Raw genomic sequence first — 705,000 nt, forward strand, 5'->3', positions numbered from 1 at the left:
GTATATTTTTCCAAATAAAAACACATCGCCTCATTGAATGGGTTTTCCCTGGTTACCCCCACCTGTACAAACCAAAAAGAGGTGTCCAATTGGCCACCTCTTTTTAAATGCTTTTATCATATATGGTATCCTAAAGTTCTCTGAGTTTTATATTTCTCCAGTAAACTTTAATTCCTCCTCCATCGTGGATTTGAAGACAAATACCTCCTTCGCCTTCACCAATCTTGGCATCTGAAAAATCGACCATCTCAGTTCCGTTTAACCAACTGATGACACGATCACCCTCTACACGAATTTTCATTTTGTTCCACTCACCGAATTTGAGTGCTTCATCCTTTTCTGGTTCTGGCTTTACTAACCAACCTCTTCCGTAAGATTCATAAATACCTCCAGTATCATGCCCGGGGGGTGCTACTTCCACCTGCCATCCTGACACCTTGGTACCGTCCACAGTGGATCGGATAAAAACTCCGCTGTTACCATCCGCACCTTGCTTAAATTCAAGCTCTAGCTCAAAATCCTTGTAATGTTCATTTGTCCCCAAATAACCATAAGTTTCATCAGGGCCACTTTCACAGATCAACAGTCCATCTTCCACATACCACTTCTCTGTCCCATAAACTGTCCATCCACTTAGATCTTTACCATTAAAAAGCTTTATCTTTTTACCCGCCAAACCTCCAGCAGTCAAAACCACTACTATCGGAATGAGCAGTAGAAGCGTTTTTACGTATTTCATAGTTTTCTAATTTTAATATTCTTGTACCAGGTTTTCGCTCCATGATCTTGCAGACCTATAAAGCCGGATTTGGCCACGCCATAGTCCGGATAGTCTTTCCATTTTCCTTCCGCTTTTCTTTTTTCCCAATCTTCTGACCAAGGATCAAATGAAACAGTCGTTTTCCCATTCAGAAAATACTCTGCTTTATCCTCGGTAAAGACAATACGAGTGGTATTCCACTCACCGGCTGGTTTTACGGCACCTTCAAAATCCGGTGTGTACATTCCGTAATCCGCACCGATGGATTGCCACATTTCTAACTTTTGGGGGAAACCTATCTGGTCGATGACCTGGTATTCAGGGGCAGTGTTATAAGCTGCTTCGTGAGTGGCCTCATCCACTATGTGATAGAAAATACCACTATTTCCTCCTTCGGCAATTTTCCAGTCTATCTTCAATTCAAATTCACCATATTCCTCCGTTCCGTACACCACATCTCCTCCGATATCTCCTCCTTTACCAAGTGCTATAAAATTACCATCCTCAATAATCCAGCCTGATGGCAATTCTTCCGCATCATAGCCTCTCCATCCCTCAGCGCTTTCACCATCAAAGAGCAGCTGCCAGCCTTCTGATTTTTCGTCTTGGGTAAGGGTATTATCCTTAACTTCAGCTCCTATATCAGAAGCCTTTACTTCCGATACCTCCGTCTCTACGGCAGTATCCTTTTTACCACTATTACAGGCCGCCATTATGGCCGCTACTGCAATGAAGCTTAGTGTTGTCTTTTTCATTTAAACAGTATTTAATTTTATTGATAGCTATATTTTATTTTCATGTCAAAATATACTCTTATCAGGCACATCCCTTGCCCCTCTCTTAAAAGGATCAATAGCAAACAGAACTTTTGATCCAAACCTTGCTGTAACGCCTATTTTACGAATACTGATCAGCATATTATTCAAAATCTAAGATCATAAATATAATATTTTTATATATATATTTACTCTTTGTTTATTTTTTTTGATAAATAACTTTATGAAAGGAATAGGGTATGAAATAAAAAATGTAACCCTTGGCCGTTTTATGAACAAAAAGCTATAAAAAAGGGATGATATGGAACAGTGCCAGCAATAGAATTATGGAGACACAAGTCCGCAAATTGCCCGAATTCTTTATTCGGTCATTGATCGATATATGGCAATTTGCTGAATATTCTTTAACTGGTAGAAAAGCATGTACATCATCGGGTAAATGCGTCTGGCAAACTTAGCCGGATTTGGTAATACTGTATTTCAATTCTGAAATCATCTCGGCTAAGTCTTCCAAGGTGACTGCCTTGTTATTATCCTTTGGATTGGGAAAGTCTGTACTTATAAACGCTCTGGCCTCCCAAATTTCTTCCACTTCCTCTCCTGGGACTTCATAAGGTTTGTACATTTCATTATCGGATACTAAAAACAACTTCCCGTTTTCATCCAGATAGTTAAAAACCCTTTTATATACTATCCCCTCTGAAGCAGTAACCAAAACATAGGTTTTGCCGCTTTTTATTTCCAATGGCTGTTCCACATATGCACCAATGACAACGGTACCGGGTGGCAATGGTAACATGCTGTCGCCGCTGATCTCAAAGGCACGGTAAGTGGCATTCTTGGAAAGATTGGGTAAATGGAATTGAGGAAGCTGCTGCATGTACTCCGGATCAGCATAACCATTAAGATAACCTGCCGATGCTTTTTGGGGAACCATGGTAATATTTTCATTATCATCTTGATCCAGGGATACGGTCAAGATCTTAACATCACGCTTTTGAATGGCTCTCCTCCCCTTTTCCTCTATGTCATGGAAAAGCAGCTCATCGATGGAAACAGAAAGTATGTCTCCAATCACTTTAAGGGTTGACAATTTAGGCTCCGACCTTCCATCTTCATAAGCGGAAATCATCGTCCGTTTGATCCCCAATTGATCAGATAGATTCTCTTGGGTCATTTGCTTTTGCTTCCTTAAATACCTAAGATTTTTTCCAAGTAGCATGTTGACTGATATTAAGCACTATAAAGGTAAAAATTATGATCGTCTCTCCATTGGCTTTTAAACGAAAATCGATTTAAATCTATATTCGATCGCTCCATTAATTCCATACGCTCGCGGATTTCATCGATCACATCGGAGACTGCACGATCCCCTTGAACCAATAAGTATCCATATCGCGGATGAACCTCATCTTCTACAAAGAACTTTACCTGGTGGTTTCCAGAAGCAAGAAGCTTACTGACGATTCTGATCTTGGGAGACTTTTCCATGTACTTTAGGTATCTATTAATGTTTCTTTTACAACCACTAAGATATAGATGTTTACATAATAAACAAAAATAGGTTTGCTAAATTAACCAAAATGAGACACAAATTGTCACAATAAAAATTCTCATCTCAGATCTAGCCTTAACTTCCACCGTTAATTTCGCCAAAAAGACATTATCCTACTTATACCTGACCGTACAGGTACCGCAAATCAGCTCATTTATCCATTGATCCAAAAGCTCCCTCGATCCTAAACCCTACCGCCCTAATTTTGGTTAGGATTAATACTAACATAACTAACAATGAAACCATTTAGCTACATCATTCCACTATTTTTATGCTTATCACCAATGGCAGTATTCGGCCAGTTATCTGTTACTGGACAAATTGTAGATGGTGAAAACAAGGAGCCGTTGCTTTTTGCCCAAGTGGCACTTTTTGAAGCGGGAGGAGATGAAACCATCACCTACACCCAATCTGACGAAAACGGGAATTTCAATCTGGGAACGGAAAGTGGTACCTATGATGTAAAGGTTTTCTTGATCGGTTATGAAAACAAGAAAATGGAAAACCTGAAAGTCAACCAAGACCGTGACCTGGGGACTATTGAATTAACCTCTGAGGGAAAGCAGCTGGACGAAGTGGTGGTACAATCCAACACCATTCCCATGAGGACCGATGTCGAAGGACTGGTCATCACTCCTGAGCAAAACCTGGCCAATGTCGGGGGCACACTATTGGACATTTTGAGGAACACCCCTTCTATCAGTGTATCCGATGATGGATCCATATCCCTAAGAGGAAGCTCGGGTACCAATATATTGATCAACGGGAGAAATTCCTCGCTCACCCAAAACCTTGACCAAATACCAGCCAGCGCAATTGAGCAAATCAAAGTCGTGAACAACCCGAATGCCCGCTATGATGCAGAAGCCGAGGGCGGTGTCATCAATATCATCCTGAAAAGAGGGGAAGATATGGGAACCCATGGCGGTGCCGAACTCACCTATGGGACACGAAGCCGACTCAATACCGGTGCCAGGTTCAACCACACCACCACCAAGTACAATGTCTATGCGGGCTATAATTACAGGGATTGGAAAGGCGTGAGTCAGCGGTCTACCTTCCGTGAAGTGTATGAGGATAATGAACTCCTCAACCAACAAGGTGAAAACCGCGACAGGCGAAAAAACCATAACCTCAACTATGGCGCTGATTATTACTTTGGTGAAAATATACTAAGCTATCAAGGGGTGTATTTCACGGGCAAGGATTCTGAAAACAATTCGCTGTACTCCAAAATGACCGATAGCGAAACCGATGATCTGCTGCTCCAATATGTAAGGCAAAACAACGAGTCAGAGACAGATGACGGTTATGACAATGCCTTGATCTACGAAAGGACCTTTGATGACAAGAACCGTGAACTTAAAATAAGTGCCAATAATTCCTATCAAAACCAATACAAAACCCAGAACATCAACATTTACCGGAATACCTCAGAAGCAATACCGCAAAACCTTAACGGCCGTGAAAAAGCCCTGACGGATGAAAAAAGGTACACCTCGGTCATACAGGCGGACTATATTCACCCGGTAAATGAAAAAGTAAAACTGGAAATGGGCTTAAAATCCACCTTCAGGAAGTTTGACAACGATTATAAATATTACCAATTCTCTGAAAGTGCCAATGACTTCGCCGAAAACACCGATATCAGCAACCACTTTCTGTACAAGGACCAAATCCACGCGGCCTATTTCATTTATTCCAGATCAGGCGAAAAGTGGGACATTTCCCTTGGCACAAGGGCCGAACAAACCCTTGTGGAAGGCCTTCTCTATAACACCAACGAGCTGAACGAACAGGATTACCTGAACCTCTTCCCCAGTGTCCAGGCGCTGTACAAACTGGATGAGGAAAACAGCCTGAAATTCACTTACAGCAGAAGGATCGACAGACCAACGGCCTGGAGGCTCAATCCTTTTCCAGATATCACCGACTCCCTTAGTGTAAGAAGAGGTAACCCCAACCTCCAGCCTGAAATGATCAACTCGCTGGAAGTGGGCCATATGGTCAATATGGAAAAGGCCAGCCTGACCACCAATTTGTTTTACAGACACGTGGATGGTGTATTGGACTATATCACCTTGGTGGAAGACGGGATTTCCTACCAGCAGCCTGCCAACCTGAACACTGGCCAAGCATATGGCCTGGAGTTTATCGGCATGGCTGACCTGACCGATTGGTGGAACATCAACGGAAGTGTTTCGATGTTCCAAAGTAAAGTGGACGGATCAAATATCGGTGAGGAATTTGTCAGCAAGGGTTTTTCCTGGAACTCCAAAATCACCACGGATTTTAAGCTTCCTTATGCCTTCACTCTGCAACTGGTGGGTGATTATGAATCCCCTGAAGTAGAGGCTCAAGGGCGTGATTTTGCCCGCTATAGTATGGATGCCACTTTGCTGAAAAAGTTGATGGACGACAAACTTAACCTGTCCCTAAGTGTTCGTGACGTCTTCAACACCAGAAACTTTGGCGGCTATAACCAGTCCAATGACTTCTACCAAGAGTTCAGGGCTGAATGGGAAAGCAGGATTGCGCTGTTAAGTGCGCGGTATAATTTTTGACAATTCATGAGCCTTGCTTATCGTATTCGCCCCACATAGGTACAAAGATAACATAGACTATCAGCTGTTCTATATGCCCTACTGTGTCTATGTGGTTTTTAGAGCAAGGTAACTCAACAACGCATAAATACACAGCAAGTAAAAAGCAGCCGGCTGAATTCCATCAACCGGCTGCTTTCTATCCTTGCTTTCCTTTACTTCCCAAATTTCCCTTTCAGCATGGCCAGCTTGGCGGCCATGTCTCCTTCGGGTTCTTTTTCCCGCTCTCTTTTTCTTTCCCGCTTACCTCCACTGGATTTTCCCTTTCCTCTTTCGGCAAAAGGATCTGACTTCATGCTCAGACCGATTCGCTTTCTATGCAAATCAACCTCCATTACGGTCACTTCCACTTTTTGGTTTACCGTTACTACTTCATTGGGATCAGAAACATACCTGTCAGCCAGATGGCTCAGGTGTACCAGGCCATCCTGATGTACCCCCACATCCACAAAAGCCCCAAAGTTGGTGATATTGGTAATGATACCGGGAAGTTTCATGCCCACTTTCAGGTCTTTCATCTCGTTCACTCCTTCCTGGAAGTTGAATACTTCAAAAGTCTCCCGAGGATCCCTGCCGGGCTTGGATAGCTCTTCCATGATATCCTGCAAAGTCGGCAGCCCAACGGTCTCGGTCACATAGTTTTTGAGGATTACTTTAGCACGCAACTCATCGCTTTTCATCAGCTCCGATACACTTGCCCCTATATCAGTGGCCATTTTGTTCACCAGCTCATAACGCTCCGGATGTACCGCACTTCTGTCCAAGGGATTGGGGGCGTTTTGAATACGGAGGAAACCCGCAGCCTGCTCGTATGCCTTATCCCCAAGCCTTGGCACTTTTCGGATATCTTCGCGGCTCTTGAAAGGCCCATTTTCGTTTCTGAAATTCACGATATTTTGTGCCAGAGAAGGCCCCAGCCCAGACACATAGGTCAGCAGCTGCTTGGAAGCGGTATTTACTTCCACGCCTACGCCGTTTACACAGCTCATCACGGTATCATCCAGGGAATTTTTCAGCGCTGATTGATCTACATCATGTTGATATTGGCCCACTCCGATGGATTTTGGATCAATTTTCACCAGTTCTGCCAATGGATCCATCAGCCTCCGGCCAATGGAAACGGCTCCTCTGATCGTCAAGTCCAAATCAGGAAACTCCTCCCTGGCCACATCTGATGCCGAATAAATGGATGCGCCACTTTCATTTACCATGACGATCAACACTTCTTTTGGCAGCCCAATGGACTTGAAGAACTGTTCTGTTTCCCGGCTGGCCGTACCATTTCCGATGGCAATGGCTTCTACCTGGTGTTTCTCCACCAGGTGCTTCACCAAGGCCGCTGATTCGGCTTTTTTACGCTGCGGCTCATTGGGGTAGATCGCATCGTAATGCAACACCTGCCCTTGTGGCCCCAGACAGGCCAATTTACAGCCGGTCCTAAAACCTGGGTCAATGGCCATTACTGATTTTTCGCCCAAAGGAGCTCCGAGGAGCAATTGTCTTAGGTTTTCGGCAAACACTTTAATGGCATCTTCGTCTGCCTTTTTCTTGGTATACAGCCTAACCTCAGTTTCCATGGAAGGCTTCATCAAACGTTTATAGCAGTCTTTTATGGCCAGCTTGATTTGTTCCGAACTGGTATTTTGCGCAGTCACTGTCATTTTCTCCATCAGTGCCAGCGCATCCAGTTCTTCTGGACAGGAATCCAACATCAGGAACAGCTCCTTTTCCCCTCGTCTCATCGCCAATACACGGTGTGATGGGGCGGTCTTGATCGGCTCGGTCCATTCAAAATAGTCTTTATACTTGATTGCCTCTTCTTCCTTGCCAGGGATCACCTTGGAGACAAATTTTCCTTCTTCAATGAAGAGGTTCCGCATTTTCTTTCGCAGTTCAGCGTTTTCATTGATCCATTCGGCGATGATGTCTCTGGCTCCTTGGAGGGCATCCTCTGCGGAGGCCACTTCTTTTTCTTCGTCAATATACGCCTTGGCTTCCTCATCCAAATCGATGGATGTCTGCTCAAAGATCGCTTCAGCAAGTGGTTCCAATCCCTTTTCACGGGCAATGGTCGCCTTGGTCCGCCTTTTGGGCTTGTACGGAAGGTACAGGTCCTCCAAAGCGGCCATGGTCTCCGCCCCGTTGATTTTCTCTTCCAGCTCCGGTGTCAGTTTTTCTTGCTCCTTGATGGATTTTAATATCGCCTCTCTCCTTTTATCCAAATCCCGAAGTTGCTGTACCCTATCCCTGATAGCGGCCACCTGCACTTCATCCAATGATCCGGTCACTTCCTTACGGTACCTCGAAATAAAGGGCACCGTGGCACCTCCGTCCAACAATTCAATGGTATCGGACACTTGTTTCTGTCTGACGTTTAGCTCTTCGGCTATTTTTAGATAATGATTGATATTCATAAATTATTCAACTAATGCTGTACTTTAGGTTTGCAATTTAAAGGTTCTGAAAGAGTTTTCTGAAGGGATTTCATTTTTATTGTGTCCAAATTCATTAAGGGATTGTGGTTCAAGGTCGTTGGAATGCTGAAAGGTTGGAATGTTGAAAAGTTTGGAGGTTATAAGGTTGTACGTTTCGGTCACATTATCGCTAGGGGCTAGTATCTGAGGTCTTGTGTCTGAGAGTCGGGAGGTTTACTATTGAAAGATTGGAAAACTGGAAAATTAAAGGATTGATTATTGGTGAATTGAGCCCCAATGCTTATTGTCCACTTCACATTGCTTATTGAAAATTGGTTACTGATCAATTTCCCCTCGCTTGGACGGGGAAGACACTGATATAGGTCGACAGTTTTTACTCTCTGTTGCGACGAGTGCTGCGCCCCGGCACGACAAAATTTGAGCTTTCAGCTCAAAAGACAGATCGCTTACCTCAGGCAACTGCTTCGTTCATTGTCCCGCAGCTCAGCAGACAGGACACCAGTGAGGATTTAAAACCTTAAACTGTCCTGATCGTAAATTAGATTTGTACAATTGGTGGAGATAAAGTACATTATCGACTATCATCAATTTTCATTGATCTGATCAACACAATAATGAACTGGAAAAAAGAAATAAAAAGTTGGGGTATCATCTTTGGTGTTTTTGCCGTCATTTATTTCATGGGCTGGTATGCGCCTATTGTCGGCAAAATCCAATCCATCATCCTCTCCACTGGACTGATAAAGCCCAACATAGAACAGCAAAACGAGATAGGAAAAGATTTTGACTACAGCGTAAAATTCACCGACCTCAATGGCAATCTTGTGGACATGCAGGATTTTAAAAACAGGACGGTATTTATTAACCTTTGGGCGACCTGGTGTCCTCCATGTAGGGCTGAAATGCCACATATCGCATCGCTTTATGAAAAGCTGAAAGATGAAAAGGACATCGCCTTCCTTATGGTCAGCTTGGACAATGAAGTGGAAAAGCCCCAAAAATACATCAAGGAACAAGGCTTTACTTTTCCTGTTGTCCATGCAAGCTATGGGCTAAATGCCTCGCTAAAACATTCATCTATCCCTACCACCCTGGTCATCGGCCCTGACGGGAAAATCCTTTTTAGGCAAGAAGGAATGAGTAATTTTGATACCAATGAATTTAGGGCGTTTCTTACCGGCCAAAAGCAATAGAATATATACAGTTTTCCATTTAAAAATTCTCCAATTTAGCACAGACAAAACCTACTAAAGGTTATAAATTCCCTAATGAAAAATGTTTTTCGCTTATAAATCGACAATAATCTAATGAACATTTTGATTTTAAGCAATATAAATTAACTTTGGTAACAACATTTTAAAATGCATAAAAATCATTTTACATGATTTAAAACAATCACAAAAGATAAGGGGGGACTAAAGGCTTAATCATCCACTTAACAATTAACTTATCTGCTCTTAGTTATAAATTAAACCTTCTGGACATAAGGTCCAAACAGGATTTCTGTCGGACGTTTAAGCTAAGTCACCCCTCCTTATCCTTCATAAAATCATATAATAGTTTACTTATATCGGACATCGCTTGGATACCTTCTTCAGGGGCTTTCAGGTTTTTAGAAAGCAGCACTAACACGTATCTTTTCCCAGATGCCAATTCTACTATTCCAGAATCGTGCCGAACTCCTGTAATGGAACCAGTTTTATGTGCCACTGTGACATCTTCTGGAAGCTGTCCGGGAATAATCTCATTAAAGTGTTGGGCTTTCAACACCTCGAACATTGCTAAGGAAGCCTCTTTACTCACGGCCTTTCCCTCAGCGATGGCTTCCATGATCAGCATTAGGTCATGTGCCGTCGTGGTATTGCTTAGTCCCTGTTCGTATGCTTTTAAATCTTCCACTCCCCTTAACACATTTATGTCCTTGGCCCCCAGTGACCGCATGGTCTCTGTGACTTTTTTGGCATCCAGCTTATCGATCAGGATATTGGTGGCAAGATTGCTGCTCATCGTAATCATTTCAAAATTGAGCTCGCGATAGGTACTGAATTGTCCTATTTTGCTATAGAGCCCTTCTTGGCTGTCTACAGAAAGATCCATACGGTATGGACTTCCATCCACAATGCTCTTAAATTCATTGACTATTTTCACAGAATCGTCCAACGAGATCGTTCCCAAAGCCACTTGCTTGTAGAGTTCGATCATCACTGGAGTCTTCATCGTACTGGCCGCATGAAACGTCTCCTTTTCGTTGATCAAAAGTGTTACTGGATCAGCTCCCAGCGACCTGAAAGCTACCGCAAAGTCTCCTTCTTCCTTGTTCAGACGTGAGTCAATTGCTTGGTGAAGTTCACTGATGGAATGTTCCTCGGTAGAACGGGAATGGCAAGCCCCCCCTATTAACAGGATCAAGACCCCAATAAAAATATTATTGTGCATGGCTAAATAGGTTAAGCGATAAATAGTAGAACCCTGCCAAGATCAGGATTCCTCCTAACTAATCAAACCCAAAACCACTAAAATAAGACCAAGTGAAACTTCTTGGGTACTTTCCACCTGTTTTCTCAGTGATTTGGTAGCCCTGTAAATTTGGTTTTCGACCGTTCTTACTGAAAGATTGAGTTGGGCAGCTATTTCCTCGGCTGTCATATGATTGACAGTCTTCAGCATAAAAACCTCCCGTTGCTTTACCGGCAAAGTATCGATGGCCTTGGTCGCAAATTCATGTAAGTCCTGATAGATCACCGTATCCTCGGTCACGTTAGAAAAATCTTTGCTCATAGGGATCGCATATTGCTGATAGGCAATAAAACGTGCCTTTTTTTGACATCGCTTGATCACCAGGCTCCGGACAATCGAAAAAATATAGGCGTTGATGGACAGGTCTGATCTTAGATCGTTCCGCTTCTTCCAAAGATACAAAAACACATCTTGGACTACCTCTTCAGCATCATGATGGGATAATTCCATCTTTTTGCTGACGTGATAAATCTTGGAAGCATATCGTTCATAGAGGTGATAATAGGCTATTTCATCACCTTCCTTGATCTTTTCCACTAGGTAAGCGTCTGTAATTTCGAGGGTTATCGGGTCATTCATGGTCATCTCAAAAACTAATAAATAAACTAAATCGGTTTAGCTATTTACTCAATAAAAAAGGCTTTATAGCCTCCTTTATTTAAAAGAACATAAATGCTTTAAGAAAAGCAAGAAAACAGCTTAATAATTACCTCAGAAAAAGTTTTTTCGAAATTTTATATCAACCCGTTTTCAATAAATATGTAATTCATTCTACTCTTCTTGCATCCCCTCCCTTTGTATGGTTACTTGATTTCCCATTTATAAGTCCCGGCCACGATCCGGTAGGCCGTCTTACCAGGGGCCGTTATTTCATGCAATACTTCAGGAATATCCTTTCCGCTAATTTCACATTCTTCCGGCAAAATCAATGTAGCCGTGGAGTTAGCAGGGATTTTCACATGATAATGGACACGCCCGTTTTGTGTCCGCTTCCATGATGAAATGATTTGACCATACGGACTTTTATGGCTTGCCTCAAAATGGTCCAGTCCTTCTACGAAATGAGGTTCCAAGCGTATGTTTTTAAATCCAGGCTGCTCAATATCAGGCTTGATACCGCCCAATGCCTTATAAATCCATGCTCCCACTTCACCAAACATGATGTGGTTCATGGAAATATCGCTTTCTGCATCGATCATCCAATTTTCATACAGGGTCGTGGCACCATTGACAATCCACCATCCCCATGAAGGGTAAGTTTCCTGCGCCGCTACCTTATAAGCGATATCAGGATAGCCATTTTCACTCAGCGCATTGAGGATCGCCTTGGTGCCTAGCAAGCCTACATCCAGGTGAAAGTCGTCTTTTTCTACCCTTTTGGCGAGGTTTTCAGCCACTTTCTCTCTCAGGTCATCTGGTACGATGTCCCATTGCAGTGCGACACTCATTTCTGTCTGAATACCACTTCCGTAAATGCCGGCTTCCCTGTCCAAGTATTTTTCATTGATGGCATGTTGGATCTTTTTGGCGAGTGCATCGTATTTTTCAGCATCTGCTTCATGGCCAAGTAGCTTCCCCGTTTTGGCCAAAATCCTCGCATCGGTCAGGTAATAAGCGGAAGAAGTATATTCCACTGGTGACTTGGACTTTACAGGCACCCAATCCCCCAGTCCCCAAGATGTCAAACCGTTAGGGCTGATCGCTGTGATATGGTCCACATACCGCTTCATGGCATCATAATTTTCCTCTAAAATGCGGGTATCCCCATAAAACAGGTAAACATTCCATGGAATCAAACAAATCGTGCTTGTCCAATCAGGCCCATTTCCCCATTCATACCCCCATCCTGAAGTGGGAATAATGGATGGCAGTACCCCATTTGGCTGCTGCTCATCACGGTGATCATCAAGCCATTTTTCATAAACCTTGATCCCATCAAAGGAGTACAATCCCGTTTCAATGGCAATGTGCGCATCTCCCGTCCAGCCGTTCTTTTCACGCTGTGGACAGTCTGTGGGATAGCCAAAAAGATTGGACAGGTAGGCATTGTTGGTGGCCCACCATATCCCGTCCAATGTTTTATTAGCGGATGCAATTTTCCCTGCTTCAGGCACATCACTGTGCATAAAATAACCTGTCAAGCTCTCCCTGGTAAGGTTGATAGGTCGATCAGCGGTGACTTCCACGTATTGAAAGCCTTTATAATTGAACCGTGCTTTAAATGATTCTTCCCCTGCTCCTTTTAGGATATAAATATCCGTCTGGAAAGGGTCACTGTCATCGGTGGGCCGATAGTGCACATCGATATTGGACATGTCCACTCGGCCATTATCATAAAGCCGTTCACCGTGCTTTAACCTCAATGTAGTCCCCTCCTCTCCTTTTACATTGATCTCACTGACCCCGGCAATGTTTCTACCCAAGTCAAATACATAGGTCGAATCGTTGATTTTTCTCACCGTCTTGGCCGGAATGGTCTCATTGTATCGGATGGGCGGCATGACCTGTGCAGAAATTTCCTTTGCGGGTGCCGAACGATAAATGACTTCTTTCCACTCCTGGTCATCAAAACCCGGCTTATCCCAGCCCGGCTGTTCCATCCGGGCATCATAGTGCTCTGCGGTATAAATGCTATTGAAAACGACAGGGCTATAGGCTGTCTTCCAGCCCTTTTCCGTACGGATGGTTTCTTCCGTTCCATCTTCATAGGTAATCTTCAAGTCCATACAGAAAGTGGGGCGGTCTCTCCATGGCGCATTATGAAAATCCCAAACAGCCATAGACTGGTGGTTGTACCAGCCATTTCCCAGGAGGACTCCAATGGCATTTGCCCCATCTTGGAGTATAGCTGTGAGATCATGGGTCACATACAGCAATCTTCGATCAAATCTCGTATATGCTGGATCCAACTGATGATTCCCTATTCTTTTACCATTAACATGCAATTCAAACAGCCCTCCTACAGCAATGTAGGCCCTGGCTTTCTTAATGGGCTTGGAAGTGACAAATTCCTTCCGAAAGTATGGCGCAGGCTTTACTTCTTGGCCTTGGCCATCACTGATCCAGGCTCCTTGCCAATTGGCATCATCCATCATGCCCATTTCGAAAATGGCCTTGGAGGAAATTCCCCGCGAATTCCCCTCTTTGTCCCATACTTCCACCGTCCAAAAATACATGGTAAATGGCGTCAATTTTTCACCTGCATAAGTCACCAGTTGCGCATCATCCATTATCTTACCGCTATCCCAAACGGTTTCCGATCCATTTCCCAAAACTTGCCTATCCTTCATCACCCGAATGCGGTATGCACTTTGGGCAGCTCCTTGCCTGGCATCATCCATTTGCCAAGTCAATCGCGGATGCGAAGTATCCAATCCAAGCGGATCCACCATGTATTCCGTTTTGAGTGACTTTTGTGAATATGTAAGGCCAAAGGTCAATAGCAACAAAAAAATGGTAAGGGTAGCTTTAGGCAATATCTTCATGGTTTATGGGCTGAAATATTGGAAATTTTTAAAATTGGAAGATTGCAAAATTGGATAATTGGTCTTACGGTATCACCCTAACAGTTGTAACAGTCTCGTCTAAAGAGAAGGAGATTGCTTCACTCCGTTCTGCGATCGCAATAGCCTGCCCCGATACGTTCGGGGACGTTATTCTCGTGTTTCAATACTCGTATCTCACTACTTGATACTAATTATCACCCTTCGTACCAGCAGCTCGCCGCCCCGATCAGGGCAGACTCCTCTCCCAGGATACTTTTTTTAATAGGAACATTTTGTAAGAATTGAGACAATACCTTCTTGGTTTCCGGTAAAAACAATGCTGAGGAGTGTGCTATGCTTCCTCCTAAGACAATGATCTCAGCATTTTCCTCACTTGCAAATTTCGCCAAGAACTTACCTAAGTTATTGCCAAATTCCTTAAAGATCGCCTGCACCCAACTTTTCTCCTTCATCTCTACCAACTCCCTAACCCCACTGAGCTCCCTGCCCGTCATTTCTTGGTACTTTTTGGCAAACCACCTCGTCGAAAAATATTCCTCTGCTATGCTATCGCCAAACTCCTCTCCCCAACGGGCAGCATCATGAGCTTCTGTACCGTGGTAATAAGCCGTACCTGCTCCTGTACCCAGCGTCATTCCAATGGCCCTTTTATATCCTTTTGCGATACCGGCAAAAATCTCTCCTTGCAAAAAACAGGCAGCATCATTCTTAAACCGGACTTGAGAATTGGCTATTCCCAATTTTTTGGCCAGTAGGTCCTTTACATTTTTCCGGTACAGCGACTCATATTTATCCTGGGTACTGTCGATAAAACTAATGCCCGCATCATAGTCAAATGGCCCGGGCATCGCTATGCCAATATGGATATTGGACAAAACCTCCTTTCCACAGAGTGGCTCAATGGCTCCTGCCCAAGCATCCAAAATTTCAGCTGTGCTACCTTTGGAATCTACCGGGTGGCGCTCAAGGCGCTCCTTGTCAATGGTACGGCCCACCAAATCCACCACACCAACGGTAATGTGCGAACCTCCTACGTCCACTCCTAAAACATGTGATGTTTCCTTCTTGCTCATGTCTCTTTATTCAGTGGTCAATATAACCGTTCCACCTTTTTCCAACACATTATGAGGAATAAAATAACCATCTATTTTCTTTCCATCCACTTCAATTCCCTTTAAACTTCTTCCTCCTGAGGGATTGTTGATCACTACAGATTTTCCTGAAGGCATGGTCCACTCCACTTCGTCAAATACCGGAACGGTGACCAAATACTCAGGATCAGCCGGACTGAGCGGATAAAGCCCCATGGCGCTCCAAGTGTACCAAGAGGACATTTCCCCAGCATCATCCATACCGGAAAGTGCCAGTCCATGTTCACCAATACCATAATAATCGGCCAATAACTTATCGATTACCGCTTGGGATTTTTCAGGCTTATTGACAAAATAGTACGAAAATGGCGCTTCATGGTCAGGCTGGTTGCCGTGACAGTATTGTCCCATAAATCCACTGACATTGCGGGCGATGTACTCAGGATTCCAAGGTTTGGTAAACAGGGTATCCAGTTTCTTTTCAAACTGCTCAGCTCCACCGTATAGCTCCACCAGTCCTGGCATGTCATGAGGTACGTAGAAGGACAACTGCCACGCATTGGCTTCACGGTACATGTACTCGTAGTAAGGGTATTCTGGGTTAAATGGGCTGATCCAGTCTCCATTTTCCAGCCTTCCACGCATAAAATTCACCGACCGATCAAATACGTTTCGGTAATTCTGGCCACGTTTGATCAGGTCTTGGTAATGCTCCTCATCTCCCATGATCTTGGCAAACTGCGCAAGAGAATAATCATCGTAGGCAAATTCCAAGGTCTTGGAAACACCTGCTTTAGCGCTGGTTTCTACATGGGGATTTTCCACATCAGGGTCTGAAATATAGCCTTTTTCGATGTATTCTTTGATATGTGGACGGGTTCCCCCCTCTTTATAAGCATTGTTAAGCAGGTATTCATAAGCCTTTTCTACCTCAAAATCCGTAATTCCCCTGCGATAGGCTCCAGTGATGAACGGTGCCGCATGATCACCGTGAAAAAATGTAGGGATAAAACCACTGTGACTACCTTTCTCGACCAGCGACTGGATCACATCTGCAGTCACCTCTGGCTGCATAATGCTCAGCAATACCACTTTGTTTCGGTAAGTGTCCCAGAGGGATGGCAAGGTATAATAGCGAAACTCCTCTGTTCTGGTTTTTCCTCGCTCGTCCACAAACTGGCCATTCACATCGCTTCTAAGTGCTGGCCACTGAAAAGAGCGATAGAGGGAAGTGTAAAACATTGTTTTTTCCTTTTCACTTCCACCTTTTACCTTAATATGACCCAGGAGTTTATCCCAGGTTTTTTCTGCTGCCCGATGAACTTCTTCAAAGGATTTATCGCCCACTTCTTGCTTCAGGTTTTCTTTGGCATTGGCCTCACTGACGTAAGAAAGCCCTATTTTAAGCAATACGGGAGCATCGTTTCCATTGGCCAAGGCTATTTTGGCATAACCATCCTTACTGCCTTCCTGAGTCACCTCCATGGTCTCCACATCTTGGCTCAGTTCTACATAAAAGTGAACCTTGTCACGGCCTACCCGCTGAAATCCCTGCAGGGTGTTTGCAGTAGGATTGGATATTTCCCAATCGGACACACCATTATTGGCCTTTGCCAAATCAAATAGGATTGTACGTTCTTGGTTGTTTTCAAAAGTATATTCGTGCACTCCAGCCCGCAATGTACTGGTCAATCTCACCTGAACCTTGTAATCTTCCAGATAAACTTCATAGTAGCCCGGTGAAGCCGATTCTTTTTCATGGCTAAAAGTGGACTTGAAAGGTGCCCCGGCATCAGGGCTGATGGGCATAATGGGGATGTTGCAGAGGTTCCAGTGTCCCTTGTTGGTGTGGGTAAATCCAATGATCTCGGTATCCTCATATTCATAGCCAGCCCCAGACCCAAATTGTGTGATTGGACTCAGCTGCACCATGGCATTGGGAAGTGATGATCCAGGGTAGGTCAAGCCCGCCCAGACCCTCCATCCTTCAGGGGGTGTGTAGCCAATTTGGGCTGGATCTGTCAAAGGGGCCGTGCCAATAAATGGATTGACATAGCGCGAAAATCCCACTTCCTCTTTCGATACAAAGGCGCAGCCCATCAGCTGAAGGGCCAACATGATCAGCATACTAAAGCTCAAAGAACGGTTCATAGGTCAGGTTATTTCAATAGGTATAATAGGTTCCTAGTAATGAATAGTAAAGTACAAAGACAGCTGGATGAGCTGAACAATCTGGTTCCTCGCAGCGATCCAGAAACTTATTGCCTCCAAGGCACTGCGAGAAACCCTTTTTGCGTTTCATTATGTCAGCAAATGCGGCTTTTCTTTGTACAAGGTATAAATCAGTTCTCCAAATAGCGTGTTTGCCCAAGCAAACCAGCTTCTGGTGAAATTATCTGGATCATCCTTATGAAATCCTTCATGCATAAATCCAGTGCCTGCGTGTGTGGATTTCAACCATTCCAAACATTGCTTGATCTCTGCATCATCGGTAGCGGTCATGGCTTGCAAGGTGATGCTCATATGCCAGATATAGTCCATGCCCACATGAGGACCGCCGATTCCTTTGGCCGCTTTTCCTGAGAAGAAATAGGGATTATCCTCGCTCAGCACGAAATTCCTGGTGTTTTGGTAGATTGGATCGTCAATATCCAAACTCCCCAAATACCCCATGCTCAGCAATGATGGCACATTAGAGTCATCCATGAAAAGCTGGTTACCATAACCGTCCACTTCAAAAGCATAGATTTTCCCATAGTCCAAATGCTCGGCAACCGCATATTTATGGAGTGCTTTCTCCACCTCATTGGCCAGGTCTTCACATTCCTTGGCTGAAATAGCATCATTTTTCACCTCCTTATAAATCGCCGCAAGCTGCCTCAAAGACTGCACGGCAAACAAATTGGAAGGTACCAAGAATGGAAAAATGGTAGCATCGTCCGATGGCCTGAAAGCAGAACAGATCAAACCAACTGGTTTCACAGGATTGCCATATCCATCTCCGGACAGTGTGTCTGTTGCCCTTGGGGTAGTCCTTTGGAAATGGTAGGGGCCTTTATCTTCTTTTCGCTGCTGCTCTTTGAACGTTTTCACGACCAGCTTCATGGCTTTTTCCCAGCGGTCATCAAAGATACCGGCGTCGCCTGTCTCTTTCCAGTAGCCATTGGCCAAGCGGACAGCATAGCACAGGGAATCGATCTCCCACTTCCGTTCGTGAAGCTCGGGCTTCATGTCCGTATGATCACTTTCCCATTCACTTCCCGTAGGGCCATTGTTAAAGGCATTGGCATATGGATCGATGATGATGCTCTCATTATGGCGATTGATTACCCCTTGAATAAGCCTCTTCAGCTTTTTATCCTCGTTCACCAAGGTCACATAGGGCCAAACCTGCGCGGAAGAATCACGCAGCCACATGGCATGGATGTCTCCAGTGATGACAAAGGTATCTGGCTCGCCATTTTCCTCGGAATACTCCACTGTCGTATCCAAGGTATTTGGAAAGCAGTTTTCAAAAAGCCAGGCCAATTCCTTGTCCTTAAGGTTCTTCTTTATTTCATCAATGGTGTTTTCAACTGCCTTACTGGTAAAGTTTCGTTGGGCTCTTGGTGGACGGTTGGTCTCCTTCCAGGCAAGTCCCGCAGCCATGGATGCTCCAGGCCCCATGGCCAATCCAAATGACGCCGCAGCACTGGTTTTGATAAAATCCCTTCTGATCATGTCTTAAATTATATTTTGCGATCCAATACAACCGGGAGGATCACTTTTTATGAGGTTATTAATTGAATTTTCACGTAAATTAATCGATTTAGCGTTACCAAACAAAGAATTTTATGTGAAGACCAATGAGAATAGTAAGTTTGGCATTTCTTGATCATTTTTTCTGATTGTGTACTGCCCGATTAAAGTTGACCGGATTAATTATTAGATTTCATTGTCAAACATTATAATAACCGGTTCTTTCCCTGGTTAAAAGTTTGGGCCAATTCCTCTCAAACCTTCCCAAGCTTTTGCCCATTATTGGTTATGACGGGGGCTGTGCCCAGACAGGGGGACTCAATATTTCTTAGTACCGGGGCAGAGAACCGGCACAACAGCGCCTTAGCGTTGTCCCGCGTCAGAGACGGCGGGACAACGCTAAGACTGAGTCTCCCGCGACTCAACCTTATATTTTTGCTATCTGCACTTTTACTTTTGTCTTCTCCCTTTTCTCCAATCTACCCACCTAACCTCCCTCCCCTGCAAGGGAAAGGACAATTGTCTTGAGTCTCAAATCTCACTACTCAGGTCTCAATACTCATTACTTGATACTTCATACCTCGTCCACCCCTATTCCAACACCCCTTCTTCTTGCAGCAAGGCCGCAGCTTCCATCAGCATCATACCTGACAATTGGGTGGAAAGGTCGACTTGATCACCGGGCAATTCACGCCAATTGGGACCACAAAGCATGTCTGGCCGGCGAAGGCCACTGGCATAGAACGTTTCGGCATTGAATTTTAAGAAGCTTATCAGGTCTCCACGATCACCGTCGGACACCGCAGGCTCTTGGATCAGCTCTGTGAAATAACGGACAAAGACACCCTTAAACAGTCCACCGTCACCCTGTCCTTCATTTTTCAGAATACCTTCTGTGGACAATTCAGACCTATTCATGGCAGATTCGGCGGTCTGAAGTGCATCCATTAAGTAGCCCGTTTCACCCGTAATTTGGTACATGCGCAGGCCAGAACCTATCCATGTCCCAGCATTATAGGTAAATATCCAGTCCTTTTTGACCGTAGGGGTGCCTTCGATCAATTCGATATGATCCCACACCAATCCGGTCTGCGGATCCACCAAATTGGCCTTTTGCCATTCGTAAAGGTCTTTGGCCCAGGTGAGGTATTTTTCCTCTTGGGTAACATTGTACAGTCTGGTGGCCAAAACAATAGTTGGTCCATTGGACACGGCATTTTTGAGATTGGGGGTGTCCTTTTTCCAGGTAATGCCCCCACCAAATACCTCACTATGGCTCTCCAAAATATCCTCCCAAAGGAATTCGGCTACTTCCAGGTATTCGGCATCATCTGTTTCATTATAAGCGCGGACACAGGCATTGCCCAGCCACAGCATATCATCATTGAAGACATTCGAAAAGGTTCCTCCATTTCTGTCCCTTATCCCATGGAGCAATTTCTTCATTTTGTCCAGATAGGCGCCATCACCTGTCCGGGAATAGGCATCCACGTACACATGGAGCGCATGGGCATTTGGCCAATACTGGCCGTAGTTCCCCCCTGGGTTATAATTAAAGGTACCATCCTCGGCAATATAGAGGGAATAAAGGCTGTTTTGCATCGAATCGGCCGTGGCGGCATAATCATACTGCTTCTCCTCCACTTGGTCAAAGTCCTTGCGTAACGGGCCCAGATCACTTTCTATGCAAGCCGAAAATGTCCCGCTTATCGCTAGTATTGACAAGGCTATTTTATATGTTTTCATCGTTTTGCTTTTTCATTTTTGGTCAATCTCTTTTTATACTCCCTGTTTATTCAGTGGCTATAAACCGTCATTGCAAAAGCAGCGTGAAGCGATCCCATATCAAAAAAAGAAATCTTTTTTTCCACTTTCTGGCAATGACGGTTTGCTGGTCACATCCCACTCTTTATTCCACAGTCACGGAATGCGTATAATTCGAAACTTCTGCATTGAAAATTATCTGGATGTCGGCAGCGGCATTGTCCACCTCTGTGGCAAATTTAAAGCAGTTGTTCCAGCGGTCATTGGTCACGGGCACCATGTACCAATAAGCCGGGCCAGTCGATTCATTTGGCCGTTGGTTATCTCCATTGGTACTTCCATACCATTCTTCTGTGGTGTTGCCCTCAGCATCAGTGACCATAAAACGGAACTTGTACCGCTCATCTCTGCCCCAACTTTCCTGTCTAAACTCGATGGGATAATCTGCTACCATCCAGGTTCCATTGGACGAATAAGGCAGTGTGGTGAAGAATTCACCATTTGGTGCAAACCACAACTCTACATCTCCGATCTCATGGATTTCGGTGGTACCATTGGAGAAATCCACTCGGATACGATACACTTTTTGGTCACCCGTATATTCTGTTTCTCCGTCTGCCCGCAGCTTTTCACCATCGATGTAGTAGGTATCCGGTTCACCGGAATTTCTTTCGGCAAAGGAATAGGATCCCGCTTTCAAGGAAGTATAAGCTTCAAAGGTATTGGCACTGGTTTTCTTCATCAATATGGCGTCGCCAAGGTCCTCTCCTGCTTCTGTGGCAGAGCCTGTCAGGTACAATTCATCAGGGGCAGGAAAACCGGCCGGTCTTTCCACTTCGATCGTTCTGATATCCATGATTTCCTGGACATTGATTCCCTTGGAGGACTGTACCGACCATTGTAGTTTTCCTACCGCCTCAGGTTGGATACCTGCCCTTTCGGCAATGCTGTTCAGCTCTGAAAATGGCAGGGTGAGTCTTCGCTGCATCCCTCTTCCATCTGATGGAATGATAAACAATGGATCGGAGAAATCCCCACCTTCTTCATCAAATACCACATCATAGAGCACCACACCATTGTCTGCTGCTTTGGCCGCTTCCCACTCAAATATGGCCGAACTCTGTGCGCCAAGGTTCATGTAAGCATTGTTTTCTGGTGAATATAAGGACTGCACAGGTGTCACTTCAGTATGCATCTCGGCATCTTCCTGACAGCCCCAAAAGGCAGCCAGCACCATCAGAAAGGAAAGGAGTTTATAGCTTGTATTTTTCATTGTTCGTATTGTTTTCAGGTTATTGTTCAGGTTTATTCCCAGCCGGGATTTTGGGTCAAATTAGGATTCAGGTTGCGTTCATCACGTGGGATGGGCCACAGGTAATGCTTGGAAGGATCAAAGGACCTCAGGTTTACCCGTAAGTAACCATTGTCTTCGGAAGGTGGGCCAAATTGGGCACCGTGAGCCCATCCATTCAGCACATCTTCTGCTATGCGCCACCTACGGATATCAAATACCCGCAGACCTTCCATAGCCAATTCTACCCGCCGTTCGTTTCTGATGGCTTCTCTCCAGCCTTCCTGGCCAAGATCGGCATCAAAATCCAGTGCTGCCGGTGCTTCAAATCCTGCCCTTTCGCGGAGTGCTCTGACAGTCTCGTCCCAGGTCGTCTGGTCCATTTGATTAAGCTCATTCTTGGCCTCTGCGTACATCAGCAGCACATCGGCATATCGAAAAAGCATCAGGTTTAGCCCTGAGGCAAAATCCGTATTACGTGAGGGATCAAAATACTTCCTGGTATAATAACCCGTCGTCGTGGAAGACGAACCCGGCACATACTCATCTGCTGCTGATTCATCCGGGTCTGTTCCCGGCTCAATATAAATGGTATGGGTTTCGCCATTGTCTTCCCATTCATAGAGGTGGTAAACGATGGTCGCAGTCAACCTTGGATCCCTGTTATCATATGGGTCACTCTCATCGTAACCTGAACTGGGATCTGTGATGGTCAGTCCATTTTCCATCAGATAGCTGTCCACCAATTCCTGCGTGGGTGCCAGGGCATTGAGTCGGGCCCCTGCCGATAGTGGCGCCATGTCAAAAAACTCACCCCATGTGCGTAACTGCGGCACATACTGCAGGCTGAGGATATCTTCTTGGCTGTACTGGTTTTCAGGCATAAACAAGCCCTCATAAGAAGGGAAAAGTGCATAACTGCCATATTCATCTCCCATGATCAATGGCTCGGTAGTCTCCACCACTTCTTGCCACTGGCCTTCATATAGGTGAACCCGTGCTTTGAGGGCCATGGCTGCACCACTGGTGATGCGACCTCGTTCCGCTTCGGGAAGTTCCTGTTGGGTGGGCAGCACCTGGCTGGCGGCCTCCAATTCACTCAGGATAAACTCCCGCACCTGGTTTTTTGGTGTTCGTGAAATGGTCTGGGCATCCTCGATGGTGATGTCCTGGTCCAATAGAGGAACATCTCCAAACCAGGTCATCAACTGAAAATGCTGATAAGCCCTGATAAAGCGTGCTTCTGCTTTGATGCGCTCGCGTTCTGCCTCGTCCATATCCTCCACACGATCGATATTTTCCAATATGATATTACAGGTTTTGATGGCACTGTAATTATCGTCCCACTGCGACTGAAGGCGGCCAAGGGAAGGGTCGTATGTGCCTGCGGCCAGGGAAGCCGCACCGGCATTGTCACCGCGGCCATTGAAGGCATTGTCGGAGGCTCCTTCATTATAAAAGAAGCGATTACTGGTAAACATCTGCGAATATGCCGTATTCAGCATGCTTTCGGCTTTGGCCGCAGAGGTCCAATAAGTCAAGTCCGTAAAGGTATTTTCCGGCGCCAAATCCAAGTCCTTGCACCCTGTCCAAAGCAGCGTGCAGCACGCCGATAACATGATTGTATAGTTATTGAGTTTTTTCATTGCGTGAGCTCTTTAAAAGGTGATGTCCAATCCAAAACCATAATACACCATCGTAGGATAAGCACGGGCACTGTTAGCACCGCCACTTCTCATACTGTTGTCAAATTCCGATAATTCCGGATCCACAAAATCCACTTTGGAAAGGGTAAACAGGTTCTGGCCCGAGAGATAAGCACGGCAATTTTGCATGCCCAGCTTTTCAGTAAGTGACTTCGGCAAGGTATAGCCTACCTGCACATTTTTAAGTCGTAAGTACGCCGCATCAAACAAATACATGTCTGATCCTCTTCGGAAGTTATTGGTGTTTGACTGGCTGCCATTATCGGCCAGTCTGGGATAGCGTGCATCCGGATTTTGTGGCGTCCAATAGTCCAGCTGGTGCTCGTACATGGTCATGCCATAGTTATAGTGAAAAGGCTCCACCATTTCTCCACGGATCATCATGGACCTACTGCCCACTCCTTGGGCAAATACATTCAGGTCAAACCCTTTCACCCGGACATTATAAGTCAATCCAAACGTCATCCTTGGAAAAGGATTACCAAACACATATTTGTCATCGTCGTTGATCACACCATTGCCATCGACATCCACGTAGCGGTTATCTCCAGGCTGAACATTGAGCCCCTCTGGTTTGGCGCCACTCTCTACTTCATCAATGTTTTGGAAGTAACCGTCCCTTTTCAGCCCCACATAGGAATTAAAGGGATAGCCCTCTTTTAGCAGCACCTGCAGCTCTTCCAAGCCGGTAAGTCTTTCCTCTCCCTGAAAGTCCAATACCTTGTTTTTGGAATCAGCCAGGTTAAAGGAGAAGGTATGCTCAAACAAGTCTCCCCTGTGACGGTACGTTGTGGTAATTTCCCACCCCTTGTTGCCTACCTTGCCACTGTTGAAGTCTGGCAGGGAAGTCCCAAACACGCCTGGCACAGCTGGTGGCACCAATATATCAGAAGTCACTTTATCGAAGTAATCCAGGCTCAAGGTCAGTGCTCCGTCCAAAAAGTCCAAGTCTGCACCGATATTGAACGTGGCTGCTCTCTCCCACTGGATATTGGGATTGGCATAGTTAAATCCTGTTCCGCCCACAGCGGCATTGTTAAAGCCATAGGCATTTTGGAAGGTGAAGAAGGTGGTTTGGTATTGGTAATTTCCCACATTCTGGTTTCCTAGCACCCCGTAGGAAGACCTGATTTTCACCTCTCCGAAACGATCGCGGTAATTGCTCATAAAATCTTCTTCGGAGATTCGGTACCCTATTGATGCGGACGGGAAAAAGCCCCACCGAATGTCTTCTCGGAATTTGGAAGATCCGTCGTACCGAAAGCTAAATTCGGCAAAATACTTTTTGTCCAAATCATAGGAGACACGACCAAAAAGGGAATTCAGACTGTTTTCTGATGAGCTTTGGTTGGAGTTATAGCTATCTGGATTAATAATAGTCTCTGTAATGGGCGTGCCCAGCTCAGGATCTGTAAATCGCTTGTAGATACCTACACCCCGGTCACCGTGATTTTCATTGGATACCCCTAGCAGGGCATTCACTTCGTGGCGCTCAGCAAATACCTTATTATACTGCAGCATCAGCTGGGAGTTAAGGTCCAGGCCTTTTCTGCTCTCATCCGTGGTATTTCGGTCTCCCCCATAAATACCTCTTGGGTAAAAATCTACCTGCATGGTCCTGGCATACATATTATTGGAATACATATTAAAGCCAAAAACTCCACGCATCTTCAAGTCATTGGTCAACTTCAACTCACCACTGATGTTGCCAAAGACATTATCATCTATGTGTTCTCTAAAGCCACCTTTTTCCAGAATTCCCAAAGGATTGAATTGTTGTAGAATATCATTGGTCAGGTACCTTCCCAAGGAATCTTTTTGGTTATAGTATAACGGTACCCTGTTGGCATCGGCCATCAATGTTCCGCTGGAGAAGCTGTGGTCCTTGATTAACCTTCTCGTGTAGGCCAATCTTGAGCTCATCTTGAACCTTCCAAATTCATTGGTAAGGTTCATGCGGAAATTATACCGTGTGTAGCCTTTTTCAGGTCCCACAAAATTGCTGCGCTGATCGGTGTAACCTGCCGACACCAAATAGGTCGAGTTTTCTCCGCCGCCTGAGACCGAAAGGTTATGGTTTTGCTGAAGTGCATTCTTAAAAATCTCCTTCGCAAACCACTCCGTATCCCCGTTCTCCCTTATTTGACGGATTTCTTCAGGGCTAAACACCGCTTCACTCCTGCCCGCATTGAAAGCGGACTCATTGCGCAGCATGGCATTCTGATAACCGTGTACCGGTTGGGTAAAAAACTGCGGGGTATTGACACCCACAAGGCCATTGTAAGTGACTTTTGGGCGGCTATTTTTCTTGCCCTGCTTGGTCGTGATCAGCACGACGCCATTATTGGCCCTGGAGCCATAAATCGCTGCACTACCGGCGTCTTTCAGCACAGAGACACTTTCGATGTCCGAGGGATTCAGCAAGTTGATGTCTCCACCAATGACCCCATCGATGACGATTAGGGGGCTATTATCGCCCAATGTGCTGATACCACGGATATTCAGGTTGATTCCTGCTCCAGGTTCTGAATTTCGTTGTTGCACGATCAAGTTGGCCGATACGCCTTGTAAGGCTTGGCTCATGGTGGCCACTGGTCTGCCTTCCAGCTTTTCTTGGCCTACTTGGTCCACGGCCCCTACCACACTGAGCTTCTTCTGGGTGCCATAGCCCACTACTACCACTTCTTCCAGTGATGAAGTGCTCATGGTCAGGGTCACATTGATGGTGGACTGCGAGCCTACCACTACTTTCTTGGATTCGAATCCAATATAGGAAAACACCAATGTGGCTCCTTCAGCAGCTTCAATGGAATAATTACCATCAATGTCGGTCACCGTCCCCTTGCTAGGCTCTCCTTCGACGACCACCGAAGCCCCAGGAAGTGGCTCTCCCGTATCGTCCAAGACCTTTCCGGTCACCTGAATGAATGCCAATTGGGAAGGGCCTTCAGCTTTTTGGGCCTTTGATGAGGCTTTGGACACGTGAATGGTGCTGTTGATCTGTTTGAATTTCAGGTGTGTTTTGGAAGATATGTCTTCCAAAACGGATAGTAAAGATTGCTCTTTCACTGAAATGCTCACCAGAGGAGTATTCCTCACTTGATCCAAGTCAAAAGCGAACCTAAAATCCGTTTTTTGTTCGATGGCACGAAGCACCTTTTCCACCGGGGCATCCTCCAGCGCAAAGGTAACGAAGACACTTTCTAGGTCTTTCTGCTGGCTTCCGAAAGTTTGCTGATGGGCCAGTCCTCCTGTCATACACATCAAGAGGAACAAACACCGCATCAGCAGCTTTTTCCTGAAAACGAGTAGTTTTTGTTTCATTATTTTGGGATTATTTAGTTAATGTTATTCGACGTTATGTCGTTTACTTATTGCTGATATTTACTTTTCCATTTTTCATTTCATAATCAAAATTCAATGAGTATTCCATGCCTTTTAATACATTTTCCAAGCTTTCATTTTTAAATTCTCCGCTATATTTCCCAGGAAACTTCACTCCTGCCGCCAATTCAAACTCCACATTGTACCACCTTGAAAGACGGTCAAAAACCTGCTTATAGGATTCTTCCCGAAACTTCAGGATACGCTCTTTCCAGCCGATCAGCTGATCATAATCATACGTTCCTTTCGTGAGAGACAGGTCTCTCAAATCAAAAAAGGTCGCTTCATCAGGAAATACTGTGGCCGATACACCATTGTCAGTGGCTACTTTTACCTTTCCGGTCACTACCGCCACATGAAAGCCTTCGTCTTCTGGATATGCCCCAATGTCAAAGGAGGTCCCCAGTACAGTGGTTTTCAATTGGCCACTTTGTACTATAAAAGGCTTACCAGGATTCTTGACCACTTCAAAAAATGCTTGGCCATCCAACTTCACCGTGCGCACTTCTCCGAAACTGGAAGGAAACCGGATCTCACTGTCCGAATTTACCGTCACTTGGGAACCATCAGGCAGTCGAAATACCTTTTTCATTCCCTTGGGGACTTTCCTCACAATCCAATCCGAGACCGGGACATCTTCACTTGGCTCCGTTTGTCCTATCTGGAAATAGCTCAACATAAAAAAGCCCATCACCACCAGTGCCGCAGCCATGGGCAGCCACCATTTTATCACCCGGTTTGGATACCTGAAATGACTGTTATCGATTTCCTTATACTGCTCTTGTTTAACGTGATATAGGAGCAGGTTGTCTTTGATCCGGCTGAAGTCCTCCTGCGGCATTGGGTGCTGCTCCTTCCATGAAAGAGACTTGGCCAAATCCTTGGCCCTTACGAGCATTTCTTTTTTTTCAGGATGCTTTTCCACCCAATTATGCCAATAGCTGTCCAATTCTTCATTGGAATTGGATAACCACTTTATGAAAAGCGGATGCTTTAAAAAGTCTGCTTCATCTTTTGGGTCAAAGCTCATTGACATGGGACATTTTGGTTTATTACTCACGGTCTACTTTAAAAGAGACCGCCCCTTATAAAGTGACCCCATCAGGTTCATTCTTTTTTAATCAAAAAAACAAATGTCCAATTCCCTGCATATAACTTGGCTCCATTATATATGACCAAGTACAAATTACAAATAAAAAGTAACAAACACATATAAAACCAAACAATCACCACGAGAATCGAAATAAAAATTAAAAAACACCCCCTCATAATTATAAAAAGCGAAATAAATTTTGATTTTTATTTAATTTTAGTTAAATTATAAGTCCATTTTTTACCAACTCAACCAATTCATTTATGGATTTAAGCAATTACCAATGTACGGGGCTTTATGATGAGATGTTTCAGGAAGATGGTTCCTGTAGACCCCATTATCGTCCTTTTGAAAAACTTCTAATCAAGACCCACCCCAAAAAACTCAAGCAGCTGCAGTTCTCAGCGAACAAGACACAGCTGGCCATGGGTATGACTTTTAATGTCTATCACAATGAAGAAGGACTTGAAAAAATCCTTCATCTAGACATCATCCCCAGAATCATCCCAAACACGGAATGGCTCCAGCTGGAAGCGGGTCTGAAACAGCGCATCAATGCTCTGAATCACTTCATTCAGGACATTTACAATGATCAGAACATTCTTAATGATGGCATCGTGCCACGAGATCTTATCGAGAACAGCAAGGACTTCTTGAAACCTTGTATGGGTGTTACACCACCAAAGGGAATTTGGTGCCACATAACCGGCACAGACCTGATCCGTGACAAGAACGGGGAGTACTTTGTACTGGAAGACAACCTTCGGTGCCCTTCTGGGGTTTCCTACATGCTGGAAAGCCGGGAAATCATCAAAAAGGCATTTCCCAATGTTCTGAACAAGTCCGGGGTAATGCCCGTCTCCAACTACCCGGCCCGTCTGCTGGAAATGCTGCAGCACCTGAGTGACAAGGAAAAACCGGTGGTGGGTGTATTGACCCCCGGGATCTACAATTCTGCCTATTATGAGCATTCGTACCTGGCCTTGCAGATGGGCGCGGAACTGGTCACTGGTGAAGACCTGATCGTAAAGGACAAAAAAGTTTATATGCAGACCACCAAGGGCTTTGAGCCCATCGATGTGATCTACCGTAGAATAGACGATACTTTTTTGGATCCGCTCGTTTTTAATCCTGACAGCATGTTAGGGGTCACCGGGATCTTTGAAGCCTTCAAAGCAGGAAATATCGCCCTGGCCAATGCTCCGGGAACAGGCGTAGCCGATGATAAGGCCGTTTACGCTTATGTGCCCGATATTATCAAGTATTACCTGAATGAGGAGCCCATCCTGAAAAATGTGCCCACTTACTTGTGCAGAAGACCCGAAGAGCGACAGTACGTGCTGGACCATATCGAAGAGCTAGTGGTAAAAGAAACGAACGCTGCCGGCGGTTACGGTATGCTGATCGGTCCCAAGGCAACTCCTGAGGAACACGAAAAATTCAGAAAACTCATCACTGACAATCCATCCAACTATATAGCACAGCCCACCCTGTCGCTGTCCACCGTCCCCACACTGATCGAAGACACCGTGGAGTGCAGGCACGTGGACCTACGTCCTTATATTCTCTACGGCGATCAAATCGACGTAGTGCCAGGGGCACTGTCCAGAGTAGCCTTAAAAAAGGGATCCCTGGTGGTAAACAGTTCACAGGGAGGTGGAAGCAAAGATACTTGGGTACTTTATTAAAAAATCTACTATGTTAAGTCGCGTTGCAAATTCTATTTACTGGCTGGGAAGATACCTGGAGCGGGCGGAAAATTATGCCCGTTTTATTGATGTTAACTTTAACCTTATGCTTGACTTGCCTCCCGGGATGAAAGCCCAATGGGAGCCACTGATTCTGGCCACGGGTGACTTGGAACTCTACTCCAAAACACATGAGGACTTTGACAGGCGGTCGGTGATCCACTTTATGACACTGGACAAATCCAACCCCAATTCCATCCTTAGTACGGTCACCTATGCGCGGGAAAATGCCCGTATCATCCGTGAAAACCTCAGTAAGGAAACCTGGGAAAAGATCAATGAACTCTACCATGTTCTGAACCAGACCACTGAACGGAAAATATGGGACAAAAAAGATCCCAGAAGCTTCTTTGAACACATCAAGCACAGCACCCAATTACTCTATGGACTGGCAGACAGTACCGTGGCACGGACAGAAGGCTGGTATTTCAGAACGCTGGGAATGTACCTCGAAAGGGCGGACAAGACCAGCCGGATACTGGATGTCAAGTATCATATGCTGCTTCCCACCCCACAGGAAGTGGGAAGCCCCTTGGATTTTCTCCATTGGACTGCACTGCTGAAATCCGTCTCCGCATTCAATACCTATCGCCGTATGTACGGCATCATCGATGCAGGCGGGGTCCTTGAATTCCTAATATTCAACAGACAGTTTCCCCGCTCTGTTTACTTCTGCCTCAAAGAAGCGGAAGACTGTCTACACATGATTTCAGATTCCAAAACCCACGAATTTAAAAACGGTGCCGAAAAAGAACTGGGTGCATTACGATCAAAACTGGCATTTAGTGATATTAACGATATCATCAATGGTGGTCTGCATGAATCCATCGATGAAATTCAACAAAAAATAAATATAATTTCAACAGAAATTCAGTTAAATTTCTTCCAGATAAGACAAACGCCCTTTACTCAAAACCAACAATAAGAATGACCTTTTGCTTAGGTATAAAAACGAAACATGGAATCGTGGGACTTTCTGACACCCGCATCACCTCTGGAAATGAAACCACTACGTCTAAAAAAGTATATGTAGTCAACAAGAACAAACATACTTTCTTCGTGATGACTTCCGGTCTTCGATCGGTACGTGACAAGGCCATCACTTACTTTACTGAAGTCATCGAGCAGCAGGATGATAAGTTCAACAAGCTCTATAAAACCGTGAATGAGCTGGGCAACCAAATAAAACGGGTAGCAAAAGAGGACAAAGAATACCTGGAAAATTCTGGACTTGACTTTAACCTTCACGCTATCATCGGTGGCCAGCTTCAGGACGACGCAGAACCAATGCTATACCTACTCTATCCGCAAGGAAACTGGATAGAGATCAAAAGCGGTACCCCTTTTGTGATCATAGGTAATACAGGCTTTGGCAACCCTGTGCTGCGCAGATCGATCACGTATGATGAGAGCCTGGAATTTGCAATGAAAAGTGCCTTTCTGGCTTTCGATGCTACCAGAATATCCGCTAATGATGTGGACTTCCCCATTGATACGGTAACATTAGAAAACCATGGGTTTTATATCAAAGAACACCGCTTCGAACAAAATGAACTGATACATATCTCAGAATTCTGGAATAGCAGGCTAAAAAACGCTGTTTCCGAGCTCCCTGCTGACGTGTTAAACCAAGCCTTTCAGGCTAACGAATACCCAATAGATGAACACTGAAAAGCGTCTGCAAATCCATCATAAGACCTGTTACACGTATGGAGGAAAGGTAAAACTCAATCCACAGAAGATTTTACTTTCTCCTTCGATCAGGAGGTACTTTCAGGTACATTCAGTAAACACCAGTTTTTCGCCAACCCCAGAGGGAATAAATCAGCGGCTGGATATGGAAGGAAATTTGTTTCAGCAGGTCTGGTTTGATCAGGAAGTGGAAAAATTTGAGATCAACACCCAAATGGAACTGACTGTTTTTCCCGTAAATCCTTTTGAATTTATCATCGATAAGAGTTTTGAAAACCGAAATGAAGCAGGCGAATTAACCTTTTGCTATGATGAGGAAAAGCGATTTTACCTGCATCCGTTTTTAGCCAATGCCACCACTACCAACATCAGTGACCTTGCCCACCAGTTCAAGCGAGACAGTATAAATGCGGTAGATTTTCTCGTAAAAATCACTGCCCATATTCATGGCTTGTGCAGCCATATCATCCGAGAGGATCCGGGGATCTGGCCCTCTGAAAAGACGCTTTCAGAAAAGCAAGGTTCTTGCCGCGACTTGGCATGGCTCCTTATCTCCATTCTCAGAGGAGAAGGAATCGCCAGCAGGTTTGTCAGTGGCTATGCCTACAACCCCGATCTTGAAGAAAATCACGAGCTACACGCTTGGGTAGAAGCATATTGCCCAGGTGCCGGGTGGATCGGGCTTGACCCAAGCTTAGGACTACTGACTGGCGTGGGCTATATCCCATTGGCTGCCAGTTATCTCCCACACCTGACCTTACCAGTAAATGGTTCCTATGTCGGCAACTTTTCTTCAACCCTAGAAAGTAGTGTCGAGATAAAAGAGATTTAGCAGGAAAAGGAGCTGATAATGTCATTATTCAGTATGTAGTGGGGCAGAAACATGCTAATGCTATCACCTTTTAAAGCTCCTAACTCACAAATACGAAAAACATTCGAAGGATATCTTTGTGCTTCTCCAACATACCATGCAGGCTGTCCAGCGTTCTATAAAGTAATTTTCGGGCAGATTTAACCTGGGAAAACTCCATGATATGGGCAATTTCCTTATATGAAAGCCCTTCGAAAAAATACAGGGCCAAAATCTCCCGCTGTCTTACGGGAAGTCGATTACAAGCCTCCTCCAGGATTTTTCGTTGGTCCACGGTGAATTGGGTGCTAATGGAATGGTAATCAGGATCCACACGCAGTTGAAACCCATGTGTTTTCTCAAAATCGTCACCCAGCACCACGCGTTTTCGCTGCTTGATCAATCGTAAAAGCCTTCTTCTAAAGCTACTAAAAAGGTAATATTTTATAGATTGGGCCATTCCCAGTTTGTGCTTACTCCTAATAACCTGGTAAAACACATCTTGGACGGCATCATTGATGATTTCGGTGTCTTTGGTAAACTGTCTCCCATAGTTAAAAAGTTTATGGGCATATTGCTCAAAAATCTTCGCCAGTGCCGAATCACTTCCCTGCAGAAAAGCCACCCACAGTGCGGACTCAGAAGATTTATCCTCAATGGTTTCACCCATTGGATGCTTATTAGAAGCTGCAAGAGCTTCCTTCATTGGTTTTATGGATTCGGAAAGGGTCATTTTGGGTATCTTGGTTATTAGTGGCAACAAGGTGTCTTCTTCTCTAATTGCCCTACCATTTTATCAAATATAAGAATTCTGTCATTAACAACAAAATAACTAAACCATTTTAGCAACACACTAAAAGCATATTTATCGTTATAAATAGTATTTCAAGTCTAGCCACTGAAATTTAAAAAAATCAGTAAATTGTCAGATTACTTAACTTTTTCTTAATTGAAAAATTGAATAATGAGAGATTCTTAGCTCTACTTTTGGAATAAATAACTTCCCATGGCAAACAGCAGGTCAAGTGATACCGAACTTTTACGATTGATGGCATCACATAATGATCAAAGGGCTTTTAATACCATCTTTGATCATTATTGGGATGAGCTATACCATCTTGCTATTATGAAGTCCAAATGCCCCGATTTGGCACAGGACCTGACCCAGGAGGTTTTTATCAACCTTTGGAAATATAGAAAGACCATCCAGGTTAAATCTACATTCAGTGCTTACCTGGCCACTATGCTCAAATACGGTTTCTTTAAACACTTGGCAAAACAAGGTAAGGAAAGCACAAAGGGTGATTTTTTGGAAGAACCGTACCATGAAGAACATGGCTTTTCGATCATGGAATTTAATGAGCTTTATCATAAAATTAGTAAAATCACCACCTCCCTTCCTCCACGGTGCAAGGCAATTTTTGAAATGAGCAGCTTCCAGCAAATGTCAGTGGAGGAAATTGCCACTAACTTCAAGATCTCCACTTCCACCGTCCGTAACCAACTGGCAAGAGCCCGTGAAGTGTTTAGAGAACAACTGACAGAAGATGTCACTTTGATTGTCCTGCTGGCCATCTTCTTTCATTAGGTTCTGTTACCAAAACATTAAGCACGCATCGGTATCATTAATAATTTCATAACCATTTTCCCGTAGATGCTACGGTCTCCTTTTGACTCATAAAAGTGAAAAGGAGAAATTATGACCGTTCACCAATACTGGAAAAAACTCATTGATAAACTCTTCAGCAAAACCATTGAAGCGGATGAACTGCAAGAGCTGAACCAATGGTATGATGAAAAACAAAAGGATGCACCTTCCCTAACGGAGGCCGAGCTGGTGGAGCGAAAACAAAAAGCCTGGAAATACATCCAGACAAATACATCCATTAAGAAAACAGATCATTCACCGAACAGGCGCTGGATCACATGGTCTGGTAGCATAAAAATAGCCGCCAGCTTGTTTGTGGCCACGATCATAGGCTTACAGTATTGGGCACAGGACGAGGAAATTATTCCCCCAGCTAAAACGATCACGGTCACCAATAAACGGGGACAAGTCAGTAGCTTCATCCTTCCTGACAGTTCTAAGGTTTGGCTAAGCACAGGCTCTACCTTTTCGTATCCAGAGCGGTTCGACAGCATTCGAAATGTCGAGCTTATCGGAGAAGCTTATTTTGAAGTCAAAAGAAATCCTGCCAAACCATTTGTAGTTCAGTCAGCGGGGCTAAGGACGACAGTACTAGGAACCTCTTTTAACATCAGTGCCTATCCAGAGGAAAGCCCAAGTGTTTCAGTGCTCACCGGAAAAGTACAGGTAGCTGAAAATCATACCAATGGCCGAAAAATAAATTTGATCAAAAACCAGCAAACCCACTGGGAGATCGAAAAGGGCTTCACTCCCGCCCTGCCTTTTATTCCTGAAGCTGTTTTGAAATGGCAAAAAGGCATTTTGATTTTCGAAAATGCCTCCTTGGAAGAAGTAGTCAATGAATTTTCCAAGTGGTTTAACACCGACATCAAGCTTCATGGTGCCATGGACAGTTCCTGTAAGTTTACAGGTGAATTTAAAAACACGTCCCTGAAAAATGCTCTGGAAATCATCCAATATGCATTAAAAATCAACTATACCCTTAATGAAAATGAAGTAATCATCACTGCACATAATTGCATAAGGCAATAAAAAAATCCGGTGAAATTAGCCCTTTCACCGGATCTAAAAGATCAATTTAGTTATCCCTGTTGCTTCCATCTTCGACCATGTAGCAGCAAGGATGTAAACCTTTTATTCATCAAAATTATGAAAAAAAAACTACTTCGCATTGTTTTGAAGTCAACAGCGAACTTATTAATCATCGGTACCCTCATGTATTGCCTCAGCAATTTTGCTTTGGCCCACGAGACCAAGGCCCAGCACATGGGCGAAACGCGAATCGAGCTTTCCACCAGCAAGATGGAGCTTTGGCAATTCTTCTCCCAAGTAGAAGCCCAAAGTAGTTTCAGGTTCCACTATAATGCCTTCTTGTCAGATGTGGAGACCATGGTGTCGTTAAGTGGCTCATCAGACTTGGAAACCCTGCTTTATGAAGTCGCCAAACAAACTGACCTCAGTTTTAAGCAAGTCAATGAAGATATTGCTGTAAGAAAATTGAGAAAAAGTAAGGAGAGTAAGGCAGTGGTCGTGAACATTGAGATATCAGGAACCGTGACCGATGTGGATACTGGAGAACCCATCGTCGGCGCATCGGTCTTCATCGAGGGTTCTGGTATTGGAATAGCCACTGACTTGGATGGTAACTGGACCTTGGATATTCCAGAAGACCTAATGGGAAAAACCATCACAGCCAGTTACCTGAGCTATCAAACGGCCACTGCCACCATCGGCCAAGCATCAATCAATTTCAGCCTAAAATCCAATGAGCTTGACGAAATCGTGGTCGTGGGCTATGGCACCCAGAAAAAAGTAAACCTCACAGGCGCTGTGGACCAAGTCACTGGAGAGGTATTCGAAAACCGGCCCGTTCCCAACATTGCCCAAGGGCTACAGGGAGCAATTCCGAACTTGAACATCAACATCCAAGATGGAAAACCTACCCAATCACCGTCCTTTAACATTCGTGGAACGACCTCCATCGGCCAAGGCGGCAATGCGTTGGTGCTGATCGATGGTGTAGAAGGCGATCCATCCATGATCAACCCTTCGGATATTGAGAGCATTTCCGTTCTTAAGGATGCTTCGGCCTCTTCTATTTATGGTGCCAGAGGTGCTTTTGGGGTGATCCTCATCACCACCAAATCTCCCTCCAAGGACAAGATGTCCCTTTCCTACACCACCAACTGGTCCATTAAGTCCCCCACGGTAGTTCCTGATCTGGTTACCGACGGCTATACCTGGGCCAGCATGTTCAACGAAGCGTGGACGGCATGGAACGATTACTCACAAACACCCCAAAATGCCAATAAAACGCTTCCTTTCTCACAGGAATATTTAGCGGAATTAAAGCGAAGATCTGAAGACCCAAGCTTACCAGATATCGAAACCGGGCCAAATGGTGAATATATCTACTATGGCAGCACGGATTATTACGGAGAATTGTACAAAAAGAGCCTCTTGGCCATGGAACATAACCTTTCCCTTTCCGGCAGCAATGGTAAAACGGGTTATTACATCACGGGAAGGTACTTTGACCAAGAAGGTCTGTTCCGCTACAATGCTGATGATTTCAAAATGTACAATTTCAGGGCAAAAGGTTCTTTGGAAATGACCGACTGGCTGACTGTAGAGAATAATACCGAGTATTCCTTCAGGCAATATCACAACCCGCTTAACGTCGGCGAAGGCGGAAGTATCTGGCGGAACATTGCTGATGAAGGCCATCCTTTAGCTCCTATGCTAAATCCTGACGGTACACTCTCCTATTCTGCAGCTTACACCATTGGGGATTATTACTATGGTAAAAATGGTATTGACACTGAGCGAAGCATCATCAAAAACATCACTAGCTTCAATTCCCAGTTCTTTGACAATACCTTCCGTGTTCGGGGAAATTTCACTTTCCAAGATATCCAAAACGACGAACAGCGAATCCGGGTGCCAGTACCTTACAGCAGAAGTGAAGGGGTCATTGAATATGTCGGCACCAACACCAACGACATCCGAAACCAACGTGCGGAAACACGCTATATGGCCACCAACATCTATGCTGAATACGAGCCAAAACTGCAAGGGCTACACAGTGTAAAAGGCTTGGTAGGCTATAACTTCGAGACCTCTACTTATAACAGCCTCACGGCCCAAAGAAACGGTCTAATCTACGAAGACGCCCAAGATATCAACCTTGCCCTTGGCCAATCCATCACCACCAACGGTGGCTGGGACAGATGGGATATCCAAGGAGGTTTCTTCAGGGTTAACTATAATTATGCAGGCAAGTACCTTTTGGAAGTAAACGGCCGTTATGATGGCTCTTCCAAATTTCCCGAGGATCAGCGTTATGCCTTCTTTCCTTCCTTCTCAGCAGGCTGGAGGGTATCTGACGAATCTTTCTTCAATGTACCTGAAACCGCAATTTCAGATTTTAAGATTCGTGGTTCCTATGGTTCACTAGGAAATGGCAATATCAATTCTTACGCCTTCCAAGAGTTGTTTTCAATCTCCCAATCGGGCAGAGTACTCAATGGCGTCAAGCCGCAATACACTAATCAGCCCGGTGTACTCCCCGATGGCTTGACCTGGGAAACCTCCACTACTGCTAATATCGGTATCGACTTGGGCATGTTAAGTAACCGTTTGACATTTACGGGTGACGCCTACATTAGAAATACCACGGACATGTTTACGGTGGGCAAGTCCTTGCCTGCAGTGTTTGGAACAGTGGTACCAAAAGGAAATTACGCTGACTTGCGCACTAAAGGGTGGGAATTTGTCATTGCATGGAGGGATCAAATCAATGTTGCCTCCAAACCCCTTAATTACAACGTGAAGTTCTTTATGGCGGATTATAACTCCACTATCACCAAATATAATAATGAAAACAAACAGCTCACCGACTATTATGAAGGCATGAAAGTAGGTGAAATTTGGGGGTATGTCACCGAAGGACTGTTTGAATCCATGGAAGACATCAATTCCCATGCTGACCAAAACTATATTCAATCCTCCACAAGCCGAACCACACTGCCAGGGGACATTAAATTCCAAGACCTGAACAATGACGGTGTGATCAACAAGGGCCTTAACACCGTAGCCAATCCCGGCGACCAAAAAATCATCGGTAACTCCGCTCCTCGCTACACCTATGGATTTAACATTGACCTGAGTTGGAACAACTTTTTCCTTAACACCTTCTTCCAAGGCGTAGCCAAGAGAGATTGGTGGCCAGGTGGAGAAGCTGGATTATTCTGGGGCCAATACAACCGTCCGTACAACGACGTGCCAAAATCCATGCTGGGCAATATCTGGTCAGAGGATAATCCGGATGCTTATTTCCCAAGATACCGCGGCTATACCTCCATCGGTAACAATCGCTCATTATCATCTGTACAGACCAGGTATTTGCAAAGCATAGCTTACCTGAGGATGAAAAACATCCAGATCGGTTATAACCTTCCCAAGCATGTCGCTTCTAAATACAAGATGAGCGCAGCCCGGGTTTATCTCTCTGGTGAAAACCTGTTGACCTGGTCGCCACTTTACAAGGTCACCAAAAACCTGGATGTAGAAAACACCGGCCCGTCTGATCTCGTCCTTACCTCCGGTACTTCTGGCAACGGAAACAACTACCCTATTCTTAAGAGTGTTACCCTTGGACTATCTATTACCTTCTAAAAACGACCTGAATCAATGAGAAATATCAAAAAACTATTTGGATCCATTGCCCTAGCAAGTGTGGTCGCAGCTGGCTGCGCCGAGCTGGACCAATATCCTGAGGCCACTACTTCAAAAAGCGCTGTCTTTAACAGTGAAAATGGCCTGAACTTATATGCAAACTCCTTCTATAATGCCCTGCCCACAGCCAGAAACATCCATTCTGGTGATGAAATGGCAGACTATGCTGCCCGGACACAGGTGCCGGATTTTATAAGACCGGGCAACTTCAACCCTTCACAAAGTAGCGGATGGAATTGGGAAGACCTTCGGAATATTAATTACTTCCTAGAAAACAACAACAGTGAAGAAGTAGGCAAAGAAACCAGGGATCATTTTAACGCCCTTGCCCGCTTCTTTAGGGCTTTCTTCTACTTCGAAAAAGTAAAACGCTTCGGTGACGTGCCTTGGATCAATACTCCCATGTCCGTAGATGACCCCGCGCTATTTGACGGCCGTGATCCGAGGACGTTGGTAATGGACTCTGTTTTGGCTGATCTGGATTATGCCATTGCCAATATCGGTGAAGAGGAAGATGAAAGCCGGAGCCTTATCACCAAAAATGTAGTGTTGGGAATTAAATCTCGTATTTGTCTCTTTGAAGGAACCTTCAGAAAATATCATGAAGATTATGAACTGACCAGCTCGGTAGAAAAATGGCTCAACGAAGCGGCATCAGCCGCCAAGCAAGTAATGGATAATGGGAATTTCTCCCTGTACAAAAGCGCTGGAGAGGATTTTTCCTATCGCTCACTATTTATCAGCGAAAAGCCCGTGGCACAAGAAATCATGCTGGCAGTCGTAATTGACCCTTCCCTTAGCATATTTCATGATGCCAACTGGTGGTGGACCAGTTCCACTTATGGTGCCAGGGTGAGTTTGACAAGAGATTTTATCCGCACTTATCTAAATGAAGATGGCACGCCGTTTACGGAGCTTTCAGGGCATGAAACCATGACCTTTATGGAAGAAACCGAAAACAGGGACAAAAGGCTACAACAAACCATTCGTATGGGCGACTACACCCGTGTCAATGCCGGTACAGTAGTGCCTGCCCCTCCAATATTTTCCTATACCTACACTGGTTACCAACCTATCAAATGGACACTGGATGATATGTATTTTGATGGAGGTAACAGAAACACCAACAGCGTAAGTATTCTTCGTTACGCCGAGGTGTTGCTAAACTACGCCGAGGCCAGAGCAGAACTGGGTGAATTTACTGAAGCAGATTGGATACTGACCATTGGAGCGCTGCGCGAAAGGGCTGGCATCACCGGAAACCTTAGCATGCCCACAATGTCTGACCCTTACTTACAACAAACCTATTTTCCCGAAATCACGGATCCTGTGCTTTTGGAAATCCGACGAGAGCGAGGCATTGAGTTGGTTTTGGAGGGATTCAGATTCTATGATATCGTCCGATGGAACAAAGGCGAGTTAATGGAAATGCCTTGGAATGGGTTCTATGTACCAGCTCTCAATACTCCACTAGATCTCAATGAAGATGGAATTCTTGATGTGGCATTTTACACCCAACTTCCATCCAGCCAAGTGGACGGGGTGACCTATATCAATGTCAGCAAAAACCTTGACTCAGGGATCAATCCACAGCAGCTGGAGGAAGGCAATAAAGGAGAGATCCAATGGCTGGACCATCAGCCACGCAAATGGGAGGAAAAAAATTACCTCTATCCTATTCCTGAGAATGACCTACTGATGAATCCTGCTCTGGGACAGAATCCAGGCTGGTAATTCCAAAAATAACCAGTAAATTGGCCGCGGATTGACAGGGGTATTTGGCAGGAATGTCGACCAGTGTTTTCCGCAGCCAATCAATTATTGACACTTGTTTAATCTTTTCTTAAAAAACTTAAAGCCTATTAAAGTGAGCAAAAACCGATTTAAAACTTATCTAGTAGCAGTCTTTGCACTGCTGGGAACATTTATTTTATCAATGAAGGCCCAGGCACAAAGTGAACAGCTCACTGTGGCTACTTTCAATATTCGCTACGACAACCCCGGTGATGCCCCCAATAACTGGGGCCACCGTAAGGAGGTAGTAGTGGACCTGATCCAATTCCATGGCTTTGACATCTTTGGGATCCAGGAAGGGCTAAAACACCAAGTAGAATACCTGGACGAACACCTGTCCAGCTTTGCTTATGTCGGCGTGGGCAGGGATGACGGAGAGGAAAAGGGGGAATACTCCGCTATCTTCTATAATAAGGAGAAATTTGAGGTACTGGAAAGCAATACCTTTTGGCTTTCGACAGACACCACCAAGCCCAACAAAGGCTGGGACGCAGCCCTTCCGAGAATCTGCACTTGGGCCAAAATGGAAGACAAGGCCAGTGGCCAGCAATTCTATTTCTTCAATACGCATTTTGACCATGTGGGTACGGAAGCCCGTCAAGAAAGCGGCAAGCTGATCCTCAGCAAGATCAAGGAAGCCGACCAAGCAGGTATCCCGGTCATGCTTACGGGAGACTTTAACGTCGATCAGGAAAATCCCGCTTACCTGCTTTTGGAAAATTCCGAAGAACTTAAAGACTGCTATAAAGCTGCGGACATACGCTACGCAAACAATGGCACCTTTAACAGCTTCAACAACACCAAAAGCACGGACAAGCGCATCGACCATGTCTTCGTGAGTGAATTCCTACATGTCAAAAAATACGGTATCCTTACCGATACCTATCATAATCTTTACCCCTCTGACCATTTCCCAGTGATGGCCGTGATCGAATGGGATTTTTAGTATCAGGTATCTAGACAGTAATAGGTCCAAGTCTGCCGACTTGGACGATTTAGTTCTAATAAAAAAGTGCATTCACTCTGGTGAATGCACTTTTTACAATTTATCCCATACTTGACAAATACAGGAGGTAAACCAAATTATGACCAAATCTAAAATTTCACACCAAAGCTGATTCCATAGGACTTGACAGATAATCTAGTAGGGTCTTCATTCGCATAACCCAACAACGGTTTAGTTCCGTCTAACTTAAAATAGTTTTGCTCGAAGAAGATATTGGCATTTAAATTGAACCTGTCTCTTTTAAGAAAGGGGAAACCCAGTCCCAATCGGAAATTATTTCCACTTTTAAACTTGTCTTTATCGAGGGTGAAATTATGGGCATCCTGAAGATATACATACACGTTATTAGGGTCAACAAAATAGTACCTAAGTATCCCCCCTAGCTTCAGCATTACATAATCGGGATCTGACAATGTCTGAAATCCCCCCAAGACACCTATACTCAGCTTTTTAAACAAAAGGTAATTATAATCTCCATGGACACCAAAGGACTTCAATAAAAACCCATGATCTTTCAACTCCACATCATAGTTTTTCCTGCCGTCAAAATATAAATAGTGTTTTTTGTTCGGAAAGACTAGATCTAGCTCTATATTGGATATCCACCTATCTTGAGCATAAGTACATCCACTACAAAAGATCAGAATACTTATAATAAATAGCTTCATAATATATAGTTCAATGTTGTTTAACGTTTCTCCGGTAGGTCAGAAAAGTTACATGGCCCTTTTTTGCTTACGCTGAATTTAGAATTTCACTCCGAAGCTGATCCCGAAGGAACTTACTTCTAATGAGTTAGGCTCTTCATCTACAAAGCCAAGCAAGGGGCGTGCTCCTCTTAGGCTAAGGACATTGTTTTCAGCAAAGATGTTCGCATTGATATTAAAACCAGATCGCTTAAGAACTGGAAAACCTAGTCCTATCCTCACATTGCCTCCGTTTTTAAACTTCTCCTGATCAAGCGTAAAGTTATAGTTGCTCAGCAGATATACATACACATTGTCAGGATCTACAAAATAGTACCTAAAGATCCCTCCCAGCTTCAGCATTACATAATCGGGATTTGATAATGTCTGAAAACCGCCTAAGGCACCTATACTGAATTTCTTAAATAAGAGGTAACTGTAGTCCCCCTGTATGCCAAAAGATTTTAGCAGAAACCCATGGTCTTTAAGTTTCACGTCATTGTTCTTCCGGCCATCAAAATAGGTGTACTCCTTCTTCTGGGGGAAGACGAAATCTATCTCTACATTGGATATCCACCTGTTCTGCCCGTAAATATGTCCACTGCAAAAGATTAATACAATTATTACAATTGACTTCTTTATCATGTTTTATTCCAATTAGTTTAGAAAATCTCACTTATTCAAGCTTAGTTTTGGGATTCAGAATTCTCTCGATGCACTTTCGGTGTTGATCTAGTGTCAGCTTACCAAAAAACATCAACAACTAAAATTTCTACAAATAATTCAAAATATTAGTCTACTTCCTTTCCAGGCATTGCCACGTCTGGCCAGACCATAAACGTCCACTTCATAGTGGGTATAATCGATAAATGAATTCTCAGCGGGCTTCACTGTATATTTCCATCCTTTTGCTGATCCCCATCCGGCAAAAAGCTGGAAGCTCGCATCTTCATAAAATATCCGCTTAATCTTATTCTCATTCGTCACACTATACCGCTCATCAAAGTAAATTGTCTCGATTTCCTTGTCACTTTTCTGATAGGTGACCGCAAACGGTTGGTTCGGGTTTCCACTGTTAATTTGGCTACTTATAAAATCAGTCCCCATTTTATACAATTCCTTTATATTGGATTTACTGGTGATATCCTCTGTGGTCAATTTCAGCTTATATCCGTCGATAACAGGAAGATTTGGGATATAAATATTAAGAATATTTGATGTTTCAATCTTAAAAAACGGTAAAACATTTTCAGTCACATCAATCTGCACATCTACAAAATAGAGCCCTTGGTTGATTTGGCTTTCCCTTGCCTTGAACCTCCCGCCATACAAATAAAGTGGTGCTTTGAAATCAGTGCTGAACAAACTACTGGGCTGTTTTATTTTAATTTTAGGTTCAGGAAATTTATATTTTAGTAGTATGCGGTTGATCCCTAAATGAAGCTCATCGGACTCCGATGCCCACCATACCCCAAACCTTCTTCTTTGGGTCTTGGCAAGGACTCCAACGGATTTATAGAATTTATAATCCTGATCCCAAAATTCCGTTTTTATCCGGTGCTTATCATCGAAATAGTTAAGACAAAACTTCCTTTTTCCGAATGGTTCGAATATCCAATTACTATGATCATTGCATCTTATTAGACTATTAATTCTTTCCTGTAATTTTTCTTCAGCACTGGTTTGTGGATAAGAGGGTATCGGCGAATATCCTCCCGATCCTCCTCCTGTCCCACATTCATATGGAGCAGGAGCTATAAATTTATAAACGCCTTTATCAACGGATGAAACACCTGTCTCCATCCTGACCATTATGCATGGATCGACCTTATTACCAAAAGACCCGGACTTTTTGGCATCGTTAAGGTAATCAAACAGATCAACGGAATCCTTGACATGCGAAAAGAAAAGTCCCTCTTCCGTAAACCTATACAGCGTATCATTCACAATAATTTCATTGTTGTCATTGACAAACGACGCAAGATAAGGATCGGCAATCAACTCGCTCTCCTCACTATCATCAACACTCAATCCCTCAGTCCTTCTCTTTAGCTTATATTCGGCAGAAAACTTCGCCTGCAAGGATTCATTTTCAGGACTTACTATAGCCCTATGAGACCGGAATCCACTTTCATAGTATTTTTCAAATTTCTCAGCAGTAGCGTCGTCATCCTCCTGCTTAAATTCTTCAATGGAACTGCTCAAGGAGGCACTGGATGGAAAAACAAACCGTCCATTCTGAATCTTTCCACCATCCTATTTCCCCGACTTATTAGCCTCAGATAAGATTTCTCCCTGCCCTACATCCTAACAGCTATACCAAAAAAAGGAAGTCAGTACTAGTATCCAAGCAAAATGTCCTCGTGTGTGTGTGTAGCTTCTTACAGTTTTCATATTACAATATTTAGTTGAAAAATAATCACACACTAAACCTAATAGTTGTATTATAAAAGTTTGTGAAAGCCACCTACGCAAATATACGCAACATCACAAAACCCATGTATTTTAGTATTAATCAATTGCTACTGGTAAAAAATTTAAGTAAATTCTTCGTCTCATTTGGTCCAAGTCACTGTTCCATTTAAGGCTTGAACAATGCCAATATATCAAAAATCCACCTGCCACTTCCCATTACAAAAGTGACAAATGGATTTCTTGCTCATTACTCAATACTGACTACTCCATACTCAAATTACCTCTCCCAGAAGAATGGTGGCTCGATGCCCAGGCTTCTCAAGTACACATAGCCTTGGCCACGGTGATGGATCTCATTATCCACGAAATAGAACAAGGTATCATAGTTGGCATTTTCATACTGGCCAAAGGCCACCTCCACCTTCTGGAACCGCTCTGAAGTAATGTTTGGCCAGGTTTCATCGATTATTTTGGTCACTTTATCCCATAATTCCAGCAGACCTTCCTTGGTGTTGGGCATGGATTTGGTGTGGTCAAATTCCTCCACCTGCTCCCAGTTCCCGGTGGCCAGCCCCTTCACTCCAGGCACAGCGATATCGATCATCTCCATCACCAATTGCGCAAATGTACGCATGTCTCCAACCGAATAGTTGAAAAGCTTGTCTTCAGGGAAGGCTTCAATGGTCCTGCGGGTAAGGTTTCTGTGTCCCTGCCAATGCTTTAACATGACTTCGGTAGATACAAATAATTCCTGACTGGCTGTTGCGGATTGCGTTTTCATAATAATGTCTTTTTAAAAGGTTTAAAATCAATTTGTATTACAAAGAAAACACTGACCAGTGACAGCCCTATGTCAGTAGGATTTGGGAAAGTTGAAAAATTTTAAAATTAGAAGATTTGACTATTTTAGGGAATTCCAAATCCCAAGTATTTTGAGGTCAGGATTTACGTTTGATTTTTTCATCTTACGTCTATCCAAACACCGCTGAGGTCATGGTCAAGGAGCCGCCCACTACTTTATCATTAAAAAAACGGACATTCTCCCCTCCTCTTTTCAGCCCCAAAATATAAAGCAGCGGAATATAATGATCGGGAGTGGGAATGGCCAGCTGTGCAGCTTTGCCCAGCTTATGGAAATCCATCAATGCCCGATGATTTCCATCAGTGATCAGTTGCTTAAACTGCTCATTCATTTCGATAGCCCAGTCATAGCCGTACTCAGGCTCACTTAATTTGTCCCATGCCACCATACGTAGATTATGCACCATATTACCACTACCGATGATCAACACTCCCTTTTTGCGAAGGTGAAGGAGCTCTTTGGCCAGTTCATAGTGGTATTGGGGAGACTGATAATAATCAATACTTAGCTGAAGTACAGGAATGTCTGCTTCCGGATACATATGGCGCACCACCGTCCAGGTGCCATGATCCAATCCCCATTCGTGATCAAGTTCCACTTTTGCTGTGTAAAAGCCTTCAGCTGTTGCCTTTGCCAGATCAGGGTGGCCTGGCGCCGGGTATTGAACCTCAAAGAGTGCTCTTGGAAATCCACCAAAATCATGAATGGTTCTTGGAAAATCCATGGCTGTAATCCGCGTTCCCCGGCTCAGCCAATGGGCAGAAACCACCAAAACGGCCTTTGGACGGGGAATTTCTTGCCCCAGCTTTTTCCAATAACCTGAAAACACATTGTCTTCGATTCCATTCATGGGTGAGCCATGGCCGACAAACAACACCGGCATTTGCGGGCCATCTTCTTTCAAATTACTTGTAAAACGATTAAAATCACCTAAGTTTTTCATCCTTTTATCCTTTAAGGTCCTTCCATCCCGGAGGGAATTATCATTTATGATTATACGCTTTTCTGCCAGTTTGAGCATATTCAGCAAAATGCCTTATATCAATCAATGATTAACATAAAAAAATTCGTGGCAATCCGTGTAATTCGTGGACTTTCTTCTAATGAATTTGATTACTTGCACAATTCTGCATAATCACATTATTATTTAACTGTATAACCGTATCCTGTCAAATATAATTCATGTATATACATATAATATCAAGTAATTCGTTTACATTGGAGTAATTTGTGGACTTTTATTTATTTTTACTGGCGTCCGACCAAATTTCAAATATGATCAAAACTGTCTTTAAATAGAATTTGAGGGTTTTTATCCCTATCCCTAAAATAGCTCCCATCCCCTAAAGGGAAGCTTTAGGGAGTCCCCTTTAGGGGATTTAGGGGTTAAAACAGTTGATTTTTTCAATTTGACGATTGTTTTCTCGGACGCAAGTAATTTATTTTCATCCTTAATCCTGAAATTATTTCACCTGCTATCCATGAAGCCAAAATCACATTATCAATCACTTTTTCAAGCCGCACGCCAGCAATTAATCAAAGATGAATACGAGGTAGATCAAAAAATCGGCGACCTTTCCGATACCAGACGTGGCATCACCTTACTGGCCCGACCCGATCTTAACTGCAAAACCAATATCGCTGCTTTTCTGAACAAACTGCAGCTACTTGATCCCTCACAATATTATTATCCCCAATCCGACCTGCACATTACGATCATGTCTATCATTTCCTGTTATGAGGGATTTCAGCTCAGGCAAATAAACCCAAAGGAATATATCTGTGTCATCCTCAAAAGCCTCTCTGAAACTCCTCCTTTCAAAATCCACTTTGCAGGTGTCACGCTAAGCCCTGCAGGAGTACTGCTACAGGGATATCCGGACGGGGAAGCCCTTCAGTATTTACGGGATCGGTTACGCCAGCACTTCAAATCGTCATCCCTTCAGCAAAGTCTGGACAAGCGTTATGCCATTCAAACGGCCCACAGCACCATCATGCGCTATAAATATCCACTAAAAAACAAAAATAAATTCCTCCAAACGATTGAGTCCAATAGGCATACTGATTTCGGTACATTTACCGTAAACGAACTGGAGTTGGTATTTAATGATTGGTACCAGCGAAAAGAAAACGTACAATTACTCCATAGGCTACCACTCACCAACCATCGCTGAGCAACAACAATTTAACACAAAATACCCCATTTACGGTATTTTTTCCAATAGCTAAATATGGTAACTTACCAACAGCATTAAGTGAATAAAAAGAAACTACTACTCCTTTGATTTGTTTTCATTAAACTCACTTAGCCATGCTCAATTCCGAGAATTAAGCATGGTTACTTTTTATCTCTATTTATCAAAACATCCAGCGATCTCTCAACCAAATTTTGGTCTCACAGGAATTTAATGACAATTCCCAAGAAAAATCCGGGCATTTGATGGAATGCAGATTTACAATGACCGGTTGGTTGACGAAGACCACAAAGACACTGGCACTTCAAACCATGGAATCGTCAAAGCTATTTTTGGTTCTATATGATTTACTATGGGTAAACTGAGCCCTAGCGGGTTATGGAGATCGAAGAATCGCGTGGAAGGATGAATGGGGCACCCATACTCCTGATGCAGTCGATAATCATATATGTTTTCTGCCCATGGTCAGTACCTACGGAACCGTTAGGATGCTGTATCCAATTCCTGTTACAAAGCTAATGCTCATAAGGAGCATCCCTGCTAACACTTCTGTCGGCTAAAATAGTGAGTAGGCATTTAAGTTTGGTAAGATCAGGTTGCCTCCAGGGGGCTTTGTGCCGTAGGAACAAAACCATTTCCCTGATCTATCCGCACAAGCGGGACAGTCCCGTGGATAATTTACCCACAGTATTTCATATAAAACCTTACTTTTGAGTATGCCCCTGCTTAAATTTTAATTGAAGAATCTACTAATCCTTATTTTAAATGTTTGTCGGTACTGGGGAAAAGGACTCATTAATCCATGGCTACTGTAGATCCTGGATCAAGCGGAAAAGTTATGGGGATTAGGGTTGGTTTCGATAACACGCAGATGATGCAGATTAATAAGATTTACGCTGGTTTTTTATAATAAACGCGATTTAAAATACCGTCATAGCGAGGAAGTATAGCCTGTCCCGAGCTATCGGGAACGTGGCAATCCCGTATTAAGAAAACGAGATTGCTTCACTCCGTTGCTCTGCATTCGCAATGACGGATTTATACTGATTCTATAATCTATACATTACTATTGCTAAATCAAAGAGAAATATGCTTACCAAAACCACCTGGAAATCTCTCATCTTCCAGAAATATTGCTTGGTCCTCAAAATGTGCTAAAAAGGAGGCAAGCGAAAAAGTTGAGGGCATGAATCCCTTTATTTTATTAGGATTTCTTTTTTGTTTTTTTGCCACAAAGATTCTAAGACCCAAAGCTGTTTGTTTTCCATGAAATTTGGAATCCGCCTACAAAACACTTCGTGTCTTGGTGACTTCGTGGCGACATACCAAATGAATATAAATCTTCTCCAGCCCCCAGAAATATTGCTTGATCCTAGATCCTCTGTTTTTTATTCTATCTTGATACTTGCTACAAAAAAACCCTCCCAGAAATATCCAGGAAGGCTTTTCATCAGTTAATTTTCACATTTTATTCTTCGCCGTGCGGCTTGCCAATCGTCGCAAGGATCCCTCCGTCCACATAGACAATCTGGCCATTGACAAAGTTACTGGCCTGGCTGGCCAAAAAGACCATCGTTCCCTGCAAATCTTCAGGATCTCCCCATCTGCCTGCAGGCGTTCTGTTGATGATAAAGTCATTGAACGGATGGCCGTCCACACGGATCGGGGCAGTCTGCTCGGTGGCAAAATAACCTGGGCCGATCCCATTTACCTGGATATTATATTTGGCCCACTCAGTCGCCAGGTTTCTGGTCAGCATTTTCAGACCACCTTTTGCAGCAGCATAGCCAGACACCGTATTTCGGCCGAGTTCACTCATCATGGAGCAAATATTGATGATCTTGCCTCCTCCTTTTTCCTTCATGCCCTTTGCTACACGCTTGGACATCAGAAAAGGAGAAACCAAATCCATGTTCACCACTTTGGCAAAATCTGCCACTTCCATTTCGAGCGCAGGTGTACGCTGGATCATTCCGGCGTTGTTCACCAAAATATCGATGGTACCAAATTTACTTTCTATTTCAGAAAGCTTCTCATCCACTTCTTTTTCGTTGGTAACATCAAAAAGATAACCATGCGCCTCGATGCCATCAGCAGCATAATCTTCGAGTGCCTTCTCCATCTTGGCAGGTGTATGTCCATTTACGATCAGGGTAGCACCACTCTTAGCAAGAGCCTTTGCCATGGCCATCCCAAGACCATGGGTACCACCTGTGACAAGGGCTACTTTTCCTGATAGATCAAATAATTCTTTCATATTTGGTTAATAGTTATTTGGTTAATGGTTATTGGACACTATGGGGTCTGTGGTCGAAAGCCGACTATTCACAGCCTCTTATTTCATATCTGTTACAGCTACTTTGTCCATGTCGCCATAATCAAGGTTTTCTCCGGCCATTCCCCAGATAAAGGTATAGTTGGAAGTACCTGAACCTGCGTGGATAGACCATGCTGGTGACAATACTGCTTCATGGTTTTTCATCCAGATGTGGCGTGTCTCGTGCGGCTGTCCCATATAGTGGCAAACTGCCGCAGTTTCGGCCAAATCAAAATAAAAATATGCTTCCATTCTTCTATCGTGCGTGTGGGCAGGCATGGTGTTCCATACACTTCCTGGCTTGAGCTGGGTCATGCCCATCTGCAACTGGCAGGATTTCACGACACTGTTCACGATCAACTTGTTGATCACGCGGTGATTGGACTCTTCCATGGATCCCAGCTCTACTTTTTCAGCATCATCCAATCCTACTTTTTTGGTTGGATAAGCAGTATGGGCCGGCGCAGAGTTAAAGTACAAAAACGCCTGTCCTTCTGTGGAAGGGTTAAAAATCACTTCTTTTACTCCCCGCCCCACATATAGTGCTTCGCGTGTGTTCACCTTATGATCGGTACCATCTACGGTGATCAGGGTCGGTGCCCCTACATTGATCACACCTAGCTCACGACGCTCCAAGAAATACTCCGCTTTCAGCTGATCTACAGTTTCCAGTTCCAAGGCTTTGTTCACCGGAGCAATTCCTCCTACAATATAGCGGTCAAACATGGAATAAACGCCAGTGATCTTATCATCTTGAAAGATGTTCTCGATCAAAAAATGATCCCTTAACTTTTGGGTGTCATAGCCTTTGACATCATCAGGATGCGCTCCGTATCTGGTTACGATGTTCGTATGCATGTTAATTGTTTATTTATATAATTAGAAAATAATTTTTCACTTCAAAACGGCCTGTGCAATCGATTACCCAACCGCCAAAAACTTGCTGGCTTTTCATTTTCCCATATCCCTTTTCAGCCTCTCATTAAAAAGGATAGCGAAACCAGCAATAATGCAATTGATCAGCATTGTAATGCTGCTTTTGCTTCTCTGGAAAACAAAACTAACATATTTCACGAGAAAAAAAACCCGCACAGTCTGGTGTATGGATGACTTTAACCCGAAATGCACATTAGCCTATCTACGCCGCGGCGCACAAGTGTTGCGACCTGAAATTGCTTCAAAAGAACCCCACCTAACCTCCCTTGCAAGGAGAGAGACATGCAATCATCTTTACTTCTTTACCCCTTTCCTCTATCTTGATACTTATTCTTAGCTCTTGGTTCTTTACTCTTCTTTGATACTTACTGTTCGAATCGTGCCACTAACACTCACTTCCAATGGTTTTTCCAGTCCTTTGGCAAACTGCTTCAGATAGGCATCCCATTCAGCGGCATTGTCAAATTGACCACTTTTTTTCCAGCCAAATCCTGCATAATAACTAACTTTTCCTTTAGTAGGTTTGGCCATGACCAGTAGCTGGCTGCCATCCGGGTAATCCACACGGTGGTCTTTGGACTCGATGACATCAGAAGGATCCATCACAATGCCCAGCCCAAGTTCACTTTTGTCCATTGGCTCCCAGTAGCGGTAAATACCCGATTCATCATTTATGGCTACCTGTCCTTCTTTATTGTGCAGCGTAATGCCGATGGTGACATTTGGCACGGAGGCTTCACTCTTCACAGTAGATTCAAAATGGTTCAGGTTACTGCCCAGGTCCAGGCTGATGCGCTTGGTCTCGGAGACCATTTTACCGTTCACTTCCCATGGAGCATAGGTCAGTTCAAAAATCGTCCTGATCGGCCCCACAGCGATCCGCTTATAGCTCACAAAGTTTCGGGAAGTGTAGAGAGAATCATTCTCCCAAATACCGATTCCACCAATCCCTCGACTGGAGCCCACATGATAGGGATCATACCCCTCGCCGGTATCGACATGATAGGCGCCTTTTTTCTCGTCGTTTTCCTTGTACCATTTATCGATAATGGGATAATCCACCCGTTTTAACCAACAATCCATGCCACTGGAAAGGGTACCGTCCGGGAGCTTTTGCTCAATCCTACGCTGGGCATCGGGACCATAAGTACGAAAAGCAACACGGTCGTTTTCCCAGGTATAATCGTCCGTGCGTTCTGGTACAAAGCGCGAAAAAGTCTGCTGTTCGGAAGTGGGTTGCTCCTCTCCTTCCTTCAAGGGACGAACAGTATAAGTGCCTGATTCCCCCGCTTCCAAATCCACTTGAAACAGCCATTGGTCAACGGTATTATCTCCGTCCAAATCCACCCATTGATTGAGTAGGGCCTTGCCATCACTGTCGGTAACCACTAGTTTTTCAGTGCCGTACTGTTCGATCGTTTGCTGAAGGATTTGAGCAGGAACCTCTACAGTGGCGGCGGTTTTATCCACTTCGGCGGGATTTTTCACCTCAATGGTTACCGTGTGGGTATTCTCTTGACAGCTCGCTAGTATCAAAGCCGCTCCGGCCAAGAATGCTCCCCCTTTAATACTTGGGATCAATAAGTCCCGTAGATGCTTGGTGTTTTTCATGAAAATAGCTAATTCTAATAAATGCTAAAAAAACAGTTTATCCTACTAATGTAACAATGGCACTATGGCATCTGCAAGCCTTGGATAAAATATATGCTCCATCCGCAAAAATTAGTGATTTTGGCTGAAGCAAATGACTTGGTCATAATATGAACAGCATTAAAAGTGCCAGTGCATTGCACTGGCACTGCCTCTTTGCCGTACCCAAGAGAAAACCTTTATTTTTTCAACTGATAATCCCAGCTGGCACCGCTAATGTCGGTTATTTTCAAGGTATAAGTACCTTCGGTCAATCCTGTCAGCTCGGAAGCAATCAAGTTTATTTTAGCCTTACCTCCCAGCGGTATCACCAAGCTATGTTTTCCAGGCTTTACTTTTGCGACATAATAATTCTCTATTGACGCGGGATCCATGGTAGCCAATTCTTCGTTGGAAAGTCCAAACACCTTATTTCCTGCACTATCCTTTACTTCCACGTCTATGATCCAGGCACCATAGACATCCACTCCTTCTGTCCTGAAAACATTAAACTCCACACCTTCGTCAGTGAGCTTACCTTCCGTAATTTCCAGTTTTGGCTTCACGGATTTGTTATGGAGTGGTCCCCATAAGCCTCCATGGAAAATTTGGTTAGTCATCAACGAAATTCCCAATATGGCCAATGAACCTGCAAGCACCAACTTGGAATAAAGATGTGCTTTGACGGGTAATTCTCCGGAAGCCATCCAGGCAAACCATTTTTTCTTAGTGAAATCATAATTGTGCTGAAGAAGGTAATGGTCAATGGAATATTTGCCACTACCCGTCAAAAAGAGCACGAAACCCGTAGCTATTCCCAGTACCCCAATTTGCCATTCATCAAGACATGTAGTCCCAATCCATCCTGAGCCCAATAAAATCCCCATGGCCAACCCAAAAACCCCAACACTCATCAATCGGGTAAAGGCACCCAACATGATCATCAACCCCACTATACCTTCCACCAACGTAAAGATCACCATTGCCCACCAAAGCCAATCTGGATTTTCGACCAAGTACTGGATAATAGGTTTGATGCCCAATGCATGGGGCAGAAAGTGGTTGAATTTTTCGCCAATATAACCGCTGATTTCTGGATTGAGTTTATCAGTCAAAACAGTCCGTCTGTAAAGGGCCGAAAAGTAAGTCCAGCCCACCACTAATCTCAAGGAAAGTGTCATAAGACCTGCGTCATTTTTTATGTTCATCTTCATCGTTTTTTAAAGCGTTATGGAATAATATCCTTCTTTTTGTAGTTGCAATCCGTAGAGGATGCCGTTTTCGATCACACCGATCCCAGATGGCAACTCAGCCGACTTCACGTCAAACTTTTGCAATGAAAAACCACAGGCCAAGAGCGTAACTTTACGATCATGAGCCATTTTCAGCAATGGAACCATGGTCTTTTCATTCACTAGGTCTCTTACGGCCTTACCGCAAATAACCACTTGGAATTCGCCAAATTTGCTTCCGCCTTCCTTGGCCAACGCCTCTGCAGCCAACAAAATCGGCTTGAGCTGCGCTACATTTCTGGTCAATACAAAATAGTTTGATTTTTCTTTATTGGTATGAGTTTGTGCATCTGCCTGGCCAGCCAGCAGTAGGGAGACCATGGCAAGCAATGCTATTTTATGTTTCATTTTTTTTGGGATGTATTCTTACACTCCTCGATGCTTGGCACCAAAAGAATGTTTATGGAAAATTAATATCGCTTAAGAATACGAAGGGTAGAAACGCCAGCAGCGGTATTGTTCTTTTACACAATCCTACTACGCTATCTAATATATTTCACCTCCAGTTTAGCCAAAAGCGAGGTTAAGAGAAGTTCTAATTCAAAAAAGGAAACTTACAGATGGGTCTTAAAATTCTGATACAAAATATAATAGGGAACAGTTACCGCGGTTCCTAGCTTAGCATAAAAAAATGTTGGACGCTGATCCTGCTCATTCCATTCAAATTGGATAAATGCTGCAATCAAGGTGAGTGCAGGAGTCAGTTCAGCAGTGAAATCCACCATAGCGTGAACCGCCGTGGTATCATCAATGGCAAAACAAGAAGACAATGGCTGAACAGCTTTACTCTTATTGAGCACTTGGGTATGCGTGGCTCCAAAAGCCTTCTGAATGGTATTTCTGACCGAACAAGGCGAACATAGCAAAAGCGTCAATAGCGCCAATACAGCTATTGGATGCCACTTTTTAGTCTTACGCTTTTTTTCCAATCCTTTTACCATTTGTAATTTCCAAACGGCACTGGGAAAAAAAAGTTGTTCCTCAAGCAGTTTTAAAAAGTGGTCTATTTTCTATGTTGGTTTTTCATTGAATAGAGTATGAACCCCATACCTATCATCAACAGCACATTGGATGCTATGCGGAGGTAAAACCCCTGGTCAAAATTCTCTTCCATCAGAGTATTTACAACAAATAAGACCGCACTGGCTAACAGTAAAAATATGGCTAGATAGTGTTTTTTTATTCTTTTTTCTGTAAATTTTTAATATCATAAAATCAGCTAGTTAACCGTTAGAAAGCACCTATTGCTTCGTGATCGGGCAAAAACTATTCAACAAGCCACAGCGTTACGAAAAACGCCCCTCCTTATTTATTCCTTGACCATCTGTGAACCTATAAAAGGTATTTTGGGTGCCAAAAAATATCCCGTCAGGCTCGCGAAAAAAATAGGGATAATATGACCAAACCCCGTCAAAGTGGCCAATAAAATAGTAGTGCTCATCGGAGTACGGGTAACGCAGGCATTGATAGCTGCCATACAGCTCACAATCGCCAAGGTCAAGTTTATTGCAGGAAACAACTGGTACAAGATAAGCCCCAACGTAGCTCCTACAAAAAACAAGGGAATGATAAACCCTCCACGCCAACCGGAGGTAACAGTGATAGAAATAGCGATGATCTTAAAAACCAAAATCCCGAACAAAAATGTCAGGGAAAAATCGCTTGACAGCAGCTCATTTATTTCATGATGGCCAAAATACCGCGTAATCGGAAAATAAAATGCGATAATTCCAAGTAATAACCCTCCTATCAAGGTTTTAATATAAATAGGGATAGGTTTCTTTTCGAAAAGTGATTTAAAAAACTTTGTACAAAAAACAAATCCCCACCCCAAAGCGGCTCCAATTATAGCAAACAGCACTGCGTATCCAAAGTCAAAAATACCAGAATACTCATAAGCGGACAAATCCCATGTCGGGCCTAGCCCCAAATGAACGATCAGTGCAAATACCAAATAGCTAAAACAACTTGCCACAAATGCCGGAATAATGGCTTTATAATATTCAACAGCATATTTATGGTGGAGTATCTCCAGTGAAAACAAACTTCCTCCCAAAGGAGCCCCAAATAATGCCGTAAAACCTGAAGCCATTCCTGCAATGCTCATCGACCTTAATTCTTCACCTTTCAACCGCAACATTTTCCCAAACCAAGTTCCTGTGGAGCCGGTTACTTGTACCAACGGAGCTTCCGGCCCAAGGCTTCCTCCCGATGCCACGCACAGTAAGGAGGAAAGTACCATAGAAGGATTGTTCTTGGGATCGAGCTTCCCTTTGTTAAACCGGATATTGTTCACGATAAGATGTATCTCTCCGGGGTCACCGATAATATGAATGATCAAGCCGGCCAATAGGCCACAAATGGCCATCAAAGGGATGACTTGCCATCCGCTAAAAAAGGCAAGCTTGTGCATCAGAAATTCAAGGCCGATCCAATAAACTCCAGCAATAATCCCACCTATCAGGCCCAAGAATGCCCACAGTAAAAATGTCCGACTAAAAACAAATGGATTAAACCGGATTGGTTGGTCCAAAAGATCCAAATACCTTACTAGCTTCCGTTTTTGCTTTAATTTCACTATATCAGATCGGTTTTATGTTAATTTTTTGCGATTTAAAACCCAAAATTAATAAAAATACCTCCTCAATTGGGAATTGTCCTGATTTCTTTCACCTCCTAATTAAACCCGGAATCATTGCCGTTTAGTTACCGTGAATTTATCCTAGGGCCTTATGTTGGAATACTTTACCATAGTATACCGTTCAGAGCCGTTCAATATATCTGTTTGGAAAATCATGACCATAAATGGAGACCATGATTTTCTCAATGGAAAAAAGGAAAGGGATAAAATCTGCAAAAACTACTAACGTTCGGTGGGACATGATAAAAAAAAGAGGTGCTCCCCCCCTGCCCCCCCTTAACTAAGGGGCATTAAATCTGAAATATTCAATAGTCTACATGAATCTTTTTTCAAAAACTTTCAAACTGTTTTTTTCCATAACAAATTCCACGAAAATCTGTGAAATCCGCCTACTTTCCACTATTTTCTGCCTTATTTACCTCAACGATGATTCATAAACCTATTAAACCTAATCCATGATAACCAATAATGCTATCAACCGCCGTCATTTTATCAAAAGCTCAGCAGCTTCTCTTACCCTTGCCTCATTGGGCGCATTCAATGTTAGCTTTGCAAGTGCCGACAAAACCTACCGAGTAGCCCTGATCGGTACGGGCTGGTATGGGAAAAGTGACCTTTTTAAATTGATCCAAGTGGCTCCCGTGGAAGTCGTCGCGCTATGTGATGTGGACCGTATCCGGCTCCGGGAAGCAGGAGAACTGGTCAGCCAGCGGCAGCTTTCGGGCAACACCCCAAAAACCTACAGCGATTTTCAGAAATTGCTCGATGAAAACGAACTGGACATCGTGATGATCGGCTCACCAGATCATTGGCATGCCCTGCAGGCCATCGCGGCCATCGAAGCAGGAGCTCATCTCTATCTTCAGAAACCCATCAGTGTGGATGTACTGGAAGGTGAGGCCATCCTTGCCGCTGCCCGCAAACACAATCGCACAGTCCAAGTGGGCACCCAGCGAAAGAGCACCCCACACCTTATCGAAGCCAAAAAGGAAATCGTGGACAAAGGACTGCTTGGCAAAATCTCCCACGTGGAAATGTGCTGCTATTACCACATGCGCGCCCAAGGCAATCCTCCTGTACAGCCAGTCCCTGATTTCTTGGACTATGAAAACTGGACCGGACCAGCTCCACTCCGCCCCTATGACAAACTTCCACATGGCAGCTGGTGGCGGGCCTTTATGGAGTATGGCAATGGCATCATGGGCGACATGTGTGTGCATATGCTGGATACGGTAAGATGGATGCTGGACCTGGGCTGGCCACAAAAAATCTCTTCTACCGGAGGGATTTATGTGCAGAAAGACGGTAAATCAAACATTGCTGACACTCAAACCGCCATCTTCGAATACAACGAACTCAACTGCATCTGGCAACATCGTACTTGGGGCAATCCTGACGATCCGGAATACCCGTGGGCATTTATCCTCCACGGTGAAAATGGCACCTTAAAGGCCAGTGTGATGCAGTATGATTATATCCCTCATGGTGACGGAGAGCCCATTCATGGTGATGTCATCTATGAAAAGGAAAAATACCCTGAAGACCTCAAAGAAGAGCGCATCGAATTACATGCCGCCCCGGCTACCAGAAATCACTTGAAAGACTTCCTCCAGGCCATCGAAAACAATTCACGACCAGTGGCAGACATTGAGGAAGGCCACATTTCTTCTGCTTCCTGCATCCTTGCCAATCTCTCCATGGAACTTGGCAGACCTGTGATCTATGACCCTGTCCATAAAATCATCGAGGGTGATCCTGAAGCTACAGCTCTCCTCAAACGAAATTACAGGGACGGCTGGGTCCATCCATGGAATGGGTAGCTTTGAAAGAACTTAAAATTCTAAGATCGGAATATTGGGAGAATTTTAGCTCATAGGGATAAAAAGTACGGAAAAACGCCATCGCTCAAAGGGATTACATACCCAGGCTAACGAAGTTGTCCTCCTTCCACATATCCGTATTCATCTGTATCTATCTGTGGTTCCCCAAGTGATGAATCAAGCCATATTTCTAGGGGAATTTCCTAAGGTTTCCATTCATTTGGTATGTTGCCACGAAGTCGCCCAGACACGAAGTGTTTTGTAGGAGGATTCCAAATTTCATAAAAAACAAACAGCTTTGGTTCTTAGAGCTTTGTGGCAAAAAACAAAAAAGAAACCAAACTAAAATATAGGGATTCATGCCGTCAGCTTTACCCAATTTATCTGTATACTATCCAACAAAATACTATGGCTTCGTTCCAGCCTCCGATATTAAAAAAATCAGCAGATATCTGCTCTATCGGCATCATCAGTGTGCTATCAAAATTGTTCCGCCCCCAACTTCCCCGCTTACCCTTGATCCCTCGATCCTCTGTACAACGGACCAAGTAATATTTCTGGGGGATGAGAGATTTCCAGGTGGTTTTGGTAAGCATATTTCTCTTTAATTTAGCAATAGTAATGTGTAGATTATGAAATCAGTATAAATCCGTCATTGCGAATGCAGAGCAACGGAGTGAAGCAATCTCGTTTTCTTAATACGGGATTGCCACGTTCCCGATAGCTCGGGACAGGCTATACTTCCTCGCTATGACGGTATTTTAAATCGCGTTTATTATAAAAAATCAGCGCAAATCTTATTAATATGTACCATCTGCGTGCTATCGGAACCAACCCTAATCCCCCAACTTTTTCACTTGACCCAATACAACCTGAAGGGACAAAACCACAAATCAAAAAGAGGCGTCCCAAAACGCCTCTCAAATTGGTGCCCAATCTGGCATTTGGCTAAAGCTGGTTTTGCTTGCAGAGCCAGATCAGGACTTAAAATCTTTTGGATAGTTAAGCTTGTACTAACATAACGTCTTCGTGCCCTCCATAGTCTTAAAGATTAGGTAAAATAAACCACTCCCTAATCCTGCTGAATGTGTTCTTTCATAATGGATGGTGACGGTATAAAACGCTTCAAATGTCCTTGGTAGATTTTCCTCAGCTTAACCATTATCGCTGGGGGTTCCTGGTTTAAATTTTACCTTTCAAAAGGTCATGTTCCAGTTTATTGATCAACGAGATTTCATAGTCCTTGGCCGGTTCAGCGCTATAGAAAGACTTGGTGATAAAATAAGCCTTCTTAAGACCTTTTCCCATTGCATGGAGCATATTACGATAGTTTTATAACATCATTCTTATACCACTCTCTTTCAGCTCCCTAAAATAGGTAAAATATCACCCCCATGCAACATTTATTTCAAGGTATATTTACGCCAGTCATTTTCAAAAAAGTAGGATACGGGTCCATATACGGTACCAAGCAGGCACTGACCTGATTGGACTGAAATGTGCCAGGCCACCAAGCTATCCCCAGGACGCCCATTCCTCCTTCATACGTGGATGTTTTACGCTCAAAAAGTAGCCTTGCCAAACCATCGTTTTCTTTTTGAGTAAGCCAAGGATTATTATAACTAGTAAAAATCACCAGCTTATTTTCTACAGATTCCAATTCTTTCAGTGTTTCGAAATCCTACCCACACTCCAATTCGGCTCTTCCACTACATCACCAAAATTTTCCCGCTTACTTATGTCTATTAATCTTTTTGCCAAATGGGAGAAAGTTATCATAAATCCCAACGGTCTTCCTTTGGGTAAATCATCCCTTCCTTCCAGAGTTCTTGATAGACCGCCTGCTTTCCGGTTAGATCCTCTTCCAAAAATGCTTGGACAAACCTGATAAATACAGGATGATTTCGATAATGCGGCAACCCATGCCCGTCATTGAACAGGAAAAAATCACCGTCTTGGTAGTGGGCGGCCAAGACCTGATCTACCCGCTGATCCGCTAAACTGTCTGTGACACCGGAAAAAACCACTGATTTCCCCTCAAAATCAGCCACCTGATCATAATGAATCCCTTTTACCTGAAATGGGTGTCGAGCATATTCTGCCATTACAGGTACCGACTTCTCGCCAATCCATCCTGTATTTTTTGGTGAATGCACCTCCTTACCATCCATCCCTTGCAAAGCATACAGGTGCTCGAAGCAGCGAATTGCCAAGGCAACGTTTTCTGCTTTTCCATGATTCTCTTCTGTATTAACGGGCAAATATTCATCAGGAGTCTTTTTAATAGTAATCCCCATGGAATGCTGCAGCTCCAGGAGCAAAGGATCAATGCTTATGGCACCATGGACACGTTTGGGATATTTAGCCATATACCGGTGCAATAGCTCTGCCGAAGACGACACCCCAAATAAGCTTACCTTATTCCCCTTGGCCACGACCTCCCGGACAGCCTCCAGGTCATTGACCAATTGGACCGAATTGAACACCTGATAGGCCATTGACCAGTCGATTTTACCTTTCCGCCATAGGTTCTCCCCAAAGTTTGGCTGCTGCTCCCTCCCCATGACGGTGACGACATTGAACTTCAGGCGAAGGGGATCGGGCCAAGCATCACCACCACTGTAAAAGGTGAGGGCATCTGACACTACCAGCACGGTATTTTTCTCTGGATCATAAGGTGTTTCGAAGGTATAATAAATCCTCCCCCAGCCCCATTCGGGCTTACCGTAGACGAAGGGTACCTCTATCGCATGGTATTCTTTTGGGGCATTCAAAGCCAAGCTAAGCGACCAAAAAATCATTAAAAATTTCATACTGTAAAGAAATTGATTTTCCTCAAAAACCTGTATTTCACTCTCTTAAAATTCGTTAAACTAATCTATATCACCATCTCCACAGATCAGCAGGAATTTCCAGTCTGATTTTTTAACTTTGTTTCTTAACCTAAATACGCTGACCATGGACCTTAGTGATTTTAAAAACAGCCTTTCCCAGAGCCATCCACCCGCTGGCATCAGCATCATGCTAGAAGCCCTCTGGTATGATGGCAAAGACAACTGGAACCATGCACATGACCTGGTCAATGATCTGAAAGGACAAGATGTCGCTTACGTACATGCTTACCTCCATCGCAAAGAAGGTGATGACTGGAATGCTTCTTACTGGTACCGAAACGCTGGCAAACCTAAACCTTCCTGTAGCTTGGAAGAAGAATGGGAAAATATAACGAAGCATTTTTTACAGATATAGCGTGTTTCCAACTGTATAAAATTACTTTTTACCGTATTTTAATGTTTTTAAACCAATAAACAGTTTTTTCTAACATAAATCAGTATTGGAGCTGGTTTGGGCCTATCAAAATAGGGATAGCGTTCAATAATTTTACCTTATCAATTCAATGTCCCATGAAGATCCCTGCTGAACTGATCGATAAATCTGATGTAGCTGTACCAAGGTACACCAGCTACCCCACCCTCCCCTTTTGGGAAGTGCCTTTGTACGAAATAGCTGCTGCGCATTTGACCACAGAATAAAAAACTAAAAATCTCGAACCTTTGTCTTTAGCAAAACCCGAAATATGCATAGCCTATCTACGCCGCGGCGCACAAGTGTTGCGACCTGAAATTGCTTCAACATCGGCCGCTATGCTTTAGTTTTCTGCATTACCTGGCGGCCAAACAGGGCAATGCTGAAACCGGACCAAGCAATATTTCTGGGAGATGAGAGATTTCCAGGTGGTTTTGGTAAGCATATTTCTCTTTAATTTAGCAATAGGAATACGTTCTCCAGCATAAAAAATCAGCACAAACCTTATTAATCTGCACCATCTGCGTGCTATCGAAACCAACCCTAATCCCCCAACTTTTTCACTTGGCCCTAAAACCTTCAAACTAACTGATTTTTGGTTTTTATGACTAATTTATAGTGCATTGGTCCATCATACCCAAAAGCCCCTTCAGGAATTTTTCTATCCATGTCAAGTTTAAAAAAATATCATTAATATTGCAGTCAAATGATAAGGTCGTTATTCTACATATGGCTTTCGATGATTATAGTACTGAACAGTATGATCTTTTCAGTCATCCAGATGGATTACGTCCTCAATAAGGAATATATAGCAGAAAACCTTTGTATCAATAGGGATAAGCCAGAGATGCACTGTGATGGGAAATGTTTTTTGGCCGAAAAGCTTAAAGAAGCCCAAGACCAAAAAGAGCAACAACCTGGCGGCATAGATTTTAGTCGGGACTTCGGCATCTATATTTTACAAGAAAACCATTTTGGGTTTCAGGGACTCAAAATTCCCAATAATTTGCCCATTGCATTTTACCAAGGGGGAAATTGTTTTCATACCTCTACGGACATTTTTCATCCTCCGAAAAACAACAGTTTACTTATCGCTTAAAAGAAATACGCATAGGTTTTGCCAACCTTCATGGCATGCCCTGCCTTCTGGAAAAGGCTTTATCATGCGTGATGAGCGTGCTTTATTTCAAAAAATGTATTAACAAGAGTGCTTGTCCCAGTAAATGGGTGCAGTGATTTTCTGTATCAACATAGAAAAACAGGACGGCCATGCGCTGTCCTTAGGCCATTTATGTAGTGCGCCATTTGCATTACAGGCTTTTCTGAACAGAATCATGATGCCACTGGGACAGTCTCTGCATATCCTATTTGATTATGCGATACCCGCACCTATTTTATTTGGGAATAATATTCGTATGTGGTTTGCAATGGGCATGTGGGAATGGAGAGGAAGAACAACCTTCTCCCCAAAACCCCAGCCTTTCGCTTCAGCATCCCGAGTACTTCCCCAATGACGTGCCCATGCCATCTGACAATCCCCTGACCGAAAAAGGCGTGGAACTTGGGCGCATGTTGTTCTATGAAAAACAACTGTCCATAGACAGGACAATCTCCTGTGCTTCTTGCCACCAGCAGGAAAAGGCATTCACAGATGGTAAAAAAATAAGCACCGGCATCCATGATACTCCGGGTGATAAAAATGCCATGTCCCTGGCTAACCTGCACTGGACTTCTCGTTTTTTTTGGGATGGAAGGGCCGCTACCTTGGAAGAACAGGCACTACAGCCAATCGAGGATCATCGGGAAATGAACCTGCCACTGGATCAGGCTGTAGCACGCCTTCAGGCCGATGAACAGTATCCTGAACGATTTAAGGTGGCATTTGGCACCGATCAAATTACCGAAGAGCTGATCGGAAAAGCCATTGCCCAATTCATGAGGACATTGGTTTCCGGCGATTCGAAATTTGACCGATGGATCAGGAGTGAAGTGGAGTTCACCGAACAGGAGCAGCTCGGAATGGAGTTGTTCTTCACCCATCCAGAGCCTTCCCTGCAGATTCGTGGCGGCAACTGCGGTGACTGTCACCTCGGTTTTCTGACCTCAGGAGACAGGAACAACCTATTGGGCTTTCACAACAATGGACTGGACATTGACCAAGACCTCGAAGAAGGCCTCGCCGCCGTGACAGGAAACTCCAGGGACAAAGGAAAATTCAAAGCACCAACACTCCGTAATATTGCTTTGACAGCTCCCTATATGCATGATGGGCGTTTTGGGACGCTGAAAGAGGTGCTGGAGCATTATGACCAACATATCCAAATGAACAGCACGCTGGATATCCTCATTATGGAAGCCAGCAATGAGGATATCCTATCAGGAAAAGCCATTAAGCTTCATTTAACAGATAGTGAAAAGGAGGCCATTATCACTTTTCTCCACACGTTAACAGACGAAAAATTTATTAACAATCCGAAATTTTCGGATCCATTTAACTAAGCAATTGACATGAAAAAAATAGCAATAATAGTATTGACGGTTTGGACTCTTACAGCCTGCAACGACCGAGAGGAAACACCTTCCGGCATGGCCGTAAGCTTTAGCTTTTCCCATGTACTGGATGGAAATCCACTTGAGCTGGAAGGCGACGCTTTCACGTTGCCTTCAGGGGAGAGCTTCACTCCGCGAAAATTTAAATATTATATCTCAAACATCACCTTCAAGAACAGCATCTCTGGCAGCAGTTATACCGTATCAGATGGCTACTTTCTTATCGACGAGGCAGGAAAGAAAAAATTCAGCGTGGAAATTCCTTCTGACGATTATGATGCGCTCACCTTTTATGTGGGGATCGACAAGGCACGAAACTTATCCACTGACCAAGTGGGCGACTTGGATCCGAGCAACGATATGGCCTGGAACTGGAACACCGGGTATAAATTTCTGGTGCTGGAAGGGGAATGGGAATATGAGTCTGATGAACGACATGGCCTGGTTGTACATATTGGCAGTAATGACCCTGAAAGCGAACAAAATTTCAAGGCCATCAATTTTGACCTCGCTTCAGCCGGGCAATCCTTGGGTTCTGAAGCAGTAGTCCAGCTTGACTTCCAAGCGGAACTGAACGAACTATTTATGGATCCCAACGAGCTTATTCTTCACGAGCTGGAAAACACCAGTATTAAGGGCGGAAAATGGGCCGTCAATATTGCCAATAATTATCAAGAAGGGTTCTTTACACTCCAGTAACGTGTTTTACCAATTTGAAAAAGGCAATTACATATCGACTGCTCCTCCCTCTATGCCTGAAAATACTGTTGGTAGGCTGTCTTCCGGACGCTGCGGATAATCAAGGGAAATCACCGGACTATTTCAGCCCTGTGGTTTCCCCCAGCCTTCTTCAGGAGGATTTTCCCCAACCAGCTAGAAACCCCATGAGCAAACAAGGGGTATTGCTGGGAAAGACCTTGTTTTATGATCATGGCTTGTCAGCCAATGGTAAAGTGAATTGCGCAAGCTGTCATTTGCCCCAATTGGCTTTCAGTGACGGAGTTAGTCTTAGTGATCAAGGGGTATCGGGTAAAATGCTCCACAGGCACTCTCCCGCCCTTTTCAACATGACCTGGCACAAAGGACTGTTTTGGGATGGGGGATCGACCAATTTGGAATCGCTGGTCTTTGGTCCGCTGACCCATCCAGATGAAATGGGGGCAGACTTAAATGAAGTCATCCATTATTTACGTGGTAACCAGGACTATTCCGAGCTGTTTAAGGCAGCTTTTAAGACGGATACCATCACCAGTGCATTCATCAGCCGGGCTTTGGCCCAATTTGTCAGAACGCTCATTTCCCAGGACAGTCGGTATGACCAATGGCAGAGGAAAGAAACGGATTTTAATCCACAAGAAATCAGCGGTTATCAACTGTACCAAAAGCACTGCAACAGCTGTCACCAGGAGGGCTTATTTACCGATCTTCAGTACCACAATAATGGCCTGGATGCGACATACCCCGATCCAGACGAACTGGAAGAGCTGTTGCTCGGCCGCTACCGGATTTCTTTTGACGACCAGGACTTAGGTGCCTATAAAACCCCTTCCCTGAGAAATATATACCTGACGGCTCCTTACATGCATGATGGGAGGTTCGAAACGCTGGAAGAGGTACTCGATCATTATGAAAACGGTATCCAACGTAATGGGAGCTTAGCTCCTGAACTGGAAAACGGGATCAATTTGACCAATCAGCAGCGAGAAGACCTATTGGCTTTCCTTGCGACCCTGACCGACCACACATTTATCAACAATAAAGCTTACCAAAAGTAAGCCCAGAAAAATGAGAAAAAAGCTATTCATCTTATTCATAATAATATTATCACTCCCCTTGCTATCAAACGAGGCCAAAGCCTGTGACAGCTGCAATTTCTTCGAATATAGCCTATTGCAAAACAGGAGCTATATTGGATTGTTTTACAGACATCGACAGTTTGGTGGATATGACCAATACGGCTACTCCTCTCCCAGCCCAGGAACCGCTTTGGTCACCAGTAAGCTACCTGCTGGATTTGAAAATGGAGTTGTTGCCAAATACACCCCCAATGCTCGTAAAGCCGCCTCTCCATCGATCGATCAGGACTTAATAGTGATGCACGAGCCAGAAGGCACGGGGCTGTATGTCAATAAAACCGATCAGGACTGGGAAACCTATGAAACCGTAGAGCTCAGGGGAAATTTTACCTGGAAGAACAAGTGGAACTTTACCTTTATCCTCCCTTTTGAATCCAATAGGATACACTACCAAAAAATGTTGGACCTGCCCAACCCCGTTCAGGATACGACTTTGACCGTGCATGGCTGGGGGGACATGACTGTGGCCGCAGATTACATCCATTATATTTATAATACCAAAGCCCGCCATACCTTTAGGCCAGGATTGGCCATTGTCGTTCCTACTGGCCAATCAAACAAGGTAGCTTCAAATAATAGTCCATTTGATCCGATCATCCAACCTGGAACCGGATCCTGGAGCTATGTCGCCCGGTTCAATTACCAATTGTTCTATACCAAAACCGGCCTAAATACCGGATTCAGCTACAAGCAATCCACCGAAGGGGCCCAAAACTACCAGTTCGGAAGTAGTTTTAATGCCTCAGCTATTGGCTTTCACCAAATATCCCTCCAAGATGACTGGATGCTCATACCCAATGCCGGTGCCTATTACGAACAATCCCATAAGGATACCTGGACGGATGAAAAGCAACAGCTTACCGGTGGAAAAGTAGTCTTTGCCCAAGCGGGACTAGACGTAAATAGACAAGAATGGACTCTCAGTTTGATGTGGCAAACACCAGTGTACCAAGACCTGAACGGCAACCAAATCCACCATCAAAACCGGATCAGTATTGGTTTTATCAAAGCTTTTAAACTATAAATCAGGAACCCACCTTGAAGCTAGCGTTTTTTGCATTAGCAGTGAAGCTCTCCGGTAATCACCGGGCAACTTTTTCTGTTGAATAAATAAAAAAGGGGAAAGCCAGTAGCTTTCCCCTTTTCACCTTTTACATTAACCCTTATATAAATACTAATCATTACAAAGCGATCTGAAATTGCATTACGGCCATTCCTTTACGCTCATCAGTGACATAATTCCCTTCACTGGCTGCCGCAAAGATGGGACGGCTCTGATAACTCAGGGACAGTTTAACCCGATTCCCATCGATCAGCCAGTTGACGCCCCCATCATACATGGCCATGGGATCATCCAACAGGTCAAAATTGGAATATTGGCTGCTGATATAAGGCTGCAGTGTGCCTGCTTTTCCAAATAAGTCCCTTCTAAACAGGTACCCAAACTGCGCATAAAACGTATTCCCTGTGCCAATGGTCGGAAAGGCACTTCCCGGACCATTGAGTGTTCCTTCAGCATTGACTCCGGTGGCAGGATTCATCGCACCGATATTTCTGAGGTAATTTTTTCCATAATCGCTATACGTATAAGCTGCGTAGGCTGTAATAGCGTTTCCTTTGCTGGGATCTATGGGTCGATCATAGAATGCATCAATGGCAAAAATCCCCAGATTGGTCCTCACTGTATCGGTGGTATTATCTGCATAATGCCACATCGCATCCTTCTGGGCCATAAAGCCTGCACCAATGTTAAACACACTTTTGGTTCCCAAATAAGATCCCGCTTGGTAGGGTGTCGTGTTGGATTCCTTGTCCAAAAACATGTATTTAAAATAACCATGGTACTGGGCATATCCTATTTCTGAAGTAAACAGGGAATTTTCATCAATCACCGGCTCCTGGACAGAAGACGGTTCGATGGACATGGGTTTGGACACGGCCATTCGGTAATCCAGTTTCCCCAATTGCCCCTTGGCATAGATACTTAGCTTACGGACAAATTGATCATTCACGTCATTGGTGGCCTGCTGGTACAGCGGGGCATCCAAAGAAAGGATCGAACCAATAGAAGGTGACGAATAACGGGACACACCGTTCCACCCTGTCAGACCGGCACCGATGGACAATTTTTCTTTGGCCACTTTATATTCCCCAATCGCGTCCAGGAAAAAAATCCCCTGCTTTCGCGGTGACCGGTAGGACAAATTGTTTTGACCAAATTGTGTATAAAAAAACACCTTGTCTGTCAACTGGCCAAAAACCTGTATACGCGTCCTTCTCAGTCCAATGTCCATGATCTGGTCATCAGGGGTGCCATAAACTTCGGAGCCTGGGTTGGCCTGTGTGTAGCGTAGCCAAATCTGATTAAGAAATGTCCCTTTCACATAATGACTACCATCATCATTGAGGTCAAAGCGCAATTCCTTTTTCTTTGGTGTAACAGAAGGTGAAGTTTGTGCCCAAGTAGTAATGGAAAAGGTAATAAAAAAGGCAAAACAAACACTAAAGTACTTCATGATAATTAATAAAATTTAAATTGGGATACTGTTAAGCTTATTCCTACGGAATAAAAGGCCATTCATCCATCATTTGCTTATTTTTTATGTAAAACAAGTATTAATGTTTATGAACGGTAACACTCATCATTAATAGAATAGAAACCGTCAATATTCGATAAACCTTACGAAAAGCACATATCTATTATTTAGTCAAAGCTAATTTTTTTTTTATATATATTTAATATTTAATTTCGCTAATAGTAAATAAAAATTTAGCACCTATACAAACAAGCATGAAACAATTAACAACGATCATATTGCTTTTACTGGCTACCCACAGTCATGCCCAAAGGACCGGAGAGATTTCCGGAACGGTTATGAACGCTGTACAGGCATCGGTCTATGCTTCCATTCAAGTAGTGGGCACTGACCTTGGCTCATCCACTGCAGCAGACGGATCATACAAAATCGATAACGTTCCAGCTGGCGCCACCACCATAAAAGTAAAACTTTTGGGCTATCAAACCGCCCAAAAAACCGTCATCGTAGTCGCAGGACAAAGTATAAAAGTAGATTTTCAACTAAAAGAGGATAACTTAAACCTCAATGAAGTGGTCATCAGTGCCACCCGTTATGAACTGGACCGAAAGGAAGCTCCAGTTGTGGTCAATGTCCTTAGTCCCAAACTGTTTAATGCCATCCAGTCCGTATCCTTGTCTGAAGGTTTAAATTATCAGCCTGGGGTCCGGGTAGAAACCAATTGCCAGAACTGTGGCTTTACCCAGGTCAGACTGAATGGTTTAGAAGGTGCCTATTCCCAGATCTTGATCAATAGCCGCTCGGTGTTCAGTTCGTTAAACAGTGTTTATGGCCTTGACCAAATCCCCACCAATATCATCGAACGCGTGGAAATCGTGCGGGGTGGCGGATCTGCCCTTTTTGGTTCCAATGCCATAGGCGGTACCATTAACATTATCACCAAAGAACCCGTAGAAAATACTTGGCAAATCGGATCCAACTTTTCCCTTATCGATGGTACTACTTCGGACAATTCCCTCAATTTCAATGGATCTCTCACCAGTGAAGACCTTGGCTCAGGAGTTACCTTTCACGGCCTATACCGCCAGCGCGGCAGCTACGATGCCAATGGAGACGGTTTCACCGAAATCACGCATTTAGAAAACAACACTTTTGGCATGAAAGCGTTCTTGAAACCAGGTGAACACAGCAAGATAAGTTTGGACTTCAGTGCCATCAAAGAGTACCGCCGAGGTGGAGACCACTTAGATATCCCTCCGCATTTTACCGACATTACCGAAGAGCTTACCCACAATACCATCATTGGTGGATTGACCTATGAGCTGTACAGCAAAGACCACAAAAATCATTTCTCCACCTATATGTCTGGTCAAAAAACAATCAGGGACAGTTATTATGGCGGCTTAGGAGGAGGGCGAACCACTGCTGACAGCACATTGGCTGCCAATGCATATGGTAAAACCAATGACGTATCGCTGGTGGCCGGAAGCCAATTTTCCAGAAATTTCACCAATAACGACGTCGTTATTTTTGGAGCTGAATATCAGTTAAGCGATGTGGAAGACGAGATCAAAGGCTACCAGCGCCTTATTGACCAATCTGTCAATACCATTGGGGTTTATGGCCAGTATGAATGGCGCCCTAATGACAGGCTCACTGCGCTAATGGGAGGTAGATTTGACCATACCATGGTCGATGGCCACTACGAGCTGTCTTCCATCTCCCGCTCTACCAATGTGTCAACGGGCGTATTCAGCCCACGTGCCAATATCCTTTATGATATAAGAGAATATCTTCAATTCCGGATTGGCTACGCTCGTGGATTCCGGGCTCCACAGGCCTTTAATGAAGACCTTCATATCTCCTCTGTTGGTGGGGAGCCTACCTTTGTGATTCTTTCGGATGACCTGAAAACAGAACTCTCCGATGCATTTACCACTTCCCTAAATTTCACCAAAACCATCGGTGACCTGCAATTTAGCTTCTTGGCAGAAGGTTTTTATACCGTGCTAAAACGGCCATTTACTACGGTCAGCACAGGGGCTACACTTCCTAACGGATCCATTCTGGAAGAAGTCAGAAATGGAACCGGTGCCTTGGTTCGAGGAGGGAATTTTGAACTGAATCTCTCTCCTTCCTCCAAGGTGACCGTACAAACGGGAGGAACCTTGCAGCAGTCGACATATAATGAGCCACAGGTCCTCTTCGAACCTGAAGGGGAAAACGAAAATGAACCAACCGTAACTACTGATGAGTTTCTTCGTTCCCCAAATGCTTACGGCTATCTCTCTACCAATTTCGCCTTGACCGAGCATTTGGGACTGGACCTGACCGGTGCTTATACCGGCTCCATGATAGTACCGCATGTAGTGAGCGAATCGGGTTTTATTGACTTGATAGACAGCCAACAGTTTTTTGATGCCAATATCAAGCTGGCTTACCACTTTGACCTCATCAGCGGTTTTCATATGGAGCTTTCGGCGGGTGTCCAAAATGTCTTTAATAGCTACCAGAATGATTTTGACACAGGTGCTTTGCGGGATTCCAATTATATTTATGGACCTTCCAGACCAAGAACGCTTTTCTTCGGTGTGAAAATTGGTGATTTCCATTGAGATGGGAAGTGTTGAATATTTAGGGATTGAAAAGTACTAGCTAATCGATATTTCACCTATAGTTATGAAAACATTATTGCTCCGGTTTATTGTGATGACGGGTATATTTACCTGTCATCACACTACCTCTTCAGGACAAGAAAAGATCAACTGGTTAACTTTTGAGCAATTGGAAGATTCGCTTCAAAAAAAACCAAAAAAAGTATTTGTTGATTTTTACACCGACTGGTGTACCTATTGTAAAAAAATGGACAAAAAGGTATTCACCCATCCCGAGGTCATCTCCGTCATAAACTCGGCCTACTATGCGGTCAAGATGGATGCAGAAAGCAGGGATACTATTCGTTTTGATGGCCACCTCCTGGTCAATCACCAAGCTACCGATAAGCGACCTGGCATCCATGACATGGCCCTGTTACTTGGCAGTCGGAATGGGGAGTTCATCCCCCCTTCCCTCATCCTGCTGGACGAGCAGTTTAAGGTCATCGATCGGAAATTTGAGTACCTCTACAGTGAAAGGCTGTTAAAGTGGCTGCGACAATCGCCCTAATCGCAACTTTCCGCTACCAACCCCTACTTTCCATGATCCATTGAACATCCGGGAAGTTGCTTTACAAAACACTAGAAAGTATTCCCCCTTACCAATCTACCCTGTTTCCTCCCAATGACTTTGACCCGAAATCAATCCGGGCCCAACAGCATTCACATTTTTTTTAGGCAAAATGAAACTTTTTACCATAAATACATGTATATACATTAAATTCATTTACATTTAATTTAAACGTCTTAGGAGGCACTATGAAAGATACAGCAGTAAAAAAAATCAGGCAACTTGGATTCCAGTGGCAAACACAAGACCCCTTTCTGTTTTGCGCATATCACTTGGACGAATTTCCAGAAGGAAACGATGACCTAGGACCAAAAGCTTCTTTGGAAGGTCGAAATATTGGTCAGGACTTTACCATCAAGGACGGATGGAGAATGTACCATGGAAGCAAGGTACCCGGCTTTCCTGCCCACCCCCATAAAGGCTTTGAAACAGTTACTTTGGTGGAACGTGGATTTGCGGATCATTCGGATTCATTGGGAGCAGCAGGAAGATTTGGCCAGGGTGACGTGCAGTGGATGACCGCCGGTAAGGGTGTCATGCACAGCGAGATGTTCCCATTGCTGAACAAAGAGGAAAAGAACCCATTGCTGTTGTTCCAGCTATGGCTAAACCTGCCCAAAGCAAAGAAAAATGTTCCTGCCCATTTCAAAATGCTCTGGGGAGAGACCATTCCGGTGCATACCGAAAAGGATGAAAATGGTAATCAAATCAGCATCAAAGTGGTCGCGGGACAATATGCAGAGGCCAAGGCTCCTTCTCCCAACCCTGATTCCTGGGCAGCGGATCCTGAAAACCATGTGGCCATTTGGACCATAAAATTGGCTCCCAATGCCAAATGGACCTTACCAGCCACGGCGGAAGGCATTAATCGCTCCCTATTCTTCTACAAAGGAGAAAAACTGGAGGCAGAAGGCTTTGAGGTGCCAGAGGGACATTCATTGGACCTGTTTTCTGAAAAGGAAATCACCTTTGTGAATGGAAATCAACCTGCAGAGTTGCTTTTCCTCCAAGGAAAACCCATCAATGAACCAGTGGTGCAGCATGGGCCGTTCGTCATGAACAGTACACAGGAAATCCACCAGGCCATGACGGAATTTCAGCAGACCCAATTTGGAGGCTGGCCGTGGCCAAACCATGAGCCGACACATGCCAAAGAAAAAGGACGCTTTGCCATCCATGCTGATGGACGCGAAGAAGTAAAAGGCTAATATAAATATTCATTCCGGCGACAGGAGCGCTTTCCTAGAAATAAGGGACCTTTCCTTCGCCGGAATGTCCTTTTAATCCTTTTTCCCAAAATCACTATTGCTTAAAAATTCCTTCAAACTACTTTTCAGCTGCTTCTCGGCCGCTTTACCTACATTTCTTTTACTAAAGTTCAATCCAGGCAGGTTAATGACCTCATCAAAGCCACTCTTTATGCCTTCCTTCTCCCCTCCTGAAGTAATCAAAATAGACTTTTTCCCTTGTTTTATAGCCAGTTGCAACAGCTCGTAACTTCCTTTCCCAGAGGATGACTGATGGTCAAACTTCCCTTCTCCCGTGATCACCCAATCTGCCCACCTTACCTTTTGCTCCATCCCTACCTGTTCAAAAAAATAGTGGGCACCCTGCTTGATTTCCACCGGAAAAAAAGCACTTAGCCCTAAGGCAATCCCTCCTGCCGCCCCAAAGCCCGGTTGATCCTTTAATGCTCTATTTCCTTTGGCATTCATCAATTCAAAAACCCTTTCCGCGGCTTGTTCGTGCGCCTGTTGGTCGTCGCCCTTCAAGCCCTTTTGAGGGCCAAAGACCGGAACGGCTCCTTGATTTCCAAAAAAGGTATTGTCCACGTCGCACAAGCAGGTAAAACGGATACTGTGCCTTTTGGGCGGTCGCTGGATATAGGCCACCTTTGACAGAAAACCAGGGCTGAACATCGGGATTTCACGCCCCTGAGCGTCTAAAAACAAATACCCAAACGCACGTAAAATCCCAGTTCCCATATCTACTGTGGCACTTCCTCCAAGTCCTAGGATGATGTGGTCAACACCTTGCCTAATCGCCTCCAAGACCAATAGCCCAGTCCCATAGCTACTGGTCACCTTCGCATTCACTTCATAAGCCTCCAGTCCATCAAGCCCACTTAACGTGGACACATCGACCAAAGCTTCTTTATGACTTTTATTCAAAAAAATTGAACCTTGTTTAATGTTACCAATCGCGTTTAGGCCTATCACTGGTATCTCATTTAATTTCAACTGTTTACCGAGTAGAAAGCAAGTACCATCACCTCCATCAGCAATAGGACACAATTGGAAGTTGGCTTGGTGGAAATGCTCGTCCAAGGTTTCCTTGATCAGTGCTGCCGCCCGATCAGCGGAGATGGTTCCTTTGAAAGCATTGGGAGCTATCAGGATATTCATGGGTGGTAAATTTGGTTATTCTATTATAATCATCCGACTTGGCTTAGATGGACTCGCATACAACTATCGCGTCTCTAGTCCTCCATCAGAAACTCTTCAAAATTATCCTGATGGATTATTTGAAACGTACTTTCTGGGTATGTTTTCAAGAAACTGTTAGGTCGTTTTACCTTAGCATTAGGGTTCCATTTGAATTCATAAGCTTGTATTTTCCTTCCTGATTCTTCAATAAAATCAATTTCCTTTTGGTCCTTGGTACGCCAATACCAATAATTCACCCATTTACCAGAATAGTGCAAAAATTTAATTCGTTCAGAGACTAAGAAGTTTTCCCAAAGCGCTCCCACATCATTGCGTTTCTCTGGCTGGTTGAGGTTTGCGATGAGGGCATTACGAATGCCATTATCATAAAAATAGATCTTTTTTCGACTTTTGAGTTCATTTCGAATATTTCTGCTAAAGGATCCTAATTTAAACACGATGTAAGCTTGTTCTAACAAATGGATGTATTTATCCACCGTTTTGGAATCCAAGCCACAAATCTGTCCTAGCTCATTATAGGACACGGGGGATCCCACCTGATAGGCCAAAGCTTGAAGCAATTTCACAAGTTTCTCTGACTTTTGAATACTGTCCATTGCCAAAATATCCTTGTACAAATAGCTATCAGATAATTGTTTTAGTATTTGTTTCTCATTTCCTGTATGCTTTACCACATCTGGGTAATAGCCGAAAACCATTCTATGTGAAATTAGCCGCTTTTCTTCCAGCAATCCATGATGGAGGACCATCTCTGCAAAGGATAGAGGATACATCTGATACTCCCACTTCCGCCCCCGTAAGAGGTTCATTTACTTTATTTGCCAGTTCAAATGATGAACTTCCAGTAGCTACCAGTTGAACTTTTGGGAGATAATCAGTAATTAGTTTTAACCTTAGCCCTATATCCTGTATGCGTTGGGCCTCATCAACCACTACAACTTTGTGACTACCGATGATTGCTTTCATCCTGGTGGCGGAAGCACTAGAAAAAAGCTATTGAACGTCCAACTCATCTCCATTTAACCACAATACTTCCTCTTGACCTTTAAATATATCTCGGAGCAAAGTGGTCTACCCTACTTGCCTAGCCCCCATTATTATAACTGCCTTTCCCTTATAAAGTCGTTGAATAAGGGTTTTTTCAAGTATTCGACGTATCATAAAAGGTCTTTATATAAACCTAATAATAAGACTTTTTTGGATTTCATTCCGTAAAAGTCGAATAAATAAACCTCCTATGACAAGTTTTATAAGGTATTTTTTTCCTTCATCCGTTTAAAATAATCCTTGGTGGCCGCCCTTACTTTTGGTGAAAGGTATATGGCTGAAATCATGGTCGGGAAGGCCATCACGGCGTACATGCCATCTACAAAACTCATCACGACCTTTAGCGAAACTACTGCCCCGGCAACAATGGTCAACAGATAGAAATAGTTGTAATAATCCGCCTTGTCCGCTCCAAAGAGGTAGTTAAAGCACTTGTGGCCATAGTAGCTGTAGGTAAACATGGTGGACAGCGCAAAGACCAGTACCGCAGCCATCAAGAAATATTTACCTACTACTGGAATCCCGCTCTGAAAAGCCGAAAGGGTCATCAGCACGCCATCTTTTTCGCCCGTTTCCCACACTCCGGTCACCATAATGGTCATGGCCGTAAGCGTGCACACCACAATGGTATCGATAAATGGGCCCAGCATCGCAATCAGCCCCTCTCGCACAGGCTCTTCATTTTTAGAGGCACCATGGACCATGGGAGCAGTACCGATTCCTGCCTCGTTGCTGAAAGCTGCTCGCCGGGCACCTGTGATGATCACCGCTCCGACGGAGCCTCCCAAAACCGCTTCTCCTGAGAAAGCATCTTCGACGATAAACAGAAAAGAAGGAATGATCTGGCCACTGAATTTAAACAAAATGATCATTACACTGATAAAGTAAAGGGTGACCATAAAAGGCACCAACTTCGAGGCTACAGCCGCTATCCGCTGTATACCGCCCAAAATTACCGTGGCGACCAAAAGCATCATCGAAATGCCCAAAACCCATCGTGTAGTGACACCATAATCCAAGCCAAATGGTTTTAAGAGTACTACACGGATCACATCAGTCAATTGGTTGGCCTGGAAGATGGCCAAAAGTCCCATGATGCCAGCAACACAAAAGATCACTGACAGAAAGCGCCACTTCTTGCCCATCCCCTCTTCAATCACATACATGGGGCCTCCCTGGATATGGCCCGAGCTGTCTTTGCCACGGTACATAATGGCCAGTGTACAGGTAAAGTATTTGGTCGCCATACCGACAAATGCCGACACCCACATCCAGAATATAGCTCCGGGACCGCCCGTTCCGATGGCCAAAGCCACCCCACTGATATTGCCCAGCCCCACTGTCGCGGCTATGGCTGAAGAGAGTGCTTGGAAAGAGGTGATGTCCCCTTTGGCATTGGGGTCATCGTATTTGCCGCCTACCACCTTCATGGCATGAGCAAAACCCCTGAAAGGAATTATTCCAGAATATAAAAACAACAATGTACCTCCTCCCAAAAGCAGGTACAGCAATGGCCATCCCCAAATCCAGTTACTAAAATCAATGATCAGTTGCCCCATAGTTTACGTTTGATTCATGCTATGCAGTCCTGCTTTTTCCTTAAAGCAAAACTAAAAAGTGAATATTACCACCATTTTCCCGCTTATCCAAACGACTTCGCCTTGCTGATTTACTTATTGCTCACGGATTTCACTGATTCTCACGGATTTTATAGTTTAGGGGAATAATAATTTTTAAAAATATCCGGAAACCTTGCTATTTTTGGTACCGCTTTGTAAAATGTCCATATGATCCATCAAAAGGCCAATACCATCGTTATCAAAATAGGCTCCAATGTCCTCACCCAGGCCAATGGTATCCCTGACACCATGCGCATGAAAGCCTTGGTGCGACAAATGGTTTACCTCCGTGAGCAAGGCCAGGAAATCGTCCTTATCACTTCCGGTGCTGTGGCTTTTGGGAGGAAATCTACAATTTTTGAGAAAAAAACCGATGCGGTCGTCCAGAAGCAGATATTCGCTGCAGTTGGCCAAATCGAGTTGATCAAGAACTACAAGCAGCTTTTTTTGGAGCACAACACGCCGATTGCGCAGATCATGGTGACCAAGAGCGATTTCAGGGACAGAAAGCACTACCTGAACATGAAAAATTGTCTGGAAGGGCTCCTGAAAAACAATATCATTCCAGTAATCAACGAGAATGACACCGTTTCGGTGACCGAATTGATGTTTACCGATAATGATGAACTGGCGGGACTGGTGGCCGCCATGCTGGATGCCAACAACCTGATTATCCTTAGCAATGTCGATGGGATATTCAAGGGCCATCCCAATGATCCCGAAGCCGAGCTGATCGAAAAAGTAGGCTCAAAAGCTCCATCCATGGCCAATTATATTTCTTCTTCCAAAAGTTCCTTTGGCCGTGGCGGGATGCTCACAAAGATGAACATGGCCAAGAAATCAGCCGATCTGGGTATCGGTGTCACCATTGCCAATGGCAAACGGGAAGATGTGCTTATCGATTATTACCACAATAGGTTGCGGTGTACCTATTTCGAACCGGCCAAGGCCAAACAAAGCCCCAAAAAGTGGATCGCACACAGTGAGCACTATTCCAAAGGGGAAGTCATCATCAACGCTGGTGCCGAAAATGCCCTGCGATCCGATAAAATAACCAGTCTGCTCCCCATTGGGGTACTTGAGATCCGGGGAAATTTCACCAAAGGTGAAATTATCCGTATCCAATCGGAAGACGGCCGTAAAGTTGGCCTTGGCAAGGCCGCCTATGGTGCCAAAGTGGCTGCCGAAAAACAAGGAATGAGCAATCAAAAACCCATTGTCCACTACGACTATCTCTACCTCTATCAGGATAGCTGAGCCGATAGACATAAAATTATTGGTATAAACCATTTATATGGTTAAAAAGGATCGCAAACAAATGAAGCTGGTTTTTTTAAGATGATAAGGATTTTTCAATTTGTCCTGATGCTTTATACACCTAAAGATAATATCCTGGCTAGGTAAAACACCCGTGGTTAAGAAAAATAACGGTTAATGCTGTTATTCCCTTCGATTCACTGTACTTTTAAACATTGCTTAGTCATTCGGTGCAAGCACACATCAAAAGGAAAAATTAACCATTTCAAAAATACAATCATCATGAACACAGACCACACGCAATTCGTCAGAGCTGAGGAACAAAATAATGTATGGCTGTCCAAGAAAAATGATCAAACCGCTACCTTTTCGGATCATGGCATTACCCCCACGGTCCTTGAAAGTGAGGCTGAGGTCGGCCAAGCCATGTTAAATGAGCTTTACGCCACCGCAAAAGGAAAAGATGGTGATATTAATATTGCCTTGCTTGGTGGTAGAGGTGCTCAGGAATTACATCGTTTGTTAGGAAAGTTGGCGGAATCGGGAGCAAAAGATGAGCTTCTCTCCCGGCTGAATGTATTTACGCAAGATGCGCTGGCACCAATGGGCATGGCCAATGGCTTTAGTTTTGTCAGGGATTTTGAGCGCATTTTGGGCGATGCATTTTTCAAAAAAATAAAGAGCTTTACGCCCATGCAAACCGATACGGAGGACTTGGAATCCGCCCTAGTTGACTACCTTAATAAGCTGGAAGCACTGGGTGGTCTGGACATCTTTTTTATTGGCCATGGGCCAGAAGAAAACCAAGCATCCCACTTGGCCTATATCAAGCCATTTTCCGGAGCAAAACCCCAGCATCTGGCCGGTTTGATCCCCATTTCCAGTAGTATTTTGGAGCATCATATCAGCAAGTTCAAAGCTGGTGGAAGCGTGGTGAACGAAAACGAAGAAAAGGAATGCCGGTCTGCGGAGTACATTCTCACCTTGGGCCCTGCAGCAATCTTGCAAGCCAAAAAGGTGGTTCAATCTGTAGTAGACGCCGATTCTGCACCCGCCAAAGTCCAAACCTACGCCAAGGTGCTCAACACGTCCATAAGTACCGACAAAGAGGAAGCGCTGCAACAGCTGAATGCCAACCCGGGCTTATGGATCAGGCTAAACGCAAACACGAAATCCTTTGTATTGCCTAATTTGGGAGTGTAAATAGAGATAAATGCTATTTTCAGTTGATCACGAATCAAATTGAAGATTAAAGACCATGTTATCCTTTGTCTTTCGGATTGCCAAATCCAAGCATTTGCCAGGTGCCAAAATTACTTTGTTATAACAAAACCGCTCTCCCATCAATTGAACTCCGGAACCAGGTAAAACGGAGCATCCAGTCCTTCCCAATCACTCTATCACCACACCCACACCTATTTTTTCCAACAAATACGGATTGTGGTCGATCACGAGGATGTCATTGGCTTGGCTAAGATTTTGGAGGATATCAAATAGCAGATCGATATCCGCATAGTGCAGGCCGGTGCTCGGCTCGTCCAAAATCAAGAGCTGGCCCTGGGTCTTGCCATTAAGCCAATTGAGCAACAGCAAGCGCTGTTTTTCTCCCGAAGAGAGGGATTTTACTGTTTGCTCCAAGCTCAGATGGGCCAAGCCTATGGCTTCCAGTTGCTGGACAAACTGCTGCCTCGAACTAGCCATATCCTGATCGGCCAGCCAAGTTTGCAATTCGGTAAGCGATAGGGCCAATACCTCCGCGATATGAAGCCCTCCCACTTGATATTCCAATAAATGGGCCTGATACCGTCGTCCATGACAAAGCTCACATTTTTCGATATGGTTGGCAGCAACATCTAGGCTGGTGGAGACCACGCCAGTTCCCTTGCAGTTTGGGCATTGACTGGATTTGTTTTTATAGGAAAAGTCCTTCGCCTTCAAGCCTGTCTCGTTTGCAAAGATTTTGCTAATGTCTTTTAAGAGGTCCAAATACGCAACCAACAAGGTACTGTTATGGGCATACAGCTTTTTTGGCTCGAAATATTGGGCACCGCTATATGGCTTGGGACAAGTAATGGCGGCACAATTTACCGGATGACCTTGAACGATGCTCGGTATCAGAATGTCTTTCACCAAGGTAGTCTTTCCGATTCCCGACTTACCCGTAACGGCTGTAATTCCGCCAACAGGTACTTCTAATGCTTCCTTGACCAGCGTATGCCTGGCCAGGTGCCGTAATGATATAGCCACCTCTCCTGCTTCCAAGGCAATGGGATGAGTGGGCTGCTTTAAAAATGGATGGCAATCCGGCGTTTTCAAAAATGCCTCTGGGCTACCATCAAAGGTGAGATAGCCACCATGCTTCCCGGCTTTCGGGCCAATCTCCACCAAATTATCTGCAGCCATTATGATTTCTTTGTTGTGCTCGATCACGATTACTGTATTTCCCTTCATCACCAATTCCTTCAAAATATGTACTAAGTCGGGAATATTATCCGCCGATAAGCCCGCAGAAGGCTCATCCAGCAAATAGGTAATGCCCTTTAGCGGACTGTTGAGCTGCTTGATCAGGGCCACTCGCTGCTGCTCTCCCCCGCTCAAGGTAGTCGACTTTCGGTTGAGTTGAAGATGGTCGATATGCAATTGGCTTGCCCGTTTAAGTGTATTGGCCAAATGCGCCCTAACGCTTTCGATCAGCTGTCGGTCAATGGTTTCAGTAGCCCCTGATGCACCTAACCAGCGGTCAAGACCTCTGAAATCCATGGATTTCAGTGTATGGACGGATTGACCGCCAATCATTACTTCAAGCCGCTCAGGTTTTAGCCCACTCCCCTGACAGTGACTGCACTTTGTGTATGAAAGCAGTGCTTTGAGCGGCTGGTATTTGTTCTTTCGGGTCAAAAAATACTCATCCATCAGGTACTTGAAAAGACCGCTCCACTTCATCTTTACCTGCTGGGTACCTTCCCGTGTTTTGGTTTTAAACTTCCAGGTCGCCTCCCATGTTCTTTCTTCCACTCCCTTGAACACAACCTCCTTTTGAACAGCAGTCAACTCCCTAAAAGGAGTGGTCAGATCAAAGCCATATTCCCTTCCGACTTCTCCCAAAATGGCCATGTACTGTCCACTGGCCTGGCCATAATAAGCCAAGGATTTGTGATGCTCAAACAGCCCTTCAGCGATGCTTAAATTTTCATCCAACACGATTTTATCGAGATCGGGGAGCAATTCCTGCCCCATCCCATCACAGACTACGCATTTCCCCAATTCATGGTTACTGGAAAAATGACTTGCTGACCATTCCAGTCCCGTGTATTGGGCCTTTCTGGAAAAGGCAAAACGCAAGGTTTTATCAAAATCCGTTTGCTGGGCAATGTCCGATCGCTCGGAGAAGTTCCTCTCCTTTCGGGTAATGCAAATACTCGGGGTAAGGCCTTCGATATAATCCACTTCCAACTGAAAATTCACGCCCACTCTCGATTGCTGATAGCTTGAAAATTGCTTGGTCATTTCCTGCAAGCCATATCCGTGCAAAGTATCAATGACCAGGGAAGATTTTCCCGAACCGGAAATCCCCGTGACCACCGACAAATACCCCTTGGGGAATTCCAAGCTGATGTCTTTTAGGGCATGCGTACGGGCTCCTCTGATGGCAATGACATCTTGGTCCTGTACCGGTGGCAGCTTGTCTTCGGACAACTGAGGGCGTAAGGCATTGTCCACTAATATATCACATTCGGATTGGAAAAGCGGGTGATTTTCGAAACACACAATCCCCGCCGTTTGCTCTTTTAGCTGGTTCAGGGCATCCATTAATTGCTGGACATTCTGCTGATGCAGCCCTATACTCGGTTCCTCCAAGAGCAAAACTGTCTTTTTGGAGGGCTTCGCAAAATGCTTGGTCAACTTAATGCGTTGGGCTTCACCGCCTGACAAGGTATTGGAGGGCTGCCCCAGCTTAATGTATCCCAGTCCCAACTGGAGCATCAAGGCCAATATCTCCGCCAGTTTCTTTTCTTCTGCAAAAAAGTCTGCTGCTTCCTTGATACTCAAATCATAGATCTCCGCAATATTTTTACTATTCCAATGTACTTTTAGCACATCGGGTGTAAACCGCTTGCCTTGACAGACAGGACAAACTTGATTGATATTTCCCATCACGCTCATGGAGAGGGTGATCACCCCCGCTCCCTCACAGTTGGAACAGCGGCCGGTTTTATTGTTAAATGAAAAAGCACCTTTTGCCAATTTCAAGGCTTTTGCCTCTGGGGTTTTGGCCAGCAAATCCCGAATTTTATCCGCCAGCCCAGTATAGGTGGAAGGATTGCTTCGTGGTGTTTTCCCTATCGGCTGGTCGGTTACCGTAAGCAAGTTCAGGTCATGCTCTTCACCGTAAGTGGAAATCCGCTCGAGTACCGCACTTGTTTTTCTACTGACCACGGACAAGGTTTTGGCCTCGGGCTGAAAGTTAGCTACCCGCTTGTGGGCCACTTGCTTTTTAGCCTGATTACCAGCATCCTGAATCGCAGTCAACGTTGGACTTTCAAGTCCTTTTGCTTGTAGAAATTTCCGTGTGATTCCGTTAAAAATGATTTTTCCCCCTTCTATTCCTGCCTTTGGTCCCAGCTCCACGATCCAATCTGCCGATCGGATAAAATGGAGGTCGTGCTCCACCACCATCACGGTATTTCCCCTGTTGATCAATCGATCAAAAATATGGCGAAGATGCTGTTGATAAGCGGACGGCAAACCTATCGAGGGCTCATCAAAAACGTATAATATGCCTTGCAAGTTGCTATTGACCTGCTTGATCAATTTTATGCGCTGTCCATCACCTGAGGAAATGTCCATGCTGGATGTGCTCAGCTGGTAATGCTCCATCCCCAGCCGGATAAGGTCCAGCAGTTGCGTACACAGCTTATCGACCAATACTTTTTCCCCACCAAATAAGGATTGTGCTTGAAGGCGATCATACAATTGCTGTAAGGGAAGGTCCATCCACTCCCGAAAGTTCAATCCCTTCCATCGATACTTCAGGTGCTCGGGTTTTATCCGTGCTCCTTGACAGGTCGGGCATATTTTGGAGCTCACAAAGCGTAAGATGCTGACATTCCTATCGAGTCTCAGAATATCGGACATGATGGGAATAATCCCTCTGTAATAGCCTTCCTCGCGTGGTTTGGCCTTGAATCCTTCCCACCTGAGGCGCGACTCCAGACTGTGCTTTCCGTAATAGACTTTGATGCGGTTACTCCCATAAAGGATCACTTCCTGCTGTTCGGGGCTGAGCTCCTTCCAAGGAATATCCACCGAAAAACCATGTGCCGCACACACCTTGTTCAACTCCTCCACCGTTACCTGCGAATAGACAATGTAACCATTGGGCAAGGTGGTGGTAATGGCACCTTCCCGCAAAGTTTTGTTTTCGTCACCCACCAATTTATCGATATCGATGTACTCCGCCTCACCAATGCCACGACAGTTGTCACAGGCTCCCTTTGGGTGGTTAAAAGAAAAAAGCGACTTGCTCATGGTCTCCTCCCCTGCAAAGCGTGCAAACAACACCCGAAACAGCGGTGTCAACTCCGAAAGGGTCCCAAACGTAGCACTGATGGACTGAAAGCGCTTGGACTGCTCCACCTTGATCACCGGAGGCAAATCGGCGATACTGTCCACCTCTGCGGTAGGAATCGCTTGTGCATTTTGCTGGTTATAAGCCGGCAGGCTCTCCAAAAAATATCGATATCCTTCATTGGCTATCACCCCCATGGCCAAGGACGATTTCCCTGACCCCGATAAACCGGTCACTACGATCAGCTGATTTTCGGGAATATCCAATGAAACGTTCTTGAGGTTATTTTGGTAGGCGTTCGTAATGCGCATGTAACGTTAAACTTTCGTATGAAGGGTCAACTATAGAAAACAAAAAGAGGCTGTCCCATAAGTTAAAAACGCTGTCTGACGACAGAGCCTGTTTCGACAGATCTGAAAAGAATCCCAAACAGCTGATTATCAAATGAAATCAAATTGATGGGATTTCTCCTAACGTCGAAATGACAAGTTATGAGGCAGCCTATTTGAACTTCGTTCAGATACTATTTTACTTACCGCATTGCCTTGTAAGCATTGATCAGGCCATTGGTAGAAGCATCGTGCGAGGTGACATTTTCATCCCCTTCCAGCTCAGGAAGAATCTTCTTGGCCAGTACTTTTCCAAGCTCCACGCCCCACTGGTCAAAGCTAAAGATATTCCAAATTGCTCCTTGGACAAAGATCTTGTGCTCGTAAATCGCTACCAGCGCTCCCAATGTATAGGGATCTACCTTTTTAACCAAAATGGAATTAGTAGGACGGTTTCCTTCAAACACCTTGTGCGGTGCCAATTTGGAAATTTCCGCTTCAGATTTTCCGGCTTTGGCAAGTTCCTCTTTCACCTCATCCAGTGACTTCCCGTTCATCAAGGCTTCTGTCTGCGCAAAGAAGTTGGAAAGCAACTTCGGGTGGTGGTCGCCTACAGGGTTATGCGAAATGGCCGGGGCAATAAAGTCGCAAGGGATCAAATGAGTACCTTGGTGGATCAATTGATAAAAAGCATGCTGACCATTGGTGCCGGGCTCGCCCCAGATGACGGGACCGGTAGTGTAGTCCACTTTTTCGCCATTTCTGGAAACATACTTCCCGTTACTTTCCATATTTCCTTGCTGAAAGTAGGCTGCAAAACGGTGCATGTACTGATCATACGGCAAAATGGCCTCCGAAGCAGCTCCCAGGAAATTGGTATTCCAAATACCGATCAAGGCCAGGATCACAGGGATATTTGACTCCAGGTCAGTTTCTCTGAAATGCTTATCTACCGCATGGGCACCTTCCAATAGCTTCTCGAAATTATCAAAACCGATGGCACAGGCAATGGGCAGTCCGATGGCAGACCAAAGCGAGTATCTTCCACCTACCCAATCCCAAAAGGCAAACATATTGGCCGTATCAATCCCAAATTCCGAAACGGCCTCGGCATTGGTGGACAATGCCACAAAATGCTTGGCTACGGCTGCCTCATCCTTGGCATGGTCAAGGAACCAAGATCTTGCCGTATGGGCATTGGTCATGGTTTCTTGTGTGGTAAATGTCTTGGAAGCGATAAAGAAAAGCGTGGTCTCAGCATCTACTTTTTTCAAGGTTTCGGCCATGTGCGTACCGTCCACATTAGAGACAAAGTAGATATCCAGGCTTTCATTCTGGTAAGGTTTCAGCGCTTCTGTCACCATTACAGGCCCCAGGTCACTTCCCCCAATACCGATATTCACCAGTGATTTGATGGGCTTTCCGGTGAAGCCTTTCCATTCACCGTTATTGATCTTATCGGCAAAGGCCTTCATCTGTGCCAACACGGCATTGACATCAGGCATCACATCCTTACCATCTACTTTCACAGGGGTATTGCTGCGGTTTCTCAAAGCGGTGTGAAGTACGGCTCTATCTTCTGTTTGGTTGATATGGGCACCGGTAAACATCGCTTCAATGGCCTCTCCCAGTTCGGTTTCCTTGGCCAGTTCAAAAAGTGATTTGAAGACTTCATCATCTATCCGGTTTTTGGAATAATCCACCAATATATCTTCAAAACGGGTGGAAAATTTTTCAAAGCGGCTATTGTCAGCAAAAAGTGATTGGATAGTTTGTGATTTTCTCTGATCAGCTAGCTGCGACAGCTTTTTCCAGGCTGCTGTTTGTGTTGGATTGGTATTTTTCATGTTTATTAGGTTGATTGGATGGCCATATATGGCAAACCCATGGTAAAATGAGCTTTCCAGTTATTGGTTGTAAAACAATTCAGTGAACAAAAATAAGATTTATATTTTGGCCATAAAATTAATCGGCACGAGTTTCAGTTATCATGTTGTTAATTTACGGTCAAAAAACTGGCCATTCATTATTTAACCAACCAACACTCATCGCTAAACACTCCCGACCCTCTCATTTTAAAGCCTTCTTGCGTATTTCTGCGTAGCCAAACTTTTGCTGGCCAACCAAAATACTTCTATATTTCTGGACTGCATAAATGCTCCAAATCATGAGAATTACTCCTTTTTTAGGCGTTTTTTGCCTCGTTTTGATTTTCGCCCCTAAGCTCCAGGCTCAAGACATTATCCCTCTCAATAAATATGGTAAAGAAATCAAGAAGATGGAAGAGGCCTACTACTACAAAAAATCATTTTCAGTCGAACAACAGCAAGAGACTTATCATATCTATGGAAGGGATTACAAGTTTACAGCGCTATGGATCTACTTTAAAGATGAGACAGGAAATACCACTTCCCTTCTAAAAACCAACTATGATTCATTGGGAAACAAAATCAGGATTAGCAAACAGGATTTCACAAAAAACTATACCGAAATCCAATACTTGGCTGATGAAAAGGCTGTCAGGTACTATATCACCAATGCATTGGGAATATTAATCGAAGGATGGATTATTGATGGCGAAAAAACCACTCAAGTAGATCGTGTATTGGAAAAGCCATCCTTTATGAATCAAGAGTACTTTTCGGATTTTTTGAAAAAAGAGCTCCAATATCCTCTTTACTCTCGCAGGTATGGTGAATCAGGCACTATACTCACTGCCCTACACATATCAAAAGAGGGAAAACTTAAGAAAATTGAAATTGTAAATAAAGAAACCTCTTATGATAGACTGGTTAAGGAAGCCAAACGATTTTTCGGAAAGTATGATGGTGCATTTCTCCCTGCCCAAGATCTGCAAGGCAAGCCTGTGGACGGCTATTTTATTTTTCCACTCAGATTTGTGTTAAATTGAACTTTTAAAATCATTGTTCACTCACGATCATGGAACTCAACCAGAATTTTCTCACTTCCCTGGAGACCCATTTTGGCAATAAAAAAGGCTACCCCTACGATATACCTTCCCTTGCCAACTTAAAGGAGCTTTCATTTGAGGCTCCTGTCACGTTCTTTGTCGGGGAAAATGGCAGTGGAAAATCCACCCTACTGGAAGCCATTGGGGTGGGCATGAGCCTAAATGCCGAAGGCGGCAGTAAAAATTTCAATTTCTCTACACAGGAAAGTCATAGTGCCCTATCGGCAGACATCAAATTCATCAAAGGCTATAGAAATCCCAAAGACAGTTTCTTTCTAAGAGCCGAGTCATTTTACAATGTAGCCTCCGAAATCGATCGGCTTGCAGGGGGCATCCATAAACACTATGGCAATCGATCATTACACAGCAGGTCGCATGGAGAATCCTTCTTGGCACTGATGGAAAACAGGTTCAGGGGAAATGGATTTTATCTCCTTGACGAAATAGAATCGGCCTTAAGTCCTGCCAGACAACTGGATGCCTTGGCCCAAATTGACCGTTTGGTAAAGCAACGGTCACAATTTATTATTGCCACTCATTCCCCTATTCTGTTGGCCTACCCCAATGCCCATATTTTGGAATTCTCCCATCAGGGCATACAAAAAACACCCTATGAGGAAACAGAAACCTATCGTGTCACCAAGGATTTTTTGGCGAATTACAAGCATATTCAGCATGTTTTGTTTGATCAATAAACACATCTCCAATAATTTTGGCGAATGTGATTAGCCTTTTTAACCCTCAAAACATCCAGCCTTCAAACCTTAAACCCCATAGTTAACATTCAATCCCTTATTTGTAAACATTTGGATACGTTTGGATAAAGGGGAGCTATATACCTTTACTGTACTAAAATAACCTATTTACGACCCGGACAATATGTACAGTACCAAGCTGATTTATGCCCTTATCCTAACGGCCGTTGTCACGGCATGTTCTTCCTCGGCAAGCAAGCCCGTTCAAACTGGAAATGGCATCACCATTTCCCTTCCTTCTGACGATCCCAACACACCTAAGCAAGTTCGGCTGGAAGTCATCACCGATAATATCATCCGGGTATCTTCCTCCCCACTGGACAAGCTGCCTCCTTCCAGCAGCCTAATGATCACAGACCAACTTCCCAGCACACCAACCTGGGAAAAAGTGGAAACAGCAGATTCCATCTGCCTGAAGACATCCCGGGTCCAAGCGTGGGCGTCCAAGCAGACAGGCGAAGTGACGTTTAAAGATGCCTCCGGTAACAGGATACTTCGCGAAGCCCCATCCGGTAAGGCATTTGGCCCACCTGCGGATCCTGATCAGGATGGCATTTTTTCTATCCGACAAAGCTTCGAAAGCGACGCCAACGAAGCCCTTTTTGGTCTTGGCCAGCAGCAAACCGGCCTATTTAACTACAAAGGCTACCATGTAGACCTCACCCAGTACAACGGCGTCGTGGCGGTACCTTTTCTGGTATCCAGTCGCAACTATGCCATTCTGTGGGACAATTACTCCATTACCAAATTTGGCGATGACCGGGATCCCTTGCCATTATCGGAGCTCAGGCTCTATGACGCCACCGGAAAGGAAGGCTTTCTCACCGCCACCTATGCCAATGACAAAAGCAGGCCCGATGAAGGCTTGATCGAACAAGAAGGCCACATTGCCTATACTTTTTTGGATGATTTGAACAAAATCCCCCAGAACTTTGACATGGCAAATGGAGTGGCCACCTGGAATGGAAAAATACAAGGCAGAAAAAATGGCACACATCGATTTTACATGACCTATTCAGGGTACCTCAAAGTGTGGGCTGCTGGGAAACTTATCGTAGATCGCTGGCGGGAAAGCTGGAATCCAGGACCATTGGTTTTTGGCATTCCATTGAATACTGAAAAAGCAACGGAATTTAAAATTGAATGGATTCCTGAATCCACCCAGTCTTTCCTCAGTCTAACATTCCTCCCTCCTGATCCACATAAAACAGAAGCCACCTATACCTTCCGTTCAGAAGCAGGCAAAATGCTGGATTACTATTTGGTGGCAGGCGATGACATGGATGAACTTATCTCGGGTTACCGTCAGCTTACCGGTAAAGCCCAGGTCATGCCAAAATGGGCCATGGGATTCTGGCAAAGCCGGGAACGGTACAAAACCCAAGCAGAGCTGCTGAACACGGTAGCCGAATACCGCAAGCGAAACATACCGCTGGACAATATCGTCCAGGATTGGTCCTATTGGCGGGAAGATGCTTGGGGAAGTCATGAGTTTGATCCCGAACGCTTTCCTGATCCAGAAGGAATGATCGATCAAGTCCATGAACAATATCATGCCCGAATCATGATATCGGTCTGGCCAAAATTCTACGAAGGCATCCAACATTACAAGGAATTTGACGAAAAGGGATGGCTATACAAACAAAACATCATCAACCGCCAGCGGGACTGGATCGGAGAAGGCTATATCAGTACGTTTTACGATGCCTTTAACCCCGGTGCCCGAAAGCTTTTCTGGAAACAGATCAACGAAAAACTGTACAGTAAAGGCATTGATGCCTGGTGGCTGGACGCCACCGAGCCCGATGTCCTTTCCAATGCTTCCATCAAACACCGAAAAAACCTGATGAACCCTACGGCCTTGGGATCGGCCACTGAATTTTTCAATGGCTATCCCCTGGTCAATGCCAAAGGCATCTATCATGGCCAGCGGACCACCAATCCGGACGAACGGGTCTTCATTCTCACCCGCTCTGGATTTCCCGGCATCCAACGATACGGAGCAGCCACTTGGAGCGGGGATATTTCTGCTAGATTTGATGAATTGGAGCAGCAGATTCCTGCTGGTCTGAATTTTTCCCTTTCGGGACTGCCCTATTGGACCACGGATATTGGTGGATTTTTTGTCGAGGACAAGTATGACCGGCCAGATCCGGAAGGTGAGGCCTTGGAAGAATGGCGTGAATTGAACACACGATGGTACCAATATGGTACATTTACACCCCTTTACCGTTCTCATGGCCAATATCCCTATCGGGAAGTATTTAATATTGCCCCTGAAGGCCATCCGGCCTATGAATCCATTGTCTTTTACAATAGGCTACGCTATCGGTTGATGCCTTATATCTATTCGTTGACAGGAAGTGTCCACCATGATGACTATACCATCATGCGACCATTGATCATGGACTTTGGCGACGATACGGCTGTCAGGAAAATCGATGACCAGTTTATGTTTGGTCCTTCTATTTTGGTCAATCCCGTGTACCATTACAAGGCTACCAGCAGAGATATCTATTTCCCCAAAGGAGCAGGCTGGTACGATCTCTTAACGGGAGCTTATCAAGAAGGGGGTGTTCAAAAAAGCGTAGCCGCGCCATATGGAAAGATCCCTTTGTATGTGCAGGCGGGCAGCATCATCCCATTTGGCCCAGCGATCCAATACACCGATGAGAAAGCAGCAGCAGAGATCACCCTTTTTGTATACGCCGGCCAAAATGGAAGCTTTGAGCTCTACGAAGACGAAGAAACCAATTACAACTACGAACAGGGACGGTTTTCAATCATTCCGATAACATACGACAACGATAACAAAACGCTGCGCATTGGTGAGCATAAAGGAAACTTCAAGGGCATGTTGGCTTCCAGGACTTTCAGGGTCATCTTGGTAGAAAAAGACCTTCCTGTGGCTTATGACCCTGATTTATCCACAAAGAACACCATCAATTACACTGGTAAAGCAGTAAAAATGAAATTGAGAAATTAAAAATTAAACAAAAGTCAATAAAGTTGAATTTTAGTTAATTTTGGGTTTTATAATAAAAACAAAAGGGCCTCATGGTGTCATGAAGCCCTTTTTTATGGTTTGATAGTTCGTACTTAATCTTGTTTTAGGAATTCCCTTAGCACATAATGAAGAATACCGCCATTCTTATAATAAGCGATTTCCACTTCTGAGTCCAAACGACAGACCACCTCAAAATTCACCACAGCACCTCCATCTTTCCTGGCTGTGGCATTCAGCTTCTTCTGTGGACTGAGCCCTTCGGTGATTCCCTCAATGGTAATTTCCTCTTTGCCATCTAGCCCCAAACTTGACGCAGACTGTCCTTCGGCAAATTGTAAAGGAAGCACACCCATTCCCACCAGGTTGGATCGATGGATACGTTCATAACTTTCTGCTATGACCGCATGGATTCCCAGTAGAGTGGTTCCTTTGGCCGCCCAGTCACGCGAGGACCCACTTCCGTACTCTTTACCCGCCAATACCACCAATGGAGTGTTGTCCTTCTGGTATTTTTCGGAGGCTTCAAAGACGGTCATTTCTTCGCCGGAAGGAATGTAGGTAGTATACCCCCCTTCTCTGGAAGCCAGTTGGTTTTTGATCCGTACATTGGCAAAGGTTCCCCTGACCATTACTTCATCATTCCCCCTTCTGGATCCATAGGAGTTGAAATCTTTTTTCTCCACTCCCCTCCCCACAAGATATTGGCCGGCCGGGGAGCTTTCGGCAAAAGCCCCTGCTGGAGAGATATGGTCTGTGGTGATAGAATCCCCCAATTTTAAGAGCACTCTCGCTCCTTGGATGTTTTGTGGTTCTGGTACTTCACTGCTGATGCCCTGGAAAAAAGGTGCTTCCTTGATATAGGTAGACTTATCTGACCATTGGTACACCTTATCACTTGGTGCCTGCAGGTTTTTCCATTGCTCATTTCCTTCAAAGATCTCCCCATAGTTTTTTTCAAAATCACCAGGGTTTAGGACTTTCCCCATCACCTCAAAGATTTCATCATTGCTTGGCCAAATATCCTTGAGAAAAACTGGCTCCAAGTTTGGATCAAATCCCAGTGGTTCTTCATTAAGGTCCACATCTACCCGCCCGGCAAGGGCATAGGCTACTACGAGCATCGGTGACATCAGGTAATTCATCTTGACCTGTGGATGCACGCGGGCTTCAAAGTTTCTGTTTCCGGACAGTACTGAGGCCACGACCAGGTCATTTTCTTCCACTGCATGGGCAATGTGCCTGGGCAGCGGACCGGAATTACCAATACAGGATGTGCAGCCATAGCCAACGATATGAAATCGCAATGCTTCCAGGTCATCCAAGAGGCCGGAGTTTTCAAGGTAATCGGTTACCACCTTGGAACCTGGCGCCAGAGATGTCTTGACCCATGGCTTGACGTCGAGTCCGCGTTCACGTGCTTTTTGGGCTACCAGCCCAGCTCCGATCATCACACTTGGATTGGAGGTATTGGTACAGGAAGTAATGGCCGCAATGACAATGCTTCCATCAGAAAGCGCAAATTCCTCATTGTTGATCTTCACTTCTACGGTTTTAAGACCGTTTTTGGTCTTGGTAGCTATTTCCACATCGTCAGGAAGATCACCAGGTTTATCCACGGGCTGGCCACCTCCTTCACTAAACCAGCGGCTCTTGTCACGCTTATCGATGGGGATATATTCCCTCCCGTGCACTTCTTCTAGTAATTCGCCAAATTTATCCTTAAAGTTTCGTACCAAAATTTTATCCTGAGGGCGCTTAGGACCCGATACTGTAGGCTCCACTGTGCCAAGATCGAGTTCTACCAGACTACTGTATTTCACCGACTCCTCATCCTCACGCCACAGCATGTTGGCTTTTGCATAATCTTCTACCAGTTTGATTTGGTCCCTGGACCTATTGGTCTTGCTCATATAGTCTAGTGTACGATCATCTATGGGGAAATAAGTCACTGTACAGCCAAACTCAGGGGACATATTGGAAATGGTCGCCCTATCCGGAACGGTAAGGGTATCCAAACCAGGACCAAACACTTCCACAAACTTCCCTACCACGCCGTGCTTGCGCAAAAGCTCAGTAATGGTCAGTACCATATCGGTAGCGGTCGTTCCCAAAGGCAATTTACCGGTCAGTTTCAATCCTACCACCTGGGGCATGATAAAATAAATGGGCTGACCAAGCAAGGCTGCTTCCGCTTCAATGCCTCCTACTCCCCAACCGACTACACCGATTCCATTTACCATAGGTGTGTGTGAATCAGTGCCGACCAGGGTATCCGGAAATACATTGCCATCACGCTCGATCACGCCTTTGGCCAGATATTCCAAGTTCACCTGGTGACAAATCCCCATGCCAGGAGGAACCACAGAAAAATTATCAAAGGATTTTTGTGCCCACTTCAAAAACTCATAACGTTCTCCATTTCGTTCATACTCCACATCCACGTTTTTCTTATAAGAATAATTGGTGCCAAAATAATCCACTTGGACGGAGTGGTCCACGACCAGGTCCACGGGGATCAGTGGATTGATCTTTTGTGGATCTTTACCTTTACGCACTGCCTCCGCCCGTAATGAGGCAATATCCACCACGGCAGGTACTCCTGTAAAATCCTGCATCAAGACCCTTGCAGGTTTAAAGGGCACATCTTTATCTGATGCTTCCGGTTTCCAATTTAGAAGGGTCTCGGTATGCTCTTTGGTGATTGCAAAGTCATCATAGTTCCGAAGGGCATTCTCCAGCAATATCCGAATCGAAAACGGAAGCTGGTTGATCTTATGACCTTGTTGCTGCAATGACGCCAAACTCCAGTAGTTTAGCTTACCTTTTGCAGTATCAAGTTGCTTTTTGATATGATAAGGATCTAGTGACATATGTTTTTTATGGTTATAAATGGTAAAAATAGTTTCTATATGATAACTGCTTAAAAAACAGTATGATTCCTTAATATAAGATTTTTTACAGTAAATTGTAAGCTGATATTTAGGGCATACTGCCCGAAACTGATAATTTGATACACCTAAACTCACCCGCACTATGAAAGAAGTGCTTTATGCATTTTCTGTTATATTTATCATCGCAACATTAATGCCACTGGTAAAAAAAGACTATTGGACTTTTCGGGTTTTTGATTATCCCCGCTTCCAAAAGCTATTGTTAATATCGGCAACATTAATTTGCTGGACTTTTGTGGATTATGACCAATTATCAAAAGTAGATTTCGGGATCATTATTACCCTTGTCCTACTATGTATTTTTCTCCTAAAACAAATCATACCCTATTCACCATTTCATACTAAAATGGTCAAATCGGCCAATGCCCAAGAAAAGACAACGGTCAAAGTGCTCGTTGGAAATGTTTATCAGTACAACAAAGATTACGATCGATGCCTTCACTTGATCAACGAGGAAAATCCTCACCTTTTTATGCTGGTAGAAACAGACCAGGGCTGGGCGGACGCCATGGCAGTACTTAAAGAGGAGTATCCCTATCAAGTAGAACTCCCGCTGGAAAACACCTACGGCATGCTACTCTATGCCAAGTTTCCACTTAAAAACACCGAAATCAATTACCTCATTGATGAAGACATTCCTTCTATTTTCACTGATCTACAGATGGAAGGACAACTCATTAAGCTTTTTGCCATCCACCCGACCCCACCTGTGCCAGGGGAAAACACCCACAGTACTGAAAGAGACGCAGAGATATTGATTGTGGGGGAAAAAGCCAAATCTGAACGTAGTCCCACCATCATCATGGGTGATCTCAATGATGTGGCCTGGAGCTATACCACTGAACTTTTCCTAAAGATCAGTGGTATGGGAGATCCAAGAATAGGACGTGGTATGTATAATACCTTCCATGCCAACTATCCCTTCCTTCGATGGCCCTTGGATCATATATTCTTAAGCAATCAATTTCGACTCAAAAAAATAAAGGTGCACCCTTCCATTGGATCGGATCATTTCCCCATTAGTGCGGATTTGGTTCTTGATAAAAACAATGATAACGAGCAGTTGGAGGCTAGTGCTGAAGAAAAAGCAGAGGCAAAAGAGAAAATCGTCAGCGGAATGGAATTTTAATGAACCCTTCAAAAAACCACCTCAAGTGTAAAAAAACCTATATTAATTGTAAATTACCAGCCAATGGTAAACAACAACTAAAAGACGGCTATCCTTTCCGAACGGCCGTCCATTTATGCAAATGCTATTTTAGATTATTCACCCCCCTTTTCAGCTTCCTCTGCGGCTTTGGCCTCAGCCTTCTCCTTACGCTTATGCGCCTTTCTCATGATCCAGGCATACTTAAGAGCTTCCAAGTTCTCATTGAGCAGCGTGGTAGTGGTTTCAGTATTTTTAATCGTTGTTTTGATATAATCGGCAAACTCCTCATCGTTGAGCAGCATTCCCATAGCATTGTCGTTCGAATTCAGTTTTTCACTGGCATCCTTAAAGTTTATCGCTGCCTCTGTGGCGGTCATACTGGTATTCTCCAGTTCATAAGCTGTCTTTTTCAAACTGGAATAAACCGTCGTATCGTGGGACAATTCATAGAGAATGGTACCCTCCCTGTCCAAATTGGCCGTGAAATCTCCCAAATCGCGGGAAATACGACTGCTATTGGCCGCCGTACGCTCTAAGCTGGCCACCGTGTTTTTAAAGTTAGCGGCCAACAGGCTATCGGTAAGCACCGCTCCTATGATGCCTTCACCATTGGCGATTTTTCCGGTAAGTACTTTCAAGTCATTGGTAATGGAAACAAGGTTTTGGTTATTTTCCTGCAATGTCTCCATCATATTATCGGTATCCAACGGCATGACGGCCTGCAAGCGGTCTCCATTCTCAATAGCTGGTGCTTGGGTAGTCCCCCCGTAGATCACGATAATTTTGTTACCGATCAATCCGTCGGAACTGATGGTGGCCTTGGAGTCCTTACGGATATAATCCTTACTGGCTGCATCCACGTTCATGGAGATTTCGACCTGCGAATTACCATAAAATTTGATGGAGGTTACCGTACCGATCTTCACCCCCGAAAACCAGACGTTGTTCCCTGGCTGGAGTCCTTGGACATCATCAAAAACAGCTTTTAGCCCCACACTCTTTACAAAGACCTTTTGCTGGGCTCCCAATGTCAAAATACCGACAACCGCAATGATAATCCCTACCAAAACGAATATTCCAACGATTACTGATTTTTTATTATCATTTCTCATTATGTAATGAAATTATAGTCATAAAATGATTTCACTCTTTGATCTTCCGGTGTTTTAAACACCTCTTCGAATTTTCCTTCAGCGCCGAATTGGCCATCCAAAAGTACCGCTACCCTGTCCCCGGTTTCCCTGGCACAGGTCAAGTCATGGGTAATGATGATGGATGAGGTATTGTAATTTTCCCTTACTTCATTGATAAGGTTATTGATATCGCTACAGGTAATTGGATCTAGTCCCGCAGTAGGTTCATCATAAAGCATGATCTCCGGCTTGAGAATAAGCGTCCGGGCGATACCGATCCTCTTTCTTTGTCCACCGGAGAGTTCCGAGGGCATCTGGTTAATGGTCTGTGACAATCCCACTGCCTCAAGAACCTCCTCTACCATTTTATCTTTTTCAGTCCTGCTCAGCCCCTTTACATTCCTTACCAATGGAAACTCCAGGTTTTCACGGACAGTCATGCTGTCATAGAGTGCGCTGGCCTGAAATGAAAACCCGATCTTTAGCCGTAGCTCATTAAGGTCGTTTGCCTTGAGGTTGGAAACTTCCTTTCCCAGGACGTTCATGATCCCTTCGTCCTGGGTCAGTAAACCCACCATGATTTTGATCAACACGGATTTACCAGTACCGGATTTACCCAGTACCACTACGTTTTCGCCCTTGTAAAGGTCCAGATCCACTCCCATCAGCACATCCAGTTCTCCAAAAGACTTTTTCAATCCCCTGACTTCTACTACTTTTTCTCTCATAGATTAGGACATTCTGATAAAGTTAACAATCTGTAATGCCAGCAATTCTTCGATAAAGATCAAAAACATCGCCAATACCACCGAGGCATTCGCTGCTTTGCCCACTCCTTCGGTACCTTTGGAAGAATGGTATCCTTTATAGCATCCCACTATTCCGATAGTAAAGCCGAATACCAGTGATTTAATAATGGATGAAAAGATATCCAGAAAAGAAATGGCTTCAAACACCTGTACAAAATAAGTGGAAAAACTTACACTTTCACTACTGTTTACTGAAAGAAAAGCCCCCATTAACGCCAAAAAGTCCGTGTACATCACCAGTACAGGAATCATGAAAGTGGTGGCCAGTACACGGGTGACCACCAAAAACTTAAACGGATTGGTTGCCGACACCTCCATGGCATCGATCTGTTCGGTTACTTTCATAGAACCAATCTCCGCACCGATACTGGACCCCACTTTACCTGCAGCGATCAGCGCAGTTACCAATGGCCCCATCGCCCGCACAATCGCAATGGAAATCAAGGACGGCAACCATGAGGTCGCACCAAACTCGGACAGGGATGGACGAGATTGGTTGGTGAAAACAATCCCCACAATAAAGCCTGTCAGGGAGATCAGTGCCAAAGAATTATAGCCAATTTTATAACATTGGCGCATTACCTCCTTAAACTCATAAGGAGGCACCCATACTTCCTTAAAGAAGCGTTTGAGAAATGCAAAAGCATCCGCCAAACCTAACATCATCGAATCGATCTTAGGACTGATCAAGTGCTCTCTTTTATTGGATTTATTAGCCATAAAGTATACTTGAATGTGCGAAACTAATAATTTTAGCTCGATTAGACTTATTTAAAAACGATTAATGCATCACAAAATATCTCCCAGGGATTCTTTCTTCAAAGGTTTCACTAAAAAACCACTGACCATGTCATATTGTTTGCTCCGCTCCTCATCCCTTGGATCGATAGAAGAAGAGAGCATCCGGACTTCCACGTCTATTTCACGCTCGACCAATTGATCCAAAAAGTCCCATCCCTTCATCTCTGGCATATTGATATCTAGCAAAAGTAAGTCCACTTTATTTTCCTCTAGCCATAATAGTGCCTCAACTGGATTTGCAAAAAAATACAAATCCAACCGGGGATTGTTTTTCAGCAACAGCCTTTTATTTATCAGGTGCTGTACTTTGTCATCATCCACGATTAATATGGACTTTGAACGATGATCAGTTATTGGTGTATTTAATTGGTTATGTACCATCTCATCCGCGAGTATTTCATTCATTCTTTTTACTTCTTCGTCAAGCTCTTCCGAGGATTGTTTTAGTAACTCAATGACTTCCTTACTTGCATGACCTTCCTTGATGAAGTTGACCATTCCAAGCACATTGGAAAGTGGTCTTCTGAGGTTATGGGAATTCATAAAGGCAAACTTCCGAAGACGATCATTTTGCTCTTTTAGTGAAGTGTTTAACATTTCCTTTTCTATCATATTCTGATGAATGGTAGTATTATCTACCGCTGCCACCATCAGCTTTTCTTTCCTGTTTCTAAGGAATGGAACAAAGTATAAATCCACCATTCTTTTCTCACCATTTCTATCACGTAATTCACACTTCTTTATCGACTGTTTTTGGGCGGTATAAACTTCCTCTAAGCGTTTCCTGGAAATCCCAGAAAAAACATCAAAACCGATGGCATTTTCCCGCTGTATTTTATCTCCAAAAATGATAGCAGCCATATCATTGGAATTAACGATTTTTCCAGACTGTTTGTCCACCACCCACATGCTTATCGGGATGTTATCAAAGATCACTTCATACCCCTCCCACACTCTCCGATCCATCTTCGTCGAACGCTCCACCAACAGGTATATCAATCCCCCTGAAGCCCCTACAAAAAGAATGGCTTTGGCCACTTCAAAGGTAACCGTTTTGGATAGCCCTAAAGCCTCCTGAAACTGGTCAAGGAACAAGGAAGAAAAAGTCACCCAACTTCCTCCTATGAGAATATAGATAATGGCTATCCTGAGACTAGACTTCATTCGAATATTAGCTTGCAAACTAAGATATAAAAAATATCACCGCAAAACCCTATGGAAGCTCAATATCAAGGGTATATTTTGTTTTAGACTAAACTAAAAAATTAAACCAAGACTAAATTAGTTAAGACTAAAAAAGTTTTATATAATTATATTTCAGATACTTAATATGGTTTAATTAAAGTAAAAATTTATATTCAATACTATTTCCTAACTACAATTTAATTTGGCTCCATAATCCTTAACCCCTGAGCTTTTCTACATGTTAATGGCATTGACTTAGATGATTGTTTTTTCATTTATCCCGTTTACACCAGGTCAAATCCTACCTGATCTTAGCTGAATCCTCCCGCACCTTTAGGAAAAAAAACAGCACAAAAAGGACCGTCAATCCCCCCTACCATCCTACCCCAATGGGCTGTGATTCGCGTTGGATCCGAGCACACTTTTCCCTGCATATCTTTCCAAATCCTGTCCTGTTTACTTGACTAAAAAACCATCAAAAAAATTTCCTTCATGGGAAGTTTATCCTTAACTTCAGTACAGTGAAAGAAGCCGGATCAGCCATCCCGGAAAAGTACTGCTACCGGTAAAAACCCAGATAAAAAACCGGCTGTTTTGAGGTGAAAAAAATTTAGCTTTTCAAGCTTACTTTTTGCCCCAAAAAGCCCTGATAAAAAAAGAAAAATCCAAGGCCATTTCATTCCCAATAACACGCCATAAAACGGTCAAAAAAATGATAAAATTCCTCTCCATATTCGCCCTGCTAATTAGCTTACTTTCGTCCGCTTTTGCACAAGAAAAATACGACGAAGAACTGGTAAAAAAATACCAGGCTGACGATTATGGGATGCGGAAATATGTCATGGCATTTCTGAAAAGAGGTCCAGATGTGGAACGCTATTCTGAAGAAGAAAGAGCTAAAATCCAACAGGGCCATATGGCACATATTGGAAAAATGGCAGCGGAAAAAAAACTTGTTTTAGCTGGTCCCTTCTACGGTGAAGGAGCGCTTCGGGGAATCTTTATCTTTGATCTGGACGATATCAAAGAAGCTGAAAAACTCACTTCCGAAGACCCTGCTGTCAAGGCGGGCGTGCTCAAAATAGAACTGCTGGAATGGTATGGATCGGCGGCAGTGATGGCCATTCCCGAAATCCATGAGAAAATACAGAAAATAGCTTTTTGACCTCCAATTTTGATGGCTCTTGGTCAAGGTTAGTTTGACCAAGAGCCGTCAACTATGGTCAAGTGCTACATCTGGATTCCTGAAAGCTCTACCATCTTGCCTCCTTGTAACTATCTTCCACAAATTTCCTTATAGGGGCAATATTGACATTTCTTCAAATCATCAGTTTGGTCAAAGGCAATGGTCTTATCAAATATCTCCGAGAGCATTGCTTTTAACCCTTCTTCAAACTCCTGCTGATAATCCAGGTAGTTATTCAGTTCATCCCTTTCTCCTCTGCCTTCTTTTAGCTGCAGATAAGGATTAAAATCGTCTTTGAATATCTCCTTTAGGTTAAATATAGCCGGTTTGAGCGGTGCTTGGTTTTGGGGAAATTTAGCTTGGTACAGCAGGCCATAGATCAACGTTTGCATGGCCGCTTTGTTTCTCTTGGAATCCTCCCGGTCAAAAAGTGATAGAATGGATGGGAAGTCCTTGATATCCTGGCCAGACTTATAATCGATCAGGCGCACCACGCCATCTTGTTTGTCCACACGGTCTATAATGCCTTTTAATGCTACCGCATAAACCACTTCGTTTGCCCGTACTGATAGGGCAGTTTGATAGCTTACATCCTTTTCCAGGGAAACCAATTCAAAAGGTGCTCCCTTCTGATCCCATTTCAGGAGCTCGTCAATGTACTTTTTCATCACATCCCGGACGATCGCCAGCTGGCCACTCAAACGGGTATCAGCTTCTTCATCGAGATGATAAAATTCCCGGATGGCCTTTTCAATAGATGGTGCGATATATTTACTTAACTGCTCAAAATCCTCTTTTTGGACCACTTTTCGCTGCTTCCTTTCCATAAATCCCTTGTAAAGGTACTCCAGGCTATAATGGGCAAGGTTACCAAATACTGCTGGACTCACCTCTTCCTCCACTTTATCCTTCTCGTTGATATTGGCCAAATAGCGAAAATAGAACTTCAACCGACAGTCCAGCCATATACTCAAAGCCGACGGGGAAAATGCCGTCTCTGCCCGCCCATCCTCCTTGACCAGGTATTTTTCCAATAACTGCATGACCTCATCGGTTTTGACAATGGTGATGGCCTCTCCTTGATGGCCATCCACTGGAACGAACACCACCTCCTCGGCAATATCCTTGTTCATTTCCATGGTCATCTGACGAATATAACGGCTCATCTCACCTACTTTTCCCTGATCTGCAGCGGTGGAATAGATCAGATGCACTTCCTCTGCCCGATGGAGAAGCCTATAAAAAGTATAGGCGTATATGGCATCATTTTGTTCTTGGACGGGCAGTCCAAATGCCTTTCTGATGTTGAATGGGATGAGGGAATTCAGGGAGGCTGACGGCGGAAAACTACCTTCATTCATATTTGCAATGATCACGCGCTTAAAATCCAGGTTACGGGACTCCAGCACCCCCATCACCTGCAAGCCCGCAAGAGGCTCCCCTTCAAAAGGCAACCGTACCTCCCGAAAAACCTGCCTAAACAACCTGATAAAGAACTCCAGGTTAATGGAGATTGACTCCTGTTTCTGAAAAACATCCTTAAGGCGGGTAAGCTGTTTGTGACATTGGTAAAGGTAACTTCGCTGGAGCTGGTCATCCTCCAGTCGTTCTGCTAACATAAGCATAAGGCTTTCCAAATAAGCGAATAACCCCGTAGTTTCCAGCTTTTGGAAGATCAGCTCAAAAAGTTCACCACCAGATTGCAGTACTGTCTGTGAGATATAAACTTGGTTTTTCCGTTGAATGCTGTCCAAAAGTTCCCCCACAAAATGAACCTTCTCCGTCTTGAGGTATGTCGTAGAAAGCAGCTCCTTTACCGCCTGATGATAAAAGGTCACGGTGCCTTCCTCCACCTTCACATAGCGCTGAAGCTCCAAAACAGCCTCCAAAAACGCATAAACGGGGGCATTCCGGACAGGATATCCCATCGTGACGTTCACCTTATCCAAGTGGCCAGGAAGTTGGTTCATCACCGGAAACAGCAATTGCTCATCAGGCAAGATGACCACCGTTTCCTCTGGATGCTCATCTTTGCCAATTTCTCCCAAAACACTCCCGATCAAATTTGCTTGGTTGATCTTTAGCGGGGTTTGGTAAACCTTCGTTTTTGCTTTGGTCTGCCGGATGTGGTGGGGTATGGTTTTGGGAAACGTAGGCCCAAGCACCTTGTCCTTTTGGTACTCCCTAAAAAAAAGCCCGGCCTCTTGCTGATAGTCTTCCAGGTAAAAAGCATCCAAATCCCAATAAACCGAAGCATCAAAAGCCTCCACAAAATGCTTGATCAATTTCTCCTCAGTTCCGGTAAAAGCATTAAACCCGACAAATGCATAATGCAAGTCAGGTTGCTCCAGCTCGGCAATATTTTCGGCCACCTGTCGATAAAGCATGCCCGAATAGGCATAACCTGTGAGCTCAAGTTCACTTTTAAACCGCTCGTAGAGTGGTCCAAGCAATTCCCAATAACGGATAAACCTATCCTTGTGACCATTCTCCCCCAACCTTCCCTCACGCTCAAATGATTTCCAGAACTGCTTCACCAAGGCTATTTGACCATCGGTCAAGAAACTCAAATCCGTCTCTATTTCCTTAATTTCTGAAACTAACTTATATAATTTGGTCGGATCGACCATAAACTGGTCGATGTCGTTAAAGTCCTTCAGGATCATCTCTCCCCAAAAGTAAAACCGGTCAAAAGGCTCTGCGTCTACCTGCAATTCACGATAAACTCGATACAGTTCAAAAATCAAGGTCAACTGGTCGGCCGGTTTGTTATGGGCAAATTTGTAAAATAGCTCCTCAATGGTAATTACCGAGGGCATCCACTGTGGACGATCGATCAACTTGCCCAAATGCTGTATAAAAAACAATCCAGCCCTTCTATTGGGAAGCACTACTGCTACTTTGCTGAGGTCGTCATGCTTCTGTAATAAGTCGGATGCGGTATCTTTAAGGAAACTCTCCATTTATTGGTTACTGGTTATTAGTTATCGAATAGAATTGTAATTGGTATAAGTCCACTGCCGGCAGTCCGCAGCTATCCCCTCTATCACTGAAGTAGGCTTTAGGCCTTCGGCCAATTAGCCTTGATTCCCTATCACGGCGCACGGAATACTGCCTACTAACCTCTATTTAAAAGCCGTCACTGCGAAGCATGAGAAGGGAAATTTGAGAGAAGGAGCTGTGGCAGTCTCAGTATTACGGAATTGCCACGCCCTTTCCGACCCACACCCCATCCTAAAAGGCCTCACAATGAATAACATCGAATTCATAGTCGAGCTCAGGTTACTACCTATCACACTCACACCTCTATAATCTTCCCTGTTTCGAGATAGCACAGAAATCCTTTGACCTGATAGTCACCCAGTCCAGCCACCAGTGCCATGTATTCCCTTACCTGTCGTTGGTACTTTTCCAGTTCTTCCCCTGTTTTAAAGTCTATCACTTCAGCCACGCGGCCATTAATGACAATCCTGTCCGGTCGCTTTTGACGACCTCCAGGCAGCAACACCCCCTGCTCGGTCAGTACCCTGCTCTCTCCTTCGAACCAAGATCTAAATTTCTTATTGACAAAGAGCTTTTCCAATTGATCTCTGACGATTTCCCTCTCCTCTCGGTCCAACCTTCCTTCAAAATAAAAGGCCTGTAGCTGATCCATCGCTTCCTGTCGATTACTTGACTTTTCCAGCAACTCATGGATCAATACGCCAAAACTCCTTTTATGACGCTGCGCCAATCCCTCTTCACTGAAATCCACTGCGTATTTCTTGACTTCCAGTAGCTCGCCCCACTTCCTATGGTTCCAGGTCAACTGGTGATCCTTCGTCGGCCGGGTATCTGCCGATGTAATGGGCTTCTCCGGCCATGCTCCCCACTCGAACCTACCTGACTCATGGTCAAAAAAATCCGACAAGTCATGATCAGCTGTTTTAAGCCCTCCCTTATCCATAATTTCCAACAGGTTTTTCTCCAGTGGATTGGAAGAAGCCTTGCTTGAATTCTTTACTACTTTCTTTGGGCTTATGGTCCATAGCACTTCTTCTGCTCTGGTCAGGGCCACGTAGATCATGTTCAACGTATCCAAATAAGCCATGGTCACCTCTTCCAGGTGGATAGGCTGAAAGACCGAATCTGCCAGTTCTTTTTTCAGAGTTAGGGGAATAATGGCTTCCACGTCTTCCTCCACATCTCTAAAAGGGGACCAGATAATATTATCCTTGGAAAAGTCCACAATTCTCCACATCAGAAATGGCATCAAAACAACCTTGTATTGCAGTCCCTTGGATTTGTGGATGGTCACGATCGGCATAGCATCATGACCTTCAGGAATCTTTACGGTACGCTTCTGGCTGTTTTCCTCCCACCAATGGAGAAATCCGGCAAGGTCCGCCCGGTTATTGGCCACATAATCATAAACGGCTTCCTTAAAACCAGAAATATAGGCCAGTTCTGTACGCAATTCATAAAAGCCCAACAGGGCTACCAACTCTTCCAGTAACTCCATGAGGGGCAACTTGGCTATCCTGTGCTCCGCCGCTTCGAAGGCGGCAATTTTCTCTGCCAACCAATCCGGCTTATCCGATGAAGAGAAAACCTCATGGGAAATAGGCTTTCCGTTTAGCGAACTCCAGTAGAACCACAAAGTCTGGAAGGGTACGTGGTCTGACGGATCGGCCAAATAGTTCAAGGCAGCAATCAACCCCTTTACTGTGGCGGCCTTGTCCAAAAACATGGATTCATCAGAAACCACATCAAAGCTGTAATCCAATCCAGGATGCTCATGTTTATAGGCCATCAGGGCATCGGCGATCAGGGCACCTTGATGCTTTTTCCTGACCAAAAAGGCAATGTCCTTCGGCCGATAGCCATAGTCCTGCAGCTCCATGACCATGGTGGGTAACCTTTCCAGCACCATTTCACTATATCCCAAATCCTCTTCATCTCCCGTTTCTTCCAAAAACTCCATCCGCACCATACCTTGAAAATCCAGTTCGTTTTTAGCCGCCGGGACTTTCTGCGCCACATCCTGATAAGCTTTGGTCAAGATCCCTGGACTAGGGTGTCCGGTTTCCCGCTCGAAACTCCTTTCCAATTGCTCGGGCAACACGCTGAAAAGGGTGTTGTTAAAGGTGACCAGGTGCGGAAGTGAGCGGTAATTGGTATCCAGCCCTTTCACCGCTATCCGCGGAGAACCGATATCTCCTTCGACCTTCTCCAGCAATAGCTTCATATCCCCTCCTCTCCAGCGGTAAATGGATTGTTTGACATCCCCCACCACCAGATTGGTATGCCCATATCCCAGGGAGTTTTCCAGTAGGGGCCTAAAACTATCCCATTGGAAACCGGAGGTGTCTTGGAATTCATCGATTAAAAAATGCTTGTACTGGTTACCTACTTTTTCATAGATAAAAGGGGCATCATTCTCCTTGGTGATTTCCTTCAAGAAATCATTGGCATCGGAAATCATCAGGATATTTTCCTCATCCTTAATGTCCCTAAGCTCCTCCAGGAGATTTCTGAAAATGCCGTAGGCATAGAAGTTCTTGTCGATGGCCTGATAGGTCAGCCACTCTCGGCGAACGGGAACAAATTGCCCGAGAACATCCCCCAGTCCTGCATGGTAAGCCGAAATAATGGCATCTTTTTGTTTGCTTGTTTTGCTATACCATTTGGTTTCATCATCAATGGCTGCCTTCCTGCTTTCCGATAATTCGGGTATTGGGTTGGTTTTCTCTCCCAACTTATCAAACAATAAGGCGAACCCCCGCTTTCCACCGGAGAAATCTGTCCATTCCAATCCAAATTGTCGGCGAATGGCATCGGCCTGTTCTTTCATCTCGATGGCCTTTTTATGCAAGGCCTGTTTTTTGGTGTTAAGGTATTTTCTAAAAATCTCCAGGTTCCTTTCACTGGAAAGGAATTCCCTGATCAATTGCTGGTACTGCTTGAAATTTTCTGTAAAGATCTCCATTCCCAGGTCGCGGATATTGCTTCTGATATCCCAAGAGCTCCCTTCCTGAATCCTGGTCAATGCGTAATCCACTAACCATTTATGCAAATAGGGATCGTCCAAAACATGCTGGACCACCCGATCCACTACCCGCTCGAGAACAGCATCCTGGTCCAGTGCCACATCAAATTTAGCCTGCAGATCAATCTCCCTGGCAAATGCCCTGACTACTTTTTGGAAAAAACTATCAATCGTCGAGACAGAAAAATTGGCATAATCGTGTAGGATCGATGTGAGCACCTTGCTTGCCTGTGCTTTTAATCCTGCGTCATCCAGCTGCAAATGCTGCATCAATTGCTGGTCAAGATATTCATCTGGCCGCACTTCATCTTTAAGCCTTCCAAGTACCTCCAGTATGCGGCTTTTCATTTCCTGTGTGGCTTTGTTGGTAAAGGTAACCGCCAATATCCCCCTAAAGGCCATTGGATGGGCCAAGGCCAGTTTCAGGTATTCCAAGGTAAGTGTATAGGTCTTTCCTGAACCGGCAGAGGATTTATAGATGATAAAGGGCTTTGCTTCCATGGGCTTTAATTTAGGCAAAACAAGGGGAATTTTAAGGATATACAAAGCCTTTGACACTAACTGTCGTAATTTTCAGTAAATATAGAACCCTTATAAAAAGCGACGAAAAGTCTCATTCGATGATGACTGAAATCATGGGGCCTCTTTTCAAATTGCGATCCCCAATAATTCCCTATTTGCTGAAGTATCCCTATCTTCGCTCCAAAACGTAAATTTTATTCAACACCGGATGTTCTTCTACCTTGCGCAGTTTCTTACCTTCTTGGCCATGCCACTTACCCTTGTGATCATTTGTCTGATCCTTGGGATATTATGGAGAAAAAATAAAAAAGGAACGCTATTTGGTGGTATTGGCTTGGTCCTGTTGCTATTTTTCTGCAATACATTTATATCTAACACTGTCATGTATTTATGGGAACCGACGTTCAAGCCTATCGCCCCCCTTCCCACCTACGAATTTGGCATCGTGCTGACAGGAGTGACAAATCTCGACAAAACCGCCTATGACCGCACCTTCTTTAAAAAAGGAGCGGACAGGGTTACTCAAGCTGTTCAGCTCTATAAAATGAACAAGATAAAGAAGATACTGATCACAGGCGGTCAGGGATTGACCCCTACCAATTCCAATACCGAAGCAGCACTACTGGCCGACTTTATGAAAATAGCAGGCGTACCAAAAAAGGACATTATCGTAGAAGACCAGGCCGTTAACACCCGGCAAAACGCCCTTTTTACCGGGCAAAAGCTGACAGCGCTAGAAATTGACCCAAAGTCAACCCATTTATTGATCACCTCCGCTTTCCATATGAAGCGGGCCAAGGCCTGTTTTGACAAGGTGGGAGTGTCTACTGCCACTTTTCCGGTAGATTATTATGCTTCCGACATCAAAGCTGACGTTAAAAGCCTGATCATCCCATCACCAGAAGGACTGGTTATCTGGCACAAGTTGTTTAAAGAATGGATAGGTCTCACTGTTTATAAGCTGGTAGGATATATTTAAAAAAGAAGAAGTAGTAAATTCCCATTTATCCAATTTTCACCAGGTCGCAGATTTGAGACTTGGCATAGCCCTGATAATATCGCTTAGGCTTATCTGTCCCAATAGTTTTCCATCCTTAAGCACAGGAAAACGTCTTATCTTCAATTCCAAAAATCGGTGGGCTGCATCAAAAACCGTTACTTCAGGATCCATGGTAAACACATCCTTGGTCATGTGCTCATGTACACGGCCAGCCATTCTTGGGGTATTATTGTATTTTCCGCGAATGATTTCCTTAAGGCAATCTACCTCGGAGATAATACCTACAAGGTTTTGGTCATCGTCCAATACAGGTGCTCCTGAAATCCTCTTTTGGGTCAATACCTGAATGACATTGTCAATGGTGTCGTCAGGGTGGAATGTGGTGAGGTTAGTGGTCATGTGATCCGACACCAATATAGGTTGGGAAGCGCGCGTACTGGGTTCGGCCAAGCGAACACCTTGAAAACTTTTTACCATAATTATTTCGGGTTTAAATGAGTTATGAGCTGAATAATATACCTAATTAAAAAGAGAATTACAAAATATATTTTAAATACAACGCTAAAAATCGGTATAAACTCACAAAAAAATCAAATAAACCCAATTAATTTCCTCCGTCGCAATTGATACGTAAAAGCTGAATGCCTTGTCCAAACGCCAACCTCTCCGGTGATTCAAACCGAAAGATATCACCGTCTTGAGTCATAGGGCCATACCCTTCCAAGACCAAGTTATCCTTAAATAGGAAAGCCACCTCACGTTTGGAAATTTTTCCTTCTGAGGCAAAACGGTACTCGGCAAACAATGTATCCCCTAACATTTTACCTTCAAAGGATCCCGAATTGATGTCCTTTTCATATAGTTTATATGTAAGCCTGCCCCTAATTTTTCCATCAGCTTTTTGGTCAATCTGGAGACGTACGGTATCCTTTTCATTTAAATAGGCATAGCAAATGTTATCCTTTTCCGGATAGGATTCGGACAGTCCACGTTCATTGTCCAGTATTCTGTCCGAATCCTTCCCATTTCTTTGTCCACAAGCCATCAGCAACAGGAGCAAAATAAGGGAAATGTTAATGTTCTTGTTTATTATCATCATTGTAGGGCATTAGTTATCCAGCACCTGCAAAAACCCTTCCACCTCTTTTTTACTGACGGTCAAAACTTTCCCCTGGTGTTCCGCCACCGCACTTAGGGCCAAGTTTTCATTCCAAAACTTGCTGGAAGAAGCTCTCCACGCTTTACAGCTGGCATGAATTTCCCTCAAATTGCCCGTGGCCGAAAGGGCTTCTACCAATTCAACTTTCATACCTCCCCCCGGCATGACAATGATCCTGTTTCCGGCTTTATGAAGCAATCGCTTGATCATATCAAGCCCTTCAGTGACAGTATTTTTCCCCCCTGAGGTAAGTATCCTCCTAAACCCACATTCTATAACTGCCTCCAGCGACTTTTCGAAGTTTCTACTTGCGTCAAAAGCCCTGTGAAAAGTACACGGCAAACCTCCTGCAGCTTCCACCAGTTGCTCACAGGCACCGATATTGACCTCTCCTTGGGGCGTAAGCACGCCAAAGACAAAACCATCGGCACCATATCCTTTGAGGATTCGGATATCCTCTTTCATCACCTGCAGTTCGTCATTGGTATAGACAAAATCTCCTCCACGTGGCCGGATCATAACGAATACCGGGATATTGACCTTACTTTTGATATGTTTAAGCGTTCCTGCGGAAGGTGTCTCTCCACCTTCCAAGAAATCGGCACAAAGCTCCAACCTGTTGATACCATATTCGGAAGCCTTGATCGCCGCCTCCACGGTAAACACCGGAGCTTCTAGTAGAATCTTTGTCATTTTTTAAAATTTACTTTTTGAGTCAACCAAGGCTTTACCGTCCTGATGATGCATGGCATAATTAAATCCTGGATGTACAGCATATGCGCCATGTTCTCCATCCTTATTGACCGCGAGAAATCCAGCTTGGATGCCATCGATTCCCTTATTTTTGCTGATCAATCTCCTCACGGCTTCTTCACAAGCTTCCTGAGGGCTCCTTCCCTGTCGCATCAGCTCTACGATTAGAAAACTACCACAGATTTTGATAATGGATTCCCCTAGTCCTGTGGCCGTGGCGGCACCTACTTCATTGTCCACATAAAGCCCCGCCCCTATGATCGGACTATCGCCTACCCTTCCGTGCATCTTATACGCCAAGCCGCTGGTGGTACAGGATCCTGCCAAATTACCGTTTTCATCCAGGCCAATCATACCAATGGTATCATGGTTTTCAATATTGATGATCGGCTTATATTCGGACTTGAGTTTCCACTTTTGGTAGGCCTTTTCCGCAGCAGGGCTTAATTTTTCCTCTTCCATGGGAAAGCCTTCCTGTATGGCAAACTGCCTTGCTCCTTCTCCTGCCAGCATCACATGTGGTGTATCCTCCATGACCTTTCTGGCAAGGGAAATCGGGTGCTTCACCTGACGGACAAAACAAACCGATCCGCAGGAACCATCTCCCTTCATGATAGAAGCATCCAAGGTCACAATCCCCTCTCTGTCCGGAAGTCCTTGAAGCCCTACAGAAAGATTCTTCAGGTCGTTTTCGGTCACCATAACACCCTGTTCCACAGCATCCACAATATCTCCTGACTTACCCAATACTTCCCAGGCTTTGTCATTGGCGGGCATACCATGGTTCCAGGTGGAAAGGATAAGTGGTTTATGTTTTTCACCCTTTTTTCTCCCCGTAAAACCACCCATGGATCCAGACATGGAACCTGGTAATATTAGGGCTGAGGACAAAAGGGTATTTTTGAGAAATTTTCTTCTATCTGACATTATAAGTTCATTTTTGGCATTGATTTCTATTCCGAAAAATAATCAATTTTAAAGACAAATAATATTTCCACTCGTCAAATAATCGATTTTTTCAATAAACTAAATCGATAAACACATAAATTTCAATAAAGTAACACAAAAAAAGGGCCTGTCTTATAGTGTCTTTCTTACAGGAGAAAAAATTTCGCCATTACTTTCGTAAGAGATCCCTCCGTAGCCAGTCCGCCAAAGGCGGAACCGATTGACATACTATAAAACAGCCCCTTTTATCGTTCCTTACTACCTTACATTATTTAATCGCCTCTATATAGGCTTGTTCTTTAAAATAGTCCTTAAACTCCAGGTCGGTAGCTGCCCTAAGTTTTAGGTAAGGGCTGCGCTGTACAGCCTTTTTGAGGTTTTCGTAAAGTCGCTCTTCATCGCTGTTCTGGGCGGCGACCAGTGCCAGGCCATAAAAGGCATAACCAAACTCCATATTGCTCAGAGCACTTTCCTCAAAAGCGATGGCCGCTTGGCCGTACTCTTCGGCAAGAAAATAGGCCAATCCATTGTTAAACTTATTGGTGGCCGTTTCAGGAGCTTTGTCCAATCTTAATGTCGCCAATTTATAATCCCCTCTAATGATGTCCAAGGCTCCTCGTTTACCTTCATTGAAACTTAGGAATTCGGGATTGTCCTTTGCCAGGGCATTGGCTTTTGAAATTTCCAGGTACGCTGCCCCATAATCGCCCCACATCAGGTAAGCCTGCCCCATATTGTGCCTTGCCTGTGGGCTCTCATTGATTTCATTGGACATTCTGAAAAGCCTCATGGCCTCATTGACTTTATTATTCTTGTCAGTGATCTTGATCATGCGATGGGCCTGGTTCAGGTATACCACTCCCAGGTTATTATAGGCCAATGCAGAGCCGTGCTTTTTAAGCATGGCCTCATAGATCAGCTGTTTGTCCTTCAGGCCAGGGTTAAATGAGGCAGCCCTTGCCAGTTCGGCTTCCGTAAGCTCATCTCCAGTGGCAGTGCCATTGATGTACATATTGGCCATAGCAGATATCTCGGGATCACTTCTTCGGTCTTGGGCCATCATCACCATGACTTTAGCCAACTGCATTTCCCCGAACTTTTCCTTCGAGAACCTATTATAAGAAGGGATCTCCTTTAATTGCTCCACTTTACTATCATAGCTGTCATCTGCATAGATCGCATCAAAGTATTTGTCCCGCTCTTTCATATCGATTCCTTCGAATGTCCTCAGCAAATGCCTGAACAGCAACCAATCAGGTTCTTTGCGCTGCAATACAATTTCTATATTTTCCACATCACCCTGGTACCCCATTTTTTTAAGTTGCACCTTGACCTGCTGTTCGGCTACCTGTGCTCTGGTGGAAGCCAAGCTGCTGTAGTCACTTTCATCGGGCGAGGCCATTCCCAACACAATGATCTTATGGATTTCTTCCCCTTTATCCACCAGGCTTTTAAGTCCACCGGCAAAAGCTTCATTGGCTGACGACAGGTTGGTCTGGGCGGCGTTTTTAGAAAAATAATAATTTAGTTCATGAGCGGCCATGTTCATAAAATCATCGTCATAGCTCATGAAAGCCCCTACTTCCGGAATATTTTCTCCAGGAGAAAACTGCCCCACCCTAGCCAAATTGACGGTACTGATAATGCCATTTGCCAAGGTCATGTAGGGAGTAGTATATGTTTTACCCGTCTCCACTTCTTCCAGCAATCCCTTGATTCTTAGCTCGCCCCTGTCCATGCCTTCCATATAAGGAAACGACATATTGCGGATAATTTCCACTGCCTGTCCCGGACCAGCAAGATCACGTTCATCAATTTTGATTTCCTCCAGTGGAAGCGCCCCTTCCCCATACTGGTATTCGGGTAACAGCGTATAATTATTTTCTTCCGATACCAGACCTGCCGGTATGGTGGCACGTAATTTGAATCGAACCGAATCGTTATGCAGTACCAAGGGGTCTTTGTCCACCTTTACTATTGGCAATCCAGCCTTGTCAAAAAGTGATTGTGTACTACAAGACACCCAAAACACTGAAAAGCAAACCATTAAAATCTTAAACGAGTATTTCATAAACTGTTTAGGCTTAGAGCGGTTTATTAGAATATTCATTATATTTATATTACTTTTAGACAATATTTAAAATCCTAGATGATGGAAAAACTGAAAATATTCTTCGAAGACAGAGCATTTGGAGTTTGTTCTAAATTGGGTGAAAAACTCAACTTCCCTATTGACGGTATTCGTCTGTTTTTCATCTATACTTCTTTTATCACGCTTGGCTCCCCTATCATTATTTATGTGACCATGGCCATGCTGATGAAAGTGAGAAAGTTTTTCAGAAAGAGTAATAATCCCGTACTTTTCGATTAAAGGTCCCGATATTTTCGCCTGCCCATTATATAATAGGAAAGCACAATGGAAGTAACTTCCTTACTAGCTTTCTGGATAGGCAATTTTAATGCCAAAGCCCCTTGCTTGTCATACCTGTTCTGCATTTTAAAAAAATCACAATATGCTTTTATCACTTGTCCCGCATGCTTTCCTTTTCCGGAAAGTACAAACTGCAAGGCCGCCACAGCATCCAAAAGTACCCTGAACACCATTATTTTGAGAAAACCACCGCTCGTAAGGTTTTTACTGAGCATCAAGAGATTGTTCCGGAAATTCAAATAGGTCTTGAATGGACTGGTCCGGGAAAGCGTACCGCCACCGACATGATAAACCGGCACCTTACCTAAATACCCCAATTTCCAACCCTTTCTGGCCATGCGCCAGCACAGGTCTATTTCTTCCATGTGTGCAAAAAAATCAGCCTCAAAGCCTCCCAAGTCATGATACACATCGGCCCTGACTCCGTAACAGGCTCCTGACACCCAGTCCACCTCCACTTCATCATCATACTGACCATGATCCTTCTCCAAGGTTCCAAACACCCTTCCCCTGCAAAACGGATACCCTAGACGGTCAATATAACCACCTCCTGCACCGGCATAGTCAAAATGGAATTTATCTTGTTGCGACAGGATTTTAGGCTGGACTGCGGAGAAGGCCTCGTGCGATCGGAGCCAATCGACCAGCTGAATATCCCACTTTTCGCTGACTTCTACATCAGAATTCAGTAAGATATAATAGCGATACTGTCCTTTTAGTTGTTCAAGCACCTCATTATACCCCCGACTGAAGCCATGGTTTTCGGATAGACTTATAAGTTTTACGGCCGAAAAATGCGTTTTCATCAATTCCAGGGAACCATCACTGCTGTTATTGTCAGCGACGATTACATCAAAAAAACTATGGGCCAACACACCGGGAAGGAAGCGGCGTAGCATCCCTTCCCCATTATAATTCAGTATGACGACAGCTGCTTCTTTCATGTGTCTATAATTGATTTTTTATGGTCACATGGAAGCTCGCAGGATGTAGAAATATCCCTCTGTGTGTCGCTTTTGTCATACTCAATCTCATCCAAACATGCTTCCCATGTCCATCCCTGGAATATTGGGCATCATCCCTTCAGTGGCTTTTTGCATCTCTTCTTTGATGATTTTATCCATTTTTTCATAGGCCTTATTGGCCGCTGCCACGATCAGGTCCTTAAGCATGTCCTTATCTTCCGGGGTCATCAGGCTCTCATCGATGGCGATGTCCACCATTTGTCTGTGGCCATTGACGATTACCTTCACCATTCCGGCTCCTGCCTCTGCTTCCGCTGTAAGGTGAACCAGCTCGGCCTGTTTCTCTTTGATTTTGGCCTGGGCTTCCTTCACCTTGTTCATGATATTCATAAAATCAAACATACATCTCGCTTTTTTTTGAATTCCAAATATAATTGATTTAAAGCAACAATCCGCTGACCACCGTCAAACGCTGGAACTTTAAAAACCAATTGGGTTAAACTATTATTCCGAGGTAAAAGCCCTTCCGCTCCAAAGGCATTTATCTCTGAAGATCAAATTGGTCAGTGCATAGTCCTTTTTCAAACGATCGATGGCTATGCACTTTTTGTGTCGTCCATCACCTAGCTTGCTTTGATAATACCAATGGCTTCTTCCAAGGTATGCATTTCCTGCTCTCCTGTCTTTAAATTTTTCAGGGCCACCTTGTGCTCGGCTATTTCATTGTCCCCTATCATCATCACATAAGGAATTTGCTTCTTGTCGGCATAGTTAAATTGCTTCTTGACTTTGGCTGCATCTGGATAAATCTCCGCTGACAAACCTGCTTTCCTCAAACTGTTAAGCACTTTCAGCCCGTAATCCCTGCCCTTCTCGTCAAAATAACCGATCATCACTGAGCTGGAATGCATGTCATCTTCCGGGAAAAGTCCGAGCTCATCAAGCACATCATAAATCCTGTCTACTCCAAAAGAAAATCCAACCCCGGATACCCCTTCAAGCCCAAAAACCCCAGTGAGGTTATCGTACCTACCTCCTCCACTTACAGAGCCGATGGAAACATGGTTTACCTTTACCTCAAAAATTGCTCCTGTATAATAGGACAGGCCCCGTGCGAGGACTACGTCAAAATCCACATGTTCCTGGTTTTCGCCAAATTCCGCCAATATGGTAAAGACTTCTTCCAACTCCGAAACTCCTTTAAGCCCTTCTTCACTTTCTGCCAAAAAGTCCTTTAAGTAAGCCAACTTCTCATTGTTATCTCCCTTCAAATCAATTATGGGCGTCAGTTTTTGGATAGATTTCCCTTCAAAGCCCCGCTGTGCCAGTTCTTCTTGTACTTTTTCCCAGCCTATTTTGTCCAGCTTATCGATGGCCACACAGAGCTCTCCTTCCTTGCCTGGTTCTCCGATCACCTCTGATATTCCAGTGAGTATCTTACGGTTGTTGATCTTGATATCATAGTTGTTCAATCCCAATGCCGCAAACACCCTTCTGATCATCAATAGAATTTCCGTTTCACAGATTAGGCTATCGGTCCCGACCACATCGGCATCACATTGGTAAAACTCGCGGTATCTTCCTTTCTGAGGCCTGTCTGCCCGCCAAACCGGTTGGATCTGGTAACGCTTAAACGGAAAGGTAATATCGTTTCTGTTCATCACGACATATCGCGCAAAAGGCACAGTCAGGTCATACCGCAAGCCCTTTTCTGCCACTTTTGGCAAAACATGGGCCGCTCCCTTTCCCAGATCTTCTCCCTTGACTTTTTTCAGGAAATCTCCACTGTTGAGTATTTTAAACAGTAACTGATCTCCTTCATCACCATATTTACCAGTAAGGACCGATAGGTTTTCCATTGACGGTGTCTCTAGCTGCTGATAGCCAAAAAGACGGAAGGTCGCTTTTATAGTGTCCAGGATGTAGTTTCTTCGGACCATTTGTGCTGGACCAAAATCCCGGGTTCCTTTAGGTAAAGAAGGTTTCTGGATGCTCATGAATGCTAAATTTTGCCCAAAGGTAAAAAATATGATCGATTAAGTGAAGGTTTTATCCAATGCCCTAAAATTTAACTGAAATTAGGTGACATCACCGATGTGCCTAACATTAGACCACAGCATTTACAGAACAGGCACGATTTGCGGGGTATGGTTTCAATGCAACCACGGATGGTACCAAGCTCAAAGATTCTACGGTCAATCAAACGGAACCTCCTCCCATAGCCGATCTCGCCCCGCTCCAGGTGGTCCACCTTTTTGAAGCTATAATGTAAAACGCCCAACTTTTCCGCTTGATCCCCTGGGCAAACGGATTTAAAAGACTCAGTCCCTTTGGGATTGGTAAATCTAGCCGTGTTTTCATCGTCCAAGGATCAATCCTTGGACGATGAATGGTTAAGCCCCACCCAACCCCTGTTAATGAACCCTATTATTAGAAAGACCGCTTTTAGCCATTGAGGCTGAAAGTCTTTCTGACATTAACCCGAGGCAAGACCTTGGGGCATAAGCCAAAACCACTCCTCTAACGCAGGCTGAAAGCCCATCTCAGTTCTTCCATTTAGCCAAACAATATGCACGGGAGTACTTATAACCGTTAAGATGTTTAGCTGGCCTTACAGGCCGCGGGTAGTCCCTCCATCACCTATAAGCCCAATGCGTTTCATTGGGCTGGATTAAGCCCCTTTTCAGGGGAGGGTTTTAAAATTATTTCCCTGATCCCTTTCGGTAAGTTGATATATTCCTAAAACCGCCTAAAGGGTTAATATGCATAATCAATGGTCAGCTGTCCAACCCTTGAGGATCAGACATTCAGGCCTGCCATTCATAGAGCCATTGATTTTGCTATTGCCTGGTAAATGCGTTTGGCCTGGCTTGATCCCCAAAAACCGGATCACGCCATATTTCTGGTGGAGGGCTAAGGTTTCCATTCATTTTGGTATATCGCTACGAAATCGCCAAAACACGAAGTGTTTTGAAGGCTGATTCCAAATTTCATGGAAAACAAACAGCTTTGGGGCTAAGAGCTTTGTGGTTTACCGTATCTTATTCGTTACCAAGCTATCCCACCTAACGGCGGGGCAGACCAATTGGCGTTGATATACCACTTAATAGAAAAGAACCAACGCTCAATGCCGCCCGTACTTTAAGAAGTGTTCAGCTAAAAACTCACTGCTCGCGGTTCCGCAGCACAGCTGCCGGAACAACAGGTGGCCTGCTTTTTTTTGCCACGAAGGCTAGAGTCACACAGTAGATTTGTTGGGAAGTGTCGTGCAGTCCGCACCTTTGTTTCCCAAAAAAACTTAGTGCCTTGGTGACTTTGTGGCAAAAAACAAAAAAGAAAGCATATTAAAATAAAGGGATTCATGCCCCCAGTTTTTCTGCTTGCCCCATAAACCTCCCCAAAACACCAGTCCCGCATAAAACAAAAGGACCATGGCACTTGAGCCATGGTCCTTTCGATTACTTTTAGGAGTTATTGCATGTAAATTTTCATCAAATTCCAATTTGTTTTAATTCCCACAAAAATTATAACAATAATGCACTCCGGATTCCTTCTGCTAGCTTTCTACCTATAGAATGGTCCGTAGGTTCTGATGACTCCGTTTCAATGGAGGTCACCGCTGTTTTTCGCCTGATGATTTCCCATACATTGTCCTTTGCCTCTCTTTCACTCCCTGCTTCTGTATGGATTTGAAACTCTACATCATTAATCTCAATTTTTATCAGATATTTCATAACTACATTTATTTAAGCAGTTTAAAACTAAACAATCTATACTACCATTACACTTTCGTGTCACCCGCCATATCACGGCTCATATTATTATTAAAAATCAGTAAAAAGCATTTCAAATTAAATTATATGCATTTCGTAAATATAATCAAATTACTTTAAATGCAAATACTTTTCATACAAACTGTATCTCCCAACCCTGTAATTATACGTAAACATGCTACGCTTTGGATTTCGCTGGTTACTTGCACAGTTCCCAAAAATGATACCAAACACTTACCTACTATAGATAAAAAACACCTAATCGTGCATTTATGTTCAATAATAAACACCTATAACAGTCTAGCATCCCATCATCCATGGTTCAAACAAACGTTTTTTTGGCACTAAATCCCTATATGAATTTAGCCGCAACACGTAAGGAAACAGTGCTTGTCATAGGTAAAACCCACCTATCTGGTAAATTATTTTAATAGGTGTGTTGCGATTATTCAGGTTTAATCTCCATTAAAAAAACAGGGTTCAGGACTAGAGCAAGGGAACCGCCTTTCTTTTACATTATTGGCCTTTTGAAAGGCCTGGGCCATATTCAAAACACAAACATTGCATCAAGTAATACACGTTATTTGTGGGCATATCACGATGTTAATAGCCCCAATAGTTAGCCCTAAAGATAATTTTAAAAAATAGACAATATAAACTTTATACAGGCTTACACATTATACGAAATTTTATTCGTACTTTTGCAACTTAATTAATCCTTATCATGCAGAATATTCGTAACATCGCGATTATCGCACACGTTGACCACGGCAAGACTACCTTGGTAGACAAAATCATTCACGCTTCCAAAATTTTCCGTGAAAATCAGCAATTTGAAGACCTGATCCTAGACAACAACGACCTGGAACGGGAAAGGGGCATTACGATCCTTTCCAAAAACGTGTCGGTAAGATATAAAGATATTAAAATCAACATCATCGATACGCCTGGTCACGCCGATTTTGGCGGGGAAGTAGAAAGGGTATTGAAAATGGCCGATGGTGTCTTGCTCCTGGTGGATGCCTTCGAAGGCCCTATGCCACAGACACGTTTCGTATTGAGCAAAGCCCTGGCACTTGGACTCACCCCGATCGTGGTGATCAACAAGGTGGACAAACCAAACTGTCGTCCTGATGAAGTGCACGAGGCGGTATTTGACCTGATGTTTAACCTTGACGCGACAGAGGAGCAGCTGGACTTTGTGACCATGTACGGTTCTGCCAAAAACAACTGGATGGGCCCTGACTGGAAAAACGAGACAGACTCTATCCTTCCGCTTTTGGACACTATCATCGAGCACATTCCTGCTCCACAAATCCAAGAGGGCAGCACCCAAATGCAAATCACTTCCTTGGACTTTTCCAATTTCGTGGGAAGGATTGCCATAGGTCGTTTGAAGCGTGGGACCTTGAAAGAGAACACCCAGATCGCCCTTTGCAAAGCAGATGGATCAATCAAGAAAATGCGTATCAAAGAACTTCATGTATTTGAAGGACTTGGTAAAAATAAAGTGGAAGAAGTCCAGGCGGGTGATATCTGTGCGGTGACCGGTATCGAGGGATTTGAAATTGGTGATACCATTGCCGATGCCGAAAACCCTGAACCGCTTCCAAGAATTGCGATCGATGAGCCTACTATGAACATGCTCTTCACGATCAACAACTCCCCTTTCTTCGGCAAGGAAGGTAAATTCGTTACTTCCCGACACCTGAGGGATCGTCTCTTCAAGGAAATGGAAAAGAACCTGGCACTGCGCGTAGAACCTACAGATAGCGAGGAAAAATTCTTGGTTTATGGCCGAGGTATCCTGCACTTGTCTGTATTGATCGAAACCATGAGACGTGAAGGCTACGAACTTCAGGTAGGTCAGCCCCAGGTAATCTATAAGGATATCGATGGCGTCAAAAATGAACCGATCGAATCCCTTGTAGTGGATGTACCCGAAGAAACTGCCGGAAAAGTAATCGAACTGGCTACGCAGCGAAAAGGTGAGCTGCAAGTGATGGAACCACGTGGAGATCTCCAACACCTGGAGTTCCGTATTCCTTCACGAGGTTTGATCGGCCTAAGAAACAACGTACTCACCGCTACGCAAGGTGAAGCGATCATGAACCACCGATATATGGACTATGAGCCGTTCAAGGGTACTATTCCAGGCCGGATCAACGGTTCGCTGATTTCTATGGAGTCCGGGCCAACTACAGGTTATGCCATTGACAAGCTTCAGGACCGAGGAACCTTCTTTGTGGATCCAGGAGAAGAAATTTATGGAGGCCAGGTAATCGGCGAACACTCCAGGGACAATGACATCGTGGTAAACGTCCAAAAGGGCAAGAAGCTCACCAACATGCGTGCTTCTGGCTCTGATGATAACACCAAGATCGCCCCGGCAAAGAAATTCTCGCTGGAAGAAGCCATGGAATACATCCAAAAAGATGAATACCTGGAAATCACTCCTAAGAGCATGAGGATGCGTAAAATCTACCTCGACGAAGGTGAAAGAACCAGAATGGCCAAAAAAGACGCCTAATAACCTTATGGTTTGAAAAATAACGAAAACTCCCTTAAAGAAATTTAAGGGAGTTTTTTTTTCAAAATACAATCACAGCAGGCTTATAGGTATAAATGGGGGGCTATATGATTTACTATCGGTAAACTGAGCGCTAGCGAGCTATGGAGATCGAAGCATCGCGTGGACGGATGAATTTGGGTGCCCATGCTCCTGATGCAGTCGATAATGATATATGTTTTCCTTGCCCATGGTCAGTACCTACGGCACTGTCAGGATGCTGTATTCAATTGGTTTGCGCCACAGTTATCCCTCATATCTATATGGCCCGAGGTATACGCTAATCGAAAAACTGCCAAATCATAAGAATCCACCCGATGATCCCTTACATAAGTTCCTTTTGCTGCAAAGTCCCCTGCTACAGAAGACCAAGCTCTCTCGAAAGTGCCTTCCTTATAAAATACATAGTACTCTTCCCTTTGGAGCTCATACCCTTCCTTTGAAGCACCTGTCATGGGAGAAACGGACTTTGACAGCTCCCATTTCCCATAAATATCCACATCTGGGTCAATAGCAGGTGAAAGGTCACCACAACCGATCAGAAAAGCATCCCATCAAAATTAAAAACCGTCTCATGTTTTTACAGATATTTCATATAAATCATTGCCTTTCATAATACAGCCAAGGCCCATCACAGGGAGCCCAGCTGATATTGGCCAATTGTCCCTCCAGGGAAATGTGCAAAGCTTCCTTCTCCACATCCTGGCTTGAACAATTATAGGCCATTCCATCTCCACCGGTAAAGGTCAGCACCACAACGCCCACATATTTGTCTTGCATTTCCTCCCCTATTTCTTCGATCACGTAGGTGCCGGTGGCTTCTGAATGAATATCCTTGCTATCTACGGTTTTGGTAAAGGTACCTTCATTGGTAAAAGTATAGATTTCTTTCCGGGTCATCTCCTCAGGTTCAGGGGCATCTTCAGGTATAAAACTCCCTTCAGCCTTCACCAACTCCCAATCTCCTGCCACAAATGATTCACTGGCGCAAATAATAATTTCCGGTTCCGGGTCAGTCTCTGTACATGCGCCCAAAACAAATAAAAACATAAATGAGGTAAAGAATGGTTTTTTCATAACAATTAAGTGGTTTTACCCCCTATACGCAAATTACCAATGTTATGTCTCAAAAGAAACCAATTAAAAAGAAATAAAAGAATTGAACATCTCTTGGTTTATTATATATAGTGTCACAACTATAATTTCACAAAACTACTTCCTAGCCGATCACAAATTCATTCAAAAATAACATAAGAAGGACAAAAGAGGCCACCACTTAGGATCACATCACACGATGCTTCACCCTATTTAGTGACAGCCTCTTCAGTCATCTTTTAAAACTGCACCTTACTCTCCCTGCGCCAGCGAAAATCCTCTTTCACCATCAAATGTGTACAGGTTCTCGGTTTTGATAAAGTCAAAGCCTAAATCCTCCACCTGCTTCAGTACTTCCAATATCTGGCTATGGGTAATGACCGACTGGTCGGCATTAAAGAACCTTACCCTCCAGTGGTCAGAGCAGAATGTTTCCTTCATACCATCTGGGTATACTTTCACCCCACGGTTGGTAATCAGTTGCATTTTCAGTCCACCGGCATCCACTGCTCGCAGCTTGTCACCAATGATATTGGCATCACGTCCATTTTCCTTCCAGTCGATAAACACATCCAAGCCGATCAGCTCTTTCTTGCATGGTTTTCTTTCAGCCAGCTTGATTGCGCCCATATTGTCATCAGCACCGTCTCCTTTTTTAAATTCAGCAGGAACCATTTTTTCAGGCTTTTGGCCAAGGCGCTCGATCACGGCTTGGGCAAATTCCTTTGTCCCTACCAATTGGGAAGAGACACCTTCTTGGTAGATATCACCGGTATGGATACCATCTTCCAAGGTCTTCATCCAGGCATTGCTGACTTTTTCTGCCACTTCTGGCTGGCCGATATGTACCAGCATCATGATGGCACCATTCAGCAGCCCCGATGGATTGGCGATGTTTTGTCCTGCAATATCAGGGGCAGAACCGTGGATCGCCTCAAACATCGCCACGTCTTCCCCTACATTGGAAGAACCGCCAAGTCCTACAGAACCCGTGATCTGAGCCGCCACATCGGAGATGATATCGCCATAGAGGTTTAGCGTCACGATCACATCAAACATTTCGGGCTTATCTGCGATCAATGCCGTTCCGATGTCGATGATCTTATGATCTGCTTCAATATCCGGATACTCCTTGGCTACTTCGTTAAATACTTTATGGAACAGACCATCGGCCAACTTCATGATGTTGTCCTTGGTCATACAGGTTACCTTCTTTCTGTTGTATTTTTTGGCATATTCAAAAGCATAGCGGATGATTTTTTCAGAACCAGGTCTGGAAATAAGCTTCAGGCACTGGTATACATCATCGGTCTGCCTGTGTTCGATGCCGGCATACAGGTCTTCCTCATTTTCCCGAACGATCACCATGTCCGTTTTCGGAAAGTGGGTCCTGATATATGGCGAATAGGCTTTACATGGCCTTACATTGGCATACAATCCCAGCGTCTTTCTCGTGGTTACGTTAAGGCTTTTGAAGCCTCCACCCTGAGGTGTGGTAATGGGAGACTTTAAAAATATCTTTGTTTCTCTAAGCGAATCCCAAGCTTTTGGTTCGATTCCCGAGCTGATGCCTTTCAGATAGACCTGCTCGCCTATTTCAATGACTTCAGGTTCTATTTGTGCGCCTGCAGCTTCCAAAATCTCCAGGGTGGCTTTCATGATTTCCGGGCCGATACCATCACCGTAGGCTACGGTTATTTTTCTTTTGGATGACATAAAGTATTTTATTAAAGATGTTAACTTTCAAAATATGGTACAAAAATATAAAATTTTGTGGGAGATGACTGCTATCCAAGCCACTATTTGTTATGTGGACAGTGGGAAGGTCAAAAGTAGCCAGGGCCTAAAATGAATGGCCTGGTTTCCCGCCTGGCTATCTATTGAATATCTGTCGAACACCTTACAGGACCGACTGATCCCGCTCCACCTCCAGCATATTTTCTACCCCCAAAAAACGGACAATTAAATCCAACAGGGTCACTATCAGAGATAAACTACCCGTAGCATTCATTTTTACAAGGTTTACTTTGTGTTTGCTACGGCACCTCGTATATTTGAACTCAAACATAGGTTTTAGAGCATGGCTGAATCTACCAATATCCTTTCTGAAAACAAAGACGGTATTCTCTACCTCACCGTTAACCGGGAATCCAAACTCAACGCAATCAATTTTGACACCCTTGAAGAGCTGAAAAACATCTTCAATGAAGTAAGCGACAACAAGTCGATCAGGGGGGTGATTTTGACAGGATCCGGGGAAAAGGCCTTTGTGGCTGGTGCGGATATCAGTGAAATTGCTGAGCTGAATGAGCTGAATGCCCGTAAGTTTTCCGAGAATGGACAGGAAGTCTTCAGCCTGATCGAATCCTGTCACAAACCGGTAATTGCCGTGATCAACGGATTTGCCCTCGGCGGGGGCTGCGAACTTTCCATGGCCTGCCATATGCGAATTGCCACCAGCAATGCTAAATTTGGACAGCCTGAAGTTAACTTGGGCATTATCCCGGGATATGGAGGCACCCAGCGACTGACCTTTTTGGTAGGGCGAACGAAGGCCAATGAGCTACTGATGACCGGTGACATGATCGATGCACAAGAAGCCAAGTCCCTCGGTTTGGTAAACTATGTGACCGACACCAAGGCCGAGGCAATCCAAAAAGCAGAAGAAATCCTGCAAAAGATCATGACCAAGGCACCACTGTCCATAGGAATGATCATTGATTGCATAAATGCCGTCTACAGCAATGACGAAAACGGTTATCTCATTGAGGCCAACAGTTTTGCCCGGTGCGTAAAATCCGATGATTATTCCGAAGGAACCTCTGCCTTTTTAGAAAAACGAAAACCCAATTTTAAAGGGGAATAGGCCCCTGCTTATCCCGATCCCATGAGTAAACTCAAACAACTTGCCGGTCAAACCGCCATTTACGGGATCAGTAGTATTTTGGGAAGGGTTATTAACTTTCTCCTTCTCCCCCTCTATATTGCTTACCTTTCGAAGGAAGACCTTGGCTCATTTACGGCCATCTACGCCTTCATCGCTTTTTTTAATGTGATCTTTACCTACGGTATGGAAACCACCTTCTTCAGGTTTTCAACCGGAAAAGGCCTGGATCCGCAAAAAGTCTATAACAATGTCCAATCACTGGTCCTGACCACTTCCCTGTCATTGGGTGCACTGTTGTTTCTGAGTGCGGAGCAATTGAGTGTGTGGATGGAATACCCCGGTAAATCACACCTGTTTCAGTGGACGGCCATGATCCTGACCATTGACGCCGTCCTGGCCATTCCCTATGCCAAACTGAGAGCTGAAAACAAATCCCTCAAATTTGCGCTGACCAAGCTGCTGAACATCCTGTTGAATGTCGGTTTCAATATCTTCTTTATCGTGGTATGTCGGCACGTATACCAGGGGGATTACCTTGGTTTCCTTCAGCCGTTCGTTGGGAGTTTTTACCACCCTGAATGGGGCGTGGACTATATCCTGCTTTCCAACCTCTTTGCCAATGCCCTGATCATTCCGGTGCTGTTCTTCATGTCAGGAAAATTCAGCTGGCAGATGGACAAAAGCATCCTTGGTCCCATGTGGCATTATGCCCTTCCGCTGTTGTTTATGGGCCTTGCAGGGGTGACCAATGAAGTCTTTTCAAGGTTCTTGTTTGAATATGTCCTTCCGGAAAATTTCTACCCAGGTCTTACAGCCCGTGAAGCAGGCGGTATCTTCGGCGCCAACTTCAAGTTGGCCATCTTTATGAACCTGATCATCCAGGCCTTCAAGTACGCCGCTGAGCCGTTTTTCTTTTCCCAAAGCGAGGATAAAAACAGCCCACAGCTGTATGCAAGGGTCATGCATTGGTTCATCATTTTCTGCAGTGTACTGATGATACTCGTCGCCGTAAACCTGGACATCATCAGCAAGATCATTCTGGGCAACAAAGGCTACCAGGCCGGTATGGACATCGTACCCATGCTGCTTATGGGCTACTTGATGCTGGGTGTATATTTTAACCTCAGCATCTGGTTCAAGATCACCGACCGGACCATTTACAGCTTTTACATCACCTTTACCGGCGCGGTGGTCACCATACTGGTGATTTTTCTGATGGTACCCCAATACGGCTACACTGGTGCTGCCATGAGTACCTTGGCCACTTATGTGATCATGTCTGTCATGTGTTATTTCTTTGGTCAAAAGTACTACCCCATTCCCTACAAGACCGCCAATGATATTTTCTATTTGGTCATTGCCTTTGGCTTTTCTTACCTGGGTTTTTATATCCAACTGGATTCCGGCGTCCTTACATTCCTTGTCCACAACCTCCTTCCGTTGCTTTTTTTGGGCTTGGTGGTTTTGATGGAGCGGGAAGAAATCAGGCAACTCAAAAACCGGATACGGCGCTAGTGTACATCCGGATGTGGGGTTTGGGATGGTAGATATTGACCTGCTTATGGCCGACATCCATAAGTCGAAAACGTAGTACGAAAAAACTCAACCCGATGGAGAAAAGAAGGTCGCCCATGATGAAGAAAGGAGGAAATAGAAATCGAAAAGACTTCATCGGCACACCGGGAAACATCTACCATGATTATCATTCTGCACAATTTAATCCAGATTATGCATTAGGAATCGTAGTAGCCTGTCCCGAAGGGTTTCGGGACAGGCTGACGAATATCGGCAAAGAGCTGAAAGTGCAGTAAAACCAGCTAGTTTGGAGGTATAACCGTAGCGGTGCTACAGTGTACCCTGTCTGGCCGCCAGGTAAACCCAAAAACTAAAGCGAAGCGGTTGATTTTAAAGCAATTTCAGGTCGCAACAGATCGGCTATTAATAATCATAAAGGCATCAAATACGATGCTTCTTCCGCCCTCCTTTATTTTGATGCCATCAAAAGTTATTTTATACAAGTGCTAGTCTTTGGGTCAGGAAACTCTTATAATTATGACCTACCCTGTATAAATATAATGGTGAGTTAACGGACTTATCTGTGAGCCTCCTGTTGGGAAGCCATAAAAATTTAGTTTGTGAAATGTCATTAAAATTAGTAAAAAAACCATCTCTCTCCCTAATAATACCAAAAGCCAAAAAAAACACTATATGCAATACTTTGCTACTTTTTTTTACTTAAAAATGATTTCTATATTTGGCACTCATACCTAAATACAATTATTTATATAAATTTCAAATGAACAGCATTTTAAAAAAAGGAAAACTCACACTCACCATCCTGGCAATAGGCGTATATGGCACAGCGTGGGCACAAACTAGCGTCCCCACCAAACAAGAAGTCCATAACAGCATGCAAAAAGTGGCTGACTGGCAAATCGAAAACTTCTGGGAGGCTGGGCACGGAAGGCGAGTGTACGAGCCGACCAACTGGACCAATGGGGCCTTATATGTGGGCATGATGAAATGGGCTAACCTTTCGGATGATAAAACTTATACGGATTTTTTAAAAGGAATTGGCCAAAAAACCGATTGGAAACTGGGGTCACATCTTGGGCTTTATCATGCCGATGAACATGCCGTGGGCCAAATGTACCTGGAACTTTACCGGAAATTTGATGATGAAAAAATGCTGGAGCCTACCCGGAAGCAAATGGAGTATATCATCTACCACCCTTCCCAAAGCTCCCTGCACTGGAAAACTCCATACCACCAAGACCGCTGGAACTGGTGCGATGCGCTGTTCATGTCTCCGCCAGTTTGGGCTAAGCTGTCCAAGATCACCGGTGATGAAAAATACTTGGATTTTATGGTATCCGAGTTCAAGGCCACCACTGATTTCCTGTTTGATAAGAAAGAAAGCCTCTATTATCGTGATGAAAACTTCTTTGACAAGACCGACCATGGTACCAAGATCTTTTGGTCCCGCGGAAATGGATGGGTATTTGCAGGATTGGCCAACATACTGGCCGAGCTAGAGCCGGGAACTTCCGAACACAAGTATTTTGTGAAAATTTATAAAAAAATGGCCAAAAAGCTTAAAGAGCTCCAAACCGCTGATGGCTATTGGGCGATGAGCCTCTTGGGTGCAGAACATTATCCAACGCCAGAAACCAGCGGTACCGGTTTTTTCACTTATGGTTTTGCATGGGGCGTCAATAACGGATTATTAGATAAAGAAGATTACCAAGAAGTAGCTTTGAAAGGATGGAACGCCTTGCAGCAATGCGTGACCGAGGAAGGTATGCTGGGCTATGTACAACCGATCGGCGCTGCACCGGGTCAGGCATGGCCGGATAAAACAGAGGTTTATGGTGTAGGTGCTTACCTCAGTGCAGGATCAGAAATCTATAAAATGGCCCGGTAACGCTAACCCAAGCATTCGGAGATTCGCTGAAACCTGCAGTATTTCAAGGGGAATAATTGATAATTGACATAAAAAAGTGGCTCTTTTCGTCTTACCACGAAGAGGATCACTTTTAATAAATTCTAATATTTAGTCCATACCTTAATATCTGTTCCACTTTTTAATTCTTCATTAAAAGGACCGGGATAAATCGGTACTTCCCTTTCATTCCCAAAGTAATCTTGACTGATCTTTAATGGACTTCCATCAGGATGTTCAAACAACAATCCACTGACTGTTGTTTTGCCCAGCATTTCAGTAGTCACCGGTTTGGTGTTTTTTTCTATAAGCGTTTCAAACGTAAAGGGTGATGTGTGTATAGTCACAGAATCACCTTTTATTGAAAAAAGTGGTTTTGATTGCTCCATAAACACGTTTCCGGATTGTTGAATATCAACTGTATCATATACTGACAAATTGGTATTGATGAACACATTATTGAAAAACCGTTGATCTCCTATGTGTTTATCAAATGATGCTAAGGTCATATTTCGTGTGTCATGAGCTTCAAAATAGGGAGTCAATCGCTTGTCTTTAATAACGCCTTTCACTTCACCGGCGATCAAATTGTGCACAAATGCTCCACCTTGGGACCAGTTATGGATGGACACTTCTCCGAGTGATATATTATTATCCACTAAATAGGGGCCGTGGTTGACTTCAAAAAACATGTCCCTTTCATTATCGTGCAGCAGATTTGAACTGACGCGTGTACCTTGGGTCATCCAATCAAGCCAAATGCCGAGAATAGTATGATGGATATAATTGCCACGAATTTGAGTGTCGATTGGTCCATGAAATTTAATCGCCGCCATTTCATACCCACTAAAAAGTCGGTCCACATGTATGTCATAAATATGATTATTTTCAATGGTACTGTATGAGCAGCCCATGCTGCCCACCATGCCAGCCTGTTCACAGTGTGATATGGTGTTGTTTCTAACAATATGGTGCCCAATATTATCTCGGTTCCATCCGTTTTTTAGGGCTCTTTTAATGGTTTCCACATACCCTTCCGCCTTATCTTCAGAAGTATTGTCGTATTCATCACCATATTTACCTAAGGTAATGCCCGTACATTTTGAATAGCGAACGGTATTGTTTTCTATGATCCATCCTTTGCTCCAATTTGTACCAATGGCACCTTTTTGTTCGGCAGTTGGCGGGGCCCAGTTTGTTGCGGCATGACTGATGTGAAAACCGCTCAAGGTGATGTAATTAATGCCGGTCTTTTCGGGATAAAATATGGTCTGTCTGACATTTATTTCCGTTAGATTTGAATTAGGGTTATAGTCAGGGAATTGCGCCCAAATTGAGGTGGTTTTGTCATCTACTTTTCCAAACCATAAATGGCGTTCTTTCACTGGCCCTAACACATCTTCTAATGAAGCTGCTTCAGCCAACCAATGTCCCTCTCTGTATACGGCCCCTGTATGGTGAACTCGTCCGAGTCTATGAAACCAATCTCCTGAAATGGAATCTTTATAAGGATTAAAGTCGCCGAAAAAAGAATTCGGCAATTCTACTTTCCATACATCCCCGCTTACTTTCATCCAATGTTGAATTCGTTCCGATCCTTTTATTTCCACCTGTCCATCTCCTGCGGTTCGATAGGTGATTCGTTTGGAATCAGAAATGCCTCCTCTTGGAGGATTGATTTGTTCCCGGTAAACGCCTGCGTGAACGATCACAACACCTCCAGGCATTGCACGATTAGAAGCTTCCGATATTGTTTTCAGTGGCTGTTTATTGCTCCCCGAAAAGCGATCATTTCCATTTACGGAAACATGGATTTCATTTTGTGAAAAGACATCGTTAGTCAGCAAAAACATAAACAAAACAAAAGAGAGGAGATACTTTATCATATTATACTAATTTTTATTTTTTTTCTGGACAATACATTAATAATAGCATAACCTGAACTACATGCCTCAAAATTCAGGTCTAATTAGGAACACTGTTTCTTGTGATTCAGCCATAACATGAAAAAAACCAAAAAAAGTTTAAAACCCCTTGTTTGTAAACTTGGGTTCACTTACAAGCTTCAGCGTCTCGATGATATAGGCGGTCATCGCCTTATCGGCCACCCATTCTTCACGGGAGGCATAGCTGTCTTCTTTTGCATCCAGGTAAGTATGGCCGTCTTCAAAGCGGCTTTGCATATCCAATACCACCTGTCCCTGCTTCAGCTCCCAGTCCAGTGCCCTCATCCTCATGTCTGAATCGTTCGTAAAGGAAGCTGCTATGCTATTAAACATTGAAAAGTTCATACGGCGGCCTTTTCCCCAATCGGTTCCCAAAGGATAAAAAATATCGCCGGATCCCTCTTTAAAAATAGTGCCTCCAGGATCCTTTACCTGGCCTCCTGTAAGTTTTTCGCCAGGCCCAAAACGCAAGTCGGCAAAAGCACTAAATACCTTGTCAATATTAAACTTCAAGGCCGTTGGAATGCTCTGGTCTGCCAACCAAAAGTATTTGATAGGATTAAATTCGAAAGGAGACGTCATATAATCGGGATGAATAAAATGATGGTTTACCACCGTTCCGTCTTCATTCAGATTTGTGCCCACTAACCACTCATGTAAAGGTTTCCCATTATACCATTTTCTACTTTCCAGATCACTTGGCCGCGCCAAAGCATTCAATGTCAACCATATCACTTTATTTATCCGCTCATCATATTCAGGGCTTTCAGGCATCATGGCACAGGCAACGGTAAGAATAAGACTGTCCCAGGCATTTTCCTCCCCACCGGTATCACCCGGACTGATAATTTCCCCATTAAGGTCCCGATACGTTTTTATACCGGGCAGCTCTTTATCGTCCATTATCCAGGCACACTCGGTAGTTATCATTGCCAAAGTCTCCAATCGTGTCTGTTCATCAAGCTTGGGCCACATCATCCAGGCAGCAAACGAAGTATAACCCGCCCATAACGCGGACTGCCATTTTTCACCCCATCCCCCGGGTTTGTTGGCCAGATGCGTGTGGACCAGACTACGGATCATCTGAACGGTCTTGGCTTCCGCTTCTTGTTTCGAAACTCCAGTAAATGTACCGTCATAAAGTCCCATCTGTAAAGAGGCCGCCAATGCCTCCGCCTCTGCGGCAACCGGTCGTATTTTATGTTCGGAAACTCCTCCTAAGTCAAGATAATCATCTATGGAAATGCCGCTGAACCCACGCTTTTCCCACCAGGTAGTCAAGGCATATTTATTGGCATTGAGTAATATTTTACCCATCAAAATTTGCTGGGGAGATGGTGTTACCTCGGCTTCGAAGCGGGACCAGTCAATGGGCTTGACCCATTCCACTTCCTCTTTCAAACTGATGGTAGGGTTGGTCCCCACATGTTGGGCTTGTACACAAAAAGTAGCGGAACAAAATAAGAGCAGTAAGTAGTCCTTTAAATGATGAATTATAGGTTGTAACATTTTTATCATAGTTACTAAATATAACCAATCACCTATAAAAAAACAAATAAACGAAAGAAATCGACATGTTTCGAAAGATTTTGTTCACAAAACCAGCAAGGGAAAAACTTGGGTTAATAGGAATAGAACCCTGTCGGAAAGGTCATGAACAGCAAAGGATCAGGTCACTACGAAAGGTCAGACCAAAACCATCATTGCTTTGGAACACCTATTTTTCACCTCTTCATTCCGACAAATAAAAATAACCGCCTATCTTTGGTCCCAAGTAACCATCAAAATCAAACTACCATGCAGGTCAACGTCATCAACCAATCCAAGCATCCCCTTCCTGAATACCAAACGGCCCTTTCTGCAGGTCTGGACCTAAGGGCCAATTTATCAGAACCTATACTACTGGAGCCGCTGGAAAGAACCTTGGTCGGTACAGGGCTGTTTATGGAATTGCCTGCCGGCCATGAAGCACAGATCCGCCCCAGAAGTGGCCTGGCCTATAAGCATGGGGTCACCGTACTCAATTCCCCCGGAACCATCGATGCGGATTACAGGGGTGAGATAAAGGTCCTTTTGGTGAACCTTTCCAATGAGCCTTTCGAAATCAACGATGGAGAGCGCATCGCCCAGATGGTGGTGGCACAACACGAGCAGATCCAGTGGAAAGAAGCTGCCGAGGTATCGGAAACCCAACGAGGAGCAGGTGGATTTGGCAGTACGGGAAAATCCTGATCACGTTAAATTTCGTGAAATGGCTTTTGGGGAATGAACCAAAAAGACCTAAAGTTTGTACGTTTTGTCAGGTAGAGACCATATATCTTCCTGATAATTTTACCAGTTCGAAACATAGCATGCGATTAACTAACATCAAGCAATTCCTCCTCTTTTTAGCATTGACCGTGCCATTGGTGTTCCTTGGTCCTACAGCAAAAGCACAGTTCAATCTCTTTAAAAGTGCCAAAAAGGAAAAGAAAGAAGAAGATATGGCGGCACGCCTGTTCATTGAGGGCGAAAAGCATATGATGCTGGAAGACTATGAAAAAGCTTATTTTTACTTTGACAAGGCCTATGACCTGACCCCGGAATCAGGGGCGGTCAACTTTAAGATGGCCGAAATCCTCGCGCGTGCCAACCAAAACGAAAAGGCATTGGAACATGGCCAAAAAGCCATCGAGGCAGATCCTGAAAACAAATACTACCACCTGCTCATCGCAGAAGTCTACACCAAGCAAAACCAACCGGAAAAAGCTGCTGAAATCCTGAGCACCCTTATCGAAAGCTCTGATGACAACCAACAGTACATCCTGGAGCTGGCATCACTGTACCTGTCCACCCAGCAATTTGACAAAGCCCTTATAGCCTTGGACAAAGCCGAGGAATATTATGGGGTGGTCGAACAGCTTTCTGTGCAAAAGCAGCGCATTTACCTGAAGCAAAACAACCTGGATGCGGCCATCAAAGAGGGAGAAAAGCTTATCGATGCCAATCCCGGAAACTCACGCTATGTGCTGGCATTGGTGGAAATGCTGTTTAATAACAACCGCACCGACCAAGCCCTTGACGTGGTAAACGCCTCATTAGGGGACTACCCCAACCAAGCAGACCTCCACCTGGCCGCCTACACCCTCTATAAAAAGAAAAGTGCACTCACTATTGCACGGGAACATCTTTTCACCGCTTTCCACAGTCCCGATCTGGAAGGAGAGATAAAGGCGCAGACCTTTGGGGACATCCTGCAAAAGGACCTGAGGACCAAAGAACGTGAAGCCATGCTGGACAGCTTGGAAAACCTCATGGTCAAAACCAGTCCCAAAAGTGCCCCGGTCTTCACCATTTTGGGCGACCGGGCCATGCAAAACCAGCAGCCTGCCAAAGCCTTGGAATATTACCAACAGTCCATTGCCATCCATCCCCAAGATGCCAAAGTCCTGCAGGGCGTCATCAGCCTGATGTTTGAACAGGGCAAGGATTTTAAGGAAATTGAAGAATATACCGTCATTGGCACGGAAGAATTCCCCAAAAAACCAGAATTCTGGTTTTTTGATGGTACCGCAAAACTGGCCCTCAAACAACATTCGGCTGCCGAAGCCTCGCTAAAGCAAAGCCTCGAGCTCAATGATGGCGTGAACAAACAACTAGACCTGATGGTCCTGGGCCAGCTTGGCGACACCTATCATGCCCTTGACAAAGAAGACCAAGCCTTTGAAGCATATGGTAAGGTTTTGGAGATTTCACCAGAAGATGAACACGTCCTGAACAATTACGCTTATTTTTTATCGTTGGAAAAAAAGGACTTGGACAAGGCGCTGGAAATGTCATCCAAACTGGTTAAAAGATTCCCGGACAATGCCACCTACCTGGACACCCATGCTTGGGTACTCTTCCAGAAAAAGGCCTACCAAGATGCTGAAAAATACATGAAAAAGGCCCTCGAACTAGAGGACAGTCCCAGTGGGATAATGCTGGAGCATTATGGCGATATACTTTATCACTTGGGGGATAAAACCGGCGCCATGGACTATTGGGAAAAGGCTGCCGGCCAAAGTGATGTCTCCGATGAGCTGGACCAAAAAATAAAGAATAAAAAATACTATGAATAAGCACTTTTTACTGGGCTTTATGGCGGTCATTTTACTTTTGGCAGGTTGTGCCAAAAAGACAAGCATCTATTCTTCAGATGAAGCCATGAAAGAGTTTACCCCCTCCTACTTTGACTATCATTACCTCAGTGCCAAAGCCCGCGTGGTCATGGAAGAACAAAGTGGCAAAACCACTCGCGGCACACTCAACCTCAGGGCAAAAAGGGACAGTATCATTTGGTTTAGCATCAGCCCGGGGCTGGGCATCGAAGCCGCCAGGGGTGTCATCACACGGGAGGACATCAGGGTATTTGACCGGATAAACAACAAGGCCATCAACCTCACCTTTAACCAATTCCAAAACACCTATGGCCTTAAGCTTTCCCTGGACTTGTTTGAGAATGTACTGTTTGCCAATATCCCCTATGGCGTCAGTTACAGGGATAGATTGATCCGAGTGGGAAAGACCTTCGAGCTTACCCAACGACGGGACGGCATCACTTACGAATCGGTCATTGGAGTGCAGCACGGAAAGGTCACCGAGCTGGCCACTGCTTCCCGGTTTCACAAGGGCAAGCTATCGGCCAGTTATCCGGAATTTGAGGACCTTGATGGACAGCCTTATGCTTATAAAATTCTCTTGGAGTTATTGATGGAAAATGCTTCTTCTGATGTGCAGTCAACATTGGTCAATCTGGAATTCAACAAAGTGGAACTCCAGGATTCCCCACTGTCATTTCCTTATAATTTCTGATCTATGAAACACATTCTGGCGCTCGCTTTTTTGTTTACCTTTACTTGGATGGCCATTCCCGAACAGGGAAACCTGATGGCCCAGACTTCCAAGTCAAGGGTCCAGCTGGAAAAGGAAAAGGCCGAAGTGCTGCAGCGCTTGAAGGAATTCGATGAGATTCTAAAAAAGACTTCTGCCAGAAAAAAAAACACGATCAGCGAGCTGAACCTGGTCAGCAAGCAACTGGAAACCAGGGTCAGTTTCATCCAGACCCTAAATAACGAAGTAGCCCTGCTCAACAGGGAAATCAAGGAAACCAATAACCTCATTGGATCCCTGGAAGACGACCTGGAGACCTTAAAGGAAGAATATGCCCAAATGGTCTACGTGTCCGCTAAGCTCAACAGCGGGGTGACCATCCTGACATTTATCTTCAGTTCGTCCACCTTCAAGCAGCTATACATGCGGATCAGGTACCTGAAACAGTACAGTGATGCCCGTGAAAAACAGGTCGAGCAAATCGAAAAGGTAAGTGCAGACCTCAAGCAGCAACAGACAAAACTGGAAAAGCAGAAAACTGATAAGCAGGCTGCCCTGCAAGAAGAAAGGAGCCAGAAAAAAGAACTGGACCAGCTCAAGGAAGAGCAGCAGTCCATCGTCAACACCCTTTCGAACAAGGAAGATGAAATCCGCAAGGACATTACCGAGACCAAAAAACAGCAGGAAGAGCTGAACAGGTTGATCCGTAAGGTAATCGAAGAAGAAATCAAGCGAGCAGAGGCAGAGGCCAAGAAGGCCAATACCAAAACCACCAAATCTTCTGCGAACAGCATGCCGATGACACCAGAAGCTGCCGCCCTCTCCAGTTCCTTTGCCAGCAACCGCGGAAAATTGCCGTGGCCTGTAGCCAGTGGTTTTGTTTCGGAAGCTTACGGGGACCATCCCCACCCGACCCTAAAGGGCATTATGATCACCAATGACGGCATCGACATCCAGACCAATCCTGACGAAATCGTCCGGGCAGTCTTCGACGGTGTGGTCACCAAAGTTTCTACCATTCCCGGCATGGGCGGCACGATCATCATTCGTCATGGAGAATACTATACCATGTACAGCAGGTTACAGACCATAACGGTAAAATCCGGCCAAAACGTAAAGGCTAATGACAAAATCGGGGAAGTGGCCACAGGTGGTAGCGGGGTATCTGAAGTCCACTTCCAGACCTGGAAAGGATTACAAAAGATGAACCCTTCTTCTTGGCTGGCCGGGAAGTAAGACCGGTAGCGGGTATCAGGCACCCCGTATTCAGGATGGGTAAGATAGGCCCGAACCTACTCAGGGCTTAAGCTGGATATTTGTCAGTCAATTAAGGAGGGGAAGAACGTTTCACCATTAAAAACCTTCCACCACCCTTCCCCTGTAATTCATCATATGCTATGAGCATTTCTGCGATAATATGAGTATCTTTACAAAAAAGATATTGAAAAAAACAAGAACTGTGTTCGATTCCTTTGTGTTAGTAAGACACAGTTATATCTTTGTACAGATTTAAAACTTAAATATGCTTATCATGACTACATTGGGTTTCATTCAGAATATAGGAGGTGGTTCCTTGGTTGTTATCATCTTGGTTGTCATCCTTCTATTCGGAGCAAAACGAATCCCTGAACTGGCTCGCGGGCTGGGCAGAGGCATCAAAGAGTTCAAAGATGCCACTAAAGAGATTCAGGATGACATTGAAGATGGCATCAAGGGAGACAGTAAAAAGAAAAGTTAAAAAAATAACTACCATTGGAAAAATTCCATTCTTTCGACGAAATTAAACGTTCGCTTGAAAATAAAGAAACTGATTGTAAAGCGATCGTCAATTATTATCTCAAGAACATTCAAACGAAGGCGCATCTCAACGCCTTCGTTGAAGTTTATGAGCAATCCGCTTTGGAACAAGCAGAAAAAGTGGATCAAAAAATCAAGGACGGCACTGCCGGGAAACTGGCGGGGATGGTCATTGGGATCAAAGATGTCCTTTGCTATGCAGACCATCAGGTCAACGCCTCCAGTAAAATTTTAGAGGGATTCCATTCCCAATTTACCGCTACTGCCGTACAAAAGCTCATTGACGAAGATGCGATCATCATCGGTCGTCTGAACTGTGATGAGTTTGGTATGGGATCATCCAATGAGAACACTGTTCATGGCAAGGTACTCAATGCCCTGGACGAAGAACGCGTACCTGGCGGTTCGTCCGGTGGATCTGCGGTAGCTGTCCAGGCCAATCTCTGCACCACCTCTCTGGGTACCGACACGGGAGGTTCGGTCCGCCAACCGGCAGCCTTCACTGGCTTGGTCGGCATAAAACCTACCTACTCCAGGGTTTCCCGATTTGGGCTGATCGCCTATGCATCGTCCTTTGACACCATCGGCGTATTTTCCACCAATGTAAAGGACAATGCCCTGGTCCTGGAGGTCATTGCAGGCCAAGACGATAACGACAGTACCGTTTCCCGCAAGGAAGTCCCTCCATATACCGAGCAGCTTGCCTTGAACGGTCCGGTAAAAGTAGCCTATCTGAAAGAAACCATCGAATCGGAGGCATTACAGCCAGCGATCAAGGAGCACACCCTAGATATGCTTAACAAGCTTAAGGAAGAAGGCCATCAAGTAGAAGAGGTTGATTTCCCGTTACTTGAATATGTCCTTCCTACTTATTATATTCTTACCACTGCAGAGGCCAGTTCAAACCTTTCGCGCTTCGATGGCGTAAAATATGGGTATCGGACACCCAATGCCCATAACCTGGAAAGCATGTACAAGCTTACCCGCTCTGAAGGTTTCGGAGAGGAAGTAAAAAGAAGGATTATGCTGGGGACTTTTGTGTTAAGCGCCAGCTATTATGATGCTTATTTCACCAAAGCCCAGAAAGTAAGAAGGTTAATCAAGGAGTTCACAGAAGATTTGTTGAACAAATTTGATTATATTGTCTTACCGACTACGCCTTCTACTGCGTTTAAGTTTGGAGAGCACAGCGATGATCCTGTAGCCATGTATTTGGAAGACCTGTACACCGTACAAGCGTCAGTATCGGGAGTTCCGGCCATCTCCATACCCAATGGAAAAGATGAAAAAGGCCTTCCGATTGGTTTGCAGATCATCACCAACTCCTTTAAGGAGGCAAGGCTTTATGCTTTTGCGGACTATTTAATGAACATCAAGAAATAAAACTATACACCTGTTATGAGCAACTGGAAATTACTTACACTCCTATCACCGATGATATTCTGTGTGGCAATTGCCAGTGCCCAAAACCAGGAAGAGAATGGTTTCATAGCAGCCGAAGAGGATTTTGTCCAACCTACCTATCATTACGAATACATTCCTGACTTCACCTATCATGAAGTCAATGAACGGGTGGACAAGATGGATACCGATATGCCTTTCGAGCTAAATGAAACCATTTTTGCGTTTATAAATTACTTTACGGTCAGAAACCGGGAATATGCAAAGATGACCTTGGCCAGAAAGGAAATCTATTTTCCTCTTTTCGAAAAAGAGCTCAAGGAACATGGAATGCCGGAGGAAATCAAATACCTGGCCATCATCGAGTCCGGCCTCAACCCAAAAGCCAAATCCCGTGTGGGGGCTATGGGGCTTTGGCAGTTTATGCCTGCCACCGGAAGGGTCTATGACCTGCACGTGACCAGGGATATCGACGATCGGATGGATCCAGAACTGGCCACTGAAGCTGCCTGCCGTTACCTCAAGACACTGCACCGCATGTTCGATGACTGGGAGCTTGCCCTGGCGGCCTATAACTGCGGTCCGGGGAATGTCCGAAAAGCCATCAGGCGATCCGGTGGAAAACGTACCTTTTGGGGGATTTATAACTGGCTCCCGAGGGAAACCAGGGGATATATCCCACAGTTCCAAGCCATTATGTATGTATTTAATCATGCTGATGAGCATAATCTCATTCTAGAGGACGGCACCTTCCCTATAGCCCATGAGAAAGTGAAATTTGACCAGGAGCTGGACCTAAAAAGACTGGCAGACATCAGTGGAACCTGCTTGGAGGAATTGGAGTTTTTGAATCCTGCCATCCAAAACAGTAAAATCCCCGCCAGTACGGGTTATTATGCCCTTCGGGTTCCAAAGGCAAAAGCAGACTATATCGCTTCCAATGTACACTGGATGATGGACAGCATAAACCTTCAGGAAGAACGGCTTCTTGCCAAACAAGAGGCGAAGAAACCTCAAGAAAAAGAACCTGAAAAACTGATTTATAAGGTAAGACGGGGCGATGCACTGGGCAAGATCGCCAGCATGTATGGCACAACGGTCTCGGAAATCAAAACATGGAACGGACTGTCCTCCAACAATATTAAAATCGGCCAGCACCTGACCATCTACCAAGACGGCGATGCCTTCACCAGAAACCTTGCTGCAGACAATCCTAGTCAACAGGATGCTACTTTTGTCAAAGGTACTCCAAAAACCTATACTGTACAGCCAGGCGACTCTCTCTGGCTTATCGCCAAAAAACTTGAAGGTGTGACCATAGAAGAGATAAAACGCCTCAATAAACTCAGCAACAATAAAATCAAACCAGGCCAGAAACTTATTATTGGTTAAGTAAAATTAACAACTAAATATTTAGTAGTTTCTTTCCTACTGCCGTTCATTTTTTATAAATTGTACACGGTAACGTTATAAATCCATTTACAATGAATAAGAAAAACAGTTTGTTTCTGGCCCTATTTATCTTAGCAGCAAGCATTTTGGTAAGCTGTCAGGATGGTAAAAACGGAAGTAACTCCAATAAGCCCAAAGCAAGGGGAGCCAGCGGAGAGATACTTTTGGTCATTGATTCGGTAAAATACAAGGGGCCAGTAGGTGATGCCCTAAAGGGAATCTTTGAAGAAGACATCAAAGGACTTGTCCGACAGGAAACCCTTTTCGACATGCGAAAAGTAGACCCGAGATCCATGACAAGGATCCTGAAAATGGCCTATAACATCGTGTATGTCACCACTTTTGACGACAAGAAGGCCGGCAGCCGCATGATCAGCAACCAATTCAGCCCGGCGTCCAAGGAAAAAGCTGCTGCAGATCCATCACTGTTCATGCTGAGAAACGAAGATGAATTTGCCCAAGGACAGGAAGTAGTTTACCTATTTGGCAATACCGAAGAGGAACTGATCAACAACCTGCGCAAGAACAAGGATAAACTTCAGAACCTTTTTGAAGTAAGGGAAAGAAACCGTCTGGGAGACGCCATCCTCGAACGTACCAGTGGAAAAGTACAATCCAAAGGTAAGGAAATCTTGGGACTGAATCTAAAAATCCCTGCCTCCTATCAATATGTCAAGGAAGAGGAAAACTTCCTCTGGGCAAGGCAGCCGACGCCCACCACCCAGCGGGCAGACATCAGCCTGATCTTTTATCAAACCGATTACACCTCCGAGGAACAGGTCTTTCCGGAAAACATCATCAAATTACGCGATGAAATCCTTAAAACCCGTGTCTTTGGTGATCCGGAAAAGCCAACTTCCTATTTGGAAACAGAAAAACAAATAGTACCTTCCTTCAGAAACATGCAAATCGACGGGCACTACGCCATCGAGATGCGGGGACAATGGAAAACCCACACCATCAGTATGGGCGGGTCATTCGTTTCCTACACGATAGTCGATGAAGCCAAAGGAAAACTTTATTATTTGGAAGGATTTTTATATTATCCGAATGAAACCCATAAAAAGGCCCTTCGGGAAATCGAAGCTATCTTGATGGCCACCACTTTCCCCGAGGACAACAGTAACTAAATCCAATTTATAGCTTAACAATGGCGATTAAAATCAGAAAAGAAGATGCTTTGGGCTACCATTCCCAAGGCAGTCCAGGAAAAATCGAGGTCGTTCCGACGAAACCACTCTCCAGCCAGCTAGACCTGGCCTTGGCCTATTCACCAGGAGTGGCAGAGCCTTGTTTGGAAATCGCCAAGAAGAAAGAAAACGTCTATAAGTATACTGCAAAGGGAAACCTTGTGGCCGTGATTTCTAATGGAACTGCCGTACTGGGCCTTGGGGACATTGGGCCTGAGGCGGGCAAACCTGTCATGGAAGGAAAAGGCGTTCTTTTCAAAAAATTCGCAGGTATCGACGTTTTCGATATTGAAATCGACGAAAAAGATCCCCAGAAACTCATCCAAATCATTAAATCCCTTGAGCCTACCTTTGGTGGGATCAACTTGGAAGACATCAAGGCCCCTGAATGCTTCGAAATCGAGCAGGCGCTCAAAGAGCAAATGCAAATCCCTGTCATGCACGATGACCAGCATGGAACGGCTATCATCTCGGGAGCAGCCCTGCTAAATGCACTAGAAATCGTTGACAAAAAAATAGAGGACATTCGCTTGGTGGTTTGTGGTGCAGGTGCCGCAGCTGTTTCCTGTACCCGTTTTTATATGTCATTAGGGGTAAAAAGGGAAAATTTGGTAATGGTCGATATTGAAGGAGTTATCCGGACAGACCGGCCAAACCTTGATGAGATCAGGAAGGAATTTGCCACTTCACGGGCAGCTCTCCACACCCTTACCGATGCGATGAAAGGAGCGGATGTATTTCTGGGCCTTTCGGCAGGAAACATCGTTTCTCCTGAGCAAATCAAATCCATGGCGGACAATCCCATCGTTTTTGCGTTGGCAAATCCGACCCCGGAAATAGATTATGACCTGGCCACCTCCTCCCGTGATGACCTCATCATGGCCACAGGAAGATCTGACTTTCCCAATCAAGTAAACAATGTCCTGGGCTTTCCCTACATCTTCAGGGGAGCACTGGACGTAAGGGCGACGGCCATCAATGAAGAAATGAAGCTGGCCACTGCCCAGGCCATTGCCAAGCTGGCCAAAGAACCTGTTCCCGAAATTGTCAATAAGGCGTATGGTGATGACCAACTGGGTTTTGGAAGGAATTACCTGATTCCAAAACCATTGGATCCAAGACTGATCACCACCATCGCACCCGCCGTGGCCAAAACAGCCATGGAAACGGGCGTGGCCCAGAGGGCTATTACCGATTGGGAGACCTATGAATTGGAGCTTCAAGAAAGGATCGGCATCGATCAGCGCTTGATGTCCAGGGTGATCGCCAGGGCCAAAAAACAGCCTAAGCGCGTGGTATTTGCGGAAGCAGACAATACCAAAATCCTGAAAGCTGCCCAGCTCATCAATGATGAACGGATCTGTGATCCTATCCTGTTGGGCAATAAAAAGACCATTCTCAAGCTTATAGAGGAACATTCCCTGGACCTGAGCAATGTACCGATCATTGATCCATATGAAGAACCAGAGCGACTCGAAAAATTCGGGAACCTGCTCTATAATAAACGTCAGCGCAAAGGCCTGACACCTTTCGAGGCCCAGAAGATGATGCGTGACCGCACCTACTTTGGAGCCATGATGGTGGAGACAGGTGAAGCCGATGCCCTGATTTCCGGTCTTACCAAGGATTATCCAAAAACCATCCTTCCTGCACTGCATGTCATCGGAGTGAAGCAGGACGTGGACAGGGTAGCGGGGATGTATATCATGAATTCTGACAAAGGCCCATATTTCTTTGCTGACACCACCGTAAACGTGGATCCTACTGCTGACCAAATTGTGGAAATAATCGGGTTGACTGCCGATGCGGTAAAATTCTTCGACCTGGAGCCAAAAGTAGCGGTACTCTCCTACTCAAACTTCGGTTCGGCAAAAGGAAATACACCGACCAAAACAGCCCTGGCTACCGCCAAGGCCAAGGAAAAATTCCCCGACCTGATCATCGAAGGAGAAATGCAGGCAAATGTGGCCATCAACGAAGCCATCCAAAAGGAAAATTATCCTTTCAGTGCCCTTGCCAACAAAAAAGCAAACACGCTGATCTTCCCCAACCTCAGCTCGGGGAACATTGCCTACAAACTGTTGGCAGAAATCGGCAATGCAGAGGCCATCGGTCCGGTTTTGTTGGGGATGAACAAACCCGTTCACATCCTTCAACTGGGGAGTTCAATACGGGAAATTATCAATATGGTAGCCATTGCTGTAGTGGATGCCCAAAGTCATGACAATATATGATCGATTATCTAAAAGGAAAACTGGTTGTTAAGGATCCTACCTTTGTAATAATTGACATCAACGGTATCGGTTATCACGTCAAAGTATCGTTAAACACTTATTCGCAGATCAAGGATGAGGAGCAAGTCAAGCTCCTCACCCATCTGCACATCAAAGAAGATGCACATACGCTTTACGGATTTAAGGAAGAAATGGAAAAACGGTTGTTCCTACTGCTGATTTCCATTTCGGGAGTAGGTCCAAACACCGGGCTGATGATCCTTTCTTCGCTGTCAGGAGGAGAGTTGGAAGCGGCAATTGCCCAGGAAGACCATAAGACCATCCAGCGTGTCAAAGGAGTAGGTGCAAAGACCGCCCAGCGTATTGTTTTGGAGCTAAAAGACAAGATAAACAAGGATAACCTGACCGAATCCCATCTGGTTTCCAGTGGCTTTATCCAACAAAACCAGCACCTCAAAGAAGAAGCTTTGCAAGCATTGATTACCCTGGGATTTACCAAGGCAGTGGCAGAAAAAAATATTGCCGCTGTTTTGAAAAAAAGCGGCTCAGAAATTTCGTTGGAAGAATTAATTAAAGCATCTTTAAGGTCAACCTAATTTCTAGGAAGTTTGACTATTACTGGATCATATTTTTTTAAAGGCTTTAGCAACCCAAAAAACTTTTCAGCAACACTTTCACTGTTGTTGGCGGTGTTTCTTTTGTCCGGGTGGCAAGCCGCACAGGCGCAAGGCGTCTCTTCAGATAGTATTCCAAGTAAAATGGATTCACTAGAAGAGCGAAGGGCGTTGCCATCTTTTCTATTATGGGACAATTACCGTACCAATCCACTCTACCCGAAGCAGAGTCCTTTGGATTACCGTCATTCACCATTTTATAATCAAGCTCCTCAAGAACAGCAAGTGGAAATCGAGCTGGATTCCACCCTGCAATACCGTGTGTATGACCAAATGGATTCCACCGATGTCAATCCTGGCTATAGGTTCGACTTTGAGGAATTTTCCAAAATCCAAGAGCTGCGGATGCGCCAGCAATATTGGCGTGACCGCTCCAAGGGCATGTACGGCGAAAGTGCCGTCAGCGGACGGGGGCTGATCCCACCTATCACCATGAGCCCTACTTTTGATCGGCTTTTTGGTGGAAGTGAAATCAATATTGTCCCCACAGGCTATATCAATTTGGACTTTGGCGGGATCTTTAGACGCATTGATAACCCTTCCATTCCCATCCGACAGCAGCGTAATGGTGGATTTAATTTTGATCAACAGATCCAGATGAGTGTCAACGGAAATTTGGGTGAAAAGATGCAGATCAATGCAAACTTTGACAGCAATAATTCCTTTGACTTCCAAAACCAACTGAAGGTCGAGTACCGGGGCTTTGAAGAGGATATAATCAAGAGCGTAGAAATCGGGAATGTCAGCATGCCTGTCCAAAACAGCCTGATTCAAGGCTCCCAGAACCTTTTCGGAGTAAAAACCCAACTTCAGTTTGGCAAGCTCTTTATGACGGCCGTCGCCTCCACTCAGCGGGGGCAGCGTGACGAAATCGTCATCGAAGGCAATGGACAGGGACGACCCTTTGAGCTCCGGGCATCCGAATACGATGACAACAGGCACTTTTTCCTGGCGCACTTTTTCCGTGAAAACTACGAACGATGGCTCCGGGGACTTCCCCAGATCCTCTCCGGGGTAAATATCACCCGGGTGGAAGTATACATCATGAACAGGGCAAACAATACCGAAACCCTAAGAAACTTCACGGCTTTCATGGACCTTGGTGAAGGGAACCGAATTTACCGGCCTGGCAATCCCAACATCGGCTCGGGCACACCCGGAAGTCCAGCTTCCAATGATGCCAACGACCTGTTCGATAACCTGACAGCCAATCCCAATTTCCGGCCATATGATCAGGCTTCCAACCAGATCGAAAGTGGCCTGGGACTGGTCAAGGGAACCGACTTCGTCCAGGTGAATGGAGCCAGAAAGCTGGCAGACAATGAATATACCTTTCATAAAGAACTCGGCTACCTGAGCCTGAACAGGAAAATCCTCAACGATGAAGTGGTGGCCGTATCCTTTGAATACACCTATAATGGACAGGCCTATAAGGTCGGGGAAATGTCCGAAGACTACCAAAACCGTCCTGAATCCGATGTGCTGTTCCTCAAGCTCCTGCGCCCTGCCCGGATCAACACGAATGTCCCCACTTGGGACTTGATGATGAAAAATGTTTACAGCTTCAATGCCAACCAAATCCAAAAGGAGGGCTTCCAGCTCCAGGTAATCTACCGGGATGACCGCACGGGTCTGGACAATCCCAGTCTATTGGAAGGGCAGCAGGTCAAGGATGTTCCTTTGGTCCGGCTGATGGGGCTCGATAACCTCAATCCACAAAATGACCCTGCACCGGACGGGAATTTCGATTTTGTTCCTGGATTGACCATTTTGCCAGAAAAGGGAATGCTGATCTTCCCCAAGCTGGAACCCTTTGGCCAGACATTGGCCGATAATTTCCTGCCCAATGAAGAAAGCTTGAAGGATAAATTCGTCTATGACACGCTATACCGTACCACCAAGGCCGATGCCGAGCTGGTCACACGACTTAACAAATATTATATCAAAGGTAGTCTGACAGCCGGATCTTCCTCAGAAATCATGCTTCCTGGCCTGAATATCTCCGAGGGATCCGTTATCGTCAATGCAGGTAATATTCCCCTGACCGAAGGGGTGGACTATACGGTGGATTATAATATTGGAAGGGTCATGATCATCAATGAGGGCATATTGGCCTCCGGCAAAAGGATTACCATCAGTTTTGAAAAAGCAGATTTGGTATCCTTCCAGACCAGAAGCCTTCTGGGGACGCGCTTTGATTATGTCTTTAATAACAACTTGACCCTTGGGGGTACCTTCCTATACCTGAATGAACGTCCCAACATCACCAGGATCAGTACGGGAAGTGAAACCATCAAAAACAGCCTTTGGGGACTTGACTTAAACTACAGTGAAAAATCAAGATGGTTGACAAAACTGGCCGATGCACTGCCCTTTACCGATACCAAAGACGAGTCTTTGGTGACCTTTAGTGGTGAATTTGCCCACCTAATTCCCGGGACTTCCAACCAAGTCGATGGGGAAGGCGCGTCCTATATCGACGACTTCGAAACGGCCATTACCCCGTTCAGCCTTGGCGGCAGCCCACAGAACTGGAAACTCTCATCCACACCAAAGACCAATGACAACAGGTTTGACATGAGCATGCAGACCGAGGACCAATTGGGCAATGCCTACCGAAGGGCGCGACTTGCATGGTACAATATTGATAACGTCTTTTACCGACGAAGTGGCCAAGGAGTGCCTGAAAACATCACTGACGAGGATCGCCAAAACTACTATGTCAAGTCCTTTTCTCCTCAGGAAATCTTCGAAGGACGTGATCAGGACGCCATTGTGCTGCCCGAGCCTTTGTTTGACCTGGCATATTATCCTTCCGAAAGAGGGATGTACAACTATAATCCCGCCCTGGACAGTGAAGGCCTCCTTCCCAATCCGGAAGACAATTATGGCGGGATCTCCAGGGTCATCACCTCTGATGTGGATTTTGACCGGACCAATATCGAATACATCGAATTCTGGATGCTGGATCCTTTCATCTCCGGGCCGAATGGGCGGGTTCTGGATGGGGTCTTCAACGAAAACAACACCACAGGGGGAAAGCTGGTCTTCAACCTTGGTGAAATTTCCGAGGACGTGATGAAAGACGGCCGCCAGGCATTTGAAAACGGCCTTCCAAAAGATGGTGATCCTTCCGAAACCACTGAAAACGAATGGGGCCGGGTCACCAACCAACAGTACCTGACACCAGGTTTTGACAATTCTCCGGAATCACGGGCATTTCAGGACGTGGGACTGGACGGGCTAAACAGCGAGCAAGAAGCGGATTACTTTCAGGACAGGTTTTTGAGCCGATTAAATGTAAATGGCGAAGCTTATGAAAAGATCGCAGCGGATCCATCAGCAGATACATTCCAGTACTACCTTGGAGAGGAACTCGACCAGCAGAACGTAAAGATCCAAGAGCGGTACAAGTACTTCAATGGTATGGAAAACAACACCCCCATTTCGGCCAATTCCAACCAAGCCTATACGGCTTCCGGCTCCAATAAACCCGACAACGAAGACCTCAATGGTGACAATACCATCAATGAGGTGGAAAACTATTATGAGTATGAAATTGACCTTGAACCGGGAGGTTTGGAAGTAGGAAGAAACCATGTAGTGGGGAAATCCACCCGTAACGTCAACGGCCAGGACATCACCTGGTACCAATTCCGTATTCCCGTCAGACAGCCTGACAATGTCCAGGGGGACATTTCAGGTTTTAAGTCCTTGCGGTTTCTCCGAACATACCTGACCGACTTCGAGCAGCCAGTAGTATTGAGAATGGCCCAGTTCAGGATGGTCGGCAGCCAATGGCGGACTTTCCGTGAATCACTCTATGAGCGGGGACTCTTTGAAGTACCTGAACCAGATGTGTCCAATATGACCGTGGGCGTGGTCAATATCGAAGAAAATGGCCAGGGAAATTCCAGGCAAAGCCCTTATGTCCTTCCTCCGGGCATCAACCGCGATCGGGACAACACCTCCACCGTGGAGCGGCAGCTCAATGAACAGTCGCTCAGCCTGTGCATAGACAACCTTCAAAGCCGCGATGCCCGGGCGGTATTTAAGAACAGCAACCTGGATTTGGTACAGTATGGAAGGCTTAAGATGTTTTTCCATGCTGACAGTGAAGACGCTTTGGATGGGGAACTTACTGCTTTTTTACGGCTGGGAACAGATTACACGGACAACTACTATGAGATCGAAGTACCGCTGAACATCACACCAAAAGGCACCCGTGATCCCAGCCAAATCTGGCCAAGTGCCAATGAAATAGACATCGCTATCGAGGAAATCGTAGGGGTAAAATCTGCAAGGGACAATAACCAGCATCCCCAAAACCTCCCCTATACCGAACAGGTCAGGCAGTATAATGTAACGGTAGTGGGCCGGCCGGAACTAAACTATGTCCAGGGATTGATGATCGGTGTACGAAACCCGGCATCTACTGGAAGCGCCAGCAAATCCATCTGTGTCTGGGCAAATGAGCTGAGGGTGGTTGATTTCAACAAATCCAATGGCTGGGCGGCCAATGCACGCCTGAATGCCAAAATTGCTGATGTGGCTACCATTTCCAGCAGCATCCGCCACAATACCTTTGGGTTCGGTGGTCTGGAAACGCGGCTTTCTGAAAGGTCCCGGGAGTCCACCACACAGTATGACGTTTCTGCAAACGTCCAAGTGGACAGATTACTCCCAGCAGGATTAAACCTGAGCATTCCTATGTACGTCAGCATGGAAAACAGCACCACAAAACCGCAGTTCGATCCGTTAAATCCTGATGTTCCATTTGAGCTTGCCTTGAGCAAATTCCGGACTAACTCCGAACGGGAAGCCTATCGTGACCTGGTACTCGATCAAGTCAAGCGCCGTAATATCAGCTTCTCCAATGTACGAAAGCTGCCCGGTGAAAAGAAAGAGAAAAACCACATTTATGACCTGTCGAATTTTTCCTTTTCCTACGCCTACGGGATCGTAAAGCAAAGTAATATCAACACCGAGGATTATACTTATGAATCATACCGCGGCAATATTTCTTATAATTATGCTCCCAATCCGGTGGTCGTGGAGCCGTTTAAAAATTGGGGAATATTCAAAAGCCCCCATCTTCAGCTGATACGGGACTTTAACCTTAACCTGGCCCCCAGTCAGGTCACCGCGAGCCTGGATGTAGACAGAAAATTCATGCGCACCCAGTATCGAAATGACCAGCTGACCACCGATGGGGTAGATCCTCTTTTCCAGAAGAGCTTTTATATCAACCGCTTTTTTGGCCTCAACTGGGACTTAACACAGAACCTGAGCTTTGACTATCGTGCAAATGTCAATGCCATCGTGGACGAGCCACAGGGCGATCTGGACACGGAAACCAAGCAGGATTCGGTTAAAAACAACTTCAAAAAATTGGGAAGGCCTACCAATTACAACCACTCCTTCATTGCCAATTATACCATACCGCTGGACAAGGTACCGGCGCTGGATTGGATAAGTGCCGATTTCAGGTACGAAGCCACTTACAGTTGGCTTACCGGTTCCATTGGCCAAAGGGATACCCTGGGAAATGTGATCCAAAATACCAGAAACAGGACATTGAACGGAAAAATGGACTTTGTAGGGCTCTATAACAAGTCTGCCAAATTGCGCGCACTGAACGCTCCAAAACGGCCAAGCATTCCAGGTCAAAAAGAAAACCAGCAAGACAGCATCACCACCGATGGCTTTGGCAACGGACTCCTGAAATTTGCCATGATGCTGAAAGAAATCTCCGGTCAATACAGTATTACCGAAGGGACCTTTTTGCCCGGCTATATGGAAAACACCGGATTGTTCGGGCTGGACAGGAGTTTTATGAATCCGGGACTTGGCTTCCTGTTTGGTAGCCAAAATGCGGACATCCGCTATGACCTTGCCAACAGGGGTGTCATGGCCCCCAGTTCGGAACTCACACAGGCATTCCGGCAAAACCAGGTGAAAAACCTGCAGGTTCAAGCCATCCTGGAACCCACGCGGGATTTTAGGATCACCTTGGACATGAGAAAAAGGGAAACGGGCCAATACAGTGAAATTTTCCGTAGCGAAAGTGAGACCAGCAGTGACTATCTCTCGGTAAACCCTAATCGGTTGGGAGCCTATAACATCACTTACAATATGATCAAGACCACATTTGCCAAGGATGATGCTGATAACAATTCTCCACTATTTGATGATTTTGAGTCCTATCGGTCCGTGATCAAAGGCAGACTGGATGCTTTCAATCCAGGGGGAGAATACAATATCAATGGGCAAGATGTACTGGTCCCCGCTTTTCTGGCGGCCTACAGTGGCAAGTCTCCCCAAGAAATCCCATTGAACCCATTTCCTAAGTTCCCACTGCCCAATTGGCGTGTGGAATACAGAGGGCTTTCCCGCTTGTCCCTGTTTGAAGAAAGTTTCAGCTCCATCAACCTGACACACAACTATACCTCCACGTACGATGTGAGCAATTTCTCTTCTTCCCTACTCTACCAAAATGGCCTGGAACTGTACAATAAGCTTGAAAATTATCCGGCTGCCAGCATGACCGATGAGTATGGCAGTTATATTCCGGTATTTATCCTTAACCAAGTGGTCCTATCCGAACGGTTTGGCCCATTCATTGGCGTGGACATCCTGACCAAAAACCGGATGAACATCTCATTTGAGTTCAACAAAGAAAGGGCCATCGGGCTCAACTTTTCCAACGCCCAGGTTACCGAACAAAAAAGTAAGGATTTTAGGTTTGAGCTGGGCTATACCAAGTCCGGTGTCAAGATCCCTTTCAAGATCCAAGGGCAACAGGAAATACTGGACAATGACCTGGAAATAAGGATCAGCACCAGCATTGTGGATACCCAAACGCTCCAGAGGAAGCTGGAGGAAGGCAGCACCATTACCAATGGCAATGTCAATTTGCAGTTCAGGCCAAGCCTGGGCTATATCATTAACCAAAACCTAAAAGTGACCTTCTACTTTGACAGGACGGTGAACGATCCGCGGATAACCACAGCCTACCGCAGAAGTTCCACGGCCTTTGGAGGACAATTACGATTTAATTTAGGGCAATAGGTTTTATGATTTGTCGAAAGCTTGTATTTTTGGCTTTACTTAATCCTAAATATAACATATGGACTTCCCTAAAGACTTAAAGTACACAAAAGACCACGAGTGGGTAAAAATCGAAGGAGACACCGCGACAATCGGCATTACTGAATTTGCCCAAAGAGAATTGGGTGACATCGTATATGTGGAAGTGGAAACCGTCGGTGAAACTATTGAGACCGGAGAAGTGTTTGGTACAGTAGAGGCCGTGAAAACCGTTTCGGATCTATTCATGCCACTAAATGGCGAAATCACTGAATTTAACGAAGAACTGGAAGGTTCTCCGGAACTGGTCAATGATTCACCTTATAAAGACGGCTGGATGATCAAAGTGAAATTTGAAGGAGCACTTCCTGACGATCTGCTTTCTGCCGAAGCTTACGCCGAACTGGTTGGTGAATAAGAAGGAGTATTTTAGCGAGCGACTATTACCTGCTATCATTTGGTCTCTCATCCTGGCTTGGTTGATCCTTTCACCCGGCAACAAACTGCCGGATGTCTCAAAAGTGCCGGGCATGGACAAGATTGGCCATTTCGGTTTATTTGCAGGGCTGCTCTTCTTTTGGAACAGAGTCTGGAACCATTCCCATAAGCCTTTTAGCAAAAAGAAATTTATTACTAATTATTTAGTTTTAGGAATTATTTTTGCTATATTGGTAGAATGGTTGCAGCAACTGGCTCCTAACAGGGCATTTGACCTGTTGGATATTGCCGCAAACTTGTTGGGAAGTGCAGTCGGTACCGTTTGTTTTTATATTTTATATAAGAAGAAAAGTAAGCTTGTATAAGTAAAAATAAATGGTTAGAATTGTTATCGCTAAGAAGCAAAGAATTATTAACCTTTATATGAAGTATTAAACTATGGAAGCTAAAAAGACACCAAAAGCTGATCTGAGCAAAAAGTCAGGAATGTTCCTGAACTTGGGGCTTCTTGTCAGCGTTGGTCTTACGCTGTTTGCTTTCGAGTACAAAACGTACGAATCAGGAGAGCTGATGGATCTAGGAACAGTGGAAGACGATTTCGAGGAATTATTGGATATTCCTATCACCGAACAACCGCCGCCACCACCACCACCAGTAGAACAGCCTATCATCGAGGAAATTCCTGATGAAGTAGAAATCGAAGAGAAAATAGAAGTAAACTTCGATGTGGAAGTGCAGGAGGAAACAGTGATCAAAGAAGTAGTGATTGCCGATGCACCTGTACAAGAGAAAGCTGACGAGATCTTTGACGTGGTAGAAACCATGCCAACTCCTCCAGGAGGAATGGAAGGCTGGAACAAATACCTAAGCAAAAACCTGAAATACCCCACCCAAGCACGAAGAATGGGAATCGAAGGAACGGTATATGTAGTATTCGTAGTAAATACGGATGGTTCTATCCAAGACGTCGGTATCCTTAGGGGCATTGGAGGTGGCTGTGATGAAGAAGCCATGCGTGTAGTAAGAAACGCACCTAAGTGGGAACCCGGTAAGCAAAGGGGACGACCGGTTAGGGTAAAAATGAGATTACCGATTCGATTCAAGCTTAGCTGATCGATCGAACAATTTATAGTAAAAGGGCTGTCATTAATTTGACAGCCCTTTTTTTTATTATGTGCTATCACCATTATTTAAAAATTATGCACCAAGGAATATTTCACATTAAAACATGTCCACTTGGCACAGGAAAAAGCTGTTTTCTTTCTCACTGAAAAACGCTAAAGAGGGTGTTTTTACATAACTTGTTCTTCTCCAGTAATTTCAGGGCTTGTTTTACCTGATCATCGAAATAATTGATCTATGCCAGTTAATCCCTGAATTTGGATATTGACGGGTCGGTACTTGGATTAAGTGGCAGTGGAATTATAGAGCCTTGCCCCGCGGATTATGCGGCCCCTTGAAATAACTGTAAACGCAAAAATTATCCCCTTTGGTTTTGGCTTCCTGCAGGAATTCATCAATCCTTTCATACTGGGGAATTTCCCTTCGCTCAATACTGTACAACTACCCATAATCAAACCGTCTGGGGAAGAATGCGTCGCTTCTCAGCTCAAGCCATTCTATAGCCTAATGGCTGAAGATTATCCATGGCGGATGTTATGTTTTCTCTTATATGTACTTTCAGTTCCGAACGAGCAAACGTTCATTATGCAGGCTATTTAATTCCTGCAAAGTTGTCTTCGCTACATTTATGGATATTTCAATAATCCTGCTAGAAATCATAAATGTTCCATTCCTTGGGGGCTTGGAATCCTTCTTTGCCGATGTGGTAAGGGGGGACTTCCATGGGTGGATTGATCGACTCGAAAGCCTTAATCCATGAATTCAAATTTTGAAATGCTTCCCCCATTTCATTGCTTCTGTTCTTGGCTTCAGTAGGATCATTCCATAGGTCAAACAATACATCTTCCTTTACATTCATAGTTGGATTTCCACCGCTTTCCAAAACCAATTTCCATCTATGGTTCACTGCCGCTCCACACCCCAGGTAAAAATTCCTTTCAATCGTGTCCTTCTGTCCATTCCAAATGGTTCGCATACTCCTACCATCAAGTGCATTTGGAAAACCTACTTCAAGGCCAACAATATCGGCCAATGTAGGTAAAATATCTATGTAGCCCATCACTTGCTCACTTCTTTTCCCAGCTTTTATATGATTTTCCCAATAGACCAAAGCAGGCACCCGTACACCCCCTTCCCACTCTTGGAATTTGTGACCTCTCAGGCCACCTGAACTTCCAGCATATGCTGGTGCAGGGCCATTATCACTGTGAAATATCACTATGGTATTGTCGGCAATTCCCTCTTCGTCCAGGGCTTTCATGACCTTTCCTATCCCTCGGTCCAAAGCCATCACCATCGCATGGTACGTTTGCTCCTTTGTGTTTCCCCTGCCTTCTCTTCCATAATCTTTCTGATGGGAAAACCGTGGCTTCCCTGGGTCAAAACCGCAAGCAATCAAATCTTCCTTTTTAGCCTGGAGCGGGCTGTGGGGTGCATTGAAAGCTAGGTAAATGAAAAACGGCGCATCACCCTTATATTTCTGGATGCATGATACCGCCTCATCGGCCAATAAATCGGTAGCGTAACCTTGGTCATGGCTACTCTCATAATCATTATGCCAATCCAGTTCTCCCTCTCTTTTGTGGGTAAAGTAATCGATGGCACCATTAAAATGGCCATAGAAATGCGTAAAACCACGACTCATTGGGTGATATTCTTTTCTGGAATGCCCCAAATGCCATTTTCCTATCATGGCACGATGCTGATACCCAGCATTTCCAAGGATTTCCGGCATAAATACCTCTGAAGTATCTACTCCAAAATCCCTCCAAGGAGGAATAACGGTTTCCCTTAATCCAAAGCGATCAGGATACCGTCCTGTCATCAGTCCTGCCCGAGTGGGTGAGCAAACGGGCGCTACATAGAACCGGTTCAAAACCATCCCACCACTGGCTAAATCATCAATATGGGGCGTGGGAAATGTACTCTCATTAAATCCCACATCCCCAAATCCCAAATCATCGGCTACGATCAGTATGATATTGGGCCGTTCTTGGCCTTTGGCAGCTAAGGGTAACCATAATAGGCAGACTAAAAGGGGAAGTGCTGCAAAAGTTCCACTCAATGTTTTTGAAGGCATAACGGTCGGTTATTAATGTTCAAACTAAATTAACATGTCTTTATTGGTCCCACCGGAATTGCTCCGATAAGGCTTTTGGCCTGCTTTAACTATGTATCTGGTGATGATCGATTATCGATGAAGGCTTGCAAGTCTCCCTTCTTATTATCCTTTGACTCACATTCTCCTTTGTATTCAGACGGAGGAACGCCATATTTCTCTTTAAACGCCCTGCTGAAGTAGTTGGGATCATTGAAGCCCACTTTGTAGGCTACTTCCGAGACATTGCTTCCTGCTTTTAATAAGTTGGTAGATTTTTTCAATCGGATGGCCTTCACAAATTCAGTGGCACTGAGATTGACCAGTTTTTTTAGTTTCATGTGAAGGAGGGTCCTGCTGACACCAGCTTCTTTACTGAATCCCGCGATATTGAAAGCAGGATCATCCAGGTTCTGATGAACGATCTCGATCAGTTTGTTGAGGAATTTATGGTCCTTATTGTTTACAGGACGCTCATAATTGTCCACACTTCCAAATTTCAGGAAATGGTGTTTTAGACTATTCCGGGACTCCAGGGTGTTCTTCACCATAAGTCTTAGCTCCTGTAAATTAAATGGCTTGGGTAAATATGCATCCGCTCCGATCTCCAACCCTTCGATTTTACTCTCCATAGTAGATTTGGCGGTGAGCAATATAAATGGAATATGACTGGTGTCGATATTATTTTTAATGGTGATACAGAGTTCGTCCCCGCCCATTTTGGGCATGACCACATCGGAAATAATCACGTCTGGAACACGTTTGCCTATAATTTCTAACGCTGCAATACCATCATTTGCCGTGGTCACTTTATAGCATCTTGAAAAATAGGAGGCCAAAAATTTTCGCATCTCTTCATTATCTTCCACTATCAACAATTCATAGGTCACTTCCCCTTCAAGATTATTTTTTTGTGAATCATCTGCTTTGACTTCCAGATGGTAATAGTCTTCATCGATAAGGAGGCCTTTATTGCCTTCGACTTTAATGTACTCTTGTTTCTTATCTGAAGTAGTTTGAAGCGGAAGGTTTACGGTAATCCTGGTCCCCTGATCCACGGTACTTTCTGCAATTATGGAGCCACCGAGGTATTTGGTAAGGCTATTTACCAGAGCAAGTCCAATCCCTGATCCTGCTTCAGCTGGCGATGGATTATCTCCTTGATAGAAAGGCATGAATATTTTATCCAGTTCCTCTTTTGGCAAGCCTCTACCATTATCTTCCACGTGGATACTGAGCCAGGCATGCCCAGGAATAGCTGATGCTTTCATTTCGGCTTGCATCGTAATTTCACCAAATGTCGGAGTGCTCTTGATTGCATTTGACACTAGGTTAGTGACGATCTTTTCAAGTTTATCATCATCAAATAGCGCCTCGAATGCCCGACAATCAGTTGTAAAATGATAGGTAATATCCTTTTTATGGTAAAGCGGTACAAAAGCCGAAAAAGTATCTCGTAAAAATAAGATCACATCTCCCCACTTCGGTTTTAGGTCGGTATGATCGGATTCAGTTTTTCGAAACTCCATCAACTGGTCAATTAAGAAATGTAAACGCGAAGCATTGCGCTTTATCAATTTAAAATCCTCCTTTTGATGGCTGGAATGGTCCTGGTGATCCAGAAATTTATCAATTACCGCTATGATCAATGTCAGGGGAGTCTTGAATTCATGGGAGATATAAGTGAAAAAATTGAGCTTGTGTTGGTTGAGCTCCTGCATTTTTTCCTTTTCTACCTTTTCCAGCTGATAGGTCATTTTTTCCTGATGCCTGAGATAAAGATACCTTCTATATCCAAAAACGGCAGCTACGACCAATAACCCATAAATGACCTTAGCCCAAGATGTCCACCAAAAAGGCGGTGCCACGGTAAGTAAAATCGTTCTTTCTCTGGACCATACACCATCAGGATTCGCTGCCTTTACATGGAAGGTATACCTCCCGGGGGACAGGTTGGTGTATGTGGCTGAATGCTTTTCATCTGGCTTGTTCCAATCTTTTTCAAACCCTTCCAAATAATAGGCATAAACATTTTTTCCTGGCGAAAAATAATTGGTGGCCACAAAATCAAAGGTAATTACATTTTGGCTGTACTTTAAGGTGATCGACTCTACCTCGTCAATCTGCGAAAAAAGTATCCCGTCGGCCCCTCCCACTTCCAATGGTTTGTTAAATAGCTTCAGTTCCGTAAAATGGATGCTAGGAGGAGTCTTGATAGCATTAATGCTGTCTGGGTGAAAATGATACATTCCATTTACTGTACCAAAGTACATCCTCCCACCTTTATCCTTATAACTTGACTTAAAGTTAAACTGGGCATCCTGCAGCCCATTGGATTTATCATAGATCTTCGTTTGACCGGTTGTTGGGTCCAACACGGTCAGCCCATTATTGGTACTGAGCCAAAGGTTACCTTGCTGGTCTTCCAGAATTCCATACACATTATTATTGGACAATCCATCGCTTTTGGTAAAGGCGCTAAAACGTTTAGCAGTCCTGTCCCATTGCAGTACACCTCCATTAAGGGTCCCAAACCAAAGCCTGTTTTTGGAATCTTGAAATACATGAATGACCTTGTTTACAGTAAGTCCATGGTTATCATGATGATCCTTGTTAAACCATTCCAATTGGTCTGTAACAGGATCATATCTGAAAATTCCATCATTTCTGGTACAGATCCAAATCTTGCCTAGGTCATCCTCCAACAAATCATACACAAAACGCTCTCCCACCCCTTGCGGTTTGAACTTTCTGAAATGATCCTTCTTTCTATCATAAATATTGATACCTTCCCATGTTCCCACCCATAAATTGTCCCTGGAATCACACAAGAGGGAAAACACATTGTTATGTGAGATCGTGGAACTGTCGGTGGGGTCGTGCCTATAGTTTGTGAATTTACCAGTGGCGGGATCGTACCTGTCTAGCCCTTCCAGGAAAGTCCCCAGCCAGATATTTCCTTCCCCATCTTGCTGGAGGGCATGGACATTATTTCCACTGATGCTGCTCGGACTGTTTTTACTGGTAAAATAGGTGAAATGTTGGCGTTCCTTGTCCCATACGCTCACTCCAGCATCTTCGGAGCCTATCCATAACCTTCCCTGCCTGTCCTCTGTGAGCTGGCTTACCGCTTTTCCGCTTAAACTATTTTCTCCACCATCAGGAACCACCTTGACAAAACCCGATTCCCGCAACTTCACAAAATTCACCCCACCAAAGTAGGTTCCCATCCACATGATATTTTCCCGGCTTTTAAGAATACAATATACTGACTGATCACTTAGGGCATAGGGAGACTGATCAAAGGACTGTGCATAATGCTCCGTGTTTCCGCTCACCTTGTCATAAACGTACATACCCTTCTCTGTCCCGATCCAAATCCTGTTCTGATCGTCTTCATTGATTGCACGAACCAATGAAACCGCTGATTTCTCTTCGGCCGTTTCCACCTTTTCGAACTTGTCTTTTTGGGGCAGATACCAAAATGCCCCTTCTTGGGTACCCACCCACATCGTTCCTTGGTTGTCCTTAAACAGACAGTAAAAATTATTCCTTGTCTTTAGATTAGGCTTGAGATCGGCATATTCCTTGATAACATCCCCCATCTTGTTCACCAGATAGACGCCCTTACTGGTCATCAACCAAAACACATCCGTTTTATATTCGGCAATTGCCAGGGTATTGCTTTCCTCACTTAATCGAGTGGCCTTATTTTGTTTATCAATCAGATAAAGTCCGCTTTCTGCACAGACATAAAGCAAAGCATCACTCGATTCGAAAAGACATTTGATATAGCCAAGGGGTTTCCCTTGATAATGGATATTTTCAACCCTATCAGTCTGATAATCATACCGGTCCAACCCTTCTGATGTTCCGATAAAAAGTCGCTGTTCACTCGCAGGTTTCAGACAAAGAATCCTATCAGCGCTCAACCCTCCTGTATTCTCTTGCCCATTATAATACGTCTTCAATCCATAACTATTGTACCTGTTGAGCCCTTCACGCGTACCTATCCATATATATCCCTTATGATCCTGGGCAATAGTATATACCGTACTGTGTGAAAGGCCGTCATGGGTAGTTATCTTATGGAACACTGGTTTTTCTCCAGCAGTTGTTTCCACTGATATTGCTAAAGCAAGAAACAATATGCAGAGCACAATCCGTTGCATGGTAATTTGGGTTATGGGCGTTCGGGAATTCCGTATTTCATTATGGTAGGTTACGCTTCCAAAAGAGCACTTTAGCAGACATTTCTTTGACCATTTCAGGATGACTATCTGCTATATTTCTGGTCTCTGCAATATCTTTGGAAATATCATACAGCTCCACATGGGTGCTATCGTCATTTATGAGCAGCTTATACTCCCCCTCCATGATGGCCAGCCGGGGACTTCTGTACCTTGGATTTCCGGGTGATATATCAAACCGACTTCCATATTCCCAATAAATGGGAGCTGATCGACCGGATTCCTTTCCCTGAAGCACTTGACTCCTGTTTTCTCCATCCAATGCCACCGTGGGTGTCTCCAAGTTCAGGAGATTGGACAAGGTAGGCAACAAATCTGTAGCATGCACGGTGGACTCCATAACTTTTCCTGGGGTGATATGCCCTGGCCATCTGGCCATAAAAGGCACCCTGATACCTCCTTCGTAAAGGCTCCACTTCCTTCCACGAAATGGACCGGCATCTCCTGGGGGATTATAATTTTCTTTGTAATAATAGCTCCAGTCGGTGGGACCATTATCACTGGTAAGGATAATGAGGGTATTGTCCAACTCCTCCATATCCTCTAAGCCTTTCAACAACCTACCAATCTCTTGATCGAGTTGGTAAATTACGGCCAGGTACTCCTGAAGGTAATGATTGTTGGCGTAATTTGGAAACAGGCCGAGGTGCTTTTCCTTTGGGCGGAACGGATCATGTACATCATTTGGCCAAAGATTAATGTAAAATGGTTCACCCTTGTTTTTTTGTATAAACTCCAAGGTTCTGTCTACATAAATAGGTGTCTTCTGGTGCTTCTCTACCCATGTGATCTTTCCCCTGCCCAGTTCAGCACTTTGTTTGGAAAGCCCGTCATTTTTATCAAGCAAGCGATCTCCGAGCCCTTCAAATGAAACCAAGGACTCATCAAACCCGTAAGACGCTGGTAAAGGCGCTTCTCCAACATCCCTGCCTCCTCCCATGTGCCATTTACCAAAGTGGGCCGTTGCATAGCCTTCTGCTTTAAACATATCGGCTATCGTAGGCACGCTTTCATCCAAATAATTGGCCATGCCCCTTTTTTCATTGCGCTCCCTACTGGCCAAAAATGAAGTGATTCCAAATTTCGAAGGATACTGCCCTGTCATTAACGTTATCCTGGAAGGAGAACAAATGGGTGACCCAACATAAAACCTGTTGAGGGTCACCCCTTCTTTTCCTATCCTGTCCATATTGGGAGTGGTAATATCGCAATTTCCATAAGCACTCAGATCACCATAGCCCATATCATCGATAAAGATCATGATGACATTCGGTTTATCTTCTATGCTACTACTGGTTTGACCATAGCTGTAATAGGGCACCATCCACAAAACCAACATCCATAGGATGGCCGGTGGGAATGATTTCACATTGGACAAGGTATAAAATAGTTTAAACGGTATCATATTCTTTAATGGTAATTGGTTTTGTTTATCAGCCTCCTTGGACAAAAGATATAGATTACATGGAGCTTTTCATTGCCCAATCATATCTGAACTATACAATCCCATGTCAAAGGCTCCTTCTCCAGGATCGGCGCTGACTCTCACTGCTATTACATTTTTGCCTGTTTTCAAGAATTTCTCTGCCCCTTCCAAGGAGATGTGGGTATAATGTCTTTTCCGCCCCCCTCCATCTTCAAGGGTACGCACCAATTCCCCATTAATATAAAGTACTGCTTTTGACTTGGGGGCGTAGTATTTGAGATAAAGCTTATTTGGTACCGCTTGCACATGAAAATCCCTTCTTAGGTACAATTCACCTCCCTTCCAAGCGGAAGAAGGGGGTAAAAATGGATTGGCACTTCCACTAAAAGGAGCTGCGCATACCTCCCAATTTGCATCATTGTAATCCATTAATATCCAGTCTTCCCGTGGTGGTTGCATGGTGATTTTCCAGTCAGAAGGCTTGTGTTCGGAATCAGGCAAAAGCGCATGCTTTTTCCACCATGGTTGGTAAAGCGGTGCTATCCATTCACGTACCTTTGAGGGATCCAGCTTGACCACTTCCCTATCATAGGTCATTAGTCCATTTACCTCTCCTTCCACATCGGTGGTTTGCGTGTAAATTGCTGCTGACAATCCCCAGCTGATCAGTCCTTCGAGATTTTTGATGATGGCCTGAAACTCCTTTTCATAAACCGCCTTATCTTCATACGTCAAGTAACCCCAGTTACGCTTGTTCCACCAGAGGTGGTTGGGTACTGGCAGTCCCACTCCTCCAAATTCCCCCAAAACAGAGGCCCTGTTCTCTTCTGGCAGCTCCATTCCTGGCCCAGGATAGAGATGCACATCGATCATATCCCCCACTTTTCGGTCTGCCCAGCCACTGGGAGCATCTACTAACCTGCTGGGATCGTATTGTTTTGTCCAGGTGGCCAGTTTTTCGGTTTCATATTGACCCCAGCCTTCGTTAAGCGGGACCCATACCAAGATAGAGGGAAAATTAAATAAATTGTCGATCATCGCCTTTAATTCCGCCTCAAATTGGACAGCAGACTCCAACGGCCGTTTCCAATCCTGTTGGGCATCGTGTTTGACATGTTGGGTGTCTTTTTCCTTGCTTATAAAGCCTGACGGCATGTCCTGCCAGACCAGCATCCCCATTTGGTCACAATGATAATAGAATCTGGCTGGTTCCACTTTCACGTGCTTCCTAAGCATATTGAAGCCCATTTCCTTGGTCATTTTGATATCATACACCATCGCTTCTTCAGTAGGGGCTGTATACAGCCCGTCCGGCCACCATCCTTGATCCAAAAGCCCAAATTGGAAAAGTGGCTCATTGTTCAGCATGATGCGGGAGTAACCGTTTCCATCTTTGCCAAGGGAAACTTTACGCATTCCAAAATAGCTTTCCACCTCATCGGTTATGGCTCCATTTGTATCCTTTAGGGATATTTGCAAGTCGTAAAGATGTGGATGGTCTGGAGACCATAATACCATTTCTTTCAGAGGTAATGAGGTGGAAAAATACGCCGATTTTGCTCCCAAAGCTATCGCTCTTTTGGCTACTTCAATACCTTCTGTGAAGGCGGTAATTTCTACCACATGATCACTGGAAAGTGCTGAAAGTTCAGCTTCTATTTTTACTGTTTTATGATCAATATCCGGTGTAATAAAAAGTGCTTTGATATAATCCTGAGGCACCTGCTCCATCCAGACGGTCTGCCAAATTCCTGTCACTGGAGTATACCAAATGCCTTTCGGGTCGGATACTTGCTTTCCTCTGGCCTGCATCCCTTCGTCAGTAGGATCCGATACACGTACTAACAGCTCGTTGTCTCCTTCATGAATATAGGCTGAAATATCAAAGGAAAAAGGGTCATATCCACCCCTGTGTTCTCCAACTTTCTCTCCATTGATATAGACAACTGTTTCCCAGTCCACTGCACCAAAATGTAGCAAGGTATGCTGCCCTGTCCCCGAAGGATCACCGGTGAGGTTTCTGCGGTACCAAAGGTAGTGATCGCTTCCAATCGTTTTTTTAACACCACTTAAGGTAGATTCTATTGGAAAGGGCACCATTACTTCACCTTCAAAATGATCCGGTTGGCCCGATTTGCGTGGACTAATGACATAATCCCAAGTCCCGTTAAGGTTAGTCCATTGCTCACGTTGGAGTTGTGGCCTGGGATAGCCTGACCAGACATTATCCCCATCCACTTGGTCTGTCCATCGGGTTTTCATTTCATAAGAAAGGAGCTCTTCATTTTGCTCTTGGCCGTATAATGGCTGCAGTCCAAGGAAAATGATACAGGCCTGTAAAAAACCTGTGAGGCGATAAGCATTCTTCATTGATCAGTCTTTATGAGTTGAATAGGTATTATTTATAATATTACGCTGTTGGGGCCACTACCTGTAAAAGGCCAGTCGATGCCTCTCCCAAACAGGGATAAAGGCATCAACTGACTGACCTTAACCCTCAATATCCTTCATTCTGAACCAAGTTTTCATTGGCATTGATTTCACTCTGGGGGAAAGGGTATAAAACATGGTAGGGCTTGGCATCTTTATCCCTGTCCAGTGCCTGTTCGATAAACTTCCCATGACGAAGCAGGTCACTTCTTCGCTTGGCCTCTGAATAAAATTCCCATGCCCGCTCATCGAGAATTTGGTCCCTTAATCCAACTTGGTCAAAGGCACCGGGTTGCAACAGTTCCATGTTCTGGCCAGCTCTTTGCCTAATTTGATTGATCAGGTCAATGCTTTCCTGATTGGGCCCCTGCAATTCATTGAGTGCTTCGGCCTTGGAAAGTAAGATATCCGCATACCTCACCACAGGAAAATCATTTTCCTGATCTGCCCCTATACGCCCTGGATCCCGAAATTTAAAACTCCTGGAATTGTCATTGCCCAATAATTCCACCTGCTGTCCATCATTGCTGACATAACTGGTGAGGATGAGGTTTTTCCGGCTATCATCAGGATCAAAAGAATTGACAAAAGCATCATAGTAGCGGAATTGGGCGGCAAAGTTGGGGCCATCTTCAGGATAGGCAGGAGGCAGTGAAAGTGACAGCCACTCGGTGCCCATACCGGATGCATCCCTTGTCTGTGGCATGACAAAAATAAACTCCGAATTGCCTTCATTTTCAGGTGCGAACATTCCCTCATAATTGGGATAAAGTCCATACACTCCAAGACCAATGACTTCATCGGCTGTATCCATGCATTTTTGCCATTGTTTGGAGTTCAAGAAGAATTTGGTCAGCACAGCCAATGCTGCACCTTTCGTGATCCTGTTTTCTTCTGCCTGTATCACAGGAAGCATATCTGCAACCGCCCTGAGCTCATCTTCGATAAATTGGTTCATTTCACTTGCAGGTGTCTTTGTTGGATACAATTCAGGAGTACTGCTCAAGATCAGTGGTACTTCCCCAAACCATTTGTTCAAAAGGTAATAATTGAACACACGGATAAAACGGGCTTCGGCTATGCGCATGTCTTTTTCGGTTTGGGTAAATGTCACGCCCTCTACATTGTCCAAAAACAGGTTTACGTCCCTAATCGCATTCCAAAGGCCATCATAAGCTCCTCCAATCCAGGGGTGTTCTGCATCGAAGGTAAAATCCTGGATAAAAGCAGCATTCCTTCCCTGCCCTCCGCCTGTTTCAAAGAACAAGTCGGAAGGTCCCTCTTCAAGGTAGTGCCACTGTATCAGCCCAAACCGGTGGACTTGCATATTCCCATAAGCTGAATTAAGCAAGGATTCCAGCCCAACTTCATTATTGAGGATATTGTCAGGAATGAGCTGGTCAAAGGGTTCCTCTGCCAATTGCTCTTCACAGGAATTCAACGTTGACATTAGCAAGAGTCCAGCGATATATAGATTAATTTTTTTCATTTTCTTCAATTTTTAATTCACAGAGAAACTTAAAATGTAAGCCTAAAACCCAAGCTGTAGGTACGTGCATTTGGGTAGGAATTATAGTCCGCCCTGGCCGAATTGGACCCATTGTTCAGGGAGTTAACTTCCGGGTCAAAACCCATATAGTCAGTGATAAGCAAGAGATTGCTTCCCTGAAGGTAAATATTGGCACCTCTGATAAACTTATGGTTGATGACATTGAAGTCGTAGCTCAGCCTCAAATTCCTCAACCGCACAAAAGTAGCGTCCTCCACTGACAGGCTGTTTACCGTACTTCCTCCATACGATGTAGGATTTACGCCAGATGGCCATTGGGTGGATGGATTCTCAGGTGTCCATCGGTTCAAGAGTGGCTCCGCCATACGATTTCGCCTTACCTCTATAGGGTAAAGGGAGCTCAGTAGGTTTTGATTGAGCAATTGCTGGCCAAAATCACCCGCAAAAAACACATCCAAACTCAAATTGTCATACCTAAAGGTATTCCGAAAGCCCAGCGAAAAATCAGGAAAGGGACTTCCAATAACCGTTTTATCGGCATCAGTGATGGCACCATCGGGCAGCCCTTCAGGGCCACTGATGTCCCTGAATTTCGGATAGCCTGGCTCGGCATTAGGCTGGGCTGAATTGGCAATATCTTCCCCTTCCTGCCATATCCCATCCACCACATGGCCATAGTAGCTATTGAGCGGTTGACCTTCGGTCACAATGGTAATATCCGAGGTAAAGGGAAGTCCGCCCTGCAGGATTTGCTCGCTACTGGCCAAATCGGTTACTTCGTTTTTCACGCTTGTAAAATTGAAGCTGGTCGTCCATGTGAATTTTTCCCTGTCAATATTGAATGTTTCTATTCCAAGCTCGATTCCCTTGTTTTCTACAGCCCCCACGTTATCCAGAATTGAGTTAAAGCCAGAGGATTTTGGTAGCGGCAAATTGAGCAATAGGTCATCGGTATTACGGATAAAATAATCAGCTACCAGGTTCACTCGCCCATGCCACAGTTCCAGGTCTATGCCCACGTCGGTCTGGGTAGTTGTCTCCCATTTCAAATTGGGATTGGGAATCCTGGTAGCGGTAATGCCCTGCTGCTGTAGGCCATTGATCAGCGCCAGTCCTCCTGCTCCCAATGTGGAGAGCGACTGAAAGTTTCCGATACTCTGATTTCCGGTCTGCCCCCAGCTCGTTCTCAGCTTCAAGCTGGAAATCACTTCTGAGTTCCTCAGAAAAGGCTCTTCGGATAATTTCCACGATAAGGCCATACTTGGGAAGTAACCGTATTTGTTGTTTTCACCAAATTTTGAGGAGCCGTCCGCCCTCATCGAAAAGGTGAAATAGTACTTACCATTGTAGATATAATTGATTCTGGAGAGATAGGAAATCAATTTGCTGCTGTTTTTATAACTGTTCAGGTCGTCTCTTTCTGTATCACCGAGGCCAAAGTTATTGGTCAGCAAAGCGTCAGAAGGAAAACCATCAATACTTCCACTGAATCCCTTGTTCATAAAATCCTGAAAGGTATATCCAGCCAAAAAGTTAAACTGATGTGAAGACCAAGTTTTCTTATAATTGACCGTGGCCTCTACCATTTTATTGGATTTCTCGCCAGTAATGATGGTACCTATACCGCTTCCATTGGCTATTCCGGTCTTTGTGGTGGACTGTACATAAGTATCCTTGCGGGCATCCAGTTTATCAAAACCTACCGTCAGTTTCACATTGAGGTCTGGGATAATGGAATATTCACCAAAGACACTCCCCAAAAGCCGCGTATTTTCATCCTCGGTAAATACATCGGAAATGATCAGGGGATTGTCCATATCGATACTAAAATCCTGCAGAGGCGACCCATCAGGATTAAATTTATCGATAGTCGGATCTATTTCCATTGCAGAATTGACCACCCCTGCACTGGCATTAAAGCCTGTACCAAATGGCACATTGTCATTTTTCACATAGGAATTGGTTAGATTGATGCCATACTTGAACTTGTCGCTTGGCTTAAATTCAGCATTTACACGAGCTGACAGGCGCTCCATGCCTGAGCTCACTACGATTCCATCTTGGTTATAGTAACTGACCGAGGAGTAAAAGGAATTCTTCTCGTTTCCACCACTAACCGAAAGATTATGGTTTTGGATATAGCCAGTTCTGGTGATTTCATCCAGCCAATCGGTTTGTTCAGTTACTTCATCCATATTGTAAATGGGTGGTTGGCCGCTGCTCTCCTCGATGTCGTTTACCACTTGGGCAAATTGCCTCGAACTTAACAGATCCACCTTATTGGCCATGTGCTGGATACTGCCAGAAAAATCATACGTAACCCGTGTACCGCTTTGGGAACCTCTTTTGGTAGTGATCATAATGACACCATTGGCACCTCTGGAACCATAGATGGCCGTCGCTGATGCATCTTTGAGTACTTCAATAGAAGCGATATCATTGGGGTTGATCAGGTTTAGGGGGTTTTTGGGATTTCTGTTGTCACTAATACCTGAACCTGATCCAGAAATGGAGGGGCTATTGTCAATGGGCATCCCATCAATTACATAAAGTGGTTCATTGCCGGCATTGATAGAGCCTACTCCGCGAATTCTGACATTGACAGATCCTCCGGGTTCTGCACTGTTTTGGTTGATCTGTACCCCTGGCATCCTGCCGGTCATCATTTGATCGATATTCTGCAGGGATCCTAAGTTGAGCTCATCAGGTTTGACAGAAGCCACTGCGCCTGTTAAATCACTCTTTTTAACGGTTCCGTAACCTACCACTACTATTTCATCTAGATCAGAAAGATCTTCTTCCAGGGTGACATTTATAAATTCCTGATTGCCTACAGGAATTTCTTTGGAGGTAAACCCCAAATAAGAAAACACCAATACCTGCTCACTTGATGCACCAATGCTAAATTTCCCCTCCAAGTCGGTCACTGTCCCGCTGGAAGTACCTTTGATGACAATATTGACCCCGGGAAGGCTTTCTCCTTCCCTGTCAATTACCAATCCGCTGATTTGTGACTCCTGGGCAAAACTAAAAGATGCCATCAAACACAATATGCTCAATAGCCACCGCCCCTTCTTCATGGGCCATTGCTGTTGTAAAATTTTTCCTTTCATATGTTGGATTTATTGTAATGGAAAATAGGTCTAGTCATCCGTTATTACCCATTTGGGTAAAAGCAGGAAAACTTATTAGGTTATTTATCAAGACACATTTTCAAATAGACATTCGGAAACGTCTTAATTTGTCCAATGCTAATTGCTGGTTAAATGTACCATTAAGTAAAAATCACCGTTAGCACACATGTGCAAAAAATCTGTGACTATGTTTAAATGGGGTATAAATGATAAAAATTAGTTTTTCGAAAGTTCTTTCTCTCACCGAATAGTTTCTTTTGATAGTTTCCTTTCAGACAAAAAAGCTTGGGCAGTTCTTGGTGTCCCCTTTACTTCCCATCAAGTTCCCAAGCCACCAAAGATCGAGCAACCAAAAATCAACGAAGTCCCCAATGATGAGGAAATCCAAGAGAAATTCGAGCCTATTCTGGACATAGAATTTCCAGAGCAGCCCGTTATCAATACCCCAGCCCTCCCAACAGGTCCTCCTATAGAGGATAAGGCAGATGAAATCATAGACTTTGCCGAGAAGATGCCTGCTCCTCCAGGTGGCATGGAAGGCTGGAACAACTACCTCAGCAAAAATTTGAAATACCCCAGACAGGCCGTCCAATTGGGAATTGAAGGTACTGTGTTTTTGGCTTTTGTCGTGAACAAAGATGGTTCGATCCAAGATGTGGAAATTTTGAGAGGTGTGGGCGGTGGCTGTAGTGAAGAGGCTATCCGGGTGCTCGAAAATGCCCCTGACTGGAAACCAGGCCTCCAAGGAGGTCGACCAGTTAGGGTAAAAATGCGATTGCCCATTAAGTTCAAACTAAACTAGTTTCCACCAACCTATATCCCTGAGGCCGCTTACATAAGTGGCCTCTTTTGTTATTGGTAAGGCAATAAATAAATCATCCTTACTCTATTTGACAGGTTTTCGTATCACGTATCATGCTGAGCTCGGTTGTCAATAAGGTATCGACAGTGAGCCGCCTAAATAATGAATGACAATTTTCTTTATCGGGAACTAAATTTATGGTATTTTTGTCATCCTTTACCGAATGGGGCTGACCGGTTTTGACAGTAGGTGTGAAGACTGGGCTCGCATGTCGGGTGGAGCATGTACGCCCGTGAATAATTCATGCGATCTATAATTGGCGAATCTAATTACGCCATGGCTGCCTAATCAGACCCTAACAGGGACTGATACTGCTTAAAGGGTTGAGTCCGCTAGGCGGATTCCCCAGCCACATCCCGCAGCGCTCTGTCTTGGCAGCGCTGATCTTGGGGTGTCGACTTGCCAGGACTAGTGTTACCGATGCTATTAAAGTAATGCGAAACTCAAATAGCTAAGCGTGCCGGTAGCTGTGTCATCCAGCGGCCCAACGACGAAAACCCAATAGATGACTAAACATGTAGACGGTACAGTGTTTCCCTATCTGGACCAGGGTTCGACTCCCTGCAGCTCCACATTACAAAAACGAGGTGAAGACTCATCTCGTTTTTTATTTTTATTGCAAAAATCAATCAACAAACATTATTTTTACATATATATTAAGTTATTAATTCAAAAATTTGATCACCAAAAACCAGTTCTGTCAAAAATCATACGATTAAATAAATGATTCGATCAATCTCATTGGCTTAGCTAACAGGATCCGAACCAAATTTTAAACAGATTTATCACCAAATACCGTTAATTATTTCGAATTCATCAGCTAAACTCATTTTTAAAGTTAAAATTCAAAACAAACCTAAACCAACCGTTCTTCCAATTGTCCTTTCCAAAGGATATACCCCTTTCTTGGATCCGAATAATCATGGTTTAACCTACTGAACCTTTCCGGGTAGTTTTCAATAAAAGCTTGCCTTCCCTTATTCTTTATAAACTGGAGATCCGATTCTACCTCATCCAGTCTTTTTCCAAGCAGGGATTGGGAAATTCCTCTTCCATTAACCATGATTTCCGTGTGCCATATATAGGTAGCCTCTTCCGTATCCAAGGTTTCTAAAACGATATGGTAAAATTTATTCCCCTTTAGGATAAAGACGAACGAGAAAGGTTTTAGTAGAAACCTGATTTTTAACAAAGAACCTTCATGTTTTGATGCCAAGTACCTCAGTTGTTTGAAATGCCTGTATTTTTCATCTCCAATTAGGTTATTGATCAGTTGCTCTTCGGTAAAATGAGAGCCGGGAAATTGATTGGATTTTCTTAAATCTTCAAGATCAGAAGTAGACCTATTGTCATTTTGATGATTTGGATCATTTTTAATTTCATCGATGGCAAACTGAAACCTGAGACTCTCTATGGTGTCTTGATTAATCTTTTCCAAGTCTTCGGATTCAGCTTTTTGAGCCACTAACATTCCATTTTCAAATTCAGCAAAAATCTCCACATAGGCATACTTCATTTTTAGTGACTTGGAGAAGTATGGTTTTAATACTTCCAACTCGGGACGGACATATTCATTTTCCAGCTCAAATTCAATTTCTGTATTGAGTTCTTTGACGGGATAATTAAAGGCAATGCTGCCATACCTGAAATCCAATTTGTCCAGTGCAATTTTAACCGTCTTGTCAATGGTGACAGAACTCATTTCTCCAGGCTCGATTAGATCCATAAACAAGTCGGCTTCTTTCTTAAGTTTTCTATAATAGGTGTTCCTCTTCAAAAACAAACGGTCAAGATAATCAACCAAATAATCCCGATAATCATATATCACAGGGGCCAGTTCGGAGCGCTGTACCCTCCCTATATATTGGATAAGTTTGCCCTTGAAAGAAAAAGGATAGACCAAAAACAGCCTTGATATGTTTTGCAAATCCACACCTTCCCCCATCAACTGTCCGGTAGTAATCAAGACCTGGAAATCTCCTCTGGATATCTGGCCCCATTTATCCTTGCGGCTACGTTCATTATCTTCTCCACTCAACGTGATTACTTCAAAAACCCCTTTCAAATAGTGGTTTAACGTAGCGATATGCTCTCTTCTTTCTGTAATAACCACTACACTTCCCCCTTCATTCACCTCTTTTATAATATCTTTTATGATGAGCTGATTTCTGGCTGAATCGTTCACCAATATCTTTGAAAGTGTCTCAAAACTATCAGTTTTTGGATTGAACGGTACTTGCAAGGCGGTTTTCTTTACTTTCACCGTCGCCGGCCGATAATTCTTGATTTCCTTGGTATCAATACTGGCAATTACATCACCCAGATAAATAAAAATGAGCCTCCCATCATTTCCCTTTCTAAATGGTGTCGCCGTCAATCCATACAGGTAAAAAGTAGAGAGCCTGGACAAGTTAGTCCGAAAATTCTCTGCTGATATGCGGTGGCATTCATCAATTATGACCGTACCGAATGTGTCATAATATTCACTTGATTCAGGTTTGTCCAAAAACTTGCCCAGGCTTTGGAACATTGCAACGGTTACTTTTTCACCGATTTTAGCACGCCCTTGTCCAATTCTTCCTATTTCAACCTTCCTTAATCCCATAAAAGACTGGATTCTTTCCAACCATTGTTCCATAAGTTGTTTCCGATGGACGATAATAAGTGTTGGTTGTTTCTTATTGGCTATTATCTGTAAACCTATTATTGTCTTTCCTGTACCAGGGGGAGCCACAATAACCCCAAACTGCTTCTTTTCCGCTGCAGAGACTGCTTTCTCCTGATGTTCCCTTAGTTTAAAAGTGGTGTTAAAGGAGATTTTCAGTTGTAGTTTTCTTTCATCTTTAAATTCAAACAGAATGTTTTGGGCTGTACAAAACCTCACCAACTTACCCATAATACCCCTGGGGATGACAACATTATTTTCGGTTTCATCAATCAAACGGAAATGAGATGGTGTACCATGGGTGCTTCGTCCAACCTTCTTCTTTACGAAATAGGCTGAATTGGAAAAATTCAGTTCTTCCTTTAAAAAATCAGTTAACTCTGTTGTAATTGCAGACTTATTGAGTCGAATATTGTTACTCAGTTTGATCAATAACTTCTTTGAAGTATTGAACTCTGAGGGGCTTGATCCATGGTCGACCAATGTTAATTCGTTATATAATGCATCTAATCGGTCCACTGAAATCTTTTTGACGGATTTCAGGAAAGTCCACTGGTCCTGATATGGTTCCATATCATCATTCAGGAAACCACCATTTCCTTTTTCCAAAACGACTTGATTTAAGGGAAGCGCAATTAAATTACCAAGCCCTTTCCCTGATAGATAATCCTGATTTGGAAACAGTCGGTCAAAACTGGAAAACTTATCAAATTCAGAAATCGATTGGGATTCCTTTAGAAGATGGATAAGTATCTTTCTGCTTTTTCTCGCAGGATAGGAATTCTCGAAAAATATCCAAACATGCCCCCCATTTCCGGATCTTGATCTTTCAAGATATGCAGGAATGCTTTTGGATTTACATTGCTCTATTACTTTTTTGCATTCCTCTTCCCGATTTTTTCCATCAAAATCGGCAGCAATAAACCATGAAGTATTGTCCTGTAAAAGAGGGTAAATACCGATATGGTGTTCTCCATTAAGATGCTTCAGAACTTCAATGCCTTTTAACGGGATATAGCTTTTGTCCTTGTAGGTTTTGAATGTACCACCATTACGTTTATGGCGTCGACACATATAGGGATCATAATGGTATACGGGCATATATCCGGCTTTGGCTCCCTTCTCCCAGCGAACAGCAAAAACATCTGACCTCCCCTTAAAGAGCCCATTGAATATTTCCAGTTTATCCGATTCTGAATAAGTTATTACAAAATTCCCCATAAATTTCTTTGATATCCTTTTCTGTTTGCCAATGACTTCAAAAATGTTACATAATATAGATTTTAAGCGATAGGGGAAGTTAAGAAATCAAGATTACTTTATTATTCTTTAAGCTTTTAGTTAATTTGCCTATCTATATCCATCCAAAAAGTTCCGTATAACTGTCACAATAGAAAAATGTCCTTAATCGATCAAATTCAAAAAGGAGAGAGTAAAACGCTCGAATTAAAAGAAAGCCTTCCAAAAAATGAAAGTATCGCTAAAACAATAGTAGCTTTCTCAAACACAAGTGGCGGCAAACTGATCATTGGAGTGAATGATCAATTAAGCATTGTTGGCATTGATGATTCAACGTTATTTGAAATACAGGATAAGATTGCATCAATTATTTCTGACAGTTGTTTCCCTGGGATTATTCCTGATATCTACAGTGTAAATATAGAAAACAAACTTGTCTTGGTTGTTGAAGTAGTTCGTGGCAATCAAAAACCTTATTTTTTGAAAAGCAGAGGAAGGGAAGATGGTTGCTATGTTAGAATAGGTGCCACCAACCGTCTCGCAGATTCCACTACAATTGCCGAGCTTGAACGTCAAAAACATCATATAAGCTATGATGAGGAAGTTTATCACGACCTGGAGCTTAACAGACTTGACATGTCCCCCCTTCTTGACAAATTCAAACAAACGGGAAAGACTGTTACCAAGGAGAAGCTAGAAAACTTAAAACTAATGAACTACCCCGACGCAGAGCGATCGAGGTATCAAAATAATGTTAGTTGATTTGTATATAACTTTTTGTATTCTTTTTCTGTTCCTTGATCCTTTACGTAAGCCCTTATCACTTCTTCATTAGCGTATTGACCAACTGTATTGGCGTAAAATCCACTTGTCCAAAATTTTCCACCCCATAACTTCACCTTGATTTCTGGAAACCTCTTGAACAATTCTTTTGCCGTGATACTTTTCAACATCGTTATCATTTTTGAAACCGAATAGCTCGGAACACTTTGAACTAAAAAATGAACATGGCCTGGTTCGTGTCCTATCTCTACAAAATGTACTTCATATCGCTCCGAAATATCCAAGCAGATTTGCTTTAAACCTGCCCCTATTTCATCTGTTATAACTGATTTCCTGTACTTCAATGGAAAAACCAGATGATACAACAATAGTGTCTTATTATGCCTTTTGAAAATATGATCTCCCATTTCTCAAAAGTACACTTTTTCAAAGTGTCATGAAAAACTCTCTGTTTTTCAAACTTTTCAGCTGAACCCCGACGCAGAGCGTCGAGGAATTCTTCAGATTAAAACAATTAACGACAAAAACTATCCTTCAAATGCCTTGATGATTATTTTAGGAAAATTCCCTCACTGTCCTATTAAATGCGCCCGGTTTAAGGGAACTACCATGGAGACTTTTATCGATAAGAAGGAATATAGTGGCGATATTTTTACGGCTCTTGAAAACACCCAAAATTTTGTATTGAACCATATCAATCTTCAAGCCGAAATAAAAGGGCTATATAGGGATGAAAAATATGAAATCCCCGTGGTCGCTTTAAGGGAAGCTTTGGTTAATGCAATTATTCATCGGGACTATGTTAACCAAGGCAGGGATATCAAAGTGGGTATCTATGATGATATTGTGAATATTGTATCGCCTGGTAGCTTACCCTATAATATAACCATGGATGATATTTTTAATGGTCGTAGTGAAGTTCGCAATAGAGTATTGGCAAATGTATTTAAGGAGCTAGGTTTGATCGAGCAATGGGGAAGTGGAATTAACAGGATCATCAATACTTGTAAAAGCTATGGTCTTCAGTCCCCAATAATCCAAGAGAAGAATGACTATTTTGACATTGAATTTATTCGACCACAGGTAAGTGCATCCTCAAAGGAAAGCTTTTAGCAAGACCAACCAATAAGACAAGATCACGAACGATTACGAACGATTATGAACGATTAGAGAAAGAAAAACAAACCATCCTTTTATACTTACTTGAAAAAGGAAAAATCTCAAGGAAAGAGGCTACAATCCTATTGGACTTAAAAAACACAAAAACTTACGAAATTCTCACTGAAATGGTAGACAAAGATCTTATCAAAAAACAGGGCAAAGGGAGAGCCACTTACTACAAACTATAGTAGCTCCTCTCCAAACTTCCCTAAAACTATAAGCTTCTCTATCATTTCCATTTCATCCAAAATAGAGTTCGATCCACGTAACGCCAGCTCCACATTACTCATTGTAAACCCTTAAATTACAGCTAATTGCAAGGGGGTTTATTTTTCTAGTCACAAAGTTTATTTTTCTATAAAAAAATTTTTCTCGCCTCTATAATTTTACGGCTCTAAATGATTTAGTATGGCTAAACCTGCTAAACACTGTGACTCCTTTGTTTATGTTCGTAGGATGAATAGTTCACAGATTTTCGAGAAGCCTTGGTACGTAATGGAGATTAAAATGGACAAAGCCGAAGGTGCCTTTCGTCAGAAAAAACCAGCGAGAAGGCAATCACAATATAATTTAGCTTATGTCATGCTTCTTCAGGAATTCATTGAGCTCGAGTATGGTGGGATTTTTGAGAAAGTCGTCGCCAAACATGACTGTAGGAAATTTTAATTTCCCCTCATACAATGCACGTACCCTGGTGCCTGCTTCGGCATTGGTTTCCACATTAAAATCATTAAATTCTATCCATTTTCTTTGCATGTAATTGCGCAAGGCAGATGACTTGGGGCACCAATCTGTTCCGTATAGGTGCAATTTTAATTTAGGCATATTTAGTTGTCATTTTAGTAATTAAGGGATGGATTTTCTCCGCGTTGCTGACTATAAATGGCGTTACCGACATCAAAATAATGGACACCGCCAGAAAGATCTGATAATTGTTGGCGCTTATCAGTTCATACTCTAATCCGCTTTGGGCAAGTACAAAAGAAAACTCCCCGATTTGGGCGATGGAGAATCCTACGGCAAGTGCTGTTTTCCATTCCAGTCCCATCACTTTTACAGCAAGTATCCCGGCGGCAGCTTTTACGGCAAATGCAAATAATGTCCAGAACACAATCCATTCAAAATCAGTCACGAAAATTTCATAGTTCAGCAACATTCCCATAGAAATGAAAAAGAAACTCATAAACACATATCTGAAAGGCAAAAAGCAGGATATTGCCATATGGTTATAATCGGTTTCAGCAATGATCAAACCGGCGATAAAAGCACCCAAAGCCAAGGACAGGCCCAATTGCTCGGTAAGCAAAGCAATACCGGTAACGATAAAGATCAGGGCAATTAAAAACACCTCCTGACTCTGCACTTTCATAACCGTTTTTAAAAGGTACGGAATTACATAACGAGCCAGTAAATATGCTATGCCGCCCATCAATACCAACTTACCCAATAACCATCCAAGTGCAGGTAGCAAATCACCCCCTACGCCCGCAACAATAGGCGTAAATAGCATCAAAGGCACAATCATGATATCTTGAAAAAGCAGTACCGCCAGTATAAACTTGCCATGGAGAGTTGCTATCTTATTGGCATCCTGCAATGTCTTGATCACAATAGCGGTACTGCTCAGCGCATACAAAAATCCCCAAAATATACTTTCTTCCCAACCAGGCCGCATCACCAGCCAGATAAGTACTGCAGTAATGACAATGGTAAAGAACACCTGAGCGCTACCACCACCCAATACGTATCGCTGAATTTTCCTCAGGTTGGCAAATGAAAACTCCAGACCGATGGTAAACAAAAGCAGGATGATTCCTATTTCGGCATACACATCTACCTCTTCCATATCGGCAAAATAGGTGGAAGTATTCGGGCTGAGTAACACCCCCGTAATCAGATACCCGATGATGTACCTGATTTTAAGGAACCGGCAAATGATGATAACCGCTGTAGCCACTCCAAAAAGTGCACAGATGTTTATGAGAATGTGGTGCTGCATACGCTGTGGTTTTGGATTTTTGGCAATTAAAGGTGAGAATCAGTTTTGCTTTTTAAAGTACATGCTAAAGCATTACTATTCCGGCTTAACTCCTTTGTGGTTTATCAATGCTGCTCCAACGAATTATTTTAACGTCAGATTTTAAGATTTCTTTATTAGTGGGATCACCTTAGTGCCGATTAATTCAATGGACTGTAACAATTGCTGGTGTGATAATCCGGCGTTATCCATTTGGAAGGTAAATCGTTCTACACCGCCAAGTGCTTCGCTGTGCCTAGCTAATTTTTCAGCTACCTGTTCAGGTCCACCCACCACCAATACTCCCTCTGGAGCAATCAACGAATTGAATTGCGATCGGGTCACCGGTGGCCATCCTCGTTCTTTACCCAATTTTGTCCATAATTCAGCATAGCCCGGATAATAATCCGCAATGGCCCGCTCATAGGTTTCGGCCACATAACCGGGTGAATGCAGCCCGACCTTTAATTGATCTGGTGAAAATCCTGCCCGTCGGCCTGCTTCACGGTACAAATCTATCAGGGGACGAAAGCGAGCTGTTTCTCCGCCAATGACGGCCACCATAAGCGGTAACCCCAACGATCCGGCACGTACAAAAGATGCTGGTGTGCCGCCCACCCCCAGCCATATGGGTAGTTTTTTCTGCAAGGCTCTTGGGTAAACCGGTTGGTTATTCATGGCCGGTCTGAACTTTCCTGACCAGGTAATATATTCCTGGTCGCGTACCTGTAGCAGCATATCCAGTTTTTCAGCAAAAAGTGTATCATAGTCATCAAGATCAAATCCAAAAAGCGGGAAGGCCTCTATGGCAGACCCACGCCCAACGACCAGTTCTGCTCGTCCCTTTGAAATAAGATCCAGGGTGGCAAAACGCTGGTATACCCGCACGGGGTCATCGGTACTTAATACTTTAACCGCACTGTTCAGACGGATCCGTTTGGTGCGGGCAGCAGCGGCTGAGAGGATCACCGCTGGTGCAGAATCAAGAAATTCCTTTTTATGGTGCTCGCCAATCCCAAACACATGAAGTCCTGCTTCATCGGCCCTTACAATCCTGTCCAACAACTGTTCCATGGCATCTGCACTGCTCAGGGTGGTACTTCCGTACATGGCCGATGCAAAACTATCAATTCCTATTTCCATTATATTCTATATTGTAGATCGTTAAAACGGTACGTACTTACCCTGTTTTGGCCTTGCTGTTCATCCCAAAGGGACCATTCTGGTCTTTTTCATTTTTAAAGTTTTCAATCAAGAAAATATTACTTGAATAAATACTTTCCCTATCTCGAGCGATTGGTCATGCTCGAACATCGTCAATTTCCTTGTACGTGTCAAACACCTTCTTTGCGAAAGGGCACAATGGCAGGATTTTCAGATTGTTGTCTCGGGCATATTCCACTGCTGCCATCACCATTTGCTTGCCCATCCCTCTTCCACTGTAATTTTCCTCAACGCCAGTATGGTCAATAATAAACTTTGATTTACCAGCCCACACGTAGGTCATTTCCCCTGCAAATTTGTCGTTTTCATAAATAACAAAGCGTCCTTTTCTTCGGTCTTCTTCCCTTTCTATTTTTATCATTGTTTTATGTTTCTGTTTTAGGCTCAGTGCTCCCGAAGGACAGGCAGCAACCTGCACGATAAGTTCTTCCGAACTGGCGTTTTCCGGTTTCACCCATGGTCTTTCTTTGGGGTTGTACACCTGGGGCAAGGTCTTAACGCACAATCCAGCATGGATGCACTTTTCGGGTTTCCAAACAATGGTTACCTCACCGTTTGAATATTCTTTGGTTGACATAGCTGCTAAACTTTAAATATTATCCAGTTCGGGTACTTTCATTTTCTCAATATCCCAGTCGGCTTTCTTGGCTCCGGCGATATAGGCCGATTCCAAAAATCCAAGAAGGGCTGCACGTGGGTCGGTTGCTTTTAACAGATTGTTGTAGGTCAACAGCGCCATGGGACTGCCGTTACTGTCAACCCATTGGGCCGTAGAAGGTATCAAAGGTTCCTGATCCACTCCTGAGGGTGACGGGTAGGTATATGAGTAGAAAGCAGGTTCGGGCATTTTTTCATCACCTCCCCAAAAACCAAAACTGATGCACTCGTGCGAGTAGGCATCCTTGTCCGATATCCTGGCTTCTGCTGGCATAGCGGGTGCCTGCTTGCCCGAAAAGCGGGTCACAGCCAGATCCATGGAATGCCAGTAAAGATGTACCGGACAGGTTTTACCATAAAAGCGGCCGCTGAACTCTTTGAAAACACCATCTACCCACAGCAGAATTCGCCAGAAATTTTGCGTGTAGGTCTCTTCGTAGTGGTGGTATTGCGTGATTTGCTCAAATGGTTTACCAATAGTTACATCGTAGGGTTTATCCAGAATGGAAACGGAAATATTGAACCTCCTGAGGATTTCAGAAAGCTGCTGGTAGAAATCTGCCACGCTTGTTCCATGGAGCAAGGAGAAACCCGCAGCTTCCCCTTTACTGGTGCTCACTTCCAGTTGGTGCCGGTGCACATTGATCGTAATGTCAAAGGTATCCATTCCCTCATTGTAGGGGATGGGGCCGGTCGTGATGCCTTTGGTGGTCACATACTCGGTAACGTACCACCAATGGTTTTTGCGGGGGGTTGATTTCAAACGGATCTTTCCCATGATCTGTAAAAACAGGTGCAGGGTCATTTTCTTTTGTTCGTTTCCCTTGTAATCCAGAAGGGGCAATTGGGCTGAATGGTGCATAAAGAGATCGTATCTATAATTGCGAATGTAGGCTTCCCATACGGCGGATTGGACGCAAAAAGCGCTCATTGGCCTGTGCGGGGAATTCCATGGCCGTTGTTGTCTTACTTTCAATGTCTCACTAACAAATCTACCATGGGTAACAAGATTTTGCATTGATGTATGATAAGAACTGCTTCATGATTTATTTTTGACCAACTCCCGACGCACCCGGCTTAAACTTTCCGGTGTTATCCCCAGGTACGAAGCTACCATGGTCTGCGGTACCCTTAAAAGAATGTCGGGGTAAGTGTCCACAAACTGCAGATAGCGGTCTTCAGCAGAGGCACTCAGCAGCAGGTTGATCCTTTTCTGTAAATGGCGGATGTGGTTGTGAAGCAGCCGGGTATTGAAATCTGTGAATTCGGGAATTTTTTTACACAGCAGCTGAATAAAACTTTCATCTATCATAGTTACCTGGCTGTCTTCCAGTGCCTGAATAAAATAGACAGACGGCTTATTGAAATAGGCACTTTCCCGGTCACTCACAATCCAGTTTTCAGGAGCAAAAGAAATAATATGTTCCTTTCCTTTCTTATCAACTGAGAATTGCCGCAACAATCCTTTTTCCACAAAAAAGCCATGCTTGCAGATTTCTTTTTCACGCAGAAGGTATTGGCCTTTTTTGATTTTTTTTACGGGGCATTTTTCTATGATTGACGAGATTTCCCTTTCGTCAATCATAAGATTTAAGCTCAAATATGTCTTAAAATTGGTACTAATCATGTTACTACGAATGGTCCGATTTGAATATTCTCTACTTGTGCATAAAAAACAGCATCCTTGGTAGCGACAATCAACAGGGCTTCATCAGTAATTCAACCGACTTTACCACAAGGTAAAAATGAACTTTTTAAAGCTAAACCGAAACCAGCATACGATATTTTTTTTAAAGCAGCAGTTATAATCTTAATCAAAAGTTTGTAGTTAACCGAATAACACAGAATGGAAATAACCCCAAATGACTCATAATCTGCAATTTAGACACAATGAGATGTTATATACCAAAAAAGAATTTTCCTTATCTCAGAACGAATCATTTTAGGTATACCCTTCATTACAGCCAACCCCTGTTGATGAAGTACATCTGGACTTTCAGCACGTTTATAAACCCTAGCGACAGCCCAATATCCTTTCCTATGCAGCCTTCACAAACATATTCTCCCTGAAGGCCTCCCCTGCCGCCCATGGGTAAGGGACAATATGGAAACTAGTGTTATATTATCCTTCAAAAACAACCTTACAGCTGATTATATCGAACATAAATGTATAAATCCACTTATGACCTCCATAATTTTATTCGCTTCTTGAACATTAAAAAACCAGAAAGGACCTCCATTCTGGTTTTTGAACTAATAAACCCCTAATATGAACATGGCTATGCAAATCACCATACTACATATTAACTAATACCAACTTACCTTGGTGTTTTTAATGTATCTCACCTTTCTTTGGAGCTGGCATTTTTACTCTTAAAGAAAGTTTTCGATGTGCTCTATTAGAAAATGTGAATCAAATAGATGCCGCTCGTCTTTAAGATGAAAAGAAGTCGTATTATTTTAAATAACACCTTACTGTCATTTATTGCTCCATACCAAAGTGCATCGATATAGCTGATAGCTTTGGAAAAAATCAGGAAGGACCCCTTCCCGATTTTCAAATCTAGTATAACCCTAAATGATCATGAAACACGAAATTTAACTTTCTTACTACCATATCCCTATCGCTCTCTTATTTGGACATATTGCCCATTGGGTCTATGGTTTTTATACTCCCATCATTCAGATGTTCCAGCGACGCCATTTTTATATTCCTTAGATGGGTCTTCCCGGACAATTGGGTGTCGTGGTAGAACAGGTACCACTGATCGTCCACTTTTACTATGGAATGGTGATTTGTCCATCCCTGTACGGGCTCCAATATCACTCCCTGGTAGGTAAACGGACCATAGGGACTGCTACCCGTTGCGTAAGCGATATTATGCGTATCTCCCGTGGAATAGGAGAAATAATAGGTCCCTGCATGTTTGTGTACCCATGCTGCCTCAAAAAATCGCCTATCATGATCTCCCGCTTTAATAGGCTCACCTCCTTTGTCCAAAATAATCACCTCCCGTGGTTCTTCCGAAAACTCGATCATGTTATCAGCCAATTTGGCTACTTTAGGAGCAATCGCCGGTTCATGATCTGCGGGTTCATCCGCATAGGGACTGTCACTGGTCGAAAGATATTTTCCTGTCCTCCATTTTTGGAGCTGCCCTCCCCAAATTCCTCCCCAATACATATAATACTCTCCTTGGTCATCCTTAAATACGGCCGGGTCAATGCTAAAACTACCCGATATAGGCCTATCCATGGGTTCAAAAGGACCACTAGGACTGGTAGACACCGCGACGCCAATTCTAAAAATATCTGCCGTATCCTTAGCAGGAAAATACAGGAAATATTTCCCGTCCCTTTCGGCAGCATCCGGAGCCCACATTTGCCTTTTGGCCCATTTTACTTCATTAACATCGAGCACCTTACCATGGTCCACTACCTCTGCGGTGGGGCTATCCATCGAATACACATGGTAATCCTTCATGTTAAAATGCCCGCCTGTATCATCCTCTTCCACTTCGGATTCCACGTCGTGGGAAGGATAAATGAATATTTTACCTTCAAATACGTGAGCGGATGGATCCGCCGTATAAGGTGATTGGATCAGTGGTTCATGAAGATAGGATACCTCCGTGGAATCCGCATTATCCTGAGTATCCTGTTCAACAGGTTTACTTTTGCAAGCCATCATCGTTGCAGCGGCCATCCAAAAGTACCGATGATGCTTAAATCGAAATGTAAACACCAAGGGTTTACCGATAATAAAATGAAAATTCGTTTTTCTCATGATATAAATTAATAAATTTCAACTACAATCCTTAAACCACATATTTTTAAAAGCAATCAAATTGCGTCAAGGGAAATCGTTTCTGTTAATCCAACACTGACCAATTGCCCAGCCTATTTTCCATAGCCAATAAAGCAGATTTTGCATTTCTTTTACTTGAAAGAAAGTTGACCTTGGAAAGCCTGTTGTATTTTGGTACCATTCTTATAGGTTTTCTTCAAATGCAACAATTTATCGAAAAGGTATTTTTTTAATCTGTAGTCTTGATCAAAAAACAGCGGATAAGCTGTCCTTCCTGGAATTGGCCAATTGTTCAGCCAACTGTCCTGGTCCCTTACGCCCCAAAAAGTCACCCTGTCTATATGGTCCTTATATTTCAGGAACAACTTGAAAATATCCCGGTACCTGTTGGCCAACATTTCTTTCAACTCATTGGGTAAGCCATTTTGATAAGGATCATATTGGGCTTCATAAGGGAAGTTGGCGTCTATATCAGCACCTTGGCGGCCACTGGGATTGGGCAATACGTCGATATCAAGTTCTGTTATGGAAATGTTGAACCCGCGGTCCACAATTTTCTGGATGGCCTCCTCCAACTGCCCTATGGTTGGGTACTCCAGGCCCAAATGACATTGCATGCCAATACCATGGATTTCTACGCCCTCCTCGCGCATTCTTGAAACAAAGGACAGGATGCCATCAGTCTTCTTTGGTTTCCAAACATTATAATCATTATAGTACAATTCTGCTTGTGGATCGATTTTATGGGCAGCTTCGAACGCCAATTTTATAAAATCTTCTCCCAATACATTGAACCAGGTTGACCGTCTAAATTGGCCATCATCTGTAAATGCTTCGTTGACCACATCCCATATGTCAATCCTTCCTTTGTAGCGACGCATTACCATTTGGATATGGCTTTTCATCAGGAAGGATAGTTCCTCACGTGACCTGCCCGTCCCATCTTTATGCTGAAAAACCCAATCAGGTGTTTGTTTATGCCATACCAGGGTATGGCCAACCAAGTGACTATCCATACCTTCTCCCATTTCAACGTACCTATCTGCCCGATCAAAATTGAATCTGTCAGGCTCTGGGTGGATACTTTGCCATTTCAATAAATTCTCAGGGCTAAGGCTATTGAAATTACTCCTGAGTGGCACCATCAGCTCTTGGGACTGATTTTGGACATCACGACCGGATAATGCCGTTCCGATATAAAAATCTCCGGCAAACAGGTCTTTAATCCCTGATGTATTTTCAAAATTCCTTAAGGGTAAATAGATGCCATACCATATGACAGACAGTGAGATAGGGATGAGGTAAATTTTCATTTTTTAGTTAGGTTGTTTCGGGCAATTGCTTTTTTAATTAGGGTTCCCCCACTTAAGCATAACCAAATATACCTTCATCCAAGATTAGATAAAAACCCTACAAATCATTGCAATACATTCATTATCAGTATTATACATAATTATAATCGCTTACATGAAGAGAAAAAATCTATCTATACCGCTACCGTCGGCAGTTCTAGGCTATCCTAAAAAAGGAAAAACAGGAATAAACCGTGCAGATAGAACATGTAGAACGAGCCATTGTTATTGCGGATAAATCAAACCGCTAATAACCAGCGATTTATAAGTTTTATTACTTAAATAAAACTCACCTGAACACGCTGAGCAGCAATTCTCCCTCGGAGTCAAATTACCTTTTCAAGGTTAGTTATTAGGAATTTTTTACCTAAAGGCAAAATAGCATAGGTAGAAATCGTAGATATCACTATATTCAATACCACTTTATGTCATCAACCCAGCAAAATAACCGTGATTAGACTACTCTCTCATTTTCTATGGATATTTCTATCGATGTTTTTATTGGTATCGGCAAATGCAGCTGGCCAAGAACGATCTGTAATTGATTTGCAAAAGGATTCCAAATGGATTCCTGAAATCATTCAACGTCTTGATTATTTCGTTGATACCACCAATACACTGGATATCAAAAAGGTGACCTCTCCTGGTTTTCAGGAAATGTTCAGGCACATATCTGACCCGCATATTGTGTATGAAAACATTGCTGATTTTATATGGATCAGGATGACAGTGGCCAACCATCAACAGAACGACCATTACAGCTGGTATTTCGAATCCTGGGGATATGACCTTGATGAGATCACCTTCTATTCACCGCAAGGGGACAAAGGCTATTTTCCTATGAAAGCTGGCTACGATTATCCCTTTGGAGACCGGGATATCCTGCATAAAAATTTCAATTACTTTCTCAATATCCGTCCTGGAGAGACCAAAACCTATTATATTAAAATCAGGAGAAGCTATCCTTTGACCTTTTCGTTCCACCTACGAACCAATGATGAATTTATCTCCCATTCCCTAAATGAATACTTTTTTTTGGGGCTTTATTATGGCATTTTGCTACTCATTCTCACCCTTCACTTATACCTTGTGGTAAAATTAAAGGAGAATCTCTACCTGTTTTCCTCTATTTTGATCTTATCCAGCATTTGGTTTTCCCTTGGTAGGGACGGCCTTGGATTCCAGTATTTATGGCCATCAGTCCCCGGCATTAACTCGATCACCAATTTCAGTAGCTTGACGGAGCTATTTGTCATTATCTCCACCTTGCTTTTCTCTTATTTCTTTGTCCAAAAATATAAGAAGAACCCTAAACTCAGGTCCCTGACGTTGGCTGCCATAGCCATCATGGTGGGCATGTTCTTAAATCAAAATTATGGACTGGTCATGGATGCCATACCCTATATGGTCATATCCTTTCTGATCTTACTGGTTCCGTTCACCATTGGCCTAAGGTCACTTCTTTCCATGGGCAGGTTTTCATTATCCTATACGTTGGCCTATGTATGTCTTTTTCTTATCATTATCCACAGCTATACCCGTGCCTTTGCACTGTTCAATGATCCTGTATTAAACTGGTATTTTGTCCACCCGGTCATCATTGTGGAAATGGTCCTGTTTTCCCTTTCCATCCTTAACCAGATCAAATATTTACAGGAAGAGTATAAAAAGGCCAACCTGGAAAAAACAACTGCCCTGGAAGAAAAAAACCGGGTAACCTATGAAATGAACAACAAGCTCCATCAAAAGGTAAAAGAGCGAACGGAGGAAATCGAGAACATGGCATCTGACCTTGCCCAGAAGAATGTTGCCCTCCAGACCACCAACCTCAAGCTTGAAGAGTTGAATACCCAGATTTCAAATATCAATCGATACCTGAAAGAAAACAACGACAAGCTTCGGAGCAATGTGGAAGAAATCACCAAGGACATGGCCTTGATGAAAGGATTTGAATTTGAGGATTTCAAAAAAGTCTTTCCGGACAAAGAAACTTGTCTAAAGTTCCTGTCAGAATTAAAATGGCAACAAAAATTCATCTGTAAAAAGTGTGGGTACAACAAATCCACTGAAAGCAGGAACCATGGACGCAGGTGCAAAAACTGTAATTATTATGAATCTCCTACCGCGGACACCTTGTTCCATAAATTGAAATTCCCCATCGAAAAGGCCTTTTACATCCTGTATCTCTCCAACAGAAAGGATGTAGAGCTTACCCTAAATGAACTATCCGAAATTTTGGACCTAAGAAGGGAAACCTGTTGGGCATTCAAGAACAAAATTGCCCAGGCCATGGAGAAAGTCGGGCATAATAAAGATCTCAGCGGTTGGGAAACCTTGGCTTTGGTCCATTTGGAGTAAAAGCCCCGGTCCTCTTCCTTGCTTTCTAGGGATTCCTATCAAAACGCAGGGGGCCATACATCATTGTCCCTTCCAAATTTGCTTGGGACAATGATGTATTCTAAAACCAGCACGGTTTTTATAGCCTTGGAACCACCAACTTCAGTTCGATTTTAAAAGCGTCACTGCAAGCTTGTCTGGAGCCAAACAGGGCTTAGAGGGAGATTTAAAGGGAGCAAGCCGCGGCAGTTTCAGTATTTCGGGATTGCCAAACCCTCCTAAAAAGGGCCATCTTGGGCAGACAGGTTCGAAATGACGTTTTTAATATTATAAAACTCAGGTTACCACAAAAAGTGACACACCGACTAAAGTTCTGCAAGTTCCTGACTCCCTACGACCAGTACTTCCCCACTCACTACCTCTGTGGATTCCGCGTCCAGATCACCGCTAAATCCAGGCTGCTCGCCCCCTACATGAACCTTGAACGTCCCCTCCTCGATGATCCTTTTGGACTGTTCATTGATCATGGAAAGCTGTCTGGGAGATAGGGTAAATTTCACCACTTTGCTTTCTCCCGGTTTTAGGTGTATTCGTTCAAATGCCTCCAGCTGCCGAATAGGCCTCTCGGTGGAAGCCTCTTGGTCTGTCAGGTACAACTGAATCACCTCATCTCCTGCCCTATCTCCGGAATTGGTGACCTTTACATGGACTGACATTTCTTCTCCCGCCTTTACCTGGGAGGGGACTGTCAGGTCCGAATACTCAAAACGAGTGTAACTGAGCCCATAGCCAAATGGATAGAGTGGTACTCCTTCAAAATATCGATAGGTTCTACCGCTCATATCATAATCTTCAAATGGTGGCAAATCCTCAACGGACCGATAATAGGTAATGGGCAATCTACCAGCAGGGTTATAATCCCCGAACATTACGTCTGCAAGTGCATTTCCCCCTTCCTCTCCAGGATAACCGACACTGATGATAGCATCCACATTTTCCTTTGCCCAGTTGATGGCCATGGCACTGCCCGCATTTAATACCAAAATCACGGGCTTACCTGTTGCTTTCACCGCCTTGAGCAAAGCTTCCTGTTGGGCCGGCAGGGTGATGGTGGTACGGTCTCCTCCATCAAACCCCGGGGTGACTACATCCATGCTTTCCCCTTCCAGCCTTTGGGACAATCCCAGCACTACCACGGCCAAGTCGGCACTTTTTGCCAGTGCCACCGCTTCATCCATTTTGTCCACATCCGGTCTTGCCCATAGCGCCTGGGCAAGGGCATTGGTCTCATCACTGAAGTAGCTCACCTCAACTCTGTACCTTTTCCCCTCTTCCAGAGAAACTATATCGGTGGCATATCTGCCCCGGTGGATGGTGCCTTCCCCATTCGATATTTCCTTTCCATTGATCCGTATTTTCATGCCCCTTTTTGAAAACACTCCGAATTCATATCGGCCGCTTGCCGGAGGCACCAGGTATCCTTTCCACTTCACCGAGAAATTATCGACCAATTCTTTGGAGATGGGCTGGTGTTCCCATGAAAAATCAATTTGATCATCTATACGCTCCAAAACCGGTTCTCCCTCCCAATTTACATTATCGTAATAGGAAGCTTCCAGTCCCTGACGTCCATCATCGGTTTCAAAATAGGCGGAAGGAATGGGCTTTAGGTTATAAAAACCTTCTGCAGGATGTGTACCTGCTGAGTACAGCACCTCCGCCTTTGGTCCCACTTTGTGCTTTATTCCCTCCAGAAAGGTGACCGGCTTTTTGGGGATGCCATGGTAATTTCCAAGAAGTGACTCTACGTGGTCCGCATTGGGACCTATTACCGCTATCCTTTTGACCTGATCCACCGATAAGGGCAGTAAATTATCCTGGTTTTTAAGCAGCACCATGCTTTTCTGGGCCGCTTGTCTAGCCAGGGTATTGTGCGCTTCCGAACAGACTATGCCAAAGGGAATCTGCGCAAAGGAAACCACATCTTCAGGATCAAACATCCCAAGTTTGAACCGGGCCAAGAACAATCTTTTCACTGCTGTATCGATTTCCTCTTCACTTACCAAGCTCTGGGCTACCGCTTCGGTCAGGTGGACATAATAACTTCCACAATTCAGGTCACAGCCACCTGAAACCCCGATAGCGGCAGCTTCCGCTTCAGTATTGGCGAGGTGATGTCCTGTCTGAATGTCCTGAATAGCCCCGCAGTCCGACACCACGTAGCCTTCGAATCCCCACTGCTTTCTTAGCACCTCGTTCAACAGAAAATCATGGCCGCTGCATGATTCTCCCCTAAACCGGTTGTAGGCACCCATGATGGAATACACTCCTGCCTCCTTTACTGTTTTGCGGAATGCCGGAAGATAGGTTTCATATAGGTCCCGATCACTCACATCCACATCAAAAGAATGGCGAAGCGGTTCTGGCCCGGAATGGACTGCGAAATGCTTGGAGGTAGCAATGGTCTTTAGGTACTTTCCATCATATTCCTGCAATCCCTCAATAAACCGGGAAGCCAACTCGCCGGTAAGGTAAGGATCCTCTCCGTAGGTTTCATGTCCCCTTCCCCATCGCGGGTCCCGAAAGATATTGATGTTGGGCGACCAAAAATCCAGCCCGGTGTAAATCCCCCGTTTGCCATTTCGGATAAACTCATGGTGCTTGGCCCTGGCCTCATCCGAAATAACCGAACCTATTTCACTCAAAAGGTTTTTGTCAAATGAGGCAGCTACAGAAATGGACTGGGGAAAGACCGTGGCATACCCTGCCCTGGCCACTCCATGAAGGCATTCGTTCCACCAATTGTATTGGGGTACTTTCAGGCGTGGAATGGCCGGGGAATCATTCATCATTTGGCTGACTTTCTCCTCAAGTGTCATCTGATTTACTAAAATATCCACCCGCTCTTCGAAGTTTTTATCGATGTCCAAAAAGGAAAAATCAGGCTCGCTTTCTTGGGCATGGCTACCCATATTTCCGGTCATTAAGTATAACAGCAACCCTAGTTTAAAGAACCTAAATCTAATGGTACTAAAACAAAACCCTATTTTGGGTATTGGTGGTTTTTCTAAAGTTTTCATTTTCATAATGAGGTCATTTTGATGAAATCATTTTTCTGTTTTTTTCTAATCTCCTATCATTTTGTACCATGGAGAATCTTCCCTGTAAAAGATCACCTCGTCGGGATCCCAATCGTAAAGGGCTTCTTTTACCATGTCCTAGGCATTTACCTCTCCCTTGTACCCGGAACACAATGGTCGTAATATGTTCTTCCAATTGGCCCAAAGCAATTTCCTTGGATAAAAACGCTTCCCGTTCATCATAAGACATCCAACCCAACGTCTGAGCGTGCTAGATGTCCGATGTTAGGGTTTTAGGTATAGGGTTACTTTCATCTCCGCTCTTCAGGACTCACCTGTCCTCCCCCTTCAGAAAGCCATTCACATCCAACCAGTGCATAAAGGCCTCAAACCAACGGTTACTGGTACGATCGGGGTTTCCCAGGCCGAAACCATGACCACCATTTTGGTAAAGGTGAAACTCTACCGGTACACCCGCTTGGAACCAGGAGCGGATCACACCAAATTGTCCGTTGAACAGAAAATCATCACTGGCAATTACATTGAACATCGGAGGCGCATTCGCTGGCACATCTACTTCTCCCATACCCCCATAGACCGGACCGATAAAGGCCAAATCCATGGTCTCCGAGTTGAGTGTACAGTGCATGGTAAGTCCGGCACCTGCCGAAAAACCGATCATGCCTATCCTGTCGGTATCTACTCCCCACTCTTCGGCACGCTCAACAATCATGGCATAGGCAGCTTCTGCATCTTCAAGTTGATCGGACAGGTTCCTGCGAGGTCGTGGAGGAGCTTCTCCGTCTTTGGTCGATTTGGATGCTTCATCAAAGGTTCTATTCATAGAATCGCTGAAGTCTTCCAAGGATTCGGGGGTCGGATGAAGCCTGTATTTGAGCACAAATGCCGTGATCCCCTGCTCGGCTAGCGCTTCAGCCACTTCCCAGCCTTCATTATCCAAGGAAAGCCATCTAAACCCTCCTCCGGGCGCTACGATCACTGTAGTACCGTTAGCCTTGCCGGATTCCGGGAAGAAAGGGGTTAGGGTGGCGGTACTGATATTTCTGGCCATCGGGTCGCCCCATTGACGAAACCAGGTCTCCGGAGAAGGTTGGTCTTCCACACCTCCTGTACCAAGTGGGATTGCATTGGGTTCCTCCGGGTTGTCAAGTGGGTAAATGGTTCCATCCTGCGCCATTGTAGCTTTGGCACAAAAGAGCAATACTCCTGTAAGGACAGTTTTAGCGAGGGTTTTCATCATATATAACATCATCAAGTTATTTAAATAGGTTAAAATTAATCGTGTATATCATAGGATTTGGTCTCATAAAAGCTGGTTTCTCCAAGTCCCTTCCATCGAGCCAGCAGGCAATTTCATAATCATCCCCTAGCCTGCACTTGTGCTTCCCCCGTATCACTTATCCATCACCACCGTGGTAATGCTCTTAGCAGGAAGTGCCACCGTTACGGTTTCCTCTCCCAAAGTCAACTTGGTCTCTTCCTGCATCTTTGTCACAGATGTGGTATAGGAAACCGCTTCGCTGATATTGACGGGCAGATCCAACCATACTTCAGGCAAAGGGTTTTCCTCCCAGTTGATCAGTACGACTACTACTTGATCATTCCCCTCATAGGCGGTGATTCCAAGATTGGCACTGGTACCCGTATAGTTGGCCCAGATCCTTTCATACCCCGGTCGCACATATTTGGCAAATTGGGCCATGGCATGGCCTCTGCGTAAGGTCTGCTCCCGCGAAGTTCCCTGCTCTCCATCGCCCAGAAAGGAATAAAACCTGCGGATATACCACCAGATATAGGCATTCCAATTGGAGGTCATGGCACCATGGATGGTTTCCAGCATACCCATGGATTCCTCCCAAATGACCGCTTCCTCGGTATTCCAGTTATTGATGTCCACTCCACTGTTTTGGTTCATCAGGTATTCGGTCATCCATACTTCCACCCCTTTTTCCTCGGCCAGAGGATAAGGTGCTAAACCGGACCCGTAAATATGACCAGACACAATGTCCAGGTTTTCTAAAGCATCGGAATCGTTTAGGATTTGGTCGGTATAGGATTGTTTAAAGTTAAAAGATTCGGCAGCAGTCAATTGGGCTCCTTGGATAGCGTCTCCGTGGTTTTTAATGAAATCATACACCTGGTCAACCGTCCAGTCACAGGATTCGTAGCTTACCTGAATATCTGGTTCGTTCTGAATGGAAACCACATCCACCGGCGATCCTTCTCCAGCCATAAACTGGACAAAATCATTGAGGTAATCTGCATAGTCGGCATAATGCGCTTCCAAAAGATGGCCTCCAATAAGGTCATGATTACTTTTAAATGCCGCAGGTGGAGACCAGGGGGAAGCGATGATTCTTGCACCATATTTCCGGGCTTCTTTTACCGTCTCTACCAAGGCCGGCCAGTCTTCCCTAACCGGCGAAAGCCTAACCCGGTAAATGGAAAGTCCTAGCTCCCCCGCTCCAGTGCCAAAGGCCAATTTGATCTCTTCGGCATTCAAATAATCAAAACCCCACATCATATTGCCCCCGCCAAAACCGGATATGGTCTGAAAACGGGTATTGGGATCGAGGTGAACCATCACCGGATCAATTTCTTTAGCGGCCTGGGTCAACACCACCGAATGGCTGATATCCTCATCCAAAGACCGCAGCTCCAACCGCACCACATTTTGACTCGGCTGGGGATTCTCTTTCAATCGGATCGTTACTGCAGTGCTAGTAGCCTCAATGGAAACATTGCCGGCAGTTCTGGGCGTGATCTGATCGATAAAATCCTCTCCTTCCAGCACTTCTTCTACCCGGATATTCCATTGGGTATAAGCCCAATCCACGTTCACAGAAACACTGCCACCACCTGCGGGCAGTCCTTCTTCGGACAAAGTCTCCGCTTCCCATTCGAGCAGGGCTGCTTTATCCACTTTGTCAGTATCCTCCACACAGGACAGCATCATTAAAGGAGTGAGGACATAAAGTCCCCACTTCCTAAGGTTGATAGGTTTGAATAGGTATTTCATATGTTTATAAAAGTTTTTCAACGGTCATATGGAATCTCGTATGGTTGATAATCGTCCCTCTGTGTGATATTCTTTCTCATGCTCGATTTCATGGCTTAGGGTCAATTGTTTTTTTATTGGTAAGTAAACCTTGCAGGTTTGGAATTGCAGACTCCTGAAATAGTGAAACTTGAAACACATAAAACCTGGAAGGTTTTTAGAAATTCCTATTCTAAAACAGGTATTGCATCATTGGCTCTGGTGGCATACAGGCCGATCATATTACCCGTAAATCCACCTGCCACATTGGTAGAAAGAATATCCCCGGACACGGTTCCACCCAGGTTTTGGAAATCCGTTCTGTTGGTGGAATAGCTGAATTCGAAATCATCTCCTTTGGCGCTCACTCTTAATGAAATAGGGTTTTTGAGATCAATTTCAGTACTCGCCAAGATTTCAGACTCTACCTCACGGTTTCTTCCTCTGCCCTGTGCTTCAGTCCGCTCCAGCAGCAATACATTTTTCTTTCCTACTTTGGTAATCCCAAACACATAGTTGAAGGCCTCACTCTGCACACAGGTCAACCCTGCCAGGTCTTTTTCCGACTGGGGCTGGTATTCCATGGTAGTAGTAAAGGAAAAATTCTTATGCTGCTGTCTGTGAAAGAGCGTGGAAGTAGGCTTGACCTCTTTGATATTGGCATTAAAAGGTTTGATCTGCAGACCGTCGTTGGTTTTGGCAATAAAGGCTTCCCTTGGGCCTCTCAACCCGATCCAACGATAGTCCAGTTTTTCGGAAGTAAAATCTTCTGTGAAAGTAAAGTTGCCATTAGGGAAAAAACCTTCCTGCCCGGTTTTGTTCTCCACGTCTTTGGGCATTTTCAGTTTGGGCTCCATAGGCACCAATCCATTTTCAAAAACCGGAAAGTCACCTGACCAATCCACTGGGAGAATAAACGTTTCCCGCCCGGTATTTACCCTGTTTTTTTCGTTGGGTCGAATGCCCAAGAAAACACCATAGTATTTACCATCAGGTCCTATGGTCAAATCCGCATGACCCGCCCAATCCACTTTGTTTTGTCGGTTCTGTGACAAATGGCGCTGGCTCAAAATCGGGTTGCTTGGTGCAGGTTTGTACGGCCCTTTTGGGTCATCACTGACAAAAACCACTTCACTGTGCCAGCCACCGGTGCCTCCCTCGGCACACATCAAATAATATTTATTGTCCTTCTTGTAAATATGTGGCGCTTCGATCCATATCGGCTTTTTGGCCAAGTCCACACCGCCATTTACAATCACTTTGTCCGTTCCGGCAATAACCTGGTCCTTTTCCAGGTCATACTCCCAAAGCTTGATTACTCGGTGACCGTTATACAATTCTTCTCCCTGCGCCGGGGCGTCATTGTGCACCACATAGGCCTTGCCGTCCTCATCAAAGAATATGGCGGGGTCAATACCCTCAAAATTCAATTTATACGGGTCACTCCAGCCTTTTTTCGGATCCTTGGTCTTGACCACGAAATTTCCCAAACCTCCGGCAAATGCGGTAGTAATCATATAGAACGTGTCATTGTAAGGATTATATCGGATGTCTGGAGCATACACTCCCCCGCTTATTCCCGTATCATGCACATCCAACTGCGAAGTCCTGTCCAATACATGGCCGATCTGGGTCCAGTTCACCAGGTCATTGGAATGGAAAATAGGCACCCCAGGGAACATGGCAAAGGAGGAAGCGACCAGGTAATAGTCATCCCCCTTTCTGGCGATGGCCGGGTCAGGGTAACAGCCTTGGAGGATAGGGTTGTAAAATTCATCCGGTCCAAGTGGATTTTCCTCGTAAACCCGATCATTTCCCTGATAGATCACTTGGGTAAACAACGGGCTGCTTTCAGTATTTTGTCTGGCCAAAACTTGATTAGAGGCAAAAATTGCCCACAAAAAAGCCAATAGGATAATAGGTTGATTTTTCATTTTTATTGTCTTAAGATTGATTCAATATATTTTTGGTTAAAGGGTCTGCCCGACCATTCAGGCCACTGCTCCGTGCCTTGATCGTGGTCTCTTTACGGGTTGGCAGGACAAGTTTGGCAGGTTGCCTATTGCTTTATTCAGAAAACATCCAATAATCAAAATATAAAATGTCTTTAGGGGCATTTCCTTTATACACAAAGTAAAGGTCATGTACGCCCGAAACTTCCTTTATTGCTTCATTGACCAGTGCCCATCGGTCACTGCCACCGGTAAGCGGCACAGCCACTTCAGCGATAAGTTCACCTTCCAGACTATCGAGCCTTACCTCAATGCTTACGTTCCCATTATGGGTGGTTCCGGCCCTGACATTGATCATCTCAGCACCACTGTCTCTAAAATCCACACCTTTCACCACCGAATAGGCTCCGCTATAATCCACTTTGATAAAATTGCCCACCACCTTATTTTTTGCTGCACTGATCCCTTCTGACCAAGCCATGGTCTCCGCCTCGTTCTTCCTGTATGGATTCAGTAACGAAAGGCCTTTGGAGATACCATTGGTCATTTTGAGGGGACCAATGGTATCGTCCTCATTGAACTTCACCTCTTCTATGCAAACCGACCGGGTGAATCCTCCTCCACCCGGCAAGGCACCATTATGGTAGAAGAAATAGGTCTTCCCCTTAAAGTCCACCATTGCAGGGTGGTTGGTAAAACTCCCCCCCTCTGTAGGCATCAGTACCCCTCTATATTCCCAGGGGCCCGTAGGATGCTCACTGGTCGAATAACCAATATGCTCGGGCAAAGGCCCTGCGGCGAACAATAAATAATACAGTCCATTTCTTTTGTACATCCATGGTCCCTCTTCGTAGGTTGTAGGCCTTTTCGGGTCTCCTTCTCTTTTTCCAAAGGCCTCGGTGGTAGTTGGAAATTGTTGGATTTCCCCTTGGTAGGAGATCATGTCCTCATTCAGTTTCACATAATAACAAACAGGATTTCCCCAGATCAAGTAAGCCTGCCCGTCATCATCCACAAAAACAGTCGGGTCAATATCGGCCATGCTGTTATAGATCAGCGGCTTTCCCAAAGGATCGAAAAAAGGGCCGTAAGGACTATCGGCCACCGCTACACCGATGCCGTTTTTGTTTTCATGACTGGTAATGGGCACATACATGTAGAATTTACCTTCCCGCTCAATGCACTGAGGCGCCCAGGCATTCATCTTACCCCAGCTGAAATCCTTGTAGGACAGTACTGCTCCATGATCTGTCCAGTTGATCATATCCTCGGTCGTGTACAGCTTCCAGTCGTTCATGGTAAACCAAGTGGATCCATTTTCATCATGGCTGGTATAAAGGTAGAGTTTATCCTGGTACACCATGGGTGCGGGATCTGCTGTGTAACTGGTCTGGACAATTGGGTTTTGTGCTTTTGTTTGCATAATGCCCGTACCTGAAATAAGCACGAATATTGTGATTATTCTGAAAAGAAATTTCATCATTTATCAGGGTTTTCTATTTAGTAAATTTCCACCAATCAAAATTGAACAAGTCCTTTTCTCCTCTAAACACAAAGAACAGGTCATGGACATCCTTAATATCGTTTACCGGTGCAGTCACGGTCTTCCAGATGTCACCTTGACCTTTGGCATCTATATTAACCGTTCCGATTAACGGCCCACCAATATTGCCGACACGGACTTCAATTTCCCCTCCATACAATGAAGCAACACTTACCTCAATCGCCTTTGGACCATCGGAAAAATCTACACCTTGCACCTTGATATAATCTCCATTATGAATGGAGGTAACAAACAATCGGTCTGCAATCTTTTTTCCTTTGTCCCAGGCGATATTCCTTTCCCACTCAGTGGCAAATTCTGTTTTAACACCCTCACTCCAGGCCATCGTTTCTGCTTCGATGCGGTCATACGGGTCAAAAGCACCCACTTGCATAACATTCTTGGACCAAAAAAGGTGTTTCTGAAGGGTCCCATCAGCATTGTAGGTCAACTCTTCCAGACAAATGGAGCGCCTTTCGTAATGCTTTGACATCGTTTGTTTCAGAATATTATAATTAAACCCAAACACATAGGGCTTACCTCTGTAGTCGATAATTCCCGGATGGTTTCCGTTTGAGCGTTTGTCCCCCTCCATTATCATCCCTTTGTACTCCCACGGCCCCGTTGGAGAATTGCTCATGGCATAACCGATACCTTCCGGACAACAAGTCGAGGCGTAAGCCATATAATATTTCCCTTTTCGTTTCCAAACCCAGGGTCCTTCTTGGTAATTATCTGGCGTAGAAGAATCTTGAACAATCTTTCCCGAGTAAGAAATCATATCATCATTCAATTTCACGTAGTAAACCTTAGGGTTTCCCCAATATAGGTATGCCTGTCCATCATCGTCAATAAACACGGCAGGATCAATGTCATGGTCACTGTTTTTGATTAAAGGTTTTCCAATAGGATCTTTGAACGGCCCATAAGGGCTATCCGAAACCAAAACCCCTATACCTACTCCACCAGGCATAGGACAATAGAGATAGAATTTTCCATTACGCTCTATACAGTGAGATGCCCAGGCTCCATTGTCATTCGGAACCCATTCAAAATCTTTCAGGGATGCCACAACTCCTTGATCGGTCCAATTGACCATATCGGTCGATGTGTAGAGCAACCAGTTCCGCATTTTAAAGCCAAATGCATCATCTTCGTCGTGACCGGTATATAGAAAAACAGTATCGTTGTGAACCAACGGAGCCGGATCAGCAGTGAATTTTGTCTGTATTATCGGATTTTGGGATTTGGCTTTCAGACAAATCACCCCCATCATGAACACTGATAATGCCAGTTTCTTATAGATTCTTTTCATTTTGCTGTTAGTTAGCGCGTTAATACAAAACCTCCCCTTGGCTGGATCGTAATGGTCAATTCACCACTTTCCCCGACTTCAACGGTATGGAGTGTCGGTTGCCTTTTCTTGTCGTCATTATACAGGGAAACCTGCTGTCCTTTTAGCATAGGAAGATCGATTCTCAAAGTCTTGGCACTGCTCTCAGCATTGACGCCGGCGATGCACCAATGCTTTCCACTTCTCCTCGCCAGCACGGTGTATTTTCCCGGATACCCATCAATAAAGACCGTTTCATCCCAGGTAGTGGGCAGCCTTTTTAAAAAGTCCAACTCAAATGCCGGTACGTCGGTCAGGTTGTTTGGTGTCAGCCCAAACATTTGCACGGGATTTTGAAAAAGCACCCCTGTGGCCAATTGGAAGCTATCGGTGGTCAAGCGCTGTTGGCCTTTATTGTTTCCCCTGTTGAGAAATCTATTGAGCAAAACCCCACCAAACTCCATGCTGCCCACCGTATTTCGGATAAATGGGTGCAACGAGGCATAAAACGCTTCCTTTTCCCTGACATCCTGGGAAAAAACAAGCATCTCAGAAGCGAGAACTGCCTCACTCCCTACAAAATTGGGGTACATCCTCTCCCAACCCCTTGGAAGGGTCGTTCCATGGAACATCACCATCAGTCCATGATCATTGGCATCCACGAGAATGTCTTCATACATACGCATGGTCTCCTGCTTGTCCCCACCAAAAAAGTCCACTTTCAATCCTTTTACCCCAGCCTCTTCCAGCCACTTCATTTCCTGCTTTCTGGCGATGGACGTGTTCATCTTGTTCAGCGGTGTCTGAAAGGCATCATTGGCTGTCCCGTTGGAATTGTACCATAGGAAGACACCCACATTTTTGGAATGGGCATATTGGATGAGCTCCTCCATTCTTTGATAGCCTATCCTTTCATCCCACCAGGCATCGATCAGGATATATTCAAAACCCATGGCCGCGGCCAGGTCAATATACTTCACCTGATCGGCGTAGTTCATACTGTTGTCCTGCCAGACAATCCAGCTCCAGGTGCCTTTCCCATATTGGTAAGGTTGGGAGGCTTCATATAGTGGCTCCACCACATCAAACGGAACGGTAGTCTCCACAATCGGCTTGAGGGATTCCCCTACCGTAATCGTCCGCCACGGGGTATAGCCGGGGAGGCCTATTTGGGCGCCCGTGCTGCCAAAACCATTGTTTTGCTCCATTTGGGGAAATTCCACGGTGTACATTCCATCTTTGAAGCTACTTAAGTGTGCCCCATTATAATTGCTGCCTACTCCGGTTTCGGATAGCAATACCCACCCATTTTTCGCGATTTTAAATAGCCCTGGAAAAACATAGCCAAATTCCGCAGTAGTACTTTCCAGATCAGCATCCGTTACATAACCACTTTCATAACTGGGAGCCGTACGGGCAAAGCCGGTCATCGGCTTCATCATGGGAGAAAGAAAGGCGGAGCTTTCTGCAGGAAACCGAAACCCGGTCAATTCCCGCTCTATCACGGTTGCCCTGGTATCTTCCCATTTGTGCAATTCATACCGGAATGCGATATCATGGTCACTCACTTGAAAATGAAAAGCGATTTGTTTTCCTTCTTGATTCTTGACCGTGTAGGTCAAGGTATTGGCCCGGTACGCCACATTAGACACCTTGATCTTATCTTGGGTGTAGTGCTTATTGACTTCATCCATTTTGGCATCTACAAAACTCACATTGGAGGTAAATCCCCCCTCATTGGTGATCAGTCCCAAAGGGGAATTCTCCAGCATTGCTTTATCCTGATAATGAACCGCATATTGGGCCATGCCGCTGCTGACAGACACGACGACTTCAAGGTTGCCATCAGGACTGGAAACGGTCTTGGGATGTTGTGCACCCGCTTCCACAGTTAGCACCATGATAAAGGCAAATAGAAGTGGGAAAGAGATAATTTTCATTTTCGGAATGTTGAATATTTTGGATATGGCATTTTCTTTTCTTTTCTTTTCTTTATAATTTAAAAGGGATCCAAAACCAGCCAGGTTTTATAACTAATTTTTTGAATTCATAACTATGGGAGCCTATTGAAAAAGCAAAGGAGCAAAGGCGTAAAGATCATGTCTCCACACCGGCCAGGTATGGCCTCCGGGATATTCACTGTAGCGATACTCTATCCCCATCTTATCAAACTCCCCAAGCATTTTCTCACAGTTGTCATGGGCGATATCTTCCTCTCCGCCCATGGAGATCCAAAGAAGGCTTAAGTCATTGTTGATCTTTTCTGTATTTTCCTTCATAAAGCCATACTGGCCTTCGGCGATGGTACTTTGCCGTTGGGAGATCCATCCTGAGCTGAACACACCCAGACAGGAAAAAAGATCAGTATTGTTTATCCCCACATAAAGTGTCTGTATTCCTCCCATGGAAAGCCCGGCCAATGCCCTGTTTTCGGCTCCTTCCAGGACTCGATAGTGTTTCTCCATATGTGGGATGATGGCATTCTTCAGCTCGTTTTCGAACAGCTGCAACCCTCTCTCCTCAAATGCAGCGACGGGCATATTTCCATCTGGCATGACCACCAGCATCGGACTGGACTTTCCTTCGGCAATAAGGTTGTCAAGGATAAGGTCTGTCTTGCCCTGTTGCGCCCATCCCCTTTCATCCTCTCCTCCTCCATGCAAGATGTAAAGCACTGGGTATTCCCGGTCGGTGTCCTGGTCATAGCCGGGAGGGGTATAAAGAAAAAAACTTCTCAATGACCGTAATACAGACGAATAATACCTTACTCGCCTGACTTCCCCATGGGGAACGTCCTTAACCGCATAATAATCGTCTCCCTTGAAAGGGACTTCAATACCACTGGCCATCCTTCCCATGCCATAAAACGTTTCGCTTGCAGGATCAGCCACCGCCACACCGTCGATCAACAGGGAATAATAGTGAAATCCTTCTCCCAATGGATCTGTGGTCACTTCCCACTCCCCTTCTTTATTTTTGGCCATAGGGTATTTTTTTTCCAGGTCGAGCTGGACATTGTCAGCTTTTGGTGCTTTTACCTTAAACTTGGCCCTTCCATCCGGCATGATTTGTGGGTATTTCGCTCCTCTTACGTTGGTCTCCGCAGGCATTCCCAATGGACTGTACTGGTCGAATTTGGATTGGTCCACCGGCTTGAACAAAAGCTTGGAAAACATGTAAAGGCCGTTTTTCCATACCTTAAAATCATGACCACCTTCTTCGATATAAAAAATATGGGGCACATCATGGTTGGACAAATAGTCATGGGTGCGCTGGCTGAACCCAAGTAGGCCGTCCTGGTCACCACAAGAGATCCAAAGCAACCTTAATTGCTCCTTGGTGGCTTCAGGATCTGGGACAAGTTCCTCCGGGCTTTTTGTATTTGGTGCAGCCGAAAAACTCCCCACCCAGGCAAACTCCCCTAGGTTCCCCAAACCAAAATTCAGGGTTTGGCCTCCTCCCATCGAAAGCCCCGCGATAGCACGATGCTCACGGTCTGCCAGAACAGGATAAGTATCCTCCACAAACGGAATCAGGTCATCAAGCAGGTCATCTTCAAATGTCGCAAAGGCCTCCACTTTATCCTTGGCCATGATGTTTCCCGTGGCACGATCATCTTTCATGGCCCGTCCGTTGGGCATCACGATGATCATGGGTTCGGCCATTTTTTTTGCAATAAGGTTATCCATGATCACTTGTGGCTGGCCCCCGCGCAACCATTCGGTTTCATCTCCACCAATCCCATGCAGCAGGTACAGGACGGGGTATTTCTTATTCTTGGAGAAGTTTGGCGGAGTGTAAACAACCGCTTTACGGGCAGTGCCCACTGTTTTTGAATGATACTCCACCGTATCCAGTTTTCCATGGGCAATAGCCCCTTGCACTTGGTCAAAACCCACGGGAGCTTCTTTTTCCAATTGCTGAGCGTATCCACCAGCTGCGCTCAACATGAAGATGATCAAGAAATAGGTTGTTTTTTTCATGGTCCGTATATATTAATATCCTAAAATTGAAAGCATTTGGTTCCCATATCGTCTACCCAGTTTTCGATATCCTGCTGCTGAAAAATGTAATCCATCCGAAATGGCCTCACAATCTTCTGAAGAAATCACATGTGCCGAGGGAATCACCACTGGCAAAGTGGCCAATATGGCGTTCATACTCGCACATTTCCCTCCTTGTGCCGCACTGACCATTTCCCCGGCAAGTAAAGGGACCTCTTCTGCGACCAAGTCCAGGTCTGAAAGGAGGTTTTCATACACCCCCCTCACCTTTTTTGGCCATTGTTTGTCCCCCGTGTTGGATTCTCCCTGATGGAGCAATATCCCTTTGACCACCCCCTCTTTTTGGGCCTTCTTTGCCAAATCCACTAAATGCCGGTAAGGGTTGCCATCATAGGCGTTGATCATATTTAGCATCCATTCTGGAGCCGTTTCCACGTAGGTCTTGTAGTTATCCTTTTCAAAAAGCTCAATTTTACAACCTCCCACCGAAACGTTGATCACCCCTACACGGATACTGTCCGGTAGGTTTTCTACCAAGATCCTTCCAAAATAATCCACTGGTGTCAATCCCGTATGGCATCTGGTCAAGGGCGGTACGGCAGGGTACCAATTGCCCTTTTCCCGTTTCAGGTCTGGACAATCGATCGCTTGCAGCACCTGAAACCTTGGATCCACCTGGGCATCTTGCTCTTCAAACTTTGCTGCTCCTTCCATATTGGACTGGCCAAAAGCAAGAAAAACATAAAAATTCTTGTCCTGCGCATGGCCAGAATGTCCTAAGGCCAAAATGACCACTATCAATAAGAATTTCCCCAATAATAGTTTCATGTTGTTGTTTTAAGGTTTTTTGATGATTTAGTTTCGGTAAATGATGTCTTGTTAAGACCACTCCCTTATTCTACTGGGCTTACACCCTCTTTGGTCTGCTTTACTTTTTGGATAGTCCCATTAGGATTATAGTACATATAATCCACACATATGGACCTTCGGTGACTGCCTCCAGTTGGTAATACGCCGTTGTGGTAAAAGAAGTAATCCTTGTCCTTGTATGCGATGATTCCGGGATGTACGGTAAAACAGTTGGGTACATTTTCCATGATGATGCCTTGGTATTCCCAAGGCCCTTCCGGGCTGGTGGCCGTACAGTATTCTATCATTTCCGGTTCGGTACCTGCACTGGCATAGACCAAATAGTAGCGATCTTTTCTTTTGTATACCCAAGGGCCTTCTATGAAATTTTTTGGCTTAAAATGGTGGATCGGCCCATCCAGTTCGACCATATTGTCTTTGAGCTTCGCCCATTTGCAGCTTCCGTTTCCCCAATAGATATAAGCCTGCCCGTCATCATCAATGAAAACGGCCGGATCAATATCGTCCCAACCATGCTCATTATCTGTAGTCATTTCATTGACGATCAAAGCTTCACCAATAGCGTCCTGAAAAGGGCCTGTAGGGCTATCGGAAACGGCCACTCCTATAGCCGCTCCTCCATTGCTGCGATCATCATTTTTGTGGAAAGTGGACACGTACCAATAAAACTTCCCACCTTTCTCCACGCAATGGGCAGCATAGGCATCTCCTGTTGCCCAGGTAAATGTCTTTGGGGAAAGTGGGGCACCGTGGTTGGTCCACGAGACCATGTCCGTAGAGGAAAAAACCAACCAATCTTTCATTTGGTAGTTGGTAGCATCTACCGAGGCCGTATCATGACTAGTATACAGAAAGACGGTATCATGGTAAACCAAAGGTGCGGGATCGGCGGTAAAAACGTCACGAATAATAGGGTTCTGTCCATAGGATTTTCCGAAAATCCCTGTGCAACAAAGAAGAATCAAATAAATTATCGTTTTCATCAAACTAATGCTTTTCGTAAACAATCAATAGCTAATTATGGTCCCAATATCGGGAGGCCCAAGCAATCCAAGTACTCCAGTTTGGACCGGTGGAATGGCCACCTGCGTGCTGTCTGAAAGCCACTTCTCCATCGGTCATTGCAGCGCCCAATTCCGGAAAACCCGGAGGTGCTATTGGCACCTTATAATGATCATCTAGCTTGGAGTTCATATGTCTCTCCCGGTTCGGTGGACAAGTCGTATTCATAGATTTTATCCAAGAACAGGGGGGCCATTTCAGCTTTGGGAGAGACTAGGGCCGATTTTACTGAAGGAGTCTGATAAAACGGATTGCTGTTTTGTCCAGTAGCTGGCCGTAGTCCCTTTCCTTCCAGGCGAAAATAAGATCGGATCCGGCATTGACCTCCCAGTGAAGATTGGATAATCACCCGCTTTGGCCTCTTCTTCTCCCAGGCCATTTCCACTTCGAATCCGCCCCTTGTGCGGAGGCCGGACACAGCTCCTTTATCCCAAGCGGTCGGGAGTGCCGGAAGAAGGTGAATGGCACCATCATGACTTTGCAATAACATCTCAGCGATACCCGCCGTACAACCAAAATTGCCGTCAATCTGAAACGGAGGATGCGCATCGAACAGGTTAGGATAAGTGCCTCCTTTTTGCGTACCATCTTTCTGGACCGAAGGAGATAACTGGTCCTTGATGAGCTTTAGGGCATGGTCTCCATCAAGCAAGCGTGCCCACAGGTTGACTTTCCATCCCATGGACCAGCCAGTGGATTCATCCCCTCTTGCTTCCAAGGAAGTTTTGGCTGCCCGAAACAGCTTTGGAGTACGGTATGGTGAAATTTGACTGGATGGGTACAGCCCATAGAGATGGGAAACATGACGGTGGCGGTCCTCGGGATTATCCCAGTCATACATCCACTCCTGCAACTGCCCCCATTTGCCAATCTGCATTGGAGGCAATTGGGCCATTGCTCTCTGGATTTCCCCGACCAGTGGCTGATCTATTTGCAGCAATTGGGCTGCTTGTACGGTTTTTGCAAAAAGGTCGAACACCAGTTGGTTGTCCATGGTATTTCCGGCACCTACAGACGCTCCATGGTCTAATGAGGGGGCGTTTTCTGGAGAAATGGAAGGCACGACTACCTTCCAGCCATGTTGGGGATCGGTTTTTAGAAAATCAAGGAAAAAACTACTGGCTTCTTTGATAATAGGATAAATAGACCGGAGGTAATGTTCGTCTCCTGAGAAAGCATACTTGTCCATCAGGTGTTGGCACAGCCATGCCCCGCCCATGGGCCACATACCCCAAAACGCACCGTCTACCGGACCGGTGATCCGCCAGATATCCGTATTGTGGTGCATTACCCAGCCTTGGGCTCCGTACATATCACTAGCGGTTTTTTTACCGGCCTGGGAAAGCTCCCTGACCATCTGCACCAATGGCTCATTCATTTCGGAAAGATGGGTGATTTCCGAAGGCCAATAATTCATCTCTGTATTGATGTTTACGGTGTACTTGCTGTCCCAGGCCGGATTGAGCTGGTCATTCCATATCCCTTGCAAATTTGCCGGTTGCCCCCCGGGCCGGGAAGATGATATCAACAGGTACCTGCCAAACTGGAAATACAGGGCCACCAGCTGCGGATCGTCTCTTTTCGAAAAGTTTTTTACCCGCAGGTCGGTGGGATCCTTTGCCGCTTCACTTTCTCCCAAATCCAACGAAACCCGGTCAAAATATTTCCGGTAGTCCTGTTCATGGTCCTTTCGTATTTCTTCATATCCTCTTTTAATGGCCTTGTCGAGATAGTTCTTGGACAATCGGAGAGGATCACCAGTGATGTCATTAAAATCCTTATAATTGGTAGCCATGGAAATGTAAAGGGTGGCGGTATTGGCATTGCTGACCTCTATTCCATTGGCGGTTTTGCCCGAGGTTCCTCCTGAATGTTCCACCCTCACCCTTGCACTGAATTCCACTCCTCCCTTGATGCCTTCATGGTCCCCGGAAACGCCAGTCATCAGCAATTCTCCGGCATCGGCCGCTTGCATTTGATAAGATCCTGGGCGGTCCATGGAAGCAATAAAGCTCATTGCACCTGGCCTGTCGGCAGTTAAATGCATGACTATGACTTGGTCGGGATGTGAGGCCAATACCTGGGTGGTAAAATGGGTATTACCCTTTTTATATTGCGTAGTCACCAGTGCTTTTTGTAGGTCTAGCTCCCTACGATATCCTTTTACCTCCCGCTTATCGGGAAAAAGAAGTTTTAGCTGACCCATGGTCTGATAGGGCATTCCATTGATACCGGTAAAAAACGTTTCATTGATCCGTTGTTGGGCCTGATCATATTTCCCATCAAAAATCATTGCCTGCACCTCAGGCTGTGCCTGCTTTGCCGCTGGATTGTCATTTCCATGTGGTCTACCTGCGTATAGGGTATTCTCATTCAGCTGGACCACTTCCTGATAGGGATCGCCAAAAACCATAGCGCCAAGCCTGCCGTTTCCCACCGGAAGTGCTTCCACCCATGATCGGGCCGCCTCATCATACCATAGTTTAAGTTCCTGGCCTTCTTGGCCAAAACAGTACGACTGACAGCCCATCCCAATTAAGCATCCGACCATGAACTTCCTCCATAAAGTCATGGGATTCTTTCCCTTTGTTTTATATTTTTTTAGCATCGTCATTATTCGAATTTGACCCAATCTACTGCGACCTTCCCCCCTTCTTCATTGACCAGGACAATGTCATGGATGCCGGAAATGTCATCTGTGATCACCTTTTGTATCATTTCCCAATTATCACCACCAGAAAACCTCACCTTTGCCAAAAGTTGCCCTTTCTCATTTCCTGAATAAAGTGCCAACTTTCCAGCTTTTGAGGCCATGATCCGTATGGAAACTGTATGAATCTTTTCATGGAAGCTGATACGATTATATTTTACCCAGGCTCCATTTTCCAACTCCACCATCCAGCCCTGAAAAGGCTTTTTATTGTCCAAAAAGGCAATGGAAGCACCTTTGTCGGCAAGCGCGCTGTACCTGTCGATCTGGATGCGATCGGTCATTTTGGTCACACCAATTCCCCGAAGGGTAGGCACCACTTTTCGAATGCTTCCCTCATCTTCAAAAAAAAGACTGTCCGTCCTAATGGAGCGGTTTTTATCAAATCCCGGCGAATAATCATTGTGATGGTAAAATAAGTAGTGCTGTCCCTTGAATTGGATGATCGAATGGTGATTGGTCCAGCAGCCCGTGGGAGATTCATCCATGATAACGCCTTTAAAATCAAAAGGCCCTAGAGGACTCTTGCCGACCGCATACTCCAATCGCTCCGTTTTATTGGCAACATGGGGATAGGTCAGGTAATAGGCACCGTCTTTTTTAAACATATAGGGGCCTTCTTTCAATCCTTTGCTCGGAAGCTCCTTTAAGATCACCGGATCCCCCGCCAGTTCGAGCATATTCTCCTTGAGTTTAGCGCCATAAATATGCTCTTGAGACCAATAGAGATAAGCTTGGCCATCATCATCAATAAACACATTCGGGTCTATTCCCTTCACTCCCTTAATAGGCTGGGACTCGGGGATGAAAGGCCCCTCAGGATGGTCGGCCACGGCCACCCCAATGGTGAATCCCTTCCCGTTGACGCTGGATTCCCTGCCATGGTCGGGAAAATAAAAATAGTATTTGCCGTTCCTTTCAATACAGTCCGGTGCCCACATGCTGTTGGCAGTGGGGTTTCCCCAAGGGACATCTTCCTGATGGAGAATGACCCCGTGATCGGTCCATTCGGTCAGGTTATCGGAGGAAAAAACATGGTAATCCTGCATGCAGAACCAATTTTCCCTTCCATTATTCTCTTCGCAATAAATATCATGGGAAGGGTAAACATAAACCCTGTCCCCCACCACCATGGCCGATGGATCTGCGGTAAAGTGATCCCTTACCAGAGGGTTTTGGGCCAGCGCAGCACCTGCCCATAATGTAAAGACAGCAAATGACAGTAGGTAGCTCTTAACCTGAGCCCGACTCATAATTAATGCTAGAAGCGTCATTGCGAACCCTTTTTGCGTTGGTATAGGGCAGGAAAAGGGTGTGGCAATCTCATTTAAGCAGAGACTGCCGCGGCTTCTTCCCACAAACCTACCCTCACGCCTCGTAGTGACGGTTTTTAAAATTGAACTGAAGTTTTTAATGTTGGTTATTTTAGGCATTTTGTAATTGGCGTTGGTTTAGAATTTATCAGTAATGTGAAAGAAGTCAACATCCACATGGCCTCCCGGTGATTTGGTTGCGTAATTGAACAGCGCAAACCTGTATCCCATAAAATGGGGAAGGGTGTACTTCATTTTCAAGGTAGATCCGATGGGCTTCCACTCTTTTCCATCAAGGCTGTAGTGGAAGTTGGCCTCATCCCTGCGGTCGGTAAAGTCACAGGTGCCTTTCAGGTAGACTGATGTTGTGCTTATTGGTACACGGTCGATCTCGTTGGCTTCTCCGGAATCGGCATTGACCATTACAATGGCCTTTTCGCCCTTCTCCACTTTCACCCCTACCTGCCCGTAATGCTTCTGGAGAAGCGCGAGACCTGCAAAGTCCCCTTCCTTCATTCCTGAAATGTCAATTTTGGTAATCCCTTCACACCTTGGGCCAATGGTCCGCTGCGTGAGGGTATTTTTGGCCTCCATCAGTGAAGCGTCCACCCTCCCGGTCATCAATCGCAGGTAACCTTTCCTTTCTCTGACTGACCAAAAATCCGGATCCGGATTATGGTTCCACTGCCAGACCAAGGGCAAGTCCTCATCTTTTCTTTTCCGGTCAAAATCATCCGAAGCCACAATACCCGGGATCAGGCTTTTATTGGCGGGAAGATCAAGCTGGTCAGGTACTTTTCCGTCCATGCCCAGGACTGGCCAGCCATCTTCCCATTTTACGGGCACCAAATAGGGAATCCTTCCTACTGCTCCATAATCACGGAAAAGATAGGCATACCATTCTCCCCCTGGTGTGTCGATCAGTCCCCCTTGGGCCACTCCCTTGTCCTGTAGCATGACCCTGCCTTCATAGGGGCCCGTTATCTGATCTGCACGATGAACGATTACGGTTCTCATGCCGCCTTGGGGCCACGAGATATTGAAGAGGTAATATTTTCCATTTACGTTGAAAAGTTGTGATCCTTCTGCGGGAAGCATCACATCAGGCCCGGAAGGAGCAGTGGCATTTTCGATCAGTACCCTCTCCGTACCTGGTTTTACTCCGGACAAATCTTCCTTCAGCTCCACCATGCTGAGTTTCCCCCCTCCCCAGATCATGTATATTTTGCCATCCTCATCAAAAAACAAGGTATGGTCATGATAGGAAGGCGAAAATGAATGTGATTTCCAAGTGCCATGTTCCAGGTCCTTGGTGGTAAAAATATAGGTCTTGCCCGTAGTGGAAGAAAATGTACTCACATAATAGGTTCCATTATGAAATCTCAGACAGCTTGCCCAAGATCCTGCGCCGTATGCATTTTTTCCATTCTCCAGGTTGATCGCATCCACTTCCCCCAATCGGTCGTAGGCATAATTCACCAATTCCCAATTGACCAGGTCTTTGGAACGCATGATTGGGACACCCGGGCTCATATGCATCGTGGTGCTGCTCATATAATAAGTATCCGCGACACGGATCATGGACATGTCCGGTACGTCGGCATGGATCAGGGGATTGCGAAACTCCCCATTTTGTTGAGCTAAGCTGGTCAGCCCCCAACTGAAGAGCAAGAAGAATGTCAAAAAGGACTGGGCAAACTTTCGCATGGTGCAGGTCTATTGTTGGTTTGATAATTTGATAATGTCAGAAACCACTTCCTTGGGCTTGTTTTCCCGATCAAACAAGAGAGGATAATCGGTCCTTCCGCGGATGGGCCAGCCATTCCTCCAGGAATGCTGGTCGGCCACTCCCCAAAGGGTGACCCTTGATATTTTATCTTGGTACTTTAGAAACAAGCCGAAAAACTCAAGATAGCGCGCATTGAAGGCATCCATTACCTCATCTGGCAATCCATCGGGAAAGGGATTCATTTTATCCTCGTAGTCAAAATTTTTGCTAACCTCCGCACCTTGGTCACCCCATGGTGAAGGAAGGACGGTGAGGTCCAGTTCGGTGACCATTACCTCCACTCCCAATCCGGCAAAGGCTTCAATGCTCTTTTCAAATTCCCCAATCTCTGGATGATGCAGGCCAATATGCCCTTGCATGCCAATACCATCGATTTTGACGCCTTCATTTTGAAGCTTTTTGACCATTCGCATTACCCCTTCCCTTTTCCCGGGCTCGGCCATGGAATAGTCATTATAATACAGCTTGGCCTCAGGATCAGCTTCATGGGCAAACTGGAAGGCCAGCTTGATAAAATCCTCGCCGATAATCTGGTGAAACTTGCTTTCCCTATAGCTGCCATCGTCCAGTATGGCCTCATTGACCACATCCCAAGTATCCACCCTGCCCTTATACCTTCCGACCACGGTATGGATATGCTTTTTCATCCGTGCAATCAGCACTTCCCGGGACACCTCTTTGCCCTCTTCGTCTGTAAAAAACCAAGGTGGTGCCTGGGAGTGCCAGATCAAGGTATGCCCATTGATGAGCTTGTTATTTTGCTCACCAAAATCCACAAATTGGTCGGCCAATTCAAAGGTAAACTTCCCTTCCTCGGGCTGAAGGCGGCCACTCTTCATACAGTTTTCGGCCACAATGGCGTTGAACTGGTCCTTAATGATTCTGGTGGCGGCCGTATCCCTGCCTGTAATTTGCCAGGTATTCATGGCCGTGCCTATGGCAAATTTATCCTTGAATGTCTCTTTCAGCACACCGGGTGATTTTTCTATAGATCCTGCTGTTGTACTACAAGCCATAAGCTTTAGACAGATAAAACCGGTCAGAATAGGTATAATGCGATGTAAGATGGATCGAAATTGCATATTAATGGTTATTATAATGTTAAGTGAATGCACTTGAACCAAGCCAAGACCAACATGGATGGAAAATCAAGCTATATATTCAGCAATATGAGAGGTGGGTAGATCAATGCGTGGTCAATATTTTTTTTGTTAATGAAAACTGACTATCTAAATCAAAGGTAAAAGCAACAAAACACGATTCAAACTTCGATACACAACACAAACAACTGATTTACAGGTTATTAAAACAATCATTGCACTTATAAATCGTTTTTTATTCACGGTAAATGTCGGTAAGCCTCTTCTGTAGCCTATCGCAGTATATCTTAAAGCCCAAACCAAGTTCGTTTACGTCAAACCACTAACTATAAGCAACTTACATCACAACTTCTAAATCATCGGGTATAACTACTTGGAAGGCTGGATATATCCCTTCATTAAAATCATTTCTATTTCCCCTATTAAAAAGGAGCAGAAGAAGCGGTACGTGAAACCCGTATCGAACACATACCACACTTCTTCTTCCTATAATTGGTTTAGGTTATCCTTCTAGTCTTACCACCCCCAACGAAGTGTTGCGGTGCCTGAAGTACCATTCCCTGCTAAGTAAACTGTGATTGTGTCCCAATAGCGAGAGCTATTATACATGCTAGTATAGTTCGGGTCATTAGTTCCTTCATGGTAGAAGTACTCCCCGATCAAAATATCGCCATATGCTTGAACACTACCCATTCCTCCAGAATAAGGTGACCAATTGGCTTCAAGATGTATAAACGGACAGGTGTCATTTATATTAACTGTCATCATGGATGTAGTAATACTAGACCCATTTACTGAAATCCCTTGTATAGGCGAGCGTTGAACATACGCATAGCTTACTGAGTAACAGAATAATAAAACGAATAAAATTAACGTTAGCTTTTTCATCAGAATTAAATTTTAGTTGTTAATTGATTTAAACTATTAAATTCATGAAATCTCTTACCAGTTTAGTTGACCATGTGCATATGCATTATTAGATGTCGCACTTAATGTCAATGTATACCATTGCCCCGTAAAAAGTTCTGTAGAGCTATACATGATTTGAGGTTCGGGATAACTCCAACCAGAGACTTCTGTTCCCGCCACATATGAGCCTCCTTGTCTAAGGAATACGCTTCCTGAATATTGATAATCAGGATCTGCTCTATGAATCACATAATAAAAGCGTATTTCACAGTAATTGTTGATGACCGCGACATCTGAATCTGCACTTACCCATGGCGTAGCCATTACACCTATACCATTATCATAAGCAAAACCACTTGAAAAGGCCATGAATACCATAGCAAACATTAAGATTAATTTTTTCATCATTTTTAGGTTTTAATTGTTAATAATTCATTAAAGCTTACTCTACTCTATAAATTGATCAATTGACTTTCTTATTGAATTGCCTTATTTTATTTGGGCAACTTACAAATCCAATAGATTGACACTAATCGGGTAAATCTCTTCCAATACGGCGATCTGTTGGTCATACATGTTGCTCTCCTTTTCTTTCAAAAAGTTATGTTGGATTTGATTCCGAACTACAGGGAAAGGAATTGTAGCAGTACCGGATTTTGATAGCAATTTGACCAACCAATAGGACTCCCCCGCTTTAACAGGCATGGACAATTCTCCGGGGCATTGCTTGCTTACAGCCTCTATAATGGACATACTATATTGCTCATTAGGCATTTGAATTTTTATGGTTTCTATTTCGCCGATATTTTCTTTAGTTCTTTTTTCATGAAATTGGGTTTGCTCCTGCAACAATTGCCGGCTATCCATGGCCTGTTGAAAATTAGAATATTTATAAACAGCAATCTTCGCCTCCCCAAAACACAGAAATTTTTCCTGTATACTTTCATAATATTCCTTCAGTTCACCTTCAGAAACTTTTAATTCCCGGAAAATTTTTTCTTGTTTAAAATGGTGTACAAAAACTCCATTTTTCTTGTATTTAATCCAATGCAAATACTCCTCATTCTCTTCCATCCCCATCCCTTTAGCCTCATGAAGCAGGTATATACCAATCAAAAAGTTGCCCATCATCTTTTTCATATCATTAGGGTTTGACAATAGCCCCCTAAATACAGGCTGATGATGGGAAAACTCTATAAAGTCGCTTGCTGTATAGGGAATTTTCTTACCTTCAAATCTATATTCCATCAATACTAATTCAGGATCTACACCTGGCCATTTTTTGACATCTGGATCAAACCTAGCAGCCATCTCCATAATGGCCTGCTTATTCATAATAGGATTTGCCTCCTTAAAAATCCGTTGTTGGCTCTCCCATATGTACTTTTCTTTCAAACCAAAAAGTAAATCCTGCTCAATAATGGACTTTTCTTGCTCATAAGGCCTTAAAGGTCCTCTTTTTGAGTCGGCAATATGGACAATTAAAAATCCATTTAAAGTCTCCAATGGTCCAAAAACATCCCCAATATTCAATTGATCCACATTTTCAAGGTATATCCCAATTGGGTTAAATGGGTAGTGGGATGTGTATGTATAGGTTTTGATCCTTTCATCTGAATCAACTTCTTGCTTTAGAATGTTAAAACCTTCAATAGTATTTACTTCTACTTTAGGGTCAAGGTATTCCAAAAGCGTTTCCCTCGTAGGGATAAGTATCATCTCTATATCATATCCTAATTCTCTGCGCTTATAGGCTTTTTGAAGTGCTTCTTCATTGACCTTGAGATGCGGCTTTACCTTTTTATTCCATAGATAGCCATCTACAGTTGAAGCATAAAACCGTTCTAAATATTCCAGCTGTTTCTCCAATTTGGCTATTGTATCGTACCTGTGGTCAATGGCAAAAGCTAATAGGTATCCTTCTTCGATCATCTTTTGATGGACGGCAGAATCGGATAAGCCCTCGTATTTCCCCGAGCCCTTTAAGTATCGATAGTCCTCCGGTGTCATGATATATTCACCAATTTCCAGAACAATGTCCCTATCTTTCTTTTCCCCGCATCCAAACATGATCAGAAATAGAGAATAGGTTAATGTAATTAGGTTTTTCATGTGCTAAAAGTCATCAGTCTTTTCCAAATTTTCATATGCACAGCAAGCCATCAATGAACTTGATATCATTGCTATCCGGAAAAAAGCCGGTGGCAGCCCCTTAAGTCCACCACCGGTAAATTCTATTTCCACTATAGGCCCTGAAGCCCCTCCACAACCCCCGCATAAGCAGGTTTCCTGTTAAGGTTCAGGTCCCATAGTCCCTGTCGCTCACCTGGCAACCAATCGGCATCATCAGCACTGTCGGTAATGCCCCAGACGGTAATACCGTAGCGCTGCTGTTCAGGGACATGCTCTCGGTACATGTCGACCACATACTGATACATCTCTGCCTGTTGCTGCAACATTTCAGGTGTAGGCTCCGCCGTGTTCACCCGGACATCGAGTTCGGAAACCTTGATGAGCTTGCCTGTGGCTGCCAGCATTTCAAACATCATGGCTATATTCTGCTTGTTGGAATCAATGCCGATGTGCATCTGTGTACCGATACCGTCCACTTGTGCGCCTTGGCTTTCCAGATAGGAGACATAGTCGATAATGCCCTGGCATTTGTCCAGGTTATATTCCAGGTTATAATCATTGATAAAATGCAGGTCATCAGGATTCCCATATTCCCTGGCCCACTGAAATGCCTTGACGGCGTAATCCTTGCCCATATAGTCCTGCCAATAAAATTCATCAGCCGCTTTATCGGTCTTTCCTACCCCTGTTTTCAGTTCGTAGGGATTGACATCATCCATGGGCTCGTTGACCACATCCCAGGCTTTCACATGATCGACACTGTTAACAACCATTTCGGTAATCCAACGTTCTAGTTCGCCCGAAACGATGCTTTCCTTTTCTTCAGGAGTTTTCTGTACCAAGGTGGTGGATCCCCCAGAGAGTGAGGCACTGCTCAGCACCACATTGTCGATATATACGGTCCCCGCATATTCTCCATAACTGACGATCAGTCTACTTCTATCGTCTGCCGTGGCGGTGGTGGTAAGTTCTACCTGCTGCCATTCCTGGGTGACCATTACTTGGCCAAATCCATTCGAGGAATAATCAGGACTTTGGAGTTCCGGCCGGATAATACCCTGGGCATCACCTTTTACCCAAAAGGACAATTTGTAAGCTTCTCCATTTTTCAGGGGCTCACCTAACTCATAGGAGGTCTGCACTTCCCAAAATCCACCCGTTACCGATGGATTGGTCACAAAGAAGGCCTTGCCTTCTCCACCAAAACCCAACCCATCCTCGGTAATGCCACGGGTAGAGTTGTTCCCCCAGCCTCCCCAGCCGGTGCCGGCCTCAAAATCCCCGTCCACGACAAGGTTATTGGTCATTGGTTCGCCATTGGGATTAAAGACATACAGGTTGTTGATATCCAGGTAATGGGTGGCACCCGGCGTATAGCCCATATCAAATTTGATCTTAAACGTCTCCCCTTGGAAATCACTTACCCTAAACCGTATCTCCTTCCATGACATGGAAGTCTGGAAAGTAGCCGAGGCAGTACCGGTGGACATCCAGTCGATTTCCGGTTCGTTGTTCTCCAGCCCTTCAAAGCTGATCCTTCCTTCCGCATCCCTATCGGATTTGATATATGCGACTATCTCGTATTCGTTTCCGGGCTCAATGACAATCTCAGGAGTGACCAATTGGAGGTCTCCGGGAGCTGAAACGCTGGTGCCAGCAGTCAACTTAAAGGCTGGTGTTCCTAAGCCCATTCCTTCGTCTTCAGACAAGACCATATCACCATGACTCCCCCATTCAGTAAGGTCTCCGACCATGGCTCCGGAAAGATCAAGCTCATTGGCAAAAGCAGGGGAATTGACCACAAGAGGCTCCAATAGACCGTTCAGGTAACCTGCATTTTGATTGGCGTGCCAACAGAGCGTATGGCCATAAATGCTGGTTCCCGCCGCCGCCGCAGCTTCATACATGGCATTTACGCCATCCAGCAAAAGGCTGCCATCTGCCTGTACGACAGCGCCATGTTTCATGCCATAACCAGCCGTGATTTCATTGAAATTGCTGTTGATCAAACGGTACATCACCCCTTTATCCGCATATTGGGACTGGCTTACTGCACCACCCAGCACAAAACTGGGATGGGCAGTGCTGTCCACATAGGATTTTAGGGGCAGATACGCATTCAATTCCTCCTGCATGGCAATACTCTCCGGTTTTTCCACTTGGTATTCATCCGTGGGCACATAGTCCACACAGGATGTACCGAGGCTTACAGCGAGTATTCCCAGTATATTGATATAGCTTGTTTTTATGTTCATTGGTTATTGAGTTATTAGGTTACTGGTGAAATGTCCACAGTCCACTGTCAAACGGCCACGTTCGAGCCTACTAATTCATAATTCCTCATTATTAATTTTATTTGAGCACAGGGCTAAAGGTTTCCATCCCCACGCCACGGTCCCTGAGGACCAAGGTATCCACCGTGGCCACGTGTATTTGGTCCATGTCAATCTCATATTCGAGGTATACTGCATCCCGGTCCTGGTTTCCCCAGCTGGCTTTCTCTCCATCTTTCACAAAGGTTCCTGTCCCAGTAGCCGTGTAGCCATCTTGGGCAGCAGATACGGTACAGCTTCCATCGTCAGCAAAGGTCAGTAGCAGGTCGGCGGTAACGTTCACTCCTCCTTCTCCGGTCAAGGTAAGCGGAAACACCACTTCGGTCATGGATCGGGTTACCAATTCATTGATTTCATCATCCTCTACGTTTTCTTCATGTCGGACCACTGTTTCATCGATGATCGCTGGATTCTTTCCGGTAATAATATCCCTGCCCCGTCGCAGGTAATTGCCGTGCCATTCGTTTACATACTTTAGGGCATACAACGTAAAGTCCTTGGGAGCAGGGAACCAGTCATCTGCAATTGCCCTGTTGGGATTGTCCACCACCGGAGTGCCGGACAACACAGAATCCGCATTCATCACTTCTGTAATCTTTACAGGAAGCACAAAGGTTCTGTTCACTGCACGGGGATCGTTAAAAAATGCTCCGGTAAGCTGTACTTCCACTCCTCCGGCCACGGTGCCTTTGGGAATGGTGACTGTTTCGGAACTTAGTTGGTAAAATTCGGATGAAAGTACTTGGATTTCCTCCCCTCCTTCTTCGAACAGCAGTCCTTCGGCCAGGGATTCATCCACTTCTATCTGAACGGTTACATCATTTGGCGAGGAATACCCCCCCCGGCGGTCACCATCAACTTGAATTTACCTTCATTGTCCAGAGAGGTGTCAAAAATATCCTCTCCAAAGGTGATGGTCCTCACCGGAAACTGGTAGGCAAAATAAACCGTTTGATATTCAAAATCGGGAAATTCCCAATCCTCATTCTCGCAGGATGAAAATATCAAGACAATCGCTATAAATATATATGGTATTTTTTTCATTGTTTTTGAATTTAATTCACTTAAAAACCAGTTATGCTTAGCTTTCAAAATAATTACCAGCCGGTATTCTGTTGAAGCGCACTAAATTTCAATCGCTCACTGTAAGGAATAGGCCCATAAATCATATAATCCTGATAAACCCGGTTTTCTACATTGATAGTGGAGTAATTACTTTCATTCTCAATGCGCATCCCTTGAGCGGTCTCTGTCAAATCCAATTGCCATCTTCGCAAATCCCAAAAGCGGAATCCCTCAAAAGATAATTCCAAGCGCCGTTCGTTTCGAATCAGTTCCCGCATGGCAGATTGGTCACTTTTTATGGACTCCAAATAAGCATCTCCATTGTCCGTACCAATACCAGCCCGTTGACGGATGGCCTTGATGACATCATAGGCAGAGAATCCAAAAGATCCACTGGACATTGGTCCCCAAGCTTCATTGGCTGCTTCTGCATAGATCAAAAAGAACTCGGTATAGCGCATTCTTGGCTGCAGGTGCCGCTGCCCCGTAGTGGCCACTGGGTCAAGGTTTACGTCCTGACGTAGAAGCTTGCGCATGTAATACCCCGTACGCGTGGAAGTCTCCACTTTGTTCAGGCCATCATTGGTATCCGAATCCAGGGCCGTATTGATGGTGCTTCCCGTTGGGCCGGCCGTGCTTCCATTGAGCAAAATGAACTGGGCCAACCTTGGATCCCTCTCCGCATAGGGTGCCTCTACAGTATATCCAGCGGCTGGATCCATGATGGGATAACCATTGGCCATAGGAAAAGCATCGACCAAGTTCTGCGTGGGATTTACCAACCCTTCACCGTACAGTGTAGGAGGGAAATTTTGTGTTTCCAGATCATTCGTAGGTCCACCAATAGAACCTCTCCAAAGGATCTCTGGTGGGTTGTTTCCGGCTCCCAGCCCATCGATTACCGAGGTATTGTTATACCAGGTCACCCCATTGGGATCAAGACCGCTCACGCCACCGATATCATTGAGTAAGGTACCGGCATAGGTAGCGGCATCCGCCCATTTGGATGGATCATTGTCCAGGTTAAAGGAAGGACTCGCCGCCAACAATGCTGCCTGCGCCCTGATTGCCATGACAATCCTTCCTGAGACCAATTGCTTGGCATCATCGCCAAACACCCGGTTGTACTCGCTCACTTCGGCACCGGCATCACGATATTTTGATGGTATCATGGACGCATCACCGATATTGTAATAATCCATGGGAAGTAAATCCATAGCGGTGTTAAGATCCGAGTACAGTTGCGCCATACAGGCATCAAAGGTGGCTCTTGGCATATTGAAATCGGAATCCACCGATTGGGGTTCCAAAAATATGGGAACGCCCAAAAGATCTCCTCCGGCTACTCCTCCATGCGCCTGCAACAGGTAATACATAAAGAGCGCCCTCAATCCATAGGTCTCGCCAGTCAATCGGTCCAAAAACATTTGGTTTACCTGGGGATTGGAGGAATACTCCGTATTGCCCACTTCGGTCAACATCTCATTGAGGTATTGGATGGCGGAATTGGCGGAATTCCACCTGTCAACAGGGTTGAAATTGGACGCCCATTGTCCAGTGGCCATGTTCAGAAAACCATTGTCAAGATCATTGCTGACCGCATCATCAGTGGCCATTTCGCTAAAATTATAGCCATTGGAGGGAATCCTTAAATAGGCATTCAACAATAATCCCTGTACCATACTGGGCCTCTCCCTGATCATGTCCTTTCGTTGGATATTTTCCGGTGCCGGATCGATAAGGTCACTGCAGCTGGTGGTCAACACCAAGGCCATCATGGCGAACTTTATTTTTATCATTATCTTCATCGCTCTTTTTTGGTCTAGTTAAAACTTCGCTTTGATACCAACATTATAAAACCTGGTCTGCGGGGCACTGCCGATGTTCATCTCCAAAATATCCCTATTGGGTGCAATGGTCAGAAGATTTGCTCCATTGGCATAGACATCGAGCCCTTTCAAGAACTGCTCACCAAACATCCTGCTCGGAAAGGTATAAGAAACCTGAACCCTGGTAAGATCAAACCTGTTGGTGCTGTACATCCAGAAATCTGAATTTCGGAAATTATTGGCCCCATTTAAGGTGGTAAGACGCGGGAAAGTGGCCGTTTCTTTGGTCGCCTCCGTCCATCTGTCCCGTACCACTTCGGAGTACTTATCATCACCGTTTACCCAGAAGTAATCATTGGTCTTCATCGCATATGCTCCTGTACGGGCAGTTCCCAAAGCGAAGAAGGTGAAGTTTTTATATTTGGCCGAAATATTCACGCCCATAGTAAGGGGCGCTCCGGACCATCCGCCCCTACCGAGGTACACCTCATCCTGAGCGTTAATGACGCCATCCCCGTTTTGGTCCCTGTATTTTATGTCCCCCGGTTTCACTTCTCCAAAAGCCTGTTCAGGACTGTTTTCGATATCGTCGATCCCTGAGAAAAAGCCAAGGCTTTCCAACCCCCATATACCATCCAAGGGCTTTCCTACCCGACTTTGATAATCAAACTCGAAATTCTCTGATCTTTTACTGGCCTTGGTGGTATAGTAAATACCAGAGAATCCAAGGGTCCAGTCTACCTGGCCAATGCGCTTGTTCAAGTTCAATTGGAAGTCGGCCCCCGTTCGTTGGTCGTTATTGTAGTTGATATAGGGAATCCAAGAGGATATCGGCCATCCTGTACTGAAGTAATTGGGATAGATATTATTGTTCTGAACAAATAATCCAGTCATTTTACTGGTAAAAAAGGAACCGTTCAGGGTAATGAACTTATCAAATAGGGAAGCGTCCAGCTCCACGCTGATCTCTTCCCGCTTTGGCATGGCCAAATCCAGGTTTTCGCCCCTCCTTACGTCAGTGGCGTTATTGTTCAGACCGTCTTTCCACTCGTACCAGGATCCTTCATCGGTATAAATCCCTTCATAAAGGTAATATTCCTCGATGTCCAGGTCGGTATGAAGGATCCCACCCGACACGGATAGCCTAAGGTCGTCCACTACACTGGATGAGGCCAAGAACCCCTCTTCACTGAGCCTCCACCCAAGGGATACCGTAGGAGAAAAAGCATTCCGATTGCCCGGTGCCAACTTGGCGCTGTGTACCATTGCGCCGCTAAAGTCCAAGTAGTATTTCTGGTTGTAATCATAACTACCATAAAGCCCTAAATTAGCGTTACTGGCCTTATGGTACATCTCAGATTCACCTGTCTGGAAACCATTGGCGATCAACATGGCGGAAATATGGTGCTTATTGTCGATGCTTTTTTGATAGTTCAGTTGCCCGGAAAAAGACAGGGTTTGCCGAAACCAGCTATTATCGATATTTTGTGTTTTGGAGCTGGCATCCTGCCCGTATTTGGTCAAGCTGGCTATTTCGTCCATCCCATTAAAATTGGTCCAATTGGCTTGGTAAACGGCATAATCATTATTAAAGGACAGGTTATAGGAAGTGGCATAGTCGAGCCCGAATAGGGAGTTAAAGCTGAGCCCCTCCAGTACATTGCTTAAATCCGCGTTGACACCGGCATTAAACTGGAACTGCCTGCTTGTATATTTAGTTGATCCTCCCCCGTAGCTTCCTGCAATCGGGTTGGTCTGGTCCAGTTGGGAACCACCTAGCAAGTACCTGCCATCGATAAGGTGCTGGCTGTTCTGCACATAATTTTGCGAAACCTCATCATCGGGTGACAACATGTCGATCGGGATCAGTGGAGCAAAGCGGTAAGGACGCAAGGTCGTGGATCCGCCCCAATAATCTGCGTTGATACCCTTCCCATTATAAAAGATTGCGGCAGCATCCACTTTTGCCGAGATAAAATCGTTCAGGTTGATATCGACATTTCCACGAACATTAATCCGCTCATTTCCGTTTTGGGCTGCCTGTCCAAAATCCAATACAGAACCCTCTGTCCAAAAACCGATGTTGCTATAATACCGGGCCCTTTCATTGCCACCAGAAATTTCCATGGTGGCATCATAGCGTGTATAGGTTTTTTGTAGATAATCGTCTGAAAAATAATCGACATTGGGATAGCGGTAAGGATTCCTCCCTGAAGAATAATTATAGATATCCTCTTCAGTATACAATGAACTTAGCCCATCATTGGACCGGGCCTCGTTGTACAAGCTCATGTATTCCCCAGACCCAAGGTATTTGGGATAGCTTTTGGGTACATTTACCCCGGCATTGGTCCGCACATCTATGGTTTGGGTATTGGTCACGCCCCTTTTGGTGGTGACCAATAACACGCCTCTGGCACCACGGCTTCCGTATAGGGCAATGGCATTGACGCCCTTTAAGAACGTAATTTGGGCAATTTCTGTGGGCATCACACTGCCTAGGTCACGGGGCACACCATCCACCAATGTCAGGTAGCTACTGTTTCCCCACAGGTTACCGTTAAACCCTCCCACATAAGCTTCCATACCATCCAGGGGATAGGTAATGTAATTTTCATTCATGACATCATGCATGTTCACGTAGGAAACACCACCCATAAGGTCACGCTTATCCTTGGTCTGAAATGCCACCAACACTTCCTCACCCTCTAAGTATGGATACATGACAATCTCTTCAAGATCGGGATGTGCCTGAAGGATCTTGGTTTCATAACCAGGAGCCTCTACTGCCAGATATGCATTGGAAGTCACCTCCAGCTTTACGGTTCCCAGGCTATCGGAAACCGCTGAATAATCATCTTGGTCACTGGTGATAATGGCACCCGTGATAGGATTACCGGAACTGGCCCTCACTATGGGGGCTATATTTATTTTCATTGTACCCTGTGCCATCAGGTGCAGCGGAAGCAGCACCAAGCAGATACAGCATACAAAACCTGTTTTTATATATTTCATATGTTTACAATTTTTTCTTAAAAGCCACATGGAATCTCGCACTACGGATAACCATCCCAGCGTGTGACACTTGGGTCATGCTCGATTTCATCATCTTAATTCATTAGATTTTACCATTCAAAAGGTAATACAACTTACCATCCAGGGTTTTGATAAAATTCCGGATAAAGGCTTACATCGGCTAGCTTAAGGGGCAACCAATAATGCTTGTTGGTGAAAACCCGCTCAATGATGACCTCTTCCCTCATGTTCACAATGCGGTTTTCGGTTGGGTCCTCGGTATTGAATTCCCCTGCCCTGTCAAACTCAAAAGAAGTCTTGGTGGTATAGGGCTCTTCGATCAACAACATCCACCTGCGCAGGTCATTGAACCGATGTCTTTCGAAAGCCAGCTCCACAGCCCTCTCCCTTCTCAGTTCGGGAAGAAAATCTTCTACAGATCCTAAAAACCGCTCATGTACACCAACCATTCCGGCACGCTCCCGGATCACATTTACCGCTTCCACAGGAGTTTTGGCAAATGTGGAAGAAGTGGCACCAATGCTATTGTACCCCATCAAAGTGGCCTCTGCATACATTAAGTAGATGTCAGCCAACCGCATATAAGGCACATTGATATGCAAGGCAGTCCCCCAATCATAGGCCCTATCGTATTTATTGGCTGCCAATGGGGCGAACTTATGCATGGCATATCCTGAGGGGCTTCCTGTCACCACTTCCCTATAAGTACCTCCTGTATGGAGGTTTGCATACCGGTTGATTTCTTGACTAGCTTCAGGAATAGCCCCCTGAACTACTTTTACACCATCATACACGATCGACGTGTAAAAACGTGGATCACGACCCTTCCATGGATAGTATGGATCATAACCTGATTCAGGATCAGTTTGAGTGACATCATCAGGTAATGGCAGGCCATTGGCCATACCAAAATTATCATGCACGTAATTAGCTGTAGGGTAAAAATTTGTCGGGTCACCTTCATCCACGAATGTAGGTTTATACTGCTTTGAAATTCGCCAGTGTGTATCATTGGCACTGTAGTACACCGACCTAAATATAGCCTCTGTACCTCCGGGCAGTGCCCAGTTTTGGCTTGTGGTATAAAAATTATCATTATACTTGTCAAAAGGCAGTAAGGCGTATTGGGTTTCCCCTGCTTCCACCAATTGTAAAATTTCACCAAAAGTATCTGCAGCCTTCTTGCAATATTCTGCATGATAGGTTTCGCTTCCCGTGGACACAGAGTTCATCAATGGGCTTCCTGCCCAAAGGTAATTTTTGCCCAAATAACCCAAGGCCTTGATTTTGTTGATCCGTTGCTGATTCTTGCCCAGGGTCCTTCTTCCGGTGGTGGTATCATCCCAATCAATCGGTAGTAAATCTGCTGCTCTTTCCAAGTCCTGAGCCACCCTTTCGGCACTTTCATGGTAACTCAAACGTGGTAAAGTCAACTGCTCATCACTTGGCAAAACTTGGTCCACATAGGGCAGTCCCCCAAAATACTGGATCAAGGAGAAATGGAACCAGGCCCTAAAAAACAGTAACTGGCCTTCTATCAACTGCCGCTCTTCTTCGGTGGCATCTGTCATCAGGGAAAGATTTTCCAATCCCATATTGGCTTTGCGGATACCATACCAGGCAAGTGGCCAAAGTCCTTTATTTTTATGATCCCTGTTAGTATTAGCTGAGGAAGCATCCAACCACCCGTTGTTTCCTGCTCCATTTTCTACCTGCCAGCCCCAAAAGTTACCCCGATCGATATTATAGGACAAATGGAATGTACCTGCCGTGGACTCGATTTCATCCTCTCCCCAATTCCAGGAACTGGTATAACCGGACAAGGTAAAATTGGGTACGCAATGATAAAGTTCCTCCACGTAGCCCTGAAAATTGGTGAAATTCTGGAAGGCCTGCTCTTCGGAAATAATGGATTCCGGTGCTCTTTCCAGATAGTCTTCACAAGAGGAAACGATTAAAAACATCGCTATCCAAATAGATCCCCTTATTAATGATTTTATAGCATTGTTCATTGGAGTTGCTCGTTTAGAATGTAACATTAAGGCCCAAGTTTATCCTTCTTACCATCGGGTATGCCCCTTGGTAAGATGGCCCCCCGAAGTTGGATTCCCGGTCATCGGGCATATCGGTCCAGAGTAGCAGGTTATTGCCATTTACGTACACCCGCATATTGCTCAATCCCATGTGCCTTACCCAATCGGACTGGAAGTTATAGGCGACTTCCGCATTCTTTAGCCGCAGGTAAGAACCATCATACAGGTACCTGGGGCCTGAATTGAAACTGGAAGGCTGTGAACGCCATCGTGGCAAGGGGGAATCTGCCGATGTGTTTTCCATTGACCAATAGGTTCCCTCCTCATAGACCAAATTAAGTCCACCGGCCAAACTGGTAAGTGAAACGTCCCTGGTCACATTGTTCACCCCATAAAACTGCAGGTACAGGCTCAGTCCCTTCCACTCCACTCCCAAGTTGGTGCTGTACGTGTTTTGGGGCACGCCGGAATAGCCATAAGGAGCGGAATCAAATGCGTCTACGACGCCATCCCCGTTAAAATCTGCGATGTAATAGTTTCCAGGCAGCTTGGCCATATCATTGGTGTTGTGCTGGGGACTTGCATAGAGTTCATCCCAGGTGTTGTAATAGCCTGCGCTGATATGGCTTCTATATTGTCCGAGTTGGTAGCCCGCATTTTTTTGGTAATCAGGCCGTAGTGCTGGATCATCTCTATCAATGACCTGATCGATAGCATGGGTCATGGAAAAGTCTCCCCAAAGCCTGATCCCACTGCTAAAGGTATGGTTAAGCCCAACGGTAAACTCATAGCCTTCGGTCTCTACCCTCCCCAGGTTTGCGGCCGGGGCAGTGGCACCGTAATAACTGGGAACCGAGCGCCCACTGGACATCAGGATGTCCACCCTATTGTCTCGGAACCAGTCCACGCTACCATTAATCAAGCCATTGAAAAAACCAAACTCAATCCCCATATTGTACTTGTAGACCGTCTCCCAACTGACATTGGGGTTTCCTATGGAATTTTGCCTGAACCAGGTATAAGGACTGTTTTCACCTTCTACGCCAATGACTCCCAACTGGGAATTGTCACCATAGACCCACTGGTCCATAAATAAAAACCGGCCTCCGATATTGTCATCACCGACTTCCCCATAGGATGCCCGTAGTTTTAGTAGATCCACAAAAGAGAGGTCTTTTATAAAATTCTCTTCTGATATGTTCCAGCCCAATCCGCCCGAGGAAAAGAACGCAAACCGGTTTTCAGGAGAGAATTTCTCAGAACCATTATAGGCGCCGTTGTATTCGATCATGTATTTGTTTTTATAATCATACGTCGCCCTGAACACCCAATCCTCACGATAACTTGGTATGACACTACCAATGGCATCTTCCTGCCTGTTCAGGAGCCCCATCAGGGAGTAATTATGTTTCCCCTCAATACTTTTCGCATAGTTCAATTGTATTTGATAGAAAAGCCTTCTTCGAGATGCATTATTGTTTACACTCCCCCCTTGGTCCTCCCATGTGACCGCTTCTACATAATCAAACCGGGTATTTGGATCCAGTATATTTCTAAATGTTGTTTCTCCCGTAAAAGGGTCAATCCATTTAGTATTGGGAGCGTTATAGAGATCGTTTATCCCCTTATTGGTTTCCTGAAAAGAATTATCTACCGCTAGGGTTCCCTTAAAATTCAGCCCTTTCAAAACCATGCCCAGATCCTGCTCCAATAGGAAATTGGTGGACAAGTTGGTCGTAGTAATGTAATTGACTCCACTGGCAGCCAAGTTCAACAAGGAGTTTGTAACCGCATAATCATCAGGGACATAAGTCCCATAGGCCCCATCAGGGTATATGGGTAAAAAAACATCGGGAGGGCTTTTATAGGCAGAGTTCCAGTAACTTTCCGGAAAATCATAGGCCCATGGCGCTTGACGAACGCCGTAGGTACCCCCAAGGTTAACCCCCAACTTGGTCGTTGGTGTCAATTGAAAATCGAGGTTACTCCTAAAATTGATCCTGTTATAGTTAAAGCCTGCTTGGTAACCTCTTCCTGTATCAAATTTCTGGAACAGATCACCTTCGTATTGGTAATCGATACTGGTAAAATATTTGACAAAATCGGTCCCGCCACGGATCCCCACATTGGCATTATAGGCCATGGCCTGGTCCTTGAATACCACATCCTGCCAGTCCACATTTGGATACCTTTCTATTTCCTCTTGATTGGCAGGGAACCTGTACTTCTCCCGCATCGCCTGCGGGATCATCTCACCCCAACTGCTTGGGCTCAGGGACAATTCGCGTTCAATAGCAAGGTTTCTTACGCCGATGGCATCATAGGAATCCAGCTTTCCTGGAAGCTTGGAAACCGACTTCATCGTCGTGCTTATATTGGCAGTGATTTCCGCTTTACCTTCCCGACCTCTCTTTGTGGTTACGATGATCACACCATTGGCTCCTCTGGATCCAAATACCGCTGTAGCCGAAGCATCCTTCAGTACCGAGATGGATTCTACAGAATTGATATCCATATTGGCAAAAAACTCGGGGCGCTCCACGCCATCAACCAAGATCAACGGGGAGTTACCGTTCCAGCTGTTCTGTCCCCGGATGACGATCTGGGGCATTTCTTCTCCGGGTGTACCCACGCTGGAGGTGGTAATCACACCTGGTAAGTTACCGGTAAGGGCCTGGCCCACATTGGACACCCCACCGGTACGTTTGAGCACCTCCCCATCGGCCTGGGTTACTGCGCCCACAATGGTTTCCTTTTTCTGCTCGGCATAGCCCACTACCACCACCTCGTCCAAGGATTGAAGATCTTCTTCCAGGGAAATGTCAATGGTATTTTGGGAGCCGACCGTAACCTTCTGTTCGACAAACCCCACAAAGCTGAATACAAGGGTTTCCCCTTCGTTTACATCAATGGTGTATTCTCCGTCTACATTGGTCACGGTACCGCGGGTAGTCCCTTCTATACGGACTGTCACGCCTGGAATAGGCATACCATCGGTATCGGAGGCTACTTTACCTGTTATTTTTACCAATTCTTCCCCTAAAGATTCATGGACATTTAAGGTGTCATTTACTTTGGGGGCCATTGTGGGGCCATCAAAATATTTGCTGGTGCCTGCCATTAATCCCGTAGTCAAAAACAACGAGATAATAAAGCCCCTTCCAAAATATTTGGAAAGCATATTAATTTTCCTCAGTATAATTTTTACCATACTTTGTGTAATATTTTAAATGAGTATTATTTGCAATTCGTCTTTATTGATCTGCCGATCGAAACGATGCTTTTGTCAGAAAAGCCTCTTTTTAACTCGTATTATTAACTACTGTTTAGAAATTCTTTTTTCATAGGTTATCTTAGTTTTGGGTTAATTAATAAATTATATTTTTCAAAATCGAGAAATATAAATCTGTATTGGATGACATATTAGAATAAAAGTTTTACCTCAGTCTTTAATAAAGGATTCTTTCAGCATCCGTTATTTAAAGACTGCCTATACTTTTGGGAATTCCACTTAAATTTCTATAAGTAGTTAGCTTAAATAAATCAGACCGAATCCAGGCAGGCAGACTTTAAACCTAATTTCTTCTAACTCTCCGTTTTCGATAATCCCAAGAGAACTACTTGGCATTGAAGAGGGAAAAAATTGTGCTGAAATGTTTTGATAGCAACAGCAATGGATATAAATGATCTCTTTAAATTCTCCCTTTTTAGGAGTGCATCTAAGTTGATGTGGTTAAAGTGCTCTTTTTGATTTATAAAAAATGCTTGAGCATAGCTGAAGTAAATAAGGTTCATATTAAGTTGGGTTAAATTGACATTGACTAAATCAAATATATAGAACCCTCAATGAAATGTGAAATATACATTTAAATCACAATATACTGATAATGAATGAGTTATGATTATTATTGCGTTTATGAAAAGGGGTGATTGGAATAACTAAAACGAGTTAATTCGTCAAATAGAAATGAAACTATAGAAAGATAAATAAAAAACGTTTCGCTTAAATCAACATATTGATTTTCAGTTACTTACAAAGTAAATTTATTCAATAAATTAATTTGTTTAAAAAAAATCCCCTTTTTAAAAACTGGACATTCCCCCACTAAAAATCAAAAAAAACTGCTGCCCACATCCCGGATATTAGGATTTTTTTTAGGCATCCAGTATATTATTTATCCCCATTAAAAGGCTACGAGTCCCGGGCATCTTCCCACTCGACTTCGGAGGTTAAAAAAAAGGGGGAGATACAAAACTACATCTTACTGGCCACCGCATTGCGGCTCCGTATGGGCACAAACCTCCCTATGCTTTACCTGTTAAAATGTTGTAATCGAGAAATTACAAGGTCAATTTTCCAGGCTCCCCATCCACTGGTCTCAACCATCACCCAGTTCCGTAGCGGGCTTCTCGACTCGCTTTTCCAGCCCAGGCCCTGGTAGTAAAGAGAACACCTCTGTCTCGCATCCTCGAATGTCATAGAGTTAAACCCTGAATTAATATCGTTTGTTTTGGCAATTTTGATGGTACTAGACCGGGCGGACCTAATCTTACTAAATCACCAGGAAATACCCATTGGTAGGAACCCATTATTGTGTTTTCGCACTTATTTCTTGAGGTAATTTGTAGGTGTTTTTCCAAAATGCTTTCTAAAGGTCACTATAAATGAACCAACATTTCCGTATCCTAATTCAAATGCAATTTCCTTTACACTTTTCTTTTCTCCTAATAGCTTGACGGACTCCATCAATTTTAAACGCACCTTCCAATCCCCGAAACTCATACCCAGTTCTTTAAAAATAAACGCAAAAGCGTTCTGGAACTTACACATGATTTATTGGCATAATACTCAATGGTATCCTTACTCGACTGAAAATTATTTGAAGGACCATCCAATCAGAATCAATAAACTTTATCGGATCGTCAAAAGCACAATTAGAAGGTGAATAAAACCTCCAAAGGTCAATAGCTCCATTACCATCAGAATAATAGCAATCAGCTATGGTATTGACAGGTTCAAAATAGGTAAGATTATTATTTTAAGGTAATCAAATTTCTCTAAAAGTTTAAGCCTACCATTTCTTCCAAAAATGAGTCGGATCTACCTACAACCAACTCCACCTGACGGCACAAATTCTTATTTTAGGGTTTTTCGTCGCTTCTGTTCCCACCTAACCACCTGTTTAACAAAAAAAGGTGAATCATTATATTCAGCATCAGGGTTTGATAATAATTTCCTTCAACTACCAATTTATCGCTAAAGGTCGAACCCAACTCTTCTTAATTATTTGAGAACACATTGAAATACTATTCAAAAGAGTAATTCCTTGTTATTTAAGATGTTATTGTTCTTAAATCAATTTTTATTCAAAAAAAGTGACAAACAATCATATTTTTTATTATCTTTGCACTGAAGGCAGAAAGATAGGTTTCTTAACTATAACTTTCTGTTGTAACTTATTGGCAATATAACTGTCCAAGTAGCATTTCAAGAGTTTTCTGCTCATTCGGCTTTGATTCTTTTTTCTACTTTTAATTCCTTGCACGGGTTTCTCCCGTTCACTGATTAAATACACAGGTAATATTTATAAGAAAGCTGAAGTTTATACAATTCCAATTTAAAGATAATACATATTAAATCCATTCAATCCCCTAAATCAGCATTGTCTGATCTCTCCAAACCATTTCTCGGCAGGACCAATACCTACATTAACGGATTTCCGTTGCATACCCCGGTCTCCATGGATACTTGTGTCCATAAAATCAGGGGGCGGTACAGGTAAACCAGTACATGCCATTACGTTTTCAAAAAATCGTAATGGATGACAAAACCAAAATGCATTTATCAAAAAATATATCATAAAAAAATTAATACCAATCAAAACAATAGAAATTATGAATGAAGGAACAGTAAAATTCTTTAACTCAACCAAAGGCTTTGGCTTTATTACACCATCAGATAAAGGAGAGGACATTTTTGTTCACGAAAGTGGATTAATAGATGACATCCAAGAAAATGATCAGGTGAAATATGAATTGGAACAAGGAAGAAAAGGACTAAATGCAGTTAGAGTAGAACTGATTTAAATCGTCCTGAAGCACTTATACGAGTAGCTTGTTTTTATAAATGACAATAATTAGCCAAACAATCTTGAATGTTTCAAGAGTGTTTGGCTAATTATTTTTTTTCTCGTCATCAAAATCTTACTCGAACAATTATCCATGACGCTGTTACTATGGTAACCAGGGTCAGGACAATCAAAACGGATCAAGCTGAAAAATAGGGGCATGAATCGCTTTATTTTAATATGCTTTCTTTATTTTGCCACCAAGGATCGAAGTCACAAAGTAGGTTTGTTGGGAAGTATCCTGCAGTCAGCACCTTTGTTTCTCAAAAAAACTTAGTGCCTTGGTGACTTTGTGGCTTACTATTGATCCACCATTAAAATAGTGGAGGGACCGGAAAGCCGACTAGCTGAATTCCCCTCTATTGCGGGCTATGTGGTTAACGCCAATCATTTCCCAAAGAATCGCTCCAGTAGGTGGTGTTGAGTTACAAATTCACTGCTCTCGGTTCCGCTGCACAGCTGTCAGAACAACAGGTGACCTGCTTTATTTTGCCACCAAGGATCGAAGTCACAAAGTAGATTTGTTGGGAAGTATCCTGCAGTCAGCACCTTTGTTTCCCCAAAAAAAACTTAGAGCCTTGGTGCCTTGGTGGCGAGATATTATATGAATGGAAACCTTACCCCGCCGCAGAAATATTGCTTGATCCATCAAAACCGGGAAAAGGAAGAGTTATCTACTAAAAGCCAGCGTGAGTCCTTCCTAAACCTTAAACTACATTCACAAAAACTTAGCCATCATTTCCGCTTCCCCAAAAAAAAGCATCCAGCTGAACAAAGCATCCCAAGTCACCTAAGATCATCAAACACTCCTTGTTGATGTCCTGACAGCATTGACTTAAACCTTTCTGCATCCGATTTATATAAACAATAGCGGATTTTTGTATAGGGATTCAATTGCTGGTTTATACTTTTCTCAAGGGTATTCACATAGGGCAGGTTACCTTGGAGGGCTTCGTTAAAAGCCCCTTCTGTAAAATCACTTTTTAACATAAGGATCTCTTGTACAAATCCATCGACCTTGTGCTCTACAAAATCATAATCCGGAAAATATTTTAATGCAATAAACAGGAACCGGAATACATCAAGGATTTTGCGTGTTTCGATTTGCCCTCCTTTTTTTAACCTGGCATTTATTTTAAGTTCTTCCTTAGAGATTACCCTCTGGATATTTGAAAACTCTTCATCAGCTATTTCAAACAGGGCTGAAAGCCTGTTTACTCGTCTTTTTATGTTTTGGGGAATGCTTTTTTTGTATTTTATTTTATGGTCCAATATACTCCAGGCATCCTGGATAACCGTGCGGATTTGAAGTTCAAATTGCAGGTCTCTGAATTTTTCGGCATCATCAATTCCTTTCAGTCCCCGCTTTAATACAAGCTGCAAATGAAGGCTCTTGTACCCAAATTTATCATCTGTCTTTTCCAATTGGCTTGATTTATCCGATATTTCCAACTCTTTAAAATACCTTCTTAGGCCACGTCTAATATCATAGACCTCTTCTGCATAGAAGCATACTGCACGGATGCCCACCAGGTCGGTCAGGTAATCACTGACCATAAAATTGTTTTCCTGCGGGTCGATGAATGGCAAATACTTCCTGGTAAATTTACCTATGCACTCCTCGTAACGCTTAGTTCTGCCCTTTACCATTTCCACTTTGGGTATGGTGCTTATCAACTTGCAAAAGAAACCAATGGAATCATCATGATACGGTAATTCCGCATCATACCAAATTTTAAATTCCTGTAATTTTTTTTCAACCTCGTTCATTGTACAACCTACTCAGTACATCCCCTATTGTTAAACATGCCATTAAACACGTAAAATCGAGGCATATCCTTAACAAGGTAGGCATTTTTACCACCAAACCTCATCATGTTCCGGGGAAAAGAAATTCCTCAACACACGTGAAGAAAATCTAACTCGATGTGCGCTCATTGTCTGTAAATGGAGATTGCTTCGATAACATTCCCCATGAGCCGATGCCAACATATGACACAGCGCTTTCTATAGTGCACGTTCCACAGCATTAAGACCATCACTTCTTACTACAACACGAACATTTTTGGCCGCTTTGGGGATCCTGACATATGCCTTTAAGCGGCCATTAAAGGTTTTTCTATAAGTACCCTTATAATCCTCATGACTCCTCAGGTCTCCACTCTCCAGCCCCAGCAGCTCACCACCTTCAAGCTCCAAATTCACCTGTTGATCTGCCCGTGGCACTAGGTTACCGGCTTTGTCAGATAGCCAAATATCCATTATTACAATCTTTTCTCCGTTTAATGGATTTACTTCACCTTCCGCTGTGCTTACTTCCAGGTGATCGACATCGCCTGGGGTATGTAGCGTATAAGTGGCCACTTCCTTTCCATTTTGGTAAGCGATTGCTTTGAGTTCACCGGAAGTATATTCTACCTCCCAGCCCGGCATCTCTTTGGCATTATAGGTGATGGCCTTTTTACCATGGGATTGGCCGTTCAAGAACAGCTCCACTTCCTCAACATTGGCATAACAGGCTACCCATTTGGTCTCCCCTTCAATTCCTTGCCATATTTCCACCAAGCCTCTCCTGCGGTGAATATTCTCTTCCTCCTCTGCGATAGCCAGGTAAACCATTGGCTCGTCATTCCAAAGGCTTTTTCTAAAATAGTAATCCGGTTTTGGATATCCGGCAAGGTCTATGATGCCCGCACCGCTACTTCTTGTTGGCCATGGCCTGGCTTCTCCCAGAAAGTCAAATCCTGTCCAAAGAAACTGCGAAGAAATAAAAGGGAGATCTGTTACGGCCTTCCATGCCTGCAACGCGTCACCATTTTCACTTCCATAAATGACCCGGTTAGGGTATGCTTTATGATCTTCCTCATACCGGTATTCCTGGTAATTATAGCCTACGATATCCAATGCATCCGGATAGCGGGTATGGTTTGACATGGTCACTCCGGCCAAAGCCGCCGTTACGGGACGGGAAGTGTCCACGGATTTTACAGCACTGACCAAGCTCGCTGCCAGCTCTCCCAGCCGGGAGGCCGGTGGGTTTTCCTCCTGGTATCCTTTACCATAAATCTGTGGGTTTCTCCCTTCATCCAACACTGGATGGCTATAGGGATCATTGGGATAATCGATTTCATTGCCCACGCTCCACATGATAATAGCAGGGTGGTTTCGCGAGCGCAAAACCATGTCTTTCACATCTTGTTGTCCCCATTCAGCAAAGGCCCCATATGAACCGTCATTGCCTGGAGTACCTACATTCCAACCCTCTATCCATTTGTTCTTGCCTACTTCCCACTCATCAAAAGCCTCGTCCTGTACCAAAAAGCCCATTTCATCACACAGGTCGTACAGGTAGTCCTGATGCGGGTAATGGCTCATCCTTATGGCATTACAGCCAAGTTTTTTCAATGTCGCCAAACGCTGCGCCCATACGGCCTTTGGCACTGCTGCCCCCAGGGCTCCTGCATCATGGTGGATGCATATCCCCTTCAGCAAGGTATTTTCTCCATTTAGGAAAAATCCTTCCTGTGCGTCAAAGCGAAAAGTCCGTAGCCCTACACGATCCTTCCAGGAATCGATTTGTTCACCATCTTTGTGAATACTCACTTCCAAGTCGTAGAGATAGGGATGATCCGGAGACCAGCGCATGGGGTCATTTATGCTGAACGACAAGGTCTCATGGTTAGTGTTACCTGCTGGCAAAAAACTCTCCATTGCCTGCTCTCCCACAGTATTACCATTGGCATCTAGCAGTTTGGCCATCACCTGGACAGATGAGGTGTATGCTGCTTCATTTTGGATGGCTACTTGTACCTTTACATCAGCTTGTTTGTCGGTAATGTTTGGGCTGGTAAAAAACACTCCCCAAGGCTGAACGTGCTGTTCTGGCTGGGAAAGTAAATAGACATTGCGGTAAATTCCAGATCCAGTATAGTACCTGGAATCCGCAAATTCCCGGTGGTCTGCTTTGACGACCAACTGGTTTTCCTCAGCCTTCAGGTAAGGGGTGAGATCATAGTAAAAGGCGATGAAACCATTGGGACGTTTCCCCAAGTGATGGCCATTGATCCATACTTCACTGTTTTTGTAAACACCGTCAAAATAGACCGTATATTGGCGTGAAGGATCATACTCTTCAATGGCAAACGTCTTTTTATACCAGCCAATCCCACCCGGCAAAAAACCCGTCCCACTGGCCCATTCATTACTGAAGGGACCTTCCACCGACCAATCATGGGGCAGGGAAATTTCCCTCCATGATGTAATGGAAGCCATGGCTTCCTCATAACTTGTGATCTCATCCTGTTTGGCAAATTGCCAGTGGTCGTTAAAAAGGGAGGTACCTTGATGCTGGGCAATCACTGATTTATGAACACCCATAAAGGATAAGAAAAGTAAAATTCCGTTCAAGTATTTTCTTAACATGATCATTTGGGTAATGGTTTGACAATAACCGTTACAATGGAGCGGGCGGGAACCGCCACCGTCTCATCATCCACCGCCACTGGTGCCAAATCCAGCTCTTTGGAGGTAATATAGGCCTGCTGGGCAGTAACCGCTCCACCATCCACCGACAATTCGGCTTCTACCGCTTCTATCCCTGAATTGATTAAGACATACACCAGTTCATTTCCTTTTGGAGAAGAAAAAGCAGCCGCAAGGAAATTGGCCGATAGGGAATCATTTCCCTCAATGACCACGCCTTTTCGCTGATAACCCGGGCGGACAAAATGGCTATAATTGCCCAATGCCCATAGCATCTTACTTGCTTCAAACCCTCCGTCCTGCTTATGGTAATCAATATAAATAAGACCATCTTTATAATCATATGGAGAAATCGCCAACCACCAATGCCAAGCTGAAGCATTGGCCACGGTGAGGTCATTATGGATCACTCTTGCCATATAAAGGGCCGGATCTATGCCCAGATCCTTTCCGCTTCCATTGATCTCTCCCCCATTGTCACCCAGAATACAATATTCGCTCATCCAAAATTCCAATCCTTCCACTCCGGCAATGGCCTTTTGAAGGTTTTCCCGCTGCTGCACCGCTGAGGTAAATGGTGATGTGGTAAAATAACTGTGACCGGAAATCGCATGCCCGACATGGGGCAGCTCGCCAATAAAACTTCGTGAACCCTTCCGAAAAAATGCCTCCACCTGTGATCCCCGGTCGGGCTTATCCGCTTTTTCGTAGAGATAGTTGATCTTTCCAGCTTCTGCCACATCAATTTTGGTGGACAGTCCTGCCGCAGTTAATGATGCATCCAGGTTTCTTACAATTCCTGCAATGTCTGCATTAAAAAAAGGCGTTCCCTCTTGGCCTCCATCCGACCAGTCCCATTGGGGCTCATTCACCGGGCTCACATAATCCACGGTGAGTCCTTTCTGTTCCAATCCCCCGATTACATTAGCCAGGTAGTCGCCAAACTCATCAAACCTTCCCTCCTGTAGGTTTGGCTTCCCTTCTGTGGCATAGGCCTTTCCATTTTTGGTCATATGAACGGGTGGGCTATTGGGAAACACCAGTAATTTGGGAACGCCGAATTCTTGGGCCGCCTGGGCAAACCACACTTGTCCTGCTTGTCTGCTCCAGTCATAACTACCATCGGCACTGAGAAAGGACTCGGCCCTTCGCCATTCATCCCTTATGCCGCTTTCCTCCCCCTGTTCTGCACTTCCCGCTCCTATATTAAATCGCCAAAGCGATAAGCCTATGCCTTTTGGACTGCCCTGGCCATCTTTTTCCCTGCTAAAAAGCAATTCTGCCATGGCCGTTTTCTTGTGGTCCGGCCATAAGCCCACAAACTGACAGGACCAAGCGTCAGAAGCACCAAAATGGGCTATTGTCTGGTAGGTCTCTTCTTGTTGTACCTCTATCTTCAATTGCTGGGTGACCTGTGGGTCGGATTGGCTTTGCTTGCTCTCCGACTGGCAAGAGCAAACAACCAATCCCAGTACCATCGGCCAAAAGGTTCTGCTCAGTTCATTCATTTTCATCTGTGATCCTCATAGTGTTTACATTTGAATTTTCTGTTTTGCCATTGGCAGTAGAGGGATACCGATCTCCCATAAATTGGGAGACCGGTATCAGGCTCAAAATAGCATTTATAGAGCAATCCCTGTTAATTATATCCGGGATTTTGTGCTAACTGGTTGTCTGAAGCCAAAATCTCTGCACGTGGAATCGGCAACCAATAGTGTTGGTCTTCAAACTGTTTACCTTCCAATGCCACTTTTCTTTCATAGACCAGGTGACCATCCTCGGCCTTTGTGATCGTAATGCCATAAGCGGGATTGTTTTCCACATCATTAGCTATCATCCACCTTCTCACGTCATAATACCGGTGTTCTTCAAAGGCCAGCTCTATCCTTCGTTCATGCCGGATACGCTCGCGCATCTCATCCTGTGTCAAACCTGGCGGCAATGGGGGCATTTCCACACCGGCCCTTCCCCTAATGGCATCGATGGCCTCATAGACACTTCCATCCGGTCCGACCGCTTCATTCTGGGCCTCCGCATAGTTAAGTAAAATTTCAGCATAGCGGAAATAGATCCAGTTTTGTGTGCCTGCCACTTCCCAGGGATTTCGGATGGGCAGTTCTTCATTGATGAACTTCCGGAGGTAATACCCGCTCTTACTGGTGTTCCAGTTGGAAGGTCCGCCCTGGCTGTCCCTGCCACCAGGCAGGAAGGTCTCTACTTCACGGTCACGGTAAGGAGCGCCATTGTACAGGATCGTTTCATAAAAACGGGGATCCCTATTTTCATAAGGTTCGCTTGCATGCGATTCATTTTCCCAATCAAAAGAGCTACCATCCATCATTTCATAGTCATCTACCAGGTTCTGGAGGGGCACATTGCCTCCCCAGCCATCATAACCGTTTGGACCATTGGCAATTTCCAGCGCAGTATGGCGTGAATTGATGTTATAATATCGCGCAAAGATAATTTCCACATTGGTTTGGGGGGTCAAAAAGAGTTCCCCATATCCTCCTTGATATAGACTGTATTGTTGCAAATTCATAACGGCCTGGGCAGCATCGGCGGCTCGTTGCCATAACTGCGAGTCGTTTTCCCCATCAGTAAACAACGGGCTGGCCGCGTAAAGGAGTAACCTGGCCTTCAGCGAAAGAGCCGCTCCCCGTGTAGCACGTCCTTCCTGCCAGCTTCCGTCATTGGTCAGTGGCAGGCCTGCTGCTGCTTGGTCCAGCTCTTCAATCACATAGGCAATTGCGGCTTCTTTATCGGTTTTCTCAAAAAAGCCTGGAGCTGTAAAATCATCGCCCAGTTCGGACACTTCATCCCCTATGAGCACCACGTCTCCATAGTTTCTAATCAAGTCATGGTATCGGAAAGCCCTGATAAACTTGAGTTCGGCAATGAGCCTGTCCTTTCCGGTCTGGCTCATGGTCAGTTCGTTGATATGTGCCAAGGCGTAGTTACATTCCCTGATGCTACGGTAAGACCGTCCCCAAAAGGTCCCTGCGATCCCCGTATTTTCAGGAGATAACTGTCCTTGCTGGATCAACCAGGTATTGTCATCATTATTATAGATGGATTCATCTGTCAATGAACTCCATAGGGCATATTCAAAACCACGTCCAAAACCGGGCAAATTGCCGTCCCCTTCTTTATTGGTCAGTCGAATGCCCAGGTACCTATTGATCACATAAGCTTCAAACAGGGTGGAATCGGAAAGTATCGAGGCATCGGACACCCTATCTGTCGGGACAATTTCCAGAAAGTCTTCCTTACAGCCGACCAGCAGTGAACCGATCAGCGCAATGCCCATAAATGGTTTGATAATATTTTGTCTTTTCATGTCGGTCGGATTTTAAAATTGGATATTCAGTCCAAGGTTGATGATTTTCTGTTGCGGATAAAACTGGCCGCTCTCACTGGATCCTTCTGGATCATAATCCTGGACTTTGGTGACGGTAAGCAGGTTAAAGGCATTCGCATAGACCCTTAAACTGCCGATGGAAAACCTGTCCAGAAAGCTTTGTGGAAGGTTATAAGCGATCTGCACGTTCTTTAAGCGGGCAAATGCTGAATTGTCCAGCCAGAAGTTGTTTCTGTAAAGTCCTCCACTTACTGCCGAGGAAGCCCGCTCGCTTACCCGTGGATATGTTCCTGAAGGATTATTGGGGCTCCATCTGTTATCGGCCCAGCTGCTGTAATAATTACCTACTGTGCCCGATTCAGGCAGGACATATTGCCTTACCTGACTTTGGCCAGCAATCACGGCGGCAAAATCCCAATTTCTCCATGCAGCATGCAAGTTCAGCCCAAAGGTGATTTGTGGAATGTTACCATATTGGCTCCGCACCATATCATCGGCGGTAATCTGGCCATCGTTGTTGTAATCCTCATAAATCAAATCCCCTAACTGGGCACCGGGTACATGTGGATAATTGTCCAGGTCTTCTGCTGACCTGAAAATACCAATGGCATTGTAGAGCAGATAAGTGTTGAGTGGGCGCCCTGTCTCCCGCTGGTAATCCAGGACACCGGGGGCTTCATCTTTAAATACCAGTTCATTTTGGGCATAGGTAAAATTGCCGGAAACCCCAAAGTTAACCTCCCCGGTATGCTCATACCCTATGGTGACTTCAACCCCATGGCTTTTTACCTCACCAATGTTTTCCGAAGGTACCAGTGGATCGGCGTCATAAGGATTGACAATTCCCGAAGTGCCAGGAATGGAAGCATTTCTGGTGGTCAGGATTTTACTTCTGTCCTGCTGGAAATAGATAAATTCGGTCGTGAAGTTTTTGAGCCAGACGGCATTGAATCCAATATCCGTTTTTGTGGCTACTTCCCAGGTAATGTTAGGGTTTCCAAGTCTGATCAGATCAATCCCTGTGACCACTTCATCCCCGATGACATAGCGGTTGTTAAAGGTATAATTGTCGTAATACTGGAATTGCCCCACATTGTCATTTCCCAACTGACCGTAGGAGGCCCTGAGCTTCAAGTCATCAAAGAACCCCACCTTATCCCGAAACCAGGCCTCTTCGGAAACTCGGTATCCGGCAGAAATGGATGGGAAAAAGCCATAGCGCTCCCCTTCGGGGAAATTAGAAGATCCATCCACCCGCATTTGGACCTCTGCGAGGTATTTTTCATCATAATTATATGCCAACCGGCCGATATAACTTCTCCTGGTATAATTATAGCTGCTCCCCCAGTTGTCATAATCGGACGCTGCCGCTCCCCCTTGACTCAGTTCTGGAGTTTCCACAGTAGGAAAATGCAAGCGGGAAGCTCCCATGGTATGTGTCCGGTTTTCGCTCTGCTCATATCCTACAAAAGCATCAATAAAGTGATTGTTAAAATACTGTTTATAGTTCAGCTTAATATTGGAAACGGTCATTGACTGGCTGTAATGCTGCTCTGAAAGGGTGGCCTGTTGGTCTGCTCCCCCACCTACCACTACGGGATTATAGGTCTCGGTTGCCTGGTCATAGTTGTAAAGGGTGTATGGGGTGCTGAAATTCCTGGACCTGTCCGAGCTTTCATCTACCGAGAAGAAGCCATCTACGGAAAGCCCCTCTAAAAAGGGAAGTGCATAGCTGGCCCTCAGGATCCCGTTAAAGACATACTTGGGGTTTTCATTGATCCCGCCTTGCTCGGTGGCCATCACTACAGGATTGTTGTTTTCGATCCCTGTAGAAGGCAATCCATTGGGATACACTGCCACCACAGTTGGATAAGCCCTATAAATAGACCTGAAGATATCACCGGCACTGGTGGTGGGAAACTGACGCGCTTCCTTGCGGCCTGCCAAGGATAAGCCAACGTTAAGCCTTTCGGTAATTTCCGCATCCACATTGGAGCGGAAGCTGTACTGGTCATAACGTGTCGCTCCATCCTTATACAAACCATCCTGGCCCGTTTTTCCCAGGGACAAAAAGTAATTGACTTTTTCGGACCCTCCCCGAATGCTAAGGTTATGCTGGCTCTGAAGGGCCACATTGTTCAGGGTAGCCCCTGCCCAATTGGTATTGGGGTAATTGATGGGATCGGTACCATTTTGGAATTGATTAAGCTGGTCTTCGGCATATACCTGGTTCATCCCGTCCTGGGGATTGTTATAATAGGCTATTTCATTTCTGATAGTGGCATAAGTAGCCGCATCGGCCATGTCGGGCAATCGGGTAGGCGAAGAAAACCCTTGGTTAAAACTATAGGAAATAACAGGCTTGCCCTCTTTTCCCCTTTTGGTGGTCACCAAAATCACTCCATTGGCGGCACGTGACCCATAGATCGCTGCGGAAGCATCCTTCAATACCGAAACACTTTCAATATCATTGGGATTGAGCCGCTCGAGGCCACCGATCTGGCCTGGAACACCATCGACCACCACTAATACGTCATTATTTCCCGTAGTGGCCAGTCCACGAATGGTGAAACTGGAACCATCATATCCTGGCTCACCGCCACGGTTATTGGCAATGATCCCCGAGAACCTCCCTGCCAACGAATTGGAAACATTCGGCTGGGGACTGTTTTGTAAGTCTCTGCCTTCCACTTGGGAAACCGAGCCGGTCAAGGTGGCCTTTTTCTGCTCTCCATATCCCACCACCACTACTTCATTGAGTGACTGTAGGTCTGAGTTAAGCTGCACGTCAATAGTTGACTGACCGTCCAAGGCAATTTCCTGGGATTGGTACCCGATAAATGAAAATTTGAGGGTAAGGTCACTGGATGCTGTCACGGACAATTGGAAATTTCCCTCCAGGTCGGTAACCGTACCATTGGCAGTACCTACCACTAATACGGAAGCACCTGGAAGTCCTTCTCCGTTTTCATCCAAAACACGGCCACTGATTTGTTGTTGGCCAAAAACTTGCGACATGGTGCATACCATCGTTAGAGATAATGATATGCAAAAAAACCATGCCCTGGCATGTAAATGTGTCGGCATGTTATTTTAGGTTAATTGTTAATGATTTATTAAAAAGAACCAGCAGGGGGCAAATTGCCTATGCGGATCCTCCAAGGCAATTTTAGGAATTAAGCACTGGGGTACAGGGGCACAAATCAGCATTATGAGGGGCAAAAATCGGTCATTACTGGTTTTATTGTGTTTTTATTGGGATTTTTACTTTCAAATATCGTGATTGTGTAGTAATGAAATCCCCCTTGATAACCCTACTTCTTTCCTTTTCATTTGCTTTCTGTCATGCAAAGCCGGACAGCCTCCGCGCCTTTTTCCCCCAACATGACCAACTGACATTTTATCTCCTTGATGTCGAATCGGGCCTCTCCCACAATTATGTCAATAGCATCGAACAAGATTCCCTGGGCTTTATATGGGTAGGTACCATGGAAGGGCTTAGCCGCTATGATGGTAATTCTTTCGTTGTTTACAGAAAAGACAGCCACTATCGCAACCGGGGACCTATCAACAACTTCATCCAGCACATCAGGCTAACCGACCGGCAGCAGCTCTTTTTGGCTACTTGGGGAGGACTGAGCATCTACGACCCCAAAACCGATCAATTTCTCCACAAGACCACCAATGAAGGGTTGTTGCAAAATGATATTACCTGCACTGCCTCCAGCACTGGCGGGAAAACAGCCCTGGCTATTTATGGCGCAGGGGTGCAGTTAATGGAAGGCAAAGAAGTAGTGGATACCTACCGGACTGCACCTGACCTCCCCAATGCACTTCCCTCAAAAAAAATCACCTCGCTTGCCTTCCAGGGAGATTCGGTGCTCTGGGTCGGTTCCTTTGACAAGGGGCTTTCCAAAATTGACCTGAAGACAAAAAAAGTGACCCCAATACAGCATACCGACTATATTTCACAAAACATCAATTGCCTCTACAGTGATCCCGCTGGCAACCTGTGGATAGGGTCTGGTGAGGGCATACAGGTCATCACCCAAGAAGCAGATACACTCCTACTTCCCACCACCAATACCCCTGGACTTGGATTAAGTGATGGCCATGTGCTTTGTTTTGAAAAGGGGCCATTTGGAAACCTATGGGCAGGCACCAGAAATGGGGGACTGACCATTATCCCTACAGAGCAGTATCTCCGCACAAAGAATATGGCCACCAGTTGGTTTTTACCCCGTGGAGATGGGTCGAGTGTCTTCAATAGGACTGTTTCTTCGTTAAAGCTCGCCGATGACGGAAACATGTGGATCGGCACCAGCACTGGCATCAATGTGGTCAACCCCAAGGGAGATCCAATACAATTGATCCAGCAAAACCTGGCTTCGAAGCAGACAATTTCCCACGACAGGATCGGTGCACTTACCGAAAGTAAGGGGAAACAAGTCTGGGTGGGAACCGATGGTGGCGGCTTGGATTTGTATGACCCTTCCTCTGGAAAAATCCGGCATTTCGAGCATCGAACAGCTGATCCCAATAGCCTGAGCAACAATTACATCATTTCATTACTGGAAAATGATGATGGCAAAATCTGGGCAGGGACCTATCAGGGGGGACTCAACCTCTTGGATCCACTTACTGGGTCCTGCAAACACTACCTCCAAGGCCAACAAGAAGATGGTAATGACGTCCGGGTGATCTTCAAGGACTCCAATGGCCAGCTTTGGGCAGGCACCAACAGGGGCGGACTATATCGCTATCACTCCCCTATCGATGATTTTGACTATGTCAAGCAACTGGGTAAAATCGATATAAGGGATATCGCTGAAGATAAACACGGCAATCTTTGGCTGGCCACCTATAGTAATGGCATCATCCGCTATAATTACCTGACAGGGGAGAAAGAGGACTTTGATGCCTCTACGGTCTTTGGATTCCCAGGAAATGTCATCTTCAGCCTGTGCATCCTTGAAAATGGGGACATCCTGGCTGGGACACGCTATGAAGGCCTTATCAGGCTTGATCCGGTCCAAAAAACCGTGGGCACCTTTACCGAAGAAAACGGCCTCAGCAACAATACCATCAATAGTATGGTGCCGGACAACTATGGCAAAATATGGCTGGGCACATCAAATGGCATCAGTTTTTTTGATCCATCCACCAATACAGTCGGAAATCTCAATGGTTACAATAACGTCCAACGCAGTGAATTTAACATTGGTGCGGCGATAGCGACTGCTTCGGGTAATATCTACCTGGGCGGCAATAAGGGAATCAATGTTTTTGACCCCAATCACTTGCAACAAAAACACAGCAATTATCCCCTTGTTTTTACAGACCTGCGCCTAATGAACAAAAGAGTCCCTGCCAAAGACCTTGGATCTAACGGGGCATATTCTGATATCCCTTATCTCAAAAAGATTGAGCTGGACCATAACCAACGTTTGTTTTCCCTGGATTTTGTAGCACTGAAATACCCAAAGGCCAATGACATTCAATATGCCTATAAGCTGGAGCCCTACCATGACCACTGGATCGAAACCCAGCAAACAGGCACTGCCAATCTCAGCAACGTACCCCCTGGAGAATACATCCTGAGGGTCAGGGCAAGGAGCAATAAAAATGATGATACCGAAAATCAATTGGCCGTTATTATTGCTCCCCCTTTTTGGAGGACATGGCCGGCGTATGTTATATATCTGTCGGTGCTTTCCGGGCTGGTTTGGGCAGGAATGAATTATTATTCCGATCAACTAAAGCTGAAAAACTCTCTGCTTTTTGAGAAAAAGCAACGCCAGCTCGAGCACGAGCTTAACGAAGAAAGGGTGAGCTTTTTCACTGGGTTTTCACATGAGCTCAAAACGCCCCTCACCCTGATCATGGCTCCCGTGGAAGACTTACTGTTGGAAGCCAAAAACCCCAGGCACATCAAAGGGTTGACATTGATCCAGAAAAATGCCAAATACCTCATGGAGATGATCAATAAGCTGTTGGAATTCAGGAAGACCGAACTGAACAGCAGTCAGCTCCAATTGGAGAATCACCGTATTGTCAAGCCCATAAAGCAGTGGGTGGAACAATACCAACATCTGGCACGACACCATAACATCAAATTGACAGGGCAATTTCCAAAAAGGGAATTTACCGCTACCATCGACCTTGAGAAGTTGCACATCATCGTCAACAACCTCCTTTCCAATGCCCTTAAATATTGCCGGCCAAAGGATTTGGTGACCTTTCGCCTAACCGAAGAAGACGGCCGCTTCATCATAACGGTAAAAGATACTGGCCCCGGGATCATTAAAGAGGATCTGCAACGGGTATTCAATTGGTACTACCAATCCGGCAGCCATTCAAACCGTAAGGGAACGGGGATTGGCCTTGCCCTTACCAAAAGGCTAATACAAGACCACCATGGCAGTATAAAACTGCAAAGTGATGCGGGCCATGGCTGTGAATTCACCATATCGCTGCCAAAACAGCAGCAGACTACCTCCCCTTTGAACACATCGAGTATCGGGGACAGTCATTGGTCCTTGGATGACATCGTCCACCATATCCCGGCCCCAAAGGCCTCATTCCATCTTAAAAATGACAACCCCCTGGTACTATTGATCGATGATAATGCCGAGATTCTCCATTACCTGGCCAACCTTCTGCACGAAGATTATGATCTTATTTATGCAAAAAATGGCCAGGAAGGCCTTGAAAAGGCCATCCAGTATATCCCCGATATCATTCTATCGGACATCATGATGCCCGAGAAAAACGGCATTGATCTATGCAGGCAATTGAAGACCCAACAAGCGACCACCCACATCCCCCTCCTCCTGCTCTCGGCCAAGGACAATGTGGAAAGCATCACCCTGGGCTTTGAAGAAGGCGCTGATGCTTATATCACCAAGCCTTTTAATGGGCAAATCCTAACATCTCGGATAGCAAACTTACTGGCCACCAAGGCAAGGCTGAGAGCGTATTATGTGGATAAAAAAGCCAGGGACAATGCACTCACCGAAAGCCAACAAAAGGCTGTAAGCAAGGAAAAGGCCTTTCTGGCAAAACTGGAGAGCCACATCATCCACCAACTGGCCCAAGAAAACACCGATGTGGACACCATCTGTCAGCTGATGGGAATGAGCCGTACTTCCCTTTTTAGAAAACTGAAGGCCCTTACCGACCAAAACATCAATCAATATACCCGAACGGTAAAGATCCACCACGCCGCCTACTTGATCCGGGAAAAAAAACTGGGGGTCGCACAAGCTGCCTATGAGGTAGGTTTCAATAGTCCCAAGTATTTTCGCAAACTGTTCAAGGAACAGTTTGGACACCTACCTTCTGCATTGGCCAAAACTCTCAAACATGATTGATTTTTCAGTGGGCAGGTTTATCTTTCCCTAAGGTGTTGCCTCCACCATATGGACCAATTTCAAATGTTTTTGCCAAAATAATGGACAATTCCCTTATAGAACCATAATTTTGACCTGACGACAAAACACTTTAAAACCATGGAAAATAAACGGAAAAGGCCGCAGAAGATAGTGGTAAAAGTAGGATCCAATATGCTTACCAATCACCAAAATCGTATCATGGATTCGGTCTTACAGCATTTGGTCTGGCAGCTGGTACAGCTTTATGAAGAAGATATCATCCCCATACTGATCACATCAGGTTCTGTGGCAGCAGGAAAGGAGGCCATGGGCCGAGAACTGACCATCAAGGACGAAACCATCCGTAGACAGATCTATTCGTCCATGGGACAGCCCAGGATGATGAGGCATTATTATGAAATCTTCCAGCAATATGGCATCCGGTGTGGACAGGTCCTTGCGACCAAAAGGGACTTTTCACCCGGAAAACATCGGGACAATATGGTCAATTGCTATAATGGTTTGATCGCTTCGGGCATTGTCCCCATTGCCAATGAAGATGATACCGTTTCCCTATCAATGTCGGCTTTCAGTGACAATGATGAACTGGCAGCACTGGTCGCCGAGCTGTTGGAAGCAGACATGCTGATATTCCTTACCCATAAGGACGGGGTATACAATGGCCCTCCTGATGCAGAACATACCGAGGTATTGGAAGAGGTTAAGATAGATGAAAAAACCGAACAGTATATCCATGACAAAAATGACACAAAAACCATCGGAAGGGGTAATATGTCCTCAAAGCTAAAAATGGCAAAAAAAGCTGCCAAACATAATATTTCCGTTCATATAGCCAATGGCACCACCCCCAACGTCATCTTGGATATCGTCAATGGCAAGCAAATCGGAACCAAAGTGATGCAAAACTGACCTATTGCCCTTTGATTCCATACAGGCACTGTCCAAACCTGGCAGCTGAAGAACCTGTAATAGTCCGGACTCCTGTCCCACTCAAAAACCTTTTGTAAACAATGGTGTTGCAAAAGGTTTTTTTCTGAATCCCATAATCCCTTTGCCTGTAGGCACAGTGGTTTCCATAAATTGACCATTTAACACTGGGAAGCACTTTTTTTAATCATTCCAATGCGGTAAACCATGGGAATCCGCACATCCATCATTTTCAAGGGCAATCGCTCTGTTCTTTATTAAAAATTAATCTAAATAATGATTGTGTCAAAAATAATAATGTTTTACTTTTACAATAAATTAGATTAAATCTAAACAAATATAGCATCATAAAGCAATTCAGCATTTTTTAAAAAAATCGAATGAAAATACCTCTACTCCTTTACAAAACATATTTTTGGCTGGCGATCTGCATAATGTTATCCGTTACATCTGCCATAGGCCAGACACATCCTACAGCCACTGTAAAAGGAATAATACTCGATGCAGAGGCCATTCCACTTCCCGGTGTCATTGTCCGTATAAAGGACAGCCCGTTGACGGCCATTTCTTCCATTGACGGAAGTTATCAAATCGCCGATGTACCGGAAGGAGAGGTAGAATTTCTACTTTCATGCCTGGGCTACCAGGCCTTTGCAAAAAAGGTATCCATTAGCCCTGATAAATCCACTGTACAACTTGATTTCTCAATGGAAGAATCAACAACAGACCTGGACGGCGTAATCGTAATGGGGCAATCGGTAAAGAGTGAAATTGAAACCAAAGGCTTTGCCGTGGAAGTAGTCGAAACCGATAAGGCCGCTTTGCAATCTGTCCAGACCAACGACCTGCTCAACAGGACGGCCGGTATCCGTGTCAGGCAAAATGGTGGAATTGGTTCCCGGGTGGACTACAACCTTAACGGTATGTCGGGAAATTCGGTGCGCATCTTCATCGATGGCCTACCGATCTCTACCTATGGTCCTTCATTCAGCCTGAACAGCATCCCTCCCGCCCTGATCGAGCGTATTGAGATTTATAAAGGTGTCATTCCGGCGCACCTGGCTGACGACGCCCTGGGCGGGGCCATCAATGTGATCTTGAAAAAAGGGGCTGTCAACAGCCTGATGGCCAGCGTTTCCTACGGATCCTTCAATACATTGCAAGGAAATCTTAATGCGGTATATACCGATAAGACTTCCGGTTTTACCACTAGATTATCGGGGTTTTACAATTATTCCGACAACGACTATGAGGTCTGGGGAAAATTTGTCAGAAATATCCTACCCAATGGCCGATACGATTATGTGCGGGCCAAAAGGTTCAATGACAGCTACAGATCAGTGGGAGGAAAATTCGATATTGGCTTCACCAATGTAAAATGGGCCGACCAGTTTTTTATCAGCTATACCGGATCTGACGATTACAATGAGATCCAGCACGGCACCTATATGTCCATCCCCTACAAGGGACGCTTCACGACGTCCCAATCAAATGTGTTTGGACTAACCTATTCGAAGGAAGGCCTCTTTACTGAAGGGCTTGAAGTCAACTTTAACGGATCTTACAGTAAACGTGGTGAAGTGGTCACCGATACGGTAAAGTGGAATTACAATTGGTTTGGGGAGATAAGCCTCGGGCTGGACGGGAACCCAATCTTGCGACCAAACGGCGCCCAGCAAGGAGCCCCGACCATCAATCACATTGACCGGAACGTCAGCACTTTCCGTGCCGGTGCCAATTATGAAATCAGCCCACATCACAAGCTTATTTTTGGCCAATCCTTCTTCAATATCGACCGCTTTCAGCAGGATGAAATGCGCAGTGCGGTAGAACGACAGTTTGTGGGCACCCGCGATCTGCAAAAGCATATCTCCTCGCTGGGATACGAATTTAACCTGGTCCGGTCACGGCTGACAGGAAACGTCTTCGGCAAGTACTATGTCCAGGATATCGAGCGTATGGACCCCATATTGGTGGAAGGCCCCAACGGATCGGAACGACAAGAGGACAGGGTTTCCAGTACCAGGAACACCACCGGATTTGGCATGGCCTATTCCTTCGAGGTCTGGAAGCAGTTGCTGCTCCTTGCCTCTGCCGAACAGGCGGTAAGGATGCCCTCCGAAGGAGAGATCTTCGGGAGTCCCGGGGACAATATCGTGGAAAACCTGGACATCAGGCCAGAGATCAGCAATAACCTCAACGTAGGCTTCAAGTTGGGAGAATTTAGGCAAAACTCCCATGGGTTTTCATTCTCCGGAACCGGATTTATCCGAGACACCAGGGACAAGATCATCCAACGGATCAACCCAAGGATCAACGATGCGGTTCAGACCAACCCTTTTGAAAACCTGGGCAGGACAAAAGCGATCGGTTTTGAGGGACAGGCCATCTATTCCTATGAAAAAGACTTCCGTGCCTCGGTAAACTTCTCACGCTTCAATTCGGTCTTCAACACCAAGTACGATCCCAATGGCAACCTCTACGATAATTATGGGCAACAGATCCCCAATGAACCTTATTTTACAGTAAACAGCTCATTGGAATACAATTTAAGGAATGTCTTTCAGCAAGGCTCATCACTCAGGTTATCGCATTACTTCAGCTTTGTGGAAAGATTCTATACCACTTGGCTGGAAATTGAGGACTTCAGGACCCCACGACAATTTGTCCATGACCTGGGAGCTACCTACACCTTGCCCAACCAACGGCTTTCCATCAGCGCAGACTTACGAAATGTATTTGACAAACAGGTATATGACAACTTTGCCGTGCAGAAACCCGGCAGGGCCTTCTATCTCAAAGTCAATTATTCTATCCACAACTATAAATAATTTTTAACCAATTAAATTACTAAGGAAGATGTTTAGCACTAACAAATCAGCCTTTAAATTACTTCAAATGGCCCTTTTGGTGGCCATGGCATTCATGTTTGCTTGTAACAGCGAGGATGACATAACCCCTGAGGATCCACAAGAGGCCGACCGATGGGTGACCGTGGCCGGAGCACTAATGGGAGATAGCCCTGGCGACGGAAATGGCGGCACCAAAATCTACGCGGTAAGTTTTGAGGATGCCATCAATCCGGAAACGGAAATCAACGTATTTGACAACGGTGAGCCCGTAAAATCAAACCGTACAGCGAGACTCCAGGTATCAGAAGACGGAAACACCTTGTTCAATATTGCCTATGCCGGTGAAAATGGTGGTGAATTTGCCAAATTTAACGTGAATGGAGGATCCAGCTATGTTCAGCAGGATGTAACGGTCAATATCTCCCAATATGTGGGGCCTGCCCCAAGATGGAGCAAACTGTACAATGGCGACAAGAACGGAATAGCGGTCAACGTGGCTGACATTGCGCCGAACAATGCTGAGGATGAGGAAGAAGCATTCAGCTATTACAGGGGTACTGCTACTGTCTTGGACCTTAACCTTCAGGAAGGCCTCATCGACAATTATAAGCCATATGAGCTGCCACTTTCTGCCGAAGAAGAACTAGCAGGACACTGCATTTTCAGATTGGATGCGCCTGTGCTGAACCAAGCGGGTGACAAACTGCTCATCGGTACCTGGATGCGAAAATACAATGTCGCTACGGGTGAGCGGGAGAGCGAGTGGGAAAGACTGGGTACCAAGACCATCGTGGTGGATTACCCATCGTTGGAAAACCCTACCATCATCACCTCTACCCAAGCCAATGGAGACTGTTCCGGATACCGCAGCAACGTAAACCAAATTGCTGAAGACGGCAGCATTTATCAGGCTACTTCCCGCGACACCAATGGTTCACACATTCTAAGGATCACTCCTGACAATGAGTATGACAATACCTTTGCCATTAGCCTGGATGAGGCTCTTGGACTGACCGACGTGTATGTGGATGCATGGAGATATGTAAACAACGGGATTGGCTATGCCATGATCCGACATGGTGAAGAAGATCAAGGCTACATCGCCAGACTGGACCTCAACCAACAAACGGCATCTTTGGTAAACGAAATCCCTAACGATCCAGATGTAAGGTTTAACCAATACCAAGGATTCATGGTAAATGGAAACGACCTGCTGGTTCCGGTATCTCCATTGGGCAAAGACGGAAACATCTATGTGCTGCACAGCCAGACCGGTGAAGTTTCTGTCGGTGCCAAACTGATCAACAAACCAGGAAACCACTTTATCGGTGCCTTTTAAATCAACGAGCCGATATATTCAAAAGGTGTTAACCTAAGTTATTGACCTTGCTTCCTCTAGGTATTTTAGAGGAAGCAAGGTTTTTGTGCGTACAGGGAAATCAATTCCCAATCGCTCGCATTTTAGCGAATAAAGTTGTGCTATTTAGGATCAACAACCTCCTATCCATATACCGAGACAGTATATGCCCGCATAGCTTGCGGCCTCCAGCAGCACAGGAACAACTCAAAACAACACTTTCAAAAACAGGATTCGATTTATTTGAATAAAGTACCCTTCAGAGACAATCAAAATTTCAATAAGATGAAGACGAAAAAGAAAAAAACCAATTGGCAAAAGGTCAGGAAATTCTTTAATGATATCCACCTTTGGATAGGTTTGGCCAGTGCCCTGGTCCTTATTCCAGTCTGTTTATCAGGAACAATCTATGTTTACAACAGCGAACTGCAGGAAATGTTCAGCGCTCATCTTTATCATATCGAAAAGGAGGAAGGAAATACCAGAAAGTCCATTGAAGCACTTACCCAAGCTTTGTCCACAGAGGTTAGCGGAGACATCACTGCTGTTTCAGTACCCCATGACCAAGAAAGGACTTATGAATTTACCGTACGGGAAAAGGACAGCAGAAGCCGTTTTGGGACGAGGTATTATATGAACCCCTATTCTGCGGAAATTGTAGGGACCTCGGAGGAAAAGAATGCCATTGCCGATTTTATGCGGGACATGTTCAGCCTCCACCGCTGGTTACTTCTCGATAAAATAGAAGAGCCGCTCATTGGAGAACTACCAAACAGGAAGTTGGGCAGCTATATTTCAGGCACTGCCACGATCTTGTTTACCCTGGGTGTCATTACAGGTATCGTCATCTGGTTTCCCCAAAAACTTAAAAGTTGGAAACAAGGGCTTAGACTAAAGCTGAACGGCAGTTGGAAACGTGCCAATCACGACCTGCACAACACCTTGGCCTTTTATTCCTTTTTTATCCTGTTGATCATGGGACTGACAGGCCCGCAGTGGTCATTTCCCTGGTATCGTACCGGATTGCAAAAAGCACTGGGAACTTATCAGGAATCTCCACAAGGACGGGGTGGACACGGAAAACCATCAGCACCAAAGGAAGAAAAACAGGAGACAGTCGCCACACCACTTAAGCTTTTGCCCTATGCGGAATATATTGAAGTGGCCGACAAAAGCCTGCCCTATGACGGGGACTATCGAATTACTTTTCCAAAGGATGCTAACAGCCAAGTGGAAATCTATAAGACCAAAGTAGGTTTTTTTGCTCCCGCAGCAGGTGACAGGATCAATCTGGATCCCCGTACGGCAGCCGTCACGGACATTCAGTTATTTCATGCGCAACCCTTCAACCAACGTTTGGCAAGATCGATAAAAGCACTTCATATCGGCTCGGTTTACGGCGGATTTTCCAAACTCCTTTACTTTATCTCCTGTTTGATCGCCACCAGCCTGCCCATCACCGGCACCCTTATCTGGATCAACAAGATGAAGAAAAAACCTGCTAGAAAAACAACAAAAACACGGCAGGCTGTCCCTGCATCCTAAAAGGAAACCAGGTGGAGGAAGTAGCCACCTGGTTTCCTTTTATTAAATGCCATTGTCATAGGGATGTTTTTCATCTTTTTCAACACTACTTTTTCCGGCGTGTTCTGACCGGTCAAAAGCCTGCAGGAGGCATTAAGCTACCCTATCACAGGGATGTTGTCCCGGCACCTTTCAGGATAGTTAGGCACCCTTCATGATCAGCCATTTGTTATACTGGCTAAAATGCTTTATTTTAATACTTTAAGCACATAAAGGACACGGCAATTGTATTACAATGACCAAAAACTTCTCACCCCGTTCGTATACAGCTTCATGTGCCTGCTGGCCGTCAGCCTGTTTTTTTTGAAGTGCTCGCCAAAGATCACTACCTATGATCCCCCCATAGAGGAGCCGCAGGACTTCTCAGCATCCGGAAAGGATAGCGTCTCCAACCGTTGGTGGGAGGCTTTTGATGACCCTGAACTGAACCGGCTGATGGACAGTTCTTTTTCACACAACATGAACCTGATCCGCATATGGTACCAGCTCCAGGAGGCCAGGTCCATGCGCAAAATACAATCCACTTTCCTCCTTCCTGATATCGAAGGCAGCGCCCGGACCGCCATTAGCCGCCCCCAGCCTGATTTCGCCGGTGGTGAGAACACCCAAATAGGCGTATCGGCGAATTATGAGATTGATTTATGGGGAAGGATCCGGGCCGGTGTTCAGGCAGAGGATTTTAGGCTACAGGCCTCTTATTTTGATTATCAAACCGCCGCCATGACACTTTCTTCCCAAATTGCCACCACCTGGTTCCAGCTGATCACCGCCAAAAAACAACTTAACCTTGCCCAAGAACAGATCGCTGTCAACGAAAAGATCATTAAATTGATAAAGGTGCGTTTCGGATCAGACCAGATTAAAGGCGTTGATATCCTTCGGCAACAGCAATTGGTGGAGGAGGCCAAAAACCAAAAGCTTATTTATGAAACCGACCTGGCAATGCTTAAAAACCAATTGGCAGTCCTTACGGGCGTACCCCCGCAGAATTTCTCCATAACAGCCCAAGACAGCCTCCCTTCCCTCCCGTCGCATCCGCAAACGGGGCTTCCCTTGGAGTTGGTAAGAAGACGGCCGGATATCAAGAGGGCCTATAACGAACTATTGGCAGCAGACCGGGACATGGCCGTGGCCGTGAGGAACAAGTTTCCCAGACTGTCCTTCAATCTTTCGGGTCAGACGCGCTCCAACACCTATCCAGAGCTATTCAATGACTGGGCCTATACACTGGGTGCCAATTTAGTCGCTCCCCTGCTCTATTGGGGCAGGTTACGCGCCGAGGTAGACCGGGCCGAAGCCGTAAAGAACCAGCAGCTGTATAATTATGGACAATCAATACTCGTCGCCTTTCAGGAGGTGGAGAATGCCTTGGTACAGGAAAAAAAGCAGGCCGAAAGGCTAACTGTCATCGACAAGCGGATCACCATGGCCAAGAATGTCCAGAAACAATTGCAGATCGAATACATAAATGGCTTCATCGAGTACCTGGATATCCTGATATCCCTGGATGAACAGCAACGGTTGGAACGCGAAAAGATCCAACTGCAACAGCAATTGTTTGAGTCAAGAATAGCGCTTTACCGTGCATTGGCGGGAAACTTTGACCTGGATTATGAAAATGAAACCCAAGCCGTTAACCAGAACATAAATGAACAATAAAAAAACCCTTTTCATTTCCGCTGGACTATTAATTTTCTCCGCTTTGGTGGTCTTGCTGATTTTTTTCACCGAGCCTACGGCCAAAAGCGAGGGGGCCACAAAAATAACGGCCATGCTGGTGAGTGTCGAAAAGGTCCACAGTGGGACATTTGTACCGGAGTTCATCACGACGGGAACGGTCCTGCCTGTAGATAATATCAGCTTAAGTGCACAGGTTAGCGGTGAGGTGATCGAGCGAATGCCGGAATTTGTCCCCGGTGGTCTGGTAGAAAAGGGAGAGGTCCTATTAAAGATCAATCCTGCTGATTACCATAATGAATTGGCACTACGGAAAAGTGAACTGGCACAGGCACAGACCAATCTACAGATCGAAATGGGAAGGCAAAACATTGCCGAGCAGGACATGGCCTTGATCAGTGGTGATACGCTCTCTGAAAAACAGCAGTCCCTGGTCCTGCGCAAGCCCCAACTGGAAGCCATCAATGCCCAAATCCAATCTGCCAAAGCCGCTGTAGACCAGGCATCCCTGAACCTGCAACGCACGGTGATCAGGGCTCCTTTTGATGCCCAGATCCTCACACAAAATGTCACATTGGGCTCCCAGGTGGCCTTGGGTGACGATTTGGGCAGGCTGGTAGGAACGGAAGCTTATTGGGTGCAGGTCACCCTTCCGGTAAGAGACCTCAAATGGCTCAAATTCCCCAAAGGCGATCAGGAAATGGGCGATACGGTAAAAATCAGAAACTTAAGCTCTTGGGAGCCCGAGGAATACCGCAAGGGGTTCCTGTACCGCCAAATAGGAGCCTTGGATCCCCAGACACGTCTGGCCCGCATTATCATAAAAGTACCAGATCCATTGGGTACCTCTGCGGAAAACAATCAGCCCAAACTGCTCATTGATGAATTTGTAGAAGTCAATATCCAAGGCAAACCTATTGAAAATGTGGTAAAACTAAACAGGGACTACATGAGGAGCAATGAAACCGTATGGGTCATGGAAAATAAAAAGCTCTCCATCCGAAAGGTCCAAATCAAACTGATGGATGCCCATTTTGCTTATATTTCCCAGGGCCTGGAGCATGGTGAGCAAGTGGTCACTACCAATATCAGTACGGTCACCGATGGAGTTCCCCTCAGGGTAGAAAAGGACACAACCACCAACACCAGATAACCTTGGAAAAGCACACCAACGATACCGAACAAAAAGGGATCATTGCCTATATGGCCACCCACTCCCTTGCTTCCAATATATTGATGTTGCTATTGGTAGGCGGAGGAATCTATACGATGTTCACCATCCAAAAAGAAGTGTTCCCCCAGTTCCAGCTTGACTTTGTAAACGTCTCGGTGGTCTATCCCGGTGCGGCTCCCGAAGAAGTAGAACAAGGCATATTAATGCCGGTAGAGGAGGCCATTCGGGGAATCCAGGGCATCAAGGAAATCACTTCCACGGCCAATGAGGGATCTGGCCAGATCAGCATCGAGCTGGTCGCGGGCACTAATCGGATGAAGGCCTTTCAGGACATCGATCAGGCTGTTAACCGTATACGTACCTTTCCCGATGATATCGAACAGCCCGAAGTGGTCCTGCAGGATCGCCAACGGGATGTTATGCAAATTTCCCTATTTGGGAATGTGGACATCTGGACCTTGCGAAAACTGGGCGAACGTCTTAGAAACCGTCTCTTAAGCCAGCCGGAGATTACTCAGGTCAGCCTGGACAATGTGCCCGACTATGAGACACGGATAGAAATTCCCCGCCATAACCTGAGAAAATACCAGCTTACCCTGGGACAGGTAGCCAATCTGATCGACCAGTCCAGCAGGGACATCCCCGCCGGGGCCATTCAGACCAATTCAGGAGAGATCCTGCTCAGGATGAAGGAGCGGAAACAGTGGGCCAGGGAATTTGGCGAAATCAATATCGCCTCGTCCCCTTCCGGTGCACAGGTAAAGCTCCGGGATATCGCCACGATTACCGATGGATTTGAGGAAACGGGCTTTCACGGTCAGTTTAACCAGGCCCCAGCGGTCAGCATGGAAATATTCCGCGTAGGTGACCAGTCCCCGATTGAAATCGAGGAATTGGTCAATGAACTCCTGGCAGATTTCCAATTGCCCCCCGGGGTAAACTATCGGATAGACAGCAACAGGGCCGAGGATTACCGCGAACGCCTTTCGCTGCTTACCGAAAACGGTTTGATGGCGGTGGTCATTGTCTTGGTGATCCTTGCCTTGTTTTTGGAGTACCGCCTGGCCTTTTGGGTAATGATCGGTATGGTCATCTCGTTCATTGGGGGCATTACGTTCCTACCACTGATCGGAGTCAGTGTAAACATGATATCCATGTTTGGCTTTCTGGTCGTTTTGGGCATTGTGGTGGATGACGCCATTGTGGTCGGTGAAAATGTCTTTGAATACCGTCAAAAAGGATACAGCATCATGGATGCCTCCATCAAGGGGACAAGGGATGTGGCCAAGCCTGTCTTTTTCAGCATCCTGACGACGATCATAGCTTTTTTTCCGCTGCTCTATATTCCAGGTGAAACCGGCAAATTCTGGTGGCCACTTCCTGCGGTGGTCATCGTCATCCTCACTGTCTCCCTGATCGAGGCACTTTTCATCCTTCCCTCCCACTTGGGCCATATCAAACGGCGCAAGAAAAAAGGAATCATCCTGAAATTGGAAAACTACCAAGGGAAGTTTGCCAGAGGCTTCGATTGGTTCATTGAGACGTATTTTCACCCTTTTCTGGATAAATGCCTGAAATTTAAATACATCACCCTTAGCATCGCAATAGGCCTTTTGGTCATCGTAGGCGGCTATGGTCTGAGCGATCACATGGGGATTATCCTGATGCCGGAAGTGGCTGCAGACGAAATCGAGGCGGGAATCCGTCTTCCTGTGGGCACCACTCCTGACCAAGCCGCCGAAGTGGCCGAAGAAGTGACCACTGCCACCAGAAGGATGTTTGAAGAGCACAACCTATATGAAGTGGCCGAAGGGGTAAAGACCAATGTCAGGGGGCAAAACTTTATCGATGTGGAAATCGTCATGCTTCCCCCTGACCAGCGGGACATCACTGCCCGTGAAGTCATCGCCCTATGGCGGGACAATATCGGCGACATTCGCGGCGTGGACCAGATCACCTTCGAGGCGGAACGAGGCCCGGGGGGCGCACGGCAGGCGATCAGCGTTGACCTTAGCCATACGGATATCGCTGTCCTGGAAAAAGCCAGCAAGGCATTTGTCGAGAAGATGAGCACCTTTGAAAACACCCGGGATGTCAGCGATAATTACAATAAAGGAAAGATACAATATGATTTCAAACTACTGCCCCAAGGCCGGAACTTGGGACTCACCTCCTCTGAAGTGGGCCGACAGGTCCGTAATGCCTTTTTCGGGGCCCTGGCCATGCGCCAGCTCAGGGGCAACAACGAAGTGGAAATTCGGGTAAAACTCCCCTTGGCAGAGCGCAAGGACCTCAGAAACCTGGAGGACTTTATCATCAGGACTGAAGAAGGGATGGAAGTCCCCCTGATGGATGTGGTGGAAGTCGTCCAAAAAGAGGCCTTTACCTCCATCAACCGACGTGATGGCCGTCGCGTGGTCAATGTAGGCATGGACGTGGAGCCTTCAAATGCGGTAAGCCGGGTGTTGGCTTCCATTAATGAAACAGTGCTCCCCCAACTACGGGCGGATTTCCCCGGGCTCACCTGGACTTTCGAAGGCAGCCAGGCAGATATGCGTGAATCCACCGACTCCCTGTGGGGCACCTTTACGATGGCCCTTTTGCTCATCTATGCCCTACTGGCCTTGGCCTTCGGCAATTACACACAGCCGCTCATCGTAATGGCAGCCATTCCCTTTGGCGTGGTGGGAGCCGTAATCGGGCACATCCTGTTGGGCTATGACCTGTCACTGGTCAGCCTGATGGGAATGATTGCACTGGCAGGGGTAGTGGTAAACGATTCTTTGATCATGGTGGATTATGCCAATAAAATGAGAAAAGAACTCCCTGCTGACCAAGCTATCCATGAAGCGGGACTACGGCGTTTCAGGCCGATTGCCTTGACCACCTTGACCACCTTTGGAGGCCTCACGCCCATTATCCTGGAAACTTCCAGCCAGGCATTTTATTTGATCCCCATGGCCATTTCACTGGGGTTTGGCATTGTATTCGCCACGACCATCATTTTGGTCATTGTTCCTTGCCTGTACCTTTCTTTGGAAGATGTCAAAAGATTGGTCCGGGGTCATAGGGCCACAGCTGCCAATAACCAGCGCTGACACCATTTAAACGTTTTCAAAACACATAATACCTTTTGGCATAGGTTCGGGTTTAGGTAGTTCCCCATCCTTTGGTCGCAGCAAGTACAGATCGTTCTTAAACCGATAATACAGGAAAGTACAGGATAGTTAACTATTGCTGGTAATCTATATTTAATTCAATTAAATCGGTGAAATTTCACAAAACAATCATTCTTTTTCATTAACCCCTAGAACTGACTCCTACCGGTTTTGACCATTTTGGCAACAGCCAAGATGGTTATAGACTTCATTTAAACCATTTTAATCTGTCCACACCGCCGAACTGGCTGTGGCGGCCATCATTGCCAAATTCCATTACCGATCGGAAATTTACCGACAGGGCGAGCTACGTTGCTCCTTGAGGGAAAGATGTATATAGAATCTTTCCCTCCCGTTTCCCCATGGGTATTCGGTACACGATCAAGGGATAGCCGATGGCAATTATGGGCATGTCCCACAGTATGGCCTGTCCATATTGTCCTGATGAAAACCAAGTTTTTTTAACAAAAACCCAATAATATGCACAATTTCAACAAACCGATTACATTATTCATCCTGGCACTCTGCCTGCTGCCAACCTGGTTACAGGCGCAGCAGCCGGTTGTCAAGCTTGACATGAACATGAGTGGCAGAAGGGAGGCAGAAACCAACGAACCCGGCTATACGCCGTGGATTCCAGATAACGAACAGTCTACCTCCAAAACCGTCGATGGTATCACGTTCACCTTTGAAAAAGTGGGGGAAGTGGGCGAAGCGCTGCGGGCCAACTGGTACAAGGCAGGTATTCAGGCTCCTTATTACGCCCGACTTGGGGGAGATGCCGTATATGTGGACGGTGGTGATGCCGGAGCGCAGATCAGGCTCACCATTTCCGGACTGGAAGCAGGCACCCACAGCCTGCTGACCTACCATAACGGACTGAGTTCCAAACAATGTGCGCCCCTTGACATTTCCCTTAATGGCAGTCAGGTCGTGGACAACCTTAGTATGCCCCTGAGGGCCACAGAGCCCACCTCAATGGCCATCAATTACCTCACCTTTGAAGTCGAAGAAGGCAATGATGTGGAGCTGTTGTTCCAGGCGGTGACCACCACCGATGACCTGATCAAAAACGTCTATATCTGTGGCATTGAACTCAACACGCCCAATTTTCTTGCACAGGCCACCACGCCCTTTCCTGAGGACCGATCCGCCCATGATGTGGAACCCGGCACGGTGGCCCTCAACTGGGAACCTGCACCCGATGCGGTAGCACATCATGTTTATTTTGGCACTGATGAAACCGCCGTCCATGAGGCGACCATCGGTTCTTCGGCTTACCGTGGCCAACAAAACGCCACCACCCATTCCGAGTCCAACCTCTCCATCCACGAGACCTACTTCTGGCGTATCGACGAGGTCAACAGCAATGGGGAAACCACCAAGGGAAATGTATGGTCCTTTCGTCCCCGTCGTCTGGCTTTTCCGGGAGCAGAGGGATATGGAAGATTTGCCATTGGCGGCCGTGGCGGAAAGGTCGTCCATGTCACCAACCTGGCCGACAATGGCCCAGGAAGCCTTAGGGATGCGGTGGAGAACCACGAGGAGCCCCGGACGATTGTCTTTGATGTTTCCGGAACCATCGAACTGGAGTCCCGACTGGTCCTGAACGACCCCTTTGTAACCGTGGCAGGCCAGACAGCACCAGGAAAAGGCATCTGTATCCGATCGGCCCCTTTCGGTTTTACCGGAAATGACGTCATCGCCCGGTTTGTCCGGTTAAGGCTAGGGGCGGGTCCCACTTATGACGGCATGGGGCTTACCGGTGCCAACCACAGCATTTTGGACCACTGCTCCATCAGCTGGACGATCGATGAGTCCTTCAGCTCAAGGGGAGCCAATAACATTACCCTCCAGCGGACACTTATTTCAGAAGCGCTGAACGCTGCTGGTCATAAAAACTATCCGGAAGGCACCGAGCACGGCTATGCCGCTACCATTGGCGGGGACATCGGCAGCTTCCACCATAACCTGCTTGCCCATAACTATGGAAGGAACTGGAGCATGGGCGGTGGACTGGACGGAAATGCCTACTACAGCGGAAGGCTCGACATCACCAACAATGTGGTCTACAACTGGGGAAACCGTACCACCGACGGCGGTGCGCACGAGGTGAATTTTATCAACAATTATTATAAACCGGGCCCTGGCACCACCCATTTCATCGCCATGACCATTGACCATGAAGGCACAGGCCTCGGCACGCAACGTGGCTACTTTTCCGGCAACGTCATGCCCGGCCATTTCAACGAGGAAAATCAGGAAGCCGGGCGACAAGAACGGTACTCCAACGGTGATTACAAGCAATATGAAGGCTTTGTGGACAGCCCTTTCTTCCCCTCCCATATGGCCATCCAACCGGCAAGGGAGGCCTACAAAAACGTTCTTTCCGATGTGGGTGCCAACCAGCCCTTTCTGGATGACCATGACCACCGCATGATCAACGAAACCCTTGCCGGATCCTATTCGGTAGTGGGAAGTGAAACCGGAAAAAAGGGATTTCCGGACCATCAGGATGACGCCGGTGGATACGAGGTATATCCTTTCGAGCAACGGGACGCGCAATGGGACTCCGATGGCGATGGGCTTCCCAACTGGTGGGAGGAAGCCATCGGCACCAGCCCAAATTCCGTCCAAGGTGATTTCAGTAATGCCAATGCAGACCAGGACGGAGACGGCTATACAGCCCTGGAGGAATACTTGCACTGGATGGCAAACGTGCATTTCAGGCCCACTACCGGCACCAACGTAAACGTCCACCTTCCCGCCCTGTTCAAGGGCTATACGCTGAACCCTAGCTACTCCACCTATCATGTGGATGGAGGTTCGGTGGACATCGAAGAAGGGACCGCTACATTTACCCCTGAGCGGGCCGGCTTTTCGACCATCTCCTTTATGGTCATCGATGAAGAAGGAAGTTCCATGGTCCGGGATGTGGAGATTTATATTCCTGAAATGGACATCACCGCTTTGGAAACCACTGATGTCACCTGTTACGGTGAAAAGAATGGCAGTATTGAGGTGATGGTATCAGGAAGCCTGGCTCCCTATCAGGTCAGCCTTGATGGTGAAACCTTTGAGGCATCCACTACCCTCGATTCGCTCACTGCGGGGGATTATGATGTCCACGTGCGCGATGCCATCGGCAATATCAAAACCCTGGAAAACATCACCATCCATCAACCTGAGGAGATCCAGGCATTGACCAACCAACCTGAAACCCTGTACCTGGGCTACCAATACCAACCGCAGGAACTGAGAGTAGAACAGGTCACGGGTGGGGCAGCCCCCTACAGCTACGAATGGAACACCGGGCAAACGGGCTCCAGTATCACCGTCTCTCCTGAGGTGACCACCGAATACGAGCTTACCGTAACCGATGCTTCCGGTTGCCAAAAAACACAGTCCATCACCGTGGAAGTGGTCGATGTACGCTGCGGAAACGGATCCGGGAAAGTCACGCTATGCCATAAGGGGAAAGTAAAATGCATCGCTCCCCAGGCAGTGGAAAGCCTCTTGAAAAACGGTGCCACCCTCGGAGCATGCAACGAAGCTACCAAGTTTACCAACAACTCGCTAAAAGTTAGCCCAAACCCTGCAAGGACTATGGCGGAACTTGATTTTGAAAGTGCCATAGCCGATCAGGCCATGGTGAGGATCATCGATGCTTTCGGGACAGTGGTGCAGGAATATGAGCTGTCCATCCATGAAGGGGAAAACCAATTCCCCGTTGCCTTGGGCCATTTACGCCCTGGCTTCCATGTGGTCATGATTTCAGGATCGGCGGAAGAATACAACCAAGTGAAAATTTTCATAGAATAACCTAGGAAAAAATAACGTTAGAAGCCCCTAGATTATCAGGTTGAAACTGATGATCTAGGGGCTTCCTTTGTTTATAGGCCTTTGGTAGCCAAAGTTGAATACCTTGATATATTAACTGTTATAGGCCGTAGAAACCGTATCGGCACCTTCTCCTGTCCAGTTGGTATGGAAAAATTCTCCCCGTGGACGGTCAGTCCTTTCATAGGTATGGGCACCAAAATAGTCCCTTTGAGCCTGTAGCAGGTTGGCGGGCAACCGCTTGCTCCTGAAGCCATCAAAGTAGGCCAGCGAGGCGCTCAAGGACGGCACCGGAATACCATTGGTCACGGCTACTGCGCATACTTTTCGCCATCCCGGTTGGGCCTTCTGTACTTTTTCCTTAAAGAAATCATCCAGTAGCAAGTGTGGCAATGATGGGTTTTTATCAAATGCTTTTTTGATGTCACCGAGGAAAGCAGAACGAATGATACAACCTCCTCTCCACATCAGGGCAATATCGCCGTACTTCAGGTCCCAGTTATATTCCTTGGAAGCTTCCATCAGCAGGTTATAGCCTTGGGCATAGGAAATGAGCTTGGCGCCATAAACGGCCATTTTGAGGTTTTCCAACATCTCTTCCTTATCCCCTTCAAAAGTGATCTCAGGAGCTTGGAAAACCTGCGAAGCCTGGTCACGAAGGTCCAGCTGCGCGCTGAGGAATCTGGAAAACACCGATTCGGCAATCAGGGTCAAGGGCACTCCCAAGTGCATGGCTTCGATACCAGTCCATTTACCGGTCCCCTTTTGGCCAGCTGTGTCAAGGATCTTCTCCACCATGGGTGCTCCATCCTCGTCCTTGTAGGCCAAAATATCGGCTGTAATTTCGATCAAGTAGGAATCCAGCTCCCCGGTATTCCATTTTTTAAAGGTTTCGTGCATTTCATCATAGTCCATCTTGAGCACGTCCTTCATAAACTGATAGGCTTCTGTGATGATCTGCATATCCCCATATTCGATACCGTTGTGGATCATTTTCACATAATGGCCGGCACCATCTGCCCCTACCCAATCGCAGCAGGGTACCCCTCCATCCACTTTCGCCGATACGGACTGGAAGATTTCCTTCACATGTGGCCAGGCTTCCTTGCTCCCACCGGGCATCATGGAGGGACCGCGCAATGCGCCTATCTCCCCACCGGACACCCCTGTTCCAATGAACTGGAATCCCTTGCTCTCAACATATTCGGTACGGCGGATGGTATCGGTAAAATTGGAATTTCCTCCGTCAATGATAATATCACCCTTCTCCAGGTGCGGGATGATCTGGTCGATAAAGCTATCCACTGGATCGCCTGCCTTCACCAACATCATCACCTTTCGGGGTTTCTCCAAGGCCGCAACCAATTCCTTCACCGAATGGGTGCCTTTGATATTTTTACCGGCTCCCCGTCCCTGGATAAATTTGTCCACCTTGTCTGTAGACCTGTTATAGACAGCCACGGAGAATCCTTTGCTTTCCATATTCAGCACCAGGTTTTCTCCCATTACCGCAAGCCCTATCAGGCCTATATCAGCCAATTTGTTCATAATTTTCTTTTTGTCTTTTGATTAGTGATTTGTAAAGTCTGGGAAAGTTAACATAAATCCCGCTAATTTTTAAGCGATGGGGACAGTTCTCGTAAGGATTTGCGAGATCAAAGCAATCATGGTCATAGGAAAATCAAAAAATCACCATTAATTCAGCTATTCAATTGAAATGATTTAGGAGATTAAGATCTAGTAATGGTCATCATGGTTAGTTCTACCATTCAACAGTCTTGATTTGGGCATGATGATAGGATATCCGACTGGATTTTTCAGCTCCTAAATACAGCTCTCCCAATACGACGATCGGAAGGAAAACCTCTTTGGACTTACTAATCCTGCTTTGTCAAATTAAGGAAGTACCTTTAAAGAGATCCCTTCCCGATAGCTACCGGGAAAGGCTGTTCCCCGGGATGACAGCGTGTTTTGTCCCCGATATCCACCGGGGCAGGCTATTCCGACGAAGGAATCTCCTAAAATAACCGTAACATGACAAAGTAGGACTAATCTCTTATTAATAAGCAGAGTGGTTTACATTATCATGACAATAAACTACCTGGTATATTGTCAAACAAAGCCACCATTATATGAAATTGGAAACACCCTGAGCCTAAAAATCATATGCATATATGTTTCCACTTAAAAGGAATTGTCCTTTCCAAACTACTGCCCTTCCACAGCAATATCCAGGGTATTGGAGAAATAACCATATTTCAATTTTTCCAGCTGCCATTTGGTTATCAGGTCTACCAGCTTGAGTTGGCCTTCCAGGTATTTTTCCTGGCGCTTGTTCAGCAGGAACACCGAACTTTCCCCATAGCTGAACTTTTCGGATTCCGCCCATAGCAACCGCTCATAACCGTCCACGTTCTGCTTTTGGTTGGCCACTTGATTGGCCAGCAGCCCAATTTGGGCCTGGCTGTTGAGCACCTTGTTTTTCAGCCCAAGGGTCTTGTTTTCCAGGTCCAGCTGCTTTTCCTGAACCTTGATCTTGCTGAGCTGCAGGTTTCCCCGTTCCCCTCTCAGCAGCAGAGGAAAGCTAAAGGAAAAACCCCATTTGTAGTCGTTTTCATTGTATCCTGGAAATCCTTCCCCGTCGGGAGTGAGCAGCGGCATGTATTTGAGCTTGAGTTTGGGCAGCAGCTTTTCCTGCTTCATCCTTCTTTCCGCCTGTAATGCCGTAATGTCCAGCCGGCTTTTTTGCAGCATGGGATGTTGCTCTACCGAGTCAATGGGGAATTGTGGTACGGCAGCTTTTTCACGAAGGTTTTCCAGTTCCTCTGGTTCCCTTCCCTGCAGGTAGGCATTTCCATCCTGGTCCCAAAGAAAATTCTCCAGGTTCCTCACGGTCGCCACATAACTCGACTGTGCCGACTGAAGCAGGTTCTGGCGATCCTGCCACACGGTAAAGGCCTCCAGGGTATCCATGGCTGTCTTTTCCCCATTAAAATATGAGGTTTTGGTATTTTCGAAATAATTCTTGGCCAGCACGACACTTTCCTGGACAATCGATAGGGACTGATGGCTATTGGCCCAGTAGAAATAGGCCTCCGCCGCACTGAAGTAAAGGTCATTGGTCTGCAATACCTGTTCTTGCCCTGCGATGGCCGCATAGGCCTTCGCCTGCTTCAGGGCCGTCCTCCCCTCGTCCATCAGCAGTCCTTGGAGCACGTTCAGCTCAATGCCGGCATTCCACAGTCCCTCGTCCCCAGCGATATAATTTTCCGGGTTCAGGTTATGGCCTGAATTCTTTTCATACCCCGCCACCAGGTCAAAACCAGCCACTGTTGGAACCCTTACCCCGGTGGCAAGTTTCCGGTAATAGATCTTCTCATCGTAATGTTTTTGGCTAAAATCCGCACCGGCCACCGGATCAAAATTTCCCCGCGCAGCACGTACGGTGGCTTCTGCCTTTTGCACATTGAGCCTCGCCTTTTGGGACAGGGGATGATGGGCCAGCACATCCTGGATGTACTGCTCAAAGGCAAGCATCCCATTTTCCTGGGCCGAGGAATCCGGATGAATGCACATCACCAATGAAAACAACAAGCCTATATAAATTCCAGCTTTGATCATGTCAATGCTTATTTTACCGATTTTAAGGGAGCCTTTAATTTAATTGATTTGGGGTTGGCCTTCTCCTCGCTGTAATAGTCTGTCGGAAAGCCATTCAGCTGTCTCCATACCTCGTACCAAAGCGGTACATCGTTGAGGAGCAGAAATGCCCGCGCCCCGGTGCCGATACTCAACCGCTCCGGCCATTTGCGTTCCTCAGGGTCAGGGGTCACCAGCAGTCTGTAGTAACCGTTATTGCTGATAAAGCGGTCCATGGCCACCACTTTTCCGGAGAAAATCCCTGTGGAAGCTTCCGGCCAGCCACTGATGACGATCGCTGGCCAACCATCAAAGCGCAGGCGGACTTTTTCATTCTGCTGCACCAAGGGAAGGTCCCGGGGCCTGACATATACTTCCACGGCCAAATCATACCGCTCCGGCACGATGGTCATGATATCGGTTCCCTCTTTGATCATTTCCCCTAGGCCTTTGGTCACCGTCTTGGTAATATAGCCCGATTGCGGCGCAGTGATAAAGTACCGCTCCCGTCTTTCGGTATAGTTGCGCAGTTGGTTGCGCAGCTTGGAAGCATCGGCGAATGTGCCCAGTTTAGAAGAAAGGGCCGACTGGATATCGGACTGCACCTTGGCAAGCTTGTCCTTGTATTCCCGCTCTGTCGACGAAATCTGAAGGTCCAGGTTGAGCAGCTCGTTACGCTGATTTGTCAGTTTGTTTTGCTGGACGCTCACCTTTGCCCTTGTTTCCTGCACTTTTAACTCTTTTTCCTGTAATTCGGTCAGCGACTTAAGTCCTTTGGCGTGCAGTTCGGTAGTCCTTTTCAATTGGTTTTCGGCAATAGAAAAGTTGGTCTTAAAGGCTACCAGATCCATACTGTCCATTTCCACCTTATTTTTGGCCTGCAGGATCTTATTGTCCAATTGCCTAAGCTTAAAGTCAAGTGCCTCTTTTACTGCCTGGTACTGCGACCTTAACGCATCGACTTTCAATTCGTAGGAATCAGCACTTTGCGTCTTGGCATTCAGCTGCTCTTCGGTCCTTTCCAAAAGGTTCGGGTCAAAATATTCACTCTTGGCATCGGAGATAAATACCAGGGTATCGCCCTTCTGGACAAAGTCCCCTTCCTTTACGTACCAGCGCTCCAGTCTTCCGGAAATCACTGACTGGATGGATTGGGGGCGCTGTTCTGGAGACCGTGTGGTGACATAGCCATCGGTTTGGATATTTTGGGTCCATGGCAGGAACATGGCGGCCAAAAACACGATGGATATGATCATAAAGGTCTTCTTGGAAAACTGAAAGGATTTGGCATCCTCCAATACCTTGAAGACCTTAAAGTCCTTCTTTTTGATATAGTTATTGATACTATTTTCAGAAATATTCAGCATAGCGGATTACAGCTTCACGGTCATTGTACTTCTTTTCAACCATTCTTCATCGTCACTAATGACGACCAAGGTCCATGGCTGCTGTTCATCGGTCAGGAACTCGATCAGTTTGACCCTTTCAGCCGTGGGTAAATTGGCCAACGGGTCCTCCATTAACAGCAGGCCTGGCCGATGGCATATCGCCCGTGCCAAATGTATTCTCTGGATGACACACCGCGGTGTTCTCCTCCCGCCACTATCCATGATCGTCTCCAATCCTTTTGGCAGCCCCTTGACATAATCCTCCAATTCCAGGTCCCGAAGCACTTCCAACAGTTCTTTCTCGGGCACCTGTCTACCTACCAGGATATTTTCCCGAATGCTCGCTTCAAATATCTGGTTGGATGCAAAGACAATCCCCAGCTTTTGGTGCAGGCTTTTTCTGCTCAGCACGCTGTAGGAGACATCATTTAACAGGACATCTCCCGACTCCAGGTCCTGCACACCGGCAATGACCTGCAGCAATGTGGACTTTCCTGATCCCGTTTCGCTGTTGAGCACTGCCCTGGCCCGCTCGGGTATGGTCAGGTCCAGGTCACTAAAGACCGGATCCAACGCATCCTTGTGCCTGAACGTTGCCTTTTTCAGCGACAGGGAACAATCCGAAGAGGGAGACAACACTTCCTGGCCGTTGTTCTGCTGCAGCTCCAGATCGGTCACAAATCCAATTTTATCGAATGCGGTCAGTACATCATATACACTGTCCCACACCCTTAGGAGCTTTTCCACCGAATTGATGATAAGGATGATGACAATTTCGGCAGCGACAAACTGCCCAATATTCATCTGCTGGTTGAATACCAACAGCCCGCCTACCACCAGTATCCCTGCGGCAATGAAAATCTTAAATCCGACAAAGGACTTGAACTGGTCCAGCAATACCTTAAAGTGCGACTCTCGGCTATTGATATAATCAGCTGTAATGTTATCGGTCTTGCCAAGATGGAATGCGGTAGGATCATTCATTTGAAAGGTCCTTCTCGCCCGGCCTATTTCTTCCAGCCAGTGGACAAGGCGATACTTGTACTTACTTTCCTCGATACTGGTCTCCAATCCTATTTTACCGGTAATCTTGACCAACAGGTAAAGGATCAGGATCATTACCAGTCCCATGCCAATGAAATAAAGGCTATAAACGGAAAGTAACAAAAGCCCAAAAAAGATCTGGAAGGTAGAAAGGGACAGGTCTATCAATATCTTGGGCAGTCCTTTTTGGATGGTCAGCGTATCAAAAAAGCGATTGGCCAGTTCCGGGGCATGGATGCTGTCCACCTCCTTGGCCTTCATTTTGGGGAAACGAAACGCAAATTCAAAAGCTGACCGCGCAAAAATATCCTGTTGGATATTCTCCACAATGCGCAACTGCAATACTTGCAGTACTCCTGCCACTCCAATCCCCAGTAATACCACGATGACCAGGATAAACCAAGAAGATGATAATTGACCGGTCTGGAGAAAATTGATGATGGCCTGGATTCCCAGTGGAAGGGACAGGTTGACCACACCGATAAAAACGGCATAGGTATAAATCTGCCTTATTTCTGGCTTGTATAGTTTTAAAAGCCGCCAAAGCCTTTTCACAGGGGATAAAGTACTCATACAGGTTACAATAGAATTAAAAGAAATAGTTGATCCTTTTTTCAGAAACATTAAACACAAAAATGCCCTTCAAGGTTTCTGATTTTTCAATTCTGATGGCGGTAGGACTGCGAAATTATAAAATATCGGCTTAATTCGGCAAGATCTGCCAGATTTTCCCTTAAAATTTCAAGATTAATTAACATTCACCCTTCCCCCGCCCGGGATGGCCCTTTACACGTATTTTGACACAGCTCTGGAGCAGCACATAAAAAAGCCCCTTCCAAGTATTACTGGAAGGGGCTTTCCTTTTACTGCCAAAACCGCTGGGAAATTGGTGGACTTTTTCATCCTACAAAACCAAGCCGAACTTTGGGGCATTATATTTACATATCCCAAACCATCATTCCCCCTTTGGTTTCAAGTAGTTTATTTTTGTTCAATTTTCCTCACCCTATGGTTACCAAGATCAGCAACATAAATATGGCCATCATGGCTGGTAACATCGGTAGGATTATAAAACTGTGCGGTCCTCCCTACCCCATCAAGGAAACCGCTGACAGAGCCGGCAATGGTGAGGACCTTCTCCTCATCGATCAGCCTAATTTTATGATTGGACAGGTCTGCTATGACCAGATTCCCCTCATCGGTAACCGTGATCCCATATGGATTGTTAAACTGGGCGTTCATCAATTGGCCATCCCTGGTTCCCTGTGAGCCATCACCTGCCACCGTGCTCACCTGGCCTGCATTCAAATCGATTTTCCGGATCAGGTGATTGATCCGGTCGGCAACGAAAATATTTCCTTTACCATCGATGTCCAATCCGGAAGGATACCTGAAGGTGGCATCCTGCAGGTTTCCGTTTTGATTTCCCTGTTCGCTTCCTGTCACGGTACTGACCGTTCCATCTACATCTATTCTCCTTATCCGGTGGTTACGGTTATCGGCTACATAAAGCACCCCTTCCTCGGACACCGCCACATCCAGTGGTTGATCAAACTGGGCCTGGTCAGCTGCCCCATCATTAAACCCCGCCACCCCTGTTCCGGCCACTGTGCTCACCGCACCCCGGGGATCGATTTTCCGGACAACGTGGTTATCACGATCGGCAATATAAATGTTGCCGTCCTTGTCCACGCAGGACTTCCAGGGATAATCCAACAACGCCCCTGCCACCGGACCATCCAAATAACCCCTTTGCCCTGTTCCCAATACTGTGGTCACCGAGCCATCAAATGACACCTGACGAATGCTATTATTGGTCCTGTCGGTTACGATAAGGTATCCATCAGGATGAACGGCCACTCCTTCAGGGTTCCTGAAAGATGCTGCATTGCCCATTCCGTCCACCAAACCGTAATCACTATTCCCTGCCAACGTCGAGACCATATAATTGGCAGGAAGTGCCACATGGATAAATTCAAGTAACGCTCCATCGGCACCTACACCATCTATGCTCACTTCAATAGTTTGCGGGCCCTTTCCTTCAGGAACAACCACCTGAAGCCTACTATTGCTCGCTTCCAAGACTTTGGCTGAAACCCCATTAAAGGATACGACATTCTTTTCCCTGTTTCTGCTGAAATTCCTCCCTTGGATGGTCACCACATCCCTGGCATTTCCTTCCACTGGGGCCATGGTATACAGAAAGGGATCCAGGCTGCTCTGTGGTACCACATCATCATTGTCACAACCAAGGATCGCCATGGCTGACAGGACCATGATCAATAATGGAATTCTATACACGCTTTTCATATTAACCTCCATCATTTATTCGTTTTCGTTTACCAAAATAGCCCAACCATTTGCCACTGGACGAGGTGTCCCGTCAGATGGGCGGTTACGCACATGAAATACGTCTTCCACACTGTGTAAGGTCACAAAGGTGGAAGACCCTCCACCATCGAGGTTAGTGGCATCACGCACCCCCAAAGCCTGGAATACTTCAGCCACTTCCGACAGGGACAGTCCATTGGAATAATCAAACTGACGGCCGTCCACCACCATGAAATAAACCTCTTCAGAATCGGTAATTCCCACCGCTGTTCTTGGGTGAATATCCTCGCTCACCAGGGGGACCAAATTATAATCCTTGATAAGCAGATCCCCCGCTCCCAGGGCATCAAACAAACCGTCTTGGAACTCGGGATAATCATCAGCATGTTCGATCACCAATCTCCCATTTTCATCCACGCCAAAGAAAGACCTCCCTACCATTGGGGTCGTCTTGACAGCCTCCCCATGCAGATGAACTACACCTCGTGGTTCTCCAGTGTCCATATTGAAAAAATCGGCATTGACACCACCCACGACCTTTTTTCCGGGCACATCTACCCATTCCATCATTTCAGGAATCGGCTGCATGCCAAAGCCACTACTGGCATATGGTGTCAGCGGAAACAGTTCCACGCCCTCCTCTTTTAGGTCTATCCTAAATACAAACATACGCATCGATAGTCCCTTCATGGACAAATAATGGATATCTGTCTCCTGGATCCCCGGGGCCACGGTAAAGGTCGTGTCCCAAAAAACCTCACTGACCAAATCAGTACTGTCCTTTACCCGCTGGGTGATGGATGCACGTTCTTGGTCCAGCACTGCAGGTTGGGTATCGTCGTTTTTACAACTGGCTGCCATCAAAGCCAATGAGCTGGCCAAAAGAACGGTATAATAGTAATTGATATATTTTTTCATCGTTTCTGCCTTTTTAGGGATTAGTATCCCGGGTTTTGTTCCAGTTTTTCGTTTAACAACAACTCTGTCTCAGGTATGGGCATCAGGGTTTCACGCTGCTGTATGCCCAATTCTTCCACGGCCTTCCCCGTCCGTACCAAGTCCACCCATCTGAACCCTTCTGCAAAAAATTCCCTTCGCCGTTCTTCCAAAACCAGGTCGAGGTAATCCGCTTCATTGGAAGGCGATACAGGTCCAAGCCCGCGAGCTTCACGGAGTTCATTGAGACGATCGAGTCCTTCGAGTCCCTGTGCTTCAGCACTGATCAGGTACATCTCGGCCAGCCTGCTTACATTGAGTTGATCGGTGCCGGTCTGGCCGCTTGGATACTTGTTTACCACGTCCAGACCATCATAAGTGTCCACCGAAACCTCCGCACGTAAATCGGCGGCGGTGAACATTTCCATTGCCCAGGGGTTGGGCTTGAAAACGTAGGAACCACTCTGGGGGTGGGCATAGGTATAAAATAGCGTGGACAGGTTGATACTGGACTCAATGGTGAGGTTTACAAAAGCGAAAATCAGTTCGCTATTGTCCTGCCTCCTGAACATTTCATCAAAGCTGTCCAAGTTAAAATAAGGCAAATTGATCAGCTCTTCGGCAAATGTAGCCGCCTCGGCCATTTTGCCCTGACCAAGCTTTGCCCGGGCCATCAATGCCTTGGCCGCCTGACTGGAAACGTAGTTAAAGTCTCCTCCCAGTTCACCATTAAAATCAGGGGCATGTTCCATGGCCACTGATAAGTCCTCTTCAATAAATCCCCAGACTTCCTCCGTTGAATTTCTTGGCAGCTTTTCCTGGGTATTTTCCCTGATAATCGGTACACCTCCAAATTTGACCAATAGGTTGTAATAAATATATGCCCGGAAGTAGTGTACCGTCCCATTCATCTGATTCACCCTAACGGAAGGAGCCATTTCTTTGATATTGGCAATCAGGGTGTTTACCTGATAGAGTGCCTCGTAGTACCCTTTCCAAGAACTGTTCACATAACCATGCTCTGGGCGGAGGATATTGCTGATAAAGGCATTGGTACCACCACCATTGGTCGACCCAGCTGAATTCAGGTCTCCTCCCACCAGGTCGGCTAAAATATAAGCTTCACGTCCAGGATCATTCTGAACGGACTGGTACACACCGATCAGGAAAGCTTCCACATCATCTTCGGTAAGATCTGATTCCGAAGAAACGGCCGATCGCGGATAAAGGTCCAACTGATTACCGCAGGCGCTGGCAAGTAAAAGAACCAGTAGGCCCAGGGTCAAAATTTTAGTATTCATGATTTTCTTCGTTTTTTTGGTTCTAGAAAGCAGCATTCAGGCCCAACCGGATCGTTCTGGGCTGAGGCAGGTTCATATTGTCGTCAGCCATATAGCGGGCATCGTAATTTTTGGATACCTCAGGATCCAATCCTGAATAGTTACTGAACAGGTACAGGTTTTCACCCTGGACAAAAATGCGGAGCTTGCTCATCTGAAGTTTGTCCAAAATGGACTGGGGCAGGGAGTAGCCCAAGCTCAAGGTTCTCAACCGCAGAAAGGAAGCATCTTCGAGAAACCTGGAAGAATTATAGGTATTGTATCCTGTTCCGTGGATCGCCCTTGGCACTTCATTGCTGGTGCCCGGTCCTGTCCACCGCTCCAGGGCAGGTGCTTCCCGAAAGCCTTGTCTTCCATTTCCCAGTCTATCAGTGGTAATCCTCCAGGTCGCATAAATCTCCGACCCTTGGGAGAATGTCAGGAATGCACTGAGGTCAAAGCCCTTATACTGGAAGGTATTGGACCATCCGCCGTAAAAGTCCGGGTTGGAAGTACCGATGATCTGGCGGTCGTCCACATTGATGATCCCATCGCCGTTGACATCTTCATAATGGACATCCCCTGCCCGTACTCCCTGCTCGTACAAAGTTTCCGGAACTTCCTCATCGGTCTGGAAAACACCCAGCATTTTATACATATAAAAACTTCCTACCTCTTCTCCCACCTGCAAGGTCCTGTTGGCCCCGATCAGCAGTGGCTCATCTCCGAGCAGTGAAGTAAGCTCATTTTCGATAAAGGAAATATTAAAGCTCGACTGCCATTGCAATTCACCAAAATGATGATGGTAGTCAACTAATAATTCCAGCCCTGTATTTTTCATTGAGCCGATATTACTGGTCACGCTGCTGAACCCACTGGTAGCATGAATGGGCATGTTGTAGAGCAGGTTTTCGGTGTTTTTGATAAAGTAATCTGCCGAAAGGTTAGCCTTTCCGTTCCATAGGCCCAGGTCAATTCCCACATCAAACTGGTTGGCCGTCTCCCAGGTAAGGTTGGGATTGCCATAGGTGGAAATGGAAAGGCCACTGTTTCCGCCATAATTGGCCCCACCACTCATCAGCGCCTGATAGGCATAGCTGCCGATGCCATCCTGATTGCCCGTAGCGCCATAACTTGCGCGCAGCTTAAGGTCTGTTTGGGGAAATTTCCAGAAATCCTCGTCGGAGGCATTCCAACCGGCAGAAACAGAAGGGAAAGAGCCATAGCGTTTATCCGGGGAAAATTTGGAAGACCCATCCGCCCTAATAGACAATGAAAGCAGGTATTTGTCCTCCCAGCTCAGGTTGGCCCGGCTGTAATAGGACTCCAGGGCATTTTCTCCAAACCCCGAGGATGCATTGGCAATCTCACTGGCCACTGACAGCACATCAAATGAGGGTGAGGGAAATCCCCTGCCATCGATGGAATTGATGCTGGTGGTCACTTTTTGGTAGGAATGCCCCGCCAGTGCATTTACGGTAAACTTCCCAAACGTATGGTCAAAATACAGGGTGTTTTCGATCAATCCATTGGTCATCATCCTGCGTTCGTCCAGTAAACGCCCTTGTCCTGCCCCATAAGGATGTTCATCGGTGTAGTACAGGTAATCTTCGGTATAAATGGCATCCAGTCCAAAGGTATTTTTCAGGTGAAAAGAAGGGCTGAAGATGATGTCCGCATAGGCATTTCCCAGCATCCTATAGTTGTCCAGCTTTGTGTTTTGCTCATTGATGATCTGCAGGTTGTTGTGGTAGACCAACTCTTCTGTCCCCCCCACATAATACTCTCCGTTGGGCTTGTAGGGCCTGTCAAAGGGCCGCTGTCCCATGCTCCGAAGAAAAATAGATGATCCATAGGTACCGTTTGGAACGCGGTGGTTCCTCGAAAAGCTCAGGTTGGTATTGGTCCCGATCTCCAGCCAGTTTACTGCTTGGTGGGTGACATTGACCTTGGCATTGTACTTTTTGTAATCATTGGTTTTGATTACCCCCTCCTGGTCCAGGTAACCACCGGAGATGTAAAGTTTGGTCTTTTTACTTCCACTGGAAAACGACACATTGACATTGGAAACAAAGGCCTCCCTCAGCACCAAGTCCAGCCAATCGGTATCCGGCAGTCCGGGATATGGATTTTCCTGGTATTCCACAAAGTTACCGTCCCCGGGCGTGTAGCCGTACTGTTGGTTATAATTATATCGGGCCTCGTTCAATACTTCCAAGTACAGATCCGAATCGGCCATTTTAACTTTGTCCAAATTGGGCAAATACTGCACACCAAAGTTTGTCTGGATATTCAGGCTCGATTGTCCTTCCTTACCGGATTTGGTGGTGATGATGACCACACCATTGGTGGCACGTGAACCATAGATGGCCGCAGAGGCGGCATCCTTGAGCACTTCAATGGATTCGATGTCATTGGGATTAAGTTCGGACAGTGGGTTCATGCCCTCACCAAGGTCAAAAAGCGCAGCGTTATGGTTCACCAAAGGAATACCATCAACTACATAAAGGGGCTCGTTCTGACCACTTAAGGATCCGATTCCGCGAATACTTACGCGGACATTGCTCCCTGGTGTGCCTGCGCCGGCCCCTACATGGACGCCCGGCATCCTTCCCTGCATCATCTGGTCTGGTCCCAGCACCTGTCTGAAGTTCTTTTCATCTGGCCTGAAGTTCGAAATGGCACTGGTCACTTCCTTTCTGTCCTGCTGTCCATAGCCAATGACCACGATTTCGGAGAGGTCGTTTTCTGATGGTCTAAGGGTGACCGCTATTTTACTGCGGCCATTTACAGGAATCTCTTGGGGATCATACCCGATAAATGAAATTACCAGAATGGCATTCTCTGCCAACCCGCCGAGTGCAAACCTCCCGTCCAAGTCGGTAACCGTCCCTTTGGAGCTCCCTTTTACCCGAACGGTAGCACCGGGCAGCGGCTCCCCATCTGTACTGATCACCCTACCGGTTAGTGTAATATCTGCTGGATCACCATCGGTTAAGGGCTTGACGACAATATAGGTGTCCACCAGCTGATAAGTAAAGGGTTGATTGGTGAAGACTTTAGAAAGCGTCGTTTCCAGGGAACCGCTCTTTACATCCACATCCACGGGATTGGATTGGCTTACAGTTTCATCATTGAACACAAACCGGTAGGTGGATTGTGATTCTATCATTTCCATCACTTCTTTTAAGGGAAGTCCTTGGGCCTTTAGGGTCAACTCCTGGGAATGGACCTTGGCGGTTACCTGAAAGACGAGTGATAAGCATAAGATTAGTGTCCATTTCATAACCAAAAGGTAATTGGGCGGAGCAAAAGATACCCCCGGTCCACCTTGTCCTAAGTGGGTTAATTTCATAACTTTACAAATTAGATGTTGATCGATAAAATTTTAATGTGATGTTAAAAGGCATTGATCAGCCTTGCCGGTGGTTTTGCGAGAACCACCGGCTTTTTAATGGGTGATGTTTTTTACATAGACCGTTCCGTTATTAAGTTCAAAATCGATTGCTCCTGACATTTCCAGCATCCCCAAGACTTTGGATAAATTGGTATCCATTGAGATGGTACCACTGAAATGCTTTTCCGGGATCTCACCATCAAAAGAGACCTTGATGGCATACCACCGTTCCAATTGTCTTAAAATATCATCAAGCCTGGTGCGCTTGAACATAAATAGCCCATCCTTCCAGGCCACCACCTGCTGCATATCAATTTTCTTTACCGGTAATCCGCTATCGGAAAGTACTTGTTCACCGGGTGAAATGACTTTGCTATGTTCCCCAAGGGAAACCTTCACGCTTCCCTCCAGCAGGGTGGTCCTGGTCAGCGGTTCATTGTCATAAGTATTGATGTTAAAATGGGTACCCAGCACTTTTATTTCTGTGTCATTGGCCTGGACAATAAAGGGGACTTCAGGATTATGGGCCACTTCAAAATAACCTTCTCCCCTGAGGGTCACCATTCTGGATTGTCCTGTAAAATTGGACGGAAACTCGAGAGAAGAGGAACTGTTTAGCCAAACCTTTGTACCATCTGCCAACACCACTTGGTATTTACCTCCTTTTGGCACAAAAATCCTGTTCATGTCCGCATCGGAAACAGCGAAATCCTTTTGGACATTAAAAACCACCTGGTTGAGCCTTTTGGCCACAGTGAGGCCAACATCCTGCTTCAAGGTTCCTTCTGCGGCCCTATCCAACATGATTTCCTCTCCATCTGGGAGTACCAAAATGGCTTTGTCCGTCCCTGGCCCTATCTCTGCACTAGCCAACGTTCTTTGATTGGCAGGCTTCATATCAGGCAACCAACCACCATATATCCCCCATCCAAATATCAAAACAGCTAAAATCGCTGCTACTGCTGCATAGCGACCCCACCGTTTTTTTCCTGGATTTTCCGTCTTGGTGCTGGAAGGAAGATGCTGCTTCAACTTGCCAAAGGCTCCTGTGGAGTCTATTGAAGAAAAAAACGCCATCTCTTCTTCCAACAATTGCTCTTGAGTAATACGGTCATAAAAGGCCCTGTTCTCCTGGCTATGGGAAAGCCACCTTTCCAAGCGGTCACGCTCCACTGCGCTCAGTGTTCCTTTGAAGCTTTTTAGAATAAGTTGAGAATATATATGGATGTATTCTTGCTCGTTCATTTCTGTGTGTTTGTCCTTATTACACAGAAACAGGTAAAACAGGTGAAAGAAAATATCGTTTTTTTAAAGAAAAAAATTAATTAATACTGAGATAATACCGATTAACAATTAATTAACACAAGTAGAACATATAATACTTCAGGATCAAGCCGAAGCCGCAGGAGTTTGAGGCCCCGTTGCTTTTGGGTCTTGACCGTATTGATCGAGACCCCTAGTTGATCGGCAATTTCCTGATTGGACTTCCCTTCCAAAAAACCTAGGGCAGACACTTTTCTACAGCCTTCGGGAAGCGTCTCCATAGCGGCATAAAGCTCATCGATTACCTCGGCATGGATCATCCGTTGGACAATGGTCTGGTCCTGGTTCGAAATCTCGGCCATTCCATCATCTATCCCCAAATTTTGTTTCCGGTCACGAATCGCATTGATACTCTTGTTCCTGACGGCCTTATATAGATAGTTCTGGATATAGGCCAATTCGTGCTGAAGCATATTCTCTTTTTGTGCAAACTGGACAAATACATCTTGCACGATGTCCTCAGCGAGCCCCTTGTCCTTGAGATATTGAAAAGAAAAATAGACCAGTTTCTTATGAAAAGTATAAAAAACCTCTTCCAGCGTAGGCTTAGGGCCTAATCGAAATGTACTGGTTTGGTCACTCATCTTTTTCATCGGGGTAATTGATCAGAAAAGCATTAAGCCATATATCGGATGAATCAAAATTAAAGAATAACTGGTCGAAGTTATTTTCTTAACTGTTATCAATTTATTAAAAACCTCCCACAGGTTCACTATCAAACATAAAAAAGCCCCAAAAATTCGGGGCTTTTTATAATCAATTGCCTTTTGGACCACTGCTCAATACCCTGGATTCTGGTCACTGGAAGCGTCCATCGCCTGGTTATAGTTCAACTCATTGACTGGTATCGGCCATAGGTAATGTTTCTCGGCAATGCTGATCCCCTTGTTTTCGGAGACAAATTCCTCGGCCCTTCCCAGTCTTTTCAAATCCAGCCAACGTTTTCCTTCAAACTGGAATTCATAAGCACGTTCCTGCAGCACTGTATCCAAAAAAGCTTCCAGAGGCATCCCTGCAAGACTGAAATCCACTTCACCGGCTACCGTGGGATCAAGCCCGTAAGCCCTTCTGTGTACCTGGTTCAGGGCCTCCAGCGCCTCGGAGCTCACCGTTCCGGAGGCCCTTGCATCCGCTTCGGCAAAAAGCAATAGCACCTCTGCATACCGGTAGACCGGAAGGTCATTTCCTGCACCGGTATTGTCCGGTGCTTCCGGTTCCACGTATTTGCCATTGACCAGGGTGGTGGCCCCCAGACCAAAATCCACGGGGATCCAGAGCTGTTTCCTGAGGTCTGCATCATTCCATTGCGTATAAAATGGATTGGCCGAATCCCCGTAATGGGCATAGGCTCCTCCAAAATTATACAGTCCGGTACTCGGATGGTTCAATATCCAGGGCAATCCATTTCCCTGGGCTGATTGCCTGGTATATTTCAGGTAAAACACCTCTTCGGCACTGCTCACCAAGTCGGGGCCGAAGATCTCCCACTGGATATCTTCCACACTTTGCACTGGTATTAGGCCAAACTGTCCGGAATCCATCACCTCCCGGGCTTTGACACGGGCCGAATCATACTGTTCCAGCTGTAGGTAAACATCTGCCAACAGCGTCTTGGCCGACCAGCTAGTGGGCCGACCGGGCTGCGCGGGATCGGTCGGAAGACCGGCCTCCGCTACCAGTAAATCTGCCAGGATAAATTCATAGACCTCCGCTACACTGGCCTTTGGCACATCTTTTTGTTCGATGTTTTCTGCCGTCCTGAGAGGCACCCCTCCCCAGTTCCTTACCAAGTCAAAATAGGTCAGGGCCCTCAAAAAACTGGCCTCGGCCAAATAACGATCACGAACCTCCTGCTGTACATTTTCACTTTTCGGAGCATAAAAAATTACCAGATTGGCATTTCTAATCCCCTCATAAAACATGGTCCACCGACTGGCTGCCGTGTTCATATTGGTGGCATTCAAGCCATTGAAGTCATTGTACTGCGCCCGGCTCCCTCTTCCGTATCCCCAATCGGTATGGGCACTCAACACGGCCACCTGCTCCGATCGCACATTGCGCAAGGGTGTATAAATGGCATTGGTGGCCGCTTCAATGTCCGCAGCGGTCTGGTAAAAATTCTCGGCCACTACGGTCTTGGGTTCCTCTTCCAGCAAATCGCTACATCCTGCCAGCATCACCAGTGCCATCGCCATTAGCAGCACCTTAATGCCTGGACGATCAATATCTTTGGGTTTTATGTGGTATGTTTTCATGGTTCTATTGCGTTTGGATGGTTAGAAAGTGGCCCGTAGGCCCACCGTATATGATTTTGGAATGGGATAGCTGTAATGGTCGATCCCGAGGCTGGTATCGCCGCCATTGCTGTTGACCTCCGGATCCCACCAGGAATAGTCGGTAAATGTCAATAGGTTCTGTCCGCTCACATAGAGCTTCAGGTTGCCCAGCCATTTGGATTCAGGAAAAGAGAAATCATAGGACAACTGGATGTTTTTGACCCGCAGATAGGAGCCATCCTCTACGTAGCGGTCGGATACCTTCAGGTCATTGTTACGGCTGATCCTTGGGTATTTGGCATCGGTATTACTGGCCGTCCAATGATCCAGTAGCACCTCTTCGGGCATATTGAGTCCCTGACCATAATCCATGGTACTGGAAATGGAGCTGACGTTAAAGATATCATTGCCCTTTGATCCCTGTAGGAACAAATTCAATTGAAAATTCTTAAAGGTCATGGTGGAATTGATGCCGTAGTAAAAATCCGGGTTGGGATCCCCTATCGCCGTCTTGTCCGCTTCGGTTATTTCCCCGTCCCCGTTCAGGTCCTTGTAACGGATATCGCCTTGTTCGGTATAGCCATCCTCCTGGTAGCCCCAAAACTGTCCCAAGGGCCTTCCTTCTTCCATAATGGAAAAGTTATCCGCCACGGTCACCACATTGATGAAATTGGTCAAAATGGGCTCGCCGTCATTCAGGCTGACGACCTTGTTACGGTTAAAGGAAATATTTCCGCTGACATTCCAGTGAAACGCCTTGTTGAGCACAATAGCGTCCATGCTGAGTTCCAGCCCCTTGTTCTGGATTTCGCCTACATTGGCCACTGTGGTGGTATAGCCAAAGGAACTGGGCAGTCGAACGGTACTGAGCAAATCCCGGGTATTTTTGATATAAAAATCGGCTCCCAGCATGATTCTTCCTCCAATCAATCCCAAGTCCATGCCCAGGTCAAATTGCTCGGTGGTTTCCCACTTCAAATCCCCCGGGAGGACTGACTGCGGGGCAAAGGTGCTGTACAGCTCCTCTCCGAAAACAGTGTATCCCGGAAACAGCCTGTTCAAGGTACTGTAAGGAGCAATTGCCTGGCTTCCGGTCAATCCCCAGCTCGTACGGATCTTTAGTTCGGAAATGGCTTTTTGATCCTGCATGAACCCTTCCTGGGACACCCTCCAGGCCAAGGCCGCCGAAGGGAAATGCCCCCACTTATTGCCCTCACTATAGCGCGAGGAACCATCAGTCCTCCATGTAGCGGTAAAGAGGTACTTGTCCGCATAATTATAGTTTAACCGGCCGATATAGGACAGCAGCACGGACCTGGCATATCCGGAAGTGGGCACTCCCGGGGTACTGGCCGCCCCAAGGTTATCGGTCTGGAACAGGTCACTTAAAAATCCGGCGGCACTTCCTGCCAAATATCGCGTCTGAAAATCCTGATAGGTAAATCCTGCCAGGACGTCAAACTTATGCTTTTCGTTCAAGGTGTCGGTATAGGAAACGGTATTTTCATTGAGCCTGCTAATGTACTGACGGGTGTTCACGCTGGCATTTCCGTCACTATTGATAAAATTGGTCGTGCGGTAGACATCCGTCCGGTCATCCCTGTTCTCAATTCCGCCCAGTACCTTGATGGTCAGTTTTGGGATCGGGCTGTAACTCGCCGAAGCATTGGCAAGGACGATATTGGCATTGACTGTATTAAACTCCTCATGGATATAATTAAGCGGATTGATAATATCCGGGGAGACAAAGGGGAAATCCTCCGACAACACGGTCAGGGAACCATCCTGTGCATACGGCGTGGACAGAGGTGAGGCCACTAGTGCCGCCCCGATCATGGAGTTGCCCCTGGCACCACCATCACTGTCCCTTCTGGCGGTGGTCAACTTGGTCAGGTTGGTCGAAAAGTCAATGGTCAGCTTATCACTCAGCGAATGGTGGATGGATGACTGCAGGGCATAGCGGTTATAATCGCTCCCCTTGATGATACCTTCTTGGTCAAAAATACTTCCCCCTACCGAAAACCGCGTGCTTTCATTTCCTCCGGAAACCCTGATGGAGCTGGACTTGATCGGAGCCTTGTCAAACACCTGGTCCTGCCAGTCGGTTCCCTCACCCATGGCCGAAAGTTCACTTTCGCTGAAATAAGGGGCCAGCCCATCGTTTTCAGCTTGGGTGTTCATAAGCTGTCCGTACTGCCGCCCGTTCATCAGGTCAAGCTTTTTACGTAACCGCTGCACGCTGTAATAACTGTCAAACTCCACTTGGGTAGGTGACTGAACGCCTCCTTTGGTAGTGATCAACACCACGCCGTTTGCGCCCCTGGAGCCGTAAATGGCCGTGGCGGAGGCATCCTTGAGCACTTCGATGCTGGCAATGTCCGAATTATTGAGGTTGGTGGGATTACCGGAATAGGGAAATCCATCGATTACATAGAGGGGGCTATTGTCCCCTTGGATGGAATTGCTTCCCCGTATGCGGATATTTACCCCTCCGCCGGGAGAACCGTCATTTTGCACCACCTGCACGCCGGGAGCTCGGCCGGCCATTGCCTGGACCACGCTGGTGGTGGGAAATGCATTTACTTCCTCGGTGCTGACCTGGGAAATGGCCCCGGTAAGATCCGCTTTACGGGCAGAGCCATATCCGATGACCACCACTTCTTCCAGCTCTTCCCCTTGGCTTACAAGCGAAACATCCAGTTGGCTTTGATTGCCCACTTCTAGCTCCTTGCCCTGGAAGCCGACAAAAGAAAATACCAACACAAGACCTTCATTTTCAGCAGGAAGATTAATGGTATAATTGCCGTCCTCATCGGTGATCGTACCCGTCTCGGTTCCTTTGATCTGTACAGTAGCCCCTGGAAGGGAAGCCCCGTCCTGATCGCTTACCTTGCCTTTGACGGTTTTGACAACTGTTGGCACGGTATCCTTTTGGTTCAGCACAGGATCTTGGATCGGGGGGATTTGCGGTACGGTATCTTGTAAAACAGGCAAGACATGATGTGCCAAATGCTTTTCTGAAGAGGTCACGGTATTGGCAAAGGCAAAAAAGCAGGGGACTCCCGCCAAGCTCAATGTCAATACCAATCCGTAAAATCTAATTAATGGTATTTTCATCATTTCTGGGTTTAAGGCACTAGTGGAAAGACCTTAATTAATCCAATACCCATTCCACAACCCTTTTAAAACACTAAAAAATGATGAATATAGCCAATATATAGTTTTGAAGTGGTATTTTTGGAATATCCACGAAGGGCATTCGGATCAAAAAATAAATTTATTAGACAAATTGTAGAATTATTGTACCAATATGTAGATAAATTCACAATAAGCAGCCCAAGAGTCACCTGCACAAACAACTTACCATTATAGTAATCCTTTCCATTTCATACCCATTACCAAGGATCCTGCACTAACTTGCCCCTACGCTTTTGCGATGACCCCTGCCATTACATCAAATGCCTTTTTCGCCTGGCCGAGCTGAATTTGCTGCTTTTCCCTGTAGGCTTCCTGGTCCAAGGAAACGGCTACCTTGAACTGCGCATAGAGCTTTTCAAAGCCCACGGCAAAATTATTTTTGGGCAGCCCCCAGGTGGCCAAATAAGCATTGAGTTTTTCTACTTTAAGCCCCACATGGGGCACTGCATAGCTCATGGCCGTAATCGCACCGTGAAGGCTGGTGCCTGCATAGCACTTGGCATTGGCGATCAGGTACATGATATCCCAGATATTGTCTGCGTTGAAGTACTCATGGGGACTGTCCAACTGCTTGCGAACCCCGGCCAGCGCCAAGTGGTCATCGTGGTCAAGGGCCTTACCGATGGGACACAGGCACAGCTCGGTTGCCGATTGCCTGTAGACCTGTTCCAGCTGTCCTGCGATCATTTCCTCTTCACCCACGGTATTTTTTCTGTTGATCTGAAAAAACAGGTACTTTCCACGATGGGTCTGAACGTAGTCCCTTACCGGAGCGGTCACCCGTTCCTTTAGGTCGGCAATGGGATAAAATGCCGACATCAATATGGCCGAATCCGGAAACAGCTGGGCTGCCACCTGGTTTGCTTTCAGGTTTTCGACGGTTTGCCGGTCCCTTACGGCCAGGTAATCCACTTCACCGAGCTTCGATTTCATAAAAGGATACTTTTCAAATACACTTTTATCGATCCCCGATCCACCCAGGGAATTGAGGATCACCGAGCTTACCTGTCCAAAATCGGCTTTGGTAAACACCAATGGCAAAATGGTTTTTCCCTTTAGAAACCTGCGGGCCATGGCATTCAGGTCAATATATTTGGAAAGCCGGTGGCGGTAGCGGTGCACTTTCTGATAGGTGGGATTCAGGGCGGCAAATAAAGAATGCCAGGTCACGCCCAACGCTTCCCCACCTGCTACGATGACGTGATTGTTCCCTTCAGTGGTATTGCAGGCCTGGTAAAAAGCCGCCAGCCCTTCGGTGGGCTTGCCGCCCACTGTGGAAAGGTCACTTTCCACCAAGCCAAAAAAACGGAACCGGTATTCCTTTCCCAAGGATTCCAACTGTTTTTCGATGATTAACGGAAAAAGCAGGTCCCCATAATTATACCGGTCAAAAGCACCGATGATCAAAATATTTTCCATGCTTATGATGCTAACAAAAAACCTACCTGTTTTACCAATTTCACAAAATTTAAAAACTTTTTAACCGCTGATCGGCCTGGCAGGCGTTCAGCGGTGACCGTTTCCCTAAAAAAATTGGTTCACGTCATGGTTTCTAGCACCATGATTGCTAGAGCCTTTCCGGCGGTTTTTTACCGGGCCAGGTCAATTGGTCTCTTCCAAGCTCTCCATAAACCCTTCAATATCCTTATCTTGGACAAAATTACACCTGATACCTTGATCCATCTATGGCGGGACAATCTCCAGTAAAGAAAATCTTCTCCGGCTCTGTTTGGGGCATCGCTGCCAAGGTGCTGGATGCCGTGGCGAAGTTTGTGACCATTCCGTTATTGGTAGGCTATTATGGCAAATCCGACTATGGGCTGATCGCATTGGCCTTCTCCCTGAATGCTTACCTGCGCCTGATGGATTTGGGCATGAACATCGGTTCGGTCCGGTATTTTGCCATGTGGGAGTCCAAAGCTGAATACGACAGGATCGCCAATGCCTCGCGGTCCAGCATGGTATTCTATGGCCTGATCGGGCTGGCCAATGCCCTGATATTTGTGTTCATGGCCGACTTTGGCCCGGAGTTTTTCAATATCAGCGAAGACCAAGCGCCCACCTACAAGGTAATGATGTACATCCTGGCTGCCAGTACGGTGTTCAACTGGCTGTCCAATGTCGTCATCCAGCTGCTGAGTGCCAAAGAGGAGCTGGGCTATGTCAACCGCATTACCGTCATCAGCAGTGTCCTCAACTTCCTGATCGCCCTGGCTGCCATCCACTTCAAATGGCCCTTGACAATCTACTTCCTCTTTTACACCCTGTCCCTGTTAGTGGTCATTCCCTTTAATGTCCACCGGCTCAGACTATACCCTATCCCTTTGGGCAAGCTCCTGCTTCCCAAGTGGGATGGAAAGGCCTTCAAACAGATCCTGGGCTATAGCATGGCCATCTTCGCCATGGGGCTGTTCCAGTTTTCGGCCAAGGAACTGCGGCCTATCTTGCTGGCCAAGTTCGCCAGCGGAATCGATGTGCTCACCGACTACCGTGTCATCCAGACCATTGCCAATTTAATCATGTCCTTTGGCAGCATATTTCTCCAGGTCCTGCTGCCTTCGGCCTCCAAGGCCCATGCTGAAAACAACCAGGCAAAGATGGAGAAAATGGTTTTTGAGGCCACCCGCTATATTTCCATTTTCCTGTCCTTGGTAGTCTTTGCCCTGATTCTGAATGCCGACAACCTGCTGGTCCTATATATGGGCGAAAGCTACCTTGACCTTAGCAAATGGCTGATCATCTGGCTGCTTACCGTACTGCTGTCCATGCACAACACGCCTGTGGCCAGTTTGGTATTGAGCTCGGGAAAGACCAAGGTATTGGTGTTTTCGGCGGCCATAGGCTGCCTCATCTCGCTGCCGATCACCGTGGTCTTTGCCAAGGACATGGGCGTTGGGGCAGCGGTCATTGGCTATCTGGTCTATATGCTGATCCAGATGGGCTTTTTCTATTTCTACTACATCCCCAGGGTCCTGCACCTTGGCAGTGCCCATATCTTTTTGAAGGCCTTTTCCCCTTCTGTTTTGGGCGCAGTTATTGCATTGTTCCTGGCAGATTTCGCTGGTTCCTTGGCCGGCATTGCCCAGCCATACCTGGAAATGGCCTTTCAATCCACGGTGTTTCTCATCGTTTTTGCGGGCTTTCACTGGGCCTTTGTCATCAAATCGAGCGATATCGATTACCTAAAAAGCAAACTTTCAAACCAACCCGGACCCCATGCAGAGGAATAGCGGCACGACCTTCTCCATTTGTATTGCTGCCTTCAAGAGCAAGCACCTCAGGGAATGCATTGACAGCATCCTTGCCCAGACCATTGGTAACTTTGAGCTCATCATCCTTAACGACTGCTCCCCCCAGCCCGTTGAAGAAGTGGTTTCCCAATTTGATGACAAAAGGATACAGTACCATAAAAACGATAAGAACGTCGGAGCGCTTAATTTGGTCCAAAACTGGAACAAATGCCTCTCCCTGGCCAGCGGTGAATTTATCATGATCATGGGAGATGATGATCTCCTTGAGCCGGATTACCTGGAAGAATTCACCCTGCTTATGGCTGCCCATCCCTCCTTGGATGTCTACCATTGCAGAAGCAAGATCATTGATGATGGGGGAACACCCTGGCTGCTCACCCCTTCCTGTCCTGCCACCGAGGATGTTTATGACAGCATCTGGCACCGGCTGAACCAATACCGGTCCAATTATATTTCCGATTATATGTACCGCAGTGAGGCACTCCGGGACCAAGGGGGATTTTATCAGCTACCGCTGGCCTGGGGATCCGATGACATTACCGCCTTCATGGCCACCGGCCAAAAGGGAATTGCCCATAGCCCCAAGGCTGTTTTCCGCTACCGGAGCCATAGGATGTCCATTTCTTCCACCACCACCAATGGGCTGGCCAAACTGGAAGCAGACATGGGCTATGCCGCCTGGCTGAAAAACTTCCTGCAGGAAAACCCTATGGGGGAAACCGAAACGGTCATCTATCGGCACCTGGTCGAAAACCAAGACCGCTACATGCATGAACGGAGAATCTTTACGATCACCAAGATCATGGCCTCTGAAGCCATCCCCAACATCACCAAGTGGTGGTGGCACCGAAAGAAATTCCAGCTATCGGCCAAAGATGTTTTCCTGGCTGCCGTGAAAAGCAGAAAGATGAGAAAAGGGAAATGAAGAATGGAGGGTGCAAAATTAAAAATTAGCTAACGCAGGTTTTATACATGGATATTATCTTCAACCCACCGGTAAATACCGAAAACAAGTACATCCAGATCATGGTGGATCCCCTCCGGCAGGAAGGCTACCACATCCATGAACTGGACGGACTGTTTTCCAGCTGGAAACACTTTCGGCGCGTCCGTTTGATCCACCTCAACTGGTTTGAAAATATTGACGACAGCTCGATTTTCAAGGGCTTCAAGAGTTTTTTCCGGAAAATTATTGTACTGACAACCATCCACCTGAGCGGAAAAAAGCTGGTGTGGACCATGCACAACAGGATGACCCACGAAAAGAAAACCGGCAAGATGAGTGGTTTTCTGACCAACCGGCTGCTCGCCTGGTCCGATGCCATTATCATCCACTGTGAGCTGTCCAGACAGCTCCTGCTGGAAAAGTCACCTTCCATCGCCCATAAGATCCATCACATTCCTCATCCGGACTTTGTGGACAGTTATGGGCCTGCCAAGCCAACTGTCCCAACCAGTGGTCAACCGCTAAGGCTGTTGTTTGTGGGTGCGGTCAAACCGTACAAAAATATCGAGCTGCTTATGGAAACGGTCGGTGATATAGAAGGGATCTCCCTGACCATAGCCGGCAAGCCAAAGGACGACACCTATAAAAAAAGCCTTGTCCAATTGGCCGGCAATAGGCCCAATATCAATCTGCAACTCGAGTTTATTCCTGACAGGCTACTTCCGGAATTGCTGGGAGATGCCGACCTGGTGGTATTGCCCTATGATTTGAACAGCAGCCTGAATTCGGGCACGGTCATGTTGGCCTTCAGTTACCATAAAACCGTGGTCTGTCCAGAAATTGGCACATTGGTTGATATGCAGGAGGCAAAGGAAAATTTCTTTGGCTACCGTTACCGGGATCTTGCTGAACACCGGCAGATGATCAAGCGCGCCATTGGCAAGGCCCGAGCCCTAAAAAAACAGGATGAAACGGCCCTTGAAGGGATGGGCAAGTTCATGCAGGCCCATGTCCTGAGGCATCAGTCCAAGGCCCTGGTCGGCAACAGGCTCAAACAACTTTATGCAAAACTGTTAACGTCCTAGGACAAACCCTGCTTTTGTTCGAGAAATTTGGTAAATTCTAACCATAAAGCCCCTTTGTCCCAACTGTGGCAGAGGGCCGTAATTTCACACCCTATGAAAATACTCTATATCAATTCACTTTACGCCCCTGACATTCGAGGTGGAGCAGAACTTTCGCTTAAACTTCTGGTGGAAGGTATGCAGTCCAGGGGAGTTGATGTAGCGGTATTGTCGATGGTAGAGGACGGCGGCTTGCGCTCATCCACTGTAGACGGTGTAAGGGTTTATCGCGCGGGCCTTAAAAACAGGTACTGGCCGTATGGCACTGCCCAGCCTCCCGCCTACCAGCGGCTGCTTTGGCATGTCAAGGACCGGGAAAACCGGGACATGGCCGCCTACGTGCAGGAAGTCCTGGAAGAGGAACAACCTGACTTGGTTTCCTGTCATAACCTGGCCGGTTGGTCCATAGCGGTCTGGGATGAAATCCACGTCCGGGGCATTCCCATTGTCCAGGTACTCCACGATCTTTACCTGTTGTGCCCCAACAGCAATATGTACAAAAACGACACCGCCTGCAAGGGCATTTGCATGGAATGCAGGCTCTTGCGGCTTCATCATCAACGAAAATCCGCCCAGGTAGACGCGGTGGTGGGTATCAGCCAGAGCATCCTGCAGCGGTTTATCGACGAGAATTACTTTGCGAACGCCACCACCCAGGTCATCCACAATACCCGGCAGATCCCCAATCCGGGTCCTGCCAGGACCAGAGTGGAGGGCAGTCCCCTGCGTCTTGGGTATTTGGGCACCCTGTCCAAGATCAAAGGCATCGAATGGCTGATCGAAACGGTCAAGCAGTTGGATTTCCCTGTCCATCTCCGCATTGCCGGCAAGGGCAAAGAAACCTACCAAGCATACCTTGCCTCGATCAGTGAGGGATACCCCAATATTGAATTCATGGGCTATACAAAACCGAGCGAACTGTTCCCGGAAATTGACGTGCTCGTGGTTCCGTCCCTTTGGGAAGAGCCTTTGGGCATGGTGGCCATCGAGGCACTTGGCCACCATGTTCCTGTAGTGGCCAACAAGGCAGGAGGGCTGAAGGAAACGGTCAAAGAAGGGATAAACGGGCTCTTTTGTGATGCCGACCGCCCCGGTTCCTTGGCCGGTGCCCTGGAAAGGCTTTTCACCAACCCAACGGATTACAACCGGCTGAGTGCCCAAGCCCGTGAGTCGGTCGCTGCCATTTTGGACAAAGACAGGATGCTGGATGCCTATCAACAGGTCTTGGAAGCAACATTGACAAAAGACACCATAAAACCCCACCGATAGATGGCGACGACCCTGCAGCAACAAAACAGTGCCCTGCCCCTGCCTGTCCTGGAATGGAAGGACGTTCAGCTTTCGGAGCTGGTATTCTGCATGGCCATTGCGGCGACCTGCCTGCCCATCAAGGTCTACCCGGCCCTGTTCCTGGTCTCCGCAGGATTTTCCTATATCGAATCTGGCAAAAAGTATGTGGCCCCCTGGGTAATCGGCCTTGGAGTGTTCAGTCTTTACGCACTGATCAGCTTCTTTCAGGTATATGAAGGACAGGCTGCCCTGGTCACGGGGATAACCAAACTGATCATCAATTTTGCCTTTTTGTACTGCTCGTTCAACTGGCTTGCCCAGCGGAACAACCAAAACTTGCTGTACCTATTGGACATCACCTTACATGTGGTCTTTGCCCTGCTGCTGTTGCAGCTGTTGGTATACCACGAGGCCCTTCATTTTCGACTGATTGCCGGTAGCAGTTCCTCTGGACAAGCCAGTATGCTCTATGATCCGCAGCTGTTCTTTTGGGGATTGGCCGACAAGAACATGCTTGGCGCCCGCATTGCCCTGCTGGGGTTTCTGTATATCCTGGTCCCGGTTATCCGCTACCGACGGGTCGCCCTTTGGAGGATCGGGTTTATTTTCCTGCTTGCCTATCTGTCCCTTTCCAGGACCCCAATAGTGGCCCTGTTGATCGGCTGTGGTTACCTGCTCTGGACGGTACTCTCCAAAAAGCACCGCATTGTCATGTTGGTAGCCCTGGCAGTCCTTGTGCCCATTGTCCTCCAAAAGGTCATCCGTGTGGACGAACTTACTGCCTCGAACGACGGCATGGGCGTGCGGTTGGTCTACTGGCAGGCATTCTTCTCCCATATTGCTGATATTTCGCCCTGGGGCAATGGCTTTATGAAGGCTCCCTCCTTTCTGAACCAATATGCCCAATTTTACCATGGTGAGCCACATATCCACAATACCTTTATGTCCTGCTATTTGGAGCTGGGCATTATCGGGCTGGCGTCGTTTGTGCTGTTCTTGGCAGGCTATGCCCAGTCTTGTTTTATCATAAATACCCACATCCATTTCTGGGTAGCATGCTTTTTGCCACTACTTGCCATCATGTGCATTCTCTATTCGGGATACGATAATGATATCGTGATGTACCTTGTCCTGCTGGTGCCATTGGGCACATGCCGGGACAATCTCCCTTTTAGCGATGTAAACATTGGGTTATGGAACAAAAAAGAAAAGTATTGATCGACGGCCGCTGGGCCGGGGATACGGGGATCGGAAGGCTTTTCCGGGAAGTCATGCAGGCTGCCCCCCAGCAGGTGGACTGTCATTATATACAGACCAAAGCAGGGTTGGGCAATATGTTTTCCCCTGTTTCCCTTGCCAGGGACATTGCCAGGTCAGATGGTGAAATTTTCTACAGTCCCTCTTTTATGCCGCCCCTATATTCGAAAATGCCTTATGTTTTTACCGTCCATGACCTCATGCACCTGTTTTATTATTCTACCATGCACCGGATATATTACAGGCAGGTCATTGCCCGGCTTGCCACACGGGCCAAACAGGTCATCACCGTTTCACATTTCAGCAAAGCGCAGTTGGTCAGCCTGTTGGGCATTCCTGAAGAGCTGGTCACGGTCATCTATAATGGCGTAGACGATCATTTTCTGGCCAACCAAGAAGCCTCTTCCCTTGGTCGTCCCTATTTCCTATATATTGGCAACCGCCGGGCCAATAAAAACCTGCCGGCCATGCTGGAAGCCTTTGCCCATGCACACATCCCCAAGGATTATGTCTTTGCACTGAGCGGGAAGTCCGATCCGCAGCTCAATGCGCTGATCCAAGACCTGGGGATTGAAAAAAGGGTGCAGTTTTTGGGGTATATTCCAGAGGAGGAGCTCCCGAAGGTTTATAAGGGAGCCTATGCCACGCTGTTTGTTTCAAAAATGGAAGGCTTTGGACTGCCCGTCTTGGAGTCCATGGCATCAGGGACACCTGTACTCACCTCTACAAAAAGTTCCTTGCCCGAAATCGCCGGCGGGGCCGCACTATGCGCCAATCCTGCCGATATCCTGGATATCCAGCAGGGTATCGAGCGGCTTGTAAGCGACCAAGGTATGTACGAGGGGTTTGTCGAGAGGGGGCTAAAACGGGCACGGCAATTTCCTTGGAGCCGCACAGCAGAACAAACCTGGAAGTTGATACTTTCGTGAAACAATTGAAAGGTTGTCGTGTAAAAGGTAATTGGATGCGGACTGGACGAACAAAGCTGTTCATTGGCAGGGAAAGTTGCCGAAGTACAAACACCGATTATCTGGAATCCGTAATTTTAAGGGATTTACAAAAAAACAACGTCACCTGCATAAGCAGCTGACAATCTTTATTATAACAAGCGTAACAAGCACTATAACCAACTATTATTGAAAAGGGTTTACCATGCCACAAAAAATAAAAACGCATACCATAACGTATTACCTGGTCACCGCCCTGCTGCTGATCTGCGGTAGCGTATCGGGCCAGGCTACCTCCTTGGAGCCTTCAAAGACAACGGTGTGGAACGTAAAGGACCACCACGCCCAGGGCGATGGGCAGACCGATGATACCGGAGCCATCCAACAGACTATCGGAATGGCCAGTGCCGGGGACACGGTCTGGATTCCGGAAGGCACCTATAGGGTCAGGGCATTGGGCCTGCGGTCGGGCGTGCACATCAAGGCAGATGGCACCCTGGTGCAACAATTGGACAGCACGCAGGAATTCACCAACGGGCACCAGAACTCCTCGGCGCCACTTTTCCGGGGCAAGGACATTTCGAACGTCTCCATTTCCCTAAATGCCCAAGCCCTCCATGAAGCCATTTACCTGAGCGGCAGCCGAAACGTCACCATTTACGACTCCCATTTGAGCGGTGACAGCACCAAGTTCCGCTCCTTTTCCGGGATATTGCTTTACAAGTGCGCAAACATTAGCATTGGGCAGACCTCAGTCATGGGCTTTGGCACCGACAGGCGGCACACAGACAGTTACCAACCCGGAACGGGCATCAGGATATTGGAAAGCAAAGAAGTCACTATCCAGGAATCTACCATCCGTAAAAACGGGGAAAACGGGATTTTCATCCATGCAAGCCCCGATATTACGGTATTCCACTCTGATATCAGCTACAACGGCATGAGCGGCATCCAAGTGGCCTTTGGTACTTCAGGGGTGGAAAAAAATTACCGTTTTGAAAACAATACGTTCCACTGCAATGCCAGTGATGCGGTGGATATCAACAACCGTGGCCCCAAGGGCCCGCAGGCCATCCATGCGGCCATCATCAACAACGATAGCAGGGACAATGGCTTTGTGGACGGAAAATCCACTCCCGACGGCTCGGGTATTGCCACCCTGGTCAATGTTTCTGATGTGGAGGTGATCGCCAACCAGGCCAAGGGAAACAACCGCCCGGCCATTTATATGGAAGATTGCGGCGAAATACTGGTCAAGGACAATGTGGCCGACAACCAAGTGGAGCTCGTCGGCGGACTTAAACAACTGAACATGCTGTCCAATGTATTTTCCAACGTGACCTTTATCGATAACGTGCATGCCCAATATATCTGTATGGAAAACAACCAGCTGACCACCCTTCACCTGCCCAATGGCATACGCGTCGATTCGCTTTTGATCAACGAAAACGAGCTGGCCAATGCATCGATCAACATCAACCTTCTCGGGAACATCGAGCTGTTGGGCAACCGCATCGTCAACGAGGGCAAAAACCCTACCCTGCTGCTGGTAAAAGCCGATGGGATCCGGATAGCAAACAACCATATTTTAAGCCACCGCGCCCCTGCCCTGACCATCCACGCCTCTGCAAAGGACGTGCTGGTCAAAGAAAACACCATCCGCTCGGCCAATACCTGCATTATAGACCAAGGAGCCGTCAACCTTCGGATCGAAGGCAATAAGCTCACTGCCCTGGAAACAGGCAGCCATTATTTTACCCTTAGAAGCAAAAACCCACAGAACCTCCAGCTTACCGGAAACGAGCATACAGGAAAGGAAGAATATCCGGTAATTTTTATGGAAGGAAAGGGCACTGCCCGACTGAATGCGGAAAAGATCATCCGGGGCACCACAGAATTTGGAGAAATAAAAGTAGCCACCAGCAACCTTTAATGTAACACTGCATGAAAACCAACCTTTTTATTCCCACGCTAAATGCCGGAAAAAAATGGCATGAGGCATTGGAGCAGCTTACTTCCCAGGCCCTTCCTTTGCACCGCAAGGTGATCATCGACTCGGGATCCACCGACGGCACACTGGATGATCCATTATTGAAGGATTTTGATGTGATCTCCATTGACAAAAAGGATTTTGACCATGGGGGCACTCGGCAAATGGCAGTGGAAAAGTTTCCGGATGCGGAAATCTTTATCTTTTTGACCCAGGATGCCATCCCTGCAGGCCCCTATGCCCTATCCGTACTGGTAGCGGCGCTGGAAAACAACCCAAAACTCGGCATGGCCTACGGCAGGCAGCTCCCCCACCATGGCGCCACCACCCTTGAGTCCCATGCCAGGCTCTTTAATTATCCAAAAAAAAGCGAGGTACGAAGCCTGGAGGACCGGCACCGGTACGGCATCAAGACCATTTCATGTTCCAATTCCTTTGCCGCCTATCGTAAAACGGCCTTTTTCGACGCAGGGGGATTCCCCAGGGGACTCATCCTTGGCGAGGATGCCTATATTGCGGGTAAAATGTTGCTTAAGGGATGGGAAATGGCCTATATCGCCAATGCCCAGGTCCACCATTCCCATGATTATACGGTTAGCGAGGAGTTCAAACGGTATTTTGATATCGGGGTATTCCATGCGGACAGTGCCTGGATCTTTGATCATTTTGGTCGTGCCGAAGGACGTGGACTGGAATACCTCCAATCAGAAATTGCCCATGTCCTCAAACACGACCCCAAGGTCCTGCCCAAATCCATTGGCTCGCTATTTGCCAAGTGGAGCGGCTACAAAATAGGCCTGATGTACAAGGGGTTACCAACATCTTTTAACAAATTTTTATCCATGCACAAGCACTTTTGGCATTCCACACAGTGAGTAAGCCTTCCCCAAACAAGTGCCACAAAATCAGGGTTTAAAGCTAATTAGCTGCTGTTTTGAGGGCGATCCATCGCTTGGCATATATGTTGGCTTATGTTAGTCAGGTTTAATTTACTGACTAAATCAAGTAATAAGATGGCTAATCATAATCAAGAAATAATTTACACCAGGACGCTGACCACGACAGCAGCAATTCCTGATCTTTTTACGCTTTCGGACATGATCACCAGGGACCGTCTCCAAAACGGGATCCTGAACATGCAGATGGACAGTACTACCAAGATCATGAAAAGGATGTTTGACATCTTTTTCTCTGCCATGGTACTGATCTTGGGCGCTCCGGTATATTTGGCCCTTATGGCCATCACCAAGCTTACCTCCAAAGGACCGATCTTCTACAAACAAGAACGTATTGGCGAAAATGCAAAGCCTTTTGAGATCTACAAGTTCAGGAGTATGTATACCGATGCGGAAAAAAACGGCCCGCAGCTTACCAGTGGCAATGATCCCAGGGTCACCAAGTGGGGCAATTTTATGCGTAAAACCCACTTGGACGAAATTCCCCAGTTCTATAATGTACTGAAGGGCGACATGTCCATCGTGGGGCCACGACCGGAAAGGGAGCACTTTATCAATCAGATCGTCAGTGTATCCCCTAGTTACAAAAAGCTACAGGGCATCAAACCGGGCATTACCTCCATTGGCCAGGTGTATTTTGGCTATGCCGAGACCGTACAGGAAATGGTCGAACGGATGAAGTACGACCTGCTGTACCTTACAGGTGTCAATCTTAGGACAGATATGTACATCATCTACCAAACCGTGAAGGTCATGATAAACGGTAAAGGCCAATAATGAAAAAACAAACTGACCATTATACATAAACCACAGCCTGACCGGGTCGTCTTCCTCTGGATTATCCCATTTCTGCTACAATCCAACATCGCTAATAACTGTTTGAAAGGGGATATGAGGAAGACGACCCGGTTTATTTTTTACTAAATTGCCACGACTTCTCTTTGATATGGCTAAACCCCACTATTATAAAACTTGATGCCAACTCGATTTATGTGTTCAATTAAGTCTTTTCACCGATCCTATTATAACCGACTATATCAAACTTATATGGGATCATAAGATCTTCCAGCTCTATTGGTATATCCAGTATGTCCAATGTCAGTTCTTTTCCTTTAAGGGCAATGTCAATATCAGAACCATTTTTGTAGTCCCCCTTTGCTCTTGAGCCAAATAAAACTGCACAAAGTATTTTAGGATGCCTTTTGAACACTGCATTTATAGCATCGGGTTCAGCATCGGTCAGTCCCGTATCTTTATTCATTTCCAACTATTCCCCCTGATTACCAGTTCTTTCCTCTTCAAGTTTTATATCAAGCTCCTGAAGAAGCCTAACATACTCGGACTTTATTCCTTCCACTATTTTATGGGCCGTCTTATCATGATAGGTATGGCTAGTTAGCTTCCTGCTTTTTTGCATTCTTGCCCATCCTTTGCCATCAGAAATATACCCATATGAGAAGCATTGCTCCATAACGGGTTTTGGCCCGGTTATCCCTTGATAACCTTTATGCACCACTAAGTCCTGCAATGTTTTCTACCCCGGTTCATAGGTGTATTCAAAAGCCTTGATCAAACCTTGTTCTTCCATTTCATTCAATGGTTCATGGTTCACAAACTTTTCCAATTGCCTAGATGCTTTCTTAAAGTTAGCATATCACTGTACCCACCTGATATCCTTGTTATCATTTCCCATAATGCTATTATAGTGGGATTGTAGGTCCAATGTTAAAGATACACTTGGAATATATTGGTACATCACCATACTGCCCCTTAAGAAAAACCATTAAATGCCTGAACAGGTGACAAGGATCAATTTCCATTATAGGCCAGCTCAAACCGGATAAAGCTACCTGTTCCTTCACCTTCGACAAAAAGCCCAGGCTTTACCCCCCATTGCCAGAAAGCCAGGAACTCACCCTTAAGCAGACCGTTCTCCGCGCCGTCAACAGGTAGCTGCTGCCATTCCCCTCCCTCGGTCTGGTAGGAAAAGCGTACTTCATGGCCATTTTCCACCTGTGCTTTAAGGGCAACCTTATCAGTATCCACCGCTACGGATGCTCCCAACGGGGAAAACGCCCCATTTCTCAGTTCAAGTACCTGCAATCGGCCATCTTTCACAGCAGCTCCCAGCATATTGGCGTGGGTGCCATAAAGCATTAGTCCCTGTAGGTGGTCGGTATCGGTTGGCATTTCGGCCACCACCTGATATGCGGGCTTTTCAGGAACCACACAGAGTGCCGTGGCCCAAGTGTCCTGTTTATGTCCTCCGGACAGCTGTAATTGTCCATTTTCCACCAGCGCAACGGGATCATTGCTGGCAAGGTCCCAGCGCCACCAACCTTTAAGTTGGTCCCCGGAAAATCCATCTTCAATGGAAATGGGAGCTACCCCGCCGTCACTGTCAGCCATCAGGTCCACGGTCTTAAAATATGGCCAACCGGTTTTTTCATCCCAATAAAAGGGGCTGAGCAATGCCGATCTGCCCATATACGGAAACCCTTCCTTGGCATAGGCGTGGTAAAGGTAATACCAGCTACCCTCGCCAGTGGACACGGGCGTGCCGTGCCCCGGGCATTTCCAATCGCCAAAATCGGTCAAAATGGGATTGCCGGTATATTTTTCCCAGGGCCCTTCCATCTGCTTTGCCCTGGCGACCCCGACCTTATAGTCACAGCCGCCACCGCAACAGGCTGCGCCGGAATACAGCAAGTAGAGGTAATCACCGTGCTGCACAATGGACTGTCCTTCGATCCCCCCACGTTCCCAAGTTGCTGCTTCAGCGGTAACTACGGGGAATGCTTCCCCCTCCAGCGCCAGGCCATCACTGGACAGTTTGGATCCCAGCAGTTGGATGGGTTTGTCGGGATTTAGCCCGTAGGCCTTCCAGGTAATATAGAGCTGTCCCTGCTGGTCATACACGTATGCATCGATGCTTTCCGACCCCCATTCGATCAGCTCGCCATGGTCGGTAAAGCCCTTGCTGATATCAGTGGTACTGGCTACGCCGATACAGGAAATGCCGTCCTTCCGTCTGGCGGTATAGTAACAGTAAAACGTACCGTCATTATAAAATAGCTCCGGTGCCCAAAAACTGCCCATGGTCCAATCAGGAGCTTCCATGAACACGTAACTTTCAAACTCCCAATTGGCAAGGTCCGTAGAGGAATATACGGGATATATTGGCGCCCAATCATTGGAGGTACCACAGGCATAATAGGTACCGTCCACTTCGATCACCGAAGGGTCTGGAAATTCCCCACGGATCACCGGGTTTTGGATGGATAATGGCTGCTCAACGGCTTGTTTGGTTGCTGTCCCCCCACAGGCACACAGCAGGGAAAAGAGTAAAAATAAAATAGGTTTATGCATAGGTTTATCGATTTAGTGAGTAAATATAACGATATCCCACCAAACTGCAACGAAGGAAAACGATTCCCTATGCCCATAACTGACCAACCAAAATGGAAATGTTTTGTTTTCTTAAAATCATCACCTGTTAGTGGTGCCGACTACGGTCATTGTTCGGGACTTAATTTCCCTTGCATACAGGCAATATAGCTGCTGGGAATCGAATCGAAAAACCTCGGCCATAAAGGGAAATGTCCTGTTTTCCGGGGCCCAAGATGCCAATTCGGGAAAACCGACCGACTCAGGGGCCACCATCCCCATATAAGCGGGGACCTGGAAGCAACCAAAAGTCATGGTCTCTAAATCCCTTCCTTCCAGGTGTCTGGTATTTCCCCGTACCTTTTCCAGTAGGTAAACATACCCTCCTGCCCTTTCCAGCCAGGTTTTTAAAACCTGTCGGTAAAGAAGGGACCTGTCCAATAACAGGTGTATCAATAGCTGTCCGTCCAATTTGAATACATTCTTCTGCAGGATTCCCAAAGGGCTATAATCATATTTCCAATCGGGGATTTCCCTGATCAAATCCCTTGTTGTCCCATCCCAGAGGATAAGATGGTGTTTCAGATTATTCATTGAAAGCAATATTTCCAGTAGTTAGATTTCCAGGGTGTAGTTTCCTTGTATTATACCAGGATTTCCTCGAAATGGGCTACCCGAACAAGGATCAATGGGATTAGGTGTGGTCAATGCCTGCCCTACCGAAAATCTCGATCAATTCCTTTTCTTTTAGAGGCTTTTGAAGAAACCCGGCCACCATATCAAACCCATTTGCGCGATTCCTGTCCAATGGATCAAGTGATGAGGAAAGCATATACACCCCTATATTTCCTGGACGCCCTTCCTTCTCCAGTTCCGACAAAAGGTCCCAACCTCCCATTTGAGGCATATGTATATCCAGGAACACCAGGTATGGACGATCTACGGAAGCTTTAAAATAATCCAGTGAGTCAAATGCGGAAGTAAAGACGGTAATATCCACATCAGGCAAGACCCTTTTTATCAGCTTGCGATGGATTAGGTTGGAAACCGGATCATCATCTATTAGAACAATTTTTAACCCTTTCAAATATTAAACAATTTTTATGATATATATAACAATTCACATCAATCATATATCTGCATCACCATCCCCACGTTTACACCCATTTTTAATGGTTTTATATTTACCAAACTGTAAATGAATATCAACATTTCTATGTAATAATAAAAAATAATCGGGAAACAATCTTCTTTTATCAAGAAAAACATTATTTAAAATATAAAAACTTATAAAAAATAGGCAAAACACTATATTTAGTCTAATTGTACTAAATAAAAAGTAATTATCTTTATATCCATTCCTATACCATCAGTTCATTAGAAAACGTATCCATGAAATCCTACAAGGTTTGGATGCCGAAAACAACGGGAGTCCCAAACACGTGGACAATATGCCTGCCAGGTAGACCACTAACCTAATAATAACCAAAAATTGATGCCCTTGTAGGTTTGGTAGTTTTTAGGCAACCCCATTATTGACCGGGGCTGTTTCCATGCCCCCCTTTTCAAGGTTGGCCATGATCCTTTCGTTGCCCCTCTGGTAAACATTTTTACGGATGTTTTTTCTTTGTCGCTTTATAATAATATCGTTTTAAAGTGAAATGATTTTAATTATGAAGCTCCCCCAGGGTGCTGGGGACATTGAAGCCAAGGAGGATCGGAATAAACAAGCGGAAAAATAGCGATGGCTTTATGCCGAAGGTCCTTGCCCTGTATGGGCATTGGCGGCCTAACTTTGCGGGGCTATTGAATAAGAAAGAGGAACAAATGATTTATCCTAACTGTATGTCGGTCCTTTTTCTTATCCACTAGATGAAGCTTAAAAAAACTGCTCATGATTACTATTCATAATCCCACAAGGGAAATAGTATAAGAAAATAAGGAGGCCTACCCAGGCCCCCCTATCCAAAACTATGAATAACACTTTACTAAATTGCTTTTACATTTCCCACTGATTACCTGGTTCTTACTTTTTCTGGTATACCCTTACATAATCTACCAGGTATTTTTTCGGAAACGCTGTTTTGGCAGGTTCGCCACCATTGGAACCAATGGCCAGGTTCAACAGGATATAATGAGGCTGGTGGAAAGGATTGCTGCCATCAGGGTTAAGGGTTGTGGCCAGGTCTATTTCGTTGAGCAGCTCCCCGTCAAGGGAAAGCCGGATAGCTTTGGGTGTCCATTCCATTTTCCAGATATGAAACTTTTCCGGCCAATTCGGATCTTTTTCTAAAAATTCTGAAAAAGGTACTTTTGCTTCATCCCAAGCTGCCCTTTTTTGCTCATGTGCCCAGGCAGCGTTTGCCAAAATGGTCCCCTTCCCATTGACGCGGTAGTACTCCATGATATCCACTTCGCCATTGGCTGGCCAGCCCTTGGATTCGCCCAGGGTCCATATGGCAGGCCACATTCCCAGGGCCGTATCCAGCTTGGCCCTTACTTCCACTATTCCATACTGGAAGCTTTTTTTTCCGGCCGTATTGATGCTCGCCGAAGTGTATTCGGCATTTGGCCTGTTTTTTTTCCAGTCCCTGCTATTTTCTTCATAGCTTGGATTGGCCACCTGCTCCCTTCGCCCTTCTATCTCCAAAAACCCGTCCTTGACATTGGCATTGTCCTTTTGGTACCATTGCAGTTCCCTGTTCCGGACAAAGCCCTCCTCGTAGGACCAGAACCTGCTGTCAGGCTTTCCTTCCTGGTCAAATTCATCTTGCCACACCAGTTGGTACCCCTGGTAAGGTGAAACAGGCCCTTCGATCGACTTTTTGGAGGCATTACCAGAACCACATCCGGTCAAAAGGCATGCACTGCATATTGCCCCTAGTGTGATAAACAACATTTTTCTCATTGGTCTAATAGGTTTATAATGGTAGTTAATCGTTTAATGGTCGAAGACATCCAAGGACCACTGGTCACGCCATGTCAACTCCGGCTTTCCGTCCCTGAACTGTACCGGCAGCCAGACATACCTGCCATCAATGGCGTTTTTTGGCTCCCAACGATCGGCCATAAAGATAAAGGCATCTTTCCTTCCCTGGACAGGAAGAATATAGGTACTTTGGGAATCGAAGGTAATGGAAGCCCCTTCACCCTGTGCAGGATTCCCAAGTGACTTCCAAGGCCCCATGATGTCATCTGCAACAAAGGAACGTGCCGCATTTGGGTCCCATCCGGTACAGCCTGAAGTGATCATATAGTATTTTCCGTCCTTTTTGAACAGGGCAGGTGCTTCGTTGTGGCCAGCCGGTTCCATCACCGCCCACTTCCCGGTAAACCCAAGGTAGTCGTCGGTCAGCTCGGAAATATGCAGGGTAAGGTTTTCTTCTGCTGAATGGATATGGTAAGCCTTCCCATCATCATCGACAAAAAGCCCCATGTCCCTTGACATCTGCCCGGTGCCGAAATCACGCCTGATAAACAGTCCTTCGGCCACTTCCTTTTTCCAAGTGGGACTCCATGCTTCCAGATCAGCTTCGGTCACTTTTTTTGATTTCCAGGATTCAGGAAAATTAACCGGCCATGTCCCGGCATTGGGTCGCAAAGACCTTAGGAAGGTATAGGGACCTTCCGGCCGGTCACTGACGGCCACCCCTGTCCGTGCGGCATGATAACCTTGGCCCTTGAGTTCGAGATGGAACCACATCACAAATTTTTCTGTGGATGCATTGTAGATGACCTTTGGCCGTTCGATGACACTTCCTTTTTCAATGTCCGAACCACTTCCTTCCGCTGCGACCGGCAGGGCGACCCCCTCATTCTTCCAGTTATAAAGATCAGCAGAAGAATAACACCTTACGCCCACATTGGCCCGGTTTCCGCTGCTACCGGCGGTCTTATGCTCTCCAAACCAATAGTAGGTTCCGTTGTGGAAGAGCACACCGCCGCCATGGGCATTGATGTGTGTCCCTTCGGTGTCCTCCCATATTTTACCGGGAGAGAAACTGTTCTGAGCGCTATCTTGCCCAAATGCGGCTATGCTGAGGATGCAGGACATCCCCCAGGCCAGTATTGTCCTTTTGATCATGATTTTTTCGTTTCTAGGTTATTTGATTACCATCCCGGTGTCTGTGAAAGGCCTCCCCTGGACTTGTTTATTTCTTCAGCCTGGATGGGATACAGGTACATTTCCGGGGCGAAAAAACGATCATCCACTTCCCGGTATTCCAGGTAGAATTCACCGTCTGCGATTTTCTCTACCTGCACGCCACGAACTGCACTGTTGAACGCCTCCATTCCCAACATCCACCTTCTCACGTCCCAATAGCGATGTTCTTCAAAAGCAAGCTCGACCCTTCTTTCATTTCTTACCATATCGCGGAATGCCTCCTTTCCATCTACGGTTACTGGAGGCATACTGACTCCCGGACGTGCCCTCAATGCGTTCAGGGCCTCCCTTGCCGACCATGGTGTCATCTCCGAAGTTCCGTCTGGTCCATATACTTCGTTCATGGCTTCGGCATAGTTCAACAATACCTCTCCATACCTGAAGTATATCCACGCATGTACACTTGACCGGTCCTGCAACAGGTCCAGGTTTTCATCTACATATTTTTTCTGGTAATATCCCGTTTTCGTCGCCCTGGCCCTGCCCGGGCCATCCAATCCCCCACGCCAGATTTCCACGGGCCGCCCCTTAAAGGTTGCCCCGTGTGTCACAATGGACATCTGCAACCGGGGATCCCTATTTTGGTAAGGCTGCTGTGGGTCATAACTTTCATCTTCGGTGATGGAAAGTCCGTTTGCGGTCTGGTAGGCATCCACCAGGTTTTGGGACGGATTGGTCCCGCCCACGGCCCCGGTGAATCCCACCGGGTACATGCTGCGCTCCAGGGAATTAGAAGCCGCATAACGGCGCGAAAGGATAATTTCTGTGTTGCTACTGCTCCTGAACAGGTTGCCATAGTTGTCAAAAAGCCCGAACCTTCCGCTGTTGATCACTTCATAGGCTGCTTCGGCGGCCAGCTGCCATTTGGCAAGGTCATTTTGCGGATTGTGGAGCGGACTGGCCGCATATAGCAGTACCCTCGACCTAAGGGCCATGGCCGCCCCTGTGGTCGCCCTGCCCAGCATCCTGTTTTCGTCATACCCATCCCAGGTATCCCTCATGCCTTCCATGGCCTGTTGCAACTCGGATAACATATGGTCCACACATTCCCCGTAGGGCCGGCGCTCATGGCCCGACACATCCTCCAGGTCCAGCACCTCCTCGATAATGGGTACTTCCCCGTACCTCTTGGTCAGCTCAAAATAAAAGAAGGCCTTTAGAAAATGGGCCTCGGCCCTTAGCCATCTCAAATCGTTCACCTGTGTCTGGTATGTCTGCTTGCCCTGCGCGGTAATGGTATCACGGAGGATGGTGTTTTCAAAGTCCTCTGAGTTTTCCAAAAACAGATTGGCTTTTCTGAGCCCATCATAGAGGCCCTCCCACTGATCATCCGGGTTGGAGAAAGCGCCCCAGTTCCCATGGGCCAATTGCTGTACCTGCCCATCCTGACCGGAATGCAGCGCATCATCGGTTGCCGAGGCAAGTGTTCCCCCGTTAAAACGGTCGAAGCCTGCGGGAAGGTGGTTATATATCCCTATTCCAAAATTCCTGATGGTGGTATAGGAGGAAAACACCTGCTCCTCGGTATAGTTGGTATCCATTCTTCTGTCCAGCACATCTTCCACACATGCACCGGTAAGCAATAGCCCCAACATTGGTATCATTCGTTTTATGTTCTTCATCATCGCGGGTTTATCGGTTTAAAACTGGACACTCAGTCCCAAATTAAATGACTTCAACGGTGGATAACCTCCGTAACTTTCCGGGTCCACCATTTCCATGTCGTCCCAAGTCAACAGGTTTACCGCATTGGCAAACACCCTGACCTTGTCCACCTTGATTTTTCCTGTAAGGCTTTCCGGAACAGTATAGCCCAATTCCACATTTCTCAAGCGCAGTACATTGCCTGATGCCTGCCAAAAATCCGAAGGCCTGTAATTGTGCTGGTTGGGAAGTGTGGTCAACCGGGGATAGGTGGCGGATCCTGCCGTTTCGGGCGTCCACCTCCCCAGGGCATTCACACCAATATTGGCATCGTCCTGAAGGGCCCAGAAATAGGTTCCGTTTAGGGACACATCCCTTCCTGCCAATCCATAAAACAGTGCTTCAAGATCAAATCCCTTGTAGTTTACCCCTAAGGTAAAGGAGTAATTGACCACTGGTTGCCAGGGGTTGCCGATGGCCGTCTCATCGTTTTGATCCACGGTCCCATCTCCGTTCAGGTCCCTGTATTTTATATCTCCGGGCCTTACCGGAGCGAAGGCCGATGATACCACCCCATCCCGAAGGCTGCCATCGGCATTGAAATCATCTTCCTGGTAAAAACCATCTGCCAACCAGCCAAAGGGCTGTCCTATGGCATGGCCTGTACGCTGCATATAAGATTCGGGATAGGTGATCTCTTGCATGTCCATGATTTTGTTCTTCGCATAGGATATGCTTCCGCCCAGATAATAGCCGCCATCACGGAAACTTCCGTTATAAAGCAGGTTGACTTCAAAGCCCCTGTTATGCACCGTGCCAAAATTCAGGTAGGGTGCCGTTACGCCCAGGTAACCTGGATAGATATTGGAGCCATCGATGGGGATATTATTTCTTCGGTTGTAAAACAGGTCCACATTGACATCGAGTTTTTTAAACAACTGTCCGTCCAGGCCGAGGTTGAACTTCAGGTCTTTTTCCCAGCCTATATCCGGATTTGCCAGGGGTCCCTCTACAATGGTCCCGATTGAATTGTTATCGGCCCCGAGCCTGTAGTCCCCTGAGTAATAAAAATCCTGGGTGTAGGCAAACCGGCTGCCTCCAAACTGGTCATTACCGGCAAGGCCCACCGAAGCACGTGCCTTGAGAAAGGTCAGCACATTGCTTCCTTTTAGGAAATCCTCGTTACTGGCGACCCAAGCGGCCGATAGGGCAGGGAAGAATCCAAACCTGCTCCCCTTTTCAAACCGTTCGGAGCCACTGTAGGAAAAGGTCAATTCAGTAAAGTAGGTATCCTTCACGCCATATGCCAACCTTCCCATCAGGCGTTGCTGGGCGTATGGCACATTATTTCCCCCTACAAAGAGCACGTCCTGATGATACATGAGCATGGCCGAAAGATCACTGCTGTCCCATTTCTTCTGATAGTCCAGCCCCACTTGCAGGCTCAACCTGTTCCATTGGTCATTTCCGCTTTCGTTCACGGTGAACCCTGTGTCCAGTCCCCGTTGGATATATCGGTAATCCTCTGTGCCTTCTCCTGGCAAAAGTTCGTAAAATGCCAGGCTCCTGGTCCTGTTATAATTTCCCCGGTGCCAATTATTGATCCCCAGTGCCTGGGAAAACCGTAGTCCGGGCACAAAATCCCCCAAGTCCTCGGAAAGCCTGAGGTTTGCCATGATATTCCTGTCGTGCGAGGAGGTATACCCCCTTCCCAGTACGGAGGCCACAGGATTATCGGGATAAACGGTGGTCCCTCCCCAGGAGCCATCGGGATTTCTCACCGGAAATGCCCCGGCAGGATAGCGTGCCATGTTCTCCCAAAGGCCCGGGCCATCATAGTTTGGGAAATACCGGTCTTCTATCCTTCCTCCAAAATCAAGGGAGGCGGCCACTTTGGGGGAAAGGGCTATGTCGATATTCGACCGGAAGTTCACCCGTTCAAAATGGGCATTGGAGTTCTCCTTCCTGTCGCCATCGGTATTGGCGTAAAGTCCCTGATTCTGTAGGTAGCCCAACAGGATAAAGTAACGCGTATTGTCACTTCCACCTGAAAAGGTAAGGTTATAATCGCTTATGGGAGCACTTTCCCGTAGTACCTGATTGTACCAATTGACATCCGGGTAAAGGTAGGGATCCGCTCCGGAGCGGTAGCCTTCCAGCTGTTCTTCCGAATACCGTAAAGGAAGTCGGTCGTTTGACAGTGCTTCATTATAAAGGCCGGCATATTGGTAGGCATTGACAAACTCCGGTAATCTGGTGGGCTTTTGAAAGCCGGTCCTTACATTAAAACCGATCTGGGTATCCCCAGCACTTCCCCTCTTGGTCGTCACCAGCAGCACACCGTTTGCTCCCCTCATGCCGTACAGGGCTACTGCGGCTGCATCCTTGAGTACGGAAACGCTTTCAATCTCATAGGCAGAAAGCTGGTCAAAGGATGCCTCGAAGCCATCGACCATGACCAGCGGGGACGCATCGTTCAGGGTTCCCAGTCCCCTGACCAATAGATTGGGCTCATCATAGCCCGGTTCCCCGGAACCGTGCATGACCGTAAGGCCGGGAAGCCTGCCAAAGAGGGTATTGCTCAAGGTTGGCACAAAGGTTTTCTGCAGGGCCTCGCCATTCACGGTGGCCATTGCCCCGGTAACCCTGAGTGCCTGCTCGGTACCATAGGCGATATTGGTCTTTTGTCCATACGAAGGTGGAATTGCGGTGTTTTCCATTTCCACCGAATCCTGCTCCAATGCAATCCTTGGCGCAATGGACTGGGACATTGACGGCATTGGGATGATAAGGGATGCTGTCAACAGCCATCCGGCCGTCACCATCCCTATCCCCGGTTGTTTTATATAGCTAACTATTGATTTTTTCATGGATTTTGGTATTTCAGATTTAACGTTTTCCGGAAAATGCCATAGGCTGCATTTCCCTTACCATCCTGGATTTTGCTGTAGGTAACCTTTATCAATTTCGCTCTGGGGGATCGGGTACAGGTACATACGGTCCTCCCATACCCTGGACTCGAATGTTTCCCTTCGGTACACCAAATTTCCATCTTCCTGTTCATAAAGGTTAAGTCCCCACATCTGGCCGCTCATGATCCCTTCCTGTCCGGCAATCCTCCATCTTCGCACATCAAAGAAGCGGTGTTCCTCAAAGGCCAGTTCAATGGCCCTTTCCCGCTTGATTTCTTCCCTGAGTTTGGCCTGGGTATTATAGCGTACATCTGCGGCATCGATGACCGGTATACCGGCCCGTTCCTTGATCTCATTCAGGGCTTCGATCGCCATAGGGTCCAGGGGACTGGTCTCGTTCAGGGCCTCGGCATAGTTAAGGTAAAACTCTGCCAGGCGGAAGACCATCCAGTGGAACTGGCCACCTCCCCAGTTGCCCCTGCCCATGTACTTTTTCATGTAGCCCACTCCGTTGAGCGGTGCACCGTCCGACCAGGTACCATCCGTCCGCCTGTAAAATTCCCTTGTCCCAATCTCATCGTTCCATTTGGACCCCGAATAGAAGACCGAATACTGGAAGCGTGGCTCCATGGCCTGCATCTTGGAAGCAAACTCGGCATAGCTTCCCTGATCCTCCCATACTTGGTCCTCACCGGAAAGGGTATGGTATTGGTTGGCGTGGTTCAGGGTCACACCATGGCCATACCACCCCCCGTAGATTCCGCGGGGCATGACAAACTGCTGGAACATTGGACTCCAGGCTCCCCACCATCCATTGGACTGGTTGGCAAGCAACATTTCCGGGTTGCCCTGTACCTCTACGGCCTCCCGGTAATTGGCTGCCGGATCCTGCGAAGCCCTTACCAGGTGGGCTCCATTTTCAGCGGCCCAGTCCAATACGGCTTTGTTGGCTTCGGCCGCCCGTTGCCACCGTTGCCCGTCATAATTCCCATAACCGGTCAGGGTTTCTTTCCCCGGCAGATAGGGCGCATCGGTATTGTGCAACGGGCTGGCCGCATACAACAGGACACGTGCCTTCAGCGCCAGGGCCACCCCTTTGGTAATCCGGCCCATAAACTCGGAAGGATAACTATCGGGCAGTACCGCAGCGGCTTGATCACAATTGCCGACGATAAATTCGACACACTCCTCATAGGTATTCCTCGGCAGCATGATATCTCCTGAAGCACTCAATACTTCGCTCACCAAAGGAACCGCCCCATAGCGTTTCATGAGTTCATGGTATTGGAGCCCCATCAGGACCATGGCTTCCGCTTTCATCTGTTGCTTTTCATTCTCGGCAATATCGGGGACCATATCCACGTTTTCGATAAAGATCCAGGTGTTCCTGATCCCTTTAAAGTGCGTACCGAAATCATCTTCCCTATTGTCTGCAGTACTCCAAACTCCGGTGTTATGGTCATTCGAGGAAGGCCAGGTATCGTACACATCCCCTTCATCACTTGCGGCCATCAACATGGAGGCATACATGCCGTTATGTTTTCCCCAATCAATGGGAAACCCTAGGGGCATACAGCTGTTATAGGTTTCCCAAAGGAAGGATTCGGCCTGTACCCTATTGGAAAAGATGTCCTCTATGGACACATCGTTACTTTCTGGCTTGCCCAAAAATTCATCGTTACAGGAATAGGAGAGCAGACAGGCCGCAATCAATCCCAGGTATATAATCGTTCTTTTTATGGCTTTCATCATCTTAAGGTTTACGGTTAAAAGCGGACATTCAGTCCCAGGTTATACACCCGCATCTGAGGGTAAAAACCACCCCTTCCTGCGGGTGCTTCAGGGTCAAAATTCACCATATCGCTCCAGGTCAACAGGTTGTTGCCATTGGCAAATACCCGAAGGTTGGTCACTCCCAGCCTATTCAAAAATCGGTTTTGGAAATTATAGGCGATCTCGGCATTTTTCAACCGGATATAGCTTGCATCCTCCAGCCAGAAATCCGATGGCCGGTAATTATGCTTGCCGGATGTAGGGGACAGTTCCACCCGTGGATAGGTAATGGGAAGTCCCTGCTCATACCGCTCCTGGGTCCAACGTTCCAAATGCCGGCCAGTGGCATTCCGCCAATCGGTATCGAATGCCCAGGCTCCCATTTGGTCGATATAGGTGGATACCCTATCGGCTCCCTGGAACAGCACCGAAAAATCAAAGCCTTTGTACTGCCCCCCGAAGGAAAGTCCATAGATGACCTGCGGGAAGTTGGAATTCCCGATGGGAACCTCATCGTATTGGTCGATGGTGCCGTCCTGGTTTTGGTCCACATATCGGATATCCCCCAGTTGCAGTTCGGCGGTAAATGCCGAGGTTGGTGCCGCAGCCAGTTCTTCTTGGGTATTGTAAAACCCATCGCTTTTAAGTCCCCAGTACTGACCGACCGGATGGCCGGTCCGTTGGAGCCATTCATGGGCCCTGTTGGGCTCATCCATATAAAGGATCTTGTTTTTGGCCAGGGAATAGTTGGACTTCACCCAGTAATTGAATTCCCCGATATGGTCGTTGAAGTTCACTTCCAGTTCAAACCCTTTGTTTTCCACTTTCCCTATGTTTACAGGGGGAAGATCTGCCTGCACCAAATCCGGCACGGTGCCCAGGTACCACAGGATATTGTCCCTCTTTTCGGCAAAGATATCGGCATTGATCCGGAGCTTATCCTCAAAAAATCCGGTCTCTATTCCAAGGTTGAATTTCTTGGCCCTTTCCCAGGTTACATCCGGGTTGCCCACACGGCCTTCCTCGGCCCCGGAATACCATTGGTAATTGTCCCCGTATTGGCCGAAATGGTACCCTCCGCTATTGGGATAGAAGACCGATGGTAGGTAAAGGAACCTTGCCCCGCCGATCTTGTCATTTCCCACTTCCCCATAGGATCCGCGTATCTTGATATAGGACAAGAAATCCCCTGTCGGGACAAAAGACTCCTCGGTCAATACCCAGCCCAAAGAAAAGGAAGGGAAAAAACCGAACCTGTTGCCTTCTGGAAAGTTTTCCGAGCCATTATAGCCCATATTGAATTCAGAAAGGTATTTTTCCTTAAAATTATAGGTTACCCTGCCGACAAGTCCCTGATAGCCCCTTGGTACATTGTATTCCTGTCCCGGCGCCGTGTAGCGTTCCTGCATGTAAAGGGCCATGCCTGTTACATTATGTGGGCCAAAACTCCGCGTGTAGTCCACCGCCCCTTCAAAATAGGTCTTTCTGTTCCTTCCATAACTTTCACTGAAAGAAAACGGCGCATCCATTCCCTGGGGCAAAAACACCGGTTGTGTGGGATCTTCCGGATCTTTTACGATCCGGTATTTCATGCTTTCCTTGCTCCGGCTTACCGCATGTTGGTAGTAGTTGTCGTAGGCCACCATCCCCCTTATGCTCAATCCTTCGGTAATGAAGCCCAACTTATGCTTTAGGCTGACATTGGTGTTCATGGTACTGCCGAAGTTCCGTTGGTAACCGTTGTTGACAATGGCATCCAATGGACTGCCCGAGCTTGAAGGAAGCCCTTCCACTCCGGAGATCAATTTACCATCGATGACCCCGGGGTTCATCATGGGATTGGAATTCAAAATCCTGAAAAAGATTTCCCCTGCCCCGTACCCTGGATAATTGGAGTCCGTGAACTGCCCGCTCAGTTTTACCGACGCGGAAAAGTCCTTGTTGAAATCAATATCAAAATTGGAACGGAAGTTATATCTTTTGAATTTCGGATTGGCCGAATAGGCCGTCTGCACATCCTGTACATCATATGCACCATTTTGGTCAAAATATCCCAACGAGACAAAATACCGGGTATTGTCGGTTCCCCCGCTGATGTTGAAGTTATGTTGCTGCTGGGCGGAATAGTCCTTGAGCACCAGATCAAACCAATCCACATCGGGATGAAAATAGGGATCTCCCCCGTTCCTGTACAGTTCCAGTGAAGAGGCACTAAAGTAGGGTTCCTGCCCAGAGTTGACACTGGCTTCATTGCGCAGCATGGCATATTGATAGCTGTTGAGCAGGTCAGGTAGCGAATTGGGGCTTTGAAGGCCAAAATTGGCGGTGTAATTGATTTCGGGTTTGCCCTTGCTACCGGTTTTGGTGGTAATCAGTATCACTCCATTGGCACCCCTTACTCCAAATACCGCGGTGGCCGAAGCGTCCTTGAGTATGCTCAGCGTTTCGATTTCATGGGGATCGATTTGGTTCAGGCTGGATCGCTGTACCCCGTCCACCAAGATCAATGGATCGGATTCCGCACCGGTATTCAGGGTGGCAATTCCCCTGATCTTTAAGCTCGACTGATCGTAACCGGGCTCACCACTGGACTGTACGGCAATCAGTCCCGGTAACCGTCCTACCAGGGAATTACTGATATTGGCCACCGGACTTTGTACCAGCTCCTTGTCCCCAATACTGGACACTGCTCCGGTCATGGTGGCTTTCTTCTGCTCTCCATACCCCACCACTACTACTTCGTCCAGTGCCTGAAGGTCGGGATCCATTTCCACATCCATGACCGTTTGGTTGCCAATAGTCACTTCCCTGGACTTATAGCCTATGAAGGTGAACACCAAGGTACCCGAGGGGGGCACGGTAATGGAGTAATTACCATCAATATCCGAAATGGTGCCCTTCCCGGTACCTTTTAACAGGATATTCACACCGGGTAAGGTGGTTCCATCTTCCCCGGAGGTCACTGTTCCGCTTACGGTGACGTCCTGCCCATGGGCAGCACCGTGAAACAACAACAGTAACAGTTGGGCAAACAAGAATATGCCCATGCACTGTAAATGTTTTCTCATTGCATCAGTATTTTGGGTAAACAATATTTTTTAAGATCTCGGGGTAAATCCCTGACCTTTCCAAATTTGGGATAGTTAGGTTAAAAATGGGCGGGGTTTTTTCAGCTAATACAGGGGGTAAAATAACATTTGGGTAACACATTTCCCTGAAAGACAACGTGCAGGTAATATTGCGGCTATAATTTCAAAAAGCCGGCATTCAATACATATTGGCGCTCGGTAACGGCTCCCTTATATTTTTTCTGGAAGGCCGAAGGGGTCATACCATATTGCTGGCTGAACTGTTTTCTAAAATATTTAAGGTCATTCCAGCCGGCACTGGACACCGCTTCGTTGACCTGGGCATCGGTGGTGATCAGGGTGGTGGCAATGGCCCTTAACCTTACAAACCGGATTATTTCATTGACCGTTTTGCCGGTGGCATATTTTACTTTTCGATACATCATGGAATGGCTCATGCCCATGACGCTGGCCAGCGATTGGATGGAAAACTCACCGTTATCCAGGTTTTCCTCAATTACTTGGACCATCTTATCGATAAATTCCTTGTCACCCTTTGATAATTTCCGGTCTGTAGGTTTCTTGGAAACCGAAGTCAACAGGTGTTGTTGGGCGGTTTCCTGTTGCCGAAGGATGCCTTTTACCCTGGCCTGCAGGTAGCTTTTATCAAAAGGTTTGGTGATGTAATCGTCTGCGCCTACTTCTATGCCCTTAAGCTTAATGCTGTCCGAGGCACTGGCGGTCAGGAGGACAACTGGAATATAGCGATATTCATCCCTGGATTTCAACTCTTTGCACAGTTCCACGCCGTTCATTCCTTTCATGACCACATCGGAAATGATCAAATCGACCTGTTGCTCTTCCAATACTTCAAGTGCCTGCTCGGCCCCTTCGGCCAGTACCACCTGAAAATGTGCTTCGAATATTTTTTTGATGTACTGTCGGAGCTGAGGGTTATCGTCTACTACCAACAGGCGTTTTTTGGCCGTGACAACTCCATCGGTAATTGAGGCCAGTCTGTCCTCGGGCACGGGTTTAAGGACTGGACTGTTACTTTCCAGATCAAATAATTCCTCCAAAAAGACCATTTGTTCCCCAATATCTTCATGGACCAGGCCATCGGGGACATGGGATTTTCCGGTAGGTAGCTCGATGGTAAACTTCGCCCCTCCCCATGGGCTATCGGCAATGGAAATGGAGCCTTTATGCTCTTCAATGAGTTTTTTCACCAGGTAAAGGCCAATTCCAAAGCCTTTCACATCTGACTGGGCCGTTCCCTGATAAAAAAGATCAAATATCTTTCCCCGTTCCTGCGGTTCAATTCCTTTTCCATTATCTTCCACCGTTACCACAAACCTATTGGACGCCACTTGTATACCGACCGCTACCTTCCCCGTGTTGGGCTCCACAAATTTCAGGGCATTGGATACCAGGTTGAATATGGCGATTTCCAATTTTTGCCGATCGGCAACAAGGGCAAAGGATTCAAGATCAGCATTGAATTGATAGCTAATGTTCATGCTCTTGGCATGGTGGATGAAACAGGTGAACACCTCTTTACAGAGGCTTATGGCATCAAGCTTCACCATTTTGACATTTCCCACCTCTGTCTGGACCTTCCTGAACAGCAGCAGCTGGTCCACCAGGCTTAACAATCTTTTCGAATTCCGGTAAACCACCTCTATGGACGCCGGGTCCATCTGTTTGCCCTCGCCGTACATCACCTCCTTTAAAGGGTTGATGATCATGGTCAATGGTGACCTGAACTCATGGGATATGTTGGTAAAAAAGTTCAGTTTCTTTTCGTTGAGTTCCTTTTCCCTTCGGGCCATCTCCCTGGACAGGCTTACCTGGTACTTCAGCCTGTCCTGTTTTCTTTGGTAAAAAACCAATACCCCGGCCAGTCCTCCAATGATGATGACAAAGAGCCCATAGGCCCACCAGGTCCTGTACCATGGCGGTAAAATGGCTATGGGCAGGGAAAACACCTGGGGGCTCCATTCTCCCTGGGCATTTGTTGCCCTGACATGAAAGGTATATTCCCCTTCCGGAAGCTTGGAATAATTGGCCATTCTGGAATTATTGACAAAGTGCCATTTCTCATCCCAGCCCTCCATATGGTAGGCGTATTCTATTTTTTCGGGATGTGCATACTCCAGGGCCAAAAAATCCAGGGAAACCATGGACTTGTCATATGGGAGTTCGAGTTTATCAAGGGCAAAGATGGTTTTCCCATTGGGATGGCCCGGCTGGTTATTTACCCTTAGTTGGCTAAGGTGTATGCGTGGAAAATAGCTTTCCCTTTCCAGGTGAAGCGGATCAATGAGGTTAAACCCTTTAATTCCACCAAAGGCCAATTTCCCATCCTGAAGCCTTATCCCTGCATTATAATTGAACTGGTTGCTCTGCAGCCCATCGGAGGCAAAGAAACTGGTAAATTTCTCTCCTTTGGGATCAAATTTTGCCAATCCCTTGTAGGTGCTCATCCAAATCTTTCCGTGCCCGTCCCTTACCATTTTCAATACCGAATTATTGGGCAGCCCCTCTTCTTGGAGGTATGTCTTGGTTGTCCCCTGCTCCCTGTCAAACCTCCAGATTCCGCTGCCTTCAGTGGCTACCAAAAGGTCACCGGGACCTATGGACATGATATCCCTGACCGGATAGCCAATATCAATGATGTCATGTTCCTGTTTCCTGGATAGATCTAGCTTGACCAAATGGTCGAAAGTACCCACCCAATAATCCCCATTATGGTCCTGGCACATGGATATGATCCCATATATGCCCACATCCACAAAGTCGAAGCGGTCCTGTCCGCTGTTATACCGATAAAGGCCTTCCCCATTCGAAGTCGCTGCCCAAACGGTACCGGACCGGTCCTTGAACAGCACCCAAATGTACTGGTGGGCCAGGCCTTCCTTGTTGCTCAAGGTATAGGGGACAAAGGTATCGGAACGGCTATCATACCTGCATACGCCACCTCCATACGTGGCGAGCCACAGTTTATCTTCCCCTTCCACGATGGCCGTTACAAAATCATTGGGAAGGGAGCCTGCCTTTTGGTTCCGATGGCGGTAATTGGTAAACCGATCATGTTTTCTGTCCCAAACACTTACTCCTCCCCCGTCGGTACCGATCCAGAGGCTATCGCTGTTGGTTTCACAGAGAGAAAGGATAAAATCACTTGGCAGGCCATTTTCGACATTCTCGGGATTATTGATGGTAAGGAACCGGTTCTGCTTCTTTTCCAGGATATTTATCCCACCCCTCAGGGTACCAATCCACTTTCTGCCCTGCTGGTCAAGGGCAAGACCATATACGGCATTGCTGGCCAAATCAGACGGAACGGTTCCTTCCTTCAGGAAATATGATCTTTCTGATTTTTTCTCCAATACTACCAATCCGTTGCCGTCGGTTGCCACCCATAGCTCTCCGTCCTCAGGGACATTCATGATATCGGTAATCTTATTTCTGGTGATGTCGGCGGAATATAAATGCCAATCCTTGTTTTTGGTCTGGAAGCGGACCAGGCCATAGTCCGAGCCGATCCACATATTTCCATCGCTGTCCAGCTCGATACAGTTAGCACTTTTTATATCCTGCAGCACCACTTCAAAGCTGTTTTTTTCTTTTTCCTTGACGGCCAGTCCATACCCCTGGATAAAGGCCCAAATGTTATGGTCCTTGTCTACGGCTGTTCCTTGTGCGTGGTATTGATAATACCTTTCACCATCGGCCAGTAACGGTATCCCGACAAGGGGGCCACCATTAGAGCGAACCATTACGCCCTGCCCAGCAGTGGCCACCACGATGGTGGAGTCCCTTCCGGTGATGTCGTTGATATTGGCCGCCAGTTTTTGTCTTCTTTTGGTTATGGGGTCCAGAAAATACCTTGCTTCGAATTTCCCGGTGTGGTAATCATATACACTGAGCCCTCTCTTTGTCCCTACCCAGACTTCATTTTGATGACCATAGATACTCACAATCCGGTTGTGGACCAATGACGAACTGTCCCGGGGCTGGTTTCTGAACACCAAAAAATCATATCCATCATACCTGTTCAATCCATCATAGGTGCCTATCCATACAAATCCCTTTTTATCCTGGTAAATGGCCGTCACCGCATTATTGGAAAGCCCACTCTCGATCCCAAGGTAGTCGAGTTCATACCCCTTCAGTCTATCAGGACCATTATGTTGTGCCATCGCCACAAGGATTGGGCAACAAAAACAAAAGGAGATGAACAGTAGGATTCGGAGCATTTTATCGTAGTGGGTTAAAGAAGCAGAATGAAGTTATCAATCTTGGGCCAACATACAAAAAGAAAATTACCCAAAAACTGCTATATTTACCCGATCATTGTACAATATCACCAGTTTTCTTACAAACATGCGTTTATAAAGCAAGTTTAAAAGGGATTTCTTCTCCAATGCAGAAATTCAACTTGGCCGGTTTAAAGCCCTATTATTAATAACCAAGTTCCTTGTCCTGCCTGGGCAATGACTGCCCAATCTTGCGGTACATTTTTAACAGGTTCCCCATCTTTACGTTACCTTTTCCCTCTAAGCGATGGTCAAGGGGCACCACCCAACAATAGTCCCATTTTCCAAAACACCCGACATGTTATTCAAGGGTAAAGCTCACCCCGCCCTGCGTTCCGAATTTTTGCGGCTTGCCAATGGAAAGCATCCACCGGTCATAGGTAGCCTTGGCCAACCATTGTGCCTGGTAGTTTGCCGCTAAATTTGGGGCAGCAGCAGCTTGTTTGGCGAGGTTATAGGCAAGTTCATAAAGCGAGCTGTCGCGCATTCGGTTATGGTGAAGGATAAAGGCTGCATGAAACTTGTCGATGGGTTTGTCTACTTTTCCCATTTCCAAGTACTCCCTTACCTTTTCCAACCGGATGCTGTCGCGTTTTTGCATTTGCTGCTTGTAATGGGGTACGAAAAACCTGATGTTCATTCTGTCTCCTTGGTCGGTTATATAGGCTTGTTCGAGGTCTTCTCCGGTATTCCCTGAATGGCCAATGGGCTCGGGCAATGGGCTCAAAAGCCCTACTGCCAATCCAAACAGGATGGTGCCCACCATGACCAACGGTACCTGGAACCGCTTCCATGTAAGCCCTTTTTTCAAAAACCATACTGTCCCTGATACCACCATATACAACAACACCCCTGCCAACAGGGCCAATAAGGCAAACGCAAACAACGGATAATGGTAGGATAGATACCCTATGGCCAACAGGCAAAAAACATAAATCACATATTTTATCTTCATGGTATAATGATGGGTTTGGTTATTATCTGCTTAGTCAAATAAATCCCTATGATGATTATCCATCAACGGACACTTGTTGTGCATCAGTGGACACCTTTGCGGTGCCATTCCAAGCACCACCGGTTAGTCCTTGGGGAACAAATCACCTTCTCACCACCTACAAGGGAGTTTATGACGGTCAATTGAAGTAACCACCGATAAGCACGGGTAAAATGGTTTCAAGAACAGTACCGAAAGGTCTCGATAGTACGCTAACCAGGTAGCGTAAAATCCGGAATAACAGCCGCTGGGGGATGTTTTTTTCATCATGCAACGCTGCATTGCAACTTTTTCACTACAGCGTTGCCATATAGGCTCTACTGCTTTCCAGTTCTTTGTCCATTAAATATGGCTACAAATTTCCAATGCATCGCCCATTTGAACGTATTGCCATTTCATTAATTTCTGTCCATTCCCATACCATCATACCCCCCTTTACATGAAAGCCTACAAGAGTTGGATACCGGAAAGATAGGGAATCCCAAACAGCTGGGGCAGTATCCCTGCTAGGCCATTTGCCGATCCAACAGCCTGGTAACCGGTGAACTAAATGTAGTGCCTAAATAATTGTTCCCTGCCACTGGTCTGCAAATTCACGGCTACTGGCCCTGTTAATGAGATGCCTTTTTCTTTCAGGGAGGATGATGGCCTGGTTTATTTGGCAAGACCATGATGGTCAGCAAGGGCAACAAGTTGTTCGCCTGTAGGATGATGCCAAAACTGGGTGGGGCAGGTGGCAGAAAAACCTGCTGTCTGGCACAGGGTTGGCTTCAACATGGTTGGCACCTACCTGATTAACAAGTGATAAAGGAATAAGCTCACAATGTCCAATTACTTTAAACCAATGGAAAAGCAGCCCATCTAAGTCCCATATTTCTTATTCACCCTTTAAGAAACCCGTTGCAAGCCTTTAAAAATGCCTCTTTTCGTCGCACCGCCACTTCCAGACGGGTATTGTCCACCAAGGTTACATAGCCGCTTTTGATATAGGATTTGACATGGCAGAGGTTGATAAGATGAGAACTGTGTATCCTGAAAAAACCCTCGGGCTGAAGGATTCCGTCAAAATGCTTCAAGGTTTTGCACGCCGTAATTTTGTTTCCTTCAAAGGTATAAAGATGGGTATAGTTAACATCGGCTTTGCACCTGAGAATATCGGCGACCGGAAGAAAGATAAATCCATCCCTTGTCGGAATACTGATTTTCTTTGGCAAGGCCGGGGTCGAAAGCTGGGAGAGCATAAGGTCAATCCGTTCTGTCAGCTGTGCCTGTTCTACTTTATCAAACGCCTTCTCCATCGCACGATCAAAGCCGTCCCTGTCAATTGGCTTGAGCAGGTAATCGATGGCCGAAAATTTAAACGCCTGAATGGCGTACTGGTCAAAAGCAGTAGTAAATATTAAGGCAAAATCACAATGGGCAGTTGCCGATAGGACATCAAATCCGGATTTATCGTGGAGCTGTACATCCAAAAACACCATTTCTGGCCGAAATGCATCAATATCTTTTAGGGCCTGGGCAACTGTACCGCAACATAACGGTTCTACCTTGCCTCCATAAGGTTTAAGCAGGGCAAGTATTCTGTCCCTACAGTGTTGCTCGTCATCGATAATCATTACTCTTATCATATCATAAGGTCTAAAACAGGCTTTGGTACGGTAAACAGATTTCAACCCTTGTTCCCCTACCTAGTGGATTTCCCATCATACGAAGACTCCCCTTTGTCCCCAGCCGATCGTTGAGTATCTTGATACGGTTTTCGGTAAGGGCAATCCCCATGGACCTTCCGTCCTTTCCCTTTGTTGCCTCCTCCAGCCCTGCTCCATTGTCTTCCACATAGCACAAGAGATAATCCCCTGTTTTGGTAAAACCAATTGAAATATGGCCTTTTTTATTACCGGCCGGAAAGCCGTGCCAGATACTGTTTTCGATAAACGGTTGGAGGATCATGGGAGCAATAAGGGTATTTTCCGAATCCATGTCTTCTTGTACCGCAATGGAATAGCTGAACCGCTCTTTGAGTCTTTTGGCTTCCACTGTTAGGTACAGCTCCAAAAACTTGATTTCTTCGGAGAGGGGAACCTCCCCATGTTCAGAATTTTCCAGCACTGTTCGCATAAGCTTGGCGAAATTCATTAGGTACTCCACTGCCGCTCCCTCTTCGTGCCTATGCACATAATCGGCTATGGAGTTAAGAGCGTTGAAGATAAAATGGGGATTCATTTGTGAGCGGAGAGCCTTTAGTTCTGTCTCCGAAACCAGGGCCTTGAATTCGGCTTCCTGTTGCTGCACCAAGGCTTCCCTTCTTCGTGTGTACAACATAAACCCCAATCCCAGCACCACCACACCGACAGCTCCCGCCCAAATGGCAGCATTCTTAATGACTGTCTGGCGGTCAATTTCTGTCTTTGCCATGGCACGCTCCCTTTCAAAATCAAAAGCCATTTGCCTACGGTTGACTTCTACCCTTCTATTCTGGTTGTTGAGACTATCCTTTACGGCAGCATATCTTTCATAATACTTTAAGGCGTCCCGGTATTCCCCTTTTTCCCGGTAAACATCTGACAAGGTCCCCAAGGCAGATTTTTGCAGGAAGAGATTGCCCTGTTTTTCACTGAGTTCCAGGGAAACAGCTGCATAGTGGAATGCTTTCTCCATATCCCCTGTTCCCAGGTAGGCCATGGCCGCATTGGCATAAGCGGTAGGACGTACAAACTCTATCCCATAGGAATCTATAAGTTCCAATGCCATATTTGCCGCAGCAATGGCCTCGGTAGGCCTTTGCGCCTGGTGATACATCAGGGACAGGTTGCTGTAGAGATTGGCTTTGATGGCCGGGCTATCCTCCATCTGCTTGAATTCCAACGCCTTTTCAAAATACGCTATGGCAGAATCACTTCTTTTGGTGGCCCCCAAAATATTGGCCATGTTCAATAGTGCCGGTAGGGATGTCCCCTTACTGTGATGCCATATTTCCTTGAACGTCTCCAACGCTTTGGCATATTCCTCCTGTTCATAATAAATGGTGGCCATATTTCCTTTGATCCCCCATTTGTAGCGCTCGAGCCCCGGTGTCCGCTCGGCCACTAAAAGTGCCTTTTGGTAATGGTCCAATGCCCGGAAAGGTGCCGAAAACGTGTACTGACTGATCAAACCCAAGCGCTCATAGGCCAATAGGATACCTTTTTGATACCCCATGTGGTTTGCCATGTCCAATGTCCTAAGGGCAAAATCCTTCAATGTGCTGTCCGAGGGATTGGCAAAAAGGGCCTGTTTAAGGTAATCGTTCCTCAGGTTGACTGTCCCCGTATCGCTTTTGGGCATTGATAATATCACCTTATAAAGGGAATCCAATTCCTTTCCATGGACTCGGCCGTTGACACCGAAACAGACCAAATGGCATAGCAATAAGATGAAGAGATTTTTCATAAGAGAATCCGCAGTATATAAAGTTACACTTTTCAGCAAAAAATAAATCCAACGCCACTAGAAATCATTTGATTCCCCCGAAGAATAGATAGGGCTTTTGAAAAGGGAATTTCAGGGCTACCTTTCATCAAAAACAGTAATGAACGCCCAAAATCTCTTGACCCGTTATCTCCGTCCTGGAAAGCTGCTTTTTGGAGTTTGCTTCAGGCTCTCCATGCTTTTCAAGCTTCCCCTGGTAGTGATCAGGACCATATTTATTGTGCTGACCCTCTTTTTCATCCCCCTGGGCATTGTGGGATATCTTATGCTCTTGCTGATTTTACACCCCAAAACAGGAAGGTCGATGAGTTATACACTGATGGGAGCCCTTGTGGGGATTCCCTTGAGCTATTATTTCCAGCCTGATGTTATCGGGCACTTTGAAGGAAGCGGCAATATGATCAGCTACCTTTCCAACCTCGCCTCAACCATTAGCCAATACGATGAATATGTCGGCAACGGCTTGGAGGTGTTGGTCAACATCTTCCTGGCAATGGTGGTCTGTGGACTGGCAGGAGGGGCTATTGGGTATTATTCAACAAAAAGGAAAAACCAAAAAAACAATGAATAACAAGACAATGATTTCCATGGGACTGATTGCCATCTTTCTGGGAATGATGGGATGTTCCGGTAATGATGGAGACATGGACACTCCTGATGCATCACCATATTATTTCCAGTTCAAGGTCAACAGTTCCCAAGTGGATTATACCTATACACCGGAAACCCAGCAAAACCTGACCGGTGCCTACCTTGTTGACCAGGATAATCAATTGCATGTCATGCAGCTTTCGGGTACCGAATCGATTTTCAGTCCAAACAAGAACCAACTGGTCATCTACCTGAACCATGCTGAAGCGTTTACTACGGGCATCACCTATTCGAACAATCCTTCCTCACATGCGACGGTTCCTTCTTACTTCATCATGGGTTATCATGACCAGGACGGGGATAATTACACTGCCGCCCTGAACACCACGCTCACTCCACTATGGGAAAGCGTCCAACTGACCTTTGATGAAATTACGGGGGACGGGATCAAGGGAACCTTCTCGGGTAAATTGTTACAATATGACGCAAGCGCTGGCCAGAACCTGCTCATCGGACAGATCGAGATCACCGAGGGAAAATTCCATGTACCCAGAAACAACGAACCATGAGCCGTCCACCAATGTCAATTGTTGGCATACCACCTCCTGCATATCAATCAAATTGATCAATCGTTAACTAATTGTGAGTTATATTACCACAATCGCTGGCCAGAAATAAAAAGTTTCGCTAATTTACAAACTCATCATGATAAAAGGACGATACATCTATCCACTTGAATTTTCCAAGAAGGAACATCAGTTCCTTTTACGTGAAGGGTATTTCCGTTCCCAAAAATATTTTGCTGGCGATACCGGATCACCAACTGGAAATTCCTGTAATATGGAAACTTGTAAATTCTTTTTTCAGGCCTATGGTCATTTTTCATCATGACGTTAGGAGCTACCAAACAAATTTCAGTCCACCTACTGCCTGCAACCAGAAGGAAGGCAATTTATATGTATTCCTGCAGCAAGGCCTTTATTCCGATGCTCTCCTTTAGGGCATAAAGGAGAGCTTGTTTCTGATCGACCATTTATTTCCCCTATAATCTGTGGAGCAATACGATATTGCACGCTTTTGATGTCTTTTGGAAAGCGTTGGAAAATTCCTTTTAAAACTTCTACAAATCATGAAACCATTGATCAGAAAGTCGGATTACGATTCGATCAAGAAAATATTGATCGCTACTGTCCAAATGGGCTACCACAGGGATACCCTTGCCCTGGAAAAGGAACTGAGGAACTGCACGGTGGTTGCTGACCACTTGGTCGGTGACCATATCGTCAGACCTGGTTCCACCGTTGAGGTACTGGACAGCCTGCACGACAGAACCATCTGTGTTACCATCGTCACGCCCAAGGATGCCTGTGTATCCACCGGTCATATATCAATTTTAGCCCCGCTTGCGGTTGCCTTGTTGGGATTTGAAGAAGGCCATGAATTTACTTGGAACTTACCTTCCGGGGAAAGAAGACTGAAGATCGAAAAAGTGAAATAGAGGTAAGAACAGCTGGCCCCCGGGCTCATAAGTAAGCCTGGGGACATTTTAATATATCCCAGCCACTCGCAATTATTTAGTATTTGGGACCAAAGATTCCTACTTGCGCAAAACCAATGAAAGAAGAGGTTTCGTAAAATGTTATCCAATGCTTCGCTTTGCCTCTAAAATCGATAAAGAGGACAAACCTTAAAGGTTTCAGCTCTTACGAACGAAACTTATTAATTTGGAAAGGAGGGTAAATATTACCACTCCACTCCCCAGGCACCGTTTCTGGGCTATGGATTCCGCTAAACTTGCTTTTAAAATGGATAAGGTTATCATTATCCACAGTATCCTATTTACCCCTACCTTCGGTCATGCTGATCGGGACATCCTAAACCTGGAGAGCATTGTCACAGATCGTATCATACCACCCTCCTCTAACACATCAATACTTATGCCCCATTGAAATATACAAACACCTCATTTATACTAACCCATATTTGTCAGTCTCTACCTTTAGAAGGGAGCATTGGATTGCTTATCAATAGCCCGTTTCCCTTTCCGTTTAAGGGTACATAAGTATGCTCTGGTCGAGCAGGGTCCCATCCTGCATCCCCGCTCTGGTATGGAGTGGGGTCTGTTGATTCTTTTTCTGGCAATTGCTGGCCTGATTCACGTTCTCCCTTAACTTCTGTCTGATTATACACTCCTTTATTCCAGTATATGTCTTCCTCTGTTGTTTGATAGTCTACTGTAAAAGTCCAAACCTCTCCAATATCCAAAACATTATTGGTGTTGTCATCTCCCGAAAGGGTCCCTCCCAACAAATTCGTTCCTGAACTTAACCCTATTGGATCATCGCTTAATATTGGGTCCATGATCTCTACACCATAAACCGCTTCGTGATTTCCCGTATGCTCCACTTCAAAGGTATAGCTTATATTTTCACCTATTTGTGCATATCCATCACTGTTACTATCCACGAATTCACCGTCCTTTGTTATGTCATACATCTCTTCGCAAGGCACTTCATCCAAGCCGTAACCGGTACCAGTCATTTCTGTAGCGCCGACTACATTCTGGCGAGCTATTACTGTATTTGTTCCTGTTGAATTCCAGGTAATTGTATTCAAGGCATTTCCATTTATGAGCTCTAAAGGGAACAATGGACCAAAGGACTCTTTACTGCCATATAATGACACTTCCCCATTTTCACTGATTTGAACCCTTATTAGAGGGTTGGCCGCATCTCCGGCCAACTGCCAGATAGGATCGGTTTGGTTTTCGTATTCATCTCCATCTGCAAACCGTACATTAATTCCGGATGTACCATTGGATTGAAATTCGATTTCCTGTGTAGCCAGGTCCACCCCATTGATTTCCATATTAAAAGAATTGTCCAATATGAAAATATCCAGTGAGAAACCTGCGTTTGTTGCCGGTTGGGTAAAACTTTCTTCAATAGGATTAGTAGGGCTGTCACCATTTTCATAACTCCATCCAAAACCTCCGCCCTCAACCCCAATACGTTGGTAACAAGGATCCTGGGAAAACCCAAGCTGTATTAGGCCAAAGTTTAAACATAAGATAATCAGTATATACTTCACGTATCCCTTCATAATGGTACTACTTAACAACAAACACAATATTCATAAAGGAAGCAGGAGAAGCATTACCGATAACTTCGTAGGTCAATACCCCATTGGCATCCAACTGTACATTGGCAAACACATCAGTGTCATAATATGTGATATGATATTCAAGCTCTGTTGCCGGTAAGGTTGGAACTGCACTAGCTGCACCAGGGCTGCTCACCATAGGCCCACTAAACTGGTCCATGTAATCCTGATGTAAGTCCCGGGTGAAGGCCCCTGTAACGGAAGTATCAAATATAATACTGGGCATATAGAAAAATTTTGGCATCGTGGCTTTTATTTCTTCAATAGTGCCGTCTACTGCCGTATGGGTAAACGTACCATCGCCGTTATCCACCAGTTCGTCTGTCGTACCGGCCAGCTCGGTGGCAATCTCGTCAAGGGCATCCTGAACGTTCTCCGAGGACAGCCCGCTTGTCGTATTGTCATAACCGTTCGTGGATGCTGACGTCTCCACTGTCGCAAGGGAAGTGCCGCTCCCGTCGGTAAATGTATAGCTGCCGTCGCCGTTGTCGGTCACTGTGGTCGTGTTCGCATCGATGATGACCGCCGTACCGTCTACTGCCGTATGGGTAAACGTACCGTCGCCGTTGTCCACCAGTTCGTCTGTCGTCCCGGCCAGCTCGGTGGCAATCTCATCAAGGGCATCCTGAACGTTCTCCGAGGACAGCCCGCTTGTCGTATTGTCATAACCGTTCGTGGATGCTGACGTCTCCACTGTCGCAAGGGAAGTGCCGCTCCCATCGGTAAATGTATAGCTGCCGTCGCCGTTGTCGGTCACTGTGGTCGTGTTCGCATCGATGATGACCGCCGTACCGTCTACTGCCGTATGGGTAAACGTACCGTCCCCGTTGTCCACCAGTTCGTCTGTCGTACCGGCCAGCTCGGTGGCAATCTCATCAAGGGCATCCTGAACGTTCTCCGAGGACAGCCCGCTTGTCGTATTGTCATAACCGTTCGTGGATGCTGACGTCTCCACTGTCGCAAGGGAAGTGCCGCTCCCATCGGTAAATGTATAGCTGCCGTCGCCGTTGTCGGTCACTGTGGTCGTGTTCGCATCGATGATGACCGCCGTACCGTCTACTGCCGTATGGGTAAACGTACCATCGCCGTTGTCCACCAGTTCGTCTGTCGTACCGGCCAGCTCGGTGGCAATCTCATCAAGGGCATCCTGAACGTTCTCCGAGGACAGCCCGCTTGTCGTATTGTCATAACCGTTCGTGGATGCTGACGTCTCCACTGTCGCAAGGGAAGTGCCGCTCCCATCGGTAAATGTATAGCTGCCGTCGCCGTTGTCGGTCACTGTGGTCGTGTTCGCATCGATGATGACCGCCGTACCGTCTACTGCCGTATGGGTAAACGTACCGTCGCCGTTGTCCACCAGTTCGTCTGTCGTACCGGCCAGCTCGGTGGCAATCTCGTCAAGGGCATCCTGAACGTTTTCCGAGGACAGCCCGCTTGTCGTATTGTCATAACCGTTCGTGGATGCTGACGTCTCCACTGTCGCAAGGGAAGTGCCGCTCCCATCGGTAAACGTATAGCTGCCGTCGCCGTTGTCGGTCACTGTGGTCGTGTTCGCATCGATGATGACCGCCGTACCGTCTACTGCCGTATGGGTAAACGTACCGTCGCCGTTGTCAATAAGTTCATCACTGCTTGCGGCTATTATAGTTTCAATCTCCTCAATAAAATCACTGTTACTAGTCAGCGTCGTGATAAATCTGGAGTTATTAGCGATTTCATCCATTGAAACCTGCACCTTGGCCCCTTCACTGTCGGTCACCGTTAGCGAGTCGTTTTCTACCGTAAAGCTTGTATTCACCGTATTGAAATCACTCCAATCGATGGGCTGCTCGGTACCCGTGTCATCGATATAGCTAAAAGTACCGTCGGCCTGGTTATAGGTCACATTGCCGAAATCTTCTTCCAGCAGCTGCGTGATCTCATCTATAAAGTCATTGTTGTTGGCAATGGTCGTAACAAAAGATGAGTTGTTGGCGACTTCTTCCAATGACAGCTGTACCTTATCGCCCTCACTGTCGGTCACCGTAAGCGAGTCGTTTTCTACCGTAAAGCTTGTATTCACCGTATTGAAATCACTCCAATCGATGGGCTGCTCGGTGCCCGTATCATCGATATAGCTAAAAGTACCGTCGGCCTGGTTATAGGTCACATTGCCGAAATCTTCCTCCAGCAGCTGCGTGATCTCATCTATAAAGTCATTGTTATTGGTAATGGTCGTAACAAAAGCAGAGTTGTTTGCTACTTCTTCCAGTGACAGCTGGATCTTTCCGCCCTCACTATCGGTCACCGTAAGCGAATCGTTTTCTACCGTAAAGCTGTTGTTCACTGTATTGAAATCACTCCAATCGATGGGCTGCTCGGTGCCCGTATCATCGATATAGCTAAAAGTACCGTCGGCCTGGTTATAGGTCACATTGCCGAAATCTTCCTCCAGCAGCTGCGTGATCTCATCTATAAAGTCATTGTTATTGGTAATGGTCGTAACAAAAGCAGAGTTGTTTGCTACTTCTTCCAGTGACAGCTGGATCTTTCCGCCCTCACTATCGGTCACCGTAAGCGAATCGTTTTCTACCGTAAAGCTGTTGTTCACCGTATTGAAATCACTCCAGTCGATGGGCTGCTCGGTGCCCGTACCATCAATATAGCTAAAAGTACCGTCGGCCTGGTTATAGGTCACGTTGCCAAAGTCATCTTCCAAAAGCTGCGTGATCTCATCAATAAAGTCACTGTTATTGGCAATGGTCGTAACAAAAGCAGAGTTGTTGGCGACTTCTTCCAGTGACAGCTGGATCTTTCCGCCCTCACTATCGGTCACCGTAAGCGAGTCGTTTTCTACCGTAAAGCTGTTGTTCACCGTATTGAAATCACTCCAGTCGATCACCTGCTCGGTGCCCGTGTCATCGATATAGCTAAAAGTACCGTCGGCCTGGTTGTAGGTCACGTTGCCAAAGTCATCTTCCAAAAGCTGCATGATCTCATCATAGACGTTCCCGTTCTCCGAGATGTTTGTAGCGACAACAGCGGGGATATCGATCATCGATTCATTGCCCTGCTCATCTGTATAGGTAAACCTACCATCACCATTGTTCTCCAAACTGGAAACCGTCTCATTGAAAAGCGCACTCAGGTCCATCGGGACCAGCTCCCCATCATTGTCATTGTAATAAAACCGGTCCGCTTCCTGGTCATAGACAAGCATGTTATTGGCTGCCGCGCTACCACCGCTCCAGGCTAGCCGTCTCCACTTCCCGTCAAACCAATAATAATACCCCGGGACAATCATGTCATTTTCGGTAATGTTGAACACCAAAAGGCTTTCCACGTTCCCTTCGGTGATCGTGCTCCCATCTGTAATGTCCTCCAGGGCCACCCGAGGGATCAGGACCCCACGGTCCGAAGAAACCACTTCCAGTTGGGAAGACGTATTCGGATCTTCGGTGCCTACCCCTACCTGGGCCATGGCCGTACTACCCATGACCAAACAAAAGGCTAAAAGTATTACTCTTTTCATAGCTATCATTCTTTAAAATTTATTGACCAACTGAGTTCTTTTATTTCTTGATTTATCGACAAAGTATGGCCCAGGCTCATTCCTTTATTACCTGTATCCATCCCTTGAATTCCTTTTCTTCTCCACTGGGCTCCGTTACTTCCAAAATGTAGAAGTAGGTGCCCGCTATCAGCCCATCGGCATTCCAGTCGTTCTGGTAGTCCCCGGTATCCAGTACCTCGTCGTTCCACCGGTTCAAAATCACTATCCTGTTGCTTGTAAACCTGTTGAGGCCCCGGATCTCAAATACATCGTTGTCCCCATCACCATTGGGAGTGATCACATTGGGGATAAAGAAGGCATTGATGTTGTTTTCATCGGTGGCCGCATTGTCGGTAGGATCCCCATCCTCCTGGGAAGCCCCCACCTCCGCATAATTGGTAATGGGACCGGCTGTTCCGGCTGTTACACGGAGCTTGATCACCATCTCGTCCCCCGACAGGAACAGTGGAACACGCCAGGTAAGCACCTGGCCCATCGTTTCCATATCCCAGTCCATCAGACCAAAGGCCGACTGTACTTCCACGCTTTCATATTCCAGGCCATTGGGAAGGTTGTCCACAATGACCACATCGGAGGCATCCACCTCACCGTTGTTCTGGACCCTGATCTCGTATTCAAACACATCCCCTTCATAAACGGATGCTTCAAAAGAGGTCTTCGAGATCGACATATTGGTCATATTGGCCGACATCACCGCCAGGGTAAATATGCCATCGTCCTCCAATGGTTCGGGGGTCGTCACCGTTTGGGCATTGCCGTCCACATCACCGCCAAGGTTGGTCCAGATCGATTCCTCCCCGTCCCATTTTGCCACCACCATATCACTGGCCTCTCCCAAAATAAACGCAGGGGTCGTCACATCACGCCAGGAAAGCGTCAGGCGGACAGCGGTATTCTCAGCGCCGTTCTCCAGGAACAGCTCCCAGTATTCCGCATCATTGACCAGCTCGATATCCGCTTCCTTTTGTTCCCGCGGATATAGCCCGTCGGGATCCTCATAAAAGTATTTGGTGTGGAATTCCACATCCGATTCGGCCGGTGCCGTGATCCCCGCAAACCTGAAATATCCACCGTCACCAACTGGGTAAGCAAAGTCCTCATCCCCGATCTTTTCCACATAACCGTCCACATGGCTCGCATCAGAGGCCCCTTCATAGCCACTGCCGCGCTCAAAAAGCACCAGGCCACCATGGCCATCTGAAACCACCACCCCGTCCACAAACCTGGACATCCCCGAAATACTGATATCACCGGAGAGTTGAAAGGCATTTTGATCATTGCCATTGTCAAAAAGCACATTGTTCAGCCCTGACAGTTGGCTACCGCTGATCTGCTGTACCCCATACTTCCCCACAAAACGGGTAGTCCCCTCTTCACCCTGGCTAAAGGTCACTTCTCCATCATTATTGAAATGGGCATACAGGTACAGCTCCCCATCATTTATCATTTTGCCCGTTTCGGTATTGTCCACATTGAAATTACTGGACAGCACGGTCCCGGGCTTTATGCTCATCGTACCCTTGTTCACCGTCTGGGCAGATGCACCGGAAACAATTGCCACAACCGCCAACAGGAAAAATGTCCCCCTAAATAAAAATTGTCCGACTTTTCTCATTGGTTCACCTTGATTTCTGTTCTTCTGTTCAATTGATGCATTTCCTCACTGCAGGGAATATCCCGGCAGTCATGGACCGGAGAGGATTCGCCAAACCCGGTATAGTCCAGGCGGCCTTTGTTGATCCCCCTGTCGATCAGGTACCCGGCCACTGCCCTGGCCCTTTCTTCCGATAGCGCCTTATTGTAGGCTTCACTGCCCCTGCTATCGGTATGCCCCTGGAGCTCCAGGCGCAGGGCACTGTTGTTTTCAAGCAGCAGCACCAACCCCTCCAGTTCCATCTTGTCTTCCATCCGCAGGCCCGACCTGTCAAAGTCAAAGTAGACCGTGGGTACTCCTGTTTGGTCCCCTATTTCCTGTATGATCTGCAGCCCATCGCACCAGTCTTCCGGCAACATGCCTCCCGGAACGGTCATGCCCTCTTCAATGTCCAGGGTGATGACCAGCTCGGTCCTCCTGTTGAGCTGGTGCAATCCTTCCGGACAGTTGGCCCCATCTCCACAGTCGTTCACCAACTGTTCTTCCCCGTGCCATTCGGCAGCTATCCTTGCTGCTTCCACACCACTGCCCACCAGCCTGGACTTCACCTTCTCCGCCCTTTGTCTGCTCAATTCCACATTATATTGCCGTGATGCCCTGGAATCGGTGTGCGCAGAGACCTTGAGCCGCAGGAAGGGGTATTCCCTGAGCAGCCTGGAGACCCTGGCCAATATCTTGGAGGCATCTTCCCGGACAGTGCTCTTGTCCAGATCATAATAGATGATATCCACAAATTCCGTCCTGTTGCCGGGAACCCGCACAAGCCTGTATTCCCTTTCAATGGTCCCCGGTCCGGATCCCTTGGTGCTAATATCACCGTCCACAATACCGAAGTAGCCATCCTTGGTTATCTCAAGTGCATAGTCGGTGCTTTCCGAAAGCTCCCCCCTATAAACCCCTTCTTCTTCCCGGGCCATTTCAACCAACTCCCCTTCTTCGTTTTTGACCATAAGCCTGGCACCTGCCACTGGCAACCCGTTGCAGTCCACCGTACTGACCACCAGCTTCCTCAGCGCACGGGCCACCTGACGGTAGATATTGTCCAGCCCCGAGTCCCCCTTCCTGTTGGAGCTCAGGTAACGTGCCTGGTCCGCATATTGCCGGTAGGCGAAGTCGTCCTTGCTTGAATTATATGGCTGCCCCAAGGGGACAAGCCCCGAGAAGTCGCCTCCCTGCAGGTCCGCCCGGTAGACATCCAGCCCTCCATGGCCCGGGTGCCCGTTGGAGGCAAAATAGAACTTGTCCATACTTACAAAGGGATCCCTTTCGTCTCCCGCCGAATTGACGGGCTCCCCTACATTTACCGGATCCCCAAATTCAAAATCACCCGTATACGCCACATAATAGAGGTCATATCCGCCATGTCCGCCTGCCATGTCTGAGGCGAAGTACAATCGTTGTCCTGCCGCATCCACAAAGGGCGTCACCATGCCGTGTTCAAATGTGCTGTTGTACCGAAAGGATTTGATATCGGTGACACTGTCCCCCTGCAGCTCTCCATAGAAAATCTCCGGGCTGACCGTGAACCTTCTTTTCCGCTTTGCCTTTCTGATGCTCCGTGTGGCAGAGAAGAACAGGTACTCCCTGCCCCCTGCCCTGGCAAGGGCAGGGTCGCTTATATTCAAAAAATCGTCCCTGTCCATCTGCAGTTGGACAATCCCCCCTTCCGGGTCTTTCTTGTATATCTTCAGGTATTCCCTGCCCGTCCAGTCCGAAAATTCCTTGTCGTACAGTTGGTTCCGGGCATCGAACCTGATGCCCGGAACAGGCCTTTCTTCGCGCTTCGTATCCCTGTCGGAAACAAAATAGAGGTTCCCCGATCCATCCCTTGCCCCCATGAAATCAGCTGCCTCCGGGGAGTTCAGTCCCGCTGCCAGCTCCAGTTGGGCTTCTTCGGACCTCTCGCTGACCGCCTGGTACATCAACAGGTCCAGGGGATCCATTGCGTTCAGGTCAACACCAAGCTGTGCCAGCTTCTCCCTGGCCACATCCTGCTTTCCGGCCGCATAGGCGGACTTCAGGTAGGCCTCCGCATCGGAAAGGGAGGGCTCCTCCGCCAGCTCCATGGCCTTCTCCCACCAATCATGGGCCTGGGCATAGGAATTTGTTTTTGAATAACACTGGGCCGCCCCTTTGGCCGAGCGGTAGCTGTTCCTCCTTTCATAGGCACTGCTATAGGCACTCGCCGCCTGCCGGTAGTTGGAAAGGCCCATTTGTTCATCTGCATACCTTATCAGCGAACCCTGGCCGTGCACCGTGGACGGAAATACAATCGACAGAAAAAGTGTCAGTACAAGTATAAAATTCTTCATCATCTTTAGAACCATCTTTGATTTCTCATCCTGGCTTTGCGGGGAGACAGGTAATACCCCAGGGATATCTCATGCGAATTGTGCCGCATACCCGACAATACGTTCAGGTTTTGGTCATAGGCGTATCCTATCCTCAGATCCGGGGTCGCAAAGAGCTCAAGGATCAAGGCCACCGCATTCCTGTTGGACAGCCGATCGTCAAGGTTGTCCTTCCACCACTTTACATTGGACCGAAAGGAACCGCCCAGCCATAGCCGCTCATGGAAAAGGAACATCGCGTTCAGGTCAAAATTGGTCGGTGCACCCTTCACTTCCTTTACCAGGATCGAGGGCTTGAATTTTACCGCATTGCTCAATGGCAAAAGCGTCCCGGCGGTCAGGTAATAGTGGAAGTCATGGTAGGCCAGCGCGATGTCCTCACGCTTGACCTGCTTTTTGCCGATCATGTTATAGGCACTCAGCCCGATGTAAAAATCGCTGGTATTGAAAAAAATGCCCGCATTCATATTGGGCGTGTACAGGTTGGTCATCCCGTCCGACAGTACATCGTCAGGGTAGTCGTTGGGATCAAGCATCGAATGGTCCAGCGCATATTCGGAAACTCCCGCACTGACACCGATGCCCAAAAACGACTCATGGCCCGTTTGGATACGGTAGGCATAGGTCAACAGCCCCCCCGTGGTGCGCGCCGCACCAAGCTCATCGTTGAGAAAAAGCACCCCGAAGCCCATCGTCCCCTCATTGGCACTGAAATCAGCTGATAGTGACAGCGTCTTCGGAGCTCCAGGGAAATTGGTCCACTGCGAACGGTAGGTCGCCTGAACATAGCCTTCCTGCTTGTAGCCCGCATAGCCCGGATTGATATGCAGCCCGTTGAAAATATACTGGCTGAATTGGGGCAACTGTTGAGATTGACTCTCCCCATAGCATACCAACAGGCAAATCCCCATTAACACCTTGAAAAAGAACTTCATTCTGCACGTATATTAAATTATAAAAAACTTGTTTTTCACTCTTAGCAAGTATTAAATACGCGCAAATAAACCTTATAAAAAGTTAAGAGAACTAAAATAAGTATACACAATACTACTCAAACATACTCAAACCGGCACAAAAACATGTAATAATACATTTATGTACAGATATATTACAATAGAAAAATCACTACTGAAAAAATTATTTTCGTTGGGTTGTGCTATAAATAACTTTTCCACCGGAACACTTAAGCAATTCTGGATGTAGGACATAACGTTAACGTGCTAATTAACAACAGGTAAAATGAGCCACTTAAAAAACCATCATGGTGCTGCTGGACAAGGACATCCCATTAATGCTTATCATAACAAATCATCTGCCTTTTATAAAAAAACACACCATACCATAAGGAGTATTCCGGCCTGGTCAAGAACCGTATCAGGTATGTGAAAATCACGAAGATCTAAAATGGAAAAATAAGCATCGTTCATTTCATCAACGAACCGGTAACAGCTATTTCGAACCACTCGTCCAGCCTAACCGGGAAAAGTTATTCCAGTATAATAAAACTATCTTCCTTTATAGGATATTCCAGTACGGGCATACCGCCCTTTCCATAGGATGTTTTATCATAAACTCGGATAATTCCTTTCTTAGGGAATATTTTCCTAATAGAATCGATTACCTCATTAGCGTTTGGCATATCCCCAATAAAAAATAATTTGGCCGATATATCCTTTCCAACTATATCGTTCAGGAATTCATTATAGCCTGTCGCAACCCTCAAATCGCTATGTTGTCCAGTAGATAAATGAACTGTTAATTTGTCAAGCAATTGTGGGGACATTCCAATAATGTAATAGTCAATTCTAATTTTGCAGTCATTGACAATGGCCGGTTTGGGTTTAATCGTATGGATCATTGGAATAAAACTTCTTTTCACATTAACAAAACAATCATTCACTAATTTACCCTTCCCCCGACATATTAACTTGTTGGGTATTGATAAATATTTATGGTAGACCTCTAAGAAAATTCAATGGTCAATACAGTCGGCAAGTTTTTTGTCTTTATCCAAACCAGATTCAAGCTCCATTAAGTAAAGCGTCAAATTGGCATTGGAAGGTATTCCCAGCCTTTTCCTGATCCTATACTTTCTGGCCTCGATTGATCTCAGACTACAATTCGTCATATGGGCGATCTCCTTTGTATGATAATCAAGCTTTAGAAGTGCACATACTTTAAAATCCTTGGGGTTGATGTCGGGAATATGGCTTTTTAATAGGGATACAAATGTAGGATGACTGTCACAAAACGCTGTAATAAACCTGGTACTGTCCCCCCCAATAACTGATTTACTATTCCAATTCATTCTGTTGTTAAAAAGAGTAGTATTATTCAATTTTATTTAAGCCGGTTTTACATGTATTCTCGATTCGGTGAGACCATTGGCCAGTTTATTGCCAAACTCACATATAAATATTTGAAGAATATATTGATCGATCACACCTGAAAGGTCCGTAACTGTTCAAGTGAAGAATTATTATCCAAAGGAGGGAATAAAAGAAATGAAGGCAAAAAATCTGGATACTACAAATATACTACATGGGCAATAAAACAATGAAAAATAACTATAAAGCAATAAAATACGGGAATAAAACTAAATCATTCCTCCCTCATTAATCCATCCATCATAAACCTGTCTGTTTGAAATTGCCATATACTACTGTTAGCGGAAATGGGGACATGTCCCCTCCTCTTTTCAACAGTGGTTCTTCTGGATACATTGAGACATTTCAGGAAATAATGGACATGATGATTTAAAAACGCTACTATCCTCCTACCCCTTAGGCCCATTGCATTGGCATCCTAAATGCAATATGGAACCCCTTGCGTATTTGTCGTAACCATTGTGTCGTACCGCTCCAAAATCAAAAGCCTCTTCCAGATTATGATGGATGTTTTGCATTTAATTTAAAAGGCAACGTCTACAGGGTTTTAGCCCACAGATATAGATCTGATTTTGAATCCAGGTGCAACTTTTTTCTCAGTCTATACTTTCTCATTTGGACCGTCTTATGCTGAACAAATGTAAATGAAGCAATCTCTTTGGTGGAAAAATTAAGATAAAGCATGGCACTAAGCTCCAATTCCTTTCTGGTCAAGTCAGGATGTAAACCCATTATCCGATTCATCCAATCCGGGTAAACTTCCTCAAATTTGGCAAGAAAACCCGCTTCGTTGTTTTTTGCCAATTGCACTACTTCTTCCAGGCCATTTTCCCCACTGATTAACAGGTTGTTTTTTTCGTCGGTCAAATCAATTACTTTTTCGGTCAACACCAAGTTCACCTTTCTCTTTTTAAGATAAAAGACAAGCATGCCGCACAATGCCAGTCCGCTTATCGTGATAAACAGAACGAACTTATTTTCCCAGTTTGATTTTATTTCCTCATTTAGTCGAACAACCGTAGCAACCGATAGTTTAAGTCCATCTCTTTTAAACGTTTGCATGCTATCCTTGGCCACAACCAGTTTATTCAATAATTCCAGCTCTCCGGCTTTATTTCCCTCTTCTCTGTACAGTTCAATCATGGCCTGATATCCACTTATCAGGCAGGGTAACCGTTGAATTTCCTCGGCAATTTGAATGGCATTTCCAAGATAACTATTCGCTTTGTTCCACTCGTCCTTTCTTAAATAATACCTTCCAGCATGCAGATTAATCCAAAAATCTTCATTTTTCGAATTGTTTTGATTGTGCTCATGTACCATCATCTTTTTAAAATAATGATCTGCAGAATCCTGATTTGCCCGATGATTCAGGAAATAGTTGAGCATATAGGATAGCCCAATTGGCCCCTGTCCGTATTCCAATCCTTTGCGCAAGGATTCCATGGCCCGCTCATATTCGTTTATTTGGAAGTAGAAACGGGCCCTTGTATTGATGAGGTATTGCATCCTTCCCTGTGGTACTTTTCCCTTTCCTTCAAGGACCAAAAAATCCATTGCCTTTTTATTGTGTTCCAATGCTAATTCATGTAAGCCAAGTTGGCTGAAGCATTGTGCAAACTCTTGGTGTAGCCTTCCTTTCAATAAAAAATCATCCCTGTTGTGCAAAAGAGTGCGTGCACTCCCCAAAAATTCAAGACTCTTTTCAAATTTGCCTATTACCCATAAAACATTCCCTAAGTCAATTCTCGCTGCAATTTCATTTCCCGTACCATCCCCTTCCTCAATATAATTCAACAGGTGATTTATGGCTTCCTCATACTTACCGTCCTTCTTCAGGTCTTTAAAATCACCTCTCACCTTTACATAATCATCATGCTTGGTCACTCCTGACACCTCAAAGAATAACCCAAAACAAACTCCGAAGACCAACTTTAACCTAAGCAATGCTAACACAACAATCCAGTTTATTTTCCAAAAATAGTTTTCCAAAAATCATCATTAATAATGAACTGTTAAGAGAAACGCTAAACTGTAGAATCAAAACGTTAACTTTTTAGTTCAATAGATCCATCGGATAGATCTATTTCACGTCCAAAGGTAAATCTAGAAAAAGTGAATTTTCAAAGAAATTATAATTTATTTCCAACATGAAATCCCGTACAGCTTCAATATTGATTAAATACGAAATATTTTTGAAAGCTTTTTATAATCGGATCTTGGCCAAAATCATCCTGCAGTGGGGAGGAAAAGTGGGGTTTTCGATCTTTTATAGACATTTTATATAGACTGGCCCGAAGGTATTTTCCAAAACACGACTACTCGTCTAAACTATAAATATTTGCACACTTATCTTCCAGGCGGTCACGGGAAATCCAAAAAAAGGTATCCACCCCGTCCTTTTTCGTGGTTCAATGCCCCCTTTTTCTTTTAATTCACAATGTTGCATAAAAAGCCCGGTCCATCCAGAGAAACGGTAAAAATCCTTGGAATAAAAATGGCCACAAGGTAGGTTAAAGGACCTCTAAGGAATACTTTAGCCATCTATACAAAAGGAGACTAATTTGAATAGTAAACATTTAGCGCCTCGCTTTACTAAAGGAAATGTACGGACGAACAAGCAGAAAAAGAGAGTGTTCTCAAGGGCAGCAAGAGGAGCCCCATTGGAAATGCCCCTCCATTAATCATCAACCTTTGAAAGGTCTCTGTTAATATTAGTTTTTGTGCTTTGCCTTGTCCCTGTTATGTATATCGGCCCCACTCTCTCCGATGATTAAGTTCTCGATGGTCAGCACCTCGCTATTAATGTCGTGGATGACCTCATCAAGGTTCTCGGCAGCGGCAAAAAGATGGTCAAGGATCTCTCTTTCACTTTCCATATATGAACTTTTGAATTCCTTAAGGATATTAACCATGATCATGATATTGGTCAAGGGCGAGCGGACAAGGTGGGACTGCTTCCAGGCAATTTCACGGAGTTTACTGTTTTGCACCTGGATTATTTCCAGGTGTTTTCTTGCCGCGGTGATATCCTCAATGGCCCCGACCGATCGATGGGGCATGCCTTCCTCATCCCTGATGATGTAACACCTGTCCCGCACCAAAACCAGGTTTCCCGTCCTTGTCCTGACTTTATACTCCTTTTGCCAATAATTTTTGGTCTTGTCCCCACAAACCAGCATATAGGATTTCCAGGCCTCCATTCTATCACTTTCCTCAATTCTTGCCATCCAGGAATTATTGATACCAAAAGGCTCAGTGCTTTTATATGCTACCTTTTCCTGCAGGGCAACACTCCTGTAAATATTTCCTGATTCATGGTCAATGTCCCAGATCATTTCATGGGTCGCCATCATGGCCAGTTCAAAACGTTCATTGCTGAGCTTGATCCGGTTCTCTGCTTCCTTCTGCTCGGTGATGTCCTGGATTACCCCTTCAATTTGGGTGGGACTTCCTTTTTCATCGACCAGCAGGTTCACCGTTTGGGTCACCCATCTTACCCGGTCATCTGCCGTGATGATCCGGTGGGTAAACTTCATTGCCTTTCCCAGGAGAAGCTCCTCCATCGGAGCATCTTCCATCAAATGCCTGTCTTGGGGATGGAAGGTATTGAGGACATTTTCATAGGTAGGGATAAACTTCTTTGGGGAAACACCATAAATCTTGTAGGTTTCCATACTCCATTCGGAAACCCCTTCTTCCCACTTCCTGCTCCAATACCCCAGCTTTGCAATCCGTTGCGCACTGTTCAGCCGGTGATAGGCCTGCTTGAGAGCCAGTTCGGATTTTTTCCTTTCTGTAATATCCATGCCCATGCAATAGTAAAGCTTTTCTTCATTACTGGTGTTTTTCTTCCAGCTTACCCACTTCACTTGGTTCCCTTCACCGTACATTCTCACCTCCAGTAAACCTGAACTATCCTTTGGATCAAGGAAAGCGGAAAGCCTATCAGAATCCTCTCCAATGGCAAATGCAGCAAGATGTTTTCCCGATATATTTCTTTGTTCTTTGCCCAGCACTTTTGCAAATGCTTCATTGCTGCGGATGATTTTACCTTCAAAATTAATGATGGCCAACAGATTACTGGAAATACCAAGAAAATATTCCAGCTCTGATTCGATCAATTTGTTTTTGACTGCCGCTCCAATCTGCTGACCGATTTCTTCCAGGAATGTTCTTTGATCCCTGAATACATCCATACTTTCCGCGGATAACACCAAAAAAACGCCGATGATCTCACGGTCATGGACGATAGGAACCCCAATACCGAGTGAAAGTCCTGCGGCCTTGGCCACTTGTGAGCGTAAAAACAAGGGATTCCCCTCCAGTTTTTCCCAGGTAATGACCGTGGCAGATTCCCATACTTTACCTGGAAGGCCTTGGCCTTTGGTAACCTGGTTCAAGGGATGTTCCCATGAACGGAAGTGATGTGTCCTTGATTTTTTATGGGCACTGGTGTTTAGATGCATATGGTTGCCATCCTTGGATTTCAACCAAACTTCCCCCATTTCCATGCCTGTGAAATCAAGCAGCTCGCCCATCCCCCTTTTAAGGGATGTATTCAGCTTACCTGGCTGCCCTATCGCAAATGACATCCTGAATTTAAGGTTCTTCATCCTATCGTTGTGAATGGCCTTGGTGATATCCCTTAGCGTACCGACAATCCTCAGCGCCTTTCCCGTGTCATCCCTAATGGCACTGCAGTAATCCACTACCATGGCATAGCTCCCGTTTGCACGTTGAAACCGGTAATTTAAGGAAAGGCTCTTTTTTTGGGGAGATTTGATAAATTCGTCCAGCATCCAAAGCACTTTCCTGCTGTCCTCAGGATGGATATGATCCTTCCAAAATGTAAAGGGGTATCCACTTTCCCCCATATCTGGGTAACCAAAAACGTTTTCCAGCGCCCTTCCCATTTTGGACACCTCACCTGACTCCATGTCCATATCATAGATATGGTCCTTGGAGGCAAGGGTGGCCAACCGGTACCGTTCATTAATCATGAGGGCATTCTCCTGCTCGAGCTTGAGTTCGGTGATGTCCATGATATTGGCTACGATACCGTCCACTCCTGTTACGCCCAACATGTTGGTGAGCTTCATTTCAAACCACCTTATTTCTCCCTTATTGTCCAAGGCACGAAAGGCCGGAATCCTGGCCTTCCCCGTTTTCATCGCTTTTTGCATTTTTCCTGAGAGCAGGTGCCTGTCTGCAGGCTGGACAAATTCCAAAATGTCCCTCCCCTGAAAGTCCTCTGGATTTTCCCCGAAAATATTCACCGAAGAAGGGCTTATATAAGTCAGTCTACCTGTTTTGTCCAGAACGGCAATAAGCTCACCACCACCTTGTACCAGTGCCCTGAATTTTGCTTCACTCATTTGCATCTGGTCATAGGAATGCCATTTTTCAGCAAAATGGGAAATATTGGCACTGATACTGGAAAGAAACGGCCCATAGCTTTCTTTTTCCTCATCCATGGGCCGGGATTTATGCAAAAGTAAAAAAGCTGTGCATCTCCTGTTTACCATAATGGGCATGAACAGGAACGTTCCCTTCAGCCTTTTAACGGGCAATAAGTCCTGTAGGGATTGCCAATATGTATCCTGGTGGTCCATCACCCTTGGGCGGGTGCCGAGATGGACGTTTCCTGAAATGGTGACAGATGGCATTGAAAACAACCTGTTATCTCCTAGGTAATCCTTTCTGATCCATTTGCTGACCTTGTCTTTCCGGTTTTCCAATCCCACAAAATAGTAGGCTCTGTCCATGACCAGGGGTTTGAGCAACAACCTGATAAGGCTCAGTATTGCCGCTTCCAGGGTATTGGATTCCATCAGTAGTTGGTTGCCCCTATCGATGAGTTCTACTTTGGCTTTTTGGACGGAAAGCTCCTCCAACAGCCCCATTCGTTCAGTCTGGTCCACGGCTATGACCAGTTCGGCATTATGTTGCCTGTATTTGATCAGGCTGCCCTTGATCTGCACCTTCATCAGGGTGCCATTTTTCCTGCGGTGCAGGAAAAGACCATGGTCTTTATCAACATCACCACTTTTCAGCGCCTCAATCGCCTTTTTCAATTTGGGGACTTCATCTTCTGGACGGATATCGGCAATGGTCATTTTCAAAAATTCTTCGTTTGTATAGCCATACTGCCTTTCGGCTTCCTTGTTTACGGCAAGAAACCGTAATGTTTCCAGGTCATAGATCCACATGGGAAATGGCGAAAGGCCAAAAATGTTTTCCTGTAGAAGGGAATCGTCGTGACGGTTCATAGCAAAGTTACTTGTGGGTAAAGGGTATACTTGTGGGGGTCATCCATTGGTTCTCACAATCCCGGTGCCAACCAACCGTTTGAGTATCTTTTCCAAATGCCGGACCGAGGTTGATTTTTCACAGAAATGAATGTGATCATAGGCGTCGAACAGGTGACGGTACAATCCCAGATCGTCGGGATAGCCCCGGATCAGAATAGGAATCCTGAAGGGAAGAATCTTTTTGATGATGGCAATATTTTCGCGGCCATGGAAACCGTTTGGTACATCAAGAATGATCAAAGAAGGCTGCTCCCCATGCAATGCCACATCCATCCCCTCGATCAGGGTAGTCCCATATCCAAAAAGTGCAAGGATCTCGCATAAATTGTCCACTATCAGCGCATCGTTGCCCATCACAACTATATCTTTCATTTTCCAGTCATTTAGGACGTTGTACCATAAATTTCACTATTATTTTCCCCTTGGCCATCCATGCCCAAGCCAGAACATTAAATAGCAGCTTTTTATTATTTACTTGGCCAACAGTGGATAGATTTCCTGTTGTCCATTCCAGTTTACCTTGAGGTAAACAAGTCCTGGCGGAACTGATGGGACCTCCAGGTCAACCTCAGGAGAATGGAGCTCTCCAATGGTCCATTCCTCCAATATTTTACCTTCCGTGTAAAGGGTTATTTCAGTGCTTTCCCAATCTATTACTTCCATGCCGGTATACCGAAGGGTGAGTTTTTCCAAGGAACCCACGGGGTTTGGAAACAGGGTCCAGGAGGCTCCGGCTCTTGGCAGTTTGGGCACCGCGATCGCTATCCAACTGCTGTGGGTCAACAGACTGTCGGCCGACACCTGGCTAACCCTAAAATAGACCCTTCGGTTACTGAACCGGTTTTCCAGGGGTTTGCAGAAAGTATATCCTCTTTTTTGAAACGATACATGTTGGTTACCCGGAATAACAGCCACTGTTTCGGTTTTGTCCAGTCTGTCGATTGCCATCTGTATAATATATTGGTCAGCCGGGTCATCATTGGCCACTGCCCAATCCAATTGGATTTGCTTTTTTCCAACCAGGTGTGTCCCCCTGAAATTCATAAATTTCACCGGCAGAACCCTACAATTATCCTCTTCAAATTTTCCCATATTTTCAGTTTCCTTGGTCACATTGCCACTGAATTGTCCACAGGTATACAGGGTCGCATCATCAGCGATGATCTTTGCACCGCTTCCATTACTGTTCAAAGAGGCGCCCACATCGATATAGCTCATGCCATCTGCGTCCCCTCCATTATGCACATCCCCGATAAATTTAAGGGTGGAATTACCGTTCATTTCCAAGGTTCCGTTTGGCTCAGAGGCAATAACCTCGGCTCCCTCGTCCACTTGAAAGGCAAGGTGGGAATTGCCGTTTATATAGATGGAAGTGGTCATGAAAAACCCCTCTACCGAAATCAAGGCCCTATCCTCGGAGTTGTTTGAGGGGGTATGTGCCTTTGTTGTCCCGCTGATATTTATCCCGCTTCGGCTATCGACAAATAGCCTGGATTCCCCCCTTACCACCAATTGGCTTGCCTTCAGGTAATTGGATATAGCCCCTACTGTCACCGGAACCGTCCCGGTGACGTTCAAACTTGCATTTTCCTCCAGCGTTAATGTGCCTTCAATATTTATATCCTGTTGTGAGGCATCAAATAGAAAACTCACTGCTGCTCCTGCAGCGATAGTGAGGTCCCCTGCAACGGTAAGGGATCCTCCATCGGCAATGGTTATGGACTTCAGGTTCCCGTCCATCAAGGTTTGTCCTGATGAAATGACCATATCCCCATTTATCACCACATGTACTTCGCAGCCGGTGGTAGCAGGTGCCATCGGCGGAAACAGGCTGGTGTTGTTCGAACAACCTGAGGGATCATTGGATTTAACCCAACATGCAGCATTATTCCATTGGTTGCATCCCGGCAGGGAAGTGTATTCCTGTCCTTGCACAGGCTGGCTTATAAACAGACCAACCAAAAGGCATATACAAGCAGATATCAGATAAGAATGGTTTTGCTTCAAATCTTTGTTGTATTTAGTAATATGACCGAACTGATGCATAATAGAGCCGGTTAATTCTCCAGAATTGTTCTCAGCTGATAATTCTGAAATGGTTGGCTCTTTTTTGCTAAATTATTTTTGTAGAGGGTGGCTACAACTATAATTCCGCATTCCTTGGTGTTGGGACACCTGATAATTTATCCCCATTGATGATGAAATGTTCTCGTAGTAAACAAATGTAATTTGTTGCGATAAACATCGCAACATAAAAAACCCTACCAAACAAGACTACATCTCGCTAAAATCAAGTACTATTTTTTACACTAATAAAATTTCTTACCACACATAACAATCAATAAAAAATATAAATTATAATATATAAATATAAAACAATACTATTGAAATAAATTATAAGATTTTTAAAAAGCATATAAACTAAAACATATAACATTATAATGAATTTAAAACAGTGCTCAAAATAGTAAAATCGCTGCGCTTTGGCCATTATCCTGTCTTGGGACCAGGCCGTTCTCTGCTAATGGTCCGATCGCTTGTTTCAAAAAGGAATTTTAGTTAGGATGTCCCGGATTTGTCTTGAATCATTTTATGGTTGGTCCAAGCGGAGTCCAATGCTTTGATTGGATCAAGTAGATCCCCCCTTCTGGCACAAACAAACCGAAATGGCTGGCATAAAGCGGGCCGTTATATCCAGAAGCCGGACAAGAGCTGTAGGTATCTTAAGATGAAAAAGATAAAGAATCTGGAGGCGAAAACAGCCCAGCGTTTGGTCAAGGAATTTATTGATCCAAACTCCGTGTTCAGACAGACATGAGCATCACTTTCTCAAACCTGAGCGATTGTACAGATGTGCATTAAGGAGATTTCGGGAACCAAAAAGGGACACTTCAACTTAAAATGGACAAATATTGCTATAAGTGACCTAAAGAAACACCTGCAGACATACCATTTGATAAGTGAAAGGATGATGCAAAACTATCTTGAGTAGTTCTTCTATAAACCCAACAGAAGATATTTCGGTCAGAAACCATGTGACAGGCTCTGATTAACCACTACACTAACAATAATTTAAACACCCCAAACTTTATCAACAGGTTTTTATAAACATTTGGAAAAATATCTTTGGGATGATGAATAAAAAAGGGCCTTTCAGCCCTTCGGTATCCGCATAGGATATTCTGCAGTGATGATGATGTGATCCATCTTCGGTAAATCCAAAAGATTTGTATGCTGTCAAATCCGATGAAAGTATGAGAGGATAGAACTACAAGGCACCAAGTAAGTGACATGATATTTAGAAAACCTTCCGGCAAAGGATACCTTCCTGCTATCCTGTGAACAAAGCATATTAAACGCTGATAAAAATTATGTTTCCCCGGTCCTCCCCACAATAGATTTGTCTTCAAATCATAAATCCATGAAGACTTGCTTATTTCAAAGTATAATGTAGCAGGGCCCCGTTACACCAGCCTCCTATTTATTCCATGTGTTCTTGACAGATTCATTCACTTAAAAGATTGGTGCTTTAACAAACAAAAGAGTGGGATGGTGTGTGTGTGTCATCTAAATTGCTCTAGCATTTTCCAAGACAATACTTGAACATTGCTTCGAACTAAAGCTTGATCACCACCATAAACCAAGTACGGACGAACAGATTGTGGCTCCGCCAACTCAATAAAATGTTTCAGATTTTTAAATAGCGCACCGCTTAATGTCTGAGTAGATTTGACCTCATATACATCAAACGCATTTGCCGTTTTAAGCAACAGGTCAATTTCCAACCCATTGTGATCTTGCCAAAAATAATAATTGAGATGCTGGTATCGATTCTCATTAAACTTTTGGAAATTGGCAATCACAAAATTCTCAAATATATTTCCCTTGAGTCTGTTAATCGCCAATTCTTCAGGTTCACGAATTTGCAATAAATGAGTCAATAAACCAACATCATAAAAATACAGTTTAGGCGTTTTCACCAAGCGCTTATTAAAATTATCATGATAAGGATAGAGCAAGAATACAAGATAGCTGCTTTCTAAAACAGACAACCAAGCCTTCGCAGTAGGTTGAGAAATATTACAATCATTAGCCAGTGCGGTCAAATTCAAAAGTTGTCCTGCCCTTGCTGCACACAAGCCCAAGAACGTTCGGAAGCTATTTATATCACGGATATGGATTAACTCTGTCACATCCTTTTCAATATATGTACGAACGTAGTTGGCATAAAAATCCGTTGGATCTAAGCCTCTATGATAAATAGCGGGGTATCCTCCCTGGATACAGGCAGCTAAATAACTAGCAGGCAGTTTTTTTGCTTGCTCTAATTCTTGGGTGTCCAAGGGCAAGAGTCGGAAAAGCGCAACGCGCCCAGCCAATGACTGAGTAATGTGCTTAAGTAAATGAAAGTTTTGAGATCCTGAAAGGATATATTGCCCCATCTGACCAGACCTATCCACCACAGTTTGCAAATAGGAAAACAATTCCGGTACTCGTTGAACTTCATCCAATATGGTTTTACTAGCATATTGTTGAAGAAAGCCATTCGGATCCTCTGTGGCAAAAGACCGATGATCTGGGTTTTCCAGAGACACATACTCATAATCAGGAAACAGCGTTTTAAGCAAGGTGGTTTTGCCAGATTGTCGTGGACCCGTTACTGCCAGTATCGGGTATTGTTTAATCCGTTTCCTTATCTCCTTAGCCATTGTTCTCTCTATCCATTTAGACATAATCAATCTGTTTTATTTCAACCAAATATACGTAAAATTTGAAATATCTGAGTTATAATTTTGAAATATATGAAGTTAAACTTTTAAATATACGGATCAAAACTTTGTAATATATTAAGTCAAATTTTGGAATATATGGATCATAACTTTGGAACCTGTGAGAAAACGATCGTCAGTGAGGTGGTTGGAGGAAAAGGTGCTGCTTTCGGCATCAGCCTTGGCAACCTTGGGGCAAGGCATTTGTATAGGCCCTAGTATTTCCAGTGTGGCAAAATAGCTATTCGGTGGTATAATTTGCTGAGCAACTATAATATGAACAAGTGAAAAATTGATGAACTGACTGACAAAAGTATCCGTCCGACCAACCCATGTAGGCTGAGCTAGGAGTTTCGAAGTTTGTTATAATGGTCTGTATTGCTACCAGTTAGAAGGGAGAAGCTGATAAAGGTCCTTTTGCCTGTGGCTTTGGATTTCTTCGAAGACATCTTTGAGCCATTCAAACTCATTAACGTTGTTCTTTTTGCAGCTGGCCATAAAGGAGTACATGGCTGCGGTCATCTCTGCGGCCTGGTGTGATCCGGCGAAAAGATAGGCTTTTCTTCCGATTGCCAACGGTCTGACTGCGTTTTCTACAGGATTATCCAAACGTTTGGATAACTTAATGGAACGGGAAATCAGATCGATGGTGGTGGGGAGAAAAAACTTGGAAAACAACAGGAAAACAGGGCTTACGACCAAGAAGCTGCTGTCCATGGAAGAACCCGAAGTCGAGAAGCTTTTCCTTTCAGGGGACCCTTCCTATAAAGACCCCCGTTACGAACATTTTATATCCAACCTCCCTTATTATCAAAAAGAACTCAAGCGCAAAGGGGTGACCAAGATGCTTTTATGGGAGGAGTACAGGGAGTCTTACCCCGGAGGGTATGGCCGCAGCCAGTTTTGCCATCACCTTGGCCAGCAGGAGGTGGCCAGGGCAAAGCCTTCCATGGTGCTTGCCCATAAACCGGCAGAGAAGCTGTACATTGACTTTGCGGGCAAGCCCATCTGCTATATAGACAGGGAGACCGGAGAGGAGATCAGGTGCCAGCTGTTTGTGGCCTGCCTGCCCTATTCGGACTATGCCTTTGCCATGGCGGTGCCCTCCCAGACCATTCCCGACTTCCTGCACGCCCTGAGCAACTCTACAGGACCTGTGACGGCTTACTTGCCCTGGCCAGGAAGGTGGATGAACAGCGGCTGGACAAGGCCTGCAATATCGCCATGGAGTACAATCAATACAGCTATGGCTTTATCAAGAACATGCTGGAAAACAATATGACAGAAGCCACAACGGAAGCCTCCGGCAAGGAACTTCCCAAACACGGCAACGTCAGGGGAAGAACATATTACAACGAACAACGATAACTTAAACTTTAAACAACTATGCCCAACCCGATCGAAACACAACTTATCAAACTCAGGCTCCATGGCATGCGCCAGACCTTGGCAACATTACAGGAGACCCGTAAAAACCAAAGCCTCTCCCTTACCGAAGGCCTTGAGCTTATGCTGCAGGCAGAAGTACAGGAACGGGACAACAGGAGGTTCAAAAGACTGGAATCCAATGCGGGCTTCCGTTACAGGGCTTCCCTGGAAGAACTTTCCCTGGACAGGACCAGGGGCCTGGATGACATGCTCCTGACAACACTGGCGACCGGGGAATATATGGAACATGGTGATGCGGTACTTATCACGGGGGCCACCGGCTGCGGAAAAAGTTACCTGGCCTCGGCCCTCGGCCATCAGGCCTGTGTGCACGGCAAAAAGGTCGCCTACTTCAATACCCAGAAGCTTATGCTCAAAATCAAGATGGTAAGGTTGGACGGTACCGTGCTCAAGTTCTTCGATAAAATGGCCAGAACAGACCTGCTTATCCTGGATGACTTCGGGCTCACACACCTGGACAAACAACAACAAATGGACTTTATGGAACTTATCGAAGACAGACATGGTAAAAAATCCACTGTTATTGTAAGCCAGCTCCCTGTCTCAAGCTGGTATGATGTAATAGGTGAACCGACCATAGCTGACGCTATCCTTGACCGGTTGGTCCACGCCTCCTACAGAATCGAGTTAAAAGGGGAAAGTCTCAGAAAAAAAATGTAAAATTGTCAGTCTTCTGACTATACTACCAAAACAGCCTCTGCAGAGGGGTCAATATCACCGGAACAGGGGTCAACATCAACCGGAATATCCAATATACTGCAAATATACCAATTATTAACCATCAATATTTTTGCTCCATTTTGTATGCAAATCGTGTGCAAATAAAAAAGCCACTTACGATCAAAGATTGTAAGTGAATGATTTTCAGTAGGCATACATAAACTTTTCTCGAACCGGTTTTATGAACATTTGGAGAAATATTTCTGGGATGATGAATAAAAACCGGACCGTCTCATAAGTTTATCGGGACAGGCTACGACGATTCCTAATCCGGGTTAAATAATTTCAGCTTGCTATTCCATTTTTAATTCCATACATGCGTTGTACTGGAGAGAAATATAAATGCGGCTGTCTCAAATGTAAACGTCATGCGACCCCAGCGATTGCGAAGAGATGCCACCCCTCTCTAAGTGCAATATAAGCATGTTGAGATCGCTTCGCTAATGATGACGTATTTTGACTTATGAGACAGCCTCATTTTCTATATTTCCCCATAAACATTTCGCGAACCTGTTTTATCAGGGTCTGGAGAAAACTGACTCAAACTTCAACGTCAATTCCCTGCATAGTCTCCAAACTTTATCCCCATCTGACTTAGTTGCATCTTCATAGACTCTACTACTTCAAGGAATCTGCCGTAATTTTTATTTTCGGGAAATGTCCACCCAACCTCAGCATATGCCAGTAAACGAGGGAACACTTGCTGAAGCATGGCAGATTCAGTCCTTGTGTATTCTGTCCAAATCTGTGTTCCCAATCCTAAAATTTTACCGTGGTACACTTGGGGCAAACCTTCTGGAATGGGATCGAATGCATAGGACTTTGACAAAGGCAGCCTTCGGTAAGTATAGTCAAGATAGGTGTCCCAATGATTGGAATTCACCACTTCGTAGCCATCCTTGGCCGCTGCTTCCACTAGTCCCAAATCACCTTTCCAAAAATGAACGATGGATGATTTTTCTAGCGTCTGCTCCACCTTAGCTGATGAGCTGTCTGGTTCATTGTGAATATCATGCCCCAATATATCATTCCATCCCATCATCCTTTTCCCTTTGGAGTCGAGATAGGTGGAGATTTGATTGGTAAAATGGATCTGAAGGTCCATTGGAGTCGAGAGGCCGTTTACACGCATAAAATCCTTGATTGATTCCGAATCCATCCATGGATCATGGTTAACTTCATCTCCGCCGATGTGAATAGCTTCCCCCGGAAATAGTGCTGCCACTTCATCCAACACATCCTTAAGAAACCCAATTACCCTTGGATCTGCCACATTGAAGGAGTCTTCCATTTTCCCAAATGTAACCGGTACCTCCTGCGTGGTACCCAAAGAACCAATCCATGGATAGGCCGCTATCGCTGCCATGGCATGGCCTGGCATTTCTATTTCTGGGACTATCACGATATGACGGTCTTCTGCATATTGGATGATTTCCCTGATCTGATCTTGGCTGTAGTATCCAGTTTGCGGTTTTCCAGTTCTTTCACTGCTCCCCCTTGCCAGTTGGGTATCTTTTCTTGTACCTCCTACTTCAGCGAGTTTGGGGTACTTTTTGATCTCTATGCGCCAAGCTTGGTCATCTGTCAAATGCCAATGAAAAACATTCATTTTCAGCATGGCCATTTGATCAAGCATCTTCTTGACCACCTCCTCCCCCATGAAGTTCCTACAATCATCTAACATAAATGCCCTCCAGGAAAATCGAGGTTTATCGACAATTATTGTTTTAGAAAGCATGACCTGACCAGATACTACGTTGGAAAAATCACGGGGCAATAGCTGTTTCAATGTCTGAATTCCATAGAATACCCCTGTAGAAGTAGGTGCTACAATTTCAATGGACTGGTCAATCACCATCGAATACCCTTCATTCCCAAGGGAGTCTGATAAATTCTCATCTAACCGTAGATGAATACCATTTCCACTTTCCAAGATTGGAGATGCAGTTGCAAAGCCTTCTTTTAGATAGTTGGACAAAAATTCGGCTTCCGTCCTTAGGCCTTTCTCGACAACAATTGGCATTCCTGCCTTCAACTCAAATTCCCCCTTTAGTGCCATTTTACTTAAAGGATATGGGATAACCTGGGCTCCCAGATCGGTGAAAGCCATCAAGCCAACTATCCAACCAAAGAGAAAACCAACTGATTTAGCGTATTTCATGATCAAAGTAATTCTGAGTAACTAGTACTATATTTCTGATGAATAAATTAACCTTCCGCTCTTGATGGTCTTATTGATCATCATTTTACTGGTTTTGCGCTCAAACAGGACCACATCGGCCCTACTTCCTTCCTGAAAGACACTGACCTTCTCGCCCTTCGCCAGGTAGGACAAAGGCTTGACAGATGCCATATCAATCGCTTGAGATAATGTCGCCAGATTTGCGTGGATCAAGTATTCCAGGCAAGATTTGAGAGAAGCGGCTGAGCCTGCCAGTAAATCGGGGTTTTCCTGCATGCTCAGCCTCCCTGTCGAAGTCAACTGCACCGTCCCACCAATAGGGCTTTGATAGGTTCCAGCCGGCAAGCCAGCAAACTTGGTGGAATCGCTCACCAAGAAGCTTTTATCCGGCTTTACGCTCATAAATACCTTCATAACAGCATCCGGCAAATGAAACCCATCGGATATCATACTTGTCCAGAGGTCATCCAAAGCCAGCTGATCCCAAATGTAATTGGGATGTCGTGGTAATGATAAATGGGCGGCATTCCCCAAATGCGTCGAAAGACTCGCGCCAGCCTCAGCGGCTCTTTTTAGCTGATCAGCCTTGGCAGCGGTATGCCCAATGGCTATCTGGATTTGCTCGGCCACACATTTTTTTATCACATCGTTTGCGCTCTCATATTCGGGAGAAAGGGTGATCAACTTAATTTTCCCCTTCGCCACCTTTTGTAAGCGGGAAATAAATTCCCAGTTTGGCTCTTGCACAAATTCCAAGGGGTGCGCTCCCCGAGGTCCTGCATCCTTGCTGATAAAAGGTCCTTCCAAATGGATACCGGCTATTGATGCGGCTATCAGCGGGTCTTCACAGGCATGGATTATTTTCTTGATGGCATCCGACAATGCCTGTTCACTAGCGGTGATCAATGTCGGCAAAAAGGTAGTCACGCCATTTTCCCAAAGTTTCTCTGTACAAAATACCACATCATTTACCGAAAGGTCGGGTTCATTAAAATCCACTCCTTGAAATCCATTTACCTGTAAGTCTACCAATCCGGGAGCTATTATCAGGGATGAGGAAATTTCTTCCAATTCTTCCATACCACTGATCAAGTCGTGATCAAATGTTAGTCGGATAGGACGTTGTGATTGGTAGTGAATACCTTCGACGCATTTTATTTTTTCCATGCTAATTCTGATTGCTTAATCCATTAATTAACTCATCGACCTTAGGGTCTACTTTTGCAGTCCTGAAAAAACCTGTCACAACGAAGGTAAAAAGGGAAACCAACGTTGGTGCTCCTATTTCCAAAGCTAAAGAACTCACAGGAAAAATTTTGAGCAAAATAAAGGTAACAAGTCCAGAAAAGATAGAGCACATGGCGGACATCGCATCGCTCCTTTTAAAGACAGGTAGTAAACCCAAAATCATAGGAATTGCTATCGGCCCCAATAGGGCTGCAAACCATGAAATCATCAAACCGAATACGCCTCCGAAGTTGGCCGCATTGAGTGCAATGAAAATGGTCAAAGTGGTAAAACAGAATGTAGTAATGCGTGCCAAGGTCAATGCTTGGGTCTTGGATAAGTTTTTGACCTGTGGAAACAAAACAGGCAAAATGTCCCTACTTATGACAGCCGAAACAGTATTGGAATCCGAAGCGGTCATTGAAAGCGTGTTGGCAAAAAGTGATGCCAATACCAGTCCTATTAGTCCATTGGGAAGAAATTCCAATACCATTTTACCATAGGACAAAGTTGGATCCGCCAAGTTTTCGAAAAAAACCGGCGCAGCAAACATGGGATAGAACAGGATCAAAGGCCAAGTAAAATAAAGAGCAGAAGATAGTAATGCTGCTCTTTTGGCCACTTTCCCTGATGTCGTAGAAATAAAACGAGTAGCGAGATTCCACGTTCCACCGCTGTAGCTAAAAAAATTAATCACCAGCAAAACGGCCGCAAAGCCTATGGTATAGGGATCATGGAAGAATGCGGCATGCTCTTCGGGAAGCCGATCCCAGAGGGTAAAAATCCCTGAAACACCATCGCCCAATTTGTAAAGGATCATCACAAACATGATCACACCCGCCAGCAACTGTATTAAAAACTGGCCGAAGTCATTCCATACATCAGCCCATAGCCCTCCGATAGTGATATAGATCAAAGAGATAAAACCGACCAGCAGTACACCAAAAGTGATAGAAGTCCCGCTGAATACATTCAATAAAATGGCGATCGCGGCCAACTTTCCTCCTGTGTCAAAAACTTTGATAACAGTGCCTACCCAAGCAATCAGTTGCTGGGTGGGAAGATTATACCGGATCAACAAATATTCTGTGGGAGACTGGACTCCAAAGTTCACCCGCAGCCTCGCCCATCTGGGTGCAATGTAAAAGGCAGTCACTAAAACGGCGACAGCCACTGTAAAAGCCCACCAGACATAAATGGTGAAACCATGCGTATAGGCTATCCCCGCATACGCGACAAATACGGCCCCACTATAGCCGGAAACATGGTGGGATATTCCAGAAAGCCACCAAGGAAGTTTTCCTCCCGCAGTATAAAAATCCTCGGAATTCCTTACCCTAAAATAAGCCCACAGCCCAATGGACAGCAGCATTACAAAATATAGCCCAAGTACGATCCAATCGAGTAGCTCCATATTACTTTAACTTAGCCAGTCGGTGGTACAAGACTTTAATTGGCAGTTCTCTCTGCCTATTGAGTTCTTCTATTTCTGCATCGTATAAAAACCCTGAATTCAGTTCGTAAAATGCTTTGTTCAGTTCTTCTGACCGTTCCAAAATGGTCTCCATTTGCTTGGTAAGTGATGGAAGGAGATCCTGGGTGAACTCTGGGGAATTATACACTTCATCCACTTGTTTGTAGTCCAAATAAAGCATCCGAAAATTTGCCATAAGCCTAAAATGATCGAACTCATCTACGTGCTGGTTTGGAGTAAGCTGAAATAATGGATCGCTGACTTGTCGATAGTTTTCCTTGACTTCGGGCACACTTTTGCTTTTTTCGGGTTTAGCCTTGGATATCAACTCCCGAGGAAATACCAAAAACTCCCACAGCTGATTTCCTTCCTTTTCATTGAGACCAAACCTCTCAGAAGCATAATTCAATACAAATTCCTGTGGCTGAAACTCCTCTGGATGGGACAAAGCCGCAGCATAGCTGGCTATCAAAATCCTGAACCCTGACATCGGATAGGTATTTCTGATCTGGACCATATCGGCCACATCGTAGCCTACGTCCCAGGTAAATCCATAAAGCCCGGAAGTGGACCAGGAAGTCATGATCATTCCTTCATACTGGCTTGTTCTGGCATAGGGGATAAAGTCCCGTTGGTTATTAAAATGGGTGGACCAATTGGTCATGTACCAATTATCAGGATGACTGCGGATAGAAGGAGCTCCCCAAAAAGTAAACCCTAAATCCTGCAGTTTGGATATATCCCCAAAGTGGTTGGTTTTCCAGCCATAGTTCCAATCTACAAAGACAGTCTCTTTAGGCAGCCCGGCCGCAGCTTCAGGATATTTCAGGATAATATCTGCCCACATTAATGGAATCTTGCCATTTTCAATTACCAGGTTGGCAATCATTTTCATATGATCCACAAAAAGCCGGGATTTGCCCACCTCTTCTACTCTAGCACTGCAAAGATCGCAGTGCCCCAGCAAATACGTCTCATCTCCACCAATATGGATATAATCCGAATTATGGGTTTCCGCCAAATCCTTAAAAAGGGATTGGAACAAGACCTCACTTTCCACCATTTTCATGGGACATAGCTGGGATATATCCTTTCTATCCTCTTTTAAAACGCTGTATCTGGGGTTTCTTAGTATATACTCCACATGCCCCAAACTTTGCTGCAATGGGACGACTTGAATGTCCAGTTGATCACAGTATGCGATAAAATCGTCGATCTCTTCCCTACTGTAAGAAAACTGATTGGCTATGGTCAGGTGATCTTTAAAAGGGTATGTTGCCTCCCATTCCATGACGAGTGTATTGAATCCAAAGTCTGCCATTTGCCTGGCAAAACGCTTCAATGCTTCGGGTGTCATCACTTGAACGCGAAGGTCCAAATGGAAGCCTTTCACCTTAAAATCACTGTCTCCCAGATCTTCCTTCGATTGAGAATAGCCAGCGATGGACTGAAAAAAGAACATAATACATATAATACAGCGAAAAACTCCAAATTTAGGGAGAGGTTGCTTGTGCCAGTTGTTACTATTGTTTTTTGTTACCAAGGGGGTTCTTATTTAACGTGATTGTATTTATTCTATTAATGTATAGGATTGGCCATCGAGCTTGCTCATTGCCGCCTGATTAAAATAAAACTTACAGTTGGGATGAGTAGTCAGGATGGATGCAGGACAATCCGTGCTGACCACTTTGGTCAATGTATCGCTGACAGCCTGACTTTTATTTTCACCCAATACGACACATACCATAGCCTTTGCAGCCATTAAGGTAGGAATAGTGAGTGTAACGGCGGTGGTCGGAACATCTTCCAATTGGTCAAAACACTGGTCATTTACTTGCTGGATCCTACATGCTTCTTCCAATTCGACTAGTTTAATCACCTGTGGATCATCAAAGTCCGCAACTGGTGGGTCATTGAAAGCGATATGCCCATTCTCACCTATCCCCAGACATACCAGGTCTATGGGAGCTTTGGCAATCAAGCGCTCATATCGGGCAAGCTCACCTTGTAAATTTCCTTGGGTCTTGATCAAATTTACTTCTTTAAAAGGCAATTTGGAAAACAATATTTCCTCTAGATAAGATGCAAACAACTCCGGAGCATTTTCCTCCAAACCTATGTATTCATCCATATGGAACGCCACCACTTTTTCCCATCGTATTTGATTCGATGTCGCCAAATAAGATAGCATTCCCGTTTGAGAGGGAGCGGCCGCAAAAACGATTCTTACTTCATCTTGCGCTGTCTGTAAGTTGATGATGCATTTCTCTACTTCTTTACCTGCAGCTATTCCCGCAAGTTCTCGGTCGGAAAAGACATGAATGTCTTTTTGAAGGTCTATCATTTTTTTAAAAGAAGTGGGCAGGACATCTCCCTCAGTAACCAGATGAGATAGTCCTTTACCCACTATAAGTTAGTTATAACACTGTTAATTCAATAAATATCAATTCCTTTGGGGAGTCAATTAAATTCACTCAATAATTACCTCCACTTCGAATGGATCAAGTTTGGCCCCAGCCCTATCTCTCGCCGAAAGGACAAGCTGATCTTCACTACCTTCACCATTACTGATATAGACCAGGTTCATGACATTGATGTCATTTTGGGTAAATCGGTCGCCCGGTTTTAGTATGGTCGCACCGCTGATCAACCAGCCATGCTGGGCGACTTCCTCCACAGTGTAGATGATGTCATTAGCGGAGGCTCCGGTTACTTCCAGCATCTCCGAATCCAAGGCCACGCTACCTCCTGACTCCACGGATATCCCGGTATTGGCCACCAAGTCAAGTACACTGTTTCCTGTGGCAATGATGGCGATGATCATGGGGGCAGGCAGTGTTTCGTGTTCTTTGGAGGCCAAATCATTTGTTTCATCACCTTGATCTTGTCCATCGATCATCAGTGAGAGTTTCCCCCTTTTTTCCAACCCTGCATAGAAATCAGTCAAATCAAAATTGAAGGCACCGACTTTGGTGGTGATGATGGTAGCAACGGGTGGATCAACCGGCTCCGTGGCATTGTTCCAGTTCAGGCCCATCTCGGTCCACGTGGTATCGGGAACCTGAAACAGGTTCATGTCCAAATTTTTTGCATGGGTAAAAGAAACGCCAACTTCAAACCGGAGGTCTGTGATGACACCCTCGGCAGGCAGCTCCTTCAAATCAAACATTAAATAGGCCTTTCGGTCGTAATCCCCATCCCCTGTCACGTTCTTTACTTTTAACAGGTTCGCAGATCCAAAATTGCTATTCGCTGCTGCTCCTCCATTGATATACGTGTCTGCCAGCGGGAATATGGTATCGGTTTTCACAGAAGGGTCCAGTTCATCAAGGTCTGTGGATGCTGCTGAAAAATAAACTATAGCGTTTACCACATGGATCACCCCATTGGTAGGCTCAAGATTAGAAGTAGCAATTTCCCATTGTTTGCTAGTCCCTTCATTGACCAACCCCACAAAATTGGTATTGTGAGAGAGGTACATCACTTGGCCACTTTCTGTAGAATAAGCTATCGGAAAATTACTTTCGAACAAATCAGGATCAGAAAACAACACCCTATCTTCGACGATATGGTACCTCAGTAGGTTTCTCAAAATGGGCACCGGTACCTCCTCCAAACTCCCATAGGCATTCTCCTCCAAATATTCCTCAAAAGCCCTGTCAGTAGGCGCGATAAATGTCCTGATTTGGTCTGTGCTGTACGCTTCGGTCAGGCCGGCCAAATCAATGGCGGAACTGAGCATGGTAAATGATTCGTGCGACTGGAAATATTCCAAGGCCGACACTTCCAACTTTCCAGTGATACCTGCAGGATGATAGTCATAATCCTCCTGGACGGTGCAGCTGTAAAATACCACACCAGCAACGATGAGCGCAAGTATGGCTCCATTGATTTTTATCGGTAAACTCTTCATTCCTTTTGGTTTTTGTGTTGAAAATTTTTGGCAAAGAGCTTTAATCATAAAACCCATTCTGAACCAAATTCGGATTCCTGTTAATGGCATCCTGATGTATGGGCCATACTAAGTTTGCCTCTTCGCTCAAGCCATTGATTGGCCCCATGACTTCCATCGCTTTCCCTGTTCTCACCAGGTCAAACCACCGGTGTCCTTCATAACAAAGTTCAATCAATCGCTCATGTAAAATCGCAGCCTCCAAATCACCGTAAAGGGCCTCGGCAGTGGACAAGCTCAGGCTTTCCAGTCCCGCCCTATTCCTAATGGTATTCAATAAAGTCAAGGCTTCCTCGACTTCTCCCAATTGATTATGGGCTTCCGCTTTCAGCAATAGGATATCCGCCAGCCGGACCATGACGATATTATTTGCAGATGGATCTGGACTTTCGTCATTAAATCCCTTTCCAAAAAATTTCCATATTTTTCGGGGCTGGGCAGAGGTCACATCGTAAATAAGCTCTTGTCTCTGGTCTCCTTCTTCGAAGGAATTTCGGAAAGACTCACTTGGGAAGAAGTTACTATCCGATCCCAAGGCATATAATACCCGCAGGGAATTGGTTTGCACTTCATTGTAGCCTATTTCAAAAATGCTTTCGTTCGAGTATCCTTGCGTAAAAATCTTTGACCAGTCGCTGATGGACACCAAGCTGTACAAGGAATTATCCAGCACTTTTTCTGCAGCTGCCACCGCACTGGTATAATCTTCCCTCCACATATACAGCTGGACCAACAAGGCATTGGCACCTCCCTGGGTAATCAAATTCCGGTCCCTTTCACCCCCAAAACTAGCCCTACAATGTTCAGCTGCAAATAAGAGGTCTTCCTCGACGTGGTCCAGAATGGTTTCAGCATCAATTCGCGTATTGAACAAGTCCTGCTGCACGCTTTCATAAGGCTCCAAAATCAATGGGACATCTCCCCAAATCCGCACGGCATAGAAATAGCACAAGGCCCTCAACGCCCTGGCTTGCCCCAATAACTGTAACCCAAATTCCTCTCCATCCTCAAATACAGGGGGAATATACTTAATGGCATAGTTGGCCCTGCTAATGGTCCCATAAAGATTATCCCATCGAGCTGAGTTCAATGTGGGATTCAGGTTGTTATCCTGGAGCAAAAAAGGATCTCCGGACTGATTGGTACTCACGGCATCTGCTCTTCCCTCACCCCAAAGGGAGAAGTTGAGGGAAAATGTAGACTGTGCTGCATCGTATATTCCATAGACCCCGGATTGCGCATCACTGGATGTCTTATAAAATCCCTGGGCGGAAAAACTACTGACCGGATCTTTGTCCAACAAATTCTCCGAACAAGAGAAGAAGATGAGCGTCAGCATTGACATAAAGATATTCCTGCTAATTTTCATAAGTTATTTATTTACAATCCAATTGATAAGCCCACGATCACTGTCCTACTTTGCGGGTATGAACCCTCGTCCACTCCTATTCTCAGCCCACTGTACGAACTGACATCAGGATCAAAACCGGTATATTTGGTCCATGTGATGAGATTTGTCCCGGTGACATAGGTATCCATCCGAGTCAAACCAATGCGGTTGACCAATTTCAGCGGCAAGGAATACCGTAGATTGACATTCTTCAATTTGATATACGAGCCATCTTCTACCCACCTGCTTTGAATCCTGCTGTCACTTTGCAATGGATCATCTTGTACTGGCTTTGGAAAATCCGTTATATCTCCCTGCTCTCTCCACCTGGTCAGGGCATCTGTGGATAGGTTATTGTACCGGACGATGGAATTACGCTGGTGATTGATCTCACTGTAGATTTCTCCGCCGTAGGAAAACTGAAACATGAAGCTCAGGCTGAAGTTTTTATAGGAAAGGTCATTGGTGATCCCTCCAAAAAAATCAGGAGTCGCATTACCAATCACCTGCCTGTCATTTTGATCAATGACATTGTCCCGGTTGAGATCATGCCAGATGGGGTCTCCTCCCTCATATACCGGCCCTTGGGATCCATTGGTGACCCCATTGACATTGTCTTCATCCCTGGCATACACGCCATCAAACCGCCAGCCGAAAAAAGTACCGATCGGATACCCCTCCTGGAGAATATGGTAATTCCCGTTTTGGATAAACCCATTGGTCAAAAGCTCCTCCGGGAGTTCCTTGACGATGTTGGTATTTGTACTGATGTTAAGACTTGTACTCCAGTTGAAATGTTGCGTAGTGACATTATGTGTATTGAGCAGTACCTCTATTCCCTTGTTCTGTATCTTCCCAATATTTTGAGTAATGTATCCAAAGCCTGTTTCCCTTGGAATCGGTACATTATAGAGCAGGTCTTTGGTGTCCTTGATGTATGCATCTACCGTCAAGTTCAGCCTGCCCTGCCAAAATGCCAAGTCTATTCCCGCATTGTACTGTGTAGTGGTTTCCCAGGTCAATCCTGAATTGGGCATTACTGTGGGAGCAGCTCCAGAATAATCCAGGTAGTTGGTTCCCACCATGAATTCGCCCTGTGAAGTGTAATTCCCAATTGCCTCGTTACCCGTTTGCCCCGCACTAAAGCGCAACTTCCCGTCATCAAGCACTCCCACGCCACTCAAAAATCCTTCATCGGAAAATCTCCAACCTACCGAAGCCGAAGGAAAGAAGCCAAAGCGATTGTCCCTTCCAAACCGGGAAGAACCATCCGCTCTTAAATTGGCCTCAAAAAGGTACCTCCGATCATAGTCGTAGGAAACCCTCCCAAAGTAAGAAAGCAGGGAATGAGACGTGGTGATGTTCACCCCTTGGTTGGAGATTGTCCCTGCCCCATTCATGGTTCGGATATCATCGCTGGGAAAAAACATTCCATCCAAACCGGTCCGCTCATAATCCCAGTCCTGATAACTGAATCCCACAAGTCCTCCCACATTGTGTTTCCCGTCAACTTGTTTTTGATAGGTCACTATATTTTCATTGGACCAAGTCAGGTTATTGATAGACCGAACCGAGCCCGTATTATACCCTTCTCTATAATCCAATGTTGAGGGTATAAAGGTGTCTTCCTTCATGGAAAGGAAATCCACGTTAACAGAGGTTCTGAACTTCAGGCCTTCCGCTAATTGGTATTCCAGGTATTGGCCAGCTATTATCCTGTTGGTCTTATTGAGGTTGGTAGATTGCTCCGCAAGACCTACTGGGTTTCGTTTACCAAACTGATATCCATTGATAGAGCCATCCGGTAAATACATTGAATACGATGGAGGGCGGATAAGCAATTCGCGAATGATACTTAGGTTTCCTGTTCCTGCTGCATTGATCCTGTTGTTGACGCCATTGGAGTAGGATATACTTTGCCCCACAGTAAGGCGATCAGTTACTTTGAAATCCACATTAAGCCGAGAAGTGATCCTGCGGTAGTTGGAATTGATGATAATCCCATCTTGGTCCAAAAATGAGGTGCTCCAGGCATACCTGGTATTTTCGGAACCTCCCTGAATGGACAGGTCCACATTCGTCTGGACTGCCTTTCTGAGCAGTTCACTTTGCCAATCCACATCTCCATTGTTGGTAGAACTCAGCGAATCGACGATGGCAGAAATGGGCTCCCTTCCACCATCTGAATTGGCATAGGAATCCAGTACGGCACTTCTGTATTGGCTTGCATTGAGCACGTCCAGCTTTCTGGTAATTTGACTTACCCCCGTATGCGCGTTCACGTTAATTTGCGCCCTACCTTCCTTTCCTCTTTTTGTGGTAATCAACACCACCCCATTTGCAGCCCTCGAACCATAAATAGCTGTAGAAGCAGCATCTTTCAGTACTTCAATAGACTCGATATCCGCCGGGTTAATGGCGGCCAATGGATTGAGCCCAAAATTCTCCGAACCGTTTAAAGAAGACGTTACATTGGTTTCGATCGGCACTCCATCGACCACATATAAGGGATTGTTCCCGGCATTGAGCGAGGAACTCCCCCGGATATTGATTGTCATGCCTCCCCCCGGGGCTCCGGAATTGGATGTCACCTGCACACCGGCAGCCCTTCCCTGCAAAAGTGATATGGGATCCTGCATATTTGTTTTGCGCACTTCATCACTTCCCACCGAGACAATAGACCCCGTCAAATTTCTTTTTTCCTGCACGCCATACCCCACGATAACTACCTCATCCAAATCACTTGCATTGGAAATGAGCGTCACATCCAGAACTGATCGGCTACCGATCGTGATTTCTTGCTTGGAATATCCCAAATATGAGTAAATCAATACATCCTCCGGAGACACACCCTCAATGGAATAGGCTCCATCCATATCGGTGACCACTCCCTTGGAAGTGCCTTTTACCAATACAGAAACACCGATCAAAGGCTCGCCACTATCTCCATCCTTTACCACTCCTTTCACTACAGTCCCTTGCGCAAACAGACCTAAAGACCCAACCATACTTATTAAAATAATTAATAAAGAAAACCAAGATTTGACCTGTACAAACCTGTTGAAATACCCCATAGAATTTGGATTAAAATGTTTTCAGAAGAATTTTCATAATCATATTATCCAAATGTAAACGTTATGCAAAAAAATAGCAAACGTTTGCATATATTTTTCATTACACTTAATGAATTATTGGAGTGGTGCATATATTTGAATTACATCCCTACTTATCATTTAAGAGGCCCTTTTAAAAATTATCCTTATATTGCAAACGTTTGCCGAAAGTTTTCCATGATTAAAAGAAGAATTACCCTAAAGGATTTGTCCAAAGAACTTGACCTGGCTGTTTCAACAATTTCACGAGCCTTGGACGACCATCCTGGAATAAGCCCAGAAACAAAGGAAAGAGTCAAGCTAAAAGCCGATGAATTGGGCTTTACCCGGAATTCCATTGCTTCGAGTTTTAGAAAAAGTAAAACACTAACGATAGGGGTAATTGCTCCTCAAATCGACATCCACTTTCATTCACTTGTCATCAGCGGAATAGAGGAATATGCCTATAAGGCAGGTTACAACGTAACGATTTTCCAAAGCAGAAACTCATTCAAACGAGAAAAGAGAATTACCGAAACCCTGCAGAACAATATGTTTGCTGGAGTAATCATCTGCCAAGGAGCAGAAACAAGGGGCATAGACCACTTTAAGAAACTGAAAAAGATGAAAATGCCCTTGGTCTTTTATGACCGGGTGCCTACGGGCTTTGAGGCGAACAAAGTTATCATCAATGATTTTGAATCTTCATTGCGGGCCACGGAACATTTGATCGAAAAAGGATGTAAAAATATAGCACATATTGGTGGTCCTCAAACAACTGGAATTTTCAAATCCAGATATGAAGGTTTTAGGAAAGCATTGGAAAATCACCATCTTGAGATTTCATCCAGTTTCATCCACTTTACAAAGGGGTTAACCTATGACGAAGGCCTGTCAGCTGCAAAAGAACTTCTTTCCCAACCTGTCAAACCGGATGGAATTTTTTGCTCCAATGACTACACCGCGGTCAGTGCCATTCAGGTATTCCAAAAAAATGGGTTCAAAGTACCAGACCAAGTGGCAGTTGTCGGCTTTAGCAATTATCCAATTTCCAAAATCATAGAACCCAACCTTTCTTCGGTAAACGACCGGGCGTTCGAAATGGGCCAAGCGGCAGCAAAACTTCTTATCAGGCAAATTGAAGATGAGGAGGATTTGATCGAGTCTGAAATTGTCACGCTAAAAACTGAATTGATTATCAGAGAGTCCAGTTCAAAAAAACAGGGGGATATTTCCTAAAACCAGTTGCCATTCCCCTCAACACTGATATCCTAAGGAGCGAGTGATAAACAAAAGAATTTCACTTCTCCTTAGAAAGGGCGCCACTTGAGAAAAGAAAAAAAAGGGCCCTAAAGCCCTCTTATATCAGCGAAGGAATAAAACCTTCTGCAGTGATGGGGAGTGTTGTATTCAATCTTCTCCCAATTATATTTATGTAAGTTATTTCAAAAAATCTGAGATTGCATTTGCAATTTGCCCAGGCTTCTCCTCAGCAAGAAAATGCCCGCATCCTTCTATCTCCATCATTTCATACTCAAAAGCATTCCGGGAAAGGAAACCCTCCAAGATTCCCTGGGTAGCAGATGATGCAATTCCCATGGTCAAATTGTTAATTTTAGGATAGGTTTTCTGTTCTGAAATATCCTCTCCGAAAGTTTGATACCATGCATTGGATGCTCTTATGTTTTCTCTGTTATTATAGTGGTGACTGTACACTGCACGGTCAAAATCATTGATGGCATCTTTATTAATAAGGAGCCTGTCCAAAACATGGTTTAACAACAATTCAAAACGTCCTTCCAGCAATTGGCTAGGCAAATCCCTTAACTGATTAAAAGCTACCCACCAAGGATAAACCGGGGCTCCTACAGGCAACATCGGAAGTTTATACAAGTTTTCATCGGGAGGTGGGGTATCTAAAAGAATCAGTTTATCAATGCTATCAGGATGGTTGACAGCAAATGAATAAGCGACATTGGCACCTATATCATGTCCGGCAATATGCGCGCTCTCGTACCCTAATGATATCACTAATTCTCTTATATCACCAGCCATGTTTTTCTTGGTATAGCCTTCTTCTGGTTTATCACTATCACCCATTCCACGCAGGTCAACTGCAATTACAGTATAATTCTCAGCTAGATACGGCATAATATGGCGGTAAGACCACCAGGTCTGAGGCCAGCCGGGCAATAATATCAATGGTTCTCCCCTTCCTCCCTTCACATAGTGAATATTTATTCCATTGACTTTCTGAAAGCAACTGGAGAAACCAGTCATTTTTTTGATAAGATTTTCTATTGAATATTGACTCATATCTATATGTTTTCCGATTCTGACTTTATTTTATTCTTTTAATCCAATAGCTCCTTTGAAGGAAATCCAAGCAAACTTCTTACTATCGTTCTTGGAAACATCCCCAGACTCAAAGGCATAAACAGTAGTTTCAATGATTGATCCGAACAAATTAAATATCCAAGGGATAGTTAGTTCTTCGTTAATGCGTTTCTCTTTTTGGAGATCCCTGATGATTTTTAACCATCTGTTTTTAACGCTATCGGATTCAAATTCATTTTTTCTTTCTAAACCTGAAAAGTCACTATTCTCATAGATTCTTTTGATGAATGAATACTTTGCTCCTTGTTCAATGGCGGCAAACAGCATGTTTCTTACTTTGCTTATTTGGTCACTGCCCCTTTCATAGGCTTCATTCATCGCTTTGTTACAACTTTCGAGCATCTCCTTTTTACAGCACTCCATTAAGTTTTGGCGACTTTCAAAATATCGATGCAGCGTTCTGCGAGTAACCCCAGCTTCTTCAGCAACTTTGTCCAGGGTGTTCGACTCATTACTTCGAAAGCACTTTACCGCGGCTGCTATAATTTTAGATTTCGTACCTCCCATGTCACAAACATATGAAAAATGTCACAAAAATATGACATAATAAAAAGAATAAATTAATCCGGCACCAGATTTACTATAAAATTGAAGGAGATTGCGGCCAAATACAGCCAAACTTGATTTGGGAAGTCCCGTGCGTACTATGGTGGATACTGCGCACGCCAGCGTAGTCGCATCGTGGGCTTAAAGCATACGGCCGTTTGCTGGATTTGCGTATATTTTTTATACAGCTCCCTTCCTGACCGATTCCTTCGGTACTGTTATGACATCATATCCATAATCGGCATAGGTCTCCCACATCTTCTCGAAGGTCAGGACAGCTTCCTTCCAATCCTGTTTCCGTTCACTGTCTGTTTGTTAGATTTCCTTCCAAGGGGGAAGGAAAAATACCGATGTAGTGTACCTCCAGTTTTTCGCATAGGCTTGCATCCTTTCACTTATGGGTGACTGGATAAGTGCCCGGTAGCATATGGCATCCAAAAATCCACGGTCAAAAAAGACAGGAATTTCCTTGCCTTCCCTATGACAGGTTTCCCCAAAACTCATGACGGAACGGTCAAACATGCTTTCCATAAAAATCCCCTGTCCCGCCAGGGAAGGGCATTGCCGTCCTTCTCCTGCAGTTCACGAGCGATCTCAGGCACCGTTTATGTCCCCTGTTTTTTTTCGTCCAAGAGCGCTGTTTTCCCCACTTCGGGGCCGCCTGTGATCACATAAAAGTTGCGCTTAAAACTTTGCTCCACCATTTACTGTTAATTCGTATTTATTGAACAATAATGAAAGGATGGACAGCCCCCATCCAACGCGTCTTTTTCAGGGTTTCTTCCGTTTGTACACCAACTGGACAAGACCTGTATCAAATGTTTTGGCAGCCACCAGTTCGAGCTTTTGTTCTGGCCTGCCCTCCTTGAACAGCCTTGTTCCTTCTCCGAGCAATACCGGTACCACCGAAATGGTCATTTCATCTACCAGGTCACTGTTCAACAGCTCATCAATGATTTCTGCACCACCGTCACAATAGATGTTCTTCCCGTCCCCGCTCTTTAACTTTTTCACCAACTCGGCAGGCCCTCCCGAATGGAATGTCACCTTGCCTTGGTTTGGCCTGGCTTTCCTGGTGATGACATGTACCTCCCTGTCCCCGTTGTCATAGTGGCCGGGACCTATGGTCCTCAGGACATAATCATAGGTCTTTCTTCCGACAATGACCGTATCTACCGTTGCCATGAATCCGGCATAGCCATAATCTTCCCCTTCCTTTTCTACTGAAGTCAGGAAACTTAAATCCTCATTTGGCCCGGAAATAAACCCATCCAGACTGGTGGCAATAAACAATGACAGTTTTCTCATGGATCTTTTTTTGACCAAAAAGCAAGATATAGGCACCTGCGCAATTTATTGTCATCAACTGTCCCATTTTAAATTGATGCACGGACAATATCCTTTGGGGCCTTTTCCATTAAATGCAATAAAAATACAGAAGCCAGATGGGCAAAACGGGAAGACTGCTGGTCATGCTGGTCTTTTCCGTTAAATCGTATTCACATTCGATCATGGACCTTATTCAATAGAGAAGCTCACACCACCCTGGGTTGCATATTTTTGGGACCGGCCAATAGAAAGCATCCACCGGTCATAGGTAGCTTTTGCCAGCCACTGTACCTGATAGTTATCTTTAAGCTCTGGGGCCGAAGCAGCTTTTTTGGCAAGGCTGTGGGCCTGTTCATAAAGGAAACTGTCATGCATCGGGTTATGGTGAAGGATAAAGGCTGCATGAAACCTATCGATGGGACTAAATTCCGATTCCCTGTCCATCACTTCTCTCACCTGTTTCAAGCGAACACTGTCCCTTCTGCGCATTTCCTTGCGGAAAGGGGGCACAAAAAACTGGAGGTTCATTCTGTCCCCTTGGTCGGTAGAATAGGCATGGGCAAGCACTTTGGAACTATCATCGGATGAAATAATGGGATCCGGCAATGGACGCAGCAGCCCAATTACCAAGCCGGTCAGGACGATTCCTAACATGGTCATCGGGGAATAGAACCTCTTTACCAACAGCTTGTTTCGCCACATCAATATTATTCCCGCCATAAGCATATATATGATCATCCCACCGAGCAGGGCCAATAATACGAATGCAAACCAGGGATATTGGTAGGAAAAATACGCCACCACCAAAAGGATGACGGCATAGGTTATCAGCTTCTTCATTATGATTGGTTTTACGATTTTTTACCCAGGAAGGAAATCAACGTCCACGTGCCCCATTCGTAAAACGGACACCTGTTGTACACCATTGGACACCTTTGACAATTGAAAAGCCATGAAACGTATCAGGATTATTTCTTAAAACGTACCTATTCAACCGCAGCGACCAATTTGGCAGGCGACTTGAAAACACCTCCATATTATTTGACCTATTATTTTCAATAACAGTACCAAAGCTTTCCGTATTCGGACCATATCGATCAAAAATGCGTAAGAGCCCAGCTATACCCAATAACTAAAAAAAGGACAAGCTCGTGACAAAAATACCAAAAACCACTCCCCACACTACTATAACCAGTACCAAAAACCTCCAGCGGGCTAAAGTAAGGGAAGACAGGTAAATAAACCAGAACAATATTTTTGACCTAAGCACTCCCAAAAAACAAAAGGTTAAAGCTTTTCCCATAAAATCACAGCATCAGCAGTCTCCCATACATTAGGATCTTCTGCCATAAAAAGTAAGGTCGTCATTAGGTTTCACTATAGCCCTCCCAGCGTGTAGCAAAAAAGTGATATTTTTCGAATTTTCAAATTAAAACCCATCCGTATTTAAGACAGCTCCGTTGCTTGCATTTGTTACCAATGCTCTGTATTGACGTAGCCAACCAGATGTCAATTCCTTTTTTATAGGGGTGAAATCAGCCTTTCTTTTAGCAATTTCATCATCTGTCAATCTCACGGATAAAATATATTGGTCAACGTCAATATGAATTTCATCACCATCTTTCAGTAAGCCAATCATACCTCCTTCGGCTGCTTCTGGACTTACATGGCCAATACTTGCTCCTCTTGTAGCTCCACTAAAACGGCCATCAGTAATCAAGGCTACTTTATCCCCCAGGCCCAATCCCATAATCAAAGATGTGGGAGCTAACATCTCTTGCATACCTGGGCCTCCCTTCGGCCCTTCATAGCGGATCACAACCACGTTGCCGGCTTTAATTCTTCGGTTTATAATCCCCTCAATGGCCTCAGCTTGCCCGTCGAAGCAAACAGCTGTACCTGTAAAGACCCTCTCACCAGTAATGCCAGCAGTTTTAATTACCGCCCCTTCTTCTGCCAGATTACCATACAAAATTGCCAACCCGCCTACTTCCGAATATGGATTATCTGCTGTGCGGATAATGCTGGTGTCTTTGATGGCTGCATCTTTAATTTTTTCCAACAGCGTTTCTCCTGAAATAGTGATATTGTCTATTAAGATATCTTTCCCTCTTTTGGTTATCTCTTTCATTACAGCATTTACGCCCCCCGCTTTGTTTATGTCCTCCATGTGCACTGTAGAAAGGCTAGGCGAAATTTTAGCTAAATGCGAAACTCTGTGTGAGATACTATTGATAGCTTCAAGGTTAAAATCTACATCAGCTTCCTTCGCAATAGCTAACATGTGTAGAACAGTATTCGAGCTACCGCCCATTGCCATATCAACAGCAAATGCATTTCGTACCGCATGTTCATTCAAGATGTTTCTCAATTGGAATTTCTCTGTTTGCTCTTTGCATTTGGCAATTTCACAAATCCTCCTGGCAGCTCTTCTGTACAGTTCTTCCCGTTCTTTGGTAAATGCCAGAATCGTCCCGTTACCGGGAAGCGCAATTCCCATCGCTTCCATAAGCGTGTTCATGGAATTGGCAGTAAACATACCCGAACAGCTGCCACCGCTTGGACAAGCATTGCATTCTACATCCAGTAATTCTTCCTCCGACATTTTGCCGGCTTCGAACTTACCTACCGCTTCGAAAGCAGAAGCAAGGTCAATAGGTACCCCCTCTTTGGTATGTCCTTTTTTCATTGGACCTCCACTTACAAAAATAGTTGGCACATCTACCCTTAAAGCCCCCATAATCATCCCAGGGACAATTTTATCACAATTTGGAATGGCAATCATCGCATCAAGCTTATGTGCATTCATTACTGTTTCGATAGAATTAGCAATAATTTCCCTGGAAGGAAGAGAAAAGAGCATCCCATCATGGCCCATGGCAATACCGTCATCTACTCCGATTGTATTGAATTCAAAAGGCACACAGCCATTTGCCTTAATTTCTTCTTTTATAATTTTGGAAACGCTGTTTAAAAAATAATGCCCTGGAATAATCTCGATAAAGGAATTAGCGACTCCTATAAACGGCTTTTCAAAATCAGCGTCCGCTAGTCCAGTCGCTCTAAACAAAGATCTGTGTGGGGTTCTTTGATGTCCTTTTTTTACTTCATCACTTCTCATAATAGCACTGTTTATAGGGAATTAATAATTTACCATATCTTTGACTTAAGTCTGCTCAAGGTTTCTGGAGAAACATTTAGGTAAGCTGCAAGATTTGAATTGGATAACCTTTGTACAAGTTCAGGATTGTCCTTAAGTAGGGCCAGGTAGCGTTCTGTTGCATTTTGGGTCAAAAGGCTACTGAGTTTTGAGTTCACGACGGTTAAACCATATTCAAGGATATGAATGTACATTTTATCCCATTCGGATATTGTATTTCGTAAATGGTTAAATTGGTTAAATGAAATCACTAGAAGCTTGGAGTCTTCGACAGCTTGAATGTACTCGGACGATGGCGCTCTGGAAATAAAACTAACAATTGACGTTAAGAATGTGTTTTCAAAGGCCATAAACCTAGTCAATACATTCTGGTCCTCGTTATCATAATACAAACGGAGACATCCCTTTTGAATAAAGAACAATTTACTCGAAACATTACCTGGCTTTAGCAAAAGCGTATTTTTCTGAACATGTATTGGCTCAAAGCAAGAAAGGATATACCCAATCTGCTCATCTGCTAAATTTGTTTTTATTCTTATTAAATCAGCAAGCATCTTCTCCAATAGTATTATTTGATGTCAAAGTTCGGGCAAAAAAAATTTAAAATCATTGACTGAGGTCAAAATCGGCCCAAGCAGGAAACCTGACATGAGCAATGGTTACCAAATCCCGGTCAAGGGAAAGAAGGTATGGAAATATGCTGGACTGCTCCCTGAAAACCCAAGCTCTGACATAAGGAACCACAGCAGCTGTCCACGGGCAAGGTTTGGCACAAGACCGCACTAACGGTAGTGCGCTTCACTTCCACACTGTCCAGGATTATTTGAAAGTAAATATAGAAAATAACACCCCATGTTTCTATCACCCTAATAATCTGGGTTTCTATGTTAAAAACCAACTATTTAGGGTAGGTTTCTTTTTTTTGTTCTTCTAGGCATAGCTCATCCATTAGGGGATGTTTTGTTGTCGGTCCAGGATAGCTGTATATTCAGCGGTGTAACTGTCCCTGAGGGACAACATTCATTCCCTTTTTTATAGGCTTGAATCTATATTTGTATAGTACTATCCCACCAGGCTTCTATCAGCAGGCTTTTCGGAAAGGCCGCTAAGCTGCAAGTTTACATTATGTAGATAGGAAAGGAGCCGTAAACTCGATACGAACAGGAACCGCCCTGTATAATATTCCCATAGCCCCGAGCGGCTTAGTCCAACTCGGTTTTATTCACCATTTTTTCCAAATCCTTTAATTTACTTCCCTTGCATATCATTCCTTAACGCCTTTTACTACTTTGTCGTGGAAAAACGGTGAATAAAACCCTTATAGTTGGCGGTAATGGCAAAGCGACACCCAGCCGACAGGCAAACACCTATCCAAATGACAAGAGACACACTTACTGGCATCTTAACCCTGATTTGGCTACAAACAACCTTGATTTGGAAACATTTACTTTTTAAAGGAAGACGATTTTTGCATTGTTAAACTTAAAAGAAATAAAACAATGCGAAAAGTAAAATTCAAAAATAGAAATTGGGACACGGCAGCCAATCTTCATTTGCCCTACAATTTTGATGAAACACAAAATTATCCGGCTATTGTTTGCGTTCATCCGGGAGGTAGCGTAAAAGAACAAACTGCAGGTTTGTATGCAGGTAAACTTGCAAAAAAGGGGTTTATTGCTTTGGCTTATGACGCTTCTTTTCAAGGCGAAAGCGGTGGAGAGCCAAGATATTTGGAAGCCCCCACCACCCGTGTAGAAGACATACGCTATGCTGTAGATCATCTTACTACATTAAATTTTGTAGATAAAAATCGTATCGGTTTATTGGGCATTTGTGCAGGTGGTGGTTACGCTGCAAATGCAGCATTGGAAGAAAGGCGAATAAGAGCAGTGGCAACGGTTTCAGGAGTAAACATAGGCAGAGCATTCAGAGAAGCAAATTTTTTAGAAACATTAGAAGCTGTTTCTTCGCAACGAACTGCGGAAGCCAACGGAGCAGAATCGATTATTACAAATTGGACACCCAATTCTTGCGAAGAAGCAAAAAAGGCAGGGATAAACGAAATGGATATGTTAGAAGCTATTAATTATTACAGAACGCCAAGAGGCGAATTTCCAACTTCAAACAATAAATTGCATTTTGCAAGTATGCCGAAATTAATAATGTTTGACGCTTTTCATCTTGCTGATTTTTTGCTTACACAACCTTTATTGGTTATCGTTGGCAACAAAGTTGGTACTTTCGGTTCATACAGAGACGGTTTTGACTTATACAAAAAAGCCGCTTCCAAAAACAAAACAATCCATATTGTAAATGGTGCGGGTCATTATGATTTATACGATAAAGCCGAAGCAACAGCAGAAGCATTGGATAAATTAGTCCCATTTTTTCGGGAAAATCTTTTGCAGGAATAATGACAGTTTTTCTAAAAATAATCGGAACCGTTTTGCTTATCGCAGGTTGTGTTCTAACATACAAGCCCAACTTAATTAGCAACATCCCTTTATCCGAAAACCCATATCAGATGATTGAAGTGCGGGTTAAATGGGGATTTCTAATTGGGTTGGGGATATTGTTCATTTTTTACAATCAATGGAGTGATTGGAAATTAACGGTGTGTGCATTATTGTTTTTTCTAGCTTTGGGGATTATCATAGCCCGATTATTCGGGTTTGTTTTAGACGGTTTTTTTTCAAAACAATTTCTTTGGCTTACCATAGAAATTGTAGCTTTAATCATCTTCGGAATTTTATATAGATATGCAGACAATTAACTCTTTATCCGAATTTCATCGTTTACTATCCATTACCCCGCCTTTGCATCCGTTGGTAAGTGTGGTTTTGGTTTCAGAAATACACGCTGTAAATTCTAATTTGTGGCGACATTTTTCTACCGATTTTTATACTATCTCTCTAAAAAACAATATCCAATCCAACGTAAAATACGGGCAACAATATTATGATTTTGACAAGGGGACAATGACTTTTACTGCACCTAAACAAGTCCAATCTGTTGAAGTAGATAAAACCAATGCTTTTAACGAAACGATTGGGACAGGATATGTATTGATTTTTCATTCTGATTTTTTGAAAAAACATCTACTGCAAAGCACAATCAAGAATTACGGTTTCTTTTCATATTCCCTAAGTGAAGCGTTGCACCTTTCGCAACAGGAAGAACAAAATGTTGTTGATATTTTTCAAAAAATAGAAAAGGAATGTCAGCATATTGACAAGCACACACAAGACATTATTCTGTCGCAAATTAATTTGCTGTTGACTTATTCCAATCGTTTTTACGAACGCCAATTCATTACTCGAAAAGCTGTGAACAATGATTTGCTTTCCAAAATGGAGCAGTTGCTAAAAGATTATTTTGATAACGCAGAAACACTTAAAAGCGGATTGCCAACTGTTGAATATTTAGCCAATCAACTCAATTTTTCTACAAATTATTTAAGCGATATGTTACGTTTGCTGACAGGACAAAACGCCCAACAACACATTCACGAAAAACTCCTTGAAAAAGCAAAAGAAAAACTTTTAACGACAAATTTGTCCGTAAGTGAAATTGCCTATGAATTAGGTTTTGAGCGATCACAATCGTTCAACCGACTTTTCAAAAAGAAAACCGAAATGTCGCCTTTGAAGTATAGACAATCGTTTAATTAAATTTTTCTTTCTCAACTTTTTATTTTTTTGGCAGACACAGCAGACAAATGAAAGCCACATACCGCCAGTCGAGTAGGTAAAGGGGAATCTCACCCCTAAACCTCTCAGAGAACCGTACATGAAGGTCTCCCCTCGTACGGCTCTTATTATGCAGTCGGTTGATAGTCCATTGGATTAGACTAATTCGTATCCCAACTGCCAGTGATAGAAAAGGTTTGGATAAGAGACAGTAACTTGTCTAAGCAATTTTACTGGTGTCTTGATGCTCATCATGCCGAGAAGTAACAATTTGGCAAATCAGATCCGAGTTTTTATCAGATGGATGAAAATCCCTTGCTGCTACATCTTATCTCCGCTACAATGAAAAGTAATTCCTTGAATAATAACTATTCTCACATATATTCTTAACTTTCAATTATGATTTCGCAAAACCTCAATATACTTCTTGCCGATGACGACAATTCCGATTGCCTTCTTTTCAAAGATGCATTGGAAGAATTGCCTGTGTCCGCACAGCTGACCATTGTGCATAATGGAGAAAAGGCGATTGAAGAGCTGACTAAAAAAGGAGACATGCTGCCCGATGTTCTTTTTATGGATCTTAACATGCCGCGAAAAAACGGCTTTGCAGCATTAGGGGAAATAAAACGAAATACCAAGTTGCAGAAACTCCCCGTCATTATATTTTCCACTTCTCCGGAGCTGGAAGCAGTTAAGCGGGTTTTCAGAGACGCCGCACACTATTACATCTGTAAGCCAGGTGATTTTTCGCAATTGAAGAAAGTTATTTATGAAGCGCTTACCCTAATATCGCAGAAAAATAACCCATTGCCCCTCAAAGAAAATTTTATGATTACAGGCGCTTCTATAACGATTCCTGATCATACTGAAAAATAATCTACAGGGTAAAACTTGCCCGGAGATGTCGGCTTGATCTCCAATATCCTAAATATTGTCCGAATGACAACAAAAAAGAGCAAATCAAAATCCGCCGTATCCGATTCCCAACCTGCATCCCAAGGCCAATTCCCTATTGTTGCCATTGGCTCATCAGCAGGCGGTTTGGAAGCGATGATGGAACTGTTAAAACACCTTCCTTCTGACACGGGCATGGCTTTTATTTATGTACAGCACCTCAGCCCCGACCACAAAAGTATGCTGACTGATATTTTATCGAAGAAGACCGTCATGAAAGTGCAGGAGATTGACGACATGGATAAAATCGAACCCGATAATGTTTTTGTCATTCCATACAACAAAGGAATTGAAGTAACAGATGGACATATAAAATTAATTCCCCGTTCGGAAAGCAGCTCGGCTATTTCCATTGATATTCTATTTTCCTCACTTGCCCAGGCGCAAAAAGAAAGAGTAATCGGTATTGTCCTGTCGGGCAATGCAAGCGATGGTACTCTTGGTCTGAAAGACATCAAGCATGAAGGCGGATTGACATTTGCTCAAGACGACACTGCAACCTTTACAAGCATGCCTCACTCAGCCATTTCCGCAGGAGTGGCAGACTATATTTTGTCACCAAAAGAGATTGCCCACGAGTTGGAAAGGCTAAGCAAGCATCCGTTTGTCAATAAAAATGCTTCAAATAATGTAAGTGAGGATTTAGTTGAGCCCGATATTCATCGGGACAATCCTGACTTAAAAAATATCTTCAATCAATTGCATAAAGCAACAGGTGTCGATTTCGGTGTGTATAAAATGAACACCATCAAGCGGCGTATCCTTCGCAGAATGCTGCTCTACAAAATATCTACCCTAAATGAGTATGCAAAACTGCTTCGCGAAAAAAACGAAGAAATCGATATTCTCTACCAGGATTTATTGATTAATGTCACGAGTTTTTTCCGAGACATCGACACGCACAAATATTTAGAAGAAAACCTTTTCCCAAAATTACTAAAAAGAAAAAAAGGGGGAGAAGTCCTTCGGATATGGGTACCTGCATGTGCAACGGGAGAAGAAGCCTATTCTATCGCCATGATGCTGCATGAGGTGAATGAAAACCAAACGACCAACACACCCATTCAGATTTTTGCAACGGATCTAAGCGAACAAGCAATAGACAAAGCGCGTATTGGTGTTTACTCCAAGCAGGAATTAGAAACCGTTTCACCAGCGCGCATCACACGTTTCTTTACAAAAACAGACGGCAAATTCCGCGTGAACAAAGTCATACGCAATATTTGTGTGTTTGCACCCCATAATATACTTCGGGACCCACCGTTTTCTCGTCTTGACTTTATAAGTTGCCGCAACCTCCTGATTTATTTTGATACTACAGCACAAAAAAAAGCATTAAACATCTTTCATTATGCTTTAAACAACGACGGATATTTAATACTTGGCAAATCGGAAAACATTGGTCAGTTAACCAACCTTTTTTCGAGTTCCAATAAAAAATATAAAATATTTTCACGCAAAACACGCTCAGGATCGCAGCGGCTGCCTGAATTTTCTCCCGAATTGACAAAACAACCGGTTTCTGAAAGAAATACCCCCGTAGCGAATCGAGATTTCATGCAAAAAGATAATTCTAAAAGTCTTGACAAGACCATTGATTCAGTGCTTGTTTCAGAGTTTATGCCTGCAAGTGTTGTGATCGATTATCAACATGAAATTATTCAATTTCGGGGAACAACCGATTTATTTCTTACGCACCCAAAAGGAAAAGCCACGTTTAATATTTTAAAAATGGCACGGCCCGAAATTGGGTTTGAATTGCGCAATGCTATTTCAAAAGTCATTAAATCGAAAGAACGAATTCGCATAGGGGAAATCGAAATGAAAGTAGATTCCAAAATAAGAATTGTGAGTTTTGAAATCGTTCCGCTTGAAATAGAATGGGACGAGCCCTTGCTCCTGATTGTTTTTACCGAACACGAACAAACCGAAATATATGCCGATCTGGTGAAGAGTGGAAAAAATGATTCTCCAACAAAAGATCGAAGGATACAAAAGTTAGAACGGCAATTGGCAACAGCACATACCGATTCGCTTTTTGCCTCACTTGAGCATGAGGCCTTTGCCGAAGAGTTGCAAAGCGCCAACGAAGAAGTGGTTTCGAGCAACGAAGAACTGCAAACTGTCAATGAAGAATTAGAAACGTCAAAAGAAGAAATAGAATCTACCAACGAAGAACTAACCACCACCAATCAGGAATTGCAAACGCGCATCGACCTGCTCAATGAATCGTATGAATATTCCGAGGCCATTGTTTCCACCATGCATGACCCCATGCTTGTTTTAGGGAAAGACTTTCGGGTAAAATCTGCCAACAAAAAATTCTACAAAACATTCGGCTTTAACGAAGAACAAACCGAGGGAGTGCCTTTATTTGATTTGGGAAACAAACAATGGGATATTCCCGCACTGCGCGAATTACTTGAAGACATTATCCCAAAAAATACGCAAATCTATAATTTCGAAGTAAAACAAACCTTCGCAAGCTTAGGCGAAAAAATAATGTCCCTCAACGCAAGCCGTATTGTTCAGAAAACACATCGTGAACAACTAATCCTGCTTATCATCTCTGACATTACGGAAGTAAGACGCCTGATCGTAGAAAAAGAACAGAGAGAAAAAAAATTACTTAAGAAAGAAATTAGGGAACGAAAAGCCGAAAAATCAAGATTAGAACAAGCCGTTAACAAAAGAACGCAGGAATTAAAAGAAGCCAATGAATCGCTTGTCAATAAAAACAAAGAACTTAAAGCTTTTACCTATGTTTCAAGCCACGATTTACAAGAGCCGCTTCGCAAATTGCAAACCTTTGCAGGAATTATTTCAGAAAGAGAAGAACAACATTTATCTGATAAAGGCAAAAATTATTTCCGTCTTATCCAACAGGAAACGGAACGAATGCGGCAACTCATCCAGGATCTACTGGGCTTCTCAAGTCTCAGTGCCGGCGAGCGAAAATTTAAAACCATTGACCTCAACATCATTATAGATGAAGCAATAGAGGATTTCAAAGAAGCAATTACTGAAAAAAATGCCATTATAGAATTTAACGAAACCTGCGAGGTCCTTATCATTCCTTTTCAGTTTCGACAGCTAATGCACAACCTTATTGGCAACGCACTCAAGTATTCCAATCCGGAAACAACACCTCTTATAAAGATATCGAGCCACATTGTTGCGTATGAAAAACTAGACATTAAGGAACTTCCTCCCCAAAAAGAGTATTGCCAGATCACCATTAGCGACAACGGGATCGGTTTTGAACAAAAATTTAGCAATAAAATATTTGAAGTATTGCAAAAACTTCATGGTAAAGAGGAATATCCCGGCACAGGCATCGGTCTTGCTATTGTCAAAAAGATAGTTGACAATCACAATGGCATTATTACTGCAACTAGTGAACTGAATAAAGGAGCTATTTTTACTATATACCTGCCGACCAGTCAGGTATCCATCTTTCACAATTAAGATAACCCGCTATGAAAAACACACCACTTCACATTCTACTAGCCGAAGACGATGTAAGCGACCGACTTCTTTTCACCGAGGCAATTTCAGAACTAAAGATTAACACCATTGTTGGCACGGTAAATGACGGAATGCAACTCATGGAACGGCTCAAGATGGAGAGCATTCGTTTACCTGATCTGCTTTTCCTTGATCTTAACATGCCGCGCAAAAATGGATTGGAATGTTTGAAAGAAATCAGAAAAAATGAAAAACTAAAACACATTTCCATAGCCATTTATTCAACATCAGACAATGAAAATGACATGGATGAAACATTTCGTAATGGCGCAAACGTGTACATAACCAAACCCAATAATTTTAATACGCTCAAAGAGGTTTTAGAAAAAGCAATAATGACGACATATCAATATCAAGACGAGTTAATGAAAAGGGAACTTTTTCTATTACGGGTTTAATAAAGGTTAAATGTGACACGACTGCACTGCGGTCATTTGGGAATCCAATACCCGTCTCCCCAACATTGGTCAAAGAACGCCGAATGCACGATGACCAAAAAAGGGGCTTCCCCCTTTTCCCTTTAGGCCATTTTCCCGGTCAGGTAATCCACCGCTTTCTGTGCCTTTCCGGCAGCTTCGACCAGTAGCCGTTTGTCGTTTTTAAGCTGCCCCAGCCAATGTTTTATATAGGCCGAGGAATTCTCCTGTTGGTCCTTCTCCCAGATGCAGCATAGATTGCTCAGGTAGCTGGCTCCCATTTCAGCGGTCAGCTCTTCCCTGCTATAAGAATTCTTATCCTTACCGGATGTACCCCATAGCTCTTTTCGGTTAAGTCTTTTCTGGTGCCCAGTTCCGTGAACGACCTCGTGGTACAAGCACTGGTAATAATGTTTTTCACTTCTGAACAGCTCTTTTGCCGGCATATTGATATAATCCTTTGCCGGATGGTAATAGGCCTGCGCTTCCCCATGCCTTATCTCAGGAAGGTCCGGGGCATTTCCCAACAGTTCCTCACAGGCCTTTATGGTTTGGAAAGGTGCTTTCTCACCGGATTCCGGCATGACCCATTTCACCCCTTCGATATCCTCGATATTGAACACATTGTAATATTTAAGAAATGCCTTTCTGTCAACAGTCCCCTTGGGCAGCTTCCGTGCCTCTGCCTCGGACAGTTTTTTACCGCTTTCCTTATGGCGGTAGACAACGTTCCAATAGACCACTGGAACCGACTTGGCCCCTTTCCTGATCTTTGCCCCATAACCTTCGGCCTGTTTGAAGGTAAGGTAATACGGATAGGCATGGCCACAGCTGAGCAATAACCACAGGTTGATGCCCTTATAGACCTTTCCTGAATGGAAATTTTTGGGCAGTCCCATCACCGCCCAGGGCTGTTTCCATGGGATAATACCCCTTTCAAGGCTGGCCATGATCCTTTCGTTGACCACCTGGTAAACATCTTTGCGGGAATTTTTTCTTTGTCGCTTCATAACACAAACGTTTTAGAGTGAATGATTTTAATTATGAAGCTTCCCCAGGCTGCAGGGGACATTAAAGGCAAGGAGGATCGGAATAAAAAGCGGGGAAAACAGTAATGGCTTTATGCCGAAGTTCCTTGCCCTGTATGGGAACTGGCTGACTAACTTTGCGGGATAATTGAATAAGAACCAACCAAGACCGATTTAATGTTTTTTTTCAATAAATTCAGAAGACCATTAATTTTACGGTGATTAGGAATTAAGATAATTCCGGGAATTTTCGTTACCTGAAAACTGTGTTCCACACATGTCCTTTGTAACAAAATCAGATAATCGCCCTCCATCAACTTTCATCAACCACCAAATACTGGCATAAAACAAAGTAGCTACCTTTTTTTTGGATAATAAACTTAGCCAGTCCCGGACTGTCCATCATCCGTTCGAGTTCGGACTCGACAAGTTCGTCGATCGCTGACTTGATCCTTTTGTAGTTGTCCATCATCTTCTTTTCCCCCAGCTTTCTGCAGGCAGGTATTTCCCGGTATCCGTCCTTTTCCCTTTTTATCCCGTCATGAAAGTTGATGATCTTTACAAGATATTTTTAGGACAATAGTGAAGGTTTATCATTCTTAAAAACTTTAAGACCAGGTTACAATTAACAAACAGGTAATGACCGTAAAACAATATTTTTTGATTTCCGGGCTAAATTTGGGCCATAACAAATGGAACAGCCCGAAAAAAACATCGATAAACAGTTGGTTTCACTGCTCAAACAGGGAAATCATCTGGCCTTTCAACAAATCTATGAACGTCATTGGGAGCAGTTGTACCAATCGGTGCATAATGTCCTCCATGACCAAGCCCTGACAGAGGATGTCCTCCATGAAGTGTTTACCGACCTTTGGTGGAGAAGGGAAAATTGGGAAATCAGGAATTTAAAACAATATTTGGCTAGGGCTGTTCGGAACGGTGCCTTGCTCAAGCTCCGCAACAATCGCTGGGTCTCCATCTCCCCACAATTTTTAACAGGTCTGTCCACAGAACCCGAAGTGGAGCTGGACCTTGACCACAGGGAACTCTCAACGGTCATTGAAACGGCCATCAATGACCTTCCCGAACGGTGCAGGATTATTTTTCAGATGAGCCGCTTTGAGCATTATTCCATTCCTGAAATTGCCCAACACTTCAATATTTCCCACCGTACGGTGGAAAACCAGCTACACCGCGCCCTTAAGTATCTCAAGACCATATTGGGAGCAGTTATATTTCAGTTTATCCTTCCTCTTTGAGCCTTCCTGTTATATCAAATCATTTCCCCTAGGTTATCAGTTTGTTAAACCCATCCTTTTAAGGGAATTCGCGTGTGCGTATCCTGGAGGTTATGCACCTTATCTGTATAACGGAAAAAAATGTCAGAGAAAAAGCTATACCGGTTATTGGATAAAATGGATAAGGGAACTTGCTCGGAAGAGGAAAAACAACTCCTTTATCGGTTCTACCAAAAATTTCAACATACCAATACCCTGGAATCCTGGACTAATTCCAACGTGGAGGAATCAAAGAAAAGACTTTGGAACCGGATCCACGGATCGATTGGCAAACCGCAAAAATCAGGGATACAAAAAGTGGTTTGGAAAAGGATTGTTGTTGCGGCGGCGATGATGGTAGGGATATCACTTCTGGGACTTTTTCTGATCCGTACCATGGAACCTGATCCCGCCAGGAAAGACCAAATAACCCTTGAATTACCAGATGGAACGGTAAAGATCCTGAATTCAGGAAAATTCCAATCAATATATGACCATAAGGGAAATAAAATCGGAAATCAGCTTGGCAACCAAGTGGTCTTCTCCCCTTCTATGGCCATTGATAATGAAGCCTTTCAAACCGTTCATGTCCCATACGGTAAGAAATTTGCCATTTCCCTTCCTGATGGTTCCAAGGTCAACTTGAACACGGGTTCCTCATTGACCTTTCCGGTTAACTTCGTGAAGGGAAATAAAAGACAGGTTTCACTTACCGGCGAGGCCTATTTAAAAGTGGCAAAGGACACTGTTCATCCATTTATACTCACGGCAAACGAATTATCAGTAGAAGTTTTGGGCACGGAATTCAATATCCATGCCTACGGTGAGGACCAATTTTCAGAAGTTGTCCTTGTTGAAGGTTCCGTCCAGCTTGCCAGCATCGAACATAAAGGGATGGATCCTTCCAGCCTACGCCTGCTGCCGGGCAACAAGGCAAGGTTCCAGCGGAGTACCCATGGGCTTTCGCAAGAATCCGTTTCCACGGAAATATATACCGCCTGGATGGACGACGAATTGGTATTCCGAAACATGAGCTTTGACAATATCCTTAAAAAACTGGAGCGGCAATATGATGTTGAGATCACCAACCAAAACCATGCCCTTTCGGAGGAAAAATTCCAGGCAAGTTTTGGAAAAAAGCCCCCCATCGAAACAGTCTTCGAAGAGCTTGGCTTGGTTTACAACATCAACTATGAAATCAAAGGGAATAAAATAACGATCCATTAACCTTTTAACCAACCTGCCCATGTACTAAAATAGACCTCAACACCTCAAAGACCACTTTCCATGCGAGAGTTCGCAGGATAAAAAAACGGAAAATGCAGCCACATTTTCCGTTGGATTAGTGTGGTCAACCTTTACAGATCAATCACAGTTTTCTAAAACAAAAGTATGAAAAATCTTCTGAACATTTCAAGAAGCAGGCCCCTATTGTCGAGCGTTTGCCTCAGACTAACTTTAGGTAGCCTGATCTTCATGTCCATGCTTACCACTCTCCAGGCCAGGGAAAAACTGGAAATGAAACAAACCTTGACCTTAAATTTCAAGGAAATCCCCCTCTCCCGGTTCATCGATGAAGTAGAAAAGTCCTCGGACTACCGGTTCATTTTCAAATTGGATGATGTTGACCTGGACCACTCCTTTGATTTGAAGGTGGTGGAACAGCCTATCGAGACAATCTTGGACCTTGCCCTCAGCAACACTGGCCTGGCATATAAGGTCTTGGACTACAGGATCTACCTTACCGTTAAAGATACTGTTTCCCCTTCCAATACGGGAATTGCCCCAATAGGTAACCCGGTTACCGTTTCCGGTACGGTAACCGATGAAAATGGCCAGGCCCTTTTCGGGGCAATTGTAGTTGAAAAAGGGACTACCAATGGTGTAACCACAAATTACGAGGGGGAGTTCACCTTGAACGTTTCCTCCCCGGAAGTGACCTTGGCCATCAGTTACATCGGCTTTTTGTCACAAGAAATCCCGCTAAATGGGAGAAAAACACTAAGGGTAAGCCTGCAGGAGGAAGTTGCCGGCCTGGATGAAGTCGTCGTTACGGCCTTTGGCCTCAAACAGGACAAAAAGGCACTGGGATACACTTCCCAGGACCTTGATCCGAAAGAGCTCTCCCAATCCAGGGAAACAAATTTTGTCAACGGGCTTTCAGGAAAGGTTGCCGGTGTCAATATCACCAATAGTCCCTCCGGGATAGGCGGCTCCTCATTGATTACGATCAGGGGGACTTCTTCATTGGACCTGAGCAAGAATTCACCCTTGTTTGTCGTGGACGGGACTCCTGTCAGCAATGGCTTTTTCTCTCCCCGTGGTGATGGCACCAGGGACGTGGACTACGGCAATGATGCCGGGGAGATCAATCCCCAGAACATCGCTTCCATCAATGTGCTCAAAGGGCCGGCTGCCGCTGCCCTCTACGGCTCCCGCGCCGCCAACGGTGCCATCATCATCACCACCAAAAAAGGGGACACTGACGGATTGCTCAAGGTCAGCCTCAACTCCAGTGTCGGCGTGGAGACCTTGTTGACCATGCCGGAATGGCAAAATGAATATGGACAGGGCAACAACCAGGAATTCACCTTTGTGGATGGCTCGGGAAGTGGCACCAATGACGGATTGGACGAAAGCTGGGGCCCCAGGCTGGATGCCGGCCTGATGGTCCCCCAATTTGATTCTCCAAGGACTGATGGGACCCGTGGTGGAGACGTGGATGTCAGTAATGCTGATATTGTCCCCACCCCTTGGATATCCCATCCGGACAATGTCAGGGATTTCTTTCAGACAGGACTGGTGCTGAACAACGGCATAGCAGTATCCAAAGGAGGAAAGTTCGGCAGTTTTAGGTTGGCCTACCAAAACCTGGACCAAAAGGGCATTGTCCCCTATACGGATCTTAAAAGGAACAACATCAACCTCTCGGCCAGCCTGGACCTGGCAAAAGGATTGAAATTGAACACCCGTATCAACTACCTGAAACAGGATAGCGATAACAGGCCATCGGTGAGTTATGGTACCGAGAACATCATGTACCTATGGGTATGGTACGGAAGACAGATCAACACGGCAAGCCTGAAAAATTACTGGCAGGAAGGATTGGAAGGATCCCAGCAGTTCAACTACAATTACAACTACCATGACAATGCCTATTTCAACGTATATGAAAATACCAATACCCAGGACAAGGACAGACTATATGGCAACATCAACCTTTCCTACGATTTTTTGGACCACTTTACGGTCATGCTGCGAACGGGAAGGGATTTTTACCGGGACCTGCGTACCAAAAGAAGGGCCTTCAGCACCCAGCGTTTCCCAAGGGGCTATTATAGGGAAGATGATATTTTCTACGAGGAGATCAACACGGACTTTTTGGTGTCCTACCAAAACTCCTTCAATGGTATTTGGAAAGTAGACCTTTCGGTAGGCGGAAACCGGCTGGACCAACAAAGAACCTATAACCGGACGATGGCCGATGAGCTGATCAACCCGGGCGTCTATTCCTTCAACAATGCCCGGTCCCAGTTAAAAGTGGTGGAAAGCGACCAGGACAGGCGCGTAAACAGCCTTTATGGCTTTGGTAGGTTTTCCTATGATGAAAAACTGTTTTTGGAGCTTTCAGCAAGAAATGATTGGTCGAGCACCTTGCCAAGCAACAACAACTCCTACTTTTACCCATCCGCGAATTTGAGCATGCTGTTGGACCGATACCTGAAGCTACCGGAGGCCATTTCCTTCGCACAAATCAGGACTGCCTTCGCTGCTGTCGGCAACGACACGGATCCTTACCGCAACGGTCAACCGGTATACAATAACGGAGGCACCTATGCAGGGTATCCCATACTGAGTGAATCCTCCACCATTACCAATGCCAACTTAAAGCCGGAAAATACTTCATCCTTTGAGATAGGTGCGGATATCAGGTTTTTCGATGATGCCCTGGGACTGGATATTGCTGTGTATAAGAACATCACCACCAATCAAATCCTAAATGTACCTTCGGATATTGCCAGTGGCTATAGCAACCGTGCCATCAACCTGGGCAAGGTCGAAAACAGGGGCGTCGAACTGATCTTGAATGCAAGGCCAATTTATAAGCAACATTTCAAATGGAACGTAACGGCCAATTACTCCAGTAACAGGAGCAAGGTAAGTGACCTGAGCGGTATTGATTATACCATTGTAGAGAACAAGGCCTTTATACAGGCCAGAGAGGGAGGTTCCATCAGTGCCATGTACGGAAGAGGATTCCAACGGGTCGATGACCATTCCAGCCCATATCATGGCCAGATCATTTACGACTCCAGTGGAGCCCCTCTCCGTACCGATGGCTTGGAATACCAAGGTGACTATGCACCGGATTTTATGCTGGGAATCCAAAACCAATTTAGGATCAACAATTTTGATATCGGCTTTTTGTTCGATATCCGCAAGGGGGGAATGATTGTTTCGCGTACCAAGGTGGTCGGCAGCCTTGCCGGACAGCTAAAGGAAACACTCGTTGGAAGGGAAGAAGGCCTTATTGGTGAAGGAGTAGTGGAAACCTCACCGGGTGTTTATGCGCCCAATGAAACGAAGGTAAGCGCCAGGACCTATTACCATAACTATTACAAAAGTGATAATGTAGAGGCTTCGAAGTACGATGCGTCCTATATCAAACTTCGGGAAGTTGGTATTGGCTACACCCTTCCTTCCTCCATCAGTGAGAAATTCTCGCTGGACAATGTAAGGGTTTCCCTGACAGGAAGGAATTTGGCCCTATGGACAGAAAACCCCCACTTCGACCCGGAAACCCTCTCTGTAGAAGGCGGCACGCTCAATCCGGGATATGAATACATGTCCCTTCCCAGCACAAGGTCCTTCACCGTTAATATCAACATCAACTTTTAACCGACACAGAAATGTACCTTAACCGTTTAAATCGCACTTATACTTTGGCCATTTGCCTGCTTGGCATTTCGTGTACTGCAGACTTTGAAGATATCAACACCGACAGCAAAAGACCGGTGGCCACCACGCCCGACCTGCTCCTTCCGGGGATCATCAAGTCCACGGCCAGTGCCTGGGGGGCACGTGGCGGAGAAGAGGGACTGGTCGTTACCCAACATGCCGGTGAAATCCAATCCACCAATGATGACACCTACCGGTGGAACCCAAATCCCCAACCCTATACCGAAGGGTACAATACCCTTAGGGACGTCTACAACCTTATCGAAGTATCCAAAGATGCCGAGGGACTTTCCGGTTATTATGGAATCGGCCTGGTCCTGAGATGCTGGAACTACCAATTCATAACAGATACCTATGGGGACATCCCCTATTTGGAAGCAGTCCAGGGGAAGACAGAGGGAAACTTTTTCCCTGCCTTTACGCCACAAGCAGAAATTTACCAGGGCATGATCGATGATTTGGTTTTGGCCAACCAGGTCCTGTCCCGCGATGGGATCAGCATTTCCGGGGACATCCTTTATGCCGGAGACCTTGAGAAATGGAGGAAATTCACCAATTCCCTAAGGTTAAGGCTATTGATGCGCATTTCCGATGTGGACCCGGAAACTGCCCAAGCAGGTATCCGTGAAATCGTGGGCAACCCTGAAAGCTTTCCCGTCTTTGAAAGTAACGAAGATATGGCCACGCTACAACATGATATCGAAAACCCGCCAAGCCGCTATACCACCAGGGTCGGTTCCTTTGACTCCTATCGGCTGAGCAGGACATTGGAACAACGGCTAAAGGCCATGACCGACCCCCGTTTAAAGGTGTTCGCCCAACCCATCTCCGCCTCGGGTAAAAACATTTATTCCGAAGATTGGGATGATTATGCGGGAATCCAGAATGGGCTTAGCGCCGAAGACTCCGAAGGCTACAGTCCAACCGGTGATCCGGCAAAATCGGGATCCAATTTCATTTCACGTCTGGGTATTCTCTATGCTTGCCAAGAGTGTAATCCCCTATCCTCGCCCCTGGCCGCCCAGACGGTAATCATGACTTACTCGGAAGTGGAATTCCTCCTTGCAGAGGCCATCCAGCGGAACATCCTCCCTTCGGGCAATGCCGAGGAACATTACAAAAATGGTATTAAGGGATCATTTGACTATTATGCTGACAGGACTACCGTTGGCGGTTGGGACGATATCACCAACGCTTTGAAGTCCTTGGATATGGACAATTATTTTTCCCAGGAAAATGTTGCTTTTTCAGGTAACCCAACCGGGGATCTTCAGAAAATATACCTGCAAAAGTGGATCTCCCAGTTCTATACAGGCATGGAGGCGTGGTCGCAATGGAGAAGGACGAGCCAGCCTGAGGTCATACCTGGACCCGACGCGGCCAACGACCAAAAGGTGCCCGTCAGGTTCCTTTTTCCCAACGAAATCAAGGCCACCAATAGTCAACATTACGAGAGTGCAGTATTAAATATGGGCGGTGATTACCTTACCACACGTCTGTGGTGGGACATCGCCGATAACCAGTGATCATTTCAAACAATACTAATTTACATATGGGCGTAGCAGGTGTTGCTATGCCCATTTTCCAACCATTGAACACATGAAATTACCTTATGTTATTATTGCCTTTCTGTTTTGGCTTAGCTACACCGACACCCATGGGCAAGGCAAGGCTCCTGAACACCTCATCCTTACCCCTTATGATGATCCTGCACGTTCCCAGGCCATCACATGGCGAACCTCAGTTCCCGTTGAAAACCCTGTTGTAGAGATCATCCAGGCCACTGCGGCTCCCTATGATACGGTTGGGCTCAGGTGCATCAAAGCCCTCTCCCATCAAGTAGCGGGCAGTGATGGTCAAATGCATTATTACCATTCCGCCGAGATTGACAATCTTTCCCCCGGGGTGCTTTACCGGTATCGTGCCGGAACAGCACCTGGTCTTTGGAGCCCTTGGAACCAGTTCCAGACCGTGGTTAAGGATGACCCAACACTTGAGTTCATCTATTTGGGCGATATCCAGAACGACATCCTTTCCTGGGGAACCCGTACGATATGGGCCGGCCACCGCAAGGCACCAGGTGCAGACTTTATGCTTTTTGCCGGAGATTGTGTGGACAACGGCCACAACGACGGACAATGGACAGAGTGGTTTGGGGCACTGGGCAGGGTTGGCGAAACCATGAACATTGTCCCGGTAACCGGCAACCATGAATACGACCGCATGGAAGAAGCCAAGGATGAAAAAACCCTGTCCACGTTTTGGCAAGCGCAGTTCGCCCTGCCCGAAAATGGAGTGGGCCATCTTTCAGAAAGTGTTTATTTCATTGACTATCCCGCCATGCGGCTGATCGTGCTCAACAGCATGGTCGCCCTGTCTTCAGAAGAGGAGTTGAAGCTACAGACTGAATGGCTTGAAAGGACACTTGCCGGCAATGACAAAAAGTGGACCGTGGTCACCTTTCACCACCCCCTATTCAGTGCCCGGGACGGAAGGTATGGCGACTATCCAGCCCTTCGGAAATATTGGAAGCCCTTATTTGAAAAGTACCGTGCTGACCTTGTCCTGACCGGACACGACCATATGTACGGGAGGTCCGCCAATCAAATGGAATCAAAAACCCTTGGTGAAAATGAAACAGGCCCTGTTTACGTGGTTTCTGTGGCAGGCCCCAAAATGTATGGACTAAAGGAAGAGAAAAGGTGGATGGACCGGGCAGCTGTAAATGCGCAGCTGTACCAAATCATTACCATTGACGGGGACAAACTGGCGTACCGTGCCTATACGGCGACCAATAGGCTTTATGATTCCTTTGACCTAGTAAAACAAGAACAACGGTTCAATCGCATTGATGAGCATATTTCATTTGATTTACCCTCAGAGCACCGCTTTCCCAATGGAAGGTATACCAACAAATAGCATTAAACAACAACGACATGTATATGATCAAACCAATGATTTGTGCCTTTACATTCTTGATGGTACTGGCAACGCCATTCCCCTTTAAAGCCTATGCGCAGGATAAGGTGTCCGGCTATGTATTTGAAGACCTGGACCGAAACGGTAAAAGGGGACAAAACGAAAAGGGATTGGCCGCGGTCAGTGTCACCAATGGCCAAGAAGTTTCGCAAACTGATGAAACCGGAAAATATATACTTCCCGCATCCAATGATATGATCGTATCGGTCATCAAACCCTCAGGATTCGCCGTACCTGTAAACGATCATTTCCAACCCCAATTCTATTATATCCATAAACCAGGTGGATCGCCGGAAACCGGTGAAAAGGGTGTTGCCCCCACAGGTGATCTGCCCACATCAGTGGACTTCCCGCTTATCTCCCAAAAAGAGGAAAGTGATTTTTCGGTATTGGTATTTGGTGATCCTCAGGCAGATGATCTCGTCAATGCCGGTTACTTCGAAAAGGCCATCGTCGATGAAGTCATTGGCGGAAGGGGAGCTGCTTTTGGTATAAGCTTGGGGGATCTCGGGGCACGCCATTTGTTTCCTAAATACATCGCAAGCATTGGCAAAATAGGCATCCCTTGGTACAATATATTGGGAAACCATGACATGAATCCTGGCGATACAGATAAGCTGACCGACGAAACCTACGAGGCCAGTTTTGGTCCTGCCAACTACGCCTTCAATTATGGCAATGCCCATTTTATCGTGCTGGACGATGTCATCTCTCCCGATCCAAATGGAAGAAGAAGCTATATCGGAGGATTTCGGGATGACATACTCACCTTTGTCAAAAATGACCTGAAATATGTCCCCAAAGACAAGTTGGTTGTACTGGCCTTTCATATCCCCATCTATGAATTTGAAAAGGGGCCCGACCAGTTTATCCAAGGCGATCGTGAAAAGCTTTTTGGGCTGCTCCAAGGGTATGACCATTCGCTTTCCCTTTCCGGACATACCCACTCGGAAAACCATCACTTTTTCACCCCTGAAGAGGGCTGGCCCAATGCAGGTTTTCACCACCATTACAATCCCGGCGCCACCTCTGGCTCAATTTATATTGGGCCAAAGGACAGCTATGGCACTCCCTCAAGTATCATGCGCGATGGCACACCAAAAGGATATGCCTTCCTCAACATCACAGCAAATAGCTATAGCTATGAGTATATGCCATCTGGGAACAATAATTGGAAAATGAGTGTCCATCTTCCCAAAATAGTACCCCAGACCAAAAAATACCGTGGCGAGGTATCGGTCAATTTCTTTCAGGGCAGCCCAAGGGACAGTATCAAGTACCGGATAGATGAAGGAGAATGGAAAACGCTTGAACGAAGCCCTGAATACGACAAGTTCCTTTTGGACATCCATTATGAATGGGACCATGCCGAAGAACTTCCCTGGGGGATCAGGCCTTCTACCCCATTGATTTCCTCGCATATCTGGAGGGGAAGAATGCCGTCTGACCTGCCTTTGGGCGATCATACCTTGGAGGTCATGGCCACCGATTGGCTCGGCAGGACCTATCGTTCTTCCAGGACCTTCAAAATTGTTCCTGACCATAAATAACCGGTTCCTAAGATTGTATCCAAAGGAAATGCGGTAATGGGCTATTATACATTAAGTTTTGTACAAGGGGCAACATCCGTGTATTTGCCCCTTTTCTTTTTCTCAGCAGCCTATTTCCTTCATCGCACCTCGGTTGTTGGGATGTTTTTGAGATCCTCCCCAAAATAAATTTCTACACTTTAATTGTCCTTTAACTGTTTTTCCAACGTTTGAATATCAGAGGGAGGACCCGCATATTTTTCAATCACATTTCCATTCCCGTCAGTCAAAATATGCCAAGGGATTCCAAAAGTGTCCTTTCCTCTTAAGCGCCTCAAATCTTTATAAAGTTCTTTACTGGCCTTAAGGTGATATCCCTCCAATTGATAATATTTTATCATTTCCTTCCACTTTTCTACTTTATCATCTTTATCGACAGAAATATAAAGCATAGTGGTATTTTCATTGTTCAATAGATCATATAATCTGCCATTGTGCTTGAATTCCTGTTTGCACGGCCCACACCACGTGGCCCATATATCAACATAAACTTTTTGGGAATTTATGGATTTCACGGCTTCTTTAAGCGAATTTATATTGTCTGCATCTTCCAGGATATGGGTATTCTCATTTAACGCTTCATCCTGCTTTCGGTGAAAAGCAATGATGGGTATAATTTCCGATTCTATATAGGGTATATATTCACTGGATTGATTTTCTTTTTCAAATTGTTCAAAGATCGTAACCAGTTCTTTTTCATAGTTTTTGTTGATTGCTTCCAAATAAATATATGCAGCGCAATAATACTCAAGTTGCTTTCCGGTCAAATACTTTTTGGCCAAATCAATGTGACGGGTGTGAATCAACCCTTGTTTTCTGGTTTCAGACAACTCCTCAGGTTCCACGTGCCCATCAACAAAATCCTTATACCATAGATATGATTTCACGTAATAAAAAAACCATGGTGAACGCATTAAATTTGGATCGGTAACGGGAAATTCTTTAAAAGTGTCCCCCCATAATCGGGTATATTCCTCTTCGGTTAATATATTTTTATTACGCTCGCTCAATAGATAGTTCATTAAAGCGATACTCGCTCGGGCCCCAGCATAAAAATAATCCTGATCAGCGATCACCAACTCATGGAATCTTTTTGAGATTATGCCTGCATCCAGTAAACTATCGTACTTTGCAACATTCCTTAATCTGCTTTTTCCAATGCCCTTCTTAATTTCACCGGGTACGGAATCCTCACTGTAATTCCTGGCTTCCAACTCAAAGTGACCTGACAACATACTTCGGTTGGGATTCTGATTATATAATTCCTGCCCTTTACTGTTCTTTGATCCAACGGTAAATCGGGTATTTTCCTTCTCCTGCTTGATTTGGACATTATAGTGCATCCCTGGCTCTGCAATTATGGTTCCATATGGCTTATGGCCATTTGATAATTCTATAAAACTTGCTTTGTCCAGCGATAGGGATATTTTGAAATGACCTAGTGAATCAGGTTGGACGGAATTCTCAAATCCGAAGTAGGTAATCCCGTTCAAGGGAACAGTGTATTCAATCCTCCCTGGTACGGTACCCGTAATCATTCCCTCTATGGTCATTTTTTGGTCATTCTCTTTCTGGCAACTACAGCCCAATAGTATTAGGGATACAAAAATCAGGAATTGTTTCATAATTTTTAAAGTTCATCCGGCCCTTACCAAGTATACAACTTTGCAGATAAGCATTAAAGTCACAGTGATTTTGACCTTTTCTTATAAGTTATCGGCTGACTATCCACTCTAACCTTGTCCTGTCACTAGCGCTGGGGTTTATGGTCGATTAGTGATCAAGAGCACTATTTGGTAAAACACCTGTCTGTCCAATCCAAGGTAGCAATTTGCAACAAATTAAGAAACTAAGGTTAGGAAAAGAAAAAACACCTTCAATTCAGTTGAAGGTGCTTATCATTTAAAAAACTACAAAATTCCTACATCCTTTCCCCTTTTTTGGTTCCTTAGGGGTGTTCTTCACCTTTGGGGCCTGTTGCTTTTCTTCCTGCTGGTCCTGCTTCACCTCCTTTCCCTGATCCTTGCCCAATTTAAGGTCATTGGTCTTGACCATCTTCATTTCGACATCATAGACATTGACCGATTTGAACTTGGGATTGGCCGAAACGTACATGATCTCTTCTTTGCCGCCCTTTTCCATGGTCACCGGATAGACATTGCCTTTTTCGAAGGCCTTGAGCATCCATTCGCTCTTGGTGGGGTCCTGTAGTTCTTTGATGGGCAGTTTGGAAAGTGCTTCCTTGCTGTCAAAGCCATAGTTCTTTGGGTGCTTTATCTTCTATTTTGGCCATGATCTGTCCATGGCCACGGCCCACTCCGAATCTTTGAAACATTTCGACTGTAAACCAATGTAAATCAAGGTTTATGAGAGTAATTAGGTGACATTTTTTGCTAACCTTATCTTTCTTACTTATAATTAATATAACCAACTTTTAACCAAGTATTTAAAAGTTATTTGTAGAAATATATTTTGAACCCTTTAGATTCGATTTGATCGAAAAAAGGGCCCTCAAATGGTAAAATTATTTAAAACACTACAAATCGAAACATTATGAAGGTTAGGAACATCATCGGAATCCATTTCATCATTCGCAAGGAAAGAGTAAATCAGGATTGTTTCAGGTTTATTTAAGGAAATTCCTAAATGGCTCTAGAAGGGAAATATCATTAAAAGATCCCCATCCGAAGGAAGGGGATTTGTGATAACCCCTATAAGGGGATAAAACTACCCTTGCCCCCTGAGGAGGCAAGGGAGACGTTGTCCCCTCTGTTAAACTTTATTTACTTTTCAAACTTCTTTTCTTTCTTCTCCTGATACTCCACATACCGTCTGATCATTCCCGTGTCAAGGCCTATCGTGTCTACACAATATCCCTTGACCCAAAAGTGATTGCCCCAATAGGGGCGCTGCTTCAACTGCTTAAACCTGCCAAACACCCTTATCGCTGTCCGACCCTTCAGCATGCCTACTATTTCCGAAATCGACACTTTTGGAGGAGCCTCTATGATCATGTGAACATGATCTTCCTGAACATTAAGCACTTCTATCTTACAACGCTTTTGTTCACTGAACAGCTGAATACAATTTTCTAGTTCCTCCTTTATTGCTTTCAGCACTTTATACCTATATTTAGGCGTCCATACTAAATGATACTTACAATGCCAGATGGCAGGGGATAATTTATTGAATCGACTCATTTGGTTACTTTCTTTTGTTGTGGGGACAACATTTTGAAAGGTAACCAAGGGGCGGTTTTTAGGCAAACCCGTAAAACGATCTCTGACCACGTTCACAGAACGTGGAGTTCTAAGTGTATATTAAAATCCTCGAACAAATACCTTTTGATTGACGCTTTTTGTTTTTGTCCATTTCGAATATATTCTACTTCAGCCACCTCAGTGTTGCCATTTAGAATCATAAAGCTGTTCGCCCTTTTTTTGGCCAAATTGGATCCGGGGATGTAATTTTCCTTTTTGCTAAGTAACCGCACTATTAAACCCGTGTTGTGTGGTTACGATTTATCAGAAAAATAATAATGGCCTAAAATTAGTGGGAACCCTTTTTCAACATGTAATAACAAACCCCGCATTACAATAATGTGGGGTTTGTTATTTTGCATCATAAAGTTCATCTTTTGAAAGAATATTTCCAGAATTTGTAGGTTATTAATGTGGAAAGGCATTGTGTATAGCTACATCTCCCATAGTATAACCTTTTACTACAAGAAAACCGGAAAACGTTATTTTATCAAAGAGGAAATCATAAAATGGGTTATTTCCAAATCAGGTCAATCCAAGCTAAAATGAGTGAGATATCACCAAAATGGTCGGCTCAGGGACAGGAAGGGGAAATTTGAGACTGTCACCTCAACAATCCTTAATTACTTAGAATTTATAGCCAAAAGAAACACCGAGGCCTATATTTTTGAGTTCTTGACCGGTATCGTAGTCTCCATATTTATATTGGAGGTTAGCCATGCCAAAATCCCCATTAACCTGAACACTATACCGTTCCATGAATTCGTATCCCAGTAGGAAACCTAAACCATAGTCCCAAGGCTCACCATAGTTATAGGTTCCCATGTCTCCAACTGAACCATCTTTTGTGAAATTCACATCTCCTTGTCGCTGTGCAAGCATTATATCATCATAAAGCAAATCCGTTTCACTTTCCCAATTGCCCCCGAGTCCATAACCTATATAAGGCCCTGCTCCCACCAAAAGGCGCCCAGAGCTCCCTATCCTTGGTTTAAAAACGACATGTACAGGCATCACCAAATAAGATAAATTCACTTTGAACTCACTGTCTTCTCCAGTAACGGCAGACCATACACCTCTTCCTTTGAATCCTTTCCCTTGGTAAATTAAGGAAGGTTGTAAATAAATATCATTCCAAACCGGTACATCCAGGGTAAGACCAATTTGCATGCGAACAACAGGGTCAGTTTCATCTACACTGCCGTCAGCTTGTGTAAACTTCGAATTGGTCATATTCATTCCCGCACGTACTCCCCATTGCACTTGTGCATCACTTAAGGTGGGGAAAAACATGGTGAACACAAACAAAGAAAGGTAGGTAAAAAGCCATTTTCTCATCATAGTTAAAATTCTGTGTTGTCATCAAACAAGGATAAAATCCAGTGGTACCAGCTTAGAATAAAGCCGTTCTCCCTGTAAAAGTAGAGAACATAATCTTTCCAAGTGGTGACATAAATGAATTTGTTACCACTTAGTGATATAAATAGTATATTCATCGCTGACTAACAAAATGAGGAGGTAAAATGGCGAGAAAAATACCAGACGGAGAATTCCGAAACAAAGAACGTACGAAGTTAAAGCTAATAGATGCCGTGGGTGAGATCATCCGGACGCAAGGGTATACCAAACTGGGAGTAAACAATATTGCCAATACAGCTGGAGTCAGTAAAAAATTGATCTATCGGTATTTCGAAACTGCAGATAGGCTCATCGAAACCTATGTAAAAAGAAGAGACTATTGGATGGGTTTTGAAAATCGTTCAGAGGAAATGCTGGACCAACATAAGGCTGACCATGGCAGGCAACTGCTTGAAAATATGTTAAAAAACCTGTTCGAACACATGTCTGCAGTACCCGAAACCCAAAAGATAATCCTTTGGGAAATTAGCGAACATAGTAAGCTGATGCGAGAAATAAGTGAACGCCGGGAAGCCTTCGGAAGCGAAGTATTTAGTATAGCAGATGGGTATTTTAAAGATACCTCTGTCGATATTCGAGCAATTACCGGATTGCTGTTGGGAGGTATTTACTATCAGATCCTCCATTCAAATGCTACAGGAGGCAGCTTTTGCGAAATAGAGAATCAAATAGGGGAACGTAGGGGCCGATTGTTCAACAGCATCGCAAATATTCTAAAATGGTCATATAAAGAGGCTGAGGAACAAAAAAAAGCGAAACAGTAATAAAAAAAGGGCCCTAAAGCCCTCCCATATCAGCAAAGGAATAATAACCTTCCGCAGTGATGATGATATGGTCCATTACCGGTAAATCCAAAAGTTTGCCCGCCTTGACCAATTTTTCTGTAACCTTTACATCACGGTCACTGGGTTTTAAGGTCCCGCCCGGGTGGTTGTGGGCAACCAAAATGGACGATGCGGATGCCTTCATGGCCGCAGCAAATATCAGTTTCAGGTCTACTACTGTTCCGGATGTACCACCGGATGAGGCATTGACAATTCCCAATACCCTGTTTGCCCGGTTTAGAAGGATCACCTTGAACTCCTCAATGAATTCCAGTTTCGACTCGTCCCAGTTTGCCCTCAACACCTTGCTGGCACTTAGGGAAGAGACAATCTGTGGTTTTTCGGAGACTTTTGAATTAGGGCGATAGCTTAACGTGATTTCGGCTACTTGGCCGGGAACGGGATTTGTGTTGTTGGTATCCATAACATTTCATGTTTAAGGTTAGAAATTAATTATGGAATCCCTCCAGCTTGAGGGCAAACAAGGCCAAGTGGCAACGGAATAAAGGATGGGCATGATGCGCAGGGATGCGTTTATGCCGTAAGCTCATGGACGCCCTGTAGCCCGAAAGCTAACTTTGTGGAGTGATTAATGATTGTAATAAAAAGATTAACGGAATCTAGGTTAGCGGTTTACTTTATCAGCCGAAGTACCTTTCAAATAGGATACTTATGTTGTTATTCAAACAGTTGCTGTAGATATTCATTCAGTTCCTCCTCTTGCAGGTTGTACTGAATTATTTTTCCGTTGCTGTCGATCAAAAAATTGGAAGGAATTCGCCGGTATTAAAAAAAACAGAGAGGGCAAAGGCTTCGGTTACCCCATTTCCACTTTGCTTTAAGTGGTAAAAATCATGAAGCCGTTAGGGATAGGAACGGCATCCTCCAAAGGAGATACAGTGGATAGCCCGGACTGAAAGGGCTGGCCCGCGCATGCATTTATTCACATTCCGCCGATCCATTCGAAAAATCCAAGCTGTCTTTTCATGACTATTGATATGCATGCGTTTCAGGATTTGGGGTATTTTAGTATGTTGCCTACTCAAGCAAAACAAATAAAGGCTCATAGATGAAAGTAGCTTACCATTTTAGGTGTGGGGATATTGAAGGAAGATACGACGGTGTTTTCTATCACCTTGTTTTTAACTGCCTTCTCCGGTTAAACGAACCCTTAATTTCTTCCAAGGTACTTATTGGGGATTTGTTGCTCTTTGGTTTTCTTCAAAAGGAAGTTCATCCCCAAAATTTCTTGAACTACTTATTTCAGGTTCAGGGAGATATTTGGGGGAGGATCCTTGCCGGGAAAGCAAATTATTTTATTGAAGATACGGTGTTTGTCATCTGTTTTGAAACGATCCCCAAAGAATTCGCCCATAGGCTGCACGAAGCCCTGATTGAAGAATAGCGCTATTTGGGTGCTTTAGAGATCGACTATTCCCTGGAGCTGCACTGGTGGTTGTACGGTGAATGTATTGGTACCAGGTTCAGGTTACTGGACAAGGAAATCAATATCCTTATTGACAATAATGAGCCGGAAAGCCTGGACTATGTGAGCGATGTCAGCCAACGTTTGGAAAATATCCCCTTTGACAGTATCAATACCGAATATTCCAATTATCGCTACAGCATCTTTGACGATAAGCACCATTATGAAAATGCCAGAAGGGCTGCCGAATGGAAACAGGGAACCGACTCTCTTTTTTCAACGATTACCGATGAAATCATCGGCAAACTGACGGATACGGCGCCGGATTTGACCGATAAGCTCTGGTCGATCCATAAAACCTTTTCGAAAGCCGAAACAGGAGAGGATTATGCCCAGGCGATGACCTCCTGCCGTAGGGTTTTCGAATATGTTACCGATTGTTTGTTTCCAGCCACTGACGAAATCGTTGATGGGCATTCTTTAAAGAAAGACAAGTATAAGAACCGACTGCTGGAATTTGCCAAGCGGGAGTTTAAAAGCAAGGTAAATATAGACCTGATCGTAGCCAATATCTCTTCTCTATTTGATGAATGGGAGAAACTATATGCCTTATCCAATAAGGGGGTTCATGGCGATCCCCATCGGCAGGAGTGCCGGCGTTGTGTTTTACGGACTATATTGCTTTTGGATGACTTGATCTCGATTAAAAGAACCCCTTTTGAGGTAAACATAAAAGCTGATAAACTCATTGACCATTATAGAAGCAGGAACCCTGGTGATTCGTGAAATATTCCTGCGATATCCTAGCTGTAACCTGTCCCTTATGAATTGATTTAAGCTGCTTTTTGCCCTCCGGTTCCCCTCATTCATTTTCTTTAAAAGCTATGATCATTTCTGTAATGTCTTCTTTGATAAACGGCCAATATTTGCCCAAGAGACAGATTGGGTCAAAATCCTCATCTGCTACCGAGAAATCTGTGAAGTTATGGAGGATCAGCTCCCTTTCATGAGTGTAGGGGTAACGACTTTCGTGCAGTTCCAGCATTTGCTCTATGGAATAGCAGTTGAGCAATTCGTGCAAATCCCAAAAATCCTTTTTGCGTCCCCCTCTCTGGACAACGTCTAGTTTCATTGCGATAATTTCTTCAATGGTGGCCATTCGAATGGAATCCAATTCCAGTTCGGGCTGAATGAAAGGGTCGGTATAAAATATATCGAGTTTAAGGGTGTTATCAGGATCCTGCCCTACAATATAGGACTTGCCGAAGGCGGGGATTAATCCCGATAAATGATCGATAAAAGGAAAGTGGTTTTCAAGGTACGTATGCAGGTTGTCAAAATCTATGGCCCCGTATTCTACATCACTGAACAGGTCAATGTCAACGGATTCCCTGTGTCCGATCTGCAGGCTAAGTGCTGTGCCCCCAACCAACCGAAACCCGTCAAAAGGTTCAGCGGCCATCAGTTGTTTCAGGCTGTCCAGAAGCAGCTTGTTTACCGTGTTGTAATAGAGCATTATTTTTTAACAGTCGTGAGCCTGTAGGGAGCCGAATCCCGGCTATCCAAAACAGCCTGAATCCTATAGGTTCCATAAAACCGGGTGATTTCCTTTTTTTCCGCTTCATTGCCCCGTTCAAAAACCCTTTGAATAACCGCCTTACCGTTTTTTTTCCAATCTATTTTTTGGATATCTGTATCCCAGAAAAGCGACTTGCGCAGCATGGACAGGTTGGGGGTTTTTGAGGGTAATGTGCTTTTCTCTTTTTGGATATCAAAATACGTTTGGAGCACCGCCAGGGTACCTTCTTCCAGTCCCAGCTTGTCCTCGATTTTCAGAGCCAAGGCAGTGTTCAGGCTTCTCCTGCCTTTGGTGATGGCGTTGAGGGTCTGCGGATATTCATGAATGGACAGGGCAAAGGGACGTTTTTTTATAGCACGTCTTTTCAGTTCCCGTTCCAGTACAATACCCGGGTGTATGCCTTTGTATTTTTCAATGTAAGCATTCATACCACAAATATAAGCAAAATTGTTTATATTTATTATTCTATAAAAGGGTATATAGAATTGATTTTACAACCGAACCTTTTGGATTTTGAGTATATCCGATGTAAAGTAATATTTTAACCATTTTTATGAACATATATATGTAAATATTTATAGAATTATTAATAAAAAAAGAACCCTAAAGCCCTCCCATGTCAGCAAAGGAATAATAACCTTCGGCAGTGATGATGATATGGTCCATTACCGGTAAATCCAAAAGTTTGCCTGCTTTGACCAATTTTTCTGTAACCTTTACATCACGGTCACTGGGTTTTAAGGTCCCGCCCGGGTGGTTGTGGGCAACCAAAATGGACGATGCGGATGCCTTCATGGCCGCTGCAAATATCAGTTTCAGGTCTACTACTGTTCCGGATGTACCACCGGATGAGGCATTGACAATTCCCAATACCCTGTTTGCCCGGTTTAGAAGGATCACCTTGAACTCCTCAATGAATTCCAGTTTCGACTCGTCCCAGTTTGCCCTCAACACCTTGCTGGCACTTAGGGAAGAGACAATCTGTGGTTTTTCGGAGACTTTTGAATTAGGGCGATAGCTTAACGTGATTTCGGCTACTTGGCTGGGAACGAGACTTTTGTTGTTGGTATCCATAACATTTCATGTTTAAGGTTAGAAATTAATTATGGAAGCCGCCCAGCTTGAGGGCAACCAAGGCCATGTGGCAACGGAATAAATGAAGGCACTGTGGAAAGCCCTGTGTTTATGCCGGAATCTCATGGCCGCCCGGCAGCCTGAAAGCTAACTTTGTGGAGTGATTAATGATTAAATCAAAGCCCGTTTTTATAGGATAGTTTTCCCATGATAAACATTGGAAATTGTACTATTGCCAATTATTGGAATAGTATAACTCCTATTTTCTAAACTTCTACATGACCTTAATGACAATTTTTCCCTGTGTATGACCTGTTTCAATAGCTTCGTGGGCCTTGTGGATCTGATCAAACGGATACACCTCTGAGACAAGTGGGGCTAACTCGTTTTTTTGAATTAAACCGACCAACTTCTTTAAAATTTCCCGGTGTCTTCCCGATGATGCTGACATGCCCATATATTCATAACTGATGGTCCGGTTGTTCAATAAATTCTCATAACCGGTCAGGGCGTCATAATGAACCGGTAAGATGGTACATATATGGCCTGCCGGGCGAAGGCATCCGAGGGAACTGACAAAGGTATCGTTGCCCACCGTATCCAGGATCAGGTCAACTCCTTTTTGGCCGGTAATCTCCAGTACCTTTTTGGCTACATTTTCTTCCTTGTAGTTAATTACATGGTCGGCTTTCAAAACATCCCTGCAATATTGGAGCGACGCTGTACGGCTACTTGTGGTGATCACCCGACTTCCCGTCTTTTTGGCAAGCTGAATGGCAATATGGCCAACCCCTCCTGCTCCTGCCTGGATGAGTATGGTATGGCTTGGCTTCAATTTTAAGCGGTCAAAAAGTGCCTCGTAGGCAGTAATACCAACCAAGGGTATGGCTGCTCCTATTTTGGGATCCAGCTCATCCACTTTCAGGCACATATTGGATTTTATACAGACGTATTCGGCATTTGCCCCGGGCAAAAAAAGGCTTGGCGATGCGATGATGTTATCTCCGGGGGAAAGGCCGATCACCTGTTGGCCAACGGCAGTCACTTCTCCGAACACATCATATCCCAAAATAGCGGGGAAGGATCTTCCGGGATTTGGAATGGTCCTGATCCTACAGTCCGCCGGGTTTACGCTGGTATAATGGACCCTGACCAATACTTCATCTACTTTGGGGCTTGGCCTGTCCATTTCGATGATTTTAAATACCTCGGACGCTTTTCCCGTTCCCGTAATAACATTTGCTTTCATAACTATTGCTTTTGGGACAAATGTAGTTTTGACGGGACCTATCCTGTTATCAGATAGGTATTAGGATTTATCCAATCGGTACTTTCTGACTTCCAAGGGACGGAGTCCGAATTTTCTTTTAAAGGCATTTGAAAAACTACCCGGGCTCTGATATCCGCAACGAAGGGAAATATCCGCTATGGGCTCATTGGTTTCCAGAAGAAGAGCATGGGCTTTCCGCAAATGATGGTCTGATTGATATTCAAACAGGGTCTTTCCCGTTTCATTTTTAAAGAATTTCTTTAGCTTAAAGGTGTTGATCCCCACTTCTTTTGCCAGGGATGCGGTCGTCAGATAAGTATTGGAATTGTCCAGGATGTATTTCACTTGGTGGATTTTGTCCCTTTCCTGACCATCATAACCTGTCCAATATTTTGACCGGCCGAACAGGTCACAAAAGGAATGGAGTTGTTCGAGCATCATTTTCTCCATATGTAAACTGGACAATGGACTATTGCCCTGCTCATACCGGCTTATTCCGTTCAGCAATTCAAGATTTTGCGCAGAGAGTGGGAGATCAATGGCCTGCTCTTTAAAAAGTCCACTGTAGATTTGGTTCAGCTCTTCTACCAGGTTTTCTGAAAAATGCAAGTGGACCAGGTTGAACCTTTCACCTTTCCTAAGGTTTGAAAAGTATGCTTCCCGATTGGCCTTATAGAATAACGCCCTGCCACTTTTAAAGGAGTATAGATGCTTCTTCTGATGTGTCTCTGAATACCCACTGAGGCATAGGACAAGCTTGTAAAGTGGCTTTTCATAATCAACCCGAAGATGAAGTGCTTCTTTGGTATGAAACTGAAATGCATGTAGCGATGAACCTGACAAATTGTGGTAGTCCCGTTCTTTATAGAAATAATAGTCAGGTGATTTTTTACTGGTATTACTGTTGCTTATTCTCATATATCTCCGTAATCAGTCCAAAACAAATCCTATAAAGTCCTGTGAACCGCCATGTCCTACGATGGTGTGGGAAGCGCTCCATGGGCTAATGATGCACGATCTTCTACTCGATTTGCAGGAGAACTTTGCTAATGATGTGCTGATGTCCTATTCAAGTAATTGTTTTAGATATTTATTAAGTTCTTCCTCTTTCAGATTGTACTGAACTATTTTACCGCTTTTGTCGATCAAAAAATTGGAAGGAATACCTGAAACATGGTATAGTTTTACTGCTGAATTTTCAAATCTATTTAGCTCAGAAACATGGATCCACTCCAATCCATCCTTTTCTACGGCCTTTAACCATTTCTCTTTATCCACGTCAAGGGACACCGCCAGGATCTCAAATCCCTTGTCGTGATATTGTTCATAAGTTTTGACTAAGCCCGGATTAGTCGAACGACATGCACCGCACCAACTTGCCCAGAACTCTAATAACGTTACTTTTCCCTTAAATTCTGTAAGAGAAACCGGCTGATCCATTGGACCATTTTGTGTAAAGGCCGGTGCCTGCTTTCCCACCAAACTGACACCAAAAACCTGGGCATAAGCTGATCTTGCTGATGGCAAAGCTTTAAGACGCTCAGAGAGATTGGTATACAAATCAATAAATTGCTCCATTTCAAACTGGCCTGAATTACTCCCAACGCGACCAACCGTTCTTGAATTGTTCACCAACTCTATTAAAGAGGCCGGTTCATCAGGATGCTGTTTTACAAAATTGAATACCTGTTCCTGATACATTGCCGTAAATCGTGGGTATCTCTTCCTTAGTTTTTCACTATAAATCTTTATTACAGAGTCCTTTACCTGTTTATCAAGATCATCATGAAAGGGAAACTCGATCCCTGCATGCTCAAGAGACGGCTTCATTTCATCCAATACTTCTTCTTGTAAATTTTTCCCAATACTATTTTTTATTTCCTGTAGTTCGTTGAATTTCTTTTGATATGGAGATTCGTTGATTACCCGACTATTGTTCAACACACTATCTACAGTAATATAATATTTCCCTGGAACAGCCAACATCGCCATATAATCCGAATAGGGAATAGCTATATTGGGGTCTTCTTTTAAGGTTTGAGCGGACAGGAAGCTGAACATAATTTTCCTTGGTTCCTCTATCTGAAGGGTCATGGATAGTTCGTCGTTGTGTATCTCATATTTTTCATGAATGTAATCCCCGCTTACCTTGATTATTCCTCCCTGAGCATCTTTCATGTTTGAAAGATCAAAAATAAGTTCCATTTCGCCAGACAATGACATGGAATCCATACTCAATTGTTGTTGCCCCATGGACATATTTGCAATAAAGCATAGCGCCAAAAAAAATCCTGATATTGGTTTTCTTATCATTTTAATTATATTTCTTTGGTGTATCAAATACCGTATAATTACCTTGGACGACACCCTTCATAAAACTGTTTGATTGCCAATTAGCTGCACCGAGGTGATTTGAAAACCGTACCGTCACAACCAAATTGTGTTTCCTGCCACATGACTTTTTTAATTTCAAATAGCCAATAACAAAAAGGGAAATAGCATTCCCCATAATTATCACATTACTAGCATATTTGTGCTCAACATCACATTCAGATTTACCTGGTATTGGGCTGAGCTGTTCCAGTCGTTAGCTCCCTAAGTTTTTTCGAAGTAGTATTATTGTTTTTCCAGGTCATACTTGTATTGTCCAACACCATTATTGTTAGAAGATATTATTAGCTTTTTCCCATCAAATGTATAGTCATAAACACCGCTTAGTATTAAGCCCCAGTCAAAGTCAGCTGTCCAATAATTTTCATCATTAAATGTTATTTGATTATTGTCAGAAGAGAATGTCCCTGAACCACCAGCAGGAATTCTATTTGAGTTTCCAGAACAAGTAAATCTCCCATCCTTCAACTCTAATGTCGTCTGACCAGTTTGTGTCCCCGAGCTATAGGTAACGGTAAATGTCCCTTTATATATTCCGTCTTTGACATCTATACCATCCACTTGGCAGCCCCATAGAAGGGCCGCTATGGAAATAATTGTGAATATTAAAATCCTTGATGGCATAATTCTATTTTTCCAGAAAGCAATGTCCATTTAAAGCAACTATTCATTACACTATATAGCCATTAATCCTAAACCGAAACGAGAGTTCCCCCTCCTAATTACTTTGAAAGTTTCGTTTTTGGCATTAAGAACTGGATATTTCAGTATTTCTTTTTTATCGGGGCAAGTAGCATATAAAAAATCCAAGCAAACCAAGAAACGAAAACTACTGCCAATATCCATGCTAATTTTTCACTTCCCGTTGTCTTACTAGAGCTGATAATTATTAGAAGCGGTAACAACCAAATAAATGCTATCACAACTAATGATAGGAGAATGCTTAAATCCGAACCTTCCATGTGTCAATTTTTATTAGGATATATTATTTTAAATATTGAGCGAATTCCTGCCAAATTAAAGACTAGGGGATGCGACATTTGCGACGCGGTAACTGTGTGTTTGCATAGGATAGTAGTATTATTCCGTAAAAAACGGCTATCGCCAAATCAAATATAGTAATTTTTACCAAATTCAAGAACCAGGGCCACAGAAACAAAAAGCACCTTCAATTCAGTTGAAGGTGCTTATCATTTAAAAAAACTACGAAATTCCTACATCCTTGCCCCTTTTCCCTTCTTGGGTTCCTTAGGGGTGTTCTTCACCTTTGGGGCCTGTTGCTTTTCTTCCTGCTGGTCCTGCTTTACCTCCTTTCCCTGATCCTTGCCCAATTTGAGGTCATTGGTCTTGACCATCTTCATTTCGACATCATAGACATTGACCGATTTGAACTTGGGATTGGCCGAAACGTACATGATCTCTTCTTTGCCGCCCTTTTCCATGGTCACCGGATAGACATTGCCTTTTTCGAAGGCCTTGAGCATCCATTCGGTCTTGGTGGGATCCTGTAGTTCTTTGATGGGCAGTTTGGAAAGTGCTTCCTTGCTGTCAAAGCCATAATTCTCATGATAGGACTCGATCTTGAAATTGTTGTTCTTGTCCTTTTCTGCAAAGTCCAGCTGCATCCAGGCCTGGTAGGGCTCGTTGTCCGCATTGAGCATGCCCTTTTTCACTGCCCTGCCTTCAAGAAGGTTAAAGGCCTCCTTGGCCGTTACCGATTGGTTGTTGTAGAAGGTGTGCTGCTTGGGGGAAATTTCGGGATTGGGATTTTGCAGGCTCGCATCGTACTTGTTTAGGAAATACCGCTCTGAGGTATTGGACTTTCTGAAGTGCAGGGAAAAGTCCATTTTCTTGCCTTCTATTTCCATGCTGTGCGGCAATTGGAAAGCCTGGTTGCCTGCCTTGATCTGCTTTTCCAGTGCTGCGTTCAGGTCGGTATCAAAACCGGTGAACTTTAATTTTTCCTTGAGGTACTCTAAATTTTCCTGGTCCATGGTTTATTCGGTTTCAGGTTGAACATCGGTCAGGTTTCGTGTTTTCAGGATATCCCTGCCCCTGACCTTTAGGCGAAGGTTCCTGTCTCCGTTTTTCTCTTTGAGCTGTATGACCAACTGCTTGTTGTCCGAAAGGGTAAATTGTGGAAAGGCCGCCACCAGGACATTACTCCGATGGCCTGCAATGCCTTTTCCGTCCTGCCACTTAAGCAAAACCGGATCAAGGAACTCCTCGCGGACTGAGCCATATTTCGCCTGCTTTTTATCGGTAATGGAAAACACCAGATCTTCCGGCTCAAACGCCAACCTGGAGCGGTTGTCCACGCGGAGCCTAAAGAAGAGCAATCCATCCTTTTGGTAAATCCCCTCCAGTTTGAGCTTCATCCGGTAATCCCGGACCTTCCTGAGAAGGAACACTTCTTCTTCCATCACTGCATTCCCTGCTCTTTCCAGCTTATCTGCTCCCAAGCCAAGGTCCCTTAACCGCATATTTTCCCAGAAAAATAGTTCCTGACGGGCAATGTTGATGGAAGAGCGGGCAAGCGATTCATCATAGCTGACCTTGAAATGGTACAGTCGGGCATCGGCGGTGACCACATGGAGGTTGGTGGTGGCAAAAGAGCGTTTCCCGGCCTTCAGCCACAACAGGTTGGGCGCTTTATCTTCCATTTTGGCCATGATCTGTCCATGTCCACGGTCCACGCTCACCACCTTGGCCGGGAATACCAGCGCGGTGGTATGGTCCCAGCCAATACTTACCGGATAGGCCGGAAGAATGGCCTCTTTCAAAACGGGAGTGATATTCAGTTGATCCTGTGCCTTTACCAAACCTGTATGCAGCCATAGCGTAAAGGCGATTGTTCCAATTAATCTTTTCATGTTTTAGACGTTTGCGGTGTTGACCAATAAAATGGGATGCCCGACCTTGAGGGTAACCTTGACGGCCTTGTTCTTTTTCCTGAAAAGCCCTTTTGCTGCCGACACGCCCGCCGAGGCCATCTGTGTTTCCAGGGTCATTCCCGAGGCCATATTGGGCATTCCGGTCACCAGGGCATTGCCTGCCCCTTGCTGTAGTTCCTGCCCAAGGCTTCCGCTGATCGGGATGCCGGGCATGGCATCGTGGTCATAGGCTTCCAGTGATACCGGCAAAATATGGTTTCCCGACCGCAGGGAGCTGACCGCCAACCGGACACGGTTGCCGTCCAGGGAGGCCTGGCCGTAAACGATGCTTCCCGGTGGATATTCCATTCCGTTCACCCGTACCTTTTCCAATAATTTCAGTTTGATCCTTCCCTGTCTTTCCAGAACAGTCTCCTCGGCAATTTCCGCTGCGATGGCGGGCTCCACCGCATGCGCCATCGGTTTGTGTTCCTCCAGGCCATAAAAGGCATTCTGTTCTTCTTCACGGTGAGGGCCAATTTCCTGTTGGCCCTCCAAATCCCTGTTATGTTCCTTCTCTACGGTAAAACGGGGCCTTTCCAATTGTTTTTCGCGGATGCGGCTTTCCACCCGCCCGGGGTGCTGGACGTCCAGGATCTTGTCCAGCATTCCTTCAAGCTGCTGCAGTTCGGGATCCGGCCCGCTTGGCTGCATCCGTTCCATCAGGCCTTCCAACTGGGCAATATCCCTGGAAAGCTCGGAGGGCACTTTTTGGGAAATGGTTGCCGCCTTTTGCTGTTGTTTTTCCGGCTGCACAACAGCGGTAGGCTGCTTCAGCTGCCTGTCGAGCAGTTCGAGTTTTTCCATCAGCTCGGACTCGCTCTGCCCAAGGCGCCCAGCCTCGGACAGGGACAGCAATGCCCGGGATTCTTTTGCCTTTGGCAGTTCCCGGTCCTTGAGGTAGGGATCCATCCGGGCCATTTCCTGTTTGCGGCGGTCGGCCTTGGCTTTCTGTTGGTAAAGTTCCATTTTGCTGAGCGCCTTTGTTTCCAACTGGGGCCCGGGAAGTTCGGCACGCAAGCGCATGGGTGCTGCATCCTTGTTTGGTGTCCCCTGCCCTGCCCAGGCAAAGGCCAGGATAAAGGGCAGCACGAACAGTGGCAGGACCAGTAACAGGGTGCGTTGTTGGGTGTTGAATCTTTTCATGGTTTTTCTTGGTTTAATTGGTGAACAGTTGTATCCATCACGGGCCTTGCAGCCTCCGGTGGCATTCCTGCTGAAACGGCAACCGGGGCATGGCCCCACTCCCGGAAAGTCTGCAGGACAATGGTAGCGGCCCAAAGGGTAAAGAGCAATGCAAACAGCAGGATCCGCTGGTATTTTGACAGCTGACGGTCAAAACGGGACAGTTGGCCGGCAAGGGCTTTCGGTATTGCCCTTACCGACTCTACCAGCTTTCTTAAGCCTGTACCTGGGCAGGGTTCAGTGATAGGTTGTGTCATCTTTTTTCGATTTTAAGGTCCTTGTTTTCCAGTGTTTCCCATTTCTCTATAAGCAGGCCGTGCGGATTGTGGCGGGACCGGGCCATTTCACGTAGCACACCGGTGGTGACCAGCCTTCTGGTCAGCTTGGAGGTCGGCCTGGTGATCTCCTGCCTTCCGTAATACCGGAAGCGGTAAGGCCTTTCCTCCATGTCCAGTGCAATGCTGTCGGCATAAATTTCCTGGCTGATGTTGCCGGTCACCAGCCTGTCGTAATAACCCTGCTCCCGCAGCACCTGGTAGGCATCCTGAACAGCCCCGTCGCCGAGGTACATGGCCTCGGCGAGTCGTTGGCCGATCAGCTCTTCATCCGGGGAAAGGGTAAAGAAACGCTCATGGAAGCGGATGACATGCTCCCTGGCTTCCACCTTCAGGTTGTCCCTCCTTCCATCGGCAAAGGCTTCCATTACCTTCCCGTCCAAAAGGATGTACACCCGCTCTGCAGCCTGCTGCTGGAAGCGGTAGGAAAGCAATATTGCTCCAAGGGCCAGCAGTACCGCCCCTATGGACAGCACCAGGCTGAAGCGTTTCACATGCTGGAAAGCGGTTTCGATATTGGTAAGGTGTTCGAACATATCAGGTAAGGGTTTTGACAGCCGTTGCAGGTGCCGAGGTCACCATGCTGCTGGTCTTGTGGAGCAGCGTGTCCCTGCCTGCCGCATAGACGATGTAATTGGCCACCGAGGGCACCGTAAAATAGCCGATGATGGCAATGACCAGGAAGATCAAATAGGCCGTATCGGTGGATGAAAAGAAGGTCTTGCCCTGGTTTTCCACCTGGCCGATATCGATCAGGATCATGTTCTCCTGGATCTTGCCGATGATGGCCCCGAAGATATTGGCCACCGGAAGCCACATGTACACGTTGATATAGCGGGCTATCCAGGAGTGCAGGGTTTGCTGGAAGCCATCGAACACCGATATGCCCATCACGATCGGCCCAAGGATGGAAAGGACGATCAAATAGAACACCCTGATGGTGTTGATGCACAGCGCTGCTGCCTGGTAGAGCACTTCCAGTACCTCGCTCATCCATTTTTTGATCGAGTTGGAGAAATTGAACGAGGCCTTTTCCATGGCAAACTTGATGTCGTTGCCCAGCCCGTCCCAAAAGCCCTCTTCACTGCCTTCGGGATGGGTGTATTCATACCAGCTCTCCCGGTCACCACTGCCGCTTTCCCCCACGTACATTTCCCAGTATTCGGTGGACTCCAATGCACGCTGTTTTTCTGCCAGCAGCCTTTCAATGGCCGCATTGGACCCTTCCACCATCTTTCCGGTGGCACCTGCCAATGGGGAAAGCACACTGTTCATCAAATGGAGCACGGAAGGGAAGAGCATAATGGCCATGCCCAGGGCAAAGGGGCGCAGCAGCGGATAAAAGTCCACCGGCTCTGCCCTTGCGATATGCCCCCAGACGCGGCTGGCGATATAAAACAGGGCTGCAAACCCGGCAAGGGCCCTGCCTGCCCCGATCAGCTCGGATGCCAGCGGCACCATGTCCACATAGAGCCGGTCCAGCACTTCATGGAGCCCTCCTGCCCCGCCGCTTACCCCTTGCCCATGTACTCCAAGGGCAAGCAACAACAGCAATAATGTGCATATTCCCTTTTTCATGGCTGTAGGGATTTGATGGTTTCAAGATTCGCAGAAGCCTGTTTCCGCTGGCGGTTCAGCACCGCCGCCTCGTTATTGAAGATGCGCACAAACACATAGCGGTCCTTGATCTCATCGAAGATCCGGTCGATGGCCCCCATCCTTTCCTCATCGGTCATCTGCAGCTTCCCGCCGGTGACCACCAGCAGCAGCTCTTCGATATTGCGGGCGCTCATGTCCAGCAGGTTGCCATACACCAGGGCCAGGTAGTCAAGCTCTTCACGGTTGAAATTCCCCCTGGAAATGAACTGCCGGTAGGCCCTGCGGTATTCCTCCAGGATAAGCTGTTGGTAATTGATGATCCCGCCCACTTTATGGTAGCGTTTCACCACCGGGCTGACAGTGGAGAGCCCGTCGATAAAAACCTTGTGCAAAGAGAAATTGCCCGAGGCAATGTCCCTTACCGCGTTATAGCCACGGCTCAAAGTCCGGTAGCCCGTGTACATATCGTCGAGGATCTGCTTGAACTGGTTCAGCTTTTCCACGTTGAGCAGCAGCTGGGCGGATTCGCCCACCTGGGCAACCGCCATCCGTGGCGAGCCCCACAGGCTGCCCATAAGCAAGAGCATGGTCAAATAGTGTTTCATGGTGTTTTAAGTAAATGTAGTTGCCGAATGGTTTTCAGATCCCCCGCATGCCAGGCCCGGTGCCGCAACAGCTGGTAGTTTTCCCGGTTAAAGGCACCGACAAAGCGGTCAAGTCCCTGCAGTTGCTGGTAAAGCCGGTCGATAAGTGTTAGCCGCTCCCCTTCGGAAAGCTCCAGCCCCGGTTGCAGGGCCACCGAAACCAGCTCGTCCAACAGCTCGGATGCGGTCCTCACCGCTTTGTCCATTACCTGCCCGAGGTATTGTTTTTCGGAAGGCTTCAGCCCGGCCTGGGCGGCAAACAACTTACGGGCCGTTTTGATCCGGTCAAGCAAGCGGAGCTGCAGGGCGATAAATTCCGGTACGGCCCTGTAGTTTCTGACAGCAGGACTGATCGAGGCCAGGCCGTTAAGGAAATCCCCGTGAAGGTTGAACTCGCCGTCACGTAGCATCTGTACCGTATTCCATCCACCACGAAGGGTCTCATAGCCTTTCCGCGCATAGCCGATGTAGAGCTGCAGGCCGGCGATCTGTTTGGCCAAATATGCCTTCTGCGTCTTTTTCTGCCGGAACCATTCGCTGAAGGTCTGGGCCGGACAGGAAAGGGAGAGCATTACCAGTAAAAACAATAGACTAGTTCTCTTCATGGTGGATATCGGTTAGTGTTTCAATCTCTCCCCTGGCATAGCTGCGCTGCCGTGCGATCAGCAGGTTACGTTCATTGAACCGCATCAGGTCGTTGAGGTTGAAGCGGACCTTCTTTTCTGCCCGGTCGATCAGGGCAAGTCGCTCGCCATCGTTCATTTTCAGGTTAAAGGCACTGACCACATCGAGCACCTCTTCCAGGTTGCGCACCGAATGGTCGAGAATGCCCAAATACACCTTTTCCATCCACCGCAGCTCTTTGGCCGAGAACTGCCCGCTTGCGGTAATGTGCTGCCAAGCTTTTTGGTACTCGCCCACCAGTCGCCCCTGCATTTCGGCAATGTCCCTGACCTTTTGGTACTGGGCAATGGTGCTCTTTACTTTCCAGAGCCCTTCGTAATAGTCCCCGTAGAGCTGTTTCTGCCGCTCGCCCCACTCGGCGATCTCTTCGAGCTTGAGTTTATTGAGCGCGTTTTCCAACACTTTCTGCGCATTCTGCAGCCATATCGTATTGTTCTGCATCCGCTGGATCTTCAGATCGATCGCCACAATGGCCTTTTTTACCCCCTTTCGGATGATTTCCAGGATATAGGCCGGTACTGCCGCCTCCGAGCGGGGCATTTGCGGGGCCGAAAAGAACAGCAGCCCGGCCAATAATCCTGCTTTCCATACTTTTGAAAACTTCATCCCAGCCCTCCTTTCATTTCTGCGGCCACCGTCGCAATACCCTTTTCCAGGTTCCCGTCAAAGGACTTGGCCCTTTCCTGCACCTTTATTTTTTCCTTTTGCTCGGTGGTATAGGCCAAATACTCCTCGGGCGACACTTCGGTGCGGTATACCTTGCCCACTGGGCCAAGGCCGATAAAGACTTCCTTGTACTTCCTGCCCGGCTCGTTGGCCCTATTGATCGACATGATCTGCATGGTTTCTTTTTCGGTCAATCCCAACAGCTCCCGGATGCCGTCGAACTTGTTGCGGTATTTGGACTGGTCGAGTAGGATCTTGCAGTCGGAATTGTTGATGATCGCCTGTTTGATGATGGGACTGGAAATGATGTCCTCTACTTCCTGGGTCACCACCACCGCCTCGCCGAAGAACTTCCGCACCGTCTTGAAAAGGTAGCGGATGTACTCTGCCATCCCCTCTTTGGCGATGGCCTTCCAGGCCTCTTCGATCAGGATCATCTTGCGCACCCCTTTTAGCTTTCTCATCTTGGAAATGAAGATCTCCATGATGATCAGCGTTACCACCGGAAACAGGATGGGATGGTCCTTGATGTTGTCGAGCTCAAAGACAATGAAGCGCTGGCCGAGCAGGTCGAGGTTCTCTTTGGCATTGAGCAGGTAGTCGAACTCCCCGCCCCTGTAATAGGGACGCAGCACGTACAGGAAGTTGTCGATATCAAAGTCGCGGTCCTTTACGCCTTGCGCTTCCAGCTGCTGTTTGAACCCTGTTGAACAGAATTTAAAAAAGCTGTCAAAGCAGGGAAAGGTATCCAGCTGCTCATAGTAGCTGCCAAGGGCATTGGAGATGGCCACGTACTCGCTGCGCGTAAAGGTCTCATCGTCCTTTTTCCACAGGGCCAACAGCAGGGTCTTGATGCTTTCCTTCTTTTCGGTATCCAACGGCCTTCCGCCCAGGTGGAAGGGGTTGAAGCAGATGGGACGGTCCTCCTCATAGGTAAAGTAATAGCCGCCTGTCAGCTCGCACAGCCCGCGGTAGGAATGGCCCACGTCCACGAGCACCACATGGGCGCCCTTGGCATGGTAGCTGCGCACCATATGGTTGGTAAAGAAGCTCTTGCCGCTGCCCGAGGGGCCGAGGATGAACTTGTTGCGGTTGGTGATCCAGCCCCGCTCCATCGGTCCATCGGAAAGGTCCACGTTGACCGGTTTTCCGGTCTGCCGGTCGCCCAGCCGCATACCGAATGGTGATGGACTGGTAAGATAGCCCGTTTCCATGTTGAACAGGCAGCTGGCCTGCCGGCCAAAGGTCAGGAAAGTTTCTTCTATGGGAAGGGCTGCCGCATTGCCGGGAATCCCCGCCCATAAGAGCTGTGGTGCGGCCAGGCTTTCCTCCTTGGCTACCGCATCGATTTTGGCGAAGGCCGCCCCTACCTTGTTTCGGATGGATTTGGTTCCTTCCGGATTCTCCGACCAGGTGACCACATTGAAATGTGCCCTTACTGGCCGGCTGCCCTCGGTAATGCTTTCGTTCAGGTAAGCCTTTATGGCCTCACCGGCATGCTGGTTTTCCCTGGAATAATTGGCCAGGCTCTGCATGCGCAGCGCCCTGCATTCAAGTTGTGCTGCCACCGCCTGCCGGTTCTCCACGATCACATACTGGTTGTAGACATGGTCGATGTCCAGCAACTGCCCCAATGGGGCGGCCTGGCCAATGGCAAAGGCCTGCTTGTCGGTGCTGTATTCCTCATGGGAAGCCTGGTCGGACAGCACATTGGGGAGCCTGTCCATTTCCGAAAGGGAAAACACCTGCACCCTGGAAGCGCCAATCCGCAGTTCCGGCTTAAAGGCAATGTCCTTTATGCGGGGCTTTCCATCACAGGTATCCAAAAACAGGTAGCGTTCCAATATACCTGACCTGTTGGAGGTGCCCAGGTAGTCCGCCTCCTCCAACCGCCTTATTCCCATCCCGCTGTCGGAGAGCAGTTGGACAAATTGTCCCAGCACGTTTTCAAATTCCTCCAGTCTTTTGATATCCAATAGCTCCGTGGAAAGAAACCTTGGGGAAAGCAGGTTGGAAGTGGCCAGGTCCGTGGGCCGCTTTCCTTTCCTTGGCAGGGTAAGGAACAGGTAGCAGCGGTGTTCGAGGTAGGGGCGTTCATGGAAGAACAGCCCGCTGCTCCTGTCCAGGAATCCCTGGTCTTCCTCCCGGACAAGCCCGTCGAACTGTTTTTTTACAAACAGGTCCTGCTTATGGAGCACGCAGCCTTCCGGAAGGAGCCTGATCGCCTTGGCCCAGGTGGACTGCAGGGCAGAATAGCCCAGGCTGTCAAGGGTAAAGATCTCCGGCAGCTGCACTTCATAACCCGCGGTGATGTCCCCGGCTCCCGAGATCAGGAATCCCCGTTCCAGTTTGCTGATGGGAAACCAGTTGTTGATCTCTTTCATATTGGTGCTATCCATGTTTTTTACCGTTTTGTTTCCTGATAAATTCCCTGTCACGCACTTTGATCCCTTTGGGCACCTTGCGGTGGGCCATGCGCTTTTTCAGGCCATGCTCACCGTATTTTCTGTTCATCCTGAATACTCCTTCTACAAGCAGATAGCCCATAAAGCCACAGGCCACCCCGTTGATCCAAAAAGATATGCCCAGCACATAGCCCGTGGCAAACAACAGCAGCAATACCAACAGGCCAATGCCCAGGTAAAGGATGTACTGCGCCTGCAGGCCCTTAAAGGAAATCGGCCTGTTGACGCCCTTGTTGAGGGTATAGCGCTTCATATCAACCAAAGAAGCTGGTGAGTACCGTGGCCACGATGACCAAAAACACGCAGCTACCGAACCAGGCGGCGGCCACCTTGCCGGTATCCGGTTCGCCGGAATTCCACTTGTTGAATACTTTTACCGCTCCTATCAGCCCGACGATCGCGCCGATGGCATACATCAGGTTGACGCCCGACTGGAAGTAGCTGCGCACCTTGGTGGTGGCCTCCATAATGCCGGCATTGCCGTCCTGGCCGAATACCGACAGGGAAATCCCTGTCAGCAAGAGGGCCAGCAGCCCTTTACTGAGTTGGTTGTTTGTCATGTTGTGAAGGTTTAGCGTTTTCCCTTTCCACCACCCGGCAGAAAGGTGCTTTGGAAAGCATGTCCAAGTGGATATGGGAAGGGATCAGCAGCTTACCGGCCTTGAACCGTGGCCGGTCAAGCCCCGCATGGATACGGGCGTACTCCCGGAATGCCCGGCAGAGGGTTTCCTCCTGGGAGAGGCCATGGAAAACCTTTTCATTGGCACCTTTGCCCGCCCACCGTTTTCCAAGAAAGTAGGCAGGACCGAACAACAAGGTCAACACGATACCATAATAAAGCAGTAACAGGCCAACGGTAGCCCACCAGAATTCCGGATTATTTATGATCCATCCTATCATATCCCTTTAGGTTTTGATGATGGGTCAAATCTCAAAAAGGCAGCAATAAAAAATTCACCAGTTGGAGCGGACTCCGGTAAAAAAATAATTTCGCGGTACCATTCCCCTCTGATCTTTCCCACGGAAAACAATGGCCACTTTAGCCCTCCCGAAGGCCATGCCCAAGTTCAAACCTGAAGCCCGAATGGCAATGTCACCCCAGGAAAAAGCGCTATCAACCTTGGCCATTACGGGGAAAAGCCTTCTGGCACTCTGCGGCATTCTGTTTTGCCTGTAAAAAATAAAGCAGTATTACGGTATGGTCCAAGGTCCCCAACCCTGCCGGCTCAACTCCTTAAACCCACGTGTTGCCAAAAAAATCCTAAAGCCCTTCGCTTTCCAGTATATAATCCTCCAGCTTCTCCTTTAGGATGTCCAGGAACAGCGTCCTTCCCTTTTTACGGATCCTTATTTCCTGAAACCGCTTATAAATATCCCCCGTATCGCCACCGAGCAGTTGTCCCATTACCTTTGCCACTTCCCTGATCTCTGCCTGCCCATGATTGAGCACTCCTGCCACTTTAAGGGCATAGACAAGTTCTACCAACTGGTTTTTCTTCCCCGTCCATTTGAGCGTCTCCGGCGTTTGTGCTGTGGCCACCGCCCCTTCAAGGGATTGGATGGCTGCATTGATATAGGTGTTAATTCTGATAGCGGCAAGAATGGTCGACAGGCCCAGGCTGGCCACTGTACAGCAGCGCCTATCGATCGGGGAATGGAAAGCCTTTGACACCAAAAAGTCTGTCCGGCCGGCACGCAAAAAGTAATGCTCGTCGAGATGGCTTTTATCCAATACGAAATAATGGTGCAGGTCACGGTTTCGATCCAAAAACGCCTGGAGTTTTTGCTGTTCTTTCCGAAGATACTGGACCTGGATGCTTTTATGGGAAGTCGGTCGGGCCGATTCCAGGTTGAACAGTTCTGCATAATAGATGGACTCGGAATGGAAATCCGGCTTTATCCGTTTAAAAAAATGTATTTCCTCAGCTTCATTACTAAACTCATATTCAGCAAGGACCAAATCAAGTTCCTCCAGGGCCTTTTCCGCCTTTTTGTGTGCTGCCTCCAATTGGAACAAACGGTTCTCTCCAAAGATATTTACCTGCGATAGCTCCCTGCTCAGGCGGTCCCTGAGCTTATGGGCTAAATTCTGAATTTCCATGATATTAGTTGGTTTTCCTTATGTTCATCAAAATTGTCCTGTACCAGGTCTCCCATGCGGCAACCTGTCCCTCTACCAATGCAATAAATTCCAACAGCTCTCCTTCTATTGGGATTTCCTTCCCGGACAGGAACTGTTCCCTGTGGGCGTACATGCGCTCCTTTTCCTGCATGTAACCTGAAACCAATTCGGTAACCACCATTTCACTGTCCTTGCCTTCCACCCTACTTTTCAGGTATACCAGGTTATGGGGAAGATCCCCAAAAATCACTGTGTCCACCGCCAATATTTCATTGGACAACAGGACCAGTCTGCTGCCCATTTCCATATATGTCTCCAAAAAACCTGCATAGGCCTTCAGTTCCTGCCAAAGCCCATGATAGACGATCTTTAACAGCTGCATGCACAGCTTTCCTTCCGAGAACCGTTGGCGTTGCCGTTCATACTTCCTTAATTCCGATTCCGTGGCAATGGGATAATGGATAAATTGCCAATCCCTCCCGGCAACATAGGCACCTATTAGTACCGACAGCAATTTAGCTCCTGCTGCATCCATGGAAATTTCATCGTACAGGTCCTTTATTGCTGTAACATAAGCCTGTCCCCGTATGGGCACATCCCCCTGTTTTTGGGTCTGTAAACCGGGATCCAGCCAGATTTTTATATCTTTCCAATATTTGGACCGCTCCCTTTCCGGTATCTGGTACATAAAAACATCAATGGCCGTAAGCAGGGAGATTACCCTACCTGCCCAGGCCACCAAATCTTCGTTTCCAAGGGGATATAGACGGCCCACCAAAAATTCCATTTCCATTTCTCCAAGGGTCTTGGCTGTCGCAGTGCTCAATGGTACAAAAAAGTAGGTACGCCAGGCATCCAGCGAACCTTTGATGAATTCCCGCTCGCGATGATTCCGTAAGGGGAATCCCTTATAAAAAACGATAGCTGACCGGGCTGGTGTCCTTTCCTCGGATTCGGTCATGATCCTTGCCATTGTCCTGACAGAGATATCCAGCAGTTGTGCCAGCTGCTTCTGGGTAAGGTTTCCCACCTCACCTTCTAACTTCCCCCTGACCATCGGCCATGCCAATTTATAGGGGAGCCCATCGATTTCCGTCCAAAACTCTTCCCAACTTTCTGTATGGCCAACCACCCTATCATATAATATTTTAAAATCATCAAAACGGGGAAGGATCATCTCCAAATTTTCCCTTGAGCAACAGGCCACCTTGCATGGCTGCAGGGCGACCACTTCGTGGTTGCTGTCCATCTTTTTTTCAAAACTGGCCAGGTCCATGGCAAAATATTGTGGAGGGTATACACGGCGTAGCCTGCCGTTAAGGGTAATGCCCGCCAACCCGTCCATGATAAAACACACTTCGTTTTCTTCCCTGCCCCTTCTTCTGATCACTTCATGTTTACGATAGGTGAAAAATTTAATCCTGTGCTCAACGGATTCATAATCCTTCATATCCACCTTGTAAAAATTGTCCAGCAGCTTTTTCAGTTTTTCAAGATCCGATAACTTTTTCATAGTTTCTTTTTTTAAGATTAAAAAACCAATAGTTAGGCATGGCAAAAATCAAAATCCTCATGAAAAAAAGGCAAATAACCACACATTAAAACAATGGTTTTCAATAAATTATAAAAACAAGCTACAAACAGTTCAAAAAACAAGTCAAGTTTTATAAAGAAATTTTTCTATTTACACCCCAAAAACAAGACATTTTCGCATCCAAAGTATGACATTTTCCTACTAACGGTACTTCCTATTGTTATTTTCTATATTATCATCGAATTTGTATCAATGATAACAATAGCAACAAATTTTAAAGACCCAATATATCAAATGGCAGCAATCCTTTACCTGTCCCTTTGGACATTTACAGGTATGGAAAAGCTTATGGATTACGATACCTACCTTGGAGAAATCAGGAACCAGGTTTTTCCCCTGGCATGGGCAGAACGGCTTGCTCCGACTGTCCTGATAGTGGAATTGCTATTGGCTGTACTACTTTTATACAAGAAAACCAGGAAAACGGCCCTGTTGCTTTCCACACTGTTGATGACCGCTTTTACTACCTATATCGGCCTTGTCTGGATGGGTGCATTTCCAAGGGTCCCCTTCTCGTGTGCGGGATTTCTGGAGACCATGGGCTGGACTGGTCATTTTCTATTCAACACGGGCTTTGTCATATTGGGAATAATGGGCCTGATGGGGCCACAAAAAACAACATAGAAAAAAACAACAATGACTGCCCAATCTCATGGGAGAATGGTATTAGGTGAGATTGACCTTTTTTCCCAGGCGGTAAATGGAGGAAGCCGAAAATCCTGAAGAGAGTAGGCAACTTAACCACAAAACGTTTATGGGATTTTGATGGTCAAAAATCCCGATTTCAATCATGAAAAAACTATTGAAAAATATGCCGCTGATGGCTTTTGTGCTGGCAGCTGCCAGTGCCCTGGCCTTTAACCTTCCCGCTGAAGAAGTCCAAGGGACCAAAGAGGCGTTAATAGATCCATCCAATAACGAGTGGACAGACATCACTGGGCAAATGCAGGGTATCCACTACAATTGTGACGAGGAAGTGGAAACGGACTGTACCCGTGAACTGGATCAGTTCGGTGAAGAGCTCCCCGATACCCGTGTGGAAGGTGAATACCAACCACTTTAGGATTAGGGAGATTATTCATCAAATAAAAAAGGCCAGGGAGCAAGATCCCTGGCCTTTCATTTATCTTGGATTTTGTGGAATTCCATTCAATTGGATTTCATCCAAAGGTATTGGAAAAGCATATTTTGCATCACCAGGCTTCAATTGGTAGGTAAGATCCCCAAGTTGCCGGACAATCGTTTTTTCATAGCTACTTCCAGTAAGTCGTCTGAGATCTTCCCATCGAAGCCCCCTGAACACCAGTTCCTTTCTTCTTTCCTGCAGGATTTTCCCCAATAATTCCTCTCCGGAAAGCCCCGAAACTTCTTCGAATAGTCCATCCTCATACCGATGCTCCAGGAGCAAGTTCAGACATCTTAAGGCCAAGGCATCATCCCCTAACCTTACTGCCGCTTCCGCCCTGGAAAGCAACAGTTCATCCGTTGCTATTCCATCAAACTGATAGAGGTTCCCCATATAAGTCCCCTTAAATTTGACAAGCCCTTCTTCATTTGGGGATGTAAAAAACAAATCCTTTCTCAGATCTCCCGAGCCATATTCCCCATACAGTTCCGGAACAATAAAAGCATCGGAGGTATAGGCCACTGAACCGGAAGAAAAGTAGCTACAATAAATTATTTCTTTGTTGAGTCCAGAAAACCCAAATGGCCCACTGGCGTTCAAGGTAGAATAGTCCATCAGCTCTGCTTGAAGGTCAAGGGCCTTCCCCGTATACTCCAACACTTTTTCATAGTCTCCCATGGTAAGGTACACCCTGGAAAGCAATCCATATGCGGCTTGTCGGGAAGGCCTGGTCGTTACAGGCACCTTGTCAGGCAGATAGGGAATCGAATTCTCCAAATCCTGCAGGACTTGCCCATAGCTTTGTGAAATACTTGCTCTTCCAACCAGCTTGTTGACATCGGCTTCCAGTTTGATCGGAATACCGAAATCTTCTGGTGCGATATGGTACGGCATGGTAAATATCTTGAGCAAATTGTAGAATGCACTGGCCCTGTATACGAGCGCACGGCCATATATCTGGTTCCATTGCAATTCATCCTTATCTACTCTTATCTTATCGAGTTGCTCAAGGGCTACATTGGCATAGAAAACCTGTTGGTACAGGTTGTTCCATGCAACCGAACGGCCAGAAGGGAAAATCTCCTCATTCCAAACATGGGCATTACGTGCAGTCTCGTTCCAGCTCTCCCATTCAGCGGTGGTGATCATATAGTCATCAGAGGCGATTTCCCCCAAATCAGCATTCCTGTTCATAACGTAGTCATTATCGAATAAAGCCTGGATATCTTCCAGGTTATCGGGAACAACCAGGCCCGTATTCGGTTTTTCATCCAGAAAACTGTCACAGGCCGTCAATAGGTGTACAATACTAATTATCATGACGGTGATTAAATGATAAAAGATCTTTTTCATGGAATATTATATTTTTATGGTCAAAAGAATAAAGTCCCGGTTTCCCGTCTGGAAACTTGTCCCGCTTATGGTATTAATGTATGGTTTACATATGAAGAAAGTAGCGGTAAGGGACTTAATGAATTGGGTCACCATGGTGGAAAAAGGACCGACCATTTATTCGGTGCTTTCCCAAATGCCAAAAGCAGCCGCTGCCCACTCTTCCCCTTAATGCGAACAGGTAGATTTTTATTTAATGTTAAACATATAAATAGATGGGCAGGGCTGCTTAATTGTGGTTTCATAGCTCCATTCGGATCCCTAGGGCGATACTTCCCAAAGGTTTTGCATTCCTGAAATCAGGATCCAGGGGATCATCCTTGGCAGCCTTCCAGATGATGCCCAGATTATTGGCATACATATAGATTTCTGCTTGTCCAATGGGAATTCCAGAAAATCTCTTTCCGTACAGGCTATATCCCAAACGTACATCCTGTAACCTAACATGGTCTCCCCGTTCCACTAATATGGACGAATAGCTGTAGAAATTATCACGATTGACATCCATTCGATCAGGAAGGGATGGCACATGGGTAAACCTTTCATCTCCCGGCTTCTTCCATCTCTGGGCAAAATCGCCGTGGCCTCCCTGACCTGATAAAACCGTTTCATAACGCAAACTTTCTTTTCTGTAGTAGTACCCCAAACGATAACTGATATTTAATGAAAGGTTAAAACCCTTCCAGCTGAAGTTGTTTCTGATCGCACCAAAATGACTTGGGCGGGAAGGACCATGGTAGGTCAGGCTCTCTGGACTTGCCTCGGTGATGATACTTCGATAATCGGTTGACGGTTCACCATCCACAAATCCCATCGGGTCTCCTGTTTGGGGGTCGAGTCCCGCCCATTCATAGCTATAGATAGCATAAAGGGGTCTTCCGCTCAGGGGAATAGGGGCATCCTGCTGGCTTCCCATCCCTCGTGACAAATATTGGTTGACCGGACCTTCCAGTTCGTAGTTACCTACCTCCTCTTTTACCCAAGAGTGGAAATTATTGACGCTCCATTTCACTCCTTTATCCAACACCTGCGTAGAAAAGCTGGCATCTATTCCGTGTGTCCTTGTATCTGCAGTATTTCCCCGAAATTCATCAATACCAGTACTTGGGGGATATGGAATATCGCCGATCAGGTCAAGTCCATGTTTAATATAGTATTCAATACTGCCCGAAAACCGATCGTTTCTAGTTGCCCAGTCAAGGCCAGTATTAACTATTTTTATGCGCTCCCACCTTAATGATGGGTTTGGAGGATTGACAATAATTGCTGTAGGTAGCCCAGTGATAGTACTATTGTTCCTTCTTAAGGCTGTAGTGTATGCCGATATCCCTTTGTCAATATTTCCATTGTACCCATAGGAAAACCGTAGTTTGACGTAGGGAAGCCAATTGGCTGCAGGATAAAATTCCTCCTCGCTAACGGTCCATGCAAAACCAGTGGACCAAAGTGGTACTCCTTTTTGATTGGCATCCACTCCAAATAGGTTGGATGCATCCTTTCGAGCACTGGCAGAGAGGGTATATTTTTTACGGTAGGTATACGCCGAGTTGAGGTAATAACTAACAAATCGGTCTGCGGTCCCACCTATATTGTCCAGGTTGGGAATGCGAAGGCGGGCCGAAGGGTAATAGTATACTGGATACGGGGTAACATAATCCATTTGTGCTATACTGCCTACCCTTTCGTTATATCCATAGAAGCGGTTTCCCATGGACCTACTTTTTTGGGATTTGATCTCTGCTCCGGCGATACTCGTCCATTCTCCATTTTCCCACTTGGCAGCATAACTTATCTGCGCCCTACCATGGTGGGAATCTGCCGACATTTGCGAGCGGTCAAGTATACCACCAAGAGGGATAATCCTTGTCAATTGCCCAGACTCCGCCACTTGTGTATACTGATTGATCAGGTCCCTGGCAAAATAGCTATCTGCAGAATAATGTTGTGTCACCTCCTGCTGATTACTCCAGTATTGATACGACAGCCCCACTTTCAGTCCTTTTAAAGGACTGTAATCCAATCCTGCGTTCAGCCTGATATCGCTTCCCGTTAGGGTATTGGTACGCTCCGACACATCCTCCAAGGGAACATAGGTCCAGTCCAACAGCCCTTCATCATGTGCAGTTTCCAAAAAACCCATCCTGTAATCCCTGATTATAGGCACAGGATTACCATTACCATCCCTGAAGCGGGTATAAGGTGGCAACACATCGTTTGCAGTTTGTTTGATATCCCCATAGGCCAATCCATTCCGGTCATTTTTGGATTTAACATAGTATATACCGGTATTCAGTTGAAGTTTACCCCCTGCCATATCAAGGTGGTGCTTTCCGCCAATGGTCATTCGCTCCAGCCCTTCCCCTACATTGCGTTCCAGATTCCGGTCCCACCCTGCAGACAGGTAATAGTCCTGGGATGCATCCCCGCCCGAGATGTTCAGGGCATATTGCTGATTGACCGGCCTTCGGTAAAATTCTCTCAGGAAATCCTCTCGAACATCCTGCTGGCGAAAGTCCTCGATAATTAAACCGGCCTCTTCAGGGCTGATTGCCCCATCCCTCTCCGCAATCAAGGTTTCGACCACAGGGCTGAGGGCGGTCTTTCTTGCTGTATTCTCCTTGGAGACATAGAATCCTTTCTCAAAAAGATACTGCTCCATATCAATAAAATCCCCAACCTCCATGATTGGAAGGTAATAGGGATCAAACCTTTCCCCAATGGTCACATTGCTGTTTAACGACACCTTCATTTCCCCACCCATTTTTCCACTTTTGGTAGTAATGACGATAACTCCATTTCCGGCCCTCACCCCCCATATGGATGCTGCAGCAGCATCACGTAAAACATTGATGGTTGCCACGTCATTGGGATTGATTGATTCAATTGGACCATCATAAGGGAAACCATCGACCACAATTAGGGGCTGCGTATTGGAAAAGAGGGTACTCCTGCCCCTTATGGATATTGCATCGGAGTCCGGACCTGTCCGGTTAAAGACCAATCCTGGAGTTACATCAGCCAGCCGGTCCAGCACTCCGGTATTGACAGGCCTGTTCACAAGGGCGCTGTCCAATTGGACAAAGGAGCCAGTGGCCCTTTCTTTTGCTACCTGTTGGTATCCCGTTGAAACCACCTCAACCGCATCCATATCCAGGCCGTCAGGTTCCAGGATAAATTTCAGCTGCCCAGGAAAGGGAAAGGTGATCTTTTTAACCTGCTCAACGTACCCTAGATAACTCACCGAAAGTTGATGATCCCCCGGGGCCAGGCCAAGACTGAACTCACCCTTTTCATCTGTTACGGTTCCTTTATTACTCCCAACGATCTGGACTGTCGCCCCGAAAAGGGGTGTTCCTTGAGCATCGATTACACTCCCGGTTAGGGTTTCCTGCGCTATAGCCCCGGAAGCCCAAAGGAAAAGATGGGCAAATAGTATATATCTCTTCATATTATTGGTTTTTTCTTTCATTTATCATTTTGGTCCCTACTCCCTTTCGGAGTCCCTGATGACCAATATATCGATGGGCATTTCCTTTTTGACGAGGTCCAGTCCAAAAGGCCGAAGGCTTTTTCTGATTTCACCAACATCGCTCATTTTGCCCTCTAGTAGGATGTCCACTGGATAATCCATTCCAGTGGCATCGACCACAGGGAGTTTCAAATGCTGCAGGTAATACCTCCAGTAATAGGCCAACAGGGATATCTTCTTATTTTTAAGGGATGCTCCTACATAGTCCATATCACTGTAAGGTTTCCCTCCCTTGGTCTCCAATCCGATGCTGTCATCTGTTCGCACCAGGGCCAACACTTCTGTTTTACGCTCTTCGATGGTGGCTTTATATTGTGGAAACATCCGTTTCAGGTCCTCTTTCATGATATCATACTCCTGCCCCGGATATTTGGGGGACACCAGCAGTTCGTAACAGAACCTGTTTTCCAACTTCCACTCATCATAATCATCCTCTGAAAGGCTATGACGAAGTTTCCCTGGGTCATCCACCTCCAAAACTCTCCTGTTGCGGTTAAATTCCACCTTACCGGCTCCATAAGCCAAACCAAAAAAAGTAGGTATCCTGGAATTGGTCAGGAAGATCCGCATCCGACTCCTGTCAGGTTTTCCTGAAACCTTGTACATGGCCGGCATGTCCTCGATGTATGGAAGAAAAACAGATTGCAGTAGGATTTCCTTATCCTCGTCAAAGCCCCGGTTTCCCATGAGCAAAAGTTCGTTCCGGTCGAACAGGGCTTTGGGCGGAGCTTTGATTTCCACCAATTTCTCTCCCTCCAAAACCCGCTGGATGGAGTCCTTTACAATTGCTTCTTTTCCAGTAAAGGCAAGCACCACTCCTTCTCCATTTATCCACACGTAATGGGGAAGGGTCCTGTGTGGAAACAACTTCCTTAGCTGTTCGTCCGATACGGCCATGGGCATGGATATTCCCTTCAGGTAATCCAATCGGGAAAACAATTTTTCCACCTCCTCTTTGTCCTGATAGGTTACCGGTAGTATGGCAACCTGTTCCATTTCCCGGTCAAGGGCCGCTATTTCCGGCATTCCTTTCACACAAGGGGCGCACCAAGTTGCCCAAAAGTCAAGGATCAATAACTTCCCTTTGTAATCCGATATCTTCACCTCTCCCTCTGGATGGTTGATGACATTAGCAACGGTTAGGTCTGGCATCCTGTCTCCTATTTTCAGATCCTGTATTACCCGAGAAGTAGAATCCATCTTTTTCCCAAGCGAAAGGCTACCAGCTTCTTGTAGTTGTGCATAGGCAACCTTTCCAACCAGGCATAGGTATACCAGTAAACATAAGCATGTATTTTTTTTCATGTTTTATTAGAGTTGTGTAGAAAGTACCTTCAACCTCCTTGAAATCAATCAAGTGGATCCAATCTCTATTCTCCTCCATTGTTCCATTGATGGAGAAAATTCATGAGGAGATATCCGACCTACATCAAATAAAATTCTCCCCTGATTTTTATAGGGATTCAACTTTCTACATGAATAAGAAATTAATTAAATACTACTGCTCTCCTTCCGGTATCCCGGGCAACCGGAAAAATCGCTAGCAATGCGTAGCCACACATAGATGGCCAAAAATCACTTGCCGAAAAGCAGACAAGGAATAGGCAGGAAAATGGGGCAAGCCGACAGCAGGCAAAAACGCCCATTATTAATAGGTTATATTGGATTCTTTGGTTTTCGACGGAAAACTATATCATAATTTGTAATCCTTCCTTGGGTTTGAAATAATGTCCCAGTAGTTATATGGATTGACAATTTTTCAAGAATATAGAAGGGATCAATTTTTATTTTTAGATATGTCCTAGAAAAATTGTCCATAATGTCCAACTATCATTATGAGCCAATTAAACAAATAAGGGTAGACATCTCCTTTCTTTGTTTATTGCCGCATGGTCTGACAAAACCACTACCTCTTTCGAAATAGTCCCGAACAATAGACATAAGGAGTGCCCACCCTATATTTTTGCAAATATAAGAATGTGGGGCAACTCACTTACGCTCGCTCAGGATTAAACTGTCAGGTTTTGCGGCGAGGCTCGTTAAATCACCTTAATTCAATTCTAAATCAATATTTTTTATCAATTGCAATATACAAAAAAATACCAGTTACGCTATACCGTAACACATTTAATTTTACATTTTTTTTCTTCCACCATGGAAAAGGAAGAATTTGACATAATCAAGATAAAACTAAGCCTTATAGTTTACAACTGTCTGTATAGCAATAAATTGCTTTTCAGAACAGATAGAGATCTTGCTGTTCATAACGAAAGTTCGTTGGCAAGTGAATTGGGAGTAAGAAAAGCAACTGTAACAGACTTACTTTACTGTAAATCTCTTCCAAGTACTAAAACTATCTTTCTAATTTTAAACGCTTTCAAAATTAGTTTTTCTGACTTTGCCAAGATGTTTGACAAAATTAATGACAAGGAAGCTATTGATCATATCAAGAATATATCCCACAAAATGGATGTGCTCAAAAACCTCTAATCCCCACCTACCTCTCAGTCTACTTATTACCTTAGAACTCCTATGGGAGAACCCCACTGTTCTTTTACACCAAGTCCCCTATGTACGGGGCGCTTCTCTCCTGTTGGTCAGTTCTTCATCTGTTTGAACAAGTAGCACTTAGCCCCCCTTTCAGTGCTGCCTACAGAATATGACCGCAGAACTAGGACTTTTCAATGGTAAAATAGAATGTGAACTCTCCCCCTTTAGCAGTCCCTGGTATATTTTTAATAAATTCTTAATCACCTTAAACCGCTATTTTTTAAAATTATCAGCTTTATTTGGTGGAATAAAGCACCCACCCATGCCACTAGAAAAGTATTCCGACCAGGACCTGCTACTGCTTATAAAGGAGGGCAATACCTCAGCTTTTGACGAGCTGTTCATCAGGCATTGGGAAACGTTGTACTTAAAATCGTTCAGTTTACTGCGCGACCCTGCGACCTGTGAGGACATTGTTCAGGATGTTTTTTTAAAAATCTGGCAAAACCGGAATGCCATCCAGATCAGTCATTTCAACAGTTACCTACAAGCTAGTGCCCGCAACGCTGCCTTTAAGGTACTTGCCAAACAAAAACTGGAGACGCGGCACCTCAACACCATTTCGACATTGGAATTGCTTTACCATGCAGAAGATGAGATGGATGCCAATGAGCTGGAAAGCCAAATCATGGCCTCCCTGGAGCACCTTCCCGAAAGGTGCCGAGAGGTATTTGTGCTCAGCAGGTTCAAAAATATGTCCAATAGTGAAATTGCAAAAAGACTGATGCTCAGCAACCGGACGGTTGAAAACCAACTGTACCGGGCCATCAAGCACCTGCGCGAAGTCCTTCCCTACCTTTTGTGCTGGCACATCACCAATGGATGGCATTAAGCAAAGGTTACCAACGTTAAACAATCATTAAATCCACTTTTTACCATGAGTGCTTTGCCTGTGAAACCGGTCTATATAGGTGAACAGGGTAAGTACCATGAAAAGCCAAGAACAGCAATTATTCGAAAAGTACCTGAAAGGAAAGTTATCTGAAAACCAGAAAAAACTGGTAGAGGAATTCTATGAAATGGAATCCCGGCGGACCACCGAGTGGGACTCCCTTCTTATGGGAAAAAAGGAGGAGGTCAAAAAAAGGATAAAACCACGGCTTATTTCCAGCAGAACCACACGCCGTTTTCCCGTAGCCAATTTAGCTGCTGCACTGTTGTTGGCATTGGCCGTTTCCTATATTTTCCATGCCTCCCTGCACAAAAGCCCTTCCCTGGAGATGATAGAGAAAAGCACTGCCTATGGACAGACTTCCACCATCCAGTTGGAGGATGGCTCCACCATTTGGCTTAATGCAGGAAGTACGGTAAGCTATCCCAAGCATTTCCCTTCCGAATCACGCCAGGTCACCCTGACCGGGGAAGCCTTTTTCGAAGTCCACCCTGATGCTTCACGCCCCTTCGAAGTCATTACCCCGGCGATGACCACGACCGTGCTGGGCACTTCCTTCAACGTATCTGCCTACCAAAAGGAACCTACGGCCATAACGGTCTCCTCTGGAAAAGTCCTGGTACAGCAAAACACGGTCACCGCATCTTCACCGCTTAGGGGTGAATTGATCCTTTATCCAAACCAGCAGGCATTCTTGGCAGAAAGGAATTCCACTTTGGTCAAATCATCGGTAGATGCTGAAAAATACAGTTCCTGGAGGAATGGAGAGTATTACCTGGACCAAATGACCATGGGAACACTTGCCGGGGTCCTGGAAAGAAAATTCGGCGTAAGGTTCATCTTCCATGACGATCAGCTCAAGGACTGCCAATTGTCCGGCAGGGTGAAAAAACAGTCCCTTTCAGCGCTTATGGAACTACTGGCCACGACACTGGCCATCAACTATAAAATTCAAGGAAAAAAAGTACATGTATATGGCCATAATTGCTAATCCTAAAAAACCATCGCCTATGTAACAGCCTCAACAAAAGAGTGCCGGACGTGTTTGCACCACATCCGGCACCTGGCTTTGTTCAAAGCAACCGTTTCAAATCGTTCCAATTTAAAACTGAGTCAAAATTATGAAATTAATTACAAAAAAGAGCATCCCCATCATACTTGGAACAATGTTTTTGTTCCTCTGCATACCATTTATTTCGCAGGCCAGGTATAATGGGCTTTTAAACAAAGAAATTTCTATTACGGTAGCCAACCGGCCGTTGCGTATGGTCCTGGAAAAAATCGATGAAGATTACCAGATCGGCTTTATTTACAACAACCAATTGCCCGGGCTAAAAAACGACGTCTCCCTTTCGGCCTCAAAGCTTCCCCTGTCAAACATCCTTGACAGGCTGCTGCTTCCCAACGGCCTGGATTACAAAGTCGTTTCCGGCCAGGTTGCGGTGATCCAGTTTAAAAAAGCAACCGATATCCCTACTGCCACCGGAAGCCTGAGTGGAACGGTAACAGGACTTCCTGACAACATGCCCCTTCCCTATGCCACGGTCCACTTTACAGGCTCCGATAAATATACCCTGACCGACGAACAGGGAAAGTTCTACTTCCCTGCGGTCCCTGCAGGTCCACAAACACTTTTGGTCAGCTACATGGGATATGAGCCCCTTGAAAAAAAGGTCGATATTTCACCGGGCAGGACTGCAGTGTTAAAGATTGAAATGGCCTCCACGGTCAGCGAACTGGAAGGGGTGACCATTACCGGTATCAGACGGGGGGAGGTAAAGGCACTCAACAGCATGAAAAATGCCGAGAATATCAAATATGTGATGTCCCAGGAGCAGATCGAGCGCTTTCCCGACCTTACCGTCAGCGAATCCCTTCAACGGGTTCCAGGCGTTGCGGTAGGCTACAGCTATGGCATCCCGCGGGACATCATCATCCGGGGCCTGAGCCAGGACCTCAGTTCCATGACCCTAAACGGCACACGTTTGCCTTCTACCGGTGCCGGGGGCAGGGACACCGACCTGAACGGCATCCTTGCCAATTCAATCGAGAGCATTGAGGTCATCAAGACGCTTACTCCCGACCGTGATGCCGACGGCACGGGAGGTGCAGTCAATATCATCACCAAGTCCCCTGCAAAGGACGAAAAGCTGTTCGATGCCAAACTGGCCGGCGGATATAATGGACTGGTAAACAAGGCCACTTACGATGCAGGCTTGACCTTTGGTGAGCGAAAAGAAAAGACCAGCTATATCATCGGTGCAAGTTATGCGCGCAACTGGCGGGGCGAAGACCGTGTCGAAAAGGATTATAACACCTATACGGTTAACGGGGAAGAATCCACCTACCTGAGCAACCTCGACCTTGATGGCTATGAGATCAAACGGGACAACCTGGCCATCAACGGCGAGTTCAAATATTACCCCAATGATAGGTCTGAGCTCTACCTCCGTGGTTCCTACAACCTGTACTATGAAATCCAAAACCGCCTTGAACGCATCTTCAATATCGGGGAGTACACCAGTGCTGACCAGGTGGAAGACCTTCGCATTACCCAATCGGGCAATTGGAGGGATTACCACAAGAACCTTTTGCAGGCATCACTGGGGGGAAAAAGCTATATCGGTGATATGAAGCTGAATTATGACCTTACCCTGTCCCTGGGGAAATACGACCAGCCTATCTACTACAGTGCTGCTTTTGAACGCAACGGTCTCTCTGCTGGCCTGAACCTACAGAATCCGATAACCCCGCAATTTGAGTTCGGCGAGGCGGATCCCTATGATCCAGGCGAGTTCACTACCAGCAGGTACATCAACCGCCATGACAAATCCCTGGACCGGGACGGTCAGCTTACCCTAAACATCAACAAACCCTACCAATTGGGAAGGCACAAAGGGAATGTAAAATTCGGTGGACGTGGAAAGCTCAAATACAATGACCGGTCAAGAAACTATTTTCTCCATGACCTGGACGAAGGAAATTTTGTCCTTAGCGACTATCTTTCCGATTATACCAAGGAGGACCATTACCAGGGGGCCTACAACATGGGACGTTTTCCCGAAGCAGAGGCCATGGAGGAATATTATAACCAGCACCCCGAATTGTTCAGTGACAACGAAACCTATACCCGACAAAACACGGATCCCGATTCCTTTGAGGGGACCGAATACCTCGCCGCCGCTTATGCCATGACCGAACTGAACATCGACCAGCTCCAGGTCATCACCGGGATCCGTTATGAAAAAACCGGATTTGACTACCAGGGCAACCGGGTGAACTTTGACGACCAGGGTAACTATGTGAGCACTTCTCCTGCATCGACCGACCGGACGTTCGACGGTTGGTTCCCATCGATCAACCTCCGCTATGCCATTGGTGACAGGACCAATATCAGGGGAGCGGTAACAAGGTCCCTTTCCCGTCCCAGTTATTATGATCTGGTCCCCTGGGAAGAAGTGGAAACCCGGAGGAGCCGTGTCAAAATGGGCAATCCCGACCTGACCCAGTCGACTGCTGTCAATTACGACATTCTCTTTGAACACTACTTCAAATCGGTGGGCATCTTGTCAGGGGGCGTGTTTTTAAAGAACATCAACGATTATATCTACGAAAGCTCCTACGTCCAGGAGGGCGGCACATATGACGGCTACACGGTCAACCAGACGGTCAACGGGGCCAATGCGGTTGCCAGGGGCTTTGAGCTTGCCTGGCAGCAGCAGCTTACCTTCCTCCCGGGAGTCTGGAACGGACTGGGCGTATATGCCAACTACACTTATGTAAACAGTGAATTTGAAATTCCAGGAGCACAGTCGACCAGGACGGTAAAACTTCCCGAAATGCGGCCGCATGTGGGCAATGTCTCCATTTCCTATGAAAAATTTGGTTTTTCCGGTAGGCTATCCATGTACTTCTACGGTACTTTTAATGCCGAGCTGGCAGAAAATCCTGAAAATGACCTACAGGAAAAGGGTAGAAAGCAACTGGATTTCTCTGCTTCCCAACAGTTGACCGAACGGTTGAGCCTTTTTATAGGGGTCAATAACCTTACCAATGAACCCATTTCGGATATCTATCGGGACGGGCGGCCCCAAAACGATGCTGTTTACGGTAGATGGGGACAAGTGGGCCTGAGATTTAAAACCTACTGATCAATATATTTATAAAATGACCATGAAATTAACTTCACTACTTTCCATCCTAGCCCTTTTTATGGGCCTTGGGCAATTATCTGCCCAGGATTTTGCCCCGGGTCCCTTTCCCGACCGGATTGTACTGACCTGGAACGGCGATCCCCGGTATACTCAGGCGGTTTCCTGGCGGACAAGCACCCAGATCAAACAGGGTACCGCACAGATCACCGTGGCACCGGACTCTCCCCATCTGGAATCCTCGGCAAAAAGCCATCATGCCACAGTGGAGTCCTTGATCCAGGAAGGTGACAGCTCACTTTACCATACCGTTTCCTTCGAAAACCTGAAACCGGGAACGCTGTATGCCTACCGGGTAGGTTCAGAAGACCATTGGAGCGAGTGGTTCCATTTCAAAACAGCACCGGAGGCTCCAGAGGAATTTTCCTTCATCTATTTTGGTGATGCCCAGAACGACCTCAAATCCCGCTGGTCCAGGGTGATCAGGCAAGCCTATAGCTCCATGTCCGATGCGGCGTTCATGCTCCATGCAGGTGATTTGATCAACCGGACGCATGCCGATGCCGAATGGGGCGAATGGAACCATGCCGGTGGCTTTATCCACGCGATGATCCCCAGTATTCCTACTCCGGGAAACCACGAATATGACCGGGACCAACAAGAGCGGCTCGAGCTCGATATCCATTGGAGAAAACAGTTCAACCTTCCCCTCAACGGCCCAAAGGGCTTCGAGGAAACGGTGTATTATACCGACTACGGCAATGCCCGGATCATATCGCTCAATTCCCAGGAAATCGTGCTGAACGACAGCTCCCGGACCAGGCAACAGGAATGGCTGGAGAAGGTACTGCAGGAAAACACGCAGGACTGGACCATCATTACCTTCCACCATCCCATTTACTCATCCAGTTCGGGAAGGGACAACAAGGAATTCAGAGAGGCCTTCCAGCCGTTGTTCGAAGCTTATGGGGTGGACCTTGTGCTGCAGGGGCATGACCATACCTATGGACGGGGACACAACCTATCCACCGGAGTTTCCGGTAAGTCCGGGAAGGGAAAAGGACCGGTATATGTGGTCTCTGTCAGCGGTCCAAAAATGTACGAGCTGACCACCGATAAGTGGATGGACCGTGCCGCTTCTGAAACCCAACTGTACCAGTTCATTACCATCAAGGACAATAAGCTGACCTACCGTACCCATACGGCCACCGGAAAGCTTTATGACGCCTTTTATCTTGTCAAGGACCATGAGGGGAACAACTCGTTTACCGATGAAGCGGCAACGGCCATTGAGCAGCGTACTGACCTCCCCCCGCGCAAGTTAAGGGAAAAGACACCAGAGGAACTGCAGGAATATGAAAAGGTTTATCCCAAAAAGCAATAGGAGGACCCCATAGTATAAGACTGCCCATTCTAGACCAGCCAAGTTATAGTATAAATCCACCTTGGCTGGTCTTTTTTTTAATGCCATTGGGAGGCATATGTAACGTTTCAGTCCCTTCCCAGGGAATTGATACATTGCCCTAAGCCCGTGAAATCATTTTTAGGTGTTATTGGTTTTTTTCACCAAAGTATATAAAATCCCTTTTGTAATGCAGATCAGTGAAATTATTCCTGAAGGATCATTGTTAAACCATAAAGACAAAAAGCATGAAATTTCACACTAGAAAATGGATCAAACCAGAAGACCTCAATGCCAATAATTCCTTATTTGGAGGACGCCTATTGGCATGGATAGACGAAGAGGCCGCCTTATACGCCATTATTCAATTGGAAAACAAACACGTGGTGACCAAATATATTTCCTCGATCAATTTTATGTCCTCCGCCCGTCTCAACGATATTGTGGAAATCGGCATAGCCCCGGTAAAATTTGGAAAGACCTCGCTCACGTTGAAATGTGAGGTAAGAAACAAGATGACCAGGGAGACCATCATCACCATTGATGAAATCATCATGGTCAACCTGGGCGAAGATGGCCAACCAAAGGCCCATGGGAAGCATCAGGTCGAATATGTAAAAGACCGACTCGAGGCAAAACCAAGATAATTCTTCCATTGCTGGGACATACGCAAAACAGCTTACCTCCTCTAATGGAGGATATCTTGAGCGGTTACTTTTAAAGCTCAAACGGCCAAAAATACAAACGGGGGGAAATGCATCCCCCTAATTTAAACCAATTTCCCGGCAACAACCCGTCCAACATCGTATGATGCTTTCTCCACGGTTGGGCCGGCTTGTTCCAGCCGTTGGAATGCTTTGTTATTAATAACCGGCCTTTTTATTTCAAATATAATTTCATCATAATATCTGTCTGCTCATCATCGCCAAGTTTGAAAATATGTTTGTCAAAGGGCACGAATCCATTTTTCTCATAAAACCGGATTGCACGCAGGTTACGTTCCCAAACGCCTAACCAAACATAATCCACATCATTGGCTTTGGCCAATTCAATTGCTTTATTATAAAGGAGCTGTCCAATTTTTTGTCCATGAAAATCATTTAGTACATAAATCCGTTCTAATTCAAGTGCGTTCTTATCCTTTATTTCTGTTTGTGACTGCCCCGTATTTACTTTTAAATATCCGATTGTTTCTCCCTCATTTTCGGCAAAGTGAAATTCCGCATTTGGGTCTGTCAATTCTGATGTTAATTTTTCTGTCGAAAACCCGTTTTCCAAATAAACGGTCATATCTTCTTGGCTGTTATCTGAAGAAAACGTCTCATAGAAAGTCCGTTTTCCGATTTCCTTTAACCTCTCAATGTCCTGAATATTTGCTTTTCTAATTTTCATGTATGGTTGGTGTCGTTTTTTTAGTTCTTACCTGACTGTCGCACAATTGGCCAGTGGGGGTACCGGTGCGCATTCCTGTCCATTGTGAATGAAGTTGGCAACAAATCGAAGGCCTTACTGCCAGTCGTTCAGACGTCATATCATATCCTATATGCCTGGTATGATCCCCTAATGGGTGAATATAGGTCAAAAAAACGACCGTCCAAACGAATGCCCGGGTATGGAGCAGAATCAAAAAAGGAGGGTGGGCTGTAGCCCAAAGCCCAACTCTTGGAACGGATTACCATGTCACACTTGAAAAGAAAAGGCTAAGCTGGTAAGAATAGCACGTACGGTGGTATAAGGAACGCCCCCTGGGCCTATCCCCCGCAACCGTCTTTGATCAGGCTTTGTTTTTATATTCATGAATTATTTCATCGTCCCATACTTGGGCTTCAATATATTTATCATACTTTAATCTTTCTTCTGCCAGACACTTTTCATCCGATGGAATTCCGTATTCATTTATAAGTTCATTCATTTGGTCCAACAAAAAAATTTGTCCGTTACAAGCTTTTCTATATGTGACAAGTTTTGGCTCATCAAAAAACTGAAACGACACCATACTATCAGGGTAAGTAAAGCTTATGTGCTCAGGTTTAAAGGCAGTTAAAGGAATTTTCACGACCCCTGGGTTTACATACCAGGATTTTGCCCAGTCACATTCTCCCAAAGTAAAATAGAAAGGGTCATTTCTATTGGGTTTTCCTCCTTTTGAGATGAATTGTTCCTTAATTCTCTTTTCTAACGCCAACCTTAATTCAATATAATTCCCCGGTCTCTTACTATTCCATCCTTCCGAGATTTGATGTTGGATTCTCTTGGCTTCTTGATAGCCATATTCAGTAATATTCCGGAATGGTCCATTGTCGAGTTCGTAATAATGGAATACGAATTTCGGTATCGTTATATTTTTTTTCAACAAAGCCTAACATTTAAATAGAAGAGCCAGATGGCTTTAATTTACCATGTTTTACCCGTTACCACAAATAATGGAGCTGTATAAATCATTAAGCAATATTGTATATGCCAGTTAATGATGGAAAAAGCAACTCCAATCCCCATGGAGAAGTCTATCAGCTATAGCATCAGCGGTGCCCACATGGGCGCTCTTTTTTGGCTTCTTTAGGAGAGTTTTCACTTTCCGGGGCCTGTTGTCTTTTCCTGCTGCTCATACTTCGCCTCATTTCCCTGTCCCATGCCCGGTTTGAGCTCATGGGTCTTGACCATGTTCATTTCGGCACCATAGGGTGACCAGTAGTAGGCATTTGATCCCTCCTTATTTGCCTTGGATTTCCATGCTTTGCGGCAATTGGACCTCCATTTATCAGCAATCATATAACACTCCATGTATACAATTTGGATATTTATGGCAAATAATTGGTATATGTAAAATAGTTTTGGCAGATTAAAATAACTGAACTGCAAACCATGTCAACATCCTCACCTGAACCCAAAAAGCCCGACCAGGTTATTTTTGACCAATCTCCATTTCCTATGTGGATCTACGACCTTGACACCTACAAGTTTTTGGCTGTCAACAAGGAGGCCACCATCCATTATGGATACAGCGAGAACGAATTTTTGAACATGACACTCCGGGATATCCGGCCAACTGAGGATATCGAACTGTTGGAAGAGGCGGTTACCGCCGCACGAAAGCGAAGCAAATTCCTTAAGGGAAACCTGTTCAGGCACCAAAAAAAAGATGGGACGATCATTCAGGTAAAGATCAAAAGTAATCCCATCCACTACCATGGTAAACATGCTGAAATCGTATCGGCCATAGACCTAACGGAAACTTACCAACAGCAGCAACATATCGAAAAGCAAAAAAGGTATTTAGTCGCCATCGGGGAATTCCAGGAAATCCTCCTTAAATCAAAGGACTGGCCCAATGCCCTGAAAAAGTGTTTTGAGGTTATCGGAGAGCTGTTAGGGCCCGACAGGCTTTACTTTTTCCCCTTGGAAGGAACCAGGGTCCTTATGGATGGGCCCGTCTCCTGGCCGTTCGGCAAGACATCGCCCCAAGAGGTGCGGGTTCCTTCCCGCCTTGTTCATTTGCCCCGATGTAAGAAACTCCTGGAGAAAGGCAAACCTTTTAGCACAACCATCTCCCAACTTTCCGATCCAGGCTTAAGATCAGTTCTGGCGAGGCAGGGTATTAAATCGATCTTTCTATTGCCAGTAATGATGGACAATGAACCAGTTGGAACAATAGGAGTCGAGGGCCACAAGGAAGAAAAGCAATGGCAGGATCTGGATCTGCACCTATTGAACAGTCTGTCCAGCAACCTATCCTATGCCATCAAAGAAGAGGCCTCATATAAAAAGCTGGAAGAAAGTGAAACCAAGTTCCGGTCATTGGTCCAAAACGGCACGGATTTGATTGCCCTGATTGATGGGAACGGCAATTATAAGTATGTGGCACCGACCAGTACAAAAATATTGGGAAGGGCTCCCGAATCGTTCATGGGGAAAAATGCGTTCGAATTTATTTTCCCGGATGATATCACAAGGGTAACAGAACAGTTAAAAGCCCTTGAACATACCGATCATGTTTCTGTGGATCCCTACCGCTTTGCCGACGCCCAGGGAAACTGGGCCTGGCTACACACCGAACTGTCCAACCACTTAAACGATCCATCCATAAACGGCATCATCGCCAACACCCAGGTGGTAACCGAACAGATGGAAAAAAGAATGACCAGTGATATGGTCGCCTCCATGACCAATGCCATTGGACATCCCGGCGCCCTTAACAAAGGGATTTCGCGGGCGCTGGCAAAGGTGATCCAACTACCGGATATCGACTACTGTGAAACCTGGCTCATTTCAAAGGATAGGCTTCACCTGAACTTGGTTTCAAAATGCCATACGGTTCCCGGGTATGCCAAGCTTTACAAAGAAAGCAGGCTGGACAGCCTCGCCTTCGGCGAGGGACTCCCCGGCACCTGCTGGGCAGCCAACGCCACCAAGGTATGGGATAACCTCCCTCAGGAGCCCGTATTGATCAGGAAAAAACAAATTGCGCAGACAGCTTTACAATCCGCATTCTCCATCCCTATTTCTTATAATAATAATTTGCTAGGTGTCTTCCTCGGATTTTCAACAAAAAAAGCAGCATTGCTGAAAAGCCAAATACGGTTGTTAAAAGCTGTATTTGAGCCAATCGGGGCTGTTATCCAACAAAAATTAATAGAGGAGGAATATAAAAGTTTTTTTGATTTGTCTCCGGGGCCCTTATGTGTCATTGGCTTTGATGGGCTTATAAAAAAATACAACAAGGCATTGCTACGGTTGTTGGGGTACAGCAAAAAGGAATTATTACAGGAACCCCTACTGGGCTTTGTATATAAAAATGATAATGGCCTCTCCCTTGAAAAGATGACCGCTTTCCTTGGGGGGAAAACCAACTATCCCCTGGAAGCCAAACTCCTGACCAAAACCGGTAGGGTAAGGACCTTGATCTGGAAAGGAAAGCCCATCCCGGAATCCAAAATCATCATCGCGGTGGCCAAGGACATTACCGAACAGAAAAATGCCGAGAATGACCTCACAGAGGCCTATACTAAATTAAAAACGGCCCAAAAAATCGGGAAACTTGGATATTGGAGCAGGGACTTTGGTGCTGACGTCTCTGAATGGAGTGAGGAGACCTATAAAATATATGGGTATAGCCCCAAGGATTTTAAGCCTACCATGGAAAACCTGATCAAAACATTCCATCCCGAGGACAGGTATTTGCTCGAACATGATCCCACCAAAAGCCTCAAGCCAGGTAAGGTAACCCGCTTTCAACACCGCATAATCAATGGAAAGGGAAAAGTAAAGTGGGTGCAACAGGAATTAAGGCTGGTTTCAAACAGGGAAGGAAAGCCTGTCCGCATCGAAGGTGCCATCCGGGACATTACCGAACAAAAGGAACATGAACAAAAGCTCTCTATCAGCAACAACCGCTTCAAATTGGCCATGAAGGTCAGCAATGAAATGATCTGGGAGCTGGACCATTCAACCGGCAGTATCATCCGGGGAACAAGGTTTGGAAAGGATGTTGGCTATAAGGAAACCGAGTCCTTCTCCAAGAAGAACTCCTGGTTTCAGAAGGTCCATCCCGAAGATTCAGAAAGTGTCTGGCAATCCTTCCAGCGTTCCCTGCAAAACAAAACCTCCAAATCATGGAAAAGGGAGTACAGGTTGCTTTTGGAAGACGACAGGATTGTCTATGTGGTAGACAGGTGTTTGATATTGAGAAATGAAACCGGAAGTCCGGTCCGCTCGGTAGGCTCGGTCCTTGATGTGACCTTTTCCCGCAAGCAACTTGCGAGAATACAACAACAAAACAAAAACCTACGGGAAATCGCATGGTTACAGTCCCACCAGATCAGGGCTCCCCTTTCCAGAATTATGGGCTTGATATCCATATCGAAGGAAGCTGACACAAATGATGGTTCCCTGGAACAGATTCTGGAATGGATAGACAGTTCCTGTAAGGAACTTGACAAAGTCGTCCATGAGATCACCGAAAGGACATTTGATAACCCCGATGACAATAACACCTAGACCGTTTCCGGTTGGGGCAGTTTAAGGGTCTAAGCATCTCCAGGTGATCGGTTATTTTCCAATAACCATTAATATAAATAAAATACTTAAAAATGTATTTTATTTACGTTTTCATATATTTCAAACTTTACATTTTTAATACTATTTTCGATTTACTTATTATCTTTGACACCAAATAGGTAAATCGTTACCTGTTCCCACAACAATAACCTTTCATTATATAAATTAATCAATACAAATAATGATAATTTGTATAATTTAGGAATATTATCACGAACAGCACATGGAATATATTAAAACCAGGACCCAGGAATTCAAACTTTTAGAGAACGGGATTATTGTTTGCAAGGTCCTTCCCAATAAATTTCTAGAACTGGAAGATGGCCAGGAAAACCTACAGGCAGTAACCACATTGGCAGATGGAAAGCGGGCAGCGCTATTGGTTGATATCAGTATGGCCAAAGGCATTTCAAAGGAGTGCAGGGAACTGTTTGGCAGTGAACAGTGTGCAAAAATCCAGTATGCAGTGGGCATCGTGGCCAAATCGCAGATGGCAAACCTTATTGGAAATTTCTTTTTGGGATTCAACAGGCCCTTGTTTCCTACCCGCTTGTTTACAGAATGCTCAAAGGCCATGGAATGGTTGAAAACGATTAATAATGAAGAGAAAAAGTGAAGGCAATACCCATTATGGTAATGCCCACACCATACCACCTTATCCATCCGTTGAAAAAACTGAAAGCTTCGATTTCCCCTTTAACTTGAATGCCATCATTTCGGATGTCTTATTGAATGTATTGACTAGCCGACTGAAAGTGCTGGAAGAAACAGATGAATTTAAAGGTTCTCGGAAATATTTTTAGTCAGCGTCATAAATCTCACTTTTTCACCTGTCAACCTGAGTTTGATTTTAAAATAGGACTATTTGATCATTTTAAAAGGATTGGTACTTGATGGCTGTTTTTTCTGGAAGAAAGAGTAAGCAACCTAGCCGGAGATCATTCATCTTCAAGAGGCCGCTTTCAGTCCAGTCTGAAATGCTTCATTATAAAACGGATAAAAACCTCATGGTCCTCGGGCAATACCGTATGCCCTCCTTCATGCATATAGTAGCCCAATGTACTGAGCATTGTATCATCTTGCGGAGGCTGAAAGGGCCGGGCTCCCACCCCTTCCAGCCCAAAAAGATCGTAAACCGGCTGCGCAGCTTGAGCAGCAAGGTATTCTCCTTTGGGATCCGACCAAAAGTCCGTACTACCTGTTTGAAGCAGCAATGGACGAGGAGCCATTAGTGCGATCAACATATGGCTGTCCATGGGCATCTGGTTCACCTTATGTGAATACTGATGGTAGCGCGGTGCAAACTGGTAGAAATAGCGTGATGTATCGGTCATGTGTGCAACGGTTTCCCCAAAATCCCGCCGGCTCAAAGCCGCTCCGCTCTCCCCGGAAATACTTGCAATTACCATAGCAAACCGTTGATCGCGGGATCCTGTCCATAAAACAGTCTTTCCCAATCGCGATGCCCCCTGGATCGCTACCATATTGGAGTTAATGGATTTATCGGTTTCCAAATAATCCATGGCACGGCTCAGCCCCCAGGACCAGGCCGATATTGCTCCCCACTCGTTTTGGCCAACTTGGGTGGCCCCAGATTTCAGGTAAACACTGCGTATCCCGTACCTGATCCCGTCTTTCGCATCTGGTTCGATATCTCCATAATACACACTGGCATACCCTATTCCATTGGAAATATAACGCTCCACGTCGACCTTGCCAATTGCCGAGCGGGTAGCAGGAACCTTCTCTCCATCTTTCCAAACTGTGCCCGGACAAATGCCCGGATCGTCTATGGCCTGTGAATTGGGTGAAAAGGAAAGGGCAAGCAACAGCGGTGAAGGCTTCGTTGCATTGGTGGGGACATAGATCACCAGATCCATTTTATGGTTACTGGAAGTATCTTTGGTGAAATATATTCGCACCTGCTTTCGAATAGCCTTGCCTCTGAAGGCAGGTGTACCTTTATCAAACACATTAAAACTCATTTCCATTGGTTTACCCGGACCTTCTCCAAACTGTTCCTGTTCAAAAATCCTCAATATTTCAGGGCGCCGGTTTTCCATCCAATCCTTCCTGCTGGATACTTTTTTTCCATTGGATTTAAGCAAGGGATCTGGCAAGATATAATCCCCTACTTTCGACTCATCATAATTCACAGGAATACCGGCCACCAAGGTGGGGGCATTCTGAGCCCTTGATTTTACCTGGCACATCATAGTAAAGAATAAAGCCAGTGCAAATAATTTTAAAGTTCTCATGATTAAGGTTGTTCTTTTTCCATAACTATCCTGACCGGTCCGAGAAGGCCCGATTCCTGTAATTGATAAGGGCCACCGAAAGGCCTTACATAACCATCCAATACTTTTTTATCGGGAAAAAGTTTATCCCCGGCAAGCCTATTGGTCCAACCATTTGTCACCTCTACTTCCAGATCATTGTCCCCTGCTCCCAGGGCCTGCGTAATATCCACCCTGAAAGGGGCCTTCCAAACCAGTGGCATCTTCTTGCCATTGACCGACACTGAGGCGATATCGCTAACTTTGCCCAGATCAAGGTAAACGTTTCCCTTTCGGGTAAGCCAATCCTTTTTCACCGAGATCGTTTGTCGGTAGTTGGCTTTGCCTGAAAAATATTTCACGCCTTCTTGGGGATGGGTTGACAACGAACCCAAGGTCTTCAGCTCGATCTCTTCGGGTGCGCCGGAATTTGGAGGGAAGCTCACTTGCCATGGCCCTTGAATTTCAGCCAAGGTCTCTTCCTGCCTATAGGCAACTGTTCGCTGCTGTTCGGTCGCAGAACCTGAAAACACCACAAAAGTTGATCCCCCGGCCGGTAATTCAACCGGTACTTCTGTGAATTTGTCGGTGATTCGATAAGCTGCCGGTCCTATGGTCCCTTCATCCGGATTCCAAAGCTCTGCATTTTTACCGGCTACCCTAAAACGGCCTCGTATGTGTTGGGTCTCGTCAGTACGGTTGACCACATAGTAAACATCCGTATCATCGACCTTACGGTGGATCCAAGCCGTTTTTTCTGCAGAATAGCTTAATTCTGCATCCTTTGGAACACCGATGGCTTTAAGTACCTTTTTTAAGGACAGTCCCCAGAAAAGGCGCCCCTGACCATACTCCCGGCGAGTCCTGCTCTTACCGTCCAGGTCAGCCCAGATTTCATCAACCAGATGTATAAACTCCGCTTCTGCATACGCTGCAGTGTCCAATCCTGCCATTTTTTCCGGTCGGGGACCTACTACCGTTGCCCCACATTCAAGCAGGGATTTGATTTTTTTCAGTACGTGCAGGGTCATTTCAGCTACATCGGGCAATACCAACAGCGCATAGCTCATTGCGTCGGGCAATACCAGCTGGCCAGTAGAGTCGGCCTGCATCCTGCCGATGAGCGCATCAGTATTGATATAATCGTAATCGTACCCTTCCGGAAGTTCAGGTTTTAAACCTCCCCCCCAGAATGGCATGGTAGACGGGGCTCCTTCTTTTAGCAGGTAGGCTACATCTGCCACAAATATTCCGCGTTGCAGCATATACGCGTTGCGGGCGAAATGTGTAAAAAGTGGACGTGCATCCTCTGCCCAGGTAATGTTCCGGTGAAGATGGGTTCCCACCATGGCATTTCCCGGCTTCGTGTCCAGCGGCTGGTGGGCCGAAGTATGGAATACCAGCCTGTTTACTCCTTGTGTAAACCAATAATCGCCTATCTTCTTGAGCGTAAAGGGCGATTCAAAATTCCCTCCCGTAAACGCCTCGGCTGCCACCAGCTTCTTACCATATACGTGAGCAGATGATGCTGCACCGCGTATATCCTGGTAATACATAGATGAAGGATGAAGGTCCTTCACCCAGAATTCTCCCATAGGGATATCCACGTACTTTTTATTCAGCAGTGCATCTTCCATTGACTCGAGCGACACCCCTCCAGCCTCTCCGTACGTCTTCACTCCCTGGCTGTTCAAGTAGTCGGTAACCGTTCCATAATGGTTTTCTGCAAACATGTCCACCAAGGTACGCCGGAAGTCCCAAAGGAAACGATCGCTGGTTTCGGCATCACCCACAATATACCCGGCCATAACCGGCAAAAAGGGGAGCAAGCTGTAGCCCCGTCGGGCCTTAAACTCTTCGGCCATTTTATCGGTCCAGTTCTGAATCCCGGCTTCCCAACTGTCCATTAACATATACTGGAGACGTTGACCGAATAAAGGCCCCAGGCCTCTTTTGAGCAGGGAAGTATAATGCCTGATGTATGCGCCTGTATGTTCTTTACTTAACTTGTCTACCTCATAGCCCTGTGCTTCCGGAACTGCCGGCCGATTCTTTGCCCCTGTCAGCGCATATCCGAAACGCATGATAGTCCAATTTCCTTCAGGCACCTGCCAGTGCAGTGTTCCATCGCCTTTCATCTTTGAGGTCAGGTCAATTATTCCTCCTTTCGGAATTCTTGCATTTTCCGGGACTTCAGGAGTTTCCACCCCAGAATATTCAAACAACATATTGAAACCTGCCTTGTCCTCCCACCGGTTTACCCTGGCCCCGGTATGGAGGCGTATCTCTGCAATTTTATAGAGGCTATCCACTGGGGTAGTATTCTCCGAGATTACATCGGCAGGCCGCACGGGGGCGTTGGTAAACTCCAGCCGATAATATCTTGCTTCGGTTTCAGGAAAGGCATATGTCCGTATGTTCCCGCCGCGGTAACCTGATTTCCCTGGTAAGTGGGTAAGCGTTTTGAAACTTACTCCGTCCATACTGGCCGCTACCCGTGCAAAAGGAATTCCTGTCCCAGCGGCAATGGTCAGTGCCCTCGCCTTCACGGGATCCGGATAGGTAAGGAGCAACTGTGGGTCATTCCCATCAACGGTTCTCTGTACAGAAATGCTTGTCGACATATCACCATCATAAAGTGCCCTTCCGTCTTCGGCCCCACGATCGGTCCGAAGAGACGGCTTCATGGACCCGGCTGCCAACTCTGCTTCCGGAGTCCTAAAAGCTATCACTACGTGATCGGCATAATAAGGACCTGCTTTTGTGTTGGTGTTGAAGACATTGGGACCGGCCCCTACCCTGCTGGATGGCTCCGGTAGTTTTGTATGATAGGTCTTCGAACCATCTACCCTGACTGTTGACCAAACCAGCTTTTTCATCGCCTGTTCCGGCTGTACCCAACTCCCTCCTGTCAAGCTCCATCCCGCAGAGGTAAACGTCGCCATTTCCAGATCGAGCCGTTCGGCCTCCACTGCGGTATGGTGCACCGCATCAAGCCATTCCTCGGTGCCAAAAATAGTTTTCTTTGACACTACCTGACCGCCACCTGCAGCCACATCAGCCAGTTGAAAGCCTTCGATGCCCACACGCTTCATCCACTCGAGGTCTTTGGTGATTCCTTCTTTGGTGACATTGCTATGGGTCCAGTGCCACCAGGTCCGTGGCCAGGCGGAGGTGGGCGGGTTTTCGAAACCTTTCTTTAGCACATCATACTGCTGTGCCCAAGCCATGGTGGTGATAAGGCACAGCCCGCTGATGACAAAGGCTTTTTTTAACAAAAAACATGTATTGATCATAACTTCGGTTTAATGCATCCCCTAACGGGTGCGTGGTAGTTTATTCTAGTACTGGTCATTCTGATCTATATTCTCCGGATTAAGGTTCACCTGAAATCGCGGAATGGGGAATATAAGCTCATAGTCCTGGACCATATTATCGGTGCCGATTTCATCGTTGGACAAATCACTTTGAAAATGACTGTTCATCACGGTAAGCAAACGATCGGTTCGGGAAAGGTCAAACCAACGATGTCCCTCACAGAATAATTCAAGCCGGCGTTCCTGTTCTATGGCCAGGCGCATGGCAGCCTGATCAGTCTTAAGGTTTTCATCTGTGGCCAAGCCCGCCCGTGTCCTAACTGCCTGCAGGAACGGATATGCTGCCCCTGGATCGCCCATTTCATTTTGTACCTCGGCATACATTAGGTTGATATCGGCATACCGGAGGACGATCCAGTCATTACCTGCATCTACTGTCGATACCATACCTTCATCATAATACTTGGTGGTAAAGACATAGGAACGTCGTGATCCATCAAGGCGGCTGAACATTCCCCTGCGCTTGTCGGAATTCGGAAAGCTGGCTGCCAGGTCCTCAGTCATCAAGAAAGTTCCCGTGCCTCTTTTCAGTACTCCGGTTCCGATGTCTTCGTTGGCCATGGCTCCCTGGACAAATGGATTTCCCTGCGATGGGGTAAAGCCCCGTGCGAATTGCACCGCAAAGATGATTTCTGCATTATTTGGGTTGGCAGCATCGAAGACATCTGCATAGCTGGTCAGCAGGTGATACGCATTGGCATTTCCGGTCGGCGGCGAGGCCATGACCTGTTCAAGTTTGGCATTCGCTTCGCTATAACGCTTCAGTGTGAGGTAGACTTTTGCCAACATGCCTTTTGCTGCGTACCGGGTTGCTCTGCCTATATCTGCGTTATCTGTATAAAAAGCAGGCAATTTCTCCGCATCTGTAAAGTCGGCAATAATCTGATCATACACATTGGCCACAGCTTCACGGCCATATGAAAGTGCTTCCTCCTGGGTTTTTACATCTTCAAGCACTAAGGGAACATCACCATAAATCCTTACCAGGTTAAAATACATCAAGCCCCTCAGGAATTTGGCTTCATTGGCATATTGGTTCCTTACCGAATCGCTCATCGACACCTTGTCAATATTTTCAAGTACGAGGTTAGTCCTCGATATTGTTGCATACGCGCTGTTCCACAGGTTGCTGATAATGCCGTTATCGGCCACTACATTTGATTCATTAATGGTGATATGGTCCGAAGAGTTGTTAAACTTACTGTTATAAACATCGTCGGATGCCAAATCTCCGATGACGTAATAATACTCATAGGCATCCCTTAAGGTCACATACCCATCATTCAACATCTGCTCGATGCTGGCCTGGTCGGTAAAGAAGGTATTTTCAGTTGGCTCATCTGTAGGAAATCTATCGAAATAATCATTACTGCAGGAAGATACGATCAGCAGCAAAGTAAGCGATACAACGGATGTTGCTAGGTTATATATCGTTTTCATAAAGTCTTGATTAAAAGGTTAGGTTAACTCCAAAAGAAATATTCCTTGCCAGTGGGTAGGTTCCTGACTCCACGCCATTGTTGGTAGCGTTATCGCCGGCTCCGTTACCCTGTGGATTTCCAAAACCGCCAAACTTGCTGAAAGTATGCAGGTTCTGGCCAGTCACATACAGGCGCAGTTGCTGCACTTGAATTTTATCCAGCAGTACCGGTGGCAGCTGATACCCAAGCGTGACATTGCGGACACGCAGGAAACTTCCATTTTCAAGGTATCGTGTACTCGGAGCAATATTGGAGGACAGATTGGTTGTTCCGGCCCGATGGTACCTCCCGTTACCGGGATCGGACTCAGAGCGCCAGCGTCCCATTGATTCTTTTGATCCATTCTCCAACCATCGGCTTAAGCTGAGAGCAAGCTCCTGGCTCCTGTACACTTCGGCACCGTGACTACCGTCGATCAAAATGGTTAGATCAAGATTTTTATAGGAAAACGTATTGGTGAGCCCATAAACAAAATCCGGTTGATAATTACCTGCCCTTACCTGATCATTCGCATTGATTACACCATCCGGCACTCCTTCAGGGCCTGATACGTCCCTATACCTTAAATCGCCAATCCCCTGGGAGCCGAGCTTGGGGTAATTGACCACATCTTCTGCATTGTTAAAGGTCCCTTCGACAATGTACATGTACAGATCGCCCATGGGCCTACCCACATAGTTGCGTACCACCCCTTGGTTGCTTAGCTGGGTCTGGCCACTTGTCAGGCTTACGATCTTGTTGCGGTTGAAGGAGATATTGAAGGCGGTGTTCCATTTAAATTCCGATGCGATATTGACCGTGTTCATGGCAAACTCCCATCCCCTATTCCGGACATTGCCGACATTTTGGATAACCGAGGTAGCCTTTCCGTTAATAGAGGGCAAATCCGCATTGAGAATAAGGTTACTGTTACGGTTATAAAAGTCCACTACTAAGCTGACACGGTCTTTGAACAAGCCTACTTCGATGCCTGCATCAAACTGGCGGTTCTTCTCCCAACCTAGCTGGTTATTGGAAAATCCCCCAGGTCGGTAGGCTACCACCTGGGCATCGGTGGTCCCAAACACATAATATTCGCGTTGCAGCGTGGTTATCCAGGGATAGTATCCTCCCAGCTGATCATTGCCCGTTTCCCCATAGCTACTTCTTACTTTTAGCATGGACAGGGAGGAAAGCGACTCCATGAATGGCTCATCACTGATATTCCATCCAGCAGAAACCGAAGGGAATACACCTGTTCGGTTTTCTGGTCCGAAACGGCTGGATCTATCCCTTCGGAGCGATGCGGAAAACAGGTATTTATTATTATAGTTATAGTTGACCCTTCCGAAGATTGCATCGAACACGTACTCCCTGCGTTGGGAGGTCCCTTGAGTAAGCACTGCTCCCTGGACGTTCTTGACATTGGAATTTACAAAGGCTACCGGATTATCCTTATCGGTGCGAGGTTCCAGGGATACAAAAAAATCGCTCTGACGCGCCGCATCGAAACCGAGCAGGGCTGTTAAATGGTGGCTGTTGCCCAGGTCAAAATCATAGGTTGCCGTATTTGACCAATACCAATTTGTATTGGTGGTGTTTTGTCTTCGCGCCCTGATCTGTGCAAGGTTTGGCGTTGAGATATTTCCCGTATTGCCATTCCCCCTGGCCAGGAAAGGTTCTACGTACCACTCTTCCTTTTCAGCGGTTATTCCGAGGTTAAAGGTCGATTTCATGGTAAGGCCTGTAATAGGTGTATATTCGAGGAACGCATTCCCTGACTGCCTGAAGGTATAAAAATAGTCCTTATTGGCATCCAGCTTCACTAGTGGATTGGACAGTTCATCGTTGAAAATGGTCTTCATTTCCGGATCTTGGGTGATCACAAAGTAATCACCGTTCTCCTGCCACACCGGAAGTATGGGCGGCATCGTCAGTGCCTCTGCCAGTATACCGTCCACCCCTGTCGAGGTATTTCCTCCAGTAGTCTGCTGTGTGCGCCTCTGGGTAAAGGAAGGTTGCAGATTTACTCCTACCCGCAATTTATTGGTAATATCCGCATCAAAGCTGGCCCGAAGGCTATAACGTTTCATAAAAGTATTTTCAATGATCCCCTGCTGATCGGTATAAGCAGCCGACACGGCGAACCGCATCTTATCGGTACCACCACTTGCTCCAAGTTGGTAGTTCTGGAAAGGTGCCGTACGGAAGATCACATCCTGCCAATCGGTATTGGCCCATCGCTCCGGGGAATTCAGGAATTCAGGAATTTCCCGCCCCTGGTAGGTAAGGCCTTCCTTGGCCATCTCTACAAATTCCTGGGCATTCATCAGCTCATACTTCTGCATGACATTTTCAAAGCCAATTGCACCGTCAAAGGTAAATCTTGTTTTACCGCTTTTTCCCTTTTTGGTTGTCACAATGATAACTCCGTTACCTGCCCTAGACCCATAAATAGCTGCCGCTGCCGCATCTTTGAGGATGTCCATACTTTCAATATCCCGTGGAGCAATGGCATTGATCAGGTTGGCATCATTGGTTGGATATCCATCGATCACATATAAAGGGCCATTGCCACTGGTGATGGAACCATTACCACGGATCCTTACCACTGGTGCTTCGCCAGGCGCTCCGTTGGTCTGCTGTAACTGAACTCCTGAAACCTGCCCTACCAACGCCTGGGTGGGGTTGGTCACTGGAAGATCGGCCATACTTTCTCCCGTTACTGTAGCGATAGCCGTAGCAATATTATGTTTGCTTTGGGTTCCGTATCCCACGACCACCACTTCTTCCAATGCCTTCATGTCAGGGACTAATGACACATCTATGACAGTTTGATGGGCTACTTCAATCGATTGTTTTTCATAACCAATAAAGCTAAAAATAAGTATATCTCCATCTTCTGCATTAATAGTATAACTACCTTCTATATCGGTAACGGTTCCTTTGGTGGTACCTTTGACCTGGATTGTCGCCCCGGGTATGGGCTGCCCATTTTCATCGGTTACCGTACCGGATACATCTATGACGCTTGTTTTCTGAGGTAAAGCTGTTTCATCCTTTTCTTGTGGTTCAATTTTTCTGATTATTATGGTCTTATCATATACATCGTAGGTGAACTGATAAGGGACCAATACCTGGTCGAGGACCTTTTCAATATTAGCCTTATTAACATTGATGCTGACAGTGGGAATCTCCTTGATTAAGTCCGAGCGGTAAAGAAAGTTAAAGTCGCTTTGGTCTTTAATCGCTTCAAACACCTGTTCTATAGAGGCTTGATGTAAATTCAGTGCGAGTTTGGTATTTTGGGAATAAGCACTTGCTGAAACGTTCATCACGGCCACCAAAATAAGGATTATGGTGAGTTTCATGGTCAATAGCATTTTACCCTTAATGCATAAGGGTAGGTTACTGGGTTTTTTTTTCATAATTTTAAATTGCTTAAGTAAAACATTAAGATGAATTCGATATGTTTTCAGGAGGATGCTACCAACATCCTCCTTTTTTTATTCTATGATGATTGTCCTCCTTTCTATTCTAAATTGTACATCTCTGGTTTTCTCCAATAGGATCAGAACATCCTCCAAGTCTTTATATTTCCTGATCTCACCGGTAAAGGGAAGCTCGCTGGCTTCAATATTTTTAAATTGCACATCAACCTCATACCACCTAGATATTTCATCCATGATCGCTTTGAGTGGTTTATCATGAAAGTAGAACCAACCATCTTTCCAGGAGATGTACTCCCGTACATCCACTGTTCTTTGGTCGATGGTATTGTGGCCTCTGGTCAACACGCTTTGTTGGTTGGGCGAAAGGATTTGATTTTCATGAGGATTATTTTCTAAAAAGACCTTCACCCTTCCCTCCACAAGGGTGGTATAGATGGCGGGCACCTCTTGATAGGAAGAAATATTGAAGGCGGTGCCCAATACTTCTACGACCTGGTCTTCGGTATGGACCTTAAACGGTTTTTCTTCATTTCTTGCTACTTCAAAGTAAGCTTCTCCGGTCAGCTCCACCCTTCTTTCACTACCGCTAAAGGCGGTGGGATATTTCAATGTAGAACCCGCATTTAACCATATTTTGGTACCATCGGTCAGGGTCAGGTTGAACTGCCCTCCCAAGGGAATGACAAGGGTATTATATTTTACCTGCCCCCCTGCAGGTTTCCCCTGGTTGTATTTAAGGGATTTTCCCTGACTGACAATCTGGCTTCCCCCTTCATTCAACCTGAGCGCCTTTCCTGAAGACAGGTCATAGGAAGTTCCATCGTCCATTAGAAGGATGGCTTTTTCTGTTCCCGGTTGAATGGATGTTACCCGCTGCCTGGGAGACGAAGTGTCGAATATCAATGATTTTAGCACAGCCATGGCCAAGCCCATCAGAACAATTACTGCAGCAAATTTTCTGATATTCCATTTCCTTGGTTTTACCCTCTGCAATCGTTCATCAATGTTTCGAAAGTCCTTTTCTGTTATAACAGCCTGATCGCCAAACTGCGATCCTGCTTTGTAAAACTTTTTTGCACGGTCAAAATACGCCTGGTGTTCATTACTTTCGGCCAACCAATCTTGAAGCTGCTGTTCTTCTTGCTCGCTTAAAGAAGCGTGCAGCTTTTTCCATATAATAGAAAAATCAATATTTACAGAATTTTCACTCACCTGTTATTGTTTTTACCCCTATGACCCATAGCATTAAGGAATGGGTGACAAATAAAAAGTCTTTATAGAAAAAAATTCAGATCAAGAGTCCTAACCAGTGCCTTCCTTAGTTTTCCTTTGGCCCTCAACAGTTGGGTTTTGATGGTATTTTCAGAAATATCGAGCTGGGCGGCAATGTCTCGTAGTGTTTTTTCCTCCAAGTATTTGAGCTTAAAAATTTCTGCCATTTTCGGAGGTAGCTCATCAATGGCGCTTTCTATTTTTTGGGTGATTTCAGTATCCTCCCAACCCGCCTGGGAATCATTTAAACTTGCCTCAATATATAACAAATGGTGCTTATCCTGGATGTTAAGATTTCTGATGTGATTTAAGCATCTATTTCTGACAGCCTTATACAGGTACGACTTTAGTGAAACAGTAATTGTCAAATATTCCGCTTGTTCCCAAATATGGATAAAAATATTCTGTACAATGTCTTGGCATACTTCAGGTTCAAATACAAAGCCTTCAGCGAACTTTACTAAACCGGGATAATAATCATGAAAGAGTACTTCAAAAACCTCTTTGTTCCGTTTTTGAATTTCCCTTATCAATAATTTATCTTCGATTCTCACTTGGTCTTCTTATATGTCAAATGCAGGTAGTTTCTTTTCGTTCATTGAACTGCGTAAGACTTTAAGTAAAGAGAGGTAATAAATCCACCCTGTACAACGGTATTTTATCAAGTTGGCCAATTCAAAGACTCTACCATCCGGTAATATTTAAAATATTAATTATAAAACTGTTATGATGTATCCAGATACTTTTTTTTAGAGTAGTGATTTCAATAAAAGGGCTCGAGCTCCGCCATTTTTACTGAAATGCACCATAACCCATTCAATGTAGGAAGCAATAAGTGTTGATTACCTGGTGTTGAAAACAAAAAATCAGGACCAGGCTACTTACCGCCCCTTAAAAATGATTCCAAAAGACCGATGGCTTAAAAGCTCTATCTGAGATACCTAAGCTTGTCTTTTATTGATTCGAACACAGCCCCGCTTCTCAGCAAATATTATCCAGCATTTCCCTCAGGAAAGCTTTCATATTGGTTCTGTCGGTGGTAAAAAGATGAAGCCCGTAGAAAACAGCAAGCCGGTTTGCTTTTTGGAAACATAGCCTATTTCACCATATCATTTTATACTTTATGCCATCTTTATAAAGTTGCAATAGCGGAAAGTACTTCCTTTCCGCTATTGCTGACAGAGATGCCTTTTCAGGAACGGCAAACTGGATACCAATGAAAAATCTCTACGCCGTTTAATCTCCAGTGACCATTTTTAACTGGCCATATCTCCACAAACCGCTCGGGTATCATTTGGGCATGTCCAAGTCCAGCACCATGCCCCTTTCCAACAATTTGGGGCGTAATGTCTGGTAATTTACTTCCTGTACACCAGTATCCCGGTCAATGGCCAGCACAGCGGTGGCCGCTGCAGCTTGTCCCAAAATCATGAATACCGGCTCCATTCGCACTGAACCATAAGCCGAATGGGAGGCCGAAACACATACGGGCACCAGCAGATTAATACATTCCTGGCGCCTGGGTAAAATTGAACCAAGGGAAATCTGGTATGGTTCAGGAGGATGTATGCCGATATCCCCTTCATTCTGTACTGCGCCATCTTCGGTAACATAACGCTGGACGTTGTGCGAGTCGATGCTGTATGACCCCATACCTATGGGATGCTCCACGGCACGTTTGCCCAGCACCTCCAACTCGGTCAGCACACCTTCTCCGAGCATCCTTCTTGCTTCCCGGATATAGAGCTGATGCGGCCAATGTCCGTTATCGGTAAATTCATCCCTTGCCAAGCCCCATTCCTGCATTTGTTTTCTCACCTGCTCAGGAACCTCAGGATCATGGGCAACAAAATAGAGCAATCCTTTTTGATATTGTTCATGTGCCTTGATGATGGCCTTCCGCTCCTGGTAGGAAGCTTCCGGGTAAGCATAGTTCTCCCCGATAAAGTCCATGCTAAACGGGCCATGGTTATTGGTGTCGGTCTTTTTGTTGGGGATGGCATCATATTTTTGGAACCATTCGTTCCATCCGCTTTCAAAGACCCTGGCCAGCAGTTGGTAATCGGCGGGGTCATAACCTTCCGGTTTTTCGAAAGCTATCCGGTTATCGGGATGGTTGCTCATGCAAAGCCTGAAGCAATATGCCTGTATCTTATTATCTCCCTGCCCGTTGGTCCCCGGGGGTTCTTCCGAAATAAACGGCAACAGCCCGCTGGTGGGATCACCTTTGACCACATAGGGATCTATAGGCGCCTTAAAATGGTGGCCATGGTGAAAAGCCTCTTTCTGAATACCGTTCCAGTTTTCCCCATAAGTGGTAGTTGCCTCCCTGCCCACATGATAGGATACCCCGGCTGCAGCCATCAGGTCACCTTCGTAGGTTGCATCTATAAAGACTTTCCCCTGAAAGGTGTTTCCTGATAGCGTTTGTATTTCCCTGATTTCTCCACCAACCATACCGACACCCTGTTTTCGGTCCAGCCATTGGTCTCGAAAAACACGGATCCCATTTTCGGCAATAAAGCCTTCAAAAACCTGTTCGGCAACATGTGGCTCGAAAATCCACATGGTCCTGTTTTCTCCATCCATTGCCACTGTCCCCTGTCCCCTGTTGCCATACTCCGCTGCCCGCTGCCATTTCCAGGCGGTATCCTGCTGGTAATGAAGGTACACCCGATGGTAAAACTCCCTTGCCAGCCCACCAATGGCTTCCTTGTTTCCCGTATCGGTAAATCCCAGGCCTCCAGAGGACAAGCCTCCCAAATGCCTGTCAGGAGAAACCATAATGACCGACTTTCCTGACCGGGAGGCTTCCACTGCTGCGGTGACAGCTGCAGAAGTTCCGCCATAGATGATGATGTCGGCCTTAAATGTGCGGGTACTCCTTTCGTCCTTCTTATGCTGGAAGGAAACCAGGGTAATGGCCATGGCTAGCAGTAAATATCTCATGGGATGAACGGTATTTTATGGTTATCTATTATTTTCCTGAAATCCTGGCGACCCATCCCCCGCCTTTGCTCATTTTTATCGTGGAAACGGTCTGGTTGTTTACGGTGACTTTTTCCTGGGCAAAATCCTTGGCATTCCTGTCCGCATTGATCCCGTCTTTCCATACTTCCATGGTATAGCTGCCTTCAGGGAGAAATGAAAAATTGATCTCCAACTCCCGTGGGCTGCTGTCGGTCATGGCACCAATATACCAATCCCCGTTGGGTGCCTTCCTGGCCAGGGCAACATAATCTCCGATTTTTGCCTGTAAAGGGATGGTCTCTGCCCACTCCACCGGTACTGTGGACAGGAATTCCATCGCTTCGGGTTCCTGGTAATAATGGGTAGGGATGTCGCATAACATTTGCAACGGACTTTCAAAAACCACATACATCGCCAGTTGGTTGCACCGTGTCCCCAGTGTCATGGGTTCGGCCGGCACTCCCTTGAACGCCTCCTTATGGACATTCCTCATGCCTCCGGGGGTAAAGTCCATGGGACCGGCTGCCATCCTGGTAAAGGGCAGGGTTGTGGTATGGTCCGGGGTAATCGATCCTGCAAACTTACTGATTTCATTGCCAAGTACCCCTTCCGAGGTCAACACATTTGGATAGGTCCGGAGCCAGCCAGTAGGTTTATAGGCCCCATGAAAATCCACCAGCATCTTCCGCTTCGCCGCCGCCCTGGAAACTTTCTCATAATAGTTGACCATATCCTGGTCATCCCGCTGCATGAAATCAACTTTTATACCTTTAATTCCCCATTGGGAAAATTTGTCCAACGCCATGTCCAGTTGCTTGTCCAATACCAACCAGGAAGCCCAGAGGATAAGCCCTACGCCCTTTTCCTGCGCGTAGCTGGTTAAAACTTCCATATCCATTTCAGAAGAAACGTCCATCAGGTCCCTTGTATCGCACCATCCTTCATCAAAAAGGACATATTCAATGCCATGTTCAGCAGCAAAATCAATATAATACTTATAGGTCTCCGTGTTTATTCCGGCCCTAAACGGCACTTCATATACGTTGTTGTAATGCCACCAGTCCCACTGCACCTTACCGGGCTTCACCCAGCTGAAGTCCCCTTCTGATGGCCTGGCAAGCTGGTAGACCAGTTGATTGGTCAACAGCTCCTTGTCCTCTCTGGCAATCATCAGAATTCTCCAGGGAAAATCCTTCTTTCCCTCTATTTTCGCAATATAATCGGCGCGCTCAATGACCTTTTCATCCCGGTCACTGGTCACCTTTTTCTCTTTTGGATAATGGGGAAACACCCCTTGTACTCCTTGCTCGCTCCCTTTAATCCACATGCCTGCATAATCAAACAGGTCGGACTCTGTCAGCAGCACCTTGGTTCCCTTCACTTCGAAAAGTGCCGGTAAACTTGCCAACTTCTCCCCATTGATTTCTGTCAGGTCATAATGCTTATAGGCTCGTTCGTTATGGGAGAAAAAACCGCTCTCTTCCGGATACCAGGCCTTTCCATCCTTTCCCAAATTCACTTCGGCCTTTTCCTCTATTACCTTATACTCCCCTTTTAGGCTACTGGTCCATCTCCATGCCGCCCCATTATCGTAGAGACGACATTGGAGTGACATGCCGTTTTTAAACCTTAGGTGCAAAGCGTTATAGTGATCGGTTATCTCACGGCTCTTTTGCCAAACCACTGGAGAAAGTTGCCGGTTCACCGTATAGGCATCCTTCTTTCCCACTTTCCATACACGGCTGTCTTTTTGGTCGGTGATCAGTTCAATTGCGGAATTCTCCACCACTTTCTGCCCATCCACGGTCAATGCATAGCTGATCTCATCGCCAACGGTCAGTTGTAAAACCATCGACCGGTCCGGAGACCGGAGTTGGTAGGATTGCTGCGCCAGCGTGGCGGCAAATGTCCACATACCCAGACATAAAGTCAAAATTACTGTTTTCCTCATTTCTTGTTATTGTTTTAATCCGGGGAAGCTCAATTCCCCATTAATGTTTCGATAATTTTCGGAGCGATTATCTCCCTGCCACTCTTATTGCTGGGATGGATACCGTCGGGCACATATTCCAGAAATTCTTCCCTGCCCTGGTCAAGGATTTTTTGCCAGTTGGCATAGTGGTCCACCAACAGGAGGCCCATGGATCTTGCCACCCTTCTGTACATCTGGTAATAACTCCCCAACGCTGGCCTGTATTCGGCAGATGTGCCCACGGGCATGTTCATCACCTGCAGTATAATTTCACATGAAGGGTCGGAAAGCTTTATCCTGTCGACCATATAACGGAGGTTCAGTTCGGAAACTGACAGGGGGGTATGGTAATCTTCAAAGGCATCGTTGATTGCAAACTCTATTATCACCACATCGGGATGTTTGGCTATTACACTGTCCTCGAGGTGCTGTACACCCCAGGTGGACCACATCCCTCCCTTTCCTGAAAGGATATAGTCCAGGTGTCCGTCATACCTGGCGTTAAGCTGCCTTGACACCTCTCCCATCCAAGCACCTCCCCTTTCTCCGCTCGAAAGGCTCGTACCGTATACCACTACCAATTGGTCCTTTCCTTTTGCCAGCTGCTCGACCAACCTTGACTGTCCCTTCAGCTGTCCGCACAGCAAGCCCAGGATTAGCAGCAATGGTGTTCCCCTCATCTTTTCCTGATTTTATAGTGCTGGAAGAAGGCCGTATCCAATACGTTCATTTCCTCAAGGGAACGGATCCACACCCAAGGACCGCGAACAGTGCCCTGCATGGCTGGCAGGGAAATATACACCAAAACTCCTATTCTAAAGCGCGACTGCCAGCCTGTTTGCCTGTACGATATGATGGTATTGCTCATCATTCACTATTTTTCCAACAGGGCATACGCACACCATAGCACCGGTGCCTGTCCGTGCATGTCCCCGGTGATCCTTTTCCTGTCGAGGTAATATTGTTTATCGTTCTTTTTGTTTGTCCCCTGACATACCTGTCTGACATCCCCGTTTTCATCAATATAGCTGACCAGGCTTATCCAGGCTTTCCGGGCGGCGGGACCATAGACGTCCTCTTCCAGCCATCCTCTTTTCACCCCAGTGATCATCGCAAAGGCAAACATCCCGGTGGAAGAGGTTTCCTTCCATGCGCTGTTTTCATCGATAAGCTGCCTCCACATGCCGTCCTCTGCCTGATGGGCAAGGAGGCTTTTCATCATTGTCCTGTAGCCCTGCAGGATAGTCCTCCTATCGGGGTGGTCTTCGGGAAGGGCACGAAGCAGTTCGGTCATTCCTGCGGCCATCCATCCGTTTCCACGGCCCCAGAAATACGGCACATCCGGTGCATGGTAAAACAGCCCGTTGGGGCGCTGAAGTTCTTTTAGGTATACGACCATCTCCCTGGCCGCCCGGTCCATGTACCGTTCTTTTCCCGTGGCCCGGTAAGCCTGGGCCTGGATGGTGGAAATCATGAACATATCATCGATCCAGTACCTGGTCTGCCAGGAAAGGCCTTCTGCTGCCAATTTCCGTTGTTCCCCATTGGCCCTTTCCGGCAGGCGCCACTGCTGGTCGGCAAAACCAATGCCCTGTTCCAGGTATTTTTCCTTTCCGGTCTGGAGGAAAAGTTCCAGGGGTATGGCCCCGAATACGGTATGGTCCACATGGTCTGGATGGGGAACCAGGCGTTGCTGCTCTCCCATCAATGGCCGGTAGCGTTCTTCCAGCGCTTCCAAAAGGTGCTGGTCATCCGAATAACGGGCAAACTTCAATGCCCCATACCAGGTACAGACTTCCGAATAGGTAATGGATGACGGAGGGCTGTCAAAACCAAAATTGGTATGTGGGGTTTCCACAAAGTGTTCGGCCAAAAGGCTTCCCACTTCTTCAGGGGCCGTGCCCTCCGGCCAATGGTTAAAATGCTGCTGGCCCAGGGACGCACATCCCCCAAGGGCAAGGGCAAAGCAATAAAACAGGATTAGTGTATAGTTGATGCGCTTGATCATCAGTTCATCTCTTTTGTGTTTGCGAAATTGAATTAAAGGCGGGGGAAGAGGATGTCTCCTCCCCCATCAGTCCATCCACTGCGTACCTTGCTTCCAGCATCATTACTGCACTCAGGTGGATCGAACAATCGATGGTTTTTCCATCAGGCACCCCTCTCCAGGTGTGTCCGAACAGGATATCGGGCTTTAACGTGGCGGTGGTCCAAAGGCTGCGGGCATTGTCGTCCAGGTAGTGGAGATAGCTGGCCCTTGTCATCCCATCCAATGCCGGTGCCAGGGCCAACTGGGTTAGGTAGCGGATGAAAATGCCTTTGAAAAGACCTCCGTCACCACTGTTTTCCCCACGTAAGATCCCCTCGGGAGAAAACCTGTCGCGGTCGTGGACCACATAATTGGCCGTACGGATGGCTTCACGCATATAGCTTTCCTCCCCCAGGATTTCAAACAGCTCAAGGCTTGCGCCCAGGTAGGTTCCCTGGTTATAGGTATAGATATTATTTTCATTGAAATTCCCATAGCCATCCCATACCACTCCCCTGGCAGGGTCGACCAGGTATTTTTTCTGCCATTGGTAGATTTTAAGTGCCCAGTCCAAGTCCTCCTGTCTGCGGTCTTCTTGATACAACCTGGCGGCCAAAATAACCGCCGGTGCATTTGAACATGCATTTTTTGACCCAGGGGATCCGCTTGCCCAGGCAATGCCACCATGGTTGATATCGCTCCATCCGACCTTGATTTCATCCCATAGCATACGCGAAAGGGTTTTATATTTTTCCTCTCCGGTGGCATCGTAAGCCCGCAGGCAGGCCAGTGCCATCCATTCCATATCATCATAAAAGGTGTTCCACATGGTGTCGCCGTTTTTCCTTCGGCAGCCTGCCAACAGTTGGTCCATCAGTTCAGTATACTCTACATCGCCGGTACGGAGGTAGGCATCCACCCATACATCCAGCGCATGGGCATTCCACCAGTAATTGAATCCAATATGTTCGCCATTGTTCTGGGTAAAATAATGCTGGTCGGACCAATATTCCCTTAACAGGCTTTCCTGCGACCGGTCGGCTATTGACATCCAGTCGATTTCCTCTTCTTTGTCCTGTTGCTCCCCAGGTGCGGCCGGCTCCTCTTCGGCACCGGTACAGGCTGCCAAAAAGACACCAAGCAACATGGTCAATAAGGTTGCTGCATCAGCGCGTGTTTTCATCATCATTGTTTTGGGGTGAAAAATCCGCCCTGGAACCCTCAAGTGCCAGGGCGATTGGTTCAATTAAAGATGACTTCGTGCCTATAGGCTCCAGAAGACTGGAAATACACCAAAACATCGTTGTTTTCACCTTCCCCGGGAAATTTATAGGTATAATCCCACTGCGAGGTCTCCCCGGTGCTGTGCAGTTCATAGTACCCCTCACCAGTGCTGTCATTTGGACGGCCGTTATCCTTATTGGCACTTCCCCAAAAACGGACACTTTCTTCCCCGTCCAGGTTTTTTTCCGTTATCCGGAACTTGTACCGCTCATCCTTTCCCCAGGACACTTCCGCCCATTCTATGGCTATACCGGCCACTTTCCACACACCATCTCCCTGGTAGGCAAGTGTTTCGGTCACATCATTTTCTGCTGCTATCCACAGGCCTACCGATTGGATTTCCACCAATTCGGCTTCACCGTTATTGAAGTTCAACCGTATACGGTAAGGGGCGGTACTGGTAGCAGGGCTATCTCCTGCTTCACCGCTCTTGATGGTTGTCCCATCCCAGTAAAAACGGTTCATTTCACCGCTCTTTTCATCGGCAAATTGAAACTCCCCTGGGCCCAGGGCGGTATAAATTTCAAACACCCCATCAGAGAGTTTTTTAAACTGAAGGGCGCTTTCGGCATCTTCTCCGGCCTCAGTGGCCGCTCCCCATAAAAACAATTGTGCTGGATTTTCAGCAAATCCTGCCGGCCGCTCCAGGTTAACGGTCAATACATTTTCAGAAAACACCTCGTTCACACCATTGGTGGCCAGGATCCTAAGGGTGACCTTTCCTGTCTCCAAAGGGGCAATTCCCGCTCTGGAGGCAATAATGTTCAAATCCTTGTGCGTGATGGCGGCAAGTTGGTCTATACCTTCATTCTCGGCCATGGTAACATACAATGGATCACTGAAATCCCCGTCCACTTCATCAAACTGGATTTCATAAAACACCAATGTCCCATCCCCGGTGTTTGAGGGTTCCCATTCAAAATTCACTACCGCGTTGCTTTCAGGATCCAGTGCAATTGTCTCTCCGCCCTGAGGAAAACTAATGGAAAATTCCGTAAGGCTCGTTTGTATCGACTCGGTATCCGTACAACTTATTCCACCGGCCAACACCATTATAGCCCATATGACATTATTGATATATTTTTTCATTTTTCAAATTCGGTTTACCTGTTTGAACAATTAATTACCAACCTGGATTTTCAACCAGCAGCCCGTTTCTATCCAGCTCAGACTGGACAATGTTCCAGAGGTAATGTTTCTTTTCGAACACCCGCTCTTCAAAGACCACTCTTTCAGAAAAGCCTTCCGTATCGGTGGCATCCACATCCATTCCGTAAAAGGGTCCTCCATCCGTGCTTTCGGCCACCTTCCAGCGACGCGTATCAAAATAGCGCAGGTTTTCAAAGGCCAGCTCAACCCGCCTTTCACGGTGAATGGCCGCCCTGGTAGCTTCCTGCCCCTGCGGTGCCGGTACGCGGTCCTCTCCTTGCCCGTACTGGGGAATTCCTGCCCTTTCCCGGATCAGGTTGAGGTAATGGAGGATATCGGGATTTCCCGGGTCATATTCATTCAAGGCTTCGGCGTAGCTGAGGTATATCTCTGCCAACCGGAACTTCACTTCCATCCTTCCGGCTATCCTGTCAGGCTTTACCGTACTGCTCGGGTGGACCTGTTTTCTGACCACATATCCGGTTCTGGACCAGTTCCTACCGGTGTACCGTCCACTGTTTCCCCCGTTGTACATTTCCACTACCAATGGTTCTCCGTTAGCACCGAATTCATTGTTTATCCATTTGCTCCCATTGAAGGTAATGGCCACGTAAAACCTGGGCTCGCGGCCTACATACATATTGTATGTCCCCTGATCATAATAGGCTGTTTCTTCCTCGGCAAACCCTTGCTCGAGGTATCCTGAAGCAGGATCATCTATCCTCCTGCCGTTTGCCATAAAATAGGCATCCACCGCCGACTGGGTCGGTCCCCAGGAGGACCAGCCCCCCGCAATGTACGGGCTTCCATTCTTGTCGATGGCATACATATCCGATACCTTGGCAAAAATAATTTCAGGGTTCCAGTCCCTTAGGAATACATTCTTCAGGGAAGCGTAGGGATCCAGGCTTCCATCCCCATTGTATTCCCGGTAAAGCTCATATTTACCCATGTCAATGACTTCTTTGGCGGCATCTGCGGCCCTTTTCCATTTGTTTTCATCATACTGCTGGCTGATCAGCTGCGTCCCGTCAGGGTTTTTGAAATCCGCATAATCGGTATTCCCATTGTACAAGGGGCTTGCCGCATAAAGCAGGGTCCTTGCTTTAAAGGCTTTTACCATGCCCTGGTTGATCCTGCCCCATTCCCTTGTGTTGGTCGGTTCTACGGGCAAATGCTCCAATGAAAGGTCCATTTCTGCCACTACGTAATCCACACATGCATCATAGGGACTTCTGGGGATGCTCATTTCCTCAATGGTAGCATCGGGTGCTATGGGCTCGTCGGGAAGCAGGATTACCGGACCGTACTGCCGCATGATCATCGAATAGAAGTATGCCCGTAAAAACCTGGCCTCCGCCTTGTACTGGGCGATCAGCTCATCACTGAGCTCCTGGTTCTCATCTACGTGATGGATAAAGTAGGAGGCCGACCGGATACCTTCATAATAGTGGTTCCAATAATTGTAATCCCCCCTGTTGCGGTCCCAGCTTCCCAGGTTCATACTATAGGTGGGATAGTTGTTATAGGTCACATCCATTTCATCGGACAGCCCTTCCCAGGGGCAGTTGCCGGTATTATGGTCGGTTTCACTCCGGATATAAGCGTACACATTGGCCAGGTACTGTTCGGTGGTGGTCCTGCGTTTGAACACATCCTCAATGGACAGGCGGTCATCTGGCACCTGGTCCAAATAGTCTCCGTAGCAGGAGGTCAGCAGCAGCCCTGCTCCAAGGAACAGGGTCCAGTAAAATAATTTATGATATTGCTTGAATTTCATCTTTATAGGAAATTTTGGGTGTTAGAAAGATACATTTACGCCAAGGCTATAGGTCCGGATATTGGGATATCGGGTACCACTGCCATTGCCCAGCTCGGGATCATACATGTCAAATGGACTAAAGGTCAACAGGTTGTACCCAATAAAATAGATCCGCATATCACTTACCCCCAGGCTGCCCAGTGATCCCTTGGGTATGTTCCAGCCAAAGTCCAGCGTTTTGAGCCGGAGGAACCTGCCATTCATAAGCCAATGACTGCTGGTGGCCGAATAGTTTTGGTTGATGTCGCTGCCATAGGAGAGTCTTGGGTAAAACGCCTCCTGGCTGGGATTTTCGGGAGTCCAGCGATCTTTGATGTTTTTGTACAATCCACCCCTTGCGGAGCCTTCCCTGAAAGGCATAAATTGGTTGGACAGGTAGAGGTCTACGATTCCCACACCCTGAAAAAAGGCTCCCATTGAAAAACCCTTATAGGAAAGTGTTGTACCAAAGCCGTAGACGATCTTGGGGATGTCCCCCTTTCCAATGGCCGTTCGGTCATTTGCGTCGACTACTCCGTCCATGTTCAGGTCTTTGAATTTTATATCTCCGGCCTGTACCACGCCGGCTGTTTTGGCTACCGACTCATCATCGATTTCTTCCTGCGTGTAATACCCCTGGGCGACATAGCCAAAGCGCTGGCCGATACTGTGTCCCCTGCGTTCCATATAATCGTATGGAGGGGTAGGCTGATCATTTTCGATCACTTCGTTTTCGTTATAGGTAAATGTTCCGCGCAACTGCATGTTCAGCTGGCCAAAGTTCATGTTATAGTCCGCAGAAACATCCACTCCTTTGCTATTGGTAATTCCCAGGTTTCCCAATAGATTGCTCCTTAGCCCCATGGAGCCTGGAACAGCGGCCCTTTCCAGGAAGATATTCTCCCTCCGGCGATTGAAAAAGTCCACTTCCATGTTCAGGGCATCATTCAACGTGGTAAACTCAATGCCTAAATTGACATCGGTTTCGGTCTCCCAGGTAACATTGGCAGCATATTCGCCGATATCCAGCCCCCCGATATAGTTTCCCCTGTCCTGTCCATAGGAATACCCCCCGGTATTGGCCACTGTGGGGATATAGGCAAATCTCCGCCCGTCAATATTACTGTTGCCCACTATTCCGTAGGAGGCCCGGAGCCGGAAGTATTGGAAGACCTTGTCCGCATCCCCAAAGAAATCTTCATTGGAAAGCACCCAACCGACTGCTCCGGAAGGAAAAAAGCCAAAGCGCTCGTCAGGGGCAAAATTTTCCGCCCCGTTATAGCCAAAGCTCAACTCGGCAATGTACCTGTCATCGTATCCATAGTTAAACCTACCGACAGCGCCCAGGCCCCTATAGGGTATCGATCCGATCAAATCCCCGGCCGTAGCACTTATCCTGTCGGTGGAATTGAACAGTAGAAGTCCCCCTACATGATGGTTTCCAAAGTCATTATCATAATTTAGGGCCGCTTCCAGGTAAAACTGGCGGTCACCGCCGTTGCTTCTGCTAAAGGTCAAATAATCCCTTCCATTTCCATTGTCGGTCTGTTCATAGATCAATTCCCCGTTTTCATCCCGTCCGGTGGCATATACCGTATAGGGAACCTTGTTCCTTACCAGTCTATTGCTGTTGCTGGCGTCAAAAGCATAAAGCACCCTTGCCGACAAGCCTTTGGTCACAAAGCCCAAATCCTGCTTTACATGGATGTCTGAATTGATCTGGTTATTGTACAAGGTAGAGTAGCCCCTGTTGGTCAACAAATAATAGGGATTGTTCAGCCCTCCGCCGGTGGATACCCAGGGCTCCACCCCGTTGGGGTATTTAAGGGGGTAAAGTGTGGGGTAGGTCTCGAACACTTCGGAAAATATTGTGTTGGTTCCGGTTCCGGGATAATTGCCGTTTGAGATCCATCCCTTGATGCCCAGATCGATCGTCGTGGTCTTGGTAGGCTTGATGCTCAGATGGGAGGTAAAGTTGTACCGGTTAAAGCTAATTTCAGCGTTGTATTTGGCCAGGTCATCGGTGGTAAAAAGGCCTGTTTCGCTGTAATATCCGGCCGAAACATAATAGGTCATTTTCTCCCCGCCCCCGCTGATATTCAGGTTTGCCTTTTCATTCTGGCCAAATTGGTTAAAAATATGGTCCATCCAATTCACGTTGGGATACAGGTAAGGATCCTCCTGGGTATAGGTCTTGTGGATCATATCTGCCGAATATACCGGCTGTCCCCCCCTGGTTACCGAAGCTTCATTGGCCATCTGCATATAGGTAACCCCGTCGGCAGGCTCGGGAACTTTGGTAAATTCGGTAATGCCCCTGTAATAGTCCAGGTTGATTTTTGTTTTGCCCGCTTCACCTTTCTTTGTGGTGATCAAGACCACGCCGTTGGCTCCCCTTACCCCGTAAACAGAAGTCGACGAAGCGTCTTTCAATATCGTAAAACTCTCAATATCATTGGGGTCCAGGTTATTGAAATCACGTTGCACGCCATCGACAAGGATCAGGGGCTTGCTGTTGTTTTGGCTGAGGGTGTTTACCCCACGTATCCATAGATCGGCCCCATCAAGCCCGGGTTCAGCACTTCGCTGTACACCGACCAGTCCCGACACCCTGCCTGCCAGTACCGTGGAAATATTGGCCACCGGCTGTTTAAGTTCCTTTACATTGACAGCACTTTGTGATCCAAGGGTTTGGATTTTCCGTTGGGTGCCGTAACCGACGACGACCACTTCATCCAATCCCTGTAGGTCAGGGGTCATTTGTACATTTATTTCAGCTTGGTTGCCCACCTCAAAGGTTTGCTTTTCATAGCCCAGAAAACTGAATACCAACACCGCCCCGGTGTTGACCTGCAGGGAATATTGCCCATCAATATCGGTAACGGTACCGTTTGAAGTCCCCTGCTCCAGCACGCTTACCCCGGGCATTGGGGTACCGTTCTCATCGTTTACCGTACCGTTGACGTCAATCACGTTCCTGCTCTGTATGGGAGCTGCCACCGAACGGCTGTTTTCCTTTTTTGCCTGACGAACAGCGATATTGCTGTTTACCTGCTGAAAGGAAAGTCCGGTTTGCCGCCCGATCTCTTTGAGAAGGTCTTCAACCGATATCCGGGGGTGATCTGCCGATATCCGTTTGTTCAAATAGCCTTCGTCCTGGTGAATGGTAAAGTGAAATTCAGATTGGTCTTCAATTTCATGAAAAACATTGATCAGTTTAGCATTTTCCAATGCGATGCTCACATAGACTTCATCGATCTTTTGGGCGTCGATGCGGTGTGCGAGGACCACATTGAGGAGAAACATCTGAAACAAAAAACCATATAGGGTGTATTTTGTCATTCTCAGAATTAGCAGTAAAGGTTTATTTTGCATAATTTTGGGTTGTTAAAGTGCTCACATGTATTTTGACAGGTTTAACTAACTAGTACCAAACCATTAGTTAAACACCTTCAGAATCAGTAGGGAGCCATCCTACTGGTTCTGTTTTTTAGAATATTATCGTTACGGTCTCTTCGTTTATCTCATAGGCAAAGTCTTTAGAGTAGGTTAAATCAATTAATATATTTTTAAGGCTTTGTTTCTGATAGATGGTGGTAACTGTCCAATCTCCGGGTGTTTGTCCTTTTACCTGTATATCCACACCATACCACCGCTCCAACTTGGTGCTTATTTCATTGAAGCCAGCGTTTTCAAACACCAGTTTTCCCTCTTTCCAGCCGATCACCTTATCCACATCGACGGTTCCTTGGAATAATTTTTGGGTGTTCTTGTCCACAACCACTTCCTTTCCAGGGACCAGGGTAACTGCTTTATCCTGCTCTTCCAGCTTATTGATCTGAACTTTACCCTCTAACAGGGAAACACGCAGCTCCCGGTCACCGAGGTAGGCATTTACGTTAAAGGCCGTTCCCAAGGCAGTGGTTTCTACCGGCCCACTTTCCACAACAAACGGTTTGTTCTTATCCTTGGCCACTTCGAAATAGGCCTCCCCTTCCAAGCGGACCCTTCGCTCGTTGCCCTCAAAGCCTTGTGCATAGGTGATGCTGGAAGCACTGTTCAAATAAACGATTGATCCATCGGGGAGGTAGAGCTTGGTCTTTTGGCCAGCAGGATTCTCTTTGACAACATAGGGTCTTTGTTGCCCTTCCGAGGGTTCTTGGAAAAAACCACCGTTTACCATATACAAAAGGGCCAATGATGTGGCTGCTATCAGCACAATAGCGGCGGCATATTTCATAAATGGCTTCCAAACTGAGATGTTGCTTCCCTTCTCCTCTACTCCTTTGGACCAAATTTCATTGATCTTTTCCTCGGCATTTACAAGGACAGGCTCAGCAGTGGTTTCTTTCCAGGCTTTTTGGAAGGTCTCCAGGATTTCCAAACGCTCTTCGCGCTGTGCCGCCCAGTCTTTGATTTCTTCTATTTCTTCGGGGGTTGCCGTATGGGTAAGCCACTTTGCAAGGAGCTTGTCGATATGGTTGTCTTCTCTGTTCACATTACCAAGACAACCCACATCATAAAAAGGCGTAATCGCTTTTGCCTATTTCAAAAAAAAATCAATCAAAAAATTCAACAGTACTGTTTCCCAGCATCATAAAGGCCAAGCAGATGACATTTGCCTTATGCTTTAGCGGAACAATCTTGGCCTGGTCCCCATTGGAGGAAATATAATCTGCAATATCATGTCTCAGACCACGTATCGCCAGTTCCAAATGTTTTTTTACTGTTTTTTCCGCTATACCCAAGGTCTTGGCCACTTCTCCGATCCTCAACCCGTCGTCTTTGACCATTTTAAAGACCAACCTCCTTTTATGCGGCAATTTTTCCACCAGGTCAGCAATCCTCTCCCTCAGCTCCTTTGTCAGCAGTTGGTTGAGGGGTTGGGTATATTCTCCTGTTTTGATATCCTCAAAATCCAGGACGGAAGACAACGGTACTTTCCTTCTGTTCTTTTTCAGGTGGTTCAGGCATTGGTTTTTGACTGCATAGTAGATATACCCTTCAAAATTATCAATATCCTTTAGCTGAGACCGTTTGTTCAAAAGTTTTATAAAGACCTCGGAAACTACATCTTCAGCCTCTTGAAAATGGGGCAAAAAACAAAGGGCAAAAGAAATCAGTTTGGAATGATACCGCTTGAACAGTTCTCCAAACGCCCTCTTATCCGAATTCACTGAAATCCGGTATAAAAGTACTTTGTTTTCATCCATTGTTTTTATCAGGTTTATCTTGGGGTTAATCTTCATGCGGGAATCCTAAGCATTCATTATCAGGCGGAAAGGGTGTGTGTTTTTCTACCAATACTCAGGAAGCAGCATTAACAAATGAACAAAATCAATCCATTAAATCCAAGAATCCCATTTCCCGGTTGGGTATTAAAAAATTTAAGAATACAAAACCCTATAAAACCAAAATATAATTCTAGCTAAATCGATTTTATCACCACTCCCTTACTCCTTCATTTATAAAAAACTAGATAAACAGAAACAAGACATATGAGCGGACTTACCTCCAAGGAAATCCCCACTTTGGCCAAAGATTTCACTTAGCTGACAAATACCTGACTAATAAAAACTGCATGACCATGGTAAGTGGAAATAGGCACAATAGCGCCCCAGGTTTGATAGCAATGCAGAAATTCACATCCCCATCCAATAAATCAAATATTACGTACCTCAAATACATTAAATTTAATTTCACCATAATTTGAATTTGGCCTGATTTTCGATTCACCAGCAATTGATATTAAATAAGGGCTGTATATTCCTTTAAATGCACTAAAGATATTTAGCCCTATTTTTTTCAACCAAAAATTTGATTTAATACAGAAAACGATTGCCAACTATATATGGACACGATTACTACCAGGACCCAAGAATTCCGTCTGCTACAGAACGGCATTATCCACACCAGGATCCTACCCAATTTATCCCTGACCCTGGACGATGGAAGAGAGAACCTCACCGCTGTATCGACCATAACCGGGAACAAGCCCGCATACTTGATGGTGGATATCAGCAAGGTCAAAGGGATTTCAAGTGAATGCAGGGACCTATTTTGTAGCAAGGACGCCGCCAAGGTCCAACATGCGGTGGGGATGGTGTCCACCTCTTCGATGGGAAGAATGATCGGGAATTTCTTTTTGGGCTTTAACAGGCCACCGTTTCCCATTCGGATTTTTGCCGATCATTCAGAAGCATTATCTTGGTTAACCACAATTAAGAATGGACAAGGAAAATAAACCAACTGATCTGGAAGACCAGGCCTTGATATCGGAGTTTATCCGATTGGTAGGGGAAATAGCCAGTTTAAATTTCCCTAGCAGGATTAATACCAACACCGGGGACACCTCTTTAGGCGTCCTTGCTGCGGGGCTGAACATGCTTAGTGAGGAAGTCGAAAAAAAAATGGTAGAGCTGTCCAACCTCAAGGAAGTCAACCATAACCTTGAAAATTTCTCCCTTACACTTGCCCATGACATCAAGTCCCCGTTGAACAATATCATGGGCATCATTGACCTTATGGATAGTGAGGTCGAAGAGGGTTCCTATGCAAATATCCCGGAATACATTGAGTTGATCAGGGCCATGAACAGCAAAAGCCTGGAGATCGTAAGTGGAATCCTGGAATACTCAAAATCCACTGTAAATTCCCGGAAGCTCAAATTGATCAGTATACAAAAAACGTGTGCACAGATCGTCGAATCCTTTTCCCGTGCCCACTCCATCAGGGTAACTTACCAGACCATGGTTCCCGAAATTTACTATGACCCCATGGCCCTCTACCAGGTGCTATCCAACTTGATCAACAATGCCATCAAGTTCAATAACAAACAGGAATGTGCGTTATTGGTCAAGAGTATTGAACGGCAGGATGATATTATGATCTCCATTCAGGACAATGGCCCGGGTATTCCGGAAAAATTCAGGGACAATATCTTCAATTTGTTCTTTCGGCTGAACCAGGAGAACCAACCAACGGGTACCGGGCTGGGCCTGGCCATCATCAAAAAAATCATACTGGAGAATAATGGAAAAATCTGGACGGAATCGCGTCCCGGAGAAGGCACCACCTTCTGTTTCACGGTTCAAAAGGCTCCCGGGTAACCTAAGGTGGATACGGCAGCCAATCATTTCCATTTCCCATCAAGAACCCTGTTCTTCCAATGGAATGGCAAACCAAAATACACTGCCTTTTCCCCGTTCCGACTCCACTCCTATTTTCCCATTGTTCATTTCTATGTATTGTCGGCATAAGACCAGCCCCAGGCCGGTGCCAATTTCATGGTGGGTACCTTCGGTGCTCATGTTCACTTCATCAAAGATATAGGGAAGCTTTTCGGCGGGAATCCCTGTTCCTGTATCTTCTACCGAAACCACCAGCAGCCTTTCCTCACTATCGCTTCTGGTGGAAAGTATGATTTGGTCTCCATTATCACAATACTTTATGGCATTGGCCAGAAAGTTTCGGACAACAATCTTGACCATTTCTTCATCCGCATAGGCCATACCTGGCTGTGTTCGGTCAGAAATTTCTATCCCCTTTCTTTTTGCGTCCCATAGAAGCAACGAAATGGTCTTTTCTACTAATCCTTTTATTTCAAACCCGTTTGGCCGTGCGGAAGCTTGGGTCATCTGGCTCTTTGCCCATAGAACAAGATCATTTACAAAATAATTGACCTCATTTAATTTCGTACTGATCTGTTGGGTGAGCATGTTCATTTCTTCTTTGTTGAACATCCCTTCCTGGTACATATCCACTGTGCTTTTCAGGGAATTCAGTGGTGTCTTCACATCATGTGCCACCACTGACAATATTCGGTCCTTGAATTTGCCTATCCTTTCCAGTTCCCTGTTCTGCTCATCAATCTTTTTCTGATGGGCCTTTTGTATCCTACTTGTACGACGGATATTTCTTAGGTACAGGGCCAATAAAAGGACTATAAAAACCAGCAGTATCGATACGGCAAGGATAAAATAGGTATAGTTGCGTTGGCGAAGCAATTGTCCCTGATACTTTTGGTTGACGGTTTGTATTTCCTGATCATGTCGAAACTGCTCCTCGGCCTTCACCAATTGCATCCTGACCTCTTGGTTCATCAAACTATCTCCGAGCAGTGTATATTCCTGATAACTGTCGAGTGCTGGTTTATAGTCTCCCATTGCCGCTTGGATCTTACTTAAAAAAAGAAATCCATCCCTTGTCAGGGCCATATGATGGATGTCTCTTGCCAGTTCAAGTCCCGTTTGCACCTGATCATATGCCTCCTTTAGTTTTCCCGTTTCAAGCAGGCACTTGGCTATTTTAAGGTTCGCCTCTGCCACCTTCTGTTCTGTTCCCAGCGCTACGGCAATGTTTTTTGCTTCAGCATACTTTTCCATGGCCTCCCCTGACTTTCCGGTCTGTTCCAAAAAGTCCCCTAACGCCATGAAGGCCCTGACCATGCCTGCCCGGTGGCCCAATTCCCCGCTTTCCTTCAGGGCTTTCTGATAAAACTCCTGGGCTTTTGCCGGCTGGTTTTCCTTGAGGTATACCCGGCCAATACTTATATCCAACAGGTGCAGGAGACGTTGGTAACCTGCTCGCTCATAAAGTTCCTTGCTCCGGGCAAAGGATTCTCTGGCTTCCTGCAATTTCCCCTGCAGCTCATATACTTGTCCAATGGTCCAGTGGTTTCGGGCTACTTGCTTTTCAAAACCGTTTGCGGTGGCGATTTCCAAGCCGCGATAAGCCAGTTGCTGAGCCTGTTCGTACATCCCTATATCCAGATAGACCATCGACAGGTTAATGCACAATACTCCTATTTCCTTGTTGAACCCCATCTTTTCGGCCTTCATCAGGGCATTCTTTTCCACCTCGATGGCCTCTTGGAAGTTTCCTTTTTCATAATGTGCCGTACCAATATGGATCATCGCTGTTACCGCACCCCTTTGGTAACCTATGCGCTTGCTGAATGTGAGGGATCTTTTCGATATGGCCATCACCGAATCCGGACTGGTGCTCCAATACCGATAGGCAAGATGGTTCAGGGTTCTGATAAAAACGGTATCTTTTTCATAACCGGGTTGTTGCTGAAACTGCACTACTTTTGCCCGTAAGCTATCCCTATCCAGCTCTTGGGCAACCGTTATAGAAGACCATATAACTTGTAATGCCCATAGGTACCAAAATACGCTCCAATGCTTATGTTTTATAAAAGTATTCGCCATAATTCCTTTACTCCTCATCAACTACAAATGGACCATAACACTAAAGAACCATATTTTCCAATAAAAACCAATTATAGAAACCGGCGGTAAATCCTCTTTAATTCCGGTCAGTTAAAACTTGTCCTTAGCGTCTTTTTGCACTCGCTGACAACTCAGGCAAACAAAAGACACCTTACCTGGACCGGACTTTACTTTACAAAAGAACGTGCCGGCGTTTTGTCCCTATCCATATAACTGGTTTAAACGATCATAAAATTTGTGGGTTTAACAAATTGTCCCTAAAACCCTATTTCCAGTATTCCTGAAATGGCAAACCTCAGATAACACACATTTCCCAGACATCCTTTACCGCTTTCTGATAATCAGACCTGCCAGGCCGGGGCTGTCAAGCATCCTGTCCAGCTCGGATTCTATCAGTTCGCTAACTTCGGCTTTGATCCTTTTATAGTTATTGGCCACTTCATGTTCCTCGAGTTTCCTGCAGGCAGGAATTGGCCGGTACCCGTTTTCTTCCTTTCTGATTCCATCATGGTCGTTTTGAATGGTAGCATGAAATCCCTTTAATTTCATGGGCTGGTCGGGTGTATCGGCCACCAGTCCCACAAATTCCCCGGAGGACAGGGAAGCGATGGTGGATTGGGGTACGGCAAGGTCAAGTTGTACCGAATGGCTTATCGAGGTATCATTGGAATTGATTGACCGACTCTGCCTGGGCTGGCGGATCTTGCCAAAGCGGTCCGATAGTTGTTTTGCCGTATCACCCAGCACCTGTCCGGAAACGATATTGCCCACCGTGTTCATGATCACCTCTGCCTGCTCCCTGCCGTAGTCCTTTTTTAGCTGGCTATAATCCTGTACGCCCAGACAGGTAGCCACTTTATTGCTCCTTGCCGTAGCGATCAGGTTATCGATCCCGTTAAAATAAATGGTGGGAAACTCATCGAAGATCAGGCTGGACTTGAGCTTTCTCTTTTGGTTGACCAGCTTGGTGATCCTGGATATGTACAAGCTGAGCACCGCTCCATACACCTGCTGCTTTTGCGGGTTGTTGCCCATGCAGACGATCTTCGGCCTTTCCGGATTGTTGATGTCCAGGGTAAATTCACTTTCGGAGAGCACATAATATAGTTGGGGGGATGATAGGCGGGCCATGGTGATCTTGGCACTGGCGATCTGGCCTTCCAATTGTTCTGCAGCCCCTTGCATAAATGCAGATACAAAGGGGTTTATCAGCACTTCGATCTCTGGTTCGCATCGCAGCACCGAGAACAGCTTCTCGTATTCTACCTGCATCATTTCAATGACATGGGGAAGGGTACAATACTTCCCTTCCTTGTACCGCTTCAAATACCAGATTACGGCAGTAAGAAAGTTAATGGGCGATTCAACAAAAAAGTCTCCCTGTTTTTTGATCCATTCCCGGTTGAGGCCCATCATAATGGTCCGTGAAGCCTCACTGGCATCGGTGATGTCCAGCATGGTGGATGGCTCCAAGGGATTGCAGCGATGACTGCGGGAAAGGTCATCAAAATTGATGGTATAAAATGTCGGTGCTATGTTATAGGCCGATCTGTTTTTTAGCAGGGCATTATAGGCAATACGGGAAAGGTCGTCGTACTTAAAGTCATAGATAAACATGGAAAAGCCCTTGGCAATGTGCTGGGTGATCACATGGCGGATGACAAAATAGCTTTTCCCGGAACCAGGGGTTCCCAGGACCAACAGGGCACGGAAAGGATTGATAATGTTGATCCAGCTGGTCCTGCTCTTCTGTTTCAATCGATATATGGCCGGTAAGTTCACCGAATATTCATTTTCAAGAAGTCGTTCCTCCTGGGGAAAGGTTTCATTGTCATGGTTAAACACATCCTTACTGCCCTGGTCTTTCAAATAACGGGACAGCCTTCCCCCTCCCCACAGAACCATAAGGTAGCCTGTCACCATGGACACCAAATAACAGTAGCCAAAAACCAATGGGTCCGGCACTATTGTCTTCCAATAAACTGCCACAAAAAACAAGGCACTTCCCAGCACCATGGTAATCAAAGCAGGCAGCCATTTAATGGTTGTATCTTTTTTTCCTTTGGCACCCAACAGGCTGACATAGAGCAATCCCAAACAAAAGATCTTGGCATAAAGGGCATTGCCCAGAAAAGGCAATTTCCCTAAATTCTCCACCAAAACTGTTAGGAAGGGCCATGAAAAGCCCCATTTGGAAAAGACATATGGCAGGGTCAGGTAAAAGTGAATAAGCAAAATGGCCATGCTGATCTTGCGTGTAAGGTCAAGGATCTTACGAAGGGCCTGTTGGTTTTCTCCTGTAGCCATTATGATCGATTTGGTGACAACTTAGCTTTTTTTGCCCTTTGGAGTGGCAAAGAACCCTTCGGTTGGATCGCCCATAACCTATTCGCCCTTTCAAAAATATCAAGGAGCATTGGCGTTTCTTCCAGCTTCCAGACCGGTACCTTTTCAAGTTCACCCTCCCTGTAGGTAGAGACCACCATCCCAGAAATCAAGTTCTTGTTTTTCCTTTCACCCGCCCCTCTTTGTACCAAGGAGTATCTCTCTTCCAATTTTGCGACCACAGTTCTAGGAAGAGACCATAATAATTTCTTCGAAAAAGGAAAGGTTGTCCTGTTAAGGTGGTCAATGCCTATTGCCCTTTTTCTTTCCGATTCCCTGTCCATTTGGGCGTTGATCGCAAATCCGTTTTTATGGAGTATCCTATCGAGATCTTCGAGCTCATTTTTTCCAATTTCATTCTGGATCCCCAAAAAACGGCCTTGAGCCTTAGCCACCTTCCCGGGTAAACCAGGACCATTTTTCTTAATGTACTTTAGCAGGTTTTTATATATGGGACATGGGGAAAGGATACTTGCCTTAATAGGGCCCCCTTTATGTTTGCCGCGGTCATCCAATGGACAGTAGGCAAGCCCACGGTATCGCCACATCACCCCTCCCTTTTTGCCCTGGACCAACCCCACGTTAAATTCGCGCAAAATGGCTGAAAATTCCGCTATGGAGCCAAATGTATACTGGCGCAATACTCCCTTGATGATCCCTTCTATAGCCCCTATGGTTTCCATTTTACCGTATTCCAATTTTTCCAGGTAAGGTGAATTCGGAAGCTGCCCATTTGCCGAAGGAGAATAATGCAGTCCCAGCTCTCCTATCAGCTCATTACGGGCTTTTTCAGACAAGGTCTTTCCCAAATGATGGGTTTGCAAGCGTTTCCCCTCTTTGGTAATGGTAGTACTGAGGATATGTAAATGGGGACAATAACTATCTATATGGTTGAACACCAAATAAGGTTGTTTACCGTAACCAATACGCTTCATGTATTGCTGTGCGATGTAGCGCAGTTGACTCTTTTCCAATTGATCTTTTTGGGAAAAATGCAGGAAGATATGGATGGCATTAACCTTTACCCTTTTATTCCTAAAGGTAAAAGACCTAAAATGCTGGTTCAACTTCTTTTGGCCCATGTTCTTTCCAATGCTCCCAAAGCCGTGGATAGTGATTAATTGGGCAATTCCATGATTAATTTTCTTAAAATGGTAATACAGGATGTCATTTATGTTCCTGCCCACATTTATTATTGCCATCATTGCTTGAAATGATCCTTTACCACGTTCTCCAAATCTTCCAATTTTCTCAGAGCCTCCTTCACCTTCCCTTCTAACCGTTTGGCCAATTTCCGCCTTCTGGGGGCATCACTGTTGACCAAAAAGTCATGGACCACCTGATCTACGTTTACTCCTATTTCCTGGATTTCCATCTGAATGGAGCTCATCCTTTCCATGACAAGATCATAAGTCTGATCATGTGTCCTACAGGTAATGGGCTTGTTGGACAGGATTTGCCGGATCAGCGCACTCATTGAAAGGTTGGTGGATTTTGAGAGCAGTCCCAACAGCTCCCGGTAGCGCTCCATGGATATCTTGGACATCACCACTACTTTTTCCGTCTTTTGCTTGGTTGCCATTACAAACTAATTTTCGAGGTTGTACAACCAGTCTAGTGCGGCTTCTTTCCAGTTGCCCAGTGGCATTCCGTTTTCCTTATGCCATCCGGTGGACTGATAATAAAAATAAAACACTTCGGCCTCGGAAACAGGGACCGATTGCTGGATAAAAAAGGACCTTACCTCTTCAACATGTGGGGGTAAGGAAATGACATTGTTTAATGATGTTGTTTTATATTGTGCCATGATCAATCGTTTTTGATTCATGGCCAAATTCACAAACAGAAGGAACATAATTTCACCATTTGCACCGGAGTCCTGTAAAAATGGTCATAAAAAAAGCCATTCGCTTTCGCAAATGGCTTTCGTCCAATATATAATTAATTGGCCCCTCTAGCTACATTCCCACCTTTTCCTGCTCCCACAGTCTTACTGGATAAACACCTCGCTGGTGCAGGGCCGATAGTGCTTCTTCGACAGTCTCCTTGTCATCAGGATATGTCACCCCAAACCAAGTCTCTCCCCCTTCCAAAATCTTGACCGAGGCTTGCCGATCTGCAATCAGGTCGTTCACCACGGTGGGAATATAGAATTCTGCTTTTATATTGTCCTTGCTCTCTTCCAGAAATACCTTCCATCGCTTTTCGGTCTCTGCAAAGAAAGAAGGCTGGAAGCCCCAGCAGTTCATCGATACCGGAGTATTTTCATCGATCTCAAGGACATCCTCTCCCATTCGGCTGACAACCTTCTTATCTTCACGGGCTATTTTTTCCCGCTCGGTCATGCCCGTCAGTTCTCCTTTACTATTTGAATCACATACCCCGCGATTGACGGTACCGTGCTTCGAAAGGACATTTTTAAGGGCATAGCCCACCATACAATGTTGGTTATCGGCTTGAGGCTGGGTCAAAAAGGCACCCAATCGGTCGATGGCTTCCTTACCATAGAAATCGTCCGCATTGATCACGGCAAAAGGTTCTTGAATGACCTCCTTTGCACAGAGCACCGCATGGGCGGTACCATAGGGTTTTGTACGTTCAGGGTTTTGATAAGCTGCAGGTACCAGGCTGGTGAGGGATTGGATCACAAATTCGACCTGGATCTGATCGTTTATCTTCTGGAGAAAACGGTCTTTTACCAAGTCAAGGATCTCTGTCCTTACGATAAACACCACCTTGCCGAACCCGGCCTGGATGGCATCGTAAATGGCATATTCCAAAATGGTTTCGTTATTAGGGCCAAAGCCATCAATCTGCTTGTTTCCCCCATACCGCGAGCCCATACCCGCAGCCAATATCAAAAGTGTTGGTTTTGTTGTTTGCATTATATATTTTGTTTATTAGGGTCTGTTGTTGTGGTATTACCCCCTTCCCCCTAAAAAGGGGAAATAAGAGCCTATTTTTTCACAGCTTTGTTTGCAAAATCTCTCTGTATTCAGAAGACGGTTCCTCTACTGGTAGAAAAAGTTTATTTACCCCCTAGCCCCCTGAAAGGGGGACTGTAATCAACTCTTTGAGAAACGATTATTTCTATTTCAAAGGAACCTCCTCATTCTATACAAAACGATCCCTCTCCTCCTAGGAGAGGCTAGGTGAGGTTTAGTCCCTTACAAGGAGCAATAAAAAATGGTTCTATATGGAATACTGTGGGTAATCAAATTTGAGCTTACCTGCAATGAAATAGATCATGTTAATGAAATTGTCGATATTTCTATATCCCCTGGCCCTCTTCTTGGCCAGCTGAATTTTTGAATTGATCCCTTCAAGAATTCCGTTGTTGAGTTTTGTTTCCGCATAATTGACTATGCCCGTCCAATGTACCAATAATGTTTTGGCTGCTTTTTTGAACGGCTGTATCCCTGATTCCTCGACCAGATCGCACCAGTAGGTCAGGTATCCACCCGCCTCCTCCATGCTCTTAAATGACCAGAACTCATTGAACATTTCCTTTAACCTGTAGGCGTTGGCAATGGTGGGAAACAGGGTGAGTATATTGTATTTTGCCTCTTTTCCGCTCTGGCTGAGGTTTTTGTCGTTTTTGAGGAAGTTGTATTTGTAGCCTTTCAGCATGCCAAACTCATGCCTTTCCTGCTTCCTGACCTTGTCCATGGCCTCATTGATGATCTTGACCACATGGAACCTGTCAAAGGTGATGGAGGCTTTGGGAAAGTGTTCCAATATCCCGGAAATGAAGGAGGGCGACATATCGATACAGGTCTGTTCTATCTGCTCCTTCTCACAGCCCCTGGCTTCAAGGTGCTGCTGGATGCAACCAATGGTGTCGGCACCTTTTCCGGGAACCGCATGGACAACCCGTCTTTCCTCCATATCGACCGCTACGGTCACATAACGGTGGCCCTTCTTTGAAGAGGTCTCGTCAATGCCAAGCACCTTTACCCCTGATTGCTCGTCCGAATTGTAGGCTTTTTTGATCCAGTAGGAAAATATGTTCCAAAGACGCTGGGGATAAATATCCAGCACACCGGAAGCTTTGTTGACCGGCATCTCAGACTCTATAAGCAACATCCCAAATGCCTCGAACAAAAGGGTAAAACCGCTCCCAGGACGTGCCCAGGGAACCTGTACGGTCTCCACCTTTCCTGTAGAATTTTCAACCCGCGGAACCCGGGCATGGAGAAAGCAGGTGTGTTGGAAGAAGTTGAGGTGCTGCCACATACGCTCCATCGTATCATACACCTTGCCACCCGCAAACCTATGGCCCTTTTCAAAATCAAGGTAAATATCTATCTGGCCATGCCCAGCACCTTCGGCTTGGTCCATTTTAATCTCCTTTACGTACCAAGGCTTCTCAAGCCCTAATGCCATCTCAAAAATCTGTGTACTATTCATCCTACAAACATAAACAAGTAGCCACAGTGTTTAGCACGTTTAGCCATACTAAATCATTTAGAGCCTAAAAAATCAACTCTCTCAGTAATGCCTATTTCAAAGAAATCCACATTATCCACAAAGTAACCAGAAACGCAATCTCATTCTTCACTGTATATTAGCTCAATACGGACTCCCCTATACCTCAAAAGATGGGTCATCTCTGACTTCTTCTTTATATTCTTTATGGATCTTTTGCACAGTAAAAGGTGACTTAGCAAGCACACGTGGAGAGTTTCTTACTTTTATCCTTACCTTTTTTAGTGTAATGGCATTAAGCATACTACCCAATGCCACAATAAGTAAAGTAAATCCTGGCAATAAAAGAATATCTTGTCCACCCCTTAGGAACAACGCTAAAATGATAAGTACGCATTTAATTCCGCCCAATAAAAGAGTTACCTGATCATGTCGATATCCCATTCTCATCAGGAAGTGATGGACATGGGATTTATCAGGAGAAAAAGGAGATTTCCCCCTTTTTAACCTCCTCACAATTACCCGCAAGGTATCATAACAACAAACAACCATCAGCATAAGCCCTGTTGTGATAGGTGCGTGAAACTTATAAGGTGAATAATCTGGTAGCTTTCCGTTAAACTGAACAAAAAGTAGTAAAAAAGCAGCAATAAAAAAACCAACAGGTAGCGATCCAGTGTCTCCCATAAAGATCCTGGCTGGGTGCCAATTATATACCAAAAAGGACAACAGACTTCCTGTCATAATAAAGCATATTGTCCCTTCTATAACATGGTTGGTAAACAAAAACCATGTACCTAAAAAACTACATGAAATTAATCCCAGAGTCCCCGCAAGTCCATCCAATCCATCAACCAAATTATAGGCATTGGTGAGGCCCACAAAAAGGAAAACTGACAAACTATAACTAATCCAAAGAGGGAGTTCCCCTACGCCTAAAAACCCATAAAAACTAACCAGCCTCACTTCTCCTAACACTACAACCAATCCAAATGCAACTAACTGTCCGATCAACTTATGGAATGCTGACAATCCCTTCCAATCATCTAAAAAACCTATCAAAAACAATATCCCTAAGCTAATCAATAAATACTGATACCTGTTCGAAGGGATTTGGGAAAGGCCAAATACGATGCTTAAAGAAAATGCTGTCAATATACCTAAACCTCCCATAGATGGGATAGCCTCTTTGTGGATTTTTCTTCCTCCAGGCAAATCCATTAAATTGCTTCCCTTGATCCACTTTATCACAAAAGGGAAAATGGCCAGTCCCATACAAAAAGCCGCTATAAAGGAAAAAAGTACATTCATATAAACCTCCCTACATCACCGTGAAACAATGCATTTTATAAATATCGCTATTTTAATAAATAAATCAAATGCGCCTGTGCAAACACACTGAATTTATCCTTACCTACTGGAAATTCCTCAGTACTGGACGGATCCAGCTGCCACTGATAGTTCAATCCATTGATCATTTGAAGGCGCGAACTTAGTAAAAAACGATCCCACTGGTAATCAAATAGGAGTCCTAAAGAAAGGTCTACCCAGGGCTGTCTTTCTTCTTGCTGGCCCAGTCCTTTATAGTAAAAGTCCTGATGGTTTGCCAAGCGCTCTAGGACAATACCGTATTTATTCAACTTATCGATCAAAGACACTTCTACCGTCTGAACATTGCTTCCGGTTCCTATTCCAACCCCTAAAGTTTGTCCGTAATGGGTAAACCCTCTTACCTGATAGTGGGTATGCCATGAAGTTCCCCCTTTCACCCCACGGTATCTTATATATCTATTAACTGACTCTTGTTGTTGGGTCATTTCTGCCCTAAGCTGAATTAATTGATTTTTATAAGGTAGTTTAAACAATTTATTAAACCCTAACAAATAAGCTCTGGCATGTTCTGGATTGAGTACAAATTCACGATCTGTATATGCATGGTCCCTTCTTCCATATTCAAAGTATAATTCAGCTCTTGCTTTTGTAAACACATAACGACCAAAAACAGAAACCTGCTGATCTTGTGCTTGTTCATCATAATCTACAGAATTTCCGTCCTCAAACAGTCCACTCTTAGTAAACATTTCAAATATCGGAAACCAATCTCCAAAAGAATTCCCTTTATCCCCACTGTACTGCTGGAAAGTGCGGTTTATTCCCAAAAATAATCCAGGCACCCATTTAGGCTGATAAGAAATAGAAATTCCATTTAGATATCTCCAATCTTCTGATAAAGGATTGAAATATTCATCGTTTAAACTTTCCCACTGACTTGGAGCATACCCGGAAGGCTTCAGTTTCCCCATAATTAATTGCCCTTCAAATGACCCCAAAAAAGTTCGGGCAGGTCTAGTTGTGTTTAACGTTAAATGGGGAAATCCCGGGGCATTATTAGAAAAAATAAGTGCATTAAATTGTCCAGGACCCCACCAGATATTTTCTGTGGACGCTCCTATTTCAAAGGAGCCGTAGTTTAAAGTAATTTTGGATTGGCCTAAAGTAAATTTGGTATAAGAATGATTCCCAAAACGTTCTGGGGTATCATTTTGATTCCAAAAATAATACCTTGATGCATTTACTTCATCAGAATAACTATTTGGATATCCTAAATAGGATTTATTTTGTGCCCATACCCATTCAGGCATCAATTGAATATTGATAAAATGGAATTTTGCGGCAACGCCTCCAGTCAACATATTCTGAAAGCCAACATTGGGAATCATAGAACCATTTCCCCAGGCATAAGGCCTGTCTGAATTATACGCCAGACAGTTTCTTAATGGCAAATAAGCAAAATACTTATTAGCAGTATTTCGATGGATTTCTCCAAGGTTATTTTCTACTTCATAAAAAAGGTAATTATTATATATTCCTTGGTCATTAAAAAATCTTGGCTGAATCGGACGAAGATTAAAACCGATAGTAGAATCTAATTCACCTAACAATTGCTTTCTACGTAGAGCTTCTTCAAACACAGGAAAACCAACAGGAATAGACTGTCCGTAAGAAAAATTGCCTAAAATTAACATTCCGACCAGGTTTATCAGAAAACACCTTATCATAATAGTTTTTATACTAGAGATTACTATAAATCGAATTAATAAGTTTAGGAGCCAGGCTTTTATAGGTTAAATTTTGCATTGCATATTCATAACCATTTCTTCCTAATTCATCCAAATAATCTTGTTGATATTTAGATACAGAATCAAAAGCCTTAACCAGTTCTTCAACTGATTCTGAAGGAAGTGAAATTCCAGCTTTGGCAAGCTTAACAATATCCTTTTTACCTGAATACGAATGAATTATTGGTTTTTTAGAACAAAGGTACTCTGGTAATTTATTTGCTCCTATACCATAATCATATAATTTATGATTTCTCCAACCTATATAGCAAACATCAAACCGCTGAAGCAATGAATAAATTTGTTCTTTGGGGATTGGATCAAGAAAAATAACATTTTCATTTCCCATTACTAAAGATTTTAGATTCTCCTTTTCTTTTCCTGTCCCTACGATCACAAAAAAAATTCGTTTATTATTCCTCAATCTCTTACTTGCTTCAATAAAAAACTCCATTGCATTTGCAGCTCCTAATGTACCAGAATATCCAATTACAAACTTATCTTTTGGTATGAGGTTATTCACACAATCATCTAACGGAGTACATTTACTCAATTCATTTAATGAAATGCCATTGGGAATCCACAAAAACTTTTTTTTATCAATATTAAACCTTTTCAAATATTTATAAGCATTGGATAAGTTCGATATTACAAAATCTGATTTTCTGTAAGCTAATTTTTCTATCAGAGACATTAGTAAAATCAGGGGATTATATGATTCAAAGCCGCCTATTTCTTTTAGAGTGAGTGGCCATATATCCCTTATTTCAAAAACTAATTTCGCCTTTGATCTTATTTTTATGTATAATGCTCCCAAAAATCCTATTAAAGGAGGAGAAGAATAAATAACTACATCTGGCTTGTGAGATAACTGTTTAATTAATCTACTTATTTTGAATGCAAATAAGAACCAATTCAAAATTCTTTTTTTACTATGAGCATTAGCATAAGAAGGTAATTTCAACCAAACAAAATTGAATGTTGATACCTTTCTTACATCAAATGCTTTCTTAACTTCAGGTGAGTTAAAATGAAGATGAGAAAACCCCCCAGCAATTAAATAAACTTTATGGCCAAGTTTAGACAATTCTTCAGACAAATAATAACTTCTTCCTGCATAACCCGTTTCAGGGGTAGTGGCATCCTGATTAATAATCCAAATAGTTTTTTTATCTCTCATTTTGCCTTAAGACAGTTCTGTATATATTCACCATATCAGCTAAATTTTTATTCCAATCATATAGTTTTTCAACTCTCTTTCTACCTTCTCTTCCCATATTCTCTCTTAAAGCTTTGTCCAAATACAACTTTTCAATGGCATCAGCAGCACTCTGAGGATCCTTTGCTGGAACCACAATACCCGTAACACCTTGTTCTACAACCTCGGGTAATCCCCCTACATTACTAACAACTAAAGGTGTCTCAACCGATGATGCTTCTATAGCAGAAACCCCAAAGCTTTCACTATTTGATAAACAAATGCAAATGTCCAATTGTTGATGAAAAAAAGGCACCATTGAATATTCTATCTTTCCCTTGAATTCACAAAATTCTCCTATACCTAATTTTTTTACTTTTCTCTCCAAAAAAGATTTACGAGATCCTTCCCCAACAATCATTAACTTAAGAGATTCTTTAGGATATTTATTCCTAAAAATATAAAAAGCATCAATCAATTGATCTATTCCATATTTTTCCTCTAAGGTTTTTATCGTCCCAATGGTGAATGAAGATTGTTTAACAAGGCCATTAGGTTTAAAAAAATCAAGGTCTATCCCAAATGGTGTAATTGCAAATTTTTTCTTAGTATATTTCGATGCCTCATCAGCCATGGCATGGCTGGTAGACATCAAAAAATCAGCTTTTTTGAAATTATATTTAAGAACCTTTTTAAATAAAAAATTAAAGTTGGGAAATTCAAATACATCGCTTCCCCAAACTGATAATAAAAAAGGTTTAAAACCAGACAAAGCACCTAACAATCCAAAACTTGAAGCATAATGAGCATGAATTAAATCAGGTTCAAAATCTTTAATTGCCTTTTTTAAAGAAAAAAATAAAGTTAGATATTTCAACTTAGCAATTATCCCAAACCTACTTTGATTTAAGTCTGAATAATAAATCTTAACATTTTCTAAACCATCATATAAACCTGAATTTGGTTTATTAATGGACCAGAGTCCTATGCTTAACCCTAATAAACTTAATCCCTTTACCCATCTTACTGTATGAATAGAGTTGGCATCGCTTAATAACAATATTCTCATTTACGAATTAATTAATGAGTTAGCAACGGAAGCAGCTCTGCTTTTCCAAGTGTTTCCTCTGGCTGTCCTTTGTACATTTTGGTGAAAAATATCCCTAAAATTATTACTTAATATATGGTAAAAAAACAGCTCCAATTGGTCAGGCTTGTAATCCAATACCCAGCCAATACCTTTCTCCTCTACATAATTTCCGACTGCAGTACCTTTAACGGCCAAAATAGGTTTTTTATATGAAATATATTCAAATAACTTAACGGGCATAGCAAAATTCCAATATTCAGTTGGCTTCACAAACAAACAACATATATCATTTTCTTCGTACAATTTAGTGAGCTCTTGTCCATTGGCATGAACCAAATGAATGTTTTCATATACAAAATACTTTTGATATAAATCTTTAAATTTATCATAATCTGTCTCCCGAGTACAAAGTGTAAATTGAATCCTTTTATTTTTTAAATTACAAAGGGTCGTTAAAAGCATTTGTAAATTATATAAATCGCCAATCCCACCTACATAAAGAATATTAACAGATTTTTTCTTATCAGATCTTTTAATATTTCTTATAGGGGAAATATCACAACCTGGGGGAAGTGATATCTTAGTTAGAGATTTTAATTCAGGAATGTACCCCCCCATTTCTGTGGATGGCAAAAACAATACGTCGAGAAGAAACCTATAGAATATCAAATCAATTTTGTAAAATATGTTTGTTACAACCTTCTTAAAACTGTTGATTTTATAATGTTCAAATTTCCAATGAATATCCCTGTAAAACAGTCCTATAGGTATCTGGTTCCTTTTTAAAAATGCAAAAAAAGAGAAATCTAAAAAAGGATAAGTAGGTAAGTGATGCGAATCTGTAAGCATTGTAGGCATTGTGGAGCTTTCTGAATACACGAAATCAAACTTCTCTCCATCTATAATTCTTTGCTTAATCTCTGTAATTTGTTTTTTTCGAGTACTAGAAGTTCCCAGAATTACAACTACCTCAAAGCCATTTGATTCAAAAGCTTCAATCATTTTGAATGGTCTTATTTGACTTGCTGAATGCCGGGACTTATCTGGCTCAAACGGTAAATGGAAAATTATTTTCATAAAATCTTATTCCTCAGATTTACTTTTCTAGTCATCTTCTTACTAAAAAAAAACTTAAAATATGAAGCCTGTAAAAAAAGAAAAATTATCACACAAGCTAAGATAAACAACCCGGAGTTATAAACATATTCATTAAATCCACCGCTCACCCCTCCCTTGTACGAAAAATAAGTTAAAAGTCCTAAGAATACAGGTGTTTTTTTCATCTTAAGAAAAAAAACATACATGGTCTGAATCAAAAAACCTACATAGGTTGGGGCTAATGCCAATCCTACTATTCCAAAATTAGCATAGGCCTCAGCAATAAAAAGGGTATTTAAAACACCTGCGGTACCATTTTCAATTCTACTAGAAAAATATCTTTCCATTAACAATCTTGATGAACGTTCGGAAGGGTTAATCCCAAAAGTTGCCAAATAATCAGAAAAAGTACTAATCCCTAAAAAATCATAATAATTAGGAAAGGAGTCAAAGGTTAAATATACAGCAGCACTTTGACTAAAAAGAATTCTTCCTGGAATACCATACCTTAATCCAAATAAAAAATCTAATTCAGTTGTACTCAAAAAAGAATAGAATGTTATTAATAGAATTAAGACCCCTCCTAATCCAAATATAAGAACTTTCTTATTCACCTTTCCGACTTCCAAAACTCTAAAAAAAATAAATCCCAGAAAATAAAGAACTATGGGTGCTTTAGAAATATTATAAGTAACTATAAGAATTGAAAAGATAAACATTGTGAAAAACCAAACAAAATCAAATCTGGTTTTAGTCATTCTATAATAACTAAATGCAATATAGGAAAGGATCGGAGTTATAGTAATACCAAAAACATTTCTTACAAAAAAGTTACCCTGAAAGCCTCTTCCTACCTCTTCTCTAGCAACCGCTAAATCAACCGCAGAATTGCCAGAAAACATATTGAAAAGAGGAATTTCTTTCATCACAAAAAAAGTATATAAAACAGCTGAAATACTAATTACACTTAGAAAATAAAGCGGAAATCTTAAAAATGAATCTTTACTACTATATAAAGGAATAATTTCCTGTTTAGTATATTTCAGGAAAAGTTCTTTTGGTTTAGCTTTCCAAATAAAGTTAGCTAAAACCATACCTGCAGGAAAAAAAATCATGGTATACATTATTGCCCAATATCCAAAGCGTCTTGAAGATTCATCATAAACCTTACCAATTAAATAATGCTCATCGGTTCCATGAATTACAAATAGAGACGAAATAAAATATTGTAAAACAAGCTCAAAATAAAAAATCCAAGAGATCATATTTAGCTTTAAGGGGGACATTGCCCCTGATGCTTTTTTAAACAGGAAAAAAGAAAAAGAAAAAACTAGTAAACTTAAAACTAAATGCACCTACTTATCCTTAATTGGATTATTATTATCAAATACAGTAACAATTATCTTCAAATTATTTCCGGTAAATGGAATAGAGATTTTATTGGTTACCAAATTATCTTGACCATCTAATACAGATATTTCATCGCCAGTATTTAGTGTGAAATTTTCTAAAACAAAATCCTCAATCTTATCTAATTCAACATCTTTAATTATAATAGATTTTATTTCAGTAGCCACAAAGTTGATATATATAATTTCCTTTTCCTTTCTCACGTAAATTTTGGGGGGAAGTACCTTAATATCAGAAGATCTTAATTCATTCGAATAATAAGATTCAGGTATCGTTTGTAATTCGTCCCAGCGAGGTTTTAAATCAATGATATTAAAATCTTCAAATTTAGAAACAATGAATTCCATCCATTCTTTGGCACGGTCAGAGGATATACCAGCTGCATAAAAGGATGGAATTCTCCCAAATAAATTAAATGCTGTAAACTGATCAAAATGATAGTCCTCCCCATCCTTCTTTGTATTCCATGGACGGTCTTCATCAAAGGATTTTTCTAACCATAGCCCAACCTTTTTTAATGTTGAAAGCCATTCTTGGTATCCCCAAATCTGGACAAGTTGGTATAAAATTATCGTTGAAAGACCTGCATAATTTGAGTCTCCAACCCCAATTGCATATTGATTCAAAGGGAAAAAACCATCATCCTTTACTAAACTCAAAGCAGCGTTAATTTCGTCTAGTGCAGATGCTTTAACCTCTTCATTTAAATAAAACTTACTATTTCTATCCAAATATAACTTGGATAAAACTAGTCCCATCTGTAAATTTTGATTAGGATTAATTTCAGAACTTCTTTTATTAAACAATTTAGCACTATAAGGATAAATATTGAAATCACTAACATTAACTTTCTTATTTCTTTCCATCCAGATAGTTGTTTGCTTATCTATTATATCCAATACAAAACTTTCATTTGTAAAGGTATATGCATCAAGCAAAAGTCTCATATTTCTCGCAAATGTCTCTCTATACCAATGACCTTCCTTTACTTCTCTACTTGTTAATATAACCTGATCAACTTTATATTCTTGTTCAACAAAACGAAGAGCCTCACTAAAAATTCTTAACACCTTTGAATTTTCAGTATAAAATGCATACCTTCCCCAACTAGAAAAGAAATAACCCCAATATTTTTCTTTTTCAAATATTTTGTTAAACAATTTCTTTTTTGACAAATTGCTCAATGAATCCCATTCTCTATAAATTTTCCTAACGCTACCTGGTAACTCCTCAACCTTTAACAATATATAATTATCGTTTCTTTCATTTGACGACCCATTGACAAAATTATCAAGACCAATTAATTCCATAGTTGAACATCTACCTTTGCTTTCGCCCAACGATAGAAGTAAAAATATTAGCAATATCTTTAGTAAATTCATAACACTATACTTTTCTCACTTTAAAAATTCCTGCAAAACACGCCCCCAATATTAGGTGTACAATGTAGTAACAAACATATGTAATCGATATATTAACTATCACCCCACTATGGTCTTCCGCTAAATAAAAGCTCAAAAAAACACTACAAGCAAGACCGATCATTGTCAATAGATTCCATATTTGCTTTTCAGCAACATAAATCATAAAGCTCAATGGGTTTGCAATAAACCTTAGACACAGGGCAGGAAGTAATATTTTGGCATAATCACCCGCAATTTGCCAATCTTTACCAAACACCCATACAAATAAATCATCGATTACTAAAAATAGAAATATTGAAGGAATTATAGAAATAGATAGCAACCACTTAAATGTTTTAATAAAAATTAATTTCGCTTGCCCTGTTTCCCTATAAGCTTTAGAGGCCTCTTCTTTAAAGACATCCAAAACCGAAGTAGAAATTAATGTAACAGGTGCTTGTAAAACTTTATGTGTCAAATAATAAAAACCAGCATAAGAGGCTGAAAAAAAAGTAGTAAATAAAATATTGGGTGCCTGTACAGCTCCAACATTCAAAATTGTTGTAGGTACGTCAAATTTAGGAAAGTTAATATAACGGCTAGCTAACTTTGAAAGTTGATTAAATTCCAATCTGTGAAAATAATTACTGTCCTCTTTTACAGTTTTCTTAGCCAAAGATACTAATGTAACCATTTGCCCTAACAGCGTACCAAATAAAAGCCCTATGCCTCCAACCTTCAATAACCCTAATGGTAATTGCCCCAATCCAGTGAAAGAACTTTGCATTACCCTGTTTTTGGCTAACCTTTTAAAGTCCTTTTTTCTATTAAACCAATAATTCAGACTTTGATATAAACCAGCTACAAAAATACTAACAGGTAATAAGTACAACCAATTACTGATTCCCGTGTTACCCAATAAAACGGAAATCTCCATGCCCCATATAAGGATAATAAGCAACACCGTTAAACTTATCAAGCAAGATATCAAAGATGATAATTTGACTATCTCAGCAGCATCTTCTTCTTTTTCTGGCAACATAATAGCCAATTCATACCTACCTGTAGCAATTACAGATAGTATCGAAGCTATTCCTGAGTATAATGCAAATAATCCAAAATCATCAGGAGAATATATTCTAGTTAAAACTGGGCTTAACGCAATTGGAATCGCTTGTGCTATGCTAGTACCTGTCATCAATGTAACTACATTTTTGACAAACTCACTTCTCCTAAAAAAAGAACTTATCATAGAAATGAAGTGAGTAAATGATTAAGTTTACTCACTTTTCATTTTTTATACGCTGAACGGATGATTAACAAGCTTAGCTTTAGCTAATGGATGAAATTCTCCTCTCAAACCAATGGGCTCCATATGCCTAATATCATGAACAATCTGAATAGAGTTTCTTGCTTCATCCAAACCAAACCCTTCTCCATCCAAAATATGCTGGTAACTGTGCGTATGTAATTCTGTAAATCCATCACTAAATTCTATTTCTTCCCCCTCCATAGTTAAAGAACGATAAGTTCTCCCCCCTCTTTCTTTTACAGCTTTTGGTAGTGTATCAGCATTTATGCTCAAGAACCACCGTACCCGTGCCTTCTCCAGTTCAAAATATCCAGCGGCCCTATCGTGTGTATGAATATGAACCACACTCTCTTTTACATCACCGAAGATCCAAGTCAACATATCATAAAAGTGTACCCCGATATTGGTAGCTATTCCGCCCGATTTGGTAACATCCCCTTTCCAAGAGGTATAATACCAATGACCCCTGGATGTAATATAAGCCAAATCAATATCATAAACTTTATCCTTGGGCCCATTTTGAATTTTTTCTTTCAAAGCAATTATAGACGGATGCAAACGTAGCTGAAGAATATTAAAAACCTTGGTTCCGTGTTCCTGTTCTACCTCTTTCAAAGCATCAATATTCCAAGGATTTAGCACGAGAGGCTTTTCGCATATCACATTTGCTCCTACTCTTAAACCAAACCTAATATGTGAATCGTGCAAATAATTTGGGGAACAAACACTCATATAATTTATTTTATCTGCACCACGCTTCAATTTTTCCACATGTCTGTCAAAGCGTTCAAATTCCGTAAAAAAATCTGCATTAGGAAAATGGCTGTCGATTATTCCAACACTGTCAAATTTATCATAAGCCGCCAAAAGCTGATTATTAGTATCTTTTATGGCTTTCATATGCCTAGGAGCAATATATCCAGCAGCCCCAATTAATGCAAAGTTTTTCATTACGATGTCTATTTTAATTTTATAACTTTATTATTTTCCAGTACATATATGTCACCACTTTCCTTACATACAGCTCTACCCAATTCATCAAATACCAAACGATGGCCAAACTCACTCATCCAGCCAATCCGTTTTGATGGATTTCCAACAACTAAGGCATAAGCAGGAACATTTTTAGTAACTACAGCACCAGCTCCTATAAACGCATACGCCCCTATATCATGTCCGCAAACAATTGTGGCATTCGCACCTATAGTCGCTCCCCTTCCCACATGGGTCTTGGCATACTCGCTTTTTCGATTGACTGCTGATCGTGGATTAATTACATTCGTAAAAACCATAGATGGTCCTAGGAACACATCATCGTCACAGGTTACTCCTGTATAAATTGAAACATTATTTTGAACCTTGACATTTTTCCCCAATGTAACTTCCGGACTGACCACTACATTTTGGCCAATATTACATTTCTCTCCAATTTTACAATTGGACATCATATGTGAAAAATGCCAAATTTTGGTTCCTTTACCAATAATGCAACCTTCATCTACTACAGCTGTTTCATGAGCAAAAAATTCGTTCTCCATTAGAAATAATTTTTGATGGTTTCAATAATAAATTTTTGGTCCTCATCTACCATTTCAGTATGAATTGGCAAAGAAAGCACCTTCTTACAAAGTGATTCCGCAACAGGAAAATCACCTTCAACATATCCATAATTCCTGTAAGCATTTTGTAGATGCACTGGTACTGGATAATACACCATAGAGGGTACTCCTTTTTCGCTCAGATAGTTTTTCAAATCATCTCTATCAGCTCCTTCTATTTTCAGTGTATATTGATGAAAAACATGTGTCGAATTTTGAACACGACTTGGCGATATGATATTAGTATGCCCTTCGAAGGCTGTATCATATTTTCGCGCAACTTCATTTCTTGCAGAAGAATACTCATCCAAATACTTTAGTTTCACCCGTAAAATAGCAGCTTGAAGCGTATCCAGTCGAGAATTCACGCCAATACTATCATGGTAATACTTTTGTTTTTGTCCATGATTAGCAATCATACGAAGTTTCTGGGCCAATAGGTCGTCATTGGTAAAAATAGCTCCTCCATCCCCAAAACATCCCAAATTTTTTGATGGGAAAAATGAAGTAATGCCAATATCTCCCATTGTTCCAGCCATCCTTTTTGATTTGTTCTTGAAAGTATATTCTGCACCTATTGCTTGTGCAGTATCTTCAATAACTTTTAAATTATATTCCCTAGCTACTTCCAAAATTGTGTCCATATTTGAGCATTGACCAAATAAATGAACCGGAATTATTGCTACAGTTTTATGACTTATCTTTGCATTCAACTGGTCTATATCCATTTGAAAGGTATCATTGGTTACATCTATAAATACAGGTTTTAATTTTAAAAGTGCTATAACCTCAACCGTAGCAATATAAGTAAATGCTGGAACAATTACTTCATCTCCTGGCTGAAAGTCAAAAGTCATCATAGCTATCTGAAGAGCATCTGTTCCATTTCCACAAGTAATAGTATATTTCACCTTATTATAATCTGCCAATTCACTTGCAAATGCCTTAACTTGTGGACCATTGATAAACGCTGAATTATCTATTACTTCCTGAATTCCAGCATTAACTTCACCTTTGATCTTTTCATACTGAGTCTTAAGATCAACCATCTGTATTTTTGCCATAACCCTATAATCTTCCATCAACTAATTCCTTGGCATAAAAAGCTTTGGTATCATAAAGCACCGTATGGCCATTTGTTTTAATACCTTCCAAGTCCATATCACAAAATTCTTTATGTCCAACCGCTAAGATAAGAGCATCATATTTTGATAGATCTTCTCTGTTCTTAAGTCCTAGACCATACTCTTCCTGTACTTCTTCTTTTGAGGCCCATGGATCATAGACATCAACCTCCAGTCCAAATTGATTCAATTCCCTATAGATATCTATAACGCGCGTATTTCGTATATCAGGACAGTTCTCCTTAAAAGTAAATCCCATAATCAAAGCTTTACTGCCTTTTATAGTTTTTCCTTTTTGAATCATGAGTTTAACCACTTTATTGGCCACAAACATGCCCATATTGTCATTTACTCTTCTACCTGAAAGAATTACCGCGGGGTGATACCCAACTTGCTCTGCCTTATGTGCCAAATAATACGGGTCTACACCTATGCAGTGTCCTCCAACCAAGCCTGGCTTATATTTCAAAAAGTTCCACTTAGTTCCGGCAGCTTCCAATACTTCACTAGTATCAATACCCAAACGATCAAAAATCAACGCTAATTCATTAACAAAAGAAATATTTACATCCCTTTGTGCATTTTCTATCGCTTTTGAAGCTTCTGCTACTTTGATACTAGAAGCCTTAAAGGTCCCTACTTCAATAATGGAAGCATAAAGGTTATTCACAAAATCTGCTACCTCCGGCGTAGAACCTGAAGTTACCTTTTTGATCTTTGTCAGAGTATTCACCTTATCACCAGGATTAATTCTTTCCGGAGAATAGCCACAATAGAAATCCTGGTTAAATTTTAAACCTGATTCTCTTTCTAAAATTGGAACACAGTCTTCTTCCGTACACCCAGGATAAGTAGTGGATTCATAAATCACCACGTCTCCTTTCTTTAATATTTTACTAAGCATTGTACTTGCCGCAATTAAAGGAGCTAAATCCGGTGACTTATGCTCATTAATCGGTGTAGGAACCGTTACGATATAAATATTACAGGATGAAATGGCAGTAATAGCATTAGTTGGTAAAAAACCCTTTTCCCTTTCCTCTAACTTTAAAGGAGAGTCAGTCAAGCTTTTCTTTAATTTATAGTCCTCTACCTCGAGGGTTATATCGTGACCATCTTCCAATTCCTTAATTCTTTTATTGGAGATATCATAACCTACAGTTGGGTATTTTTTTGCTAGTTCCACAGCAAGTGGTAAGCCTACATATCCTAAACCAATTACTGCAATTTTCGATTGATTCAGGGGTATAAGTTGTGATGCCATGTATTTTATAATTAATTGCTGAATTTATTTATTACCGAGTACTAAAGGTATCTTCATTATATAATTTGCATATATGAAGACTTTAATTTTCTAAGGTTTATCCATTAATTAGTAGATATGAAGGATCATTTTATTAAAATTCTATATGAGATTTCCTAGACTATTTTCAATTACATTTTTATTGGTGTATATCCATAAAGCTCGTCGATTCATTCATTTTTTTTCTAATATTAGTTAAGAATTCTCCAACGAAGACTAATCCAATGGCAACAACTACACCTAGAATGGTAAACATCACCAAAATAAGGGATCGATTAGGAGCAGACTTTTCAGCGGGAACTGTAACCGGTTGTATGACAGAAAACACAGGAGTATCCTTGCTGACTTGTAATTTAGCCTGCTCCAATTGTTTAGCCAACTCTGAATAAACAGAAAAAGCCAAATTAAACTCTGCTTCCAATTTCTCCAATTGGTTTAAAGCTACAGAACTGGAAATATTTTGGTTACGGTCACGAAATCTTGCCAATTTTGTTTGAGTTTCTTCAAATTCCTTTTTCCTTTCAAGGAATCGCTCTTTTGTAAACTTTAACTGCTCCTTCGCATTTTTGATTTTAAAAGCAATCACTTCTTTTTGAAGTAATCCTTCTGCATATTTTGCTAATTGAGCCGCTGCCTTTGCCTCTAGTAAAATTGTGGACAATTCCACAAACCCCTCCTTATCATTAAAAGAAATGTTGATCTGATTAGACAATCTTTTAAAATGGGCCAGTTCATTATGGGTAATTGTAATAATGTCTTCAGCTCCACCCTCACGTTTAATTTCTTTATGTTGTTCTCCCTTAACATCCTTCATAATTTCCCCCAATAACCCAATTGTATACTTTTTAACATCCCCTAATACTCCCGGGGAATAATGCTTCTCGTAATACTCCTGATAAGTAACTTTTTTATCAAACCCTTCAAATGTAAGAGGAGCTTTTAACATCTCCAGTTTAAAAGGAATACTATTAACAATTTTTGGATAAAGGGTTGGAGGAATTTCTGATCCTCCTATAGTGCCGCCATAATTAATTCCTGCCAAAGATGCAAGACCGGAGAGATTTCCTCCCGCTTTTCCTCCTTCTGAAGTAGTCGGTAGATAAGTCGCAGTAGCCCTATATTCATTTGGACTTAATAAGGCCACTAATAAGCCCAGTATTATAAAAAGTCCAACAGTTCTTAATACCAACTTGCGCTTATTCCATACCGTCTTGGCTAAAGCAAGAAGGTCAATTTCATCATCGATGTTTAGAGATGTATTTTTATTTGAATCGTTGTTCATGGTTAATTCGAAAGTGGTATTTTGCTACTCAAATAATGGTCGTTAAATATTTTAGTATTAGGCGTGCCTGTGAAACCGAATAGGTTAGCAATAAATCGAGATTGCTTCACCGTCCTTTCTCGGATTCGTGCCAAGGGCATCCATTACGAGTCAATGAAGGATTCTTATTGCGCCAATCTGTCTACCAATATCGCCAAAGTTGCTAAACTGGAAGCCACCCCAATCCAATTGGTAGCAGACATGCTTTCTCTTTGTGGCTTTTGTGGCACAATAATCTCAGCCCCCGGTTCTATCCTAGGATAATTTTTAAAGAAAATAAAGTTCTTCGTGCGCTTCACATCTCCATTGGCATAGACCACATAGGCTTTGCCTTTTCGGGCATTATCAGTAAATCCTCCTGCTTTGGAAATATAGCGTTTAAAACTGTTTCCATTTTCATAGCGTGCCGAAGTAGGGAATAGTACTTCTCCCCGCATTCTTACCGTTTGCAATTGTTTCGGAATACTTAATATATCTCCCTCCTGTAAAATTAAGTCTTGGGCAGATCCAGGATTTTCTAAAATATTGGTCAAGTCTATCCCTATCATTTCCTGTGTTCTGAACTCCACCTCTGCTACCCTGCTGCTATCTGAAGCTGCTACTTCCTCTACTCTGCTAATTTTATACTCTCCAGAAGCCAATCCTTTTTGGTTAGCTAAATCTCCTCCATTTTCACTGATTTTTTCATCAATCCGAGAAAGAATTTTATTTTCAGCTTCGGTATTTTCACCATCTTCCTTGATAAGGTGTTTTTTTACCTCCGTCAGATCCTGAGACTTAATATCATTATCACTTTTGGGAGTAAAAAATTCCGTTCTTCTGATCAATGTGGCTCCCTTAACATAAGCAAATTGATTCATCCCTCCAGCTCTTTTCAACAAATCTGAAATCCGTTCATTTGTTGTCGAAATGGTATATTGGCCAGGATAGATTACTTCCCCTTCTACACGAACTATTTTCTCCCGCTGAAAGCCCGGACTTCTACGGATAATGATATGATCAAAAGGTTCAAGCACCACTTCCTTATCCCCTTCATCTATTTCCAAGTTTTCATCGATATCAATGGTAAAGATTTCAGCGATTTGCCCATTGGTCCGGTCCTTTACCCTCCTGGCCACTTCAATATAGGCATCGGAAGCGGATTCCTTAAACCCTCCAGCTTTTAGCACCAAATCCTCTACGGTCATATTTTCTGCGTAGGCAAAAGCACCTGGACTATTGATCTCTCCTGAAATCTTTACATAGTATTCTTCTTTAAGGTCATATTTGCTCGGAATATGCAAAACATCCTCCCTTTGCAAAGGAAGGTCCTGTGCTGTACCGTTTACCACCCCTTGAACATTAATCGGAACAATCTCCAAGGTCATATCATCCTGCGTGCGATACAGGGTCGCTCTATTTAAAAAGGCTTCACCACGTAGTCCTTCCGCCTTATCAATCAGGTCCTTCACCGTCATCCCCTCAAATAAGGCAAATTCTCCGGGATGAAATACTGCACCGGAAATCTGCACCCTGTTCTCAAAACGCTCCAACTTCTTCCCTATCAGAAAAACGTCCCCATCCTGCACCTTAAAACTACCAAATTCCTCCTTGCTGACATCGGCCACTTTTCTGGCTTGGTCAGAAACCCTGCGTACAGCCAATCGTCCGGTATAGGCATCGCTTTTAAAGCCCCCCGCATAGCGGATCAGGTCGTTGATATCCTCTTCTGGTTTAATCTCAAAATATCCTTCACGCCTTACCGGTCCCTGTACTTCCACGCGCGTATCCACTGCCGGCACCATGATGACATCATTGTCCTGCAAGCGCACATTTTGCTGTTGATTACCGTTCATCAGGTACTCATAGACATCCACTTCTGCTATCTGGCGAGAATCCCGAAACACCCTGATATTCCTAAAGGAGCCTTGTTTATTGGGACCACCAGCGGCATATAGGGCATTGAATACCGAAGCAAAAGAAGGTAAGGTATAATCCCCAGGGCGCTGCAGTTCACCGACAATCTGTACCTTGATTGATCGGATATTACCCAAACGGATCTGCATAAAGGTACGTGGATTACTACTATTTAAGTCTGCATAGATACTGCTCAGTTCCTTTTTAAAACGGGCAGTAGCGGATTGAATACTGGCTCCTCCCAGATTAATAGGCCCCACGTTCGGAATATAGACCCGTCCTTCGGGGTTCACGGTCAGATCGTACGATTGTTGAGAATCCCCATAGATATCGATCAGCAACTGGTCCCCTGCTCCTATCACATAGCTTTGTGGTGTGGGGATATTCAGGTTGGGAGAGAAATTCAGCTTTTTATTGTGAAACAGCCCATAGCCAAAGATCTTTTTTTCCTCTTCCGACAAACTATCCTGCTCCCCCGAACTCATACCGACACTTGAAGCATCTGAAACTTGCCGTTGAGCAGCATTTCCGATATTCCCTTCCTCTCTTGTCGCTCCAGATGTATTCAGTTGGTTGATCCGGGTGGACAATTTACTTGCTTCCATGGCCGGCATACCTCTTTCCTCTGCCAAGGCCGGAATTTGTGACTTCGAAATCCCCTGCTCCTCCGCCTGTTGGACGATCGTGGCGAGCTGTGCATCCGACAGCTGATCCACTTTTGCATTTTGGATATCCGAAAGGGACTGCGCATACAAGGTTACCGAAGCGATAAACAGGATTAAAGTAAGGTAAAAAGCTTTGATATTGATGGACATACTTATTGTATTATTGTCGAATTGTTGTGTTGTTGAATCATTTTTTGTCATTCCGAGGCCACGAGGAATCTCCTTTCGATAACGTCTATAGTAGAGATGCTTCCTTACGTCAGCATGACAGAACGCCTGTCATTCCGAATCTACGAGGAACCTTTTTTCGATAACGTGTATGGTAGCGATGCTTCCTTTCGTCAGCATGACAGGACGCTTGTCATTCCGAGGCCACGAGGAATCTCCTTTCGATAACGTCTATGGTAGGGATGCTTCCTTACGTCAGCATGACAGAATGCCTGTCATTCCGAGGCTACGAGGAACCTTTTTTCGATAACGTGTATGGTAGGGATGCTTCCTTACGTCAGCATGACAGAATGCTTGTCATTCCGAGGTCACGAGGAATCTCATTTCGGTAACGTCTATGATAGAGATGCTTCCTTACGTCAGCATGACAATTCATCAGCATGACAACTTAACGTCCTAAACACAGCTTCGCCCGGTCAGTCACATTATGTGCTTAGCGGGATGATAAATCTAAGAAGACCAAGCAAGTGAAGTTTCTTACTCAGCGGCTTTGTTATATAAAATGATGCCAGACTGGGATTCTTGGCCCAGCACCGTGAAATTCACCTTACGGTCGATCATTTCTTGGATACGGTTCCCCAAATTGTCGAGGTATTCCTCATTGAGTGCATCCCCCTTTATACTGACATCAATGGTACCGGTATCGAGACCATTGGCATAATCCCCGGTAAGAATGACACTTTCCACATCCCCCATCCTGTTCAGGACTTCCTCCACCAGCGTATCCAATCCAATATATTTCCGAATAATACCCTGCAAGGGAAAAAACAAAGGGTGCCGGGTATTGGCCCTGTAACTGATCCTGTTTTTTTCGGATGCTTTTTGCAGGTAACCTGCTTCTGACAAATTGTTAAGTTCCTTTCTTATGGCGTTGGTAGATTCACCAAACTCCTCGGCCAGTCCGCGCAGATGGCTATGGTTGTCTGCATTGATAAAAAACTTTACCAACAATCGCAGTCTGGTCTTGGATGTGATCAACGAATCAAGCATAAAAAAGCAACTTGCCTTAACGAGCACCAAAAGTACTCGTTAGGCTTTACATCTCCAAAACTATTTGTTTTTTTTGTAAAAAATAACCTTGATACCGCATTTTGTAACATTCACGTAATATTATTAACCTCAGTTTCTATGTTACAATCGTCGCTACGAGCTTGTCTGCTGCCAAACAGGCCTGTCTGAAGCCAAAGGCAGGCCCGTCTGAAGCCAAACAGGGCTTAGAGAGAGATTTGAGGGAAGAAAGCCGCGGCAGTTCGCAACGTAGGAAAACCGTCATCGCGAACGGAGTGAAGCGATCTCATATCTTTGAAAACGAGATTGCCGCGTTCCCGATAGCTCGGAACAGGCTATACTTCCTCGCAGACGTAAATGTATATAACAGCCTCAGTAAGCTTACGCCAAAGGGATCCGATGTGCTAGGACAAGGATCATTATGTCAGCAAGTCCCCCCCCTCTTAGGGGGATAGGGGGTGTTTTTAGAGAGTTAAGGGGGTATCTTTAGGGATTGGAAATAGGAACAAAAGATTGCTTCACTCCGCTATCGCTCCATTCGCAATTACGTAGATGTATATGACCGCCTCAGTAAGCTTGCGCCAAAGGGATCCGGCTTTCTGGACAACGATCCTTTGTAACCAAGCTATCCCCGCTCTTAGGGGGATAGGGGGTATTTCAAGAGCCTAGGGGGTATTTTTTATAACCTGGCATCTACTATGTCTTTGCCCAGTATTCCCTTGACATCGTAGACCACCTGCTTATCGGATTTGGCAATGGTCCAGGTTTTAAATTCCCTGTGGGCTACGGCCAGGATAATGGCAGAATAACTGGAAAGGTCAGGCTGCTTTTCGCGGTCCAGTACCTGGACATGATACTCATGGGCCACTTCGGCTGCATTGGCCCAGGGGTCGTACACGTCCACATTGATATCAAAATTCTTCAGTTCCCTATAAATATCAATGACCCGGGTATTGCGCACGTCCGGGCAATCTTCTTTAAATGTAAAACCCAGGATCAGCACCTTGGACTCCATTACTTTAAGATCCTTGCGCATCATATGCTTGATCACCTCGGTGGCCACATGCTTGCCCATGGAGTCGTTCAGCCGTCTTCCTGCCAGGATGATCTCCGGGTGGTAGCCTACTTCCTGCGCCTTTTGAGCCAGGTAAAACGGATCCACCCCGATGCAGTGCCCTCCTACCAATCCGGGACGGAAAGGAAGGAAGTTCCACTTGGTCCCTGCTGCTTCCAGTACTTCCTGGGTATCAATGTCCAGCAGGTTAAAGATCTTGGACAGCTCGTTGACAAAAGCGATGTTGATGTCCCGCTGGGAATTTTCAATGACCTTGGCCGCCTCGGCCACTTTAATGGAGGAAGCCTTAAATGTACCGGCTGTTATGACCAACTTGTACAGCCCATCAATAAAATCAGCTGCCTCCGGACTGCTCCCGGAAGTCACTTTCAAAATCTTGGCTACCGTATGTTCCTTGTCACCCGGATTGATCCGCTCGGGCGAATAGCCCACATAAAAGTCTTGGTTGAATTTCAGACCGGATTCCTTTTCCAGCACCGGCACACATTCCTCTTCGGTAACCCCGGGATATACCGTGGATTCATAGATCACCACATCCCCTTCTTTTAGTACCTTACCAATCGCCTCGGAGGCTTTGAGCATCGGCGTCAATACGGGCCTATTGTGCTTATCGGTAGGCGTAGGCACCGTCACAATATATACGTTACAATCGGCTAGATCCTTATGGGAACAGGTAGGATAAAATCCAGTTGATTGCGTATTAAAATCTTCCTTTGATCTTACCAATACCGATTGTAAAAGCTTATCCTCTATCTCAAGGGTATGGTCCACTCCTTTGGAAAGCTCCTCCACCCGGGAATTGGAAATATCATATCCCGTCACGGGAAATTTTTTGGCAAATTCCACTGCCAAAGGGAGGCCTACATAGCCCAAGCCGATCACGGCAATGTTTGATTTTTCAAGCGGAAAAAGCAGCGTATTCATGAGTAGTGTTAATTTTAAAGTAATTAAAGTAAATGGTTTATTTTGGTTTTATTGTACCCCTACAAATATAGGGGATGGTACATGAATTCATTACACAAATTAATAATCGCCTCCCTGAAACCGCCATCGCGAATGAAGTAACCAAGCTTTAATATCTAACAGCATTAGATAGAGCTCCCTCTTCATTTTTAGTAATTCACCCTCTTAGGGAGCAAGGGGGTAAAGTTACGCAACCCCGTATAATGAACACTCCACCACATCCAGAAGGACTCGCCTTCGGAATAGGAGACTGCCACATCCTCCTTCGTCGGATTCGCAGTGACGTAATAGAAAATCGTCATTGCGAACGAAGAGCAACGGAGTTACGCAATCCCGTGTTGCTATAATTTCGTCGCGAATAGAATGAAACGATCTTCTATACCGAAAACGAGATTGCTTCACTTTGCTATCACATCCGTTCACTATGACGATAGGGGATATCGGAAAAACGCATGGCATTGAGTCATTCCTCTTTCAAAGCGACAGTACTTGCAATAAAAGAAGGATTCAATAAATTCTCCTTATTATATTCCAATGGTCTATTATTTTCTACCTGCACCACTTGCCCGCCCATGGCCAAAACCACTCCGTGGGCTGCTGCGGTATCCCACTCCATGGTGGGCGCAAAACGGGGATAAACCTGTGCCTTACCTTCTGCAAGCAACATGAATTTCAGGGAACTGCCCATGCTGATGATATCAGCTTCTGGATAATTCTCCATAAAGGACTTGGTTTCCGGGCTTTGGTGGGACAAGCTCACTACCAGGGTTTTTATCTCATCCTCCTCCGGAAAAGTTAATGGTATGGGTTCCTGGCCACCTTCCTGCTTCCATCCACCTTCTTTCCCATTTCCCCAGTACATCCACCCAAGGACCGGTGCATACACCACACCAATTACTGAGCGCCCTTGATGGATCAGTGCGATGTTTACTGTAAATTCACCACTTTTCTTGATAAATTCCTTGGTGCCGTCCAATGGATCCACCATCCAGAAGTAATCCCAATCCTTACGGGTTTCATACGGGATATCCTTTCCTTCCTCCGAAAGCACCAGTATTCCTGTGTCCTTCAGATAAGCCATGATGGCATCATGGCCTGCTTGGTCGGCTTTGGTCAGCGGTGAATCATCCTTTTTGTATTCCACGCCGAAATCAGTAGAACGATAAACGTTCATAATCTCCTTTCCTGCCGACTGAGCTGCAGTGACTGCTATTTTGGTCAGTTCCTCTAAATCAATATGCATAAGTGCAAATGTAGTACGGTTTAATACAAATGGTCCTGAAAATTAATTTAAGGTTATCACAAAATAAGCAAGCCCAACAAACCTACCGTTGATCCTTCAAAATACCTTTTGATCCAGATATAAATTCAAGCCCAACCCAATGGTCAACCTCCTGCTCCTCTAGGCAAATGCCAACTTTACAAAAAGCCTCATATGGCTAATTCACCAATTCAGGTTTGTCCTTCTCCAACTTTTCGAATACTTTTTTCACCTCCTGTGCGCTTTCCTTTTTCAGCACCAGGATCGCATCTTTTGTCTGTACCAAAATGGTATTTTCCAATCCTACAAACTCGGTATGGACATTGCTGCCGATGATCATGTTTCCGTTCTCATCTGGCTGGTAACCATGCTGCTCCATATATTCAAAAACAGATTCGAACGAGCCCATATCCGACCATCCAAACGAGGAGGGCACTACCTTGATCTTTTGGGTGCGCTCCATCACGGCATAATCCACCGAAATGGAAGGGATCTTCATGGACATTTCCTGGTCCAAGAAACCATCCTCTGCTGCTGCCATGGCTTCCTGGGAACGACGGAAAACTTCGGGTTCGTAACGCTCCAGCTCGGAAAGGAATACTTCGGCCTTGAAGCAGAACATGCCTGAGTTCCAAAGAAAATTCCCCTTTTCCAAAAACTGCTCGGCAGTCGCCAGATCCGGTTTTTCCCTGAACCCCTTCACCGATTCGCCATCTGCCTCTATATAGCCAAAGCCGGTCTCCGGCCGGGTAGGTTTTAGTCCAAAGGTCACAATATGATCTTCCTTCGCAAGGGCAATGGCCCTTTCCACACTTTTGGTATAGCTATCGCCCGTAGTGATCAAATGGTCCGACGGGGTGACAAAAAGAATGTCCTCTGGCCTGGAGCGGAAAGCCGCAAAGGCAATGGCCGCCGCCGTATTGCGGGGACAGGCCTCGATCACTTCCATATACCCCTCAATTCCAAGGCCTTTAATATCTTTTCTGGACAGTTCATAATTGGCCTGGTTGCCCACGATCATCAGTTGGTCACACAGCTTTTGGTTCCGCTCCACGGTCTTTTGGAACAGTGTCCGTTCCTCAAAAATTGGCAAATATTGCTTTGGACAGCTTTTCCGTGACAGGGGCCAAAGCCTGCTCCCTACCCCTCCTGACAATACAATATTTATTATTTCCATGGTCAATGATATTCTTTTCTGTTAAAAATACTCAAGATACTGTGGTATTGGTGTCTTTAAAACTATCCCAGTACCACTCACATGCCAATTTCAGCCCCTGCTTTACGGAATATTCAGGATCATACCCCAGCACCATTCTGCCCTTGGTGATGGATGCCAGCGAATGTGGCACATCCCCGGCACGCTGCGGTCCATATTCGAAGGGAATTTGTGCAATGCGCTCCTCATATTTGGCCAGCTCCTGCTTCAGGTAGCCTCCCAGTTCGTTCAGGTTTACCCGCTCCCCGAAAGCCACGTTGAATACTTCCGAGAGGACGGAGTCCTTGTTGAAGGGCTCGCCAATTTGGGCATAGTACTCCGCAAGGTTTGCCTTCAATACCGATGAACCGGTCGCTGCAGCTTTGATATTGGCCTGGATGACATTATCGATATAGGTAAAGTCCCTGGAAAAGGACCCATCGCCATTGATCTTGGGGGATTCTCCTGCTACCAGACAACGCACAAATTTAGGGATGACCGCTGCATAGGCCCCATCAGGGTCCTGTCTCCTGCCAAAGACATTGAAATACCTTAGTCCGATGGTCTCCAGGCCATAGGTGTCGGCAATGTTTTTGGCGAACAGTTCGTCCACATATTTGGTAATGGCATAGGGTGAAAGGGCATTGCCGATGAGGTGTTCCACTTTGGGAAGGCCTGGATGGTCCCCATAGGTAGAGGAACTGGCAGCATATACTACCCGCTTTACACCGGCCTCCTTTGCGGCAAACAGCACCTTGACAAAGCCGCCAATGTTCACATCGGTGGTGGTCATGGGATCGGCGATCGATCGTGGCACGGATCCCAATGCCGCCTGATGGAACACCACCTCACAGCCTTCCACGGCTTGCTGGCATGTCCGGTAATCCCGGATATCGCCTTCTATAAAGGTAAAATTGGCCGATGTAAGGGCTGCTTCCAAGTTTACAAGCTTGCCTGTCGAGAAATTATCAAGGCACACCACCTGGTTTCCGGCCTCCAATAATGCATCGATCAGGTTGGAGCCGATAAAACCGGCCCCGCCCGTGACCAATACCTTTGCTCCGGAGAGCCGATGTGTTGTAGTCGTTTCTTTCATGGTATATCCTTTCCTATTATACTTTTAACCCGGATTATGCACTAGGAATCGTAGTAGCCTGTCCCGAAAAATGTCGGGAAGAACTGAAAGTGCAATAAAATCAACTAGTTTGGAGGTGTGGGCGTAGCACCGCTACGGTTACACCGAAAACCAAAACGTAGCGGCTGATTTTGAAGCAATTTCAGGTCGCAACAGATAGGCTAATGCATACTTCGGGTTTAAGGTAAGCATTATTATATTCCGATACCATAATGGGTAAAGCCCATCTCTGCCAGGTATTTCCGGTCATAGATATTCCTGCCGTCAAAAACCACCTTATTGGTAAGCAGCTTGCCCAGGGCACTCCAGCTTGGCATTCTGAACTGGGACCACTCGGTCACCAACAGCAGTGCGTCTGCGTCCACACAGGCATCATAGGCATCGTCACAATAGGTGATCTTATCACCCACATAGACTTCCTTGGCCTCTTCCATGGCAATGGGATCATAGGCTTTCACCTTGGCTCCCGCCGCACGGAGTTCGTTGATCATCACAATCGCCGGGGCTTCACGCATATCATCTGTATTGGGCTTAAAGCTCAGTCCCCACATGGCGAAGGTCATGCCGCTGAGGTCATCGCCAAAGTGCTTTTTGACCTTTTGTACCAAGCGGTGTTTTTGGTCATCGTTGACCGCTTCCACCGACTGGAGCACGCGCAGGTCATAGCCATAGGTCTTGGCGGTCCTGATGATGGCCTTGACATCTTTTGGAAAGCAGCTGCCGCCATAGCCCACACCAGGGTAAATGAATTTATTACCGATCCTTGGATCCGAGCCGATTCCTGCCCTGACCATATTGGCATCCGCACCTACCAGTTCACAAAGGTTGGCGATGTCGTTCATAAAACTGATCTTGGTGGCCAGCATGGCATTGGCGGTATATTTTGTCATTTCCGCTGAAGGAATATCCATGTAAATGATCCGGTCACCGCTCAACTGGAAAGGTTTATAAAGGCGCTTCATGATCTCCTCGGCCCTTTCGTCCTCTACGCCGATAACGATCCTGTCCGGTTTCAAAAAGTCTTCCACAGCGGCCCCTTCCTTCAAAAATTCCGGATTGGAGGCTACTGCAAAGGGCAGGTCGCTCTTGCGCTTGTCCAAGGCATTCTGAATGGCTTCCTTTACTTTACAGCCTGTTGTGACAGGAACGGTACTTTTGGTGGCCACCACGATATAATCGGACATGGTTTTGCCAATTTCATCGGCCACGGCCAGCACATATTTCAAATCAGCGGATCCATCCTCTCCCGGAGGGGTTCCCACGGCAATAAAGGCCACTTCAGATCCCTGGATGGCCTCACCCAGGTTGGTAGAGAAGGACAACCGGCCGTCTTTATAATTCCTGGTGACGATTTCTTCCAGACCAGGTTCATAAATGGGCATGATCCCGTTTTTAAGCTTATCAATTTTCTTTTGGTCAATGTCCACACAGACTACTTCAATGCCCACATTGGCAAAACAGGCTCCAGAAACCAAGCCTACATATCCAGTTCCTACTACAGTAATTTTCATTTTTCTAGCTGTTATTTGTTAAATAATCGATTGTTATATAGTAAGGTTATGTAAAAATCCATTGTATTGACTTTTTTATGGTCCTCGACGGCCGAAAACAGCACCAGCATCTTCCTATATCAAACCTGGTACCAATTTGCCATAGAACCAACACCCTTTCTTACTGGTCAATCCCCTTTCAGTCCCAGGCTTCTGCCGCCATCAACCTTGAAGTTTTGCCCGGTAATAAATTTACCTTCTTCCCTGGTGAGGTAGGCCACCATTTCGGAGATATCCTCTGGTCGTCCATAGGCATTCATATAATTTGTCTTCTTCAGTTTGGCCATCTGCGCTGGCGTTATCGTTCCCCGTTGGACAATACCCGGCGACACGCAGTTGGCCGTGATGCCCAAGTTCCCCAGTTCCATGGCTATGGACTTGGTAAAGGCAATGATCCCTGCCTTTGCTGCCGCATATTCCGAAAACTTGGCCTTGCCATGCTCTCCAATTACAGAGGTTACCGATATAATGGCCCCACTTTTGGCCTCTACCATCATTTTGGAAGCCTCCCGCGTACAAAGCATCGTCCCCCGGAGATTGACGTGCAATGTATTGTCTATCGTCTCTGTCTCCAGCTCATAAATTGGCCTACTGGCCTGTCTTGCACTTCCGCCGGCGCAATTTACCAAAATATCCAACTGCTGGTAGGTATCTTTCAGCCATTGGTAGAATTCACTGATCTTTTCCTCGCTCGAAATATCAAGTTGCTTCATCACTGCCTGGCCGTCATTAGCCTTGATTTCATCTACCACCCCTTGCATCTTATCATGGCTCATGCCACATACCACCACCATGGCACCGTCGGCGGCGAGCCGACAGCAGATGGCCCTGCCAATGGCCCCGCTTCCTCCTGTCACCACGGCTACTTTTCCTTCCAGCAGTCCTGGTTTGGACACCTGTATAGTATATGGCACGGCAACGGCCATACCACCTGAATTGCCAGGAGCCATGCTCTTTAACTTATTCCTCATTCCTTTTGGGAGCAATCCCTTGATGAAATTTTTCATTTCTTACGTTTTCCCAATATTTTCTTGACAACGATATTATTGATAAAATTCCTTTCCTGTTTTGAAAGCCCAACCAGGTAGACGGCTGCAAGAACAGTGGCACAGGCACTAAGCACCTTGATAATAAAGTTCCCCAGATTCGCCGGTATGGCATAATAGAGGTACCCCGGTATGGGTATGGCCAATAATATGACGACCAAAGAAGGCACCAACACGCCGACCAGAAAATCCCTGAACTTAAATCCTATGGACTTTCTCAGGAACGACACCCTGATAAAACTGATCAATGCGGACAAGAGAATGGCCACTACCAAGGTAGATTCAGGCTCAAATCCCATGGTAAGCATAACATAACTGATCGGCAGGTTCAACAACCCTATTATGCTTAGCGTAATGTGGTAATTTCTTACTTTTCCTGTCGCCGACTGGGCAGTGGCCACTGGATTGGCATAGGATTCGATCAATGCTTTGACCATCACCAGCCTGACGAACACCACAGTATGTTCGGGCACCTCCCCCAGCCAGAGCTTCAGGATAAAAGGTGCTTCGATGAATATCGGCAGCGAGATCAGCAGGATCAGGAAAAAGGACATCTTCACACTGGTGACCAGTAGTTTTTTCATTCCCGTCAGATCACCGGCTGCATATTGCTTGACGATCTGCGGGTTCACCGCCTGGGTAAAGTTCCTGGCAAAGGTCGTTACCACTGTATTGATCTGATTGGATATCCCCTGGGCCGCGTTCACCACTGTTCCGAAGAACATGTTGAGCACCACTGCAATCCCCTGGTTACGGAGCACTACCGAGATACTGCTCAGCATCGTCCATCCGGAGAATCCCAACATTTTTTTATAGAACGCATCATCCTTGCTTACGCCTACCTGGCATTCTTCAAAATTCTTCCTGGAATACCACCGCACGGCCATTCTGACCACAAAGGTGACACAGAAGGTCAGGAACCCGTACAGTATCAGCTTGTCCATCATAAACAGCTGAAGCAGATAGACAATCAACAGTTTCAGTACCACGTCTATCACACTGATGTAGGCAAAGGCGGTCATGCGCTCGTTGGCAATGATGGCCGCATTATAGGGCACATTGACCACGGTCAGCACAAAGGACAGTATGGAAAACTGATAGACCCAGTTGGCGGCCACCATCCTTCCCTCCGGGATGTTCAGCCGGGTATTCAAAAACCAAAGACCTGCCGTTTCTGCCAATACCAATACCACCAGCGCAATAAGGTAATGGATATAAAGGCTGGTACTGAACACCTTTTTCAGGCTGTTGTCATCCTCGGTACCTTGCTCATAATTCAAAAACCGCTGGGTAGCCGAAGCCATTGTGCCGCTCAAGAAGGAAAACATCGTTACCACTCCACCGACTACTGTATTCAGCCCGTAATCACTGACCCCCAGAGTCAGCAATACCACCCTTGCGGTGTAGAGCGAAACGCCCATCGTTATCAGCATCCGAAGATACAGGGACAACGAATTCTTGGCGATCCGCGTATTCTTTGATGACATCTATACCTTACCCTTAATGGTTTTTATTGACAAACTTATCGATCTTCTGGGATACCTTAAGCTTCGCCTTATCAAATTTTGTTTCCCTGTTCAAGCTGCCAAAATACTTTTTGAGGATCCTGATGTCCACCTCTTTTTTGGTAAAGACCTCAAGTACCATTGGTCCCTGTTCATTGGGATCCGACAGCCATTCCACGGCAGTGTTACATTCCTCCTCTGTTCTGACGGCATTATATTTCATGCCCAGGGATTCTACCCACCCCTTGGCAGATGTCTGATGTCCGGCAGAAATATGCTTGGAAAGGACATCGGCAAGTGAATCTTTCAGTGGCAGGTGCATGATGGCACCGCCTTCGTTGTTGAGCAGCAATATTCTCAAATTGGAAGAAAGGTGTCTGTTCCACAAGGCATTCATATCATAGAAAAAGGTCAAATCACCGATCACCAAATACACCGGTTCGTCTGCTGCTGCGGCAAAACCTACCGCTGCGGACATACATCCATCGATACCGTTGACCCCACGGTTACAGTAAGCGTTAATGGATTCATCGGTCACAAATAGATTTGCCATTCTTGCCGAGGCACTGTTGGCTATGTGCAGGGAAGCTCCCTTCGGCATTGATTTCATCAATTGGCCCACTGCATACAGCTCACTGAAGGGCACTTGCGGTTCAATAATCCGTTGTGAGATGGCCTTCAGACTGGCCAGGTAACCAGTACCACCTTGGTAGGACGGGGTGGCCATTTTCCTGAAGAAGAAGCCTTCGTCCATTTCAAATACATCGGTGAGCTTGTGGAAAGGATCGATGATGTCCCCGCTTGGTGCCACGCTCCAGTGCTCACATTTCGGAGAGAACCTTTTGATGTACTTTTTGATATTATTGTTAAAAATATAATTGGCAAATACGGTAACCACCACATCCGGCAGTCGCTTGGCCCCTTCGTCAATGGAAAAGTTCCGTAAGGTGACAAAGGCATTGTCAATGGCATATTCATGACGGCAATTGGAGGTCTTGTCACAAAGTATTGCGCAGTTGTAGCTTTCACAAAAAGCATCCAGTGATCTGCGCAATTGCTCGGACATGGGAGCTGCCTGGCCCCAAATGATCAAGATCCGCTTGTTTTTCAACCGCTCGGCATATTCTCCCCACTGGAGATCCTCGAGGTCTGCCCGCGTACGGGTAATCTTCCTTACTTTGGGCAAGGTTGCCGTACCGAAGGTATCACCTTGGTGTGATTCGATCGGGATGTTCAGGTGGACAGGTCCTGGGCCACGGGAGGTCAATGACAATAGTCCCTCATTGATCACACGGTTACAATACCATTCGTCAAAACCGTTCTTGATCTCTTTTAGCTGGCCTTCAAATTTGACGAAATTCCGGAACACATCATCCTGCTTGAACATCTGCTCCTCCATTTGGTTTAGCAGTTCGGGAAGACGGTCTGCTGTCAGCAGCAGCAAGGGCAAATGCTGGTAAAAGGCCTCGATTACCGCAGAACCGTAGTTGATCGTCGATGTACCAGAGGTACAGGCCACTGCAACAGGTTCATTGGATTGCTGGATCAACCCCAATGCAAAAAATGCCGCACTCCTTTCATCTACCACCGAATACAGCTGAAAAAAGCTGTCCTTTTCCATGGAATGGATAATGGAAAAATGCCTACTTCCCGGCGAAACAACTATTTTCCTTACATTGAATTGTTTTAGGAGAGACAATAATTGAAGAACTAACCTATCATCTGAATACATACTTTCTATTTTTAGATGCCTAATATTTTTTGTTATACTATTTGCTTGGTCGGGAAGGTAAAACAGCATACAACAGCCTAGACTGGTACAAGGTTGCCACCCGTTTTGCTCCAGGTCCTTCTACAGGGAGATCTTTGGGATAACCCGAAAAATGGACCTGGCCTCCTGACGCTTGGTTTCAAAAGATTGATTAAGGTATTCTGGGTTCGTTGCATTTTTTTTAGCATGGCCATCTTCCTTCCTACAAAATCTACCGTTACACCTTTCTCTCCACCAGGTTCCAGGCCATGGATTACCAAACAATAATTCCGGCATATCAAAAATTCCCTCTATTGGACTTTCTCTGGTATTGGCAAGTCCAATATTGCGGAACTCTCCCTCCATTGCATTCTATGTTGGGGAATACCTCATCCTTCGGGTCAACTCACTTCATCTTTACTTCATTTACGCCCTGTTTCATTTGATGTTCTAAAAGTAGGTCATTTTATTTTAAATACAAAAAATTGTTTTTAAAAATTTGATTAATGTATTTCAGATATACAAAAAGCTGTTTCACCTTTTCTTTTCCCAGCCTCACAAGACCGGGGCCCATTTGGGTAAATATGGCCATTTTAGCAGCTGTATATGCCCAAAGGATCGCAAAAAAAGCTTGGTAATGCCCCGATATATTAGCATTTTTGAATTTTTAAACATAAAATCAACATGAATCCAGATAGTAATTGGTACGTCATGTACACCGCCCCAAGAGCTGAGAAAAGGGTGGCACAACGATTGGAGGAAAAAGGAGTGGAAGTCTATCTTCCCATGATCGAGGAGGTTCGGCAATGGAGTGACCGAAAGAAAAAGGTCAAACGCCCACTTTTCAATGGCTATATCTTTGTCCGTTCCGAAAAAAGCAGGCTTTGGGAAGCCTTACAGGTACAAGGAGCGGTCAAATTCGTCAACTTTTCCGGCGACCATGCCGTGGTCAGGGACACTGAAATAGAAGCGATCAGGCGAATTGTGGAAACCGGCGTGGCCGTAGAGGTGGAAACTACCCATATCGACGAAGGCCAGCAGGTAAAGATCGTCGGCGGTCCGCTGCAGGGCTTCGAAGGGGAATGTATCCAGAAGGGCAACCAAGACTTCTTTATCATCCGCGTGCCGAGTATCCATCAAACGGTCATGGTCAATATTCCCATGAAATTCCTAGAAGTGGTCCATTAGATCTACCGGCCTATTGAAATGGGCCATTGCGGATCGAGCAATATGTATGGGGTAAATAAAATTCGTGATTCTTTTTAATCCAAATCCTCCGAAAAGCTGGAAAAAATGTATTTGCGTAAAGCTACCCAATCAGTGGTACCTGTCCCGCCGAGGGGGATTCGTCCCCACTCAAAACCGACTTCGACACTAACTGGTGTTTAGACAGGTAAGCCACGACCTCCCAATTTATCGATTGGTCCATCATTGCCTTTACGACTGAAAGCCAGCCAAAAAAACCATTTCAGGCCTTTCTGGCAAAACTGGAAAGGGATCATTACCGGTCAAAATAATATGGGGTGCTACGCTCGAATAATTTACGGAACCTGTTGCCTGCAAGGGCACTGAACCCACCGATCAAAAATCCCAGCAAAGCTGTTATCAGCATTAGCACCTCTCCCTTGCCCATTCCCATGATGGTGGCCATTTGGTCTGGCAGCTGCGAGGTGGTGTCCACCGTAATCCAATAACACTGTCCCAACCAACCCAGCCCCACTCCGAGCGCCGCAGCAAAAAACACATGGCTGCCCTTTCCCCCTATTGCCGCTCCCATGACGGCCCACACCAACATCATCATCCAATAGGTAAGCCATGGCCCCATCAAAACCGTTGCAATCACGTAAATCAATAGCCAAAGTGTGAATTTCATATCAATCAATGGGGTTTAGGGTGGTGGTAAACAATACATTTGCTGCATCCTGCTTTGACCTTAGGCCAATGTCAATATAATCCCCCTCGGCCCAGGTTTCTAAAAGGTTGTCATAGAACCTGCTCCCGGGATTCCCGGATTGGCCTCCCGGATAGATTCCCTGAGCCTTGATTTCTGGTCCCAGCTCCACTAGCATCCTCCAGCTGGCACCATGCCGTTCACTGGTAGCATTGACGATGCTGCGTCCGCCGCCTGTAAAAATGCCCTCTCTGCTAAAGGCGGTGAAATTGGGCACCAAATGCCGGATGGTGGTGTTCTTGTATGATGCCCAGACCAGGTCTTCGCCCTGATCTGCTTTCATGGCCTGATACTCCAGGGAAGCCTGTTCAAAACTGGTCTGCAGATGGTGTACGACTGTTTCTGTTTGTCCCGTAGTGCCTGGTATGTCAAATATGCTATCGTTTGGCACCTCCCGCATGAGTGAGGTGGTCATAAAATTGTCAGGGTAGACAACAGGCCTGTCCCCTTGGTCCAGCCAGTTCCAAACACTTCCCTTAAAGGCCTCCCACCATAGCCCAAAGGCCACGGGGCCCTTCACATCGGGATCGGCATAGTAGTCCCATTTTTCCAGCACCACCAAAAAGGCCTGCTCTTTGGCATCAAACTTCCTGGAAGTATCCTGTTTCAGCTTTTCCAACATGAGGGGAAGCGCCTCGGAGGCATGCAGGTCGAAATCGTCAAACTGCAAGGCCTTCATATCTTCCAAGGTAATGTTCTCCATTTCCCCTAGCCGGCTGTTGATCCTTCTATTACGATAATCCTCAAAGCTGTTGTCAAAGATATAATAAGGGTAGCTTTCCCCCACCGAATACTGGTTGGCAGAGCTTACAAAGCCCCGCTCCGGATTCAGTGTCGAGGGATTATGCCCAAAAGGGATATAGCCGCTCCACTCAAATGCGGGGTTGTTCCCATCCATGAGGTATTTTCCCTGCTCCGGCCATTTCAGGGGGAACTTCCCCTGTACCTTCATGGCGATATCTCCCTGTGAAGAGGCAAAAGCAAAGTTTTGGGCGGGGGCAGTATAATGGTCAAGTGCAGCGAGGTAGTCATCATGGTTGCGTGCCACATTCAGGTCCAGAAAGGTCTGCTGCTCATTGGAACCCTCATGGGCGGTCCACTTGAGGGCAAAATTCATCTTCTGGCTATTGGGATGGAAACTTTCATCATAGACTACCGGTCCGTAGTGGGTATAAATCACCGTGTCAAGATAGGTCACATCCCCTTTCACGGCAATCTCCTCTACCCGCACCGAACTCTGGATCCATTGGTCATTGTATTGGTACTCCAGCCGGCTGTGGTCCTTAAAGGTGATGGCATACCAGTCCCTGACATCCCGGGTGGCATTGGTCACGCCCCATGCCACTTGCTCATTGAATCCACTGATGACACCAAGCGCCCCGGGAAGGGTTGCCCCTTTCACGGTATATTCCGGTGTACTCAACTGCATGGCATACCATAAACTCGGTAAATTCAAGCCCAGGTGAGGATCATTGGCCAGGATGGGATGTCCACTTTTGGTTTTCTTGCCCGCTACTGCCCAGTTGTTGGATCCTGTGCCGGGCTCCGGGGCAGGCACGGGATCGATGAGCAGGGAAAAATCAGGGTACACCGCACTGTCCGGTTTATGGACAGGCAAGGGGGCAAAATCCCAAACATGGTCCGCTTCGATCACCGGATCATTGCTTGCGGGAATATCGGGAAAGAGCCGGTTGATCATGGACTCGCCCAGGACATGGCGCAAGTTGGTGAATTCGATATCCTTGTCGCCGACCAGCATATCGGCCATATACTTCAATAAAAGCACGGTCTTATAAGGTGTCCATTGTTCGGGCCTGTAGTCCAAAATCTTGTATTCCACAGGTAACCGGGAAAGGCCCAGTTGGTCGATGTACTGGTTGACTCCTTTGGTATAGGCGGTAATCAGCTCCAGGGTAGCCGGTTCCTTCTCCTTAATGTACTGCAGTCCCATTTCGGCACCATAGCCCAGCCCTTTTCTTCGCTGCATCCTGTCAAAGTCCAGTGCGGCACTGCCCACGATTTCTGAAATACGCCCTGCCGCCGCCCTTGTCTGAAATTCCATTTGCCAAAGGCGGTGTTTAGCGGTCACATAGCCTTGGGCCATCATCAGGTCGGCCTTGTTTTCTGCAAAAACATGGGGGATCAGGTTGTTGTCATAGACCACTGTCACGGGTGCCCGAAGCCCTTCCAATGTCAATGTTTCTTTGGCAAGCTCATCCTCACTGTAGGCATTTTGCCAAAAACCGTGATAGGGATCCATCAAATATCCCAAAGGGGGGACTTGGCCGAGATTAACCGAAAGGCCTACTGCCAACACAAGGGAAATGATAAATACAATTAAAAAACCAAAATATTTCATAAAACAGGCTTCAAGGAGGTAATATCAGGGCAACAATTCCCGAATTTAAGCCTTAAAAGTGTATTTTCAATTTATCACAGCGGTAATATTTGTAAATCATCAAATTCACTGTGTTTTTACCTGGTCAAGTGATATTCCCACAAAAAAAGCCCCGGTCTTCCGGAGCTTTCTTTGTGCATCATCACCGAGCATTGCTGCTTCCTATTGGATGGCAATGGGCAAGCGGAGCTTTTCCCAGCGAATGACCATCCCAGGATCTTCCACGGTGATTTCCAGTTGCTCCTGATTTTCGTCCAACCATTCCGGCGTCACCTGTACCCTGAGCACATCATGTTCCTCTTTATACTGGTAATGGCCATGCTCAAGGTCCCATTCGGAATTGAAGATCACCGTCCAGTCACCTTCCTTCATCGGTACGGTAAATATGGAATACTTTCCTGCCGGCAATGGCTTGCCCTCGACGGTCACGTCATCAGAGATTTCCACAAAGGTAGCTTCATTTGCCCCGGTTCGCCATACTTCTCCATAGGATTCCAAATTTCCCCAAATCTGACGTCCGTTTACCGATGGTGCGCCGTATTGGACGGCCAATGTCTTTTCACCGACCTTTCCCTCCGCTTTTTGGAGTGGGCTGGGCCGCTCCTCTTCTTTCATTTCCATCGCCTGGGCCGCCTCTTCCTTGGCCGTTTCTTCTTCATTGTTCCCAGAACCTCCACAACTTGACAGCAACGACGCCATCAAAACGCAACCCACTAAAAGTAAATTGTCAAACTTTTTCATAGAGAATACAATTGTTGATTTAAGACGAATTTATACATTTTTTCCACTATCGCTTATTTTTTGCGCAAATAATTCCACTTCTCCTGCTCTTGGAGCCATTCACCTCCTGTCCCGACTCCTGCACCCATTGCCTTATCCCTCAATGGCTTTCCTCCTTTAGGTCCCAAGACTTCTTTCCGGAATAGCCGTTCACCGATCGGAATAAATCCGATATCCCTACCAAAGCCCCTGCTTACGCACAAGCTAATTGGACTAATTTCATTGATTTTGTTCCTATCTCCTGTAAACTTCTTGATATTCGTTTAATCTTCTGCTATTTTCGCTATCCTTTACTTAATGTATATATGAGGTTTCTGGTATCTGTTGTGTTTTTTGTTTCGGTCGTTTTGTTTTTTGGTGTAAACATCTCACCGGAACAGCTTTCCTATGCCGGGCTGGTACCTGTGCTCATCCCTGTATTTCTCCTGATCAATTTCATATTACTGATCATATTGATCCTGTTGAAAAGAAAACTCCTTGTTCTCCCTATTGTCGCCATACTCCTCGGGTGGCGGTTCATTGGAGTAACCTTAACGTGGAATACTCCTGCTGACGGCGAAGGCCTTTCGGTCATGAGCTATAATGCCCATATGTTCAGTTATGAAAAATACAAGGCCGATGATCCCAAGGTCACTCCAAACATCTACAACTGGATCCGGGAGCAGAATACCGACATCATAGGCATTCAGGAGTTTTACCAGGACAATACCACTCCATCGAGAAATGCCATTAAGCTCATTGGCAAGGAGGGGAATTACCATTGCTCCGCCCATTCAGTCGAAGAGCGTAAAGGGAAGCGCTTTTTTGGCCTGGCCATTTTTTCCAAGTACCCTATCATCAATGAAGGAAAACTGTTTGACAACCGAAAGACCAACGGGGCCATGTTTGTGGACCTCAAAATACAGCGCGACACCATCCGCGTTTACAACGTGCATTTGGAATCGATGAGCATCCCTGCCGACCAACTGGACAATATTGACGGCATCAAGGAAAATTACAGGGAGACCTGGAGAAGACTTAACCGTGGCGTGGTCAGCCGTGCCAGCCAGGTGGATGTATTGGCCGAACATATTAAAAACAGTCCACACCCTTCCATCCTGATGGGGGACTTCAATGATGTTCCCTATAGCTACACCTATTTTACCATCAGGTCGATCTTAAAAAACACTTTTGAAAACGCAGGCAAGGGATTCGGTTTTACCTTTAACAAGGTATTGTTTTTCCTGAGAATCGACAATATCTTTTACCATCCCTCCCTTAGGCCGCTACGCTTCAATACCCTCCGGGAAGTGGATTATTCCGACCACTACCCGATCAAAGCGGTATTTGATATGGATCCGCTTATTGACAGGGTCCCTGCACCATAGCGCCCTCCACCAGGCAGGAAAGTCCTTGCCCTTCTTGGCAATACAAGAAGATGCTTCCCTAACGGATACGACACTACAACAATGGAGAGGCCTTGTCAAAACATACGAGATCAATCAACTGGTCTTTACTGTCCCATAACTTCATAATTGGCCATAAAAGAAGCACAGGATACTGAACCTCCTGTGCTTCCATGCCCTGTCCTTCGGTCCATTACCAGAACAGGCGAAAGGACATTCCCCATTTCCCCATACGGCATTGATGCTCAAGGCCAATTCAGATTGGGAACCATTTCCAAGCAATGAGCAGCAATGGTCAGTAACCCCTGTTTTGCATCATTTCGAAATGGTCATCGATCACCACCTGGGGAATGGGCAGGTAGGTGTTTTTATTGGCATTAAATCCACTGTGGTACAGGTATTCATACTCCTTTTCCCATCTGCGGATGGCCGTAAACGTGCTTCCTTCCCGGGCAAGCTCCTGGAACCATTGCTCCTCAAAGACCTTTCGCAGTCCCTCTGTTTCAATAACGGGAGACTGACCGGACCTGTCTCGGAGCAAGTTGATAATATCCATGGCTTCCAGGGCGTCCTGGCGGGCAAGTCTGCTTTCGGCAAGCATCAGGTGTATCTCTGTCAACCTAATGGGCGCCCAATACTCCCTGCCAAAAAAGTAATCCTGCACATAGGAGTGGTTATAGTTGCGTGCACTCCAAATATTCTCTCTGCTGACTGGATTAAAAAGGGCCAAACCCTGTTCAAGTTGAAACTGTTCACTGCCCAAAATCTCCCTGCACAGGTCGGTGGTTTTCCGGGAGTCCCCTTGTTCCATGCTTATCCGGGCAAGGAGGGTTTTTGCGCCATAACGTGTCATCAGCCCATATCCTTCCATTTGCCGTGGCAGTAACTCTGCCAATTCCCCAAGTTCCTCAACCAGGTAATCAAACATGTCTTCTTTGGGGACCTGATTGGCATACTGCCCTTTTTCCAACATGGGGACATTTCCAAAATATTGGCTTAGCTGCAAATAGACATAGGCTCTCCAGGCCCTGGCCTGGAGGGCTTCCTCAGCTGCTCCGGCCCCGGCATAGGCAATGGTAAAGTCCAGTAAGGTAATGGAATCATAGGCACGTTTCCACACCTGGGCTATGGCCGGATCCTGGGGACCAAAACGAAATCCCAAAATGGAATGGAAAATGGACGGCAGGCCATCGTTGGTTGCCTGGTTCACCATCAGCCCATCGATGATGGCCAGGTCTTTCCAGAACAGTTCAAGGGAGACTTCGCCCAGCATTGCCTGGGCCTCTTCTTTGTCCAGTTCCAAACGGGGGTTGCCATCAGGGTAGCCGATATAGATCTTGGCATCCCAATTATGGCCATTATAATAGCCGAAATATTGTCCGGGCATGGAAATCCGGTCCTGATCATCTATAGTACCGTCCTGGTTCTGGTCTTTCCAGCGAATCCCTCCCAGTTCCATGGATTTTTGGCTGGGATACCTTTGGATCTGGTCCAGGTTACTGAATATTCCTGCGGCCTCCAGGCCCGTAATCCTTTCCCATTCCGGCCGTGAAACCGGGTCGAAGATATTGGATTTTTCCCCATGGACCACTTCCACATAGTGGTAGCGGTTTTCAAGTCCCCTGATGGTACAGTGTCCTTCCTGGTTGGTATAGGATTTCAGGATGTACTCACCGTTAAAATAATCGGATTTGGACCGGTAAACACGCACTTCGGCACCGGAAACGGGCAACCCATCCAAGTTGATCGGGCTCCATTCGGTAGCATCCATTACGGTAATGTTCATGACCGTTTCCCTGATAGGCAAGTTGATATCAAAATCGGTCAGTGGAGAGGGAAGCAGAAAAGCCTGGCTTTTGGGGACCTTTGTGCTAAGGGGAGCGATCACCTGTACACCATTTAGGTAAACCAAATCGTCCTGACGGGAAACCCTTACCTGCTTTCCGCTCAGGGCGGTGAGCAAATGGCCGTCTTCAAGCGAGAACAGGTCCACCTCTCCAGAAATGACATGGTCTTCCACCGAAAAATCAACGCTCACCCGTGAAGATTCTCCTGTTGCAGCCTGTCTGTCTTCTTCCGACTCGGTCTGCTGATCGATCGGAACAATCAAGGTCAGTCCATTTATGACCTGATCATCATCCAACGATAGGGAAGAAAACGATCCGGCAAACTGCTGGATACTGTCCACTTGGGAGAGGTATCCCATCAGGTCTTCGGTGGTCTGCTTGGCCGTCCTGATGTTGTTGTCCGTGGGGGGATCTGTTTCGGTTTCCGTAGAGCAGCCTATCAATATGACCGCAAAGACCAGCATGATGAGCGGCCCTTTCAAATAGAGGAATAAATAGTGTTTCATTTCTTTGGATACTGAGTAAAAAGATAGGTGCGGTCCCATTAGGGAACCATCAACCACAAATTTCGGGGAACTCGGCTTATAAAAAAATACCCTTTTTAGGGGATATTTATCCTTATGTCAATAGCGTCCTAAATAAAAAATGAGAGGTTCTATTTTTTGCCCAAAAAAGTTATTTTGGGTTTGCACCAAAAAACACGAACCTCTCATGTGTAATATTACATTGTTTTCACAGATTATTAAAAAGATAGACCGATCAATTTTCAAGAAATTGGTCAAGGAAAAGCAAACCGATAAGGGCTGCAAGGGATTTGACAGCTGGACGCATCTTGTCTCGATGTTGTTCTGCCATTTTGCCAAGAGCACCTCGGTAAGGGACATTTCCAACGGACTCCGGTCTGCTACCGGGAACCTTAACCATCTTGGTATTGCCAAAGCCCCCTCCAAATCAAGTATCAGCTATCAGAACAAACGAAGGGATTCGGACCTGTTCAGGGACCTTTACTATTCCCTACTGGGAAGTTTAGGACAGCAGGCAGCTGTCAAGAGGTCCAAACTCAGGATCAAGGTCCCCGTTTACCTGCTCGATGCCACGGTGATCAGCCTTTGTCTTTCGGTGTTTGACTGGGCTACTTTCCGTACCAAAAAGGGAGCTGTAAAGATGCACACCCTGCTGGAATATGACGGGAAACTCCCTGTTTACGTGAACATTACCGAGGGGAGTGTCGGGGATAATAAAGGAGCTTACGACATTCCCTTGGAAAAGGGCTCGGTGATCGTCGCCGACCGGTATTACAATGACTTCCCCATGCTCAACGTCTGGGACAGCAAAGGGGTGTTCTTCGTGATCAGGCACAAGGGAAACCTTGCCTTCAGCACCGTCGAAGAACGGGAGCTGCCCGAAACAACCGCCCAACATGTGCTCAAAGACGAAGAAATCGAACTGACCAACCCACAATCCAAAACCAAGTATAAGGGAAGGCTCAGAAGAGTGGCCGTGTGGGATGAGGAAAACCGGCAGACCATTGAACTGATCACCAACAACTTTGCCTGGGCGGCCCAGACCATTGGGGACCTCTACAAATCAAGATGGGAGATTGAGGTGTTTTTTCGGGACATCAAGCAGCTATTGCATATCAAAACCTTTATCGGAACCTCTAAAAATGCAGTAATGATCCAGATATGGACGGCTTTGATCACCATCCTGCTGATCAAAGTCATGAAGGCAACAGCTAAATTCGGCTGGCACCTGTCCAATCTGGTGGCCTTTATCCGGCTCAATATATTCGTGAAAATCGAACTGCAAAAATGGCTTGATAGCCCATTTACGGAACCCGAAAAACCACCCCTGAAAATAGTACAGGGGGATCTGTTTGCTCAAACTCCTTAATATGTCCCCAATTTGCTTTCAAATACAGACTAAAGGGTAAATCAAAAATTATTTAGGACAGCATTGTCCTTATGTTATTTGAGGAACAGTCCAAAATCCTTATTTTGTTCGACAAATTTGTGTATCAACAGATAATAATGGAAAAACTAATTCTTGATGAGGCCAGGCAAATCTGGAGGGAAATTGCCCAGCACAAAGCCCCTGGAAAGCTGGAACTGGAGGTAGACTTATACAAAAAGCTCATCAACTTCTTTCAGGTCGGCGACTATTACTATATGGTCTTCAATCCACCTGAAATGACCATTGAATTCACCAGTGAATCCATTGCCGATATCCTGGGTTATCCACCGGAGGATTTCACCCTGGAACTACTTACAACCATCATTCATCCGGATGACCTTCCCCATTTCATCAACTTCGAGGCTACCGTCACCCAATTCTGGGGAAAACTATCCCCTGATAAGGTCTTCAAATACAAAAGCCGCTACGATTACCGGGTAAAAAAGGCAAACGGAAAATATATCAGGATACTACAACAGATCATCACCATCCAAAGCGATGAACAGGGAGCTGTGTTAAGGACCTTTGTGGTACATACCGATATCAGCCATTTGAAAAAGGACCATAAAATGGTCCTGTCCTTTATCGGCTTGGAGGGAGAACCCTCCTATTTGGATGTCCGGCCTATCGAAAAACTAAAACCCGCCAAAACCGTACTTACCAAAAGGGAAATGGAGGTCCTCGGATTGTTGGCACAAAACCACCGTTCCAAGACCATCGCCCAGCTGCTGTGTATCAGCAAGGAGACCGTTTCCAGCCACCGGAAAAACATGCTGAGAAAAACCGGCACCCATACCGTGCTCCAACTTGTCACCCATGCCCTTGAAAGAGGCTGGATTTAACCCACAGCACATCCCTGAACTTCCCGCCCTTTGGGAAAAAAGAAAATGAACACACAGCGCTTGACTGAATAGCCTCCTCCTTCCGTTTCTTGGCTCACTGACCTTCCTTAGGAGTATTTTTCGGCAATTCCCTAGAAGTTCTCCATGCATAATTCCTGAAAGCTCCTCCAGAAAACGGTCTCCGGTTTTTGAAGTAAGATTAGCGGCAACTGCTCTTTGGGATGTTTCAGGGCAATGACCTCTAATTTAACATGTTGTCTGTCGGTTTCCTGACAGGCATAAAAATGATGCAGGGAAAAGGCGAACACTCCTGCTCTTTGGCTCGAACCATCCATTCCATTGATCAGGCTCAGTTCAATTTTGGGGGGTCCACAGGCATTACTAATGGTACGATAGCACTTGGGGATTTCCCTTAGCAAAGATTGTTTGGGCCCGACCAGGATGGTACTGAGCAATTTGAGGTCCTTTTTCTCCTCTCCAACAGGGAAATGGCCCTTTCTATCTTTAAAACCCTGCAACAGCGCCTGGTACAACATTAATTCACTGTTGGAGCTAGATACTGACATGAATGATTTATTAGTAGGGTGAATGACTGTTTTTTGGAATGACGGACAGGTGACACCGACATCCAGGATTATTAAACCTTTATCCATCATCATCTTCATCAACCTTCTCGACAAAGCGAGGCCAGTATCCGGGCAAGCACAAGCCTACTGGGTGCCTGATTGCCAATCCTTTGGCTAAGTCGGTGAATTCAACAATCGTGCCTAAAAAAGCCTAACGGGGGCGATGGGTGAAACGCCCTTTACAGACCTGAAGTGGTTTTGGCAAGTTGGATGATCCAATATTATCCCAAAGCAAACTTAAGCCCTTTGGGTGAGCGGGGCTTTCCGATGGGCTACAACTGCGTGGTGAGGTGGTTTTGGCGGCTCACCTCGGCCACGCGCTGCAAGGAATCAAAGGAAATCAGGATTTCTACTGCTGTGGTCAGGGGAACTAGATACCGGTAGGTACTGTCCAGACCGTTTGGGACCACCTCATCGGGGCTTCCCATTACCCGAATGGTCTCCATTTTATCCGTGCCCACGTGGATATCATATGATTTGGCAACGTTCCTCCACTCCACTTGCCGCTTTAGGTGATAGCATTTCCAGGCAATGGCAAGAACAACCGCACATAGTATTCCCAGCGGTAAGGGGGCAATTTTTATCATAAACAAGGTTGATTATCGTTTAAACAAAAAAACTCCAGGTGTGAGGGAATTGTTTAAAATTGTTATAAAAAATAACTGCAGGCCAGCAATCACGGTAAAACTTTCCCTATAACCTGTTCTTGGCTGCCTCTGGCAGCATTTCTTTTCCCCCATTCTTTCTCACGCCCGGTTTTTATCCAGATACTGCCCAAGCTTTGATAAGTGGTTTAGGTGTTTTTTAGTTTTTCTTTTACTTTTGAGAAAATTTATAACTATGAGATTAATACGTTCAACCGCTTTATTGGCTTTCGGTTTATGCTGTACGATAGGCCTGAAAGCCCAGACTACCCGCTGGCAGCAGGCCGTAAACTATGAAATGGACGTCGAAATGGACGTCGACAAGCACCAGTATGAAGGCCGCCAAACCCTTGAATACACCAACAATTCACCGGACACCCTCACCCGGGTCTTTTACCACCTATATTTCAATGCCTTCCAGCCCAATTCCATGATGGACGTGCGGTCACGGACCATTGCAGATCCGGACAGACGGGTACAGGACAGGATTGCAAACCTCAGCCCTGAGGAGATCGGCTACCTTAAAGTCAACCGACTCAAGATGAATGGCAAAAAAGTGGACTATGAGCATGTAGGCACCATATTGGAAGTATCATTGGAAGAGCCTATCCTGCCGAACAGCACGGTAGAATTCTCCATGGACTTCGAAGGACAGGTACCATTGCAGATCAGGCGTTCAGGCCGTGACAGCAAGGAGGGCGTACGCTATTCCATGTCCCAGTGGTATCCCAAAATGGCCAATTATGACGACCAAGGCTGGCATGCCAACCCCTATGTGGGCAGGGAATTTTATGGCATTTGGGGTGATTTTGACGTAAAGATCACCATCGATAAAGCCTACATCCTTGGAGGCACCGGCTACCTGCAAAATCCCGAAGAAATCGGTTATGGCTATCAAGAAGAAGGCCAGAAGGTGAAAAGACCAAGGGGCAAAAAACTCACTTGGCACTTCAAAGCACCTCAGGTGCATGATTTCATGTGGGCCGGCGATCCGAAATACACCCACGACAAAATCCAAATGGACAATGGCATCACCATCCACCACTTGTACATCAAAAACAGCAAAACGGCCGGTAACTGGGAGAAGCTCAAGGAGTATTCCCCAAAATCCATGGCCTTTTTGAGCGAACATTTTGGTGAGTACCCCTATAAGCAATATTCTATCATCCAGGGCGGTGATGGCGGCATGGAGTATCCCATGGCCACCCTCATTACCGGAGAGCGTTCCCTGCCTAGCCTGGTCGGAGTAACCGTCCACGAAATGGCCCACAGTTGGTTCCAAGGGGTATTGGCCAGCAATGAAGCCCTTTATCCATGGATGGACGAAGGCTTTACCACCTATGCCACCAACCTTACCATGGCCAATATCTTCTCCGAAGAGCCTTCTGATTTCCCACAACGGGGCGCCTATGCGGGCTATGAAAGATTGGCAAAATCCGGTAAAGAGGAGCCGATGACTACCCACTCTGACCATTACCACACCAACTATGCCTACGGTTCTGCAGCCTATTCCAAAGGTGCGGTCTTTATCGCCCAGTTGGGTTATATCATTGGGGAAGAAAACAGGGACCGGGCCATGCTGAACTACTTCAACCACTGGAAGTTCAAGCATCCCAAGACCAATGATATCATCCGTGAAATGGAAAGACAAAGTGGCCTTGAACTTGATTGGTACAAGGAATACTGGGTAAACAGCACCAAATCCATTGATTATGCCGTAAAATCCGTAGAAGCTGCGGGTGACGGTACCAAGATCACCTTGCAGCGTGACGGTCTGATGCCCATGCCTGTCGACCTGGTGATCACCTATCAGGACGGCAGCCAGGAAATGGTTTACCTTCCCCTGGTCATCCAGCGGGGAAGCAAACCTGAAGAAGCAGGCATGCCTAAACGTATCCTGACCCAACGCTGGCCATGGACAAACATCACCAAAGAAATCACGATCGAAAAGCCATTTTCCAGTATCAAAAAAGTGGAAATCGATCCAAGCCTGAGAATGGCCGATATTGATCGGGAAAACAATACGTTCTCCACCGAAACCAAAGAGGAATAATCACGACCGATTACAAAAGGCAAGCAGAAATGCTTGCCTTTTTTCATTTCCATCCGCAGTTGTCATCCATCCATTTTATCCGCCTTGATCTGGAAACCGAACTGGTCCAACCATGAAATCCATTTATTTGCATTGAAGGTCGCTCTCGCAAGTTCAAAAAGTTGGAAGATTGATCCATTTTAAACCCAAAATATCCCTTAACCTATCTACGCCGCGGCGCACAAGTGTTGCGGCCTGAAACTGGGTCAAGTGAAAAAGTTGGGGAGGGGGTTAGACTTGATTCCGATAGCACGCAGATGGCGCTTGTTAATAAGATTTTTGCTGATTTTTTTTTATACTTGAGCACGCATTCCTATTGCTAAATTAGATTCTATATGATTTACTATTATGGGTAAACTGAGCGCTAGCGGGCTATGGAGATCGAAGCATCGCGTGGACGGATGAATTTGGGTGCCCATGCTCCTGATGCAGTCGATAATCATATGTTTTCCTTGCCCATGGTCAGTACCTACGGCACTGTTAGGATGCTGTATCCAATTTCTGTTAACAAGCTAATGCTCCTAACGGAGCATCCCTGCGGACACTTCTGTCGGGTAAAATAGTGAGAAGGGAGTCCTGGCCAATGCCACTAGGCATTTAAGCCTGGTAAAATCAGGTTGCCTCCAGGGGGCTTTGTGCCGTAGGAACAAAACTATTCCCCTGATCTATCCGCACAAGTGGGACAGTCCTGTGAATAATTTACCCACAGTATTCCATATAGAACCAAAAATTAAAGAGAAATATGCCTACCATAGCCACCTAGAAATCTCTCATCCCACAGAAAAATTGCTTGGTCCCTGAAACTGCTTCAACATTAGCCGCTGGTAAAATAAAAACCTCCGGGACATTGCCCCGGAGGTTTTAACACTTAAAAAACCACCAACCTTTAAATAAATCTATACAAACTATTTTCTTCGAATAGCTATATTGATTTTGTCTGCCAGTAAATACATGACAGGTACAATTACTAACGTTAAAAAGGTCGCAAAGGTTAACCCAAATATCACGGTCCAGGCCATTGGTCCCCAAAAATCTGCGTTATCGCCACCTACGTAAAACTGAGGATCGAAATCCGACAGCAGCGTAAAGAAGTCAATGTTCATTCCGATCGCCATTGGGATCAATCCCAGAATGGTCGTAATGGCGGTCAGCAGCACGGGACGAAGACGGATCTTGCCCCCTTCCACGATACTTGCCATCAGGTCCTCATAGGTCAGGTGTTCGTCCTCGCCCAATCCGCGATCCGAGCGCTTCCGCTCCCTCACCAAGTTGGTGTAGTCGATGAGTACGATGGCATTGTTTACCACCACCCCTGCCAGGGAAATAATACCGATACCGGTCATGATCACCACAAAGTCCATATTGAAAATCGATAGCCCGATAAATACCCCGATGGTACTCAGGACCACCGAACACATGATGATAAACGGTGTCATCAGGGAATTGAACTGTGCCACGATGATCAGGAAGATGGCCGCTACGGCGATCATCATCGCCCGCATAAGGAATTCCATGGATTTGGCCTGCTCTTCCTGCTCTCCGGTAAATTTGATATCGATACCATCCGGCAATTCATAATCCTCTAATCTCGACCTGATCCTGTTGTTGATCTCCGTCGGATTGAATCCTTCGTTGACGTTGGAGTAAATGGTGATCACTTTGTCAAGATCTTTCCGCTTTACCGAACCGTAGGTAGAACTGTATTCAAAGTTTGCTACAGAAGTAATCGGTATATGCCTTTTATTGCCGAATTTGTCCATGAAATAGATCTTCTTGTTGACCAAGGCATCAACATCATAGCGGTATTTTTCGGCAAGCCTCAATTCGATCGGGTAGTCATCCTCTCCTTCTTTGTATTTGCTAACTTCCAGCCCAAAGATTGCCGTTCTCAGCTCATTGGCAATCGTAGAGGTGGACAGGCCAAACCTACGAGCCTTTTCCCTGTCGATGTTGACAATCAGTTCCGGTTTTCCGGTCTGCAGGTCCATCTTCAGCTCTTCGATTCCTTGGATGTTAGCCCCTTGGATAAACTCCCGGATATCTTCCACCTCTGCGACCAACTTCTCATAATCCTCACCGTTCACCTCTATGTTGATCGGTTTTCCTACAGGAGGGCCATTTTGCTCTTTGTCCACGGTGATCTGTACGCCGGGGTATTTTGCCATAGCCTCCCGGAGTTCTTCCATGATCTTTGTGGTGTTCTTGCCGTCCCGGTACTGGTATTCGACAAAACTCACCGTCAGCATCGCCTTGTGCGGGGTTACCCCCATACTCGGCCCTTCGGAAGGATCGCTCGTGCCTTCCCCTACCTGGGCGATAAAGGCTTCCACAATATCCCGGTGCGGCTTGATCAACTCCATCACCTCGTCCTCCACTTTTTTACTAAATTCATTGGTAGCTTCAATGTCGGTACCAATGGGATATTCTATAAAAATATTGACATAGTTAGGATCACTGCTTGGGAAAAATTCCACCTTAGGTGATCTTACCATCAACAGTACCAGTGAAAATATCAACACACCGAACATGCCAAAGAAAAACAGGTACGGCTTTCGGCCACGGAGGGCAAAAGAAAGCAGCATTTCATATTTCTCTTCCAACCAAACCAAAAACACCTGTTGAAACCACCTGATGGCCTTTTTCATGAAGATGGCATTGACCAGCGTGATGATGGCTGCGATCAGGGCTATATTGGCCATGGTAAACACCTGGGCGATATAGCAAATCGCTGCAATGGTCAACAAAGTCCCTGCAATGATAAAGGACCGCTTCTTGGGCTTGACATTGTCCAAATCCTGGATTTTCATTAACATCGCCGTCACCACCGGATTGATCACCAGTCCCACAAACAAGGATGATGAGAGCACGATGATCAAGGTAATGGGAAGGTATTTCATAAATTCCCCCATGATGTCCTGCCAGAAGGCCAGCGGGATAAAGGCCGCCACGGTAGTGGCCGTAGATGTAATGATCGGCCAGGCAACTTCACCTACCCCTTCCTTGGCCGCACGGATAGGGGTCTTCCCTTCCTGCATGAGCCTGTATACATTTTCGACGACCACGATACCGTTATCCACCAACATCCCCAGTGCGAGGATCATGGAAAACAGCACCATCATGTTCAGGGTCACTCCAAAGGCATTGAGGATCATAAAGGAGATGAACATGGAAAGCGGAATGGCGATCCCTACAAAGAGCGCATTCCTAAAGCCCATGAAAAACATCAGTACGATGATCACCAGGATGATCCCCGAGATGATACTGTTCTCCAGGTTGGCCACCATGCTGCGGGTCACTTTGGACTGGTCATTGGTGATGCTGACCTTCAGGTCGGAGGGAAAATGGTTATTTTCGGCTTCCTCCAGGATTTCCTTGATCTTATCACTGGCCGCCAAAAGGTTTTCCCCACCTCTCTTGATCACATTGACGGTAACCACGGGAAGCCGGGAGGCGCGGGCATAACTTTCACGCTCCTTATACGTGTCCCTTACTTCGGCTACATCCCTGAGGTAGATGATATTTCCTCCTTCGATCTTGACGATGATGTCGTTGAGCTCTGAAGGATCTTCAAACTCTCCTGTAATCCGCAGCGCCCTCCTGAAATCACCGCTGAGGATGTTCCCTCCTGAGATCGTCACGTTTTCCGAAGAAATCGCATCGGCGATATCCCCAAAGCTCACCTCCATGGCCTCCATTTTGAACAGGTCGGCATTTACTTGGATCTCACGGTCGATGGTACCGGTAAGGTCCGCACTGGATATCTCGGGCAGGGCCTCTATTTCATCTTCCAGGTACTCGCCAAACTCCTTCAGCTCTTCTTGTGAGTAATTCCCCGAAAGGTTCACAAACATGATCGGCATTTCCGAAAAGTCGAGCTCAAAAATATTCGGATCCTGATCCAGGTCGGTGGGCAATTCGCTCTTGGACTTGTCCACCGCATCCTTGGTATCCTGCAGGGCCCTGGAAATATCCACTCCGGGATTGAACTCGATGATAATGGTGGAGTAATCCTGTATGGAAGTAGACTCAATGGTCTTCACATCCTTGAGCGATTTAAGCTCCTTCTCAATGGGACGTGTGATGAGGTTCTCCATATCCACCGGGGAGTTTCCCGGATAGCTGGTCCCTATATACACGGTAGGGATGACAATTTCGGGAAAACTCTCCTTGGGCATCGTCCGGTAGGCATACAGGCCCATAAAAGTGATGATCAGCGAAAGGATGATCACACTGGTCTTGTTATTGACCGCCAGCGAGGATAGCCCAAATTCCCTGGTTACATTCTTATCTTGTTGTTTTTCTGCCATGATTAACTTTCAACGATTTGAACTTTGGAACCTTCAGCTACTTCTCTGAATCCTTTGTCTATCAGCACTTCCCCGCCTGAAAGTCCTTCCTTGATTTCGGAAACCCTGTGATAGGTCTCTCCCTTCGTGATGTATTGTTTCTTGGCCTGTCCGTTGTCCACCACAAAGACGTACTCGCCTTTGTTATCACGTTGGATTAGGTTGGTAGGAACGGTCGTCGCCGCTTTATTTTCATAATCCTTGATCCGGAGCACCGATATCATATTCGGTTTGATATGCTTCACGCTCGGCAAGAACACCTCCACTTTGAAGGTTCTGTTATTGGGATTGATGATGGCTCCCACTGCGGTCACTTTGGTATTAACCTCACGGTCCAGTGAAGGGAATTGCACTTTTACCGAATCTCCTTGCTCCAACACCCCTACATAGGCCTCGGAAATATCCGCTTCGATGTACAGGTCGCTTTCCCCGACAAAGTTGATGATCGGCATGCCCGGCTGCACCAGCTCTCCCAGTTTTACCATCACCTCTTCCACAGTACCATGGTACGGAGCACGGATGGTGGTTTTATCCTTCTGTGTTTTTAGGGTTTCCAGGTTCTTCTCCAGCGACTCCACCCTGTTTTTTGCTTCGAGGTACTGCACTTCGGTGCCGATTTCGCGTTCCCAAAGGCGCTTCTGCTTTTCATATAGGGTAGTGGCCAGGTCCAGCTGTGTCTCCAGTTCGGAGATATTGTTATCAATGGATTCCCCATCAATGCTCACCAATACCTCTCCTTTGGAAGCCCGCATCCCTTCATGCACATCGATCTGCTCTATCCTTCCGGACACTTCGGAACTGATGTTGACATTCTTTTTGGAAAGTACCGATCCGGTCACTTCCAGGTAATGTTCAAAGGCTTGGTTCTGGGCCTTGACAGTGGTCACCAAAACGGATTTTCTATTGCTCCTTGCAAAAGTAGAGTCCTCTGCGGAAATCTCCTTTTCGAGCGCGGAGATATTATCCTTCAGCTCATGGTACTGATCCTTGTATGCTTTCAGCTGGGCTTTTTTTGCCTCCAGCTCAGATTCTTGCGGGCCGCAGGAAAAAGTCATTGCGGCCGCTAATGCCAATGATAATCTGGAAAAGGTTTTCATATTGCTATAATGGTATATGTATTTTTTCATCTTAATATTCCTAATGCTTTTTCAAGATCCACCTTGGAGATCAAAGCGTCGTACAATGCACTGTAATAATTGATCTCGGCTTCCACAAGGTCGGAGTCCGCCTCCACTACCTCAAAGTTGGAGCCCACACCTTCGGTATACTTGATCCGGCTGATTTCGTACACTTCGCTGGCAAGCTCCATGTTTTCCCGCTGGACATCCAGTGTTTTGAGGTTGTTCTGCAGGTTTGTCCTCGCCTGGAAGCGTTCGACCACAATGTTATCATCCAGCATGTCGATCTGGTTTTCGATCTGCTGCAGCTGGATACGGTTTTGCTGGATCCGCTTGGCCTTGGCCAGTCCATCAAAAATGGGCACGTTCAGCGTGAGCCCGACAAAGGCACCCGTAAACCAATTTTCACCATCCCATAGCGTGTTGAACTGCTGTCCTGCACCGTTCCGCTGGTAGGTGAAGTTCGCGTTGAGACTGGGCAGGTACTGTACCGTATTGTTTTTCAGGTCCAGTTTCACCAGTTCCCAGTTGGTCTGTAGCTGGTCCATTTCTACCCTTCGGTAACCTGGGTTGTCCAATAGATCCGTAATTTGCTCCGGCTGGTTCAAATCCCGCAAGCTTTCGGTCATGCGGATCTCATATTCAATCGGCAGGCCCATCTGGACCTTTAGCAGTTGCTTGCTGATCTCTGAGGCGGCATTGATCTTATCCAGCTCGGTCCTGATGTTATTGTACTGCACCTTCACACGGGAAACTTCGATCTTCTCGGCAAAGCCTTCCTCATACAGGGCCGTAGTTTCCTGGAGCAGCGTGTCGATCCTTGCCAGATTGGCCTCGGCGAGCTGCTGCCGCTCCTCGTTGACCAGCACGGTAAAAAAGGCCTTTTTGACATTCTCGATGACATCATTTTCGGTTTTTTCCTTATCAAACTCGCTGAGCTGTCTGTAGGTACGTGCTGCCTTTAGTCCCACAAAGTACGATCCGTCAAAGATCATCTGGTTCACCGTTACCGATATGCCACTCTGGTAGTTGACGCCAAACTGTACCGGAATCACATCCGAAGGGTTGTCCGGATCTGCAAAAGGTCCCTCGTTGGGCAAAAACATCACCGGAATGGATACGTTCTTGGTAAAATCAAAACTGCCATTGATCTGGGGCAGTCCCTGAGCCACCTGCTCTCCTACCGAAGCTTTTGAAGCAAAAGTCTCCAGCAAGGCATTCTTGGCATCGGCGTTGTTTTCCAAAGCGTACTGGACGCTTTCCTCTAAAGTAAACTCCAATACTTCCTGGGCGGATACCCGACCTGCCAGCAGGCAGGTGAGCAGGACGCCAAAAAGGGAGAATCTGGTTGTTAAACGCATGAATTAATCCTGATTATTGATTTTATAAAATAGTTCTCTTCCTTTATCGGTCAAAATACCGTGGATAAAATGATCCATGATCGCCATCTGAACTTCCATAACATTGAATTTCGATGGCGGGAATTTTTCCGAATCAAATGTACTGGCAATCTGGTCCATTCTGACCAAGGCCAGGATATTTGCATCAATTTCCGGCCTGAAGTACCCTTCTTTCTTACCTTTCTCCAAGACGTCAGAAATGGTCTTGATGGCACAGTTTTGCCTAAAATCCTCAAACAATTTCCAACAACTGGGATAATACCGCTGGATTTCACTGAATACCACAGGGTTGATATTGGAAAACCTTGAGCGGATGTATTTGGACACCTCCACAAAATGCCATATCGCCCCTTGGTTTTCATCATAGAGATTCATAAAAAACTCCTGGTCCTCCAGCATTTTGTTTTTAAAGGCCTCCAGCACCAACTGCGCCTTATCCTTGAACTCCTGGTATATCGTCTTCTTCGAAACACCAGCAGCCCGGGCTATATCATCCACGGTCACATACCTTACCCCCAAACGGGCAAATTGGTCCATGGCGATTGTCAATATCTTTTCGCGTGTCTCCAAAATCTCAGTCCACTTCTAAATTTCACTCACGCAAAACTGCGGAAACTTTATGAAACCTCAAAGTTTCCGGCGTTTTATTTCCACTCCCTGGTGCCTCTCATCAAAAACCCTACAAAAACCAAAACCACCCCGGGTAGGGTATCCCGGCCACTTCGAAAGACCGCACTGTACGCATATGGTCAATGCATTGTCCATAACCGGACGACAGACTAACCTTTTATTCTTCATCAAAGGTATTGGGCGAATAGCAAAAGTCCCCACGTGTTTAGGTTATCTTTATTAAATACTCGGTGAAGCCCCCGCTTTTATCGGTAAGGCTTTGATCCCCCGGCAACTTTCCTGAACCACCTCTCCTCGACGGTGTTCTCCCCTCTGATATAACGTGTAGAAAAACTCCAAAACCATTGTGCTGACAAGCCGTTCCCGTACAGCCAATATAAAATCCAACGGGCTCTTCCAAGTTTTCAACCATTTGCGTACCTTTGCTCCTTAATTTATGGTCATCCAATAACAGCGGACATGATTCTCTTTTTCCAATCCCCACAAAAAAACACCATCTACGCTCTAGAAGCCAAACAACCTGTCGCACCTGAGGACCTCCAAAAGCTTTCATGGCTCTTTGGCGAAGCCAGCCAGCTCGCACAGGAAAAGGTGGAAGGCAGCTATGCCGGCCCCAGAAAAGAAATGATCACTCCCTGGTCTACCAATGCAGTGGAAATCACTGCCAATATGGGCATCTCGGGAATCCTTAGAATTGAGGAGTTCAGTCTCCTGGAGGAAGGCCAGGAAATTGACCCTATGCTCCAGGCCAAGTACGATGGACTTGGGCAGGACACCTTTACCATCGACCTGAAACCAGAAGAAGTGCTGTCGATCACCGACATCAAATCTTATAATGTACAGGAAGGCCTTGCCCTGAGCGATGAGGAAATCGGATATTTGGAAAAGGTCAGCAAAAGTCTTGGCAGGCCACTGACCGACAGTGAGGTTTTCGGCTTCAGCCAAGTGAATTCCGAACACTGCCGCCACAAGATATTCAATGGCACCTTTGTCATCGATGGAGAGGAAAAGGAAAACACCCTATTCCAGTTGATCAAAAAAACCTCTATCAAGCATCCGAATAAAATCGTTTCTGCCTATAAGGACAATGTGGCCTTCGTTAAGGGACCAAAGGCGCAGCAATTTGCCCCCAAAAGCCAGGATAAAGCCGATTATTTCCAGCCAGAAAGCATCGACACCGTCCTTTCGCTAAAGGCGGAAACGCATAATTTCCCCACTACTGTAGAACCTTTTAATGGCGCTGCCACCGGTTCGGGAGGAGAAATCCGGGACAGGCTGGCAGGAGGAACGGCCTCCATTCCACTGGCCGGTACGGCCGTATACATGACCTCCTACTCCAGAAGCGAGGCGGGAAGAAGCTGGGAAAAGGATCTCAACGAGCGAAAATGGCTCTACCAAACCCCAATGGACATCCTGATCAAGGCCTCCAACGGTGCCAGTGATTTTGGCAATAAATTTGGACAGCCCTTGATCTGTGGAAGTGTCCTTACCTTTGAGCATGAAGAAAACGATAAGCAGTTTGGCTTTGACAAGGTCATCATGCTGGCAGGTGGTATTGGATTTACCAGGGAAAAATACAGCCTTAAGAACACCCCGGTAAAAGGCAACAAAATCGTCATCATGGGCGGCGACAACTACCGCATTGGCATGGGCGGAAGTGCCGTTTCTTCGGTAAACACCGGTGAATTCAGCAATTCCATCGAGCTGAATGCCATTCAGCGCTCCAACCCTGAAATGCAAAAAAGAGTGGCCAATGTCATTCGAGCCATGGCCGAAAACGACCATAATCCTATCATCTCCATCCACGACCACGGAGCCGGCGGACACCTTAACTGCCTGTCTGAACTGGTAGAAGATACGGGAGGAAATATCGACATTGATAAACTTCCCGTGGGCGACCCTACCCTATCTGCCAAGGAGATCATCGGCAACGAGTCCCAGGAAAGAATGGGATTGGTCATCGGCGAGGAGCATGTGGAAACCTTGAAAAAAATATCCGAACGTGAACGTGCTCCATTCTATGTGGTGGGTGAAACCACCGGGGACATGCACTTCAGGTTTGAAAACAAAAACTCGGGAGAAAAACCGATCGACTGGGACTTGTCCCATATGTTTGGCAGCTCTCCCAAAACCATCCTTACCGACAACAAAGCAACGACACAATATGCAGAGCCTGTCTACCAAACCGCTGATCTGAAGCAGTATATTGCCGAGGTTCTCCAATTGGAAGCTGTGGCCTGTAAGGACTGGCTCACCAATAAAGTGGATAGATCGGTAACAGGTCGTGTGGCCACCCAGCAGACCACTGGCGCCATCCAGGTACCCCTGAACAACGTCGCTGTCATGGCCATAGACTTTACCGGTAAAAAAGGCATCGCTACTTCCATCGGGCATGCTCCCGTGGCGGCTTTGACCAACCCGGAAGCAGGATCCAAACTGGCCATCGCAGAAGCACTTACCAACTTGGTATGGGCACCGATAGAGGACGGGCTCAGCGGTATTTCGCTCAGTGCCAACTGGATGTGGCCTGCCAAAAACGAGGGAGAAAACGACCGCCTGTACAGGGCCGTTCAGTCGGTGAGCGACTTTGCCATTGACTTGGGCATCAATATCCCTACCGGAAAAGATTCCCTGTCCATGACCCAAAAATACCCTGACGGCAAGACCGTCTACTCACCCGGCACGGTCATCATCTCCAGCGTGGGCGAATGTGCCGATATCCGCAAGACGGTCACTCCAGACCTGAAACCGGTGACGGGCACCAAACTGCTTTATATAGACTTCTCCAAGGACAATGCTCAGTTGGGAGGAAGCAGTTTTGCACAAGTGGTCAATAAAATAGGCAATACACCGCCTACTGTCAAGGACAATGACTACTTCGCAAAAGCCTTTATGGCCGTGCAGCAATTGGTAGCAAAGGGACTGCTCCTTTCAGGACACGACATCTCCTCTGGTGGTTTGATCACCACGCTACTGGAAATGACCTTCCCTACCAAGGCTTGCGGACTGAATGTCAAAACGGACCAACTCGAAGAGAAGGACATTATCAAAGCCCTTTTTGCTGAAAATCCCGGCGTGGTCGTCCAGGCCAAGGATGCCAAAACTGTAAAAGCCAACCTGGAAGAACTTGGCATTTCCTACATCACCATTGCAGAAGTCACCACTGACGGCAAGGTAACCCTGGAAGGAGTGGACATGTCACTCGATGTGGCCTCACACCGGGACACTTGGTTCAAATCATCCTACCTGCTGGACCAAAAACAAAGTGGTCAGCGGCTTGCCAAGGACCGATTTGACAATTATAAGCAGCAGCCATTGGAATTTACGTTTGGCAAGAACTGGGAAGGCACTTACGATGCCTTTAAGCTAAACCCTTACCGGCATGAAGCCAATGGCACCAAAGCCGCCATCATCCGGGAAAAGGGGGTAAATGGAGACAGGGAAATGGCCTACGCACTATGGCTGGCAGGGTTTGATGTCAAGGACGTCCACATGACCGACCTTATCACTGGTCGTGAGACGTTGGAAGATGTCAATATGATCGTTTTCGTAGGAGGTTTCTCCAATTCCGATGTGTTGGGATCCGCCAAGGGCTGGGCAGGAGCTTTCCTGTTCAATGAAAAGGCAAAAACCGCTTTGGACAATTTCTATGCCCGTCCTGATACGCTGAGCCTTGGTGTATGTAACGGTTGTCAGTTAATGATAGAACTTGGGCTGATCAACCGTGACCATGACGTGAAGCCAAAGATGTTGCACAATGAAAGCCATAAATTCGAATCTTCCTTTGTCAATGTGGACATTCCTGAAAACAACACCGTGATGTTCGGTTCTCTTTCCGGCCAACGGTTAGGGGTATGGGTGGCCCATGGTGAAGGAAAGTTCTCCCTTCCCAAAGAAGAGGAAGCGTACAATATTGGCATGAAATACAGCTACCAGGCCTACCCTGGCAATCCTAATGGTTCGGATTACGCCGTAGCCGGTTTGGCCTCACGTGATGGCCGCCACTTGGCCATTATGCCACATATCGAACGCTCCCTGGCACCTTGGAACTGGCCTGATTACCCCGAGGAACTAATAGATCAGGAAATCACGCCGTGGGTAGAAGCCTTCGTCAATGCCAAAGAATGGGTAGCTTCCCACCAATAGTGGATCACCCCTTGGAGTCAGTACTTTTTTTTTACTGACTTCAAGGGACTTACAAAAAACCCTCAAAAAAACTTTAAATCAGGGTTTGCATTAAAAAAAAAAGCACATACCTTTGTGTCACATTTAAGGCAAACACGGCCTTAAGCACATAAAAATGACCCATGGTGTAACTGGCAACACGTCTGATTTTGGTTCAGAAGAGTCTAGGTTCGAGCCCTAGTGGGTCAACAAAAGCAAAAACCGCATTACGAAATGCGGTTTTTGCTTTTTAAAAGAAACCAGTTTTCAGTTTGCCTTAAATGCCATCTATATTCATATTTTTTATGACCCTTTCTTTTTATCTCGAATTATTTCATTTAATAGCTCCCGAAAATTTAAACGCTTAACTTTTTTCTTGAATTAGGTCGTTTATCTGACCAATGATTCTTTCTAGAATAATATTTGTTACTTACATTAAGTGCTTTAATATAGAATTCATATGAAATCCATAAAATCAAATACAGCATATCCAAACCTACCTCAAAGGTTGTTCTGGGATTTCGATTTCGATAAACTGGATTGGGATAAAAGCTATCGAACAGTCATCGAAAGGGTAATTGAGCGGGGTACTAAAACTGAATTGACTGAAATGACGAGGTATTATGGCAAAAACTTAATTAAGTCTGCTTTAAAAGACGAGATCAATTATCTTCCTGAATATGCCATTGACTTGGTTGAACAAAATTTTGGCTTAAAAAGAACCCAACTCAAATGCTACAAAAAGACACAGTCTCGGCATCAACATTGGCTTTGATTAATGAAAGATGAGAAACGTCAAGGATTTCTATTTTTAGCAGGCTATGCCGCCACAGCTCTACGACTTTGATCTCCTATATCTTATCATAACTTTTCTTACCCTCACCTGAATTCCTTCATTCATTTAATAGTTTACATTTTGTAACAATATCAAAAGATAATCGGATATTTTTCGATTATCTTATTTATTTTATACATTTATGATATGGATGTAAACCAGCAAATACGTAATCATTCCCATGCGCCCATTTCCCACCAATTACTTATCCATTGGTTAAAAGGATATAAAAGGCCAAATGATAAAATCATGCATTTAAAGACCAAAGGAATATTGAGCCAAATAAAAAAAGGGCTCTATACAGCTGGTCCAGGATTGACCAATGATAAACCTGACCTGATCCTGCTGGCAAACCACATTCTTGGCCCAAGTTATGTCTCCATGGAAACCGCCCTATCACATTATGGAATGATCCCCGAAAGGGTCTTTGAGATTACCTCCATGTGTACCAAAAGCTCCCGGGAATTTCATACTCTCTACGGAACATTTTCCTACAGGCAGCTACCACTTACCTACTATGCTTTGGGAATAAGATCAACCCCTGTTTCAACGAACCAGTTTGCACTAATGGCCACTCCAGAAAAGGCTATATGTGACAAAATCGTCACTACTCCAGGCACTATCAGAAGCATAGCTTCGGCTTATAATTTCCTTGTTGAGAACTTACGAATGGACGAATTCCAGCTTAGAAAACTTGATTTAGAATCAATCCGTAAATGGTTGGTAGTATCCCCCAAAAGCAGTAGCATTTATTACATAATAAAAATGATTGAGCGGTTATGATCAAAGATTGGTTAAATACATATAATCCCGGAAATGAGCAAGAAGCTAAAGACGCATTGAGGGAAATTATGCAAGAAATTGCTCTTTCAGGGCTCTATAGATCAGGGTTCTTCGAAAAAGCGGCTTTTTACGGAGGGACAGCTCTTAGGATATTCTATGGCTTGGACAGGTTTTCTGAGGACCTCGATTTTAGTCTTTTGAAGGAGGACACTTCATTTTCCATTGCCAAATACGAAAATGCAATCATCGACGAATTCGCATCTCTGGGAATGAACGTATCGATAAAGGAAAAAAACAAAACAGCAGACAGCAACATTAATTCGGCCTTCCTGAAATCGGAAACAGTGTGGAAGGAACTTATTTTGGAAGGAATAATCCCCCAAAACGGACTTAAACAAATGGCAAACATAAAGATAAAGCTTGAGATCGACACCAAGCCACCATTGGGCTTTGATACCGAAGAAAAGCTATTGTTAAAACCCTTTTCCTTTTACGTCAAATGTTTCTCCATTTCCGATCTGTTTGCAGGAAAAATGCATGCTCTTTTGTTCAGAAGATGGGGCACCAATGTAAAAGGGAGGGATTGGTACGATATGGAATGGTATATCCGGAGAGATACCAAATTGAATTTATCTCATTTTGCCGTTCGGGCAATGGATAGTGGTGACTGGAAGAAAAACCAAATATCAGAAACTGAGTTTCTTGAATTATTAAATAGAAGAATAGACACTGTAAATATGGATTATGTCAAAAGGGATATACGTAGATTCATAAAAACACCAAGCGTTTTGGATATCTGGAACAAGAATTATTTTAAAGATTTGATAAAGCATCTACAATTCACCACCTAAAAACCAAATAACAGCTAGTTGCATCTACCCATCTCGATCCAATCAATAGATCTTTATTGAAGCTGGAATTTGAATCAATTCCAATGCCATTTCCAAATCCTCCACAAACCGGTTCGAAATAAGTACCAAGTGGTCAACAAAAGCAAAAACCGCATTATGTAATGCGGTTTTTGTTGTTTTATAGCCTATCAGTTTTTAGTTTGCCTTTAAGGTAACCATTTTCCCACCTTACTATAACTTGGGATACAACTATTTCTTTACTCATCCTTCAATACATTGACAGGATTGGTAATCGCAGCTCGGTAACTCAAGCCGCTGATGGTCAGCAATGCCACGCAAAGGGTAAGCAGGCCCGCCAATCCAAAAATCCACCAGTCCAATGTGGTCTTATAGGCAAAGCTTTCCAGCCACTTGCTCATAAAATAATAGGACACTGGACAAGCTATGGCAAAAGCCACCAAAACCCACCTTACAAAATCCGCATTGAGCAGTACGATAATTTCCCTTACCGTGGCACCATTGACCTTGCGCACACCGATTTCCTTTACCCGCTTCTGGGTATCATCCAATGCGATCGCAAACAGCCCAATGCATGAAATCAAAAGGGCAACTAGCGTAAACAGGATAAAAATGGTACTTAACTGCTTTTCCTTCTGGTAAAGGGCTTGGATTTCATCCTCAAAAAAACGGTAATGGAATGTTTGCCCAGGGTTTAATTCATCAAACAATCCCTTCACAAAAGCCAGTCCTTCCTGCTCCGCTCCATTATGAAACTTGAGCATAAAATCCCTCTCAAAATCCTCAAAATACAACATGATCAAAGGCTCCGGTTTCGCAGAAAGGTGTTGATAATTAAAATCCTTGACCACTCCTAAAATCCTATACTCGCCACCCCAGCTGCTACTTTCTAACGTGGTGGTAGCGATGTCATCAATTTGCCAATATTTTTTTGCCATCTCATTAATTACCACTTTTTTTGAACGTTCCTTATCTTTTTCATTGTCAAAAAAACGCCCTTCAGATAATTCCAATCCAAAAACATCTTCATAACCAGGCCCTACCGCAAGCATGTTTACCGTCGAAAATTCCCTTCCTGCTTTTTCCGTTTTCCAGTCCATTGACGACGGCTCCAAAATAGTCCCTCCCTGTGAAAAAGAAGCAACAGCGGAGTGGGATACAATTTCATTTTTGACATACTGGAATTTCTCCTTAACCTCCTCATATTTTCTGACCATCTCCTCCCTGTTACCCTTAAACCGGGGCATTTCATTAAAAAGTTTTGTCCGCAGTATATTTTGGGACTCTATGCCCAAATCCTTGTCAAGCATAAAATTCAATTGCCTGGAGACCATAAAAGCTGAGATCAACAAGATAAAAGTCAGCGAAAACTGTACGACGATTACCAACCTTTTACTGAGTAAAAATCTCCCTCCATCAAATTGTCCCTTCAGACTTTTGGTAAGGGACATTCGTAAGAGAATTGTCATAGGGTACACGATAGCCAGCGCCCCCATCAATAGCAGTACCACTCCATTGATAAGAATAATTTGCCCCAATGAAGGCAATAACCCTGCGCCAGTCAGCGCATTGAAAAATGGCAACACCAAATGATAAGCGCCAATGGCCAACGAAAAGGCTATGACTATTAATATCATTATATTTACCAGCTTTTGATAAACCAAATGCCTGCCTTCTGCTCCGTAAATCAGGTTGGTAGCAGCTTGTTTTATGGAAACATTGGTCTCTATTACCTGAAGGTTGGAAAAATTCAAGACAGAAATCAGCAAAATAACCCCTATCATAATCACTAGGACATAAACCTGAGACCTATCCCCCTTTTTGGACACTCCTGTAGTCCACTTATCGGAGATCTCTGTTGAATAATACAATCCAAGAAAGGGCTTTATACTGCTCTCACTGTCCTTAAACTGGTGATGTTCCTTTCCGATATCCTTTATTATTGCCTTAAACGCACCTTCATCGAAACCGGACTTGGTAAGAATATAATCTGTTTCGGACCGGGAAAACACATTGGGATCCTTATGTTGGGGCAAAACAAAATCAAACGCTATGGAACTATTCGATGGAGGATTAGCTAAGATGCCTTTTATAGTATATTCCATTTCTCCACGTACATCCACTTTGATCACTTGACCGATAGGATCCTGATGCCCAAACATTTGTTGAGACAACTTTTCTGTGATCAAAATACCATCTTCCGACCTCATGGCCTCCTTTCCTTCTCCACGCTTTACCTCAAAATCAAAAACATCAAAAAACAAACTGTCCGAAACAATGCCTTCCGGCATATAGGTTCTTCCTTCATAGATCAACTTTATCTCTTCCTCCCTATATTTCCTAATGGATGTAGCTTTTTCTATGGAAGGATAATTACGATAATCAAAATTAAAGAATGAACTGGCTCCAATTGGTGTCCATTCGCTTCCCTCGTTGGCCCTGTTGACTATCGCATAGATATCTTTTCCTCTACTATGGAATTTATCCATAGAGAGTTCATTATAGACATAGGTAAAAAGTAGGGAGATACAGACCGTTCCCAACAGTAGGGTCAATACACTGCCCAAAGACACGGACAGTTTGTTCCTGAAATTGCGAAAAGCGTACTTAATGTAATGAAAAATCATACGGATGCTGTTTTTTGTTGATTTTCGGTTACAATTTTTCCATCAAAAAGGTTGATCACCCTATGGGCAAAACTGGCATCATGATGGGAGTGGGTCACCATGACAATAGTGGTTCCTTCCTTGTTCAGCTCTGTCAAGAGGTTCATGACTTCCTGCCCGTTTTTGGAGTCCAGGTTACCCGTAGGTTCATCAGCAAGGATCAGCTTGGCATTGGCCACCAAAGCCCGGGCAATGGCCACCCTTTGTTGTTGGCCTCCGGAAAGTTGCTTTGGGAAGTGCTTCATGCGATGTCCCATTTCCATTCTTTTGAGTACCTCGTGAATTCGCTTTTTCCTATCTGCTGCACTCAGCTTCAGATAGATCAAGGGGAGTTCTACATTCTCATATACATTCAGCTCATCGATCAGGTTAAAGCTCTGAAACACAAAGCCAATATTTCCTTTTCGGTACTTGGTACGGTTATTTTCTTTTAGGTTTCCCACCGATGTACCATCAAAGTGGTAAGTCCCGGAACTGGGATTATCCAAAAGCCCTATGATATTTAACAGGGTAGACTTTCCACAACCAGAAGGTCCCATAATTGCTAGAAACTCACCTTTTTTCACATGCAGGTTGATATTGTTAAGGGCAGTGGTTTCTATTTCTTCTGTTCGAAAAACTTTCGATAGGTTATTTGCTTTTATCATGTATTTATAAGTTTATGTTTATTTTTTTTCTTTCAACCCGCATATGCATTGGGGCTTCGTTATAGCCTATCCCGAAATCCTTCGGGGAATGTAGAGAAGAGCCGAAAGCACAATACCGGACTTTAAAATATCAGGAATTTACAATGCCCCCTTCTTAAGCTCAGTGGTGCAAAAGTTTCCATCTTCTATTTCTTTTCCTTCACTGCAACACCAATTTTTCATTATCCCCAAAGGCTTCATAGCCCGAAATAATCACTTTTTCTCCAACTTCTAACCCCTCCAGTACCTCATAGTATTTGGGATTTTGCTTGCCAATTTTAATGCTTCTCTTATATGCATATTCCTCAGAAGGGTCCAAAACATAGGCCCATTGCCCGCCTGAACTTTGAAAAAATGCTCCCTTCGGTAATAGTAATGCCTTTTGTGGATCACCCAATTCCAAGTTGATGTAATAACTCTGACCATTCCTCATTAGGGCAGGTTTGTTTTCCGTAAAGTGCATATCCACCCTAAACTTCCCTTCTTTGACTTCAGGAAATATCTTTCTGATCTGTAATTTATAAATGCTATCATTCTTGGTGATCCTGCCCTTCAAAAAAGCATTGACCCGGTCAATATAATGTTCGTCGATCCAGGATTCTATCTTATGGCCGGATAGATCATAAATTTGGGCGATGGCACTGCCTGAGGCAATTTGCTGCCCCAGTTCTCCTTCGAGCATCGCCAGCTGACCATCCACAGGTGCTTTCACATTAAGATTGTCCAATCGTTCATAGACCATGTCCAGCGTTCTTTTCATTCTTGCTAAATCGGCATCCAGCTCTTTGACCGTAATCAGTTTGGCCAGTGAGTCTTGCTTGGACTTGATACGGCTTACCTCCATCTTTTTTTGGGCCAATTCATAATTTTCCTTGGCCTCAATATAATCTTCCCTCGAAATCAGGTTCCGATCAAACATATATTGCTCTTGCTCGTAATTCCTCTTGGCCTTCCTTAATAGATATTGGGCTTCTATTTTAGTGGTCTGACTAATGACCAGATCAGATTCGAAATTGAATTTAGTTTGTCTCAAATCATTTTGTTTGGAAACAAAATCTGCTTCCACATTGAGAATCTCCATGTGAAGCACCCTATTCTCCAATTTCATGATCGTATCTCCTTTCTCCACCATGGCTCCTTCTTCCAAGTACTTTTCAACAATTCTCCCTCCCTCATAGGCATGCAAGTAATACGTACTTATTGGCTTTACCTGTCCAGATATGTTGATATAATCATCAAAATCCCCAGAAATGACCTTGGCAATACTCAGGTTCTCCCTGTTGACCCGATAGGTAGAAGCCGAACGACCATACACAAGCATCCACACAAGGACCAAAAAGACCAAACTACCAAGGCTGGTCAAAACATGGGTTAATTTCAACCCTTTCTTCTTTTCAATCTTCCTATCCATATACTTGTCTATACGAAGTAACTTTCATTTTTTAACTGTTCGCCAAAGCATGCGGAAAAACAACACTTAAAAGCCTCTCCCCTGGATGAAATCTAAAAAGTGGTCATTAGAATCCTTCAGATCACTTTTTTTAAGACCTGTTTGATCCTCCTATATTCCATCGCCGTGCCAAACCATGATACCCACTGAACAACAACTACTTACAAAACTCCCTATACTATTTTTTTGTCGTTGCTGTAAAATATATTGACGAAAGTGTCAAAATATTTTACACTCCAACCAATTCATTTCACATTATTCATAGTTTTGACCATGGACCAGATAGATGGACGACATGGAAGGAAAAATATTGATCGTCGATGACAACAAGTCGATATTAAATGCGCTGGAGTTCTTATTAGAAGGTGAATATGCCTATATCACGGCAATATCCAACCCGAATAAGATCACAGGAATGGGAGACATGAGCAGCTATGACGCCGTTTTGCTAGATATGAACTTTTCGGCAGAAGTCAATACGGGCAATGAAGGGCTTTACTGGCTCAGGCAAATCAAAGGCAAAGCCCCTGAGCTCCCTGTGATTATGATCACTGCTTACGGGGACATGGATTTGGCCATCAAATCCCTAAAAGAAGGAGCGGTCGATTTTGTCCTTAAGCCTTGGGACAATCAAAAATTGCTCGCAACTCTCCGGTCAGCTTTCCAACTCGGTCAGTCCCGGAAAGAGGTAAAAAATCTCAAAAAGGATCAGGCCAACCTGAGGAGCCTTATCAACAATAATGACCAACCGATCATTGGAGAATCCATTGCGGTCAAGAATATGCTTACCATAGTGAGAAAAGTAGCCAAAACCACGGCCAATGTCCTCATTACAGGTGAGAATGGTACTGGAAAAGAACTCATTGCCAAAGAAATCCATCGACACTCCCCACGAAACAATGAGGTATTTGCGGGAGTAGACATGGGATCCATTCAGGAAAGTCTTTTTGAAAGCGAACTATTCGGTCATATAAAGGGTGCCTTTACCGATGCCAAAGAAGACAGGATCGGAAAATTCGAAGCCGCCAATGGAGGCACCTTATTTCTGGACGAAATAGGCAACCTTTCTTTTCCACTGCAGTCCAAACTGCTAAGTTCCCTTCAAAACCGTGAAGTGATAAAAGTGGGCAGCAACAAACCTGTCGCCATAGACATCCGCTTGATCAGTGCCACCAATAGCAATTTGGACGAAATGGTGGACAACGGTGATTTCAGAGAGGATTTGCTCTACCGTATCAATACCATTCACATTGAGATTCCACCACTTCGGGAGCGTGGGGATGATGTACTGCTGCTTGCCGAATTCTTCATAAAAAAATACGGGACAAAATATGGGAAAGGAAAACTCATCATCCATAAAAATGCAAAGAAAAAGCTCTTGGATTACAGCTGGCCGGGAAATATCCGGGAACTTCAACACACCATAGAACGGAGTGTGATCTTATGCGAAGGAAGCATCCTTCAGGACGATGACATCCTGTTAAAAGAGAGGTCACACCCTGCTCTAAATGAACTGGAAATGACCTTGGAAGAAATGGAAAGGGATATGATTGCCAGTGCCTTATCCCGTCATGATGGAAATTATACGGCCGCCGCTGAACAATTGGGAGTAAGTAGGCAAACGCTCTATAACAAGACCAAACGTTTTGGCCTTTGATTTTTCACCAGTTTAAACAAAAACACACATTGATTATGGCCAGCAAGCACCTTTATTTTCAAATCTGCCTAAGAGTACTCTTGCTTGTAATAACCTCACTTGTATTTGCTCACTTGTACCTAAAGGAGGATTACATTTTAAGTGTTTATATAGCTATTTTACTTATAACTCAGACGATATTGATAATCAGGTTTTTGAATAAGACCAACCGCAAAATCGCTTATTTCTTCAATGCCATAGAAAACAATGATTCGACCATAAGCTTCCCATATGACATTAAAACAGCCTCTATCCGTGAACTAAACTCGAGTCTAAATAGGGTAAACAACCTGCTTCGGGAGGCCAAAATAAGTATCAAAGAACAGGAACAATATTACCAAACCATTCTGGAAGAGGCTGAAACTGGAATCCTGGTCTTGAATGAAACAGGGCATATTATCCTTTCGAACAAAACGGCCAAACAGCTGCTCAATTATCAGCACCTCACCCACATTCAGCAGCTTCAGCCCATCAGTGAAAGTCTTTTCCAAACCCTCAAAAAAAACCATGGTTTTGACCAAAAATTGATCCAAATACCCAATGAACGAGAAAGTATTCACCTCACTGTCAAGGCAAGCAAACTGATCATAAAAGAGAAAAATATGCTCATGGTGGTTATTCAGAATATCCACAAAGAACTGGACAACCAAGAAATAGATTCATGGCAACGCTTGATCAGGGTGCTCACCCATGAAATAATGAATTCCGTCGCCCCGATTACCTCTATGTCTGAAAAACTCTTAGGATACTTCAAAAACAATGGCGAATTAATCAAACCCGAGACAATCACACAGGAAAAGATTGTCCAAACAGCTAAAGCCCTGGACACTATCAACAACCAAGGCAAGAACTTAATCAAATTTACCGATTCATATAGGACTTTGGCAAAAATTCCTGAACCTGACAAAAAACTGTTAAAGGTTCAAACTCTTTTTGAGACAGTAAGGATATTATTAAGTCAGGAAGAAGGTATCGATAGAATATCCTTCAAAACATCCATTTCCCCTAATGATTTGGAAGTTTATGCAGACGAAAACCTTATTACTTTAGTCCTCCTCAATCTGACAAAAAATGCTATTCAATCATTTATACACCAAAATAATGGGCTCATCGTGCTTTCTGGCAAGAAAAACTACTCAGGAACGGTTACGCTAAAGGTAAGTGACAATGGTCCTGGAATCCCTGAAAATGAAATGTACAAAATATTTATTCCTTTCTATACTTCCCGAAAAAACGGGACAGGAATTGGCCTTAGTTTATCAAAACATATCATGAAACTCCATCATGGCAGTATAGAGGTTAAGTCTAAGCCAAATGTGCAAACAGACTTTTCATTACATTTCCAGCGTGGATTGGGAGGATAAGTTCTATTCTTTTTCATTGGCGTCCGAGTAAAGGTTTTGCTTTCGCAGGAAATTCGTCAAAATCTATTAAACCAACATCCTAGCAGTAGAATCAGACAGGATGTTGGTTTTTCTTTTTTTATCTTCAAGAAATCGATTCGTTAAAAGATTAAGACGAACCACTTGGTTAGTTATATATAATTTATTTGGAGCTAATTTCTAAACAAGCATAAGGCTGAAAATTCATTAACGGATTATCCCCTTCCCAGTTGTCGGAGCATTTTCACGTGGTCAAAAAGCGCCATTAGGAACGTTCTTTTCACTAAATAAGGAACATTATATTCCATTGCCGTTTTAGAAACTATTTTGGAGAGCTTTCTGTAATGAACGTGGCAAATATTGGGAAACAAATGGTGCTCCACCTGAAAATTCAGTCCTCCGATCAACCAGGAAAAAAACCTGTTATTTGGAGCATAATTACTAGTTGAGGCCAATTGGTGAAGCGTCCAGTCGTGGGCTATAACTCCCTTATCATCAGGTTTGGGGAAAGTAGTGTTTGATACCACATGTGCAGTCTGAAAGACCATGCTAATACTGATCCCGGTCACAAAATGCATGCTTAGAAAGGCCAGAACAATCATCCACATAGGCAGAGGAACCATAATCAATGGTAAAACCAATGCATATGAGTAATAAAACAACTTCCAGCCTCCAATCTTCCATATTGCTTTTCTGAACTCCCCCTTCTTATTGAAAAAGCCCAATTTCCTATATCGGTTCGCCCTGATAAAATCCTTGGCGGTAATCCATGAAACCGTAGAAAGTCCGTAAAACAGCCATATATACAGATGCTGAAAACGATGTATCCAATATCGTTTGGCATTTGGGGAAAATCGCAGGAAAAAGGGCGCGTTAATATCATCATCCCCCTGGTCAATATTGGTATAGGTGTGATGGAGCACGTTATGTTGTATTCTCCAAACGCTGGAATTGGCTCCTATAAGGTTCATGGTATAACCTAAGTACTTGTTGACCAAAGGTTTTTTGGAATAAGATCCATGGATGGCATCATGCATTACTCCCATCCCTACTCCGGCCATGCCAAAACCACTGGTAATGTACAATGCAAAAAGCAGTAAAGGATGGGAAACTGCCCCAGTCCCTAAAATGATCAGGGGAACAAAGAAAAGCGTAAGCATAGTAATGGTTTTCACCACCATACTTACAGTTCCTTTTTTGCTTTTGTTATTTCTCTTAAAATAATTATTCACCCTTGTTCGCAGCGTATCGGCGAATGCAGTATTTTTATTGGATGTAAATTTTAGATTTTTCATGGTAATCGTCATTTTTGTTCCCCATACCACCTTTTCCCAGGTTAGCAGTTGAAACCGTTGTCCTTTGCCTCGGCGATTCGCCATAGTGACCGAAAAAAAACACAAACAAGTGTGCTCATTTTTTCGGTCTACGCAAACACTGAGAGACAGCTTCCACTACTGGAGAGAAAGTCAATATCACCTAACGTAGCATATCAGTCTTTACGTAATGGCGAAGCTCATTTACGGCAGTGGATTATTTCCATTTCATAAGTGGCCAGTGACGTCTGGTAGCAAACTTGATTTTTGATCTTCCCAATGAGGGAAGGATCATTTCATTATTCTTTATTTTAAATTTATTTCCAATGTCGGTAAGGACAGGCTGGCCAATGGCAACATATTTGGTAAATTGTTTTCCCAATTCATTTGCCATTAAATGTATTGTGTTCATAAGGTATGAAACCTTGCGATTTGTTGTGGTAGTAGCGGTCATATCTATTTGATCATTTTATCTTAGTTACAAAGGTGAAGATTCTATGGTTACCATCCGTTACATATCCCTTGGCGGGGATTGCAGATATCCCACATAATTAAAGGCAGGTGCCTCAGGGTGGTTGTAGAGCGGTTGTTTTAGAATATTAGCCTTTGGATGCTAGGTCACCATTCTGGCGGGAGGCCGTCCCATTCCACTGGTCTACTAGTTTCATCGATGGTTGGCATGTTGATATATAACGGGTAAAAAAATGCCTGGACAAACGGTAAAAATGGTCTTCATTATTGCGCCAACGCTTTTATAATGGTTGAGACCAGGGCATTTAGATCAATAAATGTAATGGAAGGTTATTCCTTTTCATTAATTCCATAACGTCATTGGCTCCAATATCCAGCCGTTTGGCTATTCTATCTATTAGTTCGTCCTCCTTGCCAAATTCAAAGGATAAATCCATCTCTGTAAGTTGTGGATAGGATTTCTTCATTTGAAAGGCTTGATTAATCCAAAAAACTGTTATGTTAAATTTATCCCTGTTCTCTAAGCCCAGTACTTCCATAAGCGTTTTTTTTACATGCCAAAACTGATTTCCTGTGGATTGTCATTTAGCTAATGACCCTTACATTACTTTCATGATCTACCTATTGGTAAACATAGATCTGCCATTTAAATCGCTGCGCTGACCATTCATCATTGACAAAGATCAACATTTCATGGAATTATCTCCTTACATAACTTCAAGGAAAAATTGTAAATTGACTACCTTTTTTTAAAAAAATTACCTTGGTTTTTTGGTAATCTGTGATATGTGTAATTTAATATTATCTATGTGTTACAGTGCTATGGGTACATTCCTCTAAATTACGGCAACTTAATTTAAGTAAATCATGAAAAAAACACACCTTATAGTATTTTCCATTATGCTTTTTTGGCTTTCTCCAAGTATACCTGGTGCAAATGCAAAAAGCAATTACACCCCCATAGTGGTGGAAACCAACGGTATTATCGGGCTACACCACCGAGCTGATAGCCTCCAGGTAAAATCCCCCGAAACAAAGGAGAACAAAAGAAATAAAAAGGAAGCAAAAAAGAAAAAGGCCAAAACAGGAGGGATCCTAGCTATAGGAGTTCTTTTGATTGTAATAGTATTACTAATTGCCATTTGAGGCAGCATTTAGAGCAGGATAATTAATGATAAATAACGCAGATAAAATATACAGTACAATCACTGACAAACAATCCAGCATCTTATAAAGTAACAAAAAACAAGGTCCTCATTCCCTCTTTTCTAAAATCCAAAAGGCTGTGGTGAGGCCAACGAAATGATTTTGGAGGGATGCTGGTTTTCACCAACACCGGACAGATAACGGTTTGGTCGGGAGGACGACTATCAAAGACAGGGATTTACACTGCATTCTTTTTTCAAAAGCTCGGGACGGATTCTCTAATATATTTGCCATTTATCCTAATAATGGCTACATCTCTTTTATCCGGTTTCCGTTGATGATCTAAATTTATTGGCCCAGCTCCACTTCTTCATATCCACTTTTGAAAACAGTAGAGATCATTTTAAATCTATAATTTGCTCTGATAATACTGGACCTATAAGCCGGAATAATTATAGATTGACCTGACTTTATCACCTTAGGTTTGCCATCTATGGTGATTTCCGCATTTCCTTCAATAATCTGGACGAAGTTATCATAAAGGTGTTTCTTTTCTGTCAGTTCCTCCCCCGAATCAAAGGAAAGCGCTGTGACGTTCCCGGTTACTTTTTTCATAATGATCTTCCTCAGAATTGCATGTGGGCTATACCCAATCAATTCTACGAGCATCAATACTTCTGATTTTTGCATCCCTAATTGTCTCATAATAGTTAAAATTCAATTGAAAACCAGGTTATACAATCGCAAGGCAAGACTCGAAAGCGTTACCAAAATCTACTCCCCTACGCTGTTACCCTTTTTATCATGTACTCAATTCATCATTTAGTGAATAATAAGTATATATAAAGATGGGCTAACCCCACTGCTATTGTGCTATAATTGAAACATCATTACTTATACATTTCTCATGTTTTACTGTGTGGAAAGACCACCGTTAAGCGCCAAAAAAAATGCTTTATCATCGGCAGATTTAAATCAGGCGTTAACGTTTATCTTCAGGAAGCAGGTTTTGCTGAGAGCCTTAATATTGACCAAAATATCCCCAACAAACCCCTGTATTGATAAATATAAAGGGTATCTTTAGTTTAACCATTAAGGGGATGAATATTGACAAAATGAAAGTATCGGTATGTAGAAAAAACTTCAAGTTTTTACCCGACTCCAGCAGAGTTGTGGCCAGGTTTTTCTGGAACGGGCAAGACCGTACAGAAAAAATGATCAACAGGGTACTTTCAATGGACGAGGAACAGGTCAGCTTAATTTTAGAGCAAACTTTACGGGATTTCGCCAGCCGCCATCGAAATATTTCCAGGATTTTCTCCAAACATTTCAGAAGGATCCAGGAAATGATTGGAAATGAGGAAGGGTTTCATGAAGGACTCAGTGAAGCTCAAAGAATGCTGATTGGTTCCTACTGTACCATGGAATATTCCATTGAATCAGCAGCCATGTTCAATCCATCCATCGTCAGGGACTTTGACCAGTCCTATCTTGAGGAGGGAGAGATGAGAGTGATCCTGTCATTCAGGGCCACTGGCGAAGGACATATTTCCTCTATTGTTTTCCGAAGGGCCATCATTGACAAAAACAACGACCTGCATGTCATGAAATCGGGAGACCAGATCGACCTGGCAGAAGTCACCCATAAAAGGTTATATGACAAAAAGCGTTTTATCAAGAAGCTTTCTGAAATGAATATTCCCAAAAAATATTCCGATACCATCATGGAAGACCTTCCTGAAAGCTTTGAGTACTATGCGCTAACCACGGCAGTAGCAAAAATATTAAAGGACGAAACCATCAGCATAGAAAGGAGAATGGCTCTGAACGAGATGACCTGGCTTGTTGACTCTTTTTATGATGTCCAGTTCTCCATGGATTCTGATCTTACAGAAAGGGTCCTTTTCCCTATATCGCATTCGGAAAGCAAGGGAATTGAAGATGCTCGATTTGTAAACTTTTCTGATGGCAATGGTAATGAAAAAATATATGCCACCTATACGGCCTATAACGGGCATACTACCCTACCCAAACTGCTCTCAACAGAGGATTTTTATACTTTCAGGGTTATGCCCCTTCATGGTGAAGGGGCCCAAAATAAAAACCTTGCCCTATTCCCAAAAAAAATTAAAGGACAATTCGCCATGCTGGCCCGGATTGATGGAGTCAACAACTACATCATGTTTTCTGATAAAAGTACACTTTGGAAGGCCCCTATAAAAATCCAGGAACCCCAATTTCCTTGGGAATACACCCAAATCGGCAATTGCGGATCTCCATTATGGACAAAAGAAGGTTGGTTGATCATAACCCACGGTGTCGGGCCCATGAGGCGGTATAGCATCGGGGCATCACTTCTTGATTTAGAAGATCCTACAAAGGAAATTGGAAGATTGAAAGAGCCTCTTCTTGTGCCCCTGGAAAAAGAACGCGAGGGGTATGTTCCAAACGTGGTCTATTCCTGTGGTGCCATCATTCATAATGAGAATTTGATTTTACCTTATGCGGTATCCGATTATTCATCGACTTATGCTGTGGTTTCCATGAAAGAGCTCTTAGGTGCACTAAAAAGCCCTAAAGTATGGTGAGAGCTTATTTAAGCACACCCTTGTAGACTGTGATGTAATTTTCCACCATGGAATCGAGGCTGAACTTTTCCACTGCATGTAAACGGCAATCAATAGCATTAAGATCTTTTAAATGCCCAACCTTGTCTATAGCCTCCTCCACATCATTAACCAAATAACCTGTGACACCTTCTTTTATTAACTCTCTCATACTGCCCCTATCAAAAGCAATGACAGGTGTTCCACACATCATGGTTTCTATCACGCTCAAACCAAATGGTTCCTCGAAATTGATAGGGTGAAGTAAAGCCTTGGCTCCCGCGAGTAGTCTCCTTCCTTCATCCGGCCCAAGATTTCCCCAATAACTTACCGAATCATCATCGATAAAAGGCTTTACTTTTTCTTCATAGTAGCCTTGATCTTGAATCAAACCGGCAATAATTAAACGATGACCAGCTCTTTTGGCTATTTCTATTGCGACATGCGTGCCTTTCTCCGGGTGGATCCTTCCAAAAAACACCAGGTAATCTTCTTTAATTTCCTGAAAATCAAAAACAAGGGGATCAATCCCATGATAAACAGTGGCCAAATAATCCAGTTCTTTTGACCTATCGGCATCGGAAATGGATACATAGCCAGTGGTTGCATTGTATTTTTTATACACAGGGAGGATTTGAGGAGATGAAAAGCCATGTATGGTTGTAAGCATCGGTGTTTTAATCAATGCTGCGTATGTAAGTGGCAGGAAGTCGAAATGATTATGAATGATATCAAAATGATGGGCCTGTTCCATTAGATTGCTGATATGCAAGCATTCTGCTACCTTGGGGTCAACGGTCCTGTCCTCTTCATAAGGAAATGTACCTGCTGACTGTAGTTTTCCTTTTGTAAGGGAATCCACCGTAGCAAATAGCGTAACATCTAGGCCCCTTTCCACGAGCCCTTCACATATATTGGAAGCCACCTGTTCCCATGGCCCATATTTTTTAGGCGGTGTTCTCCAGGCAATAGAAGAGAGCATGGCTATTTTCAAAGGTGTAATTCTTTATTTAGCCAATCAGTTTTCTTTTTGGGCACTTCTGGTTGTTCGCTTTTGTAAAATTCCTCATGGGCCTGCAGTACAACCAAGTGTGAAACCAGATAAGCCAGGGAACTCTCTGCTCCTTGGTTCCTGTTCACTCCATAACTTTCAAAACCGTCACAACAGCCTTTTGTTTCAAAATCATAAAGGCTCATTCTAAGGTCATTTTCTCCTAAAAACCACATAAATGATGTAAATAGTTTTTCCAGGTATTCATTTTCCCTGGTAAGCAAGAATGCCTGATAGTACATTTGGACCATTGCCAGGGCATCAATGGGTTGTTGGGCATAAACTGATCGATGACCATCTTTTTCATACCACTCTTTATTTCCAATAATGGATAAAAAACCATCCTTCATGGTATGCTCGGTCAGAAACTCCATGGTCTCCATGGCAATTTCCAGCACTTCATCATCCTCTAATATTTCAGCAGCATGCATCAAGGCCAGGGGCAGGATTCCATTATCATAGGTCAAAAGAGACTCAAACCATTTCCAATCAGGTGTGGATTGTCGCTTATATTGTAAGGTCAGCTTATTTGTCAGTACCCTTAGCATTTCAACCATTTGTTCATCAAGCATATTGGTTTTCAAATAATAGCTTATCCCAATAATCGTATTGGCAATACTTCTGATTGATCTAAGGTTTTGAAAATTGGGCACCGCATCAAAAAAAAGCAATCGGCCTGTTTGGAAATAGGCATCATTTGGGGCATTTCCCAAAAGGTATCCCAATGCCAAAATGGTTCTTCCAAAGGAATCTTCAGAGCCTACTTCATCCAAGAACATTCTGTTGAATCCCAGAAAGTTCTTGAAAGTACCATCGGGATTTTGCATATAGTGAATATAACTCAGGTAAATAGGCATGTACTCCAGTGCCAGCGGGTCACGTTTCTGCTTATATGCCATTAGCACCATAAAAAGTGCCCTGGAATTATCATCCAGGCAATATCCCTCTTTGAGATTGGGAATACCGTATTTTGCATGCTGGATAATCCCTGTGTCATCGGTCAGCCGCTTGATATGGGCTAGTGAAAACTTGGGCATTAACGGAATATTCAGGATGTTTTTTATCTTATCTGCCTTTATTGGCTGCTCCTCTATAACGGAATTAAAAAGACCTTTGTACTTTCTGCCTATCTCGGGCCATATTATTGTCTTTCCATAGTCACCTGCCTTTTCTTTCATTGCTTTCAGTTCGTCTGGATGATCAAACAGCCCATTCAAGACCTTGGAAAGTTCTTCATGGTTTTTAAAACCGAAAATTTTTCCTTTACCATCTGCAAGAAGTTCTTCTGCATGCCAATAGGGCGTAGAAGCGACCGCACACCCGGCTCCGAATGCATAACTGAGCGTCCCACTGGTTATTTGGGTTTGGCCAAGATAGGGGGTAATATAAATATCACAGGCAGTGAGGTACCTTATCAGTTCGTCTTCATCAATAAACTCATTGATAAACATCACATGGTCCTGTACATCCAGGTTTCTCGCTAGGCGATGAAGAAAGTTACGGTACTCTTCGCCTGCATGTTTGATGATATTAGGATGTGTTTTTCCCAATATTAAATAAATGGTGTTTGGGTATTTTTTGATTACCTCAGGAAGGGATCTGATCACCGTTTCGATTCCTTTATTGCGGCTGATAAAGCCAAAGGTCAACAATACCTTTTTTCCATCAAAACGAAACGTTTTTCTCACAACGGCAGAATCGTATTGGATATCGGGTACACCGTGTGCTATTAACTTTATTTTTTCTATGGGTACAAGGTATATCTCTTCGAGTAAGGTAACGGCCTTATTACTCATGACCACGATCTCTTTGGCCATTCTGCATACCTCTTTTAGGATGATCTTTTGATTATAGGAAGGGGTATCAAGAACAGTGTGCAGCGTAACGATAAATGGCATTTCGAGCTTATGCAATAAAGGAAGAATGTACACTCCACTTTCACCTCCAAAAATTCCAAACTCGTGTTCAAGCACACAAAGGTCCAACCCGCTCAAGTTTATAAAATCAGCAGCTTCCAGGTAATCAGCCTGCTGGTCCTGTTGCAATGTCATCTTCACCTCTTTGGGATAGATATAGTGATCATTATCATCGCTGAGTGCTATCACAGATCCTTCGTACTTTATATCACTATCTTCAAACGCCTTTTTTATGGCGAGCTGGAGATTTTGGGTAAAGGTTCCAATTCCACATTCTCTTGGCGGGTAAGTACTAATATATCCTATTTTCATGCTTTTCTTCCTACTAAATTTAAAATCGGTTGAGTAATATTATCCTTCATTGCATATCAAAAAGTACATAATGGACTAAAAAACACCATCTCCTCCACCGAACAAGAACGAAGAAATATTAATCGCCAATCGAGCGAGTTTTCTGACGCATATTTTTTATTGCAAGAAAAAGGAATATCCATTTTTCTTAAACCGGATCATGCATTAGGACCGGCTGATAAATGTCGGAAAGTGCTAAAAATGCAAGAAAACCAGCTAGTTTGAAGGTGCTGGCGTAGCACCCTGTCTGGCCGTTAGATAGAGTCGAAAACTAACGCATGGTGGCTGATTTTGAAGTACTTTCAGGTCGCAACATTTGTTCGCCGCAGCGTAGATAGGCTAATGCATATTTCTGGTTAAAACGGCAGGTGACCGTAGGGCCTACAAGGCACCAAGGAACTATCCACCCAATAGCGGTCCTTAGCTACTATTTTTAAAGGTGGATAGGACTACATTAATCATTTTCCTCTTTTTCCTTTCTCTTTGCTTCCTTTGCAGCCCTTTTCTCTTTTAAATTTTTCGCAGGCTGTTTTTTATCGGATTTCGCTTTACCATTTTTTTCCTTTGACATCTTAGTTGATTTTAGTGTACAGATTAATCTTAGTTCGAAATCTATAAATATCTCATTGGATTAACCTTACAGTAAAAAAAACAAACTTGCAAATATCACACTTCCTCTACCATCCTAAGTCATTGATTATAGACCGAGTAGGTAAGATGGCAAAAGCTTTAGAAAATACAGGTTTATCTAAGACAGCGGTTATCTTTCACAAAGAGACATTAAAAATCATCACAAAAGCCCAGTTTCTTAGTCCACCCTTTACCTTATATGTTTTCCAGGTTCTTATCCCTTTTTTGTTTTAGTTTCTTATAGTAGGAAGGGGTAAGACCAGTTATTTTTTTGAATTGATTAGAAAGATGGGCCGCACTGCTATAATGCAATTTGTATGAAATCTCTGAGAGACTTAGTTCGTCATAAAGCAACAGTTCTTTAATCCTTTCTATCTTGTGAAGAATAATATACTGCTGTATGGTTACCCCTTTTACCTCTGAAAAAATATTGGCCAAGTAGGTGTAATCATAGCCTAGTTTTTCACTTATATAATCCGAATAATTGGTTTTAGGCAACTCATCTTCATAATGAACCATTTCAACTATTAAATTCTTGATTTTTTCAATAAGTATACTCTTTTTATCCTCCAGTAGCTCCAATCCGGATTTTAATAAATTCTTTCCGAACTGATCCCGCTGTTCTGCGGACATTTCTTCTCGGATTTCTACAGTACCCAATTCGACCAAAAAGTTCTGAAACCCTAATTTACTCAGTTCTTCTCTCACCAACATTTTACATCGTAAGCTGACCATATATTTGATAAAGAGTCTCATTTTATTATTTATGTATGCAATGATGAACAAATGGCAAAATGGAGGGGCATGGTCTCTTTTCCAATATGCAACCTACTTTCTATTGCCTGGTTTTTCAATGGTAGCCTTATCATCCATACCCTTTGGTTTTTTAATCCAAAATAGAGGCTACATTTAAAAAAATACACTTTCCAGTCTTCTTCACCTAGAAACTTTTAGACACCCTTGTTTAAAGTAAAGTGGATAAATCATCACGTTAGGGGCACTATGAAAAGGCTTATTACCTGTAGACATGTTGGCCATGAAGGGATTTCCATTTAACCATTTCCCTTTCATAAACTTCGCTAGTTTAACCTTTGATATTATTTCGTTGTGGAAATGCTCACTGAGTAAAGCAGCTTATACCTGCTTGCTTTGTTTGTGTGATCCTTGTAAGTTATATCAAGCCATTTACAGCATACGTTCAGTTAAAAATATACAACTTTATGTAATTAAAAAAAAATCATGCGCAAAGAATTCATACAAAACAATTATCATCCCGGGGATATAGTTTATGCAAGGGTAAATCCCAGCACAAAGCTGGTTATAAGAAGGTATATCGATCGAATATATTACTGTCAAGTGCAGGAGTTTCCCGAAAGAAAAGACTTGGTCTATTTCGAGCGGGAATTTGTGCCCGATCCAGGTTTAATCGCTAAAAACAAAAAAAGGTAATTAAATCAGGGAGCGGCCATAAATTGGCACAATGAACTGTTGCCAGTCCGGATTCCAGACCTTCCAAGGGTACTGATTCGGTAGCCACTGCCCTGCTGCATTCGAAAAACCTACCATAGTCAAACCAATAGTGGCGGGTAATCATATTGTCCCTTTCAAAACATCACGCTTCGCTTATTAAACCCAGATTTAATGCCGTGATAAGAGCAGACAGTGACAAAGTTGTCATCTCGCCGCGGCGAGGGAATCTCGCTTATGAATGAAAATATCCTTTCCCGAGCTGTCGGGATCAGAATAGCCTGCCCCGCATGAGGTCGGGGACATACGTTAACGAAACGACATTGATTTCGGATTAAATCTAAATTCGTTGGCCGTCTTTGAGCATTTTCGCCCTCAACTTATCATATGACAGATCCTGGACAGCTTCTTCTGCATCAATTGCCATCGCGGCAACCGTGGCTGCAGATTGCCCCAGCACCATGAACACGGGTTCCATACGAATCGATCCAAATGCGATATGTGAAGCACTTAAGCAGACAGGAACCAGCAAATTTTCGCACTCTTCCTTTTTGGGCACGATGGACCGATAGCTTATGGGGTAAGGTTTGAAGCCATGAGCTTCGACATTACCTTCGTTCTGGACATACCCATTGGCATCCACATAGCGCTGCACGTGATGGGAATCCATACCATAAGCAGCCATCCCAACGGGATCCTCCACGACCTTTAATCCCTCACAGTTCTGCTGCGTCATGACATAGTCACTGATCATCCGCCTTGCTTCCCTGATATACAGTTGTTGCTGCCATCCATCAGCACTTTCAAACTCGTCCTTTGCCGTACCCCACATGGAGACTTCTTCACGGATATCCTGGGGAATTCGTGGGTGGTTGGCCAAAGTCCACATTAATCCCATTTGATAGTTTTTATGTTCTTTAATGATCTTTTCCCTTTCTTGGTAAGAAGCTTCTGGATACGCATAATTCCCTCCGATATAATCGGTGGAAAACCCAAACCTATTGTTTGTATCGGTCTTCCGGTTCGGCATTTGTGAATTTATCCAGGGGATTACTCCACCATAACTGTACATATCTTCCAAACTTCCCTTCCTGGCTTCATAATTTCTAAACAGTAATTCGTAATTTTTTTCATCATAACCGGAAGGTTTCTGAAAAGGAATACGGTTTTCCGGATGGTCAGTCAGGCACATTCTGAAACAGTAAGCCTGGATCTTTTTATCTGCCTCACCATCAAGCCCCGGCTTTTCATTGATATTGGGCAATAAACCACTGGAGGGATCTCCTTTGACCACATAAGGATCCACACTTGGAATCAGGTTGTGTTTGGAAGCGTTATGGGATACCAGACCAGTCAAAGACCTATTGATCTTATCCAGTTGTATTCCATTTAATGATTCCCCGTAAGCAGCATTGCTCTCACGCCCTACCGTATAGCTTACCCCTGTTGCAGCCATAAGATCCCCTTCGTAGGTGGCATCTATAAAAACCTTTCCCTCAAATGTTCTTCCTCCTTCCATCGTGATAGCGTGTATCCTGCCTTCAACTATCTCAACCCCGGTTTCCCTGTTGAGCCTTTCGTTATAAATGACTTCAATATTTTCTGCTGCGATCATTTGCTTGTATACGGCCAGAGCCGCTGAAGGCTCAAAGGTCCACATGCTGTTTTCCCCTTCCTCCGTTCTTGTTTGTCCACCATCGGAATATTCCGACTTCTTTTGCCATTTCCAGTGGTCGTGATCATCATAGTATTCTTTGATATTCTCATAAAACTCCCTTGAAATCCCCCCTATGACCTGCTTATTACCGATATCAGTCTGTCCTAGGCCTCCGGTGGTGAGACCTCCTATTCTGTTTGTCGGTTCGATAAGCATAACGGATTTCCCCATTCTACTGCTTTGAATGGCGGCCGATATTCCTGCCGAGGTCCCCCCGTAAATAATGACATCCGCTAGGTTATGATCATTAGTTTTCCCTGACCGGGAAATGAGCGCTGTCCCTGTTAGCAGGATGAGAAAAATCAACAGTATAGACTTATATAGCTTCATATTATTGGTTATTGAGTTTATCATTATATTCTAGAGCTGTTTAAAATTCAGTGGGCCGTTGAACTCCCGGCTAATATTTTATGTAATTCGCTTCTCATCTCCCTGACTTTACCAGGATACTGCTCGGCAAGATTATTGCTTTCCGAAGGATCGTCTCGAAGATTATAAAGTTCGTAATAAGTGTCCCCGTTTTTTCCAGGAACCTCAATGATTTTCCATTGCCTGTCCCTCAATCCATAAGCCTTACCACTGGATTGCACTACAATGGAAGTCCTTTTGTTTTCATTTTCACCTTGAAGCACGGACAGAAGGTTGAACCCGTCTGTTGTTGATCCGTTTTCGAGTTCATAGCCTGCTACTGGTGCCAGTGTAGCCATGACATCATTGAGTCCTAATAACTGATCGCTTTTTCCACCGGCAGGAAAATGACCCGGCCAACGGGCGATGAACGGCGTCCGGACCCCTCCCTCCCAGGCCGTGCTCTTTACTCCTCTCAGCGTTCCGTTAGGATGGTGCACCGAAAGATCCCCAGGCGCACCGTACCTGTTCAGGCTATCCCGGAAATGACCCGGAAGCCGGTTGGTAGCACTGGATGCGTCCATGTCCCTGGAGGTGGTAAGAAACTGGGAACCGTTGTCACTTGCAAAAAGCACAATGGTGTTTTCCGTTAGTTGTAGACTGTCCAGCACCTGCAAAATGCTTCCCACATAGTGATCCAGTTCACTTACATAATCTCCGTATGCCCCGCCTTCGGTTGTTCCCAAAAAATCCTTGCTCACCGCAAGCGGTACATGCGGCACATAGGGAGCATAATAAAGAAAAAAAGGTGCTTGCTGATCTACAGCTCGGTCTTTTAAAAATTCGAGTGTGGCCCCGGTGATCATCGGAAGATAGCTATCCATGGGGATCATATTGATCTGGTCGCTGCCCGGAGCCTGCTCCACAGTATAGAAGTCATGCTCAAGAGCGCCAATCACCTGCTTGTCTTTCAATACCCATCCCTCCGATGCACAACTAAAACCTAGCCATTGGTCGAAACCGTGGTCCAGCGGACCGTCATAAACCGGTTGGGCAAAATCCAGGTTTGCCCCATTGTCTTTGGCATAAAACTTCCCATGGCCTGCAGGTTGCTCCCCGTCGATAGTGGGAAAAGAAGTCCCCAAATGCCATTTCCCAAAACCGGCCGTTTCATAGCCTGCTTCTTTGAACATCTGGGGTAAAGTAAGTTGGTCCGGTGCTATCATCGAACGTTCATAATTCTTCATCACCCCGGATTTGTTCCAGCTTCTCCAGGGATAGGTTCCCGTCATCAGCGCATAGCGCGAAGGAGAACAGACCGCCACAGGACAATACGCTTCTGTCAACATGATTCCCTCTGATGCCAGTTGATCGATATGGGGTGTAGGAACCTTCGAATGCCGGTTATAGGCACCCACATCTCCGTAGCCCAAGTCATCTGCAAGAATGACGATTACATTGGGTCTAGAGAATTTATCCCGGGAAGCAGAGCCGCAGGCTACGACCAAAAGTGCCCCAAGCATTCCCAAAGCCCATGTCACTGGAGAGCATGGTGCGAATTTCAATACGGTAAACCTCATATTTCTGATTTTAAACTCATTTAACTTTTTCTCTATCACTTATTAAAATCCCCCTTTTTTGTTCGACAGGTCTGCACCTTCTTTTTCTCCCGGCATCTGCCCGCGTTTCCCGAAATTCTCTTTGATCCTGTTACCTGTATCCCGGGTATACCAATCTTTGGTAAGTTGCTCAGGAACACTGTCCCCGGTTTCTTCCATCCATTCCATTAGTACCTCCCTCAGTTCATCGCGGGTATCCAGGATTTGCGTTTTCCTGAGGGGATCATGTAAGACATTGACCACCTGTCGTGGATCATCCTTTACCATAAAAAGTTCTTCGGCAGGACGCGGGACCATAAAAACATCCGATTGGGCAGCCGTCAGGCTACCTGCTTTGTTTGCCCTTACCAGGGATCTGAAGGAAGGACTGTTGATCGCATCAGCAGGTCCCTGATTGGGCAATTCCGGGCGGAAATTGATAATATAAAGATAATCAGCTGTCCGCACCATCCGCTCATGGGCTTCATGGTCGTGCCAGTTGTGCTCGGCAAAAGCATAATTCCTAAAATCCTTCTGCGGATCGTTCAATATCGCTTTAAAGCTTCTCCCCTGGAAAGATCCGGGTGCCTTGATACCGCAGATGTCCAAAATGGTCGGTGCGATGTCAATGCTGCTGATTAAACTATTGGATTCGCTATTACTTGAAATCCCTTCGGGCCAATGGACAATCAACGGGGTCTTGATTCCCGAATCATATACCCTGGTCTTATCCCTTGGAAAAGGTCTTCCGTTATCAGCCATCACAATGATGACGGTATTGTCATAGACTTGTTGTTTTTTCAATTCCCTGACAACTTCGCCAATGTAAAAGTCAAATCGCTTGATTTCATCATAATATTGGCGCAGGTCTATCCTCGTACTGTCATCATCAACAAGTGTTTTCGGCACTTCGATTTCTTCGGAATCGTGGGTATTGGAGAATTTATTTTCTCCCCATACTCTATGGGCATCCAACGCTGCAAACCAAAAGAAAAACGGTTTATCCTTATCTCTTTCCTTTAGGGAGGGAATCCACTTTGCTTCACCTCCGTCACCGATCTCCTGGTGTTTTGTATAAATCCGGTCAAATCCCCGCTTTAACAACTTCCCCATATGCCATTTTCCGGCCTGCCCAGTATAATATCCTTGCGCTTTAAGTCTGGAAGCAATGGATTCAAAATCGACTTCCGGCTGGGTATGCAATTCTGCCGCTCCTGTATTATGGGGATACCTGCCTGTGATAATACTTATCCTGCTTGGGCTACAGGAGCTGGCCGTTAAAATAGCATGGTTGAATTTTATCCCATGCTTTGCCAAGTTGTCAATGTTCGGCGTCTGAACAAAAGGGTTCCCATAAGCCCCCAGGTCATCGGCACTTACATCATCTGCTATAATAAGCACTACATTTGGAGGAACGGTTGTTCCTCCTTGTCCCAGTATATTTCCACTATACATGCAGATCAGAAAATAAAGAAACGGCCGGATTTTAAAACCTATTTTTTTCATCATTATATTTTTTAGCATCAAACTACCGGGAGACCCAAATAGTACAATGTTCTCCCTCTATTTCCCCTTCTCGCCTGACAGGTGATCAAGGTATTTTTTTAGATATTCTTCCTGAATTTCATCCGAATCTCCATATTTCGCTCGCAGGGCATCCAGCTTTCGGTGCAGTTCTGCTTTTATGTCTGCGTATTCGGGGTCATCATATATATTTTTCATTTCATCGGGATCCTCCTTGAGGTCATACATTTCCCATTCGTCTATATCGTAGTAAAAATGTATGAGCTTATACCGCTCGGTAGAAATCCCATAATGCCGCTTCACCATATGTACTGACGGATATTGGTAGTAGGTATAATAAACAGCATCTCGCCATTGTTCCGATTTTCCGGCCACAAAATCCCGGAACGACAGTCCCTGCATTTCGACAGGAACAGGCACTTTGGCATAATCCAACAGTGTCGGGGCCAAATCCAGGTTCTGCACCAATTCGTCAATAACGGTTCCTGGCTTTATTTCCTTTGGATAGCGCACCAATAGAGGTGTACGCAGGGACTCCTCATACATAAAGCGCTTATCAAACCAGCCGTGTTCCCCTAAATAAAATCCCTGGTCGGATGTATAGATCACAAGGGTATTCTCTGCCAGATCATTTTCATCCAGATAATCCAACAACTCCCCCACACCATCGTCCACAGATCTAATGGTGCGTAAATAATCCCTCATGTACCTGTTGAATTTCCACAGCGCAACTTCCCTTTCCCAAGTTTCGACATCCTGGAAGATTTTCTTTTCCATAAAGTACTTTTCGATAAAGGCCTTGTTCTTGGGGCCATAAGCTGCTTCCAATTGGGCCCTTTGTCTTTCATTGAGCCGGTTGAGAGCCTTTCTATAGGTGGTTTCATTTCCATAAGGATCTGTCAAAAACTTAAAATCATGCCCCCATCTGGCATCACGGGCTATTTCCATTTCCTGTGTTTTGGCAGCAGTACCCCGTCCTTGATATCCAGTTTCGGGATCAAAGAAATTTGACGGGGGAATAAAATCCACCCCATCGTATAAATTCAGGTATTCCGGCGCCGGCAACCAATTGCGATGCGGTGCCTTTTGATTGTAGACAAGCAGAAAAGGCTTTTCCTTATCGCGATCTTCTTTTAACCACTTAAGGGCATGTTCTGTAGTAATGTCGGTCACATAACCATCAAATCGCCTCATCTCACCATTGACGATAAAATCCGGATTATAATAATGTCCCTGTCCAGGGAGTACCATGGAATAATCAAACCCTTGGGGTAGGCCATTTATATGGATTTTACCTATCATGGCGGTAGCATAGCCTGCTTTTTGCAGGGCTTTTGGAAAGCTCTCCTGATCCCAGTCAAAGGGTTGGATATTATCCACTTTACCATTGATAAAACTGTGTTTGCCCGTAAGTATGACCGCTCGGCTCGGGGCGCAAATAGAGTTGGTTACCATGGACCTGGTAAACAATGCTCCCTGCTCTGCCAGTTTATCAATGTTGGGAGTTTTGTTTAGACCATGGCCATAAGCACTAATTGCCTTATGAGCATGGTCATCACTCACCATCAAAATGATGTTTGGTCTTTTTGTTTCTTCCTGGCACATCGCCTGAAATGACAGTTCAAACACCATGAAAAGTAAAAACAAGAATAAGCCTACTGATCTCATCATTAACTGTTTAATATTTAATGCTAATGTTTACGCATTTATAATTTTCCATCGCACCTCCTCAAATCATATAGACCGTCCGGAACAGTCTTTTGATAGTTATTCCATTCCAATTTCCATTACTTCGTTATATACCCCAGGGAAACAAGAAATTCCGCTGCCTTCGTTATTGTTTTGTCATAATATTCCCGGTACTTAAAATTGAAAAAGCCATGTGGCTGTCCTTCATACAGGTATAAATCACAGCGGCTCCCAATTCTCTCCATTACTTTTTTATAATACTGTGCCGTTTCCACCGGGATCAAATGATCTTCTGTTCCCAGGAACATAATGGTGGGCGGGGCACCTTTGCGAAGATTGTGAAGCGGGGAAAAACAAAGATATTCCTCTCCTATCCGTTCATATCCGTAACCGCCAGGTCCATTATCTATCACCGGATTAAAAAGTACCAGGGCATTGGGTTTTGGGCTGATTCTCATATCATCCCTGTCATCATTGTATTGGTCAACCGTTGCGGTAGCCGCTGCAAGATGCCCGCCCGCAGACCCGCCTGAAGCAATCACCCTATCAGGGTCAACATGAAATTTTTCGGCATTTGAACGCAAAAAACGAATGGCCGACTTGGCGTCTTCCAAGGCCTCAAAAGGGGTTGTTTTATGCCTTGACCGAACCCGGTAATCAACCAGTACACTGATGATTCCCCTTTCAGAAAAATACTCCGCATGGGGCTTAAATTTGGATTTATGGCCCATTACCCATCCCCCTCCAAAAAAGAAAACCAGTACCGGGTAGTGCTGCCCTTCAACTAAATTATCGGGATAATAAATATCCATTGTCAAAGATACCGTATCGGCTGTTTTATAAATGACCTCCTTCTGGGCCGAGACTTGTTGAAGACCCAGCAATAGAAAAAGTATCAGGCCACTTAGCAAAATGCATTTACACTTGTGTAAGAACTTAACTGTCATTTTTTTTTCAATTCAAGGTTGCGCATGTTTTCAGTCTTATTTACAATGATTTTCTATCTATAAATCGGAAATAATTTTGTACGGTCTCTATCTTTTGTTTTTGAATCATATAAGCGGCCGATTCGGCCATCACTTCAAAATCCGTTGACAGAACGGAAATTTCCATTAACTCTTTTAGCGCTGTATCATTATATGATACGATCCCAATATCCTTTCCCTGTACATATTGTTTCCCGCGTACCTGGTGCAGCAGATTGACCAGATCATTCTCTTTGATGACCATGTAGGCATCTTTTTCTATTAATTCCCTGTCAGACAATACTTCATCAATGATTTCATATTCAACCCCATAATTACTGCAAAAGGAAAGGAATCCCATCTTGATCTCTTCTGGGTAAGGACATACTGTGCTTGGGGGAAAGACCAGAATTAGCCTATTGTATTTTAAAAATTGTTCTTTTGCCTCCTCCATTGACTCGATAATATCCAGCCCAAAGTCTTGAAAAACACAGGCAACCTTCCCCTGAAATTCAGGCAAATATTTATCCATCAGGACCAATTGATCTTCAGGGATTGACTTCAAAAGCTTTATTGCCTCTTCCTTGCCCCTGTTGCAATTAAAATGGGGCATCACTACAAAGTAGTCGTACCCTTCAAGGTTTTTAATTAATATTTCAGATAAAACCCCCGGATCATAATGGAAGACACTCAGGTCAACCTGGTAATGCGGGCCAAGGCTATCGACAAAACAATTGTATATCTTAAGCTTATAGCTGCTCAGCTTATTCAGTACAAATAATACTTTGCTTTTCCTGCCACCTATATTCTTGGCTACATAATATCCTTTGCTGACAACGGCAATGATGATCTTCTTCTCCCTCAATTGGGTAAATGCTTTAACAATCGTGTCCTTTGCAAGTCCTGTTACCTTACTCATTTCGTTAATGGAAGGCAATTTTTCACCGAGGGTTAATTCTCCCTCATCAATTTTTTGAATGATGCAATTGACCAGTTGCTTGTATTTTGGGACGCGGGATTGATAGTCTATGCTTGGTTTAAAATAATTGGTTGCTATATTCATGATTGGCTATTGGGTTAATTAGGTCATTGAGATTGTCCAGTTATCATAGTGGCACTATGCTTTTTATTTTTAAAAATCCATTCATAAAGATTCTCTTTCGATAAAATGGAATGGGTTCTTACAGGTTGCCCTATTAAAATCAGGGGAATTGATCAGACTTGCTCCAGATTCTCCCATTTGCCGCACATCAGTAGTAATCACTGAAATACCTGACATTTTCTTGAGAGGGCTGTCGTTATAAGAGATGATCCCAATACCGTTTCCCGGCCTGATATTTCTTTTCTTTGCCAGTCCATTGATACGGACAAGGTCCTTCTCTTCGATGATAACATAAGCAGTGCCTTCTTCTATTGCTGGATGTGGGACATCAACCACTTCAAAATCAAATTGAAAATCCAGGCAAAACTTTCTAAATCCGGTCTTAATTTCCTCAGGATACGGATAAGGTAGGTTATCGGGAAATACCAGAACGATCTTCTTGTATTTCCTAAGCTTTTCAATGGTCTGTTTCAAGGCCGCAGAAATATCGGTTTTAAAGTCTTGTACCACTGCATCCCAATGCCCTTCCCATCCAGGAATCAGGTTATCCAGAAACCCGATTTTTTCCCTGGGGATTTTATTCAATACCCAATCGATTTTTTTATTGCCACTTTGATGACGTAGACAATGATCCTTAAAATGCGGCATGATCAAATAATAGTCATACCGCCCGGCACACGATAAGATATGATTTACAAAAAGATCGACATCATAATGATAAACGAAGAAATCAACCTGCACATCCTTGTTCAGCGAAGTGACCAAGGTATTGAAAACCTTCAGTTCATAATCACTGAACTTATTGAGCATCAACAGCACTTTGGGCCTTACTTTTAAAGATGGTTTGGCTATAAAAAAACCCCTTCTTTTTTTTGATTCGATGACCCCTTTTTTTCTCAATAAACCATACGCTTTCTCCACCGTATCCCTTGAAACATCATATTGCTCACTCAGGTCATTTATGGAAGGTATCCTCTCTCCTTCCTTCAACTTTCTTCTCAAAACATCATCGATAATAGCAGCCACGATTTGGCTGTATTTAGGAACTTGCGACCTTGGGTCTATACGAATAAATTCTTTCATTTCATCCATGTCAATCAACGTTCGATAACTTCAAACCCCTCTGGGTTCTCAATCTTCACCGTATATTCTTCCGGCAATTCCAAGACATACTTCAGCTTATCACCGGACCTTTCCCATTTCAGATAAATTCTCTCTTTTCCCACTGGGATGCTTCCCTGGCAGGCGGTCAGGTAGGTTTCGTCAAACCTCACCGTGACTTCCTTCCTTATATAGTCGATGTTCCTGATCCCCAGGGCTCCCTGATAAAGAAGATGTCCCAGATAGGACGCGAAGCCATGATTACAACTGGCATGGGTATCCATATGCTCCCATAAGGTACCCGTCAGTTCGGCCATGCTGAGAAAATACCCTTTCATCTCCTGTAGCATCTGATCACTCAGTCCATAGCGATAGAGGATTTCCATTCTCAGGTAATTGCCAATGAAGGCATTGGCCTTGAACACATTTGGATAAATAGATATGTCATTTCTATCCGGGCCAAATGCTGTCACCAGTTTCTTCCACAGCTCGGGATATTCTCTTGGAGTGGCCAGCTCAAAAAAGAACGCATAGTATTGGCCAACTTCTGAAATATTGGATGTGGGCTTTAGTTTACCTTCCGCATCCCGGATGGCATTGTCCACAAAAAATTCCCCGTTAAACGACTGCTCACGGATAGCCTGGGCGATCTTTTGTGACTTTGTCCCCAGTTCAGGGGTATCATACAGCTTGGATGCTTCCATCAAGGCTTTGCTGTACAGGGCATTGGTCGGGTAATTGACCCCGTTTACGAATTCGTTGGCCTTTGACCACTCCACAAACTTCCATCCTTTAAGGTTCTCCAGCAGCCCGTCCTCATTTTCAAAGGGCGCAAAATAATCCAATAGCTCCATGATCCGGGGCCTTAGGTCTTCCACCAGCCGGGGATCACCTCCCCGCTCAGCATATTCGCTCACCTGTATCACAAACCACAATGCCCAATTCGGAATAAAATTCCCGTTCCGGTTATCAGCCGGATAGACCATCGGGATCATGCCCTTTGGCAAATTATCGAATGGCGTATAAAGCCTATAATTCTGGTAATAATTATAGGCAATATCGTCCCTTCCCGTGAAATCTTTCTCTACGATGGCCATGAACCGGCTATCGCATAACCAGCCAGCCCTTTCCCTGGAAGGGCAGTCCATAAACAGATCGACCGAATTCTGCCTGAATGTCTGCTTACAGGCTTCATATATCTTATTGAGCGCCGGATCATCACTTTGGTACATCGCACTTTCATTTTCGGGGTAGGCGTATTCCCGGATATAAGCGTCCTGGACCTGGCAGGTCCCCTTGACTACGGTCATTCTCAAAAAACGGAACGTGTAGGCCTCAAAGGATTCCAGCTCATAGGTTCCCGGTTCCAATTCGTAAACAATGACATTGTTGATACTTGGCATTCGCTCTTTCGGGTTTACCTCTCCGTCCAGCAAGAGCTCATCAAATGTAAAATACACGGTGGACGGTTCGGTGCACGTAATTTTGCTGCCAATGAAACCAGAAAGGTTGGTACCGAAATCCAGGGTATAAAATTGGTTGGTCCCCAGAGATTCGGTGATGTCATCCTCATCCACTTCTTCCAGCGATTGGGTATGCATATCCTGAATAGTCAATGAAGGGGTGACCGTGTGAGTATCCTCGGAAAACCCTTCAATGAATTTCCCTGTGGCATTTTTACGATATTCCTCCTTTTTTTCCCATCTGATGTGACCCCGATAAATTGTACTCTGGGGCCGGGTCACCCTGAAATCAGGCAACTCCAAATTCCTGTAAAGCAGTTTTTTAACCGAACAGACAGCCAACCCCACCTTATTACTGGAGGAATTTGACACGGTTTTCCAATCATCAGAACTTTCTTCCAGTCTATAATATTCCATAAAAGGCCGCTGGGAACTGTACCTTCTCACCTTTTGTACCCGACTGTCCAATTCAAAGGCTTCAAAACTTCGACTTCGCCCAGTAACCTTGCTTTTGCTCCGCTCAGTAGCCAGGAGCACTTTGTCCCCGTTCAGGATTTCGGCCTGTAAAAAGGAAGGTTGGTCCAGCACATAGAGTGAGTTGACATTGTATCCGGTCACTTCTATTGCTATCACATTTTCTCCCTTTTTCAGATAAGGGGAAAGGTCGTATTCATCCACTCTATAATAGCCATGGCTTGCCCGCGCAGGGCCATATCCCAAATACTTACCATTGACGGAAACACGGTACAGTGTGGATCCGGTAATCTTCAGTACCGGATCGTCCGGATCGATCATCTTGAACGTTCCTTTAAATCCTAATGTCAGGTTCATTTCCGTTTCCCTGCCTTTGGCCCATACGGGCTCCGCCTTTTTGAAAATGGTAGGCTGATGGACAGCTTTAGCCTCCACCTGCTTTCTTGAACAGGAGCAAAAAATTAATGTTACTAAAATCAGTAATGTAATCCTCATTGTTTGGTTATTGAGTTGTCCACTAAATGCACGATTGCTTTCTGTGATTGAATTGATTATTGGGTTGAGAGGCAGTTAGGTTTTAAGGTGTCATGTCCTGCTTTCTTTTTCCATCTTAAGATATGCGATAATCTGCTCAACCAGTGTCATATGCGTTCCCACGTTGTCCCGTCGTCTCTGACGCGGGACTATTTAACTTGCAAAACTTCGTAACTCGTACTTCAATCTTCGTACTTCCCGGCTGAAGAGGGACAGCTGCTACATTCCATTGATATTCATTGAACGGCAGCGGCCAGTCGCCTATACTCCGATCGGTATTGATCGATAATTGCTTCATATTTTTCATTATCTATCAGGTTATTTTCTTCATGAGGATCGTTTTTTAAATCAAAAAACTCCTCATAACCGTGTTCGGTATACTTGATGTACTTAAACTCCCTGCTCACTACAGCTTCTGACGTTGGGATCTTGGGACTGCCCAGAAAATGATGTTCGTAAAAGAACTGCTTTCTTTCCGGTATCTCCTCTTTGGCCAGTCCGAACAGATTCACCCCCTGCATGTCTTCGGGAACAGTAATACCGGCCAGGCCAAGAATAGTTGGAGCGATGTCGGTGTTCAATGCGATCTTGGACGAAACCGTCCCCTTGTCCTTTTCTTTTGACCTGGGATCGTAGACAATAAGCGGTACACGGATGGACTCTTCATATCCATACCATTTTCCGGCAAGTCCATGTTCTCCAAGAAAAAAACCATTGTCCCCCATAAAGATGATCACCGTATTATCTGCAATGCCCTTTTCTTCTAAATCATCCATCAACTCTCCCACTACATCATCCACATGGGTAATCAACCTGTAATAATTTTTAACGCTGTTTTGATACATGGTGTCATTGGCAAAACGGATCTTCCACCTTTCCCTTGCGATATTGGTGTCCGTGCGAAAGAATCCGGGAAACCTGTTCCATGAATCGGGATTCGCCGTTTTGGGTTTGGAAATGGTATCATCGCGATAATAATCCCGGTAAGCAGGAGAAACAATAAACTGTCTGGGATCTTCATCCTGCACATGGGGGGCCTTGAAACTCACCGACAGGCAAAATGGCTCTTTTGAGGCGTAAGAGGACACGAAACGATGGAGGTCATTTTTGATTTTGTCCGTATGGTGAATTGGGGTTCCGTCTTCAGCAACAAGCTCGTAATCGGGCTGGTGCTTGTTTGTACACTCCCAGAAGTCATAAGCTTCTTTTGGCTGGTCCTTTGGGTTGCCAATGCCATATTTCCCTACAAAACCCACCCGATATCCCGATGCTTTTAACAGCATCGGGTAAGTTTTCTGTAGTTGTTCAGGGGTAAGACTCGTTCTAAAATCATTGATTTTGTGCCTGGCCGCATACTGTCCGGTCAAAAGACTTGCCCGGCTTATTACGCAAATGGATGTCGTGACATAAGCATTGGTAAATAGTATTCCGCTTTCCGCCAGACTATCAAGATGGGGGGTTTGAATGACAGGATTCCCCATCACTCCCAATGCGTCCCAGCGCTGGTCATCAGTCAACAGAAATATTATGTTAGGGCGCTGCTGGTTGGTACGTTTATTCTCCTGACAGCCAGTGATGAGACAGCCCATCAACAATAGCATGGAGAAGGTTCTACAATAATAGGTCCTCATACATTACGTTTTTTTAGTATAGTGTTGTATCACGCCAAGAAATAGGCGACTTGATACACATTACTCAATCCTTATTAAGATGCCTTACTTATTTTCCTCATCTTTCAATTCATCATAAGACGTTCAACCTTTTCCCCTGGCCAATGGCATAGCCTGCCCCATTTTATTACCAGATTACCGGTCCGGATGGATTCCCCATTCTAACCGCCTGTCATCGTCATAATCGGCATTTGGGCGGGGAAGCTCTGCTCCAATATCCTTTTGCCACTGTTTCAGCTGCTCGTAAAGTTCCCCTGTCTTTTTGGGGTACTGGGCCGACAGGTCTGTCGACTCACCGATATCCGAACTCAGGTGATACAGGGAAACTGATCCTGAAACCTGGTCTTCTATCAGTTTCCAATCGCCCTTCCTGACAGCTCCTGCCGGCACACCGTGATGGTAAACCGGATAATGCCAGTAAAGTGCCCTGTCAGGATCATACCTGTCGGACAAAAGTGCCGGTAAGATTGACTCCCCGTCCATCACTTGTTCCCGGGGCATCTCCACATCGGCCATCTCCAAAAAGGTAGGATATAGATCCACGCTGCTTACCAGGGCACCGGAGACGCTTCCGGGTTTGATTTTACCCGGCCATTTCAGCAACAAAGGTACCCTGATGCCTCCCTCATATACAGTTCCCTTTTCTCCCCTCAAGGGCAAGTTGGAAGAGGCGATGTATTGCAAGGGTCCGTGCCGGTATACCTCTTGTCGGGAGTTAGCCAGGAGCGTTCTTTTATCATACCGGCTGACCAGTCCTCCGTTGTCCGAGAAAAAGACCACGATGGTCTGCTCACTCAGCCCAACGCTTTCCAGTTTTTCCATTACCCTTCCTACACTATGGTCAATATGCGCTATCATGGCGGCATAAACGGCGTTACAGGGATAGCCTTCCACTTTATCCTTGCCCAGGTACTTATCAATCAAGTCCTGGTCGGCATTCAACTGCACGTGTACATCAAAATGCGACAAAAAGAGGAAAAAGGGCTGATCCTTTTGTTTCTGGATAAACTCAACACCAAAGTCAGTAATCCTTTCGGAAAAGCGCTTTTCAGGATTTCCCTCCCGGGACGGTGTAAAACGGCCCCCGTAGTAACCTTTACCGGTATTGGCCACTTCAAAACCCTGGTTAAGCGGATGCAAATTTTCCATTTCTTCCCCCTCCCCGAGGTGCCATTTTCCGAAATACCCCGTCGCATATCCGGCGTCCTGTAAGGCTTCGGCAAAGGTTTCCACCTGAGCGGGGAGGTATTGCGTCCGATTTATCGGCACCTGCATCTTTTCATAGGGACGCCAGTGGCCGGGTATAAAATCAACCACCCCGACCCGAGCAGGATACTGCCCTGACATGATACTTGCCCGGGAAGGCGAACAAACCGGCGCCGAGGCATAGGCCTCGGTAAACCGCATCCCTTCCTTGGCCAGCTGTGCAAGATTGGGAGCTTCGTTAAACCGGTTCCCATAGACAGGCAGATCGGCCCATCCCAGGTCATCGGCGAGGATAAATACAATATTGGGCCGGTCACCTCGGATACCTGCCAGCGACTTGGCACTTACCGATATGGCCAGGGCCGTGAGCACTAATATCCTGTATGTTATCACTCCTATCATTATACAGATGGTTTACTCACAGGTAAAAACATATTTTCCGCTACCCGCTTCCAGTACCGTGTAACCGGAACCTTCAGACAGTACCTTAAGGTCGTCCACCTTACCTAGTGGCACTCCATCGACTCGGATAATGTTTTCACCAACATCAGGGATATAGACTTTTGCTTTGGTATTGACAGGTATTTCTATTTCCATTAGCAACTTACCGTCCTCAATTTTCCAGCCCGATGCAATCTTCCCGTTTATACTCCGGTAACTCCCCTTCATAGCTTTCATTCGGTGATTGATCTGTGGCCTTATAATGATGTTTCTAAACCCTGCACCTTCCGTATCGATGCCCAGCCCGTAGCGGAACATCCATTCTGCAACTGCACCAAAAGCATAATGGCTAAAGGAATTCATCCGCGCATTATTGCCTGATCCACCGCCGAATCCATCTTCACGGGTGTAGCTGTTCCACCGCTCCCAGATAGAGGTGCTGCCATTTTCGATCGAATAGCCCCAGCTCGGATAATCGGTCTGCATAAACAGGTCATAGGCGAGATCAGGGTAACCGTTTGCTGACAATGCCAGCATGACATGTTTGGTGCCCAGGAAACCTGTGGAAAACACATTTCCATTGGCCTGTATCATGGAGGCTAACCGGGCGGCTCCCTTGGCAGCCAGGTGCTCAGGGTACAGGTCAAAACACAATGCCAGTGCATAGGCCGTTTGGTTGTCGTCATCTCGGATAATGCCGTCTTTATCAATATATTTTTCGATAAAAGCCTTTTTGATATGATCGAACAACTGTGCGTAATCATCAGCATCCCCCTCTTTTCCTATGGCCTTTGCCATTTCTGACATCAATCTGGCATCATGGCCAAAGTAAGCGGCGGCAATAAAATCATCGGACACCTGCCGCCCCACGGCAAGCCAATCACCAAAATTCAACCGGCTTGCCGGGCGGAGATAGTTTTTACTGGTTTCAAGCTGAAATGCCATAAACCGTTTCATTCCCGCGTACATCCTTTCGATGATGCGGGTATCTCCATACATTTTATACAGTGTATGGGGCACGATCACCCCCGCATCCATCCATCCGGGAGAAAACTGGTCGGAACGTGAATAAGGAAAAGGCGCATAATTAGGATAGGCACCGTAAGCCCGCTGGGCATCGTCAAGGTCCACCAGCCATTTGGTAAAGAAAGCTGCCACATCTGCATTATATGCAGCAGACCTCACATAGATCTGGGCATCTCCCGTCCAGCCAAGCCGTTCATCCCGCTGTGGACAATCCGTGGGGACTTCAAAGAAATTGGCAAACTGAGTGGTCAGTATATTTTCATACAGTGTATTGTTCATATCGTTGGCTGCATGAAACGTACTGGTCTTCGGGGTTGGTGAATTCATTACAATACCTGTGATCGCCTCCTTATCTGGCTTTTCTGACAGCCCGGAAACTTCCACATACCGGAAACCGTGATAGGTGAATTTCGGGGTCCACTCTTCAACACCCACGCCTTTGAGCACATAGGTATCGGTAGCCCTTGCCCTTCGCAGGTTTTCTGTCATCAGGGTACCGTCATCATGCAGCATCTCTCCATATCTCAAGGTTATTTTCTGTCCGGATTTACCCTGGGCCTTTAGCCTGGCCACTCCTGCAAAGTTTTTTCCCAGGTCAAAAACATACACTCCCGCTTCCGGTTCGGTAATGTCCATCGGCTGAATTTCTTCGATATGACCGACTGGTTCTGCTGGATAGGCTTCCAATTTTCCATCTGGGGGAAACGACAACCGGGATGCTGACCAGTTTTCCGCGTCATAGTCCGGTCCATCCCATCCCGGCATTTCCAACCTGGCATCATAAGCTTCCCCCATCAGTATATCAGCTTCCCGGATCGGTCCTTGGTTGGCCTGCCAGGTAGCATCGGTGGCGATGATGTCCATGGTGCCATCTTCATATTCAATTTCGAGCTGCCCGAAAACAGCCGGATCAACCCCATAAAATCCCCTTACCCTTTCATTACCGATCAGTAATGCAAAGCCCAGATACCCGGCATACCAACCATCAGCCACCGTGGCGCCGATCACATTTCCTCCTTTGTTAAGCTGCTCGGTAACATCATAGGTCACGTAGTAGATCCGTTTGTCATAATCGGTCCAGCCAGGTGTAAAATGGTCTTCTCCTACCTTTTCACCGTTCAGTCGCAACTCAAAAAGACCTGCGGAAGTAAAATAAGCTTTCGCTTTTTTCACCTTTTTATCCGAAGAAAATGATTTTCGAAAATACCGTGCTGGAGGCAGGTAAAGTTCCTTGTATTTATGTTTTTGATTTACCCCGGTGCGGTGGGTGATCCATGTACCTTTCCAGTCGGTATATTGCATCAGGCCCATAGACCAATGGGCAGGCTCACTCCACGCAGACACTTCATCTTCCGAATTCCAGACCCGTACCTTCCAGTAGCAATCCTGTCGTGATATAAGCTCCTCGCCCGAATATGGCAATTGATTCGTCTGCTCAGAAAGCACCTTTCCCGTATCCCACAAATCCGCCTGGCCCTTGTTTAACTTTTCAAGCGATGAAGCAACCATGATCTGGTAGGCGCTCTGGTGTTGATTTGCTTGGTCAGAATATAGTTCCCAACTCAGCCGGGGCTTTTTAACATCAATCCCTAACGGATTGACCTTGTACTCGCAACGCAGGTAATCCGGAGTAATCTTTCCATTTCCCAGGGCGTTTCCGGTATGTACCAATGAGATCAGGATCGCTATCAATAGCATGTGAAGTTTCATGTTTTTTGTTGAGTTATATATTTAAGGTCTATATAATACGCCGTGTAACTTTGCGTGAGCCATTGCGGTAAAACAAGGCCCTTGACATGGAAAACCACTAAGTTTTTCACCATGGTCACAAAGTCAGGAGCCTTTTAAATTTCCATCTATTTTATAGAACATGCAGAAGCTTACTTCTATAAATTCTGATCATTGTATTAAAAGGTCTTCATCTGATTTTGTCCAATCTTCTTTTCCCATTCTTCAAATTCTTCGACTAAATTTCTCACTTTATCCTGATGCCGGTTAGAAATATCATTCCTTTCATTCAGATCCTGATGTAAATCATACAATGTGGTATCCGACTCATTAATAAGAAGTTTCCACTGTTTTCTTCGAACAGCTTTCTGATCTCTAAATCTCCAGAAAAGGGTTCTTTCTTCAAGTTTAGATGGATCAAACAGGATTTTTGAAAAATCCCGTCCATCAAATTTAACGTCCTGGGGAACCTGCGATCTACTTACCGACAAAAACGTGGGCAGCAGATCCATGGTGATCAGCGTTTCGGGTGATTCCCCCGGAGAAATATGGCCTTTCCAGTACGCAATTGCAGGAACACGATGTCCTCCTTCCAGTAAAAGTGCTTTTTTTCCGTTAAGCCCTCCGTTATTCCCAATAGGAAGGGCACCATTGTCTGAAAGAAAGAAAACCAGCGTATTTTCGAGTAAATTATTTTTCTCCAATGCCCCCATGATTTTTCCCATACCTTCGTCCATGACTTCTACCATTTCTTTATAGGCTCTCCTTTTATCCTGTACCGGTGTATATTTCCCTGTCCCGAGTGACCGGAGGGCCGGATCATTTCTTCCCTGGAAAGGATTGTGTGGGGACTCCTGGGCCACATAGAGGAAAAAAGGGTTGTCCCGGTTTTCATGAATAAAATTCACAGAATGTTGTGTAATTAAATCTGTCACATAACCTTCTTCTTCAACAATTTCAAGATCATGCCACCAGTCATATACACCGGAACCATCGATATGAGAGTGATAATCTATATTTCCGCTTACATAACCGTGAAATTCATCAAATCCGTGGTACACAGGGTTGTATTCTTTCTGATAGCCCAAATGCCATTTGCCCATAATGCCTGTCCGATAACCGTTGTTCTTCAGAAGCTTGGCGATCGTTATTTGACTGGTATCCAGGCCTGTTTTCCTGGTTTCGTTATAGGCATATATCACCCCTTCCAATCCCGATTTTTGCTGATAATTTCCAGTAAGCAATGCCGCCCGGGTCGGGGTACAGACAGCCCCGTTGGAATGAAAGTCGGTAAACTTGATCCCCTCTCTGGTCAGCGCATCTAAATGCGGTGTTTTTATTCTATGTTCGCCATAACTGCCAATTCCTCCATACCCCAGGTCATCAGCCATAATAAGGATAATATTGGGTTTTACAGCTGATGGGTTTTGACCTTTGCAATTTGCTAAAACAAAAAAAGTAAAGCCTATAAAAAACATTATAGCCATGCTGAATTTTGTTTTCGATAGATGATTATTGATTATCATTTTTGTTTTTTGAGCAATACACCTATATACTATTGACAATTAACTTTGATGTTAAATACTCGATGCCTTGGCGTCTTTGTGCAGCTGCATGGAATATGTTTTATTCTCCCGCTAAGTCACTAAACGGCAAAGAAATAGTTCTTTTGTGTTGTTTACCTTGAATTCAACGGTTTTAAAAAATTGATAATGACAGAGCTTATCTGTACAACTCAATTTTTTTATTCCAATTACCACCCCGGATTTTGGGTTATGTTCGAATTGGTCTGAATCTCTGTCAGCGGAATGGGGTATAACTCGTACCTGGGGTCATAGACAGTACCAAACAATTGTGTCTCAAAACCTGTTTCAATTGCTTCTTGTACCTTACCCATCCTCCTGATGTCGAATATTTCGTGGAATTCGAAGGAAAACTCCCAAAACCGTTCTTTATAGATCAATTCCCTAAATTCCTCTTGTGAGGTAGCTGCTTGTGGATCATAAACCGTTGCATTAGCTCTTTCCCGGACCTCGTTAAGGTAGCCTAAAGCCGCAGCACCTGGGCCGTTTAGCTCGTTTTCAATTTCTGCCAACATCAACATAACATCCGAAAACCGGTATATGATGATATCGGTTTCGCCATCGCAGCATTCCTGTTCCGGATCTTGGTATTTTGCCGGAGACATACCGTTTCTGGTCTCTCCATAAGGCCCTAACGCGCCATTGGGCAATCGCTCCCCAAAGACCACTACCTGGTTGGCTCCCCGCAATTGGTAACGCTCCAGCCAGGTCACGTCCCTGCGCTCATCAGTGTCATCATATGACTCATAGAATTCCTGTGTGCAGCCTCCATGGTACTGACCGGTTCCCCCAAAAGGCGAACGCAGTGGTCCCCACATATGTGCCATGGCAGTCCCCTGCCCCTCTATCCTGCTTTGCTGTACAGCAAAGACAATTTCCGCATTCAGTTCATTTTCCAGATCAAAGATATCCGCGTAGTTTTCCAGCAGACCAAAGCCATATTCTCCTCGGTTAGCATAAAGGTCTGACAACAAGGTATGGGCTTCCTGTAAATGAGAGGCATCATTCAATGGTTCTCCGGCCATGGTCAGATAAACCTTGGCCAATAAAAACTTGGCGGTTCCTGCGGCTACCCTACCCATTTTTTCGCCATTTCCCCTGGACGGGGGAAGGTTGTCCAAGCCTTCTTTAAGGTCAGCGACAATGGCCGCATACACTTCATCCATAGGTGCTCTTGATGGATTGGCATCCTCCAGGCTGGTACTTTCCTTCAGTAATAAGGGTACATCACCAAAGAAACGGACCAGGTTAAAGTAATTGTAGGCCCGCAGCCATTTTGCTTCGGCGACCAGGCTCGCTTTCTCGTTTTCATCCATTTCAATGGACGGAATCCTATCGATGGCGGCATTGGCCCTGTTGATGATGTCATAAGCCGCTGCCCAATAGCTTCCCAAAATACGGTTCTCGGACGCGTCGAAAGAATAATTCGCATACATTCTCCTAAAAGCCGCTCTTGTTGCCGAATGCGGAGCCTGCATAAATGTCAATGATGTAAAATAAGTATCGTGAAATGGGCGCCTGTTCAATCCATTGTAAATCGCTATTACCGCCGCATCTGCATCCGCTGCCGATGTGTAGAAATTAGTTGGGCTCAACTCGGAAAACACGTCTTCCTCCAATGTCGTACAACCGGCAAGTAAAACCATCAATATCAAGCTATATATAATCTTTTTCATCTTCAGCATCTTTTAAATTAAAATCCTATTTTCAAACCAATCAGGTACATTCTCGCTCTGGGATAGGACGCAAAGTCAATTCCCGGAGCCATGTTGTTTTGACCAAAGATCCCCACCTCTGGATCAAACCCGGAATAATTAGTGATGGTCAACAGGTTATTGGCCGTAACATATACTTCCACGTTTTGTAAGATCGTAGAGGATTCAAATGGGAACTGGTAGCGCAAGGACACGTTCTTAAGGCGGACAAAAGACGCATCTTCGACGATGGCGCTATGGGGTCGCAGATTGCTCAATTGCATTCCCGCCGGCCATCGGGGATCATTATGCTGGTTTTCTTCTGTCCATCTTTCATCCAGCCATTCTTTCATCTGGTTGTTGTCCATTCTTCCAGACGCGACAAAAAGTCGGTTCACATTCATCATCTGGTTGCCATAAGATCCCTGGAAAAACAGGTTGAGTGAAAACCGCTTGTAGCTGATGTCATTATTCCATCCGAAAATAAACTTTGGGTTTGGATCGCCGATAATGATCCTGTCATCTGGGGTGATAATCCCATCCCCATTGACATCTTCATACTTCCAGTGACCAATACCACGGTCGCCGTTGTGCAGGGGAAACGATGGGTTTCCTTCCTCATCGAAATCCGATGGCTGAATCAGGCCGATGATCTTATAGCCGTAGAAAGTACCGAAGGGCTCACCTTCCCGCATAATATTGCCCGGTGCTGACACAATGTTCTGGGCAAGGTCAGGTCCATAGATATCAGATCCGTCATCCCCAAGATCCAATATCTTTGATTTGTTGAAGCTTATATTGAAGTTAGGACGCCAGAAGACTTCCTTCCCTATCTTTCCGCCAATAGTAATCTCAAGCCCCTTGTTTTCCAGGGATCCGATGTTGGCCCTTGTTGAGGTATATCCCACCGAAGGTGACAGTTGGAAATCCTGCAATAAATCGTCGGTCCGTTTATAGTAAGCATCTACTGTAATTTCCAACCTGCCGTTGAACAGGCCTATGTCCAGGCCCACATCCGCCTGTGTGGTTTTTTCCCATTCCAGGTACGCATTGCCCAATACCGAAGGGACGATTCCTGACTGTATGGTTTCCCCGGTAACATAATTGGCTACTCCCAGTCTGGACAGGGAACCATAGGGAGGTATTGCCTGACTGCCCGTCATACCGTAGCTCGTCCGCAATTTTAAATTGGTCAAAACCGAGGAGGTTTTCATAAAGTCCTCATTTGATATGGCCCAGGCCGCAGCTGCTGATGGGAAAACACCGTATTTATTGCTCTCCGAAAACACACTGGAACCATCCACTCTTCCGGAAAACGTGAGGTAGTATTTATTTTTATAATTATAATTAGCCCGCAGGTAATAGGACTGGAGTTCCCTCTTAACTTTCATGGAAGTCGGTATGCTGGGCAGGAGTCCAAGCTGTAGCGCATCAGCACCCAAATTATCAGTAGGGAAGTCCGACACGCGGTTGTTTACCCGCTGTACCAAATTCTGCTGCCAGGAAAAGCCCCCTGCCACATCAATATGGTGTCCTTTTATTTTTTTGCTGTAATTGGCAAAGACTTCGACCAGATAATCGTTGTATTCAAAGGTATTGACCACTGCAAGTCCATTGTAGAGCTCACCCCGGCTTGTAGTGGATGGCCAGAATATTTCCCTCTTGTTATTTTTACTGTTTGTTCCTGCCCTTAAGTTCAGCCTCAGATCAGGAAGCAGTTTATAAACCGCATGAACGTTCATCAATAAATTTTCATCGCTTGTTTCATTTGTTTGGTCCCTTAATAGGGATAAGGGATTCTGGAATCCTGGATTTTCGGAATCATCTTCGGACAATTCCCCCTGCATTGCGGCAGGATTTGCCTTATATGCACTAAAAATCGCCCCCGGCGTGGTAATCACTCCATTACCTTCATCGGATCTATTGCTCAGTGACTTGGCATAATTAAGACTGGTACGCAAGCTGAGTTTTGGGGTCAACTGATTGTTCAGGTTTATCCTAAAATTCCCCCTACTGAAATCCGTATAATTCATAATCCCCTCATTGGTGGTATAATTTCCGGAGATGAAATACTTGGAAGTTTTACTTCCACCTGAAATCCCCAGTTGATAACGTTGTGAAACACCCGTTCTAAGGATCGATGAAACCCAGTCCGTTGACGGGACATCTTCCGGTAACGGTAAGGTAACGCCGTCATAGCGGGGTTCATTTCCGTTGGCCACCCTGTACTCGTCTTTGAGCCTTGCAAATTCGGGTCCGTTCAGCAGTTCAGGAAAATCCGGAATACGGGATAGCATTACTTCAGATGTAAAGTTTATCCTGGCCTTTCCTTCCTCACCTCTTTTGGTAGTAACCATGATCACGCCGTTAGCGCCACGGGCCCCATATATGGCTGTAGCCGAAGCGTCTTTAAGAACCTCTATGGATTCTATTTCGTCAGGGTTGAGAAATGACAGGGCATTTGCCGGTTGGCCCCTGTTGATGTCCCCGGAGGCCTCTCCGGATTCTGGCATGGGATACCCGTCGAGTACGATAAGGGGTTCATTGTTTCCGGAGATGGAATTGGATCCCCTGATCCTGATGGACGCCCCGCCCCCTGGCTCTGCGGAAGTACTGGTCACCTGGACGCCTGCCGCCCTTCCCTGCAATGCCAAATCCATCGTTAGGGCAGGGGCTTTGTTGATGTCCTCGGCTGAGACCGCCGACACCGATCCCGTCAAATCGGATTTGCGCTGGGTTCCATAACCCACCACGACCACTTCGTCCAGGGATTGGGTGTCCTCGATCAATGTAATGGTCATGTTACGTTGCCCGGCTACGTTTACCTCCTGGGTCTCATACCCTATATAGGAGACAATTAAAATCGCATCGTCTTTTACCCCTGAAAGTGTAAATTTTCCTTCAAGGTCGGTTGCCGTGCCGTTATTGGTTCCTTTGGCCAGAATTGTTACACCGATCAGTGGTTCTCCTTCCTGGTCCACTACGATACCGCTGATGTCTATCGCTTCCTGCGTTTCGCTCCTAAGCCCGGTATCGACCGAAGCAAATACTTCCTTGTATGCGCCTGTTCCTATAATGAGGAGCAAGCACCATAGTACATTTTTAGAAGTAATCATTCTCTTCATAATTTTGGGTGTTATTGTTTGTTATTCTTATTTATCATTGCTGTATACGCTTAAGGTGTCCTTGGAAAAGTCACCCTCCGCAGTACCGTATTGCCCATTGGGACCAATATCACCTCTACATCCTTTCCATCGCTATCCCGGAGCTTTGTTCTGATCTGTAAAACCGGCCTATCGAAAGGAAAAGGGGCTCCGGCCATTTCCTTACTTGCCAGGAATTCAAAAGATGCATTCTCCGGCAATTGGTAATCCCAACCCTTCCGGTCAGTGCAGGTCACATCCCACTGGTAAAATCCACTGGCTTGGTGTTCTTTCAATTTGCGTTTGGTAAACGGAAACGGAAGGGCATAGAGCAGCGGACCCCGATTGATAAAGTATTGCCGGTCGCCGGTGAAATCAACATCAGCAGTCTGTTCGATATCAAAATCGAATCGTACCCCTACGCTATCGCCTGTTTTCCATGTTTTAGTAAAAGAAATTGTCCTATCGGCAGCTTCTATCCTGGCATCCTCCACGCCGCTAATTGCCGCGATATCTGCACCGAACGGTTTGCGGATGGTAAATGTAAAAGAGGTAGGACGTTCCACGGTAAAGACAAAATCGATGTTATCTTCAAAAGGATAAGCAGTTTGCTCTTCAATGGTCACCGATGACTCCCGGATCATGGTGGAATATGACGATGGGCCAAACATGACCGCCGCAACACCATCTCTATCGGTATGATCCATCCACATTCCCTGCACATAGTAGGGCATGAGCCTTCCCGAATTGAGTGCACAGCAGGAAGCCGCATAATGGTTGCTGTCATAGGTATGCCTGCCTAACTTCTTTTTGGGATCAATCCCGATACGGTTGTCCTCGGTCAGGTAGCTTACTGCAGAAAGATCGGCAAAACGCGCCCCTTGAGCAGCGTTGAAAACGGCACGTTCGGTCCGGTCGGCAAGTCGCATATCACCGGATAAGCCAATCATAATGTTAAATGGGTTAACCAGTTCGGTAACACCGCAGTACTCATAGGATTCATTGGCTGTGCCTTTACGCTTCCGCACGTTTTCGTCCGCACGCATGACACCACTAGGCGTGGTCGCGTAATTCAACTTGTACATTGCATTGGCCGCATACTGGTCATAACCGGATGATGGGTACTGTGCCTGCAGCCAGAAAGGGATGAAAAAGCCTTCTGCAACATGCGCACCGTGATCGGCAAAATAACGATTTTTGGTACCGAGCCGCTTTGGCGCAAGGTCTTCTATATTCGTATCTGCCCGGTCAAGATCGCCATACAGTTTTTTTGCAAACTTTGCGTAGGCAAGATCCCCTGTAGTGCGATACAGCCACTCCAATATCTCAAAGTACCCTACACCATGACCAGTGCCACCGTCCGTGCCTGTTGCAAACGGATTTTTATTGCGGTATCTGTTCATGGTGAGTTCGGCAGCTTTCTTCAAATGATCGAGTACACGGTTATCACCTGTAAACTCATAATAAGCGGCAAGAGCGATCATGATCCGGCTTTGTGTCCATAACTCTCCATTAGGCCCGGTAAAATTGTACCGGGTGTGCGGGGTATCACCATCCGCATAAATACCGATGTATCCAGACGGATCGGTATTACTGATGATCTCCTCCACCCAGGCCCGTGCGCTATCGATATACTGTTGGTTACCGGTTAGAAAAGCCATCCGGATGATGGCATCTTTCCAATAACCCTCATGTTCACCACTCCACCATTCCTTCCGGTCATCATACTTCCGGTCATTTAGGCGGTTTTGGGCCACAAATAAATCATATGCCACTGTATTGCTGATTTGATCGAAACTACCGATCAAACCATGCTTCAGGTCACTTTCCATCTGATTTTTGATCCATCCGCTTGGTTGAATTGCTCCGGCTGTGGCTAACCTGTAGCTATATTGCTGGTCAACCGTTCTCAGCCGATGGGCGTCCGTGGAATCTACATCCCTCACCATCGTATCCCCTACTTCATACTGGACCACTTTGGCGGCCGGGCCTGTACAGATCAGAAAAAGATTTCCTATCAGTGCCCCGAAAGCAATGTTTTTCAAAGACATATGTCCTGTCAAAAGTGATATAATGGAAGAGGAATTCATGGAGCTATTTTTAAATTGTCAATATCCACTATCCCTGTTCCACTTGTCATATCCGGCCAGGCCAGCTTTACCTTGTCGATGGTCCCGGTCCATGAACTTTCACCGCTTAGGTCAACTACATAGGTAGAGTAGTTACTGGTGTCCCGGACAATATTGACCTCCTTGCTGTTGGATTCCGAATAGTCATCATACAGGTCATTGGCCCAATACACCTTTAGTTTCTCGGCCGGTGTGTTATTTTTAATCTTGAGATATAATTTAGTATTGGTGTTCGCATCAATCTCCAGCCCTATGTCCAATCCTTTGTGATGCTCATCATCCAGGGCAAATTCAGGGGGGCCATCGTCCAGGGATGCATCCAGTTCGAGCCGTACGAAGGTACCGAGCCGGGTTATTTCAGAAATATCGCTGTGCGAACCCTCAGCTGGAATTCCCGAAGTGCTGCCATTAAACTTCCATTCATGTAGCTCCCCGTCAGCCACTTCCATATTATTGCTAAAGGTAATATTGGGGTTTAAATTAGCCGTACGGAGAAGATAGAAGCTCACCCCCGGCACCCGTGTGTAGGTATTACCGCTTATGATAGTAGGTCCATTGGGATCTCTTAAGGGATCCGATATCCAAATTTCACAGTCTTCAGGATGGTATGCAGATTGATTGTTGTGATGAAAAGTATTGTTCAGGACATAATTCCGCTTGTTATACTTTACGGGCCCATTTTGATTAAGCGTGAAAAAGAACATCATGGCCGGTCCGTCGCAATGGTGCAAATAACAGTTGGAAACGGTACATTCTACGACGTGGCCTTCAAAATCAATTGCTTCTCCATCGGGACCTTCTGGGGCATTCCGATGTACATAACCAATTTCTGTATTCTTGATTTCAAAATCACGAGTCCTTCTTAAAAGAACAGCTGCTGACCCATTTTGGGCTATTCCCGTATAGATATTCACCATCTTACAGTTGTCTATATATCCTCCTTTGGTCCATCGGGGCAACATGGCTGTCTTGACCGTGGATTCCACATCACAATTGGCTATTTTCAGATCCCAGATGGGATAAGTTTCAAAATCGATCTGGGTGAGGTTCTTAAAGTATTCACAGTTTAGAAAAACCTCACTCCCGGTCGATTCACAATCTTCGATCAGGATATCCTTGATGTTATAATCAAATGCAGTGGTCACATCCCGCTGGTAATCCCCGGTGATCCGCACACAAGTCCCTCCACCATTAAAATCTATATTGCGAATACGTACATATTCTCTCCCATTTCTGAATGGATAGATAAGGGATATGCCATTATTATTGTTATCGATTTGAAGATCTTCTATCACATATCCTGAGGAATTGGCAATTAAAATTGCCGATGCTGAGGAATTGTCCTTAATGATGGGTTTAGGGCCGGATCCATAAGCAGTAATGGTAACGGGATTGTCAGGTGTTCCCTGTTTACCTGATAGACTTATGTTTTCTCCGGACCACTGGTCTCCACGTTTTAATAATATGGCATCCCCACCACCGGTAATCATACCGGTTGCTTTGGCCAGGGTCTTAAATGGAGTCGAAGCACTGAGCCCGTCATTGGAATCGGAGCCACCGGTACTTACATAATAGGCAACCGTGCCCTCTGGCAGATTAACACTATCTTCCTCTACCTTTGTTTTCAGGGTGATTTCTTCTGTCCGAAACATTTCCGTTTCCTCACAGCTCCAATGGAAGAGGGCCGTGATAAGCAGAAAAATCATGTAATTAAGTTTAGGGTTCATGGTTAATTGGGTTGTTGTTTAATTATTGGGTTAATTGTTATTATGTTATTTACTACTGATTGCTGACTACTGGTTACTGGACATCCGACACCTCCTCTTTCTCCACATACACATAGTAAGCCCCGACAATATTGTTTCCGTTTTTATCATCAAACCATGTATGCAATGCTACCGGACCTTTTTCCAGGTTGACGGTAAACTGGCTGCCCTGATCAGACGAGCTGACTTTTTTCCTGCGCATAAATTCACCTGCTTCACCTTTCAGGAATATTCTTGCATACGCTATGGGAAAGGATCTTCCCGAATCAACACTGCCCTGTAACGGGGCACCTGTTTCTTTCGGCCACCTTCTGAGTTCGAATGTGTATTTTCCAGCCTCAGCCACATTGAGCAGCCAATAGCTGTTTTTGGTATCTCCCCTGGCCACCTGTAACTGCCTGTCCAGGAAAACATCCATCCACTCACATGCGGTCAGGACCGAAGGGTTCTCTTCAGGCGCCCCTATGATGACCCGTTGCGGCTCGTTTACCACCTCTTTGGCCTCCTGCCAGAACTTATCCAGGTGGGTTTCCATTTTATGCACTACATCCGGATATTGATCGATGACATTGTGCTGCTGAAGGGGATCTTCGACAAGGTTATAAAGTTCACGTTGGTTTAACAGCCGCCAGTCTTTCCACAGCACAGCTGCACCGGATTTTTCTATGATGGAGCTGGCATATGGGGAAGGGTAATTGGAAAACGGCATTCTACTGAAATTGATCCAAAGCACTCTTTCGGGATCAATTTCTTCCTGCCCCTTTATAACCCCGGCCAGGCTAATACCGTCAAAATCACTTTCTTCGTCCTTTTGAATACCGCACAGTTCCAAAAGGGTCGGAAGGATGTCCTGAACCTGGGTAAGACCATCCACATCACGTGGTTCCCCAATGTTACCCGCTGGCCATTTGATGAAGAAAGGCACACGGTGCCCTCCTTCGTATAGCTGGACTTTCTTGCCCCTCATTCCGGCGTTATAGTATTTCGGACCAAACGTACTACCGTTATCGGTAAGGAAAATCAGAATGGTATTCTTATCCAATTTGTTGTCTTTAAGAAATTTCTGAAGATCACCCACATTTTGATCAATGTTTCGGATCATGGCCAGGTATCGGATAAGTTTTTCCTTGGTGCTTTCTTCCATTCCCGCAAATTCGGAGTCATTGATTATCCGCTCCATTTCTTCGATATCCCCGGGCTTGGCATAGAAAGGTTGGTGCGGTGTGTTGGTGGGCAGGTAAACGAAGAAAGGTTTTTCATTTTCAGCCGCTTTTTTCATAAAACCTTTGGCCTGGTCAAAGAAAACATCCGTACAGTACCCTTCAAACGTTTCTCTTTTTCCATTGCGGATGTAAACATCATCGAAATAATCATTGCCCCAATAATCGGGCACAGAACCGATGTGTGAAGACGGAAACCACAAGGATTCTTCAAATCCCCTGTCTTCCGGCCGGTAGGGATAGTTATCTCCAAGGTGCCACTTACCGAATATTCCTGTGTTGTAATTGCTGTCCTTAAAGTAATCGGCCATGGTCCTGAGATCTTTCCTCAACAGTGTTCTTCCGCTGCTTACATTGGTCGCACCGTTTTTTACCGCGTCAATACCGGTGATCAGCTGACCTCTTGTCGGCGTACACATGGGTGCTACATGAAAATCGGTCAACCTGATGCTCTCCTGATGCAGTTTATCCAGCTCCGGGGTTTTTAGCACAGGATTGCCATGAACAGACAATTCACCGTATCCCTGATCATCGGTCATGATGATGATCACATTCGGCCGTTGACTGGTCTGGGCAAAACAGACTTCCTGTTGATTAAGCAAAAGCAGGCTTGTCACGATTAAAGAAAGTATGCTGTATCTCATGGTTTGAGTTAATGGTTATGCCGTAGGCATCCCTACGGGTGGTTATTAGTTACTGGTTACTTACTTTCGGCTATTTGCTATTCTTCACTTCCAATTCTTCCTTGATCATCCAAGCTTTCAAGAACCTCCTGAGTATATGATCAGTCCCAGACCGATAATAAAGCTGCAAAACATCGCAGCAATCAGTCCGTTCACCGGTTTTGGACTGTTACTAAATTCTTTCCAAATCAACACTCCCCAAAGCGCTGCCACCAACGTAGCCCCCTGTCCCAGGCCATAAGAAATAGCCGGTCCTGCCTTACCTGCGGCAATCAGGTTAAACACATTCCCCAAGGCCCAGATGCATCCGCCAAGAAGACCGATACTGTGCCAGCTGATTTTTCCTTTAAAATATTTACTATAAGGGATAGGGGGGCCTTCCAAAGGCCTTTTGAGTAAAATGCTGTTAAAAACCAGATTGCTGAGCAAAATCCCCACCGAGAAAATGACCACAGCAGAATAGGGTGTCATCATACCTGCTGTCGGCGCTTTAAAGTTTTCCAAGTCCATGCTGGAGGCCACAAATCGGTAAAACAGGGACATCAAAACACCTGCTACCACCGATACGATGATCCATTTTGACCCGGAGCTTTGTTGCGCCGGCCTGGATTTTCGATAGGCCGCTGCATTGAGTACGATCGCCAGTGTGACAAAAAGCACTCCCAGGAACAGACTGACCGGATCTCCTTTTTCGACCAGAAAGTAATTCCACATCACCCCCAGTACCAGCGCTATTCCGATGCCTATGGGGAAGGCTACGGCCATTCCGGCCCCGGCTATGGCAGCGGTCAGCAGTATATTGGCCAGGTTAAACACCACTCCGCCTATAAGGGCACTGAGCATATTAGCGGTCTCTGCCTGTTGGATATCTTCTATAAAGGGCCTTCCATCAGCACCTAAGCTACCCAGGGTCAAGGCTGAAGCCAGGGAAAAAAGAAAAATACCGATCACGTAATCCCAATAAAACAGTTCAAACCTCCAGGTCTTTTGAATCAGTTTTTGTGTATTGGCCCAAGACCCCCAACACAACATGGTGATGAAACAAAAAACAATGGCCGTAACGTAACTCTCAACAATGAACATAATATACAATGGTTATGGGTTATGGATTAAGCTATTTTGGGAAAGGAAAGCCTCTACTTGGGTCCTGTTCGGGATAGAGGGCTGGGCTCCCATCTTCTGGACCGATATGGCAGCGGCTGCCATTGAATATTTCAATGCATCCTTCCATGCCATATTACGGCCCAGTGCTGCCACCAACGCCCCGCAAAACGTGTCCCCTGCCGCTGTAGAATCCACAGAGTCTACCTCATAAGCCGGCAAATGAGCTATTCCCGTTGAGTCGGTTGCATAGAGTAGGCCCTTTTTGCCCAAGGTGAGCACTACCTGATCAGCTCCATTTGCCATCAAATGCTGAACTGCCTTTTCCGGGTAGTTTTTAACTTTTATGCCACTGATGGCCTCTGCTTCGGTTTCGTTGACAATTAAAATATCCACTAACGCCAACAGTTCCTGCGGTATTGTCATCGCAGGGGCAGCGTTCAAGACTACTTTCTTATGGCTTTTCTTCGCCCGCCTGCTGATCTCCAGATTGGTCAACACGGGTATTTCCAACTGCAGGAGTATGATATCTGATTTTTCAATAGCCATATCCAGGTCCATCATTTTTTCGGGAAGCAAGTCTTCATTCGCGCCTCCTATGATAACAATGTTGTTCTCTCCATGCCGATCCACGGTAATCAGCGCGACACCGGTGGGCTTGTCGGTGGAAACCAGCATGCAAGAAACATCAAGCCCTTCGGACTGGTAGTTTTGCTTAATCGCGGTCCCGTTTTCATCTTTTCCAATGCAGGAAATAAACAACACCTCCGCACCGGCTCTTTTGGCAGCTATGGCCTGGTTCCCCCCCTTTCCTCCCATCATCTGTAAAAATGATTTGCCCATTACTGATTCTCCCGGCCGCGGAAAATCGTTGACAGTTACGATGAGGTCCCTGTTGGAACTTCCAACTACTAATACTTTTTTCATATTCTTTATCTATAAATACCCGATATTGAACCGTCGAATGCTGAAGGACTGTAAAGGATAAAGGACGGGTCATGGGATGTTAAAACTTCGTCTTTGTACAGTCAGTATCCGTCCTTCATTATTCTTTTATCTATTTTTGGTTATTGACTTACGCTCTTAATTTGATCCATCATGGTGGAGTCCCAGCAGACCATGCAATGCCAATCACTCTTCCTTCGGCCTATGCATCATCAGGGCTTCTATTTCCTTTGTCAGAGCTTCAGTCCCCATCTTTTTAACCAAGCGGATATGCGGTCCTTCAGGATCATCTTTCCAGCTGCTCAAGCCATCTGCTGTGGCCGTAAACTTTCCACGCCGGGTGGAAAAATAAGGATCGAAGCCCCTTCCTGCAGCCAATACAGCGGTTTGGTCCCAGCTAGGTCTGCCCTTTCTATCAATGGGGCGGGATGAAATGCCTATCCTGTACGGAATGGTGATGGGAGTCCGTTCTCCTGACTTGACCAACTCCAATCCTGTAACAATATCATTTCCGATTTCAAACCCACTGAAGACTACCGGGGTCGGCCAGTTGCTTATAGCATAATGGGATGCTGCTGAGTCCTTTCGCACATTCGCTTCCCGCCCATCTTCAAAATCTCCCGCCATGGCCACCCATGTCTTCACCTTCTTCCTGATCAATTCCTTCCCTGCAAGACTTGATATCGAATCCGGTGGAGATTGCAGCAGATTTTTCATATTGGTCAGATAACCAACCGTAATGATCGTGACCGATGTGTCCGGCTGACTATTGAGCACCGAACGGTAAACCTGTACCGCCCCGGGAACATCGTCATTGCTTTGGATCGTGTGGGGAAAATTAGCCATCAAGGTATCGGGCCAATGTATATTTCTGGAATCGCGGGTTGTTCCTGATATCTTTGGTGCGCCTATAGGTAAATCAGGCCTGCCAAAATAAGTATTGATGACCTCGATGGTCGGTGCTACCAGCGGGCTTTGATTGGACGCAACCGTGGCAAGGATTCGGATTTCTCCTTTGTCAGCGAGTGCGTGCAGCACCGCCATGGCTCCCACATCGTCATAGTCACCGCTGATATCGGTATCCAAAATGACCGGTATGGGTTCTGTGATCTTATCAATGCTTGATTGCTGCTTTACATCAGTTGTCTTTGATTGGCAGGAATAGCTTAACCAACAAATGGCTCCCAACCACAAAAGCGGCAACGTGAGCGAAAAATATTTTTGTATCTTCTTCAGACCGACACCTTTGGTATGATTTGCGCAAAAAAGGACAAACCCCATAACGCAAACGGAATATTTGTGCACTAATAGGTCATAATTTCTTTTCATAAAATCGGTTATTCAGGGTTAATAATAGGCTAAAAACCTATCATTACGGGTGTATTTTAATTGATATAGCGCATTTATTACTACACATCAGCTAATGTAAACTAAATTCTTTAATAGAACAAACGTTTGTTCAAAAAAATATTATGAATTCCCCACCATAAAAGATACATAGTAGTAGCTTTTAAAACATATCCATCTACTTATTATGAAAAAATCAGCTATTATTGTTCTTTTCAAAATTTATTCATCAACATATTTGTGCAAAGTTTGTGCATTTAATAAAGAGGGTTTGTATATTTGATTTTGTTTAAACCACTGTAATGAAAAAAACAAGCATCACAGACATTGCAAAAGCAACCGACCTTTCCATCACAACGGTATCTAGGGTATTGAACGGAAAGGCAAAAGCATATCGTATTGGTGAAAAATCACAAAAGCTGGTGTTAGAAGCAGCAAAAAAACTCAATTACAGTCCCAATCATGCAGCTGCTAATTTGCGATCAGGCAAGAGCCATACCATTGCGCTGCTTATTCCCACACTGGCCAACCCCTTTTTTGCCAGCCTGGCAAGCAAAATCAACAATGATATCAGAAAAGAAGGCTATACCACTATTTTAAGTGAAAGCGGAGAGAACTTGGAACGTGAAAAAGAAATCCTCAAGAACCTCCTCTCAAGAAATATCGAAGGCTTGATCATGGTCCCCTGTGGACAGGAGTTTGAGCATATCATAGCATTGAAAAACAAAGACTTGCCTATTGTTTGTATGGACAGGTACATCGATGAGCTGGATTTGCCCTACGTATCCACCGACAATTATTACGGAGCCTATGAAGCCACCAATTTACTGATAAATTCCGGACACAAGAACATCCTTGGAATCCAGGGTGAGCTGTATTCGGTACCTAACCAGCAAAGGGCCCAAGGATTTGCCGCTGCACTAAAAGATGCCGGTATTGACGAGATAAATTTAAAGGGCGATAGTTTTAGCGTTCAGAACGGCTATCTGGAGACAAAATTGGCCCTTCAAAATACAAGTACTCCTTCGGCGATCTTTGCATTTAGCAATACTATTGCTCTTGGCTGCTTAAAAGCCCTTAAAGAAGATAACCTAAAAATCCCAGAGGATGTGTCGCTTATATCCTTTGATGATCACCCTTTTTTAGATTTTCTGGCCACACCAATAACCAGCGTAGCCCAGCCGGAGAGCGATATCGCAAGGTTGTCCACTCGTTTCCTTTTTGCCCTGATCAACAAAACCCCACTTGAATCGCAGAAAATGCTGCTCAAGCCCCAAATAAAAATCAGAGAGTCTATTAAAAAATTATAACCATTATTTCATAAAATACTCAGAACCTAAAGATCAGGCCAAAAAAGACAAAATGGTTTTATAGAGCTCAGAGGTTACCTACATATAATTTCGATTGATCCGTCTTAACGTCCCCAACTATCCTCTTTTTGAGGTCATTGGACACCGTTGGCTCTACCTATGGGCTGCTTAGTCAGTAGCTGAATTTTAAAGCATTAGCCTATCTACGCCGCCGCGCACAAGTGTTGCAACCTGAAATTGCTTCAACATCAGCTGCTATGCGTTAGTTTTTAGCTCTACCTGACATTCTTCAGCCTGTCCTCCCGAAATCCCTTGGGACAGGCTGAAGAATTTCGGGAGGACAGGCTATTACGATTCCTAATACATCATCCCCGGGCTCAAGTCCTGTTCCACACGCTCCTTTCTCTTCCAGGAGTAGATCACTCTTATCCAATACTTTACCTGATAAATCATGGTGTGCACCCCATTAAACAACATGGATCACTGGCCCATATTGAGGTTTGAACAGTTATTAATTAAAATCACCAATAAGCTATTAACAACTTCTATCATGATATCCATGCAACCTAACTTATGTCACCTATTACTGTCCCTTGTACTCTTGTCCGTCTCCTGTTCCAAACCAAAGGAAGTTGCATCCCTGACTGCAAAGGCGTTGATCTCGGAAAAAGTCACTGAGCTATATGCTACCGGAACGGCCGAAACCCACAACGAACTAACCTATGAGGGGGCGATGGACATGTTTACAGTTTCCGAAAAGAAAATTCTCGCGACCAGGCACTGGTCCTTTGAGGTCAATGTACCGGTAACCGTTTCGGTCATGAGGAGCAAAAAACAAAGACACCTCCCCTTTTGGCTGGAAGAAAATGGATTTGAAAAAACCTCCATGGAGGTGAGTAACGAAATGACCGATTATGAGGTGTGGCAAAAGCAATTTGACCGTGGATCTGTCGGGCTGGGCATCAATGGCCTGGAAAATTACAAGTACCATTATTTTGTTTGTGTCACCCCTCAATTCCCGAACGAAACATTACAGATCAGCAATATATATCCAGAAAACCAGTTCATTGGCACCATGGACAATGGAGCCTTTACCTATCATGACTGGGATGAACTGGTGCTCTTTGATGTCCCTGAAAAACTAAAAGGCCAGCAGCTACTGACCACCGTCCGGGGCCGTGGTACTGAATCCCATCTCGTCGATGCTTTCCGTATCACTAAATTCCCCTCTTCACAAAAAGCAGATCAGGTCATGTTGACCTGGAGTGATGACCCTGCCACCTCAGTGGACATCCAGTGGAGAACGGCCACCTCCGTGCAACAGGGTAGCGTGTTCTATCGACCAATTGGTAGTCCGGACTCCCTAAAGGTACCTGCTCAGAAATCACAAATGGAGGACCTTAGATTGGCCAACGACCGCCATACCCATCGCTTTACGGCAAAGATCAGGGACCTGAACCCTGGAACAACCTATGAATACAAGCTGAACACCCAAGCGCAATGGCCGGAAGAACAGCATTTCGGCACCCCTTCGGACGACGATAGCTTTTCTTTCATTTGGTATGGGGATGCCCACTATTCGCCAGACTGGGGCACTATTGCCAACCAGGCCTTTCGCAGCCATCCCGATGCCGCATTCCATGCAGTGGCAGGTGACCTGGTAAGCGACGGACTGCACAGGGACCAATGGGATGAGCTCTTTGCCTACTCCGAAAGGATTATTTCCCAAAAACCTTTTATGAATGTCCTTGGAAACCATGACAACCGTATGGGCCTGGGAGCACACATGTACCGGGACCTTTTCAGCTATCCTGACAATGGCCCCAGTAACATCCCGCAAGAACATACCTATTCCTTCGATTATAAGAATGCTCTATTCCTGATGATCGATGCTACGTCCAGGGATGAACTGCAGACCGAATGGATCGAACAACAACTCAAATCATCAAATGCTACCTGGAAGTTTGCCATGTTCCATTTCCCTCCCTACAATTGGGAAGAACCGTATACCAATATCCAAAAGGAGTGGATTCCTCTGTTTGACAAATACCATGTGGACATGGTATTTTCCGGTCACATCCATTATTACATGCGTTCAAATCCCATGTACGACGGAAAAGTTGTGGACCACCATAGCCAAGGCACTTCTTATATTATTTCCATTGGCATCCCCAGCGGCCCCAAGGAAATCGGAGAAGAAGATTACGCGGCGACCAGAAAATCGGAAGGCCAATTTTACCAGGTCATAAAAATCGATGGCAAGACCCTGACCTATTCTGCCATTGACGCTGAGGAAAATGTGATCGATGAAGTTACCCTATCGAAATAACGGTGCAGAAAGTCTATCTTTCTTCAATTCAGTAAAAGCATAAAAAAAGACCACCTCTATCAGGTAGTCTTTCCCTTAATGGTCACAGTGCACCAGCTTTCTTTGCCCTATCCACTGACTAAGAAGGATGGAAATAACACCTCCAGTTATGGAGCAGAAACCGTTTAGTCCTTATTCTTTCAATACCAAAGTAGCCTTAACCGGTAAATGGTCCGATGCATAGGGCTCCTGGATGACCTGATGGAGGCCCACATTAAAATCGTCCTTACCCTTATACATGATAAAGTCAATGACCTTTCTTGGATTATCGGCAGGAGACGTAGGGGCACAATCATTTCTGCAGGTTCGGGAAAAATACCCGTCCAAGTGTAGAATTGGGCCACTGTTCGGCACAGAATTAAAATCCCCCACCATAATGGCTGGCAATGTTTTATCCTGGAAATAACTGATGATTTTCTTTGCCTGGGAAAGCGCATTGGAAGCGCTGGTATAGTCCAGATGAGTATTGGCAAACCTAATTTTGGTGTCCTCATCCAAGGTAACGGTGGCCACCGACAGGGTGCGTTGTTCTGTTCCCTCTTCTGCAGGCAGCAGCAAGGTAGTGGTATCGGACAAGGGATATTTGGAAAGGATGGCCGTACCATACTCCCCTCCCTGGTAATCAATGCCCTTGGAGAAATAGTAATAATCCATTCCGGTCATTTCTGCCAGTTCCTTGGCCATATGAAGGGACTTTCCCGATCGCTCGGTGTAGACATCCACTTCCTGAAGGCCCACGATCTCCGCTCCACTGTCCCGAATGACCCTGGCCACTGACTCCAGGTCGATCACCCCAGGCCGGGAAGGGGGATTGCAATGGTGGATATTATAGCAAAGTATCTCAATGGAACGACCTTGGCCGGCTGGTTTTTCCGTCACGGGATCAGGGGCCGGGGAAAATGTTTCGGTGGAAGCACATGCGGAAAATCCGATCAGGGCTATCCAACAGAAATAAAGTGTTTTCATGGTTAAACGGGGTTAGATAAAGCGTCCGGCCATGATGACCACGGCCGGACGCAGGCTATTACCAATTGGGATTTTGATCCAGGTTAGGGTTGAGATCACGCTGCTTCAAGGGCACGGGCCAGAGATAGTGCTTATCCTGCTGGAAGGTATTACCGGTCAGAAAGACAATATAGCCTTCCTCATCGGCAGGAACGCTCTCCACATCCTGTTGCCGGAGGATAAACTCCTTTTTCATGCCCTTGACATCCTGTGCCAGCAGGTCACCTCTTTTCCATCGTAGGATATCGAAATACCGCTGGCCTTCCAGCACCAGTTCCACTCTTCGCTCCCTGCGTATTTCTTCCCTGAGGTCCATGCCCCAGGCACTTAGTTCATTGATGTCCATGGGATGCATGCCCACACGCTCTCGCAGCAGGTTAATGGTCATATCAAGGTCTGCCTGCGTAAGCGTACCCTGTTCAAGCCTCGCCTCGGCATAGTTGAGCAGGACTTCAGCATAACGCATGATAATGATGTCGTTTTCATCCCGGTTATAGGTAGGCACGGCATCCAGGTCACAGTACTTGGAGAAATAATACCCGGTAGCCGTTACGGATCCCTGCCGGTTTTGGTTAAATTTCGGAGCGGTATAGGTAGAATTGTCCGTATTGGCTTCATTTCCATCTTCACGGCCTCCCCATGGGCTGCCGGGACTGAGAATGGTCATTTTCATCCTGGGATCCCTGTCCTCGAAAAGGGCCGCGTAAGAAGATTCATCGTAAAGCGGCGAATCGTCAATCGGCCGTCCATCTGCACAGAGGTAGGCATCCACCAGGGACTTGGTAGGATTCCAACGTGCAGATTGGTCAGGCACCTGAATTTCACGGCTCAGGTTGTGCATGCTCACGTCGGTGGTATGGATCCGGGACAGCATGGTCTCTTTGTTCCCAGGATTTTTAGAGGCATCCGCTTCTGAGGTAAACAGCTCGTAATAATCCGGATATAGGGCATAGTGACCGAGATCCATGACCAATTTGGCTGCCTGTTCAGCCACCTCATATTGCCCGTAAAAGAGTGCAACTCGGGATTTCCATCCCAAGGCCGCCCCCTTGGTAATCCTACCAAAATCTGAATTGGGGTAGGAAACGGGAAGGTCATCTGCCAACGCGGTCAATTCATCCAGTATCCATGCCACAATTTCATCCCTGTCATCCCTGGGACCATAGAGCTCAGGATCCCCCACATTAAGTGCCTTGGTTACGTGCGGGACATCGCCGTACAAAAAAGTCAGGTAACTGTACAGGTAAGCGCGGACAAACCGTACTTCTGCAGCATACCTGCTTTTTAGTGCCTCATCAGACATCTCGGCCTTTTGGTAATTTTCCAAAAAGTGGTTGCACCGCCGGATGCCCTCGTAGGCATTGACCCACTCGGTATTGAGTGTCCCCAGATCATTATTGTAATTTCCACTGGAAATAAGCCGGTAGGACGTAGAGGTCGGCCAGACGGTATTGTCGCCGAGGTTTTCCATATCCACGGTATTTTTGGCCTTCAGGTAGGCATAAGCCCCGTTTACGGCCAACAGCAATTGCTCGGAGTTCTGCCAGAAGTTCACATCAGAAATGGCATCCAGCGGCTCCCTGTCCAAAAATGCATCATTACAGCTCGGCAGGAAAAGCACCAAGGATAGCAGCGAGAAGATATATCGTAAGTTTTTCATTTTCGTTAGCATCATGTTGAACATTATTTAAGCCCGATATTTACACCAAACACAAAGGTTTTTACCTGCGGGTAATACCCTCCGGCCGAAAGGGGCGACTCCGGATCGTAGGCATAATAAAAGTCGGTCTTGGTCAAGAGATTGTCTCCGGAAAAGTACACGCGGAGCTTGTTTACCCTGATCTTTTCGAGCAATCGGGCAGGCAGGGTATAGCCGATCTGAAGGTTTTTTAACCTGACATAGGATGCATCCTCCAGCCAATAAGAAGACACCCGGGTGTTATAGGTCTCTCCAAAGATCAACCTTGGATAGGAAGCATCGATATTTTCCGGTGTCCAACGGTCCAAGTGGATTTCCTGGGGATACATGGAGTAACTCTTAAAAGCATGACGGGCATTGTCATAGAGATAGCCCACAGCCTTGCCCACTCCCTGGACAAAGACAGAGAGATCAAAACCCTTCCAGGCCATGTTGGCACGGATGGAATAGGTATACCGTGGAAAGGGATTGCCCAGCACCTTTCGGTCATCTTCCATGGTTACCTTACCATCTCCGTTAATGTCCTCATAGACCAGGTCTCCGGGTGCAAACTTGCTCCGCTCGCTATCAAATACGGGAATGGTCGGCACCAATTCGCCCTCCACCATTTCAAAATCACTTTCTTGGGCCAGTCGTGTGGCCACTAATCCATAATAGGATCCACTGGGGTAGCCTACCAGGTTTACATTGGTTCCATAGGCCGGTGGGGTATCCCCCATGTCGAGCACTTTGTTCTTCACATCGGAAATCTGGAAGGTAAGGCCATAGTTAAAATCCTTGATCTGGTCTTTCCAGTTCAGGCTGGCCTCCCAACCCTTATTTTCAATGGACCCTGCATTGACATCACTGGGTGAGATACCGAGCACATCGGGCTGGGGTACTTGCAGCAGGATGTTCTTGGTCTGTTTGTTAAACCAGTCCCCTACAAAAGACAGCCGGCCCTCAAAAAAGTATAGGTCTAGGCCTATGTTGAGCATTTGGACGGTTTCCCAGGAAAGGTTGGTCCCTGCCGAAACGGTCTGGGCAAAACCATTGGTCCGCTGGTTGCCAATGGGCATGGACCCTACATCGGTCAGCACGGGAAGGTAAGCATAGTATTCGGCATAACCAGTCATATTGCTCAGGTATTGGTTGCCCAATCCACCGTAGGATACCCTGGCCTTTCCATCATAGAGTACCTTTTTCAACCCGGAAAGGAATCCTTCATCGGTAAACCGCCAACCGGCAGAAAAGGAGGGGAAAAACTTGTACCGGTTTTCCTTCGACAGCCTGGAAGAACCATCATAACGTCCATTCAGCTCCAAAAGGTATTTCCCTTTGAAATCGTAGTTGAGCCTGGCGATGCCGGATCTCAGGGCCCATTGATAGCCGTCACCACTACTGTTCTGGATCGGATTGGTCCCCAGATCAAGTGCAGGAACGTCCTCGGTCAGGAAGTTCTTGCGGCTACCGGCAAAGGACTCATAGCGCTCCCACTCTTGCTGAAAGGCCATTAATCCCGTGAAGTGGTGGTCACCCCAGGACTTGTGGTAATCCATCTGCGCAAGAAGGTTTTGGTAGCGGTTGACATAATCGCGAATGGACAGGGAATTTTCCTCCACATTGAACCACAGGACTTCCCCGGTATCCGGATGCCGGTGCTCCACTTTCCTGACTAAGGTCTCGCGTCTGGAATTGCTCATGACCAGGCCGTACTGGCCTTTTATGCTAAGGTTTTTTAGCAGGTCGATCTCTCCGGTAAAGTTACCGGTAAACTCCTGGGAGGAGAATATATTGCTTCCCCCGTCGGTGGCAATGGCCACGGGGTTATTGGCACCGCCACCGTATCCCCATTCGCCATTGGTATAGCGCACAGGAACCAATGGAGAGATGTTCATGGCTCCACGGATCACGCCGCCGGTGCCGGTCGTGGACCATTGGGGAGAATGGTAAATCCTGTCAATATAGCCTACATTGGCATTGATGTCCAGTTTATCCAGCAGGGTGGTGTTCAGTTTTAACCTCACATTGTCCCGCTGGGAGGCATAAGCGTCCCCTACGACCACACCTTCCTGGTCCAGGTGGCCGTAGGACATCAGATAGCCCAGGTTTTCGCCGCCACCTGAAATCGACACGTTTGCCTGGTACTGCGGGGCTGAATTCTTATAAATCGCATCGATCCAATCCGTGTTGGCCGAAAAATTGGGATCACTGCCATCGATCACTTTCTGGATATCCTCTTCCGAGTAGGTTTCGGATTGCCCCACATTGCGCATGGCCTCGTTTTGCAGCTCCATGTATTGGACACTGCCCAGCATTTTTGGCATACGGAACGGCTTTTGGATACCGTAGTAGGAATTGATATTGATTTGTGGTGCTGATTTCAGCTGTCCAGACTTGGTAGTGATAAGGATGACGCCATTGGCGCCCCTGGAACCGTACACCGCAGCGGATGCGGCATCCTTCAGGACGGAGACCGATTCGATATCATCCGGGTTCAGGATGTTCATATTTCCCTCAATCCCATCGATAATCACCAAGGGATTGGAAGAATTGATACTGCTGATTCCCCTGATGCGCACTGAACCGTTATCCTGGCCGGGCATGGCCGTATAATTGGTCACTACCAGTCCGGGCATCATCCCTTGGAGGAGATTAGAGGTATTGGTAGTGGGGCGGTTTTCCAAATCTTCGCTGGTCACCATTTCCACAGCTCCGGTCATGTTGACCTTCTTTTGCTCACCAAACCCGACAACTACCACTTCCTCCAGTGCTTTGGTATCTTCACCAAGGTAAATGTTCAGTTGCACATTGTTTTTCAATAACACCTCTTTGGACTTATATCCCAAAGAGCTCACCTTTAGTATTTGTCCTTCTTCGGCCTCAAGGGAAAAATGTCCATTGATGTCGGTCACGGTACCTTTGGAGGTCCCCTTGATCAAGACTGTCGCCCCCGGCAAGGTCTCGTTGGTTTTGCCGTCATAAACGGTTCCTTCGTATAGTTGGGACTGCTTCTCTTCCTTTCGGACGCCCAGACTTTCCTTGTCTTTGATGGCAATCATGCTATTGACCTGCATAAAGCCCAGATCGGTTTCCTGGGATATGACCTCAAGGATTTCCCGTAAAGTCGCCTCCCCAGAGGGCAGGGAAACCTCGATCTTTTTTGGATGAATATCCCCTTTATAGGTAAACAGAAAGTTGGTCTGGCTTTCTATAGCGGCAATGACCTGCTTCAGGTTGCTGTATTGGGACTGAACCGAAACCCTGGTAGCCCCAAGGTCCTGTCCCTTGACCGAGCCCGCCATCAGGGATGTACAGAGCAGGCAGGAAATAAAAACGCTGTAAAATAGCCTCATAAGCCAATGTTTTACTTTTATTAGTAAAGGCAAATGCATAGTTTTGTGATGTTTAAGTGAAAATTTAGACAAAGGGGTAGCTGTCCGCCAAGCATGATGCCTGGCAGGGTATGCCCAAAACCTTGGCAAGAGTGCTCCACCACTCTTGCCTGTTTTTTTTAACAGGCGCTGCCCTGGATGATGACCTTATTGGATTTAAATTGATAGTTTACATGGGTAGCGAATTTTATGATGTTGAGTATGTTTTTTAAGTTTTCATCCCGCTGTTTGAGCGTAATCCGGCAATTCAGCACAGCAGGATCCTCCACTTCTATGACTACCCCGTACCACCTGCCCAACTCCTTTAGCACTTCAGCTAGGGGTTCATTGTCAAAATAAAGGTATCCCCTGGCCCAATAGGCGATATGCTCTGGGTCCACGGTTTCAATTTTCCAATTCCCGGTTTCCTTAACAAAATGGGCCACCTTTCCCGGCGCCAAGGTAATGGCCTCCAAATCGCCATCGGCAACGTAAACCTGCACCGTACCGGTCCGTACGGCCACTTGCTGGATATCATCCTCGGGAAAGGCATGGATATTAAAGGAAGTCCCCAATACCTTTGTGGTTAGCTCACCGGAACGGATCAAAAAGGGCCTGTCCGCATCAGGGACCACGTCAAAAAAGGCCTCTCCTTCCAACACCACCAACCTGCTGCTGTCCCCAAATTCCTTTGGATAGGTCAGTTTACTGCCGGAATTTAACCGGACAGTACTACCATCAGAAAGGGTAATGGTGGACTTTTGCCCATAAGCGGTAGTCTTGACCAACATCTCCGGCCTGGCAGGATGTGTAGACTGGCCCAGCCAATAGGCCATGGCCCCCATGACCAGGAAAACACTGATGGCCGCTGCCCATTTCCGGAAGGTAGGTTGGCTATCGGAAATCGCCACCTCCCCTGCACCTGCAATGAGCTGCTGCTCCATGCTGGCCCAGGCATCGTCTACGTGCATCCCCTTCCTTTCGGATGGGAGCTCTGCCTGGAGCTGTTCAAGGTAATGGTGATAAGCCTTGGCAAATTCAACATCCTCTTCCAAACGCTTTTCAAACAGTGCCGTCTCCTGGGCATCGAGTTCTTCCAGCAGGTATTTTTCAATATAGGTAAGGAGTTCAAAGTCCATATGTCCAACGGTTCATAAATAGGACACATTTTTAAAGCTTGAGGACTATCCCGAAGGCAAAAAAATAAAAAATAATTTATTGTTTGATCTTAAATTTGTCCCGGAGGCTGCTCATGGCCACACTTAGCTGGTTTTTTACCGTACTTTCGGCAATCATGAGCGCAGTGGCAATTTCCTGGTTACTCAACCCCGCCCTGATCTTTAAGGTCAGGATCAACTTTCTCCGGTCGGGCAGTGATTGGGTAAAGCTTTCCAGCTCGTCCTGGAATTCCTTGAATTCAATTTGCTCCTGGGGAGAAAGGTCGGTGCTTACCAACACTTCATTGCATTCCTCAAAATGGAGCAATTCCCTGTTTTTGCCCCTAAGTGAATTCAGCGAAGCATTTTTGACGGATTTGAACATAAATGCTCGCACAGAACGCTCTATGGATATCTTCTCCTGCTGTTTCCAAAACTTGATAAAAAAATCAGAAACCAAGTCCTCTGCGGCGTCGGAAGAACGGAGATAAAGGAAGGCAAAATCACACAGGGATGCGTAATACTTGTCAAACAGGTATTGCAACCCTGACGGATCGTTGTTTTTCATTAACGTAATAGCCTTGTTATCGTCCATTTTTTTAATCGCTTTGGACAAAGATATCGTGGATGCCTTTAGAACCTTGAAATTTTCGGTTAACAAATCGTTAAGACATCAATCTAGAAAAAATATTTTAATCCTTCGCACTTTACGCATAATTTTCACTAAGCTTTTCATTATTTTTCTAAACTATCCCTTGGCTTATGGCAGCCTGCTCAAAATTTCAGGATATCCCCAGGCAAGAAACAATTAAAATGGCGATCATTTCACGGTGAAATGATCGCCATTCTTCAAACAACAAACTCGGTGACATATGATAGTTGGTAGAAAAAGTAATCCTCCCCCTTCCCCTTATTGATCATCAACTTCTCACTTCCCTTCTCATAAACAGGTAATAGCCCAATGCAAAACACAGCACTGTAGCCGCTACCAAGCCACTGACTTGTGGCCAAACGACCATCAAGCTGTCCTTGAGGGAAAGTGGAGACGGAACGGCACCTGCCATCTGCTCCATGGTCACCGGGCCGAGACTTCGGACCGAGGGCATCAGTAAGGTCGTGGTGGCATCGGTAAACAACTGACTCGGTGCCAGCCTGAGCAAGGACATGATCATACCATTATAGCGAATGGCATCCGATTGGGACAGTTCCTTGACATCCGGTGCAAAAGCTCCGACAGCGAGTTCGATGACAATCCTATAAAAAACGGTAAAGAAGAGCCATATTCCAATGGCTGTCAGCGCTGAGGTGGATGGCTGCCGAAAAAGGATGGACAGCAAAATGGCCAATGCCAACCAAAACCCGACGTACACCGTGCACAACAGCGCAAACCCAAAAATCCTTAGCACTTCCCCAACTTCTATGAACACACCTGTCAATATCATCCCCCCTCCTATCATCAGTAGCGTAAGGCTCAACAGCAATACGCCCACCAAAAGCAGTGAACTGGTGAATTTTGAAAGCAGTAAATTATCCCGATAAACAGGCTGGGCCATCACCCTGGTCAAGGTTCCATTTTGCTGCTCGGAGTTAATGGCATCAAATCCCAACCCAATCCCCAGCAAAGGTCCCAGAAAATTCAGAAACACATGAAAAGGAGGAAGGGTCCCTTCTGTGGTGGTAAGCAGTTTCAGATAAAGGAACAGCTGATCACTGTCCTTTGCTTTGGAGACCACTTCCCTGAGATTGGCCATGGCCACTGCTGTGGTCCCCCAATAAGTCAGTACGATCAATACCAAAAGTACGATAAACCGCCAGCTGCGGAGATGGTCTGCTATTTCTTTCCCCACCATAGTCCAAAACGGGCTTGGCCAGCGCTCCTGGTTCTGGACGTGGGGATTTTCCAATGATGACATGATGGTATTCATGGTAGGTTATACTCAATTTTTTGGTTATCAAAATACGTTTGGTAAATATCCTCCAGGCCATATTCCCTGTTTTGGACACCGGTGATCCCATAGCCTTTATGCACCAGAAAACGGACGATTTCCGGGGTCACATCCGCAGAACTTGCTATTTCCAACAAGTCCCCCCGAACGGACACTTCCTCCACATGGGCAAGGCCCAGCATTTCATCTTGGTCTTTCCAAGGTATTTCCAAGCGATCTGCCAGCTTTATCTTTACGGTAGGAGCATTTTGGGCAAAGAGCTTTCTGGATAGCGCATGGATACTTCCTTGTCCCAAAAGCTCACCCTTAACAAAAATCCCTACGCGGTCGCACACCTGCTGTACCTGATGAAGATGGTGACTGGACAGCAACACGGTAAGGCCACGTTCTTTGCTCAGCGATGAAATCAAGGAGAGGAACTCTTTTACACCACTGGGATCTATCCCCAATGTAGGCTCGTCAAGCACCACGACCTGGGGCTCCTTGATCAACACCTCTGCTAATCCCAGCCGCTGTTTCATGCCCCGGGAATAGGCTGCCGTCTTTTTATGGACCGTATCCCCGGTCAGGCCGACGGTCTCCATCGTGGCCAAGGCACGGTTCCTTACCTCCCCATGGGGAATGCCGTTAAGCGACCCCATGTACATCAGGTTTTCCAACGCTGTCATATTATCATAAAACCCAACACTGTCGGGCATGTAGCCTACCTGTCTTTTTACCGCGATTGGATTGGTAGTGGCATCGAAACCACATACTTCGGCCGATCCAGAGGAGGGCTCGGTCAGTCCCATCATCATCAGGATAGTAGTGGTTTTCCCTGCTCCGTTCGGCCCCAGCAATCCAAAGATTTCGCCTTTGTTGATTTCCAGGTCCAAGCCACCTACTGCCTTAAAGGAGCCGTAGTATTTGGTCAGCCTGTTCAGTTTAATGATTGGATTATCCATAACCGACCTTATCTTCTTCCAAATTTACGAATGAGTAAATAGACCAGGCCAACGGCAATCAGAATAACCAAAACACCAATCCATCCAGAAAGCAGGGAAGTGGTGACTGTCATGCGGTAAGCTGCCTCACTGTTGGTTTCGGAGGTTTTGGCCGTGAACCTATTCACATAATCACCGGGCAAGGTTTTCTCCGGGACGGTAACAGTAGCCACCACATCGGTTGATTTCCCCGGATCTAGCCGTTCAATGGTCGAAGGTGAAAACGTTGCTTCCCATTTGGGCGGTGTTTTTGAAGACATGGAAATATCACTGAGGGCTAAGGAACCTGTATTGGTTACTTTTAGGTTCACTTGCTTACTGTTGCCTTCGGTCACTTCCCCGCTCAGCTTACCAGTAGGCGTAGTGAGCTCCAATTCATAAGCTCCCTCCACCACGGCCTCCAACCCCAGGGACAAGGTATCCTTACCCATCGCATATATCGGCACATCATATTTGGCCGGTTTGGCACCATAGGCAGGGTGTACTTCAATATTGATGCTCTCTGATTTCCCGGATTCCATCTGAAGGGAAGTGACCTGCTTGCCACTGACCTTGAATTTTATCCGCCAGCCCTCAGGAGCCTTAGCATCCAAGGCATATCGGATGTCTTCCGGTGAACTGTTTTTTAATGTGGCCTGATAGCGGAAGGTCTCGCTTACCGGAGCTTTTATATTGATCAACCGGGCGGTAAAAGAAGAACTGTTTCCCGTACCTTGCGCCATCCCTGTAACTGTCCACAGGGAAAACAATAAGATCAATAAAATAATGAAAAGGTGATTAGTGCCCGCATGGGGCTTTCCATTGTTAAAACTATCTACTGACATAATTTAAATAAGTGAAAGTTATTAATAGATTAATAAAGACGCCTATTCCAATTTATCCCTAGACAACCCTAAGAATTGCAACCCCAATTTTATCAATTGGGAAAATCCAATGCAAAAATTTAACCTTTTTTAACAGTGTAACATAACACAATGATTGGCTTGTGGGATCAAACCCAATCAATTCATTCTCCAAACTAAAAAGTAAACAGGACATTCCGTGTCCCTAAGCCGGGGCAGCTTTCACCTTCTATTAAGGTGAAAGCTGCTTCCCAAAAAAAATCGGTTCCATATGATTTACTATGGGCAAACTGAGCGCTAGCGGGCTATGGAGATCGAAGCATCGCGTGGACGGATGAATTTGGGTGCCCATGCTCCTGATGCAGTCGATAATGATATATATTTTCCTTGCCCATGGTCAGTACCTACGGCACTGTTAGGATGCTGTATCCAATTTCTGGTACCAAGCTAATGCTCCTAACGGAGCATCCCTGCTGACACTTCTGTTGGCTAAAATAGTGAGAAGGGGGGCCCTGGCCAATGCCGCTGGGCATTTAAGCCTGGTAAAATCAGGTTGCCTCCAGGGGGGCTTTGTGCCGTAGGAACAAAACTATTCCCCTGATCTATCCGCACAAGTGGGACAGTCCCGTGGATAATTTACCCAAAGTATTCCATATAGAACCAAAAAATCTAAATCAACACTCCTATGCCGATTTTCAGTTGTTTTCAATCCTTATCAAACCATTTTTTAAGGAATTCGATCAGCTCTTTAAAGTGTATTTTAAGGAAATCAAACACGTCTTCAACCGCCTCCTCAAGGGCATTTTCGAGTGGATTGAATTCATCCCCGTTATAATATCGCGCTTTGGATCCTGGTCCATCCGGGGCGCCATGGTGTTCGTCAATTGACTTTCTCCAACGCTCGGCATGGGTCCTCCACTCGTGTTGGTTGACCAATTCCGGTGCTTCGAACCAGACATTCCAGGACAGGGTATTCCCCGGAGCCAGCATATTTCCCGATGCTATATTGAACGCTTTCATGACCAGTTCATTGAATTCATCCACTTTCGGATCATTGGTTTTGGTTATCTCACCAATTTCAACATCCAGATGACCTACTGCCCATGCCATTTCACTATGGCGGCTAAAATCCGGACTTTTAAAGGTAGTTGATTCCCCCACTCGCAAGGGAAAAACAGGTTGGTGTGGCTTTCCCGGGCAATGCGTTTGCACTTTGATCGCATGGGCCTTGTCCAATGGAAACGGGTGATGGCTTTTTTCCAAAATCGCCCACATCAATTGCCCAAAAATCCCCTGCTTTGGACTAAACCATATCTTTCCTTCCACCGTCATGTCGGCGGCCAACAGTGGCCCTTTCACTGGAGCATCGGGCTTTTCGTCTACCCATCCCCGCTGTCCTGTAACGGTCACTTCCACATTAAGGCATATTTTATCAAAAATCCATACTCCCTGCTGAGGGCAAATAATCGAATATACCCTGCCCGTATCGGTATAGCCCAATCTTGAGATATAGGGAGCAAACATCTGGAAACACCGGGTGGACTCTTCCCCGCCCGGCACGGTTTTCCAACTGAATTCCGGCCATTTTACCGGCATCTGCCTTTGCAGCAAGTTGATATTGGCAAGATTATCCAACATGGGCAATGCGCTCAAATCGGGATCGGGATAAGCGCATTGCGGGTGTTCTTTTAGAAAGCCACCCTTCCAGCCTGATACAGGCTTTGAGTTTTTTAATGTATACATGGCTATATTGTTTAATGGTTAGCAAAAATTTAGCTTAATCGGCAAGGATCAATTCAAAAAACCTTTCATATAATCCGAAAACCCCGTCTTATTGAATCGAGTTAAAACCACCTCCATCAGGTGTGGGCAGAACGCTTTTAGTTACCATATCAACACCTCATCTGGCTGTCTTCGCTCATTTTTCCGGAACAGGTTAAAGACCACCATAAATTCCTGGGTAGTGCCTGGTAACAGGTAACTCCCGTTGGTCGGGAATTCATACACATAGCCCAGTTTAAATTTATCAAAGATCAATCCTGCCTGGAGGTTATTGGCGTAATCGATCCGGTGCCCGCCTCCTATCCAGAACCTGTCCATAAACAAGGCCTTGACGTTGAATTCCACATTATCAGGTAAATTTTTCTGGGACCTGAAAAAGAAGTTCGAGCTTATGGCCATGTTGTTGCCCAGGGCTTCCCGGTACCCTGCCTGCACAATATAATTGATCGGCCTGCCCTCCATAAAATCATCCCCGCTGGAAATCTTCCCGCCATTCACCTGGTGCATGGCATAGGAAAGGTAATAATTGGCATGGGTCAAAGCCAGTCCCAGGTTAACATCAACAATTTGCATGTCCGAGAAGCCTCCAATATAGTTGCTTAGGACATCATCAGCCTGCTCCTCCACGGTCATGGCCGTACCGTCCAATCTTACGTTGGTATAACTTACCCCAGCTCCAAGCCTTAGGTTGTGTTTGGCCGTCAACCTCACCCTACTGGCATAGGACACCACAAGACCTGTCTCATCAAACGCTCCATATTGATCAAACAACAGGTTCAGCCCAACGGCATTTTTTCCCATCAGAGCAGGATCCTCACTTCCCTTCATCTCGGCAAAGTCCAACTCCCCACTAAAAAACATGGTCTTGGGCGCCCCTTCAAATCCACTCCATTGGTTTCTTACAAACCCACGAAGGGTACTGCCCTCATACCCTGTCAGACCGGGGTTATAATAACTCTGGAAAAAGTTGAACTGGCTGATGTACTTTCTGGACTGGCCCATAACCACCGATGAACCTACCAACATTAAAAACAGTATTGAAATGGCTATTTTGTTCATTTTGATAAACTGGTTATTGGTTAGTACACTGCTTTGTCCTTGCTGATCGATACGTTTGCCGATTCCTTTCATCTCCTCAATAAGTTTAAGGTTCCTCTTCTCACTTCGCCGGTCTCGCCCACTTCTATCACCCAGAAATAAGATCCTGCTGCCATTTCCTTTCCATTGAATTGACCATCCCAGCGCTCTTCAGGATCTTCGGAATAGAACAGCCTGTTACCGCTTCGCTCAAAGACCATGATCCTCACCCCTGTGTAGAATTTTAGTTCCTCTACTCCCCAGGTATCATTGGCGCCATCTTGGTTTGGCGTAAAGGTGTTATAGATCATTACCTCTTCGAACGGCACCCTGAGGCGGTTAATCACAAATGACTTTTCAAACTTGTTCCCATCTGCATCGGCCGCTTCTAAAAGTACCTCAAAAGCCTTTTTGCCCGGTAATGCTTCCATGCTGCTCCAGAACAGGGTCGTTCCTGACAAGTCGAAATACGCGTTGTCCATGGCATCCCCCACTAGGGCCAGTGAATGCTGGTCATCCACTGGATCGATGACCGTAAGCGCACCTACGGCTATTTGGCTCCGACCTACTTCGGCAGTAAAGCTATCATTGTCCAAGACTATATCTTCAGGAGCAGGCTTAGGCAAGACGATCACCTCCTGGTAGGGGCCAGAAGCGGTATTGGTTACCCCTTCCGGAAGGGTAATGTTTCCTTCCACTGTATAGCTTCCCCTGCTCCTTGGGGCAATGGAAGTCCTGTCCCAAACGACCGGTAAATTGATTATTTCATCATGACGCGTTCTCACCAGCACTTCCCCGGAAAGCGGGATTTGATCCGGTAAGGTCCCCCAATCTACTTCCACCACCGGTTGCTCATAAAATGCCACTACCTCAATGGACTCGATGGTCAAGGTGGCTCCCTCAAACTGCAACAGATAATTCTTCCCTGCTGTTAGGCTTCCCCTGCCGATGGCATAGGTCCCCACGGCTTCTCCAGATGAACGATCCAATTTCCCGGTAAAGACTTCATACCCGTCCCCATTGACAAATCCCGTTGCCCGGTAGGTGAGGTTTGGATCATTGACACCAAAGATCCTGACATGATCATTTGCCCTCACCGTTAAGCTTGCCGGTGTAATTTCAAAACTGCCTTCGGTATAGCCAATCGTGTAATTGGGAGAAGTATAACCCGATGCCGTGATCGCATAGGTGCCAACTTCCTCTCCTGGCGCACGGGAAACACTGAGCGTCCCGCCCAAATCACCCTCATTGTCGCCATTGACAAATCCGACATAGTCAACACTCAAAGATGGATCGACATTACCATATACTTTCCAGGCGTCTTGCACCGCTACCGTCAAGGTTGCCGGTGTAATTTCCAAGCTGCCATCGGCATAGCTGATCGTGTAATTGGGAGAAGCATAACCCGATGCAGTGATCGCATAGGTGCCAACTTCCTCTCCTGGCGCACGGGAAACATTGAGCGTCCCGCCCAAATCATCCTCATCGTCGCCATTGACAAATCCGACATAGTCAACACTCAAAGATGGATCTGAAGCTCCATATACTTTCCAGGCATCTTGCACCGCTACCGTCAAGGTTGCCGGTGTAATTTCAAAACTGCCATCGGTATAGCCAATCGTGTAATTGGAAGAAGTATAACCCGATGCCGTGATCGCATAGGTACCGACTTCCTCTCCTGGCGCACGGGAAACATTGAGCGTCCCGCCCAAATCACCCTCATTGTCGCCATTGACAAATCCGACATAGTCAACACTCAAAGATGGATCTGAAGCTCCATATACTTTCCAGGCATCTTGCACCGCTACCGTCAAGGTTGCCGGTGTAATTTCCAAGCTGCCATCGGCATAGCTGATCGTGTAATTGGGAGAAGCATAACCCGATGCCGTGATCGCATAGGTGCCAACTTCCTCTCCTGGCGCACGGGAAACACTGAGCGTCCCGCCCAAATCTTCCTTATCGTCGCCATTGACAAATCCTGCATAGTCAACACTCAAAGATGGATCGACATTACCATATACTTTCCAGGCGTCTTGCACCGCTACCGTCAAGGTTGCCGGTGTAATTTCCAAGCTGCCATCGGCATAGCTGATCGTGTAATTGGGAGAAGCATAACCCGATGCCGTGATCGCATAGGTACCGACTTCCTCTCCTGGCGCACGGGAAACATTGAGCGTCCCGCCCAAATCATCCTCATCGTCGCCATTGACAAATCCGACATAGTCAACACTCAAAGATGGATCTGAAGCTCCATATACTTTCCAGGCATCTTGCACCGCTACCGTCAAGGTTGCCGGTGTAATTTCCAAGCTGCCATCGGCATAGCTGATCGTGTAATTGGGAGAAGCATAACCCGATGCCGTGATCGCATAGGTACCGACTTCCTCTCCTGGCGCACGGGAAACATTGAGCGTCCCGCCCAAATCATCCTCATCGTCGCCATTGACAAATCCGACATAGTCAACACTCAAAGATGGATCTGAAGCTCCATATACTTTCCAGGCATCTTGCACCGCTACCGTCAAGGTTGCCGGTGTAATTTCAAAACTGCCATCGGTATAGCCAATCGTGTAATTGGAAGAAGTATAACCCGATGCCGTGATCGCATAGGTACCGACTTCCTCTCCTGGCGCACGGGAAACATTGAGCGTCCCGCCCAAATCACCCTCATTGTCGCCATTGACAAATCCGACATAGTCAACACTCAAAGATGGATCTGAAGCTCCATATACTTTCCAGGCATCTTGCACCGCTACCGTCAAGGTTGCCGGTGTAATTTCCAAGCTGCCATCGGTATAGCTGATCGTGTAATTGGGAGAAGCATAACCCGATGCCGTGATCGCATAGGTGCCAACTTCCTCTCCTGGCGCACGGGAAACACTGAGCGTCCCACCCAAATCATCCTCATCGTCGCCATTGACAAATCCGGCATAGTCAACACTCAAAGATGGATCGACATTACCATATACTTTCCAGGCGTCTTGCACCGCTACCGTCAAGGTTGCCGGTGTAATTTCCAAGCTGCCATCGGCATAGCTGATCGTGTAATTGGGAGAAGCATAACCCGATGCCGTGATCGCATAGGTACCGACTTCCTCTCCTGGCGCACGGGAAACATTGAGCGTCCCGCCCAAATCATCCTCATCGTCGCCATTGACAAATCCGACATAGTCAACACTCAAAGATGGATCTGAAGCTCCATATACTTTCCAGGCATCTTGCACCGCTACCGTCAAGGTTGCCGGTGTAATTTCCAAGCTGCCATCGGCATAGCTGATCGTGTAATTGGGAGAAGCATAACCCGATGCCGTGATCGCATAGGTACCGACTTCCTCTCCTGGCGCACGGGAAACATTGAGCGTCCCGCCCAAATCATCCTCATCGTCGCCATTGACAAATCCGACATAGTCAACACTCAAAGATGGATCTGAAGCTCCATATACTTTCCAGGCATCTTGCACCGCTACCGTCAAGGTTGCCGGTGTAATTTCAAAACTGCCATCGGTATAGCCAATCGTGTAATTGGAAGAAGTATAACCCGATGCCGTGATCGCATAGGTACCGACTTCCTCTCCTGACGCTCGGGAAACACTGAGCGTCCCGCCCAATTCTTCCTCATCGTCGCCATTGACAAATCCTGCATAGTCAACCGTTAAGACAGGATCCGGGGTACCGTAACCTTTGGTCTGGTTCTCAGCAGTGATTGTCAATGTCGCAGTGTTGACCGTTAAGGATTGGGTTACCGGAGTAGCTGCGTTGGTGGTACCATCTCCGTTTTGGGTGGCAGTAATTTGTGTCATTCCCGCTTTAAGGACAGTAGCTTGGTTTCCACTGATACTGACCACAGATGGATCATCGGCCACATAGGTTACGGGAAGACCTTGATCTGTTTGGGCATCTCCTAAGATAAAGTCTGCATCTCCATAGGTCTTGGACGCTATCGCCCCAAAGGAGATTATTTGACCTGCCTTCACCGGGCCTTCCCAAGTGCTCTCTACTGTAGTGCCTGCATCTTGACCATCATTTGGCGTCACCTCAAAGCTGAGGTATTTTCCCCGATCTGCTGTTTGTAAGGTGTATTGATCGCTATTTACCCCTGAGATAACCGTTTTACCAGTTCCTGCATTATCGTCGGATCGGTACCACTGATAAACAGAACCACTTTCGGCATCTCCATCAGCATCGCTAAAGGTATAGCTGGCCGTCAATGTTTTTTCCACTGTAGGCTCTCCGGCTATGGAAAGCCCACTGGCAGCAGGTGCCTCATTGGTATCTTTTGTACTGGCATCAGTTACAGTAGGCCCCTGATTTCCTGCCGGGTCAGTCAAGTAAATGCTGAGTGTAACTACTCCGTCTTCAAGATCAGACAAATCAATACCTGCAATGGTGGATGAGGCCGAAGCAATGGTACCTGTTCCTATAACCGGGCTTCCACCACCAGCACTACCAATGCTATATTGATATTCAGCACCAACTTCTGCTCCGGAAAAGGTGATGCTTCCTGCACCTTGATTGGACTCGTCAATTGGATCTTGGTCTATTACTGCCGAATAACCATTAGGTGCGGTTTGGTCCAACACAGCACTATTGTCCGAGGACATCACACCGGAGTTGCCTGCCGCATCGGTAAGTGTTATCGTCACGGTCAAAACACCATCGGTCAAACTGCTTACATCAACTGGAAAAGGCATTATACCATTGCTCACCAAAGTGCTGCCTGTCAATACAGCGGTATTGCCATCTCCACTACTGGAAATACTGTAGTTCAGTGTAGAGCCCAACTCTGCGCCAGAAACGGTAAAACCGGTGGATGCTGCCTCGTTTGCATTGACCAGCACATCATCCCAAGCTACCGAATAACCCGAAGGAAGGTCAGCATCCTTTGTTTCGGAATCGGTGGCATTTGACCCCTGATTTCCTGCTCCATCTGTTAAATAAACCGTCAAGGTGACATTGCCATCGCTCAGTCCTGAAAGATCAAATCCAGCGCCCCCGTTATCAAATTGTTGATTTGTAGCGTTAACGGTTTCTGACCCTAAGACAGTGGATCCTCCACCATCACTTTGGAAGGAATAAAACAGTGTACTCCCTACTTCCAGGTCTTCTCCTGAAAATTCAACGTTGGTTTCATTGATAACATTAATAACTGACTCTCCCAATAGGTCCATGGAGACCGAATAACCGGAGGGTGCCGCAGTATCTTTGGTTTTGGTATCGGTAACGGCACTTCCTGTATTCCCAAAACTGTCTGTCAAGGTAGCTGAAAGGGTGATCGTTCCATCGGTTAATCCACTCAGATCAATCCCTGTTACCTGGTCGGTCGCAGTGGCCAAGGTTCCTGAGCCAGTGACATGGGCACCTCCCCCGGAACTGCTAAAGGTATACTGGTAGGTAGCTCCCACTTCTGCACCGGAAAAGGTAAAACTGCACGAAGAATGGTTGCTGAAATTTATAAATCCCTGATCTATCGAAGCACTATATCCAAAAGGAGCGGAAGAATCCTTTATTGCAGAATCTGTAACAGCAGCACCTGTACCCCCAAAAGTATCCGTTAAAGTCACGGTCAATGTAATATCGCCATCTCCTAGGGAACTCAGGTCGATACCGGTAATTTGGTCTGTTGGAGTGGATACGTTTCCTGATCCAGTCACATTGGTCCCTCCACCATCACTGCTGAAGGTATAGTTGTATGTCGAACCAACCTCCGCCCCGGCCAAGGTAGCGCTTGCAGCAGCTTGATTGGATGCATTAAACTCGGCTTGGTCAATGCTCACACTATATCCCGAGGGCGGGCTAAGGTCTTCGTCTTGGATCGTGATTATAATTTGTTGGCTACCATCCTCTATGGCGTTGGTGGGAGTATCCATATCAATGATAACCGTCTCATCACCCTCTTCTATACCATCGTAATTGGAAGTTACACGAATACTGTCCATGGTCTCACCTGGAGCCACCGTAATAACGCTTCCAGTCATGGTATAGTCCGTCCCCCCACCAACTGCGGTGCCGGAAAAGAGCAATGGAATGGATACCGTTACCCCTGCAGGATTGTCTAACTTCCCTCTCACATAGGCTTGTCCACCTGCTTCATTGGTGATGGGATTTCCATAATCCAGCACTTCCAAAGAGGCATTGGGCTGGGCATCATCGTTGGTAATAGTATAGGTAACCTGTTGGACTCCATCTTCTGTGCCGCCGGTAATAGAACTGATATCCATGACGACCGTTTCATGATTTTCATACAGGTCATCATTGATATTTTGAAGGGTCAGCGTTCCGGAAGTTCCTCCCGTGGGAATGGTAATGCTCGAACTGCCACGATTATAATCTACTAAGTGCGTAGCAGTACCACTAAAGGAGAGATTTACTTCCGTATTGGCTCCATAGCTATTGGAAAGCGTAGCGGTCACGACCGTGGTACTGCCAATGTCCTCTGATTTAGAGGATGGGTTCACACTTAACGTGACAGTAGGAACAGGAATCACAATTATAGAGGCCATGTAATTCCCCAAGCTGGTATCTGTACCGTCACTTACTTCAAACTGAAATGAGGTATTGGTACTTCCATTTTGGATATACTGTAAGTTTCCGGCATCCAAATCCGCCTTGCTGATCTGTTGGTTGGCACTTACTTCTTCACCGCCATCATAAACATCATCATTATCAGCATCCAAAAACAGTGTCCCGGATCCGGGAATCGCTTCGATTAGCAGATGGTCCAGCGGATCTCCATCGCTGTCCGAATAGCCAACATCCGAAGTCGAAAAAGTATAAACCAAATCTTCATATGGCCCATTAGAGGTGCTAAAGCTGGAAGCAATAGGTAAAGCATTTCCTGCCGTAATGCTAATCGTCATAGATTCAGTATCGCCCAAACTGCCTCCCGATCCGGTGTTACCATTGTCATTTATAGAGATAGAAAGTGCCTGATCGGCCAAATTTCCTGACTGGTTTTGGAATTCCACGTTGGCTCCAGCTATATAGGTGTTGATACTGGCAATGGTACCTGTCAGTGTGATGGATGACGAACCACCGCCAGAAACAGTCACTCCCCCACTGGAAGTTGCCGAAAGGGTTCCCGCTCCCACCCCAAACTGCACGGAAACGCTTCCAGAACCTGCATCCACATCTGAAAAACTAATGCCCGTCAGTGCAGTGCTGACGTCTTCATCCACGGTCACTGAAGCGGGAAGTGAAATGTCAGGCGGATCATTTACAGCAGGAATATCCACATTCACTGTTCCGATAAATAATTTACTTCCTCCTCCTGTGCCCGTATTGCCGTTATCGCTGATATAGACGCTTACGCTAGCGGCATTATTTCCATTGAGGTTAGCGTCAGGTCGAAAATAAATGTTTGAGGGAGTATCAATATAATTGTTCAAATCGGTCAAGGTACCAGTCGCCGTAAATACGTCGGTAAGTTGTCCTGTCACTTCGATCCCGGCACCAGCGGCAATATCAAGAATCCCCCCGGTAGCTTCCAAGGTCAGGGTAAGGTCCCCGGCACCTGCATCTGGATCATTTATGGTGGCAGCGGAAATATCAAACACATCGGTGGTAGCATCTTCCGCTACCGTAACATCTGTGGGCAAGCCGGTAATGGTAGGGTCGGCATTGGCAGCACTTGCCACACTATAAGTAAAATCATCCAAGTTGACCTGATAAAAATTCGTTGATGTAAGATGAACCTCATTTATCACAACATTAAAAATCAACGAATGAAAAGACCCTAAAGAAACCGATTGGGGAGATCCCACGGGCACTCCTGATGCATATCCTTGTATTGTTACGGTAGAACCTGCATCATTCCTTAGAAACAAGCCGTTTAATTCAAACAATCCCCCATCAACTCTCGATATGATTACTTTTTCGGCTGTACTGGTAGATAGATCTGTAGAAAGTAGATCGAGAGAAGGCGAATTCCCTGATCCATAGTCTGGAATGTGGGCAAAATCTCCTCCGCCTCCTTCATCTGTAAATTCAAAGTGAAAATCAACCCCACCAATTGACTTAATCAAGGATATGACCCCATCTGGCCCACTATCAAACGTCTCCGTAAACGTCTGCCCATTTACCTGAAAACAGCAAAGCAAACCCAAGGCAAATAATAGGAACTCCTTAAAATGTCGTATGTAGTAAATGTGTTTCATAGTTTCTGTATCGAGGGCCAACTGAACTTGACCAGGTAATCTGGCAGATTCCGTCAAAGCAATGTATAAATGGGCAAGACCGCAATGTTCACAAACAGGTAAGGGCAGGGGAAACACTTCCCCTGCCTTTTCCCCAAATTATTATTCCATGATCAATCCCGGGGAGGAAAGATCCCCTGCACACAAATGATAAAACTGATGCTGGTATAGGGCTGAATATTGTTCACCGGAATACTACCCCCAGTCAACCCTGTTTCGGAAACCGTCTGATTGCCGGTATTCAACGAGACGCTTGGTGCTTCACTGTTAAAACCTTGTGCTGGCCTACCTGTTGCCATGGGGGCCGCTATGGTATTCGCTCCATTGGTTCCGGGAATTTGCTCGGTAGCCTGTGAAGCACTTGCCTTGATCGTGACCGGGGCCAGCGAGTGACCATGGGAAGGTAAATTGGTTGTCATAAGCGTATTGGTTTCGACACCGCCTTTTTGCCCCAATCTATAGTCGGACAATCCTGGGCCATGCCCTGGGCCAACAGGCACCCTTCCCCTTAGGTCGGGCAGCGCAAAAGTAGTCCTGCCATCTCCACCATAAGTGGTCCCCAGCAGTGAAAAAAGTGCTTGGTATTGTGAAATAGGAAGCAGCTGTCCCTCGCAGTACATCCACCCTCTCGGGGCAAAGGTCCCTGCAAACATTTTTATTGATGCCATGTACTCGTCCATTTTTTCGTTGTTTTAGGTTAAAAATTGATTTTTGTGTAATTGCTATTTCCTGTCAAATTTGATCTTGGTATTCTTTTTTAATCTTTTGGAGCAATCTCCCCATTTCTTCAATTACCTTGTCGTACTTCTCTGAAAGCCGCGTTAGCTTCTGTTGAACGGAAAAATGATCCAGGTCATTTTTCTTTTCGGTTTCCAGCTTACTTTTTTGGTGGTCCAGCCTGAATAGCTGCGTCCTTAAAGCATCCATGCCACTTAATATGATCTGCACGCGATCTGATTGGTATTTTTCAGGATCCTGTTGCAAATCCCTTAAAAAATCAAACCAGGCCATGCTGTGTGCACAGCTTAGGCGGCTTTTCCGAGCGTCCGGGGGACAAAATCCCTTTCGTTTCCCAGGCTTCTGCTGACCATCACTTTCTTCGTCCTCAGATTCATACACCTCGTGGGCAAGTCCGCAGTTCAATATTTTATACCTCAATAAGTCCATACCTTAAATGCCTGATTCGTTTACTGGCCCAACTTAATATTGTCCATACACCTCATCCGCAACTTGCTTCCCTATACTCCTCTCTACAAACAATCTCCCTCTTGTCATCTCCACCTTTATGTCTTGTGCCGACCTTGGAGACATAAACCACACTGGACCGCTGGCAGTCCGCACGGAGATTGATCGCTCCCCGTGGCCCTGTCACGTTTATTCGACGCAAAGCCGATACAATGCTATTTTGTGATCGGGGATACTTTTTTTGATACTGATTCCTCAACAGTAACCCTATTTCATAGGCAAGCAGCGCAAACGGAGATGGAATTGCTGCAAAACGCCGTTGGTAATGCTCCACAAATTCTACATTGGCCTCATTTTGAAGCTCTCGGAACCAAGTAGATGCCGAAAACAGGGACTTGCTGCTGACCTCCAGTACCTTTATCAAATCGGAAGCATCTTGACAATAGCCCATCAGGTTTCCCTTTATGTGATCTGCTCCCGAAAGGCTATCCCAAAGACCTGTGATCCCCCCTATCTCACTAAGGCAAATACAAGACTGCTGATCCAATAAATCCCTAACAAAATTGGCCAATACAAATTGACTGGAAGACAAAAAGAGGCTGTTCATAAAAACATGTCTCAGCCCATGATCCCGAACAGGCCTACTTTTGATCATGTTGATCAGCACAATGGGACAACGACAATTTTTAACACAAGCCATCATGGCCGATTCGTGGTTTCTGTCCATCACCGCCAATATCAGCGATACACCGGATACTGATTCAAGGTGTAGTAGGGCCAATTGTAGATCTTCCTGCACATTGCTTTGGTAATATTGGACGGCAAAGTCCACTCTTTCCCATTCATCACTGTTTACACCGATTCCCAGGCCGTTTCGGATTTCCTGTTGAACGTGGGAAACCTGGCCTGAGAACGGTATAAACAATCCTACTTTCATCATCAAAAAAAACACTTTTACTATCTATTTCTTTTTACTCATGTTGGTAAGTACAAATTTGCCCTATTCTTACCCCATGTAACAGCGCAAAAATCCCTATTCACTAAATCAGGTAGAAATACCTGGTTATGACGGCCAAAAAAATGGCTCTATATGGATTATAGTGGACAACCATAAGAGGCCAGTTATTTTACAGGTGATGTATGATCCTTTCAAGGGAGAATTTTCTGTTCTGCCTTGAGGTATTTGAGGTTAAAAAATCAAAGAAGTGGGGTGGAAAAGGCGCAGGCTTGCCTGTCTAGCAGCCAGATAGACCTGACATGAATCAGCATAAAAAGCTGATTGGCTGCCCAAATAGAGGAGTTTTCCTGCTCGAGTGCAGGCTTTGATTTTAGTCAAACAGCTCACCGCCGTGGGGTTTCCTCCACAGGCGGACAGGTTTGGGTTACTTTTTCACCTGTAGGAAAAAGTAACAAAGGTGATGAGGTGAAAGCCACGCTGGAATTTGGCAAACAATGTAAAAAGTCACCCTCAGTAAATCATATAGAACCAAAAAAATGTTATCATCAAAAAGGAAGTAGCAGGAGAAAATCTCCTGCCCTCCTTCATTTGAAGATTAAACGCCCACCTCATCGGCAAGCACCCTTTCACGCACCAACTTGCCATTGGTTTTATCCTTCAGTTCGATTTTTGAATTGGAGTAATATCCGATTTCAATATCTTCAGTGGATTGAACGGAGTTTTGGATTCCTCCTGAAGACATCACTCCACCAATCCCAAGGCTCCAGAAGTGGTGCCCTTTATAGGTTGGGTTATAATTGATAGCAGTATTGCCTATCAGGTAGGCATTATAGCGTATCCTCACCTTCATCACCCCCCTACTGGCAGAAAGTTCTGCAAGGATGGATTGTCCCGGATCCAGTTCGACACTGACTCCAGCAGTCGATCCGACAGTAATGGATTTGGACTCTTGGCCGCCTATCCCCCAGGATTGGCTATAGGAAAGCGAAGTCTCCCCTCCACCTCCGGCGCCAAGGAATTTTACGTCGTAACTGAACTTCTGGCCCACCGAAAGTGTCCCCCCGGTGCTCCAATTGGAGCTGGTCGTATTGTTCACCGAATCCGAAATGGCTACGTTAAATGTCCCCTTTTTACTGCTCTCATTGGTAAACTCCTGGGTCTTGACGATCACCGGCTCCGAGGTGATCCCCAAGATCTCCGCACTTTGGACGACCAGTACCATCTGCACCTGAGGCCAACTGTAGGTTTTGTACAAATCGCCCCAGGGCGTTGGACTGTGCAAATAGGCATCGTTTGGCGATTTGCCAAAGTATGCTTTGACAGCATCCTTGAGCTGTTTGCTCCCTAGTTTAAAGGTAGTTCTCTCTTCGTCGGTGATGACGTGTTGGACGGTACCGCTTGCATTCACACTTGAAACGGACTCATCGTGTCCTGCGATAATACTAATGCTAATTCCCATGTCATTAAGAATTTAATGGTTAAAAAAACTTGGTATCGCCTACTCTTTTATAGGGATTTTCGGCATCCTCCCAGCTTACAAAGCTGCCCATGGCCATTGTTTCAACAACCATCAGCATCACAACAAAAACCTTGTTGCTGTTAAAAATACAGGCATACTAAAATCACCTGTAACCGTTGGCGTGGTCTGCTCCCTTGGCACAAAATGAACACTTTTCCCCGGGTGGTGTTCCCCAGGGCAGTCAAAGCCAAAGGATTATTCTTTTCGTTATTTCAAAGGTCTATGAAAATAAGTTTTTAAAACAGCGTAAAAATTTCCGCCTTTTCTTTTGGGTATAAATACCTGATGGCAAAGCATTAAATAATGCATTCACCTGTGCCTCTTTCTTAAAAAAAATACCAAGGTCAAAAAAATCGGGAACCATGGTTCCCGTAAAGGTCAGTCCTTCAAAGGGTCCGTCAAATCAGAAACATCAATAATCTCATGCTGCAGGCCAAACACGATCAATCCCACCACATTCTTGGAATTGGTCTTGCTTAGCAGGTTATTGCGGTGTCCTTCCACGGTCCGTTCACTTAAAAACAACTTTTCGGCAATTTCCTGGGTTCTGTACTGCTGACAGAGAAGCAACAAAATTTCCCTTTCCCTTTTGGTAATAAACCCCGCATCATACTCCGAAGTGCTGTTCTTCTTATTCCTGTTATGAAAGTCTCCATTAATGATCTGCAGGACTTCATTACTGTAGAAAAAACCCTTGTCTGCCACTTCCCTGACCACTTCCAGCATGGCTTCCGGACTGGAATCCTTGGTGATATATCCGGCAGCTCCGAGGTTTAGCATATTGAGGATAAAAGCTTTGCCCATGTGCGTGGTCAGTGCTACCACTTTGACGTCCGGGTACTTTTTGGCGATCACCTTGGTCGCTTCCACGCCATTCATTTCGGGCATCTTTAGGTCCATCAGGATGATATCGGGAAATCCCTGCTCACCATTGAGCTCGGCCAACTTTTCTATCAGTTCAACACCGTTTCCCACATCAAAAACTACCTTATAACTTCCTGTATGCTCCAGCAAATGGCAAAGTGCAGATCGAAAAAGCCGTTCATCATCGGCCAAGGCTAACCGTATTTTTTTCTCCATTAATAAGATTTTTTTATCGTCAATGTAAAACCATGGCCTACTTTGGAAAGCAGCTCCATCTCTCCTTCCATCATGGCCACTCTGTTTTGGATATTTAGCATCCCGATACCGGCATTTGCCTTTTTTCCATCAAAGCCTTTCCCATTGTCCCTATACAAATAATCAATTCCCTCAGGTCCTATTTGGATATTGATATGGACTTCCGAGGCATCTGCATGTTTGACGGTATTGTTCAGGAGCTCCTGGGTGATCCGGTACAGGACCAATCTGCTCTCCTGGTCCAATAATTCTTCCTGCATGGAAGCCTCTAGCTCCCCCTTGAGACCATTTTCAGTCTGGGGAAGATCATCCAGCAGTTCAGCAATTCCCGCTTCCAGTCCGAATTTTTCTAAGACAATCGGTGAATAGGCGTGGCTGAGTTCGCGTGTACTGGCGATTACCTTTTCTGAAAGTGCCAGCAAATCGGGCAGCAATCCATTTTTGTCCCCAGCTGACAACTGATATAAGCTCAGCTTGATAGTGGTCAATTTAGAGCCGATATCATCGTGCAGCACATCCGATACCCTGCGGCGTTCTTCCTCCTGTGACCGGATCACTGTATGTAATAATTCGGTCTGATGCTTCAGCTTGAGCTCAGCATTCCGCATTTTCTCTTGAATAACTTTCTTCCTGAAAAGCTCCAAGGAAACGATAACGGCCACTACCAAGACCACCACCAACGCAATGGCTAGTGATATGTACCTTACGAATTCCGTACTTTCCATAGCTGTGTAAAATAGAATCCTTGAAAGACCAAAAACAGCAACAAGTTAATGAGCAATAAAGGCCTCCAATCCAGATGGCTCAGCTTATCCCCCAGTAGAAATACGATGGAGCTTCCACCTGCATAAACGATCATACCGTAGTTCAAGAACTTATGTTCTATTTCTTTGTCCTTTAAAACACCATGAACCAAATAGAAAATGGAGGTAAATACAAACACCATGTTCATAGCAAAATACGAGTAACCACCAAAAACCTGCGCCAGATTGCCCCATTTGGAACTGTACTCCCACCCAACCAACACCAAGCAAACTGCCAGGAATGCCAAAAACCACTTTTTAGAGGGGGTGGAAGGTAAGATCATCCAATAGAACAGGCCATATCCTGCCAATTGTGCGGCAAAATAAAGATGGAACAGCAACAGGTTACTGACAGAATAGATCGCAAGGAAATAGCTGACCACCTGGACAACATACACGATGAAGAATGTGATTGAAAAGATTTTGGTGGGGAGATTCGACTTTTGAAAGTATACCCCACCAAAAATCACCACCAATGATAATGAAATCAAATTCAGGTAATTCAATACACTATAAACACTCATTATCAAGAGCTGTTTCCAGGTGATATCCTTTTAAATGCTCAACAGCCCATCATCTTCCATCTCTCCACAGTCCGGAGGACAGGGTTTGGTGAAATCATACACAAATTGCCCCTGAGCCTCATTGGTCATATCGTTTCCGTTCTCATCCACTCCTACGATCAAGAGCTTTTCCATATCCTTGTCATCGATGCCCAGGTAAGCACGTACATTGGTGGCCCCTACTTCTGCAATCACCTCTTTCAGGTCAATCATGGGTATCAAAAAGCCATTGACAGGGGTCTTTTTGTTGTAGTCTTTTTCCATTTTCTTCCACCGCTTCATCCACTTCTTGGCGGTCTCTTTGGGAATAGTATTTTGCATAGTTTTATTGTTTTTGATAAAAAAGAATCAAACTTGGATAGGGGGTGAATATATACTGCAAGCTAATCTTAAATAAAGGATAATCAAAACATGTTTTGGTAATTATAGATTATTATAGCACACTTCTCACCAACAATTATCGGACGTTAGCTTACCTTAATACTCATTTTTATCACAATAGGCCAGTTATAAACGTAAAAAAACCAACTTGACAATATTTGGTACATTTGGATGAATATACAATAAAATACAGGTTTTACCTTGGTACGACCAAATCCTTAAACCAGGCAAAATGCTCCCTCCTTGGCCATCGCAGGAAGACAGGTCATTGATAGCCGGGGCTCCCTTCTTGTGAGAATGGTAATATAGTGTCATACTCCGCCAATATGCCGCAATTTACCTTGGCCGATAATCGCTACTTTTATGAATGGATACCTCGTGGCAAAACGGTAGGCTGACGGACTATCCCCATCCACCATGGTGGCAAGGCACTCATTTTACATTTTTGGGCCTTCATCCACTCTAGCGAGGCTTAAGTCAATAGACTAGACAACAGTGCAAAACGATTGATATCATGAAAATATACAGGTTACTCGCATTCATATTACTTACCTTTTGCTGCTTGAGCACGATTGCTGAAGCCCAAAGTGGCGACCAGATCCTGGATGGCATCGGGGAAACAGACCTGATTGCCCGATACCGCTTGGATGTAGATGCCAAAGACTGGTCACGAAACAACCTACATGCCCTGGTCAAAGGTGCTGATGCTGCCTTTATCAAAGACAAAAAATTCGGTAATGTGCTCTCCCTCTCCGGGAAAGAAAAGTCCTTTGTCTCCATTCCCGCCGAAACATTGACCGGAGTGGAATCATTAAGTATTTGCGGGTGGGTATTCCTTCAAGACGATCGACAAGGCCAAGTAATTTTTGATATGGGGACAGATACCAAGAGCCACTTTTCGGTAAGTCCAGCAGGAAATGGAAGCAAAGGAGGTCTTATCACTCAAATCAGCACTGCAGCGGGAACAAAACATAAAACCCTTGCGAAAGCCCTCCCCATTGGCCAGTGGAGCCATATTGCCATTATCCTGGACATTCCATCCAAGTCGGTCAGCTATTACCTCAACGGCAAAAAAGCAGCAACAAGTGATGAGGTAGTCCTTGACCTGTCCAAGCTATTTGGAAACAATATGGGCCAAAACTACTTTTCCATTGGCAGGCCCTTGGCTACGGATGGTCCCTACCTGAATGCCAAACTGCATGATGTCAGAATTTACCGGATTCCACTAAATCCAAGACAAGTAGCCAATATCTATGGCAAAGATGAAAACAGGGTAAACGAACGAAAAGAACCGCAGGATGTTTTCCAGGAATTTCCTGCTGACCGCCCCCAGCTATTCAACGAATACCTGACAGGAGTGGACAATGTGCAGGTGGAAACGAAAGTGGGCCACCTCCCGCGACTTCCACGCTACCTAAAAGGAAGGTACCGTGATGGCGTTGATGGCCCCATGGTACGGGTCATCTGGCCCGCCCCGAAAGACAACCGGACCGTACTTGAGGTAGGACAATACACCATTACCGGAAAAATCCCCGGTTCATCTATAGCCCCTACGGCCACTGTAACCATCAAAGGGAAGGATAAAGGAGCTGCCCCTGAGCAGAACCTCGAGGCCTTTGGCCTGGGCGAGGTCACCTTGGATACCGATACACATGGCCATTCCTCCAAATTCATTGAAAACCGCGATAAATTCATCACCACCCTGGCCAAAACCAATCCGGATGATTTCCTATACATGTTCCGAAACGCCTTTGGCCAACAGCAACCTGCAGGTTCCAAGCCACTGGGTGTCTGGGACAGTCAAGAAACCAAGTTACGCGGGCATGCGACTGGCCACTACTTGACGGCCATTGCCCAGGCTTACGCCAGCACCGGTTATGACCGGACACTTCAGTCCAATTTTGCCGAAAAGATGGCGCATATGGTCAATACCCTTTTTGAATTGTCCCAAATGTCGGGAAAGCCAACTTCTTCAGGTAATGGACATACCGCTGATCCTACTGCAGTCCCCGTGGGACCGGGCAAGGCTTCCTATGACTCTGACTTGAGTGAAGAAGGTATTCGGACCGATTTCTGGAACTGGGGAGAGGGCTTTATCAGTGCCTACCCACCGGACCAGTTTATTATGCTCGAACAAGGCGCCAAATATGGTGGACAAAAAGACCAGGTCTGGGCACCCTACTACACCCTCCACAAGATCCTGGCAGGACTCATGGATATTTATGAAGTAAGTGGCAATGAAAAAGCACTGGAAGTGGCCAAAGACATGGGATATTGGGTGGCAGCACGTCTTGGAAAACTCCCTACCGAAACCCTGATCAGTATGTGGAACACCTATATTGCCGGGGAGTTTGGGGGAATGAACGAGGCCTTGTCGCGTCTCTACAGGATTACCAATGAGCCTCAATACCTGGAAGCGGCAAAATTATTTGACAACATCACCGTTTTTTATGGAAACTCAGACCATATCCACGGACTGGCCAAAAATGTGGATACCTTCAGGGGGCTACACGCCAACCAGCATATTCCGCAAATCATGGGCACGCTGGAGATGTACCGCAACACCAAATCTGCGCCCTACTATCATATTGCAGACAACTTTTGGCATATGGCCACCAATGATTACATGTACAGTATCGGAGGGGTGGCCGGAGCCCGTACGCCGGCCAATGCCGAATGTTTCACCTCCGAACCCGCAACCTTGTACAAAAACGGCTTCTCGGCAGGAGGGCAAAACGAAACCTGTGCGACCTACAATATGCTCAAATTGAGCCGAAACCTGTTTCTGTTCCACCAGGATCCTGCGTATATGGATTATTACGAACGGGGACTGTACAACCACATTTTGGCCTCTGTGGCGGAAAACAGCCCCGCCAACACTTATCATGTTCCCCTGAGACCAGGATCTATCAAGCAATTTGGGAATCCGGAGATGAAGGGATTCACTTGTTGTAACGGCACCGCCATCGAAAGCAGCACCAAACTACAGAACTCCATTTATTTCAAAAGTGCCGATGACAAGAGCCTATATGTAAATTTATTTATCCCCTCCACCCTGAAGTGGAAAAACCAGAACGTGACCATCGTCCAAGCTACGGCTTTTCCCAAAGAAGACCACACACGGCTCACTATTCAGGGAAAAGGGACGTTTGATCTAAAGGTCAGGGTTCCCCAATGGGCCACCAAAGGCATGACCATAAAAATAAATGGCAAAGATGAAAAGATCAAAGCTGTCCCGGGAAGCTATGCCACCATCAGTCGCAAATGGAAAAACGGAGATACCATTGACCTCCGGATTCCTTTCCAGTTCCACCTCGAGCCTGTCATGGACCAACAAAACCTTGCCAGCCTGTTTTATGGTCCCATATTACTGGCGGCCCAGGAAGATGAGCCGCGAAAGGAGTGGCGAAAAGTAACCCTAAATGCCAAAAACATTGGCCAGTCCATCAGCGGCGACCCTGAAAAGTTGAATTTCACCATTAACGGGGTAACTTATAAACCCTTCTATGACACCTATGGCCGACATTCGGTTTACCTGGACGTGAGCTTGGAGTAATCTTATTTTTCAGGAAAGAAGGGTTCCAAAAGCGCTCATTTTTCCTGCACTCAAACGGTGTGTTTGGCCATTCAGATGAATGGCCAAACACACCGTTCCCCATCTATTCAATCTTAATACTCAATCCCTGAATGGTCTGCCACCCTTCCTGATCGGTCACGCGGATCATAAAATGATAATCCCCTGGATCGATGTCTTCCGGGATTTCAATTTCTGCAGTACCTTCATACGCTTTTAGGCCAGAAGGAATGGTATAGGTCTGGATAAACAACATGGGATCTACCGGTGTCTTTACAGGATCAAGGCCACAGTCATTCACTTCTGTGCTATGGGTATGGTGGTCAAAATTATGGTGGATATCCAAGCTGAACCCTCCCAGCTCGACATTATCCTTAAACGATGCTCTAAACTGCACGGTAGACCCCCTTTCCAACACACTGCACTGGAGAGGGAATGACGATTCGGTCACGACGATCTCAGGATATTCGGTATCGATACCCGGCTTTTCATCATCACCGCAGGAACTAAGAAATAGTGTTGCCACGATGATGGAATAAAGAAAGCTGCTGTAGTTTTTCATACTGGTCATTAAATAAGCAATCGTTTTAAAATTGGTATTTTAGTGAAAGGGTGATATTCCTGCCGGCTTCCGGCAAACTGATCAACCTGTAAAAGCTGGTATGGTTCAGATAATAGGTATTGAACAGGTTCTGGACCTGTAGATCTGCTTGGATATGCTGTTGAAGTATCCTGATGGAAGACCCCGCCCGTAAATGGACCAACCGATATCCCTTGGTTACCTTTTCAGGCGGAACGATGTTGGACTGTTTAGCGGTGGCCCGAAAGTCCACCGCAAAATAAGGGCTGGAGAAACCACCGGTACTGGCAGGCTGGTAAGTAACATTAAAGATACCGGAAGGAGGAGGAGAAAAGGGCAGCGTATAACCAAGCTTTGCACCGGACTTCTGCTCACTGTACACATACTCCCCGATAACCTCTAGACTCCATTCCCGGGTCAACCGATGGACTACACTTAGCTCAGTACCATAGCGCAACACTTCAGCTTGCGTATAGTTAAAAACCTGGTTTCCTGCCCCGTAAAGGATGTCCAGCTCTGCTGTTGGATTTAAATAGATATAATTGGAGAAATAATTGACAAAAGGGCTTACGGACACCTGCCACTTTTCCTTCTTCAGCTCGGCGCCCAGGTCCAACTGTAGGGAACGTTCCGGATCAAGGTCCGCGTTGCCCCTTTCATAGCGGAAGTAATGGTAATTCACCCCATTGGCCGCCAGTTCCTTGGCAATGGGCATGCGGAAGCTAGTACCTAAATTGCCTTTTATGCTCAGGGCTCCCGGGAGAAAATTAAACCCAACCGACCATACCATACTGTTAAACTCCCTGCGAAAATCCTCGGCCCTAAACAAATAGTCCGACGGTGTTGCCTGCGAGGCATCTTTCACGCTTGGAAACCAGTCTTGGTAATCCTCCACATTAATCAGGCTGTGGTCATAGCGCAGGGCGGCGGTAAGCTTCCAAAGAGCGCTAAGCTGGTATTTTTCGATGGCAAACACGCCAATACTATACTGGTCGAATGCAGGTATCAAGAAGCCCCATCCACCAATATCATTGCGCTGGTATTCCCCACTTGCCCCCACCAACAGCTGGTGCTTGTCCAAAAACAGCTCGTCCTTGACATTGAGCGAAAACACCTCTTTGTCAAATGCCCGTTCCAGTGTGGATGGATACGGCAGTTCAGCTGGGTAAACCGCAGGCATATAACCGTGATTGACATATTGGCTCCATTCCTTTCGGTCATTTCGTTGATAGGCCAGGTCCAACTGGAGGAACTGCTTTCCTGCCGCATAGCTGGCTCTGTTGATTACTTTGGTATGGGTCACCTCCTGAAAAGGCAGCAGAATATCCCGGCTGGATTTGTCATGTAAGGAGACATCCACCCGCCTGGGCTCCAGGCCATGGGCATTTGCGAAAAACCCTGATTTGGTATGTACCCTGCTCACCGATAAGGTATTGCGGAAATGTTCTCCCAAATAACCGATCCTTCCAGAGAAGTCCCGCTCCTTTCCCGCCGAATTCCGAACGTGGCCATCGTGGAGTGCTACGCCATAATCATAAACAAAAACCGAATCGGTGGGCACTTTAAAATCCCCATAATCGGCCATGGTAAAACGGCCTTCTGCAAACCAGTTGTCCTTTCGGGCAGTAATACTGGCCGACCCTCCAAACCAAGCATTATTGGACCGCCCGCCCAGTTCCACTGATCCGCTGATTCCTTCCTCGAAGGGTGGGAGTTTTTCCCGGATATCGATCACCCCGGCTATGGCATCCGAGCCATACTTAAAAGATGCCGGCCCTTTGATGATCATTACTTGGTCGGCTGCATACTGGTCCACTTCCAACCCATGGTCGGCGCCCCATTGCTGACCTTCATGCTTAATGCCATTTTCGACCACCATCACCTGATTAAACCCAAGCCCACGGATCAGTGGCTTGGAAGCACCGGAGCCTATACCAATGATACTGATCCCTGGAACACGCTCGAGGGACTTCATCAAACTTCCTCCGCGGTTTTCCCGGATAAAGTCCTGCTTGACCAGCGCAATGCTATTGGATTCTTCCCGTTTGATCACCTCGGCCTGATCGATGACCACCACTTCCTCCAGCTCCTGATACTCGGGAACCGTATCCCGTTTGGCAGCCTTTACGGTATCCAAGCCTTGCAATGCTTCCCAATTGGAGTACTTCGGAAACACATCTGGTGACTGGAAGCTTCGGGGGATATCCCCTGAAGCAACTAAAACGGCAGTAAGGAGTAAAAGAAGGTTCATAAAACTATAAATGCAATTTCATTGCAAATATACAAACAATAACACCTGAAACAATGTTGCATTTAAAAACGGGATAAAATACTTCCTGGAATGCTCTTTCTACCAGTCAATCACTTATTTAAACCTCATGAGCTGGCATTTTTCCACGATATCTCTCCAATAACTCATATGAATCAATGGCATAAATTTATTTCCACTCTTGTTTTTGCAACATAATTGCATCATATTTGCGCAACAAAGTTGCAATAATAAAAAATGGCAACACGGCATTTTGACCATGTCTATCATTTCGAACTAAACAAATCTTTATACCATAATTCTTTACAAAATGAACAAACTTAAACACACATTTCTGATCTCCCTTTTGGGCTTGGTGTTGTTCTCCTGTCAGGACGACGAGGACCAAACTTTTGATGCACCGGTAGTTTCCTCTTTTGAGTTTGGAGAAGGCAGTACCCACTCTACAGATCCTGTGGCCTACCGCGGTTCCGACCTTCACATGGAAGCAAGTATCCAAGCCGAGGTAAATATTGCCTCTATTACAGTATCCATCCATGGCCATGACCTGGAAGTAGGGGAAGGGGAAACCGAATGGGATTTTTCACAGACATTCACTGACGAAAAGTACTTGGCCAGAAACCCAACCTTCCACGAGCACATCGACATTCCGTCAACGGCTCCTGTTGGAGAATACCATGTGGTACTGGAAGTAACCGACGATGCAGGCAATACCACCGAAACAGAGGGGCACCTGGAAGTAATGTCTCCGGTGACTATCAGTGAATTCCATATGGACGAAACCATTGTAAGGGGAACTGATTTCCATGTGGATTTCATGATCGAAGCCATCCACGGTATCCATGCCATTTCAGTAGATATTCATGCCCACGGATTAACACCAGGCGAAGGAGAAACGGAATGGCATTTTGACCAGGTATTCGAGGACGGTTACCATGAGCAGACCGAAGCAGAATTCCATGAGCATATCGACGTACCTGCTTCTGCTCCTGAAGGAGAATACCATGTGGTATTCAGCGTAGAAGATGAACAAGGAAATATCCAGGAATACGACACTCACCTTGAGGTCACTGCCAATTAATTGTCACAACGAAAAAACGAACAGGAAAGGCTGACCGGAGATGGTCAGCCTTTTTCTTTTATAAACAAACGGGCAATCACTGCCACCCTGGAAAATGAAACAACATTGTTCTCCTAAAATCGATCCCATAAAGTTCATCACTTGAAAACCATAGGGCGCCTATTTATAGACGGTAGCATCTTCGAGGATATAATTACATTGATAGATGTCGGTAGCATTGAGCTTGAGTTTTCCTTTGAAGGTCAATACTTCATCCATTTTGAACTGTGGATGGTCCTTGGGAACTTTTAGCTCAATGATCGATTCCGGTCCTGCAGCCCCGCAGAAAAAGCAAGCCGAAAAGGGATTGGCAGAGAGGATATAGACGTCCTCCTCCGCATCGATCTCCAGCAAATGCCCACGGATAATCACTTCCTTGTCGGCCAACTCCAGCACAGAAGCACCAAATTTCGGGAAATAATAATAGGCATCCACCTGCTCACTATACTTATCGGTAAACGTGACATCTTCCAATGTTTTCCACGTAATCCTGGTCTGGGAATACCCTGCAAGTGAAATGATGCAAAAGAGGATAAGTAAACTGGTTCTAAGCATCTGAAAGGCTTTTTGAGAGGTCTATTTTATAAACGGAAATCGCTGGAATGAGCGCTGAGAGAATGCCTATGGCCAAGGTCATCAAAAACAAATAGCCTTCTCCGATAATCGGCCCTGAGGGGGAAAATTCATAGTGATATTCGGATTCCAGCAGCAATCCAACCAGCAGCAACCCAAGCCTACTAAAGAACAGTCCCAGCAAAAAACCAACAACTGCAATGAACACACCTTCTTGAAAGATCAGTCGAAGTAACTGGAGCCTGGAGGCCCCATAAGTCCTTAAAAGGGCCATCTCGTAAGAGCGCTCCCGAAGGCCCAGGTACAGGCTGATAAAAACACTGATACCGGATACCAAGATGACAATAAAAGCCACCATATTGAGCGTGGTGGTCGCCATCCCCATCAAGCTGAAGAGCTTTGTCAATTCGTAATTGGGCAAAGCGGCCTGCATATTGGTGTTCTCGTTGACCATGCGGGGAAGCTGGACCATGCCAAGCGGGTTTTTAAACTTGACCAGTAAGGCCGTAATTTCCCTGTCTGCTTCCTGGTGATGGGATGTGTCTGCTTTTTCATGGACATGTTCATGAATTGCTTCATCACCATGATGGTCCTCTCCATGGGGTTCATCCTGGTGATGGCCTTTCTCCTGCCCATGATTACTGTGAATGTCCCATACACTTTGCAAACCGGTCAGGATCAACTGATCGACCACGGTCCCGGAAGCTTCGAATATTCCCGTTACCAAATACACTTGATCATCATGAACATGTCCCCCTTCTCCCAGCCCGTGGGAACCATGGAACCTGTCCCCGGTCTTCAACCCTGTTTTTCCAGCCACGGCCGCGCCGATGGTCACCTCCATGGATTTTCCCCAGAGCCGCCCTTCATCAAGTTTCATCGCATAATTTTCAGGATATCGGCCGTCAGTGCCCACGATTCGAAATCCCTTAAAGGAATCTCCATAGGAAAGCGGAATCCCGTAATCGATCAGCCTGTTTTTTAAAAGTGTATTGGCCTGGGAAAGCTTAATGTTTCCCGTCGGAACATCCACTTGAAAAACGGCAGAAAGAATCAACTGAAGGGGACTTCCTTTCGCGCCCACCACCATGTCTATGCCTTGAATATTGGAGTTCAGCTGTGCCTTGAGGTGCTGGTCGACATGCAGCATCAATGAGATCAGCCCTACCCCGAGGGACAGCAGCAACAGGCTCAAACCCGTGGAAAGCGGCTTGGCAATGACATTTTTGATACTTAAACGGAGAATATTCATGGAAATCAGATTGTGGAAGGAACTACGTGGTTGGAGGGAAGTGTCACCGAAACGGCAAATTCGGACTTCAAGCGTTGATCATGGGTGATGATGACCAAACTGGATTTGGATTTAAACTTTTGCCTTTTTAGGAGTTCAATGACACCAAAGCAGTTTTTGTCGTCCAATGCAGAGGTTGGTTCGTCTGCCAGGAGCAGCTTTGGCTGGTTAATGACGGCCACGGCAATGGATGCCCGCTGCTGCTCTCCTTGGGATAACTGCCGAGGATAACGCTTGAGTTTATCCAACAGTCCCAGCCCCTTCAGGATCTCCTGGATGTGGCACGAATCCTGTGGTTTATTTGCCAAATACAGGATCATTTTCAGGTTTTCCTCCAATGTAAGCGACTGGATAAAATGGGGGCGTTGAAAAACGATCCCCACATGCTCTCCCCTAAAGGTATCCAGTCTCTTCCCGTGCAGTTGACAAATATCCGTATCCCCTATCTTAATACTACCGGTCTTTGGCCTCAATAAGCCCGCGATCAGATGCAAAAAGGTCGTTTTGCCCACACCAGAGTCTCCAAGAATCAGTAAATCAGCACCTTTCCGAACAGACAAGTCTGGAAATTCGAATTGGATGTCCCTGTTATATTCAAATGAAACCGATTGGGTAATAAGCATATCTTCTATATTTGGAGTATTACAAATCTAGGTATCAACATTTTTAAACGCAACTATGTTGCAATTAATATATAGATATACCTTGAACAACATCCAAACACCATCACCAAGACTTCCTATAATCACTACACTTCACGTGTGGCACTGCCCTCACCGGCAGCATGGAAAACCGGAGCATGACAGGCCCGTTTGTCAGTGCCAAGACCAGGTGGCTGGGAAAGTATTTCCCTTTCGAAAAGGGGGATACCTGCCCCTGATGGGTGAGCAAGCTCTTTGCGTCGCTATACCCGGGAGAGTTCAGCAAAATTTTAATTAAATGCCCCACTCTCTGAAAGGGCTGACCAAGTGGGAGGTCATTTCCTTAGAGAAGAAAACGGTTTGTAATCCCTAAAGTATAAACAATGGCAGACGCACGCTGCCTACAGCCCCCGCCCTTGTCTCGGAGAACGGGATCTGCATATATCAAAGGAAAAGTTGGCTGATCTTTCAGGAATCCCGCTGATCAGCCAGTTAAGTTCAATTTTACATAAGCTCTAGGTCCTAAAATTTACAGGACATTACTCTAAATAAACCGTAACACCTCTTCTCTGACCACGCTAAAACCTAACAGTAAGATTGGCTGCAAAATTAACAGGAGCCTGTGCCACACCATAGCTGGACCAGTATTTTTCGTTGGTCAGGTTATTGCCTTTCAGGCCAATTCTCCATGAGGACTGGTCGTAGAACACCGATGCATTGAGCAAGGAATAGGAAGGAATGGTGAACACATTGTCGCTGAACAAATAATTCTCTCCCACAACATTTCCACCGATTCCAAAACCAAGTCCTTTGAGCTTATGTTGTAATGCATAGGACAGCCATAGGTTGGCCACATTTTCCGGTGCCCCCACGGCCTTATTCCCTTCGATGGCCTCATTGCTGGCCTTGACGATCCTATTGTCATTATAGGCATAGCCCCCGACGATATTAAGTCCCGCGGCCGGATTGGCGATCACCTCTATGTCAAAGCCCTTACTGACCTGCCGGCCATCTTGTACTGTAAAGCCATTGGCATTGGTCCTTACCGCATTGTCAATAGCGATATGGTAATAACTCACTGTGGCGGTCAATTTCTTATCAAACACTTCGGCTTTTATCCCTCCTTCTGCCTGCTCGGCATAAATAGGATCCAGCACGAGCTGGGAACCATCGGGCTGATTGGTAGGGGCCTGGTTTTGGAATCCGTTCATATAGTTTCCGAATACTGACACTTGGTTATTGATTAGTTGGTAAATCACCCCCAACTTAGGAGAAAGTGAAGTCTGCTCATATCCTTCCACTGCTCCATTGTCCGGTCTGTTAAAGTGGTCCAAGCGTAAGCTTAGCATCGTAGACAGGCGGTCAGTAAGTTGGACCACATCGGTCACATAGGCACTGTAGGTATTGTCATTGGCACGGTGCCATCCAGGCCAATTTCCAGGCACCATGTGCGGATCCAGCTCCTGCTTTCTCAGCACCCTAAAGTCCGTTGTAACATCGACGGTATCGATAAATCCTGAAGTAGCGGCCTCACTTCTGGCATCCATAAACCTCAAGCTCACCCCTGCCAAAACCTTGTGGTGAATACTGCCTGTAGCAAATTCCCCGTTGATATTTTCCTGTATATTGGTGTAGCTATTATAAATCGGCCCCCAGTTTCCAATGTTTCTTGCCGCCAGACTAGGCGAAAGCCATGTCGCATAATACTGGTAGCTATGGTCCACATCCTCCTCCACATATGAAAACAAGGTCGTCGATGTCCATTTATCGCTTAATTTGTACTTGGCCTGGGTAAACAATTTGAGTGATGAAGTGGCTGCATTGGCATCCTCATGGAACATTGCCTTTCTATAGTCGATCTGAAGATCCTTGGGACTGGTCACTCCTGAATTCGGGGCATACCTCGAATAGAGGGTTCTCGTACTCTTTGAATTGAACATTTCGGCATCGAAGCTAAAAGAAAGTCTATCTGACACTGTATGTTTTAAGCTTGGGGCTACCAGAAAGGTATTGTTAAACCCATAGTCCAAAAAGCTCTTTTGTCGGTTTAGTGCTGTATTCAGCCTGAACAAGGTTGTTTTTTCTTTGTTCAGCGAAGTGTTGATATCAGCGGTAATACGGTGCAGGTTAAAGCTGCCGGTCGTATAGCCTATTTCTGTTCTATTGATGTTCGTTGGCTTTTTGGTCACCAAATTGACCACTCCTCCGAAAGAGGAAACATTACTGCCAAACAAGGTCCCTGAAGGGCCTTTTAGCACCTCAATCCGCTCCACGTTGGCGATATCCACACTTGATCGTCCCGTGGTGGTTTCCAGACCATTCCTGGAATTAATCCCTGTATTAAAGCCTCTTAAAGTCGCCGCAAATCCACCGGAAGGATATACCACGGGCACGACACCAGTAGCATTTCGGACACTTTGGTCGATATCCGTTACCACCTGCTCTTGTAGCAATTCCTTGGTCACGACATTGTACACTTGTGGGTTTTCAAGATTGTCCAGCGGCATGCGCGCTACATAGTCGGTGGACTTATCGAAAAAGCGGTTTACCTTACTATCGGCTACAACCACCTCCTGTAAGTCACTTCCATTATCATAAAGTACGATATTCCCCATATCCAAGCTTTCACCCGCTGCCAAATTTATCTCAATGGTCTTTCCTCCATAACTCACATGGGAAATAGTCATTTGGTAATTCCCGTGGGGCAACCCTTTCATGCTGAATTCACCTCTTTCATCAGTCAAACTCCCTTTGTTCAGGCCTTTAAGATGGACATTCACAAAAGGAATGGGCTGGCCCTTACCATTGGTGATTTTTCCAAAAATGGCAGCTCCATTGTCTTGGGCAAGTGACCGGGGAGTTGCCCCAATCCAAATGACAACTATTAGAAACAGCATCCCAATAGTACGTCGTATAGCGTTTTGATTCATTTGTTAATTTTATTTAGATTAATTATACTTAACGCAAAATTACTAATACAGACCGCTATCCAATGTAATAATGACAAAAAACAAGATTGATTTTTTCTATCATTTTTAATTACCACGACAATATCATAATCTTCTTGTTTTTCAATTCTGAGGGTATTAAAAAAATCCTCTTGTCAATGCTCTTAAAAAATTAATACAAAAGGTATTGAAATATTGTTTTTATTTAAAATTAATCCAAATAAATTTTGTCAATTAAATACCAATGGTTAGACTTGCGGTAATTTAGACCAATTACAAATAACATAAGCTAGCCAGTCACCTTAATCATCGACCATTGCTTCACGCTGCAGAAAATACCAACGACAAGGATTTGGATATACGATCTGAAGAAGGATTTGAAAAGGTTTACCGTATGCATTCCGAAAAGCTTTGTGCCCTTGCCATCAGTATGGTAGGCGATATTTCATTGGCCGAGAACATTGTCCATGATGTATTTTTATCCATTTGGAACAGAAGGGACCATTTGGTAGTCGAAGGACCAATGGAACATTATTTGACCAGGGCAGTAAAACTAGCAGCAATGGACTCCTTACGAAAAAAGGCCCTTCACCAAAAAAAGTTGGTGCGCCACTTTCAAAACAGGGAAGTCCAAAGCCACTGTACCGAGGAAAGACTCAACTTCGAGAGTCTCCGTCAGCATGTTGGCCTTCTAGTGGGCAAGCTCCCCTCCAAATGCCGTGAAATCTTCCATCTTAGCCGGGAAATGGGCTGGACCAACAGGAAAATAGCCGCTACACTTCTAATTTCTGAAAGGACGGTAGAAGCCCATCTTTATAAGGCCTTAAAATTTTTAAAGAAGAACCTGTCGGAACAACCTTAATCCTTTGATCTTCCACACAGCTCCAAGTCCTGCACAAAATTTTTCTCTGCAAGTAAGTACTAGCCCCCACTTGTACAACTTGTCTATAGTAGCGCAAAATCGACACGTATGAAAATCACTCCGGAACTATTTGAAAAATACCTTGCCGGCCAATGCAGCCGCAAAGAAGAACCGCTGGTGGAGCAATGGTTAAATAATGACAGCCAAGAGCTGCCCCCTGTTTCCAAGGCATTAACCTCGACCATGTCAGCTTCGATTTGGAACAGGCTTGATAAAAACAAAAAATCCCGGTCTACCCAAGACATCTCCCTTCACCAACGTATCATCCGCTATGCGGCAGTAGCCTGTTTTGTACTTGGCTCCTTTTATCTGGGATACTTAGTGAAGCCAGAAACTCCACCAAATTCCTACCAACAGGTGATGGCCCAAGCCATAGATGAAATGCTGTACCTCAGCAGTAGTCCTGAGTCAATTAAAAAAATATCCGCTGACAAATGTGAACTGGTGTTTTACGGAGTGGTGAGGATATATAACAATTCCCATGTTCCAAAACAGGTGGTTTGCGAAGGCAAAACCCTGACCGTGTCACCAGGGAAGGTCTCTTATTACCTAAACACCAAAACTCAGGGCTTCCGGAAGATCACCATCCGATCGGGTGAATTACTGTTCTACGACAAACAACTTAAAAATTCTCCTATTAGCATCTGCGTATAATGACCATACGATATTTCCTTACTATTCTTTTTTTGCTGCAGGCTATCACCAATGGCATGGCCCAGAACCATTCGGCTGTTTTAACCGGGACGGTGTATCAAGAGGATGGCACCCCCTTACCCGGCATCATCATCAAACTGGAAGGGACCCAAATGGGAACCGTTACCGATGAAAACGGACTGTTTTTGCTAAAAGGAATCCCACCGGGAAAACAAACCGTTTCATGTTCGGCCATGGGCTATACTGCCCAAAATAAGGAAGTAACCATCCACGCACATACCAAAACCTCACTTACCTTTTATCTAAAAGAAAATGGCCAACAGCTCAATGAAGTGATCGTTTTCGGCAAATCAGAGGCCACCCTTCTCCGCGAATCTGCAAAGGCCGTAACAGTGGTGGACACCAAAGAGGCCAAACTCCAGACCGCAGACCTGGGAGAAGTCCTCAGCACTGTATCGGGGGTAAACGTCCGAAGATCGGGAGGCCTGGGTTCATCAAACCGCTTTTCCCTGAACGGGCTTACCGATGACCAGATTCGTTTTATGCTGGACGGCATACCGCTGGACATCATGGGATATAGCTCTGGCATTGCCAATGTACCGGTAAACTTGGTTGAGCGAGTAGAAATCTACAAAGGGGTAGTTCCTGTGGACCTGGGAGCGGATGCCCTTGGCGGTGCCGTCAACCTGGTGTCCAACACCAGCATTGACGACAGCAAAGGAGCAGTATCCTACCAAATCGGTTCCTTTGGCACACACCGTCTATCCCTTGAAGGCCAAAGCAACACCAATACAAAAGGCATGTATGTCCGGGGTAGTGGCTACTACGACTATGCCAAAAACAATTACCTGGTAGATGTAGAAGTCGTCGGAGGCGGTGGAAAACTGTACGATGCTACCCTGCCACGTTTTCATGATTCCTACAAAAGCTACGGGCTACGGGGAACGGTAGGCTGGGTAGATCAAGCCTGGGCAGACGAGTTCTCGTTAGAACTGTTTGCCAACCGCACCTATCGCGATATCCAAAACAACAATGTCATGTCCATCGTCTATGGCGAAGTGACCAGCCAAAATGCCAACGAAGGCGCTTTGCTGCGTTATCGCCAAGAGTTAGAGGGGATCAATATCAACTTTGCCGCCGGATACACCTTTGACCAAGTGACCTTTGTCGATACGAGCCGCTATATCTACACCTGGTATGGCGATGTGGTCAGGAATGCAAATGGCGAGCCCAGGGAGCGCTCTCCCGGAGAGCTCGGGCAAGCGACCGACCGCCAAATCTGGGACCATAATACCTATGCCCGCCTTGGCTTGGAGTATCAGCTGGGGCCACAGCACCTTTTACGGTTATCTTCTGCCCCCACCTATGTCTCTCGATCTGGGAACGAAAGGTGGGACGAAGAAAACGAGCTGATCGATCCGCTCAATGAAATAAACACGCTTTTCACTTGGGTAAATGGTCTGGAATATCGCCTCCAATCCACTGACGAACGACTGGAAAACAGTCTCTTTGCCAAACACTACTTCCAAATGGTCCGGGCAGAAGAACCTACCAACACACTTGGGGTGACACGAAATATGGACAGGGAAGCGCATAATTCTGGTTTTGGGAACAGCATGCGTTACCACCTACACCCACAGTGGATGCTCAAGGCCTCCTATGAATGGGCCACGCGTTTGCCGCGTCCCCAAGAAATATTTGGAAACGGTAGATTAATCCTCCCCAACCTGTCCCTGAAACCTGAAAGAAGCCACAATGTGAACCTGGCCATTCATTTTTCAAATCCCCAAGGTTCGCCTGGATCTTGGGAATTTTCACTGAACGGTTTTTTACGAGGTACCGACCAGCTCATTTTACTGCTTGGCAACAACGAGGTATTCAGCTATCAAAATGTGTTTGCAGCCCGCTCAATGGGCGTTGAGGCCAATGCTTTTTGGCAATCAGCCAACGAACGCCTACAGGTTACGGCCAATACTACCGTACAGGACTTCAGGAACCGATCCTCAAAAGGCGACTTTGGTCCCTACGCCGGTGATCGTATTCCAAACCGACCCTATTTCTTCATCAACAACAGTTTTGGCTATAACATCCCAAAACTGCTTTCCAATGAGGGGAACCTGCACCTATTTCTAAAAAACCGCTATGTGCACGAGTTTTATAAGGGATGGGAAAGTGTTGGCCTCAAAAGGTTCAAGGCCATCATTCCGGCACAATTTATCCAGCATGCAGGTGCCACCTACCAAATGCCCTTCAAGGGAATCCAGACCTCACTGACCGCTGAAGCGCATAACCTTACCAATGCTGAAGTCTATGATTTCTTTGGGGTCCAAAAGCCCGGAAGGGCCTATTATCTAAAGCTTACCACGACATTTTAACTATAACTATCCAAATAAATCAATATGAACAAGATGCATTTATCCATGACAAACAAAAAGAACGTGGCCAAACGCTACAAAAATCAGTTTTTCCGTCTTTTTGCGCTATTGCTATCGCTCGCTACTTTTTCCTGTAACGACGATGAGATAGACAACAATGGTAACCAAATCGAGGAAGGAAAAGACCTCTATGCTATATTTTACCGGGTAAACACTCCTGATGGACGGTTGCACTACACCACATTGGTGAATGACCTGATGACCGCTGAGGTAGATCCTTCCAAGGCCATCGAAACCGCTGGTAACGCCCGCTTTTTCGCGCCTGAATCCGAAGGATACTTTACCATCGGCGATCCTGCAGACTATAGTCTTACCCGTTATGACATCACTGAAGACAACGAAATATGGGAAGGCCAGAAGTTTTCCATGGCCAATGAAGGGGTCACCGATCTTCAGAACCGTAATATCTTCCTGAGCGAAACCAAAGCCTATTACATAGATTATACTCAAGGCCAGATCATCGTTTGGAATCCTGAAGAAATGGTAATCACCAAATCGTTTGACCTTCCTGAGCAATTGCGAGACGGCTATCAGGGTTATTGGACCGCAATGCCTTTTGACGAATTCCAAATTGTCGGCAACCGCCTTTATATTCCTGTAGGATGGCTTAACTGGGACAATGAAACCTACCTGGACAAAACAGGACTTGCCATTGTCGATATAGAAAACGATGCCATGATTTCCTATTCAGAAGACGACCGATGTCCCATGGCGGTTATGCCGGCCATCATGGAGAATGGAGATGCCTACTACGGCACCAGTTATTACCTTCCATTTGCCACACCTTCAAGGGAAAAGGAAGATTGCGGCTGTATCTTAAAAGTTGAGGCTGGCGCCGATGGCTTCGACCAGGACTATGATCCCAATTATATGGACCAAATAGATGGTTACCGTGTAGGCATCTCATTGGGCAAGTCTCCCAAGGAAAACCACGGTTATGTGAGGGTATTGGATACCGATAAATTGGCTTGGTCTCCAGAACTGGACGGAAGGGACTACTATGGCTTGAGCTGGTTTACCTATGAAATCAACCTTCCAGAGCAAACGGTCGTAGGCAAAACCGACCTACCGTATGCAGGATCGTATGTGGGCTCCCCTTATTTTATCGATGGACAAAACTATGGCAGTATCCAGAATGAAGATGGAAACTCCACCATCATCAATTATGCCCCTGATGGTTCCTATACAGAAGGCATCACCCTGCCCGGCTCATTAATGGGAATCCAAAAAGTGAGGTAAGCTCCCCTCTTTTTTGAGACCATCAAAGAAATGAACATTAATCAATAGATGAAAACCAAAAAAATCATCGGCAAGATTCACCTCTGGCTCGGATTGACTTCCGGGCTGGTGGTGTTTATTGTTGCCATAACAGGCTGCCTTTGGGTCTTTCAGGACGAAATCCGGCCATTGGTTTATCAGAAAAGGCTGTTTATCGAACCACCTGCCGACGCTGACCGTCTGCCTTTGACCAAGCTAATAATAACTGCTGAAGAAGCATTGGGCAACCAATATGACCGAGAAAGGGCCTACTACCCTACCGCTCCCGATGAAACGGTTTATATCCAATTCAGAAAATTCAACAACGGAGAAGATAAGACTGTATGGTGGTACGGTGATTATATTGACTACTATTATAAAGTATTTTTGAACCCATACACCGGTAAAATTGTAACGATAGAAAACACCAAATGGGAATTTTTCAATGTGGTCCTGTGGATGCATTTCACCCTCTTACTGCCCTATACCATCGGACACACAATAGTAGGATATGGCATTTTGGTTTTTGTCATCATGCTCATTACGGGACTGGTGCTTTGGTGGCCCAAAAATCGACCAGCCGCCAAGCAGCGGTTTTGGTTCCGGTGGAAACCAACTACCCGATGGAAAAGGAAAAATTATGACCTCCACAATATCCTTGGCTTTTATACCATGATCTTCGCCCTGGTCATTGCCATTACGGGCCTGGTATGGTCCTTTGAGTGGGTGGAACAGGGCATCCAGTGGATCGCAAACGGAGGAAAAACCGTAAAACATGAACGTGGTCACGCCCCTATTGAGATCAGTGATGCGGATACTGGACAAGCCCTCGATACCATCATCGCCGAAATGTTTAACCGTCATCCGGATGCCTGTTATTTTTATATTCGTTTTCCCCGAAAACCGGATAGTCACCTGTCCATTAATGCCACCATGGGCTACCATGGTTATGGAAACTATATCCGCTACCAGATCAATCCCTATTCCGGCCAGGTGATCGAGGAGCACCGTTTCGAAAACCTGAGTACGGGCGAGAAGGTGGCTGAACTTAACTACCCCATCCATGTGGGCAGCATCCTTGGAATCCCAGGAAAAGTTCTGGCCTTTTTGGTCAGCTTAGTGGCTGCCAGCTTTCCAGTGACCGGTTTCCTTATTTGGTGGGGAAGGGTTCGCAAAAAAAGGCAAAAGCCAGTAAAAGTGAAAAAAGCCCAATTAAAACCCACTCGCCCTAACCATTTCATGGCCAGCGTAAGGGGGAGGGATCACTGACTTCCGCTCAACTATCATTAGCTTTTAAACTAAGGTTACTACTTCATTAAACTACCATTTTACCTTCCCCCTGATTTTCACTAATAGAAATTTCGATTTGCTTATTTAATATAGGCCAACCAAATCCTTAGGGACTCATTTTTCTGATAAAAGCATGGGAAGCGGGACCTCCATATAAGGTGACGATCTTTTCGGGCTTTTCTTTGAAAAACTCATCTACGGCCAATCGAACACCACTATTTATCTTATGAAGCTTAAAGGCTCGAGTCTGCTCATTGGCATCCTTAGGATCAAAATAGTCCATAAATACACACATCCCGCCTACCGACAAACGCTGATAAACATGAGGTAAGCAAGACAAGATCAAGGCCTTGTGGGCCATGGGGTCATCACCACATCCACAGTCAATATGTGCAAAGGAAATCTCCGCGGGCAATTGATCGGGAATGGTGTCCTGAAAATAACCCTTGTGTACTTCGGGAAGCTGCAAACCTGCATGTTGGAAATTACGCTTTAACAAGGATAAAACATCCCCTTTTTCGGTAAATTTGGTCTCAAAGCTATCATAAACATGGAATTTTTTCCTATTGTCAAATAATGTATTTACTTGTTGGAAAAGCAGTGCACACTGCCCGGTAAAAGTCCCAACCTCTACTATATCGCCCTTCACTTCCTCCTGCAGGACACGGATAAGGAGATGGAATAAATTTATACGCTGCTCTAAACTGCACATATCCCTTCGCGTATCGAAATGATGGGTAAGGCGAAGTCCAATCCTCTTCAGTACTTTGTTTGCAAATAGTAGAGGAGCATTAATCGCCTCCCTTCTGCTGAATGGGGGCTGGCTTACAAATAGGTTATTCATGAATTCTGGGTTTAAACAAGTTCCCCGCATTCTGCACGAAAATTATCGGGGGTGGGTGACTTTATTCATAAGTTACCTTTTTCGCCCATTAATCCAATCATAATCAACCCTTTAATATCAAAAAAACCACCACAAGAATAATTTATTCTGATCAAGGGCATCATGTAATGTCTTATACCAGGTTTAGGAAGATATTGGGGCAAAATCGTCCAAAAGACCAATAGCGGCAATACATTTCTCATCGATAAGGTGCCAAAAAAGGGAGCGGGTACCTAATGGACCCGCTCCCTGAAGTTTAATAATGGGGATTTTGTTCTGCCAACTCTGGCCCCACCATATCTATATAGCTCTGGGGGATGGGGAAATACTCATGCTTCCCTTCCACAAAAACAGCATTCATCAAATGTGACCTGATCTGCTTTTCCTCCTCTAGGTAATCGCTCATCCTTTCGGCGGCGACGCCCCACCTGACCAGGTCAAAGAAACGATGACCTTCCATGGCCAGTTCCAGCCTTCTTTCCAACCGTACCAACTCCACTGCCTCATTGGCATCGGTCCAAGGCTGGTCGTAAATGGCCACACGATAGTTATCAGCAGGCTCACCACTTTCCAACCTGGTCACCACCTGACTGCCGGCAGCCCGACCACGGACCTCATTGACGGTTATCCTTGCTCCCTCCAGGTCTCCCAGTGCCACCTGGGCTTCCGCCTTCCATAGCAGCAGGTCAGCATAGCGAATAATGTAATAATTCAGTGCACTGATGTAGGGCCATGTATCGGTATTTAAATTTGAAAGCGCAGAAACGATGCGTTTCTTTGGCCCATAAGGACCATATGTAGCCAAATCCCGCGCCCATGAGGCCTCATACAGAATATCAAGGTCTAGGTATGGAATTCCCGGCCTTCCGACGGTATGGTCTAGCCTGGGATCGCTGAAATCCCCCGCGTCCAATGTCCCTGCGTCCACCGGAAAACCTTCTGCATTGGTCTCAAAAGCATTGATCAGGTTTTGGCTGGGCCTATGAAAGCCATATTGGGAATAATACGGGCCACCGGGTGCAGAAAGCCTATCGCCAATGCTGCCGTTATAGTTGCTTGGCTCACCGTCATTTACCGAATGCTGTACGGCAAAAATTATTTCTGCGCTGTTGTCATTTTCCGGCAAAAACACATCCCTGAAATTGGGCAGCAAGGAATATTTCCCTGAAGCGATCACTTCATTGGCCGCATCCAAACACGCCTGCCACTTTTCCTGAAAGGCATAGGTCTTGGCCAAATAGGCCTTGGCAGTAAACTTGTTGGGACGGCCGGCATCATCCTGGTGCTCGGGTAAACGGTCGTAGGCCGCATTAAAATCATCGGCTATCTTGGCCCATAGTTCCTCATCGGTCAGTGCTTTATTGCCTACATAATAATCCTCCACCGTTTCTGCCTGCTCATCGATGTAGGGAACATTGTTATAGATTTTCTTCAGTTCAAAATAGAAATGTCCCCGTAAAAACCGAAGCTCACCTTCGCGGACCTCCTTCAGCTGTGGATCAAAAGACACGCTGCTTTGCAGCAACCTCAGCGCATAATTGGCACGTTTCACCCCCTCATACAGGGCCAGCCATTTTCTGTTTACATCCGTGATGGTGGGGTTGGTATTGAAGATCTCCATTTGGTGGATCTGGTTTTGGTCCCCTGTCCCACCTCCACCTTTATAGGCATCATCAGACATGGCATCGCCAAAACTCCAGTTGGAAGCCGGGGAGTTAAATGCACTGGAAGCACCGTCAAACTGGCCGTTCAGGATACTGTAAGCGGCAATGATCGCCCGCTCGATATTTTGGGGCTTGCTCATCTCACCCGGAGCGACCTCGCCATAGGGCACTTCTTCCAGGTATTCGGATTGACAGGCCGAAGTACCAAGTGCTAGCGCTGCCACGGCCATGTACATAATATTTTTAGCTGATCTTAATTTCATGGTTTGGTCAAGTTAAAATTTCACATTAAACCCAAGTGTAAACGTTCTTGAAGGAGGGTAAACGCCCCTGTCCACGCCAATGTCCAGGTTACGGTTGTTTGACGTGTAATTTTGAAGGCCAATTTCCGGTGTCATGCCCGAATAACCGGTAATCGTAAACACATTCGACGCTTGGCCATACACCCGTAGCTCTATTCCCTCAAGCATACTTTGTGGGAAGGAATAGCCCAATTGTAGGTTGTTCAATTTGAAATAACTGGCATTTTCCAGGTAATAGGAAGACGGCCTGATGTTTTCGTTTTTATCATCAAGGGACAACCGCGGAATGTCCGTGTCGGTATTCTCCGGTGTCCATGCATCCAATACTTTACTGGATTTGTTGTATGCCGATTGGTTAAAGAACAGGGTCTTGTATTTGGTCAGGTTATAGATCTGCTGACCAAAGGCCCCATTAAAAAACAGCGCCAGGTCAAATCCCTTATAGTAGAAATTGGTGTTAAACCCGATAATGGCCTTCGGGTGTGGAGAGCCAATGGCCTTTCTATCGTTAGCATCCAGTACCCCATCACCATTGACATCCCTGAACTTTAGGTCACCGGGCTGGGCCTCTGGCTGCGCTCCATGGTTGGCAATTTCCTCTTCGGACTGGAAAATCCCCATGGACTCATACCCGAAAAAGGTCCCGATAGGCTGCCCTACCATGGTACGGGAGATTTCCTGGCCGAAGTTCACACTGTGCAGGGAAGATCCCGGGATCCCCAAGTAATCGGTACCATCCGCCAATTCCAGCAGTTCATTTTTATAGAAGGAGTAGTTCAGCCCCACTGAGTAAAAGACCTCTCCCGCACTTCCGTTGTACTTGGTTCCGATCTCAAAACCACGGTTCCTCATTTTCCCGCCATTGATCCAAGTGCCGTCATTGGTCCCGCCATATGTGGGAGGAATGGGAGCATAAATCAACAGGTTATCGGTGACCTTGTTGTAATAATCGGCACTTACCTGCAGGCGCTCATCAAACATCGCCAGGTCAACACCAACTCCACTCTGCGTGGTAACTTCCCAGTTCAGGCCCGGATTGGCCACCCTGGTCTCCACCAATCCGATGGCCACACTTTCCTGGCTTCCATCAATGGCATAATTGGAATAGGTAATATTGTTCTGGAAACTTGCCAAGGTAGAGTATGAAGGAACCTGCTGGTTACCGGCCTGTCCCCAGCTGGCGCGGAGTTTCAGCTCGTTGACCTTATCGCCCAAATCCACAAAATCCTCATTGCTGATCCTCCATCCCGCACTGAAGGCAGGAAAAATGTCCCATTTGTTGTTTTCTAAACGTGAAGAACCGTCGTTTCTCAGGGTAGCCGAGATGAGGTACTTATCCTTCCAATTATAGTTTACCTTACCAAAGAAGGACAGCAGGTTCCATTTACTGGCATAACCTGAATTTCGCTGATTGGTGGTTCCGTAGTCCAGGTAGTGGAAGTTGTCATCTTCATAAAGGAACTCCTGGCGGGAGGCGCTTTTATATTCATAATAATTTTCGATCGATTCCTGACCCAGCAGCACGTCCAAGGTCCCTTCACCGATTTGCCTGGAATAATTCAGGGTATTGGTCCATGCCATTTGGTAGTAGAAGGAATTGTTGTCCGAAAGGCTGTTTACGGCATTTTGGGACAGGATTTCATCGTAGACGGGTGAAAATGCCCGCTGAAAGTAATTCTCATAGTCCATTCCAAGGTTGGTACGGAAATGAAGCCCTTCCATCAGCTTTGCCTCTGCAAAGACATTCCCCATTAGCTTGATACGGTTCTTGGTATTGTCCTTTCTGCGGTAAAGGTTGCCCAAGGGATTACCGATATCATTGATGGGATTTCCGCCAAAATTGCCGTTGATGTCCTTCACCGGTACGATGGAAGGAAACTGAAAAGCATCATAAACGATACTTCCCAAAGAGGTGTTCACCCCAACGTCGTTGGTCCTGGTCAGGGATGCATTGAAGTTTTCGCCCACTTTCAGGAAATCCTTCACCTTATAATCCGAATTGAACCTTGCTGAAAAACGGTCAAACCCCGTATGTTTGATGACCCCTTCTTTGTTAAAATACCCCAAGGTCATCACATGGCTGCCCTGGTCTCCACCTTTGGACAGGGTCAGGTTATAGGATTGTACCGGGGCCGTTTGGAAAATTTCATTTACCCAATCCACATCTGCGGACCGAATGGTCTGCGCATCATCCAGCCATTCAGGGATCACCGGGCCGTTGGGATCTGAGCCATATACGTCACTGGCGGGCGCCTTGCCATCGTTCTCCGAAGCCTGCCAAAGCATGTCCCCGTATTCTTGGGCAGATAGCATCCGGGGAAGGTTAAAAGCCTGTTGCACCCCGGCATAGGCATCAAACGTTATGCTGGTCTCTTCAGAACGGCCTTTTTTGGTCGTGATGATCACCACGCCGTTGGCAGCCCTTGAACCATAAATAGAGGACGCAGCCGCGTCTTTCAACACCTGAAAGGACTCAATATCCTGTGGATTGATCGTGTTGAGGCCATTGGTCACGGGCGTGCCATCAATGATATACAGTGGATCATTGTTATTTACTGTGCCAAATCCCCGGATACGGACCGTGACATTTCCGCCGGGGCCATTATCGGAAAGCACCTGTACACCGGGTGCCCTGCCCGCCAGCATGTTTTCCACACTCGCTGACGGCAAGGTCTTCATTTCGTCCACATTGACCACCGACACCGAACCTGTCAGGTCTTTCTTCTTCTGGCTGTCATAGCCCAGCACGACCACCTCTTCCAGCAGTCCCTCTTCTTCACGTAGGTAGATGGTCAGGGAAGTCTGAGAACCCAATGTGATGGTCTTTGCCTCATAGCCCAAAAAGGACACTTCCAAAGCGGTGGCATCGTCGGGCACACGAATGGAAAAGTTTCCCTCCAGGTCTGTTACCGTCCCCACAGAAGTCCCCTGTGCAATGACCGTAGCTCCTATGATGGGTTCATTTCGCTGTGCATCCAATACTTGCCCCTTGATTTCTTTTTCCACTTCCTCTGTGACCGCCATCGCGGGCTTGGGGACATCCACGGCGGTAACGTAAATGTTCTTTTCCACCCTTTTGAACTGAAAATCACATTGTTCGGTAATGGCTTTAAGCACGGTACGCAAATCAGCATCCATTTCCAGCGTGATTTGCTCCTTGGAAAAGTTAACAGCCTGATTATAGGCAAATTCCAAATCAGTCTGTTTTTCCAGCATCTGTAGCACTTCGGTAAGGGAGCGGCTTTGGGCCTGTAGGCTCACCTGGTAATCCGAAAGGTTTTGACTATTGGACGGGTTGGCGAACAGGACTTGCATAAAAAGCACCTGCACGACAAAAACCCGAAATGTGTGTTTACTTATTAGCACAATTCGTTTGCGTAAATTAATTTTCATAATTTTAGATATTAAATTCTCAAAATCACCGGGGGCTTTTCCTGGCGTGGCCAGGCTGTTGGCGCAGTCTGGCCTATTTTTCTACGGGTGTTCAGGATGATTTTTCACATAGGCAGGGATGGTTAGGAATTTCTACATGATTGGTATTCGATCGTTATACTGTTGTCTTCGTTTCGCTGGTATTCAAAATCAACCAATAGCTGAAGGCCGCTCAAAATAAAGTTCAGCCCGTTGTTTTCATAAGAAGCCTTGATCATACAGCTTCCTTTCTGGTAGTTTTTTAAGGTCACTTCAGTGTGGTAATAGCGTTCAAGTGTCTGGACCACCTCCTCAAAAGGCACCATATCAAAATCCAACCTGCCCGATTTCCAGCCGATCACCTGGTCGGCATCAAACGGCCCCTTCTTCAGGGAAGCAGTAGTTTCTTGGTAAAATGCCGCTTCGTCCGGCACCAAATGGACCGCTTGTCCCGGGGATCCTTTTACGGCAACTTGGACCTTACCGGATTTGACAGTCACCATTTCACGCTCGCCACGATAGGCATTTACGTTAAAGCTCGTTCCCAACACCTTGGTCTGCAGACCACCGGAGCGGACCAAAAATGGCCGCAGGCTGTCCCGTGTCACCTCAAAAAAGGCCTCTCCATCCAACTTCACCAAGCGCTGGCCGTCATCAAAGTTTTCGGGATAGATCAGGGTGGTATTGACGTTGAGCTGCACTACACTTCCGTCAGGGAGGGTGATCCTTGCCCGCTGGTTGGCATCGGTGGACTTGACGATAAGCGCTTGCTGGGGAGTGGCATCTCCTGACAAGGTCCAGAAGCCCCACCCTGCCGTGACCAACACCACAAAAACGGCGGCTATTTTCAGCCATTGCCGTACCAGGACAGCCTTCTGTCTTGCCGGCACTTGGATGGAGGCCGTGATTTTACGGTGAATGCTACGTTTTACCCGTTCTTCCATACCCTCATCCCAACGGAACCCCGGTTGACGTTCACCAAGGAGGTTCCACACCTCCTCGATCAGCTTGTCTTCCTTGTCACTGGTCCTCCCCTCCTTTTGGCGCTGCAGCAACTCCTTGAATGCTTCCTTGTTCATTGGTTTCTCTGGTGCTTTTGCAAGACAGTACCTTAGGACCGGAAAAATACTTAGTCGAAAAAACAGGCTTAATAAAAACTTAACTTAAACGTTTTAGTGATAAAGTAAAATTAACATAAAGGCATACAATTGTCCCATATCCGTCTTAAGGGATTTCAGGGCTTTCTGTAAATGTGCTTCCACTGTCCTGCGTGAAATGTTAAGGGCAGCAGCTATTTCTTTGGCCGTATATCCTTCCTTTTTGTTCAGGTAAAAAACCTCTTTACATTTTGGGGGAAGCTGCTCGATCCGTTTTTCCAGCAGGTCGTAAATCGCGGTGATATCAGGTTGGTCCCCTTCATCGACAAACAGGTCCTTTTGTTCGACATCCTCCCATCCAATATTCCATTTTTGGTTTCGGATGGTATTGGCCACTTGGTACTTGACCGCTCTAAAAAAATAACCGGAAAGGTGTCGGATTTCCCTTTGGGGAGCATTTTCCCAGAGTTGCACAAACACTTCCTGGACCACATCTTCAGCTTGCTCCCGATCTTGCAGCATCTTGAAGGCATATTCAAACAAGCGCTTCCAATACCTATCAAACAATCGGTCAAAGGCAAGGTGATCACCTTGCCTTACTTTTTGAAATAACTGGTCATCGCTGTACAACTCCATAGGGGAATAGAATATGACCAAAAAAACGCAAAGGTCTTTTTAGAAGCGAAAAAATCGGATTAAGGTTTGATTAAATTATAAAGGAAAACTTATAAAAACAGTAAGTCATAAGCCGTCTAATTGCAATACCTTGAATTACCGATAAAGTTCTAGTTATAAAATATATTTTTTCATTGACAATATCTATGAAATTTATTGATGGATGGTTAGTTGGTATTAATGATTTAGAATACTTTTGTATTAATTTAAACTTAATCTAAATAACTAAATAAAAGAAAGCCACGCAGCTGCCACTGCATGACCTTCCAAAACACTACTTCTTAATTCTCCAATTAAAAAGCTATGCAATATAAAAAAATATTGTTGACAGGGTGGTTCCTTGCCTTTTTTTGCTGCCTACTACATGCGCAGCAACAGGTAAAAATAACCGGCAGGGTCACTGACACATCCGGAGAACCACTGCCAGGGGTCTTGATTCGGGAGACCACCTCAAAGAAAGGTACCGTCAGCAACGCCAATGGGGTGTTTGATTTTTCGGGACAACCGGATCAGGCATACACTTTAGTATTTACAATTCTGGGTTTTGAGCCGCACCGGGAAACCTTCACCTTAAGGGCCAATCACCCCAATTTGAAAATCACCCTATCCGAATCCCAACATGACCTTTCGGAAGTAACCGTAACCGGCAAATCCATCATTCAGGAGATTGAGGAAAAGGCATTTAATGTGGATGTCATCGATGCCAAAAAACTGTATAACACCAACCTGGATCTTGGACATGCCTTGGACAGAGTGTCCGGCATTCGGGTAAGGGAATCCGGTGGGGTAGGTTCCAATATGAACCTTTCACTGAACGGTTTTACGGGAAGACAAGTGAAGATTTTCATTGACGGAATCCCCATGGACAATTTCGGTTCATCTTTTCAGCTCAACAATATCCCCATCAATCTGGCCGAAAGGATCGAAGTGTATAAAGGGGTGGTTCCGGTCAGCCTTGGAGCGGATGCGCTTGGCGGTGCCATTAACATCGTCACCAGAAAATCTGTCAAAAGCTTTCTAGATGCTTCATATTCCTATGGGTCCTTCAATACGCACCGAACTGCCATTAACACCGCCTATGTGGCTCCATCAGGATTTACCGTTGAAATGAATGCTTTCCAAAACTATTCGGACAATGACTATAAAGTCACCGTAGATGTGGCCGACATCAATACCGGCCAATATTATCCCCAGCAAACGGTAAGGCGCTTCAATGACCGATACCATAATGAAACCCTCATCACCCAGATAGGTGTGCAGAACAAGCCCTTTGCAGACCGTCTGCTTTTTGGGATTACCTTGGGCAAAATGTACAAGGAAATCCAGACAGGAGCAAGACTGGTAAGTGTCTTTGGGGACTGGCACCGCAAAGGCGACATTATTATGCCCACGCTCAAATACCAAAAGACAGACCTCTTTACCAAAGGACTTAATGTAACCTTGAATGCCAACTATAACCTGGGCACAGAACAAAACATTGACACGGTACACCGAAGGTACAATTGGTTCCAACAATACCGGGAATACGACACCCCAGGCGGTGAACGGAGTTATTCCATGTACAAATACCAAAACAACAATGCGGTAGGGTCTTTCGCCGCAGATTATAGCATTAGCGAAGCGCATACCCTTTCCCTAAGCAACACCTTCAATTCCTTTAGCCGACAAGGAAGCGACCCATTGTTTCCCGATCAGGACCGTTACCAGCAGCCTCGGGAGACCATAAAAAATATCCTTGGCTTAGGTTATCGCTATCAGCCCAATTCTGATGTTAGCGTTTCAGTCTTTGGGAAACAATATTACCAATCAAATTATTTTGCAAAGGCCTATAATCCTACCGGGGATTACGGGGATGTGGCCTATATCAATACACGGGAAAACTTCAATTACACCGGATATGGACTGGCTGCCACTTATTTTGTCAACCCTAATGTCCAACTTAAGGCATCTGCAGAAAAAACCTATAGGCTTCCGGAGGCCCAAGAGCTTTTCGGGGACATGGTCAACCTAGAAGGTAACGTAAGCCTAAAACCAGAAAGCAGCCATAACTATAACTTGGGCATTTCCTATAACAAAATATGGACTCCAGATCAACGCTTAGAGGTCGATGCCAACCTGCTTTATCGTGATGCCAGGGACTTTATCCGTGCCCGACTGAACACCAACCAATCCATGCAGGTAATGGATAATCTCTTCAATGTGACCAATGCTGGTTTTGAAATGGATGTAAGGTATTTTCATAACCGGAACTTCACTGCAGGAGCAAACCTGACCTATCAAAACCTCCGGAACAACACGAAATTTGACGAAGGACAAACGGTGGAAAGCGTGGTATATAGGGATCGCATCCCTAATATGCCCTACCTTTTCGGCAATGCCAATGCTTCCTACACCATCAATGACGTCGTGGCAAAAGGTAAAGATATGGTCATTGGCTATAATCTACTGTACGTCCATAGCTTCTATTTGTATTGGCCAAGCTTGGGAAGTGACAAACTTGATATTCCCAAGCAAATCAGCCATGATGTTAATGTCACCTACACCTTTGGCAAAAACAACCGCTTCCAGTTTACTGCAGAATGCAGGAACCTATTGGACAGCAAACTATATGATAATTTCAGCCTGCAAAAGCCAGGACGGAATTTCAGCGGAAAAATCAGATACTTCATTTATTAATTACCAAAAATCATGAGAACGAAATTGAACTCTTGGCTGGGAGCCGCAGTGCTCGCAGCCCTTACCTTAACGGGATGTACCAACGACGGCGGGCCTGAGCGTCCAGCGGGGAATGTGTCGGAGAGATTTGTCATTGCTTCCACACCTACAGCTTCAGATGCTGTTGCTGATTACCTTCTGACGGCAGAATCCCTTACTTCTGGCACCATCAGCACCGTTGGGAACGGGATCGAACAAGACGGAACTTACCGGTATTATATCACCATCAACAACAAGTTTTTCAGTTTGCTTTACGGGCAGGGAAACCCTGGCGCCGTAACCACATATCAACTGAACAGCCAAGGCCAATTGGCAAAACTGTCCGACTTCCAAGCAGAAACAGTTCAGGCTTTTGCTGAAATTGATAACGATCTATTGATGATGAAAATCCCTAGATCCGGTGCTGAAGATGCTACATGGTACCAAATGGACACCGATTTGCTCCAAATCACCAACGATGGCCTGACCAATATCGTAGATGTGGCCAATAATGGCGAAAGGGCCCACTTTACTTGGCTTACCCAAGTGGGAGATAAGGTCTTTGCCCCTTATATGAGCATTAAGGGATGTTGTGATGACAATTTTGGCACCAATAATCCTGACAGTGCCTGGGTGGCCGTTTATAACTATCCATCCATGGAATTGGAAAAAGTCATTAAGGACAACCGGATCAGCTATATCGGACGCTACTTTACAGAAGGCCTTACCGAAGTGGAAAATGGAGATGTTTATGCATTCTCCTCTGGGGTGGCCACTACCAACGGAGAAGCATCTTCTACCCTCCCTTCTGCATTCGTGAGAATCCAAGCGGGAGAAACCGAATTTGACCAAAGTTACTATTTTAATATTGAAGAGGTGGCCGATGGCTACCATGTCACCGATAAAACCTACTTGGGCGATGGCAAATTTGCCGTAAATATGCACCACGAAAAGGGTACCGATGCCACAGGCTCAAGACTAGGTATCGTCAATGTCTATGAAGAATCCTTCAAATGGGTAACCGGTACTCCTGCCCCAGAAAGTGTCCTAAGAGTTACCACTAACAATTATTCCCTGATGGACGGCAACACCGCTTACATCGGCTTCACTACAGCGGAAGGAAGCTGGGTATATGAAGTAGACGCTGAAACGGCCACGGCTACCCAAGGCCTTAAAGTAGAAGGCGGCACCATCACTGCTATCAGCAAATTGGATGTTGCTGAATAAATAACATTTTCATGCTGCCAGAAAGGGAAACCGCTCCTTTCTGGCAGTTTTTTCCCGCACTCATCACTCCTTTAGCCTGGTACCTTATGAAACCAACGAACTCTAACAAAAAAACAAAGAAAAACCGCTCGTTGTTTTATCGAGTATCTGCGTGGCTGCATCTTTGGTTAGGTTTGGTATCCGGTATCGTGGTGGTCATCATCAGTTTGACCGCTGCCCTGTTGACATTTGAAGAGGAAATCCGCCTAGTGCTGGAAGCCCCTCATGAAAAAGTCACCAAAACAGCAGGGCAAAAGCTTTTACCTCCCTCCCAGCTGGCTGCTGTGGTAAAGGAAAAATTTGGATGGTCATCAGTATATGGTGTAATGTACAGAGGTGAAGGCCGCAGCGCCATGATCCCCTACTATAAGGACCGATCAAACTACCAGCAGGCACTGGTCAATCCCTATACCGGGGAAGTGCTGCACAATAGAAAGCTAAATGATGATTTTTTCAGGTTTATGCTGATGGGACATTACCAGCTCTGGCTTCCCAGACCAATAGGCAAGCCTGTTGTGGCCTACAGCACATTGATTTTTGTCATCACCCTGATCACTGGCCTGGTGCTTTGGTGGCCAAAAAAATGGACACGCGCGACCAAAAATGCCAGTTTTAAGGTAAAATGGCCCGCCACACCAAAGCGGTTCAACTATGACCTTCATAATGTAGTAGGTTTCTATTCACTATTGATTGCATTGGTCCTGGCCCTTACGGGAATGATCTATGGCATGGAGTGGTTCAGGAACACCTCGTTTTGGATAGCTTCTGGTGGTGAAACAGAGGTATTTGAACGCATGCATTCGGACACCACACTTGCCACACCAAAAGGGCAAGTAGATGAAGATGTCCTGGTAACCAATCTACTTGAAAGCGGACTGGATCCTGCGCAAAACCGCTTCAGCATTTTCTATCCACGGGGGAAATCCGGGGTATGGAACTTACAGGTAAACCCTAGCCTCATCAACACCTTTGAAAGGCGTAGCTACTACTTTGAACAGGGTAGCTTGGAGCTGTTGAAGAAGGATCCGGAATTTTCAGAGGCTAACGGTGGAGACCAATTGATGAAGCTTAACTATGACCTCCACCTTGGTCTGATTGGCGGCATTTGGACCAAGATCATTGCATTCTTGGTGTGCATCATCTCTGCCAGTCTGCCCATCACCGGTTTTATCATCTGGTGGGGAAAGAAAAAGCGGAAAAGCAAGGCAAAGCCCAAACAAAAAGCGCTGCAGAAAAGAAGAATCCCCGTTCCAGCGTAATGGTCATATGATCGATTAAAAAATGATTTTGCCCCCAGCTCCACAAGCAAGCGAAACACTACTTTTTCAACTATGACTTTAATAACAACTATATAATAAGTTTATTATTTATTAAATTGGTATAAACCTACAACCAATTTAATACTACTATGCTGTCAAGATTTTTTATACCCCTTGCTATTGTTGTTTTCATACTATCCTGCAGGGAAAAGAGGACCCCTCAGCAGGTGCTCGATCAAGCCAGGACAATGATGGCCAACCGTGAAGGAATTCAGCATAGATCCACCTACCACTGGGAAAATGCGCTAAACGAAATGGACACGTTCCAGTATGATATCCAGCTAGTGCGGCATCAGAATGACTATTTTGATTTTAATTACATCACACAAGGGGCAAATTCTGACGTAGTTTATATCAACAATGATCTTAAAATCATAAACCATAGCGACAGCACTGTTGAAAACTTTCTTCCCAACCAATTAGAAGATAATAAAGACCGGATTTGTAAAACGATGGCATTGGCTTTTAACCCTGTTTTGCTATTGCAGCAGAAGGAATGGTCATACGCAAAAGACACTATTGTTAAAGGAACCATTTTTCATGACTTTTACCTTGTCCAAATGGACACTACCATTGGTGAAAAAGAAATTTATCTGGAGCGGCATCTTTTCATCAATCCGGCCACCAAAACCCCCGGTTTTTTCTCCAATAGATTGTACCATAATGGCAGCAGGTCACAAGTTATCCATGCCTATTTTTCTGGCTATGATTTTCAGGCCCCAAATGAAGCACTCGCTTACCTTCCTCCGAGCAACTATGTTTCCAAATCTAGTCAGGACAAAAAAACTGAAAAACGCATCATGCTAAAGGCTGGGGATGTGGCTCCAGACTTTGAACTGCCCACCCTTGATGGGCAAACCATCAAATTATCGGACATGAAAGGTCAAAAAGTCCTCCTTGATTTTTCCATGATCAATTGCGGCTGGTGCGGCATAGCACTGGACAATTTCAACAAACCGGGATTCACCTTCAAATCCAACATCAAGCCAATCTATCTCAACCCAGTGGACACAAAAGAAGACATGAAAAAATACGCGGCCATCAAAAACATCGATTTTCCGGTCGTCCCAGAAGCAAAGGCTGTAGGAAAGGCATACGGCGTAAGTGGCTATCCTTCCTTCTTTCTCATCGATGAAAAAGGCATCATCGAAAAAGCATTTGCCGGCTTTGACAAAGAAACCATATTAGAATTTTCTCACTAAATCGAATTGTATATATTTCAATAATCCACAAAGAACTATTTTTACCCTATATGAATACGGGTATCACAGATGAAAAAACAGACCATCGAAAACTGCCTATACCTACATTTTTATGCCTCAAACAAACATCCAATCGGCTCCGTAATCAATTTACCCTTTCCTCTAGAAATAGCATTGGCCATTTATAGCATGGTGAAATTACGGCGTAAAAACGCACTTCAAACATACAATAAACCTTATCATGCACACCACATTGAAGGATATTTGTTAAATAAATTTTTTATAGTTATTTAACACTTATAAAAATACTATTTTACCCAAAACAGATATTTAATACCTGTAAAAAACCAACGTTGATTCCACAGTGAAAACCCATAAACATATCATCCAGCACAATGCCAAATTACTGCAACTCCAATTAAAGCTCGCAAAAAGTAGCTGTGGTTTTATTGGAATCATTAAGGAAAACAGCCTAAACCTACTGGCTGTGGCCAACCTGGATGAAGATACAATTGGCCTGCATGAAAAGCATATCATTGGCCTTATCCAGCAGTCCGAAAAAACATGTGTAGTCCCCCTATCTATCAATAAGGGAAAGATCCATTCCCAGGAGGGCATCATCTCTCCATTTTATATTGACCAAAAAGGGACGAAAGGGGCTGTTTTTCTGCTTGACTGCATGGGGGACGCCCCTGATGCTGCTACATTGGAAGAAATTGGCATTCTCGGTGAGACATTTGCAGAAAAGTACTTTTCTGAGCCGTCATTGGAAGGCACACATTATGCTGAAACCCAATTTAAAGATTTCTTCGAAAACTCCATGGGCCTCATGTGTGCCCATGACCTCCAGGGCAATTTCCTAATGGCCAATAAGGCAAGTGCCCATAGTCTCGGCTATCATAAAAACGAGATGATCGGAAAATCACTCTACGATGTCATCCCTACCCAACAGCACGATTCGCTAGAGCAATACCTCCAATACGTCAAGCATTATGGAAAGAGCCAGGGGAGCATGCGGATCCAGCATGTGAATGGATCTGTAAGAATCTGGCTTTACAGTAATATCCTTCTGAAAGACCAGGCTGGGAATCCATATGTACTGGGCAATGCACTGGACATCACCGAACGTCACCAACTAGAACGTGAATATAATAGGCTGAAGGAAATGCTTGAACAGACCAATAGCGTTGCCCGTGTCGGTGGCTGGGAAGCGGACCTTAAGCATAATACCATATTCTGGTCAAAGGTCACCCGTGAAATTCATGGAGTCTCTGACGACTTCATTCCCACTACCGAGAAAGCCATCGGGTTTTACAAAGAGGGGAAGCACCGTAATGCCATCCAAGAAGCGTTCGAGAATGCCATCAACAAAAAAGAGCCTTATGACCTGGAACTTATCCTGGTCACCGCTGGAGGTAAGGAAGTATGGACGCGGGTCATTGGTAAGCCGGATTTTGTCGATGGGGAATGCGCTCGGATCTTTGGCACATTTCAGGACATCACGGCCCATAAGGAGGCAGAGTTGGAAATTATCAGATCCAAAAAACTACTCGAGGATGTCCAAAATGCCTCTTCTGAGATCAGCATGATTGCCACTGATACAGAAGGTACCATTAGTCTATTTAACAAAGGAGCTGAAAAAATGCTGGGGTACTCAGCAGAGGAAATGATCGGGAAACAGAGCCCTGCCACCATCCATGATCCCGAAGAGGTAAAGGAAAGAGGACAGGAACTGAGTGAAAAATACCATCAAAAAATCAGCGGGTTCAAGGCGTTTACCTTCCTCTCGGAGCTCGAAGGTGCTGAGGAAAGAGAATGGACCTATATTCGCAAAGACGGCACCAAGCTTTTTGTTTCCCTGGCGGTAACGGCCATGCGAAATGAAGAAGGGAAAATCACAGGATACCTTGGCATGGCCACAGACATCACTGAGCGAAAAGAAGCGGAGAAGGCCCTCATCGTAGAAAAAGCCCGTCTCAATGCCTTTGTGACCCATGCCCCTGCCGCCGTTGCCATGTTTGACAGAAACATTCGGTACATCGCCTACAGTAATAGGTGGATTGAAGATTATCAGCTTCAAGGTCAGGAGATCAAAGGAAAATCCCACTACGAAGTATTCGGGAATATATCAGAAGTATGGAAGGACATCCACCAGCGCTGCCTACAGGGCGAGGTAATCAGCAATGAAGAAGACCGTGGTCGTCCGGATGGTTGGGAACATGACCAATTTCTGCGGTGGGAAGTCCGCCCATGGCACCAGTATGACGGCAGCATCGGAGGGATCATGATGCTTACCCAGGACATCACTGAAGCCTGTCTGCAACGGGACGAACTAAAAAAAGCAAAAGTACTGGCCGAGCAGGCCAGCAAGGCCAAATCCGAATTTCTTGCCAACATGAGCCATGAAATCCGAACACCGCTGAACGGTGTAATTGGTTTTACGGACCTGGTATTGAAAACGGACCTCTCTGAAACACAGGCGCAATACCTTTCCATCGTCAATCAATCCGGCAATGCGCTGCTCAATATCATCAATGACATTCTGGACTTCTCCAAAATAGAAGCGGGTAAGCTGGAACTGGACATCGACAAATGCGATCTCTATGAACTCACTGACCAGGCCAGTGACATCATCACCTATGAGGTACATAAAAAAGGCCTTGAAATGCTACTGAATATCCACCCTGACATTCCTAGATACATTTGGGTGGACAGTGTACGGCTGAAACAGATCTTGGTGAACTTACTTGGAAATGCTTCCAAATTCACTGAATCAGGAGAAATAGAGCTCCAGCTGTTGCCTATTTCGCCATTGAATGAGGCAAATGAGATCACCATACGGTTTTCTGTAAGAGATACGGGAATAGGTATCAAAGAGGAAAAACAAAGTAAAATATTTGATGCATTTTCCCAAGAAGATGTCAGCACCACCAAAAAATATGGCGGCACGGGACTGGGACTAACCATTTCTAACAGGCTGCTCCAGCTGATGGACAGCGGCCTGAAACTTGAAAGTAAAGTAGGTAAAGGAAGTACGTTTTTCTTTGATCTAACGGTAACATCCGAACAAGGGGAAGCCGTTTCTACTGAAGAAGACATCAATATCCAACGGGTCTTGATTGTCGATGACAATGACAACAACAGAATGATCCTAGAGCGCATGATGTCGCTCCGTGGCATCGAAACCGTCCTTGCCAAAAGTGGATTTGAAGCCATCCAGAAGCTGGTGGAAGAAGACACATTTGACGTGGTCTTAATGGACTATCACATGCCCTATATGAATGGCATCGAAACCATCCGCAAAATCAGGGAGATTATCGAACACCAACCCATTATCTTCCTGCACAGTTCTGCGGATGATGACCGAATCCTAAAAGCCTGTAAAGAACTTGGCGTGAGAAAAAAACTCGTGAAGCCCATAAAATTGCAGGAAATGTACAATGCCCTGCTTACCATTAACAGGAAGCAGGACCACCAAAAGAACACAAAAGCCAGTAAAAGCCAACACTACTTTCCGGAAGGCACCAGTGTGCTTGTCGTAGAAGATAATAGTATCAATATGCTATTGGCAAAGACGGTCATCAACAACCTTTCACCCACTACCAAGATCATAGAAGCGGCCAATGGACTGGAAGCCCTAGAAGTGATCAAAACAGAAACCCCGGATATAATATTCATGGATGTACAAATGCCCGAGATGAATGGATATGAAGCCACTCGAGAAATCCGAAGTAAGTACAACAAACACAATATACTGATCATTGCCCTGACGGCCGGGAACATCAAAGGTGAAAGGGAAAAGTGCTTGCAAGCAGGCATGAATGACTTTATCGCCAAGCCTTTTGTAGAGGATGATATCATCAATCTTCTTAAAAAGTGGGAGATCAATAAGGAAAATGACAGTTTAACCAGCAATAGATCCCCCGTCCATAGTGTTTCCCAGCAGAAATTTGATCTGGAAAAATTCCAGTCAGTACTCGGCTTTCCAGATCTAAACAGTGAAATGTTTCAAGTGATTCTCAAATCAGGTAAAGCGGAATTGGAAAAATCAAAAATACAGCTCGAGGAAATACTTCTCTCAAAAGGTGATGGACTTTCTGCTGCTGCCCATAAGGTCTATAGTACGGCCAGTGCCATGTACCTGACCAACCTTTCCCTACTTTCCTCCAGGATGGAAACAAGAGAAAATTATGATTATACAGATCCTGACCTAAGGCGGGAAGTCCAGGTGATCTTACAGGAAATAAATGAAGTATTGCGGGAAATTGAAAAACACATTATTACGTAAAAAAAGCTATAACCAGGATCAATGTCCCGGCTATAGTCAGGGAAATCGCTTTTAGATGAGCGACTGCGTATTCCACTAGCTACGCCATCCTAACAGTGACTTTGTCCCCGATATCCACCGGGGCAGGCTATTCCGATCCCGATACATCGGGAAGCAATCCCTTATTCAAAATTGAGATCCCTCCTCAAGTCGGGATGACAACGAATTAGAAATTGTGATTTATACAACATTTTTTTAAAAGGGATTTCCCTTCGGCTATAGTGTGCTTTTAAAGCGGTTCCGATTAATTGATCAGGGTGATAAGTCAACTTTTCATCTCACTCCTTTTACGTGTTTGTTAATCAATCAGAGGTTAGTTTAACAATTGATTTTTATTATTGGTCTTTTGTAGATATTGCGCAGCAAGGCACTACAGCAAACATCTGAAATTGCTTCCAGGAATCTCTTACATGATGAAGGACGTTAGGATACAAATCGATATCAATCCCTGGGATCTGGCAATATTTCTGGGGGATGAGAGATTTCTAGGTGGTCACAGTAATCATATTTCTCTTTGATATAGCAATAGGAATGCTAGCTCCAGCATAAAAAAATCAGCGCAAATCTTATTAATCTGCGCCATCTGCGTGCTATCGGAACCGCCCCTAATCCCCCAACTTTCCCCTTGACCCAATTCCAGCACTACCTGGGCCCATCCAACCTTCGAGGGACCAACATTCATAATAAGGAGAAATAAATCATTAGCATACCAAATCCCTAAGGTGACCTCCATCTGATTTCAAGAAATTGGGTCTCCCTGGATGCTGAATACAAAGGGCGTACTAATTATTCTACTTATCATTTCATACACCCGAAAAACACTCAAATAAAACCAATCACATAAAATATCAATCTTTTATAAATTAAATTGTAAATATTTCAAATTATTTTTTGTAAAAAAATCAAACGTTTGTTTGAACCGAACTTTCATTTCCATCACTTTTTACCAAAGACCTTAAAACATTCACAACAACCTACCTTACAGTAAGTTATAAAAACCTTAAACAAACATTTTTCGCCCTCTCACTTCTACTTAAACAAGTGTTTAATTCATAGATTACTTACAAAAACAGCCTAAATCAGCTGTTTTTGCTCATTATAATCCCATAATTAAGTGTGACTTTTTTATAGAACATGTGTCCTAATAATAAAGGCAGAAAAGAAAGAAATAACCATTTAAATTAATTTGTCATGAACAACCTTGTTACTCACAATTTCACAAATTCACAAGAACAGTTTTACAATACTAGTCCTACGCAAAATTTAAAATCATTGATTGAAAAAGGGGATCTTCATTTCCTATCCGAATTCAATGAGATTTTCCCCGATTTTATTTCAAAAATCAAAAGTGCCAGCTCCAAGCTAAATGCCATGGACATAAAATTCTGTGTGCTTTTAAAAATGGGCTTTACCACCAAGGAAATCGCTAGTGTTACCAAAAGTACTGTCCGTGCAGTACAGTCAAGGAAATACCGGATCAGAAAACGCCTTGATGTTCCCAATGATGAGGACCTTAACCTCTTCATGGTTACATTTTCTTAATGGTTAAACATCTTATGTAAGAAGGTTTATAAAAAAATAATCTATAACTCTACTGATGACGGAAATCCACTAGTGGATTTCCGTCATTTTTTCGAACATGGCGTCCAAAACTCCTTTATCTCAACATACCTTTTCTAGCTGATATCAACAGCAAAAATTTAAAAAATTCCATACTAAATAAATATTATACAATTTACTCGTTGATCTCTATTTTATAAAAAATATCCATAATCACATTGCTTACTACCAAAACACTTAAAAACACCAGAAATAATCTAATGATAGGTAAATCATTAGATTATTTTGTATTTCAATCCATAAAAATAACTAAGTTTATATGTAATACTATGTTACTGACCAGCCCCCAAATACATCGCGCAAATCGATCATTGGTTTCAAGTTTCACGTATAGCAGGACATTGTTTTAGAATCTCTTAGGGAAGTTTATATGACTATCTCAAAAAACAAGGTGGATAAGGAATTAAACTACTCAAGTTTGGAAGATAACCAACTGATAGAGCAAATTGTAAAAAACAATGATTCTAAACTATTTGGAATCCTGTACGACAGGTATTCAAACATTGTTTACAATAAATGCATGAGTTTCGTAAAGAGCAAAGACGAAGCCCAGGATGTGACGCACGATATATTTATCAAGCTGTTCTTCCAGCTTAAAAAATTCAAGGGAGATGCCAAATTCTCCAGTTGGCTATATTCCTTCACCTATAATTTCTGTGTAAACTATATCCAGCGTAAATACCAGAAAAATAAGGAGACATTCCAGAGTTTGGACAACCTACAAAATCATCCCTATGATGAAATAGATGACAGTGAAATCTTTAAAATGCAGGCCGAACGCTTAAAAACCTCACTAAAGACCCTGGATCCCAATGACAAAATGATCTTGTTAATGAAATACATGGATGGAATGTCCCTGAAAGAAATCCAACATTCCATTGGAGTGGGGGAATCAGCGGTAAAAATGAGAATTAACCGTGCCAAACAGCGATTATTGGATATTTACAAAAATATTGACCAATGAATAATCCTTTTCAAGAAATAATCAGCGACGAAAAATTACCGGAATATATCCGCCAAAAGGTGATTGACGACATCAATCTGATAAGATTATCGATTGATATGGCTGACCTTTTCATGGTAAAGGGCCCTAATGTATTGGGAACTTTATTTGATGATGAAAATGAAAATCCAGAGGTTTAAATTTACTACTATGAAAGATGTTTTTAACAATACTGATTGGAGTTTATATTTGGTAGACAACACACTTAAACAAATCAGTGAACTACTGCCGAGACTATTGGTATTCATTGTACTGCTGATAGCAGCTTGGCTGATTATGCGTGGACTTCTTTTCCTAATTAAAAAATTACTTAAGCTATCAAAGATCGATGATCTGGCCCACAATTTAAGTGAGAGCGAACTTTTTAACCACATCAAGGTCAAACCTTCCGCTATCATATTGGCTTTTGCCAAGTTCTTTTTTATCCTACTGATCATCATTTTCAGTGCTGACTTCCTACAGCTCCACGCCGTTTCTGATGAAATCAGTAAGTTTTTGGGATATATCCCTCAAGTGTTCGTAGCCATGGTACTTTTCACCTTGGGCGTGTACTTGTCCATTGTGGTCAAAAAGTTTATTAGAGAACTCCTTAGATCCTTTGGATGGTCCGGAGCTTCCTTAATATCCAATATTGTCAGCTATATTATCGTGATCATCGTCGGCATTACGGCACTGAGTCAAGCGGGGATCAACACCCAAGTAATCACCGATAACCTTTCTCTGGTATTGGGCGCATTTCTGGCCTGCTTTGCCATCGCAATCGGTCTTGGATCCAGGGATGTGGTACAGAGAATTTTGTACAGTTTCTATTCCAAAAAGAATTACCAGATAGGTCAGTTCATTAAATTTGACGATATCGAAGGTGAAATCCTCGCTATTGACAACATATCCATCACACTTAAAACCGATAGTGGAAGGATGATCGTCCCTATCAAAGACTTGGTGGATACCAAAGTAAAAATATTGGACGATAAATAAGAAAAAAATTAAAGGGAGTTTCAAGGAAGCTCCCTTTTCTATATCGAAATATAATTTACTTTTTGCTTGGAAAGAAGTTCATCTTCAAAGCTCTCTCCCGTTTTCACAATCAGAATTATACTGGCCTTTGGGAATTTTGAACCCACATAGTTTACTATATGGGTAGTTTCTTTATACAATCCCACCATGATAATATCAGGAGATGGAGAACAATCATTAAGCCTTTTCCCCACTTGCGTAGAAGTACCAGTGTTACCCAAACAGGTAAACCTGGCCTGGCTTAAACTCTTTTGAATCTTCGCCCTTACTTCTGGATCATTTTCGATGATAAAGTAATTACAAGGTTTACCTGATCTGTACATAATCATTAATTTTAGATTGAAATCCAGTTTTGATCCGTTTAGTAGTTAAAGGAAAATAATTACCGGACAACAATCAAAATTAGCCCTACGCATATGTACGCAAGGGGATAAAATCTTCTTCCACGATGAAAAATATCCTTGTCCCAATCAAAAATCCCGGATTAGTCCGAGTTTGGCTTAAAGAATGGTTATAACTAGCAATCTTCCAAGGGCCGGAATGCCTTATTCAATATTACATTAACCACCTTTCTACTAGGGATTGATCCAAATCGCTTCAGTGAGGGCAGAAGGTATTTCCCCAGAGGCATTAAGGAAAATCTCTCTGGAAACACTTAATTCTTTCACAAAATCCTCATCCAGCTTAAGGTCTTTCCCATCCACCCGCGACCATTGACGGACATAATGCTTCAGTCCGGGACTCCCCCACCCTTCCGCAAAATACTGCAATGTGGGCTCTTGGAGCCCAAGCTGGTCAATCCAACGGTAAAGCGCATTCAGTCCCTTTTTGGATTCTCCGTTTTTCGCGGCACGTTTAAATTGGTCGAAGAAATAAGGCTCAGAGCGCAGATACCTTTGCCGTTTTTCTTGGTACCGCTTGACCAAGCGGGGCAAAAATTTCATCAAAAAATAAAACGATATGGCCATTAACACTATAATTGCTACCAACTTCTCGGGGCTTAGCCCTAGAAAGGTCAATGGTGCTTTCTCTTCTGCCGCTGAGACTTCGGCTTTTTGGGCAGTAAGCAGGGAATCCTTCAAGGTCTCCAACATCCCCAAATCGGGATTAGGCTTTACCAGGACCTTTACACTTGGAAGCGTGCGTTTATAGAGTTGCTGCTGACGGGGATTCCACCAAGTAAAAACCATCTCTGGAATTTCCACCTCTCCTTGCTTTTCAAAAAGATAACGTGTCACCTCTGTCCGTACCGCACCGATGGCTGTTTTGGTACGGATGTTTTGGACATCACTCCTGCCGGGATACTGGCTGACACCGGGAAGACTGTCCCAGGCCACCGGAGGTATCAATTGTGGCACCGTATTGTCTGCATTTCTGATGATCCTTCGCTGTATCACATCACCGACTTTTACATCCTTCAGATCTGCACTCCACTCCTGCCGAACACTCAAATCACTGGAAACCAACCAACTGCTCATATCGAATCCAGGTGGAATTGGGCGCACTTCGATCACCCGCTCTTTGGTCGTTACGGTGTGAGGCTTTCCTTTGTACCCTCCATCTGCTGGGGATTCCACCGCTATTTCCACGGCAGGAAATCGCACATCCTTGTTCGCAAAAGGAAAAACATGGTAGATCATCTCCACTCCCGGGTAGGTTTTTCCATTTCTTGACGTACTGGTGCTGACATTGCGAAAGAAAACAGTGTAAGCTCCGTTTACCTTTATATTGCCAGGATCCACCCCTTTTGTAAACCACGTAGACGTGTAGACGCGAACAGTAACCTGAACAGGCTCTCCCACATATGCCCTGCGCTTACTGAGCTGCACTTCGCTCCATAGGGTCTGCGCAAAAGCGGGCTGTAGCAAACAACAAAACACCACTACCCATAAAAATTTTGAAGGCCAAGAATTGCCTCCTCCTCTCTTATGTCTCAAAAACTTTGTGAGTACCCAAAAGCTTTTATTCCACATAGCGCTCATATATAGGCTACCAGCTGTTCTCATTGGAGTCAGGTTTCATTTTTTTACGCTTCACCTCAAATTCAAATTTCTTTTGTAAGAACCGGGCTGGATCATCATCGATTTTACGGAGCAGCACCTCCTGGTTATCATCAGATGTTCCGGCCATTTTCAGGTCATCAGGCACCTCATCAAGTTCTTTGGCTGTCCTGGTGCCAGTAGTGGCCGTTTCCGATAAACGCTCCTTTTCCATGTCCTTTTTCGTCGCTTCCTGTCCTCCACCACTGAGGTCTTCCATGCTTTTGTTTTGCCTGGCTTTGGCAGGGCCTTTTTCGGCCTGTTCTGCTGCCTGGGAAGGATCGATCTCACCACCGCCAGGCAGTACCTTGTCCAGTTGCATTTTACTGTCTTGGGCCACTTTTAACCCCGGATCTTGTGAAACCGCCATCCCAAAAGCCATCTGTGCTGCTGCATAATCACCGGTCTTGAAATAAGCCAGTCCCAAGTTATAGGAACCTATGGCAGTGGTATCTTGGCTAAATGCCTGGATGGCTTCTTCATAATCTCCTGCTTTGTAATAAGCCACACCTTGGCGGAGTGGATTGTCAAACAGTTTTGCCGCTTCCCCAAAATCCCCTGCATCACTTTTTTGCTGGCCTTGGTAATCCCTGGTGTACCATAAATCGGCAAAACGCTCCACAGGCTGCTTTTGACCACAGGAACTGAACATTACCACCAAGCCAAACACTACCCACCCGCGACGAAACCACATCAGCAGAAGGAGTGCCGCCGGGATGACCAACAACAAGCCCGCGTCCCTCCACTCGTCTTTCTTTTCTTCTGGTTGTTCGGTAAACTTCAGGTTCTCACGGACATTTTTGGCGATCAATGCCACATCACTGTCATCCAAGGTCAAGGTATGCACAGAACTGTTTTCTAGGGAATTGATCTGCCCAAGTACTGCGGAATTTAATGAAGAATGTACGGTCTTGCCATTGGCCTTTACCCCTCCGCTTCCTGCAAATGCGGGCACATCACTGCCAGCAGGAGTATTCAACGGCATAATTTCCAGTTTATGGTCTCCTGCCCCTACAAATTCCTGCACCAGGTCAAAGTCTTCCCCTTCAAAATCATCTGAGAACAAAAGTACCGTACCTGGCGCCGGGGTCACACTCATAAGGCTATCTGCCAAAGCCAGTGCTTTGGAAAGATCGGATCCCCTGAAAGGCATTACTTTGGGGCTTAATGTCTCGATATGGCTTTTGATGATTTTATAATCCCTGGTCAACGGCACAATGGTGTGCGCCGTCCCTGCATAGCCTACCAGTGCTACGCGTGCTCCCGGTCCTGCATCTAAAAAGTCTGTAATCTTGAATTTGGCCCGCTCTAACCTGCTAGGCTGAATGTCGTCGGCCATCATGCTTTGGGACAGGTCGAGTAAGATCACCATGGGCGTCTCGAGCACTTGACCTGGCAGTTCTATTTTTTTCCAGGTCGGCCCTGCCAATCCCAGGACTCCAAAACCCAGTGCTGCCATCAACAAAAGATGCATCAGCAGCTTGACCCGACCACTGCCTTTGCTGATCATATAAGGCCGAAGATGGGGGGCGATGTGCTTTTTCCAACTACTTTGTTCACGTAAATTGGCCAGCCCAAGCAAAAGCAACACCACCACTCCGGAAAAGCCCCAAAGCAGCTGTGGCCTCAAAAAGTGAAAGGCTCCCCAATCTATTGGAAACAAGTCATCAAACATCTCCATTTTTGTTCATTCCTTTTTTTATCACACCCACCAGGTTATTCAACAAACTGGCAATGAATATCAACATCATGGCTGCCGCCAAAGGGTACGCATACAGCAGGGTCACAGGGCGATGCTCCTCTTCTTCATATTCAATCGGCTCCAGCGTATCCACTTCTTGGTAGATCTGCTGCAATTGTTCCGCGTCCTTTGCCAGAAAATACCTTCCTCCTGTCATTTCAGCTATTTGCTGCAAGGTCTTTTCATCCAGGTCCGACCCTGAATTGCCTGGATTACCGATACCGATGGTGTAAACAATCACCGAGTCCTTTTTTGCCAAGTCTGCTCCATCCAGTGGCAATACATCTGTACCTGCATCCACACCATCTGTCAACAACAACATCACTTTGGTTTTGATGGTATCCTGATCAAACATATCAATGCCCTTGGTGATGGCCTTTCCGATATGGGTCATCTGACCGGCCATCCCTACATCTGCTTCCTCCAACATCTGGTCAACAGTAACCAGGTCAGGAGTAAAAGGCACTTGTATATAGGCATGGGTGGCAAAGAAAACCAAGCCCATCCGATCCCCCTTTCGCTTTTCTATAAAATCATGCATCAGGGATTTTACAGCATCCCATCTTCTCACTTTTTCCCCATTTACCTCCCAGTCTTTTTGTGCCATGCTAAAAGAAATATCTGCTGTAATCAAAAAATTCCGTGAAGTTTTCACTTTCATTTGGGGCTCTCCCACCAGCTGGGGAGAAGAAAGTGTTATGATGATCAGTATCCATCCCAAAATCAAAATCAACCAATTGAGAATAGAACGTCTTTTGACCAAGGCCGACTGTCGTGGCTTATCTCCAGTATAGTCCAGGGCCTTTTGGAATCCGGGGTATTGCAGCGCAGGGCTCTTAACCCGCAGGGGAGGGAGGACAATATACAGCAATACCGGCAATGGCAACAGCCAAAACATCCAGGGATAGGCGATTTCAAAATTAGCGGGAAACATGATCCTTGATCCACTTTTTAGTATTGGTAATAATTGCTGTCTTTACCTGCTCTTCGGGCAATTCATCTTGGTAAATCAGTCGGTCTATCCGCTCCTGCAAGGCAGCAAAACTGACCCCTTGGGCTTTTTTGTCCAAAAACTCATACCAGGACTTTCCGTACATCTCTCCCACTTTATTCCTTCCGTAAGCATGCATGGCCGTGCGTTTCAGCAATACAAAACTGTAAAACAGTGGGCGTTTACCGTTGACCACATTTTCCAGTTCAGAAAGGGCTTCCCGTCGGTAGCGATTTTTATGATACGCCCGGACCTGCAAAACCATCAATACCACAATCCCCAACAGCACCAGTCCACCCAAAATGGGCCAACCGATCGTGTCAAAAGTAAAGGACACGGCTTCCGGCTCCTGCAGCGGCCCCATGTCAAGACTTGCAGCGATTTGCGCCAATGAATCGGTCGTCAAAGTATCTTGCTTCACCATCAAGCTCATCGCTTTCCTTTTTTAAAATATGCTTTGATTTGGCTTTCGATTGGGCTCACCGTATCCACACTGAATACCGGTATTTTGTGTTTTTTCAAGGTAGCCTCAAAGGCCATCAGATCTGTATCAAAACCCTCTTCAAACTGCTTTCGTATATTCGCATTGCCGCCATCAATGCTCACTTGGAACCGCTGGTCTCCCGCAACAAATTTCGATTTCGGAATCTCCCGTTCCATCGGATCAAAGACCTTGGCCACCACCACATCATTATGCTGGGCAATTTGCTTGAGGTATTTTATGGTCTGTGGTGAATAACGGTGAAAGTCACCAATAAAGAACACTAAAAAATCATGGGTCACGATATTCCTGATGCGAGCAGCCGCCTCCTTGAGCGCCAAATCAAAATCGACAGCCTGTGAGGTCGCCAACTCTTGGTTCCTGGAAACGATTTTTTCCAATAGACGAAGAATATTTTTACGATCGCGCTTGGGAAAAACAATGTCTATCCCCTCATCTGCAAAGACCACTCCTCCGACGCGATCACCTTCCTTGAGCACCCGGAAGGCCAGCATTGCAGCCAACTCGGCTGCCACCACTGCTTTGGTACGTTTTTGGGAGCCAAAAAACATGGACTTTGACTGGTCCACCACAATTAATGCGGGTTTTTCCTTTTCTTCGGTAAAGACCCGCGTATGGGTTTGCTGCGTCCGAGCGGTAACTTTCCAATCAATATTTCGAATATCATCCCCCTTCACATAATTTCTTACTTCCTCAAAGTCCAAGCCCCTGCCCCTAAGCTTGGAGGCATGCTTACCGGCCAAAATAGTATTGACTTTTTGTTTTCTGGCCTGAAGGCTAAAATGATGCGCCAGGTACTCCATTCGAATCAATTCCTCCAGGGAGGTGAATACATCTTTGGGATATTTCTGTTGGATACTGGACATAAGGACGTTTTAAGCTACCACGGCTACTTTACTGATCATTTCCTCCAACACCTTGTCTGCTGTGACTCCTTCTGCATTGGCTTCATAGCTTAGGATCAGACGATGGCGCAAGCAATCATGCACCACTGCCCGAATATCCTCAGGAGTGACATGATCACGTCCTTCCATCCAAGCATGTGCCCTGGAAGCCCTGTCTATCGCGATGCTGCCCCTGGGACTGGCACCATACTCAATCCAACCATCCAGTTCTTCACTGTACTTTTCAGGATACCGGCTAGCGGAAATTATATCCACGATATACTTTTCCATGGCCTCGGAAATTTTCACTGTAGCAATTTCCTTTCTTGCCATAAAAATCACTTCAGGACTCAGCCTTTCCTTTTCTTCCCCAGGGGGATTTTTCTGCTCCTCCCTGTTGAGCCGGAGAATGGCCAGCTCGGAAGCATCGTCCGGATAATCAATGATCACATGCATCAGGAAACGGTCCATCTGTGCTTCGGGAAGTGGATAAGTACCTTCCTGTTCCACGGGGTTTTGCGTGGCCATGACCATAAAAAGCGGATCCATGGCATAGGTCTTACCTGCTACCGATACCTGTCTTTCTTCCATGGCTTCGAGCAATGCCGACTGTACCTTGGCAGGCGCCCGGTTGATCTCATCAGCCAAAATCAAATTATTGAAAACAGGCCCTTGTTGGAAAACAAATTTCTCTTTCAGCTCAGGCTGGTATATTTCTGTACCTGTAATATCGGAAGGCAATAAATCAGGGGTAAACTGGATACGGCTTAATCCACAATCCAATTCCCTGGAAAGGGTCTTGATCGCTCTGGTCTTGGCCAGACCGGGAAGTCCCTCCAGTAGCATATTGCCATTGGCCAGCAGCACCAAGATGATCCTTTCGATCAGTTTATCCTGGCCGATGATGGAGGCTGACATGCGGGTCTTGAGCTCCTGTATTGATTCATTTGCTGTCATGTAGTGGTTATTGAATACTGGTTATTTAATTATTGGGTCGACAGACCACTGTTACACTCATTAATTTATCATTGGACATTTGGGTGATCAGTGCTGTTAAAACACCAAAGCTAAAATGGGGCAGCTACAGACGAACTGCCCCAATTATAAGAGGTGAAAATCAAATAAATCCGGTTCTTAATTCCTAGGGGGAGTAGCTAACTGTTCTACCACCCTATCGATAGAAAGCGAAGAGCCTGTCTGAGGAGGGAAATCCTTAAAAGTAGACAAAAACTCTCCTGCATATCGTTGTGCAGGGACAAAGAGCCACATGTTTTCGGCATACCAACGTACATACATCCTGGAATCCGGTGAAACTTCATATGGATCTGCCCTAAGGTTCACGATCAATGGCCAACTTGGGGATTTTCGATACGCTTGGGAAATATCTCCTTCCATAATAGTGAAATGAATCTTCCACATGCCATAACGAATCGCGTTGAGGTTAGCTCCTGCATCGAAATAGAAGATTTCTTTTCGGGGAGACTCATCCACTTCACCTTGGAAATAAGGCATCATATTATAGCCATCCAAATGCTGTTTGAAGGTCTTGCCATTAGCTTGATACCCGTTCTTTACCTTTTCCTTGATATTCGGTTCACCTGCGGCAGCCAAAATTGTTGGCATCATATCCTCATGGCTGAAGATATCATTATATACCGTGCCCGGCTCGATCACCCCTGGCCAGCGAATGGCACAGGGAACCCTGAACCCACCTTCCCAGGTTGTTCCTTTTTCACCTCGGAATGGTGTGCTTCCTCCATCAGGCCAGGTAACTTTCTCTGCCCCGTTATCGGTTGAGTACATGACAATGGTATTGTCAGTGATACCCAATTCATCCAGTTTATCCAGTATTCGCCCAACGGCTTTGTCATGTTCCACCATACCGTCAGGATATATTCCGATTCCGGTAACTCCTTCACTTTCTTCCTTTAGGTGCGTCCAAATATGCATACGGGTGGCACTTAACCATACAAAGAAAGGCTTACCATCGGCATGTGCTTTTTCGATAAACTCGATTGCAGCATCTTCAAACTCCACATCCACGGTCTCCATTCGCTGTTTGGTCAATGGGCCCGTATCTTCGATGCTCCCGTCCGCAGTACTATGGATCACCCCTCTAGGCCCAAATTTCTTTCTGAACTCTGGATCATCGGGATAGTAATATCCTTCCGGCTCTTCTTCTGCATTCAAGTGATATAGGTTTCCGAAAAACTCGTCAAAGCCGTGGTTGGTAGGAAGGTGCTCATCCTGATCACCAAGGTGGTTTTTACCAAATTGTCCGGTAGCATAGCCCTGGGCCTTAAGGAGATCGGCAATCGTAGGCTGCGATTCCTGAATACCATGCGAATCCCCTGGCATACCAATGGTCAATAGGCCAGTCCTAAAGGGATGCTGTCCCAATATAAAAGCCGCTCTTCCTGCCGTACAGGACTGCTGGCCATACCAGTCGGTAAAGACTGCTCCTTCGTTCGCTATCCGATCGATATTGGGCGTTTCATAGCCCATCAACCCGTTGTTGTTAAATCCGACATTGGACCAACCAATATCGTCACCCCAAATAACAAGGACATTGGGCTTGTCTTGGGCCTCTGCCATCTGCCAGCTACCGGCAGCCACAAGGCAGGTCATTATTAGTTTTCTAATCATATTCAAAAGTTTAGTAATTATATAATTTTATTTATTGTTTGGGTGTAAAGCTGCCCGGTTCCTGCCGGGGAGGAAATTCCTCGAAGGTGGCCATAAAATTTGACACTAATGTTTGAAGGGGTACTATTGTGTACATCCTTCTTAGCATCCAATCATCGTAATATGAAGATTGCTCTGGTGCCTCTTCGAATGGATCAGCATAGAGATCTATTACCAATGGAGCCTTTCTAACTTCCTGGGCATATTGCCAAGCTCCCATGCCATGATGGGCTTGGGTAGAAAAATGAAATTTAAACCTTCCATACCTAACAGCTCCCAGGCTTCCATCATCCACAAAGGCAAAAAATTCTTTTCTTGGCCCCTTAACTGTCTCCCCCGTAAGATAAGGGAGGTAATTATAACCATCCAGATGGACTCTGTAGGACATCCCTCCTACGGAATGGCCGTTGAGCAGCTTGGACTTAATATCTGAATCCCCTGCAGCCGCGAGCAAAGTGGGCAGCATATCCTCTAGGGAAATAATCTCATTGGAAACTGTACCGGCTTGGATTTCTCCAGGCCAACGAATCATAAAAGGAATACGGATACCGCCTTCCCAAGTAGTCGCCTTTTCTCCTTTAAAAGGTGAGGTTCCGCCATCTGGCCAGGTAAATTTTTCAGCTCCGTTATCTGTTGTGTAGATCACGATTGTATTCTCAGTAATCCCAAGTTCATCAAGTTTATCTAATAATTGACCTACCTGATCATCATGTTGCTTCATGCCATCGGCAACAATACCAAGACCAGTAGTCCCACTGTATTCCTCACTTAAATGGGTGAAAATATGCATCCTGGTGGTATTGAACCAAACGAAAAATGGTTTATCAGCCTCGTGTTGCTCTTCCATAAAATCAATGGTAGCGTCCAAAAATTCCTGGTCAATGGTCTCCATACGCTCTTTGGTCAATGGCCCTGTATCTTCCACGGGCCCATCAGCACTTGCCCGCATTACGCCACGTGGCCCATATTGCTTCCTAAAATTGGGATCTTTCGGATAATCAGGGTTTTCGGGCTCCTCTTCAGCATTTAAGTGGTATAAATTGCCGAAAAACCGATCAAACCCATGGTTGGTCGGCAGGAATTCATCAAGATCTCCCAAGTGGTTTTTACCAAATTGTCCGGTAGCATAGCCATGCGGCTTCAATAACTCTGCGATAGTGGGGTCTTCCTTTTGCAATCCTAATGGATCACCTGGCATACCGATCTTTAACAACCCTGTCCGCTTCGGACTCTGTCCTGTAATAAAGGCCGCTCTTCCAGCTGTACAGCTTTGCTGCCCGTATGCATCGGTAAACCGCATACCTTCTTTGGCTACGCGGTCAATGTTCGGAGTAGTGTAGCCCATCATTCCGTCATTGTAGGCGCTTGTATTAAACCAGCCAATATCATCACCCATGATCACGACAATGTTTGGCTTTTCCTGTGCCACCACATGACTGAAACCTGCTAAGGCCAAAATCACTACCAATAATAAAGGTGTGCTCTTTTTCATAACTTTATTTAAAAGTGGATCAATCAGTAAACTGTTGGAATGAATAAGTTAGGGAATATCACCTTCTAGGCTGGGGCATTTTGTTTACTGGGTGCCAAGATTAAACGAATATTGGCAAATCATGGAGGATTGGGCAGAATTCAATGAAACCACGAAACCATCTATATAGTATCACTGAGCATTCCAGGACTGTTCCTAAATAGGGATACCTATTTGGAATTACTGGCGGCCAAGAAAACAATCGTCAAATTGAAAAAATGAACTATTTACACCCCTAAATCCCCTAAAGGGGACTTTCTAAAGCTCCACTTTAGGGGATAGGGGGCATTTTAGGAATTGGAATAAAATCCCTCATTTTCTATTTAAAGACCGTTTTTGATCATATTTAAAATTTAGGCGGACGCTAATAATTTGGAATATTATACCTGGCCATCGCTGGATTGGCTTTAGCTTTTCCTTTCCTTTAATTCAGAGCAAATGTTGATCAAATAAATTTTCATGAACGCTGCACATTTCCATTGATGCCCCAAGGAAATCCTATCGAAAAAATGAGCCGGCCATCGTGTCTTACAATGTGAAATTCATCACTGACGCACAGGATGCACTTGGTACGATCCCTGAAAAGAGGAGTTTAGGGGAAGGGCCTGAGTACTGGCTCACAATGGATTTTTCCAGTGTTGATTACGATCAGCCTCAGGTTTTATGGCTATTCGCACCTTTGGTACTTTATTTAGCAGGTAAAAAAATCTATCACAACAGAACACTTCGGATGTTGCAATCATAAGAAGACCAATCGCTTACCGATAACGCGAAGCTCTATCGGTAAGCTGATTGTTTTTATTCTTTACAAAATACTCGGCAGCAAGCTCCCCAGGTGTGATCCAAAAGCCAAAATCAAACACGAAATCACTGCTCCAATGCTAATGGCCAAAAAGGAAGCCATACGTGGCAACTTAAAAATATAGGCTGCAATGGTTCCCATATACACTCCTGTAAAAGGCAAAGGAATCATCACAAACACCATCAAGCCCCAAAAACCATACTTCTGTATCTTATCGCCTACGCCACTCTTGGCGCGGCGCATCAATTTCACCGTCTGGCTTTTGTACATCCTATACTTCCATAGGCGATTGTTAAAATTGTCGATCAAAAACATCATGATCGGAAACACCAGCAAGTTGGCAACAAGCCCAACTCCAAGGGCCGTCAGTGGATGGAGGCCATTAAGGACTCCATAAGGAATACCCACCCTGGACTCACCAAAGGGAGATATACTTAGTAAAAAGGTATATATTATTATATTGATCATTTGTCATTAAAGTAAATCGTAAGAAATCTTTTATCACTCCTCCTGTGTTGTGACCCACTTATTATAGCAGGTCCTCCGTAAATCAGAAGTGAGTAAATGGAGCTTGCAAAGAAAGCGTATGTAAGCTTAACAAAAAGGAGGAGCCCTTCCAGAAAAATGAGGCACTACACCTGACCTCAATAAAGTCTTTCTTACTGACTTATAAACACTTGAAAAAACTTGGTGTTGTAATTCGAAATTTACTGATTGAAGAAAAAAAGTTTTACTGAGATGCTGCTCATGATCATTAAAACTTGTTCGATCCCCAGCAATATGAACATGAACATTACTCCCTGATAGGATAAGTTCCTGACCACTGGCCTTCAGGACGGTTTTCCTGACGGCTTTGGACACAGAAGCTTCTTCCATTTCCCCCATGAAAATGGTAAAGGCCACCAGGCAAAACAGAAAGAAAACAATCTTGGAACATTTGTTCATTGCCGCGAATGTAGAAACTTTTAGTTGATTTTGACAAAAACGCCAAAACTTTTATACGTATAAATTGATTTCAAGTTTAATGCCAAAAGTAAAAAACATGACACAATAACCATTTTATTATTTCACACCTACCATTTGGCAGCCTTTTGAAGATCAAAAAAGAGGCAAAACCAATCGATCCACCACCTTGGGCACCGGGTAGTTCTGCCTCCTGATGAATGTTTCCTTTTAGGATAAGGCCTCCGTCCGCACTTTTTCTACATCATCTGGCGCTATTGGTAGCGGAGTTCCCAGCAGGTCAGCGCCTGACTCAGTGATCACCAAGTCTTCTTCTACCCTGATCCCACCAAAGTCACGGTAAGTCTCCAGCTTATCATAATGGATAAAATCCTTGAATTTACCTTCCGCCTTATACATATCGATCAACTCAGGAATGATATAAATCCCCGGCTCCACTGTAATGACATTGCCTGTCTCCAGTGCTTTGCCAAGCCTGAGTGATTTCAGGCCAAACTCAGTGGATTTTTTCAGCTCTGGCGTATAGCCCACATACTGCTCTCCGAGGTTTTCCATATCATGTACGTCCAGCCCCATCATATGTCCAAGGCCACATTGGAAGAACATGGTATGCGCCCCTGCCGCCACTGCTTCTTTGGCATCACCTTTCATCAGGCCAACCCCTTTGAGTCCATCCACCAAGGTTTCGGCAGCCAATAGGTGAACATCGAGGAAGCGCTTGCCCGGACGAAGTGATTCGACAGCTGCCCGGTGAGCGTTATAGACGATTTGATACAGTTCTCCTTGCCGTGCATCAAACTTGCCGCTGACAGGGAAGGTTCTGGTCATATCACCTGCATAAAACTCAGTAGATTCGGCTCCCGAGTCAAACAGCATTATATCCCCTTCCTTGAGCGTGTTGCCGTAATAATGATTGTGCAAAGTCTGTCCATTGGTCGTAGCAATCGGAGGAAATGCCAAGGAAGCATTATACGACCTGGCCACACTCGTAGCCACCGCCACCAGCTCATATTCCTTCATCCCGGCCCTGGCAGCCTTCATCACAGCCAGGTGCACCGCAGAAGTTCGGCTTGCTGCTTCATCCATTTCGGCCAGCTCCTCGGAAGACTTGATATTACGCTGATTGGCCACGGCCTGAATCAACTTCACAGAAGGCATGTTTTCGACTTCCTCGACAGACTTGCCCAACACTTCACGAAGCTTCAATACATGCTCACCCCTGTAGGGAGGTAATATATGGCAATCCCCCTTGACAAAATCAGCCAATTTCCCCAAAGAAGCCGTATTCACCACACCTACTTGTTCTCCAAGCTCAGCGATGGTTGGCTGTGGACCGGTCCATACAATATCATCTATTTGGTAATCATTTCCGAAAATATGATCCTTGTCCGTATCACAATCGATTACCCCTACCAATCCCGGAAGGGATATCCCGAAGTAATATAAAAAGGTGCTGTCCTGCCTGAACGGATACCAGTTATGTTTAAAATTGATGCTTGCTTCATCGTTCCCCAAAAACAACAGCCGGCCACTGCCCATAGCTGCCCTGAGCCTGGCCCTTCTTTCTTGATAAATCTCTTTTTTGAACATTATAAGTGGGTAGGTTAAATTAATGAACTACAAATGTCCGAAAGTATTTGGACAAACAAAAAAAGGAGATTGGTTATTGGTACAATTTGGATACACCTAGGTTCCCAACATTACTTTTACTCAAAAAAACAAAAGTTGCCACCCACAGCTCCCCCGTATTTCCGGGAAAACCTCATTTCACTTTGTGCGGTGCTTCCAATGGACGCTGTGGGAGAACTTATATGGCTTGAAATCGAAACTAGAACGAGAAATCATACTGCACCCTTACACGCCAGTCATTGGCTTCGCGGTTCATGGACAATTCGTCAAAATCAAATAAGGTCACATCTGCAGTGAGTTTATTCAAATGCCCATTAAAGAAACAATTTACCGCTAACGTATATTCCTCCTCACTGTTGTTCGGCAGACTGAGCTCGGGCTGGTAATACGCATACCTGGCGGCTACTTCCAAAAGCGGCTTCCCGGTCTCTACTGCTCCGTGATTAAAGATATAACCGCCCTGTAGGTAAAAGCCCGCCAAGTGTCCAGTATCGCCTCCTATCCTGTCGTTGATCCGCTTACGATGATACTCACTTTGCCAGCTAAAAGCCTTATACTTTAAGGCTGTTTCCACTACCCATTGCTCTACGTCATATTGCCCGGGCACTCCCCCTTGGTACTCCAGCAGTTCTCCGCCTCCACTGGAAGAAAAACGGGTGTAAGGACTGGTATTGGTGGCTCCGGCCAGCGCCAGAGAAGCCTGTGGTTTATCGTGATAGCCCAGATCCGATCCAGAGATCGAAGGACCATCACCCAAAAAATTCCAAAACACTTTGCCCACATACATGAGCTTTTTATCATCATTTTCCCTTGCTCCGCGTCCCATCCCGGTCAAGACCGCCAGGTGATAGTTGAAGTCAGCAAGACCGCCCTGGTCTATCCTACCATAAATGGAAGCTCCCTGCTGGCGATCAATGGTAAATGGCCTGTTTATCAAAGACCGTTCCAGCATCTGTTGCTTTCCACTGGAAATGGATCGCTCACGGGTATATTCCATCTTCCATTGTCCTACCTTAAAGCTCAGCCAGGGCCATTTCTCCACCATCACCCTGAAATCCAACAGCCTACTTGCCCCAAGTTCATACTCAAAGTAGTATTTTAGCCATGGTTGATAAGCATGTCCTCCCACCTTAAGACGTGCCCGGTTGATTTTGAACACATGCTGGTTTGGAGCACTGTAATCGTCAAAGGTCAAAGGATCCTGATCTGCAGAAAAGGCATACCTAAACTGCAACCTTCCTGCTATCTGCAATTGGAATTTATTATCAGGAGTAGTAAATTGGAATCCCTTGGAAGTGTGTCTGATATCCACTCCAAGTGAATCTGATGATGTCGTCTGGGCATTGGTATGTACAGCAAATCCTACCCATACACAGACGGCAACACACAGTTTGCCCATGTCCATAAAGCGGTTTTCTTTTTTATTTTAAATTTAAGCATTAGGAACATTTAAATGATCCGGTTCCTTGCATTTCCAGATCAAATAAATGTTAAATAATATCGTGAAGGTCTATCACTGAAATCGGGCGCAAAATTAACGCTTTGACCACTAGATGATCGCTAACAAGTGTTAACTTTTTGTTAACAAACAATTTGAAAGATAACAATAAGATAAATACAATCAAAAAAAACAATCCGTTCACCCCCTAATGCTGCGTCCAAAAACCGCTAAAAAAACCATTAAAAATTCAACATTCCATAAATTGAGTAAAATACCCAAAATACATATAGCAATGAAAAAATCAGGTGTATACATAGCAGAGGACCATTGATTCACCAAAGGAATAATCCAGTCATAATTCATCTATTCCTGTCGCTATTACTGCTGAGTTCCACCTTTTTTTTTATCTTTGTCCAGTGAAATTCAAAACTATTTCCTTAACAAAATCTACACAACATGCCCGAGGTTAAACTCTTTGCCGGAACAAATACAAAAAAACTGGCAGATTCCATTGCAGGAAATTACGGACAAGATTTAGGGGCCATGACCCTCTCCAAGTTCAGCGATGGGGAAATGTCGCCCAGCTTTGACGAGTCCGTCAGGGGATGTCACGTGTTTTTGATCCAGTCCACCAATCCAAATGCGGACAATCTTCTGGAGCTTTGCCTGATGATAGATGCCGCAAAAAGAGCAAGTGCCTATAAGGTCTGTGCAGTGGTGCCTTATTACGGATATGCCCGCCAGGACCGCAAGGACCGCCCTCGCGTATCCATCGCAGCCAAACTGATCGCCAATATGATCATGTCCGCCGGTGCTGACAGAATCATGACCTGCGACTTGCATGCTGGACAAATCCAAGGTTTTTTTGATATTCCCTTGGATCATTTGAATGGATCTGCTATTTTTGTGCCCTATTTGAAAAGCCTGGACTTGGGCGACAACCTGATCTTTGCTTCCCCTGATGTGGGAGGTGTGAGCAGGGCAAGGGCTTACGCCAAGCATTTCGAAGTAGACATGGTGGTCTGTGACAAGCACCGTAAGCGCGCCAACGAAATCGCCTCCATGCAAGTGATAGGCGATGTAGAAGGGAAAGATGTAGTTTTGGTCGATGACTTAGTGGACACTGCCGGCACCATGTGCAAAGCTGCCGAAATACTCCTGGACAAAGGCGCAAATTCGGTCAGGGCGATTGCAACACACGGGGTCTTGTCTGGAAAGGCATATGAAAACATTGAAAATTCCAAGCTGTCCGAACTGGTCATCACCGATACCATTCCGATCAAAAAGGAATCTTCAAAGATCAAAGTCCTTACCGTGGCAGAGTTATTTGCCAAGGCCATACACGCAGTGACCGGAAACGATTCGATCAGTGCATTATTTGTTTAGTATTTCTTATTTATCACATATTTAATATAAAAAACTATGAAATCGTTAGAGATTATAGGGTTTAAAAGAGCAAATCTCGACAGTCCTTCCGTATCGGAAATCCGTGAAGAAGGAAATGTTCCTTGCGTGGTTTACGGACCTGGCATCAAAGAGCAAGTGCACTTCTATGCTCCCGCTATCCTTTTCAGAGAGCTGCTTTACACTCCTGAAGTACATATGGTAGCGCTTAACATCGAAGGGATCAAAGTAAAGGCCATCCTTCGTGAAGCACAATTCCACCCAGTAAGTGACGTGCTTCTTCATGCGGACTTCTTGGCCTACAGCGACAAAAAGCCTATCAAAATGGACATCCCTGTGGACATCAAAGGATCTGCACCAGGTATCCTTAAAGGTGGTAAACTGGAAATGAAAACCAGAACGCTAAGCGTAAAAGGACTTGCTCAAGATCTTCCTGACAGCATCCCTGTTTACATCTCGAACCTTGAACTAGGTAAATCTGTAAAAGTACATGAAGTGAAAGCAGAAGGTTTTGAAATCCTGACCAATCCAAGTGTATCTATCGCTACCATCGGTATCCCTAGAGCACTTAGAGGTAAGAAAAATACTGAAGAAGAGGACGAAATATAAACCGTTCACACTTCTGAAAGATAAGTACCCAATCCTGTCAGCATTCACATGTTGGCAGGATTTTTATTTTGGAAAAATGCCAAACTTAGACATACCATGAAATACCTTATCATTGGACTTGGAAACATTGGCCCTGAATATGAGCTCACCCGGCATAATATTGGATTTTTGACATTGGACAGGTTTGCAGACCAAGAAAATGCCCAATGGAAAAGCAACCGTCTTGCCTTTACCTCAGAGGTCAAATTTAAAGGAAGGACCCTCCACCTCATCAAACCGACCACCTACATGAACCTCAGCGGCAAAGCGATGAACTACTGGATGAAAGAGCTAAAGGTTCCCAAAGAAAACACACTGGTGATCGTTGATGACGTGGCCTTGCCCTTCGGTAAACTCCGCCTAAGAGCCAAAGGGTCATCAGCGGGCCATAATGGACTAAAAGACATCGAAGCTATGACAGGCGGACAAAACTACCCCAGACTGCGTTTTGGCATCGGCGATGACTTCCCAAAAGGAAAGCAAATAGATTATGTACTGGGCAACTGGAGCCAACAGGAAATCGACGCACTGCCCCTATTCATGGACAAATCGATAGAAATCATCAAAGGATTTTGCACCATCGGCATAAACATGACCATGAGCCAGTTTAATGATTAGAAGCCTGTTGGCAGCACCTGGCAAATGATCAATTAATAATGGAATACATTAATGCATGGCCCGCATATTTAGCGATATAACTTCAGAATATGACAAATAGAGTATGTATCGGGCACTTTCCAACATTGTAACATTAGAACCTTCTAAACCTCAAACCATGAAAAGCATCAACTTAGGCCTCCAAATCGTCCCGAAAAGCACTTCATTAGACAGCTACAGCTTGGTGGACAAGGCCATCGAAGTCATTAGTACCTCAGGTGTAAAATATGAAGTAACCCCATTCGAAACCGTCATGGAAGGACCAGAGGAACAACTGATGGAAATTGCCAAAAAAGCACAGCAGGCGGTATTGGAGGCAGGGGCGGATGAAGTATTGGTATATTATCGGATACAGATACGGAAATCAGGGGATGTAACCATGGGAGAAAAAACGGATAAGCATCGCCATTAACCGCCCCGGTAAAAGCACCCAGGGCAGAGGACGCTAGCTTACCAGCCTGATCCCGATTAAATCAGGTTTTATAACACCCCTGACTGGAATCAAGACGGATCATTGTCCCCCCGAAAACATTCTGACACCTATTGGATATCACTACCTACCAACGCGTTCCTTGAGTTTAGATTAAGACAAAGGATGGTCAAAAAAAGACAGCCTATTCATTCTTTCATCTACCTGCCTCCTACTTCAACCAAATATTTTTCCACTATTTCAATTTTTCAACACCAATCCCAAAACAATACTTACTACAAATCCAGTTTTGCGTACATATGCGTATGTATAAAATGAAGGCATGACATTAAACTTCCTATATTTAGGCAAAATACAGCAATATAAAACAAATTGCTGATCAGTTGTGTTTATTTGGAAGGAAACACACTCCTTTCCAAAACAAATCAATTTTATAAGACAAAACACTAATCACCTCGAGATCATGAAGCATTTTACTACGTTACTTCTACTGGGAGTCCTATGCTCGCACCAAATTGTACAGGCACAAATTAAATCCGTCCAATATGATGTAGTTCGCAATCAAATCAATGAAGGAAACCCTCTTCCCTCAGAGGAAATATTCTATATCAAAGGTATCATTCCAGAGGGAATCTCCTACATCGAAAGTAAGGTGTACCAATCCTCAAAAAATATCAACAAAGCAGAAACCTACACATGGAAGCAGCCCTTTAACTTTCAAGTGAATCAATATGAAATCCTGGTCACTGATCCGTTACGAAGCAATGAAAAGTATACCATTGAACTGTATTACTACCAGCGTGCAGACCAAGCACAAATGGAGGATCTAAAAGCCTCTGTTAACCATAATTTGGCCGCTTATATCAAAGCAAACCTTGAGATTTCAAAGGGAAAAATCCATGCTTATAACAGCAACAAGGTAATGCTGGCCCAACTGGATAAAATCGTTTCTGACGGGATCAAAAACTACAGCCATTTTATCAATCAGGACTTCAGTGGGTTCAGTGATATCGTCAAACAAAAGCTGAAACAACGCGAAGAAATAAAGCTTAAAAAGGCCAAGTTCAATCTATTGGGAAAGAAAAAAGGAAGTGAGGATAACGAACGTGCCGTCTATGCCTATCAGTATATCGACGAGCTTATCGCTCTTTTACAAAACGAAACCAATCAATACCTTTCCGACAATATGTTTGCCCTGGTAGACATCAGGTCAATGGAAGCTTACCCAACGGTAAATAAACCATCCAGCATTCCGCTTAATTTCGGTTATGGAGGATTTGCCATGAAACGATCATTTCCAGACACCGAATATTTTAACGGTATGTATGCTGGTGTTTCTGTCCCGCTGGGAAACAAAGCATTCACCAAGTTCCTTGGCAATGCCTCATTTTCCGCAGGAGTTTTCTTACAAAATTTTGAGACGGAAAACGGTTCCAAAATCTCAGGGCCTTTTGTAAACCTCCCCATTTATGCTGGATTAGGCTATAAGGTTTTCCGTGTTTTCCGCTTCAACGCAGGCCTTGTGGCGGTCACTACCGAAACCCCTGGCCTATCGAATGACAACTTCAACCTACAGCCGTATGCCGGCTTTAGCTTGGAATTCAACGTCTGGTTGGGACTGAACAACAAATAATTTAAAGCCACTATGAAACAAGTTATATTAGTACTGTTTGCCCTCTTGGCTGGCCGTTTTGGGCAAGCCCAACAGGTAAACTATAACTGGCGTATAGGGGTCAGCGGAGGCTTTACCAACTACTACGGCGACCTCAGCCCCTATCCTGTAGATGGTATCGGTGAATTTTCCAATGCCCTGAAACTATTTACCTATAACAAAAACTATACAAAAGACTATTCTGGCCAGTTATCACTGGAAAGGAGACTTACCCCTACTACAGGACTAAAGGTTCATTACGGTCAATATCACTTTGGAATGAGTGACCGCTATATGACCCCCAGTGGAAAACTACCGGGGGACACGCCCCACTTTGACCGTGCTCTGAACTTCCGTACCTCCATGGAGGATTTAGGGATCTCCTTGGTGTTTAGAGCGGACAACGGTAAATTCCTGGCAGAAAAGTCCATTATCGCCCCTTACCTTACCTTGGGTGGCGGATGGATGTGGTATGATATAAAAGGCGACCTACTCGACGCCGATGGCAGCCCTTACGATTACAGCACTTCTCCGGTAAAGTTGGATGAAACGTACGAGACGGTTCTATCCAGCATCGAAACTGAAGCCAATGGTTCTTACAATACCCAAGGATTATATGCAGCCTTGGGAATAGGATTCAGGATACGATTGGGCAATAAACTGGAGCTATTTGCACAAAGTACCTTTAACCACACTTTCACCGATTACCTGGATGATGTCAGTGGTTTATATAAGCAGGATTACCCCAGTGAATTTGAAGCCTATGCGGCTAAACCGGGAACAAACACTGTAAATACGGAAGCTCCCCATCGGGGCAATAAAAACAACGACAAAGACTGGTTTATCTACCATGGAGCGGGAATTAAATTCAGTTTTGGATCCGCCAAAAGTCATTTTAAAGCCCCCCAGGTGACTTCTTCTTACAATACCTCCCCACCGGTAATCATGGCTAAAGCATCACCAGAGCAAATCCTCAACAAGACGGATTCTCTGACTCAACCGCTAAAAAATGAAAGAATCCCGAACCAAAATGGCCCTTCAGTGGTCAATAATTATTACTTCCTTAACTGGGGAACGCCTCCTTACTGGAGCCAATTAAAGCGACAGGTAGCCACATTATCCTTGGATCTTGAAATCATGGATCAGCAACAGCTGCTGGATAGTGTACTTTATGAAAAATCCATCGTAGACAAAAAGCTAAAGGATTTCAAACGGGATACTACCCAAATTAAATCAGACAGCACCATGACTGAAATGGACAAACTTAAAGCCCTAAAGGAATTGGAATACTTTCAAAACCTGGAACAGGTCAAAAAAGACAGTCTTGAAAACCAATCTACCGCAATCCAAAATAAAATCAACGATCTTGAGCAACAAAAAGAACGTATCGGAATGAGTGCTGCCAACGACTCCTTGGCATACCATAACTATCTGTCACCCATAGCTTTTCAAAGCATGGATATACCTGGAAGTAGGAACCCATATTCCATTGCTCAACCGGACAGCATGCGCTTGAACACTGCCTCTTCATTTGATCAATCATCCAACCAGGAAGCCATTGTACCAATGGCTTCCGCTAGAGTGGCTGAAATTGAACAAATAGCGGAATCGGATAAAAATGCCGAAGCCATCGTTCCTAAAGCTGCCCCTGAAGCACAATATATTTACCTTCAACCTGGCGAAGCAACGCAAACGGACATCACGGTACAAGCGCCTGCCGCTGCTTACCAAAAGCAAAAAAGAAGCTGGATTCCAATTCCCATTTTCTTCGGAGGAAATAAAAACAAGGATAAAAAAAAGAACAACAAGGATACAGCAGACACATCTGAAAACTTGACAGCTTCTACGACACCATGGTATGAAAACATCTCAGAAGAGGATTACCAAAAGTATTATTTACCAGCGGCAGCCTTGGGAATGACCACTGCCGGTATCTTCATTGCCGCTGACAGTCAAGAAGCCCCAAACGCTTCGAATACTGCTAAGCCTGAGGAAATCCCCCATAACACTTCTGCTATCACCGCTGCTGTTCCCCAAGAGGCTACCAGCCGCGTGGACACCGTTTATATCAAAGGAAAGGATACCACCACCCTGTTATCCTCACGGACGGAAGTATACTTTGACCTGAACCAAAAAACAGTCGGTGATGATGAAAAAAGAAAACTGGAAAACCTGGCAAACTATCTTAAGCAACATCCGGAAAGCAAAATCAACCTAGAAGGCTATGCCGATAACACCGGCAATATCACTTATAACCTTCAATTGATCAAGGAACGTACCCAGGCGGTTAAGGACGTTATGATCAAGGATTTTGACATTGCTCCTGAAAGGGTAAAAACCCTCGATGGCGGACAAATCTTACGGAATCCTACCAAAAAGGAACCCAATCAATCCGATAGAAGAGTAGAAGTGTCGCTTATTTTCGAATAAGTGGTGAGTAGTGGACCGGGGCTTTCCATTTTATGGTGGCCCCGCTTCCTGTCATACCTTGACACATCCTCCTTTTATTTCAGTTTTCCACTCCCTGGTTTGGTTTGGCACTCCTGCTATTTCGGTCGGCGTATCCCGCATGTATATCAATATCCATACTTTTTACCCCACAATCGTTGGAGGTTTTTCCGCAGGTCATTTTCCCGGGCATTTCTGCCGGGTTCATAGAGCTTTTTACCCTTTAGTTTATCCGGCATAAACTCTTCCTCCGCAAAATTCCCTGGATAATCATGGGCATATTTATAGCCTTTACCATAGTTCAGGTCTTTCATCAGTTTGGTAGGGGCATTTCGTAGGTGAATGGGGACAGGAAGGTCCCCCTCCTGTCGCACGATGGCCTGGGCTTCATTGATGGCCATGTAGCTGGCATTGCTCTTCGCTGAACTGGCCAGATAGGTCACACACTGCGAAAGGACAATCCTCGCTTCAGGATAGCCGATGATCTTCACCGCATCAAAACATTGCGTAGCCAATAAAAGGGCATTTGGATTGGCATTCCCGATATCTTCGGAAGCCAATATCACCAACCTTCTGGCTATAAATTTAACATCTTCGCCTCCCTCAATCATCCTTGCCAACCAGTATACGGCTGCATTGGGATCAGAACCCCTAATGGATTTGATAAAAGCCGAAATGATATCATAGTGCTGCTCGCCAGACTTGTCATACATGGCCACCTTCTGCTGGGCAATCTCCGTTACTTTTTCATTGGTGATGACAATAGGATCATCAGCAATGGCATTTACCACTATTTCAAACAGGTTCAGCAATTTCCTACCGTCACCTCCTGACAAACGCAACAGTGCCTCGGATTCCTGCAGCTCGATATTTTTAGTTTTTATCAAGACATCCTTTTCCATGGCCTGATGGACCATGGCCTCCAAGCTCTCCTTTTCCAGATGGTTCAGGGTAAATACCTGACAGCGGGAAAGCAATGCGGCATTGACCTCAAAAGAAGGATTTTCGGTAGTCGCACCGATCAAGCGAATATGTCCCTTTTCCACTGCACCCAAAAGCGCATCTTGCTGACTCTTATTAAACCGGTGGATCTCATCTATGAACAAGACTACTCCTTGCTGAAAACGTGCCTTTTCGATCACCTGACGGATATCTTTCACCCCAGAACTGATCGCACTAAGGGTATAGAAAGGAGCCTTCACCTCATTGGCAATTATATTGGCAATAGTGGTCTTTCCTACTCCCGGGGGGCCCCAGAGAATCAGGGAAGGTACCGTGCCAGACCTGATGGCCCGGTGCAAAAATGTCCCCTCTTTGCTCAAATGCTCCTGGCCTATCAATTCTTCCAGCTTTGCCGGCCTCATCCGCTCTGCTAATGGCTCTTGACTCATATAAATTGTTATTGGTAAATAAATTATTCGGTTTTTTGGACAGCTCATGATTCACTGACACCATCCTTTGGCCCGAACCTTGATATAGAAATTGGTCAAACAGCCTTCCTATTTCAATCGTTTTTGCATGGCCTCCAAATGGTCATCGGTAACATCCAGATGAGTTACAAATCGTATCATATCCTTGCCAAACTGGACGGCCCTTATGCCCTTTTCATCGAGCTTGGCCAGCATCTCTTTTGGACTGATCCCGGCCAACCTGACAATGACAATATTCGTTGGCACCGGAAAGACCTCTGCTGTATGGGCTTGGGCACTTAGAATTTCGGCCACGGTTTTGGCGCGTCGGTGATCTTCCTCCAGGCGCCCCACATGATGCTCCAAGGCGTAAATCCCCGCTGCAGCCATAAACCCAACTTGCCTCATCCCCCCTCCCATTGACTTTCTGATCCTTCTGGCATGGTGAATCATAGCCTTATCTCCTAGCAGCACAGATCCAACAGGACAGCCCAATCCCTTGCTCAAACAAACAGATATCGTATCAAAAACATTTCCCCAATCTTCGGCTTTTTCACCTGTGGCTGCCAGCCCATTAAAAATCCGTGCACCATCCAGGTGAAGCTTCAGCTGGTGCGCTTGACAAACCTGCTGGATTGCCTTTACTTCTCCAAGGGTATAAACACTGCCACCACCCTTGTTCATGGTGTTTTCAAGGGATACTAGCGTGGTCATAGGTGCATGCACATCTTCCGGCTGAATGGCTTCTTCGACAGTTCCCGCTGACAATTTCCCGTATTTCCCATCCAAAAGCCGTACCGATGCCATGGCATTGGCCATGATGCCGCCTCCTTCATACAGGTAAATATGTGAATCTTTATGACAGACGACTTCTTTGTGCTGTCCGGCGTGAAGTTTTATGGCAATTTGATTGGACATAGTGCCTGATGGACAAAACATTCCCGCTTCCATCCCAAACATTGCCGCAAGGCGGGTCTCCAATGCTTGTACGCTGGGATCTTCTCCAAGTACATCATCCCCTACTTCGGCTGCCCACATTGCTTCCAGCATTCCTTTGGTGGGCTTGGTCACCGTATCGCTTCTAAGGTCTATGATCATGGTTGTTCCCTGATTATGTTGGCAGCTTCTATTGGCCTGTCCGTGGCCAGGATATCAGCCCCTTTGTTTACAAATTCTTTATAGAGTTGGTCCCCCCTGGCTGCTGCCCTTTGATCCAAATTTCCCAAAGTACCTAAAATGACACACACTCCGTGTTGGTGAAGCTTCTCATTAAATGCGGCACTCCGCTCAGCTACCCCGGTAAAGGCAATGATATTTTCAGATGGGATTCCAGTTTCCACAAACCTGTCCCATTCCTTTTCATTTCTCAAGGTCACCGACAACATCAGCTCTGGGTCCATGCTATACAGTTTTTTGGCCGCTGCCAAGCTATAGGTAATCAACACGACATGGGGTTTGGAAGCTGTCTCTCCGATTTCATCCAACACCAATTCATAGGGCACATTGGATTTGATGTCCAAGGTTAGCACAGCTTTCCCTTTTGCCCACTCCAAAACTTCCCGGAGAGTTGGCACGTTGAATGCGGTGGACTTTCCTGACGCATCATCCAAGTGAAAGCTCCTTAATTTTTCAAGGGTCAAATCCCCAACCTTTCCCGTACCCGAGGTAGTCCTGTCTACCGTATTGTCATGCATCATGACCAACACCGAATCCTTTGTCATCGAAATATCGCATTCGATTAGCGCAGGAGTATGCTGCAATACATAGTCAAAGGTTTCGATGGCATTTTCAGGATAACCTGGATAGCTTCCACCCCGGTGGGCACTCACCATCGGCCTCCAGTCAGTGTTCCAAGTAAAAAAGGCCCTGGTATCGGCTACCTCATCAAAAGTAAGGTAATGGTTACTAACAAGAAGGTCTTCGGAGGTAGAAGTGGATGCTCCACAGCCCAGCACCAGCATGCTGAGCAACAAATGGAAAGTTACCGACAAAGGATTACGCATAGGTCATGATTTAGCAGATGATGGCTTGGAATCTTTAAATTTAAGGCCCGTTGAGCCTCCCCGGGAATTTTTCAGCACCTCTTCCATTCCACTCAGCTCGATGCTCAGTGCCTTGGTGGACAAGTTGATTTCCCAAAGTGAAATCCCCAAAGAAACCAACAGGGCCACCATGCTCATCATAAAGGTAACATTGGCTGCTGTGTCAAATTTTTTATAGATTAAAAACATGCACACCACGCATATCAAAAAGCTGATCACCCCAAAAATCTGCATGTATTTGATCATGATCATCCGCTTACGGAGATTCTTGAGCTGGCCTAGCAACTGCATGTCATCGGGTCTTTCACGGTATTGTCCGTTCAACCCTCTGATCAGGTTGGCCATGGCCAAAAAACGGTTGGTATATGCCAACATCAACAAGGTGATGGCCGAAAACAACAATGCTGGAGTTGAGAGTTCTAGTTCCATAAGCTAACGGATTCTATTGGACTACCTAAATTCAGCAATTTTGCAGGATAATAAAAACCCCGTCAAAAAAATTGACGGGGTTTGTCACAGATTTAATTTCTTATTGCCTTGAGCTTACTTTACACCACCTCACCGATCACCACAAGGTTTTCAAGCGTAGGTGACTTACTTCCTCCTTTAGGTTCAATGGTAATGGCAAAGGCTCCGGCACTTGCAGCGGCTTCCATTTGCTGAAGGGTCAGTTTTTCTCCCGGCTTCACTATCCCAATACCTACCGGCCCATCATCTCCGATCGCCCAAAGCTGATAGTCTTGATGCTCATCCAATAAGGCCAGCTCGTTGACAGAGACGAGCACGTTTTGTGAGCCTTTATCCCAGAAAACATCCACCCTTGCATCCTTTTGCAGCTCAAATGAATCGCCCAACATGGGCACACGCTCATAATCCCCCGACAGCAAGGTCTCAAATTGCTGATCCAGCTCATGATAGCGGGCTTGGTTTACGTCCAGTTCCTGTGACAGGACATTTCGTTCTTCCAGCAGTGCGGTAAACCGCTCTTCTACATCATAATACTGGACAGCAAAGTACACTGCTGCCAAAATCGCCAAAAAGGCCACAATGGAAGACGCCACGGCAAATTGCTTCCATGGCTGTAGCACTACTTGTTTGGCAGCAGGGCGAGAGCTTGCTATTTTCTCTTCTCCTTCTTCCAGGTCCTTTGACAAGCTGTCAAAGATTTTGCCTTTCACGGCTTCCGGTGGCTTGACTCCGGACTTGTCATCAAAAGCAAACATGGCATCCTCGATTTCCTCAAGCTCTCTTTTGATTTCAGGATGCTTTTTGGAAAGCGCAATAACCTCCTCACGCTCCCTGTCACTGAGTTCTCCCAGCACAAAGAGCTCCAACTTGCCTGACGCTATGTAAGACTGAATATCCACTAAATTCTATTAATATTCTTTTTTAATACTCCTAAGGCCGCACGTATCCTGGATTTCACTGTTCCCAGTGGAATTTCAAATTCTTCAGAAATCTCGGAATGGGTGTAGCCTTTAAAATAAATACATTCAACCACGAATCGTTGTTCCTCATTTAATGTTGTAATGAGTTCCTTCACGCCGATTCCATCTACAGCTTCTGTAGTTCCCGACGCTCCTTCCAATCCATATACGTAGTGATCTATCGTATTGGTCTTACTGTCTTTGGAAAATTCTTTGGAGCGTGTTTTGTCGATGGCTGCATTCCTGCAGACGTTGGCCATCCAGGTGTAGAGTCTCCCTTTGGATTCATCATAGCTATCGATGCGCCTGATGATTTTCACAAAAGCATCATGAAAGACTTCCTCTGCAATGTCGTGGTCATTTATTACACGGGATATAACGGCAAATAAGGCCCTGGAATATTTTTCGTACAAATAGTCCACAGTCTGCTTATCCTTCGCTCTTAATCCTTTTATGAGTTGGTCTTCTTGCAAAAGTTGCCGAGGTTATTAATTGTTTTTGGTCTCTTAAAAAAAGAAACACGAGACAGCTAACCATCTCGTGTCCTAATATTAGGATAAGTTTACCAATTTTACAAATGAATTACCTCATCATATGCGGCAGCCGCTGCTTCCATTACCGCCTCTGACATGGTAGGGTGTGGGTGTACTGTCTTGATCAATTCATGGCCAGTAGTCTCTAACTTCCTGACTGCCACTATTTCAGCAATCATTTCTGTCACATTCGCCCCGATCATGTGTGCGCCCAACAGCTCACCATATTTGGCATCAAAAACTAATTTAACAAAACCATCAGATGCTCCCGCAGCTTTGGCTTTACCAGATGCTGAGAATGGGAATTTACCTATCTTCAGCTCATAACCTGCCTCCTTGGCTTTCTCTTCAGTATAGCCTACAGAAGCGATCTCGGGTACACAGTAGGTACAACCGGGGATATTGTTATAATCCAATGGCTCTGGGCTATGGCCGGCGATCTTCTCTACACAGATGATCCCTTCTGCTGAAGCGACGTGCGCCAAGGCAGGACCAGGAATCACATCTCCAATGGCATAATACCCGGGCATATTGGTCTTGTAGAATTCGTCCACTTTGATACGGCCTTTATCTACGACGATCCCTACATCTTCCAGTCCACAGTTCTCCACATTGGCTACTACACCTGCTGCGGAAAGCACTACGTCACAATCGATCGTTTCTTCTCCTTTTTTGGTTTTCACGGTCACTTTACAGCCTGATCCTTTGGTATCCACTGAAGTAACCTCCGTGCTGGTCATGATGTTCAAGCCAGCTTTTTTATACATTCTTTCCAGTGCTTTGGAAACTTCAGCATCCTCGTTTGGAACAATACGGTCCATAAACTCCACAACAGTCACTTCTGTGCCAATAGTGGCATAAAAATAGGCAAATTCCACTCCAATGGCCCCAGAACCTACCACGACCATTTTCTTGGGCTGTTTATCCAAGGTCATCGCCTTTCGGTAGCCAATGATCTTCTTGTCATCGATCTTGATGGCAGGAAGCTCTCTGGACCTAGCACCTGTGGCAATGATAATATTATCGGCGCTGTAAGTGGTTTTCTTACCGTCCTTATCTTCAACCTCCACCTTTTTGCCGGGCTTTACTTTGCCCCAGCCAAGGAGTTGTTCTATCTTATTTTTCTTGAAAAGAAACTGAATACCTTTGCTCATTCCATCGGCCACTCCCCTGCTTCGCTTCACCATTCCGCCAAAATCAGCTTTTGGGTCCTTTACGGTAATGCCGTAATCCTTCGCATGGTTGATATATTCAAAAACCTGCGCACTTTTCAACAAGGCTTTGGTGGGGATACATCCCCAGTTCAAACAAATACCGCCCAATTCAGCGGCTTCTACAACAGCAGTTTTCAGACCCAGCTGGGATGCGCGGATCGCCGCTACATATCCTCCCGGTCCACTACCTACTACAATTACATCAAATTTTGTTGAAGACATATGTGTATGTGTTTTTAAAATAGCTATTTTAACCTTCGCAAATTTAAACTATTTAAGCACAGAAAAAAATTTGGTTTCCATTATCCTGGCGTGAAACCGCTCAAATACGGCACGGTACGGGACAGTGGCACAGGCTGTCTAAAGCTCGAAGAGCGGATGAGAGAAGGCTAAGACCAAACGTTTCGTACTAAGGGGTGCAAAGGTTGTCGAGCCCCTAGGGTTTGTCTCGCGGACGGGTACGTTCACTAATGTTGGAAGCGAAAACAAAAGCCATTTGACCTTAGACTTCTGTCTCCCAATATTGACAAACCGCTGAAGTGGCCTTCCCTATTTCGCCCCGTTCCCCACTGATCACCGGATCCTGGATTTGTTTTTGGGAAATTATCCCTATTTTTGATCCTTCTAATCGAACTAACTATACAATTCAATATGGGATTATTAACAGGAAAAACCGCCCTCATAACCGGGGCATCTAAAGGTATCGGTAGAGCAATTGCGCTGAAGTATGCCCAAGAAGGTGCCAATGTAGCATTCACTTTTTTGTCCAGCGTGGAAAAAGGACAGGCCTTGGAAAAAGAACTTGCTGAATTTGGCATCAAGGCCAAAGGCTTCCGCTCGGATGCTTCGGACTTCAAGGCTGCCGAAGAATTGGTCAATGAGGTGGTCAAAGAATTTGGCGCTCTGGATATCCTGATCAATAACGCCGGTGTCACCCGAGACAATCTGCTGATGCGCATGAACGAAGAGGCCTGGGACGATGTCATAAACATCAACCTCAAATCCTGCTTTAACACTGTAAAAGCTGCCACCAGAACCTTGATGAAGCAAAAAGCAGGCTCCATCATCAATATCACCTCTGTGGTAGGGATCAAAGGAAACGCTGGCCAAGCCAATTATGCGGCTTCAAAAGCAGGCATCATCGGCTTCACCAAATCAGTAGCCCTGGAACTTGGCTCCAGAGGTATCCGAAGCAATGCGGTAGCACCAGGATTTATCGAAACGGAAATGACCGAAGTACTGGACGAAAAAACCGTTCAGGGCTGGAGAGATGCCATCCCCATGAAGCGAGGCGGCCAACCAGAAGAAGTGGCCAATGCCTGTGTCTTCCTGGGCTCGGATATGAGTTCCTACGTCTCCGGCCAAGTACTGCAAGTTGACGGCGCAATGTTGACCTAGTAATTGGGAGATTATAAAATTGAAAAATTAAAGGGTCCCTTGAATCTGTTCGAAACAGATTCAAGGGACTTTTGTTTTTATCGGAGCGACATATAATCCTTGATGGTTCTACAGCGTCCTTTCATCGGCGGATAGAAGCATTTTTTAGCTCAGTTTTTTTCAGGGGCTTTGCCCTCACATCAAAAACATAAAGCAACTTTCTTATTACTTCACACGTATATTAAAATGATATCACTTTAAAATCATAATAAAATGGAAAAAACAACTAAACCCATTTCCGGCTATTTGATGGTGTTGGCAGGATTGCTGCTTACTGTTGGCATCGCAGTATCCATCGGAGTTGGCAATGCCATACTCGCTGTTGTGATCAGTTTACTGTTCATCTTTGTGATTCCCGGATTTTTTATCGTCGAACCCAACAAAGCTGTGGTTTTGCTCCTGTTTGGTGCTTATAAAGGATCCGTGAAGTCCAATGGTTTCTTCTGGGTCAACCCTTTCATGAACAAACAAAGAATTTCCTTGCGTGTCCGGAACTTCGAAAACAAACCCATGAAAGTCAATGATAAAATCGGCAACCCTGTCATGATTGGCACCATTGTGGTCTGGAAAGTAGAGGACTCTTATAAAGCCTTTTTCGATGTGGATGATTATGAAAACTTCGTCCACCTTCAAGCAGATGCTGCCGTCAGAAAAATGGCCGGGTTATATCCTTATGACAATTTTGAAGACGAAGATGCTGAAGTGACCCTTCGCTCTGGGGTGGAAGACGTCAACCAATCGCTGGAGGAGGAAATCAGCGAGCGGCTGGAACACGCTGGCATCAAGGTGATCGAAGCCCGCATCAGTCACCTGGCCTACGCCTCGGAAATCGCCAGTGCGATGCTCCAAAGACAACAGGCTACGGCCATTGTCGCAGCGAGAAGGAGAATCGTGGACGGTGCCGTTGGCATGGTAGAAATGGCCTTGGAGGATTTAAAAATCAAGGAAATCATTGACTTTGATGAAGAGAAAAAGGCGGCTATGGTCAGTAACCTGATGGTGGTACTCTGCTCGGACAAAAGTGCCAGCCCTGTCCTCAATGTGGGAACCTTGCACCAATAATTGAACCGTAATATGCCAAACAAAAAAGCTTTTGCCCTTAGGATAGACGAAAAAATGATGAAGGCGGTGGAAAAATGGGCGGCCGATGAATTCAGGAGCACCAATGGACAATTGGAGTACCTGATCCATGATGCCTTAAAAAAAGCAGGCAGGCTTCCCAAATCCGATAAAAACAAAAAAGAGGCCGGATAACCCGGCCTCTTTTTCTATTCTTGCTCTTCTTCCAGTGAAGGGTTGTATAATAATTCTTCATTTTGGAAATCATACAGGGTCAGCTGCCGCAGCTCGTAATAAGCCTGCCAGTATTCCTGCAATGATTGGATATAACTCCTTCTGTTCGAGTCTTTTTCCTGCTGGGCGATATTAAGATTGGTAATATCCACCTTTCCACTCAGGTAGCGCTGCCTTGAAATCTCATACCGCTTGGCAGCCACCTCATCGGCCTTATCACTGATCATGATCCTGCTTCTGAGTTGCTGAAAATTCTTGACCCTGGTAAAAACCTCTTGTTCAAAATTAATCACTTCCTGATCGATCGTATAACTCACCAACTCCTGATTGGCCCTGGCAATTCCCATTCTGGCCTTGTTTCTGCCCCAGTCCAAAACCGGAACACTTACCCCTAAGCTTACAACAGCCTGTTGATCAGGATTCTCATATACACCTCCCCAAGTTGGGGCAGCATTATTATAACCATACCGGGCATTGAGACTCATGTTAAACCGCTGCCCTTTTGCCCGGGCCACTTCGGCTTCGGCTTCCAGTCGTTGGATCTGAAAGTTTACCGCATCCGAGCTGTTTTCGAATGCCAAGTTAATGGCCTTGTCCACATCCACTGCAAATTCAGGGATTTCATCCGGCAAAATCAGGTCAAACTGGGTGTTTTCATTCAGCCCAATATAAGACCTCAATGCAAGGGCGGAAGATTCCAATGAAAGCTGGGCGGAAGTCAGATCCTGATCGGCCTGGAGGACTTGCAATTCCACTTGGAGCAATTGGTCCTCCGTGGTGGTGCCAATATTGTAACGACCTTTCTCTATCTTATAAATTGCTTCTGTATTGGTCTTGTTCTGCATCGCAATATCATAGCCTACCTGGGCAACCAAATAATTAAAGAACAACTGTGTGGCCCTTTGACTGATTTGCTCCATTTCTTCTACATAACTCTTTTTACTCTCCTCATACCTCAACGGCTCGATTTTCTTATCCCATTTTAGCTGGTTAAAAGCAAAAATAGGCTGATAAAGCTGGATATTAACCGGTACTCCTTGCCACTGGGTCCTTTGATCGGGATTATCGGTCAAATAATTATCAAACCGTGTGGCTGAAGTATTGATCGAAACTTCCCCTCCGGTCAGTGCTATTGATTGCTCCAGTCCCAAGCCTACATCCACCGTACTTTGTTCGAGCGGTAAGTACTCAATGGAACCATCATTTTGCTCCACTCCTCGCACCTCCTGTGAATAACTTGGCAATGTCCCGTTTAACCTCAACTGTGGATTATAATTGGATTTATAAAACCGGTATTGCCAGTAATTATTCTGACGCTGAGTCTCGGCCCTCAGTGCGGCCGGAGATACTGACTTTGCCCTGGCAATAATATCCTGCAGGCTGTACTTGATTCGCTCTTGCCCATTTACCTGAAATGGAACACTTAGTAATAAACTGAAAATAAAAACGAAGAGTGTAATATACTTATTCATGTCTTAAAGAAGTTATCGGGTCCTGGCTCGCGGCTCTTTTGGCCGGAGCTATTCCAAAAATCAATCCCACAGTAGCGGCCACACTAAAGGAAACCAAAATAGAGGAAATGGTGATGATCGTCGGGAAGTCTCCAAATTGGGAGACCAGACTTGCCAAAACAATCCCCAAAATCACCCCAATGATCCCACCGGTCACACTGATCATCATGGCCTCAAAGAGAAATTGATGAATAATATCGGTTTTCTGGGCGCCGAGCGCTAGCCGAAGGCCTATTTCCTTGATACGCTCCATGACAGAGGCCAGCATGATGTTCATAATCCCAATGCCGCCTACGAGCAAAGAAATCCCAGCGATGGCTCCCAAAACAATGTTAAAGATGTTTTGGGTACGTTGCTGCTGCTTCAGGAGCAATTCGGGAATGGTAATCTCAAAATCAATGACATTATAGTGTTTTCGCTCCAATAGCCGGGAAAGCACATCGGCCGTAGGATTCAGCATACTGCTTTCTTTCACCTGTACCACCAGCTTATCAATTTGATGGTAATTGGTCTTTTTATTGGAGGTATTTTGCTGTACCTCACCATTAATGATGACCACTCCCTGTCTGCCCGACACCAAGCTTCCGGAAGTCACCATATCGCGGTTTTTATACCGCACCAGCATGGTTTGCATCGGGACGTACACATCCATATTAAAATCCCTGATCCCTAGCTTTGCAAGGCTTTTGTCAGAGACAATTCGCTCTTCCAGGATACCGATGACCCGCATCCACTGGTTCCCGCATTTGATGCGCTTTCCGATGGCATTTTCCTTGCTGAAAAACTTGGTCTGTACCCCTCGTCCAATAATGCACACCGGATCGCCATTAGTGAGGTTGTTCTCTGTAAACATACTGCCCTCTCGCAGTTTGAAATTGGTCACCTTAAAGTATTCGGGAGTAACGCCCACCAACTTAGCAGAGCGCCGGACGCCGCTTTTGACGATATGCGTATCCATAATCACCTCTGGGCTGATCCGCTGGATACCGGGAATCACTTCTTTAATGGCCTCTACGTCCAACATTCGCAAACCGGGGCTAAACTTGTTTTTCTCTGCCCCGGGGCCTGGGCCATCTTGCACCTCTTCTTCTACCTGCTCCACCACTGGTTCAATGATGATATTGTTAACACCTACGAGCTTTATCTGCTCCATGATTTCCTGTTGCGCACCGTTTCCGATGGCCATCATGGCAATCACCGCAGCCACCCCAAAGATAATCCCCAGCGCCGTCAGCAGGGACCGGAGCCTATTGGCCATCACTGCCTCCAATGCGCTATAAAAGTTAGACAAAAGTCTTGGTCCAAACATAGATCAAAGATTAAGAGTTTGAAGCTTTCTTTCCAGCCTTAGCCTCACCTGCTGCTGGCTTGCCCCCTGCTGGGCCTCCCGGGACAGGTTGTTTGGGCATTTCCTCCTGCACTGCCTCTTCCTCTTTCAGGTTTCGCTTGCCGTTGAGCTCTTCAAGCAACTTCACAGATTGGCTCTCTCCCCAATTTGGTATGGACAAGTACACCTTATCCCCTTCCTCCAAGCCGAGCTCTATGGTCGCTTCATCATAATTGGACATGCCAAGTTTTACTTCTTGCTTCACGCCATTGTTCAGATATACGTAATTGATACTGTCATTCTGGACATGCACGGCCTCTAAGGGCACATGAATAGCCTCTTCCAGCTCTTGGGCGATAATAGTATTACTGGTGGTCATTGCCGGGCGCATGACCGGATCACTTTCATTGACCAAAATCTCCACCTCAAACACCTTGGCATCAGAATTTGGACGTTGCTGGCCGACGTTCGCCACACGGGTCACCTTGCCGGTAAATTCCTTCTCCGGAAAGGCATCAAGCCCTATCTTTACGGCTTGCCCCACTTTTACCTTTCTGATTTCCACTTCATTTACATAGGTGATACTCTGCATTTCTGTCAAATCAGGCAGCGTGGCGACCACGGGGTTCCAGGCACTGATCTGGGATCCTTCGGCAATTTTATTTCCGTCCCAATTGGTCCGGTAAATGACCATTCCATCTTGGGGAGCTGTGATGGTAAATTCTTCCAGCAAGTCGTTCATGGCCTGAAATTCACGCTCTTCTTTGCGAAGTCTGGCCGATCTCTCCGCCATTTTGGCCAAGGCCTGGTTGAATTTGATTTTATAATTTTGTCTGGCTTGGTCCAGGTCACGTTCGGCTTTCTCCAAATCGTATTCATTTTGCTTGATCGTAGCCGGCGGTTCGTACTGGGATTGCTCCAGCACCAATTTCTTCTGCTCCACATTATACTCCAGATTCAGGATATTGTCCCGTTCCTGGCGGAGTGTTAATGCAGTATCCAATTTGGCTTGTTCGTATTGAGCTACTTCAGAATCCAGGTTGTTTTGTCCATCGCTGAGCTTACCAAAAAGTTCTGATTTATCCAATGAAGCGATAAAATCTCCTTTCTTCACCACGGTACCTTCATCCACCATTCGCTCAATGGTAATCTGGTTGACACGAAAATCCCGTGCCCTGGTTGGCCCCATGATCATCACCGACCTTAAGGCTTTAAGTTCGCCTGTCGTGGCTATTTCAACGGTAAATTTTCCTTTTTCGACCGGGACAATGATATCAGCACCATCCCCGGAGGCAGTGGGAGAAAAAATAAAGTACAGGACCAATATGGCCACCACACTTCCAACCGCTACAAATAATAAATTCTTTTTCATGACAGTTTCACTGTTAGGTATATTTATAGATTATTGTTTACAAAATTAAATTTTTAAAAACTAAGCTCCATCCCAACTAAATTCAAATATAGCCATTGACATAATAATTCAAACTAAAATCTTAATTAATAAATGTTAAATTTAAATGATATGTTTTGTTAAATTGTGCCAAAATTCTCTAAAACAGGCGTTCATGAAGTCTATCATCAGTTTTATCATAAGATATATACCTAGAAGTTTTCTGCAACACATCAGTCATGTTTTTTTAAGGGTATTGGCCATTTTCTACCGTGGTCATGATGTTAGCTGCCCTGTTTGTAAAAGGGAGTTCAGTAAGTTTTTACCTTATGGACGTAAGGCGCGTGAAAATGCACTATGTCCGAATTGCCTCGCATTGGAGCGGCACCGCCTTATGTGGTTATTCCTGGAGCAGCAAACCAATTTCTTTGAGGCAAGCCTCAAAGTCCTGCACATTGCACCTGAATTGTGCTTTATTGACCGCTTCGAGAAACTTCCCAATATTGAATACATTACCGGTGATATAGAATCTCCGCTCGCCAAAGTCAAAATGGATGTCCATAAAATCCCATTTGAGGACCAACACTTTGATGTAGTTTTCTGCAACCACGTCATGGAACACGTCGATGATGACCTATTGGCCTGTAAGGAAATCAACCGTGTCCTCAAGAAAGATGGCTGGGGAATCATCCAATCTCCCGTTTATGACATTCCCAAGACCCTTGAGGACGAAAGCATTACTTCACCTGCTGAACGTGAAAAGATGTTTGGGCAAAGGGACCATGTCCGAAAATACGGAAATGACTATTCCCGGCGACTCTCCCAATCAGGCCTCCAGGTTCACGAAGACCGTTTCGTACAGACATTGCCAAAAGAAACCCTAAAGGCCCACGCCCTTCCTCGAAACGAAATCATATTCTACTGTACCAAGGGTGCTGTTATTTCCTGAGTAGCCCATTGATCAACCCTGCCCCATAAGCAAACAGCTGCCCATAGGAGGTTAAGATTGCCAAGAGCCCTACCTTTAAGGAACGGCAACCAATAGTGGCGGACCACAAAACCCCCAAGGTCCAACTCCCATAAACGATTGCTCCTAAAAAAAACAAAGGTGTGTACACCAGCCTACTAAAGACCACTATCAAAAAGCCCAACAGAAATAAAGCCGGCATCAAATGGACTGCCTTAATAGCCCCTGGGTGGAAGCGGTTGACATTTACCCTGTTTTGGCCAAAAGAAAAACTTTGGCGCAGAAAGGAGACAAAATCATTCCTTCGCTTATGGTACACATAGGCCTCCTTGACCAACTCCAGGTTAAAACCATTCTTCTTTATCCGTATACTCAATTCAATATCCTCTCCTTGGTTAGGATCAATAAACCCTCCAATTGTTGCGTACACCTTGGTGGACAGTCCCATGTTATAGCCCCTCGCCTGGTATTTCTTGGGATCGGCCACTTTTCCCCTTATGCCCCCAGTGGTCCAAAAAGAAGTCATGCTAAAATTAATGGCTTTTTGAAAAGCAGAAAATCCTTCAGCAGCTTCATCAGGGCCGCCATGTGCATCCAGTTGCCGATTTCGGATGGCTTCCAATAAGCTTTCCAAATATGTCGCAGGAATCACACAGTCCGAATCAAAAAAAACAAAATAGTCTCCTTTAGCTTGGGACATTCCGAAATTCCGTGCAAACCCCTGACCTGCATTATCTTGGAAAAAGTAACGTACGGTCAGTTTATCTTCAAACTGCCTTACCGCCTTATCGCACTTATCGGACGAGCCATCCTCGATGATAATTACCTCAAATTTCTTGTAAACTTGGTCACACAGGCTTTGGAGCAATTCTAAAACTTCTGAAGGTCTGTTATAAACAGGGACGATGATCGAAAAAAACATCAGTGAGCGAAATTTAACTCCTCATCAATATTATAGTCTCCCTTTCTCGAGGAGGTAGAAATCATCATTTCGGCCAAAAAACCTGTCAAGAAAAGCTGTACGCCCACTACCAGCGCCACCAACGATAGGAAAAACAAAGGCTGATCGGTCACTTCCCTTACCTCAAGCCCATGCCGGATCCCTCTGATTTTCTCAAAGACCAACCAACAGGTAATCAAAAACCCACCAAAAAAGGAAATGGAGCCCAACGCTCCAAAGAAGTGCATGGGCTTTTTCCTGTACCTATTGACAAAAGATACCGAGATCAGATCAAGGAAACCATGAACAAACCTTTCTATCCCAAATTTGGTCGTACCATATTTTCTGGCCCGGTGCTCAACAGCTTTCTCTCCGATTTTATTAAAACCGTTCCATTTAGCAATGAGCGGGATATAGCGGTGCATTTCACCATAAAGATGAATTTGCTTGACCACTTTGTTCCTGTAGGCCTTTAGCCCACAGTTGAAGTCATGGAGTTTTATTCCTGATATCAGGCGTGTCACTCCATTGAAAAACTTGGAGGGAACCGTCTTTGTAAAGGGGTCGTGACGCTTTTTCTTCCAGCCAGAAACAATATCATACCCTTGCTCCTTAATCATGTCATATAGCAAAGGTATTTCGTCAGGGCTGTCCTGAAGGTCTGCATCCATGGTGATCACCACTTCTCCCGAAGCCCGGCTGAAACCAATATCCAACGCAGCTGATTTGCCGTAATTCCGGCTAAAACCAATTGCTTTGATATGGCCATTTTGCTTGGCCAAGCACTCGATTACTTCCCAGGATTTATCAGAACTGCCGTCATTGATAAAAATCAATTCGTAACTAAAACGATGTTGATTCATCACACGTCCTATCCATGTGGTCAATTCAGGTAAAGATTCTTCCTCATTGTAAACGGGAACGATAATCGAAACTTGCGTCATTTAACTGTTAATAACTTGATGTGGGTTCTTTTCTTTTGATGATAGCTCCAAGAATCAAAGCTATGATAGCGTAAATTATCAAAGCAAAGCCAAATGCTTTCAATTGCCCTCCTACAGTATATCCATCAAGGAATCCTTGTTTCATTTCATCCATTTGTTCTGTACTCATTGCATCCGATGCTCCGAAGCTTTCCATTATTTCCATGGTATTTTGCATTTGTTGATCTGCCAATACCTGAGGAAGGGCCGGATCTATGACCATATATAATAAAAGTTGCCCGATCATCCCAATGACTCCTGCTATTATCAGGGTCAAGAAAGAAAACTGGAATGCAGCACCAAACGAGATATATCCTCCTAGCTCCTTTCTATAACTAAAGCCAAAGACAAGTACCAAGACAAATGTCAAAGCCACCAATAAGAGCATCCAGCTTGAGGCAAACAGGGTAGCATCTACAAAGTAAACCAGATAACTAATCACTAACGAAATGAGTCCAAGGATCATCCCTGACCTCAGTGCAGCTTTAAAAGGTGTTTCTTGAGTTTCCATATTGACAAAATTTAGTTTTTTATTCTCTTTAAAATTATCGAAATAATTATTGTAAAGAACAATTCCAAGATAAAAATTTTCAGAAACACATCCAGTGCGACATCCCTAACCGACATGCCCCGATGTTCTGTCATGGCCTTATCAAAGGCCTCTTTATTGACATTTTCGGTAATATAGGTTTGCTTTTCCTGAAGATAGGATATTCTATCTGCTTTATAGCTGGCAAATAGATCAGGGGCCATTTGTAGAAATAGCGCAATCCCCAATGCCGTGATCAAAGCGATCAACCCGTAAATCACAAAACCAACGGTCATCCCCTGCGCAAATAACATCTCACCGGCACCAGTAGTATCCCGATAGTTTTTGATTCCTATAAAAACAAAAACAGGGGTAATCAAGCAAGCAAATAGCAGTGTAAAGTCAATAGGATCCAATCCCACCCAACTAAGCACCCAAAAGGCCAATAGGCAGAAGACCCCACCGACAACACCAAACAAATAGCTCCCCTTAAAATATTTAGCCATCCAACCGAGCGAATTTATCCTTATTGATGACCATTTTCACTTTCCCCTTCAGGCGTTGGTTATAGAACGGTGAATTAGCTGACAGGGATTTGTTGGATTGTCTATTGAATATCCACTCTTCATTCGGGTCAAATACAGTAAGGGAAGTCATTTGGTCTTCTTGACATCTAATGATACGTGCCGGTCCAGAAGTAATCTTATCTATTAACAATGGCCAGCCCAATTTGGTCTCCAACGACACCATCCCGGGTAAAAATGTCTGCAACCCATTCATTCCAAATTCAGCGAGGTCAAATTCCATATGTTTGGCATCATAATCCCTAGGCTGGTGGTTTGACACAATGGCATCGATGGTGCCATCCTTAAGCCCTTCAAGTAAGGCTTCCTGATCAGCTTTTCCCCGAAACGGTGGCATTACTTTTAGTTTACTATCGTAATTGCTAAGGTCTTCATCAACGAAAAGCAATTGATATAGCGATACATCAGCGGTTACTTGTAATCCTTCCGATTTTGCTTTTCTAATGGCAGCAACACCGCCTCTTGTACTTACCGTCTGGAAATGAATCCTTCCTCCGGTGTAGTTAAGGATTTCTATATTTTTCTGAATGGCGACCTCCTCTGCCAGCGAGGGGATTCCTTTCATCCCTAATGAAGTCGACGTATATCCCTCATGCATCTGACCAAATATGGCCAATAACGGATCATAAGACTGGTCAAATAGGACCCCGTCAAATTTCTGGAGGTATTGGAGTACCTTCATCATCCTATCGGAATTGGAAAGCGGCACATTGCCATCTCCGAAAACAGTCACCCCGTGATGATGGATATCCAGTATTTCGGTAAGATCCTCCCCCAGGGTGTCCTTGGTCACTGCTGCATGGACATGCAGCTTAGTTAAAAAAGCGCTAGCCTTGTTCTTTATAAACTCAACTTCATTCTTACTCTGTATCACAGGGGAAGTATTAGGCAATAGCACAGCCTGAGTGAAACCTGCATGTTTGAGGGCTTGATCCAAACTCTCCAATGTCTCCTGGTACTCGTGCCCAGGCTCTCCTACGCCACACCTAAGGTCTATCCAACCAGTACTTCCAAGCCAGCCACTACAATCAATCACTTCTGAAAATCCACTTTCATCTCCATCATATTGACTAAGCTTTCTTCCATCATAGGAATAATGCGATGGTTTTCCGACGATATCTTTTTGGATTAATCTTAGTGACTTTAGTAGAACTGCCATGCTTAAAATATTTGTGCAAAACTGGCACTTTTTTCTCAAAAAATAAACCTTATAATCCGAAAGATTAAAAAAAGTATGATTATACCCAATCATGCCAGTAACCCAATTGTTTGGAAGAAAGCCCACAGATTACACTTCCTGCCCCGTTTCATCAGGGGATCTCCACGGATTTCCCCTGACCAGCATAAAAGCCCATGACCATTAAAAAACTACCCAATCTTCAAAACAGGATCAAGCGGAAAAGTTGGGGGGATTAGGGTTGGTTTCGATAGCACGCAGATGGTGCAGATTAATAAGATTTATGCTAATTTTTTTTTATACCGGGGCACGCATTACTATTGCTACATTAAAGGGAAATATGCTTACCAAAACCACCTGGAAATCTCTCATCTTCCAGAAATATTGCTTTGTTCTCAAAATAAGACCCAAAGCTGTTTGTTTTCCATGAAATTTGGAACCTGCCTACAAAACACTTCGTGTCTTGGCGACTTCGTGGCGACATACCAAATGAATATAAATCTTCTCCCGCCCCCAGAAATATTGATTGATCCGAAAAACATGGATTCCGGTGGTTGGGGATATCCTTCTTTGGAAAGCCGTGTACGGGACACCCAGGTATAAAAAAGAAAAGGCCCTCCGTATATACGGAGGGCCTTGATAAAATCGGGCGGCGACCTACTCTCCCGGGTGTGACCCCAGTACCATCGGCGCGACAGGGCTTAACTTCTCTGTTCGGGATGGGAAGAGGTGGATCCCCTGTGCCGTACCGCCCTAAGCTCTTTATGTGCCCCTCTCTGAAAAGGGACAACGCGTTTCTTTTTTTCCTTTCTGTTCCTTATAAGCCTTTCGACCCTACAAAAGATAATACAACTCCAAACAGGCAAGCTTTCGGGCTATTAGTACTGCTCAGCTATGCCGTCTCCGGCTTTACACCTGCAGCCTATCAACGTCATCGTCTCTGACAACCCTATACGGAAACCTCATCTCGAGGTGGGTTTCGCACTTAGATGCTTTCAGCGCTTATCCCTTCCGGACGTAGCTACCCGGCAGTGCAGTTGGCACCACAACCGGTACACCAGCGGTCCGTCCAACCCGGTCCTCTCGTACTAAGGTCAGATCCTCTCAAGTTTCCCACGCCCGCAACAGATAGGGACCGAACTGTCTCACGACGTTCTGAACCCAGCTCGCGTGCCACTTTAATGGGCGAACAGCCCAACCCTTGGGACCTTCTCCAGCCCCAGGATGTGACGAGCCGACATCGAGGTGCCAAACCTCCCCGTCGATATGAGCTCTTGGGGGAGATCAGCCTGTTATCCCCAGAGTACCTTTTATCCTTTGAGCGACGGCCCTTCCATACGGTACCGCCGGATCACTATACCCGTGTTTCCACCCTGCTCGGCTTGTCGGCCTCACAGTCAAGCTCCCTTATGCTATTGCACTCCACGCACGGTTACCAAGCGTGCTGAGGGAACCTTTGGAAGCCTCCGTTATCCTTTTGGAGGCGACCACCCCAGTCAAACTACCCACCAAGCAATGTCCCCGTCCTTGACGGGTTAGACACCGAACAAACAAAGGGCCGTATTTCAACAGTGGCTCCCCGACGCCTGGCGACGCCGGCTCACAGCCTCCGGCCTATCCTACACATTGTTTGCCCAATGCCAATGCTAAGCTGCAGTAAAGGTTCATGGGGTCTTTCCGTCCCGTTGCGGGTACGCGGCATCTTCACCGCGACTACAATTTCACCGAGCTCATGGCTGAGACAGTGCCCAGATCGTTACACCATTCGTGCAGGTCGGAACTTACCCGACAAGGAATTTCGCTACCTTAGGACCGTTATAGTTACGGCCGCCGTTTACCGGGGCTTCAGTTCAGCGCTTCCCTTACGGTAACGCCCCCCCTTAACCTTCCGGCACCGGGCAGGTGTCAGGCCTTATACTTTGTGTCGCCACTTCGCAAAGCCATGTGTTTTTGATAAACAGTCGCCTGGGCCTTTTCACTGCGGCCTCTCACCCTAAAGTGAGTAGGCGCCCCTTCTCCCGAAGTTACAGGGCCATTTTGCCGAGTTCCTTAGCCATGATTCACTCGAGCACCTCAGGATTCTCTCCTTGACCACCTGTGTCGGTTTGCGGTACGGGCGTACATACGCTTGTCGCTAGAAGATTTTCTTGGAAGTCCTTAGGTCCGCTATCCGCGCTCCCGAAGGATTGCGGTACTATCAGGTTCGGCTAAAGGCACGCATTTAACTGTGCCTCCAATACCTACACCCTTCAACCCGGTTTTCCGTCACCGGGCGGGACTTTCATCGCTCCGTCCCTCCTTCACCTGTATGTACGGTACGGGAATATTAACCCGTTGTCCATCGACTGCCCCCTTCGGGTTCGCCTTAGGTCCCGACTGACCCTGATCCGATTAGCGTTGATCAGGAAACCTTGGTCTATCGGTGGGCGGGTTTCTCGCCCGCCTTATCGTTACTTATGCCTACATTTG

General features: G+C 45.3%; 492 protein-coding genes, 1 tRNA gene, 2 rRNA genes, 1 other RNA gene and 3 pseudogenes (1 of these 499 only partly in view). 154 read left to right on the forward strand and 345 right to left on the reverse strand.

What is annotated here, in order from left to right; genetic code table 11:
• Positions 1 to 130 precede the first annotated feature (130 nt).
• The 4 genes from FKX85_RS18630 to FKX85_RS18645 all read right to left on the reverse strand — a co-directional run bounded on the left by FKX85_RS18630 (position 131) and on the right by FKX85_RS18645 (position 3,027).
• Positions 131 to 739: a 3-keto-disaccharide hydrolase gene (locus tag FKX85_RS18630; RefSeq protein WP_141616165.1), complete on the reverse strand. Its 609-nt coding sequence runs from the start codon at positions 737 to 739 to the stop codon at positions 131 to 133.
• Entirely contained in the window at positions 736 to 1,515 is a 780-nt protein-coding gene (locus FKX85_RS18635; RefSeq protein WP_141616166.1) for a DUF1080 domain-containing protein, read from the reverse strand. The genes FKX85_RS18630 and FKX85_RS18635 overlap by 4 nt, the downstream gene beginning before the upstream one ends.
• A gap of 475 nt (positions 1,516 to 1,990) precedes the next feature.
• Positions 1,991 to 2,758 carry an XRE family transcriptional regulator gene (locus FKX85_RS18640; RefSeq protein ID WP_141616167.1) on the reverse strand — a complete coding sequence of 256 codons (768 nt, stop codon included), beginning with the start codon at positions 2,756 to 2,758 and terminating at the stop codon, positions 1,991 to 1,993.
• Between the two features lie 11 nt (positions 2,759 to 2,769).
• Positions 2,770 to 3,027, reverse strand: a complete 258-nt coding sequence (locus FKX85_RS18645) for a hypothetical protein (protein ID WP_141616168.1) — start codon at positions 3,025 to 3,027, stop codon at positions 2,770 to 2,772.
• A gap of 300 nt (positions 3,028 to 3,327) precedes the next feature.
• Here FKX85_RS18645 and FKX85_RS18650 point away from each other — a divergent pair, with 300 nt between their 5' ends.
• Positions 3,328 to 5,655, forward strand: coding sequence for a TonB-dependent receptor family protein (locus FKX85_RS18650; RefSeq protein WP_141616169.1), 2,328 nt, complete (start codon positions 3,328 to 3,330; stop codon positions 5,653 to 5,655).
• 194 nt (positions 5,656 to 5,849) lie between these two features.
• Here FKX85_RS18650 and FKX85_RS18655 read toward each other — a convergent pair whose 3' ends face one another.
• Positions 5,850 to 8,108, reverse strand: a complete 2,259-nt coding sequence (locus tag FKX85_RS18655; protein ID WP_141616170.1) for a Tex family protein — start codon at positions 8,106 to 8,108, stop codon at positions 5,850 to 5,852.
• Between the two features lie 635 nt (positions 8,109 to 8,743).
• On the opposite strand from FKX85_RS18655, the gene FKX85_RS18660 reads away from it, so the two are divergent.
• A complete protein-coding gene (locus FKX85_RS18660; RefSeq protein WP_141616171.1) occupies positions 8,744 to 9,322 on the forward strand; it encodes a TlpA family protein disulfide reductase in 579 nt (192 codons plus the stop codon).
• A gap of 331 nt (positions 9,323 to 9,653) precedes the next feature.
• On the opposite strand, the gene FKX85_RS18665 is transcribed toward FKX85_RS18660, so the two are convergent.
• The 11 genes from FKX85_RS18665 to FKX85_RS18715 all read right to left on the reverse strand — a co-directional run bounded on the left by FKX85_RS18665 (position 9,654) and on the right by FKX85_RS18715 (position 28,162).
• Positions 9,654 to 10,565 (reverse strand): serine hydrolase, encoded by a 912-nt coding sequence (locus FKX85_RS18665; RefSeq protein WP_141616172.1) that lies wholly within the window; start codon positions 10,563 to 10,565, stop codon positions 9,654 to 9,656.
• A gap of 54 nt (positions 10,566 to 10,619) precedes the next feature.
• The gene (locus FKX85_RS18670; protein ID WP_168196289.1) at positions 10,620 to 11,225 is read right to left on the reverse strand and encodes an RNA polymerase sigma factor; all 606 of its coding nucleotides are present in this window, start codon (positions 11,223 to 11,225) and stop codon (positions 10,620 to 10,622) included.
• A gap of 224 nt (positions 11,226 to 11,449) precedes the next feature.
• Positions 11,450 to 14,131, reverse strand: a complete 2,682-nt coding sequence (locus tag FKX85_RS18675) for an alpha-L-rhamnosidase (RefSeq protein WP_141616174.1) — start codon at positions 14,129 to 14,131, stop codon at positions 11,450 to 11,452.
• A gap of 215 nt (positions 14,132 to 14,346) precedes the next feature.
• The gene (locus FKX85_RS18680; protein ID WP_141616175.1) at positions 14,347 to 15,225 is read right to left on the reverse strand and encodes an ROK family protein; all 879 of its coding nucleotides are present in this window, start codon (positions 15,223 to 15,225) and stop codon (positions 14,347 to 14,349) included.
• A 6-nt stretch (positions 15,226 to 15,231) separates the two neighbouring features.
• A complete protein-coding gene (locus FKX85_RS18685; RefSeq protein WP_141616176.1) occupies positions 15,232 to 17,394 on the reverse strand; it encodes a GH92 family glycosyl hydrolase in 2,163 nt (720 codons plus the stop codon).
• A gap of 150 nt (positions 17,395 to 17,544) precedes the next feature.
• Positions 17,545 to 18,963, reverse strand: coding sequence for a glycoside hydrolase family 125 protein (locus FKX85_RS18690; protein ID WP_141616177.1), 1,419 nt, complete (start codon positions 18,961 to 18,963; stop codon positions 17,545 to 17,547).
• Between the two features lie 609 nt (positions 18,964 to 19,572).
• Entirely contained in the window at positions 19,573 to 20,727 is a 1,155-nt protein-coding gene (locus tag FKX85_RS18695; RefSeq protein WP_141616178.1) for a glycoside hydrolase family 76 protein, read from the reverse strand.
• 163 nt (positions 20,728 to 20,890) lie between these two features.
• Positions 20,891 to 22,018, reverse strand: a complete 1,128-nt coding sequence (locus tag FKX85_RS18700) for a SusE domain-containing protein (RefSeq protein ID WP_141616179.1) — start codon at positions 22,016 to 22,018, stop codon at positions 20,891 to 20,893.
• A 32-nt stretch (positions 22,019 to 22,050) separates the two neighbouring features.
• Entirely contained in the window at positions 22,051 to 23,682 is a 1,632-nt protein-coding gene (locus tag FKX85_RS18705) for a RagB/SusD family nutrient uptake outer membrane protein (RefSeq protein ID WP_141616180.1), read from the reverse strand.
• A 12-nt stretch (positions 23,683 to 23,694) separates the two neighbouring features.
• Complete coding sequence (locus FKX85_RS18710) at positions 23,695 to 27,066, reverse strand: SusC/RagA family TonB-linked outer membrane protein (RefSeq protein ID WP_141616181.1); 3,372 nt, start codon at positions 27,064 to 27,066, stop codon at positions 23,695 to 23,697.
• 43 nt (positions 27,067 to 27,109) lie between these two features.
• Positions 27,110 to 28,162, reverse strand: coding sequence for a FecR family protein (locus FKX85_RS18715; RefSeq protein ID WP_141616182.1), 1,053 nt, complete (start codon positions 28,160 to 28,162; stop codon positions 27,110 to 27,112).
• Between the two features lie 320 nt (positions 28,163 to 28,482).
• Here FKX85_RS18715 and FKX85_RS18720 point away from each other — a divergent pair, with 320 nt between their 5' ends.
• The 4 genes from FKX85_RS18720 to FKX85_RS18735 are packed head-to-tail and all read left to right on the forward strand — an operon-like array spanning position 28,483 to position 32,491.
• Positions 28,483 to 29,907: a circularly permuted type 2 ATP-grasp protein gene (locus FKX85_RS18720; RefSeq protein WP_141616183.1), complete on the forward strand. Its 1,425-nt coding sequence runs from the start codon at positions 28,483 to 28,485 to the stop codon at positions 29,905 to 29,907.
• A gap of 10 nt (positions 29,908 to 29,917) precedes the next feature.
• Positions 29,918 to 30,892, forward strand: coding sequence for an alpha-E domain-containing protein (locus FKX85_RS18725; RefSeq protein WP_141616184.1), 975 nt, complete (start codon positions 29,918 to 29,920; stop codon positions 30,890 to 30,892).
• A gap of 2 nt (positions 30,893 to 30,894) precedes the next feature.
• Entirely contained in the window at positions 30,895 to 31,638 is a 744-nt protein-coding gene (locus FKX85_RS18730; RefSeq protein WP_141616185.1) for a peptidase, read from the forward strand.
• Entirely contained in the window at positions 31,628 to 32,491 is an 864-nt protein-coding gene (locus tag FKX85_RS18735; RefSeq protein WP_141616186.1) for a transglutaminase family protein, read from the forward strand. The genes FKX85_RS18730 and FKX85_RS18735 overlap by 11 nt, the downstream gene beginning before the upstream one ends.
• A gap of 79 nt (positions 32,492 to 32,570) precedes the next feature.
• Here FKX85_RS18735 and FKX85_RS18740 read toward each other — a convergent pair whose 3' ends face one another.
• Positions 32,571 to 33,215 (reverse strand): RNA polymerase sigma factor, encoded by a 645-nt coding sequence (locus FKX85_RS18740; protein WP_229239680.1) that lies wholly within the window; start codon positions 33,213 to 33,215, stop codon positions 32,571 to 32,573.
• A gap of 300 nt (positions 33,216 to 33,515) precedes the next feature.
• Between FKX85_RS18740 and FKX85_RS18745 the strand changes: the two genes are divergently transcribed.
• From FKX85_RS18745 to FKX85_RS18765, 5 genes are all read left to right on the forward strand, one after another.
• The gene (locus tag FKX85_RS18745) at positions 33,516 to 34,097 is read left to right on the forward strand and encodes an RNA polymerase sigma factor (RefSeq protein ID WP_141616188.1); all 582 of its coding nucleotides are present in this window, start codon (positions 33,516 to 33,518) and stop codon (positions 34,095 to 34,097) included.
• A 111-nt stretch (positions 34,098 to 34,208) separates the two neighbouring features.
• Positions 34,209 to 35,189, forward strand: a complete 981-nt coding sequence (locus FKX85_RS18750; RefSeq protein ID WP_141616189.1) for a FecR family protein — start codon at positions 34,209 to 34,211, stop codon at positions 35,187 to 35,189.
• A 117-nt stretch (positions 35,190 to 35,306) separates the two neighbouring features.
• Positions 35,307 to 38,834: a SusC/RagA family TonB-linked outer membrane protein gene (locus FKX85_RS18755; RefSeq protein ID WP_141616190.1), complete on the forward strand. Its 3,528-nt coding sequence runs from the start codon at positions 35,307 to 35,309 to the stop codon at positions 38,832 to 38,834.
• Positions 38,835 to 38,849: 15 nt separating this feature from the next.
• Positions 38,850 to 40,628: a RagB/SusD family nutrient uptake outer membrane protein gene (locus tag FKX85_RS18760; protein ID WP_141616191.1), complete on the forward strand. Its 1,779-nt coding sequence runs from the start codon at positions 38,850 to 38,852 to the stop codon at positions 40,626 to 40,628.
• A gap of 133 nt (positions 40,629 to 40,761) precedes the next feature.
• Positions 40,762 to 41,634 carry an endonuclease/exonuclease/phosphatase family protein gene (locus tag FKX85_RS18765; protein ID WP_210416868.1) on the forward strand — a complete coding sequence of 291 codons (873 nt, stop codon included), beginning with the start codon at positions 40,762 to 40,764 and terminating at the stop codon, positions 41,632 to 41,634.
• A 149-nt stretch (positions 41,635 to 41,783) separates the two neighbouring features.
• Here the strand turns inward: FKX85_RS18765 and FKX85_RS18770 are convergent, their stop codons facing one another.
• From FKX85_RS18770 to ygiD, 5 genes are all read right to left on the reverse strand, one after another.
• Complete coding sequence (locus FKX85_RS18770; RefSeq protein WP_141616192.1) at positions 41,784 to 42,362, reverse strand: hypothetical protein; 579 nt, start codon at positions 42,360 to 42,362, stop codon at positions 41,784 to 41,786.
• Positions 42,363 to 42,440: 78 nt separating this feature from the next.
• Complete coding sequence (locus tag FKX85_RS18775; protein WP_141616193.1) at positions 42,441 to 43,025, reverse strand: hypothetical protein; 585 nt, start codon at positions 43,023 to 43,025, stop codon at positions 42,441 to 42,443.
• Between the two features lie 138 nt (positions 43,026 to 43,163).
• Positions 43,164 to 44,585: a hypothetical protein gene (locus tag FKX85_RS18780; RefSeq protein ID WP_141616194.1), complete on the reverse strand. Its 1,422-nt coding sequence runs from the start codon at positions 44,583 to 44,585 to the stop codon at positions 43,164 to 43,166.
• A gap of 487 nt (positions 44,586 to 45,072) precedes the next feature.
• The gene (locus tag FKX85_RS18785; protein ID WP_141616195.1) at positions 45,073 to 45,576 is read right to left on the reverse strand and encodes a DinB family protein; all 504 of its coding nucleotides are present in this window, start codon (positions 45,574 to 45,576) and stop codon (positions 45,073 to 45,075) included.
• A 190-nt stretch (positions 45,577 to 45,766) separates the two neighbouring features.
• Positions 45,767 to 46,600 (reverse strand): 4,5-DOPA-extradiol-dioxygenase, encoded by an 834-nt coding sequence (gene ygiD / locus FKX85_RS18790; protein WP_141616196.1) that lies wholly within the window; start codon positions 46,598 to 46,600, stop codon positions 45,767 to 45,769.
• A gap of 538 nt (positions 46,601 to 47,138) precedes the next feature.
• Between ygiD and FKX85_RS18795 the strand changes: the two genes are divergently transcribed.
• Entirely contained in the window at positions 47,139 to 47,831 is a 693-nt protein-coding gene (locus tag FKX85_RS18795) for a 2'-5' RNA ligase family protein (protein WP_141616197.1), read from the forward strand.
• Between the two features lie 1,489 nt (positions 47,832 to 49,320).
• Here FKX85_RS18795 and FKX85_RS18800 read toward each other — a convergent pair.
• From FKX85_RS18800 to FKX85_RS18830, 7 genes are all read right to left on the reverse strand, one after another.
• Positions 49,321 to 50,109: a gluconate 5-dehydrogenase gene (locus FKX85_RS18800; RefSeq protein ID WP_141616198.1), complete on the reverse strand. Its 789-nt coding sequence runs from the start codon at positions 50,107 to 50,109 to the stop codon at positions 49,321 to 49,323.
• A gap of 78 nt (positions 50,110 to 50,187) precedes the next feature.
• The gene (gene kduI / locus FKX85_RS18805) at positions 50,188 to 51,027 is read right to left on the reverse strand and encodes a 5-dehydro-4-deoxy-D-glucuronate isomerase (protein ID WP_141616199.1); all 840 of its coding nucleotides are present in this window, start codon (positions 51,025 to 51,027) and stop codon (positions 50,188 to 50,190) included.
• A 426-nt stretch (positions 51,028 to 51,453) separates the two neighbouring features.
• On the reverse strand, positions 51,454 to 52,716 hold the full coding sequence (locus FKX85_RS18810) for a DUF4861 domain-containing protein (protein WP_141616200.1): 1,263 nt from the start codon (positions 52,714 to 52,716) through the stop codon (positions 51,454 to 51,456).
• A gap of 218 nt (positions 52,717 to 52,934) precedes the next feature.
• The gene (locus FKX85_RS18815) at positions 52,935 to 53,942 is read right to left on the reverse strand and encodes a TQO small subunit DoxD (protein ID WP_229239681.1); all 1,008 of its coding nucleotides are present in this window, start codon (positions 53,940 to 53,942) and stop codon (positions 52,935 to 52,937) included.
• A 12-nt stretch (positions 53,943 to 53,954) separates the two neighbouring features.
• Positions 53,955 to 54,374, reverse strand: coding sequence for a DsrE family protein (locus FKX85_RS18820; RefSeq protein WP_141616202.1), 420 nt, complete (start codon positions 54,372 to 54,374; stop codon positions 53,955 to 53,957).
• A gap of 206 nt (positions 54,375 to 54,580) precedes the next feature.
• Positions 54,581 to 54,967: a hypothetical protein gene (locus tag FKX85_RS18825; RefSeq protein ID WP_141616203.1), complete on the reverse strand. Its 387-nt coding sequence runs from the start codon at positions 54,965 to 54,967 to the stop codon at positions 54,581 to 54,583.
• A gap of 368 nt (positions 54,968 to 55,335) precedes the next feature.
• Complete coding sequence (locus FKX85_RS18830; RefSeq protein ID WP_141616204.1) at positions 55,336 to 56,604, reverse strand: chloride channel protein; 1,269 nt, start codon at positions 56,602 to 56,604, stop codon at positions 55,336 to 55,338.
• A 518-nt stretch (positions 56,605 to 57,122) separates the two neighbouring features.
• Here FKX85_RS18830 and FKX85_RS18835 point away from each other — a divergent pair.
• Complete coding sequence (locus tag FKX85_RS18835) at positions 57,123 to 58,487, forward strand: Gfo/Idh/MocA family protein (protein ID WP_141616205.1); 1,365 nt, start codon at positions 57,123 to 57,125, stop codon at positions 58,485 to 58,487.
• A gap of 1,182 nt (positions 58,488 to 59,669) precedes the next feature.
• Here FKX85_RS18835 and FKX85_RS21520 read toward each other — a convergent pair.
• Positions 59,670 to 59,807 (reverse strand): hypothetical protein, encoded by a 138-nt coding sequence (locus FKX85_RS21520; protein WP_168196290.1) that lies wholly within the window; start codon positions 59,805 to 59,807, stop codon positions 59,670 to 59,672.
• Between the two features lie 455 nt (positions 59,808 to 60,262).
• The gene (locus tag FKX85_RS18845; protein WP_141616206.1) at positions 60,263 to 61,300 is read right to left on the reverse strand and encodes a hypothetical protein; all 1,038 of its coding nucleotides are present in this window, start codon (positions 61,298 to 61,300) and stop codon (positions 60,263 to 60,265) included.
• Between the two features lie 118 nt (positions 61,301 to 61,418).
• Between FKX85_RS18845 and FKX85_RS18850 the strand changes: the two genes are divergently transcribed.
• From FKX85_RS18850 to FKX85_RS18875, 7 genes are all read left to right on the forward strand, one after another.
• The gene (locus tag FKX85_RS18850; RefSeq protein ID WP_317130649.1) at positions 61,419 to 61,736 is read left to right on the forward strand and encodes a hypothetical protein; all 318 of its coding nucleotides are present in this window, start codon (positions 61,419 to 61,421) and stop codon (positions 61,734 to 61,736) included.
• Positions 61,737 to 61,891: 155 nt separating this feature from the next.
• Positions 61,892 to 62,020, forward strand: coding sequence for a hypothetical protein (locus FKX85_RS21800; protein ID WP_262711615.1), 129 nt, complete (start codon positions 61,892 to 61,894; stop codon positions 62,018 to 62,020).
• A gap of 512 nt (positions 62,021 to 62,532) precedes the next feature.
• Entirely contained in the window at positions 62,533 to 62,892 is a 360-nt protein-coding gene (locus FKX85_RS18855) for a hypothetical protein (RefSeq protein ID WP_229239682.1), read from the forward strand.
• A gap of 275 nt (positions 62,893 to 63,167) precedes the next feature.
• Entirely contained in the window at positions 63,168 to 64,292 is a 1,125-nt protein-coding gene (locus FKX85_RS18860; protein ID WP_141616208.1) for a cytochrome-c peroxidase, read from the forward strand.
• A gap of 9 nt (positions 64,293 to 64,301) precedes the next feature.
• Entirely contained in the window at positions 64,302 to 65,042 is a 741-nt protein-coding gene (locus tag FKX85_RS18865) for an MbnP family protein (RefSeq protein WP_141616209.1), read from the forward strand.
• 14 nt (positions 65,043 to 65,056) lie between these two features.
• The gene (locus FKX85_RS18870; protein WP_141616210.1) at positions 65,057 to 66,118 is read left to right on the forward strand and encodes a cytochrome-c peroxidase; all 1,062 of its coding nucleotides are present in this window, start codon (positions 65,057 to 65,059) and stop codon (positions 66,116 to 66,118) included.
• A 58-nt stretch (positions 66,119 to 66,176) separates the two neighbouring features.
• Positions 66,177 to 67,223 (forward strand): hypothetical protein, encoded by a 1,047-nt coding sequence (locus tag FKX85_RS18875; RefSeq protein ID WP_229239683.1) that lies wholly within the window; start codon positions 66,177 to 66,179, stop codon positions 67,221 to 67,223.
• 157 nt (positions 67,224 to 67,380) lie between these two features.
• Here FKX85_RS18875 and FKX85_RS18880 read toward each other — a convergent pair whose 3' ends face one another.
• Positions 67,381 to 68,715 carry a hypothetical protein gene (locus FKX85_RS18880; protein ID WP_141616212.1) on the reverse strand — a complete coding sequence of 445 codons (1,335 nt, stop codon included), beginning with the start codon at positions 68,713 to 68,715 and terminating at the stop codon, positions 67,381 to 67,383.
• Between the two features lie 275 nt (positions 68,716 to 68,990).
• Between FKX85_RS18880 and FKX85_RS18885 the strand changes: the two genes are divergently transcribed.
• The 3 genes from FKX85_RS18885 to FKX85_RS18895 all read left to right on the forward strand — a co-directional run bounded on the left by FKX85_RS18885 (position 68,991) and on the right by FKX85_RS18895 (position 73,169).
• A complete protein-coding gene (locus FKX85_RS18885; RefSeq protein ID WP_141616213.1) occupies positions 68,991 to 71,351 on the forward strand; it encodes a TonB-dependent receptor in 2,361 nt (786 codons plus the stop codon).
• Positions 71,352 to 71,415: 64 nt separating this feature from the next.
• Positions 71,416 to 71,901: a thioredoxin family protein gene (locus FKX85_RS18890; protein WP_141616214.1), complete on the forward strand. Its 486-nt coding sequence runs from the start codon at positions 71,416 to 71,418 to the stop codon at positions 71,899 to 71,901.
• Between the two features lie 248 nt (positions 71,902 to 72,149).
• Positions 72,150 to 73,169, forward strand: coding sequence for a pirin family protein (locus FKX85_RS18895; RefSeq protein ID WP_141616215.1), 1,020 nt, complete (start codon positions 72,150 to 72,152; stop codon positions 73,167 to 73,169).
• A 72-nt stretch (positions 73,170 to 73,241) separates the two neighbouring features.
• On the opposite strand, the gene FKX85_RS18900 is transcribed toward FKX85_RS18895, so the two are convergent.
• From FKX85_RS18900 to FKX85_RS18910, 4 genes are all read right to left on the reverse strand, one after another.
• Complete coding sequence (locus FKX85_RS18900) at positions 73,242 to 74,366, reverse strand: glycerate kinase (RefSeq protein WP_141616216.1); 1,125 nt, start codon at positions 74,364 to 74,366, stop codon at positions 73,242 to 73,244.
• 74 nt (positions 74,367 to 74,440) lie between these two features.
• Positions 74,441 to 75,217 carry an ATP-binding protein gene (locus FKX85_RS18905; RefSeq protein ID WP_317130650.1) on the reverse strand — a complete coding sequence of 259 codons (777 nt, stop codon included), beginning with the start codon at positions 75,215 to 75,217 and terminating at the stop codon, positions 74,441 to 74,443.
• Positions 75,108 to 75,374, reverse strand: coding sequence for an AAA family ATPase (locus tag FKX85_RS21820; protein WP_317130651.1), 267 nt, complete (start codon positions 75,372 to 75,374; stop codon positions 75,108 to 75,110). The genes FKX85_RS18905 and FKX85_RS21820 overlap by 110 nt, the downstream gene beginning before the upstream one ends.
• Before the next feature lie 281 nt (positions 75,375 to 75,655).
• Entirely contained in the window at positions 75,656 to 77,014 is a 1,359-nt protein-coding gene (locus FKX85_RS18910) for an alanine/glycine:cation symporter family protein (protein WP_141616217.1), read from the reverse strand.
• A 228-nt stretch (positions 77,015 to 77,242) separates the two neighbouring features.
• Between FKX85_RS18910 and proB (FKX85_RS18915) the strand changes: the two genes are divergently transcribed.
• Both proB (FKX85_RS18915) and FKX85_RS18920 read left to right on the forward strand, forming a co-directional pair.
• On the forward strand, positions 77,243 to 78,331 hold the full coding sequence (proB, locus tag FKX85_RS18915) for a glutamate 5-kinase (RefSeq protein ID WP_141616218.1): 1,089 nt from the start codon (positions 77,243 to 77,245) through the stop codon (positions 78,329 to 78,331).
• A 282-nt stretch (positions 78,332 to 78,613) separates the two neighbouring features.
• The gene (locus FKX85_RS18920) at positions 78,614 to 79,534 is read left to right on the forward strand and encodes a hypothetical protein (protein ID WP_141616219.1); all 921 of its coding nucleotides are present in this window, start codon (positions 78,614 to 78,616) and stop codon (positions 79,532 to 79,534) included.
• A gap of 189 nt (positions 79,535 to 79,723) precedes the next feature.
• Here the strand turns inward: FKX85_RS18920 and FKX85_RS18925 are convergent, their stop codons facing one another.
• On the reverse strand, positions 79,724 to 84,211 hold the full coding sequence (locus tag FKX85_RS18925; protein ID WP_141616220.1) for an ATP-binding cassette domain-containing protein: 4,488 nt from the start codon (positions 84,209 to 84,211) through the stop codon (positions 79,724 to 79,726).
• 221 nt (positions 84,212 to 84,432) lie between these two features.
• Complete coding sequence (pgi, locus tag FKX85_RS18930) at positions 84,433 to 86,076, reverse strand: glucose-6-phosphate isomerase (protein ID WP_141616221.1); 1,644 nt, start codon at positions 86,074 to 86,076, stop codon at positions 84,433 to 84,435.
• A gap of 320 nt (positions 86,077 to 86,396) precedes the next feature.
• On the opposite strand from pgi, the gene FKX85_RS18935 reads away from it, so the two are divergent.
• The 3 genes from FKX85_RS18935 to FKX85_RS18945 all read left to right on the forward strand — a co-directional run bounded on the left by FKX85_RS18935 (position 86,397) and on the right by FKX85_RS18945 (position 90,941).
• Positions 86,397 to 87,140 (forward strand): energy transducer TonB, encoded by a 744-nt coding sequence (locus FKX85_RS18935; RefSeq protein ID WP_168196292.1) that lies wholly within the window; start codon positions 86,397 to 86,399, stop codon positions 87,138 to 87,140.
• 29 nt (positions 87,141 to 87,169) lie between these two features.
• Positions 87,170 to 87,895 (forward strand): AAA family ATPase, encoded by a 726-nt coding sequence (locus FKX85_RS18940; protein WP_141616223.1) that lies wholly within the window; start codon positions 87,170 to 87,172, stop codon positions 87,893 to 87,895.
• A 184-nt stretch (positions 87,896 to 88,079) separates the two neighbouring features.
• The gene (locus tag FKX85_RS18945) at positions 88,080 to 90,941 is read left to right on the forward strand and encodes a TIM-barrel domain-containing protein (RefSeq protein WP_141616224.1); all 2,862 of its coding nucleotides are present in this window, start codon (positions 88,080 to 88,082) and stop codon (positions 90,939 to 90,941) included.
• A gap of 113 nt (positions 90,942 to 91,054) precedes the next feature.
• Here the strand turns inward: FKX85_RS18945 and acnA are convergent, their stop codons facing one another.
• Positions 91,055 to 93,832, reverse strand: a complete 2,778-nt coding sequence (gene acnA / locus FKX85_RS18950; RefSeq protein WP_141616225.1) for an aconitate hydratase AcnA — start codon at positions 93,830 to 93,832, stop codon at positions 91,055 to 91,057.
• A gap of 163 nt (positions 93,833 to 93,995) precedes the next feature.
• Between acnA and FKX85_RS18955 the strand changes: the two genes are divergently transcribed.
• Entirely contained in the window at positions 93,996 to 95,042 is a 1,047-nt protein-coding gene (locus FKX85_RS18955; protein WP_141616226.1) for an endonuclease/exonuclease/phosphatase family protein, read from the forward strand.
• A gap of 134 nt (positions 95,043 to 95,176) precedes the next feature.
• Here the strand turns inward: FKX85_RS18955 and FKX85_RS18960 are convergent, their stop codons facing one another.
• The 4 genes from FKX85_RS18960 to FKX85_RS18975 form a co-directional block, all read right to left on the reverse strand.
• Positions 95,177 to 96,175 (reverse strand): MlaD family protein, encoded by a 999-nt coding sequence (locus FKX85_RS18960; protein WP_141616227.1) that lies wholly within the window; start codon positions 96,173 to 96,175, stop codon positions 95,177 to 95,179.
• Positions 96,175 to 96,924 carry an ABC transporter ATP-binding protein gene (locus tag FKX85_RS18965; RefSeq protein ID WP_141616228.1) on the reverse strand — a complete coding sequence of 250 codons (750 nt, stop codon included), beginning with the start codon at positions 96,922 to 96,924 and terminating at the stop codon, positions 96,175 to 96,177. Before FKX85_RS18965 ends, FKX85_RS18960 begins: the two co-directional genes overlap by 1 nt.
• 3 nt (positions 96,925 to 96,927) lie before the next feature.
• Positions 96,928 to 97,725 carry an MlaE family ABC transporter permease gene (locus tag FKX85_RS18970; RefSeq protein WP_141616229.1) on the reverse strand — a complete coding sequence of 266 codons (798 nt, stop codon included), beginning with the start codon at positions 97,723 to 97,725 and terminating at the stop codon, positions 96,928 to 96,930.
• Positions 97,726 to 97,794: 69 nt separating this feature from the next.
• Positions 97,795 to 98,970 carry a response regulator gene (locus tag FKX85_RS18975; RefSeq protein ID WP_141616230.1) on the reverse strand — a complete coding sequence of 392 codons (1,176 nt, stop codon included), beginning with the start codon at positions 98,968 to 98,970 and terminating at the stop codon, positions 97,795 to 97,797.
• Between the two features lie 733 nt (positions 98,971 to 99,703).
• On the opposite strand from FKX85_RS18975, the gene FKX85_RS18980 reads away from it, so the two are divergent.
• Positions 99,704 to 100,156, forward strand: coding sequence for a YciI family protein (locus tag FKX85_RS18980; RefSeq protein ID WP_141616231.1), 453 nt, complete (start codon positions 99,704 to 99,706; stop codon positions 100,154 to 100,156).
• 110 nt (positions 100,157 to 100,266) lie between these two features.
• Here the strand turns inward: FKX85_RS18980 and FKX85_RS18985 are convergent, their stop codons facing one another.
• Positions 100,267 to 103,140, reverse strand: a complete 2,874-nt coding sequence (locus FKX85_RS18985) for a PD-(D/E)XK nuclease family protein (RefSeq protein ID WP_141616232.1) — start codon at positions 103,138 to 103,140, stop codon at positions 100,267 to 100,269.
• A 335-nt stretch (positions 103,141 to 103,475) separates the two neighbouring features.
• Positions 103,476 to 106,706 (reverse strand): UvrD-helicase domain-containing protein, encoded by a 3,231-nt coding sequence (locus tag FKX85_RS18990; protein WP_141616843.1) that lies wholly within the window; start codon positions 106,704 to 106,706, stop codon positions 103,476 to 103,478.
• A gap of 229 nt (positions 106,707 to 106,935) precedes the next feature.
• On the opposite strand from FKX85_RS18990, the gene FKX85_RS18995 reads away from it, so the two are divergent.
• The gene (locus FKX85_RS18995; protein ID WP_141616233.1) at positions 106,936 to 107,706 is read left to right on the forward strand and encodes a YdcF family protein; all 771 of its coding nucleotides are present in this window, start codon (positions 106,936 to 106,938) and stop codon (positions 107,704 to 107,706) included.
• A 36-nt stretch (positions 107,707 to 107,742) separates the two neighbouring features.
• Here FKX85_RS18995 and FKX85_RS19000 read toward each other — a convergent pair whose 3' ends face one another.
• The 5 genes from FKX85_RS19000 to FKX85_RS19020 all read right to left on the reverse strand — a co-directional run bounded on the left by FKX85_RS19000 (position 107,743) and on the right by FKX85_RS19020 (position 112,658).
• On the reverse strand, positions 107,743 to 108,204 hold the full coding sequence (locus tag FKX85_RS19000) for a CBS domain-containing protein (RefSeq protein WP_141616234.1): 462 nt from the start codon (positions 108,202 to 108,204) through the stop codon (positions 107,743 to 107,745).
• Positions 108,205 to 108,331: 127 nt separating this feature from the next.
• The gene (locus FKX85_RS19005) at positions 108,332 to 108,826 is read right to left on the reverse strand and encodes a hypothetical protein (protein ID WP_141616235.1); all 495 of its coding nucleotides are present in this window, start codon (positions 108,824 to 108,826) and stop codon (positions 108,332 to 108,334) included.
• 9 nt (positions 108,827 to 108,835) lie between these two features.
• Positions 108,836 to 109,579 carry a copper homeostasis protein CutC gene (locus tag FKX85_RS19010; RefSeq protein ID WP_141616236.1) on the reverse strand — a complete coding sequence of 248 codons (744 nt, stop codon included), beginning with the start codon at positions 109,577 to 109,579 and terminating at the stop codon, positions 108,836 to 108,838.
• Between the two features lie 3 nt (positions 109,580 to 109,582).
• Complete coding sequence (locus FKX85_RS19015) at positions 109,583 to 110,566, reverse strand: isoaspartyl peptidase/L-asparaginase family protein (protein ID WP_141616237.1); 984 nt, start codon at positions 110,564 to 110,566, stop codon at positions 109,583 to 109,585.
• Between the two features lie 289 nt (positions 110,567 to 110,855).
• Positions 110,856 to 112,658 (reverse strand): tetratricopeptide repeat protein, encoded by a 1,803-nt coding sequence (locus FKX85_RS19020; RefSeq protein ID WP_229239684.1) that lies wholly within the window; start codon positions 112,656 to 112,658, stop codon positions 110,856 to 110,858.
• Between the two features lie 81 nt (positions 112,659 to 112,739).
• On the opposite strand from FKX85_RS19020, the gene FKX85_RS19025 reads away from it, so the two are divergent.
• Entirely contained in the window at positions 112,740 to 112,958 is a 219-nt protein-coding gene (locus tag FKX85_RS19025) for a PspC domain-containing protein (protein ID WP_015267800.1), read from the forward strand.
• On the opposite strand, the gene FKX85_RS19030 is transcribed toward FKX85_RS19025, so the two are convergent.
• The 5 genes from FKX85_RS19030 to FKX85_RS19045 all read right to left on the reverse strand — a co-directional run bounded on the left by FKX85_RS19030 (position 112,955) and on the right by FKX85_RS19045 (position 117,717).
• Positions 112,955 to 113,962, reverse strand: a complete 1,008-nt coding sequence (locus FKX85_RS19030) for a glycosyltransferase family 2 protein (protein WP_141616239.1) — start codon at positions 113,960 to 113,962, stop codon at positions 112,955 to 112,957. The two genes, FKX85_RS19025 and FKX85_RS19030, sit on opposite strands and share 4 nt — an antisense overlap.
• Positions 113,963 to 114,049: 87 nt before the next feature.
• Positions 114,050 to 114,385 carry a YbaB/EbfC family nucleoid-associated protein gene (locus tag FKX85_RS19035; protein ID WP_141616240.1) on the reverse strand — a complete coding sequence of 112 codons (336 nt, stop codon included), beginning with the start codon at positions 114,383 to 114,385 and terminating at the stop codon, positions 114,050 to 114,052.
• Positions 114,386 to 114,606: 221 nt separating this feature from the next.
• Positions 114,607 to 115,980, reverse strand: coding sequence for a histidine--tRNA ligase (hisS, locus tag FKX85_RS19040; protein ID WP_141616241.1), 1,374 nt, complete (start codon positions 115,978 to 115,980; stop codon positions 114,607 to 114,609).
• A gap of 773 nt (positions 115,981 to 116,753) precedes the next feature.
• Entirely contained in the window at positions 116,754 to 116,909 is a 156-nt protein-coding gene (locus FKX85_RS21525) for a hypothetical protein (RefSeq protein ID WP_168196293.1), read from the reverse strand.
• A gap of 598 nt (positions 116,910 to 117,507) precedes the next feature.
• Positions 117,508 to 117,717 (reverse strand): hypothetical protein, encoded by a 210-nt coding sequence (locus FKX85_RS19045; protein ID WP_141616242.1) that lies wholly within the window; start codon positions 117,715 to 117,717, stop codon positions 117,508 to 117,510.
• 763 nt (positions 117,718 to 118,480) lie between these two features.
• Here FKX85_RS19045 and typA point away from each other — a divergent pair.
• Positions 118,481 to 120,286: a translational GTPase TypA gene (typA, locus tag FKX85_RS19050; protein WP_141616243.1), complete on the forward strand. Its 1,806-nt coding sequence runs from the start codon at positions 118,481 to 118,483 to the stop codon at positions 120,284 to 120,286.
• A gap of 251 nt (positions 120,287 to 120,537) precedes the next feature.
• Here typA and FKX85_RS19055 read toward each other — a convergent pair whose 3' ends face one another.
• From FKX85_RS19055 to FKX85_RS19065, 3 genes are all read right to left on the reverse strand, one after another.
• Entirely contained in the window at positions 120,538 to 120,780 is a 243-nt protein-coding gene (locus tag FKX85_RS19055) for a hypothetical protein (protein WP_141616244.1), read from the reverse strand.
• A 145-nt stretch (positions 120,781 to 120,925) separates the two neighbouring features.
• Positions 120,926 to 121,402 (reverse strand): hypothetical protein, encoded by a 477-nt coding sequence (locus FKX85_RS19060; RefSeq protein ID WP_141616245.1) that lies wholly within the window; start codon positions 121,400 to 121,402, stop codon positions 120,926 to 120,928.
• 270 nt (positions 121,403 to 121,672) lie between these two features.
• Positions 121,673 to 123,136: an NADP-dependent isocitrate dehydrogenase gene (locus tag FKX85_RS19065; RefSeq protein ID WP_141616246.1), complete on the reverse strand. Its 1,464-nt coding sequence runs from the start codon at positions 123,134 to 123,136 to the stop codon at positions 121,673 to 121,675.
• 364 nt (positions 123,137 to 123,500) lie between these two features.
• On the opposite strand from FKX85_RS19065, the gene FKX85_RS19070 reads away from it, so the two are divergent.
• The 4 genes from FKX85_RS19070 to FKX85_RS19085 all read left to right on the forward strand — a co-directional run bounded on the left by FKX85_RS19070 (position 123,501) and on the right by FKX85_RS19085 (position 127,731).
• Entirely contained in the window at positions 123,501 to 124,286 is a 786-nt protein-coding gene (locus FKX85_RS19070; protein WP_141616247.1) for an enoyl-CoA hydratase/isomerase family protein, read from the forward strand.
• Positions 124,287 to 124,307: 21 nt separating this feature from the next.
• Entirely contained in the window at positions 124,308 to 125,822 is a 1,515-nt protein-coding gene (locus tag FKX85_RS19075) for a lipopolysaccharide biosynthesis protein (RefSeq protein WP_141616248.1), read from the forward strand.
• A 95-nt stretch (positions 125,823 to 125,917) separates the two neighbouring features.
• Positions 125,918 to 126,118, forward strand: a complete 201-nt coding sequence (locus tag FKX85_RS19080) for a hypothetical protein (protein WP_141616249.1) — start codon at positions 125,918 to 125,920, stop codon at positions 126,116 to 126,118.
• Between the two features lie 485 nt (positions 126,119 to 126,603).
• Complete coding sequence (locus FKX85_RS19085; protein WP_141616250.1) at positions 126,604 to 127,731, forward strand: glycoside hydrolase family 88/105 protein; 1,128 nt, start codon at positions 126,604 to 126,606, stop codon at positions 127,729 to 127,731.
• 122 nt (positions 127,732 to 127,853) lie between these two features.
• Here the strand turns inward: FKX85_RS19085 and FKX85_RS19090 are convergent, their stop codons facing one another.
• Together FKX85_RS19090 and FKX85_RS19095 are read right to left on the reverse strand one after the other, a co-directional pair.
• A complete protein-coding gene (locus FKX85_RS19090) occupies positions 127,854 to 129,635 on the reverse strand; it encodes a right-handed parallel beta-helix repeat-containing protein (protein ID WP_141616251.1) in 1,782 nt (593 codons plus the stop codon).
• Positions 129,636 to 129,773: 138 nt separating this feature from the next.
• Positions 129,774 to 131,204, reverse strand: a complete 1,431-nt coding sequence (locus FKX85_RS19095; RefSeq protein WP_141616252.1) for a hypothetical protein — start codon at positions 131,202 to 131,204, stop codon at positions 129,774 to 129,776.
• A gap of 288 nt (positions 131,205 to 131,492) precedes the next feature.
• Between FKX85_RS19095 and dut the strand changes: the two genes are divergently transcribed.
• The 14 genes from dut (at position 131,493) to FKX85_RS19165 (ending at position 151,934) form a co-directional block, all read left to right on the forward strand.
• Positions 131,493 to 131,927: a dUTP diphosphatase gene (gene dut / locus FKX85_RS19100; protein WP_141616253.1), complete on the forward strand. Its 435-nt coding sequence runs from the start codon at positions 131,493 to 131,495 to the stop codon at positions 131,925 to 131,927.
• Positions 131,928 to 132,046: 119 nt separating this feature from the next.
• Positions 132,047 to 133,795 carry a tetratricopeptide repeat protein gene (locus FKX85_RS19105; protein WP_141616254.1) on the forward strand — a complete coding sequence of 583 codons (1,749 nt, stop codon included), beginning with the start codon at positions 132,047 to 132,049 and terminating at the stop codon, positions 133,793 to 133,795.
• The gene (locus FKX85_RS19110; RefSeq protein WP_141616255.1) at positions 133,788 to 134,528 is read left to right on the forward strand and encodes a DUF4292 domain-containing protein; all 741 of its coding nucleotides are present in this window, start codon (positions 133,788 to 133,790) and stop codon (positions 134,526 to 134,528) included. The genes FKX85_RS19105 and FKX85_RS19110 overlap by 8 nt, the downstream gene beginning before the upstream one ends.
• 3 nt (positions 134,529 to 134,531) lie before the next feature.
• The gene (locus tag FKX85_RS19115) at positions 134,532 to 135,782 is read left to right on the forward strand and encodes a murein hydrolase activator EnvC family protein (protein WP_141616256.1); all 1,251 of its coding nucleotides are present in this window, start codon (positions 134,532 to 134,534) and stop codon (positions 135,780 to 135,782) included.
• Between the two features lie 295 nt (positions 135,783 to 136,077).
• Positions 136,078 to 136,284: a Sec-independent protein translocase subunit TatA/TatB gene (locus FKX85_RS19120; RefSeq protein WP_015267819.1), complete on the forward strand. Its 207-nt coding sequence runs from the start codon at positions 136,078 to 136,080 to the stop codon at positions 136,282 to 136,284.
• Positions 136,285 to 136,298: 14 nt separating this feature from the next.
• The gene (gatA, locus tag FKX85_RS19125) at positions 136,299 to 137,726 is read left to right on the forward strand and encodes an Asp-tRNA(Asn)/Glu-tRNA(Gln) amidotransferase subunit GatA (RefSeq protein WP_141616257.1); all 1,428 of its coding nucleotides are present in this window, start codon (positions 136,299 to 136,301) and stop codon (positions 137,724 to 137,726) included.
• A gap of 15 nt (positions 137,727 to 137,741) precedes the next feature.
• On the forward strand, positions 137,742 to 139,136 hold the full coding sequence (locus tag FKX85_RS19130; protein ID WP_141616258.1) for a lytic transglycosylase domain-containing protein: 1,395 nt from the start codon (positions 137,742 to 137,744) through the stop codon (positions 139,134 to 139,136).
• A gap of 92 nt (positions 139,137 to 139,228) precedes the next feature.
• A complete protein-coding gene (locus tag FKX85_RS19135; RefSeq protein WP_141616259.1) occupies positions 139,229 to 140,326 on the forward strand; it encodes a DUF4837 family protein in 1,098 nt (365 codons plus the stop codon).
• Positions 140,327 to 140,346: 20 nt separating this feature from the next.
• On the forward strand, positions 140,347 to 142,620 hold the full coding sequence (locus FKX85_RS19140) for an NADP-dependent malic enzyme (protein ID WP_141616260.1): 2,274 nt from the start codon (positions 140,347 to 140,349) through the stop codon (positions 142,618 to 142,620).
• Positions 142,617 to 143,216 (forward strand): Holliday junction branch migration protein RuvA, encoded by a 600-nt coding sequence (gene ruvA, locus FKX85_RS19145; protein ID WP_141616261.1) that lies wholly within the window; start codon positions 142,617 to 142,619, stop codon positions 143,214 to 143,216. Before FKX85_RS19140 ends, ruvA begins: the two co-directional genes overlap by 4 nt.
• A 162-nt stretch (positions 143,217 to 143,378) precedes the next feature.
• A complete protein-coding gene (gene sov / locus FKX85_RS19150; protein ID WP_229239685.1) occupies positions 143,379 to 150,365 on the forward strand; it encodes a T9SS outer membrane translocon Sov/SprA in 6,987 nt (2,328 codons plus the stop codon).
• Between the two features lie 58 nt (positions 150,366 to 150,423).
• Complete coding sequence (gene gcvH / locus FKX85_RS19155) at positions 150,424 to 150,801, forward strand: glycine cleavage system protein GcvH (RefSeq protein ID WP_141616262.1); 378 nt, start codon at positions 150,424 to 150,426, stop codon at positions 150,799 to 150,801.
• Complete coding sequence (locus tag FKX85_RS19160) at positions 150,794 to 151,186, forward strand: VanZ family protein (RefSeq protein ID WP_229239686.1); 393 nt, start codon at positions 150,794 to 150,796, stop codon at positions 151,184 to 151,186. The genes gcvH and FKX85_RS19160 overlap by 8 nt, the downstream gene beginning before the upstream one ends.
• 73 nt (positions 151,187 to 151,259) lie before the next feature.
• The gene (locus FKX85_RS19165) at positions 151,260 to 151,934 is read left to right on the forward strand and encodes an energy transducer TonB (protein WP_141616263.1); all 675 of its coding nucleotides are present in this window, start codon (positions 151,260 to 151,262) and stop codon (positions 151,932 to 151,934) included.
• 658 nt (positions 151,935 to 152,592) lie between these two features.
• On the opposite strand, the gene FKX85_RS19170 is transcribed toward FKX85_RS19165, so the two are convergent.
• The 6 genes from FKX85_RS19170 to FKX85_RS19195 form a co-directional block, all read right to left on the reverse strand.
• Positions 152,593 to 154,023: an arylsulfatase B gene (locus tag FKX85_RS19170; protein WP_141616264.1), complete on the reverse strand. Its 1,431-nt coding sequence runs from the start codon at positions 154,021 to 154,023 to the stop codon at positions 152,593 to 152,595.
• An 89-nt stretch (positions 154,024 to 154,112) separates the two neighbouring features.
• On the reverse strand, positions 154,113 to 158,138 hold the full coding sequence (locus FKX85_RS19175; protein ID WP_168196294.1) for a hybrid sensor histidine kinase/response regulator transcription factor: 4,026 nt from the start codon (positions 158,136 to 158,138) through the stop codon (positions 154,113 to 154,115).
• A 115-nt stretch (positions 158,139 to 158,253) separates the two neighbouring features.
• Positions 158,254 to 159,696, reverse strand: a complete 1,443-nt coding sequence (locus FKX85_RS19180; RefSeq protein WP_141616266.1) for a sulfatase family protein — start codon at positions 159,694 to 159,696, stop codon at positions 158,254 to 158,256.
• 69 nt (positions 159,697 to 159,765) lie between these two features.
• Positions 159,766 to 162,087 (reverse strand): glycoside hydrolase family 2 protein, encoded by a 2,322-nt coding sequence (locus FKX85_RS19185; RefSeq protein WP_141616267.1) that lies wholly within the window; start codon positions 162,085 to 162,087, stop codon positions 159,766 to 159,768.
• Between the two features lie 127 nt (positions 162,088 to 162,214).
• A complete protein-coding gene (locus FKX85_RS19190) occupies positions 162,215 to 163,636 on the reverse strand; it encodes a RagB/SusD family nutrient uptake outer membrane protein (protein ID WP_141616268.1) in 1,422 nt (473 codons plus the stop codon).
• Between the two features lie 29 nt (positions 163,637 to 163,665).
• A complete protein-coding gene (locus FKX85_RS19195) occupies positions 163,666 to 166,770 on the reverse strand; it encodes a SusC/RagA family TonB-linked outer membrane protein (RefSeq protein WP_141616269.1) in 3,105 nt (1,034 codons plus the stop codon).
• 313 nt (positions 166,771 to 167,083) lie between these two features.
• Between FKX85_RS19195 and FKX85_RS19200 the strand changes: the two are divergent.
• Positions 167,084 to 167,593 (forward strand): annotated as a pseudogene (locus FKX85_RS19200) (TonB family protein); the annotation flags it as partial.
• A gap of 225 nt (positions 167,594 to 167,818) precedes the next feature.
• Positions 167,819 to 168,228: a transfer-messenger RNA gene (gene ssrA, locus FKX85_RS19205) on the forward strand.
• A gap of 281 nt (positions 168,229 to 168,509) precedes the next feature.
• Here ssrA and FKX85_RS19210 read toward each other — a convergent pair.
• Positions 168,510 to 171,539 (reverse strand): TOTE conflict system archaeo-eukaryotic primase domain-containing protein, encoded by a 3,030-nt coding sequence (locus FKX85_RS19210; protein WP_141616271.1) that lies wholly within the window; start codon positions 171,537 to 171,539, stop codon positions 168,510 to 168,512.
• Positions 171,540 to 171,716: 177 nt separating this feature from the next.
• Here FKX85_RS19210 and FKX85_RS19215 point away from each other — a divergent pair, with 177 nt between their 5' ends.
• Positions 171,717 to 172,319 (forward strand): AlbA family DNA-binding domain-containing protein, encoded by a 603-nt coding sequence (locus tag FKX85_RS19215; protein ID WP_229239687.1) that lies wholly within the window; start codon positions 171,717 to 171,719, stop codon positions 172,317 to 172,319.
• On the opposite strand, the gene tnpA (FKX85_RS19220) is transcribed toward FKX85_RS19215, so the two are convergent.
• The gene (gene tnpA, locus FKX85_RS19220; protein WP_141616272.1) at positions 172,301 to 172,747 is read right to left on the reverse strand and encodes an IS200/IS605 family transposase; all 447 of its coding nucleotides are present in this window, start codon (positions 172,745 to 172,747) and stop codon (positions 172,301 to 172,303) included. The two genes, FKX85_RS19215 and tnpA (FKX85_RS19220), sit on opposite strands and share 19 nt — an antisense overlap.
• Before the next feature lie 202 nt (positions 172,748 to 172,949).
• Here tnpA (FKX85_RS19220) and FKX85_RS19225 point away from each other — a divergent pair, with 202 nt between their 5' ends.
• Positions 172,950 to 173,453, forward strand: coding sequence for an ATP-binding protein (locus FKX85_RS19225; protein WP_210416869.1), 504 nt, complete (start codon positions 172,950 to 172,952; stop codon positions 173,451 to 173,453).
• 618 nt (positions 173,454 to 174,071) lie between these two features.
• Here FKX85_RS19225 and FKX85_RS19230 read toward each other — a convergent pair.
• From FKX85_RS19230 to FKX85_RS19270, 8 genes are all read right to left on the reverse strand, one after another.
• Positions 174,072 to 174,326 carry a glutaredoxin family protein gene (locus FKX85_RS19230; RefSeq protein ID WP_141616273.1) on the reverse strand — a complete coding sequence of 85 codons (255 nt, stop codon included), beginning with the start codon at positions 174,324 to 174,326 and terminating at the stop codon, positions 174,072 to 174,074.
• Entirely contained in the window at positions 174,319 to 175,500 is a 1,182-nt protein-coding gene (locus FKX85_RS19235) for a cation:proton antiporter (RefSeq protein WP_141616274.1), read from the reverse strand. Before FKX85_RS19235 ends, FKX85_RS19230 begins: the two co-directional genes overlap by 8 nt.
• Positions 175,501 to 175,641: 141 nt before the next feature.
• On the reverse strand, positions 175,642 to 176,661 hold the full coding sequence (locus tag FKX85_RS19240) for an LLM class flavin-dependent oxidoreductase (RefSeq protein ID WP_141616275.1): 1,020 nt from the start codon (positions 176,659 to 176,661) through the stop codon (positions 175,642 to 175,644).
• Between the two features lie 157 nt (positions 176,662 to 176,818).
• A complete protein-coding gene (locus FKX85_RS21695; protein WP_229239688.1) occupies positions 176,819 to 177,319 on the reverse strand; it encodes a GNAT family N-acetyltransferase in 501 nt (166 codons plus the stop codon).
• 12 nt (positions 177,320 to 177,331) lie between these two features.
• Positions 177,332 to 178,417 carry a DUF5996 family protein gene (locus tag FKX85_RS19255; RefSeq protein WP_229239689.1) on the reverse strand — a complete coding sequence of 362 codons (1,086 nt, stop codon included), beginning with the start codon at positions 178,415 to 178,417 and terminating at the stop codon, positions 177,332 to 177,334.
• Positions 178,418 to 178,438: 21 nt separating this feature from the next.
• Positions 178,439 to 178,984 carry a Crp/Fnr family transcriptional regulator gene (locus tag FKX85_RS19260; protein ID WP_229239690.1) on the reverse strand — a complete coding sequence of 182 codons (546 nt, stop codon included), beginning with the start codon at positions 178,982 to 178,984 and terminating at the stop codon, positions 178,439 to 178,441.
• A 1,047-nt stretch (positions 178,985 to 180,031) separates the two neighbouring features.
• A complete protein-coding gene (locus FKX85_RS19265; RefSeq protein WP_394344989.1) occupies positions 180,032 to 181,186 on the reverse strand; it encodes a glycoside hydrolase family 43 protein in 1,155 nt (384 codons plus the stop codon).
• 152 nt (positions 181,187 to 181,338) lie between these two features.
• Positions 181,339 to 182,520, reverse strand: a complete 1,182-nt coding sequence (locus tag FKX85_RS19270) for an endo-1,4-beta-xylanase (RefSeq protein WP_141616277.1) — start codon at positions 182,518 to 182,520, stop codon at positions 181,339 to 181,341.
• Between the two features lie 489 nt (positions 182,521 to 183,009).
• Here FKX85_RS19270 and FKX85_RS19275 point away from each other — a divergent pair, with 489 nt between their 5' ends.
• Positions 183,010 to 184,917 (forward strand): 7TM-DISM domain-containing protein, encoded by a 1,908-nt coding sequence (locus FKX85_RS19275; RefSeq protein ID WP_229239691.1) that lies wholly within the window; start codon positions 183,010 to 183,012, stop codon positions 184,915 to 184,917.
• Between the two features lie 344 nt (positions 184,918 to 185,261).
• Here the strand turns inward: FKX85_RS19275 and FKX85_RS19280 are convergent, their stop codons facing one another.
• The 25 genes from FKX85_RS19280 to FKX85_RS21940 all read right to left on the reverse strand — a co-directional run bounded on the left by FKX85_RS19280 (position 185,262) and on the right by FKX85_RS21940 (position 226,879).
• The gene (locus FKX85_RS19280; protein WP_229239692.1) at positions 185,262 to 187,976 is read right to left on the reverse strand and encodes a glycoside hydrolase family 3 C-terminal domain-containing protein; all 2,715 of its coding nucleotides are present in this window, start codon (positions 187,974 to 187,976) and stop codon (positions 185,262 to 185,264) included.
• Between the two features lie 331 nt (positions 187,977 to 188,307).
• Positions 188,308 to 189,234 carry an alpha/beta hydrolase gene (locus FKX85_RS19285; protein ID WP_394345023.1) on the reverse strand — a complete coding sequence of 309 codons (927 nt, stop codon included), beginning with the start codon at positions 189,232 to 189,234 and terminating at the stop codon, positions 188,308 to 188,310.
• Between the two features lie 156 nt (positions 189,235 to 189,390).
• On the reverse strand, positions 189,391 to 191,016 hold the full coding sequence (locus FKX85_RS19290) for a glycoside hydrolase (protein ID WP_141616279.1): 1,626 nt from the start codon (positions 191,014 to 191,016) through the stop codon (positions 189,391 to 189,393).
• Between the two features lie 206 nt (positions 191,017 to 191,222).
• Complete coding sequence (locus tag FKX85_RS19295; RefSeq protein ID WP_141616280.1) at positions 191,223 to 192,968, reverse strand: glycoside hydrolase family 43 protein; 1,746 nt, start codon at positions 192,966 to 192,968, stop codon at positions 191,223 to 191,225.
• A 133-nt stretch (positions 192,969 to 193,101) separates the two neighbouring features.
• The gene (locus FKX85_RS19300; RefSeq protein ID WP_141616281.1) at positions 193,102 to 194,469 is read right to left on the reverse strand and encodes a glycoside hydrolase family 43 protein; all 1,368 of its coding nucleotides are present in this window, start codon (positions 194,467 to 194,469) and stop codon (positions 193,102 to 193,104) included.
• Between the two features lie 13 nt (positions 194,470 to 194,482).
• The gene (locus FKX85_RS19305; RefSeq protein ID WP_141616282.1) at positions 194,483 to 195,844 is read right to left on the reverse strand and encodes a glycoside hydrolase family 43 protein; all 1,362 of its coding nucleotides are present in this window, start codon (positions 195,842 to 195,844) and stop codon (positions 194,483 to 194,485) included.
• A gap of 11 nt (positions 195,845 to 195,855) precedes the next feature.
• Positions 195,856 to 197,802 carry a glycoside hydrolase family 97 protein gene (locus FKX85_RS19310; protein WP_141616283.1) on the reverse strand — a complete coding sequence of 649 codons (1,947 nt, stop codon included), beginning with the start codon at positions 197,800 to 197,802 and terminating at the stop codon, positions 195,856 to 195,858.
• 123 nt (positions 197,803 to 197,925) lie between these two features.
• Positions 197,926 to 199,845 carry an alpha/beta hydrolase-fold protein gene (locus FKX85_RS19315; RefSeq protein WP_141616284.1) on the reverse strand — a complete coding sequence of 640 codons (1,920 nt, stop codon included), beginning with the start codon at positions 199,843 to 199,845 and terminating at the stop codon, positions 197,926 to 197,928.
• 12 nt (positions 199,846 to 199,857) lie between these two features.
• Positions 199,858 to 200,694, reverse strand: a complete 837-nt coding sequence (locus tag FKX85_RS21580) for a sialate O-acetylesterase (RefSeq protein ID WP_141616285.1) — start codon at positions 200,692 to 200,694, stop codon at positions 199,858 to 199,860.
• 65 nt (positions 200,695 to 200,759) lie between these two features.
• The gene (locus FKX85_RS19325) at positions 200,760 to 201,719 is read right to left on the reverse strand and encodes a glycoside hydrolase family 43 protein (RefSeq protein WP_141616286.1); all 960 of its coding nucleotides are present in this window, start codon (positions 201,717 to 201,719) and stop codon (positions 200,760 to 200,762) included.
• Positions 201,720 to 201,750: 31 nt separating this feature from the next.
• A complete protein-coding gene (locus tag FKX85_RS19330) occupies positions 201,751 to 201,930 on the reverse strand; it encodes a hypothetical protein (RefSeq protein WP_141616287.1) in 180 nt (59 codons plus the stop codon).
• Positions 201,911 to 204,406, reverse strand: coding sequence for a glycoside hydrolase family 95 protein (locus tag FKX85_RS19335; protein WP_229239693.1), 2,496 nt, complete (start codon positions 204,404 to 204,406; stop codon positions 201,911 to 201,913). The genes FKX85_RS19330 and FKX85_RS19335 overlap by 20 nt, the downstream gene beginning before the upstream one ends.
• A gap of 5 nt (positions 204,407 to 204,411) precedes the next feature.
• Positions 204,412 to 205,761, reverse strand: a complete 1,350-nt coding sequence (locus FKX85_RS19340) for a family 43 glycosylhydrolase (protein WP_141616288.1) — start codon at positions 205,759 to 205,761, stop codon at positions 204,412 to 204,414.
• Between the two features lie 198 nt (positions 205,762 to 205,959).
• Positions 205,960 to 207,528: a glycoside hydrolase family 43 protein gene (locus FKX85_RS19345; protein WP_141616289.1), complete on the reverse strand. Its 1,569-nt coding sequence runs from the start codon at positions 207,526 to 207,528 to the stop codon at positions 205,960 to 205,962.
• A gap of 9 nt (positions 207,529 to 207,537) precedes the next feature.
• Positions 207,538 to 208,626, reverse strand: coding sequence for an endo-1,4-beta-xylanase (locus tag FKX85_RS19350; RefSeq protein ID WP_141616290.1), 1,089 nt, complete (start codon positions 208,624 to 208,626; stop codon positions 207,538 to 207,540).
• 1,026 nt (positions 208,627 to 209,652) lie between these two features.
• Complete coding sequence (locus tag FKX85_RS19355) at positions 209,653 to 210,027, reverse strand: hypothetical protein (RefSeq protein ID WP_141616291.1); 375 nt, start codon at positions 210,025 to 210,027, stop codon at positions 209,653 to 209,655.
• Positions 210,028 to 210,126: 99 nt separating this feature from the next.
• Positions 210,127 to 211,488 (reverse strand): peptidyl-prolyl cis-trans isomerase, encoded by a 1,362-nt coding sequence (locus tag FKX85_RS19360; protein ID WP_141616292.1) that lies wholly within the window; start codon positions 211,486 to 211,488, stop codon positions 210,127 to 210,129.
• A gap of 374 nt (positions 211,489 to 211,862) precedes the next feature.
• Entirely contained in the window at positions 211,863 to 214,007 is a 2,145-nt protein-coding gene (locus tag FKX85_RS19365; protein WP_229239694.1) for an endo-1,4-beta-xylanase, read from the reverse strand.
• A 97-nt stretch (positions 214,008 to 214,104) separates the two neighbouring features.
• Complete coding sequence (locus FKX85_RS19370; RefSeq protein WP_229239695.1) at positions 214,105 to 214,884, reverse strand: DUF5627 domain-containing protein; 780 nt, start codon at positions 214,882 to 214,884, stop codon at positions 214,105 to 214,107.
• Between the two features lie 14 nt (positions 214,885 to 214,898).
• Entirely contained in the window at positions 214,899 to 215,129 is a 231-nt protein-coding gene (locus tag FKX85_RS21700; RefSeq protein ID WP_229239696.1) for a hypothetical protein, read from the reverse strand.
• Positions 215,130 to 215,182: 53 nt separating this feature from the next.
• Positions 215,183 to 216,949, reverse strand: a complete 1,767-nt coding sequence (locus tag FKX85_RS19375) for a RagB/SusD family nutrient uptake outer membrane protein (RefSeq protein ID WP_229239697.1) — start codon at positions 216,947 to 216,949, stop codon at positions 215,183 to 215,185.
• A 27-nt stretch (positions 216,950 to 216,976) separates the two neighbouring features.
• Positions 216,977 to 219,994, reverse strand: coding sequence for a SusC/RagA family TonB-linked outer membrane protein (locus FKX85_RS19380; protein WP_141616294.1), 3,018 nt, complete (start codon positions 219,992 to 219,994; stop codon positions 216,977 to 216,979).
• A gap of 134 nt (positions 219,995 to 220,128) precedes the next feature.
• Positions 220,129 to 222,027, reverse strand: coding sequence for a RagB/SusD family nutrient uptake outer membrane protein (locus FKX85_RS19385; RefSeq protein ID WP_141616295.1), 1,899 nt, complete (start codon positions 222,025 to 222,027; stop codon positions 220,129 to 220,131).
• Between the two features lie 13 nt (positions 222,028 to 222,040).
• A complete protein-coding gene (locus FKX85_RS19390; RefSeq protein ID WP_229239698.1) occupies positions 222,041 to 225,259 on the reverse strand; it encodes a SusC/RagA family TonB-linked outer membrane protein in 3,219 nt (1,072 codons plus the stop codon).
• 1,395 nt (positions 225,260 to 226,654) lie between these two features.
• Entirely contained in the window at positions 226,655 to 226,879 is a 225-nt protein-coding gene (locus FKX85_RS21940) for a helix-turn-helix domain-containing protein (protein WP_210416871.1), read from the reverse strand.
• A gap of 1,064 nt (positions 226,880 to 227,943) precedes the next feature.
• On the opposite strand from FKX85_RS21940, the gene FKX85_RS19400 reads away from it, so the two are divergent.
• Positions 227,944 to 228,135: a cold-shock protein gene (locus tag FKX85_RS19400; RefSeq protein ID WP_141616296.1), complete on the forward strand. Its 192-nt coding sequence runs from the start codon at positions 227,944 to 227,946 to the stop codon at positions 228,133 to 228,135.
• Between the two features lie 827 nt (positions 228,136 to 228,962).
• Here the strand turns inward: FKX85_RS19400 and FKX85_RS19405 are convergent.
• The 5 genes from FKX85_RS19405 to FKX85_RS19425 form a co-directional block, all read right to left on the reverse strand.
• Positions 228,963 to 229,946: a GTP pyrophosphokinase gene (locus FKX85_RS19405; RefSeq protein WP_141616297.1), complete on the reverse strand. Its 984-nt coding sequence runs from the start codon at positions 229,944 to 229,946 to the stop codon at positions 228,963 to 228,965.
• Between the two features lie 237 nt (positions 229,947 to 230,183).
• Complete coding sequence (locus FKX85_RS19410) at positions 230,184 to 232,604, reverse strand: sugar-binding domain-containing protein (protein ID WP_141616298.1); 2,421 nt, start codon at positions 232,602 to 232,604, stop codon at positions 230,184 to 230,186.
• A complete protein-coding gene (locus tag FKX85_RS19415; protein ID WP_141616299.1) occupies positions 232,601 to 234,172 on the reverse strand; it encodes a glycoside hydrolase in 1,572 nt (523 codons plus the stop codon). The genes FKX85_RS19410 and FKX85_RS19415 overlap by 4 nt, the downstream gene beginning before the upstream one ends.
• Before the next feature lie 125 nt (positions 234,173 to 234,297).
• Positions 234,298 to 235,998 (reverse strand): RagB/SusD family nutrient uptake outer membrane protein, encoded by a 1,701-nt coding sequence (locus tag FKX85_RS19420; RefSeq protein ID WP_141616300.1) that lies wholly within the window; start codon positions 235,996 to 235,998, stop codon positions 234,298 to 234,300.
• Positions 235,999 to 236,010: 12 nt separating this feature from the next.
• Positions 236,011 to 239,037, reverse strand: a complete 3,027-nt coding sequence (locus FKX85_RS19425; RefSeq protein WP_141616301.1) for a SusC/RagA family TonB-linked outer membrane protein — start codon at positions 239,035 to 239,037, stop codon at positions 236,011 to 236,013.
• A gap of 287 nt (positions 239,038 to 239,324) precedes the next feature.
• Between FKX85_RS19425 and FKX85_RS19430 the strand changes: the two genes are divergently transcribed.
• From FKX85_RS19430 to FKX85_RS19470, 9 genes are all read left to right on the forward strand, one after another.
• Positions 239,325 to 243,392 carry a hybrid sensor histidine kinase/response regulator transcription factor gene (locus FKX85_RS19430; RefSeq protein ID WP_168196296.1) on the forward strand — a complete coding sequence of 1,356 codons (4,068 nt, stop codon included), beginning with the start codon at positions 239,325 to 239,327 and terminating at the stop codon, positions 243,390 to 243,392.
• A 138-nt stretch (positions 243,393 to 243,530) separates the two neighbouring features.
• Positions 243,531 to 244,322 carry a glutamate 5-kinase gene (gene proB / locus FKX85_RS19435; RefSeq protein WP_141616303.1) on the forward strand — a complete coding sequence of 264 codons (792 nt, stop codon included), beginning with the start codon at positions 243,531 to 243,533 and terminating at the stop codon, positions 244,320 to 244,322.
• 398 nt (positions 244,323 to 244,720) lie between these two features.
• Positions 244,721 to 247,171: a TonB-dependent receptor gene (locus FKX85_RS19440; RefSeq protein ID WP_141616304.1), complete on the forward strand. Its 2,451-nt coding sequence runs from the start codon at positions 244,721 to 244,723 to the stop codon at positions 247,169 to 247,171.
• A 28-nt stretch (positions 247,172 to 247,199) separates the two neighbouring features.
• Positions 247,200 to 248,531, forward strand: a complete 1,332-nt coding sequence (locus tag FKX85_RS19445) for a hypothetical protein (protein ID WP_141616305.1) — start codon at positions 247,200 to 247,202, stop codon at positions 248,529 to 248,531.
• Positions 248,532 to 248,834: 303 nt separating this feature from the next.
• Entirely contained in the window at positions 248,835 to 250,094 is a 1,260-nt protein-coding gene (locus FKX85_RS19450; RefSeq protein WP_141616306.1) for a PepSY-associated TM helix domain-containing protein, read from the forward strand.
• 264 nt (positions 250,095 to 250,358) lie between these two features.
• Positions 250,359 to 251,792 (forward strand): efflux transporter outer membrane subunit, encoded by a 1,434-nt coding sequence (locus tag FKX85_RS19455; RefSeq protein WP_229239699.1) that lies wholly within the window; start codon positions 250,359 to 250,361, stop codon positions 251,790 to 251,792.
• The gene (locus FKX85_RS19460) at positions 251,782 to 252,963 is read left to right on the forward strand and encodes an efflux RND transporter periplasmic adaptor subunit (RefSeq protein WP_141616307.1); all 1,182 of its coding nucleotides are present in this window, start codon (positions 251,782 to 251,784) and stop codon (positions 252,961 to 252,963) included. The genes FKX85_RS19455 and FKX85_RS19460 overlap by 11 nt, the downstream gene beginning before the upstream one ends.
• Positions 252,964 to 252,965: 2 nt before the next feature.
• Positions 252,966 to 256,082 carry an efflux RND transporter permease subunit gene (locus FKX85_RS19465; protein WP_141616308.1) on the forward strand — a complete coding sequence of 1,039 codons (3,117 nt, stop codon included), beginning with the start codon at positions 252,966 to 252,968 and terminating at the stop codon, positions 256,080 to 256,082.
• A 540-nt stretch (positions 256,083 to 256,622) separates the two neighbouring features.
• A complete protein-coding gene (locus FKX85_RS19470; RefSeq protein ID WP_168196297.1) occupies positions 256,623 to 259,964 on the forward strand; it encodes a T9SS C-terminal target domain-containing protein in 3,342 nt (1,113 codons plus the stop codon).
• 111 nt (positions 259,965 to 260,075) lie between these two features.
• Here FKX85_RS19470 and gnd read toward each other — a convergent pair whose 3' ends face one another.
• The 13 genes from gnd to FKX85_RS19535 all read right to left on the reverse strand — a co-directional run bounded on the left by gnd (position 260,076) and on the right by FKX85_RS19535 (position 282,252).
• Positions 260,076 to 261,530: a decarboxylating NADP(+)-dependent phosphogluconate dehydrogenase gene (gnd, locus tag FKX85_RS19475; protein WP_141616309.1), complete on the reverse strand. Its 1,455-nt coding sequence runs from the start codon at positions 261,528 to 261,530 to the stop codon at positions 260,076 to 260,078.
• 660 nt (positions 261,531 to 262,190) lie between these two features.
• Positions 262,191 to 263,603: a TolC family protein gene (locus FKX85_RS19480; RefSeq protein ID WP_141616310.1), complete on the reverse strand. Its 1,413-nt coding sequence runs from the start codon at positions 263,601 to 263,603 to the stop codon at positions 262,191 to 262,193.
• Between the two features lie 8 nt (positions 263,604 to 263,611).
• Positions 263,612 to 264,988: an HlyD family secretion protein gene (locus FKX85_RS19485; protein WP_141616311.1), complete on the reverse strand. Its 1,377-nt coding sequence runs from the start codon at positions 264,986 to 264,988 to the stop codon at positions 263,612 to 263,614.
• Positions 264,989 to 264,994: 6 nt separating this feature from the next.
• The gene (locus tag FKX85_RS19490; RefSeq protein WP_141616312.1) at positions 264,995 to 266,626 is read right to left on the reverse strand and encodes a peptidase domain-containing ABC transporter; all 1,632 of its coding nucleotides are present in this window, start codon (positions 266,624 to 266,626) and stop codon (positions 264,995 to 264,997) included.
• A gap of 408 nt (positions 266,627 to 267,034) precedes the next feature.
• Positions 267,035 to 268,378: an IPT/TIG domain-containing protein gene (locus FKX85_RS19495; protein WP_229239700.1), complete on the reverse strand. Its 1,344-nt coding sequence runs from the start codon at positions 268,376 to 268,378 to the stop codon at positions 267,035 to 267,037.
• The gene (locus FKX85_RS19500) at positions 268,379 to 269,302 is read right to left on the reverse strand and encodes a phosphodiester glycosidase family protein (RefSeq protein ID WP_141616313.1); all 924 of its coding nucleotides are present in this window, start codon (positions 269,300 to 269,302) and stop codon (positions 268,379 to 268,381) included.
• A gap of 20 nt (positions 269,303 to 269,322) precedes the next feature.
• On the reverse strand, positions 269,323 to 270,621 hold the full coding sequence (locus tag FKX85_RS19505) for a RagB/SusD family nutrient uptake outer membrane protein (RefSeq protein ID WP_141616314.1): 1,299 nt from the start codon (positions 270,619 to 270,621) through the stop codon (positions 269,323 to 269,325).
• Between the two features lie 22 nt (positions 270,622 to 270,643).
• Positions 270,644 to 273,925, reverse strand: coding sequence for a TonB-dependent receptor (locus tag FKX85_RS19510; protein WP_229239701.1), 3,282 nt, complete (start codon positions 273,923 to 273,925; stop codon positions 270,644 to 270,646).
• Positions 273,926 to 274,090: 165 nt separating this feature from the next.
• Positions 274,091 to 275,281, reverse strand: a complete 1,191-nt coding sequence (locus tag FKX85_RS19515) for a FecR family protein (protein ID WP_141616316.1) — start codon at positions 275,279 to 275,281, stop codon at positions 274,091 to 274,093.
• 101 nt (positions 275,282 to 275,382) lie between these two features.
• Positions 275,383 to 275,952 (reverse strand): RNA polymerase sigma-70 factor, encoded by a 570-nt coding sequence (locus tag FKX85_RS19520; protein WP_141616317.1) that lies wholly within the window; start codon positions 275,950 to 275,952, stop codon positions 275,383 to 275,385.
• A gap of 186 nt (positions 275,953 to 276,138) precedes the next feature.
• Complete coding sequence (locus FKX85_RS19525) at positions 276,139 to 277,614, reverse strand: RagB/SusD family nutrient uptake outer membrane protein (RefSeq protein WP_141616318.1); 1,476 nt, start codon at positions 277,612 to 277,614, stop codon at positions 276,139 to 276,141.
• 21 nt (positions 277,615 to 277,635) lie between these two features.
• Positions 277,636 to 280,755, reverse strand: a complete 3,120-nt coding sequence (locus FKX85_RS19530) for a SusC/RagA family TonB-linked outer membrane protein (RefSeq protein WP_229239702.1) — start codon at positions 280,753 to 280,755, stop codon at positions 277,636 to 277,638.
• A 303-nt stretch (positions 280,756 to 281,058) separates the two neighbouring features.
• Positions 281,059 to 282,252, reverse strand: coding sequence for a polysaccharide pyruvyl transferase family protein (locus FKX85_RS19535; RefSeq protein ID WP_141616319.1), 1,194 nt, complete (start codon positions 282,250 to 282,252; stop codon positions 281,059 to 281,061).
• Positions 282,253 to 282,518: 266 nt separating this feature from the next.
• On the opposite strand from FKX85_RS19535, the gene FKX85_RS19540 reads away from it, so the two are divergent.
• The 9 genes from FKX85_RS19540 to FKX85_RS19580 all read left to right on the forward strand — a co-directional run bounded on the left by FKX85_RS19540 (position 282,519) and on the right by FKX85_RS19580 (position 293,371).
• Positions 282,519 to 284,063 (forward strand): lipopolysaccharide biosynthesis protein, encoded by a 1,545-nt coding sequence (locus FKX85_RS19540; protein WP_141616320.1) that lies wholly within the window; start codon positions 282,519 to 282,521, stop codon positions 284,061 to 284,063.
• Positions 284,050 to 285,009, forward strand: coding sequence for a glycosyltransferase family 2 protein (locus tag FKX85_RS19545; RefSeq protein ID WP_141616321.1), 960 nt, complete (start codon positions 284,050 to 284,052; stop codon positions 285,007 to 285,009). The genes FKX85_RS19540 and FKX85_RS19545 overlap by 14 nt, the downstream gene beginning before the upstream one ends.
• Before the next feature lie 47 nt (positions 285,010 to 285,056).
• Positions 285,057 to 286,115: a glycosyltransferase family 4 protein gene (locus FKX85_RS19550; protein WP_141616322.1), complete on the forward strand. Its 1,059-nt coding sequence runs from the start codon at positions 285,057 to 285,059 to the stop codon at positions 286,113 to 286,115.
• Between the two features lie 93 nt (positions 286,116 to 286,208).
• Positions 286,209 to 287,423 carry a glycosyltransferase family 4 protein gene (locus FKX85_RS19555; protein WP_141616323.1) on the forward strand — a complete coding sequence of 405 codons (1,215 nt, stop codon included), beginning with the start codon at positions 286,209 to 286,211 and terminating at the stop codon, positions 287,421 to 287,423.
• A complete protein-coding gene (locus tag FKX85_RS19560) occupies positions 287,424 to 288,662 on the forward strand; it encodes an O-antigen ligase family protein (RefSeq protein ID WP_141616324.1) in 1,239 nt (412 codons plus the stop codon). It begins immediately after the preceding gene.
• Complete coding sequence (locus FKX85_RS19565; RefSeq protein ID WP_141616325.1) at positions 288,638 to 289,630, forward strand: glycosyltransferase family 4 protein; 993 nt, start codon at positions 288,638 to 288,640, stop codon at positions 289,628 to 289,630. Before FKX85_RS19560 ends, FKX85_RS19565 begins: the two co-directional genes overlap by 25 nt.
• A 223-nt stretch (positions 289,631 to 289,853) precedes the next feature.
• Positions 289,854 to 291,581, forward strand: a complete 1,728-nt coding sequence (locus tag FKX85_RS19570) for a right-handed parallel beta-helix repeat-containing protein (RefSeq protein WP_141616326.1) — start codon at positions 289,854 to 289,856, stop codon at positions 291,579 to 291,581.
• Positions 291,582 to 291,592: 11 nt separating this feature from the next.
• A complete protein-coding gene (locus tag FKX85_RS19575; protein WP_141616327.1) occupies positions 291,593 to 292,513 on the forward strand; it encodes a glycosyltransferase in 921 nt (306 codons plus the stop codon).
• Between the two features lie 138 nt (positions 292,514 to 292,651).
• Positions 292,652 to 293,371 (forward strand): sugar transferase, encoded by a 720-nt coding sequence (locus FKX85_RS19580; RefSeq protein ID WP_141616328.1) that lies wholly within the window; start codon positions 292,652 to 292,654, stop codon positions 293,369 to 293,371.
• Positions 293,372 to 293,594: 223 nt separating this feature from the next.
• Here the strand turns inward: FKX85_RS19580 and FKX85_RS19585 are convergent, their stop codons facing one another.
• The 15 genes and pseudogenes from FKX85_RS19585 to FKX85_RS19655 all read right to left on the reverse strand — a co-directional run bounded on the left by FKX85_RS19585 (position 293,595) and on the right by FKX85_RS19655 (position 318,288).
• Complete coding sequence (locus FKX85_RS19585; RefSeq protein WP_229239703.1) at positions 293,595 to 293,855, reverse strand: nucleotidyltransferase domain-containing protein; 261 nt, start codon at positions 293,853 to 293,855, stop codon at positions 293,595 to 293,597.
• A gap of 6 nt (positions 293,856 to 293,861) precedes the next feature.
• Positions 293,862 to 294,236, reverse strand: a pseudogene (locus FKX85_RS21945) (HI0074 family nucleotidyltransferase substrate-binding subunit); the annotation flags it as partial.
• 167 nt (positions 294,237 to 294,403) lie between these two features.
• Positions 294,404 to 295,963: a family 43 glycosylhydrolase gene (locus tag FKX85_RS19595; protein WP_141616329.1), complete on the reverse strand. Its 1,560-nt coding sequence runs from the start codon at positions 295,961 to 295,963 to the stop codon at positions 294,404 to 294,406.
• A 120-nt stretch (positions 295,964 to 296,083) separates the two neighbouring features.
• Positions 296,084 to 296,575, reverse strand: coding sequence for a hypothetical protein (locus tag FKX85_RS19600; protein WP_141616330.1), 492 nt, complete (start codon positions 296,573 to 296,575; stop codon positions 296,084 to 296,086).
• 100 nt (positions 296,576 to 296,675) lie between these two features.
• Positions 296,676 to 297,068, reverse strand: coding sequence for a response regulator (locus FKX85_RS19605; RefSeq protein WP_141616331.1), 393 nt, complete (start codon positions 297,066 to 297,068; stop codon positions 296,676 to 296,678).
• Positions 297,069 to 298,007: 939 nt separating this feature from the next.
• Positions 298,008 to 298,889: a glycoside hydrolase family 16 protein gene (locus tag FKX85_RS19610; protein ID WP_141616332.1), complete on the reverse strand. Its 882-nt coding sequence runs from the start codon at positions 298,887 to 298,889 to the stop codon at positions 298,008 to 298,010.
• 33 nt (positions 298,890 to 298,922) lie between these two features.
• Complete coding sequence (locus FKX85_RS19615; RefSeq protein ID WP_210416874.1) at positions 298,923 to 300,065, reverse strand: glycoside hydrolase family 43 protein; 1,143 nt, start codon at positions 300,063 to 300,065, stop codon at positions 298,923 to 298,925.
• Between the two features lie 26 nt (positions 300,066 to 300,091).
• Positions 300,092 to 301,771, reverse strand: coding sequence for a RagB/SusD family nutrient uptake outer membrane protein (locus FKX85_RS19620; RefSeq protein ID WP_141616333.1), 1,680 nt, complete (start codon positions 301,769 to 301,771; stop codon positions 300,092 to 300,094).
• Positions 301,772 to 301,786: 15 nt separating this feature from the next.
• Positions 301,787 to 304,660 (reverse strand): SusC/RagA family TonB-linked outer membrane protein, encoded by a 2,874-nt coding sequence (locus FKX85_RS19625; RefSeq protein ID WP_141616334.1) that lies wholly within the window; start codon positions 304,658 to 304,660, stop codon positions 301,787 to 301,789.
• 57 nt (positions 304,661 to 304,717) lie between these two features.
• Entirely contained in the window at positions 304,718 to 306,454 is a 1,737-nt protein-coding gene (locus FKX85_RS19630) for a RagB/SusD family nutrient uptake outer membrane protein (RefSeq protein WP_141616335.1), read from the reverse strand.
• 14 nt (positions 306,455 to 306,468) lie between these two features.
• Positions 306,469 to 309,543: a SusC/RagA family TonB-linked outer membrane protein gene (locus tag FKX85_RS19635; protein WP_141616336.1), complete on the reverse strand. Its 3,075-nt coding sequence runs from the start codon at positions 309,541 to 309,543 to the stop codon at positions 306,469 to 306,471.
• Between the two features lie 176 nt (positions 309,544 to 309,719).
• The gene (locus FKX85_RS19640) at positions 309,720 to 313,748 is read right to left on the reverse strand and encodes a hybrid sensor histidine kinase/response regulator (RefSeq protein ID WP_168196298.1); all 4,029 of its coding nucleotides are present in this window, start codon (positions 313,746 to 313,748) and stop codon (positions 309,720 to 309,722) included.
• A 418-nt stretch (positions 313,749 to 314,166) separates the two neighbouring features.
• Positions 314,167 to 314,820 carry a hypothetical protein gene (locus FKX85_RS19645; RefSeq protein WP_141616338.1) on the reverse strand — a complete coding sequence of 218 codons (654 nt, stop codon included), beginning with the start codon at positions 314,818 to 314,820 and terminating at the stop codon, positions 314,167 to 314,169.
• A gap of 920 nt (positions 314,821 to 315,740) precedes the next feature.
• A complete protein-coding gene (locus FKX85_RS19650) occupies positions 315,741 to 316,487 on the reverse strand; it encodes a LytR/AlgR family response regulator transcription factor (protein WP_141616339.1) in 747 nt (248 codons plus the stop codon).
• 10 nt (positions 316,488 to 316,497) lie between these two features.
• Positions 316,498 to 318,288 (reverse strand): tetratricopeptide repeat-containing sensor histidine kinase, encoded by a 1,791-nt coding sequence (locus FKX85_RS19655; RefSeq protein WP_141616340.1) that lies wholly within the window; start codon positions 318,286 to 318,288, stop codon positions 316,498 to 316,500.
• A 139-nt stretch (positions 318,289 to 318,427) separates the two neighbouring features.
• Here FKX85_RS19655 and FKX85_RS19660 point away from each other — a divergent pair, with 139 nt between their 5' ends.
• The 3 genes from FKX85_RS19660 (at position 318,428) to FKX85_RS19670 (ending at position 320,416) form a co-directional block, all read left to right on the forward strand.
• The gene (locus tag FKX85_RS19660) at positions 318,428 to 318,898 is read left to right on the forward strand and encodes a PspC domain-containing protein (RefSeq protein WP_141616341.1); all 471 of its coding nucleotides are present in this window, start codon (positions 318,428 to 318,430) and stop codon (positions 318,896 to 318,898) included.
• Complete coding sequence (locus FKX85_RS19665) at positions 318,891 to 319,487, forward strand: hypothetical protein (RefSeq protein ID WP_141616342.1); 597 nt, start codon at positions 318,891 to 318,893, stop codon at positions 319,485 to 319,487. The genes FKX85_RS19660 and FKX85_RS19665 overlap by 8 nt, the downstream gene beginning before the upstream one ends.
• Positions 319,488 to 320,047: 560 nt before the next feature.
• On the forward strand, positions 320,048 to 320,416 hold the full coding sequence (locus tag FKX85_RS19670; protein ID WP_141616343.1) for a GreA/GreB family elongation factor: 369 nt from the start codon (positions 320,048 to 320,050) through the stop codon (positions 320,414 to 320,416).
• Between the two features lie 488 nt (positions 320,417 to 320,904).
• Here the strand turns inward: FKX85_RS19670 and FKX85_RS19675 are convergent, their stop codons facing one another.
• The 11 genes from FKX85_RS19675 to FKX85_RS19725 all read right to left on the reverse strand — a co-directional run bounded on the left by FKX85_RS19675 (position 320,905) and on the right by FKX85_RS19725 (position 340,385).
• Positions 320,905 to 322,020, reverse strand: a complete 1,116-nt coding sequence (locus FKX85_RS19675; RefSeq protein ID WP_141616344.1) for a DUF7507 domain-containing protein — start codon at positions 322,018 to 322,020, stop codon at positions 320,905 to 320,907.
• A 7-nt stretch (positions 322,021 to 322,027) separates the two neighbouring features.
• Positions 322,028 to 325,591, reverse strand: a complete 3,564-nt coding sequence (locus FKX85_RS19680) for a beta strand repeat-containing protein (protein ID WP_141616345.1) — start codon at positions 325,589 to 325,591, stop codon at positions 322,028 to 322,030.
• A gap of 76 nt (positions 325,592 to 325,667) precedes the next feature.
• Entirely contained in the window at positions 325,668 to 327,248 is a 1,581-nt protein-coding gene (locus FKX85_RS19685; RefSeq protein ID WP_141616346.1) for a T9SS type B sorting domain-containing protein, read from the reverse strand.
• The gene (locus tag FKX85_RS19690; RefSeq protein ID WP_168196299.1) at positions 327,245 to 329,602 is read right to left on the reverse strand and encodes an OmpA family protein; all 2,358 of its coding nucleotides are present in this window, start codon (positions 329,600 to 329,602) and stop codon (positions 327,245 to 327,247) included. Before FKX85_RS19690 ends, FKX85_RS19685 begins: the two co-directional genes overlap by 4 nt.
• A 2-nt stretch (positions 329,603 to 329,604) precedes the next feature.
• Entirely contained in the window at positions 329,605 to 330,573 is a 969-nt protein-coding gene (locus FKX85_RS19695) for a PorP/SprF family type IX secretion system membrane protein (RefSeq protein WP_141616348.1), read from the reverse strand.
• Positions 330,574 to 331,124: 551 nt separating this feature from the next.
• On the reverse strand, positions 331,125 to 331,517 hold the full coding sequence (locus tag FKX85_RS19700; RefSeq protein WP_168196300.1) for a hypothetical protein: 393 nt from the start codon (positions 331,515 to 331,517) through the stop codon (positions 331,125 to 331,127).
• 93 nt (positions 331,518 to 331,610) lie between these two features.
• Entirely contained in the window at positions 331,611 to 331,946 is a 336-nt protein-coding gene (locus FKX85_RS19705) for a helix-turn-helix transcriptional regulator (RefSeq protein WP_141616350.1), read from the reverse strand.
• Positions 331,947 to 332,562: 616 nt separating this feature from the next.
• A complete protein-coding gene (locus FKX85_RS19710) occupies positions 332,563 to 333,981 on the reverse strand; it encodes a tetratricopeptide repeat protein (protein ID WP_141616351.1) in 1,419 nt (472 codons plus the stop codon).
• Positions 333,982 to 334,739: 758 nt separating this feature from the next.
• Positions 334,740 to 338,297 (reverse strand): PAS domain-containing protein, encoded by a 3,558-nt coding sequence (locus tag FKX85_RS19715; protein WP_141616352.1) that lies wholly within the window; start codon positions 338,295 to 338,297, stop codon positions 334,740 to 334,742.
• A 39-nt stretch (positions 338,298 to 338,336) separates the two neighbouring features.
• Positions 338,337 to 338,711 (reverse strand): hypothetical protein, encoded by a 375-nt coding sequence (locus FKX85_RS19720; protein ID WP_141616353.1) that lies wholly within the window; start codon positions 338,709 to 338,711, stop codon positions 338,337 to 338,339.
• A 99-nt stretch (positions 338,712 to 338,810) separates the two neighbouring features.
• Positions 338,811 to 340,385 (reverse strand): hypothetical protein, encoded by a 1,575-nt coding sequence (locus tag FKX85_RS19725; protein WP_141616354.1) that lies wholly within the window; start codon positions 340,383 to 340,385, stop codon positions 338,811 to 338,813.
• 652 nt (positions 340,386 to 341,037) lie between these two features.
• Between FKX85_RS19725 and FKX85_RS19730 the strand changes: the two are divergent.
• Positions 341,038 to 341,328, forward strand: a pseudogene (locus FKX85_RS19730) (transposase); the annotation flags it as partial.
• A 574-nt stretch (positions 341,329 to 341,902) separates the two neighbouring features.
• Here FKX85_RS19730 and FKX85_RS19735 read toward each other — a convergent pair.
• Both FKX85_RS19735 and FKX85_RS19740 read right to left on the reverse strand, forming a co-directional pair.
• Complete coding sequence (locus FKX85_RS19735; protein ID WP_141616355.1) at positions 341,903 to 343,072, reverse strand: ATP-binding protein; 1,170 nt, start codon at positions 343,070 to 343,072, stop codon at positions 341,903 to 341,905.
• A 417-nt stretch (positions 343,073 to 343,489) separates the two neighbouring features.
• Entirely contained in the window at positions 343,490 to 343,717 is a 228-nt protein-coding gene (locus FKX85_RS19740) for a transposase domain-containing protein (RefSeq protein ID WP_394344991.1), read from the reverse strand.
• A gap of 4 nt (positions 343,718 to 343,721) precedes the next feature.
• Between FKX85_RS19740 and FKX85_RS21595 the strand changes: the two genes are divergently transcribed.
• Together FKX85_RS21595 and istB are read left to right on the forward strand one after the other, a co-directional pair.
• Positions 343,722 to 344,390, forward strand: a complete 669-nt coding sequence (locus FKX85_RS21595) for a transposase (protein ID WP_210416875.1) — start codon at positions 343,722 to 343,724, stop codon at positions 344,388 to 344,390.
• Positions 344,391 to 344,494: 104 nt separating this feature from the next.
• Positions 344,495 to 345,217 (forward strand): IS21-like element helper ATPase IstB, encoded by a 723-nt coding sequence (gene istB / locus FKX85_RS19750; RefSeq protein ID WP_141616356.1) that lies wholly within the window; start codon positions 344,495 to 344,497, stop codon positions 345,215 to 345,217.
• A gap of 613 nt (positions 345,218 to 345,830) precedes the next feature.
• On the opposite strand, the gene FKX85_RS19755 is transcribed toward istB, so the two are convergent.
• The 8 genes from FKX85_RS19755 to FKX85_RS19790 form a co-directional block, all read right to left on the reverse strand.
• Positions 345,831 to 347,438: a beta-N-acetylhexosaminidase gene (locus FKX85_RS19755; RefSeq protein ID WP_141616357.1), complete on the reverse strand. Its 1,608-nt coding sequence runs from the start codon at positions 347,436 to 347,438 to the stop codon at positions 345,831 to 345,833.
• Between the two features lie 27 nt (positions 347,439 to 347,465).
• Positions 347,466 to 348,626, reverse strand: a complete 1,161-nt coding sequence (locus FKX85_RS19760; protein ID WP_141616358.1) for an N-acetylglucosamine-6-phosphate deacetylase — start codon at positions 348,624 to 348,626, stop codon at positions 347,466 to 347,468.
• 1 nt (position 348,627) lies between these two features.
• The gene (locus tag FKX85_RS19765) at positions 348,628 to 350,100 is read right to left on the reverse strand and encodes a sodium:solute symporter family protein (protein WP_141616359.1); all 1,473 of its coding nucleotides are present in this window, start codon (positions 350,098 to 350,100) and stop codon (positions 348,628 to 348,630) included.
• Position 350,101: 1 nt separating this feature from the next.
• Entirely contained in the window at positions 350,102 to 351,622 is a 1,521-nt protein-coding gene (locus tag FKX85_RS19770; RefSeq protein WP_141616360.1) for a family 20 glycosylhydrolase, read from the reverse strand.
• Between the two features lie 108 nt (positions 351,623 to 351,730).
• The gene (locus tag FKX85_RS19775) at positions 351,731 to 352,504 is read right to left on the reverse strand and encodes a 6-phosphogluconolactonase (RefSeq protein ID WP_141616361.1); all 774 of its coding nucleotides are present in this window, start codon (positions 352,502 to 352,504) and stop codon (positions 351,731 to 351,733) included.
• 126 nt (positions 352,505 to 352,630) lie between these two features.
• Positions 352,631 to 354,073 carry a CBM96 family carbohydrate-binding protein gene (locus FKX85_RS19780; RefSeq protein WP_141616362.1) on the reverse strand — a complete coding sequence of 481 codons (1,443 nt, stop codon included), beginning with the start codon at positions 354,071 to 354,073 and terminating at the stop codon, positions 352,631 to 352,633.
• A 40-nt stretch (positions 354,074 to 354,113) separates the two neighbouring features.
• Complete coding sequence (locus tag FKX85_RS19785) at positions 354,114 to 355,481, reverse strand: RagB/SusD family nutrient uptake outer membrane protein (protein WP_141616363.1); 1,368 nt, start codon at positions 355,479 to 355,481, stop codon at positions 354,114 to 354,116.
• 11 nt (positions 355,482 to 355,492) lie between these two features.
• Positions 355,493 to 358,510: a SusC/RagA family TonB-linked outer membrane protein gene (locus FKX85_RS19790; RefSeq protein ID WP_229239704.1), complete on the reverse strand. Its 3,018-nt coding sequence runs from the start codon at positions 358,508 to 358,510 to the stop codon at positions 355,493 to 355,495.
• A 282-nt stretch (positions 358,511 to 358,792) separates the two neighbouring features.
• Here FKX85_RS19790 and FKX85_RS19795 point away from each other — a divergent pair, with 282 nt between their 5' ends.
• Positions 358,793 to 359,833 (forward strand): LacI family DNA-binding transcriptional regulator, encoded by a 1,041-nt coding sequence (locus FKX85_RS19795; protein WP_141616365.1) that lies wholly within the window; start codon positions 358,793 to 358,795, stop codon positions 359,831 to 359,833.
• Between the two features lie 201 nt (positions 359,834 to 360,034).
• Here FKX85_RS19795 and FKX85_RS19800 read toward each other — a convergent pair whose 3' ends face one another.
• The 7 genes from FKX85_RS19800 to FKX85_RS19830 form a co-directional block, all read right to left on the reverse strand.
• Entirely contained in the window at positions 360,035 to 360,910 is an 876-nt protein-coding gene (locus FKX85_RS19800) for an alpha/beta fold hydrolase (protein ID WP_141616366.1), read from the reverse strand.
• 30 nt (positions 360,911 to 360,940) lie between these two features.
• Entirely contained in the window at positions 360,941 to 361,498 is a 558-nt protein-coding gene (locus FKX85_RS19805) for a TetR/AcrR family transcriptional regulator (RefSeq protein WP_141616367.1), read from the reverse strand.
• A gap of 354 nt (positions 361,499 to 361,852) precedes the next feature.
• Positions 361,853 to 362,059 carry an AAA family ATPase gene (locus FKX85_RS21600; RefSeq protein ID WP_210416877.1) on the reverse strand — a complete coding sequence of 69 codons (207 nt, stop codon included), beginning with the start codon at positions 362,057 to 362,059 and terminating at the stop codon, positions 361,853 to 361,855.
• Between the two features lie 249 nt (positions 362,060 to 362,308).
• Positions 362,309 to 362,845 (reverse strand): dihydrofolate reductase family protein, encoded by a 537-nt coding sequence (locus tag FKX85_RS19815; RefSeq protein ID WP_141616368.1) that lies wholly within the window; start codon positions 362,843 to 362,845, stop codon positions 362,309 to 362,311.
• Between the two features lie 210 nt (positions 362,846 to 363,055).
• Entirely contained in the window at positions 363,056 to 363,706 is a 651-nt protein-coding gene (locus FKX85_RS19820; protein ID WP_141616369.1) for a hypothetical protein, read from the reverse strand.
• A 589-nt stretch (positions 363,707 to 364,295) separates the two neighbouring features.
• On the reverse strand, positions 364,296 to 365,987 hold the full coding sequence (gene ilvD / locus FKX85_RS19825) for a dihydroxy-acid dehydratase (protein WP_141616370.1): 1,692 nt from the start codon (positions 365,985 to 365,987) through the stop codon (positions 364,296 to 364,298).
• Between the two features lie 29 nt (positions 365,988 to 366,016).
• A complete protein-coding gene (locus FKX85_RS19830) occupies positions 366,017 to 366,580 on the reverse strand; it encodes a Crp/Fnr family transcriptional regulator (RefSeq protein WP_210416878.1) in 564 nt (187 codons plus the stop codon).
• A 945-nt stretch (positions 366,581 to 367,525) separates the two neighbouring features.
• On the opposite strand from FKX85_RS19830, the gene FKX85_RS19835 reads away from it, so the two are divergent.
• From FKX85_RS19835 to FKX85_RS19855, 6 genes are all read left to right on the forward strand, one after another.
• Positions 367,526 to 368,440, forward strand: a complete 915-nt coding sequence (locus FKX85_RS19835) for an alpha/beta hydrolase (protein ID WP_141616372.1) — start codon at positions 367,526 to 367,528, stop codon at positions 368,438 to 368,440.
• Positions 368,440 to 368,799 (forward strand): DUF4345 family protein, encoded by a 360-nt coding sequence (locus FKX85_RS21950; RefSeq protein ID WP_394344992.1) that lies wholly within the window; start codon positions 368,440 to 368,442, stop codon positions 368,797 to 368,799. The genes FKX85_RS19835 and FKX85_RS21950 overlap by 1 nt, the downstream gene beginning before the upstream one ends.
• Complete coding sequence (locus FKX85_RS19840; RefSeq protein WP_141616373.1) at positions 368,786 to 369,697, forward strand: helix-turn-helix domain-containing protein; 912 nt, start codon at positions 368,786 to 368,788, stop codon at positions 369,695 to 369,697. Before FKX85_RS21950 ends, FKX85_RS19840 begins: the two co-directional genes overlap by 14 nt.
• Before the next feature lie 417 nt (positions 369,698 to 370,114).
• Positions 370,115 to 370,594, forward strand: a complete 480-nt coding sequence (locus FKX85_RS19845) for a response regulator (protein WP_141616374.1) — start codon at positions 370,115 to 370,117, stop codon at positions 370,592 to 370,594.
• A gap of 63 nt (positions 370,595 to 370,657) precedes the next feature.
• The gene (locus FKX85_RS19850) at positions 370,658 to 374,140 is read left to right on the forward strand and encodes a CheR family methyltransferase (RefSeq protein ID WP_141616375.1); all 3,483 of its coding nucleotides are present in this window, start codon (positions 370,658 to 370,660) and stop codon (positions 374,138 to 374,140) included.
• A gap of 11 nt (positions 374,141 to 374,151) precedes the next feature.
• Positions 374,152 to 374,598: a response regulator gene (locus tag FKX85_RS19855; RefSeq protein ID WP_141616376.1), complete on the forward strand. Its 447-nt coding sequence runs from the start codon at positions 374,152 to 374,154 to the stop codon at positions 374,596 to 374,598.
• A gap of 122 nt (positions 374,599 to 374,720) precedes the next feature.
• On the opposite strand, the gene FKX85_RS19860 is transcribed toward FKX85_RS19855, so the two are convergent.
• Positions 374,721 to 375,626: an ArdC family protein gene (locus FKX85_RS19860; RefSeq protein ID WP_141616377.1), complete on the reverse strand. Its 906-nt coding sequence runs from the start codon at positions 375,624 to 375,626 to the stop codon at positions 374,721 to 374,723.
• Between the two features lie 331 nt (positions 375,627 to 375,957).
• Positions 375,958 to 376,116: a hypothetical protein gene (locus tag FKX85_RS21530; protein ID WP_168196301.1), complete on the reverse strand. Its 159-nt coding sequence runs from the start codon at positions 376,114 to 376,116 to the stop codon at positions 375,958 to 375,960.
• Positions 376,117 to 376,336: 220 nt separating this feature from the next.
• Between FKX85_RS21530 and FKX85_RS19865 the strand changes: the two genes are divergently transcribed.
• The 6 genes from FKX85_RS19865 to FKX85_RS19890 all read left to right on the forward strand — a co-directional run bounded on the left by FKX85_RS19865 (position 376,337) and on the right by FKX85_RS19890 (position 386,409).
• Positions 376,337 to 376,903 carry an RNA polymerase sigma factor gene (locus FKX85_RS19865; protein ID WP_141616378.1) on the forward strand — a complete coding sequence of 189 codons (567 nt, stop codon included), beginning with the start codon at positions 376,337 to 376,339 and terminating at the stop codon, positions 376,901 to 376,903.
• Between the two features lie 120 nt (positions 376,904 to 377,023).
• Positions 377,024 to 378,148, forward strand: coding sequence for a FecR family protein (locus tag FKX85_RS19870; protein WP_141616379.1), 1,125 nt, complete (start codon positions 377,024 to 377,026; stop codon positions 378,146 to 378,148).
• A 255-nt stretch (positions 378,149 to 378,403) separates the two neighbouring features.
• A complete protein-coding gene (locus FKX85_RS19875; RefSeq protein WP_210416879.1) occupies positions 378,404 to 381,820 on the forward strand; it encodes a SusC/RagA family TonB-linked outer membrane protein in 3,417 nt (1,138 codons plus the stop codon).
• 11 nt (positions 381,821 to 381,831) lie between these two features.
• A complete protein-coding gene (locus FKX85_RS19880; RefSeq protein ID WP_141616380.1) occupies positions 381,832 to 383,406 on the forward strand; it encodes a SusD/RagB family nutrient-binding outer membrane lipoprotein in 1,575 nt (524 codons plus the stop codon).
• A 73-nt stretch (positions 383,407 to 383,479) separates the two neighbouring features.
• Positions 383,480 to 384,799 (forward strand): purple acid phosphatase family protein, encoded by a 1,320-nt coding sequence (locus FKX85_RS19885; RefSeq protein ID WP_141616381.1) that lies wholly within the window; start codon positions 383,480 to 383,482, stop codon positions 384,797 to 384,799.
• Between the two features lie 17 nt (positions 384,800 to 384,816).
• The gene (locus tag FKX85_RS19890; RefSeq protein ID WP_141616382.1) at positions 384,817 to 386,409 is read left to right on the forward strand and encodes a calcineurin-like phosphoesterase C-terminal domain-containing protein; all 1,593 of its coding nucleotides are present in this window, start codon (positions 384,817 to 384,819) and stop codon (positions 386,407 to 386,409) included.
• A 179-nt stretch (positions 386,410 to 386,588) separates the two neighbouring features.
• On the opposite strand, the gene FKX85_RS19895 is transcribed toward FKX85_RS19890, so the two are convergent.
• The 4 genes from FKX85_RS19895 to FKX85_RS19910 form a co-directional block, all read right to left on the reverse strand.
• Positions 386,589 to 388,073, reverse strand: a complete 1,485-nt coding sequence (locus tag FKX85_RS19895; protein ID WP_141616383.1) for a TlpA family protein disulfide reductase — start codon at positions 388,071 to 388,073, stop codon at positions 386,589 to 386,591.
• A gap of 277 nt (positions 388,074 to 388,350) precedes the next feature.
• Positions 388,351 to 388,632, reverse strand: coding sequence for a hypothetical protein (locus tag FKX85_RS19900; protein ID WP_210416880.1), 282 nt, complete (start codon positions 388,630 to 388,632; stop codon positions 388,351 to 388,353).
• A gap of 599 nt (positions 388,633 to 389,231) precedes the next feature.
• Positions 389,232 to 389,648 carry an IS200/IS605 family transposase gene (gene tnpA, locus FKX85_RS19905; RefSeq protein WP_141616384.1) on the reverse strand — a complete coding sequence of 139 codons (417 nt, stop codon included), beginning with the start codon at positions 389,646 to 389,648 and terminating at the stop codon, positions 389,232 to 389,234.
• Positions 389,649 to 390,335: 687 nt separating this feature from the next.
• Entirely contained in the window at positions 390,336 to 391,049 is a 714-nt protein-coding gene (locus tag FKX85_RS19910) for a porin family protein (RefSeq protein WP_141616385.1), read from the reverse strand.
• Positions 391,050 to 391,231: 182 nt separating this feature from the next.
• Here FKX85_RS19910 and FKX85_RS19915 point away from each other — a divergent pair, with 182 nt between their 5' ends.
• Positions 391,232 to 391,891 carry a TetR/AcrR family transcriptional regulator gene (locus FKX85_RS19915; RefSeq protein WP_141616386.1) on the forward strand — a complete coding sequence of 220 codons (660 nt, stop codon included), beginning with the start codon at positions 391,232 to 391,234 and terminating at the stop codon, positions 391,889 to 391,891.
• Between the two features lie 13 nt (positions 391,892 to 391,904).
• Here FKX85_RS19915 and FKX85_RS19920 read toward each other — a convergent pair whose 3' ends face one another.
• Positions 391,905 to 392,375: a JAB domain-containing protein gene (locus tag FKX85_RS19920; protein ID WP_141616387.1), complete on the reverse strand. Its 471-nt coding sequence runs from the start codon at positions 392,373 to 392,375 to the stop codon at positions 391,905 to 391,907.
• Positions 392,376 to 393,020: 645 nt separating this feature from the next.
• Here FKX85_RS19920 and FKX85_RS19925 point away from each other — a divergent pair.
• Positions 393,021 to 393,356, forward strand: coding sequence for a hypothetical protein (locus FKX85_RS19925; protein ID WP_141616388.1), 336 nt, complete (start codon positions 393,021 to 393,023; stop codon positions 393,354 to 393,356).
• Between the two features lie 6 nt (positions 393,357 to 393,362).
• Positions 393,363 to 394,163, forward strand: coding sequence for a hypothetical protein (locus FKX85_RS19930; protein ID WP_141616389.1), 801 nt, complete (start codon positions 393,363 to 393,365; stop codon positions 394,161 to 394,163).
• A gap of 76 nt (positions 394,164 to 394,239) precedes the next feature.
• Here FKX85_RS19930 and FKX85_RS19935 read toward each other — a convergent pair whose 3' ends face one another.
• From FKX85_RS19935 to FKX85_RS20050, 23 genes are all read right to left on the reverse strand, one after another.
• On the reverse strand, positions 394,240 to 394,893 hold the full coding sequence (locus tag FKX85_RS19935) for a nucleotidyl transferase AbiEii/AbiGii toxin family protein (RefSeq protein ID WP_141616390.1): 654 nt from the start codon (positions 394,891 to 394,893) through the stop codon (positions 394,240 to 394,242).
• Complete coding sequence (locus FKX85_RS19940; RefSeq protein WP_141616391.1) at positions 394,893 to 395,384, reverse strand: helix-turn-helix transcriptional regulator; 492 nt, start codon at positions 395,382 to 395,384, stop codon at positions 394,893 to 394,895. Before FKX85_RS19940 ends, FKX85_RS19935 begins: the two co-directional genes overlap by 1 nt.
• Before the next feature lie 175 nt (positions 395,385 to 395,559).
• On the reverse strand, positions 395,560 to 396,030 hold the full coding sequence (locus FKX85_RS19945) for a JAB domain-containing protein (protein WP_141616392.1): 471 nt from the start codon (positions 396,028 to 396,030) through the stop codon (positions 395,560 to 395,562).
• Between the two features lie 274 nt (positions 396,031 to 396,304).
• The gene (locus FKX85_RS19950) at positions 396,305 to 397,279 is read right to left on the reverse strand and encodes a quinone oxidoreductase family protein (protein WP_141616393.1); all 975 of its coding nucleotides are present in this window, start codon (positions 397,277 to 397,279) and stop codon (positions 396,305 to 396,307) included.
• 60 nt (positions 397,280 to 397,339) lie between these two features.
• On the reverse strand, positions 397,340 to 398,218 hold the full coding sequence (locus FKX85_RS19955; protein ID WP_141616394.1) for a helix-turn-helix domain-containing protein: 879 nt from the start codon (positions 398,216 to 398,218) through the stop codon (positions 397,340 to 397,342).
• Between the two features lie 147 nt (positions 398,219 to 398,365).
• Positions 398,366 to 399,613 (reverse strand): peroxiredoxin family protein, encoded by a 1,248-nt coding sequence (locus tag FKX85_RS19960; protein ID WP_141616395.1) that lies wholly within the window; start codon positions 399,611 to 399,613, stop codon positions 398,366 to 398,368.
• 303 nt (positions 399,614 to 399,916) lie between these two features.
• On the reverse strand, positions 399,917 to 400,345 hold the full coding sequence (locus tag FKX85_RS19965; RefSeq protein WP_141616396.1) for a hypothetical protein: 429 nt from the start codon (positions 400,343 to 400,345) through the stop codon (positions 399,917 to 399,919).
• Between the two features lie 560 nt (positions 400,346 to 400,905).
• A complete protein-coding gene (locus FKX85_RS19975) occupies positions 400,906 to 401,685 on the reverse strand; it encodes a hypothetical protein (protein WP_141616398.1) in 780 nt (259 codons plus the stop codon).
• Positions 401,686 to 401,688: 3 nt separating this feature from the next.
• Positions 401,689 to 402,564 (reverse strand): conjugative transposon protein TraN, encoded by an 876-nt coding sequence (gene traN / locus FKX85_RS19980; RefSeq protein WP_141616399.1) that lies wholly within the window; start codon positions 402,562 to 402,564, stop codon positions 401,689 to 401,691.
• 3 nt (positions 402,565 to 402,567) lie between these two features.
• Positions 402,568 to 403,770, reverse strand: a complete 1,203-nt coding sequence (gene traM, locus FKX85_RS19985) for a conjugative transposon protein TraM (RefSeq protein WP_141616400.1) — start codon at positions 403,768 to 403,770, stop codon at positions 402,568 to 402,570.
• Positions 403,767 to 404,066, reverse strand: a complete 300-nt coding sequence (locus tag FKX85_RS19990; RefSeq protein ID WP_141616401.1) for a hypothetical protein — start codon at positions 404,064 to 404,066, stop codon at positions 403,767 to 403,769. The genes traM and FKX85_RS19990 overlap by 4 nt, the downstream gene beginning before the upstream one ends.
• Positions 404,063 to 404,680: a conjugative transposon protein TraK gene (traK, locus tag FKX85_RS19995; protein ID WP_141616402.1), complete on the reverse strand. Its 618-nt coding sequence runs from the start codon at positions 404,678 to 404,680 to the stop codon at positions 404,063 to 404,065. The genes FKX85_RS19990 and traK overlap by 4 nt, the downstream gene beginning before the upstream one ends.
• A 1-nt stretch (position 404,681) precedes the next feature.
• Positions 404,682 to 405,722 carry a conjugative transposon protein TraJ gene (gene traJ / locus FKX85_RS20000; protein ID WP_141616403.1) on the reverse strand — a complete coding sequence of 347 codons (1,041 nt, stop codon included), beginning with the start codon at positions 405,720 to 405,722 and terminating at the stop codon, positions 404,682 to 404,684.
• Positions 405,719 to 406,348: a TerB family tellurite resistance protein gene (locus tag FKX85_RS20005; protein WP_229239706.1), complete on the reverse strand. Its 630-nt coding sequence runs from the start codon at positions 406,346 to 406,348 to the stop codon at positions 405,719 to 405,721. The genes traJ and FKX85_RS20005 overlap by 4 nt, the downstream gene beginning before the upstream one ends.
• Entirely contained in the window at positions 406,345 to 406,992 is a 648-nt protein-coding gene (locus tag FKX85_RS20010) for a hypothetical protein (protein WP_141616404.1), read from the reverse strand. Before FKX85_RS20010 ends, FKX85_RS20005 begins: the two co-directional genes overlap by 4 nt.
• Positions 406,979 to 407,611 carry a conjugal transfer protein TraI gene (locus FKX85_RS20015; protein WP_229239707.1) on the reverse strand — a complete coding sequence of 211 codons (633 nt, stop codon included), beginning with the start codon at positions 407,609 to 407,611 and terminating at the stop codon, positions 406,979 to 406,981. The genes FKX85_RS20010 and FKX85_RS20015 overlap by 14 nt, the downstream gene beginning before the upstream one ends.
• 62 nt (positions 407,612 to 407,673) lie before the next feature.
• Positions 407,674 to 410,136: a TraG family conjugative transposon ATPase gene (locus tag FKX85_RS20020; protein WP_141616406.1), complete on the reverse strand. Its 2,463-nt coding sequence runs from the start codon at positions 410,134 to 410,136 to the stop codon at positions 407,674 to 407,676.
• On the reverse strand, positions 410,129 to 410,455 hold the full coding sequence (locus tag FKX85_RS20025) for a DUF4133 domain-containing protein (RefSeq protein ID WP_141616407.1): 327 nt from the start codon (positions 410,453 to 410,455) through the stop codon (positions 410,129 to 410,131). The genes FKX85_RS20020 and FKX85_RS20025 overlap by 8 nt, the downstream gene beginning before the upstream one ends.
• A gap of 1 nt (position 410,456) precedes the next feature.
• Positions 410,457 to 410,762: a DUF4134 domain-containing protein gene (locus FKX85_RS20030; protein WP_141616408.1), complete on the reverse strand. Its 306-nt coding sequence runs from the start codon at positions 410,760 to 410,762 to the stop codon at positions 410,457 to 410,459.
• Positions 410,740 to 411,102, reverse strand: a complete 363-nt coding sequence (locus FKX85_RS20035; RefSeq protein ID WP_141616409.1) for a hypothetical protein — start codon at positions 411,100 to 411,102, stop codon at positions 410,740 to 410,742. The genes FKX85_RS20030 and FKX85_RS20035 overlap by 23 nt, the downstream gene beginning before the upstream one ends.
• Before the next feature lie 54 nt (positions 411,103 to 411,156).
• A complete protein-coding gene (locus FKX85_RS20040; RefSeq protein ID WP_141616410.1) occupies positions 411,157 to 411,363 on the reverse strand; it encodes a hypothetical protein in 207 nt (68 codons plus the stop codon).
• A 100-nt stretch (positions 411,364 to 411,463) separates the two neighbouring features.
• Positions 411,464 to 412,303: an RteC domain-containing protein gene (locus FKX85_RS20045; RefSeq protein ID WP_141616411.1), complete on the reverse strand. Its 840-nt coding sequence runs from the start codon at positions 412,301 to 412,303 to the stop codon at positions 411,464 to 411,466.
• A 4-nt stretch (positions 412,304 to 412,307) separates the two neighbouring features.
• The gene (locus FKX85_RS20050) at positions 412,308 to 413,837 is read right to left on the reverse strand and encodes a cyclic nucleotide-binding domain-containing protein (RefSeq protein ID WP_141616412.1); all 1,530 of its coding nucleotides are present in this window, start codon (positions 413,835 to 413,837) and stop codon (positions 412,308 to 412,310) included.
• A gap of 315 nt (positions 413,838 to 414,152) precedes the next feature.
• Between FKX85_RS20050 and FKX85_RS20055 the strand changes: the two genes are divergently transcribed.
• Both FKX85_RS20055 and FKX85_RS20060 read left to right on the forward strand, forming a co-directional pair.
• Positions 414,153 to 414,542 (forward strand): MauE/DoxX family redox-associated membrane protein, encoded by a 390-nt coding sequence (locus FKX85_RS20055; RefSeq protein WP_229239708.1) that lies wholly within the window; start codon positions 414,153 to 414,155, stop codon positions 414,540 to 414,542.
• A 166-nt stretch (positions 414,543 to 414,708) separates the two neighbouring features.
• Entirely contained in the window at positions 414,709 to 414,981 is a 273-nt protein-coding gene (locus FKX85_RS20060) for a DUF6520 family protein (RefSeq protein ID WP_141616414.1), read from the forward strand.
• A gap of 60 nt (positions 414,982 to 415,041) precedes the next feature.
• Here the strand turns inward: FKX85_RS20060 and FKX85_RS20065 are convergent, their stop codons facing one another.
• Entirely contained in the window at positions 415,042 to 416,397 is a 1,356-nt protein-coding gene (locus FKX85_RS20065; protein ID WP_141616415.1) for a RagB/SusD family nutrient uptake outer membrane protein, read from the reverse strand.
• Between FKX85_RS20065 and FKX85_RS20070 the strand changes: the two genes are divergently transcribed.
• On the forward strand, positions 416,396 to 416,608 hold the full coding sequence (locus tag FKX85_RS20070) for a hypothetical protein (RefSeq protein WP_141616416.1): 213 nt from the start codon (positions 416,396 to 416,398) through the stop codon (positions 416,606 to 416,608). The genes FKX85_RS20065 and FKX85_RS20070 overlap by 2 nt on opposite strands.
• 69 nt (positions 416,609 to 416,677) lie before the next feature.
• On the opposite strand, the gene FKX85_RS20075 is transcribed toward FKX85_RS20070, so the two are convergent.
• Together FKX85_RS20075 and FKX85_RS20080 are read right to left on the reverse strand one after the other, a co-directional pair.
• Positions 416,678 to 419,884, reverse strand: a complete 3,207-nt coding sequence (locus FKX85_RS20075; protein ID WP_141616417.1) for a SusC/RagA family TonB-linked outer membrane protein — start codon at positions 419,882 to 419,884, stop codon at positions 416,678 to 416,680.
• A 36-nt stretch (positions 419,885 to 419,920) separates the two neighbouring features.
• Positions 419,921 to 421,270: a TlpA family protein disulfide reductase gene (locus tag FKX85_RS20080; protein ID WP_141616418.1), complete on the reverse strand. Its 1,350-nt coding sequence runs from the start codon at positions 421,268 to 421,270 to the stop codon at positions 419,921 to 419,923.
• Positions 421,271 to 422,119: 849 nt separating this feature from the next.
• Between FKX85_RS20080 and FKX85_RS20085 the strand changes: the two genes are divergently transcribed.
• The 6 genes from FKX85_RS20085 to FKX85_RS20110 all read left to right on the forward strand — a co-directional run bounded on the left by FKX85_RS20085 (position 422,120) and on the right by FKX85_RS20110 (position 429,607).
• The gene (locus tag FKX85_RS20085; RefSeq protein WP_141616419.1) at positions 422,120 to 422,455 is read left to right on the forward strand and encodes a hypothetical protein; all 336 of its coding nucleotides are present in this window, start codon (positions 422,120 to 422,122) and stop codon (positions 422,453 to 422,455) included.
• 322 nt (positions 422,456 to 422,777) lie between these two features.
• Complete coding sequence (locus tag FKX85_RS20090; protein ID WP_168196302.1) at positions 422,778 to 423,347, forward strand: RNA polymerase sigma-70 factor; 570 nt, start codon at positions 422,778 to 422,780, stop codon at positions 423,345 to 423,347.
• 97 nt (positions 423,348 to 423,444) lie between these two features.
• Positions 423,445 to 424,398: a FecR family protein gene (locus FKX85_RS20095; RefSeq protein WP_141616421.1), complete on the forward strand. Its 954-nt coding sequence runs from the start codon at positions 423,445 to 423,447 to the stop codon at positions 424,396 to 424,398.
• Between the two features lie 130 nt (positions 424,399 to 424,528).
• Positions 424,529 to 427,558 (forward strand): TonB-dependent receptor, encoded by a 3,030-nt coding sequence (locus FKX85_RS20100; RefSeq protein WP_141616422.1) that lies wholly within the window; start codon positions 424,529 to 424,531, stop codon positions 427,556 to 427,558.
• Between the two features lie 22 nt (positions 427,559 to 427,580).
• The gene (locus FKX85_RS20105) at positions 427,581 to 428,942 is read left to right on the forward strand and encodes a purple acid phosphatase family protein (RefSeq protein ID WP_229239709.1); all 1,362 of its coding nucleotides are present in this window, start codon (positions 427,581 to 427,583) and stop codon (positions 428,940 to 428,942) included.
• Positions 428,943 to 429,208: 266 nt separating this feature from the next.
• The gene (locus FKX85_RS20110) at positions 429,209 to 429,607 is read left to right on the forward strand and encodes an acyl-CoA thioesterase (RefSeq protein ID WP_141616424.1); all 399 of its coding nucleotides are present in this window, start codon (positions 429,209 to 429,211) and stop codon (positions 429,605 to 429,607) included.
• 232 nt (positions 429,608 to 429,839) lie between these two features.
• Here the strand turns inward: FKX85_RS20110 and FKX85_RS20115 are convergent, their stop codons facing one another.
• The 3 genes from FKX85_RS20115 to FKX85_RS20125 all read right to left on the reverse strand — a co-directional run bounded on the left by FKX85_RS20115 (position 429,840) and on the right by FKX85_RS20125 (position 431,729).
• Complete coding sequence (locus tag FKX85_RS20115; protein WP_141616425.1) at positions 429,840 to 430,352, reverse strand: GNAT family N-acetyltransferase; 513 nt, start codon at positions 430,350 to 430,352, stop codon at positions 429,840 to 429,842.
• 382 nt (positions 430,353 to 430,734) lie between these two features.
• On the reverse strand, positions 430,735 to 431,313 hold the full coding sequence (locus FKX85_RS20120; RefSeq protein WP_141616426.1) for a hypothetical protein: 579 nt from the start codon (positions 431,311 to 431,313) through the stop codon (positions 430,735 to 430,737).
• Between the two features lie 215 nt (positions 431,314 to 431,528).
• Positions 431,529 to 431,729: a hypothetical protein gene (locus FKX85_RS20125; RefSeq protein ID WP_141616427.1), complete on the reverse strand. Its 201-nt coding sequence runs from the start codon at positions 431,727 to 431,729 to the stop codon at positions 431,529 to 431,531.
• A gap of 93 nt (positions 431,730 to 431,822) precedes the next feature.
• Between FKX85_RS20125 and FKX85_RS20130 the strand changes: the two genes are divergently transcribed.
• From FKX85_RS20130 to FKX85_RS20140, 3 genes are all read left to right on the forward strand, one after another.
• A complete protein-coding gene (locus FKX85_RS20130) occupies positions 431,823 to 434,954 on the forward strand; it encodes a PAS domain S-box protein (RefSeq protein ID WP_141616428.1) in 3,132 nt (1,043 codons plus the stop codon).
• A gap of 283 nt (positions 434,955 to 435,237) precedes the next feature.
• Positions 435,238 to 435,630 (forward strand): DUF7793 family protein, encoded by a 393-nt coding sequence (locus tag FKX85_RS20135; protein WP_141616429.1) that lies wholly within the window; start codon positions 435,238 to 435,240, stop codon positions 435,628 to 435,630.
• Entirely contained in the window at positions 435,614 to 435,817 is a 204-nt protein-coding gene (locus FKX85_RS20140; protein ID WP_141616430.1) for a hypothetical protein, read from the forward strand. Before FKX85_RS20135 ends, FKX85_RS20140 begins: the two co-directional genes overlap by 17 nt.
• Positions 435,818 to 435,976: 159 nt before the next feature.
• Here the strand turns inward: FKX85_RS20140 and FKX85_RS20145 are convergent, their stop codons facing one another.
• The 17 genes from FKX85_RS20145 to FKX85_RS20225 form a co-directional block, all read right to left on the reverse strand.
• On the reverse strand, positions 435,977 to 437,272 hold the full coding sequence (locus FKX85_RS20145; protein WP_229239710.1) for a glucuronyl esterase domain-containing protein: 1,296 nt from the start codon (positions 437,270 to 437,272) through the stop codon (positions 435,977 to 435,979).
• Between the two features lie 2 nt (positions 437,273 to 437,274).
• Entirely contained in the window at positions 437,275 to 440,586 is a 3,312-nt protein-coding gene (locus FKX85_RS20150) for a glycosyl hydrolase (RefSeq protein ID WP_210416881.1), read from the reverse strand.
• Positions 440,587 to 440,631: 45 nt separating this feature from the next.
• The gene (locus FKX85_RS20155) at positions 440,632 to 442,107 is read right to left on the reverse strand and encodes a RagB/SusD family nutrient uptake outer membrane protein (protein WP_141616431.1); all 1,476 of its coding nucleotides are present in this window, start codon (positions 442,105 to 442,107) and stop codon (positions 440,632 to 440,634) included.
• A 10-nt stretch (positions 442,108 to 442,117) separates the two neighbouring features.
• Complete coding sequence (locus tag FKX85_RS20160) at positions 442,118 to 445,498, reverse strand: TonB-dependent receptor (RefSeq protein WP_168196303.1); 3,381 nt, start codon at positions 445,496 to 445,498, stop codon at positions 442,118 to 442,120.
• A 135-nt stretch (positions 445,499 to 445,633) separates the two neighbouring features.
• Complete coding sequence (locus tag FKX85_RS20165; RefSeq protein ID WP_141616433.1) at positions 445,634 to 446,791, reverse strand: FecR family protein; 1,158 nt, start codon at positions 446,789 to 446,791, stop codon at positions 445,634 to 445,636.
• Between the two features lie 62 nt (positions 446,792 to 446,853).
• The gene (locus FKX85_RS20170) at positions 446,854 to 447,405 is read right to left on the reverse strand and encodes an RNA polymerase sigma-70 factor (RefSeq protein ID WP_141616434.1); all 552 of its coding nucleotides are present in this window, start codon (positions 447,403 to 447,405) and stop codon (positions 446,854 to 446,856) included.
• Positions 447,406 to 448,141: 736 nt separating this feature from the next.
• The gene (locus tag FKX85_RS20175) at positions 448,142 to 449,800 is read right to left on the reverse strand and encodes an FAD-dependent oxidoreductase (protein ID WP_141616435.1); all 1,659 of its coding nucleotides are present in this window, start codon (positions 449,798 to 449,800) and stop codon (positions 448,142 to 448,144) included.
• 28 nt (positions 449,801 to 449,828) lie between these two features.
• Positions 449,829 to 451,772 carry a glycoside hydrolase family 97 protein gene (locus FKX85_RS20180; RefSeq protein WP_141616436.1) on the reverse strand — a complete coding sequence of 648 codons (1,944 nt, stop codon included), beginning with the start codon at positions 451,770 to 451,772 and terminating at the stop codon, positions 449,829 to 449,831.
• Positions 451,773 to 451,801: 29 nt separating this feature from the next.
• Positions 451,802 to 452,473, reverse strand: coding sequence for an SGNH/GDSL hydrolase family protein (locus tag FKX85_RS20185; RefSeq protein ID WP_141616437.1), 672 nt, complete (start codon positions 452,471 to 452,473; stop codon positions 451,802 to 451,804).
• Positions 452,470 to 452,664 (reverse strand): hypothetical protein, encoded by a 195-nt coding sequence (locus FKX85_RS20190; RefSeq protein WP_141616438.1) that lies wholly within the window; start codon positions 452,662 to 452,664, stop codon positions 452,470 to 452,472. The genes FKX85_RS20185 and FKX85_RS20190 overlap by 4 nt, the downstream gene beginning before the upstream one ends.
• 3 nt (positions 452,665 to 452,667) lie before the next feature.
• A complete protein-coding gene (locus tag FKX85_RS20195) occupies positions 452,668 to 453,801 on the reverse strand; it encodes a glycoside hydrolase family 88/105 protein (RefSeq protein ID WP_141616439.1) in 1,134 nt (377 codons plus the stop codon).
• Between the two features lie 4 nt (positions 453,802 to 453,805).
• Positions 453,806 to 455,011 carry a glycoside hydrolase family 76 protein gene (locus tag FKX85_RS20200; RefSeq protein WP_141616440.1) on the reverse strand — a complete coding sequence of 402 codons (1,206 nt, stop codon included), beginning with the start codon at positions 455,009 to 455,011 and terminating at the stop codon, positions 453,806 to 453,808.
• 53 nt (positions 455,012 to 455,064) lie between these two features.
• Positions 455,065 to 456,195 (reverse strand): SusE domain-containing protein, encoded by a 1,131-nt coding sequence (locus FKX85_RS20205; protein WP_141616441.1) that lies wholly within the window; start codon positions 456,193 to 456,195, stop codon positions 455,065 to 455,067.
• A 34-nt stretch (positions 456,196 to 456,229) separates the two neighbouring features.
• Positions 456,230 to 458,035, reverse strand: a complete 1,806-nt coding sequence (locus FKX85_RS20210; protein WP_141616442.1) for a RagB/SusD family nutrient uptake outer membrane protein — start codon at positions 458,033 to 458,035, stop codon at positions 456,230 to 456,232.
• A gap of 21 nt (positions 458,036 to 458,056) precedes the next feature.
• Positions 458,057 to 461,431 (reverse strand): SusC/RagA family TonB-linked outer membrane protein, encoded by a 3,375-nt coding sequence (locus FKX85_RS20215; protein ID WP_210416882.1) that lies wholly within the window; start codon positions 461,429 to 461,431, stop codon positions 458,057 to 458,059.
• Positions 461,432 to 461,546: 115 nt separating this feature from the next.
• Positions 461,547 to 462,554 carry a FecR family protein gene (locus FKX85_RS20220; protein ID WP_141616443.1) on the reverse strand — a complete coding sequence of 336 codons (1,008 nt, stop codon included), beginning with the start codon at positions 462,552 to 462,554 and terminating at the stop codon, positions 461,547 to 461,549.
• A gap of 61 nt (positions 462,555 to 462,615) precedes the next feature.
• Positions 462,616 to 463,269, reverse strand: coding sequence for an RNA polymerase sigma factor (locus FKX85_RS20225; RefSeq protein WP_168196304.1), 654 nt, complete (start codon positions 463,267 to 463,269; stop codon positions 462,616 to 462,618).
• Positions 463,270 to 463,907: 638 nt separating this feature from the next.
• On the opposite strand from FKX85_RS20225, the gene FKX85_RS20230 reads away from it, so the two are divergent.
• Positions 463,908 to 464,300: an STAS/SEC14 domain-containing protein gene (locus tag FKX85_RS20230; RefSeq protein WP_141616445.1), complete on the forward strand. Its 393-nt coding sequence runs from the start codon at positions 463,908 to 463,910 to the stop codon at positions 464,298 to 464,300.
• A complete protein-coding gene (locus FKX85_RS20235) occupies positions 464,284 to 465,165 on the forward strand; it encodes a sensor histidine kinase (RefSeq protein WP_141616446.1) in 882 nt (293 codons plus the stop codon). The genes FKX85_RS20230 and FKX85_RS20235 overlap by 17 nt, the downstream gene beginning before the upstream one ends.
• 39 nt (positions 465,166 to 465,204) lie before the next feature.
• On the opposite strand, the gene FKX85_RS20240 is transcribed toward FKX85_RS20235, so the two are convergent.
• The 30 genes from FKX85_RS20240 to menD form a co-directional block, all read right to left on the reverse strand.
• Positions 465,205 to 467,268, reverse strand: a complete 2,064-nt coding sequence (locus FKX85_RS20240) for an ATP-binding protein (RefSeq protein WP_168196305.1) — start codon at positions 467,266 to 467,268, stop codon at positions 465,205 to 465,207.
• 345 nt (positions 467,269 to 467,613) lie between these two features.
• A complete protein-coding gene (mobC, locus tag FKX85_RS20245) occupies positions 467,614 to 469,596 on the reverse strand; it encodes a conjugal transfer protein MobC (RefSeq protein ID WP_141616448.1) in 1,983 nt (660 codons plus the stop codon).
• Complete coding sequence (locus FKX85_RS20250; protein WP_141616449.1) at positions 469,596 to 470,879, reverse strand: relaxase/mobilization nuclease domain-containing protein; 1,284 nt, start codon at positions 470,877 to 470,879, stop codon at positions 469,596 to 469,598. The genes mobC and FKX85_RS20250 overlap by 1 nt, the downstream gene beginning before the upstream one ends.
• Positions 470,876 to 471,256, reverse strand: coding sequence for a hypothetical protein (locus FKX85_RS20255; protein WP_141616450.1), 381 nt, complete (start codon positions 471,254 to 471,256; stop codon positions 470,876 to 470,878). Before FKX85_RS20255 ends, FKX85_RS20250 begins: the two co-directional genes overlap by 4 nt.
• Positions 471,257 to 471,262: 6 nt before the next feature.
• Entirely contained in the window at positions 471,263 to 471,481 is a 219-nt protein-coding gene (locus FKX85_RS20260) for a hypothetical protein (RefSeq protein ID WP_141616451.1), read from the reverse strand.
• Positions 471,482 to 471,632: 151 nt separating this feature from the next.
• Complete coding sequence (locus FKX85_RS20265; protein WP_141616452.1) at positions 471,633 to 472,559, reverse strand: nucleotidyltransferase family protein; 927 nt, start codon at positions 472,557 to 472,559, stop codon at positions 471,633 to 471,635.
• A gap of 307 nt (positions 472,560 to 472,866) precedes the next feature.
• A complete protein-coding gene (locus FKX85_RS20270; RefSeq protein WP_141616453.1) occupies positions 472,867 to 474,084 on the reverse strand; it encodes an ISL3 family transposase in 1,218 nt (405 codons plus the stop codon).
• Between the two features lie 177 nt (positions 474,085 to 474,261).
• A complete protein-coding gene (locus FKX85_RS20275; RefSeq protein ID WP_141616454.1) occupies positions 474,262 to 475,413 on the reverse strand; it encodes a glycosyltransferase family 4 protein in 1,152 nt (383 codons plus the stop codon).
• Between the two features lie 47 nt (positions 475,414 to 475,460).
• Positions 475,461 to 477,128, reverse strand: a complete 1,668-nt coding sequence (locus FKX85_RS20280; protein WP_229239711.1) for a capsule assembly Wzi family protein — start codon at positions 477,126 to 477,128, stop codon at positions 475,461 to 475,463.
• Positions 477,129 to 477,174: 46 nt separating this feature from the next.
• Entirely contained in the window at positions 477,175 to 478,401 is a 1,227-nt protein-coding gene (locus tag FKX85_RS20285; protein ID WP_141616456.1) for a glycosyltransferase family 4 protein, read from the reverse strand.
• Positions 478,391 to 479,488 carry a glycosyltransferase gene (locus FKX85_RS20290; protein ID WP_141616457.1) on the reverse strand — a complete coding sequence of 366 codons (1,098 nt, stop codon included), beginning with the start codon at positions 479,486 to 479,488 and terminating at the stop codon, positions 478,391 to 478,393. Before FKX85_RS20290 ends, FKX85_RS20285 begins: the two co-directional genes overlap by 11 nt.
• The gene (locus tag FKX85_RS20295; protein WP_141616458.1) at positions 479,489 to 480,586 is read right to left on the reverse strand and encodes a glycosyltransferase; all 1,098 of its coding nucleotides are present in this window, start codon (positions 480,584 to 480,586) and stop codon (positions 479,489 to 479,491) included.
• The gene (locus tag FKX85_RS20300) at positions 480,583 to 481,962 is read right to left on the reverse strand and encodes an O-antigen polymerase (RefSeq protein ID WP_141616459.1); all 1,380 of its coding nucleotides are present in this window, start codon (positions 481,960 to 481,962) and stop codon (positions 480,583 to 480,585) included. The genes FKX85_RS20295 and FKX85_RS20300 overlap by 4 nt, the downstream gene beginning before the upstream one ends.
• Entirely contained in the window at positions 481,963 to 483,399 is a 1,437-nt protein-coding gene (locus FKX85_RS20305; protein ID WP_141616460.1) for a hypothetical protein, read from the reverse strand.
• Positions 483,400 to 483,403: 4 nt separating this feature from the next.
• Positions 483,404 to 484,672 carry a lipopolysaccharide biosynthesis protein gene (locus tag FKX85_RS20310; protein ID WP_141616461.1) on the reverse strand — a complete coding sequence of 423 codons (1,269 nt, stop codon included), beginning with the start codon at positions 484,670 to 484,672 and terminating at the stop codon, positions 483,404 to 483,406.
• 45 nt (positions 484,673 to 484,717) lie between these two features.
• The gene (locus FKX85_RS20315; RefSeq protein ID WP_141616462.1) at positions 484,718 to 485,683 is read right to left on the reverse strand and encodes a Gfo/Idh/MocA family protein; all 966 of its coding nucleotides are present in this window, start codon (positions 485,681 to 485,683) and stop codon (positions 484,718 to 484,720) included.
• 8 nt (positions 485,684 to 485,691) lie between these two features.
• Entirely contained in the window at positions 485,692 to 486,270 is a 579-nt protein-coding gene (locus tag FKX85_RS20320; RefSeq protein ID WP_141616463.1) for an acyltransferase, read from the reverse strand.
• Complete coding sequence (locus FKX85_RS20325) at positions 486,270 to 487,394, reverse strand: DegT/DnrJ/EryC1/StrS family aminotransferase (protein WP_141616464.1); 1,125 nt, start codon at positions 487,392 to 487,394, stop codon at positions 486,270 to 486,272. The genes FKX85_RS20320 and FKX85_RS20325 overlap by 1 nt, the downstream gene beginning before the upstream one ends.
• Positions 487,395 to 487,398: 4 nt before the next feature.
• Positions 487,399 to 488,718: a nucleotide sugar dehydrogenase gene (locus FKX85_RS20330; protein WP_141616465.1), complete on the reverse strand. Its 1,320-nt coding sequence runs from the start codon at positions 488,716 to 488,718 to the stop codon at positions 487,399 to 487,401.
• A gap of 178 nt (positions 488,719 to 488,896) precedes the next feature.
• Positions 488,897 to 490,039 (reverse strand): Wzz/FepE/Etk N-terminal domain-containing protein, encoded by a 1,143-nt coding sequence (locus tag FKX85_RS20335; RefSeq protein ID WP_141616466.1) that lies wholly within the window; start codon positions 490,037 to 490,039, stop codon positions 488,897 to 488,899.
• Positions 490,040 to 490,203: 164 nt separating this feature from the next.
• Positions 490,204 to 492,789: an SLBB domain-containing protein gene (locus FKX85_RS20340; protein ID WP_141616467.1), complete on the reverse strand. Its 2,586-nt coding sequence runs from the start codon at positions 492,787 to 492,789 to the stop codon at positions 490,204 to 490,206.
• A 555-nt stretch (positions 492,790 to 493,344) separates the two neighbouring features.
• Positions 493,345 to 493,857: an ArsR family transcriptional regulator gene (locus FKX85_RS20345; RefSeq protein ID WP_141616468.1), complete on the reverse strand. Its 513-nt coding sequence runs from the start codon at positions 493,855 to 493,857 to the stop codon at positions 493,345 to 493,347.
• A gap of 697 nt (positions 493,858 to 494,554) precedes the next feature.
• Positions 494,555 to 495,874: a nucleotide sugar dehydrogenase gene (locus FKX85_RS20350; protein ID WP_141616469.1), complete on the reverse strand. Its 1,320-nt coding sequence runs from the start codon at positions 495,872 to 495,874 to the stop codon at positions 494,555 to 494,557.
• Positions 495,875 to 496,376: 502 nt separating this feature from the next.
• On the reverse strand, positions 496,377 to 497,156 hold the full coding sequence (gene cysQ, locus FKX85_RS20355; RefSeq protein ID WP_210416883.1) for a 3'(2'),5'-bisphosphate nucleotidase CysQ: 780 nt from the start codon (positions 497,154 to 497,156) through the stop codon (positions 496,377 to 496,379).
• 196 nt (positions 497,157 to 497,352) lie between these two features.
• The gene (locus tag FKX85_RS20360) at positions 497,353 to 498,351 is read right to left on the reverse strand and encodes a mannose-1-phosphate guanylyltransferase (protein ID WP_141616470.1); all 999 of its coding nucleotides are present in this window, start codon (positions 498,349 to 498,351) and stop codon (positions 497,353 to 497,355) included.
• A 31-nt stretch (positions 498,352 to 498,382) separates the two neighbouring features.
• Complete coding sequence (locus FKX85_RS20365) at positions 498,383 to 499,465, reverse strand: SDR family oxidoreductase (protein WP_141616471.1); 1,083 nt, start codon at positions 499,463 to 499,465, stop codon at positions 498,383 to 498,385.
• A gap of 233 nt (positions 499,466 to 499,698) precedes the next feature.
• The gene (locus tag FKX85_RS20370; protein WP_141616472.1) at positions 499,699 to 501,015 is read right to left on the reverse strand and encodes a UDP-glucose dehydrogenase family protein; all 1,317 of its coding nucleotides are present in this window, start codon (positions 501,013 to 501,015) and stop codon (positions 499,699 to 499,701) included.
• 167 nt (positions 501,016 to 501,182) lie between these two features.
• Positions 501,183 to 502,061 carry an SDR family NAD(P)-dependent oxidoreductase gene (locus tag FKX85_RS20375; RefSeq protein ID WP_141616473.1) on the reverse strand — a complete coding sequence of 293 codons (879 nt, stop codon included), beginning with the start codon at positions 502,059 to 502,061 and terminating at the stop codon, positions 501,183 to 501,185.
• On the reverse strand, positions 502,058 to 503,587 hold the full coding sequence (locus FKX85_RS20380; protein WP_141616474.1) for a lipopolysaccharide biosynthesis protein: 1,530 nt from the start codon (positions 503,585 to 503,587) through the stop codon (positions 502,058 to 502,060). Before FKX85_RS20380 ends, FKX85_RS20375 begins: the two co-directional genes overlap by 4 nt.
• A 13-nt stretch (positions 503,588 to 503,600) precedes the next feature.
• Complete coding sequence (gene menD / locus FKX85_RS20385; protein ID WP_141616475.1) at positions 503,601 to 505,337, reverse strand: 2-succinyl-5-enolpyruvyl-6-hydroxy-3-cyclohexene-1-carboxylic-acid synthase; 1,737 nt, start codon at positions 505,335 to 505,337, stop codon at positions 503,601 to 503,603.
• A gap of 702 nt (positions 505,338 to 506,039) precedes the next feature.
• Between menD and FKX85_RS20390 the strand changes: the two genes are divergently transcribed.
• Positions 506,040 to 506,543: a UpxY family transcription antiterminator gene (locus FKX85_RS20390; RefSeq protein WP_141616476.1), complete on the forward strand. Its 504-nt coding sequence runs from the start codon at positions 506,040 to 506,042 to the stop codon at positions 506,541 to 506,543.
• A gap of 313 nt (positions 506,544 to 506,856) precedes the next feature.
• Here the strand turns inward: FKX85_RS20390 and FKX85_RS20395 are convergent, their stop codons facing one another.
• The 4 genes from FKX85_RS20395 to FKX85_RS20410 all read right to left on the reverse strand — a co-directional run bounded on the left by FKX85_RS20395 (position 506,857) and on the right by FKX85_RS20410 (position 510,687).
• Complete coding sequence (locus tag FKX85_RS20395) at positions 506,857 to 507,228, reverse strand: hypothetical protein (protein WP_141616477.1); 372 nt, start codon at positions 507,226 to 507,228, stop codon at positions 506,857 to 506,859.
• 1 nt (position 507,229) lies between these two features.
• Positions 507,230 to 509,665, reverse strand: coding sequence for a penicillin acylase family protein (locus FKX85_RS20400; RefSeq protein ID WP_141616478.1), 2,436 nt, complete (start codon positions 509,663 to 509,665; stop codon positions 507,230 to 507,232).
• Between the two features lie 201 nt (positions 509,666 to 509,866).
• Entirely contained in the window at positions 509,867 to 510,445 is a 579-nt protein-coding gene (locus FKX85_RS20405; RefSeq protein WP_141616479.1) for a DUF2911 domain-containing protein, read from the reverse strand.
• 53 nt (positions 510,446 to 510,498) lie between these two features.
• Positions 510,499 to 510,687 carry a hypothetical protein gene (locus FKX85_RS20410; RefSeq protein ID WP_141616480.1) on the reverse strand — a complete coding sequence of 63 codons (189 nt, stop codon included), beginning with the start codon at positions 510,685 to 510,687 and terminating at the stop codon, positions 510,499 to 510,501.
• A gap of 102 nt (positions 510,688 to 510,789) precedes the next feature.
• Between FKX85_RS20410 and FKX85_RS20415 the strand changes: the two genes are divergently transcribed.
• Positions 510,790 to 511,851: an endonuclease/exonuclease/phosphatase family protein gene (locus tag FKX85_RS20415; RefSeq protein ID WP_141616481.1), complete on the forward strand. Its 1,062-nt coding sequence runs from the start codon at positions 510,790 to 510,792 to the stop codon at positions 511,849 to 511,851.
• Between the two features lie 313 nt (positions 511,852 to 512,164).
• On the opposite strand, the gene FKX85_RS20420 is transcribed toward FKX85_RS20415, so the two are convergent.
• Complete coding sequence (locus tag FKX85_RS20420) at positions 512,165 to 514,222, reverse strand: RagB/SusD family nutrient uptake outer membrane protein (protein WP_168196306.1); 2,058 nt, start codon at positions 514,220 to 514,222, stop codon at positions 512,165 to 512,167.
• Between the two features lie 205 nt (positions 514,223 to 514,427).
• Between FKX85_RS20420 and FKX85_RS20425 the strand changes: the two genes are divergently transcribed.
• On the forward strand, positions 514,428 to 515,609 hold the full coding sequence (locus FKX85_RS20425) for an IS4 family transposase (RefSeq protein ID WP_141613384.1): 1,182 nt from the start codon (positions 514,428 to 514,430) through the stop codon (positions 515,607 to 515,609).
• A gap of 137 nt (positions 515,610 to 515,746) precedes the next feature.
• The gene (locus tag FKX85_RS20430; RefSeq protein WP_168196307.1) at positions 515,747 to 516,511 is read left to right on the forward strand and encodes a LuxR C-terminal-related transcriptional regulator; all 765 of its coding nucleotides are present in this window, start codon (positions 515,747 to 515,749) and stop codon (positions 516,509 to 516,511) included.
• A 131-nt stretch (positions 516,512 to 516,642) separates the two neighbouring features.
• Here FKX85_RS20430 and FKX85_RS20435 read toward each other — a convergent pair whose 3' ends face one another.
• Positions 516,643 to 517,077: a hypothetical protein gene (locus tag FKX85_RS20435; protein ID WP_141616484.1), complete on the reverse strand. Its 435-nt coding sequence runs from the start codon at positions 517,075 to 517,077 to the stop codon at positions 516,643 to 516,645.
• 332 nt (positions 517,078 to 517,409) lie between these two features.
• The gene (locus tag FKX85_RS20440) at positions 517,410 to 517,724 is read right to left on the reverse strand and encodes a hypothetical protein (protein WP_141616485.1); all 315 of its coding nucleotides are present in this window, start codon (positions 517,722 to 517,724) and stop codon (positions 517,410 to 517,412) included.
• A 253-nt stretch (positions 517,725 to 517,977) separates the two neighbouring features.
• Between FKX85_RS20440 and FKX85_RS20445 the strand changes: the two genes are divergently transcribed.
• Positions 517,978 to 519,834, forward strand: coding sequence for a M1 family metallopeptidase (locus tag FKX85_RS20445; protein WP_141616486.1), 1,857 nt, complete (start codon positions 517,978 to 517,980; stop codon positions 519,832 to 519,834).
• Between the two features lie 944 nt (positions 519,835 to 520,778).
• Here FKX85_RS20445 and FKX85_RS20450 read toward each other — a convergent pair.
• Genes FKX85_RS20450 through FKX85_RS20465 form a run of 4 tightly spaced genes read right to left on the reverse strand, consistent with a single transcriptional unit; the run spans position 520,779 to position 527,307 of the window.
• Positions 520,779 to 524,180, reverse strand: coding sequence for an efflux RND transporter permease subunit (locus FKX85_RS20450; protein ID WP_141616487.1), 3,402 nt, complete (start codon positions 524,178 to 524,180; stop codon positions 520,779 to 520,781).
• A 2-nt stretch (positions 524,181 to 524,182) separates the two neighbouring features.
• Positions 524,183 to 525,346, reverse strand: coding sequence for an efflux RND transporter periplasmic adaptor subunit (locus tag FKX85_RS20455; RefSeq protein ID WP_141616488.1), 1,164 nt, complete (start codon positions 525,344 to 525,346; stop codon positions 524,183 to 524,185).
• Positions 525,343 to 526,698 carry a TolC family protein gene (locus FKX85_RS20460; protein ID WP_141616489.1) on the reverse strand — a complete coding sequence of 452 codons (1,356 nt, stop codon included), beginning with the start codon at positions 526,696 to 526,698 and terminating at the stop codon, positions 525,343 to 525,345. Before FKX85_RS20460 ends, FKX85_RS20455 begins: the two co-directional genes overlap by 4 nt.
• Positions 526,699 to 526,701: 3 nt before the next feature.
• Positions 526,702 to 527,307 (reverse strand): TetR/AcrR family transcriptional regulator, encoded by a 606-nt coding sequence (locus FKX85_RS20465; RefSeq protein ID WP_141616490.1) that lies wholly within the window; start codon positions 527,305 to 527,307, stop codon positions 526,702 to 526,704.
• A 519-nt stretch (positions 527,308 to 527,826) separates the two neighbouring features.
• On the opposite strand from FKX85_RS20465, the gene purL reads away from it, so the two are divergent.
• The 5 genes from purL to FKX85_RS20490 all read left to right on the forward strand — a co-directional run bounded on the left by purL (position 527,827) and on the right by FKX85_RS20490 (position 534,000).
• Positions 527,827 to 531,513 carry a phosphoribosylformylglycinamidine synthase gene (purL, locus tag FKX85_RS20470; RefSeq protein ID WP_141616491.1) on the forward strand — a complete coding sequence of 1,229 codons (3,687 nt, stop codon included), beginning with the start codon at positions 527,827 to 527,829 and terminating at the stop codon, positions 531,511 to 531,513.
• Between the two features lie 155 nt (positions 531,514 to 531,668).
• Positions 531,669 to 531,741, forward strand: a tRNA-Gln gene (locus FKX85_RS20475).
• A 250-nt stretch (positions 531,742 to 531,991) separates the two neighbouring features.
• Positions 531,992 to 532,306, forward strand: coding sequence for a DUF6922 domain-containing protein (locus tag FKX85_RS20480; protein WP_141616492.1), 315 nt, complete (start codon positions 531,992 to 531,994; stop codon positions 532,304 to 532,306).
• Between the two features lie 309 nt (positions 532,307 to 532,615).
• Positions 532,616 to 533,149: a type IV toxin-antitoxin system AbiEi family antitoxin domain-containing protein gene (locus FKX85_RS20485; RefSeq protein WP_229239712.1), complete on the forward strand. Its 534-nt coding sequence runs from the start codon at positions 532,616 to 532,618 to the stop codon at positions 533,147 to 533,149.
• Complete coding sequence (locus FKX85_RS20490) at positions 533,146 to 534,000, forward strand: nucleotidyl transferase AbiEii/AbiGii toxin family protein (protein WP_141616494.1); 855 nt, start codon at positions 533,146 to 533,148, stop codon at positions 533,998 to 534,000. Before FKX85_RS20485 ends, FKX85_RS20490 begins: the two co-directional genes overlap by 4 nt.
• A 257-nt stretch (positions 534,001 to 534,257) precedes the next feature.
• On the opposite strand, the gene FKX85_RS20495 is transcribed toward FKX85_RS20490, so the two are convergent.
• The 3 genes from FKX85_RS20495 to FKX85_RS20505 all read right to left on the reverse strand — a co-directional run bounded on the left by FKX85_RS20495 (position 534,258) and on the right by FKX85_RS20505 (position 538,781).
• Positions 534,258 to 536,645: an ABC transporter permease gene (locus FKX85_RS20495; RefSeq protein WP_141616495.1), complete on the reverse strand. Its 2,388-nt coding sequence runs from the start codon at positions 536,643 to 536,645 to the stop codon at positions 534,258 to 534,260.
• Positions 536,642 to 537,331, reverse strand: a complete 690-nt coding sequence (locus tag FKX85_RS20500) for an ABC transporter ATP-binding protein (protein WP_141616496.1) — start codon at positions 537,329 to 537,331, stop codon at positions 536,642 to 536,644. The genes FKX85_RS20495 and FKX85_RS20500 overlap by 4 nt, the downstream gene beginning before the upstream one ends.
• Positions 537,332 to 537,530: 199 nt before the next feature.
• Positions 537,531 to 538,781, reverse strand: a complete 1,251-nt coding sequence (locus FKX85_RS20505) for an efflux RND transporter periplasmic adaptor subunit (protein ID WP_141616497.1) — start codon at positions 538,779 to 538,781, stop codon at positions 537,531 to 537,533.
• A gap of 325 nt (positions 538,782 to 539,106) precedes the next feature.
• On the opposite strand from FKX85_RS20505, the gene FKX85_RS20510 reads away from it, so the two are divergent.
• Together FKX85_RS20510 and FKX85_RS20515 are read left to right on the forward strand one after the other, a co-directional pair.
• On the forward strand, positions 539,107 to 540,477 hold the full coding sequence (locus tag FKX85_RS20510) for a sigma-54-dependent transcriptional regulator (RefSeq protein WP_210416884.1): 1,371 nt from the start codon (positions 539,107 to 539,109) through the stop codon (positions 540,475 to 540,477).
• A 194-nt stretch (positions 540,478 to 540,671) separates the two neighbouring features.
• On the forward strand, positions 540,672 to 541,880 hold the full coding sequence (locus FKX85_RS20515) for a sensor histidine kinase (protein WP_168196308.1): 1,209 nt from the start codon (positions 540,672 to 540,674) through the stop codon (positions 541,878 to 541,880).
• A gap of 233 nt (positions 541,881 to 542,113) precedes the next feature.
• Here the strand turns inward: FKX85_RS20515 and FKX85_RS20520 are convergent, their stop codons facing one another.
• Together FKX85_RS20520 and FKX85_RS21535 are read right to left on the reverse strand one after the other, a co-directional pair.
• The gene (locus tag FKX85_RS20520; RefSeq protein ID WP_168196309.1) at positions 542,114 to 543,193 is read right to left on the reverse strand and encodes a fatty acid desaturase family protein; all 1,080 of its coding nucleotides are present in this window, start codon (positions 543,191 to 543,193) and stop codon (positions 542,114 to 542,116) included.
• Between the two features lie 794 nt (positions 543,194 to 543,987).
• Positions 543,988 to 544,149 carry a hypothetical protein gene (locus FKX85_RS21535; protein ID WP_168196310.1) on the reverse strand — a complete coding sequence of 54 codons (162 nt, stop codon included), beginning with the start codon at positions 544,147 to 544,149 and terminating at the stop codon, positions 543,988 to 543,990.
• Between the two features lie 400 nt (positions 544,150 to 544,549).
• On the opposite strand from FKX85_RS21535, the gene FKX85_RS20525 reads away from it, so the two are divergent.
• Complete coding sequence (locus tag FKX85_RS20525) at positions 544,550 to 544,828, forward strand: hypothetical protein (protein WP_141616500.1); 279 nt, start codon at positions 544,550 to 544,552, stop codon at positions 544,826 to 544,828.
• A gap of 348 nt (positions 544,829 to 545,176) precedes the next feature.
• On the opposite strand, the gene FKX85_RS20530 is transcribed toward FKX85_RS20525, so the two are convergent.
• Positions 545,177 to 545,533, reverse strand: coding sequence for a cupin domain-containing protein (locus FKX85_RS20530; RefSeq protein ID WP_141616501.1), 357 nt, complete (start codon positions 545,531 to 545,533; stop codon positions 545,177 to 545,179).
• 395 nt (positions 545,534 to 545,928) lie between these two features.
• Between FKX85_RS20530 and FKX85_RS20535 the strand changes: the two genes are divergently transcribed.
• Entirely contained in the window at positions 545,929 to 547,416 is a 1,488-nt protein-coding gene (locus FKX85_RS20535; protein WP_229239713.1) for a glycoside hydrolase family 130 protein, read from the forward strand.
• 4 nt (positions 547,417 to 547,420) lie between these two features.
• On the opposite strand, the gene FKX85_RS20540 is transcribed toward FKX85_RS20535, so the two are convergent.
• The 3 genes from FKX85_RS20540 to FKX85_RS20550 all read right to left on the reverse strand — a co-directional run bounded on the left by FKX85_RS20540 (position 547,421) and on the right by FKX85_RS20550 (position 552,138).
• Positions 547,421 to 548,416 (reverse strand): glycosyltransferase family 4 protein, encoded by a 996-nt coding sequence (locus FKX85_RS20540; protein WP_229239849.1) that lies wholly within the window; start codon positions 548,414 to 548,416, stop codon positions 547,421 to 547,423.
• Between the two features lie 8 nt (positions 548,417 to 548,424).
• The gene (locus FKX85_RS20545) at positions 548,425 to 550,713 is read right to left on the reverse strand and encodes a glycosyltransferase family 4 protein (RefSeq protein ID WP_141616503.1); all 2,289 of its coding nucleotides are present in this window, start codon (positions 550,711 to 550,713) and stop codon (positions 548,425 to 548,427) included.
• A gap of 864 nt (positions 550,714 to 551,577) precedes the next feature.
• Positions 551,578 to 552,138: a helix-turn-helix domain-containing protein gene (locus FKX85_RS20550; RefSeq protein ID WP_141616504.1), complete on the reverse strand. Its 561-nt coding sequence runs from the start codon at positions 552,136 to 552,138 to the stop codon at positions 551,578 to 551,580.
• Between the two features lie 483 nt (positions 552,139 to 552,621).
• Between FKX85_RS20550 and FKX85_RS20555 the strand changes: the two genes are divergently transcribed.
• Positions 552,622 to 552,831 carry a hypothetical protein gene (locus FKX85_RS20555; protein WP_141616505.1) on the forward strand — a complete coding sequence of 70 codons (210 nt, stop codon included), beginning with the start codon at positions 552,622 to 552,624 and terminating at the stop codon, positions 552,829 to 552,831.
• Positions 552,832 to 553,189: 358 nt separating this feature from the next.
• Here FKX85_RS20555 and FKX85_RS20560 read toward each other — a convergent pair whose 3' ends face one another.
• The 20 genes from FKX85_RS20560 to FKX85_RS20655 all read right to left on the reverse strand — a co-directional run bounded on the left by FKX85_RS20560 (position 553,190) and on the right by FKX85_RS20655 (position 587,028).
• Positions 553,190 to 554,896 carry an FAD-dependent oxidoreductase gene (locus tag FKX85_RS20560; protein ID WP_141616506.1) on the reverse strand — a complete coding sequence of 569 codons (1,707 nt, stop codon included), beginning with the start codon at positions 554,894 to 554,896 and terminating at the stop codon, positions 553,190 to 553,192.
• Between the two features lie 47 nt (positions 554,897 to 554,943).
• Positions 554,944 to 556,494, reverse strand: a complete 1,551-nt coding sequence (locus FKX85_RS20565; RefSeq protein ID WP_141616507.1) for a sulfatase family protein — start codon at positions 556,492 to 556,494, stop codon at positions 554,944 to 554,946.
• 42 nt (positions 556,495 to 556,536) lie between these two features.
• Complete coding sequence (locus tag FKX85_RS20570; RefSeq protein WP_229239714.1) at positions 556,537 to 558,021, reverse strand: sulfatase family protein; 1,485 nt, start codon at positions 558,019 to 558,021, stop codon at positions 556,537 to 556,539.
• Between the two features lie 54 nt (positions 558,022 to 558,075).
• Entirely contained in the window at positions 558,076 to 559,707 is a 1,632-nt protein-coding gene (locus FKX85_RS20575; RefSeq protein WP_229239715.1) for a sulfatase family protein, read from the reverse strand.
• A gap of 116 nt (positions 559,708 to 559,823) precedes the next feature.
• Positions 559,824 to 560,672 carry an alpha/beta hydrolase gene (locus tag FKX85_RS20580; protein ID WP_210416885.1) on the reverse strand — a complete coding sequence of 283 codons (849 nt, stop codon included), beginning with the start codon at positions 560,670 to 560,672 and terminating at the stop codon, positions 559,824 to 559,826.
• 40 nt (positions 560,673 to 560,712) lie between these two features.
• Positions 560,713 to 561,753 carry a GntR family transcriptional regulator gene (locus FKX85_RS20585; protein ID WP_141616508.1) on the reverse strand — a complete coding sequence of 347 codons (1,041 nt, stop codon included), beginning with the start codon at positions 561,751 to 561,753 and terminating at the stop codon, positions 560,713 to 560,715.
• 81 nt (positions 561,754 to 561,834) lie between these two features.
• Positions 561,835 to 562,875, reverse strand: coding sequence for a GntR family transcriptional regulator (locus FKX85_RS20590; RefSeq protein ID WP_168196311.1), 1,041 nt, complete (start codon positions 562,873 to 562,875; stop codon positions 561,835 to 561,837).
• Between the two features lie 14 nt (positions 562,876 to 562,889).
• Positions 562,890 to 565,325 (reverse strand): alpha-L-rhamnosidase-related protein, encoded by a 2,436-nt coding sequence (locus tag FKX85_RS20595; protein WP_141616510.1) that lies wholly within the window; start codon positions 565,323 to 565,325, stop codon positions 562,890 to 562,892.
• Between the two features lie 275 nt (positions 565,326 to 565,600).
• Positions 565,601 to 566,995 carry a sulfatase family protein gene (locus tag FKX85_RS20600; RefSeq protein WP_141616511.1) on the reverse strand — a complete coding sequence of 465 codons (1,395 nt, stop codon included), beginning with the start codon at positions 566,993 to 566,995 and terminating at the stop codon, positions 565,601 to 565,603.
• Positions 566,996 to 567,169: 174 nt separating this feature from the next.
• On the reverse strand, positions 567,170 to 568,642 hold the full coding sequence (locus tag FKX85_RS20605) for a sulfatase (RefSeq protein WP_141616512.1): 1,473 nt from the start codon (positions 568,640 to 568,642) through the stop codon (positions 567,170 to 567,172).
• 12 nt (positions 568,643 to 568,654) lie between these two features.
• Complete coding sequence (locus FKX85_RS20610; RefSeq protein WP_141616513.1) at positions 568,655 to 571,417, reverse strand: alpha-L-rhamnosidase; 2,763 nt, start codon at positions 571,415 to 571,417, stop codon at positions 568,655 to 568,657.
• Between the two features lie 197 nt (positions 571,418 to 571,614).
• Positions 571,615 to 572,961, reverse strand: a complete 1,347-nt coding sequence (locus FKX85_RS20615; protein ID WP_141616514.1) for a sulfatase-like hydrolase/transferase — start codon at positions 572,959 to 572,961, stop codon at positions 571,615 to 571,617.
• 227 nt (positions 572,962 to 573,188) lie between these two features.
• The gene (locus FKX85_RS20620; RefSeq protein ID WP_168196313.1) at positions 573,189 to 574,694 is read right to left on the reverse strand and encodes a RagB/SusD family nutrient uptake outer membrane protein; all 1,506 of its coding nucleotides are present in this window, start codon (positions 574,692 to 574,694) and stop codon (positions 573,189 to 573,191) included.
• A 17-nt stretch (positions 574,695 to 574,711) separates the two neighbouring features.
• Positions 574,712 to 577,837 (reverse strand): SusC/RagA family TonB-linked outer membrane protein, encoded by a 3,126-nt coding sequence (locus tag FKX85_RS20625; protein ID WP_141616516.1) that lies wholly within the window; start codon positions 577,835 to 577,837, stop codon positions 574,712 to 574,714.
• A 50-nt stretch (positions 577,838 to 577,887) separates the two neighbouring features.
• Entirely contained in the window at positions 577,888 to 579,945 is a 2,058-nt protein-coding gene (locus tag FKX85_RS20630) for a beta-L-arabinofuranosidase domain-containing protein (RefSeq protein WP_141616517.1), read from the reverse strand.
• Positions 579,942 to 581,690, reverse strand: a complete 1,749-nt coding sequence (locus FKX85_RS20635) for a right-handed parallel beta-helix repeat-containing protein (RefSeq protein WP_168196314.1) — start codon at positions 581,688 to 581,690, stop codon at positions 579,942 to 579,944. Before FKX85_RS20635 ends, FKX85_RS20630 begins: the two co-directional genes overlap by 4 nt.
• A gap of 94 nt (positions 581,691 to 581,784) precedes the next feature.
• The gene (locus FKX85_RS20640; RefSeq protein WP_141616519.1) at positions 581,785 to 583,614 is read right to left on the reverse strand and encodes an arylsulfatase; all 1,830 of its coding nucleotides are present in this window, start codon (positions 583,612 to 583,614) and stop codon (positions 581,785 to 581,787) included.
• A gap of 117 nt (positions 583,615 to 583,731) precedes the next feature.
• The gene (locus FKX85_RS20645) at positions 583,732 to 584,736 is read right to left on the reverse strand and encodes a GRP family sugar transporter (protein WP_141616520.1); all 1,005 of its coding nucleotides are present in this window, start codon (positions 584,734 to 584,736) and stop codon (positions 583,732 to 583,734) included.
• A 12-nt stretch (positions 584,737 to 584,748) separates the two neighbouring features.
• Positions 584,749 to 585,681: a ribokinase gene (gene rbsK / locus FKX85_RS20650; RefSeq protein ID WP_141616521.1), complete on the reverse strand. Its 933-nt coding sequence runs from the start codon at positions 585,679 to 585,681 to the stop codon at positions 584,749 to 584,751.
• Between the two features lie 204 nt (positions 585,682 to 585,885).
• Positions 585,886 to 587,028 (reverse strand): nucleoside hydrolase, encoded by a 1,143-nt coding sequence (locus FKX85_RS20655; protein ID WP_141616522.1) that lies wholly within the window; start codon positions 587,026 to 587,028, stop codon positions 585,886 to 585,888.
• Between the two features lie 320 nt (positions 587,029 to 587,348).
• Between FKX85_RS20655 and FKX85_RS20660 the strand changes: the two genes are divergently transcribed.
• Positions 587,349 to 588,356: a LacI family DNA-binding transcriptional regulator gene (locus FKX85_RS20660; RefSeq protein WP_141616523.1), complete on the forward strand. Its 1,008-nt coding sequence runs from the start codon at positions 587,349 to 587,351 to the stop codon at positions 588,354 to 588,356.
• Positions 588,357 to 588,906: 550 nt separating this feature from the next.
• The gene (locus tag FKX85_RS20665; RefSeq protein ID WP_141616524.1) at positions 588,907 to 590,685 is read left to right on the forward strand and encodes a purple acid phosphatase family protein; all 1,779 of its coding nucleotides are present in this window, start codon (positions 588,907 to 588,909) and stop codon (positions 590,683 to 590,685) included.
• Positions 590,686 to 590,856: 171 nt separating this feature from the next.
• On the opposite strand, the gene FKX85_RS20670 is transcribed toward FKX85_RS20665, so the two are convergent.
• The 19 genes from FKX85_RS20670 to FKX85_RS20760 form a co-directional block, all read right to left on the reverse strand.
• Positions 590,857 to 591,690 (reverse strand): endonuclease/exonuclease/phosphatase family protein, encoded by an 834-nt coding sequence (locus tag FKX85_RS20670; protein WP_141616525.1) that lies wholly within the window; start codon positions 591,688 to 591,690, stop codon positions 590,857 to 590,859.
• Positions 591,691 to 591,748: 58 nt separating this feature from the next.
• The gene (locus FKX85_RS20675) at positions 591,749 to 593,404 is read right to left on the reverse strand and encodes a RagB/SusD family nutrient uptake outer membrane protein (RefSeq protein WP_210416886.1); all 1,656 of its coding nucleotides are present in this window, start codon (positions 593,402 to 593,404) and stop codon (positions 591,749 to 591,751) included.
• Between the two features lie 8 nt (positions 593,405 to 593,412).
• Positions 593,413 to 596,763 carry a SusC/RagA family TonB-linked outer membrane protein gene (locus FKX85_RS20680; RefSeq protein ID WP_168196315.1) on the reverse strand — a complete coding sequence of 1,117 codons (3,351 nt, stop codon included), beginning with the start codon at positions 596,761 to 596,763 and terminating at the stop codon, positions 593,413 to 593,415.
• Positions 596,764 to 596,921: 158 nt separating this feature from the next.
• The gene (locus FKX85_RS20685; protein WP_141616527.1) at positions 596,922 to 597,920 is read right to left on the reverse strand and encodes a FecR domain-containing protein; all 999 of its coding nucleotides are present in this window, start codon (positions 597,918 to 597,920) and stop codon (positions 596,922 to 596,924) included.
• A 76-nt stretch (positions 597,921 to 597,996) separates the two neighbouring features.
• Positions 597,997 to 598,533 carry an RNA polymerase sigma factor gene (locus tag FKX85_RS20690; RefSeq protein WP_141616528.1) on the reverse strand — a complete coding sequence of 179 codons (537 nt, stop codon included), beginning with the start codon at positions 598,531 to 598,533 and terminating at the stop codon, positions 597,997 to 597,999.
• A 325-nt stretch (positions 598,534 to 598,858) separates the two neighbouring features.
• Positions 598,859 to 599,863, reverse strand: coding sequence for an ABC transporter permease (locus tag FKX85_RS20695; RefSeq protein WP_141616529.1), 1,005 nt, complete (start codon positions 599,861 to 599,863; stop codon positions 598,859 to 598,861).
• Entirely contained in the window at positions 599,860 to 600,828 is a 969-nt protein-coding gene (locus tag FKX85_RS20700) for an ABC transporter ATP-binding protein (RefSeq protein WP_141616530.1), read from the reverse strand. The genes FKX85_RS20695 and FKX85_RS20700 overlap by 4 nt, the downstream gene beginning before the upstream one ends.
• Positions 600,829 to 600,836: 8 nt before the next feature.
• A complete protein-coding gene (locus FKX85_RS20705; protein ID WP_141616531.1) occupies positions 600,837 to 601,691 on the reverse strand; it encodes a COG1470 family protein in 855 nt (284 codons plus the stop codon).
• 723 nt (positions 601,692 to 602,414) lie between these two features.
• A complete protein-coding gene (locus tag FKX85_RS20710; protein ID WP_141616532.1) occupies positions 602,415 to 603,452 on the reverse strand; it encodes a hypothetical protein in 1,038 nt (345 codons plus the stop codon).
• A gap of 141 nt (positions 603,453 to 603,593) precedes the next feature.
• On the reverse strand, positions 603,594 to 604,622 hold the full coding sequence (locus FKX85_RS20715) for a PorP/SprF family type IX secretion system membrane protein (protein WP_141616533.1): 1,029 nt from the start codon (positions 604,620 to 604,622) through the stop codon (positions 603,594 to 603,596).
• The gene (locus FKX85_RS20720; RefSeq protein ID WP_141616534.1) at positions 604,619 to 612,721 is read right to left on the reverse strand and encodes an MBG domain-containing protein; all 8,103 of its coding nucleotides are present in this window, start codon (positions 612,719 to 612,721) and stop codon (positions 604,619 to 604,621) included. Before FKX85_RS20720 ends, FKX85_RS20715 begins: the two co-directional genes overlap by 4 nt.
• 152 nt (positions 612,722 to 612,873) lie before the next feature.
• Complete coding sequence (locus FKX85_RS20725; RefSeq protein WP_317130654.1) at positions 612,874 to 613,428, reverse strand: phage tail protein; 555 nt, start codon at positions 613,426 to 613,428, stop codon at positions 612,874 to 612,876.
• Between the two features lie 64 nt (positions 613,429 to 613,492).
• Positions 613,493 to 613,927 (reverse strand): hypothetical protein, encoded by a 435-nt coding sequence (locus FKX85_RS20730; protein WP_141616536.1) that lies wholly within the window; start codon positions 613,925 to 613,927, stop codon positions 613,493 to 613,495.
• A gap of 52 nt (positions 613,928 to 613,979) precedes the next feature.
• Positions 613,980 to 614,885, reverse strand: a complete 906-nt coding sequence (locus FKX85_RS20735; RefSeq protein WP_141616537.1) for an ABC transporter substrate-binding protein — start codon at positions 614,883 to 614,885, stop codon at positions 613,980 to 613,982.
• A gap of 613 nt (positions 614,886 to 615,498) precedes the next feature.
• Positions 615,499 to 616,362, reverse strand: coding sequence for a follicular epithelium yolk protein subunit (locus tag FKX85_RS20740; protein WP_141616538.1), 864 nt, complete (start codon positions 616,360 to 616,362; stop codon positions 615,499 to 615,501).
• A gap of 438 nt (positions 616,363 to 616,800) precedes the next feature.
• A complete protein-coding gene (locus FKX85_RS20745; RefSeq protein WP_141616539.1) occupies positions 616,801 to 617,502 on the reverse strand; it encodes a response regulator transcription factor in 702 nt (233 codons plus the stop codon).
• Entirely contained in the window at positions 617,502 to 618,266 is a 765-nt protein-coding gene (locus FKX85_RS20750; RefSeq protein ID WP_141616540.1) for a sensor histidine kinase, read from the reverse strand. The genes FKX85_RS20745 and FKX85_RS20750 overlap by 1 nt, the downstream gene beginning before the upstream one ends.
• Positions 618,245 to 618,868: a hypothetical protein gene (locus FKX85_RS20755; RefSeq protein WP_141616541.1), complete on the reverse strand. Its 624-nt coding sequence runs from the start codon at positions 618,866 to 618,868 to the stop codon at positions 618,245 to 618,247. The genes FKX85_RS20750 and FKX85_RS20755 overlap by 22 nt, the downstream gene beginning before the upstream one ends.
• A 30-nt stretch (positions 618,869 to 618,898) precedes the next feature.
• Positions 618,899 to 619,228, reverse strand: a complete 330-nt coding sequence (locus FKX85_RS20760; RefSeq protein WP_141616542.1) for a hypothetical protein — start codon at positions 619,226 to 619,228, stop codon at positions 618,899 to 618,901.
• 574 nt (positions 619,229 to 619,802) lie between these two features.
• Here FKX85_RS20760 and FKX85_RS20765 point away from each other — a divergent pair.
• Positions 619,803 to 622,844 (forward strand): beta-L-arabinofuranosidase domain-containing protein, encoded by a 3,042-nt coding sequence (locus tag FKX85_RS20765; protein WP_141616543.1) that lies wholly within the window; start codon positions 619,803 to 619,805, stop codon positions 622,842 to 622,844.
• A gap of 103 nt (positions 622,845 to 622,947) precedes the next feature.
• On the opposite strand, the gene FKX85_RS20770 is transcribed toward FKX85_RS20765, so the two are convergent.
• Entirely contained in the window at positions 622,948 to 623,433 is a 486-nt protein-coding gene (locus FKX85_RS20770) for a DUF4625 domain-containing protein (protein WP_229239716.1), read from the reverse strand.
• A gap of 16 nt (positions 623,434 to 623,449) precedes the next feature.
• On the reverse strand, positions 623,450 to 625,693 hold the full coding sequence (locus FKX85_RS20775; protein ID WP_141616544.1) for a TonB-dependent receptor: 2,244 nt from the start codon (positions 625,691 to 625,693) through the stop codon (positions 623,450 to 623,452).
• A gap of 328 nt (positions 625,694 to 626,021) precedes the next feature.
• Between FKX85_RS20775 and FKX85_RS20780 the strand changes: the two genes are divergently transcribed.
• Positions 626,022 to 626,792 (forward strand): DUF4625 domain-containing protein, encoded by a 771-nt coding sequence (locus tag FKX85_RS20780; RefSeq protein ID WP_141616545.1) that lies wholly within the window; start codon positions 626,022 to 626,024, stop codon positions 626,790 to 626,792.
• A 159-nt stretch (positions 626,793 to 626,951) separates the two neighbouring features.
• Here FKX85_RS20780 and FKX85_RS20785 read toward each other — a convergent pair whose 3' ends face one another.
• From FKX85_RS20785 to FKX85_RS20800, 4 genes are all read right to left on the reverse strand, one after another.
• Complete coding sequence (locus FKX85_RS20785) at positions 626,952 to 627,386, reverse strand: DUF3299 domain-containing protein (protein ID WP_141616546.1); 435 nt, start codon at positions 627,384 to 627,386, stop codon at positions 626,952 to 626,954.
• Complete coding sequence (locus tag FKX85_RS20790; protein WP_141616547.1) at positions 627,379 to 628,656, reverse strand: ABC transporter permease; 1,278 nt, start codon at positions 628,654 to 628,656, stop codon at positions 627,379 to 627,381. Before FKX85_RS20790 ends, FKX85_RS20785 begins: the two co-directional genes overlap by 8 nt.
• 5 nt (positions 628,657 to 628,661) lie before the next feature.
• Positions 628,662 to 629,318, reverse strand: coding sequence for an ABC transporter ATP-binding protein (locus FKX85_RS20795; RefSeq protein ID WP_210416887.1), 657 nt, complete (start codon positions 629,316 to 629,318; stop codon positions 628,662 to 628,664).
• A gap of 596 nt (positions 629,319 to 629,914) precedes the next feature.
• A complete protein-coding gene (locus FKX85_RS20800) occupies positions 629,915 to 632,266 on the reverse strand; it encodes a TonB-dependent receptor (protein WP_141616549.1) in 2,352 nt (783 codons plus the stop codon).
• A gap of 334 nt (positions 632,267 to 632,600) precedes the next feature.
• Here FKX85_RS20800 and FKX85_RS20805 point away from each other — a divergent pair, with 334 nt between their 5' ends.
• From FKX85_RS20805 to FKX85_RS20825, 5 genes are all read left to right on the forward strand, one after another.
• Positions 632,601 to 633,146, forward strand: a complete 546-nt coding sequence (locus tag FKX85_RS20805) for an RNA polymerase sigma-70 factor (RefSeq protein WP_141616550.1) — start codon at positions 632,601 to 632,603, stop codon at positions 633,144 to 633,146.
• Between the two features lie 108 nt (positions 633,147 to 633,254).
• Positions 633,255 to 633,860 carry a hypothetical protein gene (locus FKX85_RS20810; RefSeq protein ID WP_141616551.1) on the forward strand — a complete coding sequence of 202 codons (606 nt, stop codon included), beginning with the start codon at positions 633,255 to 633,257 and terminating at the stop codon, positions 633,858 to 633,860.
• Positions 633,860 to 636,235 carry a TonB-dependent receptor gene (locus FKX85_RS20815; RefSeq protein WP_141616552.1) on the forward strand — a complete coding sequence of 792 codons (2,376 nt, stop codon included), beginning with the start codon at positions 633,860 to 633,862 and terminating at the stop codon, positions 636,233 to 636,235. The genes FKX85_RS20810 and FKX85_RS20815 overlap by 1 nt, the downstream gene beginning before the upstream one ends.
• 45 nt (positions 636,236 to 636,280) lie before the next feature.
• Complete coding sequence (locus FKX85_RS20820; protein WP_168196316.1) at positions 636,281 to 637,534, forward strand: hypothetical protein; 1,254 nt, start codon at positions 636,281 to 636,283, stop codon at positions 637,532 to 637,534.
• A 48-nt stretch (positions 637,535 to 637,582) separates the two neighbouring features.
• Positions 637,583 to 638,821 (forward strand): PepSY-associated TM helix domain-containing protein, encoded by a 1,239-nt coding sequence (locus FKX85_RS20825; protein WP_141616554.1) that lies wholly within the window; start codon positions 637,583 to 637,585, stop codon positions 638,819 to 638,821.
• Between the two features lie 127 nt (positions 638,822 to 638,948).
• Here FKX85_RS20825 and FKX85_RS20830 read toward each other — a convergent pair whose 3' ends face one another.
• From FKX85_RS20830 to FKX85_RS20850, 5 genes are all read right to left on the reverse strand, one after another.
• Positions 638,949 to 639,686 carry a TylF/MycF/NovP-related O-methyltransferase gene (locus FKX85_RS20830; RefSeq protein ID WP_141616555.1) on the reverse strand — a complete coding sequence of 246 codons (738 nt, stop codon included), beginning with the start codon at positions 639,684 to 639,686 and terminating at the stop codon, positions 638,949 to 638,951.
• Between the two features lie 295 nt (positions 639,687 to 639,981).
• The gene (locus FKX85_RS20835; protein ID WP_141616556.1) at positions 639,982 to 641,652 is read right to left on the reverse strand and encodes a RagB/SusD family nutrient uptake outer membrane protein; all 1,671 of its coding nucleotides are present in this window, start codon (positions 641,650 to 641,652) and stop codon (positions 639,982 to 639,984) included.
• Positions 641,653 to 641,664: 12 nt separating this feature from the next.
• The gene (locus tag FKX85_RS20840) at positions 641,665 to 645,084 is read right to left on the reverse strand and encodes a SusC/RagA family TonB-linked outer membrane protein (protein ID WP_141616557.1); all 3,420 of its coding nucleotides are present in this window, start codon (positions 645,082 to 645,084) and stop codon (positions 641,665 to 641,667) included.
• A 122-nt stretch (positions 645,085 to 645,206) separates the two neighbouring features.
• On the reverse strand, positions 645,207 to 646,181 hold the full coding sequence (locus tag FKX85_RS20845) for a FecR family protein (RefSeq protein ID WP_141616558.1): 975 nt from the start codon (positions 646,179 to 646,181) through the stop codon (positions 645,207 to 645,209).
• Positions 646,182 to 646,274: 93 nt separating this feature from the next.
• Positions 646,275 to 646,835, reverse strand: coding sequence for an RNA polymerase sigma factor (locus FKX85_RS20850; protein WP_141616559.1), 561 nt, complete (start codon positions 646,833 to 646,835; stop codon positions 646,275 to 646,277).
• Between the two features lie 342 nt (positions 646,836 to 647,177).
• Here FKX85_RS20850 and FKX85_RS20855 point away from each other — a divergent pair, with 342 nt between their 5' ends.
• From FKX85_RS20855 to FKX85_RS20895, 9 genes are all read left to right on the forward strand, one after another.
• Positions 647,178 to 649,550, forward strand: a complete 2,373-nt coding sequence (locus FKX85_RS20855) for a TonB-dependent receptor (protein WP_141616560.1) — start codon at positions 647,178 to 647,180, stop codon at positions 649,548 to 649,550.
• A 12-nt stretch (positions 649,551 to 649,562) separates the two neighbouring features.
• Positions 649,563 to 650,795, forward strand: coding sequence for a DUF4374 domain-containing protein (locus FKX85_RS20860; RefSeq protein WP_141616561.1), 1,233 nt, complete (start codon positions 649,563 to 649,565; stop codon positions 650,793 to 650,795).
• Positions 650,796 to 650,881: 86 nt separating this feature from the next.
• Positions 650,882 to 652,093 carry a PepSY-associated TM helix domain-containing protein gene (locus FKX85_RS20865; protein WP_141616562.1) on the forward strand — a complete coding sequence of 404 codons (1,212 nt, stop codon included), beginning with the start codon at positions 650,882 to 650,884 and terminating at the stop codon, positions 652,091 to 652,093.
• Positions 652,094 to 652,341: 248 nt separating this feature from the next.
• The gene (locus FKX85_RS21955; protein WP_168196317.1) at positions 652,342 to 653,355 is read left to right on the forward strand and encodes a peroxiredoxin family protein; all 1,014 of its coding nucleotides are present in this window, start codon (positions 652,342 to 652,344) and stop codon (positions 653,353 to 653,355) included.
• A gap of 364 nt (positions 653,356 to 653,719) precedes the next feature.
• Positions 653,720 to 657,643: a PAS domain-containing hybrid sensor histidine kinase/response regulator gene (locus FKX85_RS20875; protein ID WP_141616564.1), complete on the forward strand. Its 3,924-nt coding sequence runs from the start codon at positions 653,720 to 653,722 to the stop codon at positions 657,641 to 657,643.
• 1,311 nt (positions 657,644 to 658,954) lie between these two features.
• Positions 658,955 to 659,224 (forward strand): helix-turn-helix transcriptional regulator, encoded by a 270-nt coding sequence (locus FKX85_RS20880; protein WP_229239717.1) that lies wholly within the window; start codon positions 658,955 to 658,957, stop codon positions 659,222 to 659,224.
• Between the two features lie 448 nt (positions 659,225 to 659,672).
• Complete coding sequence (locus FKX85_RS20885) at positions 659,673 to 660,266, forward strand: RNA polymerase sigma factor (protein ID WP_141616566.1); 594 nt, start codon at positions 659,673 to 659,675, stop codon at positions 660,264 to 660,266.
• Entirely contained in the window at positions 660,263 to 660,445 is a 183-nt protein-coding gene (locus FKX85_RS20890) for a hypothetical protein (RefSeq protein ID WP_141616567.1), read from the forward strand. Before FKX85_RS20885 ends, FKX85_RS20890 begins: the two co-directional genes overlap by 4 nt.
• Positions 660,446 to 660,455: 10 nt before the next feature.
• Positions 660,456 to 661,283: a mechanosensitive ion channel family protein gene (locus FKX85_RS20895; protein WP_141616568.1), complete on the forward strand. Its 828-nt coding sequence runs from the start codon at positions 660,456 to 660,458 to the stop codon at positions 661,281 to 661,283.
• Between the two features lie 38 nt (positions 661,284 to 661,321).
• Here FKX85_RS20895 and FKX85_RS20900 read toward each other — a convergent pair whose 3' ends face one another.
• From FKX85_RS20900 to FKX85_RS20960, 13 genes are all read right to left on the reverse strand, one after another.
• Positions 661,322 to 661,645, reverse strand: a complete 324-nt coding sequence (locus FKX85_RS20900; protein ID WP_141616569.1) for a hypothetical protein — start codon at positions 661,643 to 661,645, stop codon at positions 661,322 to 661,324.
• A gap of 252 nt (positions 661,646 to 661,897) precedes the next feature.
• Positions 661,898 to 663,259 carry a BatD family protein gene (locus FKX85_RS20905; RefSeq protein WP_229239718.1) on the reverse strand — a complete coding sequence of 454 codons (1,362 nt, stop codon included), beginning with the start codon at positions 663,257 to 663,259 and terminating at the stop codon, positions 661,898 to 661,900.
• A gap of 52 nt (positions 663,260 to 663,311) precedes the next feature.
• Positions 663,312 to 665,042, reverse strand: a complete 1,731-nt coding sequence (locus tag FKX85_RS20910) for a VWA domain-containing protein (protein ID WP_229239719.1) — start codon at positions 665,040 to 665,042, stop codon at positions 663,312 to 663,314.
• Complete coding sequence (locus tag FKX85_RS20915) at positions 665,029 to 666,036, reverse strand: VWA domain-containing protein (RefSeq protein WP_141616571.1); 1,008 nt, start codon at positions 666,034 to 666,036, stop codon at positions 665,029 to 665,031. Before FKX85_RS20915 ends, FKX85_RS20910 begins: the two co-directional genes overlap by 14 nt.
• Positions 666,023 to 666,526: a DUF4381 domain-containing protein gene (locus tag FKX85_RS20920; RefSeq protein WP_141616572.1), complete on the reverse strand. Its 504-nt coding sequence runs from the start codon at positions 666,524 to 666,526 to the stop codon at positions 666,023 to 666,025. Before FKX85_RS20920 ends, FKX85_RS20915 begins: the two co-directional genes overlap by 14 nt.
• Positions 666,523 to 667,461: a DUF58 domain-containing protein gene (locus FKX85_RS20925; RefSeq protein ID WP_141616573.1), complete on the reverse strand. Its 939-nt coding sequence runs from the start codon at positions 667,459 to 667,461 to the stop codon at positions 666,523 to 666,525. Before FKX85_RS20925 ends, FKX85_RS20920 begins: the two co-directional genes overlap by 4 nt.
• A gap of 9 nt (positions 667,462 to 667,470) precedes the next feature.
• Complete coding sequence (locus tag FKX85_RS20930; RefSeq protein ID WP_141616574.1) at positions 667,471 to 668,436, reverse strand: AAA family ATPase; 966 nt, start codon at positions 668,434 to 668,436, stop codon at positions 667,471 to 667,473.
• Positions 668,437 to 668,613: 177 nt separating this feature from the next.
• Positions 668,614 to 670,125 (reverse strand): arylsulfatase, encoded by a 1,512-nt coding sequence (locus FKX85_RS20935; protein WP_141616575.1) that lies wholly within the window; start codon positions 670,123 to 670,125, stop codon positions 668,614 to 668,616.
• A 31-nt stretch (positions 670,126 to 670,156) separates the two neighbouring features.
• Entirely contained in the window at positions 670,157 to 671,656 is a 1,500-nt protein-coding gene (locus FKX85_RS20940; protein WP_141616576.1) for an arylsulfatase, read from the reverse strand.
• Between the two features lie 844 nt (positions 671,657 to 672,500).
• Complete coding sequence (locus tag FKX85_RS20945; protein ID WP_141616577.1) at positions 672,501 to 672,965, reverse strand: COG2426 family protein; 465 nt, start codon at positions 672,963 to 672,965, stop codon at positions 672,501 to 672,503.
• Positions 672,966 to 673,290: 325 nt separating this feature from the next.
• Complete coding sequence (locus FKX85_RS20950; protein WP_141616578.1) at positions 673,291 to 673,479, reverse strand: hypothetical protein; 189 nt, start codon at positions 673,477 to 673,479, stop codon at positions 673,291 to 673,293.
• 191 nt (positions 673,480 to 673,670) lie between these two features.
• Positions 673,671 to 675,050, reverse strand: a complete 1,380-nt coding sequence (locus FKX85_RS20955) for an aminopeptidase P family protein (protein WP_141616579.1) — start codon at positions 675,048 to 675,050, stop codon at positions 673,671 to 673,673.
• Positions 675,051 to 675,288: 238 nt separating this feature from the next.
• The gene (locus tag FKX85_RS20960) at positions 675,289 to 676,488 is read right to left on the reverse strand and encodes an OprO/OprP family phosphate-selective porin (RefSeq protein WP_229239720.1); all 1,200 of its coding nucleotides are present in this window, start codon (positions 676,486 to 676,488) and stop codon (positions 675,289 to 675,291) included.
• Positions 676,489 to 676,986: 498 nt separating this feature from the next.
• Here FKX85_RS20960 and FKX85_RS20965 point away from each other — a divergent pair, with 498 nt between their 5' ends.
• The 6 genes from FKX85_RS20965 to FKX85_RS20990 all read left to right on the forward strand — a co-directional run bounded on the left by FKX85_RS20965 (position 676,987) and on the right by FKX85_RS20990 (position 683,750).
• Positions 676,987 to 677,916: a ribose-phosphate pyrophosphokinase gene (locus tag FKX85_RS20965; RefSeq protein WP_141616581.1), complete on the forward strand. Its 930-nt coding sequence runs from the start codon at positions 676,987 to 676,989 to the stop codon at positions 677,914 to 677,916.
• Between the two features lie 36 nt (positions 677,917 to 677,952).
• A complete protein-coding gene (locus FKX85_RS20970) occupies positions 677,953 to 678,543 on the forward strand; it encodes a 50S ribosomal protein L25/general stress protein Ctc (RefSeq protein ID WP_141616582.1) in 591 nt (196 codons plus the stop codon).
• 96 nt (positions 678,544 to 678,639) lie between these two features.
• Positions 678,640 to 679,200 (forward strand): aminoacyl-tRNA hydrolase, encoded by a 561-nt coding sequence (pth, locus tag FKX85_RS20975; RefSeq protein ID WP_141616583.1) that lies wholly within the window; start codon positions 678,640 to 678,642, stop codon positions 679,198 to 679,200.
• A gap of 157 nt (positions 679,201 to 679,357) precedes the next feature.
• A complete protein-coding gene (locus FKX85_RS20980; protein WP_141616584.1) occupies positions 679,358 to 679,651 on the forward strand; it encodes a thiamine-binding protein in 294 nt (97 codons plus the stop codon).
• Positions 679,652 to 680,132: 481 nt separating this feature from the next.
• Positions 680,133 to 681,302, forward strand: coding sequence for a hypothetical protein (locus FKX85_RS20985; RefSeq protein WP_141616585.1), 1,170 nt, complete (start codon positions 680,133 to 680,135; stop codon positions 681,300 to 681,302).
• A 12-nt stretch (positions 681,303 to 681,314) separates the two neighbouring features.
• Positions 681,315 to 683,750, forward strand: a complete 2,436-nt coding sequence (locus tag FKX85_RS20990) for an OmpA family protein (RefSeq protein WP_141616586.1) — start codon at positions 681,315 to 681,317, stop codon at positions 683,748 to 683,750.
• Positions 683,751 to 683,896: 146 nt separating this feature from the next.
• On the opposite strand, the gene FKX85_RS20995 is transcribed toward FKX85_RS20990, so the two are convergent.
• From FKX85_RS20995 to lpdA, 7 genes are all read right to left on the reverse strand, one after another.
• Positions 683,897 to 685,159: a replication-associated recombination protein A gene (locus tag FKX85_RS20995; protein ID WP_141616587.1), complete on the reverse strand. Its 1,263-nt coding sequence runs from the start codon at positions 685,157 to 685,159 to the stop codon at positions 683,897 to 683,899.
• Positions 685,160 to 685,267: 108 nt separating this feature from the next.
• On the reverse strand, positions 685,268 to 686,275 hold the full coding sequence (locus FKX85_RS21000; RefSeq protein WP_141616588.1) for a threonine aldolase family protein: 1,008 nt from the start codon (positions 686,273 to 686,275) through the stop codon (positions 685,268 to 685,270).
• Positions 686,272 to 687,180 (reverse strand): glycerophosphodiester phosphodiesterase family protein, encoded by a 909-nt coding sequence (locus FKX85_RS21005; protein ID WP_141616589.1) that lies wholly within the window; start codon positions 687,178 to 687,180, stop codon positions 686,272 to 686,274. Before FKX85_RS21005 ends, FKX85_RS21000 begins: the two co-directional genes overlap by 4 nt.
• Before the next feature lie 3 nt (positions 687,181 to 687,183).
• Positions 687,184 to 687,648, reverse strand: a complete 465-nt coding sequence (locus FKX85_RS21010) for a DUF2721 domain-containing protein (RefSeq protein WP_141616590.1) — start codon at positions 687,646 to 687,648, stop codon at positions 687,184 to 687,186.
• A gap of 119 nt (positions 687,649 to 687,767) precedes the next feature.
• Positions 687,768 to 688,586, reverse strand: coding sequence for an anti-sigma factor (locus FKX85_RS21015; protein ID WP_141616591.1), 819 nt, complete (start codon positions 688,584 to 688,586; stop codon positions 687,768 to 687,770).
• The gene (locus tag FKX85_RS21020; protein ID WP_141616592.1) at positions 688,586 to 689,119 is read right to left on the reverse strand and encodes an RNA polymerase sigma factor; all 534 of its coding nucleotides are present in this window, start codon (positions 689,117 to 689,119) and stop codon (positions 688,586 to 688,588) included. The genes FKX85_RS21015 and FKX85_RS21020 overlap by 1 nt, the downstream gene beginning before the upstream one ends.
• Positions 689,120 to 689,217: 98 nt before the next feature.
• Complete coding sequence (gene lpdA / locus FKX85_RS21025) at positions 689,218 to 690,615, reverse strand: dihydrolipoyl dehydrogenase (RefSeq protein ID WP_141616593.1); 1,398 nt, start codon at positions 690,613 to 690,615, stop codon at positions 689,218 to 689,220.
• Between the two features lie 429 nt (positions 690,616 to 691,044).
• On the opposite strand from lpdA, the gene fabG reads away from it, so the two are divergent.
• From fabG to FKX85_RS21040, 3 genes are all read left to right on the forward strand, one after another.
• Positions 691,045 to 691,791: a 3-oxoacyl-[acyl-carrier-protein] reductase gene (gene fabG / locus FKX85_RS21030; RefSeq protein ID WP_141616594.1), complete on the forward strand. Its 747-nt coding sequence runs from the start codon at positions 691,045 to 691,047 to the stop codon at positions 691,789 to 691,791.
• 252 nt (positions 691,792 to 692,043) lie between these two features.
• Positions 692,044 to 692,892 (forward strand): SPFH domain-containing protein, encoded by an 849-nt coding sequence (locus tag FKX85_RS21035; RefSeq protein WP_141616595.1) that lies wholly within the window; start codon positions 692,044 to 692,046, stop codon positions 692,890 to 692,892.
• 12 nt (positions 692,893 to 692,904) lie between these two features.
• The gene (locus FKX85_RS21040) at positions 692,905 to 693,084 is read left to right on the forward strand and encodes an Arc family DNA binding domain-containing protein (RefSeq protein ID WP_141616596.1); all 180 of its coding nucleotides are present in this window, start codon (positions 692,905 to 692,907) and stop codon (positions 693,082 to 693,084) included.
• Positions 693,085 to 693,098: 14 nt separating this feature from the next.
• Here the strand turns inward: FKX85_RS21040 and FKX85_RS21045 are convergent, their stop codons facing one another.
• Genes FKX85_RS21045 through FKX85_RS21055 form a run of 3 tightly spaced genes read right to left on the reverse strand, consistent with a single transcriptional unit; the run spans position 693,099 to position 697,333 of the window.
• Positions 693,099 to 694,595 carry a TolC family protein gene (locus FKX85_RS21045; protein ID WP_141616597.1) on the reverse strand — a complete coding sequence of 499 codons (1,497 nt, stop codon included), beginning with the start codon at positions 694,593 to 694,595 and terminating at the stop codon, positions 693,099 to 693,101.
• Entirely contained in the window at positions 694,588 to 695,943 is a 1,356-nt protein-coding gene (locus tag FKX85_RS21050; RefSeq protein ID WP_141616598.1) for an ABC transporter permease, read from the reverse strand. The genes FKX85_RS21045 and FKX85_RS21050 overlap by 8 nt, the downstream gene beginning before the upstream one ends.
• Before the next feature lie 10 nt (positions 695,944 to 695,953).
• Positions 695,954 to 697,333: an efflux RND transporter periplasmic adaptor subunit gene (locus FKX85_RS21055; RefSeq protein WP_141616599.1), complete on the reverse strand. Its 1,380-nt coding sequence runs from the start codon at positions 697,331 to 697,333 to the stop codon at positions 695,954 to 695,956.
• A gap of 193 nt (positions 697,334 to 697,526) precedes the next feature.
• Here FKX85_RS21055 and FKX85_RS21060 point away from each other — a divergent pair, with 193 nt between their 5' ends.
• Positions 697,527 to 698,300: a class I SAM-dependent methyltransferase gene (locus tag FKX85_RS21060; protein WP_141616600.1), complete on the forward strand. Its 774-nt coding sequence runs from the start codon at positions 697,527 to 697,529 to the stop codon at positions 698,298 to 698,300.
• On the opposite strand, the gene FKX85_RS21065 is transcribed toward FKX85_RS21060, so the two are convergent.
• The 7 genes from FKX85_RS21065 to FKX85_RS21095 all read right to left on the reverse strand — a co-directional run.
• Complete coding sequence (locus tag FKX85_RS21065) at positions 698,290 to 699,240, reverse strand: glycosyltransferase (RefSeq protein ID WP_141616601.1); 951 nt, start codon at positions 699,238 to 699,240, stop codon at positions 698,290 to 698,292. The two genes, FKX85_RS21060 and FKX85_RS21065, sit on opposite strands and share 11 nt — an antisense overlap.
• The gene (locus FKX85_RS21070) at positions 699,240 to 700,202 is read right to left on the reverse strand and encodes a glycosyltransferase family 2 protein (RefSeq protein ID WP_141616602.1); all 963 of its coding nucleotides are present in this window, start codon (positions 700,200 to 700,202) and stop codon (positions 699,240 to 699,242) included. Before FKX85_RS21070 ends, FKX85_RS21065 begins: the two co-directional genes overlap by 1 nt.
• 7 nt (positions 700,203 to 700,209) lie before the next feature.
• Positions 700,210 to 700,752, reverse strand: a complete 543-nt coding sequence (locus FKX85_RS21075; protein ID WP_141616603.1) for a DUF4199 domain-containing protein — start codon at positions 700,750 to 700,752, stop codon at positions 700,210 to 700,212.
• Positions 700,753 to 700,763: 11 nt separating this feature from the next.
• Positions 700,764 to 701,276: a DUF4199 domain-containing protein gene (locus FKX85_RS21080; RefSeq protein ID WP_141616604.1), complete on the reverse strand. Its 513-nt coding sequence runs from the start codon at positions 701,274 to 701,276 to the stop codon at positions 700,764 to 700,766.
• Positions 701,269 to 702,513 carry a dihydroorotase gene (locus tag FKX85_RS21085; RefSeq protein ID WP_141616605.1) on the reverse strand — a complete coding sequence of 415 codons (1,245 nt, stop codon included), beginning with the start codon at positions 702,511 to 702,513 and terminating at the stop codon, positions 701,269 to 701,271. Before FKX85_RS21085 ends, FKX85_RS21080 begins: the two co-directional genes overlap by 8 nt.
• A 662-nt stretch (positions 702,514 to 703,175) precedes the next feature.
• Positions 703,176 to 703,287 (reverse strand): 5S ribosomal RNA (rrf, locus tag FKX85_RS21090).
• A 102-nt stretch (positions 703,288 to 703,389) separates the two neighbouring features.
• Positions 703,390 to 705,000, reverse strand: a 23S ribosomal RNA gene (locus tag FKX85_RS21095); it runs 1,273 nt beyond the window's last position.

The sequence above is a fragment of the Echinicola soli genome, from assembly GCF_006575665.1.
GTDB lineage: Bacteria > Bacteroidota > Bacteroidia > Cytophagales > Cyclobacteriaceae > Echinicola > Echinicola soli.

Bases quoted from the DNA above. Each gene is read 5' to 3' on its own strand.
- FKX85_RS18630 (WP_141616165.1), bottom strand. From the start codon at position 739: ATGAAATACGTAAAAACGCTTCTACTGCTCATTCCGATAGTAGTGGTT.
- FKX85_RS18635 (WP_141616166.1), bottom strand. From the start codon at position 1,515: ATGAAAAAGACAACACTAAGCTTCATTGCAGTAGCGGCCATAATGGCG.
- FKX85_RS18640 (WP_141616167.1), bottom strand. From the start codon at position 2,758: ATGCTACTTGGAAAAAATCTTAGGTATTTAAGGAAGCAAAAGCAAATG.
- FKX85_RS18645 (WP_141616168.1), bottom strand. From the start codon at position 3,027: ATGGAAAAGTCTCCCAAGATCAGAATCGTCAGTAAGCTTCTTGCTTCT.
- FKX85_RS18650 (WP_141616169.1), top strand. From the start codon at position 3,328: ATGAAACCATTTAGCTACATCATTCCACTATTTTTATGCTTATCACCA.
- FKX85_RS18655 (WP_141616170.1), bottom strand. From the start codon at position 8,108: ATGAATATCAATCATTATCTAAAAATAGCCGAAGAGCTAAACGTCAGA.
- FKX85_RS18660 (WP_141616171.1), top strand. From the start codon at position 8,744: ATGAACTGGAAAAAAGAAATAAAAAGTTGGGGTATCATCTTTGGTGTT.
- FKX85_RS18665 (WP_141616172.1), bottom strand. From the start codon at position 10,565: ATGCACAATAATATTTTTATTGGGGTCTTGATCCTGTTAATAGGGGGG.
- FKX85_RS18670 (WP_168196289.1), bottom strand. From the start codon at position 11,225: ATGAATGACCCGATAACCCTCGAAATTACAGACGCTTACCTAGTGGAA.
- FKX85_RS18675 (WP_141616174.1), bottom strand. From the start codon at position 14,131: ATGAAGATATTGCCTAAAGCTACCCTTACCATTTTTTTGTTGCTATTG.
- FKX85_RS18680 (WP_141616175.1), bottom strand. From the start codon at position 15,225: ATGAGCAAGAAGGAAACATCACATGTTTTAGGAGTGGACGTAGGAGGT.
- FKX85_RS18685 (WP_141616176.1), bottom strand. From the start codon at position 17,394: ATGAACCGTTCTTTGAGCTTTAGTATGCTGATCATGTTGGCCCTTCAG.
- FKX85_RS18690 (WP_141616177.1), bottom strand. From the start codon at position 18,963: ATGATCAGAAGGGATTTTATCAAAACCAGTGCTGCGGCGTCATTTGGA.
- FKX85_RS18695 (WP_141616178.1), bottom strand. From the start codon at position 20,727: ATGAAAACATATAAAATAGCCTTGTCAATACTAGCGATAAGCGGGACA.
- FKX85_RS18700 (WP_141616179.1), bottom strand. From the start codon at position 22,018: ATGAAAAATACAAGCTATAAACTCCTTTCCTTTCTGATGGTGCTGGCT.
- FKX85_RS18705 (WP_141616180.1), bottom strand. From the start codon at position 23,682: ATGAAAAAACTCAATAACTATACAATCATGTTATCGGCGTGCTGCACG.
- FKX85_RS18710 (WP_141616181.1), bottom strand. From the start codon at position 27,066: ATGAAACAAAAACTACTCGTTTTCAGGAAAAAGCTGCTGATGCGGTGT.
- FKX85_RS18715 (WP_141616182.1), bottom strand. From the start codon at position 28,162: ATGTCAATGAGCTTTGACCCAAAAGATGAAGCAGACTTTTTAAAGCAT.
- FKX85_RS18720 (WP_141616183.1), top strand. From the start codon at position 28,483: ATGGATTTAAGCAATTACCAATGTACGGGGCTTTATGATGAGATGTTT.
- FKX85_RS18725 (WP_141616184.1), top strand. From the start codon at position 29,918: ATGTTAAGTCGCGTTGCAAATTCTATTTACTGGCTGGGAAGATACCTG.
- FKX85_RS18730 (WP_141616185.1), top strand. From the start codon at position 30,895: ATGACCTTTTGCTTAGGTATAAAAACGAAACATGGAATCGTGGGACTT.
- FKX85_RS18735 (WP_141616186.1), top strand. From the start codon at position 31,628: ATGAACACTGAAAAGCGTCTGCAAATCCATCATAAGACCTGTTACACG.
- FKX85_RS18740 (WP_229239680.1), bottom strand. From the start codon at position 33,215: ATGAAGGAAGCTCTTGCAGCTTCTAATAAGCATCCAATGGGTGAAACC.
- FKX85_RS18745 (WP_141616188.1), top strand. From the start codon at position 33,516: ATGGCAAACAGCAGGTCAAGTGATACCGAACTTTTACGATTGATGGCA.
- FKX85_RS18750 (WP_141616189.1), top strand. From the start codon at position 34,209: ATGACCGTTCACCAATACTGGAAAAAACTCATTGATAAACTCTTCAGC.
- FKX85_RS18755 (WP_141616190.1), top strand. From the start codon at position 35,307: ATGAAAAAAAAACTACTTCGCATTGTTTTGAAGTCAACAGCGAACTTA.
- FKX85_RS18760 (WP_141616191.1), top strand. From the start codon at position 38,850: ATGAGAAATATCAAAAAACTATTTGGATCCATTGCCCTAGCAAGTGTG.
- FKX85_RS18770 (WP_141616192.1), bottom strand. From the start codon at position 42,362: ATGAAGCTATTTATTATAAGTATTCTGATCTTTTGTAGTGGATGTACT.
- FKX85_RS18775 (WP_141616193.1), bottom strand. From the start codon at position 43,025: ATGATAAAGAAGTCAATTGTAATAATTGTATTAATCTTTTGCAGTGGA.
- FKX85_RS18785 (WP_141616195.1), bottom strand. From the start codon at position 45,576: ATGAAAACGCAATCCGCAACAGCCAGTCAGGAATTATTTGTATCTACC.
- ygiD (WP_141616196.1), bottom strand. From the start codon at position 46,600: ATGAAAAACTTAGGTGATTTTAATCGTTTTACAAGTAATTTGAAAGAA.
- FKX85_RS18795 (WP_141616197.1), top strand. From the start codon at position 47,139: ATGAAGCCAAAATCACATTATCAATCACTTTTTCAAGCCGCACGCCAG.
- FKX85_RS18800 (WP_141616198.1), bottom strand. From the start codon at position 50,109: ATGAAAGAATTATTTGATCTATCAGGAAAAGTAGCCCTTGTCACAGGT.
- kduI (WP_141616199.1), bottom strand. From the start codon at position 51,027: ATGCATACGAACATCGTAACCAGATACGGAGCGCATCCTGATGATGTC.
- FKX85_RS18810 (WP_141616200.1), bottom strand. From the start codon at position 52,716: ATGAAAAACACCAAGCATCTACGGGACTTATTGATCCCAAGTATTAAA.
- FKX85_RS18815 (WP_229239681.1), bottom strand. From the start codon at position 53,942: ATGAACATAAAAAATGACGCAGGTCTTATGACACTTTCCTTGAGATTA.
- FKX85_RS18820 (WP_141616202.1), bottom strand. From the start codon at position 54,374: ATGAAACATAAAATAGCATTGCTTGCCATGGTCTCCCTACTGCTGGCT.
- FKX85_RS18825 (WP_141616203.1), bottom strand. From the start codon at position 54,967: ATGGTAAAAGGATTGGAAAAAAAGCGTAAGACTAAAAAGTGGCATCCA.
- FKX85_RS18835 (WP_141616205.1), top strand. From the start codon at position 57,123: ATGATAACCAATAATGCTATCAACCGCCGTCATTTTATCAAAAGCTCA.
- FKX85_RS21520 (WP_168196290.1), bottom strand. From the start codon at position 59,807: ATGCTCCATGCAATGGGAAAAGGTCTTAAGAAGGCTTATTTTATCACC.
- FKX85_RS18845 (WP_141616206.1), bottom strand. From the start codon at position 61,300: ATGAAATTTTTAATGATTTTTTGGTCGCTTAGCTTGGCTTTGAATGCC.
- FKX85_RS21800 (WP_262711615.1), top strand. From the start codon at position 61,892: ATGAAGATCCCTGCTGAACTGATCGATAAATCTGATGTAGCTGTACCA.
- FKX85_RS18855 (WP_229239682.1), top strand. From the start codon at position 62,533: ATGATTATAGTACTGAACAGTATGATCTTTTCAGTCATCCAGATGGAT.
- FKX85_RS18860 (WP_141616208.1), top strand. From the start codon at position 63,168: ATGCGATACCCGCACCTATTTTATTTGGGAATAATATTCGTATGTGGT.
- FKX85_RS18865 (WP_141616209.1), top strand. From the start codon at position 64,302: ATGAAAAAAATAGCAATAATAGTATTGACGGTTTGGACTCTTACAGCC.
- FKX85_RS18880 (WP_141616212.1), bottom strand. From the start codon at position 68,715: ATGAAGTACTTTAGTGTTTGTTTTGCCTTTTTTATTACCTTTTCCATT.
- FKX85_RS18885 (WP_141616213.1), top strand. From the start codon at position 68,991: ATGAAACAATTAACAACGATCATATTGCTTTTACTGGCTACCCACAGT.
- FKX85_RS18890 (WP_141616214.1), top strand. From the start codon at position 71,416: ATGAAAACATTATTGCTCCGGTTTATTGTGATGACGGGTATATTTACC.
- FKX85_RS18895 (WP_141616215.1), top strand. From the start codon at position 72,150: ATGAAAGATACAGCAGTAAAAAAAATCAGGCAACTTGGATTCCAGTGG.
- FKX85_RS18900 (WP_141616216.1), bottom strand. From the start codon at position 74,366: ATGAATATCCTGATAGCTCCCAATGCTTTCAAAGGAACCATCTCCGCT.
- FKX85_RS18905 (WP_317130650.1), bottom strand. From the start codon at position 75,217: ATGAACCTCTTACGGGGGCGGAAGTGGGAGTATCAGATGTATCCTCTA.
- FKX85_RS21820 (WP_317130651.1), bottom strand. From the start codon at position 75,374: ATGAAAGCAATCATCGGTAGTCACAAAGTTGTAGTGGTTGATGAGGCC.
- FKX85_RS18910 (WP_141616217.1), bottom strand. From the start codon at position 77,014: ATGGGGCAACTGATCATTGATTTTAGTAACTGGATTTGGGGATGGCCA.
- proB (WP_141616218.1), top strand. From the start codon at position 77,243: ATGATCCATCAAAAGGCCAATACCATCGTTATCAAAATAGGCTCCAAT.
- FKX85_RS18920 (WP_141616219.1), top strand. From the start codon at position 78,614: ATGAACACAGACCACACGCAATTCGTCAGAGCTGAGGAACAAAATAAT.
- FKX85_RS18925 (WP_141616220.1), bottom strand. From the start codon at position 84,211: ATGCGCATTACGAACGCCTACCAAAATAACCTCAAGAACGTTTCATTG.
- pgi (WP_141616221.1), bottom strand. From the start codon at position 86,076: ATGAAAAATACCAATCCAACACAAACAGCAGCCTGGAAAAAGCTGTCG.
- FKX85_RS18935 (WP_168196292.1), top strand. From the start codon at position 86,397: ATGAGAATTACTCCTTTTTTAGGCGTTTTTTGCCTCGTTTTGATTTTC.
- FKX85_RS18940 (WP_141616223.1), top strand. From the start codon at position 87,170: ATGGAACTCAACCAGAATTTTCTCACTTCCCTGGAGACCCATTTTGGC.
- FKX85_RS18945 (WP_141616224.1), top strand. From the start codon at position 88,080: ATGTACAGTACCAAGCTGATTTATGCCCTTATCCTAACGGCCGTTGTC.
- acnA (WP_141616225.1), bottom strand. From the start codon at position 93,832: ATGTCACTAGATCCTTATCATATCAAAAAGCAACTTGATACTGCAAAA.
- FKX85_RS18955 (WP_141616226.1), top strand. From the start codon at position 93,996: ATGAAAGAAGTGCTTTATGCATTTTCTGTTATATTTATCATCGCAACA.
- FKX85_RS18960 (WP_141616227.1), bottom strand. From the start codon at position 96,175: ATGAGAAATGATAATAAAAAATCAGTAATCGTTGGAATATTCGTTTTG.
- FKX85_RS18965 (WP_141616228.1), bottom strand. From the start codon at position 96,924: ATGAGAGAAAAAGTAGTAGAAGTCAGGGGATTGAAAAAGTCTTTTGGA.
- FKX85_RS18970 (WP_141616229.1), bottom strand. From the start codon at position 97,725: ATGGCTAATAAATCCAATAAAAGAGAGCACTTGATCAGTCCTAAGATC.
- FKX85_RS18975 (WP_141616230.1), bottom strand. From the start codon at position 98,970: ATGAAGTCTAGTCTCAGGATAGCCATTATCTATATTCTCATAGGAGGA.
- FKX85_RS18980 (WP_141616231.1), top strand. From the start codon at position 99,704: ATGATAAAATTCCTCTCCATATTCGCCCTGCTAATTAGCTTACTTTCG.
- FKX85_RS18985 (WP_141616232.1), bottom strand. From the start codon at position 103,140: ATGGAGAGTTTCCTTAAAGATACCGCATCCGACTTATTACAGAAGCAT.
- FKX85_RS18990 (WP_141616843.1), bottom strand. From the start codon at position 106,706: ATGGAAGCAAAGCCCTTTATCATCTATAAATCCTCTGCCGGTTCAGGA.
- FKX85_RS18995 (WP_141616233.1), top strand. From the start codon at position 106,936: ATGTTCTTCTACCTTGCGCAGTTTCTTACCTTCTTGGCCATGCCACTT.
- FKX85_RS19000 (WP_141616234.1), bottom strand. From the start codon at position 108,204: ATGGTAAAAAGTTTTCAAGGTGTTCGCTTGGCCGAACCCAGTACGCGC.
- FKX85_RS19005 (WP_141616235.1), bottom strand. From the start codon at position 108,826: ATGATGATAATAAACAAGAACATTAACATTTCCCTTATTTTGCTCCTG.
- FKX85_RS19010 (WP_141616236.1), bottom strand. From the start codon at position 109,579: ATGACAAAGATTCTACTAGAAGCTCCGGTGTTTACCGTGGAGGCGGCG.
- FKX85_RS19015 (WP_141616237.1), bottom strand. From the start codon at position 110,566: ATGTCAGATAGAAGAAAATTTCTCAAAAATACCCTTTTGTCCTCAGCC.
- FKX85_RS19020 (WP_229239684.1), bottom strand. From the start codon at position 112,658: ATGAAATACTCGTTTAAGATTTTAATGGTTTGCTTTTCAGTGTTTTGG.
- FKX85_RS19025 (WP_015267800.1), top strand. From the start codon at position 112,740: ATGGAAAAACTGAAAATATTCTTCGAAGACAGAGCATTTGGAGTTTGT.
- FKX85_RS19030 (WP_141616239.1), bottom strand. From the start codon at position 113,962: ATGAAAGAAGCAGCTGTCGTCATACTGAATTATAATGGGGAAGGGATG.
- FKX85_RS19035 (WP_141616240.1), bottom strand. From the start codon at position 114,385: ATGTTTGATTTTATGAATATCATGAACAAGGTGAAGGAAGCCCAGGCC.
- hisS (WP_141616241.1), bottom strand. From the start codon at position 115,980: ATGAGCATCCAGAAACCTTCTTTACCTAAAGGAACCCGGGATTTTGGT.
- FKX85_RS21525 (WP_168196293.1), bottom strand. From the start codon at position 116,909: ATGGAAACCTTAGCCCTCCACCAGAAATATGGCGTGATCCGGTTTTTG.
- FKX85_RS19045 (WP_141616242.1), bottom strand. From the start codon at position 117,717: ATGAAATATCTGATAAAAATTGAGATTAATGATGTAGAGTTTCAAATC.
- typA (WP_141616243.1), top strand. From the start codon at position 118,481: ATGCAGAATATTCGTAACATCGCGATTATCGCACACGTTGACCACGGC.
- FKX85_RS19055 (WP_141616244.1), bottom strand. From the start codon at position 120,780: ATGACAGGTGCTTCAAAGGAAGGGTATGAGCTCCAAAGGGAAGAGTAC.
- FKX85_RS19060 (WP_141616245.1), bottom strand. From the start codon at position 121,402: ATGAAAAAACCATTCTTTACCTCATTTATGTTTTTATTTGTTTTGGGC.
- FKX85_RS19065 (WP_141616246.1), bottom strand. From the start codon at position 123,136: ATGTCATCCAAAAGAAAAATAACCGTAGCCTACGGTGATGGTATCGGC.
- FKX85_RS19070 (WP_141616247.1), top strand. From the start codon at position 123,501: ATGGCTGAATCTACCAATATCCTTTCTGAAAACAAAGACGGTATTCTC.
- FKX85_RS19075 (WP_141616248.1), top strand. From the start codon at position 124,308: ATGAGTAAACTCAAACAACTTGCCGGTCAAACCGCCATTTACGGGATC.
- FKX85_RS19080 (WP_141616249.1), top strand. From the start codon at position 125,918: ATGGAGAAAAGAAGGTCGCCCATGATGAAGAAAGGAGGAAATAGAAAT.
- FKX85_RS19085 (WP_141616250.1), top strand. From the start codon at position 126,604: ATGAACAGCATTTTAAAAAAAGGAAAACTCACACTCACCATCCTGGCA.
- FKX85_RS19090 (WP_141616251.1), bottom strand. From the start codon at position 129,635: ATGATAAAGTATCTCCTCTCTTTTGTTTTGTTTATGTTTTTGCTGACT.
- FKX85_RS19095 (WP_141616252.1), bottom strand. From the start codon at position 131,204: ATGTTACAACCTATAATTCATCATTTAAAGGACTACTTACTGCTCTTA.
- dut (WP_141616253.1), top strand. From the start codon at position 131,493: ATGCAGGTCAACGTCATCAACCAATCCAAGCATCCCCTTCCTGAATAC.
- FKX85_RS19105 (WP_141616254.1), top strand. From the start codon at position 132,047: ATGCGATTAACTAACATCAAGCAATTCCTCCTCTTTTTAGCATTGACC.
- FKX85_RS19110 (WP_141616255.1), top strand. From the start codon at position 133,788: ATGAATAAGCACTTTTTACTGGGCTTTATGGCGGTCATTTTACTTTTG.
- FKX85_RS19115 (WP_141616256.1), top strand. From the start codon at position 134,532: ATGAAACACATTCTGGCGCTCGCTTTTTTGTTTACCTTTACTTGGATG.
- FKX85_RS19120 (WP_015267819.1), top strand. From the start codon at position 136,078: ATGACTACATTGGGTTTCATTCAGAATATAGGAGGTGGTTCCTTGGTT.
- FKX85_RS19130 (WP_141616258.1), top strand. From the start codon at position 137,742: ATGAGCAACTGGAAATTACTTACACTCCTATCACCGATGATATTCTGT.
- FKX85_RS19135 (WP_141616259.1), top strand. From the start codon at position 139,229: ATGAATAAGAAAAACAGTTTGTTTCTGGCCCTATTTATCTTAGCAGCA.
- FKX85_RS19140 (WP_141616260.1), top strand. From the start codon at position 140,347: ATGGCGATTAAAATCAGAAAAGAAGATGCTTTGGGCTACCATTCCCAA.
- ruvA (WP_141616261.1), top strand. From the start codon at position 142,617: ATGATCGATTATCTAAAAGGAAAACTGGTTGTTAAGGATCCTACCTTT.
- sov (WP_229239685.1), top strand. From the start codon at position 143,379: ATGGATTCACTAGAAGAGCGAAGGGCGTTGCCATCTTTTCTATTATGG.
- gcvH (WP_141616262.1), top strand. From the start codon at position 150,424: ATGGACTTCCCTAAAGACTTAAAGTACACAAAAGACCACGAGTGGGTA.
- FKX85_RS19165 (WP_141616263.1), top strand. From the start codon at position 151,260: ATGGAAGCTAAAAAGACACCAAAAGCTGATCTGAGCAAAAAGTCAGGA.
- FKX85_RS19170 (WP_141616264.1), bottom strand. From the start codon at position 154,023: ATGCCTTCAAAAACATTGAGTGGAACTTTTGCAGCACTTCCCCTTTTA.
- FKX85_RS19180 (WP_141616266.1), bottom strand. From the start codon at position 159,696: ATGATACCGTTTAAACTATTTTATACCTTGTCCAATGTGAAATCATTC.
- FKX85_RS19185 (WP_141616267.1), bottom strand. From the start codon at position 162,087: ATGAAGAATGCTTATCGCCTCACAGGTTTTTTACAGGCCTGTATCATT.
- FKX85_RS19190 (WP_141616268.1), bottom strand. From the start codon at position 163,636: ATGAAAAAAATTAATCTATATATCGCTGGACTCTTGCTAATGTCAACG.
- FKX85_RS19195 (WP_141616269.1), bottom strand. From the start codon at position 166,770: ATGAAAGGAAAAATTTTACAACAGCAATGGCCCATGAAGAAGGGGCGG.
- FKX85_RS19210 (WP_141616271.1), bottom strand. From the start codon at position 171,539: ATGGGGAATTTTGTAATAACTTATTCAGAATCGGATAAACTGGAAATA.
- FKX85_RS19215 (WP_229239687.1), top strand. From the start codon at position 171,717: ATGTCCTTAATCGATCAAATTCAAAAAGGAGAGAGTAAAACGCTCGAA.
- tnpA (WP_141616272.1), bottom strand. From the start codon at position 172,747: ATGGGAGATCATATTTTCAAAAGGCATAATAAGACACTATTGTTGTAT.
- FKX85_RS19225 (WP_210416869.1), top strand. From the start codon at position 172,950: ATGGAGACTTTTATCGATAAGAAGGAATATAGTGGCGATATTTTTACG.
- FKX85_RS19230 (WP_141616273.1), bottom strand. From the start codon at position 174,326: ATGCCTAAATTAAAATTGCACCTATACGGAACAGATTGGTGCCCCAAG.
- FKX85_RS19235 (WP_141616274.1), bottom strand. From the start codon at position 175,500: ATGCAGCACCACATTCTCATAAACATCTGTGCACTTTTTGGAGTGGCT.
- FKX85_RS19240 (WP_141616275.1), bottom strand. From the start codon at position 176,661: ATGGAAATAGGAATTGATAGTTTTGCATCGGCCATGTACGGAAGTACC.
- FKX85_RS21695 (WP_229239688.1), bottom strand. From the start codon at position 177,319: ATGTCAACCAAAGAATATTCAAACGGTGAGGTAACCATTGTTTGGAAA.
- FKX85_RS19255 (WP_229239689.1), bottom strand. From the start codon at position 178,417: ATGCAAAATCTTGTTACCCATGGTAGATTTGTTAGTGAGACATTGAAA.
- FKX85_RS19260 (WP_229239690.1), bottom strand. From the start codon at position 178,984: ATGATTGACGAAAGGGAAATCTCGTCAATCATAGAAAAATGCCCCGTA.
- FKX85_RS19265 (WP_394344989.1), bottom strand. From the start codon at position 181,186: ATGAGAAAAACGAATTTTCATTTTATTATCGGTAAACCCTTGGTGTTT.
- FKX85_RS19270 (WP_141616277.1), bottom strand. From the start codon at position 182,520: ATGAAAATTTACCTCATCCCTATCTCACTGTCTGTCATATGGTATGGC.
- FKX85_RS19280 (WP_229239692.1), bottom strand. From the start codon at position 187,976: ATGAAAACTTTAGAAAAACCACCAATACCCAAAATAGGGTTTTGTTTT.
- FKX85_RS19285 (WP_394345023.1), bottom strand. From the start codon at position 189,234: ATGAAAACCCTCGCTAAAACTGTCCTTACAGGAGTATTGCTCTTTTGT.
- FKX85_RS19290 (WP_141616279.1), bottom strand. From the start codon at position 191,016: ATGAAATACCTATTCAAACCTATCAACCTTAGGAAGTGGGGACTTTAT.
- FKX85_RS19295 (WP_141616280.1), bottom strand. From the start codon at position 192,968: ATGAAAAATCAACCTATTATCCTATTGGCTTTTTTGTGGGCAATTTTT.
- FKX85_RS19300 (WP_141616281.1), bottom strand. From the start codon at position 194,469: ATGATGAAATTTCTTTTCAGAATAATCACAATATTCGTGCTTATTTCA.
- FKX85_RS19305 (WP_141616282.1), bottom strand. From the start codon at position 195,844: ATGAAAAGAATCTATAAGAAACTGGCATTATCAGTGTTCATGATGGGG.
- FKX85_RS19310 (WP_141616283.1), bottom strand. From the start codon at position 197,802: ATGAAAATTATCTCTTTCCCACTTCTATTTGCCTTTATCATGGTGCTA.
- FKX85_RS19315 (WP_141616284.1), bottom strand. From the start codon at position 199,845: ATGAAAAAAACAACCTATTTCTTGATCATCTTCATGTTGAGCGCAGCT.
- FKX85_RS21580 (WP_141616285.1), bottom strand. From the start codon at position 200,694: ATGAAACTATTATTGGGGAAATTCTTATTGATAGTGGTCATTTTGGCC.
- FKX85_RS19325 (WP_141616286.1), bottom strand. From the start codon at position 201,719: ATGAAAACGATAATTTATTTGATTCTTCTTTGTTGCACAGGGATTTTC.
- FKX85_RS19330 (WP_141616287.1), bottom strand. From the start codon at position 201,930: ATGAACTCCAAGCTAGATGATCATTATAAGGTGCCAATAGCACCTCCG.
- FKX85_RS19335 (WP_229239693.1), bottom strand. From the start codon at position 204,406: ATGCTAAAAAAATATAAAACAAAGGGAAAGAATCCCATGACTTTATGG.
- FKX85_RS19340 (WP_141616288.1), bottom strand. From the start codon at position 205,761: ATGAGTCGGGCTCAGGTTAAGAGCTACCTACTGTCATTTGCTGTCTTT.
- FKX85_RS19345 (WP_141616289.1), bottom strand. From the start codon at position 207,528: ATGCGAAAGTTTGCCCAGTCCTTTTTGACATTCTTCTTGCTCTTCAGT.
- FKX85_RS19350 (WP_141616290.1), bottom strand. From the start codon at position 208,626: ATGGCTTGTAGTACAACAGCAGGATCTATAGAAAAATCACCCGGTGTG.
- FKX85_RS19355 (WP_141616291.1), bottom strand. From the start codon at position 210,027: ATGATGAAAAAATTAATCTTAATGTTTGCTATGGTATTCATGGCCTTT.
- FKX85_RS19365 (WP_229239694.1), bottom strand. From the start codon at position 214,007: ATGAACATAAAAACAAGCTATATCAATATACTGGGAATACTCGCTGTA.
- FKX85_RS21700 (WP_229239696.1), bottom strand. From the start codon at position 215,129: ATGAAAAAAATACCATATATATTTATAGCGATTGTCTTGATATTTTCA.
- FKX85_RS19375 (WP_229239697.1), bottom strand. From the start codon at position 216,949: ATGATAAAAATAAAGTTCGCCATGATGGCCTTGGTGTTGACCACCAGC.
- FKX85_RS19380 (WP_141616294.1), bottom strand. From the start codon at position 219,994: ATGAAATATATAAAAACAGGTTTTGTATGCTGTATCTGCTTGGTGCTG.
- FKX85_RS19385 (WP_141616295.1), bottom strand. From the start codon at position 222,027: ATGAACAATGCTATAAAATCATTAATAAGGGGATCTATTTGGATAGCG.
- FKX85_RS19390 (WP_229239698.1), bottom strand. From the start codon at position 225,259: ATGGTAAAAATTATACTGAGGAAAATTAATATGCTTTCCAAATATTTT.
- FKX85_RS21940 (WP_210416871.1), bottom strand. From the start codon at position 226,879: ATGTGTAAGTTCCAGAACGCTTTTGCGTTTATTTTTAAAGAACTGGGT.
- FKX85_RS19400 (WP_141616296.1), top strand. From the start codon at position 227,944: ATGAATGAAGGAACAGTAAAATTCTTTAACTCAACCAAAGGCTTTGGC.
- FKX85_RS19405 (WP_141616297.1), bottom strand. From the start codon at position 229,946: ATGAACGAGGTTGAAAAAAAATTACAGGAATTTAAAATTTGGTATGAT.
- FKX85_RS19410 (WP_141616298.1), bottom strand. From the start codon at position 232,604: ATGATCATGTTAAGAAAATACTTGAACGGAATTTTACTTTTCTTATCC.
- FKX85_RS19415 (WP_141616299.1), bottom strand. From the start codon at position 234,172: ATGAAAATGAATGAACTGAGCAGAACCTTTTGGCCGATGGTACTGGGA.
- FKX85_RS19420 (WP_141616300.1), bottom strand. From the start codon at position 235,998: ATGAAAAGACAAAATATTATCAAACCATTTATGGGCATTGCGCTGATC.
- FKX85_RS19425 (WP_141616301.1), bottom strand. From the start codon at position 239,037: ATGTCGCAAGTTTTTGGCCAACAACAAATCAGTGGCCGTGTTTTGGAT.
- proB (WP_141616303.1), top strand. From the start codon at position 243,531: ATGGAAAATAAACGGAAAAGGCCGCAGAAGATAGTGGTAAAAGTAGGA.
- FKX85_RS19440 (WP_141616304.1), top strand. From the start codon at position 244,721: ATGAAAATACCTCTACTCCTTTACAAAACATATTTTTGGCTGGCGATC.
- FKX85_RS19445 (WP_141616305.1), top strand. From the start codon at position 247,200: ATGTTTAGCACTAACAAATCAGCCTTTAAATTACTTCAAATGGCCCTT.
- FKX85_RS19450 (WP_141616306.1), top strand. From the start codon at position 248,835: ATGAAGACGAAAAAGAAAAAAACCAATTGGCAAAAGGTCAGGAAATTC.
- FKX85_RS19460 (WP_141616307.1), top strand. From the start codon at position 251,782: ATGAACAATAAAAAAACCCTTTTCATTTCCGCTGGACTATTAATTTTC.
- FKX85_RS19470 (WP_168196297.1), top strand. From the start codon at position 256,623: ATGCACAATTTCAACAAACCGATTACATTATTCATCCTGGCACTCTGC.
- gnd (WP_141616309.1), bottom strand. From the start codon at position 261,530: ATGAACAAATTGGCTGATATAGGCCTGATAGGGCTTGCGGTAATGGGA.
- FKX85_RS19480 (WP_141616310.1), bottom strand. From the start codon at position 263,603: ATGATCAAAGCTGGAATTTATATAGGCTTGTTGTTTTCATTGGTGATG.
- FKX85_RS19485 (WP_141616311.1), bottom strand. From the start codon at position 264,988: ATGCTGAATATTTCTGAAAATAGTATCAATAACTATATCAAAAAGAAG.
- FKX85_RS19490 (WP_141616312.1), bottom strand. From the start codon at position 266,626: ATGAGTACTTTATCCCCTGTGAAAAGGCTTTGGCGGCTTTTAAAACTA.
- FKX85_RS19495 (WP_229239700.1), bottom strand. From the start codon at position 268,378: ATGATGGAGGTTAATATGAAAAGCGTGTATAGAATTCCATTATTGATC.
- FKX85_RS19500 (WP_141616313.1), bottom strand. From the start codon at position 269,302: ATGAAAAAATATATCAATTACTATTATACCGTTCTTTTGGCCAGCTCA.
- FKX85_RS19505 (WP_141616314.1), bottom strand. From the start codon at position 270,621: ATGAATACTAAAATTTTGACCCTGGGCCTACTGGTTCTTTTACTTGCC.
- FKX85_RS19510 (WP_229239701.1), bottom strand. From the start codon at position 273,925: ATGAAATGGACACTAATCTTATGCTTATCACTCGTCTTTCAGGTAACC.
- FKX85_RS19515 (WP_141616316.1), bottom strand. From the start codon at position 275,281: ATGAACGAGCAAGAATACATCCATATATATTCTCAACTTATTCTAAAA.
- FKX85_RS19520 (WP_141616317.1), bottom strand. From the start codon at position 275,952: ATGAAAAAGATGAGTGACCAAACCAGTACATTTCGATTAGGCCCTAAG.
- FKX85_RS19525 (WP_141616318.1), bottom strand. From the start codon at position 277,614: ATGAAAACATACCACATAAAACCCAAAGATATTGATCGTCCAGGCATT.
- FKX85_RS19530 (WP_229239702.1), bottom strand. From the start codon at position 280,755: ATGATGAAAATACCATTAATTAGATTTTACGGATTGGTATTGACATTG.
- FKX85_RS19535 (WP_141616319.1), bottom strand. From the start codon at position 282,252: ATGGAAAATATTTTGATCATCGGTGCTTTTGACCGGTATAATTATGGG.
- FKX85_RS19540 (WP_141616320.1), top strand. From the start codon at position 282,519: ATGGCGGGACAATCTCCAGTAAAGAAAATCTTCTCCGGCTCTGTTTGG.
- FKX85_RS19545 (WP_141616321.1), top strand. From the start codon at position 284,050: ATGCAGAGGAATAGCGGCACGACCTTCTCCATTTGTATTGCTGCCTTC.
- FKX85_RS19550 (WP_141616322.1), top strand. From the start codon at position 285,057: ATGGATATTATCTTCAACCCACCGGTAAATACCGAAAACAAGTACATC.
- FKX85_RS19555 (WP_141616323.1), top strand. From the start codon at position 286,209: ATGAAAATACTCTATATCAATTCACTTTACGCCCCTGACATTCGAGGT.
- FKX85_RS19560 (WP_141616324.1), top strand. From the start codon at position 287,424: ATGGCGACGACCCTGCAGCAACAAAACAGTGCCCTGCCCCTGCCTGTC.
- FKX85_RS19565 (WP_141616325.1), top strand. From the start codon at position 288,638: ATGGAACAAAAAAGAAAAGTATTGATCGACGGCCGCTGGGCCGGGGAT.
- FKX85_RS19570 (WP_141616326.1), top strand. From the start codon at position 289,854: ATGCCACAAAAAATAAAAACGCATACCATAACGTATTACCTGGTCACC.
- FKX85_RS19575 (WP_141616327.1), top strand. From the start codon at position 291,593: ATGAAAACCAACCTTTTTATTCCCACGCTAAATGCCGGAAAAAAATGG.
- FKX85_RS19580 (WP_141616328.1), top strand. From the start codon at position 292,652: ATGGCTAATCATAATCAAGAAATAATTTACACCAGGACGCTGACCACG.
- FKX85_RS19585 (WP_229239703.1), bottom strand. From the start codon at position 293,855: ATGAATAAAGATACGGGACTGACCGATGCTGAACCCGATGCTATAAAT.
- FKX85_RS19595 (WP_141616329.1), bottom strand. From the start codon at position 295,963: ATGCATAAACCTATTTTATTTTTACTCTTTTCCCTGCTGTGTGCCTGT.
- FKX85_RS19600 (WP_141616330.1), bottom strand. From the start codon at position 296,575: ATGAATAATCTGAAACACCATCTTATCCTCTGGGATGGGACAACAAGG.
- FKX85_RS19610 (WP_141616332.1), bottom strand. From the start codon at position 298,889: ATGAGAAAAATGTTGTTTATCACACTAGGGGCAATATGCAGTGCATGC.
- FKX85_RS19615 (WP_210416874.1), bottom strand. From the start codon at position 300,065: ATGATCAAAAGGACAATACTGGCCTGGGGGATGTCCTGCATCCTCAGC.
- FKX85_RS19620 (WP_141616333.1), bottom strand. From the start codon at position 301,771: ATGATGAAGAACATAAAACGAATGATACCAATGTTGGGGCTATTGCTT.
- FKX85_RS19625 (WP_141616334.1), bottom strand. From the start codon at position 304,660: ATGAAAAAATCAATAGTTAGCTATATAAAACAACCGGGGATAGGGATG.
- FKX85_RS19630 (WP_141616335.1), bottom strand. From the start codon at position 306,454: ATGATGAAAGCCATAAAAAGAACGATTATATACCTGGGATTGATTGCG.
- FKX85_RS19635 (WP_141616336.1), bottom strand. From the start codon at position 309,543: ATGAGAAAACATTTACAGTGCATGGGCATATTCTTGTTTGCCCAACTG.
- FKX85_RS19640 (WP_168196298.1), bottom strand. From the start codon at position 313,748: ATGGCACAACATAATGGTCCTGATAGACTGAAGGGGTATGAACTCGAC.
- FKX85_RS19645 (WP_141616338.1), bottom strand. From the start codon at position 314,820: ATGAAGATAAAATATGTGATTTATGTTTTTTGCCTGTTGGCCATAGGG.
- FKX85_RS19650 (WP_141616339.1), bottom strand. From the start codon at position 316,487: ATGATAAGAGTAATGATTATCGATGACGAGCAACACTGTAGGGACAGA.
- FKX85_RS19655 (WP_141616340.1), bottom strand. From the start codon at position 318,288: ATGAAAAATCTCTTCATCTTATTGCTATGCCATTTGGTCTGTTTCGGT.
- FKX85_RS19660 (WP_141616341.1), top strand. From the start codon at position 318,428: ATGAACGCCCAAAATCTCTTGACCCGTTATCTCCGTCCTGGAAAGCTG.
- FKX85_RS19665 (WP_141616342.1), top strand. From the start codon at position 318,891: ATGAATAACAAGACAATGATTTCCATGGGACTGATTGCCATCTTTCTG.
- FKX85_RS19670 (WP_141616343.1), top strand. From the start codon at position 320,048: ATGAAACCATTGATCAGAAAGTCGGATTACGATTCGATCAAGAAAATA.
- FKX85_RS19675 (WP_141616344.1), bottom strand. From the start codon at position 322,020: ATGAAGGGATACGTGAAGTATATACTGATTATCTTATGTTTAAACTTT.
- FKX85_RS19680 (WP_141616345.1), bottom strand. From the start codon at position 325,591: ATGAAAAGAGTAATACTTTTAGCCTTTTGTTTGGTCATGGGTAGTACG.
- FKX85_RS19685 (WP_141616346.1), bottom strand. From the start codon at position 327,248: ATGAGAAAAGTCGGACAATTTTTATTTAGGGGGACATTTTTCCTGTTG.
- FKX85_RS19690 (WP_168196299.1), bottom strand. From the start codon at position 329,602: ATGATGAAGAATTTTATACTTGTACTGACACTTTTTCTGTCGATTGTA.
- FKX85_RS19695 (WP_141616348.1), bottom strand. From the start codon at position 330,573: ATGAAGTTCTTTTTCAAGGTGTTAATGGGGATTTGCCTGTTGGTATGC.
- FKX85_RS19705 (WP_141616350.1), bottom strand. From the start codon at position 331,946: ATGAATTGGAATAGTAAATCAGTTATTGGGGGGGACAGTACCAGGTTT.
- FKX85_RS19715 (WP_141616352.1), bottom strand. From the start codon at position 338,297: ATGAACCGTCACGACGATTCCCTTCTACAGGAAAACATTTTTGGCCTT.
- FKX85_RS19720 (WP_141616353.1), bottom strand. From the start codon at position 338,711: ATGAAAGATATAGTTGTGATGGGCAACGATGCGCTGATAGTGGACAAT.
- FKX85_RS19725 (WP_141616354.1), bottom strand. From the start codon at position 340,385: ATGCATCAGTTCGGTCATATTACTAAATACAACAAAGATTTGAAGCAA.
- FKX85_RS19735 (WP_141616355.1), bottom strand. From the start codon at position 343,072: ATGTCTAAATGGATAGAGAGAACAATGGCTAAGGAGATAAGGAAACGG.
- istB (WP_141616356.1), top strand. From the start codon at position 344,495: ATGCCCAACCCGATCGAAACACAACTTATCAAACTCAGGCTCCATGGC.
- FKX85_RS19755 (WP_141616357.1), bottom strand. From the start codon at position 347,438: ATGAAATACGCTAAATCAGTTGGTTTTCTCTTTGGTTGGATAGTTGGC.
- FKX85_RS19760 (WP_141616358.1), bottom strand. From the start codon at position 348,626: ATGGAAAAAATAAAATGCGTCGAAGGTATTCACTACCAATCACAACGT.
- FKX85_RS19765 (WP_141616359.1), bottom strand. From the start codon at position 350,100: ATGGAGCTACTCGATTGGATCGTACTTGGGCTATATTTTGTAATGCTG.
- FKX85_RS19770 (WP_141616360.1), bottom strand. From the start codon at position 351,622: ATGTTCTTTTTTCAGTCCATCGCTGGCTATTCTCAATCGAAGGAAGAT.
- FKX85_RS19775 (WP_141616361.1), bottom strand. From the start codon at position 352,504: ATGATAGACCTTCAAAAAGACATTCATGTCTTTTCCGACCGAGAACTT.
- FKX85_RS19780 (WP_141616362.1), bottom strand. From the start codon at position 354,073: ATGAAGAGTTTACCGATAAAAATCAATGGAGCCATACTTGCGCTCATC.
- FKX85_RS19785 (WP_141616363.1), bottom strand. From the start codon at position 355,481: ATGAAAATTAGCAGGAATATCTTTATGTCAATGCTGACGCTCATCTTC.
- FKX85_RS19790 (WP_229239704.1), bottom strand. From the start codon at position 358,510: ATGGTTGGGTCTTTAGGTCTGTTTGCGCAAGGGACTGTAGTGAAAGGA.
- FKX85_RS19795 (WP_141616365.1), top strand. From the start codon at position 358,793: ATGATTAAAAGAAGAATTACCCTAAAGGATTTGTCCAAAGAACTTGAC.
- FKX85_RS19800 (WP_141616366.1), bottom strand. From the start codon at position 360,910: ATGAGTCAATATTCAATAGAAAATCTTATCAAAAAAATGACTGGTTTC.
- FKX85_RS19805 (WP_141616367.1), bottom strand. From the start codon at position 361,498: ATGGGAGGTACGAAATCTAAAATTATAGCAGCCGCGGTAAAGTGCTTT.
- FKX85_RS21600 (WP_210416877.1), bottom strand. From the start codon at position 362,059: ATGTTTGACCGTTCCGTCATGAGTTTTGGGGAAACCTGTCATAGGGAA.
- FKX85_RS19815 (WP_141616368.1), bottom strand. From the start codon at position 362,845: ATGAGAAAACTGTCATTGTTTATTGCCACCAGTCTGGATGGGTTTATT.
- FKX85_RS19820 (WP_141616369.1), bottom strand. From the start codon at position 363,706: ATGAAGAAGCTGATAACCTATGCCGTCATCCTTTTGGTGGTGGCGTAT.
- ilvD (WP_141616370.1), bottom strand. From the start codon at position 365,987: ATGAGAAGTGATGAAGTAAAAAAAGGACATCAAAGAACCCCACACAGA.
- FKX85_RS19830 (WP_210416878.1), bottom strand. From the start codon at position 366,580: ATGCTTGCTGATTTAATAAGAATAAAAACAAATTTAGCAGATGAGCAG.
- FKX85_RS19835 (WP_141616372.1), top strand. From the start codon at position 367,526: ATGCGAAAAGTAAAATTCAAAAATAGAAATTGGGACACGGCAGCCAAT.
- FKX85_RS21950 (WP_394344992.1), top strand. From the start codon at position 368,440: ATGACAGTTTTTCTAAAAATAATCGGAACCGTTTTGCTTATCGCAGGT.
- FKX85_RS19840 (WP_141616373.1), top strand. From the start codon at position 368,786: ATGCAGACAATTAACTCTTTATCCGAATTTCATCGTTTACTATCCATT.
- FKX85_RS19845 (WP_141616374.1), top strand. From the start codon at position 370,115: ATGATTTCGCAAAACCTCAATATACTTCTTGCCGATGACGACAATTCC.
- FKX85_RS19850 (WP_141616375.1), top strand. From the start codon at position 370,658: ATGACAACAAAAAAGAGCAAATCAAAATCCGCCGTATCCGATTCCCAA.
- FKX85_RS19855 (WP_141616376.1), top strand. From the start codon at position 374,152: ATGAAAAACACACCACTTCACATTCTACTAGCCGAAGACGATGTAAGC.
- FKX85_RS19860 (WP_141616377.1), bottom strand. From the start codon at position 375,626: ATGAAGCGACAAAGAAAAAATTCCCGCAAAGATGTTTACCAGGTGGTC.
- FKX85_RS21530 (WP_168196301.1), bottom strand. From the start codon at position 376,116: ATGATGGACAACTACAAAAGGATCAAGTCAGCGATCGACGAACTTGTC.
- FKX85_RS19865 (WP_141616378.1), top strand. From the start codon at position 376,337: ATGGAACAGCCCGAAAAAAACATCGATAAACAGTTGGTTTCACTGCTC.
- FKX85_RS19870 (WP_141616379.1), top strand. From the start codon at position 377,024: ATGTCAGAGAAAAAGCTATACCGGTTATTGGATAAAATGGATAAGGGA.
- FKX85_RS19875 (WP_210416879.1), top strand. From the start codon at position 378,404: ATGCTTACCACTCTCCAGGCCAGGGAAAAACTGGAAATGAAACAAACC.
- FKX85_RS19880 (WP_141616380.1), top strand. From the start codon at position 381,832: ATGTACCTTAACCGTTTAAATCGCACTTATACTTTGGCCATTTGCCTG.
- FKX85_RS19885 (WP_141616381.1), top strand. From the start codon at position 383,480: ATGAAATTACCTTATGTTATTATTGCCTTTCTGTTTTGGCTTAGCTAC.
- FKX85_RS19890 (WP_141616382.1), top strand. From the start codon at position 384,817: ATGTATATGATCAAACCAATGATTTGTGCCTTTACATTCTTGATGGTA.
- FKX85_RS19895 (WP_141616383.1), bottom strand. From the start codon at position 388,073: ATGAAACAATTCCTGATTTTTGTATCCCTAATACTATTGGGCTGTAGT.
- FKX85_RS19900 (WP_210416880.1), bottom strand. From the start codon at position 388,632: ATGCTCAAGGCCTTCGAAAAAGGCAATGTCTATCCGGTGACCATGGAA.
- tnpA (WP_141616384.1), bottom strand. From the start codon at position 389,648: ATGAGTCGATTCAATAAATTATCCCCTGCCATCTGGCATTGTAAGTAT.
- FKX85_RS19910 (WP_141616385.1), bottom strand. From the start codon at position 391,049: ATGATGAGAAAATGGCTTTTTACCTACCTTTCTTTGTTTGTGTTCACC.
- FKX85_RS19915 (WP_141616386.1), top strand. From the start codon at position 391,232: ATGGCGAGAAAAATACCAGACGGAGAATTCCGAAACAAAGAACGTACG.
- FKX85_RS19920 (WP_141616387.1), bottom strand. From the start codon at position 392,375: ATGGATACCAACAACACAAATCCCGTTCCCGGCCAAGTAGCCGAAATC.
- FKX85_RS19925 (WP_141616388.1), top strand. From the start codon at position 393,021: ATGAAAGTAGCTTACCATTTTAGGTGTGGGGATATTGAAGGAAGATAC.
- FKX85_RS19935 (WP_141616390.1), bottom strand. From the start codon at position 394,893: ATGCTCTATTACAACACGGTAAACAAGCTGCTTCTGGACAGCCTGAAA.
- FKX85_RS19940 (WP_141616391.1), bottom strand. From the start codon at position 395,384: ATGAATGCTTACATTGAAAAATACAAAGGCATACACCCGGGTATTGTA.
- FKX85_RS19945 (WP_141616392.1), bottom strand. From the start codon at position 396,030: ATGGATACCAACAACAAAAGTCTCGTTCCCAGCCAAGTAGCCGAAATC.
- FKX85_RS19950 (WP_141616393.1), bottom strand. From the start codon at position 397,279: ATGAAAGCAAATGTTATTACGGGAACGGGAAAAGCGTCCGAGGTATTT.
- FKX85_RS19955 (WP_141616394.1), bottom strand. From the start codon at position 398,218: ATGAGAATAAGCAACAGTAATACCAGTAAAAAATCACCTGACTATTAT.
- FKX85_RS19960 (WP_141616395.1), bottom strand. From the start codon at position 399,613: ATGATAAGAAAACCAATATCAGGATTTTTTTTGGCGCTATGCTTTATT.
- FKX85_RS19965 (WP_141616396.1), bottom strand. From the start codon at position 400,345: ATGGACATTGCTTTCTGGAAAAATAGAATTATGCCATCAAGGATTTTA.
- FKX85_RS19975 (WP_141616398.1), bottom strand. From the start codon at position 401,685: ATGGACCAGGAAAATTTAGAGTACCTCAAGGAAAAATTAAAGTTCACC.
- traN (WP_141616399.1), bottom strand. From the start codon at position 402,564: ATGAAAAGATTAATTGGAACAATCGCCTTTACGCTATGGCTGCATACA.
- traM (WP_141616400.1), bottom strand. From the start codon at position 403,770: ATGAAAAGATTCAACACCCAACAACGCACCCTGTTACTGGTCCTGCCA.
- FKX85_RS19990 (WP_141616401.1), bottom strand. From the start codon at position 404,066: ATGACACAACCTATCACTGAACCCTGCCCAGGTACAGGCTTAAGAAAG.
- traK (WP_141616402.1), bottom strand. From the start codon at position 404,680: ATGTTCGAACACCTTACCAATATCGAAACCGCTTTCCAGCATGTGAAA.
- traJ (WP_141616403.1), bottom strand. From the start codon at position 405,722: ATGAAAAAGGGAATATGCACATTATTGCTGTTGTTGCTTGCCCTTGGA.
- FKX85_RS20005 (WP_229239706.1), bottom strand. From the start codon at position 406,348: ATGAAACACTATTTGACCATGCTCTTGCTTATGGGCAGCCTGTGGGGC.
- FKX85_RS20010 (WP_141616404.1), bottom strand. From the start codon at position 406,992: ATGAAGAGAACTAGTCTATTGTTTTTACTGGTAATGCTCTCCCTTTCC.
- FKX85_RS20015 (WP_229239707.1), bottom strand. From the start codon at position 407,611: ATGCCCCGCTCGGAGGCGGCAGTACCGGCCTATATCCTGGAAATCATC.
- FKX85_RS20020 (WP_141616406.1), bottom strand. From the start codon at position 410,136: ATGGATAGCACCAATATGAAAGAGATCAACAACTGGTTTCCCATCAGC.
- FKX85_RS20025 (WP_141616407.1), bottom strand. From the start codon at position 410,455: ATGAAGCGCTATACCCTCAACAAGGGCGTCAACAGGCCGATTTCCTTT.
- FKX85_RS20030 (WP_141616408.1), bottom strand. From the start codon at position 410,762: ATGACAAACAACCAACTCAGTAAAGGGCTGCTGGCCCTCTTGCTGACA.
- FKX85_RS20035 (WP_141616409.1), bottom strand. From the start codon at position 411,102: ATGATAGGATGGATCATAAATAATCCGGAATTCTGGTGGGCTACCGTT.
- FKX85_RS20040 (WP_141616410.1), bottom strand. From the start codon at position 411,363: ATGCCGCAGAGTGCCAGAAGGCTTTTCCCCGTAATGGCCAAGGTTGAT.
- FKX85_RS20045 (WP_141616411.1), bottom strand. From the start codon at position 412,303: ATGGAAATTCAGAATTTAGCCCATAAGCTCAGGGACCGCCTGAGCAGG.
- FKX85_RS20050 (WP_141616412.1), bottom strand. From the start codon at position 413,837: ATGAAAAAGTTATCGGATCTTGAAAAACTGAAAAAGCTGCTGGACAAT.
- FKX85_RS20055 (WP_229239708.1), top strand. From the start codon at position 414,153: ATGGCAGCAATCCTTTACCTGTCCCTTTGGACATTTACAGGTATGGAA.
- FKX85_RS20060 (WP_141616414.1), top strand. From the start codon at position 414,709: ATGAAAAAACTATTGAAAAATATGCCGCTGATGGCTTTTGTGCTGGCA.
- FKX85_RS20070 (WP_141616416.1), top strand. From the start codon at position 416,396: ATGGAATATTATATTTTTATGGTCAAAAGAATAAAGTCCCGGTTTCCC.
- FKX85_RS20065 (WP_141616415.1), bottom strand. From the start codon at position 416,397: ATGAAAAAGATCTTTTATCATTTAATCACCGTCATGATAATTAGTATT.
- FKX85_RS20075 (WP_141616417.1), bottom strand. From the start codon at position 419,884: ATGAAGAGATATATACTATTTGCCCATCTTTTCCTTTGGGCTTCCGGG.
- FKX85_RS20080 (WP_141616418.1), bottom strand. From the start codon at position 421,270: ATGAAAAAAAATACATGCTTATGTTTACTGGTATACCTATGCCTGGTT.
- FKX85_RS20085 (WP_141616419.1), top strand. From the start codon at position 422,120: ATGGAAAAGGAAGAATTTGACATAATCAAGATAAAACTAAGCCTTATA.
- FKX85_RS20090 (WP_168196302.1), top strand. From the start codon at position 422,778: ATGCCACTAGAAAAGTATTCCGACCAGGACCTGCTACTGCTTATAAAG.
- FKX85_RS20095 (WP_141616421.1), top strand. From the start codon at position 423,445: ATGAAAAGCCAAGAACAGCAATTATTCGAAAAGTACCTGAAAGGAAAG.
- FKX85_RS20100 (WP_141616422.1), top strand. From the start codon at position 424,529: ATGAAATTAATTACAAAAAAGAGCATCCCCATCATACTTGGAACAATG.
- FKX85_RS20105 (WP_229239709.1), top strand. From the start codon at position 427,581: ATGAAATTAACTTCACTACTTTCCATCCTAGCCCTTTTTATGGGCCTT.
- FKX85_RS20110 (WP_141616424.1), top strand. From the start codon at position 429,209: ATGAAATTTCACACTAGAAAATGGATCAAACCAGAAGACCTCAATGCC.
- FKX85_RS20115 (WP_141616425.1), bottom strand. From the start codon at position 430,352: ATGAAAATTAGAAAAGCAAATATTCAGGACATTGAGAGGTTAAAGGAA.
- FKX85_RS20125 (WP_141616427.1), bottom strand. From the start codon at position 431,729: ATGATTGCTGATAAATGGAGGTCCAATTGCCGCAAAGCATGGAAATCC.
- FKX85_RS20130 (WP_141616428.1), top strand. From the start codon at position 431,823: ATGTCAACATCCTCACCTGAACCCAAAAAGCCCGACCAGGTTATTTTT.
- FKX85_RS20135 (WP_141616429.1), top strand. From the start codon at position 435,238: ATGGAATATATTAAAACCAGGACCCAGGAATTCAAACTTTTAGAGAAC.
- FKX85_RS20140 (WP_141616430.1), top strand. From the start codon at position 435,614: ATGAAGAGAAAAAGTGAAGGCAATACCCATTATGGTAATGCCCACACC.
- FKX85_RS20145 (WP_229239710.1), bottom strand. From the start codon at position 437,272: ATGAGAACTTTAAAATTATTTGCACTGGCTTTATTCTTTACTATGATG.
- FKX85_RS20150 (WP_210416881.1), bottom strand. From the start codon at position 440,586: ATGATCAATACATGTTTTTTGTTAAAAAAAGCCTTTGTCATCAGCGGG.
- FKX85_RS20155 (WP_141616431.1), bottom strand. From the start codon at position 442,107: ATGAAAACGATATATAACCTAGCAACATCCGTTGTATCGCTTACTTTG.
- FKX85_RS20160 (WP_168196303.1), bottom strand. From the start codon at position 445,498: ATGAAACTCACCATAATCCTTATTTTGGTGGCCGTGATGAACGTTTCA.
- FKX85_RS20175 (WP_141616435.1), bottom strand. From the start codon at position 449,800: ATGAGATATTTACTGCTAGCCATGGCCATTACCCTGGTTTCCTTCCAG.
- FKX85_RS20180 (WP_141616436.1), bottom strand. From the start codon at position 451,772: ATGAGGAAAACAGTAATTTTGACTTTATGTCTGGGTATGTGGACATTT.
- FKX85_RS20185 (WP_141616437.1), bottom strand. From the start codon at position 452,473: ATGAGGGGAACACCATTGCTGCTAATCCTGGGCTTGCTGTGCGGACAG.
- FKX85_RS20190 (WP_141616438.1), bottom strand. From the start codon at position 452,664: ATGATGAGCAATACCATCATATCGTACAGGCAAACAGGCTGGCAGTCG.
- FKX85_RS20195 (WP_141616439.1), bottom strand. From the start codon at position 453,801: ATGATCAAGCGCATCAACTATACACTAATCCTGTTTTATTGCTTTGCC.
- FKX85_RS20200 (WP_141616440.1), bottom strand. From the start codon at position 455,011: ATGATGATGAAAACACGCGCTGATGCAGCAACCTTATTGACCATGTTG.
- FKX85_RS20205 (WP_141616441.1), bottom strand. From the start codon at position 456,195: ATGAAAAAATATATCAATAATGTCATATGGGCTATAATGGTGTTGGCC.
- FKX85_RS20210 (WP_141616442.1), bottom strand. From the start codon at position 458,035: ATGAAATTCAAGCAATATCATAAATTATTTTACTGGACCCTGTTCCTT.
- FKX85_RS20215 (WP_210416882.1), bottom strand. From the start codon at position 461,431: ATGCAAAATAAACCTTTACTGCTAATTCTGAGAATGACAAAATACACC.
- FKX85_RS20225 (WP_168196304.1), bottom strand. From the start codon at position 463,269: ATGGATGAAAACAAAGTACTTTTATACCGGATTTCAGTGAATTCGGAT.
- FKX85_RS20230 (WP_141616445.1), top strand. From the start codon at position 463,908: ATGGACACGATTACTACCAGGACCCAAGAATTCCGTCTGCTACAGAAC.
- FKX85_RS20235 (WP_141616446.1), top strand. From the start codon at position 464,284: ATGGACAAGGAAAATAAACCAACTGATCTGGAAGACCAGGCCTTGATA.
- FKX85_RS20240 (WP_168196305.1), bottom strand. From the start codon at position 467,268: ATGGCGAATACTTTTATAAAACATAAGCATTGGAGCGTATTTTGGTAC.
- mobC (WP_141616448.1), bottom strand. From the start codon at position 469,596: ATGGCTACAGGAGAAAACCAACAGGCCCTTCGTAAGATCCTTGACCTT.
- FKX85_RS20250 (WP_141616449.1), bottom strand. From the start codon at position 470,879: ATGATGGCAATAATAAATGTGGGCAGGAACATAAATGACATCCTGTAT.
- FKX85_RS20255 (WP_141616450.1), bottom strand. From the start codon at position 471,256: ATGGCAACCAAGCAAAAGACGGAAAAAGTAGTGGTGATGTCCAAGATA.
- FKX85_RS20260 (WP_141616451.1), bottom strand. From the start codon at position 471,481: ATGGCACAATATAAAACAACATCATTAAACAATGTCATTTCCTTACCC.
- FKX85_RS20265 (WP_141616452.1), bottom strand. From the start codon at position 472,559: ATGCAAACAACAAAACCAACACTTTTGATATTGGCTGCGGGTATGGGC.
- FKX85_RS20270 (WP_141616453.1), bottom strand. From the start codon at position 474,084: ATGAATAGTACACAGATTTTTGAGATGGCATTAGGGCTTGAGAAGCCT.
- FKX85_RS20275 (WP_141616454.1), bottom strand. From the start codon at position 475,413: ATGAATGTACTTTTTTCCTTTATAGCGGCTTTTTGTATGGGACTGGCC.
- FKX85_RS20280 (WP_229239711.1), bottom strand. From the start codon at position 477,128: ATGTTAATTTTAGGCAATTTTTCTTACGGACAGTCTATTCCTGTTGGT.
- FKX85_RS20285 (WP_141616456.1), bottom strand. From the start codon at position 478,401: ATGAGAGATAAAAAAACTATTTGGATTATTAATCAGGATGCCACTACC.
- FKX85_RS20290 (WP_141616457.1), bottom strand. From the start codon at position 479,488: ATGAGAATATTGTTATTAAGCGATGCCAACTCTATTCATACAGTAAGA.
- FKX85_RS20295 (WP_141616458.1), bottom strand. From the start codon at position 480,586: ATGAAAATAATTTTCCATTTACCGTTTGAGCCAGATAAGTCCCGGCAT.
- FKX85_RS20305 (WP_141616460.1), bottom strand. From the start codon at position 483,399: ATGAATTTACTAAAGATATTGCTAATATTTTTACTTCTATCGTTGGGC.
- FKX85_RS20310 (WP_141616461.1), bottom strand. From the start codon at position 484,672: ATGATAAGTTCTTTTTTTAGGAGAAGTGAGTTTGTCAAAAATGTAGTT.
- FKX85_RS20315 (WP_141616462.1), bottom strand. From the start codon at position 485,683: ATGAAAAACTTTGCATTAATTGGGGCTGCTGGATATATTGCTCCTAGG.
- FKX85_RS20320 (WP_141616463.1), bottom strand. From the start codon at position 486,270: ATGGAGAACGAATTTTTTGCTCATGAAACAGCTGTAGTAGATGAAGGT.
- FKX85_RS20325 (WP_141616464.1), bottom strand. From the start codon at position 487,394: ATGGCAAAAATACAGATGGTTGATCTTAAGACTCAGTATGAAAAGATC.
- FKX85_RS20330 (WP_141616465.1), bottom strand. From the start codon at position 488,718: ATGGCATCACAACTTATACCCCTGAATCAATCGAAAATTGCAGTAATT.
- FKX85_RS20335 (WP_141616466.1), bottom strand. From the start codon at position 490,039: ATGAACAACGATTCAAATAAAAATACATCTCTAAACATCGATGATGAA.
- FKX85_RS20340 (WP_141616467.1), bottom strand. From the start codon at position 492,789: ATGTCCATCAATATCAAAGCTTTTTACCTTACTTTAATCCTGTTTATC.
- FKX85_RS20345 (WP_141616468.1), bottom strand. From the start codon at position 493,857: ATGCTTGATTCGTTGATCACATCCAAGACCAGACTGCGATTGTTGGTA.
- FKX85_RS20350 (WP_141616469.1), bottom strand. From the start codon at position 495,874: ATGAATACGCTGCTTTTTCCGCTTGAAAAATCAAACATTGCCGTGATC.
- cysQ (WP_210416883.1), bottom strand. From the start codon at position 497,156: ATGCATATTGATTTAGAGGAACTGACCAAAATAGCAGTCACTGCAGCT.
- FKX85_RS20360 (WP_141616470.1), bottom strand. From the start codon at position 498,351: ATGGAAATAATAAATATTGTATTGTCAGGAGGGGTAGGGAGCAGGCTT.
- FKX85_RS20365 (WP_141616471.1), bottom strand. From the start codon at position 499,465: ATGAAAGAAACGACTACAACACATCGGCTCTCCGGAGCAAAGGTATTG.
- FKX85_RS20370 (WP_141616472.1), bottom strand. From the start codon at position 501,015: ATGAAAATTACTGTAGTAGGAACTGGATATGTAGGCTTGGTTTCTGGA.
- FKX85_RS20375 (WP_141616473.1), bottom strand. From the start codon at position 502,061: ATGAAAAATTTCATCAAGGGATTGCTCCCAAAAGGAATGAGGAATAAG.
- FKX85_RS20380 (WP_141616474.1), bottom strand. From the start codon at position 503,587: ATGTCATCAAAGAATACGCGGATCGCCAAGAATTCGTTGTCCCTGTAT.
- menD (WP_141616475.1), bottom strand. From the start codon at position 505,337: ATGTATTCAGATGATAGGTTAGTTCTTCAATTATTGTCTCTCCTAAAA.
- FKX85_RS20390 (WP_141616476.1), top strand. From the start codon at position 506,040: ATGAATCCAGATAGTAATTGGTACGTCATGTACACCGCCCCAAGAGCT.
- FKX85_RS20395 (WP_141616477.1), bottom strand. From the start codon at position 507,228: ATGAAATTCACACTTTGGCTATTGATTTACGTGATTGCAACGGTTTTG.
- FKX85_RS20400 (WP_141616478.1), bottom strand. From the start codon at position 509,665: ATGAAATATTTTGGTTTTTTAATTGTATTTATCATTTCCCTTGTGTTG.
- FKX85_RS20405 (WP_141616479.1), bottom strand. From the start codon at position 510,445: ATGAAAAAGTTTGACAATTTACTTTTAGTGGGTTGCGTTTTGATGGCG.
- FKX85_RS20415 (WP_141616481.1), top strand. From the start codon at position 510,790: ATGAGGTTTCTGGTATCTGTTGTGTTTTTTGTTTCGGTCGTTTTGTTT.
- FKX85_RS20420 (WP_168196306.1), bottom strand. From the start codon at position 514,222: ATGAAACACTATTTATTCCTCTATTTGAAAGGGCCGCTCATCATGCTG.
- FKX85_RS20425 (WP_141613384.1), top strand. From the start codon at position 514,428: ATGTGTAATATTACATTGTTTTCACAGATTATTAAAAAGATAGACCGA.
- FKX85_RS20430 (WP_168196307.1), top strand. From the start codon at position 515,747: ATGGAAAAACTAATTCTTGATGAGGCCAGGCAAATCTGGAGGGAAATT.
- FKX85_RS20435 (WP_141616484.1), bottom strand. From the start codon at position 517,077: ATGTCAGTATCTAGCTCCAACAGTGAATTAATGTTGTACCAGGCGCTG.
- FKX85_RS20440 (WP_141616485.1), bottom strand. From the start codon at position 517,724: ATGATAAAAATTGCCCCCTTACCGCTGGGAATACTATGTGCGGTTGTT.
- FKX85_RS20445 (WP_141616486.1), top strand. From the start codon at position 517,978: ATGAGATTAATACGTTCAACCGCTTTATTGGCTTTCGGTTTATGCTGT.
- FKX85_RS20450 (WP_141616487.1), bottom strand. From the start codon at position 524,180: ATGGCAGAAAAACAACAAGATAAGAATGTAACCAGGGAATTTGGGCTA.
- FKX85_RS20455 (WP_141616488.1), bottom strand. From the start codon at position 525,346: ATGAAAAAATACATATACCATTATAGCAATATGAAAACCTTTTCCAGA.
- FKX85_RS20460 (WP_141616489.1), bottom strand. From the start codon at position 526,698: ATGCGTTTAACAACCAGATTCTCCCTTTTTGGCGTCCTGCTCACCTGC.
- purL (WP_141616491.1), top strand. From the start codon at position 527,827: ATGATTCTCTTTTTCCAATCCCCACAAAAAAACACCATCTACGCTCTA.
- FKX85_RS20480 (WP_141616492.1), top strand. From the start codon at position 531,992: ATGAAATCCATAAAATCAAATACAGCATATCCAAACCTACCTCAAAGG.
- FKX85_RS20485 (WP_229239712.1), top strand. From the start codon at position 532,616: ATGCATTTAAAGACCAAAGGAATATTGAGCCAAATAAAAAAAGGGCTC.
- FKX85_RS20490 (WP_141616494.1), top strand. From the start codon at position 533,146: ATGATCAAAGATTGGTTAAATACATATAATCCCGGAAATGAGCAAGAA.
- FKX85_RS20495 (WP_141616495.1), bottom strand. From the start codon at position 536,645: ATGATTTTTCATTACATTAAGTACGCTTTTCGCAATTTCAGGAACAAA.
- FKX85_RS20500 (WP_141616496.1), bottom strand. From the start codon at position 537,331: ATGATAAAAGCAAATAACCTATCGAAAGTTTTTCGAACAGAAGAAATA.
- FKX85_RS20505 (WP_141616497.1), bottom strand. From the start codon at position 538,781: ATGGATAGGAAGATTGAAAAGAAGAAAGGGTTGAAATTAACCCATGTT.
- FKX85_RS20510 (WP_210416884.1), top strand. From the start codon at position 539,107: ATGGACGACATGGAAGGAAAAATATTGATCGTCGATGACAACAAGTCG.
- FKX85_RS20520 (WP_168196309.1), bottom strand. From the start codon at position 543,193: ATGAAAAATCTAAAATTTACATCCAATAAAAATACTGCATTCGCCGAT.
- FKX85_RS21535 (WP_168196310.1), bottom strand. From the start codon at position 544,149: ATGAAGAAATCCTATCCACAACTTACAGAGATGGATTTATCCTTTGAA.
- FKX85_RS20525 (WP_141616500.1), top strand. From the start codon at position 544,550: ATGAAAAAAACACACCTTATAGTATTTTCCATTATGCTTTTTTGGCTT.
- FKX85_RS20530 (WP_141616501.1), bottom strand. From the start codon at position 545,533: ATGAGACAATTAGGGATGCAAAAATCAGAAGTATTGATGCTCGTAGAA.
- FKX85_RS20535 (WP_229239713.1), top strand. From the start codon at position 545,929: ATGAATATTGACAAAATGAAAGTATCGGTATGTAGAAAAAACTTCAAG.
- FKX85_RS20540 (WP_229239849.1), bottom strand. From the start codon at position 548,416: ATGCTCTCTTCTATTGCCTGGAGAACACCGCCTAAAAAATATGGGCCA.
- FKX85_RS20545 (WP_141616503.1), bottom strand. From the start codon at position 550,713: ATGAAAATAGGATATATTAGTACTTACCCGCCAAGAGAATGTGGAATT.
- FKX85_RS20550 (WP_141616504.1), bottom strand. From the start codon at position 552,138: ATGAGACTCTTTATCAAATATATGGTCAGCTTACGATGTAAAATGTTG.
- FKX85_RS20555 (WP_141616505.1), top strand. From the start codon at position 552,622: ATGCGCAAAGAATTCATACAAAACAATTATCATCCCGGGGATATAGTT.
- FKX85_RS20560 (WP_141616506.1), bottom strand. From the start codon at position 554,896: ATGAAGCTATATAAGTCTATACTGTTGATTTTTCTCATCCTGCTAACA.
- FKX85_RS20565 (WP_141616507.1), bottom strand. From the start codon at position 556,494: ATGAGGTTTACCGTATTGAAATTCGCACCATGCTCTCCAGTGACATGG.
- FKX85_RS20570 (WP_229239714.1), bottom strand. From the start codon at position 558,021: ATGATGAAAAAAATAGGTTTTAAAATCCGGCCGTTTCTTTATTTTCTG.
- FKX85_RS20575 (WP_229239715.1), bottom strand. From the start codon at position 559,707: ATGATGAGATCAGTAGGCTTATTCTTGTTTTTACTTTTCATGGTGTTT.
- FKX85_RS20580 (WP_210416885.1), bottom strand. From the start codon at position 560,672: ATGACAGTTAAGTTCTTACACAAGTGTAAATGCATTTTGCTAAGTGGC.
- FKX85_RS20585 (WP_141616508.1), bottom strand. From the start codon at position 561,753: ATGAATATAGCAACCAATTATTTTAAACCAAGCATAGACTATCAATCC.
- FKX85_RS20590 (WP_168196311.1), bottom strand. From the start codon at position 562,875: ATGAAAGAATTTATTCGTATAGACCCAAGGTCGCAAGTTCCTAAATAC.
- FKX85_RS20595 (WP_141616510.1), bottom strand. From the start codon at position 565,325: ATGAGGATTACATTACTGATTTTAGTAACATTAATTTTTTGCTCCTGT.
- FKX85_RS20600 (WP_141616511.1), bottom strand. From the start codon at position 566,995: ATGAGGACCTATTATTGTAGAACCTTCTCCATGCTATTGTTGATGGGC.
- FKX85_RS20605 (WP_141616512.1), bottom strand. From the start codon at position 568,642: ATGATAGGAGTGATAACATACAGGATATTAGTGCTCACGGCCCTGGCC.
- FKX85_RS20610 (WP_141616513.1), bottom strand. From the start codon at position 571,417: ATGAAACTTCACATGCTATTGATAGCGATCCTGATCTCATTGGTACAT.
- FKX85_RS20615 (WP_141616514.1), bottom strand. From the start codon at position 572,961: ATGATAATCAATAATCATCTATCGAAAACAAAATTCAGCATGGCTATA.
- FKX85_RS20620 (WP_168196313.1), bottom strand. From the start codon at position 574,694: ATGAAAAAGATTATATATAGCTTGATATTGATGGTTTTACTTGCCGGT.
- FKX85_RS20625 (WP_141616516.1), bottom strand. From the start codon at position 577,837: ATGAAGAGAATGATTACTTCTAAAAATGTACTATGGTGCTTGCTCCTC.
- FKX85_RS20630 (WP_141616517.1), bottom strand. From the start codon at position 579,945: ATGAATTCCTCTTCCATTATATCACTTTTGACAGGACATATGTCTTTG.
- FKX85_RS20635 (WP_168196314.1), bottom strand. From the start codon at position 581,690: ATGATTTTTCTGCTTATCACGGCCCTCTTCCATTGGAGCTGTGAGGAA.
- FKX85_RS20640 (WP_141616519.1), bottom strand. From the start codon at position 583,614: ATGAGATACAGCATACTTTCTTTAATCGTGACAAGCCTGCTTTTGCTT.
- FKX85_RS20645 (WP_141616520.1), bottom strand. From the start codon at position 584,736: ATGTTCATTGTTGAGAGTTACGTTACGGCCATTGTTTTTTGTTTCATC.
- rbsK (WP_141616521.1), bottom strand. From the start codon at position 585,681: ATGAAAAAAGTATTAGTAGTTGGAAGTTCCAACAGGGACCTCATCGTA.
- FKX85_RS20655 (WP_141616522.1), bottom strand. From the start codon at position 587,028: ATGAAAAGAAATTATGACCTATTAGTGCACAAATATTCCGTTTGCGTT.
- FKX85_RS20660 (WP_141616523.1), top strand. From the start codon at position 587,349: ATGAAAAAAACAAGCATCACAGACATTGCAAAAGCAACCGACCTTTCC.
- FKX85_RS20665 (WP_141616524.1), top strand. From the start codon at position 588,907: ATGATATCCATGCAACCTAACTTATGTCACCTATTACTGTCCCTTGTA.
- FKX85_RS20670 (WP_141616525.1), bottom strand. From the start codon at position 591,690: ATGAAAACACTTTATTTCTGTTGGATAGCCCTGATCGGATTTTCCGCA.
- FKX85_RS20675 (WP_210416886.1), bottom strand. From the start codon at position 593,404: ATGATGCTAACGAAAATGAAAAACTTACGATATATCTTCTCGCTGCTA.
- FKX85_RS20680 (WP_168196315.1), bottom strand. From the start codon at position 596,763: ATGAGGCTATTTTACAGCGTTTTTATTTCCTGCCTGCTCTGTACATCC.
- FKX85_RS20685 (WP_141616527.1), bottom strand. From the start codon at position 597,920: ATGGACTTTGAACTCCTTACCTATATTGAAAAATACCTGCTGGAAGAA.
- FKX85_RS20690 (WP_141616528.1), bottom strand. From the start codon at position 598,533: ATGGACGATAACAAGGCTATTACGTTAATGAAAAACAACGATCCGTCA.
- FKX85_RS20695 (WP_141616529.1), bottom strand. From the start codon at position 599,863: ATGAATACCATCATGTCATCATTGGAAAATCCCCACGTCCAGAACCAG.
- FKX85_RS20700 (WP_141616530.1), bottom strand. From the start codon at position 600,828: ATGGATAATCCAATCATTAAACTGAACAGGCTGACCAAATACTACGGC.
- FKX85_RS20705 (WP_141616531.1), bottom strand. From the start codon at position 601,691: ATGTCAGTAGATAGTTTTAACAATGGAAAGCCCCATGCGGGCACTAAT.
- FKX85_RS20710 (WP_141616532.1), bottom strand. From the start codon at position 603,452: ATGTATACATTAAAAAACTCAAAGCCTGTATCAGGCTGGAAGGGTGGC.
- FKX85_RS20715 (WP_141616533.1), bottom strand. From the start codon at position 604,622: ATGAAAGGAATCGGCAAACGTATCGATCAGCAAGGACAAAGCAGTGTA.
- FKX85_RS20720 (WP_141616534.1), bottom strand. From the start codon at position 612,721: ATGAAACACATTTACTACATACGACATTTTAAGGAGTTCCTATTATTT.
- FKX85_RS20725 (WP_317130654.1), bottom strand. From the start codon at position 613,428: ATGGCATCAATAAAAATGTTTGCAGGGACCTTTGCCCCGAGAGGGTGG.
- FKX85_RS20730 (WP_141616536.1), bottom strand. From the start codon at position 613,927: ATGGACTTATTGAGGTATAAAATATTGAACTGCGGACTTGCCCACGAG.
- FKX85_RS20735 (WP_141616537.1), bottom strand. From the start codon at position 614,885: ATGATGAAAGTAGGATTGTTTATACCGTTCTCAGGCCAGGTTTCCCAC.
- FKX85_RS20740 (WP_141616538.1), bottom strand. From the start codon at position 616,362: ATGGGAATTAGCATTAGTATTATCGCAGGACACGATGAGTCCGTTTCA.
- FKX85_RS20745 (WP_141616539.1), bottom strand. From the start codon at position 617,502: ATGGAGAAAAAAATACGGTTAGCCTTGGCCGATGATGAACGGCTTTTT.
- FKX85_RS20750 (WP_141616540.1), bottom strand. From the start codon at position 618,266: ATGGAAAGTACGGAATTCGTAAGGTACATATCACTAGCCATTGCGTTG.
- FKX85_RS20755 (WP_141616541.1), bottom strand. From the start codon at position 618,868: ATGAGTGTTTATAGTGTATTGAATTACCTGAATTTGATTTCATTATCA.
- FKX85_RS20760 (WP_141616542.1), bottom strand. From the start codon at position 619,228: ATGCAAAATACTATTCCCAAAGAGACCGCCAAGAAGTGGATGAAGCGG.
- FKX85_RS20765 (WP_141616543.1), top strand. From the start codon at position 619,803: ATGAAAATATACAGGTTACTCGCATTCATATTACTTACCTTTTGCTGC.
- FKX85_RS20770 (WP_229239716.1), bottom strand. From the start codon at position 623,433: ATGACCAGTATGAAAAACTACAGCAGCTTTCTTTATTCCATCATCGTG.
- FKX85_RS20775 (WP_141616544.1), bottom strand. From the start codon at position 625,693: ATGAACCTTCTTTTACTCCTTACTGCCGTTTTAGTTGCTTCAGGGGAT.
- FKX85_RS20780 (WP_141616545.1), top strand. From the start codon at position 626,022: ATGAACAAACTTAAACACACATTTCTGATCTCCCTTTTGGGCTTGGTG.
- FKX85_RS20785 (WP_141616546.1), bottom strand. From the start codon at position 627,386: ATGCTTAGAACCAGTTTACTTATCCTCTTTTGCATCATTTCACTTGCA.
- FKX85_RS20790 (WP_141616547.1), bottom strand. From the start codon at position 628,656: ATGAATATTCTCCGTTTAAGTATCAAAAATGTCATTGCCAAGCCGCTT.
- FKX85_RS20795 (WP_210416887.1), bottom strand. From the start codon at position 629,318: ATGCTTATTACCCAATCGGTTTCATTTGAATATAACAGGGACATCCAA.
- FKX85_RS20800 (WP_141616549.1), bottom strand. From the start codon at position 632,266: ATGAATCAAAACGCTATACGACGTACTATTGGGATGCTGTTTCTAATA.
- FKX85_RS20810 (WP_141616551.1), top strand. From the start codon at position 633,255: ATGAAAATCACTCCGGAACTATTTGAAAAATACCTTGCCGGCCAATGC.
- FKX85_RS20815 (WP_141616552.1), top strand. From the start codon at position 633,860: ATGACCATACGATATTTCCTTACTATTCTTTTTTTGCTGCAGGCTATC.
- FKX85_RS20820 (WP_168196316.1), top strand. From the start codon at position 636,281: ATGACAAACAAAAAGAACGTGGCCAAACGCTACAAAAATCAGTTTTTC.
- FKX85_RS20825 (WP_141616554.1), top strand. From the start codon at position 637,583: ATGAAAACCAAAAAAATCATCGGCAAGATTCACCTCTGGCTCGGATTG.
- FKX85_RS20830 (WP_141616555.1), bottom strand. From the start codon at position 639,686: ATGAATAACCTATTTGTAAGCCAGCCCCCATTCAGCAGAAGGGAGGCG.
- FKX85_RS20835 (WP_141616556.1), bottom strand. From the start codon at position 641,652: ATGAAATTAAGATCAGCTAAAAATATTATGTACATGGCCGTGGCAGCG.
- FKX85_RS20840 (WP_141616557.1), bottom strand. From the start codon at position 645,084: ATGAAAATTAATTTACGCAAACGAATTGTGCTAATAAGTAAACACACA.
- FKX85_RS20845 (WP_141616558.1), bottom strand. From the start codon at position 646,181: ATGAACAAGGAAGCATTCAAGGAGTTGCTGCAGCGCCAAAAGGAGGGG.
- FKX85_RS20850 (WP_141616559.1), bottom strand. From the start codon at position 646,835: ATGGAGTTGTACAGCGATGACCAGTTATTTCAAAAAGTAAGGCAAGGT.
- FKX85_RS20855 (WP_141616560.1), top strand. From the start codon at position 647,178: ATGCAATATAAAAAAATATTGTTGACAGGGTGGTTCCTTGCCTTTTTT.
- FKX85_RS20860 (WP_141616561.1), top strand. From the start codon at position 649,563: ATGAGAACGAAATTGAACTCTTGGCTGGGAGCCGCAGTGCTCGCAGCC.
- FKX85_RS20865 (WP_141616562.1), top strand. From the start codon at position 650,882: ATGAAACCAACGAACTCTAACAAAAAAACAAAGAAAAACCGCTCGTTG.
- FKX85_RS21955 (WP_168196317.1), top strand. From the start codon at position 652,342: ATGATGGCCAACCGTGAAGGAATTCAGCATAGATCCACCTACCACTGG.
- FKX85_RS20885 (WP_141616566.1), top strand. From the start codon at position 659,673: ATGACTATCTCAAAAAACAAGGTGGATAAGGAATTAAACTACTCAAGT.
- FKX85_RS20890 (WP_141616567.1), top strand. From the start codon at position 660,263: ATGAATAATCCTTTTCAAGAAATAATCAGCGACGAAAAATTACCGGAA.
- FKX85_RS20895 (WP_141616568.1), top strand. From the start codon at position 660,456: ATGAAAGATGTTTTTAACAATACTGATTGGAGTTTATATTTGGTAGAC.
- FKX85_RS20900 (WP_141616569.1), bottom strand. From the start codon at position 661,645: ATGTACAGATCAGGTAAACCTTGTAATTACTTTATCATCGAAAATGAT.
- FKX85_RS20910 (WP_229239719.1), bottom strand. From the start codon at position 665,042: ATGGAGATGTTTGATGACTTGTTTCCAATAGATTGGGGAGCCTTTCAC.
- FKX85_RS20915 (WP_141616571.1), bottom strand. From the start codon at position 666,036: ATGTTTCCCGCTAATTTTGAAATCGCCTATCCCTGGATGTTTTGGCTG.
- FKX85_RS20920 (WP_141616572.1), bottom strand. From the start codon at position 666,526: ATGAGCTTGATGGTGAAGCAAGATACTTTGACGACCGATTCATTGGCG.
- FKX85_RS20925 (WP_141616573.1), bottom strand. From the start codon at position 667,461: ATGTCCAGTATCCAACAGAAATATCCCAAAGATGTATTCACCTCCCTG.
- FKX85_RS20930 (WP_141616574.1), bottom strand. From the start codon at position 668,436: ATGACAGCAAATGAATCAATACAGGAGCTCAAGACCCGCATGTCAGCC.
- FKX85_RS20935 (WP_141616575.1), bottom strand. From the start codon at position 670,125: ATGATTAGAAAACTAATAATGACCTGCCTTGTGGCTGCCGGTAGCTGG.
- FKX85_RS20940 (WP_141616576.1), bottom strand. From the start codon at position 671,656: ATGAAAAAGAGCACACCTTTATTATTGGTAGTGATTTTGGCCTTAGCA.
- FKX85_RS20945 (WP_141616577.1), bottom strand. From the start codon at position 672,965: ATGATCAATATAATAATATATACCTTTTTACTAAGTATATCTCCCTTT.
- FKX85_RS20955 (WP_141616579.1), bottom strand. From the start codon at position 675,050: ATGTTCAAAAAAGAGATTTATCAAGAAAGAAGGGCCAGGCTCAGGGCA.
- FKX85_RS20960 (WP_229239720.1), bottom strand. From the start codon at position 676,488: ATGGGCAAACTGTGTGTTGCCGTCTGTGTATGGGTAGGATTTGCTGTA.
- FKX85_RS20965 (WP_141616581.1), top strand. From the start codon at position 676,987: ATGCCCGAGGTTAAACTCTTTGCCGGAACAAATACAAAAAAACTGGCA.
- FKX85_RS20970 (WP_141616582.1), top strand. From the start codon at position 677,953: ATGAAATCGTTAGAGATTATAGGGTTTAAAAGAGCAAATCTCGACAGT.
- pth (WP_141616583.1), top strand. From the start codon at position 678,640: ATGAAATACCTTATCATTGGACTTGGAAACATTGGCCCTGAATATGAG.
- FKX85_RS20980 (WP_141616584.1), top strand. From the start codon at position 679,358: ATGAAAAGCATCAACTTAGGCCTCCAAATCGTCCCGAAAAGCACTTCA.
- FKX85_RS20985 (WP_141616585.1), top strand. From the start codon at position 680,133: ATGAAGCATTTTACTACGTTACTTCTACTGGGAGTCCTATGCTCGCAC.
- FKX85_RS20990 (WP_141616586.1), top strand. From the start codon at position 681,315: ATGAAACAAGTTATATTAGTACTGTTTGCCCTCTTGGCTGGCCGTTTT.
- FKX85_RS20995 (WP_141616587.1), bottom strand. From the start codon at position 685,159: ATGAGTCAAGAGCCATTAGCAGAGCGGATGAGGCCGGCAAAGCTGGAA.
- FKX85_RS21000 (WP_141616588.1), bottom strand. From the start codon at position 686,275: ATGATCATAGACCTTAGAAGCGATACGGTGACCAAGCCCACCAAAGGA.
- FKX85_RS21005 (WP_141616589.1), bottom strand. From the start codon at position 687,180: ATGCGTAATCCTTTGTCGGTAACTTTCCATTTGTTGCTCAGCATGCTG.
- FKX85_RS21010 (WP_141616590.1), bottom strand. From the start codon at position 687,648: ATGGAACTAGAACTCTCAACTCCAGCATTGTTGTTTTCGGCCATCACC.
- lpdA (WP_141616593.1), bottom strand. From the start codon at position 690,615: ATGTCTTCAACAAAATTTGATGTAATTGTAGTAGGTAGTGGACCGGGA.
- fabG (WP_141616594.1), top strand. From the start codon at position 691,045: ATGGGATTATTAACAGGAAAAACCGCCCTCATAACCGGGGCATCTAAA.
- FKX85_RS21035 (WP_141616595.1), top strand. From the start codon at position 692,044: ATGGAAAAAACAACTAAACCCATTTCCGGCTATTTGATGGTGTTGGCA.
- FKX85_RS21040 (WP_141616596.1), top strand. From the start codon at position 692,905: ATGCCAAACAAAAAAGCTTTTGCCCTTAGGATAGACGAAAAAATGATG.
- FKX85_RS21045 (WP_141616597.1), bottom strand. From the start codon at position 694,595: ATGAATAAGTATATTACACTCTTCGTTTTTATTTTCAGTTTATTACTA.
- FKX85_RS21050 (WP_141616598.1), bottom strand. From the start codon at position 695,943: ATGTTTGGACCAAGACTTTTGTCTAACTTTTATAGCGCATTGGAGGCA.
- FKX85_RS21055 (WP_141616599.1), bottom strand. From the start codon at position 697,333: ATGAAAAAGAATTTATTATTTGTAGCGGTTGGAAGTGTGGTGGCCATA.
- FKX85_RS21060 (WP_141616600.1), top strand. From the start codon at position 697,527: ATGAAGTCTATCATCAGTTTTATCATAAGATATATACCTAGAAGTTTT.
- FKX85_RS21065 (WP_141616601.1), bottom strand. From the start codon at position 699,240: ATGTTTTTTTCGATCATCGTCCCTGTTTATAACAGACCTTCAGAAGTT.
- FKX85_RS21070 (WP_141616602.1), bottom strand. From the start codon at position 700,202: ATGACGCAAGTTTCGATTATCGTTCCCGTTTACAATGAGGAAGAATCT.
- FKX85_RS21075 (WP_141616603.1), bottom strand. From the start codon at position 700,752: ATGGAAACTCAAGAAACACCTTTTAAAGCTGCACTGAGGTCAGGGATG.
- FKX85_RS21080 (WP_141616604.1), bottom strand. From the start codon at position 701,276: ATGGCTAAATATTTTAAGGGGAGCTATTTGTTTGGTGTTGTCGGTGGG.
- FKX85_RS21085 (WP_141616605.1), bottom strand. From the start codon at position 702,513: ATGGCAGTTCTACTAAAGTCACTAAGATTAATCCAAAAAGATATCGTC.